This is a genomic window from Rhodopirellula baltica SH 1 (assembly GCF_000196115.1).
GTDB lineage: Bacteria > Planctomycetota > Planctomycetia > Pirellulales > Pirellulaceae > Rhodopirellula > Rhodopirellula baltica.
This window is the reverse complement of sequence record NC_005027.1, coordinates 3,287,275-4,210,020: the sequence shown is the minus strand read 5'-3', so window position 1 is coordinate 4,210,020 and position 922,746 is coordinate 3,287,275. Positions and strand designations below refer to the sequence as shown.

Below are 922,746 nucleotides of genomic sequence, written 5' to 3'. Positions count from 1 at the left end.
TGGCCAACCGATCCAAGACCGGCGTTGCTTGCTCGTCATTGCCGTAGCAACCCAGGTCTCCATAGCCGAGGTCGTCAGCCAGAATCAGGACAATGTTTGGTCGGTCGTTCGAATCGGCTCTCAGTAACGTTGGAACGCAGGCATGAGAGCAGAGAGCGACAAGCATCCAAACGGTGAGCGGAAAGACACGGGGACCGAGATGGAGGAGAGACATGTTGGATCCTTGAGGAAGTCAAACAGGTACGCAGGTGTCATGGGGGATCTGAGCTGTTTGGTGCTAGCAACGGTTTCCACGAGCCACGGTTTCCACGCACAACCGGGGCAAACGCCTAAACGGCTCACGAGATGGAACCCGGTCGTTCGAGATCACGAGTCCGGTTGGCTCGATTCGTTCGGCGGCGTTTCCAAACGTTGAGGCGAAACATGCGAGGATTTTCCGATTGGGCGTTGGCCGTTTCCGAGTTGGTCCTTGTCCCCTAGGTCATTGCGTGCCTGGTCTGCCAATGCAGTCAGTCGGGTGATCAACTCGGGATGTGCGTCGGCAACGTTGTGCTGGCACGCGATGTCATCAACCACGTTGAACAAAAGCGTCGTGGGTTCCTGCGTCGCGTTGAAGTGGGGATGTCCGGGTGACGCATCGACCGGCAGGAACATTTTCCAGGGACCCGAGCGGACGGCTTGCAGTTGATCTTGATGGTAGTAGTAAAACGCCTCGTGCGGCGTCTTGGCGTTGGGGGCACCAAACAATATTGGTGCGATGTCGTGACCATCAAGTTTGCGATTCGTCGGCAGTTTGCAACCGGCCAAATTCGCAAACGTGGGCAGCAAATCCATCGTGGTTGCCAGTTCGTCGCATTGAGTTCCCGCGGGGACTTTTCCGGGGTGCCAGGCGATCGTGGGCACACGAAAGGCACCTTCGCTGGTCGTGTACCCGCGACCGTGAAGTGGCAGGTTGGAACCTCGGCTCAAGTCATCTGGATCGCGGTTGATGGGGGCGCCGTTGTCGGAGGTCCAAATCACAAACGTCTTTTCCGCGATGCCCAGTTTGACGAGTTGGTCCAACATCTGGCCAATCGACCAGTCCAGTTCTTCGACCGCATCACCCCATGGCCCGTTGCGACTCTTACCGCGGAACGCGTCACTGGAAAACGGCGTCTTGGTGCTGCCGGGCATGGCTTGTGGGAAGTACAGGAAGAACGGTTCATCCTTGTGTTCGGCAATCCACTGCATCGCCCGTTCGGTGTACCGCTTGGTTAGCCCGTCTCGGTTGCAGGGGGCTTCGATGACGGTTTCGTTTTCCATCAAGGGCAACGGTGGCCAATGCGATCCGTCTTGTTTCCAAATTCGCTCGGTCATGTCGTCGGAATAAGGAACGCCGAAGAACCAATCAAACCCTTGGTGAGTTGGCAGGAACTCTGGTTGGTCACCCAGGTGCCATTTTCCAACCAGTGCGGTGGCGTAGTTCTGTTGCTTGAGAACTTCCGCGATCGTGATCTCATCGGGATGCAAACCATAGGGAGAGACAGGTCGCAGAACCGCACCGTCTCGATCGTTCAAGTGCATGCCGACCCGTTGGGCATAGCATCCAGTCATGATGCTGGCACGTGATGGGGTGCAGACACCGGCGGTGACGCAGAAATGGGTGAACGTTCGCCCTTCCCTTGCCATGCGATTCAGGTTGGGGGTGCGATGCAGCGTCGACCCGAATGGTTCAATGTCGCCGTAACCAAGGTTGTCACAGTAGACGATGATGAAATTCGATTGGCTCGTTTCGGCTGCCGTTGCAGTGCCGAGCAACGGTAACATCGTGAGCGTCGCCATGATCCAACCAACAAGCCAACGCATCAGTTGTCCTCTTGGAGGGTTTGGAACATCTCAAGCAGGGAGGCAACGATCTTCGTGGTCGCTTCCTTCTCAACGTAGTTGGTCCCCAGCCATGTTTCGTAGCCGCCCAAGCGATGTTGCTGCGGCGTCGGCAGGTACCCAAAGGAGCCGTTGGCAAGTTCAATCGTAAAAGTGTGTTGGAAGGGGCTGCGATCCTTCAGTTCCAGTCCCGTTTCGGTGAACGTTTCAAACGGGATCGCCGCGATTCCCAAATCGCCAATTCGCAATGCCTGCAGTTGAATCTCCACTTCCTTGGGACCAGCCAAAATTTTCGTGATTCGATCCGCATAGATCTCTTCACGGCGATGGCCGCTTCTGGGGTTCTCATCGTCGTCACGGTTGATCTGTTCAAAGTGGGAGATCATCTCCGGCGTCGGCTGTCTGGTCTTCAGCGTCAAGGTCGTGTGTTCAACGGCGAGTGGCACCCAGTCATGGAACACGATCTGTTGGTGGGCTTCGAACACGCGGCTGGCGACCTTCTCCGCAACCTCCTGCATCTTCTCGTAGGGTTCGTGCTTTTGGGGCGATTTGTCAGCAAAGTTGATGTTGTTCACATCGCCACTGGTGCCGTTGGATAGGATGCCGACAAACGGTGGCGACTGGTCGGTTGCATCAAGTTTCTCTTCGATGAATTTCCCAAAGTAGCCAAAGTAATCCGCTGAGACTTCGCCAGATCGAACGCCGCCGACATAGTGCAGGGAATAGTTCGCCAGCAAAGCGATCGGGCGGCCGTCAGGGCTTTGAACTGAGACAAAGCTGATTTCAGGATCGGTCGGACCCGCTGGTCGATCCAGTTTGGAACTGCCCCGAGGTGGGTTCATCCGGACTTGATCGATGCCACCGAAAGGATTGGCCAACAGACTGGCGTCAGTGACGAACCAGCGACGGTTGAAGACTTCGGACGGTTCCTCCACGGTGCCCCAACCAATCTTGGCCGGTTCCAGATTTGCCAACGCACGACGGATGCCGTCCGAGATCCGATGAGCAACAAAGGTTTGATAGTTTGTCAGCTCGGTTTCGTTGGCTGTCTTCAAACCACCGCGAGCGGTTGTTGCCGAATGAGTGTGCGTGGATGCCAACAGCATGTTCGAGAATGGCAACCCGGTCGCATCAGAGGCTTGCTGTTTGGCGAGATCAAAGACTTCCTCAGGGATGCCGACATTGTCGCAAAGGACGATAGCAAGCTTCGTGTTGCCGTCATCCAGCACCAGGCAGCGAGCGTGAAGTTCGTCATGCACATTGGTGGCTGGAATTGGTTTCCAACCGCCGACAATCATCTCGCCCAGTGGCGGTGTGATGTTGCTGGTGGCAGCTCCGGCCCGAAAGACCGGACCGGAATCCTCGGCATTGAGAACCAATCCGCTGCTGAATAGAAGACCGGCGACACATAGTGAGAGAAGAACTCTGTAAAAGGCAGGCCGTGGCATGCTTTGATCCTTTGGGTTCAGGGGATGAATTAGGTGGGAAGGATCGATGAACGGGGCAGCAATCGATGCCGTTATAATCGAGCAGGCTGCAGGATGAAACAAAATGGAGGCGAAGCGAACTTGAGCGACGTGAATTGCTCGATTCAGAGCGACGAGACAAAACCGAAACCGACCAAGCGACAGAAGTCGTCGTTTGCTGGCATTTTGAAAGTCTTTTGTATTGGCAGCATCCTGGCGGTTTCTTTATTAGCGTTTCCGAGTGTGCTCCCGTTCGTTGTCGCCGTCTGGATTGTTTGGCATCTCGTTCTGGTTCACAGTGAGCGTCCCGCCTATTTGCCGCTTGTAGCGGGACTCGTCATCTTGCTCGTGAAGTTTCTGCCTCGCACCCCGGCATCCATAACACTTAGCGGTCTGATGTTGGCGTTGATCGTCATTCGGATGCGTACAAGCATGACGTTGCCACGGCGGGCAACTCTCTGCACTTCACTTGCGCTGATCGCGACTTGGACTTGGTTTTATGTCGAATGGCAAGTCATTCAAAATTGTGGTCGCGAATTGACCTTTGACCCGTTTCGCTCGATCGTTTGCTTGGGAGACAGCCTAACCGACGGGATGTTACCGGATCACGGTTTCCCCGATCCGCTAAGCGAAATGCTTGAGGTTGAAGTCATCAATCTTGGAACATCCGGGATCGCAACATCCCAAGGACTTAGTCAGATGCAGCGGATCTTTTCTCACGATCCACAGCTCGTGATCGTTGAACTGGGCGGTCATGACTTTTTGCAAGGAAAGAGTCGCGATCAGACCAAGGCAAATCTATTGCAAATCATCGAGCAATGCCGTCTGCAAAATGCTGAGGTGGTTTTAATGGAGATCCCTCGCGGATTCATGTTCGATCCTTTCTGGGCTTTGGAAAGAGAGATCGCTTATGAAACCGATGTCCAATTGGTTTCAGACACATGGTTGCGGGAAATTGTCCTGATGAGTCCCTACGCTCCGCCTGGTCGATGGATGCCAGACTCTCGTCTCAGCGATGACGGGATCCACAGCAACGCTCGCGGTAGCAAGGCGATCGCACAACACGTCGCGAACGCGATTCACCAGATGTACGGTGATTCCATCTTTTAACCTGGCTACCGATGAAGGTGGTTCAGCTAAACTCATTGATCGTTGGTGTCTTCGCCTCGTCCGAGAGAGTCTCGATGAAATTAAGTTGCTGCGTTCTGGTCGGTCTCCTGACGACCTGTTGCTGGATCCATTTGGCTGGCCACGCTGTTGCGGGAGAGTTCAACACCGTGCTGGAGATTGGTGATCCGGCTCCCGAATGGAGTGAGTTGCCGACCACGGAGGACACGACTTCGTCCCTGAACGATCTATCGGATTCGAAGGTCGTGGTTCTGGCATTCACCTGCAACAGTTGTCCCTACGCCATCGACGCGGAAGAACGCTTGATCGCACTGACGAAGGACTACGCAGAGAAGACGGTCACGGTGATCGCCGTCAACGTCAACAGGATCGAAGAGGACGCGATGCCGGCCATGAAAGAGAAAGCGAAGGAAGAGCAGTTCCCTTTCGCTTATCTCTACGACGAGTCCCAACAGATCGCTCGCGATTATGGGGCGAAGTACACACCACAGTTCTTCGTGCTCGATGCCGATCGCAATATCGCCTACATGGGGGCGATGGACGATAGTCCTGATGGCCGCAATGTGAGCAAGCCGTACCTGCGGGATGCAATCGATGATGTATTGGCGGGCAAACCTGTGACGGTTTCAGAGACGGTTCCAGTTGGTTGCCGGATCCGGATGGAACGCCAACGCCGTTCTCGACGAGCACGTTGAGAACATCATCTGCAGTGGGTCGGCTCTACCTTGGTCCGCGCCGCTCTGGGAAAGGCCGTCGCTTAGGACTCAGCTGGCGAGGCGAGTGTGAAATTCAGGCATTCGCAAATCGATGCGTGCACCAGCGACTCTGAATCGGAAGCGTCGATGTCCCGAACCAACCCCTGACACCGATAGTGATCCAGCAACGGTGCAGTGCGATCTTCGTAGATGCGAAAACGCTCTCGGATGAACTCTTCGGAATCGTCGGCACGGTTTTCGGTTTCACCCCTCTTGCGGAGACGTTCGATCAGAACGTCCGCCGAAACTTGAAGGTGCAACACGTGATCCAGTTTCAGCGAAGCCGCGACGAGTTGCTTGTCGAATGCACTGGCTTGGACCTGCGTTCGCGGAAAACCGTCCAACAGATAACCGGTGCGGCTGTCCGGTTGAGAGAGTCGTTCCGCAACCATCTGCAGCACGAAATCATCCGGTGCAAAGTGGCCGCGATCGATTCGAAGATGAATCTGCTCGCCACTTTCTGGCTCCAAAGCTCTCAGCATTCCGCCGGTGCCAATGTGAGGCACCTTGAGAGCTTTGCTTAGCAGTTCACACTGAGTGCCCTTGCCCGCGCCAGGCGGGCCGATAAAGACAATTCGCACAAAACTGCCAGGATCAAACGACGGGTGAAGTGCCGCCGCCGGCACCTTCCAGCAATCCGCGATAGTTTCGCATCACCAAGTGACTGTCGATCTTTTGAACCAAGTCGAACGCGACGCTGACGGCGATCAGCAGACCCGTACCACCGTAGAAACCGGCGATCGAGTAAGGAACACCCAGGGATCCGTAAACGATTGTTGGAACAATCGCAATCAAACCCAAGAAGGCAGCACCGACATACGTAATCCGGACCATCACCTTTTCGAGGTAGTCCGTCGTGCGACGACCAGGACGGTAACCAGGAATGAAGGTTCCTGAATCACGCAGGTTGTCGCTCATTTCTTTCGGGTTGAAAGTGATCGCTGTCCAGAAGTAGCAGAAGAAGAAGATCAAACCGACATACAACAGGTTGAAGAAGTACGAGGTCTGATCGCTCATCGTCAAGCTGATCAGGTTGAATCCGCGGAACAAGGAACCGTCAGACGCAAATTGACCGGCAAGGAACCCAAACAGAACACCTGGAATCATCAACAGCGAGCTGGCGAAAATGATGGGCATCACACCGGCTTGATTGATTCGAAGCGGCAAGTGTTGCCGTGTGCCACCATACACGCGACGACCGCGAGTGAACTTGGCCGATTGAGTTGGGATTTTGCGTTGTCCCAATGTGATAAACACCACACCGAAGACGACGACAACAAACAGCACGACCAAGATGATCAGGGTCTCAATTCCGACTTGGCCTTTTGCCAGTCCGGTCAGTTCGGTCTTCATCCCCAGCACCAATTCGTAGAGTGCCTTAGGCATCTGAGCCAGGATGCCGGCCATGATCAGCAAGCTGATCCCGTTGCCGATACCGTATTCGTCAATTTGCTCACCCAGCCACATCAGGAACACGGTTCCTGTTGTCATGACCAGAACGGCCACGATTTGCCAGCCGAAGAACAATTGTTCGTTCGCATTCATGAAGTTCGGGTTGATGCTGCTTTGGCCATTAGAGCCAGCCATCAGCATGAACTTGAGATACATGTAGCTCTGCACCAAGCAGATCACCACAGTCAGATAACGCGTGTATTCGTTGAGTTTCTTCCGGCCAGCTTCGCCTTCCTTTTTCAACTCTTCCAGCGGTTTGTAAACGCTGCCGAGCAATTGGAAGATAATCGACGCCGAAATGTACGGCATGATTCCGAGGCCGAAGATCGTCGCTTGACGAAGATCGCTAGCCGCGAAAACGCTGACCTTTTCGAAAAAGTCGGCTGCACCGCCGCCAGCACCGCTGTCCAAGTTGGTGGCGATCATCGGCAACGGGATATGGAACCCGATCCGGTAGATAGCAAGCAACCCGATCGTCAGCATGACCTTCTTGCGAAGTTCAGGGATCGAGAAAATGATTCGCAGCTTTTCAAACATCGATCCGTCCGTCGTCGATCGTGCAGGGTGAATTCATGTCGTCTCGCCAAGCAAAAATGGCGAGCACGCAAAGGTTGTTCTGGACTTGGCGAAGGAAATTACCATCGCCACGGCAATCAAACTAGCAACCAAAGCCAAATCACGGAAGAACGATTGCCGCGAAGCTTTTTCAACTGGTGCCAATTCAAAGAAAACAGGCCCGACGAAATCGCCAAGGCCTGTTGTTTTGTCGGTTAGGTGGAAAGTCGCGACCGTCATTGGCCGCGAATTCTCCGGATTACTTTTCGCTTTTGAGGGCTTCGACGCGTTCGTCTGGCGTGCGTTTCGGAGCCAGCTTTTCTGCTGTCCCGCCCGCGGCCGAGATCTTTTCTTCAGCCGACTTGCTGAAGCGATGAGCCTGAATGGTCAGCTTCTTTGTCAATTCACCATCACCGAGAACCTTCAGTTCGTCGAAGTTTCCCTTCGCGAGGTTCTTGGCGGCGAGTGCTTCGAGGGTGACGGTTTCACCTTCGTTGAAAGCATCGTTCAGCTTGCCAACATTGACAGCGAAGATGGTCAACGCCCAACGGTTGTTGAAACCACGCTTTGGCACGCGACGGAACATTGGCATCGCACCGCCCTGGAAGTTGGGCTTGCGGCTGTAACCGCTGCGGCTCTTGTGTCCCTTGTGCCCACGACCCGACGTTTTGCCGGTGCCGCTACCAGGACCACGACCGATGCGTTTTCGAGGGCGGTGTTTCGTAATACCGCGATGAACGTCGTTGAGTTGCATAGTAGTGATGGAATGGCTGGGGGCGGGAGACTGAGCGTTGGGCGTCAGTCATGCTGCCCGAGTGTTTGAATGAGTGTCTTTGCCAAAGGTATCCGAAGTCGGTCGCTTCAAAGCGATGGGAACCAAGCAATTTCTTCTTGGCGGATGCATTCCGCCAGCTTTGTTAGGCTTCGATCAAATCGTCTGGGTTCAATCCACGCAAAGCAGCGATTTGCTCGCGGGTTCGCAACTTGCTCATCGCGTCGAGGGTCGCTTTGACCAGCGTGACGGGATTATTGGTTCCGTAGGACTTGGTCAGAATGTCGTGGATTCCGCAGGCTTCGCAAACAGCACGGACGGCTTGACCAGCGATGATACCCGTACCAGCACCAGCTGGAATCAAGACAACGCGAGCGGCACCATAACGGCCCCAAACTTGGTGAGGAATGCTGCCCTCAACCAATGGAACATGGATCATGCTGCGTGAAGCTTGCTTTTGTGCTTTCTGCACGCTTGGTGGAACTTCGTTGGCCTTGCCATAGCCCCAACCAACCTGCCCACTGCCGTTGCCGACGACAACCATCGCAGCAAAGCTGAAACGGCGACCGCCCTTAACCACAGCCGCACAACGTTTGATTTTGACGACACGGTCCAGAAGACCGGCTTCCAAACCTTGCTCTTCGTTCTTGTTGTTGCGTTTGTTTCGTGCGTTGCTCATGGCGGACTATGTTGATTCGTTGCGATGAATGTCGCGGGATGGGAAAATTAAAACTGCAAACCAGCTTCGCGAGCGGCGTCTGCGAATGCTTTGACTCGGCCGTGGTACTTGTTGTGACCACGATCAAGCTTGACGGTCTTAACACCCGCCTCAGCAGCCTTTTCTGCGACCAGCTTACCAACCAATGCCGCGGCGTCACAGTTGCCACCAGCCTTCACTTGGTCACGGACAGTTTTGTCGCGTGTGCTCGCACTGAGAAGGGTCTTGCCAGCTTGGTCATCAACGACCTGGCAAGCGAAGTGCTTCAGCGTACGCTGAATGCACAAACGTGGCTGGTCGGCACTGCCTCGCAACTTGTTGCGAACATGGCGCCGGCGACGCAGGCGTTTGCTTTGGAGTTTTTTGTTCTTGTCCATAGTGACGACCCACGATGATCGTTGTGAACGGATGAAATGAATGGAAACAGCGGAGCGACGCCCCGCCAATTGCGACGGCAAACCTACTTGGTGGCCGACTTACCTGGTTTGATCTTGACCTGTTCGCCTTGGTATCGAATCCCTTTGCCCTTGTAAGGCTCAGGTTTGCGAAGCGAGCGAATCTCAGCCGCGAATTGCCCGACGCTTTGTTTGTCGCAGCCCTGAATCACAACGTGAGTCTGGTCCGGGCAAGTGACCGTCAGGTCAGTTGGGATTTTGCGGTGCAGTTCGTTGGCATAGCCGACACGCAATTGCAGTGTGTCACCGCTGATCGATGCCAGGTAACCGACGCCGACGATTTCCAACTTCTTTTCGTATCCGTCTTTCACACCAACCAACATGTTGGCGACGATCGCACGGGTCAGACCATGAAATTCACGGGAGGGACGATCATCCCCATCACGCGAAACGATCACTTGGTTGGTGTCACTGTCAACGGCGACCTTCACTTCAGGACGATGTTTGAACGACAGTTTGCCCTTGGGACCTTCCACATCAATGTTGCGGTCAGCAATGCTAACTGTCACACCGGAGGGGATCGCGACTGGCTTGTTACCAATGCGGCTCATGGCTGATTACAAATGTACGGGGGAAATATAAATGGTTTGGCAATTGGGGCGTCAACGACGGTCGATCACGACACTTCGCAGAGGACTTCGCCGCCGATTTTGTCTCGGCGTGCTTCGCGATCGCTGATCACACCCTTGCTGGTGCTGATGATTCGGATTCCCAAACCGCCCAACACAGGCTTGAGTTCTTTACTGCGGCTGTACAAACGACGGCCTGGCTTGCTGATTCGTCGGATGGACTGAATCACTCGTTCTCCGTTGGGACCATATTTCAGTTCCAAACGAAGGTAGCCGACTGGTTCTTCTTCCAGCTTCTCTTCTTTCCAGTCCCAAATGAATCCTTCTCGTTTGAGAACATCGGCCAAACCACGCTTTACGCGGCTGGCGGGGATGTCAACGAACGGACGCTCGACGCGTACGGCGTTGCGGATTCGGGTGAGCATGTCGGCAATGGGGTCGGTCATCATGGCTGTGGTTTCCCTTTAATTATCCAAGCTCACCAGCTGCTCTTACGAACGCCTGGGATCAATCCCGCGTTGGCATTCTCACGGAAGCAAATTCGGCACAAGCCGAACTTGCGATACACCGAACGTGGACGACCGCAAAACTTGCAACGGTTCTCTTTTCGAGTTGAAAATTTAGGCGTGCGAAGCGCCTTGGCGACCTTGGATTTGCTTGCCACGAAAGGACCTGCGGTGTACGGATCGGGGAGCGTCTCAAGCGAGAGACATGTGACGAATTGAAATATAACGATTGGTTGGTTCCGGGAGGGGAACCGAATCAGGCCGCGCCGGCCTGCTCTTTTTCTTTGGGTTGCTTGAACGGCATGCCGAACAACCGCAACATCTCACGAGCTTCGTCGTCGGTTTTGGCCGAAGTAACGAAGCTGATGTTCATCCCTTGGGGACGAACGAATTTGTCTGGGTTAAGCTCTGGGAAAACCAGTTGCTCGTTCAAACCAAGTGTGTAGTTGCCGTTGCCATCGAAGGCTTTACGACTAATACCGCGAAAGTCACGGACACGAGGGAGAACGATTGAAACCAAACGGTCCAAGAACTCATACATCCGTTGGCGACGCATCGTGACCATGCAGCCGATTGGCATGCCTTCACGCAAGCGGAAGCCTGCAATTGATTTACGAGCAATGGTGGTGACTGGTTTTTGTCCGGTGATTTGGGTCATCGAATCGATGGCCAAGTCGAGGACCTTCTTGTCGCCAACAGCGGCACCAACACCCATGTTCATGCTGATCTTCAGCAGACGTGGCACTTGGTGCACGTTCTTGTAGCCGTAAGTTTCTGTCAGAGCGGCACGAACGGATTCGTCGTAACGCTGTTGCATTCGTGGAATGTTGCTGGACATGTTAGGCACTGTGCCGCCGAGGAAGTAACGGCCAATAGGGTAAGGTGTGTGTGGTGGTAGTCGTCAATCAGCTAGCTGCTTTGGACGCCTTCGCCGGTGCGATTTGGCCGAGGCTTTCGCCGCTAGCCTTCGCGAAACGTTCTTTGCTTCCATCTTCCAGGTAGCGAACGCCGATGCGAGTTGGTTTGCCGGTTGATGGATCGACCAACATCACGTTGCTCGCACTCATGGGCATCTCTTTGTTCAAGCGACCGCCCTGAGGGTTCTTTTGGCTCTGGCGAACGTGCTTCCACACGCGTGCAGCACCTTCGACGACAACCTTGTCTTTGTCGCGATCGACTTTCAAAATTTTGCCACGGTGACCTTTGTCAGCTCCGGCAATCACAATGACTTCATCGTCAACGCGAAATTTCATGGTAGTAACTTTGATCGGTAATTTGTTTGCAAATGGTGGTTAGGCCCGATGTCCCGGTGAATGTCACCGAGAAACCGAATCAGACCACTTCGTTGGCCAGGCTGACGATTTTCATGAAGTTGTTTTCTCGCAACTCACGGGCGACCGCACCGAAGATGCGTGTTCCGCGTGGGTTGCGGTCTTTGTCAACCAACACAACCGCGTTGGAATCAAAACGGATGTAGCTTCCGTCAGGACGACGGGTTGGTTGCTTCACCCGGACGATGACGGCACGCACAACGGCCTTCTTCTTCACTTCGCTGCCAGGAATCACACTCTTGACGCTGCATACGATCACGTCGCCAACGGTGGCGAAACGACGCCGACTGCCGCCGAGCACCTTGATGCACATGACTTCTCGAGCACCGGTGTTGTCGGCGACATCGAGGCGGGATTCTTGTTGGATCATATCTGTTTACTTCAACGACAAAAACGTTGGACGATTGTGTGGAGGAGGTTGCGATTAAGCGTCCGTGGCGGCCGATTCTGTTTCGGGTTCACCAGCGTGAGCTGCGGCCAAGCCTTCAGCCTCGGCATTCTTGCGAGCGGCACGCAAAGCAACAACGTCGACTGCGGTGCTTTTTTCAAGCACGCGGACCAAACGCCAGCGTTTGAGTTTGCTCAATGGTTCCGATTCAATGATCTCGACCTTGTCGCCTACGCCCGATTCATTGTTCTCGTCGTGAACGTGACACACCGTGCGGCGGCGAATGTACTTCTTGTATTTTGGATGCTTGACCAAACGAGCGATCTCGACGCGACGCGTCTTGCTCATTTTGTCGCTGGTCACAATTCCGGCTACGACGCGTTTGGGCATGGTGCTAGTTGGACGTGCAGTGAATGAATGGGTGAGGTTGAGGCGTCAATTAAGCTTGCGGTTGAGCAAGTTGACGTTCTGTTTGGATCGTCTTGACACGAGCGATCGTTTTTCGGTTCTTCTTGATCTCGCTGGGCGTATTCAAACGCTCCGACTGAGATTGGAAACGCAAGCGAAACAATGTTTCAGCAGCTTCCTTCGCAGTCGCATCGAGCTGTTCGTCGCTCATTTCGCGAAGTTCGGTCAGTTTGGTCATCGAATTAGACAAAGGTCAAAGGGGATGAATCGTACAAAGGGTCAGAATGGTTTGGATTGTTTACCAATCGACTTCTCAACCCCAACGAACGGAACAATCGATGTTTCGATCATTCACGTTGATGATGTATGTTGAAGTGTCGCGGGCAATCCTTCTCATCGACCCGCCAATCAGTCGGACCGCTAAGCGATCACGCTGAGCGGCGTTCGACAAATCGGACTTTGACCGGCATCTTGCTCGCCAGACGTGCAAAGCACACCTTGGCTTGTTGTTCGGTCACGCCACTGAGTTCGTATAAAATGGTTCCCGGCTTCACAACCGCGGCCCAGAAGTCAGGCTCCCCTTTACCTTTACCCATCCGTGTTTCCAGCGGTGTGCTAGTCACAGACTTGTCGGGAAAGATTCGGATATAGAGCTTGCCTTGGCCGCGAACGTATTGCTGGGCAGCGATTCGTCCGGCTTCGATCGTCGTTGCTTTGATCCAGCCAGCATCCAATGATTGGATACCGTAGTCACCAAAGACGACCGTATTGCCGCGAGTCGCGTTACCTTTTATACGACCTCTTTGGCTTTTTCGATGCTTGACCCGTTTGGGCATCAGCGCCATCGTTGTCGTCTCCGTAAGTACCTTGGTTAATCCACACTTGAATCCCGATGTGCCCCTGTGGCGTCATCGCTTCGGTGAATCCGTAATCAATCTTGGCTTGTAGCGTGCTCAATGGAATCGAGCCAGCACTTTGCTTTTCGCGACGGGCCATTTCGGCACCGCCCAGTCGACCGGCCATTTGGATTTTGATGCCCTTTGCACCAGCGTCCATCGTCTGTTCGAGCATTCGTTTCATCGTGCGGCGGAAGCTGGATCGCTTTGCCAACTGTTGCGAGATGTCCTCAGCAACCAATTGTGCTTGCAGTTCAGGTCGTCCAACTTCTTCCACTTTCAGGTTGATGCGACGTCCGACCAGATTCTGTAGTTCGGCTTGCAGGATCTCAATTTCCTGTCCCTTCTTGCCGATGATCAGACCTGGGCGAGCGACGTAAAGCATCACCCGAACTTCATCGCGAGTACGTTCGATCTCAATGCGATCGATTCCCGCGCTCTTGTATTGTGACTTCTTGGGGTGCTTGGTGATGAATTCGCGAATCTTGCGATCTTCCACCAGCAGGTCCGCAAAATCCTGCTTCGAGGCATACCAACGACTTCCCCAACCACGGGTGACGCCGGTACGAAACGCAATCGGATTGACTTTTTGACCCATGGGAGAGTGCTGAGTGCTGAAGGCAGGGAGTTAAATAAACGGTGTTGTGTTTGGTGTCGTTTGAATGCTCGAGGGTGCCCCTCGGCAAACCTTAACTAGACGTTTTCGATGTGTGTCAGACCCACACGAATGTGGCTGGAACGTTTCTTGATCATGAACGCCATGCCGCGAGCACGAGGCTGGATGCGTTTGAACATTGGACCACCGTCGACGCGAACGTCGGTGATGACCAGCTCTTCGATGCGATGGCTGCGTCCGCTGTTTTGATCTGGATCTTGAGCGTTTCCGACAGCACTTTTGATCACCTTCTCAAGCATGCGAGCTCCACGTTGGGGCTGATACTTCAGGGTGTCCAATGCTTCGTCGGCAAACATGCCACGAACCAAATCGGCAACCAGACGCACCTTTTGGGCGCTGATGCGGGCGTTCTTATGATATGCGTTGAATTGAGACATGTCTGTCGCTAAATCGTTTGACTCGTGAAATTCACCAACCGTATGGTGGGACGCTACTGACTAGCGTTTGCCCTTGCCGCCGTGACCCTTGAAGGTCCGCGTGGGAGCAAACTCACCGAGTTTGTGACCCACCATGTCTTCGGTCACCAACACTTTGATGTGTTGGCGTCCGTTGTGAACCATGAACGTGACGTTCACGAATTCTGGAACGATCGTGCAAGATCGCGCCCATGTCTTGATCGGTTCTTTCGAGCCGGTTTCGGCTGCCTTCTGAACTTTGAAAAAGACTTTCGGGTCAACAAAGGGACCCTTCTTACTGCTTCGACTCATGATTTTTTACCGGAGTTGCCGCTGAAAGGGTGGCCTACTTGTGGAGTTTCAACTGACCGTAGCGACGACTCTTGCGTCGGCGAACGATCGACGAGTTGCTTGGTTTACGTTTTTGACGTGTACGGCCGCCCTTAGCACTCTTGCCCGATGGGCTGACTGGGTGACGTCCACCTTTGGTTCGACCTTCACCACCACCGTGTGGGTGATCGATCGGGTTCATGGCAGTACCACGAACGTGAGGTCGACGACCCAACCAACGTGAACGACCTGCTTTACCGAGTACGATATTCATGTGGTCGCTGTTGCCGACTTGGCCGATGGTTGCACGGCAAGCACTAGGAACACGACGAACTTCGCCGGATGGAAGCAGCAACTGGGCCCAATCAGCTTCGCGAGCTTGAAGGGTCGCTTGCGTTCCCGCCGAACGGCACATCACTGCTCCGCGGCCGGCACGCATTTCAATGCAGCAAACCGAGGTTCCCAGCGGAATGTTTTTCAGCGGCAAGCAGTTGCCAACCACTGGAGGTGCGTCAGGTCCGTTTTGTAGTTTGTCGCCCGCGGCCACTCCCGAAGGTGCGATCACGTAATGCTTCTCGCCATCGGGGTATTTCAGCAAAGCGATGCGTGCGGTGCGGTTCGGGTCATACTGAACCGAGTCGACCGTTGCAACGACGCCGTCTTTAACGCGACGGAAGTCGATGACACGATATTTTTGCTTGTGCCCGCCACCACGGTGACGTGAAGTGATTTTGCCCTGGTTGTTCCGTCCGCCGGTTTTTGTCTTTGGACGCAGCAAGGAACGTTCTGGCGTGTAGCCAGGCGTCAGTTCCTTGAAGTCGCTGACCGACGCGTTGCGTCGGCCGGCGCTGGTCGGCTTGTAGATTCGGATGCCCATGAGTATCGCTTTTTCTTGCGAGCTGTTTCTGTGCGGGGAAGTGTTGCGTTGAGATTGGTTTCAGGTCTTTGGTGAACCCAAAGACCTTCACAGTGTCCTAGAAGAAGTCAATGCGATGGTCTTCGTGAAGCGAGACGATTGCTTTCTTCCAGTCGCTGGTTCGTCCAATCTTGTATTTGAACCGGCGGGCTTTCCCTTTGCGGGTCTGGGTGCGGACCTTGAGGACTTTGACGTCGAACAAATGTTCAACAGCCTTTTTGACGTCCAATTTGGTGGCATCGCGGTGAATTTGGAACGCGTATTGGTTGTTCCGTGTCGCGCGGTGCACGCCTTTTTCGGTCACGAGCGGTTTCAGCAAGATCTGGTGGGGTTCCAGTTCGATCTTACGTTCAACAGGTTTGGGTGGTTGGATCGCAGACATATCAGGCCGCTGCCTCCGCTTCGTTGGTGTTCTGGGTGGAACCGGCGAATGTGCCGTCTTTGACTCGGTCCAGTGCTTCTTGCGTGAAGAGCACTCGTTTTGGAGTCAGCAGGGTCAGTGCGTTCAGTTGGCGAACGGGTTCGACCGTCACGCCGCTGATGTTGCGACCGCTCTTGTAGATGATTTGGTCATCGCCAGCGGTTGCGATCAAAGTGGTCGTGTTCGCCAGTCCGAGGTTCTTTAGGATCTGAGCAATTTGGCTGGTCTTTGGTGCGTCCAGCTTCAGTTCGTTGATGACAACGATTTCGCCGTCGTCGATTCGCGAGCGGATTGCCATGCGAGTGGCGATCTTGATCGCTTTCTTGGGAAGGCGATAGCTGTAGTCGCGAGGTTTGACGGTTCGTGCAACACCGCCACCACGACGAACATTGGTTCGCTTGGAGCCGGCACGTGCGTTGCCGGTACCCTTTTGGCGGTACATCTTCTTGTTGGTGCCGCTGACTTGACCGCGAGTTCGCGTGTTGTGCGAGCCTTGGCGTTTGTTAGCTTGGTACATGACCACCACATCGTGCAGCAGTTGTTTGCTGACTCGGTTGGCGATTTGTTCGGTGTCGATCTCGTACTGGCCGACTTCTTTGCCGGAGGCGTCGAGGATAGGTAGGTTTGCCATGATTGTTTTCCTCAGCCGACTTTGTTGGTTTGACGAATCGAGACAAAGCCGCCGTTGGGTCCGGGAACCGCACCGCGAATCATCAGCAGGTTGTTTTCTGCGTCGACGCGAACGACTTCCAGGTTGCGGGTGGTGACTTTGGCGTTGCCGTATTGGCCAGCCATTCGCTTGCCTTTGAATGTGCGGCTAGGCGATGCACTCATCCCGGTACCACCAGCGTGGCGGTGGCACTTCTTGACGCCGTGTGTTGCTCGTTGGCCGGCGAAGTTGTGTCGCTTCATGACCCCGGCGAAGCCTCGGCCCTTGCTGGTTCCGGTGATGTCGACCTTCTTGACATCGTTGAACTGTTCAACGGTGAGTGTGTCGCCGACGTTTGCTTCAGATGATCCGCGGAATTCGCGAACGAATCGTTGTGGTTCGCAATCTGCCTTGGCTGGAGCTTCGATTCCGGCTGCCGAACGTTTCTTTGAACGTTTGCTTTCGATGGTAGCAACTTGGCCACGCTCACTGCGTTTTGCCAGGCGGCGAGGCTTGTCTTCGAAACCCATTTGAACGGCTTCATAGCCGTCGCGGTCTTTGCTGCGTACTTGAAGCACGTGGCAAGGGCCAGCTTGCACGACCGTGACGGGAACAGCGGTTCCGTCTTCCAGGAAGATCTGAGTCATCCCGATTTTACGGCCAAGAATAGATGGTGACATAACAGTTCCTGCTCGCGGTTAGCGAGCGATGTGCGATTCGTTAGGAGTTCCGAGACCTTCGAAGCGATCTGCTCAAGTGATCGGCGGACGCCGAGCCTGAGTGATTTCGCCGCGACATCCGACCATGCGGAAAACCGTGACCAATTCGTGTGTGTGATGGGGTAACTTGAGTCGGTCCCCGGTGAGGTGGCATGTTGCCGTGGGGTCCGATCTTGTTCTGACTGGGGAGCCGGTTGAAGACTGGTTTTGCCAGCGAAGTGATTCGCGGTGGCTAGGTCAGTGATGGCTCTTTGTCAGTTGAGTGCCGGGGTTGCGAAGTGCGATTGTCGACCGATCAGCGGGCGGACGCCTTGATCTTGATATCGACACCAGCCGGCAGGCTTAGCTTGTTGAGTGCTTCGATCGTCTTGGCGGATGCCTGAACGATGTCCACCAAACGCTTGTGCGTTCGGATTTCATATTGTTGGCGAGCCTTCTTGTTGACGAAGGGGCTCGACAGAACCGTGTATCGTTCGATTCGGGTTGGCAAAGGGATTGGGCCATGCACAATGCTGGCGGTCGCTTTGACGGTGTCGACAATGTCGCGGGCACTCTGGTCCAGCACGGCATGGTCGTACGCTTCCATTCGAATGCGGATGACTTCGCTGGGGCCGGTTGACACTGCTTACTTCCAAGTCGGGAACGAGAAACGAGTCCATTCCTCACAGCAACTTTGCCGTGGGGAGGCGAGAATGTACGGTTGACGTCATTGAGCGTCAACGGCTTTTGAACAATTGATTAAAAAAAGCCGTTGATTTTGCCTGGATTGATCTTGGCAGCGACGTGTCGCGGCCTGATCCGTGCTAGGAAGCGTGGATTCGCCTCTTTTGCGCTCTCTGTCTTTCGTGTTTTCAATTCTCCAAGGCAATGGTCATCGACGCGATTGTTCGTTCCCTTGAGTCGGTGTTGGTTGACTTGCCTTGAATAGGCGGGGCAAAGTGGGTTGAGAGGGTTTGTTGGTTTGCTTTCGTTGGGCTTGTTTCGGGGCGGATGGTCGATTGGGCGTTGAATTTGAAGGCGAACCGTCTGCTTCTTCAGGTGGTGTTGATTCCGATTGTATTGATGTTGGCTGTGCCCGGCCGCTCGTCGGTTTGTCGGGGGAGTCGTGCGGTTTTGGTGTTCGCGGGCTTGTTGCCGTTTGGGTGTTGGTTGGCGGTGGATTGCTCGGTGTGGCTCGTTCGTTATCGCCCGCGTCGGCAGGGCTGGGGACGCATCAGCAGTTGGGGCTGCCCCCGTGCTCGATGCGGATGTTGTTTGGGGTTCGGTGCCCTGCGTGCGGGATGACGACTTCTTGGAGTTGGTTGACGCGGGGTGATTTGGTTGCCTCCGCTTCCGCCAATTTGTCTGGGATGTTGCTGGGTTTTTTCGTTTTGGTGTTGTTGGTGTTGGGTTTGAGGTTGGTTTGGTATGGCCGCTGTTTGTCTCGCAGGGTGAACTGGTGGGTTGGTTTTGGTGTCGTGTTCCTCGGCGTTCTCAGCGTCGCGGAATGGTTGGTTCGATTGCAGTTCGATTGAAAATTCGACCCAAAAGTTTGATTCCCCCTACACGAATGTGGCGGATGCGTGTGAGAATGCGGCCCGCGTTGGTCTCGAGAGGGCTGGCGGTTTTCGTTTATTTCCTGGCAATTTCCACCTTGGCGTCAAAATGAGTGACACCTTCAATCCCGACACGCCCAACATCGACGCGCCCGCAATCGATTCGCCCACGACGGATCCTGAGCCAGCAGAATTCGAAGTGAAGTTGGCGTCGCGGGTCGACCGTTTGCCTCCTTACATGTTTGGACGCATCAATAACCTGCTGTATCAAAAGCGGCGTGCTGGGGATGATGTCATTGACCTGGGGATGGGCAATCCGTCGGACCCGCCGGATCCGATCGTTGTTCAGAAACTGAATGATGCGGCAGCTGATATCGGGAACCACGGCTACAGCAAGTCAAACGGGATTACAAATCTTCGTCGCGAGGTGGCTAGCAAATATCACCGAAAATACGGCGTGCGATTGGACCCTGAGGGCGAGATCATCGCCTGCTTGGGCAGTAAGGAAGGTTTTTCGCACATGTGTTTGGCTTTGATGGGGCCAGGCGACACAGCAATCATTCCATCGCCGTATTTTCCCGTTCATATGTACGGTGTGATTTTGGCATCCGGCAATGTGGTAGCGCTCGATGTCGCGGATCCCGATAAGTTTCTCAGCAACGTGGCTTACACCTGCGAAAACCTGACGCCGCGGCCAAAGGTTTTGATTGTCAATTACCCGCATAACCCATCGTCGGCGGTGATCGAGGGTGACTTCTTTGTTGAGGTGGTTCGGCTGGCGAAGAAGTACGGTTTGATGGTCATTCATGACTTCGCCTATGCCGACGTGGCGTTCGATGGTTATGTGCCGCCGAGTTTTCTTTCCGCTCCTGGTGCCAAGGATGTGGGGGTTGAATTCACGACGATGAGCAAGGGGTACAACATGGCTGGTTGGCGTGTTGGTTTCTGCGCTGGGAACGCGGATATGGTTCGTGGCTTGGGCACGATCAAGGGCTATTACGACTACGGCATGTTTCAGGCGATTCAGATCGCCGCGATTGTGGCTCTTCGCGAAACCGAAGCGACTGTTGCAAAGCAGTCTGAGGTCTATCAAAGTCGGCGCGATGTGTTGGTTAGCGGTTTGCGGCGACTCGGTTGGAATGTCAATCCGCCGAAGGCGGGGATGTTCGTTTGGGCTGAGGTTCCCGAGCCTTGGAAGAGCCAGATGAGCACCATGGATTTCGCAATGATGTTGCTGGAAGACGGCAACGTGGCGGTCAGTCCAGGCAGTGGTTTTGGTGCCGCGGGTGAAGGCTATTTGCGGATGTCTTTGGTTGAGAATGAGCACCGCTTGCGTCAGGCGGTTCGCCAGATTGGGAAGTGTCTGGCGGCCGGCAAGGCCGATGCGGGGCCTGTCGCTTCGTCGGCTTCGTAGTTCAGTCTCCGATTCGTGTTCATTGGGCTTGGCGGTCAGCTAGGTTTGTCGGCGTTTTCTGGTCGTAATTGGTTCTTGAGGTAGCATCGAGATGCGTTTGGGTTTGGCTCTGAGAGCGTTTTGGCAGGCAATGTTTGACCGGGAGGTCGCTGAGCGAGTGGCGTTGGCTTTGGATGGCGTCGATTTGGCGTCTTCGTCGTCAGCGAAATCCGTGCCGGCTGCTGTGGAGCAGGCGCCCGCGAAGCCGGTTCGGCAGGCGCCGACGCAGAGCGACGCAATCGCGTTGTTGGGGGCGCTTCAAAGAGACGGTCGGCTGGTGGATTTGATCCACGAAAATCTGGACCAGTATGGTGATGATCAGGTCGGTGCCGCAGCGCGGCCTTGTTTAAAGCAGTGTCGCCAAACGTTGGATCGGTTGTTGGCAATCAAGCCACTCGTTGATGCCGAAAACGGCGGGGTGATCCCGGTGGAGGCCGATGCGTCGTCTGCTCGTTTGCGTTGGGTTGGCGAGGCGTCCGGGGCCTCACAGGGAAAGGTCGTGCATGGCGGATGGGTCGCTACGCAGGTCCAGTTGCCTGCTTGGTCAGGCGGTCCCGAGGATGCGATGGTGATTGCTCCCACTCAGGTCGAGGCTCCGTAGCTGCCTCGGCAGCCTGTTATCGGGCTAGCGCAGAGTTGAATGTCGCTGGTCTTTGCTCTCGGCTGATCTTTGGTCGCAGCGAGGTCGCGGTGAACTGGGTTGTGCCTGGCGGTTCCCGCAAAGGCCGGGTGCTCTGTCGTCGCTCCAGGCCGTCGCTCTGTCGTTTGCTGGCCAGCGGCAGTTCTAGTACTGGAAGCTGTCGGCGTCTTCTTTGGGGGCTGCCTGGTAGCCGTAGGGTTCCATGCTGCTTCCCGCTCGGCCTTGGCTGAGGCTTCGTACGGCTCCGGAGTAGCCAAACATTTCTTTCAATGGAGCGTGTGCCGTGATCACGGTCATGGCCCCGCGGCTTTCGGTGGATGCGATGATGGCGCGACGCTGTTGCAGGTCGCCGACGATCTCGCCCATGTAGTCTTCTGGTGTGGTGACCTCGACTCGCATGACGGGTTCCAGGAGCACGGGCCCGGCGGCTTGCAAGCCGCTTTCGAAGGCATCGCCAGCGGCAATTCGAAAGGCAACTTCGTCGCTGCCTTCTTCGGCCATTTCGGCGTCCATGACGTCGATGCGGACGCCCGAGAGCGGGAATCCGGCGATCATGCCGCCGCCTTCGGCTCGGTCGCGAATTTCGTCGATCGCTGCACTGCGGACTGCGTTGGGCAAGCCGACGTCGGGAGGAAGTCGGTCGAAGACGATCACTGGATCGGATGGGTTATCGGTTGGGCTGATCTTCACTTTCAGGCGTGCAAACATCTGGGTGGAGCCGACAACGCGGTTGCATTGGCCGACCAGTTCGGCGCTGCCGCCAATGGTCTCTCGGTAGTTCACTCGGGGCTTGTAGAACTTCACGTTCAGGCCAAAGTCGCGAGTCAGGCGGTGCTGGATGACTTCCAGGTGCAGTTCGCCCATTCCGCTGATGATCGTCTGGCCGATCTCTTCGTTGTCGACCGCCCGGAAGGTTGGGTCTTGGCGGCGAAGCATGTCGAGGGTTTCCTCCAGCTTCTTCCGGTCCGCCGTGCTTTCAGGTTCGATCGCCATCGAGAGCACTGTCTCAGCAAATTTGATGCTGGGTAGTTCGATCAGTTCCTTTGTGTCGCAGACGGTGTCGCCGGTGATGGCGAAGCGCGGTCCGATCACGCAGCAGATGTCGCCCGCTCCGACGGAGTCGACTTGGCCGTCGCGGTCCTTTTTGGTCGCGTGAATCTGCCAGATTTGGGCGACGTTTTCCTTCTTGTCTCGATTGGGGCATTGAACGCGAGAGTTCTGTTTCAGCTCGCCGCTGTAAATTCGAATCCAGTAGTTGTCGCCTGTTTTGGCGGGCAGGATCTTGAAGACGAGACCGCAGAATGGCTCTTTGGGGTCTGGGTTTCGTGAAAGTGTCTTGTCTGGCTTCTTGGGGTCGTGGCCTTCGACCGCCGGTCGATCGAGTGGGCTGGGGAGGAAGTTTCCGACGCCCGTCATCAGCGGCTGCACGCCGATTCCATGAAGGGCGGAGCCGCAGAAGACAGGTTGGATGGTTCGGTCGAGGCAGCCCTTTCGCAGTGCCGCCAGGATCACATCGCGAGGGACTTCTTTGTCCTCCATTGCAAGACTCATGGCGTCTTCGCTGATCTCGTAGACCGCTTCCAGCATTTGCTCTCGCCAGATCGCAGCGTCGTCAGCCAGTTCGTCCGGCAAATCGGTTTCGGTGACCTGTTTGCCCTCAGTTTCCGGGTCGAACTGCAGCAGCTTCATGTCGACCAGGTCGATGACGCCTCGGAACGGGTTGTCGACGTGGGCGGGGCCTTCGCCGACGGGCAGTTCAACCGCAACGGGGCGACCGCCCAGTCGCGGTCCGATGTCATTGAAGACTGTCTCGAAGCTTGCTCCTTCGCGGTCCATTTTGTTGATGAACACGATGCGAGGGACTTCGTAGCGATCGGCCTGTCGCCACACGGTTTCGCTTTGGGCCTCGACGCCTTCTCGAGCGGAGAACACCACGACTGCTCCGTCCAGGACTCGGAGGCAACGTTCGACTTCGGCGGTGAAGTCCACGTGGCCAGGAGTGTCCAGCAGGTTGACGTTATAGTCGCCCCAGGCGTACTTCACGCAGGCGCTGAAGATCGTGATGCCGCGTTCTTGTTCTTCGGGGTCATCATCGGTGTCGGTGGTGCCGTGGTCCACTCGTCCAACCCGGTGTTTCGCGCCGCTGAGGTAGAGCATTCGCTCGGTGACAGTGGTTTTGCCAGCGTCGATGTGGGCGATGATCCCAATGTTGCGAATCTTGGATATGTCGGCGGCCATGGCGGGTCGGTGCGTTGGAAAGCGGTTTGGAGCGAAGGCGCAAAGAAAAATCGCGATCCGGCAGAACCGAATCGCGACCAATTGTGAACGTTAGAGTGCATCGCGCGTAGCGGCTGAAAATCAATTCAGTCGTACGTGGTGGATCACCATGCGAAGTGAGCGAATGCCTTGTTGGCGTCAGCCATGCGGTGCGTGTTTTCGCGTTTGGTGTAGGCGGCGCCTTCCTTTTTGAAGCCAGCCAGCAATTCATCGGCCAGTTTCAAAGCCATTGGGCGGCCCTTTTTGTCGCGAACGGCAGCCAGGATCCAGCGGATCGCGAGGCTCTGTTGGCGAGCTTTGTTGACCTGCATAGGAACTTGATAACTCGCACCACCGACTCGCTTGCTGCGAACTTCGATGTACGGCTTGATGTTTTCCAAGGCCGCTTCGAAGACTTCGATGGGGGTCTCTTCGCCTTCGTGACGTTTGCCGATCTCTTCTAAGGCATCGTAGAAGACTCGCTGCGCGGTGGTCTTCTTTCCGTCCAGCATCAAGCAGTTGATGAATTTGCTAGCCAGCAACGAGTGGTGCCGCGGGTCGCCGATGAGTTGCGAGCGGCTGGAAGTGATGCGTCCCATGAATGTCTGATCGAGCTACGAAGGGAAGTGAATGATTTGGAAACGACAGAGGCCGAGAAGTGAAGGGTGAAGCCTTACTTCTTGGCTCCGTAACGGCTGCGAGATTGCTTACGGCCATCGACACCCAATGCGTCGCGTGAGCCGCGGACAACTTGGTAACGAACACCGGGCAAATCGCGAACACGACCACCGCGAACGAGCACGATCGAGTGCTCCTGCAGGTTGTGGCCTTCGCCGGGGATGTAAACGGTGACTTCTTTGCCGTTGCTCAATCGAACCCGGGTGATCTTCCGCAAAGCCGAGTTTGGCTTCTTAGGGGTCATGGTCCGGACTTGCAGGCAAACACCCTGTTTTTGAGGGCATTTCTCGAGAACCGGCGACTTGCTCTGGCTCTTCTTCTGCTTCCGGTTTTTACGGACGAGTTGATTGATCGTTGGCATGAAAACAATGCAATTGGACGGTGATGTGTCGCGGCACGCAACTTGGGCCGAGATTTTTGCAAGCGGCGAAGTATGGCGGCTGTGCCATTCCTGTCAAGGCCGAATTGCAGGTGAAATGCATTCGAGTGGCATTCTGGGGTGTCTGTCGACACTTCCAATGTCCCAAATGCGGCGGCAGAGTTTGGTCAGTCGTGTGGCTTCTGAATGATCTCTTTTCGTCTGACGGTGAAATGTTCCCCAGTTTTCTTCGGCTGGGCAAGAGGATTTCACATGGAAAACGCTCTGCTTGTCGGACGATTGCTCTACTCTGGTTCTGATGGTTTTCTTTCCACCGCGTCCCGAACATGCCGCCTGAATCTCGCCGCGTGAAACAGCCCAACGAAACATTTTCGTCACCATCTTGGCCGATGTCGATTGGTGCTCCAGTTTGGTCCTGCGACGGATGGGGTGACGTGGTCTATCCCAAAAAGACACCTCGAACCGAGTGGCTTTCGTGGTACACGCGTTCGTTCAACACGGTCGAGGGAAACAGCACGTTTTATGCGGTCCCCGGCGAGCAGACTTTTCGCGGTTGGGCCGAGCAAGCGGCCGATGGTTTTGAGTTCTGCTTCAAATTCCCGAAGCGAATTTCGCACGACAGCATGCTGCAGCACTGCGATGACGAGGTGCGAGAGTTTTTGGTTCGATTGCGCGTGATTGCCAAGGAGAATCGTTTGGGGCCGACGTTTTTGCAGCTCGGGCCGAACTTTGGTCCGGATCGATTGCCTATTCTGGCGAAGTTCCTCCGCCGTTTGCCACGAGAATTGCCGTGGGCGGTGGAGCTTCGGCATCACGATTGGTTTGATTCAGCGGACAATGAGGCTCGCGTGAATGATCTGCTGCGGGACTTGCAGATCGACAAGGTCACGTTTGACAGTCGGCCGCTGTTTCAATCGCCGCCCGATGATGCCATCGAGGAAAAGTCGCAGGCAAGAAAGCCGCGTACCCCGGTTCGCCAAACGGTCACCGCCAAACGTCCGATGCTACGAATTGTCGGGCGGAATCGGGTGGAGCTTGCCGAAGCGTTCTTGGACCAATGGGTGCCAATTGTGGTTGGCTGGTTGGCTCAAGGACTGCGACCAATTGTGTTCACGCACACGCCGGACGATCGTTTGGCTCCGCTGTTTGCGGAATTGCTGCTTTCAAAAATGTCCGATGCGATGCCGGGTGTGGACTTTACCCTGCCCCGCCCTCCACAATCTCCTGAACAGTTGTCGCTTCTGGATTGAAGATCTGCGACGCGATGTTTTTCTCTGCCGATGTTCTCAACAGGCTTTTCTCATGCAACATCTGGATGTTCGAATTCACGACAACGTGGCGACCGTTTTGATTGATCGGCCGGAAAAGCATGGTGCTCTCAGTCCCAGCCTGTTGTTTGATCTCAACGAAGCTCTCGGTGATGTGCACCAAGAAAAAAGGGCTCGGGCGGTCGTTCTGTCTTCGCGAGGCGATCACTTTTGCTCGGGAGTCGACCTGCAAGTCTTTCAGCAGATCGCGGATTTGCCTGAGTCGGAACGGATGCAGCAGTGGTTCGAATATTGGCGGGCGGTCTCCGAAACCTGCGAGAAGATGCTTCGGTTTCCCAAGCCAATCATTGCTGCTGTGGATGGAGCGGCGATTGGGGCGGGGTTCGCGCTGATGCTAGCTTCCGATTTGTGTGTGGCCAGCAAGCGAGCCACCTTTGCCGCCGATGCTGCGCGACGCGGATTGGTTGGCGGAGTGACGACCGCGTTGTTGTCGTTCCGGATCGGTGCAGCGGCCGCTTCCAGGTTGACTTTGGCGGGTGAGAACATCGACGCGGAAGAAGCCCAGCGACTGAATTTGCTGTGCCAATCGCCGGTGGCGTCGGATCAAGTTTGGGTGGCGGCCAGCCAGTGGGCAGCTCGTTGCAGCGAAGGGCCCGCCGAAGCGGTGCAGGCGTCCAAGCGATTGCTCAACGAAAGCGTCGGTGAAGCTCTGCTGACTCAAATATCCGCTGCAGCGGCGGACAGTGCCTCGGCGTGCACGACCGAATCCGCCGCCGAAGGTGTTTCCGCGTTTCTTGAAAAACGCAAGCCGAGCTGGCCGTAGTTGGTGTCTTTCGAAGCGTACGCTGGGCTTCCAAGCCCGGCGAAACCATCTCTTCCGTCGGGCTTGGAAGCCTTTCTTATACCCCACATCTCTAAACACCAAAGATTAGTGTCCGATCAGAGTGGATTAGTGTTCTGCCAGAGTGGCCAAGGGAACACCAATCTCCGCTGATCGAACACTAATGGTTCTTGGACAAGAGATGTTTGGTTTCAAAACGCCTGTGTTCCCAACGCAAGCGGCTCCCAAAAGATGTGGGGTACAAAAAGGCTTGGAAGCCCAACGTACAAATTCAGCCTGCAAACTACGAACGTTTGCGGTAGCAGACTCGGTAGACCGGGATGCCCATCTTGCGGCTGCGTCGTTCGAAGTGGGTGTGGAAGTCCAAATCGTGAGTCGATTCTCGCTGAGTTTCCGGCAACGGCACGCCCAGTTCCGGTGCGATCTCGGCGATCAATTCGACGGTCAGCTCGAAGTAATCCAGCACATCGGTCCAGAAGTGCAGTCGCCCACCCACGCGAAGGCAACGGCTGAAGTTGAGAATGTTGTCGTGGCTGAGGACGCGTCGCTTGCGATGTCGCTTTTTCCACCACGGATCGGGGAAGTAAACGTGCACGCCGTCGAGTGACCCATCTTCGATTCGTTTTCCCTCGTCAGTTACCGCGAACAGCGGCGTGGCGTCGCCAGCCAACATTTTCGCATTGGCACGCTCGCGTTTGGCCAATCTGGCGGCAGCGTGAGCGGCGTATTTGCGAGCAATTTCAATCCCGAAGTAATTGTGCTCGGGACGACGATCGGATTCCGTTTGGATGAACAACCCTTTCCCGCTGCCGACCTCAATTTCCAATGGTTGATCGTTGCCGAACAGCGTTTGGCTGTTGATTGTCGCTGGCAAGTCCTCGGGCGTTTTCAGCCAAGAATCCAGGTCCAAGGCGGGGTTGGGTTTTCGGAGGGCGGCGCGAGGCATGCGAAGAAGCTGTCGAGGGAAGTGCGAAAGACCGTGTGCCGTCATCGTAACGCGACGCAAAATCTCTACAATCTTCCCTTCCCGCTTTCTGCCGACTCGATTTGCCCAACCCTCTTCCGGATTCCAAACCCGCATGGCCGCGACAACTAACAATTTTGACGGCCTTCGCGTGGCCGCTCTCGAAAGCCGACGGGCGGACGATATGACGCGGTTGATCTGCAAATTCGGGGGCGAAGCGTTTGTCAGTCCATCGATGCGAGAAGTGCCGATCGAACCCAACCGGGCAGCGATTGATTTTGCTTATCGGATCATCACCGGTGACATTGGCATCGTGATTGTGATGACCGGCGTTGGTTTTCGATATTTGCTCAAAGCGACTGAAAAACACGTCGACCAACAACGGTTGATCGACGCCTTGAGCGACATCACAACGATCTGCCGCGGCCCTAAACCGGTCGCGGTGATGCGAGAGTTTGGGTTGAAGCCGACCCACCGCGTGCCGGAGCCAAACACTTGGCGAGAATTGTTGCAAACAATCGACGCGGGGATCCCGATCGCGAATCAAACGATTGGAATTCAAGAGTACGGCGTCAGCAACAAACAGTTGATCGCCGGCTTGGAAGCTCGCGGTGCGATTGCCGAATCCGTCAAAGTCTACGGTTGGGAATTCCCCGAAGACACTCAGCCGCTAAAGGCGAACACGCTGGCTTTGGCCGAAGGCGAACGAGACATCTTGTTGGTCACCAGTGCTCATCAAGTCGTCAACTTGCTCCGCATGGCCGAAGACCTTGGCGTGAGCGATTCGCTTCGCGACGGTTTGTCAAAGACCGCGATCGTGTCGATCGGGCCAACGACCAGCGACATGTTGCGAGAACACGATTTGGCCATCGCGATGGAACCATCGCATCCAAAGATGGGGCATCTTGTCAGCGAGTCGGCTCGCGATGCCAAACGTTTGGTCGACGAAGTTCGCGCGAGATCGTCTGGCTCCCAGTCATCCACTTCTCAAACGTCTGTCTCTCTGCGGGCAGATGATTCCAGTCTCATTTCTGCTAGCAAGACACCTATGCCCGCCATCGACGATCATCCCTCCCAGTCCAGTTTGTTCATGCGTGCGTGTCGCGGTGAGCCCACACCCCGCACCCCGGTTTGGATGATGCGGCAAGCGGGTCGCTACATGCAGGAGTACCGCGAAGTTCGATCGCAGCAATCGTTCTTGGAACTCTGCGCCAATCCTAAGTTGTGCAGCGAAGTGATGTGCACGGCCGTCGAAAAGCTGAACGTCGACGCGGCGATCATTTTCTCGGACTTGTTGCCGATCTTGGTCCCCATGGGATTCGACTTGGAGTTCGTCAAAGGCGATGGACCAGTCATTCACAACCCGGTTCGGTCGGCGGCGGATGTCGACCGAGTCAAAGGACTCGACAACCCTCAGGATCTTGGGTTCGTCTATGAGACGGTCAAGCAAACGCGAGCGGACCTGCCCGAGGGGATTCCGTTGATCGGATTCGCTGGCGCTCCGTTCACGCTGGCCAGTTACGCGATCGAAGGCGGCGGCAGCCGCCAGTACAGCAGCACGAAAGCTTTGATGCGGGCCGGCGATGGGGGCTGGGCCGCGTTGATGGATCGGTTGACCGACGCGATCATCGTCTACCTGAACGAGCAGATCTCAGCGGGAGCCCAGTGCGTGCAATTGTTCGACAGTTGGGCTGGTTGTTTGTCGCCAGGTGACTACCGCGAGTTTGTCCTGCCTTGGATGAAACGCATCTTGGAAGGTGTGACTCCTGGCGTGCCATTGATCAACTTCGCAACCGGCAATCCGGAGCTATTGCCTTTGCTGCGTGGCGATCGCCGGACGGTGGTGGGAGTCGATTGGCGGATCGAATTGGACGTGGCTTGGAAACGCGTCGGGCATGACATCTCCGTCCAAGGCAACCTGGACCCGTCGGTGTTGTTGACCGATGCCAAGACCATTCGCGCGGCCGTGCAAGATGTTTTGAACAAGGCCGGCGGGCGCCCCGGACACATCTTCAATCTCGGTCATGGCGTGTTGCAACAAACCCCGGTTGAAAATGCCATTGAATTGGTCAAAGCCGTGAAAGAACTCTCGGTGCGAGATGATTTCTCAGCCGAGAATGGTGGAACGGATTCGTGAGCGAACCGTCTCGTGTTGTTTGTCCGCTCTGTCCACTGCACTGCGACGATGTCGTGGTGAACGCGGACGGATCGGTTCAGGCAAACAGGTGCGAGATCGCTGAGTCGGCGGGTTCGTTGGTGAACCAAGTGGCTCGCACGGACAAGGCGACGTTGGCCCGGATCGCTGCCGACAAGCAACCCATTCGCGTGATCACTTCGGGTGTGGATTTGGTGGCGGCTCGGCAGTTGGTCCAATGGCAATCCGACGGGGCAATCGAAGTTGAAATCGAATCGGATTCGTCCCTCCAGGCCATTGGAACGGTCACGCGACGTGACGGGATCGTTGCCGCAACACTTTCTGAAGTCGTCACGCATGCCGATTTGGTTTGGTTGATTGGTGAAGTCGATCCGGCTTGGCCTCGTTTGGAAGAAAAACTGCGTTTGGAGTCCGCTGTCTCCAGTGCAGCGGATGGTAAGCGACAGGTGAAACGTTGGGAACGCTGGACCGCCGATTTTGCTGGTCGGATGCACCATGCGATCGAGCACCTGGAAGCGACGGAACCAGGTTCTGAGTCTCAAACCCGGGCGAAGCATTTTCACGAAAGCGCGTACGCGGCAATCGTGATCGGTCCGGGAGCGTTTGATGCGGAGGAAGCTGAGATGACCGCCGCGATGGTCGCGAGAATCACTCGCCGCCGCAACGGTTCGGCTCGGTGTGTTTGCGTGACCTTGGATCTCGCGGCGACTCTGCGAAGCGTGCATGCTTGGCAGACCAATGAATCACTTGCGTCGATGGTGTCTGATTCAGAGACCGATTCCACTCCCGTGATTCGGTTGGCGGGGATCGGCCATCGAATGTCCGGCGATCGTTCGGTCGATCTGCAGATTGGTGGATGTGACCCTGGCGCGGAGCATGCGAAAGCATTCATGCCCGCGAATCCTTGGACGAACTCGATGGTCATCCGCGGCGATGGATCGGTGACCCTGCCACTTCAAATACCAACCGCTCTGTCAGTCAACTCTCCCACCGCCATCGAGCAACTCCAAAAGGTGCTGCCAGAACAAGGTCGGGTGATTTGATAGATTGACGTGAAGACTTCTGACCGAAGGCGTTTCGGACGCACGCTTGAGGTTCGAGGGCCAAGGGAACCGTGCGATCCGCAGTTTCTAGGTGGGATTCATGTTCAAGCAAGAAGGCTACGACCTGATGGGGGCCGCATTCGAGGTCTACAACCAACTTGGCTATGGAATGGCAGAGGAAATCTATCAGTCCGCTTTGGAGGTGGAGCTCGGATTGAGGGGGATCTCATTTGTTGCTCAAACTGAACTGCGTGTGTATTTCAAGGGACACCTTCTTACTCCGAAGTACCGCCCAGACTTGCTGGCTTTCGGAGGAATCGTGGTCGAGCTGAAGGCTTTGAAAGAACTTTGCCCTGATCATGAAGCTCAGTTATTCAACTACATGCGAATCGCCCGGAAACGAGTTGGTTACCTCATCAACTTTGGAAAGAAGGGTGACTTGGAATGGAAGCGATTCGTGATCGATGATTTGCAAACCCAACGAAGTCATTGAGATGGTGGACGCCGGGGGGAACACTAATCTTCTCTCATCGCACACTAATCGTTGTGAACTGAGAGCGTAATTGCCTTCGAAATTAGTGTGCGATTAGCGTCGATTAGTGTTCTTTATATTCGTCCGGCAGGAGATCGAAGGTGATCTCGAGAGCCCTTGTTGCTGAGATGTACCGTTGTTGTTTGCTGCTTCACGTCTGGTTGTCTAGGGGAATGATATGTTGCTGAGGTGTTGGAAGTGGGGGAACACTGATCTTCTCTCATCGCACACTAATGGTTGTAAATTGGGGCGGATTACCCCGGGGATTAGTGTGCGATCAGCGTTCCTGAAACAGTCTTCGTCGGGGAGATTATGGCCAACGCCGTCACTCGCTTTCGGATCGCTGTTTGAGGTCGTTTAGCATGGAGAGCCAGAAGTCTTTGTCGTGGTCGGTGGTGAGTTGGAGTGACGACAGCTTTGGCAATGAGTTGACCAACCGTCCGAGTCGATCGTGGGCCTGTTTGGGTTGTTCGACGTGAGTGGTGTAGACGGATGCCAGTCCTTCCTGGAGACGTTGGCGAAGAAACGTCAGCGGACGAAGCCATTCGGCGTTCTGGCTGGCTTGGTATTGGCGATCCATTTCTTGGAAGCTTCGGTCGAGATGAAATGCAATCAGAAAAGGAGCTTTAGGATCAATCGCCGTCAATGTCTGAACCACGTCGTCAAGTGTTCCGCCTTCCAATGGATACCAATTAAAACTCGGATGGGCCAGCGTCTCTGCTGCGAACTGGATAGGTAAATCGAGCCGACCTTCCCTTTGCATTTCGATTGCCGAAATGATCAGTTCACGCGACAACAGCCAGTCAGGGGCAGTCGGGCTGGTGATCATTTGCGAGCCTCCGCCGAAACCGCCCATTGAAAAACCGTAGGCTGCATTGGGATTGGTGTAGTCCCATTTGGTTTGCCTTGTGTCTGGATCGATCTCACGTTGTTCGTAAACAGCAACCGCCTCATCGACCTGTTCTTGGACGTATTCGGCGATCCAATTTGGAGTTGCAGTATGCGGGCCGGTCATCTTTACAATCCGCATGGCAACTGACCAAGCTGACAGGCGAGCGTAGTAGGCCTCTCCCGCAGCATTGTTCATGGAGCGGTCTTCGTGACTAGCCTTCGAAGCCGACATCCTTAAGTCGTCGGAAGCTTTTCCGAGCTGTTGAAGCAAAGTCTCTGTTTTCGATCGGCCATCGACGGTCGCTCCAGACTGACTGAAAAATTCAGTCACGGATTCCTCTCGCTCTGCGTAAAAAGTGTTCCCTTGGACGCCTGAAAGATACTGGTTGAGCAACGTGATGGCTGCGATTTTAGCCTTCTCATTACCATCCACCAGCGTCTCGCCGAGTGGTCGAAGGCCAGGGGTTGGAAGGTAGTTGTCAAAGGTTTGCGTCAGATAGCCCATGAAACGTTGGTTCGGAGGGCTTTGTCCCCCAAAGCCGCCTCCATTTTGGTCTGGAGTGTCATCAATGATTTGAGTCCCGTACTCATTTGCCAACTCCAACGTGACTCGAGCGGCTTCTTCGCGTTTGGGCGTGTTGCGAGACAGCAACTCAACCGCTCGCATGGCTTGGCCGATACGTTCCATTTGTTGTTCGCGACGGAAGACTACCAGCCAATAATCGAGATTTTCGCCGAGATAAATCTTCTCGCCGTCAGTTGATTCGAGACCTATCGCCAGCGATTTCTCGGCTGAGGGTAATACGGTATCTTCCGTTGAATCTTCGTCGTTCTTTTCCACCGCAACCTGCGTGTCTTTGCCATCCGTGGTCACCGTCACCAGACCCTTGTCGGTTTTGATTTGAATCACGACCGTTGCCAGCAAGATGGCTGCCGCGAACCATCCCAACGGCCCAAACCACGCGGTCCAGTTATGCTTGCCGCCGCCCGGTGGTGGTGAAGCTGGCTTCGTTGCCAGTGAGAATGATGGTGTGATCGGTGCGTCGGACACCGGGGTCGCTTCCGCTCGCTTGAGCAACGCTTTCAAGTTGGCGTCGCCGGACCAAGTTGCCAGTCGCTCGGCGACGACCGATCCGCTGGGACGCTGGTCAGGTTGCCGGTGCATCATTTGATCGACGAACGTTTGCAGTTCCGATTCGACCGACGGTTCCAAACGGCTCAACGGAGGCGGAGTTGATCGATTGGACTCGCTCGTGATTGCCAACACTCGTGCCGCCAGACCGCCTTCGTTTGCATGCGGCCAACGGCCTGAGATCAAACGGTACAGGGTCGCGCCGAGCGAATAGATGTCGGACGCTGGTTGGACTTTTCGGCTGTCGAGCAACTGCTCGGGCGACATCGCGGGCAAGGTGCCCATCAGGTGCCCCACCGTGGTCAGCCGGTCGTCGGTGGCCAGCGGATCGTCGCCCGCCAGAACCAAACCAAGGTCCAATAGTTTGACGGTTCCGTCTCGTGTGAGCATCAAGTTCGATGGCTTCACGTCGCGATGGATCAAACCCGTTTCGTGCACATGCATCAGTGCCACGGCGGACTGGCGAGCGATCTCGCAGGCATCCGCGACCGGCAGTGATCCCAGTCGGTAGGCGATTTTGCCGACATCCATTCCGTCCAGGTGTTCCATCACCAAGTAGTGCCAACCGGAATGGGTGCCCGCATCGGTGGCACGAACAATTCCCGGATGTTCGAGTGCCGCGATGGTTGTCATTTCTCGATCGAAACGATCCAGCCATCCTGGTTCCATGACTCGGTGAGGCGGCAGCAACTTGATCGCGCACTGCCGTTTCAGTCGGTTGTGGCGAGCCAAACAGACCATGCCCATTCCACCCTGCCCGAGTTTCCCCAGGATCTCGTAGGGACCAATTTGGTCGATGGGCAGGTCGGCGGATACGTGGGAGGACGCGATATGGGCGGTCATCAAACGTGCGACCGCGAATTGGCAGGCCGATTCGGCTAGGACGGAGTCTTCCTCCGTACCGGCTTTTGCAACCGAAGACAACGCGTCCCATTTGTCTGGGATGCGTGACTGGCATTGTTCGCACTCATCGACGTGCTTGGATGCGGAATCGAACTCGTCGGAGGACAGTTGGCCGTCGAGCAAACGGTTCAATTCTTCGACGCTCAGACAATCGGTGCTAGTGGCAATCATGACGGGCTTTCGGTGCGAGGGATCGATTGGTTGACCACGCAACGCTTGGATGGGCGGCGATTGGACACCTCAGCGATGAAAATCTTCCAATTCTTTTCGCAGTCGTTGCAGCACCCGAGCGCGAGCCTTGTAGACCGTCCACCGGCTGACGTTCAGGTCGGCTGCCACCGTCGCTGGATCACAGCCTTCGACGGCGGTCCGCCAGAACATCTGCCAGGTCTTGGGATCAGTTGATTGCCTCAGAACTTGCAGCATGCGGTTCTGAATCGACTGCACGTCGTCGGCCAGTTCGCTGGGCGGATCCGAGCTTTCTCGTTCCGCCCACTGCAGCGTTTCGCCATCAAGCACGATCGGAGAACGTTGGTCGGCACGTTGGCGATCGCGAAGTTTGTTGCGAGCGATGGTCCACAACCATCCGCGAAAAGTGGCGCCCGTTTGGTCCAGGTTGAACCGCGGGAGAGCCTTGGCGACGGCGAGGAACGTTTCTTGCATCACGTCGGCGGCGTCGGCCGACTGAGCGCCGCATCGGCGGATCCATCGGTAGACGATCGGACCGTAGACCTGGACCAACATCTGCCAGCCCTCGTCGTCGCCGTACCGGGCCCGTTCGAGCAAAGAAGGATGAGTCGATGGTTCCTCGATGGTGCCGGGGTTCATGAGGTGGCCTGGTGCATGGGACGAACGAGTCTGCGAGAGCCGTTTGGATTCCCGCAAGCGTTCCTCCCAAGATAGCAGCCTGGTCACGCGGCAAGTGGTGGAGGCCTTCTCACCCTCCGCATCCACCACAGCCTCCGCATCCGCCTCCACAGCCCGCATCGCCCCCACCACCGCTGAAGTCGAAACTGCTGCCCCCGTCACTGCTGCTCCAGTCAATCCATCCCGTTGAGCTGGACGCTTTTTGGGCAGCCTGGATTTCTTCCCCGTACAACATGTCATTGGTGAAAAGCTCAGAGGGATCGGTGAGCACATAGGCGGCCACCGCAGGACCCCAGCATGCCAAGCTGGGCAACTCATCCAAGTCGCCTCCGTCGGTTTGTTGAGCGGACTTCAACCCCGTTTCAGGATAGCTCCGCTGCGATCGTTCTTGGACCGATTTACCAAGAGATGTCAAACGCTCATGACCCGCCATGTGAAACGCGACCGCCAACCCAACCGTCGCGAGGATCATTTCCAAAACAAGAAACCCAATCGGACGGTCGTTTTGGATTCCCTGCAGGCACCGGAGTCCACCGACGGCCAACAAGATGCCAGCAACGCTGAACCCGCCCACTCGAAAGCGATTGCGTTGTTCGGTCGATCTCAGCAATCCCGATTCTCGCATTTGCGATTCGGCATTGGTCGCGGTGGAATGGATCGCCACCAGCAAGCGTTGGAACGATTGCGGGGCGTTGCTGGAGGCCAGGTAGTCAGTGGTCACCTTCATGGCGCTGACAGCAACGGGATCGTCGTCGTGTTGGGCCTGCAATGCCCCACGATCAAGCATGGTGAATCCGTGTTGATCGCACTGGACGATGCCTCGCTTTTGCAACGCTACCAAGGTTGTTTGCAACAATCGCTTTTTGCCCCCTGCCAGGATCGACAGTTGTCCCCAGCCAAGTTTGGGAGGCGACGACGGATTGGAAGACCAACCGTTGGTGATGTGAAACCAAACCAACAGGTAGACAAGCCCGATCACGATTGCCGCACCATACAACGCCAAGAACGTTGGTCCGTCCAAGTTGAACGGGAACAGCGCCGCGAAAGGTGTCGCTGCCAATCCGGCGATCGCGAGGTGCGACCCTTGCAATGACTTGCCAGTCAGGTTTGGCTTGGGGATCAGCCAGAATTTGCGTCGGTCAATGCGACGCGATGAGATCGATTGAGCGAAGCGTTCTTCGGTCGGCGGCCAAATCTCAACCGGGACGCTTCCGAATGCCCGCTCATAAGATGCAAGCGTCTGTTCGTATTGGTCTTGGTATCGCACCCGTTCTTGGGAGCCACCTTTGGTCGGTCCGTGATGCAGCGGTGATGGCAAAACGTCTTGGCACAGGTCCACCCAGTAGTTCTCGGTGTAGACCAGGTGTTGATGCCAAACTTGATCGACCGCATCCGATGGAGTCACACTGTGACCCGCGGTGGCGGCCAGATACAGAAACCTTCGGTACTCGTCGATGCAGCGACGGGCGTGTTGGATGCTCCAATCGTTTTCTCGGGCCAAACGTTGTGAAAACGAGAGGCCTTGAGCGGGCGGAGTCGCGGTCCAATCCGCTGATTCGCCTCCAATCGGAAAATGAGAAATCTTCTGCCACAACGCGTCATTCGTGACGTTTTCATGTGTTGTTTTCATCATTGAGTTCCTCCAACACAGAAGGGCACGGACCCAACCCAAATGAGGCGCTCGCGAAAAGGATTTTGTCGATGCGGAATGGCCGGTGAATGCTCACCGATTTGGGGGCTTGGGGGTCGACGGATGACCTTGGGTTGAAAGCCCAAGGCTTTCGGCTGCCGTCGCGCCGCGACTGGTTGTGCGTGTTGGGGTCGGAGCCGACAACCGCGGAGCAGAGTACCCGGAACGGTCCTCTTGGGTTACGGCCGAGCACCGAATGATGCGATCAAATGATTCCCGTCGGGCGAGTAGGCTGGATCGCGTACGTTGACTGAGTCCGGAATGCCAGAGAACGTGATCTCGGAAGCCGTGCCATCCGTCGACAACCCGACAGGAACAAATCGGTTGTCCACCATGCCTGTACTGAGAATGGACTTCCCGTCAGGGTGCCAATCGAGTGACAAACCATCGAATACGCGAGCCCCATTGGCGGGCGGCAACATGATGATCACGGAATCAGGGCCCTTGTCGGCATTCATGATCACCGTCGCAGAACTCGGAGCACCTTCACCGAGCCCAGCGATCAGCCGACCTCCGATTGCCAACCGACGGTCACTCTTGCTCCAGGCAAAGTGATAGCTAATCTCCTGAAACGGTGACCCTTCCGGCGGGAACAGTAGAGATGGCTTTTCGGCAGCCACGTCGTATACTCTCAAGCAAGACTTGGGCACTGGGTCACCATTCTCATCCACGCCACCTTGGAAAAGTATCGTCGCACCATCGGCGGACCAACGCCCACCCCAGGCACCCTGATCCGCAATTAACTTTTTCTCTTTGGTATCGCAGTTCACAATCCAGATGGATTGGCCTTTGGCGCCGTCTGCTTTGGCATACTCGGCTGGCCGACTTACAACCAAACGCTTGTTGTCGGGCGCGAAGGAAGGCATGTAGCCGTCGATCACATCGATGAAATTCTTGCCGTCTAAATCGCAAACACACACCCGGGGGCCGCGATCTGGATCTGTCGGAGTCGTTGACCATGCGTCGTAAGCCACCCGCTTTCCGTCGGGTGAAACGTTAGGTGTTCCCTGTCGATCAAGATCATGCCGGATTGCCTTGTCAGCGACGAGCGGTCGTATTGGCGTCCCGTCCATTTTGCAAACGTGCAGAATCAATCGATTGGGTTTGGTGGGATCCACGTCAATCTCGTCATCCGACCAACTGAACGATCCTGGTGCGCAGATCACGGCTGTGATGCCCATCCAGAACACCACTGAGTTCGACCATCGACTGAAGCACAACATTGCAGACCTTGAAGCAAGACGAGTTCAAAGAACGCGTGACAATCACGCCTTTCGAAAAACAACCCAACACATCCAGTCAAAGCGGGAGGCGAAAAGCAGTGCTTTGCCGCGGCAGAAGTGCCATTCCGACCGGACACCGATTCACTGCTCATCGTTAAGATGTTATCAGATGATTGCGATAGACAGGTGTTTTTTATCCTGGTCGCAAGTTGCCCGTGCCGAATTGAGGAAGCTTCATGTTTGCCTGGAAAGATCCATTCTTTCGCCAATTGTTCTCCATTTTGCTGCTTGGTTCGGTCATGACAGTTCCAGCGTGGACGCAGTCGCCAGACGGGAATCAGTCCGTTGAACTGGACTCAAACGCCACGATTACTTTGACGTCGGAAATGGCGGATCAATGGGCAGAGTTGGTGCTGCATGGTGTCGACACGGAGTTTCCAAACAAACTGTCGTTGGTCTATTCCAATCCTGATCAAATTGGCACGCCCCAAGAACACTTCCCGGCGTTTTATGGATGCTTTGATTGGCACAGCAGTGTGCACGGTCACTGGGTGTTGGTGCGTCTGCTGAAGACACATCCCGAGATGCCTGCTGCCACCAAAATTCGCGAAACGTTGTCTCGGCATTTGACGGCTGAGAACTTGAAGCACGAAGCGGAATTCTTTGCTCGCGATGAGAACAAGTCTTTCGAACGCATGTATGGCTGGGCCTGGTTTCTGCGTTTGGCGATGGAGTTGGATTCGTTCGAAGATGACGATGCCGTTCAGTGGCGTGGGGCTCTTGAGCCACTCGAAGAGTTGTTGGTTGAACGGATCACGGCTTACCTGCCGCTGCTGACGTTTCCAATTCGAACGGGCCAGCATCCGGACACGGGGTTTGCGCTGGGGCAAGTGTTGGATTACGCGAGGGCTCGTGGTCTCAACGAGTTGGAAGAGTTGGTGATCACACGGGCTCGTGATTTCTATCTGGCCGACACCGATTACCCGGTCCAGTACGAACCGTCCGGTCACGATTTCTTCTCGTCGGCATGGAACGAAGCTGACTTGATGCGGCGAGTGCTTTCGCCGGAAGATTTCGCAAGCTGGCTGGATGCGTTTGTGCCGAATCTGCAGCAGCAGCTCACCGACGGGACGATCTCGCCCGTCAGTGTCAGCGACCTCACTGACGGCAAACTGGTTCACCTCGCCGGGCTGAACCTCAATCGTGCCTGGTGTCTGCAATCGGTTGCGAATCATTTGCCGGAGCAGCATCCGCTGGTCGTCGCCATTCGAACGAATGCAAGAGAACACTTGGTCGCGGGTTTGGCCTACATCAACAGCGGTCACTACGAAGGCGACCATTGGTTGGCCACGTTTGGTCTGTATGCGATCAGCGGAGTCGGCCAATTGGGACCGAACCAATGAGATCAATCTCCAAGTCCAATCGTCGTTGGTGGCGACCGCTGGTCTCGATTGGAAGCGGGGTGTTGTGTTCGCTGTTCTTTTTCGCGGCGATGCATTTGGGAGGCCAGACCGCATTCGAATTTTCTCGGATGGTCAGCGATGCGGTGATGCTGCGTGAGGGTGGGCCGCGTCTGGGGGCACGGGAACTTTCAGGTGACGTGGTGCTGGTGTCCTTCGGGACATCGAGTGCGGAGCGATTGGGGAAGAAGCCCGACCTTGAGACCGACCGGAAACTGTATGAGAACTTGATGAACGCCGACGCGAAAGTGGTGGCGGATTTGCGAAATTTGGTCTGCACCGATCCGGATGATTTCGAAGCGAGTGTGCGGCCGACATTGGATTTGATTCAACAGGTTGCTCCAAAACGCAACTTGGTTCGCGATGTCTATCTGACGTTGGATGTCGACTACAAAGTTGTGGAGAGCTACCACGATTGCATCGTGCATCACGGGATGAGCTTCAAGTCACCAACGATGGTCAATCGCCATTCGCGAATCTTTCCGATCGCGATGCACGACTACTTTGCACTTCGCGAAACAACTCCGTTTTGGGTGGTGCAGCGATTAACGGACCAGCCCAACGGTGGCCAGACGGGTTTCTACGAGCGACTCGATCAGGCGGGATTGATTCATCATTGGTTGGAGTTCTTTCCCCAAATGATCAACCTGCTGCAATCACCCAGCGGAGAGGAAACGATCGCACCCAATCCGAAATTGGCCGACTATCAAGTTGGCCACAACGAGGTCAATTGGATCGGTTTTGGAAGCGAATTTCCGACCGTTTCACCGGCTGGTATTTGGGTCGACTACGGGTTCAATCCAAGCGACTTGACTCGGTTGGAGTACGGCGATCTGGCTGAAGGCGATTTCGATCCGGAATTGGTTCGCGGCAAGGCGGTGCTGATCGATTTAGAAATGTCTTTTGTGCCTTCATCGGATCGATACGACATTCCCATTCGCGATCGGCAGGCGGACGCATTGGATGTCACCGGCGTCGCGATTGAAACGCTGCTCAATGGCATCACTATGCAGATGGCGGCATGGTACGTCACTCCTGCCCTGCTGATCGGATTCAGCGTTTTAGCTTGCGTGATCGCGGCCAGTTTTCGTGCTCGTTGGGCGTTGCTGTGCGTGGCGTTGTTGTTACTCGCATACTTCGCAATCTGCACGTTCGCCTTTCGCGGCGGATGGTTTCTCGACATGGCCTTCACGCCAGTTTCGATTTTGGTGGCGGGAGTGCTGGGGGTCGGCATTCGATACTTCGAAGAGATCCGGTGGCGGCAACGAATCACCGACTTATTTGGTCGCTATGTGCCGCGGGCGGTGGTCAACCAATTGGTCCAACAGTCCGAGTTGCAGTCGATTGTGGTCGGAGGTGTGACTCGCGAAGTGACCGTCATGTTTGCCGACATTCGCGGCTTCACTCAGTTTTCTGAACGTCTGCAACCGGAAGAAGTATTGGAAGAACTCAATGGATTGTTGGAAGTGATGGTTCGTTGCACTTTTGAGGAGGAAGGCACGGTCGACAAGTTCATCGGTGATGCAATCTTGGTGCTGTTCAATGCACCGCTGGACCAAACCGATCATGCGGAGCGTGCGTCGCGTGTTGCTTGGCGAATTCAAGAAGCGTTGCGTTCACACAAAAGTGGTTTGTCGATTGGCATTGGGATCCACACTGGGCAGGCTGTCGTTGGCAACGTCGGCACGCCACAGCGGATGGAATACACCGCGATTGGAAACACGGTGAACGTTGCGTCCCGGTTGTGCGATCGAGCCTTGGCGGGCGAAATCGTGGTCTCCGGCGAAGTCTCGCAACAACTCAGCAACTCGTTTGTGCTGGAAGCCAACGAGCCAATGCAGGTCAAAGGAATCGCCGAGTCTCTGGCGACCTCGCGATTGGTCGGTTTTGAAAACGCGGCTAACGAATGAGGAAACGATAGCCGCAGGCGAAGATCAGCAGGCCCATAACGGCGAGGTCCATTCGCGAGATTTGGTGGCTGGTTCCCTTCAGTCGCAACCAGTCGAGCAGACGACCTGTCGGGCATCCCAGCCGGCAGTAGGCCATCGGAACGAAGAAGGCGATCGCAAGCGTGCTGATCGTCCAAGCGATCGCGGACCACGATGCCAAATGCCAAAGGTACCCGTGGAATGGTTCGACAAAAGAAACATCGGTGGCGGGACGAATCAGCAAAGCAAGGTAGACCAACAGCAACGTCATCGCGGGCAAAAATCCCAATGGTCTGGAAAGCCAAGACGGGAGTTTCCACTTTCGACGAGAATCACTGCTTGGCCGGATCAGTTGTTGGGCGGCACCGTGAGGACAAAGGTGGTTGCAGTACGGATTGCCTCGCCGAGTTGGTGGGATCACCACAGAGACGATCGCCAGGGCGACCAAGCCCAAGGCGAGTTGCCAGGTGACTCCTGACGTGGCCCAACCGGCCAGCAAGGCGAGTGACAAAAGGTTGCCAGCGTAAAGGCCGATGACCAACCAGACGGCGAAAAGCCACAAGCGACGCAGCCAGGTTTGCCGCATCGCTCCAAAGCGAATCAGCAGCGGCAACAGAGCCAACGCGACGAGCGTGGCGATGTCAGCGTTGGACAGACGCGTCGCTTGGATGGATTCTCGGAGAGCATGCAATCGCTTTTGAAAGGGTGTTTGCCCGAGCGTTTTCCATTCCTCATCCGCCAACAACTCCGTCGCGAATCTTGGAAGCGTGTAGGCGATGGCCATGCTGGTCATTGTGGCTCCCGAGACACCTTCGACCTCTTCGTCGAGAGGATCAAACGCCGCGAGTTCTTCCAGCGTCATGCCTTCGAATCGTTTCCAAAACGATCGTTCTTGGCGGACATAGTCGACATAGGGTTCGTTGTCGAAGGAATGCCGGATCTTGGGACGCAACAGACGTTGTTCAAGATCCAACGCAACCAATGTGCTGGTTGGACCTTGGTAGCCAATCTCGTCATCAACAAATGCTCCGGTTCGGATCAGATACCCGAGTCGAGTTTCGTTGTCCGCCAGGACCACGGCGATTCGCTCGCCATGGATTTTGGTGGCGTCGGGAAAGAAGATCCGTGTTTCTTCCAAGGTCAGCGGTTCCGGGAAAACGAGCGATCCCGGGGCGGTGCCCAGACGCTTGAGGATACCACCCGCCATCGCCAGACTGGTCAGCGTTGCACCGGAGACACCATCGATCTTGGGCACGCTTCCGTCCGCAAGCGTTCCATCCCAGGTCAGCCCACTGAATTGCTGTAAGAATGCGGGCGATTTTTTGACCGCGTCGACGTGCTCATCAGTGTCATGGCTTTGCAAAACCGCGGCCGAGCGAACAACGTGCTGTTGATCGAGCAACAAGAGAGCTTCGGTTGGCCCGCGGTATCCCACCAGCGCGTTGGCTTCAGGCAAAGTTCTGGCCACGGAACCCAACGGAATCCGATCGCTATCCGAGATGGCCCAGCGTCCGCTTTCGTCCGCGGTGTCGGCGATCGCACGAGCGGCGGGTTCCAATTGTTGGACTTGTTCCAGCGTCGGTCGGACAACCGTCTCGCTGCGTTGATGCGGCGACGGCAAACAGCCCAGCAAACCGATCAGCATTGCGATTCGGATTGCATGCAGCCCGCGTCCTCGCCAGGCAGTTGTCTGACGAGACGCAGGTTGTCGGCGGGATGCGTCCGCGATGGGCAGGCTTGGGCCAGATTGGCTCAAGGTTGTTTGACCCATCCAATCGCATCAAGGTGCACCGTGCCGCCCGAGTCTTTCGTCGAGAAGCTGACCGTCACCTCGGCGTCCGCGGGCAAGAAGTACTTGCCAGCCGGAATCGCACCGCCTGGCGTGTCGCGTTGGTTGATTCGAACGGTTTTGGGTTCCTGTCCGGGAGCAGCGACTGTGATTGCCAAAGTCGTGGCACGGTTCTCATGAGGAGCACTGTAGATCTGCAACTCGTACTGACCGGCTTCCTTCAACTTGGTTTGGAAGGTCGCCGTGGCGTTGGAATTGGCCGATGCGTAGCGGTATTCCCAACCGACGTATCCCTTGAGGCCTTGTCCCTTTGCCCATTTGCCCGTCGTCTTGGCTTGGCGATCGTCGATCACAATGCCGGGCAATTTCTCGGGATCCAAACCGGACATCGGGCCATATGGGCCGGCTTTTTCCATCGCGTCTTCTGGGATCTCGATCGACGCGGATGGCGTGCTGCGACGAGCCTTGCCGGGCAACTCGAGCAGTTCCAGCAGGTCGTCCAAGTGTTCTTCGTAGATGTCGCGTGGTGTGCAGTCATTCAGCGTGCAGAGGGAAGCGGCTTTACCGACGACCTCGCCCATCATGCCGCACGTTTTCATCACTCGAACGGTGCCGAGGGCTTCGTGAGTGACGCTGATGCAGCGGCCGGCCATGAACAAGTTGTCAACGTTGCGGCTGTAGAAACAGCGATACGGAGCCGGGTAACCATACGAGCGGTCCACGCGGCGATCGTGCACCGCGATGCTGATGAACGGGTTCTCGGGGAACTTGGTGGCGTATTCTTTCTTGGGATAGTGCAAGTCGATCGACCAAGTGCTGGGAACGCAGCCATCAGGAAATTCGCGTTTGCTGACAATGTCTTCTTGGTTCAAGACCACATCGCCGAGCAGTCGACGGCTTTCTCGAGGCCCACCGATGTAAGCGACCCAGGTCAATTGGGCGTTTGGATGATCGGCAGCTCCGTCGCCATTCTTCATCGCGTTGAACGCGCCGTAGACGGCTCGCAGGTTCCAATCGCGGATCGCTTCGGCGTCGCCGAGCGGATCGATGTCAAAACCGCTTTCCCAGAACCATTGGCCGTGGTGATCACGCGGGTACGGGAAGTCGTCCATGTTCAGTGGCAATGCCCAAGGCGTGGCAGGAAATTCTGGTGCCTGCTCGACTTCGTCCCAACGCCACATGTTGCTCATTCCCATGCGGCCCTTGTCCGTGATGTCCAAGTCGGCACTCGCCCATTCGCCGATCCAGCCGTGGCCGGTGCAGTCGACGAATCGATCGCCAGCAACCCGCAGGTCTTCACCGGTTTGGGTGTTCAATGCCAGCACGTGTTCGATCTGCTTGGTTTCGCTGTCTGGTTTCATCTTCACCGCGTAAGCGTGATGGTTCAGCAACAGATCGATGTTGGGTTCGGCTCGGACGATTTCTTCTTTTTGCTCGTCGCCGAATTCTTCATAGGTGCCGGGTGACTTGGTGGCTTTGTCAGAGAACTCTTCCACAATCTCGCCAATGCGAGGGAATTTGCCGCGACGGATGTTGCCCATCGCCCACACACGCACTTCGCTGGAACCGTTGCCGCCCAACACGCCGCGGTCTTGAATCAACGCCACGCGGCATCCCATCCGAGCCGCTGAGATCGCCGACGCCATTCCGGCATAACCACCACCGACGACGACCAAATCATAAGGGCCCTTGGTAACCGGTTGCTCGGGAAGGCCCAGTTTGTCACGACGCCACGGGGACAAAACGTCATCCACGGCGGGCGGTGTTTCGTTCAGTTCGGTGGTCAGATAGATGCAATCACAGCGACCATCAAAACCGGTTTGATCTTTCAACGACAGCGTGTGGTCACCTTTGTCCAACGAGACCAAGCCGCCATCTTGCCAATCCCAAGTCGCGTGCTTCGTTCCAAAGGTGGTGTTGAGCTTTTTGCCATCGACGTGGACCTCGAATTTTCCCGGGGAAGGCGACGCGTCCCAGCGACGAACCCAGTCAATCGTGCGGACCCAGACTCGGTACTTGCCCGACTCGGGAATCGTCACGTTGGTGGTCGCATCGTCGACGGGTTGTCCCAGTCCATGAGCGATCAAGTAGGGCGACCCCATTTGCTGGATGAATTGGGTGTCCAATTTCCAGCCGCCGTGGGTGTCAAAGCTCTCGGCTTCGACAAAGACATCCGCCGCTTGCGCGGTTGTGGTCGCGATGGTCACGGAGGCCAACACCGTCAACGCGATGCGAAGCCAAACGGGGGCGGATGGACGGTTCAAATCCGATGATCGGGAGCTCTGGTGGTACTGCATTCCAGGGGTCGCTTCTCGTTGTGAGGTGGGTTTGCAAGGTGGGATGGGGAACCCAATAGCATAGCCAAAGGTGGCTTTTTGTTCGCCCATCTCACGGGCTGGCGGCAAGGATTTTCCCGACCGAACGAGACTCACTTCAGGACCTTGATTTTCGCGATTGGCCAGCGAATTACGGGTTCATTTTGGGATGACAGCAGTCTTAGGCCTCGGATTTGAGCCAGTCCTTTTCCTTCACTAACGTCCAACCGCAATCGATAGATTTTGGTCGTGTCACCGAGGGAGATTGTGTGCGAATGCCATCGTCCATCGGATTCAATTTCGATCGGGATGTGTTGGCCCTTGGGGAGGGACTGGTCAGGCGTGGTTGTGTAGAACACTTCGCCGTTGCCTTCGGCTTCGCTCAACAGATCGAACGCCAATCGATAGGGTCCCGGTGGCAGGTTCTCCGGCAGACGATCAATCGCGATCCCTGGATCGTCACCGGTGAACGTCAAATGCAATTCCGATTCGCGTCGTTGTAGCTGCGTGTTCTTGCGGGCTCGGATGGAACCACTTGCTGTTTGCTTGTTGCTGGAAGCGGACTTGGGTGTCTTTTTGCGGCCGGTGCCGCCTCGAACATTGTTTTGGGGATCAACGGAAAAATCCGTCCACTCAGGGTGAGTGGCTGTCATCGAGATCGGTTTGTCTGACGGAACTCCGAACTTGGGATCGAAGGTTTGAGTGTGCAGGACCTCCTTTGCCATTTCGTTCCACTTCTGAGCCATTTGCGTCAGACGATCACGATGTTGGTGAGCGAGGTTGTGCTGCTCCATCCGGTCGGTCGCGATGTTGTAAAGTTCCCATGGTTCTTTGCGGAAGCTGACGATCTTCCAATCGCCATCGCGAAGGCCTCGGTCCGATGAAAACAACAAGTGAATCGGTTGCTCTCGCTCGATGGTTTCACCTTCGAAGATCGGCAGCAACGATCGGCCCGACACCGGTCGCAGATCACGATCGGCGAACGTCGTTGGGATGGTGCTGTCGGTGGCATCGGCAATGGTGGGCAGAATGTCAATCAAGTGAGCCGGGCTGCGCTGGATGCTGCCAGGTTTGGTTTTCAGACCCGCTGGCCAATGAACGATCGCCGGCGTGCTGATGCCGCCTTCGGTTTGATTTTGTTTGTACAGCCGGAACGGTGAGTTGCGAGCCCAGGCCCATCCGGTTGAATCGCTCCAGGAGACATCGCCACGGGTGGGTTCCGCTTCAATCTTTTGGCTGATTCGATCGTACGGGCACGCACCGTTGTCCGAAACGAACCAGATCAACGTGTTGTCGAGTTCACCGGTTTCTTCAAGGTGGGCAATCAACCGGCCGACCTCTTGGTCCACGCGATCGATCATGCCCGCCAACGCCGTCATGCGTTTTTTTTCAAACGTTTGTCGTTTCTCGGACAAAGTTTCCCAAGCGGGAATGTGCGCAGGTCGCTCGCTGGGTTCGGACCTCTTCGGCAGAAGACCGAGTTCGTGTTGACGCTGGACACGTCGCTCGCGAATTTTGTCCCAACCCTCGTCGTAGCGACCTTTGTATTTGGCGTAGTCTTCAGGCAAGGCTTGCAGCGGTGCGTGCGGTGCATTGAAAGCGACGTAGAGAAACCACGGATCGGTGGTCTCTTCGGCTTCGTTGAGGAACTGCATCGCGTAGTCGACATCCGCAACCGTGGTGTAGAAGTCCTTGTCAGGAACAGTCCACGGTTCGCCATTCAAACGGAATGTGTTGTCGCCGCGAAAGTAGTTGCAGGCGCCACTGAGGTGACCAAAGTAACGCTGGAAACCGAAATCGGTGGGCTGTTTGTCGAGGTGCCATTTTCCGGACATGGCCGTGAAGTACCCGTCCGCTGCGAGCACTTCGGCGCTGGTGACGGCATGCGACAGCGAGGTGTCTCCCGCGGCGATGCAGTATTGCCCGGTCAGCAACGACACGCGTGAGGAGTGGCATTTCGCGGTGTTGTAGAACTGCGAGAAACGCAATCCGTTGTCCGCCAACGCGTCCAGGTTGGGTGTCTCGATTTCACTGCCGTAGCAACCCAGGTCCGAGTACCCGAGGTCATCAACCATGATCAACAGCACGTTGGGACGCGTTGGTTGAGTGCTTTCATTCTCTGCACCGTCAGCAAGATTCGCGACGCTGAAACAGAGCATCAGAAGGGTGCTGCAGAAGATTCGCCGAGCGTTCATTGCGTGTTTTCCTAGGTCGTCGTTCATTGTGTTCGTCGGCATGTTAATCTGAAATGGATCGTGGCACCCCTGCCGAACTCAATTGATGACCATTGATTAGAACCGAAATATGAACCTCGCGAGGATCGCCCCAATCCAAACATCGTCTCAATTCCTGCGATCTTTGTCGCGTTTGGCGTTGGCGTTTTGCTGCATCGCCGTGAGTTACCGAGTCGTCTCAGGCGACGAGTCGAGCAAAGCCGATTCGCCCGCCAGTGGGGACGCATTGCGGCCCAACATCATCTACGTGATGGCCGATGACCTTGGTTATGGCGACCTCGGGTGTTATGGCCAAACTCGGATTCAGACACCGCATCTGGATCAAATGGCCGCGGATGGAATTCGGTTCACCGATCACTACGCCGGGCACACGGTGTGTCGCCCTTCTCGGTTGACGCTGTGGACGGGCAAACATGTCGGCAGCACCGGATTGATTGGCAATGCGGCTCGCAATTTGACGGGCGAGCAACCGACCGTGGCTTCGTTGCTTTCGGATGCTGGGTACGCAACCGGTGGAGTCGGCAAATGGGCTCTCGGCAACGTGGATGTTCCCGAGGAGATCGAGAACCCAGGTCATCCGCTCGCCAACGGATTTGATGCTTGGACGGGCTACATGAATCAATCCAACGCCCACAATTACTACCCGAGGTTTCTGTGGCAGAATTACGAACGGCGGTTCTTCCCCGGCAATGTGATCAGCACCGATCCGATCGCTCGCGGTCGCGTTGCAGTCAAACGAGAAAGCTATTCACACGACGTGATGACGGACGCGGCGTTTGATTTCATCCGCGAACATCGGTCCGATCCTTTCCTGTTGCACGTCCATTGGACGATTCCTCATGCCAACAACGAGGGCGGTCGATTGAATGGCGACGGAATGGAGGTGCCGGACTATGGCATTTACGCCGATGAAGGATGGCCCAACCCAGAAAAAGGATTCGCGGCGATGATCACACGAATGGATCGTGACATGGGCCGTCTGATGGATCTGCTTGAGGAACTCAAATTGTCCGAAAAGACGTTGGTGATCTTCACGTCCGACAACGGGCCGCATCACGAAGGCGGCCACAGCGATCTGTTCTTCAACAGCAGCGGACCACTTCAAGGCAGCAAGCGTTCGATGCACGAAGGAGGTATTCGTGTGCCTTTCATCGCGAAGTGGCCTGGCACGATTGAACCGGGAACGATCAGCGATCACCCTTCCGCGTTTTGGGATTTCTTACCGACCGCGTGCGAGTTGGCTGGTGCGGAACCGCCTGCCGATATCGATGGGATTTCCTACCTGCCCGCTTTGCTGGATCAACCGAAGAAGCAAACCAAGCACCGCTATTTGTACTGGGCCAGCAGCGAAGGGCCGACGTCGGTTGGACTTCGTTCCGGAACATGGAAAGCGGTGAATTATCCGGGCGGAACAAAGAAGCGACGCAGCGGAAATAGCAAACCCGTCGTCAACGAGGACGGTTGGAAACTGTTTGATTTGGCGTCCGATCCGGGCGAAAAAAACGATGTTTCAAAAGACCATCCGGCGGAGCTTGAACGATTGGTCGAAATGGCGCGTGAAGACGAGTTGTTTTGAGGGGATGCCCTCGTTGATGGCGGTTTGGCGGATTTTTTGCTGTGCGATCGGCGGTCGCAACTAGGATGAAATCGGAGATGTCGCGAATAGGAGCGACCGTCTCCGATCCCACCTGTTTTGACCCACCTTAGAAGATCGACACCATGATGAAGAAGACTTCGACGGCCGCTTTCATGCTGGCCCTTTCGTTCGCCGCACCTAGTTTCGCAGGCGATTGTTTTCGCAAAACAACCTGTGCCCCAAAATGCGTGACCGCTACCGCGTGCCCCACTGAGGTCACGAGCTGCTCGTCCGTTGCCGGTGGAATGACCGCTCACGACATGGGCGGATTGGACAATCCCAGCGAATTGAACGTCGCGTTGACGACCGAGCTGGTTGCATTGCGAGATGAAGTCGCGGCGGCCAACCAGTCATTGGAAGAAAAAGACGCCGAGATCGCGGAAGCAAACGAGAAGGTCGCTTCTTTGGAAGAGCAAATCGCTGCTTTGAAAGCCGATGTCGCAGCCCAAACTGAGCGAGCCAAGAAAGCTGAACAACAGTCGACCGCGGCTCGTAAATTAGCCCAGCAAGCTGAGAAGTTAGCTCTGCAGCAAAGTCAAAGGCTTCAGCAGGAAATCACAACGTTGAAGAAGGACATGGAAGCTCAATCGGGTGAATTGCAACAACAACTCACCAACGCGAAGGCCGACTTGGACAAAGCCAATGCGGCTTTGGAAAAAGAACGCAAGGAACGCGAAGAAGAACGTCGTCAGCAAGAACAAAAGGCGACGCCTGCTCCCGCCGTCCAGCCGAAAGAAGATGAGGCTGCTGCGACGGAAGGCGACGAAGACACCACCGAAGCTGATCCTGAGAACTGAGTTCGACGTCACTCGACGCAATTGATATTCGACCGGCTCGCAATCGACGCTCTATCTAGAGTTGAGTTTGCGAGCCGTTGTCGTTTGTAAGTGGGGTTTTCAGCGATTGGAACGCTGGAAATGAACGGGATGTGTGCAACTTCGCATCATCGTTGGGAATGGTGTACTCTATAGGACCCGCCTCTCCCCCCACCTTTTGATCGACGGTTCTGTAATGAAGAGTCCGTTCGCCCCGCTCTCGTTTGATGACGTCATCGCAGGACGATCTGGCGATCGATGTTGTTCGATCACCAATTGTTGGCCGACCGCTCGATGGTTGCTCGCTTTTGTGTGGTTGACTGTTGGGTGCGCCGCGATGCTCGCCGCGGATGAATCGAACGAAGAATCCTTTGATTTCTTCGAAACTCGCATTCGTCCGGTCTTGATTGATCACTGCTACGAATGTCATGCGGAAGATTCGGAAGAGCTTGGCGGCTCGTTGCGGTTGGATGTGAAGGAAGGATGGATGATCGGCGGTGACAGTGGGCCGGCCATCCGACCCGGCGATCCAGCGGCGAGCGAACTGATGGCAGCGATTCGGTACGAGTCGTCCGAGATGCCGCCCTCGGGAAAGCTGCCCGATCACGTGGTGCGAGATTTCGAAAAATGGATTCGCGATGGCGCCGCCGATCCAAGATTGATGGACGAGGACGAACACCTTACACGCTCGCAGCATCAGGCATTCGATTGGGACCAAGCTCGCGAGTTTTGGGCGTTTCAGCCGCCACGCTCCAGTGCTTCTCCGGTTGCGTTTGATTCCGATTCGGCGATCGATGCGTTTGTGCAAAAACGTTTGGACGCGGAAGGTTTGACCGCGACACCGATCGCACCCCCGAGTGTGCGACTTCGCCGTTTGGCATTTGATCTGACCGGTTTGCCACCCGATCCGAAAACCCTTCGTCAGTTTCAAGCGGACCCGAGCGACACACATTGGCGGCGATTGGTGGATCGCTATCTCGCCAGCCCTCAGTTTGCGGAACATTGGGCGAGGCACTGGATGGATGTGGCTCGCTATGCCGACAGCAACGGCAGCGATTTCAATGCGACGCATCATGACGCATGGCGATATCGTGATTACTTGGTGCGGTCATTTGCCGACGACATGCCAATCGACCGGATGATTCGAGAGCAAATCGCGGGTGACTTGTTGCCGGCGTCCTCGGATGAAGATCGACGTGACAAATTGGTCGCCACCACGTTCTTGATGATCGGCACCAAGATGCTGAGTGAACGCAACAAGACCAAGTTGCGAATGGATGTGGTCGACGAACAACTCGATACGGTCGGTCGTGCTTTTCTTGGAATGACGTTCGGTTGTGCCCGCTGCCACGATCACAAGTTTGATCCCATCACCACGCGAGATTACTACGCGATGGCGGGGATCTTTCGAAGCACGCGAACACTGCATGGTGAGTCACAGCAATACGTTAGCACTTGGAAGAAAACTCCGCTTCCAATTTCGAAACAGCACGAGCAGTCCATTCGCAAGCATGAGCAATCGCTGCAAGGCCTCGATCGAGAGATCAAGGAAGTCGAGTCGGAACTGAAAATTCTGGCAGAGAAGACGGAACTCGAAGGCATCACGATCGATGATGTGGATGCGGTTCGCGCAGGCCACTGGGTTGAATCAACGTACAAATCTGGTTTTGTTGGCAAAGGTTATGTGCACGACGAAAACCGCAACAAAGGCGAGGCGTCGATCCGGTTTGCGGCGGTCTTGCCCAATGCCGGACGATATGAACTTCGCGTTCACTACAATGCCAGTGGCAACCGGGCGTCAAATCTGCCTGTTTCGGTCCAATTGAACGACGAGACTCACGATCTGATTCTGGATCAGACGGTGCCACCGAAAACTGGCACCTACAGCGTGCTCAAAGAGTTTGACTGCGACGCCGAGACCCAGGCACTGGTCACGCTCTCGAACCGTGGCACGGATGGCTATGTGATTGCCGATGCCGTGCAGTGGGTTCAGATCGATGGCAAAGCGGACCAGGGTGACTCGGCCGCGGAGATTGAACGAACGATCGCGATGCGAACCGCGTTGACTCAGACACTCAAAAAGCTGAGGTCACAACGTGCCGATTTGCTCGCCAATGCTCCGCCCCCGGTTCCCACCGCGATGGCACTCGCGGATTTACCAAGCGATGAGCGGGAGGATTGCCCGATTCATATTCGGGGCGAAGTCAGCAATTTGGGCGACATCGTCCCGAGAGGCATTCCGCAGATCTTCAGCGAATCCACCACCGCGTTTGAGCCGTTGGAAGGAAGTGGTCGGTTGGAGTTGGCACAGTGGTTGACCGATCCGGATCACCCGCTGACCGCACGCGTCAGTGTCAATCGAATTTGGATGCACCTGATGGGCGAAGGATTGGTGCGGACGGTTGATAACTTTGGCGTTCGGGGTGAAAAACCGACTCATCCCGAGTTGCTGGATGCGTTGACGATCGACTTTGTCCGCAACGGTTGGCGTCAGAAGCGTTTGATACGAAACATCGTTTGCAGCGACGCGTATTCGCGAGCAATGGTTTCGGATGATGACCCGCGAGTCTCGCTCGATCCTGAAAACCGATTGCGAGGTCGGGCTGTCCGCAGACGCATTCCTGCCGAAGCGATTCGCGATGCCATGTTGGTTGCTGCCGGCACGCTCGACCCCAGCGGTCGTGAAGACTTGATGGACAGCTACGCAACCTTGGTCAGTCAAAACAACGCCAACTCAAAAGCAACGACCAAGTTTGGACTGGATGATCCGAAGCGAACCCTCTATCTGCCGCTGATTCGATCCGAAGTGCCACCGCTCCTGTCGAACCTGGACGCGGCGGATCCGGATTTGTTGGTTGGGAAACGACCGACGACGAATGTGCCGTCACAAGCATTGACGTTGATCGGCAGTCCCGAAGTACGCCAGTGGGCGATGCAGACGACGAAGCGAATGATGAGCGAGACGACCGACGAGACGCAGCGTGTCCGGTGGGCTTGCGCGGTGTTGTTCTCTCGTGACCCTCGACCGCTCGATGAAGAAATCTTGCACACTTGGTTGGATAGCGATGTGGCGAAGGCCATGTCGAGCGACGAAGAACGCTATCGCGAATGGATCGCGGCGATGTTTGCGAGCACCGAATTTCGATTTTTGGATTGAGGCGAAACGGATGAAATTGAACCGTCGAGATTGCTTGGTCCAATCGACTTGGACGACTGGGGCGTTGGCTGTGACCGCGTCGGCGCTGCCGGCTTCGAGTGCGTGGGCCAATGACTCGGGTGTGCAGACGCTTGTGCAGCATCATCCGGCAAAGGCCAAGCGGGTGATCTTTTTGTTCATGCATGGCGGCCCATCGCACGTCGACACGTTTGACTACAAACCGATGTTGATTCGCGACAATGGAAAGGATCTGCCGTTTGAATTGCCGCCACAGATCAGTGCCAAACCGACATTGCTGGCGAGCCCTTGGAAATGGTCGCAACACGGTGAGGCTGGGTTATGGGCAACCGATTTATTGCAGGAGATGAACAAGCATCTTGATTCGCTGTGCGTTGTTCGGTCCATGCACACTCGCGGTCAATCACACGGCCAAGCGGTCGGGATGGTGAACACGGGCAGCGACAACTTTGTCCGCCCCAGTGTTGGTGCATGGATCAGCTATGCATTGGGAGCCGGCCATCCGGATTTGCCGGCTCACGTTGCGATCGCACCCGCGACGGCCCATGGTGGACCTCGCAACTACGGGGCCGCGTTCTTGCCCGCCAAGCATCAAGCGACCGTGGTGGGCAAGAACGGTCAGATTGGCGATGGAAAGATCGCTTACTTGGATGCCGCTGAGGGACACCAGTTTGACTTGGTCAACCAGCTCAACCGAGGCCATGTGCAATCCGCAGGGCGAGACCGCGCGACCGATGGTGCCATCGAGGCGGTGGACTTGGCCAACCGGATGCGAGGCACCGCACCGGAAGTGATGGATCTATCCAAGGAGACCGACGCGACAAAAAAACTGTACGGGATCGGTGAGAAGACGACCGACTCGTTTGGACGCAGTTGTTTGATGGCGCGTCGGTTGGCAGAATCCGGCGTTCGATTCATCACCGTCAGCAGTGGCCAGGTGTGGGATCAACACGGCAATCTGAAGAACGGGCACGAGAAAAATGCCGCCAAGACGGACCTGCCAATCGCGGGATTGTTTGCGGATCTGAAACAACGCGGGCTCTGGGAGGAGACGTTGGTTGTGTGGGGCGGCGAGTTTGGTCGGACGCCCGTTGTTCAGGGCAGCAATGGCCGCGACCACAACCCGCAGGGATTTTCGATGGTGCTGGGTGGTGGCGGTATTCGCGGCGGCATCACGTACGGTGAGACCGATGATTACGGCTACTACGCGGTTCGCGATCGCGTCCACATGCACGATTTGCACGCGACCATGCTGCATCAACTTGGAGTCGACCACGAGCGTTTGACGTATCCCTACGCTGGTCGCGATTTTCGTCTGACGGACGTCCACGGACGTGTGGTCGAGGAAATCTTGGAGTCGTGAACTGAGGCTGAACGGGCTGTTGATTGAGTTGACTTTCGAATGCTCGTGTGAGCCATTGGGCGTTGGCATCGCGCGAGAAATAACTGCTGAATTTGGTAGTGGACGAGGTTACGAGTCCCAAGCGGCAGGACCCGTCGCCTCGTCCACTACGTCAGTTATTGTTCACGCGTTGCCAACTTGAATTCTTAGAACGGCAACAAGTAATAGAGCCAAGCGTTCATGCGGATGACGACTTTGCTGATGACGTGAAACGCCTTTCCGTGGTCGGTGTAGATGACCACGTTGCCAGAGGTTCCAACGGCCAGTCCCTGTGCCGCTTCTGTGTCATCCATCACGAACTTGGAGAAGAAACGGTGTCATTCGGGCAATGCTCTTTCAAGTTTGGAGCGGGCAGATCCATCGTCCTGCTCGCGACCTCGATCTGCTTGTCAGCGGCAGTCCCGATCCCGGCGATTTCAAGCGAGTCATCCAAGACATCTGTGAGACGAGCGTGCAAGACGATGGAATGTGCTTCCAGTCCAACACCGTCCGCGCCGAGTCGATGAAGGAAGACGAAGAGAACCAAGGATCCCACGCAGCGAAAGCATCAAACGCAGTCCAAAATGAGATGCCACGTTGCCGGGAACCACGACCGCTGCTTGGAAGAAGAGCAACACTAATCTCCACTGATCTTCGCTAATTCAGAAATTTAAAAATGGCTCTGCCATCCACACTTCGATTAGTGAAGATCAGTGCCAATTAGTGTTCCCAACTCTTCCCCCTGCATGCCACCAGCATGCCAGAAAATGCGACGCCACGTTGTCGGCCCACTAGCATACCGATCCCGGAATCACATGCGTTTTTCTCCGAGATTCGATCATTCAAGATCAAAACGGTACCGACCACCTTTTCCTTGCCAATGAATACCGGGGTATTCGTAAGGAGAATTCAGGATTGGCTTCGCAAAAAACGGATTCGATTCAGACTCTTTCCCCGGCATGTTTGCCCCCTTAATTTGTAGCCGGTGCGACAAACGCGACTTGTTGACCGTTTGGAACAACAATCATAGGATTCAAACATTCGCTGAACAAGTCCGGGGGGTGCCTGTCCGTGCAACTTGGAAAACGACTTCGACAGCTGCGTAACGCACAAGGTTTGACGCTACGTGAACTCGCTGACCGAGTAAGCGTAGGGTTTACGTACCTCTGCAAAATCGAAACGAACAAGCTTGAGCATGGGCACTCCCCATCAAATCGCTTGCTCGAATCCCTTGCCCAAGAACTCGATGCGAGCGCGGAAGAATTAATTCTGCTTGCCGATCGTGTGCCCCCCTCGCTCGCAGACAAAGTCCACGCACACCCTGAAGCTTTTATCGCTTTGGCTCAATTAGACGACCAACAACTCAACCGGGTTCTGCAATTGGCGGGCGCAGCTGAATTCGATGATGCCAAATCTCTCGGCGGCGTGTGCCGCTGAGTTAGCGTCTCGCCTTTCCAGGACAACCCAAAAAAGAAACGATCCGTGACACGACAAAGAGAGGAATCGCTTGGAGAAGCCAAAGAGTGGATGGAACGTCTGGAATTGGCAATACGCGCTGACCGGTCATTGCGGCACCTAAATTCAGCCATTGAAATAGAAGCGACTTTTCGCGATGTGCTGAATGCCGCTTATGGGTGGAATCTTGAAAATGACAACACGCTGTTCAAGCAAAATCAAGATTCATTCGATTTGTCGGATCGAGCCGCGCGAGTTGCGGTTCAGGTCAGCGTTACGCGGAGTGCCGCCAAAATCAAGGACACGATCAAGACATTCATGGAAAACCATGTGGCATCTTTCGATCGGCTCATTTTTGTCCATCCTGAAATTGAATTTAACACTTCCAATGCCAATGTGTCTGATCTGATCGGAGATTTTGACTTTGACGCCAAACGAGATCAGATTGGTCTAGGGCACCTGCTCAAGAAAGCTCAAAACATGACAGTGGAGATGCAAACTGAGTTTGTCGACCTGTTGCGAAGCGAGCTAAAGCCACTTGGGCGGGCGGTTCAGATGGGAGTCGACCAGACCCTTGAAACGCTGATCGATGTCATCGTTTACATGTCCGAAAATACTTCGGCGGTTGACGCTTCTGTTGACGAGCGAACTCCAGATCAGGAGCGGAAGCTTCGTCGGTTTGAGAAGCATGCTGAGTTCCTGCTTGATCAATTTCGCGTGAATCAGGATCTACACGCCTCCGTGCAAAATGCGCGTGCAGCGATTGGTTACGACACCGTTCGCGCGGCCAAAATCCAGGCTTGGCTGAAGTTAAATAGCCTTGATGCCCTGGATTTGAAAAACGGCGACGCTCGGGAGGCTTTTCGTCACCTGGTTCAGACCTTGCTCGAAAAAGCACAGGTGAGAGGCAATGATGCCGAAGAAACTGCAGTGCGTTTTTTGATTGCGGACGAATTCATTCGCTGCAACGTCTTCCCAAACCCCTCAGTCTAGCCATGTCGTTGGTTTCAAAAGATGAACTGCTAACCACGTCCATGCCGCACATTGGTTATGTGATTCTAAAGCAGTTCGAGGCGACAGGAGGAAGCCAGCTTTCGTTGACCGAGATCACGTCAAACTTAAAGCGTAAGCACATTACGGGATATCGCCCGATCATGTTCGCACTGATTTTCCTCCACCTCGCCGGGATCATCGAGTTCCGCGCGCCCTTTGTCTACAAAGTTCACAAGTCCGAAGTGGGGGCAAACTGATGCTGCTACGCCTACATCGGCTTTCTAGCGAGCCCGAGTGCTTTGATCCGATTGAGTTTCACACGGGTGTAAATCTGATACTTGGTGAACGTTCAGACGGAACCGATCCTCAAGGTCGAAAACTAAACGGGGTTGGTAAGAGCGTTTGCGTTGACTTTCTACACTTTGCCCTGGGACGACGATTTATTGATACTCGACTGAGCCGAATTCCTGAGGGAGTTTTGCCTGAGGGTATGTCGGTGTTGCTAGATCTTTCTATCAATGATTTACGCTTGCAAATTCGGCGATCAACTACGAACCCCGACCAACCTACCGTGGTGGTAGCCGATGGATCGATCATAGCTTTCGATAATCTAGACGAACTGACGCGATATTTAGGTGAGTTGCTTTTCGCTGGCGATGAGAACGCGGGACAGGCAAGCTTCCGGAGCATCCTATCGCTTCTCATGCGCGATGAGCGGTCGGAGTTCAAGAGTGTCGTGAATCCATCGGACACTGCACGACGCGCACCTGATGACTATTCTCCACATCTTTTTTTGATGGGAATCGATTCGACTTCGTTTGCAGAATTTGATCGGACCGTCAGCCGTCTCGACGATACTCGAAAATTCGCGAACAGCCTAAAAAAGGATCTCACCGACGGGGGCAAAGACAAACTCTCGGATATCCCAGCGAAACTAAACGAAGAGAAGAGAGCAACGGAGAAGATTGAAGATGCCCTGGAGACGCTTCGAGTTGACCCAGCGTTTGAAAAGGTAGAAGAGGAGCTCAACGAAATAGAATTGGAGCTGCGTCAACTTCGTAGCGAACGCAAGAAATTGAGTTTTCAGATCGATCAGATTCGCTCTATACCACTACCTGAGCAAATATCTGCCGATGATATCGCGATCGTCTTTGAACGGGTTCGTTCTGGGCTTGGTGAACTTGTCGAAAAATCTCTTGAGCAGGCGAAAGAGTTCAAAGAGTCAATCGAGAAGTTCCAGCAGACCCTTCGTCAATCAGAATTGACGCAGCTACAGCAGACTCGAACCGAGTACTCATCACAAATCCGTACTTTGTCAGACAGACACGCGGAACTAGTTCGGCAAGTTGACAACAAGGGCGTACTAGCAGAATTGCGAACTGGGTTGGAGGTCGCGACGCGCCGTACTGACCAGTACCACAGGCTTGCATCGCAATTCGATCAGTATGAGCGAAAAGCCAAAGAGATAAACACAATCAAAGCTGATCGAAGCGACAACTTGCGGGATATTCAGACTCTGATTTCAGAATGCGATGACCTAGAGGCTTCATTCAATGAAACACTTGTCGCGATCCACGAAAGCATCCAGCAGACCAGCCGAGCTTCATTCAAGTTCAGAGTCGACGACGGCCCACGCACCAAAAAACCGCTCTCATTTGACGTCCGCATCCAAGATGACGGAAGCCACAGCGTTAACCATGCTCGCGTCTTCATCTACGATTTCGCATTGATGCTCAACGAACTCACGTCGCCACACCATCCGAAATTTCTTCTGCACGACAACATCCTTGAAGTTGACCAGGACACACTGGTGAACTCGTTGAATTTCATTCAGAAACTAATGGACGACGGTGTCGACTTTCAATACATCCTCACATTGAACCGTGACATACTCGACGGCCAAGTCCTCGATGGTATCGACTTGGATATTGATGAAGCCAGATGCGCGAAATTCACGAAAAGCCAGCAGTTTTTGAAGACGAGATATCAAGAACAGTGAATCGTGACGGTGCGACTAACTTCCGTTAGTTCGCGCTAAGACTATGAACCGACGGAAGCGGAAACAGACGCTCTGGTTGCTTTTCCCTTGGGATCGTTTGACTTGCGCGTCTACCGCTGGCAGTCTGGATCCAATGAATTTTGAATGTGATCAATGTGGGGCGTGCTGCAAAGAGTTGCTCGTCGAGGTCTACGATATAGACGTGCTTCGTGAGCCCAAACTCACGACGGCCGAAATATCTCAGTGGACGCGTGACCTGACACACGCACAATTGATGGATGAGTTGGAGCAGGAAGGTAAGTGTTTGCTAATCGCAAGAGCCAACCAAGGGGTCAGGCCTCTTTGATCTGACGCGGGCATGAAAATGAGCGAGAAAGGTGTCTGAGTAAAACAAGCGTGGGAGGTCGCATTTGCACTCAGTCATTATCATTGAGGCCTGGTCCGGTTGATCGTTCTCCGAATAGGGAACTGCCCTATTCGCAGTTGTTTTGACAGGAAGATTTGTGGGACAGGAAAATTGCAGTATCCGCATCTTCCTGTCCTGAAAATCTTCCTGTCAAAGATGCGCCTTGTCGATGAGAGCAGTGCAATACGCTCCTCTCCATTCTTCCTCTGCGTCTCACCGCCTCTCGCGTCTCACCGTCAAATTCTTCTTCAGTCGCCAAGCAACGCCCCGGCCAACAAAGGGGGCAGGCGTTTTTGATGTGACGCGGGCTTGCAAGTGAGCGGAAAAGGTGTCCGAGTAAAACAAGCATGGGAGGTCTCATTTGCGTTCAGCCACCATCATTGAGCCCTGCTCCGGTTGCTCGTTGTCCGAAAGGGAACCGCTGTCTTCGCAGTTGTTTTGACAGGAAAATTTGTGGGACAGGACATTTTCAGCATCCGAATCGGCACCAGGCGTTCTCGCCCAACAAGCCTTTTCTGATGTACTGGACTCTCGGGGTCGTGCACGGTCCGCAGCATGTCTTTTCCGAATGGGCCGGGCTGACTCTGTACCTGGACGAAGGCAAGTTGGTCTACGAGTACAACATGTTGCTACTGGAGAGATACCGTGCCGAAACCAGCGAGCCACTATCGCCGGGCGAGCACACCATTGAGGTCGATACCACCCTCGCGAAGCCGGGGGCTCCGGCGACCGTCATTCTCAAAGTTGATGGGAAAGAACTTGCCCGCACGATTGTCGAGAGAACAGTGCCGCTCGCGTTCACTGCGAGCGAAACCTTCGACGTCGGAGTCGATCTAGGGGCTCCCGTGTCGCTTGACTACGCCGAACGTCGACCGTTCGAATTCAACGGGACCATTAAGCGAGTTTCGGTGTTGCTCAAGTGAGTGTCGAAGCGGCCAAACGGTTCCGAATGGTGCCACCATTTCAATCCGACACTGATTCTTCGCTCGGTGCTTACCAACGGTAAGCCAGTGTTCCCGATCCGATGTGCAGTACCTGGTTTTCGTTGAACTGAGTGTTGTAATCAGCTCGCAATTCCCAGCGGTCACTTGGACGTGCCTCGAATCCACCGCCGAGGATCGCCCAGTCACGACCCAGGTCCAAACCGTTGGCGGTATAGCCCGCTCCACCCACGCCAGCGAATTGAGCGTTCACGACCGACGTCGTGTCCAGGAACTCGTGCATCCAACTGCCGCGAATCTCTGGCGTGATCGCCCAACCGCGACGCGACATCCATGACTGCCACTGCAAACGGGTACCCAGGTTGCTGCGAAGCGAATGCGTGTCGACGCCCGACATGGCCAAATTCATCGCACCCGCTCCCGTTTCGGTGAACGCGTTTTGACGAGCATAGACGTACTGCAGTCCCGCGAAAGGTTGCAGCACTCGCGAACGTGACAGATTCAAATTCATACCGCGTTCACCATAAGCAAACCCTTGCCAACCGTCCGATTCACCGCTGGCGGTGCGAGTGAGTGCGCCGACTTGAATCGTACGATCACTTTCATAACCGTCAAACTGCAAGCCGCCCATGGCGATCCCGTAGTGGCTGCCCGCACTGTGCGTCAGGTAGCTCCCAAAGTTGCCGCCATTGGCACGCACGGTTTGGTCCATGCTGTCGGCGCTGACCGACGAACCTACATAACCGCCGAAGAAACCAAGACGAGCGTTGTCGCCGAGATAGCGTTCGATGCCGAAGGTCGTCCCGCCCAATCCATAATGGATCCCCGCAGCATTGCCATCGGATTCGGCCGACCCACCGAGTCCATAGCCCGTCATCCAGCCCTTCCAGTGGTAGGCGGCATGGCAGGTCGGTGCGATCAGTGCGTCGCAAGGCGTTTGTGTGGATGAAGCGTTGACGTAGCTAACCAGGGCAATGTCGGAACTCGATCCCGTGACGCTGGGGCGAGTTGATCGTGTTGCGTTGACAAAACCACTCCCGCTTGATCCGCTGCCACCTGACCCGCCGCCGAACATCCCCGATCGCAATTGGCCACCGATCGTGCCGACCAACTGGTTGGTGCCTTGGATCACCACCTGTGACTGGCTGCCGTAAACCTCGCCGCTCAATTGGCTCAATCCGCTTTGAACTTGAGCGTTGGTCAGCACCCGAAATTCATCGAGGACGCTGCCGAAATCGCCGCTTGCTCCTATAGAGTTCTCGTCGATGTAGAACCCGACGGTTTGACGATTGCCTGAACCGCCCACGGACGCGTAGTCGGTGCTGTTGGCCATGAGCGTAAAGAACGCCGAGTTCGCATCGTAACCCAGTTGGGCATCAAAGAACGCCAGGTCATCGGTGATTGTATCGAACGTTCCACTCAAACCGTGCGTTGTTTGCAGGAACGTGTACTTCGCGCCGTTGGTGTAGCTGCCCACGGCGCCCAAAACGGAAACGTCACCGCCGTTGATCGTCGCCGTGTCGGCGGTGATCAAATCATTGTCGGTGCCGGCGATCGGGGTGGCCGAGGCTTGAATCTCCACTTCGGTGGTACTACCCGAATTGAAGCTTGCATTTCCGCCAATCGTCATCGTCCCGATGGAGTTCCCCGCAGCGAACGTACCGTTGTTGATCACGTCGCCGTTGATGGTGCCGCTGCCGCCCAATTCGCTGTTGGTGTCCACGGTGGTGTTGCCCGCCAGCGAACCGTTGACGACCAAACGTCCGGCACTGACCGTGGTGGTTCCGGTGTAAGTATTGGTTCCCGAGAGAACCAGTTCGCCGGTGCCTGTTTTGTTCAATGATCCACTGCCACCAATATCGTCGGCAAGGGTCAACGTTCCGGTGTTGACTTGGTAGCCAGCGGTCACACCGGTGTGCAGGTACATGCCTGATCCGATTGCCTGGCCGTTGGCTCCATCTTCAGGCGCGGTATCTCCGGCCCCGCCGGTGCCCGCGATCAGGCCGTTGTTGGTGAATGTGCTGTCGATGATCGAAAGTGTTCCGCCTTCGCGAACGAAGATCGCTCCGCCCATCGCATCACCAGCATCACCACCGAAGGAATATCTCCCTCCATCGCCGCCACCGAACCCGCCGGATCCGCCGGTTGAGCCGCCGTTGTAGCCGGTTCCAGCGCCGCCGCCGAAATCTCCGCCGTCTCCGCCTGCTCCCAGAAAGCCGCCACCACCACCGCCACCAAAGTCTCCGCCATCTCCGCCATCAGTGCTGCCACCTCCGCCACCGCCACCACCAAAAGTGCCACCGTTTCCCGCAACGGAACCGGCGAAGCCCGAACCGCCACCGCCTCCATTGACCGCTCCGTCACCGCCAGCACCTTGGTGACCGCCCCCTCCACCACCGGGCGTGCCTGTGGCACCAGGATCACCGTCTCCGCCCCCCGCCGCACCGCCATCACCATCGCCCCCGGTGTCGTCGGAAGTTGACGCACCATTCCCAATGCCGCCTCCGCCGCCGCCGCCATCGCCACTTGTATCTCCACCGTTGCCACTGACCCCGCCACCTCCACCACCGCCATAATAATGAGCGATGCCACCGTTGCCGTCGAATCCACCGCCGCCGCCGCCGCCGTCATGGCTTGTGGAGCCACCGGTCCCACTGAAGCCACCGCCCCCTCCACCTGCGTCCGAGGAAGAATCGTGATCCCCGCCGTCACCCCCTTCAGCTTTGTTACTATCGAACGCGACGCCACTAATCACGACGTTGGCTCCCGTGTTGACAAATAGAGCTCCACCGGCACCCGCGCCGCCGCCTCCGCCGCCTCCAGAGTTCCCCCCGTCACCGCCCTCGGCATAACCTTGTTTGAGCGTCATGTTTTGAAAGGTGACGTCGCCATCGGCGACAAAGAACAGCCGAGCGGTGTCTTGTCCCGAGACCGTATTGCCCGCTCCATTGACCGTGATGGTTTGATCGGTTCCCACGATCGTCGGCAGGTGTGAAAGTAAATTGATCGGATCCAATCCGCTTGCGAAATTAATCGCATGCGTGCCGGTACCGGCGCCGTTCAAACCCTCAATCGCTGCTCGCAGTGATCCAGCACCAGAATCATTGTGATTGCTGACATCAAAATCAGCGGCCATGGCGGAAGGACCACCCAAAATAGCCAAGAACAACGCAAGTCTCGCGGTTCGCTTTTTCATCGCTCGTCTTCAATCAAAGAAACGAGCGGTAGCCCAGAATCTCCTTTGCCGTATCCATACGACATGCCCCAGAGTTCCGATACCTTTAACGAAGTCGCATACCACCGATCCATCAATAGCCGGATCTCAAGCATGCGACCGAGTGCCCCTCGTGTTAGCGTACATCGTCGCAAACAGGGGTGCTCAGTAGTTGCACGCCGGCAAAGGTCACAAACTACCTATACAAACGTGGGGTTCTATTTGCCCCAGGATCATCCAGGGTTCGTGCATGTTGTTAAGAGTTCGTTTTTCGTCTTCTGGCTCATCCGATGGAAAGGGAATGGCGAGGTTGGCCAGTTTTGGCATCGGCTGGTAAGTTGACATCTGTTGACGTACTTTTCTGAACCTGAAGCCGCGACCCAATTCCAATGAACGCTGCTGAGAATCGCTCTGGACCACATCGGTCGGGGGGCAAAAAAGCCAAACAGACCACAACGGCCGGCATCGTCATCGCTGTACTGATCGGTGGCTACTCGCTGTTGCGCCCCACCATCAACGAAACGACCGGGTGGAACTTGCCTGCCCTGCGGTCGAGCGAGGTCTCGCGGGAAACGGTCGCGGAGCGTTCCAGCCCGACGGTGGATTCACCGCAATCCAACACTAATTCCACCGGCAAATCGAGCTCGTCTCGTGAACCGGCATCCACGTCCGGATCAACATCCAAAAACGACGCGACGTCGACCAAGTCCGATGTGACGTCCGATCGCGGTTCTTCGCCTGGGCCTCTGGCGTCCAAGATGACTCGCGGCGATCCAGAGTCGGGCACGTCGGCAGCCGCCAATGCGGACAAGTCCGAATTGGAGTACGGTCTGCTGAGAGAAATCAGCCCGGACCGGTTTCTCTCTCCCGCCGGTGTGCTGTACACGCCGGGAAGTGCCGAAGGTCACCGCCTCGAACATCTTCGCCGTCACACCAAAGACCAACCCAATCGCTCCGGCAAACACGGCGTCTTTGATGGCGACATGGAAGGGGCCCTGGCAACGATCGACAAAGCGTACGAGAAGGCACAAGCGAATCAACGGACGACCAAAGAAGTGGATGGCAAGCGAACGATCTACACCGTCGACATGGGAAAACGAGTTGGCTTTGTCGGTGGACGCGACGGGCAGAGAAGTCGCAACCCGATGGCCCGCCGAGTGCGTTTGGTGCTGGAAGGCAATCGCTTGATCACCGCGTTCCCGCTGTAGAGCTCATTCCGTAATGTCGAATCGACTTGTGACGTTGAATCGACATGCGAAAACACCACTTTGAAAGTCAATTCTCAGTGGCACCATCCGAATCATTCCGTTCTTGTTTGGAAGTCAATTCTGTGACTCACCCTGATTCCAATTCCGATGTTCGACACAGCGTCGGTTCGTGCCCGATTTGTGAACAAGGGCTGTGCTCCATTCGTGCCTGTGGATTGGTCGACGACAAACCATCGCACGGTTTGGTGGTCTGCGATGAATGCGAAGCGATCTGGTTGCAGCCCAACATTCAAGGCGTGCACATTTATGCCGATGCCGAAACACCGAAGTGCCCCATCGATCAATCGCCGCTTTATCAAGGCAACAATCGTTGGGCGACTCTGGATGACATTGACCGATTGGGATGGTCCGATGCGGTGAATCCTGATCTGACGTATCAACCGGAATCCGACGATTCATAAGCGGGCATTGCAAGCTTCGCTGTTGTCACTCCAGTGATCGCAACCGGCAAAACAGTGGTTTCGCTCAGTACCACCCTGCTCTGCCCTGCCCTCCCCTGCCCCAATTTTTATCTTTCACTTTTGGAACCTTGACCTTGTCGGAAATTTCCTTTGACCCGATTCTCGCCGCCGGTGCCGACCCGGTTCAGGCTGGCGTGGCACTGAAAAAGTTGGCGGAAGATCCCAACTTGGACGGCCCCATGTTGGTTGCTGCACTCGCTGAAGAGGCCGCTCGTTTGATGGATGCGGACCCAGCGATCACGGGTGGATTGCTTCGATTGATCCACCTGAAAACGTTGAGGGCCGAGGGCGATCCTCTGTCGAAGATTGAGCCCGCCACGCTGGGCAAGATCATCGAATCACTCTCGCCTGAAGTCTCCAACCGGCACTTGATGCTTCAGTTGCTGGCGATGCGCCGGACACCGGAATCATTGGGTGTCTTGGTCACGCAATTGGGGCAGTCACCACCGAAGGGTTGGATGGCGGCGGCGCAGATTCTCAGCCCGTTGATGCAACACAACGATTGGTCCATTGATGCGGTTTTCCCCGCTCTATTGGATTCGATTTCGGAGCCCTCCTTGGCCGCACCCATTTTGGACTTGGCTGGGCACGTCACGCGAACGGGTTTGGTCCATGAGCATCCGGCGAAGGGACGCATTGCATCGCTGAACGCTTTGCTCGGTCACGTCGCAGGACGTTTGGCCAAGTTCGAAGAAGACCCACGCAGTTTCGGGACTGAGGTGGAGCAAGTCCAAGCGGTTCTTGGCGAAGCGGTGGCGCTTGCGGTCTCGCTATGCGATGCCATTGGGTTGATTGGCGATGAAAGCTCCATCGGTGAGTTGAATAAAACCTTGGATCTGAAGCATCGCCGAGTTCAATGTGAGGCGGCAGGGGCCTTGGCGAAGCTGGGCGTCGATACCGGCAAAGAACGTTTGGCCGAGTTGGCAGGCGAACCAGCCGCTCGGCTCCGCGCGATCGCTTACGCCGACGAGTTGGGACTGGAAGATTTGATCGACGAGGAACATCGTGAACCGCGTGCGATCGCCGAGGCCGAAATGGCATTGTGGTTGACTCAGCCTCAGCAGATGGGCGTGCCGCCGACAGGTGTCGAGGTCGTGGATTCTCGCCGGATGTTGTGGCCCAGCTTTGAAGATCCAGTCGATGTGTTCTTGGTCCGCTTTGAATACAACTTTGGCGAACGGCAATACAGTAACGTTGGGCTGACCGGACCGACCGTCTTCGCCATTTCATGCGATGTCGCGGATTTTCCCCCGGAGGACATCTATGCAATCTACGCTGGATGGCACGCGGATCATCCAGACATCTTCACGGTGCCGTCGAAGGAATTCAACGAAGCACAACGTCGAATCGTTGAACCGTTGCAAACCTATTTAGAACGCGTTGGTTATGAGGACGTGAAAGTCGACCGGTTGGGTTTCTTCCTGGATGAAACGGCGGCTGTGTTCACCGCGGTTCGCAATGAAAAAGAATGCGTGGTTGTGACCGATGGTCTGGAAACCATTGATCTGCCTACGGGAGGAAGATTGCGTCCGCCGCAGCCCGAGGATTTGTTCCACCTTTACAAAGGTCGCAAGATGCTGCGAACGTTCAATCCCAACGGCATCACGGAGTGAAGCAACGATGAAACCGTTTGGTACCGGAACAATCCAAGAGACTCAAAATCAACTGCGACATGAATTCAGTGAATTCGCCGAGCAATGGCAACAGACCAAATCGGTTTGGCGTGACGAGCCGGCACGTCAGTTCGAAGAGCAGTGCTTAGCTGACTTGGCACCAACGCTCAATCGAGTGTCGTCGGCACTGCAGACCTTGGTCGACGCGATCCATCAAGCCGACCGAGCATTGAAAGACCCCGAGAGAATTTCAGAGTAACCCATTCGCCTGAGACGTTTTTTCGACCGTTCTTTAAGCAGGGCGAAGCGGCTGGGGATCATGACGCCAGGACTGCTGGCACCTCAATCATGATCACCAATTCGTCTGCGAACCAATCCGATGGCACGAGACGCCGCGCCGTTCACGCAAGCAACAGCGGCCAAGAGGTAGCGCTATCTCAAACAGGATTCACGATGGGAGTCATGCACGGGACGCAGAATCAGACGCTGCTTCATGGAGTCGTGTTCATTGAGTAACCAGATTCGCTGTGCAACCAAAATTTATTATTCAACCAAAACTTGTCGTGCAATCAAAACTCATTGTGTGATCGCACTCATCGCTTGCATGGCCAGCGTACGAGTGCGAAACCGCTGCACCCGAAATTTCTGCAATGGCAGCGTCGCGCGTCGCAATTCTTCAACTCGTTCGGGCGTTGTCGTCAGCGTGACACGGCTACCTGATATGACTAGGTAGTGCACTTGGTTCTCCGCTGGATCAACCCATCGAATTGAAAGCAGGTGTCTGGCCAGATCCTTTTCATGTTCAACGAAATCGTCGCCCAGGTGTTTTTGAAAGAAGGAGGCGTTGTCTGGTGCGTTTTCTGTCAGGTGGGCGAGCGGCTTCCGTGTGGACGCTTCGCGGATCGATGCAAACAGCTCCTCCCGTTGTTTGCGAGCCATCCAGTGAATCACGCCCCAAGCATAAGCGTATTCTTGCGAGTCAAACTCATTTGATTCGACGAGCCGTTTGAGATGGGAACCATCGCCCAAACGCCTGCCGGATTTCACATCTTCGAAGATCTCTTTCATTCTCAAATCGTTGGTCGCACCGAGCCCTTTCCAACGAGCACCCTCGCCCGTTGATGTCGGTGCAAAGAACTCCGGCAAACCTTCGCTCAACCACATCGGCCATTGAGACAGACGCTGTTGCACGCCGATGTTGTACAGGATTTGATGGACGCCTTCGTGGGCGATGGTGGAGATTGAATTCATCACCGCGACTTGCGGAGCGACTTGGTTCAAACGCGATTGCTCGTACAAGGCAACGTTGTTGAAGGCGCTGTCGTAATACGCCACCACGCCCTCGGGCATTCGATTGAATTCTTGAAACTGATGGTCGTTTGCAAATGCAACGATGACCAAGGGGAATTCTGGTTCATGGGTGTCGATTCTTGTGCGTTGGAAATACTTACGAACGGCCGGGTACATCGTTTCGAGGATCGTTCGCGTCGCGCGAATGAAAGGCTCACTCGTGTTGTATAAAAACAGAAAATGTCTGCTCTGAGTGGACTTCATCTCAAGCTTGGCGAGTCGTTCGTCTGCCAGCCAGCGATCACGGACTTCGTCAATGGTCATCGGTGTGAACGCATCTTCAGTCGGTGAGACTTCCGCATCGTCGAACACCTTCAAACGCCCGTCCGGCATCAACACGAATCGAACCGAACCACTGCCCACGAGATACCGACCGACGACTCGGTTCCCGTTATCATCCCGAACAGCCAAGCGTTCGTTCTCGGGATGGATCAGGTCGCCGACGCGAATCTGCAAGCCAGCCGCCGCAGGTGGTTGCACCGCCTCGTTGGGAGTTTGCCTCGAGCGGGAAGGCCCCAGCATTGGACCGAAGGTTGGTTCCGGAAGTTGAATCGGTCTTCTCGGAGTCAAGATGCTACCAGGACGGTCGATAGGTTTGAACGTATCTGGGCTGCCCGTAATCGGGCTGCGTGGAATGTCCTGCGTGGGCGACGGCAACATGTCGATGGGCCCGAATTGTTGTCCCTGAACTTGGGCATCGGTGAGCAAATCGAAGCTACCAGCGATCCAGAATGCGGCACCGAGCAACACCGCTTTCGGCAAGAACTTCATTTTCATAAACACGCGCCGCTCCAAAACGAATCGATAGCTCTCTGCAAAATTGCGAGGCTCGATTGTAACCTCGATCGAAAGACGGTGAGTAAGCGAGAGGATCGGAGAAGAAACAGGGCGGCCCAGCGGACATTGACGCAGTTCATTCGGCCGATCTTGTGTAAATAGACCTTGGCCTCGGAAGGAAACTGAGGGCTGTAAGACACTGAAGAATACTGAGGAACTGTCCGGCCGGCTTGGCATCCCAAAGGTATTCCTCACTGAATGGAAGTTGCAATGCATCGAGACGTCCGGCATCACCGATCCAACCCGGAGACTGCAAGTTGGCTCAGGGTCGAGACTCGAATGGCGTTGTTGCCGCAGATTCGAGAAAAGCTTAAAAAATCTAGGACAAGCGTGAGTGGAGTGATATTGGTCAAACGCCCCAGTTCACTTGCCCCGTATCACGCGACTCCCCGAATACGACCCAACTGAGTAGGGTTGAATCGAATGTTATGCGACTGAAAATGGATGTCTTCAAAATCAACGCTGAAATGGTCGCCATCGTTGATGCGGCGTCTTCCAAGTTTTTCTACTGCAGCGACAAGAGACGCCGAATTGCAATTGTGTCCCGCGCAAAACGGCAAATTAACAAAATCAACAAGGACTTCAAGCGAGCGATTGACACTCGCTCAGAAGGCCGCCCTGGCACCAAGCGGTTTTCCATTAATCAGCGGGAAAGCCTTGAGGCTTTGCTTCACAAGTACAGCACTGAAAACCTCTGCCACCTGGATCAGTTACTGCGACCGGTCGATCTTAGGGATTCTTGATCGTCGTTGGCGTAGACGGGTAGACTGACGATCCTTCAGGAGAAGATGGGTAACCATCTCATGCGCACGGAGTGGTGGTGGAGACCTACTTCAATTTCCGATCACGCTGGCTTCCACTGCCCGGTGATGGCGGTCGTTACCCGATTTGCAGGCTGTTGTGACCACGCCAATTTTGAAGCAACCAAATCCATATGATTCTCCGGCGAGTTCACTCTGCACCGTCGTGGAGACGCCGCGTCACCCTTTGCGCTACGTGAGCATTACAGCATTGATCGCGCTCGCTTGCCTCATTCCATTTCGGCCACACCTGCTACTCGCGATCCTCGCTTTCGCAACACTTAATTCCGCCGCTAGCCTACCTCTCGCTCTCGCGGCTTCCGTTCGGCTCGGTATGGTGGCGTTTTCATCATTCATCCTTTTTGTTGCGACTTTGTTGGTGAGCGATTGGGGGTTCTCGACTCCAAACCCGATTGTAAGACCGTATTGGTTCACGCTACTACCCGCAGTGCTGTTGATGCTATGCTGGGTCGCCTATCCACTGCTTCCAGTTCGTATGCGACGCCTGTTGATCACCCAGAAAACCAACGGGTAACCAATAAGGATTTGACTTCGTGTGGATGCGACGGTTGAGTCAATTTTTCTTTCCTGTTGCTTCGTTAGTCGTGGGTGACGACGGCGAGAAATACACATCGCCTGACTCCCATGGTATCTTGCCGGCGGTCTGTCGTTCTGGGACGCCGCCAATCACCAAGCCTTGGTGGCGGTTCTGGTGACTCGCCCACATCGCGGTTAACAGTGTCATGCGCCGGAGCGGCGGTGGACGCGTTTTTCGATTGCTTGCAAGCCTTTCTCCGCCGCACGGTGATGGCGGACGTTCCCCGGTTGACTGAAACCACTGCTTCTCCTCGACGCGTCCCTAATGACAATCGTTTCTGCATCGTTCACGTATGACCGCGCTGAGTACCTCCGCGGATTTCGCCGATACCGTGTCGCATCACTTGGATCGAAGCGAGATCTGCTGCTCGGAATTGCTTCAATCGTCGGCGGTGCCTGCTTTTACTTTGCTGGGCACGCTTACCTAGCCGTCGTCGCTCTGCTCGCTGGAGTCGTATTGACTGCGATGGTTGTTTTCGCCGTCATCGTACAGCCAATACTCGTCTACAACGCTCACCCGAAATTGAAGGATCGCTACTCGCTGAGTTTTTGCGAGTCCGGAATCTCATTTCACACCGACGAAATCGACGCCAAAGTAAAATGGTCGATGTATTCCGGGTGGATTCAGGACGACGAGTTCTTTACGCTGTTTTACGATCAGCGAGAGATGCTGATTATTCCTAAGCGGGCGTTATCTCAAGGTGATGGTTCACGCCTCCAGTCACTACTGTCCGACTACGTTGGCCGGGCACTGTAAACTTGTTGGTAGGCCGTTTCCTGGCGGGGTGATGGTTGGCATCGCTGCCAACCATGTATGTTCAATCAGCTTCGCTGATTCGGAATCTTCGGCAGGAACGTGATGGATGGCGGCAGCGGCCGTGTTGAGACTGCCTGCGCATGAGAAAGATGCCTTCGTCAAGATGCGGCGAAGCCGGTTGTAGGCATCCCTGCTTCCCGAGCATGCCAAGAACTGTATCTGGTAAACTTTTTTAGCGAATCAGATGTTCTGTTCGCTCTCCCGTCCAACCCAGTGCGGCGACAAGGTTCAGCGAACGATCGATGCATGCACCTCCTGTTCCTCCATCGATCGCACTTCGTTACCCGAACATGCATCGGACACTATTATGCGATTCCGACTGCGAACGATTCTCGCCTTGGTTGCTGCCCTCGCGTGCTGCCTCGCTTGGTTGAACATCCGGGCGAAGCGAAACCGTGATCAACGCGAAGCCGTCCAGGCAATCTGGCGCATGGGTGGTGGTGTCGCGTTCGCGGGAGGGTCTGGATTTGAGCAGCCGTCTGGAGACCTTAATTGGAAGTTTGAATTCAAGAGCTGGCTCAGAGACGCAATTCAAGGCCGCAATGCACGGAAACTCATTCTTTCAGACTGGGGCGACTTTCGTGCGTCTGTCAGCGATGACGATATCCCTCAACTCGTTCGCGTTTTGAAGGTCATGCCGGAGCTAGAGGAGGTGAGGATTCGCAACACCGGAATCACGCCTGAGGGCGTTTCGCGGTTACGCCGTGAGGTCCCGGGTATTCATTTTTCATTGTGGTCGACGAATCCTTCGGTCGTCACGGGCGAGCACAAAACACCCCAGGCCTTGGCCGGCCGATGGACCGTCGTGGAAGTTCAGAACCAAGGCGTTACGGCACCAAGCGAAATCGAATCCGAGATCGAGTTCACAGAATCGCAAGCAATCTTGCGACTCGACGTTAGCATTCCTGAGCCTACGCAGGTCTTCGATTGCTTCGTTCTGCCTGGGGAGGACCCTCTCAAACTGGACCTTCGATCGACGACGCATACCCCTGGACTCAAGCCTCAGAATCTTCGATGCATCTACCGAGTCGAGGGTGACGATCTATGGATCTGCTTGGAGGGTGAACGTGCCCGCCATCGGCCAATCGAGTTTGTATCGTCGCTTAAGAACAGGAATGATCTGTACCGTCTTTCACGGAAAATGCCGGGTTCCTGACACTCGTGAATTCGGGCATTAGTGACATGCAACTGCGGATTCGAAAATACGGTTCGGCTATGGTTGCTCGTACGCTCGGGCCGCGCTGATGTCCGACGTTGAACTTTTTCGAGCTATCCGGGGCAACGTCTGGCAAACTTTCCAGGTGCTTGGCTGGATCCTTGCAGGGGGATGGTTCAACAGCTTCGCTGATTCGGAATCTTTGGCAGGGATGTGACGGATGACGGCAGCGGCTGTCTTGAAACAGCACGCTCATGGGAAAGTTTGCCTTTGGCAAGGTCCGTCGAAAACGGTTGTAGTGGCCTGCGATTTTGGGTTTCGCAAATACTCCGGTGACTTCCCGCTCCCGTCTTCAGGCGAGCTTTCTCAGGTACCAACCGGAGTCCAATGGAAAGGACTTTTGCGAGTGGTACATCGAAACTCAGGTAGAAAGTGCAGAGGAACCCGAGCAAGAACGCTCACCATCGATTCATTGGTCCTTGCTCGGCCTAACCGCTTCCCTGACATGCCGAGAATCGTATTTGGTAGACTTTTACTGGCGAATCAGACGTTCTGTTCGCTCCTCCGTCCAATCCGGTGCGGCGAAAAAGTTCAACGCACGATCGATACGTGCACCTCCATCGATCGCACTTCGCTACCCGATTGAAGAATCCACTGCTCCCTATCCGATTCTCGCAGGAACTCCTATGAAACTCCCGCAACTCTTTATCGTTTCCGTTATCGGCGGGATTGCCAGCTTCTCGCTGATGCAAATGCTGGCGAATCGGATGCCGTCGTCGTTCATCGCTGACACCGCCGATAGCTTGGGCATGCTTTACGGAACGCTGATATTTGGAACCGGGCTGTTCGCGATTCTTGCTGCTCTCACGAAGGACTTGTGGCATTCACCCGACAACCAAATCTTCAAAACTCGCTGGATCGTTTTCTTGCCCGCGTTAGTCGGTTTGATTGGCGTTCTCCACGGCTACCTAAGCATGGCACCGTATTACTCTGCGCTTCCCAGTGATATCGCCGTCCCTCACAATACGATCTGGGCGACCGTGACAGTGGGGGCACTCTTCACAATCGTCGCTACGGCGATCGTGTTCGCAGGACGACGCCCAGATAATACGCGTTCCCATGCTTGCGGACAATCAATGCGGATTTGACATCGAATGGATGCGACGGTGGAGTCACTTTTTCTTTCAACGTGCTTCGTTCGTCGCGGTTTAGAACGTGTCGTCTCGCCGAGGCTCAAGTCCTCTGTTCAAGATGCCCGGGGGTGAATGGAAAGGCGTTGATTGAATTCCCCTGGAAATTGCTTCCCGGTTTCGTTCTTTGACTCAGGGTTGAGCTGTTTCGAACGGTTGAATCGCTGATTGGCCGTTTGCTCCGGTACAGTTTTGCTGGCGATGATTTGGTAGGTCATGCGAGCGAATTCGAAGGCGCCGCTGTGGTCAGTTTGTCGTTCGGTGGCTTTCTGATTTCAGGCTGCTTCATTGATGCTGCAAACGGTTGTGTTGTCATATTGGGTTTGGCTGATGTCGTGGATCCAGCTCAGGAACCGTAAGCTTCCATGAATGATAGATAGATCGATGTCCGTCCGTGAGTCGAGCAGTTGTTCGATGAGCGAAGCCTGGTCGCGATGAACAGGAATTCTGCCAGTTGAGTTTCGAGGTCGCGGATGCAGCAAGTGCTGCTGAACTTGTCAATGTCGATAGTGGACGTCACTATGGGAAGTCTTCATGGTTCGGCGTGTCAGCATGTCAACGTGGTGGTCGCGATGTCTCGCAAGAGAGCGATGGGCGGCTGATCAACAGGCGTACGTAACCATCTCGCCTCGAATCACGGGCCTTGTGGGTTCTCTATCTGTCTAGAGTTAGAAGAAGTACGAAATGAAAACATCGCTGTTTATCTCGCTGGTGCTGACCACCATCCTATGTCCAACCCTTCTTGCGCAGGATGAAGCGAAAGAATCCGATTTGCCGAAGGTGCTGATCATCGGTGACTCAATCTCATTGGCATTCACTCCCCATGTTGCGCGGCAGCTAGATGACAAGGCTGCTGTTATGCATAACAAGGGAAATGCGCAGCATACGGGCACTGGATTGGAAAAGTTAGACCAGTGGGTCGGCGATACCCATTGGGATGTCATTCATTTCAACTGGGGATTGTGGGATCTCTGTTACCGTCATCCGGAATCCAAGGTGCAAGGGCGCAGAGACAAGGTCAACGGAACGATCACCACTACGTTGGAGCAGTATGAGAAGAATCTTGATGAACTCGTCTCACGTCTCGAGAAAACGGGCGCGAAACTTGTCTGGGCCAATACTACCGTTGTTCCGGAGGATGAAGCGGGGCGGGTGTTGGGTGACGATGCGAAATACAATGAAGCGGCCGCGAGAGTCATGGACCGACACGGCATTTTGATCAACGATCTTCACTCGCTCACCAAGACGTTTGCTGCCGACCATTTTGATGGTCCAGGCAATGTTCACTACACACAGGAGGGATATCGAAAGATTGGTCAACAGGTCACTGACCACATTTTGAGGGCTCTAGAGAGCGAGCAAAAAGTATCGGGCGACGAAAAATAGCAGCACTCTTCGTTCTGCAGATACCAAACGTGAGTTCAATTCCGTGTCGCAAGGTTTCGAGCTGCAAAATTGAGCAGTCCGGACGGGTTCGGTCAGCTCCAAGCCAACGCATTGCTCTGGGCTGTCATAATGCTGCTCAGTTGGGGTGATGTCGTAGAACAGAACTTACACAAACGAATGCGTCCCATGACGCCAATCGTTTCGCAGTCCAGGTCAACGCCCAAACGGCTGATGTCGTTGTGCCCGGTCGTTCCTGGCGGCCTGCTTGGTGCCGGCAAGACGAGGAGTCTTCTCTCTCTATCTGGGTTCGAGGGATTCGGGGCACTGGATTGCAGCGTGAATGGCTCTGCCCGAAATTTTCGCTGGACGCTCGCATTCTGACCCTCATCAGCTGCGTTCAGGAGGGTGAACTCGATGTTGGTTGGCAGGACTCGTTGAGGTGGCCTGGGTTTTGGGGGCGAGGATGGGAGTGGAGGATGACCTCACGTGACACGGTTGCTCGCGGTCGCGCCGCGTTCCCAAAGGGAGTCATTTTCTCTAGTATCCTGGCTGCTTTGACGATTTCCGTTCGGCGAACGACGGCCAGGACATGGATTTTTTTCCGAACCTTCACTTTGACGACCCGCTTTTTAACATGGCGGTAGTCCTCACCGCCGGTGTGCTCGGTGGAGAGCTTTTCGCGCTGATTCGGCTTCCAAAAGTGACTGGCTGGATCGCTACCGGAATCTTGCTTCGTCAATTGCGACTGCCGGGGATGGACACTGTTCTGGATCCCCAGGCACTGGACCGATTCGGTCCCTACATGAATTTCGTGTTGGGATTCATCGCGTTCACGGTTGGCGCTTCGTTGTACTTTGGCAGTTTGCGAAACACCGGCAAACGGATTGGTTTGCTGTTGTTGGGCGAGGCGATGATCACGCCGACATTGGTCGGATCCGTGATGTACTTTGGCGGGAAGTGGTTGGACCCTTCGATGTCATTGCCGCCTGCCGCGTTGTTCGCCGCGATTGCGATCGCAGGTGCTCCCGGGACAACGGTGTTGGTGATTCAAGAAGCTCGGGCACGAGGGATTTTAACCCGCACGTTGTTGGCGGCGATCGGTTTGATTGACATGGTCGCCGTCGCCGTTTTTGTCTTCATCTCAACGTTTTTGGCCGATGAGTCCGGGTGGGTTCATGCACTCGAGAGCGTTGGCGTTCAGTTTGCCGTGACGCTTGCGATCGGTGCAACTTGCGCACTGCTGGCGATCGTGATGGTTCGCACTTTAGTCAGCCCCGCGTTCCTTGGGCCGTTGATGGTCGCGGTCGTTTTGGGAGCTTGGGGGGCCGCAGCAAGCTTTGGTACTTCGGGTGGAATCCTGGCATGCACATTCGCCGGGATCACACTGACCAACTCACGGCACGATTTGGTGCGTTCGGGGGAAGCTTACCTGAACTCGATTGGTGGAGCGTTGTTTGCGCTCTTCTATACCTTCGCAGGAATGAAGCTGGATTTCACTCAGATACCGCCGGTCATCGGTTTGGTCGCGTTGTATTTCTTGGCTCGTCTGTTCGCAAAAACGATCAGTGCCTACACCGCGATGAGCCTGTCTGGCGCGACCGACAACGTCCGCAAGTACCTTGGGATGTCATTGTTGCCACACGGAGGCGTCGCGGTTGGTTTGATCATTTTAGTTGGTAGCGAACAATCGGGGTTCTCGGACGAGATCAAGTCGATGGTGACGACGGTTGGTTTGTCCGCTCTCGCGATCAATCAATTGCTCGGACCCAGTGCGACGCGGTTTGCTTTGACCCAAACGGGGGAAGCTCGAAAGGATCGACCCCGATTGTTGGATTTCTTGCAAGAGAACCGCATCATGGTCGATCTGGATGGTGACACCGAAGAGATCTTTCAGAAGCTCACCAATCTGCTTTATGCAACGACACCGATGAGCACTCCGCAAGAAAAGTTTTTGGAATCGGTTCGGGCTCGCGAATCTTCCCAGACGACTTGTTTGGGAACCGGGTTGATGATTCCCCACGCGATCATCGATGAACCTGGCGACAACGAAGTCAAAGGTGTATTGGGAATCAGCAAGAAAGGCATCAAACTCAACACGCCCGATGGACGCGCCGTGCACGCGGTATTGTTGTTGGCCACTCCTGAATCTAGCCGAAAACGTCATTTGGAAATTCTGTCCGCGTTTGCGACCGCGATCACGCGGGACATTAATATTCGCGAGCAGTTGTATCGATCTCGCAGTGCGGCTCACGCCTACGAAGTGCTCCACGCCGATGATCTTAACGATGTGAATTACTTCCTCGAGGACGCTCAGCAACGAGCTGGTTTGCTAGAACAGGATGAGGAAACAGCATCGTGAATCAACCCAACTCAGACACCCAGTGTGGTTGCCCGGACGTGGATCCCGCGCAAGGCATTCGCGTTGCGGTGATTACACTCAGCGATACACGCGGCAAGGCAGAGGACCGCAGCGGTGATCGGATTGTCAGCTTGCTCGAAGAAGCTGGTCATTCCGTTGCGAAACGGATGATTCTGAAAGATGATTCGGAACCGCTTGCGAAGTTGTTGAGGGATCTCGCCGAAGACGATGCACTCGATGCGGTGATCACGACGGGCGGAACCGGCATCGCGCCTCGAGACATGGCGGTCGACGTCATTGAGTCCGTGTTGGATGTGACGTTGCCTGGATTTGGAGAACACTTTCGTGCCATTTCAATCGCGGAGATTGGACCCAAGGCGATGCTCAGCCGAGCCACCGCGGGACGCATGAAATCAAAAGTTATCTTCGCATTGCCAGGTTCGACTGGGGCGGTCACGACGGGCATGAGCCAATGCGTCCTGCCGATTCTCAGGCATGCGGTTTCGCTTGCGTCACGCTGAATGGTGGTGTCGCTGAGAAAGTCGGCAGGAGGCTTTCCGCGTTTGAACCGTTTTGGCAAGCGTTGTTGCTCCCGCACTCAACCGGGGCGAACGCCGATACGGCTTCGCAACGAGCGAAGAATGAGTGTCGGACAACAGGTGCGGCATAGGCTTCCAGTCTGTGTTCCACGCAATCACAGGCTGGAAGCCTTTTTGTACCCCACATCTTTTGGGAGCCGCTCGCGTTAGGAATACAGGCGTTACGAAGCCAAACATCCCTGTCCAAGAACCATTAGTGTTCGATCAGCGGAGATTAGTGTTCCCTTGGCCGCTCTGGAAGAACACTAATCCACTCTGATCGGACACTAATCTTTGGTGTTTCGAGATGTGGGGTATAAAAAGGCTGGAAGCCTATGCCACTTATTTTCCGCTCAGTCCTTGCATAGTTGTTTCCGATGATTCCTGCCCAACTGCTTGAATGATTGGCGCTGACGCCTTGATAGCGGAAGCAAACTTCCAACCGACTTCAGTCTTTTTCCATCCTAGTAGGGATTTTGGATGGTAGCCGGGGACGCTGTGTAGCAGCGCACCCCCGGAAACTGATAGCCTCACACCCAACCTGAAAGGGTCGCAGAATCTTCGACCCTTCCAGGGTCGGGAATCGCTGGGGTCGTGCAGCCGGTGGTGTGCACTGCGTTCAAACCACCGGCTACCATCTGCGATCCCTTTGGGATGCTACTGGCGCGATCCTACGCTCATTGGAAGATCGAACATTCTGCAGCCTAAGCGAATACGTAACGGCTTTCGTGCTTCTTCCCCGTCGCTCCTGCCCAGCTGCTTAGCGAGGTACCAAAAAGCAACTGAAGTGATCGCGTGAGAGTTGTGACAGCATCGACTCGGCCTGGTCAGCGTAGAGGGGATCTAACTGCACGGCGAGTTGAGCGTTTTCTGCGGCCAGTGATGTCTTTTGGTGTTCCTTGAAGCATGTCGCCAAAAGGAAGTGGTGCTCGGCGGTCGGATTCAGCTCAACCAGCGATTGGTAGGCTTCTTCTTCCAATTTGCGATCGCCTAATTGACGAGCTGCGAAGGCGATTCCTTTGTAAGCGCTGATCAACGCGTTGTTCTTCGCGGGACTGTCGGTTTGTCGTTCCCAATGTTTTAGCGATCGTTCGTAACCTCGCATGCTCTCGACGGGTTTGTCCAAACGTTGTTGACACAATCCGTAGTAATCGAGGCTGATGGGATGGAAATTTCGACCGGACATCATGGGACGAATCCATCCAAGTGCTTCGTGATTTCGGTCCAGTTGCACCAGCGAAGTGATACGGTGTCCGATCATTGCCATGTTCATGTTGCGAGGCATGGGACGGCGTACTTCTTGTTCCAGTCGGGCCTTTTCATCGTTCAGGGCGGACTCCAAAGTTGCCAAATCTGTGGCTGCGACGGTCGCGGTTGGATCCAGGCGGCGAAGTTGCGAGCACTGCTTCCAGGCCAGCGTGATACGTTTGCCGCCAAGTGACTCCGCGAGACCTTTTTCGAGTGATTCAGCCACTGAGTGCGCGTATGTCGCGGGAGTTGCGATTGCTGCGACGCCGAACAGCAGCCATGTCCAATTGGGCAGAATTGCATCTCCGCCCTGCCCTTTTGTTTGGCCATCAGAATCTTCGTCGCGACCAATAGCAGGTTTTGATATGTCAAACGGTGCGATCGACAGGCAAAGGGTGGCGGCCGAGAAAGTTGCCAGGATTGCCAGTAGTGATCGAGCCGATGTCGCTGCGAACAAGCTGCCGAAGGATGTACTGTGGCTGATGACCGCAAGGCAAAGGCTTGCCAGAAACATGCAGCCGCCTAGCACGATGGCGGACGATCGCGACTGCTGATTCACCTTCCATGCGGCGATCACTGCAATTGGAAATGCCGACAACATGGAAACCACGTAGATGTCGTCTCGTCCGTACCACTCGAGGTTGCCGTTTTGATCGTGTAGCAAGTGGCGGATGAGCATCAGGATCGAAACCGAACCCGTTGGCCAAACGATCCAGTTTACCCGGATGTTTCTTTGAAACGTATTTTCTGTCGACGTCATGTTGCACCCGCTGCTGATGCTGTTGCGGGGCGTTTGGGTGATTTCCACAGCATGCCGTCAAAGCAATAGTGCCAAAAGGCGACGACCAAATTGATAGTTACCCAAGTTTCGAAGAAGCCTTTGGAAAGCAGATAGTTTCCAAGTCCAATGACAAGGACGAAAATGCCTAGAAACAGGATCCAAATCTTTGACAATCGAGCCAGCGGGTGATTGGATGCTTTGGAACCAGATTTTTTCATCGACCAAGTCACAATGGACATGTATTCCATGGAATGAAATATGGCTGATGCCAAGGCAAGCTGTATCACCAATCGATTGTTTTGGTAGTGGGCCGCTAACAATAACGCGGTGAATAGTGACATCACGCTGAGCAGGTACAGCATGCCGGCCAGAGATTGATTGTCCGAACGCAAGAATCGGTGGATTGCAGCAATCGCAAATGCGGCGGGAATGCCAAGGATTGCCCAGTCAAAGATTTCGATTCCCGGGACCGCGGGAAACGGTCCGTCGACCCAGCCAAATCCGGCGACGCGTGCGATTGCGTAAAGCAAGAAGCCGCGGAAGAAGACTTTCTGAAGCAGCGACCCTTTGTTCTGGAAGAACCGTTGGATCGTGCTGGGAGGCTGCGAAGTTGCTTGAAACGGATCGGATGATCGAAGGTTTGATTTGGACGACGACCCTCGTTGATAGATTCGAAAGATGCCGTGGTGCTGGGACGAGAAGTGCCAAGCGTTCCAGACGTAATCGATCATTCCGAGACATAGCAGCGATCCGGTGCCGATTTGCAACCCGACGCAGACCGTCACAATCGCGAGAGCCAACGCGGCAAAGAGCCAACGGCGATCTTGGGATTTATGATGGTCCACTGATACCAGAACGATGGTGATCCATCGATGCGGTGCTGTGATGAAGTAGATCTGCCAGAACAGCAAGCCTTCATGAGTGGTTGTTCCGCCGAAGATGTCGACGAACACAATCAGAGGCCAAAACAAGTTCGCGATGAAAACAAGGTCGATCAGCGGTGAGAAGAGAAAACCACTCTTCGTGTCGGTCGAGGCGTTTGTCCGCGAGGTTTCTTTCGGACGAGATGCTGGACGATGAATTTCGGGGCGAGTGGTGGGCGAAGGCGAGATGACGCTCATCGGGATGCCTCCGAAGTCGTCTCGGTATCGTGTGAAGCGGTGTCTTTCACAATTCGAATCCAATGATCCCGAAAAGCGATGCCTTGGGTCCATGGTGTGAGTGGCATGTGGCACTCGATGCAGTCGCCTTTTGGTGCTTCGGGACAGGTTGTCGAAGCTTGTGTTTGGTGGCAGCTATTGCATTGTTGGATGTATTGCTGGCGATCGTGCGACGTGGTGTCGTGCGGGTCGTGGCACGTCGAACAAGTGAGTTCTCCTGAGGATTGCAAATAGCATTCGCTCTTTTTCAATCCATAGGGCTGGAATCGTGCTCGTTCCGCGGCGGTGGAGTTGGCGGAAACCGAGCGTTCGTCGCGATGGCATGCGCTGCAGGTTTCCATGTGCGCGGCGGCATCGTGCTGATCGATCATCGGTTTGCTTTGTTCGGGCAGACCACGTCCAGCCAGAACGACGTGTTTCTTTCTGGGGCCGTGGCAGCGTTCGCAACCGACGTTGGCAATCATCGTTTGGGGCGTCAGTGGAATTGGAGGAGGCGGGACCACGGTGGAATGGCAACCGATACAAGATCGAACGTCCATTGCATCCATGGGGCGTCCGAAGCATTCCGGCGTTCCTGTGGCGAAGGTTTTGTATTCGTCGTGATCGGGTGTCACATTCAGTTCACTATCACCATGAAACGATGACCATCGCATTTCGATGCCACGAGAGCCATCGTTGTGGATTGCGAGCGGTGTTTGTGCGTGAGTGCCGGAACCGAGCAGCCAATTGACCGAGACGGACACTGTGGAAGCATTCGCCGAAGGAGCAGCGGAGTCTTTTTCAACCGCCCTGCCCTGCCCCGCGGAAGTGCTGACAACGAATTGGTCGGCTTTCTTTTGAAAGCGAAATGTCTGGTCGCGAAGTGGATCGTTGTGTTCGCCTTGTTGAAGTAGTTGCTGAGCCAACTCGGACTTCATCATTGGGGTGGCGGTTCGCGAATGACCGGAACGAAGATGTGCCTCGTACTCGGCCGGATGACAAGTCTGGCAAGCTTGGTCACCGGCAAATTGCGACGAAACGAATTGGCTCCATTGGTTCACGGCCTGTGAAGCGGAGTGATGAGAAGTTTCGCGTTGCCTTGCTTGCCTCGATGCGGACGGTTGCGCAGGCGCCGCTAGCATCAGGTCTCGTGCGACGCTGGCCGCACAGACGCCGATGACCAAAAGCATCAAGAGCCCCAGAAACTGGAGGCTCTTTGCAGAAAGAATTTTCGAGAACAAGGAATGCCTTTGAGGAAGAATCAGCCCAAAGGAGCGTCTTTGATTTTCCATTCCTCACCGACGCGTTGCAGCACCCAGTTTTGGGTGGTGGTTCCAACGTCCGCCGCTTTTTTGGCGCGGTCGGCGCTAGAAGTTGCAACGACGCCACCAAAGATTTTGACGGGAACGGTCAGTTGGTCGCCGTTCACTTCGGCTTCACCGGCAATTTCATAGCCTCGTTGAGCGTAGTCTTGGTGGTTGTCGGGAGCGGCACCATCGACGAAAGCAGTGGCAAACATCTTAGGGTCACCAGCAACGTCGCCGAGACCTTCCACGCTCGCGAAAGCGTTTTGTTCAAGGGTGGCTTTCGGAGGTGCCGATGACCCGCAACCGATAACGGTAAGCAATGCGAAAGCGGGGAGCAGTTGAATCAGGTTTTGAAGTTTCATCTGGTTTAAAAAAGAGTTGAAAGTGTTCGAGAGATTGGGAACTTAGTCCTCCCCTCGCTCTGAGAGGAGATCGTGCAGTTTGTTGATGCAAGTATTTACGCTGCTTTCTCGCACTGCACCTCTCCCGAAACGAAGTTTGGGGGGAGGTCGAACGACGCCGTTCAGGCGTGCGCGAGGGAGGGGGCCGGGCATGGTAGGTGGCGAGGTTTGCCCTCCCCCGGAAATCTCGCTGAACGCTCGTTTTCCGACCCCTCCCGCTGCGCGGGCGGGGTTCGCAAGACGTCACTAACACAAACCTCAAAAACTACACGACCTCTGGGAGAGGAAAGTTGGAAGGCGTGCAAGAAAGCAGTTTGGGCCGTGAGGCGGGAGTGCGACGATGCATTGAGGACAACTTCGCCGCGTCCGATCGATCAGGGCATTTCGAAGACTTCACTGTTCTTGGCGGTTGCCAATGGTTGCCAAACGTTTTCTTTGTCGACCGAGTCGGTGACGAAACGAACCGAACTGTCGGCCATCAGAACGTTGACGCCACCGGTGTGATGACTGCGAGCGGCGGCCCAGATTTCAGCCGTTTCGCGTTGTTCCAAGCAAGCCAGGTACGGGTTCAAGCGATCTTCAGGAATGTCTTCGTCACAAGCGGCGAGCACATCTTTTTCACGGCTGTTGGGGCTGGTGTAGGCCGAGAAGATCGTGGCACCCATGGCTGGTGACATCCAAGTTCCACGGATGTCTGTCTTCGAGTCGTGGTTGAGGATCTCGCTCATCGCCATGGTGTTGCTCATGCCGTCGAGAAAATCTTCGCTGCCCATGCCGTTTCTGTTTTGGAAGCGGTCACCAGCAATGCCGTCTTTGATGATCACGTCTTGGTGCACGTAGTAGGTGCCGAATGCACCGGATGTCTGATCGCTTTCCCACGACAGCATGTCGCCTGAACCCCAACTTGCCGCGTAGTTGGATCCCTTTGCGAGAGCTTCGAGGCCGTAGCTTCCATCGGTGAACTGATTGGTGACACGAGGTGCCGACGGGCAGGAGACGAACGAACCGAGTTGCTCGCGGCCGATGTGTTCGAATTCAGCGTAGTACTCGCAGTGATCGCAAGGGTTCATGGTGTGTCCCGTGACGGAGTCTTCGCAGCGGGTGATCAATTCCCAGACACCGGGTTGTTCCATGTAGGGGAACAGCATTGGCAACCAGTGCCATCCCAGTTCGTTCTGTCCGTGTTGCCAGCCACCGGTTTTGAAGCGGTTGCCGCTTTCGTCGTAGTTGACGTTGCCCGGCGGGAACGAGCCGAATGCTGCCATGTGGTTGTGCAGTGCGATGCCAAACTGTTTGAAGTTGTTTTGGCACTGCATCCGACGAGCGGCTTCACGAGCAGCTTGGACGGCTGGCAAAAGCAGGCCGACCAGCACACCGATGATTGCGATCACGACCAAGAGTTCGACCAGTGTGAAACCAGATCGCTTTGCGTTCGGTCGATCACACATGGGTGGATGTTGGATTTTCATTTGGTAGTTCTGAAGTTCTCGGGGGGGAAGAATGGCTGAGATATTTGGATGAGGATGCTGCCGGAGAACCAAAATCTTTGAGTCCCCGAAATCGAGCGCGGGGATTAAAACAGAAAGCGTGACGGACGTTGTTAACGTTCGATGAAGTAACGGTGTAAGTAACGCGATGTTTGAGCGTGGTTGGGCTCAAGGTCCTCGTAGCCGGATTGAGGCGGCTTATCGGACCGTAGAAAGGTTGCGAGACGCGAAACAATTTTGGTCTCTGTGCAACAGTCTCGCGTGAAGGCCTGGAAATGAAGGCCTGTTTCGTCGGCGAATGACACGTTCCGTTCGCGAACTGCTACGTCGAGGATCACCCCAAATCGCGAGGCTCGTGGCCGTGGGGGAGGTGGTTGCCTGCCCTTTGGAGGGAGGGGCGTCGCTGGAGTCAATGCCGGAGAATCTTAGATCGATTGATCGTGAGTCCCGTTCGTTCAGGCTCGCTTCAATGTTGGAGGTGATCCAGCGAGGAAGCTGTTGACGACTGCGCTTAAAAAAATCACCGACACATGGGATGTGTCGGTGATCGATGGATTTGACGCGAACTGCCCGCGGGCAGTCTCACGCCAATCAGACAGGGAATCCGACCGGAGCCGGGATGTTTCCAAAGCTGGACGAGTTCGCAGCGACCATTGCCGCGAGTCTTGACTCAGGTGCGTGAGATTTGCATCCGAAGAAACCACGTTTTTGGATCACGGAAGCAACTTCTGGTGGAACGTGCTTCTTCCATTCGTCGTCTCCGGATTGAATCATCTTCAACACTTCCCGAGAGAACGTTGAGAGGTGTTCTGGGTTGTAGGCGTGCAGTTGTTCGATGCAGCCTTTGCCAACTAAGTAGTCGTAGAGTTTCCGCAGTTCCGGCGCGATTTCCAGATTCTCCACCGTGGTCAATTCACCCGTCTCGCGATCCATCAAAGGATAGACGTAAAGTTTCAAGTCGTTTTTGAACATTCGGCCGAACGATTCAAGAATGCCGCCGTCGAGTTGCGTGTAGTACTTCTCTTCGAACAGTTCATGCAGGCTGCCGGCACCCATCGTGATCGCGATTTTCTTTTTCGTGTACTGCGACAGATAAGCCGCCAGGCGGTAATACTCGAAGTAGTCTGAGATCAGCACAGTCATCCCGCAGGCGGCGAGAGTGTCGACGCGAGCAAGGAAGTCTTGCAGGTCGATTTCACCATTGGCCCGAAGGTTTCGCATTGTGATTTCGGCGAGCGTCACGACTTGGTCTGGATCCACATCGTCTTCTTTGCGGAAGCTTTTTTGTGCCGCTTGAATCATGTCCATGTTCACGTGAGTGACGGGACGGTAGCTGCCGCGTTCGACCAAGATTGGTTTCTTGTAGAGGACTTCGGCGGGTTGAAGGACTTCGCCATCGGCCGAGAACATAGCCGCTTTGCTGAGTCCCAGTTGAACCAATCGAAGGCTCATCACACGATTGTCGACGTGTCGAAATGCGATGCCCGAGAATTCGATCATGTCGATCTCGATCCGCTGCGTGCTGAGATTGTCCAGCAAAGATTCGATCAACTGATCGGGTTCGTGATTGAGGAAGAATGCACCGTACAGCAAGTTAACGCCGACGATACCGAGGGCTTCTTGTTGAGCCGCGTTGTTGTTGTCCAACATTCGGACGTGGATGATGATTTGGCTGTCTTCATCACGTGGATGTGCTTGGAATCGAATGCCCATCCAGCCGTGGCACTCGTTGGTTCCGTGATAGTTGCGAGCGGAAACCGTGTCGGCGAACGCGAAGAACGCAGTGGAGTCGCCGCGTTGTTCTTTCAGGCGTTCGATGTTCAATGTGTGTTCGCGGGTCAGCATGTCTTCCAAGCGTTGTCGGCAAACATACCGTTGGCATTCGCCATAAATTGCGTCGCTGACCGCCATGTCATAGGCCGACATACTTTTGGCGATCGTGCCAGCAGCGGCTCCAACGCGAAAGAACCAACGGACGACTTCCTGTCCAGCGCCGATTTCGGCAAACGAACCGTAACGTCGCGGATCCAAGTTGATTTGAAGTGCTTTGCGCTCGGTTGATGGACGTTCGTTGGTCATGTTGTTTTCCCGTATGGAAGAGTTGCCCCAAAATCACAACAACATCTAGGTGACAATCTCGGGTCTTCCAAACGCTTTTTCACGGTGGGGCAAACCAGGCGACGCATGCCGACTGTTTCGTCGTTGCAATCACTACAAGCCGCGAATGTGGTGCTGGGTAGCTGTCCAAATGGGTGGCCTGGATTGGTTCTGCGAGACTGGCGTGAGAAGCGTTACAATGCGGGATTGGCTATTTCAGTGTTGTTCGAAGTCCGTTCAGGTGATTCTGATGAAAACGAAGATGATGTCACGACGATGGTTCGCGAGTCGATCGGCCATGGCGATTGGTGGTGCGGCGATGTGGACGACGCCAGGTTTGTTTGCAGAAGAGTTGCTGAAGCCGACACCGCCACTGACTGAAGGGCCGTTCTATCCAGATCGATTGCCGCTGGACCAAGACAACGATCTGATTGTCATCGGCGATCACACAACACCGGCCGTTGGCGATGTAACTCACTTGACCGGTCGCGTGTTGACCGCGGCGGGATCGCCGGTTCGCAATGCGACCATCGAAATTTGGCAGTGCGATGCCAACGCGGTCTATCTGCATTCGCGTGACAGCGATGGAAAGAAAGATCAGCAGGACAAGAACTTCCAGGGCTTTGGACGATTTGAAACCGCCAGCGACGGTGGGTATCGCTTTCGAACGATCAAGCCGGTGCCCTACCCTGGTCGGCCCGCTCCACACATTCACATCAAAGTCAAACAGGGTGACAAAGATCTGCTGACGACCCAGTTGCTGATTCGTGGTCACGAAGGCAACAAACGAGATGGTGTGTTTCGGCGAGTGACGGATCCTGCCAAACGTGAATTGTTGGTGGCAGATTTCAAGCCGATGAAAGAATCGAAGATCGGCGAATTCGCCTGTCAGTTCGATGTGATTCTTGGGCAAACGCCCGCCGACAGTTGAAAAGCCGAGAATACCGCCTCGAACGATTTGATAACCGGGGCGATCCGCCAATCGTCGTGAGTTGCCAAGAAACGGGTGGTTGGGTAACAAGGTCGGAATTGCCGCGGTCGGCAATGAATCAGGTCACTTGTCGACCGCTGCCATCGCCACCGTTTCACAACTCGTCGAGAAGGCGTCGTCGTTGAATTTCCCTTTGTTGTTTCGTTTTTTGGGAACGATCTGCCTGTTGATTGGCGGATCGATGGCGTTCAGCTTGCCATTTGCATTTCCAAGCGTTGCCGACCGAACGCATTTGCCTCCCGCGACGGAATTTGAATCCGCAGCGGCGAGCGGATTGCTGGCGAGCATGGCGATTTGCTTCTTCGTCGGAGCTTTCTTCCGGTTTCTCGGCCGCGGTCATCGTGGAGGAGGCGAGCTGTATCAGAAAGAGGCGATGGCGATCGTTGGGCTTTCGTGGGTCAGTGCCACGGTGCTGGGGGCCCTGCCCTATTACTTGAGCGGCACGATGATCGCGGAGGGCTCTCCGATCACGTTCATCGAAGCGATGTTTGAATCGCAGTCTGGTTTCAGCACGACGGGCGCGACGGTGCTGACCGATTTGGAAACGCCCGAATTGGTCCCGCACTGCATTTTGTTCTGGCGGTCCTGGACGCACTTTTTGGGAGGGTTGGGGATCGTCGTTTTGTTTGTGGCGATCCTGGGACAAGGCTCGGCTGGCAAAGCGATGATGCGAGCTGAAATGCCCGGTCCCACGAAAGATGGCAGCATGCCTCGAATGCAGCACACCGCATTGGTGTTTGCTGCGATCTACGTTGGGTTGAACATGTTGTTGACGTTCATCTACATGTTTGAAGGGATGAGTTCGTTCGATGCGCTCTGTCATGCCTTTGGGACGATGGCGACCGGCGGTTTCAGTACATACAACCGATCACTGGGTGGATTCGACAGCCCGTTGATCGAATACACGACTGTGCTGTTCATGATCCTGGCAGGGACTAACTTCACGCTGCTGTATCTGATGTTGTTGGACATTCCGCGGCGACCGCTGACGGCCGCCCGCCGATTGTTTCAGGATGTCGAATTTCGAACGTACGGCTTGGTGATCGCGGTGGTCACATTGGGCGTTGTGATATTCGGATTGCGTGCGGAAGACGAGGGGTTTGGGACGCTCGCGAAAGGCGTTCAAAATGGATTGTTCCAAGTGGTGTCGGTCATCACGACGACCGGTTACGGGACGGCTGACTTCGACGAGTGGAACAACTTTGGCCGCGGGATTCTGTTGTTGTTGATGTTCGTCGGCGGTTGTGCTGGGAGCACCGGCGGGGGAATGAAGGTCATTCGTCACGTTTTGTTCTACAAAATCCTGAGATTGGAAATTGAGCGCGCCCACCGTCCGCGTGTTGTTCGGCCATTGAGGGTGAGCGGTGTTGCGGTCGATGACCCTCAATTGGCCCACAATATCTTGTTGTATTTTTGCATGGTGTTGGCCATTTTCGTGATGTCTTGGTTGGCGTTGATCACGTTTGAACCCAACTCCACGTGGGGTGTCGTGATGACTGACACGCCGCCCGAAGAAGTGATCGAGGAATCTGCCAAGGCGGGGAAATCGGGCGAGGATATCGTGGTGGTGGATCATTCCCAGGCCGGCAAGAAGTTGTTGCACGGTACTTTGGACGAGAAGTTGCTCGACTCCGCGAGCGCCGTCGCGGCAACGTTGAACAACATCGGACCTGGTTTAGGTGTCGTGGGTGCCACGCGGAACTACGCGGGGTTCAGCCAAGGTGCCAAGTTGTTGTTTGTATGGCTGATGATGTTGGGACGAGTCGAAATCTTCAGCGTGCTATTGCTATTTGTTCCGTCGTTTTGGCGAAGGGTGTGAGACGATGACCACAACGAAATCAAACGCAATGCTCGGGGCCTCCGGCACTGATCCGATCGCAATGATGAGGTCGGTATTCGCCTTCGTTGTGGTGGCGGTCGCATTCACTCAGTGCGTGCCGGCAATTGCGCAGTCGGATGTTGGATCAGGAAAGCGTCGTGGCGTGCTGATTGAGTTCAAAGAGGACATCAATCCATTGAGCGGTGCGTTGTTGAAACGCAAGTTCGAAGCCGCCGTTGAGTCAGACGCCGATGTGATCATCCTTGATATTCAATCGCCGGGTGGGTTTACCTCGGTGACCTTTGAGTTGATGGACATGGTGTTGGAGGCCAAGGATGTCGAAACGGTGGCTTATATCGAAAAGGATGCCATCAGCGGTGCCGCTTTGCTTGCGTTGTCAACCGACACAATTTTGATGCGACCTGATGCGCGGATGGGTGACGCGGGTGAAATCGTCATGGGAGAAGACGGGGCGTTTCGATACACACCGGCGAAGAGTCGCAGTGTGTTAGCTCAAAAAGTTCGCGACACAGCCGAAGCCACTGGACGCCCGCTCGCTTTGGCGGAGAAGATGACGGACAAGGACATGGTTGTTTACCAGGCGACCAACAAAGAATCGGGCGAGAAGCGTTATCTGTCCGACAAGGACTTGGCGTCACGAGAGGATGCCGATCAATGGGAACTGAGCCCACCTATCCGTGAGGCTGGCAAAGAGATGTTCTTCACGGTCAACGGTCGACGAGGAGTCGAACTGGGGATGGTTGATCAAACCATCGAGAGCCGAGATGACTTGGCGAAGGTGCTGAATCTACAAGAGCCAATTGTCGAGATGGAGCGAAGTTGGACGGACACGTTGGTGTTCTTGCTCAACAGTCAGTTTGTCACGTTCTTGCTGCTGTTGATTGGGTTGGTTGCACTCGCGATTGAGTTGTCTGCGCCGGGCATTGGCATTGGTGGTTTGACCAGTGTGCTGTGTTTTGGGTTGTTCTTCTGGGCCCGTTTCCTGGGAGGGACATCGGGATGGTTGGAAGTGGTTTTGTTTCTGATGGGGATTCTTTTCATCGCGGCAGAGGTCTTTGTGATCCCCGGTTTCGGCGTTGCCGGGATCAGTGGATTGGCACTGTCGCTGGGCGCATTGGTGATGGCCTCACGACGATTTGCATTGCCTGAAAACGAAATCCAGTGGACCTCGCTGGCGACCGACATGATGACGGTGATGGGAGCGTTCCTCGGATTTTTGGTTTGTTTGGCCGTCATGGCGAAGTATCTCGGGGACATACCCGGTTTGAGCCGATTGACCTTGCGCCCACAAGTCATGGTGGCCGCCGATGGTGGTGCCAGCGCGACGCTTGTCAGCGGACCGGCATGGCAGCGAGTTGAAGTCGGTGATACGGGATCGGCGATGTCACCTCTGCGACCGAGCGGCAAGGTGCAGTTCGGCGATGATGCTGTCGATGTCGTCACCGAGGGAGACTACATCGATCCGGGAACCGAGGTTCGCGTGGTCGGCAAGCAAGGAGCCCGAGTCACGGTTCGGAAAGTTTGAGTCCGGAGGAAGGTTCGTTTTCAGTGCGAGTCGGCGACCATTTCTCGTAGGTGCTTGAGACCCAACTCGAAAGCAAAAACCAAGGGATCAATGCCGCCAGCCAGGTCGATGTGATCTGATTCGATGTCATTCGGGAAGCGAGCAACAGCAATCCGATCGCCACCGCTGCTTCGATCACTGGTTTGACCACGCCCTTGATCAGCAAGATGGTTTCATTGCGAATGCTCTGCGGCAGAATCGCATAGGCCGAGGTCATGCCTGGGTCATACAGCGAACGCTTCAGCACAGTCAGTCCCTGTCCAAGTGTGAACAGCAGAATCAAAACTGCCTGGGATTGATTGATCAACGCAATGAGACCGAGGACGCTGAGTAGCAGCGGGTAGGCACAAAGCGGCATTCCAATACCGAATCGGTCGAGCAGTTTGGTCGCGACGGTGAACTGCACCAAGACAATCAAAATGTCGTTGATGGCATAGAATCCGGCAAAGTAAGTCAGTAGTTGTGCTTCGGCGAGCAAGTGATCGCCGGCGATGACTTTCCATTGATAGTCGACCATCGTGACTGCGACAACGTTGAATGCGATCAAGCTGACCAAACCGTATCGGTAGCGATAAGCTGATGGGCTGGACGGGATGTGTCTGATCGAGCGAATCCCGTTTTGATCAATTTGCTTTGTTTGATTGATTTGAGAGTGCGGATCGATCTCCGATGGGGCTTTCATCGCAGGGGTCTTTGGGAGCCATCGCAGCAAAACAATTGTTGCAGCGTCCAACCCGATGATGATCTTCAGCCACGTTGTGTCTTCAAGTGTGGAGGCTCCGAATCCCATCGCCGCTCCCATCGCGATTCCGGCGATCGGAGCACCGGCGGCCACCAGCACAAACGGCCGTTTGGAAGTTGACGAAGCAAACGCATTGTTGACCAGCGTTGTGGCGTAGATCGTGTTGACGCAGCCCCTCACCTCCGCGATCACGTACAAAGCACCCAGCAACACAATCGAGTGATGCTCGACCGAAATCATCGCGGTCAACCACGCGGTGATGGACGCCAAACCAATCCAGCTGCCGAAGACGCTGTAGCGAGCCGGGAAGCGTTGGTTGACCAAATGAGTGAGGGCGGAGACAGCAATCACGGTGACAGCGGATGCTGCAAGTGCGACCGGCAACGCATCGGATCCCATCCGCGCGATGAACAGGCTGACACCCAACGCTCTGGCAACCGAATAGGTTGCCGAGGTCAAGAAGGTGAACCCGATCAGGGGGATCAATGTTGGGCGAGGCGGATTCAAAACGGCAGAGAGCCTCGGTGAGCTGGCCTCGATGAGCTGGAACGGGTGTATCTATATTAATCGCCCGTCCAGTTCTCGTTGAGCCCGTTCGCTTCGGCGGGCATTCATTCAACGTCCGCGAAGTCAAATGGCTCGTCTGCTCTCGCAATCAGCGATTGTGATAGTACGCCGGAACGTAGTAAATGATTCGATTGCGGTATTGGTTTTGGCCGAAGTTGCTGTCCCAAGCTGGACGCAGATTCGGGTTGCTTGCCCAGTAGGAAGCTTCCAGGCGAGCTTGACGTTGACGCGATGCTTCCAAAGCTCGAGCTTGACGCAGCTGCATCGCCATCGAAGGCATTTGTTCTGCAGTCGAGCCAGGTGCGTGAACGAGTTTTCGATCCGATGGGCTGTTCACGGGATCGGATTCTGCATCAGCAACCGCGGGCGTCATTGGCGGCAATGCCAATCGCTCGGCGTTCCGTTGCGGTGTGTCTCGTTGCGGCGATGCCGAAAAGAGATCGTCCAATCCCTGTGCCGAAGCAGCTGGGGCCAAGGTTGCACCGATCAACAAAGCAAACAGAAATGGGACGGTCGATTTCATAGGTAAACCCCGGCGAATGGACTGATTTCGGTGGTGGTATCGTCCTGCGATTGATGCCGTCTGACCGGGGATCGGGCAAATCCCACCAGATTGGACGGCCGCCGCGCGGCTCGAGCCGATTTTGATTGACCGAACGGACACGGTGTTTTGCACTGAGAAAACAGTCGTGACAGCTGGATCCATCGATGATTTTGGGTAGGAAATTAGGTTTAGGCGGGTTGCAAGGGTTGGCTGATCGCCACGAATCATCTCTTACGATGGATTCTTGCAACGACAGGGTGCATTTTATGAACGTTTTGCTAATCTAGAGGTTGGAAACCGAATTCGGGTTGCCGAATCGATATCAAGTAGTCCCACCTTCTTCCTTCCCGAGTCACCATGATTCAACAAACTCTTCGTTGCGTATTCGCACTTGCATTGCTGGCCACGACCGTTGGTTGCCCACCGCCAGCTCCACCAGCTGATGTGGATGTCGACACCGACGCCGCTCCAGTTGTCACCGACAACGCTACCGGCGCAGCTGAAATGCCTTCGGACAATGTGACCGGCACTGCGGAAACTCCCGAAGCAGAAACTCCAGAAACAGAAGCTCCCTGAGTTTCTGGTTCACCAGAATCGAAACCTGAGGATTGAATTTGGTCACACTCGACCAAGTTGATTTGAAAACACTCGCTCGGCTCGCGGACGCTTTTGTTCGCGAGCCGATTGCGTTCCCGGTCTGCTTTGCCGTTACCGGAACACTTGGGGCTGGCAAGACGCGATGGACACAAGAGCTCGCCAGAGCCATGGGGCTGAACTCGTCCGAAGTGACCAGTCCCACCTTCACTTTGCTTCGAACCTACCACGCGGAAGAACACACGTTGCATCATGTGGATGCGTATCGCGTTGGTGATGAAGACGAATGGTGGGAGCTGGGATTGGAAGAGTGTTACCAAGAGCCCGGTGCATGGACCGTCGTCGAATGGGCGGACCGTTTTGCTGATGCGATGCCGCCCGAAGCGGTTTGGATGCAGATCGAAATTCTCGCTGACTCACCCGATGCTGGGACTCGCGAGATTCAACTCCATTGTGCTGATCCAGAGCGTTGGCAATGGGTCCAGCATGTTCTGAAGCGTCTTCAAGCAGCTTCATAAACAACGCAGCAAGCTGTTGGAGCATTCATGCATGTATTGCAATGAAATGATCATCGCATCGAGCTTGTTGCTGCCGTGCGATTTGCGGCGATGACCTACAGCACACCTTTGGTGCTTGGAATCGCATCACTGCGTGGATCGCTTTCAACGGCCATGCGGATCGCCCTCGCGGTGGCTTTGAAGACGCATTCGCTGATGTGGTGCCCGTTGCTGCCGTGATGCAATAGAACGTGCAGATTGCACTTTGCATTGACGGCGAACGATTGCCAAAAGTGTTCCACCAGTTCGCTATCGAACGTCCCGATCTTGGATGCCGCGATGGGAGCGTTGTATTCAAACGCATAGCGTCCGCCCATGTCGACGGCCGACGTGACCAGACACTCATCCATCGGCAACGTGAAGTGACCGTAGCGACGAACACCTGCGCGATCACCGAGAGCCCGATCGACGGCAGTGCCCAAAGCGATGCCGATGTCTTCGGCCGTGTGGTGATCGTCGACGTGCAAGTCGCCTTTGGCTTCCACGGTCAGGTCAATCAGGGCATGCTTTGCCAGCAGGTCCAGCATGTGGTCGAGGAATCCAATTCCCGAGTCGCGTTTACCTGCGCCACTGCCATCCAGGTTGACCGACAGCTTGATATCCGTCTCGCCGGTTTTGCGTTCGAGGCTGACTTCACGTGACGAGTTAGAATTGGAAGAGGTCATGTTGAGTCCGCTCGAGCGGGAAGGGAAATGTTGAGTGACTGCATCGCACGTTCGATCATCAGCATGCAAGCATCGATTTGGTCATCTGTACCGACGCTGATCCGCAATCCGTCGCCCCAATCCGGAAAGTCCATGTATCGGATCAGGATCTGGCTTTGTTTGAGGTACTGGTGAATTTCCGCGTGTTTTCCTTCGGGGTGACGGCACCACACGAAATTTGCATGCGATGGTGTCACGTCGAACCCGAGTGCTCGCAAGCGATCGGTCGTTCGATCGCGGGTGACGTTCATCTTGGCGACGACATCGGCCAGCCATTCTTGGCAGCCCATCGCAGCGGTTGCGGCGGCGATCGAAATCGCATCACAGTTGTAGCTGTCCTTGATTTTCGTCAGCTCAGCGATCACATGTGGCTGTGCGACCAAAAAGCCGAAGCGAATGCCAGCCAGTCCGTATGACTTGCTGAGCGTTCGAGTGACGAAGATGTTTTCGTCGGATTGAACCAGGTCGAGACAGTTTTCTTCGGCGAAGTCCGCGTAGGCTTCATCGACGACCAATGGGCAGTTCAGTGAATTGGAAAGTTCAGCGATCTGAGGCTTGGAAACGATCGTTCCGCTGGGGCTGTTCGGGTTGGGGAGCAGTACCAGTTTTAGATCCTCTCGATTTTCGCCAAACGATTGCGGCAGTTCCCAAGGATCGTTGAAGGGAACTTGTTCCCAATTCGCACCTTGGATGTCAGCCAAAGTTCGATACAGGATGTAGCTGGGGTAAGGCAGACGCAGCGATTCTCCCTCGCCCACAAAACCGCGAACGAGCAGCGTCAGGATTTCGTCGCTGCCGTTGCCGGCAAGAACCCATTCCGGTCCGGGCAATCCCAGAGCGTTCGCGGCGGCTCTTCGGAAAGAAGTTGCCATCGGGTCGGGATAGCGATTCAGCGGTCCGGTCGCGGCGGATTGGATCGCGGAAACGACCGGAGCCGGAGGCGGGTAGGGATTCTCGTTCGTGTTGAGCTTGATGAATTTGCCCGGCGGAGGTTGTTCCCCCGGAACGTACGGTTTCATCTTGGAAAGCGCGGGACGGTATTGCAACGAATCAACTCGAAGAAGAATGTCAGAAGGGCCGACGATAAGCGAACATTGTAGTCATTTCACGACAACATCCCATTCCGGGCGAAGCCGAAATGGGATGTTGGGTTGGACGTCGTGGAGTTTGATTGACCGCGAACGAGGCCTCGAGGTTCACCGGTTCGGAAAGAACGGTTGATTGAACGATGGCGAGCTGACAGCCGCGGGGCGTTGTGCGCCAGATGGACGAGTGCTTGGGGTGTTCGGCGGATTCGTTGAGGGAGGCGGAAGAGCATCCTTCTTTTGGACGTCGCTGAGGTTCCAGCGTTTTCCGTTCAGGCCATCGGAGGGATTCCAGCTGAGGCCGGGAACGAACATCAGCGAGGCGATGCTGGGACCATTGATCGACGCGGTGCCCCATTCGGTTTCGACCGTGATGAGTTTGACGTCCGTCGCTCCGGTGATCGAATCGCCATTGAGCATCACGACGGTGGTCGTTGCGTCGTTGGCGGAGGCAAAACGGATGCCGGCAACTTCGGAAAGTGGGATGCTGGCGGTGCCGAAGGAGGTCTGCATTTGCAGCTGGGTTGTGTCGGTCAGCGTGCCTTCGATTTTCGAATCGTTGACCAACCCAACCGTTACGCTGAGCGGCCGCGCCTTGGAAGACACACCCGCATCCTGGACCGGAGCTGCCTTGGTCGGTTCGGCTTTGGCAGGAGATGCCTTGGGGAGTTCCTCGTCTTGGGCATGGGCCGAAACGGAAACCACTGCCAACGCGGCGGCCATCAAAAGGTGAAAACAACTGCGTTTCATCGGGATAACTCCGAGAAGATTTGAGCGTAAAGGAGCCCGCTCCCTCCACGGGTGCGGGCCAATCTAGGTTAACCGATCAGCGGAAGGATAGAAGGCAGTCCGCCAGTCAAAACTGGCGGATTGGTCCGTTGATGATCGCCAAATCAGCCCATCTGGTGCGACCCGCCTGAACGCTTCAGTTGCATTCAGTATGGCGAAATCACTCCGCGAGCAGCCCGTCCATGGTCGAAACGAGCGATTTGACCGCGTCGACGCTGTTCTGGAACGCCTTGGTTTCTTCGTCGGTCAGCGACAATTCGATGATGCGTTCTACACCGCCGCTGCCCAGGACAACAGGGACGCCGACGTAGTAACCGCCGACGCCGTATTCGGAATCGCAGTATGCGGCGACAGGGATGACTCGCTTTTTGTCTTTGACGATCGCTTCGACCATTTGGGCACAAGCCGCAGCGGGAGCATAGTAAGCGCTGCCGGTCTTCAGCAGCGAAACGATTTCGGCTCCGCCCTTGCGAGTCCGGTCAACGATTTCGTCCAAGCGTTCCTTGGAGATCAGTTGGGTGACAGGGATGCCGCCAACGCTGGTGCAGCTTGGGACAGGCACCATCGTGTCGCCGTGTCCGCCCATCAACAAAGCGCTGATGTCTTCGACACTGACGCCCAATTCCATTGCCAGGAATGTGCGGTAGCGAGCGGTGTCCAAAACGCCGGCTTGGCCGATGACTTTGGCAGGTTCGAAGCCGGTGACTTTGAACATCTGCTGAACCATCGCGTCGAGCGGATTGCTGACAACAATGATCACAGCGTTAGGGCTGGTGGCTTTGATTTCTTCCGCAACGCTGGTCACAATTTTCGCGTTGGTGGCCAGCAAGTCGTCGCGGCTCATGCCAGGTTTGCGTGGCAATCCAGCGGTGACGACGATCACATCACTGTCGGCCGTGTCGGCGTAGTCGGTGGTACCGACGATGTTCGAGTCAAACCCCATGATTGGCGAGGCTTGCATTAGGTCCAGTGCCTTGCCGCGAGGCATGTCTTCGGTTCGGGGAATGTCCAGCAGGACAACATCGCCGAGTTCTGCGGCCGCACACCAGTGAGCACAGGTGGCACCAACATTTCCGGCTCCGACAATGGTGATCTTTGCGCGACGCATGGGGACTCTTGGGGGTAAAGGAGAGCAGGGACGGGCGGGTGAATTGTCCGCTTATGGTGGCATCCATCGACGAAGCGTCAAGAGGGCGCGGGTGCGACGTTTGTGACCAGTCACGCGGGTGATTTGGCACCGCCAGGAACGTTTCGGTGGCCGCGATCTGCGGGTGCCCGTGATCTGCGCCGGGTTGTTCCGTGTTGTTCCGGGGTGGAGTGTCCGAGGGGGCGATCGTGTGGGCGCGATCGTTCGCGAGCGACGAGAGAGAGTCGCGGTCGCGAAAGGTGGCGAGAAGAAAAAAACGAAGCCAGTATTGCATCATGCAAGACTGGCTTCGCTCTGTTACCAATTCAAATTGTTACCCGACGCGAACAGTCCTTGTCGGCGACCGGAATTCAAGTTCATCAATGCACCTTGATTGCGTGAGAGAAATCAAGAAGCACCGTTGGGCAACATGAATGAAGGGAGTGACGTCCGTGTCAATCGAAGCGATGAAGCTAAGATGTGGAGTCCAAACCGTCTCCCGTGAATCGTTCACAATCGTTGTGACGAACAAAAAAATGGCGAGGCCCTTCGCCATGATTCAGTCAATGGAACATAGCCGAGTCAATTAAATGACGTCGGACGGCGGCCCCGCTTGCCAAGGGGATACGTCGAAGAAAGTGTGAGGCGATCGGTGCTTGACAGACTGTAGAGGAACTCTGGCAAACCGCATCGAACACACTCCGTGAGAAGAGACAAATCATCGACCACAATCGGTTGAACAGAACGTCCAATGCAACCGCCTCACAAGCGTGGTGAGGGGATCGAAGATGTGTGGGTCAAGCGAGCGAAAATTTGGCGTGGTGAACCATCAATGTCAACAACAAAGTCATCAAAAAATCATTCGCGTTGACCGGTCGATTGATTTGACATTGGAAATTGCGACTCGTTCGAGTGAAGTTTTTTTTGTTGACCAACTTCGGAAGCAACTCACCGCCGTTCGTGAATGCGACGTCGCAACATCGACGATGCGAAGTGTCGTATGATGTGCGTTAACAGGTTTCCTTTTCTTTGTTGCGGACAGAGTTGTTCCATGGAACAACACGACGATGTCTCGTCATTGCCGCAACACCCGGTGTACGCAACGTGAACGAATTGAACGCGTCTTCCGATGTTGTGTCGGACGAATCTCAAACGCATTCGGATCCCGCATCATCGGGCGTCGATTCAGCCATTGATCCGGGTTACTGGTTCAGCGACGAGTACGTCACGCGAATGCAGCAGACGATTGGTCCGGATGCGTGTCGTGCACTTTCGATCTATCCACTGCCAAAAGCGTTTTGTTTGTCAGTGATTGTGCCGGTCTACAACGAGTGTTCGACCGTCCAATCAGTGCTCAATACGCTACGCAACACGGGACTGCCGATGCAGATCATCGTGGTCGATGACGGATCAAACGATGGATCAGGGGAAGCCCTTAAAAAGTTTCAGGATGAACATCAGGTCACATTGATTCGCCATCCCAAAAATCGCGGCAAGGGTGCGGCTATACGCACCGCCATCGAAGTCGCACAGGGCGACGTCATTGTCATTCAAGATGCCGATAGCGAGTACGATCCAGGTGACTTTCGCGTGATGCTGCAACCGCTTTTGGCGGGCGAAGCGGACGTGGTTTACGGTACTCGATATGGCCATTGCGATCGTCAGGTTTCTCCGTGGTGGCACCAAGCCGTCAACGGCTTTTTGTCTTGGTTGGCCAGCGTTGCGATTGGTCCACGATTGAGTGACGTGGAGACGTGCTACAAGATGGCTCGCCGCGAAGATTTCTTGGACATTTTGCCGAAGCTGAAAGAAAACCGGTTCGGTATCGAGATCGAACTGACTGCGCGTTGGGCTCGGAAGAATTTGCGTTTCACAGAACGGCCCATTCGTTACCACCATCGTTGGTACGACGAAGGCAAGAAGATCGGCTGGCGTGACGGTGTCGCCGCACTCGGGTGCATCTTCCGCTACGGATTGCTTCGCCGTTGAGCATCATCTTTGAATGAGCCCAACGTCTGATCGCGATTCGCCGTTTCTCCATGATTCGTCGTGTGTTGGCACATGGTCGCATCGGGATGCATTACCCGACGGCGAGGGTTATCCCGCAGTTTGTTTGATATTTGATGGCTGAGCGGGCGAGCTCGAATGAGCTATCAAGTTTCACGCTGATCGGTTTCACGTTGCTTCTGCCGCCAATGTCGAGTTTCACGGTGGTTGAGCATTGCGAAATCGTTCATTGAGCCGATGAATTCAAGCCTGTTTCGATCTGTTCTTTTGCGGGATGAGTTGAGTATGGTCGCAATCGTGAAACGGAGACTCGACGAGGTCTCAAATGCCAATTGCAAATTTGTCGTCTGCGGACACCAACCACGGTTGGCGACGCACACAACGCCTCGTTGAGAAAACGTTTTCGTCAGCCCAACACATGCAGTGCGAAGGATTCGCTGAATGCACGAACGGACGATGCGAGCCGTGGCTCGAGGTTTGTTCGTTGCCTGCTGCGCGGGTCCGACCTGTGTGACGATGCTCATCATCCTGGTGATGTGGTCGCCGTGGTATCACCGTCGTTGTGTTCTCGCGACGGAAGCGGCTTTGGCGTTGCAGACTGGATTGGACGTGCGCATCGGTTCGTTGGAACGCGTCAACCCGACGACGTGGCAGTTGGGCGATGTGCAATTGCGAGACAACGAGACAAAGCAATCAATTGGGCGTGTGCGAATCGTTTCATGGGTGCGAGAAGACAATCGAACCATCGTGCGTTTGAGCCAGCCCGAAATTCGAGCTGAGTACCTCGGCGACGTTTGGGATTTGGTTCATGACCGGTTCCTGTGCCGACCAGAACACACATTGAATCCGATTCGTTTGGCGGCTGATGACCTGACCATTCAGTCAGCTCATTCGCAGATCACCATTCGTGATTTGGATGGGACGATTCTGCCGGATGAAAAGCAAGTCACCGCCATGCTGAGTTGCATGTTGGCCGGTGAGCGTCCTGACATCGAGCCGATGGAAATTGAAATCACGCGGCGCCGCGATGAAGGATTGCCTCGCACAACGGTCTCGTTGCGGACCGGCGAGCTCAACGCCCCGCTTGCGTGGCTGGCTGGCTATCACACCGCGTTTGAAAAACTGGGTGGTGATGCGACGTTTCATGGCGCAGCAAAGCTCACTCAGGTGCCGAGCCGAGATCGTGGCGGGAACGCTGGCTTGGATTGGATGTTGGATCTCAGTAGCGCACGGATCGAAAACATCGATCTGGCGAGGATGACGGAATTCTTGCCTCATCGTTTGGCCGGCAAAGCATCCCTGCAATTGAATCGTTGCCAAATCGTACCGGGAGGCGTGGTCGATGTGGATGGTGTGATACAGGTTGCTGGCGGTTGGATCTCCGCTTCGTTGTTACCGCGATTGGCGGAAGACTTGGGATGCGAATTGACCGCCACGGTTCCGGAGGATTTCCAGTTTGACTTGATCGCCATCGACTTTGATTTGTATGACGGCAAACTCGCGATGGAAGGTTTGTGCAACGGGCAACGCGGATTTGAAAAGATGCCGCCGGGAACCATGTTGTGCGCTGGAGGTCAGCCGGTTGTGGTAACCGGCCCACAACAGATCGCCGCGACGCAGTTGATGCGTCTGTTTGCGGCACCGCACAGCGTATCGGTTCCTGTGTCGGGGCAAACGCTGGAGATGCTTTGGTTGTTGCAGCCGCCTCGCGGTCCGCTGACGTTGAACGATTCCGTCGGTGGCATTCCGAGTTTGCCTCGTTTCGATGAAGCGGGACATCCCGTGAATGAAAATCCGCCTCGGATCTCAGGTCGTATCAGTGGGTTTCAATCCGCTCCCGCACCAAACGGCACGCCACCACAGCGTGCGTATTGGTAATCAATGATGCCGGTCATTGTGTTGCCGGTGTCAAACGTTTCAACGATGGGTCAGTTGCATTGCCACCGAGGATCACGCGATCGGCCAGTGCGTCGTTGCTGTTGATCGAATCCACGTCTTGCGTGATCCGATAGATCCCACCCAGGCAAGCCGCCGACACGATGAAACAACATGCGGTCCAGTAAGGATGGTACGCCGGTCCATTGGCGGTGTTCAGAATCAGTTCGTTCAAAACCGGCAGATCCAGTTCCGCGACGCGTTGAAGTGAGACTGATAGTGCGTTGTTGGAAAAGTGAATCGCAATGCCTGGCAAAACGCTTCCGGTTCGAAGAGCGATCCAACCGAGCAGCAAACCCATGAAGGTTGCCGAGATCGATTGTTGAAGCACGCCGTGCGAGATACCAAACATGATCGCGGTGACCAACACGGCTCGCAGTGGATGGCCGCCACGAACGAGTCCGCCAAAGATGAATCCGCGGAAAGTAATCTCTTCGCAAATCGCCGGGACAAACGCCATCAGCAAAATCACGGATGTCCCTGGGGCCGATGCAATTTGTTGCGTGAACGGAAGCATTGCCTCGGCGGCTTGATCGCTAAGTGGATACATCGTGCTGATCCATCCGGCCAGCTGGATGTACAGCGGATGAAGCATGACGCAAAGCACGCCGATGACTGGCCAAGTTCGCCAGCTAGGTAGGCTGAGTCGCAAACTGGTGCGGAGCGACGTAGTCAGCATGATCGACATCAATAAGGTTGGTGCCAAGATCAATCCAAGTTGTGGGATCAGGACCAGCGTTGCGATGCCAGCAAATGTGGTCGGCATCTCGGTCACGGCTAGTTTGCCGAAGAACAAACCAACCAAGACCACGGCACCGCAGCCAAAAGCGACGGTGGGTGTGGCCGCCAATTGACGGTCGCGCCAAAGGTGTCGGAACCACGCACCCAGTTCCCATTGGTCGCCATCGCCGAACAGAACCGACTCGGATTCGAATTGTCGTCGCGCCCATTGGACAGCCATCCACAAACAGATGCCGGTGACCAACGCAACCGTTGGAACATAGGTCAATGCTTCGAACATGTGTCCTTCGACCAATGTTCGAACCAGCAAGAACATGCCGGTGACTGGGATCAGGCTGGTGCCAAGACTCAAGGTGGTTCCCGGCAACATGGGAAGCAGCACGAGCGGCAACGTGAGCATCATCAAAGGCATCAAGTAATACTGCCCTTCTTTGCTGCTGCGAGCCATCGCGGCGACCGCGAGAGCCAATGCACTGAACAATGCGGATAAAGGAATGAGAGCAACGAAGAGCCAAAGCATTGGAATCAACGGTGGCGTTCCCATCGATCCACCAGCGGGGCCGATCGCGATTTGATTGAAGACGAACGTGCTGGTGACCAACATCGAACAGGCGTTCAAGATTGCGGTCATCATGCTGAACGACATGACAGCACCGAGCTTGCCCCAAACGATTTCGCTTCGCAGAGTGGGACTGCAGAGCAGTGTTTCTAAGGTGCCGCGTTCTTTCTCGCCTGCGACCAAATCGATCGCGGGATAAAACGCGCCGGTCATCGCCCAAATCAACATGATGAACGGAAGGAGTTTGCTCCAGAAAGCGGCTTCACGAGTGCGTTCAGGTGCGATGTCGACATCACGGACTTGAAACGGGTCCAGGACAGACAGTTCCATTCCCGCCGAAGACAATCGATTGCGAACCCAGGTTCCTCGCCAGCGATTCAGGATCGATGCCATGCGTTCTCGGGCAACCAAGGATTGATCGGAAGCAACGTTGTAGAAGAGTCCAATAGTGCCTTGTTCATTTGGGTGCATCGGGTTGGCGCCCGACAGCGGCGTCTCGAAGCAGATCACACAGTCGTAGATGCCATCGCGAACCCACGTTTCACTTCGCTGGCTGAGGTCACCGGTGCGTTCGAGTTCGCTGGTTCGATACGTCGTCACGTTTACGTTGCGAACATCTTCGGACACGGCATCGGCGAATCGATATTCGGGCAATGCCTTCGTCGGTGCGTCCGACTCCTCTTCAATCTCTTTCTCAACGAGCAGCGGAGGGATGTCTCCAGTCGCTGCCGACTGAACATGTTCCATCCCGATCACACACACCGAGATCGGATGCTGTTGAGTGAACTGAGCGATCTGAAGGAGCAGCATCCCAACGATTGGATACAGCAGAATTGGAAGGACGATGATCGTGAACAATGTTCGACGGTCTCGCAGTTGATCTCGCATCTCGCGTGCGTAGATCAGTCCAATGGTTTCCAGTCGCGGTCGGTTGACTCGCGCGGCGCGTTCTCGTTTTTGTTTGGATGATTCGCTCATTGAACAACCTCCGTGGTGGCGAGCGTTTCAGTTGGTGGTTGATAGTTGCCCGATGCCAGGTTTTGTTCGTTGGTTTCCGCTGTTTCGTGTTCGCTGAGCAGTGAGAAGAACAGCTCTTCGAAGTTTTCTTCTTCGTGGCGGTCCACCAGTTCGTTCAGGGTGCCGGAGTCCAGGATTCGACCGCGGTGCATGATCGCGATTCGGTCGCACAACCGTTCCACCTCACTCATGATGTGAGTGGAGAAGATCAGGCACTTGCCCGCTTCACGCAATTCGCGAATCACTTCGAGCAGGTTGCGGGCGACCAGCACGTCGAGTCCAAGAGTTGCTTCGTCAAAGATCAGCACCGGCGGGTCATGCACCAGGGCTCGTGCGATGGATACTTTTTGCTGCATGCCGGTCGACATTTTGCTGCCCGGCACGTCACGGAATTCGTTCATGCGAAGCTGGCTGAATAGCTTTTCGAGGCGATCGTTCAGTTCGTCACGCTGCATGCCATGAAGTCGACCGAAGTAGCCCACCATTTCCCAGGCGGTCATTCGGTCGTAGATCGCGGTGTTGTTGCTGACGAATCCGATGCGGCGACGAACTTCGGCGGGTTCGTGTGAGACGTCGTAGCCATCGATCGTTGCAATGCCCGAACTGGGACGCAGCACCGTCGACAAAATTCTCAATACGGTTGTCTTGCCGGCACCGTTGGGGCCAAGCAGTCCAAAGATTTCCCCGGGTTGGACACAAAACGAGATGTGGTCAACGGCCAAGAAACGTCCCCGGCGAAGATCTTCGTAGGCCTTCGTCAGGTGTTGGACATGAATCATGAGGTATCAGCCAGTCGCGGTTGCAAACGATCAATCGGAGGTCCGCGCACAGTTCATGCGGGTTCCTTTGGGAACCGTAACTCTCAGCTTTGCGCGAGGCGACGTTCCAGTGGTCGATTGCGTGCTGCAGAAGTCAAACCGATGACGCGATGAGCGGTTTGTTGGGACTGGTCCGGTCAAACCGATTGTGTCGATGAACCGTTGGCTCGCGATTTGGCAAAGAATGCAAGTCGATTCTCGGAGGCGTTGGTGCAAAACACTCACTCAGCCGCTGTGGCAAAGGAGTTGGACACTCGGTATTGAAACGTTCTCTATTCGCTTCGTAGCACCAACTGCTTGGCCTCGACGGACAGGCAGATGCCGCCGGGAAAGTGACCGCCATGGTCGATCCCATCAACAGCTTGGCTGGTCGAGACGTCAATATCCGAAGTGTGCCAACAGGATTGATCGTTGATCAGACCGGTTAGGCGTTGCCAGTGTTGCATCGTCATGGATCCGCGAGACCAACCGAGACGGTCCCAGGCCAGTTGGCTCGCCGCGACGATGACCGGTCGTTCGATCATCCAGCTGCATGCTGCGTTTGTATCATCCATCCGTTTCTCTGGGGTGGCTGATTTCGACAGTCGTTCAGTATGGATGGTCCAGCGATCGCCACTGAAATCCGTGAATGCTTCCAACCATCGCTCGGCCAATCGACGAACCATTTCGTTCATCTCATGTTGCAACGTCCCGGCGCGATGAATGGCTTCGACCGCGTTTGGGTATCGGCTTTCAATCAGCGGCAGGACATCGTGGCGGATCCAATTGCGGGTGTAGATCGTGTGTCGGTTGCTGGCGTCTTCCCGCCATGGTTGACCGATTTCGCGAAGACCGTCTCGCAGAGTGTCACGGCGAACCTGCAGGAGCGGTCGACGAACAACGATGTCGGTATCCAATTCGGAAGCCTCCGCGATTCCCGCCAATCCAAGCGGGCCGGTTCCGCGAATGAAATGGTGGAGCATCGTCTCGGCCTGGTCGTCGGCCGAATGAGCCACGGCCACGTAACGGCATCCGTGTTGCTTGGCCGCGCGTTCGAAAAAATCTCGGCGGATCTGCCGAAGCGTTCGTTCATCGCTCACCGGGCCAGATGTGGCAGAATTGTTCAGCGGAGGAACATGGTGAATGACGAGAGGCAACTGCAACTGATCGCAGATCTGACGAACAAAAGCTTCGTCGGCATTTGATTCTTCACCGCGGAGCCCGTGATTGCAGTGTGCCACGACGAGCGGCGCGACAGGTTTTGTCACGGTCTCGTTTGCCGGGTTGAGCCCGTTCGACTCCTCCGCCCAAAGTTCAGCCAGCAGGCAGATCAATGCGACGCTATCGGCACCGCCGCTGCATCCAACCAACGTCGCGACGTCCGATGATCGGCCGTGACGGTTGGGCCAGGTTGACCGAATTGCACGGCGTAGGCGGTGCCAGTTGGGCGACTCGTTGGGGGTGGTTGGAAGCACGTCGCCGATCATTTGGTGGTTGGAAGCGTCGAAGGGGGCTCGTGTCCGTTTCCTGCGTCAGTTGGGTCGGTTACACTCGCGATTCCGTCTTAACACCACCGCTTTCAATCCCATGCTTCGCATTGGACGTTTTGCTCATGTGGCTGATAATTTATCTGCTGTTCACTCGCGTTGCGACGGTTGGCGTCCCTTTTGCCAACCCAGTTTCGCTGCGATTATGTGTGATGCAAGGCGTCCTGCACCCGCTCGACCACTGGTGCACGCCTGGGATGAACAAGCGGCTTCGAGAATCTAATGAATCCGCAACTCGCCTCCACAATCCTCTATTGCCTATTCTTCTTTTTCCTCGGTATCGCCGCTGTTCTGGCCTTCATCCAGCGTCAGGCCGTCAAACGCCGAGAACGGCTTGATGCCGAAGCCGAAGCGGTGCTCGAATCCGCTCGGCGCGAAGCTGAAACAAGAGGCAATCAAATCATCGTCGACGCTCGCGAAAAAGCATTGGCCATCAAGGCCGAAGCTGATCGTGAGGTCGCGGCCATGCGCGAAACGGAACAAATCCGTGATCGCAAACTCGACGCTCGAGAAGATCAACTCGCGTCGGGACAAGAGTCGCTGCGCAAAGCCCAACGTGGTCTAGAAAGCAGCCAAACGCGATTGGCCGCCCAAATGCGGAACCTGACCGAGCAACGTGCTGAATTGGATCGATTGGTCCAGGAAAGTCAGCGAGCACTCGAAAAGGTCAGCGGTATGACTCAGGAGGAAGCCGCAGAGAAGTTGATGCAATCGCTGCGTCAAGATCTCGAGCACGAGATCGGCTCGACGGTGTTGAAGCATCAACGAGAGTTGGGGCGACGTGTCGACGCTCAGGCTCGCGAAATGTTGCTCACCGCGATGCAGCGTTACGCGTCGGTGCATACAGCGGACACCACGACCAGCACGGTTGGGGTGCCAACCGATGACATGAAAGGCCGCATCATCGGTCGCGAAGGTCGCAATATTCGCGCCTTTGAAAAAGCCACCGGTGTGGACCTGATCATTGATGACACCCCCGGTGTGGTCGTGGTCAGTGGTTTTGATCCGGTCCGCCGCGAGGTCGCTCGCATGTCACTTGAGAAGCTGATCGCGGACGGTCGAATCCATCCTTCGAAAATCGAAGAGACGGTGGAGCAAGCTGGCAAAGAGATCCAGGCGTTTATCTTGCAAAAGGGCCAAGAAGCAGCTGGCGAAGTGAATGTGTCAGGGCTTCACGATCGAGTGATCGAGATGCTTGGAAGATTGCATTTCCGAACGTCGTACAGCCAAAACGTTCTGCGGCACAGTGTCGAAGTCGCGTTCTTGGCCGGCATGATGGCTGAGATGATTGGACTGGATGGTGATCTGGCGCGTCGTTGCGGATTGCTTCACGACATCGGAAAAGCCGCGGACCACGAGCTCGAAGGTGGGCACCCGAAGATTGGTGCCGACTTGCTTCGTCGCAGCAAAGAGAATGATGAAGTGGTGCACGCGGCCAAGGGGCACCACGACGAAATCGTGACGGAGTTTCCGTACACGATGTTGGTCGCAACTGCGGATGCATGCAGTGCGTCCCGGCCCGGTGCCCGTCGCGAATCGTTGGAACGTTATGTCAAGCGAATGGAAGAGTTGGAGTCGATTGCTCAGCGTTTTGATGGTGTGCAGCAGGCCTATGCCATCTCCGCGGGGCGTGAATTGCGAGTGATGGTCGGCAGCCAACAAGTCAGCGACGAACGAGCCGCAGCGATCTGCCGCGACATCGCATCGACCTTTGAAAAAGAACTGACCTACCCCGGTGAGATCAAAGTCACCGTGGTCCGCGAGGCTCGTTTCACCAACACGGCCAAGTAAGCCCTCGTGTTGCCGCCCGTACGACGGACTTCCAAGTCCGTCGAAGCGATTCCTTGCTGCTTTTCTGCTCGGCCTCTGTCTTCTTCATCCCGGTAGGGAAGTCAGAGGGTTGCTGCATAGCTGCATACCTCCGGAAAACCTGAAGGTTTCCGCCCAATCCGTTTCGACGGCCTTGGAAGGCCATCGTACTTTCAGGAGTAGGGTCGACGGCCTAAGGGGCAATCCTGCGGTTAGCTTGCCATTGGGATGACTTGGCTGAGGATGATCGTGGTGACCAAACCGCCGATGGACAGGGTTGCCAACAACGGCGTCCAGCTTCGAAGGGATTCGCTTTCGGTCAGTCCGCCCATTTTGGTGAACACCCAGAATCCACTGTCGTTCATCCAGCTTCCCATCAGCGATCCACTGCCCACGGCCGTCGCGACGTAGACCAAGTGGAATGGAGGCTGTTGCCCGCCAAGGATCGCGGCCATCATCCCGGCACCAATGATCATCGCGACGGTGCTGCTGCCTTGGGCGACTTTCAACACGGCCGAGATCGACCATGCGAGCAAGAGAATCGCCAATCCGGCGGCTTCGCGCCCTTCGAAGAATTGCTGGATCGTGTCAGCGATTTCGGTCGCACTGAGCATCGCTCCGAACGCACCCCCGGCGGCGGTGATCAAGATAATGACGCCGCCACTCATCAACGACTCTTCGACATCGACGCCGACCTCCCTCCATGACAACTGACGAACGATTTTGAAGGTCAGAATCGCCGATAGTGCAGCCAACAGCAGAGCAAAGTTCGGGTTGCTCCATAGACCGAGTGAATTGGCGGTCTTTCGCATCGAGCTGTCCCAGCGATGAGCGGCGAGCAGTTCCGGGTAGGCCGCATCCAAGAGAGCACGGTTCATGCGACGACGATCGACCGGTTTCATTCGAAGTTGGTTGGCAGCCATCAATTTGCTGCTGACTTCGGGGATATCGACATCGTCAAAGGCATCGGCATCGTAAAAATTAGGATCAAGCAAAGCGTCGTTCATCGCTTCGACAAACAAGGCTTCTTGTTCAGGGCTGGTCGGTGGAGTCTTCAGCGTTTCGCGTTGTTCGTCGGTCAGTTTCGAGCTGCCGACCAAACGACCGGCCGGTGACATGGCGCTGGCGTCGGTGAACTTCTCGCTGAGCAATTCAAAGCTTTCGATGTCAGCAGCGGTGATCGCCGCACGATCTTCCTTGTCGGCCAACGTCGTCGCCAGGGTGCCCGCGCCAATCAAGGCCACTGGCAGAATGACCGGTAACATCGAAGCCCAAAGCGACGGCAATTGTTCTTCGGCCAACGGTTCGTGTTTGTCTTCATTGGCACCGAGCGGCCGCATCGGGACCGGCATCTTTTTGTCAACGATGATTGAAAACACGAGTCCGAGTATCGCTGATGGGATGGCAACGGCAGCACCGACGGCCATCATCATTCCGATGTCCACTCCCAAAATGGCGGACACCAATAGCGGGCCGGGAGTCGGTGGAACCAACGTGTGTGTGATCGCCCCGCCGGTGGCGATGGCCATCAAATATCGCAGGTAGTTGGATTGCGTTCGTTTGTGAAGGCTGCGAGCCAGGGGGACCAGCAGATAGAAAACGGTATCGAAGAACACCGGCACGGCGAGAATGAAACCGCTGACCATCAAACCCAGCGAGGCTTTCTTTTCACCGGTGACACCGACCGCGGTGCGAACGATCCGGTCGGCTGAACCGCTGTCTAGCATGCACTTGCCGATGATCGCCGCCATGGCGATGACGATGCCAACGCCACCCGCCGAATCTCCAAAGGCCGAGACGACGGCTTCCATCCGGGATCCCGCATCGGCTCCGGATTGAAATCCAACCAAGAGACTGACGAAAAGCGCCGAGATGATCAGAGCCAGGAAGGCGTTGAGTTTCAGCCCAATGATCATGGCCAAAACACTGACGATGCCTGCCAGGACCATCCAAATGGGAGTCATGGAGATGGATTCAGCAGCTTGTGAACCAACCTCAGCGGCGGCTTCAGCAGCATCGAGGTTGCCCGAGAACATCACGAGCGAGAGCAAACCCAAACAAGCGGCCAAGCGTTTCATCGCCGACCCATTATCCCAAGGCATCATCCGATTCGTATCCAATGTCGATTGTGAAGACCAGAGTTTTGGGGGGCAGTGCAGTCTGCCCACCCAACTTTCGGCCGCCGTGTCTTGCGATTCGTTTCCTACGATTCGACCGAACGCCAGATAGTAGCAGAAACCATCGCAGAGTTTGGGTTTCGGGCGTCGTTCGCGCCGTTTCAGTGGATTGCTACCATGACCGGCATCACGGTTTTTGCTTTTGACGACCCGTTTTTCCTCCTTGTTGATCCAGCTATCGCTATGACCGATTTTCGAACCGAACGCGACTCGATGGGCGAAGTCCGCGTGCCGCAAAACGCTTACTACGGTGCCCAGACTCAACGTGCGGTCGAGAACTTTCCTGTCAGCGGCTGGCAACTCCCGCCGTCGATGATCGCGGCGATGGGACGCGTCAAATTGGCATGCGGGATCGCCAACCGCGATCTCGGAAAGTTGACGGGTTCGGGCAAGAACCCGCTTAGCGATGGTCAAGTCGAATCGATGTTGTCGGCGGCCAAGGAAGTCGCCGAGGGACAGTTGGCGGATCAGTTCCCCGTGGACGTGTTCCAGACGGGCAGCGGCACCAGCAGCAACATGAACATCAACGAAGTGCTGTCCAATCGCGCGATCGAAATCGATGGCGGCGACCGGATGGCGGAGGAAAAGTCGATCCACCCCAACGATCACATCAACATGGGGCAATCGACCAACGACACCTTCCCAACCGCGATTCATGTTGCGGCCGCTTACGAAATCGAAAATCGATTGTTGCCAGCATTGCGACGCATGCACGAATCGCTGACGGAAAAAGCCCAGGCTTGGGACAAGATCATCAAGATCGGACGCACTCACCTGATGGACGCAACGCCGTTGCGATTGGGACAGGAGTTTGGCGGATTTGCTCGTCAAATTGAATTGTCGATCGCCCGCGCCGAAGCGGCCCGCGACGCGGTGCTGGAATTGCCCGTCGGTGGCACGGCGGTTGGCAGCGGTATCAACACTCACCCTGAATTTGGTGCTCGCGTCGCGGCCAGCTTGTCAGAGCAAACCGGCATCGCTTTCATCGAAGCGGTCAACCATTTCGAAGGCAACGCGAACCGCGATGGTTTGGTGGATTCACACGGTGGATTGAAGTGCGTCGCTCAAACGTTGCTCGGTCTGGCGAACAACATCCGCTGGCTGGGCAGCGGACCTCGTTGCGGTTTTTATGAAGTCAAACTGCCGACTCGCCAACCGGGAAGCTCGATCATGCCCGGAAAGGTCAATCCGGTGATGTGCGAGTCGCTGATGCAGGTCGCCGCCCGCGTGATCGGCAACGACACTTGCATGACGGTCAGCGGAGGCTGCGGCGGCAACTTCCAGCTCAACATCATGATGCCCGTGATGGCTCACACCATCTTGGAGTCCATCGAGTTGTTGGCCGGTGGTGTCACCGCGTTCATCGATTTCTGCTTGGATGGCATGGAACCCAACGAAGAAGCTTGCGAAGCCTCGGTGGAGCAGAGCCTCTCCATGTGCACCAGTCTGAACCCGTTGATCGGATACGAACAAGCCGCTGCGCTGGCCAAGGAAGCGTTCAAGTCCGGTCAAACGATTCGCGAACTGTGCAAAGAAAAAGGGATCTTGGCCGACGACGTTCTGACCGAAGCGTTGGATCCTTGGAAAATGACCGAGCCGCAAGCATAGCTCCGGTTTCTCAACCTGTCGCTCGGCGGTCCCCGCCGAGAGGGACCAACCACCCAAGTACGATGGCCTTCCAAGGCCGTCGTTATAGAAGTCGCCTGGCCCAAGAAAACCATGCGGCGAATACTCTACAGATCCAGTTCGTCCAGCGAATCGATCAGGCGATCCAGGTTGTCCTTGGGTTTCTCGTTCAAGGCAGCCTGTCGTTTTTTCAGATTGTCGTCGATCCCGACCGCTTCACGACCGGTGAGCAGCAACTGTTCGTCGCGTTCTCGGGCGGCGGTCGCGATCGGGTCGCTCTTGTCGGTGGGAGCACCGAAGAGCTGTGACAGGTCGATCTTGAATCCTTCGTCTCCCTCGGTCACCGCGCCGGCGATCGCGGGGGCTTTGTGTTGTGGGAAGATGATTGCATTCTCGGGACACACTCGGCTGCACGCCGGGCAACCTTTGCGACAATTGTCGGGTTGCTCCACCAGAATGTTTTCGACTCCATCGACGCCGTAGACGCCGAACAAGCAGAAATCGATGCATTCCATGCAGTTCGTGCAGCGGCTGAAGTCGATGACCGGGTACCAGCGACGGCTGGTCGTTTCGTCGACTTCGACAATCTTGCCGCCCACGATGGGCAGCGATCGATCGGCCTCTTCAGCGATGTTCAATATGCGTTTGATTTCGCCAATGAAGTCGTCAGCGGACTCGGAAACCTTCAGGTCCAGGCAGTGAATGGTGCGGTCGGGGCGCGGGTACAAATCCGTCACTCGATCGACCGGCTCTTGTTCTTCCGATGCTGATTCAGCGGTCGCGGAAGGATCCTCTTCCTCGTCCAGGTCGTCGGCACCCAGTTCGACTTCGCCGGTGGCGCCACCGATTCCGTTGCGGTCGAGGACCCAGTGGGCGGCTCGCGAGAAAATCCAGCTGCAGACGATCAGGTCGCCCTCAATTTTCTGGAGCAATTCCAGAGATTCGCCACCCTTGGGCAAATCGTACAAGTGAGGGACCATGATGACTTCGACACCGTCGAGCTGTCCCGCGGCCTGTGCGATCGCCGATTCCAGGCCTCGTTTGGCCGGATTACGAGATTGTCCCTTGGAAACAACCAGCGTGCACGTGGTGGGTTTGGCGGCGGAGATCATGTTTCATCCGAAGGAAGCGAATGGGGAGGGACTTCATCCTGACTCTTGAGGAGCGACAAATCAACCGGAACCATTTCCGCAGAGGGCGTTCTCTACGGCACTGGACCGTTAGTCTATACTCTTTGCGTTAGCGCGATCTGTTTGCCTCCATGCGCGATTTTCCTCTCATCTGCCCCACTTCTCAGCTTCGCATGACTGTTGCTCTGTTCATCCCCTGCTACATCGACCAGTTCTTTCCGGATGTCGCGATTGCGACATTGACACTGTTGGAACGTTTAGGGGTCCAGGTCGAGTATCCCGCGGGGCAAACCTGTTGCGGACAACCGATGGCCAACACCGGGTGCGATGCTGACACGGCTCCCGTCGCCAAGCAATGGGTCAAAAGGTTCGCGGGATACGATGCAGTGGTCTGCCCCTCGGGCAGTTGTGCGTCGATGATTCGGAATCATTATGCCGATTACTTTCGGCCCGATGACACGGAATTCCAGCATTTGCGTGAAAACACGTTCGAGCTGTGTGAATTCGTCGTCGACCGGTTGGGGGTTCGCTCGATTTCAGGAACTTTCAAACGCCCCGTGAGCATTCATTCCAGTTGCCACGGTTTACGAGAATTGCGTCTCGGGGCGTGCAGTGAAAACATGACGCCGCGAGAAGACAAAATGCGGATGCTTCTGGAATCATTGGACGGAATCGAAATCAAACCGATCACCCGGGTCGATGAATGCTGTGGTTTTGGCGGCACGTTTGCGGTTGCTGAACGGGAGACGAGCGTGGCGATGGGGATCGACCGTGTGACCGACCACATCTCCTCCGGCAGCGAAGTCATGATCGCCGGCGACATGAGCTGTCTGATGCACATGGGTGGGTTGATTCGCCGACGCAACATGCCAATGTCGGTCAAGCACATTGCTGAGGTGCTGGTCGAAGCGATGCAGTCTGGTTCGTCGGGATCGGATCGATCCTCACCGGCGATCGCGAGTCGTTAACCGACTGACCGGTCCGGTGTTCTTATCTGATTGAATGAATTTTTAAGCGAAGTGATTTCCTTGACATCCACTCTTCCTATCGTCGATCACCCCAACGCCGCTCGCGAGTTCGTGACCAATGAGTCTCGATCGCATTGGCATGATGATTCGTTGTGGTTCGTTCGAAGCAAACGCGACAAGCAAGCGCAGTCGATTCCCGAATGGGAATACCTTCGCGAGCAAGCATCGACGATCAAGACACACACGATCGCGAAGCTGCCGGAGTACTTGCAGCAGTTTGAGGCCAACGCGACTCGTTTGGGTGCGGTTGTTCATTGGGCTGCCGACGCCGAAGAACACAACCGCATCGTCTTGGATTTGCTACGCCGCAACGACACGCTTCGTATCGTCAAAAGCAAATCGATGCTGACCGAAGAGTGCGGTCTGAACGAATACTTGATCGAAAATGGCATCGAAGTTGTCGACACCGACTTGGGCGAACGCATTGTTCAGTTGCGTGGCGAAACCCCCAGTCACATCGTGCTGCCTGCGATTCACATCAAAAAGGAAGAGGTCGGCGATACCTTTCACGAACACCTCGGGACACGAGCGGGTGAGTCCGACCCGCAAGTGTTGACCGAAGCCGCACGTGGGCACTTGCGTGGCAAATTCTTGAGCGGTGAAGTCGGGATCACTGGTGTCAACTTCGCAATCGCTGACACTGGCGGTTTGGTCGTTTGCACCAACGAAGGCAATGCGGATTTGGGCGTTTCTTTGCCGCGAATCCACATCGCTTGCATGGGCATCGAAAAGTTGGTGCCGCGGTTCCAGGATCTGTCGGTCTTCACCCGTTTGCTCGCTCGCAGTGCGACCGGCCAACCGATTACCAGTTACACGTCCCATTTCCACGGGCCTCGCGACGAAAACAGCGAACTGCACATCGTCTTGGTCGACAACGGTCGATCCAAAATTCGCGACAGCAAGACATTCCGCCAATCGTTGCATTGCATCCGTTGCGGTGCTTGCATGAACACTTGCCCGGTTTATCGACGCAGTGGCGGGCACAGCTATCGAGCCACCGTGCCGGGGCCAATCGGCAGCGTTTTGGGGCCGGCGAAAAACGCCAAGGCTCACAAGAGTCTGCCTTTTGCATGCAGTCTCTGCGGTTCGTGCACCGACGTTTGCCCGGTCAAGATTCCTTTGCACCATCAGCTGCTTGCATGGCGAAAAGTGCTGGTGGGCAAGCGTCTTGTCGCTTGGAACAAGCGAATGGCGATGAAAGCCGCTTCGTTCCTGTTCCGCAATCCGCCTTTGTTCGCGGCGGCTGGTTACTTTGGCCGAGTCGCGTTGAAGGTGCTCCCAAAATCGCTGACTCACAATCGCTTCAACACGTGGGCGAAGGATCGAGACCTCCCTGAGCCACCGAAGGAGTCGTTTCACGAGTGGTATGCCAAGAATCGACCATCCGGTTCGCAAACGATTTCGCGGGAGGAGCAGTCATGAGCGAACCCCAATCCAACAGTCGGCAAGTCATTTTGGATCGGTTGAAAGGTTGCGTCGTGGACGCGCCCGAGTTGCCCACGATCGATCCCGCTCGCGTCGTTCAGTTCGATGACCGACTGCAGCAGTTTCAAGAAACTTTGGCATCGGTGGGTGGCGAAGCTCACTTGGTCGACTCGCCCAGCGAAATTCACGAGAAGTTGCAAACCATCGAGGTTTTCCAATCCGCACGCCGGATTGCCTCGACCGTTCCTGATGCGGTGACGGCCACCGTGGATTTGGCAACCATCGATGACCCGCATGCATTGTCGACATTGGACTGGACAATCGTTCGGGGCGAGTTTGGTGTGGCGGAAAATGGAGCGATTTGGATCGATGGCAAAACGTTGCCTCATCGAGTCATGATCTTCATTGCGCAGTACTTGGCGATTGTGATTTCCAGATCTGATCTGCTGAACAACATGCACGAAGCGTATGCCCGAATCGGTACGCCCAGTCCCGGTTTTGGCGTCTTTGTTTCCGGCCCCAGCAAGACGGCCGATATCGAGCAGTCTTTGGTGCTCGGTGCCCACGGATGCCGCAAGCTCCAGGTTTTTTTGCTGCCTTGAGTCGCGGGGCTTCGCGACCTTGATCGCGAAGCAGTTGTTATTTGGGCGTCAATGGAATGTCTTTCGGGCGAGGATTCATGCTGATACGCAATTACGTCGCCGAAGATCGTGACGCCGTCGTGGATCTTTGGTTGGCGGTGTTCCCTCGATCTACCGGGCACAATGATCCTGGCACCTCGATCGATCGCAAAATGGCTGCGGACGATGGATTGTTCTTTGTGGCGACGGACGATGTGAACGTGGCGGGCACGGTGATGGCTGGTTACGACGGGCATCGTGGATGGCTGTATTCCGTCGCGGTGTCGCTTGCCTTCCGACGACGTGGCGTGGGGACGCGATTGGTCCGGCACGCCGAATCGGAGCTGACTCGTCGTGGTTGCCCCAAGGTGAACTTGCAAGTGATCGCCGACAACAGCGAGGTCGTGGCGTTTTACCAATCGCTCGGATTCCAAGTCGAAGAACGAATCAGCATGGGAAAGCTGACCGGCGAGTGATCCATTCGACGGCGAAGACCATGTCGCAGGCATCGTGTGGCGGACGCACAACGGATTGCCAAAACGCTTGGGTTGGGGCGCGGAGCGATGGCCTTTCCAAATCCGTCAAAGTCAATCGTCCTTGGCACCGACGGACTCGGAAGTCCGTCGTACGGCTAGCAGGCTGTTGATTTAGTCGCATACCGAATGACAATCATTAGCCGTTGGGCGTTAGCCCCGGTTGGCGTCTAATCAACCGCCGCTAACGCGGTGCGGCTCAATAAATCAACAGCCTGCTAGCCCATTCCCTCGATCATCGCTTTTCGGTGTGCGACGGCTTCTTTTTTTGTCTTGAACGTCAAGAAACGTTGGACCCCGTCTTCCTGCCAAGTCGCCACCCAGCGGCCGTAGAAGTTTCGGCTGACACCTGTAATGCCAGACGTGTTGTTGGTGGGTTTCTTGCGAGGCCCTTTGCGCCATTGTCGCTCGCCGAGCTCTTTGATTTTGGCATCACGCCATTTCTGGGCCTTGGCCAGCGACTTTCGGATCCCACCATCGGAGAACCGAAAGTACTTGGAGTGCTGTTCGCCTTCGCGAACGATTCGAACGGTCCAGCCTTCGGGACCCCGGGAGATATTTAGGTTTTTGTTCTTGCTCATGCTTTCTACGATAACCTGCCCCAATCGGCCAATCAACATAGAGTTCACGCACGGTCCCAGGATCTCGCGGGATCAAACCGCCGGAAAACAGCGAATCAGGGCGATTCCCAGCCAACGGGCTGTGTCCAAGCCTGCTGTTTTTGGTCCTTGAACGACGGGTCTCGGGGAGGTTGGTCGCTGGTCACGACCGCCCGAACATAAAGTTCTTTCCCCGTCAGCGTGTATTGGGGCTGAAGGCTGCCGGACGTTCCCACGGTCACACCAATTCGGTGTTCATCGATCAAACCGTCTTCTTTGGCCAGCGTCGCGATGAATTTGGTTTGGTACGTCGTGTCGGGTTTGGATTGGATTTTCAGCGACAGTGTCTTCGATTTGGCATCGTATTTCACGTCGTCCAGGCTGACTCCGCTAGATGCATAGAAGTCGCCACGTTTCATTGCTCGGATCAGGTGTTCAGGCGTCAGGTATTGGCTGCGGACCATCACCCAACCGCGGCCGGGACGCGATCCGGGTTTGCCGTGATACTCGTGGCTGTCATCGGTTGCGATACCCATCATCGGCGGGACGTTCAGTGAAGTCTGACGCAGGGCGTTAATGATGTCCCACATGCGTTCGATGCTGGGGTGTTCGTCATCGCCAAGATGGTTGACGCCCGGGTGCCCGTTGTAGACCTCGAAGAAACGTTCGGAGACAACTGAGGCGAGGTCCTCGGCGGTGACCGCGTAGTGGAAGTTCGGGTGGTTCACGTGCGGCAGAACTTCTCGGCCGTGTGCCTTTTCGTGTTCCAGGATCGCTCGCAAGTTGTTTTCGATCACTTGGCGAACCGTATCGCCTCCGGCGGGTTCGAGGGCTTCGGCCAAGTTCGTTGCGTTGATGTGAACCGGTTTGCCTTCCCCGCGATCGCTGATTTCTTCCGCGGGAATCAGGATGAATTGGTGATGCTGTTCAACCAAATAACGGAACTCATCGAGCGGTTTGAGTCGCACTTGGTAGTCAGCTTCGCCTTCCGTGCCCCGAGTTTCCACCCAGGCGTTGCCGAATCGTGCTCGGTAGCGATCCAGGATCCCATCGTCACTGCGTTGCAGGATTTTCGAGTAGTCCATCCATCGCGAACCCTCGCTGAGCACGTTGTGGTCGGTCAGGGCCAGAAAGTTGTAGCCTTCGGATTGGTACCAGTCTGCAATCATCTCAGGGAATTGATCGCCGTCACTCCACAGCGAATGCGTGTGGATGTTTCCCTTCCACCATTGAGGTGCCGGTTCATCGCCGTGACACAGCGACGTGAAACATGGAATGGTGAGGCAAAGTGCGAGGAAGGAAAGAGGCAGGAGGCAACGATGCAGGCACTGGGAGAGTTTCATGGTGGGTTTCAGGCGAGAGAGTTGGCGGGAGGTCGAGTGGGAGTCGCGAAGTAGAACAATTGTCTTCAACGGTTCAGGTGAAGGCTCATCGTATTTGAGAAACGCGGAGCGATCTCGGCTGACGTTGTTGCGTCGAGTCAATTGGCTTGGGGAGGAACGCCGTTCAACGGGATGTCCCTGGACAAATGTTCTGCGCGGAGGCAAGTTTCACGGAAGTGTTTCGTCACGAGCGTCCTTTGTACTGGACGCTTCAGTAGGAAACATTCTTTGCCCATCAAATCTTCATGGGGCGAGTTGGCTGAATCCTCGCGTATTTGGCTTGTAAACGAGCCTGAAAGTCGGCTGGCGAAAAACTTCACGATTTTTCGGATTGCCGTCAAAGTTTGCCCGGTCGGAACCCGATACCTACTTTCGGATGAAGGTCTCGTTCCATTCGGTGGAACGATGATGGGCGAGACTTTTGTAGGGGGGCTTTCCACACTCGGCCCGACCGGGGACATGCCATGCCGCACTCGCGGCACTCGTGGGGCATGTTCTGCGGCGGCACCGCGCCAGGGAAGTCCAGGGCATGAATCGCTCATTGATCCGTTTGACTGCACAACTGCAATTGGGAATTACCCTCCTGATCGCCTGTGGGTGCGCTCCAACTCAGCCGTTCTTCTTGAACGAGTCTCCGGACCTGAACTACTATCTCAACTCAGCCACCCAGATTGAATATCCGGATGTGGACGTGGAGAGTCTGCCCGAAACGACGGAGGCGTTGCCTCCGCTGGCGATCGGCAACCACGACTACCAGTTCTGGGATTTGACGCTGGAAGAAGCGACCAACATCGCGTTGCAAAATGCGAAGTTCTTCGTCACCACCAGCGGCATCGCAGAAACACGTCAAAACGTGGCTGACCAGTTCATCAGCAGCACGTTCGAGCAAGTAGGCAGCATTTATGATGTTGCCATCCAGCAATCAACTACTCAGTCGGTCCCGTTGACCGTTGATAGCAATGGCAACCGCACGCTGCCTCGTGGTGTTCTGCGAGCCAACCAAGTTGGCGGTGTCGAAGATGCTTTGGCTGAGTTCGATGCTCAAGCCAGCGGTTTCATCAGCTACAGCAACACCGACCGTCCACGAAACTCGGGCAACAGTGCTGTTTCAACCTCGCTGTTTCAATCCGACGATGTGACGGCCCAAGCCGCGATCAGCAAACGGTTCGCTACCGGTGGTGTTGCCACACTTCGCCATCAACTGGTGTACGGACACAACAACCTGCCAACCGCACCGCTGGCAGCCAACTCGGCATCGCGAGTTGTTTCGAGTGACTACACCGTTTCGATGGAAGCTCAAGTGCAGCAACCATTGATGCGGAACCGAGGCACCTTGGTCAACCGAATTCCGGTTGTCTTGGCCAGCCTCAACGAAGACGTGTCGATTGCCGAATACGAAGTCCAGGTTCGCAACTTGGTCCGTGATGTCGAGAACGCCTACTGGGACCTGTATGTTGCTTACCGCAACGTGGCCACTTCGGTGGTCGGTCGTAACAGTGCGATCGCAACGGCACAGTTTGCTCAACTCGCTTTGGAAAACGGTACCGGCACACTGCAAGAGTTGTCGCAAGCCAAAGGTCAATACTTTCAGTTCAAGGCTCAGCTCGAAACTGCACTTGCCGGATCGAACCTGCCTGGCCCTGACCGGTTCGGTGTTTACGGTTCGGAAAACCGTCTGCGTGAGTTGATGGGATTGGCGGCAACCGATGGTCGATTGATTCGTCCCATCGACGAGCCAACCCTCGCACGTGTTGAATTTGACTGGAACGAGTCGGTTGCACAGATGTTGTACCTGTCGCCCGAATTGCGTCGAACGAAGACCCGCATCAAACAACAAGAGTTGGAGCTGATCTCAGCAAAGAACCAAATCCTTCCCGAGGTGAACTTGTCATTGCTTTACCGCTGGGTGGGTGTCGGTGACACGCTTGGTCCTCCTGATGGTGGAACCGGCGAATTTCCTGAACCTGGAAGTTCAGCACTGGGCAGTTTGACCGGTGGTGATTTCCAAGAAGGGGCGGTTCGCCTCGAAGTGACTCCTCCCGCGATTGGTAGCCGCCGAGAGCTTGCTCGAATCCAAGGTTCGAAGTTCCGATTGGCTGCAGCCCGCAGTAAGTTGCAAGAAGACGAACGTCTGATGGTCAGCAAGTTGTCCGATGCGATTCGCAAGGCTCAGTCGCACTATCAACTGACGCAAACCAACGCACAACAGTGGCAAGCTTTCGAAACGGAAGTGGAAACTCGATTGGCTGAATTCGAAGCCGGTACACGTGACATCAACGTGGTCCTTCAAAGTCAGCAACGAAAGGCTCAAGCGGAAATCAACTACTACCGTGCCTTGGCTGAGTACAGCAAATCATTGAGCTACGTCGACTACTTGAAGGGCACCTTGCTGGCCAACAGCGGGATCGTGTTGCGAGAAGGACCTTGGAACAAGAAAGCCTACTGGGATGCACTGGAACGTGCTCGCGAACGAAGTGCTGGCAAGAAGCTGCAGTACGGCGTGACTCGTCCAGGTGTGGTTCGCCAAGGGCCGGTTCGTGATGCGGACTCCGCTTCGCAGATCATCGGCAGTGGAGCCAACACCCACGGGCAAATCTTGCCACCGGGCGAGTTCGAGATGAACGCGGCCGATGGCCAAGTCATCTTCGGCGATGCCAACGGCGAAGCCTTGCCAATGGACATGGGAATCGTTCGCGATCCGATCCGAATCGACGATCAACCACTGAGCGAGTACGGCAACAGTACTCACGAAATGTTGCAGGCTCCTCAGCCCATCGATCGGCTGTCACCTCCCGTGACTGTCCCAACTCCGGCTCCTTCGATTGAATCGGCTCAGCCACTTCAATCGCCCGCCGCATCGTCCAGCGATGGTGCGTCGTGGGGAACGGCTCGCCGAGTCCAGCCGGCAGCTTACACGGCACCCGCGGCAACATCGGCTGCGGAACCCGCCGAGTACGCACCGCAACCTGTGCGGCGGAAACCCATCCCTCGCTGAAACACCTGAACACGAACCAAGTCTGAGTCACTGACCGGCTGATCGCTGGCAGACTCGGAACGGTTCTCATCACCTTCGTAGGGGCGGAGGCTTGGGTGGTTGTCGTCCGACACACGCGCGTTGGATCCACGACCCACCCCCACGACTAGCTCGACCGGTCTGCTTGCAGGCCCGTCGGGCTTTTCGTCGTTCTCAGACCAGTACGATGGTCTTCCAAGACCGTCGCGCACACTGGACTTATTTTCGTCGCACATCGACGGGCTTGGAAACGCATTGTGCAGAGTCGGTTTCGACGGGCTTGGAACCCCATCGTACGGAGTGAGTTTGCGACGGGCTTGGAACCCCATCGTACGGAGTGAGTTTGCGACGGGCTGGGGAAGCCCATCGTACGGTGAGGGCGGCTGGCATGATTTTGGTTGGCGGGTTAGGAAAGTTTCGGCGGCCTGCTAGCATTGATGTTGCACGCCGGTCGAACCGAACCAATCCAAGCTCGAGCACCTCCGGTCGTTCCCACACTTCTTTATCCTCACTGTTTTCCGACCATGATTCGCACGCGATTTGCCCCCAGCCCGACCGGATACTTGCACATCGGTGGCGTCCGCACCGCACTTTTTAATTGGCTGCTCGCGAAACAGGCTGGCGGGCAATTCATTCTTCGGATCGATGACACGGACGCCGGACGAAACGTCGATGCGGCCCTGAAACCGATCTTGGACGGTTTTCGTTGGCTCGGAATGGATTGGGATGAAGGCCCCGATGTCGGCGGACCCCACGGCCCTTACTTCCAATCGGAGCGAGGTGACCAGTACCGAGCCGCTGCCGAGAAGCTGCTCGCCGATGGCCATGCATATCGAGATTTTGCCAAACCGGAAGAATTGCAAACGCTTCGCGAAGAAGCTCAGAAAGGGGGCGAGGCGTTTGTCTACGATCGACGCTGGATGGCGGAAGACGAAGCGACCGCGGCCAAATTCGAAGCCGAAGGTCGACAAGGCGTCGTGCGTCTGAAGATGCCACGCGAAGGTCAATGCGTGATCCAAGATTTGATCCGCGGCGAAGTCGTTGTCGAATGGGCGTCCGAACAAGACCACGTGATCGCGCGTGCAGACGGCAGCCCGCTGTATCACCTGGCCAGTGTCGTCGATGATCACGAACTGAAGATCACCCACGTCGTTCGCGCCGCGGAGCACTTGCCCAACACGGCTCGCCAAGTCTTCATCGCTCAGTCGCTTGGGTATGAATTGCCAATTTACGCTCACCTGCCCTACGTGGCTGAACCTGGTGGATCGGCCAAGTTGAGCAAACGCAAACTCGACAAGTACAAGAAGAACCGCGACTTCGCCGTGTTGCTGGCTCATGGCGAAAAGATCGCCGAGCGTTGCAACATGCAAGTCGACGCGGACACGTTCAATCCTGTCTTGGTTGATTTCTACCGCGAGATCGGATTCTTGCCCGATGCGTTGCTGAATTACTTGTTGTTGCTTGGGTGGTCGCTCGATGGCGAAACCGAGAAGTTCACGATCGCGGAAATGATCGAGAAGTTCACTCTGGATCGCGTCAACAAAGCTCCCGCCTCATTCGACCCGGCCAAACTGCAATCGTTCCAGGGCGACGCCTTCGCGGAATTGTCCGATGAGAAACGAACCGAATTGGTGCGTCCGTTTGCAGTTGCCGCAGGCTTTGTTGCCGATGGCGATGCCGACGAAACGTTGAAAGCTGTTCTGGCAGCCGCTGGCGATCGTTTGAAAATGGCCGGTGACATCGTCGACTTTGACTACTGCTTCGTGGACGATTATTCCGTTGACGAAAAAGCGTACGAGAAACGTTTGGCCAAAGCCGATGGTGCAAAGGAGTTGCTTGCGAAGCTGAACGAGACTTTGAAGGCAGCAACCGAGTTTGACGCCGCCAACGTGGAAACGACCGTGAAGTCGTTCTGTGAATCCGAGGGCATCAAGATCGGGCAAATCATTCACGCATTGCGAGTGGCGACGACGGGAGCGGCCAGCGGTTTCGGCATGTTCGACACGCTCGCGGTCTTGGGAAAAGACAAGGTGACCGCACGAATTGAAAAAACGATCGCTGGCCTATCCTAGGCAAACGGTCGTTTTCACTTGTCGCTCGGTGGTCCCCCACCGAGATGAACCTTGGCCCATGCTGCAGACCAACGCGTCTCAGCAACCCTAAAACCACACTTCGCTCAACTGCCCCGATTCGAGTTCGTTGGCGTAGCTGAGGTAGTAATTGCGATTGGGCGCGTTGTACTCTCTCGCGGCGAGGGCCCGGAGAGCTGTGATCTTGACCTTGCGGGCAAGTTTGACGTCGGCATCTTCCAGCCATTTCACATGGTCGGAAAGTTCCAAAGCCCACTGGAATTCTTCTTTCGCCAAAGCGGATTCCATCTGTTCGGTCAGCTTCTGTGTGCCGCCCGCCAGATCTGCCATTTTCTTCGCCTTGAGTTTGGGTTCCAACGGATTCAATGTCGTTGGGTTGCCGTCGTACCAACCCAGCAGCCCAGCATAGATCGCTCGTACCGCATGCGGCACCGAACCATAGAACTGAAGCAGGTACGGCTTGTCTTTCAGGTGTGCGGGAAGCTTGACTTCATGTGCCAGTTGATCCGGACCTTTGCCGGCGTTGATGCCACGGACAGTTTGGTCATAAACACTACGGATTGCTTCGCTGTAATCGGCCAGTGCAGTGGTGGCGGCATCCTGACCTTGAATCGGCATGGTATGGCCAGGGATCACAACATGTGGTTTGAAAGTCGCCATCTTGGCAACACTCTCTGACCAGTTCAGCACATCGCGATAGGCCGTGCCGCGAATTGCGTACAGGTTGGGAAAGGAACTGTAGAAGTTGTCGCCCGCCAGCAACACCTTTTCTTTCGGGAGCCAGATGAACATGGCATCCCCGGTTTCGCCTGGTCCGTTGTGGAATTCAATTTCCACGCCCGCGATCGTTGTTTTGAGTCCATCGCTAGGAACGGTGATCGTCGGTGGAAGGAATCCTTTGCCACGGTCGCCGTCTTCGGTATTGGCTGGAGCGACACCGCGGTTGGTGCTCTCTGAAGGCGGAAGATTGCGGCCAAACTGGCGTACGTTTCGTTTCGCTTTCACCGGATCAACCGCTTTGTTGACGCCTTCGGCGGAACCAAACGTTTCCGTCGCGTAGACATCCGGTTTCTCATCGCCGACAAAAGCACTCGCTCCGCCGATGTGATCGCCGTGGCTGTGGGTATAGATGATCGCTTTGACCGGTTTGTCACTGTATTGCCGAAAGGCTGCCGCGGCTTTGGACGCACTGGAGGGGCCGAAAAGAGTGTCGACGATGATGACCCCGTCGGTACCAACGATCATGGATGTGTTTGCGCCGTGAAAACCAACCGCAGTGAAGACATTGTCGGCGACTTTGACCACGCCCTTCTCGAACTGCTGTTGCTGAGCGTTCAGCATCCTCAGTGCGGTTTCGGGGGCGACCTGAGTTTGTCCATTGGCAACGCCCGCAGCTAACACAAAGAAGCCAAGTAAGATCGTCGTTCGCAAGCTTCTGCCAAAACGGATTCGAAAGTGAGTTCTGTTCACGAGATTAATCCTTTGTGAGATGGGTCTTGAGGTTTTTCTGCATGTGATGCAGAACGTTTTGTGCTGCATCCAGTTCCTTCTTTGAAATTCCTTTCAAAGCGATCTTCCGCAGGTCATCCAATAGCGGGAGGACCTTCTGCAATCGTTGCTCGCCTCGGCGGGTCAAGCCGATCATCACGATCCGAGCATCCTCGCTCGAGGCGTTTCGCTCTACGAACTGATGTTCGACAAGTCGATCCAACTGTCGTTTCACAGTCGTCGCATCACGGATCATTCGCGATGCCAGTTCGTTCATGCTCAGAGGCTGGCCGGCATCGGACAGCGTGATCAAGGTCTGTGTTTCCTCGGGTGAAAAAGGCCAGCGGGCTTTCTTCAGTTCCGCTCCCATTCCGGTGCGTATCAAGTAAGCGACTCGCCCAATGACAAATCCAGGCGAAGACTCTGAATCAAAATGCATGATCGCCTCCCGAAGGCGTTGAGGTTGAAGTGCTCATTGGTCCAGGCTGTTCCGTAGGGCTCGCCAAAATCGGCCGGTACCAATCGAAGTAGCAGTGAATCAACAATGCGCAGGCTGCAAAATCAGGAAGCCCAATCACGAGGTATTGATGGGCAAAGAATGTCACGTAAAGCAGAATGTTGACGACATACGGCAGCGACATCAGAACGGCCAGCGGCGCTGTCCGAGGGAAAAACATCAGACCGCCAGCAACGGTTTTGAAAAAGCCAACCCAGAAGATCAGATAACCAGTTTGCTCCAGTGCGATCATGAATCGTCCCACGTCATCGGGCGTGTCACCGACGGGATAGCCATTGATGGCAAAGCCCATCGTCATGATTCCCGTTCCAAACAGGAATGATGCGAAAAGGATCCGGGTGACCATGGCAACTCGCGGCAATCGGATGTTCCGTTTTTCTGCGGTCATGACATTTGTCGTGTGCGTGTAGCAAGGAAGCGGAGTGGAGAGTGGAATCATTTGCTTCGCCAGTATCTGTATAATGCAGGTATGTGTCCGCGAGTCAACACTTTTGTGTGAAATTTTGCTCTTTGATGGGGCTGGTCGATTCGGAATGGCCAACTGGAGCAGGCATCCGACTGGGAAAATTCACCCGTTCAAGCCGTCATCGATTCGTCCGAGGTGGCCAATCCTCCGGGACGGAAACTTTTGCGACATGCCGATTTTTCGACTCGCATGATGCTACGTCAGACGAGACACAACTGCGGGCGATGTTGCCTGAGTGCCGCGAACCGCGAATTTGGGCGGGTAAAGTTCAGGGCAGTTGGACTTCGATCGCCGTGCCGTTTTGTCGGATTGGGAAGACCGCTTGAAGGGGTTGGCGGCTGGTTGTTTGCGTTCCAGTTTCCAGTTCATATTGCCATCCGTGCCAAGGGCATGTCACGCATCCATCGGCCACATGGCCTTCGGCGAGCGGTCCGCCCTGGTGAGTGCAGATTCCGTCCATGGCATACCATTGGCCTGCATGAAAAATCACGGCGAGAATTCGATCGCCAACCAAGGCTTCGCGTACATACGATTCAGTGTCGGGATTGGCAGCCAAGCGTTCGGCGAGTCCTGGGTCAGTTTCGCTCAAATCGAACGCGACGTGCCACGGCAGGTCTTCTCGCGGTTCGCGGCTGTGGTTTTGCTCAGCGAGTTCGTTGGGATACAAATTTCGCGTTGGTTTTGGATCGGAATCTGAATCGCTCATGGGGTCTGCCCGAAAAAAGCCTTTGGCAATGAGCGGGAAAGAAGGAGTCGGTATCCCTTGATAGAACGGCCCGTCGGGGCCTCTCGCAAATGGTACCGATCGCTCATCCTTTGATCGCTCCTGGAAACACACAGTGTGAAGTTTGCTGCCGATCGCGGCGACCCCGGGGGGACACACTTGTCGACTCGTCGTTACAATTCGGGCGTCCCTCAGCTCACACATCACTCCAACGAGACGATCGGATGAATTTCGCAATGCTTTCACAACTGGATGTGGCGGCGGTTCGATGCCGCTGCGGACGCAGAACGTCCGCTTTCCTGCTGAGCAGTCTGGTCGCTGCTCTCTGTTTGATTCCAACCCTCTGTTCCGCCGACGACGCGGCAAAAAAGGATTCGTCCGTGCCATTGAAACTCCGCGAAGTCGAGGGGATCAGCGAGTATGTGCTGCCCAACGACGTGAAGGTTTTGCTCTTTCCCGATGAGAGCAAAGAGGTTGTGACGGTCAACATGACCGTGTTCGTTGGCTCGCGTCATGAAGGTTACGGTGAAGCCGGGATGGCGCACCTTCTCGAGCACATGTTGTTCAAGGGCACTCCCACGCACCCGGAGGTCCCCAAAGTGTTGCAGGATCGGGGAGCGCGGTTCAACGGCACAACTTGGATGGATCGGACGAACTATTACGAAACACTTCCGGCCAGCGAAGAGAATCTCGAGTTCGCATTGAACTTGGAAGCCGATCGGTTGCTCAACAGCAACATCAAGGGCGAAGATCTCGAAAGCGAAATGACCGTTGTTCGCAACGAATTCGAACGCGGCGAGAACTCACCGATGCGAGTCTTGATGCAGCGGATCGAATCAGCCGCATTTGATTGGCACAACTACGGCAAATCGACGATCGGCAACCGCAGCGACATTGAACGGGTGCCGGTTGTCAAACTGCGCCAGTTTTATCGGAAGTATTATCGTCCCGATAACGTGATGGTCATCATCGCCGGCAACTTCGACGTCGATCACGCACTCAAAGCCGTCAATGATGCGTTTGGCAGCCTGCCGGTTCCTAGCACTCCAATCGATGAAACTTACACCGTCGAGCCTCCCAAGGACGGAGAGCGGACGGTTGTGTTGCGTCGGGTCGGCGACGTGCAAGTCGTCGGTGCCGCCTACCACATTCCTGCGGGCAGTCACCCTGATTACGCCGCGGTCAAAGCTCTCACAAACGTGTTGGGCGATGAGCCGAGTGGTCGTCTCTACAAAGAAATGGTCGAAACGGAAATCGCCAGCAACGTTTTCGCGATGGCGTTCGGTTTTCGTGAACCAGGGTTGTTGATGACGATGGCAGAAGTGCCCAAGGAGCAATCCATTGAGCAGGCCCGTGCCAAGCTGATCGACTTGATGGAAAACGATTGGGCGAAGAACCCGATCACCGAACAAGAGGTGGAACGAGCCAAGCAACAGATGCTGAAGGCTCGTGAATTGGAATCAGCCAACACGGACAAAATTGCCGTGTCGCTCAGCGACTGGGCCGCACAAGGCGATTGGCGTCTGTATTTCTTGTACCGCGACGCGGTCGAAGCTTTGACCGTCGAGCAAGTTCGGGACGTTGCCGACCGCTATCTGAAACGAAACAACCGAACCGTTGGTTTGTTCATGCCATCGGAGGAATCGGATCGCGTTAGCATTCCCGAGTCCCCGGATTTGGCAGCGTTGCTGAAAGATTACAAAGGCCGGGCAGCTGCCGCCGCCGGGGAGCGTTTCGATCCCAATCCGGAAGCGATTGAAGAACGCGTTCAACGTGGCAGCCTCGCCGGGGGGATCGAATACGCCGTGCTGCCCAAAAAGACTCGCGGTGATTCAGTCTCGGTGTTGATGACGCTCCGTTTCGGAACGGCTGAATCACTCAAAGACAAACTCGGCGCGGTCGAGTTGTTGGGAATGATGATGGCTCGCGGGACCGAAGATCTTGACTACCAACAACTGCAGGACGAATGGACTCGGTTGCGTGCCGAAGTCCAGATCTACACCTTGAAAGGCGTGTTGCAGGTTCAGGTTCAAACCAAAGAAGAGTTCTTGCCCGAAGTCATTGACTTGATTGGAAAGATTTTCCGCTCGCCTCGCTTTGAGCCATCGGAGCTCGAAGTCATGCGTCGCCAAGTCATTACCGGATTGGAAAAGAACAAGACTGAACCGAATTCTCTCGCACCTCGCAAAGTGCAGCAGATGCTCTCGCCGTACGACAAGGATGACATCCGATACGTCATGACGATCGAAGAAGAAATCGCCATGTACGAAGAGACGACCATCGAACAGATCCGCCAGCTGCACGCGGAGTACTTGGGCAACCAAGCCGGTGAGTTGGCGATCGTTGGTAACTTTGATGTTGAGCCAACGCTTGAGAAGTTCCGGTCGATCGTGGAAGGTTGGGAAGCGAAGCAGCCGTTCGAACGAATTGTGACGCCGGCTCAGCCTGACATTCCCGGCGCAGTCGTGACGATCGAGACGCCTGACAAATCCAACGCGTTGTTGTACAGCGGCCAACAATACAAGTTAGCGGATTCGGATCCCGAGTACGCGTCGTTGGTGCTGGGCAACTTCATTTTGGGTGGCGGATCACTGAGCAGCCGATTGGCCAACCGCGTTCGTCAGCAAGAAGGTTTGTCCTACGGTGTTCGCAGCGGTTTAACCGCGGCGAACTTTGCCGAGGATGAGAAGGTCAGCTTCACGCTGTACGCGATCACGAACCCGGCCAACAAAGACAAACTGCTTCGCGTGATTCGCGAAGAGGTTGTTCGGGTGCTCGAAGACGGCGTCACCGAGGAAGAGTTGGAGCAGGCCAAGGGCGCGTATTTGCAAGCCGAACGGATTGGCCGAACGGGTGATTCGAGGCTAGCTAGCATGCTGGTCAAATCGGTCTTCAACGATCGAACGATGGCCTTTGTGGCGGAGCATGAAGAGCAGATTCAGGCGGCGACGGTTGATTCGGTCAACGCGGCGCTGAAAAAATACGTGGATCTCGATGGCTTGGTGATGGCCATCGCGGGTGACTTTGCGGCGGTCGAGCAGCCAGCAGAGTGATCTGATCGCAGTTCGGCTGCGGTCGATTCATAAAAATGCAGCGAAGCCGGATCGGGCGGGTGCCAGGTCCGGCTTTTGTTGTTTACACTCGGCACCAACATTGATCTTTTTCATCCGAGTGTTTCGTCCTTGTCCAGGGTTCCCGTTGGCTGGTGTTGTGCCGGTTGGTAGGGGATCCCAGCCGATGAGGTTCGTTTTTGCCTGCGTTGTCGAGCGTTTTTTATGACAACTTCATCCACCAACGATCCTGTGGGAAATCCATCTTCCCCGGCGGACTTTCTGCAAACACCGTTGGACGCTTGGCATCGCCAGGCCGGGGCCAAAATGGTTCCCTTCGCCGGTTACGAGATGCCGATCCAGTACGAAGGCATCGTCGCGGAACACCAGGCATGTCGCACCAAGGCCGCTTTGTTTGACGTTTCGCACATGGGCCGATTGCGGTTCGATGGCGATCACGCGGCCGAATTTCTCGACCACGTTTTGACGCGTCGTGTGACCGACATGGTGCCTGGCCAAGTCCGCTATGGAATGGTCTGCAACGCGGAAGGCGGCGTCTTGGATGACGTGCTGGTTTCGTTTTTGCAAACGCCTTCGGAACGACGCTTTCACCTGTTGGTGGTCAACGCATCCAACCGTGAAAAGATTCTGAAATGGTTTGAGCCTCACTTGGCCGATTTTCCGACCGTCACCATGTCGGATCGCACCGAATTGACGGCGATGATTGCGATCCAAGGACCGATGGCGATTGAAGTTTGCAAGAAGCTTTTCTCGATCGATCCATCGCGGTTGAAAAACTACAACGCGTTTATCACCGACCAATTCAAGAAACCCGTCATCGTTAGCCGCACGGGATACACCGGCGAAGATGGGCTGGAATTGATCGTTCGAGCCGAAGAAGCTCACCGGGTTTGGGAGAACGTTTTGCTCGCTGGTCGCGAAGCGGGGTTTGTTCCTGCCGGTTTGGGTGCTCGCGACACACTGCGAATGGAAGCCGGGATGCCACTTTACGGGCATGAACTGGATGAAACGATTGATCCAATCACCGCCGGATTGAAGTTTGGCTGCAACTTGAAAGACCGTCACTTCATCGGTGAAGATGCGTTGCGAGCGGTTGCGGAGCAAGGCCCGACGCGATGCCGAATCGGATTGCTTCCGACAGGAAAACGTCCCGCGCGAGAAGGCTGCGACGTTCTGAACGCGGATGGAGCAAAGATTGGGCAGGTCACCAGTGGCGGTCCGTCACCCACGTTGGGTGTTCCCATCGCGATGGCGACGATCGATGCCAAGCATGCGAAAGATCCGAGTTTTCAAATTGATATTCGTGGCAAGACAACGGATGCTTTGCCAACGAAACTGCCGTTCTACAAACGGCCACCCGCCGCGTCTTGATCGTAGGCACGCTATTCCGCGATTGCGATTCGCGATTGTTGTTCAATAAGTTTTGATTCATCCATTTCCTTTTAAATTTTCATTGATTCGTTAGGAGCCTCCGATGGCACGAGACCCTTCGACCCTGCGTTATGCCGAGACCCATGAGTGGGTGGACGTTCAAGAAGAAGGCGGCGACAAGTTCGCAACGATCGGTATCTCTGCCTTTGCCGTCGAACAGCTCAACGACTTGGTCTATATGGACCTTCCCGAAGTTGGACGCACACTGGAAGTTGGCGAAGAATTCGGTGAAGTCGAATCCGTGAAAGCGGTTAGTCCGTTGTACAGCCCGGTTGCTGGCGAAGTCGTCGCAGTTCACACCGATCTGCCAGACAACTTGGACAACTTGAACGACGATGCGTTCGATTTTGGATGGATTCTGAAAGTGAAATTGTCAGCGGATCTGCCTGAGACGTTGATGGACTTTGCCGCTTATCAAAAACAGTGTTCCGAAGCAGGTTGATCGAATGAGTTATCTCTTTCACACCGACGAAGATCGCCGAGAGATGTTGAAATCGATCGGTGCCAACAGCATCGATGAGATCATCAACGATCAGGTGCCAGAAGCGGTTCGCATGAAACGGCCGTTGGATTTGCCGCCCGCCTGCAATGAGTTGGCATTGACCGCCGAGATGACTCGGTTGGCCGCCCGCAACGCATCGGCTGACTCGCATGTTTGTTTCTTGGGAGGCGGTGCCTACGACCACTTCATTCCCGCGGCAGTCGATGAAATTGCTTCGCGGGGTGAGTACTACACGTCATACACGCCTTATCAGGCCGAAGTCAGCCAAGGCAATTTGCAGGTGATGTTCGAGTACGAAACTTTGGTCACACAGTTGACCGGGTTGGGCGTGAGCAACGCCAGTTTGTACGACGGCGGATCCGCTGCGACCGAAGCTGTTTTGATGGCTTTGTCGATGCAACGCGGACGCAACAAGGTCATCACGACCGATGTGGTTCATCCGCAGTACCGTGACATCTTGGTCGCGTATCTCAAGAACATTGACGCCGAGTTGGTGGTAGTTCCATCGGATGAAAATGGGCATTCCAAACCCATGATCGATGCGATCGATGACAAGACCGCATGCGTGCTGATCCAGCATCCAAACTTCGTTGGTCAGCTCGAATCGGTTTCTGAGATCGCTGCCGCGGCCAAAGAAGCTGGTGCACTGACGATTCAGGTGTTCGACCCGGTTAGCCTCGGGCGTCTCAAGCGTCCCGGTGACATGGGCGTCGACATCGCCATCGCCGAAGGTCAAAGTTTGGGCAACCCGCTGGCATACGGTGGGCCTTACCTGGGCATCATGGCTTGCCGTGACGAGTTGGTGCGACGATTGCCTGGCCGGATCGCGGGGCAAACCACCGACCGCCGTGGAAAGCGTTGTTGGGTATTGACGTTGCAAACGCGTGAGCAGCACATTCGCCGCGAAAAAGCGACCAGCAACATTTGCAGTAATCAAACCCTGTTGGCTTTGCGAGCGACCGTACACCTGTCGTTGCTTGGGCCCGAGGGTTTGAAAGAGACGGCCGATCACTGCATCGCCAAAACGGCTTACGCCAAAGAAGTGATCGCAAAATCGGATCGCTTTGAAATCGTCGGTGAAGGACCTTCGCTCAAAGAATTCGTCGTGCGAGACCTCGGCGCGGATGTGGATGGCTTGCTCGCTCACGCTCGTGACAATGGCTTGCTCGCCGGGATCGACATGACGCCGATGTGTGTTGGTGGGGCGGAGGCAACCGACGCGTCGATCGCACTTCCATCGCGATACGAGCAGTGTTTCCTCGTCGCGGTGACTGAAAAACGTTCGCGTGTGGAGATTGATCGTTGGGCTAAAGTGCTCTGCGAAGCTCCCGCGATGGCCACGGTTTGATTCAACGAAGTTCACTCTTTTATTCACGCAATCATGCGAAACCAACAATCGACTCAGCTTCTGTTTGAACTCAGCCGCGCTGGACGACGTGCTCACCGACTCGGTGATTTGGACGTGCCCTCGGTGAACGTCGACGAACTTTTCGCGGACGAGGCTCTCGCGGAAACACCGCCACCACTTCCCGAGTTGGCCGAAGGCGATGTGGTACGACACTTCGTCGGTTTGTCGACGCTGAACATGAGCGTCGACACGCACTTCTACCCACTGGGTTCGTGCACGATGAAGTACAACCCAAAACGCAATGAACGCATCGCGTCGTTGCCAGGGTTCTTGAACGTGCACCCGTTGCAGCATGAGTCGGGGCTGCAAGGTCTGCTCGAGTTGTTGTACGAATTACAGGGGATGTTTGCGGAAATCAGTGGGCTGCCAGGTGTCTCGATGCAGCCTGCCGCTGGGGCGCACGGTGAATTGGCGGCGTTGTTGGTTGCGGCGGCTTACTTCCGCGAACAGGGCAGCGATCGGAACGTCGTTCTGACCGCTGACTCGGCTCACGGAACGAACCCTGCCAGTGCTCAGATGGCCGGTTTCAAAACCAAAACGGTCAAAAGCAATGCGAACGGTTTGGTGGATCTGGAAGATCTGAAAGCGAAGCTGGATGACAAGACCGCAGTGTTCATGTTGACCAACCCAAACACATTGGGATTGTTTGACCGTCAGATCGAAGAGATTAACAAACTGGTTCACGATGCCGGAGCGTTGATCTACTTGGACGGTGCGAACATGAACGCGATCTTGGGCATCACTCGTCCGGGTGACTTCGGTGCAGACTTGATGCACTACAACCCGCACAAAACATTCTCGGGACCACACGGCGGTGGTGGCCCGGGTGCTGGCCCAATCTGTGTTCGCGATTTCTTGGCAAAGTATTTGCCCGGTCCAATTGTGACCCGGGTCGAGAACGAGAATGCGAGCGGAGACGACGATCGTTACACCTACCATCTGACGTCGCCTTCGGATGATTCCATCGGACGTGTCCGTAGCTTTTTTGGCAACACCGGCGTTTTGGTTCGAGCTTACATTTATCTGCGGACTTACGGCGGCGACGGTCTGCGTCATGTCAGCGAAGACGCAGTGCTCGGGGCGAATTACTTGCTCAGCAAGGTCAAGCATTTCCTTGATGTGCCCCACGGCGATCGTTGCATGCACGAGTTTGTTGCATCGGCGACTCGTTTGAAAAAAGAGAAGAAGCTTTCCGCGATGGACATCGCCAAGCGGATTTTGGATTATGGATTCCATGCACCGACGGTGTACTTCCCTTTGGTCGTTGATGAAGCCGTGATGGTGGAGCCGACCGAGACGGAAAGCAAGCAAACGTTGGATGCTTTCGTGGAAGCTCTTTTCCGAATCACGGAAGAAGGCGAAGAACTGATTCACGATGCACCGCATTCAACGCGAATCAGTCGACCCGACGACGTGACCGCGGCTCGACGTCCGATTTTGAAATGGACGGATGCGGCGGGTGAATCCGCGACGTGAGTGAGGTTTCAGCCGTCCGTGGCCGTTTGATCGAATTGGCAAACCATGACGCTGCGGCGAACATGGCGATCGATGAAGCATTGCTCAACAGTGTTGCCGCGGGTGCCCCTCCAACGCTGCGATTCTACGGCTGGAAACGACCGACGCTTTCGCTTGGTTACTTTCAACCGTTGGATGAAGCGATCGCGTGGGCAGACCGAACGGGTGTCGCTTTAGGAAATACCGGCGATGTGGATCTGGTTCGCCGTTCCACTGGAGGCGGCGCCATTTTGCATCACGCTGAGCTGACGCTGTCGCTGACGTTGCCGATGAATGTTTCGGACACGGGGGCTCGCGAGGCAACTTACCGTAACGTTCACCAAGCGATTGCGAGCGAACTCAAGATGATGGGCGTCGATGCGAAACCGTTTCGAACGCTTGGCACGGCGGCAGTCACGCGAGTGCCGAGTGATGCAGTACCGTGTGATGCATCTGAGCGATCAAATGTCGGCAAGCCTGACGAGCCTTTCCTCTGTTTTCAACGCCGCACCGACGAAGACTTGATCGTGAGCGGATACAAGGTGCTGGGCAGTGCACAGCGCAGAACCAAAGGTGCGTTGTTGCAGCACGGTAGCTTGTTGTGGAGTGTCTCACCTCACGCGGATGTTTTGCCGGGAATGCAGCAGCTGGCCGGACGACGGTTAGGCATGGATCAACTCGTTCTCGGATTGCAACGACGACTCAAAACGCTGTTTGAGATTGATTGGCAAATAGGTGCACTCGAGCCCAACGAGATGGAAGCCGCGAAACAAATTGCTACGCAGCGATACGGCAATTCTGACTGGACGTCGAAGCGATAGCCGTCGCCACTTGCGTTAGTGGAGACGCGAAAATGGTGCGGTGGGTCAGTGCCGCCCCACGGAGATGGTGGAGACCGCTACACTGCAGGAATTCCACACCCAACATGCTCCTCGCCGAAGGCATCCCATGGCGATCCAATTCAATTGTTCTTCCTGTAACGCGGTTCTACGTGTTGGCGACGAATCGACTGGTAAATCAGCTCGCTGTCCCACGTGCCAAAGTGTGCAACCCATTCCGGGCGGGACGCCTCCTGCCGCACCCGCTGCTGCCGAAGATCCGTTTGGTGCGTTCAAGTCGGAGTTCAACGAACCTTCGCCTGCCGCGGCATCCAATCCCTATGCGTCGCCGGTGACTTCTCATACGTCCGCTCACGTATCGACAGGTGGTTACCAGCCGACGGCCGCTGATTTTGGAGAGATCTTCTCGCATGCTTGGCAGGCATTCAAACCGAACATTGGCATTTTGGTCGGGGCCACTGTGATCGTGTTCGGTATTTCGTTCGGTTTCAGTATCGTGACGTCGATTTTTGAACAGGTGGCGCAGGACAATGAGAGTGCAGCCTTTATTGTGTTGACGCTATTGCTGAATCTCGGGAGCAGTTTGGTCAACATGTTCATCGGGATTGGGATGGCTCGAATTTGCATCGGCGTCACTCGTTTTCAGCCGGTCAACATTGGCATGCTGTTCAACGGTGGTGACGTGTTTCTTGGCGTTCTCGGCGGAACCATCTTGTTTGGCATTGGAGCGGTCTTCGGCTTCTTGTTGCTGATCATTCCCGGGTTGATCTTCCTGCTTTTGATGTGGCCTTACTACTACTTCATCGTCGATCGTCAGTGTGGTGTGTTTGAAGCATTCTCTCGAGCGTTTGAAGTTGGCAAAGCGAACTGGGCAACCTCATTTGTGCTCGGTGTCGCCTCGATGCTCATTTCGTTGGGCGGACTGTTGGCTCTCTTCATTGGGCTGTTGTTCACCGGACCATTCATTGGTGTGCTGTTCGCGACCGCGTACGTCATGATGAAAGGCGAACGTCCAGGACAGCCCGGGATTCCTCAACCGGGAATGCCACAGTCTGCTTTCTGAGGCTGATGGATGCGGGCTTCTTCCACGTTTGAATCAGATGCGTTGGTCGAGAAGCCCGAGTGGTGAGATTCCCTGGCCGAGTTTTGGTGCGTTGCGAATCGCATCATGCACGAAGTTGCGAGCGGTTCGCACCGCTTCGATCAGATCTTGGCCTTTGGCGAGGCCAGCCGTGATGGCAGCGGACAACACGCAACCGCTGCCGTGGGTTCGATTGGATTCAATTCGTGGCGACCGAAGCAATTGAGCTCCATCTGCGTCAGCTAAGCAGTCAACTGACCGCTCACCCACGCAGGCCTTGATCAGAACCGCACGCGGTCCCATCGCAAGCAGCTTATCGGCGACGCTTGCGAGATCATCCTCGTTGCGAATGGATTGGCCGACCAAACGTTCGGCTTCAAATGCGTTGGGCGTGACCAGGTCTGCCAACGGGAACACGCGATTGATCAACACGTCGATTGCGTTTTCGTCAATGATTGGGTGGCCGTGTTTGCTGATCATGACCGGATCCACGACCAAAGGGCATGCCAAAGAGTGCAAACAATCAGCCACGGTCTCAATCAATTCCGCGTTGCCGAGAGCACCGGTCTTGATCGCAGCCAATGGCAGGTCACTGGAGACGCTGGTCCATTGGGCACGAACGAATTCGGCCGGAACCATTTGAATGCCCTGAACACCCATTGTGTTTTGTGCCGTCAGCAGCGTCATCACGCTACAACCATACACGCCGAACGAGTGAAAGGTTTTCAGGTCCGCTTGCATCCCGGCCCCGCCCGACGGATCCGAGCCAGCGATCGTGAGAGCAACTGGGGCGGCAGCAGGCATGGGGATGTCAATGGTTGGCGTATTGAAGTCGCGGGTCATCGAGACCCAAACGTTTCATTTTCTTGTAGAGCGTTGTGCGATTGATTTCAAGCTCGTCGGCGGTGGCGGCTCGGTTCCAATTGTGCCGGCGGAGCGAATGCAGAATGATTTCGCGTTCCGGACCTTCGAGAGCTTCCCGCAGGCTGCAACCATCCAAGACCGCGGGATTGAATGACGATGCACCGCTGGATGCGGTCACTCCCGGCGAATGTCCGACACTGCCGATGGAAGCGTGTTGGTTAGCGGATGTGCCGAGTACGTCCGGCGGCAAATCATCTTTGGTGAGCACACGATCGGTGGCGAGCAAGACGGCGCGTTCGACCACGTTTTCGAGTTGTCGAACGTTGCCGGGCCATGCGTATGACTGCAGGCATTTCATCGCTTCGCGATCAAAGCCGTCGATGTCTCGACCGGCGGTTTCAGCGGCCTCACGAAGGAAGTGATCGACGAGCAATGGAATGTCACCGGTTCGCTCGCGAAGCGATGGCAAAACGATGTTCACGACGTTGATTCGGTAATACAAATCTTGGCGAAACGAACCATCCGCGACGGCTTGATCCAGGTTTTCGTTGGTCGCCAAGATCACGCGTGTGTCGACACTTCGCGTTTCCATTCCACCGAGCGGTTCAAATTGCAGTTCCTGCAAAACGCGAAGCAATTTGACTTGCATGGCGGGAGTCGCCGTCGCGATTTCGTCCAGGAACAAAGTTCCGCCGTCAGCCAGCTCGAATTTGCCGCGACGATCGGTGTTGGCACCGGTATAGGCACCGGCAACGTGACCGAACAGTTCACTTTCGAGCAATGTGTCCGGAAGAGCACCGCAGGCGACTTCGATAAACGGACCACTGCGGCGAGCACATCGGTTGTGGATTGCACGCGCGATCATGCTTTTGCCGGTACCGTTTTCTCCGGTGATCAAGATGGAGGCTTTGGCATCAGCAACACTGTCGATGACATCGAAGATTTTCATCATTCGGTAGTCATGACTGAGAATGTTCTCGAGACCACTGCGTTGATCAAGTTGTCGCCGCAGAGTTTCGTTTTCGGCTTCGATCTTGCGTTGGTTCATCGCCCGATCGATGGCGAGCAGCAATTCGTCGTCGATGACTGGTTTGGTCAGCAGGTCCACCGCCCCGGCGCGGACGGCTTCCACAGCGGTATTTGGCGTGGCGTACCCGGTCATCACCAAGACCGGTGTGTCGGAATGGTGTTTCTTAACGTCCGATACCAGCGTCATTCCATCTTCACCACCCAAACGCAAATCGGTGATCACCAATTCGAACGCATGTTGCTTGAGCTGTTGGCGTGCGTCCTCGAGCGTGCCGGCGAGATGGGTTTCGAATCCTTCTTCGGCGAGCCACTCACCTAGCGAGGTTGCCAAGTGATGGTCGTCGTCGACAAGTAGGATCGAAGCAGCGGGCATCATGGTGCGATTCCGAAGCAGGGTGTTTCGTAAGGACTACTCCTTTTCCTAGGTCATGTTTGATGATGAGGCAAAAAAGAACACGTGTTGCTTTCGGGCTGCATGCGGGGCAATCGGCCCGGTTCGAGTTCAGGGAGCGGTGAAGTAATTGGCCAAAGGACTGCGTTTCAGCGATCCTGCGCCAGTTCGACGACTGACTTTTCCGCTGTACACACGTAGTTCGGGGCTGGCATCATTTTGTGAAACCGTATCGGTTGCATCAATCGCAGCGGTCATGCGGTTGGATGTGTTTCCCGTTGGCAACATGTGGCCGACTCGGTTCGGTGATGCATTGCCCGCGGCGGATGCGATCGGAGTCGTTCGTTCGACGGCCGAAGGTTGAGGGCGTTTGGCAATCGAGGCAGGCGATTGGGTTGGTTTCTTCGCGGTGGTGGGCCGGTAACTGGTTTCAATTTCTTCGGTGGTTTTCAAAAGCGTTTGCGTGGCTTCGTCGTCCAGTTCCAGGTCAACGACAAGTTGAGCGTCGTCCGATTCGGTGGCTTCGGCTTCTTTCGGTTCCAATTCACCTCGCAGAACGCGGACGTCGCGGGGAGCGGAGATACCAATCCGAACTTGATTGTTGCGAACCTTGATGACGGTGATCTTGATGTTGTCGCCGATAACGATTTGTTCGTCGATTTTTCGAGTGAGAACCAACATGGCAGTTTCCTTTGCCCCAGAAGAGAGTCGTTTAAGAGAAGTGGGCCGTTGTGACCCGCGGTTGTGATGGGGGACTAATGCAACGGCAGTGCCAAACGCTTGTGGAAACTAAAGTGTTCTGTTGTAAGTTGTTTTCTGGAAACGTTTTGCGTGTTTGGTTTGCGTTGGGTGCCTCCACGGCGTGTAAAATCGGCTAGTAGCTGTTACAAGTCGATGTCAAGAATTACAAACCGGTCTGGACGCCCCCCGCAGCGGTCGACTATTCCTTCTCTAGGCACGAATTCGATGCCCAAATTGAATTGGATGGGTCCCGCGATGCTTTCTCTTTCCGCCCGTAATGCTCAACTGCCGATGCTCGATCGGGCAAGGTTGCCGCGTGCGCTGAATCTGGCAATTTCGGTCAACTGCTTCCCGGTGCTGCTGATCGCGTTCTCATTGATGCTCAGCTGTGTTTCAACTACCGCTCAAGAGTTTCGGCTGGCGAACCGTCTGGGTGACAAGACTGCCAAAGCGAAAACGCCCGACTTCACGCTAACGACCAAAATCTATTTCGCGGGCGAGCGTAAGCCGAACACGGTTCACAAAAACATCTTTGCTGAAGGCGTGATTTACAGCGTGTCGGAATCGGATCCTCGGTTTCTGACCGTGTTTGATTTGAACCAGTCCATGATCGTGTTGCTGGATCAGCAAACCAAAACACGATGCTCGGTATCCATGGATGAGTTGACTCGATTGACCGCTCGCGCGGACGCGTCGGTCACTGACCCAATGCGTCGGGAGCGACTCGGGATGAATGCACGCGTGAGAATGATCGGCCCTCAGCAATATGAAATGACTTACCCGGGCGTGCGTTACGAAGTAGAAGGCGTTGCTCCTCCGTCACCCGCGATGGCGATCGCCAATGCGCAGTTGGTCGATTGGGCATGTCGTCTCAACATTGCCCGACCTCGAGGGTTGCCACCGTTTGGACGCATGCGACTGAACGACGAGCTTTGGAAGCAATCTTTGATTGGCGTGAAAACAAAGTTGTCGATTGACCGGAACGGGGCTGACGGTGAACCGGTCATGAAGGCAAATCTGAACATTGAATCGGACTGGTCCGAAGGCCTTGATGATGATGCCGAGCGTCAAATCGATCAGGTTCGAGGCTACCGAGTCGTTTACAAACAAGTGAACTGGAGCGAGTTCGCTGACTGAGTTGCTAGCGTCGTGATCGCTGGCAACGTTCGCCACTGAAGAAAGTATCTTCGGCGGTGGCGTTCCCATTGGTTGTTTCGCGTCTTGTTGTTTTTCCTTCAACCTCGATGAAAGTCCCAACCCTCGTGAACCCGGTGATCGGAGCAGGCATCGCTGTGACGTTCAAGTTGTTTCGACTCACGTTTCGCATACGTGTTCGAAACGACCAACGTGAACGCTTGGTGCAGCGGACGGGCAAGCAGTACGCTTTGGCGATTCTGCATGCTCATCAATTGGCCGCATTGTCATTGTCAGCACCTCGCGTGGGGGCAATGGTTTCTCGGTCGCGAGACGGTGATCTTCTGATGCCACTGCTGCGTGGCAACGGTTGTGTGCCGATTCGCGGCAGCAGCGGCGTGGGCGAAAAGGGTGGTGCCACAGCACTGACCAAAATGATTCGCCACGTGAAGGATGGCAATCCAAGTGTGATCGCGGTCGATGGTCCCCGAGGACCTCGCGGCGTGGCGCAAAAAGGCATCGCTATGGTTGCGATGAAAGCTGATGTCCCAATCATCCCCGTGGTTCTGATTCCCCGGCGACGTTGGATCATGTCAAAAGCTTGGGACCGGATGCAGATCCTGCTTCCATTCACGATGGTGGATGCGTTGTTTGGTGACCCGATCTATCCGACTCCTGGTGAGTCGATTGACGATTTGCGAGCGAAGGTGGCGGAATCTTTGCGAATCATGGAACACCGCATGGATCCGGAAGAAGCGGCCATTTGTGACCGGCAGTGCCGCAAAAAGTCGGGGAAGCGGCGAGACAAGCATGAGTCGCCTTCGTCTGACGCGAACTTGCAACCAGCTGAAAACGTGCGACCAGACAAAATTGGCAAATCAGCCGGGGGGCACGACTCGCTGGTTTCCGGCGTGGAACCAATCGGTATCGCCAACGCAGCCGATTCGGTTTTGCTTGATCGAGAAGCTGCTTAGCGAACGATTCTCTTCTCGGGAATCCGAACTCGTTTTCCCTGGAGTCGTCTTCTACAGATTTTCACGCTGGAATCGGGACGAGCACCTCCGTGAAGGTGGCATTTGTCCACTGTGTTGAGTTGAGCGGCTCTCGTTGCCTCAAATCACCTCGCGGATTGGCAGGCGTCTTGGCGAAACGAGGTGGATGCTTAGAATCTGGGCTCTCAATCGCAACGCGATTGTCTTCGGAAATTCCTCTTCACCAGGCAGTGTCATCGTGGCTGAGCTCGCTCATCACAATTTGGATATCAAACGCGTCGCGATTTTGTTCGCCGGCGGACCCGCTCCAGCCGCCAATGCGGTCATCAGTACCGCCGCGTTTTCGTTCCTGGAAGAGGGTGCTCAGGTCTTTGGCATCAAACACGGTTACAGCCGTTTGGCGGAATACACCGCCGCCGGTCCGTTGCAAGAAGGCACCGACTACATCCGGTTCACGCACGATTCGCTGACCCACGCTCGCAGTAGCCGTGGAATCATGATCGGAACGGCTCGCACCAACCCCGGCAAACACGTTAGCAGCCCCGAACACTTGAAAGACCCCGAGTTGGTTGCGCCGCTCCGTCGCGTCTACGAAGGATTGTGTTCACTGGAAGTCGACGCGTTGATCTCGATTGGCGGCGATGACACGTTGAAGACCGCGAACAAACTCAAGATGTTCCAGGACAACCTGCCCGGCGACGCTCGTCGTTTCCCGGTGGTTCATTTGCCGAAAACAATCGACAACGATTACTCAGGCATTGATTTCACGTTCGGATTCTTCACCGCGGTTGAAACATTGGCCGAAGAAATTCGCAACCTCAACTACGATGCCGCCGCTGGACGAGCTTACTTCCTGTGCGAAGCCATGGGACGCAGTGCCGGTTGGTTGGCCTACGGTGCGGCCATTGCCGGTGAAGCCAGCATGGTGCTCAGCGTGGAAGACATCACCGGTGCACTGGCAGACGAAGAAGTCGTCAATCAAGAGACCGGTGAGACCCGCAAAATCATGGCGATGGATCGGGTGATCGATCGGATGGTCGACATGATGTTGGCACGCGAACGCGAAGGACGCCAATACGGCACCATCGTGATTGCAGAAGGGATGGCCGAGTATCTGCCAGCGAAGTATCTCGAAGGCGTCACACGCGATGATCACGGGCACATCAACATTTCGTTGGTGAACCTTTCCGCCGTCATGTCGCGTTTGCTGGCTGCTCGTTACAACGAACGAACCGGCCGGACTCGTAAGGTGAATGGATTGCAGATGGGCTATGAGTCTCGTTGTGCACCACCGCACGCTTACGACGTCATGTTGGGATCTCAACTCGGCGTCGGTGCTTACCGAGCGTTGGTCGAAGAGAAACTGAACGGCGTCATGGTTTCAGTCTCGGGACAGTTTGATCTGCACTTCGTGCCATTCGAAGAATTGGTTGACCCGCAAACGTTGGTCACCAAAGTTCGCTTTATCGAGCAGAATTCGGACTTCCACCGTTTGGCTCGGTTCTTGGAAACCTGCGTCGATAACTGATGTTCAACTGACGGGTCAATTGTCCAGCTGGCAATGTGTTTGATCACGTTGCGGTTGGAGGCGAGATGCTGGGGTGCCGACCGCTTTTGCGTTGGCATCCCGGACAAAAGAACGTCGCCCGTTGAGCTTGCACGATCCGCCGGACCACCCCGTCCTCGCAACGAGGACACGCCAAATGTTCGCGATCATAGACGCGATGCATGTTCTGGTAATTGCCGGGATCATTCAGTGCGTTGCGATACGTCCCATCGCTCAGCGTACTGCCTTCGTGGTTGATGGCGTCTTGCAGCACCAACGTGATGGCGGGATGAATGCGTTCCCATTGTGGTTTGGTCAGTCGGTCGCAACGTGTGCGTGGGTCGACGCCCGCTAAAAACAGAATCTCGGCTGCGTACAGGTTGCCAATCCCGGCAACAGCAGATTGGTCCAACAACGCCACTTTGATAGGGCGTTTTGAGGCGGCCAAGTTTGCTCGCAGTTGTTCCGCGGTGATGCACATTGCATCGGGACCCAAACGCGAATCGACTTTTTCGAGGTAGTCTCGTTCGGTCATCCAGCGGATCGTCCCCAGGCCGCGGCGATCCCAGACCAGCATTTCGGTTGGTATTTCGCGGGATCGCATCGTTGACCGATTGTGTGGTGAGCGAAACTGAATGCGTAATCGCAAGTGGTCAGGATCGGGTGGGTCAGCCAACAGCACCAACCCGGTCATCCGGGGTTCGATGACGAGTCGCGATTGATCGTCGAAGCAAAGCATCACGCGTTTGCCACGCCGCTGTATGGATGTGACACGGCGGCCTCGAAGACGACGGTTGAGGATCGCGACCGATGGTTCCATCGTGATCGGTCGACAATGACACGGTGGAAGGTCGACTCGCTCAATCTCGCATCCGACGATTGGAGAGATCCCGCGGCACATCGTTTCGACTTCCGGCAACTCCGGCATATGGATTCCTTTGGATGGTCAGCGATTGGTTTGTTTTTTGTACCGTTGCCGGTTCGTATGAGTTCGGTGACGATGAGGGGGAAGTTTGAGTTTCACGCCAAGTTGCACGGACATGTTTCGAGCTGACTCGTCTGGCGTTCACGAACGAGGATCCGGTATTGAAAGGACATGTGTGCGACTCATCTTCGTCTGAATCGAGCGGATTCCGCCGAATCGGCTCCCCAGAATACCAACCTGCTCGGCCTGGATGCCGTGCGGGCGTGGGCCGCCGTTGGCGTTGTTGTGCTGCACGCATGCGTGCCCTATTCCAATCCGGATGTTCCCGGTTTGACCTGGGCGACAACCGATACGCCTCACTCTGCCCTGACATCGCTGATGTGGGCCATTGAGATTGTCATCATGCCAATCTTTTTGGTGATGGCTGGGATCTTAGCCGTTCGAAGCATGACTTCGCGAGGACCGCTGGCAACTCTCAAGTCTCGGACTCGCCGGTTGGGTTGGCCTTTGTTTCTGTCGGTCGTGTTTCTCATTCCCGTTGATCTTTACGCCTGGCTCTTAGGCTGGTTGGCCGACGGTGTGATCACGCCTCGTCAGATGCGAACGTTGAAGTTCGCCGAGGGACAAGATGAGCATCTTTGGGGTTTGTCGCATCTTTGGTTCCTACAGTACCTGATCCTTTACATCGCAGTTCTTGCGGGGGCCTGGAAGTGGTTGCAGCGGATTGAACCAAAGACTGTGTTTCGCATCGGATTGCCGCTGACTGTTTCAGTTGCCGCCGTCGTGCTGTGCTTTCACCCCGAAGTCGTTTGGGGGTTTCAACATGCATTTTTGCCAGTTCCTGCTAAGTGGTTGTACAGCGGGTGCGCTTTCGCAATGGGAGTGTTGATCGCACGTGCGGATGCGGATCTGAGTTGGCTGAGACAGGTTGCCGGGCGTGCGTTTTGTCCCAGTGCTTTGCTGTGCATTGCGGCGACGGTGCTCGGTATATGGGTGCTCAACCAAAGGCCATCAGATGACGTTCAATACGCGTCGGCGTTTCCCGTTGTAGTCAGTCGGGTCACCTGGGTGTCGCTGGCTTTGTTGACCGTCGCAGGCGCCACCGGCGTTTCGTTGTCGCTGATTGGAATCGCATGTCGTCGGGTCAACAAAATCGGTCCCGTTACTCAGCGTTTGGCAACGGCGTCCTTTGCGATTTATCTGCTACATCATCCGGTATTGGTGCTGTTTCATGTCGCTGCAAAGCACGGCATGCCTTCGGCGTCTCCGCTATTAAAGATGTCGCTCGGGACGATCATCGCGGTTCTCGTCCCGGTGGGAATGCATTTCGTATTTCGAGGCATGATGGCACGGCGAGCTTCGACAGTCGTGTCGCAAGGCGACCAAGATGCACCATCGATTTTGACGATGCCAACAACATCAGAAGAATCGGCGTCCGAACGACGATTGGCTGGATAGCCTCACGTTGGTGACACTCGCGAATTGATTCGAGAAGTCTCACGAAAGTTTGGTGACTGCGTCGGCCAACCGTTCGTATTGATCCAGCGAGTTGTAGGTTTGTGCCGAGATTCGCAAACAGACGTTGGTTGCATCGAACCGAAACACGGGAAGCTCGAACCGATATTCGGTTCGCAAAGCGGTTCGGACAGCTTGTATCTGTACTGAGGTGTGATTCGTCCACGCTGGAACGGGAATGGTGGCGAGGCTGCCCAACATCGATTCTGGTGCGGGTTCGGCGAGTTTGAGTTCGTTGAGGATCACACGCCGACCTTCGACAGCCAGTTCATGGTTGTGTCGCAACAGTCCCGCCAATCGATTGGGACCATCGGCCGGGTGCAAGCCTGCCAGGAAATCAATCGCGGTTGGCAATGCTAACAGGGGAGAAGGATCAAAGGTTCCCGGCCAGTTGAATTGGCTTTGGAACTTGCTTGGGCCATAGCCTTCCATGTTCGCACCGTGGCTGATGATTGATGGAAGGACTTCGTCTTGAGATTCTTCATCGACGTAAAGAAATCCGGATACCTTGGGTCCGCACCACCATTTGTGATGATTCGCGGTGTAGTAGTCAGGCTTCAGTTCGTTGAGATTCAATGGCAGCATGCCGGGTGCGTGAGCACCATCGACCATCACGCGAATGTTGTTGGAATGGGCCAGTTCAATCAACTGAGCAACCGGCAAGACAATTCCTGTGGGACTGGTCACATGGTCAATCAGCATCCATGTGGTCTTCGGCGAAATCCTACGCTCGATCGCCCGCACGACTTCGTCGGGGCTTTGAATTGGAAAGGGAATGTTGGCGGTCGTTACCGCTGCACCAGCAATATTCGCGGCTTGGGAAACCGCATTGATGCAGGCGTTGTAACCATGGTTGGTGACGAGTATTTCGTCGCCGGCTCGCAGCGGTAGCGACCGCACCACCGCGTTGACACCTTCGGTGGCATTGCGAACAAAAACAACATCTCGCGACGACGCATTGATTTCTTTGGCAACCGTTTCGCGAACGAAGTCGAGTTTGGGTAGTAGCGATCTTTCAGGTGCGAGGAACTCGATCGGATCCTCTTCCAGAAGGTTTTGCCAATGGCGTTGGTTTTCGATCACACATCGAGGTGTGGCGCCGAAGGATCCGTGGTTGAGGAAATCGAGGTCGCTTCGAATCAACCATGGTTCGCGTTGTGTGTCGTTCAACGGAAGACCTGTGGGTAGAAGATTGGCGTTTGGGTGAGATGTCTGGATGCTTCGCCGTCAGATGGCGTTGCCTCGCCAGCCGTCTTTCCGCAGAGGGTATGATGAGCCGTCCAGCGAAGCCGGCAATGAGCCTCGTCCACCTAAGTTGATTTGGGAACGCGAAGATGAAACACCGTCATAGCCTTTGGTTGCTCATTGTCATGTCTTTGCTGATATTGCAGAAGACCGGTCACTGCGAGGAATCAAGTTCGGTTGTGAAGCATCAAGGACTCGTCTACGCGGAGGTTTCAGGTGCCGGGAACGAAGCTCGATCGCTTCAGCTGGATTTGTTTTTGCCAATGACGTCCGAGCCGCCTCCTTTGGTGGTTTGGATTCACGGCGGCGGATGGCGAAATGGTTCGCGACGAAATCCAAAACTGATGGAGGTGACCGAAAACGGCTATGCGTTGGCCAGCTTGAGTTATCGCTTCTCAAAAGAGGCGATTTTTCCCGCTCAGGTTCACGACTGCAAAGCGGCGATTCGTTGGTTGAGAGCGAATTCAAATCGCTATGGATACAACGCGGAATGGATCGCGGTCGCGGGAAGTTCCGCGGGCGGGCATTTGGCGTTGTTGCTTGGCACGTCGGGTGACGTGACTGAGTTGGAAGGAGAAGTTGGCGGCAACCTCAAGCAGTCTTCCAGCGTGCAGGCCGTGATCGATTACTTCGGCCCAACTGACTTTGTTTTACGTGGGAAGACTCAACCCGAGCGAGCGTACACCAATCAATCCGGCAGTTACGCCTTGCTGGGCGGCGAAGGCGGAAAGGTTCCCGAGCAGATGGAACGATTGGCTAGCCCGGCGACCTATGTGTCCACCGACGACCCGCCGCTATTGATCTTTCATGGGACCGCCGACAAGACGGTGTTGTTGGATCAAAGCGACCGGATGGTTGAGTTGTACGACGCCGTTGGTCTGGACGTCGAACTCATCAGGCTGGAAGGAGCAGGCCACGGCGGCAAGCGATTCTTTGAGGGGGATTCACTTCAGAAAGCAATTCTTTTTTTGAACGCCCATCGACCGGATTGATTTAAGAATGAGAGTTTGCCAAAGCCTATGATGGGCGACTGATTTCGCTGTTTGCGTCGGCGAAATTTTAATGCGATTCCGATTGCGGGTTGGTTGGAAAGGCGGACGCGTTTGCTTCTTTGGAGAACAGAGAATGTCGTTTAGATTGAGCGGGTTGTTGTGTGGCGTTGTGATGATCGTGTTTGTCACGGTGCTGGGCCGAGATCTCGTTGGCGATGAGGTGGATCGTCCCAATGTGATTTTGGTGATGGCGGATGATTTGGGGTATGCGCAGACGGGATACTTTGACCATCCGTTGCTGAAGACACCGGAGCTCGATCGATTGGCCGCCGGCGGTTTGCGTCTGGATCGGTTCTACGCGGCTTCCGCAGTTTGCTCGCCGACCCGAGCTAGCGTGTTGACGGGGCGTTCGCCTGAGCGAACCGGTGTGCCTTCGCATGGTCACGCCCTGCGACATCAAGAGCGATCCATCGCATCTGCGATCCGAAAAGCTGGCTATGTGACGGGTCACTTTGGTAAGTGGCATCTCAATGGCCTTCGCGGGCCGGGTGTTCCGATCCTGGGCGAGGATCGCTATCACCCCGGTCGGTTTGGGTTTGATGTGTGGTTGTCGGTGACCAACTTCTTTGATCGCAATCCGTTGATGAGTCGACGGGGAAAGTTTGAAGCGTTTGAAGGCGACTCGTCCGAAGTGATCGTGAAAGAGGCGTTGGACTTCGCGTCTCGATCAGCACGGTCTCAGCAACCGTTTTTCGCGGTGGTTTGGTATGGCACCCCACACAGTCCGTTTGTTGCATCCGATGAAGACATGCAAACACTGGTCGACGCGGGCGAAGACGAAGATGAGAAGGCTAGGTTGCAGCGGATCGTCGATGGCATGGATGAGGGTTCTCGCAATCACTATGGTGAATTGGTTGCCATGGACCGAAGTCTGGGGACTCTGCGAGAAGGGCTGGAGCGATTGCGGGTGCTGGACAACACGCTGATTTGGTTCTGCAGTGACAACGGTGGTTTGAAGGGCATCGAACCATCGACGACGGAACCGTTGCGCGGTCACAAGTCGCAGCTTTACGAGGGCGGGCTACGTGTGCCTTGTGTATTGCACTGGCCCGACCAGATTCAAGCAGGTCGCATCAGTCGGGTTCCAGCTTGTGCGACCGACATTGCGCCGACGCTGGTGGATTTGCTGGGATTGCCCGGTGACTCACTGACCACGCCTGTCGATGGGATCAGTTTGTTGCCAGTGATTCAGGGTCAGGATGAGGCGGTGGTGTCGCATCGCGAAAAACCGCTCGGGTTTCGTTTTCGCGGTAATTCGGCGGTGGTCGACAACCGGTGGAAGTTGATTCGCGAGACGCGAAAGCAGAAGGGGAAATCGGTGACGAGCGAACAGTTGTATCAACTGGACGAAGATGTCAGCGAAAGCAAAGACGTGACCGGTGACTACCCGGAAATTGCATCGCGTTTGAGCGAGTGGTTGGCCGAATGGAATGACTCCGTCGAGGACAGCGTGTCGGGTTTGGATTATTCCGAAGGCCGCGTGAATCCAGACCACGCTGAACCGAAGTATTGGACGAACGATTCGCGTTACGAAGTGTTCTTTGACGAGTGGCGTGATCGACCGGAGTATCAATCGTTCTTGAAGACTCGATTGGGAAAGTGAATCAGCGGCCTTCGCGACGCATCGTCAATTCTCGTTGCATCTCCTCACCCAAGAAGTATTGAGCAGGGACGTAGGTGTTGCGATCCAACGGGACAGTCACACGAACGGTGACGTCTTGTGTTGCATCGGTGATGTTCGCCGGTTCGACTTCCAAAGTGAATTCATCGATTCCGATCGTACCAAGAATTCGAGTCGCTTCGGCTCGGATTTCAGCGTTGGTTCCACCAGGAATGATTCCGACGCGTGCGCCTTCGTAAACGGCGTTGTCGACCGTATGCCGAACCATCGCCACTCGCATGAATTCGAAGCCTGCGAAGAAGAACAGGAACAACAGCGGGACGACGATGGCAAATTCGACCGCGACGGCCCCTTTTCGGGATTCCGGTTTGGCGAAGTGTCGGCGAGCGTGAGACAGAGATTGCATGGGGTTGGATCGTGAGAAAATGAAGTGGAAGTGCGGCCGGTCAGGCGTATTTATTCCGTCAAAACCGTTCCGAGTGTCAGTGCGATCTCACGATAGATGTCACGCAATTGATCGCCATTGGTGGCATGGAAGTGACGTCCCCCGCCAATTCGTGCGACGTCTTGCATGCGACCGAAATCGGCCCCAGCTCCGAAAGTGATCGTGTGGATGGTGACGCCATCGGCCGCCAAGTCGGTTGCCACGACGCGTGGTTCGGGGCCGCGGTTGTGGCGACCATCCGTCATGACGATCATGGTTCGTTCGACAAATTCAGGTGGGCGACCACGCAGTGCAATTTCTTGCCCTGCTTGCATGCCGCGGGAGATGCTGGTGAAGCCGCCGGTTCGTAGGCGGTCCATCGCATTGTTGACCTCAGCGAAATTCTCGGTCAGTTGAACGTCTTCGCTGGCTCGGTCGTTGTACGAAGCCAACCCAATCTGTTCGTCGACGGGGGTCGTTGCGAGCAGGTCGGTAAAGATCCGAATAGCGGCTTGCAAATCATTGAATCGGCTGCCGGCCATCGAGCCACTGCGGTCGACCACCAAAGTGATGTCTCGTTCGACGTAAGTTGCCGTCGCGAAGGCTTCGGGTTCAAAGATGGATGTTCCGGTGACATTTCCGAAGAACAATGGAACAGGACCCGAAAGTGAACCAGTCGTGCGTTGTCCGTTGACGCGAACACCGTTGAAAGGTGCTTCGCCGGCATTGAATGCGTACTTGCCATTGACCTGACGATCGGATCTGCCGAACTGAAAGTCTCCATCAGCGAGAAGCAAAGGTTGGCCATTGACCAAATTAGCTTGTGCGATTTGCTGTCCACGTTGAATCGCGAGATTTCGATCGAGTGTATCTGCCAAGGTCGTCGCGGCAGCATTCGCGGCGGCGTCGGTGGATGAACGCAACTCGGTTCGAGCCAAGTGCATTTGGGCGATGTCGATCGAGAATGCCACAACGATTAGAAACAAGAACATCATGATCGCGATCAGGACCAGCATCGCCCCGTGCCGTTGCGGTGCGTTTCGAGCTTGCTTGGGGTCCAATGCGACGCAGCGATCGCGAAATTTGCGAGACAGTTTCGCTTTGCTAGTGAAGGGATTTCGCATGGTGCAGTTCTGAACGAGTCGGAGAAAGATGGGGCGAGTCGGACGTGCGTTTGGGAATCAACGACGTGCTGATGTCTTACTGCTTCAGCATCACTGTGTTGACGGTGAGTTGGCGGTTGGTGAGAAACCGTCCCAGCAAGGGACTGTTCTCTGCACTCGAAGCCGTCACGGAGGTGATGACTTCTGCTGCACGATCGGCATCCAATGATTCGCCATTGGGGAAAGTGATTCGGTAGCCAACGATGCCACGCGAATCGAGGATCGCTTGGGCTCTCGCTGCGGCGTCGGCATTGCTTCGTCCATCGCGAATTGCTTCGCGGGTGGATTCGTAGGCGGCGACGTTGAGAGACTGTTTCAAGAAAATCATGCTGGAGGCTTCGATTGAACCGAAAACCAGCAGGATCAGAATCGGCAAGCAAACGGCGAATTCAACCGTTGCCACACCGGATCGGCGACGACGATGACGCCGCCCAGGAACTGATTTGTTCCGTCGTTTGGAGGTGGGTACAGGCATCGGAATGAAATCAGGCGTTGGTGGATGATGGGCTGGTTTCGTCGCCGGTTGGTTCGGCGTCGGCATCGGACAACAACCCGGTTCGCTGGGCCATGCTGTTGAACGAATCAGCGACGTCTTTCCAAAAGTCATTGGTTCGGAATGACAAACGCTTGACTGGGCGGCCTTCGGCCGCGTTGAGAATCTCGGTTCGCAATCGCATGATCGGTCCGGCGAAACGATTGGTTAGTTTCAGTGTGTCGAGCACAAAGGCGGGGATCAGCGCGACCGAAATCAAGAAGAACGGTAAGAACCGGCGTACACAGTCTTCGAACGAGTGCTGCCAGCTCAGGTCAGGTTGTTCAAACAAACGCAACCAGAGCAGCAAGGCAACGGAGTTGCACACAAACAAAACGATCCAGTGAAAAGCAATCTTCTTCACGACGCCGTATTGGACTGTGCGATCGACGACCGTCGTGGATCGGTCCTTCCGTGTTGGATGAGTGCTGGCTGCGATGGACATGATGCAAACCGTTCGAACGAATTGGGTGCTGACAAAGAGGGAAATGTGTCGCAACCGCCATGATGGCAACGGTTGCATCCAACCCTAGTTCGCATGGATTGATCGGCGCCTCCAACCTGACGGGTGGCATCCCAGCAAAAGAGAAAGTCGATGGACTAATCCGGTTTTGACGGTCTTGCAGGCATGTCCCGGCAAGCTGGTTGGGTTGAATCGGCCGCGGGACTGACTGACAATGAACAAATCCCCACACCTATTCACGAAGTCCAACGCTCATGAACAACAACAGTTCCTCCTCGGACACTCAGTTCGCGATCATTCCTGATCGGGAATCCATTGCGACGGTCCAGCGTGACATCCGCTTCTTTCCGACCATCAATGATTCTCCAAATCTGCTGAGCCAAGAGCAGGTGAAGGCTTGGAACGAAGATGGCTATTTGGGGCCGCTGGATGTTCTCGACGCGAATGAAACCGCTTCGCTGCGTGAATACTTTGATGCCTTGTTGGCAGAAACCATGGCGGCCGGAAAAGACAGCTATTCGATCAGCAGTGCTCATCTGAAGCACGCTCGTGTTTGGGATTTGCTTCAGCATCCAAAGTTAGTTGGATACGTTTCCGATTTGCTGGGTGAAGATGTCATTGGCTGGGGATCGCATTTCTTCTGCAAGATGCCTGGCGATGGCAAGCGAGTTGATTGGCATCAAGATGCCAGCTACTGGCCTCTGACACCAACCAAAGCCGTGACCGTTTGGCTGGCGATCGACGATGCCGATTTAGACAATGGTGGGATGGAAGTCTTCACCGGTTCTCATCAGCACGGATTGATTGATTTTGACATGACCGATTCAGATTCGGGGAATGTTCTGGATCAAGTCGTCGCGGAACCTGAGAAGTATGGAACGCACCGGTTCACTCCCGTTCGTGCCGGACAGGTGTCCATCCATAGCGATTTGTTGGTTCACGGATCGGCGCCCAACCAGAGTGACCGACGGCGTTGCGGTTTGACGCTGCGGTATTGCCCCGCGGACGTGACAGCGTATTTGGGCTGGGAAAAGAAGGGTGTGGTCGTTGCCGGCACCGCTCCGGCAGGTAAATGGCCGGGGGCTCAGCGGCCTGAGTCGTTTGCCTCGTAATCCGTCAATGCGAGAGGCAACGCCGAAACCGATTGTTTCAGCCACCGAAGTGTGCTGATCATCTGGATATCCACGCGGTTTTAATGGCGAATTCGGTTTGGGAGCGACGGAAAAAACGGTAAAGTTCGGCGGCTTCGGTTCAATCGTGGTGGGAGTCTCGGTTCCGTAAAACGAGCGGGCGTTTATACTGGCGCGGTGCCCGGTTTCGTCGGCTGCCGCTGAGCCGGTGAAGTTGCCAGGCTATTCTTTCGCAGTGTTGAGAGCGTTTCTGCGATGGAAATGTGTGGTGGCTTGAACTTCCTAGACGTTCATCGAAGGGACCGAAGACAATTCTGTCGGTGCAGTTCACTCACCAAAAAATGAAACACTCTCGTTTCGCAGCTTTTTCTCCTTTGTGATTTGTTTGATGACTCTGGCTTCTGTCTATCAGTCCACCGATTGTGCGATTTCATTTGAGCTTTTTCCGCCTAAGACCTCCGAAGGTGTGGAATTGCTCTGCAAAAACGTCGAACGGTTGATGCAGTTTGGCCCGAAGTATTTCACCTGCACTTACGGAGCGGGCGGTTCGAGCCAAGGAACAACACTCGAGGTCCTGCAGAAGGTGAAGCAAATCACCAAACTGCCCGTCGCATCTCACCTGACCTGTGTCGGGTCGACCGTGAAGGAACTGGAGGCCTACCTCACGGAAGCCGGTCGGATCGGCGTCGACTACATCGTTGCTTTGCGTGGTGACCCACCCAAGGGAACAACGCAATTCGAAGTCACCGAGGGCGGTCTGAAATACGCCAATGAGTTGGTGGAACTGATCCGTGGACGATTCGGTGATTTAGGAATTGCGGTTGCGGGCTATCCTGAGACACATCAAGAAGCGGTGGACTTCCAAACCGATTTGACCAATCTGAAGCGAAAGGTCGACGCGGGAGCAGACATCGTCATCACGCAGTTGTTCTACGACAACGATGATTTTTACCGGTTCCGCGACGCCTGTGAGAAGGTTGGCATCGAGGTGCCGATCGTTCCAGGGATTTTGCCCGTGACCAATTTCAAGCAAGCGAAACGGATCGCATCGATGTGCAAGGCGGCGATCCCGCAATCACTGGAATCCGCGATGACCGAAGCAGATGATGATCAGGATCAATTCCGCGTGGGCGTCGAGCACGCTCGTCAGCAAACGATTGATTTGGTGAACAATGGCGTGCCCGGCATCCATTATTACGTTCTGAACAAAAGCGAAGCTGCCGCTGAACTGCTCGACGGGTTGTCGCTGACGAGTTGCTGAGCGTCGGCGTGTCAGTGACCTTTTTAAGGTTGCGGAAAGTCGCTTTGTTGGCGGATTGTGTTTTCCTGGTGCGCGTTGTGTGTCATTCTGCCCGCACAATCCAACCAGATGGACTTTGGGTCGTGACGAAATGTCGCTTTTGGTGAATCGCGACCTAAGCGAACGTCGAAAAGTTGGTTTAGAGAGCTAGGCTTTCGTGTCCACCGACCTTCTGAACGAGACGACACCCATGTTCGCTCCCATTTCGACGCCATTCATTCACACGCTTCATGGTTTGACCTATCGGGTCGCACCTGTCTCGCAGCGTAGTGAGAACGAAGATCCACAAACTTCACGACGTCGTGAAGAGCATGTTGTGGATCGGCCAACGCCTAAACGCCGCAACTCCGATGAACAGTCCTTGGATCAAGACGCGTAATTTCGCGATTGATTCCGAGGCCGACCCGTCAAGCTGATTTCGCTCGTTTCCAAACGAGTTTCGCCACCGGTCCAAACTGAACAAGGTGGCGAAATGTTGATTCTAGCGATGGTCTTTGGCTCTGCCATCAGTTCGTTGTTTCAAGAACGCGTCGCTCACGGTCTAGCTGTGGCGACGCCGAATGATGGTCTCGGTCGCTGAAGGTGCTCAGCGAGGTTTACCGATTGCGAACAGCTTGTCCTTCGTGCTGATGAAGATCGTTTCATCGGCAGCGACGGGTGTGCTGTAAACGCTGGTTCCCATGTTGATCTCTTCGATGGGCTCATTGTTCTCCGCACCAAACTCGAACACGCAGACGTCACCGTCTTCATCACCGATGTAGACCTTGTCGTCGGCGATCAGCGGGCTGCCCCAGCTTTGGGCGAACATGTCGTAGGTGAAGTGAACAATCGGTGTGCCATCTTCATTCCCTTTCGCGTCCAAGCAGTGGACCAATCCGGAGAAGTCAGCGATGTAAAGCACGTCATCTTTGATGGCAACCGTGCCGCAACTGCGGTGCATTTCTTCTTCGAAATCAATTTCACCGTCGTCGTTTTGGTCAGCCAATGAGTAGTGCCAAACGACAGCCGAATTCGGATTGTCGACAGCAGCCTCGCCCTTTTCCGGTTCAACCGCTTGAATGCGTTTGTGGTCGATGGGTTCGCGGCTATCGCCTTCCAATTTCACGGCCAACTGAGGCGAAACATCGCCACGTTTGGTGGGGTCGATGCACCACAGGTGACCTTCCCCTTCGCCGTGCTCAGGGTCTTGTCCAACGGCGACATAAACCCAACCGTCGTAAGCAACCGGGGTCGCGATCAGGTTGTTGCGAGTGCCTTCGCCGCCGAGGATCCATTTGGATTCCTTGGGATTGCAGTCGAACTTCCAAAGCAATTCGCCCGCACCATCTTTTCCGCCGTCAGCTTTGAAGCTGTACAACCATCCGTCGCCACCGCAGAACAAAACTTGCGGTACGCCACCGAGGACTTCGATGGAAGGTGACGACCATTGTCCGTGCAAAATGTTAGTGCCAGGAGATTGATCAGTCCACAACACCTCACCGGTGTTCTTGTTCATGCAGATGAAGCTGGGAGCTTCGGGTGCGGGCAAGTTGATGTGTGATTCGTCGAGACCGTTGCTGGTGTTGACGAACAACAAGTCTCCGTAGCTGGTGACGCTGCATGAGCACATGTTGTGTTGGCTGACCCCGAGTTCATCCATCATGTTGAAAACCCAAATCACGTCAGCGTCTTGTTTGTCCTCTACCGACAATGTCTTGAAGATCGAGATGCGTGGTCCGAGTTGTTTGATTGCCAGTGTACGATCGACGCCACCAAAATTGCCTTTGGCGGTCCATGATTTGTTTTCCGCGAGTGTTTTGATTTCGATGTCGCCTTCGGGTTCACTTCCGGCGTCGGTCAAAACCTTCGTCAGTGATTTGGTCAATTCACCTTGGTTCAGCGACGACAACGAATCTTCGTAGTCGCTTCCTTCGCCGCTGTTCATCAAGTCGCCGACACGAGCCACTTCGTTTTGGACTGGTCCGTCGTCTTCACCATCATGGAAACCTTTGGTGTCCAGGCAGCGGACTTCACCGCGGCTGGTCACGAACCACAATCGTTCGCCTTCGACCAATGGTGCACAGCAGATGCCCTGCAATGGCCAATCGTGGACACGACCGGTGATCAGTTTTTCGCTGCTGTGTTGCCATAGGAAGCTGCCGTCTTTCTGGTCGAAAGCGAGCAAGCAACCGAGGTCCACGTTGCTGGGATAGCGTTTGAGGTAACCGTTGCCGTTGTTGGAACCGACGTAGACTTGGCCTCCTGAAACGACTGGGTTTCCGTAGGTTTGGCTTCCTAGGCTGGAGAACCAGCGGACGTTTTCAGCTTTGGATCCATCCCACTCGCCGGTGCGGCGATCAAATTTGCCGATGTTCCAGGACTCGGGCAGGTTCTTTGCATTGGGCACATTGTTGCGGACGCGGGTGCCGCCCCATTGTGGCCATTCCTTGCCGGATTCGATGACCTCAGCGGGAGGGATGAATTCGCTAACGTCGGCAGCAGATCCAGAATCGGATTTCGATTTGTCCACGTCGGCCACGACCGTTTCGTTCGCAGCAGCGGCGGCCAATGTGACAGTGCTCAACGGAACAGGCGGTTGGCAACCGCTCAGCAGAACCGTTGTCAGTGTGCCCAGTATCGCTGAGCCAAGCATCAAGCACCAAGCAGAAAATTCAGAGCGAGCCATGATTGTTTTTGGGAGGGAGGGTTCGTTGGATGTTCGAAGCGAATTGCGACGGTTGGAGGGTCGCGATCTCGCTGCAGATTGGGAGGGAGTTCAATCAGTCGGTGACGTTGGATGCGGCACAAAATCAACCGCATCATCGCGATCACTCATTGGGTGTGACTTCCAGGTTGTCGATGTAGAGCTCAGCGACCTTCGCGTTGCCGTACAAACCAGGACTGGCCGACAGAACAGGAATCTTGTCTTCCGCGGTCACGGTCCAGTCAGCGGGCTCTTCTTCACCGCGAGGCCAGACTTTGCCCTTCAACACGGCAATGGCGTTGTCGCCGCTGCCTTCGATTTGGGCTCGGAATTTCATCCGATACCACTGGTCTTCTTTCCAAGGGAAATCAACGGTTTGTGCCATTCGCAATTGCGGTGACCAAGATCGGATTTGCAACTGTTGGCTGTTGCCCATCAAGTCCAAGACATAGCCGTGAGCGGTTAAACCGATGTCCGGGAGTTGGTCATTGGCACGGCTGCCACGAACGTCAGCGGCGATGGTGTAGTTCTTCAGTTCGCTGGATCCCATCCAAGCACGGCTTCGTGCTCCCTTTGGAATCGTGCTGATCTTCACGAGTGCCGGTGAACCATCGACAGGGCGGATCACGTGACGATAGCGAGCCCCCACCCAGGACAGTGGTGGATCGTTCAAGTCATCAAAGTCGAACGCCCATGGCAGTTCAGGAACGATGCGAACCCGAGTGCGTCCGGTGACGCTGCCAACTTTGGCGATGATGGTGGCCGCGGTGTGGGCGACGTCGGAATCGGCGGTGAAGACGTTGCCGTCGACCGAGCCAGGGCCTTCGACACTGAAGGTGATGTCCGAATCGGCCGGATCAGCCAAACGTTGTCCCAATCGATTGAACAATCGAACTGATAGCTTCATGGTTTGACCGGGATACAGTAAACCTTCCGCTGGCGTGACCAACAACTGAGCTGGTTCCGGGTTTTCTTCGATGGGCGTCTCGCCGAGCAATTGTTCTGCCAGGACGAGTGGCTTTTGCTTTGATTCAGGCGAGCCGACGCAATACAGGGCCGAAGCACCTTGGAAATAAAGCTTGCCGTTGGCCAAGATTGGCGAGGAATGAAATGCCTCGTTGCGAATTCGGCCCTTGCTGAGGAACTCAACGCCGTCCTCCGTCATTTCCAAGATCGCCCACCGACCGTTTTCGGTCAGGACGTACAGCTTTTCATCTGCGACTAAGAGCGAGGGCCATTGTTTGCGGTCACCGATTGCGATCCGCTCTGCGATCAAGTCACCGGTTTCGGTGTCAATGATCCAAAGCTTGCAACGGTCATCGACCACATACAAACGGTTGTCGACGACGACGGGGGCACTGCGGCCGACGACCAGCCCTTCCATCTTCCAGACTTCTTTGCCGTAGGTTTCGTCGCCGGTTCCGCCGACTTCGACGGAAGCGACCGCACCCATCGAGCTGCCGGACATGTTTTCTTCGCTGTGGCTAGCATAAACCCGGTTGCCGTCGACCAAAGGCGTGGCGAACAATCCGCGACGAGATAGGTCGTGATGCCAAAGTGGCTTGCCGGTGCGAGGTTGGATGCCCCAGACCGCTCCATCGCCCGTTCCCAGGATCAATTGCCGTTGGCCTTCGATCGTGGTCAGTGTGGGCGCTGAGTAGGTCGTATCGTTGGGCAAATCCTTGGTGCCACTGAACCAGACAACCTCGCCGGTCAGTTTGTCCATCGCGATCAAGCGGTGGTTGGGTTTGGCAGCTTCGCCCCAGTTAATGATGATACCGCTGATGATCACGAGGTCTTCGTGAATCACAGGAAAGTTGGTCCGACCGCCGTAGGTCGACAACATCCCGAATTGTTCGTGAAGGGGTTTGCTCCAGACAGTTTGCCCGGTTTCTCCATTGATACAGAGAAACAAATCGCACACGCCCAGGGCATAAACGTTGCCGCTCTCGGGATCCGCGACAACGCTGCTCCAACCCACCCGGGTGTCAGGAACGTCAGATAGATAGACGTTGAAAGCGTTTTCCCAGAGGGTTTCACCGGTTTCCGCGTCGAGGCAGACGACCTTTTCGCCTTCGGTGTCCGTGCCCGGATTCGAACGCATCATCGTGTAAAGCCGGCCGTTCATCGAAACTGGCGTGCTGCGAGTACCGATGTCTTCCCGTTTCCAGATGAGGTTGCTGCCCTCGCCGCCTTCGGAATCCCAGTCTTCGACCAGGTTTTCAGCTTCGGCGGTCCCGTTGAAGTTAGGGCCTCGCCAGTAAGTCCAGTCCGCCGTTTGACCGTTTTCTTGGGCACGGGCGGTGTTGGATCCGAGGGTCACACCTACAAAACCCATCAAACACAGCAACACGGTCACCGCACGAGCAGTGCTGGCCTGTTGTTGTGAGGTCCTTTGGGATTGTGGCGAAGTGACAGAGCGGCGCAACGTCGCGAACATCAAGGATTCCGGTGGGAGGGATGAGGTGGGAAGGTGGGGCACGACAGGATAATTCGAATCGTATTGGTTGAAATGATTTTAGCGTGCCGGGACCCGTCACGTGCAATCCCCTCGAATGCTCAAAACGTAAAAGCTGACAAGTCTGCCCTTTCGGCGTGTTTTTGCGTTTTCGTGGGAGCAGGACGCTTTTGAAACCGGATCTGAGCACAGACGGCACCGGATCCGAGATCAGACGGCACAGCGCAGTCGAGTTACAGAAAACGAGTCGTTCAGGCTGAAGAGACGGCCGGATCTCCGAAGTGCTCGTCCGCGGGATCGAACTCAGGTGTGCACACGATCAGTACCTCCATTTTTCCGACCGCTCGATGTTGGACCCCGGGTGGAATGAGAATGGACATCAGTGGCCGAACGGGATGAAGTTCGCCATTGAGTTCGATCGCGGCGTCGGCGTCACAGGTCAGAATCACGTAGACCTCGGTGTGATCGCGGTGGTGATGCGGTTTCGCATCCAGGCTGATCTGTGTCAGGTGCAACGTGCCGGGGAACTCAGGTGACTCCGCGAAGGCTCGGCGAGCCTGCCCGCAGGGGCATTCAACCGGTTTGATCCGTGTCAAATCCACGATTTCGGGTTTGGCGACCATCGGTTTTGACTTCTGTACTACGAATGTGGCGAAGGACGGCCTGGTTTCACGTTGGCAAGTTCCACGGCATCGACCGCTCGGATTGAGCCTCCGCCCCGGCCATCAGAGGGTGTTTTTGTCAGTCTGGATCGATTGCACGCATCGTACCAGAGGATCGTTCGGGACGACCCATACCCGCCGGATAACCGGGCTGAAATTCCGTAAGCCGCAAACGTTAACAAGCTGCCGAAAAACACCCAAACCACTGCATTGAAGCCTAGGTGTCGCCGATACGTTTGTTGTCCGACCGCATGAGTCGGGTTTGAAACGCTCCCGGCGTCGAAGGCTCGAATTCACTCAGGCGACTCGGATGACCCAGAGATGCAGACAGCGGATGTCTGCATCTGGCAGATGTTTCTTCATCCAACGATTGGACCAGCTACACCGTCGCCAGAGACCCTGGCACGAATCGAAATGGATTTCAGAACTGAACGAAGTCAGCGGGCTGGGTGCTCGCACCTGGTTCGGTTTGTGTTCTGAAGTCTTGACCTCGGGACTTGATCGTCGGCGACTTCGTCCGACGACCGTGTCCCCAAGGGCAACGATTCAACGGTGAGGTTGCAGAATCGCAAGTGACGGATCACTGCCGACAACTTCCCGCAACAATCTCGAGAGGGAGAATAATCTCCGATGAAGCGGACAATTTTAACATTGACGATGGTCGTGGCGAGTTCGGTCTGTACTCAAGGCTTTGGCTTTGACTTGCTTGATCGCATGCTCGGCATGAAAGGCTGCGGCAGCTCGACAGCTTGCTGCGAAGCTCCTGTTTGCGAACCTACTTGTGGTTTGGAAGCACCTTGCGGCGGTTGCGACAGCGACTGCGGATGTGCTCCTGCTTGCGAACCCGATTGCGGTTGCGAAGCTCCTTGTGGCGGTTGCGACTCCGGTTGTGGCTTGCTGAAGGGCAAACTGCTCGGCGGATGCAACAGCTGTGCAGAACCAACTTGCGGTTGCGAAATCGCTGATTGTGGCTGTGCTCCTGCATGCGAAACCGCTTGCGAACCAGCTTGTGGTTGCGAAATCGCTTCTTGCGAACCTTCGTGCTGCGACAGCGGATGCAGCATCGGCAAGGGCGGCTTGCTCAGCAAGTTGTTCAACAAGGGCTGCAACAGCTGCTGCGAAGCTCCATGCGAAGTCGCTTGCGAACCAGCTTGCGGTTGCGAAATCGCTTCTTGCGAACCTACCTGCTGCGATAGCGGATGTGACAGCGGTTGCTGCAGCATCGGCAAAGGTGGCTTGTTGAAGAAACTCTTCGGCAACCTCGGTTGCAAGAAGAGCAGCTGCTGTGACATGGGCTGCGATGCAGCTCCTTGTGACACCGGATGCGGATGTGGATCGACCTATGCTGCTCCTACCGCAGCACCAGTTGTTGCTCCTCAAGCAGCTCCAATGCCACCAGCACCGATCGTTGATCCAAGTGCAAGCATTTCCCGTAATCGTCGCGTCATTCAGGCCAGTGCCAGCTACGTTCGCTGAGTGAACTTGTTCACTTGATGAAAGTAGACCACTGCGTCAAACAGACGTGACTCCAAAACGCCTCGGCGAAGGGTAACCTTCTCCGGGGCGTTTTTTTATGCGCTCGTCGTCGGGCGGAGACAAACCCGTTGGCTATCGGATCAATTCGTACGCTGATCAAAACTTCTTACGCTGAACAAAGCTCCGTACGCTGAACAAAGCTCCGTACGCTGAACAAAGCGATGTAAAACGATGCGGCCGAGCCGAGCTTGACCATCGCGGCGATTGCAATCATGCCCCGCGAATGACCGCGTAGATGCTGATCTGCATCCGCGAAAGTTTGTCGATGAAGTCTTCGACCAAATCAATGGGATCGATGTCCTTCATGTCGGTCGTCTCAATCGCCAAGCAATCAGGTTTGGTTTCGGTTCCTTCAACCGGGTCCAAACAAATCCACTGATCGTCCACTTTGGCCACAACCCACGCGTGATAAACAAAGCGGTTCCCATCGGGCAAACGTGCTCGTGTTTGAAACGGCAACGCCAGATCTCGTGTGGGCGAAATGTGGTCGGCAGTTTGGTGACGAATGCCCATTACCATCCGAGACGGGATGCCAGCGGATCGCAATAAAGCCATCAGCAGAATGGACTGCTCCGTGCTGTCGGCCGTCGATGAGTCCGCAATCTGGCTGGCCGGCCGCATCCCTTGTGAAAGTGGTTGAAAGGACAACAGCGAGTGAACCGTTCGGTTCATCTCCATCGCACGCTCAGCAGTTGTGAAGTCAGGACTGTTGGCCGTCGCCTTGGCAATCCGCCGGACGGTAGCGGATCGATAGTCGACCAAGGATGTCGCCGCCAAATCAGCCGGTGTGTCTTCTCCTCCGAATTGATCAAAGCGATCACGAAGCTTTGATTGAGGAACAGGAACGCGGGAAACGATCAGCTTTTGCTCGACGCCGTCACCGCCGCGTTGTAGATATTGCCGTGGTGCCAATGCAATCCGGTTGTCGTCGTCATCAGCGGGTGCGTCAGACTCTGATTCGGTGGTCTGCTCGTCTTCGCTTGGCGTGACCGATTCAGGTGCGGGCGGTTTGGCCCACATGATTTTGTATCCCACTTGTCGCAGATCGCCCGCTAGCAAGCTGGACTCCGTTTCCAAAGGTTTGCCCTGTACCTGCAAGGCAATCGGATAATCTTGGTTGAGGAACTCTTTTCCCAGCAGTTTGTACTGGGACTCTTTGCAGCCGTACGAAAATCGTTGTTCGTTCGAGACGTGATAGAGCTGGACCTGGCCCTGATCATCAAACCAATAAACGCTTTCCCGTTGACGTTTGGGGTCGAGCGACAGCAAACAAGATGCTTCTTGGAGAACGACCTCTTGGAACCCTTGCGGAGTCAATACCGAAGGCGAAGCGAGTGAGTTGTGTTGCAGACGAAGCGTTGCAACTTCGCCCATGATCGGAAGCAACACGTTGGCTTCGCGAATCTCGCCTTCCTTCAGCGGCTTTCGGCGCAATGTCTGGTAAACGTGCAGTGGTCCGCCGAGTGGCGAGTTGATTCGCAGTGTCTTCTTCTGCGATGAGACCAAACGGTCATCTACGAACTGCACTTCGCTCGCGGTGATTTCAATGGTCCGGTGCGATTCAATTGGGCCTCGCCGGAACGTGCAGTCGACTTTCTTTAGATCGCCGTTGGCATCGTGCCAAAATGTTTGCTGGTTGGATTCGAGGATCTGCAGCATGCCTCGGTAAGTCAAACCTTGTTCTTCCAGTTCAACTTTGATTTGGTTGTCGACTGTTCGAGTGGATTTGGCATGAATGCCGCCCAGGATGGTTGAACGCAGGCTGTGAATTTGCCACGTTTCCCATTCGTCGGCGAGTCGATTCGCGATGTCGCCCGCGGAAGTCTGTGAGGCAGGTTTGCCGGAGACCGTTCCCATGGTCGCCGAAGGTGATTGACCTGGGGTGAGGATTTCTGGCATTCCGGATTGCCGCATTGCGTCGGCGGCAGAATTCGGGCGTGCCGTGTTGCTGGCCTGAGACGCGAAAGATGACGAAGCGTCAGAATGCCAAGGGGCCGGTTTTTCAAACGATTCAATGTCGTACCGATCAGGCAGATCGCAACCCAGCGGGCCTGCGATCACGGGGACTGCGATCGCGATCAGACAGAGTGTTCTCAGCGACTTTCGAGCCCGGTGCTTCGTGAAATCCGAGTTCGCGGCATTGGACTCACAGCCGAGGCCCGATGAATGGCCTTGGTTCGAGAAAATGCGTCGTAGACGGGGCAAAGTCCGTCGGAATGCTGTTCGATCCATCATGACCAGCCGCTTGAATGCGTTTCAAAGAAGCGTTTTTCTGAAATTCGCGGCGATTGAGCACCGCTGACACCCCAATGTCGACTCCCTGGCTTTTGTGTCAACCGCTTTCGGTGGGTTCTGTTCGTGTGTTGGCCATTTGGTGGCAGGTTGAGCAGAACGTTTGTGCCGGTTGTAGCGGTGAAAATTTTTGGGAGGCCAGCACAAAACCCATTCAGCGAGTTTTGAGCGGTTCTGGATGAGTTGTGGAGTCTTCGTCGAGGTGTGACCTAGCTTTGTGTGTTCACCAGTCGCAGCGGTGAACCGGCTCAGGCAATCTTTTCACCCTGACGTCGACACTACGAACGCGTCGAAAATTACCAACCAATGGGCTTTCTCAAACGCATCCTTCGTCCGACGACACAGGACGACGCGATTCCGACATCCGCGCCAGGCAGCTTTGAACGTCTTTCCGACGAAGAGTTGCAAGTTCACATGGGGATCAAAACCTATGGGATGTTTGAATTGACTGACGCCATCCGACCTTCCTACGACGTGCAGATTTCGCCACGTCAAGGATTTCGATACGACAAATACGTCGACGAATCCAATGGATCCACCACTCCGGTGATCATGGCCGCCGCATCCAAGCCGATTTTGATGGATGTGTTCTTGGACCTGATTGATCAATTGGGCAGTGTTGTCGATGTTGTCTTGGAAACGAGCCATCACAGTTCTTCACAACACGAAGATCTGTACCGCGAACACATCGATGTTCCCGTGCTGAAAAGCATCCTGATGGAATTCGAAGACGTGCTGCTCAATGACGGCTGCACCGGCATCGCCATCATCAACACGGCCAAGCAACAGGAAGTCCAATTGGACGAACACAAACTGTTGATTGCTTATGGCACGCCGCTGGATGGATTCCGTCAAACGTTGATCAATTCCGACGTCTACCCGGACGACTCGATCAAGTTTGTTACCGAGGCTGAGCATGTGCACAGCAGCAGCGAACGCTTGTACGACAAGTTCCAGCAGTTCAAAACCCGCTTGGGTGTTGAAGACGAACACGAGCCCGAATGCGGTGCTTGGTGATTGACCGGACCACTGTTTGTCAGTGAGTTGTCATCGATCCCACTGCGATCACCAGCGTCCCGGCGACTGACTCAGGAATTGCACGGTAATCCGTTTCAATTCCAGACTCGGCCAGCTTTTCGCGAATGCTTTGTGTGAACGCAGGCTGATGAATCAGTACGCTGCCGGTGCCTGCTAACGAGACCGGTTGAGTGAGCATGCCCAGTCGATTGATTAGCGTCTTGAGCGTCTCCGCCAGATCCGTCGATGCCTGATCAATGATCTGCATCGCAACCGGGTCGCCCGAACCGGCCACATCAAAGATGAGTGGCGCGAGCGAGGCGATCATGATTCGATTGTTCGGATCGGCATGCAGAATTGGAATCAATTCAACGGCCGATTGAATGACGAAGTGCTCAAGCAGTCGACCATGCAATTGAGTGGCTGGCCCACGCCCGTCATCGACGCGAACGGCAGCTCGTAGTGCTGCGAGAGCAATCTGATAGCCGCTGCCCTCATCGCCGAGCAAGCTTCCCCAGCCACCACATCGCGCCATGTTGCCATTTTCATTCCGGCCCAAGGCCAGCGAACCAGTTCCCGCGATCAACGCGATTCCGACCCCGTCTGGTGAGGCGGCATACAGCACTGGCAATGCGTCATCGACGACCGTCAACTTGCTTGCCAGTTGACATTGTTCGGCCCAAGACCGGATGCGTTGCTGTTCGACATCTCGACCGGCACCCGCGAGAGCCAAACAGGCAGACTCGACGGTGACTCGAGACCGCTCCGCATCAGTGAAGGCTCGCTCGACCGCCAGATTCAAATTGTCAAACGCAGTCTCGAAGCCAACGCCGCGAACGTTCGACGATCCCGAATGTCCACGACCAATTGTTTCAGTGGCGTTGGGGAGATCGCCGTCGTTCTTGAAGTCGCACCTCGCCAACCAAGCGACGGTTTTGGTGCCGCCCCCGTCGATCCCCAGGATGAGTCCGTCTGAAGTATTCATTCGGACGGCGTTGCGAGCAAGCGACTGAGGTGTCCGTCGACGTCGACCAACATTTGACGGGCGGTCTGCGGCGAGACTTCCTTTATGTGAACGACGATCGCGGTCTTCACCTCGCCGTCGCATTGCTGCAGCAGTTGTTCAGCTTGATCGCCGGAGATACCGACGATCTCCGACAGCATCTGTCGCGATCGGGCGACCAGTTTCTCGTTGGTTGCACGGACGTCGACCATGCGATTGCCATAGGTCTTTCCAATTCGGATCATGGCACCAGTTGTCAACATGTTCAGGACCATCTTGGTCGCTGTTCCAGCTTTCATGCGAGTCGATCCGCTGACGATCTCTGGACCGACAATTGGCGCGATCATGATTTGGGACAACGGCCGCAACTGGCAATTTGGGTTGCAGCTCAGGCCGATTGTGAATGCACCAATGGATCGGGCGTATTTCAACCCGCCGATGACGTAGGGGGTTCTTCCGCTGGTGGCGATCCCGACCAACACATCGTTGCTGGATAAATTGATCTTCGCCAAGTCACGCTCAGCAAATTCAGGGTGATCCTCGGCACCTTCAATCGCGCGGGTCAGCGCTTCGGGACCGCCGGCGATAACACCCACGACCATTTCGGGTGGGGTGCGAAAGGTGGGTGGGCATTCGCTTGCATCGAGCACCCCTAGGCGACCTGACGTGCCAGCTCCCAAGTAGATCAGGCGTCCGTTGGATCGAAATCTGTCCGCGATCACGTCCACTGCCTCAGCGATCATTTCGGCCTGCGTGTTCACCGCGGCAGCGACCAAAGCGTCCTGTTGATTGATCAGCTGAACGATCTGCAACGCTGACAAAGAATCGATTTGGGCAGAAGCTGGGTTGCTAGCTTCCGTGGTCAATTGATTCAACTGATTCAGCATGGTGAATGGTTTCGTAGGAGTGATTTCCCGGACCGCAACAAACCCGACCCCAACAAAATACAGTAAGGTAGCCACGCAGGTGAGACGGGGCGAGTTCACGCCGCCAAATGGACTTCCGCATACGAGATTCAACACTTGGCTATCAGCTTCTTTGACCTTGCCGTTCTGGTCATCTACATGCTTGCGATGGTTGCCTTTGGCATCTGGGTCGGGCGAGATCAAAAGGACTTGGCAGGTTACTTGCTGGGCGGACGCTCGATGCCGTGGTGGTCAATCTTGGGATCGATCGTCGCAACAGAAACCAGCACTGCGACATTCTTGAGCGTGCCTGGAATCGCCTTCGCCGTCGATGGCGACATGCGTTTTTTGCAATTGGGAATGGGGCTGGTCATCGGCCGTTTGATCGTGGCAATCGTGTTGGTGCCGCTGTTTCGACGCGGCGAAATTTATTCGGCCTATGAGATTTTGGCGACGCGGTTTGGCGGATCCAGCAAACGTTTCGCATCGTTGCTGTTTCTGGTCACCCGAAACTTGGGCGATGGATTGCGTCTGTTCCTGGCGGGCATCGCGCTAGAAAAGGTGCTCAGCGTTGACCTGGTTAGCTGCATCGTGATTCTGGGGGTCTTCACGATCGTTTACACGTTCTTTGGCGGGATCAAAGCTGTCATCTGGAGCGACTGCATCCAGTTGGTCGTTTACATGGTCGGTGGCGTGTTGTCGTTGCAAATTCTTGTCAACTACTTCCCGGGCGGTTGGCAACAACTGGTCGAATTTGGTCAGGAAACCGGGCGTTTCCATGTCTTTGATTTCCGCGTTCGAGCAACTGAAACGTTCAGTGTGCTGACCGAACCGTTCACGTTCTGGTCGGGAGTCATCGGCGGAGCGGTGTTGACGCTGGGAACTCACGGGACCGATCAAATGATTGTTCAACGTTACCTTGCGGCCCGCAGTACGGTGGATGCGCAGCGAGCCGTGGTTGCCAGTGGCGTGGTGGTCCTGATCCAGTTCGCTTTGTTCCTGGTGTTGGGTGTTGCGTTGGCATGTTTCTATTCGCAAATCCATCCGCGAGCGTTTGAACACAACGACGAAGTTTTCGCGGCGTTCATTGTCGATTACCTGCCGGTTGGTTTGGTTGGCATTACGCTTGCGGCGGTGTTTGCGGCAGCCATGTCAACGTTGTCCAGTTCGTTGAATTCGTCGGCCTCGGCAGCCGTCTCGGATTTCTACCAGCCCTGGCTGCTCGCTCGCTACAACCGATCGTCTGACAAAGAAACTGACGAGAAGAGCTTTGATCGCGAAACATCTGGCAACCTTCTCGGAGTCAGTCGCAAGCTGACGATTGCCTTTGGTTTGATTCAGATCGGGATTGGGATCGGTGCGAGCTATCTGTCCAGCAGTGTCATCAGTGATGCACTCGCGATTGCGGGCTTCACGGCGGGGATTTTGTTGGGCGTGTTCCTGCTTGGGATTTTGACCACTTCTGCTCACCAGCGTGGGGCTCTGATTGGAATGGTCTCGGGCATGGTCGTGCTCACTGCCATCAAGTTTGGAACGGCTGTCGCGTGGCCATGGTTCGCGATCATCGGGTCGGTCACCACGTTCACGGCAGGCTACATCGCCAGTCGCTTGATCCCTGCCGGGCGGCGAGCCGAGAATTGATACCACTTTTTCGAAAAATGACTCTGTGATACCGACAACACATGTTCTCTCTGAAATCAATCATGCATCATCCGTGTGCTGTAGCTTGTCTGCTTGCGATCTCGCTTTCCATCTCCCAATCCAGTGTGGCCAGTGCGCAAGTTCTGGCCGGAATCGATGTTTTGCAGCGAGATGATTTCGCAAGCCTTGCTGGTCAAAAGGTCGGGCTGATCACGAATCACACGGGCACGAACCTGACCGGAGCCTCGACGGTTCAGTTGCTGGACGATTCAAAGGACGTTGACCTGGTCGCTTTGTTCAGTCCCGAACATGGGTTTGTCGGGCAATTGGATCAAGCGAACATCGATGATCAGCAGGATTCCCTGACGGGATTGAAGGTTCACAGTCTGTACGGCAAAACGCGAGTTCCGACAGCGGAGATGCTAGAAGGCATCGACACGCTGGTCTTTGATATTCAGGACATTGGCGTTCGTTTCTACACCTACATCTCGACGATGGGTGGCGTGATGAAGGCGGCGGCAGAGAATGATGTTCGGTTTGTAGTTTTGGATCGGCCCAATCCAATCAACGGGACGGAGGTGCAAGGTCCCATCACCGATGAGGGAAGCGAGTCGTTCATCGCTTACCACCGCATTCCCGTCCGGCATGGGATGACGATTGGTGAGCTGGCGAAAATGTTCCAAGCGGAATGGGAACTCGATCTGGATCTGCAAGTCATTCCGATGGAGGGTTGGGAAGGACGCCCCGGGTTTGATCAAACCGGACGGATGTGGATCAATCCATCACCCAATATGCGCAGTCTCAACGCGGCCTACCTTTATCCGGCGATCGGATTGTGGGAGACGACCAATTTGTCCGTAGGCCGGGGAACGGACACACCGTTTGAACACTTCGGTGCTCCCTGGATCGACGCATTGGAACTGGCGAGTGAACTGAACGCACAAGGATTGAGCGGGGTGCGATTTGTCCCGATCGAGTTCACTCCGAACGCCAGTAAATTTGCCAATGAAAAGTGTGGCGGAGTGAACGTGATCCTGACTCAGCGGGCTGAGTTCGATCCGTTGCAAACCGCGCTAACCATTGCCATGACGTTAAGGAAACTTGCTCCCGATGATTGGAATACGAAGTCACTGAACCGTTTGTTGGTCAGCCAGAAAACAGCGGAAGGAATCCTGGGTAGTCACTCGGTGAAGCAGTTGCAGGCGGCCTACCAAGAAGAGTTGGAAGAGTTTCAAACTCGCCGACTGAAGTACCTGATGTATCGCTGATGCCTTCCGAATCGGTCCAGACACATATGACTTCATCAGATGATTCGAAGCTGCCGTCGAGTTTGTTAGCGAGATTGTTGGCCCCGCGAAACTTGGCGGTGTTTGTCTTTCTTGTCTTGCCGCTATCACTGATTTTTCTGGTGCTAATTTGGTGGTTCGCTCGCCAGAACATCGCGGCTCAGGAACTGGCCGACCGCAAAAATGATTTGCTGGCCAGCGGTTTGCCAATCGATGCGGAGTCGTTGCTGGACTACCGCAGGGAACGGATTGATTCATCGCGTAGCCAGGAATGGCAACGCATCCTTGATGAAATCGAATCGGACGCGTTCCAGGAATCCGGGGAAGACGTTCCGATCATTGGCCTGGCTTACGAAGAAGAACCGGAGGAATACGTCTACGGGCAACCCTATTCGAACCATCTGATTGCAAGGGACTACCTGAGTGAATGGTCGGGGCTGCTGCAGCGAATTCATTTGATCACTGAAGGCAGTCGTGGCGTGTGGACGCCGATGACCACCTATGATCTTTTTCCTCGTATTGGACCGACGAGAGATGTCTCTCGATTGCTGCGTTTGGAGTTTGATGACGCACTTCGGCGTGATGACTTCGATCATGCGAACCACTGTGTGTTGGCCCTGATCGGAAATTCACGGGCGTTGGAAGAGGAGCCGATGGCGGTTTCGCAGTTGGTCAGTGTGGCAATACTCGAGTTCGCTCTTGATGCCATCAAAACCGCATTGCAAATCGATTGCTTTGACGATGAACAGTGGCGAGCGGTGTTGGAGCAACTCGAGGGACTTGAAGAGATTGAACCTCGCTACCGACGATTTCTGATTGGCGAACGAGCTTGGGTGCTACCGTTGTTTCAGGATCAGACCTCAATGGAAGAACTGGGGGGAGATACCATTGAGTATCAGTTGCCGGGTGGGCACTCCATCGATGCCTTGGAGACACTGGCTATGTACGACCGGCTGGAGCTTGTTCCCACCGATGATTTGACCACCTTTTTCGAGGAGATCGAGAGTCTGGAAACTTTGGTGCAAGCTTCTTTTCAATCCAGGAGTTGGTTGCGGAAATTGGACACTCAAATCACTGAGGTGACCATGCCGAGTTTGGTTTTGATGAATCAAGCTTTTGTCCGATCCGCCATGCATGTGCGTCTCGCGAAAACAGCCATCCTGGCTCGATTGTTTCAGCACCGAGAAGGGCGTTGGCCCAGCACCATCCAAGAGATCCACGACGCTGCCCCAGGTTTGCTGAGTTCCGGCGATGAGAACGGAAATCTCACGATCGGAAGTCTCGCACCCATGGGAGATCGACCCTTCGGTCTGAAGGTCGATCAGGACGAATTGGTGCTCTGGGGATTCGAACCCGACTCAGTAACTGCGGCGACTCCTGTCGATCCTCCCACCGAACAAGACTTCATCGATGCAGACGCGGAGTATGCGCCGATGCTGGCAGACTCCTACCTGCAGCGTTGGCTTTGGAATCTTCCAACAGACGGTCTCGCGAAATCAGATTGATCTGAGTTCCGTCTTGTTGTGAGTTTTGACAACCGACCCTCAACGGAAATGGTGGAGTGGATTCACTCATCCGTTGCAGATGCTTCCATGGCCATCTCCGCTTCGGTTTCGTTGTTTGGGCGAATCGCTTCGAAGTACTTGCGGACGGTTTCTCGGTGTCCCATTGGAAGCGGTTCGGAGTTCAGTACCGCCTCGGCTTCCCGTTTGAACTTGTTGTACTTGGCCTGGTACTGCCGGATGGCTTGTTGTTCGCCCTCGGGGGCTTGCAAGATTTCCGTTTCGCTAGGGCCTTCAGACTGTTGGCCGGTTAGCATTTCCTCGTTTCGAACGCTGTCAATTTTAGTGGCTTGATCGCCCAGCGGTTGACCACTGACACCTCGGCCCGCATTTTGGCTCGGCGAGTCGGACTTTGCGACACTGTCGGATTGGCACTGACCGCGACACTCGCTTTTGCATTGTGAGAGTCGGTTGAGTTGGCACGACATGCAGTTGCCAATCTTTTTGCGTTGCCCTTGCTGTTTGCATTCCGACGCGAGTTTCGAAAGGCACTTCTTGCATTGACTCATGTTTTTTGAGTCCAAGCCTTCGGCAAGCTCGCTGATTGAATTACTGAGTTGTCCCTGCTGTGCGGGTTTGAGTTTTGACAACATCTTTTTCAGGTTGTCTGCGACGGCGCGGCGTTGCTTGTCGCCCATTTGAGAAGGATCCACCGCTTCAAGTTGTTCACTTGCTTCGTCGTATTGTTCTGCTTCAAGAGCCTTGGCGGCTTGGTTCATCGCGTCGGATGGTTTCATGGCTGCGGCGAGTGCCTTTAGCATCGTGTCAGTCATTTCCAGCTTCAGTGACTCGCGAGCTTCTGCCAGTGATTGTTCCATTTCGGAAAGTGTTGCCAGCAAGTCGGCTTCATCCAACGAAGCCGATTCCATCTCATCCAGTTGCTCACTGAGTTCTTCGATGAGTGCTTCGAGTTCAGGATCCTTTTGTTCCTCCGCCATCTCTTCCAAATCTTCGAGCATCGTTTGGCGAAGGTCGACGGATTGCCGCTGAGCCAATGGCAAGATGGGTTTGGCTTCCAGGGTAGGAACATTGCGATTGCCGACGATCAAGATCAATGTCGTTGCAATGACCAAGCCTGCGATCCATCGCGCGTGTCGCGGCGCGGTGATCGGGACACATTCGACCGGGTTGACTCGATGAAGCTGTTGGTCCGCCTCGGCCAATTGCAGCTCTCGTACGGGATCCAAATGCGTTTTTCGTTCGCGATCAAACTGCAACGAAGTGATCGAACGATCTTTCAGTCCGTAGTGTTGGTCGATCAGTCGTGCGGCCGATTGTTCATTGAATCGTCCCAGCATTCCGATCATCCACCCGACCACGCCGCCGGCGACAACGATCGATAGTGGCCATCCCCAATGCATCGTGGGAAAGAATGCGGTGCGAGCGATTGCGACCCAGAGTGCAAGAATCGCTCCGATCAACAGACCGGTTGAGACGCCGCGAATCATCGAAGCAAGCCACAGACGTCGTTGAACTGGTCGAAGAATTTCGTGCAGCATCGTTGGTCTCACTAGCAGAAGTGGCTGAAAGTGGAATGACTCGGGCGCAAAGCGAATCGATGCCTTCGGCAATTCTTTCGCTCGCCCGTCGCTATCGACCAGTCTAGGGGGTAGGGATGCCTACCACCAAGATAGAAAGCTGTATCAATCATAAGAAAATCTGGGCGGATTCCGGCTGGTGATCTCGGATTCGGGATTGCTATCGAGCTGCTTTTAAAGCATTTCGACTCGGCGAAACGCCACATCCGCGATGAACAGAACCAAGCCAGCCATGAGTAGCCATGGCCAGATCGGGACAGGGTCACGTGCTGTGCGATCATCGTTTTCCGTGATGGAGCTTGCCGGGGCGTCATAGCGTCCACCGCTTACGGACGCGATTTGTCGAAGCAATTCGTCGCCACGTGGCAGCAAACGCAATTCGTCGGGGTAGCCAACCGCGATTCCTCGAGAGCTTCGTTGGCTGGTCCCGTCCATCCGGTTGGTGGCGATGTCAAAGTGGTATGCACCGCGACGAAGCGTTTCCACCGAGGCCTCGTAGCGACCCGGCGCGGTTTGCCGCATGGCAATCTTTTCATTCTTTAATCGAGGATCGATCACCGTCAATCGAGTTTCGGCCTCATCGATGAATCGACCATTGTCGTCGACCGCGTCCATGACCACACGAGTTTGATTGCCGTTTCGTTCGACTTCCACAAACACGCCTCGATTGTCGTCCTTGCGCATCGCATGGCGGATGATTTGGGCCCAAAAGGTTCCAAAGTCTGGCCAGGTCATCCATTCGCCCGCCCATCGATTTTTTGCGTCGCTGGTAAAAGCAACCGACATCCCCAAACCATATCGCCACCATACCAACAGCGGGTCGCCCGACTCGCTGGCCAGAATGAACTCGGCCGTGGGTTTGGGACGCGTCACGACGTAGCCGAGCAGCAGTGGCGACAGGTCCAGTTCGATCCCATCGAGCACCGATGTGGGACGCACCAACTGTGGGACAAAAGGCAGTTCGTTGATTGCGGATTTGCTGGCTTCGACGGTTTCCTTTGCAAAGACTTGGGGAACCGATTGAGGATCATCGCAAAAGTAGTAGCGACCTCCACCAATCTGAGCGAGTTCCTCCAGCAGGTCTTCGCTCGAACCCTGACCGAGTGCAACGGTAGAGAGCGTGATTCGCGATGCGGACATGTCGCCGGCAACTCCTTGGAAGTCGCCCGGTGAAGAAACACCATCCGTCATCAGGATCACGTGTTTCAGTTTGGCTGTTGCGCCAAGCAAGGCTTCGTAGGCGTCAGCCATTGCGGGGTACATGTTTGTTCCGCCGGACGCTTCGATTGTTGAAATGGCATCCGAGATCGCACCGCGATCGGAAGTCGAACGAAGCTCGGACACGGTGTAGGAGTCTCCATCAAAGGCGATCACTCCAATGGCGTCTTTGGGGCCAAGCAGTTCGACGGCGGCTTGGGCAGCATCTTTGGCAAGTTCTATTTTTTGGCCGCCCATCGAGCCGCTCTTGTCGATCACCAGCATCATTGCCAACGAAGGCTTTTCGCGTTCTTTTTCAAAGTTGCTGCGAACGGGCAAGATTTCTTCAATCTGAGTTCGGTAATAACCGCCCAGGCCAAAGGCTTGGTCGCCACCGAGCATGATCAGCCCACCGCCTAAGTCTTGAACGTAGATCCTGATCAGATCCATCTGCCGCATCGACATCGAAGTTGCCGGAACGTTGGAAAGGATCAAGCATTCATAACCCTGCATTTCAGACAAGTCGCTGGGGATGCCCTCCGGAGGACGAACGTCAACATCGATGGATTGTTCATCCAATGCCCAACGCAAGGAGTCCGTTTCGTCGGGTTCGCTGTCGATCAGCAGCACGCGAGGTTTGCCGCTGGCGTACACGATCGCCTGGGCTTCGTTGTTATCAAGCAGTGTGTCATCGCAATCTCGCAATCGCGCGGCAAAGGTTTCTTGTCGTTGCCCCAGCAAAGTCTGCTGAAACCGGAAGCGGTTTTCTCCCTTTTTGATCTTCACCGCCGGTGCGTCGACGTCGCCAATTTGAATGTCCCCACGATACAGATCGACATGTCCTTCAGTGTCACGATTGCTGCTGACAACAACTTCGACGAAGAATGGTTCGCCCTGACGCACCTGCGTGGGAGCCTCCACCGCGGCCATCTGCACTTCCGGTTCGCTTCGTGTCGGAAGTGGCACCGTCCACACGGGAACATCAGCGTCTGTCGCGGCGGCAATCCCATCGCCGTTTGTTTGATTGCCGTCGCTCATCAATATGATTCGTGGCACGCGCGATGGAGGAATCGAAGCCACGGCGGTTTGAATGGCGGCGGCTAAGTCCGTGCCCATTCGTTTCGCTTCATCGGCATCCAAGTCGGTCGGTGATGGGGTTGGCGCCGGTACTTCGTCTTCCCCGGGGTCAACTCGATCGATCGCAGAAACGTCCGCCGGTGTTTCTTCCTCAACTTCGACCGATGCTGGTTCGCTGTCCGTTTCCGCAGGAGGCTCTTGAAACGCCGTCCAATTGGATTGAAGTTGCCGTGGAGTGCTGTCAAACGGCAAAAAACGCACCTCGGCATCGTCTTCTTTCGCCTGCTCGATGGCATCCTTTAAGTATTCGTCCGCGGTTTCGCGTGCGGCCTCATCGATGCTCTCGCTTTGGTCGACTGCGAACACAATCATTTTTTGCGAGGTCGAACGAAGCGCCACCGGTCCACAAACCGCCATGATCAGCAGCGTTAGCACGATGCCTCGAACCAGCAGCGATACGAGTCGTTGACGCGGTGGGAAGTCGCTGAGCGTTCGAAGGTGAAACACCACCAGCCATAAGACGGCTGGGACCCAAAGCCATGCCCATTGCGGCTGAGTCCATTGCAACATCATGCCACCACCCTTCGATGGAACAATGCCCACTCACCGACCACCAATGCAATTGCCAACATGACCAAGTAGAACCACGCTGGAGCTCCGCCTCGCGAGACCAAGCTTGTTGGCTCCTTTGGCTGCTGGGCAACTCGTAGGTCACTTTCCTCGGCACTGCACAGGTTGACCGCCAGCAATTCACCAGGAACATCTTCCGCTAACTTCCATTCTTCGGGAGTCTTGACGGGTTGCTGTTCGGGCTGTGGTGCTGAGTCGGTTTGGGGCAACGACTCAGGTGAGAACAGGCCGTACACGCCGGCTTTCCCGATTGGGCTGATGGTGGCGTGATCACGCGTAACGGAAATGTTTCGGACATTTCCATCCGGCGACATCAACACGGCCGAGGCAACGTCGAAATCCCATGGCACCGTAGTCGCCAATCCCGTGTTCAAGGCGGGGTTCATGTCACCTGTTTGCCGGAAGAACCAATTCATGGCATTGGTCATCATGACAGGGAATGCGATCCGAAGCGGTAGATCGCTGTCATCCAAGTTGGCTGACAGAATTAGAATTCTGCCGGATTCACGTTCGACGGAAACCAAAACCCGCGAGGTGTCAGCTGTTTCGAGCAACGTGGTCGCCTGTCCCAGCGATTCGTCGACTTCGATATCACGCCCGCCGGCGAGCATCACGTTTTGCAATTGAACGTGCCGCAGCAAAGATGACTCCTTGTCCTGTTTTGCCACGATGGGGGTATCGATTTCGCTGCCAAGTTTCCAGGTTCCCGGTGGACCGTCATCCTGGGCGATAAACAGAGCGGGGCCGGAAGGAAGTTCCGTGGGAACCGCTCCGCTGTAGATCGTCAAACCATTCTCTGCGGTTTGCTCGGCGTCGTTGACCACCGTCAACTTGATCAACGGTATCGATTCTAAAACGGTGCGAAGATAGAACGACACGTCATCTGCCCCAGTCACCAATGTCACTGGAACGAGCGGGCGTGCCGGAACGACTGCTCGGGCCACGTTGTCGACGGAGAGCCCATCGGTCGCGTCCAACGAAGCGGTCAAAACCCCGCCCTCGCGAGACGTTCCATCGATCGTTGTTTGCCAAACGCCATCGGCGTCCAGCTTGATTGGAACAACGTCGACCAAGTCATCGCCAAGCGTAAGCTTCAGCCGTGTACTGGCTGGTTCGTCGGAGAAGTTGCGGACTTCGACCAACAATGCGTAACCAACGGGATCAACGCTCGAACGTCGAACTTGGAATGTGGTGATTGCTAGGTTTGTTTGAGAAGTGCCAACGGTCTCCCATGAAAGATCTTCGGCTGATTCGATGTCATTTTGAACGCCAAGTGTTGTGTCGGTGATGACGACAATACGGCGTCGGTCATTTTTGTCTGCTAACCGTCTGGCCGCTTCGATGGCAGCGCCGATCTGCGTTGGTCCATCGGTTGGCTGGATCGAATGAATGGCTTCCTCGATCGCCGGTGCGAAATCAGACATGCCGACAACCACGCGTACCGTGGTGCCCGCGGTGACCAATGCCATTTGGTCGCCTTGGCGAAGACCGCGAGCGAGCGAAGCGGCGCGGTCAACGGCTAGTTGCAATCTTGTTTGGCCTGTCTCCGGTTCGACCGCTTGCATACTGGCAGAGTTATCCACGACCAAAATCACTTCTTGACCAGAATCCGCCTGCCAACGCCAAAGTGGATCTGCCAGTGCGAATACCAATAGCGAAACAAATACAAGCTGCAGCAGAAGTGACAGCCAACGACGAAGATTCTGCCAGAGGGATCGCTGACGTTTCTCTTCGAAGATCTGTTCCCAAAACAGGAGCGTTGCGACAGGCCGGCGTCGCAAACGCGTTTTCAGGATGTAGAGAACGATGATTGGAAGTGCAATCCAAAGCCACATCAATCGTTCGGGAGACGCCAGCGACATGTGTTATCCCACCGCCGCAGTACGCATCATACGAAGCAATACAGCGTCGAAAGGAACCTCCGTCGTCGCTCGTGTATGACTCAGGCCGTGGTTGCGGCAATAGGTTTCGACGTCATCTAAGAATGCCTGGAAAAGCTTTTTGTACTGCCGTAGCTTGCGTTCGGTTACCGTCACCTTTTTTTGCAGACCACTCTCACAGTCCACCAATTCCATGTCTCCCAAAAAACTGGGGGACGCTTCACTGGGCGTATGGATCTGAATCACATGCGGTTCAAAGCGGGCGTAACGGAGTCGATCGATGCCGTCGCGGAAACCCTTTTGGTCGTACAGATCGCTGACAACAATCGCCAGTCCCGTTCGTGGTGCTCGGTCCACAAAATCACCAACAACCGTTTGCAAGTCCGTGCGTTCGCCGCCGCACTCAAGTTGCTCAAGAAAACGCAGCAAACTGAGGACTTGGTTTTTGCCTCGGATCAATGGCATGGTCGCACGTACACGGTCGTCGTAAGCCAAGATCGAAACGCGATCGAGATCTGCCAGAGCGATATAGGACAACGCCGCGACGATCTGCTGGGCCAGTAGGAATTTTGTTCCTGTGGCCTCACCATGACGGTTATCTGAATCAGCCACGTTCATGCTGGCGGATGTATCGAGCAGCATATACACGTGAAGGTCTTCCTCTTCCTGGAATCGTTTTAGCAGCAAATCGCCGTGCCTCGCGTAAACGTTCCAGTCCAAGTAACGCAGGTCATCTCCGCTGATGTATTCGCGGTGGTCGGCAAATTCGATTCCGCCGCCGGTTTGCATCGTTCGTCGCTGGGCCAATAGTTGCCCCTTGAACATCCGCTTTGATAAGAGCGAAAGGTATTCCAGTCGCTTCAGAAAGTCCGAGTCAAAGACGGTCATGCCACAACCACTTCGCTGTGAACGTTTTCGATCAGGTCGTCAACGATCGCATCGATGGTGATTCCGTCCGCTTGGCCCTCAAAGTTCAGCATGACCCGGTGCCGAAGCGTTGCATGGGCCATTTCGCGAATATCTTCTTTGGCAACATGAAAGCGACCGTCCAAAACGGCCCGGATTTTTGCACACAAAATCAATGCTTGTGCTCCCCTTGGACTGCTGCCATACCGGACAAATTTTTGCACCATCGGGGTCGCCGCTTCGTGAGATGGATGGGTGCCCATGATCATCAAAATCGCATAACGCCGAACTTCATCGGCAATCGGGATTTGCCTCGACAGGCGGCGAAGCTCGATCACGCGATCGGAAGACATGATTTTTTGAGGTGGCGGAATCTCTCCTGCTGTGGTGCGGTCCATGATCGTTTCCATTTCCTCGGTCGTCGGAAATGGTACGACCAATTTCATGAGGAAACGATCCAGTTGGGCTTCGGGCAGAGGGTAGGTTCCTTCCATTTCCAGCGGGTTTTGCGTGGCCAACACAAAAAATAGCCCGTCAAGTTGATGTGAAGTTCCTGCAACCGTGACACTGTGTTCCTGCATTGCTTCTAGCAAGGCGGATTGTGTCTTTGGCGTCGCGCGGTTGATTTCATCAGCCAGCACCACATTGGCAAAGACCGGGCCGCGTTGAAATTGAAATTCTTTATGGCCGTTTTGTGTTTCGACCAAAATGTTGGTGCCAATTAGGTCGGCCGGCATGAGGTCGGGAGTGAACTGGATACGACCAAAAGAGGCATCTAAAACGTCTGAAAGCGTTCGGACCAAGAGGGTTTTTCCTAAGCCGGGCACACCTTCGAGCAAGACATGGCCGCCGGCAATCAAAGATGTCAGCACCCCGTCAACGATTGGTTGTTGACCGACGATGCGTTTGGATACTTCTTCGCGAAGTCGACCAAAATCCCCACGGAATTGTTCGAGTCGGTCACGCAACTCATTGTCAATCGATTCACTCATGTTGTTCCTAATGGTTCGCCATCGCAGCAATCGTTTGGAAGGTCAGAAGCAGAATACCAGAAAATGTGAGGTGGGGGGTGTCAAGAATTGCATCGCGCGGCGCTGAGCTCTACAGTGAGGATTCATTTGATTGCTTGGTTCGACTTCCGCTTTGACGTCGAGGTTGCCGTGATTCACTGCCGTCCAGTTCGGATCTTTGTCTTTGGTGCATTATTAGTCTTCTTACTTGGAGGCGGTTTGTTGTGTTTGCCGTCTTCTGCTCAAGAGGCCAGTAACACTGATAGGGAACGCGTGATCGCGGACCGGTTCTTCCAAGTCCTGTTGCGCCGGCCTCGTCCTGGCACCGCACTGGATCGAGTTTATGGGTATCACGTTCAAAACGGTTCTCTTGATCAGCTGATTGAATCGTTGGATGTAGAAGACGATGCGCCGTCAGCTGGTGAGAAGGCAATGGTCTTAGGGCTGATCCAAGCCCAACGCGGTAAGTCAGCCCTCGCTGTGGATGCATTCTCGAAGGCAGAAGATCGTTTGCCCAACGAGGCTGCTTGCAGCTTTTATCTCGGCAAATCGCTGCTTGCTGTTGGCGAAAATGAACGTGCCGCGGCGGCAATTCAACGTTCAATCGACCGGGGGCCCGCACGCAACGAGGCGGTGCCGATTTTTACTGAGTTAGGTCGTATTTATGGGCGGGCAGGTCAGAACGAAAAGGCATTCGCGGTTTGGAAGCAACTCGAAGCGATGTTCCCGCGAGATGCCCGTGTCGGGGGCCAAATTGCTCGAGCACTCGCCGAAGAAGGAAACCTGGAAGAAGCACTCGTGCGTTTTGTTGCACTGTCGAAGAGCAGTCGGGATGAAGACGATAAGATTGCGTTTGCGGTGGAAGCCGCCGAATTGCGACGTCGGCTAGGCGAACCGGATGAAGCGACAAAGGATCTCGAAAAGATTCGCGCCCGCTTGCGACCAGGGAGTTGGCTTCACACGGATGTTCGCAATCGGATCGAAGATGGGTTCCTCAAATCGGGCGACTACGACGCATTGGCGAACTATTACCAAGGGCAGTTGGCGGACTCCACTGACAACTTGGCGTTGCAGACTCGATTGGGCCGCATCTTGGTCTCCGCCGGACGGCTCGACGAAGCCAAGAAAACACTTCTTGACGCGACCACGAAGGCTCCGGGTGACGCCGATGTCCGGTTGGCATTGATCGATGTGTTGGTTGCCTTGGGGGACAATCAATCAGCTGCGGCACAGTATGAAAAGTTAGCAAAAAGTGACCCCGAAAACCCTGACTATTTGCTGCGTTGGGGACAATTGTTGTTGGAAGATCAGAAGACGGAATTGAAGGCGCGCCGCGAGGCAGCGTCCCGTGTTTGGCAGCAATTGGCCGATGCTCGAAGCGACGATGCTGTCACGCTTTCGCAGATTGCCGATCGATTTCGAGGCATCGATCGAGAAGACGATGCGATCAAGTTGTATGAGCAAGCGATTGAGGTCGACCCTGAATCTCCGCAGTACCGCGAGTACTTAGGGGAATATCTGCACAAGCTCGATCGAAAAGAAGAAGCGATCAAGACTTGGGAATCGATCGCCTCTGAAGATCGCCGTAACCGAGACTCACTGGTTCGTTTGGCTGAAGTATTCAGCACATTTGAACTGGGCGAACGAGCCCTCGCGGCCTGGCGGGATGCGTCAGAAATGGATTTGACGTTTGCACAAGAGTTGCGTTTTGCAAAAGCACTCCGAGATTCAAAGCAGCATGAAGAAGCGTTCGCGCGTTTGGAAGTGGCCCGCGACATCGCCGAAACTCCGGACGAACAAGAACAGGTGTTGAAGGACCAAATCGAAACGTATCGACAAGCCGGAACGCTGGGTGAGCAGATCGCGACGCTAAAGACGCAACCTCCAACGGTCGATCGGTTGCGGCAATTGGCCTTGATGCATCAAGCGGCTGGTCAATTGCCCGATGCGGCGGAGGCGATTCGTCAAGCTCGAAAGTCAGAGCCCGACAACGTGGACGTGTTGGTGGTCGCCGCCGACATTGCTGAGCGACAAACCCGTTTGTCTGACGCGGTGACTTTGTTTGAAAAACTATCCCAAGTCGACACCAGGTTTCGTACCAACTATTTGCAACGCGTCGCGGGGCTGCAAACCCGTCTTGGGCAAATCGATGAGGCGCTGGCGACATGCGAATCGTTGATTGATGCCAACCCAGCCAGTCCTGAGTCCTACCTGTTCTACGCAAGAACGGCGCTTAGCGCCAACCGTGATGATGAAGCGTTCACCGCACTACGCCGGGCGATGAACGTGGCTCCGCGTGACAACGGACCACGGAGGATGATGGCCTCTGAATTGGCTGAGAGTTATCGGACCGACGAAGCGATCGAGCTGTACTGGCAAGCGATCCAGTATGAATCTCAAACAGACGACCGGATCAGCATAATCAAGCAGTTAGCACCGCTGTACGATCGCCAAGGTGATATCGAAGAGCTGATCTCGAGAATTGAGTCGCTTGGCCGCGAAGACGGGGATGCCCGAGAGACTTTGCGTTTAACGTCTGCCGCATACGAAGCGATTGAAGATTATGGGGCCGCGCGGCAATCGATTGACCAGTTGATTGCGCAACAACCTCGTGATGTTGGATTGCTTGAGGCGATGGTCAACTTAAGTGATTTGGCGGATGAGGTCGCGACGGCGGCTGGGTATCAAGAGCGAATCGTCGCACTCGCTGACACACCCGAGAATCGTTTCAAGCTGGTGCAATTGAAACTCGACGCGGGAATGATCGATATCGCGACGGCACTCGGCGAACGAATCTCTTTGGTATCCGATCCGGTTCGTTTGGGATCGATGATCCGGTCCGCTGCGATGCGTGGTGACACCAAGGCAGCAATCGCGATCTGTCGCGAAGCACTCGATCGCGACCCTGGATTGTGGGATGTGAAGCTCGAGTTGGCTCAACTGTTGCTTTACGACGATAGTGATGACGACCAAAAGGAACGCTATGAAGAGGCGGGTGAACTATGCGAGCAGATCCGCACGATGGATCTGCCGCTGGACGCGAAGCCGCCGACTCAGAAGACGGTCAAGACCAGCTCACGCAACACCAATTACCCGGCGGACTACTTAACCAATCCGAGATATTGGGGACAAAGCAGCTACACGATGGCTCGCAACTATCGGATTGGCCGATATGGAAATGATTTGTTTGGATACAGCAGTGGCGCGACCACCCTGAATCTGATCCAACCCAACGTTTTTGGGCATGCGCGTATTCTGGCGGCATCGCTGCTGTTGGTGCGTGGAGCCAAGGAAGCACCGGCGGGAGAAGTCGAATCCAAGATCGAGGAGATGATGAAAGAGCAGTTCAGCATCGACGACATTGAAGAGGTCGACGATGCGATGGTGCTTTGGGAGTACACCTCATTGCAATCGTTCCAGTCGGTGTTTGCGACGGATACCAACACCAACGAAGACGATGCGGAGGCCGCCGAAGCGAAACGGCGGCAGGAGATGCTGAGCTGGCGATTGGCTGAGCTTGATCCTGAATATGGCCAGACAGCTGTGTTGTCGCTGTTGGCGTCTCGCATCGCGGTTCCGGATGAGGAAGAAACCAAAGAGTCTGAGGAAGATGGTGAAAAGAAGGAACAGCCTGAACCCCTTTCGACAGAACGCTTGGAAATTTTGGTTGATCTGTTCAACAAGAACAAAGTCACGACGCAAACAACGTCTCTGCAAACGGCGTCAAGTCAGTTGATGCTGCGGAGTATCTTGATCAACGAATTCAACCGAGCTGGACTACCGGAACGAGCAGCTGAGTTTGCCATTCCTGATCCTGAGGAAGACGCATCGTACGACGAGCTCTTGTCCACTCTTATGTTCCATTTGCGGATGGGATCAGAGGATCGAGCCAGCGAGTTGGTAAGCCGGCTGATACCTGCGATTCGAAATGAGACGGGTGGCAAGGCCACGCAAACGAGGAGTTCCATCAACGGTTCGCTTGGAGGCATTTCGCGAGCATCCGACCGGAGTAAAGCGTTCGTTGACAAACACCGACTCGAGTTGCTCGATGCTGTTTTGGCAGCGAGCATCAATCGTGGGAATCTTTCTCGTAGTCGCAACAGTTCGCTCTCCGAAGGCATGCTGCGAACCTACTATCAATCACCAACGGGAAGTTACCGGTCGATTCAGATCAAAGCTCCTTTGTCCACCTCGCTGATTGATCAATCCATGGTGTCTGAGCTATCGAGTCTGATACCGGTTGACCCGTCACAAAAAGTGAATGCTCGTGATCGATCGCTGCGGGTTCCATTGGAAATGATCGAGCATCTTCAGGAACCTCTCCCAGACGCTCCGGTTCACGAATTGAAGTCGCGTGGTGTGCTGGCGGCGTTTGCTCATTGGTGGGACGACCGACCCGAGGACTGCTATCGTGAATTGATCGAGCTTTGCGAAAAGTATCCCGACGACATTGACCTGCAGATCGAGAGAGCTCGTTTGGCGAGCGAGTTGAATCAACCCCGCGTTGCACTGGAGGCGTTGGATTCTTTCGATCCGCTGGACAGTCGTATGTTGGTTCGCAAAGAGATGGCGGCAATGAACTTGGCCGCTGAACTCGGGGACATCGATCGCGCGAAGCAGGCTGCGCAGCGATTGTTCGGAATGCGGATGGACACGAATACGCAATTGGCGTTGGTGGACCAACTGCGTCGCTTAGGAATGAATGACAAGGCTGCCGCGGTGTTGCGCCGGATGCGAGGCGGTAAGAGTCGCGATGAAAGTGTCGAGTTGCAGATCGCGAGATCCTTCATGGCCAGCGACGACAAGGAGTCGGCTGCCGAAGTCGCTTACGCTTTGCTGCGAAAAATGGGCAGTGGACGACGTCAAAACCAAAGCAATCAAGACTACTATCGCCGACAAGCGGTCGAGATTTTGACATCGGCGGGACGGATGGAACCGTTGATTGAACGAGCCGAGCGGCGTCTGAAAGCTTCGCCCTCCTCAATGCGTGTGCGATCTGAGTTGGCGGAACTTTATACGGCAGCCGGTCGCTCCGACGACGCAGAAACTCTTTGGGAAGATGCTCCAAACGACCGTCCGGTCGATGCGCGGCAGTTGCTGGCCCGGGCGGCCGCTTTGGACAAGAGTAAAAAGCATAAAGAAGCGGCTGAGATGTATCTGGATGCTTTTGAGAAAGATCCCAGCTTGATAAACAACAGCTACTACGAAATGCGTCGAGCGGTTCAAGCGGCGAAAAGCGAAGACGCGATGTTCGAAAGGTTATTGGAGTTTGACCCTGCGACCTTGTCCTCCTATCGATTGGGGGAATTTGTGTCGATGGGTGATCGAAAAGATTTCAGTGAGGCAAAACGCAAATTCATTGGTCATGCACTGAAGAGTCCGTATGGTCGCCAAAACTTCTATTCCATCCTCCGCAACGTACCCGATTCCGAACGAAAGAATATTCCGGGGATTCGAGAGACCGTGGTCGAGGCGATTTGCAGTGATGATGCTTTTTCGCCGACGTCAACACTTTGGCAGGTTCGCAGCCGTTCAAGTGGCGGAACAGCAATTGGTCCGTTGGATGATATCATTGTCTTGGTCGTTACAGACGAGGCGGTAGCCAACAAGTTTGGCGAGGCGGCAGAGAAGGCCAAGAAGACAGAAACCTCGAAACCGACTGCTGAGTTTTTGCTCGCCCTGATGGACCTGAAAAAGTCGGAGCAGAAGGACAAAGCAGCTGAACGACTTCGCAGTGCGATTCCCAAAAGAGAAGAGGGCGAAGTACGTGGGGCTCAAGCCATCAGCGGTGGTTTGGTATGGCAGGCTGGACAAGTCGTCGAAAAAGTGGGTGGCATTCCCGATCGCCCAGCGATGTTGGTCGAGATGTACGAGTACGCCAGCGACGATCCCAATATCACACCGAACGATTTTCAATACTCAGTATCCGCTCGGTTGCTCGACGTATACGCGGCCAATGGTCAGAGTGGATTGGCTCGTCAGTTCGCGCTTGATGGCTATGCTTCGATCGATAATTCCGAACAGAACCAATACAACCCCGGCTACGGGGACTATCAAGATTTAAGGCAGTTCAAATCAATTGCCGACAAATTGGTCAGCATGGGATGCCCGATTGATGCACTTGTGATCTATCGACGTGCTCTTTCGGATCCAGGCCGGTTCGATCGAGCCAAACGTTATGGATCCGGGACAACGAGCGAGTCCTTCGTCAAAGCAGCCGAGGCAGCAGCCGAAGCTGTGACGCCCAAAGCAAGCACGCAATACATTCAGTGGCTCACTGAAGAACTTGCCGAGTCGAAAGACGCCAAGAAGCGGGCAATCAGCGTCGATCTAATGGACTTGCCCGTCGAGATGCTGTTAGCAGGCGATGCCGAACCAGGTCTGACGATGGCAATTCGTTCCTCGCTTGAGATCGATAAAGGACACGAAGCCGTGGCTGAACTGGCGTCCGTGCTCAGCGATCTCTCATCTGTCCATACCGAGGATTGGTCGCTGCCCGCGGCGGAACTTTTGATTGCTGCGCATACCGATTCGGAAGGGATTGAACCCACTGCAGCTCGCTTGTTCGAGATCCTTCCGTCTTTGGAAGAGGTGACCGCCGCGGCAGGGACTCCTTCGACTGAAAAGTACAAACCTTTATTGGATTTGTATCCGGTGGTTAAATCGGTTCACGAATCCGATCCGGGCGCGGACACCGAAGTCGGCAAGAGCTTGATTGACTATTTGGCCAGCGTCGCCGGAACGACCGGGGATCCTCGGCTCGAGTTGGCTCTGTCGAAATTAACAGGCGATGATTCGCAATCGTTCGCGAATTATCTGGACCGGATCGAGGCTGACGTTGAGCCGGGCGCACCACTTTCAAAAGACAAATGCGAGACCGCGTTGGGGATTGCACGAACCGCTGCGATGGATGGTGGCATCGAAATTTCCACGCGTGCTCTGATGTTGGCGCTTGGCAACGGTCCGCCTCTGCGGCAGATGGGGACGACGGGCGATGCGTTCACGATCAGTCGGCAGCCTACGAATGTTCGAGATCGCGACGATGGTGGGATGGGTGAGCTCACTCGGCAAGTCAACGAAATCATCGATCTCTACTCGGATGCGACTGGAAAAAAGCTAGGCAAACGCGATCCAGAACCTGAGGACTCAAACACGAGTGATTCGGAGACTGGCGATGTTGCATCTAGCAATGAGGCGTCCGGGGATGGCGATAGGCCAAAGAGCGACCCAGCGACATCGATACCTTTGATTTTCGAGGCGTTGCGGACAATCGTGCTGCCGCCGGAACGTGCGGCAACGGTGTTCCCCTATGCGACCGAGATCGTGTCAACCACCGGATATGACCGGGGTGTGTTGGCCGACGACTCCGGAAAGGAATCAGCTGCTAAGTCGCTGATGATCGCAGCGGTCCTATGCGATCGCTCACCGCAACTGGATGAGTTACTGCAAGAGCGGATCGCGAAATCAACTGACAAAGCGACGAGTGCGAGTCTGTTGGTTGATTTCGCAATGGCGTCAAAGGACGAGGAAAAGCTCGTGTCGGCTTTAGACTCGTTCGCTGAATCGCTGGATTCGGTGTTGCCTGAGGTCAGCGAAATCACGTCATCCGCTTCGACGCCGAACTTGATCACATCTCAGATGCAACAAGAGTCTTATCGCAAAAGTGAAACTATCAATCTTGTTCTCGGATGCATTTGGCCACTGCTGCAAGACCCAAGCGACCTAGCGAGTGCACCTCAGGTTGCGGAGAGGGCCGGTGAGTTGCTGCAACGCACCGCTGGCTTGATTGACTCCGATAGCTACACCTCGAATCGTCATCGAAGCATCGCCAGCAAGCTTCGCCGTTTGATGTTGAAGAGTGCCGCGAAGAGTAGCGACGTTGAGCGTTTCCAAACCGTGCTCGACGCTGAAATCGCGACCCGTGAAGCACGATACGCGAACTACGATGGTGACCGCCGCGATGAATACGTCCAGCGTGAACTGGAGCGGTTGCTAGGTGAATTGATTGATGACGGGTCGGTGGATCAAACCCCTGGCTTCATTCGCAAGTTGATCGCAATGAAACAGGCTGATGATTCGAATCGTGATTCGATGACACCAGCCAAACTGGCGGTCGCAATCAATGAGTTGCCCGAGGCAAAGCAGTTTGACCTGCTAATGCAGATTGCGATGGGAGACGACGCCGACAGCCCGATCATGCATTGGACTGGGTTCGTTCGGTATGACACGCCGCCGGAATCCGTTCGTCGGCAAACTCCGCGATTGGAAGACTTTAAGTCACTGGTCACTTCGACTTCCCAGATTCCAACGGTCGACACTCTTTTAATGCTTGCCGATTTGGCAGCCAAAACAAACAAGTCAGCCGACGTCGCCGAGGCATTGATTGAGCGGAGCAAGCGAATAGGCGATGACGCCGATATTGCAGCCGCATTGGTCCGCTTGGCGGGTCAGTTGAAGAACGGAGGCAACGCAGAGTCTGATTCGCTCCTCAAGACTTTGGATGCGATCAAGGCCGACTTGATCGCCAACAAGCCTACCAAGCAAGACACAAAGCTCGAGTATCCAATGTTGGCGACCTATTTGATCGCTCGATGCATTGATGCCGGAGTGGCGGTTGACCAGACAAAGCCATTGCTTGCAAAGCTCTTGCCATATGCAACTCGAAGTCAGCGAAATACTGTGACGTCTGCTTTGGGCAGAACCATGGCGTTTGCTGGAGTGGGGCGGGCAGCCGGTGCGACTGAGGGTTCGCCTTTGACGCAATTTGTTCCAGTCAGGTTGCCGGCAGGAGCGACTCCTGACACGGAAACCTTGCATCCACTCTACGCGATGGATGACGAAGGATGGGTCAGTGCTACGAGTGGTGACAATCAATCGCTTTTCATGCTTCGTTTTCCCATCGTAGGCGAGTTTGGATTTTCGGCCGACATCTGGGATGGCAATCCGGGGGCAAGCAACATCGGTTACGGTGGTGTGCTGTACCAACCTGACGGATGGGAGAAAAAAGCTCGAATCACCGCCATGGCGGGCAGCACCGTGAAAGTGTCGGTACCGTCCATTGAAAATGGGAAGGTAAACGAAGAAGCGTTAAACGTCACGGAAAACGAAGTTATCGGACTGTGTAATGGCGAACCCTATGTCAATGATTTGAGAACACGGTCCTATCCTTGGTTGTCAGTCACCCATGAAATGAGTCGGACCACGAGGTTCAACAACATTCGTCTGACGGGGAATCCTGTGATCCCAGAGCAGATCAATCCAATTGATCCAACCATGAGAGGCTGGGGCATTTTGACATACGGACGTGGTTTGCCAGATCCCTTGTTGCCCCTTGGGGAAGGTCAGGAAGCCGATAAGATTTACGAGGCCCGCCAGGCCGCGAGCGAGAAAGACCAAGCCAAGTGGTCAGTGAAGGAAAACGAACTGAAATACACGACGGCACAAGCGGACAATGTCTATGATCCGTCGAGCCACATCGAATACCTGCGTCCATTGCTAGACGGTGACTCGATGGAGTATTCGTTTTGGTGGGAGTGGGATGATACGGAGGTCCAACCGACCGTCGGTCGCATGGCGTTGAAGTTCACCAAAGACGGTACCCTGCCAAACTGGATTCGAATTACCAATGATCTGGCGTCGACCGAATTTGTCGCAGTGAACAAACTGAATCCGCCAGCCGATCCGGTTGCACCGGACAACGTGCCCAACGATCAAGCGTGGAACACAGTGAAGTTGACCCGTGATGGTGACACCGTGCGAGTGACATTGAATGACAATCCCTTGATCAGCCTGCCTGTCGCTGATCCACCCCGCCCGGGTTTGCTGAGGGAGCTCAAGCGAAATGTTCGCATCCGCGATATGATGCTGACGGGAGATTGGCCCAAAGAAGTTCCTGCGGACTTAATGGAGCGATCGGCAGCCAAAGACTGACGACGGTATGAGCAGTCGCTGGCCGTCTAGATGGTTGATTCGTTGAGTCTACCTGACGGAAGAAATCCTACGGCGATGTCGGTAGCTCAATTGCACGGTGGGTCTTCGCTGATTCGTAACACGCGTCGACCAAAGCCATCGTGCGCAGGTTGTCACGCCCGCTCAGGTTGGGTTCGACGCAGGTCTCCATTGCGACCAACAGTTCCGCCATCGGGCCGGCGAACGCGTCGGGGAACCAGACCTCGTCCCAGCGTGGTTGTTCCCATCGGCCGATGTCCGTCGTCGTCCAATCGATTGTGCTGGGGCATCGACGCGGGTACTTGGGCCAGCCAATGGTTCCACGAGCTATCCCTTCCGTGCCCTCGACTCGCCAAGTGATGCCCAAGTCTTCCGCCGCGCCTTCGCGCGCCGGTCCTGCCCACACGTCATCGCAAATTTGGCAACGCAACCCGCTGGCGTATTCCAGGATGTACAGCCCAATGCCGTCGACGTGCGGGAACGTCGTCCGCGGATCGGTCCGGAAACTAGCAAAGACGCGAACCGGATCACCGAACCAGTACCGCATCGCATCCAAGTGGTGAATCGACATGATTCGGCATGTCATCCAACCCTGCCGTTGTTGCCACGGCATCCAATGCGGGATCGCTCGCATGTCGATGGTCGCCAAAACAGGTTCGCCGAGTTTTCCTTGATCCAACATCGTTTTGCAGGCGCGGATGGAGTGGTCGTAGCGCATGTTTTGATTGACGCAAAGCGTGACTCCTGCGTCGTGGCAGAGATCGACAATCTTCTGGGCTTCAGAGAAACAGCCCGCGATAGGTTTTTGGGCCAAGATGCCACGGATGTGCGGATGCCGAACCACTTCACGAATGATCTCGAGTTGAACGTCGGGCGGGACCGCGATGTCGACGACTTCGATGGAAGTGTCGGTCAAGAGTTCGCTTGGATTGTCAAAGACTCGGGTGATTCCATGCCGCTCTGCCACCTTGTCGGCTTGTTCTCTTCGTCGCGAAGCGATCGCGGCGGGATGAAAGCCTGCCGCTCGGTACGCCACCAAATGGCAATCATCCATGATGAACCCGGCACCGATGCACCCAATGGGCACATTGCGATTTTGGGGCATGACGGGATCGATGCCCAAGTCAGCCGCGTCGCTTTCACGATGCGTCAATTGTTCGCGTCCTTTGATGTTGGTTTCAAAGAGGTCGCGCTGGCGTCTCGATTCGGATCCAACCACGCCATGGACTGACCTTGCGAATCGTTTTGGTGCACGTCCGTGTCTTCAAATCGTTGCCCGCCTATTTCACGCACCGCAGAATCTGGCAAGCGATCCAGTGGCGTGTAGCGGGGGTGATGCGATTCTTTGTAGGGATCATTGGACTTGGCGTTGTAGCAACAAATCATCGACCAACGCGGATTCTCGCTGTGATTTTGATCGCTGCGGTGCAACAGATTGGAATGAAAAAAGAGCACATCGCCAGGATTCATTTCAACATGAACGAGCTCGAACCGTTTCAAAATCTCCGCCACCCGTTCTGGATCAGCACCGGCTTGTTGGCCGGTCAGTTGATGGTGAACGCGTCCGCAAGCATGAGAGCCTCGGATCACTTGCAGGCATCCGTTTTCGCGAGTCGCCGGATCGACGGCAATGAAACAACTGACCAGATTCGGCGTTAAAACACCGTTGCCGTACCAGTAGCCGTAGTCTTGATGCCACGCCCACGCGCCACCGACTCGCGCGTCCTTCATGATCATCTTGGAGTGGTAGTGATACGGTTCGTCTCGCAGCAATTGCTCGGCCCTTTGGACCAATCGATTGCAGCGTGCGAATGCACCGTAGATGCCGTTGCCGGGATGGTTCCAAACGGACAATCGAACGGTGCCGCCTTCGCCGTCATCGCGACCAAACGCGTGGTCGTCCAGGCGTTTGTCTTCTTTGGCCGAGCGGCGCAGCAGTTCGATCTCATCCGCATCGAACAATGACGAAGCCAACAAGAAACCTTGGCTGTCGTAATCGGCAATCTGGGCTTCAGTGAGTGGGCCGGGCATATTTGCGGGAGTTGGTTCGCGGAAACGAATGACAACTTGTCATTGTATGCGATCCATTGCACCGACGGATTCGGTCACGGATGAAGAGGAGCACGACTCGCTTTGTTCCCAAGCATCGGCGTGAATGCCATGTGGAACATGGCCTCCAATCCTCAGGCAGCGGCTCGTTGGGAGGGGCTGATTGGCAAACGGATGATGAACGCGGTGCCACGGCCGACCGAGCTTTCGACTCGCACGCGCCCTTTGTGTTCGTCGATGATGTCTTTGCAGGCGGCCAGTCCCAAACCCGTTCCGCCCTTTCCCGTTTCATCGGGACCGGCTTTGGTGGAGAAGTACGGATCGAAGATCTTGGGCAAGACGTCTTCCGGGATGCCTTTGCCTGAATCGCGAACGGTGAGTTCGACATAGCCGTTTCCGTCAGCACCACTCTCACCGGAAGCAACGCGAATCCATAGCGTGCCACATTCGCCGATCGCTTGTCGCGAATTGGTCAACAGGTTCAGCAGCAACCGTTGGATTTGATTGCCGCTGGCGTGAACGGTTGCGGTTTCGGCGAGATCGGTTTCGATGCTGATTCGGTACTTCTGCATTTCGCGTTGCATCAGCACCAATGTTTCACGAACCAAGCCACTCAAATCAACCGGGCCCATCGCATCGCTGCGGTTGCGGGCTTGGGCCAAAATCGTGTTGGTGATTTGTGCAGCTCGCTCGGACGCTTCCAAAATTTTCGTCAGTGCTTTGTCTCGGCTGGCTTTGTCTTCGTTTCGTAGTCCCAACTTGGCATAGTTGATGACCGTCATCAGCACGTTGTTGAATTCGTGCGTCGCGGTTCCTGTCAGCTCGCCCAGTGTCGCCATCCCCTGCAAACGCTTCACTTGCTCTCGAAGCACCGTCAGCTCGTTGGCAGTGCGCTCATTGGATGAGGATTCAGGAGCGGCGTGAGTCGAAGCGGCGGCAGAAGCTTGTTGCGACATAGCTGAATTGGAATCCAAGCAGGAAGGGAGTGGCTGTTTGATCTATCGGAACAACCCACACGGTTGATAAATCCCTGCTATCCGGCCCGCAAACCTTACCCTCCACGGCTCGTTTGCCCCGGTCACTTGTTCGCCCTGAATCACGCAGGCGAAAAGCCCCTCTCCAGTGACTGCAAAGATCTCGAAATGAATCGGTTTGACGACGAGAACGTGCTGGAACGCCTGAAACGGATGACCCGCATCGCCCGGCAGAATGGATTTGAAATTCGCGGTGAACCGTTGGAGGGGGCTGGCAGCACCTGGTGCGAAATTCGCGGCAAACGCATGCTCTTTCTAGATTTGACACAAACGGCCGCCGAGCAAGCTCTCGCGATTGAGGAGATTTTGGAGATGACTCGGATGATCCGCCCCAACGCTCCTGTCGCTGCTCCTGCGAGCGTGAAACAGGCTGCTTGAGCCTGCGGAAAGAGCCTCCATCGACCGCTTACCCACCTTCACCGGGGTGGATCCGTTCGTCGCATCGTCGTTTTTGTGAAAAAAACGTGCGGCGGTTTTGGAGTTTCGATTGCGAATTACAATCGGACGGCCGTTTTCTTTTGATGTTGGTTTTTAGGTAGGTTTGACGTGCTATGCGTGTGATTGTGACAGGTTCCAGTGGGCTCATCGGCTCGGCCGCGGTGCGGCATTGGGACGCCCTGGGTAACGAAGTCATCGGCATCGACAACGACATGCGCGCCACCTTTTTCGGCCCGGATGGCAGCACGAAGTGGAACCAGTCGCGGTTGGAGCAGGAAACGAAGAACTTCCGAACGGTGTCGCTGGACATTCGCGACCGCGACGGCGTGTTGGATTTGTTCAAGAACGAACCACCGGATTTGGTGATCCATTGTGCGGCTCAACCTTCGCACGATAAAGCGGCCGCAATCCCGTTCTTGGATTTCGAAGTCAACGCCAACGGCACATTAAACCTGCTCGAAGGAACTCGCCAGCACGCCCCCGAAGCTGTGTTCTGCCACATGAGCACGAACAAGGTTTACGGTGATGCACCCAATGAGTTGCCGCTGGACGAGTTGGAAACCCGCTGGGAATACGCTCGCGAAGAAGACTACGACGGCATCAGTGAATCGTGCCGCATCGACCAAACCATGCACTCGTTGTTCGGTGCGTCCAAGACCGCTGCCGATGTGTTGGCTCAGGAATACGGAAAGTACTTCGGTCTGAAGACTGGTATTTTTCGTGGTGGTTGTTTGACCGGTGCCAGCCACAGCGGCGTCGAGCTGCACGGCTTTTTGAGTTACCTCGTTCATGTCGCCGTGACGGGCAAGCCTTACACGATCTTTGGTTACAAAGGCAAACAAGTTCGCGACCAAATCGAATGCAGTGACGTGGTCAAAGCCTTCGAAGCGTTTTCAAAGAACCCGCGTCCGGGTGAGGTCTACAACATTGGCGGCGGGCGTGAGAACGCGGCCAGCGTGTTGGAATGCATTCAAAAGATCGAAGACATTTCGGGTCACAAGGTGGAGTGGACGCTGGGCGACGACAATCGCAAAGGCGATCACATCTGTTACATCAGTGATCTCAGCAAACTGCGACGCGATTACCCGGACTGGGACATTCGCGTGTCGCTGGACGAGATCCTGCGGCAAATGATTGCAAGCGAAGAGTCCAAACTCGCCACGGCATGATTTGTAAACGCGATTGAATTTGATTCACAAAAAAAGCCGCTCACCGGATGAATCCAGTGAGCGGCTTTTTCGATGTTGGTCAGTGTGACCTATGCGGGTGGCTCTGTCTTAGCGACTGCGACCGGCGTCGAGGAGCTTTTGAAGTTCCTGTTGCATTTGTTTCGCTCGTTCAGGTTCGCTGTCACTTAAATCGTTCTGTTCGGCTGGATCCGATTCAAGGTTGTAAAGAGCGAATTGGGGAACTGGTTTCCGCGTCATCGACAAGTCGAAGTTGTACGACTTCTTTTGATCGTGGCGAACGAGTTTCCAATCGCCGACGCGGTAGCCGTAGTTGCCGACTTTTCCGTTGTCTTGTTGGACCAAGTGTTCGCGACCGGAGGCACCGGACTGATTCATCAACGCTCCGAGCACGTTTTGGCTGTCCAAGCTAGCGTCGTTTGGTAGTTCTTGCCCGACCATGGCGGCGAGACTGGCGGCAAAGTCGATGGTGCAAACCATTTCGTCGCTGACACCGACGGGAATCGTGCCCGGCATGCGGGTGATGAACGGCGTTCGCGTACCACCTTCGTAAACCGTGTATTTGCCGCCTTGATACGGGCCATTGGGATCGTGGTTGCCAAGCTTTTCATTGGCGTCGTCTTTGTAGCCGTCGTCCAAGACAGGACCGTTGTCGCTGCAAAAGACCAACATGGTTTTCTCGGTGAGTCCGTTTTCTTCCAACGACTTCATCAGTTCTCCAACGCACCAATCCAGTTCAGCGATCGCGTCGCCGCGAGGCCCCAGTTTGGTGCTGCCTTGGAAACGTTCGTGGACGACACGTGGAACGTGCAAATCGTGAGAGGCAAAGAACAGAAAGAACGGTTCTTCTCTGTTTTCGGCAATCCAACGCTTAGATTCCTCCACCCAGCGGTCCGACAAATCTTCGTCACGGAAACGAGCGGCGTGGCCACCGGTGTAGAACCCGATTCGGCTGATGCCGTTGTGGATCGTGGAGTTGTGACCGTGCGACCAATCCATCTTCAGTGTGTCGCGGTGGGTGATCCCGGTTGGGTGATCTTCTGATGGTTTCTTGTTGCCGACCCAAAGTGGATCTGCAGGGTCCAAGTTTTCAACGTTGTGATCGTTGACGTAAACCTGCGGCACGCGGTCGTTCGTGGTGGGGAGCAAAATGCAGTGATCGAAGCCGATTTCCAACGGTCCAGGTTTCAGGTCACCGTTCCAATCTGGGCCTTCGTTCTTTTCACCCAGGCCAAGGTGCCATTTGCCGATGACGGCCGTTTTGTAGCCGGCGTTTTTCAGAATGCGGGCCGTTGTTGTCGTTCCGGCAGGAATCAACGCGGGGCTGTTCGGTGGAGCGATGCCGGTATTGGGAAAACGGAATGCGTAGGTGCCAGTCAGGAACGAATAACGGGTCGGGGTGCAGGTCGATGCCGAACAATAACCGCTGGTGAAGCGACAACCTTCCGATGCCATCTGATCAATGTTGGGAGTCTCCAGACCCTTGGCACCATAGCAACCGATGTCGCCGTACCCGAGGTCATCGGCCATCACGACGATGACGTTGGGGCGATCGTTGTCCGCCGCTGAGGTTTCCGATAATGGCGATACGACGCACGCGAAAAAGAGTAGAAGTGGGAGGAAAAGGCTCGGTGACCGACCCTGGGAAGTGTCAGATCGTCTCGCTTGATTGAACGGCATGATGCTGTTGGTTTGGGGGAGGGGGAGGGGGAGAGGTGGGGATCAGGCGCTTGATTGTACTCGCGTCCGCAAAGGCTGGCACCTGTTGATCGGTCGTCGCCCTGGCACCGAAAGTTGAATCGGTGCGAAAGCTGCACGGATGGGTCTATAGAAACATCCGGTCAGAAGACTGATGCTGGACGGCTTTTTGCCAGATCGCAGGGCGGCTGCCACCATAGGTCGAAATGCCTTCGTCAACCGAGCGATCAACGATTTGCGAGAGATACTTGTGCGGCATGGACCCGTCGAATTGCGACATGTGAATTGATGTTTCGTCGTTTTGCGGAAAGCGGCGTGGATCGTCGGGCGATCGAGATGAAGATGGATTAAATTCAGAGACGTCCGCGAGGCATCTTGCTCGTCAGTTGCCACTCACGCTTTTCAAGCGAACGATCGCGGCGCCGCCTTCCATCCACCCCACCTCGGTACTCCCATTGATCTATGAAGACTTGGCTTTCTCTAATTTTGTTGTCCGTTGTCGCCATCCCGCTTTCCACCTCTGCCGCCGAACCGGACAACGCTCCGTTGGTTTATGAAGGCGGCGAAGGAATTGGTAAGGGCAAGCACATCGTGTTTGTCGCGAATGATCACGAATATCGATCCGAACAAACTTGTCCGCTGCTGGCGAAGATTCTGGCAAAACACCATGGGTTTCGTTGCACCGTGTTGTTTGGAATTGATGAAGATGGCGAGATCAAAGCGGGTGACTCACCCGTGCCCGGGATGGAGGCTTTGAAAGACGCTGACTTGCTGTTTTTCTTCACTCGTTTCATGAAACTACCCGACGAACAAGTCGACCTGTTGGTGGACTACTTTGAACGCGGTGGGCCGGTCGTTGGAGCTCGGACGTCCACTCACTGCTTCAATGGACAAAAAGGAAAGTGGGCGAAGCTGAACTTCAACTACGAGGGTGAAGATTACCTCGGTGGTTTAGGTGAACAGATTTTTGGCAACACTTGGCACTCGACGCGAGGGCAAAGTCACTACGGCGGCAACCACAGTTCGAGCAGTCGGATCACCGCGGTGGAATCGGCCTCCGATCATCCGATCATGACCGGGGTTGGAACGATGCACGGCTACAGCGGAGCGTATTCGTCTCGTCCGCCAGCCGGATCAATTCCATTGGTGGAGGTTCAGGTTCTCAATACGTTTGAACCAAGTGACGATGTCAACACGGACAAGCCAAAGGTGTCTGCTGGTTGGACTCGGGATCACTACGTTGCGCCATCGGGCGAGAAGAAGGATGCTCGCGTTGCTTACTTCTCGTACGGTGCGTCCGAGGATTTGCTCGACGAAGACACTCGTCGCTGTTTCGCAAACGCTTGTTTGTGGGCACTCGGCATGGAAGACCAGATCACCGGGGATTTGGACATGAGCATTGTTGGGTCGTTCGTTCCAACACCATTCACCACCGGCGCGTTGTATCGTGATAACGTCCGGCCTTCAGAACTGGCCAGCTGGGACAGCGAGATCATGCCGACAGATCATGTGCTGGGCGGAATGGACAAGCCAAAGATGGTTCGTAAGGTCCAGTCAGCCCTGAAGGCACGCCCCAAGTTGCGTGAACAAGTCGCCAAGGATTACCCCAAGCTATACGGCGAAGACGCGAAATAGCCTCTTCAGCAATGGTTCGACCGCCGACGTTGCAGCTGCATCCAATCGGTCGCCGACCATTTTTGCGATCGTGAATGAGCCTCAGGTCGCGGACTGTTATTGATGACAGCCCGCGGCCTTTTTTTGCATGGCGGCATCCTCGCAAACCAATTCGGGTCACTCAGATACTTTGCCGGTTTGCACGTGATACGGGCAGAATACACGTGATACGGGCAGAATAAGCGAGTACGCAGGTTGCGAGCGTTTCCTGCCGTCAGAGTGATTTTCGCAATTGCTTGTTCGGGGGGTGACCTCTATTTTGGGCGAGTGCCATCAAATTGATTGGTGGCTGTGCGTTCACCTGGTTGGACGCAACTCGGGGGAACGCAATTGGTCGATCAAGCATCGGATGGTCCGTCGATGCGATCCTGAGCGTTATCGCCAATCTCAAGAGAGCCTTCAAAACTCTCAACCCAATCCCATCAGCATTCCCGTCAGCACGGTCAACGAGCTGCACAGCAATTCACTCGGCATGGCTCACTCGTTCAATCCCTCGATCGCGATCGCTGACACAAACGAACGCTATGTGTCGGCCAACGCTGTCTATGCCCAGCAGTTCCATCGCTCACCGTCAGAATTGTTGGGCGGCACCATCCGAGAAATGGTGGGCGATGACAATTACCAATCGATGAAGCCGCACTTGGATCGAGCGTTTAGCGGTGAGCAGTCGACTCAGTCGGTTGCTGAGGCAACGACCGATGGAGTGACGACGTACCGACAAGTCAGCTATGACCCTCAGCTTTCTGCGGACGGGCAAGTCACAGGCGTGATGATTGTGGCAATGGATATCACGGACAGCAAACGTCGTGAATCAGATCTGCGGGAATCAAACGAGTTCAGCCGAGCGATCTTGGAGAGCAGTCCCGACTGTGTGAAGGTGCTGAACGAAGAAGGAGATCTAATGTCGATGAACGCCAAGGGAATGTGCTTGATGGAGATCGATGATCTGGAGCCGTTTCGCAATCAGGCGTGGTGGAGCTATTGGCCGGAACAGGCACAGGGAACGGTTCGCAAGTCATTGAAAGATGCTCGTGAAAATGGTGAAGGCCGTTTCGAGGCTGAGTGCCCAACCGTAAAGGGGACGCCGAAATGGTGGGATGTGATCGTGACTCCCGTTCGTCGCAATTCGGGCGAGGTCAAACAGTTTGTCGCGGTTTCGCGAGATGTCACCACGCGGCGTTTGCACAAACAAGAGCTCGAGGAGCGTGAGAAGCGGCTTCATCGAGTGATCGACAACATGAACAGTTTTGTCGGCATCGTTGATCTTGATGGGGTTCTTCAGGAGGTCAATCAAACCGCCATCGATGCGGCATCCGTGGCTCGCGAAGACGTGATCGGACGGCCGTTTTGTGAAGCGTTTTGGTGGTCGCATGATGATCAAGTCGCCGAACAAGTGAAGTCGTCAGTTCAAGCGGCGATTCGTGGGGAGACGTCTCGGTTTGACATCGCCTATCGAATCGCGGGCGACTCATCGCGGATGGTGGATGTATCGTTTGTCCCTGTGCGAGATGAATCTGGGCGAGATGAATCTGGTCCGCCTTTGTATGTCGTCGCTTCGGGCTTCGATGTGACGGATCGGTATGAGTTCGAACGCTCATTGAAGGACGCGACGGATGCGGCGGAACAAGCCAATCGGGCGAAGAGTCAATTCCTCGCGAACATGTCGCATGAAATTCGGACGCCGATGACTTCGATCTTGGGCTACGCCGACCTGATCTCGCAGAAACAGATCGATGAGGACACTCGCTCCCACGTTGCAACCATTCGACGCAACGGTGCGTTTCTGTTGGGGTTGATCAACGATATTCTCGATTTGTCCAAGATCGAAGCGGATCACATGGAAGTCTTTGATGAGTCAGTGAATTTGATTCACCTGATCGAAGATGTGCTCAGCATCATGCAGGTCCGTGCGGCGGAGAAGGATCTTGAGATTCGTGTCGATTACTGCGGGAAGATTCCCCGAGAGATCCAAGCGGATTCGAAACGTCTGCGACAAATTTTGGTCAATCTCGTCGGCAACGCGGTGAAGTTCACCGAGGCGGGGCACGTGCGTGTCGCTGTTCGAGCGGAACAAAGCGATCGTAGAACTCGTGTCCATTTTGATGTGGTTGATACCGGCATTGGGATCTCTGACGAACGGATGAAGAAACTGTTCCAACCGTTTTCGCAAGGTGACCCTTCGATCATGAGGACGTATGGCGGGACCGGCTTGGGGTTGGTCATCAGCCAACGATTGGTTGCCATGCTGGGCGGTGAAATTACCGCGCGAAGTCGAGTCAACGAAGGCAGTTGCTTTTCGTTCTGCATCGACGCTGGCCAGGTTGATTGCACATCGCCAACGACGGCGTTGGACCAGGAATCGATTCGATCAATCGTTCCGCAACCTCCCCAATCCGAGTCAGCCTTGTCGGAGTCAGATGACGGCCTACTTCCGCCGTCGCTGGATTGTCAGGTGCTGGTCGCGGATGACCGGCGAGACATTCGCTATCTGCTCAAACGCATATTGGCGGGAGCCGGTGCGTCGGTGGATGAGGTCGAGGATGGCCAGCAGGCGGTCGACCACATTGCTCAAACATTGTCGTCTGAGTCTTGTCCTCAAGTCGTGATCTTGGACATGCAAATGCCCAACTTGGACGGATTCGAAGCGACGCAAGAGTTGCGAACGTTGGGCTACACCGGCTTGATCATTGCGTTGACGGCGGACGCGATGGATGGCGATCGCCAGCGTTGCCTTGATTGCGGGTGTGACGACTACATGAGCAAACCAATCGACTCAGCCAAATTGATTGGCAAGATCGCAGGTTTGCTGAAACCCACTGGCGTCGAGTAGCCGACTGGCGAAGCCGAACTTCTTGCGAATCGAACCACTCGAGACCTGCTTTCGAACTCGAAGCTTTGGTTCAAACCGAAACCCAGTTTGAAAGCTGTTGTCCTGCCGATTTGGAAGCCAGACACCAGCTTAGAAGCCGAAGATTGGGGCCTTGGGTTGTTCCTTCAGTGGCATGCCACAATCAGGAGTCGGGCATAGGGCGTTCGATGTCGTGACACCGCAATCGATCAGTCCTCCTTCGGAAGTTCCGACCAAACCGAGCAAGTATTCAGGCTCAATTGGGCCTGGATCAATCCAGAGTCCATCGGGTGTCAGTTCCATCGTGCCAAGGTCGAGATCCAATCCGCGGCGAACGACTTCGAAGTTGACGAAGATATTCAGCAGCGAGTTTTGCGAGTCCAGCAAGTCACCCAGTGCCGAGATCGTATCGCGAGCCGCGGTGGGACCGCTGTTCAACCCGCGAGCATCTCGGAACGACCGAATGTCTTCGTTGAGTTCCAACTGATTCGCGGCGATGCGAACTGATTGGCGTCCCAGTTCAAAGTTGATTCGGTTGGCTTGAAGTTGACGAATGCTTGAGCGAAGGCCCTGCCACACGCTGTCTTCAAAGTTGTAGTACGACCGTTTGGCTTGTTCGTATTCGATCAAGGCTTGGCGATACGTGTTGCGTTCTTGAAGTCGAGTGATCGGGGCGTCCCAACGAAGCCCAATTCGAAGGCTGGTGTTGTCATTGTTGGGAAGGTCCGTGACCGCCGCACGACTGACTCCGCCGGAGACCACCAAGTCCAAATCGCTTTCGAGATCGTCTGCGAAGAATTCGATGCGACGATAGGTATCCACCAACGCGGCTCGAGCGTTCGCCCAGTCACGACGGTTTACACGGGCAATTTGAAGTGCCTCGGCGGGATTGATTTCGACTTCGGGTAGCAACAGCGATTCCACTCGAGCACGGGCTTGGATCAGTTGCAATGCCAGAACGTCTTCACCCAAATTGGCCAACAGGTCCTGGCTAGCGAGAATCACTTCGCCGCGAACTTGAGAGGCAATCTCAACTCCGTTGTCGGATTGTGGGCCGGTTGCGAGGAAGACGTCGATGCGGTCGTTGAGTTGCTTCACAGCGACCTTGTAAGCATCGAGTCGACTTGAGATCTCGCGGAACTGAGAATCCAATTCCTCGCCAAGTTCCAGCACAGGGTCCAAATCGAAGATGGATTCATCAACCGTTTCGATGCCCAGAAGCGAACACACGGTCGCTTGTTCTTCGCGGTAGAGTTCCAGCAGAGAATCGGTTTGGTTCTTTCGTTCAGGAATGAGTTCTGCCAATCGCTTCAGATCTTCTTCCACGCGAGGCAAGTCTTCGTTGATGAGTTCTTCTGTGAATTGAGAAAGAGGTTTGACCGAGGCACGGAGTTGTTCGATCAAGCGAATGGTCTGGTCGTTCCAAGCGAGCTTGGTCTCGGGCAGACCTGTTTCCTGATTCAACGAGCTTTCGCTTGATTCCAGTAGTCCAATGTTGATTTGGCCGACAGCCAATCGGACTTCGATCAACTGTTCCCGGCGGTTGCGAAGGGTGCGGTCAATCAACTCGAAACGTTCCAGCATCGGGTCGTTGATTTCAACGCAGATGTAGGGTGGCAAACCAAGATCTCGCAAGAACGAGTCGACTGAGTTTTGGTAGCCAACGCGTCGCGAAACCAATGAGCTTTGTGAGTTCAACAACGCGGATCGTGCTTGTGCAATTTGCAAACGTTGACGAATGATGGCTTCGGGGTCATCGGGGATTGTTGTCAACAGTTCGATCAGGGTGTTGTCAAGGATGACCAAGTTTTCACCGAGTCGAGCAATGTTCTCTTCCAAGTTGCGGATTTGCAGTTGGTCTTGCAGCAGACCGATGAAGCCGCCGGCTTGGGGCACGCCTCCACCTCCGCCGCCACCCAGGTTGGCGAATCCAGAATCGAATCCCGTGAAGGCACCGGTGTTGGCCGAGAATGTACCGCCCGAACGACTGACACTGCTGTCGTTGTTTCTGCCTGTGACGATGTCGAGGTAGAAGCCGCGACGGAATCGTTCGAAGTTTCGGACATTGGCGAGCAGTCGACGTTCGGACAGCGTCAGCAATTCCATGATGCGATCACGGCCGGCACCTCTGAGGAGCGGTTGCAGCAGTGTGAAGTCCAGGACCGTCGATGTGGTTCGGGTGTCCGGTCCACTCAGGTTCCAGACAACTTCGTTGGCAAAGTTGACCAACAAGTTGGCTCCGGTCGCGAACTGACGACGAAGTGCCACGTCGCCTCCGACGCTGGTGACCGAATCGGAATCGCGAAAGGCTCCAAAGCGTTGGTCGTTTTGGTTGAACGAAGCTCCGGCACCAGCAAAGTATTGGGTGTCGAACTGAAATCGCTGGCTTGAGACATCCAGAGCCGACAAATACAGCTGTTCCATTTGACGTTGATAGTCAGGCGAATGCAGCAACGCGATTTTGACCGCGTTCTCGGAATTAAGTTCCAGGATGCCGTCCTCATTGAGCGGCAAGAATTGCCACCAATCGGGACTTTCGGCAGTGTTCGTTAGCCCATTGGCTTCCCACATCGGATAGCCACGTCGGCCATCGACGCACTGCATGTACCGGCTCGAGGCAGGGTCATCCAATGGCATTGGTTGGAAATCGAGATCGAATGGGTTGAACATTCGGCTGCGTCGGTCCAGTTCGATCCGGAGCGGTGCGTTGACCGGGCGTGAGACGTGCGAGGCTTTCTCGTCCATCAAGGCGTAAGCCTCGTTGTCAGCCTGTTTGCGATAATGTGTGCGGTTGCACCCCATCGCGGCGGGCAGAAGCACGGATGCGGTGAGTAGCCAAATGGATGATATTTTTCGCATGGTCACGATCGATCGCCTTCGGAGACCTGGATGTTCGGTACACGCCTTCGGGTCGGTACCGACGTGTTCACAGGATCATTTCGGACGATGCGGGCGATCGGCTTGACCGGCAAGTCGGTGCATATCGCGCGAACCGCTTCAATCGGCGCCCCGTCGTGAGGGATGTTCCGGTTATGCCGATCGGTCGGTCAAAGCGACCGTCGCGGACGACCGGAACGGAAAACTTGATGAAAATTCTCCAAGCCGGCGTTGGACTGGATTAAGCTAACGCGTCAAGGATCCCTATCTGGTAGTTCTGCCGCTTCTCTATCTATCGCTCTGATGCAGTACGTACTTCTCCTCGTTCTGATTGTCGTCGTGATCGCCCAGGCCATTTTGGTCTGGAAAGCGGCACCACACTGGCGGTGGTATCAGATCACTCCGGTCGTCATCACAACGATTTTGGCCGTGATTTTCGTGTTTCCCGTTGCTGGAGCCCTGAAAAGTCGCTCTGAATGGCACAAAGTCAAAGAGGATCTGGAAACTCGGCTCGCATCCGTGGAAGCGGAGCAATTGGAACTTCGTTATGGCGATCCAAACGATCCGTTGTCCGGGGAAGGTGTCCTGCCGATGGCCCAGAAATTGGCCAAATTGGGCACAGAGGCCGGTCGACGTTGGAGAGGTCTGCGGCTGACAAACGCGAATTTCACTAATGGTGGGCAGATCGTTTTAACGAACCCCCAACCGGAGGAGCCAGTCGACGGTTTGCCTCAGGATCCAGTGGAAGAAGCCGATGCCAATGCGAATCCGTTGCCGTTGATCCCCGATGGTTTGGTTGTTTATGGGTTTGCCGAAGGGCAGCAACCGAACTTGGAAGTTCTCGTTCCGGTGTTTTACCTCGGTGAATTCCGAGTCACTGCGACATCACCGACTCAAGTCACGTTGCAACCGACTGCTCCCTTGTTGCCTCAGCAGCGACAGGCGATCGAGAGTCGCCAAGCGAGCAGTTGGTCAGTCTACGAACTGCTTCCTCTGGACGGTCACGAGCCATTCATTGCCGAAGGAAGCGTGGAAGACGACAACAATGTATTCGGCCGAATCGACGACGAGTTGGTCAATCGTTTGTTGAACAATCCAATGTCCGCCCAATCGCGGGCCGAATACCTTCGCGACGGAACTCGATCACTGCCCGATGACGAACCGCTGACCAAATGGGTCAAAATCGAATTCACTAAGAACCACGAGATTGTGGTCGATAGCCCCGATCAACGCGGTGCTCTCGACGGAGGTTTCTTCGATGGCAGCGGACGTGCCGTGGACAGTCGTCTGCAGCATGGTGACAGCGGCAAGGTCAAGTTCTCCAAAGACGACATCCTGATCGTTCAAGAGGAAGCCGCCGACTCCTTGATTGACGCGGATGTCGCTCGCCTGATCGACACCTATTACATCCGCCCGCTCAACGATTATCGCTTTGTTTTGCGACGCATTCGTTTGCGTTTGGCTGAGCTTCAGACGCGGACCAAGGAATTGACGTACGAAAACGAAGTGCTTCAGCGGGCAATCGATGCGACGGTGAATATGAAAGCAGCGGCTCAAGGTGAGAAGCTGAAATTGGAGCAAGATTTCGAGCAGACAGAAATCGAACGCAAAGCTTTGGAAGTTTACAACGCAAAGCTGGAAAGCGTTGTGAAAGAGACACGCCAAGAACTGGTCAAGCTTTATCGAAGCAATCAGCAACTTGAGAAAGAGTTGCAGATGTTTCACGAAGCGATTGCCAAACCCGGCGAATCGCTCACTTCCGTTCGCTAATTTGGCCGGTTTGGTGCTCTGCTCTAAACCAACCGTGGGCTTGAATTGCCCACTTGGTGTCTTCTGTCCAAGCTAACGCGTTGACTTGGACCGCAACCGAAGGCGGCAGCCTAATTGCTTGCCGCCTGCATCTTGGCGGCCATCAGTGTGTTGTGCAGCAACATTGCGATGGTCAGCGGTCCGACTCCGCCAGGAACGGGTGTGATCGCCGAAGCGACTGCCTCCGCTTCGTCAAACGCGACGTCCCCCACCAATTTGTCGCCAACACGATTGATCCCAACGTCGATGACGACGGCTCCGGGCTGGATCATCTCTGCCGTGATCATTTCGGGGCGTCCAACCGCCGCAATCAGAATGTCAGCTTGGCGGCAGATTTCGGCCAGATTGGATGTGCGACTGTGAGCGATCGTCACTGTCGCATTGGCGACGGCGGGGCCACAGGTGCTGTCCTTTTGTGCCAGCATCATTGCCATCGGTTTGCCGACGATGTCACTGCGACCAACCACGACGACGTGTTTCCCGCTGGTTTCAATACCCGTGCGATGCAGTAGCTGGACGATGCCATGCGGGGTGCAGGGCAAAAATCGCGGACGTCCCTGCATGAGCAGTCCGACGTTGACTGGCGAAAACGCATCGACATCTTTGATGGGATCAATCGCATCCAGGACAGCCCGTTCGTCAATTCCGGTGCCGCCGTTGGCTTTGGAAGGCAACGGCAATTGAACCAGAATGCCACTGACAGCCGGATCGGCGTTCAGTTCAGCCACTTTGGCCAGTAGTTCGGCTTGAGTGGTTGCGGCGGGCATCCGGTCCAGTCGGCTGGCAATTCCGGCTTTCGCACAAGCTCGTTCTTTGTTTCGTACGTAGACCTGGCTGGCAGGGTCTTCTCCGACCAGTACCGCCGCCAATTGGGGAGGGGGATTCCCGCCTGAAACAAACGTTTCGACGTCAGCAGCGACTTCGCTGCGAATTTCCGCGGCAATCTTCTTGCCATCCAGTCGCGTTGCGGGCATCCCGGGGCCTTGATTTGGCGTAAGTCGACGAAAGGTCGACGTGGTGAAAAATTGGAATTGTCGGTATAAAGAGCCGAACACGAACCTTCGGTCCTTTGACCGACGCAAATCACACAGGATTTTTGACTCGATGTCTACCGACGCTTCCGAAACGAATGCCGCACCGACCGACGCGCCCGCGAAGCCGATCAAGCTCAGCCCGGTCGAAAAGATCAAGCAAGAAAGCGGTTTCCTGAAGGGTTCGATTGATGTCGAGCTGGCAGATCCAGTTGATCATTTCGACAATGCCAACATTCAGCTGCTGAAATTCCACGGCACGTACCAACAGGACGACCGTGACAAACGAGCCGAACTGAAGAAGTCGGGTGGCGGCAAAGCTTACTCGATGATGATCCGTTGCCGGATCCCCGGCGGGCGTTTGAGCTCGGATCAATTGGTCGCACATTTGGACATGTGCGATGAACTGGGCGACTCGACGCTGAAAATCACCACGCGTCAAACCCTGCAATTGCACGGCATTTTGAAGGGCGATCTTCGTGAGACGATTCGCCGCATCAACGAGGTCGAGCTTTCGACGCTGGCTGCCTGTGGTGACGTGAACCGAAACATCATGTGCTGCCCCGCCAAACGAGTCGGTGGCATCCACGCTCAGCTCAACGAATTCACGGACGAGTTGACCGAGGCTCTCGCACCTCAAACACCTGCTTACCACGAACTTTGGCTGACTGACCCCGACACCGGCGAGAAGACGTTGGCCGGCGGTGGTGAACCTGAGGCATCAAGTGCCCCGGTCATCGATGAACCCTTGTACGGACCGACCTATTTGCCGCGGAAGTTCAAGGTTGGCATCGCGCTGCCGGATGACAACTGCATCGACATCTACACGCAGGACCTCGGGTTCTTGGCCGTGATTCGTGATGGGCAAATCATCGGTTACAACGTTTCGGTCGGCGGTGGCATGGGCCGCACTCCAAGTGCCAAGAAAACATTCCCCGCTCTCGCGAAACGCATGGCATTTGTGACGCCGGAGCAAGCGATCGATGTCGCCAAGGCGGTCATCATCGTCCAGCGTGACAACGGCAATCGAAGCGACCGCAAGGTGGCTCGTTTGAAGTACCTGATTGCGGATTGGGGCATCGAGAAATTCCGAGCCGAAGTCGAGAAGGTATTCGGCGGACCTCTCGCTGATTGCACCGAAGACGACGTGCACGAGTTCGACGACCACATGGGTTGGCAGGAACAGGGCGATGGCAAATTGTCCTACGGCCTGAACATCGAAAACGGACGTTTGTACGACAATGAGCAGGTTCAGGTGAAAGCAGCGATTCGAGCCGTTTGTGCTCGTTTCAATCGCGAAATTCGTTTGACTAGCCATCAAAGCATGATCTTCTGCGACATCGATCCTTCTGAGAAAGAAGAGCTGATCGAAATCTTGAAGTCACATGGTCTTCGAACCACAGAAGAAACCAGCACGGTTCGTCGTTGGTCGATCGCGTGTGTTGCTTTGCCGACTTGTGGTTTGGCGATCACCGAATCCGAACGTCGTTTGCCAAGCATCATCGATTCGATCGAAGAGCCTTTGGCCAAGTTGGGACTTAGCAATGAACGATTCACGATTCGTATGACAGGCTGCCCCAACGGCTGTGCTCGTCCTTACAACGCGGATTTGGCTTTGGTCGGTCGTGCGGTCGGGAAGTACACGCTGTTCGCCGGTGGAGGATGGTTGGGCAACCGTTTGGCCTACATCTACAAGGATCAAGTCAAAGACGAAGACGTGACCGCAGAGCTGACGGGAATCTTCGCCGCGTTCAAAGCCAACCGAGAAGAAGGCGAATCGCTTGGTACGTTCTGCGATCGCGTGGGGGCAGAGAAGTTGGCTGAGTTGGCCGAAGCCGCTCCACTTCCTGCCTGATCCGGTGACGGGCGGGCTTTGAAAAAGACCGCTCAACCAAAAACTCTTGAAACGACAAACGGCTTGGTGAATTCACCAAGCCGTTTGTTTTTGAGTGATGGGGGCGGTCGTGATCACATTGCGATGTCAGTGACCGCGAATCGCATCGATTGACTCAGCAGATGGAATTCTTTGTTCCGCCGGATGCGGTCCGTGCAGCATCGGGATCCTCATCGCTGGGAGCATTGTCGTCGGGCGATGAGCCCGGAGGGTTCTGCACGTTTGGGTTGGCCTCGATCACCGTTTTCAAGACGTCGATCAGTTGATCCAGCCGGAAAGGTTTGAAAAGCACCGCTTTGGGATGCAGACCATTTTGCTTGGCTTTGACGATGGAGTGACCTGGGTCATATCCAAACCCGGTCATCAAAATCATTGGCACATGAGCCATGACCTTTTCCAAACGCAGCATCAATTGGTACCCGCTGTAATCGGGCAGTTTGATGTCGCTGATGATCGCATCGTAGCTGTCGTCGCCCGCACTCCGGCGAACCATCAAAACCGCCTCGTCGCCTTCATGAGCGGTTTCAACGACACATCCGTAGCGTTCAAGCAATTGGTGGGCGTCTTCGCGAACTTGTTCGTCGTGATCGACCACCAAAATTCGACGGCCACGAAGAATGGCGTTTTGATCCAGTTTTTCGTCCGCGGGAACGGCTTCCAGAGGAGTCATCTTTTGACCGATCTGCTGGATCGTCCGTTTGATGTCCCGAGAGTTTTGCAGGATTCGGCGAAGGCGATCCATCACTTCGGGGCTGTGTCCGATGTAACCTTCCATCACGTGAACAGCGTCGTTCAAAATTGCATCGACTGGCAAGGCAACCGCACTGTGAATCGCGTCACAGCTTTGCTGAGCGGTGTTGGCCTTTTGCGCGACCAGCAGTTCCAGCGTATTGAGTGCGAAGGCGATGTCACGGGCGAAGATCTCCAGGAACTGCAGATCACTATCGCTGAATGCCGCAACGTCCGGGCTTTCGACGTTGATCGTGCCAAGCACCTGATCGTGAAGGACCAAAGGCACCGTCAGGGAACTGCGAGCGTCCGCGACGCCTGGGATGAACAACGGATCGTTCTGAACGTCGTGACAAACGTAGCTGACGCCGCTGGCGGCAACGTAGCCGGTGATGCCGTTCTCGCGAGGATGAGCGGATAGTCGGCGGTCTGAGGCTTCTTCGTCGATGCCGACGCTGAGCAAGGGAATGAGATCGCCGGTGGTTTGTTCCAGCACGCGAATCTCGATGACTTCGAAATTGAGCAGGTCACTGAGGTAGTGCTGGATGTTGTCCTTCAAGAGATCGATTCGGTCATCGACCTCCATCATGAAAATTTCATTTGGACGCAGATCCGCCAATTCGCGACCGGCCTGGTGGATTGCCGCCAATTTTTGTTGCTGAAGGATCTCGTCGGTGATCTCGCCGACCGTGACGATCAGGTTTCGCGGTGACTCGGCCGAGCGGACCGGCGCGGCGTGAACTTGGAAATATTGGTTGTCCATGCTGTGAAGCGTGGAGCTGCTTTCGTCTCCGGTCGCCAGCGCGGTATGGAACGGACAGAAATCCGGTCCCATGATCTCGGGATTGTGCAGCAACTCGTAGAACGTCATTCCAAGTGGCGTTCCCGAGGGGCGGCCCGCCCACTGCAGCAGACGATGGTTCGCCCAGATCACGCGAAGATCCGCATCGAGCAACGCGACACCTTCGGGCATATCACGGAGCATCAGTCCGCTTTGCATCATTCCGCGAATTTCTGAGGTTTGCGGAAGACTGCTGCGGCTCATCCAAATGCCGGCCACGTCTTCTTCTTCGAGCAATGGGAACGCGTCCACAATTGACTCGCAAAACACCCATTCGATGTCGGGTGATTGTGTTCCCTCAGCCGAGCTGTCGCCTTGCAGCAACGCTTCTGGCAGCGAGGATCGATCCGGAGGCGAATTTGGGGCGCCGACACAGATGACCTTTGGCATGGATCTTACCTCCCCCCCGTTTCAATCTTGACCGTTGGCTGGGTCGTGCAAACAGTGTTTCAGTAACGTCGTCTTTCACGCCCGGTTTGGGAACCACATCCCGGAAATTTTTGCAGAATTCCTTTGGGTTTCATTCCCGCCTCTCATTCTACGCATGAATCAATCGTCCAGGTTGAATGCGATTTATACGCGTGTCGGTGCTGTTCGACCTTGGAGCTTCGCAGAAAAAGAGTTTTGTGAAATTTTGCGAAGCGGTGCGCGTTTGATGTCAGTTTCACGCTTACTCTCACTGCATCGATCCTGGGAGAATAGGTTTTCTGGGACGACTGAACAAAAACTAAGCTTTATCGGGCTGATTGATTCGCCTCATTGTTGACACTGCCAACCTTGTACCTACATTTTGGGGAACGGGCGTTGTCCGCCCAGAGTACGCAGCCGTTAAAGCTTACCCGTGTTTCTTCTGTTGCCTCACTGGCTGTGAGCGTTTTGGAGGTTTTTTGATGAGATCGAACGTATTACGGATGTTTCTTGGACTGACAGCGGCGATGTTGTTCGCTGTCAATGTCTACGCAGGATGCGGAGATTGTGGTGGATGCGCTAGCGGCGACGGTTGTGTCTCCGATGGTGGTGGTGCCACGGTCATGGGCGGCGGCGTTGCCGGCGCGAGTTATGGGGGTGCATGTGGCCCAACCGTTTCCTATCAAACGCAAACGGTAATGCGTTCTCAGTACGTCACTGAGACTCAAATGGTGCCCACCACCACTTACCAACGCCAAACGCAAACTCGCATGCGTAGCGTAACCAAGCAAGTTGCTCGTGTTGAAACACGCGAACAAGAGTACACGGTCAACGTGCCGCAAACTCAAACTCGTACTGAAACCTACGACGTTCAAGTCGCGGTTCCTTACACCGAAGAAGAAACCTACTCGGTTCAAGTTCCTGTCACGACAGAAGTCGAACAGTCTTACCAAGTGTCGGTTCCTTACACCGAAAACGTGGAACAGTCGTACCAAGTTTGCGTCCCTTACACCGAGCAGCTTGAGCAAAGCTACACGGTTCAGGTCCCTTACACCGAGACCAAGACGCAAACCTACACCGTCAACGTTCCTTACACCGAGCAACAAGAGCAAACCTACACGGTTCAAGTTCCTGTTCAGCAAACACGTGAAGAAACCTACCAAGTGTCGGTTCCTTACACCGAGGACGTCGAGCAAAGCTACACAGTTCAAGTTCCTGTCACGAGCACGCAAACTCAGACTTACCAAGTTTGCGTTCCTTACACCGAAACTTTGACTCAAACTTACTCGGTTCAAGTTCCTTACACCGAGACTCAAACGCAGACCTACACGGTCAACGTTCCTTACACCGAAACCGTTGAGCAGCCTTACACGGTAAGCGTTCCTGTGACTGAGCAAGTCGCTCAGACTTACACGGTCAACGTTCCTTACACCGAAAACGTCGAACAAACCTACACCGTTCGCGTTCCTGTTCAAGAAACCAAAACTGCTTATCGTACCGTTACCAAGTGCGTCCCCGTGACCACCATGCGTACCGTCACGAAAGACATGGGCAGCTACCAGTGCCAAGCAGTCGTTTCCGGCGGTGCAGCTTCCTACGGTAGCGGCGCAGGCGTTTACGCAGCTGGTTCAGGTTGTGGTTCGTCGGCTTGTGGTGGCGGATGTGCAAGCAGCTGCGGCTCTTGCTCGGCTTGCACCGCCAGCTGTGGCGATGGATGTGGTTCGTCGGCTTGTGGCGGCGGATGCGGTGGAGTTGTCGGCGGCGGTGCAGCTTCGGCTGGATCGGCATGCGGACCAACTGTCTCGTATCGTCAAGTTTACGTTCCTAACTTGGTGACGGAAGAAGTTCCAACCACCTCGTACCAAAGTCAAACGCAACAGGTTCCTTACACCTACACGACGACTTCGTACACCACGCAAACGCAAACTCGTACCGTTCCTGTTACCAAGGTTCGCACCGAGACTCGTCAGCGTATGGTCAACGTGACCAAGTACCAAACCGAAACGCGTACTCGTACCGTTCAGGTTCAAAAGTGCCGTCAAGAACAACGTACTCGTGACTACACCGTCACCAAGTACCGCACCGAAACGAAAACTCGCGAAGTGCCTGTTCAAAAGACTCGTATGGAAACTCGCACCCGCGAAATTCCTGTGACGACGATGAAGACCGAAACTCGTACTCGTACGGTTCCTGTCACCAAGACTCGTCTCGAAACCCGTACTCGTACGGTTCCTTACACCACGATGACGACCGAAGAACGCACTCGTACGATCACTGTTCAAAAGTGCCGTCAAGAAGAGCGTACTCGTGAGTACAACGTGACGAACTATCGCACTGAAACTCGCACCAAGTCGATTCCAGTGACGAAGACTCGTTTGGAAACTCGGACTCGTTCGATTCCTGTGACCAAGACTCGCATGGAAACTCGCACTCGCATGGTTCCTCAAACGACCATGACGACCGAAGAACGTACCCGTACGGTCAACAAGACCCGCATGGAAACGCAACAACGCACTCGCGAAGTTGCTTACACCGTGAACACTCCTGAAACTCGTACTCGTACTTACAACGTGACTGTCTATGACACTGTCACCGAAGAAGTGCCAGAAACCTACAGCGTTTGCGTTCCTGTGCAAACAATGAAGGCCGTTCAAGTTCAGGTCTGCAAGCAAGTCCCAACCACTGTTCAGGTTCCTGTCTACAGCTCGTCGGCTGCAGGCGTTTCGACCGGTGCTGGTTGCACGGACTGCGGTTCGGCTGCTCCTGTCAGCTACGAAGCTGCACCTGTCATGCAAGCTGCTCCTGCGGCACCTGTCATGCAAACCGGTGCTGGTTGCACCAACTGTGGTCAGTAATTGCTAACCATTGTTCGCCGGATGGTGGTTCATCATCCGGTGAATTTTGAAATCACAAACGGCTCGCATTCATTTCGAATGCGGGCCGTTTTTTTGTGTTGAATCGACAATCTGCGACGGACTTCCTCGTCCGGCGGTGGGCAACGTTGATGGCCAGATGATGTCGTGGCAACGTTTGCATTGGGCGACGATCCATCGCGCGTGGTTCAATCGATCACGACTCGATGTAATCCCTGCGAGGCGGAATGACTACGGCGACGGGTAGTCAGCGGCTTCCGCCAGCAGATTCACGGCGCGGTCAATCTGTTCGCGGCTGGTCGTCCACCCAACCGAAACGCGAATTGCGCGGCCAATCTCTTTCTCACTGCGGCCGATCGCTCGAAGCACTCGAGTCATTTCATCGGGTGGTGATTCAGATTGGGCCAAACCGACGACCAGATGGCGAGCTGCCTTTTGGATGCGTTTTGCTTCCGCGGGCATTTGTACAGTGACCGTGTTGGGCAAACCGTCGACATGTTCGGCGTGGATAAGGACCTGTTCGCCGAGATTGCTTCGTAAGCCGTCGATCAATCGCTGGCGAAGTTCCGCTAGTGTCTCGTAGGCTTCGTCGACACATCGTCCCGCCATGGAAGCGGCGGAGCCAAACCCCACGATGCCGGGCACGTTTTCGCTGCCCGCTCTCAGGCCCATCTCACGGCTCTCACCGAACAAGATGGGTTTAAGTTCCAGACCTCGCCGAACAAAGAGAGCTCCGTTGCCTTTGGGGCCGTACATCTTGTGGGCGCTCAATGCCAATGAGTCAACGCGAAGCTGCGTGACGTCGACGGGGATTTTCCCGACCGATGTGGTCGCGTCGCAATGAAGGCGAATGCCTCGATTGTGGCATCGATCCGCTAATTCGCGGACGGGTTGAAGGGTGCCCAGGACATGGTTGGCCAATTGCAGGCAGACCATTTGCGTCGATTCGCGAAAGCGTTTTTCAAACTCATCTGCGCTGACCAATCCATCGGCATCGCACGGGACGAGTTCGACATCCCACCCGAGACGACCGAGTTGCAAACCGGCCTGCATGACCGCATCGTGTTCGACGTTGCTGATCAACACATGAGGAGGACCGTCTAGCGGATCCATGGTGTTGTCGAACTCCGCCGCTCCGAGGATACCGAGGTTGTTGGCCTCCGTTCCCCCGCTGGTGAAAACCAGTTCGAAGGGCTCACATCCGATGAGAAAAGCGACCGATTCGCGGGCTCCTTCGATTGCTTCGCTGACCGCCGATGCGTGAACATGGGATTGTGTCGGTAGCATGAAGTGCGTCGACCAATATGGCTGCATTGCCTCGATCACCGAAGGAGCCATCGGTGTTGTGCGATTGAAATCGAGGTAAATCAGCGACACGGCAGGCGAGACTATGGTGGCAAAGCAAGGGAAGCGGGTTCCCCAGATTAACCCCTTTGCCCTGTGAATCTAGCCGCCAACGCAGCGATTCTCACCGTGGGGCGGAAACGCTGCGGGCGGTTGTTCCACCATGGCTCAGCTCAACGAGGCTTTTTCTTGCGTCCTTTGGCCAAACGCTTCATCTTCTTGACCTCGTCTTCGGAGACAACCCATCCGCGACAGTTGCGAGCACCGCACTGGCATTTGGGATTCCAGTCGAAAGCTTCCCACGCATAGTCAAACGAGATCTCGGTCTCGGCTTCGATGTTGCAGATCGCAACAACACCGAGTGAAAACTCGGTCAGTTGGACCAGTTCGCAGTTGGGGCTGCACGAATGGTTCATGAAAGCGCCCGGCGTACTGGGTTCGAGGTACCAGTCTTCGTCCAGGTCCATGACGTATTCACTACCTTCGTAGTGTTTTTTGTTAATCAATTGACCGGTGACTTCAAACACCAGTTCACCAGGTTGGAACTGCCGGGCAGCGTACACGCCAAAGCCACATCGCCCTGTGCTTTTGACTTCGATGTCGTCGTCGTAATACGAACGGTAGGAATAGTCCTTGTCCACAACAGCTTGGAGCTTTTTGCGACGTTGTTTATCCAGTGCGGTCATTCGGTTTTATGAAGAAAGATGAGGTGGAGACCATGGACGGATTTTACCAAGCTTTGCGAAACCGAAGCGGACCGTCAACGAGCAAACGAGCGAAATTTCGTGCCCGATCTTGGGAGTGCCGATCCTAATCGGTTTGAAACGAATGTGAGGGCTGCGCGTGATTGAAAAAAACGTTCGATGCATGCCGGGGGGAAGCGTCGATCAAACCGAAGCCATCCAATTTGATTGGTTTCCAATTCCAAGGGATCTTCCATGTCACGTTCGCTCTTCACTTTCTTTTGTGTGATGACCTTTTCTTTGGTCACCACCAATGTTCACGCGGACTTGGATTCGTTGCTGGGGAGTTGGACTGAGGCTGCTTCGGCGGAACACGCTGCAGAAGAATCGTTGGTGCTTAACCATGCGTCGGATCAACCTGCTCAGGTCCAACACATGCCCGCACCTGTAACGGGGTTCCCTCACCAACCCGTCGCGACGGTGAATCCATACGTGGTGACTCCAGGAACGATCGATTGCGGCGGTTGTGATTCGGCTGGCCCTTGCCAGAAACCAAACTGCAAAACTTGCGGTCCAAAGTTCAACTGGGCCAAACGACTTGGTAGCGGATGCAGCACTTGTGGTGAGTTGGTGGATCCATCTTGCCAAGCGTGCAAGACGAGCGGCTTGAAAGGCAAACTCAAAGGTTTGGGATCGAAGGGCTGCAACACTTGCGGCGAGATCGTCGAAGGTTGCCAAGCCGGTTGCAATCTTGGGTTGAGCGAGTGCCGTCCCCACCGTGCACCGGCGTTGCCACCGCCAAGCTCGATGCTGGAATACTTCCGTAGCCGACCTTCCTACTCTGGGATTTGGGCTGGCTACGCGGAAGAAACTCGCAATCGTTGCCGCAACAAGAGCCCTCACGTTTTGGGAACTTGTGATTGCTTGGGATGTCAAACCGGTGGTTGCCAGTCGGGCAACTGTGGGGCCGCTGCTCCAACGACGGGCGGATGCCAATCAGGCTGTGCTTCGTGCGGACACTGATTTGACTTTGAAGCCGGGCAGAGTCTAGGCGGCTTCGCCAACCCAGCTGCGAATCACGTTGGCGGCAACTTCCGGGTTGTCTTCGACCAAGGCAACCAGTTCATCCTGCAGTGAACCGCCGGTGATCTCCATCGCCTCGACCTTCTCGGTTTGCTCTTCCACGGCAATTGGCGGTGCCGGAAGTTCCAATCCAAACCCTTCTTTGAAGTCGGTTGGGTCGGCGTTGCCGCTCAGCGATTTGACGCTGCTCCGAGCGATCAAGAGCGCCGCGGCGGCCAAGCCGAGCATCGCCAAGGTCTGCCATGAGTCGGACAACCACGACAGCGCGATTGCGGCGGTCGCGGGTGAATCCATTTCGGGCTCGGGCAAATCGATGTAGTCCCAAACTTGAACCAATGGGAATCGGTCTTCGCCAGCGGCCACGTCGGGTAGAAGAGCGGTAACGGCTTGTTGGATTTCGGTTTCGGTTTGTTCCTTGAGAGTGACCAAATCGGTCGTCTCCATCTGTTTGATGTCATCCACGGTTTGGTCGGGATTCGTCTCAAGCTGCTGTTTGGTCCAAACCTTCTTGTAGTAGCTTCGTGGCAGTCCGATCGAAACTTTCACGCGTTTGACAGGCAGCCCGGCCATTCGAGTCGTGGAATATTCTTGACCGGCGACACGATTGCTGGTTCGTTCGTCTTCTTTTGTCTTGGATGTTTGGGCGGTCGCATCCAGTTTGACCGGACGGTTGCTGCTGAGTGCGTTCGTTTGTGCACCGGGAACTCCGCCGGGCATCGGGCGTGACGATTCGGTTTCGCGTTTGCGAGAAGTTTCGTTCAGCGTGGTTGGTTGGTCTTCGTAACTGAGGCTGGCTGTTTCTGTGCTCATCGTCGGGTCGATTTCGACGTGAGTTGCCACGTGAATCTTTCCGTAACCCATCAAGTGATTGCGGATCTTCATCTCGAACCGCTCTTCTTCTTCGCGACGTTTTCGAGACAGTGGGTCGTCGTCTTCTGCCAAACCGAATGCTGATGAGCCATTGGTGTCTGTCACAACGACATCATCCGTCGACATGCCCGCGAAGGCGGCACGGACCAAGTCTTTGATCTGGAAGATGCGATCGCGCGACAAAGGGGCGATGCCCTCGGGTTCGACGGTGACGCTGGCCGATTGCGGGCGGGTGCGTGAAAGACCCATGCGTTCGCCTTGGTCGTATTCCACTCTCGCGGTACGCACTTCGTCGAACATCATGATGCTGCGAGCGATGTCAAGCAGTTTGGCATTTCGCTCGCGAGCCATGCGTTGTTCGTTCGATTCAAACGGACTGGACTTTTCGATTGCGGCTTGAACGCTGGTGCGCAAAGACAAAGGCAGCGAAGCAGAGCTTTCCAACGCCTTCAAAAACTCGCTTCGTGATTCGATCGGAATCTTGATACGGCGGCCTTCACGAGTCCAACCTCGAAGGTCCGCGTTTCCGAATGCAACTTCGGCCGCATCCAAGTCTCGCTCGCTAAAGCTGCGACCGCCCAGCAAGTACTCTGACGATGGTGTCGAGTTGCCACGCACCAAGAAACCCATTGCCACGATGATGGCGGTCAGCAACAACCCCGCGATAATTCGCGAAGGAACGGGCATCGTGGAATAGATGCTTCGAAATTGATCGAGAGCGGTTTGAAGCATAGAAGTTTAGCTAGATCTGAACTTGTTGAATTTCTCTGTAGGCATCCATCAGCTTGTTGCGGATTTGCATCAGCATCCGGAATGCCAAGTCCGCTTTTTGAACCGAGGTGAGGACTTCGGCTTCATTGACATCGCCGCCGGTCAACATGGAATGAACCATGGAGTCGGCTTGGTTCTGCATCGAGTTAACGCCCTTGACCTGGTTCATCAACAGATTGCCCATCTCGCCGAACGAAGAATCGGTCGAATTGGACTGAGTTGATTGTGGGTCGAGTAGCGAAAACGCTTGGTTGGTTCCTCGTTGGTCAATGCCTGCCGTCTTGGTCGCCTGTGACGACGCACCGCCCTGCAACGCACTGAACGTTGGCGGCGGACGGAAGGAAGCAACGGGACGCATGGAATTGGTGGGCGATGCAAAGAGGAGAGGCAAACGTTTCGCGAGCGATTCGTCTTAAACAGAAGCTATCAGGCCAAAATGGCGAGTCGTTGTCGACTCATTCCCTTGCTGATTTCGATTACGCCGACATTGGCCTCGTAAGCACGCGTGCTTTCCAATGCGTCGACCATCTGAGTTGTCAGGTCAATGTTGGGGTAAGCGACATAGCCTTCCCACTTGCCTTCGTTGATGGCCAACGGGTGATCGGGTTGATAGCGATACAGCGGTTCGGATTCGTCCAGCATGACTTCTGACACCTTCACGCCGGCGGCTTCACCGGGGCTGGCGGTTTCGTCGGTTTGAAAGACAACCTGTCTCGCTTGGTAAGGACTCGGGTTTCCGTTCTCGTCGACAAGCGAGGAGATGTTCGCGATGTTGCCTGAAATTGCATTGAGTCGCGTGCGTTGAGCGACCAAAGCGGAGGTGCTGATATCGAGTGCACTGATCATGGCGATCTCCAAGCAAAGAGGAAGTTGAATCGAAAACGGAAGGCGTATCAGGCACGTTCGGTGATCGCGGCACGCAGCAGTTCAAACTGACTGCGGAGCGTGGTCACGGCGAGGTCGTGCAGGTGTTGGTTCTTGGCAATTTCGGTGACTTGTTGTTCCAGCGAAACGTCGCTGTTGTCGTGGTAGACGACTTGTTCCATTGCGGCTCGTGGTCCACTGAACTGATCATCACGCGTGATCGATTCGGCGGTTCGCGAAGGGCTGAGAGCCGACAATTGTTCCGCGCTCATTTGGTCGCTGGACGGATTGGGCATCCCGACGGTGCCACCTCGGATAGCGGTGCCAAATGGATCGTGAACCCAAGACGGGATGTGTCCTTGGCTCAGATCAGGTTGAGCGATTTCGGGTGCAGGTGATGGCCCCTTACCTCGGTCTCGAATCGACTCTGCCAACGCGGTTTGAAACTGCCCTTGGTCCAGATCGCGACTTCGGTAATCGGGCGTGCTCAGGTTGGCAATGTTGCCAGCCAACAGCTCGTGGCGTCGTTCTGTGAACGCCAGCGTCTGTTCAAGTGCACCGATGGTTGTCGAAGCGACTGGGTTGAACATTTTCAAGCAGCCCGGCGTTTGGCGGCTTGATAGTGTGGGAATTTGACGGTCACCGCGCTGCCGCCTTGGGGGCAGTCTTGCCAGTTCAATTCGGCCGATAGTGCGGCCGCGATCATTGGCAGCTTGCAAGCCCGTTGCTCCACTTCAGCGCCGGTATCTGCAATCTCGATTTCGATGCCGTTGTTGGTTTGGCATCCCGTGATCGTCAGTTCGCCGCCTTCGGGCATTTCGATCAGTGCTTGCCGGATCAGGCTTTCCATCAATTGGCAGAATGACGCTTGGTCGACGGGCAGTCGGAGTGCGTCGTCCATGTCCACTTCCAGGCAAACGGGTGCCGGGTGAGCGATCAACATGGGCGATGCGAGCGTTTCCACCAAAATTGCTAAAGGTGGATCGTTGTCCTGGCCGATGAAATGATGTGACATGATAGGTTTCCGATGACGTTCATTTTTGGACGCGTCCGTGCGTTCCCGTTTGCTGTTAGCCTTCGGGAGACGTTCATCGCAAGGTCAATCTTTTCCGGTGCTCGGTTTTCATGTCCATTTTGTTTCAGCCCGAAGTTTCGGCTGCCATCCCTTCGCGAATTTCTCGCCGTCGGTGGCTGGCGGGGGCTGGATGGATCACCATCGGTGTCGCGGGGTGTGAAACCCGGCATGAAACAATCGCCGAGTATCAGGTGGCTGGCCCATCGATGGCGCCAACGTTGTGGGGGCCGTCGGTTCAATTTTCATGCACCGCATGCCAAGTTCGCATTCGAGTGGATGTCGACCGTTGGCAGTCCATCCAATTGCAATCGGCGAATGCGCGCCAGGCCACTCGTTCAGCACCAAGATGCTGGCATTGTGGAACGTTGATAGATGTGAACTCAACCAGCTCGCTTATTCGAATCAAGCCGGACGTCGTGACCGTCGTTGCAACGCCAGTTCGCCAGATTCAAGCCCGGCTAGACAAAGGTGAGAAGCCGTTGGTTGTGGTGAAGCGTGAGGGCAGCATTCACATCAAAAGGCTGCTTGCCGGTCCGGGGCAAATCGTCACCGCCGATGACGATGGCCGGGTGCTCGTCGATGGAAATGCGGTTGCGGTTCCCGATTCGCCTCAATTGCCAATCGATTTGGATGACAGGCGGGTGGGAGAACTCGCGAGTCGATGGCGCTGCGTCAGCAACGCCTGGCAGCGTGATCAGCGCGGAGTTTGGTCTAGCTTTGAAGGCGGTGCGGGGTCAGGAAGTTCTGTCGCTTGGCTGGTCTACGAACATCGCAACATCTATCGAAGCAACGTTGTCAGCCGAGTGCTGGATGATTGCCCTGCAAACCTAGGGTTGGATCGACGCCTGAATTCCGTCGATGAGATTGGTCTCACCTTTGTCATACGCCCTCGGACCGGCAAGGACGCAGACGCTTTGGACACGCAGGTCGATCACCTTGTTCGTGCAATGGTTTGGACAGATCGCGGATTGCGGGTTGTTTCGAAATCGGTTCCTGGCCAGTCCGATGCAGGCGGTGTCACCATCGAGTTCACCCCACAAGCGTTTCGTGAAGGCGAGATCGTCACGGAGACGGATGAAATAGGCGGAGAGCTTCCGACTTTGTCGCCGACATCACCCGTTGCGATTGGGATGGATCCGCGAGCGGTGCTTGATGCACGAAGCCTAAAACTTTGGCGCCTGGTTTCTTGGCGTGCGCCAGCTCTATCACGTTGGGAATTGCGGTCCAACGAGTGGTTTGTGGCAGGGGACAACGTTCCGGTGTCGGTGGACAGCAGAACATGGGGCCCCGTGCAAACCAATCAAATCATCGGAGTTTGCCAACGGAGCGATCGAAATCGAGTGGCACCAATCCACGATTGAACATCGTTCGAGCTGCGATCTAAAGCGCGGTGCGAACGGTTGCGACCGCGACGCCGACCACTTTGGGGTTCAGCACCGTGACCGGTGGTGAATTCCTGTCTCCGTCTCGCAGTTCGACATGGCCGTTGGTTGGGTACCAGTATCTCAGCGAAATGTTGCCGGGCGAAGTTTCAATGGCAGCGAGTTGTCCAGCTTGGACGTTGTCTTGTTTGTTGATGACGATGTAGTCGCCGTCGTGAATTCCGCGGGCGGCCAGCGAGTCACCTGATAATTGAACGACAAACCGGTCGCCATCGGCAAGAATCTTGCCTAAATCAACCACGTCCGTTGCGTTGACGTCGATGTCGGTGGGCTGGCTGCGAACGATTCCCGCCATAGGCAATCCTGTCGGCGAGCGAGCGTCTTCGCCCGTCAACTCAATCGCACGTGACTTGTTGGCTTTGCGAGTGATCAGTCCTTTGCGTTCCAGGGCGCGTAAATGGCACATGACACCATTTGGACTACGTATGCCGAAGTGCTCACCGATCTCACGAACCGTCGGCCCGTAGCCTCGTTCTCGAATTAAAGACCGGACAAGCTCATAGACTTCTCTTTGTCTCTCGGTCAGTTGAGCTTTGGCCATGGGTTTCGTGGAGGGAAGTGAGGTGGGCGGAGGGGGCAAGGAAGTGATCCGATCACTATGAGTCAAGCCTAGCATGGGAATCACTTTGATGACGTTGGATTTCTCGCTGATTTTCACATCGACTACGACAACCTAACTCTGTACCAAATTGCGCGAGTACGCAAATGATTCGGGCTAGAATTTCGACTCAGCCACCCCACAGGGCGGTTTTCAGCGTTTCAATCCGAAACGTGCTGGTAGCGAATCAATGCAACGAATGCGAAGCGTCGTTAAAGCGACATGCAGAAACATAGCCAAAACTGAACAGGCAATGTTGCTGTTTGATAGCTTTTTTTATCCTCGTGCTCGCTAGCCCGTTGCCCCCAGGGGCGCACTTTGCAACTACCGGAGGTTCAGGAGGACGACCAGCAGTCCGGCTGGGATGCACCAGTACGCGAACCAATGAAGTCGGTCTTCCCGGCTCCATCGAATCAGCCACTTCAACGCGACGATTCCAACGGCGAAGGCGACAGCCGCACCGATCGAGAGCACTTCGATGGAGGTTTCGCCTGAGGAGCCGTCTTCAAGCAAATCTTTGATTGCCAGCACCGTCGCACCCAGAATCGCGGGAATTGCGAGCAAGAACGAGAAGGTGACTGAATCATCCCGGTCGAGACCCATCAGCCGGCCGCCGAGGATCGTTGATCCACTGCGGCTGATTCCCGGCAAGATGGCGAATGCCTGGAAGCAGCCAACAAGGAACGCGGCGCCCAAGCCCAGACGATCGTAGGTTCCCGATTTGGGAGTGAGTCGTCCGAGCACGATCAGCATCACACCGGTCACTATCAGCATCGCTCCGGCCAGAAGTGGACTGCGCAGAATTTCGGGAAACTGAGTCTTGATCGTCAGTCCAATCACGACCGCGGGAAGCGTCCCAATCACCAGCAAGCCGATGACGCGACGGTCCTTTAGCAACAACGCCCAGATCCGTTGCCAGAAAACGACGAGGATTGAACCCAGTGTTCCGGCATGGAGGATGATTTCCAGGGTGACCGATTCGCCAAGTTCGCCCAGCATTGATCCGAGGATCACCAAATGACCCGACGAGCTGATAGGAAGGAACTCAGCGATCCCTTGCACGATTGCCAAAATGACGACGCGAATGAGTTCCTGCACGTTTCGATGTCTCGACTAAAGTGTGTGGGGTGTGCGTCTGGATAGATGATGTCCTAGGTTACTTTGTCGCGACAAAATTCGGCATCCGTCGTCGCAAATCCAATCCGTTTCCTCCGCCTGAATGACTCTTGTGAACGCATCCACCGGCTCCGACACTTCTTCCGAAGGTATCGATTCTGACGGCCAAGAGTCGCGGATTTCTCACGAACCGATTCGTCCTGACGGCATCGGCATGATAATGCTGAATATCTTTCGTGGATTTTGCATGGGGGCGGCTGACACCGTCCCGGGAGTGAGCGGTGGAACGGTCGCGTTGATTCTTGGTCACTACGACCGCTTGATCGCAGCGATCAGTCATGTGGATACCGAAGCTCTCGGTTTGCTTCGTTCGGGCAAATGGACAGAGCTGATTCGTAGGTTGGACTTGCGATTCCTGATCACGCTCGGAATCGGAATCGTTGTCGGGATCGGTTCTCTCGCTGGCCTGATGCACTGGCTACTGCAGCACCGAGTCAACGAAACGATGGCGGTGTTCTTTGGATTGGTGCTCGCAAGTGTTTGGGTTGTTCGACGCAACGTGACTCAGTGGACGATCCCGCGATGGATCCTTTTGGGCATGGGAGTGTTGGTGGCCTTGGGCATTTCACGGATCCCGGCAACAACCGGCGATGCCAGTCATGGCTTCTTGTTTTTCAGTGCATCGATCGCGATTTGCGCGATGATTCTGCCCGGGATCAGCGGCGCATTTATTCTGTTGCTGTTGGGCGTATACGAGCCCGTAATTGGCATGATCAAGGGTGTGGTCAAGGGCCAGATCGATTTGGACATCCTGGGACGGTTGGCCGTTTTCGCTGCGGGCTGCCTGTTCGGTTTGCTGGCGTTCAGTCGTTTGCTGAATTACCTGCTGAAACATTTCCGAGACGCGACGATGGCCGCATTGATCGGTTTGATGATCGGCTCGGTCGGCCGGCTTTGGCCGCTTCAGCGTGTGACCGCGGAGACCGCCGAATTGGAATTGAAGTACCAGGAATTCGAATGGGTTTCACCAGTCGAATACGACGGCAGTGTGTTGATGCTCGTGGTGCTTGCGATCGTCGCCGCTGTGGTTGTGGTCGCCGCAGATCGCTTCACTCTTCGGATGCAGTCTTCAGCTTCTGGTGCTTGAGCGATCAGCCGAGGATTGACTGCGACGCACGGCTCGTCCGACGAGTTTGACGAACCCTTTTTCGATCATTTTCCAGTCGGCGGTGACGTCCTTTTTTGGGCGGACCACATAATCGAATCCGCTTGGCAATTGCGTTTGGTTCAGCCGGAACGCTTCGCGAATCAGACGCTTCCATCGGTTTCGAACAACCGCGTTGCCGGTCTTCTTGGGGATCGTAACACCAAGTCGGCATTTGACGGTTTTGGATTCGTCTGGTGACGGCTCACCATCCGCGTCAGGAACGTCGTGAGGCAACGCGAAAACGACCAAGCAATCGTTCGCGGCGACACCACCACGGCGGAGTGCTTTGGTGAATTCACTACTGCGAACGACGCGAGATGATTTTGGGAACTCAAGCGGCCGTTTTCCACCAGTCCGCGACATCAGGAAGCGGCACTCGCAACGGTCGGATGAAGCTCAAACTTCAAGCGTCCACCGACCAGTGTGTGAGTGACTCGTGCGGTGAGCGTGCGTCCGGTCATGGGGCTGGAATGACATCGAGAGCGGAACTCTTTCGCCTCAACCGACCACGCATTCAACGGATCGATGACTGTCACGTCGGCGTTGGCACCCACTGATAACGTGCCACCTTTCACACCGGCGATTCGGGCCGGTGCGGTTGAGAGACACTCGATTGCGCGAGACCAAGGGAGGATCTTTGTTTCGACCAGATCCGTTGCGATGGCCGCGAGCGTCGTTTCCAAAGCGGAGGCACCAAAGGGAGCCAAGTCGAGGTCGTTTGCTTTCTTCTCTTGGGCCCGCGGCATGTGTCCGGATTCAATTGCATCGATCACGCCTTCGGCAACCGCGTTGCGAAGCGCTTCCACATGCGACGGGCTTCGCATTGGTGGATGAACTTTGTATCGCGAATCGTAAGACCGCAGCAATTCGTCACTGCCAAAGAGGTTGTGTGGGCAAACCGATGCGGAGATGTGGATGCCTCGGGATTTCACACGGCCGATCATGTCGATCGAACCCATGGTGCTGACCGGACCGACGTGCAATCGACCTTTGGTTGCCTCGGCCAGTCGAACGTCTCGTGCGACGGCCAAGTCCTCCGCTTCGGTGGGCAGCCCTTTGAGTCCGAGAATCAAGCCGATTTGCCCATCATGCATGACGCCGCCGTCAGCAAGTTCGGGGACTTCTGGCCGATCGAAGATTGGCAGGTCGAACATTCGGCAATAGTCGAGCGCCCGCTTGAGCAATGCATCGTTGGGCATTGGACGCGGAGTGTCGCTGAAACCAGCTGCACCGGCGGCGGCCAAAATCCCGAGCTCGGCCATCTGCTCAGCTTGTCGACCTTTGCTCAGACACGCGATCGGCAGCACACGAACGCCATCAACACGTTGTGCGATTTGGCGAACCAACTGCACCGATGCAGCAGAATCCATCAGCGGTTTGGTACTGCTGCAGCACAACACCGTCGTGTAACCGCCCGCCAACGCAGCATTGCTGCCCGTTTGAATCGTTTCGTCCTCTTCACTGCCCGGTTCGCGCAGTTCCGTTGCCAAATCAACCAAACCAGGTGCAACGATTTTTCCGGTGACGTCAAGCCGACCAGCATCCGGCGGCACGTCACCGTCGGGCGTGTCGATTGAATGAACTTTGCCCTCATGCAGAACCAAGCGTGCGATTCGGTCGATGCCGTTGGCGGGGTCGATCAATCGTCCGCCGTCGAGAACCCAAGTGGTGTCATTCATGAGAGGTTCTCCGCGGATGCATCTGCGTTTTCTTTCGCGTTGGCCAACAACCACAGCGATGCCATGCGGACTGCGATCCCGTTGGTCACTTGTTCGAGGATCACCGAATGCGGCCCGTCGGCGACTTCGGGGGTGATTTCAACGCCGCGATTGATTGGCCCGGGGGCCATGATCAGGATGTCGTCTTTGGCCAGCCGCAATCTCTCGCCGTTCATGGCGTACAACGCCGCATATTCGTAAACGCTAGGGAATGGTCTCGCCTTTTGCCGTTCGAATTGAATGCGAAGCAAATTCAGCACGTCGCAGCGATGGACGATCTCATCGAGACGGTGAGCGACTTCGAAACCAAGTTCTTCCCAGCGGTGACTGACCAAAGTTGGTGGGCCGCAAATGATGACGTGAGCACCGAGTTTACGGAGGCCCCACAGATTGCTGCGTGCAGTGCGACTGTGTGCGATGTCACCAACCAAAGCCACCGTCATTCCCGCGAATACTTTCTCAGGATCGGCGGCTTCGTTTTTCCAGTCCGAGCCGATGCGATGTTGGAGGATCGTCAGCATGTCGAGCAAACCCTGAGTGGGATGCTCGTGGGGACCGTCTCCGGCGTTGAGCACACAGCAATCCAGTTCGCGGGCCAACAAGTGAGGCGTGCCGGGAGTGGAGTGTCGCGTCACAACCCAGTCGACGCCCATCGCTTCGATGGTCTTGGCCGTGTCGACGAATGTTTCGCCTTTGGCAACGCTGCTGCCGCTGCTGCTGAATTCAACCGTGTCGGCGCCGAGTCTTTTGGCGGCCAACGAGAAACTGTTCCTCGTACGTGTGCTGTTCTCAAAGAACAAATTGGCACACGTTTTTCCCGTCAATAGCGGGACTTTGCGACGGCAACCTTCGGTCATCGTCTTCAGTTGGTCCGCCGTGCGTAACACGGCGAGGATTTCAGCGGCGGTGAGCCGCTCCAAATCCAACAGATGAGGATGCCGCCAGACGGCCGGGAATGACAATTGATCGGGTGAGAGCGATGCGTCCATGGCCGGGAGTTTAAAGCATCATTGACTTGTCGACGAGTCACGGCAGCCGACAAACATCAGCCAACCCACAATCCAACAAACGCCACCGATTGGGGTGATCGCACCCATCACCGGTGTGTTGGTCAAAACCAGCACGTACAGACTGCCGGAAAAGAAAATCAGTCCGGCGACCATCAACGCTCGAATCGTTCGCAGCCATCCGGACCACCGCAAGGGAGCGACCGCCAAGCCCAATAAAACGATCGCGTGAGCCAAGTGGTACCGGGCTCCGGTTTCGAACTGCTCCACGCGACGAGCAACCGTGTCGGGATCCAAACCGGATTGCTCAAGGAAGTCCGGCAACCCATGAGCGACAAACGCGCCTATTCCAACAGCAGAGGCTCCTGCCAATCCCGCCAAGATCATTCCGGTCCGACCCGCAGGAGATTCCGTTTGGGCCGGCGTCGAGATTGGTTCGGACGGGGAGACGGTCTCGTATGGTTTGGCGGACGTCATTTCACCGCCAACATGCGTTCCAACGCGATCAGACTCCACTTTGTTGTCTCTTCGTCCACGCGAATTTGGTTGACCAAGCGGCCGTCTCGCAAGTTTTCGAGTGTCCAACAAAGGTGTGTCAGGTCGATTCGGTACATCGTCGCGCACATGCAAACGACTGGACTGAGAAAGTGAATTTCTTGCTCGGGATGTTCGTCCTTCAATCGATTGACCAAGTGCAACTCAGTGCCGATCGCCCACTTCGTTCCCGCGGGTGAATTCTTGATTGTCTGGATGATCTTTCCGGTACTGCCGCTGACGTCCGCGATGTCGTTGACCTCACGAGGGCATTCAGGGTGAACAAGAATCTTGATGCCAGGATGCTCCTTTCGGAAGCGATCGACATGCTCGGCACGGAACATTTGGTGCACGCTGCAGTGACCTTTCCAAAGGATCACGCGACTCGATTGAATTTGTTCGTCCGTGTTTCCACCCATTTCCAACGCGTAAGGATCCCAAACCGGCATTTGTTCTTCGGTGATATCCATCGTCAACGCGGTGTTCCGGCCAAGGTGCTGATCGGGGAAGAAGAACACACGCTGCCCACGTTCGAAGGCCCATTCCAAGACCGCTCTTGCGTTGCTGCTAGTACAAACAATCCCACCGTGACGACCACAGAACGCCTTCAAGCTGGCGGCACTGTTGATGTACGTGACCGGAATGACTTGTTCGGTATCAATCACCTCAGACATATCGGCCCAGGCCGCTTCAACCTGAGCAATCGCGGCCATATCGGCCATTGAGCAACCCGCGGCCATGTCCGGAAGCAACACATCGACTCGCCGGCCGTCACGGGCCTCAATCCGATCCGGTCGATTGGCCAAAATGTCGGCCGTTTCAGCCATGAAGTGAACGCCGCAAAAGACGATGGTGCGACACGCCTGGCTCTTGGCGGCCATCTCGGACAACTGGTAGCTGTCACCTCGCAAATCGGTGTGCTCGATGACTTCGTCTTGCTGATAGTGGTGTCCCAAAATCAGCAACTCGTCTCCGAGTTCCTGACGCACCGCTTCAATTCGTTGCTGAAGAACCTCGTTTTCCAGCGATCGGTACGGTTTCAAAGGATGCAACGCATCGACTTCGTCATTTCCGGTCGTGGGTTGTGCGGGAGGCGTGGTGGTAGGCAAATCGACCATGGGGATTTCAATCAAAGAGGATCGGCGATGCGTCGCGTGACGACACATCATTATTGAAACCGATCCACCCCATTGTTTCCATGCCTACGGTTCTGATCCGCCACTGCGAAAAACGCCTTATTCGCGGCAGAAAACAAACCCCGCCGCCGAAATCCGTTGCAGGATCACGCCAGGGATGTGATTTGAGCGGCAATTTCCGAGACCGCGGCGACCACAGCATCGATTTGGTCAGAGGTTGTGCCATGACCCCCGCTGATGCGAAGTGTTCCGGCGGCTTCCGTCCCAAGATGACGGTGAAGCCGAGCGGCACAGTGATGCCCCGATCGGACTTCGATCCCAAACTCGGAATCTAGAATTGCGGCGGCATCGTCCGGCGGAAGATCTGGTCCAAAGTCGAGACTGGCAATCGGAAGCGGCCCCGGTTGGCCAAAGACTTTGATTCCATCGACGGCGTTCAAGCCAACGTGAAGTCGCTGTGACAGGGCGGCTGACTCATTGGGTGATTCATTGAGCTCGCCTGACGTTGCCATGGATTCCAACGCGGCCAACCATCCCGCGATCGCTGGCAAATTCATGGTGCCCGGTTCTAGTTTCGCTGGCATCGATTCGGGCATGGTGTCGGAGCGACCGTCGTGCCCGGTGCCACCTTGCATCCAAGGTTGGATCGCCGAGTGCCACCTTGGCGATAGGTACAACATTCCAATTCCCGGCGGCCCACCACAACCTTTGTGGGCGGGGGCCGTCAACGCGTGCACACCGAGTGATGCGACGTCGATTGGCAAGTAGCCAAGCGATTGTGCCGCATCGCAGAGGAAAAGAATTTGATCAGACTCCGTTCGGGATCGGTTGGCTTCCGCGATGGCCGCCCCAATCTCTGTGATCGGCTGCACGGCGCCGGTCACATTGGATACATGAGACAAAGCCACCAATCGAGTCGCTCCGTTGACCCGTGAGATCACGTCATCAGCGCTGAGCAATCCGTTCTTGTCTGCGGGGACTTCTTCGACGGTCGCGTTGCCCGACTTCGCCGCCACCAAAATTGGTCGGATGACTGCATTGTGCTCAATCGCGGAGACCAAGAGATGCGAACCGTCGCCGATGGCCTTGGACGATCCGACCAATCCATGAATGACGGAGTTCAACGCATGAGTGCAACCGCTATGAAAGCTGATGCAGGAGTCCGATTCGGCATGAATGAATTGGGCCAGTTTGAATCGCAACGAACGAACAAGCTCGCTCGCCTTCAACGCCGAGGCGTAACTGCCACGCGAAGCCGATGAGCCGACGTTGGAAAGAAACTCAACCATCGCATCGGTCACGCCGTCCGCCTTGGGCCAGGAAGTCGCGGCGTGATCCAAGTAAATACGTTGTCTGGTTTGAAGCAAATTCTTTTCAGTTGAAGACGTGGGACGTGATGGCATCACAAACCTTCAGCGGTGTACCGCCACCGTTTCAAGTACGCGATCAAATCGGACATTTGATCCACCGACAATGTTTGTTCCATTCCGCTTGGCATCAGCGATGTGTCGACCGCTCGGAACGTCTCGATGTCGTCACGAGCCACGCGGCGTTGCTGGTTGCCCGCCTCCAGCAACGTGACCGTTTCTGAATTCTCGTTGTGCAGAAGCCCCGACACGACTTCGCCGTCAACGGTCAGGATTTGGTATCGCGTGAACGAAGCGTCAATGGCGGCGTCTGGATTTAAGATCGCAACCAACAATGCTTCCGCAGTCTTCGTGCGGCTGTCGCTGATGTCGGGTCCGACCATGTGCCCAACGTCTTCCATGCGGTGACAATTGGAGCAGTGTTGGACGAACAACTGTCGACCCTTGGCGACATCGGCGGTCGAAAAGCGATCCGCGACCACAGCATATTTTTGCAATACCTCGGCTCGGTCTTCTGGTGGAGCAAAGGTTTGATTGGCAAGTTCGCGAATGGCTTGATCGCGATGAGCTCGCAACGCGTTGGCTGTGGAAGCGTCTACAAACGACCTCGGCAAGCTTCCGTCCTGCACCGCCGCAAGCAACCACGTCGCCGTGGCAGGGTCAGAACGTGCGTGTCGACAAACAACACTTCGCTCTTCAGGACGCCAAGGGTCTGGATGTGAGACCAAAATGGATCGTGTCCATTCAGGGTCGCTTCGGAGCAATCCTTTAAGAATTCGGGATCGCAAGGTTGCGTCTGTGGACTCCGTCAGCTGATCACGTAGTTCAGTCGAACCTGGAGCGAGTTGCAGCAAAACATCCACCGCATTTTCGCGTTGGACCGGTTGCTGGTCCGCATCCGCCAGCGTCGTTTCGGCGACGTCAGAGACACGAGCGAGAAATTCCTGTGCCGGACCAGTTATCGCTTTCTTCACAGCGGAAGCCGAACGCGTGCCGTTGATCCAGCTTGCAACGAATTGCAATGCGTTATCGTCGTCTTGAACGTTTGAGATCAGATCAAGAGTGGTCTCGGAATCTGACGCGGCGGAACGTTGGATCCAGTGCAAACGATTGTTTCGATAGCTTGAAGAAAGTCGCAAACTCGCGTTTTTAATCGATCGGTGAATGAGTTGTTGAAGCATCCGTTGGGGAGCCGACGCCAGTAGTTTCGCGATCAATGCTGAGTCCGCTTGTTCCACCGCCAGCTTGTGCAGCGAATCAACAACGGACAAAAACTCAGCGGACGAAGGACTCTCCGCGATCTGTGTGCATTCGTTGGAGGCGAGAAAGCTTTCCAGTGCGACTCGGCGAACCAGCGCACTGTCATCGCTTGCAAATTCGCGAAAGTTGTCGGCGTTCCAAGTCGTTGTGTTCTGGGCAGCGATCGCTCGCAGGCGAGGTTCTGATTCTGATTGAAGCTTCGATGTCTGGTCCGTATTCAGGCCGTTCCGCTGAGCCAAAAAGGACGCTGCCCGGGACTTTGTTGTTGGTTTTGTTTCATCGGATAGCAAAAGTTCAGAGAGGCTTCCAAGAACGGAAGGTTGAGCTATCGCGTCTCCCAATTGCTGTGTCAGGTGGAGTGTTGCCAATGATCGTCGGACGGAGTCATCTGACTTCAATGCTTCGATCGCTTCTTCGTTGTTTTGGATGGCTTGAAAGCCAGGTTCGGCGCGGGGAGGAACCAATCGCCAGATGCGTCCGAGGTCATTTCCATGCCACGTATCGGGGCGGTTCTTCAGCTCATCGGGTGCCCAATCGGGATGCTCAATGACCGCGCGAGCCATGTCGATGACCAGCACCGATCCATTTTGATCGGCAACCAAATCGACCGGCCGGAACCAGGTGTGTTCATTGGCAAGCCATTCGGCGTCGTTTGGTTCTCGAGTCGCATTCCAGTTCTCGCCGTCCAATTGCATTTGTTGACGCTGAACCAGTGATCCGGTCGGTTCGCACACGAACAACCACTTGTCATCAACCGCCAAGACACCGCAAGCGGCACTGAATTGTCCCGCGTGCAGGTGGCTGGTCGTCCAAGCGTCACTGATCGGATGAACTTCTGAATGTTCACCCGCGACGGCGATGTCCAACAGCGCATCCGTCGGTGCCAATTCGCGATCTCTTTCTATCGTGCTGACGTTCAGCACAGCCTGGATCGCCGGATTGCGATTGCTGCATCCGATTCGACGACCGAAATCGTCAATCGTCAAACCGTGTTGGCTATTGCCGGAAACGCTTCCCCAATAACCGCCATTTGGATCAAAGCAGAAGTCATTTTTTGAAAGCGTCAAAGGACCAGCGGATTGATCGAATCGTAAGACGACGGCTTCGATCTTCCCGCCACGCAATCCATTCGCAACGTAAACCAATCCATCAGGACCGAGGATCGGATGGTTGGCTCTGAGTTGCTCGTTGTCCGTTGTAAAACCACGAAACCATGTTTGATGATCGTCGGCCATTCCGTCGCCGTTCGTGTCACGCAGCCACGCAATCTCTCCGGCCAAAGTCACAATCGCTCCGTCCAATTGTGCTTCATTCTCGCTCGCGATCTTCGATGGCCACGGCAACACCCCAGTCGCGAAATTCAATCCGTCGGCGAACGTGGTGGCTTGATCCATCGTGCCGTCACCGTCGATATCACGAAGGATTCGGATGCGTCCTTGGATCGGTTGCGCATCATCGGCTGGTTGCGGGTAATCGGGCATTTCCACCACCCACAAACGACCCTGCGGATCAAAGGCCGCTGAAACGGGATCGATAACCATCGGTTCCGCAGCGACCAATTGCAGCTTCCATCCGTCTCTCATCCGCATCGTGTCAGCGATTTCGGCGGGACTGGGGGAATCGATCGTTTGAGTAGGTGATTGTGCGGTCGCTCGATCCGTAGGGCCGATCCAAATGACCAGTAAGAGCAACGCGGACGCCCATGTTCGCAAGCGTTTTCGAAGTGGTTTCCAAAAGGCTTCGAATCCGCTGAGCATTACGGCGGTGACCATCAAAGCAAGTGCGAGAGGCATCGGTGCCAACACCAATGCAATGCAACCCAAGACAAAGATCCAAGTGGCAGGGTTGGCCATCAAGTCTTGGACATTGGTCACCCAGTTGGCCTGATCGCCGTGGTGTCGGCTGCGACCTGGTTGAAGTCGCAAAACAATCAACAGACATGCGCTGGTTAACAGCAGTAAAAAACGCATCCCATGCTGAGCCCACCGTGTCGCGATGGAAGATCGAGACGCAACCGACCATTGGGGAGGAAGCTCATGCCGGGTCGATTGAAACTGGCTGTCGATGATCCAGCGATCCGGTTGTTGGCTTGTAAGGGCAAAGGACCACTGACCATCAAGACGTTTGTTTGCGTCGCTGACTTGCCACCAATCATCGGTTTCGCCAGCCGAGTATCGTTGGATTTGCATTGCGAGGAATGATTCCATTTCATTCCATGAGAACACCGCTTCCGGTGGCCTGCTGGAAAATTCGGCGGAGAGGCGTTCCAGCGAGACCGAGTCTTCTGCCGATGCATTCGCCGGATCAAACGGTACCCCGGCGGCTTGACTGATCGAAGCGTATCGCTGCAACCACACCTTCATCCACGAAGCGACTTCTTCGTCGCGTCGGTCGGCCAAAGAGTCCGAGGCGGCAGCGATCGAGCGGACGGTGTTGGTGGCCAGGATTCGCCAGCGTTGATCTGGCTTGATCGCCCGCCACGGACTCCAGTCCGTGACAGTTTGGTTCGAAGCCGAGTTTTTAGGTGTCATGGTGGGAGCGACAGAGCTTTGGTGTGACAACGAAAGTGAATCCTTCCCATCACTCCGCCGAGATAGCAGGCGAGTGAAGGTGGATCGAAGCGGCGTTTGGATCTCATCCCAAGTCGGTGTGTCGGGGTTGGAAACTTGCGAATCCATTTCCAACAAGACCTCCACTGCTTGGCTGAGGCGACTCAAAGGTAGCAAGAACTGAAGCCGGTTGTTGTCCAATGGGATCACGTCGGCTGGCAACCCATTCGTCCATCCCGCCACAAACCGGGTGGATTCGGGCAACTGAAGCGTCAAGTGGGAAGCATCACCGGGAACGATGTCAAAGCGACTGACCAGGTAGCGATCGTTCAGCAGTTGATGGTCCGCGTGCATGACGGAGGCCAAGTTGTTGGTCTTCCGCATTCTTTCCAGTTCGACCGACCAATTCTCATTGGCGACGCGGAAATAGGCGGAGTCTTCAATGTCCGTTGCATCAGCTTCCGAGGTTTCTTGAGTTGTTTCGCCGTCCGTTTTTAATGGTAAACGCAATTTCCATCTTGGTTGCGGCATGGGTTCGACACCGTTGGTTTCCCAGCGAATCGGAGCGTTGGTCAATCGGTTGGGAACCACGATATCGGTCCGCGAACGTTGAGATTGTAGAACGCGAACCTTGGGGACACTCACACGCACCAAGTCACCTGCCGCAAGGCGACTGGTAAGTCGAATGGACCGGATGTCCTTGTCTGCTAAACGGATGCGGATGACTTGTCGGGCGGGAGAGAGCGTTGGCTGTCGGGTCGAGGCGCACAACGGGGAAATCTGCAGAGCGTCGCACCAACGCGTGGGCATTTCGACATCTAAGAAATCGGGTTGTTGTTTCGATTTCAATTGCAGATCGGTTTGAGCGATCCAGCGACCTTCCTCCCACCGCAACGCAACGCGAACGTCAGTTTGGAATGGATGCCGGACCAGGCTGGATCGGAAGCGAGCGTTCCCCAATGCCGTTGCGGTCGATCCGCGGACCAACCATTGATCCATCAAGATCTTTCCAGACGCGAGCATCGAAGCCGGTCCCGCGTCGCCCGATTTTTCGCCTTCGACTTTCGGCGGCGTTTTCCACTGAACGTCGGTGTCAGCAGAACGCGAGACAACGACTTCACTGACGGAGTCAACTTCGCCGATGGCTTGAATTGGTTCGATCTCAATCAATGCCAAAGCATTGTCGTTGTTCTTTTTCAATGAAACCTGAGCTTCGATCGACAACTCCATTCCTCGTCCTTCATAACGAATCAGAAGGCAATCACGATCGTCTTTTCGCACTAATTCCCAGCGGGTTCCAGATTGTTTTTCGGAGGCACCTGTTGGTTTTGACTTCGGGTCCGTCGTTGTTTCCGCATCCATCGCTTCGTCGCTGGTCGCATCGGCGGCCTCCGACTCAAACGTATTTCCATCAACCACATCGGGTGAGGTGTTGGGCAATCCCGGTTGTTGGATTTGCCAATCGAAGATTTGAGCTTGGGGTGGAAGCACAACCTTGATGATGTGAGGACGGACACTTTCGTCTATCGCGGCCACGGAAGCTTCACCGCTGGCATCAGGATTTGCTGACGGCGCGTCGGCGGTCGCAGAATTGTCAGTGACCGGAGTAGGCTCAAAGGTTGCGTCGAGACGAATCGTTTGATGCGTCGAATCCAAATGAATCTCTTGCCGAGAGCTGAAGACCAGCGTCGATCGGTTCGAAAATCCGATTTGAACGATGGGAGTTGTTCCGGAACTTTTCGCGGCTCTGTCGAGGCGGCTGATCGGTCCCGACCATTGTGAATAAAATTGCTCGGTCGGAACACGTTCCGTCCCAAGCGAAGCGGGCCAAAGCGGTTGCAGATCAGCCGACAATGTCCAGGCCACCAACGTTTCAGAAAACTCGGTGCGTGAGTTGACGAGGGCTGATTCGTCATCGGACGCGGGATCTTCCCAGCGGTCATGTAGTGACAATCCCGGACAAGTCAGCAACCTTTCGGAAGCGAGCGACAGGGCATCAGACGATGTTGGTTCCACAGCATTGGAAACGGAGGGTGTCGGCTCGTCCGTCGTCGTACGTGTTGACCAATCAGCGCTGAGGTCCCAAACCAATCGAATGGGTTCGTCAGACGAACTGACCCGGGTGAGCTTCCACTGGGTTGTTGTTTGCTGAATCAATTTCCAGTCGCGAGAAATTAAACGCGGTGGTGAGCTTGTTTCTCGGTGGAAACGAAGGACCACATCTCCGCCTGGTGGCGGCGGTTGTAGCGGATCCAGTTCACACTCGACGGAGCATTGTTTTGCGGTGGCGTTCAGCCAATAGCGACGGTTCCATTGTGATGCGGAGTTCCATGCCACTGGCAACTCTTCCTCGTCAGAAACATCGCCCGTTTGATTGCTTGAACCAGTGTTGAGGTTGACCGCTGCCCCGCTCGCAATGGCGTCCGCGGTCGCTTTGCTTTGCAGATGAATTTGCAATCGATTGCACGGACCAATGGAAAATTGATTGGATGAAATGATTCCAAATCCAACCGGACGATCGACCGCTGGCCAAGCGATCTCATCGGTAACCAGTCGGAAATTGTCGATGCGATAATCACGGCGCACAACCAAACGAGCTTGCGGAAGTCGTGGAAGATCAATTGCGATTTGCGTGCCCGTCGCGTTGTGTGACGTTTGGCAACGCAGCCGAAGTTGCAAGTCAAAACGTTTGCCCGAAGGCACCACGATCAGTGTGCCAGGTTGTTCATCCGTGGTTGTCGTCAGTACCCGCGTGCTTTCATCTGGGCGAATCAGCACCAACTCTTCGATCGTTTCAGGAGCAAACGGAAGCCGAAGTCGACTGCTGGGAGTTGTTGTTTCGACGGTGAATCGGGCGAGTAGCTCGATCGCAAACTCATCACGTGCCAAACTGATGGCTCGTTTGGAACTTTCAGAGGTGAGGTCCAGTTCGTAATTGGTATTCAAAAACGAGACTTGCCGAACACGTTCGTCCGGACGAATCAAAAACAACTCTTCGTATAGCGTCTCGGGGATATACGCCTTGTTGCCCATTGGTTGGTTGGCGGAATCCAACGGAACCAAGATGTCCATGGTTTGAGCGGAGGCCGCACCGCCACTTACCGCAAAACAACTGACGATCACCCAACCCAGCCAACTTCGAAGCAACGCGGAACTTGAGAAGTCACTGGTTGGGTCATCGCCGGGTGAATGCGACGCGGCGTTCGAATGGTCTGATTGGCCGGATGCACCTGGCGTTTGTGTAAGCGACGACATGGGAGTCTTGGATGATTGCCATTGTTGGGTCGCAACTCGCAAAAGACCGATCGTCAATGGCAGAGCAACCCAGGTCGTCAGTGGTACCAATGTTTCAGGCCAAAGAAGCATGGCGAAGAGGCACAGAGCCAAGCCACATGCCAGTCCCCATCGAGCGGCCCAGCCCGCAGCCAGACTGATGGCGAGGATGACGAGTGCACCGACCCAACCAATTCCAATCACCATCTGGGAAAAGATCAAAGGGGATTGTTCAGCGGACCCGAGCAATGGAAGTTGCAAACTGTCTTCGGCCGGAGAGACACGGAACTGCGACCCCAGGGTCAAGCCAACAACTTGTAGGTCCGTGACTTCTGGTTTTCGGACCCATGATTTTTCAAAGGAAGTCGTCGTCCATTCAATTTCCAGCACCAACTCGGATTGTTTCACGGCGGGAAATCGAAGGTGGTGTCGCCGCGTCATTTGCGGTTGGACTTCCACGCCATTGATGCGTGCCTCGATCAAATGTGCGTCCCAAGGGAACTTCACTTCGATTGGTTGCGTGGCAATCATTTCGAATCGCGTGCGAGCTCGGTCGGTCCCGCTGGCCGAAGCGACCACGTGCGTGTGCTGCTGAAGAACCAAGTTGGACGGTGGTGTTTGGTTCCGGTGACGGACTCGCACGATCACATGTGGCGTGGTCTCGTATCGATAACGGAACGGTCTTGACGCGTTGTCCGCATCCGCCGTTGGGATTCCCACCAAATTCGCGACAGGGCGAGCCAATTGCAAATTCGAATCGATCAACAGTTCGCAGGTTTGCGAAGTCGCATCAGCCAAGCGGAACAAACCGATTGGAAGTGCGCGTGTTTGGTGCCCCTTGGTGGGCTCCGTTTCACTTTCTTTCATCGCGTGGAAACATCTTCCGATCAGCAACGATTTGTCGTTGAAATTTCGCGGGACCGGAATGTTCCATTCAAACCATCCATCGGACCCGTCAGCGATTTCGTCTGAGTTCGTCGAAACGGAGGATGCTTGGGACTCGGCGTCTGATTCAGATTGGGGTTCCATCGATTGACGTGGCACCCAGCGACGCGTGACAGCGTCCTCGTCGACGGAATGGACAGCGGCAGATGAGGACAAACGCGTCTGCCATTTGATGTCTTGCGGGGACGACTGTTCCGAACGGGCGGCCAAGCGAACTTTGACAAAACGTGACGTCTGCGGCAAACCTTCCACTTGCACCTGAACTTGTTGTTCGATTCCGGTTCGTTCCTTGCCGCTTCGCACAACCGTTAGGCTGGTTTGACATGACCCGACGATGGTGCTGTCGGGAGTTTCCAATGCGAGTGAAGGGGTTTGGCGAATGGAATGACTGAGCACGATCGCGTCGCCGGGAAGCGGTGCGAAGTAACGTCGTTGTTGAGCGGTAAGTTCAGAGAACTCGATTCGCGAAGGAGTGATGGCGGTTTCTGCGGTCCAACCCATGTCGGCGGGAGGAATGACCGCGGCGGTCATTTGACCGGGGCATCCCAACACTCGAATCATCCACAATTCATTGACGCGAGGGTTGTTCGGATCCCGCCGAGATTGTCCGGTGGCGCGTATTTCGAGAGTGCCTTCACCGGTGGGCAGTTCCTCTATCTCGTCAGGACTGGGCCATACCGTGATTCTGCGGCCACGGCGATTGGGAGCGTTGATGGTCAACGTTCGACGCGTTTCACCAACGGTGATGGAATCGAACGAGAAGCCATCTTGAATTTCCAATTGGATGGGAGCCAATCGGTCCGGAGTCATCGTCATCTGAATGGTGCTGCGAGCCTGAATGGCGTTGTCTTCCAGCAGAAAACGAGATTGGTGGTTGGCATACAACAGCGGTTGAGACTCCGCCAATTCGATGCTCCACGAACTGGTGACGGAGTCAGTCGACCAACGAGGTTGTTTTGAGTCAGTCGGGGGATCCAGCAGCGATTCCGCCGGTATGGATTCTCGCGAAAGTGGCGGGCCAACCGCGTTCCAAGTCGCTGGCGAATCGGACGATTGTGAGGCACCCAATGGCGGTGGCGTAAGTTGCCATTGTTCGGGCAATTGCCAATGCGTTGCGTACAAATGAGATGGCATCGTCCATTGCAACTGCCAAGGCGTCGCGGAAATTACATATGAAGATGGGAAAACCGGTTCGGGCAACGAAATCAAATTGCCTTTTTGAGGCAACGGCGATGTCCCTTCCAACACGATGACGCGTGAGTCGGCGGCGGATGCGGGTTCCGATTCTTCGATTGCCGTCAGTTCGATGATTGAAGCGAACGGTGATTGCGATGTCTCAGTTGATTGCGAGGCGATAGGTCGGGACGAGAATGGAATCTCGCGATCATCGATGGTGATGCGAGTCACATCACCGCGTAGCCAGACCCAAGGAGGGATGGACGCGATCGGTTGCGGATCAATGACGAATCGACATTGCCAATTCAATATCGATCCATCGTGGTCAAAGGACATGCGGCAACTGCGAACGATCGTCGCCGTTTGGACCTCCGCCGCGTCGTCGTTGACGGTTTGCAATTGCAGATCCAAACGCGACGAACCAGCTGACTCAAGAAAGATCCAACGATCGTTGTCCGAAGCCGATTCGGAGGAACTGATTGACGAGGTTTCGCTGTACCAATTCGGGAGTTCATCCGCGGGGACTTCACGCAGGACCGCTTGTTCGCAGCGAAGAATCTGATTCGCCGGAACACGAATCCACAAACGAGAAATCAATGCTTGCGGCAGCACCAGTTCCCACCGACTGCCGTTCCAAGTTGGCATCGCTTGCTGTCGCCAATTCCATGCGAGATTGCGGTCCGCAAGTAGTTGACTCACATCGTTCGTTGCGATTTTAAGCATTCCCGATTCATCGGATTCGAACACGGCGTTTGTGTCCGATTCGGCGCCAGATTCATCATCCATTTCGCGAAGTCTGGAAACGGCAAAGCTGACATTGCCAAACTGATGTTCGCTGCTGGCTTGGGACGAAAACAACATTCGGCTAGCGTTGCTGATCAAAGATCCGTTTCGGATGGTCGCCACCATCTCGCACTGCAAAATGTCATCGGTGGATGTTTCGGGAGTGACCTCGGCCGCTTCTCCAAGAGCATTGCTCAATTCGTCGGCCGCGACGGGCCGAAAGTTGTCTGGGACGAGCCTTGCGATTTGAGAACCGAACAAGGCGATCCAACGCAATGAATCATCGCCGCGAACTTGTTGAGCGAGCGTTTCCCATTGAGACAGCCTGTCAGAGACTTCGCGAGAGGCCGGTTCGGAATCATCGACTTCGCCGGCAACGGTTGATTCGTCCGCACCCGAAATTTCGTCTGTAGCTGGTTCGTCTGTTGTTGGTTCAATCACCTCGCTGGTTTCAGCTGTCGTTGCTTCCGCTTCTTGCGCGGCGACATCGCTTTTGACTACCAGCGACGTTGTGACGAACCAAATGGCGACCCACATCACCCAGGTCGATCGGTTTGATCGAGACAGCGTCATGAGGACGTTCCTGGTGATTGACTCGCCGTGGCTCCTTCTTCGTCGTAGCCTTCGTCCGAAGGGTTGTGGCGAGGTTCGGATTCCGTGTTTGAACGTTGTCCGGAGTCTCCACGATGCCGGGAAGATCCACCCGGAACATGCGTCCCTGCCGACTCGTTGATCATCGATCGCGAGCCGGGCGAAGAACCCTGGCCTTTGCGATTGACTCGAGTGGAACCAAACGGTGGGATTTTCTCAGACGCTCGTGATGCACCGGATGATTGCAACACACGGTCGGAGGCCGGCGGCGAAATCAACGCCGAGATGGCGTAGAAGACCGCGACTAACACCAGTGAAATCATGATCAATTGAGCCGTCACAATCACGCCATCGGGAGCCGCAACCAAAACGCCCGCAAGAACCACCGCCAACAACACAATCGCAAAAGGATGGCGGCTGCGCGGGAACAACTGAGTTGATGCGGCGAGTAACAGTGACAAGCTTCCAACGGCCAACCACATCATCGTTCGCGAAACCGTCAGGGCGGAAAACGAGTAAGGGTCGCTGGAATAGAAAAGGTATTGGTTGCTGGGAACGGTGAACGCGGAGTTTGTGGTTGACTCATTGAGTGAACCCAACAACGTCGAGTTCTTTTGGAATGGGAATGTGACCCATTCTAGTAGTTCGGCATCGTCGGCCATTGGTTGCCGTGACAAACGCAGTTGCTCACGTTCCCAACGCATCAATCGTCCACTGGACGATGAAGCCCAAAACAAGTGTGAGTCTGTGGGAACGGAAAGCTGCCAGTCGATTTGTGCCGACCCAACCGGCAACCTCATCAAGGGCTCAATGCTGGTCCACCATGGGCTGGAATCGGTTTCCGTCCACAATCGAATGTCCAGCAGGAATCGCGATGGCGATTCGGTGCCACTCGCTTGAGATGCCGCCAAACTGGGAGTGGTCGGCATGTCAATTCGCAGACCGCTGCGTCCTCGAGACGTTGCGACAATGTTGCCATTCAAACGCGTTTCAATCCGGATGGCTTTGAGTGGCCGCGAGAATCCAATCGTGATTTGCTCGCCACCTTCGACCACTGCCACCAACTGTTCATGACGAGTGCGTTGCCCGACAAGGCTGCGTATCAGAGCACGCGTGACTCGCACGGGCGCCTCTTCCAACGATTCCTGATGGAACTCCAATTTAAACGGTGCATCCGGAATGGATGTGAGTGTCCATTCATTGCTTGGAATCGGAGCCACACTTGTGCCCGCAGGCGTGCTTAGTCTTGTTCCCGACAACAATCGTTCATCGCCGACGGTGACCATCCAAACCTGACCGGCCCCATCGGTGACCGAGTTTGGGACGGTCAAAAGGTAATCGGAGTCCAATGTGACTTGGTCGGCGATCGGATACGGGATCGCCGCCAAAATCCGATCGTTCGATGAGTCAGGATCCTGAAGGTTATCCAATGGGGCATCAACATCGTCCTCCGCCGATTCCACAGCGAGAGGTTGTTCGGAAACTTCATCGGTCGCATTCAACGACGGATCATCAGCGGCTGCTCGAATGAGCGTTTCAGAGTTTGCCGGTGTCTTCAGTAAGTCACGCAACATCGTCCGCGAAACCAGTTCGATCTCGTGACTGCCGACCGACAATCGTGGTGTGACAATTTCGTAAGTTGTCCAGCTCTCGGAGTTGGTCGACGATTCAGATTTGCGAACCATCGCGGGAACGCCATCGACCACCGATGTCCACTGGACCGCTTGAGCATTCGGAGTTGGGATAGCGAATTGGACGATGCCCTCCAGGTCAACGGCAGTGGTAAGTGTCCAACGGGTTTGGGTGACCCATTGATTGCCTTGCGTGTCCATCGATGTGCCGCCCGAAAGATTCAGACGCAGTGGACGTTCGGTGAAGTTGCCCGTCACGCTCCAAGGACTATCAACTGACAGCAGGCGAAAACGGTTTGACGAATCATTGTTGATCCGTTGCAAGTTTTCACTTTGAGAAAGGTCCACCGTCCATTGCAAACGCTTGGCATCGGTCACCTGAAGAATTGCTTCCGTGACAGCGCTGGACGATTCGTTGGTTTGCAGTTTCGGCAGTGTCAGTGTCAATGGTTCCGCGACCATCTGTTCGGTGACGACTCGTTCGCAAGTGATGATGTACTGGCGAGGCCACTTGCCATCAGACGCATCAGCCTGCCACTGAACCAAGCCCTCCGATATTGATATGTCGAGTTCTTCGTCTTCGTCGTCGGCGGTCAAATGAGTCAGCTGCCATCCATTCAAATCCAGTTGCATGTCTTGAGGGTCGATGCCCGCTCCGCTGGATTGGACCGTCATCACGGAAAGAGCCAACCGGTTGGTCATGCTGAGATCCATCGCGATTTTCAGCCGTTGCTGTCGCTGTTTGCCCGACAACCAAACTGGTAATTGAAAAGCATCACGAAGGAATCGAAACGTTTGAGCTCGTTCACCGACATTGACCGATGTTGCATCAGAAGCAATCGCCTCCACGCCCAAACGAGGTCGCCAACGAAGACGGTGATCCTCAGCGGTGACAACGGTCACGGTTCCTCTTTGTCCGATCGCGTCAGGAACACGAGGCAACTGCATCGTCCACGGCGTGTTGGCCGACGCTTCGGGGACGGGCAATCGCAACTGCAAACGGACTTCAACCAATGACGTCGACGTCATCGCATCGGCTCGGTCGGTTGAGAAGCGAACGCGACGCGTGGGTGACGAGCTGTTTTCTTTTGCGTCTTGATTTGCGCTCGTTGACTCGGAATCGTTGGTGGTGTCCTCACCGAGTAGTGTCATCGTCCAACCTGAATCTGCAACGTCGATGGCGCTGCCGGATTCGAAAGCGGTGTCAGTGACTTCGTCGCCAACCGAATCGGGTGTCAACGTGCTGTCGCGACTGTCTTCGTTGATAGCAACCTCTGGACTGCCCAACAAAACCGCCTGTTCGGGCAGTTCGATTTCGAACGCATCCAATTGCCCACGCAGGTTGCGAACGACCATCTGAACCTGCAAGCTCGGAGGGTCCGCGGGCGACTCCCAACGCAAAATCGCGTTGGATTCCGTCTCGAGCAAACGAGCGGCCTGGGTCGCCGATGGCAGCCATTGCCACTTGAAAGCGAACTCGCCGCCTTGGCTATCGATTTCGAAACGTGAGCGTTGTCGATTTTCCTCGTCCGACTCCGTTTCGCGTTTTGACAACTGCCGCAACACTTCGCGACCGCTTCCGACAATTTCGGCGGTGATCAACGGAGGTGAATTTTCGGTGGCGTCTGACTGATGCGGAGCGACGGATACTTCCACTCGCGTCGGCACGGTCGGTAACGACAGAGGAAGGAAGCTGGTCAGTGGACCGAGTCGGCGAACTCGCGTCGACATTTTGAGTTTGCAGATGCAGTCGATCGGTTGGTCAGGCAACGCGGCTTCCGCCGGTAAAACCAACTCGTAGTTCAGGCCAGCGTTTGCGCGAGAAGAATTTGCTAGTGCGGCACCGCCATTGGTTGCTGCGGCCGAAGATGCATCGAGCAATTCATCACGAGTGGCCGTTTTGTTTTGAGCGACTCTCACAAAGGCGCGGGCGAGTTCGGTGTCGGACACGGATTGGGTGTCCGCTTCGCCGGAGGTCTCATCACTGTCGGCGTCATCGCCAGCAGCCTCGTCCTCGTTGGCAACCCTTTGGATCGTCGCCGGTTCCAACAAGTGAAATCCGTTCAAACCCAAATCTAAAACGATGGGTGTCGATGTGCCTTCCCGAACGGTCCGTGGATCGATGACGAAGTGGCATTCGAGTTCAAACTCGGCACGCTGATCATGAACCGATCCGACCAAGTTGATTCGCTGCAGCGTTGCTCGTCGATCCTGAACCTGGATCCCCTGTTCCAAACGTCGCAGTCGATCGATCTCCTCAAACGACATCCGAGGAATGACCACGGGGGTGCCGGATTCGTCCAAGAACACGAATGCATCTGGAGCAATCCCGCCTGAATCTCCGCGAATAATGTCCGGCTTGGGGATCGTACCAGGTGGCTGCGCGACGGCTTGAGAAGCTAGCCCAATCGCAACGAGCAAACACCACACCAATGCCATGCTGATCTTGACACTCGGTGATTGAATGCCCGCTGGGTGGATGCCGGCAGAGCAAACTCGCTGAGCAGCAGTGTCCGGGACCCGCGCATCAATTTGGACCGGGTACCGGTCCATCGGTATCAGGGAGTGGGAATTCGAGATGGACTTCGGTCCGGTCAACGGGGCACCGTCACAGAAGAGTGGCGCGGCGATCAATCAGAAGAGGTTTCCTAGTTTACGCAAATCACGTCACCGGTAACAGCTTTTCCTGTCGATCCAGACAACATCCGCCCATATCAAAACCCTGCCAATCCCTACGATCTGGACAGACGGACCGCTCGAGCGGACAAATCGCTCGCAACTGAACCGTAATAGAGGCCGAACTCGCCACAACGACCTAGCCCGCTTGGCGGCGACGCCAAAGGAAGCGGAGGTAGTCCAACATCATCCACTGGATGATTAACAACGCGACCGGACCGCCGAACAGAATGAATTGGCTGGCCTGCTCACTTTGGAACCAGCTCACTCCGGCGGCACTCAGAGCTGACAAGCATGCCATCACGAAGGCACCATTGATCAATAAAAGCCCGCACGACAAAGCCACCGAACTGAGCGACATCAGGCAGCCTCCCGCAAAATCGGTCAGCGGCATCGAGTTGGCACCAATCCGCTCGGCTTCGTCGGGAAGCGAATCAATTCGATCGTTTCCCGTTCGCAAACCTCGCTGCCCCTCAGAAACCTTCATCGAATATTCTATCTTGCGAGATACTGTTTGAAAAACCAAACGTTAGACTGGAACGCCAAACGTTCGACGGAAGCGATTGGGCGGTCACTGAATGACGAGCGAGAAATTGAGCTGACAACTCAAATTAGCATGGCTGCAATCCGTGGAAGAAACAACCAGCCCGTGATCTTACGCCTCTCTTTGTCGAATCGAATGACGGTATGAGCCAGGACGCCCGACTACGACCTTCTCCAATCTGCTTTTCGCAGCCACCGTTGCGATCATTCGGCCCCGCAGTCGCTGGGATGGTTCTGATTCTAGCTTTGGTCGTCGCCAACGCGTCTTCCTGGTTGGTGGGTTTGGTCAGTTTGGTGGTGATCGGATTGTTATTGGTTTTCCGTCATTGGCACAGTTCGCAACAAGATGATGCTGTGTCCGCCTACGTCCGTGACAGCACCGAAGAAATTCAAAAGTGGCAGGAACGCCTGCGTTGTCTGCATGCGGAGACTCGCCAAAATGCTTCCGCACTGTTGCAACTCAGTGACGGTGTGATTGTGTTGGCAAAGGATTTTTCCGTGTTGCTGATCAACCCCTCGGCGGTCCGTTTGCTGGGGCTGAAAAAACGAGACGCTTTGCTAGGGCGTTGTTTCACCGAGTTGGTGCGTGTGCCGCAATTGTTGGCGTCGATTCGTTCGGCGGTCCGAGAACAACAACCGCAGGAATTCACCGTCGAGGTGCATGACCAAGGTGTCATGCGTCCGCTGCGTGTTCGAGTGGATTTGATTGATACCGGCGAAGAACCAAATTTGCAGTTGTCGCTACGTGATGAAACGGAAGCACGTCGCGTTGAAGAGATGCGACGTGAATTCATCGCCAACGTATCACATGAGTTGAAAACTCCGTTGGCTGCCATCAAAGGCTACGCCGAAACGGTCGAGTTGGCCGTGCAAGACGACCCCGATGCGGCGTTGCACTTCATGCAACAAATCATGTCGCAATGCTTGCGGCTGGAACGATTGGTTCACGAGATGATGCAATTGGCACGCGCTCAGGCCGGACCGGCCAACCTTCATTTGTCCAGCGTTTCATTGTCCGAAATAGTCTCTGACGCAATTCGAACCTACGAACCAGTTGCCGCTGCGAACGGGTTGGATTTGATTCAAGAGGTCCCTTCCGGTGAGGCCAAGATCATTGCGGACCGAGAAGCGACGCTGACGATCGCCAACAATTTGATCGGCAACGCACTGCGCTACACTCCATCGGGAGGAGAGATACGGGTGTCGATCGTAGAACAAACCGATCAGTGGGCTCTTGTGGTGGAGGACACCGGTGTTGGTATTCCGTACTCTGAACAGCAACGCATCTTTGAGCGTTTTTATCGCGGCAGTCGCAACGAAGAATCCAGCACGAGCGGCACGGGGTTGGGGCTCGCTATCGTCAAGCATTTGACGCAGGCCCAGCAGGGCGACGTTTCCGTCACCAGCACTCCCGGCGAAGGATCCCGTTTTTGCGTCTGTTTGCCCGCGGTGCAAGCCTCAACGGAACTCAATCGAGTTTGATGTGCCTGCGTCGGGATGTGGTCCTGACCGCTCCGTCTCGTCCTGTGCAAATTGGCCAGTACAGATCGGCCTGTGCAGATTGGCCTGTGCAGATCAGCTTGGACCGCTCGGCCAGTACAGATCGGTCATGCCAAGCAAGCGAAGAAAATCACGCGTGGTTTAGACGGTGGGTGCCATCGTGATACCATGGCGTCGTTCTCGCTCATCTCCGCAATCTGACTCCGCCATGCTCCCGCGAAACTTGACTCTGCTGTTGTCCGTGCTGGTCATCTCATTCGCATGTTATGCCATCTACTTGCGGACGCGATCTGCCATGATGGTCGGTGAAGCCATTGAAATGATCGATCGGTACTACGTTGAACCGGTGGATCGCCGCGAATTGCTGACATCGGCGATGGCGGGCATGACGTCGACGCTGGACCAGCACAGCGAATACATTCCGCCGGTCAGCTACCAAGCCTTTCAGGACACGATCCAACAAGAATTCGCGGGAATTGGGATCTACGTTGATCAGCCGGTCGAAGGCGAACCCGTCCGCGTGATCACTCCATTGGTGGGCTCGCCCGCTCTCAGGGCCGGTTTGATGCCGGGAGATGCGATCTTGGAAGTGGACGGCGAATACGTTGGCGACATGGACATTCGGTCCGTCAGCGAACGATTGAGAGGACCGATCGCAACCACCGTGCAGTTATTGGTTGAGCGTGGTGAAGAGAAACTGGAAGTGAAGGTGCAGCGGGACACCATTCAGTTGGAATCCGTCATCGGTGACTATCGAAACGGAGGCAATGAATGGGTTTATCGTTTGAAGCAGCATCCCGACATCGTCTACGTTCGGATGACCAGTTTTGGCGACAAGACAGTGAGTGAACTGCGTTCGGTCCTGAGTCGGTTGATGCCGAAGCCAGACGTGTCGGGGTTTGTGCTGGACCTTCGAGGCAACGGTGGCGGATTGCTGACCGCTGCCGTTGATGTTTGCGATATGTTCTTGAGTTCAGGACGAATCGTCAGCACAAAGACTCGCGGCGGAGTGGTCGAAGACGAGGTGTCGGCAACCGCGGGAACGTTGGTGCCGCCCGATATGCCGGTCGCGATTTTGATCGATGAGCATTCTGCTAGTGCCAGTGAAATTGTTGCGGCGGCACTGCAGGATCACGGACGAGCGACGATCGTTGGTACGCGCAGCTATGGCAAAGGTACTGTGCAGAATATCTTGCCGTTGGAATATGGCCGCAGTGCTTTGCGTCTGACGGTGGCGAAGTACTACCGCCCAAGTGATCAAAACATTCACCGCGGTGTTGATGACACCGAAGAGGATGTTTGGGGTGTGAGTCCTGATCCGGGCATGGATGTCAAAATCGCCGAAGACGATATACGGCAACTGGCTCGATTCTGGGAAGAGGCTTCTTACCCATCGCTGAAGAACCGCGATTTGAAGGACGCTCATTTAAAGCTCGCGGATCCCGATGAAGAAGTGGATTCGGATGCCGCACCTGATGCTTCTTCAAACGAGGCTTCAAACTCGACGGAAGAGGATGCTGTTGTCACCGAGCGATCGCCTGCCGAATCAGCCTGGGAGTTGGACACGCCCTTGCGAACCGCGGTGGAGGCCATTCGGTCAGCCAAATCATCCAAGCAAATCTCCGCTGCCGCCTGAGTCAAAGACGATCGCTCGCCCGTGTTTCTCAGGTTAATCGCCGTGATTTTCGACGGGTCTCCTTGAGCGATCCGGTCCGAGATGGCTCCCATTTGGATTGGCGGTTGTGAGTCTGGATTCCGCATTGGTAAACTAGATGGTGGTCTGAGACGACGAGTTCGTCGTGGTTTTTTCCCTTTCAGACTCCTCGTAATCCACTTCACTCTCATTGAGTTCACCGATGAAATCGATCGTTTACGTTGTCGCCGCTTTGGCCGCTGTTGGAATCATGGTTGCGATCTCTGCGACACCCGACCGAGCACCTGAAACCGAAACCGCGCCGGCCGCCTCCGTCGTTGCGACTCCGGAGATCATGGCCGAAGCTGGCACGATGACTTTGGAGGTGCCTGAGATGCACTGCCAATTCGCATGCTTCCCTCGTGTTCAAGAAACGTTGGAAAAGAATGACGCGGTCAGCGAGGTCGCTTTGGTCGATCAACCCGATCCCAATGCTTTGACAGTCAAAAAAGTTGTCGTGAAGTACGATGCTGGTTTCGATGTCTCGTCAGCCTTGGCCGCTCTGCAAGAACAAGGGTTCACTTCAGCCCAGAAAGTTCAGTAATCGGTTTCGCTGAAAAAAGTCGCTCGATGGAACGTTGTATCCCAACCAAGGAAGCCACTCCGATCTCGCGACCTATCAGTGAAACAAGCGACTTGGATCAGCAACCCGCTTCTGGCGGTCATCCGACCCATGGGATTTTGCTGATCGGACACGGGACTCGTGACCAACGCGGGACCGATGAGTTTTTCGAGTTGGGGGATCGACTGGCAAATCACCTGGCCGGTCAATCGATCGTTCAGCCATGTCTGCTGGAGTTTCAGTCGCCAACGATTGATGAAGGTTGGCGGCGATTGCTCGACGCCGGTGCGGAGCGTATCACTGTTTCGCCTCTCTTGTTGTTTGCCGCGGGGCATGCCAAGTCAGATATTCCTGACGCTGTTGAAGCGGTTGCTCGCCAGACGCAAACGCTCGACCGAATCGCTGGTTACAGCCGTCCGATTTCGCGACAGCCACACATGATCGATTTGGTTCGCGAGCGTTTGATCGAATCAATCGAATCGGTGTCCGATGGCGAAGCAGGCAATGCTTCGATTGCGACGGCGGTGGTGATGGTCGGTCGCGGAAGTTTGGACCCGTGTGCCTCATCGGACATGCGGTTGCTAACCGAAGTCACGGTACGCGGTCGATTGAAACAGTCTCACCGTTCTTGCATCGCGGATCTGTACGCGATCGACGCCGACGGTTTGCGAACGACATTTTATGCGATGGCACAACCGCGACTGCCGGACACGCTGGACCAGATCGCTGCGAGCGGTCGATTCGGTCGAGTCATCGTCCAGCCGCACCTATTATTTTCGGGACGATTGTATGACGCGATCGAGCGTCAAACCAAAGAAGTGGCGACAAAATTCAGTGAGATCGAATTTGTCATTTCGCGGTACTTGGGGCCGGATGCCAAAGTGGCCGCGGCCATCGCCGAACGAATTGATTCCCTGCAATCCGAGAACGTCGGCGAATAGCACCCGAATCCTTCGGGGCAATTTGTTACTTGTTGATTGTGGCTGGCTGTAGATCAGTCTGGAAGTTTTCGGCGGAACTGAGGTCGTTTCGCTTTGGGCAACTCCGCTTGGTGCTCTTCTTGGTATCGACGACGCTCAACAGGAGTCGCGTAGAAGGTCAGGTAAGTGTCGTTGTCGTCCAGGCATCGCCACTCCAGGCTCTTACCGGGGGCATCGATCTTCTTTTCACACGCCGGAAGTATGTCCCGGTAGATCACTCGATACAGTTCGCGATCGGAAAGGTGATCTGTGAACGTGAGTTTGATGTTTTGGGAATGAAGTTGTTGGATCGTGCGCTGCAATTCTACCGACAACGCTGCATCGTCCAGCGATTCTGGAGATGGGATTTGAAGCGGGGGATTGAACCACTGAGCGATCGCAAGTGCTGGTGCCCGTTCCCAGGCCAGGATCGATGCGAGGTACTCGTTCTCCTTCTGAAGCGGCATGCTCCGCGTCGTCGGATCGTCGATGGAATCGTCTCGGTATGGTTCCAACTCGTCTCGCAAGCGAGCGTTGGTGAGAATCAAATCCACCTCGTCGATCATCGGTTGACTCGTTTCACTCATGTCCTGATACCCTTCGTCCTCTAGCAAAATCGCGTGACCGGGGCCCGTACCCCGCACTCCGTTTAATTCGCGTCGACGCGACTTGCGGCGACACTCCCAAGCTATCCAGGCCGGCTCGCCACTCAATCTAGAATTGAGTCAAAACGACGAACTCGGCAGATTTTTGCGAGCTCGTGTGTGTCTTGATCGATACGAACGTCACGATTTACCACGTTTCACGGCATCCGGGCCATCACTCTTCAGCCTGCGAGCACACCAATAGGGTGCGGTGGCATCTTGGGCATGAATGGCTCCGCAGGAGTCTGCGTTCCAAGCTCGGGGCGGAAGCTTCGAGATCAGCACGCCAGCAACACGCGATGCCACCCCGGATGGGGCAGTCAGATCCAAGCGGCATTCTGTTGTCGATTCAGCAACAGATCTGGCCTTTGGAGACTGTCCGGCCATTCGTTGTTCCGAAAACAGGGCCGGATCGAGATGAATTCGCATTGTTTGCCACGCCTGACTCGCTGAACGTTTGCGAAACGTGTCTTCGCCTTATTTGCTGGAGCAGCTCATGTCTCGTCTTGTCGCACCGGATGCACCCCGTCTCTATACCAATGGCCAACCCTGGCGAGACGCCCGTGGCCGAGGCGCCCCGCGACACGCTGTGGAGACGGAATTCAAAGCCGAGCATGCCGTCGTCGACCTCTCGACTCAGCCGCCCAAACCGTTGGTTGTTAAATGTCTCGTCCGTGAGTTGCGGATCCGCTTTTACGCCGTCAGCACCATCAAAAACTATCGCTCCGCTTGGGTCTGCTTCCTTCGCTGGTACCGAGGACCGCTGGACCAGATCGACCAAGAAGACATTCGGGAGTACTTGGAACTGCTGGTCGCTGGCGGCGCATCGGCGTCGGAGGTCAGCGTCACGTTGTCGGCACTGCGAACCGGTCTGGACAAATTCTGTTTGTTGCGTTGCACGGTTGGGCTGGTGTCCCCGCGAAAGTCAAAACAATTGCCTGTCGTGATGTCCAAGAAAGAGGTCCAGCGAATGATGGAGGCCGCTCGCACGTTGCGTGACAAACTGCTTCTCACCGTGCTGTATGCAACCGGTTTGCGAGTCGCGGAGGTCGCCCGTTTGCAGTGGTCGGATTTTGATTTCGATCGCCAACAAATCCGAGTTCAACTTGGCAAAGGCAAAAAGGATCGCTACGTCATGTTGGCCGACGATCTGTTGCCGCTGATGAGGCAGTTGTGGCGGCACACCAAAGGAGTTGGCTACCTGTTTCCTTCCGAAGGCAGGCGTGTCGACCGGCATCTTTCTCCGAGGACGATCCAACGTGCGGTCAAGCAGGCTCGGATTCTGTCGGGAATTGGCAAGGCGGTCACGCCGCACAGTTTCCGCCACAGCTTTGCGACGCATCTGATCGAATCCGGTACCGACATTCGGTTCATTCAAAAGCTGCTCGGGCACACCAATTTGGAAACCACCTCGCTGTACACCAAAGTCGCACGAATGAAAGCGACTGCGGTTGCCAGCCCACTGGATCGGTTGAGGGACGAACCAGGTTCATCGTCGGAGTCTTCCGGTCGGCAACCGAAGCCTCGGCCCTCCGTGGGCCGGATGCGGCTTGAGGTGGATCCGAATCCCGATTCAAACGGCGCGTATGCGGTGACGTTGGGCGTTTGGAAGGATGGTCAATTGCTTCCCCTGCCGGGAATGCGAGCGACGATGCCGCGCCAAGATTGGGTTTCCTTGCAAATCCCACTGCAAGACATCTGGGAACCGACGCTGCGTTGTCTACCCACGGCACAACGAGAGCGATTGGAGTCGCCCGAGTTCTTCTCGCAGTTGCAGCGAGAGGTTGCCAAGCGAATCCTGCGAATCAGAGACGCGGAACCTTTTCAGGCGCTCAAGACCTAGCTCATTCGCAACTGCGAGTTGAATTCAGCCCCGCAGGACGTTCGTCTTGTCTGCCAGCGGGGAAGGTATGACTGCTGCCGCGTCTCAGCGTCAAAAACACCGATATTGCATCCCGGCACCCGGCGGAGCGAACGCAATCCCACCTCACTGCGTCCTCGCCCAGTCGCCCAAGTGCTGCAGACCGAGCCCCCTTCAGCTAAAATCCAAACCCGTTTTCCCCCATTTCCAAGCATGTACGACACCCTGTCGTCCAGAACCCCGTTGTGGGACGCAAGTTTCCCCAGATAGCAGACTTTTCATGTCCGAACCCGCGTTTCAATCTGCTTCGCCGTACAAAAACGACGTCCTCGCGCTGCCTGTCACGGACCTCGATGCCGCATCCGACTGGTACTCGCAGCACTTTGGCATGACCGAAGTGGAACGCCGCAACTCGCCCCACCCAACCGTAATCCTTGAGCGCGATGGCGTGAAAATTGGGTTCGCGATCAACGGTGGCGATCCATCACAGGAGGGGGCCGCGATTCGAGTGGCCGATATCGACGGCGTGAAGTCTCAACTCGAATCCAACGGTATCGCGGTCGCGAATACGCGTGTAGATGAACGTGACGGTGAGCGCTTCAACGTCTTCTTCGTGGTGGCACCAGATGGGCTTTGCTACTACTTCAATGAACCGGTCACGTCCTGACTCGGTTCTCCTAGCGGGTGTTCTTGCAATGGAAGACGTAATCACGACGCAGCGTCCCACAACATGGTTTTTACGCTAGGCCTTCGGCACACCTTCGCTTGTTTGGCAACGGGCGTTGGCATTGGTACAATTTCTCGTGATTCAAACTCCACCGCTTCGTTTGGGGCGGTGTCGTAAAAACCTTCCGTTGTGCGGCCTAAATCGAACGTAGCTTATGGCTTTTCTGGTGTGTCCAACATGCGGCGCGGAGTACCACGCACTGATCAGCGATCCAAAGACCTGGTACGCCGAACGATATCCTGATGTTGCCGTTGGCTCGGTCGTTCCCGGCCTGTGCTTTGACTGCTTCCCCGACCTTGCAGTTGGCGACATTGTCGACATCCGCAATCACGGCGAACCACTCGATGGCCAAACAGTCTCCGTCCAAAAGATTGTGCTTGATCCTGCTGGTTGCGGGGCGATCTACTTCGTTCGCCTCCCGAATGGTCGCGATCGCGCCTTGGCTCGGTGCAATCTGAGTAAACACCGTGAAGCCCTAGATGCCGACCCGCCCGCGCCTCCCAAGGATGGCTACTTCTAACGGCTTGCCGGCCGCACACCTTCCTTTGCACTTCAAGCGGGGCTGGCGTATCATTAGCTGTTCGTGATTCAAACTCCACCGCTTCGTTTGGGGCGGTGTGGTAAAAAACTTCCGTTGTGCGGCCCTACTCAAAATGACATCGCGACTTCGGCTGCATTGCTCAACCTGTGGCGTCGTCCTTACCAATTCGCTATCGCTTGTGTCAAACGATCCGTTCGATCTCGACGAGGACGACGGCGAACCCCGTCTCCCGCAAGGTGGCTACTACATCGCTGCTGGCGATGACTGGGCGGCAGACGGAGATTACATCGCTAACGTCAATGACCTGCTGAACGTAAGCGATCACGCAAATCCTGGACACCTCAACGGGTGCTGCGGGCTCGACGGTTGCGACGGCGTCAACACGGTCTGCTGCAACGGGCATGACGTTGCCATACGACGCACTGACTGCTGGATGCCGCACTACGTTGCTTTTCCGCCATCACTTGTAAATATTGGCGACGGTTGACGGGCCGCACAACATGGTTTTTACGCTAGGCCTGCGGCACACCTTCCGGGTTTGGCCACGCGGGCTGGCCTTGGTACAATCTCCGTAGTTCAGGCATCGTTCGCTTCGTTTAGGGCGGTGTCGTAAAAACCTTCCGTTGTACGCCTCAGGTATCCGTTTTTCATGCCCACTCACATGTTTGACGTCGCGGAAACCTTCGACATCGCTGGGCGTGGTCTTGTCATCGCAACCAACAAAACGTTTGCCACCCTTGACGACGTCGTCGTGCGGATTGGTGATTCAATCTTGATTCGTCGTGCGTCTGCCAAGGACCTGCCAACATCTGTTGTCGGCATCGAGCACTGCGACCCTTGGTCGCCGGACCGCACCTTCGCATTCCTTGTCCCCGACGGCATCACGAAATCCGATGTTTCGATCGGCTCGCAAATTTGGTCGGTGGATTCGTAACGCACCGGCGTACAACTATTTAGGATTTGGGGTCAGCGAGGTACGAGCCTGAACCCAAATCCTTGTTCAAGGCGAGTCGCTTTGCGGTGGGGACACTCCGGCGATGGTTCCCTAGTGGTTTTGTCCGCTGCGGCGTGCCCTGGCGAAGGGCTTTGTGCGAGGTTCGGTTCGGCGCGGTGGTTTGGGCAGCCGCTCTGGAAACGCAGAACGGTGTTTTGAATCGGGCAAGGGCGTTGATCGGCTGTTGGAATCGTGTGCCGGGATGCGTTTCGTGGCAGGTTTATGCGATGGGCGCGCAGGGGCAGCGGCGTCACCGATCAGATGACTTTGAAAGCGACGTGTTATTGGAGCGACGATCTGGATCATGGCGGCGCTCTGGCTGGTTGCGGCAAAGTTGTCGTGGCAGGGGTGTAGCCCAGGTTGATCATCGGGCCGCCGCAGTTGGGGCACTGCATCGCGACCGGTTCCGCCATCACGATCTGCTGGCTGCAAGCCAGTTCGTATTGACGCTCCAGTGAGACAGCGACCAACCAGCGAACCTCCTCGAGGGATCGCTTGCTGCGCGCGTTGGCGAATCCGTAGTGACGCACACGATGAAAGCCAGCCGGCAACACGTGCTGGAGCCAACGGCGAATGAACTCTTCCACACGCATCTGCATCGGCTTGTATTGACGCGTTCCGCTGCGTTTGACTTGCAGCGTCAAGCTGGCTTCTTCGAGCGAAGTCGATTCGTCGCACTGCGTGACGCGTCGATTGGCCACCGCACCTCGCATCACGTACGGGGCCAAGTACGCGACCGCGAATTCGCCGCTGCCGACCGCTTCGCTGTCGACGACGAAGCGTCCCTTCCAGACATCATCGGGGATCGAATCAAAGTACGATTCGGATCGCAGTTTGTCTTTCAGCTTTCCGCGAAACAACCTCTCCAGAATCTGCTCGGGCACGAACACACTGGCGCGACTGCTTTGCCAGACTCCGCCAGCGTCGATGCCGCCGGCGGGCACCACGACGTGAACGTGCGGGTGGTAACCCAGGTCACGTCCCCACGTGTGCAGCACGCTGGTGAATCCCGTTTCGCTCACGCCGACATGTCGCGGGTTGGTCGCTGCTTGCTGAAGTGCCTGAGCTGCCGCACTCATCATGGCGACGTAGAGGACCTTGGGGTGAGCCATCGCAAACTCGCGTAATCCGGCTGGCAACGTGAACGTGATTAGAAAGTACTGGCACGGCAACAGGTTTTCTTGAACACTGGCGAGCCACTGTTGCTGACGCTGGTGCTGGCACGCTGGGCAGTGCCGATTGCAGCACGAGCGAGGCACATGAGTGACCTCACCGCAACCGGAGCAGGCATACTGGATCGTGCCCAGAGAATCTTCCCGGCACGCCATCACGGCGCGGAGGACCTTCTTCTGTTGGGCGGTCATTCGTGTTCCATGCTTCGCGATGTACTGGTCGCCATAGCGTTTCAAGACCATTGAAACGCCTTTCATGAAAGGCCTTGCTCGGCGACGTCCCCGTTCATGATCTGAGCGACGATCTGCCTGGCTCTTTCGTCACCCAGGCGTGTCAGGTGGAGGTAAACCTCGGTTGCTTGCAAGTTCTTGTGTCCGAGGTAGCCTTGCAGAACCTTGAGGTTGACTCCGGCGTCCAGCATCGCGGTGGCGTAGGAATGCCTCAGTGTGTGCGGAGTCAATCCGGAGTCTTGCCAGCCCAGCGACTCGGTGACTTTCGTGAACCCACGCTGGATCGTCCTGGCACTGATGGGTTGGTCAGCCTTCGACGCCGGAGTGTTTCTCTGCGTCGCCGGAAACAACCAGTTTGGATTGCGATGGGTTGCCCAGTGGGCACGAAACGCATCGAGGGTAGCTTGAGGCAGTGGGACTTCGCGTTGCCGGTGTCCTTTGGTGGTGCAAACGCGGAGCATCATTCGATCGGCGTCCACGTCTTGGGGTCGCAAGTGGCGAACGTCGACGCCACGGAGTCCGCAGGAGTACATGGCTCGAAAGATGACTTGCAGATGGGACGCCACGGTGGCGTCAATGAGTTGCCAGCATCGCTCGGGTACCAAGACCATTGGGAGCGTGTTGGACTTGGGGAAACGGATTGCTTGCAGAGTGGGCCAGTCGCGAGGAACGGTCACGCGAAAGAAGAATTTCAATGCTCCGACGATCGGCCGCATCGAACCGAGCTGCAGTTGCTGTCTTCGCAGCAAGACATACTGCCGGACCTGTGCTTCGGAGAGTTTTTCCGGGGAGCAAGCGAAGTGCTCAGCCAAGTGGGCGATGGCATTGCGGTAGCAGGCGATGGTGCTGGGTTGCTTTCCGCTGAGCAGCAAGTCTTCTCGAAACCGCTTGGCGAGGTCAGAGTGAAAGCGAGCGAGCGTGGCCTTTTTTTGAAGTCATCGTCGAGTTCCTGACGAGGGAGTGAAGTGAAAGACAGGAGACACCATAGTCACCGAAGCAGTCTCCACCCCAACCCCGCCGCAAAGCGGCTCACTTGAACAGGAATTTTACGCTGAGCCTTCGGCACGCGTTGCTTGGTTGGTTACGTTGGTTGGCATTTGAACGGTTTTGGCAAACGCCACTGTTCCCTTGTGCAACCGCGGCTAAGTCTTAAGCGGCTGGCTTGGTTCGTATGAGCGATGTTTTTGATTGGTTCTTGGAAGTCGAACATGCAAGCGATCCCAACGTACGTTGTGACTGGTGCAACACGCGGAATTGGCCGAGCAGTAGCGAAAGAGTTGGCAGGCCGTGGGTTTCGTGTTTTCGCGGTTGGCAGGTCGGTCGAGTTGCTGCAGTCGCTGTCCGAAGCATGCGGTTCACGAGTGACGACCGTGGCCGCCGATCTTTGCTCGATCGCCGGTGTTGAACAGCTTTTAGCAAGTATTCCGTCAGACTCTGAGATTGCTGGCCTCGTGCATTCGGCTGGTTCTTTGGTTCCATTGCAGCCATATGAGCAGATCGACATGAATGAGCTGGCGGAACACTTTCGCATTCATGTTGGTGTGCCGATTGAGTTGTTTAACTCCTTGAGTCGAGATTGCACCGTCAAACGGATGTTGTTCATTGACAGTTATTCGGCATCGAATGCTCGTCTTGGATGGGGAGCGTATTCGATTGTGAAGGCGGCGGCGCAGATGGCTGCTCGTTGTGCTGCCCAGGAGTTGCCGGGTACCCGTACGATCCGTGCTTATCCCGGTGCGGTCAACACACGGATCGTTGACGCCGTTTTGGCTTCTGACACGCAAACCGCGTCGACTTTCGCGAGCATGCGAGAGAAAGGCGAATTTGCTGAGCCGGAAGACGTCGCACGATTCCTGGTTGCGCTGTTGGTGGACGCGACCGACGAACTGATCGGCTCACGTGACGTCTTTGACTACAACAATCCCGGCGATCGCGCGGATGTTTTTCAGCTCACTAGGAGCTAGTCTTCCGATCAGACGGCCAGGATTGCTGCCGTGTTGTTTGTCGTTGTTGCTGAAGCGATCGCGTGGTTCGTTCGTCGGACGATTCACATCATCGGGAAGGTTTATATCTGCAAACGATGTGGCTCGTTACAATGAAGCGGCTCCGTGATGGGGCCAGCTTGGCGGGCTGTCACGTACTCACTGATTCACTCACTCAAGGAATCCGCTATGAGCGTTGAGACCAATCGATCTTCTCCTGTTCTGTCCGGCAATTCAGAAGAGGTCGGCTCGCCAAAACAGGCTTCACGTCGGGCTTGGTTGGCAGGGGTTGCTGCGGCGGCGGGAGCGTCGGCATGTTCCGGTCGAGTGTCTTTGGCTCAAGCCGGCACCGGCGATGAAGAAGTCGTTGCTCCGCGGAAGCCGAATCCGATCGCGGTGTCGACCTATTCGTACTGGCGATATCGCGACGACAGCAAACTTTCGATTGAGGAGTGCGTGGATTTGGCCGCGGACGCGGGATTCGATGCGGTGGAAGTGTTGCATGTTCAGATGACCGACGAATCCAACGGGACATTGCAAAGGATCAAGCAGCGAGCGTTTCGTCGAGGTTTGAGTTTGTGCGGGATGTCGACTCACCAGTCATTCGTCTCGCCGGACCCGGCAGAACGTCAAAAGAACATCGATCACACGATCCACTGCATCGAGTTGGCATATGCGATGGGTATCCCCACGATCCGCGTGAACACGGGGCGGTGGGGAACGTCAGGCAGTTTTGATGAGCTGATGGCCAACAAAGGCATCGAGCCGACTTTGGAGGGGCATACCGACGAGGAAGGTTTTGGTTGGGTCCGCGAAGGATTTGAAAAGTGTCTGCCAGTCGCCGAGAAGTGTGGTGTGGTGATGGGACTGGAGAATCATTGGGGGCTAGGACGGACCGCGAATGGAGTTTTGCGGGTCATCGGAGAAGTTGATTCGCCTTGGTTGCGGGCAACGCTCGACACAGGCAATTTTCTGGAGAATCAGTACGACCAGTACCGACAATTGGCTCCCGAAGCGGTGTTTGTTCAGGCCAAGACTTACTTTGGTGGGGGCACCTGGTACACGTTGGACATCGATTACGGCCGAGTGGCGGAGATTCTGCGAGAGGTCGACTATCGCGGATACATCAGTTTGGAATTCGAAGGCAGTGAGGCCCACGAATCCGCCATTCCGAAGAGTTTGGCGATGTTGAGAGAGGCATTTCGCTAATCGGTAGGCGCGGGATAATAATGGGGCCAATTCGATGCCGAACCCACCCGCATCCCGTGTCGTAGCACCCGGGTATCACTGTATTTTTCGACCGAAACAGTGGTGGTCGTTTCGCTTCGATTTTGTCTTCCTAAGATTGGTTGGTTTCCAGTTATGTCCGCTGAAGTCCAGTTTTCAGGGGCCGCAGACGCTGCTGAGTTTCCCTACAAAGCGATCAACCGCGGCGCGATCGCGTCGTTGGTCTTCTTGGCGTTGTCGTTGCCCGGATTGATGCCGACGTTCTCGCCGATGCTGATCCTGACCGTCCCCGGAATTTTGGCGGGCGTGATCGCGTTGCGAGCGATCAGTCGTTTTCCGGACGAATACAGCGGTTCGGGCGTTGCGAAGGTTGGTGTGGTCGGTTGTGCCGTGCTTTTTTTGGGTGGCATCGGGTTTCACACCTACACGTATCTGACGGAAGTTCCTGAGGGGTATGAACGCGTGGCGTTTTACAAGCTGCAGTCGGAGCCGAATGGTCCTGACCTGCCCACGCCCGATGCTTTGAAAATTGATGGCGAAGACATCTTTTTGAAGGGGTACATCCACCCCAGCAGCGGAAGCGGCATGCTTCGTCAGTTTGTGTTGGTTCCCGACCTTGGGACATGTTGTTTTGGCGGGGATCCGCGCAGCAGCGACATGATTGAGGTGACGTTGCCACCGGGCGAATCAGTCCGTGCTGGGCTGACCAAACGCAAGTTGGCAGGAACGTTCAAGGTCAATCGTGTGCCTCAGAGCAAAGAGGATTTTGAGAACGCGATGTTCTACAAAATGCGAGTTGATCTGTACAAATAACGCGCACTGATCGGCCGGATGCTGGCACGTTCGCGTTCGATTGCGTTTTGAGGTTGTGGGTCCCCCGTCAGACATTGGTACGATGGGTGCATTGCGTTGCAGGCGACCGGTACAGCAATTTTCTTCCACGAACGATGGATGCTCGTCAGATGCTATTGAATTGTCGAATTCCTTTGATGGCGATGGCTGGATGCCTGGCCGTTGGGGCCATGCTCCCTGCTCTTTGCTTTGCGGACGATTCCCAGACGCAGAAGGAACGCACCGCGACGGCTCGATCGATCATCGAACAACGTCGGGCGGCGATGCGAGGGGAAGCTGCCGGGCGTGAGAAGGTTGAGATCCGCAAGAGCAGCCAGGCGGATTTGGCCAAGGGCGACATCACGTTCGATGATTTGACGTTTGATATCGAAAAAGGCGAGGTGTTCGACGAGGAGAAGCTGACCAAAGAGCTGAAGTTCTTGAATGGTCGCAACGTGCGTTTGCGAGGATACATGTTGCCAAGCACGTTGTACAAAGAAACCGATATCGACAAATTCGTCTTGGTGCGAGACAACCAGGAGTGCTGTTTCGGGCCCGGTGCGGCATTGTTCGATTGTGTGATGATTGAGATGCAGCCGGGGCGAACGACGGATTTTGTGCCACGACCCATCATGGTGGAAGGCAAGTTTGTCTTGGATACTGAGAAGTATCGATACCCCGGTGGCAAAGGCCCTGATGGGGCATCTCACATGGCCGTGTTTCGAATAGAGGGACTTCGCGTCCGATGATCAACCCAGACCGTTTGCTGCAACGCTTTCTTCGCTACGTTCGAATCAACACCGCCGCTGATCCGCAGTCCCAAGCCTACCCCAGCACCGAAAGCCAGCGTGAATTGGGGAAGATGTTGGCGGATGAGTTGACTCAGATGGGACTGACCGATGTGGTTTTGGACGAGCACGCGGTTGTAACGGCAACGGTCCCGTCAACGATCGACGGCACCGCGCCGACCGTGGCTTTGGTGGCTCACATGGACACGTCGCCGGAAGCACCCAGCGAGTCGATCGATCCGCAAGTCGTTGAATCGTACAGCGGCGGTGACATCCCGCTTCCCAGCGGCAACGCGATCACCGTCTCGGGGTGTCCTGATCTCGAAAAGATGATTGGGCACACTCTCGTCACCACCGATGGCTCGACGTTGTTGGGTGGCGATGACAAAGCCGGCGTCGCAATCATCATGGAACTCGCCGAAACATTGGTTGAGAATCCCCATCTTCCGCACGGTCCGGTTCGCATCGTGATGACTTGCGACGAGGAGATCGGACACGGCACGGATAAATTGGATTTGCAAAAGCTTGATGCGACGGTGGCGTATACCATCGACGGCGGCGGCCAAGGCATCATTGACGTCGAAACGTTTTCGGCCGACGCGATGACGCTGATTTTTCGCGGTCACAACATTCACCCGGCGATCGCGAAGGACCGGATGGTCAACTCGTTGCGGGCTGCGTCCGATTTTGCCGCTTCGTTGCCCCGTGATTACGAGACGCCTGAAACCACTGACGGTCGAGACGGTTTCATCCATCTGCACGATATCGTCGGCGGCGTGGGGCAGACTCGCGTGGAACTGATCTTGCGATCCTTCGACAGCGAACAGTTGTCAGTTTATGCAGACAAAGTTCGCGAGTTGGCTGAGCAAGCCACCGCGGCGTGGCCGGGAATGAAATTGCAGTGTGAGGTTCGACGCCAGTATCGGAATTTGGCAGATGGATTGGCGAAGCTGCCCGAGTCAGTTTCGTTGGCCGAACAGGCGTTTGAGAATTTGGGGCTGCCTTGTCAAACCGCAATTGTTCGAGGTGGCACTGATGGGAGTCAGTTGACCGAGAAAGGACTGCCGACGCCGAACTTGTCCAGCGGTCAACACAACATTCACAGCGTTCTAGAATTCGCGAGCCTGGATGAGATGGTCATCTCTGCGAATCATTTGGTTGAGTTGTTGAAACTCTGGAGCGAGAAGCGAGTCTGAATCGGCCGGTTGCCGCTCAAATTCAGTGAGTGTTGAGAAACTCGATCGTCCATTCTTGCACGTCGGGTTCTTCCATCAGGAATGAGTGCAGCACGGGAACTTGATGAACCGTTTCCGCTCCTTCCAGTTGGGCTTCCTCGAGGCTGACGACAAAGTCACCGTCGCCATCCACCAAAGGATTCGCGATCGGTGTCGCGACCTTTCCGGCAACGATTGCGAACGGGAACGGGGGTGTGGCCAGGTGTGATTCCACATTGGACCAACGAGTCCCCAATTCCATCGCACCGGGGCCGGCAACCAAACCAAACACACCGGTGGGGGCGAGTCGCCGTGCGATTGCGGCGCCTTGGTTGGGTGGTCCAAGCATGACCATCGATTTCAATCGCGGCAGCAGGTTTTTCGGGTCGCCATCGGCTTGCAGGTCACCGATCAGATGCCGAGTGACGATGTTGCCCATGCTATGACCGACGAAGGCAAACTCGGCGTCAGAAGACTGGTTCTCGAGGACGTCCCGAAGTGCGGCGGCTGATTCAGCTAGCGAGTCACGCGTGCTAGCGTATCCAAACCGAATCGTTTGTTCGTAACCTTCGGCGTGGAGTTTGGTTTCCAACGATTTCATGCAATTGTCCGTTCGCATCAAACCGTGCAGCAGGACGACGACTGGCCGATCGCATGGCGGGGCGATGTCAGGTTGCAGTTGATTGAGTGCTTCGTCGACGTCGGCACGACTCCCCCATGCTCGTCGAACGTTGTTGGGATCGAGCAGTCGCCAGTGTTTGGTCACCGCGTTTTGCTGAATGCGGTAACCGGCACGATGGTCGTGATCGGTCCACAATTGAGCCCCGCCGAAAGTGGGCAGGGGAACGTTGATGTTCTGAGCCATGGTCGTGTTCTCGGAAGTTCCCCACCAAGTGTGAATGCCCCAAGCGGGAGACAGTGTAACAGCGGCGATCAAAGCAAATCGCCGAATGGCTTTGAAACGACGGCCGTTCAATCGGGTGAAGTTCATGTTTCGACGCTGCGAGAAGGCGAGGTGTTTGGCGTGTCTTCAGATTGGGGAGATATTCAACTAGAGACCAACGCCAAAGCTTTTTGCGCGAAAGATGGATTTTCTTTCGCGAATCACATCGCCAAGAGGGATCGAGTCCATTGAAGGCACAGGTCACGGTTGAGCGTGAGTGTGGTTTGCAGCGGGCAGCCAATTCGCCGGAGTGTTTCGGCCCAAAACGGCAACTCCGAATTGGGAGGGCTCGGAATGAGGACCCGAAGAAGCCGGGGTGGTCCGTCTTTTCGTAAGCGAACGGCGGGCGGCTCGGTCTCATTCGAGATCGCAACGCCGGAGAAGACATTCACGGTCGAGAGGGATGCGCCGAGTGCCATCGAATCAGCAGGATTGGCTTTTTCGTCCAACATGAAGGCACCTCCGCCGATCAAGGCGACCGCGGACGGTGATGCACTGGATTGCTTCAGCGATGCGGCTGTCAGTTTGCTGATTGCATCGACTTCGTTGGGGCGCCATTGATCGTCGCCATCGCTGCAGATCACGCACACGGCGACATGATGCTGGCGAGCGAGGTCTTTCCAAGGGTCTAGCATCGCGGATGGATCACGGTCCTTCGGAGGAGCCAGAACGATCGCCAAAGCGAGCGGTGTTGTCGGAGCTTCGGTTGGGGAAGTACCGACGGCAGGTTCTTGTTTGGGATACCAGATTGCGGCCGCGTTGGTAATGTCCGGCAATTGCAGTGTTTCAACGGACCATTCATCTGCCGGCGATGATTTCGTTGTCTCGAAAGCTTCGATTCGGTCGAGGGGGCCATCCAGCGTCAACGGATCGACCGAAACCACTTGTTCTTTGCCGTCACGTTCGATCGTCAGCTCGATGGGGATATCGGGATCGGACGCCCAAAGACGTTGTCGCATTGCGTTGGAATCTAGGATCGGCGAACCGTCAAGTTGAATCAAACGATCATTGACCTTTAGCTTGCCGTCGGCGGGAGACTTGTTCCAAACATGCTGGACGATGACAGAAGTCGACGAGTCGGATTCGTCTTCGGTGTCTTCTTCTTCGGTTTGTTCGGTCACTTCGTCGGCCGCGATCAGGCCAATGAATTGAGGTTGTAGTGGCGGGATCGTTGCAATCATCGTTGCGGCGGATGACATCCGTTGCCCATCACGCTCGTACTCAATTTCGACTTCGTCTCCAGCGTCGTATTGACCCAGTGCGAGTTTGATTTCTTGTCGTCGAGTGACGTTTTGACCGCCGATGGACTTCAGTTCGTCACCGACTTTCAGGCCCGCTTTGTCGGCGGGCGACCGTTTGCGAACGACGCTCAGTTCGGTTCCTTCCGCGTAAGGGTCGCTGCCCGCGACGACGAAGCCGAGCAAGCCTTGTTGAATGTTTTCACCACGACGCAATCTATCTAGCTTTTGGGCGATGATCGTGCTGGGGACGGCGAAGGCAATTCCGGAGTCGTACCAAGCGGTTGGGTCTTCCGCGCCGCCTTCTCCAACCGCGGGGATAACGATGCCACGAAAACGACCCTTCAAATCAACCAGTGGACCACCATAGAAGGCGGGGGAGATTCGGGCATCGGTTTGGATTGCGGTGCCATCGAGTCGACCGACTGCGGAAAGGATTCCTGTGCTCACCATCGGCGTGTTGTTTTCACCGTACCGAGCGACCGCAACCATCGTTTCTCCGACTTTGTCGTTGGCTGGATCGTTTGTCGAAAAAGCGATCGGCTGCCAGGTTTCATCTGGAGAGGACACCTTCAGTAGCACGAGGTCTCTATGTTCATCTTTGGCGACGACTTCGGCCGGGAAGCGTTTGCCGCTCGGAGCGTTGACGATGATGCTGGCGGAGTCACCCCCGGTCACCCATGACGACGTCAGAACATGGCCCTGTTCGTCGATCACCACGCCCGATGTCGGCGCATCTTGCCGGACTTCGCCGTTGGCTTGCATGACACCGATGACTTCGATGGTCACGACGGAGGGCAGCGTGTCCTCAGCAACATGCCGCACGGCTTTCGCCAAAATGCTTTGGTATCGCGCCGGCGTCGGGTCATCGGCATGGATCGGCGTTGATATGCCAAGCAAAAGAGCAACAGCGAGCAGCATTTCAAACGGAGTGGATATGCGGTTCACGAGAAAGCTGCGAAGAAGGAGTGCCGAAAGTAGTTTGCGAATCATGGACGTAATACCAAGTCAAGAATTTCGTTGTCTCGCTGAACCACCAAGGCGACTTGGTCGCGGCGGTCGATTCGCCTTAGCAGATCACGGAGAGCACGTTGGTGCGAAACACGGCGACCATTGGCGAGGACAATCAAATCGTCTGGTCGAAGGTCCACGCGAGCGGCCGGTGAATCTTTCTCGATGAAGTCGATGAAGGCGGGAGTGTTTTCGAGAACGTCCGGGATCAATCCAATGCCCAAACCAATCGGCGAGTGAGATTTATCGCGGGGCAGAACCGGATTGGATTCATCAGGAAGCGTTGTTTTGCGACCGGCGATGATGTCGCCGATCGGTTGACGAAGAACGCCAGCGGGAATGGCGTAGTTCAGCCAAACGCCGGTCTTTCGATCTCGAAGTTCCTTTCCCAACATCCCGAGGAATTGGCCTTCGGGATCGACAAGGGCTCCGCCAGCCGCACCGGGGTTGTTGGCGACCAGGTCGAGCAGCAATACCTCGCCGCGATAGGGCGTTTGAAAAGTCCCACGACGAGCGTCGAGTTTGGTCTTCGCTGCGACTCGGCCCTGCATCACGCTCGCCGGTTCATTCCCCGTTGCGATGCCAAACAAATTGCTGACCGCGAGGACAGGATCACCCCAAGAAACGTTGTCGGATTCTGGAATCGGAAAGAAGGAAAGGTCATCCGCTTCGATCTTCAGCACCGCCAACTCGAGCGCCGGTTCAAAACCCACGATCTTCGATTCGAACCGTCGGCCGTCGTGAAGAATGACGACCGGGTCAACGTCCAGGACATAGCTCCATGCCGTTGCGATGTGACCTGCTGGCGAAACCAGGAACCCGCTCTGGTAAGCCTCCAGTCCGGACAACCCACCGGCGCCATAGACCTTGACCATCTTCGATTGGACTTGGTCGGACGGACGAGCCATTGAAGGCTGAGCCCAGGATTTTTCAGACGCAAGAAAAACGATCAGCGAAGCAGTGATGCACCCCAGCAGAAGACGCAGCAACGACGCGGGATCCTTACCGGCATGGGATGGGGCGGTGGCAAGACGCGAGAGTTTTGGAACGCCACTCATGATGCATCTCCATCGACTGGAACCTGAGGTTGGTTGGCTGGCGCGGTGGACCAATCGGTGATTTGCAAGTTCAAAACGGTGGTCAGCCCATAGCGGAGTTGCAAGGTCGACGGCAGTGCGTCGTCTTCTGCTGCGAACCAAAGTTCGGCGGGGTCGGTGTCGTTGCCAGCGATGGATTCAATCACTTCCAATCGTTCAGATTGTGGGTGATGCAAGAATCGGGTTTCCAAATCAGAGTGGACACCAACGACGGTGTCGCGAAGGGGCCGTTGGCCTGAGAGCGGCATCGTGCCCCAGTAGTACGTGTCGCCAAATTGTCTCGGGCCGAGCGTTAACATGCGTTGCAGTGCGTTCAAGCATGCCAGGATACCCGCATCGCGTTGTTCATCGACGACTTGCAGCAGTTCGTCGCCACGTGAAAGTTGCTGAAGGTCGTCGCCGATCTTGAATTTGAATTGGCCATCGCCAATCGTGATTAGAAAATCGCTCGCTTCTTGTCCATCGACAACGGGAACGGTTTTGCCGCGAATCTTCCAAACGGAATCGTTTGCCTCGACGTCCTTAAATTGCCGGCGAAGTCGCTCGATGAATTTCGTTTGGTGCAGTTCGTTGTAGTAATAGTTGCCATAGCCTTCGCGGATTTTGATTTGCTTGACCGCCATTGCTGGAATCGGTTCGCCCGCCGCGTCCTTCATCAACGGTTTTGGGTCGTTCGGTTTGGCTTTGTCCGAGCCATCCGGCGATGTTTCATCGTCTGATTCCAAATCTCCGGGGGCGTCTCCTTCGGGATCGGATGGAGTGGGTGGCTTCGGTGGAGCGGGGGGAGGTGGCGGCAATGCCGACTTCATTTTCTCAAGCAGTTCCGATCCGCGGTGAACGCTGGCCAAACGAACCAACGTTTCCACGCTCGTTCCCTCTTGCCGATACGTGATTGGGATTCGCCATGACGCTGGGAACGTTGCAAGAATATTTTGAACATCGTTGGCCGTTTGGATGACTTGGCCATCGATCTCGAGAATTTCGTCTCCGTAACGGAGCCCTCGTCGGTAGGCATCGCTGGAACTGAGGATGTTGGTGACTCGGACACTGCCGTCTTCGTCCGTGCCAACGGTGGCACCAAGAGTGGCATGATCCACGATGCGTCCACTGTGCAAACAGCCGAGGAAGTTTTGAGCTTGGTCGCCTGAGATGGCGTAGCCAACGCCGACGTTGACGCGTCCACGTTTTTCGAACGAAGCTCGGCCGATGATCCCGATCAAATCGCCGTCATTGTCATACAACGGGCCACCGGAGTTTCCGGGATTGATGGAAGCATCAGTTTGAAAGCAGTTGCCGTATTCGAGTAACGTCCCAGAAGGATACTGGTAGCGACGCACACCGCTGATGATTCCTGCGGTAACGGTTGGTTGCAGATTGGTTGCGAGTAAGAACGGATTGCCAATGGCGAAACACCAGTCACCAACTTGCACCGAACGGCTGGGGACGAATTCAGCCGTTGAAAAATCGTCGCGGCCCAACAATTGGATGAGTGCCAAGTCGCCCACCGGATCGATACCGACAACCACGGCGTCGTACACTTTGCCATCGCTGAGTCCGCATCGCATGTAGGTGCCCGCAGGACTGCTGACGTGAAAGTTGGTCAACGCATATCCGTCGGGACTGATCAAAACACCGCTACCGCCTCCACCGCCACCTGGAACAAACACCATCACGGTGGAAGGGGTGGCCTTTGCGATGCCGGCAACACGTGCGGACTCGAACTGCTCAATCCACTTTTGCTCGTCAGGCAGAAGCGAAGACTCTTCGGCACGAAGATTGGCCGCCAACGAAATCGCTGATGCAAAGAGGGCAAGCGTCAAACAACCGATTCGCACCATGGTGGAATCGAGGCATCGAGATGGCATGGCGAATCGTTCTTCTCAGTGTGGAGACGTCGTTGCAAAGAGCATCCGAGCAGCGTCGAAGCGACGCATGACTCTATTTTAACAAGCGGGCACCGAGCCACTCGATACGATGTCCCAAAGCATTACTGATTGTCGGTGATGTCTTGGATGCGTCCGGTCCGGGATGGGCACTTCGAAGCGTGAGCCGCCGAGCGTCTTCGATTGGCAAGATTAAACCGTGCGGTTTGCGATCTTGGATTTCGAGCTTCCAAGCAACGCGGTTGTCCAAAAGCACCGAAACTGTCAACGGTGCGAACTGGTCCACTTCCGATGCGACTCGGACGGCAGCGACCAATTTCTGATATCCCTCGGGGATACGGATGACATGATCGGAAGACAGAACGGTGGTCAAATTCTTGGTGTCGGTTTCGGTGGCGAACCAAGTGGATGCGAAGTCTTCACCGAGGAGTGCTTTGAGCGACTCCGGTTGACGTTGCTCAGCGACCTCCGCGTCCGACAGATAAAGGATGCCACCAGAGAACTGGATTTCCAACAATTCTTTCAAAGGAATGGAGTGCGTGATGTCGTTGCCAAGATCGAGCCGAAGCGAACGGTCGCTCCCATTCCAGTTGACTTGATCGGCCATCCAATTCGATCCACGTTGGTCGCGAACTCGAATGGGCTTCTCCGTTTCACGGTCGGTGGTGGTGGAGAAGATCACGCCTTCGAGTTTTTTCAGGGGAGCGTCGACGATGTTTCCGCTGAGGTCGAACGAAACGGAATCTCGATTGATTTCTAAGACCGTTCCTTCGATTGGGTCCAACGCATTTCCTTCGCGTCGAATGACCAGTCGATCGCGGCGTTGAGGTTCTTCGACCAATGCGAGCCAGTCAGCGTCAGTCGCGCTGGAAGGAGCTCGGAAGCGAACTGATTGAACGGATCGGATGGACACGGTGAATGACGGTTGCCCGATCGAGCGGACCAGCAGCTTTTCGTCTTCCATGGAAGTCGCGGCCGATGCCACTTCGGAGCCGCCACGAAGGACGACCCGAGCTGGTGGGCTGGTCTTTTCCGAACCATCGAATTGGATTCGTGCAATTTCGGTCAAATCCCACTGTTTGGATTCGCCGCCAGCCAAAATTGCGGACAGAGATGAACCTGTTAGGTTGCCCAGCTGTCCGGATACTGAGTCTCCATCGATGGTTTCGAATTGAATTTTAGGGCCCAGATCAGGCTCGCCGGAGGTGTCCTGGCTGGAACTTTTCGTTCCTGGAAAGACAGCGAAAAGAGTCGCTAGAAGAGCGATGATGGGCGTCTGACTGCGGAACGAGCGTGTCATAGGAACCGGCTTGAGCGTGAAAATCCATTCGTCGAAGCGTCGTTTTAAGGTCCTCTACAGGATAACCGTCTTGTCGGTTGTGAAGCAGGGGAAACCAATACTTTCGGGATGATGTAGTGTTCGTGCGTGCAGTGTTTTGGGGTGGTTTATAGCGTTCGTCTTCACGCAGTCTTCGCCAAATTTGATCCTTGCCCGAACCAGTTCGCGGCGCTACCATGGTTGCAGCTTGAGCGTTCTTGTGAAGCTTGCGTGAAATGAGTTTGCGTTGTTGAGGGTTTGTGGATATTATTCCCCCTGTCAAACGGATTTAGCCAGCCGAGTGGCTGGAAGTAGAAAGGTTAATCATGTCCATTCGATTCAATCAATCTTGCCCAACCTGCGGGCGGCGAATCGATATTCGCGCATCGTTACTCGGATGTACCGTTGCATGCCAGCACTGCGGTGCTGAGTTCACAGCATGTATCAGCGATACGGCTCAAACGCCCGAGTGTTCTGACGAGTTGCTCGACCGTGTCGAGGCGGCACTTCGTCGTGCGGAATCAGCGGCCCAGAAAAGCGGTCTGACTGCGCCGTCAATCGTCTCTCAATCCGGCCAAAACTGATCGCTTGCTCTCGCCAAGTTTGGTGGGAGATGAGTGGCGGTACTTTGTCGTCAGCCTAAGTGATCGGCGAAGCAGATTGAAACGCTTCACACTGGCGGGCGAATTGCGAAAACGGCGAGAGCCATCGTTGGCTTAGCTGTTTTGACAGAAGAGAATCACAATCTTTCTGTCAGTGTGTTAGCGACTCAGTGTATTAGCGACGCTTCAGCGAGTTGGTGCCGGCTTGGTTGGTGAAGCTTTGGGGGACGCATTCGGTTGCGTTGTCGTTGGAACTTTGGCCTGAGCCGCATCCAAGACGTTTTCCAGTTCATCCTTGACGGGTTCCGCCTCGGCAGTGGCTGGTGAATCGTTCTCCAGCTCTTCTTCTGGGTCGACTTCGGGTTCGCAGTATTTTGGCTCGACCGTTGACTGAACTTGCACCGCTTTCTTGCCTTTGTAGGCACCGGCGACGGCGGCAAATTTGTGGACGTCCTGGACGGACAATTCCAATGCGGAACTGGCGGCTTGTTCGGTGGTGATGATATCGCCAACGTTCAAGTCCAGCAGATCACTGGTTCGGATCTTTGACCTCGCCAAAGTCACCACCACGTCCACCGGCGCGGCATCAATGCTGTCAGCGATTTTGCGTCGCGATTGTGGGGTTGGATTGGTTTTTCCATAGCCCACCCATCCGTTGCGAGACAGTTTCGCGTTGTATTTCTCGATGGAATTGAAGGGGATGCACAAGTTCATCATCCCCCGGTTTTTACCGAGCAGGACTTCAAACCCGACCAGGATTGCCACTTCGTTGGGAGGAACGATCTGGGCGAGTTGTGGGTTGCTCTCGGTCGTGTGAATCGATGGTTCGAGTTGAATGACGTTTTCCCACGCGGGCACGATTTGTTCCAAGAACAGTTCGACAACGCGACACATCAACCGGGTTTCGATTTCGGTCAGGGGCCGCCGAATCGTTTCGCCAGGGACCGGGTCACCACCGAGCATTCGATCGATGATCGCATAAGCCAATCCCGGGGCAATATCGAGAACCCAGTGGCCTTCCAACGGCAGCGGTTTGATGACGTTGAAGCAGCTTGGATTGTCGAGGCTGAAGACGAACTCGCTGTAGGTGAGTTGGTCGACGCTCAGTAGTTTCACCTCGATCATGGTCCGCAGCAGACCGGAGATCGACGCACCAAAATTTCGAGCAATCGACTCGTGCAGCGAATGCATCGCCCGCATTTGGTCTTTGCCAACGCGTTCAGGGCGTTTGAAGTCGTAGGCCGTTACTCTGGCACCGGTTGGTACGCCGGGAGAATAGGGCTTGGAATCGGCCGGATGCGCCGCTCCGACGACGGGAGCGGAACTCCCAACGGTCGCGTTTTCGGCATCCTTGGATTCGGCTGAGTCTTTGGTCTCGGTCGGTGCGTCGGTACCTTCCTCGTCCAAATCAGCCGTTTCCATGGCCTTCAGAAGATTCTCGACTTGATTTTGACTCAGTGATTCGTTGGACATCGTGTCCTCAGCCTCTTATGTGACCGTTCCCACGTACGATGTACTTGTAGCTGGTCAGTTCCCGCAACCCGCATGGCCCTCTTGCGTGAAACTTATCCGTGGAAATTCCGATTTCCGCTCCCAAACCGAACATTCCACCGTCATTGAAGCGAGTGCTAGCATTCACCATCACTGCGGAACTATCCACCAAAGCGGTGAATTGCTCGGAAGCGGCGATGTTGCTGGTGACGATGGCGTCGGTGTGTCCCGATCCGTAGTGATTGATGTGATCGGTGGCAGCAGCCAGCGAATCCACGACGGCGATGCTGATTTGTGGCCCCAAGAACTCAGCGGCAAAATCGGCATCCGTGGCAGGAACGCCGTCAGGAACATACGCCGAAGCGCGTTCGTCGACCCGCATTTCAACGCCACGGCTGGCCAAGCGTTTCGCGATCGCTGGGAGTGCGTCGGCGGCGATCGACTGGTGAATCAGCAGTGATTCGCAGGCATTGCAGACACCCATTCGCTGACATTTCGCGTTTTCGATGATATCGACCGCCATTTCAATATCGGCGGACTCATCCACGTAAACGTGACAATTGCCGTCGTAGTGCTTGATGACAGGCATGGTGGCTTCTGCCGCGACACGGCGAATCAGGTTTTCGCCTCCGCGGGGAATCGTGACATCAATGTTGTCGGATTGCTTCAGGAAGTGCCCCACCGCAGCGCGGTCGGTCGTTCCGACCAATTGAACGGCGTCGTCGGGAATCCCGACGCGACGACCGACTTCGTGCAGCACTTCGATAATCGCCCGGCTGCTATGAGCGGCTTCTTTTCCACCACGCAGAATCACTGCATTACCGCTTTTGACGCAGATTCCAGCCGCGTCGGCGGTCACATTGGGTCGACTTTCGTAAATGAAGAAGACGACGCCCAAAGGAACACGACGCTTTTCGATTCGCATACCGCCCGGCCGCGCGAAACCATCGAGGACCTCGCCGATGGGATCGTTCAATGAGGCGATTTCTCGTAAACCCGTAGCGATTCCAGCGATTCGAGCTTCGTCCAGACGCAGCCGATCGATTCCCGCGTCGGTCAGTCCGTACTTTGGGGCGTTTTCAAGATCCAGCTGATTGGCGGCGATGATCGCGTCAGACGCCTCAATCAAAGCGTCCGCGGATTCGATCAGCCATTGATCCTTGATGTTGGTATCCAGGGTCCCCAGCAAACGAGATGCGGCTTTCGCACGGCGGGCGATATCAACGCACTGGGCGGCGAGGTCGTCGGACTGGAGAGCGTCGGTTTGAGTGTGGGTCGTGGAAGCGGTCGACATGGGAACCTATGAGTTCAGGTGGCGATCGAAAGAATCGTGATACGAAAACCGGCTGAGATCGGGGAAACCCCAACCTCAGCCGGTCGTTGATATTGTCTGGCATCGGCTCGTTGAGGTCAACGTCAACGAGTTTGCCGGGTCATTCCTGTCGTCGCACTACAGCAGTTTTGCCATGGCCGCGTCGACGGCCGATTGAAGCGATTTGCTGCGGTCATCGCTGCTCGAGGAGCCTTCTTCACCGCTGGTATTAGCCGAGGCAATGCTGTCGAGAACGTCGTCGCCAAGGTTCGCCGAACTTTGGCCAATGACCTTGTCACTTTCGAACAAGACTTCGATCAGCGGTTCACCCGCAGCCGTGGAGCCTGATCCGTTTGTGCTGACATCGGAGCTCGAAACGGCTGCCGAAACACTTGCTCCGGTTGCCGCAATGCTGCTGGAGGCCACGATGGGTTCGCCGAGTGGTTCGCTTTGATTGCTGTCACGACGGTTGAGTTCATTAATAACCTGCAAGGCATCGAGCGAGCTGATGCGTAGGTCACCGCTGACGTCGTAATAGCGACCCGGCTGCGAAGCACTTGGTCGACCGTTGTCGCCTTGCGTCACCACCAAATCTTCATCCACCGTCGGCGTGTATCCCGCAGGGAACGACGAGAAGCGGTTGAGGTGGTTGATGATCAACAATGCGTCCAGGGCCGATACTTCACCGTCATCATTGACGTCGGCGTTCAGGTCTGGGTTCTGCAGACGGCTGATAACAACCTGCAACGATACGGTAGCCAAACCACTGCGACGGCCGTTGGAGTCAGCAATCGAGTAGTCGAACGAATCGCGACCGGTGTAGCCCACCGCTGGAACATATCGCAAGGTTCCATCGCCGACGTTTTGAACTTCACCCGCCAATGGTTGACGTTCGATTTGGATTGAGCTGAAGTCCAGTCCATCCGCATCGGTGAAGTTGTTGCTGATGTCGATCAAGATCGCTTCGTTCAGGAAGCCTGAGCGAACACTGTCACGTCCGACCGGTGCCGCGTTGGGACTGATCGTGACGGTTTCTTCGGTGCTGAACGTTCCCTCATCATCCGCGACGATGTAACGGAATTCGTCATTGCCGGGGAAGTTGGTGAACGGCGTGTAGGTGATTGTTCCTTCGACAGGATCAATCGAAACGCTACCGAACGCCGGTTGCTTTGTGACCGTCAACGAGCTCGGATCGATGACTCCGTCAACATCCACATCGTTGTCCAAGACCCGGATGACAGTGCTGCCTGGGCTCTGCAATGTTGGGACATCTGGCTCGGTCACTGGACCATCGTTGATGCCCGTGACACTGACACTGACCAAGACCGAATTGCTGGTTCGGATCGGTGTCGCACTGGCACCAGCCCGGTCGGCGACCGCATAGCTGAACGAATCATTTAGCGGTGCGGAGCCTGGTTTCAACGCCTGCAATTCAGTTGAGACCGTTGGATCGTACGTGATGGTTTGCGTCACCGGATCGAACGTCACCAATGCACCTCGCAACGAGATCTGAGGCGAGTTCATTACGATCTGCAACTCGTCGGGGTTGGCATCGTTCAAATCGACATCAATGTCGTTTGCCAACAGTTCCGCTGCCGTGATCACTCGGACAGTGTCTTCGTCGGTCGTGAAGTTATCCGGTGCCGGTGAGGGGAAGTCATTGACCGGTTGGATGTTCACACGCAGGGTAATCGGTGCTCCAGCCAATCCTTCGCTGTCTCGAGCAACGACACGCAGGTCGACCGCACCATTGGCGTTGAGTGCTGGCGTGAAGGTCAGAATGCCGTCCGGCGAAATTGCGGGTTGTCCGTCTTGCGTGAACAAGGCGGCGTCAGCGGCATTGATGGTTGAGACTTCGAACGAAACCGATTGGTTGGATTCATCAATCGGTCCGGGCGAGATGTTCGTTGCCCACTGCGTTGTGTAGGGACCACGATCTTCTTGCACGCGAACGGTCGGCCCAGCGGTGAATGTCGGAGCGTCGTTGACCGGATCCACCGTGATGGTGAAGGTCCGAATGGTGGACGCGTTGATATCACCGTTGCCGGCGTCGTTTGGTCCTTCATCGAACAACTGCACAGTGAAGGTGGCTGAACCGTTGAGGTCTTCGGCAGTCACGTATGTCAGCGTCGCGTTGCCATCGGAGTCAATGGATGCCGATGGTGGAGTGACAAACAACTCGGGATTGTTCGAGGTCTGGATGATCTCGAACCGGAGCGGCTGTCCGTTGGTGCCATCGCCGATCTCATCGTTCGCTCCGGGAGGTCCGGCTTGAACGTTGGTAGCCCAGTTCTCGATCACAACACTTCCGCGGCCGCCACCGTCGTTCTGATCTTCGTTGCTGGTCACATCGCCCGCGCCACTGAATTGTGGTGCGTCGTTGACGCCGAAGACTTCGAACGTGACTGTGCCGGATGCGATGCGAGGTTCATTGATCGGTGCACCGTTGTTACCAACAGGAACAGTGACCCCATCGTCAGTGACGGTGTAGATGAAACTATCCGTTCCGACAAAGTTGGCTCGCGGTGTGTAGATAAATCGTGTGATCACGCCGTTTTCGGTCACGCTTTGCAGTGTGCCGCCTTCAGCGGTGGTCACTGGAATTGGCGTGGTCAAAGACAGCGTTTGGTTGCCACCTGGTGTCTTGTCGGCCGACTCGTTGGCAGGACCAACATCGAAGACATCCAACAAGCCCGGGGAAGTTCCGTCGCCATTGACCAACACGTCGAACGTGCCGTCTTCGGACAACGAGAAGTTCAATGGGTTCGTGCCAGGTGTGCTGAACTCCGGCTTGATGAATGGACGGTCGTTGACCGGTTGAACATCAATGGTCAGCGTGACCGGCAAGGACGATCGCAAGTCACCACGTGTGCTGTTTTCCTGTTGGTTTGATCCAGGCAGGATTTCAGTCAAGACCACCTCAAATTCGAAGGTGCCATAGACATCCGCTTGAGGTTGGAAGGTCAAGACACCGTTTTCACTGATTTGCGGCCCTTGGATGAAGAAGTCTTGCAACTCATCGTCCAGGAAGGACAGCGTCTTGACGGTGAAGCGTACGTCTTGCCCGTTGATGAAGTCGACCTCATCAAATGCACTCAGTGGCGGACCTGCTGCGATGCCAACGGCAAAGTTGTTGATCCGTTGTGGAGCACCATCTTCTGCGACTTCGTACGTGAGGTTGTTCGCGACGAATTGAGGTCGGTCGTTGACAGGGTTCAGGTTCAATTGAACGATCGATGTGGATCGACGACGGTCCTGGACTAAAGTTCCCGTATCGGACGAATAGGTTTCGCCGTCACCGGGGAAGTCGTCACGGACTTCGAATTCGAAGGAGTCGAACGGTGTGTTCGGGTCAATCGTGTTGTTGAAGTCCACAGGAGGTGTGTACTCCAAGCCGATCAACAGGTTGCCTTCGAATTTCGGCGTCAAGGTTCCGCCCAAAACGGTGCGATCGGGGAAGTCGAACAACTCGAGTTGTTGTGGACCACCGGTCGGGAAGCCGACGCTCAGCGACTGATCTTCGTTATCAGCACCAACCGTGTAAATGTCCAGCAGACCGATTCGTTGATACGAACCGACTTGCACCAAGGCTTCTGGAATCGCACGGCTCAACGGGATGAAGTAATTGCCCGTCGTGACGGCGTTTGCAGGATCGCTGCTGCCGGTCGGTTGGGTGTTGTCCTCACGCAGTGTGTAACGAATCACGGCTTGATCGTCGAAGCCATCTCCGTCCGTATCCGTGATGTCGGTGATCTCGTAGGCTTCGTCTGGATCGTTTGGTACAGCGTCGCCGGTCAGTCCAGGACGAATGCGTGGTGCATCGTTGACCGGACGAACGTTGACGGTGAACGTGGTCGCAGGAATTTGCGAAGGAGCAATTCCGCTTTCGATTGGGTACAGCTCGAACGTTGCTTGGCCGACTTTGTCGGGGTTCGGTGCAACGGTGAGTGAAGCTTCCGTGTCGCCACCGACGTAGTTCACGAGCGGGAGGCTGGCCAAAATGCCATTGGGGTCAGCGACCACGCGTACTTCAAATCCGGTCACAATCTGCGAGAGCAACTCGTCCGAAGCCGTCGAGGTAGCCGAGAAGATTTCGGTCAAGAAGTCTGGCACGGTGGTCGTGCTCATGTCGTCGCGTTCCAGCACATCGACTGTGTTCAAGTCGTTAGTGAAGACTGGCGGGTCATTGACCGCGTCGACCGTGATTGTGATCGTGCCGGCGTTCACCGAGCGACGAATCGCGTTGATGTCCTGTCGCGTTTGAGCAGGCGAAGTGATGCGTGTGAAGGCATCATCTTCCACCGTGTAGAGCAACAATTCACGAGCGGCGAATGGCTGTTCACTGTTGTAGTTCTCTGCCGGGTCGAATGTCACGCCGCTGAAGTAGCGACGGTCCTGACCAGCGACTTGAATTGTCTCAACGGTGAACGTGTATGTTCCGCCCGCATCGCTGTCGATGGTTGCGGTTGTTGCACCAGCGGGGACCGAGTTGATCTCGATCGCGTTTCCGCCTGGAGTCGAGAACGAAACGATTCGCAGGCTCTGCTCATTCTCGTTGAACGAAGCACCGAGTCGGTTGTCGAACATTCCGCTGGCATCGGTCAGTTCACCCATGCGGATCGCGGAAACAAGTTGCAGCGAAACCAGCGATTGGCCCGATGGAACACCCAAAGCGGATGAGTCAGCCAAAGCACCAATGCCCGCGGCACGCAGTTGCTCTTGCAAGGTTGTCGCAACGATGTCGGACGAGTCGGCAACCGTGAACTGCACGATGACGTCGGCACCCGCGGTTTGTTGTCCAGACAGGTTGAACTCGACAACGTGTGTGGTTCCCACGTTGTCGGTGATTTCGAATCGCTCTCCATCAATCAGACGATCGCCAGCAGGAACCAGAATGTTGGTTCCACTGAAGGAAATGCTGGTTGGCGACAAAGATCTTGTGATGGCATTCGAAGTCAGCAAAGTGACACTGTTGCCGTTTGCTGTCGCACCGATATTTAGTGTGCGAAGGACATCTGCCAGCGAGGTTGCCACATCATCGATCGAACCCGCCGCGTCGTATTGGACGACCGCATCATTGCCCGATGAGAGCGTGCCAGTGGTATTGAGCTCGATGCGACGCACGACACCATTTTCGTCTGTCAACGTGAATGTTTGGCCGCTGACCAAATCACCGATGACAGGCAGGACGATGTCGGTTCCGTTGAACGTGATCGCGGTTCCGGTTGGATCCACCGACGTGATGTCAACGGTGTCAATCTGCCATGAGGTCAGTGTGACCGACTGAGCGTTCACACCGCGACTGACCAACGCGGCTTCCAATGCAGCGGAAATTTGTGCACGTGAATCGCCAGCCGAGTATTGGACGAGAACCGCGTTCGGGTCGATCAAAGTCGTGCCAGTTTGGAACTCAGCGACGACCAGCGTTCCATCGAGAAGCTCGACGATGAGAGCGTCTCCACCGTTGATACCAGTTCCGGCTGGAACGATTACATCCGAGCCATCGGGAACCAATCCCGACGCCGCACGGTTAACGCTGATCGATGCGACACTGTCCATTCGGACGCGGAATTCTTGCTGCGTGCCAGCGGTTTCAACAGCACCAAAGCCGGCCGACAACATGGCGTCGGCCAATGCGGTGGCTGCTTCTTCAGCTGTACTGGCGTCGCTGATCGAAACTGGAATTGCACCCGAAACCAGAACCGATCCGGTCTTGGTGAATACAAATCGAGTTGGCGTTCCGGCGTTGTCGGTGATGGTCACAATCTCGCCGTCAGAAATCAAACCACCTTCGGGAACCGTGATTCGGCCCGCAGCGGAATCGACCACCGCAGCGTTCTGTCCGGGAACGAACGAGAGTTGACCGGACGCGTCGAAGTTGACGGTTGCTCCGTTGACGGTGCCACCGAATCCGAGCGAGCGAAGCGTCAATTCGAGACGCGTTGCCAGCACATCGGCGGTTTCGTCATCAGCAAACTGAACCACGCGGTCAGTGCCGATCGAAGCGATGCCGGTGGTATTGAATTCCACGACGACTCGACGTCCGTTGCCAGCGGTGACGATCAATGTCTCACCGTCTCGCAATTGGTCTGCGTCAGCCATGGTGACGCCAGAGGTCGTGGCCACGATGGCCGAAGGAGTCACGTTCACGCCGTTGAGCAACATCACGTCGCTGATCGTTAGCGGCGTGTCTTCGATGGTGCTTGCAAAGCGGTCGTAGGCCACGGGGGCATCGTTGACCGGTTCGACAAAAATGGTCGCCGACTGTGTGACCGAGATCCCGGCTGGGCTGCGGTCGCCACGATCGGTGTCATCGTTGACGTTGGTGACTGCTGTGTTTTCGTTGACTCCGTTGTCCGTTGCGGTGTAGGTGAATTCAATTTCGCCATACACGTTTGGAGCCGGCAAGAACGTGATTTCGTTCGTGTTCGGATCCAACGTCAACGTACCTTGGGTTGGATCGACCAGGGCGACGGCGGTGACAACGACGGGGGCGTCGTTGTTGTTTGTGCCCGAGTTCTCGTCAGCGGCAGCGGCTGGTCCAGCCATGTCGTTGCGAGTCAGGTATGCCGTTGGGAAGACCAAAACGGTGTCTTCGGTCGGCGTTGGAACGGCACCGGTGAAGAATCCGGTGTAATCCGTGTTCGCATTGCCATTGGCGTCGGTCAGACCCACGTAGTCGGCGGCCAAAACTGGAGCGTCATTTTGTGGCGTGACGCGAATTCGGGCCGTGGCCGGAGCCGAAATTGGTCCGATCGCATCGAACTGATCGCGGACACCGTTGGCGATTCCGAGAACATCCCGTTCAGCTTGGCTGAGTGACGCGTTCAGGTTGGCTTCCAAGTCGGAAGGCAATTCGGAAATGCCGTCGTCGATCAACGTGAACGTGAAGGCATCGACGGACAATCCGCCGGCAACGGTTCCGTTGTCACTGTTGAAATCAGGAGCCGGCGTGTAAGTGATCTCTGTGATCCACTCGTTCGTCGGATTGAAGGTCGCGGTCAGCGTGCCACCTTCTGGTGTGTTTGCCACCGCGAAACGGTTGTCCTTGTTGATCGTGATTCCGCCAGCAGTGATCGAATGCACAAAGACGGACTGGTTGGGTTCGTCTTGAATGTCGGTGCTGGATCCTGGGTTGAACTGTGCATTTGCATCAGGTGTCGATCCAGCGATCAATTCTGCAGCGGTGATCGTCAATGGGGAGCCACCGTTTGTGGCGGTCGCTTCCACCATCACGAATGATTGGTCCGTTGCACCTGGTGCATCATTCTCAGGAACAACGTTGACAGTCACGGTGCCGCAAACAGGCGGGTCGCCGGCGTCGACTTCACAATCGATGTTGCCCAGGTTTTGCTGAGTCGACAAACGATAGGTGAAGGTGTCGATCCCGTAGAAGTCAGGGTTCGGCACATATCGGAAGCTGCCGTTCAGGTCATCGCCCGCATCGGTGTCGATTTCCAGGGTACCGTTGGTGGGTTCGTCAACGACGAAGTAACGAACAGGTAGCAATTGACCGGCACGGTTGGCAGCACTGATCAAACCTTGCGATGCATCGACGTCGAGCGTCGCGTCTTCGAACGCAGTGTAGGAACGTGGTTCTGGTTCTGGCAATGGAATTGGAAGGACTGATACGAGGTAGTCTTCCACTTCGCCACCAATCGCGACTCCATCAGGGCCGATGTTGCCGGCGTCGTTCACACGGAAGCGAGCCCAAGTGTCAAACGGTAGGTTGCCAACGGTCAAAGGCGTGGTGACGTTGACAATGTTCGTTCCCGTGGTCACAGGAACGTTCGACAACACGTGCTCGTCGTCATCGAACACGCCATTGCGGTCAAAGTCGATCCAACCGTTCAACAAGCCACCGCCGACGACATCAACGGCGATGTCGGTGCCGGCTTCATCGAATGGGTTCAAGAATCCGAGTACTTGATCAGCGTTCAGTGACGTGAGGACTTGTCCGCCTGCACCGGGTTCACCGAAGACGCGGAAGAAGTTCAGTCCATCGTCGAAGCGAACAATCGACACGCCATCTTCATCATCGATCGCACGAACGCGAATTCCTTCGGCATTGGTTGGATGAGTCAGTGCATCCACTCCGCCACCGGTGAAGTCGAGCTGCGGACGGATAGCCGTCAACAATGCGATTTCGATTTCACGTAGTGAGTTGCCCGTGTTGAAGAGAACCGGAATGTTTCCTGGTGACGGATTGGTCGCCGCGTCCAGGAATTCAAACGTGAACGATTGTGATCCGATCACCAAAGTGATCGTGTCACGAACGGTTGGCATCGAAGTGATTTCGATGTCGATGATGTCAGTGTCCAACACCAATGAGACCGATGCTGCGGCAGTACTGCCCGAGATCGGGATTGTGACGTCGTCACCGATCACATCATTGGTCGACGAATTGGATGGTTTTCCATCCGCTTCCGTATCGATGCTGTTGCCCAATCGCACCGAAGTGCCATCGCTGATGACTGCGTGACGAGCACCGTTGCCCGGGATCGAGCTGTTCAGTGGGCTTTCCAACAACGTTGCGTAGCTAGCCGGTGCATCACCAAAGTCGAAGCGGACTTCTGGCATGATGATCGTGAACCGGGTCTCGTCATTCACTCGGGTTTCGCGAACGGCATTGCCAGACAAGTCCGAGACAGCGGGGATGTTCAGTCCGGTGACATCAACCACGCCGTTTCGAGTGAACTGAGCCGAAACTGCGTTGGCACCATTGATCAACAATGTGCCGCCGCCTGGAGCAAAGATTTCAAGTCCAAGGTTGGCGTTGAGGATCGTTCGTTGCAACGTGGCTGCAACCGATGCTTCGCTGAAGGTAGCGGAAGGCAAGAACTCGACCGGTACCGCACCGCCACTGATTCCGCTTTGTACCAATCCACTGGTTTCGAGGCTGATCGTTGTCACTGTGCGAACTTCGCCGGCAGGAACGATCGATGAAGCTTCATTCAGCTTGATCGAATTGCCCGAAACAACCGGGGCCAATTCGTCTGGGTAAACAGCCCCGATGACGGCGGCTGCCTTGGAAGCAAGCGTAGCGGCATCGTCGCCGCCACCGACCAAGATCAAACGATCGGGGCTGGTCAGTGAGGAGTCCGCTGTGAAGCGGAACGTGGTTGCAACACCGCCCACGTCCAAGGTGAACGTGGTGCCGTCGACGTCGGCGCCGGTACGTCCAGCAGGGACTGTTAATGATAGCGAGTCGGTAACACCAGGCATTCCCGAACGCGAAAGTTGGGAATTGGTGATGTCCAAAACGTCCGTCGCCAAACCACCGAGCAGGACACTGCCGTCGCCAGTCGCTTGGGCCGAATCCAGGCCAAGTGGCACGTCGCCAACCGCGGCAACGATCGCTTGTGCAATCTCGTCTGGAGTATCGGTGCGAGTGATCGGCACCTGACGCATCGTTTCGGTTTCGACGAACGAATTGCTGTCATCGAAGATGAACTCAACCGTCGTGCCGTTATTGGTGTAGAGGAAGCTTTGGCCAGACTCGACACCATTCGTGGTGCCATTGAGTTCCATGCCGGCAACGGTTGAACCATTGCTTCCCATGGTCACCGTGTGACCGGAAAGCGTTCCGAGCTGGATCGAATCAAAACCAATGGCGACCGGAGCCAAGTCCAATCGCTGGGCGTGGGTTTGACCGGATCCGGCGTGGACGGAGTTGATGGCGGCAAGAATCTGATCGCGAATGTCAGCGATGTTGCCGACACCTGCCAAGTTGATTGCAACGTTGCCAGCCGCCGTGGATCCGGTGAGATTGATCTCAAATGATTGGCTGGTTCCGTCCGGTGCGGTGATCGTGAACACATCGCGGTCACGGAAACCACTGGTCACATCCAAGATGCGAAGCGTGGATGTTTGTGGGACAGTGACGGAGATGCCGCTTTCGAATTCGAAGACGGTCGGTCGTCCGGCTGCATCCACTACGGTGACTTGATCGCCGTCCGAAATCTGGTCACCACTGACAGTATCAAACGCAATTCGCGGTTGATTGTTCATGGTGATTTCATAGACCGCGTCCTGACGCCACAAACCGGCGAGAGGAGTCAATCGGATCGTGCGGCTGTTGGCGCTGTAACCGAACGTGAAATCTCGATCGGGCAGCAATCGACGCCCGTTTTCAGTCAGCAATACCGAGTCAACGGTAATCGTGTCCGGGTCAGGACCGGTACCCGAAGGGTCGACCAATTGAATTTCAAAGAACTCAACAGTTTGTTGAGGGTTGGTCAATCGAACGAAGGATGAACCGGGGTCAGTATCGCCCATCGTGACGTTTTGAGCAGCCGCTTCGACACCATCGGCATCAAACGGATTGATCAGCAGTGCAACGGGACGACGATCGTCCGCCCGGTCCAATGCACCGCGGTCGATGAAGACGTTGGATCCAGCACCACCGGACCCACTTGATTGGCCATCCACTCGCGGTTGACCATAAGCGTCAAACGCGGGTGCGATAATCGGTGAAGCGGAGATGCCAACCGGATTCTTAACAGTGTTGAAGAAACTGTTGCGATCAGGCAGCGAGGCAAATGAGCTGTCGATGACAGGACTGTTCTCAACCGGAATGTACAGCGACCGCGATGGGTCTTCGAACAACGGTGTTCCGTTTGGAATGATGATCGACGAGCTGGCGATCGCCAGTGTCGAGTTGGTTCCATTTTCGTGGAACGCATTGCCACCAACGATGGTGTTTCCTGACGTTGTCGTGTCGACTTGGATGCCGACGTTGAATCCGGAAATAACGTTGTTTAACAGCGTTGGATTGGCACGTCCATCAACGGTGATCCCGTCACCACCACCCGTGTTGACCACAGTGTTGTTGACGATTCGGCCGAATAGGTTCGGCGCGGGGCTTTCTCCATCATCGAAGGTGCCGCCGCCGAACAGAATGCCGCCGGTGCCCGAGTTGGACACGACATTGTTGATGATGACCGCACCGGGAATCAATCCGGTCGGGTTCTCGTTGCGGAGCAGGCGAGCGGAGCCTGGCAGAGTGTCTTGGGTTGGGCCGTTGGTCGTGTTTCCTTGACCGCGGTCGCCCAACGTCGCCGAGATGCCGTAGTTGGCCGAGTTGGAGATGAAGTTGCTGCTGATGATGATCTGACCCTGGTCATCGGTTCGGTTCACATCGGTGATTCCGAATTGATAATCCACCATCAAAACGTCTCGATCGGGAACGCGTGCTGAGGTCGCAGCGTTTGGACGGATTGTCAGTTGGTATTCACCGAATTGCTGATCGGTGCCACTGATCGGAGCCCCGCCAAAGACGGCACTGTTGCTGATGACGACGTCATAGAAGCCGTTCGTTGAAGCTGTGAAGTTCAGGAACGCGCCGCCGATGGTTTCGCCCGGTGCCGTGGTCGGAAGGAAGGACGATTGTTCCAGGATGTTCGCGTTGATATCAAAGTTGTCGCCGGCTTTGAGCACCGAGATAATCGGCAATTCCAAAGCATCACCGGCCTTGGTGAAGCCAGCAGAATCGACATCGATGTCAACGGATTGCCCGGCTGACAAATAGATGCGGACGGAATCGATATCGCTCAACGGATCAGATGGCAGAATCGTCAAGTCATCGACGATGTTTCCGGGACTGACACCGGTGTTGACCGCGTCACCAATTTTTCCGACACCGACGAATGTGTCGACGTCACCGTTCACGAAGCCCGTGACCGATGATTGAGCAAGTTGATCTTGGAAGTTGATGTACTCAACCGTGTCTTCGTCGTGATCAATGACCGCAATGCGACGACTGGTTGTGTTTCCAGCTGCCGTTTCTTCGGCAACCAAATCCATCTTGATGAAACGACCACCGCTTGGGTTGACCGAGATGGCATTCCCAAACAATTCAACGCGAGTCGAGCTGGATACGCCTCGTTCCGCACTGTCCGCGTTGGCGGCTGTGATCGCTAACACGTTTTGGACTTGCGGTGAGTTGATCGCGTCACGAATCGCACGTGCAACCGCGGCTGGATCGGTGCTACTAGGATCGTAAGGGACTCGAACGTTCCCGGTTTCGACCCCATTCGTGTCGAGGATGCTGTCGAATTCAAACGTCAGCTGACGTGTGCCGTCGTCCAAGACAAACGTATCGCTCGCGGTAACAGTCGAATCCAGACTGGTTCCAACATCGATCAGCGTTGAACCAGCTGGAGCGATCAAGGTCACGGCTCCATCGACCAACCGGTCATTGGAGTCAAACGAACGCCCAGAACTGAACTGCTCATTCAGTACCAAATTGATTGGGTCGTAATCCTGAGGAACGCCGTACTCATCGGCTGTGCGGATTTCCAAGGAATAAGCACCCACCAGTGTTTCGTTCTGACGTTCCGGTTGCACTGATTGCGGATGCGAGTCGGGCAAGACGGATGGGTCGAACACATAATTGGTGTTGTTGGCAGGTGCATCCACGACCATCTCACCTCGTTCCGCCAAACCGATGATAATGTCGTCTATATAGACACCCTCAACTTGGTTGTTTGCAGCACCAGCGGTTCGGATCTGACTGGTCGCGTATTGAGTTGATTCCTGGGTACCAAATTCATCGCCCGGCATTGAAGTGCCGAAGAACGTATCCATCTGAGAGACGCCGTAAGAGCCGATGTCCGTTGCTAGCGCGTTGTACAGACGGATCGTGTCCCCACCGTAGATTGGGTACTGATCAGATGCCGCGATTTGGTCAAAGCCATTCGCGGCCGATGCCATTCGTCCAAAGCCTTCAGCAAAGGCTTTCCGCATCTGCTCTGCGACCTCGTCCCCAGTTTGGTCAAGTGTGACCTGAATTGGAGTTGGGCGCGTGTCGTAGGGAGCATTTGCATCGGGGTCGACTACCGTCGCGAATGAGACCACCAAAGAGTCTGAATCGGAAAGTTCGACTGACTTTGCATTCAGCAGGTGCACTTCACGTTCATTAACGATGACACCCTGTAATTCGCTATCGATGCTGGCAACCACCCGACGAGCAAGAGCGTCGGCGGTGTCGTTGACATCGTAGAAAATTTCAAACTGGTTTGCTGGTGGCGTTGTGACAAACGTGTAGGTTTCTGAATTCAGCGAGAATGGATCGTCCTTTCGGAACACCGTGAAGGATTCACCAGGAGTGATCTCGCTGCCCTTGGGCAGGGTGATCGGAATCGCATATGTTTCGACCGCGGATTCCGCGAGCGTCGTCGCTGTGGTGGCCGAATCAAGGAACGCAAACGCGACATTGCCCGCTAAGCGGAATCCATCACCGTTCTGATCAACGTATGCCTGGAAGTTGTTGGAGATTTCATTGAGCGCCAAAACAATGTTGGAGCTCAGTTCGTCTTGTGTTGATGTTCGGTTGAAGTAGATCTGCACTTCGCCCGGGTTGGCAACACTCAAGCCTTCCCTCACAAACGTGATGGTTGTGGTGGGGAAACTTCCGAAGATCGTAATTTGTTCGCCATGGTGCAACTGGTCGCCCGAAGGCAAGTTGAAGTCCCAGATGTCATCTGTCTCTGTGACTGATGCGACCGTGATCGATGTGGTGCCACTGCTCGGCGTGACACTGGTTGCCGAGACGGACAGTGTATTGCCGTTGACGACAGCACTGAAGTTCGTGGGCAGATCTTCTAGGATTCGACGTGCGAGGGTCGAACCAGCGGTTCCAGCATTGTCATCCGAGTAGGGGATGATCTGATCGCCGACTAGGTCGGGCAAAGCACTGTCTGCGAAACGAATGGTATAGCTCGCTCCATCATTGTCGACGAACGTGATTTGCTCACCGTCTGCGATCAACGCTCCATTGGGGATTTGAACTTCAATTCGTGCTTCGTTGGCAGCTTCCTCAACGAAGGTGATAAGCGTGGGTGCCGCGATGAACTGTACGTCAGTGTTTGGGTCGAGGAACACAATGTCGCCCAATGCATCGACGTAAGCTTGGGTATTGGTCGGCAGTTGCTCGACGATTTTCGCCGCAATGGTTTGTTTCGTGTCTGACGGATCGACATAGATTTCGCCCGGGAAGAACGCGGCTGGTGCGATTGAGTTGTCGACGTCGGTGTAGACCAAAGTCGTGACAACATTATCAGGACCGGTGACCAAGATTTGTTCGCCAACTTCGAAGGTCGCTTCAGTTGGAACAACAACACGGGTTGAGGTGGTGTCAATGTCGGTCGGGTTGGATTGCCCGGCAGCGATATTCGCGTCTACCACGACCGAACTTGCCGCACGGAAACTGACTCGGCCGTTGCTTTCAAAGTACGGAGCTAGAGATTTGTCGACGGAGGCGACCACCGCACGAGCCACATCGTCGGCCGTCATGCCAACATCAAAAACGACCTCATTTAGTGGTTTTGGTGTCGCTGAAGGGGCGGTAACGAACGTGATCAGCGTCGGGCCATTTGGGCCATTGATTGTCAGTTGATCGCCAATTTCTAGGTCGTCACCTGCTGGGAAGACGACATCTCGTCCTAAGACCGTTTCGTACAGATAGCTGTACTGCAAGCTGTTCAGCGAGGTGTAGATATTGAAGAGATCAGGGTCTTGGAACGCCACAAATGGATCGACGAAAGCATCCTGATCGATGAAGGAGATGACTTCCCCATCAACAAGGTTCTTGCCCGCCGTGCCGGAAACACTGATCGAGCCGTAGTGAGTGCGCATCGATCCTGACGTCGAGAAATCAAATCGAATTTGAACGTTCTCATTGCCGGCCAGTGGGGATACGTCGATGCGAGCCTGACGCCAGTCGTTTCCGTCGTCAAAGATCTCTTGGACGATGATGCCCGTCTCGTTGAAGTAGTCGTATTCATCGGAGAACGGTAGTTCGCGGTAATTGTTGTTTGTTGCCAATAGCTTCCATTCGCCATCATCACCCGCACCGAAGACTCGGAACGAGTCGCTCTGGTCACGCGTCGGGAGATAGTCGTCGTCAGCTTCGACATCGATGAAGTAGCTGAAGTAGAGCGTTGGCTTATCGGCTGGGTTAACCTCGCTGAGGTCAAAGGGCCGCGAGACAACCGAACCTTGACTGCCGCCGGGGGCGATTTGTCCGAGGTTGTCGTTGTCTGCACGGGCGATGGTGTTGTCCGCGGCGTCGCTGGTGACTTCAAACCCGTAGTACAAACTCGCACCACCGGTTGTGTTGATTCGAGTCTGCGAATCATCGAAGACCATTCCGTGGCCGTCATCATCTCGTCGGTCTGGCGTGATGTGCCAAGGATTGTTTTGCAGGTTGCTAAAGGCAATGCCGTTCACTTCGCGAGCACCGTCGCCAACAGAAAGTCCGCTGGAGAACTGCATTTCAATCGCTGAACGTCCGTTATAGAAAACGTTGGCAGGTTTAATTGATTGCCCGTCCAATTCCAATGCGTACAACCAGCCGTCGTCAGTCGCAGCAAAGATGACTTGTTGCAATCGCCCGTTTTCGACCGTTTGCGGTCCAAACGACATGCTTTGGAATACGGGGTAACGTTCGCCAGTAGTGAAATCGAACGGCGCATTGGTGTGACTTGGGTCTGCTACGACACGACCGTAATACGTGGTCTGGATCACGCGGTTGTAGCCCGTCAATTCCACGTTATCCAACGGCGCGGGAATCGTGTCGTTTGGATTGAACGAGTGGATTCCGCCGAGATCAGTTGTGGCGAGCAAGGTTTGATTGCCAAATCCACCTGGAATGTATGCCAAGCCGGTGATGTCACCGCCGTCGCCACCAGTGTCGTAGATAAACCCAGTGTCAATCACACCATGTTCAACGTCTGCCGAAGTCGTTCCATAGAACGGACGGTAAGGAATTGTCCCGTCGAAGTTGCGGTGGGTATTGGCATTGGTGCTGCCGAGCGAAGTGATTTGTCCATTCGAAGCTACGGCTTGATACAAAATGTTGCGAGTCAGCTCGTCAGGAATTTCACCTGCGCGGCCGTTGTTATCACGTTCGCCAACCAAGAAGAATCGTTCGTTGTCACTGACGGCAGACGTATTGATGCTGGTTCCCGACGGACCCGGTTGAAATGCCATTGCGTGGATGTCGAGTTGGCCGTTGTCATCGCCTTCCAGATCAGTTCCAGCCTGGTTGTTACGCAAGTAGGTGACACCGTCGTCGCCGACGTTGCTCGCTGCGCCATCGAACGGGCTGATGTTCAGGAAGTTGCCAACGTTGCCATTGTTTTCAGGGCCAGTTTGAGGGCCCAAGCTGTAGGAGAACAATTCGCCGTCGCGACGAATTGCAAGGTCGCCAGTTGGCTGGCCAGATTGACCGATCAGTCGGTCCACTTGACCGTTGAATGGGTTGACGCTGACGAGCACGCTGTTGTTGTTGCCTGAGATCGCTCCATCCAGGGAAACGAACAAGCGGATGTCGTCGAAGGAGTAGGGGACGATCGAAACGTCGTCAAAGATCGGCTCGATGACGGGAGCCTCAGCGGTGTAATCAAGGAATCGGCTTTCGATGGACCGAAATTCGTCCCCGTCGGCAATCGTGCTGCTGCCTTCCAACCGATCTTCCGCAATTCGACGTACCGAATTGATCGGCATCAAACGCGTCAGCGGGTTGGCGGAGTTTGGATTGAAGAATTGGTCCAGGGCTTCAGGGACGGCAACTTCACCCGAAACGGCGACGTAGTAAATGCCTTCGGGAAGTTCGACAGGACCAATGTATGCATCCAGGACACCGGCCGAACCGCCATCCAGGTTGGCCATGTCGACACCATTGAGCGGTCTGCCCTGGTCATCGGCGATGTTTGAGTCGCGGCTATGAAGGATCAACTGACCGGCAGCGTTGTACACCGAGATCGATGAGTTGACGCGACCCAGTGCATCGGCATAGTCGATGTCAAACGTCGTGGTGACAAATCGGTTTTCGCTATCAAAGACATCCGGAGAAATCTGTTGTGCGAACAGGTCCACTCGGTACACGTCGACGTCTTCGATACGCACGTCCAAGTTCGTCGAATCAATGTTTCCGATCTCTCCGGTGATCACCAAGGATCCACGATCTGATGTCAGCAGGTTGCCGACCGTCTGTGCGTTTCCTGTGGTGAATCCGAGACGATTGTTTTCGGTCTCCAGTGTTCGCTCGTCGCCACTATTGCGATTGGCGGGCGTCGGGTCGATGTAGCGGACTGCTTCGCCCACATCGCCAACCAGTGGTGAGTGCAATGGAGCACCGGTGACCGCGATGGCGTCGGTGGCGTAACGGATGTCGGCCAGCTGCACGGTTGAACCGGCGGTTTCATCAGTTTCACGCAAACGCAATGACAGTTGATACTGGCCATCGGTCTTCTGGTTCAGCGTGCGAACGCGAACGTAGTAGGTGTTGTCACGCTGCGTGTCACCCGGCAAAACAACTCGGAAACCCGCATCCAAAGCGTTGGGAGATTCAACCGACCCCGTTCCCATTTGATACAGCGGTCGAACATCGTCAACTGAAACTCCGTTTGGAAGATTGGGATTGGCGTAGAGCTTGGATTGGTCGGTCGTGGAGACGGCAGCGTCGGTCAGTTCAGTGAACGAGTTGTTGCTGCTGGCGACAACATCTTCATTGACATTGATCAGTTCGACGACCGTGTCGAGCCCGAAGGATGTTTCATCAATGTCGATGAACAATTCGGTTCCACCGGTTGCGGTGAAGCGATAAACGTCTTGATCTTGAGGGGTCGCCAACGTGCCCCGGACATTGAATCCGAGACGTTCGTTTTCATCGCCGGCATATTCGTGTTGTGCGAGGTCACCGATGACCTGTGCATCATCCGGGGTGGCATTGATGGTGATGTCGGATGCCAGGGCGCGTTCGTTCTCGAGCACGTAGGCGACGTTGCGATCGTTGACATAGGCTTGCAACTGCAGGCCTTGCCAATCGCCCGCAGCGGGAGAACTGGCGTTGGCTGCGGTCTGCAACAACGCGCGTCCATCGGGAGTGAACCCGGCACCGACAGTCACATCGTTCAGGCTGGTCAAAACAACCGGGTTACCGGGTGTTCCAAGCACTTGCAATGTACCGCCGATGCGATCGGTGATGTCAAGCGGACGTCCGCTACCAACCAACGTGCCGTTCGGGCCGAATTTGACAACTAGGCTCTGACCCACGTCGCTCTTCAATCGCAACGCACCGTAGAAGTGGTTGGTCATCGAGACGACCGAACCTTCAACGATGTGGACGATGTCGGTGTCGTCCCAGACACTGTCTGTGGTGATGATTTCGCTACGAACACGCAATCCGTTGAGCGTGTTGAGGTCCAACAAGTTGCCCGCAATCAACGGGCCTTGGTTGTCCAGTTCCGTTGCGATGATGCTGCTCGGACCGGTGGCCCGACCGGTGTCCAAAACGTCATCGAAGTTCAACGCGTCTGGGTTGATGCTGATGGCGGCACCCTCGTTGTCCGCAATCACGTTGTTCAAGATGACAGGTTGGCTGCCTCGGACAAAGATGACCGACTCGTCATTGAATCCGCGGCCTTCTCGTGTGCTATTGCTGGAGAAACCATCCGCATTGCGTGTGAAGGTCGAGTTGGCGACACGGACATCGGCTTGAAGAATTTCCAAGGCGTTGAATTCGGTGAAGCCACCTTCCACGGGGCTGGTACCGCCACCGAAACGGACTTCGGCAAAATCCAGGCTGGCCGTCGTGTCTTGTCGGAAGACCAGACCACCCCAATCGCCGGGTGTACCTGTGCTGGCACCATTGTTGTTGCTGTCAAATGTTCCGCCGGCACCGTACGTGTCGTCCGAACGCGATGTGAAGATGACTTTGTTTCCATCGTCACCTTCGGCATAGAAATCTGCACCGAACGTGGCTTCGATACGAGCCAATTCCGACTTCACGATGATGCCCGGATCGATCGTCAAACGCGCATCATAGCGAGGCAGCAGCTTGGTTCCACCGTTGACGTCGTTGCCAAGTTTTTCACCGAGCAATGTGCTGGGTTCGAACGTTGTGAACCCACGGTCGAAGAAGGTTGTTTCGTCCAACATCAAACGAGCGACGAGAACATATTCGCCCGTGCTCGGCGTGGAGCGATAAAGGTTTCGTCCAATGAAACCTTCGGCGGTGGCGGGCAGGTTGTCGAGACGAATTCCGTCGTTGCGAGCGACGACTTGCATGGAGCTCGCGGCACTGGCACGTGATTCGCCGCCGTACGGATCGACAAACGTCATGCGATAGTCGTAAGCCTGATTCTCGGCCAGTTGGCTGATTCCGACCAGGTTGGGGACGGTAGAGGTCGTGACTGCGCCTAAGTCAGGGCTTTGCTCGCTGGTCAGGATTCCGCCGCGGGTTGTTCCATCATCCAGATAGAATGTTGCGCGACGATCCAATTGGGTCACTAGTTCATAGCGGATGACACCAACGGGAGCGCTCAGGTCACGGCGATAGAGATTTCGACCAGCAAATTCGCCGGGAGCCGAAGGCAAATTGCTCAACCGGATTGCCCCGGTCGTCGATGACACGGACCGAGTTGCAAGGCTCGCCAAAGACTCGTTTCCGTCTTCGGTAACGTATGTCATCACATAGTCGTACAACCCATTGGCCAGCGAACCACCGGCGGTTGAATTTTGAACGGTGACACTCAAAACGTTAGGACGTTCTTCCAGCAGCAAAGGTCCGCCAGGGTTGCCCTCGATGGTCAACACTTCACTGATAGCGTGAACGATGTCGTGATCATCGAAGCGACCGCTGACCGTCATTGGTTGCAGTTGGCCGGCGGCGGGAGTGTCAACGCGAACGAACAAGGCGTTGATCGTGTTGTTGATCAGTGTGTTGCCGGCAATCTCAGGACCAACTCGTCCGTAGTCGCTGGTGAACGAGGCGACCGACTGATAGCGAGGCGAATGGAAGTTGGTTTCGCGGAAACTATCCGGGTCAGCGCTGATAGCTGCATCGGCGCTGTTCATGATCGTGTTGTAGATCAACGTCGGCCGACTTTCGTGCATCTGCAGTGGCGTCACGACTGGCGCGTTGGTGTCGATCTTGCCGCCACCGTATTGCATGTTGGCGTGCGAGACATAGTCCAGGAAGATCCCTTCGGTTTCCCAGACAGGACGGCCTTCGGCAAAGTCGAAATCGTTGCGGAACTCAACGCCGGCCCAGTGTCCGGTCGATGGAACGGTGGGCAATGGGTTGTTGTCAATTCCGATTGTTGGGTCATCGAAACTGGTGAAGAAGACTTGACCACCGCCAGTTGCCACGCCGTTGGAGTCGACGAGAACTGGAGTTCCCAAAACTTGAAGGGCGGCCAACGATCGGTCTTCGTCGACAGATTCACTACCAACGCTGATTTTAGCGGTGCGCAGTTTCAGAATCGCACCCGCATCGACCATGACGGTGACGCCCTTGGGTACTTCAAAGACGTCGCCGTCTGCCAAAGCTCGATCGCCCGTTCCGCCACGCCCGATTTCATAGGCAGGGTTGTCGGCGACGGTGGAAATCAAATTGTCGGCACCCGCACTGGGGAGCAAGCGGACGATGTCGCCCGGTTCTGCCATCTCAAATGCGCGGCTGATTGTACGCACTGGGGTGGCAAAGCTACCGTTGTTGGAGTCGTCTCCGTCGGCGTCTTTGAGGACGTACAACACTCGTGGTTCGTCCGCCGCGGATACTTCGCGAGCGGTGCGGAACCAGAAGTTGAACTCACCGCCTTCGACGCCATCGGCATCGCCGTCCAGACGCGAACCGGCTGTGTCGGTGATGGTGTTGTTGCTGTCCGGTTTGAAAGTGACGCGGAGTTGGTAAGTGCCTTCGGTGCGACCACCAAGAGCGCTGCCTTCGACTTCACCGTTGTACGAATCGTTGCCGGTGCTGCTAACGCCCAGAACGTAGTTGCCGGCGGTGACGTCGACCGACACCAACGAATCATTGCTAAAGAAGTCGTCGTTGGAAGCGACCAACTCATACGAAACCGGGTTGGATCCCGACGCGGGAACGACGCGATAGAGTTGGACGAGTGTGTCCAGCAGGCTGCTGTCTTCGAGTCGCTGCGCAAATGTTTCGGCGGTGATGCGACCGGTTTCTGCAACACTGAATGAGTAGAAGTCGACATCGTCGCTTTCAGGACGATGCAAAGCCTGTCCGAGCGTAATGTCGCTCTGGCTCAAAAATTCAGGTTCGGTCGGCAGGTTTGGAAACGAGTTGCCGGCAAATTCGCTGAAGAATTCCGAGTTGGGTTCATCCGGGCTCGATCCACCCGCGGCAACGCCATCGGGTTGCTCGAACAAATCGCCGATTCCAATGACATTGCCGACGCCGCGGAGGGCTTCGACAAACCAGCTTGGACGGTTGTCGGGTGACAAACCATAGCCATCAAACCATGGTTCACCAGCATCCATGACCAAGATGCCACGCGATGGGTCTTTTTCGTTGACTCGGTAGAGGCTGTAAGGGGTGCCTTCGCCCGCACCGGTGTCAGCGGTCAGGACGACCGCTTGCAAGTCACCTGTAACGAATTGCAACCCGCTGTCTTCTGTTTCGACGAACTGGATCCCCATTCGTTTGGAATAGAGATCGAGTACTTCCCGAACACGTTGCTTTTGCGCTTCGGTAATCGCGTTGGAAAGTTTCTGCCCCTGGGTACCTGTGCCGTAGAGTTCAGCAAAGTTGTAGGGATAGATGTTGATACCGGTGGTGGTATCGATTTGCTGAGTCAGCTGTGATTCTCGGCGGTATTCTCGAAGGCCCGCCGCATCAAACGCACCCGGCCAATTCGGAATCACATCGTTGGTTGAGCGGATCAGTCCACCATCGACCAAAACACTTTGCGAACCGCCACCGAAATTGGTTCCCAGTGCTTGCGCATTGGTGAACGTATCAGGCAGCTCCATTGCGGTGACGTTGGAAGGTGCCATTGGAAGGTCATCACCACGTCCGATGCGCAAACGGAATGTGCCGCTGCCGCTGTTGGATTGCGGTCCCAACAACGTCGTGGTTCCAACCATGACGTCGGGCAATTCTGAAAGATCAGAATCAAATGTCAGCGTTGCACGATTGAGAGCAGGATCGTATTCGACCAACGTGGGAGCATAGACCGGATCGTCCGTGTTCTCGACCGTGTCGTTCGTGAAGATCAGTTTGTAGAAGTCGGGGTTGACGACTGGCAACAACACCGCATCGGTTGATCGAACCACACCCGCATTGAGGTTGGACAATGGATCGTCATTGAAGTACACGTGCACTTGATCACGAGCTTGAACTCGCGTGGTGCCATTGAGCGTGATTGGTTGTGGAACAACTGCGACCACCTTCGGGCCAACTTCGATTTCGAAATCGATGTTCACCGCGGGACGCTGAGGATCGTCCGGTTGAGCTGGCGTGACTGCTTGTCCCGACGCATCACGTAGTGCGACCACTCCCGAGGTCGTGTCGTCGTAACCAGAGATCACGATTCGGTAGCGGTCATCGGCCAATGTTTCGGCGAATCGAGCCACCACGACTCGGCCACCACTTTGATCGCCTTCAAAGCCCAAGAACCCAGGTTGGATCGGGTTGTTGAAGTCTTCACTGTCGAACGTTCCATCCCCGCCCGCAGCAACAAATCGGATTCCGTCCAGCGTGCTGCCATCGACTTGCGATCCGCCGTCAAAGCGGAACGTCAATTCGGAGGGAGCCACCGACAGAACGTTGTTGTCGTTCAGATCGAACTGCGAACCCGTGTTCGCGGCCACGCTGACCAAACGAGGCCCGCTGACAATTTCCGCCGCGAGCAATTCGCGTCGCTCGAGTGTTTGGTGGTGCAAACGGCGAGGTTGCGTCGAAGAACTGCCGCGTCGGCGAAGATTTCGTCGTTGGGTCATGGTTGACCGAAGCCTTGCAGAATATGAATCAAAAACGGGAGGGAATAAGGGGGGGTGCCAATGAAGGGGCCCGTTTTCGGGCCCCTCAGGTCAGCAAATTCTAGTTGCGATCAGTTTCATCTGAGAAAAGATCAACCAAGGCGGAGTCAATCGCGCCATCCAATCCGGTGCCTAAATCGGACAATGACGATTCTAAGTCGTCCGCCAGTGCGTTGGCCAACAATTCGTTGCGTTGCGATTGAGTCGATTGGATGTCGAAGCCAACCGAGAGCAAATTGTCCAACGATGCTTCTGCAGAGACAGTCGATTCACCAGCCGGGGTTCGGGAACTGGTGATGGCCGAGGATATTGGTACCGCGTTGGCCGCCGTCGCGGTTGTGGCCGCTGGAGACGCAACAGCTTGGGTGGAGCCAAATCGTCCGGCAGATGCGGAATCCATTGATCCCGAAACAATCGTTGTGTTGTCACCGAGCAATGGTTCACCGCCGGCACCGCTGACCGAACGAGAGTTCAGCTCGTTGATCACCTGCAACGCATCCAAGGCGGAAACGCGACCATCACCATTGACGTCGTAGTAATCCGGTGGTGAAGTCGGAATGCGATCGATCGTCAATTCAGCATTCGGATCATTTGGATCACGAAGGTCGTCGCGGTTGAGCAAGTTGATGATTCTGAGCGCGTCGATCGCCGTGACAAATCCATCCGCGGTCACATCAAATCGGTCCGATGGGTTCTGGTAGGCCGATTGCCCAAAGGTAATCGTCACCGTCACTGGTGGACTCAGTCGACCCGTGTTGTCTTGCACGCGATAGGTGAAGCTGTCGCCAGTTGGCAACGGATTCAGCGAGCTGGACTCAGGGTTGAACGTGTAGATGAACGTTCCGTCATCGTTTCCGCTGAGTGAAACCGTTCCGTAGGTCGGTTGAGTGACCGAGCCGGATGCGATCTGCAAAGTCGAGTTTAGATCTGGGTCGAAGTCGTTTCGCAACAGTCCCAACGCAGGGTCATTGATTTCAAGACGGCCACCCAACGATACCGCGTAGGCATCTTCCACACCGGTTGGTGCATCTTCGGCTGCCAAGACTTGCAATTCAAACTGATGAGTTGCTTGGAATTGTGCGTCACGTGCTGACAGTTCGATCGTCACCTGGCCAGATTGATTTGGCTTCGGTGTGATTCGCATCGAGTTTCCGAAGAACTCAATTGATTGAACCAACGGATGAGCAGCGATTTGGGCCGCTGTCGGATTCACGATCGTTCCCAGGCGTGTGACCGTGTAGGTCAACGTGTCACCATCTGGATCGAAGAAGACTTGCGTCAAGTCCTCAACCGCGACGGTGTCCTCGATGATCTGCAGCGGATTCAAGCTGCCTTGAACCACAGGAGCGTCTGGCGATCCGGTAACGGTGACCAAGATCGTTTGACTGGTCGTCAATCCTGAAGGATCGCGAGCGGTAATCAAAACAGGGATGCTGTCGCCGTTTTGGAACGGAACAAAATCGATGTTCAGTTCGTTGCCCGAGACCGTCGGGTTGATCACGGATGTTCCACCCGTCGCCGATACCTGATAGGTCATCGCGTCGCCGTCTGGATCACGGAACCAAGCGTTCAGGTCAAAGCTGACACCTTCGCCGGTCTGTTTGCGTTCGTCGAATCGCAGTGTCGTTTCGCCTGCAACGCCATTGATACCAACGAATTCAGGCTGGTTATTGACGCTGCCAACGTTGATCGTCACCGTCGCCGTCGAGACTCCACCTTCGGAATCCTGAACTTGATAGGTGAATCGATCCGTGCCGCTGAACTGCGAACGTGGAGTGTAGACCAGTTGTGTGCCGTCCAAGCGAACCGTACCACCGGCTTCGGTGAAGCGGTTGTTGATGACTTGGCCATTGACCATACGTTGGAACTGACCAGGCACCAGGAAGATCTGTTGACCGTCGTTCTGCTCGTCAATTGGACCAGCGGTGTCATTGTTCAAGATTCCGTTGGGGCCATCGACATCGATGGTCAGCGGAGTGTCTTCGTTGGTGCTGAAGGTGTCGTCGACCAAGCGAGGATTGTCGTTGATCGGAGTAATCACGATGCTAACACGCCCAACTGTTGCCGCGGTTGCACTGACGATCGTGTTTTGGCCCGGAGCCTCACGATCCGCCACCCGATAGATGAACGAATCAGGTGTCGCTCCGCTGTAGTCTTGCGGAGGCGTGTACTGAATCGTTCGGCCATTGTTGGTGATGGCCAACGTGCCGCCCTGCGTCGTTTGGAACGCGGTCGAGCCGGTGCCAGCGAACTGGAAGAACAACTCTTGCTCGTTTGGTTCCGAACCTGGGCCGGCAATGAAGTACGGATCGATCAGATCAGCGGCGGAGAAGACCACTGGGCCAAGCGATGTTTGATCTTCCTGGCTAACAACGTTGTCTTCCAGGATTGTTTCGGTCGTCAGCACGTCGCTTGGTTGAACACCAGGTTGCAAGGTCGGTGCATCGTTGACCGGAGTGACCGTGATGGTCGCGGTGATCGCTCGCGAGCTGACAAGTTGCCCGCCAGGGTTTCCTGGTGAGACATCCGTTGCACGCACGACGAAGGTCGCTTGCCCGGAGAAGTCCGCATCAGCGTCGAAGGTGAATGTTCCGTCCGCAGCGATGTTCACGACACCGGCGACACGAGTTGCATCGTTGACGTCGTAAATTGTCTTCGAGCCAATGTCATCAGCGAAGATCGCGACATCTTGCCCATCGGGCTCGACCACCGCACTGAGCAGACCATTGTCATTGGCAATGGTCGGCGTCAATGTGCCCGTCGCATCGATTGCTTGCAACGTTGCACCTTCAGCAACGGTGTAGTTGCGGTTCGCTGCAGCGTCATCAACAGTTGGTGGCAACCCTGGCAACAATGTCACCAAGTAGTCTTCGACTTCACCGGACAGAGCCAAGCCGCTTGGCGACAATCCGCCTTCGGTTGAAACTCGGAATCGAGCATAAGTCGCACTCACGCCCGCCGTTGGAGCTGGTGCCGTGTCAGGGAACTGAATCACGAACTGGCGAGTGATTTGGCCAGGAGTCTCTGGGTTGCTTTCGAACTGAATGTCTTGCAAGACATACTCGCCGGCGTCATCCCAGTCGCCATCGGCATTGAAGTCGATCCATGCCTGCAGCACGCTGCCCGGCGAAGCGGTGACTTCAATCGGTGTGATCACGCCTGGGTTGATGATTCCGCCAGGGTTGGTAGCACTGGAGAATTTCACGCCGTCTTCATCGTTGCCGGTGAAGTTCACGACGAACAATCCGTTCTCTTCCGAGATCGAGCGTTCCGCAGGACGAAGTGGGCTTTGATCAATGGCTCGGACAATCGCCGCGGCGATGTCTTCTTCGTTGATCAGAGCGTTGTCGACGTTGCCATTTTCATCGAGGGCATTGATGGAGATCGCAAAGTTGTCTTCGTCGAAGCGTCCGTCCACGTCGAATTCCAACGTCGCTTCCACACCGCCGACCGTCAAAGTGATGGTTTCGCCATCGAACAGGTTCAGCGAAGAGAATTGCGATGGGTTCACTGCGATGCGAACGTCACCACCAACGATCGTGTTGGAGAACAACGTTGCTGGCAATGGACCGCCCGCTGGAGTCAATGGAGACACGTCGATGGTCAAGTCGTCACCGTCAGCGGTGCGGACCGCCAAAGCGTCCACTTCCGCGTCAACGCGACTTCCCAAGACAGGATTGTTTGCACCACCAATCACGTGGCGAGCACCGTCTTGAGCCAATGTCGTTGGGTAGCGACCTGGCACGCCGGCGACAGGGTCTGGTGCATCGCCGAAGTCCAATCCGATGCCGGGCATCAAGATGGTGAACTGTGTCGAACGATCTTCGCGGTTAGGCGCCAATGGGTTGCCAGCCAAATCCTTGATGGCGGGCAAGTAGTAGTTGCTGACCGGTCCATCGATGATCGAAGCGTTCTCGACGAACAACGTCGAACCACCGCGGTTCTCGGCTTGCAACGTGGTCGTCTCGGGTTGCCCCGGTTGGTTGACGCCTTGCAAGGCTCGAAGAATGCTTCGTTTGACGTCTTCGGAGTTGTTGTCTGGCGAAATCGGAATTGCGATTGCTCCGCCGGGAACACCAACCACGTTCAGTGTGGTCGAACCCGAAATGTCAACTTGCGTGCCTGGCAAATCGTTCAGGCGAACGGTTCCAGCTTCCACGTCGGCCACCGGCATCAATTCTTGACCAGTTGCAGGATCCACTGCGAATCGCAAACCACCGCGATTGTTGCTGATCGTTGCTGCCAAGCTTTGAGCTATTTCGCCGATCGAACTGCTGGAGTTGAACGTCACAGGAATGTTGCCCGGACGAACTCCGCCACCACCATCGCTAAGTTCGAACTCAAACGAGATATCGACGTCGCCCTGACGCAGTCGCAACACTTCCCCATCGGCCACGATACCGCGGTCGACCGAGATGCCTGGGGTGCCCGGAACGAGCAAACCTGGCAATCCGTTGTTGTCGACTCGATCGCGATCGATGCGTCCCAGCGAGATTTGATTGTTCGCATTGACCGTGGCGGTCATGTCAGCAGGCGAGGCGTTGATGACCGCGGCCAAGTTCGCTGCCAACGTCGCACCGTTTTGGTTTGAGTCGTAAGGTACAAAGATCGCACCCGGCACAGCGGTGACGTTGTTCAAACCCGTTGGCAAAACGAATTGCAGCACAACATCGTTGCCCGCGTCGTCTCGCAAAATCAATGCACTGCCATTGGTGATGCTGAATCCACCAAGGGTTGGCATCGTCAGCAACAATGGTCCAAAGACCTGAACCGTGCTGCTTTCTGTCACGCCGGGTTCACCGCGAACCTCGAGTGAACTTCCTGCGGTGACCGTGATGATGGCCGGTTGAGGAATGATGTCTTGTCCGTTGACGTTGACCGTCTCGTTGGATTCGACCTGTACCTGACCAGGAGCAACCACTCGCGAGCCCGGTGCCAATCCATTGATCAGATCGGCAGAGTTGTTCAGTGCATCTCGAACCGCATCTGCCAAATCGCTGGCGGTGTCGGTCAAACGGAATGGCATGCGGAAGTGGCCAGGTGCAACACCGTCAAAGGTATCCTGTCCGTTTTCATCCTGCGTGACCAAGTCGAATTCCAGCGTGCGTCGAACTTCAAACTCGGAAGTTTCGCTCAACGACAATCCGCCATAATCGGACTGGAACGTCGCCGTCACGCCGGTTGGCAAATTCAAGAACACATATTGGTCTTGAGCGACCGGATCGGCATTCAGTCCAGCGTTGCGGAGCAGTCCGGCCAATCGGCGAGCAAACTCATCTCGCGAGACGAGAACCAAGGTTTCGTTTCCAACGTCGTCGGTAACCGTTTCAGTGATGTCCAGAGCAAAGCTGCCTGGAGTCGGAATCAGGTCGTTTTCCGAGGCGTCGATTTGAACTCGAACACGGTCGCCAGCACTTGTTTGCAGGACGAAGACATTGTTGTCCAGAGTCGCACCGAAGTCCGACACGGCCAAGCCGCCTGGGTAGGCGGTTCCTAGTTCAATCGAAGTGGAAACCGTCGCGGGACTTTCAGTCACACGAATGATGTCGCCATCACTAATCGGACGGCTGAGTCCGATGGCGGTCAGTTGTCCTGCACTGATGTTGACAAAACCAGCCGAAGGCAAGTTCAGGTAAACCGCGTCATCGACAACCGTCGGAACGAGTCCGAGTGCCGAGTTTGACAGGGTGTCCGCGATGACTTGAGCCAATTCGATGGATGTCAGCTCGTTTGGAGCGACCGTGATCACGACAGGGACGAAGGATGGATCGCTGAGTGTGCCGTCTTCGGTGAATTCGAAGGTGCGTGTCACATTGCCATTGCTGACGATGAAAGTGTCGCCGACTTGAACGCCACCAAAGGCGGTTCCGGCACGAGGTGCTTGCAATGCCAGCGTACGGGCATCCTGTTCCATTCCACCCGCCGAGGTGTCAACTGTGTATCCCGCGGGAGCACCGAGGATGACTCGATCGCCATCAACCACGACTTCGACTTCGAAGTTTGGATTGGCTGCGAGTGCCGTGTTGATCGCCGTTTCGATGTCGCGAGCGATTCGCTCACGGACTTCTTGACGACCTTCCGGTGTATCGACCTGGGAATCGGGAAGGATGATCGGAGTCGCATCGCCCAAAACGGTTCCATCGCGATCGAATTCGAACACCAAGGTGTCGTTTTCGCCATCGCCGATACGGAACGAGTCGCCATCGCTGAGGCCGCCGGCATCGATGCCGACTTCCGGAACGACCAGAGTCAACGTTTCAGGCAAGAACAGTTGATAGCCAGACTCAAATTCGAAGACGACCGTGCCTCCGTCTGAGTCAGTGATGCTGACTTGTTGCCCGTCACGCACTTCGCTTGGATCAGGAGCAACGATGACGCTGCGATCACGGTTGTTCAACGAGATGCTGTAAGCATTCCCTTCTCGCCAAACACCGGCAAGCGGTGTGAGCGTGATTAGGTTGCTTGTTTCGTCGTAGTCGAAGGTGTAGTCGATACCTTCAGTCAACAACTTCTCATTTTCAAAGACGGCGACATTGGCGCCCACGGGACGCAAGCCGTTGATCGCAGCCACGACGACGGTGTCATCGTCAATTCCGATCCCGGAGAATGGATTGGACGAGTCACCTGTGTCACGCAGTTGGATGGTGAATTTCTGTTGGTTGCCGCCGGTCAATCGCAGGAAGCTGTCGGAGCGATCGCCGTCGCGACCTTCGGCATCGTTGTCGAGCGGATCCTGCAATGTAGCGACTGGGCCGTTGAAGTCGGCCAGTTCGTTTGCACCACGGTCGATGAACAAGCTTCCGCCGACCCCAGATGGAGGAGCGGCCAGATCGTTATCCGCACGCAGCACGCCGTTTCCATCGCGGGTTGGTGCGAGGATGTTGCTGGTGCCCAGACCGACGCTTTCTTTCACACCACCAAACGCGTCACGTTCGACCACCGAGCTGGCACCACTGTCAATCGCCAGTGAGAACAACGCTGGGATGAAGTTGTCGCCATCGGCGTTGACGAACAGCACATCGTTGTTGCCCAACGTGATGTTGAAGTCATCGGTGCCGCCGTTGACGCTGCTAGGACCGGTGCGAGCATCGGTCGTCAGTCCAACACCGCCATTGTTGACGCTGTTGATGTTCTGACGGAACACAGTCGTTTGTGGTTGATCGTGTTGGAACAAGTTGTTCGTGACAACCACTTCGGATGGCTTTATGTGTTCATCTGGGTCGGTTGGGTGACTGAAACCGCGGAATTGGGTTTCTTCGACCACGATGCTTTGGTTCAAGTTCGCCAACACATTGTTGATCAAGGTCGCACTGCTACCTCCGGTCAACATCACGCCAGTTTCAGGTAGCAGTTGGTCCATCTCAACGCCTGGTTGAGGATCCATTCGCAACGGAGTTGTGCCACCTTCTGGCGGAATGATCTCGACCTTTGCCGCGTTCTTGATCAGCAGGTAAAGTTCAGTCGTCCCTAGGCCTGACGTCGTGGTGCCGGCAAATCCGAGACTGTCAACTTCGCTCGTTCGATCGTGGCCGAACCCATACTGGAAGTCGCTGCCGGTCCCGAACGGGAACGGAATTGGGAAGTCGAAACGGTCCAGTCCGGCTGCGCTTCCGGCAAGTCCGCCGAGGGCGAGTGCTTCGACCCGGGTGATCGGGCCTGCGACGGCACCAATGTCATTGTCATCAGGACCGTTGTCGAACTCGTTGTTGGGCAATGGTGGGCTGGTCAATGTTGGGTTGTCAACAACTCCGGCTCCATTGATTGCGTTTTGCAGAGCGGACATGATTTCCGGTGTGCGGAAACCATCACCTGATTGCAACGGAACGTTGACAACCGTTTCACCGTTGTCGTTTGTGCGGATGCCACCGACACCATCGGTGAACAAGAACCGCATCGAGTTGGTGGTGTTCGGAGCAACGAATCCGTCCTGACGATCAGGAATCTGTGTGATCACGATCGAGGTGCCGATCAAATCATCGCCGGTCGATCCCAAGTTGCCTGTGTTTCGGGCCAGGTTTTGGTCGTCGATGCTCAGCACGAAATCGCGAGCCGCATAAGCTTCGATCGCGATGGTGTAGTCACCGGTCGTGTCAGAGCTTTTAGCCCGGCCAGACAATGCGTTCGGGTCGTATTCGCCGTTCGATTGCAATGAAACGGCAACATAGTAGGTACCTTTGGCCGTCGCGGTGAAGTCCAGGAATGGGTCGACCGCACGAAGGTTTGGCTGGGTATCGTCGGCAGTGTCGACCGGATCGATACCTGTGTCGACAAAGGTGTCTTCCTGCGTTGGATCACTTGCCGTTTCGAGATAAGACGGAGCTGCGGCGGCATCATTGGATGCCACTTCTACGCCGTTTGAGTCGAACAATCGCAGGACCAAATCGGGGCCTTCAGGAATGTCCAAGGCAGCTGCCAACGTGTCGATGTCGACCGTCAAGCGATCGCCCGCACGAAGTTCGACTTCATAGAAGTCAACGTCTTGCTGAGCGGTCAACAATGAGTTGCCGTTGCCAATCGTTCCGTTGGTGATGTAGGCACCGTTGTGGGCTTGACCAACCTTCGTGTCACGAGCACCGCTGATGGTGTCGTCTCCATCGACACCGTCGATGATCGCGGCCTGTGAGAACTGCGACTCAGTTCCATCCTGACCGTAAATCGTGTTGTTGACGATTCGCGAGAAAGGCTGTGGAGCTTCCGCGACTGCTGCCGGACTGGCGAAGAATGGGTTCCCACCGCCCTTGGCGAACGAAGTGTCGAAATAGATGCCGGTTACACCTTCCAAGAACACCGTTGCGGTTGGGAACGAGATGTCGCTGAGGTAGCGATTCTCTTCCAATTCATCGCCGAACTGGATGGATGGCCCAATTGTTGGATGAACCAATTGAACCATGTCATTGGTCATCAAGATGCTGCCCTGGATGGCTTGGTAGATTGCCATCATCGCTTCGTGACGGGTGTGAGCGTAGTCACGGCGTGCCGCCTGAGGAATCGTTGGCGGGTTGTAGAGTTGACCCGTGTGGCGAATGTAGATTGGCACGTGGCCATCGACATATCCGTCACCACCAATCACACCGCTACCACCGCCTGGCACGACGCCACCGCCGATGTCTTCGAATTCGAAGGTGACTCGCGTGCCTGCGGCGTCGATGGTCATCGTCAAACCATCTGCGATGAAGTCGCCGAAGCCGATGTCACCGAGGAAGTCACCGCTGAAGAACGAATCGATTTGCCATGGGCGCGTTTCGCCATCCACCTTGATTGCGGAGTAGCCAGCACTGTCGATCGTGTTGTTCACGATCGTGACCGAAGGAGCCAAACCACCGATGACGGAGTTGTTCAACGTCGGCAGATTGCGAACACCACCTGGTGTCGTGTTGCCAATCGGCGGTTGTTGCAGATAAGGATTTTCTTCTCCTGCGAAGAAATCGTCATTGTTGAATCCGAAGAAGTTCCCCAGATCCAAAGCAAATTGCGAGCGAGTCTTGATGTCTTGAGGGTCGACACCACGATCGCCAGGCTCGCTCCAAATACCGATGGCATGCACATCGCTAATTTTGTTCGAGTCGATGAAGACTTGGTCTTGTCGACGCTGAACGTTTTGATCGCCAATGAACTCGGTGTAAATCGCTGGCAAGCGGAATGGCGTTCCTGTCGGTACGATTGGATCGGCCGCGTCTGGTACATCGGCAACACTGTCGACCTTGTAGAAGTCACCAACCACAGCCGCGGACAAATTGATCCGGATGTCGTTGTTTCCACCGGTAGTGTCACCTGATGAATCCGTTGCTTGGATTGGAATTAGTGCCTGAACGGCTGGAAGGTTGAACGCCGTTCGGATCCGTTCAGCCACTTCGATTTGGGTGGTCACGCCAACAAGATTGATTGGAATGTTACCAGCCAGAACCGAACCGGAACTGTTGAATTCAAACGTCACGCTGCGGACGTTGTCCGACATCGTGAAGGTGTCCCCGTCGCTCAATTGCGATGGGTGAGGTGCAACGATCGTCATCGTCCGGGCCAATCGCTCGTTTGTGTCGAACGTGGCTGTCGGAGTCTGAGTTGTTGCCGAAGTCGTTGTTGTGTATTCCTGACCAGGACGGATTTCGAGTTGGTATTCGCCAAGGACAGACTGTGATTGTCCGGTGAATCCAGTGCGGCCTGATGCAGCACCCACAACCAACTCGCCACGCTCCGCGAAGCCAACGATGAAGTTATCGAGGTACAGACCTTCTCCGCCAAAGACTGGGCCGGTTCCGGCAGCCAGGTCGGTGTCGTATTCGAAGCGGATGATCACGTTGGAGTCACCCGCGAATTGTCCGAGGTCCAATCGAGCCTGATACCAGTTTTCCAAAGCGTCTTGTTGCAGAAGCGACCCATTGGTGCCAGCGATGCCCGCAGCATTACCAGCCAAAACGGTCTCGCCCTGTTGGTCACTTCGAGCGATGACGCGAACTTCGTCATCCCCGATGTCGCTCAGCAGATAGTCGAAGTACAGGTAAGGTTGGTCGGCGTCGCTGTAACCCGACAGGTCAAACGCCACACTGTCCAGATCGCCCCGGATCTCAGAGCGATCGAAATACAACGATTGATTGTTCGGATCGCCACCACTGGTGACATGGTCCTCAACCGAAACGTTGAGTTCATAGGTGCCCTGTTGTGGGCGATCGGCAACGTCCAGCGAGAACACTTGGTTCGCTGGGTCGTAGGCGGTTGCTTCTGGCGAGACCGCCACGTAGTAAACGCCCGCTTGCAAGAACGTTTCGATGTAAGGGTCTTCGCTGAACAGACTCAATGGATCGCTTGTGCTTCCCAAGGCACCATAGCTGGTTGGCGCAAATGAGTTTGTCGCGACGACGGTACCGAAGGCATCCAGCAACTGCAGTTTCAAATCGACGCTGTCACTTTCGAAATCTTCGATGTCCGGATCGATGTCGATGCCACCGAAGCCTGGGTTGGCGTCATAGGCAAATGGAATGAAGCCATTGTCAATGTCCAAGATGACACGCGAGCCATCGACCGGGACAACGAACTGGAACACATCAACCACTTCGTTGATCGTGGTTCCGAGCACCTTGGTGTGCGGGATCTGCTGCGAGGTGTTTGTTCCGAAGAAGTTCCCAACGTTGGGGTCGTCGTTCAGGCTCCAGCCGAGGTTGGCTTCTAGGTTGTCGGCTGTCAGCAGCGAGTTGTTGGATTCTGACTCGAACTGAAGACTGTCGGGGAACAAATCCACGTTTCGCGAACCATTGAAGGTTTGCTTGGAGTTGTGTCCAACGTCACGTGCGCGGTTGAGCGTCGTTGCCCAACCGAATGGCAACACACTCGTGTCGATGAAGAATGGTTCGACTGGTGCATCCGCTGTCGTTTGAATGCTGTTGGCGATTTGGTCGTCAACGATTCGCAAGATGGAATCAATTGGTTCCAAACGGACCAATGGATCGGACAAAACATCCGGTGTCGTTCCTTCGCCCGTGACGGCCACGTAATACGTTCCGTCTCCACCTGGCATCGCGAGAGGACCGATGTAAGCGTCCCCGTTGTCAATGCTTCCTCGCTGCAACAAATCAATTGGCGAGTCACCCTGGATGGATTGATCTTCCAGGATGTTGCTGTCGTTACCAATCGCAACCAATCGTGGTTGAGCATCGCCGGTTTCGCCATCTGGATCATAGAAGATCGACAGCATGGTGTCGGGACGATTGAAGCCATCGGCATAGTCGATGTCGAAGATCAATGTGTCGCGGCTGACCGCACCTTGTGATCCGAGCACATCGATTTGGTAGTGGTCGATGTCTGCAACGCTATCCAATGAGCCGCCAACGCTGAGCACACCGTTGCGACTTGCCAAGGTATTGCCGAGGTACTGAGCCCGTTGGCCTGGTGAATCCAGGTCTGATACAGCGATGTCGTTGCTGGACGTGTTGCCAAACTGTTCGTTCTCTTGTGCCTCGCCCAAGAGTGGCGAGTTCGCCATGGCACCGCGGACGTGAATACCGTTGTTCGCGTATCGGATGTCTGCGTAGCGAACCATGCTGCCGCTGAACTCTTGCTCTTCTCGCAAGCGAACTTGGAAGCGATAGCCGCCACGAGTCAGACCGCCCTCGGCATCGTCCGGATTGACCGCTGCACTGCGGACTCGGATGAAGTAATTCGACGAATTGCCAATTGGCCCTGGCAGCGTGATACGCAAGCCGGCGTCACGTGGGTTGACAGTGTCGTAGTCCATGAATCCGTCGAAATTCGAATTCGCTCGAAGCGATCCGGCCAAGCCTTCTGCACTCGGGTCGAGAATGTCGACTTCCGCGTCGCCATTGACTTCGTCGAAGGAGTTGTCGCTGCGAGCGATGACGTTTCCATCGGGGTCAAGGATTTCCAACACGGTGTCCAGCGTGAACGATGTGTGGTCGAGGTCGACCCAAATCTGAGTTCCCGCTTCACCCGTGAATGCATAGGTGTCGACGTCGTTGCTTTGTGAAAGAAATCCTTCCACTTCGAAACCCAAACGATTCTGTTCGTCGCTGAACAATTCGTTTGGAGCAAGGGTTCCCAAAGCTTGTGCCGTGACAACCGAGCCGTTCAGGCCTGGGCTGATCTCCGACTTCAGTTCGCGTTCGAGAATGAATTCGATGTTGGTGAAATTCGAATTCTCGTCGAAAAGAATGCTTCGCCAATCGTTCGTGTCAGGACGGCTCGCGAAGGAATCGCCGTTGGTGTCCAAGAACGCCGTGCCATCAGGCATCAGGCCTGCACCGACGGTGTCGTCAGCAAGGCTGGTTAGGACAACGGGCGATCCAGGCATGCCGATGATTTGCACCGTACCGCCAATACGATCGTCGATGTCACCGATGGTTCCCGTCGCGGTCAATCCAGTTCCACTCGTTGGACTGAATGCTGTGCCGCTTCCGGAAAGTTTGACGACCAAACTTTCCTCGGCGCGACTGAACAGACGCAGTCCGCCACTGGAGTGAAGGTTGCCGACGACAATGCTGTCGAACACCATGTGAACGATATCGGTATCGTCCCAGATGCTTTCGGTCGTGAGTTGGCCACCACGGATTTCCAAGCCGCTCAGCTGCCGTTCACCCGCCGCCGCATTGGCAACCACTTCGTAGCGGTTTTCTCGAATCAATGGACCATAGTTGTCGTCCAGTTCGGAGAAGTTGTCGACCGAACCGGTTTGGCGACCAAGGTCGATGATGCGTTCGGCTGTCATCGAGTTGCTATCGATGTCGATGATGCTGCCGCGGTTGTCGACGAAATCGTTGCCGACAATGATCGGCTGGCTACCACGAACATGGATCGTCGACGGCGTGACGCCAGGACGGCCGAATCGTCCGACATCGCCCGCACCATCTTGTCCGTCGTCGTTGAACTCAAATCGCGAATTCACAACGCGTGCTGAAGCTTGTTGCAGTTGCAACGGAACGAAGCCGCGGCTTTCACCACCGGGAATCAAGCTCACGCCACCGGCATAAGCGATGGTCGCCGAATCGAGACTGACATGCGAGTTGGGGCCGGCGTAGATGCCTGACCAATCGCCGCGATCGGGATCGAATACCGTGCCAGTTGCCGCGTCGTTGCTGGTGTCAAACGTTCCACCAGCACCAAAACGATCGTCTAGCAAACTGGTGAAGATGACCGGACGTTGCGCAGTGCCTTCGGCCAACAACTGAGTGCCGTGGCCCAGCTCAATGCGAGCTCCGTTCAGCTTCACGATCAGACCGGGGTCGATCGTCAACGAAGCGTCCAAGCGACCGCGAACGCCATCCAAATCTGGGTCGAGCAATGTGCTGTTGGCAGCCGTTTGTTCGCCATTGTCAACGAAAGTTTGACGTGTCGCGTCCAGTTGAGCGACGAAGACGTAGTCGGTCGTGCCGGGGATGCTGCGGTACAGACGACGCGCGACGAAGTTGCTGACTCCGCCGATTGCGGGCAAGTTGCGAAGTTCGATGGACGAACCACTCAACGTTGACGGCACAGTGAAATCGCCACTTGGATCACTCGCGGCGGACTCGAAACCAAAGACGTCGACGAACGTCATTTTGTAATTGAACGTGCCTTGTTGCAGGCTTCCGCCCAAGTTCACGTTGCCAGCGGAGCTGGTCAAGTCAGGACGAATTCCGTCTTGAATGCTGCCGCCGGGAGTGCCGACGATCGACAGGTTTTCAGCCAAGTAGTGAACGACATCGATATCGTCAAATCGACCAGCAACGGTCAATTCACGAGGCGGTTGGTTCGCGGTGGTTTGGACACGAATGAACAAACCGTTGATGCTGTTGTCGACCAATTGGTTCGAATAGATGTCCGGGCCAACGCGGTCATAATCCGCAATGAACCGTCCAGCGACTTGGAACTTGGGCCCTTGGAACGTGGTTTCTTCAAAGGTGTCCGGCGAGGCACTGATCGCAGCATCCGCACTGCGGGTGATGTCGTTGAACGAGATCGTCGGACGTCGACCGATCATGGTGATCGGATTGACCAATTGCTGAACCGAATCGATCAACAAGTTGCTGCCGCCACCAAAGCGGATTTCTGCGTGATTGACACGATCGACGAAGATGCCTTCGTCTTCTAGCGAACTTCGCCCTTGAACCGCATCAAAGTCACTGCGGAAGACAATTCCACCCCAGTCGCCAGGACCCGCAGCCGGAGCAATGCCAGCCGCAGCGACATCCACACCACGGTCTCGCATGCTGGTCAGAATCACGCTGCCGTTGTCGTAAGCGGAGGTCGCGTCGGAGACATGCGTCAACAGCGTTGTCGTAGGATCGAATTCCGGATCGTTGACGTCGTTGTCGGTCGACAATTCAACCAATCGAGGTGTGCCCAAGACTTGCAGCAATGATCCGCTGCGATCGATTTGCAGACTGCTACTGCCGACGCCAATTCGTGCGCTGCGGAATTTCAACGCGGCACCCGCGTCGATGACCGTTGTCACGCCTTGCGGTATTTCCATGTTGCGTCCGTCTTCCAGCACTCGGCCACCAGTTTCGGTGATGCCGAATTGATAACTGAAGTTATCCGCTTCAGTTTCGATGTCTCCATCGATGCCGCCGTTGCCGACAATGCGAACTTGGTCACCAAATCGAGCAACCGAGAACGCGCTGAGCACGTCGTTGCTGGCGATATTGTTGATTGGCGAATCAATGCTGCCGTCGGCCTGAGCGGCACCCATCTTGTCGACGAAAATCGTACGACCATGAATGTTCATACCACGGAAGTTGGTCGAGGTTTCGACGGAACGTTCGCCCGACAGTTGGACCAATTCACCCGATCCAATCACCTCGGCTGATACGCCGGTGACACCGGTCAACAGATTGATGGAGGTCGCCAGTTCGTTGGCCAAGCCCGCTGCGGGCGAACCCGCGCCGACGGTGGCGTTGTACTGAACCACGACGCTGCCTGGTACGGTCGCGTTTTGTCCGATCGGCACGAATTCATAAACGCGACGAGCCCCTGATCCACTGATGACCTCGATCGTTTGGTGAGGTGTGATCGAGTTGCCGGTCAGTTCGAATTCGAGAATGCGCTCTTCCGGGCGAGTTTGGAACCAGAATTGGTACAAACCGCCAGCGGCCCCGTCTCCGTCGCCATCGATTGGTGTTCCAGGAACTCCAATTCGATCGCCGGCGTTGTTGCCTTCGAGGTCCATGTCGCGAAGCACGTTGACTTCGTCGACATTGGGGTCGAACTTGACGAGAAGTTCGTATTCACCTTGTGTACGACCACCGAAACCACTTTCAGGAATCAATGGGTTGTATTCATCGTTGCCGCTGGCGGCGACACCGATGTAGTAGGTTCCTGCTCCCAAGGATGCGGTGAGGAACGAGTCTTCACTGAAGTAGTCGTCGTTGCGGCTGAGCTGTTCCAAGCCACCGCCGCTAAGACTGATCGTTGAGAAGTCCAGGACTTCGTTTGGTCGTGAGATGTCAGTCGTTCCGCTGCCTTCGACCAAGCGAGCTTGAACCAGCGACGAAGCGAACGGGTCGTCATTGATCGCATTGATCAATGCAGACACCGGAACGGCACCCACACTGCTGCGACGTGGGACGTCCAGCAGGATCACGTTGTCGAGCAGTTGTCCATCGTCACCCGTTTGACGCAGCACACGCACTGCGTTGTCGTTAGCGGCTCGGTCGCTTTGAACAAATTCGATTCGAGTCTGATTGCCTTCTGCACCTGCCGCAACGGCCAAGAACTCAACCGACAGTGAAGGTCCCAGATCGAAGTCCGAGGTCGCGGAGGCGGGGACCTCTTGGAACAACGTCAACGTCGTGTCGAGCAGGCTGGATTGAGCCAAACGTTCCGCGAACGTTTCAACGGTCAACGTTCCCAATCGATCGGCATCGTTGAGGTTGACCTCAAACCGATACATGTCGATATCGACACTATCGGGGCGATACAGATACTGACCATGCAGCACGTCCGCATTGCCCGGGAAGACAGGTTCCAGGTTCTTCAGAGCTGCTTCGGTGTCCGGATTGATCGTGTCGTTCAAGAACGCGAACGAACCGCTGAGCAGTGTTTCCGGTGGCAATTCGGGAGCGAATTCCAATCCGAGCAACAGACCCACGCCGGCGGCCGCTTTTCGAGTGAAGTCTTCGCCGTAAGCGGTGCCGAATGTGACTTGGTTGCTGAAGACGATCGCGGGATCGGCAAACGTTTCATCGACGCGAACATTCGCATTGATCACGTTGAAGCTGACCGAGTTCGCCAACCGAGCGTTATCGCCAACGGCGAACGTGATGCCTTCCGAAACCGTTTCGCGGAATTGCACACCGATCTTTGCTGACCACAGGTCAAGCACTTCACGGACTCGCTGTCGTTGGCGATCGGTGATTTGGTTGCTGAACGTTGTGCCGCCAGTCGATGCGACGCTGGACTCGAAGTTGTAGGCAATCTCGGTGATGCCATCGACGGAGTCAGCTCCAAACAACGGGTTGAGGTGACCTTGGAAAGCGGTGTCGACCTCGCGATGCCCTGGATCGTCATTCCCACCGGGAAGATCCAGATCAAACGGCATCGGGGAAATGGATTCGCGAATCAGGACACTCGACAACTCTCCCGTAGAACCAAGTTCGCCGAGGTTGTATGCGGTCGTGAGCGTGCCGCCCAAACCGACCAGGTTGAAATCGCTCTTGTTGGTCAAGCTCAACGGCAATGCGAGCGAACCGAAACTGTTTGGGTCCACTTCGACCAAGCCAGCGACGGATGGCGTGCTTGCCACTGCGACTCGCAAATCGTTGACCGTCGGTGTGGATCCACCGAAGTCGACCACGACGCGGCCATTGGCATCCAAGCTGACTGCCAATCCACCCGCGGCGGAATTGACAAACGTCACAGCTCGTTCGGGTTGGTCTTCGCCGAGCAGCAACGATCGAATCAAAAATTCGCTGCCGCTGTTGTCCAGAGCAACGTTGGTGAACGGGCGAGGAATGACTTCAGCAGGTTGCAATTGCAATTCCGCTGAACTGCTGATGGCATTGCCAATACGCAGTCGGAAGGTACCACCACCAACGGGAACGGCGAATGAGTCTTTGAAGGCGGCCAAGTTGGCTTCGGCTTCGGCCACCGAAGGCGTTCCGGCAACCAATGCGGCCTCGAGCTGTGCCAGTTGCGATGCGTCCTGAGCTGTCAGAACAGCTTGCTCGAACTCCAGGTCGTTGATGTCGTCCGTGTCGAAGAACAAACGAGCCGTGAAGGTTTCTTGGTCGTAAACAACCTTGGCGGGTTGATAGACAACATCGTCGGTCGTGCGAACCGTGTCTTGGGTTAGCAACAGCTGGTAGAAACGAGGGTTTTCGGCCGATCGCGTGGTTGGGTTGCCGTTTGCGTCGTTTTCGACGAACAACGGATCTTCGTTGAAGTAAACAACGATTTCGTTTCGGTTCTGCGTCAGGCTGCCATCAGCATTGCGAACAACCGGCTGTGGCACGACCGACTCGATCAGTGCACCCAAGTCCAAATCAAAGTCGATTGTTTGGACTCGCTCTCCAGCTTCGTTTGGAACGAACAGCTCTCCGTTCAAGTTACGGATGCCGACGATGTCTTCATCGGGATTGTCGTAACCAAACAGTTTGATTTGGTAGTCATCGTCCGGCAGGTTTTCGGCAAAGCGAACGATGATCTCGTTTTGGTTGGGATCGCCCAACGTGATCGAACCCGGTTCGATCACGATCTTTTCGTTGAAGTCGCCATCGCCACCGGCGCGACTGATCTCAACACCGCCCAGCGTTGTTGGATCGATCTGTTGGTTCTCGTCGAAACGGAACGTCAACACACGAGGAGCGGTTTGGCGGACCGCACCATCGTCGATCAAGTCGCCCTCGTTGGGTTGCACCCCAATGAGTTGCGGCCCAGCCAGCAATTGCCGAGCTTCGAGCGTCTCGACCAAGTGACGCCGACGCTGTTGGCGACTTTCGCCTCCGCGTTTGGACGTCTTGGACCGACGGCGAGCTGGCACCGATGGCGCACGATCGCGGGAGGAGGCATTTTCCGTGGACGGAGACACTGTGTTTCGCTGACGCGAGGTCATAGACCGAACCTTCTAGGCAGACCAGAGATTGAGTCTTCGTTGGCTTCCGAAACAGCCAATTTCCAACCCAATCCGCCGAACTTGTTGTGAATCTCGGAGCTTCAACGGGCCGCGGAATTGCGGCCAATCAAAGATCAGTCGTGGATGACAAGGCTGATCTCACGGCGTTGCTGGGGATCGCACCGACATCAATGTCGGGCAATTGGGGCGTAGCTCGCGCGATCAGTCCGACGAGTATAGTTGGGGTAAATAACGTCGCAAATTTTTGCGTCATCGCTACTTACCGCAGCGTTCACTCGTTGGACAAATGTGCCAATTGCACCGGTTCTGATGACGAAATCGACCCGAGAATTTCACCCACAAGAGGGGGCGGGAACGGTGGGTCAGAGGTCTCGCAACTCACAGCCGTCACAATCGACACATTCTTGCGTCAAGTTGGACGTTGGGTCTGCGAAAAAGTTCCCTGAACGAAATCAACGCCGGCGAGGGCGTTTTCGTGTCATAGGATTGAGGGTGCGCCGCAGCTCTTTCTCGGGCTCGGGCGCCGCCGCGGCAACCGCTGCAGCCTTCTCGGCGGGCGATTCAAAACCGTCCATTTTGTCCCGAATCAGCAATTTGTTGATCCGTTGTTCAATGCTCGTCAGGATGTCGCCTTCACCGGGGACGACGAAGGTGTACGCGACACCGTCTCGACCCATTCGGCCGGTTCGGCCAACGCGGTGAACGTAATCGTCGCAATCTTGCGGGACATCAAAGTTGACGATGTGTGAGATCGTACTGATGTCAATTCCGCGTCCCACGACGTCCGTTGCAACGAGGAATTTCAGGTTGCCGTCACGGAGTTTTTGAAGGACTCGGTCGCGTTCGCGTTGCTGCAAATCACCATGAATCGCACCGCATGCGCTCCCGTATTCGTGAGAGAGCTTCCGGTGCAGGCGATCCGTTCCGCGTTTGGTTCGGCAGAAGATGATCGCTTGTTCAGGTTTTTCGCGTTTCAGAAGCGATTCCAGCAATCTGACTTTGTCGTCTTGCGCGATGGTGAAATACCGTTGCTCGATCGTGTCGACCGCCATTTCGTCACGGCAGCAGTCAATCACGACTGGTTCGTGCATGTAGCTTTCGGCCAAGCGGCGAACGACGGGAGGAAGCGTTGCCGACAGCAGCAATGTTTGTCGGTTCCGCGGGCACTTTCGCATGATCCGTTCGATTTGCGGCCGGAATCCGATGTCCAGCATTCGGTCGGCTTCGTCCAGAACCACGCACCACACGTTGTTGGTTCGCAATGTTCCTCGTTGCAGGTGATCGTGCACGCGTCCGGGGGTGCCGACAACGAGCTGGGTGCCATTTTCCAATTGGCGAAGCTGGCGGTTCATGTTTTTGCCGCCCGACAGCACTGCGATTTCCGTCGGAACCCCGCGGGCGAGCCTTTCGGCTTCGGCGGCGACTTGGTCAGCCAATTCGCGAGTTGGGACGATCACGATCGCTTGCGGGTCGCGACAATCTTCCAGGGAATCGAGCTGCTCGAGGATCGGGATGCTGAACGCGGCAGTTTTGCCGGTTCCTGTCCGTGCCTGGCCGATCACGTCTTTGCCATTCAAAGCGTGTGGGATCAATGCGGCTTGAATCGGCGACGGGGTTGTGAAGCCCGCGTCTTTGACCGCTCGACGCATGATCGGCGACAAATCCAATTCGTCAAAGGAATCCATTTCTGGCGGTGTTTCCACCGGGCCAACGGATTCTAGCAGAGCAATTGTGTCGACCGGTTCTTCGAAGCGAGCTGGTCGTGATCCGCGTCCTGTACGCGGTGGGCGTTGATTTCTCATTCTGTTCATGCCCGGAAGTCTATCCTCAACTCGTCATTTGCAACACTGATCAGATGCGGCGGGAACGCAATTTTTGTTGGGTTACGACTTGCAGACGCATCTGTATCGGTTGGATTCACTCTCCCGAGACCGCCGGGCGGAGGAGTCGAGCGATGTTTTCGTCGTCTTGGTTCTTTGCCGTCGCGACAAAAACTCCCGTGTCAATGAACTGTTCCGGCGTCTCGCCACGCAGATGAGCGGCCATCGTTTTGACCGCTTGGTAGCCCATCGCGACAGGATCCTGCAGCACGATCGCATTCACTTCGCCGGCCGACAGTGATTCTCTTAGCGAGTCGCTGCTGTCGAACGTGACCAGTTTGACCTTGCCGGCTAGTTTCCTTTCACGGAGAGCCCGCAGAGCTCCTTCGGCAGTTGGTTCACAGACGGTGCAGATTCCATCGGCTTCGTCGCCAAACCGGTTTAGCAAAGCCTGGGCCTTGTCGATGGCGGATTCCGTGGTGGTGCCTGCGTACTGGTCACTGCTTAGAACCCGGATGTTCGAGTACTCGGCGATCGAATACAGGAAGCCTTCTTCGCGTTGATGGGTGCTTTCGCTGCCTTGTTCATACCTGAGCAAGATCACGTCGCCACCCTTTTCCCCCAAGGCGTTTGCCATTGCCTCGCCAGCCAACTTGCCGCCCTCGAAGTTGTCGGTTGCGACGTAAGAAACGAAATCGCCTGGGTCGGTGTTCAGTCCGCTGTCAAAAATCACAACGGGCACACCCGCTCGGCTCGCTTCTTTCACCGGGCGAACCAATGCGTCCGCGTCCAAGGGAGCGAGCAAGATCCCATCAACGCGAGCATTCAAGAATCCTTGGACGACATTGATTTGCTCATCGCGGTCGTTCTCTTTCGATGGTCCACGAAAAGTGATCTTCGCACCAATCTCTTCGCCGGCTTGTTCGGCACCATGTTTGACGGACTGCCAAAAGATATGAGTGGTGCCTTTCGGGATGACTGCGAAGTGCAGTTCCTTCTCACCAGTGTTAGCTGAGGTGTCCGCCGGAGGCTGGCAACCAGCGCAAACCAGCAACGTGGCGACCGATACCAAACAGAATGAACGGCGAGAGAGGTTTGCTAGCAATTGACCACGCGAAGCTCCTGAGCTTGTGGTGCCAATCACGCCCTGTTGGTTCGATGGCGTTTGAGCGTGATGGGCAACGTCAGCGGAGGATGGTGTCGCAAATAAGGGATCACCCGTAGAAAGCTGTGAATTTTTCTGCGCTTTGGGATGTGATGGGAACTGCATGGAAGGAGTTGGCTTTGGCGGGAGTGAAAAGAAAATCGATAAAGTTTTCACGCTGATTCTAAACGATTCTCGGGACCAAAATGGATGGAAGTCAAAGGACCGTCGAGAACCTGAAAGAGTTTTTACGAACTCGGCTTGACCCATGAAAGCGGCGCCCGCTAAGTTGCCCCCATCGTCGCAAACGGACCTCCAACCCGGTCCGATTGCGACGTGCGAAGTTTCGAAATCGCATCTCGCATCGGTCGTCTTTTGGTTTTTGATTGAAGGATTGGCTGCGAGATTCTCAAGACGTTTTTGATGGTCACGGATCGACCTGGAAACGCCTGTTAGGATTTTGAAATGACGGACGTTCGGTTGGTGATCACAAGGATGTGCTCACTCGATCGAACAAACCGACCACCGGCTCCCGGAACAGAAGCGCGTTGTCCTCCGCCCCCCTAGGACCTCGTACTTTCCGGGAGCTTTTTTTATGCGCCAACCGAACGCTCGACGAGAAGCTGTTTGGTTCGAACATCAACGCATCGTCGGTTCGTTAACGGGCACTAAGGCAACCGGTCGCTTGGTCAACGACTGATCAAGACGGACACTGGCCCATGTTCAACGCCGGAGATGGTTTCAAAAACGTCTCTTGGGGTCGTTCGTCCAAAAGGAGTATGCTTCGCCATGCCGCACCACACTGGAAGAGGATGCGAGCTTACTTTTCATGGATTGAATCGATGGCGATGCGACGCAAAGCGGGCCGGAACTACGACCTCGATGCCAAATTAGGTGTCATGGAACGTTCGCAAGAAGTTCGCACCCGCAGTCGACGTCAGGGCCGAATGCAACGAAAACGAACGTTGGTTCTGGTTCTGCTAGTGTTTGCCATTCTTGGCATTGGTGCTTTCCCCAGTCTGATCAGTCACTCGCCGATGGGACGTTCGTTGTTAGTGCGAACGCTCGACGCGTATGATTTGGATGCGAACGTCGACTCGATGCAGATTGGTTGGCTAACGCCTTTGCAAATTCGTGGTTTGCACTTGGTGGGACGCACCAGTGGATCCGAGATCACCGTCGACGATTTGCAGACTTCGATTTCGCTGAGCAACCTTTGGTCGGGCGACCCTCAGGCGGGACAATTCGGCGAGGTGCTGGTCCGAGGGGTGCAGCTTTCTTGCACCGTCGACAACGGAACGACTTCGATCGAACAGGATTTGGCAAAGCTTCTCGCCCCAACCGGTGAACCATCCAGTTTCATTCCTCGAGGCACGGTCAAACTACAAGACCTCGAAATTCGGGCGACCGATGCAGCTACCAGCCAAACATGGACTCTGAGCCAATCCCACGCAAACGCGGTCCTCGATGCTTCTCTGTTGGACGTCACCTTTGATGGTGTCTTGAGCCAGCCCGGCGGCGGCGACGGGTCGCTGGCGGGACACGTCAAATTGGCGATGGATCCAGGGAACGTTTCGGCTGACGGGGAGCGATTGGCGGTTGAGATTGACGCGGATTCACTGCCGCTGTCCGTTCTCACGTTGGTCCAACGACGCTTCCCCAGCAGTGAATTGCCAACCGCCATTACAGGCGATGTCTCGGGGAAGACTCAATTGATCCTGACCGGATCGGGAGAACCAAATCTGGTTTTGCGGCAATTGTATGTTCGAAACTTGGTGGCGGCCGATGCTCAAACCGGGCGGAAGTTGTGGGACAACGAGTTGGCGACGTTCGACGGCGATTTGCAAATTCGCGGCGGACGAGTCAACGCTCGGCAAATTGCCGCCAAGACGGATTTTGCCAGCGTTCAAATGAACGGCTCATTCCCAGATTCGGTTTCTTTGGCGGGGACGTCAACCAATCCATTGGCTTGGTTGAACCAAGTTGATGCAACCGCAACGGTTCAAGTGGACTTGCCGCGATTGCGACGCGCATTGCCCGAACTGTTGCCTCTTCGAAACGGAGTCACATTGGTTGATGGAATCGTCGAGGCTCGCATCGAACCGATCGTGGATGGACGGTCCGCGGCACTTGGCGGCGAAAACGTTCGACGCCGTCGCTTGATCATCCGTAGCGGCGTCATCCAGGCTCAGTCCGACGGAGGCGAGGTCCGCGTCGCTCCCATTGATGTGTTGGCGGTCGTCGCCAGTGATTCGCAAAGGCTCTTCGCCGAGCAGTTCGAACTCGAAAGTCCATTCGCCGCGATCAATGGACAGGGCGACTTGCGAAGTGGATCGGCGAATGTGGACATCAACTTTGGCAAGCTTGCCCGAATCTTGCGTCCCTTGATTGATTTGGACGATCGACGTTTGGAAGGCAACGTCCAAGGCGGACTGCAGTGGAATGCTCAGAACGATGGACTGTGGCGTTTGCGTGGTGATGGACGAATGACTGGTTTGGCGATCGAACTGACTCCTGGCCAAAGCTTTCAACCTTCTTCGCTACAGTCGCAATTGGACGTGACCGGGCGTTGGCAATCGAGCGGCGGCGGGCACCTGTCAGAATTGACCAGCGGAAAGCTGAATGTTCTCGGCAACGGGTTGGAAGCAGATGTTGAGTTGGTGCAGGCGATCTCTGGTCTGGATGCCGACCGATTGATTCCACTTCGAATGAGCGGACAAGGTCAGCTCAATGCGATCGCGCAAACTTTGGCTCCTTGGATGCCAACCGGCTATGAATCACTTCAAGGCGGTTTCCGGTTCAACGCTCGAGGTGGCATGAGTCAGTCTGGTGCGGCATTGTTGGAATCGATGGATGCCCAAATCACACAACTCGAAGTTCCCATCTCGGATCAAGTTTGGGAACAGAAACTCGTTAAATTGCATTTTGACGGCAAAGCGAGTTACCCACAGCAGGATGTGATCATTCGTTCGATGACGGTTGCCGGGGATGCCGCATCCGCCGCGATCCAGGGTGAATGGATCGGTGGGATGACTGATATCGAAGTCGCTTGGCAAGCCGAACTCGAACGATTGCAAAGTAGCGTTCGGGAACGATTGGCAACTCGTCCGCAGGATCCACGGTTGTCGAAATCCAGTTCGCAAATGCGATCGGTTCAACAAGTCGCCTACCGCAACGCGGCGGCCGGTAGCATCGCATCAAGTGAATGGTTGCTGCGGGGCAAAATGGAAGGCAGCGTTGTGGCAACGGGCGACCCCGCTGTCTTGTTTCTTGACTCGCACCTAACCGGTCGACAGTTCGAACTGGTCGAGACGGTCCCGCCGACTTCTGTCAATTTCGGTAGCACCAAGCGTGTTGTTTGGGCCGAGCCCAATCTTCGCATCGACGGTCGAGCTGAATGGAACATGAAGGAGTCATCGCTGCAGGCGAAAGCGATGCAGATCGCAGGAGATTGGTTTGCGACGACTCTTTCAGGAACCGTCGACTGGAAAGGCGAACAGCAATCGCTGCGTATGGAAGGTCCCGCGAATTTTAAAATGGATGAAGTTGCGCGGCGACTCACCGATTTGACCGGCACACCGATCGTCGCCGAGGGGATTCACCCGACTCCTTTGAAATTGCAGTATGTGCAAGGTCCGAAGGATCAAGTTTCGTTCAACGTGGACGGAAGCCTGGGGTGGGAAAGCGTTGACGCGGCGGGGATGTGGTTCGGACCAGCAGAAGTGCCATTTAAAATGACTGAATCAGTTGTTTCCATCGCCCCCTGCACCATTCCGGTTCTCGGTGCCAGTCGCTATGTGCAACAACAATACGGCCCGATCGTCGCGCCGTTGGACTACGACCCGAATGATCCCGCAACCTATCAAGCGGCGAATGCCAACACAGCCACCAATGGCAGATTGTTGCTGGCGGGAGATGTTCACTACCGCCCCGCCATTTGGATTGATTTGAAGCCGGGGCCCATCGCGAAGAATGTCCAGCTCACACCTGAGATCACCGGGCAATGGCTGAAGTACATCGCACCGATCGCAGCGGACGCCGCTCGAGTTGATGGAACGTTCAGTGCAACGCTTGAACAAGGCATGGTTTCGATTGACAACCCGAATCAATCGACAATTCGTGGACGTTTGGAAGTGGATCAAGTTCGTATGAACGCCGGACCGTTGGCAGATCAGGTGATCGCGGGAGCACGACAGTTGCAGTCGCTCGCCGCGTTAGGATCACGAGCCAATCCACCTCGCAGTGGTCGTACCTTGATCACGATGCCAGCACAAACGATTGAGTTCAACGTCGCCGGCGGAGTCGTCGATCACCGCGCTCTGCTCTTGGAGATTGATCGAGCCAAAGTAACCACCAGCGGTCGAGTGACGATGGATGGGCAGTTGGACTTGATCGCTCAGATACCGCTGGACGCATCTTGGATGGGTAGCGACCTGAGTGCTCTCACCGGTCAAACCATCACCATTCCGGTCAATGGAACTCTGGATCGCCCTCGGTTGGATTCATCGGGCATCCAGCGGATGGTTGCCGATATGGGAACGCGTGCGGCTCAAGAAGCCGGTACGAACTTCTTGCAAGAACAAATCGGCCGCGGTCAGCAACAGCTCGAGGACAGTCTGAACAAAGGCTTCGAGAAGCTACGGATCGACAAGTTGTTCGGTCGCTGATCTAGCCGGATATCGCCACTTTGGAAGTGCCATAGCAAGTTTGTTCATCCAATGCGTCAAACGATGGCGGATGCCGACTCACTCGGAACGCCTGTTCCTGAAACGGCGGCGATTGGTTTGTTGGACTTTTCCGGGCGATCGATTTGACGTGGCAGGCTGAGCGTGAACAAAGTCCCTTCGCCAAGTTCGCTGTGGATCTCCACCGTCCCGCCATGCAATTTGGTGACGACGTCATAGGTGATCGACAATCCTTGGCCGGTGCCTTTGCCAACTTCCTTCGTTGTGAAGAATGGCTCAAATGCTTTTGTTTTGACTTCGTCAGACATGCCGGGGCCATCGTCACGAATTTCGATGAATACGTGTTGTTCGTCGAATCTGGTTGCCACTTCGATTTTGCCCATGCCTGAAGATCCATTGTTGGTCACTTCGCCGATGGCGTCCGCCGCATTGATGATCAAATTCAGGAATACCTGACTGAGTTCAGCCGGCAAGGCATCGATTGTTGGAAGGTTGCTATCAAGTGAGAGTTCAACTTCGGCGACACACTTCCACCGGTTGCGGCTGAGAATGCTCGAATCGCGAATCAGCGTGTTGATGTCGGTGTCGCTTTTGGATTGTGATCCTGGATGAGACATGACCCTCATCGCTCGAACGATTTCGACGACTCGTTTGGCCGCGGTTGAAGTCTCTTCGATCGCCATGGGGAACTGCGAACGAATGAAGTCGAAACGATTTGTCGCGAGGATCTCCGCCACATTTCCCAATCGATCTTCCCGGTCTTCCGGGCTCATCTCCAGCAATCCTCGGAATGTGTCCGCAACGGTTAGCAACCGATCGGAGTGTTCTTGCAGGAAATCAATGTTGCCGCCGATGCACTGCATCGGTGTGTTGATTTCGTGTGCGATACCGGCAGCGAGTTGTCCGATGGACTCTAGCTTTTGTGCTTGAAGCAGCTTGTTCTCAAGTTTTTTGTAGACCGTCATGTCCGTCGCACAAGCAACAAAAACCTGTTCCGATTTGTGTTCGATCGTGAGAGTTCGAACATGGACGGGATATTGTGTCCCGTCGGATCGAACGTGAATTGACTCGTATTCTGCTTCGACCGCCTCACCGTCGATGATGGGCATGAGATGCTCTTTCAATCGCTTGCCATTGGATTCATCCAAGAAGCTCAAGAGTGTTTTGCCGCGGTATCCAGATTCATCGACGAGCAAATTTTGACAGGCAGCGTGATTGACCTCCAGTAATTCAAAGGTCCGCATGTCGAACACGTAAATTTCGCTTGGACATTCAGCTTGGATTTTGGCCAAGCCATTGAGTCGCTCTTCGGCCGCTTTCCGTTCGGTAATGTCGATGTAGGCTCCGACCAAACCGACGCTCTCGTCGTCGAGGTTGCGCAGCGGAGTCTTGCTGGCCAACACGATGAATGATTTCCCATCGGAACGTTGCTTTGCCATCTCCTGGTTCTTGATGGGAATCCCGAAATACATGATCGATTCCTCGAGCACGTTTTTGTGTTCACGAGTTTCGGTCTTCCACGGAAGTTCAACGTCGGTTTTTCCCACGATGTCCGCTTCCGATGATAATCCCATCCATTCCGCGAATGAGCGACTGCATCCCTGGTAGACCCCCGCTTTGTCTTTCCAGTACAGAGGGATGGGCAAGTTGGAAAGCACGGAGCCGAGAAAGAGTTGCTCGTTCGCTAAATCGGTTGCCGTTTTGTCAATCGCGTCGACTTGGACTGCGATGTCCTGCGATACTTTTCGAGTGAGAATGAGGAATACCAATCCCAAGATCGCTCCCGAGGCGAGGTTGATTCCCCAGACGGTTCGAAGTGCTCGGGCAAAGCTTTCGGTATATTGGTTTTTCAGCACCATTCCGGCTATTGCGAGCTTGCTTCGCTGTTGATCCAGCACGTTCGCGTGCTCGGTCGCAAGTTCGCTGAGGCGTTGACGCTCCGACCGGCTTTCCGCCAGTGCGAATTGCAAAGCAAGTAGTCCGGGCGACTGAAGGTTTTGGTTGTCCATCGTTGCATCGTCTGCAACGCGATTGGACAGTGGATTGAAGATTGTGGCCTCAATCCGCTCGACCACGTCCAGTTTTCCAAGCTCTTCGGTCGCTGCCTTCAGGCGTAGCAAGAGTGGGCGAATTTGATTTTCGCCCATGTCAGCCAGTTGGTCGACGTTGGGAGTCGTCATCAATTGGCTAAGGTGAAAACGAAGTTGTTTGATGTCGCCACTGAGTTGGTTGGTCAGTGTCGAACCGGCACAGTCCTTCAAAATTTCCGCGATTGGCTTTGGATTTTCGGAAAGATGACTTCGCAATCCAAGTGCCAAACGAAGACGTTGAATGCCACGTTGCTTGTCAGCTGTTTGCAACAGATCAGCGAGGGTCGAATCCAATTCAGCAAAACGTCGTTGAGCCGTCGCGGTGAGATAAGCGTGACGACTTTTCCAGGCTTCCGCTTTGACGCTCCAATCCTTGAGCGGTTCGGTTGTGATTTGAAGCCGCTCTTCACCTGTAAGACAAAGCGAGGTATTGAGAGAGTCGCAGGTGTTTTGGACCAGTGAGAGTTCCTCTTGCCAGTTATCTTGTCGATGGTCCGTGTCGTCTGTGCCGGAGTCATTTGATTCCGAGAGTAGTTCGGTTGCTTCGTTGTTGCGGCTGACTGTTGCTCGGCTCATCGCCAATCGCGCATCATTGACTTGGGCTTCGATCGCGTTTGCTTTTGCGCGACTGTCTTCGTGCCAATTCAGCAGAGCGGTCGCGATGACAAAGAACAGAATGCCGCTGCACACCGCGGTGGCACTGAGCCAACGCACCCGGCGCTGAGCGTCATGGGCGTTTCTTGATGGTTGTTTCGTCGTTGGTCGAACGTCGTGATTTGGATTACTCACTCAGGAGTTCCTCCCATGCGAGTGACTGGCTACCGTCGGCGCCGATCAGAACGGGCCAAACCTTGCTGCTGGCTTGATGGTCATTGGGACCCAGTGTCAACGGTGCGCCCAAGCCAATGTCAAATTGTCCGAGTTGTTCCAAAGCGGCCGCGATGGACGAGCGACTGATTTCTCCTTTGATCGAGGTGACCGCCTTGACCAAGATTCGTCCGACGATGTAACCCTCCAACGACACAAACGACAACGGAAGTTCGGGATCGTAATCTCGCATCGCGTCGCGGTATTCGCGGACCAGCGGCAGATCACTATCGAAATGAGGAACCACTTGGGTCGCGACAATTCCATTGGCCAGGTCGCCGAGCGATCGTTGCAGAGCATCAGCGCCCACGAACGAGACCGCTAGAAACTGAGGATTGAAATTGTTCATGCGTGCCATGCGAATCAGCTTCGAGCAGGGTTCGTACGTCCCGACCATGATGACCGCTTTTGGCAAAGGCTGGTGCATCAACAGATCAGCGAGTCCGTCTTCGACTTGAGATGTGTTGCGACGATAGCGACCGTGCGGAAGGCTGGAGACTTTGACGGATTGATGTCGTCGTATCGCGGCCAATCCTCCAAAGAATCCGTCGTCGCCGTAACTGTCGTTTTGAGTGAAGAACCCAATCTCTTCAGGCTTGATGCCTTTTGCGACCAAGGCGTCAACCATCGCAGCGGTCTCTTCTGCGTAGCTGGCTCGGTAGTTGATGACGAACTCGACCGACTCTGTTTTTCTCAATGCGCTGGCTCCCGTGAACGCACCAAAGAATGGTGTCTTTGTCTGCTGCGCGATTGGGATGGCGGTGATGGCGGTGGGGGTTCCGACATTACCGACGACTGCCAGCACCTCGTGCTCATCGGTCAGTCGATGCATATTCGGAGCTGTGCGCGCCGGTTCGTATCCATCGTCGAGTGCGATGAGCTTCAGCGTTTTGGACGGAAGATGGTTTTTTGCCTTCGCCTCATCAAACGCGGCCAAGATTCCATGCCGCATATTGATGCCAAGTTCCGCAGCCGGTCCGCTCAATGCGGTCGACATCCCGAATTTCAACAGCTGCGCATCTACCGGTGTCGCATCAAGCGATTTCGGTGCTGCTCCACTGGCTGACGGCGCGCTAACGCAAAGGACCGCGAAGATGGTTGCCAGTGTTAAGTTCTGTTTGAGCGTAAGTGCTCGCGCAGTTGCCCCAATAGTCTTCATGAAAGATTGCCCCCTTAAGTGAAAGACTCACAAGGAACCTAGGTTTGGATTCTTTCGCACCACATTGGTGTTAGGTGAATCAAGCCTGGGGAGCGGTATACCGAACGTGCTCGTGATGGTCGTGCCGAAAATGGAGGCGTTTCGGGCTTGGTTGGCTTCAAACATCGCCCGTCCAAAAATTGAGAGTCTCTCAAGTGATCGAACGCCGCGATTGTTGTGGGGCTGGATCTTCCGATTTTGAGGACAATGAACGGACGAAAGCTTACATTGGTCGGCAATCCATTGGGGTGTTCGGTGTCGAATGCACCATTGCGGTCGGATTGTGGCGCTGCGGACGGATTGAGACTGTGTCGAGTCAAAGCAAAGTCATCGACATGTGACGAAGGCGGGGAAGCTGGCCATTGTGCCAGCCCCAATTTGCCGTTGTTGTGATACAAAGACGGCATGAACGCCAACTCGCCTTCGACACCTGAGTCCCTCCCCCCCCGCCCTGCCACGGTCGAGCCTGATCTCGATCGAGACACGTTGGCGGAGGAGTATTTCGAACTGCTTGCTTACGAGCCGTATCCGGTTCAAGAGGAAGCGTTGCTGGCGTATTTCACGGGGAATACGCAGCGGACCGAAGGCGGGCCAGCCGCTCAGCATGGTGTGCTCGTGTGTGCGCCGACCGGAACCGGAAAAACGTTGATCGCCGAGGCTGCGGTCTATGAAGCGTTGCGCACCGGCAAACGGATGTACTACACGACGCCCTTGATCGCTCTGACCGATCAAAAGCTCGACGAACTCAGAGAGTCGGCCGTGCGGTGGGGATTCTCGCCGGACCAAGTCGGTTTGGTGACCGGCAACCGCAGCGTCAATCCAGACGCTCCAGTTTTAGTTGTCGTCGCCGAGATTCTGCTGAATCGTTTGCTCAATCCTGAAGCGTTTGAATTCGATGATGTCACTTGCGTGGTGATGGACGAATTCCACTCGTTCAATGATTACGAACGCGGCGTGGTTTGGGAGCTCACGCTCGGGCTGTTACCCAAGCATGTTCGAACGTTGCTATTGAGTGCGACGGTTGGCAACTCGATGGCATTCACAAGTTGGTTGCGAAACGCCCACGGTCGAAATCTACAGTTGGTGCAAGGCACCGAACGAAAGGTCCCGCTTCAGTACGAGTGGGTGGAAGACGACCTGCTGAACGAATTTTGCGAGAAGATCTCAGCGGGTGATGATGAGGAACGGCGGACTCCGGCACTGTTGTTTTGTTTCAGTCGATCGATGTGCTGGACCAATGCGGAAATGCTCAAAGGCAAATCGCTGATCGACAAAGCACGTCAGAAAGAATTGTCCGATATTCTGAATGCATCTGACTTCACAAATGGAGTTGGGCCCAAGCTCAAGCAAATTTTGATGCGAGGTGTTGGAGTTCACCACGCCGGGATTTTGCCTCGCTATCGCCGCATTGTCGAAGAGTTGTTTCAGAAGAAGCTGCTCAGTATTTGTGTTTGCACTGAAACGCTCGCGGCAGGAATCAACTTGCCAGCTCGTAGCGTGGTTTTGCCGAGTCTGCTGAAGGGGCCTCGCGACAAAAAGAAGTTGGTGGACATCGCATCGGCGCAGCAGATCTTTGGCCGTGCCGGTCGGCCTCAGTTTGATGATCGAGGTTACGTTTTCGCCTTGGCCCATGAGGATGACGTCAAAATCAATCGATGGCGGCAAAAATACGATTCCATTCCGGAGGACACCAAGGACCCGGGATTGTTGAAGGCGAAAAAGCAACTGAAGAAGAAAATGCCCAAACGTCGGGCGGGTGAATCGTATTGGACTCAGACACAGTTCGAGCAACTGCAGGTCGCTAAATCGGCGGATCTATCCAGTCGTGGAAAGGTTCCCTGGAGATTGCTTGCTTACTTATTGTCGAAAGATCAAAACGTTCAGCCGATACGGGAGTTGGTGGGGCGCCGATTGATGACGCCTTCACAGATCGACGTGGCACAGAAGGATCTCAATCGGATGCTGATCACGATGTGGTCGGGCGGCTATATCGAGTTGCAGCCGCCGCCGCGGATTGCTCCCGAACGAAAGCCCACGCCAAAGGGAACCAAACCTGGGCAGCCAAAACCGGGGGCGAATGAGCCCGAGCCGGTCGCGACCGGCGGATTGTTTGGTGAGTTGTTGGACGAAATGCGGGCGGCGGAACCTGAAGCGAAGCCCGAGCAATCAGCGGAAGAAAACCAGACGGTCGACGACGCGGAAGCTCTCGCCAAACGCGGTTATGAGCTCGAGGACTACCGGCCGGAAACTGCCAAGCCAACTGTGCGGCTGGAGCGGCTGGTTCAGCTAAAAAGTGTCAATCCATTGTTTGGCGTTTTCATGGCGGATCAGTTGGCGGACGCCGATGAACAAGAACGCATCGCGGCACTGGAAAGCATGCTGGAGGTGCCGGGGTCGGTCGCGAAATTTGCCCGCATGCCATCCTACGACATCATCCCGCCAGGAGCCTTGGCTCAAAACCGGTTGGACGCGTTGCTGTTGCAGCGGGGGTTGGCAACGATGGAAGAATTAGGAGGCGGCAAAGAGGAGGAAGAGGAAGAAGTGAAGGACCGTGGGTTTGGACGAGTGATGTTCGAGGAACCTCGGGTGTGGCCGCTCACCATCGGCGAAAAACTACTTCGATTGTTTCGAGATGAATTCCCCAAGGTCGATGACGTGCGGGTTCGCCCGGTCTGGATCGTTGGCGAATTGCTGGAATTCGGCGGTGACTTCAACAAGTACGTCACGGCGAGAAAGCTGCAAAAGGAAGAGGGCATTCTTTTCAGGCATTGCTTGCGGATGATTTTGCTATGCGACGAGATGGCAAATGTGCCTCCCAAGGGAACCACGGTGGAGACGTGGGAGGATTGGTTGGATGACATCGCAGACACGTTGACGGAAGCATGCCGGAAGATTGACCCGCAAAGCACAGATGAAATACTGAGTCAATCCGAGTCGCCCCTGACGGATGATTTGACCGGTGGTCGCCGCAACACCGGCAGCAAAAACACCAAGCCATTGATCAGCGAATCAGCTGAGAATGAGGAACAATCGACACCATGAGTTGGGACTATCGACCGCTGCTGAGCGGCCAATCTCGAGATCCTTTTTCGTCCATGGCTCGCGGGGCTTTGTGGTGTGCCAGTGGATTCTACAACGTCGCCGCTCGACACCGTCGTCGCCAGTACGACAGCGGCAATCGTGAAATCTGCAACGCTGGGGTTCCAGTCATCAGCGTCGGCAACCTGACGACTGGCGGGACGGGAAAGACGCCAGTCGTCGCAGATTTGTGCCGTCGCCTTCGTGCAATGGACTTTCGCGTGACGATCATCAGTCGTGGCTACGGTGCCAGCGATGGCCGAATGAACGATGAGGCGATGGAGCTTCAAGAACGCCTGCCCGATGTGCCACACGTGCAGCATCCCGACCGCGTCGAAGCCGCTCGCATCGCGGTGGAAGAGTTGGCTGCGGAAGTCTTGGTCATGGACGATGGGTTTCAACACCGACGTCTACAAAGAGATTTGGACATCGTTGTCATCGATGCGACTTGCCCGTTTGGATACGGCCACGTTTTACCTCGTGGGACATTGCGTGAACCTCTCGACAGTGTCACTCGTGCGGATTGGGTTTTGATCACTCGGGTCGATCAAGTCGATCCTGAAGAAGTCCTGGCGATACGGTCGACGATCGCTCAACATGCTCCCGACTGCCCCGTGCTCGAAACCGAGCACCGCCCGTCGACGATTCAAAGTTCGGTTGGAGATTGGGAAGCAATTGAGGTCTTGATTGATCAACCAGTCGCATTGGTTTCAGCCATTGGCAATCCCGATGCGTTTGAGCAAACCGTTTTGGATTGCGGTGCGATCGTGGTCGATCATCTTCGACTGCCCGACCATGATTCATACGAGCGAGCGACTCGCGAAAAATTGCGTTCTTGGGTCACCAAGTTGAAAGGCGGCCCGCAACCGCCGCAACGTTTGCTGTGCACACACAAGGACGCTGTGAAATTGGCGACGGATTCCATCGCCGGCGTGCCTTTGGGCTACATGCCCATCGAACTCGCTTATCGCACTTCCGAAGAACCGCTTCAATTGCGGTTGGAACTGTTGATGGGTGGCTCGGTGGAAAATCAATCGTCGCGAGACGATTCGGCGTGAATGGTCGCTGCCGAATCGGGTAGCCGTTTGATCTTGGGGCGACGCTGTTTCCGAACTTTTTCCGGAACCATTCCCCGCATCGCTTCCAATTTTCCGAAGCACAGCAATCGATCATGCGGTTCCAGCGTGCGTTTCAATCGCGGGTTCGGGATCACCGTCGTGCCCCGGTAGAGCGTCAGCACGTTGATGTCCAATTCTGGCAAACCGGATTCGTCAATGGTTTTGCCGACGTAGTCCGATCCATCGCGGACGTGCAGTTCAGTCACGCCGTATCCGCGGCTGACGGTCAAACGCTGGCGAACATCGACTTCGGGGAAGTCGACCTGGGCGGACATGTAATCAATGATCGCTCCCGCGATATCGAGCTTGGTTGCCGATTCAATGCCTTCCAAACCCGGTGAAGAATTGACTTCCATTACCTGCGGACCATTGGTCCCCTCGAGCATGTCGACGCCGGCAACTCGCAGGCCCATGATTTGAGCAGCCCGGACCGCAGTTTCGGCGTAGGTTTCATCCAAAACCACGGCTTCGGTTTGACCGCCACGGTGAACATTGCTGCGGAACTCGTTGCCAACGGCAACACGACGCATCGCGGCGACGACGCGATCGCCGATCACAAATGCCCGAATGTCTTTGCCGCGGCTTTCGGCGACAAACTGTTGAACCAGAACGTTCTGTTTCGTGCTTTGCAGTGTCTCGATGATTGCTTCGGCGACCTTGACGTTTTCGGCCAGAATCACACCGACACCTTGGGTTCCTTCCAGCAATTTAATGATCACCGGAGATCCACCCACACGCTCGATTGCGGGAAGAATGTCTTTGCGATCGCGAACGAACGTCGTCTTCGGGATTCCAATTTGATGTCGGGACAGAATTTGCAAACTACGAAGCTTGTCCCGCGAATTGCTGATGCCGGCCGACGAGTTGGCACAGAACACATCCATTTGCTCGAATTGCCGGACGACGGCGGTACCGAAGTAAGTGATCGATGCACCGATACGAGGAAGCACGCCGTCGTAGTCGCTGAGCTGCTTGCTGCGATAGTACAGATCGGGTTCACCTTCGGCCAAGTCGATAGCGAACTTCAGCGTGTTGAGAACTTTGGCTTTGATGCCGCGTTGTTCGGCAGCTTCCACCAATCGTCGTGTGCTGTAACAACGTGGCGAACATGACAGGATGGCAAGTTTCAAGGGTTTTCTCTCAGGAAGCTGCGAGTTGCTGAAGTTGGGCCACAGGACCCGGCACCGGATGCATCCGATGCGAGTGCAGAGGCAGTGTCTATCTTTGACCGAGTGAGACGGTCACGTTATGGCGATTCAGTTCAATGGTGGTTCCGTCCCATTGGGACGTTTGCGTCTTCTGCGGCCAGCCAAAAACGATGCGGCGGAATCGACCAAGAATCGATTTCGAATTGCTTCGCGGCCCACCAACATACGAAAACCCATCGAGTCACGATTGGCGAGAGTCAAATCCACCATCACTCGGCGTCGTAAGATTTCCAGTGCGGTGCGAATCACGATTCGTTCGCTGACGTTGCCGTTGCTGCTGCGGACATGTCGACGTTCCAAAATCGGCACATCGGCTTCGATATGCAGGTCGTCACGGCGCTGGACGGGGTGAATGGAGAAGCGAACACGCTCCACATCGTTCTCGAAATACGTTTCCACATCAAACGCGTGCAGCGAACTGGATCGTGCACCCGTGTCGATTTTGGCTTTGACGTGACGAACTTTTAACTCTGGCAATCCAACCCATTCACGCCACCCAATTACGACCAACGGGTCTGTTGGCAGTAGTTTCGAGCCGGTGAATTCCGTTTCAGGCTGATGAGGGCTAGGATCGTTTGTCATTGGCCATCGTTGGTGGGTAGGATCGCTAATGGCTGGTCGAATCAGTCGTGCGTGACAACCTGAACCGTCAGTCATTCAGCGGTGGGCTCTCCATCGATTGAGCGAACACGATGAGCGATGGGATGCATGCAGATTGACGATTGAGAGTGCGAAACGTCAAGCGGATCAAAAAACTTTGGCGTCGACCGCGTCTGGGCATCAGACACATTGTGACCGATTCGCTATACTCCGAGGGCGTTTTATTCTGATTGTTTGCCGGAAATGTTTTCCGCCCATTGCCCTGCCCCTGGAGTTGAATGAATGTCCGCTGAATCATCCGATTCGATCTCGCCCTCCGATTCTTCTCGACCGTTGAAGGGGAAGCGTGCGTTGATCTCGGGAGCTTCACGCGGAATCGGACGCGGGATCGCGTTGGAAATGGCTCAGGCGGGCGCGTCGGTTACGATAAATTATCATTCGAATCCCGAAGAAGCCGAAAGCGTCGTGAAAGAGTGCGAAGCTCTCGGAGTCGCCGCGTTCGCAATCGGGGCCGACATTTCGGATGCCGACCAAGTCCGAGGTATGGTCTCTGACGCCTGCCAGCAAATGGGCGGTTTGGACATTGTTGTTAGCAATGCCGCTTACAGCGATCGACATTTGATGTTGGAATCCGACATGGATGAGTTCCGACGCACGATCGATGTCAGCATGTGGGGCGCTTTTCATCTGGTTCGATCGGGTGCCCAAAAGATGGTCGACAGTGGCAATGGCGGCAACATTGTCGTCATCAGCAGTCCTCACGCTCACATGCCGATGCCTGGGGCGATGGCTTACAACATGGCCAAGGCTGCGAACGATCAAATGGCGCGAACCGCCGCGGTGGAACTCGCATCGAAACGTATTCGTGTGAACCTGATTCATCCGGGGTGGATCGACACTCCCGGCGAACGAAAGTTCTTCAAAGAGGAAACATTGCGTTCCGAAGGTGCCAAATTGCCTTGGGGCCGTCTTGGTCAAATTCGCGAAATCGGTCGCGGTGCTGTGTTCCTTTGCGACCCTCGCAGTGAATACATCACCGGCAGCACGCTGACGATCGACGGTGGGATCCAATTGCCTTGGCGCGAGATGTATCGTGTCGAAGAGGCTCGCCGCGAAACGGCGGCAACCTGATCACGTCTGGACGAAGACGTGAATCACTGGTCCACGATCAATCTTAGAACGCGACGCTCAAACCATCCGTCGCGATTTCGATTGGACAGTCAAGCGATTGGCCTTCATCGCCGATTTCCAGTTCAGCGATTGGGTTGATATGCGTGAGCAATAGACGTCGCGGTTTGGTCTGGCCAGCGATGTCCAATACCTTTCGCAGATAGCAGTGGCCGGTCTTCTCCGCCCACTTCTGATTCTGGTTGTCGAAATTGCATTCATGCATCAACAAGTCTGCACCCGACATCCAACGAAGCGATTCCGGGTCATCTTCGCCAAGCGTGTCGGTTGCATAGACCAATACGGCGGGGGGATCAGAGGCAGATGATTCTGGCCTGGGGGTATGCAGTCGATAAGCCACCGATCCTCCGGGATGCTCCTGAGGTCGCCAAGACATCTCCGTTCCATGCAGATCACATGTGGACTGATCGTCAATCGCGTGCCATGTCACCGGGATTGCGACGGGGAAGAGGCTCTCGTGGAACAGGTGTTCTCGAATGGCTGCCAGCTTTTCTCGCTGACCCCAAACACAAACCTCCTTCACGGGCCGCTGATGCAGGATATCCAACAAGAATGTTAGGCCGACGACATGATCGAGATGGGCGTGACTGAGAAGGATATCGAGGTGGTCGGTTTCGATAAGCTTGGGCAGACGAAAGATTCCCGTGCCCGCATCAAGCAGCACGCCGGACTTCGGTAGGAAGTAACACGATGTGTGACGAGATTCGTTGGGATGATACCCAGCCGTTCCCAAGCAATGCACTTCCAGTGTCTTCATCGAATTTCCAATGCCTTCCCCAATGTCACCATCTCAGAGATGTCGTCCAAGTGGTCTCATTCGTTCGTCCAGCGATGTATCGTCGGCGAGATACCAAACGTCCTGTCGGAGTCCATTGTCGAATGATTAAACTCTGTTTGACATGAACGCCCTACCCGACAAGATCGATGCTGGCACCGCAGTCGTTTGCCGCGATGCCACGGTAACCTATCCCGGCGGTGTGTGCGCCCTCGATCGCATCAATCTAAGTGTCCGGCAAGGAGAAAGGCTGGCGTTTGTCGGCCCGAGTGGATGCGGTAAGACCACCCTGCTTCGGGTGATTGCCGGGTTGCAACCACTGACCAGCGGTGTTTGCCAGCGAAGCAACAAGTACCAACGAAGCAATGAGAGTGAGCAGCAAAACTTTGAAGGCACGCCCAAAAACAGCGACGATGGGAAAGTAGGACGTCAGCCGGCCGTTAACCGACGCTCGGTTGCCACATCGTTTGTCTTTCAGCAACCTGCTCTGTTGCCGTGGACCAATGTGCTCAAGAACGTTGCTTTGCCACTCACTCTGGGACGACGTCGCGAACGGGCGTCTGCGAAGGATCTGCGTGAGCGTGCGTTGGCGGCGATCAAGGAAGTGCAATTGACCGAAGCGGCGACGCGCTATCCCCATCAATTGTCCGGCGGCATGAAGATGCGAGCATCGATCGCTCGGGCATTGGTAACGAGACCTGAGTTCTTGCTGCTCGATGAACCTTTCGCGGCCCTGGATGACATGCTGAGAAATCAGCTGGGCCGGCTGTATTTGAAGTTGTGGGGGCATCACCGCTTCACCAGCATTTTGGTCACTCACAACATTGCCGAAGCGATCCAGCTCAGCGAACGTATCTGTGTGATGCATCGCGGAAGCATCGTCAGCGAAATACCCAATCCGCTTTCAACATCGAAGCCGCATAAGGACCTGAGACGAACCAACGAGTTTGCGGAATTCTTTGGCAAGGTCAGCGACGCTCTCGAGAACGCTGCGTCGTCCAATTCGGAAAGGGCGTTCTCATGAGCAGCGAGGTGCAACAGGGCTCAAAGTCGATTCGCGGAAACCGGTGTGAGTGGGCGTGGACCGCCTTCGCGGTGATCATGGTCGCGGCGTTGGGGATCGCCGCTTGGCATTTTGTTGTGAAGCTTTTCGATTTACCAAAGCTTCTCTTGCCCACACCCTGGCAAGTCGCGGAGGCGGGGTGGCAACATCGCGACGTCCTGCTGAAATCAGGTTGGATCACGCTGTGGACTGCAACAGTCAGTTTGTTCGTCGCGGTGATCATCGGTGGCAGCGTCTCGATCTTGTTCAGTCAGTCACGATTGCTGCGACGTGCGCTCTTTCCATATGTGGTGTTTCTGCAAACCGTCCCCATCGTCGCTATCGCTCCACTGTTGGTCATTTGGTCGGGTTACGAGTTTCGAACCGCGGTTATCGCGACTGTGATCATTTGTTTGTTTCCGATCGTCAACAACGTGACCACGGGGCTGACCTCGGTTCGTCCCGAACACAATGACTTGCTGCGAATGTATGGTGCCACGCGATGGCAGCGGCTTTGTCGCGTCCAGATCCCAACCGCCATTCCGTTTCTGGTGCTCGGTGCACGAATCAGCAGTGGGTTGGCCGTGATTGGTGCAATTGTCGCGGAGTTCTTTGTCAGCAACGGGGCTAACTATGAGGGGCTCGGCGCCGTGATGACGGGCTGGCAAGCTCGGACGATGACGGACGCATTGATGGCAGCTTTGGCAGTCTCTACGTTGTTGGGTTTGATTCTCTTTGGCGGAGTGAATCTACTGAGTCGACTGTTTTTGAAACGATACCTCCTCGTGAATTGAGTTCACCGATGCAATCGTCTGCCTACTCTGCAACCTTTCGCGCGTCTGAATGGATGCGAAGTTGGTCGTCCATCGGTTGTTTATTGCTCGTGGCAGGGACGGGCTGCTCACAAAAACCGGCAGACTCATCTGGTAATGAAACGAATGATTCGATTCGCAGTGTTTCGGTTCAGCTGAATTGGTACCCCGAAGTCGAGCACGGCGGCGTCTATCAATCAGTCGTCGATGGCACCTACGAGTCGCTGGGGCTCAACGTTGATATTCAGCCAGGTGGTCGCGCAACCCCGGTCGCACCGGAACTGGCTATGGGACGCAGCCAGTTTGCGATCACCAATGCGGACGATGTGGTTTTGTTTCGAGCTCAAGGTGCCGACGTGGTTGCCGTCATGGCAGCTGTTCAAGACCACCCGCGATGCATCCTCGTGCGAGCGGATAGTGGTGTCGAAAGCTTGGAGAACTTGTCGGGTTTGACGCTACAACGCCAAGCAGGCCGCGCGTACCTTACGTTTCTCGAAAAACGTGGCTATCTGAAAGACGTTCGCCAAGTGCCCTATCACAACAGCATCGCGGCGATGGTGACCGATCCGAAAATCGCGGTGCAAGCCTACAGCGTGGCGGAACCGTTGATCGCAGAACAGCAAGGCCTCGAAGTTCGCACGTTGATGGTTAGCGAGTTGGGGTGGAACCCTTATTCGAGCGTCTTGGTGACGACCGGCGATATGATTCGAGAATCTCCAGACATTGTTCGCGCGATGGTGGAGGGAACCGTCGCGGGTTGGAAAAAATTCTTGGATTCACCCGCACAGGCAAACGCCGCGATTCTCGATGCGAATCAACATGGAATGACCGAAGAGGCATTGCGGTTCGGAGCCGAGCAGATGGTTCCGCTCGCAATGCCGCGTGGAAACAGCAACGAGGTCGGCATGATGACCGACACTCGATGGCAAGAATTGGTCGATCAGATGATCGAACTGGAGTTGGTCAACGCGGACGCTGTGAAAGCGGAAGACTGCTTCACGACAGAATTTTTATCTGCTGAGATGTGAGTCCGCTTTTTGACCTGGCCAACTTTTGTGCCGTGCTGTTCAAGCAGCCTGCGAGGTCGACGCTGTTGAAACTGTACTTGCTTGCAGCGCTTTTTCACGCTTTTTCGCCAAACGCCGAGCGACCTTCTCGGGAGGCTTGCGCCAGCGTCGATGCAACCACCAGTATTGTTCGGGTGCCAAGTCGATCATCGATTCGAGTTGTTCGTTGTACCATTCGGTCAGTTGGCCGACTGATTGTCCATTCTCTGAACCTGTGGCGGGGTCCACGAGGCCCAGCAATCCCGATTCAAACTGCATCGGTTTGCCATCAACACGGCGTGTGTACACACTCAACATTGGTGCGCTCGCGGTCAGTGAAAATAGAGCAAGAGCCTTGTGGCATGATGCGGGGACGCCACAGAATTCGGTCCAAAGCCCTTTTTCGCCGGCGTGTTGATCACCCAAAAGGGAAAGCATGCCGCCTTCGCTCAAGTGCTTTTCGACGATCGGGGCACAGCCAATTTTATCGACCATGCTTTGGCCCTTCGCACTGCGAAAGTCCTCAACCCATTGGTGTAGATGTTGATTGTCCAGACGCCGGGCGATGGTCAGCGTGCCGACTCCCATCACACCCATGGTGTAACCACCGACTTCGAAGTTACCGAAGTGGCCGGTCACATAGACCGAAGGGCGATCGCTCAACATGTATTGCAACATCGTCCGGTTGCCATGGAAACGCACGTGTCGGTGCCAATTGCCGCGATGCAATCGTCGCTGAGCCCAGGCGACTTCGCAAACCATCAGCATCAAGTGATGCCACATCGCGAAGGTCAATTCTTTCTGCTTCCGCTGGGGCAGGTTGGGGAAAATCTTTGCCAGCGTCGTTTGAATGACCTGTTTTCGAACGGGCAGCGGACCGCTCAGGATCGCTGCCACGACACGGCAAAATCGATCGCCCATGTCCAATGGCATGACTTGGATTGACGCAACGATCAAACGCACCATCGCATAAGCAATCGCGTCGAGAGCTCGTTGACGCATCAGACGCAGACGCGATTTCACGGTTTCCTACCCGGATTCATGACGTTGAATGGTTTGGCTGGCGTTTCCTGTCCAGCTCGAATTTGCATCGCCGGGGTGGCGATGTCCAGCAATTTTGACGCAATTCGCCATGCGTCGCCAGATGAATTCAACGTCCGCCGAGTACCGTTTTGGATAGAGGAACCATGGGGGCTCGGACCGTGGTTTCAATCACCAGGCGGTTTTCGTCGCGAAACTCGGTGACGTAACCCGTGATGGTCCAGCGATCATCGTTGGAATCTTCTTCGATTGCCCGTGATATCCGGTCGAGCATGAGGTTTTCGGTCACCAAGGTCATCGGCACCGCGATGGCTGCCGGAGTGATCGGCAAGTCAGGATCTTCCAGGTTGGTGGAGTCAAACGTTCCGATCCCACGACCAATCGGTTGCTTCTTTCCGAGCAGCGTTTCTTCTTCTTGATTGGGTTTGCGAGCCAACCCGTGCTGGACCAGCGTGTCCAAATTCTGTTCCCGAACCGCATCTGGTTGCTCGGGCAGAAAACGCCATCGATGGCCGCTGAGGACGAAGCGTCCCGTGACCGGTCCGACGCGGGTGCCTTCTCGCAAAATCACTCCCGCGGTCGTCAACGGATCACCGGCATTCGCCGCACCATTGGACATGGGCGGCATCGTCTGGCGGTTGAAACTGGATTGCCCCGTCCCAACTGGATCCGCGGCGGACACTGCGACCACGCCAAGACAAAGAACGAACGGAGCGGCCAGCATCACGTGGGCGGTGAGCTTGCCAGCGATCAAATTGCATTTCGTCGATCGTTTGTTAGGCATGGATCGATCTCTTCACGCGAGGTGCAACGCTGTCATCAACGATGGATTCGTGATCATTCTCAGTGTGAGGGTCACTCTCGAGGCATCGCAATCGCGTGCAGGCTGACCACGGTGCCAACGGCGATCATCGCCAATCCCAACCAGCGTGGTGGGTGAACACGTTTGGTCGGTTTGGGGTGCACCTGCATTAGAAAATTGCTGAATGAATCTTGTGCGACCACATTGGACTTCTTTGACATCTTCGCCATCGCTCGAGTCGTTGGTTCGTTAAGAACAAACGAGTCGACCATTCGAAATTGGACGCCCAGCAATATCAGCAGGACTCCGATCATGAAGTACCGATTTCGATTCATGTCCATTGCGATCATTCCCATCACGCGTGAAGCCTACGCTCTGAACTGAGCGCTGCTGGAAATCATCGACTTGGTCGGCGGTCGAGCTCGAACGATCCGACTCAGAATCACGTTGTCGTGAATGACACGAATGGTGCAAGCGAATTCAATGAAGCGGTCGTGACGGTTGCATCACTTGGCAAATAAACCATCGACCAACGAATGAACATTTTCTCGAAACCCCGTCAGGGTTGAGTCGGACAGCAATTCGGATCGATTGCTCTTCATGATCGCAGCAGCCAACGGTTTGTGCTCCTTCCAATCGTCCAGCGTGTAGTCGCGAATGTCGACGTAAACGTCTTGCAGATTGTTGCTGATCTTCGGAACCAGGAAAAATCCTTCTTCACCACGTACCAGGTGGTAATGCATCGAACCGTACATCAGCACGGCCCCGGTCAACATTCCAAAGAAAAAACGAGACATCCAACCATTCCTTGACCAACGTTTTCAGAAGCTCAGCCGCTCCCGCTTCCTTCATCGTTCGTCATCGAGCGTCAAAAAGCAAGGGGATCTGCTGGCGGTCGATGCGTGTGTTCAATTTTGTTGAGCGAAATCAACGACACGTTCCGTTACCCGATCAACGACTATATTCCTGTCTTCGCAAAGAATCGCGACGTGGTCCATTTCGGGATAAAAATCCACGGTGGCCAAGTCGTTCCATTGAACACCGGGCAACATTTCAAAGAATTGCTCGGCGTAGTTGTAAATCTCCAACGCGCCTCCGGTGTAGATCATGTGCAGGCGGCACCCGCGATTCACTAGCTGCTGAAACTCCACTTCCGCAGCTTCGCGAGAGGGATACTCACGCAAATCCGATCCCATGGGCATGGTCGAGTATTCGGGGCCGGAGGAGTCGGGAAGCAAACGCAGCAACCAATTCATCGCCAAAGTTTTTCCAATGACCCGCCGGCTCAGGCGTTTCCACGCGGCCGATGAGGCGAGCCGTGGCGCGTAATGATGTCGAATCCGATTCCACCGAAAGCGACGCGTGGGGTAGCCACACGCATCCATCGTGATGATGCCGGATACTCGCGAATCTTTTTGCGCGGCATGAATCGAATCATCTGCGCCAGAGCACAATCCGAAGAGGATGACCTTTTGAATCCCGTGCTGTTCTTCGAGCCAATCGATCGCTTCGCGAATTTCATCACTGGCTCGATCGATCGAACGACCGCTGGCCCCAACTGGCAAGCTTTCACCAATGCCTGACAAGTCGAACCGGAACGATGCCACGCCGCGTCGGCCGAGTCGGCGTGCCATGTCAACGTGCAGTCGAAACGGTCCGGCGTTGTGTAGCATTCCTGGGGTAACGAAAATCACTGCCGTCTCGGCATCCACTGGATTGCTTGTTGGATGGAAAATGCCGACCAAATGGTGATGACTACCGAAGACGACTGCTTGTTCTGCAGCGGCACGGTCAGTGTGATTGCGTCCGGTTTCGTTCCGCTTTGACGGAACCAACGTAGGAACAATGGTGGAGCTGGCGAATGAAGTGGTGGGTGTGTTGGTTGGATTCATGATTGCACCTCGATTGCACTGCCGCCATCGAGCTTGTCGACCAGGAGTTGTGTGATGTGCCGAATCGCACCGGGTGATGAGAACGCCGATTCGTTGAGCTCGGGACGGTCCCAGCCAATTTCGTCGTCCATTTGAATGACGGAGCCAGTGATCGATGAAGGCGAATCATCGATTCCGGGAACCTCATAGTCTTGGCTGAGCAGCAACGTGGTCGCGGGAGCATCCTGCGATTCATTCAGGTCCAATTTCAACTGACTCAATTGCCGGCGTACCACGTGATTCAGTCGTGTGCCGTAGGCTTGGTCGATCGAACTCGACTCTCGTGGTCGTGCAAAACGTACTTCGTTGGTGAGCGTTTTTGCGTGAAGTTGGTCGAGGTTTTGAAGAAATGTCTCTCCACAAAAAACAGGGTCCCAAAGTAGCCGTTGATTGATCCCGGTAGCTGCCGAGCACGCCGCCAAGGTTGCTCCCAAACGGATCCCAATTAGAGAGACTGAATCAAGCTCATGTCGCTGACGCATCCAATTCGAGACATCGCGAATGTTTTTCATCATCACGTGCGGCGAGGCTTCCAGTGCGTTGCCGTGCGAGTTACCAGTTCCCGCGTAATCGAAGCGCAAGACATCAAAGCCCTGTTGAGCCAAATGCACGGCAAGCTGCTGCAAATTTCGATAGCTACGCGCGTACTCATGGCCATACGCATGACACAGCACAACCGCTCGGTTTCGTCGTGTTTGTCGCGAGGGTGGCGAGTAGTGCACCGCAAAAAGATCATGTGCACCGCTTGGCAGAAAAAACGCTTCCATCACTGGCAAACGATCCCGCTGAGATTGAATGGCTGCTGTCGCTTCGTCCGCTGTCTTTGATTCGTCGCCCAACATCGCTTGAATGTGACGAGCAGCGAGTTCAATCGTTGGGTTGGCAAAGAAATCTCGAACGGGAAGCTCCAATCCCAACTGGTTCTTGACCCGAGCAACCACCTGGGTCACCAACAATGAACTTCCGCCGAGCAGGAAAAAGTCGTCGTCAATTCCGATCTGCGGAACCTGCAGGACGGAGCTCCAGATCTCACACAGTTGGCGCTGCAAATCTGATTGAGGTTCAACGAGGCTTTCCTCGCGGGCCACGACGGCATGGCTGCTATCGGGAAGGCTTTCGCGATCAATTTTTCCGTTGATCGTTTTGGGGAATGATTCAACAAAAACGAAACGTGTCGGCACCATGTAAGGCGGCAATTTCTCTCGTAGGTGCTTGGCAATTCGAGCAGCAGTTGCGGGGAGTTCGCTCGACGCTTCTTTGTTGAGGCTGTTGGTAGGAAGTCTGTCTGCACCCAAGCCGATGTGCGCGAGCAGTGTGGTTTGCCCATCCATTGATTCGGCGGTCACCAATGCCTCTTTGACCTCGGAAATCGAAGTCAGTGCGGCTTCGATTTCTCCGGGTTCAATGCGGTACGATCCAAGTTTGATCTGATGATCGACTCGGCCACCAAAGTCGATGTTGCCATCATCCATCCAGCGGGCGATGTCTCCGGATCGGTACCAGCGTTGTATTTCGCCGTGCGAACTCGGACGTTCAATGAAGGCTGCGTGAGTCAGTTCTGGTCGATTGAGATAGCCGTCGGCCAATGCCGGACCACCGATGAACAGTTGCCCCGTTTCACCCACGGAGACTTCCGCCAAGTCTTTGTCGAAGATCGCCGCGGAATATCCGGGCAGAGGTTTTCCAATCGGCATGTTGGCACCGGCGAAGTCAGCTTCGGGTACGAATACTGTCGCGGTGACGGTGGCTTCCGTAGGTCCATAAGCGTTACACCACAAAACATCGTGATCGCAGATGGTTTGCCAACGTCGATAATGATCGACACTCACTTTTTCTCCCGTGACGACCATCAATCGGAGGCTCTTCGGAACGCGAGAACCGGTGGCGACCATCAAATCGACCCATTGATGCCAATAGGCGGTTGCAAGGTGGACGGCAGTGATTCGGAGCGAGTCGATGATGTGCGAAAGTTCATTGGCTGAATCGGCTCGTTCGAGCGGTCGCACCACGACGCAGCTACCGCACAACAATGGTGGGAAAACTTCTTCGATCGCTATGTCAAAGGTGAGCGTTGAGAACTGCAGCGTCCGGTCACTCGCATGCAACCGGTAGACTTCCATGTCCGCTTCGCAATAGGTCGTCAATGCAGCGTGATTGATCAGCACGCCCTTGGGGTTTCCCGTCGATCCCGAGGTGTACATGACATAGGCGAGTTGCTTACCAGTCAGTTTGAAATAGTCTTCTCGTATTGGGGAGGTGGACGAGTTCTCAGCGCGGATCAGATCCGATGCTTCCAACCAGTTGAGAGTCGCGATCGATTTTTCCGAGCTAGTCGAGGACTCATCGGCATCGAACAACGAACGATATTTCGCGTGGCCTATCAGCGTTGTGATTTCAGCGTCTTCCAGCATGAAACGCAGTCGCTCGGCCGGGTACTCTGGGTCCAAAGGCACGAATGCCGCACCGGCCAGATGAATTCCCAGCATCGCAGCGATGGCGATGGGACTGCGGTCGACACACATTCCCACTCGATCACCCGGCAGAACGCCGGCGGTACGTAGTGACTCAGCGATGTGACAAGATTGCAATCGCAGTTCGCGGTAGGTCCACGAGCAATCGTCTTGCACAACCGCAACACGATCTGGGGTTGATTCGCATTGCTTCCAAAACAGATCAATGAATGGCGGGATCGATTCGATAGACTTCATGAGACCACCATCGATGAACCAAACGAGGTGACCGGCGATCCTGTGGATGGAATGAGTGTTGGCGTGGTTGCGGAAGGATTTGGAAACACTGTTTGCAAGCTTTGTCGAAACAGTTGCAAACCTTGTTGGAGTTGTTGTTCCGGGATGTTCAGAGCCGGTATGAACTTCAGGACTTCGTCATCGCTGCCACAGGACTCCAGCAGCAAGCCATTTTGAAATGCGGTGTCGATGACCTTGCGAGCCAGATCGCCACGGCGAACGTCCAGGCCCCAAATCATTCCTCGACCGCGAAGGTCCCAGTTCTCGCTTACGTGTTCCGAAACGATGGACGACAAGAATGCTTGAAGCGTGTTGCTGCGGACTTGGATGCCATCCACGAATGAGCCCTCATTCCAGTGGTTCAAGACCGCGTTGGCCGCAACGAAAGCCAGGTTGTTGCCTCGGAATGTGCCAGTGTGTTGCCCCGGTTGCCATACATCGCACTCGGGGCGAATCATCACCAGCGACAGAGGTAGGCCGCCACCGATGGATTTCGAGAGACATATCAGGTCGGGCGATAAGCCGGCTTTTTCGAAGCTGAAGAACTCTCCCGTCCGGCCATTGCCAACTTGAATGTCGTCCACAATCAACAGCACATCGTGTTCGCGGCATAGCGTTTGGACTCGTTGCAACCATGCATCATTGGCGACGTGAATCCCGCCTTCCCCTTGGATCGTCTCTAGCACGACCGCCGCGGGGAGCGGCATTCCGCTGCTACGGTCGGTCAGCATTTTTTCGAGCAAGATGGTCGTGTCGAAATCGCCGAGGTAGCCGTCGTACGGAAGAAAGCTTACGTTGTTGTGCGACCCGTAGTATTCGCTGTGGTAGGACTGGTTCCCTGTTAGTGACAAAGAGCCCAGCGAATGGCCGTGGTACGCATTGGTGAATGCGACCACATGAGATCGTTTGCGATGTTGCTTGGCGAGTTTGATCGCCGCTTCGACCGCGTTGGTTCCGGTGGGGCCGGTGAACTGGATCTTGTAGTCCATCGATCGCGGTCGCAAAATCGTTTGCTCGAACCTGTCCAAGAATTGAGCTTTGGCCTCGGTCATCATGTCCAGCGAATGTTGGATCCCATCATGGGAGACGTAGTCCAACAATGCTTGCTTCACAGCCGGCGGATTGTGACCGTAGTTCAACGATCCAGCGCCGCAGAAGAAGTCGATGAACTGACGACCTTCCGCGGTCATCAATGTCGAGCCTTTTGCGGTTTGAAAGACGCTTGGGAAGAGTCGGCAATAACCCCGCACCTCCGATTCCAAGCGTTCAACGGTGTTGGTTGCTGAATCTGAAATGGATGTTGAACGACTCAACCGAAACACCTGCGATCAATGAAGAATTGCGAAGAACAAACTGGCATTGAAAAGCTAGAACGCCACCCTCTGCCGAACGGTTCTGGTCCCGTCAGCCACGAAAGTTCTTTGTGGGGACTGGATGCCTGTGTCGGTTGTTCGGGTTTTACCGAAGGTGTGGTTGGGAACGTTCAACCTTCCTCGGCTTGTTTTCGCCGGTATTCCTTGCGGTCGTTTTGGTATTGTTCCGGGGCAGGCAACGATTCGGCATTCGGGTCGGTGGAATCGAATAAACGTTGAAGGAACGGGCGGCACCAACCGCAACCTGTTCCGGCGCCAAAGCATTGGGACAGTTCGCTGACCCGCCGCGGTTTCTCCACCCGAATGAACTGCTCGACTTTTCGCCTCGGGACGTGGAAGCAAAGGCACAGGTTGTCGTCAGGTTTCATGAGAGAAATCGATGTGGAGGGGGAAGGCACCAAGTGATGCTATGAGCCAAGCCCTCGAGTTGAAACCCGTGTCTGCCAAATGTCGCCGCTCCGCGGCTTTGGGTTGGTGTTGCGGACCCGAGACGTCGGGTTGAAACCCGACGCTGTCGGATGTCACCGCTCCGCGGTTGGTCGGGGGATGCCTCGATTGCGTAGTCGCGGAGCGACGGCATTTGTCCAGCCTTGGGTTTCAATCCAAGGTTTTGAGGGGTTGAACCTGTTCCAAAGTCGCGGAGCGACGACAGTTGGACGAAGGGCAGCGTCAGAACTTCCAGCGGTATTCCATCCGGGTGCCGTACACATTGGGTAGATCGCTTCGCCAGCCGTGCATGACGTCGAAGCGGAGCAGTGTGCGGTTGGAAACCGGGAATTGATAACGCGTGCCAATGCCGAACTGGTCGCCTTGGACGAATGGGTTGGAGTCGCCGTGCTCGGTGAGGTAAGACGCTTCCAGTAACAATTGGCGATCGAGTTGATTGCCTATCAAATCGATCCCGATTGATCCGCCGACTGTGTCGAACCCAGTTGGGTCCAGCGTCGCAAATCCGTTCAGGCCATCGGTGTCGAAGTTGATACCGGTGTTGCGCAGGATGCCTCCACTTCCGCCCGCTCGAGCGACGGATTGTGGCCGTCCCCATCCAAAGAAGAAGTTCGCGTAAGGAACGACGGTCAATGGTGATGCGGTGATCAGGCTGTTTTCCCACAAGAATAAGCCGCCGTCCGCTGTCACGTCGGCATCGGGCAGGTCTTGTCCCGTATTGATGATCAATCGAAGTGAGTTACTGATTCGATCCAAGTATCGTTTGGTGAAGCTGACCGTCATGTTGTGATAGCTTCGACGCGAGTCATCGCGGTCTCGCAAGTATGCGTAGCCGGCTTCGATGTATCCCCCGTAAGCTTCGATGAAGCACGCCGTGCCGAAAGCTTGGGCGGCGTGTTCGTCCGCTCCAAACGCGTTGCTGTTGATTTGGTCGATCGCGGCAAAGAATGTCCAGTCGAAGTTGGCCCAATTCAACGCCCGACTATGACGCGCCGGGATCGCGAACGCGGCACCGGTCACGGCATCTTCCATCCAGATTCCGTTTTGGAACAGCAGTGGGATCAAACCGATCGTCACAGGCATTTCGGCAGGCGACGATTTTCCATGGAAGCCACCCCACATCGCCCCCAGGTCGCCTTCGAAGAACGCGGTCACAAAGTTAGGGTCGAAGACGCCTTGGTAGTCGAATTTTCCATCTTGGAAATCCACCCGGTTGAACTGACCATCGCGATCAAGCGGTCCTATGAATCCGTGGAAGCGTTCGGAATCGGTCAGACGCAGATCGAGGTCTAGATTCAGACGGCTGGCCCAATTGTCGGTCCGTCCCGCTGCGTTGCGTCCGGTGATGATGCCGGATCGAAAATCGCCGTACAAGTAAAATTGCGGGCGGGCCATATTGGTGCTGCCGAACCAGTTCTTGCCTCGTGGCGTGATGCCAGGGCCATAGAACGTGCGTCCCCATTCGATCCAAGGGCTTTGCGTTGGGACCGCGGCTTTCGCGTCATAGACCCACTGCTCGCGGGATCCATCGTGCCAGTTCGATTCCTGCGGTAGCGGAGTTGGGGAGAAGTCGTTTGCGAAGTGCGATACGTTTTCTAATCCAGCAGACTTTGCAAAGTCTGCAGCGGACTCTTCTTCCAATATCGATTGATCCGCGAAGGATGGCGATCCAAGCGAGACGTTCGCGTGGCCGGCGTAGTTGAAGTCCTGGCCTTCCTGAAACGGCGAAGGAGGCAGGACATCACTCGTGTTCGCCGCGATTGTTTTTGGTGGGCTCGGTGCCGTTTCCGGTTCGACAAGTGGTAAACGTTGTGGTCGAAGACGAACGGTTTGCGCAAACGAGTTCGCCGGCGCCATCGCCATTGCGAACATCGCCAGACACAACGCGAAAGTGCATTGGCACGAAGAACTGAATCGCAACATGATCAACGCACCATGAATGTGTGCGAGCCATGGCAGATGTCAATCATCCGCTCGTTCATTCGACGAATCATGTCCGGGGTGCTGTTGATCTGACGCATGAAGTACATCGGTTCGGTTCGGCTCCGCATTCGGACGCTCAACCGGTACGGTCCCGGGACTCGGAAGGCTTCGGCCGGGATGGTGTACTTGGCGATGCGGTGATCCAAGGGAGCGATGCTGTGCGCTTCCATCCGAATCAACGGCGGGTGGTTGAGCACACTGATCGGAAGAGCACCAGGTCGCAAGAAAACGAGTTGGTCGAGGCTGAAGTTCAACGGCAACGCAGCCTCGCGGTCAGTACCACGGACATTGTTGATCAAGAACTTCGTTTGCAAGTTGAACAAGTTCTTGTCGCGAGGGATCCGGCCTTTGGCCACTTCGACGCTGTGCATGTCGCAAAGGTCTGCATTCGCATCCAAGTAACCTGTTTCCCAAACGCGTTGATTGTTGGGATTGATCAAGACGGCGTTCAGCCAAAGTTGTGGTTGAGCACCGAGGGAACCGGTGGGCAAGTTGTGACCGGTGCTGATGTTGTCGACTCGGTAGCCCATCTTGAGCGGCATGCCGACTTGGGGAGTGGTGAAGAACACCGGATCGCTGACGTGAGCACCGGCTTCCAGCGTCATTGCCGAATAGCCGCGTTTTTCGTCCAGTTTGGCGATGTTGGCATCGATGATTTTGCGGCCGTCGCGTCGGTCGTCAGCGTTGTCCCAAGGTTTAGGGAAATGCATTCCGTCGGAGACATTGCGTTCGAACTCTTCGGTGCCCCATCCGGCGCGATCATCAAACATCAGCCATTGGCGTGGCGTGAAAGACTTGGCCTTGGGGTTGTGCGGGAAGATTCCCGGGTGCGCGATCGAGTAACCGGGGCCCCAGAATGTGTGATTGGAGTGTTTCTTGGGCTGACCGTAGGGTTTGCCCGATAGCTCCGCGACATGACATTCTTCGTATCCTTCTGCCTTGCCGGGGACGGCTCCCATGTGACAATCTTGGCAGGAGATTCCGCACTTAGCTGCGGGACTGCTGCGGTACTGGGCGTGAACGACTTCCAACGAGATACCTGGGTGCACGGCGACTTGGTGGCACGACGCACAGATGTCTGACTTGGTCAGTGGTTCGAAGAAGTACGAACCATTGTGAATCGCTTGGCCCGGCCCCTTTTGCTCCGCGTGGGTTTTCAGTTTGTTCTTTTCAGCATTGGCCAAGGCGTCCGCTAACCCAGCTCCGTTGCCACCTCGGCCGACGGGAGCATGGATGTTGCCCGGTTCGATGCGACGATCACCGTTGCTGCTTCGTCCGTAGTGTTCGTTGATTCGATGGCAGGAAACGCAGGTCACGCCTTCGCGAGCCACTGGTGGTTGATCCAAGATGCTGACCGTGCGCGGAATCTCCAGCTGAGTCGCGACAGGTGAATGGCATCGAATACAGAAGTAACCGACCGTGCCCTCGGTCAATTCCGTCATTGCCTGTTCAAATCGCTGGAACATCGGCGAGACGGCTGCGTAAGCGTGGCTGCTGACGCTCCATTCATCGTAGTGTTTTGGGTGACACGCACGGCATGACTCAGCGGACGGGTAACACTCTTCCGTCCATAGTCCTTCGTGCGGGTCTTTCTTTTCAGGATCCTTGGCCGCCGGAGGTTTGATCGGGTCGTTGCTACCAAGATTCGCGAGCGGATCGGCGTCTTCGGATGGATCGGCAAAGGCCGCTAGCGGATCAAGCTCGGCACCAACCAAGCGATCCGGGCGTCGCGGAAAGTTGGGCCTGATGGTGGCAACCGAGGCCGCTGCTTGGCGTCCGTACAACCGATTGCCCACGCCCAAAAGCTGCCCAACTTCGAGCAATTCTTCGTCGCTCAAGGTTTGCTGGCCGCTGTACGGCACGCCCTCGTCGGCGGCCAAGCTTCGCAGGGGCGTGAGCCCACTCCATAGGCCCAGCCAGAGCGTAAGAATCGCGAGCGTTTCACGACGAGGAATGATGAGCATCATCGTGTGAACCTGAACAACCCAAAATCGCATGGACAATCCGAACAAAGCCGACAAACACTTTGGGGAGATCGACCGGTAGCGTTCGGATCGTCCAGAAGCATCCGCGGGATGCGATCAAACGCCTCAACCGGCAAATCTTGCCAAGCCGAAGCGTGTGAGAATTGCGATCGAGATGTACATCAGGATTCGCGGTTTCATGCGTGGCGTTTCACGCATGAATTCAATAACCGCGACTGTTCTCAGATGTCTTGCGAGTTTTAGATGTCTTGCGAGGCGGCCATCATTCGGATGGCTTCGGGCAAGGTTTCGCATTCGAGTTTGAACACGCGCGACGCGAGGTCGTCAGGCGTGTCGGTCGGAAGAATCGGGCAAGCCTTCTGATGAATGATTGGGCCGTTGTCGTAGAGGTTGTCGACGTAGTGGACTGTGCATCCACTGATCTTTACCCCTCGCTCGATCGCCGCAGCGTGCACGTTGCGACCGTACATTCCCTTGCCGCCAAAAGCCGGAAGTAGAGACGGGTGGATATTGATGACGCGTTGTTCAAAATCGGTCGGAATCAAAACATGTTTTAGAAAGCCTGCCATGATCACATGCGTGGCTCCGGCCTTTCGGCACGGTTCAAACATGGCTTCGCGATAGGCTTCGTCGGACTCGAAATCGTTTTTGCGAACGACGCATGTTTCGATACCCGCGTCTTCGGCGATTTTGATTCCGCCCAATCCGTCTCGGCTGGCAATCACCAACCGAAAATCAATCGGCAATCCATGCTCGTCGCGATGACGAATCAAATTGGCCAGGGTACGACCGCCTCCACTGAGGAAGACGGCAACTTTCAACGTGCTTGCATCGCTCACTTGTCACTCACCTTGGCGACGTACAGTTCGCCGCCTTCGATAGCAACTTGTTGGGCGTTGGGCAGAGTGCCGATGACCAAATCGTCCGCCAACGTTTCACCGCAAATCATTGTGCGGTGTTCTTCGATCGCAGATTGAAGTTCCGCATCGGACGTTTCGACAGCCACTCGAATCCGATCGGTGTATTGGCAATCGAGTTCTTTGCGTTGACTTTGAATGCCGCGAATCAAGTCCTTTGCCAATCCTTCACGACGCAGTTCGGGGGTGACTTCGGTATTGAGCACGACGACGCATCCCGATCCTTGAGCAGCGGCCCATCCTTCACGAGCTTGCAGGCGAACCTCGATGTCTTCGCCATCCAACTTCAATGGACCCGACGCGAGTTCCAGTTCAACGAAGCCGGCCGTTTGAAGCTGAGTTAGCAATTGGTTGCCGTCCGCTTCGCCGAGCATCTTTTTGACCACGGGGATGTTCTTCCCAACTTTTGGGCCAAGCCGTTTGAAGTTGGGGACGATTGTGTATTGAACGTAGTCGCCGCCATCGGTCGTGTAGTCGACGGCTTTGACGTTCAATTCTTCTCGAACCAAAGCATCGTGGCTTTGCAACCAATCGATCGCCGAGTCGTCGGTCAGAATCACTTCGACCTTGGCCAGCGGCAAGCGAACTTTCAGCTTGGCATCCGCACGAGCCGATCGGCCCATCGAAGCAATTTCTCGAAGCAATCGCATCGAGTCGGAAAGTTTTTGATCGACGCGGCTGGCATCTGGTTTGGGGAAGTCACAAAGGTGAACGCTTTTGAGTGCCTTGTCACCAAACGGAGCGGTCAATTCTTGCCACAAAGTGTCTGCCAAGAAAGGAACAAATGGGGCGATGACCTTGGTCAATTCCAGCATGACTTCGTACAGCGTCCAGTACGCATCGTGCTTGTCGGGCGAATCTGAATCGGGGGCCCAGAAACGATCGCGACTTCGTCGGACGTACCAGTTGCTGAGACCATCGAGCAAATTCGTGATCGCTTGGCACGCGTTGTAATTGTCAAACGCGTCCATTCGGTCGATGACCGTTGCCAACGTGCGATGCAATTCGGAATGAATCCACCGATCGATCTCGCTTCGTTCGCTGATCGGGCGATAGGTCGGCGCAGAGGCGAGCGATTCCGGACTCAACTGTTCATCAACATCCGTCGCCGATGTGGGATCGAAGCCATCGATCTCCGCATAGATGGAGAAGAAGCTGTACGTATTCCAAAGCCGTAGCAGGAACTCGGGGATCGAATCGCGGATCGCTTGATCGGCGTAGATGATCGAATTCCAAGGTGCTTGGTTGGCAAAGAAATACCAACGCATCGCATCGGCACCGTACTTGTCAAAGATCTCCGACGGACTGCGATAGTTCCGAAGACTCTTGGACATCTTGCCGGTTTTCTTGGTGAACTTACCGTCGGCCTGCTCCGCCTCGGATTCCGATAGCAGCACCGTCTTCGGTTGACCTTCTTTGCCCGCGGATTCGTACCACTGCGACAACATCAATCCAAGCACGATGCAGTTGCGGAATGGGTGCGGGTAATCCGATTCGCTGTCACGCGACGGTGCGAGCTCATTTGCCTTCGTTCCGGCTTCTCGAATGGACGCACCTTCTCCGAAGAGCATCGTGCTGATCGCCAGTTGGCTGTAGAACCAACCGCGGGTTTGGTCGATCGCTTCGCTGATGAAGTCAGCCGGGAACTGCTCTTGGAATTGAGCGTCGTTTTGGTGAGGCCATCCCCATTGAGCAAACGGCATCGCACCACTGTCGTACCAGCAGTCGATGACTTCACTGACGCGTTGCATTCGGGCACCCGATTCGAATGGCGAATCGTAGGTGACCGAATCGATATACGGTTTGTGAACTCGCAAGTCGTCAGGCAGTTCTGGATTGGCCGCTTTCGCATTGTCCCAAACCTGGGTGCCGTCGACACCTGGTTTGGCCAGCAACTCTTCGTAGCTTTCGATAGCTTCCATGCGGCCGGTTGACTGGCAAACCCAGATCGGAAGCGGAGTGCCCCAGTAGCGTTCTCGGGACAATGCCCAGTCGACGTTGCTTTCCAGGAAATTCCCAAACCGACCATCGCGAATGTGTTCGGGTTGCCATCCGATCTTGCTGTTGTTTTTCAACATGAGATCGCGGAATTTAGTCGTCCGGATGAACCAGCTTTCTCGTGGGTACTGGATCAATGGGTCATCGTCCGCCCGCCAGCAGAACGGATAATCGTGCAGGTACTGTTCCAAGTGCAACAGTCGTCCGGACTCACGCAGCGTTCGCGTCAGTGTCTTGTCGGCTTCCTTGACCCAGACACCTTTCATCGATGCGAATTCGTCCGTGAATTTGCCATCGGGGCCGACCGCACACAGCAGTTCGGGACGCTGGCCATCGACAAATCGAGTTCGCTCCGTCACCAGAACTTCATGGTCGATTTCACCGAAGGCCGGGGCCAAGTGAACCAGACCACTTCCTGAGTCGGTGGTGACGAAGTCAGCTGCAACGACGCGCCAATAGAGAGACTCTTTTCCGCCGGTGACCAATTCGCCAGTCGGATCGTTCAGTCGAGTTTGGTAATCTTCAAACGGTGGTTGGTAACGTTGGCCGACGAGCGACTCGCCCGAGATTGTGTCGACAACGGTCAATTCGCGTTTTAGTTTGCCGGCAAGCGAATCGACCAAAGCGGCCGCCAAAACCAGTTCTTGGCCGGTCTCGGAATCCTTGACCACCGCGTATTCGAGTTCGGGCTTCACCGCCGCGTACATATTGCTTGGCAAAGTCCAAGGGGTGGTGGTCCAAACGACCAACGATCGTTCCGGTTGATCCACCAACGGGAACAACACATAGACACTTGGGTCAGCGACCTCGCGGTAGCCTTGGCCGACTTCGCCGGCGGACAGTGCCGTGCCACCTTGGGCCCACCACCACACGATTTTGTGACCTTGGTAGAGCAGCCCACGGTCGAACAAGTTCTTCAGCGACCACCAAACGCTTTCAACATAGGATTGATGGTAGGTCACATAGGCTTCTTCCAGGTTGACCCAGAACCCGAGTCGGCGGGTCAGCGTCTGCCATTCCTGCATGTAACGCCACACACTGGATTGGCATTTTTGGATAAAGGGTTCGACGCCGTAAGCTTCGATTTCTTCTTTGCTATGGATGCCAAGTTCTTTGCCGACTTCGACTTCGACGGGCAAACCGTGCGTGTCCCAGCCCGCTTTTCGTTCGCAGCGGTAACCTCGCATGGTTTTGTAGCGAGGGAAGACGTCTTTGATCGCGCGAGTCAGGCAGTGCCCGGGGTGAGGCATGCCGTTGGCGGTCGGCGGGCCTTCGTAAAAGACGAACGTTGGTGCGTTGGCGCGACGGGCGAGCGACTGCTCGTAGATCGAATGCTGGTCCCAAAACGCCAGCACCTGCTCTTCGAGAGTCGGGAAATGGGGGCTTGCGGCAGGGGCACGAAAAGCGGCGGTCGAATTCGCGGACACGTGATAACCGGACGAATGAGATGGGAATGTCAAAACAACGCATAGTTTTATGCGTTGAAGGACATTTCCCCCACCCCCGTCCGATTCGCGGGGCTTCTTAGGCGACCGCGGCCGCGTTGGAGCTTGCCGCGGCACGCTTCGCCGCCACCATTTCCTGGTATTTCAGCCGCAGAACGTTCAGCCAGTACATGAGGTACAGGTTGGCGACAAAGGATACGAGCAGCAACGCATTGAAGAGAGTCTGCGTGGCCACCTTTTCGCGGTTGGATCGATCGCCGTTGTCGGACGTTGCTCCGGTCGTGGCACCTGCGGCATCGAGCGAACTGGAATCGGTGCCTCTGGGTGGTGCGGTGCCGGCATTGAGGGCTCCAGTCGGAGGCCCACCAGTGGACGTGTTGTTGCTCGCCAAGAGGGGCGGAATTGTGTTTGGATAGCCCGCGTTTTGATAAGGGTATCCTGTGGCCGGATTGATGTATGGATTGATCGGCGCGGAGGTCGGAACCGTTCCGTAGTTCGGCACCTGAGGGTACTGAGTTTGGGGTTGAGCCGTGTTCGGATATCCGTTCGACGGGAAGCTAGCTTGTCCGGTCGGGATCGTTGGCTGCGTGTTGGCGGTTGGGTTCGTCTGGCCGGTCGAAGCGTACGGATTCGCCGGAGCACCGGTGGCGGTGTTTCGATTGTCGGGATAGCCGGATGCAGCCGATCCGGTGCCGGTCTGTCCGTAGCCATTGCCTGTTTGATTGGCAAACGTGGCATCCGTGGAATTTCGACCGGGTTGAGCCGTTGGTGGCGCAGCACCCGGGAACGGGTTGTTGCCGGAATATTGAGGGTTGCTCGCTGGATCCGTGTTGGCGTTTGTGCGATTGTCGGCATAGCTCGAGGCATCAATCGGTCGGCCGTTCTGGTCGATGCGATCGCCATAAAAGTTCAAGCGATATCCAAAGCGATCGACCGGATTGCCGGCGTCGTCGAAGTCGTAACCGTTTTTGGGCAGCCGAGCTGCTTCGGCCGCGGTCAAGTGCGGAGCGTATTCATCTCTTTGGATCGTGTTGTCTCGGTTAGCCGCTGTCGTGGAGTACGGGTTTTCGCGACGTGAGGACGAGTTGGCGACGGTATCCGAGCTCGATTGTCCGTAGGGGCTTTGTCCACTGATCCCACTGGGCATTTGATTGAAATTGCCCGTGTTGAGTCCCGGGTTTGAGGTGTTTCGGTTGGTGGCTTCTGATCCGGGTCTAGACGTCGCACTCGTGCTGGATGCGGTGGCGGAATTGTTAACGGGAGCGGTGGAAGGACGCTGAGCAGGTCGCTCTCCCAATGCGTACCAGTCGTCGTCATTGTTGGGCCAAGGCGGAGCAGTAGTTCCCGTGGATGCGGCCGGGGCTGTCGACGGGCCGCCGGTTCGGGCGGCGCGATCGGTGTTGTTCAGATTGGCATTTCCTGAACCGGTGAATGGTGGTGGGGCAACGGTTGTCGAGGGATCGCGATTTGCCGCGGCCGCATTCGTCGGAGCGGTGCTCGGCGTGCCCAGGCCGAACGAACGCCCGAAGGCTTCGGCACCTGCACGAATGCTCTCGTTAATGGAGCCGTTGTTTGCGGCTCCTGTTGCGGCGGGGCCTTGCGCCAGCGAAGGTGGCATGCTGAAACCGCCGGTAGGTGCTCCGCCGGTTGGAGCGGGAGCATCAAATCCTCCAGGCATGCTCATGCCATTGGACTGAGGCTTCATCAAGCGAGTGACACTGGGCGAGTTGACGTTTCCCGGGATGATGCCCGATTGCATCGAATTGGATGACATGGGAATCGGAATCGGGCGACGATCGTCCGAAGCGATTGGTAATCCACGAAGCGCATTTTCGTCCGAGACAACCTGCGAGACACCGGAGGGATGCGATGCGTTCGTTTGCATCCAATTCGCAGGCATCTGTCGAGGAACGGGGCCGTCGCCCACGCGGATCACGATTTCGCTGACGCGTCCTCGCACTTCCGGCGAAATCGTGCTGGTAATCTCACCGACACGTTCGAGTTGATCGAGCTGGTCAGGCGGGACTTGGATGATGTATTTCACCCCATCGGCACCGTCCGGAGTCCATCCGAAAGTGATGCCCATCGTCGCGACCAACAATAACGTCACAGCGCCACCCATGGCACAATCCTTTGCTGTGTTCAGTTGTGGGCTTGGAAGCACATTCCGAGTGATTCACATCGCAGCCCATCGGGTTTCACGCCAAATCGTACCGGCGATGGTTGACTGAGGTAAAGCCCGATGTGGGGTGAAAACGCAAGACTGTTCGGTGAAGGAGCTCGCGGCAATGACAAGCCATCCTGAAACCGGTTGCAGAACAACCTTCGATATGACGGCAGGTGTTTTTCGCATCCGGGGGGTGGTTGCTAAGGCAGATAAGTGACCTCTGAACGGGTGTTTTCGTGAGATTAACTCGCGAAAAATGCGTTTTCAGACGCGATGTTACTATTCCCGGGGTCGACAGTATCCCTAAGATGGAAAGGCACTCGCTCTGCTCGTATTGAGTGCGTGTATTTTCGTATTGTTGCTAGGAGATATTGTTATGAAGCGTTTTCGTCTTCCACCGAAGGGTTTCACTTTGGTGGAGCTTTTGGTGGTCATCGCCATCATTGGCGTTTTGGTGGGGCTACTGCTACCTGCAGTGCAGGCAGCCCGAGAAGCAGCTCGTCGGATGAGCTGCAGCAATAATTTCAAGCAGTTGGGGTTGGCGATGCACAACTACCACTCGGCGTACAACCAGCTTCCAATTCATGGAGTTGGGACCGGTAGTACCGACGGTGGAGCAGCGCCTTTTGGTAGCACGGCTCGGACTTCAAATTGGTGGACGAATTATGGCGATGCTAATGCTTGGCGATTGAGCATGTTGGTTGGGCTAACTCCGTTCGTTGAGCAGCAAGGATTGTGGGAGGAGATTAGCAATCCGAGTCTGATCAATGCTCTCGACCTAACCACGCCTTTGACAACGCCGTGGCCAGCAATGGGGCCAACGGTGGAGCACTTGCAGTATCGCCCGTGGATGACCAACCTTCCCATGCTTCGCTGTCCAAGCGATCCCGGACAAGGCCTGCCAGGTCAAGGTCGTACGAACTATGGCGCGTGCCTGGGGGATTCGATGGAGTGGTCTGTGCGTGGGACAAAACTGCACCACGACCCATCTGGGGAGAAAGTGAGCGACAACGGCTGGTCGCAACGATCGCGGGCTGCAGACCGAGGTATGTTTGTCCCACACACGACTTCCAAGTTCCGCGATGTTCTCGATGGTCTCTCCAATACCATTGCCATGGCGGAGTTGATTACTGATCTGGGCGATCGTGATACCCGGGGCATCCAGTCCATCAACGGCAATCCACCGAACGAAGTCAGATTGAATCCCAATTTCTGCGTCGAAGACGGTCAAATTGATCCGGAACGACCGCAGTTTTGGCTGGCGGGAACACCGATTCAAGGTGTGAATGGTGGGCGCGGCTACAAGTGGGCCGACTTCCGTCCCAATTTCAGTGGCATCCACACGATTGCTCCACCCAATGCGGCTATTTGTGGAGGCAACAATGCCGGGCAGACCGGGATGTTCCCGCCATCGAGTCGTCACCAAGGCGGGGCTCATATTTTGATGGGTGATGGGGCGGTCAAATTCATCACCGACTCAATCGATGCAGGGAATCAAAACCATGAGATGGTTTGGCAGAATGCATCAATGGCAACCGCGAAACCAGGGTCGAAGAGCCCTTACGGTGTCTGGGGAGCCTTGGGAACCAAAGGTGCTCGTGAGATCATTGACGAAGAGTTTTGATGCTTCTCGTCTAGGTTGAGAATAGAAAAAGCCGGCTTCGTTCTTTGAGCGAAGCCGGCTTTTTTATTTGTACCGGGCGAACTGGCGTGAAGCCGAGGTCGCGTGCACCGTAGAATTCGTTTACTAGGGCTTTGTGTTGAGCGAGTCATCCATTGCGGCTTGTTCTTTGGCTTGTTCCGCTTGGTAGGCTTCAATCGCCGACTGGTCGGCGTCTTCCAATGCAGTGCCTGGTTGTGATGGGCATCCGATAGCGGTGCCTAGCGTCAGGCAGCAGACAACAGCGAAGGCGCGACGAAGATTCGAGGCGTTCATAGGGGGCTCCGGTCAATAACTCGAAAAAGGACAGGCGTCAACGAAATGGACGCGGGCTCGCAATTGTAACCGTTTGGAACAGGGTGGGTGTTGTTCTGAGCGGTGCCTGGCAGATATGAAACCGATGTCAGCGCAGAAAAAATGCCGAGTCACCTGGGTGACTCGGCATCGAATTTCAGAGTGATATCGACCGCGGCAATCGGAATCGCTCACAATCGAATCGGCTCAGCAGCCTGGGCCGGGATGGTTCAAACGCCGGCTGGGACGTTGGCTGTCTTGACCGTTGCGATGATTGCACTGGCAACCATGTATGGGTCAGCGTTCGAAGCTGGGCGACGATCTTCCAACCAGCCCTTCCAGCCCTTTTCAACCGTGGCGATTGGAATGCGGATCGATGCACCGCGGTCCGAGATGCCGTAGCTGAACTTGTCGATCGATTGCGTTTCGTGCAAACCGGTCAAACGCTGATCGTTGTCAGCACCGTAAACATCGATGTGCTCGGTGATACGAGGCTCGAAGGCTTGGCAAATCGCTTCGTAAACTTCTTTGCTGCCGCACGTACGCAGGGTCGTGTTGCTGAAGTTGGCGTGCATGCCGCTGCCGTTCCAGTCACCTTTGACTGGTTTGCAGTGGTAGTTAATTTCCATGCCGTACTTCTCGCCGGTGCGATCCAGCAAGTAGCGTGCGAGCCAAATTTCGTCACCAGCTTGGGCTGCGCCCTTGGCGAAGATTTGGAATTCCCACTGGCCCATCATGACTTCGGCGTTGATGCCTTCGACGTTCAAGCCAGCTTGCAAGCACAGTTCGAGGTGCTCTTCGACGATTTCACGACCGACTGCTTTGCCAGCACCGACCGAGCAGTAGTAAGGACCTTGAGGTCCTGGGAAACCTTCAGCAGGGAAGCCGATTGGTTTCTTGGTTTCTGGATCGAAGATCGTGTACTCCTGTTCGAAACCGAACCAGAAGTCATTGTCATCGTCTTTGATCGTTGCACGGCCGTTGCTGCGGTGAGGCGTGCCATCGGCATTCATCACTTCGCACATCACCAAGAAGCCGGTGCCCAAACGATCCGGATCGGGAAGGCAGAAGACGGGCTTCAGCAAGCAGTCACTGGCTCCACCGGGCGCTTGTTCGGTTGACGAACCGTCGAACGACCACATTTCGGCATCTTCCACTTTGCCGCTGAAGTCTTCGACGATTTTGGTTTTGCTGCGCATGCTCTGGGTCGGTTGATAGCCGTCGAGCCAGATGTATTCCAACTTACACTTGGTCATGGATGCGAGTCTCCTAAAGACTTTTTTGGTGCCCGTGGCGGTCTTGCCAGAGCAAAGAATGAAACTGTCAGACAAACGGTTCTACCCAACCGCAGCAATTAAAAATGAACCAGCGTGATTCACTTCGATGCAGCCAACGGCCCTTAAAATACCCGAATTGACACGGATTACCAATGCTCAGAAACGGAAGATTCCGGGGCGGTACCAAATCCGAATGCATTTGGGTTTAATGTTCGCTCTGTTACGAAGCAGCTGAATGTGCCAGCTTGGTAAGCATTGCGGGAGCCATGGCGGTCAACGCAATCGTCAATTGCTTGTCAGGGAAGAATCTTCACCATCGCGTGGGCGAAACGGAATCATGTCCAATACACCAAACGATCCATTTGATCCCAATCGGGTCTATCAAAATCCATTGACTCCCGAAGTCGTTGGTGGTCCCGGGGGGCCCGGTTCTCAACCACCCGCCAAGAAAAAATGGCCGATGATTCTCGCGATCGTCTTGGGCCTCGGTTTTGTCTCCATGCTGATTTGCTGTGGCGTGCTGTGGTTTGCGATGTCCAAAGTCGGCGGGTTGGGTGCCGTTTTCGAGCCCGTTCGAGCCGACCTGAACCGAATGCCCGAGGTCACCGATGAGATTGGCGAGATCGAGTCGATGTCGATGAACTTTGGCGAAACCGTCAACGAAGCCGAACAGAATCCCGACTTCATCGTCTTTGATTTGGAGGGAACTAGCGGTTCCGCCAAAGCAGCGGTGAAAGTGGGACCAAGCGGCGGGGTCGAGGAAGCCATTTTGATCCTGCCCGATGGAACTCGCAAAGATCTCGATCCTTCGAATCAGTCCTCGGCAGTTCCCGATGGATTTGGTTCCGACGACGAGTCCATCGATGAAATGACTTTTGAAGACGAAACAGAGCGAGAACTTCGCGAATTGGAATCGTCGCTCGATTTGTGAATCGTGTGACAGACGCGATTGGCGTCATTCCTCTCATCCCGTACCAACGAACCGTTTTTACTTCTTAGACGAAAGTGACCGATGAAAGTTGCCACCTTTGATACCGATCGCGGAACGATTCGCATCGAATTGTTTGACGACAAAACTCCTAAGACCGTTGAGAACTTCGAAACGCTCTGCGAGAAGAAGTACTACGACGGATTGGTTTTCCACCGCGTGATCCCCAACTTCATGGTCCAAGGCGGTTGCCCCGAAGGCAGCGGGCGTGGTGGACCCGGTTACCAGTTTGAAGATGAGTTCCATCCCGAGCTCAAGCATGATGGTCCCGGCGTTTTGTCGATGGCCAACGCCGGTCCCAACACCAATGGGTCGCAATTTTTCATCACTCATGAAGCTCAGCCTCACCTCGACAATCGACACAGCGTGTTTGGCAAAGTCATCGAAGGCCAAGACGTCGTTGATGCGATCGAGCAAGGCGACACGATGAAGACTGTTCGCGTCACCGAAGAATGAGTCGACGCAGCCCCCCGACACTCCGCGCGTCGGGAACAAACTCGAAGCAAACGCAACCCTGGTGAATGCACCGGGGTTTTTTTGTGTCGCTTCAAAACGGTCGAATCCAATCTCGCCCGACTCGTCGTGCGGAATCAACGAAGGTTGATGGCCTGAGACTTGCCTTGAATGAACAACCATTCTGAATCGGTTGCGAGTTCTTCGAAGTTTTGTTGCTGGTCATCCGGCCACGTGACTTGGACATGAACATTGGTCGCGGCATCCGGGCAGCTCAGCATCCAACCCGCTTCTTCGTTGCAGAGATAGCTGCCACCGGAGGTTACCCAGTGCGTCCTTTCCCAGTCGCCCGCCCTCACCGTGATTTTGGTGCCAATTGCGTCGCGAGAAGATTGCGTTCCCGTCACATGTAATTTCAGCTTTGGAGCTGAGGACTTAGTGTGATTGACCAGCAACGCGACAGGTTCGGTTTGGTGAGTTACCACCAGATCCGGTCTGAAATCGCGATTGGCATCCATCGTCCACAAGCTCCGGCCAACATGAGGTTGAGAGAGGTATTCGCCAGAAATCGCGGCGGGTTCAAAACGGCCGTCGTCTCCGTGGCGAAAGAATTGCATCGGCTGAGCATATTGGCTTCGACGAGCAGGTTGATCTGTTGGTTCGTCAGATAGATCGTCGCGTTGGAAGATGTCGACGTGGCCGTTTGCGACGACCAATTCGTTGTTTCCGTCTCCGTCAAGATCTGTCGTCGTGGTTCCAAAGCCGACCAAAGGCAATGTGTCAGTTCCCAATTCCACCGCCATGGTGGAGTCACGCCAGGTGCCGGGTCCGGTTTGGAGATGAAGCGTGTTGTATTCTTGGTCAAAGTTTGTGACGTAGAAGTCGATCTTGCCATCGGCGTTGAAGTCATCAGCGGCGATTCCCATTGAACCCTGAGCAACCGATCGAACATCAACGGCCAATCCCCTTGGCAAGGCAGATTCGGTCCAGCCGATGCTTGCAGTATCGCCAGTGGAAGTTTGGTTCAAAGCACGCGACCAATAGAAATTGCTGGTCATGTCATTGGCGACAAAGACTTGATTGCCGATTCGATCTTCAAAGCGTCCGATTGCCAGTCCGAGTCCACGTCCCGCATCGGTGGCTTTTACGTTCCATTGTTCGGTCACTTCGTTGAGGTTTCCGCGGAAGTTGGTTCGGAAGAATTGGTCGTGATCGCCACTGAACCGCATCGGGGAGCATGATCTGGCTGGCTCGTCGTCGGAGTCGCTACCACATACAAACGTGACGGGATCGAAGCCTTCGCAGTAGTTCAAGACGACCAAATCCGACAGGCCGTCCGAATCCACATCCGCAAATGCAGCTCCAGTCGACCAGCGTGATTCGTCTGGATTGGCGAGCCATTGATCGGTCGCGTTGGTGAATGTTCCATCGCCTTGATTGATCAGCAGCACGTTTGGTCCATAGTTCGTGCACAGCAGATCGGGCCAACCGTCTTCGTTGAGATCGCCCACCGCGATCCCTTGTGCAAAACCACGGTCGTTGACACCGGCTGATTCGGGGGTCGTTGTGAACACGCCGTTTTCGTTCCGCAGCAACACGTTCGGCGGAGAGTCCTTCTGCGGTGGCGTGCCGCCCGCTGTGACCAATGCCAAGTCACTCCATCCGTCGCGGTCAAAATCCAATGTCGCACCGCCACATCCGAGCGTTTGATGCAGGCTGATGCCAGGTTGGTCCAGGTCATCGCCAGTCGATGCCAAGAAGGCGATACCGCGTTGTTGGGCTTCGTTCAACATTTCGATCGGACGAATTGCGCCACGATCGTTGCCTGCCATTTCAACCTTTAGACCATCGATCAGTGATGGCGGAGTAACACGCTGGTCTTCGATTGCTTGCTTGTCCAGGAATCGTACGATCGAAGGTTGAAAAGCCAAATGGGAAAGATCCAGTTGAAGTTCTGGAAAGTCTTTCACCTGTTGCCAGGGCGTATCGCGACGAAGTTCAGCGATCAGGTCTTTTCGCATTTGTTGCAGATCGATCGAGTCGTCTTCCGGCAATTGCATCGCGACGGAAATCCAGGCTTCGGCTTCCCAAGGGCGGCCCATTTCTCGCACAACGCCTACCATGTCAGCGATCACGGATCGCGAAATTCGGCCTGATCGATTGAAGCGACGGCGAAGTTGATTGAATCGGTTGAGCTTTTCGGCCCGATCGCCAATCGCTTCGATCACATCGGAATTCACGCCAAGCGAAGGGTTGCTTTGAAGGACTCTTTGAAGATCCAACCATGAACGAGATATGTCGGGGTCGAGTTGAGCCGCTTGCAGATAAGCTCGCGCTGCGGAACCCGCATTGTTGACCGCTTCGGACCACATCCCCATTGCCGTCCAAAAATGACGCCGCTGGATCACTTCAGCGGGCAAGCTCGCCAAGGATGATTCCAGCGTCGCCCAGTCCGCTTGTTCGGCAAGCAGAAGCGAACGCATCGCTGCGGCGGTCGCGTAGTTCGGGTGGCGATCAACAATTTTGTCCAGGCTGTCTCGTGCTTCATCGAACAAATTCTGGTCCAGGGCCGAACGAGCCGCTCCGATCAATGGGCGGAGGTCATCTGGATTGCGCTGCACCATTTCGTCCAGCGGTTTTGCATCCATGGATCGGATCTCGGTATCAGTCATCGTCATCAGCAGTTCGAGATCAAACTGCCTTTCCAAGATCAGCTTCCGCCCGTGTTCCAAACCCGCTCCACGTTCCTCGGTGCCCATTTGAAGATCGAATAGCACTCGCCGGGTTTCATGGCGATCCGGGTGGGCTGTTACCACCTTTTCTAGAAACGCCATCGCATCATGAGTTCGGCCCGCGGAGATCATCGCGATGAGTGTTTCGTCGACTCGTTTTGCGGAAGCGTAGTTCTCAACCTGGCTGGCTTGTTCGAGATAGTCGGCTGCCAGGTTTGCTCGTCCAGTTTGGTGCGCCACCCGCGCGACATAGGTGATCGCGTCTGGATCTTCGCCGTGCTTTTCCAGCACGGCTTCGCGGAGTTGCCACGCGTCGTCCCATTTTCCGTTTCGACCAAGCACGCGCATCCGTCCGAGAGGTCGCTTGGCGGTAACCTCTTCATCGGTATTGCTCGGAATGGAGCGAGGGCAACCACCACAAAAAGTTACTACAGCCAAGATGGCAATGAATCGACCTGCCGTGAGACGGCAGCGACGGAGAGAATTCGTTATCCAATAACAATCAGCGTTCATGACAGTCATTGTATCTCAGCAATTGCTTTGGCATGAGCGGCGGGGCTAAACTGCCAACGATATTTCGTTGTTGCCGATGTGGTTTCGCGGTCCACCCTATCAGCGGGAGGATGTCTTCCACTCGTTTTTCGATCCCTCTTTTTCTTGGAACGGATTTTTGCTTTTCGATACGCACACGACACTCACTCGAATGCTCTGTTTCGGGTTGGCCATCGGAGTGCTTTCGATCGAAATCGGATGCAGGCGTTCGTCTGATTCGGCATCGGACAACGCCATCAAAGATTCGGTCGCATCCAAGAACAATGCTCCCAGTTCGGACGCTGTCAAAGTCGCCGATTCGCGATCGCTTGATGACCGATTGGTTGAGCGGGTTCGTCCGCAGGTCGAGGAGTTTTGTTCGACTTGTCACGTGATGCCAAAACCCAGCGGTGCACCACAATCCGAGTGGCCGCAGGTGGTCGATCAGATGTACATGACTTACCAGGAATCAGGCCGCACGGATGTGATCGTTCCGGATCGCACGGAAACGGTGAAGTTCTTTCAATTGCAGGCACCCAAGTCGAAGGGGCTGCCGTTTGCTGAACAGGAATTTTGGCTGAGCGGCACCGATTGGATGCAACGTCCCGTGGATTTGCAAACATCACGCCCGCCTGGAATCAGCCACCTGCAATGGATCTCATCTGGACTCGGTGATTCTCCGGCGTTGGTTGCGTGTGATGTGAATACGGGAGCTGTCTTCGCGACGTGGTCGGGGGATTCCGAAAGTACGACGAAACGTTTGGCAACGCTGTTTCAACCTGTCCATGTCGAGCCTTGTGACATCGATGCGGATGGTTTGTTGGATCTGATCGTCGGCGACGTCGGTGAGTTCAATGCGGCGGACAGTGACCTTGGTCAAGTCGTCGTGCTTCGCCAGTCGCAGCCAAACGCAACCGGTGAGGTTGGAACCATGGAGAAGATCGTCTTGGCCGATGGACTGGGACGAGTCGCTGAGGTACAGCCGGGCGATTTTGATTCCGATGGCGACCTGGATTTTGTGGTCGCGGTGTTTGGTTGGCGGAAAACGGGTGGGCTGTTTTTATTGCGTCGCGATGGAGACATCGACATCTCGCTTGGAAGCAAAGCTTTCACAATGGAAACGATCGATGAACGAGCGGGGCCGGTCAACGTTCCCACGATGGATTTGAACGGGGACGGACACTTGGATTTTGTCGCCTTGATCAGTCAGGAGCATGAGGCGATCGAAGCGTTCTTCAATGATGGCACCGGGCAATTTCGAAACGTTGTCCTGTATTCGGCTCCTGATCCATCGTATGGTTCGACCGGAATTGAACTGGTCGATCTGGATGGTGACGATGATATGGACGTGCTGTTTAGCAACGGCGATTCATTCGATCGAGGTGCAAAACGTCACCACATGGTTCAGTGGCTCGAGAACCCGTTTGAGGATCAAAGGCAATGGGAAGAGTCACCCGCATCCAAACCCGACCAAGCCTCAAGGGCTGAGTTTGTGCATCATCCACTGGCTATCATGCCGGGTGTGTTGCGAGCGCAAGCGGGAGACTTTGATGGTGATGGTGACCTGGATGTGGTCGCTGGGGCACTGCTGGCTTCACCGACGATCAAACGTTGGCGGGGAAGCGGCTCGCCGTCCTTGCTGTTATTGCGGCAAACCAAACCGGGTCAGTTTGAAGGTGAAATCTTGGAGACTGATTTTCAGTATCACCTGACATTGGAGGTCGCCGACATGGACGCCGATGGCATCGACGAATTCGCAATCGGTAACTTCTTTCGCGACGAAGAGTCCGATGCCCCACACATCCAATGGTGGAAAGAACGCTGATGTCCTGTGGCCCTGAGGTCCTGAGCCACTTTCCCGCTCTTACCCCTTCACCGCTTTTGGACCTGCGGAGAGTTTCGCTTTTGCTTCCTGCAGGAACTGCCAAGCTTGAATCGGTGACATCGAGTCAATGTCAACTGTTTCGATCTCTTGGATCAGCGGGTGATCGGCGTAGCCAAACAAGGTCAGTTGATAGGTATCGCCGGAGCCCTTTCCGTTGACTCCGCTTGGTGGCGCAATCGTGGGGCGGTCGAGACTGTCGCGGTGATCCGCTTCGAGTTGTGCCAGAACATCCTTGGCACGCTCGTTGACTTCGACCGGAATTCCGGCCAACCGAGCGACTTGAATGCCATAACTCTTGTCAGCACTCCCCGGCACGATGCGGTGCAAAAACACCACTTCGTCTTGCCATTCCTTCACCGCGACGCTGAGGTTGGCGACGCGTGGAAGCGTTTCTTGGAGGGCCGCGAGTTCGTGATAGTGCGTTGCGAAAAGCGTTCTCGCCCCGATCTGTTCGTGTAAGTGCTCGGTGATTGCCCAGGCCAACGACAAGCCGTCGTACGTGCTGGTTCCGCGACCGATTTCGTCAAGGATGACCAAGCTGCGTGAGGTTGCTGTGTTCAGAATCCGAGCGGTCTCAACCATCTCGACCATGAACGTGCTTTGGCCGCGACTGAGTTCATCGCTCGCGCCAACCCGAGCAAAGATACGATCAGCGATTCCAATTTCGGCGGACGTTGCGGGGACGAAGCTGCCGGTTTGTGCCAGCAAGGTGATCAAAGCGACTTGGCGAATGTACGTGCTCTTGCCGGCCATGTTGGGGCCGGTGATCAGCAAGATCATTCCTGTTTCGGGGCTTTGAATACAGTCGTTGGGAACGAACTCGCCCTGTGCCATCGTGACGTCCAACACCGGGTGTCGGCCACCTTCGATGCGAAGCACGCTGTCATCGGTCAGTGTCGGACGGACCCAATGATGTTGCGCGGCAACTTCGGCCAGCGACGCGACCACATCGGTCATCGCGATGGCATTGGCGACTTCTTGCAGAATTGCCAAATGCTTGTGCGTGTTTTCGCGGAGCAGCGTGAAAAGCATTTGCTCACGGCTGGACGCTTTTTCATCCGCGGCGAGAACCTTCTCTTCGTATTCTTTTAGCTCCGGCGTGATGTACCGTTCGCAATTTTTTAGTGTTTGCTTGCGAATGAAATCCGCAGGAATCTTGTCTTTGTGTGCGTTGCTAACTTCCAGGTAGTAACCAAAGACGCGGTTGTAACCGACTTTCAAATTGGCGATGCCGGTTTCGTCCATTTGCCGCTGTTGATATTCAGCGATCCAGCGTTTGCCGCCGCGAGCCAATTCGCGGAGCGTATCGAGTTCGGAGTCAAATCCTTCGCGAATGAAGTTGCCGTCGGCGGCCGACAGCGGGCATTCGTCGTTGAGTGCGGATTCGAGTTGTTCGCGAAGTTCGGGACAGAGATGCAGTTCCGATTCCAGACGGGTTAGACACGCGCTATCTCGTTCGGCCAAGCGGGCTTTGAGTGCGGGAAGGCCACTGAGAGTCACGGCGATCTGTCGCAAGTCACGCGGTCCGGTGCGTCCGGTGGCGACTCGGGCGAGCAACCGAGTCAGGTCGTATGTGTCACCGAGGACCGTGCGGATGTCGCTTCGTAGATTGTTGTTTCGAACGAACTCATCCACCGCGTCGGTTCGATAGGTGATTGCGTCCGCATCGATGAGCGGAGCGGCCAAGTGATCGGCGAGCATTCGCGAACCCATTGGCGTCACGGTGCGATCGATCACGCCGAGCAAGGCACCTTCGCGGGATCCCGTTCGCATCGTTCGAGTGATTTCGAGACTGCGACGCGTCGCGGCGTCGATCTGCAAAACCGGGCTGCGGTTGTGGCAGGTCAACGAACGAAAGTGATCCAGTGAGCCACGCTGGGTTTCTTTGAGGTAGCACAGCACCGCACCAGCGGCTCGGATCGCAACATCGCCGTTGTCTTCGAAGCCGAGGCCTTCCAAGTTGGCGACTGAAAGCTGTTTGCAGAGCGATTTTTCGGCGTCGGCGGCTGCGTAGCTCCAAGCGGGACGAGCGGTCCAGGACCAGGTTGCGGTTGGGTCGGGATGAACGGAAGCATCGTCTTCGCAATGAAGCACTTCCGCGGGACCGATGCGAGCAAGTTCATCATCCAAACGGGCTCGCGGAAAAACGCCGGCCTCGAAACGACCGCTGGAGAGTTCCGCCCAAGCGATTCCGACGACGTCGCCACCGCTAGGGTCGTTTGTCTTCGCCGCTTCTTTCTGAGCTTTTTCGCGAGCTTTCTGGCTGGGTGCGAAAACGGCCGCCAAGTAGTTCGGTTCTTTTGGGTCGAGCAATCCCTCGTCGGTCAACGTGCCGGCACTGACCACCCGAGTGATTTCGCGGCGGACCAAGCCTTTTGCTGCTTTGGGATCTTCGACCTGCTCGCAAACCGCAGCTCGAAAGCCCGCACGGATCAGTTTTTGCAGGTACTGATCCAATTGGTGGTGGGGAAAACCCGCCATCGCCGTGGGGTTTTCGCTGTCTTTGTCGCGGCTGGTGAGGGTCAGCCCCAAGATCCCCGCAGCGACCTTGGCGTCGTCCAAAAACAGTTCGTAGAAATCGCCCATGCGAAAGAAGAGCAATGCGTCACCGCACGCCTCTTTCGCCTCGTGGTACTGTCGCATCATGGGAGTCATGGTGCGAATCGTACCGGCATGCCGCCGCCTCGGACAGCCTCGCTGGGATCACATTTGCGAGTAAGGTTTCGCCGAGAGTACGAATTTGTCGATCCGGCTGACCGTGCCACCGTAGCGAGGGTTTTTGCTCAGCACTTTCCAGTCTGGGTGGGCACGGAATGCGTCCCATGCTTTTTCCCGGGCTGCTTCGTTTTTGTACACCGTCAGGTAGGTCAAGCTAGGCATTTGCGGTCCCACCAGAGCTTGTCCGATGAAAATGGGCTGAATGCCGCTGTCGAGAAAAATCGGCACTTCGCCGGCGTTGAACATTTCGACTTTCAAATCACCCAGTCGCTCGTTGGCGCTTTCGTACAGGCGAAGTTCGTACACCCGTTCGTCGTTTTCAAGCGTTCCGTCGGGAACGACGGTTTTGGGCCAGCAATCCATCGCGGTGAGCAATTCGCTGCTGATACGCGAATAAGGAGGTGACTTCGCGTCGCGGCCCAAGTAGTCCGCGGCGGCCTTTTGATATTCCGAATCCTCGGCCAATGCCGCACGAGAGGATTCCATTTGCCCCAGTTCGGTGAACGGGATGATGACGAAGACGGATCCTTCTTTGGTTTCGGAGTTCGCTTTTGGGGCAAAGACACCGACCGGGCCAATGTTTTGTCGTTCCAACGCGGGAATCAGTGCTTTCTCAAGATACTGATCCACGGCCGCGGCATCGCCTTTGTCGCCTAATACGATCGTTCGGACTTCGTAGTATTCGTCAGCGAAACTCATGTCAGATTGCAAGCAAGCGGTGAGGCAAAGAGCGGCGGTCCAGCCGAATGTCATCCATCGTTTCATGGCAGGTGTCTTCATAGAGTGAGGGAAGGATTGTTGTCCGGAGGAACGAACGAGGCAGGCGGATCGGAAGTGCGTCCGGTAATCAACGTCAATTTAGCACAGCCGGTTACGCCAAATTTGAATGGTCGACCGATTCAAGCGGCCAAACAGCCGATTTTCACGACCAAACAGTGTTCCCACCGGATATCGGGTTTCGTGGGAGTCCATTGACCGGATTCGCGTGATACGATTTTCATCGAGGCATTGTCTTTGCCGATCAAACCCCACGTAATTTCACTCCAATACAGCGGAACGAAACTGTTGACGGATCCCGACGGCACGCCAGCGACCGACGCCACACCGCTGCTCGAGTTGCGAGGTGTGTGCAAGCACTACGCGGACGGTGATGTCGACGCACTGGTGAATGTCAATTTGTCGATCGCGTCCGCCGAGTTTGTGGCGATCGTCGGACCCAGCGGAGGTGGGAAGTCAACTTTGCTGAACATGTTGGGGGCCCTGGATGAGCCAACTCGAGGCGAAGTTTGGTTCGAAGGCAAACCGTTGTCGCAGCAACCCAGCCTGGATCGGTTTCGAGCCCACAAAATCGGTTTCATCTTTCAGTCGTATCACTTGTTGCCCAATCTGACCGCGCAAGAGAACGTTCAGCTGACAATGTTCGACACGCATCCCAACGTGTCGCAACGAAAAGCCGAAGCGATTCGTTTGTTAGAAAGAGTCGGGCTGGGGGATCGAGTGAACCACCGTGCCGACAAACTTTCGATTGGGCAACGACAACGCGTTGCCATCGCGAGAGCAATTGCGGGGAACCCGCCACTTATCTTGGCCGATGAACCCACCGGTGCGCTCGACACGGAACGTGGGAACGAAGTGATGGATCTGCTCGATGAAATCCGCATAGAAGAGAGTTCCACACTTGTCGTGGTGACTCATGATGAACGCGTGGCGGAGCGTGCTGACCGGGTAGTCTATATATGTGACGGAATGTTGCGGACCGTCTAAGATGTGGTGTGGGCTTTAACAGACCCTTGCGGTTTGTTCCTTCGTAAAGCCATCTCCAAATCTTTCCAACACAAATGCCACGGCACGCGATGCGTGATCTATCGACTTTCTTCATGGCCCGCGCCAGCGAACGCAACCCGAACCAGCGGAAACGTGGTTCATGGAACTTCATTGTTTCGTTGATTTATGTCGTTGCGTTGGCTCCGTTCGCGAATGCGGAAGACGCGGGCGAACCGGACGATGCCATTCAATTCAATCGTGATATCCGTCCGATTTTGTCCGAGAATTGCTTTCACTGTCACGGACCAGACGACGAAAACCGTGAGGCTGGATTGCACCTGGATACCGAAGAAGGTGCGAAGGACTGGGCAATTGTCGAAGGCGATTGGGAAGCCAGCGAAGTCTGGTTGCGAATGGTGTCCGATGATCCGGACATGTTGATGCCGCCACCGGATTCAGAACGCAAGGTGACGCCCGAGCAAACCGAACTGGTGCGTCGTTGGATTGAACAAGGGGCGCACTATCAAAGCCATTGGTCGTTCATTTCGCCAACGGACGTCGATGTTCAAAATGAGGTGGTGAGTAGCGACCAGTCACCGGGTGCGACGAACGAGATCGATCGTTTTATCAATCGTGCGCTGACGAAGGCTGGGTTGCAGCCCGAAGGAGAAGCCGACAAAGAGACGTGGTTGCGTCGGGTCACGTTCGACTTGATTGGCATTCCACCGACGCTTTCCGAGATGGACGCGTTTCTGGCCGATGACAGTCCAATGGACAAAATCCGCGTGATCGATCGATTGCTCGCGCGACCCGAGTATGGCGAACGCATGGCTACCGATTGGCTCGATGCCGCGCGGTACAGCGACACGTATGGCTATCAAGTTGATCGTGATCGCTTCGTTTGGCCGTGGCGAGATTGGGTGACCAACGCGTTCAACGACAACATGCCCTACGACGAATTTGTGACGCAGCAATTGGCGGGCGATTTGTTACCCGATGCGAATCGCGAACAGATCTTGGCAACCACGTTCAATCGTTTGCATCCGCAGAAAGTTGAAGGCGGAAGCGTGCCAGAAGAGTTTCGCATTGAGTATGTGGCTGATCGAGCCCAAACCGTTGCGACTGCGATGATGGGGCTGACGTATGAATGTTGTCGATGTCACAACCACAAATACGATCCAATTAGCCAAGAGAACTATTTCCAACTGAACGCGTTCTTTGACAACATCGACGAAGCCGGGTTGTATTCGTACTTCACGCCATCGGTTCCAACGCCGACATTGTCGTTGCCGACCGAAGAAGAAGAACGCCAGTTGAAGCAATTGCAGAGCGACATTGTCGTCGCGGAACAGCGGCTCCGCGAAACGATCCGAGAGCGACGCGAGCACTGGCGTGAACAATTGAGTCAGTCCGGGTTGAGTTCGATTGGGACACTGCCGGAGCATCGTTTGGCGGAACCAATCGCGTCACTGGATTTCGAAGACGAACCCAAATCACCTAACCAGTCAGTGGAAGGCAAGGTTGGGAAGGCTTGGCAATTGACCGGTGATGATGCCGTCGCGACCGAAGTGGGGAACTTCGATCGCTCCCAGCCATTCACTGTTTCCCTGTGGATGAAGACTCCCGATCTCAAGGAACGCGCGGTCGTGTGGCATCGTTCGCGTGCTTGGACCGACGCCGCCAGTCGCGGTTATGAATTGCTGATCTTGGATGGCAAACTTCAGTGGTCGCAGATTCACTTTTGGCCCGGCAATGCAATCAGTGTTGTGACCGACGAGGTCATTCCCGTTGGTGAGTGGGTGCATGTCACGGCTACGACCGAAGGTTCCAGTTCAGCGGCGGGTCTAAAGATTTATGTTGATGGAAAGGCCGTTGAAACCAGCGTCGTTCGAGATGCACTGACCAAGCAAATCCAAGGCGGTGGTGGCGACAACATCACCATCGGTGAACGGATGCGAGATCGTGGTTTCAAGAAGGGAGCGGTCGACCAATTCCGCGTCTTCGATGTTTGTTTGAGCGACTTGGAGATTCAGCAACTCGCACGCGATGAATATGAGTTCTATACCGAATCGGGCTGGGATCAGGATCAGGTGATCGATCACGCCCTCGAGCGTTGGGACGAAGAAGTTGCTTCGGCGCGAACGAAATTGCGCGAGGCCCGCGTTGCGAAGTGCAAGTTGGAAGATTCGCTCGATGAAATCATGGTGATGCGAGAGTTGCCTGAGCAAAGACCCACTCACTTGCTCGCTCGAGGTGTCTATGACAGTCCACAACAGGTCGTTCAGCCAGGCACACCCGACTTTTTGCCGCCAATGAAGTCGGACGATTCATCCAGTCCGAACCGATTGACGCTGGCGAAATGGCTGTGTGACCGAGAGCATCCGCTGACGTCGCGAGTTGCAGTGAACCGATTGTGGCAGATTTGTTTCGGCCAGAGTTTGGTCCGCACGCCGGAAGATTTTGGAAGTCAGGGGATGCCGCCGACACACCCTGCGTTGCTGGATTGGTTGGCTTTGGATTTGGCAGACAATGACTGGGATCTCAAGCGAATGATGAAGCAAATCATGCTTTCAGACGCTTACGGTCGCAGCAGTGTCTCGACGCAAGACAAGCTCGCGCTGGTTGATCCAACCAATCGTTTGCTGTCGCACTTTCCAACGTACCGTTTGCCCGCCGAGATGTTGCGCGATCAAGCTCTTGCCGCCGGTGGACGATTGGTTCGAACGATGGGCGGACCGCCAGCGAAACCATACGAAGTGGAAGTGTCGTTTAAGCCAACCGATCGCGACAAAGGCGAGGGGTTGTACCGACGTAGCTTGTACACGTATTGGAAACGCACGAGTCCCGCTCCGGTGATGACGACCTTGGATGCTGCCAAGCGAGACGTTTGTCGTGTTCAGCGTGAACGAACCGCGTCGCCACTGCAGGCTTTCGTGATGCTCAATGGTCCGCAAACGATTGAGGCCTCTCGCGGATTGGCGGAGAAATTGATACGGGACGCGTCATCCTCGGACGTGAAGACGGTGCTTCGCGATGCATTTCGTGTCACGACGAGCCGGCGTCCAACGCAAGACCAACTGAGCGTGCTGATCGATTTGTACGAGGAGCAGCTCAACTACTTTCAAACTCATGAAACGGCAACGAACGAGTTTCTCTCGATTGGCGATTCCGAACCGGATGCTTCATTGGACGCCAATCGCGTGGCAGCGATGACGGTCGTGGTGGGAACGTTGCTGAACTTTGATCTCTGTCTGGTAAAACGATGAACGAATCCGCACTGAACCCGATTTCAATCAATCGTCGTGCTCTGCTTCAAAATTCCGCGTATGGATTCGGAGGCATGGCTCTTGGGCAGTTGCTCGCCAGCAGTTTGGGCGAATCCAGTGCCTTCGCAAATTCAGCGAATGGGCTTGGTGAGGGAACGCCCGTTCCGGGGTCGATGGGAACATTGCATCACGCCGCGAAAGCCAAGCGGGTGATCTTCTTGTTCCAGTCGGGAGCGCCATCCCAGTTGGATTTGTTTGACTACAAGCCTTTGCTGAATCAGAAACATGGCACGGAACTACCCGACGAAATTCGTGGTGGCCAGCGTCTAACCGGGATGAGTGGCAACCAGTCCAGTTTGCCGCTGGTGGGGTCGCCTTTCGAATTCAAGCAGCACGGCGAATCCGGCACTTGGATGAGCGATCAGCTGCCTTACACATCCAAGATCGCGGACGACATTTGCGTCGTTCGGTCGATGTATACCGAAGCGATCAACCACGGCCCCGCGGTCACGTTCATGCAAACGGGAAGCATGTTTCCCGGACGACCCAGTATGGGTGCTTGGGTGGATTATGGACTCGGCAGTGAGAACGAGAACCTGCCCGCGTTTGTGGTGATGACGACCAAGGACCAAAACAGTGGCCAACCATTGGTGTCACGATTTTGGGGCAACGGTTTTCTGCCCAGCGAGCACCAGGGCGTTCAGTTCCGAAGTGGCGCCGATCCGGTGTTGTACTTGAGCAACCCGCAAGGCATTGATTCGCAAAGTCGACGCTCGGCGATGGACGCTCTTTCAAAGTTGCATCAAATGCAATTGGCGACGCAGGCCGATCCATTGGTCGAGGCTCGCATTGCCCAGTACGAGATGGCGTTTGCGATGCAGTCTTCGATTCCCGAAGCGACCGATTTTGCAGACGAACCTGAAGAAGTGTTTGAACTGTACGGCAAGGATTCCAAAAACCCCGGTTCGTTTGCCGCCAATTGCTTGATGGCCCGGCGATTGGCTCAACGTGGCGTGCGTTTCATCCAGCTGTATCACAAGGGATGGGATCATCACGGCGGATTGCCCAAGGGATTACCAAATCAATGCAAAGCGACCGATCAAGCTTCTGCTGCTTTGGTTCAGGATCTGAAGCGATTGGGAATGCTCGAAGACACGCTGGTCATTTGGGGCGGTGAGTTTGGTCGCACGAACTATTGCCAGGGCAAGCTGACGGAAAATAGTTTTGGCCGAGATCACCACCCGCGATGTTTCAGTTTGTGGATGGCCGGCGGAGGGGTGAAGCCGGGGATCGTGCACGGTGCAACGGATGACTTTGGTTACAACTTGACCGAAGATCCTGTGCACATTCACGACTTGCACGCGACTATCATGCACTTGCTGGGAGTCGATCATGAACGTTTGACGTTCCGTTACCAGGGACGTCAATTCCGTTTGACTGACGTGCACGGCGAAGTGGTGCACGACATCCTGGCATGACCGGGTGAACGTCGTCGGTTCGATCGCCTCATCAACTTTTCGCTTACTGTTGAGGCTGTATCGATGTTGCGTTGCGTTTGCCTGCTGGGTTGTTTGCTGATCGCGGTCTCGTCCCACGCAGAGGATCCGGCTGACTCGAAATCCACCAAGCCTCTGCAGGTTTACATTCTGGCGGGACAGTCCAACATGGAAGGTCACGCCAAGGTCGAAACGATCGACTACATGAGCGATGACCCCAGTTGTGAGGCCTTGCTCAATCGAATGCGAAACCAGGACGGAACCTTTCGCGTTTGCGATCGTGTTTCCATCTCCTACTTGACCGGTCGAGGTGACAAGAACGGCGAGGGCGTTGGCAAGTTGACCGTCGGATACGGATCGAGACCATCGCCAAGCGAAGATGGTGGCAAGATTGGCCCCGAGTTCACATTTGGATTGACGCTGGAAGAAAACACAGAAGCGCCGATCCTTTTGATCAAAACGGCTTGGGGAGGCAAGTCACTGTTCTACGACTTTCGTCCACCGAGTGCCGGTGTTTACCCGAGAACCAAAAACGATATTGAGCGAGACCGCAACGGGGAAAAGGAATCGGGGAAGTACTACCGCTTGATGGTTGATCACGTGAAGTCGGTGCTCAGTGACATCGAACGCGTTGTTCCATCCTACCAATCCGATCAGGGCTACGAGCTGGCGGGTTTCGTTTGGTTCCAAGGTTGGAATGATGTTGTCAATCGAGACGTTTATCCGCGACTTCCCGCCGATTCTGAGCAGAACCGTTTCGAGAAATATTCCGAATGGATGGCGGACTTCATTCGTGACGTGCGATCGGATCTGAACGCTGCGGAATTGCCGTTTGTGATCGGCGTGATGGGAGTCGATGGTGAGCACCCGAGTTCGGATCATCAGCAATTCCGAGATGCGATGGCGGCTCCCGCGAAGCTTGACGAGTTTCGCGGCAATGTGGTCGCGGTGCCGACGGGGCCATACTGGGACGACAAGCTGGGGGCGATCGCGAGCAAGTTCGCGGAGGTGCGACAGAAGTCGTATCAATTGCGAACGAAGCAACGGGGGCATGAGAATCACGACGGCTCGATGTCTGAAGAACAGCAAGCCGAATTCATGCGAGAGTTTGAACGCGAATTGATTTCCGAAGAGGAACTCGCGTTATGGAAACGCGGCGCGTCGAACGCCGGGTACCACTATCTGGGCTGCGGAAAAACGATGGCCCAGATCGGCGAAGCGTTTGCGATGGCGATGTTGGAGTTGCAAGGCAGCTCCAGTGGTTCGTCCAACTAGCGCTGCGACATTCCAACGTAAGCACGTGAGCGGGAGTCATGGGGCTTGATCACGTAGCGGCGTCTCTCCGAGACGGTGTCATTTGCGAGTCTCAGAGAAACTCGCCTACGTGAGGTTCTACCTGATCATTCCTGCCGACCTGCTTCGGAGCATTGAAGTTGCGTTTTTGCGTTGACCATTGAACCCAGACTTCACGCTGAAAACCCGAAGCTGACCAGCCGATTGATTGAATCCCACCCAAAGCGTCAGCGAGGGACCGCGTCCATTTTCCTCGAATAGCCAACCGCCAAATTCAATTCTTAGGTCAGTGATGGGCGAGCTTCGCTCGTTCCGGTCGTTTCCTCGTGCTCGACCAAGAAGCGTTCCGCATCGAGAGCCGCCATGCATCCGGTTCCGGCGGAAGTGATTGCTTGACGGTAGTAGTCGTCTGCGACATCGCCGGCAGCGAAAACACCATTGACGGACGTGTTCGTTCGAAACGCCTTGGTCCACTGGATGTAGCCTTCGCTGTTCATTTCGACCGCACCGTCCAAGAACGAAGTGTTGGGTGTGTGGCCGATGGCGACGAACATACCGCCAACCTTCAGTTCACGAGTCGATCCGTCGACGGTGTCTTTCAGACGCAAGCCATTGACCAGCTTTTCATCACCGAGGACTTCTTCCACAACGGTGTTCCAAAGGATCTCGATGTTGGGGTGATTGATCGCACGATCTTGCATGACCTTGCTGGCCCGCATTTGATCGCGACGAACGAGCAGGTAGATCTTGTCGGCACCTTTCAGATTGGCCAGGTAGGTGGCTTCTTCGACCGCGGAGTCACCACCGCCGACAACGGCCAATGGTTTGCTGCGGTAGACCGGCAGTGCACCATCGCAAACAGCACAGGCGCTGACGCCCTTGTTCTTGTAAAGCTCTTCGCTGGGTAAACCCAAGTAGTTCGCTCGAGCACCGGTGGCGATAATCACCGTGTGAGCTTGAACTGGATCGCCCGAGGCGGGATACAGCGTGTGCGGTGGTCCTGAGAAATCGACGCGTTCGATATCGTCACCAACCACCCGTGTGCCGAAGTTCAACGCTTGTTGTTTCATCAACTCCATCAGTTCGACGCCTTGCACGGCGTAGTGCGGTTGGCCGTCCTTTTCGTGTCCTTCGGGAGCCATCGGCAGGTTCCAGTGTCGATCTTTGTCGACGGCGGATTCCACGAATGCGCGGACGTTGCCTGCGGGGAAACCTGCGAAGTTTTCAATTTCGGTGGTGTAGGCAAGCTGCCCCAAAGGGATCATTTCCGGTTTGACCGTGCCCTCGTAAAGAACGGGATCCAGATTCGCTCGAGCCGCATAGATGGCCGCCGACCAACCTGCCGGCCCGCTGCCGATGATGATCGTCTTTTCGATTTTGGAGGGGGCATTTCCGTTGCTGGAAGCAGAGCTCATGATTCAGTCTTGATGGGTGAGTGGTCGCGAATGCGAAATGGTCTCGATTGGGCCTGCGGCATCGTTCGGAGCCCACACGTTTCGCGTATTATAGGGGCCGAATTCGAATCGACGACCGGCCAGTGGCAGGAATTCCGCCGGGAACGATTGGGATTTGCGATTCGGTTCCGTCATTGCGCCTCGGTCGGTCTGGCCGCATCGCAGCGATCGGCGGACCGATTGGGAGAACGGGAGACCGTGAAAGTCGCGTCCTTCCCACTGAAGAATGGCGAGTTCCTGCCCTGCACCGCCGGGAAACCCCGTTTACTCGCGAACAGCCCTCGCCACTTACCCCTCGCCATCTATCTCTTGTCTGCTCCCGCCGTTCATCCCCACCTTTGCCCGCCGTCTGATTACTCCGTATGAGCACTCTTGTCATTGCGATCCTGTCGATGGTCGCGTTTGTCGTCGCCTACCACACCTATGGTCGCTATCTCGCCACGAAGTTGTTTCGTCTGAGTGGTGACGAACCGATGCCCAGCGTTTCGTTGCGGGATGACGTCGACTTTGTGCCAACGGATCGGTCGATTGTTTTTGGCCATCATTTCACCAGCATCGCTGGGACGGGCCCAATCGTTGGGCCAGCACTGGCGGTTTTTTGGGGATGGTTGCCGGCGTTGCTTTGGGTTGTGTTCGGCTCCATTTTGATCGGCGGCGTGCACGACCTGGCCGCTTTGGTGATTTCGATTCGAAATCGAGGTGAGTCGATCGGGCAGGCAGCGGGGCGATTGATATCGCCACGAGCCAAGGTTCTGTTCTTGATTGTCTTGGCATTGGCACTGTCGATTGTTTTGGCCGTGTTCGGGTTGGTGATCGCGAACATATTCAAGCTGTATCCCGAATCGGTTTTGTCTGTTTGGACGGCGATGCCGGTGGCGGCGTTCATCGGTTGGGCGGTGATTCGGCGCGGAGGCAATTTGGTTCTGCCGTGTTTGATTGGCCTCGGAATTCTCTATCTGACGGTTTATTTGGGAACGACGACGTTGCCGTTGGATCTAGCTGAGGTGTTGCCTGCGGATGCGGTCTACATGACCCCCGTGGTCGTTTGGACTTTGCTTTTATTGATTTATGCCTTTTTCGCATCGGTGTTGCCGGTTTGGTTGTTGCTTCAGCCTCGCGACTTCTTGAACAGTTTGCAGTTGGGTGTGGCTTTGATCCTGTTGGTGGCTGGTTTGGCAGTTGCATCGCTGAACGGGCAAGCCAACCTGGCCACTGCGGCACCCGCGATCGCCAAACAAGTACCCGCGGACGCTCCGCCGATGTTGCCGTTTTTGTTCATCACCATTGCCTGCGGTGCTTGCAGTGGATTTCATTGCTTGGTCAGCAGTGGAACGACGAGCAAGCAACTCAAGAACGCTCGCGATGCTCAGATGATTGGATATGGATCCATGCTGGGCGAAGGCATGTTGGCCGTGTTGGTGATCTTGGCCTGTTGCGCGGGAGTCGGCATGGGCCGGTTAACTCGCGACACGTCATCGGGATCGATCGAGATCACACGTCAAGAACCCATCGCCATGGCGGAGGTTTCTGCGGAAGAAGCCGCGTTGGATGGCTCGGCAGCGTGGCGTTCTTACTACCGAACGGGCAGGACGACCGCTGATGGGACTGCCGCCGCGGGTGGCGGATGGAAGGGGCAAGGGCTCGACAAAAAGCTGGCTGCTTTCATCGACGGTGGCGCTAACTTCATTTCGGCAATCGGTATCCCGCTGAAGTATGGCGTTGCAATCATGGCGGTGATGGTCGCGTGTTTCGCCGCGACAACACTGGATACTGCGACTCGTTTGCAACGCTATGTGATCAGTGAACTCGCCTCTTCAGCTGGTTGGCATGCCGGTACCAACAAATACGTCGCAACAACGATCGCTGTGGGCATTGGAATGGCCATCGCCGTTTTCGCGGGCGACAGCCCCGGTAAAGGTGGTTTGATGTTGTGGCCGTTGTTTGGTGCAACCAATCAGCTGTTGGCTGGTTTGGCTTTGATGGTCGCCGTTTTCTATCTTGCGCGACGCAGCCGGCCCGTTGCCGTTCTGGCGATCCCGATGGGGATGATGTTGTTGTTGCCCGCGTGGGCCATGGTCTTTGATTTGGTTAACAATTGGTGGCCGCAGCGAGACTACGTGCTGATTGGATTTGGGACCTTGGTTCTGATCCTACAGGCTTGGATGGTTGGCGAAGCGGTTTCGCTATGGCGACGTTTGCCCGAAGTGATGAAGGAAGCCAAGGCGAATGGCGAACCGGCAAGCACTGATCCGCTCGCAGCGCCTTGAGCGACTGAGCCCGAGTGACGCTTAGATTGCTAGTTGATTTTCGGCGTCACGCATTGTGTTCGCCGCGTCCTGCCCAGGAAGCCGCGTACTACCCAGGAACTCGGGGCTTTATCGTCTCCGAAGTAACATCGCGATTGCGAATCGCTGCTGCGGAAAAGCGGTGTCGAAGTAGCACGTCTAGGGGGAGCAGTTCGGTTGCGGAAGCTTTTCGCGAAGCGAAGCTCAATTTCTTCACAATATCTTCAACACCGTTTGTTGGCTCGAATTGAACGGTTCGCATCGTTAAGGGTGGCTTGGCCTTGCAAAACACAGTGTTTTAGGGGGTGGAAGGGGCTGTTCGGTCGCCTCATAGGGTCCGTTTGTCAAGCTAGGGAAGAGGATTACAATTCGTCCGCGCGGGCACCAAGCCGCATCAAAGGATTGAGCATGACGGATTTTGTGCCTCTACGAAAAGACATTCCCCACTCCCCTCTATCGTCCCAAAAATCCAGGCGATCCGACAATGAAATTCTCTTCCTACGCTTTCTCGTGCTTGATCGCACTCGCGGTTATTTCGACGGGCTGTGACAAGTCTTCGTCAAGCACCGAGAACGGAGCCGATCCTTCGGCACCTGCGGCTGAGTCCAACTTGGTCGGCACGATCAAAGTCGACGGCAGTAGCACTGTGCAGCCGATCAGCAACGCGATCCGCGAAGGCTTTATCAAACAACATCCAAACGTTGACATCATTGTCAGTGGCAACGGAACCGGAAATGGTTTCAAGAGTTTCTATGACAAGGGCACCGATATTTCGGATGCATCGCGTCCAATCAAGAGCGGTGAGTTTGAGAATTGCAAAACAAACGGTGTCGAATTCGTTGAGCTTCCTGTTGCTTACGATGGTTTGACCATCGTTGTGAATCCACAGAACGATTGGGTCAAAGAGCTGACCGTCGATCAACTGAAATCAATGTTCGTTGGCGACGACGCCGCGAAGAACTGGAGCGACGTTGATCCAAGTTGGCCTGAAGAAGCAATTCAAATTTATGCTCCAGGCACGGGCTCAGGAACTTACGATTACTTCCACGAAGTGTTGGCGAAGAAGTCGAAGAAAGAACTCCGCGGCGACATGAATTTGAACGAAGATGACAACATCTTGGTCAAAGGCGTTTCGGATAACAAATTCTCAATTGGTTTCTTCGGCGTTGCTTACTACGAAGAGAACAAAGACAAGCTGCGTGCGGTTCCTGTCGTCAATCCAAAAGACGAAGTCGCTTACGAGCCCACGACCGAGAACATTGCTTCGAACAAGTACGCTCCTTTCAGCCGTCCTTTGTTCATCTACGTGAACACCGACTCGCTCAACCGAGCGGAAGTTCAAACCTTTGTGGAATACTTTTTGGTCAACACACCTGAAGTCAGCGAGAAGGTTGGCTATGTCCGTTTGCCTGAACCAGTGATGGCAAAGGCTCAAACCAATTTGGACGCTGGCAAAACCGGCACTCACTTTGTCGATGAATCGGGCGAAAGCCGCAGCGGTGCACTGACCGATTTGTTCGTCGACGAGAACCTCGTCAAGTAAGCAATTCGTTTCAGTTGCTTTCAGATTTTTTTGTTCGCCGCTGCCCCGGCGGCGAATGCTTTTCATAGGGCTGCTCTGCGAGACAAGCAGGGTGGCGGATCGGGAAGATTGCTTTGAATCGTCCAGCCGCGCTCGTCAACAAGAAGTTTCGTTCGACGGGGATTGGTGTGGTGCAAGAAAAGGCCATGGTGGCTTTGCTCGCACTCTGCGCACTCATGACCGTTGGGATCACCGTGGGCATCATTGTGATGTTGATTGGTGAGAGCTGGAACTTTGTGCAAAGCGAATATGTGTCCCTTAGTGGGTTCCTTACAGGAACGGAGTGGACGGCTCTTCAAAGCAAAGACATCGAGAAGGCTCAGTTTGGAATCTGGCCATTGTTGTCGGGGACTTTGCGAGTCACCTTCATCGCGATGCTGATCGCGTTGCCCTGTGGTCTGATCACGGCAATCTTTTTATCCGAGTTCGCCTCCAATCGAGTTCGGGCGGTTCTGAAACCGACCTTGGAGGTCATCGCGGGGATTCCCACAGTGGTTCTCGGGTATTTCGCGGTGTTGGTCGTCAGCCCATCGCTGCAGTTCTTTTCCGGTGGTGGATTCGACACCTTCAATGCCACCAGTGCTGGAATCGCAGTTGGCATTCTTTGTTTGCCGATGGTGAGCAGTCTTTCAGAAGATGCGTTGCACGCGGTGCCAAGAGCTCTTCGCGAAGGGGCGTATGGATTGGGATGCACTCCGTTTGAAACCGCAGTGAAGGTCGTCGTTCCTGGGGCACTTTCGGGGATCATCTCCGCCTTTTTGCTGGCATTCAGTCGGGCGATTGGTGAGACGATGGTGGTGGCTTTGGCCGCGGGAACGCGAGCGACTTTCACCGCTGACCCACGCGAACAATCTCAAACGATGACTGGTTTCATTGTGGAGATGATCAAAAGTGAGAACGAGTACGGGACCGTTCAATATTTCAGCTTGTACGCAGTCGCAATCACGTTGTTTGTGATCACCTTTGGGATGACGTTGGTCGGCCAGTTGATTCGCCGTCGCTACCAAGAAGTTTACTCCTGAGTCACTCCCGCCTTTTCTCACAGATACATGTCTCATGGCGACTGATTTCAACGCACCGGTCGACGACAACGACCCGCCGGCGACCTCCGGGTATCCGGGCGGCGGCTATGCGGTGTCAACCGACAACTCAAGCCGACGCAAACTATACAGCCGATTGTTCTATCTGCTCTGCGTTTTGATCTCTGGTCTTAGCGTTGTGGTTCTGGGCGTCCTGCTGGTCTCCATCGGATGGCAAGGTCATTCGCGATTGACATGGGATTTGCTGCAGAACTCTCACAGTGAGCTCAATCCCGAATCGTCCGGGATGCTGCCGTCGATCATTGGTTCGATCTTCATTTGTGGCATCTGCGCCGCGTCCGCCTTGCCTTTAGGAATCGGCACCGCAATCTTCCTGGAAGAGTTCAAGCCGACCAGCAAGCCGCTGCGAATGCTGCACAGCTTCATCCAGCTGAATATCTCCAATCTGGCCGGTGTACCATCGATCGTTTACGGATTGCTCGGTCTGAGTCTGTTCGTTTTCATGTTCAACGTCTTTGGTCGGATTCAGGTCAACGAATCCAGCGGCACAGAGCTGTTTGGTGTGAATCACTATTACCAAGTGCTCTCGCTTGCGGGGGGCGGGCATACGGTTCTGATTCCCCAAGAAGATGAATCACAAAAGACCATCAAGATTGATGAGCCAACCGAAGCGGTCTCTCGCGATGGGGAGTCATTCGAATTGGCAATTTGGGATCCCGCATCGGGCCAGCCCAAACCAAGCGACCCGGAGGTTCGGAAGCGAACCGTTCGGAAAGGCCAGGGCGGTGGCGCCTATTCCGAAACAAAGTGGTACTACCTGAGGTTGCCGTTTGGAAAAAGCTTCCTTGCCGCCGGACTGACACTTTCCTTGGTCATTTTGCCAATCGTGATCATCGCGTCCCAGGAAGCTCTTCGCGGAGTTGCCCCCAGTTTGCGGGAGGCTTCGTTCGGGTTGGGGGCGACCAAATGGCAAACTGTCCGGCACGTTTCGCTACCGGCGGCCATGCCGGGTATCATGACGGGTGCAATTTTGGCGATGGGACGTGCAATTGGTGAAGCCGCGCCGATTTTGGTGGTTCTCGGTGCCGCGGTGGCAAAGAATTCCGGGCCCCAGAATTTGATGGATAATGTGGTTACGATGCCGGTGTTGATTTTTAATTGGGCCGGCCGTCAACAAGCTGCTTATCAAGAACTCGCTGCAGCGGCGATTATCGTCTTGCTCGCCGTGTTGTTGCTGATGAATTCAGCAGCGATTTACCTTCGACAAAAAATGCGGGTGGGATAAAACGGTCCAATGAAAGCTCTAAACGCGAATATCTCCACGATGTCTGAAGTCTCTCGATCGGCGACTCCCCAATCGGATTCACCCGCGCAAGCGGAGGTGACGCCGGAAGTCTGCATTCGCATTGCAAATTTCAATGCCTGGTACGGGTCGTTTCAGGCGATTCACAACCTTTCTCTCGACGTGCCTCGCAATCAGGTGACCGCCTTCATCGGTCCTAGCGGTTGTGGCAAGAGCACGTTGTTGCGATGGATCAATCGAATGAACGACATCGTTCCTTCGGCAAATAGTCGTGGGACGCTGATGATTGATGAGTTGGATGTGCTGGCGCAAACGACTGACGTTGTGAACCTTCGTCGTCGCGTCGGGATGGTGTTTCAAAAGCCCAACCCGTTTCCGAAATCAATTTACGACAACGTTGCGTTCGGCCCAAAGTTGCACCTCTATCTGAGCCGTGCCGAATTGGATGAGCTGGTTGAATGGTCGCTTCGCAAAGCGGCGGTTTGGGATGAGGTGAAAGATCGACTTCATGCACCCGCATTGGGATTGTCCGGTGGACAGCAGCAGCGATTGTGTATCGCTCGTGCGATCGCGGTCGGTCCCGAGGTTCTATTGATGGACGAACCATGTAGTGCATTGGATCCAGCCAGCACTTTGGCGATCGAAGACTTGATCTATGAATTGCGTGAGCAGTACACCATCGTGATGGTGACCCACAACATGCAGCAAGCAAGCCGCTGCAGCGACCGGACGGCTTTCTTTTTCGAAGGAAAGTTGGTCGAATCGGGGCCAACGCAGGATGTCTTCACCAAGCCCCAGGAAAAGCGAACCGACGACTACGTTCGCGGTCGTTTCGGTTGATCCTCCTTCCGTCCTGTGGCAGACCATCACAAATCATTCATAGCCCTCGGCCGATCATGTCCGCCGACCGGCAGCTTTGGAATCACGCATGAGCAAGCATCTTCATCGAGCCGTTCAGGATCTCCGCACCGACTTGGTGGAGCAATTTGGCGTCGTTGAGCAGATGATCAATATGTCAGTGCGGGCACTTGTTGAACGCCGTCCCGACATGGCTGTTCAAGTGATCGAAACCGACGACAAGGTCGATGCGAAGGACATCCGGATCGAAGAAGAGTGCTTGAAGTTGTTGGCGCTCTATCAACCCGTCGCGATTGATCTTCGCTGGATGGTGTCCGCAATCAAGCTGAATGGCGATTTGGAACGCATGGCTGACTTGGCGTGCAACATCGCAGAGCGAAGCAAGTCATTGGATTTGTTTCCATTGTTCAAAGTGCCGGACGACATCAACCAAATGGTGACAATCACTTTGGAAATGGTTCGTTCCGCTCTGGATTCCTTCATCGAACAAGACGCGAATCTCGCTCGCGAAGTGATTGCTCGCGACGACGAGGTGGATCGTTTGAATGTCGAGCTGATCGAAGAATTGCAGTCGATGATGAAAACCGACACCGACTGGATCGAGCCCGCTGTTCACTGCTTCAGTGCCACTCGGCACATCGAGCGAATTGCCGACATGGCCACCAACGTCGCGGAAGAAACCATCTACATGGTCAGCGGCGATATCGTGCGGCACAAGCATCACTTGGAAGAAGGCAAGGCTCACTGAGCGGAGATCATCGCTTCGCAGGCTTGCTCGTGGTGAGGTGAGTGACGTTGATCTGGTCGATGTGAATCCAATTCTCGCTTTGGATTCCAGGGTGTCGATACATACCGACTTTCAAATAATGCTGATAAGCATTGTTCATGTTGGGGCCTTTCATCAGGGTGGCGCTCTCGGGGATCTCCACCAGGGAAAGCTCGATGCTGCCGTTCTCAGTTTGTGACCATCGGATATCTGCTTGGGCGGTGTACCAGTCGCCTCGTTGGATCGGGATCGGATCAGAAACAGCCTGTTTGTGATTGCCGAGCGTGGTGCCGTAGCTGAGCCCGATTGCCAGTCGGTTTTCGATTTCCGCGATCCCGATTGAAATCGGTGGGCTGTAAGACGGCTGCGTTTCCCAGGTTTCGTCTTTCGTTCGGTCGGGTTGATCGTGCCATTGTCCGATGACCCACCACCGGTTCTGAGGGACATCCGACTCAAAGTCCTCCGGCAGGCGAAACTTCCACGTGTACCGGACGGTGTCTTCCGTCTGGAATGGGTAGTCCAGGCTGACTTCAGCTCGAATCCCGCCATGCGTTTTTGGCTGGCCCGGGTAGATGCGAAGGCCAAGGTGAGCGCCGTCGGCGGTTTTTATCTTGGCAATGTTGTCGCGGCTCGGAAGATCCAAGTGCGAGAAGTCAAGCAATTCGGCCGGGAGTATTTCCCGGAGGTAAGTCAGCTCTTCATTGCGGTCGCCAGGTTTGTCGCATCCGAACGCGGCAGCGAGGATGAGCCATATCAATGAAAGTCGGGTCATGGGCTGCCCTGCTGTTTTAAGAAGGCGTGTCAGTTCTGAGACGCATCACGTGTCCGCTGAACCCAGACGTTTGCCAGTTGCCTTGAACAGTATCGCATCGATTCGTCGTTTTAGCAGGGTTTCATCATCACGTACTTTGGCAGCTTGTTCAAAGTTTTGGTTGGCGACGAGATTCTCTTTCTCGATTTGCAGTTGCTCCACCTTTTCAAGCAGCTCTTTGAGTTCTGCCGAGTCGGGGCAGTACTTCATTGCAATTTCACGACCGGGTTTGCACCAGTAGCCTCTCTGTTTGCATGCTTTGCTGATCTGAGTCAAAATCATCGATTCATGAGAGAATTTGAGCGGATCGAAAACTAGTTCGATGTTGCAAATGAACTTCTGTTTGTTGAAGCGAAGCGTTAGGTGCTGAGAGCGAGCCGGGAAGATAAGGTCCTGTAGTCGCTCCAGCATGTTTGCCGGCGGGATGGTTGGGAGCGTGATCCGTACCGAGTTTGCAAGCACGATTGCTTCTAAGTTTTGCTCGCGTAGTCGTTCCGCGAGCGCTTCTGGATCCCAGGTCTCGTTTGTTGGCACGTGGAACATGTCGTGACTTCATAGGAGTGGCGTTTTTCCGATTGGACCATCGGATGGCTACGGCTGGTAGTCCGAGTGGTGGCATGAGTCAGGTGGGTATCAGGGCATGGGCGATCATGGGGGGGCTCTGTCCACGAAAAAGCCTCGGAACTGCGATGCAATTCCGAGGCTTTGGATTGTTTCTGCGAGTGGCTTGCAGAGCTGATCAGGTTGTTGGGAGTTCGACCAGTTTCTTTTCTTTGGCCATTTGGCGGATGTCCTCGGTGATTTTCATCGAGCAGTACTTTGGTCCGCACATGCTGCAGAAGTGAGCGCTCTTGAAGGTGTCTTGAGGAAGTGTTTCGTCGTGGTATCGCTGAGCTGTTTCAGGGTCAAGCGACAGACGGAATTGTTCCTTCCAGTCAAACGCGAAACGAGCTTTCGAAAGGGCGTCATCACGGTCCTGTGCACCCTTGCGTTTACGAGCGACGTCCGCGGTGTGGGCAGCAATCTTGTACGCGATCACGCCTTGCTTGACGTCTTCTTCGTTCGGCAGACCCAGGTGCTCTTTGGGGGTCACGTAGCACAACATCGCGGCACCGTGCATGCCGGCGTTGGCGGCGCCAATGCAACTGGTGATGTGGTCATAACCGGGAGCGATGTCGGTGACCAATGGGCCCAGTACGTAGAACGGAGCACCGTGGCAAACTTCGATTTGCCGTTCGATATTCATTTGGATTTGGTCCAAAGGAATGTGTCCAGGTCCTTCGACCATGACCTGCGTGCCTTTTTCCCAGCCGCGTTTGGTGCATTCACCGAGGACATCCAATTCGGCGAACTGAGCGTCGTCGGACGCGTCTGCGATCGACCCAGGACGCAGTCCGTCGCCGAGCGACCAGGTCACGTCGTACTCACGCATGATGTCGCAAAGATCGTCGAACGCTTCCAGCAATGGGTTTTGCTTGTTGTGAGCCATCATCCATTTGGCGATCAGCGATCCACCGCGGCTGACGATTCCGGTCACGCGATTGACGGTCAGGTGCAGGTGTTCCAGTTTGACACCGCAGTGAATCGTCATGTAGTCAACGCCCTGCTTGGCTTGGTGTTCGACCATGTCCAAGAAGTGTTGAGCGTTCATGTCTTCGATGTTGCCGCCGAGTTCTTCCAGCATTTGGTAGATCGGCACGGTTCCGATTGGAACAGGGCTCTTGTCGATGATTTGGCGGCGGATGTTGTCGATGTCTTTTCCGGTCGACAAATCCATGACCGTGTCGGCACCGAAGTGAACAGCGGTGTGGAGTTTTTCAAGTTCCTCACCCACGTTGCTGGTCACGGCGCTGTTGCCGATGTTGGCGTTGATCTTGCACTTGGCAGCGATGCCGATCGCCATGGGTTCCAAGGCACCAGCCGCGTGAACTTTGTTGGCTGGGATCACCATGCGTCCCGAGGCGACTTCATCGCGAATCAGCTCGACCGGTAGGTCTTCGCGTTTAGCGACGTATTCCATTTCGGGGGTGATTTCGCCCGCGCGGGCAGACAGCAGCTGGGTCATGCGATTAGAACTCAGGAATTCGGAGTGCGAATGGGTTGGTAAAAGTTATACGTCAGCACCGGTGCATCGAGTAGGCCGCAAAAAGGCGACTCGGGCAGGTTGAGCCAAGGATTTGGGTGACCGTTAGCCGACGATGCCGCGTTCAATTTCGCGGCCCACTTGATCCCAGGACATGTCAGCGGCGTCCTCAGGAACGAAACCCGAAAGTTGCAGCAGCCATGTGAGAGCGTGCACGCGTTCAGCAACCACTCCGGGATCCAGTCCACCGGGAACGTCTCGTCCCGCCGCTCCTTCAACCGCGAGCTTCCACCACAAGCAAACATGCAAATCAGCGGCTTGGAGTAACTCTTCCATCGGTCGCAAAATGGCGTGTTCGATCAGGTCTTCGTGTGGTAGCGACAGGATCAAGCGAAGCACGCTGGCGAGGTCGCAACGTTCGTCAGGCCAATCGAGGTCCGGTTGCATTTGCAAGGCCCACTGCAGTGTGTGCAGCGATTCGTAACGCCATGCGGCGGTGTCAACCATTTCGGCAGGTGGCGAAATGAGATCGAAGAAATCCTTCTCCGCAGGGGTCAATGCGTCTGCGGCCAAGGGAGATCGCTCACGAACTCGGTCTAGATCAAGCGTCTGGTTGTTGGCCATCGCTTCGGCTCGAGCCGCAACTGCAAACAATCCCAGCATTCGCGTGGCCGCGATCGCGGGTGCAAAGGTTTCGATTTCACTGCTGCTGGGTAGCGGAGCGGTGCCGTCGACGGGGTCGAGATTGCGGTTTCGCAAGACGGTCTCCGACTCAAGGCGTCTTCGTCGCGATTCCGGCAGAAACGGGATTTGAGCTTCGGCATCGAAGTTCCCAGGCCCATGCAGCTGTCGTCCGGCGGGATCGCTCAGTACCGCTGGTTTGCCGTTGTCTTCGGGGGTCCACCAAAGAGCATTGGCAGCCCATGCCCAATCATGCCAGTTTGGCGGGGGAAAACTTGCCTGCGAATTTTCAGGCGATTCCAGGCGGTAGATGTGCCGAGTGCGTTGCAGGTGACGCTGCAGGAGCGCTGCCAGTGGATTGGTCGATTGATAGGGGGAATCAATCTGTTCCCAACATTCTTCCAAAAGATCTTCGGTTGCCTCGGGGGCAAGTTCGGTCACATTCCATTCCGACTCAATTTCAACAGGGTTCGCGGGAAGGCGAACCGTCGAAATGGCGAAGCGGACCGAAGAAGATGAAGGGGCGGACGGATTGCCCATCGGGCTCAGCCGAGGCCCCACTTTTCTTGGAACCAAGCCACTCGGTCAGCACGACGCGGGCTGTAGTTCGCGGTGGGTTTGAATTTTTCTCGTTTCAAGAAACTGATCATCGCCGCAGCGGGCACGTAGGCGTGCTGGGTGATCGCGTCGGTCGTTTCGCTGTCGGCTTTCCAGTTGTACAGGATCGCTTTGTCGCGTTCGAACCATTCGTCGAGGTACGATGCATCGGTTGAACTGCAGACAACATGCTCGTAGTCCTTTTTGCAAAGGAAACCAAGCATTCGTCCCGCCATGTCACGAGTCCGGGCGGTGTCGCCGTCACAGGTGGCCGAAGCAATATTCCAAACCGACGCGAAGCCATGCTCGTCGGTATCGTCTTTGTTGTAGCGCAGAACGATTTCGACGGGGGTTTCTTCTTGGGGCGTATCTTCGGTTTGCTCGGTAGCCATAAAGCGTCAGGGCGCAGCTTGTGAGGGGTGAAAGGGAAGTCCGGTATTGAACACGAAAATGCCTAGAAAGAGAAGTCCCCGCCGCAGTGCTGCGTCAAATTCCGCTTGGAGAGCCCTGGTGAAAGTGGCATAATTGGAGGGTTCGCGGTGAATTTGCCGGCGACGCTTTCACATGGATGGTGGCGAAATCAGGATGGTGACCAAACGCAAAGGACGTAAGAAGCGGCATTCACAGCCCGCTGACCTGTTGAATGAAATGGGTGGGAAGGTTGCCGAAACTCCTGAAGCGAATCCTGCGGAAGAGGCCAGCGACCGGGCGAATGACGCCACCCAGGTCGGTGAGGCCGTCGCCGGGTACGAGCTGGCTAGTGATTCCAGCGGCGAACCTGTTGCTGACAGTTCCGCGCGGCAACGTCCGTCAGGTCACCTTGATCATTGTCCTTCGGGTGTACGTGTTCCGGTCCCCGCCATTTCCTCCCATCTGATCGAAGGCTTTGGACCTGATTCGCTGGATCCCTACGGTGGCCGTCCCGGTGACATGGTGGGTGCCGGTGATCGGAAGGGGCTGAGGGCGAAGGTCCGCACCCTTTGCCCGCCGGTTCCGGGGATCTACGGAATGTTCGATCGGCATGGCGAGCTGATCTATGTCGGCAAGAGTCGGTCGTTGCGACACCGATTGCTGAGTTACTTCGGTGAGGCCGCACGCAAAGAAAAGGGCGGTCGTATCATCGAGAACTCGAGAGCCATCCAGTGGGAAACCCAGCCCAGCGATTTCGCCGCTCAATTGCGAGAGCTGCAATTGATCCGACGTTGGACACCGCGGTTCAATGTTCAGGGCGTTCCTCATCGGCATCGTCCGGTCTATTTGTGCTTGGGACGAAAGCCAGCGGAAACGTTCTTCCTGGCCAGTTCACCGCCGGCAACCGATTGCGTTGCCATCGAAGGACCATTCTATGGTGCCGACAGAATGCGATCGGTGGTCGACGCGCTGAACAAAACGTTCCAGCTGCGTGACTGCAGTCAGCAGACTGTCTTTCAGTACCAGGACCAGTTGTCACTCTTTGAGCTCAGTCCGCGGCCGGGGTGTCTGCGTCTGGAAATCGGAACTTGTTTGGGGCCGTGTGCGGCGGCGTGTTCCCGAGACGAATACGTCCAAAGAGTGAACGCTGCGCAAAGTTTTCTGGATGGTTTCAACGACGAGCCCTTGGTCGCCGTCCGCGAATTGATGGAATCCGCTTCCGCGAATCAACAATACGAATTGGCATCCCGAGCTCGAGACACGCTCAAATCGTTGCAATACGCTTCACGCAAGTTGGGACACCTCGCGGACGCCCGACGTGATTTTTCGTTTGTGTATGCCGCGACGGGATACGACGCTTGTTCAATTTGGTATTTGGTTCGAAGTGGTGAGATCATTGATGTCGCTTCTGCTCCCAAGGACCGGGACCAATACCAGCTTCTACGGCCGACGCTAAAGAAGTGGCAGTCCTTGCTGGGGTCGCGGCATCAACGTGTGCGAGTCGATCAACCACACAGTGTGGCCGTCGTCGCATCGTGGTTCCGCAAGCATCGCGGTGAATTGAAGCAGACGTTCCAACCCGAAGGTGCGGGCAGACGCTATCACCGCTTGTCGCATCATCGCGCGGACGCGTTGTAAGCAGAGCCGCTGCTTTTCTGGTCAGTCTTCCAGACTCGAGATCACCGATTGCATTTCGGTGGGTGAGATGCGTTGGCAGGAGGCTTCCAGCATCTTTCTCAGGTGTTGTTTGCCTTCAAATCCTGACACGGATCCGATGTTTCCCAGGGGACCCTTGCTGTCGATGATTTTGGTTCCGTCGGCGAAGAACATGGCGTGGAACGGGATGCCAACATGATTTCCATCGGTCAAGCGATTCACGATTTCACTGTTCTCTGAACTCGTTCCCTGCTCCAGTTTCAGCATTACGAAGTCCTTGCTCAATACGTTGCTGTGGTCATCCAGCCAGCGAGCGAATGTGAAGCATGGGCCACAATAGCGTCCACTCAGTCGCACCCAAACCCGGCGATCCGTTTGCTCTGCCACTGCAAATGCTTCATTCCAAGCTTGCTCCATGTCGACATCCTCCGGGGCGTGTTGATGAAGGAATGCTGCTGCATGAGCGGCGCTGTTCGGGTCGTCGGCGTCAAACGTTTCCCGTCCGATTTCCGTTCCGGATTTATCGTAGGCGATCGCAGTGAGTTTGTTTTCACTGGGAATGGTCCAGTTCTGAGTCGCTGCGAAACGGGCGTCAGCGGGATTGGGATGGTAAGTCAGTGTCATGAACTTCGCAGCAACACGATTCTTTCGATAGTTCAAGAGGTGATCATCAATGAACTGATTCACTTCGACATTGTCTTGCGAAAGAATGACCAAAGAACGATAGCCACCCAGTCTGCTGTCTCGCATCAAAGTTGACCAACGTAGAACGATGGGTTTGCGGGATGCTTTTGATTGGGTTGTGCTGTGAAGTCTCGAAACCAACGTCGGACGTTTTTCGCCAGGTTGCAGATAGACTTGGTCGAGCCGCCAGTCCTGGCCTTCGACATAAATCGTGGTGGTCACAAAACACGGCAGACCGGTGATCACATAGTTCCCGTCGGCATCCGACTCTGTGGTTTGATTGGTGACTGTCACCTGAGTAGGAGCAGACACCTTTGTGAATGGATCGAGTGTTCGGTTGTCAAGTGAATCAGCAAAGGTGCCGCGAGCGATGATCGTTCGGCCGGCGACGGGAATGCCGTTCGAGTCCAACAGGCGGCCACGAATCGTTTCGGTCGGATTTAGCGTCACCACGATTGGTTCGGTGAGGTCTCTCGCAATCGTGATACCTGCGAATTTTTTGTCGTCAGTGATGGCGCAAATGCCAAGTTTCGATGCCGCGGTCGCGAAGGAAAACTCCGAGTCGCCGTCAACTTGCAACGAACGTTGGTCCCACGTTTTGCCATCGATAGCACCGATGGTCAGCTCGCAGTCGTTCAAGGAGGCATCAGCATTTTCTGCCAGAACCAGTTTTCCCGTTACCAATCTCGACTCCGCAATTTCTCGGTGAAGTTCAGCAAAGTTCTCGCCGTCCTCCGCAGCGTCAATGCGAGCTGAACTTCGCCAGTCGTTTTGACGAGCTGAAACTTCCACGATGCCGGGAAGCACGAGCATTGTCGCGATTCCATCCTCATCGGTGGTTGCCCAAGTGCTTCGCCCTGTGACACCCGTGCGGGATGTTCCATCTTCCATCCATTCGTATTGGTGCTTTTCCCAAAAAGACACGCTTGCGTTCGCGATGGGTGTCCGATCCTTGCCAGCGGTCAATTTGGCCTTCGCCACGACACCTTCTTGCAGGGTGAGTTCAGGTGCATTGACTTGCGACGTTTCTGGATCGAATGCTAGCACGTCCGAGTAGTCACTGATCAAATTTGAGTCGTTGATGCGAACGCTGTACGTCGCTCCGGGAAGCACGTCGATCCAAAAGTGTCCTTGGGAATCGGTGATCGCGAAAAGTTGCTCGCTATGACCTTCCGTTTCTGCCTGGAAAGTTCCTGCTTGAACACTGAAGCCGGCGACAGTTATCTGATCACCCTTGAGGCTTCCCATCACACGGTGACGCTTGACACGACGTTTGAGTGTGATGACCAGCGCGTCATCGACAGGAGTCGCTTTTTTGAGAATGAACCAATCTTGGCTGAGCAGTTCGGCGTAGCGATGGACCTCCGGCCAATCCGGGAAATATTTCAAAACGGCTTCGCCATTCGAATCGGTCTTCAATTCCCACTGCTCTGTTGTACCGATGTAGTTGACGTGCGGGACGGGAGTTGCCAGTTGCATTCGGAATTCGACGCCCTCAATACCGGCGCCATCTTCGTCAACCATGCGAATGGTTTGGTCGCGGCATTTTGAGAGTTCAACGTAGTGAACCGGGGCGTTGCCATCTCGCACGGGTTGGCGACTGAATTGATAGCCGCCGACGCGATGGTCCGCGGTCCACGCCGTGATGGACGACAGCCTTTTGTTTTCGTAGAGACCGATTCGAGCCATTCCGTTGCGGTCGGTTTTCTCGCGAGCGGTTCGACCGAATGCAATTTGAACCTGCACGTTTGCGTTTGGAACGGGTTGGTTCTTTTCGGTGACATGGATCTCGGTGAAACCTGTCGGACGTTGTAGCTGGATGTTCATGCCACCTTCGAGGAAGCCACGAAGTTCACGGCGACTGACAGAGTGAAAGGCGCGTTCGTCGCTGGTGCCATCTCGGCGAACATCTACATGGAAGCCGTACCAGCTTAATCTTGAGGCCGGCAACCAAGTCTCGAAGGAATTGCCACTGATCGTTGGCTTGAGGCGTCTGTTGCCACTCGCGAGATGAAGCGTGATTTCGATCTGTGGATCGGGAACAGGGATGCCTTTTGAATCAACCACCGTTCCACGCAAAAGGACCTCCGTCGAAACACCAATGCCACGGGTTTGGACTCCTAGTTCCTCTGTTTGTTCGGCGACTTTGGTTGGTTCATCCGCCATCGAACTGGGACGCAACACAGAGACCGCACCGCTGATCATTGTGATGGCAACCAGCACGCCAAGTGCAACGGATCGGTTGACTGCGATGCGTGATCGTGTCGCATCCAGCAGTGAGACGATGCGTTGTTGCAAAGCGTTGGGGCGTGCCATTGCGAGTCCGATCGCATGATGGGAGCGGCGATAATCACGTGCGACATCGAGCAGTGTTTCGGCGTATTCGCTGGCAACGACGCCCGAGCGAAGGACGTGATCATCGCAAGCCTGTTCGCGTTCAACATGCAGCCGTGCGACGGCGAGCCAGACGAAAGGATTGAACCAATAGACGGCGCGGCAGATCTCGGCCAATGATTGAGTCAGCAAATCACGCCGAACAACATGAGCCAGCTCATGAAGCAGGACTGACCTCAGGCGTTCTTGCGGCCAAGTCAAACATTCGGTCGGAAGGAGAATGACTGGTCGGAAAATTCCTGCTGCACATGGCATCGACAGATCTTCTCGGTGCAACAGCGAGACCTGTGGAGATCGACTCGAGGCGTTTCGTTCCATCCAATCTTTGCGAATCTCTGACAACAACGAGAGCACATTTGGCTCGTCAACAGGATGCGCGTTGGAGATCCAGTTCAGCGTCCGAAATTGACGAAGCAACCAAGTTGTCAACAACACAGTGGTACCAATCAGGTACAGCACAATCCACAACGAATCGCTTGCTGCGGGCGTTTGAACCAAAGGAGGCATCAGAATTGACGGTGCCGATGCACGGTCTGGTTGATGTGCCGACTCTGCCTCGGATGCGACATTGATGACAGTCGCATCGGGCAACGCACTGGGTGACTGCTGCGGGGGATCGCTAACAAGAAGCGGTTCGAGCATTTCGCTTTCGTCGGCCGTTGAATTGGTCGAAGCGATTGTCGCAACCGACGCAACGGATGTTGGCGGCAGAACAGCGACTTGATAGCTCGGTAACAGGCATGTGAGCAAAGGGATGCAAAGCGTCCCACACAAACCAAGGGTCCAGATTCGGTGGCGAACGGCTGCGGAGGATCGGTGAAACACCAGCACCATCAAACTCACGATCGCCATCACGATGAATGACTTCATCGATACGTCGAACATCCAATCGCTGAGTGACATGTCAGTTCCCTTGCTTGCGAGCTTGGTCAATGGATTGCTGGAGTTCAGCCAATTCGTCTTCGGACAATTGGCTCGCTGATTCATCCAGTAAAGCGGCGATCATCTTGCTGGCGGATCCTTCGAAGAACGTCGACATCAGGTGCGTCAGCGCCGATCGCCCCGCTTTCTCGCGAGATCGAGTTGCCGAATAGAGGTGGCGAACTCCATCACGATGCCTCCGCAGAAATCCCTTCGTTTCCAGGATTCCCATCATTGTGCGAACGGAGGAGTAGCTCGGCGGGTCGTTCAGTTGCGACCTCACATCAGCGACTGAAGCCTGCCCAAGGTGATAGACGGCATCCAGAATCTGCCGTTCGCGGGCTCCTAGTTTTGCAGGTTCAGCCAGTTTCTTTTTCGCCATTGCCAATGATATGCCGCACGTGTTAATGAGTTAACACGTGCCAATGTATTGGCATGCGGAGGGCGGCGTCAAGCGTTTTTATTCACCTTCAAATAAATCTTGCAGGTCCAGGGTCGCGGTGGGTTGGATCGATGGAGAGGCTGAATCGCCAATCTGAAAGATTTCGCGATGGTTGTATGCTTTGCCGGTTGGTTCACGCATCACGTGCAGTCGTTGATGCGGTACATCGAAGACCCAGTACTCGGCGAGTCCTGCCTCCGCGTATAAGTCTGCTTTCTCGCCCAAGTCATACTGCAAGCTGGAATCGGCCACCTCAATCGCGAGAACAACATCACTCACTCCAGGATGTCGGTCGCGGTAGCGTCTGCGATGGATCCAGAACACGTCTGGTTCAGGACGACTGCCCACTTCAGGCATGTTCACGCCAGATCGGCCGGTTACAAGAAAAGCGGAGCGATCCGCCTGATCGTGAGACCAATCAAGTAAGTACATGATCAAATCCCCGTGAACCGGTCCTGCTGGATTCATCTGGCGCAACTCCCCACGAATCAATTCGATGTGTCGGTCCATACCGACGAATGCTCCCGCAGCAATCATCCGGTCGTATTCTTCGAGTGACAATTGCAGTGCCGTACTCATCTCGCTCGTTCTCCTATGACACATCCGACAAAACCCTGCCTGCTATTGTAACGTCGAGGATGAAGCCAAGGCGGGAGTGATGCTGGACAGACGTATGGGGTGGGCCGGGCATGAGAAAAGGTGCGCACTCCCCTCCCCGGAATTCTCACTGAACGCTCGCATTCCGACCCTCCCCAACTGCGTACAGGAGGGTGAATTCAACCTTGCGAAGCACGGCATTTGTAAATTGCATTGTCTCTGCCATGGGCGGGGTTCTACAGAACATTGCCGGATCGCTACTTTGGCGGGCGGATTCGAGTTCGCCGCTTATCCGCTAAGCTATTGGAAACGACAACACGCTTCTCTTTGAAGATTCTTGATGCTGCCGCACTCTGAATATGTTGAACAAGCGTACTTGTTCGATCTGCTACGACAACGCATCGCCGAGCAAACGCCGATGCAGGAGCTGCTGGAGCAATTGCGGCACGAGCTGCTTGCGACCACTCGGTTGCCAATGGCGATCGAGTTCATGCTGACGGAACTGCGGCACACCGGTTTGATGGGGCCGGCGATGGAGCGATTGTCGCACTACTTTTCGCCCTTTCAGACTTACCTTGTCAATGAGTCCGAAGAAGAGGCCGGTCGATTCACCATTCACTTGGCTTTGCAAATCCTGCAGGCCGATGCGAAGTTGCGTTCTCAATTCAGTGAGCAGATGGAAGCGATCGAGTCGGATTCGATTCAGCCCGCTCGAGCCAGTTCGCATCATCGCGGACCGACCACTCCGGAAGCCATTCTGCAGCATTGTCGCTGCGGATTCTTCTTCTTTCAGTTTGAAACGCTTTCGCGAAATCGATTGGGATACGACGCCGGTTTATTGGCAATGAGCAGGGACCCGGTTTACGACCAATCTTGGGCGCAGTGGTTGCTGAATTTGCGAGCCCAAGTGGGCTTGGTCGATCTGGCTGACTTGCTGTTCTTGAGCAGCGAGGAGTATCGCCGTCGGTTGGTGGAAGCTGACCAAGACGTCAGCCAGAAAGGGCCGTTTCTATTTGGCGAAAAAGAAGGTCGCATCGCGCTCGCAAACCGACGTAAAGACCCGGTGTATCTGTTTGGCGCGATGCAGCGGCACCTTGGTTATCCGCCGGTGCCTCGACCTGTTCGAGTGACAGAAGATCGCGATACCATCCCGCAATTGCTCCGGCGCATCGAACGTTTGGAATCACGTTTGAAGTTGATGGAGCAAGAGCAGAAGCAAGAGCTGGATATCAGCAAGTTCTACGAGAAGCCAAGCTGAAAGGAATGCCTGCTCGATCGGCCGAAGCCGATTGGCAACGTTGGTTTCGAGCGATTGCTAAAGCTTGACCCAGCGGCTTTCATCTGCGTCGCTGCGACGCAACGCGTCAAGCACTTGCTGAGTCTTGACCGCAATCTCCGACGAGCGAGCTTCAACTCGGCGATGCAAGACTTCATCAGCGAAGTGTCGAAACATTCGAGTCTCTTGCGAGTCCGCTTCGCCGCTGGCGTGTTCGGTGACGCCGTGTTTGCGACTATGCTCGCCAAAGTTCCAGCGGCAGTTGTCAATGAACAGTTCGTGCTGGTGTGTCTCCCAACTGGATTCCGATCCACTAAACGGCAATACAAAATCGTTCAACGTTGCGTAGCCGCGGTTACCAGAGAGCGTTGCCGTTTGTTGGTTGACGCAAAAGAACGAACAGAAAAAGCCCGCGGTCAGTCCGTCATCGAAACGCATTTCGCCTTGGAATTCGCCAGGCACACGTCCATCGTCCAAGCGAACCGTCGACTGGCCACTGACGGCAGTCGGCAATCGATCGCCGGCTGCCCAGAGCGTGAATCGAATGCAGTACCAGCCAAGGTCGCCGAGTGCGCCGTGTGGTTCGAGATCGGCGCTGGCGCGAATGTTGGCTTCTTCGAACGAGTCGTCGCCGCAAAACGAGAAATGCGTTTGGATTCGTTTGAGATCGCCAAACGCGACGGGGTCGGTCAGCGTGTGCTTCAGTTCGGGTAGTCGGCTGGAATGATCAAACATCACGCCGTCCATCAAATTCACGCCCGCTTCGCGACAGGCATCGGCCATTTCAATGGCATCTTCAGCATGGACCGCGAACGGTTTTTCGGCGATCACGTGCTTCCCCGCAGCGGCGGCAGCAAGAACCCACTTTTTGCGGTGTGTGGTTGGCAAGGCGATGTAAACCGCGTCGATGTCGTCGCGGTTTAGTAAAGCTTGGTAATCACCGATGGCTTCGGGGCGAGTCAGTTCGGCCGATCCGTCTGGTCCGGTGATCACGGGCGGGCATTCAAGCGAGCAATCGTGAATGAAAGCTTCGGCTCGCTGCACGTCTCGACTGGCGACAGCAGCGACAACTCCGTTGCCGCTCATCCGGATGGCTTTCCAGTTTTTGCGAGCGATGTTCGCTGCGCCTAGAATTCCCCAGCGGCAGATTGACTTGGTCATGTTCGAATACGTGGTTGTTAAAAGATTGTCAGTGATTTTCGGACAAGTCGGCTGGCAAGGTGTCGTTGATATCCAGCTCGTTGATCGTTTCGGATTGTTTGGAGACTTGCGGTTCGTCTTCATCCGACTGGGCAGCGGCGGGTTGCGATCGGGGCGCACCCGCAGCGGCATCTTCGGTTCGTTCGATGATGACCATGCACATGTCGTCGAACTGCACCGCGCCGCCCATGTGTTCAAACGCTTGACGAACGATTTCATTCTTGACCACTTTGGCCAGTGGCTCATCGTCTTCTTTGGAAGGAACAGCTTTGAGCACAATCTGACGAAGTGGATCGGTGCCCCACTCTTCCTCTTTCGCGTTGAGTGCTTCGCTGAATCCATCGGTGTACATTAGCGCCAGATCGCCGGCATGCATTGGAACGGTGGTCACCGCGTATTCCATGCCTTCGTCAATTGCGATGGGCAGTCCCGAGTCCTCATCACCCGGTTCGCTGATTTGGCCGGACACCGCATCGCGAACGATCGGCGGCATGTGGCCCGCGTTGACGATTTTCAGTTCATTGGATTGAGGGTCAATCACCACCAACAGGTAAGTCACGAAGCGTTGGACTTCGAGAGCGCTCATGCGATCGTTGAGTCGTTCGACCGCTCGAGCGAGATCCGGTTCGCTGGCGAGACAGAACCGAGTTTCCGCGGATAGTTTGGCCATGTACATCGCCGCGGCCACGCCATGACCGACGACATCCGCCACGACTACCGCGAGGCGTCCATCCGGCAAATCGACGTAGTCAAAGTAGTCGCCGCCGATGTGGTTGGCCGCTTGGTAAAAACTTTCGAGGTGGTACGTGGGAACCTGGGGCGCTTCCGCGGGAAGGAAGGCTCGCTGAACTTCCGTTGCGAGCTTGAGGTCTTGTTCGACTTCTTGTTGTCGCAATGCTTGTTCGTGCATGCGCGCGTTGTTGATGACCACGCTGGCTTGAGCAGCGATGCCGGTCAGCAGGTCAATGTCTTCGTCTCGAAACTGGCCGCGACCTTGGGTGGAATCGATTTGCAATGCGCCGATGGCTTTGCCGTCCTCATCGTGAAGCGGTGCACACATCATGGAACGGATCGAAAAGTCAGCGATTGATTCGCTGCTGTCGAACCGACTGTCATCCATCGCGTCGAGGGATAAGATCGTGTGGCCCGTTTCCATCGTTTGGCGGATGATTGTTCGGCTGATGCGAATCGTTTCGGTGTCGTCGGTTTTGTTTCTTAGTTGGACCCAACGTGGCACCAATGCTCCATCGGGAGTTTCCATGACCACAAAACCGCGGTCGGCTGACGGGAAGATTTGAAACAAACTCGAAAGCACTTTGGGCAGCACATCGTCGACGGAAATGGCGCCGGTCAGGTTGCTGTTGATTGCGATCAGTGCGGCCAGCTTGGCTTCCGCCGTCGCTGACATTTTCAAGCCATCATCGCCCGATCGAAACTCGACTTTGGGGCCGGTGATCTGCTTGGCGTGAGTCTCATCGACCATCAGGATCCCAAAGTTGGATCCGTCGAACGTCATTTCGCCGCTGCCACCTCCGCTGGCGAAACCGGGGACCTCGTCGCCGTGGAAGACAAGCACGACTTCGCTGATTCGGATTCGGTCTCCTTCGGAGAGCACATGGGGGCGTGAAAGAAGTTGGCCGTTGACGAAGGTTCCGTTTCGGCTGCCGGCGTCTTCGACCGCGAACTCGTTGCCCTTCTTCGTGATTTTCGCGTGATAGCGACTGACCGCTCCTGCGTCGACCACGATATCGCAGTCGGGATGGCGGCCCACTTGCATTTCGTCACGGTCCAACTGGAAAGTGCCCGAAGGATTGCCGTCGATGGAAGAAGTGAGATGGGCCATGAGATGAATGAGTGGAAGGCGGGCACGGCTCGCGAGAACTCGCAATTTCACAAAAGCTGTTTTAGCGGATCAAGGATGCAATGGATCTTTGTCCGTCGCGACGCGCTAGTGTAGCCACTCCAACGAGAACCCAAAACGAGGTGACCCTGGCGAGGTGATTTCGGCAGGGTGATTTCGGCAGGCGATCTCGATTCGGCGGAGCGGACTGTGCATTCATTCACGCGTTCCGATGGAAGCGCGGCGCCGCGACGCAATTCCCAAGTCCAGCAGAGTGTGGACCACCATCACAGACCCGTCGTTCGCTGTGGATTGCCGGCTCAACCGCAAGGGGAGCCGTGAACGCCACCGGGCCGCTGAGGTCACAGCGGATGATCGAGATGGGGCGGCGAATCACTCCAAGGGCACCAGGCCAACGAAAAACGCCCTTCATGCGAGCGGGTTCGCATGAAGGGCGTCGAGGCGGGGTGGCACAAAGGCCCTTCTGAGTCGGTCTTAGACCAACTCCTTCTTTGCTCCGACGAGAGTTCGCAAACGTTCTGCCAACAAGTGGGCGTCGAACGGTTTTTTGAACGTTTCGTTGATGCTGCTGCGATCGAAGCTCATTGGTTGGCCATCATCTGGCAGCAACGCAATCAACACGATATCGGTGAAATCGATGTTCTTTCGCAGGTTTTGGCAAATCTGAACCGCTTCGATTTTACCGATCGAAAAGTCCACGATGATGCAGTCTGGATTGAAGCTTTCGGCTTGAATGCCGGCTTCAAATCCGCTGGCTGCAACAGCGACTTTGAACGATTTCTCGGGTGGCAATTCACGCTTCAGGTTCTCGATGAGAACTTGGTCCTGGGCGACGATCAGGCACTTTGCCATCGCTTCGTCTTCCAGGTCGCCCAGGGGCATACCATGCTCTTTCAAGAATTTGATCAAATACTCCCGCGGGATCCGCCGATCTTGCGATCCAGGAATGCGGTAGCCTTTCAAACGCCCCGAATCGAACCATTTACTAACAGTTCGTGGGGCAACTTTACAGATCTTGGCGACCTGTCCAGTTGTGAAGACCTTCATACTAGGTGCTCCAAAACGCCTCGTTGATTCTTCCCTTGGAACAATGGTGCGTCGGTAACCATTGCCCCTGTGGCCCTTCTTTCGCTCTCCGTTCTCATCCACACGCTCTCAACGAAAAATCTCGTTGGGAACCAATCTGTTCACGGTGGGTCGTGCTTTGATTGATGATGGTTGAGGTTGTCAAACGCTGGGTCTGGGCCTGCCGGCTCGCGTCCTGCTGAACGCTTTCCGATTCGGGATTCTCGCGATGAAAATGTAATGAGTCTGTTCAAACGACTGCATGGGTGTGCAACCGGCGGGAAGAACACAGAAAGCCTTCAAGTGACACTCGGCCCAGCGTTCCGCAACATCGCACTCGTTTCATTCCCCACGCGTCATCCTGACGCATGGTTCATGCAATACGATTTGTTGGTGCGGAACGATCGGCTGAGATCGCCCGTTGGCAGTGCTAGGAATCACCTGTGCGATCGTGATCCGTCGTCATGACGAACCCTTCCCGCGGCGGTGAGACACCGAAGCACCTTTTCCCAGAATTCCCCCCTGGGTGTCCGGGAGCGTTTCAGCCGAAGCCAAACTGCTCCCTTCCGAGACATAGTGTCGAGTAAATCCGGGTCAACTCTTTAATGTGATTCATCGCGAACAATCACTATCAGCGAATCGACTGCTCGAACCACGTGTTTTCCGTGTCAACATCAATCAACATTCGCAAAAAAACTTTCCCAAATCTTTTTGATTGGATGCCGTAGATAACGGTTTGGTTCCCCACGCCCACCCGAGTAGGGCACCGACAGGCATCGCCTGTGGCGGAATCATCGTGCGAGCCGCCAGGACCGCGTTTGCGTGCAGCCGGACCGCGGCGGCGAAGTTCGATTGAGGCTAGCAGCTCCGAATGCGCACGCGGCTTTGGTTGTGCTCATGCGGCATGCGGCTAAAACTGCTCAAAACCGATGCTGATGCGGCCGCAATGCATTTCGCGCTGGTCAGTCCGCCATCAAGCTTCTTCCGATAGCCGTCGCCGATTCAATTTTGCCATGAAACCCGATCCACGTTCGACTCATTTCAACGCTGCGGGAGAAGTCCATATGGTCGACGTGACCGGCAAAGACATCACCGTTCGCGAGGCGGTTGCCTCAGCGAGGATTCACATGTCAGCGGATGCTGCCGAAGCGATCCGTCGCGGCGATACCAAGAAAGGCGATGTCTTGGCCGTGGCAAGGTTGGCGGGAATCGCTGGTGCGAAGTGGACGTCGCATTTGATTCCTCTTTGCCATGCGATTCCGATCGAAGCGGTGTCCATCGACTTTGATTGGGTGGATGAATCTGATTCTGATGATGATGCGGTCGCGAACCAGACGCTTCGATGCACCGCGACGGCTCGCACGACGGCGAAAACCGGCATCGAGATGGAAAGTCTGACCGCCGCCAGCACCGCCGCTCTGACCGTGTACGACATGCTGAAATCGGTCGATCGAGCGATGGTCATCGACCAAGTGCGGCTGGAGTCGAAATCCGGTGGGAAGAGCGGCGACTTTCGTCGAGACACAGGCGACAAAGCCTGAGCTCGCCGCAGGTGAATCAGCGGAATGCATTTTCAGCTGAGAATTCGAGGTTGTCCTCGGGGCTTGCCTTCGGTTTAAGTCGTACGGGGGTATTCAGAAATGCCCTGTCGCCTGATGATTGGCGGTTTTCTGTTTTTGTCTAGTTTCACTGGTCGCGTCATGGATCGGTCTGTGGTCCCTCCGTCTTCGAAATCCACCGTCTCTAAGCGAACGGCCGATTCTGACTCATCCGTTGCCTCTTCGGATGCAGTCTCCAGTGCGCATGGCACGAGCGGGGAAGTCAGTCCGCTTCGATCGATCTACGCACCGATTGTGGAATCTTTGGCCGCCGTCGACGCTCGTCTGCATCGCGAATTGCAATCTCGCTACGAAGCGCTGGTGCCAGTTCTGCGTCACGGAACACAGTTGGGCGGAAAGCGTCTGCGTCCGGCGTTGCTGTTGCTTTCGGGGGCCGCGATGCACGCCGATCGGACGTCGAAAAACCCTTTGACGACTGAAGAATTGGCTACGACCGAAGATCACATCGTGATGGCGACGGTTGTCGAAATGGTTCACACCGCGACGCTGATCCATGATGATGTTTTGGACAAAGCAGCAACGCGTCGACATGTCCCCACGATCAATGCTCGTTGGAACGACGACACCAGCATTTTGCTGGGCGATTATCTGTTCGCTCAGAGTTTCTATCTTGCCGCGACGCTGCCGTCGACGCTGGCATGTCGTTTGGTTGGCCAAGCGGCCCAGAAGGTTTGCGAAGGCGAACTGCGTCAAGTTCTCGGACGCGATTGGCTGGATATCGATGAAGAAACCTATCTCGACATCATTCGCGGTAAAACGGCCGAGTTGACTCGCGTATCATGTCAGATTGGTGCGGATCTCAGTGGCGGCGATGAGAGCCAAGTCGAAGCGTTTGCTCGGTTTGGCAACGATCTGGGCATCGCCTTCCAAATCGCGGACGATTTTCTCGACTTGTGGGGTGACGACGACGACGTGGGCAAAACGTTGGGAACCGATCTGCAGCAGGGTAAAATCACGCTGCCGTTGATCAGGCTGCTGCGTCATGAAGACACCACGGTCGCGACCGCTGCGTTGGATGCGTTGCGTTTGTCGCCGGAAGATCGGCTCGCGCGAGTGATGCCGTTGCTGCGAAAGAGCGATGCGGCAGAATACACGCGAAAGGTTGCCGAGTCCTATCGTCGGAGTGCCATTGAAGCGATCAGCGGATTCGCTCCTTCGTCAGCCTTGGAATCATTGAAGACGATCGCTGATTTCGCGGTCGATCGCCGGTTCTAGAACCAGCGGGGATTTGCGTCGGCCATTCAGGCCGTTGAACGCGTTTATTCTCTCCTCGGTATCGACCGGAAAACAGATCGGCCGTAAGACGGGCTTCCAAGTCCGCCGGTGCCTGACGCTTGTTTCCTGCTGATTGCTTAGCCGTCGAAGCGGCTCAGGCACAGCGTCACGTTTTGGCCACCAAAGCCGAAGCTGTTGTTCAGTGCGTGTTTGATCTCGGCTGGGCGAGCTTCATTGGGCACGTAGTCCAAATCGCAGTCCGGGTCCGGTGTCTCTTGGTTGATCGTCGGCGGCAAAACCGAATCGCGAATCGCCATCAGGCACACGATCATCTCGGTCACACCCGCGGCCGCGATCAGGTGGCCCATCATGCTCTTGGTGCTGCTAACGGGAGTCTGTTCGGCATGCTCGCCAAACACCTCGCGACAAGCTTTGGTTTCAACGCGGTCGTTGACTTTGGTGCTGGTTCCGTGAGCGTTGACGTAACCGATGTCGGACGGATTGAGTCCCGCGTCGGCGATTGCCATTCGCATGGACCCGATGCCGCCGTGACCGTCCGGCGGGATGTCGGTGATGCGATAGGCGTCGGCGGTTGTGCCGTAGCCGGCAACTTCCCCGTAGATCGTTGCACCACGTTTCTTGGCTGATTCGAGTTCTTCCAGCACGACCATGGCGGAGCCTTCACCCAGCACAAAACCGTTGCGGCCCGCGTCAAAGGGGCGACTGGCCTTGGTCGGATCGTCGTTGCTTTCGCTCAACGCCGTCAGCAAGTTGAATCCGGTCACACCAAACGGGTGAATCATGCTGTGCGTTCCGCCCGCCAACATCGCATCGGCTTCGCCGCGACGGATGATTTCGGTGGCTTCGCCAACGGCTTGGCTGCTGGCCGCACATGCGGTCAGGCAGTTGAAGTTTGGGCCCTGTGCGTTGAAGCGGGCGGCGAGGTGCGCCGCGGGCATATTCGGTTCTTGTTCCAGTTCTTTGGCTGGATCGAGCAGGCTCAATCCGGCGGCAATGAACTTGGTTGGGTCGTAGGTTCCGTCGGCCAGTGCCGCAACCATCATTTTGCTGAACGTGTTGAAGTCTTGGTTGCCTTCACCACTGCCCAAATAAACGCCGATTCGCGTGGGATCCTTGATCGACGACAGGACACCGCTGTCCTTCATCGCTTGAGTGGCAGCCGCAATCGCAAATTGCGTGTGACGTCCGCGTTGGACGTGTTTTTCACCGTCTTCAACCGCTTTGGTGATGTCCCAGTTTTTGATTTCCGCACTGATTCGCGTGGGGAAACCGCTGGCGTTGAACAGCGTCGTGGGCGCAACGCCACTGCCGCTTTCTTGCAGGCCAGACCAAACGGTGGCGACATCCCAACCCATTGGGTTGATCATACCGATTCCGGTGACGACGACTCGGCGACGCGACGACATGGACGTTTACAGATTTTCGTGAAAAGGAATCGGTTCTCCGTCAGCCGTGACGGCGACGTGAAAGAAGTTCATCATCCGCATCATGGCCAGCAAATCGCCAGGATTGAAGAGCGGCCCATCGATTAAATGGCCTTCCTCGAGGAAGGCAAACATCAGGTCGACTTCGGCTTGCAATTCACCATCGCAGTGGCTGGTACCGGTGACGGTTGCACCACTTTCTTGGGTGCGTTCCAGTTTGACATGATACTGCAACGAATCGCCAGGTCGCGCAGGTGCATAGTACTTCGCACTGCCGACCTTGGCCAAAACGACCCGTTTGGTGAATCCAAACTTCTCGTGCACCAGGATCCCGCCCAATTGAGCGAGACCCTCGATGATGAGAGTTGGCGGAAGCATCGTGTAGCCGAGGCAGTAATCGTCAACGACCTCTTCGTCCAACGCGACGTTCTTCACGCCGGACGCATGAGAACCGCTCACAAATTCGGTGAAGCGATCCACCCAAAACCATCGCATGGCAGGCTGCCTTCGGTTGTTACGCGGATGCTTACTGGTTGACTTTGCTGTCGACGTAATTGCACAAGTCGCCAACGGTTAACAAGTTGCCGAAGTCTTGAACCCGTGGGTTTTCTTGGAATTTCGACAAGTCGGCCCAAGGCATCCGCTTCTTAAGTTCCGCCATCCCGTCAGCGGTGACAACACCGTCTTGAACGTATTGGCTGTTCGTCAGAATGTCTTCAGGCGACAGTTCTTCGCGAGGAATTTGGATGTCGAAAGCTTTCTCGAGCTTGAACACGATGTCCAAGAAGTCGATTGATTCGGCACCGAGATCGCCCACCAAAGTGGCATCGCGAGTGGTTTCGTCATCGTCGACACCCAATGCGTCAACGAGAGCTTCTTGGACCTTGGTGAAAATTTCGTCTTCTGAGAGCGCCATCGTGCGTTCCTAATCCTAAGTGTGTTTCAAACAGAGTGAGGGGTCATGGTCGGCGATATGTTCTCGCCGGGACGGCGCAGGGCCATCGCGGCGGGTGAGTCGCTGAACAAGGAAAAAAATTGCTCGCGAGAGAGTCGTTGAACGTCCGCGTCGGTACCAAGATGTTCTGGGTCGCCACTAGAGCAGCTCTCAAGGACCAAACGAGCCGAAACGGTCGTTCGGTCGCCCTTGCGGGCTTTGGCTTTGACAATTGTCAACGCGCCGTCGCGTTTGAATATCTCCGCTTCCACTGTCAGCGTCTCACCAGGCGATAAAAAGTCACCAAACTTGACGCTCTTGGCTTCGCGAAGAAGTACCAAGGCAGAATCAAAATCGGGCGACATTCGGATCAGCCACACGGCGGCTTGGTGCAATGCTTCGAGCATCATCACGCCGGGCATGACGGGGAACCGCGGGAAATGGTCGGCTAAGTATTCTTCGTTTGCCGCCAAAGTACGTTCGCCGACCAAGCGTTGGCCGGGGGTCAGTTCGGTAATTCGGTCGATTTGGCGGTATTTCATGCCGCGTAACTTAGTACCCCGCCCAAAACGCCTCAACCATAGAATCGGCACAGAATTGCACCGAAGCGGTCGAATTGGGCAAATTCTGCCCAGCAGAGGCTCACATTCGGGTGCTGGTACCCTTCGTCAGTGCCATAAAGGCCGATTCCAGGTCGAGTTCTTCCTCGGCAAATCGCTTCAGCCCGATGCCATTTTCGATCAGCAATTTGGGCAGTTCGCTGTAATCGTCCGTGTCACTATTGAGGATCACCCGAACGGCGTCATCGCCCGGCTGAGTCGACTGGACCAGTGGATGGCCCTGGAAAAGCTCGGCGATTCGCGACATCTGCTCGCGTTGGCTCGGTTGAATGATCAACACGGTGTGTTCGCGAACCATGCGGATCACTTCGGTGACGCGAGCGTTCTGCTTGAGTTCGCCGCGGTCGATGATTCCTACCTTGTTACAAACGTCGGCCAATTCCGGCAGGATGTGACTGCTGACGATCACGGTTTTGCCCATCTCACCGAGTCTGCGGAGCAGGTTTCGCATCTCAATCCGGGCTCGCGGGTCGAGTCCTGAGAGCGGCTCGTCGAGCAGCAGCACTTGGGGATCGTGCAGCAGCGTTCTGGCGAGTCCCAGACGTTGGGTTTGTCCGCGAGAGAGCGTGTTGGCGTAGGCGTCCCGTTTGAAGTCCAGGTCGACGACTTCCAACATTTCGTTGACGCGTTTGCGACGATCGGTTCCACCAATTCGGTACGAAGCGGCAAAGAACTCCAGGTACTCGACCACGGTCATGTCGTCGTACACGCCAAAGAAGTCGGGCATGTAGCCGACCAATCGGCGGATTTCCTTGGGCTGCGTGTGGACGCTGTGCCCGCACACGTAAGCCTCGCCCCAGCTGGGTTCCAGCAGCGTGGCGATGATCCGCATCGTCGTTGTTTTGCCTGCCCCGTTGGGGCCAATGAAACCGAACAGATCGCCCGCTTCCAGGTCCAAATCAATGGCGCGGATCGCGAATGCGTCGCCGTATTTTTTCGTCAGGTCAACTGTCTTGATCACGAGCCGGCACGATGCAGAACAAGGGAAACAAACGGGGGAAATCGATCAACGCCGGACTTCTTCGACCGGCAAAACCAATCGGACGTAGGAATTGGATTGCTCGGGCGTCGCGAGCGATTCGGTGGCTTCGGAGGTGTCGTCCGAGTCGGACGATTCCGTGGTCACGACCAACTCCGACCAAGGTGTTTTGCAACGTCCAATCAAAATGCATCGGTCCGCGGTCAACAAAGAACTGAAATCCAAATGACCAAGGACCTCGTTGCGAAGCACCGTGTAGCGAGGACCGCCGACGGCATCGTGGAACATCAGCATCTCTGCCAAACGACGCGGTTGATCGACCATCGTCACGTCCCAAGATTCACCTTCGGAAGCACTTTCCAACGCTCGTTGTCGCGACAGTTGCCAGCGAAAGTTCTTTTGCCGAAGGGAGTCGACTTCGTCAATTCGCGAACCAGCGGGCAAGCGAGTGGGCAGCAAGTAAACCCAGTTTTGATAGATCAACATGCCGTCGAGCAAGTCGACCGGCAATGTGTTGACCAGTTCTCCATTGAGTAGTTCGCTGCCACGTCGACGCTTAAGTGTTTGTTCCGGCATGTCCGTCGAAAACTGTGTCTGCAGTGCGATCGACTTGCTGCTCCGTGGCGAAAGCCGCATTCCGCCGATTTGGCTGCTCAGCGGAGATGCAGGATCAGCTTGCTTCAGCAAAACGCCGCAGGATTTTCCTGATGACTCGATTTGGATCCCGCCCATCGCCAGGCTGGGCGTGCCAAATGGTGCCAGGACCTGATGATGAAACTTATCTGCCACCGCTTTGGATTCTGCCGTGGTGCGAGTGGCGATTCGAATGCGATTGGATGGGTGTGAGTAAATGAACGACCATCGAAACAGTCGGCCGAACCCGGACTGGGCATCGATATCGACAAATTCGATCGAGTTGGTTCGCAGCAACGCGTCGTCCGCCGCGGAATGGCTGGCCGCCGATGTGTCGGTTGATTTGGCATCCACCGACTTTCTAGGTTGAGCCGCCATCCACAGTCCGATCGACAGAGCGACGGAGACCGTGGGAAATGTTAGCCAGCCAATCCAACTGCTTTGGTTGAACTTTCGCATCAGCAAGTAGTCGAGTGGTCCAACTAACGCGATCAGGACGCCGATGATCACTGCCAAAACAGCGAAGCTGAATGGGCGTTTGAGGTCAAAGCGATCCAGCGTCGCGCGGGTTTGGCCAGCCAAATCAGCAAAGCCGCTGAGCCGAATGCTTTCGCTCACGTTGTCTTCGTCAGCATGTCGTAGCGAATCGCCGATCAACAACGTGACCAGATCCATCCGCTGCGGCCAATCCGCAAATTCAGGCGATTCTAAATCTGCCGCCAACACGGTGATGTTTCCGAACCCGGACACATACCGAACCGCAAACGGTTGGCTCACCCGGCGACTGGTTCGACCGGAAATCAGCATCTCGCCGATGCCGTTGCGGCCGAAGGTTTTTGGAAGCTGAAGACCTTCAAACTCAGGAAGTCGAGTTTGACTGCTCGTGAACGTTTCCAATCCCGATGGGTCCATTCGAGTTGTTGTGGCGGTCGCGACCGATTCGGGCAGCAAACCTGCCAACCAGTCAGCCGAGTCCAGCAGTGCTTCCGCTTTTTCGCCCAGCGTCAGCAGGACTTGCCCGCCGTTGCGAACCCAATGTGCCAACGCGGTTCGCTGCGATGGACTGAGCTCTTTCAGGATCGGAATGCCTGCCGCGTTGATGACCATCAAGTCGATGCCATCCAACGCCAACGCATGGTTCGGAACGGCGGCCGGGTCTTCGATGCGAGTCACCGCGACCGAAGCTTCGCGGTTGAGAAGTTCGTTCACCCCGATCGTGTCGATGGTCAGAGTGTCACCAAAAACCATGACCCAAGGCATCCCCAAGGGAATCATCGCGTCGCCGTTCGCCGGAACACCTTTTTCAGGCAGTCGCGTTTTCGCCAAGACTTGGTCGCCAGCCCGAATGACGATTGGGGCCGCTTCACTGCCGGGAATAACGAGCGCGAACGGAGAGTTCTCGGAAAGGTTGGGTTGTTCGTAAGTGACGACCGCTCCATCGCCATCCAGGGTTTCGATGACCAAGTCGCTGAGTCGCTCAACGGGAATCGCATCGCTGAAGGTTGATTCGCCTTGGGCGGTTTTCAATCGAATGGCGGTCCACTGGCCCGGTCGGTAGTGACCTTGGATCCCTGCCCAATTCGCTTGGACGCCGGGTGCCAAATCGTCCTGCGCCGCGGCGGTCGATTTCCAATCGATCGAAACCGTCGCCATCACGGCAATTGCGAAAATCGAGATGAGCGAAGGCGTGAGCCTTCGATTTCGGCAGATGTTTGCAAATGCGTTCCGACTGCTCATGGCTTCTCGCTCAGACTGCATTCGCACTGAAATCGTCCACAACCCGGGCAACCGTTGCCGTACTTCTTCGACAACGCTTCTGCCAAATCGATGTCGGCGACGTTTGCGATCGTGAACAACCAAGCAATCACGTCAGCAAATTCCTCCGCCAAATTTTCGCGGTCATCCCCCCGTAAGGCGGAGGCGAGTTCGCCGACTTCCTCCATCAACCACATGAACGTTCCATCCACACCGCGAGCGACGTCTTTGTCGTAATACATGCGGTGGATGTGCTTTTGCAAATCCGCGATCGAGAGATCTTTGCTGGGAGACGTCATGAAGAAGTCGGGCGGAGAAGGCGGAATTCGGCAAAGGCCGAGCGGAAGATTGGATTCGAGATTGCCGGTCAGGCTACTTTGAAGCGTCAAACACGCAAAAAATCTTTATTCGATCGATTCGGATGATAGGCCAATTCGACTGCGAGGCGTATTCTAGCGACCCGAATCGGAACCGCGAGGCACCTTGGCATGCCTCCCTCTTGTGTCACGCTGTCTCCTTCCGTTCCGCCCAATTTCGGCACACTTGCAACCAGTCGCATGGAATCCACTTCGAAATCCGAAGTTCCCTCAACGCCTTCAGCCAAAGCGGCAAACATTAAACCGGCCAAGCTGAACTCGTACCCGTTTTACAGCCCGCGTTTTTGGCACGGGATGCGGCCAGCCGCATGGTGGCGTTTGCTGCGCAGTGGCAGTTTCGAAATCAGTCCATCGCGAATCCCGATGGTGATCAGCGTTTCACTGACAACATTCGTCAACACGCTGTTGACGTGGCTGCAGAACGTTTTGTTCGCGCGACGGCTTCGAGAAGCGGAATTGCATGGACCTCCGGTCTTTATCGTCGGCCACTGGCGAAGCGGCACCACGTTGCTGCACGAATTGATGGTTCGAGACGAGCGATTCAGCAGTCCGTCGACGTTTCAGTGCTTTGCACCCTCGCATTTTCTCGTGACCCAGTGGTTCTTTCGAAAATTCGCCAGTTGGTTGCTGCCGGGCAAACGTCCGATGGACAACATGGATGCGGGATGGGAACGGCCGCAGGAAGACGAATTCGCGTTGATGAATTTGGGACTGCCTTCGCCATATCGCAGAATTGCCTTTCCGCGAAGGAAGCAGGTCGACATGGAGTATTTGGACCTGATCGATGTGTCCAACGAAGACCGCGAAACTTGGTTGTCGACATTGCGTTCGTTTTTGCTGCGAGTCAGCGTGTCAACGAATCGGCCGTTGGTGATCAAAAGTCCAACCCACACCGGCCGAATCGGTCATTTGGCTCGAGCGTTCCCGCAGGCCAAGTTCGTTCACATCACTCGCGATCCGCGGTCGCTATTTCCGAGCACCTGTCGTCTGTGGCGAAGTTTGGACGAGGTGCAGTCGTTGCAAACTAGCGATGAAGAAGGTCTGGATGAATACGTGCTGACGTGTCTGGCAAAGATGTATGACTCGTTTCATGCGGATCGTCCGGAAATCGATGAGCATCACATCATCGACATTCGTTACGAAAATCTGATCGCCGATCCGGTCGGCACTCTACGAACGATCTACGAGTCGTTGCGGTTGAGCGATTTCGATACGGTCAGCGAAGACATCCAAGATTGGGCCGACAACGAACACCGGCAGTACAAAACCAACAAGCATCAATTGGATCCGGATCAAGAAAAGCTCTTGCTGGATCGTTGGAGCGACTATTTTGACCGGTACGGATACCGTTGATCTTTCTTTGAATTCACTGGATCGTTTGGATAATGATGAACCGAATCTTCTCTCGCTCGTCCTATGTGTTCACGATTGCAACTTGTTTGTGCGCCAGCATGATCATTTCGGGTTGCTCGTCTTCAGCGACAACTGAGTCGACGGACAACGAAGCCGAAACCAAAACCGGTTCGGTTGCTGCGATCGACGAATTGCCGCCGGAGTCTCCAGAGGCCTCCTTTGAGCCGCCTGTTTTTGAGGCCAACGCAGAGAAGTTGCTGGCCAGTCGTTTGCCGATCGAACGGACTCGGGAGGGTTGGATTCGATTGTTCGACGGGCACACCTTGTTTGGATGGGTGATCGGCGGGAACGCGAATTTCCGAGTGGAAGATGAAACCATCGTGGCTGACCAAGGCGAGAACTGCCTGCTGACCACATCGACGCAGTGGAGCGACTACGAATTGGAATTGCAGTTCCAGTGTGATGAAGAAACCAATTCGGGCGTCTTTGTCCGCACCACGCTGGATCCACAAGACGTCACGACGGATTGCTACGAGGTCAATATCGCACCGCCATCCAACCCATTTCCAACCGGCGGTGTGGTCCAGCGAACGAAGGGCCAAACCTTCGACACCGATCCTGAAAAATGGCACACGATGAACATCCTGTGCAATGGTTCAACGTTGCGAGTCACGATCGATGGAACCGTCACTTGCGAGTTGGATGATGCAACGCGGCCGACCACTGGCTACATCGGTTTGCAACACCGCGACGGCCGAGTCGCATTCAAAGACATCCAGTTGCGTCCGTTGGGACTGAAGAATTTGTTGGCCGATGGCCTGGAAGGTTGGACCGTTCGGGAAGGAATGGAGGGCGAGTACCGAATCGATGACGATGGTCATTTGGTTGTCGATGGTGGCAAGCAACAGCTCGAGACAAAGGCTGTGTTCGGCGACTTTGTCATGTTGGCTGACTACAAAATGGACGATCCGAAATCTAACTCGGGTTTGTTCTTTCGCGCCATTCCCGGCGATGAAATGATGGGATACGAGTGCCAGGTCAGCAACGAGTTGATCGATGGCAACCCATTGCAGCCCGCCGACTGCGGTGCAGGCGGGATCTTTCGTCGTCAAGACGCTCGCGTGGTCGCCGGTGAACCGAAGCGATGGAATTCAATCTTGCTCGTCGCGGAAGGCAATCACTTCGCGACGTGGGTCAACGGTTTGCAAGTGACCGATATCGTTGACACTCGCAAGGCGGACGAAAACCCTCGCCGCGGACTTCGGCTGGAACCCGGTTCGATCATTGTGCAAGGTCACGACAAGACCACGCAGGCGACCTATCGCCAGATCGCCGTTGCCGAGAAGGTCGCCGCAGAAGGCGGTGAATAGTGGTAGCGATGAGGCGGACGCGAGGCGGTTACGAAGCTTATTGGTCGCTCGCGTTGTTGGCTTTGATGGCCGCAACATTTCGATTGTGGTTGCCGGCTAGCTGGACCGGAACGGAGAGTTACCCTTCGGTACCAATGTTTGATCTGGCAAAGATGGGATTGTCGGAGCACAGCGCTGGTCTGATTTCGTTTGCGGCGACGCTGGCAATTGTGGTGGCTTGTTTCGCAACCATTGGATGGGGGCGATCAAGGTGGACGTGGCCGATCATCGCCGTGTCGCTGGCGACTGCAGTGATGTTGGATCAGCATCGATTGCAACCATGGGCGTATCAATCGTTTCTATACGCAATTTTGTTCGCTGCGGCACCACGGGACGAGTCAGGACGATTGTCTGAATCAACCTTCCGTTTGATTCGCTTGCTTACCATCAGCGTGTACGTGTACAGTTCGATTGGTAAGTTTGACTTTCAATTTCTGCACACCGTTGGCCAGGACTTCCTCAAGGCTCCGCTGCAATGGGTCAGCGTCGATGTTTCGGCATGGCCAACAAGAACCAGGTTGATCGCAGCGGCTAGCTTCCCGGCCTTTGAATTGTGCGTTGCGATTGCATTGAGCTGGCCGCGAACACGCATGATCGGCGTCTGGATGGCGACGGCAATGCATCTCGGGTTGATCGCGGTTTTGTCACCGATGGGATTGGGGCACAGTCCCGGTGTGATCGTTTGGAACGCTGTGATGGCAATGCAAGCTTGGTGGTTGTTCGCCGGATCCGTTGTTGAAGGGAAGGATGAACCAAAGCCTGACATGAGCCGCGCAGGAGCTCTTTCTTGGGCGGTCGTCATCATTGCTCTCGTGATGCCGATCTTCGAACGTGCAGGCTACTGGGATCACTGGCTCGCGTGGGCACTGTATTCACCGCACAGCAGTCGAGTCACGGTGCAGATTCACGAGTCAGCAATCGATCAATTGCCGGAAGAATGGCAGGCCGCGATCACCGCCGACGATGACTCAGATCGATGGCACGATTTTCATCTCGGTCAATTGTCGCTGGTCGTTCGAAGAGTACCCGCCGTCCCTCAGGCTCGGTACCAATGGGCGCTAGCGGATCGAATCATCCAGCAGTCCGGTATCGAAAACCGAGTTCGCGGCAAGGTCCAATCCGCATCCGACCGGCGGACGGGTGAACGGGACGAACAGTGGTGGACACGGCGGGACGAGTTTGAGAAAGCCGGAAAGCGGTTCTGGTTGGTGCCTTGAACCACCGATCGCGAGATTACTCCGCGATCGATTCGGCGGCGTCTCCGGCCGGTGATTCTGGTTCTGCTGAGTCAGCATCGTCGACTGGTGCATCGGACTCTTCTGATGCACCTGTTTCGTCCGAATCGTTCTCAGGGTCGGGTTCACGCAATTGAAGGATGATTGCATCGTCGACCACTTCGATCTTGTCAAACTTGCGCAGCAGTTCCGCGGTCTCGACGTCGTCGTACACGTCTTTTGCAAGGTTCTGTTGTGAGAAGCCTTCCATGAATGATTCAGGGATGGGCTCGCCTTTGACGCTGGCACTGGTCAGACGGACGACCAAAACGCCGTTGTCCATCGAGACTTCGAACTCGGCATCGGCGTTGAAGTAGCGTCCTTTGCCACCGGGAATCTTGTCGGTCGGCAAAGTGATTTGACCGTACAGTCGACTTTCTTCAATTCGCACATATGCTTTGCCTCGGAGTTCATCGTTGGCGGAGATCAATGCGTTGATCTCGTCGCTGGTCAAACGCAACTCTCGAGGAGCGTCGGCGGCAACAGGCAACGGGTCAGTCGTCTCTAGGTCATCGCCAACGATCTCGCCATCGCCGTTTGTCTCAGCGTCTTGAGAGCCTGATTTAACTTGTTCGCTGAAGGCATCAATCCGGGCCTGCAGCTCATCCAATTGTTCTTGTTCCCATTCGACCACTGGGACATTGGCGGGTCGATCGTCGGTGTACTTTTCGACCTGGCCCGTGAAGAAGTAGTAGGCACCAAAGACGCTGGCGACCATCAGCACGATCGCGAAAGTGAGCGTTCCCAAGCATCCCCAGATGACACAGCCCCAGCCTGATTTTTTGACAGGTTGCGCCACTACGTTTGGATCGTTCGGCGAACCTGATTGAAATGGATCAGTGGGATGCATCGACATATTCAGACTTCCTTGAGTTGGAGCACTGCTTGGCGAGCGCGGCGCAAAAAGTCGGCTTTGGGTTCGCCGGTTTCCAAAAAGATCGGAGCGCCGATCGTTATGCAGGAGAGCAACGGAACCGGCAGCACTTCGCCACGTGGCAAAATGCGATTCACATTTTCGATGTAAACGGGGACCAATTCGAGGTCGGGGCGTTTCTTGCCTAAGTAATACAGGCCACTTTTAAAGTCGCTCATTTCTTCGCCAGCTGATCGGCTTCCTTCGGGGAACACAATCAACGAATACAGGTCACCCATTTGCCGGATCATGATGTCGATCGGGCTTTTGTGGACCTTGATCTCTTTGCGATCAATCAACAGTGCATTGAAGCTGCGTGCGATGTGTTCTTTGAACCAGCTGCCGGTCCAGTAATCTTTTGCCGCGACTGGCCGAGTCAATAGGCGTATTTCGTGTGGCAATGCCGACCAAAGCACCACCGCATCGAGGTGGCTGGTGTGATTGGCAAAGTAGATTCGTTGGCACGTGTCCGGCTGGCAATCCACCCATCGAACGGTGAAGCCGCTGAACATCTTTGCGAGCAGTACGATGATATGGCTGGTCAGTGTCATGCGACCAGTTTACTCAGCCAACCGTTACCCTCGAAGCACCCTTGACTGGGTTGGATCGGGGTCGAGGTGCCGTTTCGGCGGAGGAAACTCGTTGGCTGGCTCGTGATTTCTCTGCAAATATTCGATGCACGAGCGTTTGGTAGCCGTCAACCATCGATTGCAGCGATCCGGTGGCTTGAACCAATTCGCGTCCGTTTCGGCCCAATTGCGAACTCTGGTCAGCATCGTTGAGCAACATATCGATCGCTGCCACGAAGGATTGCACATCCTCGCTGGGGACCAGTTCGCCGGTTTGGCCAGGCAGAACGGTTTCCGAGATCGATCCCACATCCGTTGCGACAACGGGGGTCTCACACGCGAGAGCTTCCAAGATTGAAACCGGGGAGGCTTCGTTGAGTGAGCAAAGCGTGAAGACATTCATGGCCCCGAGCAAACGAGGAGTGTCTGCGCGATTGCCCAGCAGGTGAACTCGATCGGTGAGACCCAACTCTTCGATCAATGGTTCGATTGTTGCTCGCTCAGGACCTTCTCCGATAACAAGTGTATGAAGATCAGGATGTCGGTCGCGAAGCTTGGCTGCCGCATGCACGAGCATCGAGTGATTCTTTTCGCTTCGCAGTGCCGCCACGATTCCAATCAATGGAGTTTCTTCTGCCAGCCCGAGTTCTTCGCGAACGTTGGGTGAGGTGCGGCATTCAGCGGATGGGTGAAAGCGATCGCAATCGATCCCGTTGCGGATCACGTTCACTTTGTTAGCGGGGAACTTTTCAAACGTACGGAGGAATTCTCCGTGTGATTCGGCAACGCCAATGAACGCATCGGTGATGTGAGTGAGCAGGCGGTTCAGTCGTCCGACGCCGTCCGGCCAACCAGTGGAATGCAGCGCTGATGCGATCACGGGCACGCCAGCCATTTTTGCCGCCAAGCGTCCCCAGAACATTTTATCTCCGGCACCAACGGTGATTACCGCGTCGGCTTTCCGTTTGCGCATCAAACGCGCCAATCGAGGTAGCACCGCGACATCGTACTTTCCGCCGATCAGGTGACTATGGATGGGAAACTCGTTGGCGATTTCAGTTCCGAGTGGGCCTGGTTCTTTCAAGCAAACCACTTCCGGGCGGATCAGGTTCGGATCCATTCGCCGCATCAAATTGACCAGCAACGTTTCAGCACCGCCGACCGGCATGCTGGTGATGATGAACATGCAGTTCAGTGGTCGCTGGGCAGAGTTTATGTTTGTGTTCATGAGAAAGCCAATTCGGGCTGACGAACTCTGGCGGCAACTTCCGGTGCGATGTTCAGCACGTCTTCGGTTGGCAGAGTCGGTCGCCGCAAGTTTTTTCGGTTGTCGTAAGTCAGCCAATTGCGAAAACGGTTGAATTCTGGATCGCCGTGAAAGCGGCGGATGTGGAACGAGTCGTCGCCGATGAGGTTGTAGGCACCGTAGGCACTGCAGATACCAACCAGCCCACACTTACGAGCCGTTTCGATGACTGCGGGACGCATTTGTTCGGGTAACCCAAATGGAACGGCGAGATAGCGAACGGGTCGATCGATCATCTCTTCGAGATTGAATTTTGCTTCGACGATTTCTTTGTTGAGCTCTTCGGCCGTGTGAACTCGGTTGAAATCGACGTGGTTGGCTGTGTGCAGTCCGATCTCGATGCCAGCATCGGCGGCCGCTTTGAGTTGCTCGACGGTGTTAATTGGCAGGGGGTGGTTCAGACGCAGGTCATGTTCGAATGGATGTCCGTGACGCACGTTTTCAGTGGTGACGAAGTAGGTGCACGGTATGCGATGACGAATCAGCAGCGGCAGAGCGAGTTCGCAATTCTCAGAGTACCCATCGTCAAATGTGAAGGTGACCGAAGGACGCGGCGAATGTCCCGACTCTAGCCGTCGCTGCACTTCTTCCAGCGAGATCAATTCAAAATTTTCGCGGCAGTAGTCCACGTGCCGCTCGAATTCACGTTTTGAAATTGTCCACGGGTTGGCTGGTTCGTCCGCAACCCGGTGGTAGAACAGCACCGACATCGGAGCTTCGCCACGCTCGCACATGCGTTGGATTTGCTTTTTTCGCCATGGCGATTGGACGGCCAGCCGGGTGGAGATTGCGAGTGAGCGGAGCAGTTGCATGATGAGATGGGCGGTGAGCGTGGTGGAGCAGTGGAAAACGCTACGCCGTCTTGGGGGGGAATGTGAAACCCATGGGAAACAGGTTTCATGGTTCTGCCAATTCGCGAATCAAATATTCCGGTTTTGCGAGCTGAATGACCGTCTGAGAAGCGATTCAGTAGCCATCCGAACAGGTGTTGGGCGGACGTTTCGCCCCAGAACATTGGTCGTCGCCACAGGGTTTTGGTCGGCGGGGCGATTTGGCTTGTCCCGCGAGGCTGCGTTTTGTTACGCCCGACACAATGAATCACACTCGACGTCCGACCGAACGCCGCCGAAGGGTCATGCTCACCACCGCCGGCGGCGACACCGGGAACACGACGGCCAAACAGAAGGCGGTCCAGCAGCAATGGCGAGAAGCTCGCCGGCCCGCTGTCGCCTACGGGTCCCGTGTTCGAAGGTGCTTGCGCGGACGTTGGTTCTCTTTGGTTCCCGTCCAACGGTCCGCGGTTTTCGGCTTGATGGCGACGGTGATGTCCGTCGCGATTGTGCTGATCGGATTGCACTACGTTTCGGTCGCTTGGCCGGCGTTGGCTGAACGTCCATCGGTCACGGCAGTCACTCGCATTGATGCCGTGGGCAGTCTGGGACGCTACTGCACCAGCATGTTGATGCTGGGAATCGCGGGTGCGTCATGGTTGGTTTACCAGCTTCGACGATACCGCAACGACGATTTTCAAGGGCACTATCGATTGTGGCGACTCGTCACCGCGATGGCATTGCTCGGCAGCGTCGCGACGATGGTTCCGCTGATCGATCTGTTGGGCGGAGTGACCGAGTGGGCTTTGGGAAAACGCGTGGCTCTATCCGGTAGTGATTGGGTCAAGTTGCTGCTGACTGTCGGCGGGGCGGTGATGTTGTTGCGTACCACAGCCGAAATTTGGAAGCACCGTGTCGCAGCATCATGGATGTTCGCCGGATGGTTGGCGGCGTTGTTGCCCGTTGCTGAAAATTGGAACTTGCTCGCGATTGATACACCGCTTCGTTGGACCGCGTTCACTTCCGCGATGTTGGTTGCGTCATCGTGCTGGTTTTGTGCGACCGTGATGTACCTGCGAACGCTTTACATGGATGTCCGAGGGATTCAGCGTCCGGCGACTTTGGCATTCCGGGTTCGACAGGCATCGGTCGAGCAATGGGAAAGTATGCGCGGGTGGACTAAACGCGAACCCAAACCACCGAAACAGGCTCCAGAACCGAAAATCGAGAAGGCTCCGGAACCCGAACGGCCTGAGAAGCAGGTTGAAGCAAAGCAAGAGAAGCCAACGGGGGCGGATGAAAAGCCCGCTCGCAAACGACGGTTCTGGCAACGCGCTGAGGCGTCGCCGACGAACGATGAATCACCGAGTCGTCGAGATCGAGTATCGAAACAAGATGATGAGTTGGATGAGGCTTCCAGTGAAGTTTCGCCCAATGCAGACCAGGACGATGGAGAGGTGTCCAGCAAGCGAGCTTCCAAGTGGAAGTTCTGGGGACGCAAGCGAAACGATGTGGACTTGGAGGACGATTCCGTTGACGACGAGCCAGAGGAATTGTCAGCCGCCGACCGCGAAGCCGATGATTCAGAACCGAAGGCGAAGCGATCTTGGTTCCCCAAGTTGAAACGCAAACCGAAAACGAACGTCGATGATGATTCGGACTTGGAAGAAGAGCCAGCCGAGACGACTCAGGCGGACGATTCGGAAAACGAAGATGGAGACGCAACGCCTAAGAAGCGACGATTTGGATTGAAGTTTCCATCGCTGGGCCGCAAGGCGAAGAAGGATGTGACAGAAGAAGACTCCGAAACACAGGAAGAGGTCTCGGCGACAGATTTTGAAGAGGTCGCGGATTCGCGATCCAATGACTATTCGTCGTCAAACCAAGATTCCTACGACGACTCCCAGACTGATTACAGCGAGATGAATGAAGAGGACATCGATTGGTCTGGTATGAGCAAAGCGGAACGTCGTCGCGTTCGCAAACAGCTCAAACGTGGTGGCCGGGCGGCTTAAAGCGATGGTGATCGGACGTTGGTCTCGCCACCTGGCTTCATTCGTACGCTGCCAAGCGAAGTCGGCAGTCGGCGACCAGACTTTGTCGCTAGCTTGTCATTCGTGAAGGATTTTCTAGCAGCCGGCAAAGTTTGACTTCGCGGCGCAGTTTGACTGATCCGCAACATTCACCCGGTCGATAAAGACGATGTTCGCACGACCGTTAAACCAGCAGTGACTGGCAAGCCGGTCCGACGCGAGATGTTCCACGTCTTTCAGCCACGGGTTTGTCTTCGCCGCTATGTCGGAGCAAGAGTCCACGACCGAATCCGTTCTTCGCATTCAAACTGCGAAACCGGAGCTCCCGATCGATACGCCGATGCGGCGATGGATCATGCAGTGGGGAACCGCTGTGGTTGGTGGAGTCACCGCGGTCGGTGATTTGGCGATGTTCACATGGCAGATGTTCGTGTGGATGTTCACGCGAATGCCACGACGCGACACGGTCTTGGTCAATTTCTACCAGGTTGGCGTGTTGAGCCTTCCAGTGGTGGCCCTCACCGGATCGTTCATCGGAATGGTGCTGGCGGTTCAGAGTTACTACCAGTTTCACACCATCGGATTGGAAACGCATCTCGGTGTCGTGATCAACACCTCGTTGGTTCGTGAACTCGGACCGGTGTTAGCGGCGACGATGTTGGCCGGGCGTGTCGGTGGCGCGATGGCGGCGGTTCTGGGAACGATGCGTGTGACGGAACAAATCGATGCGTTGACCACGATGGGCGCCGACCCCATTCACTATTTGGTCGTGCCGCGATTCATGGCGTGTCTGCTGTTGATCCCGGCACTGACCATCGTGGCGGACTTCATGGGAATCGTCGGCGGGTACTTCTACAGCGTCATCATTCTCGGGATTGACCGTGCCGCCTACCTGCACCATTCGCGTGAAGGCGTGGTGGCATTTGATTTGTTCAACGGAATTTTCAAGAGCATTTTCTTCGGTGGCGTGATCGCAATCATCAGTTGTTATCGCGGTTTCAATTGCCAACCCGGAGCGGAAGGCGTTGGGAAAGCCGCAACGGAAGCGTTTGTGTATTCGTTCGTGATGATCCTCGCGATTGACCTGTTCTTGAACATCGTTTTGGACTGGGTGTATTTCAGTTTCTACCCGGAAGGCACGAGTCTGTTTTAGTGAGCGATTCCAACCCACCGATCGATCCATTCGAGCAAGACTCATCCGAACCGCGAGCTGAAGAATCAGCCGTCGCGGTGGCGGAGCGTCCATTGGTCGAAGTCGAAAACCTGGAAGTCACCTTTGATGGCCAAACGGTCTTAAAGGACATCGATTGCCAAATTGAACGCGGGCAAACCGTCGCCGTGATCGGTGAAAGTGGTTGCGGCAAAACCGTATTCATGAAAACGATCGTGGCGTTGGTGCAACCAACCGTCGGGCGAGTGAAGTTTGACGGTCAGGACCTATCAGGACTGAGCCCAGCGGAGTTGGCGGTTGTTCGTCGGAGATTTGGTTTTGTGTTTCAACACGCCGCGTTGTTCGACAGCATGAACATCTTCGACAACGTTGCATTTCCGATTCGACAAAACGAAGAGGGTGTCGATGAAGCCGAGATCAACGATCGAGTGCGTCAGCACATCGGCGAAGTCGGATTGCCCGAGGAAGTGATTTACAAGCGTCCGGCTGAGTTGTCGGGTGGGATGCAAAAGCGTGTCGGGTTGGCTCGCGCGTTGGTGCTGCGTCCGGAATTGGTTGTTTATGACGAACCAACCACCGGGTTGGATCCGATCATGAGCGACGTGATCAACGAATTGATTTTGAATACGCGCCGGATGTATCCGGTGACAAGCATCGTGGTCACTCACGACATGCACACCGCACGCAAAGTGGCTGACCGAGTGATGATGTTTTATCCGCGACGTCGGCTTGAACCCGACCAATCGCAAGTACTTTTTGACGCTCCACCGAGCCAACTCGAGCACGCCGAAGATCGTCGTGTACGTCAGTTTGTGCGAGGGGAAGCGGGGGATCGCATCCGCGAAATGTCTCAGGGGATGGGTTGAACCATGGATGACAGCAGACTTCGTTTTGGTGTGGGCGTGCTCGTGATCGCGGCGATTGGAATCGCGGTGATCCTCACGTTCTTGTTTGGTGCGTTCCCGGCGATTCTCAATCGCGAGTACACATTGAACGTCTATTTCCCGTCCGCCGATGGGATCAACATCAATGCGCCGGTGTATCGCGACGGCGTCAAAATCGGACGCGTCGATGACATTTGGTTGCAGGAAGAAGGGGGCGTGAGGCTCATCCTCTCAATGGACGAGAGCGTCTCGATGACGCATCAATACATTCCTCAAATTGGCATCGGGTCGCTGATCACCGGGGACTCCAAGCTGGAGTTTCGCAAAGCGGACCGGCGTGAATTGGTTGGGTTGTTTGATGACAATCCTGACTTGATCGAACAGCCCTACACCGATGGAGAACTGTTCGATTATGGGAAAAAGTTGGAAGACCCGTTCTCGTTGATTTTTGGGATGGAGGATGAACTCGTTTCCACCTTTCGAAGCGTTCGTGGTGCCGGCGATGCGATTCAAGACATCGGCAGTGATATCAAAGGGTTGGTTCGCGATGTTCGAGGCGTGATCGGGCTGAGTCCAACTGCACCGGTGTCGTCGCCATCGGTTCCGATGGGTGGCTTTCCTCAGTCGATGGCACCCGCACCAGCGTGGGCTCGGCCGATCGTTCTGGCGAGTCATTCGAGTCGGCAGGACGGTGCGTCGAAGGGTGTGATTCAACAAGTTGCGATGCAACAAACATTGCCACAGCAAGGCATGCAGCAGCCAACACTTCCTCCGCAAGGCTTCACGCCACCCCAAGGGTTTGGAACTCAGTTGGGGACACCACTACCCGCACAGCCAGGCATGCAGACTCCACCAACGATCACTCAGTTGGCCGGGGATGCATCACAAGCGGTCAAGGAGTTTAGCTTCTTGGTCCGCGACATTCGGTCAATCATTGGCGACCCTCAAATCCAGCGAAACGTGAGTGATACGGTTGATCGATTGCCAGGTGTTTTAGACGAAGTCAAAGTCACGCTCGAAGACGCTCGCGAAACGTTCGAGACCTTCCGAGAAGTTGGCGGGCAGTTCGAACAAGTTGGGATCGTCGCCGAAGATGCCGTTTCGCAAACCGCGAACGAATTGCAATCCACGCTTCGCAGTGTTCGATCGACAGCAAAGAGTTTTGAGGGCACGGCAGAGAACATCGAGGCCTTCACTGAACCGCTGGGTGAACGCGGCGGTGAGTTGATCGAGGCGGTATTGGTGAGCTTGGCCAATGTCGACAATGCGTTGGTGCAGTTGGATACGTTTGGTCGAACGCTCAACAGCAGTGATGGAACCGTACGTCGTCTGCTCGAGGATGATGAGCTGTTTTACCAAGTCCAGCGTACCGTTCAGAACATCGAAGCGGCCTCGGCACGTTTGCGTCCGATTCTCGATGACGTTCGCGTCTTCTCGGACAAGATCGCTCGTGACCCAAGGCAATTGGGCGTCCGCGGTGCGATCACCAACCGTCCCAACGGAATGGGTTTGAAGTAGACCGATTTTCAGAAGCGGTCAATCGAGCGTCTCAAGTAAACCGTGAGATCGTCTGGTAGGCGATCAAGGCGGCGACGTAAGCCAAGACGGTCATGTAGCCAAACTGGAACACAGCCCATCCCCATGAGCCGGTTTCTTTCTTGGTGACAGCTTGTGTTGGAAGGCACTGCATTGCCAAAACGAAGAAGACCAGCAGGCTAACACATGTCGCGGGCGTGAAGACTCGATTGCCTTCCGCGTCGGTGGCCGACATCAGTCGATCGTGAAGCGAGGATTCGTCCTCGGGTTCAGGTCCCAAGCCGTAGAGAATGCTGAGCGTTGAGACGACCACTTCGCGAGCGGCGAAGCTGGTCATCACACCAACGCTGGTCTTCCAGTCGAAACCAAGCGGCGCGAAAACGGGTTGAACAAACTTGCCCATCCGTCCAATCACCGCGTACTCCTGAGCGGCGAGTGCTCGACGATTTTCTAGGTCGGTCTCTTCGAGCGTTTCCGCGTTCAAGCCCGCTGTTTGCAGCTGCTCAGTGAAGCGTTCTTCCGGAAGCTTGGGATAGGTCGACAGAACCCAAATGCCAATGCTGATGGCCAGGATCACGACACCCGCGTCTCGCAGGAATCCCCATCCACGTTCATAAGCATGCCGAAGTGCGTTGCTGAGCGAAGGTGTGCGGTAAGGAGGTAAGTCCAGGATCAGTGGCGAAGCTTCACCCGGCAGGATCGATCGCTTTAGCAACCAAGCAACGAAGAAGGCGGCGACCATCCCGAGTGCGTAAGCCGATGCAAACAACAACGCGGCTGACCAAGGGCTAGACGGAAACAGCAGCGCGGCGACCATCGTGTAGACGGGAAGACGGGCCGAGCAAGTCATCAACGGAATGACCATGATCGCTGCCAAGCGGTCTCGTCGATTCGCGATGACTTTGGTGGACATGATCGCCGGGATGGCGCAGGCATGGGCAGCGAGCAATGGCACAAACGCTTGGCCAGGCAATCCGACGCGTCGCATCCAGCGATCGATCACGACGACAGCTCGCGAGAGATAACCGGAGTCCTCGAGGATGGCGAGCATGAAAAATAGAATGCAGATCTGCGGCAGGAAAATCACCACGCCGCCGATGCCAGCCAAAATTCCATCGGTGATCAAGCTGTTCAGGTCGCCTTCGGGTAACCAGCCACCGACCTTCTCCGTCACCAATCCGAACGTGGCGTCAAGCCATTCCATCGGATACTGCGCGAGGTAAAACACCGACGCGAACGCGGCAACCATCACGGCGACAAAGATCACCGGGCCGAGGAAGCGATGGGTGGTGACCTGATCAACCCGGTCCGTCCATTCTTCCGATGCGACGTATCCGGTTCGAGTGCTTTCGCGAGCGAGAGTCGACGCCCAGCGATGGCCATCGGCGAACGGGCAAACTCCGCATGCACCGCACTCAATTTCAGCCGGCTCGGCTTCAGCACCCAGCACAACCATTTTTCGCGGGTGCAGCAATTGCCGAAGGTTGGATTTCAGTTCGTCCAGGCCTTCGCCGGTACGAGCCGAGACACCAATGACGGGGCAGCCAAGTTTTTGTGAAAGGACATCCAAGTCGACGTCGACGCCACTCTTGCGAGCCAGTTCGATCATGTTGACGGCGACCAGCGTCGGCCGTCCGCATTGGATTGCTTCGCGGGCTACGGCGAGGCTGCGTTGGAGATTGGTCGCGTCGACCACGACCAGCACGCCCTCGGGAGGGCATTCGGATTCACCGGTGATGAATGCTCGAGCAATTTGTTCTTCGGGAGATGACGCCGTCAGCGAATACAGACCGGGCAAGTCAACCAACGTGCACGATTGACCCTCGTTCAAATCCGCGGTGCCGGTGCGTCGGTCCACGGTTGTCCCTGCGAAGTTGGAAGTCTTCGCCAGCAGGTTGGTCAGTCGGTTGAAGAGAGATGTTTTGCCGACGTTGGGGTTGCCGACCATGGCAACCACTCGAGCTTGGCAAAGCTGTTGGGCGGAGGCATCTTCAGAAGAGTTGCACGGAGCAACCGGTGAAACGCTCATCCGTCAGTGGCTCGAACGAAGATCTGTTGAGCGATCTCCCCAGCAACGGCGATCCGACTTCCTGCTGCTTTCAGGATCAGCGGATTGCCTCGGCGAGACAACTGGACCAACTGACCTTCAAACAAACCCAACGCTTTCAAACGCGAAGCGCAGTTTTCGGGCAAGTCCAAACGAACGATTTCGGCACTGTTGGACCCGCAACGGTCCAGGGCGAGTTCAGCGATCAAGTCATCACCTGTAAATGAGAACGGTTCTCGATTGCGTCCACTTTAGATCTTCGAGCGACCGGTGGGTAGTGGGACGTTTCTCCGAATGTGCACAAATTTTGCAGTTCAATTGTTCACAACGGATCTTTCATTCAACACCGGCATCGAGGCATCGTCAGACACAAAAGCAGCTATTTGTCGTCCAATGAGTCGCAGTAATTAGCGAATCGCCCCCGGTGGGGGGAGCGAGTTGGCCTCAGAATACGCCGGTACGGTCGTTCGCAGTGATGATACGTTGGCACTGTGAGGTTTGAGCGTTTCGATCAACAAGCGGATTTCGATATGCTTCCAAGTTGCTCGCAGCTTGTCTTTGTCCGCCGGTTTGTCGGACCCTTTCTTCTTTCTCTTTATCGCGCGAGTACTTTTCCTTCGTTTGGCTGATTGATATGTCGCATGCAACGGTTTCGAGTTTGGATGAGGTCCACATTTTGCTGGTGGAAGACAACGAAATCGATGTGATGGCGTTTCAACGCGGAATCAAAAAAAACGATGTCCCCAATCCACTGACGGTGGCAGAAAACGGTCAAGAAGCTCTAGATATTCTGCGAGGAGAGCATCCCGACAAATCGATCGGGCCCCATCGGATGGTCTTTCTTGATCTGAACATGCCAATCATGACCGGCGTGGAGTTTCTCGAGGAGATCCGCCGCGACCCGGAACTTTGTTCGACCGTCGTTTTCGTGCTGACGACATCTGATCATGAAGTGGACTTGGTCGCGGCCTACAAGAAAAACGTTGCCGGCTACATCTTGAAGTCACGCGTCGGTGATGCGTGCCGGAATCTTCACGATCTGATTCGATCCTATTGGCGGATCGTTGTGATTCCGTAACACGCAAGCGTGGTTGGGCGGATTGCTTCGCCCGGGCGGCTGGTTCAGTTCAGCCAGTCGAGTTCAACGTCGTCGATGATCAAGGAATTTGAAACATCGTTTCCAAAGTCTTTGAATCGATCGAGTTGCCAGACAACTTTCTTCGTTGAGGGTTCCAGCTCAATCAGAATGGGGTGTCCGGGGCCAGCGTGGCAATTGCCGATCACGTAGTTGCCATTTTCTAGAATCTGCAGCGTCGTGACCCAAGCCAAGCGGATTCCGGGGAGATCGTTTTGATGGATCTCCCAGGCAATCTTCTTGTTCGGAGTGACCTCGAGGACACTGTGCCCGTTCCCGGACGCGATCAGCGTGTTGCCGTTGTCCATTCGCAACGCAGCAAACAACCGGTTGCCGAATGCCTCTGGGCCGTGACCACGAGCGGATTGTTTGCCGAACAAAGGTACTTCATATTCCCACACCACGTCGCCATCGCGATTGTATTCGCGAGCCTTGCCATCAGCTTCGTGTGCGACCAAGTAGTTGCCGGAGTCGAGGCGACGTACCAAACGAGTGTCGGTGTGTGCGTTGGGTTTTTCTACCTGCAAGGCAATTTGATGAACGATGTTTCCGTCACGATCGACCTCGATCAGTCGTTGAGCACCGGACTCGGCGATCATTAGATTGCCGTTGGGGAGAGGCTCAAACGCGTGGACTTCGATTTGTTTACCCGCGTTGCCACCCTGTTTCCCGCAATCGTAGCTCCATACGACTGACTTTGTGCTCGGGTCGATTTCAACCACGGTTGCCGGGCCTTGCCGAGTCAGGATGTGACCGTTTGGCAGCAGGTGGAGATCGTGAATGCCGCCCCAATCCATTTGCCATCCGATGGAACCGTCCGGTTCGACGACGACCAGACCTTTCTTGCCGTGCAGCAGCACGCGGTGTTGAGCGGTTGTTTCTTCGGCCGACACGGGGCTGGTTTGCATCGCAAAACCAATCAGCGTTGCGGCGATGACCGGCAAGAACGCTCGGCGAGTGGTTGGGAACTGGAGTGCCGCGGTCGTCGTCTGGGACGAGCCGGTCAAAGCGGGCAAATTCAGAATCATGGGGACGTGCTTCTGCAAGGAGGGATTTGGGAAGGGATCTTAGCGATCGGTTCCGATGATAGACGAATCCGCTAGTCGGGAGGCATCGTTGGGGAAGAATTACGCAATCCTGTGTTTGCGAAGATGGCAGGGTTGCACGTGGCAAGAAAACTGAGGGTTGAATCCGATTTGTTGTGGGTCGGGCGAATTCTGCGGGGAGCCGATCAGGTATTACGGCCGCTGGTTGCCACTTTTGTGCAGCGATTCGGTCGCTCCTGCCGATCTTTGCCCGAACAGCCGGTTCCTTGTGCTAGCCTGCACGCCCTCACCGAAGCAGGGGCCGGTCAACGAAACGGCAAACTGCCAACCGTGCAGAAACCGGGCGGTCGCCCTAGCAGCTTTGACGACTATCCGATATGCTCCCCCGCTTCGTTTTTCGAAAATCACCATCCAACCAGTGTTGATGCCCTCATGGGAACCAAAATCAAAACGCACAAAGGGACCAAAAAACGGTTCCGTCTGTCGGCCAAAGGCAAGGCGATGCACCGTCAAAGCGGTACCAGCCACTTGGCCAAGGGTTTGAGCAAAAAACGTCGTCGTAACCTGCGTGGAACCACCGCAGTTGCTGAGTGCATGGAACCAACCATTCACGCAGCTCTGAACGGCCACAGCTACTAATTCGACCTGACTTACACTTCATTTCCACCACGGAATCCTACGGCCACCTGGTTGGGCGGAACTTCGGAGATTGAACGGTCGCGTTGACCTTTTCTTTCTGCCGGGGCCTGAATCAGGACGACCCGAAAGATCACCACAGCATTTAGGAATTCAATTCGATGCGTACGACCAAAGGTGCCGCTCGCCGGCAATCTAAGAAGCGTCTTTTTAAACGAGCCAAAGGTTTTCGCGGTGGCCGCGGGAATCTGACGCGTACCGTCAAAGAAACCCTGCTCCGTTCGGGCGCATTCGCATTCCGCGACCGTCGCGTCCGTAAACGTGAATTCCGCAAGCTGTGGATCATTCGGATCAACGCCGCCGTCAAGCAACACGGATTGCGCTACAGTGAGTTCATCCACGGCCTGAACAAAGCCGGGATCCAACTCGATCGCAAATCGTTGTCGGAAATGGCGATTCATGACGCCGCCGGCTTCAAGCAGGTTTGCGACAAGGTCAAAGAGACTCTGGCAGCTTAAGTCGCCATCATGTCACTCGATCAATTCCTCACCCGGCTGGATCAACTCCAGTCGGACGCTGATTCCGCGTTCACTTCGGCTTCCGATGCGGCAGCGCTCGAGGAAGCTCGCGTGACGTTTTTGGGTGCCAAGAAAGGTCAGCTCAAAGACATTCAAAAAATGCTCGGCGGGATCGAAAAGGCTGACAAGCCTGCCGCCGGCGCGAAGCTGAATGCCGTCAAGTCGGCCATCAACGCTGCGTTCGAAGACGCCCAGCAGAACCTTTCCGGAGGGGATGATTCAGGGGCGGACCCAACCTTCGACCCTACCCTGCCTGGAACTCGGCCGTCGCTCGGGCACATTCACCCGATCACCCAAACGATCAGTCACCTGACTGAGATCATGGGGCGGATGGGATTTGAGGTTGCCGAAGGTCCCGAAGTCGAAGATCCCTGGCACAACTTCGTCGCGTTGAACATCCCGGAAGATCACCCCGCTCGTGATCCACTGGACAACTTCTATCTGGCGACCGCGAAAGATCCGTCGGGCAAAAGCTCAGTGAGTGCCGGTGATGAAGGCTCTCAGTTGCTGCGGAGCCAAACCAGCACGGTTCAGATTCGCGTGATGAAACAGGTTGAGCCGCCGATCCGAATCATTTCGCTCGGACGTGTCTATCGACCCGACGCACCGGACGCGACGCACTTTCCGATGTTCCATCAGATGGAAGGGTTGCTGGTCGACACGAACGTGACGATGGCCAACTTGAAGACCGTCCTGCGTGTTTTCGCGAACAACTATCTTGGCGAAGACGTTGAGATTCGCTTCCGCCCATCGTTCTTCCCGTTCACCGAACCCAGCGTCGAAGTCGACTTCCTGTGGAACGGAACGTGGATTGAATTTGGCGGTGCCGGGATGATCGATCCCAACGTGTTCGCTGCCGTTGGTTATGACCCAGAAAAGGTCAGCGGATTCGCCTTCGGGCTCGGCGTCGAACGCCTGTGCATGCGACGTCACGGAATCACCGACATTCGTGACTTGTACAGCGGCGACTTGCGATTCTTGAAACAGTTTTGAGTATTCGGAACGTGGTTGGCGCGAGCTGGGTTTAGCTTCAGTCGACTGACTTTGAAGAAGCAACTCGCGGTCCGAATTCTGGCGAATCCGGCTACCGGCTTTCGCTCGTGTGAAGACACAGTCGACGCCACGTTCTGTGATGCCTAGCAACATATTCCCTTCCGACTTCAACTTCTGCCCACTTCGCTCTCATGCTTGTTTCTTGGAAATGGTTGTCGCGATACGTTGACATGACGCTGTCCCACGATGAGTTGGTTGATCGGCTCAGTCTGTCTGGGTTGAATCACGAAGGCAGCGAGACCGTCGACGGCGATGTCGTAATCGATTTGGAAGTCACCAGCAACCGCGGTGATTGCCTGGGGCACATTGGTGTGGCTCGTGAGATAGCGGCACTCACGGATCAAAAGCTGAAGATCCCAACGATCGAATACCAAGAGTCCGGCTCGGCGGTGGATGATTCGCTTGCAGTTACCAATGAGATGCCCGAAGCCTGCCCTCGCTACACCGCTCGAGTGATTCGCGGCGTCAAGGTCGGCGACAGCCCCGAGTGGTTGCAGGAGTCGTTGAAGGCCGTTGGCATTGGCGTGGTCAACAACGTCGTCGACGTGACCAATTACGTGATGATGGAATGTGGCCAACCGCTTCACGCGTTCGATCTCGCGAAAGTCGGCGAGGGCAAAATCGTTGTTCGCCCAGGCAAAGAGAAGGAACAACTCGAGGCCATCGATCACCGCAATTACGACCTGAATGATTCGACTTGCGTGATCGCGGATTCGTCCGCCGCGTTGGCCGTTGGCGGTGTGATGGGCGGAGCATCTTCGGAAGTCACCGAAGCGACGGCCGACATCGTTTTGGAAGCTGCTGAGTTTGTGCCGCTGTCAGTTCGCCGAACGGCGCGTCGATTGAAGCTGCACAGTCCATCGTCGTTCCGGTTTGAACGTCGCGTGGATCCAGTTGGGATTGATTGGGCCAGTCGCCGAGCGTGTCAGTTGATCACCGAGATCGCTGGTGGATCGGTGGCACCGGGCGTCATCGACACCGCGCCGGAGATTCCCGCTCGCGAGACCGTGTTGCTGCGTCCCAAAAGAGTGGCGGCATTGTTGGGTTTGGAAATCGAAACCGCGGAGCTGGACAAAATCTTGCGTTCGCTCGGTTGCGAGGTTTCCGCCTTCGCTGATGGGTTGCAGTGCGTCCCTCCAAGCTGGCGTCATGATTTGACTCGCGAGGTCGATTTGATCGAAGAGGTCGCACGAATTCACGGCTACGATCAGATCCCGGAGGACTCTCCGATTCCAGTTGCTCCTAGCAGCAAGCGTCGTTTTGACACGGCGATGGAACGCATTCGTGGTGTGTTGACCGCGGCTGGAATCAGCGAAGCGATGACGCCAAGTGTGGTCACCGAAAAGCTGGATCAGATGATCTCGCCTTGGACGGAGTTGCCTGCACTGCAAACTCGCACGTCGATGTTAGAAGGTGCCCGGACATTGCGACGATCGTTGATTCCAAGTTTGCTGCAAAGCCGCGCCGCGAACTGGGCTTCGGCCAGTTTGGTCGCGGACTTGTTCGAGATCGCTCACGTTTACTTGCCCGCACCGGCGGGAAGCGACAGCGCGTTGCTGCCGGATGAGACTTATCACATTGGATTGATTGCCGGCGAAGACTTCTTTGCTCTTAAAGGCACCATTGAAACGCTTTGCGATCGCTTGGGCATCCCTGGTGAATTGACCGTCGGTCCCGTGCAGCGAGATGGTTTTGCCAAGGGTGGTGCCGTTGAGCTGACGCTAGTCGGTGACGATGCCAAAGAGCCGTTGCGTTTGGGCTTCCTGGGTTTTGTCGATGGCAAGTTGGTCAAGCAATGGAAGTTGACCGGCCGTGTTGTCGCCGCGGAATTGTCGGCTGACGTGTTGGTCAATCAATCGCGATTGGTACCGCAGCAGCAGGCGGTCAGTTCATTCCCATCGATTCAGCGTGACCTCAATTTGGTGTTGCCGGAATCGGTGCGTTGGAACGAGTTGGCCGGGTTGGTTCGCAAGGCGGCGAAGGAACGTTTAGCGGATCTGACCTATCGCGAAACGTATCGCAACGAAAAGGTCGACGGCCCGAACAAGAAACGCGTGTTGTTCTCGATGGAACTGCAGAGCCAGACGGAGACGCTCAGCGGCGGCGATGCCGATTCGATCATCAATGAGTTGGTCGCGTCCTGCGAAAAACAGCTCGAAGCCGTATTGCTTCGCTAGATCGCTCTCAGATTTCCGTAGGCCATGTTTGACATGGCGTGGTGAATGGCTGGCAGGTTTGGAGCTTGCCGGTGAGGTGATTGGACGCCTCGCTTTGTTCCAAAGCATCGGCTGGGTGCCAGGTAATAACCTGGCCTACCTGGGCGCGGAAGGTTTGTCTGCAATTTGCAATTTGAAATTGTCAATTTAGCTTTTTGATTTCCGCCCACGAACCGCCGCGTATGTAGGCCATGTTTCACATGGCGTGGTGAATGGCTGGCAAGTTTGGAGCTTGCAGGTGAGGTGATTGGACGCCTCGCTTTGTTCCAAAGCATCGGCTGGGTGCCAGGTAATGACCTGGCCTACTTGGCGCGGAAGCTCTATCTGCAATTTAAAATTGTCAGTTTGACTTTTTCAATCTCCGCGTTCGAGCCGCCGCCTGTGTAGGCCATGTTCGACATGGCGAGGTGAATGGCCGGTAGGTTTGTGAGGTTGCTGGTGAGGTGATCGGACGCCTCGCTTTGTTCCAAAGCATCGGCTGGGTGCCAGGTAATAACCTGGCCTACTTGGGGGCAGAAGCTCTGTCTGCAATTTGCAATTTAAAATTGTCAATTTGACTTTTTCAATCTCCGCGTTCGAAGCTTCGCCTCCGAATCGCCGCGAAACGATCACCGCCAAGCATCCAACCAACCGGCGCGCCCTCTCTTCCTGGCAAACCTGCCTCTTTCCTGAGCGTCACCCTCTTTCAGTCGCTACATTCGATTCAATCCACTCCGGAAGCGAATGAATTGTTGGAAAACTGCCCCCCGGCTTTCTTCGCGGGCTAGGGTTTCAAGCAGCGTTTCGCTGTCGAGTTCGGGTGACATTTAGGTCAGGTTGAACGAAACATTTCCCTTGGAGGTAGCAGCGTGTTTTTCTTGGTTGGGTTGATGATGGGAGTCGGCTTCTATGCCGTGCTCAAAGTCCTGGTCGGGTGTTTGTACACCGTTCGGCCGGACCAGCGTGCGGTGGTCACGACCTTTGGGGCGGTCAAACGCCTCGGGGCAGGTTCCGATGGTCAAGCTCTCTCGGACGACGAGCGAGAACGCTATGAGTACCCGCAGGTCGAAGTGATCGGTCCCGGTGGTCCCTACTTCAAGTTGCCTTGGCAACGAGTTCACAAGGTCAGCGTCGCGACGCAAACCGTCGATTTGACTTGGGACCCATCCAAGGCTCAAAGCACGATCGAGGCGGTCACAAAAGACAACCTCACCACGGGAGTCAACGGCCAGATTCGCTATCGGATCAGTGAAAACAATCTGTACCCGTACTTGTTCGGCGTGGAGAGTCCGCTGGAGCACGTGATGGGATACTTCGTCTCAGTGCTTCGAGAACGGATCGCGAATTTTGTTGATCCCAAGGGGCAAAGCTTGTTGGCCGATGCGGTGGCGGAAACCGAAGCCATCGCCGGGACCGGTGAAGATGGTGTGGAATCCAAAACGAGTGCCGTGGAGCTTTCAGAAGGCGTTTCGATCAATGATTTGCGGAAGAATTTGCCGCTGTTGAATCAGTACATGGAAGAACAGTGCCGTTCGACAACGGGACGCTACGGCATTGAGCTGGATGCCGCTTTGATCACCGAAATTGATCCGCCCGCCGAAGTCGACCGGGCGTTGTCCGCGATCAATAGCACACGCAACCAAGTCGCCGCTGACATCAGCACCGCGCGTGCGGATTCGGAACAGCAGATCACGATGAGTGCTCGCGCGGTGGAGATTGCGACGAACAATGCCCAAGCCGAAGTGGCACCGCTTCATGAACTCGCCGGGACATTGATCAGCATCAAGTCCGAGGGCGGATCGGATTGCTTGAAGGCTTACTTGCGGAACCTTCGTGTGCCGTTGTTCAAACGCACCGAACGTATTTATCAAACCGAATCAAATATTGAAGGGAATGCATAAGATGGATGTTCTTGGTTTTGTTCCCGGCTTTGTTTTCGGGTTGATGTTGGTTCCGATCCTGCTCGGATTCGCTCGTTTCTTTGGTTTGTATTGCTGCGTCGCTGAATGCGAGTCGCAGGTGTTCACTCTGTTCGGCAAAGTGTTGGGCGAGATCAAAACGCCCGGTTTGCAATTCCCTTTGGTTCACTTTGGTGCCAAGGCGATGTTGATTCCTTTCTTTGGAAAGAAGTACGTCGTCGACACCGCGCTGCGTCAGCACTACTTGCGCAGCCAAATGGTCAACTCGGAAGAAGGCACGCCGATGGGCGTGGGGATTTGGTACGAAATGCAGGTGCAAGATCCGATTGCGTTCTTATTCACCAATGCGAACCCAGACGGTTCGTTGCAAGCCAACGTGACCAGTTCGACGATCTCGACGCTCAGCAACTTGGAAATGGAAAAGATGCTCGAGGATCGGCACAGTCTTTCCCGAACTGTCCGGCAGGCGGTGTCGCCTCTGTCAGAAAAGTGGGGCTATCGGTTGGGTTCGGTTTACATCCGAAAGGTTGCCTTTACCGATCGCCATATGGTCGAGAACATCACCGAAAAGGTCGTCAAACGATTGGTTCAGGTGACCAGTGCGATGAAGCAAGACGGCGAAAACCGTGTGGGTTTGATCAAGAGTGAGACCGCACTGAAGGTGTCGAGTAAGATGGCTGAAGCCGCTGCGGCGCGTCCGAGCGTCGTGGGTGAAAAACTGAACGAGATCGCCAAGCGAGATCCTGAAATCCTGGAAGCGGTGCTTCAAGTGATGGAGGCTGAGAATTTGCTTGAGTCGGGTGCTTCGGTCAGTGTTTTGCCAAACTCGGCGAATGTTTTGATTCAAGCCAACTGAGCTTGCTCGTAGAGACTGCCCAACACGCGATTTGAAATTCGATGCCGTTCACTCCGACACATGTTGCAGCGGCAATTCCAATCGCGTGGATGGCAAAGTGGCGTTTGCCGTTCTCTGCTCTCGCGATCGGGTGCATGGTGCCCGACGCGGGCGTCTTCTTTCCGATGCTGTTTGACTACGAATCGTTTCACAGCATTCGTGGGCTGTTCATCGACTGCGTTCCGGTCGGCGTCGCCGCGTACTTTGTTTATCACTTGCTGATCAAGCAGCCTGTGGTGGAGTTGCTGCCGGGACCGTTGAGGACCAAGGTGCGGCCGATTGCGGATCGTCCGGTGTCGGTGGAGTGGCAATCGATTTTGTTGGTTGCGGTTTGCGTTTTGGTCGGTGCGTCGACCCATGTGCTTTGGGATTCGTTCACGCACCAGCATCGATGGGGATCGATGATCGCGATACCGTTTTTATCTTCGGAAGCGTTCTCGATCTCGGGGCGCATTGTGCGTTGGTACGCGGTGGCTCAACACTTGTCGTCGCTGTTCTTGTTGCCACCCATGGGCGTGTTCGCTCTGAGGTGGTTGTGGAAGCAGCCCGAAGGCGGTCCGGAACCCAAGCGAACGCGTATCCCGGATTCGGTCACGCTGTCGGTGATGGCGGTGGCGTGTTTGTTGATGTTGGTTCACGCGTCGTGGGTGTATGCCGTGCATTCGGACTACGGCGTTGCGTTTGCGCTTCGTCAAAGCGTGATGATCTTCGGTGCATTGATGATTGTGGCGCTGGTTGTTTACAGCGTCGTCATGCACACGATTTGGTCGCGTGCGGAAGCGTCTTCTGATCAATAGACGTGCGAGTCCGTGAACCTGTAGCACGATGGTCTCCATCGTGAACGATGGTCTGGTTCTCAGTGCTCGTCTCGGTGGGGGGCCACCGAGCTACAGTTGATGGTGCAGGCGAGTGATCAGTCGTTGACGATCAATCGTTCCGCTGTTCGTGCCAGTTCCAGGAACTCAGCTCGGAGGCCGTGTTCGTCATCGCCCTTGGCATTCGTCGCGGTGGCGATCACGTCGTCCATCGTCCATGTTCCAGCGTGGGTGCTGTTGCGAAGTTGCATCCCGAAAACGGCGACCGCCACGGCGAATTGGAAGTCGGTGTCGGCTTCCTGGAAGGGCACGCTTTCGTTGACCAGCGGAAATGCGAGCTTCTCGCTGACGTCGCCTTGCGGTGGCTTGTGACGAATCTTCAGCGTCAGAATTTCCTTTGTCGCTGACTCGTCAGAGTCCTTGGGAACTCGAGGTTCGTTTGCCTCCTGAGAATCGGGATTTTCCTCGCCACTGGGTTGATACTTCAGTGGATCGACATCGGGTGCAATGGAATCGGGAAGCTTGCCGACCGGAGCGATCTCGTACAGAGCCGTCACGCGGTGCCCGGCTCCAATTTCACCAGCGTCGACCTTGTCGTCGTTGAAGTCTTCCTTTGCCAAGACCCGGTTTTCGTAACCAATCAATCGGTAGGCCGAGACGACCGCGGGATTGAACTCGATTTGGATCTTCACGTCTTTGGCGACCGTGAACAGCGTTCCGGCGACCTGATCCGCGAGGACCTTTTTGGCTTCGGCGATGGTGTCGACGAAAGCGTAGTTGCCTGCGCCGGAGTTGGAGATGCGTTCCATCATGGCGTCGTTGTGGTTACCCATTCCGAAACCCAGCACGGTCAACTCGGTGCCCGATTTGGATTGGCGAGTCGCTTCGGCAACCAATTGATCGGTGCCCGTCATTCCGACATTGAAGTCGCCATCGCTGCACAGGATGACTCGGTTCACGCCGTCCTCGATGAAGTTTTCTCGGGCGGTTTGGTAAGCGAGTTGCAAACCGGCACCACCGTTGGTGCTGCCACCGGCCGAGAGAGCTGACAGGGCGCGAATGATCTTCTTCTTTTGCTTGACCGGGGTCGAGTCCAGCACCAATCCCGAAGAGCCCGCGTAGACCACGATCGCCACACGATCTCTGTTTTTCAGTTGGTCGAGCAGCACCTTCATGCCTTCGATGACCAACGGCAGTTTATTGGGACGCTTCATCGATCCGCTGGTGTCGATCAAGAACACCAAGTTGCAACGCGGGCGTTCTTTGCGGTCGATGTCTTTGGCTTGGATGCCAACTCGCACCAACCGATTGTTTTCATTCCATGGGCAGGAGGCGACCGCCATTGCGGAAGAGAACGGAACGGGATCTTCAGCCGATGGGGGCGTGTACTGGTAATCGAAATAGTTGATCAGTTCTTCGATGCGAACCGAGTCGGGACGTGGCAGTTGGCCTCGTTGCAGGTAGCTGCGGACTTTCGCGTAGCTGGCGGTGTCAACGTCGATGGAAAACGTGCTGAGCGCATCATCGGCGACGCGTCGGAATTCGTTTTCTTGGATCGGTTCGAATTTGTCACCTGACATGCCAGGCCCCTGGCCTTCGCCATCGGGTGTGGGTGGCAAGATGGCCAGTCGGTCTGATGTCGGTGCCAGTTCCTCGGTTTCTCCCAGTTGGCGTTCGAGCGTACGTCCCCGCGAAGCACGGAAGTCAAATTGCTGACGCCCAAGCTGTTCCGGAACGGGAGCCACTGCAAAGTCGCCCACCACTGGTTTTCCAGCTGAGGGTTCGCGGGGGGCGGTTGGCGCCTCGTCTTTCGGGGCAGTAAACGAAAGGGGGGAATTGGCAGACAATGAGCCGTCTTCGCGAGCGAAGCGAGGAGTCACGCTGCTGTCGACCGACGCACCGCCCATTCCTCCGCCCATCATTCCCATGCCCATGTCGTCCATTGCCGGGCCAGCCATCTGCATGTCCATGTCCATCTCCATAGCCATGCCGCCCATCGTCATGGAGTCCATTCCCATGTCCATCGCTGGGTCCTCAGCTCGCTTGGCTCGTCTCGACCTTACGGCTCGCTCGTTCGCCGAAGAAAGCGAGGACTCGGCAATGGTTCGTGGGCTCGCATCCGATGAAGTGGCTTCGGCGGCAGGCGATATTCCTGAGACTCGGCTGGCTGCTTGCAAGCCAAAGGACTCGCCCTCGGCCTTCGTTTCCGTTGGCATTGATTTGGCAGCGGAACCGTCGAATGATTGGTAAACCATCTCGACATCTTCGAGTTGCATCTCTTCATCCATCACCATCGTGTCCGAAAATTCGGGACCCGATTGATCGGTGGCGATATCGCCTGTTGATGGTTGGTGATTGAAGGCTGTTTCTCGTGAACTCTGGATCGTTGGGATCGAAAGTCCAACAAGGATTCCAACGACGCTGGCCGCGACTGCCCACTGAACCCATTTCGCTTGGTACCAAGCAGTGCCAGCAGTCAAACCCGTCGCAGCCTTCTCGTCTGCCGCTGGAACCGTTTCGCTTTCGCGGACGATGCTTTCGACTCGGTTGGATTCCAGTGGTGGGACCGCGGCGGAGTGGAAGAACGACTCGACTTGCTCGGTGACCGCGCGAGCTTCTTCAACGGCGGTGGCGAGTTCAGGGTTGGCGTTCATCTCTTCGGTGAACTGAGCGGCTTCGTTCTCAGGCAGTTCGCCCAGAACGAATGCCGTGACGCGAGGGTCGTCCCACGGAGGAGAAGTGGATGAATTGGACATGATCGATGATCCGATGACGGAAGAATGAATTGGAAGAAGTGGTCAGGCTTCAGGTGACGGCCAGACCATCGCGAAGCGACTTGACGGCTTGATGAAGATGAAAGCCGACGTTGCTGACGGTCATGCCGGTGACGTCAGCGATTTCTCGGTAACTCAGTCCAGCCTGCATTCGAAGCTGGATGACTTCGCGTTGTCGGGGCGATAGCGTTTCAATCGAAGCCGCGATTTGTTCGTGGGCCTCGTGGTCTTGGGCCACCGCGTCGGGACGCGGGGCGGGATCGATGACGGCGACCGCGTCAGGATCCAATCGGTCAGGGGATCGTTTGCGTTGCATGTCAATCACTCGTGAGCGGCAGACGGTGAACAGCCATGGGGCCAAACGGTCGACCAAATCGTTCGGCCGTTTGCGACACAATTGCAAAAACGTTTCTTGCACGGCGTCTTGGGCGGCGGTGCGATCCGCCAACATCCCGGTGGCATATGCCAACAAAGGACGCTGGAACTGGTCGACGACCTCGGCGATCCACTCGGTATTCCGAGTCCCAGAAGAATCCTGTCCGGACGAATCCGGTTCGGACGCACCTGGATCGACGAGGTCCTCGGCCGCGGACATGGAGGCCGGTTGACTCATGGCGGTTCATTGCGAGAGGAAGAAAAGGGAGGCGAATCGTGCCGCCTCCGTGTACTCAACGAGTGGGGGGCGGATTTCTTAGGAGGATGGCAGAAAAAGATTGGGAAGATTCAGGGGTGCCGTAACTCCGCGTTGCTCCGGTACGGCCTACTTGGCTATTTCAATCTTCGCCATTGTCGGGGGCACCAGGCCCCTCAACCCTGAAAACAGCTCCTCTCGACGATTTAGCGGGTCGACTGCTATGGTGTGCGGTCTCTTTTAGCAGTCTGCCTCCCCACCCACCGGCCATTTCGCGGATTCTGACGTGATATTGATTCTGAAAAACGGCGCGACCGACGATCAGATCGACCATGTGCTCCAAAAGGTCGAGTCGATGGGGTTCCAGACGCACCTCAGCCGCGGGACGTTTCGCACGATCATCGGCATGATTGGTGACGAGAGTCTCACCACCGAACAACAGCTTCAATCGATCCCCGGCGTGCATCAAGTCGTTCCCGTTTTGCCCCCTTACAAATTGGCCTCCCGAGAAGCTCACCCTGAATCCAGCGTCATCGACGTGTCGGGTGTGGAGATCGGTGGAGGCAACCTGGCCATGATCGCTGGGCCGTGCAGCGTCGAAGATCGCGACCGGATGATGCGGATCGGCGAGAGCGTCGTCAAATCAGGAGCCAACCTTTTTCGCGGTGGAGCTTACAAGCCGCGAACCAGCCCCTACGCGTTTCAAGGTTTAGGCGAAGCCGGCCTGAAGATCCTGCGGGAAGTCGGCGATGCGTTTGGTGTGCCGGTTGTGACCGAGATCACCGACCCACGAAATGTGGAGTTGGTGGCGGAGTATTCCGACATGCTGCAGGTCGGTGCTCGCAACATGCAGAACTTTGTGTTGCTGACCGAGGTCGGCAAAACCAAACGCCCCGTCCTGCTCAAACGTGGGATGGCGGCGACGATTCAAGACTTGCTGATGAGCGCCGAGTACGTGCTCTCACAAGGCAACCCTGACGTGGTGCTCTGCGAACGCGGCATCAAGAGTTTCGATCCATCGACTCGGAACCTTTACGACGTCGCTGCTGTGCCGGCTGTCCAAGGTTTGACGCATTTGCCGATCATTGTTGATCCGTCGCACGCCACGGGCCGGCCGGATTTGATTCCGCCGTGTGCGTTGGCCGGATTAGCCGCGGGTGCGGATGGCGTGCACATCGAAGTCCATGATTGTCCCGAAGAAGCCAAAAGCGACGGGGCTCAAGCCTTGTTGCCCGAACAATACAACGAGATCGTTCAGAAGATGGCCGCGATGGCTGAACTACTGGGCAAAACGATCTCACCTCTTCCGAACTCAACCACTAAACACACCCCGCCAACCGAGGCCCTCGCGTGAGTCGTCGCATTCTGATTGCTGGTAACTGGAAAATGAACATGCGTGCCGAGTCCGGCGCGTCGCTTGCCAAAGGCATTGTCGACGCGGTTGGCAAGTCGCCCGCTGTCGAAGTCGTTTTGTGCCCCCCGTCGGTTTACCTGAGTGGCGTGGCGGACGCGGTCGTTGGGACTCCCGTGGAATTGGGGGCACAGAACCTGTACGCCGCCGAAGACGGTGCCTTCACCGGTGAAGTCAACGCGTCGATGTTGACCGACGTCGGTTGTCGATTTGTGATTCTGGGGCACAGCGAGCGTCGCCAATTGATGGGCGAAACGGACGCTTGTGTCGCGAAAAAGCTGCACGCCGCGTTGGCTGGCAACTTGGTTCCGATCGTTTGCGTGGGCGAAACCCTCGAACAACGCGAAGCGGACGACACCGAATCGGTCATCGAAACGCAAATTCGCGGGTCGCTGGAAGGTTTGGACGAAGCTCGCGCCGCGAATATTGTCATCGCCTACGAGCCCGTTTGGGCGATCGGGACTGGCAAAACTGCTAGCAAAGAGCAAGCTGAAGCGGTTCACGCCTTCATTCGTGAGCTTTTGGGAAAAATGTTCTCGACCGAAGTCGCCGAACAAATCCGAATTCAGTACGGTGGCAGTGTGAAACCGGGCAACGCAGAAGAATTGTTGTCCCAACCTAATATCGACGGGGCTCTCGTCGGCGGGTCAAGCTTGAAAGTGGATGATTTCGCTGGAATCATCAAAGCGGCTCCCTCCGCCTGATCTGACTTCGTATTCGTTCCCACAACCTTTCCATTTCAACGGACTGTTCGCCGTGAGTGTCGCTTTCGATTCTTTGCTCCAACCCGCGTCGTTGGTCAATCAACTGATTCCCGCCCTGCCCTTGGCCTCGTTCATGAGCGTCGTGCTGGGTTGGTTGATGGCGTTTTTGTCGGTGTTCTTGATCTTGCTGATCTTGATCCAACGCGGCAAAGGCGGTGGATTGACTGGAGCCCTGGGGGGACCCGGTGGTCAGTCCGCGTTTGGCAGCAAGGCTGGTGACACATTTACCGCAATCACCGTCGGCACCGCCGCCGTGTGGGCACTGGTTTGTGCGTTCGCCATGTATCAATTGGGAGCTCACACTCCCGCCGTCGCCGACACCAGTGATTCGCAAATTCAGTCGGGACCTGGCGATGACGTCGAAGACATCACCAGCGGATTGGTTGTTCCGACGGGGGCTGATCGCGATGAAGCCAGCGATCTGGAAGCTGCCATTGATTCATTTGGTTCGTTGTCCTCGGGCGATTCCGATGCAGCTGAATCGGCCGAAGAAGCTGAACCAGAAGCGGCTGAAACGACCGAAGCTGAAACCACTTCGGATGAGGAAACTCCGTGACGCAGGCGTCTCTTCGCACGCAAGTAAATTCCTCTTCACCGCACGGCGGGTCGCCCTACCCTTCGCTGCGCAGCATGACCGGCCAGGGCCGGGGCGAAACCTCCACTGCCGCCGGTTCGGTCGTCACTGAGATTCGCTCGGTCAACAATCGTGGGCTGAAGATCATTCTCCGTACCAGTGATTCGGTTTCGGAGTTTGAGCCCAAAATGGAGGCATTGGTCCGTCAGCATTTGCATCGTGGCAGCGTCACGGTGCAGGTGCGGTTCACGCCGCCACCCGGAGCTGATCTGCCTCGCATCAATGCCGATGTGGTGCGTTCGTACGCCGAACAACTGGCGCAAGTCGCTGATTCTTTGGCGATGGGTGATGCCGTCACCTCAACCAACATTGATTTGGCTCACCTGATGCAGATGCCAGGTGTGCTGGAATCGCCTTCTGCCGGATCGCAGAACCGATCGTCCGATGAGCAAGCTTTGGCGGCCAAGTGGTCACTGGTTCAGGAAAGCATTGAATCGGCACTGGATCGGTTCAAGCAGATGCGATCGGATGAAGCCATCGCGATGGCCGAATCGATCGAGCAAGACATGACGCTGATTCAGGCTCGCTGCGAGGAAATCGCCAAACGCAGTCCTCAGGTTGTGGCTCGATACCAAGAGCGTTTGCGAGAACGCATCGAAAAGGCATTGTCTGAGAACGGATTGTCGGTGGGCGACCCGGTGGATTTGATCCGAGAAGTCCAACTTTTCGCGGACCGATCCGATATCAGCGAAGAACTAACGCGGTTGGGAAGTCATTTGGGACTGATGAGAGGCGTTTTGGCTGGCGACTCGGCGGAGACGGCTTCTAGCGAATCGGGCAGTCGCGGGGAAGCGGTCGGGCGAAAGCTTGATTTCATTATTCAGGAGCTCAATCGCGAAACCAACACCATCGGCAGCAAAGCCGGCGACGCGGAAATTGCTGAGCACGTGGTGGAGATCAAGTGCGCGATCGAACGCATGCGTGAACTCGTTCAGAATCTGGAGTAACCGTCGAATATGAACGATCCTTCTTGCTCATCCGCCGACGAGACTGCCCATCCTGGCCGTCTGGTCATCATTTCTGGGCCCAGCGGTGCGGGAAAGTCGACGGTTGTGAAGCAATTGATGAAACGTTGCGACGTGCCGTTGCAACTCAGCGTTTCCGCCACGACTCGCGAGCCTCGTCCGGGCGAAATCCACGGGCAAGACTACTTTTTCCTGTCCCACGAGGAATTCGAACGCCGCCGAAAGCTGAATGACTTTGTCGAATGCAAGCAAGTTTTCAGCATGGGACAGTGGTATGGCACACTAAAGGACCAAGTTGCCACTGGCCTGAATGCCGGGAAATGGGTAATTTTAGAGATTGATGTGCAAGGCGCGATGGCGGTCCTGGATGACCCTCACTACCGCCCCGTGACGATCTTTGTGCATCCCGGCAGCATGGAAGAGTTGGAACGACGGTTGCGAAACCGTGGCACCGAATCAGAATCTTCTCTGACTGCTCGACTCGAAACCGCCGCGGCTGAGATGCAATGCTTGAGCCGTTATCAATACGAAATCATCAATGAATCGGTCGACAACGCTGTCACCGAAATTTGCCAGATCTTACTGGATCAAAGGAAAACGACGCCGTGCTCGAAGAACTGAAAGAAGAAGAAATCGTCAACAAGATCGGTGGCCGTTTCAAACTCAGCACCTTGATCCAGAAACGTCTCGTCCAGCTCAACCAGGGCAGCCGAGCGTTGGTCAGCGTGGACACGCACGACAAAATGTCGATCGTGTTGCAAGAAATTGTCCAGGACAAGATCTTTCTGAACATGGAAAACGAGATCGAAACGGTCGACGACCTCGATGCCATCGTTGCCGCTAGCGAAGCTCCTGAACTGGATCCTTCGGACCTGTAATGGAACCCAAGACGCGGCGGATTCTGTTGGCGATTGGTGGTGGAATCGCCGCGTACAAAGCGGCCGACCTGTGCAGCAAATTGGCACAGGCTGGCCATCAAGTTCAGGTGGTCACATCCCGAGCGGCCACCGAATTCATCGGTGATGCGACCTTGGCGGCGCTTTCGGGCCGTCCGGTCGTTCATGAAGTCTTTGATGCGAGATTTCCGCTGGGCAGCCACATCGAGCTGACTCGCGAAATTGACGCGATGGTTGTGGCACCCGCGACCGCGAATTTGCTGGCTCAGTTCGCTCAGGGAATGGCGTCGGATCTGATCAGCACGTTGTATCTGCAGAACACCAGTCCGGTGTTGCTGGCACCCGCGATGAGCGATCCGATGTGGAACCACGTGGCGGTTCAGCGAAATGTGCAAACGCTTCAGGAGGATGGTTGCCATCTGGTCGGACCCGAGGACGGTTGGCTCAGTTGCCGCGTCAAAGGTACCGGTCGTATGAGTGAACCAGTCACCATTTTGAAGACGTTGGAAGCATTGTTCACCGATCGCGCAGCGCAAATCGACTGAAAGCGGACGTACCGTGCGACAATGCGTCGCCAATGAAATCGGTTGCAAGGCGATTTGGGTGTGACATTGCGAGTGAGATCTTTGGCACAATTCGTGCCGGCATTTGGTCTAAGATTGAATGGTCGTGCATTTGAAACCGATCCATGTTTGAAGTGGGCTGATGCTCACTTGGGCAATCGCGGGTGGCTCGGTTCAGTGATGACGACTGCCTTGGGATCATCCACGCGAGAAGCACTGCATCTCACGTTTCACCATCGAGTTATTGAATAGCTTTCATGACGGTCCACGTTTTTGGTCACCGCAATCCGGACACGGATGCGATTTGCAGTGCTTTGGCCTACGCTGATTTTCTTCGTCGAACCACTCGACCTGACGCGGTGGCGGCCTGTTGTGGTCCGCCTAACGAACGGACCGAATTTGCACTTCGGAAAGCCAAACTGACGGCACCCAAGATCATCATGGATGTCCGGCCCGAGCTTGAGGATATCTGCAATCGAGACGTCATCGTCGCTCGAACCTCGGACGTCTTCTATGAAGTTTACGAACGGATGGATGAGCACGAGCTTCGGTCCATTCCAGTGTTGGACGACAACGATCAGTTGATCGGATTGGTCACGCTGCTGGATCTGTTGGAGCTGGTCTTCCAAGGTGGTGTCGATCCATACCGATCTCGAGAAGTTCGCACCAACCTCGACAAAGTCGTTTCCGTCTTGGGCGGATCGTACCAGCACGCGGTCGATTCCAGCCTCAATGAGGACATGATCTTGACCGTCGGTGCGATGAGCGCCGGTGGTTTCTGCGAACGCATGAAGCAATTCCCGGCTGACCGGTTGTTGGTCGTCAGCGGTGACCGGCCGACGATCCAGTTGCCGGCGCTTGAAATGGGTGTGCGAGGATTGGTTGTCACCGGAGGCTATGAGCTCTCCAGTGGTTTGATGGAACTTGCCCGGGGACGTGGCGTGACAGTCATCAACAGCCCGTACGATACCGCCACGACGACGATGCGGATCAAAGCTGCTCAGTTGATCGAAGAGGTTGTCAATCGAGATTTCTTGGCGTTGTCCGCCAAGCTTCCTGTGGCGGCGGCGAAGCAACAAATTTATCGTTCGGCTCAAACCGTGTTCCCGGTCGTCGACAACCAGAAATTGATCGGCGTGTTGAGCAAGTCGGACATGGTGCACCCACCTCGGCCTCAGTTGGTGTTGGTGGATCACAACGAAATTGGACAAGCGGTCGAAGGGGCGGAGGATTCCGACATTGTCGAGGTTCTGGATCACCACCGGCTTGGTGGTTCTTTAAAATCCACCGGACCGATTCGGTTCATCATGGATCCCGTTGGGTCCACGTGCACATTGGTGGCACGCATGTATCGGCAAGAAGGATTGGAGCCTGAACCTGGCATCGCACTTTGCATGGCATCGGGAATCATCAGTGACACGTTGTATCTGCGATCGCCAACGACAACCGACGTGGATCGCGAATTGCTGGAGTGGTTGCAGGGTTACTGCAAGGTGGAGTTGGCTGAGTACGCAAACGAGTTCTTCGAGATCGGTTCGGCGCTCCGATCTTGCACACCGGACAAGGTTGTTCGAGAAGATTGCAAACAGTTCGAAGAGAACGGACGACGATTCTCGATCTCTCAAATCGAAGAGATCGGCCTCGATCTGTTCTGGGAACGCCAAGCCGAACTCAGCCAGGCTTTGGTTCGATTGTCGGAAGAAGAGAACCTTGAGTTCTCAGCCCTGTTGGTGACGGATATTTCCAGCAACGGAAGCTTGTTGCTGATGAGCAGCGAGCCGGAAGGCTGGGAGGAAATCAATTACCCCCAGCTCGAAGATCGATTGTATAAATTGGAGAACGTTGTCAGCCGTAAAAAGCAATTGTTGCCGCTGATCAGCAGCCTATTGGAAAATTCACCTGAACCCACGTGAGTCTGACATGCAGTTCCGCATCGTGCATTTGATCTTGGCGTTGACGTGGGCTGCGGTTGTTTTTTCACTGGTTCGATTTCACATGGTGTTCTGGGTCGCTCTTTGCCCGGCGACGATTGGACCACTGGCCGGCAGGGCCGCCTCAGGAACTTTGGAAGGCATGGTTCTCGGGTTTCTATCCACCCTGTTTTGGTGCTTCCTCGCGTCCGTCTTCGCGGGAATGGTGTTAGTGTCATTTGCTGTGGCGGTTTACCTTCAGGGAATGGGGCTGGACTCAATGTTGGGGCTCGTCATTGGTCTGACCGGGTTCTATTCTCTCATCGCCTTGTTTGCCGGGTACATTGGCGGCCGCATCGCGATTTCTTGAGACGGCGTGCTGTCACTGAATGAGTAGTTGGCATCGGTCTCGTTCCACGTTTTATCTCTGGTGACAAATATGACTCGATGGCCCGGTGTGAAGCTCTTTGATTTGTCCGGCCGAACCGCCTTGATTACGGGAGGTTCGAAAGGGTTGGGCGAAGCGATGGCGGCCGGGCTCGCCTCCGCCGGTGCGAATGTCTGTTTGGTCAGTCGCAATGAACAAGAAGCGTCCGCGGCCGCAGAAAAGATTGCTGGTGAATATCCGGTTCGATCGATTGGCATTGGAGCGGACGTGACGGTGGAAGCCGACGTTGCAAACATGGTTCAAGCATGCGTTGATCAACTATCCGGATTGGATGTGTTGATTAACAGTGCCGGAATCAACGTGCGAGGTTCTATCGACGAGTTGTCGCTGGAACAGTTTCGCCAGGTTCAAAGCACCAATGTTGACGGCATGTGGTTGTGTTGCAAACACGCCAGTTCAGTGATGAAGAAAAACGGTTCCGGCCGGATCATCAACTTGGCCAGCACGCTTGGTTTGGTCGGGTTGGCCAACCGAACGCCCTATGCATCCAGCAAAGGAGCGGTGGTGCAGATGACACGCGCGTTGGGACTGGAGTTGGCACCACACAATGTCACCGTCAACGCGATTTGCCCGGGTCCGTTTTTGACTCCGATGAACGTTCCCATCGCGGATAGCGAGGAGGCCAAGCGGTTCATCGTTGGGGCGACGGCGCTAGAGCGTTGGGGGCAGATGCAAGAGATCCAAGGAGCCGCGATTTTCCTGGCCAGCGATGCGTCGAGCTACATGACAGGCAGCATGTTGACGGTCGATGGTGGTTGGACGGCTCGCTGATCTGGAAAACTGCCGCGTGAGTTTTGAGGTTGGGTTTTTCTTCGAATGGCCAACGGCCAAATTCAATTCAAAACGTTTACGTGGATGTTGGCCGTTGGCCAACAAAACCGACTGCAAAAGTGCAGTTTTAAAACTTTCGCGGCGGGAATCTGGGGAATGCCTCGCTCACGCGTCGGGTTTTCACTTCGACGGCCTTGGAAGGCCATTGTACGGAACCCCGAGACCGATCTTAGCGGCGGTACGAGTGAACGCCGACGTCAGACAATAGCGTTCCCATCTCGCGACTAATTCGAACCAGCGACAAGCTGTAGTTCGTTTGATCAACATGCAATTGGCGTTGGGATTGGAGAAGCTCTTCCGTCGCGTCGATCAGGAATTCCAGCTGAATTTTTCCGGCATCGTAGAGGGCTCGTGAAGAAGCGAGGCGGTCCTGCCCTGCTTCAACGCGGGCGAGCGAATTCTGCAATGCGGCGAAGCTGGATTGGCTATTTGAAATCGCGTCGTGAATTTCAAACGTCACCGCGTGTTGCTGTTCTTCCAGGATAGAGCGTTCGCGGTGCAATTGCAGCTTGGCATTTCGCACCGCGGCTTTGGCTTGTCGCCGCAATGGAGCGACACCCATCTCGACGCCGAATTCCCATTCGGTGTGATCGAACGAGAAAAAGTCCTCTGCTGCACTGCTGAAACGTGGTCCGTCGCCTGTCAGGTCGTCTCCAAAGCCTCTCACTCGTGTGCGACCGATCATGTCCAGTCGTGGAAGCAAGAAGTTTTTGGCGGCGACTAGCCGGAGGTTCTGTTGCTGGACCTGCAAACGTTGACGCCTGAGTTCGGTTCGGTGTTGGAACCCGCGTGCAACGCTGTCGTCAATTGCGAATTCGAACGGTGCGGTCGTGAACCCATCGGCTGGTCTCAGGAGTCGGCCATCGGCGATGGGCAGACCGATCATACGCCGGAGTGTTCGTTCGGCGTTTCGGATTCCCGTCTCGCCCTCGCTGCCGCCCAGTGCAAGGTCAGCTTCACGCTGGTAACGATAGTATTGGGCTCGCGTTTGAGCTTCCTTGTAGGCTTCGCCACCAATCAGTCCGGATTGTTTCTTTGACAGGACCGTTTGCCAGATTTCGTACGAGACGTCTCGAGCTTGACGAATGCTGTCGTACGAATGATAGAGTCGTTGGAGTTGCCAATATGCGGTGTAGAGTTCGAGGAAGTAATCTCGCAACTGAATCTCAAAATCCGCTTGGCTGATTTGCGAATTGATTCGAGCGATCCAAATTCCGTTCGAGAAGTTCAATCCTGGGCGAGCATTGGGCCCCGCGATGAGATTGAACGTGCGTCCGGCACCCTGCAGCAACGGTTGACGCACTCCCAATTCCAGTTGGGTCTCCCAATAACTTGGGAAAGAGTTGCCCGCTCGATTGTTGCTGTCGTACTGGTGGATGGATTGCACGTCCCACTGGGTGCCCCAAGTGTTTCGCTTCGTCCATCCGGATTGAAATTGGGCGTAGTCTTGCACCAGCTCTTGGACTTGTCCGCCCAGCGTGGCATTGTTGAAGACGCGGTCGTTGTTTTGGGTTGTCAGTGAGGCACTGAGTTGACTGTCGAATTCCGCCAAAGCCGCCTGAGGGCCAAACATTGGGTCGGTCGCTTGAATCGCGGTGTCGTAGGCCGTCGTGACAGAGGCCGGTGCTTCGAGGACTCGTACGCCGAGCGATCGGATGACGTCGCTGTTTTGCAACGCCAACGTGATCATCTCGGATTCCGTCAGATCCCAGAATTCCGGTGACTGCGATCCGCCCAACGGCGGAACCGACGAAGTCGTCGTGGAGATGTCCAATTGGCCAGCTTGTTTCGCGGAGGCCAATTCGATTAGACGTCGCGTGTCCTGCTTTCCGCCGAACGGATCGTGAGAGCCGGTGGAGGCAGGCTCGACGCGGTCATTGTAAAAGTGGGGCACGACGCCGGCTTGTTGCATGGCGGTCGGGGTTCCCAGGCGAACGGCCGATGCTAGGTTCGTTCGCCCGTTGAGTTCGCTCGATACGTTGATCTCGCTGGAAACCTTGGTTGCGGTGAGAACGCGATCAGGCATCGGTTGATTGGATCGGCATCCGATCGACGTGAACGCCAGTGCGAACGCCACAGTCCAACGTTGCAACGCACCATCCCAGCCACCATGACAATGGCGATCGCAGAACGGCGAATGACTGCGTTGCAAAGGCATACGTGGACAGACGGTAAGGAAACCTACAAACTTGGTGGGACGCACTCGGAATCAAACTCCACCGTGTTATCGTCGCAAAGCGAACACGCAAGGCACTTTGGGCCGCGACGCGTGTTCATCCGTCACGACCGTTGACACCCCCCGACCCCCGGAAACCAATGGCATCTCGCGCTCGTTCCGTCACTTTGGTCTCGCTGATCCTTTCGACGCTTCGTCATCGTCAAGCTGTGACGGTTGCGGTGGCGCTCGGGGTTGCAACCGCGACCGCGGTGATCACGGGGGCGTTATTGGTGGGCGATTCCATGCGTGGCAGCTTGCGATCGCTGACGGTGGAACGTCTCGGGAAGATTGAATCGATTGTTTCGCCTGGTGCATTTTTCCCGTTGGCGGATTTGTCTATCGAAGGCGAATCGATCGGTCAGGGTGAAACGAAAGCAAAAGGCACCGCCGCGAAGGATTCCTTTGCAACGCCGGTCATTTTGTTTCCCGGTGGCAGTATCGAGGCGGATGTCGAAGGTTCGGATCGCCAGCGTCGCATCGGCGGCGTTCAAGTGCTTGGAGTCGACGAATCGTTCTGGGACTTGGACGTGACTGGAATTCGACCGGAGGCGATGCCGGGAGGAGAAAGTGTTGTCTTGAACCAAGCCGCCGCGGACGAATTGAAAGTTTCCGTGGGCGATCAGGTCACTTTGCGATTGCCGGTCGAGGGTGCTGTGCCGGCCGATAGTCCGCTGGGCCGTCGGGAGATCCAAAGCGAAGGTTTGCCTCGCATGAAAGTTGCCGCGATCGTTCCTGATTCCGGACTGGGTCGGTTTTCACTGAGCCCCAACCAAGCGGCACCCAAGACGGTTTTTGCATCTCGCACCGTCATCGCAGACGTGTTGGATCGCGATGGGCAAGCAAATGCCATTTTCCTGGCTCGCGAAATTTCTGCGGATGACGTGAGTTGGTCGCTAGAAACGCTGGGATGGAACCTACAACACATTCAGCGAGGTCGCGAAAAAGGTGGCGAGCCGATCATCGACTACGTATCGCTAACCAGCGAGAACTTGTTGCTGAAGAACGATGCGGTGAATGCGGTGATGGACGCGTTGCCCGAAGGCACCGTCACGCCGGTGATGACTTACTTGGCTAACGCAATTGAAAAGGTCGATCCCAAAACGGGCGAAGTCATCGTCAACGATCAATCTCACTCGGTTCCCTACAGCACGTTGTCCGCCATTGATGACGGGCCCACGTTGCCGCTGGACTATTCGTTTCAGGAACAGCCGACGACCGAATCGGGTGAAACTCCGATCGTGTTGAACGATTGGACGGCGAACCGTTTGGGTGCTGCAGTCGGCGATCAGGTTCGAGTGTTCTTCTACGAACCGGAAGTCGAAAACGGACGCGAAATTGAACGGTCGTTTGATGCGGTGGTGACCGAGATTGTTCCGGTGACGATTCCCAGCAAGCCTTACCGTAGGAACCGAGAAGCTGTCTTCGACGAGCCGATCACACCCTACAACGACCCCGCGTTGACGCCCGATGTTCCCGGTGTGACCGATCAAGATTCAATTGGCGATTGGGACTTGCCCTTTCAGTTGGACCGAAAGATCGAACGAGAGGATGATGCTTATTGGAACGAGCAACGATTGACTCCCAAAGCGTTTGTTCCGCTGGACGTCGGGCAGACGATTTTTGGAAGCCGCTTTGGGCAAACGACTGGGTTGCGGATTGATGCGAGTTTGGCCAAAGACATGCCCGCCTTGCGAGCGAAGATCTTGGCTGCCACACGCGGCGTGCAGGGTGAGCTTGGCTGGATACCACGATCCATTCGTGCCGAACAGTTGGCGGCATCCAAAGGCACCACGCCCTTTGACGGTTTGTTTTTGGCCTTGTCGTTCTTTGTGATCTTGGCCGCGATGATGTTGATCGCTTTGTTGTTGCGATTGGGCGTGATTCAACGGCTGAGTGAATTCGGCACCTTGTTGGCTGTCGGCTTCACGCCTCGCCGAGTCATGAAGTTGGCTTTGGGCGAAACGGCGGTGACCGCCGCGTTTGGAACCTTGATCGGAATCGCCGGCGGGGTGGCGTACGCGTGGGCGGTGTTGTGGGCGCTGAAGTCATGGTGGGTGGGAGCGGTCACGGTTCCGTTTTTGCAATTTTACGCGACGCCACTGTCAATCGCACTCGGAGGAATCCTGGGCTGGTTGGTGTGCATGTTCACAGCCGCTTGGACGTTGCGTTTCTTATTGCGATTGAACCCTGCGGCGTTGGTTGGTGGTCGCACGATGGATTCATCGCATGCATTGAGCGGCGGTGCCAAGGCGAAGAAGCCAGGTGTTGGCAATGCATCGAAATGGGTTGCCATCGCGTTGTTGGCTCTGGCCTTTGTTGCCGCGATTGCGGGAGCGATGGGCGGCGGTCAACAAGCGGCAGGCGGTTTCGTCGGAGCCGGAATGTTGTCGTTGGTGGCCATTTTGATTTGGGTGCACCGATCGCTTCGCAGACGAAGTGATTCTGGTGCGGCTCGTGGCGAGAAACCAACGACGGGTCACGCGATGCGATCACCGGGGCTGGGCGGTGGTTCGCTGAGCTCCTTGGCGATGGCCAACGCTCGTCGCAGTCCCCTACGCAGCACGCTTGCGATTGGATTGGTCGCGACGGCGGCGTTTTTGATTTTGTCCATCAGTGTGTTTCGGCTTTCACCGACGCGAGAAGGGACCGGCGGCTTTGACTTGATTGGCCAAACGGCCCAGCCGCTTCACCAAGATCTTCGTGCGGAAGACGTGCGTGCGGAGTTGCTTGGTCGAGATGCCGAATCATTCACCAAAGACGACGTTCGCGTCGTTCCGTTTCGGATGAAGGGCGGTGACGATGCGAGTTGCAACAATCTTTATCAAGCGATGCGTCCTACGGTGATCGGATTGTCGGATCAAGACTCGCTGGACGGATTTGGTTGGGCGAGCATGGAGGCGGACACCTCGGAGGCGACATGGGAATTGTTGAATGTCTCAGCGAGTGGAACGCTCGAGGATCCGGTGCCGGTCGTGATCGACCAAAACACCGCCATGTGGAGTTTGCAAATGCGTGGTGGTCTCGGTGAGGTCAAGGCATTCGACTACGGCAGCGGTGACGTGCATTTTCGCGTCGTTGGTCTGTTGGCGGGGTCAGTGTTGCAGGGGAAGTTGATCATCGGCGAACGAGCCTTTGAGAACGTTTTTCCGAGCTCAACTGGATACCAGTATTTCCTTTTTTCAATGCAAGGAGATGACGCAGCGGAGGCTGAACGAAGTACAGGATCAAGCCGCGACGAAGAAGTTGATGAGATCGCTGAAGTATTGGAGTCGCGTTTGGTTGACGCTGGCATGGATGTGCAGCGGGCTGATCACGTGTTGGCCGGTTTGCTGGCGGTTCAGAACACGTATTTGCGGACCTTCCAAAGTTTGGGGGCGTTGGGATTGTTGCTAGGAACGATTGGTTTGGCGGTGGCTCAGTTGAGAAGTGTTTTGGAACGTCGCGGCGAGTTGGCGGTGATGCGAGCGGTCGGATTCACCCGTCAACGTTTGGCTGCGTTGGTGTTGGGTGAGAACACGTTTCTGTTAGCCATCGGGATTGGTTGCGGAGCGGTGACCGCGATGATGGCCGTTTTGCCGTACGCTTGGTTGTCAGGAACCAACATGCCGATCGCGGAACCGCTGGGGATCTTGCTAGCGATTTTGTTGTTTGGGACCTTGGCCGGTTTGGTGGCCGTTTGGAAAGTGTTGACGCTGCCGTTGATCGAATCGTTGCGAGCCGAAAATGCAGTTGTTGAACTTTGAAAACGACCCTGCCGAAGATCCATCGATCCTCGCCCGCAGGCAACTCGCACGCGATGAGGCGATGCTGCAGTGGGCGGACGAAGTCGTCGGCGACAATGAGTCCACGACGATTGATACTGAATCGTTGCGGATGTGGCAGTTTGATCAGCCGACCGTCGTTTTGGGGCGCAGTTCCAAGATCAATGACGAAGTGAACCGCCCGTGGTGTCAGGAGCATCGAATCGAGGTGCTGCGACGTTGCACCGGAGGCGCTTCGGTGGTTGGCGGACCAGGGTGTTGGATGTACAGCGTTGTGCTTCGGTTGCTCGACGAAACATCAATACGCAAAATCGACGTTGCGCACGATTATGTGATGCAACACGTTCTCGCGGCGGTCCAGACGCAGTTGCCAAACGCGGAACGAAAGGGAATCTGCGACCTGACGTTTGAAAACCGAAAATTCTCAGGCAACAGCCTGCGTGTGGCGCGGCATCACCTGCTTTATCATGGCACCGTCTTGGTCGATTCCGATCTGGATCTGATCCAGTCGTGTCTGGAATTTGCACCGAGACAACCGGACTATCGTGAGCAAAGAAGTCACCGCGAATTCATCGGAAACATCGACGTCGACGTTTCTCAGCTGACTTCGGATTTGGCCAAGCAATTCGGTGCGTTGTCCACTCCTGACTCGTCGGTGGTTCGATCCATCGAGGAAGCCACCGACGAATTGTTAAAGACACGTTATGGCACCGCAGAATGGCACGTTCGACGTTGATCGACGCCGCGGCCCGTCGTGGAAAGAGTGTCCAAGATTGCGAGACGTTGCCATTGTCAGGGCGTATGAATTGGTTATCTTTACAAGACGATCTGCACATTTTTTGTCGCCATTGCACCCTTTCGTGAAAGGATTCTCATGAAGACCCGCATTCCATTGAGCAAGGCTGAGGAAGAAGCCCGACTGCGCCGTGAACGTCTCGATCTGAGCATCGCGGAAATGGGTTTGACTGTTCGAACGACAAACTGCCTGGAAGAGACCGGTATTTTGACCGTTCGTGACCTTCTCAACGCGACGCCTCGACGTTTGCTGAAAATCAGCAACTTTGGCGAAAAGACTCTCGAAGAAGTCTACGACGCTCTCGAGCAACTTGGGTTCTATCGCCCAGGCCGTCAGGCCGTTTCGACCGCCAACTGATTGCTACGGTAGTCCTTTGTGAGACGATCCTGGTCGAGAACGCTTCTGCGTCCCTGGAGTAAGAAACGGGGACGCCGTTCGCGAACCGGGGCCACGCGTGGAATTCTGGGTGAACTCGCTTTCTACCTTGGATTGATTTTGCTGGGCGTTTTTGCGCTGGCATTGGTCATCGTCTCGTCTGCGATGATGTCTCGGATCGGCATTGATCTTCCTGAGGAGGCCCGTCGGGTTCTGGAATCCAACCTGACTCAGGGTGGCGGAAGATGGGGGCGATGGATGGTTGCGGTCGTTTCGGTTGCTTCCATCGCGTCCGGAGTGTTCGGGCTTGGCTACCGATTGCTGCATCTTGGATTCAGCCAAGAGCGTATTTCAGCCAGTCGGAAACGGGCCATCGACGAGACTCGATCGTTGGCCGGACGAGATTCAGCGGCGGAAGAGTCTTCGCAATCGTTCGAACCGGAATTCGATCCCCAGGAATTTCCCGAATTACCGACGGTTCCTCGTCGCCAAGGAATGAATGAGAGTCCCGGTGAGCGGCTTCGCTTTCGGTTGGCTTCGATCTCGACCGGGCGGATGAGCGTGTTTGGTTCGGCAGCACTCGCATTGGGCTGGAATTGCCTGTGTTTGGTGCTGTTGGCGGTGGTTGTATCCGGTTGGTGGTATGACATGCCGCGGCCCATTTTGGCGGTGCTGATGGTGCCGTTTTCATGCGTTGCGGTTTGGTCCTTGCGGGTGTTTTTGAAGCAGGTCCGGCAAGTCGCCGGGGTCGGTGCGACGGTGGTGGAGATCAGTGACCACCCGCTGCAGCCTGGTGGGCAGTACGAGCTGTTTGTCTCGCAAATGGGCAAGATGCACCTAAAATGGCTGAAAATCGAATTGGTTTGTGAAGAAGAGTCGTTTTTCCGCCAGGGCACGGATGTTCGTAGTGATCATCATGTGGCACTGCGGCAAGAATTGCTGAAGGAAAAAACGGTCCGTGTTGACCCCCGCGGGCCCTGGGAGCAACAATTGTCATTCGAGCTGCCTGAAAACGTGATGCATTCATTTGCTGCAACCAACAACGTCGTCAGGTGGCGACTGCTAGTTTCCGGAGAGTCCCGTCCGTGGCCATCGTTCTGCCGAAGTTTCCCGCTGCTCGTCCATCCGCCGCTCATGTCGCCCCCCGACAGCCCGCGGTGAATGTGTCGGTCTGTCGTGATGACGGATCGTATGCGGCCGGCTGCCAGCTGAAGGCGGGCTGGCGAATCAGTCGGGTCGAGCTCGAAGAATTGCAAAGCGTTGAAATCTCTGTGCTCTGGCACACTGAGGGTAAAGGCGACGAGGACCTCGGGGTCCACCATTTCCAGCGATACGACCGCTCGGACCTTGAGCGACTCCCGCTGAACGATCGTCACGAAATCCAGTGTGTGCTGCCGGCCTCGCCGCTCAGCTATCAGGGCCACCTGATGCAAATCCACTGGAAAATTCGCGTGCGAGTGTTCTTGGCAGACGGTCGCGAGATCGTGGCTGAACAACCGTTTTATCTTGTCACGCATCAACCGGACTCGAATCAGGAATTGATCACCGATCCGGTACCATTCGAAGACCGTCCTGACCCACCTCAGCGAAGATCGCTCGCAGCAAAGCTTCCATCGGTCATCTCTCGGCTACGCGGCCGTCGCTCTCAGTCTTAGCAAAGTGTCGTGATGGTCTGGCGGTGCGTCGCAGCAGCGTCGCTTCGGTCCTTGATCCGGATCGCCTGATGAATGTCTGATCCATATCGCCCGCCCGCCATCAGCTTGGAAAAAGAAGGTGGCTCGCAATTGTGGAAACGCCATGTGCCTTTGCCGCTGCGGCCGCAATCGTTGTAGTGGACTTCTGCGACTTCTTCGGTGATGAGATCGTCGGTGGCCGCTTCCACACCCATGCAGCCGGCTAGTGCACGGCGGTTTTCAAGGTTTTGGATGAACAGGCGACGACGGTTGTGGAAGCGACGTTTCCTGGCATCTTTCCATGTTGGTGTTCGATGATGAACGAGTGTGACTTGACGCTTGTTCGCATCATGAAGGGGATCGGGCGTCACAATGGCATCACAAAAATGCGGATAGAGAAGGAGGCTTCTTCGGGAACGTGACAAACATGTTCGGCATTCGTCCTTCTTAAGGAGGGAATTGTTTTGTCGCTGTTCAGATCTCGCTTTCCCAACTTTCTTGAAGGAGCGTTTCATGGGGTTTCACCATCGGTTCGGATTGGTGGCGGGCCTAGTTTTGGCGTTGCTCGCAACTCGTAAAGGAATGGCAGAGGACGCGATCGCCGGACGCGAATTGTTTGAACGAGAATGGGAGTTCGTGGACCGGCCACAAACCTTCGCCGAATTTGAGACGGCGGCCCCGAGGTCGTTGCGACCAAGGCGAGATCGAGATGGAGAGATGAGACGCGGCCACCGTCGACCGCATCGAGGCGAAGGCGGAATCGTGCCGTTCGTCCGCGTTGACGAGAAACAGCCTCTCATCGCCGATGGTTTGGGACCCATGCACAACGCGAAGTCTTGCGTGTCGTGTCACCCGGGCGGCGGTGCATCGGACGTGGATCACAACGTGACTCTTATCACAGCGGATCCGCGGTCACTATTCTTTGAAGAGCCGGTTGGTTATGAAGGTCGTGGCGGAACGAAGGGGGCTGTGATGGATTTCTTTCCAGGACTGGTGTCAGGCAACACCCTGTCGTTCACCGCTGTCGTTCACGATGCTTCCACTCGTCCTGGATATCAAATCATCCGCCAGCGTTTGGCGTCGGGCGTGCCTGATGGTCTGCATCCAGAGTGGTTCAGCCCTCAAGAACGGAACGTCGCCGCGATTGCGGGCCAACCGGTGATAGCCGGTCGTTACGAGACACTCGACTATTACCTCAGTCAACGAAACTCAACACCGCTGTATGGAATGGGGCTGATCGAGTTGGTTCCATTGAATCGGTTGATTGCGCTGGCGCAGTCGCAGAATCGGTCGTCTAGAGGTGTGATCTCGGGACAAGTTGCCGGCAAGTATGGTTGGCGAGGTCAGGTCCGCACGCTGTCTGATTTTGTTGCGGGAGCCTGCGCGACGGAGTTAGGACTCAACGTGAGCGACACGGCTATGCAAGCCGGCGATCCGGCTGATCCTCGCTACGTCAGCTACGCCGCGGATATTTCGCCGCGAGAAGTGGCAGATCTAACGAGCTACGTTGCTGGATTGCCCGCCCCGCAAAGACAATCGTTATCGTTGGAAGAACGCAAGCAGGTTCGCCGCGGTGAGAAGGTCTTCAGTTCGATTGGATGCGTAGCCTGTCACATCGAAGACTTGCAACCGGCAAGAGGAATCTACAGCGACCTGTTGTTGCATGACATGGGAGCTGGCCTGCAGGATCCGTCTCCCGCGTCTGTTTTCCGAGTGGGCAGCCCTTCCTTCGCCGAAGCGACCAGTGTGTATTCCGCACGACATGGCCGAGGTGCTGCACTAGACGCGAATGGCCAGCTGTATCGGGATCGCGACGGGCCGCCGGGAAATCGCAGGCGATCCAAATCGCGTGGGCGAAGCTCTGACGTTTTAGTGGGAACACCCATGGTCGTTCCTTTGGCCTATCCAGATCAGCCACAATTTCCTCGTGGCGAAATCAGCGAACTTGACCTCAAACTTCGGTATCAATCCACATGGGATGCGATGCAGCGGGAATGGAAGACTCCGCCGCTATGGGGAGTCGCTGATTCGGCACCCTACCTTCACGATGGCCGAGCCAAAACGTTGACGGATGCGATTTTGTGGCATGGTGGAGAAGCGTCACAATCCATGCGAAATTATGTGAGGTTGGGCGATGGACAGAAACGATTACTGGATGTGTTTTTGAAGAGCTTAAAGGCACCAACGAACTGACCGGCGACTCTCAGCGACCCACTGCCCCGGTCTGTCCTACTACCACCGGCGTCCATTCACCGCCGTTCCAGTGGGATCTTAACTACTAGTCGCTGTCGTTTGGTGACTCGTTGAATGATTGGTCCATTGTGGCATCCATCGCAGCCGACTCAGTGGACGACGATCCAGCTGTCGATGTGGTGGAGTCTCTGTTCTCTGACCCGCGTTCGTGTCGCCCCCACCATCGATCGGCCTCTTCGATCGTCCAATCGCTCGCGGCCGCACATTTGGAGATGAGGATTCCAAGGTCACGTGCGGTTTGTGGCCGCTTTGCCCGTGACTTCTCCAGGCATCCCATGATCGCGTCTTCGAGTTGACTGGATACTTTGACGTTGCCGCGTTTGGACGGAGGGACTGGCGATTCTTCGATGTGTTTTTGGCACAAATCGACCAAATTGGCCGCTTCGAACACAGGTTTGCCCGTCAGCAGGAAGTAGCCGACGGCACCGACGGCGTAGATGTCGCTGCAAGCGTCAACGGTCATCGGTGCCTGGATGGACTCTGGCGACATGTACAACGGCGTTCCCGACATCGAACTCCCCTCGTTCGCGGGCGATCCTTCAGTGCGGTCAACGGCTTTGACCAAACCAAAGTCCAGGACCTTCACAACATCAGGTTCACAACCGCGGCGATTCAACATCACATTGGCGGGTTTGATGTCGCGATGGACCAGGCCTTGAGAATGAGCTTCGAACAGAGACCCGCAAATCTGAAGCAGAATGTGTATCACTCGGGCCTCAGACTGAGTCCCATACTTGTTGACGAGGTCTTGAAGGTCGATGCCGTCTAAGTATTCCATCGCATAGTAGAACACTCCCTCGGGCGTGCGACCGTAGTCGTAAATCGCGATCGTATTGGAGTGGTTCAACTGGCACGTGATCTGTACTTCTCGTTCGAACCGAGCGATCGAAGTGTCATTCACTTTGTCAGCATGCAAAAGCTTGATCGCGGTGGGACGCCGCAGCATCGAATGGTGCCCTTTGTAGACAACGCCCATCGCGCCCTCGCCAAGCTTTTGGTCCAACGTGTATTGGCCAAGTTGCTGGGCTTCGATCACCGCTTCCCGCGATTGACGTTGCAGTCGCGCGACGATCAGGGTGAACGCGAAAATCACAATGGCGCACAACATCAATAGGATGAAGATCGTCAAGAACGTTCGCTGCAAGATCACAATCGGACGAAACGCTTGGTCTGCATCGACTTCAATCGCAACGCCCATTTGATACTTGGGCAACCATCGCCAAGCACCGATCACGTTCTTTCCGCGGTAGTCTCGATAGCCGTCCACATTCAGGCCAGAATTACCTGCGATTGCATCGGCTGCCATGGTTGTCAGCGGCAACTGAGACCGTCGACGGTTGGGGCGAAAACCTCGCGTCATGTCAACACCGGGGTCTCGCACGGACATCTGCAAAATGGAATGCGAATGGGGTTGGTCTGGCAACAGACCCATCAAGATGAGCTCTTCGTCGAAGCGGCTGTTGCTGATCATGATGCCGTCTTCATTGAAGGCATAGGTTTCACCCGATTCACCCGTCCGGCCAAGCTGAAGGATCGGAATGAACTCGCGTTCGGGACGAATCTGCAGTGCAAGAACTCCCACGACCTGAAAGGATGGATCGCGAATCGGGGCGCAGACATACATGGTTGGAACGCCCATTCGGGATCGTCCATCCGCGTCCTTCATCATCACGACGCTGGGGAACGGAGGGGAGACGAACGCTTCGCCTGCCAGTGCACGATCAATGAATGGTTCGTATTCCGAAATCCCTTGCTCACCGACCAAAGCGGCGTGGGTTGCCGAGACGATTCGTTTGGACTTGTCGATCAACAGATAGCTATCGAAGTCGTGAGCCGACATCGCGGGGCCCAACTCGGCCGCCAGTTCTTTGTGTGGGTCATCGGGCGATGCTGGGGACGAAGCAGGTTGCTCCGTCTGGAACAACTGGTACACCGTTCGTCGCACGGTGGCGTCGTTCGCCAACGCCTCGGCCGCGGATTCTTGAACGCTGAACCACTTGGTCAGCATTTCAGCTTCCAGATCGACCAGCGTCTGCATCCCCGAGCTGACGTTGCCCTTGATCGTTGATTCAATCGCATTGCCCATGAAATAGCCAATGGTCGACAGCACGACGACGGCAACGATTGGCCAGATCCAAAGCTGCTTTTGAAGGTACAGACCGGTTCGGGTGACCGTTGCGGAAATGCTCCGCGAAGCCCACGTGATGTGGGCATCGGGATGCACCCGGGAATTTCGGGACCGATTCAACCGTTTCAGTGGATTCATGCTGGAAAGCTAGGGAGGTTACTTCGCCGTTTGCGAACCGTAGCCTAGTCTAAATCGCAGCAAATCATAGAAAACTGGTTCCATTCAGGAAATGCGTTGTTCGACGACTGTAGACGACCTGAGGACTCGTCTCCTATCGCTATTCAAAGACGATGGTTTTGATCTGGTGACACGCTCGGCTTTTAGGGACCGCTTGATGCTTCGGCGTATCGAAGGTGGACGGAGACATTGTTGAACGCACTCATTTGCTAACGGCCCCCCGGTCGCCTTTGATCGCAAAGTCGCGAAAGTAGCCGCAACGGAAACATTTGAATTGCAGGTGAACACCACATCGTAGCGGGGAGTTTTGGTGGCACCGATCGCTGCAATCATTGACTGTATTATGGTTCAGAACGTCGCGAGTGTCGGGTTACGTACAGAAGATCCTCGTCTGGGGCATAGAACAGTTGAGCGGTATCAGTACGAAACGCAAGCTGGTTCACGTATTCATCATCGACGGAACTGGTGAGTTGTGGAAAGCGGTCGTCGGGAAAGAGTGACGCAAACCTGTCGCTCGTGATCGATCGAATCCATTCATCTCCACTGACGATTTGTTCCATATCAGCTCGTGACATCGAACGTTTAGCGTGAACGAAAAAGCCATCGTTGAACGTGTCGTGTCGTTTCAAAGCGAGAATCGTTGTGGTGGCGGGAAGCTCTTGACCCAAGGCCCATGAAGCACGGGCTGATGGCGTGGAATGATGCAATTCCAGCCCGAAGAAGAGGGCATAGCACCTGCCCCAATGATGAGTGCAAAACGTGGTTTCCCTCGATCGGCCAACCAATTGAACGGCATCGTTGAAACAAATCCAATTGCCATTAGGATCGGAAACCCGATGACGGACCAGCCCGATGCGGATAGTCCCCAGAGGAACGCCCCGGGGTAGTAATCCATGTTCGACATTCCGAGGCCGGACAAAATTGCAAAAGCGATCGACCCGATGACGGTCCAGAGCCAGCGATTTCGATTGGATTTTAGATTCGCGTTCATCAGTACGGATGTGCGAGCATTGAATCGAGGCGTTGGTTGGTGCCGCGTAGTGCGATGACACACTGCTGTATCAGCGACGTGCGATTGAGCTTTCTCCGTCGGATGGCGTACCGCGTCATTGACTCGGGATTGTGCCGTCAACCAATACTGAAATTCTCGCAAGCAGCAGCTAACCCAGTTCACCTAATCTTGGCGTGGTCTTGTTTGGTGAAAACCTCCTTTGCTTTTACGGTCTCTTTCTTGTAGGCAGTGTAACAAATCAATTTCGAACGATAGAGAGCGCGAAACGAAAGCAACTCCAGGGAAGTAACAGCCCGCAACACGCTGAGAAAAAGTCGGGACTCGCACGGTTGTCTCGCCCGGCAAAGCATTGCGGGTAAATCGAAGGGGACAGGAGCGTGAAGGAGTTCATGCGTCGACTGATGATACCCATCCCTTTTGATCGCTCTTCGGCCGCCGCAGAAGTGTTGCGATTTCGATCGCATGTCTAAGGCAATAATCGCTAGCAAGCCCGGAGGAGTTTTGGAGCAGGTTCGCCACCTGGGTCCGAGTCTCTACGTAATGACACGTGAGCATGGTGGTGTAAGGGATGCCTGAGCAAACACGCCCAGTCTCGATCATGATCTGTCTTGGTCCGTCGTGAAGCTAAGCACCTATGAACGAAAGAAGGATTGCGATTGCAAGGCAAACAACAGCACCACAAATGGCGAAAGCGAAGAACGAGATCGTGTAGTACAACGAAGCCAGCGATACCGCGTCACCAAATGCCATGAGCTGATTGTCGCTCTTTGCTTGAATGATTCTTCGAAAAATCACTGCCGTCAGCATCAAACCAAAGATGATGCTGTATAGGAAGAATGTTGGGCCATACTGAAATGGTAAACTGTTCATCTGGAAAGAATCGTCTGCCAGAAGTCGGAATGACAGTCCATGGTTGAAGCCCACTGCCAGGTTGATTGACGCAACGACTAAACCGGAAACGAGCGAGCAACGAAAGGCATTCCAGTAAGGTATGTCTGAAAAATTGAGCCATGATGCAGCGAGTCTGAGCCAGATCGCACCTAACAAGCTTCCAATCCCTGCGCCGATTGCAAAGCCTACCAACCCTCCAAGCATTTTGAATGCGAAAAGCAAACTGTCATCCATTGTAGTATCCAGGTTGTATGGAATTGGGAGAAAAGGGGTGGCTTGTACATTCAGCAAACGCACACCAGGGGCCATGTGCAGGCAATCGGTATCCGCCTCATCAGGGGCGAGTATGACTGTCAGAAAGGATCGGGAAGTTCGATGTCATTGGGAATGCGATCGTGTTGCGAAATGAAACTGATCAATTCGTCGAAATAGCGGCAAGCAACGGTAGGTGCAATTCCCGCGTCATCGAGAACAGGGAATGCTCCGGAAAAGTCGAACTCTTCGGCATGAGGAAACCGTCTGTGTTTCGAAATGAAGTCACGCAGCTTTCGGAGTCGCGGAATGATGGCACGGGGCGATGTTTCACCAGGCGAGATTGGGGCTCCGGCCTGAATTGCACAAGATTCGCAAAGCCACTTCGATCAACCGTTTCCATCGGGTTCATGAATTTTGACGTGAAGGTCGTTTCTGCTCCTCGGGATTCGCAATTCATGGCTGTCGATGCTGGTTGTGGAACACCACAAACGCGGCGGAGTGGCGTTACTCCTCCGCATCGTCCCGGTTTGCCACATTCTAAGAGGAATGAGACTGGCGGGGTGATGCGGCAATGAATGCAGCGATGCCGACCAGCGATATCGGAATCACAATGCCCCAAAAAACATCAAACGCTTAGGAGTCTCGCGACGTTGCAACGATCCCGTTGGAGCTACCGACCGGAATGATGACCAAGTTTCGTTTTCCGACGTAGTCAGCAGTTCCGGCGTAAGCGTAGCCAGTCGAAACATTGCAGAAAATGGTGAGCAGCATGACTGCGACGAGCAGCACTGTGATGGCGGCGATCATTTTCTGAAATCGGGTCACAAGCAATGCATATAGGAAATCGAGGTCTTCGGTGGCAAAATGTCCAAGGTTGAATGACGAATCGCGATTTATCCGTCGGCTTCGGGGGATCGTATCGTTCGTTGGGCGTTGCTGCTTCGTAACCGCTTAGCAGCTTGGACTCATGTGACTTTTGCAGAATCAATCGATCCCTGGCATCGCGTCGCGGCTGTCTATCGTAGAGCCAGCAAGATCAGCCGTGCAAGCTTCTGCGTGATCAGTGGAGCAGCGGAAGTAGTGGGAAGGTTGAAAGCGAACAACCTTTGCGGGAGACGCCTTGCCAATGCCATTCCATCGGAGCGGACGGAGACGGGCCATCGTTGGAATGACGCGTCTAGTGGCGTGCCCGTTCCCGTTAGTTGATCACGCGTTCTGAGGTTTGCTCAGAGTGTGACCGCCGCATTCAGAGACGCGAAAGAGCTAGGAGAGACGCGACGCACGCATGACTGACCACGACTTTGCCTCGCACGACAAAATCAGCCGAGTCCTGTCACTGATCACGGCGATCGCAAAGGAACCGTTGCGAACACCAAAAGGTCCAAATGCCCGAAGATACCTGCTTAGTCCAGGATCCGTTCTTCTCGCACCATCCGTGTGACCGTGTACGAGATATGCTTGGTTCTCTGTTCGGGAACCATTTTGCAGACCGTGAAGTTGACGGTCTTTTCTCTGGGTTGCGGCACCATCTTGCAGACTGTGTATTGGGTGGTTTTCCCCGTCGCATCATCCCGTTTGGTTCGGGTTTCATGCACTGGCGTCATTTGCGTGTAATGAACGGTCTTGGTGCGTTGTTCGTAAACGGGCTTGGTCACGGTGTAGTGGACCGTTTTCTCTCGCTGTTCTCGGACTGGCCGCGTCACGAAATAGGTCGCAGGTTCCGCGGGCGAGACAGTGGTGCTCGCCGCCGCCATTTGCATGGAAGCAGTTTCATCGCGAGCGTCCCGAATCCCGGCGACGACGACCAGGGCGAAAGAAGATGCAACAAGTGCGATGCAGTGCGATTTGCGGATTTTCACGGCCTGTTCCTTGCGTTCGGAATTGCGATCCACCGGTTTATCGACCAATGGGATAGATTGGGTGAAGAGCATTTCGGCCGATGGTGCGATTTCGGCAACGTCCCAGACTTGTCCGGCCAAAGTCGGTTTTTCTGATGGAGCGAGTCGAAGAAGCCGCGTTCGTTTCATGTGTACGTGCTTAGAGACTTCGAATGACAAAGCGAATCTGCCCAGATTGCAATGGGGAAATGGAGAAGGGGTTCGTTCCCGACTTTTCCGACGGGACGGCTATGGTTGCGTGTTGGCATCCTGGTGTGCCTGAGAATCAAACCTTGATGGGCTTGCAGGTGAGTCGTGGGGCAATCAAGCACGACCGCAATGAATTGAAACCCATCACCACCTATCGGTGTGTAGCGTGTGGTTCATTGCGTTTCTATGCGAGTTGAAAGCAGGGGGCTGTCAATGGTCTGTCAAGTCACAGAGAGACGCCTTCGGGGGTGCCTCAAATGAACGGTCCAATCGAACTCGTCCTCATCGTTGCCGTCTGCTGCGTTTGCGTGATTATGGCGGTCGTGAAATAAGGTTGCCATCGCTCTCGTCCACCGAAACCAGCCATTGCGGATGCGACGGTCCGTGGCGCGATCGACACTGTTGTCAAATGAGTCAAGTGGTATTGGCTTTGAAGCTGTGTTGAATGCAACCACAGGCTGGAAGCTTATGCCACTTTTTCGGGGGCTGGTCAGTTGTTCGGGGGTGGTTGTAGTGGATGGTTGGGTTGCCGCGACTCTGCCGATAGCGGGGGGCAATTCGCCTTCGATTGTACCCGATCGTGACTTGCGGCTTGGTAAAATAGCGGGATGCAAATTGTGTCCATTCATCGAGTCGATCGCCCTGGCTCGCAACGGTATCGAGGGTGTTATCCGCATGCGCTCAGCTTCCAGCAACGAGGTTTGCTTGCCTTCGTCGCTGGGCTGTTCGTTTGTTTCGGGAGCAATGCCGCTTCGATGGCGGATGAGCTTGCCAATGAAGTCAAGTATCGTGAGCAGTTGTTGCCGTTGTTGCGGACTTACTGCTACGACTGCCATGGTGCCGAAGACGGTGAAGGCGGCGTTTCATTGGAAGCGGACGACACGGCGGCGAAGTTGGTCCAAGGTCGTGACCACTGGATGCGGGCTCTGGCGCAGGTCCGTTTAGGTACCATGCCACCGGCGGATTCGGAAGTGATGGATCCGGCCAGTCGAACTCGGATGATCGAACTGATTGATGAGTTGGCCAATGCGATCGATTGCGTACAAAATCCCAACGCCGGCAAAGTCACTCTGCGGCGTCTGAATCGTGCTGAGTATCGCAATACGATTCGAGACTTGGTTGGTGTGGATTACGCGCCCGCGGATGATTTTCCCGGCGACGATGTTGGCTACGGATTCGACAACATTGGGGATGTGCTCTCGTTGCCTCCATTGCTGATGGAGAAGTACCTTGATGCGGCGGAGACGATCATGGGCGAAGCGATCTACACGCCGCCACCGCCTGAACTGTTTGAGTTGGAACGTTCTCCGGCGACTTTGATCGGGGCGGACAAGTTCAATGTCCGGAGCCATTTGGTGATGTCATCCAACGGCACGGTCACGCTGCAGTTTGATGCTCCGTTCAGCGGGACCTACACGTTGGTGCTGAGTCTAAGTGGAGACCAAGGCGGCGATGAACCGGTTCGAGTGGAAGTCACGGACGGGCGGCGAGCGATTCCCGTGGAGGTGAAAGAGAGCGAGCCAACGGACAAGACGGTCGCGTTTCGATTGGGGAAAGGCACCCGCCAAATCGACATATCGTTTTTGAATGACTATTACGTCAAAGACAAGATCGACCGCAACCTGCACGTTCATCATGTAAAGGTGAGCGGCGTTGAGCAACGCAGTCAATTTGTTTCTTCCCCGGACTTGCCGGTCACTCATCGGGTGCTGTTGTTTGAAACCCCGGGCAACGACGATGAATTCGTAGATGCCGCGAAAGCGGTGTTGGGGCGATTTGCGAGCCGGGCTTATCGGCGGCCGATTGGCAAGTCAGAGCTGGGGCGTTTGGTTGATTTGGCGTCGCAGGTTCACGAAAACGGTGGTTCGTTTGAAGAGAGCATGCAGGTTGCGATGCAAGCCGTGCTGGTTTCGCCGTATTTCCTGTTTCGAGTCGAACGCCCGCGGAAGCCAGGCCCAGATGGTGTGATGCCGCTGATCAACCAGTATGAATTGGCAACCCGAATTTCGTACTTCTTATGGAGCAGTATGCCGGACGATGAGCTGTTGCGGATGGCACATCGTGGTCAGCTTCGTGATCGCCGGATGCTGCTGGAGAAAGTCGGGCGGATGATCAAGAGCCCCAAGGCGAGTCGCTTCGTCGACAACTTTGCCTCGCAGTGGTTGCAGCTTCGCAACTTGGAAATCGTCCAGCCTGATACGCGGATTTATCGTGGTTTCGATGATGAAGTTCGCGAAGCGATGCGGGTGGAGACGTTGATGTTCTTTTCGGAGGTGATGCGAAACAATTTGCCCGTGACGGAATTGCTGAGTGCCAACTTCACTTACATGAACGAAACGCTCGCGAAGTTTTATGGCATCAATGACGTCCGTGGCAATGAGTTTCGAAAGGTGTCTTTGACGGGAACACCCCGGGGAGGATTACTAACCCACGCCAGCGTTTTGACCGTGACCAGCAACCCAACGCGAACCAGTCCCGTGAAGCGAGGGAAATGGATCCTCGACAATCTGCTCAACACTCCTCCTCCGCCGGCGCCGCCGAATATCCCGGAGCTCGAGAAGGGGAAGCTGGTCGGTTCGCTTCGGGAACGCATGGAGCAGCATCGGTCCAATCCAGCCTGTGCGGCATGTCACAACATGATGGATCCGTTGGGGTTTGCGCTCGAGAATTTTGATGCCGTGGGGCGTTGGCGAACGCGTGATGGACGTGACGAGATTGACGCCAGTGGTTCGATGCCCGACGGGACCTCGTTTGACGGTATCAATGGACTGCGAGATTTGTTGACGTCGCAGCGAAGCGAGCAGTTTGTTCGATGTTTGGCTGAGAAGATGTTGATCTACGCGTTGGGGCGTGGGACGGAATATTATGACAAGTGTGCAATGGATAAAATCACGGCTGATGTTCGTGCGCACGATTACAAATTCGCTTACTTGATCGCTGCGATCATCCAGAGCGATCCATTTCAGAAGCAAGGGTATCGGGAACCATGAGTCAATCGCCTCGTACTTTGTCGCGACGTTTTGTTCTTCGTGGGTTGGGAACCGCGGTGGCATTGCCATTGTTGGATGTGATGAGTCCCACGCGGTTGTTGGCGGCCACATCAAATGGTGGACCGCCACCATTGCGAATGGGGTTTTTCTATGTGCCCAACGGCATACACATGCCTGCATGGACACCACAGAAAGAGGGCCGCGGATTTGAATTGACGCCGACGTTGCAGAAGCTGGCTGAGAACAAAGATTCGATCAGCGTGTTGTCTGGGTTGACCTTGGACGGAGCCCGGGCACATGGCGATGGAGGCGGTGACCATGCACGCAGTGTGGCAGCATTCCTGACAGGCGCTCACCCTCGGAAGACCAACGGGGCCGACATTCAAAATGGTGTCTCGGTCGACCAGGTTGCGGCCCAATATGTCGGCGATCGAACCCGGTTTGCTTCTTTGGAATTGGGCTTGGAAGCGAGCAGTCAGGCTGGCAATTGTGACAGCGGATACAGTTGCGCTTACGCATCGAACATGTCATGGCGTGGGCCGACCAATCCGATGGCCAAAGAGACTGATCCTCGGGCCTTGTTCGATCGATTGTTCGCGGGGCAAACGGTGAAGGAGACAAGGCGGGCCAAAAGCGAGCGAGAGAAGTATCGAAAGAGCATCTTGGATTTTGTCTCGGAGGATGCGAAGCGTTTGCATGCTCATCTGCCGATTGTCGATCGTCGCAAGTTGGACGAGTACCTGTATTCCATTCGCGATGTTGAGAAGCGATTGGACGGTGCGGAAAAGCTGGGGCTGACAGAAGAAGGCGTGCCGGATTATCCGCGACCCAGTGGCGTGCCTCAGGAGTTGTCACGGCACAGCGATCTGATGATGGACATGGTCGCGCTCGCGTACCAAACCGATAGCACACGGATTTTGTCGTTCATGTTCACCAACGCGGGGAGCAATCGGGCTTACAAAGAGATCGGCGTCAACGAAGGGCACCATGAGCTTTCGCACCACGGCAAGAGCGAGCACAAGCAGGCTGAGATTGCGAAGATCAATTCGTTCCATGCGGAGCGATTCAATTACCTGCTGTCGCGATTGAAGCTGATTCGCGAGGGCGATGGATCGCTACTGGATCACTGCATGATTGTTTATGGCAGCGGGATCAGTGACGGAGACCGGCACAATCACGATGACTTGCCGATTCTGTTGGCCGGAGGCGGCGGAGGACGGATTCGTGCTGGCCAGCATGTTCGGTACAAGAATGGAACGCCGCTATGCAATCTTTATCTGTGGATGATGAAGCAGATGGGCGCGAACGCCGACAGTTTTGGCGACAGCAACAGCGTCTTGCAGGGATTGGGGTGATCGCCGGGTTGACCCAATGGGCAAGTGAATGCTCAAGGGGCGACGGTTGGTTTGGGAAGTTTCGAAAGCATGACAGCTGTGTCGGGAGCTTGGCCGGAGTAAAAGGAGACGTAGTGAGTGTCGCCGATGACGGTGGCATTGGCGTTGCCCGAATCCCATGGAAGCGGACTGCCGGTGGCGACTGCTTCTGAAGCGGGCCAGTGCAGCGGGTTTTCAAAAACAAGGTCTGGATCAACCACTCGTCGCCGCAAGATGCCTCGGCCACGTTCGTAGTAGTAGTTGCTCAACAAGCCCGTTTCAGCGTCGAGAATGAGGCTGGGGGTGGAGGCGTAGATATCGCCGATGTTGGTTTGCTGACGCTTCCACGTGGCACCGTTGTCTGTTGAGACCATTTGAAATTGAGCTGGGCTACTTTCCGTCCTTGCAACAGCGAGAATCCTGCCATCGCCGAGATAGACAGCAGAGGGTTCAGTGGGCCAGTCCGCTTTCAGCAGCCCGGACTCGACGGGAGTCTGAGTCCATGTGACGCCATCGTCGGGGCTGGTCATCACGCCCCATGAGTGAACGGCTTGGTCGCTGTAGTTTCCTGCGAACCACAATGCCATCAGCCCAACATCGGGCACCGCGAAGACATCGGTGATCTGCATCGGTTGGATCGCGAGTTCCGGAGTCGCTATCAGCGTGAAGGACACGCCATCGGTGGTGCTATAAAGGTCGTGGTGTCGCTGTTTCCCAACTCGGCGTACCCAGAGCAGCATCGCTCCCGTGGAATCCAGGCCTTTCCCGACGGTGACCTCGCCGAAGCCAGGGGTGTTCGCGATGACGGTTTCCGCCGTCCACGACTTTCCGCCGTCGACCGAGGTGCGTGCATACACCGCGCGAGCGTCTTCGTTGATTGAGTGTGCTGAGCCCCGGCTATAGGTGCAGACGAGTTTCTCTCCGATGGCTTGAGTCATCGGCCACGAGTTGTATCCGCTCACATCCTGGACAACATGAGCCTCTGCTGGGGCGTTCAGTGGTGTCACCTTCACGACCGCCAGTCCCGTGGGGCGAGTGAAGGTATCGCCAGGCAAGCCTGGTTCTCGTTGGATGCGCACCGTCAGCGGCGCGTTGGGGACCACTTCATAGTAAGATTCCAGGACGATAGTGCGGGAGTGGAGCGGGCCGGCAGGAAGTGGTGTTCGCACGGGTTTGCCCAAGGTGTATCCCGTTGTGAACGGTGCGTCCTCGACCATTTGTGACAAGTGAACCCGGTAGAGATCTTCTAGTTCCGGGCTGGTTCCCGCATCGGTGGACGTCACGATGATTTCGACCTTCACCGCATGGCACTCACTGGGAAGTCCGTTGACAATGCCGGCGACCGATTGCCCTTTGGTGCCTCCAGACAACGACCACACTGGGATGTGAGTGGATCCCTTCGACATGATGACAAGCGAAGGTTTTCCGGTTGCGATCGACAAATCATTCGCGGTCAGGTAGATCGCCGGTAAGGTCCGCGGGTTGGGGGCCCGTTCTTCCGACGCTTCTTCGGTATCTTTCGTCGCAAACGCGATGTTTTGACTGGGCGAAATCGCCAGCGTCAGTGCGAGGAACACGAGCGGTAGGCAGGGGCACGTGAACGGCGATTTCATGGCACTCAGATTAGGTGGGGCAGTTGATGGTGGGCCCACATTGTAGCCGTCGCTGAACAGCACCGTTTGAGAACCGGACCTTGAATTGGCCTAGGAAGCCGTTGAAAGCAGGCGGTTTGAGTGAGGGAACGAGACTCGAGTTTTCGTTGCTGGTAACATCAAGCGTGGCACCGTCGGGTTTGTTGTTGGGGCGGTGCGAGTTGATTCGTATCGGCTCGTTCACGCGTGGCGAAATGCTCGCGGTGGTGTTGGTACGCCGCTGTGCAGCCTTCATCTGTGGATGATGAAGCGGATGGAAGCGGACGCGGATCGTGTTGGCGATCGCGACGGTATGTTACAAGGATTGGGACAGGCAAAGGTTTGAAACGTTCAGCACAGATCGCGAGGCGTTTGCTGCCGATGGTGTTGGTCATTGTCGGCGTGTGCGGGCTGGTCAGCGGTGTCGGGGTTGAGTTGGCTGGTGACTGGTTGAATGTCGGTCGCGATGCGGGGCCGTTGGCGTTTGTGGTATTGGGAACGTTGGCGATGTGTCTGTTCGTTCCTAAAACGTTTGTGTCCATTGCGGCGGGATCAGTCTTTGGCCTGATGGTTGGTGGGCCAACGCTTGCTGTCACCGCGGTCGTGTCGGCTTGGGTGAACTATCACTTAGGCCGGTGGTCGCTGGGGCATTCTTCGATCGATGTTGAGGCGGAAGGGACCGACGCGTCATGGCGAGAAGCTCTGCGGATCATTCGGTCGGGGGCTCGCGAAGCAAATTTAGGAACGCATTTGTTGGTGCGTTTGTCGCCAATTCCAACGACGATCATCAGCTACACGATGGGAGCTTCCCGAGCACGTCAGGTTCCGTACTTGGCCGCGGCGTTGTTGGCTGCCGGGCCGCAGTTGCTGTGGGTTCATTGCGGAGCGATGGCGACCGAAACGATGAGCACCGTGGCTGAGGCTGGGGTCTCTGGGGCGACCGGCTCGAGTTTGACTCGTTGGTTGGGTTTGGTCACATCGGTGATTGCCGCTGTGTTGCTGTCGGTTTTGGTGCCCAGGCACATTTGGCGGCAGCGAGCGAGAGGATTGGCCGCGGCGGAATTGGCGGCTGACCAGAACGCTTGAGCCGAGCGGCAGTTCTGAGGAGTGCCGTGTGACCGGCGACCCAGTGACAGTCTGCTGGATCTTCGCCGGATCTCTGCCCAGATCGATCTGAGGCAGCATTTTGCGCCAGATTTCGACCGCGCATCGAAAAAGGTCCTGACGGAACAGGACCTTTGGGTGATTTCGTGGTCTCAGATTTAGTGGCCGGTCAGCGGGGATTCGCGACGCTGGCCAAAAAATTGGCCCGAATCAGGCGGTTTGAGCTGCGTTCTTGATCAGGTTGTTCAGTCGGCTCTTGGTGCGAGCAGCAGCGTTCTTGTGGATCAAGTTGTTCGCTGCGGCACGGTCCAGTTTCTTTTGAGCGACTTTGAACTCGTTCTTGGCAGTTTCCAGATCGTTGTTTTCGACAGCTTCACGGACACGGCGAATCGTCGATCGCATGTTGCTACGAGTGGCACGATTGAGCAAACGACGTTTTTCGTTTTGACGCAGACGTTTCGAGGCGCTTGAAGTGTTTGGCATTTCGCTCGGAGTGTCCGGCGGACACGCTTAGGTAGGGAACGGATCAAATTGGTCAAAATTTGGAATCGAGGAGTATGACGTCCATTCAGCCGACTGTCCAGGTCAACGGAGAAGTTCCATAATCTTGTTTTCCAACCTTATTTATCGCGAAAAAGCTTCAACTCCTTGAATTCTGAACTTGCTCTTTCTGAAACAACACCGGGATTCGTCGCATTGGTGGGGGCAGGACCCGGCCACCCCGGACTGCTGACACTCCGCGGACGCGAATGCCTGCAGGATTGCGAGGTCGTCCTTTACGACGGGCTGAGCAATGTCGAAATGCTGGTGCACGCCCCGCAGGCGGTTCATCAATGCGTCGGCAAGCATGGCCAATCTCGTATTTGGAAGCAGGATGAAATCATCGCCGAGATGATCCGGCACGCCAAAGAGGGCAAACGTGTCGTGCGTCTGAAGGGGGGCGACCCGGCGGTGTTCGCCAGGACCAGCGAAGAGGTCAACGCGTTGAAGGCGGAGCGGATTCCGTTTGAGATCGTCCCGGGAATCACCGCGGCATTGGCGGCGGGATCGTATGCGGGCATTCCGATCACGCATCGCGGAATTGCCTCGGCGGTGGCTTTGGTGACCGGTCACGAGGAACCAGGCAAGGCAAAATCGGATTTGGATTGGCCAGCACTGGCAAGATTTCCCGGAACGTTGGTGATCTATATGGGAGTCACGACGGCGAAGCAGTGGACTGACGCGTTGATTGGCAGCGGCAAGGATCCCAAGACACCCTGCGCAATTCTGCGGCGATGCAGTTTGCCGGACCAGCAGAAGATTCAATGTCGGTTGGACGAGGTCGCCGGGCACCTGACTCCCGCCAGCAAATTTCGTCCGCCGGTGATCACGATTGTTGGCGAGGTCACTGGGTTGGCTGAGTCGATGGATTGGTTCAGCCGTCGACCGCTCTCGGGAAAAAATGTCTTGGTCACACGTCCGAAGGACCAAGCGAACCAGTTGGCAAAACCGCTCGAAGAATTGGGGGCCAACGTGATCGTGCAACCGGCGATCAAGATTTGCCCGCCGGATGACTGGTCGGAAGTGGATGCTGCGATTGATCAGATCGAGACTTTTGATTCGTTGGTCTTCACGAGCCGCAACGGCGTGAAGAGTTTTCTAGATCGTTTGCTCGATGTCGGCCGTGACATGCGTTGCTTGGGCGGTCTGAAGATCGCGGTTGTCGGTGACGCGACGGCGAATGTCTTGGCAACCTATCATTTGCGAGCTGACTGGATCCCCGAGTCTTTTGATGCGGACGCATTGTTGACGACTTTGCAAAACGCCGAACCACCACTGAAGTCAACTTTGGTTGTGCGGACTCAGCGTGGCCGAGATGTCGTCACGGATGGCTTGCGTGCCTCAGGCACTCAAGTGCGTGAGGTGGTCGCTTATGAGAACTGGGACGTGCCCGAGATGGATCCAGCGACACGCGGCAAAATCGACGAGCAACCACTGGACTGGATCACGTTGACCAGTCCCGCGACAGCGAGGAATGTTCACCGTTGGTTGGGTGATTTCATCGGCGAGACCAGAATCGCGGTGATCAGTCCGCTGACCGCCCAAACCGTTCGCGAATTGGGATGGCGCGTCGACGCGGTCGCTGCGTCTGCCACAATGCAATCTTTGACCCAAGCGATTCTAGACGCGGAGACAACATGATTCCTAAACGTTACCGCCAGATGCATGCTGATCACCCTGAATACATGCGTGCTTATGAGGACTTGGGCAAGGCCGCTCGAGAGTCGGGGCCTTTGAATGACCGCGAGGTGGCGCTGGTCAAATTGGCGATTTCCTTGGGCGCAGGTTTGGAAGGTGCCGCGCATTCTCATTGTCGCAAAGCGCTCGAGGCGGGTTGCACGCCGGATGATCTGCGGCACGTGGCGATGCTATCCGCACCGACGATTGGTTTCCCCACGATGATGCGTGCGAAGTCGTGGGTGGAAGACGTGATTGACCCCAAACCTGAATGATGGATCGGGTTTCATTCATGGTCAGAATCGAAGTTTGATTGGATCAGAGAGTGACCCAGCCCGGTCGAGTCGGGCGACTGCCGCGTTGGCGATGGGTGGCTTGGAGTGCTGGCATCCAAAGCAGGTGCTGAGCGATCGTGATCAGCGACTTCGGATCGATCGGTTTGAAGAGGCAATGTGTGGGAGCGATCTCGCTTTCGGTTTTCTTTTCGAGTCCTGCCCATTTGGAATCGGCCAACAAGACGACAGGCAGATTTTGAAATGGAGAGAACTGGCGGATCTGCTGGACAATTGTCAGCACGCTCATGGGATCGTCGGCCACATCCCAGATCAGCAGGTCGATAGCGAATTTGGTTGACGAATGATCCGATGCATCGGAATGGCCCGGTTGTGGATGGCCTTCATCAATCCGAACTTGAAGCTTTGGCAAGGTCGAGGTGTCGTCGGACAATTCCAGTTCAAACGCTTTTAAGACTGCGTCCGTGCTGCGAGCACAAATGCATCGCATGCCTTCGTGATGCAGAACACCTGCGGTGGCCAAGAGAGAGAGAGGTTTCGGGTCCGCGATCACGACGGTAGAGGTCGTCGATTTCTTGTCAGGAACGCTTGGATTTCCAGGCGTGTTCGAATTTCCGGGCATGTTCGAAGCGGAGTTGTTCACAGGATTGGATGTCATCAGACGGCCAGGAGTATCAATGAGAACGATCTTCGACGAAACAAACCCACCCACACACTTTTGGAGTTGTGCAATCGCACGATGGTATTCCAAGTCCGTCGGCGCCGACGACTTGTGACGGTTTTGGAAGTGAGCCGGGACGCCATATCGGTGGCGAGATGAATTCGAAATACGCCATTGGAAGCTACTTCTGCAAGCTCAGAAGCTGCCTTTCGGTGGGGAAGTTTGCTTTGCTAGGGTCGAATCATGATTGGTGAATACAAAATCAACCGAACCACCCGCCGCTGCAGCGTCGGCGATCGTCCTTTGGAGCCAGGCGAGGTCTATTATTCCGTCGTTTTCGAATCCGATGAGGATTTCAAACGGATCGATATTGCCGGGGACGCTTGGAAAGGACCACCGGATGACGCGATCGGTTGGTGGAAGAACCGCGTGCCGAAAGCGGAAGAAAAGAAACGCGAAGTTGCACCGCCGGAAGTTCTGATCGAACTGCTGCGATCGATGGCGGACCAACCCGCGGCAGCAAAAAGTCGATTCCTATTGGCCCTGCTGCTGTTACGCAAACGACATTTGAAAACCATCGAGCCCACCGCAACCGGTTCGCCGATCGGCGCTCCCGAACAAGATCCACGTGATGATGGCGACGGGGACGCACCGAAGCCAGTGTCTCGCGAAACGATGATGCTGATGTCCAACTTGGACCAATCGACGATGGAAGTGGAAGTGGTGGCGATCGGCCCGTCCGAAGCTGGCAAGCTCCAAGATGAATTGATTGATTTGATTTACCGTGACGTCGACGAACTCCCTGAATGAGAATTGACGCCGATGCTTTCCACCTTCTCATTGCCCAAGTTCTCTTTGCCGGCATTGATTCGTATGAGTGATCGACACCTCGCGTTGGTCGGTGTGATCGCGATGCTTGGCTTGCTGGCGCAGACGACCGGATGCGTTCGGGCGGTATCGAACACGACCTTCCCAGCTCCACCGGTAGTTCTGCATGAGTCGCCTGACATCTACCAGCTTGCCGCGGCGGTCAATCGAACCGATGTGGTTCAACAGTTGTCGACAAACTCAGCCAAGTTGGATGTGTTGTCGATGCCGGCGGTTCCAAAGCTCAATGCAACCGTCAACCTACAACGAGAGAAGCGTTTTCGTATGAAGGCCAGCGTCCCGGTCATCATGGGAGCAGGCATTGATTTGGGGAGCAACGAGAACGAGTTTTGGTTCGAAGTCCCGGAGAACATGACTTCCAAAACGTTGTACTACGCCAATCACGAACAATACGCGAAGCAGCTTAATCGTTCGATCTTGCCGGTGGATCCGAGTTGGTTGATCGAAGCGATCGGTTTGGCTCGATTGGACCCGAGTTCTGTGATCGGGGTTCCAGTGCTTCGCAGTGACGGATTGATTGAAGTCCGGACGTCCGTGCATACATCATCGGGTATGTACCAACGAGTGATCTTTATCGAGCCCTCAGCGGGATACGTGACGAATTTGTTCTTGTATTCGCCGGATGGTCGGCAAGTCGCGAAAAGTGTTTCTTCGGATCATCGGTTCAACGAAGCGGCGAACGTCGTTTTGCCACACCGAGTCAAGATGGAACTGTTCCCCGCCGCCGGTCCACCCTTGGCGATGCAGTTGGAAGTCGCTTCTTACACAGTCAACCAATTGTTGTCCGGCGATCCCGATTTGTTCACGATGCCGACGACGAACCCAAACCAAGTGAACTTGGTCCAAATGTCAGGCATGACTTCGCCGGGAGGATTCGGTAGCACTGCGACGGGTTCGATGGGGTTCAGCTCCGCATCGACGGGCCAAATCGTGCCCGCGTCGGAATCCTCTTGGACTCAGGCGCCAATGAATCCGTCAGCGGGAATGCAGGGATCGGGAATGCAGGGATCGGGAATGCAGGGTTACGGTGTAGCCGGTCCGGCGGCCTATTCCGCCAATGCTCCTACCGGACCTCCGCTTCGAGGACTTCGCTAGCGATCGACCCCAATTGATAGCAATTGGGGGTGTTCGATGATGGATCATGCTGCGGCAGCAAGCGTTTTCCACAAAGCGGTTCTGGGCGAACGTATGTTTGAGCGTTTTAGCAGCCTGCCCACGAAAACGGCATGCAACGGCCCGGCATTCGCTGCTGTCGAGGAAGGACCTGATTGTTGCCAAATGGGCATGCACACGGTCCAATGCAAGTTCCATCTTCGTAACCATGGTGTGGCCCAGAACAGGGACGAATGAACGACCGCGAAACCGAAATCAATGAAGAGCCCGTCGACGATGGGGCTGCTGCCTCGGATGTCGAGGCGTCGTCTGATACTGCGGTTCCGTCCAAAGTGTTGCAGGATTTCAGCCAAGGGTTTCGGCAAGCCAACCGGAAGGTCAAGACATTCCCGCAATCGCCGGGCGTGTACCTGATGAAAGATTCCGCCGGCGTGGTCATTTACGTCGGCAAGGCGAAGAACCTTCGTTCTCGTGCGAGCAGTTATTTCTTAAAGGCGGCCAGCGAGGACGCTCGCACTGCCGATTGGATTGGTGACATCGCCGACATCGATTTTGTCGAAACCGAAAGCGAAGTCGACGCGTTGCTGATGGAGTCCCGGTTGATCAAGGACATTCAGCCGCGGAACAACAAAGAGCTGAAGGACGACAAGTCGTTTCCCTATTTGATGATCACCACGCGAGAGGAATTCCCGCGGGTGGAAGTGACGCGAGAACCACCGTCCAAAGGTGTGAAGCTATACGGTCCGTTTACCAGTGCCGGAGCTCTTCGCGGAGCGATCCAGGTGATGCAGCGGATCTTCAAATTTCGAACATGCTCGCTTGACATCAGTGAATCCGATGAACGGTGGCAGTGGTTTCGGCCGTGTTTGTTGGCGAGCATCAACCAGTGCACCGCGCCGTGCAACTTTCGAATCAGCAAAGAAGATTACCGCCGCGACATCAAGCGTTTGCAAACGTTTCTTGACGGTGGAAAGACGAAGTTGCTGCGAGAGATGCGAGGCGAAATGAAGGCCGCTAGCAAGGCTTTGGATTTTGAGCGAGCCGCGGTTCTGCGCGACGAAATCAATATGATCGAGCGACTGGAAGAACGAGGCGAACTGGATACCCATGCTCAGCCCGAGGTCTTTTATATCGATCCGCAAAAAGGATTGGCGGGACTCAAGAAAGTGTTGGGATTGTCGGAAACGCCTCGCGTGATCGAAGGCGTCGACATCGCTCACTTGGGAGGGAACGAAACGGTTGCCAGTCTCGTCCAATTCATCGACGGGTTGCCGTTCAAGCCTGGATACCGACGATTTCGCATTCAGGAAGTCAAAGGCATCGACGACTTTCGCAGCATTTACGAAGTTGTGTCGCGGCGTTTTCGCGGCTTGTCAGATCGACAGGAATCTTTTCCGGACGTGTTGTTGATCGATGGTGGCAAAGGTCAATTGAACGCGGCAATGGCGGCGTTTCGGGATCAGGACATCCAGCCGCCAACCGTGATTAGCCTTGCGAAACGCGATGAAGAGATTTTTCGACCGGGAATTTCGGAACCGTTGAAATTGAGCAAAAACGCGTTTGCACTGCGTTTGCTGCAGTATGTTCGTGACGAATCGCACCGGTTTGCACAACACTATCACCACATTTTGCGTAGTAAATCCAGTCTCGAGCGGTGAACCTTTCGGTGTGCGAAGGGTCCGTATTGAGAGTAAAATGGAGTCGTTGACTCCGCATCCAACCTTTAAAACCAAGGCATCCTCCACCTCGTGTCAGATAAACACATCACCCTGCACGACGACGCTCCCGAGCGTAGTATTTTGGCTCGTTTGATCTTGCCCGACACCGTGGTCGAAGAAGATCCGTTGGAAGAATTGCATGGGTTGGCGACCACGTCAGGAACCGAAGTGGTCGATGAGTTGATTCAACGTCGCTCCACGCCCGATCACTCAACTTATTTGGGCAAAGGCAAAGTCGAAGAACTGCGTCTGATGGTGGAACGCCATGAAGCCGATGTGGTGATCTTTGACAACGATTTGAGTCCGGCGCAGATTCGCAACTTGGAAAAGAAGACCAACGCGAAAGTGATCGACCGAACCGAGTTGATCCTGGATATCTTTGCGGCGGGGGCAAGAACACACGAATCGCGTTTGGCCGTTGAGTTGGCTCAACTGGAATACTCACTGCCTCGCCTCAAACGCATGTGGACTCACTTGTCGCGTCAGTCGATGGGCGTGGGCATGCGTGGTCCGGGTGAAAAGCAATTGGAAGTTGACCGCCGGTTGGCACAAAAACGCATTCACGACTTGAAGACTGAGCTGAAGAGCGTTGAGCTGCGACGCGAACGACAAGTCGCGGCTCGATCGGATTCGCCGACGGTGTCTTTGGTCGGCTACACCAACGCCGGTAAGAGCACGTTGATGAATGCTCTGACCGATGCCGGTGTGATGGCACAGGACAAATTGTTTGCAACGCTTGACACTCGAACACGGCGTTGGCATTTGCCTGAGTGGGGGCACGTGTTGCTCAGCGACACGGTTGGTTTCATTCGGGATCTTCCTCACTCGTTGGTCGCAAGTTTCAAGTCAACGCTTGAAGAAACTCGCCAAGCCGAATTGTTGTTGCACGTTGCTGATGCGAGTAGCTCGCAGGTCTTTGAGCAAATCAGCGCGGTGTATCAAGTGCTCGAAGAGTTGGGCATCGAAGCAAAAGACACTTTGTTGGTACTCAACAAGATTGATGCGATCACCAGCCCACGAGATTTGAATCGCGTCTTGGATCGTTATCCCAACGCCATCCCCGTTAGTGCACGCTCGCGTTCAGGTTTGAAGCCTTTGGCTCAAGCGGTCGGCGAAGCCTTGTCTCGCGAGTTTTTGGATGTCGAGATCGGTGTCGCTCATCATGATGGCAAATTGCTTTCGTTCCTTTCAGCAACCGGCAAAATCGAGTCGCGTGAGTTTGGAAACGACCATGTCATTGTGCGAGTTCGCATGCCAGCATCGGCAATGGGAACTGTGAATCGCAGCGCGTTGAGCGTCACGCCGACGACGCTCGAAATGTGGAAACAAACCGCTTCGGAAGAAGAGCTCGAAGACTCAAGCGAGGATTCATCAGAAGAATCCGTTGAACGTTCAAGCGATGTGGCTTAAACATGCCGCTGCCGTTTCAGCAGGTTTGGGATCCTCAGGACTCCGTGACAATCGTCACCGGCGCAAGCAGCGGCATTGGGTTCGAGTTGACTCGAATGCTTGTCGACCAAGGTGCTCACGTAGTCGCGGTGGCTCGCCGTCGCGAGCGATTGACGGAGCTTGCCAATTCGACGTCGCGGCCCGAGCGTGTGCACTGCATCGCCGGTGATGTGACGGAGGCTTCGACTCGCATGGCCGCATTGAACGTTGCGGACTCTCTCGGCGATGGCAGATTGGATCTGCTAGTCAACAACGCCGGCGTGGGAGCGATTGGACCTTTCGCGGATGCTTCACCTGAACGCATGAGGCGGGTGATGGAGGTGAATTTCTTCGCTCCCGTCGATTGGACGCGTGATGCACTGCCACGCCTGCGATCGGTTTCGCAGAATGGTGGACGGCCGGTGATTTGTAACATCGGCAGTGTCTTGGGCCACCGAGCGGTTCCGGACAAGAGCGAGTACTGCGCCAGCAAGTTTGCACTGCATGGCTGGAACGATTCGTTGCGAGCCGAATTGGTGGGCGACGGAATTGGAGTGACCTTGGTCAGTCCCAGCACCACTCGCAGTGAGTTCTTTGATTCATTGGTTGAGACAGAACCAGACCAAAAATCAAACAGCATTGGTAGTTGGCCGCCGAGGCGAGTTGCTCAAGCGACCTTGTTGGCGATCAAACGCGGTCGCAGCGAAGTGATTTTGAGTCTCGGTGGGAAAGCGTTGGTTTACGCCGATCGTGTATCGCCACCGGTGATGAACGGCATCTTGGCTAAACGAGGTCGCTGATTTCGACTGGCCATCGTCGCGAGGGAATTGGTTCAGTCGCGATAGTTGGGATAGTAGCCATCATAGTAAGGGGCGACCGGATACGGAGTGCCCTGCCCCGATGGGTAAGGTGCGAACTGGTTGGTGCCGGCGGCAGGATTTGGATTGCGATCGCGCCCATGTCCACGGTGATGTCCGTGCCCGGGATTGGTGCCGGGATTGTTTGTATTGCCGGGACCGTTGGCGTTGCCAGGACCGTTGGGGCCGCCGGGATGTTGTCCACCCGGTTGCTGGCCGTGGTATCCGGGGCCGTATCCAAATGGATTGGGCTGAGGTCCGTACTGCGTGGGTGCCGCCCATCCATAGCCACCACCCAGTCCGATGTTCAGGCCACCATAGGGTTGGCCCCAATTGGGATAAGGAGTGCTGTAAGGGCGGTAGGGAAAACGCCATTCCCCATAAGGTCGTACCGGATCGCCCCACTCTTCCACTCGGTGATAGTTGTCGGCTGATTGGCCGTACGCGATGGTGCTGCGAAAGTGAGTGTAGCCACTGGTGCGAAGCGTTTGTGTGATCGCGGTCGTCGGGGCGTCAATCGGTGCGAACTGAGTGACGCGTTGTCCGGATGCGACGTCGTGGGTGTAGGTGCTCGGCATCGTCAACCAATCTGCAAACGCAGATGGCGATTCGCATGCGAGTGTGATCGCGGTGAGACACAGAACGGCTGGGACGAGCGATTTCATAAACGCCAACGTAGTTCGCGTTTGTCACTCAGGCGGGCAATTCAAAACAAAATCACCGGTCGAATGTCCTGCCAAGGTTCCTTAATCGGTTCAATCGTTACAACCCGCAGTGGTTGCTAACTGCGAGCTATGGTTGAAGATTGAATCGAGGATGCCGGCTGCGGATGAGTTCGCTTTCATAGGCACGCCTGACCGTCAACTTCTTCGCCGGTGAATCGTTTGGGAACGCGTGCAATTCCAACGTCACTGGATTGGTTGCGTCATCGCCCAGGATACTTGCCAGTCCAGCGTTGTGACTGCCTCGCAAATGATCACCGATACGGTCGCGCAATCGGATCGCCTCACCGATGTAGAGATAACCAGTTGAATCGCGGAAGAGATAGACGCCCGGCGTATTGGGCAGTGAATCTAGATCCAGCTGTTTCATTGGATGTGTGGTGACGGTTCGATCCCAATCGGCAACTCGGAGGACGAGCTCGGGCCGAAGGCGTCTGGATTTGCGAAGCCGCAGGACGGCACGGCGAACGGTTTCTGGGTAGATGCCTTTTGACAAACGCTCGGCTTCTTCCTGCAATTCGTTTCTCATTCGTGGATCGCACAGAACGTCGTCAATCATCGCGTCGTGACGATCCAAAACGGTGCGAATCGCTATTTCGGCGGTTGGAATGGCGGCGTTGATCGACTCGGAGGCCTCCGACGAACGCTGGGTGGTGGGGACATTCAGGTCACCTCGTTTGCGAAGTTGCAGCAATGCTCGCAAGGCGGCACGCTGTCGATCGAACTGAGATTCTTGGTTTGGATCGATGCCTAATTCTTGGAGAAACGCGTCACGAAGCTCATCTTGCAGGATCAGTTCGTCGCTGCTGAATCCTTGGTGAGATTTACGATGAGCTTCGCGAATTTTGTCTGCGGTGAAGTCGGTCGAATTGACGACAGGCGAAGAAAGAACGCTGTTCTCGCCCGATTCTTGAGCGACCAAATCTTGGTTGAGGATGGGTGCCGACATCGCCAGGAAGCACGCGGCGATGGACAAGAGCCGAGTGCATCGGGCCGGAAGGCGATGGATGACGGGGCGGTCGAGTGAGGCTTGAAAGAAGGCTGGCATGTCAAAAAATTCCAGTCGGGCAAGTTGGTCACGTTGCGTTGATTCTACCAATGATTCCTCGTGCAACGTGATGCCGCCGCAACAGACGTTGATTCAGGCGGTTTGATTGCCATCATCGGGGTGAGCCGGACGATAGGAACGAAGAAATCAAACACCGGTTTGCGGCATGAGGCCGCTGCCCCACTTTTTGCTTCTGAGTCACGACCGCGGATCTGCGGCCTTTCCTGACTTAGATAGAAGTCAATCGGAAACGGAGTTCGCCACCCATGACAAGAATCAATACCAACGTTTCGTCACTCGTTGCACAAAACCGCTTACAGGCAAGCAACGAAGACTTGCAAACGGCATTGACTCGATTGAGCACGGGTTTGCGAATCAACAGCGGGGCGGATGACCCGGCCGGTTTGATTGCGAGTGAGGCGTTGCGAAGCGAAGTGACCAGCCTTGGTCGAGCGATTAGTAACACGCGGCGTGCAAGCCAAATCATCAGCACCGCCGACAGTGCTCTTGGTCAAGTCAGCAACTTGCTCAACGACGTTCGTGGTTTGGTCGTCGAAGCGGCCAACAATGGGGCTCTGTCCAAAGAAGAGATCGCTGCAAACCAGTTGCAGATCGACTCGTCACTCGAAGCCATCAACCGAATCGCACAAACGACGACTTTCCAAGGTCGGAAGCTTCTGGATGGTTCATTGGACTTCGTGTCCACCGCCGGGACCGTCGATTCGATTCGTGACGTCAACATCGATCAAGCGAACTTGGGCATCACTGGTCAGATTGACGTTGAAGTCGTCGTCCAGTCCGAAGCAACTCAAGCAACCGTTACGACGGGTGGGTTCAGCCCGGCAGCACCAGCATCCGTCAGTTTCGGTAGTTCGACGACGGCGGACATCAATGGCGAATCGATTGACATCGTCGGGCCCGAAGGTTTCACCAGCGTTGCTTTCGTGGATGATCCTAATAATTCGAACACGGGTGTAGTGTCGTACGACGACACAACTGGCGTGCTAACCGTCACGGGGAACTTCACTGGTGATTCAGCGAACCCTGGTGAAGCGGACGCGGATGCAAGTGCGGTTGCCATCCAGAACCTGATCAGCGCGGAAGATGGATTTTCGGCTTCCGGAACAGCGGTCGCTGGTACTCCAGCGGCATTGCCCACCGATGTCACCGCCGATGTTGCGTTTCAGATTGATGCCATCGCAGAAGGCTCGGAATTCAACAATGTTCAGATCGAGTTTATCGATCTGAATGATGCGACGGCCGATGATGCCGCGACCGCTTCGTTCGACGAAGAGCAGAAAATTCTGACGGTTACCTTCAACTCGCAAGCCGCGACGCCAACCAATCGCGATTACGCTGCGATCGCGACGGCCATCGATGCCGTGCAGGACGACGAAGGCACCAACCTATTCACGAGCACCAACAACTCTGGTTCGAACGCGTTTGTCGCTCCTGAATCACCACTGACAACCGCCAACACCGGTGGAGAAGTGCTGTTGGATGACTTGGTGTTTCAGCTGAACGGTGCGTCCGGTGCCGAGACGTTCAACTTTGCTGGCGGAACAGGACAAGACCAAATCGCGGCAGCGATCAACTTGGTTAGCGATAGCACGGGAATCTCCGCGAGCACCGCAACAGGTCAATTGCAGTTCACGTCCACCGCCTACGGTTCCGAAGCATTGATCAACATTGATGTGATCAATGAAGGAACTTCAGGGACCTTCGAATCGTCGCTGGCTGAAACACGGGCGACCGGACAAGACATTGTGGCGACGGTCAATGGTGTGGAAGCCAACGGTCGTGCCAACACATTGTCGATCAACACATCATCGCTGGATTTGGAAGTCACCGTCGACGATGGAAGTTCCGCGAACTTCTCGTTCTCGATCACCGGTGGTGGTGCGTTGTTCCAATTGGGGCCAGACGTCACCAGTAACCAGCAAGCTCGTTTGGGCATCGGGAGTCTGAGCACCGGCCAACTCGGTGGTGCCAACGGTCGGTTGTATGAACTGGGCAGTGGTCAAGCAAAAAGCTTGACGAACGATGTCAACGGTGCGGCATCGGTGATCGACGAAGTGATTGACAAAGTCACCAGCCTTCGCGGTCGACTCGGTGCATTCCAGGCAACGAGCTTGGAGAGCAACTTGGTCAGCTTGAACGAAACGCTCGCTAACCTGGAAGAAGCAGAAAGCTCGATCCGTGATGCTGACTTTGCACAAGAGTCAGCCAATCTGACGCGGGCTCAAATCTTGGTTCAATCGGGAACGAACGTTCTATCGCTTGCAAACCAAAACCCGCAGAACGTGTTGTCGTTGCTCGGGTAGTCTGACTTCTTGGCCCAGGCAACCTTTTAAGAACGAACGCCATCGATTCCAGCTCATGGGATCGGTGGCGTTGTTCGTTGATTGATAGCATGCGATCTCGAATGGTCCTTGTTGATTCCAGCGTGCCGCGATCTTGATCTGCAATGAGGTGCTAGTGCATCGCTGCGTACGAGCAGTCTTGATCCACTCAACGCAAACAGACGTTGTTGTTGAGGGGCTGAGCAATCGCCTCGTCAAGACAGGGCTCTTGCTTCATAAAGAGAGAACACTCGCTCAGATGTAAAACATCGGAGCGGCAACGTCTTGGCATTCGCGGACGACATCGCCAAGACGAACGCGAGCGAGACGTTTTCGAGATTCTTCCGACGCTTCGTTCCATCGCCGCTGAAGAGCGTGTTGGGCATCGGACATTGGTTGGTCACCACGATCAGTGGATTCCGTGCAACCAATTGCTTCGGCGATGTCCAGCAAGGTGATCGAATCCGGGTCGACGGCCAAAACGTAACCACCCTGGGAACCTCGCACCGCACGGACCCAACCGGTCGACTTCAATGTGCGAAGGATCTGCACCAAATAGGGTCCAGGGATGTCATGGCGCGAAGTGATCTCGGACGTGCGGACCGGTTGCCCGTCGTTGCTGTGCATCGCCAAATCCATCATCGCCAAACAGGCGTAATGAACGGCAGCATTGATCACCATCGCAAATTTCTCCGAACTAGGTTCAACCGACCAAGGTCATTCCGAGGTGTGCAATCCGCATTCGGTCTTTTGGAATCCACTCCAACGACCTGCTCGTTCGTCTTCGCCAAGTTGGACAGGACGCGTGCAAGCTTGGCATCCGATGCTCGGATAGCCTTGGTCGTGCAATGGGTTGTATGGGATGCTCTCTTTCGAGATCAGCGACCAAACATCTTTTTTGGTCCAGTTTGCCAGAGGACTGATCTTTACCAGCTGGAATTTCTTGTCCCAGCCAACGATCGGAGCCTTCGCACGATCTTCGCTCTGGTCGCGACGGATAGCGCTGGCCCATGCATGCCAACCACTGGCCGCACGATGTAGCACGCGTAGTTTGCGTTCGAAGCAGCAGCGATTGGGGTCGGTCTTGTAGAGCGGTCCGCCATGGAGCGTTTCGAATTCCTCGACCGTCGTCGACGGGTATTTGTACTGGACTTCGATCCCGTAGCGTTCCTTGACCTTCTCGCGAAGATCGAGAGTTTCTCGAAATTGGTAGCCGGTTTCTAAGTTGAAAATTGGCGTTTCGGGAGCAATTTCGGCGAGCATGTGAATGATCGTCATGCCTTCGGGGCCGAAGGCGGTCGCCATGGTGAATTTCGGGGCAAATCGATCCACCGCCCATTTCAGCACTTCTTGTGGAGTCGCGGATTCCAATGAATCGCTGTCTCGCTTCAGTTCGGCCAGAAATTCGTCTGTGGGAGCCAGGGGAGGATCCGCCGCCAGGGCACCACGTTTGGTTGGAATCCCCTGCGCATCGACGTCAGGGCCCGCAGCAGCCGCGTTGTGAGCGATCTCAGCCGGCGTGAGAACACGCAACGACGGTCTGGATGCTGGCTCAGCCGAGACAGGTGTGGATTCGGATTCAGAGGGGACATAAGTGGGGTTCACCACGGCTGTCTCGTTCAGGCGAATGGGCATTGCGACTCATCTCCAGACCGCAAAAAACGGTCTGAATGACTTTGGAAGTGTGAAACCTTACAAACATGATCTGAATGGTCAAGTATCCCCATCGGCCGCCGAAGCGGTCCGCTTGAGCCGATCAAACTGGATCGTCACGACTTTGACGTATAATTGGAAAGGTCGCTCCATTTCGTCTGATGAGCCAAAGAACCGAGCCATGGATACTTTTCGCCGCTTGCAACCGACACCTCGGTCATCTTTTCGTCGGAAAATGCGATTGATCGCGCGGGGGGTATTCGCGACTGGCGTGGCATGCCTGCCAGTTCGGGCGGCGGAGGCGGACACTTTGTTGCTCAGCACCGGTGGACAGTTGACCGGCAAGGTTCGCGAGGTGGAATCGAAGAAGACGCCCTACGTCTTGGTGCAGGTCGATCAAGACCTCTCTGTCGCGATCGCAAAAGCGAACTCGCGAATGATTGTTGGCGATGAAAAGCTTCAGGAATACCGGCGCCGCGTCGTCGAAGCCGGCCAGGACGGGCAAGCACATTACGAGCTTGCGACTTGGTGCCGGCAAAACAATCTGCTGCAGCAACGGCAGTATCACTTGCTGCGAACAATCGACTTGCTACCCGACCATCCCAACGCCCGGGCCGCGCTGGGTTACACGCGGAAGGACGGGAAGTGGATACTCACGGAAGTCTGGCGACGGAACCAAGGATTGGTGAAAGATCGCAAGGGTCAGTGGGTTCTGCCGGAGGTCGTTGCTTGGCGAGAAAACGCCGACGTGAACGACAAAGTCGCGAAGCGTTGGATCAAGACGATCAAACAACTGTTGTCCAAAATTCAGCGAGGCGACGCGGAAGCGATGGCTGAGATGGCAGCGATCGATGACCCGCTGGCGTCGCAAGCGATTGCAAAGGAGCTGGTCGATTCACAAAAACGCGGTTCGAACTGGCGTCCGGTTCGAATGGTATGGCTCAACAAGTTGAAAGAATTTCGAACCGGGGCCGCCGTGGAAGCAATCGTAAAGACAGGGTTGTTGGATACCGACGATGTGGTTCGCGAAGATGCTCTGGCTTGGTTGCAATCCAATGAGACCAGTTCGGCAATCGCGACCTACATGCCGTGGTTGAAAAGCAACAACCCGAAGCAGGTCAAGGCCGCAGCTCGTGCTCTCGCATACTTCCCCAATCCCGAAGCAGCGTTCGTTTACATCGACGCATTGATTACGATCGAAAAACAAACGCAACAGGTCGGTGGTGGTTCACGAGCCGGTTTTGACAACGCCGGTGGAGGCGGGTTCTCTCAAGGCAGCAAACAAGTCGTCGTCAACACGCCGCATCGACACCCTGAGGTGTTGCAGTTACTGCGATCGATCGCACCGGACGTCGACTTTGGTTACGACAAATCAGCGTGGAAGAACTACTTTGCGGAACTGCGATCGCCACCAAGATCGGATCTGCGACGAGACAGTTGACGCTTGTCACGGATGGTGCCCGTAGCCGCCGGAGAGTTTCCGTCGTAGCGTGTCCAGGTTCGTCTCGGTGGGGGCCACCGAGCTACAGGTTAGAACGCTCGCCAAGCTGTCGCCGACGGAGGCTCTCCGTCGGCATGAACAAAAGCCATCGCAGCAAGCGAAGGTCTTCCCAACAAGTACGAGACGATGAGTCTCGATGTTGCTGGAACTTTGCGAAAGCCCCATGACAGGGGGATTCAGAACCGGACGCGATTGCGTTGCACGCTGATGGGATTGGTCACGCTCCTGATCAGCCGCCGGGCGATTGCCCGATTTACCAATTCACCCTCCCTCTGGGAGGGTCGAGCGAAGCGAGGGGAGGGCTACACACCGGGTTTTAGGTTCGCCCTCCCCGGCCCGAAGCGGGCCGGCCCTCCCAGAGGGAGGGTGAAGTAAGTCCCATTCGGCGATTGCCCCCGGTTCTATCCAGTGTCGTCCGCCAATTAGGCGACAGGTTTGACTTCGTAACCTGGGCGGTATTCGCGGCGAAGGAACGGGTTGGCTGCGTCAGCGTTTTCGCCAACGAATCGTTCCGTCTTTGGATCATGCGTCAGCATTGGGCCGGACTTCAATTCCGACATGTCGACGCCATATCGCTTCAGCGATTCGTGCATGTCATCAAGGACGGCTGACCAAGCGGGGAGTTCCGATGCGGAACGCACTTGCTCATCGCTATAGTTGCCAGCACAACGCATTGCGACATTGGCCAAGTTGCACCAACCAGTGCTGTGATGACCGTTCTCGATCGGTGCTGCCAAAGATTCCGCTTTGCGACTCTTGACCGCTTCGACAAAGTTGCTGACGTGGGCAGGAACGGTGCTTACGTCGGCCTTGAAGCTGCGGATGGTTTTGCCGTCCAGGTCGACAGCTTTGCCGCTGCCACGCTGGCCAAGGTAGTAGCCGCCTTCGCATACGACGACATAGCCGCTGCCTGGTCCGGTCATCGGCTTGCCGCCGGGAACCTTCCAGCTGCCCTTTTCGCCCGGCTTGATCGACATGTTGCTCAGTGCGATCACGGTCGGAAACATTTCGGTTTCGAACAAAGCGAAGTGCACATTGGGCGTTTGGCCCGCGTCTCCCCAACCCATGCGTCCGCCAGCGGCGATCATCTTGGATGGTGTTGAAACTTTGTCTTGGTAAGCGACGTTGCGAATGTCATCCAGGATGTGGACACCCCAGTTGCCCATTTCACCACTGCCGGTGTTCCAATCCCAGTGCCAATCGTAGTGAAGGTTGTTTCGCATGATGGGTTGGTCCTGAGCAGGGCCAAGCCACAAGTCGTAATTCACTTCACTAGGGATCTCGAGTGGTTTGTCGCGTTTGCCGATCGGACCGCGAACGCCGAGCCGGTTGGCTTGGACGTATTTGATTGCACCGAGTCCTTGGTCGTCGTGCAAGAACTTGCGAGCTTCCATTTGAATGGGATCGCTGCGTTGCTGGGTTCCCAGCTGAACGATCGCGCCGGACTTCTTCGCGGCTTCGACAACTTGACGCCCTTCCCACTGCGAATGCGAGAGGGGTTTTTCGACGTAGACGTCTTTGCCGGCATCGATTGCCCACAGAGCAGCCAAGCAGTGCCAGTGGTTGCAAGTTGTGATGACAACCGCGTCCACATCGTCCGAATCAAGTGCTGCTCGCAGGTCTGTGTAGGCCTTTGCGCCGTACTTTTTAGCCATCGACGCGGCTCGTTTTTCGTCTGGATCAGCAACCGCAACCAGTTTCGCACCAGCGACCGAGTCGACGGTTCGTGCCAGTTCGCCACCGCGTCCACCCGCGCCCAAAACGGCAATGCGGACTTCGTCGTTGGCCGCCGCACGGAGGGGGCTGCTTAAAGCGACGGTGCCAACACCAGCCGCGACACCGGCAAGAAATTGACGCCTTCCGAAATTTGAAGTCGAGACTTCACGCATGTTGTTGATCCTATGAAGTAAAGAGACGGGGAAATCGTGAATGAGCGGCCTAACTAAGATACGGAGCCCATTTAAGAAAAGCAAAGCACCCGTGAGGCTTTATTAGCGGAAGATCCTCCGTCGCACGCCAAAAGACCTTAGGCATGATCGGGGAATCTGAGCCTGATGCCTGCGGGCGAAACGGCAACGTGACCGATTCGCCGAGAAGTCTCAGATGCCTTTCCCTGAACCGATCCTTATTCGTGACGCAGGGCTTCGATTGGATTCATTCGAGCTGCACGAATTGCGGGATAAAGTCCGCTCACCAAACCGACCATGACCGCGATGATCACCGCCAATGGAATGGTTTCGTAAACAATCGCAGGTTGCGAATCACGAATGGCGCTTGGCAATGCCTCGAATTGCTCTGGAAAACCACTGGCAACCAATCCAATGAACAGCCGGTACATCGGTGGGCCGGCAAATCCCAGCAGAATGCCCAGGAACGCACCGGCGAAGCTGAGCACGATCGTTTCGACCAAAAATTGACGCACGATGTCTGCTCGTTTCGCACCGAGGGCGCGACGAATACCGATCTCGCGAGTTCGCTCGGTGACGCTGGCGAGCATGATATTCATAATCCCGATGCCGCCCACCAGCAGAGAGATGCAGGCGATCAAGATCCCAATGCCCAGGAACATCAATCGTAAGTTGCGGGCTTGTTCCAGCAGTTCCAGTGGAACCACGACGGCGATGTCACCCACTTCCGCGTGCTTGGGTGCCAAAATGTTTTCGATGACAGCGGCGGTCGTGCGGACCTGCGAAACCTTCTCGACTTGCAACGTGATCTGGTTCAGTTCCATCATTTCAATTTGGAACTGGCCACTGCGACGGGTCACGATTGTGTCGCCGATGCGCTTTTGCATCGTCTGCATCGGGATGTAAACGTCTTTGGAAAAGTCTTGCGAGTCCAATGAGCCACCGATGGCCGCGGATGGATTGCGAGCTTCCAAGACGCCAACGACACGGTAAAAATCAGTGTGCTCGGGAATGTAGATTCTTTTGCCGAGTGGTTCCTCATAAGGAAACAAACGTTCGACAACACCCGTCGCGATCACGCAAACGTTTTCGTTGTTGAGTCCATCCGCGTCCGTCAAAAAGCGTCCGCCACGTTCGCGAATTTTGAGTTGATTGACGGTTGCGTAGCCGGGCGTGCAACCGACCAAACGTCCGTCGCACAACTTGTCTCGGTAGGTGAACTGGCGACGGATTTCGCGAATGGGAACTGCCTTTTGAATGGTTGGCAGTGTTGCGAGAATTTGGTCGAGCTCCGAACGCAACAGTCCGTACTTGGAGGCTGAGCGATCGACGAGTTTCTCTTCGGACGGTTTAACCGTTCGGACGATGATGGTTGTTGCACCGAGCGATTCAATTTGCTTCTGAACCTGATCACTGGCGCCTTGGCTGATCGCGGTCAACACAATCACGGCCCAAACACCGATCAAGATACCCAGCATCGTCAGCCCGGTTCGAAGCGGGTGCAGAGTCAGGCTTTTGACACCGAGCGAGAATGTACGAAGCCACATCATGATTCGAGGCCCTGTTTTGCAAGGATAGCTTTGGCGGCCTCTCGCTGCGCGTTGCGAGCTTTTTCGCGTTGTGCCTCGGGGACCAAATCATCGCTGTGCAGCATGCCGTCTTTAAGACGAACGACTCGCTTGGCTCGGTCTGCGACATCGTCTTCGTGTGTCACCAGGATGATCGTCCGGCCTTCACTGTTGAGGACATCGAACAGCGTCAAGATTTCTTCGGTCGTGACCGAATCCAAGTTCCCGGTTGGTTCGTCGGCAAGAATGAAGAATGGGTCATTGACCAATGATCGAGCGATCGCGACACGTTGCTGCTGTCCACCCGAGAGTTGGTTGGGACGGTGATCAAGTCGGTCGCCTAGGCCGACTCGGTCGGCCAGTTCGACAACTCGTTTGTGTTGCTCGGGCCCGAGTTTGCCCTGGTAGTACAACGGCACTTGAATGTTCTCAACAACACTGAGTTGTTGAATCAAGTTGTACGACTGAAAGACAAAACCAATCCGACGACTGCGGATGTCGGCGAGTTCATCATCGGACATGGTGCCGATGTCATCATCGCCCAACATCAAGTGACCCGCGGTGGGTTGGTCCAAACATCCCAGCAGGTTCAGCAACGTACTCTTGCCGCTACCCGATGGTCCCATGATCGCGACAAAGTCACCCTCGGGCACATCGAATGAGACTCCACGAAGAGCTCGTACGGTCTCGCTCTTGAGAACGTATTCCTTCGTCAGATTCTTGATGCTCGTGGCCAGGCGTTTTCCTTTCACGCCAGCCTTCGATTCGGTGTTTGCCACAGCGGTTCCGCTCAAAGATGCGTCCGACGTTTGAGGGTCATAGGCGTTGGGAACACTCATGACGCGACCGGAATGGTTTCAGTGACCTTCGTGATCGCTTTGGTCGGTTCGCTCTTCGAATCATCAACGTCGCCGGCTGAGTCCGAAACATCCTCGTCGGATGTCTCGATGGCGGTTTGCTGATTAGGGCGTGGGCGATTTGAGCCACCGCCGGCAGCACCTCCGCCGCCTTTGGGCGAACCACCTTCAGGTCGGCCCGCGCCGGGTTTTCGTCCGCCAGGAGGACCCTCGCCAGGTTTGCGTCCGGCTTCCGCACCTGTTGCGGCTTCCCCGGCCCCTTCCACGGGTGCGGTTTCGCGTAGGTCACGCATTTCGCTGTTGTCCACAGCGACGATCTCCGGCAGATCCAATAGGTTCAAATGTTCTCGCAGATTCAGAACGACTTTCTCGCCAGGTTCCAAACCCGAAACAATGTTTGCCATGGTGTCGTTGATCGCACCGGCTTCCACTGCGCGAGTCTCGAAGCTTTGTGGTCCGGTTTGTACCAGCGAATACATCTTTCCGCCGTGTTCATACAAGCCTTGGATCGGTACCTGGGTCGCATCGGGAAGCTGTTGGATGAACACTTCCACCGCCGCGGTCATGCCGGTTCGGATGATTTCGGGCGGATCGATGATTTCGATCGTGGTGGCGTATTCTTTGACCGAAGAACTGAACCAGCTACCCGGTTCGGCATAGCGGTTCACCTTGGTGACACGACCCTTCAACACGACGTCGGGCAATGCGTCCAAGCGAATCTTGGCGGGCATGCCTCGCTTCAGCAGTGTCACGCGAGATTCGTTGACTTTGCAACGAACTTGCATGCGAGTGGGATCGGGAAGTTCGATGATCGCTTGACGCTCACGCACTTGAGCACCGGCTTCGACGACAAACTCAGCGTTGCCGCCACGTGAACTGTATCGGTTGGCATGGACCACGACGCCGTCGGTCGGGGCGTACATCACACAGACTTCAATTTGTTGTTCGACTTCGGCGAGTTCCTGTTGTTCTTCCAACAACTCGGAGCGTGCCGCGGACAGCGTGGCTTCTGCCGCATCGATGTCGCTATCGAACTGGACCAGCATCTTTCGGCGAGTCAGGTTCTGCAGCACCTTCAGGCGGCCCTGAGCCGATTCCAATTGGTTTTGAGCGTTTGCGAGTGCAAACTTGTCGGCTTCCAATTGCAACGATTTGACCAAACCTTTGGCGACCAAACGTTCGGTACTGCCGATGGCCAATTGAGCCTTGCGAAGCTCCTGCTCAGCCACCGCGATTTCGCTCAAGATCGCTTTCTCATCGGTCTTGTAGACGCCTTCGAGATACTCTTCGCGAGCGATCTTGGCTTGCTCGACCATTGCCGAAGCGGTGGCGACGTTGGCTTCGGCCACGATGACTTCAATTCGGTTTTCTTTTAGCTGGACTTCGAGATTGGATGAATCGAGCTCAACCAATTTGTCGCCCTTGCGAACGCGTGAGCCTTCGTCGATGACCCACAAAATCGATGTGCCTGATCCACCTCGAGATTCGATCTGGCAGATGATTTCGGTATTGCTGCTACTCTCGATTTCGCCTTGTTCGACCACCGTGTGATCAAATGCCTCTTTGACGACTTCGGAAACGATCAAATCATCCGCACTGATCGTTGATTGTTTTGCAATGTATTGCTGGTAGCCGAAGTAGCCTCCAACGCCAATCAAAACCAAACAGATCAACAGCCCGACCATGATCCCGCCTGTTCGCGGATGATCTGCCTTGCTGGCTGGGTGCTGCCAAGCCACAGCGGGAAGCTGGGAATTGCGGGTGATTGGGCGAGCCGAACGAAAGCGACGTCGCTCCGCTCCGGCTTGCTGCCGGGGCGGGCTGAATGTGGATGATCGCATGATTTTCAGGCGGGGGCCGTGGGGAGAGAACGGAGGGCTAACATTTGAACCCCAAAAATCAGCGAAGGTTTCGCGTGGTTTTTGTGGGGAAGGTGAACACGGCGAGTCCACCAGTCGGGCCAATATGTTACTTGACCCAACCGATCCCCCAACCGTTTTTACGAAAAATATCGATCTGACGAGATCGATTGTTCGCCATCGGAGTCGCCCGATTGTCGCAATTTCTCGCACAATTCGTTCGAATCCATCGCGAATCGGGGGTTGATTTCGACTTTGACCGAATCGTCGACCGTCACGCCGCAGGATCTCAACCAGCCTCGGTGGAGATCGCAAATCGCTTGTTGGGCCAATTCGGGGGTGTCCGTCGCCGCACCGTTGGCATTCTTAACCGGTGCAAAGGCCTCGGCCGGATTGGCTTCGCAAACAATCGTGTTTTTCGCATTTGGGAGCAAATCAAAGATGAATTGCTCGAACTTGGTCGCGTTGGGGCTCTCGGGTGTCACCAATTGGCCGTCCGCAACCACATGCGAGACCTTTTTGTTGGCCCGGTGGATTGGAAGGGACGTGTCTAGATCCAGCATCCGCTCCAGAAAGTCCAGGTCGAACAGATGGACCGCGATGTTGCCGGCCCAAAGTTTTAGGCTGCCATCGGCGTTGGTCATTTCGGCGGCCGAGTCAGGCAGGTCGCTGTACTCGATGATCTGGGTCTGACCGTCGATCTCGACGACGTTTCCAACTTTTTCGGTTGGGTAGCGTTTGCGGATGACTTGCGTGGTCATCTCGCTGCTGGCCAGCAAATGGTGGCCGATGAAAACAGGATCGCACAAACCGACCAACGGATTGTCGACCTGGAAGTAGAATAGGTGCTTGCGTCCGTTCTTCCGCATTTCTTCCATGCACCCGTTTCGTGAAAGAGCACGCAGGGTTCCGCCGTGGCCGTCAGGGCTGAGCGCGAGAGAGCCTTTCTCCGCCAACAACACTTGTCCGGTCTCCGCATCGACCGCGGGCATGGTGCCTTGTTGAAAGATCGTGACCTGCTCGGGTTTCAATCCCAGGTAATTGTTCTCTTCAAAGTAGCGACGTGTTTCGACGTGGGTCGCTTCGCTGGTCATCAGATACAAAGGCACGTCGACGCCATACTTTTCGCCCGCCGCAATCAAACGATCCGCGAAGAATTGAAAGAGTGTTCGCTCGCTGACGGGCCCTACGGGAAACATGCCTTTCGGTTGATCGAACCCCAGCCGAGTTCCCTGTCCTCCGGCAACCAACACGGTCGCGATCTCGCCGGCTCGGAGGGCTTCTTCGCCACGCTTCTGGGCGTCTTCGAGAGTCCAATCGCAACCGCTTCCGTCGCTGGCGACCGCTTGTGGCATTGTTGCCCGCGCGGCCAGTTCACCGAAGTCGACCGATTTGTCTTTGCCTTCGATCAGCGTTTTGAGCCGGGCGAAGTCCACTTGCGCGATCTGCTCGCTCAATCGAGATTGCTGGTCGGAATCGAGCGAGTCCCAAAAACGCAGCAGGTGTGTTTGTTCGAAAGGCTCCAAGCGAGATTTCAGCTCATCGAACGAAAGATTGGGTTGGCTTTGAGCGGACGACTGGGCGGCAGACATTGGTAACTGGTGAATTCGTTGGAGGAAAGGTGAATGCAGTGAATTGCAAGCAAAGACGGCAGCTCAGACCAGCATATTCTGTTCCGTACCCATTCCAGCCACCCGTTGGGGAGATTCGCGAAAACTTCCTCAATCCTGTTCGGGACGCGGGAATGCTGCGGGTTGTCCAAACCATTCCGGGTGGAAACCATGGCGAACGGCCAGCAGAACCGCCTTACCGTGTTGGTGCGGGGCACCATGGGTGGTGTCCCATTCGAGGCGTTCTTCGTACCGCAAGACACGCAGCTTCGAATCGGGATCGCATGCCCAACCGACCAATTGATTGGGGCGGAAATAATTGATCACCGCACCCGCCGTTTCGCTGACGGGTTGGTCGCTTTCCTTGCCCGGTGATTGGTTGCTGCCCGGATCTTCGGTCGTGTGAACTTGTGCGTACAGCATGCCGTGATCGGTCAGGGAGGCACACATTTTTTTCCAAACGGCCGGCGCATCGGTCCCAGGAATATGATCCAGAACAGTCGTCGCGATGACGGCGGCGTACTGATTCGCTTCCATCGACAACTCGCGCACGTCGCAAACGACCGTCTGAATTCGTTCGGACAAGTCGGTTCGTTCAGCTCGTTCGCGAATCCGGTCGAGCCCTCGTTCGCTAACATCAACCGATGTGACGTCATAGCCCGCCGCGGCGAGTGCCAGCGTGTCTCGGCCGGCCCCAGCACCCAAATCAATGGCTTTTGGCCGTTGGGTGTAGGTCGATGCCTTCGCACCAGTTTGTTTCAAATACGCAGCCAATTCCGGCGAAGGTTGCATGCCGTATGCGATGTTTTCGCGGTCGTAGGCTTCGAAGAAGAAGTCGTTGGATGGGTCGTCGGTGACTCGATTCACGCTGATACAGACTGTCTGAAGAAATCGGATAAAATTGAGTTGTCCTTGGCAAGATAGCCCGCCGGAAAGCGAAACACACACATGCCACCCATTGAAACCACGATCGACAGTAGCGACGAGTCCCCTGACTCATTCGCGAAAAGTTCGCTGGTGACGGCCGAGTTGGTGTCCGATCCGGTCGTCGACGCTGAGCTTGTGCCCCGATGTAAACGTGCCCTCGTTTCAGTTGGACGCTGGAGCTTGTTGCTGTTTTTGGCGTTGATGACGTTTGGGTTTTTGTGCTCCGGTTTGAGTCCTGATCCATCTGCAATCTTTGATGAGGGCGATGCAAAGTCCGTCGTGGCTCAGGACGAGAATGTAGACGATATCGGTACCGAGTCCGTCGCGATCGCTTTGAACGACGATCCAGCGACCGCGATCGAACCGGTCAGTTTGCGTTCTTCGGACCTGAAACCATCGAGCAACGCCATCTCGCGAAAGAGCGACTCAGAGCTCGCACTCGTCGCCGAGAAACTCAGCGAACAATGGCGTGCGGAACTGGACTCTCGCGGATTGGACGCGGCTCCGATGGCGGATTGGATGACTGTGTGCCGCCGCTTGTCGCTGGCATTGGCGGGCACCGGGTTGTCTCTGGAAGAGATCCGATCGCTGCAGCGACTGCCCGAAGCCGATCGTGTCGAGACGCATCGCGAGAGATTGCTTAACAGCGAACGCTTTCATCATTACTGGGCCGAACGAACCGCTCGCTATTTGGTAGGTGCCGATGAAGGACCATTCATCTTTTACCGTGGGAGACGGTTCCGCTCATGGCTGACGGAACAATACGCAAAGAACACTCGCTATGACGAGTTGGTGCGAATGTTGATCACGGCCGAAGGAGTTTGGACGGATCGGCCGGAGGTCAACTTTCACACCGTCACTTTCGACAGCGGAGACAACGCGCCCGATCCGATCCGCTTGGCTGCTCGAACGACACGAGCTTTTTTAGGCGTGCGAATTGATTGCCTGCAATGCCACGATGATTTTCTGGGGAACGTTTCGCTTGGTGATGCGTCCTGGATCATGTGCGGCGTTGGCGACGCGACGATGCAAGCTGCTGCGGAGGGAGACGCGAAATATGTTTTAAGAGAGGGAACCCAAGAAGACTTTCACTCGCTCGCGGCATTCTTCACGGCGGCGACTAGCGAAGGTGTTCAGGGTTTGAAGGACAAGCGAGCGAACTACGAGTATCAGTACTTGTACGCGGATGAAACCGTACCGGTGGAGCCCAACGTCCCGTTCCTTCGTGAGTTGTTGCCTCCACGCCCCGAGAATCGACAAGACGATTCCTCTGACGACGACAGCACTGATACGACAGATGAATCTGCGAGTGATGAACCAAGCGATGCGCCAGAGCCTCTCGAGCTACCTCGGTACCTGAGTGACCGCGAACGGTTGGCGTACTGGTTGACTCATACCGAGAACAAACCAGCCGCCCGGGCCGCGGTGACTCGTGTCTGGACGTTGTTGTTCGGCCAGCCACCAGCCATTGAAACGGACTATGGATTCCAGGTGGGTGAAGTCGATAACTTGCCTTTGGATTCGCCACCGTCGCCATTGATCGAAACGCTGACCGAAGCGTTCATCGAAAGTGATTTCAATATTCGAAAGCTGATTCGGTGCATCACCGATTCACCCGCTTTTCGTGTAAGCAGTCGCGCGGACTTCGATGTGACCGAACAGCATGAGTTGGCGATGGCGGTGTTCCCTGTGACTCATCTGCGAAGCGAGCAGGTTGCCGGGGCGGCGATTCAGGCGGGACGTATCAAAACGATCAACCGTGATTCATCGTTTTTGGTTCAGTTGCAGCAGTTCGGAAGTTTGAACGACTTCTTAAAACGGTACGGCGATTTGGGGGAAGACGAGTTCACACAACAACCCGTCACGATTACTCAGCGATTGGTGATGTTGAACGGAAAGCTGATCAACGAAACGGCAAGTCCAAATCCCATCCTGAATGCTTCTTCGCATATCGAGATGTTTGCGAAAGACGATGAGGATGTGGTTCGAACGTTGTATTTAACGGTGTTGAATCGTGAACCCAGCGAGCGAGAGCTTGAACACTTCGTGAAACGTCTCACCGCTGAGAGTCGTGAGCAGAATGATCCGCCAACATCACGCAAGCAAGAGATCACAGACTTGACGTGGATCTTGCTCAACAGCAGCGAGTTTGCCTGGAACCATTGAAGTCAGAACTTTGTTTGAAACCATCCGGAGCCTTTCATGAGCATCTCATTCAACGACCAGCACGGATCCATCGGTCGATTGGGCGAGGGACTGCGGAGCGGTTTGTGCAATGCTCAAATTCATCTGTCACGTCGGCGGCTGTTGGGAGCAGGGTCCGCATTGATGATGTCTTCGCTGGCACGTCGGTTGACGCTGGCCGCGGAGCAGAAAGCGGATCCGGGCAAACCACCTAAGAGCGTGATTTTGCTGTGGATGGAAGGCGGCCCGAGTCAGTTGGAAACGTTCGATCCCCATCCGGGCACAAAGTTTGGTGGTGATGTCGGCGATGTCGCGACCACGTTGAAGGATGTTCGAATCGCGGACACGATGCCGCGATTGGCCGAGCAGATGCACCTTTGTTCGCTGGTACGGAGCGTGGTTGGGAAGGAAGGCGATCACGAGCGAGCAATCTATGCGATGAAGTCAGGCTATCGCCCGGATCCAACGCTGGAGCATCCGTCGATCGGTAGCATTCTTTGTCACGCCGACGATGCGGGGGCCGACATCCCGAGGCATATCTCGATCTTGGCCGGACGTTCCGCCGCGACGGGTGGCTACTTGGGACCACAGTTTGATGCCTTCAAGACTGGCGACCCGCTCGAACCGGTTCCGGATGTTCGCCCGAGAGTCGATGAGTCGCGTTACCAACGTCGGCTGGATGCACTGAATAACGTGCTCGAACCTCAGTTCACTCGAGGTCGAATTCGGAACTTGCAAGAGAATCGGACATTGCATTTGGCGGGAACGCAGGCGGCTCGGAAGATGATGTCGAGTGACCAACTGACCGCCTTTGATGTGAAAGAGGAGCCTCAAGCCGAGTTGGACGCCTTTGGTGACCACCCATTCGGTCGAAGTTGCTTGGCTGCATCTCGGTTGGTGGAGGTCGGTGTTCGTTGCGTTGAGGTGACGCTCAATGGATGGGACAGTCACATCAATAATCACAGCCTGCAATCCAGTGCGGCGGCAACGTTGGACGAAGGCATCGCTGCTCTACTAAAACGTTTGGAAGAACGTGGGTTGTTGGAGTCCACGCTGGTCGTTTGTGGTGGCGAGTTTGGACGCACACCCCAAATCAATCCGGCGGGCGGACGTGATCATTGGATCCATGGCTTCAGCACGCTGTTGGCTGGCGGCGGTATTCGCCGTGGACATGTTCACGGTGCAACGGGACCGGAACCCAACGCCGACAAACCAGATGCTCATGTGGACAGTCCGGTCACGATCCCGGACCTTCACGCCACGATCTTGGCCACCTTGGGATTGGATCCGACCGAAGAGCTGGACACTCCGATCGGACGTCCAATGAAACGCAGCGAAGGCGAGGTCATTGATTCGATCATCACTTAGCGAGTGTTGATCGAGATCAATTGGCAGGTTGCATCCAGTTGATTTCGAACGATGCGGGCTCATCGGATACATCGAGCTTTCCGAATGCGACCGCGGTGACTGTTTGAGCCTCCACGCTATCGGCGAACGTGACCGGATAAGCTTTGCCGTTCATCAGTCGGACTTGGTAACCGTCGGATTCTTTTGCATCAACAAATTTACCGAGGATGAATGCTCCATCGGTTTGTCGATCGTCCTTCGGAGTGTCGATCCAGGCTGGAACCTGCTTGGCAAACGAAATGAAAAGGTTCGTGTTGGATTTGATGCGATCCACCAACGGTTGCAGTTGGTCGTAGTTACCGGGTGATGTTTCCGCGGACAAACGAGAGAGCGTCCCATAGGCAAAGATCACTGCTTGGCCGTATTTGGGATCAGCAGCATCGATGCTCTCAAGTTGCTCCAACACCATATCGATTTCGTTGATGGCGGCGGACATGTCAGCGTCGCTATCTTCGGACGCGGTTGTATCTGGTGTCGCTGGCATTTCCGCGTCGTCGGAAACCATTTCGTTGATTGCTGCCGGCAAACCAGGCAAATGATCCTGAGGCTCTTCGGCAGTTGGATCTTCACTGGCGGTTGCCGGCGCATCCGAGGGAGCGTCCTCGGAGGTCGTGATGGAGTCCACTGGTGGTTTTGCCACTTCGGTGACCGATGATTCGTCGGACGGCAACGTCTGCAGGTCTTCCGGCGGTGTTTCAAAATCATCTTCCGCGGAAGGATTGTTGCTGCTCGTGGCCATGTCACTTAGTTCAGCCAAAGCATCCGTGGCAGGGTCATTGGCAGGGACCATGTCCGCTTCCGATGTGTCGAGTTCGACCGGGGCTGGAGTCGAGGTGTCATCACTCGAGCCGTTGTTCAGGTCTTCTCCGAGCGAACGGCCTTCCGGCGTCTCGTCCATGATTGGTGGGACGTATCCGCCGGGATTGACCGGTGCCGCAGCCGAACGTTGGATGGAATTGGAAGAGCTGTAAGTTCCATCGAGTGGATAGAACCCGAGGTTGGGAAGTGCGTCGAGGTACCACAGCAATCCACCGCCGATGGGCAACGCCAGAAGAGCACCGAGGATTGGCGATCCAACGGTTTTGATCAGCGACTTTTTTTTGCGGCGTTTTTTGTCGCTGGTGTAAATCGCCATCGGAGCCACTTCGGGGGCGCCATCGACCGCGGAGTCGCTTCGATCTTCCGGGATGGTGAACTCATCCAAGTCATCGGCGTCGGCGGAAGCTTCCACCGATGTGATCTCGGGTTCGTCGGTTTGCGATTCGAACACATCCGAGTCCAGAGCTTCCAACTCGGCGACTTCTTCTGTCGAGCCGATGGCTTCTGGGTCTGGCGCTTGCGTCCCCAGCTCGGAAGCAGCACCCGCGAGAGCAAAGCCACCTAATGCGGCAGGCTCTTCATCGTCAACATCGACGGCTTCCAATTCCGTGAGTGGGTCTGCACTGGTGTTCAGGTTGTCGCCAACCACGATCAGTGCGGGAGGCATCACCGATTCAATTTCCTGTTGATCCAATGTCGACAAACACCACGGGCACTGAACCTGAGCCGTCGCTGCAACCTGTCCTGAAAGCAAACGATCAGGAATTCGGACTGATTCGTGGCAACGGGGACAAGGGGTGACCAACATGAGCGAGACCAATCCGGCGGGAATTGTTTGTTATGAGACACGGGTATTGTAACTACGCTTCGCAGGCATTTCAGCCCGCCGATTGCGGGTCAATTTCCTCATCAGCGTGGCTCGTTTTCAGTTCATGGTTCAGGATCTCCAGCAGGGTCTGCAGGAAGACCACCACCATGGGGCCCACCAGAATCCCGATCGGACCAAACACGGACACTCCACCAATCACACTGAGCAGTGCAAACAGTGGATGCAGTTGGCTGCGGCCGTGCAGGACATAAACCTTGATCACGTTGTCAATCGATGAAACAACGGCCGCACCGTAGATCGCAAGGAAAGCGGCGGCGATCCATCGCTGATCCACCAAACCCAACCACAACGCACACGGAACCCAAACGGACGCGGCACCCAGAAAGGGAACCAAAGCCATCACGCTGGTGAGGAACAACAGCAGCACGATTTGGTCGAAACCGCAAAGCCAGAATCCGATCGTCGCCAAAATCCCTTGGACAACGGCGCTGGCAACACTCGCCAGCACCACTGCTCGGCTGGTGCGATCGAATTCCGTCAGCAGTTGATGTTCGTAGGCATCGTCCATGGGTGACAGACGCATGAGCGTGCGAATCATTACCGGACCGTCAATCAAGAAGAAGTAGACCGACACGACCAGAATCACCAAACCAAAGATGACTTGGACAACGATGCTGCCGGTCGCACTTGTCAGCCGTACGAACCTGGGCTGCAAGGATTCGCGAGCCATTCGAATGAGAGAGGAAAAGTCTTTTTCATCGGGGTTCGCAATCAGACTGAGCTGGCTGCGAAGGGAACCGCCCAACAACTGATTCATCCAGCTTCGAACCGCCGCGGCAGTTTTGACCGCTGGCTGTTCGAAGCGTTCATTTTTGTTCAGTTGAACCAGCAATTGAGGCTGCGGGTTCTTGGGCACTTCGCTCGGTGAGTCGGCATCGGAGACTTGATCGTTGGCCGAATCAGTTTCGTCCTCGTTGGGTTCAACCGTGATGGCCGATACAGGTGGATCCGAAATTTCTGCGACCGACGACTCTTCCACGTCATTCAGTAAATCCGCGTCGGCATCCAATTGATCGGGATCAATTTGGCCTAGCGACGAGGTCGCCGGTGCGGAGGGTTTGGGAACGAGGTTGTTGCTGATCGAAATGTCGATGTCTCGATCAATGTTCTCTGAGTCGATGGAAAGAATCAGCAGTTCCGCGTACTCGTTCAGATTGTTGATCGCAATTTCCGATGCACCCTCGGCGATACCAGCGTTGGGAACTTCTGATTGCAGGTAGTTGATAATTGCAGCGGCTTGCTGAAGCTCGTTGATTTTGGTCCGGACGGCTTGCGGGTCATCCGCTCTCGGCACATTGATGTCGCCAACGATTCGGTCGAGTTCGCGAAAGTGTTCGGGGTGTGGAAGAGACAGTCCGACTTGTGAGCGGACTCGTTCCATCGCGACCGACATATTGCTCAGGTTCATTTTGCTGAGCAGGATCGTGAACTGGGTCGTCGCGACGGAGACCAGAACACCCAGCGGCAGCAAGACGATAAACAAAATCAACGCGGTCGTCGTTCCCGCGGCTAGCCGGCGCCGTCGTCCGACTTTTTCAAAAATCCACAAATGGACCGGTCGGAAAATGACCACCAAAAGGGCGGCCAGAAACAGTGGAACGAAAAAACCGATCATTAATCGGTAGAACAAAACCCCGACCGCCAAGATGCCAATCACCAGCATCACCACGGACATGATCCGCGAAAGCGATGGCAGCTGGGGAAAGAGGATTTGTTTGCGGGTGCCAGGCGGAACCGACTCTTCAGAACTCTCGGCCGTGGAATCACCGATCACCGCGGTGAGCTTCTCCGGTGACTCGGTCGCCTCGGTTTCGCCATCCTGAGTCGGTGACTCAGGTTCGCTTGCGTTTGTGGAACTTGAGTCGACCGGCGGATCGGAGTCGCTGCCGCTTTGACGGCTCGATTGGTTCTTTTTTCGTCGTCCCACAAACTCCCTTTCAATTTTGAGTCGCTGCGATCGCGTCGCCTTCCAAAGCGATCCCAATGTTCGACGTCACGGCATCGCGATTGATGGACAACGTGATGCGGTGGCGACCTCGCGACAAGGGGAGATTCTTCAATTGCCAGGTCGGCATCGGCTTCCCGTCGACCCAGGCTTCGATGCCGTCCCATTCATTGCCGCTCCCCGCGGCGTCGGTTTTTGACTGCAACTTCAACTGGATGTCGGTAGTCGTCGCATCGGAGTCTACCGGCGTGACTTCGATGTCAAAACGAATGAAGCTGGTCGGCGGCGTATGACGATGCTGTTTGAATTTGTCGAGTTCCTCCAAGCGAACTTTGCCGTCCACCATCGTCGTCAGAGCACGCCAAGTCATCGCAGGGTCGTCTTGAGCCGCCGTATCGACACTGGTTCGGTTCAGCCGACTGTTTGCCGCTGGCGTGTAGTTCATCGTCTCGAGGCTTCGGACCAGGTTCTCTGTTGAAACGGTGAATTGCGGTTCCCGTCCGAGAGCAGCAAGGAAAGTCGTGAGGTCGACCAGTTCAGCTTCGGTCAGATTGTCGAGCAAACCTTCAGGCATCAACGATTTGCCAGGAGCGTCATCCAGGATCGCATCGATCTCAATTTCTCGCACGGTGCCGTTGGCCAACCGCAATCGAATTGCGTCGTCGGTTTCGCCGATGGAAATTCCACTGATGACTTCCCCGTCTTCGGTCAAAATTTTGCGAGTGGAGTAGCCTTCTTTCAATCGAGCACTTGGGGCCAGCAGCGATTCTAGGACATAGTCCGGCTGCGAGCTGCCGCCCAAGGAGACCAAGTTGGGGCCAACGAGTCCTCCACCCTGTCCGATGGCGTGGCAGGAAATGCATTGCAATTCATTGCGACGATAGACCAGTTCACCACGCTTGGCCGATCCTGTTTCTTGCACTCGTTTGAGCAACCGGTCTTTCAGCTCCGGCGACAAGACCCAGGTCGCATCGTCGAGCTTACCGGACTTGCGGATTGCTTGTTCCAACCCGGCGTTGCCTCCGGCGGAACGAACCGATCGGAGCAATGTTCGAGCGGTATCGGAAGGCAATTCCATGTCGCTCATTTTCGAAGCGTATCGTTTCACCAGATCCGGTCTCGAAAGCGAACTGACCAACCAGTTTTCGGCGGCCTTCGATAGTTCGGCTTCCGTTAGAGCGTCCAAGACCAACGGAACCGCCGCACCGGGACGCGAGTTGACCAAGCCGTCGATTGCCGCGATTCGATCAGCGGTCGACCCTTCTTTGGCGATACTCATCAATTGTTGGTTGGCCTTAGGAGACGAGAGCGATGCCAAAGCGTTGATCCAAATCTGACGGTCCTCTGCAGCCGCGTCCGAGCGAGTTTGAATGGCGGACAACAAGGTTGCTTCCGTGGATTGCAGCTTCCATTGCTGGGTCGCTCGCGAAATCCATAACATCGTCGACGCCTTCAATTGGCCGGTGTCTTGTTTGGCCAGCCATTGATTCACGCTGGCGTTCGCATTGGCAGGAGCAACGTTCTTTCGTGGTGCCGTCGCATCCAACAATGTGCTGATGCGGCGTTCGACGTGAGTTGGATTTCCGGCAAGCAACCGATTCAGGACACCGCCGAGTTGTTCTGGGGTCGCGACTTCGCCAACCGCTTGAAGCCATTGGTCATCGGCTTCGTCCGAAGAGATTTCTTCCCATTCGATGCGATCGATCAATAACTTCGCTGCGTCGGCATTTCCAACGGCTCGGACTGCCCACGCCAGCGTTTGCGGGGATTCCTCCCAGATGTTTTGCAGCGTGTCGTTGCCATGTTGCCAGTGCTCCGCCGTTTCGCGAATGGATTGCCACAGAGCAAAATCGATTGAGTTTTGCGAGGACAGCGATTGGTCCGATGCGAGTAAACGCGAGAGAATTTGGTGGAGCCAAACCGCTGATTCTTCGGTGTCCAGCTGGCCACACTGCACGATGACTTCCAAGGTCAATGCGAGGTCGGTGATCTCCGTCGCGGCACCGACCAATCTGGCCGCATCCGCCATGGCTTGTTTGGCGGTGGGGGCGTTCAGCGTCGTGAGTTGGTTGGCTGATCGAAATTGACTTCTCAGCCAAGCTGCGGCGTTGTCGGGAACCGAACTCGGATCGGATTTCCACGATTGAATGCGAGCCATCGCGGGAGCGGTCGCGATCGGTTGGACAGCCGCTTCGCGAAGCCACTGAGCTTCCAGCGTTCGCGTCGCCAGTTGTTTTCCATTTTGGTTGACCCATTGGTCCACCGTGTCGAAGATGCCCGGATCTTCCAGGTGATCCCATAACGTTTGACGAGCAAATTGACGGACCGCAAGCGATTCGTCTTCGAGGTAGCCCAGCAGTTCGGATGTGGTCGCGGCCAAAAAGTCGGGCCATGGATCGAGTGGTCGATCGGGAAAGGACAGTCGCCAGATACGACCATGTTCGGTGTCGCGACGCGGATCGCGAAAGTCGACTTCGCCGTGTTGAATGATGGGGTTGTACCAATCGGCAATCAGCACGGTTCCGTCGGGAGCCATGCGAGCATCGATGGGACGGAATGCAACGTGTTCGGTCGTTACCAGTTCGGGTTGTTGACGGCTGATGTAGTCAGCTCCATTGGGACGCACACTGAATCGGCACACACGGTGGCTGCGGAAGTCATTGGTGACCAAGTCGCCTTGCCATTCTGGTGGAATGTGTGTTCCGGAGAGCACTTCCAAACCGCAGTGTTTGGGGCTGCCGGGGTTCAGTCCCAGCAACCATCGGGTCGCACCGGGAGAGGTTTTGAACACGGCATCGGGGAAGGCGTGGGTGATGCCATCAAAGGCGGCTCCATCGGTCACGAAGGATTCGCCGGAGCGGTTGACGATGTGCCCCCACGGATTGATGAATCCTTTGCAGAAAATATCCAGTTGTCCGGTGCTGGGGCGATAACGCCAAATGCCACCTCCGTCCAAACGTTTGGTTCCATCGGGCGTATCGATGTGCGAGTGAATGTAGATGGATTGGTTGAAGTACAAGCATCCGTCGGGACCCCAACGAAGTGTGTGAACCAAGTGGTGTGTGTCCTCGGTTCCGAATCCGCTCATCACAACGCGTCGTTCATCGGCAACGCCATCGTGGTCGGTGTCTTTGAAGTACAGCAGTTCGGTGCTGGCCGCGACGTAGGCGGCGTGGGGCCCGTCGGGGATCACACCCGTGGGGATCAATAACCCGTCCGCGAAAACGGTGCTGGATTCGGCGACGCCGTCTTTGTCCAAATCTCGTAGCACGACAATTTGGTCGTTGGGTATCTCGCCCGGTTTGACTTGCGGGTACGACTCGCTGCTGGCCACCCACAGTGCCCCCGTGCAGTCGAAGTTCATCTGAATCGGTTTGCGAATCGCGGGATCCGATGCGAAAAGATTGATCGCCGCTTTGGGATCCAACTTCATCGCCGCCGCTTCCGCGTTCGGATCAGGTTTCGGGATGTCAGTCAGATCTCGTTGAGCGTTTGCAACGGGTGCAAAACAGCTGAGACAAACCGCAAAACAAAGCGAAAGAGGGGGGCGCCGGAGATTCATTCTTGGGATTCAATTCTTGACAGAAAATCAGGATGGGCTCTTCTAGTTTCCACACGAACGCTAACAATCTATCAGGTTTTCGTCCCGAAACTGCCGTCCTACGACACTCCATCTGGCGTGCCCCCACCTAGCGAACCCGTAAGCCCGGAATGACCGCCGCACCCGCCTCCGTTCGACTCTTTCAGACTCACGAGATGGAGGCATTGCGCCGCGATCGTCGGTTGGACCCGCAGGTGTTTCGGAAACTGCGAAACGATCTGCTGAAGAAGTTTGAATCCGACGAAGCGGTTTTAGAGAAGTATCCGGTGGCTGAGGCGATCGAACTTCACTCGTTGAAGCTGTATCAACGGATGGATTCTGAGATCGACGGAGCGACCAAGCTGCTGTTCGAAACCGAGTCGGGCATGCTGATCGAATCCGTGATCCTTCGCATCGCGACGGGACGCACGACGCTGTGCGTTTCAAGCCAGATCGGATGTGCCGCCGCGTGTGACTTTTGCGCGACCGGCAAAATGGGAATCGCGAAGAACTTGGCGACCGAAGAGATCTTGGACCAAGTCGTTCAGGCGGGGCAAATTCTTCGAGGCGAAGACCGACGACTTAGCAACATCGTCTTTATGGGAATGGGCGAACCGTTGCACAACGAAGTGAACGTGACCGAAGCGATCGAGTTGCTGACGGCGCCCGATCACTTCGCACGCTCGCCGTCGACGGTTTTGGTTTCAACGGTCGGTGTTCCCGCAGGGATGCTTCGGTTGGCAAAGAGATTCCCAAATCTCAATTTGGCTCTCAGTCTGCATTCCGCTGATCAAACCACTCGCGAAAAAATCATTCCGCTGGGCAAGAAGGCATCGCTGGCACAATTACACGACGCGATTCACGAGATTCAAACGATCCAAGATCGTGAGTTCATGATCGAATACTTGATGCTTCGTGATGTGAATGATTCCGCAAAGGATGCAGATCGGTTGATCGATTGGATTGGCGATCTGCGAGTGCATGTGAACTTGATCCCGTACAACACGATCGAAGCGTCCCCTCATCTGCACGCGTCATCGCGACCGGTCATCGAATCGTTCGCTGACATCCTGAAGGCATCCGGTTTGAAAACCACCGTGCGATACAGTTTGGGCAATGACATCGAGGCCGCTTGCGGGCAATTGATTCGCCAAGAAAATCGTCAGCGAGCCATGCAGGCTCGGCGGACCGAGTCGGAATCTGACTCACATGTTGGCTTCCTCGACGTGCGGCAAGTCGTCGATGGTCTCGAGTCCCAGAAGAACAAGTAACCGCTCGGCGGGATAGAACCGCGAAACCAGTTTGTCACTGCCCTCGCCCGGTTCTCGTTTCACTTCGACGAGTCGGCGACGAACCATTTGATTGAGCAGCGAGCCGCTGTCGCGCCCCCGCAAATCGGTGACTCGGGCTGATGTGATGCCGGGTTGGTAAGCGACCAAGGACAGCACTTCGACGGCGGATTGGTTCAGTCGCGTTTCGCGAATTTTGCCGGTGAAAGCGGCGCGAACCGATTCCACGTCGGGGGCGACCACCATCCGGTACCCGCCGTCTTGTTCGACAATTCGCATCCCCTGTCGTTCTGCACGATAGGACGCATTGAGTTTGTCGATGATGTCAACGACTTCCTCCGGTGAAAAACCACGCATGATCGAGGCGAGACGAGGTGGTGTCAGAGGCAGGTTCTCTGGGTGGCCAACAAACAAGGCTGCTTCCACGATGGCTTCGGGAGTGGCGGCTTGTTCGGCGGAGGCGTCTGATTCGGCTGAGGTTTGCGCCGCGACTGCCAGGGCTTCGTCGCTGTCAGGATCTTCTTCGATAAACTCTTCGGCCGATTCGTTTTCGTTTGGGTTGGGATCCGGTTCGGAACGCAACAATTCGGAGGGATCCAGGTCCACCGGTGTTTCGTCACCGCTTTCCGACATCGCTGCAACTCGGGCGTAGGCGGCTCCGAGTTGTTCCAGCGAGAAACCTTCCTCGTCGTCATCGAATTCGTTATCGATTTCGCCTGCGTTCTCAGACAGTTCGTTTTCCGGTGTCTCGTTTTCAGCGTGCCCGTCTTGGACGTGGTCGTCTTCGGGTGAGTCGGTAGGTTCATTCATGGAAGTTCTGTCGCAATTGTTTCATGCCTCGGTGCAGCAGCCCCGCGACCGATCCTGTGGTCTTGTCCATTCGCTCGGCGACTTCGGACAGTTTCAATCCTTCGAGGTAATGCATCGCGATCGCGTCACGCTGGGCCTCCGGCAACGATTCAATCGCGTCGGCCAATGACACCAGCGATTCACCCACCATCGCGTGCTGGCTGGGAGTGCCGACATCTCCGGCTAGCAAGCCTTCCAGCCGCATGGATGATTGAGCCACCCGCTGTTCCATCGATTGTTCGCGGCGAATGTCGCGTTTGTCGCGGTGCAGATCACGATCCAGGTGACACATTTGCCGCACCAGAATCTTCCGCAACCAAGCCCGCCATTCGGCTTCCGTTGTGCCGCGATACTGATCGATGGCCGCAACGGCTTGCATCATCGTTTGTTGAACGATGTCGGATGCACCCAGTTTGGCTTTGTAGCTCGCTCGCATCTGCATTCGAGCCAACATTCTCAAATACGGCTCGTACCGAGCGATTTCTTCGGCTCGGGCGGGCGATTCGTGGGGCTCGGTAGGGGTGGGTTCGGAGGGATCGTTGGACGTCATCGTTGGTTCGATCGGGTTTGTCGCTTCGCGGGTTGCCAGCGGACCGTTACAGTAGCAGAACTTTCCGGGCGGATTGGAGACGTTCCGGACACATTTCATTGCCTGAAACCGTTTGATTGATCGCCTGATGGCTCGCGAAGCAATTTACCAACAATCGAATCCAGACCCTGGCGGGGATCCGCCGGAAGACGGTCCTCCGCATGGAAAAAACGCCGCGGATGGTGGCGATGAGCCCGATCGCGGTCCTGATCCGGATGTGACCCTGCGCCCACAGCGCATGGCGGAAATGGTCGGTCAGCAGGATGTGATCGAGCGGTTGCGAATCGCGATCGACGCAGCTCAAGTGCGTGGCGAACCTCTGGGGCATATTCTGTTCGATGGACCGCCCGGACTAGGAAAAACCACGTTTGCGACGGTCATTCCTTCGGAAATGAAAACGACCGTTCAAATGGCCAACGGTGCCGGGTTGAAAGCACCACGGGATCTGCTGCCGTACCTGACGAACGTCTCGCGAGGATCGGTGTTGTTCATCGACGAGATTCACCGGGTCCCGAGGGCGATCGAAGAGTACCTGTACACGGCGATGGAGGATTTTCGAATCGACATCGTGCTGGGGGAAGGCGTCAACGCGCGAACGTTGAATTTGAGTTTGGAACCATTCACGTTGATCGGTGCGACCACGCGAGCGGGGATGTTGACCGCTCCGCTGCGAGATCGATTCCAAATCCGCGAGCACTTGGGGTGGTACACGCGGAAAGAGTTGGCGGAGATCGTGCTTCGCAACTCGAAGAAGCTGAACATTGAAGTGGACCCAACATCGGCCGGAGTCATTGCGGATCGAAGTCGCAGCACACCTCGATTGGCCAACAACCGATTGCTTTGGGTCCGCGACTACGCCCAAAGCAAAACGAAAGGCAATGTGGAAGCGAGTGTCTGCGAAGCCGCGTTGGATATGATCGGGATCGATCATCTGGGGCTCGACAAACAAGATCGCAATTACTTGGACACCCTGATGCGAGTTTTTCTTGGCGGCCCAGCCGGGTTGGACGCGATCGCTCACACGATGAACGTCAGCTCGGACACGCTCGAAGACGAAGTCGAGCCGTTTCTGCTGAGAAGCGAGTTGTTGGTTCGAACCCGGCGAGGACGCCTGGCAACTCCGAAAGCGTTTGAGCACATGAAGCGGCAAATGCCGGATCGGCCGCTTTCTTAGCGTCGAATGATCTCATGGTCTGAGAACAAGGAAACTCAGCGAATTCTCGGTGATTTTGCGAGAGATTGCCAAGATGGGGGCTGATCCAACGAAGAAGGTTTGAGATCACACCGGCCCCTTTCAATTTTTGACAGCAACGATGAATGACACCGACGAAACCGTTCTTTGGGAAGCGGAGTTCAATCCCAAAGTCAAAGTGTATTGGTTGATCAGCGCCGTTTTGACCTCGTTGCTGACGATCTTTCTAATCCCACTGCTGCCATTGATCGCACCGATTGCTTGGTATGTGTCGGGTTTGTATTTGAAGAGCCACCGTTGCACGCTGACCGAGCGAACGCTGAAAGTCAGTCGTGGTGTTTTGGTGCGGCAAGAGAAGACGGTGCCCTTGGACCGGATCACGGACTTGGGTTTGGTTCAAGGACCGATCATGCGGGCACTGGAGCTGGAAGCCGTCAGCGTGGAGACGGCGGGCCAGTCTGGACCGGGCTCTTTAGTCCGTCTCACTGGCATCCGAAACGGTCGAGCTTTTCGCGATGCGGTGTTGAAGCAACGCGACATGGTCGCCGGAGGCGAGCCCGCACGTTTGACTGCTACCACCCAGCCCGAGCTGCCACAGGAAGCCAACGTTCAAACGACATTGATCGAGATCCGCGACATCCTGAAACGGATCGAAGCTCGCTCAACGTCGCTGTAGTTCGGTATCTGTAAGCGATCGCCAACCTGTAGCTCGGTGGTCCCCACCGAGAGTTTGTTGCAGAAACCATGATCGTCTCAGTGGGGGACCACCGAGCTGCAGGTTTTGGACGACGAGCTGCGGGTTTAATTCTGATCGTCTGGGCCGAGGTGCCAGTCCATTGCGTCTTTCATGATGCCGGCGTTGATTTGAAGCATGCGTTGCTTCATCGCTTCAACCCGCTCGGGTTGTTCCGCGGCCAGATTCTTTGTTTGGCCGGGATCATCTTTCAAGTTGTACAACTCGAAGTTGTGATACGTGCCATTCTTGATCGCAGGGATCCATTTTTCTTCGAACAGGTTTTTGTTCGACATCTCGTAATCGCGAAAGCCAACGAGCGAATAGTCGCCATCTCGCATCGCAACGATGGGTTGTGAGCGTTGCAGATGCCAGAACAAAGGTTGATGACGCTCGAAGGAATCGGCGTGCCCGGTCAAAAGCGGCGTTAGGTCGCTGCCGTCCAAGTGAACCTGGGGTGGTGAGATTTTCAGCAACCCGCAGATCGTGGGCAGCACATCGACCAAACCGGCCGGCTCGTTCGAGACAACTCCCGCGGGGATGTGACCGGGCCAGTGGAAAATTCCTGGCACGCGAATTCCGCCTTCCCAGTTGGCTCCCTTTCGTCCGCGGAGCTTGCCGACACGATCGGTTCGATAACTGCCATTGTCCGATGCGTAGACGATCAGTGTGTTTTCGCGAACACCCAACGCATCCAATTTTGCGAGCAGCCGTTTGATTGCTTGGTCGGTGTTGTCGATGGTGCCGGAATAGACCGCACCTTTGTCGCTCAACTTCCCGTATTTTTGCGTGACCTCATCGGGTGCCGCGATTGGTGCGTGCGGTTCGTGAAACCAAACATTCAAAAAGAACGGCTGGTCGGGATCCGATTCACGATGGCGGTCCATCCATCGGATGGCTTCATCCGCAACGAGTTGGCAGGAGTAGCCTTCGAGTTGACCGACCGGTTCACCATTGCGAATGAAGTTGTCCGGGTTGCGGTGGCTGGGTTGAGCATTGTTCCATGTGGCAAACCAATGGTCGAACCCATGTTGATCGGGAGTCGGTTTGTCGCGTTCTTCCGTCGGCAGTCCTAAGTGCCATTTGCCAACGTGTGCGGTCGCGTATCCGGCGTCCCGAAGGACTTCCGCCAGCGTGACTTCTCGCAAACGCAGGTGCGAGTTTTGAGACTCGTCCTGGATCCAGCTGTAAACACCAGCACGAATGTGATGGCGACCGGTCATCAGCGTGGCACGCGAAGGTGAACAAACCGCGCAACCCGAATAGAACTGTTGAAAGCGGGTGCCGCCGGCAGCCAATTGATCAATCGTCGGTGTCTCGACGGGACCGCCGTAACAGCCCACATCGCGATACCCCAGGTCATCGGCCAGCAACATAACGACGTTCGGACGAAGGGTCTGAGCGTGTGTTTCGCCAGCGAGCTGACCGAAAGTCAGTGTCGGAGTGATGAGCAGTAGAACAGTGCACCAAAAGCGGTGGGGCGACCGGGGCGGTGATGTTTGAAGATGGGTAGGTTTGCTTGGCATGGCAATTGGGCGGGCTAGGAGGAAGGCGGGGACGCGGCAACTTGTGGTGTGCCAAGTGGGGTAGATCGACGCATCTTAAACGAAGTGACCGCGACGCATCGGGCGTTCGTGGGATGGGGACGTTTGGCGTGCCGTGCATGCTTGGGACAAAGCATCCGCATCAGGAGCGAGCACGCAAATGGTTGACGCGAGATGGGTTGGGCGAAATCCAACTGAATTTGGCTTGTGTGTGGGCAATCGGCTTTCGTAGGGTCGCGGCAGGATCGCGCAATTCGTTTTGCGTTGGTCTGTGAAGTCGTTCCTCCCGCATTTCCCGCTCGAGCTGATACCCGCTTGGCTGATCGGTTCCAACCTTTCGACACATTGCCTCGTCCTTCGCGTGAAACACATTCACCGGTGGCGAGGTTGGCTGCTGCGCCATGTCGACTGGACCGGACGGCTCTCACCGCTTGGATTGGTGCGGTGATTTGCGTGTTGTTGAGTCTTTCGCCGGCGTCAGCCCAACAATCTGTGGAACCTTCGGTGTACGAAGTCACCGATGTTTCACAGACGTTGCAGTTGTCCGGTGATGTTGTGAATCGTTGGCATCAAGGTGACCGAGAATTCACGCTGGTGCGCGGCAACGTGGAATTGAAATTCGAAGGCAAGCGATACGAGGCCGCTTCCATCTTCGTCGCGTTGTCCGGCAAGCAAAAAGAATTGACGGCCAGCCTATTGATGGATCGCGTGACGTTGGGGCCGGGCCAAACAACCACTCAGCCAATCGTGCGGACCGTCAAGTTGGAGTCGGTGCCGATCGTCAGAGCCGAACAGTATCGCGGACGCGCCGAAATTTCACCGGCTTGGTGGGCAAAAATGGGCATCCGTCCGGATACACCCAGCCAACTCGCACAGCCCAGCCAACTCGGTTCAGGATCGCCCTCGCCAGATTCTCAGTACATCCAACCCGTTCAGTATCTCGAACCGGTGATGGGCGAATCCAATTTGCCGTCCGGCGGCTTGGTGCTCGATCCGCCCGTGGTTTCCAACCAGCCACCTCCGGTTCAAAGCTTTCAGCCTCCAGTGATGGAGACGTCCCCTTCTGTGACCACGATGCCAAGCATCACAGGTATCGGGGGATCGCCGTTTATCGTCGCAGGTGGAACGAGAGCGATCAGCATCACTTCACGCGGTTCGAATACACCCGCGGATCTGCAATACATCAATCGTCCCGGAACAAACGAATCGGTAGCGATTGGTCGTGGCGGGATCACCGTGACCGTCCAAGACGTTTCGGCTCGTTTGCCCAGCGGCGAAATCATGCCACTTGGCACGGTGTCATTGTCGGCCAACCGGATCGTCGCTTGGATGCCTCGATTGAGTGATGTCTTTCAGGGGCTCCAAGATTTCAAATCCAACGATGGCGAGATTTATCTCGAAGGCGACATCGTGTTTCAACAAGGCGACAGGGTCATCTATGCCGAATCGATGTACTACAACGTCACTCGAGAAGTCGGCATGGTGTTGGATGCGGAGACGATCACAACGATTCCCGAATACGCGGGTACGGTGCGATTGAAAGCGGAGGTGATGCAGCAGATCAATCGCGGCAACTTCACCGCCATCGACGCGGCAGTCACCAGCAGCCGAATGGGCGTTCCTCGTTATTGGTTGCAAAGCAATCGTTTGGAACTGACCCAGCGATCCACCGTGCGTGCGGATCCGATCACGGGACAACCGATTGCGGACAGTGAACCGATCATCACCAGCGGCGGCAACTTCGTCTATCTGGGCGGTGTGCCCGTGCTGGCTTGGCCAAGGTTCACGACGCCGCTTCGAAAACCGACGTTTTATTTGACCGGTGCGGATGTACGGAACGACGACATCTTTGGCTCACAGGTGCTGTTGGAATGGGATTTGTTTCAACTGCTTGGATTTACCAATCCGCCCGACGGCGTCGAAACGATTTTGCTCACTGATTACTTGAGCGAACGCGGTCCCGCCGTGGGGACTCGAACGACTTACGCGTTGCCGAGTTTGTTTGGATTCGGCGGACCGGCATCAGGAACTTACGACAGCTACATCATCAAGGACGACGGGTTGGATGTCCTGGGACAAGGTCGTCGCGATTTGCAACCCGAAGAAACCTACCGAGGACGAGCGACGTTGCAGCATCGACATCACCTGCCCGGCGATTGGGAATTCATCGCCGAGGTGGGCTATTTGAGCGATCGCAACTTCCTGGAGCAGTACTTCGAATCCGAGTGGGATCAGGACGCTGATCATCGGACTGGATTGCGATTCCGCAAGTACGCCGGTTCGCAGATGTTGGACATCGCGGCCAACTTCCAGGTCAACGATTTCTTCATGGAAACCGAAGAACTGCCCACGATCGAGCATTACGCTTTGGGTGGATCGATTTTCGCGGACACGCTGACGTGGTCGATGCACAATGAGATCGGATACAAGCATTTGCAAGTCGCTGATGTTGCCGAGGACCCAGTGATTGCGGCGGGCACGTACACGCTGCCGGGTGAACTGGACCGCGAAGGTGTGGTGACACGAACACGGCAGGAAATCTCGGCACCGATCGACGCTGGTCCGGTCAAAGTGATTCCGTTTGCGATTGGTGAAGCGGCACACTACGGCGAAGGGGCCAACGGCGACGACGTGACACGGTTGTGGGGCGGCGGCGGTCTGCGTTTGAACCTGCCCATGTCGCGAGTCGATCCAACGATCCAAAGTTCACTACTGAATATTCGCGGATTGGCTCACAAAATCGATTGGTCGGCAGAGTATTTCTATGCTGACAGCGACACGGACATCGATGAGCTGCCCTACTACGATCCGCTGGATGACAACGCTCAGGAAGAGTTTCGACGCGTGTTCACGGGGACCCTGTTCGGGGGCACCCTGCCGCCGGAATTTGACCCAAGAAACTATGCGTTCCGTCAGGGGATCCAACGCAATGTGACCAGTCCCAGCGACACGGTTGCCGACGACCTGCAGCAATTGCGTTTGGGAATGAAGCATCGTTTCCAAACAAAACGCGGGTTGCCAGGACGCGAGCGGATTGTCGATCTGTTCCGGTTCGACATGGAAACGATTTTGTATCCCAAGGAAGACCGCGACAACTTTGGCGAGACACTTGGCCCAACGATGTTTGACGCTCAGTACAACATTGGCGATCGCTTCACGTTGCTAAGCGATGGCTACATCGACTTCTTCGACAATGGCTTGCGTTCGATCAGTGCCGGGTTCCGCACCAGTCGACCTGGTCTGGGGGATTTGTATGTTGGCGTGCTGTCGATGGAAGGTCCGATTAGCAGCACGGTTCTGCGAACCAGTTTGGATTACCGTTTGAATCACAAATGGATCGTTTCGGCCGGAAACGTGTATGACTTTGGTGAGACCGGGAACGTCGGACAGACGCTCGGTTTGACCCGTGTCGGCGAATCTTTCTTGGTTCAATTGGCCGCCAACGTGGACGCGGGACGCGACAACACGAGCATTGGTTTCATGGTTGAACCACGCTTTTTGCCATCAACCCGGCTCGGTCGCTTGGGCGGTCAGTTGATTCCGCCGCCTGGCGTCGAAGGGCTGGAGTGAGTGATGGGGCCGAAGCCGGGATCTTGGGCCGCGAAGTTTCGTTGTGCCACGCTCGGGGTCTGGTTCGCGTTTGGTGGACAAAGCAGCTTCTGGGTTCATTTGCCAATCACAGCGGCGGTGATCGCCATTGCTGCTTGGTTGAATTTGGAACCGATCCAATGGGCGGTTTTGATCCTTGCGATCGGCGGCGTGCTGACGGCGGAGTTGCTCAACTCGTCCATTGAGTTGCTGGTCTCGGTTTTGCACCCGCAGCATCACCCACGAATCGGACAAGCACTCGATGTCGCCGCGGGCGCTGTTTTGGTGATGAGCCTGGCTGCTGCGGTGGTCGGATTGATCGTGTTGTTGCCGCCGCTATACGGTCGCCTGTTCGGCGTTTGAATCGTCCGTGTTTGAGTCATCCACGGCAGACTCGCCAGTGCTTGACTCGGTGGTGCTTGCTTCCTCGAGGCTCTCTTGAACTTCTCGTCCGGCCGTCCAGTAAAAGATCGTGCCGATGATCGCCATCACGACTTTGACCAGTTCAAACGCCAAGGCGACCAAGGTGCCTGACGCGTCTGTCGTTCTCGCAGGAACAATGTGATACAGCGTTTCGATGGTCACTTCCAAAACACCGACACCGGCGGGAGTCAGCGGCAATGCCGACATCAGCATGCCGATGGGAACGATGACGAAGTGTTCGGCCAAAGTTGGCGGCAAGTCATACATCGAGACCGCGATCAGATACATGCTGATGACCAGCAGTCCTTGCACGACGACACTCATCACGAGCGACGATGCGAACGCCCAGGGGTGATGGTGGAACATCCGCAGCGGCGGACCGACGTGTTTGATCAGCGAACCGACCACGGGAAGCTTCTCGCCCCGTTGTAGCAACGTGTCGACGAACTTGCCGCCGAAAACCAGCACTGCCAGGATGGCGGAACCGACCGAAAGCAACGCGATGGTGATGACCTTGATGTCATCGATGGTGATGCCATTGAATTCAAACGGGTCTTGGGACTGATGAATCAGCAGTCCACCGGAGACGAGCAACAGCAATCCGTATAAACCTGCGCCACGGTCGACGACCACGGAGGCGACGGCGGCGATGCGTTTGCCCGGCGATCGTCTGGCTAGGAAAACGGCTTTGAAAAGGTCGCCGCCCACACTGCCGGCCGAGACAAAGCTCAGCAAAAAGCAAATCGAACTCAAACGCATCGCTTCCAAAAGGCTGAGCGGGATGCCTTGGCAGCGAACCAAAACCCACCACCGAACAAACGAAACCAGCAAGGCGCAAGTCGCAACGGCGAGCGCACCGACCAGCAAGGGCATGTTGATGGATCGGGCGGTCAGGTCATCCCACTGAGCGGGCTCAATGCGGCTTAGCAGAAACCAGATGATCGCGACTGGAACCGCGAATTTGACCAGGATGATCGCGTAGCGTTGGAAGTGTTCGGGCATGCTGGCAAGAATAATTCGAGGTGAACGCTTCGGATAGGCGATGCGTTCTTGTTTCAGGATTGCCCAGGAGTGTTCAGCAAATCTTTGTCGGAGATCGCTGTCTTCGAGGTTGAATGAGGCCTGTCGTCGACTTGATCGGACTGGTCGGTTTCATTTGTCGCTTCGGAGAGATCGGGGATTGCAAAGACCGCCAGCGCGGTTGTCTTGCCTTTGACCATTTGCTCGGGCAACGCGGTGGCGGGAAAGGATTCCGGCAAGGTTGCTCTTGTGCACTGTGTGATCAGGAGAGAATGACCCAGCGGCTTGGTCAGCGATTCGACTCGAGAGGCGATGTTCACCGTGTCGCCAATCGCGGTGTATTCCTGGCGTTTGGGGGAACCGATGCAGCCCACCACCGCCGGCCCGGTGTTGATTCCAATTCCAATTGCGAAATCTTCCCAGCCGGCTTCTCGCATCATGGTTTTCTTGTTTGCCATCGACGCCGCCAGTTCTTGGCCCGCCGCGACCGCTTTGACGCCGTGGTCGACGGCACTGCCACCGACGCCAAAGATCGCCATGAAACCATCGCCCAAAAACTTGTTCACCATGCCGCCATGAGATTCGACGACTTCCACCGCTTCTTGAAAAAACACGTTGAGTGCCTGGACGACTTGTGTCGGCGAGAGCTTGGATGATTGGCGGGTGAAGTTGCGGACGTCGACGAACATCACCGAGATGACTTGTTCACTGCCGTTGAGACCATCACTTTGATTCATGATCTGTTTGGCGGCTTCGCGACCGACGTGACGACCGAAGGTTTCCTGAAGCTTCTGGCGATGCTGCAGGCCGTCGACCATCCGGTTGAATCGCTCGATCAGGTGCCCGAAGTCGTCGCTGCGAAGAAGCTTCACCCGTACGTCGAGGTTGCCTCGCGCGACACTGGATGCCGCGCGTTGCAACTGCATCACCGGCGCGGTAACCCACCGCCCGAGCATCCAACTGGTGATTAACCCGAATGCGATCGCGACAATACCTACGGTGACGCCGAACATTGGTGACAAGTTGGCTGCGTCGGGCACGATCAATAGCATCACCAACGAGATCACGGGGCAAACAACCGCGGAAAAAGCCCACAGGATTCCGCGGGCCCGAATGCTGAGCGGAACCGCACCAGGAACGTTGGCTGGGTTGCTGTCTTGGAAGAAGACGGGAAATAGTGTGGCTTGTGCGGTGAGCTCGACGGCGAAAAAACTCTGTGTCACCGCGATCAGGGACGCGATCACAAACGAGGTGATCAAGTGCCAAACGACCACCCCGGACAGCGGCTCGCCCGCGGACGCGATGGCCAGGGGGAAAATCGGAATGCAGGACAACCACCCGATCGCGGCGACCAACAGAAACCACCACGGCAAATGGATCACTCGTCGACGTGCTGCGGCAAGGGTTTCAGAATCGACCGGTTGATGATCCAAAAGTGCCCGGTGGACTCGGCGCAACTGCCAGAGTGGAACGACGTAGCAGGCGATCGCCACCGGATAAACGAAGAGGTTGAAAACCTGCCAGCAGGCATGGAAACGGTCCATTTGTGCCGGCGACAGCAGCGGCTGGATCTGCGTTTGGTTGTAAAGAATGTTGAAGACGCTGCCGATCACATTCGCGACGATCGGCGAGACCCCGACGAGGAACATCGCGTGACGTTGAGCCCAGGTCCAGCGGCGAGTCGATTCGGCGGGTGGTGGCGACATCGGGCGTTTCAACGCGAAATGGACGGGCAATCTGGGCAGGTTGCTGGTGGACGTCGGCAGTGTAGCGTTTCTTTGCCAGCCCCTCATAATTGGGTGCATGAATTGCTATGGTGGATATCCTGAGATCGAATCCAATCGATTTCCTCTCATTCGTCCTTCCACGAGGTGCTCCATGTCCGTTTTGAATCGGTGTGTTCTCAATCATTGTGTCGTCAGTTTGGCCCTGCCAGCGTTCCTGTTCGTCGCCGTCGCATGTCAAACCAACGTTCAAGCTCAAGACGCCGCCACGGCGAAGCCTGTCACGGTGGATGTCTTTGGTGCGGGATCATTGGAAGTGCCCGAATCGTTTAAGAAAACGACCCCTCGCAGCCGGATCATCGAGCACGAATTCGCGGTCAAAGACGGTGAAGGCGACGATGCACCGTCAGCTCGCATCACGATGATGGCAGCGGGCGGAGACGTGAAAACCAACCTGGATCGATGGAAGAATCAATTCAGCGGCTCGAACAAGAAAGTCGCTGAGACCGAAGTGAAGAAGGAAGGTGATTGGGAAACGCACGTGATCGAAGTCTCGGGCACCTTCACCGAAACCATGGGCGGCGGACCGTTCTCTGGCGGACGAAAGGTCCAACGCGAAAATTACAAGATGATGGGGGCGATCTTGGTGCACCCAGACAGTCGCAAGTTCTTCGTGAAGATGTATGGCCCCATCGCTTTGATCGAATCGAACCGCGATCATTTCAAGGAAATGATCACTTCGATTGACGAGTGAAAACGTTTGACTTGACGTGTCGTTCTTGATCGCAGCGACACTTTTGAAACACCCCGGCTCTTTTGGTCGTTCCTTTCGGACATTGATCCTTTGAACACGCAAAGTTTTTTGGAACATCACGGCATTGCTCGCAACCCGTTCGCGGAGGAGGATGCGCAGACCGACCCTGTGTTCAAGCAGCACTGCATTCAGAATGCGTACCACCCTGCTTGGGACAAGGTGTATGGGGACCCAACCGAGCCCGCGACGGCGATCATCTTTGGGCCCAAGGGCAGCGGTAAAACCGCGATGCGATTGCAGGTCGATCGGCATTTGGTGCATTTCAACGCCCAGAACCCGGACGGCCGCGTCTACATCATTCGATATGACGACTTCAATCCGTTCCTGGATCACTTCTGTGAACGATTGGGGCGTCGTGCATCTCGTAAGCCTGAGAAAGCTCTCGATGCGTGGCGCTTGTGGGATCACATGGATGCGATCTTGTGTCTAGGCGTGACCGAACTGGTCGATCAGGTGTTGCTGGAAAGCGATTCGCATCGTCCAAAAGCTGACAATGGCAATCGAATCGACACGGCCAAACTTTCCAAGCTCGATCGCAACGACGCTCGTGATTTGTTGCTGCTGGCGGCTTCCTACGATCAGTCGACCTCATCGACGTTTTCAGGCCGATTTGAGCAATTACGCAAACGGCTGGGGTACGCAAACTGGACCGCATCACTGGATTTCTGGTTTGCAATTGTTTGGTGTGTGTTGGTGGTGGGCGTTTTCGGTTGGCTGTTTTGGAACTCCGCAGATGAAGAGGGCGTGCGGACCTGGAATTTGCTCTGGTTCATCCCAGTGCTGTGCTTTTTTGGCAAACTGCCGTATCTGATTCGGTGGTGCCGCAATCAGTTCGCCGCGATGGGAATCCACCGCCACATGCGGGTAGGCAAACGAGAGACGTCTTCGGTTCGCAAGGTGTTGATGCAGTTCCCGGCAAAGGAACTCGCCAGCCAGCCACTGCCTCGTTATGACCGAACCGACGACCGCTACGAGTTGCTTCGGAAGTTTCAATCGCTGCTGGGGCGATTGGGATTTGACGGGGTGATCGTTTTGATGGACCGGGTCGATGAGCCTCACATGACGGGTGGAAAGCCCGAGCTGATGCGCCGTTTTGTTTGGCCTTTGCTGGATAACAAATTGCTGAAGCACCCCGGATTGGGGTTCAAGTTGATGTTGCCCGAAGAGCTCTACCGCGACACTGAACGCGAAACGCGTGAGTTTCATGAGCGAGCGAGGTTGGATAAGCAGAACGTCATTCCCGCTTTCTCTTGGACAGGTGAATCGCTGTACGACCTGACGCGTTCACGGATGAATGCCTGTGCAGCGGAGGGCAAGCATCCCGATCCCAAGGAATTGTTCGACGATTCGTTGTCGTATGAGCGGATGTTGACGGCGTTTGAGTCGTTGCGAGTGCCCCGGCATTTGTTCCGATTTCTGTACCGGGTGTTGGTGGAACACTGCAATCAATTCACTGATGCGGCCCCGAAGTACAAGATCGACGCATCCACGTTCGAAACTTCCTTGGCGGTTTACGTTCGCGAGATGGAACGGGTATGACGCTGGAATGGGAAAAAAGTTAGAATTCGGGTCAGTTTCCTAACCGGATTGATCGATACAATCCCTAAAGTCCACCACTTTTTGCTGGCTCTCTCGCCCGTGCGGTTGCTTACCGGCAAATTCTCAACCTCTTTTCGATTCGACCGAGCTTTCAACTGCCCTTAAGGCAGGCTGGGTCGACCCGCTTGAACGTCCCGAAAGGGCGATTTCGCATCCATGACCACTTCTACGCCGACGACCAATAAAAAAATCGAATCCGTACCGGGGATCACTGTTCGCTTGTGCGGTGACTCGGGCGACGGAATGCAGCTTTTGGGCACGCAGTTGACCAACACTTCGGCGTTGGCAGGCAACGACGTGGCTACATTCCCCGATTTCCCCGCTGAAATTCGTGCCCCACGCGGCACCCGGGCTGGGGTTTCTGGGTTCCAGGTTCAATTCGCGAGCGAGGCGATCTTCACGCCCGGCGACACCCTGGACGCGTTGGTGGTGATGAACCCCGCGGCTATGGTCACCAACATTGGCGACCTTCGCAAAGGCGGAATCCTGATCGCCAACGAAGATGGATTCAACGAGAAGGAATACAAGCTCGCCAAGGTCGAGAGCAATCCGCTCGAAGCCGACGTGATTGACCAGTCCTATCGAGTCGTGAAGGTCGCGATGACCAAACTGACTCGCGCGGCCGTCGCGGAGCACGGTCTTTCGACCAAGATCGCCGATCGCTGCAAGAACTTCTTCGCAATGGGATTGGTGTACTGGTTGTTTGGTCGATCGCTCGATCCAACGCTTCGTTTCATCGAAGCCAAATTTGGTAAGAAGCCAGACGTTGCCGCGGCCAACGTTGCGGCGCTTCGTGCCGGTTGGGCGTATGGCGAAACGACGGAAGAGTTCAGCGAAAGCTATCAAGTCGAAGCCGCGGAATTGGAACCGGGCACTTATCGCAACATCATGGGCAACCAAGCCCTGGCGTGGGGATTGATTGCTGCATCAAAGATCAGCAACAAAGAGATGTTCTACGGAACGTATCCCATCACGCCCGCCTCGGACATTTTGCACGAGCTGACCAAGTTCAAGAACTTTGGCGTTCGCACATTCCAAGCCGAAGACGAAATCGCCGCGATCGGAGCAACCATCGGGGCGGCATTTGGCGGCACGATGGCGGTTACCGCCAGCAGTGGTCCTGGCATCGCTTTGAAGGGTGAAGCGATGGGATTGGGCGTGATGTTGGAATTGCCAATGATCGTGATCAACGTTCAACGCGGTGGACCCAGCACCGGATTGCCGACCAAGACCGAACAGAGCGATTTGTTGCAAGTCATGTTCGGCCGCAACGGAGAAGCTCCAATGCCAGTCCTGGCACCACGTTCGCCTGGCGATTGTTTCGCAATGGCCGTGGAAGCATGGCGTATCGCGACGGAATGCATGGTTCCCGTGATGCTGTTGTCGGATGGCTACATTGCCAACGGCAGCGAGCCTTGGAAGATTCCGGACATGGATGAGTTGCCAACGATCAGTTGCAGTCATCCGGAAGAGCACACCGGCGACGGCCCATTCTTGCCATACGCTCGCAACGAGAACTTGGCACGTCCTTGGGCGATTCCGGGAACGCCTGAGTTGATGCACCGCGTTGGTGGACTGGAAAAAGAGGACGGCACGGGCAACGTGTCATACGATCCCGCCAACCACCAACACATGTGTGATACTCGCGCGGCCAAGGTCGCGAAGATTGCCGAACGGATTCCAGAGCAAGACGTCAACGGCGAAACGTCGGGCGATGTCTTGGTGGTGTCGTGGGGCGGAACGTATGGCGCATGCCACACGGCGGTCAATCGTTGTCGCCAAGCCGGTCATTCGGTGTCCCATGCCCACATTCGTTACGTCAATCCGTTGCCACGCAACATCGGCACTTTGCTGAAGTCGTTCAAAACGGTCGTCGTGCCGGAACTGAACTCGGGCCAACTGCGAATGCTGCTTCGTGCCGAGTATCTCGTGGACTGCATTGGGATCAACAAAATCCAAGGCAAACCGTTTGCTGTTTCCGAATTGGTGGAAGCCATCAGCAAACACACTTCGACGCATTCGCAAAGCAAAGCGGGTTAGGCGTTCGCCAATCTGTTCGCTTTCGTTGTCGTTCAACTTTGCCAAAATCATCCCCACACAATCATTCAATCCTATGAATCTTCCTGTCCTCAAGGCCGCTGACTTCGCCTCCGATCAAGACGTTCGCTGGTGCCCAGGTTGCGGTGACTATTCGATTCTCGCTCAGATGAAAAAGATCCTGCCGGATCTTGGTGTGCCTCGCGAGAAGACAGTGTTCGTCAGCGGCATCGGTTGCAGCAGCCGATTCCCGTATTACATGAACACTTATGGAATGCACAGCATCCACGGTCGTGCACCAACATTCGCGACCGGGTTGAAGTCGACCCGCCCCGATTTGATGGTGTGGGTCATCACCGGCGATGGCGACGCGTTGTCCATCGGTGGCAACCACTTCATCCACTGCTTGCGCCGTAACCTCGACGTCAACATCGTTCTGTTCAACAACCGGATTTATGGTCTGACAAAGGGGCAGTACAGCCCAACCAGCACCGAAGGTCAGGTCACCAAGAGCACGCCGATGGGTGCGATCGATCACCCGCTAAGTCCACTGTCAGTGGCATTGGCCGCCGAAGCGACGTTTGTCGCACGCAGCATCGATGCACACGTTCAGCACTTGGGCAAAACGCTCAAGGCGGCTGCCGAGCATAAAGGAACATCACTCGTTGAGGTTTATCAAAACTGCAACGTGTTCAACGATGGGGCGATGGCTTACGCACAAGAACGTAAACAGCGTGCGGACAATGTGATCGAGTTGGAACACGGCAAGCCGTTGATCTTTGGTGCCGAACGTGACAAGGGGATTCGTTTGGTCGGCAGCCATCTCGAAGTCGTCAACACCGCCGATGTCCCAGCCGATGATTTGTTGATTCATGACGCACATGATCCGAATCCTTCGATCCAAATGATGTTGGCACGGATGCGTTACCCCGACATGCCAGAGCCAATCGGTGTTCTGCGTAGTGTTGCTGGAGTGGCAACGTACAACGATCAAATCAACGAGCAAGTCACGCAAGCCAAAGCGGCACGCGGCGAAGGCGATCTGTCTAAGCTGTTCCGTAGCGGCGATACATGGGAGGTTACAGCCTGATGTCTCGAGGAAAAACTTTCGACAACATTGCCCGCGCGATCGGTGACACGCCGATGGTGCAGATCAATCGCTTGGTGCCTTCGGGTGATGCGACTGTCTTCGCCAAGTGCGAGTTCTTTCAGCCGCTCAATAGCGTGAAAGACCGTATCGGCGTTGCGATGATCGAAGCTGGGGAACGCGATGGAAGCATCAACCCCGATACGCACATCATCGAACCCACCAGTGGCAACACCGGAATTGCTCTCGCGTTTGTTTGTGCCGCGAAAGGCTACAAGCTGACGCTCACGATGCCTGAATCGATGTCGGTCGAACGCCGTGCGTTGCTTCGAGCGATGGGGGCCAACTTGGTGTTGACGCCTGCTGGTGACGGGATGAAGGGGGCAATCACAACGGCTCAAGAGTTGGTCGACCAAACCGACAACTCGTTCATGCCGCAGCAATTTGAGAACCCATCTAACCCTGCGATCCACGAAGCGACCACCGGCCCTGAAATTTGGGCCGACACGGACGGGAAGATCGACGCGATCGTGGCGGGCGTTGGAACGGGCGGAACGATCACTGGTGTGGCTCGCTACTTGAAGAAACAAAACCCAGACTTCAAAGCATTCGCGGTCGAACCAAAGCATTCGCCCGTGATCAGTGGCGGATCACCTGGCAAACACCGCATTCAAGGAATTGGCGCAGGCTTCATTCCCGGAAATTTGGACACGTCGATCATTGATGACGTCGTTCAGGTCGATGACGAAGATGCGTTCGAGTGGGGGCGTCAGCTTGCCAAGCAAGAAGGCATCGTCGCGGGGATCAGCAGCGGTGCAAACATGTGGGCGGCTGCTCAGATTGCTGCGCGACCCGAGATGAAGGGCAAGCGTATTGTCACCGTGATGTGCAGCTTAGGTGAACGTTATCTCAGCACGCCGCTGTTTGGTGACCTAGGTTTGTAATGGTGTTTATGTCTGATAACTGGTAGGCAACATGAAAGCTTTCGAAGCCACGCGGATTTTCTTTGACCAAGCCGCGGATCGTTTAGAGATTGATCCGGATCTTCGAGAAGCTTTGTTGATGCCCCAGCGTGAGGTGCAGGTCCAAGTGACCATCCGTCTCGATGACGGGCGTCTCGCGAATTACATCGGATTTCGTGTTCAGCACGATCACAGTCGCGGCCCCATGAAGGGCGGATTGCGATTCCACCCCGAAGTCGACCTGGATGAAACTCGCGCATTGGCGAGTTTGATGACTTGGAAAACCGCCGTGGTCGATTTGCCATATGGCGGAGCAAAAGGCGGCATTGGAATTGATCCCAGCAAGATGTCGTCGGCCGAGATCGAACGACTGACTCGGGCGTTTGTCGATCAGATTCATGACATCGTGGGGCCTGATACGGACATTCCCGCACCTGACATGGGTACGGATCACCAAGTGATGGCCTGGTTCCGGAACCAATGGGAAAAGTACCACGGTTTTCATCCGGCCGTCATCACGGGAAAGCCCGTCGAAGAATATGGTGCCAAGGGCCGTGAAGAAGCGACCGGTCGCGGGGTCGGGACTTTGACAGTGAAGTTGACCAAGCGTTTGGGAATGGATGCATCAAAGACTCGCGTTGCCATTCAAGGTTTTGGGAATGTGGGTTCACATGCCGCCAAGTTCTTGCATGACGCCCAGTTTCCGATCGTCGCGGTTTCGGACATCACCGGGACCTATTACAACGCCGACGGATTGAACATCCCCGAGTTGCTGCGTCACAAGTTTGCGCACCCAAAGGGATTGCTGGAAGGATTCGAGCGAGCCGAGCATTTGCCGCTTGATGCGTTGTTGAAACTCGATCATGTCGAGGTGTTGATTCCCGCCGCGTTGGGTGGTGTCATCACGCAAAAGAATGCTCAAGACATCAACGCGAAAGTCATTGTTGAGGCAGCGAACGGTCCGGTCGATCCAGATGCCGACGCGGCACTTCACGATCGTGGGGTCACGATTCTGCCGGACATTCTCGCCAACGCGGGCGGCGTGACGGTCAGCTATTTCGAATGGGTGCAAAACCGGCAGCACTACCGATGGCCGCTGGATCGTGTGCGTCAAGAACTCGATCACACGATGAATGAAGCGTTCGAAAAGGTTTGGCAGATGGCGGCTCAGCACGAAGTGTCACTTCGAACCGCCGCCTACATGATCGGAATCTCAAGAGTTCGTCGTGCAACGGAACTCGCCGGCTTGGCTTGATCGAGCCCGCACCGAACGTTCGCGAAGGTTGCTTCGCGAAACGTTCCGGTTGGCTGCCTATGAGATTGACATCAGCGATGTTGGATCAAAGCACGCCGGAAGTGACCTCAACGTTCATTCCGGTGCGGCTTCGTCTGCTGGTGCGTCTTCTTTGATTGGCTGAACAAAAAGCATCACTTCGGGTTCGTCGGCATCAACTGCTGGACCGGGATCCGCGGGCGGTGCCGAAGCTTCGTATCCCGCTTCTTCAGGAAGCATTTCTCCTTCGGGAGGCGGAATCAATTTGAATTCGAAGTGATTGCTGCCTTGCTTCACGGTCACGCGAGTCAGGTCGAGGATCGCTCCGTTTGCAATCTTGGGTCGTTCAATCTCCAGCATTTCTGCCGGAGAGATATCAGCCGCCAATTTGCCTGGTGTCAGTTCATAGCGAATGTCGTGTGCGCCAATCTTCGCCCCAGGAACATTGGCTAGATAGATCGCTTCGAATTGCCCACTGTCATTCGTGAAGGCGAGCGATGGACGCCCGCCGGAGACTGGGTGGAATTCGATTGCCATGTTCGGGACCGGCACACCGTCATGAAAGACTGTGCCGGTCACTTGCCCCAGCTTTGACGATGGTTGCGGTTCGCAACCAATCGTCATCAGCAGGCACGATCCAATCGCAATTCGCAGAAGACTCATCCAGCAACAAACTCAAAGTTGATTTCGTTGCTGCCGTCGACGACTTCGACTTCGCTTGGTTCGATCTTTGTTTTTCCGCCCATGTCGGGCTTCTTGGAAGTTGGGATGAACTCAGCGTCCGGGCTGGCCGGCATCGGAGCGGCTGGGCCGTTGATCTCGTAGCGAATGGAATGTTTTCCGACGAGAGCTCCGTCGGTGTCGGCGGTGAACATCGCACTGTAGCGACCCTCACTGTCCGTCACCGCCATGGATGGTCGCCCACCCTCGGTAGGAACAAACTCAAGTGCGACACCTTCAACAGGTTTTCCGTCTTGGGTAACCAGCCCCGTGACTTCGCCGATGGGGGGCAGCTCGGGGCCGCATCCCGTGATAAAAGTGAGTACGGCAAGCGTCGCCGTTCCGGTGAGAAGTCTCGATAACCCGTTCATTAAATTAGATTCCTTCTTGAATAGATCTTGATTGGAGCTGAGTCGAAGTGATTTAGAATTCATACTGGTAGACGAAACGGTCATTGCGTCCGTTCATCGCCATGAAGACATCATCAAAGTCGATGCTGTCGGTGATGAATTTGACCGCACCATCGCCCATCGTGAACATTGCACCGCCGACGTGGTTGGAGCGGAAACCGTTGTGCAGCGTGTAGCCGTACAGTTGGGTGTAGTTGCCCGAGTAGATGCTGTTGATGGGCCAACGTGGAACCGTGATGTTGGCGGTCCAACCCAACCAGCCGTGCTGTGAAGGTCCAGCGTTCCAGGCTCCACCAGCGTGGCTGCTCGGGCGACTGTCGGTACGTGTCTTGTCAGCGTGAGGCATTTCAGCGGAGTGTTCGCCGATCGCGATCGTTTGGCTGGTTCCGTCGAGGATGCTCGCGAATTTAGGGTTGCGGTACTTCGAGTTGTTAATGCCGATGATGCCAGCGTCTTGCATCCAGCCGTAGCCGGTCCAAACGTTACGCGAGCCGTCGCTACGTCCGCCCGGTTGCCAGGTGCTATCGCCTTGGCGAATCCCTGGTGTGTAGTAGTAACCAGCAACACCGACGTAGTCGACGATTTGAGTTTTGTAGGTGTCAGGTGCGCCAATTGCGGTGGTGTCGCCGTTGGCGTTGTTGTCGCGATAGTTCTGCATTGGGTTCGACGGGCAGTTGAACCCAGGAACGATTGCGTTATCGAGGACTTCCCAGTTTCGGTTCACAGCGTCTTGGGTGCTGAAGTCGGTATCGACGAAGGTGAGCTTCTCATAGAGAGGCGATTGTTCCATTTGCGGAAGAATCTGCACGAGCCATGAAGCTCCGCGATAAGGCGAGCCAGTGGTGGTTTGCGAGCCGATGTTGGCCGGGAACATGTTGAAGGTGCTGTGGTAGTTGTGGACGGCCAATCCCAACTGCTTCATGTTGTTGGAACACTGCATGCGGCGTGCGGCCTCGCGAGCCGATTGAACGGCTGGAAGCAACAGGCCGACCATCACGCCAATGATGGCGATCACGACGAGCAGTTCGACGAGGGTGAAGCCGGAACTTCTGGATAAACGAGTGGAGTCAGAACGACGCATTGCTTTAAATTTCCATGTGCATGTGCGAATGAATTGGTGGTGTGACTCGATGCAGTCAGGTGCAGCGAAAAGTGACACCGGTGATGTTCATTGGCCTAACGCAAGCAATAGGCCGAAACTTGCCATTGGGAAATCGAACGCCTACTCCTACTGGGGTTTCTCGCGAGCTTAGGGTAGAGATCTTCACCGAAGCTGGTTTGTGGGGTCGGGAAAGATTAGCAGTCAAATAATAAAATTTAAGAAAAATTTGAAAGTCGCTAAATGTTGGGCATGGGCTTTGTACCTCTTTAGGGAGGGGGTTCACATTCAATATGTTTGATTGTTAGGCATCGGTGCTCAAATACAGGGCGTTTCAGCTTTCGGATGCTGAGCATTGCACAAGAGAGCGCAGGTTGTGCAGAAACTGCGGGATCTACAAAAGGAATCGGACGCAGGCGATTTGTGGATCGATGGATTCACGCCTCAACCTGGATCGATGTCCGGGTAAACGCCCTTAGGTGAGCTTTGCAACCTTTGCCGAGCGGGCCGGTAAGGCAAGGATTTCGGCCGCGCGACCCTCGGAAATTTGGCCCGCGAACATCGGTTTCACGGACACTAAGCACGTGAGCGGGAGTCATTGGGCTTGACCACGTAGCGGCGTCTCTCCGAGACGCTGTCATTTGCGAGTCTCAAAGAGACTCGCCCACGTGGGGTTCTACCCGATCATTCCTGCCGACCTGCTTAGTCCTACCTCTGGTGCAGAACCGATTCGTTTTCGACGATCAAGTAGCGTCGGCCGGTCGCGATGTCTCGGAACGTCTGAGTGGCGCCACTGGGCCACTGGACACGGATTTCGTCGACCCTGTCGCAATCCGCCAACCCGAAGTCCAGCAGGGCTTCGTCGGTACACAAGTAGCCATCGCCCGCCGTGACCCAATCCACCAAGCTGCCGTGTGCCGCTTTGATCGTGACACGGGTTCCAATCGCGTCTCGTTCGCTCTGCACGCCGATCAACTCCAGTTGCAGTCCTCGTCCGATGGTGTCTGTGTCGAGCTCCAGCAACGCGGTCGGGCGATCCAAGTGGGTGACAACAAAATCGACACGTCCGTCTTGGTTCCAATCTAGCTTTGCCAAACCTCGTCCTAAATGTTCTTGGGAAAAGTAGTCGGAGGACGCCGAGACCCTGGCTCGTTCGAATCGGTCTTTGCAGCAGTGAATTAGAAGTGGTTTCTGCCGGAAGGGCTCGTCGAGGTGGCTTTGGTCAAAGATATGACCGTTGGTCGTCATCACGTCCAGCCATCCGTCCCGGTCCAGGTCCAGGCTCTTGGAGCCGAAGCCAACGTTGTTGGAGCAGAAACGCGGCAACTGATAGCTCGGCGCAACGTCGCGAAACGTTCCGCCTTCGTTTTGCAGGAACAGATTGTCGTATTCGTTGATGAAATTGCTGACGTGCATGTCGAATCGACCGTCTCGGTTGAAATCACCCGTGGCGATTCCCATGCAGGCGGTCGAGAGGCCGAAGCGACCGCTAGCGACTCCTTGAATACTGGCGATGTCTTTCCAGTGACCTTCTTTCGTCGTTAGCAGATGGTTTGGACGGGCGTCATTGCCAACAAAGACATCGTTTCCAACGCGGCCATCGATGTTGGTGATCACGATGCCCAGTCCCGTGCCCGCCTTCGCGATGGATTCATCAATTTCGCTTCCAACGAAATTGCCACGTCCGTCGCCGCGATACCAGTGATCCGATTCAGGAAGCTGGCTGAGGGGGCCTTGGAGCAGTTCTCGTCCCTGCGAGTCGAATTGTGGTGGATCGAACGCGCCTTCGAGTTGGATGTAATTGACTTCGAACAGATCAGGCAACGCGTCGCCATCGATATCTGCAATCGCCATCGACGATGTGAAGCGTTCGTCCTGTCCGTGCATCTGATCGGTTGCATCGCGAAAGGTACCATCGGCGCAATTGATGAAGAGTCGATTGAGACCGATGTTTGCAACCAATAAATCGGGCCACCCATCTTGGTTGACGTCACCGACACTGATGCCCTGAGAGTATCCAAACTCGTCGCATTGGCTTTGCTGCTCGACTGCAACAAACCGCTTGCCAAGGTTGCGGAAGAGTTGATTGGGTCGGGTTCCACGTAGTTCGGGCGGATCAGCTGAACCTTGGGCAAAATACAAGTCTGGGTTTCCGTCAGCGTCATAGTCGATCACGCCAACACCACCTCCCAGCGATTCATACAGAGCAATCGATGACAGGTCGACTTCCTCGCCTTGGTACCACTTGAATTCCAGTCCCACTTCGGAAGCAATATCTCGGACGCGTATGTCAACATTGGCATTCGCCTTCGCAGACCAACTCAATTCGTCAGTCTCTTTCGTGCCCTTCGTTGCGAGCGGTTGCAGATCAAATTGCGAAGGCACCAGGTTAAACATCGCGTCTTCCGCCATCATTTGACGTAAGCCGGGGACTCCGCGAAGTCGCCGCCGTTGCTGGCCTATCTGAGCCAATTGTCTCGACGCGGTTTTTGGAAGGCTTCGCTCGGCCCATCGAAGCGATTCAAGCGGCCGCCCAAGTTCGAGCAGGTGGCCGCTGATCTTTTCGGCCAATTCATCGTTGCCAGGATCGAGTCCCAGTGATTTCAATGTCTCACGTGATTCGTTGACAATGGCGGCTCTTGCCGCGAAAGCTTCGCTGCGTTCGTTTTGCTGAAGAGCTTTGAATGATTGTTGAATCCGTTGGTAAGTAACGAGGTCGGCGGTATTACGCCGGAGTGCTTGCAGAAGTGAATGTATGGCGGACTCGTACCGGCCGTGGTCGAAGTGGTGGCTTCCGACCGCGAACCAGTAATCGTCGTAGACTTCCCAAGACGGTTTTCGCAACGAGTGCCATTTGAGAAAATCATCGTCGGCTTGGAGCTCAGCCAACACGCGGCCAAGCAAGGCTTTCGCGGACGCCACATTGATGGGTGGATTGGATGAGTTGTCAGCGAGTGATGACTCCAGTTCTTTCCTCGCACTCAGAAAGTCACCGACAGAGAAGTAATATCGGGCTCGTCCTTCACCGGGTTCGAAGTGGTTCGATAGCTGCGATGTTTGTTCGAGCTCTGAGCCAGTGAATTTTCGGGGGTACGATTGACCACGGAAAATAAGCGAACCCAGTTGGTCAGCGTTTGCTTGCCCTCGATCGGTCAGCAAGTCCGCCACCTGGGCTGCCTCAAACGTCCGCCCATGCCTCATAAAGTGTTGCCATAAACGATGGTAACCTTCGGGGTGCGTTGGATTTGCCGCGATGGATTGCCGTAGGGCATGTTCATACCGACGATGGTCATCCAGGTCCGATGCGGTCTGCACGCAGAAGTCGATGACATCGTTTTGCAGCGGCCGATCCGACTCGGTGATGGTCTCGGCAAGATCCAGCGCCCGCGAGAGATTGTCGCGTTTTGCTTCCGCACGTGCGGCCAACCAAATTGTTTCCACGTTGTCAGGCTGAGCAATCATACAAGAACGCAGGAGGCTCGATGCGAGGTCGTAGTCACCACGATCGAAAGCGGCTTGAGCACTGCTCAGTGAATCATTTGTTCCATCCGCCTCCAGCGAGTTTGAATCGCTGGAAGGTGTTTCAGAAGGACCGCAGCCGATCGCTAAAGCCAATCCAACGATGATGCATGCCCATGCTAGCCATATCGACTTGTTATGCAAAGTTTGAGATGGGCAACTGCGAGTCTGCATCGACTGGACTTTCATCAAGTTAACTTGCTCCGAAATTAGCTTGTTCCATTGTTGCCGACTTGAGTTCTTCCCCGCGAGTGACATAACAAGCAGGGGGTGCAATTATCACGTGTCAAATAAAAAACGCTCCCCGATGAACGAGGAGCGTTTTGTTGTTTATCTGAGTCCGATGGACCTAGACCTTGGCAGTGCCCATGGGACCTTTTGCCTCGTCGGCATCACGTTTTTCTTTTGGAGTTGGTTCAACAACTCGGTTTTCATCACTTGAGCAACCTGCTGTGAAACCAAACGAACTCAAAAGAAGGCAACAAATCAGATTTCGAAAATTTTTTGAGGTAAACATAGTTGGGTGGTGATTCAGAAACGGTTGAAAGTGAAACAGGAAGATTGGAAGCGGTCTAGAATTCTTCCCCGATCACCTCTCGGCTTGCACGAGTGCCAAGCGAACCCCAGAGCCCATAAGGGCTGGCGTTACCGGGAGCACGCACGCCGGTCAGCTTTGCGGTGCTAAAGGAAACGAAGTTGACTGTTCCTGCTGTCGAATCGCCAGCCTCGATGCTATCGGTAATGAATTTGACCGCTCCGTCGGCCATCACAACATGGCATCCACCGGGGTGCTGACTGCTAGGCGGGAACAGACCTGGGTACAGAGTATGTCCGACCCAGCATGCTTCACGGTTGGGTGGCAAGATGGTCTGGAAGCCCGTATGAGCGGGGTAGAATGTTGCCCAAGATGAGCCTCGGAAATGCACGCTGTCGGCTCCTTCGAGCGAAGGTGCTGTTCCGCCATCCGATCCGTTGGACCAGAACTGAGGACGCTCGGGGCTCACCCACTGTTGGCACAAGCTTGGGTTTCCTGGCACGCCCGAAGAATCGGTGTTACCGCCAGCGTTCAAGGCAGGCTGTGTTCGCTTGTCGCGATCGCCCAATGACGTCGCGATCTCGCCCAGAGCGATGGTGTTAGAAAGGCCATCCAGAATGTCGCGGAACTTGTGGGTATAGCGAAGGCCAAATGCGCCACGGTCAGTACCTCTGGAGATCGTTCCATAAACACTGGAGACATTGAAGTTGTTGTCGTAGGGGCCGTTAATTTGAAAGTGATTGATCGAGTCACCAAGGTTGACGGCATAGTTAGTGCGTGCACGACCGGGAGATCCGCTGACGCCTGGATCACTTGGGCAACGGAACGCAACAATTTCAGTCATATATGGGATGTAGGCATCACCGCTCCAGTTGTAAGCCGGGGTCGGGCCCATTGCAGGAAACGGCAATGGTGCCGTATCCGCTGGAGGGCTGGCGCCATCGATGTCAACGTTCATGGGATTACTGATTTGTTCCCAAAGCCCCTGCTGTTCCATAAACGGTAGCATGCCAACGAATGCCGAAAGGCTAGCGTTGTTGTATTGTCGCGAGCCGTTGAAAATCCCGGCTCCTGCTTGTGTGGTTCCGGCACCTTGAGTGGGAAGTTGGTTGTAGGCACTGTGGTAATTGTGCATCGCCAAACCGAGTTGCTTCATGTTGTTCCCACAACTCATGCGGCGTGCCGCTTCGCGAGCCGCCTGAACCGCCGGGAGCAACAGCCCGACGAGCACACCGATGATGGCGATCACCACCAGAAGTTCTACGAGGGTGAAGCCGTTTCGGCTTCGATTTGAGTGGACGGACGTGTGGACCATTGAGTGATATTCCATACTGCGGGTTCGTTAAAATTCCTTGCATTCGCCTGCGACCTGATTTGACCTTTGGCGAAAAAACATATGGAACTCCGTCGTCGCAATAAGGAGGCCAAAGACGATTGAGTCATCTTTGGCCGTCGTTCGTCTTTGGCTCCGTTTCCATTTTTGGGGCAATCTATCTCACCGAAGCCGATCGCTGTGGCTCCGATCACGCGACATCGAAAATCCGATTATTTTGGAAATTCATTTTGTCCGGCCAGCACCGGGGCTCGTGCAACTCCCTAGTAGATGGGGCGAAAAAACTATAGGTGCATTGAAAGCGAGCGAAGTTGCACAAATGTTGGGCGTTGGCCTTGGGATTCGCTTTGTGGCATCACCTGCCATTGATAAATTGCTCTATTGATTTATTGAGGTAGCTCACTGCAACCGAGGGGGCGTCTTTTGCAAGTACGGGGAACCGCTCTTTAGACGTCGTTCATAATCCAACGAGAAGTCACCATGGGAGATCATTCTTCCATTGTTGTGTTTCGAGCTCGCGATGTGCGTCCATGCTTGCCCGGTGATCATGCAGGGCAACTACTGATCAAGGATCGGCTCAAGCCACGATTGCGAAGCAGTCTTAGGCAGATTGGCTCTGTTGGTGAGCGGCCTGGTTTGGTGGAGGCAACCGTGAGCAATGCTGGACTACGACATGTCTGCTCTTGTCGCTCTGATAGCGGATGCATCTTTTCTTGCCGGTAGGGATGGAGAGTGCCCACGCCGGGTTTTCGTGTCCGTTGGTGTCGCTATCGCTTACCGACGGCTACTCTTTGAAATCCCTGCCGGGATGAAAACTTGCGCAACCATAGTGCGTTACATCACCAAACATTCATCAGCCCACGCCAATGCCGAAGCGGCTGATGTGATTGGATTGCTTTGGCTCTTGGTGTGATTCACACCGAAGTCATTTGGTGACGACTCAACCGGTGATGCCCAAGCCGGTCATGGTGCCGGTGCTTGTGGCGAACTGGTCGACTTCCATGCCATGCTGTTGCAGTAGTGAGACGTAGAAGTTTGGCAGTGGGTAGTTGTTCTTGCGGTCAAAAGCCAAGTGACCGCCATGCTTGAATCCGCCTCCGGCGATCAACACGGGCATGTTTCGATTGTCGTGGTTGGACGAGTTGCCGAGGTTGCTGGTGAGGAAGACGGTGGTGTCATCCAACAAATTGCCATGCGAATTGCCGTGTTGGCCAAGTCCGCGAAGGAATTCGCCCCATTGCCCAATCATGGCTTCTTCGACGAGTGCGAGCTGTTCGAGCTTGGTCTCGTCGCGGCCGTGGTGACTGAGTGAATGATAGCCTTCTTCGACGCCATCGACCGGAACGACACCGCCGCTGCCGGGCAAGTGCAACGTGACGTAACGCGTCGAATCGGTTTGCAAGGCCAAGGAGACGACATCGCACATCGTTTTCATTCTCGCGATGAGATCATTGGGGTTTCGGATATCGACCGGTGCGCTCGCATCCACGGAGGGCTTTGGCATTTCAGCCCACTTTTGCGATTGCTGCATGCGTTGTTCGAGTTGACGTACGCTCGTGAAGTACGCGTCCAAACGGTCGCGGTCGCCACTACCCAGGTCTCGCTGCAGCGACTTTGCATCTTCGGCGACGATGTCCATGATGCTGCGACCTTGGCGTACCCGGTCTGCCTGTTTTTCGCGTTCCGCGGGTGAGCTGTTCACAAACAGTTCGGCGAACAACTGCGACGCGGAAGTAATCGGTGGGATCATCGCTCCACTCTCGGTGTAGCACGGGCTGGTCGAGCCTCCGGTGCTGCACACCAACGACGGGAACCGTGTCTTGTGACCCTTGTGTTTGGCGAGGTATTGATCGATGGAGATCGTGTTGTTGACGGCACCTGACGAGCCCATCGGCGTCGCAGTCAAAATGCTGGCTTCGGCACGGTGACCACCGTTGACGCCGGGGTGAGACGAGCCGGAGACGACCGTCACCTTTTCGCGAAGATCTTGCAGAGCCTTCAGATAGCGAGAGGGTTGGTAGCTCGTTCCCTCGCCTTCGGGGACCAAGTTCTCGGGCAGCAATCCCAAGCCAACCGTCATGGCGACAAATCGTTTGGCGCGGCCCGACTCTTCGCCGCCGTCGTTGTCAGCGAATGATGGACGCATCGCAGACAGGAACGGCAGTCCCATCGCGACGCCGGAGCCTCGCAAGAGTGTGCGGCGTTTCAGTGGACTTCGCGAATGGAGGTTGCTGCGTTTCATAATCGATTCTCGAAGGCGGGGCGTTGGGCGGGATGGTTCGAAGCGGTCGATGGAAGCTTCGATCGGATGACACGATTGGGGCTGCCGGGTCAGTTTTTCTTATTTGGAAAGAAACAAATCGCTTCGGATGACTTCATCTAAAAGCGACCGAAAGCCGAATTGGTTGTCTCTCGAATTCGAGACAATCTTTTCGATTCGATCGCGATCAGCAAACTGGATGGTTTGGCCGGTAGCGTAAGTGACAAAGTGCGACGCAACGTTCGCGGCCAATCGTTCGTCCTTCTTCGCGATCAGGTTTCGAAAAGTAACGAAGGAGTCAAACGTTGACCCTTCGGGCATTTCAAAACTTGGGTCGACGGCGGGACCGGGTTTGTAGGCGTTGCCGCGTTTCTGCATGTAGCGTTCACGCCAACGGCCACCGGCGTCGAAGTTTTCAAGTGCAAAACCGGGCGGGTCGATATTTTGGTGACATGCGGCACAAGACGCATCGGCTTGGTGTTTGGCCAGCAATTCGCGAATGGTTTTCGCGCCACGGATGTCTGGTTCCACCGCGGGAACATTCTCAGGCGGTGACGGGATTTCGATGCCGAGAATTCGTTCGGAAACCCAAATGCCACGCAAAACAGGGGACGTATCGTTGCCCGCAGCGGTGACTTTGAGGATCGAACCATGGCTGAGCAGTCCACCACGAGGAGACTCGGGATCGACGCGAACCAGTTTAGTTTGGTCATCCAAATCAGCGATGTCGGCATCCGATTCGGTTAGACCGTAGTACCGCGCCAAACGAGTGTTGAGGAAGGTGTAGTCGGCGCCGACCAGTTCACGAATCGGGCGATCCTCATTCAGAAGACGCTGCAAAAAATGGTGCGTCTCGTCCAGCATGGCCGCTTGCACGGTCGGATCGAAATCACGAAACAACCGTCGGTCTGGTTCCGTGAAATCAATGTCAAGAAGGTCCAACCATTGGTTTGAGAAGTCGACCAAGAAATGCTGTCCGCGACGAGTTTGCAGCAGGCGGTCCGTTTGACGTTGGAGTTCTTCTGCGTCACGGAGCACACCTTGGTCGGCTGCTTTTCGCAAAGCAGCGTCGGGCATCGAACCGGTCAGGAAATAGCTCAGTCGCGAAGCGATCGCCCAATCGTCCAGTTTCCCAGATTCATCCGCGAATTCGGTCAGATACAAGAAACGAGGCGAGCAAAGCACGGCTCGATAGCCGGCACGCAATGCATCAATGAAGGTCGCACCGCTTTGCCGTTCTTCTTCGGCAAGTTGCAAAATGGATTCGATTGTTGATGCATCTGTCGGACGACGGAATGCGAGATCAGCGAATCGAACAATCGCCGCACGCAGTTCGTTTCGATCTCGTTTCTCATTGAATTTGTCGACGTTGACTTCCGAACGATTGAGCTCACGGTTGTAGCGAAGCGGAAGTCTGCCCAGCAAACGATCACGAGATTCTTTGCGGTCGCCACCGGGATAGATGCGTTTCATCTTCAGCGAGTGCATCGCCACGCCGGGAAGGTCTTGGTCTTCGCCTTCGCCAAACCCGACTTGGCCACCTTGGAAGCGTCCCTGTTTCAGCGTTCGGTCGGCCGGGCGGACTTCCAACATGTGCCCTTTGGGAAGCCACGCTTGGTAAGTCATCGTCTTGGGCTCGGCTTCGGCTTCAAAACTTCCGACCCACGACAACAGCGGAGCTCCTGAATTGCACTCACCACTTCGGACACTGCACCAAACGCCGTGGTCCTCGGGCATTTTTAGTCCGGACGCTGTCAGAGTGATCTCGTACCAACCATCCTCGGGAACTCGCGTCGAGGAGATACGACCGTAGAAGATCATTCCAGACGACCAAACCACGGCCAGCCCTTTCCGCATTTCAGGGTCGCGGTTTCGTCGGCCTTTGGGTTTGTTGGCAATCTTTTCAGGAGCCATGTCGATTTCCCAATCCGATGTTGGCTCCAGCACCTTTGCGAATGCTGCGTCGAGAGCCGCATCGACGACTTTCAAGTGAGTGCTCAATTGAAAGTGCGACATTGATTGCGCCGATGCCAGATGAACGTAGCCACCGACCCGTTGTTCGGGAGGCATCAAGTCTTCGAGTGGCAATTCGACTCGCAGCAGATCCTGCAGGGTACGAGACAATTGTTCGTTACTCAATCGGCGGCCTCGAACACGTCCGATGCGTCGTTGCTGGTCGAGTTGAAATGTCCGCAATTGATGCCGGAGTGGTTCGGTAAAATCACGAGCCATTTGCGGGTCGAGTTCAATTTCCTCGGGAGGAGGCATCTCACCCTTCTGAACTCGGTCGTGAATCGAAACCCATTGATTCAGGTTGGCGGCGTTCGACAAATCGGTCGACACCGAGTGGATGTCGAATCCTCCTTCGCCGGTGGAACCATCGTGGCAATCGATGCACTGGTCCTGCAGAAATTCCACCGCGCTGGCCCCGACCGCCCATTTATCGTGGGGTTTCGGATTGGCCGCGTTGGCGAGGGACGCAGAAATGGATGCGAGGCAGGCAATCCAGACAAAACCTGTTGCCAGCCGGAGGGGCGAGATCGGACGCATGAACCAGGCACGCAATGTTGGGTGGGAGGGAGGCGGGACGTCGCGGGAGCCGCTGGATTGCAGGCAAGTTTGGTGGGGAAACAGGCGTGCATGTCAGCGGCGGTGGACGCTAGGGGTGATTATAGCGAGTCGTCGGCTGGAAACGAGCGGAATTCGCCGTTCAAATTGCCCTCCACGGCAGCGTCTGGCGGCATCGAACCATTTCGCGTTTTGGGCGTAGCACCGTTTTGCTTTTCTATCGTTCTCTCTATTTTCTGAATTGCGCGAGATTTCATGTCGGCAACGATCGGACTCGTGCTCGCGGCCGCAGGATTGGCGGCACTGTTCAGTTGGTTGGTTCTGTTCCCGATCAGGAAGTTCGCCGCTCAGCTTGGGTTGCTGGATCGTCCGGGAGGCCACAGCAGCCACACCGTGCCGACGCCACTGGGTGGAGGACTCGGGATTTACTTCGGAATCCTGATGACAATCGCGCTCGCCACTTTGGCCGCGGCGTTGCTGAACGACCCCGAGTCGGTGCCGGCTTGGATCACGTCGCTTCGTAATCTGACATCGCCATCGATCGTGCCGGCAGAATGGTGGGACGCGGCGATGCTGCATGCCCCCGGTGTTTGGTCCCGCTGCGGCGATGTGTGGTGGTTGATCTTGGCGGGAACCATTTTGGTCGCGTTGGGCTTAGCGGACGACCGGTTTGGATTGCCCGTTGGATTTCGTTTGGGAGTTCAGTTTGGCATCGCAGCGGCGATCGTTTGGGGATTGAACATTGAGTTGTCGTTGTTCATCGACGGCGGATTGCTGACCAAGTTGTTGTCCGTCGTCTGGATCGTCGCCGTGATCAACTCATTCAATATGCTCGACAACATGGACACGTTGTCGTCAGGAGTGGCCGCGATCATCGCGTTTTCGATGGCGCTGGTGATGCTGACCGTTCCCGATCCGGGAACCGATCGACCTCAGTTGTTGGTTGCGTCGTTGTTGTTGGTCGTCGCCGGTGCGCTGATCGGTTTTCTATTTCACAATCGTCCTCCAGCAAAAATCTTCATGGGTGACGGTGGCAGTTATCTGGTTGGTTTCCTGATCGCGGTTGGCATGTTGATGGCAACTTTTGCCGCCGGTGATTCAGGTGATGGAACGGCATCGGGATGGGTTGGCAATCGACCGCATGCGGTGCTGGCACCTTTGTGTGCGATGGCGGTTCCGTTGTATGACATGACCACGGTGATTTGGATTCGCATTCGACAGGGCCGCAGTCCATTCCAAGGCGACCACAGTCACTTGTCCCACCGCTTGGTCGATCTCGGTCTTTCGCGAACCGGAGCGGTGGCAACCATCCATTTGATCACCGCGACATGTGGTCTTTCGGCTCTGCTGCTGACGCATGTTGGTGTTTGGCAAGCGATTGCGGTGCTGGGAATCGTGATGTGTTTGTTGACCTTGGTGGGCATCCTGGAATCCACGCAGTGGCGGCGGCCGGATAAGTGAATCGCAAACGCAAGAGCGGCGCACCCAAGCAATCATTCGACCAGGAATCAACGGTGGATTCGGTCGATGATTCCAAGACGGTTTCCAGAGGATCCCCCTTTGTCTCTGCCGGACCCGGTGGAATGGCGTCCGTCGTTTTGGCGGCGTTTGCTGGTTTAATGATGTGGGCGTTCTACCATCCCTCTGACTCGACGGAGGTTGAACAGGGAGGAGCGCTGGGTTGGTGTTTGTCGGCACTGCTGATCGTGGCGGCGGTGCAGTGTTTCGGTGCCGCCCGGTTGGTCATCTCTGGCGAACGCAAACATCATTCGCAAGATCCGACGAGTCGGAAACCTGGTTTGCTCATCGACGCGATTGTTTTGCTCCTTGCGTTGTGGATTGGATACGCGGCAATCTCACAGCTGAGTGTGCCCTCCGGTCTCAATGATCAAACTTGGCAGATCGGTGGCGACTGGCGATCAGCCAGCAACGAAGCTTGGGTTTGGATCCTCGGTGCGGTTTGGTTTGTGGTTTTACGGCGTTGTTTGCGTAATCGCATGAACCAACTTGCCTTGCTGGGTTTGCTGGTTGTCGGAGGAGTCTTGTTGGCCACGCATGCTCTGCATCAAGTGCATGTTTCATTGCCTCAAACCTTGCGTGAATACAACGCGGATCCCGAGCGAGTGTTGGCCGAAGTCGGTATCAACGCACCGGAAGGCTCCAACGCTCGGATGATTTTTGAGAATCGTCTTCGCGATGGTGGACCCACCGCGACATTTGCGTTGGCCAATACTCTGGCGGGTTTGTTGGCGATGGTACTGGTCGTTGTGATCGCCGTGCTGCTTCGAATTGTTGGTGAAGCTTTTCCTGGTGCTGCTGCGAAGTTGCGGTTTGGGCAACGTGTTGTTGAACGAAACAGTCCTGCCGGTGATCGCGACGGGAATTCATCGAGTCATGAACGTGATTCATTGTCGAGCCAACAATTGACGGCGTTGGGCGGTTTGGCTTTGGCCGCCGTGGTGTTGGCGTTGGCGTTAAACGACACTCACAGTCGCGCCGGGCTGTTGTCAGTGTTGATTGTTGGCGGATGCGTTCTGGTTGATTTCGTCTGGGCGAACGCGTTTGGACGACGAGTGGTTAACGCGTCGTTGCTGGCAATCTCAGCGGTGTTTGCCGCACTGCCTTTGGCGGCTCGAGGTTGGTTTGGAACCGGCTGGATTGATGCGTTGCCGGAATCGGTGCGATATCGTTTTCAGTATTGGGACGCGACTTGGCGGCTGGTCGAGTATTCGCCGTGGACCGGATCGGGACCGGGCAACTATCAGCAGGCTTATCATCAATTTCGATTGCCAGAGTCGCATGAAATTATCGCGGACCCACACCATTTTGTTGCAGAGACTCTTGGTGCGGGTGGATTGCCCGCTGGTGCCTTGCTCGTTGCGTTGTTGATTGTCGGCGGATGGCTGTTCTGGCGAGCGGAGTCTCCCGCCGATACTCCGTCGCTTGCGGAGCCTTCAACGAATGCGGCTGCAGTTCGATCGCAAATGCCGATGGTCGGGTGGTGCGTCCCGATTGGAGCATTCCTGGGTTGGTTGGCCGTTTGGGGCGTTGGGATTCGGAACCAAGAGTTGCCTGATTTCGACGCTCATTTATTTGCGATTCCGCTGGCTTGTGCGGTTGGTTGGTTGTGGTGGTTCAAGCTAGCCGATCTTGCTTTGATGGCGGAATCAGATGCGGATGTGATCCATGGCAACTCGGTCGTAGCATCGCTGTGGGATGTTCGCCGGATCGCTTGGTTTGCGTTGGCGGCGGGAATGATGCACCTCAGTTTTTCAGGTGGTTGGACAGTTCCGGGAATCGCCGTGGTGCTGTGGACGTTGGCCGCGATTGTTCTATCGCCCGCCCTAACGCCGTCACGTTCTGCATCACAAAGGGTTGCGAATGCCACATCCGGCAAAGGAGCGGAGACTGCTGTGATTGCAGCTGTGGCCGGGTTGGCTGCGGTTGCTTTGTGGATGGTTTCGTATCGACCCGTTGCCGAATCCAAACGTTGGATGGCGGAAGCGGATCTTCAAATCCGTCGAGGGAATCTGGCCGGGGTGGTGGAATTGTGCGAGCGAGCGATGGTAGCGGATCCGCACTCGTTCGATCCTGCGATGTTTCGACTGCATGCGTTGGAACAGGATTGGGTGCAGCGAGTCGTCGCGAATCGCGATGCGACCGACATGGCGCCGCGATTCAAGGACGCATTGACCGACGCGATCCAGCGAGCGGGGAATGATCCTTCCAAACTGCAGGCGATCGGGGAGCTGATGCTTCATCGTTACCAGATTGGTGGCCAAACCGAAGTCCTCGCCCGGGCCGGAACGATTTATGATCGCTGCCAATTACTTAGTCCTCAACATCAGGGGATTGCGGCACAGCGGGCCGCGATCGCGGAGGCGGAGGGCGAATCAGCAGCAATCGTAAGCGACTTGGCAGAAAAAGCTGTCGCGTTGTCGGAAGCCGGCGGTGTGGTCACGCGAAAATTGTCGTTGCAGTTCGTCTTGGTTGTGCGGCCGATCGGATCGTCCGCCGTCCGGCAACCAGTTCGGCAATCGGCGGAGGAAGCGATGGACTCTCTGCGTCCGTAACGGCGGAATTGTTCAGCAATGAACCGTTTGGAGGTACTGGGCGTACTCCAGCGGTGATTCTTGATTTTTCTTTTCTCGTCGTCGTTTTGCCATGAAAACGTTTCTCGTCTGTTTGGTCGTTGCCGGAATCGGTGCCGCGATTGCTTACAACATCAATGAATCCAGCTACGGCCGTTACGAGCCTCACTTTGGACCCATCGATTTTGATGGCGAAACCACGGCCGCCAATGCGATGGCGTCGCTGAAGAAGGAATGGAGCGAGGACATTCCGAAAGTTGAATTGCCCGATGGCAATGAGCACGATTTCGGAATCATGCAGCCGGAAGAAGAGGGCGAGCATGTCTTCCGAGTCAAAAACGTCGGCGATGCACCTTTGACGCTAAAAATTGGGGCGTCGACCTGCAAGTGCACCGTCGGAACGCTGGAAAACGAAAGTTTGGCACCTGGCGAAGAAACCGAAGTGAAAATGTCGTGGACGGTCAAAACCAATGAAACCACGTTCGGACAATCGGCTGAACTTCGGACCAACGATCCCACTCAGGTTGCGATTCGGTTCGAAATCACCGGCAAAGTCGTTCGCCAAGTCCAATTGGTGCCTGAGACGTTGACGTTCAAAGAGGTTGCCTCGGGCGAACCCATCGATCTGGAGCTGAAGGTTTACAGCTACATGGGCGATGAAATCGAGTTGGGGCAACCACGATTCACCAGCGACGAGATGAACGAACTGGCTGAATTTGAAGTCACTCCGATGGAAATTGAGGAAGACGACGCGGAACACGCGGAAGCGACGCAGGCGTTCTTGGTCAAAGCCACCATCGCTCCCGGGTTGAATCAGGGGCCAGTCAGTCAGAATTTGGTGATGCCGTTCAATAAGGTCGGCGAAGAGAAGGCGTCGAACGATGTGGAAGTGAATGTGGATGACGAATCCGACGCGGGCACCACAATTGTCGCGGCAGTGACAGGCCGAATCGTTGGCGTGCTGAGCATGCTCGAAAGCACCAAGCTGAAAGGCGTCACCGGTGGGGGGTACATCTATGACTTCGGAAAGATCACCGAAAATGAGCCGCAAACGGCCAAAGCCTTTGTCGTTTTGAAAGGCCCCGAACGCGATAAAACCAAGCTTTCCGTTGGCAAGGTGACTCCCGAGGGTGTCGTGTCAGCTCAATTGAACGAGCCGATCCAGAACGGGTCGATGTCGTTGTATAGCCTCGAATTCACCCTGACCCCTGGTGACGAAAAAATCGATCGATTGGGCATGAACCGAGAAGACTATGGATTGGTGACGATTATGTCCGATAACCCCAACGTGCCTTCCATGAAATTACGCCTGAAATTTTCGCTGCCGGCGCGTTAAGATAAACGGGTCGCGTAACCAAGGGGACCATGACGATGTCGTCGCTGCGATCGAATCAAAACATCCATGATGATCGTGGTCCCTTGTGCGTTGGACGTGAAATGTCGGAAAGAAGCTCTTTCAACGCCGTTGATCAGGCCCGGATGAATTCGCTACGCACCCATTTTCGCTGTTTGTCGACCCAGTTTGGTGCGAGAGCAATGGCTTCTGTAAAACGTTCTTGTTGGTCATGCATGCTGGCCATCCTGGGGGCGTCTTCGATCACCTTGTCGGGGTGCAATCCTTTGCTTCCGGTGGCGGAAAAATTTGAAAGCGATGAGGTGAAGTCCCTGTCGCCACCCGAATTGGTGGCGGTCAAACCGGTTGCCGTTGATTCAGCGGCTGACTATCAGGGGCGAGTCCAATTGCCGTCGGATGATTGGCGGTTTGCTCGAAACCAACCACTCTCGTTTGCGACTTCCGCTTCGTTAGATTCGATCGGCGAGAAACCCGGATCGGCACAACAATCCGACGAACTCGTTGATCGCGAATTGACATGGACGGCCGAAACCGAAGAGCCTCAAACGCCGAAGAAGGAAAAACCGGGCAAGTTTGATGGTGAAATTGACATCAGCCAGATCGATACGAGCGAAGACGCTCAGTCGGAGAAATCCGCCTCGGATTTGGGTAGAGTCGAAATCGTCCCAACACCCGTGGCTCGAAAAGAGATTGAAGCGGAGGTCGTTCCGACTCCCTTAGGAATGCCCGAGAATCATCGTTCGGCTGATGATTCAGGTTCGGCGATCGATTTGATTTCGCCTGAAAAGATGATTGCCAAACGCCCGGTCAGCGATGCGGAAAGTTCAGCGGCTGAGCGATTGAGTTTGCCGGCAGAAGCGGATGCTGCTTTTCAATTGACGGGGCCTAATTTTCCGATCATCGATACCTTGATCGACGCTGAATCCGTTGGTGGCGGTCAAGAACCGGAAGACTACAAGACTTGGCCGAAGCCGCCGCTGACGCTTTTTGTGACCGGCCAACAACATGGCTACATCGAGCCTTGTGGTTGCACGGGTTTGGAAAATCAAAAAGGCGGCGTCGCCCGCCGAATGACGTTCCTGAAACAGCTTCGCGAAAAAGGTTGGGAGATGGCTCCCATCGACGCGGGAAATCTGGTCCGGCGTTATGGCCGTCAGTCCGAGATCAAATTCCACCGTTCGCTCGAAGCTCTTCGCAAAATGGATTACGTCTCCGTGGGTCTGGGCCCCGACGACGTTCGATTGAGCGTGAACGATTTGATTCAGGAAGCATCGCCTGGAGATCCCGAGGAAGCAATTTATGTCTCGGCCAATGTGATCCCGTTTGATCGTTCCTTGATGCCATCGCATCGCGTTGTTCGAAAAGGCGGCATGACGTTGGGTGTCACAACGATTTTGGATCCGGACTCGTTGGAAACGAAACTCAGCGACGATATCCAGTTGGTCGCTCCGGTCGACTCGGCCAAAGAAGCTTTGGCATCGATTCAGAAAGAGAACCCCGATTACACCGTTCTGACGTTTTACGGTGACGAGAAGACGGCGTATGAGCTGGTTCGAACCGTTCCTGGTTTTGACCTGATCGTGATCGCGGGCGGATACGGCGAGCCAACCTATCAACCGCAGTCAATTGAAGGTTCAGAAACGAAGGCGATTTTGACCGGCGACAAAGGCATGTACGCTGGGCTGGTTGGGTTGTATCCCGATGGGCCAATTCGCTACGCCCGTGTTCCGCTAACTCATGAGTTTGAAGACGCTCCTGAGATGCGAGCGTTGATGAAGGATTACCAGTTCCAACTGCGGGATTTGGGCTTCGACAACTTGGGGCTCAAGCCTATCCAGCATCCTTCCGGCGAACAGTTTGTTGGTGCGGAAGCCTGCGGCAAGTGTCACACAACCGCGTACGATATCTGGGAAGGATCCGCTCACTTCGAGGCGACCGAGCATCTAGTCAATCCTGGTGAACGTGGCGACGTTTCTCGTCACTTCGACCCCGAATGCATCTCTTGCCACGTGACCGGTTGGAACCCGCAAGGGTATTACCCGTACGTTTCCGGGTACCTGGGGTTGGAAGTCAGTTCGCATTTGCATGGCAATGGTTGTGAAAACTGCCACGGTCCCGGTGCGGCTCATACGAAAGCCGAAGAAGCCGACAGTGGTGTCAGCGACGAAGAGAAGGCTCGTTTGCGGGAAGCGATGAAGTTACCGCTGGATGAGGCCCGCGAAGCCTGCATGAAGTGCCACGATTTGGACAACAGTCCTGACTTCCACGCCGATGGTGCGTTCGATGATTACTGGGCAGAGATCGAGCACTACGGTCTTGATTGACCGCTAGGCGGGAAAGCCGCTGGATTGCAAATTTGCAGTTGTAGGTAAGCTTCGCTTTGTTGGCTTCAAAGCAGTGGATGCTTGGAGCACGCCTCGCTTTGTGCCAAAGCATCGGCTGGGTTGCCAGGTGATAACCTGGCCTACGCCTTTGTTACAAAGCATTGGCTGGTCGCCAGGTGAGACCTGGCCTACGCGGATGGCGATCGTGATACGATTGGTTGTTTAGGCGGCGACGGTTTCTAGTTTGGCTGAATCCGAGCGGTCGCCACCGGCTAAGTTTGATGCGTTGTCTTCCAACAATCCGTCGCACATTCGGTAGCAGCGATCTGCCGTTTCAGCGATTGAATCGTCGTGGGTGATCATCACGATCGTCAATTCGTCTTCGCGGTTCAACTCGCGAAGCAGACTCAGGATCGTCGCTCCGGTTTCTGTGTCTAAGTTTCCGGTCGGTTCATCTGCGAGCAACAGCTTGGGGTTGGACATCAACGATCTTGCAATGGCCACACGTTGCATTTCGCCGCCCGACATTTCGGATGGTTGGTGATGGCTTCGAGTGAGCAATCCGACTCGGTCCAGCATTGCTTCGGCGCGAAGTCGCAAAGACTTGCGATCGCGAAGGTAACCCAGAACGCTGCGGCGAATCATGGCGGGTGCCAAAACGTTTTCGATCGCGGACAGTTCCGGCAGCAAATGATAGAACTGAAAGATGATTCCGATCTGTGAGTTGCGATATTGGTCCCGACGTGCACGACTTTGGTTGTCAATGCGAGTTCCATCGAACCACACTTCGCCCGAGTCGGGTTGGTCGAGCGTCGCCAGCAGGTGCATCAACGTGCTCTTGCCGCTTCCGCTTCGTCCGACGAGTGCTGACATTTCGCCCGTCACAAATCCAACATCAATGCCGCGAAGAATCGGCAATTCGATCTTGTCCTTGTGGTAACTCTTGCGAATTCCACGGGCTTCCAACAGCAGTTCAGGCGAGGAATGCATGGATCAATTCGTTGGTCGAAGGGAGGGAGATTGGGGAGAGTGTTTGAATGATCGATCGTTGATCACTCGAAGCGGAGGGCGGCGACTGGATGCATGCGGGCGGCGCGTATAGCGGGCAGCACGCTGGCAGTGGTTGCGATCGCGATCGCGCCAGCCATCACCCATGCCAACGTGAATGGATTGAGAATCGTGGGGATCTCGGTGAAGTAGTAAACGGTCGGGTCAAAGACCTCTTGGCCGGTGATCTTTTCAATCACCGAGGCGATGTCATTGATGTTGTGGACAAAGGCGATTCCGCCAATCAAACCCACTCCACTGCCGACGATTCCCAGCAGCAAACCGTAGCTGAGGAAGATACTCATCACGCCGCTGCCACTGGCACCGAGTGCTTTCAGGGTTCCGATGTCGCGAGTCTTTTCCACAACGATCATGAAGAACGTGGCCAAGATACCGAAGCCTGCAACCGCGATGATCAGGAACAACAGGATGTTCAGAATGGTTGTTTCCAAACGAACGGCAGCCAGCAAGGGGCCCTGCATGTCCCGCCAAGTTTGAATGCTGTAGGCGTAGGTGTCCGGTGGGAAACGTTGACGCAGTGCATCGCGAACGGCATTCAAGTCCGCTCCTTCGATCAATTTCAACTGGATGGTTGTGATGCTGGTAGTGTTAGAGATTGGATCGATCATGCCGCGGAAATCTTGCAGTTGATCCAAACGCACGAAAGCGAACGTGCTGTCATATTCGCTCATGCCCGACTCGTACAAATCCACCACGGTGAACTTTTGGTTGACAACTTTGGGTTTGTCAGAGGCATTCGGGAACATCAAACGGACATCGTCGCCGGGGCGGCAATAATAATGATCGCGAACGTTGCCTTCAGCGTCTCGTGACTTATTGCTGCAGGTTGCGATTCCCAAGATGATGCCCGGGTATTGCTCGGTTTCGGCATCGAAGTACACGGGCGAATCGCCGGCGCCATCTTCACGAAGCCCTTCGGGGAGTGCCGTTCCGATCGTGGGGCCACCAAAGCTGATTGACGGTCCGTCGGACTCGACCATTTCGGTTGAGTCTTTTTGGGGTTTGCCACTGGCCAGACGTGCGGCTTCTCGGCTTAGTTCAGCGATGCGTTTGCGTTCGGCCTCGAGGTACTTTTGTTCGCGAGCCCGTTTTTGACGGTGTCCCCAACCGGAGTGAGGGAATCCTTCACGAGATTCCTCGTAGCCGTCTTCTCGCAAATCGAAGCTGACCGCGGTTTTGTTTTCGGGATGCAACAGGTAGCGGCCGAAATGGCTGACGTTGTCATAGGTTTCGGCATCAATGCCGACGAGATTGACGTGATGCGTGATCAGTTGTCCGTTGAAATCGATGCCGAGCATGCTGGGGACATGGACGCTTACTGAAGACCCGGCAATTTGATCGCCAACGATTCGATTGATCTCGTCGAGGTGAGCGTCAGGATCAGGCATTCCGCCGGAGGCGTGGCATTCGATCACGATGTCCGAGGCCAATCCGTGGAGGCGTTCGTGCATTTCCGCGGAGAACCCAGCCATGACGCTGTTGACGACGATCAGCGTAGCGACACCCAGCGTGACGCTGATGATGGAGGCCAGTGCGATGTAGCGGGTTCGCAAATAGCGAAAACAGAGCAGCAGTCGGTACATCCGAGTTCCTTCTCAAGGGGCGATCAAAAGGATGATCGGTTCGCGCGATCGGTACGGTCCTTCGTCCCAAGGGGTGTTTGTAGCGGTCTGGGGGAAACCGCGACAACGTCAATCTGTCGAAGTTGACTCAAGTCCAGGGTTTGAAATGCCGACACGGGTACCGCCGGACAAATACCCTCGCCGGAAATTGAAATTGCCGTCAAATCCGTCTGGGAAGAGCCGAAGCCATCTTTTCAAGCCTGGCGGATTCGCCTACATTCTCGCCCTCTCGAAATTCACATTTCGATCGGCGGCATAGCTCAGCTGGTTAGAGCAGCGGAATCATAATCCGCGTGTCGGGGGTTCGAGTCCCTCTGCCGCTATCAACGGGCCTGACAGCCCGAGATGATTCAAGCCAAACCCTGCGAAAACTGGGGTTTGGCTTTTTTCGTGCGTCTGTTTTTCCGGTCGTTTTGCCGTTCTAGCTTCGGGTTTGGCTTCGCTCTTTTTGGCTGTCGCGAGAACGGTGTTCGCGGAGGAGGACCAGCGAGAGTCATCCGTGGCATCATTTCGTCTCGAGTTCCGCTGTCAGCCCAAGTTCTGCATTCCCCCGATCTTCAGTGTTCCATCGTTGAAGCAGTTGCTCGGCAATTTCTTGGTGGCCCTGTTCGGTCAAGTGAATCCGATCACTCCGGAATCGTTCTGGATCTTTGGGCTCGTCCTCCGCCTTTCCCCAGGCAGCAGCGACGTCCACCAAATATGCGGATGAGTTGGTCTCCGCGATCTGCCGTACGACGTCGTTGTACTGACGATGTGTTTGCGGGATGTTGGCAACTTCTTCGGAGCTCATCCCATAGAACTGGCCAAAAAATTCGTACGACCAGGGTGGCACCTTTCCTTCCCGATAGGCGGAAGGTGCGGTGATGAAAATCACCGGCAAATCTCGCTCTTTGACGTTCGCGAGGATCGCTTGAAGATTTTCTCGATAGTGGTCCAGCGGAACGCGGACAGGCGCGTCGCGAATTGATTTCAGTGGTGCAAGCTTTGTCCGCAACGCGTACATGCACCAGAAGATTCGAGACTTGCCCAACCAGGTGCGTGCGCGATCGCTCAAAATTTGACGCTGCATCGTGTCCTGATCGGTCTGGCCGTTGAGCGACTTCCAGTGATCGTTCCATCCGAAATAAACGAGGACCACGTCTGGTTCCCACGGCCACAACGTTTGCAACCGTCGTTCGCCCTGAAAAGATGTGTAGCCAGGGCAGCTGGCGTTGGCGACTTCGATTTCACGGTTGGTCGATTGCCGCAAGAGATCTGCGAATCGAGCCGGATAGACTTTCTCGCCAAGAAAGCTGCATGAGTCACCGATCACTCCGATTCGGTAGGCACCATCCTCTTTTGACTTCTGAGACGGAGCCGGCAGACGTAGACCGTCCGCCCCCGTGAACGGTGTGTCGGCGATTGGTTTCCAAAACAAATTGGGATCCGCTTCGAACAGAGGAACGTCTTGATAAAACTCACCCTCCCGTTCAATTCCGTCTGCATCGAAAATCGGAATGCCAGTGTCGTAACCAAATCGAAGCACACCGATGGCGGGTGGCTCGCCAATCCTCGCCGCACGCAACACGAGTTCAATCGTTCCAAGCACTCCCACAACAAATACGAAGGAAAACAGGATCTTCTTCCGAACCGACAGTTGTGGTTTGGACGGTGAGGAGGCTGAACGAGGGCTTGGCGAGGACATGACTCACTTTGCAATGCTGCGGAAACGGTTTGGTAGGCTTTCCGTGCCGGGGTGCCATACGATGATGCTACTCCGGCTTGAGCGAAACGTGAACGTAGGAACCCTGCTCGGTAAACGTCGCGAGCAGCATCGCCTCTGGAGCGTGGCTGACATTTCTGGATCATCGAAGCAGCCGGAGCACCGCGAATGCGTCCGTTATAGCGAGCCACGCCAGTTTCTCGAATGAATCTGTATCATTGATTGGACTCTTATCCCACCACGATCAAGAAACCATCAATGAAGTTTTCGCCATTTGTCGCCGCCATTTTGATCCTGCTATCGCTGAACGAATGCCATGGCCAAGCGCCAGCAGTTCAGGATGGAGATGCGAACGCAAAGTCAGAAAGCGACGCGACGAGTCGACGTCCCAATGTCATCGTGATTCTCGCTGACGACCTAGCAGTGGGCGATCTCGCTGGTGGCGATGGTTCTCCCACCAGAACACCGAATCTGGATCGGTTCGCCAGCGAGTCAATTCAGTTCTCGCAGGCTTACAGTGGATCATGCGTGTGTGCACCCGCGCGGGCGGCATTGTTGACTGGACGGTATCCGCACCGCACCGGCGTGGTGACCCTGAACATGAACAGGTATCCGGAGATGACTCGCCTGCGACGTGACGAAACAACGATCGCTGATGTCTTGAAAGATGCTGGCTATGCGACTGGACTGGTTGGAAAGTGGCATACCGGTCGAGGCGATGGCTTTCATCCACTGGATCGCGGTTTCGACGAATTTGAAGGCTTCTTCGGTTCGGATGATGTTGGCTACTTTCGGTATCCCTTCTCGGAGCAGCGGCAAATCAGCGACGTCGATGAAAGCTATTTGACCGATGATTTGAACCGCCGAGCGATCGAGTTTGTTCGTCGGCACCACGAGCATCCGTTTTTTCTGCACCTCGCACACTACGCTCCTCATCGTCCACTTGAAGCACCGCCCGAAGTCATCGCTCGGTACCGCGAACAAGGTTTCGACGAATCCACTGCGACTATCTATGCCATGATTGAAGTGATGGATCGCGGGATTGGAGAGTTGTTGGCGGAGATCGATGATTTGGGATTGTCCGAAGATACCATCGTCCTCTTCGCGAGTGACAACGGCCCCGATCCGTTGACCGGCGAACGCTTCAATCGCGAATTGCGAGGCACCAAGTATCAGGTCAACGAGGGCGGCATCCGAGTGCCTTTGTTCGTTCGCTGGTCAAAACGGCTTGCTCCCGGACAGCGTGATCAGATGGTCACGTTTGTTGATCTGATGCCGACGATCCTGGATCTTTGTCGAGTTGATGTTTCCATGCTGAATCGACTGGATGGCGAAAGTTTCGTGCCGGTTTTGGAAGACGCATCGATCGCACATTCGACGATGCGGTTTTGGCAATGGAATCGAGCATCGCCAAACTACACACACAACGCGGCGGTCCGGCATGGGCGATACAAGCTTGTTCGACCCTACGTGACGCGAGGTGCCAAATTGAAAGACTCCACCGAGCCGAGTGTTTTGTTTGATTTACAAAACGATCCGACGGAATCACGGGATGTGTCGAAGCAATATCCCGACATTGCTGAGAGGATGAGTCGCGAGCTGGACCGATGGTCGGCAAGCGTCGAAACAGACCGGATACGTCCTGTGAAGATACCGCGAGATGTTCAATGAACTCTTCGCTGGCCACTGCAACTTGTTTGCTTGAATTAGCGATCAACCGATGCGGCATCGTATCGGTTGTGTCGGCATTCTGATGTTTGCGGCGTGCTCCACTGTTCATCCGTAAAGCATCGCGTGTGAAGTTATACGGTCTTTGGCGAGGACAAACCGCCAATTGCGTGGATTCCCTTTGCGGCTGTCAGCACAATCTGTGCGACGACGAGTTACAATTGCTCCTTCAATAGGGGATGGCGACCACACCTCGCGGACCGCTCTGCCTGAGCGGGGCGATTGGTGCCGGGTGGTCAACGAATGATTCGTGGCGATGGGGACAGGAATGGCGGGCAATCCGATTGAATATCAAATGCCGGGTGGATCATCGGGGCGAAAACGATGGTCGCAACCGCTGATGAGTTTGCTTGCTTGGTTAATGGTGAGCGGGCTCACCACGAGCCTTGGCTTGTCTCGAAATGCCCAAGCGGACTACGCGATTTATCAGATTCCGGGAACGGATGCGGGTTTGTTGCTGGAAGGCGAGACGAACTACAACCCTGGCGGGACGGTCACCTTTCGCCATCCGCGAGGGTCGCTGTATTTCAACGCTCGGGATCTGCAAGTGATCCAAACGCCGACGCGTCAAACGATCTTCAAACGCAAGTCGGGGAAAATCCTCAGCGAGAAGACGGTTGAGAACTACATCAAATTGGCTCAGTGGGCACTTCAGCACGGAATGTTGAAGGAGTGCAAGTCTTTGCTCAGCGACGCATGGAAGTTGGATCCGACGGACGAAAAAATTAAAAAGTTGGCGTCGTTGATGGTCCACATCAATCGTCCGGTTCCAAACAATTCTGCCAGCGAGGCTCATGTTCGAGATCTGATCGGTGGAAGTCGAATGGAGATGTCGCGGAGCAAGCATTTCGCATTGTTCCACGACCCGCAAAGTGAAAAAGACGCGGTGACCAAGATGACTCGCGCGGAAATGCGTCTGGAGTTGTTGGAGAAGGTCTACGAGTCTTACTTCTTAACGTTCGCACTTCGTGGGTTTTACCTACGGCCGCCAAACGAACCGCTCAACGCCGTTCTGTTTTCAGAGCACAAAGATTTTCTCTTGATGGAACGACGTCTCGAGATGGGCCTGAAACAAATTGCGGGCTTTTACCTTCCCGAGGAAAACGTTTCGTTCTTTTACGACTCCGGCACCACCGAGGTCTTTTTGTATCTGAAACAGTTGACGGACAAACTGGATGAAATGAAGGAGCAGGCCAAACGGACTCGGAGTCCGAACGCTGCTCACATCATTCGGTTCGCTAACACGGTTTCGTTGTTGATCGACATTGAACACGAGAGCGAAGACGTTGCTACGGTTTCGCATGAAGCGGTTCACCAACTTGCCGCCAACACGGGTTTGTTTCCGAGGGATGGCGTTTTCATTCGATGGGTTCACGAGGGATTGGCGTCGTACTTTGAGTCATCGAAGTTGGCGGTTTGGAGTGGTGTGGGGGTGGTGGATCAAAATCGGATCAGCTACTACCGCGCGTTGGAAGGCGATCCCGTCCGCGGCAGTGTGGAGTTCATCGTTTCGGATCTTGGGTTCATCGTCGAAACCGCTCTTGGCGACCAGCTTCCCGCATACGGACAAGCATGGGCCCTGACGCACTACTTGTTCACGGAGCGATTCGATGAACTGATTCGGTTTTATGGCAAGTCACGAAAGATTCCGGTGGACACGCCCCCGAAGGAGAAGGGAATGGAACTCGTCGAGTTGTTCAATGAATGCTTTGGCGACCGTGTCACACTCGAATTGGAGTGGCGTCGTTACATGCGAACGTTGAGGACAGACATGGAACAATTGGCAGAGGAATTGTGAGGATGTCGAGGATTGGCAATTGGCATTGCTGCGTGATCGGGATGATCGCGGGAACGCTTGGAATGCTGAACGTGGCTTCCGGTCAAGACGTCGTTTACACGCCCGCCGTCGGTCAAACGTTTGACTATGGAATCGAATACCGAATCGTTGAACGAACCGAAGGCGAACGCAATCCAATCATGGTGCGGCAAAGATGCCGATTGCGATACGTGGTGAAGAGCTCCGATTCCGAGGAATGGTCCGGGACCTACCAAACGATTCCCTTCATGGGAAACAAGCTTGCGAACAAAGGTGCGTTGGCGAATTACCATCGACGCACGCGGGAGTCTTATGAGGCGGGACCAAACCATTCATTTGGGTCGCCGCCTGGTGATCCAGGGATGGCTCATTTTCATCAGGCCGCCAGCCAGCGGGCAGAAGCGGTGCGAATGGAGCAACAGCGTCGAACGCTTTACGAGTTGGAACGGTATCCAGGGCTCTTTCAATTTTGTGGGGGCGAAATCTGGTGCACCACGTCCGGAAAGATTCGAGGCAAGGGGGCCAAAGGCGAACTCCCCTTTGCCACCGGTGCCATCGCGGGATTGATCTTTCTGCAGTTGCCCGAAGATGGCAAAACGACGTCTGGATTCAGTTCTCGTAGTGAGAGCGAGTTGAATTTTGTTTCATCGGACAATGATCAAGTTGCGACGTCGAGAATCTCAATCTTCTCGCTGATGACTCCACGGGATCCGATGAAAGAAGGCCAATTGGCGTTTGATCGAGAAGTCGAAATCGCTGGTGGTGTTTCCGCTGGAAAGCAACTCACACTTTCAGGTTCTGGGATGTGGGAGTTCTCGCCTGAAATGGGCATGCCGTATGCCGGTAGCGTCGACTACAAGATCGAAGGAGCGAGTTACATCGGCAAAGCAACCCAGTTTGATTTGCGAGTTGGGTTTCATTGCCTCGATCCGGTTCGAGCGATGTTGTTCGACCACGATCTGCTTCCCACGATGGAGGCTTTTGACGCCACCAATTTGCCGCGACTGACTTCGAAGCAACAGTCCGAAATGGCAAAGTATTGGGAGCCGCGGTCCAAGAACAGTGTGTTCCGTCCCGATCGGTCTCTAGGAATTCAGTTCACGCGAATCGCAACCAGCAGCGCACCTCCGCCGGCGAATTCAAAGTTGCAGCGGTTGCTAAAGCAGGAACTCGATGACGACTCTGATTGGAAAAACGACGTTCAATTCGAACAAATCTTGAGCCGTTGGGATTCCATTCGGAAAGCCGCGACGAAGTTCCCGCGTGAGTGGTCGGACCCCAGCGGTACGTTTACCATCAAAGCGATGTTGCAATCGGTGGGGAAGTCGGACGTTTCGCTGTTGAGGCTGGACAATCGACAAACCATCTCGGTGCCGCTCGAAAAACTCAGCGAAGAAGACGTTGAATTCGCTCGGACGTTTGGCGTTCAGGCACAATGACGAATGATCGTGTGGATCACGGATCGTTTTTGATTCCCAAGCCGTGTTGTAGCACCATCTTTCGCGAATAAGCGAGCACTTCGACACCGATTTCGGTCACGATGATTCGACCTTTGGCGAGCCATGAGCTTGCGAAGGACCACACGGCGATCCATTCGGCCCAGAATAAAAAGTTGTAGCCATTGAGCCAGTCCTTCCAGTCCTGAGGGACAAGCAACATGTAGCCACCCATGGCGAAGGTGATCAACAGAATCGTCAATCCGCTGGCACGAAACGCCATCGAGCGTTCGAACAAATGGGACTCGGCTTCACGCTTGGAATCGCGAGGAAAGTGGTACAGCGAGTAAAACGCGAGCGTCGTGAAAAACACGCCGCCACTGAACGTATGGACGTAGCCCACAAAAGACTTTTGAATCAATGGATCGCTGCCATAGTCCAACGGAAACAGAGCGATGCCGATCGCCGCGACCGCACCAATATTCGCCGTCCAGTTCTCGATCCGGTCGTATCCGCGATAGCAGAATAAGAAGATACCAATTGCGCAAAGCGTTCCTACAAACACGTCCCGCAACGGAGTGTGATAGTAGCTGCTCATGTTTTCTTGGATTTCGATCCCGAGCAGCATGCCACCGGGGCCCAAAACGAGTGGCAGCACCAAACCGCTGAGCCCAATTGCTCGTCGAATATCCAGGTACGACAACACCAGCCGATCCATCATCGTGGCGGACGAATCGTTTGGAGGTGATGTCGAATCAGAAAGGCTCATCAGGGTCTCTTGCACCGTTGCGGCGGTCGACAGGTGGTGAAAGTATGTGTCAATCTCTTTCCATCTTCGGTTCGTGTCCAGGGTCCAGCCGGATCCACAATGGGCGGGAGACAAAGTGGGAAGCCCAATCCACCGGCGAATCTGCTTACAATGAGCATCAGCGAAGCATCTCGCCCTGAGTCGATCTCTGGCCGTTGCTAGTCGAGTTGGCCGAGAAGCAAGCTCAGTTGTCCCACCTCCATTCCCTCCCATCGATCGATTGGTCTTCGACGCTCTAGACATCTCCGCCAATGATGCAGGCTGTTGGTTCACCGTCTACTGCGGTGGCGGCTGCAAGAATGGAGATGATCTCAGTCGAAGCTTCGAAGACCATTTGCCAATCGCAGTCGTCGCACGCTTGGTCCTGCACGCTTCATAGCGTGGAGGCAAAAACAATGTGACGAATGTTGGTTGACGCGTTCGATCCAGCCAAAGGATTTCGCCGTGACCATGCGTCCTCAGCATTCTGGTGTGCAGTCTTCCGCGTCCATGCATCCGAAGAATCGGACGCGAGATCGTCGGTTATTTTTGAAAGCGGGGGCAGCATTGGGTGCGACTGTTACCGCTCGAACCGTGTTCGCAGAAACGGCTCCGAAAAAGTCCCCCAACGAAGTCATTCGAGTCGGGATCATGGGAGTCAACAATCGCGGAGCGGCTTTGGCGAAAGGATTCATCAAAGATCCCGGTTCGGACGTGGTCGCGATTTGCGATGTGGATTCGCGAGCGTCGGACAAAGTGGCAAACTCCGTAGCCGATACTCAAGGCCATCGACCCAAAACGTTTGTTGATGTTCGAAAGTTGTTGGAAGAAGAGAACGTGGACGCTCTTGTTGTGGCAGCTCCAAACCATTGGCACGCACCGGCGACGATTTTGGGATGTGCCGCCGGGAAGCATGTGTACGTTGAAAAACCATGCAGTCAGACCGCAGAGGAAGGTGTCTTGGCGGTCGAAGCAGCACGGAAGCACAACCGAGTCGTGCAAATGGGGTCGCAACGTCGTAGTTGGCCGGCAGTCATCCGCGCGATCGAATTGGTGCATTCGGGCGGCATCGGTGACGTTTCTTATTCACGCAGTTGGTACAACAACCGGCGTCCATCGATCGGCCATGGCAAAACAGCATCCGTACCGGATTGGTTGAACTGGGATCTATGGCAAGGTCCCGCACCGCGACGCGAGTACGTGGACAACGTGGTTCATTACAACTGGCATTGGCGTTGGCATTGGGGCAACGGCGAATTGGGGAACAACGGTATTCACGTGCTGGATTTGGCTCGGTGGGGATTGCAGGTCACAACGCCCAGTCGAGTTCGTTCCGGTGGCGGCAAGTACCGTCATGACGACGATCAAGAAACGCCCGACACGATGATGGTGACGTACGATTTCCCCGAGGGAAAAACCGCGACCTGGGAAGGTTTGAGTTGGTCTCCTTTGGGGCCACACGATGCGGCGGTAGGTGTCAGCTTCCACGGTAGCGAAGGTTCGATCATCGTCCGAGGAAATGGCTTCACTCGTTTTGATGATCGCAACAAGGAAATCGAGACCGTCAACGATGAGGGCGGCGACACCAGTCATTTGGCTGATTTCTTGGACGCCATCCGCACCGGTCGCCGACCCAACGCGGACATTCAGGAAGCGCATCTGAGCACGCTGCTGTGTCACTTGGGAAACATGGCCTATCGCAGCTCATCGGAACTGGAAATTGATTCCATCACTGGCAAACCCGTCGGGAACCCCGAAGCGCTTGCGTATTGGGGTCGCGAGTATCAATCGGGTTGGAAGCCGGTGGTCTGAGCCTTCTCTGTAGGTCCAGCTTGGTTCGTTCATCTTGTTCTTCGTCTTTGTTTTGAAAGTGGTTCCATGCGATTTGGTTTGGTGGGTGTGGTGATGTTTTTGTGCGCTAGCGTGCTGTCGTCGGTCAACAACGCTCGTGGCGACGAGCCCGTTCGGATCGGCATCATCGGTTTGGATACGTCTCACACGCCGGCGTTTGCGAAAGAGTTCAATGCCGAGCATTCGGACGATGATGCCTTGGCTGGGTTCCGTGTCGTTGCGGCTTACCCGTACGGAAGCAAAACGATTGAATCCAGTAGCAGTCGAATTCCAGGTTACACCGAACAACTGAAATCAATGGGAATCGAGATCGTTGATTCCATCAGCGAGTTGCTGTCCAAAGTCGACTGTGTCTTGTTGGAAACCAACGATGGAACAATTCATCACGAACAGGCACTGAAAGTTTTCGCGGCTGGGAAAACCGTTTTCATCGACAAGCCTGTTGGATCGAACTTGGCTGAAACGATCGCCATCTTCGATGCGGCGAAGCACTACAACGTGCCGGTTTTTTCGAGCTCATCCTTGCGGTACAGCAACGGTGCGCAGGCCATTCGGTCTGGTTCGGTGGGGCGAGTCCTTGGTTGCAGCGCTCATAGTCCTTGCAAGATCGAACCGTCACACGTGGATTTGTATTGGTACGGGATCCACGGCGTCGAAACGCTTTACACGTGCATGGGCGTTGGTTGCAAAACGGTTTCTCACACCTCAACCGATGATTTCGAGTTAGCCGTTGGTCGTTGGGACGACGGCCGGATTGGAACGTTCCGAGGAATCCGGGCCGGCAGTTCAGGCTACGGCGGAATGGTTTATGGAGAGAAAACGATTTCGGAAATTGGCAAATACGACGGCTACCGTCCGTTGCTCGTTGAGATCGCGCAATTCTTTCGTACAGGAAAGTCACCGGTCGATTCCGCTGAAACAATCGAGTTGTACGCGTTCATGCAAGCGGCTTACGAAAGCAAGCAGCAAGGCGGAGTTCCGGTGGAAATTGCAGCCGTCATGAAGAAGGCTGAAACGCAAGCGAACGAGCTGAACGCCTCGCTTTTGAAGTGAGATGAGGTTCATCGTAATACGAGAAGATGAATCTTAGCTGGGCACTGCAATGGTGACTGTTATTCTTAGTTCGAAGCCGAGGCGGTCATCAGTTCGAAGCGGGGTCACCGTGTCCCATCGGTTGGGGGCCGTTTTTCGCGAATAAAAGTTCGTGGTTTTTTACTGGGTTTGCAAGGCGGAACCGTTGCTACGCCTGTCTCTGCAGACGGGTGTGCTTCCGTCTTTCGGGGGTTTTTGGCCAATTCTGGAACGCCAGCGTTCAATAGTGGTGTTCTCTTGAACATACAGTATGCGAAAAAATCGCATGCGATGTCGGCGTCGATTGGCACGCCAGATCAAAAGTATTTCAAGTGCTAAATATTCAAACCCAGGAAAGTTCTCATGTTAAGTAAAAACGTATCTCGTCGAGCGTTCACTTTGGTGGAGCTGCTCGTCGTGATTGCGATCATTGGCGTGCTGGTTGGGCTGCTTCTGCCCGCCGTGCAAGCCGCTCGCGAGGCTGCGCGACGAATGAGTTGCAGCAACAACTTCAAGCAGCTCGGACTGGCGATGCACAACTACCACAGTGCATACAACGGTGCCCCAATCCACGGAGTTGGAACGGATGTCGGCGACGGCTCTCACAACTGGTGGACCAGCTACACGACCCACAACTACTGGCGACTGAACGCTTTGGTTGGGATGACTCCTTTCATGGAGCAACAAGCGTTGTGGGAACAGATCTCGAACCCCAATTCAGAACGCACCGATGGAAATACCGGTGCGGGCATTGGCGTTCCAACCAATCCTTGGCCGCCGATGGGACCTGCCCCCGACAACATTCAATACAAACCTTGGGCGACGGAACTCCCGATGTTGCGTTGCCCGAGCGATCCAGGTGAAGGTTTGCCAAGCCTTGGTCGTACGAACTATGCCATGTCGATGGGCGATTCGTTCTGGTGGACGATGAACGGAAAGTTGCGTCCGGCGAATCCAGGTGAGGCGAGCAACTACGCACAGAATTCACGTGCCGCCAATCGTGGTTTCTTCGTGATGCACTCGCAAACAAAATTTCGCGACGTCTTGGATGGTTTGTCCAACACAATCGCGATGGCTGAAATTGCGACGGACTTGGGTGACGGTGACAATCGGACGCGCGGGAAAACGCATTCCGGCGGTCAAGGTGCTCAAGCATTGATGCGAGACAATCCAAAGCTTTGCATCGAAGACAGCTCGCCGATGATCGATCCAACTCGTCCGCAATTTTGGGTCAACAGTGGTTTGGAAGGTGTGACCAAGGGCCGCGGTTTTCGCTGGGCCGATTCCCAAAACGCCCAATCGAATGTTCACACTATTTTGCCACCAAACGCACCGATGTGCGTCGCGCACGATTCGAACGGCAATGCGATCATGAGCAGTGCTAGCCGTCACCAAGGCGGGGTGCACGTTTTGATGGGCGATGGTGCTGTGAAATTCATCACCTCGTCGATTGAAGCTGGCAACCAGAACAATCCGGTCGTCCACTTGGGTGGCAACGCGGTCAACCTCAATCAAGCGGGCTCGAAGAGCCCCTACGGATTGTGGGGCTCTTTGGGATCTCGTGCGTCACGTGAAGTGATCGACGGGGAATTCTAAGAACGATCGTTTTCCGCTGCTGAAACACCGCGAACGCCACGTTGTCGATCAACGTGGCGTTCTTCATTTGTGCGGGGGCGAATGAGATATCTGCGTCGCTAAACGATGACCAACCGAATGTTTTCCGAGAACGGTTCGGCCAATCCCAAGTTTTAAGATGAAAAATCTCTAAGGGTTTGAGTTTTTTTGCGGCGTTGGAGCAGGCCTGCGTTCTCGTTTTGCAAGGTGATTTGCGGTGTTTAAGGCGTCTCGGCGTCCGTTGCGTTGGTGCACGGGTGGCGAATGCGTTATTTGAGCGTGGTAGAAGTTCGGGTTTTGGAATGTCTATGTGGGATTCTGCTTTGCCAGATCGTTATCCGCACTTCTTTCCAAGGAATGAACAGATGGTCACAAGGGGACGCTCTCAGCGTGGTTTTACTTTGGTCGAGCTTTTGGTTGTCATCGCAATCATTGGCGTGTTAGTCGGACTGCTTTTGCCCGCCGTGCAGGCAGCTCGTGAGGCAGCTCGCCGAATGAGCTGCAGCAACAATTTCAAGCAGCTTGGTCTTGCCATTCACAACTACCACAGTGCCTACAACGGGGCACCGATGCAGGGTGTGGGGACCGACGTGGGAAATGGTGGCCACAATTGGTGGACTAGTTACAACAACCACAACTACTGGCGACTGAGTGCCCTCGTAGGGATGACTCCGTTTATGGAGCAGCAAGGGCTTTGGGAGCAAATCACCAATCCGAACTCGGAGCGGACTGATGGCAACACCGGGGCTGGGATTGGTACACCAACAAATCCATGGCCAGCGATGGGCCCAACTCCCCAGAACATCCAATACAAGCCATGGACGACGGAGCTTCCTACACTGCGTTGTCCCAGCGACCCGGGCAAAGGGCTACCAAGCTTGGGCCGGACTAACTATGCGATGTCGATGGGGGACTCTTTCTGGTGGACGATGCACGGCGACCTAAGGCCAGCCAATGCTGGTCAGGCAAACAATTACGCACAGCATTCTCGCGCGGCCAACCGAGGTTTCTTCGTAAAACACAAGCAGGTGAAATTCCGCGACGTTTTGGATGGATTGTCCAACACCATCGCGATGGGAGAAATTGCAACTGACCTCGGTGATTTTGACAATCGAACTCGTGCCAAACGTCACCCCAATGGACAGCCGGCACAGACCGAGATCCGCCAAAATCCTCGGCTATGTATCGAAAACGGTACGATGATCGACTCTCAACGGCCACAATTTTGGACAGCTGGAGGTCTCGAGGGCGTCAGCAAAGGACGCGGTTTCCGCTGGGCTGATTGCCAAAACGCGCAATCGCAAATTCACACGATTCTGCCTCCCAACAGCCCCACCTGTATTCCACACGATTCGAATGGGCCGTCCATCATGACGGTTTCTAGTCGTCACCAAGGCGGAGCGCACGTATTGATGGGCGATGGTGCTGTGAAATTCATCACTTCATCGATCGAAGCTGGCAATCAGAACAACCCGGTGGTCTGGCGAAACGGGAACGATGCCAATATGAACCAGCCCGGAGCACAAAGCCCTTATGGCTTGTGGGGGGCACTGGGATCGCGAGGAGCTCGTGAAGTGATTGACGGCGAGTTCTGATTCGACATGCCTGCAGGATGCTTATCCTGGCAGCGATCGCTTTTTCAAAAAGAACGCCACGTTGTTTCCAACGTGGCGTTCTTTTTTATTTCGGCTTATCTGATCTGCGAACTACTCTGCGGCTTCCATTCCTTCTTGAGCTGCTTTCTCTTCTTCGGCGATCATTCGTTCGTAATCTGCGATCGCATCAAGGTCCGTTGAGTCCACGACGGATGCTGGTTCATCGGATCCGCAACCTGGCAATGCACAGGAGCCGAAGGCGAACAAAGAGGCGAAGCAAACGCCTTGGAAAACTTGTTTCATCGATTTGTACCGAAAGGTGAGTGGGAAGTTCGACAACTTCTAGTTTAACAGAGTCCAAGCAAACTGAGAATTGTCCCGACTCGTTGGAGTGGCACTAATGAAACGAATCGCGTGAAACTGGTTCGGCGGTTGTTGTTTGCTTGATCCGTCTTGTAGTCGCCCGCAAAGTTTCGCTATTCCGGATTTCCCTCAAGATCGTTTCTGTGTGATGTCGATCCGTGGAGGGGAGATGTTGCGCCTGGAGAGTCCTGTACGTGGAGGATGTTTCCGTAGACCACTCACGTTCCAAAACGAGAGAAGTACGCATGACAACCGCGTCCAAAAATACCAATCCAAGCCGTCGCTCCAATCCGTCTCGCACGGAGATGGATGAAATGGCGCCAACGTTGCTTCGACTGCCCGACCTTTGTCCGCCGACAGGTCCGGAAGAGGCCTATGTCGAAGAAACAGTGCCTCCGGAAGAACCAGGAAGCGATGCGGGGCTGTCAATGCAAGACATGCTCGATGCCGCAACGGAAGTCCCCACCAACTTGGACGCTCCTGCCAGCGTCACGCGTTTGCCCAATTTGGTGCCGCCTCAGAACTTGGTGAGTTCACCGGACGCGTCAGCGGCAGTTGCTGCTCCAGCGCTTCGTGAAAACACAACTCGGAATGCAACGACTCAGAATGCGCCGTCGGTGCAGCCTGTTGTGTCGTCGCCCGCCACCACCGCAACGGTATTGGTCGATTCAAAGTCAACCGAAGTGGCATCCAAGCCGTCGTGGAAAGAAAGCTCGGAGACGTTTAGCAACCGAGCGTTGGCGGTTGTTGGTTCACGGAACACATTGCTGGTTTTGCTTGCTGTTCTGGCGTGCTGGGCGGTGTTCGCGCCGCGACGAAATCCGAACGCACAACAAAATTCAGAAGCGTTGATAGCGAAGGAGCCCGAGGCCGATCGTTCGGCAGCGAAGAAGGACGATCTATCTCCAATCAGTTCAATCGCCAGCGACAAAGCGAACACGCGACCAAAGAAGCACTTAGGCGATCGCAAAGCGACAGACAGCGTCGCAGTTGGCAAGATCGGCAATCCAAAACCGAACGTCGGTCAAGTCACGCCCGGTCCGTCTGTGGCCGCCGCCTCGTCTAGCACTCCGAAGCACTCTGTTAACAAAACAACTTTGGGCCAACCATCGGCGACCAAGGCCATGGGAGTGGTTCCGGGTGGAACCAGCTTGGTTCAGTCGCAATTGGCATCATCGACGATGCAACACGGCGTCGGTGCAGATGCTCCATTTGATTCGGTGCCATTCCATCAGGAATCGTCAGCGGTAGCCGTGTCGTCGCCCACCAATGCAGGCATGACACTTGATGCCTTGGCGGCGAACTACGCTGCCGGTTCGCCATCAGAAATCACCGAGGAAGAATTCGACACAACCGCCGATCAAGACACCTCGTTCGGTAGTGACGCATTGATGAATGATGTGCCACCAACGGACACGACGTCGGTTGAAGAGACGCCAGATGCGGTTCCCGTTCCACTGCAGTCCGGAACGCCAGGCCCCATTTCAAACTGGATGGACTACTTGCCACCAATGCCATCGGAAATGGGTGAGCAAGCGTCAAACGCCGCGTCTGCCGGACCGACTGCCACTGGTTCGCCGGCAGCGACCGTCGCCGAACAGGTAGCGGGAGCAAACGAATTTCCTGCAACTCAATCACCAAGCACTCCCGACTTCCGGTTTGCATTGCCAGGCGATGGACCGGAGGGTTCGGTCGGAACCCAAGCCCCGGCGACGAGTGACCAACCCGAGGCCCGAGTTGCCGCACCGCCTTTCTATCCCGATTTTAATCTGCGCCGCTGAGTGACAGGGAAACGTGATGACTCAACCCAATAACTTCATTCAATCGCATGCTCGGAATCGTCGCTACGTTTCCAAGACGGTGGCTCAGATGCAGGCGGTCGATTCCATTGAATCCGTCTCCGAGTTGCCGCGAACGAATGACACCGCCAATCAAGATTCGTTGACTGGTCTGGAGCGATCCGAACGTGTCACTCGCCGCTTGGACGAAGCCGTGTTGCGACTTGATCGTGCCGCTTCGATGCGTCGCCAACGAGAAACGGAAGGCGCCGTCGCCGGAACGCCATCGGATCAACCTGCTCCGGTAAGCGACCCAGTTGTTCCTGCACCAAAGGCTCACTCGCTCCAAAAATCACCTTCGCCAATCAGCCAGCCATCTGACCGGTTGAAACCAATGGTGGGTGATCGTCGCGATGATGTGACCGGAATGCAGTTGGATGCATCCGTGGCCGAATCATCATCGATCTGGATGGAGACCGCTGATCAGTCGACTCGATTGCGGATCGATCGACCGGTGAACGCCGAAGAAACGGCTCGACGAATTGGCGAACCATTGATTGTCTCTGGCGTTGCAAAGATTCCAGTTGCACCGGTGTCGGACACCAACACAATCGAATCGGTTGCATCGCAGCCAGTTGCCCACAAGGCGGCCCCGAGCCATGTTCCGGCAGAAGTGCCCAAGCCACAATCGACACCCGACGTTGCGGCTCGCGCGGCTCAGACGATGAGCGAAGCGGAACGCTATCTTGCCGAATCAATGCGGCAGCAGACTGCGACCGTGGCAGAGCCCACACCGTTGATCCAGCCAGAACCGTTGGCCGCAATTGAAACAATTTCCGCACCAATCAAAGAACCGGTGCAAGTTGCCAAGCGACCGTTTGTCGCTGCCTGGCAAGTGAACGAATTGGATGTTCCGGATACGGTTTCCGAATTGTTTTTGTGTGGGTCGCTGGCCGATCAACTCGGGCAGCACATCGTCGACGCACAGCTCGATGGACTAGGGTCGATCGCAGTGACCAGTGTTCTGCCCGGTGAAGGTCGCTCGACCGTTGCGATGGGCATCGCATTGAGTGTCGCCTACACGGGAATGAAGGTTGCTTTGGTCGATGCCGACAGCAACGGTCCTACTCTGGTCGACGACTTCGCACTGGAGTTGGATCACGACTGGATCGATGCCATTCGCGACGGCATTCCCGTTGAAGAAATTGCCGTGGCGTCCGAGTCTGACGCGTTGACTTTGATCCCTCTGCTGCCGGGAGCGGACGAATTGTCGCCCGCTTCGAGCGAGTTAGAACAGGTCGTCGAGCGACTCAAACAGTCATTCGATCTGGTGATCATCGACTGCGGCACGTCCGCGTTGGCGACCGCGAGTCTGTGTGATTCGGCGTTGGTCGTACGTGACGCAAGTCGGACGGATGTTTCGGAAATCGAAACACTCGTCAATGAGCTTCGTCGAAACGGACTGACCGGAATTGGCATCGTCGAAAACTTTTGCCAAGACTCCGAATAAGTCAGGTACGCGAAGTTGAGTGTCAGCGTTCTCGAAATAGTTCGCTGATGGATTGGTCGTGGTGAATTCGTTTGATGGCTTCGGCCAACAACGGTGCCACAGAAAGCTGGACTAGGTTTGGCAACAATTTCTCACCCGTCACAGGAATCGTATCCGTGACGGTGATCGAATCAATTGGGGCTTCACGCAGTCTTTCGATGGCTGGACCGCAAAGAACCCCGTGGGTGCAAGCGATGTGAATCTCTTTCGCACCCGCTTCGTGAACCAAACGAGCCGCACCGCAGATCGATCCGGCCGTGCTGATCATGTCGTCAAACATGAGAGCCACTTTGCCTTCGACAGGGCCGCCGATGATCGTGTTTTGGCGGACTTCCAAGGCGTTGGTGCGACGTTTGTCGACGATGGCCAAATTGCCACCGAGTCGTTTGGTGTGACCGAGCGCTCGCTTGATACTGCCTTCGTCGGGACTGACAACGACAACCTCATCGCCAGCGAATCGGCGACTGACAAAGTGATCGTTGATAACCGGAGCGGCGTACAGGTGATCGACGGGAACGTCAAAGAAACCTTGAATCTGTGCGGCGTGCAGATCCATTGTGAGGACGCGATCGGCACCGGCTCGTGTGATGAGGTTCGCAACCAACTTCGCAGTGATCGGCACGCGACCTTCATCTTTGCGATCTTGTCTGGCGTAGCCAAAGTAAGGAATCACGGCGGTGATCCGCTCGGCACTGGCACGTTTGCAGCAATCGATCATCGTCAACAACTCAATCAAGTTGTCGTTGACGGGTGGACAAGTGGGCTGCACGAGGAAAACATCGCGACCGCGAACATCTTCATCCAGTTTGCAGTAGTTTTCGCCGTCCGGAAATTGGCCCAGCGTGATGCGAGCGGGTTTCAGGTGCAGGTGGCGACACAGTTTTTCAGCGAGATCGTGGTTTGCTCGGCCACTGAAGATTTTCAGTTCACGCATAACCCATCGCTCGCATTGTTTGGTCGACCACTTGGAGTTCCTCGGGGTTGTTGATGGAAAGCGATTCGCAATCCTGCAAAACGGGCAAGGCTTCGACGGGGCGTCCGGCTTCGTGAAGCAGACGTGCACAATCCGTCAGGTAGTATTCGCCTTGGGCGTTGTCGTTGCTCAGTTTCGAAAGCGATTCGAGCAAGTCCTCGTTGTTGAACAGATACGTGCTCATGTTCACTTCGCGAATTTCGCGTTGTTCGTCGGTGGCATCTTTGTGTTCCACGATGCCGGTGAATTGGCCGCTTTCGTTTCGCACGATTCGGCCCAGGCCCGTCGGATCGTCTTTGGTCAAAGTACCAAGCAGCAACGCCGGACGGGTGGCTTGGAAATGCTCGATCAGCTTGATCAGGCTGGATGGTTGAATCAGCGGGGAGTCACCAGCGATGACGAGAGTGAGGCCTTCGTGGCCGGCCAGCTGGTCGCGACACCTTTGAACGGCATGCCCCGTTCCTAGCTGCTCGGTTTGCTCGGCAAAGGTCAGCGAATCATCGCCGCGGGTTTGGAGCTCTTTTCGCACCAGATCCGCTTCGTAGCCCACCACCGCGATTTTTTTCTGAATGCCAGCTTTGTCGGCGGCGTCCAGGACAAAGTGAATCATGGGCCGATCGACTACAGGGCACAGGACCTTGGGAAGTTCGCTGTTCATGCGAGTTCCCTTGCCGGCGGCGAGGACGACCAGGCATACATTGGCGGTGGAGTTCGCCGTCGGGGGAGCGGAGGACTCTGAATTCGTAGTCATCGGGGATCCGAGATTACCGTTGCGGCGATGAGGATTGCGAATGGAAAACGAGGAGGATCAACATCGTCCCTTGCCAGTACCTTTCGGGCAAGCCGGTAGCTGGACCAAACTGCCCATCCCCCGGAGCGTGAGTGGAAAACTCCGGCGGCGGGATGTGAAACCCGATCGTTTCACACCCAACTGTCACGGGACGGTAAAGATCCGGTCAGGTGTTTTGGGAGTCGAGAAACCGGTCACGGATGGCAACTCGTGAGGCTTGAATCAATTCGTTTGCAAAAGCCAATTTTTTTGGCTGCGTTGACCTTGCCGGCGGTTTCACGCGATTGATAGTGTGACGGAACAGAATTTTGCCCAGAACTTTTGCTCAGAATTCAAATGAGACTGCAGGCCATCGGCGATTCAGGCCGATATCAGACGTGTTCTCGAAACTGCGCTTGCGAAGTCTCCACCGATTCTGACGGATTGATTCCTGGGACAAGGATTGCAACGCTGATAACCGAGTCGAGAGTTCCCTGATTGGATGCGCCCCGAGCGCACTCCCATGACGGATCGGTTGTCGCACCCACAATCCTTTTCAAACTTTTGTCGATCGATCGACATGCCAAATGGGCCACGAAGGTCCGGTATGTCATCCGGTTGTCAATTCCGCTTTCCGCCCGGGAGCACGCGTCAAGATGCAAATTTACGGTCCATTTCGACTTTCCACGAGCCAAGCCGCCTCGTCGGTTTCCAAGCCAGCTGCCAATGCCGGCGCGAACCGTCTGAAGCCGGACGCTGCCACAACAAGAACCTCTGCCGCGCCCGAGGACCAACTCGATTTGTCCAGCGCCGCGACTTCTGCGAATCGTTTGGATTCCGCATCACCCATCGCCGGTGGTGGTGAAATCCGAATCGATCGCGTTGCTGATATCCGTCGTCAAATTGCCGATGGAAGTTACGATACTCCGGAGAAGATGGACGCGGCACTTGACCGCTTCCTCGATAAACTGGCGTGACCCAAAGCGACGTTCGAGATCTCGATTCGCTCGATGCCCTTCGCCAGGCCGTCGAGCGTTTGGCAGACCGCATGTGTCTGTCCAGCCAATCGATCCACGCGACATTGAATCGTGTGGATGAACACTTCTCGGTCAATCAAGTGACCTACTGGCGAGATCAAACCCGAGTCGCCGAGCTCGAGCTGACCTCCGCGCAAGATCAGCTGAGCCGAAAACGTTCGACGGTGCGTCCAGGCGATCGTGTTCCAGCCACCGAAGAAGCCAAGAACGTGGCTCGTTGGAAGACTCGCTTGCGATTGTGCCAAGAAAAAGAACGATTGGCTCGTCGCATCGCAATCGAAATGCAGCAAGTTTGCGAGAAGACTCGGGGCCCGTCCGCCGCACTCACAGAACTCGGTGAAGTTGCCCTGCCAACCGCCGCGAATCGATTGCTTTCTTTGATCGATCGTTTGCGTGCTTATCAAGACGGGCAGAATCCCGGCTGATCGATCTGATGCGAGATCAAATTCGCAATCGATTCTCAAGCGTGCACTGTCTGTCATGCACTGTCTGCCATGCACTGTCCGCCACGTCGGCGATTCTGGTTGGATCATCACCGAACATGAGACGCCAAACCTACAGCGACTTCAGAACCTTTTCCGCCGCGGCGATGGTTTCGTCGATCATGGCCTCGGTGTGCTGTTGGCTGAAAAACAATGCTTCGAATTGACTGCATGGCATGTAGATGCCTTCGTCAATCAATCCCCAGAAGTAGCGTCCGAAGGCTTCTCGATCACAACGATCAGCCACGGCCCAGCAATCGACTGGTTCGGGGTTGAAGAACAGCGTCAGCATCGCACCCGCCTTGGCAACGGTGTGAGCCATTCCCGCTGAGGTCGCCGCGCGATCCAGGCCATCGGCCAAGCGATCCGCCAATCGTTCGAGTTGTTCGTAAGGAGGGTTCTCTTTCAACAAACGAAGCGTCGCCGAACCAGCCGCGACGGCAACGGGGTTTCCGCTCAGCGTACCCGCCTGGAAAACTTTTCCCGCTGGAAGTACTTGGTTCATGATGTCGGCTCGACCGCCGTAAGCACCCAGTGGCATTCCGCCGCCAACGATTTTGCCGAGCGTGGTCATATCGGGCGTGACTCCAAATCGTTCTTGGGCACCACCGTATGCCACGCGAAAACCTGTCATGACCTCATCAAAGATCAGGATCGATCCATGCTTCGTCGTCAAATCGCGAGCTGCGTTGAGAAACTCCATCGTTGGCAGAACGCACCCCATGTTTCCCACAACGGGTTCGAGGATCAACGCCGCGATGTCGTCGCCATGTTGAGCGAATGCGTTCTGCAATCCCGACACATCGTTGTACGAAAGAACCAATGTGTCTTCGGCCGCACCAGGAGTGACGCCGGGAGAATCAGGTGCACCCAATGTTGCCGCGGCACTTCCGGCGGCGACGAGCAATGAGTCCACGTGCCCGTGATAGTTGCCCGCGAATTTAATGACCTTCTTTCGCCCGGTTGCTCCACGAGCGACTCGCAACGCACTCATAGTTGCTTCCGTTCCGCTGTTGACCAAGCGAACCTTTTCGATGCTGGGAACGGCTTCGATGATCTGTTCGGCGAGTCGCGATTCCGCTTCGGTTGGTGCGCCGTAGCTCGTTCCCTTTGCCGCGGCTTGCGTGATTGCATTGATGACCTCGGGGTGGGCATGCCCCAATATCATCGGTCCCCATGATCCGATGTAATCGATGTATCGGTTGCCATCGATGTCGTACAAGTAAGGGCCTTCCGCCCGCTCGATGAACAAGGGGGTGCCACCCACGGCACCGAATGCTCGGGCAGGCGAGTTGACGCCACCGGGCATCAACGCGGAGGCACGTTGGAATGCGGCGACGCTTTTGGGACCAGCGGCGGGACGAGCAGCGGAGGAATTCGCGGGTGAGTTCATGGTCGTAGGTGGTGGTGAAACGAAGTGATGATGTCGTGCAGAGTTTGTCGCTGGACGTCAGTGATTTTCACGAACGGTGCTGATCAGTTTGTCTGCACCTTTGTCTCGCAAACGTTTGGCAACGAGTGTTCCCAACTCGTGAGCTTCGGCAACGTGCAAGTCAGCGTCGTTCGGCTGGACAGTGATGCGAGCGTCTTCCTGCAACCGTTGTTCGCCATCGGCTGACATCACGATTGCCCGCAGACATAGCTCGGTGCCGTGGTTAGATGTTTCCAATTTGGCATGGCAAGCGATCGGAGCCAAGCATCCGCCGTGAAGTTCCGATAGCACCTTTCGCTCCGCCGTCGCAGCCAATCGAGCTGCCGCATCGTTTAGGTTTGCGATCGCATCCATGGCTCCGGCGTCGTCGCTTCGAACTTCGATTCCCAAGGCACCTTGGCCGGGGGCGGGAATCATCTCATCGAGAGGAAATAAACGATGCGGCAGATCGGTCATTTCCAAACGCAAGATCCCAGCGTGGGCCAAAACAATCGCGTCGAACTCGCCGGCGTTGAGTTTGGCCAATCGAGTTTGAACGTTTCCGCGAATAGGAAGGACTTCCAGGTCGGGACGAAGTTGCTTCAATTGAGCTAACCGGCGAGTGCTACCCGTTCCAACTCGAGCTCCCTGCGGCAAATAGTCCAGCGGTGACTCGGCGCCGGTTTGGGACTCCAAATGTGGGCTGTTGTCGGCAAACACCAGAGCGTCGAGCACCGATTCTCGCGGCGGGACGGCGGCCAAAACGAAACGACTGTCCGGCTCGGTGGGCAAGTCTTTCAAGGAGTGAACCGCGACGTCGGCTTCATCGTCAACCAAGGCTTGTTGGATCCGTTTGGTGAACAAACCGACTTGGCGAGTCCCATCGATCGGCCGCATGTCGGTGTCGCCTTTGCTGACCAAGGGCACGATTTCGGTCTGGAAACCGTGCTTTTTCAACAATTTGGCGACATGTTCGGCCTGCCACATGGCCAGGGGGCTTTCTCGGGTGGCGATTCGCAGGCGGGTGGTGTCGGAGGGGGGAGTCGGGGCCACGGTTGCGGTTTATTCGGTGGAAGGGTGGACTGAACGGCCGAAATTGCGAAAATCATGGCGGAAAATCTTCCGCTGCGTCGTTACGCTAGTAGGAAGAGTGTAGGCCGAGGGTGCCAAATCCGGAACCGAGTGCGACTTGGTCCGGACGAGTCTTGGTTGTGTCCCGGGTGCACTCATTGTGCACTCGCTATCCCTCATTCTTCGTCTGCCATTGTCCAATTCTCCCGACGAACCGGAACTGATCGGCGATCCCGCCGGCCAGGCCATGCGACGTCTCTCCGATAACTCGAAAGAGCCCGGTAGTGACGATGCGAGTTCGTGGGCTGATCGATTGGATGCGTCGCATGCGGATTCAATGGGCGAATTAACGCGTGACCAAACTCATTCTGAGGTTGGATTTGAAGTCGAAAGCTTCCATCGGTCTATCCCCGAGATTGTGGGTGTCTACAAAGTTGGACGCCCGATCGGTCGAGGAGGCATGGGCGAAGTGTTCCTCGCGGAGCACCGATCGATGGGACGAAAGGTTGCGCTGAAAATCCTGCCAACACGTTGGCTCGATCGAGTGGAGTCGGTCAATCGATTCTACGAAGAGGTTCGTGCGGCCTCGAGTTTGATGCATCCGAACATCGTCACAGCCTTTGATGCCGGCGAAGCGGACGGCATCCACTACATGGCGATGGAATACGTTGACGGGCGAACTCTGTCGCAATGGGTCAATGATCAAGGCCCGATGTCGATTGGTGATGCAGCCTCGGCAATCCGCCAAGCAGCATTTGCATTGCACCACGCGCACGCGGCGGGCATCGTCCACCGCGATGTCAAACCCGGTAACTTGATGCGAGCCCACGACGGAACGATCAAGTTGTTAGATCTCGGGTTGGCCCGTTTCTCCGCCGAATGGTATCCGTCACCTCGTGGTTTGAAGCCTCGGGAGATGGATTTGCCAGACGAAGAAGATTCGCTCAACTCGGCATCAACCGAAGCTAAAAACCGGCCGCTACTTGGGACGTTGTCGTTCATCTCACCCGAACAGCTCGAAGACGCCAACTCGGCCGATTCGCGAAGCGATCAATACTCGCTGGGCGCGACGCTGTTTTACCTGCTGATGGGGCACCCTCCGTTTACCGGTGACTTGGTCGAACAGCTGTATGGTCACCGGCATGGCGAAGTACCTGACCTGATGACGCTTCGAAACGACGTCGACTTAAAACTGGCCGACATCGTACGACGAATGCTGGCGAAAGATCCCGCCGAGCGATATGGGTCGATGGACGAGGTCGCCCGCGCGATGGCTCCATACGACAACGACCGTTCGACTCCCGCCTGGGTGCTCGACTTTGCTCGCCGCGAAACCGGCGAAGACCACACAACGGTGGGCGGGGAGTCCACGCGACGCGGATTACTCAGTGTCATTGGCATTGAACTTGGCATGACCCACGCCGCGACCGCAATCACTCAGTCCGATGGCAACATGCTCGCGGGTTGGCCGGGAATGTCGGCTCAAGGGCCTCGCCCATTGTGCCGAATTGCTGTTGCCGAAAAGACCGATCGAGATACCGGGCAATCGACCATCCTGTTTGGCGACAGTGCCTATGAACGTCGTGAGCGTCACCCGCAGCGGGTGGCACATTGTCAAATGATGTACTTCGGCCGGGACGACATGATGCGTCGGATCGGTGGGCGAATGTGCCCGCCCGAGGTCACGATGGGATTGTGCATGCGGCATTTGCTGGGCAACACATTGACCCAAGTGAATTCTCCGGGGTCACCCGATGGGGATTCATCGTCGCCGATGGCGCTGGGAACGAGTTGGAAGCGACATGAACGGTGGCCCGATGCGGTCGCGATCACTGTCCCGTCAAGTTACGACCAACTGCATCGTCGAGCGATCTATCAGTCGGCACAATTGGCCGGTCTGCCGGCAGTTCGATTGATTGAACGAAGCATCGCGGTGACGCGATTTGCAATGACAAGTCCACATCGCAGCAGTTTTGAAGAGACGCCCCTGCCGCCAATCGATTCGCAATCCTCCGCGCCGATTTTGTACGTGGGTCTGACGGGGCAATCATTGGATGTCTCCGTATTGCAAGTCTACGGTGGACAAATTCGGCAAATTGCGACGGCGGGACATTGGTGCCACAGCACGATGGCTTGGTCGCGACGATTGGTCGAAATGATCTCCTCGCGATTGCCTTGTGCACCCAAACGTATCCAAGGTTTACCCGCAAATCGTCAAGAACTGATTCACGTCACCCGCATTCAAATGGCGGGCGAACGAGCGATGAATCAATTGTTGCTGATGCCTGAAACTCGCGTCGAAATCGCACACCAGGGGCACATCGATTCGGTGGAACTGACCCGAGACGAATGGTTGACCGAGTGCGAAGATCTCCTGCTTTCTATCGAAGAAAGTATTCGTTTGGTTTGTCAGCGAGCCGGTGTTTTGCCTTCGGACTTGAAGCACTGTTTGGCGATGGGGCCGTTGCTGCGACTGCCTGCGATTCGCGATCGAGTGTTGAGGAAAGGAGCACCCAACGCGGCGATTGCGTTTTACGATCAAGTCGACGCGGCCCATGGTGCTGCCGCTTGCGTGGCTTCTGAATTGCCAGGTCAACTGTGTTCAGAGCCTCCCGCCAAGGGCGTTGCTGGACACTCGATTGGATTCGTCGTCGCAGATCGTGATGGGAAGCGAAGGATTCTGCCTATCATTCCTCGAGGAACGCCCACACCCGCCCGGACAAACCGGCAACTCAACGGAACCGCGCGCGACAACCGCATGACGTTGTCGTTGGTGGAATCTTCCGGCAAGAACGGTGAGAACTGGCAAACGCTGGGACGTCATACGATCGAGGTCGCACCGGACGAAGTGAATCCAATGCGACGACTTGGCTTCGAGCTCGATATCAACGGGTTGCTTTCGGTGCACTTGGAACGTCCCGATTTGGGACGCACCGTGATGCTGCCTTCGTTGCCAACGTCCAGCATGGACGAAATGCAGTGGCAAGATTGGCGAGAGTGGATCGAAGCGACTCTTTAAGACTTTGGAACCAGGCGATTCAACAGCTCGCGGTTTTCTTTGCGGACCGCCTCGCACTCGCGCAATAGAGCTTGGGGCGAGTCCGCCGAAGTCAAACTTGCTAATTGCTTGAGTTCCAGCGGCGCTTCTTCGTCATCAAAACCGAGTGGCAATTCGTGTCTCGCGACGGTGTTGAGCAAACGAAGTTTGCCCTCGATGCTTCGCAAATAACGATAATTGCGAGCTAATGTCTGAATGTCCTCGGGCGAGTAACACTGGGCACGCGAGAGTTCTTCGAGACACTGAACTGTGTTGGCGTGCAGAGGAAAATCTTCGGAGTCGGCGGTTCGAAGCACACCAACGGCGGCGATGAGTTCGATGTCGACCAATCCACCGGCACCGCGTTTCAGATTGTTTGGTCCGGCGGTCGACTCACTGTTCTCACGCCATTCACGAAGTTTGCCGTTCATGCTGTCTCGCCAACTAACGCTGCGGGTCACGCGGCGAAGCATTCGTTCAATGGATTCGCGGGCCTCGCGAGAACCCGAGATCGGACGCGCTTTGCACAAAGCGACCGATTGCCAAAGCGACGAAGTTTTTTGGCGGAATGGTTTGAGAAATTGGTCTCGTGACATCGCCAAAACAGATTCGTCTGCTCCTCCGGCAAAGGGCAAGTCCATTTCATACAAACGTCCTTCACTGGATTGATCCATTCGACGAAGGATGTTGCCGGCGAGTTGATTGAAGAATTGCCGGTTGGAAAGCGTGGAACGAGGACCACCAACACGGCGTTGGGTCTCGCCTTCTGCCGTGTACACGAACGTGACATCCAGGTCGCTGTGGTAATTCATCTCGCCGCCAGCGAAACGGCCCAGCGCCACCGCAACCAGTTCCGATGGTTCGCCGTTTGAATCAAGTGGATCGCCATATCGTTGTGCGAGGAGTTCGTGTTCTTGATCGACCACTCGCCGCAAGCAAGCTTCCGCGATGTCGGTCAACGACCGGCTGATTGCGTCGATCGATTCTTTGCCCAGCAAATCGCGAACACCGATCATCAGATGGGCACTCGCTTTGACGTGACGTAGGACGTCGACGATCTCATCGACTCCATCGCACAATCGAATCGTTTGAGCGTCCAAACGTTCCGTGGTGGGCAAACGATCCATTACCAACGAGTCGATCAACTCATCGATCATTCCGGGATGGTCGATCAAGATGTTCGTCAAATAGGGTGCCAGCGAACACATTGAGATCGTGAGTTGCAAGGTTGCGTCGTTGGTTCGCAGAAGTTCCCACAAAGTCGCCTTGGCACCAATCGAATCTGTCATCGCGACCAAACGAGCAAGTGTCGAATCGGGATCGGGTGAGGCCGAGATTTCTTGCAGCACACGTGGAGCGACCGCGGCAAAGAAGTGACGGCAACGACGCGGGGACAAGAACGAAACTGTCTCTTGGCTGAGCGCGATCACGTTCGAAATCGCTTGAGGAACATTGCTGAATCGATATTGTGCAATTGTTTGCTCGAACGCATCGATGTCGGGATCGGGGTCCAGAATCAATTCCGTGATCACGGCTAGATCACGCTGAGTACCAGCGTCATTTTCCGATCCGTCGCCCTGCCCTTCGCTCGATTCAGGCAACTCGCTTGGAGGCACTTCATCGACCATCAAGTGGTTGATGATTTTCCGATTCACATCGAATGTTTCCTGCAACATTTTCGCGAATCGTTCGGCGTCGCCTTTAACATGGATGGCCTTGCCGCTCTCGGATTCCGTTCGAACACCGAGACGCCAAGCCAGACGCGCTCGCACGTCGGGATCGTCAGGCAAGTGCGAGATGCGATGGTCAAACAGGACCGCCAGCAAGTGTTCCAAACGACAGAGTTTTGCGTGGTTGGTCGACAGAATCGTGGCTTCTTGCGAAGTCAAACACCCATGACGCGAAAGTTCAGTGATCGCGTGGAGCGTCCCCGTGACTCGAACATCGGGAAGATCTCCTCCGTGAAGCAGTTGCAAAAACTGGATCGTCAATTCAATGTCGCGGCGGCCACCCGGAACATCGGAAATCGGTGTACTTTCAGTCGACGTCGTCGCGAGGGCTCGCTTCTCTAGTTTGCGACGCAGCACGCGGATGTCGGCGATTTCGCTACGGGTCAGCAGGTGATGGTAGACCCAAGGTTCCATGCGATTGAGAAACGCTTTGGACAACGCTTCGTTGCCCGCCGCATGCCTCGCTTTAACGAACGCGAGTCGTTGCCAGGTCCGACCGTTTCTCTCGTAGTGCGTCGCCGCTTCGCTGATGCCGAAGAAGTCGATATCCGCCCCTGAGTTGACGCTGGTTTGTCTTCCCAGTGAGGATTGGGGGCGAGTCGATTGAACGCCCAGTCGCTGAGTGTCCGACAGCGCCAACTCGTTTTGGGTGGGTTGATGGTCAAATCTCAAGGTGAACGGGATTACTTGACTGCCGTTGGACTGGAGCAGTTCCACGAGGCTTTGCGCGACTCGCTTGTGAAATTCGACGTGGCTGGAATTTTTGCGGTCAATTTGGTCGCACAGCAGCAGAAGGTCCAATTGCGACTCGTAACCGATTTCTTGTCCGCCGTAATTGCCGAGGGCGATGACCGAAAATTGAGGCTGACTGCCGTCGATGCGTTGTGGAGTCGGCTTTTTGGATGAAACGGATGCTGTCGCGAATGCCAACGCGGCCTCCATGATCGCATCAGTGACGAAGCTGATCTGCGATTGAACTTTGTCCGGTGGCAATCCACGCACGAATTCTCCGTAGGCGATCCGCAGAATTTCGCGGCTGGCGAAACGGCGGATCGCAAAGGCGGCTCGGCGGTTGGTCTGGATCGTCTCCATTTCGCCCGATAGTTCATCGACCAAAACGGAACGCTGGGCGGGCGATCCATCGCTGGCTCGGATCAGGTCGAAGCTTTCGGGGTCATTGATCAAAAGTTTCGCGATGGCGGGGCTGGTGCTCAAAACTTGCAGCAACGCCGGCAGCATCATTGGGTCGCGTTCGAACAACGCAAGCAACGCCATTGGACTGCGAGAGACGCCGATGAATTGACTCAATCGATCGATCGATTCGTCAGGATCGTCGGTCAGGTGCAGGTGCTCGACCAAACCGGACCACAACAATTGCAGCAGGTCTTCGGAGACCCCGCTGTCGGCGATCGCGGCCAATGATTTGGCAACACGAGACGGATCGGCGACATGTTCGGGGCTTAACGGCGAGTAGTCGGCCCAGTCACTCATCCAATCCATCCAGTCGCATTCGAGGGCTCCACGGAACTTCACGTCGTCGAGTTGCGTCCCATTGTATGGACCGCATTCGCGATTGAGCACTTTTGCTTTGACGCGACGAGCGAGTTTAAACGGTGGGTGGGGATCGTTGTAGCGGACGGTGGGGCACCCTGATTCACTGATGCAGCTCAAGGAGGGTTTGCTGTTGCTGGTTGGGTGGAGCGTTGTCCCCACGGACCAGCTGGGTTGATCCACCGTTGGGCCAAAATGATGACAACGAATTGCGAATCTTGTGCGACATCACTCAGACGTGACCTACGTTTTTATATGCGAGGCGGGGGAACGTCGTGCATCAAATAATCACGAAGTTGAGGCGTGTGGTGGTTTTTCATCGAACGTTGCGGGAACGCAACATTGGTGATGTCTTGAACCCACACGTCACGTCGCAAGCTTATCCACCCCGCGGGCGGTTAATCCGCCTAAACCTCTATGCGACAACGGTTTGCTATGATTTATGCGTTGCCTCAACAGGCGAATGGCACCGCCGGTGCTTGGTCTCATTCACCCAACCGTGTTGATGTTGTTTCGGGTGTCGAGGAGACCTTGATGGGAAAGAAGCTCAGCCGCCGTAGCTTGCAGGACGACGCCTTTGATGCCGAGGATTCGGTGAATCGCCGATCACGCACAATGGGTCAAGAGTTCTCGGATTCTATCTCCGAGGAAATTGAATCAGGTGCGGCGGGGGATGAAGACGTTGTTTCGCGTCGCGATGAGTTTCCAACCGACCCGACCGAAGATCCCGTGCGTATGTATTTGATGCAAATGGGACAAATCCCTTTGCTGACACGGGATCAAGAAGTGGCTGCTGCCCAGCAGATCGAAGCCACTCGCGAACGCTATCGTCATTGCATGATGGCGACGGACTTCATGTTGCAGGCGGCTTTGAAGTTGCTGCAACAAGTCCGCGACAAACAATTGCGATTGGACCGCACGATCGAAGTCAGCGTGACCAACGCGGCTGAGAAAAAGGCGATCATGAAACGGATCGTTCCCAACACTCGGACACTTGATTACCTGCTGCGTCAAAATCGTGGCGACTACATGGTTGCGATCAACTCGTCGTTGCCGATGCGTCGTCGACGTGCTGCTTGGCGAAACCTGGTGATCCGCCGGAACAAAGCGGTTCGTTTGGTGGAAGAAATGAACCTGCGAACGAACAAGCTGCAGCCCATCTTCGAAAAGCTGCGTCGCAGTTGCGAACGCATGCAAGAAATCAAAGCCATCCTGGCTGACGCTCACCGTTCGACCATGCCTGGTATGCCATCAGGTGATGAGCTGCGTTCCGAGCTTCGCAGTCTGATGCGATTGACCTACGAAACACCTCGCACGTTGTCTCGCCGAGTCGACCGTTGCGATACCTATCGCGATGACTACGACGCGGCCAAACGTGTTCTGTCCGCCGGGAACCTGCGATTGGTCGTTTCGATCGCCAAGAAATATCGCAACCGCGGATTGTCATTCTTGGATTTGATTCAGGAAGGCAACACCGGTTTGATGCGAGCGGTCGATAAATTCGAACACGCTCGTGGCTACAAATTCAGCACCTACGCAACATGGTGGATTCGTCAGGCGATCACACGAGCGATTGCGGATCAAAGTCGTACGATCCGTGTTCCCGTTCACATGATCGACACGATGAACAAAATCCGCCAGATCACTCGTGATTTGGTGCAAGAACACGGCCGCGAACCAACCGCCGAAGAAGTTTCCAAGCGAAGTGGTTTGTCTTTGGATGACACTCGTGTGATCCTGAAGATGAGCCGTCAGCCATTGTCGCTGGATCAGCCGGTGGGCGATCACGACGACAGTGTCTTTGGCGAATTCCTACAAGATCACCGGGACGACGATCCATTGGTCGAAACCAACCGAGAGGCTCTCAAGCATCAGATCGACTTGGCGATGGAAACGCTGAATTATCGCGAGCGGGAAATCCTTCGCTTGCGATACGGTTTGGCTGACGGATACACGTACACGTTGGAAGAGGTTGGCCGGATCTTCCAGGTCACTCGCGAACGTGTTCGCCAGATCGAAAGCAAAGCTGTTCGAAAACTTCAGCAGCCTTACCGGGCCAAGTCGTTGGTGAGCTTCCTCGATGGAGCCGAAGTATCGTTGTTCGAAGGCAGCGAAGCGATCTAAGGATCGTCGTTGCATGATTCGCTCGGTTTCGACCAAGCGAGCAACGTTCGCAAATTCAAAACAGCTTGATCGAGTCACCGCAATGTGCGGTGGCTTGATACGCCAACACCGAGTTGAGCAGCTCGATTGCCATGCGTGATTCCAACGTCACACCGGCTCGCACGCCGACGCATGGATCATGCCGGCCTTTTGCCAACTCAAATTCGATTTCGTCCAAGCGTTTGTTGACGGAATCTTGCGGCAAGTTGATGGTCGAGGTGGGTTTGAAACCAACTCTCGCAACCAACGGGCTGCCCGTTGTGATGCCGCCGAGCAACCCGCCGTGCGTGTTGGACTGGTAGCCGCTGCTGCGAATCGGGTCGTTGTTTTCACTTCCGGTTCTTGGGATGACATCAACGCCCGATCCGATCTCGCACGATTGAACCGCGTTGAGCCCACCGAGAGCTCCCATCAGCCGAACCTTCAGGCTTTGGTAGAGCGGTTGGCCGAGCAGTGGCGGAACTCCAACGGCAACCACTTCGACAGCCGCACCAAGAGAATTGCCGCGTTTGCGAGTTTCTTTGATCAGTTCGCCCGCTTCATTTGCAAATTCGTGATCGATTGATGCGATCTCGGCTTCACCAAGCGAGGTTTCGATTTCGTCAATGTTGTCGATCGTCAGCGTGTCGGCCAAGCTCTGTTTGGACTTCAACGATCCGACTTGGCAAATGGAAGAGACAAACCGAGTTCCAAAACACTCTCGCAGAATGATTCGAGCAACGCTGCCACCAATCACATCGGTGATTGTGGAGCGATAGCTCGACCGTCCGCCGCCGCGAACGTCGACGAAGCCTTTGGACTGATGGAATTTCACCAGGTCAGTGTGCCCGGGCCGGACTTCGCCGGTCGGGCCGCTGAACTGGGTGTAGTCACCCGACTTTTTGCTAGTCGATAAAACGATCGCGGCGATAGGTTCACCGGTTGTGAATCCATCTTCGTATCCTTCCGTTTCGAAGGACTGATCATCGACATCGACCGTCAGTTTCGATCCGGTCAGCAACGCATCCGTATCGTCTCGGTACAGGCCGGCTAGAAAGACAACTTTGTCCTTCTCGTTTCGCGGCGTGCCATGTTTGTTGCCGCCGGGGCGGCGTCGATCCAGGAACGGTTGCACATCGCAGCGACGAATCCGGAATCCCGGAGGGGATCCATGAATGATCGTCGTGACCGCGGGACCGTGACTTTCGCCGGCGCCCGCGACTGCGAAATGGGGACCGCCTAGGATTTCCATTGGAAACCGGCTCCGCTCAACCGGGCAGCCGTTTCGGCCATCAAAGCGTCTTCGGCGGCTTCATCTTCGGCGATGTAAGTGACGCTGAAACGAAGGAACGAACCGGCATCGTCCCATGGCACCGTGACGATTCCGTTTTCTTCAATCAAGAAACGGGTCGCATCTTCAGCAGCGGCGAAGGTTTCGCCACTGGCCGTTCCCGTGGGCGATTTGGTGTAGAGGAAGTAGGTTCCGCCTGGCATTTCGGCTTCGAAACCGCAGTCACGCAGTACCTTGACCAACTTTTCCATTCGTCGGCGGTATTTGGTGCGAATACGCTCTGGAATCGAGTCGTCATCAAGCGCCGCCGCAGCGGCCTTTTGGGTGGCAATGAACTGACCGCTGTCGCTGTTGTCTTTGACATCCGAGAACGCTTTGACAACCAATGGGTGACCGGCGACGAATCCCATTCGCCATCCGATCATGTCGTAACCCTTGCTCATCGAGTGAACTTCGACACCGACATCGAGTGCCCCGGGAACTTCCAGGAAACTGGTGGGTTTGCCGTCGAAGGTCAGCATGATGTGGGCGGCATCGTTGACGACCACAAACTCCTTTTCTTTCGCCAACGTGATCACGTCTTCGAAGAAAGACTTCGGGGCGGTACCACCGGTGGGCGAGTTCGGGTAGTTGAGAATCATCAACTTCGTGCGACGAAACACGTCGTCAGGAATCGCGTCCAAGTCCGGCAAGAACTTGTTTTCGGCCAGCAATGGCAATCGGTACACGTCGCCACCGTAATAACGAGTGTGTGTGCCCGCGACTGGATAACCGGGCACGGTCATCATGGTGATGTCGCCTGGATTGATGAAACAGGCGGGCAACATCGCGTAGGCGGGTTTGCTGCCGATGCAGTGGTTGATTTGTGTTTCAGGATCCAACTTCACGCCGAATTGACGCTGCATGAAGCGTGCGGCGGCTTCCTTGTACTCAGCGACACCGTTGTCGGCATATCCGCGATTTTCGACTTGGTTGATTTCCCGGCCCATCACTTCGCGAATCGAGGCGTCTGCCATCGAGTCGTTTTCACCGATTCCGAAATCGAGCAATTGTCGTTCAGGATGATCCGCGAGGGCTTTGCGTTTGGCTCGCTTGATCTTTTCGAACTTGTAAATCTCGGTGCTTTTGCCGTAGTTCGCCCCGCCAATTCGTTCGGCAAACAGCGATTGAATGTACGGGTCGGAGTTCTGAGTGGTTTCGGAAGCTGCGGCAGCGGAGGACATTTGCGACCCATCGAGATCGTTCGGGAAATGAAATGAGCGAGCCAAATGTTTTAGCCGCGAATGACGCTTTCGTCGAGGTCGCGAGATCCTCACCTTGGACCTTTCAATCGCTCCGCATGTGCCATCTGCCTGCCCACGCCGCGGATGAGTGAATCGGGAGGATCGCCCATGAAATCGCCCCGTCGGCAATCGGCAGCGACCCGTTTCAGCGATACAATTGACGGTTGCTGAGCCCTCCGGAGAGATGGGGCCGAACCGTCGCCCGCCCTTTGTCCCGCGTTCATCCATGTCCGAGCCCATTTTTTCTAATCAAGACAATCCCAGCCAGGACAACGCGTATCCCCCGAACGAATCGGGTGACGAGGTGAATGTTGGACGGTCGGCGGCCTCTCGTAGCAAGCGTTCTCGCGACGAAGCACGTCATGAGGCGGAGATGCGTGAGGCTCGCGGGCAGTACGAAGAATTGGCTGAACTCGCCGGTTCGCTGGCTCACGAGATCAAGAATCCGCTCTCGATCATTCACATGAACATCGATTTGTTAAGCGAAGATCTGATGGAGATCGATTCTCCGTCGAGTCGTCGCTGTCAAAATCGAGTCGACATGGTTCGAAATCAATGCGAACGCATGGAAGGGTTGCTGCGAGACTTTCTGCGATTTGCCCGTTTACGCCACATCGACCTGGTTCCCGGCAGTCTGAACGATCAGATTCAGCAAGTCCTCGATGCCTATCAGGCTCAGGCTGATTCTCAAGACGTGGAACTACAACGCTATCTGGATCCCGACCTGCCATCGATACGCTTGCACAGTGACGCATTGCAATCGGCACTGATGAATCTGGTGAAGAACGCTTTGGAAGCGATGCCCGATGGCGGACAACTTTGGGCACGGACCTACAGCACCCGCGGTGGCGTGAATTTGGATTTGATCGATACCGGAACCGGCGTCGACGACAACACGGTGCTGCACATGTTCGAGCCTTTCTACAGCACAAAAGACGGCGGCTCTGGGCTGGGTCTGCCAACCGCGCGGAAGATCATTGAAGCTCACGGGGCACGCATTTCCGTGCAGAGCGAAACTGGTCGCGGGACGAAGTTCAGTTTGCAATTTCCGGTGCCCGCCCGTTTAGGATGATTCACCACAGGGACTGATCGATGGCGGAGAATGAGCGAAAACGACCATCTCGCACCGGATCACTTGTTGGTGATCGCACGGCTCGATTTCGCGAAACGACGTGCGAGAAAAACTCACCAATACCGCCTGTTCACCAGCGATTCCGCCTTTTTCAAAGAGATTCCCTATGTCGATTCGAGTTGGCCTGATCTTGTTCGCCGGGGTATTGGGGGCGTTGTCAGTATCATTGGTGTCGCAACCAGCGGGCGCCGCAGAGCCTTCTGGTACGCCCGCTTCGCCGTACGTGTTGCAAATGGTTCGTGACGATTCCGTTCACGCGGAGTTGCAACTGTCGACGGAACAAATTGATCAGGTGTACAACGCCATTGGCGAAGTTGATCCTCGATGGTGGGTCAATCGGATCGCTCCTTTGGATAAACAAGCCAACGAGATCCGTGAGCTGACGGCGATGCTGAAAGCCCGGCTCTCTGGCATCTTGTCTGACGATCAGATGAATCGTTTGAAGCAACTCGAGAAACAGGCCGCGGGCACTCGGTTCGTGGTTCATCCGGATGCGGTCACGGCACTGGGGTTGAACGATAGCCAAGTCGAAAAGTTGAAGGCGACCTTCGCCACAACAGACAAAGAAGTCGCGAAACTGCAGAAGCAGGTTGCGGACAAAGAACTGGAAGCCGGCGAAGCGGCCGCAGACGTTGCTGCAATCCAGGCACGTGAACGCCAAAGTTTGGTCGGCGAATTGACTCGGGATCAGCAGGCCAAGATTGGAACGTTGTTAGGCAAGACGTTTGATTTCTCCAAAGTGAAGCGAACCTACCCGAGAGCTCCGGAGTTTGTGCTCGACGGTGCCGAGTGGCTTCAAGGAGAACCCGTGACGATGGAAGATCTGCGGGGCAAGGTCGTCGCGGTGTACTTCTATGCGTTTCAGTGCATCAACTGCCAACGGAACTTCCCTCACTACCAAGCTTGGCATGACGATATGGCCGACAAGGGATTGGTGGTGATCGGAATTCAACGCCCCGAAACGTCCGCTGAGCGTAGTCGGGAACGCGTGTTGGAAGCCGTCAAAAAAGACGGTTTCGAATACCCCGTGCTATTCGATGAAGAATCGGGCAACTGGAACGCCTGGGGGAACACCATGTGGCCAACGACCTACTTGATTGACAAGGATGGGTTCATTCGCAGATGGTGGCAGGGTGAAATGAACTGGCAAGGCACGCCGGGCGAGCAGCAAATGCGAGAGAGCATCGAGCAATTGCTTGCCGAGTAAGCTGCCAGGAATGACGCTGTGGGGGATTGTAATGACGGGCCATTGTGGCGAAGACAATCGCTGGTTATCTCACTTTCAACGAAGGCCAGCCTGACAACGCCGCTTTGAATCTGCCATCTGAATGTCTGCGGACTGTGGAATCAGTCGGTCAGAGCGTATTGGCGTCCGGTAACCGTAGGCCAACGCCGATCGGTTGATATGATTGAACTGCCACACATCTGAACTGCAACGCATGACGGTGAATCTCATTCAAAGATGTGTGATCAATTTTCCCCTGAAATAGAAGCTGAAACTCAGAATGGAACAGTCCTTCCTCGCTTACCTTCGCGGTCGAACTCGCCAATTGCCTCAGGTCGCAGTCGGCATTGGCGACGATGCGGCTGTGATCGATTGGCCGGGATCCGTCTCGTCCGACCAACCTCAGCTTCGCCAGGTTGCTTGCACGGATCAGATTCTCGACGGCGTCGATTTTCGATCGGAAGAACAGTCGCTGTCCGACATCGGTTTCAAAGCCATGGCGATCAACCTCAGCGACATCGCGGCAATGGGGGCGACACCTTCCTCCGCCCTGGTGACCCTGGCGTTGCCCGCTGAGAACGCAACCGAGATTGCCGGCGAAGTCTACGAGGGCATCCTCGAAGCGGCACAAAAGTATCAAGTTGCGATCGCTGGCGGCGACTTATCGACTTATGACGGTCCGCTTTCAATCAGCATCACCATTCTCGGTTGGACAGAACAACCATGGTTGCGAACGGGTGCCGAAGAAGGGGACGCTTTGTTCGTCACGGGAGCTTTGGGCGGTAGTTTGTTGGGGCGACATCTTCGACCTGAACCACGCGTCGAGTTGGCTGCCAAGTTGAAACAAACGGTCAACGTGCATGCTGCGATCGATGTCAGCGACGGATTCAGTTTGGATCTCGATCGGATGCTCGCCGCCAGTCGCATGGGAGCGGAGTTGGAACTCGAGACGCTGCCGATCTCAGAAGCCGCACATCAGTTTGCGGAGAAAAGCGGTCGGACTCCGCTTGAGCATGCTTGGAGCGATGGGGAGGACTTTGAACTGATCTTCTGTGTCGCACCCGAAGAAGCGGCAATCATCGAATCGACCGACTGGGGTGTACCGGTGACGCGAGTTGGCAAAGTCGTCGGGCGAACAGGATTATGGAAACGAGTTGCGACCAGCAAGTTTGAAAGAGTGTTCCCGCAAGGTTTTGTGCATGGCGAAACCGATGTCGCCGCGGCCAATTGATTCAACGAGCGCAATTCAAATGAATGATTCCAATTCGGACCTTGGGGAGCAATTCACGTTCGCAATGGGCGAGTTTGATGCGTCGTTTCCCAAGGGTTATCGCTACGCGAAAAATCACATGTGGGCGACGCCATCGCCGGACCAATCAGCCGCCACGGGCGATGCTCATTGCGTGTGGCGGTTTGGTTTGTCAGCGTACGCCGTGCGTTTGCTGCAGGACGTCTATTTTCTGGATTGGATTGTCGAAGCCGGGACGCCACTGACTGCTCGCAAGACGATTGGATCAATCGAGAGCAAAAAGGCCGAGAGTGATCTGTTTTCTCCTATCGCCGGAGAACTGATCGTGATCAATGCGGATGCATTGGATGAGCCTTCCGTGATCAACGCGTCGCCCTACGTCGACGGTTGGCTGATCGAAATTCGCGGCAATACGTCTGAAGAAAATTTGTTATCGTCGGACGCATACGCCGAGCATCTCAACGAGGCATGGGAGGTTGCTCAGCGAACCATCAAAGGCCAAGCCAACCACTGAGCCTCCAGCCCCGTAGCTCGGTGGTCTCCCACCGAGTTAAGAAACACGCCTGCTTCAAGCCAGTTTGAAGTTCCCCATCAACTCCATGCGATGGTCATTGCCTTCGAGCGAACGGAATCATAAGGCGACGTTCACGTTGACGATGTCCGCGGTCACTTCACTGGACGAACCAGGACTTGCAGTTTCTTGCTCGCGTATTGAGCCGCGTTGCTGGTAAAGGTCCAGTCTTTGTGCTCGCCAGAGTGGTTGCCAATTCCTAGGTCCGCGCCCGGGCCTTGTTTCCAATGGTTGATGGCAAAGACGGTTTGGCGTGCATCCACATTGTGAACTTGCATGCACCCATAACCGTCCACTGGCATTCCGGGATCATCGCCAAAGTCGAAAGCGGTCCCGGATGCGCCCGGCACTTTGGCGGCGTTGTTAGGGCTGTAGTTGTTTGGCCAAAACTCGATTCTGCCGTTTTTGATTTCATTCCCCGACGACACGCTGTTGTCGCTGGCGTAGACGTTCATTGATTCGACGGATTGTTGAAACTTTGCATTTGCATCAACGGTCGGAATGCCAATTTTCGCGATGTCGTCAGTGAATGCTTTCATGCTGACAAAGACTGACTTGACGTTGCCGCTGGCGTCTTCGAGAGACACCAAATAGGCAACTCGGTCGAAATCGGAGATGGCTTCATGTCGGTCGACGTCGTACTGGATCTCTGATCCCAGTTTGCTCAGATCCAACTCGTAGACCAGTTCGTACTCTGCCGCGTCGGGGATCGTTTGAGCAAACTCAGGCACCTCGCCGGCTCGAAATGTAGAGAGCGGCAGCCCGGTTGCTCCGCGAAGGTTGGGTTCGGCAAGTTTGTCCCATCCAAATCGCATCGCGGTCGGTTGCTGGACTTTGGGGGAAGACAAAACGATTTCATTGCCTTCGATCTTGGCGTTCGCTGTTTGGAATCCGCCTGAGTCAGGACCAATGATCTCGAACCAATCGGGCGACTCACCATCGCTGGTTTTTAGGTTGCCTCCGGTGTGTTTGAACCGAAGCCGCAATTGGCCGCCCTCCGTTTGCATGGAGTCCAATACGGGGCTGTGAGCGATCAAGTCGATTTTTCCGTAATCGTGATGTAGCGCCAAATCGGCCAAACGCTTGCCCACGTCTTGTTTGTTCGGCGGGTGGATGTCATTGACGGTCGCGATGTCATTGGTGACGACCATGCCTGTATTTGGAATCGCCAGAGCTGCCGTTTGTGCTTCCCAGAATTTGGCCAAGACTGAGCCGGATTCATCGCCGTAGTGATAAGGTGCGATCTGTACGAAGTAGAAAGGGAATGGCCCTTGGTTCCATTTCGCTCGCCAACCTTCGATCAATGCTCGCATCTTGGCGGTGTAGAGCATGCCTTCACGGTGGTTGGCTTCGCCTTGGTACCAAATCGCACCTCGGATAGGCATGTGGATCAACGGATGAATCATGCCGTTGTAAAGCGTGGTTGGCTGTCCATGTGATGTGAATGGAGTCAGCGAACTTGGGTATGCCGGAGCTGGTTCGATGAACGTGTTATTAGCCAATGCTGCTTCGGCTTTTGCGACCCAGGCTTTGGTCGATTGCAAGTGACCTCGAAGTGCGGACTTAAAGGGTTCTGACCCGGGAGTTCGTTGCGTGACCGATTCGGAGATGTCTTTCAATTCTTCGACTCCTTCGAACCCAACCGGTGGCGTCCATGGTTCGATACGAGTCCCGCCCCACGATGAATTGACCAATCCGATCGGCACATTCAATTCTTGATGCAGCCGCCGAGCCATGAAGTATCCAGCGGCGGTGAATTGCCCCACGGTCTCAGGTGAGCAGACTTGCCAAGGTGCGGGAACGTCATCCATGGCAACCGGCGAAGGAACTCGCGGAACCTTCATGTGTCGGATCTGAGGGAAGTTGGCGGAGGCGATTTCCTCTGCCGCGTTGACGCTGGACTGGACTCGCCACTCCATGTTGGATTGACCCGAACACAACCAAACTTCGCCGACCAAAATGTCAGTCAGCTGAACTTCGTTTTTGCCCTTTACTTTCATCGCAACCGGATCGGCACTGGCGGAGCGGGCGGGAAGCTCAACCATCCAGTGTCCCTGGTCGTCCGCTGTCGCGGTGGCTCGATCGTCTTCGATGGATACCTCGATGTTCTCCGATGGTTCTGCCCACCCCCAAACTCGGATCGGCTTTTCTTGTTGAAGGACCATGTGATCGGTGAAGAAGCCGGGCAACTTCACATCACCCTGAGCAAGAAGTGGGTGCAAAACGCTCGCGAAAAAGGAAAACGCGATGGCCGCAAACAGCGAACTTCTGGAACGCGAACCGAGTTGTGCCATGGTGAGAAACTTTGGTGGGAAGGGGGAGGGAAAGCAGATCAACGTTCTGCGGGGAGATCGGGTTGTTGCCACGTACTCATGCCGCCGTCAACCAGCAGCGTTTGTCCGTGAACGTGCTGGGCAACGTCACTGAGCAAAAAGATCGCTGCTCCAACACAGGCGTCTGGTGAAGGGATCAGGCCATTGGGGGTGTGCAGTTGCATCCATGATTCAATGGATGCGTCGTGGTTGACGACATCGGTCAGTCGAGTGCGAACCAGACCTGGGGCCATCGAGTTGACACGAATGCCATGCGGAGCCAACGAGACGCAAAGCGAACGAACCATCGAAGCCACGGCACCTTTTGAGGTGTCGTAGGCAGTGTGGTCGGGTTCGGCCAAGAAGCCATTGATCGAACCGGTGAACAGAACGCGACCAGCGACTTGATTTTGTACCCAACGTTTCGCAAAGGCTTGCGTCAGAAAGTACCCCGCCCCGACGTTCAAGTTCATCGTGGTTTGATACCGGTCGGGAGTCATTTCCAAAAACGGGACGTCGATGAACGTTCCCGCGTTGTTGACCAACGTATCGACACCCGGCATCACCCGATCGATCTGGGCTAGCAGATCATCGATCCATGTTTCGGCTGGCTTTGACAAATCGCAGAGTATCAACTCGGCGGTTCGGCCGTTTTCTCGGCAACTGACCAGTGTCGCTTCGGTCGCGGGGTCGCGTTCCAAACCAATCAAGACCACATCGGCGCCAACGCTGGTTAGTCCACGAGCGATCGCACCGCCGACACCTTGCGTGCCGCCCGTGACAACGACGCGGCGTCCATCCAAACGAAATCCATTTGGATGAAACGCCGCTGCGGCAGATTCCGGCGAAGAGTCACCGGGGAATGCATCTGGCGAGTTCAAAGTGACGGTTTGGTTTCTGAGTAATCAGCGAAGTGCTGTTCCGTTTTTTCGCGATCAAAGCCGCCGTCGTGCAAGACGATGCGGAAGTGAAGATCTAAGTGTTCTCCCTCGGCGATTTTGACCCCTTCGTATTCTGGTTGGCCAAAGTGATGGCGTCCAAATGGGTTGGCCGCGAACAAACCGTAGGTGCGAACGTGCCAGTAGCACTCGGGACGCGAATTGTCTGGATGATAGAACATCGTGATGCCCGCGGTTGGCCAATCGGATGGCTCGTCCGAATCGGCTTGTTGAATTGGGCCACTGTAATCAACCCAGGAAGACTTCTTTCCCCATGCGGCGCCGTCTTTCAAGCCTTCCGCGTTCTGTCCGGTGCCGCCAAGTTTCGCATCGACTTTCATTGTGCCCGCCACTCGGACTCCCAGCGTGCCTTCCTTGGTATCTCCAAAGACGACGTCGCCATCGGTTGCCATCAAACGCATGTCCAAGTCGATGACGGTATCGCCATGCGATTCGGAAAACGTCCAACGTCGTTGGTCACTCAAGACGCGATTGCCGTCGGGGTCATTCCAATCGTTTTTCGTGGTCAACGTCACGCTGTTTTTGTTTTGTTCTTTCGAGAGTGAAGTTTGTACGACGTAACCGGTGTGCGGAGTCGGTTTGTCCAACCAGAAGTCGAACTCGTTGACGATTCCGTGTGTGAACCACAGCGAACGGTGGTGATGGTGATCGTCCTTTTCGTACTTCCCCTTTTCCTGCATTGGGTAGTCGCGGGTCAGCGGTTGTCCCGAAGGCGAATGCAACGGATAGAGGCCGGGCGTGCCCAGGAGGCTGGAGTGGTGACGGGCGATCAATTTTCCACCCCGATAAATTTCAACATCCTGTTGTTTCGAATCCTTACCATCAGACGCGACGGTTTTGGTTGTCCACGTGCCAGTGGCATCGGCGGTTGCTGCCGAAGGGGGCGCGGCAGAAACGGCCTGAGCGATCGACAACGCTGCGACGGCGACGCAGGCATGTTGAGTCAGTGGCCGAAGGAACCGGCGAAAACGCAGAGGATTCATCAAGGTGGGTCCGTTTGGGTTCATAGTCAGTGGGAATGCGTTTGAATGAGTGGCGGCAATCTTTGTCCGAAGTGCCGGCGACGCCAATAGCACCGGAGGCTTTTCGAGATCGCTGTGCAACCGGTCGTTGCAAAGGTGGGATTGGGAGGGGGGGAGCGAAAATCAGCGAGCAAACTGAGCGTCTGATTGGCCGGTTGCTCGCAGGTCGGTGGATTATGATAGAGGGGGACGAAGCACGATGCCATCTTTTCTGATTTCTGTTTTTTTCGGAGTGGACACGATGTGTCACCGAGGCGGTTCGAAGTGTCTGATCTGGGTAGTGTTTTTCCTCGTTTGCGTTGGCGGACCCAATGCGGACGCCCAACGAGCGAACCAGAGAAACGTCAAAAAGCCAAACACACAAACGAAGATTCGGCTACCAGAAAGCGTTCGCACGAAGAAGCCGGTGGACATGGACGTCGCTCCCGTCCGGCAATCCAGCCGCGATGAGATTCGCTACGCGGCAAACGAACTGGACACCTTCATCGAGCGAGAATTGCTGGCCGAAGGAATCGCTGCCGAAGAATTGGCCAGCGACGAAGTCTTTCTGCGTCGGATCTATTTGGACGTCGCTGGTCGCATTCCAACTTTGCAAGAAGCGGAACAGTTCCTCTCCTCGAAATCCAGTGATCGTCGGGAGGAACTGATCGATCAATTGCTTTCCAGCCCGGACTACGTCAGTCACACGTACAACTGGTGGGCAGACACGCTGCGTTTGGTGGATCGTCCTCAGCCCAACTTGGTAGCGGATCCTTACAATGGATATATCAAGGAATCGATCGCCGAGAACAAACCGTACGACAAATGGGTGTACGAGATGCTGACGGCTGACGGCAAAGTCTGGGACAACCCAGCCGTCGGTTTCCAGCTCCGTGACGATGGAATGCCGCTGCCATACATCGATAACACGGTACGAGTTTTTCTGGGGACTCAAATCGGATGCGCACAGTGTCACGATCACCCATTCGATGAGTGGTCGCAGTACCAGTTCTATCAATTGGCTGCTTTCACCGCCGGGACCAGCACGCGGATGCGGAAAGGCGATCCCGGCTATGAAAAGACGAACCCTGCGAACGATCTCATCAACGAAGGAAAGAAGCGATACGAAAAGGGGCGAGTGCCCGGTGAGTTTCAACGCATCGCGCGAGCGAACACTTACATCGTCAGTGAGCGACCTCGACGTTTGCGTTTGCCTCACGACTACGCCTATCGCGACGCCAAGCCAAAGGATTTCGTCGAGCCAAAGGTGCTTTGGGGAGAGATCCCATCGTCCGCTGCCAAATCCACCCCGCGCGAGCAATTTGCCGCCTGGGTAACCAGCCCCGAAAATCCTCGGTTCAGCCAAACCGTTGTGAACCGCCTTTGGAAGCGTCTGATGGGAGTTGGCTTCGTCGATCCCGTGGATGACTTCCGGGATGAGAACCCATGCGTCAACGAAGCCGCGATGGATTACTTGTGTAAAGAGTTGGTTCGCCGCGGTTTTGATCTGAAAGAACTGACACGCATTGTGCTGTATAGCCAAACCTATCAACGCAAAGCAGTCGATTATGACATCACCGATGGGGACCTGTACTACTTCCCCGGACCCACCGTTCGGCGGATGACGGCCGAACAGGTTTGGGACTCAATCTTGACACTAGCGGTCGACAACCCGTGGCCGTTCCAACGTCCAACGGCCAAGGAGATGAAACCCGTGATGGACCTGGATTTCTCCAAAGTCGATTTTGAGGAGGTCCAGCGACGATCTGCAAAATTCAAGGAAACCTATTTTGCATCCACCTACAAACGGAATCTCAATCAACACGCCTATCAACGCAACGTGTTGTGCCGTGCGAGCGAATTGCCAGCACCATTGCCTGCGGATCACTTTCTGCGTCAGTTCGGACAGGGCGACCGGGAGGTCATCAATGGTTCTCAAGACGAAGCCACCGTGCCGCAGATCTTGGCCATGTTCAACGGACCAATCACTCACGTGATGCTGGAGCCCGGATCGGCGTTGGTTGACAATGTGTTGGAAGTGAACAACGTCAAGAATCGGATCGACGCCATCTTCTTAAGCGTTCTAACTCGCAAGCCATCGACGGAAGATCGCATTCTCGCTTCTCGCGAATTGTCAAGTCAGAACCAGACCGGTGTCGGCTACGGAAACATCATTTGGGCATTGCTCAATACTCGAGAATTCCTGTTCGTCCAGTGACACGACCTGGCACCAATTGATGCTTCTTTTCACCCCTCATCCCACTCATCGCCTGCGTTGCGGTTCAGCCCCCACGAGATCGAATCATGGCCGGAATTGAATTCACCCTGGAAGATCGACGACGATTCATTAAGCGATTGGCAAAGCAAACGCTCGGCGTGTCGTTCGCCGGTGGCATGCTAGGTGGACCTTGGTGGGATGAGTTGTCACCTCAGAGCCGAGCGCACGCGGCGACGGCATCCGCTAAAAAGGCAAAACACATCATCTATCTGTTCATGGATGGTGCGATGTCGCACTTGGATACCTTTGACCCGAAAGAAGGCGTGGAAGAGGCGGGGGAAACCAAGCCGATCTCAACGCGAGTCCCTGGCATTCAGTTTGGCGACCGATTTCCAAAGCTGTCGTATCTGGCGGGCGCAATTGCGACCGTTCGATCCTTGTCGACAGAAACCGGGGCTCACGAACAGGGCCGCTATCTGATGCGGACAGCTTACAAACAGATCAATTCCATTCAGCATCCTGGCATGGGGGCATGGATGGTGGATCGACAAGGTCGCGCAAACAAGGAATTGCCAGGCAACTTCCTGATCGGCAGCGGCAACCGGCATCCAGGTGCGGGCTTTTTACCGCCGGCACTCTCGCCCGTTCCGATTGCGAATGCGAACTCCGGTTTGCAAAACATCAAGTTGCCGAAGTATCTGGATGAGAAACTGTTCTATCGACGTTTGGCTTTGGCGAATCGGTTCGATAAATCATTCCAATCACAGCGGGATAACAACGACGTCGAAGCCTACAATCAGCTCTACCTGGAGACTCGCAAGCTCATGGGTAGCGAGCATTTGAAGGTTTTTGATCTGAACGAAGAAGACGCAAAGATTCGCGACGCCTACGGACGCAATTCATTTGGCCAAGGCTGTTTGCTCGCGCGTCGTTTGGTGGAATCAGGAGCTCGGTTTGTCGAAGTTAATTTCGGCGGATGGGACATGCACCAAGACCTCTATTCGCGTCTGGACGAGAAGGCGACTCAGGTCGATGACGGCATGGGCTTTTTGCTTCGCGACCTTCACTCGAAGGGATTGCTGGATGAAACGCTTGTGGTTTTGACGACCGAATTCGGCCGCAAGCCGAAGCTGAATGCAAACGCGGGTCGTGATCACCACCCAGGAGTGTTCTGCAGCTTGTTGGCGGGTGCCGGGATCAAGGGTGGGCAAGTCCTTGGAGCATCGGACAAGCATGGCGGTTATGTCGACGAGTACCCGGTCAGCGTTTCGTCGTTCAACAAGACGATCGCTGCGGCAGCTGGATTGCCCTTGGATGAGGAGTTCTTCGCGCCTAACGGACGTCCCTTTAAGATCGGGGGCGACGACGATCCCATCCCCGAACTTCTTGCCTGATGTTAGCTACCATTGTCAGAATCAGCCCAGTTGGTCTCGCATCGTCGTGCTGTTCTGGCGTTGGTCGTCGTCAACGTTTTGTGGGGATCTTCGTTCCCATTCATGAAAGCGTTGAACCTTCTCGCTGACGAACACTTCGGCGTGGATGAGCACACGGCCTCCGGAGCTTTCCGGGCCGCGGCATCCGCGTGGATGATCGGCTTGCGATTCACGTTGGCATTCGCAATGTTTGCGATCTGTTGCCAGGGCGTGATGAGGCGAGTCCGCTGGTCACACTTCCTGGCCGGAATCGCAATCGGGTGTTTGTTCGTCGTCGGCATGGTGTTGCAGGTTTCCGGACTGTCGACCATTCCCGCGTCTCGCAGTGGGTTCCTGACCAGCCTCGCTGTGGTTTGGACACCCATTCTTGCGACGCTCTTTGAAAAACAACGACCACGACCAATTGTTCTGATCGCCGCAGGAGTTTCCCTGGTTGGTGTGGCGATCCTGACTGGATTGCTGCAGTGGAACGACGGCGGCTTGAGTTTTGCACGCGATGGACTCGGGCAATGGAAAACCGGTGACACGCTCACCCTGCTGGCTGTGCTGTTCTTCAGCGGCCAGATCGTTGCTGTCGACTGGTTTGGCAAGCGGTTGGATTCGCTTGCGTTCACACCTTCCATGTTTGGAACAACCGCCGTGTCAGCGCTGCTGTTCTTTGCGCTGATTCAGCCCAGCATCCCAGAGATTACGGCAAGTGATGCAGCAAGCTCTGGTTGGTACGCATTGACGATCCAACCCAGGTTTTATGTGCTAATCGTGTTGCTTTCGATCTTCCCGTCTTTGGTTGCGTTCTCGCTGATGAATCGGTTTCAACCCAGCGTGTCACCAACGCAAGCATCGGTGCTCTACACCCTGGAACCACTGATGGCGTCCACCTGGGCCATGTTCATTCCTGGATTGCTCAGTGTTTGGTGTTCCGTGCAGTACGCAAGTGAAACGTTGACCTTTGAACTCATACTCGGCGGAACCATCCTGATCTTCGCCAACTTGCTGGCGCTTTGGCCAGCAAAGAAGGCGGAATGAATACGCAATCCGTTTCGTAAACAGGACGGTCGAGAAACCGTCAATGAGCGTGTGCCCGTCCGCCACCGAAAATCTGGCAACTCCACGTGCAAACACCGATCGCCCGAAGCGTTTCTGGCCGAATATGCAACTCGGATTCGTCACCAAGTCTCAATCGTGCCTGGACATGACGATTACTTGGCTGGGGGGGCTCGATGGAACCTGAGACAAACAAGGTGGTCGCCAGTCGTGGTTTATGCAATTGAGGGTTCTCAACTCCAAACCCGCTTGAAAGCCCGTGTTGGTTGTCGCTAATACCTGCAGTACTTTCGATGCTATATTGGGTCGCCTATCCACTGCTTCCAGTTCGTATTCGACACGTGCTGATCATCCAGGACCACGACGAGTATCAACGTGATGATTCGGTGCGGCAATGGTCGCGGTTTTTGCAATCATTCAGACTGTTGCCGCCATCCGCATTTCATCGAATGAAGAATGAAGCCGTTATCACTTCTCACCGTTCTTTGCTGCTTGATGGCTTGCGGCTGCATGCCAAGAAATGATCGCACGAGTGTCGAAGTGTTACGGCAATTCTTCGAAGCGACTCATAGGATGTCTGAAAGCGAAGTTGAAATGGCTGTTCAGAACGCTGCACAATCACCGAACGCCGTCGTCTTTGTTTATGTCCCATGGGCACCCATGCGTCCGCAGATTGATCGTTTCGCAGAATTTACTTTGGCTTGGCAGTCTGACCATGAAAACTCATCGATTGGATTTCATTTCATCAACTTTGGTGAAGTTTGCGACGACTATCGCCCTTTAAGTAGCCTTCCTGGCTGGCCAATACGCGACGAGGGTCGGTATGTTGGCCAACTCGGAGGTTGGGGTGAACTCGTTTGGATAGCGAACGGTCGCGTTGTTCACATCCAGACCGCACTCGATTTTTCCGATGCATCTGAATTGGTTGCCTTTACACGTGCGGTTATTGGCGTCGAGAAGCATGGTGAGGCATTGGTTGCAACGGGGCGGCAGTGGTGATCGTTTGGCAATGGCTGGGGCGTTCCCGGCAGCCTGCAGAACGGTACCGTCCGCAAAATTGGATTGATGATGGCTTTATCAACTGACGTAAGACTTCCGAAGCGAATTATGCCGGTCTTTCCAGATCGCTGTGTGGTTTGTCATTGCCTGCCTACATCGACAGCAAAGATCAACACGAATGCACAAAACCCGCTCGCGGTATTTTTGATGCCAATTCTTTATCTCTTTGGATGGTCGCGAGTTGAGTTCCCATTGTGCAGTGCCTGCAAACCCCGATTCTATTTTCAACGTTGGGGGCGGACTGTTGTGTGTTGGCTCGTTGTTGGGGTTGCGGTTTTCGCCGCAATGCCGCATTTCGACGAATGGAATCGGCTGACACGCAAGTTTGCCGTTGGAGGATTGGCGTTGATTGCTTTGGTGCCCTACATCGCTTTTGAGCTCTTTGTCCCGAGATCGTTCGATGTGACATCCGGAAGCGCATCCACTGATTATGAGTTCGCGTCAGAAGAGTATGCAGTTGAATTCTTTGCCTTGAATAAAGCCGAAAACCCTTCCGCCAAAATCGAGATTCGGTGATGATTCTACTCCGTGTAGCGGCGGACCAATGCTTGCAATCGAGACAATGAAGAACTGGTGGTAGGCGACATGGTAAGCTTGCAGGTTGTGGGCGGTCTCTGGTGATCTGCACAGCCGTGCCATTAGGCCGACCGCTATGACTGACCTGATCCTTTCAATGAACTGGAAATTGCTCACGCCCGTACGCGTGAACTAACAGGCTGTTGATTTATTGAGCCGCACCGCGTTAAGCACGTGAGCGAGAGTCATTGGGCCTGATCACGTAGCGGCGTCTCTCCGAGACGCTGTCATTTGCGAGTCTCAGAGAGACTCGCCTACGTGAGGTTCTACCCGATCATTCCTGCCGACCTGCGTTAGCGGCGGTTGATTCGACGCCAACCGGGGCTAACGCCCAACGGCTAATGATTGTCATTCGGTATGCGACTAAATCTACAGCCTGCTAATGCTCAAGCCGTTGTTCTAGGACTGTGTTGACGAAGCAGCATCAATTGGCAGCGACGAAGGACGCGACGCCTATCACGTATAGCGAAACTGGCAAAAAGAAAACTCAGATGCCCCACCGATTCAGTGATTCAACTGGATTTTCGATGCCCAACCAGGGGCATGCAACGAGGCCCTCGGCTCTGCAACGCAAATTGAGATAGACGACGCCATTCCAGGCGTGGCAACCCTGGCCGAATACTTCGACATGTATACGTTGGGTACCGACGACAATTTATGTCGGTCTCAGCCAATGGTTGGACGGGATTTCGACGTGGCATTTTGCCTAGTTTTCCAAAAAGGTACCTGACACCTTTTTACGATCCGATCAGGTCATCGGTGAGTTCGAGAGTGTCGCCTAGGTCTTCTTGCAAGCCTTGAAGTTGCTCGAAGAGGTGTTTGACGATCGGTTGCATGGCGGGGTTCGTGGCCAGGTTGGTTTGCTCGCCGGGATCGTTCCGCATGTCAAACAGTTCCACCGTTTTGGCTTTGGGGAACACGATGAGTTTGTGCTCGGGGGTGCGAATGCTGCGTTGTAGGTTGAGGTAGGCGCCGTAGATTGCTGGGTATGGAGTGACGCCTCCGTCCATCAAGGGAAGCACGCTGTGGAAATCGACATGTTCGGGTTTCTCAACCTTTGCCAGTTCTAACGTCGTTGGCATCACGTCTTGCAGGTAGATCGGTTCTTCAACTCGACCGCCCGCTTTGACTCCGGGGCCTTTGACAAGGAACGGCACTCGGACACTGTGGTCATAGGGGTTTTGCTTTCCAAGAAGACCATGTTGGCCAACGGCGAGGCCGTGGTCGGCGGTGAAGAAGATCCACGTGTTGTCGGCTTTGCCGGACGCCTCAACCGAATCAAGAATGCGGCCGATCATTGCGTCCATGTGAGTTAGCAACGCGTAGTATTCGCGACGGTGAACCCGAACGGCGTACTCGGTTCGTGGAAACGGTGCTAGACGCTCATCACGAAGGTTGCGTCCACATCCAATCTCTTCCGCACAAGGATGCAGAGGTTGGTAGTTCGCAGGTACCAGGATGTTTTCCGTAGGGTACTTGTCGAGGTATTCCTGTGGGGCTTGGCGAGGATCGTGGGTGGCGTTGAAGGCCAAGTACATGAACGTGGGTTGATCGTGCTTGGCCGCGTCGGCGAAGAAGTCATCGGAGTGATTGGCGATGACCTCGCTCCAGTGCGTGCCGCCTTCCCAAAAACCGCCCCATTTGGGATCGGAAGGCGACCACGGATCAGGTTGTCCCTCGATGGGCCGGTTGTAGCCCTCAGGGAAATCTTTGGGCATACCGGGGCGGGTGTCTCGAACCACGTCGAATGAATTTTCAGCGCTGGCCCGGCAATGCCACTTGCCGGTCATGTAGGTGCGGTAGCCGGCGGCCTTCATTATCTCGCCCCACCAGCGGCCTTCCTGGCGTTCCCTTTCTGATTGGTTGTAAATTTCCTGCGCCTGCCAAACAAAGCGTCCCGAGTTCAGCATCGTCCGGCTGGCCAGACAAACGGCACCGCTCCACGAGCCCATGTTGTAGGCGTGATTGAACGACGTGCCTTCGCGAGCGAGCCGATCGAGGTTGGGGGTTTCAACCTCCTTGTTGCCAAGTTCCGCGATGGAATCAAAGCAAAGATCATCTGCGAAGATGAAGATGATATTGGGGCGTTCGTCCGCGAAGGATTGGGATGCGGAGAGGTTCAGGAAGAATGTGCCTAGGGCAAGGCACACCGCAATCGTAAAGCGATGCATGAGCGAAAAAGCTAGGTGGGAGGTGGGGGAAAGAAGCCTCCCAGTCTAGCTCAATGAACTGCTTTGGGTGAAGTCAATCGAGTTCAGCTGGCACCCAGTTCGACATCGATCTTGGCATCTCGTGCTGCATCGCGAAGTTTGCTCAGTGCACGAGCTTCCAACTGACGAACGCGTTCCTTGGTCACGCCCATTTCTTCGCCGACCTCTTTCAAGGTCAACGGTTCCACGCCGCGTTGTAGACCAAAGCGAGCTGTGATGATCTTTTGTTCGCGTTCATCCAGTCGATCCAAGATGCGAGCCAACTCACGTTGACGTTGCAATTGAACCGTCTCTTCCAAATACGGGTCCAAACGTTCGTCTTGATGTGCGACGAACATCTCGTCCGGCGTCGCTCGGAAACGATCGCGATGTTTGAACTCGTTCGGAATGGTCCGAGCGAAGTTTTTCATGATCGCCCAAGAGGCATAGGTACTGAACTTATTGCCACGCGAGTAATCAAATTTCTCGACCGCACGGATCAAGGACATGTTGCCGTCGCTGATCAGCGAGAAGAAATCCTCCGCCGATGCAACGTGGCGTTTCGCGATGGAAACAACCAAACGCAAGTTTGCCTGTACGATCTTGTTCTTCACTTTGACCGCTTCTTCGTACAGTGATTGGATTTGGTCCATCACTGCGGTGTCCATGCGGTCGGCGTCTGTCAACGACTGACGCAGTTTGTTTGCACGGTGTTTCAAGTAGTTCATTTTGCGGAAGAGGTGACCCTCTTGTTCCCGCGTTAGCAAAGGCACGTCGTACAACGCAGCCAAGTAGCTTGGCAATTCCGAAGGTGCGCGTACTTTGCGAGCCGTCTCGGAAACGGGCATCTCAGCCAAGTACTCGTTTTCGCGAGAGGCGTCTTCGAAGTCTTCGTTGTAGATGTACTCGAGAGGCATCTCGAGCAAATGCTGCATTCGAACTTCGTTCAAAATCCGCTGGATGCTGGTTCGAGTTCGTTTGAATCGTTTGCACAGTTGCGGGATGGTCGCACCGTGCAATTGCAATTGGTGAATGACTCGCTTGTCTTCGTCGCTGAGCGTTTCCCGGTGATGAGGGAAGATTGCCAGTTGGCGATTTTTAGCGTCGAAATTCTTCAGCGTGTAGCGAACCGTTTCAGGTGAACGATGCATGATCGTCGCGATTTGCTGGATCACTTCGGCGAAGGTGGCGCCGCCTTCGACCAATTGCCTAGCACGTTCGACCATCTCGGTCTTTTCATTGTCGGTCAGTTGGCTGAAGCGTTCGCCACGGCGGACTTTGTCGCGGTTGTTTGCGATGAATCGATCGACGCTGCTGTTGAGGAATCCAACGCGTTTGCGTTTGCCAAAGAGGAATTTGCGGCTGACCAAACCTGCATCGCGCCAGCGGCTGATTGTCTTGGTTGAAACGTGAAAATTGCGGCTGAGATCGGCCACGGTATGAACGTGTTCGCCGGCCTCGTTGGCGCCGATGTCGGCCGAGTCGGAGAGGTCTTCGATTAGCAAACGCAGGTCGTGAACCAAATCAGCCGACGCGATTGTTTGTCGCAACGATGATTCGGGGCGGTAATTGGTGATACGGAACGTGACGTAGTCCATCGAGTAATCGCGATCGGGCTGAATTTCCGACAGCAATTTCTCGGCCAACAACGACTGTTCGATCTTCTTGGCTCGAGGGCTAAAGCGAGACAGTTGATCGCGAAGTTCTTTGACAGCAATGTTTCGGTAAGACGTATGCATAATCTAGGTTTCCCATGCCAGATTGCCCGTGCCGTTGTCCTTGCGACCCCGGCGGGTCGTCAGCACGTCAATCCAATTTGCCCGGAGGTCGCCTTATCCATAAGACGATCGGTTAGATCGAGCGGAGAGACTTTGTCTTTGAAACCACCAAAAAGGGGGTTCTCAAAAACCATCCAATTTCTCACCACCGTCTCTTCCGGCGCGACTCCGTGCCGCGCCAGTTGAAGAAAACCGAGCAACAGAGCACTGAATTTCGGCAGACTTCGTGGGCTGTACTGATTAGAGCGTGTGATCTCATCGAGAGTTCGCTGAGACCACCGTTGATAGCGAAAAAGACGAGTTTTTTCGTCTCCGACACGTCGCCAAGTTTCCCTCGTTGACCCAGTGTCAAACCGAAAGTGAACCTGTCGAAATGCGCGGCTACCTTGCCCAAATCAGGACGGAGGGTCACTAGTGAAAGTTTCAGGCCAAACGACGCTCCCAAAGTCGAAAATCGCATTTGACTTTGCAAGTGTCCCGCAAAACGCTTGGTTTTCGGTCGCACAAAATTTTTGGGCGTGCGGCAAGTGTCCTTGTCGCTGCCAAAAAAGTGCAAAGTTTACAATCAGTTTGAAACTTTGGCGGTCTCACAATGAGAAAGCCGGCAAGAAGAGCGAGATCGGATCAACCGCGAGAACCGGTCGAGCCGATTGAACAGATTGAGACCGCTGCTGCGATGCGGTCGCGCGATTTTCGACTCTGCCGCCAATCCGCTGAATAGATCATGACGAATTCGACTTCTAAACATGTCACTCCGAATTCTTCGCCCGCATCACGCCGTGCGTTCCTGGGACGGTTGGTCGCAATCGGCGGCATGGCTGGGACATTGGGAACGAGCAAGATAGCCGCTGCGGCAGGTTCATCGACGACGAACGATGTGATTCTCCGCCCGCGTTTGGATCTTGGGCTCTACCGCGTTCGAATGGAAATGGACGTTAAAGGCAATGTCAATCTGACTAAGGATCCATTGCTCGCCCTGACTGCGAAACCGAGCACCAAGCAACAATTGCCAATCACGGCCAAAGTGGCATTGGACTACGAGGAGCGTTATCTGCGGCCAAAGAACGCCGATATGGAATCGCCCATCATCGCGGCCGAACGGCATTACCACTCGGCTCAGGGAGTGAGCCGATTGAGCCGGATGGATCAGACCACCGAATTGCGTGACAACTTGGGACTGGTGGTGGCTCGTCGTGACACACTGCCAGAGGCGATTTATGCCTCTGACGACTATTTGAATCACGACGAGCTGGATCTGCTGCGGACTCCCATCGCCAGCGTTGCTCTCGACCGACTTCTGCCAACTCAAACGCTGTCGATTGGTGAAAAGGTCGCCTTGGATTCGAATGATTTGGCGTCAGTGTTCAACCTGAGTGGCGTGGTCAAAAGCGATGTCGAAATCAGCTTGGTTTCCAACGATGCCAGCAATGCGAAGTTGCAGTTTCAGGGAAAGATGGATGGTTCGGTCAGCGGCGTTCCGACGCAATTGCGAGTGCTGGGGAAATTGACGTTCCAGCATTCCTCTCGCACGGTCACTTGGGCGGCGGTTGCCATCCACGAAACTCGCGAAATCGGAATGGCTGAACCTGGTTTTGACGTCACCGCGACGATTCGAATGATTCGTAAACCGCTTGAAAAACCCCAGGTCTTGCCGAGTTCGGCAGTCGCGATTGATTTTGATTCGCCGCCACCGTCGGACCGAATGCTGATGACTGTGGATTGTGAAAAGATCGGCGTATCAGCGCTCTTGGATCGTCGTTGGCGAATCATGCAGGATGGTGCTGGACAGGCGATTTTGCGAATGATCGAGAACGAGCAAAGCATTGCACAGTGCAATTTGCGAGCTTTGCCGCGTCTACCGGAAGGCAACCAGCTGACACTGGAAGCATTTGAAGCAGACGTTCAGCGAACTTTGGACAAGCAGCTCGACCAATTGGTGCGATCCGAAGAGCAGCTGTCCGATTCCGGGCTGCGAGTTTTGCACATCACTGCGACGGGCGAAGTGGAGGGGATTCCGATCCAGTGGATCATGATGCACTTCAGCGACGATTCGGGACGCCGCGTCCAAGCCACCCTGACGATGGAAGGCGAGAGCGTGAATGATTTGAACGGTTCGGACGTCCAGTTGGCGGCATCATTGCAGTGGGCTGGGCCAGCGGTCACCGCAGGCGAGGAAAACGACCTCGATCCAGCAGAAAAATCCGGCTTGGACGGCACGGAAACAGCTTCCTCGGCCGGCCAGCAATTAAGATTGGACGCAGCTGACTTGGTGGATCCGAGCAAAAATCGCCCGGAGCACGTAATCTCAGCCAGTGACCTTCCCACGACCAAGCGTTAACGACGGCTTTTCATGTCAATCATCGCCACACGAACTCGATCTTTGGACGCCTCTTCGGCCGGCTTGCCGCCGAGGTGGGGCTGGACCGGCGTGATGGCGCGATGGAGCCAAAAATCGGTCGTTGCTGTCGCGATATGCATCTCGGCGAGCACCATTTGTGGTTTCGCACACGCACAAGAGGCTGCTCCGTCGACCAAGGTGCAAACGGAGTTCGCGCCGGGAGTGGTGACGGCGATTCCGCCGGCTCCGGATCCGAAGGAAACCTTCGACGGTCCGTTGACCCTGAAATCGATCATCAACAGCCATCCGGAGATCGCTTGGCAGAGCGACAATCATCCCAATGGCGAGCCTCATTTCGAGCCGCGTTCTCGAACGCTGGAAGAAATGGCGAAACAAGTGATTTTGCGTCGCGAAATCTTTTGTTTCGAATTTTCGTTCAAACCACTCCGCCAAATGTACCTCGATGTGCCTCGTCCAGACGGCCGAATGCAACGCAAACTGGTGCATTACATGGTCTATCGCGTTCGTTACCGTGGCGGCGATTTGCGTCCCGCCGTCGATGACCCGGACAATCCGATCTACCAACGAATCGAATCGGTCAGCTACAGCTCTCGCCGATTCTTCCCGATGTTGGTGCTGAGGGATCACGAAAGCGATCGCAGTTATGTCGATCAAATTTTGCCGGTCGCCCGTGATCGAATCGCAATTCGCGAGCAAATCACCGCTCCGTTGCACAATTCGGTCGACATCAGCACGGTCAAGATTCCACGGACCTCTGATGAGAGCGCACCTGGCGTTTGGGGGGTGGCGACTTGGGTGGATGTGGAACCTGGTTTGGATTTCTTCTCAATCGACGTGTTCGGTTTGACGAATGCATTCGAACAGGACGGGGAAGGCGAAGACGCACCCTATCGCCGCAAAGCATTGACGTTGAACTTCTACCGCCCCGGCGACAGAATGAACCAAACGGAAGACCGTGTTCGCTTTGGCGTACCCGCGTATTCGGATCCGGAAGAGCAAAAGTACATGCTGGATCAATATGGGCTGGAACAACGACTTGATTACACGTGGACGTTCCGCTAATCTCTCGACCTCTCAAAAATCTACAACCATTTTTCACTGATCAAAACGCAGAACTTCGATGGCACACAAAAAGGGTCAGGGCAGCAGCCGCAACGGTCGTGACAGCAACGCGCAACGTCGTGGTGTCAAGAAATTCGGCGGTGAAGCTGTAATCGCCGGCAACATCTTGGTCCGTCAGGTTGGAACGAAGTTCCATCCCGGTGCTGGTGTTGGAATGGGCAACGACTACACCTTGTTCGCATTGGTCGACGGCAAAGTCCGTTTTGACCGCGAAGGTCGTCGCGTCAACATTGACGTTGCCTGAATAAAAACCGGCTGATTCTTCTTCCTTGAGCACGTTTGATGTTGCGGGTCTGAATCCGCCACAAGCCAAAGCGGTGCAGACATTGTCTGGCCCGCTTCTGGTGCTCGCCGGTGCTGGCACGGGAAAAACCCGCGTCGTGACGTTTCGCATTGCGAACCTGATCAAGCACGGCGTGAAGCCTGATCGTATTTTGGCGGTGACGTTCACCAACAAAGCGGCTGGTGAAATGCAGGATCGCGTCGGCGAACTGCTGGGCTACAAAAATCAAAAGCGGAAACGTGGCCAAAAGGCCCCGCCAAAGCCCACGATCAGCACGTTTCACGCTCAGTGCGTGAGGATCCTCCGCGAGCATGCGCCCGCGATTGGTTTTCCCGCGACCTTCGCAATTTACGACCGCAGTGACCAAGAGTCGCTGGCGCGTGCGATTCTGCGTGAGCTTCGTTTGCCGAACACGGCATTGAAACCCGGTGACATGCTTTCAATCATCAGCGGTTGGAAGAGCGCTTCGGTGTTTCCAGAACAAGCGATGAGCATCGCCAGCACCGACAAAGAGCATTTTGCCGCGTCGGGTTACCGCCGATATCAAAATGGATTGCGTGCTCGCGGGGCGATGGATTTTGATGACTTGCTGCTGCACACCGAGACGTTGTTCGCTGAGCACACGGACATTCGCGACCGCGAAGCGGGCAAGTACGACCATGTGTTGGTTGACGAATATCAAGACACCAACGGCAGCCAGTACCGGATCACCAAACACCTGACGGAGGTGCATCGGAACCTTTGTGTCGTCGGCGACGATGACCAGTCGATCTATGCATGGCGTGGTGCGGACGTGTCGCACATTCTCAGCTTCAGCAAGGATTGGCCGGATGCGGAAGTGGTTTGGTTGGAAGACAACTATCGCAGCACCGGTGCGATCTTGGAGATGGCCAATACGTTGATTGATTTCAACACAGTCCGTCACGACAAAGTGCTCAAGCCGTTTCGCCCATCAGGCAAGCGTCCTCGGATTGTGCAGCACAAAGATGAACAAGCTGAGGCCGAAACGGTCGTTCGTGAAATCAAACACCTGATAGAAAACGAACACATCCAGCCCAAGGATATCGCCATCCTATTTCGCACCAACGAACAGCCTCGTTTGTTCGAGACGGAATTGCGAAAGCATGATGTGCCGTATGTGATGTTGGGTAGCCAGTCATTTTTTGACCGGCGTGAAGTCCGTGACATTGTCGCGTATTTGAAGTGGATCAATCAGCCCGACGATGAGATCTCGTTGCTTCGTGTGATCAACACGCCCGCTCGAGGACTGAGTAACAAGTCCGTGCGGATGCTTGTTGATCGCGCCGTGTCGAAGGGGATCCCCGTTTGGCAGGTCATGAACGATCCCGAATCCGTCGCGGACCTGACCCCTGCCGCTCTTCGGGGAATTGATCAGCTGAAGCAATTGCTGGGCGATGTGCAGCAACGGTTGGCAAACGAAACGATGCGAGAAGGTTTGGAAACGCTGTTGCAGCGGACCGCCTACGCGGATGAGATCGCTCGGCTGTATGACCAGCCTGATGAGCGCGAATCGCGAATGGCATCGATTGGCGAAGTTGCCAACGCGGTCGCCGCATACGAGGATAAGAATGAAGAGCCGGATCTGTCGGGGTTCTTGTCCGACATTGCGCTGGCCGGTCGAGAAATGGGCAGCGAAAAAGATAAGTTGGCGATGAAGAACGCGGTGTGGTTGTTGACCATGCACGCAGCCAAAGGATTGGAGTTCCCGGTCGTTTACATGGTCGGGATGGAAGATGGCATCTTGCCGCACAGTCGAACGTTGAAAGGTGGGATGGACGAAGACATCGCCGAAGAGCGGCGTTTGTGTTACGTCGGCATCACCCGTGCTCAGGACCAATTGACGATGTCGCTGGCGTTGACGCGTCGCAAATGGGGCAAGCCTCGCCCAACCAAGCCGAGCATGTTCCTGTACGAGATCACCGGACAGGCCGATAATCCGAACAAGTATCGCAAGCGGAAGCAGGGCGCATCACGTTCTTAAGGCGTGGCGTACAGGACGTTTCGTCAGCGATCGCTTGTTCTTCAGAAGTTCGTTCGGCCCTTACCCTCGCGTACGCCTAACCGGCGTCGCTCGACCTCGTATATCGCTGTTGCTCTCCCCAAATTTCGATTCGGGAGAGGTGCGAGATGCGAGGAAACGCTAGCAAGCGATATCAATAAACGCGTGATCTCTTTGGCGAAGGCGATCAATCACGGAAGGGATGCCAAGGTTCTTCGCCGTCTTTGGGTTGCAGGAATTTCGCGTCGACGTCTTTGTACCAACGATGCAGTCGGTCTCTCATCGCCGCCACTCGCTCGGCATTTTGATCGGCGACATCGTTGAGTTCGCCAATGTCTTCTTGCAAGTTGTAAAGATGCACTCGGCCGTCTTCGTAGCGTTCAATCAGCTTCCAGTCGCCTTCGCGAATGGCACCGCCGGGAAAGCCGCCTTGGTTGCTGTAGTGAGGATAGTGCCAGTAAAGTGATTCGCGATCGATTGCTTGTTCGCCGCGGAGCAATGGTTTCAGCGATGCGCCGTCAACGATCTTTTCCGCTGGTGGCGATTGGCCACAAAGATCCAAAATGGTCGGATAGAAATCGATGCTGCAAACTGGTTCTTTGCACGTTGTGCCAGGTTGAGTGACACCCGGAGCGCGGATCATGAACGCCTCGCGGATTCCACCTTCGTAGACCCAACCCTTGCCACCTCGCAGCGGTAAGTTTGATGTTGGCCAGCCTTCAGATGTGCTCAGCCCACCGTTGTCTGAGGTCAGGATCACGATGGTTTCTTCGGCGAGTCCAAGGTCATCGATTTGCTTGAGAACACGCCCCACCGCCTGGTCCATGGCTTCGACCATCGCCGCATAGGTTGCATGGCTTTGCAGGTGACGCACCGGACGTCCTTCCCACTCTGCTTTTCCCCAGAGTTTTTCCTCTTTGCCGAATGCCTCTTTGTCGGTGAGACCGAGTCGCTCTGCTTTGGCTTTGTATTTTTTTACCAATTCAGGCGGTGCCATCAGTGGCGTGTGAACGCTGTAGAACGAAAGGTAGGTGAGGAATGGTTCGTCTTTGTGTCGTTCGATGAACTTCGATGCTTCTTTGGCCAATCGATCGGGAAGGTGTTCGCCCACCGTGTTGTCTTCGAGTCGTGGGTTCTCAAATGGTGAGAAGTACCTTTTGCCGCTGTAGGGTCCGCCCGCGTTGTGACCACCTTGGTTAACGTCAAAGCCTTGATGTTCGGGCCAATACTCTTCTGATGGTCCGAGGTGCCATTTGCCGGCGAAGAAGGTGGCGTAGCCGGATGACTTGAGCGATTCAGCCAGCGTTGTTTCTTCCAGTGGCATCCGGTTGTTCAGCGGTGCGGGGCGGAATTTGCCTGGGCGGGTGCCGGTGAAGAAATTAGTCGCGTCGACGCGTGTCGGATACTTGCCCGTGAGGATGCTGTATCGGGTGGGGCTGCAGACCGGGTTGGCGGCATAGCCGTCTGTGAATCGCATGCCCGATTTCGACAATCGGTCGATGTTGGGAGTCTCATAAAACGTATCCGGGTTTTTCGCACCAATGTCCATGTAGCCAAGGTCGTCGACCAAGAAGAAGACCACGTTTGGCGGCGACTTTTCATCTCCACTCGCAAGCGAAGATGTTGCGACTGCCAAGAGCGGCAGCAGTGCCATGGAAAGGAATGAGCGGATCAACATGTCACAGAGTTCCGGTTGTGTCTGGCAAGAGGCGGGCGTCGTGGATTTTAGTCGCTATGGGAGTGACCGTGCTGATCGTCAAGTGAATCCAAGGCCAATTCGACCATCCGGCGAGAGTATCCCGTCAGTTTCGCGTGTCCGGGACACCAGCCTTCTAAGAAGCGAACAAAGTCAGCCCAAGCGACCGGGTACAGTTTACGCCATGAAATTTCCAATGACGTGAATTCGGCTTGCTCGATGCCGCGAGTTGACATTGCGTCGCGCAGTGCTTCGAAGTAGGTCGCGAGATAACGAGACTCATTGCGTTGGCATTCCGACTCGCTGACGCAGCTGCTCAGGAAATAGGCGACGTCTTTCATGCCGCAACCTCGGCCGACGTATTGAAAATCCACCATGGCGGGCGGCTGGTTTGGTTTGGTCGCGAAACACATGTTCGTGACTTTTGCATCGCCATGAACCAGCGTTTGGAACTCGCTCTGATTCAATCGGTTGTCCAATTTATTCGCGGCATCTTTGAGTTCTCCCGCCGGCATCGCATCGAATTCATCGGGGCGAGTCGACAGGTGCCAGTAAGTGCCAATGGGCCAAAGGTCTTTCCATTGATCGGCTTGTTCGACCGTGTGCAAGAAGCTCGCGTGAAAATTCGCGAGCCATCGAAGTCCTTGGTCGACGCCAGTTGCATCGAGACCTTGGTGCCGGACCGGATATCCCGCCTGATCGAGGTCTTCCAGGACCATGATCTGTCCCGACGGAAAGTCGGCTTGGCCGAGGCACTTCGCGACTCGGCAGGAACCATCACATCGGTGGGCGTGATGAGAATAGAAAGCCGATTCCACTTCGTAAGATCGAAGTTTGCGATGATGAGATTGGGATGTGTTCCATCCGCGAGGGTGACCGCCACCCTGCTCTTCCAAAGCGGGCGGCGAGATTTGTTTCACAATGACGCTGGTGAACTTCATCGCGTCAGTCGACGACGCCAGATTCGGCCAATGAGGTTGGTTCAGTCGGACTCGTAGGATCTGTCCGTAACCACTCCAGAGTGTTTGGACATGGTGGACCTCTTCAATCGAAGTGGCTCCGGAGATGTCTTGCAGCCAATCGGCCGATTCGGGCGTCAGTGTCAAAGTTGATCCAGAATGGTGGTCGCTGTTGTGCGACCTCGGTGAGTTCGGCTGATGTTCACAAAGTCAATCTTGCCATCTTTGCCGATCACAATGGTGGTTGGGTAGGCGGTTTCATGAGGCGCATCCCAGCGAAGTCCGTAGTCGCTCACGAGTTGGTAATCTGGATCCAGCAGCATTGTGAATGGGGCGGGGAGTTTGGTGTCCTCGAGGAAGTCCTTGGACTTCGCTTTGAGTTCCGACGCAGGACCGGGGTAGACCAACAGGACCTCCGCGTTGCGTGCCTGGAAGTAGTGAGCGTGGCGGACTAGGTCAGCGACTTGGCCAGCGCATGCGGGGCACTGGCTACCGGGAAAGCCTCGGAGGATTGCGATGACCACGGGGCCTTCGCCGGTGATTTCGCTCAGGCGGACTGTGCCGGAACGCTGTCCCGCAGCCACCTCCAATTCAAAGTCTTTGGCCATGCGGCCCACCTCGGGTTCGGATCGAACAATTTTGAGTGTCGATTCGACGGCGGTTGCGGTACCACTACAGAAATCGCTGCTTATCGCAGCCACAGCCAGCGTTATCGCCAGCAGATTGGTCTTGGAAGTCATCGTGTCGTCTCATTTTGGGGCAGAAAGATCAACGCACTTATGCACACCTGATTAGTGTGTTCAAAATGAGCATCGGTTCTCCGCAGTGCAACGCTTGAGGGCCAATCGTCAATCCTGAGCGGGGTCGCTAGATTGGTCGCATGAAATCCGCGACACCCGACGATCTTCCCCGAACCGGAGTGGAGCCTGATCTTTCCCGATCGGCGTCTGAATGCTTCGAATCCTTGTGGAACGGAGCGATTGGGATGCGTTCTCTGCCGCTGACGATCGCTGGAGCACGGGTATTGGATGCCGGTGTGACGTGCAGTGGCTCGCTGGAAGCGGGGCTTGGGTTAGCCAGGCTTTGTTTGGGTGATTTGGCGAATGTTCGGTATGTGCCGGCGACCGCCGATGATTTGGTTGGCTTGTCCGTCACGATCCAAACCGATCATCCGGTTCTGTCGTGTCTGGGTGGTCAATATGCCGGTTGGCCGGTTTCGGTCGCGGATTACTTTGCGATGGCGAGTGGGCCGATGCGGTGCTTGCGTGGCAAAGAAGCCATGCTCGAGCAACTGCATCTGTCGCGTCAGGCGACTGATGATGATTTCGCGGTCGGAGTTTTGGAATCTGACACGTTGCCCGGTGAGGACGTCATTGAAGCGATGGCGGACGAGTGCGGCGTCGATCCCAGTCGCCTGTGTTTAGCAGTTGCCCCGAGCACGAGCATCGCCGGCAGCGCTCAAGTTGTTTCGCGAAGCGTCGAGACCGCCCTGCATAAGCTGCACGCACTGGAGTTCGACGTGACCCGCGTGGTGTCCGCTCACGGCGACGCACCACTGCCTCCTCCCGCGAAAAAAGGCGATACGATTGGTGGGATTGGACGAACCAACGACGCAATGCTTTACGGTGCTCGAGTAACGCTTTGGGTCGATGCGGAAGATGACGCGATTGATAGCGTCGCGTCAAAGGTGCCGAGTCAATCCTCGGATGATCATGGACGACCATTCGCCGAAATCTTCAAGCAGTACGAATACGATTTTTATCAAGTGGACCCAATGCTGTTCAGTCCCGCGGTCGTAACGATCCACTCGTTGCAATCGGGAAGAACGTGGCGTCATGGCCAAATCAGCATCGACGTCATGCGAAAATCGTTTGGGTTATGAGTCACGCAAGTGTGTTGGTGCTGGGCGGACGAGATGCGTTGGTTGGGGCATCTCGTTCACAACCGCTCGGCAGAGCCGCGACGCTGGGATGGCATTTGTCCGAGTTGCAAGCTGCGGCTTCGCGAAGGTCGGTGCAAATTCACTTTGCTGATTACGAATCATTGCGAAGTCAAATCGGTCTCGGTGATGATTCGGAACCGTCGCGTTCGACGGTGTGGTGTCAGCGGCACGATGGATCGGATTCCCGCGAGCGATCTTTGGACGAATTCAGTGCCGTTCTGACGCGAACCATGCCGGCGGGTTCGTTGGAGCAAATCACGTTTCGGCTGGCGGTGTTGCATGATTTTGTTCGAAACCAGAACCGCTTGAAGACGACCGCAGTCGTCAATCCACCGGCCGCGTTGGAGCTCGCCATCGACAAGTTCGCAACCCTGGCTCGAGTGAAGTCGCTCGGCATTGCGACACCTGCAACACAAGTCGTGCAATCACGCGCCGCGGCAATGGTTGCTTTCGAAGAACTGGGGGGCGACGTCGTGGTCAAACCAATCTTTGGCGGCGAAGGTCGCGGCGTTATGCGAGTTTGCGACACGGAGCTCGCTTGGACCACGTTCTCGACTCTCACGCAAATGAACGCGGTTTGTTACGTTCAACGATTCGTGCCTCCCGGCGGGGTCGACTTGCGAGTTCTCGTCGTCGGCCAGCATGCTCATGCAATCCGTCGTCGCAGCGAATCCGACTTTCGCACCAACGTCCGAGGCGGCGGTCAAAGTGAGCTGGTTCCGATGCAAGCCAGTTGGGAGCAATCGGCCCGGAGCGTATGCGAGGACTTTGGGTTGAAGTTCGCCGCGGTCGATTGGCTGGAAACGGAGTCGGGCGAATTGCAATTGATTGAGGTCAACGGAATTCCCGGTTGGAAGGGAGCCCAGCGAGTCGTGCAAGAATCGATCGCGGATCAAATTCTCGAAGTTTTGGTGAGTGAAAATGAGTGATGGTCCATGCGGTCGAGAGTCGTCTCAGGTCCTCGCCGAAACCGCGGGCTCATCAGGCAATGTTGCGTCGCGACTGACCGCGATCGCGAAAATATTGCCGGGGGCGATCGCCATCGCGGAACCCTCTGGACCAGCCAAGCGTGATGGATCGGATCGCGATTATGCGCTGACGACTTTCAAAACGTTGGATGAGCGAAGCACTCAAACCGCTCGCGGGTTGTTGGCTTCGGGAATCGAGCCCGGAATGCGTATGGTCAGCTTGGTTCCGTTTGGAGCCCAGTTCATCGAGCTCGTTTTCGCGATGATGAAGGCTGGCGTTGTGGTCGTGCTGATTGATCCCGGGATGGATCGGAAACACCTGGTCGGTTGTTTGCAGGAAGTGAATCCGGATGGCTTTTTGGGGATCCCAAAAGCACAGGCAATCCGAACGATCTTGCGAAGCAAGTTTCCAAATGCGAAACGCAACATCACCGTTGGCAGGCGTTGGTTTTGGGGGGGCAAAACGCTCAGGCAGATTTTGGAGTTGGGCGATCAAAACTCATCGTTGTCACTTCCCGATGTTCAGACGCTCGATGATGCGGCGGTGATCTTCACAACGGGAAGCACTGGGCCGCCCAAAGGCGTCGCTTACACCCATCAAACCTTTCACGCCCAAATCGATCGGATTCGAAGTCGGTATGAGATTCGGCAGGGTTCACGTGATTTGGCGTGTTTTCCATTGTTTGGTTTGTTTGATGCGGTGATGGGAGTGACGACGGTCATCCCAGACATGGATCCGACACGACCCGCCGATGTGGATCCGCAGAAGTTGATCCAAGCGGCTCGACAGTGGGAGGTGGATCAAGCGTTCGGTTCACCGGCACTTTGGAAAACAGTCACACGTTGGTGCGAAGCGAACGCGATTGGCAGACCATTCCCAACCTTGAAGCGAGTTCTTTCAGCAGGGGCTCCCGTTCCGGCGGCGACACTGCAATCGCTTCGTCGATTTGTTCACGAAGAGGCCAAGATCGAGACTCCCTATGGAGCGACCGAGGCACTACCAATTGCGTCCATCGAGTCGCGTGCCGTCATCTCGGAAACTGGGCCTGCTGCATCCAAGGGCAAAGGTGTTTGCGTCGGTTCTCGGTTTGACGGTGTGCAATGGAAGGTGATTGAAATCAATGATGGTCCAATCGCTAGCATCGATCAAACCAAGGAATTGCCCAGAGGCAAAATTGGCGAGTTGATCGTGAGCGGACCAATGGTGACTCGGCGGTACGTCACGCGAGCGGACCAGAACGCTTTGCACAAAGTCCACGATGAGTCAGGCGAGAACGCGGAGCAATTTTGGCATCGAATGGGCGATGTGGGTTACCTCGATGACCAAGATCGTTTCTGGTTCTGCGGTCGAAAGGCGCATCGGGTCGTATCGTCCAAGCGAACGTTTTTCACCATTCCATGCGAGTCTGTTTTCAACGTGGACGAACAAGTCGACAAATGCGCATTGGTTGGTGTTGGAAAGCCGGGTGAGCAGACACCGGTGTTGGTCGTTCAGCCCATCGACCTAACGATTGGTAGCGATGCCACTCGGGCGAAGGAATTGGAAGCACGTCTTCGCGATCGAGCGGCTCGAAATCCACTGACCCAACGGATCGATCGTTTTGTCATTCGCGATCAACCGCTGCCGGTCGACATTCGGCACAACAGCAAAATCTTCCGCGAGAAGTTGGCTGCGGAATTGAATGGCGACACTCAATGAATCTCGGCTGAATGTTTGGATGGATCGTTAGCTTTCCGCCGGTCGAATTGCACGCAAAAGACCCGCGGCTTTGGTCCAGGTTTCCTCGAGTTCGCTTTGGGGTTCGCTGCGAGCGGTAACGCCTCCGCCGACGGGAAAGTGCCACCGGCCATCTCGTTGAGTGACGGTTCGAATCAAAATGTTGAAATCAGCGTTGCCGGAAACGCTGATGTAACCGATCGATCCGCAGTAGGCTCCGCGTGGTTGCCTTTCGAGTCGGGCGATGGTTTTCATCGCTTCGATTTTTGGAGCGCCGGTGATGCTTCCACCTGGGAAGCAAGCTGCCAACAACTCGCTGATGGTGACGTCGGCACGCAAGTCGCCTTTGACGGTCGATACGAGGTGTTGAACACTTTGGTAGCATTCAATCTCGCAAAGTCCGGAGACGCGAACGCTGTCGTCTTTGCAGACGATGGATAGATCGTTTCGCATCAGATCCACGATCATGATGTTTTCAGCTCGGTCCTTTGCGCTACCACCGAGAACCTGAGCCAAGCGTTCGTCTTCGATCTCGTCTCCGGTGCGCGGCACGGTTCCCTTGATCGGCCGCGTGACAACGTGGCGATCGCGTACCTGCAAAAATCCTTCCGGTGAGGAGCTCAGGATTTGCTCGGTGCCAACATCAAAGAAGACGGAGTAAGGTGCCGGATTGGATTGACGTAGGCGACGGTAGAGCTCATTTGCTTCGCACATCGCAGGATGCGAAAGTGTCTGAGCCAGATTGACTTGGAAAGAGTCGCCCGCGCGGATTCGGTCGATGATCTCGGCGACCGCCTCGACGTAGCGTTGTGATTCGAAGTTGCTTCGGACGCCGGCTTCTCTTGTTGGATGGCCTATCGATTCGAGGTTCTCGTTCGGTGGCGGTGCACCGGTGCGAGGTGCTTGGGCGGTTCGGCTCAAGCGTTTCAGCACGTCTTCGCCACGACGGCGTGCTCGTTCGAAATCAGCGTTCAGCGAGCTATCCAGGCCGTTGCTGATCAACGTTGCTTCGCCGGAGGAGTGGTCCACCGCGATGGTCCAGTCGTAGATTCCGATCGCCATTCCAAGTTGAGGTCGACCACCTAAAAAACTCTCCGGCATTCGGGTCGTTGGTTCCAACCACCAAGCCGCTTCATACGGAATCAGTCCCGCCAGCCCGCCGCAAAAGGGAGGCAGTTCGGCAGAGTGGCCGAAGTCCGCGATTCGAGAACACCAGTTGTGGAGTTTGGGCCACGGATCGGGATCTGTGAGGGAGGCGTGGAGCCAGCCGACCGGGTCTGCTGCCAGGAACGAGTATCGCCCTCGGTCGTGTTCGTGGTCGGACGCTGAGTCGAACCAGAGCCGATGTTTCGTTCCCGCAAGCCTTCCGAACAGGTCTTCCAGATCACCGACCCGGCCGAGCGAATGCGTCCACAGAGGGATCTTCTGTTTGTTGATAGCGGAGTGGGCGTTCTTGGCAGTCTGCTGCATCGCGATCAATTCGGATCGAAAATTTGCCCGAGTGATATCGGGCCATTGGTGCAAAAAAAATGCCTCGGCGAGGGTTGGCTCGCCGAGGCACACTGATTGTCATTCGCGGAGCGACTTACGACTCATCGGATTTCGATTGATCGTCGCTGCTGGCGGCAGGCACGGTTTCCTCTTCGGAATCGCTGTCTGCCCAGCCGCGGCTTTCGCCTTCGAAGTTCAGACGTGTGATCTTGCCACTGTCGTCTTTGTGAACATCGATGATGATCGTGTCCTTGCCTTCGAAAGCACCACGCAGCAATTCTTCGCCGAGTGGGTCTTCGATGCGTTGCTCGATCGCACGGCGAAGTGGACGAGCCCCGTAATCGAGGTTGCTGCCTTTCTTGATCAAGAACTCCTTCGCTTCGTCGCTTAAATCGATGGCCAAGCCACGATCGAGCAAACGTTCGCGAACCTTGGACAGTTCGAAGTCGATCACGCCCTTCAGGTCGGTCGTGGTCAAGTGACGGAAGATGATTGTGTCGTCCAAACGGTTCAAGAACTCAGGACGGAAGACGCGTTCAATTTGGTCCATCACACGAGACTTCATCGAGTCGTAGCTCGCATCGCCATCGGGTTTTTGGAAACCGAATGCCGATTCGTTCTTGATCGCTTCCGCACCCGCGTTGGTGGTCATGATCAAGATCGTGTTTCGGAAGTCGACGTTTCGTCCGAACGAATCCGTCAGGCGACCTTCTTCCATGACTTGCAACAACATGTTGAAGACATCGGGGTGAGCCTTTTCGATTTCGTCGAACAGCACGACCGCGTACGGACGCCGGCGAATCTTCTCGGTCAGCTGACCACCTTCTTCGTAACCCACGAATCCGGGAGGGGCACCGATCAGACGGCTAACGTTGTGTTTCTCCATGTACTCGGACATGTCGATGTGCACCAACGCATCCGCGTCACCGAACATGTATTCGGCGAGCGCCTTGGCGAGCAACGTTTTACCGACACCGGTTGGACCGGCGAAGATGAACGAACCGGTAGGACGCTTGGGGTCTTTCAATCCCGAGCGACTTCGGCGAACAGCTTTCGCAACGGCCGTGACGGCTTGGCTTTGGCTGACGACGCGTTTGTGCAGTTCTTCTTCCATCTTCAGCAAACGCAGGGAGTCTTCCGTTGACAATCGAGTCAATGGAATGCCCGTCATTTTGCTGACGACTTCTGCGATGATTTCTTCGTCGACGACGCCATCGGTTTGCTGACTCTTTTCACGCCACTCTTGAGTGATCTGCTCTTTCTTCTTGCGAAGTTTTTCGGCTTGATCACGCAGGTTGGCGGCTTTTTCGAAGTCTTGGTTGGCAACCGCGTCTTCTTTGTCCTTGTTCAGCGTTTCGACTTGCTCGTCGATCTCTTTCAAGTCTGGTGGACGAGTCATGGTGCGAAGACGCACACGAGCACCGGCTTCATCGATCACGTCGATAGCCTTGTCAGGCAGGCAACGCGCAGTGATGTAGCGTTCGCTCATTTCGACGGCCGCAACAACGGCATCGTCGGTGAATTGAACTCGGTGGTGCTCTTCGTAGCGTTCACGCAATCCTTTGAGGATTTCGATTGTTTCCGTCTTGCCGGTTGGCTCGACCATGATCTCTTGGAAACGACGAGCCAGGGCGTTGTCCTTTTCGATGTACTTCCGGTACTCGTCCAGGGTCGTTGCACCGATGCACTGGATTTCGCCCCGAGCCAAAGCTGGCTTCAGAACGTTGGCAGCGTCGATTGCGCCTTCGGCACCACCGGCACCGACCAGGGTGTGAAGTTCATCGATGAAAAGAATCGTGTTCTTGACGCGACGCACTTCGGTCATGACCGCTTTGATGCGTTCTTCGAATTGACCGCGGTACTTGGTACCAGCGACCATCATGGCGAGGTCGAGAACGACAATGCGTTTCTCGGCCAAGATTTCAGGCACTTCGCCGCCGACAACTCGTTGTGCAAAGCCTTCGATGATGGCGGTTTTACCGACACCGGCTTCGCCCAGCAGGACGGGGTTGTTTTTCGTACGACGGCAAAGAATTTGGATGGCGCGTTCGATTTCTCGTTCGCGGCCGATGACTGGATCAAGTTCACCTTTCTTTGCCAGTTCGGTCAGGTCGCGGCCAAAGCTATCCAGGGCAGGAGTTTTGCTCTTGCCGCTCTTGCTGCTTCCGCTGCCGCCACTGCTGCCTTCGCCGTCGCCGCCACGGCCACCGCGTTCGCCAACTTCAGCGCCTTCGAGACCGTGTCCCAACAGGTTGAGGACTTCTTCGCGGACGTCTTCCAGCTTCAGCCCCAAGTTCATCAGAACTTGAGCGGCGACGCCTTCTTGCTCACGCAGCAGACCCAGCAGAATGTGCTCGGTGCCGACGTAGCTGTGATTGAGATTGCGAGCTTCTTCCATCGAATATTCGATGACTTTCTTCGCACGTGGTGTCTGTGGCAATTTGCCAACGGTCACCATTTCAGGCCCGCTTTGCACCAATTTCTCGACTTCGAGGCGAATTTTTCGCAGATCGACCTCGAGATTTTTCAATACGTTGGCAGCAACGCCGCTGCCCTCTTTCACCAAACCCAACAAAATGTGTTCGGTGCCGATGTATTCGTGATTGAATCGTTGAGCCTCTTGGTTAGCCAATTGCATGACTTTCCTGGCTCGGTCAGTAAACCGTTCGTACATATTCTCCGTCCCTTAGACCAGACCGACTGTCAAACTGGCGAATCTTTCGACCCGATGTTTCCCTACGCAAACCGTACGCCACAAGTCACCCACAAGACGAGGGAAGTCACGTTCCGTCGTCTCAAAAACCAATCAATTGCAGGGAAAATCGATTCGCAAATGCAATTCGCGAAAACGAGCTTCGACGCACAACCGGCCGGTTCCCCATACCGTGCTCACTTCATCCTACCGTTTTGTCCCAACAACGGGGATAGGACTTCGTTGGTCATCTTGTACGTTGGGACCGCTTTGATGGTTTCCATTTCGGCTTTGTCGACCTCCGTGCTCGAACTGTGCTGTTGTCGATGACGGATCGTACGATTTGAATCGATCATGCCGGCACCAATTATCCCCTGGAGAATGCACCTGTGACGAGTTTGCTACCGATTGTGAATGAAGGTCTACCCACCGGATTGGTGCCGACATTCGCATCTCGGGTCGCAGGTGGGGCTCTCCGGCGAAATCAGTTGAACCAGTTGCAGATCAACCTCGGCAAACTTTGCAATCAAACATGCACCCACTGTCACGTTGACGCTGGCCCGACAAAGAAACGTGAAAACATGGACGACCGCACCGCGGATCGTTTGCTGGAATTGGTGGCGGAGTGCTCGTCGATCACGACGGTTGATTTGACCGGCGGCGCACCGGAGATGAATCCCAATTTCCGACGGTTGGCCACCACTTTTCGAGCCGCCGGACTGCGAGTCATTGATCGGTGCAATCTGACCATTCTGAGCGAGCCCGGTTTTGATTGGGTGGCTGAATTTTTGGCTGAGCACGAAATCGATGTCGTCGCCTCGTTGCCTTGCTATTTGGAAGACAACGTTGACGGTCAACGCGGTGGCGGCGTTTTCGGACGCAGCATCGATGGTCTGTTGAAACTGAATGAGCTCGGGTATCGCCGCGGCAGCGCCACGCATCGGCTGGATCTAGTTTACAACCCCACCGGACCGTCGCTTCCGCCGGATCAAGCAAAATTGGAAGCCGACTACCGCCGCGAATTGTCAGCTCGTTACGGGATTGAATTCGGCAGTTTGCTGACGATCACCAACATTCCGATCCGCCGCTACGCTCAATACCTGCAAAAACGCGGTTTGCTGGACGACTATCTGCGGTTGCTGTCGGATAACTTCAATCCAAATGCCACGGATGAAGTGATGTGCCGATCGCTGGTGTCCATCAGCTGGGATGGTCAAATCTACGATTGTGATTTCAACCAGATGATTGGTTTGTCGCAGAAACCTCGGACCGTTTGGTCCATCGGATCGCTGGACGAACTGATCGACCAACCCATCGCTTTGGCCGATCACTGCTACGGCTGCACCGCTGGTGCGGGCAGCGGTTGTGGCGGCGCACTGCTGCGCTGATGCCTTGCTCCTTTTCTACCGTTACAGTTTTCGCCTGATCCGTCCATCTTTTCCCGCAGTACACCGCTCGCTGAAGTACCCCGTTATGTCGTCAATGAATGTCGAAGCCGCTGTCCGTGAACGCTATGCCCAAGCAGCCCATGAACGCGAGGCTGAACTTTGTTGCCCGGTCGACTACGACGCGAAGTACCTGAAAGTCATTCCTCAAGAAGTCATCGATCGCGACTACGGTTGTGGTGATCCATCGAAGTACGTTCGTCCCGGCGAGACCGTTTTGGATCTAGGCAGCGGCGGCGGAAAGATATGTTTCATCGCTTCGCAGGTGGTCGGCGAGGAAGGTCACGTGATCGGTGTCGACATGAACGATGACATGCTGGCTCTGGCTCGCGAGTCGCAACCCAAGGTTGCCGAAGCGATCGGTTACGACAACGTCACGTTTCGCAAAGGCAAGATTCAAGATCTCGCGATCGACCGCGATGAGGTTCAGCAGTATCTGAAGCAACATCCTGTGACCGACGATGCTGGCCTGCGTGCACTGGAGGCGTACTTGGCCGAGCAACGTCGGGAGTCGCCGATGATTGATGATGAAACGATCGATGTCGTGGTCAGCAATTGTGTGTTGAACTTGGTCGATGCGGATGAGAAGGAGTTGTTGTTCGACGAGATTTTTCGCGTCTTGCGACCGGGCGGAAGAGCGGTGATCAGCGACATTGTTTGTGACGAAGATGTTCCCGAAGCGATGCAAGCGGATCCGGAATTATGGAGCGGTTGCATCTCGGGGGCTTACAAGTTGTCAGCGTTTTTGGAAGCGTTCGAAAACGCGGGCTTCGAGGACATTCAAATCGCGGTCCTGCAAACCGAACCTTGGCGAGTCGTCGAAGGCATCGCGTTTCGCTCCATGACCGTGATCGCAACTCGCCCCGATGAAGATGCAATTCAGTCCGGTGCTGGATCGGCGAGCGGTTACCAGCGGGTTTACCGTGGTCCTTTCAAGTACGTGTGTGACGACGCCGGTCGAATGTACACGCGAGGTGAAGTCTGCACCGATGAACTCGCCGAGGCGGCCTCGCGGGAAACCATCGCCGATCATTTCGCGGTCTACTCCAGCGACGAGGATGCACAACGCAAAAGCTTCTCTCTGCCAACGGCAACCGACTGCTGTTCCGGTGACAGTTGCTGTTGATTCCTTCGACTGACTTGGTTGATCTCAGCTCCTCTTCGCTCCGTATCGGTGGGGGTGGTGTTCCACCCTGCGGCGATCGTTGAGTTAGAATGTTCGGACGAACGCAGGAGTGGCGGATGCTGGTGTCGATGACGTGGCAACACCCCTGCGCAGGCGAATCGAACGCAGGCGGAATTGATTGGAATGTCAAAATCGGAGTTGGAATCCAGCGGAAAGACCAAGAGTCGACTTCTGTTGAAGGTCTTGCTGTTCACGCTGGTGCTGAGTGCCATCGTGGTTGGTGGCATCGGTTTGTATCTCTACCAAGCGGAGCAGAGCCGATTGGCTGATTCCGCGGCTTCGTCTGCCGCCATGGCCGAGCGGATGAAACTGCAGGCCGAGCTGATGAAGTATCGGGACAAATCCAAGGTGACTCTGAAGGATCTCGAGTCGAAGGAATTTGTGGCTTGTCTCGATCAAGTGCCAATCGACGAGGAAACTCAAAAGATGCGGCTTCGTGATGTCGTGAAGGCTCGCACCAAAGTCGATCCTCATCTGAAGACGGCATTGCTGGACGTGTTCAATGCCCCGCTTGTTGGCGACCAACCTCCCGTTCGGTATTCGGACCTCGTCGATGAATTCGCGGTTGATATTGATTTGATGCTGGAACGTTTTGTCGCGCGCAATCAGCAAAGTGAAAATGTCGAGCGAGACAAAGCGGCTCTTCGCGAGTGCCTCTTGGACGCATTTCGTTTCGAGCATCCGTCCGAGAAGGTGCTGGAGACGGTGAAGGCGGCGGAGATACTTGGGGATCCGATTGTTCTGTTTGCATTGTTCAAAACGGATACGAACGTTTCCTACGAGAAGAAATGGGAGCGGGTGACAACCGCATCGGATCGCATCGCCGAATCGCCTGAATTGTTCGATCCAATGTTCGTCGCGATGGTGCACGTGGACGCGCTACGGTTCCATGCCGATGACAGAGCCTCAGATGAGTATGATACGGCCGTGCGGCGGTATCTTTCCGCTTGGCCTGCGGCTTGGCAGGAATCATCCAGAAGGAAATCAAGTGTTGGACGCGATCACATTTGTTTGGGTTCAATGTACTTGTCGTTTGGGCTATTGAATTCCGTCGCCCAGATGGATTTGGTCGAGGCATTGGTCTCCGTTAAGCAACCGAAGGTTCAACCGTACATCGTTCATCACATGGTTGGACAAATGTTTCGCGAAGTCGCTTGGGATCATCGCGGTACAAAGTTCGTATCGGATACGGATGCCTCTGCGATGGAGATGTTCGACAAGCTTTCAACCATCGCCTCATCGCACGCGGTCGAAGCTTATTTGCTGCGGCCGGAGTTGGCATTTTTGGCTCGGCAACCATTGAAGCTGCAAATGGGCAATGGGAACACGCCGCTGTCCGTGCAACATTGGTTCAGGCTGGCACTGAGCGGGCACATTGATCATCAATCCGCCTACTCGGACTACAGCTTGGCATTGATGCCTCGGTGGGGCGGAAGCGAAGATTGGCAAAAGAACATTGCAAATAAGTGTCTCGAGACGGAGACAGAAGACGGGGTGGTTGAACTGCGTTCCAACGTATTCATGGATGACTATCTGATGCGTCGCACGCCCGATGTCACGATGGTCGACGATCCGGCGAATCTATCGTGGGCGAAACGTTCCATTGCTGCCTGGGGCAAATTCAATCAGCGCAATCGAACATATGGATTCGGGATACGCGGTGCCGAGCTTGCCCTGCAAATTCTTTGGGAAGCAGGGCAGTTTGAGGATGTCTCTGAGTTGTTAGAAGTTCTTGGTCCCCGCACCGAACAGATCAACTGGGGAACACGCAACATGAACGAGGAGGAAGTGCGTTTCATTTGCAAGATGGCCGACGGCCCCGCTTACCTGTGGTGGATGCCGATTCAACAGCGACTGGTGTTCAATAGCGAAAGGTTGAATGACAAGAATACCTCGGCTCTGCGTTTGAGTTTGGATGCGTTGGGAACCGTTTGGCTTGATGATCAAGAATTCGTCGCGTCACGTTTCCCCGGGCTATCGGACGAGGAAATCGAGTCGAAGCGTGCCTATGCGAAGCAAATTCTGGACAACCGCCGAACGCAGCTGAATCTTTTGGAACGGTACCATCGCGGTGAGATGATTCACTTCACCACCAACGAATTGGCTGCCAGTTTCAATCCAATCGGCAAGCCTGACAGTGTGGAGTTGCGTTCCAGCGAGAAGTGCCATCAGGAAGCCATGCAAATGGCTCGTGAGTTCGAAGGATCGGATGCGAATGACTTGGCCGAAGCCGATGCGGATGACGCATCCCAGGTGCCGCGAAACGAATCTCTTGATGAGATTGCTGATGTCGCAGGCGGTTTTCGGGTGGCGACTGATTGGCTGGATTACACGTTCCTTCTTCGGAATCAAATTCGGTATCCGCTGCCTGCGACCTATGAGGTCACTGTCTCGTTTATAGAAGCACCCAATTCGCCCCACGGGGTGAGTCTGCTTTGTGGTCCCGATGGGTCGGGCGGGCTGATGAACGAGTTACGCGGAACGCAAATTCGCTTTTCACCCGGGGGTGGATTTCTTCTGACCGATGAACTGCCGGAACGATGGGGGAAAACACCCATCTTTCGCCAATGGATCTTGAAGGGGACCAAGAAGCGAACGCGGCGATTACGGCTTGATATTGGCGAAAGTGGCTATCGGATCTTTGTCGATGGGGAACAACTCCACGAGAGACAAACTTCACTCCAGACCAGCGGTCTGTTTCAAGTTGGCTGTGCCAGTTCACGTCGCTTTGATCAAACGCCTGGCATACCACACGTTTTCAATGTCTATGACTTTCGTGTGCAGAAGTTGGAGGAGCCTCCCTTTTCAGATACACCGAGTCACGATTCTGAATTCTTGGATTGGGAAGCCGATTCGGAAGGCTTTCTTTGATCGCGGTCACGCCCATCATCATGCCACCGCTCCAGTCAAAACGAGAATGCGCCACGCGATGATGCTTCGGTGGCGAATCTCGTTGAATCATTGAGCGATCGTCTTGTGGACGTTGGTCGTTCATTCACTCACCTGGGTAAATTGTTTTCCAGTCCTGCTTCATGTCGACGACGGTCCAGCCTTTTTGCTTGGCATCGTCGAGAGCTTTGTCGAGTTGGCCGATATGCGATTCGCGGCCGTACGCCCATTCACGTTCGCCATCGGTGTGATGCACGATCAATCCGAAACTTGGTGAATGGTCAATCGTGGTGTACTGAAGCATTTGCCAGTCGCCGTCGGAGTTGCCCGCAGCGAGAATCGGACGCCTGCCAATGTGAGAATGTATGCCAACTGGCTTGCCTTCTTTGTCGTCAACGAAATCGATCTCTGGCAATCGCACGATCACGGGTTTGCCGTCGCGAACCTCGTAGCGTGACTTGATGCTGCTGCCAACAACTTGCTCCGGTGGAATGCCGTAGGTGGCTTCTGTCCATGGACGCATGAATTCAATCCCACCGCCCGAGACGATGAAGGTCTTGAAACCGTTGGCACGAAGATAGGTCAGCAATTCCAGCATCGGCTGATAGATCATTTCCTTGTACAGTCGTCCGGTCTTGGGGTGTTTCGCGGTCGATATCCAATCGGTGACAATCTGTTCGAACTCGTCGGCGGTCATGCCCGCATGCGTGGCTGCAACGATCTCGATCAGCGATTTCTTTCCGCCAGCCATGACGGCTTTCAGATCGCCTTCCAGGACACCCTTGAACGGTTGTTTGGTCTTCCATTCGGGGTGATCCGGTGCCATCGCTTTGACACGGTCCAGTGCAAAGGCGAGCTGGAAGTAGTAGGGCTGCTCACTCCACAACGTTCCATCGTTGTCAAATGTGGCGATGCGTTCTTCGACAGGGACGAAGTCTGGTGAACCCTCGTCGGTGACCCGCTCGACAAACGCCACAACGGATTGCTTTGCCGCGTTGTCATTCCAGGAAGCAAGCGGATCGCTGGCTACTGCGGTGACAGAAGCGGCCAGCAACATAGCGATAGATGCGGTGAAGGTTGAAAGACGATTGAATTTCATGGGTTTTCATCATGACGAGTTTGAGAGCACGCATCAAAAACGGTGTGGCGAGAATCACTTCTCGCCACGCCCTGTCAAAGGGGATCAGTCCTTCAGTTCATTCAAGTCGATGCCTTTCTTCTTCAGCAGCGATTTGATTCTGTCGATCTTACGGAATCGTTCGATCTGCATTGGACCGGTGTATGTCTCACTTTGAAGTTTACGTGGTGGGTTGGCTTCATCGGTCTTCATCAGATCTGAAGTGTCCTTATTGAAGAGAACCATCATCCACGTTTTCTCGGTGAAGCTGTTCATGAACAGGTCGTAGCGTTCTTGGGGATCCTGCCAAAGATCATAGACCGCTGGGACAGTGGCTGCATACTTTTGTGGTCCTCGCCGTGCCCACTCTGCCGCCGACGCGTCGCCTCCGGCCATGGCGACCAGTGTCGCCACGTTGGTTGAAGACAAGCGTGCTGTCTGGATACCAGTTACGGGTTGTGTCCGTGATCTTCCCGATGTTGTCGTCCAACTCGACCAAGCGATCGGCGTACTTGCTTTTTACGGACAACTTTAGTACTACAGCGCTAGCTGGTATTGTAGAGGGCCGGGCTTTTCGCTGAGAATAGCAGCTGGAGATTTTGTTTGCTGCACGGAGAGCTTGGCATGGATGTCGCTGAACTGGAACAACTCGAAGATCGGTTAAATGCTTACTTGGCTCGCTTTGGCGATTGTTTTCGACGAAGCGACACGAGGGCTCATTTGACGACCTATGTCCGTGGTCAACTTTCCGACCTGGACGCCAAGAGTGTGGAGCCGATTGCGTTGCAAGCCGGTACACCGGTGCGAACCTTGCAGGAATTTATCGCCCAGCATCGGTGGGACGAAGATGGACTTCGCAGGAGGCTGATCCACATCGTCCGTGATGAGCATGTCAACAAGAACACTGTCGCGATCATTGACGAAACCAGCGACGTCAAGAAGGGCGACAAAACGCCTGGCGTGCAACGACAGTGGTGCGGCAAAGTCGGCAAGCAGGAGAACTGTATCGTCACGGTTCATCTGGCTGCGGCGAACGAAGACTTTCACTGCATGGTCGATGGTGAACTGTTCCTCCCCGAGAGCTGGAGTAACGACCGCGAGCGTTGTGCCGCCGCCGGCATTCCCGATGAGATGGTCTATCGCCCCAAGTGGCAGATCGCGTTGGAATTGCTTGATCGCAGTAAGGAGGAGGGGATTGAATATCCTTGGCTAACCGCTGACGAAGGCTACGGCGGTAAACCTGGATTCCTGGAAGCTCTTGCCGACCGCGATCAGAAGTTTGTGCTTGAAGTGCCGCGAACGTTTTCGGTTTGGGAGAAGCATCCCGAAGTGACCGAGCAGCCCTATCGCAAGGGCGGCCGCGGCCGAGGTCGCAAGACACCCCGCGTCAAGAGCGGGGAAAGTTCGCCGCGAAGTGTTGAAACAGTGTTCTGGCACGGCGAAGCGATGAAAGCGAAACGCTGGAAACGCTACCGCGTCAAAGACGGCGAGAAAGGTCCCATCATCTGGGAAGCCAAGCGGGTTCGCGTCACACTCAAAGGCAGCGACGGACTACCGGGGCTGTCTCTGTGGTTGGTGGTCGCGAGAAACGTGCTTGACGGCGAACTGAAATTCTTCGTCAGCAACGCGAGCGAGTTCGCTTCGATGGCGATGCTGCTACAGGTTGCGTTTCAGCGATGGCGAGTGGAACGTTGTTTCGAGGATCAGAAACAAGAGGTCGGCTTAGACTGTTACGAGGGGCGCCGATACTTGGGTCTGAAACGCCACTTGATCATCACGTCGTTGAGCTATCTGTTTCTTTCGCAAACCTGCCAGCAGGAGCGGGAAAAAAAATCCGGAGTGGACAATTCAGCAAATTCGCGACGCGGTCGACGCAATCGTTGTCAGCTGGTCACTCCCTCGTGAGAGTCGTCGCATGTTGCTTGATCAGGTCGCCTCACGGATCAACTACTATCAATCACGCAACGTAGCGGCTCGCATCAGCCATACGCAAACGAAGCTCGACAGATACGCCGAACTCGGCATCGACCCCGAAAGCATCACACGATGCCGATGGCCCAAAACTTAGCGCTGTAGTATTAGATCGTAAACATTTCCGTCGGATGGGGACGGTGGCTCTCGACAGTCGGCTAAGAGATACCCAGCCGACTGACGATTCGTTTGTTCAACAGGAGCAACTCGGCCCAGTTCCGTGTGCCGTGGCTTGTCGTAGGTATCTAAAGAATTTTAAGAACCCATCTGCTTCCACCCTCCTTTAGCAGGAATGTCGCGTGAAGCGGGGGCAGACGGTGGTTGATCGACTTCACGCAACCTGCCTATGAGACGCTACAGTCAACTTGAGGCTATTCATCGAGAGCTGGTAGGTGCGTGGCGTCTTCGCGTTGAATCGATCGCCGATCTTCTTGACCGATGAGTCTTCTGATTGTGAAGCTTGGTAGGTGGCAGCAACCGGCAGTGTTTCAGCGTGCGGGAGCCTGGTAAGGCGAGGATTCTGGCTGTCTTCGCCAGGGGACGACGCGGGATTCGGGTTCGGCGGTGAATGCGAACCATGTTCCATCGGTCGACAGATCAATTCCAAAAATCTGTCGATCGCTTGGTTGGTTGGGCCATATTTTTGGCAAGCCCGAAGCAGCCACGTCAATTGAATGCAGCCGCGACCGTCCCGATTCGATGTCCAACATTGGGAACAGTAAATGGCGACTATCAGATGACCAGCTAAACTCACCGCCGATCTTTGTAGGCGACGCAAGGACTCGAAGCCGACTTGGAGCAGACACGGTGACAACCGCAATTTCATCGTCCGAGTTGTCGCGACGTCGTCCCTTGATCGCAATCAGTTCGCCGTCGGGTGACCAGCTGATGTTCCAGTCGATGTAGCTGTACCGAGTTGCATACGGTCCTTGCAGAATGGGTCTGCTGGAAGACGTGTTCAGGTCCCAGATAAAAAGGTTGCCTCCAATGCTGTAAGTGAGCAGGTTGGGGCGCGGAGACCACTGGATTCCCCAACCGCGAGGATCGAGTATCGTGCGATTGGAGCCATCGGCGGCCATGATTCCAACACCTTGGCCAGCAGCCGAAAATGCAATCTGTTTTCCATCGGGTGAGTACGTCGGCATTGATCCGAATCCCAGATCGACCGGAACACCTCCTGATACTTCGATGCGCATCAGCCGAGCTGTCCGAGTGCTACCCGCGTGCTGATTGTAGGCGATTTGTTTTCCATCGGGGGACCAATCCGGCGACCCGACCCTTGTCATACTTCCCGTCGGCTCGGCCAAGTCTCGCAGTCCCGTTCCGTCGAGTCGAACCACCGAAAGAACCGGCTTGGGATCAGGCGATGACGACACCAGCATCTCTTCGGCTCGTAGTGAAACTTGGTTCCAGGTCGTTGACGTGGTCACATTGCCTTTGACAATGCAAGCGAGTTTGACGCCGCCCAGCGGAACGTTTCCGGTCGAACCTTTTTCCTGATGAATCAATCGCCAGATACCATTGTCTGCCTCAGCAAACAAGAAAAAGATTTCATCCTGTCGCCGAGCGATTCTCAGCTTGCCAGAGGTGGACTCACTAGAACTTCGTCCTGTTAGAGAAGTCCTCGTTCCATCCGGATATTCGAGGTGAATCGATCCCATCAGATGCAATCCGTGATCCTTCGAGAATCCGCTCGACGCCATCAGTTTGGGAGAAAGTGAATCCTCGAGCGAGATCATGAGGGCGACATGAGCGAGGTCGCCCGACTCGGGAACGATCGCGTGGTTGAATTCCGCAACGACATCAAAGTCTCCTCGCAAGGAGAATTGAGGAGAGGTACGAATCTGCTTCCATGGTCCGAATGAAGCCGCCGATAGACGCAAGCCTTCTTCCGTTGTAACTGCATTGCCGCTTGTTAGCAGGGTTTTCGCGTTGAAGTAGCGAGTCGTGTCCTCTTCGTTTCGGAAATCGTGTGTGAAAACCGAAGTCAAACCGGCAAGATCGGATTGAAGTTGATCGGGAATGGAATCCGCGAGTGTTTGTGGCGTGGACAGTTGTTGGGGCCAGTTGCCATGTAGTGTTAATCCTTTTGCTCTCAGTTCTTCACGGTCGGCAAAGTGAAACAGTCCGAATGTGCGGTCGCTTTCATTGTCCAAGGGGCATTCGTAGATGAGCTGTTCGTTCAATGATAGCTGGATCTTGGCGTCAACCAGTTGCAAGTGAATGTGATTCCATTGCGACGGTCTCAGCGGGACGGTCCCTTGGTGACGTTGGTGGTCTGATCGAACGACAATGTTATCGGGACGCAATTGACTGCGGTCAAAGCATCCATCGGTGATCCAATGCTCGGCCACGCCGTCGCTGGTGATCAGAAGGGCGAGGCGATCCAGTGCCGGGTGCGCGCTGACCTTTCCCGGATCATAGAAGAAGTCATATTCCACACGATCACCTCTCATTAGCGGTCGGAAATACCGAAGCAGACTCTCGCAATTTGACTGAGGCAAATCCTCGCGTTTGGGATCAACGATCATCGTCTCCCCACGTGCGGTGGCGACGCTTTTCCAACGTCCTTTGTATTCGGGACGAGAGCCGCCAAAATAGTCCGTCCATCCCGATAGTCCACGCGAGGTCAGCAATGAGACTTTGTCAGGGGTCTCGGGGGCACCTCCGATATGAAGGTTCCGAAAATGCGCGTTGTCTTGATGCCAACTGCGCATCGCCAACCACGGTGCTGCATTGGTTGCGACTGATTCTTCTCGGATTTGCCGCCCATTCAAGTGAACTGTCTGAGTGTTGTCGTTGATTGTCGTGCGGTAGTGAATCCAGCCGTCGATTTTCTCGAAAGGCTTGTTCAATTCGATATTATCGAGTCCCCAGCTCAATACACCGCTGCGATAGTGGTTGTTTCGATGACCAAGACCATCGAACCGACCAGCTGACAGGATTTGACCACGCTTTTTGGCTGCTAGATCCGCTTCAACGCTGTAGTTGCCTTGCAAAGGCGTCGCAAACGCCAGGTACTCGTTGTGGCTGCCTCCACGGTGAACCACCACCCCGGAGCTGTTTTGAATCCATTGGGCAACGGCATCACCATTTCCTCGCATCGATGCGGTTGCTTCTCGAATTGGAATCCACTCTTGCAGGTAGTCTGCCGTCCAGTCATAAATCCTTTGGACGGCTTCATCGGAGGACTCCCATTCACGACCGAAGAACTCGGCGCTGATTCCACGGATTTGGCTGGTGAATGAATTGGGAAGATCCGATCGATTGCGAGCGACACAGTTTTGGTGAAGAAAAGAAATCAATTCTCCCAATGCTCGTGAGCGAGCGAACTGTGCGTTCCCGCGGTGGGCCACCAGAACGGCGGGCCAAAGATCTGCAAGTGAATTTTCTGTCGCCGTGGATGTCAGTTCGTGAAGCAAGACGATTGATTCTTCTGCGTCAATCTGGTTCCCTCGCTCCAAATCGATCAGTGCCAACAACGCCTGGCGTGCTTGAGCGTCACGCGAACTCTGCGGAACGATTGACGACACTCTTTGGCGTAACTCCCCCAATTTTTCTTGTTGTTTCGCAAGTTTCAACGCGTCATAAACAGGCGAGATGATCGACGAATCGTGCGTTCCAAATGCGGCTTCACGACGAACGGACGGTGATGGGTTAGTTGGAGGTAAATCACCTGACACACGAAAGTTCGCGTGGGACGGCGAAGGCAAAATCCACCGACAAAGGAAGTCCAGGCGTTCGTCGGCAGGAACCTGTGATGCGAGTCTTCGAATTTCCAGCACGTTGTCGGCGAACAGGTCCGATCCGATTAGTAACTCTCGAACGCGTTTGTCGAGTGGGGAGGTTGAGGTTCCTGCATCGAGATCCCCATTGACCGATGGGGTGTTGAGTGAAGCCGCCTGCTCGGCCGTTTGGCCATATGCAGCGGGCAGGAAGCACCCATGAGACACGACAACAACCGCGATGAAGCCAAGATGGGTCAGCACTGACGCTCGAGTTGCATTTTGCATGGAGGTTGTCAAGAGAAAGTGGGATACGTCTCAGTGAAGAATTCGACGAAATCGATCGGTTGAGGGGATTCATTTTACCTCTTGCTTCCGTCAGTCGTTCAACCGAAGTCTGCGTCTGGGGTGGATGCCCCCACTGAGATCGCTGTTTTGAAGAGCCATCGTGGATCGTGTACTGTAAGTTACTGTCCGGCTTCCTCACACAATCACACTCTTTTTCCTCACACAATCCAACAATTAACCTCACCAGGGCAATTCGTTGAACTACGAGCCTTCCAATGACGACGGTTGTGAACCGGAGCATGTTGGTGCTTCCAGAAGCCGACGCAGGCGTTGGGTGATGCGGTTGATGGCGATGCTGCTTGCTTGCCTGCCGGTTGTGTTACTGGAGTTAGGGCTGCGCGGCATGGATGATTCCGCCACCCAAGCAATCGACTACGATCCGTATGTGGGGCTCAATCAGCTGCGTCCCTTGTTCGTCTTCAACGAGGATTCAGATCGGTGGGAGATTCCACCGGAACGATACAACTTCTTTCGGCCGGAATCGTTCTCAGCCAAGAAACCATCGGGAACTCGTCGGGTGTTCGTTTTGGGCGGATCAACTGTTCAAGGCAGACCGTATGCGACGGAAACCGCTTTCTCGACTTGGCTGCGTTTGTGGCTGGAATCAGCCGACAGTGATTTCGAATACGAAGTCATCAATTGTGGTGGAACCTCCTACGCCAGTTACCGAGTGGCCAAGATCCTGGACGAAGTCGTGGAGTACGAACCCGATGCGATTGTGCTGTACACCGGGCACAACGAATTCTTAGAGGATCGCACCTATGCGCACGTTCGCGACATGGGCGCGGTCAGTCGCTGGTCGACTGCCATCGGCTCTAAACTGCATTCGGTTCGTTGGGTGCAGTCGCTTTTTGCAGCGTCCTACGAACGGACAGAGTTGGCCGCGAGCGTGGAAACAATTTTGGATCAACCTGGTGGATTGAACAGCTATCAGCGTGACCCCATTTGGCAACGTGGTGTCGAAAAGCATTTTGCCACCACGCTGGAAAAGATCGCCGAACAAACGCGGAAGAATGATTTGCCTTTGATCATGTGCGTTCCCGCTTCGGATTTGGTCAACACGCCACCCTTCAAGATACAAACGCGATCGGATTGGACCGAGGACGAAGAGAATCGTTTTCGTTCGGCTTGGTCCATCGCCAGCGATTCGGATCAGAGCCCACCTCGCCGCATCGATGCTCTTCGCGAATGCTTGTCAATGGATCCATCCCATGCGGGAGCGAACTATGCCTTGGGGCGGCTTCTCTATGATCGAGGCGACGGCGAGCGGGCACGGCAATATCTGATTGCGGCTCGTGATCATGATGTTTGCCCATTGCGAGCAACGAGTGCGATCGTTCAGGCGACCAAGAAGATCGCCAAGCGATATCGGGTTCCGCTGGTTGATACGCCAACATTGCTGGACGAACGAGATTTTCGTGGCGTGTTGATTGCCGACCAAGTTCCCGACCCAAGTCGTTTTGTCGATCATGTGCATCCCAGTATTGTAGGACATCAAAAGATCGCTGCCGCGTTGGCACAGCAGTTTGAAAAGCTCGGTTGGGTGGAGCTTACCGAGCAAAATTCGGTGCGATACGAGAACGCCGTCAAAGAACACCTGAGCAATCTTGACCAGGACTACTATGTTCGCGGCAAACAGCGTTTGGAAGGCTTACGACTGTGGACGATGGGCCGGGCTGGGCAGCTCGCGACGGAAATGGCTGATGATCAATCCAGTCTGCAAGAAGACCTGCAACAACGCTGACTCATCAAATCGCTCGTGCAATCACGATCAGTAGCCGGAGCTGCCGGTCGCGGTGATTTCAATCGCGGGCATGCCAAGTTGCTTTCGGGCTTCGCCCAGCATCTCGGCGGTTCGGCTGGCACCGCAACGGGATGCTCCGAGGGCTCGGACCTCCAGCAGTGTCGCGAGATCTCGGACGCCACCGGCAGCTTTGACTTGGACGTTTTCGCCTGAGTGTTGTCGCATCAGACGCAGGTCGTCCATGGTCGCGCCTCCAGTTCCATAACCAGTCGATGTTTTGACCCAGTCCACTTTGAGCTCGGTGCAGATCTCGCACAGACGAATCTTGTGTTCGTCCTGCAGGTAGCAGTTCTCGAAGATCACCTTGATCTTTTGTCCGGCCGCATGGGTCAGTTCGGTGACCTCGCCAATTTCATTTTGGACGTAGTCCCAACCGCCGCTCAGGACTTGCGAGATGTTGACGACGAAGTCGAGTTCTTCGCAGCCATCTTGGATGGCTTGTTCGGCTTCGGCTTTCTTGATCGCGGTGGTGTGACCACCATGAGGAAAACCGATCGTGGTTGACGCTTTCACGCCGGTGCCCGCGAGCTTCGCAGCACAACGTTTCAAGTAGTAGGGCAAGATACAAACGCTGGCGACTTCATAAGCGATTGCCAAATCGATGCCGGAATCCAAGTCCGCTTCGGTCAGTGTGGGTGGAAGCAGCGAGTGGTCAATCATCTTGGAGACGTCGTGATATTGATAGTCAGCCATGGTGAGCAGGTTTCCGTGAAGCGATAGCGATGCGGCAGGAGGTCGGGTGTCGCGCAAGAGCGAAGCCGAAACTGCCAGAGCTTACCGCCTCGTCGCGGCATCCACAATCAAAGCCCAGAACACGTAGAAAACCCAGGACACGAAGAAAGCCCGGGACGCGAGAGATGATCGGCAGAAACGTCGCGGCTTCACTCCAGTCGTTCCAGCAGCCTGGGGTGCAAACGAAAGGACGATTGATACGATAGGTTCGTTCGTCTGACTTCCTGGAACCAATCGATGACTCTCCATCCTCAAGCTCAAACGTTCGTGGCTTTGCTGCGGGAACTTCAACCACCACGGTGGGAAGACCTTGGCGTTGCAAAGGCTCGGCGTGGATTCTCTGCATTGGTCGATAACTTCGGTGCGGGGCCCGCGATGGCATCGGTCGAGGATCAAGTCGTGGAAGAACAGAATTGCGACGGGCAAGTTTCAAGAATCCCGGTACGGATCTATCGGCCTGATGACGTTTCGGAACTTGCTCCGGTGGTGATGTTCTTTCACGGCGGTGGCTGGGTGTTGGGCGATGTTGAATCACACGACACAACTTGTCGTCGTCTCGCGGCGGCTTCGCGGGCTGCCGTGGTGTCGGTGGAATATCGGCGGTCGCCCGAGTCGCCATTTCCCGGTCCCGTTCATGACTGTTTCGTTGCGACCAAAGCGGTTGCAAAGAATGGGATTTCATGGGGGCTCGACGCGAGTCGCTTGGCGGTCATGGGCGACAGTGCGGGTGGCAACTTGGCCGCCGCCGTGGCGTTGTTGGCGAAAGATGATCCGGATGTCGCGGTGAAGTATGCGGTGTTGGTGTATCCGGTGGTGTCACCCGCCTTTGACTCCGAGTCGTATCGTGAATTCGAGAGTGGGTTTGGACTGACCAAACGGACGATGCAGTGGTTTTGGGGAAACTACTTTGGTCGGGCCGGGGAAGACTTCTTCGGTGTCGATCGCGTGAGCGATGCCGACCCGCTGGCCGATCTGATGAAAGCGGACTTCAGTGATTTCCCGCCGGCTCACGTATTGGTTGCCGGCTACGATGTCTTGCGTGACGAAGGGTTGGCTCTCGCGGACAAGATCGAAGCATCCGGTGGCGATGTGACGCGCGAAAACGCGTCGGACATGTTGCACGGGTTCATCCACTTTGCCGGCCAGTTCGAAACTGGCGTCACTGCCATGCAATCGCTCGGCAACCGAATCGCGAATCAGCTTTCGTGACCGCGGGCGCTGCGTGACGCCCTGACGCGATCAGGTTCAAACGAGACTCGCAAAATGGACGTCGCTTCTTTCACGCGGCGATTCAGTTCTTGGTGGCGACCATGAGTCGTCGCGAGATCGCATTTTTGCCCCCGTCGATGCGATTGATATGCCGACCGACGTTGCTGGATTCGTCGAAATCCTGCCGTGTGAGCGATGGTGGTTCGGTGGTCATCAGTACGGGTGGTTTTTTTGCTTGACTGGGCGCAAAAATCAGCGAATCTTGTTGGTTGTATTTCTTAGTGTCGGTTTCCGCTGAATGCGGGTTGTTCGTTTGATCGGGCGAATTTGCTTGCAATAGGCATTCTGCGTAAGGGCGGTGGGCGACTTCTCTTCTTAGTTGGTGGGGCATTGGCTGGTTCGGTTTTTCACAGCTGATTGTGAAGAATCGGCCGAACCGACCATTCTTCGTTCTCTTCTGGATGGATTTAAATGGCAATATTGAAAAGGCGTAGCAGTGCTGGTTTCACACTGGTGGAACTGTTGGTTGTGATCGCGATCATCGGCGTTTTGGTGGGTTTGCTGCTGCCGGCGGTCCAAGCGGCACGAGAAGCGGCTCGCCGGATGTCTTGCTCCAACAACTTCAAGCAGCTCGGATTGGCTCTTCATAACTACCATTCCGCGTTTCAACAGTTGACTCAACAAGGTGGTGGTTCGGGGCAGCCGACCACCAGTGCGTTGTTGACCAACCGCGAACGTTTGTCGGCGATGGTTGGTTTGACCCCGTTCATCGAACAGCAAGCGGTTTGGGAGCAGATCTCCAATCCGTATCGAGGTTCCGGAGGGACGGATTGGCCTCCCATGGGACCGGCCACTTACAACGCGAACTACGAACCTTGGCGAACGCAGATTCCGACGTTGCTGTGCCCTTCTGACACGGCGCCACTGGGCACTGTTGCATTCGGTCAGCTGAACTATGGATTCAGCTTTGGTGACTCGTTTTGGAATTGCAACAACACTCGCAACAACGCGGGCAACCCTCTGAACATCGGGCAGCACCGAGGATTTTTCAAAGACAGATTTGTGACCCGGTTCCGAGATGTCTTGGACGGATTGAGCAACACGATCGCCATGGCTGAGATCCAGCGCAGCAACGGATCAAGAGAATTGGCGGGCGATGTTTTGGTTCGCAATGGGAGCGGCAACACGATGCGGAACGATCCGAAGACCGAGATCCTTGAATTCGCTCGTGATCCGGAGCGTCCCTTGTTCTATCGGCCCGACGTGACTTTGGCGGTCAACACCAGCGGCCAAGGCAACCGTTTTCGTGGATCCAACTGGGCCCAGGGAGAGCCGATGATGACAGGCGTGGGGCAAACGTTCCCACCCAACTCCGTCAACGCCGTTCGAGGCAACGGTGACGCCAATGGACCCGGCGGTGTCTTTTCAGCAGGCAGTCGTCACCAAGGTGGTTGTCACGTATTGATGGGCGACGGCGCGGTGAAATTCATCACGGATAGCATCGACACCGGCAACACCAATCTTGGGCCGATCGGAACAACCGCACCCGGTGCACCGCCCGCCGGTTCAGCCAGCAATTATGGCGTTTGGGGTGCGGCGGGAAGTGTCAAAGCGAGAGAGACTTCGACTTTGGATCAGTAGCAGAAGACGTTTGTGTATTTATTCGTAGTTCAGTGAATGAGAGAAGGCAGTGAAATTAATTTCGAGAATGTTGGGGCTGTGGTTGTTGGTCGTTTGTTGCGTGGGTTGTGGTTCCAGCAACGATGTGACGGTGAATCCCGCACCTGAGATGACGGACGATCAGTTCCTCGAGATGGATGAGGAGAGCGACCGAGCACGCGAGGAAGCGATTCGCGATGGGAGCTGACTCAAGTTCGTTTCTTTCGCGTTTTGCGTGACTGCATCGCGACGACAAGCCGAGATCCCCAACGGGTCTCGGCTTCTTTTCTATGTGTCGAGCGGCATCGATCGCAGTTTGGCGAACATCGTGCCGGAGCGAAGCGTCAGAGTAGAACCGTTGTCCTCAACTGTTCCGTCGGGCTGCTCTCCACCGCCGAGCCACATCGCAACCCAATTCATTTCCAAACGTTCGCGTCAGACCCCTCCGCGGCAACGAGGAAGCAACGCACCATTCATTACTGGAGTAGTGGATGAGGCCCCGAATCCTCATGCCCGAAACCTGTCACCTGCTTCGTCGCGCGTGACCAACCGAGCAGGCAATAGCGGACTGATGCCAAGCAAATCGACCATTTGAAATTGTCATTTCAACTTTTTCAATGATTCCGATCGACGAGAGAATCGGTTTCGACTTGTGGTGACACCCGTGCCATTTGGGAAGGAGGGACCGCTTCGATGCGGTCGAAGGTGACCTGCGTCAGCGTGTTGCCGGTTGGTTGCTTTCGGGCCGTGCGTTAGGCTGCCGCACGAACGAGTCCGAGTTCTTTCCGGAGAAATGCAATGATGTTGGCTGCATCGCTGACTGAGATGCCCACCGCGTCCGCACCCGCTTGGGTGATGGTGTTGTTCGCCGTCGTGATGATGGCGACCTACGTTGGCGTCGCGATCGAACGATTTCACAAAACGGTGGCGGCACTTTGCGGTGCAGCGGTCCTGGTGATCCTCAGCGTCGCTTTGGATCTGTTTGAATATCCAACCGTTTACAACTTCCTGAAAGAGGATCTCAACATCTTCGGCGTCATCATCGGCACCGGGGTTTTGGTGGATGTCGTCGGGAAGAGCGGGCTGTTCCACTTCATCAGCATGTGGATCGTTCGGCTGACGGGTGGGCAAGCCAACCGGCTGTTCATGACGCTGTGCGTGGTCACGTTCTTGTTCGTCAGCGTGTTGACGATCGTCCCCGCGATGTTGATCCTCAGTTCGTTGGTGCTGGTGATCTGCCGTTCGCTGGGTTACAAACCAATGCCGTTGTTGCTGTCCGTCGCGGTGTGTGCCAACAGTGGTGCGATCGCGACATTTGCCAGCGGATTGCCTAACATCATGATTGGTACCGCGGCCGGAATTCCGTACGTCGATTTCTTGCGTGTGTCGTTGCCTTACGCCGTGGTCAGTTTGGTGGTCGCGATCGCGGGTTTGCGTTGGTTCTTTCGAAACGATTTGCCGTGGAAGCAATCCGACGAAGACAAAGCCGCACTGAAACAGCAAATCGAGGGTTTTGATCCTTGGGCGTTGGTCGAAAATAAGAGCGTCCTGCTCCGAAGTTCGGTGATTTTGCTTTGCACGGTGATCGGTTTTGCGTTGGCTCAACCACTCGGCGTTGGCATGGATTTTGTCGCGATGGTGGGAGCCACCGCGGCCTTGCTGTTTGCCGGCAAGGGAGTCGAGGACGCAATTGGAAAAGTGAACTGGACCGTGATTTTGTTCTTCATGGGACTGTTCATCATCATCGGCTGCGTCAAACACACCGGGGCGTTGAAGTGGGTGGCTCAGCAGGTCGTCTTGGTGTCCGACAATCGGATCGAATTGTTGGTGCCATTGATGGGCGGTTTCTCGGCCGTGGCCAGCTCGATTGTCGATAACATCCCGGTTGCGGCGACATTGATTCCGATCGTCCAAGACGTTTCAGGCGGTGACACGGGAGTGCCCGCCGAACCGTTGTGGTGGACGTTGGTGATTTGTTGCAATCTAGGTGGCAACGGAACGCCGATCGGATCGATTTCTTGCGTGATTGCGATTTATGCGCTGAAACGAGAAGCCGGTATTCATGTAGGTTGGGGCACGTTTCTGAAGCTCGGTGGAGGCATCATGGTGGTGCAAGTCATCGGCGCGATTTTCTATGTGATGTGGATGCACCATCAGGGATACATTCCCGATATCACCGCGACGCCAGTGTTGCCTGCCCACTGAGTTTCCTTTTCTAACGAGCGACTGAAGTAATGGATCAATCACCCGATTTAGATCGTGACGTCGACGATTCGATGCGTATGTTCGAGCGAGCGAAGGTGGGATCGGCAACTCCGATGACGCCCATCCGACCGTCACGCGTGATCTTGGTTTTGGATGGTTCGCCACAAGACGCGACGTCCATCGAAACGGCAAAAACGCTTCGCGAAGAATTCAATACCGAGACGTTGGTGTTGGACGCCCGAGACGCTGCGGAACCGATCGATGCGGCCACGGAAGATGCCATTCAGGCGGCTCGCCAAATGAGCGGCGCTCGTGCGATCGCTCGCGGGGAAGGCGAAGCGTTCGAGGTCATTCTGCAGGCGTTGCGAACGCACGACGTGAACATGGTCATCGTGCCCTGCCCGTTTGGACGCTCCTTCGAACGAGTGGGCACGGACAGTGTCGGGACCGTCATGGATGTCTTGCTGTCTCGGTGCCCGGTTCCGATTTTGGTGACCCGCCGAGAAGACCAGGTGTTCCAGACTTGTCGTGGGCGAGTCCTGTTGATGGCGGGAAGCGAGTGTGACGTCGAAAGTCGAGCGGCGGCGTGGGCGTTTGGTTTGGCATCGCCGGGTGCCGAGGTCTCGTTGAACTTGATTGTCGAGAAAGAGCACTTCGAAAACGTGCGAAGCATTCTGGAGGCGATTCGTCCTGGAGAGACGTTTGACGTCGACAAGTTGAGTGATGCTTTAGCGCAATCGCACACGCAATTGCACGCCGCAATGAATGCGACCGCTCGCGAGATGAAGATGAGCTACGCGTTGATCCCGCAAGCCGGTGAGCTCGCACCGCCGCATCCACTTTCCGATTCGACGCAGCAATTGCTGGTGATGCCATTGGAAGTCGATGATCGGTTCATTCAAGGCTTTGTGAACGATCGGCTTCGTCGCAGCCCGCATCCACTGCTGATCGTGCCCGGACACGTGATCGCGGAGTGATCTCTTGGTGGTCGGTCTGCAGCCCCGTAGCGAACGTCGTGAAGACTATCGGGGGTTGTGTCAGGCAAGTCGAAACTCGTGACGGCTTGTGGGTTGGATCCCAACGCGAAGCGTGACTCTTGAAGTTGCGCTTTTTCTCGAATGGCCAACGGCCTCGTTCAACATAGCCAGGGGCATCGCCCCTGGAGCGGAAAAACACGGCCCCGTCTTGGCCAACGGCCAAATTCAATTCAAAGCGTGTGGGTTGATGTTGGCCGTTGGCCAACTCATTTCCCTTCGTTCTCGATCCCTGGGGCGATACCCCAGGCTACGATGACGAAGGCCTTTGGCCAACAAAACCAAATGCAATAGCGCAACTTCAAAACTCACGCGTTGGGTTGTGATTGAAAGCGGTTGGTGCGGTCCAATTCACATCGCGGGAAGAACCGAGTTGGCCTGCATTCTAGGGAGCCTGCTTCGCTAGGACCGCCCCCGGTGGGGCTTTGCAATCTTGGGTCCGCCTCAACCCAGGGCGTTGCCCTGGGCTGGCATAGGGCTGCCCCCTTGGGCAACGCCGTGAACGATTTTGAAGCCGCGATTTGTGGTGTTTTGCTGAACTGCCCTTGAAGTGTGGAATTGCCCACGAAAAGTTGACAGTGGGCCGGCGCACGTCAGACTTCTCTGACAGGAGAACCGATCCATGGACAAACGTCGAACATTTAGCCGCGAATACAAGCTGGCCGCAGTCAAGAAAGTCATCGAACAAGGCTTGTCGTACACCGCTGTCGCTAAAGACTTGGGGATCGGGGACAGCTTGATTCGCAAGTGGAAGAAGTCTTTTGACGAAGACGGAACATTCCAGGCCGAAGTAGTTGGTAGCCAATCCATTGAAGCCGAGCTGAGACGACTTCGCGAAGAGAATCGTCAACTCAAGATGGAACGCGACATTTTAAAAAAAGCGACGGCATTCTTCGCCAAAGAAAGTCACTGAGGTTGAAGTTCATTGGAGAGTGCCGCGATCGCTGGCCGATCGCAGTGCTCTGCCGAACCCTCGAAGTCACTCGCGCCGCTTATTACCGATTCGCCGGTCGCGGTCCCACAGTCACCGAGATCAAGCAAACCCAAATCATTCAAGCCGTCAAGGAAATCCGACTGGAAAAACATCACGATGCGTATGGAAGCCCGCGAATGCAACGAGCAATAGTCAAACGCGGTGTGGTGTGCTGCCGAAATACCGTCGCCAAATGCATGCGTCATGCGGGAATACAAGCCAATCGCCGCACCAAATTCAGAATATCGACCACTGACTCCAATCATGATCAGCCCATCGCCTCAAATTTGCTTGGCCAAAACTTCACGACCGAGGCAATCAATCGCGTCTGGCTAACGGACATCACCTACATCCCAACCCAAGAAGGCTCCACTTACCTCTGTGCATTCGTTGACCTGCATTCCCGCAAGATTGTCAGCTGGAAAACGAGCCGGAACATGGATTCGGAATTGGTGGTCGGGGCATTCGATCAAGCACTTACTTTTCGCAAGCCAAACGCGGGCCTGATCGTTCACAGCGATCGTGGCTCCCAATTCGCGAGCGATCATTTCCGCAGACGCCTGGCAGCCAGTGGGCTAGTTCAAAGCATGAGCCGTCGCGGGAACTGCTACGACAACGCACCGATGGAATCGTTCTTCAAGAGTTACAAAACCGAGGAAGCACAGCAGATTTACGACACGCACGAACACGCCACACGCGGCGTATCTGACTACATCGAACGATTTTACAACCCTCATCGCTTGCACTCGTCGCTGGGCTACCTCAGTCCAATCGATTTCGAGCAAGCGATCAAAGAACCGTCACTCGTAAGTGAGTCCTGACTCACAGGACTCACCGTTTACCTTTCCCTTAAGACCGGTCCACTGTCAACTTTTCGTGGGCAATTCCAGTGTAAAAGCCGGATCCCCCTACCAACCAACTGAAACACTTCAGTCAGAAAGGAATCCGGCTGTGTCAAAGAAACTCGATTCTCACGAATCAAGCAAGGCCAAAGAACATGCTCGACAAAGGAAATTCAATCGAGCCAAACGCAAGGTCAAGTCCGAATCTCAGCGACAGCACTATCGCAAAGCCCAGAAGCGCAACGCCAAAGAAATCCGCAGTGCGATCGATTGGGTGCTGGGTGACGAGCAGGCCGTGCCGACGCAGGCCCACGGCAACACTGGCTGGAAGACAATGACTCTGATGATCCAAGCCTTGCTGTGGATCTTCTCTGACAAGGACAAGCTCAAGGATGCTTTTGATTCAGGCACCCGGCAATGCAAAAAGGTCCACGGGAGGATCGCATTTTCAAGTTACTCTGGACTGATCAAGGCGTTGGTTCGATGGACTCCATGGTTGTCCGAGGTTTTGCTTACTCGGATTCACAAGCAAATTGAGACAACCGCCGGCAAGCTTTGGAGGACGACTGGTTGGGTCGTCATGGCTGTCGATGGTTCTCGAGACACAACGCCGCGAACACTGAGTAACGAAAAAGCGTTTTGCGCTCCCAATCATGGTCACGGGAAAACGGCTCGGTATCGAAAAAAGAAGACCAAAGGAATGCGCCGTCAGGCCATCGAGAAGAATCCACCGGCACCGCCGGTACCCCAGATTTGGATCACAATGATTTGGCACGTTGCCACACAACTGACTTGGTGCTGGAAACTTGGGCCTAGCAATGCGTCCGAACGAGCACACGTGCAAGAGATGCTAGAAAACGGTGAATTCCCGGAGAAAACGTTGTTTACCGGTGACGCGGGATTCGTTGGCTACGAATTTTGGAAGAGCATTATCGATGGGGGGCACCACTTTCTCGTGCGCGTCGGCGCGAACGTCAACTTGCTGCATAGCCTCGGCTACGATGTCGAGCCTGACGAAGACAACCTTGTTTACTGCTGGCCCAAGGACAAACGCCGTGAAGGCATGCGTCCCTTGAAGCTTCGCATGATTCAGATCCAACTCGGCCGCAAAAAGGCAGTTCTCTTAACGAGCGTCTTGGATGAGAAGAAGCTCACCGACAAGCAAGCACTGGTGATTTACAAGAGCCGCTGGGGAATCGAACTGGAATTTCGCAACCTAAAGCAAACGTATGGACGACGGCAACTTCGCTGCCGCCAGAGCGTCCGGGCGTTGGTGGAGTTGCATTGGTCGATCCTCAGTATTCTGATCGTCAAGCTGTATGCCTTGAAAGTACACCTCGCGAAGAAACGTCGCCGGTGTGATCCGGTCGCGATGCCTGGGCGAATCAGCTTCGCAGGGGTGGTGCGTTCTTTCCAACGCATTCTTGAGAATCTCAACGAGACCGATCTCGAGGAACCGAGCTTATCGGAGATGCTGGGGGATGCGCTGATCGATAATTACGAACGCAAGTCGAGCAAGGAGGCGAGGTATAAACCGAACAAGAAAGACAAACCTCGTTGCGGCTCCCCAACGTCACTCGCGCCACGAAAGAAGATCGCGATCGACTTCAAAAACTGGGATTTTGTACCGTCGCCTAAATCGTTCACGGCGTTGCCCCTTGGGGCGAAGTCATTCTTCATCCCGGTAGGGATGTCAGATGGTAGCCCAGGGTTGCTGCGAAGCAACGTACCCCGGGAAACGAAAGACTCACCTCGACCCTGGACGGGTCGTGGAATCTTCGACCCTTTCAGGGTCGAGGATAGCCGGGTGCTTGTGTCCGGTGGTGTTCACTGCGTTCAAACCACCGGCTACCGTCTGCCATCCCTTCGGGATGAAACTGGCGCAAGGCCTGCCTATGTTGGAAGCTTGAAGATCCAGCAGCCCAGTCGGCTCATATGATCGCACCCAATCAATTCTCGGCTTGTTGATTGAGTCCTCAACGACGTTTTTGCACCTGTAGAATGGGCACTCTTGCCTTTTTATACCCCACATCTCGAAACACCAAAGATTAGTGTCCGATCAGAGTGGATTAGTGTTCTGCCAGAGCGGCCAAGGGAAAACTCATCTCCGCTGATCGAACGCTAATGGTTCTTGGACAAGAGATGCTTGGCTTCAAAACGCCTGTGTTCCCAACGCAAGCGGCTCCCAAAAGATGTGGAGTACACAAAGGCAATCTTGCCCGTCCGAGTGGCGGATGTCGGCCAAGAGTGGCCAACCTACTCAGGCTTCTTGGATCCAAGCCCGGGCGTCTTCGATTTTCGCGTGGTCAAAGTATTTGACCGACGCTTTGGTGAACGGCTTGCAGAAGGTTGCCATGCCCGCTTCCCACTTCGATTCGCCGACGAGTGCGAGTCGTTCGATATCGCTGAAGTGTTTCATTGCGAACTTGGTGTCGGCCCAGAGTGCGGCAGCGTCCCAGCCATGAAAATCGGTGAGCACGACCATCATCCGGACTTTGCCCCAGCGTTCGATTTGGGCATCGACCACCGGCACAAATTGTTCGTAGGCTTCCCCGGTCAATTTGCCAGAGAGAACCAGTTCAATGATTTTTCCCTCGGCAATCTCGGTGATTTCGTACGACATGCTGGTTTCCGTGTGGATCAGAGAGATGGAATTTGAATGTCCAAGTTTCAGTTTAGCGAAGGGGCACAAGTGGCTGTTAGCCAGCGCAAAAAAACTCGCTCAGCCGTTTGCCAACGGTCCTCTTCAACTGAGACGATCAACTCGTTGACCGACATGACCTTCGGGCCACATTTCGACAGCAAGTAAGGCGCTGAAAGCAGAGACGCCTCCAATTGACCCCCGTCTCCTTTTGGGCTTCGTCGCAAACCGATCATATTCCCCTCTTCTTGTCCGGCATCTATTCAGGCCTCTATGGCCTGCGTTTGGGCTGCATCCATGCTCCCGGCCAAGTATTTCGAACGCAAACCGACGTTTCGGCAGCGTGGAGAAGTTATTCTTCTTCGGCAACCATGGTTGCGCCGCCGTTTCAATAACTTAGAATCGCGGAGGCGATGGCGAACGTAAAATAGGACTCAAGTGCCCCGTTTAACTGGAAAATATGTAATTTCATGATATTTGTCGCCCTCTTTCCTCCAATGTTGGGCCTCTTTTTAGTAGCCATCCTAAACACACCCGAATGCGTATGATCGCGTCAGAAAACCAGTCGCTACAACCGTTTGAACGAAAACACTATGCGGATCACCAATTCAGTCGAGATACTGATGGTGATGATTTTGTGCATAGTGTTTTCACACGCGTTTCTGCGAAACAGAGGAAGCTATGCAATGTCGATTTTAGTTTTTCGGTGTTTGATGCTTGCTACTTTCGCGACTGTATCTTCAAAAAGTGTAAGTTTACTGGTTGCCGTTTCGTCAACACTAACTTTCACGGCAGTTCGTTTGACGGCTGCAAGTTCGAGTACGCAACATTCGATAAGACTGATATCACATGCGATATCCTGAAGAACAACTGTCCTGGTTGGGTCAATGTGAAACGCCACTTTGCGCGAAGCCTCCGCAAAAACTACGAGTCAATTGGCGATAAAGGTGCTGCTGATAAAGCATTTGCTACGGAACTCAAAGCTACCGAGGAACACCTGCGGAAAGCCTGGAAGTCGAATGAGTCGTACTACCGTACCAATTTTAAATGGTTGGCCCGTGCCAATGCGTTTTTTCAATGGGTCGGCTTTTGGTTCACCGACATCGTTTTTGGAAATGGGCAGAAAGTGTCGCGTCCGATTGTTGCGATGGGGATCGCACTTGTCGCGATCGCCATACTTCATTTGTTCAAAAGTGGGAGTCTAAGTAGTCCGAATACTTATTTGGGGGCGTTCTTCGTTCAAAGCCCATCCGTTTTCTTTGGCATTTGTCAACCAGCAAGCTATTCGGCGAGTCTTCTTACCATGATCTATGTCGTAAGGCTGGTAGTCTTCGGTTCATTCATGACACTTATCGTTCGTCAATTTAGTAGGCGGTAAGATGCACATTTATGCGTTCGGTTCTATCTGCCGCGGTGAAATTGACGCCGCCTCTGATATTGATTTGCTTGCAATTTTCGAAAAAGACTCGCCGGAAATCGACCCCAATAGATTTTCGGTCTATTCGCTGAAGCGGATTCGCGAAATCTGGTGCTGTGGTAATCCGTTCGCGTGGCACCTGTTTGCCGAATCGACCATGTTGTATTCGGGAGATGGGTCAGACCCCCTTGCGTATCTCGGACGACCTGCGAAATATTGCTGCGCTGTAAATGATTGCACGCGGTTTTTGAATCTGCTTGAACGTTCGTTCGTGCAACTCAGAGCCGGAACACCAAGCCCAGTTTTCGAGTTGTCGAATGCGTTTCTTGCGATTCGTAACTTCGCTACCTGTTTTTCACTTGGCCGACTGTCAGCGGGCGTGTTTTCGCGTCGATCGCCTCGACAGCTTGGAGTCTATTCGCTTACTATCGAAACGAATGCATTCGACGTACTCGAACGAGCGAGGATGCTGTGCACGCGCGGCTTTGGCAACACAATCACCCCCGCAGAAGTCTCGATCGTAATTTCCGAGTATGAATCAATTTTGGAATGGATGACCAACTTGCTTACGGAGATCACCAAGCATGAAAGTTGATTTCTATCATCGAATCGAATTGATGCGTGAGGCTCTGTTGGTTGTTAACTCTCAAGACTGTTGGAAAGAGGAGCTTTGCGGGTTGTCCGTGAACGCTATAAGCCGATGGGCTGTTGCAAGTGGGCTTGCAGACGAATCTGCGATCGTTGTTTCATTGACAAGAATCTCGCGAAAGTTGGGATTTCTTGCGACTAAAAGTCAGCTCGCCATAGTCGATGACAAAGAAAATGTCGAAACCGAACTAAAGGCCGACATGCAACAGCTGAAAGCGATTTTGATGGAATTCGACTCTTCAGAAACTTCTCTCGAATGATCTCTGCTCATTTTGGTAGCCGTTTTTTCAAACTTTTGCAATTGCCGATCCACCACGAAGAAAACGGTAAATTGGTCGTTGTGTCGTGGTTGCGACAGATGCGAGGTCAGCCTCGAAGTGCTTCTGCGGCTTACGCCGAAGTTTCTTCCTGCCCTTTTTAGAATGCTCCGATTTTATCGACCAGCATCCGTCGCGTTTGCTCGAACAATCCAGGAAAGTCGCTTTCCCTTCCCAGATTCGGAAGTCCAGCAAGGAGCATTCAGCCCCGTCGCACGTCGAGTGGAGCCTTCTGGATGTTGTCGACGGCAACGCAGGAGATTCTCCAAATTTCGATGAGGTTTCTATCTGCTGTCCAGCGCTATTGCAAAGTGAAAAAACACTCGAAGGGCACAAGCGACGAATACAGAGCCACTGTGAGAAAGTGAAGCAGGTAAACCTAATCCCAACTCTCATATAAGTTCTGCGGGCACCCCACTCACCCTCACGAACGCCTGAACGGCGTCGCTCGACCCTTCCAAAACATCATTTTGGGAGAGGTACGCCATGTGGAAATCTGCCGAAAAGCGATATCAGAAAACTGCACGTTCCCGAAGCGGGCGAGGGGTGCCAGGGCATCTCAGGTGAAAACTTGCGCAAACCAATACGTTTCACATCACCAAACAATTCACCGTCCAGGCAAAGACGCGGAACGGTCCACAGGACAGATCTCAAGCCGACTGAATCATCGATCCTCATTCCAAGCTTTGGGGCAGCACTCGTCTTTGACGAGAGAGTAGAACAGTTGTCCTCAACTGTTTGCGTGGCAGCTTCAGAATTGTCGAGCAGCATGGCGCGAATGTCGAGATCGGTGAACGCTTGGAGCCGCTCGGGAGGTTGAGTTGTCAGGCGGAACAATTGAGACAATTGTTCTACTCTGGCGAGCGTAAAAACGCTCGGCTTCTGAACAAGCTTGGCGACTGGCGTTGTGGTCGGGCCAAGATCGCATGAAAAAAGCCTGGAGCGGAGGGTTCCGTTCCAGGCTTTCAAGTCGTGTGTCGTTCGCGTTTAGGTGAGTGAAACGCGAATTGGATCAGACTGCGGCGCCGAGAGTGGCACGCAACTTGGCACCGTTGCCGGCTTGGCCGAAGGCGGTCATGCGAGCGACGCAGACGTCCTTCATCGCGGCGCGGGCTGGTTTCAAGTAAGCACGTGGGTCGAAGGCGGCTTTGTCTTCGGTCAAGACTTTACGGATCGCTCCGGTGATCGCCATGCGGCAGTCAGTGTCGACGTTGATCTTGCGAACACCGCTCTTGATACCACGCTGGATTTCTTCGACTGGCACGCCGTAGGTTTGCTTCATCTCACCACCGAACTGGTTGATGATGTCTTGCAATTCTTGTGGCACGCTGCTGCTGCCGTGCATGACCAAGTGGGTGTTTGGGATCTTGGCGTGGATGGCTTCGATGCGATCCATGGCCAAGACTTCGCCGGTTGGCTTGCTGGTGAACTTGTAAGCACCGTGGCTGGTTCCGATCGCAACGGCCAATGCGTCGACGCCGGTTTCTTCCACGAAGCGTTGTGCTTCATCGGGATCGGTCAACAATTGATCATGGGTCAACGTTCCGACTGCACCGTGGCCGTCTTCTTGTTCGCCACCACCATCTTCGAGCGATCCGAGGCAACCCAGTTCGCCTTCGACGCTGACGCCGCGAGCGTGTGCCATTTTGACGACTTCAGCGGTGACTTTGACGTTGTAGTCGTAGTCGGCTGGGGTTTGGCCGTCAGCTTCGAGCGAGCCGTCCATCATGACGCTGGTGAAGCCATTTTCGATCGCCGACAAGCAGGTCTCGGGGCTGTTGCCGTGGTCTTGGTGCATGACGATTGGAATCTGTGGGTACAGTTCCGCCGCGGCGACCATCAGGTGACGAAGGTAAGTGTCTTGGGTGTAAGCACGAGCGCCACGCGAAGCTTGGATGATGACCGGCGAATCGGTTTCATCGGCAGCTTCCATGATCGCCTGGATCTGCTCCATGTTGTTGACGTTGAACGCCGCAACGCCGTAATCGTTTTCGGCGGCGTGATCCAAGACAACGCGAAGTGGGACGAGTGGCATGGCGTTCAATTCCTGAGGAGTCGTGTTTTTTTAGTGGGAAAGCTCGCAATTATCTCGGTGAATGACCATTTCGCAAGGGCATGAAAAAACCGCTCACCCGGGAATGGGCAAGCGGTCTGGTAAGTCAATTGAGTTGCCGACTCAGCGGTTACTTGGCAGCCGCAAAGCGGGTGGCAACGGCGTCCCAGTCAACAACATTCCAGAATGCGGAGATGTAATCGGGACGACGGTTTTGGTAGTTCAGGTAGTAAGCGTGTTCCCAAACGTCCAATCCCAGGATTGGCGTGCCGCCAATGCCGGCGACAGCTTCACCCATCAGCGGGCTGTCTTGGTTGGCGGTGCTGCCGACGTGCAGCTTGCCACCGGAGACGTACAACCACGCCCAACCGCTACCGAAGCGAGTTGCGGCGGCGTTGGCGAACTGTTCTTTGAAGGCGTCGAACGAACCGCAAGCTTCGTCGATGGCGGCGGCCAAATCGCCCGATGGCGAGCCACCTTTGCCAGGACCGAGGACCGTCCAGAACAACGAGTGGTTGGCGTGTCCACCGCCGTTGTTGCGGACTGCGCCGCGTTTGTCATCGGGAACAGCCGACAGGTCGGAGATGACTTCTTCGATCGACTTGGAAGCCAGATCGGTACCAGCCAACGCGTCGTTGGTCTTGGTCACGTATGCGTTGTGGTGCTTGGAGTGGTGGATTTCCATCGTCCGCGCGTCAATGTGCGGCTCGAGGGCGTCGTAGGCATACGGCAATTCGGGCAGCGTGAAAGCCATGGTGCTCATAGGGGTTTGTGGGTGGCGGAAATAGAGACTTCGTCTTCGTCGATAGCGTACCAAGACGTCCAGAGACGGGCGAGCGGGTCAGTTGGCCGATGTCTCGGGTTCCAACGTTTCCGGTTCCAAAACGAACCGGTATCCCGCGTCACGAACGGTCAACAGATGAACCGGTTCGGCAGGCGATGGCTCGATGGCTTTGCGAAGTCGAGCGATGAATTGGTCGACCGCGCGGGTTTGCAAATTCCCGGACATCTCCCACACCTGCGTCAGCAATTCGGATCGGTTGATCACTCGTTCAGGGTTCTCAACAAAGTAACGCAGCAAACGGAGTTCCTTTGGCGTCATCTTGATGGGTTGGCCATCGACTGAAACTTGGTGCGTCCGAAAGTCCGCTTCGACTCGTCCGAACGAGATCGAATCAACCGTTTCGGGGACGGGCGGAGCTGCTCGAGGTGCGGTGCCGGCTGGTGAAGTTTGCAACAAGTTTTTGACGCGGCTGATCAGCTCGTACAAATCAAAAGGCTTGCTCATGTACTGGTTCGCACCAACGTCGAACCCGCGTGCGCGATCTTCGGACAACGTTCGGGCGGAAAGCATCAGGACGGGAGTCGTGTTGCCCGATTCGCGAATTTGTTCGCAAACGGTGTATCCGCTCATGCCTGGCAACATCAGGTCCAGCACGATCAAGTCGATCGAACTGCCAGAATGTTCAATCAATTGCAACGCCGAGGGGCCGTCTTCGACCAACGAAACGCGATAGTCTTCGGCCTCGAGGTTGTATTTGATGCCAACACCGAGGTGCCGCTCGTCTTCGACCACCAAAATATGAGCTCGCATCCGACTCCTCGGGACTGAATGATTCATTCGCGGGCGTGCAGGAAATCGATCCAAACGGATTCGATTCGGCCAAGCTTCGCGGGGAACTTTTCACGTCACGCTATGCAATGGACGAGAAAACGATTTGGCCAAGTGGGGGCCGTCAATGGTTTGGGCACCGCGCAGTGCGATGAACGAATTGTGACACGGAAAAACGTTCGAACCAAGACGCCCCCTGCGATCCCGCCAATCAAGTAAGGTCGTGCAGTTTTGAAGTGCCGTGCTCGCAAAGTTGAAATCACCCTTCTGTATGCAGTTGGGGAGGGTCGGAATGCGAGCGTTCAGCGAGAATTCCGGGGAGGGAAGTGCGCGCCGTTTCCCATGTTCGGCCCTCACCCTCGCGTACGCCTGAACGGCGTCGCTCGACCTCTCCGCAAACTTTGTTTCGGGAGAGGTGCGCCGTGTGTAAATCTGCCGAAAAGCGGCACTTCAAAAATGCACAACCTCCACGACGGGAGCCGGGATGGTTTCACGTTGGTAATTCCGCGACCAAATTTCTCGTTCGGAGAACATGTTAGGAATGGGTGAACCCGGACGGGTGAGAGCGTCAAAGTCCAAAATCGTCCTCTCTGACCGTCGGATGTGGGTCCCGCTGATTGTCGCTTGCATGACGCAGGGCTACACTACGTCTGTCACCCCCAAGACGTCCCGCCAACTCGTACATTGCATCTACAGATCGCCCATGAGCTCCTCCTCCAGTTTGGAAATTCAACGAGCCGACACCGTCCGAGTCCAATTCGGGGATACCAACCTTGAGTTGCCTTTGGTCGAAGGTTCCGAAGGTGAAAAAGCGATCGATATCAGTCGTTTACGTGCTGACACTGGCGTGATCACCTTGGACGATGGCTTCGTCAACACGGGCAGCACTCGCAGTGCGATCACGTTCTTGGATGGCGAAAAAGGGATTCTGCGTTATCGCGGGTACCCGATCGAGGAACTGGCCAAAAGCTGTGACTTCGTCGAGGTCGCCTACCTTTTGATCTTTGGCGATCTGCCAAATGCTGAAGAGATTGAAACGTTTCGTTCAGGGATCCGCGATCACACGATGATCCACGAGGACATGCGGTCGTTCTACAACGGCTTCCCTCGTGACGCTCACCCGATGGCGATCCTCAGCAGCGTTGTCGGTGCACTGTCAACGTTCTATCAAGATTCCATGGATCTGAATGATCCGCGACAGGTCGAGATTTCTCTGTATCGCTTGATTGCGAAATTGCCCACGATCGCGGCATACAGCTACAAGAAATCGATGGGCCAACCGTTCATGTATCCGAAGAACGAGTTGGACTACTGCGAGAACTTCTTGCACATGATGTTCGCGACGCCGACCTCCGATTACTTGGTCGACCCCGATTTCGCGGAAGCACTGAACTTGCTGTTTATCGTGCACGCGGACCACGAGCAAAACTGCAGCACGTCGACCGTTCGGATGGTTGGCAGCAGCAACGCCAACTTGTTCGCGTCGATCTCGGCCGGCATCGGTGCATTGTGGGGACCGCTTCACGGCGGTGCCAACGAAGCTTGCGTGAACATGCTCGAACAAATCGCGGCCGACGGCGGCGACGTGAAGAAGTACGTCGACATGGCGAAGGACAAATCCAACGACTTCCGCATCATGGGCTTTGGTCACCGCGTTTACAAAAACTCGGATCCACGAGCGACAATCATCCGAGCGAGCTGCGATAAGTTGCTGGCCAAATTGAACCTGGATGATCCATTGTTCGAAGTTGCTCAAAAGCTAGAAGAAGTCGCGCTCAAGGACGAATACTTCATCGAGCGGAAGTTGTATCCCAACGTCGATTTCTATTCCGGCGTGATCTACCGAGCGCTCGGCATTCCGGTCCAGATGTTCACGGTTCTATTCGCCATTGGTCGTTTGCCCGGTTGGTTGGCTCACTGGCGTGAGATGCATGCCAACCCAGCCTCGCGAATCAATCGTCCGCGTCAGATCTACACCGGCGCGACGCAGCGTGATGTGGTTCCAGTCGATCAACGCTAGTTGTCGAGCGGAACGCAGGCATGGACTGGTTGGTGCGTAGGCCAGATCGGTCTACGCGAAAGAAACGTCTTTTGTGTAGAGGTCCAGCATCTGGCCTTGGACCTTGACGGCGCGAAGCAGCGTCCACAATTGGTCCGGACTGAATTCAACCGGGCCATCGTTGAGCAGTGTGTCCAACTCGTGTGAAACTGCCGCGTGTTGGTCGGTCGCCGCTTCAAAGCGGAAGCTGACGTTCTGCCAAACCGACTGCAACACGGCGGGATCATCCAGCCGCGAAGGGTTGTCTTCTTGGTTGAGAATCATCAAACAAAGGCGCGCAACGTCCGTCGGCGACAATTCAGGTCGCAGCTGCGAAACTTTCTCGGCGAGTTCGTGACACTTCATAATGAAGCGTACGTTACCGGTGCGAGAGGGCTCAAAAAAATCAGCGGAAAACTTCTCGCGTTTGGCAATTGTTTGCCGAGCCAACACGCCCGCAAAACTGCGGTGAATTTCGACGCCGTAGCGTGTCGTTACTGTGACACGGATCAGTCCAACGGAGTCGTGTCCGGTTCGATCTTCAATCCGCTGAGCACTTCATTGAGCTTGGCTTCCAAGTCATCCAGCTGAGCGAGCACATCGTCTTGGCGGCGTTCCAACTCTTCCAGCAGCATTCCAGGAGCTTCTGCTTCTGACTCAGCGAGAGAATAAGGCAACATCAAGTGCATTCCGGTTGGAGACGAACACGTTGGACGTGCTCTGGTGTGATCCATCACGCAAGCGATCTCACGTCGCGATGCGTGTGAGATGACCTTCGCTGTTGCTGATCGATCGGCTGATTCTGCGACGGTTTGCACTGACGATTCGGTCGTGACGGTCGGTCCGGTCAAGCAATTGATTCCGGTCCAATTGCCTGTTCCGGTTTGGTAAACCTTGCCGGCTCATTGGCAGACAAAAAACTAGCTCGGCTGGAGGAAGATTGAATTCACCCTCCTGAACGCAGTTGGGGAGGGTCGGAATGCGAGCGTTCAGCGAGAATTTCGGGGAGGGTGGCGCGCTGGATCCAATGCTGAGCCCTCCCCTCGCTTCGCTCGACCCTCCCGAAGGGAGGGTGATGAAAAGCGCTACGCAGTACAGCACTTCAAATTACTCGACCCTTCCAAAGGGAGGATGATGAGAAACGCCTGGTAGCACATCACTCAGAAACTGCGCGGCCTCGAGACTTGGGCAGCTTGCGAGGTTGGCGACGTTTTTCGAGCTGTCTGGCACTGGGGATTGCGAATTTGCTATGCGTGATGGTGGCGCCACCTTCGTCGTGCGGTGCCGCTCGTCTTCTTCCGGAATCAACCTCGTGAAACCGTTGCGTTTTCCAACCGATTGGCATCCAAAGCGATGCGACCGATGGATGCGTTTGCTGCGGTCTGAGACGGTTGCTCAGTGGTCGAAGAGGACATTGCGACTGGGCCTGTTGCTGACGTGTTTCACGTCGATCCCGACCTCAACGGGGTGCCGGGGCATCGGACGTTTTGGCGAAAGTCGGCAATCGATCGCCGCACGAAGGCTGTCGCGTCAGGGCACGAAAGCCATGCGTCAGGGTGATTGGACCGTCGCGGAAACGCTGTTTACAGAGGCTCTCGACGTATCCAACGTCAACGACGCGGCTCACCGTGGGATGTCGGAATCGCTGTGGCAAAAAGGACATCGCGAAGAGGCAATCGCACACCTCGAAAAAGCGGTGCAGCTTTCGGCGGGCGACCCCAAGCACATGCAGCGTTTGGGGCGGATGTATTTGGAAGTTGGCCGAGTTGACGAGGCGGCCCGCCAGTGCCAGATCGCGTTGGATTCGGATCGTGAATGGGCTGCCCTTTGGGCTCTTTGGGGCGATTGCCAAGTCGCTCGCAACGAAAAAGACGAGGCGCTTTCGGCGTACCATCGAGCGTTGTCGCTGCAGCCGGATTATCCGTACGTGCAATTACGAACGGCGGAAATCTATCATCAACAAAAACGATACGACCGCTTGCTGGCGACGTTGGACCGACTCCGTGAAGACACCGAAGTCGTTGGAGACGTTGATGAAGCCATCCGGCCCGGAGCGGCGGATTTGCTTCGAGGAATCGCAATGCGAGAACTGGGCCGGACCGAAGAGTCGGTTCAGTACTTCATTGCGTCGGCACAGAAGAATCCAGAGGACGCGACTTCGCGATTGCAGTTGGCCTCGATCGCGGTCGAAACCGGCCAACCGGAGATCGCTCAAACCTGGTTGGCCCAAGCGATGCGGTTGGATCCTTCCGCCACTCGAAATGCCGGATGGAATGTCGAGACTTGGCTCGCCGTGCCACCGGGAATGGTGCAACCGGACAACCTGCCAATTCAATCATCGCCGCCAATCATCGCGGCTCAACCGGATGCGTCTCGCCCTTGGTTGCAATGATGTCGCTGGTGGCGGTATCAACGTCCAAGCGGTGCATCATCTTGGTTGGATGCACGATGCAATCGATCGGAAATCGCGGCGATCAGGTTGGCGTTTCCTGATTCGATCCAATCTTCGACGTTCATCTGATCGATTTCAATTTGGTCGAACTCACCCGAGTCCGCCCGACGCAACGTCTCGTACAGCCGGTTTGCAATTTCGAGCGGATCACCGACCGCCGATAGACTCCAAACGTCTGCGTAACCGGGCAATGAATTGGCCGGTCCGCGGAGCCGAATTCGAAGAACACGAAGGTCGTTGTTTGCCGGCGAAGCGTGCTCGGTCTCACGAACCAAACGCAACGGTGTTCGAGGCGAATAGTGCCGGCGGTGCAAACCCGGTGAAGCAGCCGGTGCATCAGACGGAGGGTGCGGTAATTCAATGTTGGATGACGAGCCTGACAGAACGGGTTCTCCAAACACGCTTTCTAGTTTTGTCGCCGAAAGAACGCCTTCGCGAAGAATCGTTGGCGGAGCGTTTGGATCAGCGATCGAAAGCACGGTGGACTCCAGACCGACATCGCAGACGCCACCATCGAGCACCCACTCGATGCATTCTGCCAAACCATCGGTCACGTGCTCGGGGCGAGTCGGGCTGACGTAGTTGGAAACGTTGGCGCTGGGGGCGGCAATCGGAAGCGAGACTTCGCGCAGCAATTGCAAAGCGACCGGGTGCGCAGGAACTCGCACGGCCACGGTGTTTCCTCCCGCGGTGACACAGTCGAGCACCGCTTCGGATTTCGGTAACACCAGTGTCAGCGGGCCGGGCCACAAGGAGGACGCGGCTTCGAACCGCCGACGCGTGATTGCCGAATCCAACACGACCAATGGATGGACCGCACTGGCATCACCCACGTGCAGAATCAGCGGGTTCGTCGAGGGGCGTTGCTTGGCCGCGAAAATTTTGGCGACGGAATCGGGTTGGTCGCCACGAGCGGCCAAGCCGTAGACGGTTTCGGTGGGCAATCCGATTAGCCTCCCATCGCGCAGGGCTTGGCCGGCGAGCCGGATCGATTCCGGCGTGGCAGGCAAAATCTTCGGATGGGACGCGTGGGAATTCATGACGAAGAAGTCTGATTCATTCCCGCGGAATGACAAGATCCCGGCGACACAGAAGTCATCCCCGGCAATTCAGCTCATTCGCCCGGTGATTGAAACGAGTCTTCCACGTCACGAAAAGTCTTCAGCATCAGGTCCATTTGCTCCTGCAATCGGCTGAGGTCACGGCTGTTGTCGATCGATTCTTCCAGCAGCGGACGCATCCATTCTTGCATCAAATGGAATTGGCCTTTGACCAAGTCGGCGATCACGCGTGGGACTTTGTGTTGCACCAGGATCTTCTGATCCGGCGGCGAAGCGGCTTGTTGCCGAGAGATCGCTTCGAGCTGAGTCGCGGTGGATTCCAAACGGCCCGACATCAATTCGCCCATCGATAGCAGCGTTTGTCGCAGCGTGTCGACTCGCGAATCCATGCGTTCTTCGGCCGAGTGATCTTCCATCGCGATGGCTTTGGCGATGACTTGGCGGATCGATTCCAGGCCATCTCGCATGGACGCGAGTTGGCGGAGTACCTGAGCGACTTGGTCTTCGCCGTCCATGCCCGCCATTCGGACACTTTCAACAAACGCATACTTGATCGCGTCCCAGCGTTGTTTTTCTTCCGGCGTCAGGATGCCCATCAGTTCCTTGAACTTCAGGACGTTGGCTTCGTTGTCCGTCGTCAGCGTTTGAGCATCTTGTTCGTAGTTGCTGATAATCAGCGATTGCAGTTCGGCATCGTTCATGACCGGAGCGACTCGTTCGGCGATCCGGTTCATGTTCCGATAACTGCCCTGCAGTTTGAACGGAGGTTCGGTTCGGTAGTCATCCGCTTGCGCGGCCGAGCGGATGTAGGCACGGTTGACCCGCAGCACGACATCACGGACTCGCAGCAATTTGCGAGTGACTTCGAACATGTCCCGAATTTGGTCCATGCTGAAGGCTGCTTCCAGATCGATGCCCTCGACTGAATCTCTGCCAGCGGCGGAGATGATCGCTCGTGCGTCCGATGGTGACGCGTTGGAAAGCGGTGCCAGGGTCACGTTGCTGGTCAAGCAGTTCTCGAGATAACTCATCTCGAACGCGTCCGCGGACTCGCCGATGATTTCGCCCAAGTTGTAGACGTCGGCACGGTTGGAAAGCATGTCGGGGATTTGGAAGCGATCGCCCGATTCGGTGTACGGGTTGCCCGCCATGACGACGGCGACTCGGCGGCCACGCAGGTCGTACGTTCGCGTTTTGCCGTCTCGAACCCCTTCGATTTTTCGTGTGGCATCGCACAGCGAAATGAATTTCTGCAGCAATTCCGGATGCGTGTGCTGGATGTCATCCAAGTACAGCATCACGTTGTCACCCATCTCGAGTGCCAAGTTCAATCGCATGACTTCTTCGCGAGCCGCGGCGTTGGGGGCTTCCGCTGGATCCAACGACGTCACACCGTGACCGATTGCTGGTCCATTGATTTTCATGAACACCAGTCCGAGTCGGCTGGCGATGTATTCCATCAACGTCGTTTTGCCGTAACCGGGTGGCGAGATCAGAAGCAACAATCCCATGCGGTCGGTTCGTTTGTCTTCGCCGACCGTGCCCATTTGTTTGGCAAGGTTGTCGCCGATCAGTGGCAGGTAAACTTCGTCGAGCAATCGGTTGCGGACAAAACTGCTGAGCACGCGAGGTTTGAATTCATCCAAACGCATCGATTGGCGAGCCGACTCAACACATTCGGTTTTGGCTTTATGAAGCGAGCGGAATCGCGGCACCACATCTTCGCGGTATTCACGCAGTCGGGTGATGAATTCATGATAATGCAGCGGCATTTCGCCTCGTTCAATTCGGGCGTGACTGCCAACCAAACCCGCTAAACGTTTCGCGACCGGAACGTCGAGGACCTCGGTCGCTGGTTGAGTGGTCGCCGCGGTTTTCTTGGCGTCCATCGCTGATTGGAAGATCAGCCAAGCCAACTCGTCTCGATACCAATGCGGTGAATCGCCGGTTTCGTTTGCGTCCCCGGCGGCACGTTTTTCGAGAAACGCATCGGCCCAGTTGCGAGCCAGCACAAAGGTGTGGACGGGAGAGGCTGTGTTGGGTTTCAATCCGCCGAGCACCCAACGTTTCTGATCCGATTCGGGAAGCGAGCGAAGGAAGTCTTCGTGCAACGTGTTTGCTTGGCCGCTGATGGCGACCTTGTCGGGGGCGCTGGTCAGTTGTTCAAACAGGTAGTCGGCGATCCGTTCCGGCGTGATCGCTTTTTCGAACAGTCCAATCCATTCGGATTGATGTTCGGCTGCCAGTTCAGTCAAGTGCTGACGGAATTCCACGGCAGGTTGGGCTTGAGGGAACGCTATTGCGAGCTTGGCAAAACCCGCGATCCAGTTTTTCATTTTGGTGCGTTGCTTGGTGTCAAGAAAGCATTGCCACCAAAGCTGAGACGCGGTGCGAAGCGAGGGAGCATGCCGGAGCAGCCCAATGGAACGATCCAGTTCGATCAGTCCTCGCAAGATGATCGAGGTGTCCACATCGTGAACCCCTTTGGCGTAGCCCTCATCGAATCGACCCGCCATCCGCTCGGCGATCCAAGCTGAATTCAACGTTTCTATATCCTGAATCGATTCCGCTTGCCCGGATTCGAATAGGTCCATCGCCAAGAATTCGGCTCGGTAAACGTCGGAGTTCTCGCTGATCAGCGATTGGTTCCAGATATCACGAGCCGCGATCAGTCGCTCGTCGTCAATGGGATCGAAGTACTGCGTGCCAGTCAGGTGCAAGCAGAGTTCGTTGTTGCGAAGGACCGTGGTGAGATCCAGCGGTTGAGTGTTGACCGCGAATTTCCGTTCACCCAGCCGGATGACATCGCCACCCTCTTCGTAGAGATCCTGGCGATCTTTCAGTCCCCGCAGCGCGTCTTCGCGAAGCGTTTTCAGGCGGCTTTGTAAATCGCCAACGCGAACGGCATCACCCAGTTCATCGAGTTCTTCGATCAGGCTGCGGATCTTGCCGACCATCAAGTCGCCCGCGAAATACGCTGCGATTTGATCGATCGATTCCATGTTGGAAACGCGATGCTGGATCCCGCTAAGAATTCGTTCGGCGGCGGAACTGAGAGCTTCGGCGCGGCGATTGCGTTTTTCGACCAACGAAACTTTTCGCGATTCGAAGGCCGCGTACACGTCTTCACGACGGTTGGCGAGCGTCTCGATGAACTCATCGAACTCGGCAAAGCGACCTTCGAGTTCTTCGAGTTGCACCATGACTTTCGTCAGGTACTCGTCGCAGCGCGCGGGCGTGTCGCAGACGTCGAGGTAGCCGGTGGTGGTTTGTTCGAGCAGTTTTAACTGCGAGGCGAATTCGGCTCGGCCTTCGACGCCGATCAGTTCTTGTTTGCGATTCTTCAGCGCACTGCGAACGCGGTTGACGGTGGCGAAGACGTCGCCGATCGCATCAATGATCGTTGTGCGTTGTGTCGCGTCATCGATTTGCAGGTTGCTCACCGTTTCGGTCAGCAGTTCCAAATCGGCAGCCGATTGATCGATCTCCGCTTCGAGTTCCTTGGCTTGAGCAACGCCTTCGATTTCGGGGACGCGGGTTTCGGCTTCGGCAACTCGATCGCGATAAGGTTGCAAGGCGTCTTCGCCAAGCAGGAATTCGACACATCGACGGCTGAGACGATCCGATTGTTCGGCGGTGATGGTCTCCAATTCCTCGACCACCGTGGTGTCGACAAATCGAAGTTCACGCAGCGCGATCGCACGTCCACGCTGAACTCGCAATTGGGCGAGCGAGGCGACGAACTGGTCAATCGAAGTGAAACGCGAACGTTCGATCTCTTTCAGCGTCGCGTTGGTGTCGGATTGAACCTGACGAGTTTGTTTGGCGGTGGCTTCGCGAACACGAACGACTTTTTCGTATTCTTCGATCGCCGCTCCCGCCGTTTCGCGAATTTTGCGAAGTGGTTCGGCGAGGTGATGGGTCTCTTCGTTGTCGATCCAGAAGTAGCTGTCCAGGACATCGCCGGACTTCTTGGACAGGTCAATGTACAGGTCGTTGTAGCTGTCGTCCTTTTCGATCAGTTGCAGCAATTCGCTGCACTCGGCCATCCCGCGAACCAAATCTTTGTTGCCGATCTTGAACAGCAACGAATCGGTTTGGTTCTCGGGCAGGTAGTCTTCGCTAGTGAACGGCGTCTGCCAAAGCTGGATCGCGTGGTGTTTTTGCGGCGTGTCTTGGCCTTTGAAGCAAACCATTTCGCCGGCTTCGAAGAACGTTTGCCCGTGGCACACGAGCGGTGTGTCGACGGATTGACGGATCTGGTTGTAACGCAGTTGGATGTACGTTCCGTCTTCAACGTTGGAAAACAGATACAAGCTGTCTTCACCGTTGGGCGAGTTGATCGTTCGCTCGTAACGCATGTCGACCAAGCCATGGTCGAAGCGTTTGAACTCACCGGATTGCAGGTAATAACCGCCGGGGAAGATCAGGCCTTGATCGCCCGGTAGCATCACGCAGGCGTGCTGGATCTCGTCCAACCGGATCGCTTGGTTGATCTTCCCGTTGAAGATGATGTAGCGAAATTGGTTCTCTTGATACGGTTTGATCTTGAGCAAGACCAAGTGACCGACGATCGCGTAATGGATTTCTGCGTCGTCGAGTTTTTGGTCAAAGTTGTCGACCGGTTCGGCGTAGATGCCTTCGCCGACGCTGGTGTTATTTTCAACTTTGATCGTCAGGTCGCCGCCGACGGTTTCCACGAACACGCGGTCGTCGATGGAGATATGCGGGTGCTCACCGTAGTGATGCATGTCCCGCGTGGTCCTCTGCCAGCGGAATTCGTGCTGGTCGGGCAAGCGGACTTCGTGATCGCTGCGGTTGTCGACGTATTGCAGACCGTCGGGACTGCGCCGCCATTTGAAGGATTTGATATCGCGAGCGGTTTTGCCGACTTGAAACACCATGTGCAAGATCGGACCGGACACAAAGAAACGCAGGAACGTGGTGTCTTTGTAGAACCGGTACAGCTCGTGGAAATCACTGACGAAACGATCGTCCATGATCCGCTGAAGCGGCCGTTCATGGAACTCGGTGGATTCCATGCGGTAGATCGAGAACACATCGGCCAGCTCGATCTCGGTTTTCAACCCGAACTGAACGTTGTATCCGAACAGAAACTCGTCACCGATCGAGACAATGTCTCGGGGGACGCAGTTGTGTTCGGTGGTCACCCGCTGCGTCGCGATCAATCGCGTTTCGATGTTCCCGAAGACTTCGCCGCGGTCTTCGTTCAGCTTGGCGAGTCGATCGCGAAGATCACCGGCGGCGGTGCGAAGGCGGTTGCGGAGGACCTCGTAGGTGCCGCCGGACATTTGAGCGGCGGCGTCCTTCGAACTCCCTGCATCCGATCCGCCGTCACCAGCAGCACCGGGCAGCGAAGCCGCTTCGGGGGAAGCGTCCTCAGCCACGATCAGGCCTTCTTCCCGTTAGGGGAAACTTTTTTCGCTGGAACGGTCGCGGGCTCGGACGTGAGCAAACGACTGACCTTTTGATCGGCGACGTTGGCGGTTCCTGCCATGCTGAGCAGACTGGTCAATTGCGTCCGAACATCGTCGGTGCTGGACATGCCCATCAGTTTGGCGATCAACGCCGCGATCGACAGGTCCTTGACGCCGTCGGTGTCCAATCCGAACTGGGCGATCAATTCTTTGACTTGATCGCGGAAGTAATCCGCGTTGCCGTCGAAGAACGTGTTCTTGATGTCGGTCGCGACTTGGCTGTTGTAGACAAATCGATCGATCGCTTTCCCGCCTTTGACCGCGGAAGTGATCTGTTCGAAGAATTCTCCATCGCCACCGACGATGTCGATGCGAGCCGCTTGCAGGGCTTCGCCGATCACGCCAGCTTGGCTTTCGGCGATTCCGCGTTGAGCTTCGATCGCAGCGACTTCGACGAACTTCTCTTTCTCGAGTTTGAGTTTGAACTCTTCGTGGTCTTTGCCGACGCCATCCAGCTTCTTCATCGCTTCGGCTTTCTCGGTGATACCGGTCGCTTCGGCCGTGTATTTCTCGCGAGAAACCTTGGCTTCGGCCATGCCTTCTTTCTCCAACGAAATGGCTTTGGCTTCTTGAACCTGTGCTTCGGCCAAACCAGCGGCAGCGGCTTGAGCGGCTTCGGCTTCGGCCAGCATTTTCGTTGCAGCGGTTTCTTTTTCGGCCGCATCGCGTTTGGCTTCGGCTTCGATGCGGACTTTTTCAGCCAGCAACTCGCTGCTTTCCTTTTCGGCTTGAGCCAGCTTGGTTTGGCGAATCAGTTCTTCTTCCGCCTTCATTTGAGCTGCGGTGATCTGAACCGTCTTTTGACGTTCGGCCTTGGCGTGTTCTTCGGTGTCCTTGATTCGTTCTTGTTCTTCGACCACGGCACGTTCGACCGCGACACGTTCTCGAATCACTTCTTGGATGTTGCGTTTCTCGATTTCGATCGCCTTTTCTTTTTCGACTTCGGCGACGCCCACGACACGCAAGCGTTCGGTGGCTTCCAAGTCGCGGTCACGGTTGACGCGTTCGAGTTCAACCGCATCCGTCTTTTCCTTGTTCCGCATCGCGACCAAGATTTGACGAGATTTGTTCTCTTCGGCGATCCCGATTTCTTCTTCGGTTTGGATCCGGGCTCGTTCTGATTCCAGTCGTTGCTCTTCACGAACTTTCGCCGCGGAGGCTTGTTCACGCGAAGTGATTTCCGCGATTTCGCGTTGTTGTTTTTCGACTGCTTCGACGCGTTGACGTTCCAGTTCGAGGATTGTTTCTTCCGCTTCGACGTCCTGCTTCTTCAGCGTCTTTTCTTTGTCGCGGGTGAACTGGTTTTCCTTGACCTTTTCCATCGAGGTCAGTTCGGTGATCTTCTTGATGCCCTCGGCGTCGAGAATGTTGGTTGGACTGAGCATGTCCAACGGGGTTTGTTCCAGGTAATCGATCGCGGCGTCGTCGAGCCGGTAACCGTTGAGATCAGTGCCGATGACTTTGAGGATTTCTTCTTTGAACTTGTCGCGTTGGTCGTACAGATCGACAAAGTCAAATTGCTTGCCGACCGTCTTCAGTGCTTCACTGAATTTCGCGTCGAACAGTTCACGCAGTGTTTCCAGTTCGCTACAGCGTTTGGCACCGATCGACTGAGCGACCTCTTTCATTTCCTCGGGGCTCTTGTCGACACGCACAAAGAACGCGACTTTGATGTCCGCGCGAATGTTGTCGCGACAGATCAAACCCTCGCTGCCCTGACGATGGATCTCAAAGCTTTTCAGCGTGAGGTCCATGAACTCGTATTGCTGGATCAGCGGGATGATCAGCATGCCTTCGCCGGTCACGGCTCGGACGCCGCCAGCACCCGATTTCACAATCGCTCGGTCGGGGCCCACCTTGATGTAGTAGCTCTTGAACAGCAGAGCGACGACAAGACCGACAAGGAACAGGCCTCCGACGACGATGATCAATGCATCTAAACCGACGGAATCCGTGATGAGAGCAGCCAGCATGAGCGTTCTTTCGTTTGTTTGACCGCGGGATGATTCGACGGACGAATCCTGAAAACAAGTTGTCTGTAGGTCAGGCGTGGAATGTCAGTCGTGAGGGCGCGCCGAATCACGCCGAGGCGGAAGATTCAGCGCGTACCAGATAAGTTTTGGTGTCCCGATCATAATCCAACACCGTGACGCGTCCCCCTTTTGGGATAATTTCCCCACCGGTTCGGACGGAAATCAGCAGGGGGGCCGCATCAGTTGCAAAACGTGCACGACCGAACGATTCGTCGGCCTGGCGGGTTTCGATCACCGCCGATCCACCGACCAATCGGGAAGCATGAAATTCAGTCGGTGGAACCAACATGTGGTGCAGTGGCCAGGTGACGATTTTGGTCGCAACAATTCCGAGAACGCCGTTGCGAATGGTCAACAATCCGCTGGTCAGGAACGTGGGGTCGTAACGCCGCACGTCGTATCCAAACCACAGGTAAAAGCTGATCACCCAGAACAAAACGCTGAAAACGGACAGCCAAACAACCAGGGGAACTCGGGCCAGATTCATGGCACGAAGCGTTGCCGCTCCCGTGCCGCCGAACCAATCGCTATGCATCGGTTCGCCGGTCGCATCCATGCCGAGATCGCCACCGACATCACCGGCTAAATCGGGGGCATCGAGATCCGGAACGTCAAGATCGACGTCTACATCGACATCGGCACCAAAGTCGACCACGCCCAGCAAAGCGATGGCGGCGTAGAGCAGAAACAACGCGGCCAGAACGGTGGCTGGCCACATAGGGCCGACAAGGATTGAGTCGATCCGATCTGTCCAAGTGGTCGCCAACATGCGTCTGTCTCCTGAAAAGGAATCCTCACGGGTTTCGCGGGGGAAAGAATCTTATCACGTGGCGGGGTTTGACGCCGCTGTGGGCGCAGTAAAGCCGGAGTCTTGCCAAGAAACGACCTGTTGAATGAGCGGGGAAAGAAGTACAAGCACGCCTGACAAATGCTTCCCCAATCACGCATCTTTTTGATGGACCGAATTCTCAATCCCGCAACGAATCATCGCACTGCTTCCGCCGGCAGAAGCGACCGGAACCTCACCCGGAGCATGGGTGATGCGGCGTGTTTTGGCGGTATGGTCGGATGCGGCGAAACCTATTTTTCCGCGTTCGCATTGGCGGTGGGATTGAGCGAAACCGCGTCGGGTTTGATTGCCAGCATTCCGCTGCTGGTTGGCGGCGTGATCCAGTTGGTGTCGCCCAAAGCGATCGCTTGGATCGGCGGCTACCGACGCTGGATCGTTGCCGGAGCGGTGTTGCAATCGCTCGCGTTTTTGCCGCTGGCGTATGCGGCTTGGACCGGAAGCCTGTCTATCGTGATGTTCCTGTTGATCGCGTCGGTCTACTGGGCCGCGGGACTCTCGACCGGACCGGCATGGAACACCTGGATTGAGCAGATCGTTCCCACAGCGGGACGAGCCCGATTCTTTTCAAGGCGATCTCGGCTGCAACAGATTTGCACATTCTCGGGTTTGATGGTCGCCGGTTTGGTGTTGCAGTGGACGTCCCAACAAGACATGGCGTTGACCGGGTTTGCGGGGTTGTTCTTCGTCGCCGCGATGCTGCGTTTGGTGTCGGCAAGTTTCTTGCACCGGACCCGCAACGGATCGCAGAATGCGACTCACGTCGAGCTTCGTCAGAAAGAGGTGGCGGAGAAGTCGGAGGAAGAACGCGTGGATTATCGATCGGCCATTCAGTTGCTGGCATATCTGGTCGCCATGCAAGTTTTCATCCAGCTCAGCGGCCCGTACTTCGTTCCGTACATGCTGGGGCAGCTGGAGTTTGATTACGTCGTCTACGTTGGACTGATCGCACTTGCCTTCCTCAGCAAAGTCATCTCATTCGCGTTTTGGGGGCGCATTGCGGAGGAGTCCGGTGCGGCGAAGGTGCTGTGGTTCGGTGGCATCGGATTGGTGCCGTTGGCATCGCTGTGGATCGTTTCCACCAATCTGGTTTGGTTGGCGGTGATTCAGATCCTCAGCGGCATCGCTTGGGCAGCGTACGAGCTGGGGTTCTTCCTGATGTTCTTCGAAACCTTGCCCGCCAAACATCGAACCCGATTGCTCACCTATCACAACTTTGCCAACACGCTGGCCATTTGTGTGGGCGCTCTGGCCGGGGCTGCGATCTTGGCGTATTGGGGCACGACATCGCAGACGTATTACTACCTGTTCGGTCTCTCGTCGACCGGTCGGTTGCTTTGCTTGGGATTGTTGGTCGGAGCGGTTCTTCCCAAGCACTCGTTGAAATCGATTGGAATGCGAGTGCTTTCGATTCGTCCGGGAGCGGGCAGCGTGACCGCCCCGATCATTGCCAGTGCTGAAGAGTGAGTTGCGGTGTCCGCCAGTCCTGGGCCTCACACTGGGCTGCGAAATGTTTGCTATTCACGCTCTGATAGCGGATGCAACGTCTCTTTCGGCTTCTGTATTTCTTCATCCCGGTAGGGATTGCGGATGGTAGCCGGGGGTTGCTGCGTTGCAGCGTACCCCCGGAAAACGAGCTCCCATAAAACTCTCCATCCCGCCGTGGCCAAAGGCCACGGCGGGATGGAGAGTGGTGGCGTCGGGGGCGTGTTCATCGGTGCCGCTATCGCTTACCGAAGGCTACCATCTGATATCCCTACCGGGATGAAAACTTGCGCCAACGGGTCGCCACCTCAACGCCAACGATTCAGCAGTCCGGCCGAACGCATTCAAACAGGTACGCCGGAATGATTGGGTTTCATCCCGTGAGCCAATTCGTTGGTTGGTGGGAGCCGGGTGGATTCACTCAGTTCGCGACGGGTGCGAATGTGCCTTTGGGGGTGAAGACGGTCGCGGATGAACCGAGGTCAAACTCTTCGACTCGAAGGTCGCGTTGGCGGTACAGTTTTCCGGTTTCGAATCCGTAGAACGATGGCACGTATGGATCGATGAACGAAACGTCGGCCGATTTCGGGACGTCCATACCGGTGAGAAAGTAACTGGCGTTGACGATCAAGCGACGAAGGTCTTCGCTGCGGAAATCAACTGCTGCACCGGCGGTGGTGGCCACGCATTGACCGGTTTTCCCCGAGGGAGCTTCGTAGGGTTTCAGCCAAGCCAAAGGCATCATCGGATCGTTTTTCGCGTCGACCGGCGGGGCGGCTGGATCGAGATGCTGAATTACCATGCCTCGTAGCAAAACGGTGGCGGCGGATTCGTCGAGATGGACGACGCCGTAGATGTCCGACGGTGTGTAGATGTCGGCAACGTCGTTCAAAATCGGATGGTTGGCGTTGTCTTCCACGATGACCGCACGTCCGCCTTCGACTTTGTGTTTGCCATGGTGCGAATGCCAGTTTTCGCCGACCACGTTGATTCCAAAGTTGGCCCAGTCGTAGTCGCCGTAGTGACCACTTTTGAAGGCATGAGTGGCGGTGCGATAGGCGATGATCGGTTTGCCGGCGTTGATGAACTTCAAAATCGGATCGAGCTGATCGTCGGGAAGAACTCGCCAACGCGTTGCCAGGATCATCAGGTCGGCGTCGTTGAGTGCTTCCGTGCCCGGGATGTTGTCGATCTGGTACGGATTGATGCCGCCGGTTTCCTTGTCGATGGCGAACAGCACCGTGCACTTGAAGCCGTGCGTTTGGCTGAGGATTTTCCCGAGCATCGGGCAAGATTCCTCGGTGCGGTATTCTTCATCGCCCGAGATCAGCACGATGTGTTTGCCGTTGGCCTTGCCTTCGGCGGGCTCGAACACCAAATGATCCGCTGCATGAAGCGAGGTCACGGTGGATAGAAAGCAAACTGCAAATGCGAATGCGGTGGCGGCGTAACAACGCTTTTTCATGGCTGCTCAAGCTTGATTGGGTGGACAAAATGTGGGGCAATCGGAGCCACATTCTATCTCAAGCAAGCAAACTTTGGGCGAGCAGCGACGAGACGCGTGCCCAATTGCTTAACGCAGGGCGTGACGCGGGTCGCTGCGTCGGGCTTGATGACGAAATTCGTCCGCGGCAGCCTCGGGATACACCGTGTTGATCATCCCGCCGGAACTGAGTTCATAACCGGCCAAACGACCGATTCGTGGTGCCAATTCAAGGCTCCAGTGGTGCGTTTCGTTGTCGTGCTGGTCACCGGCGGGACCCGTGTGCAACATCATGTTGTACGCGACGCCGGGAATGATCGCTTCGAGCCAACGAACGCTTCGCAGCACCAAACGCGCGACTTCTTCGTTCATTGAAACCGAAAGGTCTTCGAAACAGCCCACATGCATTTTGGACGTGATTCGAATCAGGTAAGGGAACCGGCTGGCGTGAGGACAGTAGGCGACCAGCGAATCGGATTGATGAACGATTCGTTCTTTGCGTTCCAGTTCAGCTTGCAACACATCGCATTGCAAACAGCGTCCGTAACGATCAAAGTGCGATCGCATGCGTTTGTTGACTTCGCGAACCGAGTGCGGCAAGTGGTTCGAAGCGATGAGTTGGCTGTGGCTGTGCTGCAACGACGCACCGGCATCACGGCCGACGTTCTTGAACAGACTGATGAATTGGATGCCAGGTTGTTGACGCCAATGACGCATCCGGGCCGCATAAGCGGAAAACGCGAGGGCGATCTCTGCCAAGTTCAGTTCGCTAAGCGACCGAGTGTGGCGAGCGGCTTCAATGATGACCTCGTGGCCACCCGATGCGATCTCTTCGACAAACAACGATTGAGCGAATGGCGACAAACGCGATTCTGCTTCGTCGTCGGCGGCGGTGGGTTTGAGCTCAGCGTTGCTTTCGGGTTTGATGGCCGGAAACAAGTTCGGAACGACTCGAACTGTCCAATCAGAAGACTGTGGAACGGCTTCTTCGTCTTCCGATAGTTTTGCCGACCACACCGAAGCTGGTGTCAGGTTTTCGTTGCCGTGGCAGAACGGGCAATCCATCGACGCGTCAGGTTTTGGCCGATGAGATTTGAATTGATCAGGCCGGCGGGCACGGCCGGGTGCAAAGATCGTCCAACTGCCCGAAATCGGGTCTTTTCGCGAGCGACCGGTTTGAACGTGTGACTCATTGGGAAAGTCAACGTATCGGCCGTCTTTGCAGGGCTGATCGAGGATCTCGGCGTCGACCAAGCGATCCACCAAATCCTCCGCACGTTGCGACGTGGCGGAATAATCGAAGTTTGGTTTTGCCCCGGTGCGCGTAGGGACGGGATTGTCACGCTCGGTTTGCAGGTCGGTCACGCTTTGCGTGTCCAATCCGCTTTGTTCCGCGGGAAGCGAATGTTCAGCAGTCCGGGAGGTCTCACTCAGCGATATTTGACGCGGATCGATGTTGACTCCTGACTGTTGTGTCTTCATCGATTCGACTCGCGATCGTGGGGCTGACGGCAGAGTGGTTACACCTCCCCGCTCAATATGCGTCTCTGCAATGTAGCAGTCCAGAACCGAGATGCATCCCCAATCTTCTCCATCAGCGGCGAAAACGAGCGTCGCGAGCTAGCTTCCCGATCGCCTTCGACGATTTAGGGAAATTGTGCGGGCATAAAGTTGAATGTATTGGTCTGCACTTTTCCTCCACGTCCAATCCTGCGACATACCGAATTCGACAAGATTTTTCCATTTTTCGGGAGAGTGATATCGAAGCTGCAGAGCCCGGTTGATCGCGTGGTCAAGCGCACCGGCGCTGCTGTCATTCAAATGGAACCCTGTGGCGAGATTTGCCGCAACGTTCTCCGGAGTCGCATCCACGATTGTGTCCGCTAAACCGCCGGTCTTGGTCACAACGCACGGAGTACCGTACCGAAGGCTATAGAGTTGATTGAGCCCGCAGGGTTCGTAGTGGCTGGGCATGATGAACATGTCGCTCGACGCTTCGATGCGATGAGCCAATGCATCGCTGAAGCCGATGTACGCGGCCAGTTGTTCGGGATGTTGCTCGGTCAGCTCGCGTAGTTGCTCCTCGATTTTGGGATCGCCGCTGCCTAGTACGACCCACTGCGTTGGACGTGCTTCGGCGAGGTGTTGTTTTAAAACGGGAAGGATCAGGTCCCACCCTTTTTGATCCGCCAAACGACCAATCAATCCCAGCAACGGAACGTCAGGATCTTGTGGCAAACCCACCTCGGCTTGCAACGCAAGTTTGTTGTCAATCTTTGCGTCAGCCCAATCCACCACGCTGTAATTGCGTTTGAGGTGTGGATCGGTTTCGGGATTCCAAATGTTTGTGTCGATTCCGTTGATGATTCCCGCGACAGGTTGCGGGATGCCTTGCAGGATCGAATCCAGTCCGCAGCCGTACTCTGGCGTTTGGATTTCCAAGGCATACGTGGGGCTGACCGTCGACACAACATCGGAGGTCACAACACCGGTTTTGAGGAAGTTCAGCTGGTTGTAGTACTCGAATGATTCCGGTCGGAAGTGATCCCAACTCAAACCAGTCCACGGAAACGCATCGAAACCAAAGTTGCCTTGATAGGCCATGTTGTGAATCGACAGCATCGTCGCAATTGGTTGGGTCTTTGCCACGTTGTCCGACGCAGCTCGCAACAGCGCGGGTACCAAAGCAGATTGCCAATCGTTGCAGTGCACCAAATCGACCGGATACCCCAATCGAGTCATCGCGATGATCGCGGCACGACAGTAAAAAATGAATCGTTCGGCGTTGTCGTGGTAGTCTCCGTTGGCGTCACCGTAGAGCGAGGGGCGTCGGAAGTATTGCGGTTGGTCGATGAAATAAACCGGGACCTCGGCCGAGTCCTCTGGATCGTTGGGATCTTTCGGCAGATGGCTTTTCAATAGGCGGCAACCGATCAGCTTTTGATCCGACATTGGAACCGCGAAGCTGATGTCGGTCGTCTCGATCGGTTGCAACGATCGTTCGATCGATGAAAAGGCAGGCATGATGACCGCACAGCGATGCCCTTGAGCGGCAACCACTTTGGGCAGAGTGCCACAGACGTCGGCGAGACCACCGGTTTTGGCGAATGGAACGGCTTCGGTCGTCAGGTAGACGATATTCAAGGCAACGGTGGGGTTCTACAAGGTTGCGAATCAGGAAAATGACGAGACTAAGGACATTCGTCGAAAAGGCATCCGATGTCGACGTGCCAGACAGAATAAACTAGGTCAAAGTTCTATGTGATGCCGGTTGATCCGGTCTGTTGTTACTTCTTCTCGTCGCCATGCCGCTGCAACTTGTCGATTTTTGGAAACGGATGGTCCAAAGCGGACTGGCCGACGCCTCCGACCCACCAATTTGGGCCGCCGATTTCGCGAACGATCACGGGGGCAAACCGCCGTCGGATCCCGTGTCGCTCGCATCGTGGCTGGTCAAAACCGGCCGAGTTAAAAAATACCCTATTTCGCGAGTGCTGCAGCACACCACGTGGGAAGTTGACTTTCCCAACACGCCACTCCTGCGAATTCCGCCGCTGACCCTGGTTGCGGCTGATAAATCGGCTCCCTTTCCTTTCTCGGATTGGCAATCCGTGGTTTGCGACCCAGCGCAAGCCGGTGCAAAGCCGGTCTCCGGCTGGTTGCGGCAAATCAATCCGGCCGGCTTGCCCGCCGAAGCCGCCGCCAACTTGCGGGCTCACGCCGAACTATCACACCCATCGTTGCAACCCATCGAGATTGTCCCGGTTCGGAACGGTCCATTGGGCGAGCCCATCGGCAGCCGCCATGATTTCGCGGGTGTTTTCACCCCGTTGGCTTCGGGACGATGCTTGGATCCACTCGACCAGCCTCGATCGGTCCAGCAAACCGTGGCCGTGCTAAATCCGATCTGCGATGCGGTCGCAGCCATGCACGCAAAGAAGATGGTCCATGGCGACATTCATCGCGATCGAATTTGGGCCAACGATTCCGGTCAATGGACTTTGCTGCGAGATCCATTTGCATCGATGCAGAGCGTTGCCGGAAAAAACGGAAAGTCCAAACGCGAAACATGGCTCGATTCATCACCCGATTGCCAATCTTACTGGTCGCCCGAACGTTTGGCTGGTTCGCAAAATCACGAACTGACGGTTGCCGACGACATCTTTGCAATTGGATGTTTGGGATTTGAATTGCGGTTCGGACGTCCTGCTTTTGCCAACGATTCGCGATCCGCATTGCCTTCGGAATTGACGACGGCCGTTGAGCAGGGTGCAACCGGCGATCCGTTGTGTCGAGTTTTGGCAGCCGCATTGGCGACTGATCCCAATGCTCGCTTCGCAAGCGTCGAGCAATTCGCGCAAGCTTTGAACGTGGCGGCAACGGCAACTCCGGTTGAACCAGCGCCTACAAAACAGCGATCGGCTACGAAGACAGAGACGATCACCAAGCGGCCGGTAGAAAAGACGCCAGTTGTAGAGAAGTCGACCGAGAAGAAGTCGCCTGAGAAAAAGGCGGAACGAACGACTTCGCCGGCGAAGCCCAAACCTGCGGCAAAAGAAACCGCTCCAAAGGTCGAGGCTTCCAAACCGACGCCACGGAACGCGCCGCTGGCCAAGCCATCTCGCACATCGGAACCAGGCTCGGGGACTTCGCCCAAGAAAGTTGAGACGCCGACTGACGCAAAGGCTATTGCGGAAGCAGAGGTGGCTTCCGTCGCGAAAGTTGCCAAGGAAGCGATGGTAGAACGAGGTGGCACATCACAGCCTGAAACTTCGGCGGGCGTCGCTTCCGTCGACGCGGACCCTGAAGCCGATGCCACTCCGCTCGTTGTCGCAGAGTCGGAAGTGCCTGAGACGACGAAAGCCGAAGCATCGACCGCGACACCTGAACCGAAACCAACGGAATCAAAACAAAACGTTGCCGCCGTTGTTCCGGTTCGCCGTCGACGAAGGCGACGCAACCGCAAAGCGTGGTACGGGATCTACGCGTTGTGCGTTCCCGTATTGGTTTTGGTCGCCATGCTGGCAACGCGAGACAAGAATCCGCGGGAAGTTGCTAAGCGAGTCCGGCCGCCGGTTCCACAATTCATTCCTCGTGTTTCGAGTGATACGAACCAGCCCACGACGCCGGTCCGCTCTCCGGTTCGTCGTTCCGATCCGCCCGCGACGGGAATTCAAGTCGTCGACAACGAGCAAATGCTTTGGGCTCCGCCAGACTTGCGGGCAGACGGTGAACAAGTCAGTCGTGCCACCGGATTGTTGCCGCCAGGTCCCGCCGCGGTGGTGACGATGGATTGGCAACGACTTCAACAACTCGGGTTGCTGGAGATGTTCGGTCCCGAAACTCAAAGCTGGTTGGACGCCCTGAACCAATGGTCGGGAGTGCCTAGCGAAACGATCGCTCATGTGGCGTTGGCCTGGTTTCCTGGAGAAGAAGGCATTCCAGAAGTCGCCGCTGGAATTCGTTTGAACGAACCAAAGTCGTTAGAAACTTTGCTGGATACCTGGGGCGTCTCTTCCGCACGCGGACCTGGTGGTGAGACCATCTACGCCGGTGACACTCGCGATGCGTTGGCGTATTTCCCGATGACGCAAGGTCGTCCTGCGGGAGCTGCCGACGACCTGGTCGATGCGTTCGCGGTTGGCTCCATCGCTCGCATTGGTGAGGTCGCCGAGATGGGAGGCGCGCCGGTTGTGTTGCCGCGGTTGCTCGAAGAACTTTGGCAATCCGCTCGTCCCAATGATGCGATCGCGTTTCTAACCCAGCCTAATTTCCTGGTCAGCGATGCGAGGCATTGGATGGACGCGACTTCGCCGGAACTGATTCCATGGATTCGACAAAACCTTCTCGCCGATTGCGGCGGCGTGTTGGTTCGAGTGGCATCCGCGTCCGAAAATTCGTCCAACGAAACATCAACCAGCCCAACTGGATCGTATGTCGAAGTTCGCTTGGCAGCTGCCCCGGGCGTTGATCCCACCGCGCTGGCGACGCCACTTCGTGCCCAACTCGACAACGCACCTCGCTGGGCAGAAGACTTCCTGGTGACGCGTGACATCGATCCTTCGTGGAGATTGCTCGCCGCGAGGCTGCCGTCGATGTGGGCGTTTGCGCAAGAGAATGTGCGTACCGGTCGCGTGGATCGCAAACTTGTTTGGAACGCTTACCTGCCACCATTGGCTCTGCCGCAACTGACGTTGGCAACCTTGCTCGCCACAAACACGACGACCGAACCTGTCTCGGAGGCAATGGCGTCCACTCAAACCAAATTGTCGATCGAGGAATTGCTGGACCGGAAGATGTCGGTCAGCTTCGATCAAGAATCGTTGCAGTTTGCCGTCGACACGATTGCTGAAGAGTTCAACCGTGACCTGCCCGCGAACAATCAATTGCCACCCATCGAAATCATTGGTGGTGATTTGCAGAAGATGGGCATCACCCAAAACCAACAAATTCGTGATTTCGCGAAAAATGATATTCCGTTGCGAACGGTGCTGACCGATTTGGTGCTTGGGGCCAACCCCGATCGAACCGCGACCGGACCGGCCGATCCGAAGCAGGCATTGGTGTGGGTGGTGAAACCGGACAAGTCAGCAATCTTGATCACGACACGTTTGGCATCGGACGGACAGTACGAATTGCCAGCCGAGTTCGTCTCCCAAGCGAGCCCATGATCGCTTGTGAGGCGCCCACTCGCGTTGGTTGAAGTTCACTTCACTCAATCGAGTAGGCGTTTTTGGCCACTCAGCCCGGCACACCGATTTTTTCGTGAACGACCAACTTTTTGTGTAAGGGATACGCTACCAGCGTTACCAACACAAATAGAAAGACGTCGAACGGAACCACTGAACGAGGGCTACTGGTGCTGGAAGAAGATGCCAAGTCGCTATTCATTGATTGGCTGGAGAAGCACAAAGCTTCGGTTGTTCAGGTGGCGCGTGCCTACACGCTTGGCAGCGAAGAGAGCCAGGATCTCGCCCAGGAGATCTTGCTTCAGGCGTGGCATTCATTGCCTCGTTTTCGAGGGCAAGCCAGTCCGGCAACATGGTTTTATCGCGTTGCACTGCATACCGCAATGAATTGGCGTCGCAACGATCAACGGCGAAGGACGTGCCAACAGCCGCTGCTCGAAGTGCAAGCCATTCCATCTGAAACAATTGATTCTGCCGAGCACGCTGAACAGCGAGAGACGCTGGAGCAACTTTACGAGGCGATTCATCAGTTGCCGAAATCCGATGTTGCATTGGTGCTGCTGTACCTGGACGAATTGTCCTACCGCGAAATGGCCAGTGTTCTAGGAATATCTGAAAGCAACGTCGGAGTGCGGCTGAATCGTGTAAAGAAAACACTCTCCCAATTGCTGAACGTCGAAGTCGCGGAGGGCCAGCACAATGAGTCTTGATAAGTTTCGGCAAGCCTGGAAGGCCGATGCATCGCAGTTGAAGGTGACGATTGATATTGAATTGCTGACGCAGCAGGTCCAGCGATCGGACGACCAATTTCGCACCATGATTTTCTGGCGAGATGTGCGTGAAGTCGGCGTGTCGTTGTTGCTGATCCCGGTTTGGTTGGTGTTGGGGATCGGCTTTTCGTTGCCGTGGTCGTGGTGGTTGACCGTGCCGGTGTTGCTTTGGATTGCGGGCTTCATGCTGATCGATCGCAAGCGACATCCCAAGGCGTCAAGCGATCCTGGGCAACCGCTGTTGTTTTATGCGAAGGAATCGCTCACTCAGGTCGAACATCAAATTTGGCTGTTGCGAAACGTTTTCTGGTGGTACCTGCTGCCGTTTACGATTTCGTTGATGGCTTTCTTCGTCCATCTCGCCTGGAATCTCACTGGCACTTGGTGGGGATGTCTTCTTGTTGCGACACCGTTCGGCGTATTTCTCTTTTATACCTACCGCAAGATTTATCGACTCAATCAAGCAGCAGTCGATGAGCAGCTTCAGCCGCGGCAAGAACACTTGCGCAGGATTGTGGCAACTCTGGAAAGCGAAGACGCGAGCGACGCCGCCGAGGTCGACGAACTGGTGGAACTCGTTTCTTCGTTGTCTGAAAACGACCCGAAGATCGAGGGCAATCCCGGAGCGGCGGAATGGTTTGAGAATTGGAACCGAATCGTACCGTCATGGTGGATCGCGGGGATGATTCTCCTGCCAACTTTGATGGCAGCGTACAGCGGATACCGGTTCGCATTTGACAAAGCCGGTCCGGTGTTCTTTCAATCCGTGGTCATGGCCGTGATTGTGTTCGAAATCATGTTCTTCGGCCGTTGGTATCTCATTTCCAAACGCTACAAAGGGCAACCATCGACGGGGGAGAATTCGAAGCGACTCGAAGGTCCGGCAATCGTCGTCCTGATCACGCTTCTGGTTGTTTCTGCCTTGGCGTTCGCAGCTATCTTTTCTTTTGTCACCCATGCCAGTTCCAAAGCATCGTCCGATGCGGAAGTCGTCAGTGCGTTGGACCCTCCCGTGAATGCTGGGAAGTATGCTCGAGTCGCCCCGTTCACAGACGTGCGGTGGAAGGACGATCTGCCAACGGTTTGTGTGGCTGGCGATTGGTCGCAACTCAGATCGATTGATGGAATCCCAGCCGACCAGATCATGTCGTTTGCGAGCGAGCAATATGGCTTGCTCGCACGCAAACGCTTCACTGAAGATTTGGTTGAGCTGCTTTCGAAAATGGGGCACGACGTGGGGTGGGAAGTTGAGCTGAATCTTCAGTTCCCGGATGGCCATGTCGAAACGGTGCGAGAGAGAATGACCGCCGTCAATCGCCGCGTGGCTGGCATCCATCTTCAAATCCGAACTCAATACAACCTTTCGCAAGAAACGCCCGACGCCACGGAATAGCGTTGTGGCAGTCGGGCTCGAATGATGGTTCTGCTAGTACTACAGCGCTAAGTTTTGGGCCATCGGCATCGTGTGATGCTTTCGGGGTCGATACCGAGTTCGGCGTATCTGTCGAGCTTCGTTTGCGTATGGCTGATGCGAGCCGCTACGTTGCGTGATTGATGGTAGTTGATCCGTGAGGCGACCTGATCAAGCAACATGCGACGACTCTCACGAGGGAGTGACCAGCTGACAACGATTGCGTCGACCGCGTCGCGAATTTGCTGAATTGTCCACTCCGGATTTTTTTTCCCGCTCCTGCTGGCAGGTTTGCGAAAGAAACAGATAGCTCAACGACGTGATGATCAAGTGGCGTTTCAGACCCAAATATCGGCGCCCCTCGTAACAGTCTAAGCCGACCTCTTGTTTCTGATCCTCGAAACAACGTTCCACTCGCCATCGCTGAAACGCAACCTGTAGCAGCATCGCCATCGAAGCGAACTCGCTCGCGTTGCTGACGAAGAATTTCAGTTCGCCGTCAAGCACGTTTCTCGCGACCACCAACCACAGAGACAGCCCCGGTAGTCCGTCGCTGCCTTTGAGTGTGACGCGAACCCGCTTGGCTTCCCAGATGATGGGACCTTTCTCGCCGTCTTTGACGCGGTAGCGTTTCCAGCGTTTCGCTTTCATCGCTTCGCCGTGCCAGAACACTGTTTCAACACTTCGCGGCGAACTTTCCCCGCTCTTGACGCGGGGTGTCTTGCGACCTCGGCCGCGGCCGCCCTTGCGATAGGGCTGCTCGGTCACTTCGGGATGCTTCTCCCAAACCGAAAACGTTCGCGGCACTTCAAGCACAAACTTCTGATCGCGGTCGGCAAGAGCTTCCAGGAATCCAGGTTTACCGCCGTAGCCTTCGTCAGCGGTTAGCCAAGGATATTCAATCCCCTCCTCCTTACTGCGATCAAGCAATTCCAACGCGATCTGCCACTTGGGGCGATAGACCATCTCATCGGGAATGCCGGCGGCGGCACAACGCTCGCGGTCGTTACTCCAGCTCTCGGGGAGGAACAGTTCACCATCGACCATGCAGTGAAAGTCTTCGTTCGCCGCAGCCAGATGAACCGTGACGATACAGTTCTCCTGCTTGCCGACTTTGCCGCACCACTGTCGTTGCACGCCAGGCGTTTTGTCGCCCTTCTTGACGTCGCTGGTTTCGTCAATGATCGCGACAGTGTTCTTGTTGACATGCTCATCACGGACGATGTGGATCAGCCTCCTGCGAAGTCCATCTTCGTCCCACCGATGCTGGGCGATAAATTCCTGCAAGGTTCGCACCGGTGTACCGGCTTGCAACGCAATCGGCTCCACACTCTTGGCGTCCAGGTCGGAAAGTTGACCACGGACATAGGTCGTCAAATGAGCCCTCGTGTCGCTTCGTCGAAAACAATCGCCAAAGCGAGCCAAGTAAGCATTTAACCGATCTTCGAGTTGTTCCAGTTCAGCGACATCCATGCCAAGCTCTCCGTGCAGCAAACAAAATCTCCAGCTGCTATTCTCAGCGAAAAGCCCGGCCCTCTACAACACCAGTTAGCGCTGTAGTACTAGGTAGGCATTGGATTCGAAGGAGCACAGATCTCAACCGTCCGCAGAACGATTTAAAAACCGTCGGAATCGATGACTTCACCGCCGTTCCGGCTGCCGAGGGCATTGTAGATCTCGGCATCGATCTCTTGAGTGATGGCACGCACACTGCCGTCGCACAACGCGAATTGAGCCAGACCGACATGGGGAGCCGACAACCCTTTGTCATCGCCATCGATTTGGTTCGGCCGAAACTGAGTCTCGAAAAGAACCATGTGGCCGTGATCGTCTTCGAAGTCATCGCGGTCGTGCACAGCAGCGAACCAGGCGGTTTCAAAATTGCTGTGTCCACCCGGTGATGGTGTGCTGACGGGAAGCGGGCCGTTGGTTCGTTCCCCCAACGCCAACGTGTTGGACAGCCCATCGAGAATATCCGCGTGCCTTAAGTTGCTGTTGCGAAAGAACACCCCGTCACTTTCCAGCGGCGTGTCGTCCAAGTTGATTGTTGGAGTGGATGGACCCCAGTTCGCTGCATAAGACGCACCGGCATATTGAAGGACCGGAGTCAAGCTGTCATCACGGACGACAAACTCTCCTTCGGAATAGGTGTCCGAGGGACATAAGAAAGTGGGAAGCGATGTTTCTCGAGCGGAAAGGTTTTCGATGTCAAAGGTTGGTCGGTCGAAATGGATCGTGTCGTACAAGGCCGCTTGTTCGATGTGGGGCAGGATCGCACTTCCCCAGGAAAAACCTTGATGGTTGGCAAGATACATTGATCCTGGTTCGCCGAATTTGTGCAGGTAACCGGGCGGGAACTGTCTGAAGCTTGATTCGTAGTTGTGAATTCCCAACGCGAGTTGTTTCAGGTTGTTGCTGCAAGACATTCGCCGGGCAGCTTCGCGTGCAGCCTGCACGGCCGGCAACAAAAGACCGACCAGGACGCCAATGATGGCGATCACGACTAACAATTCGACCAGGGTGAATCCGGTTTGATTGTTGCGACGGAACCGGGGGCGGCTACGAGATTGAGTTTGGTGAAAGAGAGTCATGGTATTGAAGTGGTTGCTTGAGATCGCACGATCGCGCACACCGATCCAGACAACGCATGATGCATGCATGCGGCATCGGATCGCGAAAACACGAAACGCGCAGAGTGAGATTGAGGCATTCAAGAAAGGGATGCATCAACCAAGGAAGACGAAAGAAAGCGAAGGTCAGGTCGCTTGAGGAGGCGGAACCAAAGGTGCCGCGCGTTCGCATCCCTTAACGAGCGAATTGGCAAGCAATACCAAGTCGCTGTTGTTGGATCGAAGGAAATGATCGCCAGTCGGTGGCATCGGACTTCGGATCATGAGCACACGAAGAACCATGTTCTTCGTGCGTTCGTGGAGTCCCGTGGTGACAGAGTGCCGCTCGTGTTGCTCGGCGGTCGCGAGCACGACAAATTCAATCCCGAAGAAACGAATGTGCGAATGGAGCTGACTGCCCACGATTGCACCTTCGATGTGCGTCGTATCTGTCACGTGGGAATGGGAGGAATCATGCGAATGTGGATGCCCGTCGCCATGCGAATGCCCATGATCGTGCGGATAAGCGTAGCCATGTGAATGTAATTGGGAATGCAATTCAGCAAGACGAGACGCATGAATGCCGGATTCCAATTGCCGTGGAATCGAATCAGTCGATGGCGTGATCGGGTGGCTGTGGTGTCCACCCCACTGCAGTCCGACGCTCGCCCATGCAAGCACAACAGGCCCCAACGCCATCCAGTAGCGAGATGGAAACCGAATGAGGTTGTGGTGAACTTGCAACAAAGAAACCGTGAGTCAATCGTCAGGCATTTGGAGGTGAATCGGGGAACCGCAGTCACCATACTCACCAAGGTTTTGAACGCCAATCGGGAGACGACAATGGAACGGATTTTCGTGCGTTCCAAACGAGAAGGTCATCAAACGCTCACACCGCGTCGAATCACTTCGGTTGCCATGACTCATCGAAGAAGCCCGCCGCGATCACCTTGCCAGGGTCGCGGAAAGTCGAGCCTTCTGTGACATCCAAAAATGCCCAGTCGGGCAACTTGGGTGTTTGGCGAGCGTTGTTCAGATAGTCGTACTCGCGAAAGGTGAACCCGCTGTTGATCACGACATAGCGATCTGGACTCTCCGGGTTGGGATAGATCATCACTGGCACGTGCCCGGCTCTGGTGACCTGATTATCGCCGATGCTGATCTTATCGTTGGTCCACTGAAGTGGCAGTGTGGGTAGCAACCTTGCAATGACTTGGTTGCTGCTGGCGTCACCAAACAGAATCACGTTTTGATTGGCCATCATCGCCGCGTCGACTTGCGTATCTTTGACCACACGAATGTCACCTCGGAAATGCAACCGCCAATGGTCCATGGCGTGCTTGGATTCCGCTTGGACCCATTGCTCGACGGCGGGATCATCGGATGTCCCCGATGGCAGCACAAATACAAAGCGATCCATGAAGGCGTCGTCGATGGGCCCCTGCAATCCAGGTCGTTTGCGAAGAGACGCTGCGTCATCGGAAGCAACTTTCCACGTTCCGTCAAATATGAACTCAGCTTCAAGCGATCGGTCCGAAGCCACCAGTGGACCGGTGTCGGTATCGACAACCTGATCGCCATTGATCATCACGCCGGTGCGTCCGGCTGTTTTTCCCGGCCATTGCCCGGCATCAAAGTTCACGCGGATTCGCGTCACGTTCTCGCACTCGATCATGATCTGGGAGCCGTTTCCAGTTTGACTTGCCAGGACCGATGCATCGGCGATGGCCGGTGACCAATGTTGGCTCATTCCGGTGACTTCGATCCAGTGCATCCGCGAATAACGCAGGGTCAGCGTCGTTAGGTGGACGTTCCGAGGGACGCCGGATGTGATTTGTTGTTCGATTGAGTCCAATCGCCTGCCGATTTCCTGTTGAGCATCGGGATGAATCTTGTGAGCGGTTTGCGGACCGATCAAATGCACCAGCTCGATCCCTTCTTCTGATAACGCCGATTCCATCACGTCGGCGGCCTGTTTTTGCCGATCGATTTCGCCGCTGTAAGCAATGGTTGGCAAGTGCCTCAGGTTGCTCGCCCAGGGCGGGCAATCGTAAAGTTGCCACAGTGTCTTCTGATGCGATGGAGCGGTGCCGGCTGCGTCTTCACCCTGGAAGACATCAAGGAACAAAGGTGTTTCCGAAAAGCCTGCGCCCGGTGTGGCGGCGAAGAATTGGTCCGCATAGTGGGTCGCGATCTGCCAGCAACCTGCGCCGCCCATCGAAAAACCTCGGATCGCAACGCGGCGCTCGTCAATGGCAATGCGTCGCTGCAAGTAGTCACGTAGTTCCAGAACATCGACCTCGCCGGCGAATTTGAACGCGTTGCTGTAGCGACCATAGGGGTGAGCCACAATTGCAGATTGGGGCATCGGTTCATTGCCGGCTCGATAGCGTTCCGGATCGTTGCTGTGTTTGCTTAAGAACGCCAGTTCGGACACCTTTTCACCTCGGCCATGCAACCAGATGTCCATGCGAATCGGCAACGTATCGACGGCATTCACATTCTCGGGAACCACGATGCCATAGGGCTGAAACGAATCATCGATCTTTGATCGGTAGCCGCCGGCAATCAGCTGTTTTTCTTTGCTCGCTCGCAGTCCGACCACTTCCGCCCAGGACGCACCGGCGGCGATTCGGTTGATGCGATCGTTAGCGATTTTGAGTAATCGCTGCGCATCATCCAACGCCTTTGGGGAGTAGAAAATCGATTGCTCGATGGTCATCTCGACCGCTCTCGGAAACACCAAAACCTCTGGTTCGAGATCCCTCAACCGAGCAGCCGTGGCAGCGTCTTGTTTCTTCTCTCCGGCAGCATCCAATAGTTGTTGCCAACGGTTCCTGACTGATTCAATGGATGTTCGAAGTGTTTCCAGTTGACCAGAATCGACGTCAATTCCGGGGGGCGGAATTGGACGAACGTTTTCCGCTTGGTTGTCTGCCGGTCCATCGGCTAGCAAAGAAGAGGCGGTTGCCATTACGAGGCAGCCGCACAGAGTCAGTCCACGAGTCAACGACAGAATCATTCGAGCCAAATCCGCCAGAGTGCAAAATCAGAAGGTAGTATCGGTCAATCGGTCCCACAGCATACACAGCGGACCATCGCGAAACTTGGCTGGTGTTTCGTTCGCTACGCTGGTCTGACCAAATGGACGGAGCCATTCTTCAGAGCTCGCCGTGACCGCCGGTCTCACTCAATCAGAACCGTATTGATCGAGCCATTTCTGTAGCTCTTCGGTTTCGAGCATTGCGTCCAATGTTGGCCCGCTCGGCGATGCGTCGGCAGATGGTTCACCGGATTTACGATCGGACTTCTTGTGGCGTTTTCGTTTGGAAGTTGCTTTCGGAAGTTTGGCCATTTGAATGTGCCCATCCAGCAACGCATCCAACCAAACATCGGAATCGATCGGCAATGCTTTCTTGCGTTTGGCGGCCGCATGCAGACGGTGATCGGAGGACACCACCGTCAAGGACTTGGGATTTGGATGTTCGAAGATAAGCTCTTCGATCAAGTCATCCGCTTCTGGGTAGCCGACCGCAAAGCGAACATCCATGTCGGCGAATATCATTTGATCGCTCACGCCGTGAGGCGGATTGCGAGCATCAAAGACAACGCACGTGCGACTGCGAATGGGGTCGGTCAGGTGTTCCGACAACCGGTTGAGCAACAACTGCCGTTCGTCATGCAACCAATTCGGCGATGCACCCCGCGACGGAGGAGCCACCGGCCCAATCACGTTGTATCCATCGATGAGAAGCAAAGGGAACATGGGACATCGACGGAGGAGTTGAATCAGTAGGCTTCGGGTTGCTTCCAAACGACCATCAGAGTTCGGAACAAGATCCGAATGTCTAGCAACAGCGACCACGACCGGATGTATTGGTGATCAAAATGGATCCGCTGTTCCATTTTGTCGACCGTTTCCGTTTCGCCGCGACAGCCGTTGACTTGTGCCAACCCGGTGATGCCCGGTTTGACTTTGTGCCGCATCATATATCCACGGATCAAACCGCGATATTGTTCGTTGTGGGCGGAGGCGTGAGGCCGGGGGCCGACCAATGACATGGATCCTTCAATCACGTTGAACAATTGTGGAAGTTCGTCCAAGCTCGTTTTTCGAAGGATTGCACCCAATGGCGTGATTCGCGAATCGTTATGAGTGGCCTGTTTGACGACGGCACCATCGTCGCACGTCGTCATCGAGCGAAATTTCCAGACACGAATTTCTTGTCCATCCAATCCGTATCGACGCTGTCGAAAGAACACCGGACCGGGTGATGTCAATTTGACCGCCGCCGCGATCATCAGCATCGGAATCGAAATGGCCAGTAACCCAGCCGAGGCGACGATCAAATCCGCCGCCCTTTTCGCGACTCCATCGATGCCGAACATCGGCGATTCGGTGACGCTGACCGCCGGCAAACCGCCGACTTGCGTCCAGCGAGCGTGGAGCAATTCGAACACGAAGAAATCGGGCACGATGTAAACAGATGCTGTTGAGTCACTCAGCTCGTCCAGCAAAAAACGGATTCGCTTTTCGGCACGCATGGGAAGGGTGACAAGCACCGTTTCAATCTCACCCGAACGTGCCGCAGCGATCAGGTCGTTCAAGTCACCCTGCAGTGAGACCGCTGGTACGGATTCGGTCAAACTCAGATCTTCTGAATCAGTGCTTTCAGTTTCGCCACTTCCATTTTCGACATTGTCTCGTGCGAAATTGCGGTCATCGTAGAAGCCAGCGAACTGCAGTCCGAGCGACGAATCTGATTCGATGTTGGATTGTGTTTGATGTCCAAGGGTGTTGCAGCCCGCAATCGCGACTCGTCGAACACCGACGCCACGACGAAGCAATCCAAACTGGACAATTCGCAGACACATTCGCGAAAGTCCGATCATGGCGGGACAAAGCACACACCAAGACAGAATCACCGATCGGGCAAAGTACTGCCCGTAGCGGGTTGCAAACGCGATGGCACCTAACACCAGGATCGTCATCGTCCATGTTGTGATGACGCGAATGATTTCACTGTCGGTGCACGCGCGACGGTCGCCTCGTTGCAGTCCAGTCAACTGGCTGCTGAGAAAGAACACGATGACCGCGATCAATCCCATCGCAAAGGATGCATCGTCGACATGGCCTCGTGCGGCGAATTTGACCAACACCAAAGAAGCCAATATCGAGGCCGAATCCAGGCAAGGCTGAACGAAGTCATACCAATGTTGGCTGCCCAAAATGGAAACGGATCGGGTTGAATCCGCAGACTTCGACGATGCTGAGGAGGCGTCCGAGTGGTTTGACGGCATGGTCGGTGTACAAAGAGGAAGTGAATGACCGCTACCAACGGTCCGATTTCCCCAACACTAGCTTGCGAACCCGTCCAGCCAATCCATCCCCAGGTCCAACCAAGTGGCTTGATGCGTCAAAGCCCCGCTGCTGATTCGGTCCACGCCAGTCGCAGCGACGTTGCCGATCGTATCGATCGTGACGTTTCCTGATGCTTCCAAGTCGAGTGTCACACCCAGTTCGTCTCGTCGAGCCACTGCGCGGCGAAGGTCATCCAACGAAAAGTTGTCCAGCAGAACAATGTCGATGCCCGTCGTGGCGACTTGTTCAAATTGTTCCAGCGTGTCGACTTCGATTTCAACCATCGGCGGTGCGACCAATTGATTGACGCTGGCTCCCCGCATCGCAACGGCTCTCGTCGCTGCTTCGCCGGCGGTGAGCTTGGACGAAGGATCGTGCTCACTGCGACCGAGAGCGAGGTGGTTGTCTTTGATCAGAAAGCCATCGTACAGTCCGGTTCGATGGTTATGGCCGCCGCCACATCGCACCGCATACTTTTCGAGTCGTCGCCAGCCGGGGGTCGTTTTGCGAGTGTCATACAGTCGAGCGTCGTGTTCTCCGATTGCTTCGACGTATCGTCCGGTCAATGTCGCGACGCCGCACAGTCGAGAAAGGATATTGAGCAAAACGCGTTCGCTGGTCAGCAGGTCTCTGGCCGAACCTGAGAGCCGCACGATCGGTTCTCCGGGAACCAACGGAGTTCCCTCGTCAATCAAAACCTCGACTTCCAAATCGGCGTCGAACTCATCGACGATCCACGGTGCCAAAGCGATCCCCGCCGCGATTCCGGAGCATCGAGGAACGATCTGGCAGGCACCGCGGCGTTCGGGGGCGATCATGGCGACCGTGGTCCAGTCGACGGCAATGTCCAAGTCCTCTGCGATCGAAAGACGGACCAATTGCCGCAGGTCGTTTTCCAAGGCGTCGTCGAGTTGGACAGGGCGATAATCCATGGCTGGTTTCAATCGAAGTGGAGCGGTTTCACGGTCAAGGTTTCACGCATTGTTTCGCCTGTTGGCGGTGCCAGCAATGCGACACGGAGTCGATATGCCATGGAAAACCGTTGTTCATCCATCGATTGTCGCTAAATCGCGGTTGCCAATGCGCGTTCGATTTCTCTACAAGCCGAACTCATTCATTTGTTTCCGTTGCGAATTGGGGTCACCATGCCTTCGCCCTGCCATCACGTTGTCCCTCGTTGTTTCGCTTGGATTGCGTTGGCGATTGGGGTAACCGCCATGGCTATGCCGCGATTGCATGCGCAAATGCCGACCCGCGCAGAAGTGGAAGAGGCCAAGAAAACGCCGCTTCCCACAGATCCGGCGACGGTGATGGCCGTCGTCGGCCAAGGACGAGTTCTGCTCGGCGAGCTGAAACCACGCGTGGATGCTCAGCTTTCTCGTATGCTCGCGCAAGCCAGTGGCGAGGTACCGGAGGACGAACTGCACTACGTGAAGTTGCGGATGACTCGTAGCTTGCTCGTTCAAACCATACAAAGTCGGATGCTTCGCGAAGCGTTTTTGTTGGAACAAGTCGGCACCGCTGCGGCGGACAAACGACGTGAAGCGGAGGCAACGATGGCCGCCAAGGCTCGTCAGATGTTCTATGAAACGGAACTGCCCGGGCTGATGAAAAAAGCCAATGTGGATTCAAAGGCAGAACTCGACGATCTTCTTCGCAAAGAGGGATCGTCGCTGGCCTTCCGCCAGCGTGAATTCATGGACCAGATGCTGGGCAGCTTGTACATCCGCAGCAAGGTCAACAAAGACCCCGCGGTCTCGCTTTCCGAGATTGTGCGGTACTACCAGGAACATCAATCCAAGTACGAACACAAAGCCCGTGCTCGTTGGGAACAGCTGACGGTCATGTTCAGCAATCACCCAACTCGCGATGCGGCGATGAAGGCAATCACCGAGATGGGACGCGAGGCGTTGTACGGCGGCAACATGCAAGCGGTTGCGAAGGCCAAGAGCGAAGAACCATTCGCGAGTTCAGGCGGATTGCATGATTGGACTAATCAAGGGTCTTTGGTGTCAGCAATCCTGGATCAGCAAATCTTCTCGTTGCCGACCGGTAAGATGAGCGAGATCATCGAGGACACTGATGCGTATCACATCATCCGAGTGTTGGAACGAGAAGACGCTGGGGTGACTCCTGTCGGAGAGCTTCAAGACGATATCTCAGATATTCTTCGTCAGCAGAAGATTCGTGCTGACCAGGAAGAAGTGATGGTCGAAGTTCGCCAACGTGTTCCGGTTTGGTCGTTCTATCCCGACGATTTCCCAGAAGCGAAACCGTTGCTTCAGGTGTCAGCTCGACCGGCGCTGCAAAGGTAGGCGGTATGGCCCATTGCGCATCACGGCATCGTGCGAATCGGAACCAACGCGTTTGTCCAAACCGAACCCCGCACCAACGCAGTGCCCTTCACGTACGGTGGATCGTCATTTGCGCACTGGCGTTGATGTCGGCCGGGTGTGGCCAACTGGCGTACCGGCTTGGAACCGATATCCCACCCCAGTACGTTCCTAATCCGTTGGATCTACCGCCCGTTCCGGCAGACTTCCTTTGGTTGCAGGTGGTCGATGCGGTGGACGACGTGTTTCGGATTTCTCGGGAGCAACCGGTGGTCAATCAGCCGGGTGCCGTTCTCGAAGGACGACTTGAAACAAGCTACAAGGTTGGTGGTTCCATTTTGGAGCCGTGGCGGAAAGACAGTTCGCCCGGATTCGAACGTTTGCAGAGCACGTTGCAATCCATCCGACGCCGAGCGATCGTCCATGTTCGTCCGCATTCGAACGGCTATTCCGTCGAGATCATTGTCCAAAAAGACTTGGAAGACACCGATCGAACCCAGTACGCGACCGAAACCACCGCCGGACAACGTCACGACGGTTCACGTACCAGTCGCGTGGATGACTTCGACGATAACCCGCAGACTCTTGGTTGGATTCCGCTGGGACGCGACACGACGCTGGAACAAATCCTATTGCAGGACATCTTCCGGCGTGTCACTCAGAAGGACACGCCCGGGTTGCTCAATCATTGATTGCCCGTTGACGACCAAGATGCCGGAGCAGCGCCGAAGCGGCTTGATCCGGCCTATCGCTTTGCTTTGGAACGCTACGCTTTATCGGCGGTGACAAGTGCTTTGTCGCTGATGTCTTTCCGGCACCAAGCTCCCTGCCAACGAATCTCACGCACAGCTTTGTAAGCCTGCAATTTCGCGGCACTGATCGAATCGCCCATTGCGGTCACGCCTAGAACGCGTCCGCCGGTGTTGACGACTTCGCCGTCGACACGTTGAGTTCCCGCATGGAAGACTTTGACGTTTTCCATTTTGTCGGCTGATTCGATACCGGTGATCGCGTGGCCTTTCTCGTAGTCAGCCGGATAGCCTTCGCTGGCCATCACGACGCAAATGGCTGGTCGTGGATCGAACTCAAGCGGACCGGTTTCTTCGAGCTTGCCATCGACGACGGCCTGCATGACTTCGACCAAGTCGGTCTTCAATCGCATCAGCAACGGTTGGCATTCGGGGTCGCCGAATCGAACGTTGAATTCCAATACTTTTGGACCGGCAGGAGTCAACATCAATCCCGCGTACAACACGCCTTTGAAAGGACGGCGTGAGCGTTTCATCGCATGCACGACCGGCACCAGAATGCTCGATTCGACCTTTGCCAGGGTTTCTTCGTCCAAAACAGGCGCCGGGCAGTAAGCACCCATGCCGCCAGTGTTGGGACCCGTGTCGCCATCGTTGGCGGGTTTGTGGTCTTGCGCGGGCGGCAACGTGACAATCGTTTCACCATCGGTGATCGCCAACACGCTGACCTCGGGGCCCGTCAAACGTTCTTCGATGATCAGTTCTTTGCCGGCGGCACCGAACTCTTTGCGAGCCGCGATGCGATCGATGGCTTCCAATGCTTCGCTGCGTGTGTCGCAGACGACAACGCCTTTACCGGCGGCCAAACCATCGGCTTTGACAACGACGTTGACCGGATCAGTGGGTTCGCTGAATCGATCTTTGATGTACCGCGAGGCGTCGTCGGCGCTGCGGAAAGTTCGGTAGTCTGCCGTGGGAATGTCAGCGGACCGCAGCAGGTTCTTGCAGAAGACTTTGCTGCCTTCGAGTTCCGATGCTGCTTTGCTGGGGCCGAAGGCACGAAGTCCGGCGTCGGTCAACGCATCGACCAATCCGGCGACCAAAGGTGCCTCGGGACCGACGATGACCAAGCCGACGTTGTTCTCTTTCGCGAATTGGATCACGGCATCGTGATCGGCCGGATCCAGGTCGACGTTGGTCGCGTCCATCCCGGTGCCGGCGTTGCCGGGGGCAACGAAAACATTTTGAACGTGCTGGCTCTGTTTGACTTTCCATGCCAAGGCATGTTCACGTCCACCAGAGCCAACAATCAACACGTTGTATTTACTCATCGAGTGGTTTGACTCGCAGATTTTTGAAGTAGGCGATGCTTTGTGGGTCATGGGCTTGCAAGGCAAACGTGCCTTCGCCCAACCGGCGTTCGAAGCGATCTGAGAACGCTTCCTGGTCGCTCGGTTCGGTGAAATCCACCAGGGTTTTTCCGTTGACTTTCAGTTCAATGTGTTTGCCGCGAACGATGATTTCTTGCGTGTACCATTCGTTGTCGCGAATGCCATTGGCCGCAAGCGTTTCCGCGTCAATGTTTTCGACCCCGTAGAGTGAACTGGTCTTCTTGGGGTCTTTGTGGCTGACGTTGACTTGGCACTCGTAGCCATATTTTGGCCAGCCTGATTCTTGGTATTTGGTGTGAAAGTAAATTCCAGCGTTGCTGCCGGGCATCACCTTCACGTCGGCCTTGAAGTGAAAGTTTTTCAGCGGAGCCAACTCGCCGACATAGAAGAGGTGGCAACGTTCGCCTTTGCAGACAAGCATTCCGTCCTCAACTTGCCAGCTGTCTGGGTTCTCGGTCGACTTCTTCCAGCCGTCCAGCGATTCGCCGTCGAACAGAGAAACGAATCCGGTCTCTTGTGCGGATGCGTTTGTTGCAGCATCGTCCGCCTTCACGATCGGATTGATCGAGAGGGCGGATGCGAGTGAAACGACGGCAGACAGTAGCAGCAGTTGGGGACGAAACATGCGTGAACTCAGGAGCGGGGATGGCGGGCTAGACGCTGGCCAACCGGTCCAGCATCACAGGGTCGTTGGGTAATGGCGACATCGGGTCGACGCCCAAGGTTCCCTGCAACGATGCAATATAGTCTCCCGACTCGGCCAATTGGCGTTGTTGGGTCGCATATTCGTACTGGGCTTTCATGTTCAGCCGTTCCGTTGCGTCGGCATTGAGCGGATCGTCCATGAACGCTTGCAATCGCTGCTGCATTGATTTCCAGTGAGCGATATCGCGTTGCTGTTTGGCGTCCAGACGACGTCGATACCAGTCACTGCTGAGCAGTGATTCTCGCGAAAAGAGTTGACGCACTTCGGGATCGTCGATCGTTTTGCCGTTGTGTTCGCCGTGCACCATGATGTCCAGTGCCGCACGCAGCGGCGGGCACGCCAACTCGTATCCCGAATCACCGAAGTAGTTCTGAGCGACACGAGCTTGGGCTTCGGAAATTTGCAGCACGCCATCGGCAAACGAATCTTCATCCTGTTTCTCGGGACGCAAAATCGGTTCGGGGAAGACCTTGGACGGGTTGTCGAAGACACGAGCCAGGTAGGTGCGAACGAATTTGTCCGTGATGCGATAGCCAAGTCGACTGGCAGGAATCCTTTTGCCGTCGTGGTCGAAGTCTTCGATTTTTTCCAGCATGCCGTCTTCGATCATGCGGCGTGGGTCGCGTTCTTCGGCCGTCATGCGGCACCAGACTTCAGGTATCAACAAAGAAATGTCGTGGCCGACTTCCAGGTTGGGACCAACGTGACCGGCGGGTGTGCTGAAGCCGCCCAGATCGGTCAAGATCATCGAGACGATCACGGCATTCAGGTCGACGGCAGGGTGCAAAGCGTTGAACGGACCTTTGGTCAGTGCACCTTCGCTACCCGCACCAGTCGTGCTGGGGCTTTTGCCGGTCAGTGAGCAAACGTAATCCATCACCAGTTCAGGAAGCTCCTGATAGTGAAGTGGCGAGTAAACCGCCAATGAACGGATGCCGGCTTCGGCGTCTGGTGGATTGTTGCGACGACCGGACAGGACCGCGCCGACGGGAGTCAGGACCGCATCGCTAGTACCCAGTTTGCGATGCAATTGGATGCCTCGCATGGCAACATAGGTCGCGCGGGGCGATGCCAAATCGGGACGGTCTTGCAAGTAACGAGGGTTCTTCGTTGGCTTGCCATCGACCAAACGCGGATTGGCGGTGCTGACGACGTAGCCATCCTCGGATGCCGCCGCGGTGAGCAGCAGCTCTTCCATCGGGCCGGTGAATTTGTCGAACTCGATGGCATCACGAATGATGTCGCGAGCTTGTTGGCTGGTGAGTGGTTCGAAGTTGCTGATAAAGTTGCCCGGTGCAGCCAGATCAGACTCAGTTTGTTTGTCCAGTCCGCGATGAACGGCATCGTCGGGCCGTTGGAACAAACGGTATTCGCAGTTCTCAACAAACTTGTAGCTGGGAGCTTCCGCGACGGCGGATCCGACATCGCCAATGCTTCCCGCAGGAACCACGATGCTGACGGAGATATCGTCTTCGCGCTGAACCTTGGATGATGCGATGAAGTCCTGCCGCAGTTTGAACGTTCGCCATTGCGAGTTTTCCAGACCGACACGCAAGTAAGTTCCGACCAACGGGCGGCTTCCAATTTTCAGTTCGTGGCCCGGTGAACCGTTGACGATATCGACGCCGAACGATTCACGCCAATCATCGCCGACGCCAGGCCCGGCGAAACGTTTGATGATCAAAGCGAGAGCGTAGACGTGCTCAGGAATGCTCTTCAACCAAGCGTTGTAGTCGTCGTTGTATTCGGGACTTGGGGTCAGCAACTTGATCACGCTACCGAGCGATCGATTTGGATCGAGCACCTTGCGGCTGGGACGCTCGCTGTAGTCGGTGCGACCCGTGTATGAATTCGACCAACGCGTCCCGTAATCTTTCGAGAAGATGTCATCGACGAGTTGGAAATCGATTTCGTGGTCTTTGACAAAGATCGGTCCGTACAACATGTAGTCGCGAAGACTCTTGCTGATTTCGCTTTTGCCACCACCGCTGACCGTGCAGGGTTTGTGACAGAAGACGCCTTCGCCGACGGTGCCGATCAAACGCCAGCTTGGTGCCGAGGGGTGTTTTTCCAGTTGAAGCTTGTAACCACTCGGAGCGATGTAAATCTCATCGGGCGAAAGTGGAATCGATTGCTCTTTACCGGATGAATCCGTCCAGCGAATGCAGCGTTCGCGAAGCGTTGCCAGGGCATCTTCTGGGATGTAGATGACACTCGGATGGATGCGATCGATGCCGTATCCTTCCGGTTGAACGTCAATGAAATCGCTGTAGCGTTTCGCGACATCGGCAAATGTTTGGCCGTTGTAGAGGCGACTGTTGACTTGGAACTCGTCGCCTAACGAGTACGAAGCAAATGCGATTGCACCACCGGCATGCTCCTCTTCCGCGTTGCCCATCAAGTTGGCTGCGTAGCTGAGCTGGGTTTTGACTTCTTTCTTGCAATAACCGTAATAGTTGTCGGCGATCAAAGTCACGATCACACCATCGCTGTTCCGACAGGTGATTTTGAAAGCACCGCCGTCGTTGTAGCGTTCCGTTTCGTCTTGCCAGCACATCCGGTCGTGCCGCTGGCGTTCGTTTGCATCGTCGTAGTGAGGCAGCCCCAGTTCTTTCTTGGTCAACTGAGTCAGGTGGGTTGCCAGAATCACGCAACCGGTGTGTCCACTCCAGTGTTTGGCATCGAGTCCGGCGTCGCACGCAGCGATCAAAGGGTCGCCGGCATTGCCAAAGATGGATTCGACGAAGTCCAGGTTGCTGACATAGTTGCCCGGAACGAAGAAACGGGTTTCCATCGTCTTCGATTCACTGTATCCGGGAACACCGGGAGCAACCAATGGACGCAACATCAGCGACACCCACGATTCAGCGGGGTGAGGCGAGTTGTGGGTGTACGGCAATTCCATGTCGGCCGCGGGTGGCTGCATGGCGGCACGGAAAAGGTTTACGAAGACATTCTTGGGAACGACTCGTTTATCACCGGGGATCGACAATCCGCCTTCGACAACGTGGAACGTCCCTGCCGTGGTGCGGCGGTCGGCTCGCGGATTGTTCAAGACACCGTTGAAGCAGCGGTACGATTTGACCTGATCGTTTTCGAACTTGTTGCCACCCAAAGGCATGCTCAATTCACGAGCCATACCGTGACGGTCCAAATTCAAAGAACGACTCGGAAGCTTCAGCGGTTCGTCGCCGACCTCGTCACCAAAGTAGGACGCGAGGAAAGCTTCAATACGTTGATCAATTGGTGGTTGGTGCTGACGCAAAATCGCGTTGCGCTCACGAAAACTGTCCAGCATTTCGCGAGGGAAAGCAGCGTCGGGACGTTCTTGGTCCTCTTCGCCGGGGGGCATCAGTCCAGCCAAGGCCAATTGAAACGAGAGATAGTTTTGCAGGCGTTGCCGTTGTTCCGGAGCGGCCGCAAGCATGCGGTCCCAGCTCAAAGCGCGTTGAAGTTCTGTGGGTTCTCGCAGCAATGCCATGAGGATCTCTCCGGTTCGAACATGAATGTGGTCGGCAAAACCAAGCTTCGTGATCGAAAAGCTTTGACGCAATTGATCGCGGAGCACCTTGCGTCCAAAGCGTTCGACGATTGACGGCAGTCTCACGAAAAACGTTGGATCCAAGGACAGGCTTGGTGGAGAGGAGCTTAGCAAATACCGCCCGAATTTGAATCGGACGGGATTCGCGCGAGGCCCTCCGATTCCACGGCAGTTCGCGGCGTGAATCTATTGAGTGTGTATGTTGTGAGTCACGCTAATGCGAATTGGGTTCTCGCTGGGTCGTGATAGCGGGGCGGGCCGGCGCGTTGGGGTGTTTGGGGCATGGATGTACATGCGAGACTGACACCGGAAAGGTCAGTCGGGGGAGCGAAGGATGAATCGCTTCAAACATGCCGGCTGCGGAAGAATTTCCGGTGAATTCGTTTGGGCAAACCCACAAATCATGACGGGGTCACTTGGATTGCAGCACGGAAGCCAGTTCGGATTCCACCAAGCGACGCAATTCTTCCTCGGTGCCGTTGTTTGAAATCACGCGAGTGCTAGCCGATTGTTTTCGCTTCCAGGACCACTGTCGCGCGCTTCGTCGCTCAAGTTCTTCCGTGTTCCAACCTCGAGAGGCGAGCAGTTGCTGATGTCGATCGGGATTGACCTGTAGACACCACACTTCGTCACACGTGTCGCGATACCCGCTTTCCAAAAGCAAAGGCACATCAAGGATCACAAACGGTCGTCGCTCCGATTTCGCTTTCGCGATTTCAGATTGCAGAATCTTTCGTGTCCGTGGATGAAGGATGCCTTCGAGTTGTCGAAGCCGAGCGTGTGAAGCTTCGTCATCACCGAAGACCAAGTCGGCTAATCGCGAGCGGGACAGCGAACAGTCTGCCATTTGGATCGAATCGCCGAACAGCGATTTCAGTTCGCCAATGACGGCGGAGTCGCTGAGTTGGCTCTTCGCAATTTCATCGGCGTTCAGCCAGACGCCACCCAAGGATTCCAGGTGACGAGCGACTGTGGATTTGCCACTGCAAGGCGGACCGATGACACCAATGATTGGTGTCGAAGGGGCCGGCGTTGAAACAGTCCGTGGCTCGGCCGACATCAAGCCTGGTAAAGAAACGCGTTGCAATTGGGGCAATGCGTCAAAGTCGACAACATCACTTGGTTGAGGACCTGAGTGGTCAGTGTTTGGTAGCAACCACCGCAGGAGTCTTGTTCGACGGCCGCCAATGCCTCGTCACCGCGGGCATCAACCAATCGGCGATAGTCCGCTTTCACCGCGGCCGGAATGTCCGCTTCGTGAGCGGCCAGTTGTTCGTTGATACGAGCAAGATCCTGGCGAACTTGTTCGAGACGAGCTTCGATTTCGTTGACCCGTTTGGTTTGGTCTGCCTGGGCCTGTTCAAGTTTCTTTTGGGCGCGGCCCAGTTCGATTTCGCAGGTGTCGATTCGTTCAAGCACTTCCAGGATTTCATCGCTTTGAACGCTGTTGGCTTGTTCATCCGCGGCGATTTGATCCTTCAGCAGCGAGAACTCTTTGTTCGAAGCGGCCGTGTTCAGTTTGCCCTGCAGATTTTTGACGTGGGCTTCGCGGGTCTGCAGTTGCAGTTGCTTTTCATCCGCCGTCATGCGGGTTTTCTTCAGCGTTTCCGCCGCCGCGTCCACATTCGCTTGAGCCTCGTCGACCATCGACTGAACGGCCTTGATTTGAAGTGGGCCACGACGCAATTGCCCCTCCAAATCGGTGCGTTGCTGCAACGTGTTGTGCAACGTTCGCAAAAGGACGCTGGAAAATTTAGTCGTGGTGGAGGGCAGAGCCATCAGGCAGAATGCGGGAGCTGGAGAATGGGAGTGAAAAGAGGGGGTGAGATTGTGAGACGGATAGGAGCACCGATCAATCGCCCTTTTCTGGAACCTTCTCTAGAATTTCCAGCAAAACGTGGTCGGTGTCGATGCCCTCGGCTTGAGCTTCGAAGTTCAGAAGCACGCGGTGACGCATCGCGGGCAGGAACATCCGGCGAATGTCTTCGAAAGAAACGTTGAAGCGGCCGTCCAGCAAAGCCTGCACTTTCGCGGTTAAAGCGAGCGTTTGGGCTCCGCGGGGGCTGCTGCCCCAGCGAACGTATTCGTTGGTGATCGGAACGCTGTAGGGACCGTCAGGGTGAGTCGCCATGGTCAGCCGCACCAAGTAATCCTGGACGTGCGGGGCGAGGATGACTTCGCGAACAAGTTTTTGCCAGCGTTGGATTTCTTCGCCATCCATGACCTTTTCGATCTCGGGACGCTCGCCACGGGTCGTGCGATCGACGATCGTCGCCAGCTCATCGCGGTTGCTGTAGCCAACTACCAGTTTGAACAGGAACCGGTCCATCTGAGCTTCGGGAAGCGGGTAGGTGCCTTCCTGCTCGATCGGGTTCTGCGTGGCCAAGACAAAGAACGGTTGGTCCAGCGTGTAACGATGGCCGCCCGCGGTCACGGTGCCTTCTTGCATCGTTTCCAGCATGGCCGACTGAGTCTTCGGGGTCGCTCGGTTGATTTCGTCGGCGAGCAGAATCTGGGTGAAGACGGGGCCTTTTTGAAATTCAAACTTGCGGCGTCCGGATTCATCTTCCACGACCATGTTGGTGCCCAAAATGTCGGCGGGCATGAGGTCAGGCGTGAACTGAATTCGATTGAATTGCAAATCCAAGACCTCGGCCAGTGTCCGGACCAGCATCGTTTTGCCCAGTCCCGGCACGCCTTCGAGCAAGCAGTGACCACCGCAAAGCATCGATGTCAAAACTCCGCTGACGATGTCATCGTGACCCACGATCACGCGACCAATCATTTCACGGATCGCGACGTATCGCTGACGAAATTGTTCCGCGTCGGCTCGCATCGCATCGACGGTGGTGCTCATAAGCTTGTGTGTCAGTTCGAAGAGGTGAAGTTTGGATTGGGAACGGGCATTTTGGCATTCATTTCAGTTTGCCATTGCCGAAGTGCATCACGCAATTCAGCGAAACGTTCGGGCTCAGTTTTCGACAAGTCTTTGGTTTCGCCCATGTCGACCGATAGATCATACAGTTCTGCGGTGTCGGTTTCGTAGAACTCGATCAATTTGTAATTGCCACGGCGAATCGCCGCACCGGGACGCCAGAGCGAACCATGGTAGTGAGGGTAGTGCCAGTGCAGGTCGCGGGGCGAGGAATCGGTTTCCGCGGCTTCACCAGCGATCGCGGGCAACAAGCTGATTCCATCGGCGTGCGATTCAGGCTGAAGCGGCAATCCGACCACGTCGAGAATGGTTGGGAACAAATCCGTGCTGCACGCGACGGAGTCAACTGTTTTCGGTTGATGAGAAACGGTTTCGTTCGTCGCTCCACCGGGCATCGTTTTTGGCAATCGCACCAGCAGCGGTTCTCGGATTCCGCCTTCGTACAACCAACCCTTGCCGGCTCGCAGGGGCGAATTGCAAGTTGGGCCAAATTTGCGAAGTGTCGACAGACCGCCGTTGTCAGAAAAGAAGATGACCAGTGTGTTGTCATCGACTCCGTGTTCTTTCAACGCTTTCATGATTCGGCCGACACTGGTGTCGACGGCTTTCACCATCGACGCGTACGCCGGGTTGTCTTGGCGACCACGCGTGACCGCATCCCGCTCGGCAATCGTCGGAGTGTCGCCCTGCAGTTCCGGCGAGTTTGATTGCTTTTCTTCGAAGTGATCGATCGTTCGCTTGTCAGGAGTGATGGGCGAGTGCACGTTGTAGTAGCTCATCATCATGAAGAACGGTTTGTCTTCACGCGATGCGGTGTCGACCAACGAGACCGCTTCATCGGTCAGACGCGTTGTCAGGTATTCGCCATCTTGCTTGGCTTTCAGATACGGGTTCTTCCAAGGCGAGTAATAGCCGCCGGGAGGCGAGCCTTTGTGGCCGCCGCCGATGTTGATTTGGAATCCTTGGTCGGTGGGCAGGTGCCCGACGTCACCGAGGTGCCATTTGCCCAAGAAGAACGTTTGGTAGTCGGCGGCGTCTCGCAGGTGTTCCGCGATCGTGACTTCGTCCAGTGCCAAGTTGTCTCGGTCGTCGACATGTTGGAACCGAGGGTTCTGGGCTCGGTCGGTCGACATGCCTGGGATCCAGTCGGTGATGTCGACACGAACCGGATGACGTCCGGTCATGATGCTGGCTCGAGTGGGAGAGCACACGGGACAAGCGGCGTACGCGTTGGTGAACCGTATTCCCGATTCAGCCAAAGCATCGATCTGTGGCGTTTCGTGATAAGTGCTGCCATAGCAACCCAAATCCGCCCATCCCAAATCATCGACCAAGAACAGCAGGACGTTGGGACGCGAGGGAGCTGGCGAGGTTTCCTCTGCGACCAGCGTCGTTGGGTTTCCGAGCGAAGCGATCGTTGCAATCAACAACACCGCCGTTGTCACCAGGTTCGATGATGCGAGTGAGGGTGATGAGACAGGGCAATGAGATCGCAGCATTTGACGGCACAAGATGTCTAGCTAAGTGGTGGTTGTCTAAGCCAGATCCAGGATCGGGCTGAGCGTCATTGTAGCCCAATCCAAGGGCACTCGGTGGTGCCGGCGGGGCTTCTGTCGAGTGGCATCGGCTTCCAGTCTGCGGAGGAACACGGACTGGAGGCCTGTGCCACTTTGGATGAGAAGTTATGACGATTCTGGCGGAAATCGAGGTGCGATGACTGGGCTGGGGGATGGAAGATCGCGTGCCGATATTGTGCTCGTAGAATGATTGTGCTCGTAGAATGACAGTCACCACCCAATCCAAAGTTGACGATGGCGGATCGATCCACTGAAACACTGACGGGTTCGCCCGGTCCAACTGAGCGAACCGTGCGTTTGTCTTCGGGAGAAGTCTGCAATGTCCCGAGTGGTTGGGAGTTGTTGCCGCCGGGAGACGCCGGTGTGACTCGCCGTGTCAAAGCCGCTGGTCCAACGTGGACGGTCAAAGAAAAGAAAGGGCGGCGTGAGTTTTCGCAGGGGCTGTGGGCGGACGCGAAGCAGATCGCGGATGCGAAGGCGTCGATGGAGGCGACTCGATCTACCGCTGGCTACGCGAAAAAGCAGGCGGCCGCGAAAAAACGGCGTGACGAAAAGCAGGGTGAATACGTCGAGGATTTCTTCCAAGCCGTCTGCGACTTTTTAGAATTCGCCCCGGAGTACTCCGCGGTGGCCAAACATCTCGCCAAAGCGGTGACGGAGCACGCAACGCCCGTTGGCAGTGGCACGGTCGCTCGCACCGAACGAATCCCGATCGAGCGTCGAGCCGAATCAGCCGTCATCGCTTGGATGCGTCACCAGACGACGGCGTACGACAACATGAAGATCGAACGAGTCAAAGGCCGTCGGCGTGAGGTGCGTCGCGAGCTCGCCGCGAAATCTCGTGAGCTGCTTCAGAATTATCGCTCCGGGGAAGAAAACGCGATGGTTGGGTGTCCGCTGGCAAAAGCGTTGCGGGGATAGGTTCGAGCCAGGTTCTCATTGGGCAGTTTCACGGCTCGGTTTCATGAGGATCGCGCGCGGTTGGGAAGCGGATACAAAAAATTGGCGTTGTTGTTGAAGGGACTGCCGATCTAAAAGCGTAGGTGGTCGACGGATGGTTTCCGTCGCAGCCGAGGCGAGCAACCTTTCCCGTTCGCGTTCCCTTCGTTTGCCCCGTTTGAGGTGGCATTGAATATGAAAATCCAATTCAACTTTGGCGTCCGTTTGATTCTCGCTGGTGCCGCTGTGTTGGCATCGGGAGTCTTCACCCCAAGCAACGCCATGGCACAAGCCAACACCCAGCGTGGTGCAACTTTGGGTGGTATCACCGGCGCGATCGCAGGCGCGATCATCGGCGACAACAACAACGAAGCGGGGGCGGGAGCTGCAATCGGCGGTGCCGTCGGAGCCGTTGCCGGTGGATTGCTTGGCAACGCGAAAGACAAAGAGTTGCAAGCTCAGCAGCGGTATTACACGCAGCCCAGCCACTACACACGAACCATTGCCCCACAACCTGCCGTATCGCCACTTGTGCCTACCACAGCCGTCTCGTTCAACGACGTCGTCGCGATGAGCCGCAGCGGTGTCAGCGAAGGCGTGGTGCTGAATCAAATTGCATCCCGCGGTGTTCAGCGGCGTCCCGTCGTGTCGGACATCATCTCGCTGCACCAACAAGGCGTAAGCGAAGTGGTGATTTCGGCAATGCAGAACGCTCCCGTTGGTGACCAGGTCGTCGTGCAAGCACCCACGGTGGTGGAAACACCGGTTTATGTGCCCGCGCCTCGCGTGTACGTGCAGCCAGCACCGGTTTATCGTGCTCGTCCCGTCTACCACGGGCCGCCACGCCATGGTCGTAGCAACGGCTTTCATATCCACTACGGTCACTGATCAGTAGGCTGTTTCGGCAGCCATCGCAGGCTTCGATCATTGCTGATCAAGCAATTCCTGTCGTTTTGCCGATCAAGCAAATCCTGTAGCACGGCGGTCTCCGCCGTGAATGCGTAAGTGCTCGATCCTATGCTCGGCCCTCCCCTCGCTTCGCTCGACCCTCCCAAAGGGAGGGTGAATTGCAATGGCAGGACCTCTGCGTTTTCGAGGGTGAACTTGTTGTTGCAAACGCCGGCTTGCGAAACGGAACAAGCTCTTCAGGTGAGTCTGAATTCTGGCGAATCCAGCTACGGATCTCACGGTCAGGTCGGCGATGTTCCTAGAACAACGCGGTCGCTTCGCCGGTGGAGTCGACTTGCCAGGGCGTCCATAGGATGACTGGGCTGCCAATCTTCAGGTCGCTTTTTCGCGGCGGGATGGTCACTGTTTCGAGCTCCAGGTTTTCGATGTCGAACTCCTGTCCGAGCTGATCGATTTCGTGACGCAGTTCGTCTTCGAGCTCTTGCATGTCGATGTGCAGTTGCTCGAGTGCCGCTTCGGCTCGTTTGACATCGCCGCGTTGCTGGGCGGCTCGTGACGCACCTCGAGCCGCCGTCGACATCTTGGAAACGTTCGTTCGACTGGCAATTTTGCGTCCCATGAACGCGCCGATCAACGAGGTGCCAAAGGACAGCAACGAGGACATCTTGGCGGATTCGTATTGGTCTTCTTCGCGAGCGATTCGTTCCTCTGCCGTTCGCATCTTGCCTTCGAGCGTCTTCATCTTCGAACCGTATTTGTCACGCAGCTTTTCCGTCTGCAAATCGCGTTCTTCACGTGCAGCTTGTTGGAAATGCAGTCGAGCTTCGACTTCGCTGGCACCCGCCGGAGCGTATTCACCCAGCGCGGGGCTTTTGAAAAGCTCCATCGGATGATGTCGGTAGAGGTAGTCCTTCAATTGCTTTTGGATCGACTTCAGTTTGCTGGCTCCGCGAAGGTCGTCGGGCAAATCGGTGAAGTCGAAACCCTCCTCGGGGTCGGACACCCATTCGGCGTCAACGTCCAACGCTTCGCTGGATTCCCACACGCCTTCGGGGACTCCTTTTCCGCAACGCAAAACTCGTCGAGCGTCGACCCATTCGTCCACGCCAGCACTGCTGCGGACGAAGTGCATGGAACCTTCGCCCAACAATGCGGCCCGGTAAACTCGTCGGCCGTCGCCACCGGGATAACGAGTGGGGACCAAGAATGCTTCACCCACTCCGGTCGGCAACACGGGGCGACTGGGGGAGGAGACTTCGCTCGAGACCGATTCGTGCTCGCCGGCTTGTTCGGCCGCGAGTTCCGCTTTGCGATCCGCCATCAGTGCGGAGATTTGATCGCGGGCCAACGGACCGGCCAGGAACGACATCGCCCAACGCGTTTGGAACACGGTCGGTCCATCGTCGTGCACATTGTTCATCAGGAAAACGCGACTGCCCAACGAGGCGAGGAGTTGTTCCATCTCGGCCTTGTTGAACGGTTTGCCCGTTTGAGCGGCGGCACCTTCTAGCCCATCCAGCACACGAGCCTTGTCGCGTTCGGTTTGCAAGCGGCCAAGGAACCAAGTGCCAATGTTCGACAAGCCTTTGTAGTCGAGGTCGACCGGGTTTTGGGTCGCGAGCGTGACGCCCAGTCCAAACGCGCGGGCTTGTTTGAGCAGCGTTAGCATCGGTGGTTTGGATGGTGGGTTGGCAACCGGTGGGAAGTAGCCAGCCACCTCGTCCATGTACAGCATCGCGCGGAGAGAGCTGGTACCGCTTTGCGTTCGCATCCAGGAGACGATCTCGTTGAGCAAGATCGTGACGAAGAACATGCGTTCTTGATCACCCAAGTGTGCAATCGAAAGGATTGATAGTTTGGGTTTGCCTTCTTTCGTGTACAGCAAATCGGGGATCGAAAGTGACTCGCCTTCCAGCCACGACGAGAAGGCGGGAGAGGCCAACAAGTTGTTGAGCGTCATCGCCAGCTTGGCTCGTTCGCTCGGCGGCATGAAGGTGTCCAGGTCGAGCACGCCGACGCGAGTGATCGGTGGTGCGGAGATCAAGCCAATCAAGTCACCAATCGTGACGCTGCGTCCGTCTCTCCAGCAATGATCCAAGATGGAACTGATCAGAATGTGTTCGCGTGAAAGCAACGGATCGGCTTCCATCCCGAGCAATGTCAGCAATCCCGACGCGGCACCGGTGACTCGTTCTCGCATCGCGTCGGTGTTGGACAAGACCTCCGGTGGCGGAGCGTCAAAACTCTTCAGGACGGTCAGCGGAATCCCGGTGTTGCTGCCCGGTGTGTAGATCGCGACGTCGGCGGCGGCTTTGAACTTGGCAACTCGCTCCGGTGACTGTCCCCAAGAGGCCAAGCCATTTTTCCATGTCTTCGCGGTCTTGGCGGCGTACTCCTCCAACGTCATGCCTTTGCGAGACGCTTCGCCCTGTTCCAACCAAGGCTTAAAATCGTCGGGCTTCATGTCGGGAAACGCCAACATCAGGTTCGCCAGGTCACCCTTGGGGTCGATGCAGATCGCCGGGATTCCATCGATCGCGGCTTCTTCGAGCAACGACAAACACAGCCCGGTTTTTCCGCTGCCGGTCATGCCCACGCACATCGCGTGGGTGCACAAATCTTTCGCGTCGTAGAGCAGCAAGTCGTCGAGAGCTTTGCCGCCCGCAATGTCGTACTGGCGGCCCAAATAGAACGTGGCCAGTTTCTCGAACACGTCGGGAGAAGGCGTGGCAGATGTCTGAGAAGGAGAAGATGAGGACATGCGACGAATCGTGTTGCGAGCAGACGAGTGGATTCCAAGCGGTTGGTAACATACAACGTTCGGCAGTTTCCATCATCGGTGCCACTCCAACACGACCTGATCCATGCTCGATCTGTACGACAAAATTGACGAAGCCTGCACAGAAATCCGTCGTCACACTCGCGACACGCCACGTGTCGGCATTATTTTGGGCACGGGATTGGGCGGGTTGGTTGAGGACATCGAGGTCGAAGCAACGCTGGACTATTCCGAGGTTCCACACTTTCTGAAGTCGACCGCGACCAGCCACGCGGGACGATTGATCATTGGCCGGATGGGCGGCGTGCCGGTGTTGGCGATGGAAGGTCGTTTCCACTTTTATGAAGGTTACGATCTGAAAGACATCACGCTGCCCGTGCGTGTATTCAAAGCGATGGGCGCCGAATTGTTGATCGTCAGCAACGCTTGTGGGGGACTGAATCCTTACTTCGCCAACGGCGACATCATGGTGATCGAGGACCAGATCAACTTGATGGGCGGCAATCCGTTGATCGGCATCAACGACGATCGCTTGGGACCACGTTTCCCGGATATGTGCGAACCCTACGATCAACAATGGATCGACAAGACGTTGGCCATCGCTCGTCGCAACGAAATTTATCCTCACAAAGGTGTCTTCGTCGCGGTCGCGGGACCATGTTTGGAAACTCGCGCTGAATATCGCTACCTGCGGCAGATCGGGGCAGATGTTGTTGGAATGAGTACAGTGCCCGAAACCATCGTCGCCGTGCACGCGGGATTGAAAGTCGTTGGATTGAGCGTGATCACTGACATGTGCTTACCAGATGCACTGAAGCCGGCCGATGTGTCTGAGATCATTGCGACGGCAAATGCCGCCGAACCCAAACTGCGAACGATCGTTCGTGGGATCGTTCAAGAGTGCGGTGAAGTTCGCATCGCTTGATCGATGCGAACACAGTTGACGATCGCGGCGGGTGCCATGTTGGTCGGGTGAAAGATACAATCGTTCACACCTCATCACTTCTTTTTGAAGACCCCGTCTTTAGGATTCATCCATGTCTGAGTTGTTGGAACAAGTCGGTCGTCAAATGACGCCCGAACGTATCTCAAGCCTGAGCCGATCGCTTGGTGCGGATGAGGATACGGTTCGGAATGCGGTCAGCGCGGCATTGCCAACGTTGCTCGGCGCAGTGACTCGCCAAGCCGACGATCCCTCCCAAACCGCTCAATTGCATCATGCGTTGGAGCGTGATCACGATGGTTCGTTGCTGGATCATCTGAGTGGTTTGTTTGGATCGGACGATGCAACTCAGAACGCTGGTGTGACATCCAAAACGACCGCCGGCGGCGCGATCTTGGATCACATTCTGGGTAACAAGAAAGAACGCGTTGAACATGGTGTTAGCGCAGCGAGCGGGTTGTCGATGGGACAGTCAACCAAGCTGATGATGATATTGGCCCCGGTGCTGATGGGCGTTTTGGGACAGCAGCGAAAATCCAAAGGGTTGTCACCGGACGGTTTAGGCGAAATGCTGCGTCAAGAGAAGGCCTCGGTCCAGCAATCGGCTGACGGCGGAAGCATGTTGGGCCGAATGTTTGACCAAGACGGCGACGGTGACTTCGACATGATGGATGTCGTCAAGTTCGGCATGGGCCGCTTCTTCGGTCGCAAGTAAGCGAAACCTTACTCTTCTTCTTTCATCGACTCGAATCGGTCGATTTGAAGATGCAAGTGCCATTGGCCCGGATCGTCCAACAGGCTGGTTCGCTCGAGCAGCAGGGCTTGGTTGATCTCGCCTTGCTGGGCCAGGATTTCAGCGAGCGTGTCACGGTAGACAGCGCTGTTCGGTTCGATCGAAACAGCGTGGCGTGACATGTCCAACGCGTCGTCCAATCTTGAACGATTTCGAACGGCACACCAAGCAACATTGTTCGCGGTCGTGGCGTCGAGCGGGAAAAGGCGAAGATGTTCCATGCCGGCGTCCACGATGCGGTTGAGCCATTCGTCGGCGGACTGCGTCATGCCCAGTTGTTTGATTCGTGGCAACATCAACTCGGCCGAGTGGATGTCGATGGGCTCGAAGCGAAGCAGCAGTTCAAAGATACGTTTGACCTCCCGTTGCTCGTCCGCCGTCAGTTGTTGCTTGTCAGATTGCAGGATCAGTTCCAACTGGTTGCGTAGGATCAACTGTGGCAAAAGGACGTAGTTAATTTCTTGATAGTCCGAGGCTGCCAAGGTGCCCGCAAACCCCAGGTCATACCAGCGAATCGCTTGCAAGCGTTTTTCAATCGCGTCGGGTGGTAGTTGTTCCAATTCCGCTTCCGCCGCGTTGCCCTCGTCGGCGGAGGCTGCCGTGGTGCGTCGTAGGACGAACCGGTTGTAAGCTCGAGCGATGTCCATCAAGGCAAGCGTTTCGTCTGATTCAAACGCGGTGATTAAAAGCAGTGATTGGTATAAGTCTTCCGCTAAATCCCACATGCCGGCACCGGCCAACGCGTCCGCCATTTGTTGTCGCATGTCGGTTGATGGTGTTGCCGCCATGACTTGCAATTGGGTGCGAAGCTCGTCAGCCAACAATTGGTCACCATCTCGTTGTGCAAGCATCAGTTGCTGCAGAACGACCTGGAACCCGATCATCGCGTCGTCTCGCAATCCCGCATTCAGTACCGATTGCGGTTCACTCGTCAACTCCTGCCAGATGCTCTCGAAATCCTCCGGCGTGGGAGCGTGTGAGTCATCGCGATGGTGGTCGGTCAACAATTTCAAACGCGCCGGTAGGTCTCCGTTTTGAGCCATTCCTCGAACGATCCCGCGGACGAAATCCGCTCGACCGTGTGCTTCAAAAAGTGCTTCCCACTGTTGAGCGGAGGGGACATCTGATTCCGACAGCGTGTATTCATCGACTTTGGTTCGTTGTTGGAGATCGTTTTCCGATTCACCGGAACGAAGGTGTTCGCCGAGTAACTCGATCCATTCACGATGGTTGCGAACATCTTCCGGAGCGGCTCGTGCGATCTCACACGCCGTGATGAAGCTTTGTTCGGTCGACCATTTCGGACGATGGTGAAAGATGAACCAATTGAGGTAGTAGAGGAGCTCTTCGTTGGTCGGTTCGACCACACGCGAAACCAAACGCAGTGACAGCCGAGAAAGCAGGCTGGGTTTTTCAGGTGCGGCCAATTCGAAAATCCAATCAGTCTTGTTCGTTGCGGCGAGCGTCGCGAGAACAAAATGCTGAGTCAAAACCGATTCGCGGCCTGGTGAGGCTTTGACATACATTCTCGAATCGGAAAATTGAGTTGCGATTCGATACGCGAAGTCTGGCCGACCAATGTCAATTGCCGTTCGCATCAGAGCGAGGCAATCCAGGACTTTTTCTTTCGGTGCAACGCCCGATCCGGAAGTCAATTCCTCTTCAGACACACTGCGTTGTTGATCGATGGCTTCGTCGATCCATTGTTCCAAGTGCGTATCGAGTTGTTCAGCTTCGAATCCCAAAAGCTGTAACCCGCGAGCATGACGTGACGTTTTGATCGCGACCGCCGATGCCTCCCGCGGTGATTGCCGTTCCAAAATATCGATGGCGGAGTCGACTTCGCCGTGGATCAGCAATGATCGCCAACGAAGCGTTTCGTAGGACGGAGAAAGACTTTTTTCGCGGTCTCCTGTCAACGCTTCGATGGCTGCGAGGCGAAGCGAGTCATTGCCCGATCGAGTGGCGGCGAGCAGGGTGTCGGACCAGTGCCGAACGGCTTCGTCGCGTGCCAATTGTTGCTCGACCGGTGTTCCTTCGCCGGCGGATTCATCGAGCCGTGTGGCTTCCTGAGCGGATTCTTCCGCGATCGCATTCCAATCCGACGTCACCATTCGCACGACTCGGTTGAGCGAGTGCCGCGATGTGTTGGGCTCGTCGGTTTCCGCTGATTGTTGCTGAGCAAGTTCGTCGTGCTTCTGCGCGACTTCGGAAGCGGCTTCAAGATTTCCACGCTGCAAATGCATCACGCACAATGCTTCGGCACGTTGGTCATCTCGCCACGTTTCTGCGGTGGCCGGAAGCGATGGCGAATCGCCGGGGCGGCGAATCAAGTCGTCCCGGCAGAGTGCCATTTTTTTGTTGGCCGAAGCACGATCCAAGAATGCGATCAATTCGGGCAGCGAATTTTGTAGGACCGCGATCCGGGCGTAGATCGGATAGCGAGACTCGACGACCAACGAAATTCGAGCGAGGATGGCTTCGTATTCGATCGTTCCGGAAGCTTCCTCCATCGCGACGGTGGCGGCACGGAATCGGCCAGCTTCGAGCAACACTTCGATCGCTTCGGCAGGACTGACTTTGGAGAGAATGTCGGCCAGTTCGGTGGGTGTGTCGGAGAGAATCCCACGTTGCCATTGAGATTGAACCCACCGGGCGCGATCCGAAATTTCGGGATCATGATGTCGGATCGCCTGGGCGACATCAGACCGCCAGCGATCTCGATCACTCCACCACCGCAACGTTGTTTGAACTCGATCGTCGAACTCCGAAGCAGCCAGCAATTCCGTTTGAGTTGTCGGCGTTTCCGAGGGTGGTGCCTCCTGGTCCACGCTCCATGCGAATTGAGCGGGAACCATGGTGCAGGACAGACACGCGGCGACAATCGCGAACGCTAGCTTGTTACTCAAGGTGGTGGTCACTGCGAAGTTGATGGGGTGTATCGGGTTTCAATCCAATCGGCGATTCGTTGTGGGTCAGCACCTTCGACGTTTTGAAACGACCGAAGGATACCCGCCGCGTCGGCGCGGACTTCCGGGGTGGATTTTGAGGCAATCGATTCGTAAATCGCCTGAGCGGCCTGCCCCGTTTCGGATTCCATCGGCAATTGGAATTTGGCCAATGCCTTGGAAACCACAAACGGAAGATCGTCGAGCGTGTAGGTGTAGTTCCGAGCTCCACGGCGTGCGATCAGTTGTTGAGCACTGGCTTCAACGACCAGCAATGCAATCGAATCCGTTACGTTGAATTCGTTGCCTGCGGTCCGGTCTGCCATTGCTCGCGAAACGCCGCCTCGATAGTACGTTCCCAGGTCCGCGATTTGATACAGCGTTTCTGCACGAGCGACCTGTTCGTCGGTGACCGCAGCTTTCTCGGCAGCTTCAGCCAACGATTTCATTGTTGACCAATCCGGTTGCCGGATTGCTTCTTCAGCAGACGCAATGGCGGTTTCACCAGCCGCAATGTTCTCCGCGGTCGGTTCGGGACGAGCTGCGGGTGATGGTGTCGTTGTGGGGGATGGTTCGGGACCAGGCGTAGGCTGCACGGTGTTCGGTTGCATGCTGTCGTCGACGTTCGACTGCATTCCCATTCCCATACCGGGAGCTGGAGCAGTCTCGGGTGGCGATGGCATTCCCGATGGCAGCCCTGGCATTGTGCTGGTGTCAGGCAACGCATCCGGATTGGATAGGAAGTTTCCCAAAGAGTCTCGCGAATTGGGTTGAGCGGGGGGCGGTTGTTTCATGATCCCATCGCTCGTCGGTCGAACTTGTCGAACAGGTTCCTTTTGCTCGACGACCGGTGCTTGAGGTTGGCCCTGCCGATTCGCGTTGTCATTTTTGGTTCGAATCGTGATTCCATCGTTGCTGCGAACGACCTGGACTTCGCCGGGACCCCAAAAGAAAAAGGCGGCGAGAAAACCAACGATCACAAAACCGAGCAACAGAAATCCTCCCATCAACCATCCACCGGAATTTTGGCGGCGTCGTGCGCGAGCAGCGGTTGGCGAACGAGGTTGGACGACCAACGGGGCGGGGGATTGTGAAATGGTCGGAGTCAAGTTGGGTGTGACGTCCCCGATCCCGGTAGCTGGGTTGGCCGGCGTGACGTGCACTTGATCGATAACGGGACCAGCGGCAAGCGTGGCATCGACGATTTCGGTGACTGGTTGGTTGTTCGAGACGCGAGCCGCAGGTTGTGCTGATGCAACCGGTGCAGCATGCGTGTTGTTGGACGTGTTTCCGGTCGGCAACAATGCCGCCAAGGGATCCACCACGGGTGCCGCAGGTGTGTTTGTTGTGGCGTCGTTTGGCGAAGCCTGCTGCGGCGTTGCGGTGACGCTGGGCGAAGCAGTCTTGGTCGAGGATGCATCGTCCATTGAAACAATGCCGAAACGTGCGTCCAACTTGGCCTTCTTCTTCGGGTCCGTCAGCGCTCTTTGTGCGGTCTGCAGAACCTGAGCCGCACGCGACCACGTTTCGGGTGCGGTACTGGATTTGGCGGCCTTCAGTTGGGTGATTCGCCGCGCGATGGCCTCTTGAATGGCAGCGGCGTTGGATTCGCCGGGATTCAGCCCAAAGACTTGGTAGGCATGCGGCGACGTGACGTGCTCAGGCAACTCAAGCAGTTCGTGAATGGTCTTCCCCGTCATGCCGTCATCCAAAAGTCCAACGAATTGCATCTCATCGTGCGAAAGCGATTGCGGGCTCCAACTCGGTACCGCCGGATCATTCTAGCCGATGAGGGGGGAAACTCCCAAACCGGCTTTTGCAACCCAGATTCCGCTGAAACGGACAATTCAGTTTGCCCGCGAAAGCCAATCTGCTCGCATTAAGTAGCGTTATTGACGCTGGCGTCTTTGGGATCGTCCGCTTTCGAACGGTTCGGGGCGAGAAAACATTTATTCCGCGAGACGAAGTGAACTTTGTAACAACTGCTGGACTCTCGGGCGTCGCCTTTCGTGGATGGGATAGACTGATTGGCGATCGACAGTCGTACTGCCTCCAACGGGATTTTCGAGATGTGGAATCTTTTTCATCGCAGTTCAATCGTTTTGATGGTGGCGTTTTGTGCTCAGGCCCCCGGAGTTCAAGCGGCAGATTTCGTGTTTGAAGAGCGGGAGCCCAATTCGCCGGCGGCGACAGAAACTGACACGAAATATCCCGAGCAGATCGTCGACCGATTGTTTGAAATGTCAGTCAGCGATCCGTCACCTGTGATTCGAGTCAATGCTCTTCAAGCGTGTGCGAACATTCCGGATGGGGGAGATTGTTTGAACGATGCGGTCGAACAGTGCCTCGACGCTTCCGATCTCTTCGTGCGTTTGAATGCGATTCAAATGTTAGATCGAGTGGAGTTGAAGCCGCAGCGAAAGGTCGATGCCGCAATTGACTACTTGGAAATGCGGTATCAGAACCCGGACCGACGTACCCCGCTGAGCCATCGGTCGATGGCTCCCGCCGTCGGTGTGTTGACGAAGCATTCGGACATCGCAAACGCAACGCTCGCAGAGCGGCTACAAGCGACCGGTCCGATGACGTTGCTTCATTTACAGCTCGCAGGGGTGTTGAACTTGAACGTTGTCGAGAATGTGGATTGCTTGAATGAGCTATCGAAATCGGGCGACCAAGAGATTCGCGGCGAAGTTGTCTCGTTGTGGTCGAAGTACTTGGCAAGCGTGGCAACGCCACTTCCGCAGTCTGACCTCGGCGAGAAGCTCAAAGATGTCGCTCCAAAACTTTTTTCCTACGCCGAGAAGATCATCAGCCGATACGACAAAGACGAATCCAAGTCTCTCGATGAGCGTGAGTGGAAACAAATGCTGATGAGTCCGGCATCCGCGGATCTCAATCAAGATAAGATCATCACCATTGAGGAGTATGCCTTGCACATGCACAACCGATCAAAGAAGTAAAAAAACTGCCTCGATCCGATGGAGCGAGGCAGCGGGAACGTTGTCGTGAGGTGACCTCGTTCGCATTAGGGCTGGATGAACATCACCGGGAACTTGCGAACCGGTGCTGGCTTGGAGCTGGGAGGATTTTGTGCCGGACGTTCTGCTGCGATCGGTCGCTTCGGTGGTTGGGGTTGCGATGTCAGATGCCGTGGCAAATGAGGTTGGATGCGACTCCAGCTTTGAATGATTTGTTGCAACCGCGTGGTGATCTGTTGCTGCAATTGATCGGCTTCGCGTCGCAACGAGGCTTCGATTGAAGGCAATCGATTGAGTTCGCTGTTCAGGTTGGCGATGCCACTCGGGGCTTTGATCTCGAGCTTCAGTTCTTTCAGAACAGGTTGTAGTAGTTTGTCCGCCAGCTTTTCGAGCGGTTTCAGGACCACGCCGAGAACCTTGCCCGGCGTTTCCAAAATTTCGCGAATGCTGAAGGTGATGGTCTTCTTACCGAATGGGAGTTTGATCGAAAGCTTTTTGCCGAGCGTTTTCTCAAGTTTGGCTGCGGTCTTCTCTGCTGGAGCCAATTTCTTCTCGAAGCTGGACAGTGACTGATCCATCGTCATGAATGCACGGATGGGATCGTTCCACTGGGTCAGGTTGTTTCCGACGCGGTCGAGGGACTGGCGTGTGTTAGTCAAGACGGTGGCAATCGACTGAACAGTAGGGCGGGCAACACGGGATGTTGCGTCAAAAGCAGCTGCTCCACCTGGAATCGAATTGGCGCGAGCCGCGTTGGTTTGCAAATCGCGTCGCCAAGTCGAAATGGTTTTCTTGTAGCTCGCCAGTTTGAACTCGCCGCCCAGGATCGATTGTTCCAGTACTTTCAAACGGTCCTTTGCCGGACGTAGGATGTCTTTTTCGGCTTTGTCCGTCTTCTTACGCAACGTGTGAATTTGTTCCTGGACGCGTTGCAAGTTCTTTCGAAGCGTACGAGCGATTGTGCGAACTTTGGGGACAGAGGTGTAGGGTTTGAGATTGTCGATCAGAGTGATCAAGCGTTCGTCGGTCGCCTTGATGGCTCGTGTCGCGTCGATGGCATGGTTCACTCCGTCACGAGCCGTTTTGACCTGTTGGCGAAGCTGAGTCAGTCGGTTTTGCAATGTTTGGCATTCCTTTTCGATGCGAGCCAAATCGCTGTCGATGGCTCGGGTTTCTCGCATGTTGCTGGGAATTGGAGAGGCGTTCAGCGTGGTTGCCGCGAAAGCGAGCAGGAACGGAATCGACAGGACGAGTGCGGGTTTCATCGGTCTTCTCGCTTTGTGCAGGAGGGTGAGTTTTGGCGGAATTGATTGCCGTGTTGGGTTGTCGGGGGTTCCTGCGTCGCGAACGCCGAAACGCCCTCACCAAAACCCAGAAAAACACCAGCGATGCGGTTTGCTACACTGGGAGTCCCTCCCCCACCTTCATTCCTGCCTTGTGGAAGACTCAGTCCCATGCGGAATCCTCCGCTGAGATGCACTGATTTCGCGATGTTCTGCGCGTTGACGGTTCTGCTCACCACGCAGGCGGTGTCAGCGTCCGAACCTGAACGCACCGCTCCCGATGCTTCGGCGAAACCTTCTGGAACGCTGGAAACGGTTCTCCAAACCCATTGCGTGAAGTGTCACTCGGCCGGGCAGGATCCTGAGGGCGACATCGCGTTGTCAGAGATCAATGATCGGAACGTCGCCGACGATTTGGATCAACTGCAGAGTTTGATTGACGTTCTGGATCTGGAAGAGATGCCTCCGGAGGGCGAGACGCAGTTGCCGGCCGAGACACGTCGGAAGCTGCTGGCCGAATTGAAGGCGACCCTTCAGAACGCGGTCGCCCATACCAGACAATACCCTCGCACACCGATTCGGCGGATGAATCGATTTCAATACAACAATGCGGTGGTGGATCTGTTCGATCTGAATTGCACTGTGTTCACCTTGCCCGAACGTATGCTGCGGGAACATCGCGGTTACTTCCAACCGGCGTCGGGAAAGATGCCTGAGGAAGTGTTTGTCGGAAGTCGGCCACTGGGCAAGTCACAGATGATCGAACCTCGGTTGGCCGGCGTCGCTGCATTCCCTCAGGATCTGCGTGCGGAACACGGTTACGACAATCAAGCCGACCATTTGTCGCTGTCGCCGTTGTTGATGGAGTCGTTTTTGAAACTCGGGCAATCCATCACCGAGAGTTCCGATTTTGTTCCGGCCAACGTCGGGATTTGGGATTCGTTCTTCGCCGCTCCAACGCCCGAAGCTGACATCGAGTCAATCGTGCGTGAACGGTTGAAGTCGTTTTTGACGCGAGCGTTTCGCCGCTCAGTCGATCAATCTCAACTGGATCGTTACAGCCAATACGTTTTGCAGAACCTCAAGGAAGGAGTCGCCTTTCCCGTTGCAATGAGGGCTATCGCGGCGGCAACGATTTCTTCGCCCCGATTTCTGTACCTGTACGACTCAGCTGACGAGTCGTCATCCGTCACGCCGCTCGATGATTACGAACTCGCTTCTCGATTGTCGTTCTTTCTATGGGGAAGCATCCCGGATCAGATCCTGTTGGAACTCGCTGCGAAGAAGCGTCTGCATGAGAAGGATGTTTTGAATGAGCAATTCGAACGCATGATTCGCGATCGAAAGCTCAAGCGTTTTTGCGACAGCTTTCCTTCGCAGTGGTTGCAGCTGGAGCGGATTATTTCGTCGGTGCCCAGTCCGGAAGAGTTTCCGGACTTTTACTTTTTGAAGTACCGCGACAGCATGCACATGATGTTGGAACCTCTGCTGTTGTTTGAGACTGTGTTGATCGAAAACCAACCGATCACTCAGTTGATTGATTCTGACTTCACGTATCGATCTGATTTGCTAGAGGATGCTTACGGCGACTTGGCAATCCAACACGATCGAAACGGCCGAGGCGTGCAGGTCATTCGGTTTCGTCGGTTGCCAATCGAAGACCGACGCGGTGGCGGCGTGATCACGAACGCGGCTGTGATGACGATGACATCGGGACCGGAAAGAACGCAACCGATCACCCGAGGCGCTTGGCTGGCGGGGGTTGTGTTCAACAACCCGCCCGAGCCTCCTCCCGCGGACGTTCCCGCATTGGGGGAAAAACCTGCCGAAGGCGAAGAGCACTTAACGCTTCGTGAACGACTTTCGATGCATCGGAAACGGTCCGATTGCAAAGGCTGCCACGAACAGATCGACCCGTTGGGGTTCGCACTCGAGAATTTCAATCCCGTGGGTGTTTGGCGAGATCAATACGAAAACGGTCGCGACGTCGACATGGCCGGGACGCTGTTTCGCAAGCACCGTTTTGAGAACGTGATCGAATTCAAGGACGCGTTGCTGGTGGAAAAGGATCGATTCACCGAGGCGTTGGCGGGGCATCTGCTGAGTTTCGCGTTGGCTCGTCCGCTGAGTGCCGCCGATCGTGTTGCGCTGGATGAGATCACGGCGAAGGTTGCCGCGGACGAATACAAAATTCACACGCTGCTTCGCCAAGTTGTGTTGAGCGAACCGTTTCAAACCAAATCATTCCCGCAAATCGCGAGCAATCCACGGCCATGATTCGAACCAGTCGACGTCGCTTTCTTCGCGGTTTGGGCGGAGCTTCTTTGGCACTGCCTTGGATGCCCAGCATTGCTATCGCTGCGCAGGCGGATCATGTGCCGATGCGAATGGCGCATTTCTATGTGCCGATTGGGGTCGTCCGTCGCGGCTTCTTTCCGGGCGAAGCCAATGATGTGATTCCCAAGGGCAATCTTGGCAATGTGATGAAATCATTGGGCAAACAAAGCCCGTTCGCCAGTGACGAACCGCTCGGTCAATTGACACCCACCTTGGAACCGTTGGAGTCGCTCAAACACAAAGTTAATCTCATCACCGGGATGGACCGCACGTTCCAGCAAGGAACTGACGTGCACGCGCAGTGCGCATCGTGTTACTTGAGCAGTGCGGTCCCGTACACGGATCAGGGAACGGCTTGGCCGCTCGATCGAACGCTGGACCATTTGGTGGCGGATGTGATCGGCACCGAAACACCGTTTGCGACTCTCGAGTTCAGTTGCAACAGCCACCGCGACAACAAAGAGTCGATCTACTTTGACAACATCTCGTGGTTCGGCACCGGGCATCTGGCACCATCGATTCGGGACCCTCGCAAGATGTACCATCGATTGTTTTCCACCCAGGAAATCGATCGCTATCGAGACATCACGGACTTGGTCCTTGAGGACGCTCGCGATTTGAAGATGCATTTGGGGTACGAGGACCGGCACAAGTTTGCCGAGTACTTTGATTCGATTCGTACGATCGAAACGCAAATGGATCGATTGGAACAGATGAAGTCGCAACTTTCTCGCGTGCAATTGGACGAACCGCCCGAAGCCTATCTGCCTCGCGGCGAATACATTCGCTTGATGGGTGATCTGATGGTGGTCGCGTTGCAAACCGGGCTGACCAACGTGGCGACATTCATGGTGGGGCCAGAGCGATGGGACACGCCATTCAAGTTTGAGAGCTTGTTTGACGAGCCTCGCAGCCATCACCAAATGTCACACAATCAAACGAAGGTGATCGATGATTTGCTGAAGGTTGATCGTTTTCATGTGGAGCAATATGTCTATCTGATGGAGAAGATGGACTCGATCGAGCAAGCCGATGGTTCCACACTCCTCGACAACACCCTTTTAACTTATGGATCAGGGTTGGGTGATGGATCAACGCACCAATACAACGATCTGCCAATCGTTGTTGCGGGAGGCGGCGATCGCGTTGCCTCTGGGCGTCACATCAACATGCCCGAAGGAACACCGCTGGCGAATTTGTGGTTGACCCAGGCTCGATTGCTGGGGGTTCCCATGCAACGGTTCGCCGACAGTACCGGAATGATCGACGGTTTAATGGCCGAGCGTTTGTAACGTCTTACGAAGACCGTTCTCAAGCCGATATTCTCGCGTGTTCTGCGCGAGCGTGATCGTCGCGTTCCAACCCGCGTTTACAGAGACGCGGTGATGATGTTGCTGGTCATTGGGACGGATTGGCTCGGCAGACAGAGCCAGTCAGTGATGACGACCCGCTGAACGAGTGGTTCATCGAGATGCTGCAACACGACATCCATCAGACGTTCACGGATTTCCTTTTGCGATGGGTCATTCAGCCAAGAGGCGTCGACCTGTCGCAGCATTTGTTCGGCGGCTTCGGTGATGGGAAGCTGGTTCAGTTTCAAACGTTCCTCACCACGAAAACGGCGCGAGGGATCGACGATGGCATGCAGTTGAAATTGGTACGTGCAATCGGGCACGTTGGGGTTTTGGAACCTCATCAGCCCAATTTCAATTGCCGAACTCTGCATGTTGCTCAGCCGAGCCACGCGACTGCGAACGTAGCCAATCACGGCAGCGTGAATCGCCACCATGAGAAGGATGATCGCAGGGGCCCAAAAACGTCGCAGCAGTTGCACGGGATTGCTCAGGAGAGTGAAGTCAAAGCGAATTGGAGGCCAACAACGGATGTTGAATGGTTCCGTCGAAGCCTAGGTTGCGAAAACTGAGCGAGCAAACAGATGCGCAGAAAATCCTCGTTTCATGGCTCAGGTTGCTGTTTTGGCCGGTCTGATCGAGTGCAAATGTCCGAAAATCCGTGTTCGAGCCGCGTTGCCGCCCGTTCGAAAGGCTCTGGTGAAGCGAACCCGCCACGACACAACGTCGCACTTTGGCGGATAGGTTCGGCAGGGAGCATCATTTTCGTCTATCACCCAGGCGCGATTTGATTGACACTTCGCTCTCGAATGAATTCCGCCCTCATCACCCGACCATAGAGAACTGATTGACCGTGCCCGCCGTGGATTCGAAACGGACCATTCGTGAAGTCTGGATCTTCACCAGCCCCAAGGCGGGGACGGGTGCCGGACGCGGAGAAATCTTGCGATTGATCGAACTGTGTCGCGCCGATGGATTGACTTGTCGCCGGATCGACAATTTGGCGGAGCTCGCTGAGCGAGTGGGAGAGGCGGATCGTTTGCCCGATGATGTCGCCGTTGTGGGAGCCGGAGGTGATGGGACGCTGGCGTTGCTGGCCGGTCAATTGCCGCCGGGCAGTGCGTTGATTCCGATGCCGATGGGAACGGAAAACCTGCTCGCTCGATACTACAAGTATTCACGTCAGGCGGAGGCTGTGCTGGCAACCATCCGTCGCGGTGCCGCGATGAAAATCGATGCGGGCCGAGCGAACGGTCGGTTGTTTTTGGTGATGGTGACGGCGGGCTTTGACGCCGAGGTCGTCCGAGCGATGCATTTGACTCGTCGCGGTCATATCAATCGATTCAGCTATGCACGACCGCTATGGCGAGCGATTCGTCGGTACGCGTTCCCCGTGATCGATGCCGAAATGGAAAATGCCGCCGCGGTGTCGTCTGAGAAAGCGGTCATTGCCGGATCCGGTGGGGACAAATCGAGTACCGGCGCTTCTTCGACCACTCAATCCATTCGGACCAGCGGTTGCTGGATGATGGCGTTCAATCTGCCATGCTATGCGGCCTCGTTGCCGATTGAGCCCGAAGCGAATGGCAACGATGGAAAACTGGATCTGATCAATCTGACTTATGGTTCAGTGATCGCAGGGTTGCGTTACTTGATGTCATTGCCCGGTGGGCGTCATCTGAGAAGGTCCGACGTCTTTCGTTTTCAATCGACCAAGATCACGTGGACCAGTCTGTCGCGGGTGCCCTATCAAATCGACGGGGATTACGCCGGGCGATTACCTGTTCAAATCGAAGTCCTGCCTGGCTACGTCACGTTGCTTCGGCCGGCCGAGTAGGCAAACTTTCGGTCCGCGTTGCGCCGCGCAAACAACGGGGCTGATATTGTCAGTCGGATTGGCAACGAAACCGGCAACCGCCAAGATAAAACGAAGCAATTTGATTGTTGGCTCGACTTGGCGGAACGGATCGTCAGCAGGCTTGCGATCATTCGATTGCTTTTGATCCGCCAAACCCGCATGGCCTGCGAACCGATGACCGAAACCCCTGAAATTCAACCCGTTCGAATTCGCGATTACGTGTGCGGACCGGGGGAACCCCTGTTGGTGATTGCTGGCCCGTGTGTGTTGCAGTCGCGTGAGTTGGCACTCCAAATCGGTGAAGAATTGGCTCGGATCAATCAGCGTTCCGATGTGCAAGTGATCTTCAAGGCATCGTTCGACAAAGCCAACCGGACCAGTTTGGCGGCTCAGCGCGGACCGGGGATCGAACAGGGATTGGGGCTCCTTGAGGCCGTTCGGGCCAACACTGGATTGCCTGTGACGACTGACATCCATTTGCCCGAGCAGGCGGCAGCCGTCGGGGAAGTTTGTGATTTGCTGCAGATTCCCGCCTTCCTAGCTCGCCAGACTGATTTGCTGGTCGCGGCTGCGAGCACGGGGCGACCGGTGAACGTCAAAAAGGGGCAGTTCATGTCTCCGGGGGACATGCGATACGTGGTGGATAAGCTGCGAGGTTCAGGCGATGGCGGCGTGATGGCTTGCGAACGAGGCACGTTTTTCGGTTACGGCCGCCTGGTCAATGACATGCAAGCGATTCCAATCATGCGGTCTTTGGGCGTTCCGGTCGTTTTTGACGCCACCCACAGCGTCCAGCAACCGGGCGGTTTGGGCGGTGCAACGGGCGGAAATCGAGAAATGGTCGAACCATTGGCTCGCGCCGCCGTAGCCATCGGTTGTGATGCTCTCTTTTTTGAGACGCATCCCGATCCGCAAACGTCGCCGAGTGACGGGCCGAACATGATCCCGCTGGACCGATTCGCGGGAACGTTGGACCGTTTGCTGCGATTGCGAGAAGCGGTTGACGGCCTGGATGGTTGATCGTCCCGCGATGCAACGTTTTCGAAACGCCTTCTTTTCTTCGCTGCTCTGTTTGTTCCCGCCGTGCTCCACTCCGCCAAACAAGCCATGACGTTCGCTTTTTCGCCCGCATCGGTATTGGCATGCATGGCGTCCGCCGCGGTCTTGATGACCGGGTGCACCGATGATTCGGAAACCGTTCGTCGGATTCAAACGCAGCGACAAGTCGCGTTGCAAAAGCAGTCCCAGCAGGATCACCTCGGTGAAACCGTTTCGCTGCTGAGCCAATTTGTGGGGCTGAATGAAGAGAAAGCCAGTCGCCAAATTTCTTACCATTTGAACCAGTGGTCCCAGAATCAATCCGGTGACGGTGACCCGGTCAAAATGCCGGAACTGGCATCGACACTGACCGACGTGCTCCCAGAAGAAAATCTCCGCGGGGAAGTTTTGCGAGACGATTTTCAACCTTCCGACGTGAGCGTCCTGCGAGATGCGTACCTGTTTCGACAAGCGGTTCAGTGGATCGACAATCCCATTCGAGAAGATCCGCTGTTGGTCGATTGGTTGAAGGGATTGTCTGGTGAGATCGGCGAAGATGCTGCCAGTCAGCTCCGAACGGGTTGCCGGTTGTTTGATTGGACGATTCGCAATGTTGCCGTGGAGCCACTGGACAGCTCGGTAAGTGTGCCTCCGCAAGTCCCGCAGCCTCCGTTTCCATTTGGAATGAAGTTGGAAGGGCCCGGTTATCGTCAAACGTTGTATCAAACCATTTGGCGTGGTCGCGGTGATTCAATTCAACGAGCCAACGTCTTCACAGCATTGTGCGAGCAAGCCGGAGTGATCTCCGCGGTGTTGGCTCGTCAATCGGACGAGGACGGTGTGTTGACGCCCTGGGCGGTCGGAGTGTTGGCGGGTGACCAAATCTACTTGTTCGAAACCGAATTGGGATTGCCGATTCCCGGTCCCGATCAAGTCGGTATTGCGACTTTGGAGCAGGCTCGCAAAGAGCCGACGGTGATGCGTCGTTTGGATGTTGCCGGTTACTTCGATTACCCATTGTCGCGAACCGATATTCAACAGAGCGTCGCGTTGCTCAACAGCCGAATGCAGGCCATTTCTCCACGGATGAAAAAGCTGGAAGACGGGCTGACCGGCGATCGTCGGATGACGTTGTATGTGGATGTTGATGCGGTCGCCGAAAAGCTGGATGCCATTCCCGGTGTTGCCGGTGTTCGGATGTGGACATTGCCTTTGTTGGCAGACATCTATCAAGCCGAGGCCCGACGGATGGTCGACCGTGATCCTTTGTTCTCGTTCTATTACACGTCTCGCTGGGCGGTGCTGGAGGGGCAAGATGAGATGGCCCGGAACCTTTCCAGTGGTCGGTGGCAGCATCTGACCGGTCAGTTCGCCGATGATGACATCGAGGGAGTGAAGGGTGCTCGAACTCGGTATCTGGAACAACGTGCTCCGGAATTTGAAATCTCGGATTTGCGAATCAATGTCGATTTGCAAAAGCGATATGGTTTGCGACGCGGATTGGGCATCGACAGCTCTCAGTACGACCAACAACTACAACAGATTCAAATGTTCATGCGTTTGGGCAAACGCACCGCCACGCATTGGTTGGCTTTGGTTCAGTACGACGACGGGCGTTTCGCCACTGCAGCGAATTGGTTCGAAAAACGAGTCTTGGACGAAGACCAAATGTCGATGTGGGAAGATTCCGCTCGCTACAACCTGGCTCGAGCCAAAGAGCATGCAGAAGAGTGGGATGAGGTGGAGGAATTGCTGAAATCGGAGCGAACCTACAGCGGTCATGGCAATCGTTTGCGGGCAAGATTGATCGACAAGTCATTTCGAGAGTGACTCCATAGATCAGCGGTGATACAATGGTACCTGTCGGTTTTGGGACGGATTGAACTTCCGTCTCCCCACCTCAAGCCGTCCCCCGCCATCCTCCCCTCCCGCCAGTAAGCGAAACGACGATGTTCGTCCGCCGATCCTATCGAGACCATCGGTCTTCTCATGCGCGCCACCTGAGCGAGCTCGATTCGAAATGGGTCAGATCTCTGAGTCTCGGATTGGTCGCATCGCTGATCTTTCCCGTTTGGGCCTGTGCTGATGACACGGATTTCTTCGAAGCCAAAGTCCGGCCGCTTTTGATTGAGCGTTGCTACGAGTGCCATTCGGTCGAGTCCGGCGAATCGATGGGAGACTACCGACTCGATACCGCTCCCGCGATGCGCACCGGTGGTTCACGCGGCGCATCGATCGTCCCGGGTGATGCTGATGCTAGCGTTCTCGTTCGTGCGATCAGCTACAACGAACCCGGATTGGAAATGCCTCCGGATGAGAAACTTGATGACGACGAGATCGAGATTCTGAAGCATTGGATTAATTCGGGAGCGGCGGATCCACGAACGGATGAGCATCCGCCCGAAGAGTCTGTCTCGCCGCTCAGTCGCGATGTGGATTCGCACTGGGCCTTTGTCCCTCCAAGCCGTGTTAGCGGAACGGAACTGCGGGAGGACAGTGTTACGGCGCATCCCTTCTCTAGCGATTTAATTGACGACCTGTCGGCAAAGTACGCCGGCGAGCTGGGGATTTCTGTTAGTGAAATCGCGGACCGCGATACGTTGCTACGTCGCTTGCATTTTGATTTGTCCGGCCTTCCGCCGTCGTACGATGAGCTGAAATCGTTCCGCGAAGATCGTCGTCCGGATGCGTTTCAAAGACGAGTGAATCGGATGTTGGCGGATCCTCGCATGAGCGAACGAATGGGCCGGCACTGGTTGGACGTCGCTCGCTACGCCGACACGATCGGATACACGACCGCGGGCAAAGAGCGAACGATCAAAGGATCACATCGTTATCGCGATTGGGTTTTGAAAGCGTTTGCTGAGGACATGCCTTTTGACGAAATGGTGCGTCATCAATTGGCGGGTGATCGAACGGATCCTGAGAACGAGAACGGCAATGCAGATGCGATGGGATTCATTACGATTGGTCGGAAATTTCTGTCCAACGAAGACACGCTGGATGATCGCATTGATGTGATCACTCGCGGGTTGTTGGGACTCACCGTTTCATGTGCACGCTGTCACGATCACAAGTTCGATCCGATCCCGACGGTGGATTACTACTCGCTCTACAACGTTCTGAACAACAGTGTGCCGCCGGAGGACTTGGACGCCGCAGCGAGCCCTTTGATGTTGGTCGATCGCGACAAGCTTCGCCGACAACAGGTTTACATTCGAGGCCAACGGGGCAATCGCGGAGACGACGCGCCTCGGCAGTATTTGACGGCGTTTCGTCGATCAGAAGAAGTTCCATTTGAGAACGGCAGCGGCCGGTTGGACCTCGCAGAAAAGATCGTCGCGGCTGATAACCCTTTGACCGCTCGCGTTTACGTCAATCGTGTGTGGGGGCATTTAACCGGGCGCCCGTTGGTGGATTCGCCCAGTGATTTTGGGTTTCGAACCCCCGCTCCGGCGATTCCGGAGACGCTGGATGATTTGGCGGCGGACTTTCAAACGCACTGGAGCACTCAGCGATTGATGCGTCGCATTTTGTCGACCCGTATTTATCAGCAGGCATCCACCGCCGACGCCGAGACGTTAACTCTCGATCCAAATAACACGGCACTTGCCAGAGCGGAACGACGTCGACGAGATTTTGAATCACTGCGTGATAGCATCCTGGTCGGTGCGGGCCAGATGGAGTGCCAATACGGTGGTGAGTCGGTTGAGATCACATCGCCGACTATCACGCCGCGTCGAACGCTGTATGCGATGATCAATCGTCAGAACTTGCCGGGGTTGTTTCGCACGTTTGATTTTGCCAGTCCCGATATGCATTCGCCCGAGCGTTATCAAACGACTGTGCCGCAGCAAGCATTGTTCTTGATGAACCACTCGCAGTTGACCGGGGCCGCACTGGCGGCGGCAAGTCAGGTGAAGCAGGATCACGCCGCCGACGTCCGCCAACAAGTGAGGATGCTGTTTCGGCGGCTGCTTCAACGCGAGCCATCCGCGTCGGAATTGGATGGAGCGGTCGCATTTGTTCAATCCGAAGTCCTGCCTCCGTTGGTCAACGCTGATCCACGAGAGCTTTGGTCGTACGGCACGGCCAAGTGGGAAAACAAACAGCTTAGCGAGTTCACTCCGTTTCCGGTCTTTGACAAGAACGGTTGGCAGATCGAAGCGCAGTACCCAAGTCCGGGGGCGTTCACCTACGCTCGGCTGACTAACGAAGGTGGGCACCCGGGGCACGGCAACAACGCGGCGGTGGTACGCCGATGGAAAAGTCCCATTGATGGGGTCGTGAAGGTCATCGGAATGGTCGGTCACCGGGCAAAGCAAGGCGATGGGATTCAGTCTGTGATTCGGATCGCCGGCGAGGTTGTGTTTGACGAGAAGCAATTCAGTAGCAACCGACCTCTGCCAGCCAGGAAACGATCGATCCGCAAAGGCGAATTCGTCGAATTCATCGCTCACAGCGGTCCGACGTTGAGCCACGACGGTTTCTTCTGGCGATCAAAGATCTCGGCGACGGCGAGCGATGGCTTGGTCGTCGAAGCCAACTCGGTGGACGATTTCAGTGGTCCATTCCAGAAAACCGAAACACCCCAGCTGGATCGCCTGGCGCAACTCGCCCAGGTTTTATTCCTCACCAACGAATTCGCATTCGTGGATTGAATCATGAATCTCCCTTTGTCTCGTCGTGAAGCATTGAAAGTTTGCGGGATGGGCTTCGGCTCGCTCGCATTGACGGATGCTTTGTGCCGTGAAAGCGTCGCCTCCGGGTTGCCGAAAGCAACGGACTTTCGTGGTGAAGTGATGCCACACTTTCCTGCGAAGGCCAAACGCGTCATTCACTTGTTTATGAATGGCGGACCCAGCCAAGTGGATTCATTCGACCGCAAACCCGCGCTCGAAGAGTTCGATGGCAAATCGGCTCCGATGGCAAACTTGAAGACCGAGCGCCCGACCGGCAACGTGATGCGGTCGCCCTACAAATGGGACAAGTACGGTGAGTGCGGATTGGAGGTCAGCGAGCTGTTCGAACATACCGCAACGCACGCGGATGATTTGTGTGTGATCAATAGCATGTACGCGGATGTGCCCAATCACGAGCCGTCATTGCTTCTGATGAATTGCGGCGAAGCTCGATTGATCCGTCCCGCGATGGGATCGTGGCTCACTTATGGTTTGGGCAGCGACAATGAAAACTTGCCATCGTTCATCGCGATGTGTCCGGGTGGATACCCGATCAAGGAGTCGCAGAACTGGCAAAACGGCTTCTTGCCGGGGAAGTACCAAGGCACCTACATCGACAGCAGTTTCGCGACGGTCGAACGGTTGCTGGAAAACATTCGCGGCCGTTCCGTTCACCCGATCAATCAGCGTGAGCAGTTGGATCTGTTGGCGAAGATGAATCAACAACATGCAGCTCAGCGAGGGAACGACCCGCGTTTGGAATCGCGCATCGAGTCCTTTGAACTTGCCTATCGAATGCAAAGCGAAGCGTCGGAAGCGTTTGACATCAGTCGCGAAACGGAAGAAACACGCACGATGTATGGCGATGGCGACTTCGCCCGGCAAGCGTTGATCGCACGACGGTTGGTCGAACGAGGTGTTCGCTTCGTGCAGCTTTACACAGGTGCCGGCCAACCCTGGGACAGCCACGATGATTTGGACAAGGCACACCGGCGAGTTGCCAAGGGGGTCGACCAAGGGATTGGAGCTTTGTTGACCGATCTGAAACGAACCGGATTGCTGGACGAAACCTTGGTGATTTGGGGCGGAGAGTTTGGGCGGACTCCCGTTGTTGAAATGCCTAAAGAGGGATCCAACCAAGGCAAAATGAACGGCCGCGATCACAACCACTACGGGTTCACGATGTGGATGGCCGGTGGTGGTGTGAACGCCGGAACCCGAGTCGGAGCAACCGACGAATTGGGATTCAAAGCGGTGGAGAACCGCGTGCATGTGCACGACATGCACGCCACCGTGTTGCGTTTGATGGGATATGACCACAAACGGTTGACGTACCGTTACGCCGGTCGCGATTTCAGATTGACCGACGTCCACGGACGAATCGTCGATGAGATCATCGGTTGATAAGAACGCCTTACCCAAGGTCATCCTATTCAGGCTCTTCTGCTTCGTCGTGCTCGTGAGCATTGTGTCCCCCATTGCCTTGGATGGGGCTGCCATCCTTCGCTCGAAGCGAAACCCCGAGACCGCTGTTGAGTGCGCTCAGGCCGACAGAGGGCCTCTGTCGGCTACAGGTGGAATGGAGTAATTGGCGTAGCACGTTGAGATGGGAATTGCTTGCAAGTGTCGCAAGGATGGTTGGTGCTTTGTGGATCGGACCGCTTGAAGCGATGGGGTGAGCTCATGCCGGCGGAGGGCTTCCGTCGGCGATATGATCGATGGCGTGGGTGATCCAGCCGCCGCCAAGGACTCTTTCTCCGTCGTAGACAACGGCGGCTTGGCCCGGTGCGACCGCGGCTTGCGGATCGTCGAACATCACCTTCATGCGAGTCGGGTCTGATCCATCCATCACCACATGACCAGGGTGAGGTTGTCCGTTGTAGCGAATTTGAATGCCGACCGACTGAGCGTCCGCGAGCTCTTCGCGTGTGACGAACCAATTGCATTGATCTGCGACCAATCCTGGACGCAGCAATTCTTCGGCTCGCCCGATCACAACGCGGCGGGTGTCCGGTTCGATGCGGATCACAAAGTGCGGCTCACCCATCGCGACACCGAGTCGTTTGCGTTGGCCGATGGTGAAGGCTTCGAAGCCTTTGTGTTCGCCGACCACTTTGCCGCCGGTGGTCACGATTTCGCCGGCGGTCGCGCCGACCATTTCGGGACGACGGGATTTGACAAAGTCGCTGTGGTGACCTTGGGTGACAAAGCAGATTTCTTGGCTGTCTTTCTTGTCCGAGACACCCAGTCCAAGTGAGGTCGCCATTTCGCGAATTTCGGGTTTGGTGAAGTCGCCGACCGGCAGCATCATGCGAGACAAGCGGGCTGGGTCGATGCCAAACAGAGCGTAGGATTGGTCCTTGTGTCCATCCAAACCGCGATGCAATTCGGACCGGCCATTGGAATGAACCATCCGGGCGTAGTGACCGGTCGCGACGAATTCAGCGTCGACACCATCGGCGTAATCGAACAGGCGGCCAAACTTGATCCAATGATTGCATTTGACGCATGGATTGGGTGTTCGCGCGGCAAGGTAATCGTCGACGAAATAGTCGACGATCTTGCGAAAGTCTTCCTGCAGGTCGAGCGAGTAAAACGGGATCCCCATCGACATCGCGACCCGGCGAGCATCCGCGGCGTCGGTCGCACTGCAGCAGCCTTGTTTGTGGTCGGCTCGCTTTCCACCCGCAGAATCGCCCAGCACCGGTAGGTTCAGCGGATTTGTGTTTTGCGGTTCGTCGGAATCAATCCGGCAAGCGGCCGCGGAGGCTTCGCCGTGACGCATGAAGACACCGATCACTTCGTGACCGTCACGCAATAACAGGTGTGCCGCGACGCTGGAATCAACGCCGCCACTCATCGCGAGAACCACGCGAGACATGTAGAATCCGATTTCTAAGAAAGAACAATTGGCGGGCCTTGCACACGCCGTGCACGGCCTCGCCCGTTTACCATCATATCCGAGAGGGACATTTCGTCATGGACGCTGAATTAACACAACGCAGCCAAGCGATCCGCAGCCGCCTGGTCCAACTTCAGGACTCTCTTTGACCACTCTGGCAAAAACAAGGCGATCAAGAAGATTGAAGAGCAGATGGCAGCTCCCGACTTCTGGAACGACAGCGAATCAGCCCAAAAGGTAGTGATGCAGCTGAAGGGCCTGAAGGGAATCGTCTCGCCCCTGAATGAGCTTGAGTCCTCGGCGGAAGACTTGGAAGCCCTCTTTGAGATGGCTGATGAAGACGAATCGATCGTTGATGAGGTTCGGTCCGAGATCGATCGCCTGGAGGTCGTCCTGGATGACCTCGAACTCAAAGCGTTGCTGAACGGTCCGAATGATTCCGCCGGTGCGATCGTGACGATCAACGCCCGCGACGGTGGGACCGATGCCAATGACTGGGCCGATATGCTGCTGCGGATGTACTCCGCTTGGGCGGTTGGTCAGGAATATAAAATCGAATTGCTGGACCGCCAAGAAAACGAGGAGGCGGGGATCAACCACGCCTCGATCGCGGTACGAGGACCAATGGCGTATGGCTATTTGAAAGGCGAAGAAGGCATGCACCGGTTGGTTCGGATCAGTCCGTTCAACAGCGAGAGCAAGCGTCAGACGAGTTTTGCAGCCGTGAGTGTTTCGCCGGAAATCGACGATTCGATCGAGGTGAATGTCGAGAAGAAGGACGTTCGCGAAGACACGTATCGGGCCAGTGGAGCGGGTGGTCAGCACGTCAATAAAACGGACAGTGCCATTCGTTTGACACACATCCCGACCAACACGGTCGTGCAGTGTCAAAACCAACGAAGCCAGCACCAGAACCGAGACACCGCTTGGAAGATGTTGCGGGCCAAGTTGGCCCGGATCGAAGAAGAACGCCGCGAAGCGGAGGAAGCCAAGAAGTACGAGACTCAGGCGAGAACCGGATTCGGTAGCCAGATTCGCAACTACTTCCTGCATCCCGACCAGCGAGTCAAAGACGCTCGGACCGGTCATTACGTCGGCAACTTCAACAGCGTGCTTGATGGCAGCGAACTGCAGGGCTTTTTCGACGCGTTCCTGCGATTGAAAGCTGGAAAGACGGAAGCCGTTCACTCCGGCGACGACGATTGATGATGTGATTCAGTGAGTCACCTCACAATGAGCCACCTCACCGAATGAAACCAACGGACGAAAAAAAACCTGCGAGGACAGTGATGTCCTCGCAGGTAAACGTTGTTTTCGATTCTGTTGCCGCGTCTTTCGCGTTCACTCAGCGGCACGCAACCTTCAGCCGCCGTAGGTGTTGTCCAGTGTCAGGCCGCCTTCGGTTTTCTCGGCTGACTCCAGTTTGTCCTGGTAGTCCTGAGCGATCCGTTTGACTTCGCCCACCACGTTGGAAGCGGCACGCAACTCGAACGAGGTGAAGTAAGGCTCGTTTCCGGTGTACTGGCTTTCCTTGCGGTTCTTCTCTGCCAGTTCATTCCAGGACATATCGTCGGTCAGGTGCCAAGCCGCAGCTTGGGCGGTGTTCTGAGCGATTACGCCATTGCCGAGTGCTTCGCACAAAGCAGCCACGGCTGGGTCTTTCGTGACTTGGTCGAGTGGAGCGATGGTGTATTTCATTTTGGCGTTTGGTTCTGGCTTGCCGTGTTCCAGGCAAACGGTGTTGAGAGCCATCTTGGTCGTACGTCCGGGGGCAACTCGCATGAAGCCTCCCATGCCGCCCCCCATCCCTCCCATGCCGCCACCCATGCCTCCCATGCCGCCGCCCATGCCGCCACCCATTCCTCCGCCGCCGCCCATGGCTTGACCGCCACCGCCGCCGCCCATGCCACCCATGCCGCCGCCCATTCCTCCCATGCCACCGCCCATGCCTCCCATGCCGCCGCCCATCATTCCTTGAGCAAGGACAGGAACGCCAGCGAAGGCCGCGGGAACGTGGATGTGAAGTGGCTTGTCAGTCAAGTTTTTGACCAACAGGTTGGCTTTTGCCGACGACTGGGGAATGAACTTGGCTTCGACGGTTCCGGCTTCCATGGCCTCGAACAAGCCGTTGACGACGGCTTCCTCGCCACCAGCATTAGCGGTGGAAGGCGATGCAAAACTCGCGACGGCGAAACCGAGAGCGGCAACGCACATCAGGGAGCTCATTCCGAAGAACGAAGATTGGGTGCAACGAGAGAAGGTGTGGCGATTCACGGTCAACATCCTGAGAATCAGTGTGCAGGGAGAAGTAATGGTCGGGAGCTGAAAGATGGATGGTTGTTGGACGGCAAAATCCACCATCGATTCGGCACCCTGCGTGATCGATCTCCCTGCCGCGACAACCAACGTTGCTGAATGCGGGCGGCAAATCAGCGATCGAAAAGGCTAGACCGGGAGCGATCAAGGTCGGCTTAGTATACTTGGTCCCAGCCCCAGCACCAAATTTTCTTGCCGCGCTGGCGACGCAATTCCCACGGAATTCGGCGGAGTCGACCGGTGAATTCCGCATCGCTTTCGCCGTTTTGGCTCAGCTTTCTTGGCCTCGGACGCTTTGCCGGTACTGGCCGGGTGTCATTCCGAGATCACGTTTGAACACATAATGCATGTATTCCGGATGATCGAGCCCCGCTCGGTAAGCGATCTGTTCGGCAGCCATTTCGGTGGTGACCAACAATTCTCGGACACGTTTGAGCTGAACGTTTCGGATTTCCTGCTGGGGTGTCCGGCCCAAATACCGCCGAAGTTGCCGTTCAAGTGTGCTTCGGCTGACGGCCACGTTTTGCAGCACTTCATCAACGGTCAGGCCTTCGCAAGCGTGTTGACGAATGTACGCCAAAGCGGAGGCAACCTCGGGGTGATCGATGGCAACAACATCGGTCGAAAGTCGGGTGGCGACTCCGGTCGGCGCGACGACTTGCTGAGTCTCGTGATGCGATTCGCCCTTCATCCATCGGGACAGGCGTTCAGCGGCAAGGAACCCGACAGCTTCCGCGTTTGGAATCACGCTGGACAGCGGTGGCTGACAGAATTGGCAAAGCAATTCATCGTTGTCGACACCAATGACGGCGACTTCTTCTGGGACGGTCAATTCCAACGTTGAGCAAACTGCGAGAACGTGTTGGCCTCGCAAATCGTTGCAGGTGAAGATCCCGCAGGGTTTCGGCAGCGATTGCAACCATTCCGAGATCGCTTGTTGATCTTCTTCCCATGGGCGCGCCAGGTTCATCCAAGGCGAGTTGAATGCGTCGCATTGGCCGCCTTCTTGTTGGATCGTTTTGATGAACGCTTCTTGGCGTCGTTGCGACCACGCTTCGAAGTCGAATCCGCAGAAGGCAAAGTGTTGAAAACCGCGTTCCATCAAGTGTCGGGCTGCCATCTCACCGATCTTGGCGTCGTCGCTGCGGACGTGTGCTTTGTCGACTTCGCTGCGGTCGTTCAGTTCCACAACCGGAATGTTCCGCCGGACCGCCGCCTCGATCATTTCGTCGGTGGATCCACGCGAAATGATTCCGTCACCCTGCCAGTCGTTCAGCCACGAGGGCGGCGACGTCAACAAGTCTCTTTGTTCTAGGAAGACCGACCAATCTTCTTGCGTTCGCATGAAACGCATGATTCCAGACAGAACTTCACGTCCGTAGACGGTCGCGGTCTCGACCATCAAGGCGACGTGAGGTTTGGAGCGAGCAGGCTTGTTCAACGCGCGTCCTTCGACAGAAAAGTCAGCTGATTAGATAAGGCGATGAGTATCGCATAGAAAAGTGTGATCGCTTCAGACGCCATTCGCAAACTCCGGCGATGCGTCTCCTTCGTTGGTCGCAGTCTCAGAGGAATCCGATTCGCGTTTCTTCCGGCCGCTGATCGGCACCGCCAAAGGGCCACCGAACGCGTCGTAAACCACCAGGAAATTCAGCAGTCCGGCAATCATCGTGTACCAAGTTCCCATTTCGTATCCCGATCCGCGCCGGGCGTACCAGGCGGCGACCTCATCGGCCTCGGATTCAACGACTGGGCGATGTGGAGGTGCCATGAAGCCATTCCACAAGGGCTCGTAGTCCGAACGGGTCCGGCCGCGGCTGTCCGTTGCCAGTCGCATCCGGTTGCCTTGAACCAAGGCTGGAAGTGCTGCGGAGCCGACTCCGGCCTGCAAAAAATAGTGCCAGCGTTTGTCGCCTGGATACCAGGAAGCATAGACGACGTGAAATCCGCCAAGGGCAAAACCCAGCATCCAAATCGAGAGGATGCTGATTACGAACAAGGTCCCTTTTGTGTGTCGACCTTGGTAGAAATGGCCCGCGCCGGGGACCAGCCAAGCAAGAAACGCGGCCAAATAGCGATTTCGCAGGTCGACATGGATCCCGTCCACTTCGATCTGAGAGTCGCCGTTGAAGACCTTGGGATTGATTTTGATGGACTCCGGTTTTGGCTTGGAGTCCTTTGCGGAATCCTGTTTGGAATCTGAGTCGGTGGAATTCTCGCCAGGGTTGGTCTCAGCGTCTCGGGACTTGCGTGAACGTTGGGCCATGAGTGTGGAGCAAACGAAAATTCGGAAAGCGGGCGGATGCCCAGACGGTGGGGCAATGGTGGAACGCGTCATTTTGCGAAATTCAGTCCGTCGGCGATAGCCAGTCGCATCGATTCCGGCCGGCGGAACGCTAATTCGCTGGTGAAGTCCAATGGTCACGAAAGTCGATTGGAAGGCAATATGTCTTAGTTGTGGTCGCGAGTTGATTGTGGTGAGGTCATGCGTGATTGGTGAGGCAGAGCGTGTTGAAGGGAAGATCGTGACCATCTGTGAGGGTTGAAAGGAAGAAAAATCTGCCTGGCGGCTGTGAGTGAGCAGGTGACGCTGTATGGTATGTGGTCTAGCCGCGAACCCATTTGCATGATGCAACACCCGAGGATGTCCATGAACACCACCACGCTGATTTCCTTTCTATTCTTCACCGGCATGGTGGCGTTTTTGACTTGGTGGAAAACGCGTGGCAGCGATGTGGACACCGACGAGGGCTATTTCTTGGCCGGTCGGTCTTTGACTGGAGTCTTCATCGCCGGTTCGTTGTTGCTGACGAATCTGTCGACCGAACAGTTGGTCGGACTCAATGCGGATTCTTTTCGCGATGGCTTGTCAGTGATGTGCTGGGAAGTCGTTGCTGGGATTTCGCTTGTGATTCTCGCTTTGGTTTTCCTGCCCCGGTATCTGAAGTCTGGAATCGCGACGATTCCACAGTTTTTGGAAGAACGCTACGGTCGCAGCGTCCGTGCATTGACCGCGGGAATTTTCATCGTGGCATACATGCTGATTCTGTTGCCGTTCGTGCTGTTTTTGGGGGCAAACGGACTGAACAGTATGCTCTCGTTGAACGTGAAATTTGGTGTCACCGATTACCAAATGATTTGGATGCTGCTCGTCTTCATTGCGACATTGGGCGGTGCCTACGCCATTTTCGGTGGCTTGCGGGCGATCGCGGTGTCCGACACTTTCAATGGTGCGGGGCTGCTCGTCGGCGGTTTGATGATCACCTACTTTTCACTGCAGGTCGTCGCTGGCGATGACGGTGGAATCAGCGGGGCCCTTCAGAAAATCGACGCAGCCGACCCGGACGCCTTTCGGTCACTCGGGGCGGATAATGAGTCCACTCACTGGCCAACGTTGTTCACGGGAGTGTTGTTGCTGAATTTTTTCTACTGGACCACCAACCAGCAGATCATTCAGCGAACGTTTGGTGCCAAGAATTTGGCCGAAGGTCAAAAGGGCGTTTTGCTGGCGGCGTTCTTCAAAATCTTGGCGCCGTTGATTTTGGTGCTGCCGGGAATTGCGGCGGCCTATTTAGTCGTCACCGCGAACGATCAACAAATGATCGATGCGGTCGGAACCAATTCCGATGGCGATTGGAATTCCAGTCAGGCCTACGGTGCTTTGGTCGCTCGAGTGTTGCCTGAGTGGCTGCTGGGTTTCTTCGCAGCGGTCGTCATTGGTTCCATCCTTTCCACCTTCAACTCCGTGCTGAACTCTGCAGCAACATTGTTTTCGCTGGACGTTTACAAGCAATACATTCGACCGGATGCGACCACCAAACAGGTTCGCTTCTCGGGTCAGGTTTGCAGCTTTGTTGTCGCCATCTTTGCCGTAATCGCGGCACCGTTGGTGTTTTATGGACGCGACGGAGTGTTCAGCTTTTTCCAAGGATTGAACGGTGTGTACTTCATCCCGCTAGCTTCCGTCATTCTGTTGGGGTTGTTCCATAAAACCGCAGACGGACGATCCGCGATGGCTGCGTTGATCGTTGGCTTGGTCCTGATGGTGATCGGTACGTTCTTTGGCGGTGGCGAAGATGGATGGTTGGAAGCCACGTTCGTCAATGGTTTCCACTACATGGGAGCCGTGTTTGCATTTTTGATCGTGATGCAATTGGTCATGGTGGCGATGGGAATTCGCCGTGATTCGCCGTACGAGCAACGAGATGCCAAGCTTGTTGACTTAACGCCGTGGAAACCAGCACCGTACGTCGGAGGCGTTTTGGTTCTGTTGTGCCTTGGCGTCTACGCTTTCTTTGCGATCTAGATCCGTTGTTACCTTCGGCTAACTTTCAAATTCAAAATCATGTTTGTCGCTTCTTGGAGAGATGGAATGAACCGATTCAATGCAAAATGGTTCGCCGGTTTGTTGATGCTTGGTTGCCTCGCCAATCCGATCACCGCGCAAGATCAAATGCAAGTCGAAGACTTTGATTCGATCGAGCTGTACACGCTCGAGAACCAATCGGGTGCGAAGGTACAAATCACGAACTTCGGCGCGATCGTGACATCGATCGTGGTACCCGATCGCGATGGGAAACTGGGGGATGTCGCATTAGGGTACGACTCTGTTGAGAGTTACATCAATGCGGTCGACAAGCCTTACTTCGGTGCCATCGTTGGACGCTACGGCAACCGTATCGCCAATGGTGAGTTCTCGTTGAATGGTGAGACGTATTCGTTGGCAACCAACAACGGACCCAACCATCTGCATGGCGGCGTGATCGGTTTTGACAAAGTTGTTTGGGACGCCGAACCGACCGCGGTGAATGGCAAACCAGCACTGAAAATGACTTATTTGGCCAAAGACGGTGAAGAAGGTTATCCAGGCAATCTGCAAGTTGCGGTGACCTACCAGTGGACGGACGAGAACAAATTGATCGTCCGCTACGAAGCGACAACAGATAAGGCCACCCCGGTAAATTTGACCCAGCACACGTATTTCAATTTGGCCGGTGAAGGCAACGGCACGATTCTCGATCATGAGCTGATGTTGAATGCGTCGAAGTTCACTCCGGTTGATTCGACATTGATTCCCACAGGAGAACTTCGCAATGTCGAGGGGACGCCGTTCGACTTTCGAAAAGCGAAAGCGATTGGACGAGATGTGGGCATGGAAAACGAACAGCTCGAATTCGGTTTGGGGTATGACCACAACTTCGTGTTGGATTCATCCGACAAAGAGGGCGACCTGACGTTGGCGGCGCGAGTTTTCGAGCCGACGACAGGGCGAACAATGGAAATTCACACCAGTGAACCGGGGATTCAGTTTTACTGTGGAAACTTTCTGGACGGTCGCTTGGTGGGGAAGTCAGGCAAGTCCTACGTTCATCGCGGTGGATTCTGCTTGGAGACTCAGCACTACCCGGATAGCCCTAATCAATCAACGTTTCCCTCCGCAATTTTGAAACCGGGCGACAAGTACGACACGACAACCGTGTTTCACTTCTCAGCGAAGTAGTCGGCGCTGTTCATTTATCATCCCCACGAAGTTGGTCGCGGTCGAAGTTGGCCGTGCTTGTCGCTGTCACGAACCCATGGCCGATACACGACGGCCGGTCGCTGTATCGCGAATTTCGACTCAATCAACTGACGGCATGCAGTCGCGAATCGCTTCGAGGGAATTCCTGGAAGCGATTTCGCGTTCTCGAAGACATCGGCTGCCTCACCAATTGTGTCCTTTTCTGAAAGCTGCGATCATTTGGGGCAGGTAACCTGTCTCAAGTCCACGCCTCAGGAACGACATTGGCTGCAAATCAATTTCAGCGAAACGACTGGGTGATCTACCGGAAACAAAAGAGCAGTGTTTCTCCGGGGCCACGAGCATCCGACGTTCATGCCGCAGGAAAAGGCAACACCTACCGGTACGTCGTAGAGAAGTACTGGGTGGTGGAAGAGGTCCTGGATGACAACCGGTTGAAAATTTGCACGCGTCGCGGCAAACGACACTGGGTGAGTGCCGACGATCTTTCTTTGCGAAAGGCCCGATGGTGGGAACGTCTGCTGTATCGCAGTCGATTTGAGGCCATCGATCTGAATTCGCCGGTCAGTCTCGAAGACGAGATCGGAAGTCCGACCAGTTGATCGCTTGCCCACGCGAATGAACGATCCCGCTCACCGCTTAGCAGCTCGCCATCGTCAATTCGCTCGCACGGTCTCGAGCGCCCTTGAGGTCCAATTTGCCGGTTCCAAGCAATGGAATCTCATCAACTTCAAAGAAACTGTCGGCCGACGGGATGAACAGATTGGCCAATCCTGCGGCCTTCAATCCTTCTCGCAGCGAATCCGGTGTCTGGGATGTTGGAAGATGCAAGACGATGATGCGTTCCCCTTTGCGTTCGCACGGAACCGCGGTGACACAGACTCGCACTTGGTCGTCGTCATCGCCATCGGCTAGCAGTTTGCCAAGTTCTTCTTCAATGCGAACGTGCGGCACCATCTCGCCAGCGATCTTCGAGAAACGGCTCAGACGACCGGTGATGTGCAGGAATCCATCGCCGTCGATGTGGGCGATATCGCCGGTTGTGTACCAGCCATCGACGACGGCAGTTTGCGTTAGGTCATCGCGGTTCGCGTAACCTCGCATCACATTTGGGCCGGTTACCAGCAGCATTCCATCTTCACCCGCGTCCAGTTCGGTTCCATCGTCGGGCGAAACGATTCGTGCTGAGATGCCGGGCAATGGGCGTCCGACACTGCCTTCAACGCGGTCGGGTTGGAATTTCGCAGCCGATCGTGAGGGCGGAATGTTGACGCTGACCAATGGGCTCATTTCGGTCGTGCCGTATCCTTCGACGGGGCGAACGCCAAAGCGTTTTTCAAATGCGTCAAACAGATCCGCGGGCATTTTTTCTGCACCAACGACCGCGACGTTCAGCGTTTTGAATTGTTCCGGTGTGATGCGGCGGAGATATCCACGCATGAAGGTTGGCGTGCCAAGCAAGACGGTGGCTTTGTACTTCTCAGCGAGTTTGCCGATTTGTTTGGAATCCAACGGGTTGAAGTGATAAACGCCCGCGGGGCCGAGCGTTTGTGCGGCCCAAAGCGTGACCGCGTAGCCAAACGAATGGAAGAACGGCAGGACGCCGATGACGACGTCCTCGGTGTTGAGCCGAATGGCGCGATTGACCGCATCGACGTTGTGGCTGACGTTCGCGTTGGACAGCAGAACGCCCTTTGGCATTCCGGTGGAACCGCTGGTGAAGATCACGGTCAGCAGGTCGTCGCTTTGAACTTTATTGAGCCCCAAAATTCGGTCAAGCAACCAGCTGGGCACGATCGTCGCTTGCAGAGCAGCGATGACTTTGTCGGCCAAGCTGACTTTCTCTTTCAGCTTGTCCAACGAAACGATCTCGGCATCCAGTTCCACATCGATCTTTTCCAGGAACCGGTCGCTTGTCAGCACGTGCTTGATTCCCACGTCACGGATGCAGTGGTTCATCACGTCGCTGCTGACCGTGTAGTTCAGGTTCGCACTGACACGACGATCGGCGGCAAGAGCAACATTGACCGCGACGGCACCAACACTTGGAGGAAGTAGTATGCCGACGAACTGCTCATCTTTGGCGAACACTTCGCGATGAAGACATCGACGAAGAGCGAGCGTGTTGATCAACAGCTTTCGGCCACCAACTTCGGTGCCCAAGGTGTCGGCGGCTTGCAAGCGTTTGCCTCGGCGTCGCCAAACCCGAAGGACTTGTCGTGCCAAAACAGGAAATTCACGACGGTGATCGATTTGGGCCTTTGAACCCAATGCCTGAACCTTGCCACGAACGGCGGAAATGGGGGCGTCGGCAGGGAGAGGTTCGCCGACGTAAACAGTGATGGTGCGACGGAATTTGTCGGGCCATTTCCAAAAGTATTTGCCGCCGGAAAAACTGAAAATGCTGCCCCACATTCCTTCCAAATGAACCGGAACGATCTTCGCGTCGGTGTTCTTCAGAATCTTGCTCATTCCCGGACGGAACGCCTGCAATTGCCCGGTTCGCGTGATGGTTCCTTCAGGAAAAATGCCCACCACGTCGCCATTATTCAGGCCTTCGCGAGCGTCACGAATGGCTCGCCCAATCGACTTGGGACCGCCCATCATGAAAATTGTGTCGAAGGCTCGGCCGAGGTAGTCGCCAATTTTCGAAGTGAAATTGCTGCCGTCGACCACGAAGCGAACATTTCGCGGCAGGGCCCAAAGGATCAAAATGCCGTCGATCCACGAGGTGTGATTGCTGACCAAGAGACAACCGCCTTCGGTCGGGAAGTTCTCTAAACCGACAACTCGTTTCCGGTAGAAAATTTCTAACACCGGACGGAACAAGCAGCGAACAAACAATCGCGGCTTCCAGACGGCCATTGCGATCGCGATGGCCAACAAGGCGACTAGAACAATCAGGATGATCAGATACGTGTCCACCGTCAGCGGCTCCACCTACACAAGTCGAAAAGTTTGTGGCCGCATCCTCGTGAGCAGCCCAACGCATGATGATACGGTCTGGAGCCCCGCTTCGAGAGTGCGACTCGCGGAAATCCTCGGTTGCTGCCAAGAAGACTCGAAAAAGTTACCATGGCTGGTTCGTTTTGAGTTCAAAAGGATTGACGCGAGGTTCGTTGGAACCTTTCGGTTTCTTGTCGCATGTGCGATCCCGATCGACACACCACGGTTTGCATCCAGTAGGTAATGGAATGAACGAAGAAAACGCTGCTGAAAATGAATCCAGCCAACCCAAGCCGCTGTCCGCCACCGCGAGGCGATGTTTGGGCGTGTTGGTCGAGAAGGCCAAGACGACGCCTGATGGCTATCCATTGTCATTGGCCGGTTTGATCACGGGTTGCAATCAAAAATCAAATCGTTCGCCTCAGATGCAGGTGGATGAGTCCGATGCCCTGTTGGCTCTAGACGAACTTCGAGCAGCCGGTGCCGCACGGGAGATTCAAGGCAGCGGACGAGTAACGAAGTATCGCCACGCAGCCTACGAATGGTTGGGAGTGGATAGTCCCGGAGCCGCGATCGTCACCGAGTTGATGCTGCGTGGGCCGCAAACGGCTGGTGAACTGCGCACACGTGCTTCGCGGATGCACAAGTTTCCCGATCTGGATTCACTCAAAACGGAATTGGATTCGTTGATCGAAAAGGGCTTGGTCGAATCATTGACGCCACCCGGTCGCGGGCAAACGTTTGCACATTGCTTGTACACACCGCAAGAACGCTTGTATCTGGTTGATAAAATCAAAAAGCAGGATGCATCCAGTGCGGCGCCCTCGCAAGCGGAATCCGGATCGACGTCTCCGGCAAAAGCGGCCAATGATGACCGCATCGACAAGATTCAAGAACGACTGGACAGCGTGACCGCGAAATTGGAGGCACTCGAGAAGCGGTTAGAATTTCTCGAGTCCTGACGCCTGTCTTTGCAGCTCGTCGCTAAGCAGCTCGACGCATTGGCTCGGTTTGAGCTGTGTCGGTCTGCGGTTGGGCGGCGGCAAATTGAGCTTCCATCTCGGCTGATGTGAGCGTGGCCACGCAGGCTCCGTCGGCATCGTGAATCTTCAATTCGTGCTCTTCAGTGAACCAAATTGCCGATGCCGAGTCGGTTCGAAACCGACGGCCCCGATAGAATCCGTCGCAGATAAAGACGGTTTCGCTCCATTCGACCTTGGTTTCTTCTGGTCGAATCTGGATGGTTTCCGGCGAATCTTCTTCAGGCTGAGCGTTCAGCCAAGCCTGGAAGCAATGACGAGCTCGAGCCAATTTTTGCGATGGCGTCATGCGTCTGTTCGATCCACGATTGATAGGGCAAAATGGGTGGCCGACGAAGGTGACCCAATCCTTTCAATCGGATCGAAGCCCGTCCCGGCATCGAACATCCCAGTTCCCTCATCAGGGGTGACTCGATCGGGAAATTTGCTGCCAAGTCGCCGGTTTGCCCAATCGGAATCATTTAACACCCGGCATGTCGCCCGTTCTTATCTTCACCGAATCTCGATTTCATTTTGATCCGCCATGCGAACGCTGATTGACGAATCCCAGCTCGATGACGGCGTTTCCAAATTGGCGAAGGAGATCGATGCCACCTACGGCGATCGCCCAATCACGGTGGTCGCGGTGATGACGGGATCATTGGTGCTGTTTGCGGATTTGATTCGCCGGTTGTCGATGCCTCAGCGTGTTGGTGTGATTCATGCATCGAGTTATCGCGGTGGAACTCAAGCGGGCAAATTGGAAATTGATTCCAAGATGCTGATCGATGTGCAAAACCGTGACGTGTTGTTGGTTGACGACATTTATGACACAGGAGCCACCCTCACCAAGCTCAGCGGAGCGATCGCGGACATGGGGGCATCAAGCGTGTCGACGGCGGTTTTGTTGCGGAAGTTGCGTCCGGAGCAGATTGGTCCGAAGCCAGACTTCGTTGCGTTTGAGATTCCGGACGAGTTTGTCGTTGGCTACGGACTGGACTACCTCGACATGTATCGCAACTTGCCATTCATCGGGGTGTTGGAACCCGATGAGATTGAAGCGACGGCTCGCCAGTGAGTGCGTCTCGGGTGATGTTCGTCGCTCGGCATTTTTGGCCGCATTGTTCGGGGCGACACGAATCTGCCGCGGCAACGTTTGACTTGACCCAGCGATTGGCGAATTGGGGCATGCGGGTGGAAGTCGTGACACCTCGGCATGGCAACACATGGCCGACCGAAATCATGCTGGGCGATGTAAAAGTTCATCGTGTCGCGTCGGCTCCGCGTGGTGATTGGTCGACGCAACGTTACGTTCGACATCTGAGCCATTGGTTGGTCGAACGAATGCCAACTTTGGATGCGATCGTTTGCGACCAACTGCGAGAAGAATCGCGAGCTGTGTCGATGGCGATTGAATCAGGGGCTGCCGACACCCACGGTGATCACCAAACGGTAGGCGTTGCCATGTGTGGTGGTTGGGGAGACGATTCTGATCAAACGTGGTGCCAAAACACACGAAGCGGTAAACGCATTCTGCAGTCGTGCGGCGGACTGGATTCCGTGATTACCGAGAACGCCAAAACGGATCGATATTTGGTGTCGCACGGGGTTCTCGCAGAGAAACTTCGCCGGCGACCGATCGGGTTTCCTCGTCCCGCTGTGGTGACGGAACAACAGCGAAACGATGCGCGTCTCAGTTTGCGTGGTATCAATCTCGATCTGACGACGGACCTGGAATCTCGCGTGCTGTTGTGGTGTGGCCCGATGTCAGGCCCGGCATCCTCCGAAAGCGGCGTGGGTGCGTTGGTTCAAAGTGCACGGTTCCTCGCCGCTCGAGATCAGGATTTGCGAATTTGGATCCTCGGTGATGGAAAAATTCGCGACTGGGTGCACACCGAGCTGAAAGCCGAAGGTGTTCGCGGTGTCGTCGCCATACCGGGTTCGTTTTCGGACATGACCGAAATTTGGCATTCGGTCGATGCGGTCGTCCAGAACGAAGACTCGCAGTTGCGATCCACCTTTCCGGCTGCTCTGGCTGCGGGGATTCCGATCATCATCGCGGATCGTCCGGCGGCGCGAGACTATTTGCAAACACACTTTGATCCGTCCATTTTGGATTCGTTGGCTTGGTATGACCCTGCCAAGCCGAGTACGCTTCGCAAAGCCTTTCGTTCCGTTTGGAGCGATTTAGAAATGGCCAAGCAACATGCATTCGAATTGGCACGAGATCTTTCGCGTCGTCATCCCTTGGAGCAAGAACTGGCTTTTTGGCAATCCATTTTGCGTCCCAGTCCCAACCAAAACCTGCCCAGCCCGAAAGCCTCATGAAGATTGCTTTGGTCATTCCCACCATGGATCGTGGTGGTGCTGAAAAACAGGTGGTGTTGCTCGCCAAAGGTTTGCACGAGTTGGGGCATGATGTCCGCGTGTTCTTGCTGACGCGAGATGGGCATCGAAGTGAGGATTTGCGTGCCGCGGGCGTTCCTGTGGTTTTAATTGGCAAACGTTTCAAAATGGATCCGACGGCACTGTTTCGTCTGAAGAAGCAGCTCGTCGATTTCGCACCGGATATCGTGCACACGTGGTTGTTCGCTGCGAACAGCTTTGGCCGGGTGGCAGCGAAATGGGCGGGTGTTCCCGTTATCATCGCCAGCGAACGATGCGTTGATCCTTGGAAAACCGGTTGGCATTTTCTGATCGATCGGCGTCTTCAAAAAATCTCACAAGCGATCACAACGAACAGTTCCGGAGTCCAGGACTTCTACGCGGCCAATGGTTTGGATCCGGCACAATTTGTGGTCATTCCAAACGGCGTTGAATCAATCGATTCAACGAAAACTCAAGCGATTGACCGCGAAGAAGCCTTCCGTCGGCTGGAGGTCGCATCCGAGCGGCGATTGATTGTGGCTGTTGGTCGATTGTGGCCTCAAAAACGTATCCGCGATTTGATCTGGGCCGGCGAATTGCTCGCGACTGCTCGCGGCGACACGACGTTGGTTGTCATCGGCGATGGGCCGCAGCGAGAAGAGTTGCTTCGCCATCGTGATTCGGTCTCAGCGCCTCTGCACGTTCGATTTGCAGGACAACGAGAAGACGTTGGTGAGTTGCTTCCTCATGCGGATCAATTTTGGATCGCCAGTGAATATGAAGGGCAAAGCAACGCGGTGATCGAAGCGATGTTGGCGGGTGTGCCCGTGATCGCCTCCAACATTCCGGGCAATCGAGATCTGGTGATCGACAAAGAAACCGGTTGGTTGTTCGACGTCGGTGACGAAGCCGATTTGGTTCGTTTGAGTCTGGCAGCATTCAACGATCCCGACGGTTCGCAGCGTATCGCGGAACAAGCACGGCAACATATCGTTGACGAGTTCTCTCTGGACGCAATGATCCGGCGACACGTCATGCTCTACGAGAAACTCTTGGTTGGACACGATCAGACGAGAAGCTAAATACGGACGACCTTTCATTGATGCTCGCGACGATCTTCGGCTACTCCGCCAATTCATCCTCGTTGATTGCTTTGCCACTTGGATCATTGAAAATTTCTGCTGTCCCAGAAGCAACGTTTGCGATTGGTTTCCAACGCCGCGACGTTGACGGTTGCACGTCGCTGTCGAAGTAAGGTTTGCCTCGACTGGCATGGCGGTAGTGAGATCGAATCTCCGCAGGTGTCAACGCAAAGTCATAGAAAGCGACTTCATCCAAGATTCCGTCGAAGCCTTCGGAAGCCTGCCATTTGCTGTTGCCGATGCTTGCCGGTTCCGATCCTCCGCTGAGAATCAAGGTTCCGACTGGAAACTGAGTTTCAAAGCACAAGCGACCGTCGATGTAGAGACATTTTCGCCCTGAAAAGCTGTCGTAAGTTGCTGCCACGTGATGGGCGTTGCCATCGGTGATCGTCGACAGATGAGGCCGATTGTTCCTGCCGTCCAGCGGAACATCAAGCTCGCTGTAGCCGAATCCCGCCAGGTGCAATCCAAACGAAAGGCAGGGTCCGGCGGCAACGGTTGGAACCGCATATTTGCCGACGTTGTTGTCGTTCTGAAAGCTCAGCAGGAATCGGTAATCGCCGTCTTCTTTGCGCATCAATTCGTCGTAATCAAATGCATCACCGCTCCAGCGTGAGATGAACATCAGCTCTATGGACATCCCAGTGCTGCAGGCCATTTCGCCGGTTCCCACGGCATCGCCCATGCCTTCATCAAAGGTAATGATCGCGTTGTCGGAGTTGTCGAAGTTGACGGCACCTTCGCCCACGATTCCGCGTGTCGGGGTTGCCGCCGAACCATACACCACGGCGGTTGACCTGTCGGATTTGTCTGGGCTGTCAAAATTCAAGTAGTACAAAGGGGACCGAATGCGAGCTTCGACGGCGACGGGGTCCTGATCCGCTCGCACGGCGATGTTTTTTTTGTCCAGGACGCGGACTTTGTAACCTGTTCCAAGCACCCTTATGTTCGATGTCGCAACTGAGATTGGCGAACTCTCATCAGCTGATTTCGCGAGAACGGAACCCATGTAAAGCACACCGCCGTTTGCCGAATTAATTCCAAAGATCGAGTTTTGGAGAACCTGCAGGTTGGTTCCGTTAGGTGATTGAAACTCGATCGTTTCATCGGCCATATTGAGTGTGTGCGGGCCGGTTGCGTTGCGATCCGTTCCAATGGTTCCGATCGATTCGATCGGTGGTTTGCGTTGGTCATAGCGATAGGCAACCTGACGGGTTTGCCATTGCGGTGAGCTCGCTGGTATGTCTGCAGTCTTCGGTTTTGATTCGTGCCGGGAGTAGAACGCGATGACCGCAATGATCGATGCTGCCATTGCCGTTACAGCGATCTTTCGCCAAGTGAAAGATCGGGACGCTGAGACATTCGGACGAACATTGTTTGCGGACATTTGGTCCGGTTGCAACACGGGCGAGTCGGTGGGGATCGCAGGGTTGGTTGAGGCAAGTTGTCCATGAACCAACATGTACCGAAGGTAGGTTCGTTGCGCATCCGAGTTTTGAATCAGGATCGATTCCAATTCCGCCATTTCGGCCTCATTTGCCGTGCAATCGATTTGCTTGTCAGCGAGGTCAAGAATTCGCTGGCGATTCGGAGGTGATGAGTTGGTGGATGACACGGTGAGAAGACTTCAGTTTGGGTGCGCTCAGGCGGTTTTATTGCCGAGTTTGGATTCGACGCACTCAAAGAGCGTTCGTCGCATGACCTTCAGTGCTTTGTAAATCGCGTGCACAGAACGATTCCAATGTTCCGCGATGATCGCCGCCGACTGCTTCTTTCCGTAGAACAGGTGGATCAATTCTCGTTGGCGAATGGCCAGCTTTTTGACGCACTCATTCATTGCCTCTTGTCGGTCGCTCATCTCTCCGCCCATCTCAAGGGCGGTGGCTGTGATTTCATGCAGCAACGCGTCGCTGAAAACCAACCGGTCGCGATCGCGAGTTCGCCAGTGTTTAAGGATTTGGTTTCGTGTGACGCCCAGTGCCCAAGCAACAAATTCGCCGTCCCTTTGAAAGGTAGAAAAGCTTCGCCAAAGTTCCAGGCAGGTTTCTTGATACACATCATCGACCGCATGAGGCTGGACGACGATCGACCGGATGTAAGACAGAATCCGAAACTGGTCTCGCGTAAAGAGCCGCAAGAACGTCTCGTAATCGTCGGAGGTTGTTGTGGGTTCGCTCATTCTGGTTTGGAATGCTTCGATTGCCTTACAGAGATTGCGAATGACGCTACGAAAGCCGACTCGCGTTTTGAGGATGTTGCAAAGCGGATTCTAATGGGCCGCTATGATTCAGGTGGCGCGCTGCGAAACGATTTAGTACCGCTCGTCAAATTGTTTTTGAGTTTCGGTACTAATTTCAGCGTCACCGGGACACCTGTTCGATAGGAGAGGGACGTGTGCGAAGGTTTGGTCTTCAATGTGTGAGGTTCGGGTCGGTGGATTCAAAGATCAAGGAATGGGTTGCCGCTTTGACAGCGTTGCTGGCATGCGTTTCTGCATGTGCTGGTGATGAAGCGTTGAACGCGGAGTCGCATTTTCGCGATCACGTCGCCACCATTTTTTCTCAGCGTTGCCTTTCTTGTCACGGAAGCGAATCGCCCGAAGGTGATTTTTCATTGCATGATGCCTCGTCCTTTTTCGCGGAAGGGCATGTTGATTCCGGTGATGCGGACGCCAGTCATTTGATGGAATTGATCACGCCGAAGGATGGTCGTGCTGAGATGCCACAAGACGCAGATCCGCTCAGCCCAGCGGATTTGAATGCGATACGGCAATGGATCGATGAAGGAGCAATTTGGCCTGCGGACGTTGTCCTGCAAGAGGCATCGGTCAACGACTTTGATTGGTGGTCGTACCAACCGATGGTTCAGCCTGAAGTGCCAATCGTTTCGGATCCATGGGCAACTTCGCCGATCGATCGATTCATTTTAAGGAAATTGAACGAGGAAGGATTGAAACCCAATCCGCCGGCGGATCGTCGTGAGTTAATCCGTCGCCTGACGTTCGACTTGATTGGTTTGCCACCGACGCCGGAAGAGGTCGCCGACTTTGTCTCGGACCCAGATCCGTTGGCTTACGAAAAATTGGTCGATCGTCTTCTGGATTCGAAACACTACGGCGAACGATGGGCTCGGCATTGGCTCGACGTTGTCAAGTACGCTGACTCCAATGGCTACGACAAAGACAAACTGCGGCCAAATGCGTGGCCCTATCGAGACTATGTCATTCGGTCGCTCAACCAGGACAAGCCCTACGCTCGGTTCGTACGCGAGCAGATCGCTGGTGACGTCTTGTATCCGGGGGATCCGGACGGGATCGCCGCATTGGGGTTCATCGCTGCAGGTCCGTGGGACTTCATTGGACACGTCGAAGTCTCTGAGTCGAAGCAGGATGGCAAGGTGGCACGTAACCTGGACCGAGACGACATGGTGTCGGGAGCACTGAACACCTTCTGCAGCGTTGCCGTTCAGTGTGCCCGTTGCCACAACCATAAGTTCGATCCCATCACGCAGGAGCAATACTATGGTTTGCAGGCTGTGTTTTCCGCTCTCGATCGCGCAGATCGTGCCTTCGACATTCAGCCCGAGACCGCCGAGCAGAGAGAAATCCTGAACGCGCGTCTCGGGCAACTGATTACGCAGCGAAATGAGTTGGAGCAACGCATCCAATCAGCTGGTGGGGCTGAATTGATCGACCTGATGGAGCAGATCGAAAGTCTTCGCTCAAAGTCCGAGGCCGTTTCATATCCGGAGTACGGGTACCACAGCGAGCTTGCATCGACACCGGATTCTGAGAAATGGGTGGAAGTCCAACTCGATGCGGAGGTGTCCGCGTCGCGAATCATATTGCGGCCTTGCAATGACAACTACAACAACATCGGGGCTGGGTTTGGATTTCCACTGCGGTTCAAAATTGAATCCGCTGATGACGCGGGAGTCTGGACGACGATCGCGGACAAAACGGGTGCCGACTTTCCTAATCCGCAGCATGACGCGGTGGAATTCGCCGTGTCCGGTCAACGCGTCCGTCGGGTTCGAGTCACCGCGACTCGATTGGCCGAACGCAAAGCGGACTACATATTCGCGTTGGCTGAATTGCAAATCATGGTTGGCGACGATCATGTGGGCGTCGGAGCCAAGGTGATTGCCAAAGACTCGATCGAAGCTCCGGTGCGCTGGCGGCGACAGAACTTGACGGACAACAAGTGGCCTGAAGAGAGCGAAGCCGAAACGTTGCAATCATTGGCCGAGGCAGAGCAACGTCGCAAGGAGATTCTGTGCGCGGTGACCACGCCAGAAATGACGCGGCAGTTGAAAGACATCAGCACAGAAGAAACGGTCGTTCGGCAGAAGCTGGATGAGCTGCCACCACAGCAGGTTGTGTACGCGGCGGCAACCGATTTTACGCCCCAGGGAAACTTCAAACCGACCGGCGGCATCCCCCGGGAAGTGTTCGTTCTGCATCGGGGGGAAGTTTCGCTGCCTGGCGAGAAAGCCGTTCCAGGCGTGATTCCACTAGCGAATTCGGATCGATGGCAATTCGATTCCGAACTGGATGAATCGCAGCGACGAGTCCAGCTTGCCGAGTGGCTGACCGATCGGCAGCATCCGCTGGTTTGGCGATCAATTGTCAATCGAATGTGGCAGTATCATTTTGGCGAGGGAATCGTCGCGACGCCCAACGACTTTGGCCGTATGGGAGCCGAACCAACGCATCCAAAGCTTCTCGATTGGTTGGCCGTCGAATTTCGCGATGGGGGACAATCGTGGAAGCGTCTTCATCGCTTGATAGTGACCAGCAATACCTACAAGCAATCTTCCGCGATGCATCCGGAGCATTCTGCCATCGATGGAGGCAATCGGTTTTTGTGGCGTGCGAATCGTCGCCGGCTATCTGCCGAAGAAATTCGCGATTCCGTTTTGGCCGTTAGCGGCGTGTTGGATCATCGGATGGGAGGTCCGGGTTATTATCTCTTTGAATTGGAGAAAACAGCCCACTCGCCTCATTTTCAATATCACAAGTTCGATCCGGCCAAGAAGGAATCGCATCGCCGGAGTGTCTATCGCTTCATCGCTCGGTCTCAGCCCAATCCATTCTTAACGACACTTGATTGCGCTGACTCGTCTCAGAGCACGCCTCGTCGCAACGAGACGTTGACATCGTTGCAGGCCCTGTCGCTGATGAACAATAAGTTCAGCCTTGCAATGGCGAAGGAGTTCGCGAAGCGATTGATTTCCGAGCGGCCAGACTTGCCGGCCCAGGTTGAGTTGGCCTTTGAGTTGCTGGTGCAAAGAAAACCATCCGATGCCGAGGCAAGCGAGTTGATGGCTTATGCCCAAGATTACGGGCTTGAGAACATGTGTCGCATCTTATTCAACCTCAGTGAATTCGTATTTGTGGACTAAACCCGATGCCAAGTCGAAGAGAGTTTGTCCAACAGGCGAGCACCAACTTTGGGGCCCTCGCGATGGCGGTCCTGTTGCAAAACGAATCGGAGGCGGCTGGTGGTGGCGCGGTGAAAGTGCTGCACCATCCGCCCAAGGCGAAACGTGTGGTGCAACTGTTCATGGCGGGAGCAGCCAGCCACATTGATTTGTGGGATCACAAACCATTGCTCGAGAAGCTGCACGGGCAGCAATCTGATTTCGGCGAACCGGTTGAGACTTTCCAAGACGGTCTTGGGCCATGGATGAAATCGCCATTCCGTTTCTCGCCCTATGGTGAATCGAGCAAGATGCTCAGTGAGGTGGTGGCCCCGCTGGGTGACTGTGTTGACGACATTGCATTCGTTCACAACATGGTCGGAAAGACTGGCGTGCATTCTCAGGCCACTTATCTGCAAGCGACCGGATTTCAGCGGCCAGGGTTCCCCGGAATGGGTTCATGGGTCAGCTATGGTCTTGGCGCGATCAACGAGAACCTACCCACATTTGTCGTGCTGCCCGATCACCGAGGTTTCGCTAGCAATGGACCGAAGAATTGGGGAGCAGCTTTTTTGCCCGCATCGGCGCAAGGGACCACGATTTTTCCACAGCGTGCAAACCCGATTGATGACCTCACCGCACGAGCTGACTTCATTTCGGCACGAGGTGATCGAGAAGGATTGGCGATGTTGAATCGAATGAATGATCGCTACCTGCAAGAACGCCCGGGTGATTCACGGCTGGAAGCTCGCATTCGATCCTATGAGTTGGCGGCAGCGATGCAGTTGCATGCACCCGAGGCATTGGACATTTCAGGTGAGACCGCCGAGACGATGAAGATGTACGGGCTGGATCGGATGGGCGCAACCTATCCGGACCAGATCAATCCAGCCGAAGAGGCCGAGTACTTTGGGAGAAAGTGTTTGATCGCGCGTCGTTTGCTTGAGCGTGGCGTCCGGTTCGTTCAGATCTGGTCTGGAAACGACAACGGCTTTCCCAGACGCAACTGGGATTCGCACGAAGACATTCAGCGTGACCACGGTCCGCTGGCCCACGGCATGGCGGTTGGCACCGCCGCATTGATCAAAGACTTAAAGCGAACCGGATTGCTGGATGACACGATCGTTCTGTGGACAACTGAATTCGGCCGCATGCCGAGCACGCAAGGTCAGAAAGGACGCGATCACAATCCTTACGTGTTCACCAATTGGATGTGCGGTGGCGGAATTCGGGGCGGTGTCACGTCAGGCGAATCAGACCCTTGGGGTTACAAGCCGCTCGACCGAGCCCATACGACTCAGGTTTACGACATTCATGCGACCATCTTGCATCAGTTGGGAATTGATCACACCCAACTGACGGTGCGACACGACGGTGTTGACCGTCGATTGACTGATGTGCATGGTCACGTTCTCACCGACCTCATCTAGCGAGGGCGGTCGGTCACGCTCACTGTTTTTGGTCGTGAGTGCAGTCGGGATCTCGATCGACCGGCGTTCCGACTTGATCAACCGGATGAGTGAATAGGTATCGCCAGACCGCCTCGTGTTTGTATTCGCCTGTTTGAGGATCTTTGGCGGCGGAGCGACCTGGTTGAACACTGCTGTGGGCCCGCTTGGCGTCTCCGTTGACATCGAAGTCGGTGATCAAGCGACGCGTGTGCCCGTAGGGTGGCGACTGTTCGTCCACATTGACGATTGGGCCAAACGCGTTGAGTCCGAGCATTTCCCAGCTGCGGCAATAGTGGTCATCGACCCAGCCACCATCCAACACATGCGAGAACGCGAAATAGCGATTGGGCGGCGTCGCGGATGGAAGGGCTTGCCAATTTTGATACTGATCACGAGGTCCACACAAAGCGACCACGCGAGCGACGCGTTGGTGTTTCGCGAATCGCGAGGCGGTCGTCGAACCGTGGGAGCTGCCAGCGACAATGACTTTGTCCCAGTTCAGGTCCGTTCGGTCTTCGTTGAGGAATTGCTCCCAGTTTCCCGGTGAGTTTCGCTCGGCCAGCCAGCGAACGAATTGGAAAGCTCGTTCGGACATCCCATCAGGTTTGGCCAAGTCAACTTCGTCGGTGTAGTCTTCGCCGGTGGCCGCTTCCAGCCGCATGTTTCCGCGACAGGTCGGTGGAACTGGATTTTCTTGGCAGCAGATGCTGAACCACTTGTTCGCGTAGTGGACTCGAATCGCATGCAGGCCATAGTCGCCCAACTTTTCGAACAATTGAGAGTTGTGGCCCATCAACCAAATCACCAATTGGCCGCGAGAATTGACGTTGGGGTTGAACATCGCCTGCTGCTGATCGGCAGGTTTTCCCTTCGCGTCTTCGATCAGGTAGTTGATTTCTGGGTAGGCCTTCACACGCGGATCGATCTCGGATGCCCGTGCGGTAATCTGAAAACGATCTTGTTTGCCGGCGTTTTCGGCTGGCCCACGGGTTTGGGCTGTGACGATGGAAGGGAAGAGAAGGGCCCATCCGGCCAGAGCGGCGGAGACGGCAGACAGGGCGTGGGTTTTCAGGCGAGATTCTCGCAATGAAGGGAACGAGGGTGTGAAACTCGGCATGGGGTCACTTGCGGGAGAGAGGGGATTTGGGGAGGGGACGTTTGAACGTCGTCACTACGATAGCCAAAATTCAGAGGGTTTTCGTGATCCAACGATGGGTGGTACCTTTGAACCACTGATTTTGAGCCGATTTGTCGTCTAATCGATCTGCGGTGGAACGTGAACAAGGCCCTGATTCACGGTGTGTTTCGCACCACGCTGTTTTCCTATGTTGTTCCGTTTCCTACGTCGTTTCCCAGCGGAAGTGCTCTGGCTCTGTCATCGAATTGTTTGTCCAGATGTTTCGTTTTTGATTTCCAGGTGATCCGTTGACCTACTTTGGTTTCGTGCTCAAAGGCCTGTGGCGGCGACCGCTGCGAACGGGGCTGACGCTGATGGCATTGGCCACGGCGATCGGTTCGGTGATGGCTTTGTCGGGCGTGGCCGAAGGGTTCACGGAGTCCTTTCGAGGCGTGTACGAATCGCACCGCGTCGACGTCGTTGTCTCACGACAGGGATCGGCGGATCGATTGAGCAGTTCACTGGAAGAGTCTTATGTCGCGGATGTTGCCCAGGTAGAAGGCGTCTCCGATGCGGCAGGGGTCTTGCTAGAAACTTTGTCGGCGGAAGACCAGCAGGTTTATGGGATCCCGGCGATGGGTATGCGGACGGATTCGTGGTTGTTCACCGATTATAAAATGCGTGCTGCCAATGCAGGGATGGCTGAAGGCGTCCCGACGATCGGACAGGTTTACTTGGGTGAGAACTTGGCAGGCCGGTTGGATTGCGAGCCCGGCGCGGTCTTGAATTTGTTCGACGAACCGTTCTTAGTCGCGGGTGTTTTTCAAAGCGGAAACGTTTGGGAAAACGGTTCCATGATTGTGCCGCTGAAGCAACTTCAGGAGTTGGCCGGAAGGGACGGGCAAATCACATACATCAACGTGGTGTTGGATGAGTCAATCGAAGCAAGGCAGGTCGATTCTGTCGTGAAGCGGATCACTGCGGTGGACGCAAAGTTGTTGCCACTAGCAACGGATGAATTTGTGCGGTCCGACACTCGAATGCAACTGGCCGGCGCGATGGCTTGGATGACATCGACGATCGCGTTGTTGGTTGGTGCAATCGGAACGCTCAACACGATGATGACCAGTGTTTTGGAGCGGACCGGTGAAATTGGAATTCTGCGAGCGATCGGCTGGCCAGCCAAGCGAATCGCCGGCGTGATTTTGTGTGAATCGGTGATGCTCGCTTTGTTGGCCTCTGTCTTCGGCGGGATTGGTGCCAGCTTGTTGCTCAATGTATTAGCAAACAGTGAGGCAACCGGTGGATTGCTGCAACCGACCATCGCGACCAGCGTGTGGGTTCGAGGAATGGTGGTTGGTTTAGGGATAGGGATTTTGGGGGCATCGTTGCCCATTTGGCGTGCGTCGCAAATGCGACCGACCGATGCTCTTCGCCACCAGGGATGACCGGTGAGCGATCGACCTAGGACACAAACGAACTTTTCGAAGATAGGGATTGGCGTGAGGAACGAACCACTTGCCGTTGTGGGCATCGGTTGTCGCTTCCCCGGGGATGCGAATGATCCATCCGCGTTTTGGGACCTGCTGGCATCGGGAACAGATGCCATCTCCAAAACCCCCGAGGACCGATGGAACCTGAAGAAGTTCTATCGGCCCGAGGAACCAATGCTTGGTAAAACCCAGAGCCAATGGGGCGGCTACGTTCGCGGCATCGACCAATTCGACCCGACGTTGTTTGGTATCTCGCCCCGTGAAGCGGCGGCGATGGATCCCCAGCAGCGGATGCTGTTGGAAGTTGCCTATCGGGCAATTGAAGACGGCGGTGCGCCACTGGGTTCGCTGGCCGGTCGACCGGTCGCCGTGTTCACTGGAATCAGCAGCATCGATTACGCGGTTGCCAGCCTGAGTTTTGAAGATCGTGGTGAGTTGGGGCCGTACACGAACACCGGATCATCCAGCAGCATCGCCGCCAATCGCATCTCGTATTGCTTTGATTTGCGAGGTCCAAGCGTTGCTGTTGACACAGCATGCTCTTCGTCTTTGGTTGCGTTGCACATGGCCTGCCAAGCGATCTGGAACGGCGAAGCCGAGACGGCACTTGCCGGCGGGGTCAATGCGCTGATCATGCCCGATTTTTACGTAGCTTTCAGCCAGCTTGGCGTGTTGTCGCCCGACGGTCGTTGCAAGACATTTGATTCGCGCGCCAATGGTTATGCCCGTAGCGAAGGCGCGGGAATGGTGATGCTGAAGCCGCTTCGTGAAGCGCAGAAAAATGGCGACCGAATCTATTGCACGATTCGAGCAACAGCACTGAACCAAGACGGCAGAACACCTGGGTTGACCGTCCCCAGTGGTGAGCAACAAGAACGATTGGTCAAACGCACGTGCGAGTTGGCCGAGGTGGATCCGGCAGACGTCCAGTACTTTGAAGCTCATGGAACCGGGACCGCTGTTGGTGATCCGATCGAAGCGGGGGCGCTCGGGCGAGTCATTGCATCGAGCAGTCAGAAACGCGAAGCACCTTGCCGCATCGGGTCGGTGAAAACCAACATTGGTCACCTGGAAGCCGGTGCGGGAATCGCGAGTTTGATCAAGGTCGCGCTATCGATGCACCACCAGGCCATTCCGCCTCACCTGCATCTGCAGACGCCGAATCCCGAAATCGATCTGAGCGGGTGGAACCTTCACATACCAACCGACTTGGAATCCTGGGACGCAGATGGTCCGGCACGAATCGCGGGCATCAATGGTTTCGGTTACGGTGGCGCCAATGGACATGTGATTGTCGAAGAAGCACCGCGGCGTTCAAAATCGAAAGCTTCGGTTGTGCTTGATTCAGGCCGTGCGGCGGAAAGTTCGAATCGGAACACTAGTGCGTTTGTCTTGCCCGTTTCGGCAACGGACCGGAAGTCTCTTGCGAATGTCGCAAGTCACTGGAACGAATGGCTGTCGGAACATACCGAGGTCGGTGAAGATTCTCTCGGTATGGTCGCAGTTGCTGGAACCGCGGCTCACTACCGAACGCACCACGATGTCCGCACATTGGTTGTCGGCGAAGACTTCGAGTCGCTACGAGATGAGCTGACTCATTTGTCAGAGTCGTTACGGTCGAATGACAATGCGAATGAGGCCGCCGTAGTTCCATCACGATTGACCAGTGAAGAACGCGATCGGGGCATCGTGTTTTTGTGTTGCGGACAAGGGCCACAATGGTGGGCGATGGGACGTGGGCTCTATCGAGACAACATGGTGTTTCGGAAGACCATTGAACGCATTGATGCCGAGTTTCGAAAACATGCGTCGGAATGGTCGTTGATCGAAGAGCTTCATCGCGATTCGGAAACGACTCGGATGAATCGCACATCGATTGCGCAGCCTGCGTTGTTTGCGATCCAAGTTGCACAAGCGGAGATGTGGGCGTCGGTTGGTGTTCGGCCGAGTTTGATCATTGGGCACAGTGTCGGCGAAATCGCTGCGGCTCATCTTTCAGGTGGATTGGATTTTGCGGATGCCTGTCGAGTGGCAATCCATCGCGGCCGAACAATGGATCTGGCAACCAGTCGCGGCTCCATGATCGCCGTGGGACTGACCGAGCAAGAAGCTACGAAGCGAATTGCGGAACTCGCAAAAATCGATCCGGAAATGCCCGAGTCCGTTGCAATCGCGGCGGTCAATGGCCCGGCATCGATCACTTTGTCGGGCGACAGCGAAGCGATTGAACGATTGGCGACTTCCATCGAAGAAGATGGCATTTTTTGTCGACGCTTGGCAGTCGAGTACGCGTTCCACAGTCCGCAAATGGATCCCGTTCGCGAAGAATTGTTGCGGTCACTTGATGGGATTCAGACTCGGCCTCTGCACACGCCGATGATCTCGACCGTGACGGGGCATGCCATCGACGAATTGGATTCCTTGGCTGGTGATTATTGGTGGACGAACGTACGAAAAGGTGTTCGATTTGCCGATGCGGTCATGACGGCGGCAAGGTCCGGCTATGGCGTCGGAGTCGAACTCGGTCCGCATCCGGTGCTGGCTTTCGCGACGACGGAGTGTTACGGCCACACGTCACAGAACATCCAATTGATCGCAACGGCACGCCGCCCAAAGCCCGATCCAACTGCCGGCCATTTGGAATTGTTTGACCATGACGAGAGTCAGTGGCTGGACGGAGTCAGTGACCTGTTCTCGTTCGGATTTGACCTGGATTGGTCGGGATTGATTTCGCGGCCAAGTGAGCGGGCGGAGCTTCCGCTCTATCCAATGCAGCGTCAGAGTTTGTGGACGGAATCGGAGCAATCACGGCGTAGCCGACTGATGACATCGGTTCACCCGTTACTGGGTGACCCAGGCTCTTCGGCCGATCCAGTATTCCGCGGCCGAATTGACGGGGACAATCAAGCTTATCTGTTCGATCACCGAGTCCGCAGTGCGGCGATGTTCCCTGCCGCTGCAGGGCTCGAAATGTCACTGGCAGGAACGCTTTCGGTGCTTTCACGAGCGAGCGAATTGGCTGGTGATCCTGCACCGAATCGAATTCGCTTGCAGCGTTTGCAATTGCTTAATGCTCTGATTCTGGATGAGTCGCAACCACATCGATTGGAAACCTCTCTGGCGGGTGATCGGCGTTCGATTGAGATTCGATACCGTGAGATTCCCGGCGAGGCTTGGACGTCACTTCTTGCTGCAACTCATGGGACTCCGTCGCCGATTGATGCCGATACCAAGCGTGCGGAATTAGTTGCCGGTCGAGAGCGATGTTTGCAATCGTTCAATGCCAAAGATTGCTATGACTATTGCCAGTCGATTGGGTTGAACTACGGACCTGCGTTCCAAGGAATCCGGCAAGGCGTCCGGCGTGACGGAGAGTCGATTGCGACGGTGCGGCTAGATGAATCTGTTCGCACGCCGGCGTTTGATGCGGAGGCATCGCTTTACCTCGTTCATCCCGCGGTGCTGGATAGTTGCTTCCACGCGATGGTCGTTTGCGATCCTCTGTTTGGACGTTCGCCCGGCGGTTTGTATCTACCGCACGAAATGGAAGACGTCCAAATCGATTTGGAGCAAATTCAGTCGGCTGGTTTGGATCGCGATCTGACCGTCCACGCAAAAATTCGACTGAAAACAGAGCATCGCCTGTTGGCGGACTTGGATTTGTTCTTGGACGACGGAACGCATGTCGGGTCAATCGTTGGATTTGAAAGCCGCCGCGTGGGCGCCGAGAGCGAGCAGTCGACCAAGGACTTGATGTATCGCTATCGCTGGCAAGTTGATGATTCGGAGGAAATCCCCGTCACGGAGAATGAAAAGTTCGTCGTGTTCTCTCCAGCGGATTTGGCGGATGAGCTCGTTCGTGGTTGGGGCAAATCTCGCGAGGAATTCATTTGGGTGCATCCCATCCAAGACCCGTCGCAGCAACCGACACAATTTGTCGGTGACAAATCGGTCGCGCAAGAATGTTATTGGGTCGATGCCGATGATCCGCAATCGTTTTCGCGATTGTGGGAAGAGCTTGGAGTATCTGCATCAACCGACAATTGGCACTTGGTTTATCTGTGGGCCATCGATGCGGTGGATCCGCTGTCGTTGGAGGCGATGTCTCCAAAGCAAGCCAGTGACGCTTTGCGAGACAGCACGCTCGTAACCACACGGGCTCCATTGAATTTGGTCCAAAGCTGGGAGGCGATCGCTGATCGGCCGCAGACACGATTGACCATGGTTACACTGGGGGCTCAGTCAGGCGATGAGCTAGACCAGCCTGTTTCGGCGATCCAAATGCCTTTGGTCGGGATCGGTCGGGTCATCGTGAGCGAAATCGGATCGCTGCGAACACGTTTGGTCGATTGTGACCCCAACGCGAGTTTTCCTTTGCAGGGTTTGGCCGCTGAATGGTTGCGGGACGATGCGGAAGACGAAGTCATGTTGCGGGAAGGCGTGCGTTACGTGCATCGTTTTGTGACCGACATGCACCGAGAACTTCAGGCGTCGCTTTTGGGATCGGATGAACGTCCCGCATGCCGTCTGACCAAAGGTGCCGCTTCGGGAGTCGACGAACTGAAGCATCAGGCGTTCGGCCGGAGTGAACCGGGGGTCGGTGAAGTCGAAATCCAAGTTGCCGGTGCCGGGTTGAACTTCAGCGATGTGATGAAGGTGTTGGACTTGTATCCCGGATTGCCACCGGGACCGGTGGCATTGGGGGCTGAAGTCAGCGGTGTTGTCACAGCGGTCGGTGAAGACGTCGATGAATTCGCGATCGGCGACGAAGTCATCGCAGTCGCACCCGGCGGTTTTGCGACACATGTCATGGTCAACGCCGCATTGGTTGCGAAGGCTCCTGCTTCAATCGATTTGGTCGATGCATCAGCTATCCCAGTCGCGTGGCTGACCGCGGATCACGCCATGAACACGTGTGCTCGGTTGCGAGATGATGAATCGATTTTGATTCATGCGGCCAGTGGTGGTGTCGGGTTGGCGGCGATTGAAGTGGCTCAAGAATTGGGCGTGGAAGTCTTCGCAACCGCGGGAAGCGATCACAAACGCGATCATGTTCGATCGATGGGCGTCGAGCACGTTCACGATTCGCGATCGTTGAACTTCGTTTCCGAAATTGCGAATTTGACTGAGGCTAGAGGGGAACCAGGGATCGATGCGATTCTGAATTCGCTGCCTGGCGAAGCGATTCCGGCGGGGATGAGTTTGCTTCGTGTTGGTGGTCGATTCTTGGAGATCGGTAAGCGAGATATCTACGCCGATCAGTCTTTGGGGATGTACCCGCTACGCAACAATCTCGCATTCTTTGCGATCGATTTGGATCAGCTGTTTCAGCAGCAAGCCATCCGAATGGGCAAGCGATTGCGAGAGGTGGTCCAGAAGTTCAATTCGAAGATCTATCGTGGGCATGAACCCAAGCGGTTTGAGGCGACCGAGGCGGCTTCCGCTTTTCGGTTCATGCAGCAAGCCAAACACATCGGAAAGGTGATTGTCGACTACACCTCGCCACCCGCCAAAGTGCGAGCTCGCGATGATGGCGAATTTCAGTTCCGAGCCGATGGGACTTACTGGTTGGCTGGCGGATTGGGTGGATTCGGATTGCGGGTTGCGGATTGGATGTCAGAATCCGGTGCCGGGACGTTGGTGTTGAGCGGCCGGAGCAAAACGGTTCGCGAACAAGCCGTTTCGGTCATCGAGCGTATGCGTTCTCGAGGCACGCAGGTTGTCGTGCTGCCTTGCGATATCACTGATCCCGATGACATTCAGCGGACTCTCGATCAAATTGATGAAGAGTTGCCGCCATTGCGAGGCGTATTGCACACCGCAATGGTGCTGGAAGACAAGATGATTGTCGACCTCGATCGCGAGACTCTCGATCGAGTGTTGTGGCCGAAAGTTTTGGGCGGATGGAATCTCCACCAAGCGACTCGCAATCGAGTCTTGGACCAATTCATTTTGTTCTCGTCGCTATCGAGTGTGTTTGGTCATGCTGGACAAGCCAACTACTCCGCCGCGAATGCATTGTTGGATGGGTTGGCTCATCACCGACGTGTATCCGGTCTTCCCGCGACGGTGATCAATTGGGGGCACCTTGGCGAAGTCGGATACCTGGCGGAACGCGAAGAGTTGAGTGAACGTCTTCGACGTCAGGGTGTGTTGGATTTCTCGTCGACCGAAGCAACGGAATGTTTGGCTCGTGCATTGCACCGAGGATCCACCCAGTGCAGTGTGCTGCGAATGGATTGGTCGCGTTGGCGAGGATTGGGACTGACCAAAGATGTCTCGCCAAGGTTTGCGCACTTGATTCGCGGAGGCAACGATGCCGAACAAACAATCAACGGTGAATCACTGCGCCAGATCCCAGCGTCGGATCGTGAGCGATGTTTGCACGAAGTTGTATCGGTGAAGCTGGCTTCATTGCTGGGTGGCAACGTCGCTGAGTTGGATGCCGATCGGCCGATGTTGGAGATGGGATTGGATTCCTTGATGGCCGTCGAGCTTCGCAACTGGATCGAAGGTCAGTTGCAGTTAAAGCTCCAAATCGGTGCGTTGATGCGAGGATCCAGCCTCCGGTCGTTGGTCGCAACGCTCAGTGATTCATTGGCAGTGGAAACCGGCGATGCATTAGGTTCGTCCACGCACTTGGGAGCCGGAGTCCAAGTAGACATCGCTGATGATCCAGCGATGCAGGATCGCCAACGCTATCCGATGTCGGATCAGCAAACCGGGCTGTGGTACGCGTTTCGTCGCAACCGAAACGGCACGGCATTCAACGTCTTCCTGCCGACACGATTGCGTTCGCCTTTGGACGTCGACGCTTTGCGGAAATCGATCGAGGGTGTGGTGCAGCGGCATGCCGCATTGCGAACCACGTTCACGGATTCGTCAGGCGAATTGCAGCAGATTGTTCACGACGAATTGAAACCTGATTTTGTCGTCGAGGATTGGTCGACGTCGAATGGTCGCATGCATACGGAAGATGAACTGCTTCAATCTGTAGTCGCGGAAACTCAACGGCCATTTGATTTGCAGAATGGACCGATGATGCGAATCCGATTGTTTCGTTTGGCAGAAGACGACTGGGTGGTCGTCGCGACCACGCATCATATCGTCGTCGACTTCTGGTCGCTGATCTTGATTCTTGGCGAGATCAAACAGTTCTACCCACAGTATTTGGTGGGGGATTCGCCGGCCATTGTTCCGCCGGAAAAGGACTATTTTGAGTTGGTGTTGCGGCAGCGTCATTTGCTGAATTCGCCGCGAGGTCAGTCGTTGAAGGAATACTGGACGACCACGCTTGCCGACGTGCCCAAAGTGTTGGAGATTCCCACGGATCGTATTCGCCCAACGACATTCACCCAATCGGCGAAAGTTGCTGGGATCGAATGTGCCGAAGAGGTGGGGGTAGCGATCAACCGGGTCGCCAGACAGGCTCAGGTGACATCGTCTTCGGTGGTGATGGCAGCACTTCAGGTGATGTTGAAGCGAGCGAGCGGCCAAGACAAGTTTGTTATCGGCAGTCCGTTTGCGGGGCGAACCTATTCGGATTTAGAAGATACGGTTGGGTTCTTCGTGAACATGTTGCCATTGGTCGCGGATGTTTCCGGCAACCCGACGTTTGTTGATTTGGTTCGTCGTGCCGGCGATCGTCTGGTTGATTCGATGCAACATGAGGAGTATCCGTTTGCACAAATCGTTCGGGATGTGGATCCGCCTCGCGACACGGGACGCAGTCCGCTGATTCAGGTTTCTTGCACCTTCGAAAAAGCTCACGTTCGGGAGGAGGAGGGACGCGCCGGCTACTTGTTCCCGTCCGCGACGGAGGTCAAGGAAATTGGAGGGTTGAAGCAGGAAAGCTTTCCGGTACCGCACCAAACTTGTCACTACGATTGGGAGTTCATCTTCGAGATGACAGGCGACCATCTCGGCGGGATGATTGTTTATTGCCAGGATCTGTACGAAGCCGACACGATGCGGGCGATGGCAGATCAATTCGTTGCATTGCTTGGGAAATTGGTTGCCGAACCCGATGCGCCGATCGATACGATTCAGACAATCGAAGTTGCCTCGCGTCCAAGTGGCAATTCGAATGCGTCGCGAAATGGTGCGGCAAAGAACGAGCATCAGACATTGAACGCATTGATCGCTGATGCCGCCAATCGGACCGATCAGTCGATGGAATCGGAGTCTCATGCGAGATCGATAGCGGGTAGCAATGGACGTCGATCGTTCAATCGATTGTTCCGTTCTCCGAAATTGAAACCAGCTAGTCCTTCGCTTTCCTACTCCGCCGAATCGATCGCCCCAGGATCAATTGCGACGCGAGAGTTGATCGCACGTCGTTTGCGATCGCATCATGTGGAACTTGGCGATTTTGTTCCTGTGCTCGCCAAGCCAGGCAAGCGAGCGGTTGATTTGATTTTGTCGTTGCAGCAAATCGGTGCGGTTCCGGTGCCACTGGATGCGACTCGTCCGTCGGTGTTGCTCGACTTAGTGCTCAAGCAAACAAACGCCAAGACAATTGTGGTGGATGATCCCGGTGACATAGAAATTTCAGGTGTGCGCAAGCTGACTTGGGATCAGCTCACTGGAACACAAAATGGTGCGTCCAATGGAAACGGCAAGTCCTCGGCCAACGGGAATGCGAAATCGACTGTCGTTTCAAGCAGCGACGCCGCCTATGTAATTTACACGTCGGGGACGACTGGCGTGCCGAAGGGAGTGATCGTTTCGCATGGTGCGATTGCGAATACTCTGCGATGGCGCGGTCGGATCACGCCGCTTAACTCCGCTGACAAGATGCTGATGCCGTTGTCGCATCAGTTCGATGCGGGGTTGGGGATGACATTGTTTGCCTACTCGCAAGGTGCCGACGTGATATGGCCCAGTGCGGAGAACGTGGCAGATCTCGATTCCATCGTGGAGCAGATCATTCGCGATGAGGTGACGGTTTTGGTTGGCGTTCCCTCTTGGATCGATCTGATCGCATCGCATCGCAAATTTGCTCACTGCCATTCGCTGCGTCATGTGTGGATTGGTGGTGAGTCGATGCCTGAGAGTTTGCCACGTCTGATTCGTCGAAGCAGTGAAGCACAGATTTGGAATTGTTACGGTCCAACCGAAGCCGCGGTGGAAGCAACCGCGTATCGCATCAACGATGTGCATTCCGATCGTCGCATCCCGGTTGGATTGCCTGCTGATCACACCGATGTGGTTGTGGTGGATTCCAATCATTTGGAAGTTCCACCGACTTTTGCCGGTGAAATTGCACTGGTTGGTGCCGGGTTGGCCGATGGCTACCTGGGCGATGAATCTTTAACCGAACAAAGGTTCGTGAACCTTCCCGATGGACGACGAGCTTATTTGACTGGAGATCAAGGACGCCGACGGGTGGACGGATTGGTCGAAGTGCTGGGACGCATGGATCGGCAAATCAAGGTTGGTGGTTATCGCATCGAGCCGACCGAGATCGAAACTGTTCTGCGGGACCATCCTGCGGTCGCACAGGTCGCCGTGGTGCCTCGTCATGTCGGCGATTCCGCCGCGACCAAATTGATCGCGTTCATCCAACTGGATTCGGTCGATGCCATTGCGAGCTCTAGTACCAACGGGACGGTTGAGCATCAGGCCAGTTGGAACGATGTGGTGCTGTTGTTGCAGCATCATGTGGCTGAACACTTGCCGCCTTACAAACGGCCAGCACACATGCAACAAGTCGAGTCGTTCGAGACGACGGCGAGCGGCAAAGTCGATTTGAACGCGTTGCCCGAATTCGCGCCGGATGCATCTGATCTGTCGGTTCATCAGCCTCCTCGAACCGATTTGGAGCAACACCTCGCGGATCGTTGGACGGACGTTTTGGGAGTGCATTCGATTGGGATCAATCAGAGCTTCTTTGAGTTCGGTGGCAGTTCGCTTCAGGCTGCGATGCTGACGAACCGTTTGAGCGAAGACTTAGGTGTCGACGTTCCTTCTTCGTTGCTGTTTGATCTCGCCGATATTTCTGCCATGGCGGGGCGATTGGCATCTCTGTATCCAAGCGAGTTGTCGCGACGATTTGGGCAGGCATCGGTGGACTTCTATGCGGACGAATCCCACCTGCGAAACAACGGACTGAACGAGTTGCTGGCTCCGCTGAAAGTGACCGGCGACCGGACTCCATTGTTCATGGTCCACCCACCCGGCGGTATCGTTGTTTGCTACCGAGAACTGGCGGCTCATTTGCCGGACGACCAGCCGATGTACGCGATCCGCGCACGAGGATTGCACGGAAAAGAAGAATTGCCACCGACGATGCAGGCGATGGCAGCAGAATATGTCGAGGCGATTCGCTCGGTTCGACCGGAAGGTCCGTACGTGATTGGCGGATGGTCGGTCGGCGGAGTCATTGCCATGGAAGTTGCTCAGCAGCTGATCGCCGATGGGAATGAAGTCGAGGGGCTGATTTTGTTGGATTCATCGATTCCAAGCGGTGCCAGCGATTTGGTTCCCGCTGAGGACCAAACCAACGTGGGTTTGGAATACGGCATCGATTTGTCGTTGGATGAATTGCTGCAACTACCGAGCGAAGAGCAATTGCCTTTTCTTTGGCAACACGCGGAAAAACTGGGCGTGCTTGACCAAAACACGCCCGCCGACGTGGCTGCTCGGGCGATTGACGATTTGAAGACCCTCTTCCACCACCATCTGAAATTGACCACGCAGTACAAGATGCAACCCATCGAGACACGGATCGTGCTGTTCCGGCCAACCGACGTACCGTTTGAAACCGAAGGCAGTGCCGATCGAGGGTGGTCACACTTGGCCGAAGGGATCGATGTCATCTCGACGCCCGGTCATCACCACAGCATGGTGCAGGATCCTCACGTCAAGCAATTGGCTCAGTCAATTTGCGAAACGTTGGATGCAAACAGTCTCGCGAGCGAAGCGAATTCCAACGTAAGCCACGCCGGTGGCTGAACCAACGAAGCATTCGCATAGCGGTGAGCTGAAGATCGGATTGGTGTGCGCCTTGTTGGCTCACACGATGTGGGGGCTGTTCCCGATCTACTGGCGACAAATTGGCAATGCCGATTCGACGGAATTGGTTTGCCACCGAATCGTATGGTCGTTCGTGACGCTGGGGTTAGTGCTGCCCGTGATGCTGTGGCGAGGACGCTGGGGTGGTTTTCGTGTCGTCTACCAGCAACTACGCAGTCGAAAAGTATGGGCGGTTTACTCCATCGCCGCCGTGATGATCGCGATCAATTGGTTGGCGTTCATTTGGGCGGTCAACAACAACCGCGTGTTAGAAGCGTCGTTGGGATACTACATCAACCCGCTGCTCAACGTGGTATTGGGAGTTGTTGTCTTGGGCGAACGCCTGCGGTGGCCGCAATGGATGGCGGTTGGATTCGCGGCGGTTGGTGTGTCCGTGATGGCGATTGGCAATGGAGGTTTGCCGTGGGTATCGATGGCGATGGCAACCTCGTTTGCGATCTACGGGCTGGTCAAAAAGAAAGCCTCGCTGCCAGTGCTGCTTGGGCTGATGTTGGAAGTCACCTTGCTGGTGGTTCCGGCAGCGATCTATTTGGGAATGCGTTTGGCGGACGGTGTGTCCACCATGCAGACCGGCACCACGATCGAATTTGGAATGCTGCTTGGTGCAGGGCTGATCACCATCGCACCGCTGGCGTTTTTCGCGGCGGCGGTACAGCGAGTGGATTTGTCGCTGATGGGGATCTTGCAATACATCGGTCCAACGTTGCAGTTTTTGGTTGGCTATGTCTTGTTTGGTGAAACGCTCGATTTGCCGCGCAAGATTGGTTTCGTATTTGTATGGACCGGGCTGCTGATTTTTTTGCTGGCGTCCCAGTTCAAGCGAAGAAGGCCAACGCTGGTTGCAGAGGCCAGCTAGAGAAGGGTGGCCAGCTGATCTGATACTTGAATCGGCAGCATCAGTTTGCCGAAGGCATCGTTCAGTAGATTTGGATCTCGATTGGCGTTTCGCCATTGGCGGGGCGATCGATCACAGCGTCGTCAAATGCGGGTGGTCCGAACTTGCCGCGTGCATCGTTGCTGAATCCGTATCGTTCGGCGGGAATGCCAAACTGATTTCGCGACAAAGCACCGTCGTTGTCAGTGTCATGAAATGCGGCGATCGCGAATCGTGTCGGAAGTTGATCGATGGGGATCGTACAGGCTGCCACACCGCTGGGCTGAACGGGAACCTGTGCGGCAACCAACGCATTTTCAGGATTGTTGAAAGATGTCTCCGCGTTGTAGATCGCAAGCCAAACCAATGCGTCCCCCGGGATCGCACCGATCACACGGATCATGATTTGGTCGGTCGAACCGTTGGCTGCCTGGAGGGCGACTTCGCCACTGGCAAGATCCAGAGCGGTCAACTGTTCGTTGTTTGGCGGGTCGATGCTGGAGGCGTCAGGAAAAGCGGGTGGGCGGAATTGATTTTGTCGGTAGGTAAGGACGCCGATTCCAGTCAGAAAAACGAGTGTCGCGAAAACCATCAGCAGCGACCCGTGGTTCTGCTGCCATCGCTCCGGGAGTGATTGCCAAGCGTTCCAGCCTGGTTCCAACTCAACCTCTTCGATGGGGTCGGAGGTGACTTCTGTTTGGGATTCGAACCCGTTTTCCATCTGTTTCATTCCCGACAAGATTCACCCGAGTGGGCTCTTATTTCGCTCCAGCAACAGCATTTCGCGAGATCCAGGGACGAATCGATTGCAGAAGAGGCTGGTCCAGAGCATCGCCGATTGCGGACTCCGCGTCGTTCAGGGTAACCGAAAATTGCGATCGATGCGATGAAGCGAATCACGCAGCAACTTCCTCAAACTGAGTTCGGGAAGGGTTTCGCAAATCCGATGCTTGTCTTACACTGGACGCTGCGATCTGCCCGATGGTGGCGACCCTTGCGACTGTGAGTCGTGAACCTGGTCAGGCCTTAACTGGAGCAGCCATAAGCGGTGTAACTTTGTGTGAGGGTTGCCGCCACCGAGCAGACGCAATTGCCAGCCGTTTTCCTGCCCGTTTCTACGACTTCACGTGAATCTGTGAGCGACGATCAATCTGCGGACAACGGTTCTTACGTCGTTGTCGCAAGACGATATCGGCCACGGGACTTCACGCAACTTGTTGGCCAGGATCACGTTGCCCGAGCTTTGCAGGGCGCGATCGAGACTTCTCGAGTGGGGCATGCCTACCTGTTCACGGGGGCTCGCGGGGTCGGCAAGACCAGCACAGCTCGGATCTTCGCCAAGGCTTTGAATCACCCCGATGGTCCGACCGCGAATCCGGACAGCGAAAGCGACGTCGCTCAGGCGATCGATTCCGGAGAAGACGTTGATGTGATCGAAATCGACGGTGCCAGCAATCGCGGTATCGATGAGATTCGATCGTTGCGTGCCAACGTTGGTGTTCGCCCCAGTCGATCGCGATACAAGATCTACATCATCGACGAGGTTCATATGCTGACGGGGGCCGCGTTCAACGCGCTCCTGAAGACGCTCGAAGAACCGCCCGAGCACGTCAAGTTTATCTTTTGCACGACGGACCCTGAAAAGATTCCGATCACGGTGCTCAGTCGTTGTCAGCGATTCGATTTCGCTCCGGTTGAGAGCGACAAGATCGTGCAGCGTCTGCGCGAGATCGTCGAAGCCGAAGACAACACCGTTGAAGACGAAGCGTTGGAATTGTTGGCGCGTCGCGCTGCTGGCTCGATGCGAGACAGCCAATCCTTGCTCGAGCAAGTGCTGAGTTTTAGTGACGGTCACCTGACGGCGGACCATGTTCACACGATGTTGGGGACAGCCGACGATCAGCGACTGCATCGATTGGCGGAAGCCATGGCCGATCGAGATGCATCGGCTGCTCTATCGCAAATTGACGAAGCGATCGCAGCGGGTGTCGACGCGGGACGTTTGGCGGAACAAATGCTTGGGTACTTCCGTGACTTGATGGCGGTCGCCGTGGGGTGCGAAGCATCGCTGATGCGGTATGCGGCTGCATCGATGCACGGTTCGCTCGGTGAGCTGGCCGGACGTTGGGGGCTACAAACGGTGCTCGCGATCGTTGGCTTGGTCGACGAAACGTTGGTTCGAATTCGACATAGCGTTCATGCTCGCGTCTTGCTCGAAGCGACCGTGATTCAAGTTTGCCATCTGCCTGACTTGCAAGCGATCTCGGATTTGACCGCGGCAGCGTCTGGCGCAGGTGGCGGCAAATCGGCGGGCGAAAAAAAAAAGCGAGTCGCGGTAGCTAGTTCGTCACCGAGTTCGGCTGCCATGCCGACATCCGCGGTCCCTTCCAGTTCAACATCGCCCGCGGCTGGCTCGGACGCGAAGGTTCGAGTGGATTCTCCTGCCGCACCGTCTGGGGATCATCGAGCCGCGACAAGTGCGACTGCTTCCGTCGCTGCAGGCGTTCCTTCTGGCACGCCGCCCGTCAATTCGGGGTCAACTGCAGCGACATCTTCGCAGCCTGCACCTCAGTCTCAGGCAGTTCCATCCGGTGGTGTTGCCACCGCCGTCGCCACACCGCCGCAGAGCGAGGGCGCCGAGAATTCGGCCGCCGCAAACGAATCAACGACATCCACGGACGGATATCCGCTGATTTCGGGTGACGAAGCAACGTCGAGTTGGTCGCAGGTTCTGCAGGAGATGGATCCGATGACGGCGACGTTGGCAAAGGCAGCTGAGCGAGTTGATTCACCGGAGCCTGGTGTCCTTCGGATGATCTTTCCTGGTAATTCTGGGTTGGCGTTCAGTCGTTGCCAGATGCCCGAGCACAAAGAGGAAATCCTCCGTACGCTTTCACGGGTCACTGGCCGGCGTGCTACCTTGCAGTTTGAGGCGACCGCTGTCAAAAAAATCGAACCGGTCGCTGCGGCGAAACCGAAGAACAAAAATCGAATGCAACGAATGCGTGAGATACAAGCCAACCCGTTGGTTCAGTCTTGCGTCGAATTGCTGGGGGCAGAAATCGTTCGAGTCGACACTCCTCGCGGTTGAGGCTGGTCGATGCGTCTGTCTCTCGGCACATAATCTTTCATTTGTTATCCCTGACTCTCGTTCCACTGGATTGGACCCATGTTCAAAGGCCTCGGCAATCTCGGCAACATCGCATCGATGGTTGGCAAGCTGCAAGAAATTCCGCAGAAGATGCAGGAGCTCAACGAGCAAATGAGGAGTGAGCGTGTCTCGGCCAGTTCGTCATGCAATCACGTTGAAGTGGTGATGAATGGGATCGGTGAGGTTCAGTCGGTCGAAATTGCGCCAGAAATTTTGGGCGTCGGTGGCGGCGAAGTGGTTGCCCCCGAAGACCTTCAGCATGCCATTCGTGACGCAACCAACGCGGCGGGAGCGGCTGCAAAGCAGCTGTACGCCAGTGCGATCAGCCAGCTTGCATCCGACATGGATTTGAACATGCCCGGTGTCGATGGGTTGCTGTCGAGTTTGACAGGCGGCAATGGATGAGCGGACATGCCGGTGCGGTCTCTGATCTAGTCGATCAACTCAGCAAGCTTCCCGGGATCGGTCGCAAAAGCGCTGAGCGGTTGGCGTTTCACTTGTTGCGAGTCCATGAGGATGAGGCATTGGCGTTGGCATCGGCCATTCGCCGGGTTCGCACCGACGTTCGATATTGTTCGGTTTGCTACAACTTGTCCGAGACGGAGTTGTGCAGGATTTGCTCCGATCCCAAACGCGACGCGACCCGGTTGTGTGTCGTCGAACAGCCCCGCGATCTGCTCAGCCTCGATGCGTCCGGGGTCTATTCCGGTCTGTACCACGTCTTGCTCGGTCGAATTGCACCCCTCGACGGGATTACACCCGACCAACTGACCATCGATTCACTGGTGGAACGGGTGCGAACCGGAAATTTTTCTGAGATCATCATGGCGACCAATCCAACGGTCGAAGGCGATGGGACTTCTCTGTATTTATCGAACTTAATGCAGGAATTTCCGGTGGAAATCACACGATTGGCTCGTGGCATCACGTCGGGCAGTGTCCTGGAATATGCCAATCGTGAAATAATTGCCGATGCGTTGACGGGTAGGCAGCGGTTATAATCCTCAGGCCAGTGATGAATTGGCACCGAATTCGCTCACTCGGTTCTCGCTGAGGTGGCGACCTTCCCTTCGATTCACGTCACGCATTTCAGAAAAGACTCTCATGCGGATGTCAGTGGGGCTTCAGGCCCGGCAAAGCCAAGTACAGAAACTCGCTCCACGGATGATCCAGTCGATGGAAATCCTGCAGATGCCCACGTTGGCATTGCAGGAACGCATCGAGCAGGAGATGAACGAGAATCCTTTGCTGGAGCAACAGACCGGGGATCCATTGAACCCGGACGATGGCGATGACGAGATCCCTGACAAGGACACTCGCAGCGAAAGCGAAAAAGAACTTGTTGTCGACAACGATCACGACAACAAGGATGACTTCGAGCGTTTGCTGAACATGGACTCGGATTTGCCGAGCACGTTTGATGATTCATTTCGTCAAAGTGCGAACCGCATGTCAGAAGACGCTGACCGTCGCCACGACATGATGGCCAACGCTCAGTCGCGGCCCGAATCGCTGAACGACTATTTGCTGCATCAGCTCGCGGAGATGGACATCGATGACGAGGTGGAGCAAATTGCCGAACGCATCATCAGTACGCTGAATGCTTCCGATGGCGGGTATCTGCGGATGCCGTTGGCTGATCTTTTGCCATCTGGCCATTCGAAGGAAGACTTTGAAAAAGCCGAAGAAGCATTGGCAGTGGTTCAATCATTGGAACCAAGCGGAATCGCAGCTCGCGATTTGAGCGAATGCTTGATCTCGCAATTGGATCCCTCGGTCGCGCACTTCGATGAACTGTCGACATTGATTCGATCGCATCTCAATGATTTGGCGGAGAACCGACTCCCGCAAATCAGCAAGAAAACCGGTTTCTCAATCGAGTTGATTCAAGAGCTTCGCGAAGAACTGCATCTCTTGAATCCGAAGCCAGGCGCAGCGTTCTTGGAGACCTATGTTCCGAACGTGACGCCGGACATCATTTTGGAGCAAGATGAATCGGGCGAGTATCGAGTTCGCCTGGACGATGATCGAGTGCCGACCTTGTTCATCAGCGAATACTACCGCCGTCGATTGCAAGCTTCGGATTGCTCTGATGCGGAGCGGGAATTCATCAAACAAAAGATCAACGGCGCACAGTGGCTGATTGATTCGATCGAACAACGTCGCAGTACTTTGACTCGGGTATCCGAAGCCATTGTCGAGCATCAAAAACGGTTCTTGGATGAAGGTCCAGAAGCGATTGAGCCTCTCAAGATGCAGCAAATCGCGGACAAGGTCGGTGTCCACGTGACAACGGTGAGTCGCGCGGTGGACGACAAATGGATTCAAACTCCCCGCGGAATTCTTCCGCTACGTCGGTTTTTCGTTGGTGGGACCCAGACCGAAGACGGCGACGATGTAGCTTGGGACACGATCCGCTTGAAACTCCAAGAGCTGATCGACAAGGAAGACAAGAGCAAGCCTTACAGCGATGAAAATCTCGTCGATGAGTTGAAGAAAGCTGGTATGACCGTCGCCCGCCGAACCGTCACCAAATACCGAAAGAAGATGGGGATTCCTAGCAGTCGTCAACGTCGCGATTGGAGTCTCACCGCGTCGTGATGTCGGCCTCGAAACGATCCACCATCGTTGTCTTGGCAGTCATGAATCTGAGCTTGATGCTCACGGTGGCTGGCCTTTTGTTCTGGCGTCCGGGCCCCGTGCGGTCGGCGCCGCCTGCGATCGAAACTCAGCGGTCGATGGTTGCTTCGGAGGCAAGTGACGAAGCTGCACCGAAGGTTCCGGTACATACTCCCACTGCGGGCAACTTAGCTGAGTCAGAGTCGCGAACGATCGAATTGTTTCGCGTCACGTCTCCTTCTGTCGTTCACATCACGACGTCCAAGGTGGCACGTGACTATTTCAGCATGAACGTGCAGGAGATTCCGCAAGGCAGCGGGACCGGGTTTGTTTGGGACAAAGCCGGGCACATCGTGACTAACAACCACGTCATTCAAAATGCCGATGTTGCGATGGTTGCGTTTGATGATCAAACCAGCTTTCCTGCGAAGCTCGTCGGTGTTGCCCCTGACAAAGACTTGGCAGTTCTTCTGATCGATGCACCGCCAGAGCGTTTGCGTCCGATTCCACGAGGTGTGTCGGCGGATTTAGAAGTTGGCCGGACCGCACTTGCCATCGGCAATCCATTCGGTCTCGATCAAACACTTACGACCGGTGTCATCAGCGCGCTCGGTCGCGAAATCAAATCAGATTCTGGTGTGCCTATCAAAGATGTGATCCAGACCGATGCTGCGATCAATCCCGGCAACAGCGGCGGGCCTCTGTTGGATCGGTCGGGACAACTGATCGGCGTGAACACGGCAATCTACAGCCCATCGGGCGCCTACGCGGGAATAGGTTTCGCCATCCCCGTCGATACGGTTCGGTGGGTTGTTCCTGAACTGATCGAACATGGTCGTATCATTCGTCCCGGAATCGCGATCACAGTTGCGAGCGATTCGATGAGCAAGCGATTCAAGCTTCCGCCTGGGGTCTTGATTCTGGATATGCCCGAACGCGGGAACGCTGAGCGAGCGGGATTGCGACCGACCCGTCGGACTCGCTTCGGAGACATTGTTCTTGGTGATATCATTGTCGCGGTCGACGAGATGCCTGTCGCATCAACAGCGGACCTGACGCTGATTTTTGAGAACTACGAAAGCGGTGACGTTGTCGACTTGACCGTGATTCGTCAGGGGACCGAGTTGGTCCTGCCCGTTGAACTCGAAACATTGGATTGATCGAATTCGCACTTCAACCTCAACCGTATCGAGTCCCTGGTACGAAGTGAGCAATGTTGACCAGGTTTATTCACCTGGGTTATTGGTTTACGCCGACCGAGTCCAAGCCAATTTGGACCGCATGATCGAGATGGCGGGCGGAGCTGACAAGCTGAGGCCTCACGTCAAAACTCACAAGATGCCTGCCATTGTTGAGTTAAGCGTCGCGTCCGGAATCACTCGTTTTAAATCCGCGACGATCGCGGAGGCCGAGATGACCGCGGCGGCTGGTGCGGTGGATGTCCTTTTGGCGGTTCAGCCGGTTGGGCCAAACATCGGACGGTTCATCAAGTTGATTCAGCGGTATCCAGGATGTTTGTTTTCCTGTCTCGTTGACGATCTATCCGTTTTGGCGAGCTTGGAAGCTGCGTTTGAATTAGCAGGTCTTCAAGGAAGTGTTTGGATTGACATTGATGTCGGGATGCATCGGACGGGGATCGCACCAAACGATTCCGCAACCGAATTGGTTCGCTCGATTCAAACCAGCGATCATGTTCGGTTGGCTGGGATTCATGTTTACGATGGTCACCTGCACGATACCGACTCGGAAAAATTGAGGCGTCAATTTGACGAAGCCGTGAAACCATTCTGGATTTGGTTTGAGGACATCCAGCGTGCGAGTGGCGGGCAATTGAATCTGGTTGCTGGTGGAACGCCCACCTCCGCTTTTTGGCAGGCCAACGCACAAGCTCGGCAAGTGAAGGTTGAAACAGGTGCGGGGACAACCGTTTTGTGGGACGCAGGTCAGCCTACTTTTTCGCCCTCCATGCCGTTCGAAGCCGCCGCGGCAGTTTTGACTCGCGTGATCAGTCGGCCGACCGAGTTTGATGTTTGTCTAGATCTTGGACACAAGGCGATTGCGTCAGAAATGCCGTTGCCTCGTGTGAGTTGGCTGAACTTCGACGCCGATCACGAGGTTGTTGGGCACAACGAAGAACACATGGTTCTGCGAACCAAGCAACCCTGCCAACTTCGTTGCGGCGACGTGTTGTATGGGGTTCCCGTTCACATTTGTCCGACGGTCGCGTTGCATCAACACGCGGAATGCGTGCGTGATCATCGGGCGATTGAAAAGTGGCCCGTCGTGGCCCGGAACCGAATGCTTTCGATTTGAGGGTGGAAGCTCAGTAGAGCATTCTGGCGAAGTCGTTTCCGTCTTAGTTCAAACGAACTGGGTTGGTTGCCTCTTTGATTTTCTTTCGCATCAACTCGATCGACGCCTCTTGCCCGGTGAATAGCTTGAACTGGTACGCGGCTTGTCGAACAAACATGTCGACTCCCGTGATCACACGAGATTGTTTCTGCGTCGCTTGTTTGATCAGAAGAGTGTTTTCAGGGTTGTAGACTGTGTCGAATACAACCATGAACTGGTTGAGGGCCGACTGATTGAAGGGAGTGTTGTCGACGTCGGGGTGCATCCCAATGGGCGTTCCATTGATCAAAAGCTGGACCTTTGCCTCGTGCCGTTCTTCCCAGTCGATCACACGACAACCGATGTCAGCAGCCAACATCTCGGCTCGTTCACGTGTTCGCGAACTGATGGTGACGTCGCATTTGCGTTGACGTAGTCCCCACGCGATGGCACGTGAGACGCCGCCGGCACCGAGGACCAGAGCTGTTTTTCCTTGCAGCGAATTCTCGGTTCCCCGTTCGATCTTGAAAGATTCTTCGATGCAATCCATTGCGGCGCGATAGTCGGTGTTGTAGCCGAGGCGATCATCGCCGTTGAAGATCATCGTGTTGATCGCGCCGATACCGGTGCAACTGGATTCCGCCTGTGTGCAGTATTGAAGTGCCGACTCCTTGTGGGGAATCGTGATACTGATTCCTTGAATCCCCAGTTCCTTGCAAGTCCGCATGAAGGATGGCAGGTCATCTTTCGGCACACGCAGCGGAAGGTATCGTGCGTTCAGTCCCGCGTCGACGAAAGCAGCGTTGTGGATCAACGGGCTGTGGCTATGAGCGACCGGATCCGCGATCACGCCGAATAAAGCGGTGTCTTCCTTGATGGTCTCGTAATGATAAACGCTGTTCATCTCTTTCCAGTTGAGCTGGCCAGGTGCAAGCTTTTTGTCAGAGCTGAACGTTGCGTAGGTGAACGGCGATCCGACACGGTTGGCCAGGATTCGCGTTAGCATGCCGATCTCGCCCATGCAGATCCCGATCGTCGGAATTTTCGCGTTCTTGCAGAGGTTGATCATTCGGATGTTGTCCGAGAATGAATTCGCCATGCAAGCGATTTTGACGATGTCTGCGTCTTCCGCCGCCATGGCCTCGTGCAGTTCGTCCAAATTCTCCGGAGTGCCACTGAAGTCGTGGTAGCTGATGATTCGTTTGGTGTTGCCGTAACGCGGAATCTGTGCCGCGACGTCGGCTTCGATGTCGACGTACTCGGCACCCGCAGCGATAACACTCCGCAGGAGCATCAAGCGATCTTGTTCGGATCTTTCCCACCGACCGCCGTCTTCTTTCCTGCGAACCGTGGCGACCACGGGACCCGGACGGTCATTGAGTAATCGTTTCAGGTCGACGGCGCGAGAAATGTAATCGAGACGCAGTTCTACGAGCTGAGCACCTTGTTCGACCAAAAACTGGTGCTCGGCGATCATGCGTTTGTGGCGGGCGCGGCCGAGACTGACACAAATCATAAATGTTCGGTGGTCGGGATAGAGGATGGATGCGGCGAGACTTCGCCACGAGGTTATAATAGTCGGCAGCGTTCCGAAGGGCAGTACGGGAGGCCGATCTCAACGTCACAAATTGTGCTGAATTGACCATGTTTTACCGCCGCAATGACACGTTTCAACGCTTCCAAGACATCTCGTCGGCTAGAAAGGTTCCCGCCATGCTTCGCTTCGGTTGCTGCTTTGCCTTGCTGTGGGGCGGATTTGTTTTGCCATCGGTGACCGCAGAGGATCTCAGCTCTCAGATTTGGCCCACATCGAGAGGCGATTTTGCCGCAACGGGGGCTAGCCCGAAGGGGCTTGCCGACGGATTGGTTCTACAATGGGAAACGAAAACCGCCGAAGCAATCGAGTCAGCACCAGTCAGCGACGGCAAACATGTTTTCGTCGTTGATGTGATGGGTGGAATCGAAGCTCTCAAGCTCGCAACGGGAGAGTCGCTTTGGCGCCATGAACTGGACACAGGGTTCGTTGCTTCACCTTCGTTGTATGTTCCGCAAAACATCAGCCAAACGATTGGTGCAGTGAATGTTTTGGATGCCGGTGATCTGCCCGAAGACACCTCTCCGATGACGGCGGAACAGATCGATGCTTGGTCGGCGACTCAGACCACTGTGTTGGTTTCAGGAGATGTTGAAGGGAATGTCGTAGCTTGGGATCCAGCTTCTGGGGAGCAGCTTTGGAAAGGTCTGACCGACGGCGAGATCAGTGCTTCGCCATCGTTCTATGTGCTGCGGCATCTTGGAGCATCCGGCGAAATCGAACTGCAACCGAGAGCTTTGGTCACTAGCCAGGACGGCAGCTTGTATTGCTTCGCGATGAAGTCCGGAGAGCTGATCTGGAAATACGAAACCGGCGATCAAATTCGGTGTGGTGCCTCGGTCGGCGACGGAAAGACCTATCTAGGCGGTTGCGACGGCGGCCTGCACGTGGTGGATTTGACCACCGGAAAGGCTTCACGGGCGGCGATTCCGCTGGGGGGACCAACTGGAAGTACGCCCGCGATTCGCGATGGCAAATTGTTTGTTCCGATCATGGATGGAGTTTTGTATGCGTTCACGCCGCAGAATGATTCCGAGGATGACGTCATGCCGACGTGGGAGTACAGCGATCCCGATCGAGCGCAAGAGTATCGCGGCAGTGTTGCCGTGAATGATGATGTGGTGATCGTTACGAGCCGAAACAAAACGGTCGATGCAATTGAGCGTTCATCAGGCAAACTGCGCTGGAGAGTGACACTGAAGCGACGTGCTGACGCCTCTCCCGTAATTGCCGGCGACGATGTATGGGTCGCTTCCACCGACGGTCGCCTTCTTCGTTTGTCGATCGAGAATGGGGATGAAAAATGGAATTTCGAGATTCGTGGTGCCTTCATTGGCGAACCCGCCATCGTAGGGGAACGCTTGGTCATCGCGGATGACGAAGGTGTGGTTCGAAGTTTTGGGCCGAAGTAAACATTTTTAAGAAATGCGTTTCTGAACTCGATTCGAAGCTCACCGGTTCGGTGTTTGCAGCCAATCGACTATTCTGAAGTAGACCATTCGCACGCAAACGGGAAACCTATGACGACTGCATCGACCCAGGACGAGTCTCGCGAAAAACAGCCCGAAGGCAGCAAGACTGAAGTCGGTAGTTACTTCATCAGCAATTATCCGCCCTACAGTCAGTGGAAGGCGGATTCGCTCGACGAGGTGAAGCAGCGGATGGCTTCGGCGCCGACCAGTGAAAATCCACTGGGTTTGTATTTGCACATTCCGTTCTGCCGGAAACGCTGCAAGTTTTGCTATTTCAAGGTTTTCACTGACGTCAAAGCACAAGAAGTCCAACGCTATGTCGATGCGTTGTGCAACGAGATTTCGATGGTCAGCCAGTTGCCAGTGATGGGTGATCGGCCGTTCCGCTTTGTCTATTTTGGCGGAGGCACACCCAGTTTTCTGTCACCGAAGCAATTGACGAAGCTGGCCGATCGATTGCGAGAACACATCACTTGGGACGGTGCCGAGGAGGTCACGTTCGAGTGTGAACCAGGCACACTGAGTGAGACCAAGGTCAAAACGCTGCGAGAGCAGTTGGGTGTGACCCGATTGAGTCTCGGGATCGAGAACTTTTCTGATAAGTTGCTGGAAGAGAACGGGCGAGCACACCTTTCCAAACAAGTTTTCTCGGCGTGGGAATGGATTGAAGCGGCTCAGTTTCCCAACGTCAACATCGATTTGATCTCGGGGATGGTCGGAGAGACGTGGGAGAATTGGAAAGATAACATTCGACGAACAATCGATATGTCACCCGAGAGTGTGACGATCTACCAAATGGAATTGCCGTTCAATACCGTTTATAGCGCGGATATCTTAGGGAACAAGATTCAAAGTCCTGTCGCGGATTGGCAAACCAAACGGGATTGGGTCAGCTATGCCTTCGACGAAATGACATCGGCGGGCTACAAAGTCAGCAGTGCCTATACATTGGTCAAAGACACGGGCAAAGTTAACTTTTCGTACCGCGACAACTTGTGGCGAGGTGCCGATTTGTTAGCGACTGGCATCGCGAGTTTTGGGCACGCCGCAGGTGCTCATTACCAGAACTTGCCGCACATGGAGCAGTATCTCGGTGCGATCGAAGGTGGAGAGCTGCCACTGGGACGCGGGTTTGTGCCGACCGAACACCAAGCATTGATCCGCGAAATGATCTTGTTGCTAAAGCGTGGGTTCCTCGAGCGTGAATATTTCCAATCGAAGTTTGACGTTGATATCGTTGAGAATTGGAAACCGGTCTGGGATGGATATGTGGAAGAAGGGTTGGCGGAGATCCATGCCGATGAAGTGAAATTGACTCGCGAAGGATTATTGCGAGTGGATTCGATGCTTCCTGCGTTCTTCGAACCTGAACATCAGAACGTTCGCTACACATGATGCAGCGTGCTGTTTGGCGGACATCTCGGCGTGCTTTAGAAATCGGCCGACGTCCGCTAGTGATGGGGATTCTAAACGTCACCCCGGATAGCTTCTCGGATGGAGGTCGGTTTGTCGCTCCCGGTCAGCAGTTGACCAGCTCGCAGACGTTGGAGTTGGCAGTCGATGCTGCGTTGAAGATGCAGGCCAATGGAGCCGACTTGATCGACATCGGCGGTGAAAGTACGCGGCCATATAGCGATCCGGTGGATGCCGATATTGAGATCGAACGAGTGGTTCCGGTAATCGAACGGTTGGCCGATCGCTTGGCCATTCCGATTAGCGTCGACACCAGTAAAGCAACCGTCGCGAATGCTGCCATCCAGGCGGGTGCGGAGATCGTCAATGATGTGAGTGGCTTGGAGGGCGATCCAGAAATGCCAGCGGTTGTTGTCGAGTCACTCGCTGGAGTCTGCGTCATGCACATGCAAGGCAATCCGCAGACGATGCAGGATGATCCCAGCTACGGCGACGTCGTTGAAGAAATCGAGCGGTACTTGTTGGCTAGACGGCAGGCGTGTTTAGACCTTGGAATTGAGCCAGAGCGAATCTGCCTCGATCCGGGCATCGGTTTTGGGAAGACACACGACCACAATTTGACCTTGCTGCGAGCGACCAGTCGTTTTGCTTCACTTGGATCGCCCATTTTGATCGGCCATTCTCGAAAGGGATTTATTCGCAAAGTCCTGGATCGAAACGAGCGCTGTACGAAAGACGATTACAACCCAATGGCCGGCACGTTGGCCGTTTCAATGGCGGTAGCAGCGGCGGGTGCCCATGTCATTCGAGTGCACGATGTGGCAGAAACGGTGCAAGCGTTGGACTTGTTTGAAGCATCCGGTGGGCTGGAAGTTTCATTCAACGATCGTACTATCTAAAAAGTATCGATTGAGGAATGCTTGTCGTTCTTCTGCGGGAGTAGCTGCAAACTGCACCATCGCATACAGACGTTTTTGATCCCGTTGTCTTTTTTCCGCCAGCCATTCGTTGTCGCGGAACTTTTCCGGTAAGTCACCGCTCAGCTGGAAGCATTCCGGTTCCCTTGGGCCTGCGACAACACCATGTCGGTCGAGCATCGCAATGGCTGTGTCGACTCGGTGGTCGTGAGGACTGACCCGTTGCAATTCTTTGCGAAGCCAGTCCAAGCCGTAGGCTGCACATCGATCCGCATGATGTTCCAAAGCGAACATTAAACGGTCGTAGAAATCTGCATCGGGATTGGCCCACTCGATGAACTGCATCTGTGTCATCAAGTCGTCTTGATCGTAAAGCCAAAGGCAGCGACTCGGTTTGTCGTCCCGACCCGCTCGACCAATCTCTTGGTAATAGGATTCGATCGATCCAGGTGTTTCAGCATGGATCACCAACCGAATGTTTTCTTTGTCAACTCCCATTCCGAATGCGGGAGTGGCCAAGACGAGGTCTCGTTCGCCGGACATGAATTGGTTTTGTATCCGACGGCGATCTTTTCGTGATTGGTCACCGTGGTAACAGACATGATCGATGGATTGCGACAGCAACAGGTCGCTGAAATGTGTCAGCGTTTTGATCAGCGAGAAGTAGATGATTGCTCCGCCAACAGGAGTATCGTCGGTTGGGAGAAATGGTGGGGCCGAGAGTGCCTCGAGGATCATCTCGAACTTCTCGCTCTCACCCATCACCGATTGGACGTCGATTCGCAAGTTGGGGCGATCGATTCCTTCATGGAACAGCCGCATTTCGCCTTTACCAAGACCAATTTGATCCACGATGTCAGCTCGGCATTCCGCCGTCGCTGTTGCGGTCAGGGCGATTGTTGTCGGAGAGCCCAATTGTTTCCGGATGTCGGCGATCCTGCTGTAATCGGGGCGAAAGTCGTGGCCCCACTGGCTGACACAGTGTGCTTCGTCAATCGCGAGCAGCTGAATGTTTCGTCCCGAAATAGCGTCTAGGAACTCAGGTTTGCGAAATCGTTCAGGCGTCACATACAGCAGGCGATATTGATTCTCACGTAAATTCTTCTGCCGTTTCTCGCGTTCACTTCGATCCAACGAAGAATTAATGAGAGTCGCGTCGATGCCTTTCGCCACCAATCCATCGACTTGGTCCTGCATCAAAGCGATCAACGGCGAAAGCACCAGTGTCAGATCCGCGTCGGTCCCCAGCAGCGCAGGAATTTGGAAACACATCGACTTGCCACGCCCCGTGGGCATGATCACCATGGCGTGCTCGCCAGCGAGAACATGTTGAATGACGGCGGCCTGGCTGGGGCGAAATGCGTGATGGCCGAATACGTCTTGCAGGATTTTCTGGGCTTGCTGCAGCGAACGCTTGCCCGACTCCAAATTCGCGTTGGCTGATTCACCCATCGGTGGCGAAACTTTCTTTATTAGGGATTCGAGAAACATGAGCGAAGTCGACGTCATCTACGAAGACAATCATCTGCTCGTGGTAAACAAACCGACCAAGTTAGCGACGATGGGTGCTGCTGGGCAGCCGACTTTGCATTCGCTCGGATGCGACTACATCCGTCGAACCTGCAACAAGCCCAACAAGGTGTATTTGGGCATTGTGAGTCGACTGGATTCGATGACATCGGGTGTCATCGTCATGGCACGCACCAGCAAAGCGGCCAGTAGGCTCACGCCTCAGTTTGCCAACCATTCGGGCGATGGAGCGAAGAAGACATACCTTGCGGTAGTCTCAGGCCGAGTCGAGCAGCAACAGGGCACGTTGGTCGATGATGTGTACAAAGACGATGCAGCCCACCGTATGCGGGTGGCTCATCATTCCAGATCAGATGCCAAAGAGGCACGTCTGGAGTACGAGGTTTTAGGTTGCGACCGCGAATTGACGCTTCTGATGGTCAAGCCGCTTACCGGCCGCAAGCATCAAATCCGCTTGCAGTGGGCCGAGGTAGGATTTCCCATCTTAGGCGATACCAAATACGGGAGCGAACGATCTTGGCCGACCGGTATCGCGCTTCATAGCTGGCGGCTCTCTATCATGCATCCCACAAAGAAAGAACGCATGACGTTTGAGGCACCTATTCCAGATGCTTGGGCGAGCCGGTTGGGGACGAACTTGCTTGCGAAGCCGTGAGGCCGGTCGCAAACTGCTTGGTCAACGAAAAAACGTCGCCCCTGAATAGAGGCGACGTTTCGTTTCTTTGACTCGATGGTCGATCGAGGATTAGTTCCGCAGTAGTTCTTGGATACCGTAGGTGAAGAATGTACCGAGGCTGAAGTTCAGCACCTCTTCTTCACATTTGTATTGAAGAATCAGTGTATCGCCAGGCTGAACCAGTGGTCGACTTCGCGGGTCGTTGACGGCCCGGGCAAGGTCAACCTCGATTGCAACTTGTCCGTTGCACGGTGTCTGACGAAGCACATAAAGCATTCCCGGTGGAACTCCGCCAACCGAACGTGCACCTCCGAATCCTCCGCCACCAGTTGTTTGCCCGATGCCACCACCGGCGATCGCCATCGCACCGAGTACGTCGAGGTCATAGTCACGAGGGAGTGGGAATTCGCCACCGGGCAACAAGCCACCGGTGTAGAAGACTTCTGTCTCGCGGTTTTCGATGTACACGATGTCGCCGTCTTGCAATTCCACATCCTCCGGTGTGATGTTTGGAATCACTCCAGGTGGCAGTCGCAATGGAATGCGAAGGATCGATGGGTCTGGTGGCAGCTCAGGTGGGCAGACACATGGGTCGAGCATGGCGTTGCGTTGAGACGCGTAGAAGTCTCGTACAAACTGTGCTCGTTTGCGTTTGTCAGCTTCACTGGCTCGCAAAACACGAACTTCGTTCTTTGCGTTCAAACCGGGCAAACCGCCAGTTTCAACCAGGGCGTGCAGAATGTCGTTCTTGTACGCGGGAAGTTTGACCAAGCCGCCGCTGGCAGATCGGTCACGGCCGCGAATGAACTCGCTGGACTGAGCTTGAAGCGATCGTTGGTTGCCTTCACCTAAACCATCTTCCCGAACCACGATCACATCGTAGGTTCGTTCCTTGATAAGCGTGACAATCGGACGAGCTTTTTCTTCTCGCAGAATGTCGTTGTCGATGTACGCCTCACGAATCTTTTCGCGGACTTGATCGAGCGTCAGCCCTTCAACCTCGAGGGGCTCAATCAGTGGCAACGAAAGAGTTCCATCATCCTGAACGGCAATCGGGTATCCGATCGACGGCGGCAGGGTGCTGTCCTGTTCCGGGAAATTGACCGGAGGTGGTTCAGGTGGGGTGTTCGGTGGATTGAAAGGCAAAACGCCTTCAATGTAAACACCAAGGATGTCATCCGGTCCGAGCTGATAATCGCGTGGTGGCTCAAGCGACAGCAACGCGATATCAACCGGAACCAAGTTGTTCTTGGGAGCCGGAAAGAATTCGGGCGGCAATCGGTGGGCAGGGACACCGTCGATTGGCTGGGTCAGTGACGAGCAGCCGGTCAGTGACGCGACCAGCGAGGCGGCCACGCCAAGTCCAACCGTGGTGCGAATGTGTTTCCACACTCGAGTTTGAAAGAGGTTGATGTTCATCCTTGAACTCTCTGAAAGTGCAATCGGGTGCAAAGCCGCCCGGACTGGTCTGTGGTTGAGGAACGGTCAGAAATCAATCGAACAAGAACTGCATCGATTGATTATTTGCAGGCGATTCGACTGCTTCACTTGGTTGGGCCTGACGATCTGGCCGTCCGAAAATCTCTTCGATTACCGAATCGATTTCGTCTTGAGTCGGTTCAGCCACGTTGGTGCTGACCGGAGTTTGCTGCGGCCGCGGAACGAGGTCTGATGCATTGGTGTCTTGAGGTGACGAAACGCTATCGACATCCGGGAACAGCTGCTGGATGTTGGTCGAACCACCAAACTGATTACCACTTGTTTGTGGAATATCGCTCAACATGGCTCCCGCACCGCCCGCAACGATGTTTTCGTGATTTTGCGACGGAGCAACTTGTGAAAACGGATCGTCGGTGACATCCGATTTCGGTGTGACCGACTTGATCGCTGGCGGTGTAGGTGGTGCGTGTTGTTTCACGCGATCCAAATCCACGTTGGTGCCAGTCAATTCATTTGCTTCTTCAAATGTGACTCGGCCAGGCACCAAAGTTTCGCCCTCGCCCAACTGGATGCCAGGCGGCAAAACGTTGGCGGTTGGAATGGGTGGCACAGGAGCGACGGGCGTCGGGGCCATCGATCCTGTCATCGCTGTAGATGCTGGCCGCATAGGGGTTTGGATGCGAATTTGATTGTAGTAACCAATTCCGTCCTGTTCGGCGGCCTTGACCCCGAGTGGGAAGCCTTCGAACCAAGCGTTAACGGCACTTTGCCCATCGCCGGATTGATGTTTCCACCCCCAATAGTCGGGAGAGACAACCGCTGGGGTGCACCCAGATCCGCCGGTCGCGACTTCCATGTAGCCATCGATGAACCCCTTTCGGAGGTCTTTCGAATGGCGATGTTTTTTGTGGCAGTGAGCATTTCGCAACCAGGCTTTTTCTGCCATGACTTTGTTGCGATGCGAGACCATGAAGTCGTCGATGCACTCACTTCGAGTCAGCTTGGATTGCAGGCCACCCATGATGGTGCAGCCGGTCATCCCCGTTGTCAAAATACCCGCCGCAAGACTCGCCAAGAAGGCTCGTTGAGCTCGTTGGCGAATGATGTTTCGCCTCGATAGCTTCGGGCGGACGGACGCGTCATGTCGATTAAGCTGGGTCATAATGCCGGCTCCCCTAGCGGCGGATCTATCTGGATCACACGACTCGTGCGTGCAACATTTCCAGCTACCATCTTGACCTTCGAATTGGCTGCGACGGCGTTTGGAATCGGGGTCGCACCGTTTGCAGCGATTCTGCTAGCAGGCGAAGTCCCCGCACTCTTTATCGCCCCTTCTGCGGTGCCGGTTTAGCCAAATGTGCATGAAATGGGGGTGCTAGCAGTCCGTCTGGTTAGTGAGACTGTTCCGGGGGGCACCAGAACCACAGGTGTCCGCCCGTACGTTTCCCCGTGTTTTCAGTATTTGGGAGGGGCGATAGACCCTTCTTGGGACGCCTGATTCGGGGAGATTTAAGGTTTGGAACGATTGACCAATACGATTTCCGTCGAGTTCCGTTAACTTTTCCTACGTGCGGGGGATGGTTTTCGGGCGGACGCGTAAGATGATGCATTACGGGGGCGTTGTACTAGAATAAAGAGCTATTCTTGTCACACAGGGTTTACCGGCTGTCATCAGCTGACATCGTTCCTGTGATGACGTTCTTTGCCTTCACCGTGTCAAACTGCCCTTTCTGATTGAATCAACTCGCAATGACACCATTCATCCTCGTTACTCTTGCTGCTGCTTTCATCGCGATGCTGGTACTGGTGCCGGTGGTGCGTGCATTCGCAATTCGAGTTGGGTTGGTTGATAACCCCGATGCCGAACGAAAACTTCATGACCGACCAATCGCTTTGGCGGGTGGGTTAGCCGTTTTTATCGCGACCGGAATCGCGTTTTTGGTTGGCATCGCTTACGAAAGTGGTTGGGCGGAATTCGGCAAGATGACAGAGCTGTCATCTCGTTGGTTTGTATTGTTAGGGGCCTCGTCGGCAATCTTGATCGTCGGTTTGATTGACGACAAATGGGCACTCCGTGGCCGACAAAAACTACTCGCTCAATGCGTCATCGCGATGATCGTCGTGGGAAGTGGGACGGTCATGCGATCAGTCTCTCTCTTTGGCTTCGAGATTCCTTTGGGCATTTTTGCCATTCCGGTTAGCGTGTTGTGGTTGCTGCTTGCGATCAACGCTCTCAATTTGCTAGACGGTGCCGACGGCATGGCGACCACGGTTGGTGCGTTTGTCTGCGGCGGACTGGCCTTGCTGAGTGCATCGAGTGGACACTCTGCGTCTACCGTCATCGCTGCAACCGCTCTGTGTGGTGCCCTGCTCGGCTTCTTGGTCTTCAATCGCCCGCCGGCAACCATCTTCTTGGGAGACGCGGGAAGCATGATGATCGGGCTGATGGTTGGCGTCTTGGCGATGTGGTGCTCGTTAAAAGAGTCCGCTGTCGTCGTCGCGGCACCCGTCGCGATTCTGGTTCTGCCGTTGTTCGACTCTACTGCAGCAATCATCCGTCGATGGATGACCGGTCGCAGTATGTATGCAACGGACCGAGGGCATTTGCATCACCTCTTGAACGAAAAGTTCGGTCCCAATGGAATGTTATTGGTGGTCGCTGGCCTTTGCACGCTTAGTTCCACCATCGCGGTGCTCTCCGTTCGGTTCAATCAGGACTGGTTGATTCTTCTGGGGGCAGTAGCCGTTCTTGGCTTTTTGGTTCTGACGCGAACGTTCGGTCATTCGGAGTGCCGTCTTCTTCTCGGACGCTTGTATCACTTTGCCCATTCGTTTGCGGTACGGCCGAAAGATTGCGAAACATCGAAGCATTTACGCAGTGTCCAAATCCAAGGCGATGGTTGCTGGGAACCAGTTTGGGAACCATTGGTTGAATTTGCGAAACGCCATGATCTTGCCAAAGTGCAAATCGACGCGAATATGGCGTGGTTGCACGAAGGCTATCATGCGACTTGGCAGAGTGTCCGATTGCCGGAAAAATCGGTGCAAAGCGTTGTCCGAATCCCGCTCTTCGCAACACGACCTGGGGAAGATGAATCGGTACCAATTGGCAAGGTGGAAGTCATCGCCAATTCGTCTCACGAATCATTGGCTCAACTCAGCTATTTCCTCGAGCATGCGGAAGAGTTGCAGGCCCAGGTCAGTTACTTGGTTGACAACCTCGGAAAGAAAAACGCCGCGTCTCGCAAAAAGGCGACGGCGGTGAAAACTGCTGCAAAGAGCAACGAACTAGTTGTCGGAAGCGAAGAAGTCGAAGCGGTTCACACCAGCTAGCTCTGGGGTGAGTCTTGCTCAGTCCGGCTTTGGGTCGACCAAGCGACAATCGCGATGCCGATCATGACCATGAGTGCGGCAGCAACAAGCCAACTGGCAGGCAGGTGCTTCGAACCGTCTGCGTCGCTGAGCCCGAGGAAATCGAGCTTGTCATGATAACGTGCGGCTAATTCCAGCATTCCATTGTGGAAGAAGTGCAGGACCACTCCCGGCCAGACGCTACCGGTTCGGTAGGCGACCCAACCCAGCAGCAACCCCAGCAACATGGTGGGTAGAAAGCGTTCGACCAACAAGGTGCTGCCGACAAAGACGTGGAAAAGGCCGAAGAGCAATGCGGTAGTGCAGATTGTCTGCCACGGGCGAAGGACAGCCGAGAATGCTGAGAACAAATAACCTCGAAAGCAGAGCTCTTCGATGAGAGCCGGGGTCGCCGCCATTGTCAGCAGAAGCAGCCATGGGGGCACGGTTTTCCATTTGTCTAGCAAGGACCGTGTACGTTCGATTTGGTCGTCCGACAGCAGGGCAATTCCGAACTGGTCGGCCAATGCCAAGGCTTCGTGAGCAAACGCCCAAGCTCCGCCCGCGAGGACGATGGCACCCAAAATGGACGCAAACGGTGGCAATGAGAATCGGTAAGTCGACTGGATACGATGTCTTCCCATGACGGTTGCGCAAAGCGGAATCAATCCGAAAACGAGGATTAGGCTCAGAGCGTTTAGCAAAAGCTGTGAGCTGACCGAGACTGAATCGGAAACGATTCGCAGCCATTGCATCAAGCCGTTCGAGATCAGGAATGAAGCCGGCAACAGTAGAGCGACAACCAACCCAGCTTGGCTCATGCTGGGATGTTGGGTAACGGTGTCGGGGCGTTGAAGAAGCGAGCCGAATGACTTTTGGCTGGTTCGTTCAACTGCGTCACTACCGAACAGTCTCGCGGCAACGCCCAACGTCGCCGCCGCATAGAAAAGGGTGCTAGTGACTGCGACAACCGCACCCGCGGTGGTGGCGGTGCCAGATAGTATGTCGCGAGCTAATAAGACAATGTTCAGTAGCGGCGCGACAGCCAATGGGCCCTCCAGTGTCACGCCTGGCATCAAAGAAAGCATTGCCGGGCCAAGCGAAAGCAACATCACGGGAATGAGATAGGCCTGCGCTTCTTTGAACGACTTTGCAAAGCTGGTTAGCGAAAGCAACAGCGCTGAGAAGAAACAGCTGAACAACAGTAGGAGACCGAGTATCTGCATGATCTGCAGCATCCCAACGGTTGAATCACCAGCGAGCATGCTGACCAGTCCCGTCACCTTCATGGTCACAAACATGGCAAGCAAGTTTGCCATCGCGGTGAGGAAAGCGACAAAGACAACAGCCAGATACTTAGCAAGCAACACCCACCAACGCGGTACGGGAGAAGCCATTAGCGCCTCCATTGTGCCCCGCTCTCTCTCGCCAGCCGTCAGGTCGATCGCTGGATAAACAGCGCCGGTGATGGTCATTAAAACCAGTACCAAGGGAATCACGGTGCCAAGAATAGATCCCGATGCTTTCTCTCCGATCGATCGAATTCTCAAATCGATAGGTTGGTAATCAGGATCGATTTGCTGAGCAATTCGCAGACTTTCAGATAACTGAAGCCACTGCAAGCGTTCGGTTAGAATTCGTTGAGCTGTACTGCTGCCCTGATCATTGTTGTAGGAAACAATCTCCATCGATCGAATTGAGTTTGGGCCATCTTGAAACTGCACCGCTATGTCCAGCAAGTTCTGCGACAACGCTTCTTCCGGTGAAATCTCTTCTGGCACAACCACTTCAAACCGAGCCAACTGCCCGCCGTTGACTTTCAAGATCGGCTCAGGAGGTGCACTGCGAGGATCTTCGATCAGGGTTTGCAAGAAGTCACGCTCATCAGGCGATGAGACGCCAACCATGAACGCTTGCTCTGCCGGCATACCGGAAGAAAGCAAGAAACGATTCAACGCCATGCTGAGCAATGGATAAACCAACAATGGCATCATGACCAAAGTCAGCATCGTCCGTCGGTCGCGCAAGGTTTCCCGAAGTTCTTTTTGAGTGAGCCGGCCGAGCCGGGACCAGGAAAGTTTCACGCGTGGTCCTCGGTCAACGCCGGGTCAGTGGAATTCATCAGATCGACAAACATCTCAACAAGATGTTCTCGTCCGGTTTCTTCTCGAAGGTCATTCAATGTGCCTCGATAACGAATGCGGCCGCGATGAAGTAGCCCAAATTGGTCGCACAGACGTTCGGCTTCATCCAGTCGGTGGGTACAGACCACAACCGCCTTCCCAGCAGCACGCAAATGTTCGATGTACTCGAAGATCGTCTGCACACCAACGACGTCGAGTCCACGTGTTGGTTCATCCAGAAGCATCACGGGAGGATCGTGGATCAAGCCACGCACCAAGGTCACTCGTTGCCGTTGACCCGTGCTCAGCGAACCGGCGCGACGATCGAGGAGTGCCTCAATCTGCATCACGCTAGCAAGCTCTTTCAGTCTCGCGGTTGCTTGTTGGGGTGCAACGCCGTACAAATCCGCAAAGTACAGCAGCATCTCACGAACCGACAGCCACGGGTAGACTCCGTCACTGGCAGAGACAAATCCGAGTTTCGCTTTCGCCGCGAATGGGTCCTTGGACGTGCGGATGCCAGCAACTTCTGCAAAGCCATCGTCCGGTTCCAGTAGTCCAAGCACCATACGCAAGGTGGTGGTTTTACCAGCCCCGTTTGGACCAAGTAGTCCGAAAACCTCTCCTGGTGCTACCCGCATCGAAAGCCCATCGACAGCGTGGACTGTCCCGCTCTCGATCGAGAATCGTTTGGTGAGCGAATCGATCAGAAGCATGTTGAAGGCAGTGTGATTCGAAGAGCAATGCGATGCGAAGAAACGGGCAACGGAACAACTATGCCATTGCGATGGACTGCTACGTCTACGTCGCCGGTATCACCTCGGGTCTGCCTTCACCAAGGAAAAACGAAGTTTAAGAAAGCATCGCTTGATGACCTGTGATGAGTCTCGGTGGCAAGTGCGTGACACTGTTGAGGGATGTCAACTTCCAGCCCGTCGCTGACCATTGTAGGGAAGTGATCGAGGTGTTGGGGATCGGTCCAATGGCATCCATCGCCACACGTCCCGCCAACATTTGCGAAAGCATCTCGCGCAAGAAATCGGCGTGAGCGATCAGTACCACGACTGGATTCTCTTGTTCACCAAGTGGCTCCACACCGGGCTGTTGCGAGAATGTTTGTTCAAAACGTTTGATCACCGCCTGAGAGCGTGCTTGCATCTCTTCGGGAAGCTCGCGATTCTTTCCGCCCCACCAGCCCGATTCGTCAATCTCCGGATCCAGCGTCAGAGGAGGCGGTTCACGGTCAGGGAACTGAGCAGCAATCTCTTGGAAGAACGACTCGATTGCAGACGCGCTGAGTCCAGAGGCACCGGCGAAGTTCTTTTCATGATGGCCATGGTAACAGCCGCCATTTTCGAAAACGTCATGCCAGACTGAGACCGGATATCGGCGTGGCGGAGCGTGAGCGTGTTGAAGAATGGACCGAGTTGTTTCGAGGGTGCGGAGGAATGGACTGGTGATCAACTGATCGATCGCCAGTCCAGACATCCATTTGCCCAAACAATCAGCTTGCAAGCGACCTCGGGCTGTGATGCTCGGATCGCAAACGCGATTTTGAACCGGTTTCGCGTTGTTCTCGCTTTCCGCGTGTCGAACTAGAAGCAACTGCATCGATCAGGATCAGCCGTTTCGGCCTTGCCGACGACGATCCGATTCCTTCAGCAAAATCTTGCGCAAGCGAATCGATTCCGGAGTTACCTCAACCAGTTCGTCGTCCTCGATGTACTCAAGGGCAGCTTCCAGCGACATGTCACGTGGTGGCTTCAGGATGACGTTTTCATCACTGCCGCTAGCACGCATATTGGTCAGCTTCTTTTCGCGACAGGGGTTCACTGTCATGTCGTTTTCGCGAGCGTTTTCGCCAACGATCATTCCTTCGTAAACCTCGGTGCTCGGCGGAACGAACAGCTCAGCCCGATCCTGCAAAGCGAACAGGGCGAATGGCATGGTTTTACCGCCAACCATCGAGATCAGAACACCGTTGGCTCGACGAGGCACATCGCCTTCGACCATACGATAGCTTTCAAAACGGTGGTGGATGATGGCGGTTCCGCGAGTTGCGTTGAGCAATCGGGTACGCAAGCCAATCAGACCGCGTGACGGAACGATGAATCGCAATAGGCTGTATTCGCCACGTTGCTTCATCTCTTCCAGTTGGCCGCGACGCAAACCGACGAGTTCCATGACCGGACCCATTACCTCGGTTGGAACTTCCACGCGAAGGGTTTCGAATGGTTCGTGCTTTTTGCCGTCGATCTCTTTGAAGACCACGCGAGGTTTTCCGACGCTCAGTTCGTAACCTTCGCGACGCATGGTTTCGATCAACACGGCCAAGTGAAGAACACCACGTCCTGCGACGGCATACGCTTCGGTGCCTTCAATCATTGAAACTCGGAGAGCGACGTTGCGTTCGAGTTCTTTCTCCAAGCGAGCTTTGATCTGACGGGTCGTGACGTACTTGCCTTCACGTCCAGCCAATGGCGATGAGTTGACGCTGAAGACCATTTCCAAAGTCGGTTCATCGACTTTCAGTCTCGGCAGAGCTTTGCCTGTTTCGGGCGCGGTGATCGTGTCGCCGATTTCGACGTCATCAAGACCTTCGAGTGCAATCAGGTCGCCTGCTCCGGCGGATTCAGCAGGAACCCGGCCGAGTTTGTCGAAAACGTAAAGGCCTGATGCTTTGATTTTTCGAACGATTGGGTTTCCCGAGGAGTCGATCGTGTGAACGTCCACCGCTTGGCCCGTTTGAATCGTTCCCGCATTGACGCGGCCGACGGCGATCCGGCCGACGTATTCGCTCCAATCCAGAGTGGTGACCATCATCTGAAAATCGGACTTGGTATCGACCGTCGGACCAGGCAAATGGTCAACCAGCAGGTCCAAGAGAGGACGCATGTCTTCGGTTGGTTTTGCTGGATCGTCAGTCGCGTAACCTTCTTTGGCACTTGCAAAGACGTAAGCAGCACTGTCGAGTTGTTCTTCTCCACCCAGATCCGCTAGCAGTTCGAGAGCTTCATCGAGGGCTTCGGGAGGACGGCCGTCGGGGCGGTCCACCTTGTTCACCACAACGATCGGCTTGACGCCGGCTTGCAGTGCTTTTTCAAGCACGAACCGAGTTTGTGGCATCGGGCCTTCTGCGGCATCGACGAGCACCAATGCACCATCGGCCATTTGGACAACACGTTCGACTTCGCCCCCGAAGTCCGCGTGACCAGGAGTGTCGATCAAATTGATTTTCACACCGCGGTAGTGAACCGCGATGTTCTTCGACAGAATGGTGATTCCGCGTTCTTTTTCGATGTCGTTCGAATCCAGAATCCGTTCTCCTTTGAGTTCCGCATCGCGATACTGTCCACTTTGCCGCAGCAGACAATCCACCAGTGTGGTTTTCCCGTGGTCAACGTGAGCGATGATGACGACATTTCGGATCTCATCTCGAACGGCGGTGTTGCTCGAGGTATCGGTGCCGGCGTCTTGAGAAGGGGATGCGGTGGAAGACAAAGGACAGCTTTCAATGGATAAACGTTTCAGGCGGAAGCCCACGTTCTAACGATCCTTTTGAAAGTCAACTAGTCAAAAAGCGTTTTGCGTGCCCTGTGGGAACGCTAGCGGCTTGTAAGTGGGTTCATTTTCGCATTTCGGGTTTTCTGATGCTTGTCGCAGTCACCGGCGCAACCGGTTTTTTGGGTCAACACGTCGTTTCTGACCTGCTACGGAACGGTCATTCAGTTCGAGGATGGACCCGCAGGAACGATCCCCCGCAGTTGGAGGGCGTCGATTGGGTCCAAGGTGAGCTGGATAATCGACGGTCAATCGAGCAATTGGTTTCTGGTTGCGACGCCGTGGTTCATACCGCCCTGGCTCGTGAGGGCGACAGTTTTATGAGTGTTCCGGAAAAGCCACTCGACTACATCCAAACCAACCTGATGGGGTCGATCTCGCTTCTTGAAACGGCTTGTTCCCAGGCGGTCGATCGGTTCGTTTTCGTTTCGTCGGGGGCCGTGCACCAAAACGTCGTCGACGGCATTCCTTTGGACGAACAGCATCCGTTGCGACCGGGTTCGCTGTACGGTGCGTGCAAGGCTTCCATGGAGACAATGGTCCATGCCTATGGCAGTTCTGGCAGGCTCATTGTGGCAACGCTACGGCCGGTTTCCATCTACGGAGTTGAAGATCCCGTCGAAGATTCGAAGTGGTACGAGCTGATCCAGTCAGTGGCTCGAGGCGAATCTGTTCAGGCCGAAGGTGGCGGCAAGGTCGTTCATGTCGCAGACGTCGCCGCCGCGATATCGACTTTGCTCGCGACTGACCAAGCAATCAGCGGAGAAACTTATAATTGCTGCGACCGGTTCTTCTCGGAGCACGAAGTAGCCGAGCGAGTCATGGCGATCACGGGGGCTCGAGCAAAAATTTTGGGCGAACCCAAGTCGTCTGGACGCGAAATGTCATCTGCCAAACTGGAATCACTCGGATTCCAGTTCGGCGGAGTGTCCAGGCTAGACGAGACTATTCGCCAACTCGTACGGGAACTCTAACTTGCTGAAGTTTGCCTTGGGTAACGGTCAATCCGCTCGTCGACAATGCGTAGACGCCGAAGAACAAACCGCTGTAAACCATGTCTCCCGCAAGGGTGTATTGGAAGAAGGGGATCGCAGCAGTGAAGCAGGCGGCCAATCCTGTCAACGTCGAGGGATAGAACGCGACCCAAACGGCGAAGTTGGTGACCAGGAAAAACAAAGCGCTACCAACTAGCGAACCGGCAACGACTTTCATCGCGTTCGCATTCGCACCGACAAGTTTGCGACCGATGACAAAGTTTGCCAGAAGGCAGCCATAGACAACGGGCATCAGAGAGTGGAATCCGAGCACGGCATCGCTGACCAGCATCGCAACGATCACAGCGGCGGCCATCATCCGTGGCGAGATCGTCACCGCACCGGCAAACAGGCACATTGCCGCTAGAGGAGTGAAGTTCGGTGGGTGTGGGAGCAAGCGAGATGCGACGGCGACGCCGATCATGCCAAGGACGATAGCAAAACGTTGCAGGTTGTTATTTGGATTCACAGGAACACTCAATCAGGAAAGTCAAAGGTACGGAAATGAGGCGGCCAACAGGCCGAGCAGCGTCATGTGACGCGGCTTCACGAATTGGCTTGGCTAGGCACTGTTTGGATTGACGGAGCTTGAGCGGCTCGCCGCTGGCGTACCAACACAAGAATGGAACGTTTTTCTGCGGGAGATGCAATCGACCATCGGCCAATCTCCCCCAAAGTTCGGGAACAACCGACACACAATCGTTGCTGGTCCACTTGGCAAACCCCAATGCAGGGCGACCGCGGAGTATTGGTCTCTTCGATCATGCTCGGTCGCCCAGCAACTTGAGGGAATTGGAGAAGTCGACATTCTCAGACGACGCCGATTCTTCATCAGAATCGTAACCTTGCTCGCCCCACAATTGATCAATCCGGTCCGAGGATAGCTCGCTCGAATTGGATCCAACCCATGGCAGATCGGAGGTGGAGTCGAACAGGTCCTGGCCGTCGACGATCGATGCGAACACTTCACTCCGTAGGTCAGAGCTCGATCCGGTTGCACTTGGTGCAGATGGCGTGGGCATTTCACCACTGGTCGGAGCGAGCGAGATGTCTGGAGACGCGGTGATTGGCTCTCCAGACGCGGCGTCACCGTTCAGATAGTTGATCACTTTTAGAGCATCCAGTGCAGACACACGTCCATCACCGGAGACATCGTAAAATCGACCAATCAGCTCATTCGGATCGTTGGGGGGCGACAACTCATTGGATTCGCCGGAGTTGAGGCGGTTGATGACCGTCAATGCATCGAGTGCTGTCACTTCGCCATTGGCGTTGACATCCTCGCTTCGGATCGCGTTTTGCCACGGAGTGCTGGTGATCACATGGACTTCGATGTCGTCGGAGACCAAACGTTGGCGAACCAGTCCGTCCCCTACGATGGGGACTCCAAGTTGCCAGCTGCCGGTGAGTCTCAAGTTTTGACTTCCAATGCTCGTGATTGTCGGAGAGGTCTCTCCCAACAACGCATTCAGACGTTCGGAGTCCAATTGGTATGTCAGGGGATTAGCGGAGCCAGATGCACCCAAAACAAACTCCTCAAAACCGACCACGCGATTTTGTAACCAGTCGGCTAGGTCGATTTCCTGCGGATCGTTGTTGTTCCTAACGCTATCCCCCGGCTGAAGGACCAAACGATCGAATCCTTCTCCGCCGTCAATGGAAGTGAACCAAGTTGTATCGAGCGTGACTTGGTCGTTCCCGCCACCCAGTTCGATCGTTACCAATCCAGTCGCACTGGCGAGAGAACCAATTGCCAAAGTTTGGTCTTGAGAATTGAGAACGAGGTTGAACCCGTCATTCAAGTCGTTCTTCATCCAAACGACATCGTCACGGTTGTCACGCAAAACGAGTTCGCCTTCTTCAACTGCCAAATTCAAGTCAGACGGCTGATAGTCGACAAGAGTGAAGGTTTCTCGCTCGGTAGCAACGTCCGCATAGCCAGAATCACTGAGACCTGCATCGACTTCGAAGGTCAATTGAACGGTTTGGTCCAGCTCTTGCGCAAAGTCCACGTTGGCGGAAGCAGCGATTGTTTGCGGAGCGTCCCAGTTCTCGGGGGTGAACGTTAAAGTTGAGGAGCTGAGCGACAGTTGCTCGCTGGCATCGCTCGAATCAATGACAGCCTCAATCGATATCGTTACGTCGGATTCCGGTCTTTCTGTCAGACGCACTTGGTGCAAATCGACCGTTTCTCCTTCAGCGACCTCCGCAGGAGACTGCAGGCGAATGATCTCGATTCCAGGAATTTCGTCATCCTGAACGAAAACTCCCACGATGCCAATGTCATAATTATCCGCCGAAAATGTCAAAGTCGCGGTGCCGTCCGAATTGACCATTCGGTCATTCAAGATCGACACAGGAACTCGAACCGAGTCGGACCCGGCAGGGATTTCAATCGGAGTATCGATCGCGAATCGCGGATCATCGGATTCAAATGTGACCGAAAGAGATGACGATAGGTCCGCGTCGTTCCGGTGAACCACAACGGAAGTCGGAGATGTCGGCACTTGATCCAGGACGACATTGTCAGCAGCAAAGTAGGCTGGAGTGATCATTCCGTAATCGCCGACGTCTGACGAAGACAGATCGAATCGCAGTTGCGAGGCGCCTTCCAACGAAGTCAGATCGATGGTGGTCCATTCATCGACGATGTAGTCCAGCGAGTTGTCTTCGAAGCGGTAGTCGGCGAGGTAAAAGTCGATCGTACCAACGGTCTCACCCGATGAGGTCAATCCGACAATCGTCAGCAAGAAATAGTCAGGGTCGTCGCCAGTTTCTCCGCCGAATTGCTTCGCGAAACTGTCGCCTTCCAGCATCGATAGGGCGGCGTAGGTGCTATTCGTGATAGCGATGGAACCAAACCTTGCGTCGTCCAGGGTTTCCGGTAGCGCGACGCTAGGGGCTGAAGTACCACTGCCCGCCCCGATCAAGAACGTGTCGGAAGCTTCACCACCGCCGGGTTGGTCGGCGTCCAAATTGGAGTAGGCAGCGTACTGGTTTCCGTAGCCGGTCGTTGCTACGTCCGTCACATTGGATGCTGCCCAACCACTCCAGGAACCGAATTGTTCGTTGTATGAGTTGGGAAACTCAAGCGGTCCGGACTCAATTTTGCCGGAAAGGTTCGAGCCGTTGTCGAATGATTCCGCATCCAAACTTGTACCGGCATCTTCGATATCAACGACGACGCTCGTCGATTCATTCAGTGCTTCGTTCGAATCATGGGTGACTGTCAGCACGTGGGAGTCGTCGTCTTCAACTGTCAAAACGATGGTTTGCGGTTCAAAGCCGCTTGCTGACGCTGTGATTTGAACGGCTTGGTCTCCTTCGGCTAGCAAGTCGTCGATCAACTGGATCGGAACGGTCACGCTGCTCTGCCCCGCAGGAATGACAACGGTCTCGGGAAGAAGAACATCGGTGCGATCCGAGGTCAGGCCAATTTCGAGCGATTCGCTGTCATCTAGCGTTTGACGTTGGACGGTGATTTGGGGCAAGCCATCGCTCGCTGCTGCGAGCTTCACGTCATCAATCGCAAAGTAGCCGGGTGTGTTCATTCCGTATTGGCCGACATCAGTGGAGGCCAGCTCAAAGTGCAGTTCGGTTGCGGCTCCGATCGAAGTCAAGTCGACGGTGGTCCATTCGTCAACGACGTAGTCCAGCGAGCTGTCCTCGGCTCGATAGTCCGCAAGGTGGAATTCGATTTCACCGACCGATTCGCCGCTGTCATTCTTGCCAATGATCGTCAAAACGAACGTGTCAGGATCGTCGCCTGACTCGCCGCCGAAGCGTTTTGCAAAGGCGTCGCCGTTGAGCATCGACAATGCTGCGTAGGTCGTATTCGTGACTGCGATGGATTCAAAAGGACGCGAGTTGCCGGAGCGTCGAATGACCGTTTCGGCTCCATTGAAACCGATGGCGTAAGTGTTCGATTCACGATCGCCTTCGCCGGTAATCGCAGAATACTGATTGAAAAAGCCCGGTGTCGTTGTGTCCGTGCCACGGCTGATCGCGAAACCGGACCAGCTATCGAAACCAAAGGCGTTACTGAATGAGTTTCCAATGGAAAGTTCGCCATCGACAAACATGCCTGATGGACCGGCGTTGTTGACAAATTCATCGTTTGCCAAAGATTGCCCAAGCAACTCAAAGTCGCCGACCGATATGGCGTTGGTTTCCGAGAGCAATTCGGTCGGCCCCGTCAGCGTCAGTGATGGCGAATCAGAATCCAACACAACCGCTTCCAATTTCGCGGTTCCATAGCCCGGGGTGCTTGCTTCGATGACCCATTCCAAGTTGCCCGTCAGAGTCTGGTCGGCTTGCACGATCCAGGTCACTTCTGCTGACGAAGTGCCTGCAGGAATGGTGAGCTCGACCGGACCATCAATGCGCCCATCAAGCGATTGGCTGAGCGTCACAGTGATGGATTCGTCGACGATTGTGCCGGGGCGAGTGACGGACAGTCGCACAGATTGACCTTCCGTGACTTCGTCGAGTGTGTTGCCGTTTGAATCGAGAAGAGCCAAATCGAAGGTGGGTTCTTCGTCGTCAACTACCGAGACATCAAACTCCGCATTTGTCGCGTTCGCATGAGTGGCCACAACAGTGAAGTTACTGCCGGCATTCAGTATTTCATTGGCAAGAACACCGATCGTTACTTCGACGGAATCAAACCCCGACGGAATCACGATCGATGATGGCAGCGTTAACAAGCTTGGATTCGGATTGGTCAATGAGACTGTCATCGGATCGTCAAGCGAGGCGTCATTGCGTCGGATGATCGCGGTGATGGTTTGATCCGGATTGGCTTCGTCTAACGAAGCGGCAGGTCCAGTTGCGGTCAACGATCGCAAGTCATCGTCGAGTAGTTCGACGGCGACAACCGAATCGGTGCGACCATCAGCGCTGGCGACCAGTTCAGTGGTCTGAGTCGGCGAATACTTTGCGTCGTCGGTGATTGACACCGTGACCGGAACCTCACGCTGGCCAGCAGGGAAGCTCACTGATGCGGGGTAGTTCAGACGTGACTCGGGTGTCACGGAAAGCGTAACGGCCAGCGGCGCCGAGATGTCTAAATCGTTGCGGCGAAGGGTGAGTGTGGTTGCGGACTCGCCTTCGGTTAGCTGGATGGAGTTGGTTGAGAATGCCAATCCCGTCGCATCGTCGTCGATAACTTTCAGCTCACGAATGCGTGGGGCCTGCAGGTCCGCTGTGGCGGTCAGGCTGATCTGCCGGTCCGGTCCGGCCAGATCATCGTTGATGGTCGAGATGGTGAATTCGGCGTAGTCGGTCCCCGCTGGGATCGTGATTTGAGCCGGAAGGCTAACCAGTGAGCTGTCCGAGCTGGCGATCGAAACCGTCATCGGCGAACTGCTGTCCAGCGTCGGTCGCGAGACGCGGCCCGTCATCGATTCAGACTCAAGTAAGTCCGTGTCTGCCAAATCCAATGCAACTTGAGGTCGTCGCAGAACCACATCGTCGACAGCGAAGTAGGTTGGCGTGTTGATTCCGAAGTCGCCGACGTCGGATGAGCGAACTTGAAATTGAAGTGCTTGAGCGTTCTGTAGCGAAGACAAATCGACATGAACCCATTCGTCCACAATGAAATCGTCGGCAGAATTCGCGAAACGGAAATCAGCGAGGGCAACAGTCACGATTCCGATTGAATCGCCCACCGCATTGAGTCCATGAATGTCGATCTCGAAAAAGTCAGGGTCCGTGCCGCTGGTGCCACCAAACTTCTTCGCGAACTGATCCCCCTCGCTCATTGAAAGAGCTGTGTAGGTAGTGTTCGTGATCCACAACGAATCAAACTGCGATCCGACCTCTGGATCCAATTGAATGGTGGGACGGTTTTCTGCCTCGGCGAACTCCGAATAGAACCCAACCGCATAAGCTTCGGATCCATCGTGTCCTTCGCCTGTGAAGGCACTGTATTGATTAGAGAATCCAGCCGTGCCGGTGTCCGTCGCTTTGGAAATCGACCATCCCTGCCAACTTCCGTACAAGGCGTCGTAGTCATTGTTGAGCAGTAATTCGTCTTCTGCAAAACCATCGGGTGCTTGATTCGAGAAGTTCGATGCACCAAGCGTGCCGCCCAAAGATTCGAAGTCGACTGTCGCCGAGCCCGTCTCTTTCGCGTGCAACACCGCGACGCCATCGACATCCAATCCCGCACTGCCGACGGTGGGAGTCGGGTCGTAGATCGGATCGCCTTGTCCATCGAGTGATGAGCCATCGCCGAAGATGTCGACCAGCTTCACGTGCGTGATGGCCGTGACATCGAGACCAGCACTGCCGCGAAGTTCTTGCAAGTCAAACGGCGTGCCGAATCCGCCACGATATTTACCAGCGAGATTATTCAGGTTGGTCGGGTCAATCGAACCAAATGCGGGGACAGCCGAGTCGGTGCGTGAATCGCTCTCAAACCGAACGAAGTTGACTCCGTCCGATGAGACCTCCACGTAGCCCAGTTCGAGAAAGGTGTCGGAGAACGAGTTCTCAAACACCGCGAAGTCAAACCCCAATCCGTCTCGAATGGGATCGTCAAACGTCAGCGTCAGTGTTCCAGATCGACCCAGCGATACGATGCTACCCGATTGCCCTTCGGCGGGCCCGAGGGCCTTTGATGAGTCCTGCCATACAGCATCCACTTCATCACCCGCGTTGTATTCCGCGACTCCGGTGGCCCATCCAACGATCGCAGGTGATTCGCGATCAATAGCCGTTGAGCCAACTTCGTTCGCGGCGGGAGCATAAGGTCCGGCGGCCAGAAGTTGACGCGATTCGAGGTTCTCGATCGCCAAACGCAATTGGTGCCGACGAGCAAGGCGGTTTGATTTAAAAGGGTTCACGGCAGATCCGGAAGAGATTGATTCAATGGTGTGTTACAGAGTGGCGTCATCGTGTCCGGCTCGCGTGCAGAGCGCAGCCAGGATTTGCAGATCAAGTTGTTCAGTCAGAAACGCGACCGAACTATCCGTGCGGAGGATCATCACGCCGCCGACGTGAAAGCTACGCATATCGTTTTCAAATTTGGGGGCTTTGTTGATCGGGAACGCTTGGTCAAACAAGTTGCGTCCATTGATCCATTGCCCATCTGGAAAGGCTGCGTCTTCTGAAACGATCACGGTATGTGAGCTTCCGTCCAAGACGTCTCGCATCGCGAGAGCCCGGTCGTGAAGCATCATTCCGTTGGGAGGATCATTGCGGCCTATGATGCGTTGGCCGTAGATACCGCCGTAATCGGAGGCACCACGTCCCTGCATCAATCCGTCGGAGCGGGGCGTGCTTGGGCAAAGGAAGGCTGGCAAAACGGTTGCTGCGGCGGGTTCATTTTCCGGCGCATCAAACGCTAATCGGAAATCTATTTGCTCATGCAGACCCGACTGTTCCATGAATGGCAACACGAACGCGGACCATGCCAATTGTTTTCCGTTCGGGAATTGAGGTCGTACCTCGATAGCGCCGGGCGGAAACTTATTGTGCGCCGCATGGTAGTTGTGCAGAGCCAAACCAATCTGATGCAAGTTGTTTTGGCAGGACGCGCGTCGCATGGCTTCGCGAGCCGCTTGAACCGCGGGAAGCAACAACCCAACCAAGACGCCGATGATTGCGATCACAACCAACAATTCGACCAAGGTGAAGCCACGTGCGAAAACGCAGTGATAGCGGCGGCAATGCTTTTGAGCGGACGGGACCATGCGAAGCGATCGTGTCAGTCCGATTCTGTGCCTACCGATCGAGATGCACCCGCGCGGAAGTGGCCTTCAGAATTCGAACTGGGATTCAACGAAATAGCCAAGCGAAAATGGGTTTCGCCTCAACACCGATCTCGCCCAAGAAGATCACATAGTGTCCGTTTCGTGGTAGGTCTTCTGACTCCCGATGCAAACTCGCAAACGCTCGCCTTCTCGTCCGTCACGGATAATTCCGATCAACGACAATGGCACAAGAGGAATGTTTGCTTGGAAGTTGCCAAGTCAGCAACTTCGCATCGGATACAGCGGCCGGGCCGTCTCGGAATCTCACCGAAGTTCCCTGTTCCCAGTGATCCAAGATTTGGAACACCGGCACCACGTAACGTTGCCGGTAGTATTCCCACGTCTCATCCGATTGTCAATCCAATTCGGTTGCCTGGATTTTGACGGCCCAAAACCTTTGACGGCCAAAAACACGGGGTGATTCGGTGAGAACTGGCTAATTGTTACGTGCCAGATGAGTTTCGTAGTCCGTTTGGCATGACCTCGGCAGGCGATCAACGTTGATAGATCGGTAGGTAATGATAGCGAACACTGAGGCTGAGGATGGCCAATGAGGTCGCATAGGCAACGCCGACATTGCGTTCTTCACCTTGGTGGCTGACCCACGACCCGTTGTCCGCTTGCAGTCTCAATAGCAATTCCGGCACCAGTTTCGCCGCCGTTTCCGCGGCTTCTCCGCCGACTTGGTGCATGCCTTGTGCGTAGTAATACATTCCATAGAAAAAGAATCGTTCGTTCGTCCGTGGAGGGTGTTCCAGCAACCACGCGGCGGAGCCTGCCACCAGCGGCGAGTCATAGCGACCGCAGGTCTGCATCGCCAGCAACCCAGCCGCAGTCATCGTGAATGCGGGGTGATGGGTTCCAGGTGTGTAGGCAAAGCCACCAACCTTCTCACGAGGTTGTCCTTTTTCGTCGAGCGGTGACGTGTAGGATTCTTGCAAGTATTCCACCGCGAAATCGATGGCCTCCGCGGGGACATCCAAACCGTCATTCTTCGCTGATCGCAATGCCATCACTTGCCACACCGAAACCGACAGATCCGAATCTTTGGAGTCGGGTTTGTATCGCCAACCGCCCTGAAGACGTTGTGGTTTGCGAACGGCTTGTGACTTCAAAATGACCTGAATGGCTTGCACGAGCGCATCGTGAATGCGTGCATTTTGGTCAATGGTCGCACCCATCCCTAAAATCTCAGTCAACATCAGAGTGGTGATGCCGTGCCCGTACATTCGCGATCCATCGTGATGACCGAAGTAGCCTTTCGTTTGATTGCGAGGTTGAAGGACGAATTCAATCGCACGGCTCATCGCTCGTCCCTCCGGTGTCCCCGGTTCGGGAATGGTTCCAACCGAAGCCAATGCCATGATGACAAGCGATGTCATCGCAGTTGCGGTGCCGCGGTCTGCGATGGAACCATCTTCTTTCTGCAGTCGCAGCAAGAACTTGACGCCTTGGTTCACGGATTGGTCAATCGCGTCATCAACATAGAGATCTGTCAGGTCTTCGCCGGCGTGAGCCTTCTTGCCGAATGACGGCGTACTTGATCCGAGCAGGCTCGCACACGCGAAGCCGGTGCCTGCCAGTGCGTGGTTCAGCCAAGCCCTGCGGTCCAGATGATTGCGTTTGGTGGAATGCATGACGATCACCTGCTCGGGGATTCTTTAGAAGAGGTGGTCTTGGCCGCTTCGGCGGAGACCGCTTCAAAGTAGGCCTGGACCGCTTTGCGATACGTCATCGGGATGCGAACCTTGCGATCTTGTATGACTTCATCGGTCTGGCGTTCACGCAGTTCGCCCCAGTCTCCGTCGGTGACGTTCCAATCGCTCGCGTCAATCAACGAATTGTCTTGTGTCTGCGAGAAGTCAGTCGCGGGGTTGTTCGCTTGGAAACTGCTTTGTTGAGACGATTCTTGGTCGGACGGCTGAGATGGATCGCCCGCCTGCGCGATCTGCTGTAGTTGCCGTTGTCTTTGCTGAGCCAAATTGCGGATGGCTTGTTGAGCAGCTTCGGCAAGAGTTGAAGAAGCTTGCCCGGAAGTTGCGGGTTGGCTTGTACTCGATTCGGAGTTTGACTGGCCGCTTTGTTGGCTGGACGGAGCATCCGTCTGTGGCTGTCCGGGCGAACCTTCTGAGGATTGGCCATCGGAGGATTGATCCGACGATTGGTTCTTAGAATCTGATTGCGACGATTTTGATTCGCCTGAATCCGATTGGGCGTCTTCCATCTCAGGCGGTGGCGAATTCAGGGCACGATCCAATTCGTCTAACGTTTTGGCCAGTTTTTGACTTTGGGTCGACGAAGGTTCGCCATCGAATACACCGTCGGATTGGTTTGGATCGGTTGATGCATTGGTGGTTTGCTGTGCGAGAGTTTCGGCTGTCTTCTGCAGTTGAGCGGCAGCTTCGGCGAGTTGTTCGTTCGCTTGTCCGGCTTTCCCAGCTTGCAGCGATTCTTGTGCAACGCTCATCGGTTGTTCATTGACCGACTCAATGTCTTTTGCAACTTTGTTCAGGTTTTCGGCCGACGTGGTGTTGCCGAGTCGCTCTTCGTGCCGTGCTGCTCGCCGAAGTTCTTCCGCCGCCATCGCGACTGACTGTTGAAGACGCTCCTGTTGGTCAGCCAAGGTTTTGTTGGCTGATTCGGGTGAACTCAATGAGTCTTCCATGGAGAGCGATTCTTGAACGGAATCGAGTGAGTTGGCCAGATCTTGAAGCTCTTCGGTTGCTTGTTGAGTGACTCGCGAGAGCATTTCGGCCGCTGGGTTTTCGGCGTCCAAGTTGGCGACGGTTCGGTTGCGTGCTTTTTCGAATCGCTGTTTGGCCTCAGCTTCTGATTGACGAGCCAACTCACGAGTTTGCTTGGCTGCATTGGCAGCCTTTCGGGCATTTTCAACCTGAGCTCGTTTGTCCGCCACCTCCTCCTTCGCCGACGCGTCATCGGGTTGCTTCTTCAGCTTTTCTTGCGCCCGATCCAAACTGGTTTGAGCGTTGCGTTCCTGGTTCTGCGCCTGTTGAATGCGGCGTCCGGCCTCTTCCACATCGCGGTTCCACTGCTGGTTGGCCCTTTGCAGTGATTGCAGGTATTGGTTTTTGCCACGCCGCTGGATCGCCTCCAACTGCCGAGCGGCCTTTGTTCGCGATTGTTCGTTGTTGTGCAACGCGTTCTTCTGCGACTTTTGTGCCTTTTCGTTGATTTTGGCCGTCTGTTTTGCCGCGTCTTTCACTACTTCGCGAAGTGACTCGTTCGCCGCCCGCAGTTCTTCTAGCAATGCATCGTCACGCTGAACTTCATTGGCTTTCTGAGTCGCCGACGACAGTTGCTGGCGAATTTGTTGGATGTCTTGTTGAGTCGCACTCTCGTTCGACCAACCGCTGGCCTGCTCCGCCATTGCAAGCAAGTGATCACGGACCGCGTTTGCACGATCAGACATCGAACGCAATTCATTTCGAGCGACCCGCTTCTGCTCAGAGAACTCCGCGTCTGACCGTTCCAAATTGCGGCGCAAGCTGGTCTCTTCGTTCGCCGCCTCGCGAATCATTTGCTCTGCGGCCCGAACCGTTTTTTCTGTGATGTCCTGCAATGATTCTTGCATCGGTTGGTCGGTTGGTAGTTTCTTTTCGAGTTGCTCGAGCAATTGCTCCGGAGTCATTTGATTGGCCTTCGCGACCGATTCCGCAGCGTCGAACTGGTTGTCCATGGATGAGATTGACTCGGAAGTCGGAGCCATCTCGTTGAGAGTTTCTCGAGTCGCGGAGGTGTCTTCGCCTGAGTCGACTGCCTCGAAATGGTCTGCGATCGCTTCGAGCGTTTTGGATAGATCGCTCAGCGATTCGCTCGCTTCCTCGGGTTGGTTTTCACGAAGCTGGCTGGCAACTTTCTCGGATTGTTCTTCGATAGCGGCTATGGCTTGGTCCGCGTCGCGAGCGACCTGTGCATCTTCTGCTTTTGAATAGTCAGCGTTGTTCGCTCGGTCGGCGAGTTGTTCAGCGATCTCGCCGACTTGTTGCTTTAAACCATCAAATTTGAGTTCCGCATCGGCGGCGACTTGCTCAGGCGAATCCGGACGATCGGTTTGGTCTTCTTTGATCGCCTCGCTTTGTTGTTCGGCTTCCTCGGCTGCCTCGCGTGCTTGATCCGACAGGCTCGGCGTCAGGTCTCGCAGGAATTCGCGAGCCTCTTCCATCATCGGATCGAGATCTTCCCAAGTGGATCGATAGGTCGTCAAAATGGATTCGACGGGAATGGCGGCCGACACGTGTGGTTGGGTTTTCCAACGTCGGTTCTCCAAACGTTCACGAGCCTGGGTCGCATCTTGATTCCAGCGTGTGTTCTGAAGCTGTTGCCCTACTTCTTGGTCCAGACCCACGTGACGGATTTGTGCCATCGGGATTTCATTGGCGACTTGAATGTGTTTCAAGCGAATCGGTTGTTGAATCATCGCGTCGATCAAATCGACTGAATAACGCTCTCGGTCAGCCACAAACTGCAATTGCTTTTCGAATCGATGCAGCTTGTTTCCAGCGTCCAAGGTCAAGATGGCCTTGGAGACTTTGTCAAAGAAAGCCACTGGATCAAGGTTTGAGTTTTCCGGCGAGACGAATCCCTCGGTGAAGACCGCGTCCAACGTGCGAGAGATGAGTTCGAGATCGGCGCTCGCGGTCACTTGAGAGTCACTTCTTGATTCTTCGATAAGCTCCAATTGATTGAGTCGTTGATGAATCGTTTCGCGTAATCTTTGGAAATGATCGGCGTAAAATAGTTCGAGGTTTTTCGATTCGGTCAGGTCGTTTGAATCGCCTCGCTCCTCGATCGAGACGCTCTTTTTGCTTTGGTCGAGCCATTGTTTTCCGGTGCGATTCAGCGAACGCAATTGTCCGGCCCATCCCAACGGTTCGGCGGCGAACTCCTTTGTCGCCGCAGCGATTTCGTTGTTGATGTTCCCATTGAGCAAACTTTGTTTTCGTAGCGATTCAATATCATTCGCTAACTGACGCATGGTGTGGCGGAATGGAGCCTCGGCGCTGCCATCCTGAGAAGTTTTGAGTCGATCACGACCGTCTGAGATCATTCGAGTACGGTCGTCGATGAATCGATGAATGTTCTCATGCGTCCCGTTCACATTCTCGGGAAGATCTGGTTCCATCGACTTCAGCAATTGGCTGATCTGTAGCAATTGCTGGTTGATTAGCTCACTTTGTCCAGGCAGTCTGGTGAGCGGAACGTTTGCAGCGGTATCACCGAGCATCCTTGCGCTGTTCTCAACCGTCGCCATGTCCCTCGACACTCCCTTCGCCAAATCAATCGCCAGGATTGCTTTGGTGAAATCGATCGAGCGTGAGGTCAGATTGCCAATCGATCGCACATCACCAACATGTGATCCGGCGAGTCGTTTACGCTCAGGAGCGAATTCTTTTGCGGGCAACTGTTTGCCAATTTGTTGCCAAGCTTGATAGTGGAGCGATAGTTGTTGGAGAGCAAAGTTCGCGGCGGAATCCAGTTGAGCCCATTGATCGATCACAACAGGATTATTCAACAATGCGAGTTGTTTGCGGATCGAAATTGGTGATGCTTTGGTGGGAGTAGCGGTGCTCTGTTCTCCGTCGAATCCCGAGATCGATTCCCATCGAGTCTGCAATGATTGAAATTGTTCCGTGAGATCAGTCTCGAGGAGAAACGAAGGATTGTCTGGCGAATCGATTGCTTCTTTCATGCTGGTTTGCATGCCTTTCGCGATCAGGTTCAGTTCTTCCAGCCAGGAAGTGATTTGCCGAGAGAGCTCTTGGTGCTCGATCAGATCTTGGTGCCGATGAGGGTCAAAGTCCGAACGGGCAATGAAAACGTCGATCCAATTGGATTGACCGCGATGCCCAGATCGATCCACCGCAATGAGCCGCGTTTTTAGTCGGCTGCCAGATGGAAGCGTCACGTCCGGTTTTTCTCGTCCATCAAAGCACGCCAAGTCCCATTCCAATTCCACGCGAGCGATTCGGCTTGGGGAGTCCAATGACTTTTTGATTTCCGTCACTCCTTCGCCTTCCAACAAGATTTGCTGAATAACATGGTCCATCGGCACGTCGTCTTCGAGATGTCCCACCAAAGACAGCACGGCAGCCGGGGAAACGATTTGTCGGCGTGGCGTCGAGTGGTCCCACATCGCGATCGGATTGCGGTCGATCACCGGATCAATCGTGTAACGTGGCGAGAATGGATTGTTCAGGCCGGTGTCAGATCCGATCGCATCGATTCGATAACTGCCCGGCGTGGAGATTGGAACCGTGATCTCGAACTGAAGTTCGTTTGAAGGGTTCGGGGACAATGCCAGCCCGGTGCCCCGAGAAGAAAAACGCATTTCGGCATCGCGAACGGGTTGGTCAAAGTTGACCTTCATCGTGACTTTTGTTCCGACGAATGCAGTCAGGTCCCCGTGGTCTTCTGTGAGAACTTCGTTCGGCAATTTCAGGTGAGTCGGGTACTGATATTCTTTTTCGAATGACGTCGCGCGTGGTCGAGGTTGAGGTGTCAGCGTGTACCAAAGGGTCTCTGCATCACCCGCCAAAATTCGATAGTCGACCGGTGTTTGTTGTACCGGCAGATTGGCAGAAAAAGTTGGAAGTGAAGATTCATTCGAATCCGTCTGCGATTGATCGTCCGCTGAACGTCGGACCATTCGAAGACGCTCTTCACCGGAATCATCGCGAATTTCTAGCCAGACATCAGAGCGTCCTAAACGTCCAATTTTCGCCACCACCCCAACCAAGTCTCCTTCGGCGACCATCGCGGAAGGTGGATTCGGTTGAATCAAATGGATCTTCGTCAGCGACGCTCGTTGGATGGGTGCGATCGGTAGCAGCACGCGTGCAAACCGCCGTGGCAATTCCAGTGTCGGGATCAACCCCAAGGATACGATCACGACTAATAAACCGAACAACACAAAAGTGGCACGTTGGATCAGTTTCCATGGCAGCAAATGTCGGACTTCGATTCCGCTCAATTCATTGGCGACATGCGTTTGAAGCTTTCTTCGGAAATCGGGGGATCCATTGAGATGATCGACCTCGCTCAATTCAACTGCAGAAAGAACTTGGCCTCGCAGTTTGGTTTGAGCGACCTCAAAACTGCCCGCGACTTCGGATGCTGAACTTTGGAAAGCGGATGCGATCCCGTTGCGATAGGCCACCCATCCGGCGACGCCATACGCGAGCAGACTGAGCAAGATTCGCGGCAATGTCGTCGGTCTCGCGAAATGATCAATCAAAGCGAGAAGAATCATGCCAGCAATCAACACTGTCGCGCCCATGGCGACGCCGCGGCAAAATTGCAACGTGGCACGCCGTCGAGCGAATGCACGCAGAGCTTCGCGAGTCGCTGGCAGCATCTCACTGGGAGCTAGCTGATTTGACGCGGGGAATTGACCCGTCATTCCGTGCGGTACTTCGCTCATACCAATCCCACCTTTTTACGCATCCACCATTCGGTTGCCAGGAGTACCAGGATGACCACAAACAGCCACCATGACTCCCACAACAACGTGTCTGTTTCGATGATTTGTCCACGGGACAACGGTATCAATTGGCTCAGCAGATCTTCCGCAGATGATTCGTGGAAATAACTGCCCTCACCGGCGCCCGCGATTTCTCGCAAAGTCGCCTCATCGACCGCGACACGATTCAGTTCGCCGTTTTGGGTGGATTTGACCCAAATGGGCGCAGTGGCTTTCAAAGCCGACGCGTCATAACCACTGGCCCGAATTCGTACGTGGTAGGCACCGGGAGGAAGCGGAGCGGTTTGGGCCAAGTATGTTTGACGCGAAGCGTCATCGAGATTCATCGGAATCGTGGCGATGATCTGGTCGTCTCTTATCAGCAGTGCATCAACCGTGGTGGATGAGTTGGATACGGCATCACGTGAAACGCCTTGTTCATCATTGAGCAACCGAGTTCGGATTAGCGCTGATTGCCCCGCGTCATAATCAATGCGATCCGTTCCGATGGCAACATAGTCATCTCGTACGGCGTAAGGCGGCTGCATTGCGGCGGTCAAGATCTGATTCCAGAATCGACCGTGAAGCTGGCTTTCAATCTTGTAACGCCAACGCCATGTTTGGTCGGTCGCCAGAAAAAAGACTCGGCCGGCGCCAAACAGCCGTGTGACCAACCATGGCACACGATTTTCAGTCGGTGTTGATGTGTCGGTTGGTTGCACCAACGCATCCGCCCACACCTCGGAGTCCGCACGGGCGGTCGTGACGGGAATGACGGAAGGCACCGGCATGCTTCGCCAAAGTTCGCCGTTGGATTGGATGTCCGAACTGAGCAGCATCACTGGCTGAGATCGACCGGTCGTTGTTGGGCCAATCGACTGAACCTGGGGTTGTTGCCTTTGGTATCGAATTAGATCGTCGTTTTGCGACGTGGGCGCCGCAGCGACGAAATCCACTGGAAGAAGTTCATTCAACGAATCAATTCGTGACAAGCGGTTGTATCGCCCATTGAGCAGAATCAACCCACCGCCGCGGCGAACAAATTCTCGCAGCCCATCGGAGTCTATCGTTGTCCATTGTTCCGGTGGGACTTCTCCCAGGACGACCGCGTCGTAACGGTTCCAATCGTCCATGGACGCCGGAACATTGCCCTCCTCACCACCTCGCTCGATTATCGGAGAATCCGTCCCGGGACCGAATAGCACCGTGTCGACTTGCCAAGCGGGGTCACGAGAAAGCAAGTTTCGGATGTAGCGGGTTTCCCATCGGGATGAACCGTCCAAGATCAGCAAGCGACGATCACGACTGGCTGCTGCGACTCGGAAATCCCAACGATCATTCTCGGGTTGGCTCAAACTTGTTTGATTGGGTGGATCCGTCAGCCGAATCGATGCGGAAAAAGGAAGGACAACACTATCGCGGTCGACACCTCTCACTTCGTTGTCAGCAAGTTGGTTCGTAAGCGGCTTCATCGGAAGATCAAACTCGACTTCCGTTTGCCCATCATGAGTCGCCACGAACTTTTCCGACCAGACGACGTTTTCACCGGACCGAAGTTCGACCTGGAGCGATTCATTGGTCACACCGAAATGTTTGGCAACGATGGTTCCGGTGAGGCGTCCATCTGAGGCCGTTCTTTCAGGATGCAGAACATTGGTGATTCCGATGTCGGTCGGTTCGTCGACGCTGCCGACCCCAAGCGTGTGGATTTGCCAGCCCGATTGTGAAAGCTGCCAAGCCAAGTCGGAAGCATCGTCCACGCCTGCCGAGTCACGACCGTCAGTCATCAATACCACTGCCAACGATGCCCCGGTCGTTTCGGAGTTGTTGCTCGCGATATCTCTGGATTGGTTCGGTTCGGAAGTGGCTGTCGCCGGCAGCACAGGACGAAGCGCCGCTGACAAATTGGTGGTGGACCCGTTGGCTTCGATCGTGAACGTTCCGGAAGGCGATTCCGTGGCGGCATCTTCCGTATCGTAGGACTTCCACCGTGAATGCGCGGTCGCATCAAAACTCATGACGTCGATCAAGTGAGTTGACCGAAGTGATTCGATCCAACCGTCCTTTTCGTCTTTGCCAAACAGCCTTTCCAGTGAACGCTGCAGTCGGTCGGGCGACTGAAGATCCGACGAATCACTCACGCCCATGCTCAGTGATTGATCGACGGCAAAAATAAGTCGAGCCGGTTGCCCGGTGACTTGTCGGTGATGCCATATCGGACCGGCCAGCAATAGGATGGTGAGGATGACGGCGGTCGATCGCAAGGCAGGAAGCAGCCAAGCCGCCATTCCCGGAATTTGTCGAGTCTCACGCAGGTACAACCACGCGGCCGCTAGTCCAATGGTGATCGCGATGGTGAGGATGGCCCAAACCGGCAGGTCCCATGAGAACCGCAGATTGGCCAAGATTGGTTGAGGACAAACCGCGATCATTGACGACTCCCCGCGGAAGCGAAGGGAGATTTCCATGCAGTCGCAGCTGATTTTGGACGCCCGGCAAACTGTTGCCAAAGCAATTCCGTGATCAGCACGAGCAGCACCAAAAACATCATTGGACGCCAGATTTCTTGGCCGAAACGATCGGTCGCCGTCGCTTCGACCAAGCTTTCGGGCGAATCGAACAAGCGTGCATTCAATCGGTTGGCGAATGTCTCGATTTGACTTGATTCCAGCGATCGAAGGTCGGATTCCTCCGAGGGAATCTCAGCGACTCGAAGCAGCGTTTGCGACGAAGTCGAATCGTCCGATGGCAATTCGCTGTCTGGCCGAAAACGATAGATTCCGGCGTTATGCGTCTCGCGAAAGACACCGGATCGTGGGTCACCAGTCGTCCCGTCAGAATCGGATGCTGAGTTCGTTTGCAGTGTCGAGGTGGATCCGTCAGGCGTGATGACCGTCCAGGACGAGGCAATACCCGGCACGAGCATTGGTTGTCCCGCAACCACATTCATGGATTCTTGGCTGCCGACCAGGTCTAGGATCAATTGCTGCATCATGGGGAGATACACGGCTCGCAGCGGCAACGTCGACCACTCTGAGTCGCATCCGATTGCAAACTGAATTACGTTGGATCGACGAATTGCCAAAGCGGCTTGATCCGATGTTCGCAACAGTACCGTTGTGGACGCGGGATTCGAATCATCGATGAGCAAGCGGCGATACCGACCGACTCGAACCTCTTCCCAGATCCCATCACCCGCATCCTGTAGTGTTCCCCAAACATTTTGTCGGCCTCGAGGTGGCTGGATCGTAAAGCCGAGATTCTCTTGTGACTCGGCTGAGACCGCGGTCTCGTTTTCGATGACCGCCTGGACGTCGGTCGCAGTGATCAAGCGATCGAGTTTGCCAGGCAACCATGAAAGTTCATTCCATGGATTTGGATCCACTTGGTCACCATCGAAGAAGACGATCTTCCCATCCATGCTGAGATAGCGATCAAGCAACTCGTTGGCCGCGTCACGACGTGAACCCAGTTGTTTGACGTTGGCAAAGACGATCACATCGGGGCGATCGCTGGTGTCGATCGCGCGTGAAAGCTCCGTGCCCCATCGTGAACCGGTGAACACCCGACTGCTAACAAGATCGGAACCCGGGGTCTCGCTTGACTGAGAGTTCTGATTGACACTCGCGAACGCGAAGGGACTGAGAGCCAATCTCAGGAAATCCGTTTCGCTTTGCAGTGGTTCGTCCGAAGGGTTTCCATCTACCAACCACACGCGAATTTGTGGTGAGGCGTGGAAACCCAACCGTCGACGGTTGTCAGAAACGATCGCGTCGGTGTGTTCAATGGCAAAAGCCAAGGTGTGATCACCAGATGTCTCGGGTGTCAGGGTGAAGGAGGCGACGGACGTGCCTCGAGGTTCGATGTCGACGTTGGTCGTTTGAACCGATTGCCCGTTGTAGATCCAGCGTCCGGTCAATCGTGAAATCGGCCGATCAGAATCATTGCGAATTTTTGCAGTGAAGCTGACCGCGCGGTCTTTCAACACCGCGGGGGCGTTGGGCGACAGTGATTCGACGACAACGTTGTCAAGCACATCGTCCGTCTGTGACACATTGAGCAAGTCCACTCTTGGAGTTGGCGTCATTCGATCAAGGCGAACCTTCGCGTCCTCAACCGCATCGATCCATCGGTTTCCGGGTGCCAAGCCATTGGATTGAAAGTCGCCGCAGATGACGATCCGGCGGTTGGGATGGGAGGCCTCTTTGCAGGCATCTAGGCAGACTGTTAACGCATCGGTGTAATCCGCGGGTGGGCCGGCGAATTGTATTTCAGTAAGTTCCGACATTGCGTCTCGCGGCGCGGAACGTTGGAAAGATGCAGCGAGCCGGCTGGTCCGAATGACGATGACTTCGTCGCCACGCGACAGGTTTTCAAGCAGTCCATTGGTTGCTTGCAAGACGCGGTCCAAACGACCAGACGCCTGCATCGAACGACTGTCGTCAAGACACAAGATCAAAGTCAACGGCTCGGAGCCTGGCAGGGCTCGGGCGGAAGATAGCAACGGACGAGCCATCGCGAGAGCGAGCAAGATGGGGATCGCACATCGAAGTGCGAGCAAGATCCATTGATGCCACTGCATGCGTCGTCGATTTTTCGCAACGACATCCTGCAGCAAAAACATGGCTCCCCAGTCCATCGATCGATATCGACTGCGAAAGAGCAGGTGAATCGCTAGTGGCACCACGAATGCCAATGCGCCGGCAAGTAGTCCGAGATTGAGAAAATTCATCGCGAGGAAATGTCCTCCGGTGATGAACTTGCTCTCGGTGAGACGGTTTTCGGAGGCGTGATCTTCGAGCCGGCGACGTCCGAGTTCGTCAAGTTCAGAGCACCACTGACTCCGCCCCCGCGACGCAGTGCGACAAAACGTGCCAGTGCATCGACAACCGGTGCATCGGAGGTGATCAATGCATGGTCGACCCGATTGCGGCGACAGGCTGCTTCCAGCGTCGCATTGTGACGCTGGAGTGACTCGATGTAGCGAGATCGGATCTGTCGCGAATCAATGATTTCGCGATGATCGGTTTTTTCCAAGTCCCGAAATTCGATGCGGTCATGAAAGGGAAAGTCGATTTCGTCGGGATCGAGAATTTGTAGAAACACGACCTCCTGGCGTTGGGCTCGCAAAGACGCCAGTGCTTTACCGAGCGATTCCGGATCGCCGAGACCGTCGGAGATCAGGACAACAAGGGAACGCCGAGGGAGTTTCAACATCGCTTGGCGAATGACGGTTCCCAAATCCGTTTCACCGCCGCCCGAATCGCCCGCCAAAATCGCGAGCAGAGATTGCAAGTGAGAAGGAGTCGTCCGCGGAGGTAACGAGTCACCGATGCGGTCGTCAAACGTCATCAGCCCAACTGCGTCTTGACTGGAAAGCATCATGTACGCAATCGCGACCGCAACCGCAGTCGCGTAATCTTGTTTGCGATTTCCAATCGATGTACTGGAGTCGGTCAGTTGCAAAGCTCGGCTGCCGGCGTACTTCATGCTGCCGCTGCGATCGACCAACAACGTGCACCGCAGATTGGTTTCTTCCTCAAATTCACGGATGTAGAGGCGGTCGCTTTTTCCGAAGGCACGCCAATCGATGTTTCGCAGTTCGTCGCCGGGGACGTAGGGCCGGTGTTCTTTGAATTCGACGCTGGATCCTTTGTGCGGCGATCGGTGCCGTCCCGCGGTCAGTCCCTCGACTGCCTGTCTCGCGATCCATTGCAAAGCGGCAGCTCGCGATGCATCGCGGGACGTGAACAGATCGGGGAAACGCATGTTGGACTGAATCAGGCAGGCGGAGGCGGGATCGCGACCAATATTCTAGTGCAATTGCATCCGAAAGTCGCTGAGCAAAGCGAGCCCCCAATGGGACCGATCTCCGAGATGCCGCAACCTGATTCAGCCTTGGCCTGATTCCACCCGGCAGACGAGGGGGCTACCCGATAATGGCGATCGCGCGTTCCAAATCGGCTTCCAGATCGGAAGGAGATTCTAGGCCGACCGAAAGACGGATCAATGAATCCGTGATCCCGTGAGCCGCACGAGCTTCCGGAGCGTAGGAAGCGTGAGACATCGTGGCGGGTTGCTCGATCAAGGATTCCACCGCACCGAGGCTGACCGCCAGGTGGAATAATTCGGTCGATTGGCAAACCTCGCGAACTTGGTCCAAGGTCGCATCCAGTTCGAACGTGATCATAGCGCCGAAGTGTGTTTCTTCTGAGTCACTTTGATGTTGTCCGAACAGTTGGCGGGCAAGTTCGTGCTGGTTGTGCGATGGCAAGCCTGGGTAAAGCACCGATCGAACCATGGGATGGGCTTCCAGCCATTTCGCCAATCGAAGCGCCGTTCTTGATTGTTCGCGAACACGCAGATCGAGAGTCTTCAGCCCGCGAGCGATCAAGAAACTGCTCATCGGGTCGAGCACGGCGCCAGTCGCGTTTTGGACAAAATAGAGTTGGTCATAAAGCTCGGAATCCGCGACCGCGAGGGTGCCACCCAGACAATCGCTGTGCCCGCCCAGGTACTTCGTTGCCGAGTGCATGACGATGTCGATGCCGAAGTCCAGCGGCCGCAAAAGTGCCGGGGTGCCGAATGTGTTGTCGACACCCGAAAGGATTCCTTTGGATTTGGCTAGGCGAGCGATGGCTGGTAAATCGGAAATCGTCATGCGGGGATTACCGATCGATTCGGTCCAGATCAGTTTGGTCCGATCGGTGATTGCGTTTTCGATTGCCTGTAAATCGGTGACGTCGACCAAGGTGACTTCGATACCGCTGCGATTGCAGATCTGGTGTAGCAGTCGGTAGGCACCACCGTAGATATCAGATCCCGCGACGACGTGATCGCCCGATTCCAACAGCATGGTGACCGCGTGAATGGCAGCCATGCCGGACGAAAACGCAAGCGATCCACAACCATTTTCCAGCGAGGAGAGCGTGTCTTGCAGGCCCGTTCGAGTTGGGTTGCCGCTACGCGAATAGTCGTATTGTCCCCACTCACCCGCACCGGGTTGTCGAAACGTACTGGCGAAGTGAATGGGCGGAACAACCGCGCCGGTTTGTGGATCCACTTCGTTGCCGACATGAATCGCGCGAGTTCGAAACTTGTGGTTCGAGTTGGAAGAGCTCATTTCAAATCGCCGCCAAGGCTTGATCCAGATCAGCGATCAGGTCTGCAGAATCTTCAATGCCACAAGAAAAACGAATCATGTTGTCAGCGATTCCAAAGCAGGCTCTTTCTTCCGGGCTGTAATGGAAGTAACTCATTACCAGCGGTTGTTCGATCAATGATTCGGTGCCACCGAGGCTGGGAGCGATACGAGCGATTTTGGCGGCGTCGACCACGCGTGAGGTTGTTTTCCAGTCGGCGTCTTTGACCGTGAAAGTGATCAGGCCGCCGTATCCCAACATTTGTTCTTTGGCGATCGCGTGAGTCGGGTGGCTTGGCAGACCCGGGTAATAAACCCGGTCGATCTTTGGATGTTGATGAAGGAATTCGGCCACCGCTTGACCATTTTCGTTGTGACGCTGCATTCTCAACGAGAAGGTTTTTAAACCGCGTTCGAGCAAGTACATGCTGTGCGGCGACGTGACGCTTCCCAAACATCCACGAAGGGCACGGATTGGATCCAGCAATTCCTTGCGACCAGAGATGACTCCTGCCAACAAATCGTTGTGCCCGCCGAGGTATTTGGTGGCGGAGTGCCAAACGTAATCGACGCCATGATCTAACGGCCGAACGTTCATCGGAGTCGCCAATGTCGCATCGATCAGCGTTTCAATCTCGTGAGCTTTGCCCAAAGCGACAAACTGCTCCAGGTCCACGCAGGTTAGGTGCGGGTTGGTGGGCGACTCGCTGACCAGCATTTTGGTTCGCGGGGTGATCGCCGCTTCCATCGCGGCAAAGTCACCGGTCGGAACTTGCCGGGTGACGACACCAAATTTGGCCAGATGCTTCCCGCAAAACTCACGGCTGCGGTGGTAACACTGGTCAAAGAAGATGATTTCATCGCCGGACGACAAGCGGCTCATCAGCAACCCGACAATCGCCGCCATGCCGCTGGAATAAACCACCGCGTCTTCCGCATTGTCGAGCGCAGCCAGTTTCTGTTCGACCAAGCGTTCGTTTGGATTCCCGTAGCGTCCGTACTCTTCGCGTTGCTCGCGACCTTCGACGAAATCCAAGAGTTTGTCGGTGGATTCGAACGTGAAGGTCGAGGCCGAGTAGATCGGTGCCGTGATGGCGCCCTCGGCGTGTTGTCGCGAAGGCGAATCGGGATCAATGTTCCCGTGAACGCACTGAGTCGACAAACCCGTGGAAGAAGGTCCCGCGGCGCGGGACGCATGATCGGTCATTTCGACCGGATCGATTGCGATCGGTTTCATGTGTTGGCTTTTTAGCAGTGAGGCTGCAAGCGGCCGCAAATCCCTAAACAAACGTCACAGTGGAGGGGATGCGATTTCTCCACGACGTGCATTCAGCCTAGCCACGGGGTCAGTTTTGGGCAACCGATTTTCTGCCTCGCTTTTTCGCCTTTTGGGTGAACCCGCATTGGCCCGCTCTCCGCCCGGCAGAGCTAGGCGATTTTTTGGGGCGGCCATTCCTTCGAGCCGCCTGACTCGTTGACCAAAGTGGCGGTTCTGGGATCGCTGCTGTCTGGGCGTGGTTCTTGGTACACTTCATGGAGCGGTTGCCGTCCAGTTTTCCCGTTACGCAAACCTTTCTCGTTAGGCAGACGTTTTGTTCTCAACCTTTCTCACGACCGAATGGATTCGTTCGTCCGCGTTGGTGGTTGCTGTGTTGATGCTTGTGCCCACGGTCGCATTCGGGCCAGCCAGCGACGCATTCGGGCAAGCCAGCGATGCTGATTCGCCAACCGATTCCAGCTCGAAAACTGAGTCGAGAGAGAGTGATCCCGGAACAGATCAAGTGGCGGTGAAATCGTTTCGCAAGCCACCGATGGAACCGGCAAAGATTGCCAGCGTCTTTCGAGCTCAGGCGGTCATGCCAGAGGACGTTTCGCCGGTGGAACCAGAACGTAGCGAAGATCAATTGAACTCTGATCCATCGGACCCCGGGAATCAGTCTGAGGGATCGGACGATGAACCGTTGAAGCAAAACAAGATCGCTGAATTGATTTCTCAGCTCGGCGCACCCGAGTTTGCTGTTCGTGAACAAGCAACGGCCGGTTTGAGGAAGTTGGCCGATGACGCGCTTCCTGCATTGCGAACTGCAGCGATCGAGCACGATGATTTGGAAGTGCGTCTTCGAGCGGAAGATGTTGCGACGGGAATCGTTAACAGCGCAGTCGCAGGACGGATTGATTCGTTTCTTGAGGGCCAGCCCGGATCGTTCGAAGGTTGGGAGGTCTTTCAACAGGTTTTGGGAGATGGACCGCGACTACGAGAAGTCTTCGTCGAGATGATGCTCAGGCACCAGGATCTGGTTCAGGCCCTTGAGGTCAGCACCGGGGCAAGGATGGCTGCTTTGGAAAAGGTGATCGCGAGAGTTCAGCGACGCCAGCTGATCGAGTCGCAATTGCCATCGGCCGCGGACGTGATCGCAATGCTGCTTTGCTTCAATGATCCCGATTTGAGATTGTCGAACATCCACGAGGAATCGTTGTTGAGGATGTTACGAATGAGTGTCACGACGGAGGTGCTTCGCGACGACCAGCTTGCGGAACCATTTCGCGTTCTGTTGGCGGGGTGGATTCCGCGGTGCAATCAAGCAAGTCGGCCGGAGGTTTTGTGGATGTCGCTGCAGAGAGAGTTCAAACGATCACTACCGTTGGCGGAAAAGGTGCTGCAGCAGCCGGGTTCCGGTATCGATGAGGTCGCCTTTTCATTGCAGCTGATCAGCCGGTTTGGCGATGAGAGTAACGTGGGCCTGGTCCGCGAGTTTTTGAAAGACGAGCGTCCGGTGACGGACTTGAATTTCATCGGTGGCAATCAAATCCAGACTCAAGTTCGAGATTTGGCTGCCGCGACAATCATGATTTTAAAAGACAAACCGCTGGATGAAATTGGATTGAACCCGAATTCGCGGCATCCAAAGGTTGGCCTTGTCGCGGGCAACTTGGGTTTCCCCGTCGACGATCCCGAACCTCGCCGCAAGATGTTGGACGCTCTGGATGAGTTACTCGAATCTGACACTGACCCAGCGGTGGACACAACGGACAAAACTGATTCGGATTGATCGTTGGCTGGGCGACCAAGAGCGTCACAAGACACATCGGTCGTTTCTGTTTGCAAAGTTGGGTTTCGTGATGCCCGTTGCCAATCACGAATGACGGTTTTGAATTTCGCGTCGAAGCCAATTCTTTGTCGGGGGGTGATCGCCCGAAGCCGCAAGATTTGGTTAAGTTGAGAGGTTCTGAGTTGCTTTCTTTGATCGAAATTTCTTCTTTGTTTGACTGACTTATGCGAGTGCTCTCGGGAATCCAGCCAACCGGTCGTCCCCACTGGGGAAACTACTTCGGTGCGATTCGCCAATACATTGATCTGCAAGAAGACAATGAGGGTTTTTACTTCATCGCCGACTTGCACGCCCTGACCACCGTTCGTGAACCGGAAGTGCTTCGCGAAAACGTGATGAATGCCGCGTTGGACTTGTTGGCGTTGGGATTGGATCCTTCCAAGGCCAATTTGTTCGTGCAGTCCGATATCCCCGAGGTGACCGAGCTGACCTGGCTGCTGATGACAGGAACGCCGATGGGTTTGCTCGAGCGTTGCCATGCTTTCAAAGAGAAAAAGGCAAAAGGTTTGACTGCCGACGCGGGCTTGTTCACGTACCCGGTGTTGATGGCTGCTGACATTTTGGCGTACGACTCGCAAATTGTTCCCGTTGGCGTGGATCAGGTTCAGCACATCGAAGTTTGCCGTGATTTGGCCGGTTCATTTCACCATGCGTTCGGAGAGACGTTTGTGTTGCCTAAGGCAAAGACATTGGACGTTGGTGCGAAGGTTCCTGGTACCGACGGGCAGAAGATGAGCAAGAGTTACAACAACACATTGCCGCTGTTTGGCGAGGTGAAGAAAATTCGCAAGCAGATCATGCGGATTGTGACCGACAGTCGTCCAATGGAAGATCCCAAGGATCCAACCGACGATCATTTGTTCCAGCTCTATCAGTTGTTTGCTGGTCCGGCCGAGGTCGAGACCATGGCGGCCAAGTATCGCGCTGGCGGGTTTGGCTATGGCGAGATCAAGAAGGCGGTCGCCGAAGTGAGCGAAGAGTACTTTGCCCCGGCGCGAGCGAAACGCGAAGAGCTGGAATCAGACTTGGATACGGTGCGAGATATTTTGGCCGAGGGTGCCAAGCGGGCTCGCGAGGTCGCGGCCAGTGTGGTTGACCGGGCCCGACGCAATTGTGGATTGCGTTAACCAATGGCAATCGTGGCAGTCGGGACGGAAATTGTTCAGTGTGCTCGGATCGCTCAAATGATCCAGCAGCACGGAGAGCAATTTCTAGAGCGAGTTTTCACGGCAGCCGAGATTGACCATTGTGCTCAACGGCCCGACGCGACGGGCCATTTCTCTCGCCGGTGGGCGGCCAAGCAAGCCGTTTTCAAGGCACTGCGATGTCATCGACGGGGTGTCAGCTGGACTGACATTGAAATCGCAACGCATCCAAGCGAAGGCCCGACAATCGAGCTGCATGGGATCGCCGCGGATTTGGCCGAAGAAGCGGAGATTGACGCGATCCACTTGAGTCTCGGTGGGTGCCGCACGCAAGCCATCGCCTATGTCGTGCTCTGCGACTGACTCGTTCTTCGGCTACTCAAGCTCAACCGTCTTGCGTCGATTCGCCTGATCAAGATGCGAGTTCTCCGGAAGCTGGCTTCGTTGTGATTTGGCTCGCGGCCTAATGACTCCGACACCCTAAGGTGATTCTCGATCCCAAGGTGATTCTTGATGGCGTCGTGTTGCTCGCTATCAGCAGCTTGCGGTGCGTTGCGTTACAGTAGGAGGCGGTGTCGGCTTCAGGGCTGTCTATTACGCTTCGTGACCTAGCGGATCAACCAATGGTGAATGAGCGAAGAATCGCGATAGGACTCAGTTGGTGTGCTGTCGTTGCCACCACGTGTGGAGCGATGTTACTGGTGACGGCTTCGCCGGCATTTGCGGCGGATACGTACCGCGTCAGTGTTGGTCTCTCAGCGTTTTATACGTTTGAGGAAGGCCGCGGTGACACGGTCAAGGATCGCAGCGGCAGCGGGAAATCGCTGGATCTAAAAATTGAGAAACCATCGGCGGTGAGTTGGGAAGATGACGCACTCGTGGTGCGTTCGGCAACCAAAATCGAATCCGTTCACCCCGCCACCAAGTTGGCTGAACAAACCAAACAGTCCAATGCTTGGACGATTGAAGCTTGGATCAAACCAGCAAACGCTTCTCAGAAAGGGCCAGCTCGAATTGTTTCGATGTCCAATAACTCGGTTCAGCGAAATTTCACACTGGGACAGGAGCGTGATCAGTATCAGGTTCGTTTGAGAGCAACATCGACTAGCGAAAACGGGCTTCCCGAAACAGCCAGCGGCACGGCGAAGGTTGGGACCAAACTCAGTCACGTTGTTTTCACGCGGCAAAGCGACGGCGGCGTGAACTTTTATGTGGACGGTGAGCAAACCGCATCGAGGAAAGTGGCTGGTCAGCTGAGCAATTGGGACGGCGGCTTTCCACTGATATTGGCAAACGAGCGAACGTCGGAACGGCCTTGGTTGGGCGAGTTTCATCTCGTTGCGATCTATTCCCGATCGTTGAGCGACGCCGAAGTTTCGCAAAACTATGCCGCCGGTCCGAAGGCGGGCATCGACCCGCACGAAGCTCAACGCCGTGCACGGGTGAAAGCAGAACAGACGTTTGCGACGAAGGTCGCTCCTTTATTTGCCCGCCATTGCTTGGAGTGTCACGACTCCATTTCGAAGAAAGGTGATCTGGATCTGTCACGCAAAGTGGACGCTATGGCGGGCGGCGAAAGCGGGAAAGTGATCCTGCCCGGCGACGCGGACCGGAGCCCACTTTGGGAGCAGATCGTTTCCGGTGATATGCCGCCGCAAGGGCCCGGCCTTTCGCCATCCGATCAGGCCGTGATCAAGGAATGGATTGACGATGGGGCGGTTTGGTCGATCCATACGATCGATCCCGCCGTTTATGCCTCGAAACCGGGGGCAAGTGATCACTGGGTTCAGCGTCTCACCGTTCCCGAATACATCGAAACGGTTCGCAGTGCGGTTGGTGTCGATATCTCCGAAGAAGCAAAGCGGTTGTTGCCGCCGGATTTGCGAGCTGACGGGTTCAGCAACACCGCATACAACCTGAGCGTGGACTTAAAGCACGTGGAGGCTTATTCGCAGCTTGCGGAAGTGATCGTTCAGCGAATGGATGTGCTTGAGTTCGCCAAGCGTTTTTCGAAGTCACAAAGTCTGAACACCGATGCGACCGCAAGAAAATTTGTCGCCTCGGCGGGTGAATGGTTGCTGCGTGGGCCTTTGGACGATCGCGAGGTGGTCAACTACAGCGGAGTTTTGACCGCTGTCGCCAGTGCGGGCGGTGACTACGAACAAGGCGTGGGGCTGATGGTTGAGGCGATGTTGCAATCGCCTCGATTTATCTATCGCATTGAGAGGCAACCTGACGGAGGTGGCAGCCGGCGAGTCACGGACTTCGAATTGGCCTCTCGGATGAGTTACATCCTTTGGGGCGGGCCACCGGACGCGGTTTTGATGAAGGCAGCGAGAGATGGACGGCTCACGGACAAGGATCGCTGCCGAGCGGAAGTTGAACGGATGCTGAAGGATCGCCGAGCGATCGAGCGTTCCAAGCAGTTTGCAATTGACTGGTTGAATCTGAGTCGGCTCACCAACATGCAGCCCAACCCGGAGAGGTTTCCCGACTGGACACCCGAATTAGGAATCGACATGCATGCCGAAACGCTCGCCTTCTTTGAAGAGTTGGTCTGGAAGCAGGAGCGTCCAATGAGCGATTTGTTCGACGCACAGTTCACCTACGCAACTCCTCGACTGGCCAAGCATTACGGTTGGAAGCCGCAGGGAAACGGGCTTCGCCGATACGATCTGTCGAGCGAGCCTGTAAGAGGAGGTTTGCTGACGCAAGGTAGCGTGCTAACGATCGGGGGCGATGACGCGTCGATGGTTACGCGAGGTCTGTTTGTGATGAGAGACTTGCTCCGCGGTGTCATTGGGGCACCTCCGCCAGGCGTCGATACGACACCGGTGCCGCCCAAACCCGGGATGACTCATCGTGATGTCGCTGAGGATCGAATTCAGAACGAGTCGTGCGGCGGTTGTCACATCAAGTTCGAGTCGCTCGCGTTTGGCTTGGAGCAGTTCGATGGTTTGGGAGCGTTTCATCTCAAAGACGAGTTTGGCAACCAGCTTCGTTCGGAAGGTCAGCTCGTGGTCCCCGGGGAAGCAAAGCCGCAGCCCTACGAGACGCCCGCTGATTTGATGAAGCTGCTGTCGACAAGCGATCGTGTTCGCGAAACTTTGACTTGGAAAGTAACGCAGTTCGCGATGGGCCGACCTTTAGGTGCCCGTGATGTAACCGAGGTGGAGCGGATTCATCAGGCTGCCACGGGTGCGGGCGGTCGTTACGCCGATGTGGTCACCGCGGTGGTGATGAGCGATCTGGTGCAGAAGACTCGATCGCAGGACGAGCCGTGACTGAAGCGGCTCAAGGAATTTGAATCAACAATCAGCCCGGGCGTTGTTCCTGGCTCAGCCTGTCCGAGCATTTTCTACAGGACCTATCATGAAGAGCAAACGGATTCATCGCCGCACAATGCTTCGAAGCTTGGGTGCCGCCACGGTTGGGCTGCCGCTTTTAGAAGAGATGTTGGCCTCAACCGCGGTGGCCGCGAATGCGACGCCGGAAATTCCGATTCGAGCGTTCAACGTATTCTTTGGTTTGGGCATTCCAGCACCATTGCAAAAGGAAGGGTTCCAAGGGGTTCTTCAGCCACTGCAGCCGCTCAGTAAGAAGTTGCTGATCATGCGTGAGGTCGACCATGTTCGCTGCGACGAAAAAGGCATCAACGCACACTACGATGGCGCCACTGCTGCTTTCACCGCTGAGCCACCCGACGGCGAAGCCAAATCCGGTGGGCCGTCAATCGATCAGGTGATTCGCCGGGCTCACTATCCTGGCGGTCTGCCAAAGGGGATGGTGTCAACATTGGCTGGCGGGACATTCTTTCGCAGATCTCGCGTTGGACGCTATGTCCATAGTTACAACATGGACGGAACCGTTGCGGCGACGATCCAGGAAAAACCTCGCGAGCTGTTTGAGCGCGTATTTGGCGGTGTCGCTCTGGCCGGTGGCGATCGAAGTGAAAGATTGAAGCGAAGCGTGCTAGATACGGTGGTTGAAGACTATCGGCACTACACCGGTGCGAACTCACCTTTAGGGGCGTCGTCTCGAGCCCGCGTGGCGGACCACCTGGATCGTATTCGTGAATTTGAGCAGCGAGCGTTCGCAATGAAGCATCGGCAACCGAACGGCCCGCAGGTCCCGCCTCGTTCGATCATTCCACATGGCGGTCCGGCTGACCCCGGTGGCCAAGGCATCGATATCACGTTGGATCAACTTACCTCCGAGTGGCGTTTGCTATCGGACGTTTATGCGTTGGCGGTACAGATGGATCGTGTCCGCTTTGGTGCGCTGACATTCCTTGCCGCTGGCGAACGCATTCGGCTGACCGGCGACTACATCTACAACGGCAAAAAGTTGTGGGAGTTTGACGATGCGAGGCAGCAGAACGCGAGTGGTGACAAAGGGTGTAGTCACGAGTGGTGGCACAAGTTCAATGAGAAAAAGAAGAACGAGGCGCTGCGTGCCCATGCTCATATGAAGATGCAGGAGGTCGCCTACTTCCTTAGTGCTTTGGACAGCGATGAATGCCGAGAGCCAAACGGGCGGACGATTCTGGAGAACTCATTGATCACCATTTCGACCGAATCGGGAGATGGTCGCCACAACGATGTGAAGCGAGAGCTGTCGGGAGTTTTCCATTGCATCACCGGCGCCAACGGTCGTTTCAAGACCGGCCAGATCATGAACGTTGGAGCGGAGGGACTGGATGTCTACAACACGATGCTGGATGCCTTTGGCACCAAGGATCGGCTTGGTCCGAAGAAGAGAGACGGCCGGCAGATCGATTCCATTCGAGCCTGACGAGCGATGGTGCCCGATGGCGGTTTTTCCAGGGTTGGCCAATGAAACAAGCCGCATGTGACAACACATGCGGCTTGAGTCGTTTCAATTTCGAGCAACGCTGACGCTCATGAATCAACCACGAGCGAAACGTTGAGTGAAAGGAGCGAAGTCTTCAGGCGAGATCATTCTCCGCCGCGACCGCCACGTCCACCTCGACCGCCACGCTCACCGCGTTCGCCGCCGCCTTCTCCGCCACGTCCGCCACGCTCACCGCGTTCGCCGCCGCCTTCTCCACCACGTCCGCCACGAGCACCGCGTTCACCGCCGCGTCCGCCACGAAGGGCTTCCAGGTCGAATGGATCGCCCTTCATTTCTTCGAACTTTTTCTTTTGCTCGGCGGTCAGGACGGCCATCACTTCTTTTTCCATGTTTTCACGCATCGATTCCATCGCGGTTTGCATTTTTTCGCGATCGCGACTTTGCATGATCTCACGCATTTCTTCACGCATCTTGGTTTCCATTCCCGAGCGGATTTCCGTCAGCTTTTTCTTCTGATCTTCGGTCATGGTCAGGGCTTCTTGGACTTCAGGTGACGACAGTGCCATCAGGCCTTGGGCTTGAATGCCGATCTCATCAAGACGTTCCATTTGCTCGAGCGTCAGAACAGTCTGAAGCTGCATGCGAGTTTCTTTTTCTTGCTCTTCACGCTGCGATTGCATTTTTTCGAAGAACTCGCGTCGATCTTCTTCCGATGCGTTGCGGAAGTCGAAGTCTGGTCGCGATTGTTCGCGGGCTTGTTCTTCCAGCTTTTTCAAAGCTTCGGTTTGTTGCTCGTCGATGCCGAGTTCTTCGCGAACTTTTTCAGCACGTAGCAGGCCGAGGGTGGATCCACCACCGCGACCGCCGAACATGGCACCTCCTCCGCCACCGCCACCTGGAAAACCGCCTCGGCCACCACGGCCTTGGGCGTTCGCGATGGAGGCCGACTGGAGAGTCAGGCCAGCGGCCATCGCCAGCATGGCAACGAAACGCAATTTAGGAGCGAATTGGGCTTGGGACAAACGGCTCATTGTTAGGCAACCCTTCGAAATGGTCAGATGAGAAGCGGGGAATCAGTTGTCACCTGAGCGAAAGTGCCGGGCGTACAAACTGAAACCGAAGTTGATTCAAAAGTTCTAACCCGCCATTTCTATTGAGGTTTCGCAACATTTCTAATTTGTAGTCAAAGTTGAAACGCTCCGCCGGTGTCCCATTTCAGAAAATTCTTTGCCGTTGCCGCTTGTCCGAAACGTACAGTCCAGCGATTCGCGAATCAGCCAATCGAGTGAGGCAGTTCGGCCGCGGCCGCAGCTGGACTGCTTCTTTCAAGCTCGAGTTCCCACCTCCATGTTCGAGACTTAGGATTTTACGATGAAGAAGATCATTCTGGCTGCATTGGCTCTGTTCGTTTTGCCCGCCACCGTGCAAGCGGACCACCACAACGAAACAGCGAAAAAGAACATTGTTGAGACGGCGATTTCAGCAAAGTTCAACACGCTGGTTGCTGCCGTGAAAGCTGGCGGTTTGGTGGAAACGTTGAGCGGTGAAGGCCCGTTCACCGTGTTTGCTCCCACGGACGAAGCCTTTGATAAGCTTCCCGAAGGCACGTTGGATAGCCTGCTGAAACCGGAAAACAAGGATCAGTTGGTCGCGATTTTGAAGTACCACGTGGTTTCCGGTAAGGTTCCCGCCAAGACCGTTGTCACCTTGGATTCAGCTGAAACGCTGGGCGGAAAAGTCAGCATCGAAGTCAAAGATGGAACCGTGATTCTGAACGACAAGGTGAAGGTCGTGAAGACGGACGTGATGGCCAGCAATGGAATCATCCACGTGATCGATTCGGTCATTTTGCCACCCAGCAAGTAAGCAGTGACCAAAGCGGCCAACCGCCGCAGACTGAACTCGAAAATAGCTCGTCGGAAACGGCGAGCTATTTTAGTTTCTTGATACCCGCTGACGGGTTGATCGTCCGGATTGCACGTTTGACCGTTTCTTTCATCGGGACGCGTTTGAGAGCCTGAACCATGGTGGCTTCCGCCGCGAAAGCGATTCGGTGCCATCTTGAGTCGGTGATTGTGCCATGGACAACTTGCGTCGTCGTGCCCGTCTGTTTTGTCTTGTACTGCTGTTCGCCGTAGCCCATATCCACGCAGTCGATTCCGTGCTGCGTCGCGGCTCGAATGGTCTCGGTGAACAGGGCCGTTCCCGGAGAGTAGCGTGCGAACGCCGGGTCGTAGGTTGGGAACCAATAGTGCAGTCGTCCATGTTCGATCATCCCAATATGCGTCGCCACAGGACGATCACCCGACCACAGTACCGAGCAGATTCCTCGCAGTGAGTCATTGGAAAAGTCGTCACCCGCGACGGCCGAATCCAATTGCAGGCCGGGTTGCGCGAGCGAGTTTTCGTAGAGGGTCGTGATGAGGTCGCGGGTCCATTCCGGAAGAAACAAATCCAAGATATGGGTGCGTTGATACTGGGCGCGTTTCCACGCAATGGTTTGCTCCAGAATCTTTGGGCAGCGACAGTCCATCTCCAGTCGGACCGGTCCAATTTCGCGACCTAGCTTGCGAGTTTTCTGGCCCTGCTTGCCGATGGTTCGGTGTTCTTTCTCCAGACGCCTGAGGTAGTCTCCCGAATCACCACCAAGGTCAGCTCGAAAGGCTTTGACCGATTGCAAGTGATAGCGGTCGACCCAGTCGGGATCGCTACCGACGATGGCGTGAAGATTGAAGGCACGCACCTTTGCTGCTTTAGCAATCGCAGTCCAGTCGATTTTGAGACCGGGGATCGCAATCACGTTTTGAGCGTCGTTGAGAAACCGTCCCGCCGGAACACCGACGCCGCCAACTCGATGGAAGGGAAAGAAACCCAGGGGAGTGCCGTCGCTCGATCGCAGGACGGCGGTCAGCACATCGCCTCGGACGGCGTTGACCGCGGCAGCGAATCTCGCCGCGAAAAACGGCGGCGCAAACTCATCTCGCAGGGCTCGAATTCGTTCCCATCTTTCTAAGTCGTCACGTGACAGACTGGCGAACTCGCAAACGTCGATCTGGTGGACGTCTTGGTTGTTCGCCATCGTTGAGACGGCCGGGTGGTTGATGGGGCTGTGATCCAAAGCTTTCGCCGCAGACTTGCGGGCTTCCCCCGGATCGGAATCTTCCGTCGAACGCTCACCCAAACCGTTTGCCAGTGGATCACTGGGCGTCGAAGGTTGGGGAGTCATGGAAGGTATGGGGGGTGACAATGCCTGTCTCATCGAAAAAGGTGCCGATACAAGTCAGCCAATCTTCGACGAGACGGATTGCCTAGCGTCGGGCTTTCTTGCTCTTCGCACCGCCCTGACGGACCTTGAACTTTGGATTGCTCTTGCAAATCACGTAAATACGGCCGCGTCGCTTGACCACCTGGCAGTCCGGGTGGCGGTACTTCAACGCTCCAATGCTACTAACGACCTTCATCCGATGCTACTCGCGGGTTAAATGTTGATGCCAAAAACCAACTTTGTTCGTCGGCAAACGGCAGAGAATAGCGAAAAATTAGCGCTCGACAACTCCAATCGTCACGCTCATGCCATTTTGGCAAAGGATTCTTGAAGGAATTCCAAGGGAAATAGGCAAAACGAAAGTTCGCGGCTACAGAGAATCTTCTCCGTTGCGGCTTCTTGATCGAGTCGTGCCAATCGACCGCGAGTTTCGCGACGCTGTTCTGAGAGCTGCAGTGTGATTTGAGCGTTCAGGCGTGAGACCGAATGATGCCAAGCACGCCGACTCCCCGAGGTTGGCATTCGGTCAAGCAGTTCGAGTTTCTGGTCTCGAAATGCTTTCTGGTCCGGGTTCGAGGCGTCGAGCCACTTCTCGCCTTGGAACTGAAGTTCACGTTCTTTCCGCAACAGTTCTCGACGTAAATCTTCGCGGGCATAATCGGGCTCTTGTCCAGGCAAGCGGATCGTTCCTGAGACGACCTGCAATCCAGGCGGAGTGATTTGGAAGAACTGCGTCATAATGCGGTCGGCGAGCTGATCGTATTTGCCGCCACCAATTCCGTGCAGAAACAAATCGCTGAGAACCAGCCGGGCAAACATCGTCGTCATGAGGGCACGAGGACGCAGTTTGAATTCCGGAGACGCCGCCTCGGCCAATTGAGTCGATGCGAGTTGACGATCGGTGGCCGACACCTTGACTGAGATCGTTCCGGCAGAACCCGAGTTCGATCCCGCGATTCCGGATGGAGCATCGCTGATGTGCCACAGATGGCCCTCACGGCGAACCCAGACGCCGCGACGTTGCGGTTGATTGTTGCCGTAGACCCACAGCGGTGTTTCGTACCAACCGTCTTGGAATCCAAGGTTGGGGACCGGGTGAGCCGAACTACGGATGCCGTGCCACGCACGATAATGATCGGCCGATCCGTTGTAGACCGATTGAAATCGCTCGATTTCGTCAATGATTTCCATCACAAAACGCGCGAACGGCAAGCCGCGAACGGCGACGCCGAGCGGAATTTCCAGTGTCTGCCAATTCATTTCCGCTTCGAGGGCGTGGCGAGCTTGAGCGAGTGCGCATCCGGCAATGCCGCAACGAGCGATTGCCTCGCGTGCGTGCTTCCAAAGAGCGGTCACGCATGGATCCGAAACCAGCGGTGCGATCAGGCGGCGAACGCCCGAATCGAAGTGATCGAACAGATCCTTGTCGCGAATCTGTGCCTGTTCAAACGGAAGCGTTTCTCCGCCCTGGTCATACGGGACGCTCTGCCAAGTCCCCCGAAGCGGGGCGTCGTCGCCGTCACCCGCAAGGTTGACGAGTGGTCGCAATTGCGGCACGCGAATCAATCTCGCAGCGGCCACATCGTTGTCGATCACGAGATTGATTGGCAGCGCACAGCATTCGCTGGCGACTTTTTGCAGCGTGTGGTTTTTGAACCAAACCCCGGGATGAAATAGGGTTGGTTGATGACCCGCCAACACGATGGGCCGGCTGTTGTTTTCGCCACTGCCGATCGGTTGGTCCGCACAAAACGAGGCGACGTCGCGGTAGGAAGAGGTGTATCGTCGGGCGTCTCCGACCAATTGCTCACGAGCGACTTTTCGCAGATCGGACCAAAACGATCCGGCGGGCATTTCCGCATGGGCCGTCGCGAGGTTGTTCTTCAGCAACAACTCCGCGTCGCAGATCGGTGGCTCGATCAGGGTGCCAAGTGTCTGAGCGGGCGCACGCAGCTCGCGATATTCGGTCGCGGGCGATTGGCCAGCATTAGCGTGGGGCGAATTCGCGGTCAACGAAGTGGCGTTTTGAGCGGACGGAGCGAGATTGGATTGGGAAGAGCTCAAAGTGTTCTTTCGTGGGTCGATGACTCGGAAGCGAATCGCTAGTCAGCCCACGAGAACAGGTTGCTCAGGGCCACTGCGGATCGGTGATTTTTCGATTGAGGGTCGCCAGCCGCGATTGGACATCGAGCAGACGTTGCCAGGCTGCCTGCTGTAGCACGACTTGTTCCGAATCCTCCTGCGTGGTCGCAGATTCGATCAATCTTTCCAGTCGTGATTGTAGATAATCCAGGATTTCGCACAGTTGTGCTTTTTGGCCAGGAGTCAAATCGTCGGGAATTGCCGGCAGATCTTCCACATGCAACGCATCGACGGGAACGGGGGACTTTGGGTCCTGGCGAAGATCGACCGCCATCGATTCGTCCGACGACTTAACGTCTCGCTGAATCGCACCCTTGCTGCCGCCGCCGATCGCTTGCAGCCGGGCCGCAATTTGTTCCTCGGATCCCAGCAGCAGAAGGCTGCGGCCAACCGCAACCAAGTCGCCGTGTCGGAGGATCTTCAGCTGGCATTCCGTTCCGTTGACCTTGGTACCATTCGTACTATCCAAATCGGTCAACACCAACCGTTCGTTATCCCTTTGGATCTTAAGGTGGCAACGACTGACACGCTCGTCGTTGAGCTGAATGTCGTTGCCTTCCTCTCGTCCGATGGTCAGGGGAGGCTCGATCCCCTCGAAGACCTTTCCACGGTCGGCGCCGTGTAGGACTTTGATCGTTACGCTGGACACCGCGGGCCTCGATCTGGAGTGATGCTTACGATTGTTGGGCGTCGGAGAAAAGCAAGGCAAACGCCGAATGATGTAGCTGACTTCCAAGCCGTCACAAGTACACGTCCGTTATAGTTCAAATGCGCGTTCCGCGATCCTACCCCGCACCAAAATTCACCAAGATTCCGAAAGGAATGATCGCATATTCGGCATCACGTCAAATCACCTGAACAACGATGCACTTCAAGTAGTCGCTCTCGGGGCATGAGACCGCGAAGACGTGATCGGGCGATGGACCGCGACTTTCCAGAACGATGAGATCGCGACCTCGCTTCCGCCCGACGTCGACCAGCATGTTCAAAAAGTCCGCTCGAGAGACTCGCCCGGAGCAACTGCAGGTGACCAGAATTCCACCCGGCGGCAACAGATCGACCGCCGAGGCATTCAGCCGCGTGTAGGCTCGTAGCGCCGCATTGGTTTGGTTGCGTGAACCAGCAAATCGCGGTGGATCGAGGATGATCGCATCAAACTGTTCGCCGCGTTCACGCCGTTCTTTCAGGTCATCGAAGCAGTCGCCTTGATCGAATCGAACGTTGGTCAACTGATTGCGTTCAGCGTTGCGCTTGGCAATGTCGAGCGCCCGCTCGCTGCTATCGACAGCCACCACTTCTTTGGCGCCGGCACGCGCGGCGGCCAGAGCGAAGCCACCCGTGTAGGTGCAGATGTCGAGCACTCGGCGGTCGGCCATGTAGCTCGCCGCGGCGGCGTGGTTGAGTTGTTGATCGAGATAGCCACCAGTCTTCTGGCCGTCTTGCAAGTCAATCGCCATCTCCAAACCATTGTGTTGGTACCACACGGTCGAATCGGCTTCGCTATCCAGCGTCGTCAGCGACTGCAGCTCAGCCAAGGTTTCCTCCGAGACGCCTTCGTGTTTGACGGTTGCGTCATCCATGCGAACCAAAACTTTTTGGCAAGGCGTTTGGTGCCGAGCCGCCGCGGCGGTGACTTCGCGAATCAAAGTTTCCGTTCGCGGAATCAGAGCTCCGCCGGTGATTTGGATGCTCAGGCAATCGGCATATCGGTCAACGATCAGACCGCTCATTCGATCTGACTCGCTGAAGATCAGGCGTTCGCCGCCTTGTGGGTTGGCCGGGCCGGTCAAACGTCGACGTGCAACGGCTTGCTCGATCCTTTCTGCCCACATCGAGTCGTCGATTTGTTCTTCCGACGAAAACGCATAAAGCCGAATTCGCAGGCGGCTTGCCGGATTGATCAACCCGCGGGCGATCCAGTTTCCGTCGTAATCCAGCAGGTCAATGATTTCGCCGCAGGCTGGTAGTTGGCGATCGGCGGGATCCGATTCAGCGGCTGGTTGGTCCGTTTCGGCGGCATTCGTGTCAGCAGACGGTGACTGGCCATCGTCGGAAGGGGCCTCAGGAGTCACTTCGCGGAGCGTGGCGTGTGCCAGTGCGTTGGCCATGACCCAAGGGTGTCGCGACAAAAACGGGTAGTGGCGATTGGGACGAGTGCGAATTTGCCAACGGGCGGAAGAAGATTGCATCAGGTTGAAAGTGACCAAATTGTCGATGGAGGCGGGTTTGCCGGGGACGGCGGAAATGGCAAAATAGGCGAACTGCGAGGATAGTCGCTCAGAGCACGTTTGTTTTGATCGAAGTTACGGCCTTGCTCGAACCGATATAGTGCGAGAACGATTCAGTTGGATCGTTCCATTTCTCAATCAAACTGGAAGGTTAGACCATGCACGTCGTTGCTGAACCCTGCTCGGGATGCAAGTACACCGATTGCGTCGTCGTTTGCCCTGTGGAGTGTTTCTACGAAGGCGAACAGATGTTGTATATCCACCCGGAAGAGTGCATCGACTGCGAAGCCTGTGTACCGGAATGTCCCGTGGAAGCGATTTTCCATGAAGACAATCTGCCAGAAGAGTGGCAAAGCTACATCGAGTTGAACGCAGAGATGTCTGAAAAAACGGAAGTGATCACCGAGAAAAAAGAACCTCTCGCTGACAACTGATTCGTTGCTCTTGGAGCGAATGAACCTGTCTGCTCAACCGGTCCGCGTGCTCGATTCTTTCATCGAACCGATTCGCGGGCCGGAAGTCAGACCATTCGTTTGAGCCTCCTCATGGCACAACCAGCCGAGCCAACAATCTGTGGTTGATTCCGCCGAATCCGAATCGCGGGAGCCTGCTCCCGTACGGCGGACCGCTGGATGGATGCGCTGGGCCAAACGACTCATTGCCGTCCTGGTTGTCGTGGGCCTGCTGCTGGCGGCCAAGGATGCGGTCGAGCGTTGGCAAACCGAAGTCGCCGCGGTGCAGATTCGTGTCCACGCGCTCGATGAAAAGTTGCTGGCCACGGAACCACCCGCGATCGATCAACTGCCGGATCAAGATTCAGTCGACTCGTCTTCGGCAGATCGTCAATCGCTGATGGAAGAACGGACTCGGTTGCTGCAGTCGCTTCCAACGTGGCAGAACGTTTCTCTGGGATCGATCATCCTTGCGGCGATGTTCTATGCCATTGGTTTGTTGCCACCAGCATGCGTTTTGCACGGAGCCCTGCGCGGATTCCATGTTCCTTGTTCGTTGATGAGAGCCACCGCCGCTCAGTTGCTCGGGCACGCGGGGAAGTACATTCCCGGTAAAGCGATGGTGGTGGTGCTTCGAGTGTCCGCGGTGGTCTCGACCTCCAACACGGCCAGCCTGCCTGCTGTGATGGGAGACACACCGTCGAGGCAACTTCTCATTGGTCGAGCGACCACGTGCGTGTTTTTTGAAACGCTATTGATGATGTCCGTTGGTGGCGCATTAGCGGGTTGTTTGATGTGGTCGACACCGCTTCCTCAGTGGGTGAAATGGGCGGCGTCGTTGATGGCGGTGGCTGCCTGCATACCAACTCTTCCACCTGTCATGCGGCGCGTCATCGCACTGGTGAGCAAGCGACGGGATCGATCTCGATCCGTTGAATCGGCGGGTGGGGCGACCGGAGGGGAGGCGGGTTCGGACCCATCAACCCATGCGTCTACTGCGGCGGCGGATGTCTCGTCCGCGATCACTTGGCCGCGACTGATGTCGGGTTGGGCTTGGTCGCTGTTGTCTTGGTGCTTGATCGGTTTGTCATTTGCCTGCGTGATGAAGGCCATTCCCGCGTACAATGGATTGCCGATTGGTCATGAGTTACTGACTGTTGCCACCGCCGCGATCAGCCTTGGCATGGTCCTCGGTTTCGCGTCGTTGTTGCCCGGCGGTGCTGGCGTTCGCGAGTGGGTGACGTTGATCGTGTTGGGCACTGTGACCGACCCAACGCACGCTTTGTTATGCGTGATCACCGCGAGAATTCTGTTCATCGTTGTCGAGAGCATCTTGGCTTTGGCCAGTCACCTGTACTTGCGAGCCATTTCGGTTTGAATCGGATGGTAGAAGCGTTTTGCAGCACGTTCATGAATGGTTGGCGTGCTCTTCCTTTTCAATGTCGTTTTCATTCACTGAGTTGATACGTTTTCATGGACCCCAACGGCGAACATTCACCGCTCGGTTTTTTGCCTTGCTATAAACCGCCGGGTGCGACTTCAAGAGATTTAGTCAACCGCGCCCAGAGGCGGCTGCGCGGTGAATTTGGGCTTCGCAAATTGAAGGTCGGGCACACCGGAACACTCGATCCGTTGGCGGAAGGGTTGGTGTTGCTAGCGATTGGTTCGGCGGCGCGTTTGACCCCTTGGGTGCTGCAACACGGCAAGCGGTATCTCGCTGATTTTCGATTGGGTGTATCGAGCGAGTCAGGCGATTTGGAATCCGAATTGGTCACGCAAACGGACGTCAAGTTGCCGACGGCGGCGGAGATCGAACAAGTGCTCAAGGACTTTCATGGCGTGGTGGAACAAACCCCGCCGGCTCATTCGGCGATCAAGGTCGACGGGGAACGAGCCCATAAAAGGGCACGTCGTGGCGAGGATTTTGAAATGCCCAAACGCCGAATTCTGATCGACTCGGTGAAGCTGATTTCGTACGAGCCGCCGATGATGCGATTGGACGTCCGGTGTGGTTCGGGAACTTACTTGCGGACGCTGGGGATGGATGTTGCTGCCGCTTGCGGATGCGCAGCGGTGATGACCAAGTTGATTCGAAACGAGGTCGGGCGATTCACTTTGGACGACACGCTCGATTGCGCGTTCATGTTTGATGATGATGACCGCGAAAAAATGTCATCTGAACCGATGGTGAAATACCTCCGGCCTGCGATCGAGGGACTGACGCATATGCCGGCGATGAATCTGGACAGGCAGCAAATCGGCATGCTTCAAGCCGGAATTCGTATCTCAGGAACCCCTGAAGCACCGTCTGAACCATTGCCGGAAGCGTGGATTGGCTGCATCGATCAGGTCGACACGTTCGATCGAAACACGGATGTTTTGGATTGCATCGGGGTCGATCGTTCGGATGGTTCCTCCGGCCCCTGGGGGGAATTGGTCGCGATACTTCGCCCCCATGGCAAATTGTGGCACCCGCTGAGAGTGTTTCCGACGACGGAATCAATTACCCTACGTGGCTGATTTCCCGCTCCGCCGGGTTCCCACCTTTCGGATCGATTGCTGCTCCGAAACTCACTTCCTCCCTTTCACTACCCCGCCATGAACAAAATTCGTTTTGCCACGCTTTCTCTTTTCGCCGTCGCGGTCGTCGGCCTCGCAGGTTGGAAGCTGGCGGCTTCTCCCGCCGAACAAATGCAAACCTTTGCCGTCGCGTTTGTGGATACGCTGACAACGGAGCAAAAGGCTGACGCTGTGATGGCGTTCGATTCGCCAAAGCGAGTCGGTTGGCATTTCATTCCAAAGAAGGAACGCAAAGGCTTGATGCTCGAGCAGATGAATGATGCTCAGCGAACGGCCGCTTTGCGCCTTCTTCGTTCCGCGCTCAGCGAAGCAGGTTACAGCAAAGCCAACCGGATCATGTTGCTGGAGGAAGTCCTCAACGAGATGGAAGCTGGTAAAGGAACTTGGGAACGTAACCCACAACGCTACTACGTCACGTTGTTTGGCGATGTCAAAGCGGAGGGCGAAGACGCACGATGGGGATTGTCATTCGAAGGCCACCACTTGTCGCTCAACTTTGTCTGCCGTGGTGGAAAGGTGGTTGATTCCACACCGCAATTCATGGCGACCAACCCCGCCGTCGTAAAAAACGAAACCAGCGTCACGCTCGGCAAGGGCACCGCAGTTTTGAACCAAGAAGAACAGCTCGCGTTCAAGCTTGTGAACTCGTTGGATGCCAACCAGATCAAAGTCGCCCGATTCGCGGAAGAAGCTTTGGCTGAAATTCGATTCGCTGGCGAGCCTCAACCTGAAGTTGGGGAACCCGAAGGGATTGCTTACTCGAGTTTGAACCCGGATCAACAAAAGCAACTTCGAGATTTGGTCGACTTGTATGTCCAAGTCGCACCCGAGGAAGTCGCTGCCGAACGGTCGCAACAGATTGAGTCGGACGGTTGGAGCAAGGTTCACTTTGCCTGGGCCGGAGCCCTCGAGCCCGGTATCGGCCACTACTACCGCGTGCAAGGCGAACGTTTCTTGATCGAGTTTGTGAACACGCAAGCCGATCCGGCTGGCAACCCCGCCAACCACATTCACTGCGTCTACCGAGACTTGTCCGGCGACTTCGATTTGCCAGTCGCTCCCTGAGCGACGACGACTCTTTCAAAAAGACTCGCTCTTCATCCGATCAAGTCTCGCGAATCATCCAAGCCGTTTCAGCGTCAGCGATCACCGCTCACGCCGAAGCGGCTTTTTTCTTGAGCGACACTGAAAGAACTGTGCTTACCAATTCAGTGGTCCGAGGACAGCGTCTGCAATTCATCGGACGAAGAATTGAAGGCTACATTCATCAGTCGTTCTGTTTTGCCAGCGGGTGATTCCGGCAATCGATATTGCCGGGTCTCGCGACCCAATGAAAAATCCCGAATTGCTCAAGCGACGACACGGCTGAGTCAACCAAGTCCCAATTGCCCTCAAACATTTCTGCTCGCTCTTGCTCGCATATTCCATCACCGATTCAGAGAAATCCGGCCGTTGGTTGATGTAGGCTTTTCCAAAGTCGAGAATAAAGGAAGTAGCGACAATCGTCATCTCGACGACAAGAAGCTCTGAATCGCTGTCTATCAAGTGGTGAATCGTGAATCCATCGATCTCTTAAACTTGGTTGTCTCGGAGGATTTCGTAGCAACTGACTTCAGAATTGAAGTTTCGTTCCCGGTCGAATACCTTTGTCGCGATTTAATAACTGTAGGCCAGACAGACCCCTCTTGGCCCATTCCCAGCAGATTGCCAAAATCAGGTACTGAACATCGTTTTTTGCAGTACGCCGACGCTCGTTCCTCTGATGTCAACTGGTCCGTGGTTAGAAGACGAAGTCCTTACTCGGCACAAGTCGTGATCAAGCTGTCTCTGGCCGGTCAAGTCTACTCATTGGCACAGGTTGGTCCTGACTTCGTCGTGCTGCGTGAATTCCCAAAACAGTCTGAAAAGTCCAATACGGGCCGGCTTGATGTCATAATTGACGATCGAGTCGCTACGAGCAAACAAGTTTTTTTACCGCAGGGAATAGTGTGCGGTTCGAAGAAGGCAAGCTACTTCTGAGAGCCAAGGCTTTTCACAGCAATTGAATGCGGCTTCTTGATGGCACAGCTCAACGGTGCTTCTATCCTGATCTTGAGGATCTGCCAGCACCGAATTAGCCAGTTGTGATTCTAGGGCGGGCCGGCTGCCCTCGTTGTACGTTTCATCGGCGGGGGTAATCACCCGCAACAAGCTGCTATTCGGCGGTCAACAAGGTGAGCTAGTCGAAGCGGCGAATGAGGGTGTTTTGTTGCACACAAAGGCTCAGCGAAGAGTCCTCGGCAATTCACAAGAGATCAACAACGAGTCATTTCTGTGCTCTGGAATGTTGCTGATCGGTCATGCATCCGCCTTCAACAGAGAGTGTCTAACCCCAAAATCCACCCCACTTCGCAGTAGCGAACTGTGCAAACGAACGACGGAGTGGAATGGGTAACTGTTGAAAGACCAGTGAAAACCGCAGTTCTACTCGCCGCGATACCGTGCGACGGCGCTCATCAGTACCCAGGGCGGGACTCGAACCCGCAAGGACTAAACGTCCGGGGGATTTTAAGTCCCCTGTGTCTGCCAATTCCACCACCTGGGCATCAGTCGGTGTGATGGCAGAAGTGTATCGCCTGGATTGGCTTCCGTGAACTTGGGGACACGAAAGTCTGTCGATGGGTTCGATCAGGCGGATGACGTGGAGGCTTCGATGTTGACTGGCAACAAGTCTGGCGTGCATTGGTGAGGCTTCGGGACAGCGTTGAATCGCTGCAGTGGCAGGTGTTCCGGTTTCAAACCGGCCTGAGCGACCAAGCGAGTGAGCTGCGCGATCGATGAAACGCCAAGCTTGTGGCCGATTTCGGTTTTGTGACGCTCGATTGTCCGCGGGCTGCGGTAAAGCAAACGCGAAACTTCGGGGACGCTGTTGCCCTGCCCCAGCAAGACCAGCACTTCCAGCTCTCGAGGACTGAGTACCGACAATGGACCCAAATCGATGAACTGACTCTGTGTGTCCTTGATGTCACCATCAGGCAGCATGCCATCCAGACGGGTCAGCACAATCGCGAAATTTCGATCGCCATCGCGGTGCGGATAGAACGACGAGACCAACATTCGGCCGCAATAGATATGGGTCGCTCGAAGCGCTTTGTTGGTGTCGATGACTTCCCGGACCCATGACATTCGTTCTTGCACGTATTCCTCCGCAAAAACGTCGTGAAGACTTTTACCGAGCAAGTCTTCGTCGTCGACGCCGAACAAGCGAAGGGCGGCTTGGTTGAAGTGGATGATCTGGCCATTGTCCTCGACGACCGTTAGGCCAACGTCCGGTTCTTGGTCGAACACGTTCAACCAGTCGATGTTCTTTATTTCTTCGCGCATGGCGCCCTCTGATGGATTCAGACTGTTGGGAACGACAAACGCGAACGCTCGCGGTGTCGCCTCAGAGGGATCAAATCGCAACTGCTGTGCCAATTGAGCGAATTCGCCCATGGAGTTGTCGCAGTGTGACGTCGATATGACTATTGGGGCGAGGCCGCTCCTGGCGACCTGTGGTTTTTTCACCCAGGTCGCCGGAGCGGCCGAGTTTAAAACGACCAACTCAAAGCGACCTCATTCGGCGGCTGGTTTTGACTCCGAGGCCGTCGAATGAGCAAGCTTGATCAGCGATCGATCGCTGCGAAGAAAGATGCATCCATCCGAGACGGCGGGCGTGGCGAGCATCGGGCCGGTGAATTCCGCGGTGCCGAGAACGTCGACTTTGCCGGTGTCGGACTCTTCGCCCGACTTCCCTTCGCCGACCACCGTGATGGTTCCGGATTGGTCGACGACGTAGATCCCGGAGGCGGTGGCGATCGGTGTTGCCCAAACGGATTTGACATCCCGCATTCGAGTCTTCCAGGTCGACTCGCCGGTCGTGAAGTCCGCCGCGGCAATCACGGATCCTTGGTTCACGATGACTTGCCCGTTGTGAACCACGGGCGAAACACTTCTGCACTTCAGCCGAGAGTTTTCCCAAGCGATTGGGAACGACGGTTCGCGAAGATTGAACGCGGTGATGCCGTCGCCTGGAACAAGCAACAGTGGCGGTGCCCATGTCGGCGACGAGGTGGTGCTGCCGGAGATATCGAGCGTCGCGAGGAGCTCACCGGATCGTGCGGCAACGAGTTCAATCCCGTCGGCATTTTGAAAGACGAAGGCGGGGTCGGGCAATCGAACCGCGATCGGCGTGGCCCATCCTGAGCGACGGGGGCGGGGGCGAGTCCAAAGCGTCTCGCCGGTTTCGAGATCAATGCCGCTGCTAAACGAGTCGCCTTGGTTTTCGAGTTGAACGGCGACCACATCATCGAGGATGACGGGCGAACTGCTCATCGAGACATCGTTGCCCGTTCGAGGATGGTCGACCGCGAGAGCTCGATACCAGAGCGGAGTGCCGTCGGATTTCAGGCAAACCAAGTCGCAGGAGCTGAACAAGGCGACAATTTTTTCACCGTCGCTGGCGGGCGATGGGGATGCGTTGGCACTGGTCGGATGCGTGTAGGGCCGACCGAGTGCATGCAGCGTTCGCAACCACAAACGAGATCCGTCGAGTGCGGAAAAGGCTTCGATGTACAGATCTCGCTCATCCTCGCCTCCACTGCTGGTCACCACCACGCTGTCGCCAATCACGATGGGACTGCTGATGCCACGTCCGGAAGTGGCAACTTCCCAGGCTGGTTGCATTGAGTCATCGCCCGGACGAGGCGTGACCTCACTGGACGAAGACGTTGTGTCGGATCCTCGAAATTGCAACCAGTCTGAGGCGAATGCGTTTTGGGAGACAAAACCAGGCACCAGGCCGATGCCTGCAGCGATTAGCCCAGCAAATACGAAGCGTTGAGAAAAGTGCATGACGGTCAGGTCCTGAGGATGTCCTTGAGGTGTGTATTTTCAGCGAGCGACGTTGAGAACGGTCACCGGAATTCCGCGACCCGTCGAATCCGTCAAACGAAACTGAAATTGCCAGTCTTGCGCCCAAGGTTGGGTCTGGTTGTTCTGGCAGATCTTCAACAAAACCGAATTCAATCCAGGTCGAAGTTGACAATTCGAAACGTATTGATCGATGCTCGAACCGGAGTGATAGACTTCGTTGCTAAGAACAGGCTGTCCATTGATCCAGGCTTTATTGCCGTTGATGCAACCCAGCCTCGCTTGTGCATCCGTGGTTTCTCCTTCGGGCAATTCAAAGAAACACACCGCGTACGCGATCGCGTCTTTGGCGTTGTCGTAGGTCGGATTCAAGTCCACCATCCCCGCGTTGTCGTCGGTCGATAGTGTTTGCCAGGTCAGGGTTTCGCCAGTTGTTTTGTCGTCGCCTTCAGACGTTGTTGCGGCCTCAAAAGACTGTTTGACAAGTTCGTGATTCAAAGGCGATTCCGCATACTCGGTTTCGACCTCATAGACGTGATCGAATCCCTCGCTGTCCTTGTTGCCGAAAGAAGCGATGACCTGCCATTGCGTGATCATGGCAAGTTGCTTGGCCAGCTGAACTGGACGGCCGAGTTTCTTCAGCGAAGCGGTGATCTCTCGCAAGTGGTTCGGATGACGGGCGAGAGGCAGCAATTCAAGGTAGGCCTCAATCGCTTCTTCGCCCTCAAACTGTTCCGCTTGTTTCATCTTCCGCTCCATCGCCAAGTAGCGAAGAGGAATGAACGGGTCGTCGACGGCCTGTTCGAGCAACGTTTCTCGACGATCCGGGTTTTTATCAACGAGGTGACGATAGATCAGGTAGCGGGCATCGCCGTCGTAAGATCGGTCGTTGAAGAATACGAGCAGATCCTCTCTCAACGAATTCAACTTGCCGGTCGTCGCCGCGTTGGACTCGGCCGCTTCAATCTGTTGAGATGCCAGCAGCCGCAGCCAGTTCTTTGCTCGCGGTTCGGCGTGGCTCATCGAGTCCAACGTCGCGAACAACTGGGCTGGAGAGACGTCCGTCGATTTCGCTTGGGCCGACATCGCCTTCATCGCATCCGAATGCCCAACGCCTTCCGCGTCGAGCCGGTTCAAGACCTCCACCAGCGAATTGTTGGTGGTGTTGCCGGGCTGGTCCGCCAAAGCGTCGCTGCTCACCGACAGCAGCAGCAACAAGGCGGTGGGCAGAAAGAATTGCGGACTCGCGACGCTTCGTGAGAATGTCCGTCGCGAGAGTCGAGGCAGCGGCATGGCGTTGAACCCGGAAGAAAGGCGGAGCGAAACCCGCCGAAAAATGAGCGAAGGCAACTTCGCAACATCCTACAACACTTCCAAGTGCGCCGTTGTGGACCGGTTGATCGAAAAGTTTTCGATCAAGTGTCGATCAAATCATCAGGTGAGAGCAACGGAATCTGGTTTTCTTCGGTGTCCTGTTTTTCTCGCCAAGGTTCTTTGACGCGATAGGATTCCAGTTCTTCTTGCAATTGTTTCAGCTGCACGGATTCTTCGCTGGCACCTTCTTCCAGTTCCTTCTTTGCTGCTTCGACGGCTTTTTCACTCCACTTCACCGCGTTTTCGAAGTCGCCTGATTCCGCGTAGCCGGCCGCCAGCGTGCTCAAGATGTGCCCTTCGGATTCATTCGTCATCTCGACCGCTCGCAACCCAAGTTCCAGCGATCGGGCGCCGTTGCGGACTTCGTCTTTGGGCGAAGTTGCCAGGACCCATGCCAAATTGTTCAGGACGCTGGGAAGAATGATCGCGTCGGTTTCGTTGTCCGCGTTCAGGTTGGTCAACGCTTTTTCGTAGTCCGCGATGGCTTCGGCATGATCGCCGACGGCCAAGTAAGCATCGCCGCGTGATCGCAATACGGAAGCATTTTTAGGATCGCGATCCAGCACACCGCTGAGCATATCGATGGCTTGGCGAGGTCGGTCGTCTTGCAAGTACAAATTTGCTAATTGCAGTTGGCGATACACATCGTCCGGACTGCGATCAATCAGGATTTTCATGTCGTTGATCGCATCGGCCATGCGGCCTTCTTCCACCGCGATGAAGCAGCGGACGACGATCGCTTGATCCAGTTGTTCGACTTGCGGTGCCAAATCGATCGCGGCATCCAAGTCTCGTTTGGCGTCTTTGACATCGTCGCGGCGAAGTGAGATCTCGGCGCGTTGCAACAACGCGATTGGATCTTTCGGTTGCATCGCGAGGGCTTTGTTTAAATCGGCCAGGGCGTCGTCCTCGCGATCCATGTTCGTGTACAGCAGGGCTCGCAATCGATACAGGCCTTCGCTTGGGCGAGCTTGGATCGTTTTGCTGAGCAGTTCCAACGCGTCGTCAGCGCGATCCAGTTCGACAAGTTGCTGCACGGTCGCAGCAGCGATCTGTTCGTTTGTCGGATCGAGTTCGAGAACTTTTTGCAGATCCTCGACGGCCTTGTCGAAGTCGCCTTCTTGCATTCGAAGTCCAGCCCGTTGGCGGACGGCTTCGGCGTTGCTCGGATCCAACTCAATCGCTTTGGTGAGGTCCGCCAACTGATCGTCGGTTTTATCTTGGGTCATCGCACGCAGCAGATACGCGGTGCTAAGTTCCTTTGGATCGTCTTGCAGCAACTTGATCGCCGCCGAGGTCGCTTTGGCGATTCGTTCTTCATCGCCATCAGGAAGCAAGTTCAGTCGGGCGATCAGCATGTGAGCTTCGGCGAGTTCAGGATCGTTTTCGATCGCTTGGTCGAGCACCCGCAGGGCTTCATCACGTACTTGCAAAGCTCGTCGACCTCGCATGCGAGTCATCGCACCGGCCAAACCTTGGCCTCGTTGAAGTTGGATGCTGCCGAGCATCTTTTTCGCGAAAGATTGGTTTTCGTCGTCGAGGCCCTTTGCTAACGCGGATTCGATCAGAGAGGCAACGGCTTCCAGATCCTCGTTGGATTCGGCATCAATGCGTTTGAGCACCGCTTCATCCAAGTCAGCTTGGCCGGGATCCGCCGATTGCTTCATTTGTGAAGGCAGCAGCGGCGGCGCACCTGGCAAAGCGGGTGCGACCGGCGGTGCCGGCTTGGCTTCTTCCACAGGAGCGGTTTCAGTCGCCGGCGTTTGCTCCAGCGTGGATTCGGCAGCTTGCTGTGGAGCGGCTTGCAACGAATGAACGGGCAACGCGGAAAGACAAACAATCGCGACGCTCGCCAAAACGCGAGGGTGGCTGAAAGTGTCGGCAAAAGGACGGGAGAGGTTCGAAGGTGAACGCTGGCCGCTGCGTCGATGATTCATCCAGAAGTCTCGTCGAAGGGTAGGGGGCAAGTTGGAGGGTGTTGGAATTCGGTTTCCGGAATCCGTTTCTGCACAATCCGTTCGCAGCACGTGGCACACGAGTTCAGGAAAGGGTGCTGTTTCCGTTCGAAGATCCGGAACCCTGTGTTTCGCGGACGAACTCCATCGTATCATTTTTAGGAAACGAGAAGCCCTGGTCGCGGGGCAGAGATCCATTATGTCGGTTTCTGAGAAAGCCGCGAAGGGGAATCGAGTCGATGAAACGTCACGTTTGGGAATGGAAACGATGAAACACAGCGTATTGGTAACGCGGCAAATTCCCGGCGAGTCGCTGAAGCGGCTTCGAGAAGTTTGTGAAGTCGAGGTTTGGCCGGAGGCGATCCCACCCAGTCGTGAGGAACTGTGCCGATTGGTGAAGGGCCGGCATGGTTTGCTGACCATGCTGAGCGATCGAATCGACGGCGAGTTGATGGATGTCGCGGGTGAGCAACTTTGCGTCGTCAGCAATTATGCCGTCGGTTTCAACAACATTGACGTCGATGCGGCCAAGACCCGCGGCGTTGTGGTGGGGAATACGCCAGACGTATTGACCGATGCGACCGCCGATTTGGCTGTGTCTTTGTTGTTTGCTGCCTCACGGCACGTCCTACCGGCGGGCAATCAAGTTCGTGAAGGCGAGTGGAAAACTTGGGAGCCGACGGGGTGGTTGGGAGTCGAGCCTTCCGACAAAACCCTAGGAATTGTCGGCATGGGACGCATCGGAAAAGCGACCGCCAAGCGATTGGTAGGAGGTTGGGGGATGAACCTCCTGTACACGTCGCGAAGCGATCAAGGCGACGTTGAAAAAGAATTGGGCGGCCGACGTGTCGAACTCGACACTTTGTTGGCGGAAAGCGATTTCGTCTCGGTGCACGTCGCGCTAACGGACGAGACGCGCAACCTGATCGATGCGGATGCGATTGGGAAAATGAAGTCGACCTCGGTGTTGGTCAACACGGCACGAGGTGAAATTGTCGACCAAGACGCTTTGGTCGACGCCTTGAATCGGCGAGCCATCTTTGCAGCCGGATTGGATGTCACGACGCCTGAGCCCCTGCCCGCTGATCACGCCTTGGTGAAGTCGCCTCACTGCGTGATCTTGCCGCATATCGGCAGTGCGACTCATACCAGCCGAAACGCAATGTCGGAAATCGCGGTCGACAACTTGATCGCGGGGTTGGCGGGCAAACCGTTGCGGTGCTCGGTCACTTGAGCAATGAATGGGATCACGACACGTTGCCTCCAAGCGGTCGGATGGTGACGATGCAGCAATCGACAATCGATTGATTCCTGTTTGGCCCTTCGTCGGTTCAACCAATCCGTCGCCCGTTTCGAATCCTCCATCTGCCGACCACCCATCAAGGAATTCACCGTGCGTCACTGGTGGAATTACATTGTCGAAACGATTGAGCGTCCGAGAGACGAACTGTCTCGCCGCCAACATCAGTTGAGAACGGCGTGGGATCTGGTCATCCACTGCAGCGCTCAGTTGCACCGACATCGTGCCGAGGGCATGGCGGCGGAGTTGACTTACCGAACGATTTTCTCACTGATCCCCGTCGTGGTGCTGGGGTTGGTGATGTTTCGCGTCTTCGGCGGGTTGGATGACGTGCAGTTGAGGGTTGAGAACCAACTGTATTCGTTCTTTGGTGTTCCACAGATCCCAGCGGAATACATTCCGGTTCCGGAACCCGATCCCGACGCTTTGCCAATCGAAGCGACCGTGGACTCGACGGAAGTGAACACGCCGGATTTTCGAGACTCAGACGACCCCGTGATCGAATTGGTCGTCCCTGACTCCGGCGACGTCAACGAAAATTCCGAAGGTTCAAACGCCGCCGAAGGCATTGGCGATGAAGGACTCGGGGGCGGACCTGACGGAATGCCGGAAGAAGGGGGCTTGGCAGGTGATGCAACGGACCCAACCATCGCCGGATACCCGCCGACGGCAGAGGATGCGGCCGGCGAAGTCATTGATGCAGAAGAGATCGAAGGCAAAGCGGAAGCCGACGATCAAGCTCGCGAAATCATTCGGCAGACACTGCACGGGGCGACTTCCAAGATCGCTTCGTTGGACTTTGCATCGATCGGCGTCTTTGGTTTGTTGTTATTCATCTACGCCGCGGTCGCGTTGGCGGATGCAACCGAGTATTTGTTCAACCGCATTTTTGATGCTCCAACGCAGCGACCGATTCATCTTCGCGTGGCGGTTCATTGGTCGATCATCACGCTTGGAAGCGGGCTGTTGGCGCTGAGCCTTTACATGTCAGCACAGGTCATCGACTGGTTTGGAAATCTGGGTGCCGGCTCCGGGCCAGTTTGGATTCTGCAACACGCTCTGTCGTTGCTCGCCGCTTGGGTGTTGTTGTTCCTGCTGTATGCGTTGATGCCGAACACTCATGTTTCGGTGCGAGCCGCCGTAATGGGATCGGCGGTCAGCGCGGTGTTGTGGGAGTTTGCCAAGTATGGTTTCCAGATTTACGTGACGACTGCTGTTCCGTATTTGGAACTGTATGGGTCCATCGGAGTGATCCCGTTGTTCTTGCTTTGGATCTACCTGACGTGGTTGATCGTCTTATTTGGACTGATTTTGACCTACACCTTGCAAACCGTTCGCGGCAAAGAATTCCGTCGCCGTGGTGAGAAGCAGGAAGACTTGCCGGCCGGTGACCCCGATTGGATGCTTCCAATCATGACCGAGGTCGCGATCGCTTTTGCTGAAGGCGAAGCCGTTGGGCGTCAGGAATTGTCCGATCGATTGGGATTGTCGAGCCGCGTGGTTCACGAAATGGAAACGCGGCTGATCGAGGCCAACTTTTTGCGGCGCGTGGTAACCGGGGCGGGCCAAGAAAACCAGCTCACTCTTGCCCGACCCGCCGACAACATTCTTCTGGCTGAAGTGATGCGGTTGGCTCATCGGTTCCGGCCGGCGAGCGATCATCCGGCCTGGAAGACCCTGGCCGCCCTCAAAGAAGCTGAGTGCGTTGCCGCGGGAACTCGTTCTTTAGCGGAATGGATGGATGACGATTTGCCGACGCAGGACAATTCAACGACGGGTGAATCAGACGAATCCAAGTCCAGTGACGATAACAATTCGAACGGTTGAGTGAAGTTCGTGTCGCGATGGACGTGAGCGAGTTGCCGCGCTTGACACTGGATCACGGGGCCAGGACGATGATATCGGCCCCCGAAAGACAGGACGAAGGAAAAAACGCCTTCTTCGTGTCCGATTCGAGCCTCTTCTTACCTGGCAGCTTCGTCTGGTTCGAACATATGCCGCCCCCATGAGACGCCCCATGATTGCATCGCTGTTGTTGGACACCCTGCCTTTGGCTCAGATGCCCAAGGTCACCACTGCATTGCTGATTGGTGCACTGGTGATTTTCGCCGGGATCGTTGTGGTGCTGTTTATCTTCACCAGTTACTTCGGGTTGTGGATCCAATCCGTCTTAACGGGCTCCAAAATCTCGTTTGGCAATCTGATCGGGATGACCTTCCGAAAGGTCAATACGCGAGCGATCGTGCGAAGCAAAATCATGGCTACGCAAGCCGGTCTGGATGATCCTGAGCTGACCGTCGGTGCACTCGAAGCTCACTATTTGGCCGGCGGGAATGTGCAGCAAGTCATCCGTGCATTGATCGCTGCAAAAAAGGCCAAGACGATTTCGTTGACGTTCCGCGAAGCGACCGCAATCGATTTGGCGGGACGTGACGTGTTGGAGTCGGTTCAGACAAGTGTTTATCCGAAGGTCATCGATTGCCCGCCGAGAGGTTCGGCGAAACCGTCGCTTGATGCCGTCGCGAAGGACGGGATTCAGTTGAAGGTTCGAGCTCGTGTGACCGTGCGAGCCAATCTGCAGCAATTGATTGGTGGTGCGACGGAAGAAACCATCATCGCTCGAGTTGGCGAAGGGATCGTCAGTGCGATCGGGTCGGCGGACGACCACAAAGCGGTGCTCGAAAATCCGGACGTGATCAGCAAAGCCGTGTTGGTGAAGAAGCTGGATTCTCAAACGGCGTTTGAAATCGTTTCCATCGATATCGCTGACATCGATGTCGGTGCCAACATCGGTGCCCGTTTGCAAGCCGATCAGGCGGAAGCCGACACCGCGGTGGCTCGAGCCAACGCCGAAGGCCGACGTGCGGCGGCGGTCGCCGAAGAGCAGGAGATGCAGGCGGAGATCGCAAAGAGTCAGGCCCAAGTGGTCGAAGCTCAGTCGGATGTGCCACGGGCTATGGCCGAGGCTTTCCGAAGTGGGAAGCTTTTGGTGATGGATTATTACCGTTTGCAAAACGTGAGCGCGGATACCGAGATGCGGCGTGCCTTAGCCGGGCATTCGCACGATCCTGACACGCCTGAAGAGACCCACTGAAATGCCCCGCGAAGAAAACCCCAACGAGCTTGAAGCGTTTCTGCGAAAGTCGGCAGAGATTCGACAACGCAACGCGATTGATTTTCGCGCGTTGCAAGACGAGCAACGACGTCAGGACAATCATTCGCGTCCGCGACAGTACTCCGATCGCAATCGCGAACGGGTGACGCGGCAACTTGCCGAAGCCATTGATGTGTCCATCGTGGACGATCACGCTGGCGACGATGTCGTCATGGGGGAAGTGGTGGAGGAGCGTTTAGGCAGCGTTTCGCAACGAGAGGGTGAAACAAACGAGGGCGATCGGAAGTCAAACGGCTCCAAATCGAGAGGACGGGTGGCGACGCCGGTGGACAATCTGCGACGATTGTTGTCCCGACCCGGTGGGGCTCAGCAAGCATTCTTGATGAGCGAAATTCTCAAACGTCGCTCGTTTTAGCGACGCCAATTTTCTGTGATGGATTGATTGCCAGAATGGGGCTGAACGAACGCGACTACAGTCGCTCCGAACGAACACCGTGGGATCGAATTGAGAATCCCTTGTCGATGATCAAGGTTTTGATCGGGATCAATGTCGCGTTATTCGCGGTAGATTGGCTGTCGAAAGGGCTGCTCAGCGATTGGTTTGGCGTCAGCGGCCAAACGTTGCTTCAACCTTGGTTGTGGTTCCAACCACTGACCTACGGGTTCATGCACAATACCGAGGAGGTCCTGCCACTACACATTCTCTTCAACATGTTCTTGTTGTTCGTCTTTGGGAGTCCGGTAGAACAACGGTTGGGGGGGCAGGAGTTTCTCAGGTTTTATTTGATCGCGGTGATCGCGGGTGGCATCGTTGGGATGCTGTACCCATGTGCCATCTCGTTGTTCCAGACTGGGCAATTGAGTCCCGAGATCATTGGCGTGTCGACGATCGGGGCCAGCGGTGCGGTGATCGCGGTAATGGTCCTCTTCGCTTGCTACTTCCCCCACCAGGAAGTGCTCTTCATGTTCGTTTTTCCCGTGAAAGCGTGGGTGTTGGCCTCGGTTTTGGTACTGATTGATTTGGTGTCCGCTTTGGGGCTTTTCGGTTCCGCCAGCTCGACCGCCTTTGAAGTTCACCTGGCGGGGGCACTCTTTGGGTTCCTGTATCACCGACTTCAGTGGTCATTCCATTGGCTTGATTTCAGACGGTTTGGCGATTTCAAGGACGAAATGAGGCTGAAATCTCGTCGAGCAAAGCTGAAATTGCATGATCCCGACAAAAAAATCCGCGCCGAAGCAGAGGATGCGGACCGAATTCTGGCTAAAATCCATGAGTCAGGGGAATCCAGCCTGACTTCCTCGGAACGTAAAACCTTGGAGAGATACAGCCGGCGTCAGCGACAAAAACGCGAACTGGACTGATCTCTTCGAACGAACTGGCAATCCGTGAGGACGCGTACCTCTGGTTGAAACCGGCTTCCGGCGCGAAGCACAGTGATGAAAGCACCGCGACGGAAGCAGCGTGCCGAAATCTTTTGCGGCGTGTTCTCCGTTTCACTTGCTCGTCAGTTCCACATCCATTTTGGCACCTTTGCACCTCGGTCCCAATGAAGACTCCTTCGATCCATCGCCGCACGGCATTGCAATTGACCGCCACTTCCGCGATGGCGGCTTGGTTGGCTCAACCTTTGATTCTATTGGCTCAAGAAGCAGAAAAAACTGCCGCGGAAGGTGGCCAGCCGCTGCCATACATGGATCGCATCGGATTGCAGCTGTACACACTTCGGGATGCGATGAAGGCTGACCCCGAGGGAACGCTGAAAGCTGTCGCGGAGGCGGGTTATCGTCAGGTCGAGTTGATGAACATCGATGATGAAGCCGTTCGTTTGGCGGCAATCGCTCGCGACAACGGATTGATCGTGCACAGTGCATTCATGGATTTCAATGTCATCGCGGAACCGGAAAAGGATGGGGTCGGTTCAGTCGAAACAACTTTGGAATTGGCCGAGCGGATCGGATTGCGGCACGTCGTCTTTGGCTACATCGCGAAACACCAACGCGACACGGCGGACAAATGCCGCGCGATTGCGGATCGCGCCAACAAGGCCGCCGACCAGACCCGCAACGCTGGGATGCGAATGTGCTACCACAACCATTCGTTCGAATTCGCAACATTCAACGGGGGTGCCGCCGAAGAGGTAAATACGGAAGCGAACTCAAACGAAGACGAAAAGAAAGCGAACAAGTTGACCGCGTTCGATATTTTCGTTGAGCGTTTTGACCCGCACAAAATGGAATTTGAGCTGGATGTTTTCTGGGCCAAGATCGGCGGCCGCGATCCGATCGAGATGATGCGTCGTTTAGCGGGACGGATCAGCCAAGTGCATTTGAAAGATCTTAAAAAGGACACGCCGGTCATCACCGATGAAGGTCAAGTTCCAAACGACGCTTTCAAGGAACTGGGCAACGGCATCATCGACATCCCCGCGGTGATGAATTTGGCTCGTGAGATTGGCGTGGATCAATGCCATGTCGAGCAGGATCAGTCTCCGGCGCCTTTGGACAGCGTTCGAGAAAGCTATTCATTCTTGAAGGGTGCCCCTGCCTGATCGGCGGCCTCGTCCTCTCTTGTCTTGCTTCTTCAGTTGATTGGCTACCGTTGTGAATTGTGTTCGTATTGGGACATGGAAGATCCTGCAGTCGTTGATGTTTTGCGTTGTCGTTTTTGGAATGACAACCACCGGATTTGCTCAAGACAAACCTTCCTTTGAACTCAGTGAAGATGTTCGCGAAGCATTGACGCCGCTATTTTCGCGAATTTCAAAAGCCGATGTCTCACGTGCGACTGTCGAGCTGTCCGCTGAAACGGTGATGGGTGGCAAAGTCGTCGAGACATCTGATTCGGTTTACCAGATCGCGTCGAAGTACCCCAATCAGTACACCGTTTATTACAAGTCGGCTGACGACCGGAAACGGTTGTATTCCGATGGTGAGAAGGGCGTTGTGGCTCTCACGCCCGAAGCGTTTTTCCGATTGCCAAACGTCGCATCGTGCCAGGAACTCGCGACCCGTTCGGAGATCAATCTTGGTCCCTACCCGGAAGTCGTTTTGGCACTCACGTTGGCTGGTGTGGATCCGGCGGTCACCTTTTTAGGTGGAATGAAATCCGTCGAAGTCGCGGGCAAAGTCAAGTATCGCGGTAGCATCGAATCCATTCATCTGCGTGGGCAGCAGAAGGACGGTGTCACATGGGATCTTTGGATCAGTGACGAAGGCAAACCTCGTCCGCTTCGTTTGCTGGTTGATCTCACACCGATGTTGATTGCTACCGGACAAGTCGCGGTGCCTCAAGGCTATGCCTATTCGCTGCGGTACGACTTCAAATCTTGGCGAGTGACCGGCGATGTCGACGAAAAGCTGTTCCGCTACACCCCGCCGCGAGAGGCGGTGGAATACGAATCGTTGGAAGCGTTCCAAAAGCAGGCCGCAGAGAAGTTGGTGGAGCATCCTCTGTTGGGACAACCCGTTCCTGAATTCGAATTGACGTTGATGGATGGTTCCACGGTGCGAAACGAAGATTTGAAGGGCAAAGTTGTTGTGCTGGATTTCTGGGCGACTTGGTGTGGTCCGTGTTTGCAGGCGATGCCCGTGATTGCCGAGACCACTCGAAAATTCGCCGACAAAGGTGTTCAGTTCTATGCCGTGAATGTTGGCGAAAGCTCGTCGTTAGTGAAAGGTTTCGTCAGCGAACAAGATTGGGATGTGACCGTGGCGTCGGATCCAGATGGCGATCTGATTGATCTGTTCACCGCGAAATCGATTCCCTTGACGTTGGTGATCGCTCCCACGGGCATCGTCGAAGCGGTTCACCAAGGTTTTCCCGGCGAAGCCGAATTGAAGCAGCAATTCACGGACGAGTTGGAAGTGCTGGTCCAAGGTGGACGCATCGCTTCTTCCGTCACCGCGGAAGCGGATCCTGAGAAGGAAGCGGATCCTGAGAAATAGCCCAAACGGAGCGATTCGCGACGCTCGTCCTCAAGATCATTCTTGTCGCGTGTAGACCGCGGGATACACAAACTCTGGTTCCGCAGGCGGCAGCAAGTAACCAAACGTTTCTGATACCGGTTGGTCCTCACTAATCAACTGAAGGGACAGTTCGACTGGTCGTTCACCAGAGTTGTCCTCCGCGAGGGTCACGCCGAGATGCAGGATCCAATCGCCCTCGTCGGTGCGTTCCAATTCTTCTTCGCAGATTTCACCAGCGATCGCGTTGGACTGAATCGAAGGCGGGTGTTCAGCTGGCAGCCCTCGAAGAACCGGACCGGCCAAACGGATTTCCATCTCAATTGGTTCGTTGGCATTTTTGGGTCGAGTCACGCTCAAGTTGGTTGCTCGGCCGAGCACGTTGTGTTCCGGTGGATCGCCCGGGAAGAAGCTGACTTCATACGCGAACTGAAGGGAGGGTTGGGGCGGTTCCGTTGCACCATCAGGCTCGGAAACGGCATCGATCGCCGCAACGGATGATCCAGGATTGGCGGCTGATTCGACCGAAGGATCTGTCTCGGTGGCCGATTGATCGGGTGCGGATTCTTCTTCGGGAGGCAGCCAATACGCAGCCAGGTTGTCGATGCCTTCATGAGCGCCTGGCAATTCGAGTAATTCGATTCGTCCATCGGGCCATGGAGCGTCTGGTTTGATCCAAACGCTGGGACGTTTGTCGTAACGTGCGTTGTGATCGTCGTAGTGATAGAACGCTCGGTTCCGTTGGATCAAACCAAATCCGTGAAGCGATTCGACTTCCGTGGATGTGACCGAGGGGTAACTTTGGCGAGCAAACGCTCTCCAACGCCATTCGTTGGGGCCGGTTTGGATCAGCAATCCATCACTGTCGTGAACCGATGGGCGATTGTCCTTGGGAGGTCCCTTCAATCCGTCACCCCACATCCACATGCTCGTCAGCGGGGCCAATGCAATCTTCTCTGGGCGATCTCGGTAGTAGACATCAGCTTGCACCTTCACGCGTGTCACCGCGTTCCCAGGTACCAATCGGAATCGATACGCTCCGGTCAAGCTGGGACTGTCCATGAACGCCAGGATTGCGATCTGGTCAGAATCCGCCGCCGGCATCTGGATCCAGAACGCGCGGAAGTCGGGGAACTCCTCTTCTTGCATCATGGCAATGTTGATTGCCAATCCACGAGCCGAGGCACCGTAGATGGTGTCCCCGCTTCTTCCGCGAAAGTAGCTGGACCCGATGAAGCTCAGCATTTCTTGGGCATCCGGCCGGTTGGGAAACGGCCCCACGATTCGGAACCCGGCGTGACCCGCCGGGGGAATCTCTTCGGCATTCAGCGGTGCGTCGTAGACAAAGTCATTTGTGTTGAAGGCGATGCGTTGGCTGATCGGATCGCCACTGGGAGATGGATTGAGCGTGAACAGCTCGACCAAGTCCGTTTGGACGAACCCGCGATGAAATGTTTCCAACCAAAACGGCAAGCCTTGATCAAACCAGGTGGCACGTTCAGGGCGGTACTTCACCTTCATGTAGTCATCGTACTGCCATGATGCCAATGGCTCGGGCAATTCGGGGGCCGGTTCATATTCCCGTTGCGATCGCTCGGCCGCGAGCTGACTGAGCGATTCAAAGTCGCGTACGTCGATCAAATCCACCGCGTTGGCCGTGGTGGTTGTGATTAGAAGGGCGACCGAAACTGCGAGGCCGGAGAAAGAAAAGAGCCTCGCAAAACACGCGTCGAAGTACATACACTTGGTCCCGTTGAATTCATGCAGAATGGGAGTGACGCACTGCTAAGGCGTCACCGAAGCAGTTTAGCTCCCAAGACGCATTCAGCGTGCCCAAGTGAATCTTTGAAACCTGCGTCTACGCCTCAGTTCCCTTGCTAAGCAGCCAAGGGTTGGAAACCGGCCAAACGGAAGGCTCGCTTGGCGGCGGGGTGTTGCATGAACGGCTGCCAGACACCCTCTTCCAACAAGTTGGATGCGGACAGGAGGGTGATGCCTGTATCAATTCCGATCACATCGGATCCAATCCAGCCACGCCGTGGATTGAAAGCGTTGACGAATCCATAGCGTCCGTAGACCGATTCACCAAATGTGTTTTTTTGGTACTGAAGTGTCCGCATCGTTTGCTCAGGGGCAATGGCCAATCCGCCACCCGCCGCACTCGGCACGACGGTTCCATCGATACCACGATCGGGTTGAGCTTGGCCGTCTTCGTAGGGCCCGCCCCAATCGCGGTAGCCGTTCGATGAGTCACTGCTGGTCAGACCCCACAAATCTTCACCATAGTGTCCGAATCGTTTTGGTGATTGATCAGCAAGCGATTGTTGAAATTCAATCTGAGCCAAGTGGGCCAGTTGAGAGTTTCGCCAGTAGTTGCGTCCATCAGACGAAACAACACCTCGGAAATCGAAGAACGCCTGCGGATATTGGTGCACGAACAATGGCGGATAGCTGACGAACGACTCACCCTGATGATGCAAAACGTTCTCGCGCCGCCACGCGTTCCAACAACTCGGTGGGATCGCAGAACTAGGAGCACCAATTGCGAGCAGCACGAGAATCGTCAGTTCACTGAAACGATCCCATTGGTAAGGGAGTCTTCCGATTTCGGGTTGCCAACCCATGTGGAGACACCCGTTGTCGCCAAGCATCCAACGCCAATCGACACGTTCATACAACGTGTCGGCCATTTCAACCAATTCGCGATCGTCTTGGAACACTTGTGACGCATGCATTGCACCGGCGATCAACAAAGCTGTGTCGATCGTCGACGCTTCGCTATCGAGGGCCCGCTGGCCGGTAATGCGATCGACGAAGTGGTAGATCAAACCGCGTTCATGTTGGGCTTCGTTGACCAGGAAGCCCAGCATCTTTCGAACGCGTGATGCACCTTCTTCTTTCGAAATCCAGCCATTGTTGGCAGCGACTCCATGGGCAGCCAAACCAAATCCGCAGGCAGCGGAACTGGCATACGTGCTGAACGAACTTCCGTCGGCGTGGCCTCGGTCAGCGATTAGTCCGGTTTGCGGGTCAGCGGCTTCCTCAAAATACAGGTAGCATCGACGACGCAAATCATCCAAGAATGGGTAAGAGTTCTCGTTCATCATCAGATCTTCCATGGTCGACCGCGAACCAGCGGAGACCATTGAGAAGTCTCCGTCTCCACGAAGACGATGCGCAGCGAGCAAGGGCGCGGCAGCGAAGGCTGAAAGAAGCAATCGTCGCTTCATGCTGACGGATCCAATAGGCGGGGTGTTGGCAGGTTGTCGACCATCGCTGCGACAACGCAGCAGAGACTCCGTATCAGGACGAGCTGCTAAAAAGGCGGGGGTAGACTCTTCTACGGGCCAATGGGCGGCTTTGTTTGTCGATTAGGGATGTTAGTTTTGCTTAGGCGTTGTTGCAAGCTCAGGATTCGATTTTCAGCCATCGTTGAAGCTGAGAACAAGAATCTGAGTTGATCCCGCCACTTTCGCCCAGCTGCACCCAATTTTGGCAGCAAATCGTTCAACGGGCGTCGATTTGCATGCGGATTCATCACCCCATCGACCCGCAAGAAATTCACACTGCTTTCTCATATCAATGAGGGAGGCGATGCGATGCTTAGCATGCCCAGTGAGCCGGTCGAAACTCCCTTAGTTAATTTCCGGAGGAATTTGCGGGCGCGACCGAAATTTCTGGCGCGGGATTTGATAAACCCTGGTGGTGGTGAACGTCGATGCTTTGACCGTTTGGTTTGACATCACGTGAAGCCCACTCGCCACTCATTCGACTGGCCCCTTTTCTTTTCAGGCTCTTCCGATGAACACTCTCAACGACCTTTCTCTGTCTGTCATTGCGGACTATTTGCATCGCTGCGGGCACCACCATCCCGACAGTGTTCGTGACCAATCTCACTACTTTGTCGGACTCGCTAAACAGCGTTTGCGAGTTGACGCGGGTTGCACCGAAGATCTGCACGATCCGATCGAGACTGATGACCCACGTCTTCCGCAGGTGACTTTGGAAGCGGCGATGGACGAGTTGTTCTTTCAATCCAGCGAAAACGAAGTGGAAGGCAACCAACGTCGTCGAGTGATTCCGCGATCTGGAGCTCGGACATTGCGTCACAACGAGACCCCGCCTTTGATCGGCCCGTTGCGGCCGCAGTGGTGGATGCAGATGGCATCGCGTCACATTCAACAACCTATCCTCGCGATGTTTGGGTTGGTTGATGGTAAGGGCCGATCGCCGCAGCCTGAGGCAATGACCGATGGTCAGTAAAAGCACCAAGCGAACACGTTGGTTGATCGCAGTCATCACATTGGTGATCGCGATGGCCGGCACGTCCGTTTACGTGGTGTCGATGTCCGCCAACGGTCGCGGGTGGTTGGAATGGTTGAGCGTTCCGTTGTTCGCCTTGCTGTTTGGATGGATTGCTTTTTCGTTTGTTGTCGCAACGTTGGGCTTCGTCCGTTTACTTCGTCGACGACCGACCACAGCAGAAGCGGAACCATCCACGGGAGATGACCCGCCGACGGCGGTGTTGGTACCGGTCTACAACGAATCTCCCATCGACGTTTTCGCCAGAGTGGAAGCGATGGTCCGCAGTTTGGGACCGGATCAGCGATTCGATTTCTTCGTTCTCAGTGACACAAATGATTCTGAGGTTTGGCTCGCCGAAGAGCTGGCTTGGTCTCAGCTGATGGATCGCCTGGAAGAGCAGGTTTCAACTTCGTGCAATGTTTATTACCGGCATCGCCGGGAAAACGTGGCTCGCAAGGCTGGGAACATTGCAGATTTCTGTCGACGTTGGTCCGATCCGTATCCATTCATGATTGTCTTGGATGCTGACAGCCTGCTCGAACCCGACACGATGATTGAGATGGTTCGGCGGATGCGAGCCGATGACCGGCTTGGCATTTTGCAAGTTCCACCAACGCCCATCGGTCGACAGTCGTGGTTCGCGCGCATGCAACAGTTTGCTGCTGCGGCCTACGGTCCCGTATTCTGCGAAGGCTTCGACGCTTGGGCGGCCGAACAAGGAAACTATTGGGGTCACAATGCGATCATTCGTGTCGAAGCGTTTTGCGATTGCTGCGATCTACCCGTTCTGCCTGGACAAGCTCCGTTGGGCGGAGAGATTTTGTCGCATGACTTTGTCGAAGCCTCGTTGCTGGTTCGTCGAGGCTGGAAGGTCCGCTTGGCCAACGACCTCGGCGGAAGTTACGAGGAGTGTCCCACAACATTGACTGACTACGCACAAAGAGATCAACGTTGGTGCCAAGGTAACTTGCAACACAGTCGATTGTTGCTCAGTGAAGGCTTTCATCCGGTTAGCCGTCTGCACTTTTTTAGTGGTGTCTTGGCCTATGCCAGTTCGCCACTCTGGATCTTGTTCACATGTTTGTGCGTTGCCAGTTGGGCACTCGAAAACCGAGGTGCCACCGAACTCGAACTATTGGACGCTGTTTCGCCGACCGCAATGCAGTTGGGGTTGTTCATCACAGCGATGGCGATGCTGCTGATCCCGAAGTTTTATGGTTACTTCAACGTGGTCGTTCGGGGGCAGGCGGTGCGGTTTGGCGGTGCGATTGCGATGATGATCAGCGTTTTGTTGGAGATCGTTTTGTCGATCTTGCTGTCGCCGATCATGGCCATCATGCACACTCGTTTTGTCGTTTCGACGCTGCGTGGTCGCATGGTGAAATGGTCGTCACAACAACGTGGTGAGCACGGTGTTCCAGTATTCCAGGCGATTCGCGACTACGGCGGTTTGACTGTCCTCGGTGTGGTGATCACCGCGGCGGTATTCACCTTCGCTCAATCGTGGGCGGTGTGGTTCTTGCCGATCACCACGGGACTCATCCTGGCGGTGCCGCTCGCGATGGCGATGGCAAGCCGTGAAATTGGCAAGACACTGGCAAAGCTGCGGTTGCTGCTGATTCCTCAAGAATCAAACGTTCCTGAGGTCTATCAGCTCTACGAAGATGCCATGTTGGCATCGCAGCAAAAGTGGTCCGTTTTGCCAAAGTCTTCGATGTTGGAGCAATTGATTGATAGTCCGACTTACTTCCACACGCATCACGGTGTGCTGCGGGCCAGTCACGCGGAACATCCGATGACCGATAGCGAACGGAACTTGGTTCGCAATGCGAGTCAGCGTTTGCAGACTGGCAAGGAAGAACCCCGTGGCGTTGATGTGTCCAAGATTCCGATGGAGCTGAGACGAGCTTTGCTGAGTGACATTGAGTTGCTGCGAGAACTGCACGTTCAGGCACACTCGTGTCCGAAACGTCTGGCTACAGCAGCAGGTTAAAGTCGTCGTGCAGGACGAGTTGGCTGATGCAACGATCAGCCGGTTGTCGCATCAGCGCGTGATGACGTACGCCAGAGCAGCAACCAGAACCACCAGCAGCAAAATCAATGCAACGGTCGCGGCGATCCGTTTTCGAGACCGCTTGCGTTTGCTTGATTCGAGCGGGCCACCTCGATGAAGGATCGCAACTTTGTCTCGATCAGCAGGGGCGTCGACCAATCTGCCATCGACGAGGTGTGCGTTGCCGGGTGTCGCTAGAATGGGCTTGGGTGCCGGTTGAGCGGCGATCGTCGGACCTTTGTGATTCAACTGACGTAGGATTTCGCCGGCTGATTTCCAATCTGGCCAACCATCTCGCCACAACATTGCCGAATCAGCAATGCGGCCTTCGGAGATCCATTGTTTCATCGTCGGACCGTCGGCGGGACCGTATTGGCCGCCGCTTGGCGGACGGACATACCAAACCGCAGTTGAATCACCGAGAATCTCTTCAGGCTTGGTTGGTTCAGCTGTGGCTGGATCAGCCGGTCGTTTCTCCGACTTGGGTTTCGCGTTCTTCTCGACCTTGGGGCGTTCGATGGTCGTCGAACCACCAGACGCGGTTGCCGCATAGGTGCTGGCCGAAGACGATGAGTCAGCGACATCGACGCTGGGGGTCTGGTCCGATGAATCAAGCACGTCGGTCGGATCTTGCTCGTCCGAAACCTCCGCCGGGTGGCTGCCTGATGATTCTTCTTCGATAGCAATTGACTGCGGGCGGTCTTCTGTCGGAATGCGAAAGCGGACCGAGCACGCTGGGCAAACACCCTGACGTCCGGCGAGTTCGTTCTTGATGTTCAGTCGCTTCCCACACGCATGGCAAGCAAAACGAACGCCCATAACACCGTGGTCCGAATCGAGAAGAAGAAGAGAGGAGACGAGATCAGTCGATCTCAACCGCACCACTATAATTGAAACCCGATTGCTCGTGCGAACGACCGATCAACGGAATTTGGGCCGAGTCTTCCCGCTAGAAAGTGGGGGCTTGCTGGGGCAAATTCGTCACAACCGCGTAGGTTTTTTTACCGTTCCTGCCGATCCACAACGCCAGGGGAGTCTCTCCGCACTCGCGAAGCTTTTTTCCCAACTTGGCTGGGTCGATGTCAACTCCGCGAACCTTGATGATTTCTGGATATGACTTTGCTTTCCGAAAGTATCGTCGCAGCGCCCGATCGTCACAGGAAAGTCGATCGCGAATTTTCGCGAACATGGCAAGTTCACGGATGGATGCTTGTGAGGACGGATTTTCGACGTCCGTTTCATTCCAATCGGCGGTCAAGAATCCGGACGGTCCGCCCAACGTTTTGGCGTGATGACGACGAGCGAAATGGTCCGTCAGTCCCGCTGCGCGAATGGCTCCATCCGGATCGATCATCCAGCTTTCGACCGAAGATGTGGATGGTGCGGACTCCGTCCAGTTGTCCGAACTGCAACCGAAACGATGAGCAGAGTCATGCTTCAGAATGACTGCGGATCGTCCACCGACCTGCCAATCCTGTTCATCGCTCGAAATTTTCGGTGGTGTTGGAAGTTTGCCCCAGATCGCGGTTTGCTCACGGACGCTTCCCCCGGATGAGATCCACATCAGGTGACAAGACTGTGTGACGGATGAATCAAGCGTTGTCGCGGGAGCCATCTTTACCAAACCACCTTCGGCCTGACCAAGCAACTGCTTGGTACGTTCCCAACTCGGCAGCCAAGCATCAGGTTGAGTGTGTCGTTGATTGTCGGCTCTTCGGTCGGGATCGATGTGAATCCATTTCGAGCCATCGGCAACCTCAGCCGGTTTCGATTGCATCACATCCAAACAACGCAGCTTCGCGGTGACATCGGCCGTGATCAAATTCGCGGCGGTGAACGAGAGAACCGATTGGCTTGCGTCGATCCCGGTGGCTGGGCCCCGACGGGCCAAAGCGATCAGGTCGCCACCAATGCCACAGCAAATGTCCGTAACCGGCTGATCGCCAAACCAGGTTGCTTTGAAGTCCGCGACTCGCAGGGTGGTGGATTGTTGGATCGCTCGTCGAGTCACCCACCATGATTCGCCTTCCCGTTTAGGTGGACCAAGCGTGGCGATCGCTCGGGTTTGCAATCCCGCGATGTCTTTTAGGATCGCCTTGGTTCCACTGGACAGTGTTTGCATCACCGGCGAATGCAGGCGTCCGGCGATGCAATCTCGCATGGCCTCACGCAGTTCGTCCGTGACTTCCAAATCAACCGATGACGAGGTCACGATGCCACTCCGGTTAGCAATTGTCGCAACATAGTCGCCGCGTTCTTCAATGACGTTGTCTGGCAAAGTTGATTCGTCAGTTCGAGCTGTCGTTGGCAGATTGGAACCGGTGAATGACGAGGGGGAAGTGTTGCGGTCAGGTGTGCGGCGAGCGTTTTCATTAGTTTGCCGACGCCGGGATCGTCATCTTCACTCGCGATGGTTTGATGCTCAATTTCGTTAGCGATCGACTTGGCGTTGTCGCTCAGCAAGTCTGCTTTGTTGAGCACTTCCACAACATGGGTTTTATTCGAGACCGGCAGGGATCGTCGAAAGTCTTGCAAATCAATCAGCGTCGACGGTTGACACACAATCAGCAGCAGATCGGCCGACTCAACGGCCACCGAAGCGCGGCGAATCCCCTCTCGTTCGATCGCCACGCTCGACTCCGTCAGGTGGCTCGTTTCGCGAATGCCTGCGGTATCGCTCATTCGTACCGGAACCCCGGCAATCACGGTGTCGCATTGCAAAACGTCTCGAGTCGTGCCCGCGGAGTCATGCGTGATGCTGCGTCGGAAGCCGACGATTTGATTCATCAAACTGCTCTTGCCCACATTTGGTGGTCCCGCCAAAACCAAACGACGAGGTTCCGTTAGGCGGACTCCACGTTCGCCGTTCGCCGCGATCGTTTGGGCGTCCTTGCAAAGTGCTGCGAGCAAAGATTCTGTTTCTTCTGACAACTCGTCCGAAGATGAAACCTCATCGATACGCTGAAGCCAATGCTGACCCCACTGAGCCAGTTGGCCTCGAGTTTGATCGAGCGCGACGGCAGCTTGTTGGCTGGTCACACAGCGTTGCAGGACGTGTTCCGCTTCGGACAACAAGATCGGTGCGGATTTTTGCCAAGTCGATGACTCAACCGATTCAACACCGCGATCGGTGAGCGAAGCGAGGATGGCACTGACCGCGGCCTCTCCTCCATGCCCATGAATCTCAAAGCTGCCATCGGTCATTGGGGTCAGGACGATTGATTCTCCGGGACCGTCGTCGCTGCTCTTCCACGTTCCGTAGCGAACCTGTCCTGCCGACAAACTTGATGAAGCATTCGTTGCGGGAGTGAAACAATCTTGCACGCACTGAAGTGCCCGCGGGCCGCGAAGACCGATCACGGCAACGGCTGAAAGCCCCACGCCCGTCAGTCGAGTTGCGGTCGTTTCATTGGTGGAAGTCATGAATGCGAGCGAGATGAATTGGTCAATGTGAGATGCGAAGCGACCACTCTCGCACAACGTGCTCAACAGCGATCAGGTCGGTCAACTCGGCAACAATCAGACGAACGCCAAATCGTTGCAGTACCGAACGTTCGGCATCGGACCATTGACCCGCCGCAATGTAAAGGCGATTGCCGGGCTGAGTTGATCGAGAGTGGAGCCACTGGATCAGTTCGTGGATCCCATTTTGGTCGCCGGCCCACAAAACGACTTCGGCGGTGGCCGGTTGCGAGGACCGAAGATTGCGTTTGCGAATCGGAATATCGTCGAGCGAGGTAAATGATTCCGGGTGGAAATCAGTGCTCCACAACACCCTCACGGCATCGAACCAGCGTTCGGACTCGGGGCCGGTCACCCAAAGTTTGATCTGCACGGCATTCATCCGTCCAGCTTTCGCAGCAATCGAGCACGGCTGATTCCCAAACGGCGAGCCGCTTCGGCCTTGTTGCCTTGCGACGCTTCCATCGCTCGTTCGATCAATTCTCGTTCATACTTCTGAACAGCCTCGTCCAGTGAATCGATCCGGAAGTTGTTTTCGATTCTTTCGGGTTCTTGTTCCGATTCGGTTCGAGGGCCGACTCGATAGGAACGAATGACCAGGGGCAGGTGATCACGCCCGATTCGATCTCCCACAACGCGACCAAGTGCAGAGCCCATCGCTTCGGCAAGTTCATCAAAATCATTCGGCCAGGGATACAGTGTCAACGCGTCCATCGCGTCGCGACCCAAGCGGGGCAGATCAGAGTCGGACATTCGCTTCTGCGGTTGGCCAGATCGATGAGCCTCCCGAAGCAACGCCGTTGCCAACGTCGGGATGTCCTCGCGACGATCCTTCAATCGAGGGATCGTGATTGGCATGGCACGCATCAGGTTCATCAATGGCTTAGCGATGCCCGTGACCGCTTGCGGCATATGAGTCAGTTCAGCAATTTGCGCATCCAAAGGATCATCGGGTTCGCCGCGATGCAAATGGTTCTCCACGACACGCGCAGGATCAAGCATGCCGATGAGACGAAGGTGGTCGCCAAACACTTCCACCCACTGACTTAATTTGACTTGGGCATCGTCGGGCATTTCATCCAGACGTTCGATCAGCAGCGTCGCGTTGCTGCGATGGGAATCGTGTTGGTTGATCGATTGGATCGCCGGAGCAGCGTAAGCTTCCAAAAGCTCGGCATCCATCAAGGCTCCGTCGACGATCGTGAGTGATTCGCCAGGTGCGGACGCGTCGTGAAGTCGCAACGCCAGTTCACGACTGCTCGAATTGGTTGGCGTGAACAGACCAAGATGACATCGCATCGAAGTTGCGGTGGTCACGCGTCGACGCAGCAACTCCGCGGCGTCGGATTCTCCCGCCAGCAAAATGTCCGCGGTGCGGGCATTGGAGGTTTGATGCTTGGCAATCAATTCGCGAAGCAGCGACTCCTGACGCAGTCCGCCTTCACCCAGCCAGTCGGAAAGCGGCACTTCGCTATCACGAAGAAATTCACCAACGCAGCCAATCGTGTAGCCGCTGTCGCCGAGTGATACCCAATGGGCGACCGCGGTCAACGCTTCATCGCTGGTGCGACTCTCGCCGACACCCTCTCGATCGCCGACACCCTTTGAATCGCCAATATGGTCTGAAAGAGTGATCCGTCGGGTTTGGTGACCTCTAATACGGATCGATGGATCGGGACGCAGCGCGTCGACCCATTGGTCGGACATCGTCTGGACCGTTTGTGACTCGTCCGTCTCGGTGGATTCCCCCAGCCACTCCGCCATTGAGGGCGAAAGGTGAATCAGGTCACCGGCAGCATCGATGATCCACACGCGTGCGGTGGATGCATCGAGCTGTTTGATGAGCGATCTGGGGCGTGACGGTCGACTAGAACGTGTCAAGAATGAAGTGGTGCCCTTTGTGGAACCGGCGATTGCTGGGGTAATAGTTGTGCCAGCTTTTATTGTAAACGGGAATTCTCATTTCCGTTGGGTAGCGATGATACAAGCTGTCGCTGCTCTTGTAATAATCCTGGCCCCAGAAGTTTTGGGGGTAATAGACATAGGGATAGTGGTACATCCGGTTCCAATCGGTGTTGGCGGCGGATGATCCCCAGCTTTGGCCATAAGCACGCTGGCCCTGGTAGCCCATTTGACCCATCGCATTGGGAAGGGTTCCACCGGCTCCCATTGCCACAGGGGCACCGTAGCCCTGAGCGGCGGCGTGATGAGAATCGCAGGCAAAGCCCACAATGAAGACGACCGCTGCTGCGGCCAAGATGGTAGCTCGTTGGTACATTCCGACATTCCCCCCCGGGTATGAATCGCGTTAGGCGATGGATCTTTTTGATCGCGTGGTTTTCCCGCGTGGCGTGGTCCACACTGGTTTCATCGGAGTTATCGGCACAACCCATCGATCAGGATGAGTCGTTTCGTTTCCGATTATTGGTCCAAGTGCTAGAATTTCGGTTGGGGTCGGTCTGAACACCGCCCGATCTGAAACGTAGACTCTGATGCATCGGCGACAGAAAATGTCCTCGATATCCCGCAAGTCACCCACCCACCTTTTGTGAATTCATGACCACTCTGAAAACTCGTGTCCTCGTCGGCGTGTTGGTGCTCGGAACTCTCGTGGCCGGTCCAATCGCGTCCGCCTGCCCGTTCTGCAGTGCTGTGTCTCAAACGCTGCGGCAAGAGATGGAGGTCATGGACGCGGTGGTCGTCGCAACGGCGTTGCAGAGCGATCTGACCCGCAATGCGGACACTGGACAGATAAAAATGCGAATTGAAACCGTGCTCAAGGGCGGCGAACACGTCGAAGCTGGTCAAGAGGTCACTGCGGTCTATTTCGGCGATGTGGCCAAAGGACGCCGCTTTATGCTCAGCGGAGTCGATCCTCGCGACATGCAATGGTCTTGCCTGCCACTGACTCCAAAAAGCGAGAAGTATCTGGAAAAGATCACGCAGCTGGCTGACAAAGAGCCGTCCGAGCGATTGCTGTTCTACTACGAGTACCTGCAAGACGAAGATTCAATGCTGTCGCGGGACGCGTACGACGAATTTGCATCCACGCCTTACGATGAAATTCAAAAGATCAAATCGGCCTTGGACCACGATACCTTGGTCACTTGGATTCAAGATCCCGAAATGTCGCCCGACCGCAAACGCATGTATTTGACTTTGTTGGGCATTTGCGGCGATCAAGAAGACCTGCCGATGCTGGAATCGATGCTCAAAAGCACGCAAAAGAGCAGCCGTTCAGGGCTCGACGCTCTGATCGCTTGCTACCTGACTCTTGCGGGAGAGCAGGGCCTGCCAGTGATCGACGAGCTGTTTCTTGAGAACAAGCAGGCGTCCTATGCTGACACCTATGCCGCGATCATGGCGGTCCGGTTTCACGGCAGTGAGGGCGGCGTGATTGCTCGCAGTGCCTTGGTTCAATCGCTGCACCACATTCTCGACCGGCCTGACCTGGCTGACTTGGTGATTCCCGATTTGGCTCGTTGGAAAGATTGGAGCCAAATCGATCGTATCAAGCAGTTGTTCTTGGACGCTGACGCGGAGAACAACTGGGTGCGAGTGCCCGCGGTCAATTACCTTCGAGCCTGCCCAAAGCCAGAGGCCGCCGAAGCAATCGAAGAGCTTGAAAAAGTGGACCCTGATAGCGTCCGCCGTGCCAACACGTTTTTCGCGGTTCCCAAGCCGTCCGCGGAAGTGAAAGCCGTCAAGCAGTAGTCAGATCGCCGCGTGTCAGGCGGCACGCCGTTGATTGCCCGCCGTTCGCTCGTCGTGGACTGAATCGTTCAGTTCGGTCTGCGGACGAATTGGAATCGTCATTGCCGCCGCATCGGTTTCGGCAACCGTTCGCAATCTCCCTTCTTCGAGGAAGCGAAGCGTCATCTCGATGGCGAGCGGATGTTGAACCAATCGCTGATGCGACGTCGCAATCACGGCATGATCGGCTTGCCCGTCCAGGTGGGTCGCACTCTCAGAAACGATCCAGTCTTTCTGCGCCGCGATCACGCCGACATCAATTCGATGAGGACGCGGTAGCTGGTTGACCAGGCTGCTCTCGTTCTCGGACAGTTCCGCGAGTTGTGGAAAACGGTTCGCGAACGGCCCGAGTGGCAATCTTGTCAGCCAAGAACCGCGATTCGGCGGTGCCATCATCAGCAATCGGCCACAACGCTTTTTCGCGATCGTTTCCATGCGAGATTGGGCGATGGCCGCTCTCGCAATGATGCCGCCCATGCTGTGTGTAACGAAGTGGATTCGTCCGATGTCGGGTCTGCAGAGGGCTTTCTGAATCACCGCAGTAAGGCAACCTGCATGCGACAAAATCGAACCGCGCAAGCTGGGGTAATCCCACACCAAAGTTTCATACCCGGCGGACGTTAGCGAATCCGCGATTGGATCCAGGCTTTTTCCGTTGGAAAGGAAACCGTGAGTTGCGATCACCAAGTCGTGGGTGTCGTGATCGTGCAATTTTGCAATTTTGAGCGAGTGGCGGTCCATAAGCCTCTTATCGGCCACCACCAAGCCAAATTTCGCTCAAAATTCAGCGTGTGCGATCTTGGGAAGGCTGGGCGGTGTCGGCTGTTTTCGTGGCCGTCGATTGCTTCGGTTTGGGCTCGTCGTCGATCAAAATTCGGACGGCGGGGGATTCTAAATCGTCGTATTGGCCACCGCGGATGCACATGATGCAGGCGATTGTTCCACCCGCACCCAACAACAGGGCCAACGGAAGAGCGATGAACAGAACACTCATGATTGTTTTTCGCGAAAAATGGGCCATGCCAGCGTGAGTGCTAGCACGGTGACCGAACTGATCGGCATCAAGATCGCCGCGACGAGGGGGCTGATTCGTCCCGACATTGCCAAAGCAACCGCTACCAAATTGTAGCTGAGCGAGGCGGCGAAAGCCGTTCGTATCAGAGCTTGTGTTCGCCGTGCGGCACCAATCAGATCTGAAATGGATGTCATACTGTCCGAGGCAACGTAAATCGGTGCAGCTTGTAGACTGACTTCGGCGCCACCGCGAACCGCGATTCCCACATCGGCCGCCGCCAGTGCCGCGGCATCGTTGGCACCGTCGCCAACCATGACCGTTGAACCACTTGAGTGATCGCGGACGTGTTGCAATTTGTCCTCGGGCGACAAACCCCCGAGTGCCTTCGCGGCGTCCAGGTTCAACTGTTCGGAAACATGAGCCACGATTTGGGGGTGGTCCCCGGATAGAATTCCAACTCGCCAACCTCGGCGTTTTAGCGATTCGATGAATTGGCCGACGTTTGGTTTGAGCGGGTCATTGATCGCGAGCACGCATGAGGCGATGCCGTCGATTGCAATGATACTGGGACTGGCAGATTGATTGGTGCAGTGATCGCACGCGGAGAGAACCGGTTCGGTGATGACAACATGGTTTTCTTGCATGAATGAAAGGCTGCCAACTAAAACCGCGTGCCCATCGCTGTATCCGGAAACGCCACCAACGTGGACTTGCCCGAGTTGAGCATTTGTCGGAACGATTGAATCACGTCGACTAGCTTCCCTCTGAATTGCAATCGCGATTGGATGTTCACAGTGCCGTTCGATTGCGGCTGCGTGAGCGATCGCTGAAGCATCACCCTCGACAAAGGTGGCTCTTGGTTTGCCTTCGGTCAGTGTGCCAGTCTTGTCGAACCAAATTGTTCCGACGGAAGCCAGCGTTTGCAGCGAAGATCCGTCGCGAATCAAGATCTTCCGCTTGGCTGCTCGTCCCAGTGCCACCGCGATTGCCAGCGGTGTGGCCAACGCCAACGCACACGGACAGGCAACAATGAGCAATGAAGTCGCGTGCGAAGCAGCGATCCCAAACCCGTCGCTCAGCCAAGCGAAGAAAGTCGCGATGGCCAGTAAAGTGACGATCACAACGAAGTAGCCACCGATCGAATCGGCAAGCTGCACGATCGGAGTCTTCTGCGCCGCCGCCTCTTCCACCGATTGCATGACCTGTCCAATGCGGCTTTCACGCCCGACTGACGTCACGCGAATGTCCAGCGGACTTTGCAGGTTCACCGTTCCAGCGGAAACGGAATCGCCTTCCTGTACCGAGACCGGCAAGCTTTCGCCGGTCAGCAATGATTGATCGATCGATGATTGGCCAACAAGGATCACTCCATCGACCGGAACGCTTTGTCCCGCCATCACCCGTACCGAATCGTGGGGACGCAAATTGTCGACCAACACGAGTTCGGTCTGATCGTTTGCCAAAATGCGTTGTGTGTGACGAGGTGTGATTCGAAGCAGCAAATCGACCGCTTTTGCTGCGCGGTGCTGTTGATGAAACTGAATCCAGCGTCCAATCAAGAGCAGAAAAACCAACACCGCCAGCGAATCAAAGTAGGACTCGCCCTGCCCCGTGATCGCCGCAATGACGCCCGCGACGGTTCCGACCGTCAGGCCCAATGCAACGGGAAGGTCCATGTGCGGCGTTCGCGTTTTAATCGAGGCCCAAGCACCTTGGAAAAACGTCCGACCGGGTAAAAGCACGGCTGCCAATCCCAACCCGGTCCCCATCCATCTGAGAAATGACCAGTGCTCGGCCTCCACGTCAGATGCTTCGCCAGCGTACAACGCAATCGCAATCCACATCGCATTGGCGGCGCAAAACCCTGCGAAAGCAATCTGGATCAGCAGTCGATGATTCTCTTGCCGAAAATGATCTTCGCGGTGTTCGGGTAGCGGCGATAGTTCATAGCCGAGCCGGTCGAGCGGTTGCGCGATTCGGCTGAGTGAGATTTTCTTAGGATCGAACACGACTCGCATGGTGTGCTCACTCATCTTCACGCGAGCATCCAGCCAACCTGGCGTTCGAGTCGCAACGTTTTCAATCAGCCACGCACAGGCGGCACAATGCAGTCCATGCACGGCCAGTTCACACACCATCGTTCCGTCGGATTGCTCGATTGGTTGAGATGCACCCAAGTAATCGGCTCGATCAAAGACGGTGTATCGCTCGTGCAGCGAATCCGCGGACGTTGCTTGGCCGTCGCGGTCGATTGGCTGTCCACCGCCCGCCAATTGGTCTCGCAATCCGTAGTAGCTTTCCAAGCCCCAGCCATGGATCAGCTCATAGGCACCACGACAACCATTGCAGCAAAAGACAGTCTTCGGATCGGCATCGCGATGCACCTCGGTTGGTTCACCGCAGTGCACGCAAGGAAGCGACGTTTCGACGGTCGACGAAGCGTCCTCGTTCTTCGACGCACCGAGATTCGAAGGCATGATTTGTCATCACTCCTGCGGCGTTTCGCAGGGAATGCCCTCGGCGCAGCAGCAAGGCAGCGGTGTCTCGGTCAGCTCGGAAAGTGTTTGCTGCGAGTTTGTGCCATTCAGATCCAAGTCCACATTGGCACGGATATCTGTCAATGAATTCAAATCCGCGAAGCCGCGTCCTGATGCGGTGTACCCACCGGTGATAATCAACGTCGCGGCGGCCGCGGTGGGAATGAATTTAGTGAAACGGCGAGATAGCGATTGGGTGCCCGCAATGAGCGCCGTCAGCGCGGGAACGGTTCCCAACCAAAACGCTGCCATCACCAAACCACCATTGAGTGTTTGCCCAGTACCCGCTGCGACCAGAGCGAACAAATACAACCATCCGCAAGGCAGCAACGTGGTTAGCATTCCAATCGCAAGGGCTCGTCCGCCGACTGGCAATTTGAAAATCAGGGGGCGCAACCGTACGAGCAGGCCACCAATTCGAGACGGGGTGATTGGTTTCGGGGCGTTGCTGCGAACGGAAACGATTTGCCAAAGTTTCCAAATGCCCAGTCCCATCATGATCGAGCCAACCACACGTGCGGCAGCTAGCTGAATCCCGAGCGTTTCGCCACCAATTTCAACCAAGTTGCCAATGGTGCCGGCGATCAGTCCCGCCAAGACGTATGTCGATAGTCGACCAAGGTGATATAGCGTCGTGGACCAAATCACCGTCGACTTCGGTTGTTTCTCACCAGCACCGCTGGCCCAAATCGCCAGAGGTCCGCACATGCCAACGCAGTGCATGCTGCCTAATAAACTGGCCGTGACGACGGCACTGGCTAACATCCACATCTCAATCTTCCAATTCGAGTGTGCGAGAAAGTGTCATCGGTTCTCCCGCTCCATCGACGGTCACTTCGAGTTGCCATAGTCCTTGTTGCGGCATCGAGGCCATTCCGAGGTAACGGCCTTCGCCCGTGCTTGGCAAGTCAACCGCCTGAAACGCACCCGCATCCGCATGGCGATAAACGACCGCGTCAACATTCAGATCGTCCAGTGTTTTCCCTTGCTGGTTGTGCAATTCGACAGAGATCGCTCGCTGTCCTTTTGAGTCTGAGACTTTTGAAACGATGACATCGACGTTCCATCCCAAGCGATCGGACGCCAGCGAAGCGCGATAAGACTCATCCCAGTTCAATGCTGCCTGATGGTAGTCCGGGACCACGGCCAAAGCCGGATCGCCAATCGCAAGTTTGAGCGCGGTGCCGAGGATGGTTGCTTGGATCGCGAAAAGTAACAGCACCAAACCAATGTAGAATCGTTTGGCACGACGCTCATCCTTTTGTTGCGTTTCCACGGATGGTTTGAGTTCGGTTTGCGATGACATGATTAGCGGCGTGGCCCCAAGACCTTCATAGAGATAATGCGTTCATTGCCGCTTTGATCCTTGACCGTCAGTTCGATTGATTCGTTTCCATCGCCCATGGTCATGGATGAAGGGAAATTCAATCGAATCGGCAGCAGTTTCGATTCGGCTGGTTCGAGGTGTTGGGCGTCGGCGTCGATGATTTCGACCTCAACACTCGAGTCGTTTGTCGACAGTTCATAGGTTTGGGCAATCTCGGTGCGATTGACCAAACGAAGATTGAATGCGTTGGAAACTTCTTTGGCACCCAGCAGTGAGTAAGGTGCCCCGCGTCCGCGGAGAATCCTCGCGTCAAATCCGCTTTTGCTGGAGATCGCCATGGCCAAACCGGAGAAGACTCCCACCAAAACGATTGGGTAAATGATCGTTCTTGCACGCAGCAATTTCTTCGGTTTGCGAGCGATGGCGTCCTGTGAGCTGTAGCGAATCAATCCCTTCGGTTTACCCACTTTTTCCATCACGTCATCGCACGCGTCGATGCACTGGGTGCAATTGATGCACTCCATTTGCAGTCCGTCGCGAATGTCGATTCCGGTTGGACAAACCACGACGCATTGGTGGCAATCGACACAATCGCCGGCGGCTTTTCCACGCACCAGATCAACTCCACGATCATCGTCGTGTGTTCGTTTTCCTTTGATGCGAGGTTCGCCGCGTACCGGGTCATAGGCAACGATCTTGGATTGCTCGTCGAGCATGACCGATTGAAAGCGTCCGTAGGGGCACGCGATGAGACACAGTTGTTCTCGGAAAAACAGAAAATCGAACAGCATCAATCCTGTCGTGGCCGCCATGACGAGAAACGCCGACGGATGATCGATTGGTGAACTCCGGACCCACTGGGCAAGTTTCTCGGTGCCCACAAAGTAGGCCAGAAATGTGTGAGCCAAAAACATGCAGAGGACAAGATAAACGGCAAAGCGAGCGATCTGCCAAACCGGGCTGATTCCGCGGGCCGGCTTGCCGCCTTTGCCCAGCGTGCCATCGAAGAAGCGATCGATGGGGCGGAACAAAAATTCCATGTAGACGGTTTGTGGGCATGCCCAACCGCACCAAGCTCGGCCGGTGATCGCGGTGATCAAGACGATGCTCACGAAGATGCTGAGCATGAACAATGCCAGCACCAACGTGTCGGTTGGATAAAAGGTTTTGCCCAGCACCGTGAATTCACGGGCGGCGATGTCGAGCAAAATCAGAGGCTTTCCACCGATCCGCAAATGCGGGATGGCTACAAAAACCACCATCAAGATGTAAGCGATGACGCGCCGGCGTTTCCACCATTCGCCCATTGATAGCTTTGGTCGAAGCCAACGGCGGCTGCCATCGGCTTCCAGCGTGCTCAAAACGTGATCTTCTGGTTTGAGCAACGCTTCATTGTTTTGAGATGCTCCCGATCCACTCGATGTCCCATCGCGATCCGCCGCATAGCACACCTTGCAAGGCGAAGGCGAAAACAGAGGCAACGATGCTCGGGTGGACATTGGATTTGGTCTTATTCTTCGGGGGTTTCGGGTTCGTCTTCAACAGGTTCGGGCCACGGTGGAATGTTTTTGCCTTCCGGACCTCGGTTGCTTTCAATGTTCTGGCCACGCAACGTTGCGACATACGCGGAAACCAGAACGATTTCGTTCGGATGCAGCCGATCCGACCACTTCGGCATCGCTCCGCCACCGGCACCATTGATGATGACCTTGGCGATGTCTTCGATGTTCTTCACGTTCTTGTAGTATTCATCGGTCAGGTTTGGACCAACCTGCCCTTCGCCTTCGCGCCCATGGCAAGAGATGCAGTTGGCTTTGAAGACAGACTGACCGACACGAACCCAATTGGGTTTGTTCATGTAGCTGGCCAGGGTCGCTTCGTCTGGATTTAAATCACCGATTTCTGCGAATTGCAGACGAGTGTTTTCCGCCAAAGCGATGCCGTACTGATCTTCCACCGAACGACCAGCGGCACCGCCGTGATAGAAGAGGAAGTAGAACGGGCTGAACACGATCGAAGCAACAAACAACCACTTCCACCAACCCGGCAACGGATTGTCGAACTCCTCGATCCCGTCATATGCGTGATCGGTCTTGGGCGCGTTGTCGTATTCTGTCACTTGGCTCATGGTCGTGGGTCCTCCACTTCGTCACTCAGTGGAATCGATGCGAATCGATCAGTTGCATTCTTGGAAAGTCGGAGTGTTCCATAAGTCATCGTGGCAAAGGCGATGACAAACAGAGCGAGTGCCAATTCGGCAAACGATGAATAATCGAGAGCGCTGACTAGATCTCGGATCATGACGTTCTCACAAAGGAAATTTGGAAAGGCTTCGGAGTCAAATGACGTTTCGCGGAAGTGCTAGTTCACCACGAAAGTGTCTTGGTTTGGTCCGTCGCCCGTTACGGCCTGGGCCGCTTCTTCAACCGCAGGTTCAGCGGTTTCTTCACTCGATTCGGAGTCCGCGTCTGCTGGTTCGGCGGATTCTTCCGCGGCCGGTTCTTCCGTCGCGAACAAGTCCACGCCGACGCGTTGCAGATAGGCGATCAACGCGACCGCTTGTTTTTCGTAAGCCTTCGCGGGGCCACCTTGCGCGACAATGTCCGCCGCGATGTATTCAGCTTGTTTGTAAGCGACTTCGGCCGTGTTGTTCAGCTCTTCGTCGGTGTACTCCGCGCCCAAGTAGGCCGCGACTTTGACGTGTGGGGCGATGGCGTCGTAGTTCATTTCCTCGGTCAGGAGATGCCCATAGGCGGGCATCACACTTCCCGGCGAAACGTTCTCTGGGTTCTCGAAGTGAGTCCAATGCCAAAAGCTGCTTTGCTTGCCACCTTCGCGAGCCAAGTCAGGACCGATGCGGCGGCTGCCCCACTGGAACGGACGATCGTAGATGAATTCGCCTGGCTTGCTGTACTCGCCGTAGCGTTTGGTTTCCGAAACGATTGGGCGAATCATTTGTGAGTGGCAGTTGTAACAGCCTTCCGAGACGAAGATGTGTCGTCCGGCGAGTTCCAACGGTGTGTATGGTTTGACGGTCGCGATGGTCGGCACATTGGACCGGATCAAGAACGTCGGAATCACCTCAAACAATGTGGCGACAACGACGGCGATTGTGGTGAACACAGTGAAACGAACTGGCAACCGTTCCCAACGACGGTGCCATCCCATTTGACTCCAAATACTGACCTTTTTGCCGAGCTCCAGCACTGGGGCACCATCAATCGCACTGGTGGGAGTCGGTGTGTGATCGATGTAGGTTTTGGTCAAGCGAGGTGCGGTATGAACTGGGTTTTCATACTCAGCAGGGCGTCCCATCCATGTCATCATGGAGTTGATACCCAGCATCAGCATGCCGCTGACGTACAGCACGCCTCCTACAACTCGCAGCCACCACAGTGGAACGATGGATTGAGTTGTTTCAATGAAGTCCGGGTACATCAAGTGGCCGGTGTCATCCATCGCTCGCCACATCCAGCCTTGCATCAGGCCAGCAGCGTAGATCGGGATGATGTAGAGCAGGATTCCGATGGTCCCGGTCCAGAAGTGCAAGCTGACCAGTTTGTCGCTCCACATTTTGGTTTGGAACAACCGTGGTAGCAGCCAGTACAGCATTCCGAACACCATGAATCCGTTCCAACCGAGTGCACCCGCGTGAACGTGTGCGATGGTCCAATCGGTGTAGTGAGTGAACGCGTTGATCGACTTGATCGACAACATGGGGCCTTCAAAGGTGCTCATGCCGTAGAATGTTACGCCGACGACAAAGAACTTCAGCACCGGATCAGCGGCGACTTTGTGCCATGCACCACGCAGGGTCAGCAAACCATTGATCATTCCACCCCAGCTGGGCATCCACAGCATCAGGCTGAACAACATGCCCAGTGTGCTGGCCCATTCGGGAAGTGCGGTGTAGTGCAGGTGGTGAGGACCGGCCCAAATGTAAATGAAGACCAGCGACCAGAAGTGGATGATGCTGAGTTTGTAGCTGAAAACCGGCCGTTCAGCCGCCTTGGGCAGGAAGTAGTACATCAGCCCCAGGAATGGCGTCGTCAAGAAAAACGCAACCGCGTTGTGGCCATACCACCACTGCATGAATGCGTCTTGGACACCCGCGTAAACGCTGTACCCTTTGAACCAACCAGCGGGAATGACGAGGTTGTTGAACACGTGCAACAGCGCGACGGTCACGATCGTGGCAATGTAGAACCACAACGCGACGTACATGTGTCGCTCGCGTCGCTTGATCAACGTCATCAAAAAGTTGCCACCGAAAATGAACAACCAAACGACCGCGATCAACAAATCGATCGGCCATTCCAGTTCCGCATATTCGCGGCTTTGGGTGATCCCCAGAGGAAGCGTGATGGCTGCCAGGACAATGATGAGTTGCCAACCCCAGAAGTGCAGACGACTGAGGACGTCGCTCCACATACGGGCTTTGCAAAGTCGTTGTGTGCTGTAGTAGACCGCGGCGAAAATTCCGTTGCCGGCAAATGCGAAGATGGCGGCGTTGGTGTGCAGAGGACGCAGCCTCGCGAACGAGAACCAGGGCAATCCACCCGTGATCGACGGAAGCACCAGCAGCACAGCGACGATCAGACCAACCAGGGTTGCGACAATGCCCCACACAATCGTGGCCGTCGCAAACAAACGGACAATGCCGTCGTCATATTGAAACTGTTCCAGCCGAACCTCTTCTGTGCCTGAGTCCGATGACAAGGCTGCGTCATCCGGACCGTTCGTCGGCGTACCAGTCGCCATTTCTATCCTCAGATTTCCGTAGTTGAACAGCATCCAAACACGAATGCGGCAACACCCAAGCGGCAATCGCCACGGGCATCGGTGATCAGTGAAGATCACCTGCCAATATTAAAAACTTAGTCGTCCTAAAAACCCATACCAACACCTGCAGATTTCGGTTTCCGCGACATTACGCCACGTATTTCGCCGTGGGGTCAGTCCAATCGTCCCGAGCTGCAGGGAGGGGGCGTCGTCGCAGAGTTGTATCACAATTCGCGAAATGTGGGTGTCTGGGTTGAAACGTCAGCAGGCCGTTTCAATCAAAAAAAGCCTTCGGGAATTCGTCTGGGTAAGACGATTCCCCGAAGGCTCTCTGTGTTTCAATTCACCCGGTTCAGGGTGAGCACGCCGAAAGTGTTAAGCGGCGGGTTTGAGGTAAGACGACAAACGCTCGGCACGTGATGGGCTCTGCATCTTCGCAACCGCTTTGGCTTCGATTTGACGAACGCGTTCGCGAGTGACCTTGAAGATTCGACCGCACTCTTCGAGCGTGTAGCTGTATCCATCAACCAAGCCGTAACGCAAGCGAATGATTTCGCGTTCGCGGAAGGTCAGTGTTTTCAGCAGTTCGTCAATCTTGTTTCGCAACATGCCACTGGCGGCGATACGGACCGGGTTGTCCGTTTCGCTATCTTGGACAAATTCGCCAAAGCTGCTGTCTTCGCCTTCGCCGACGGGACGGTCCAGGCTGACGGGGTGTCGTCCGATGTCCATCACTCGGCGAACTTCTTCGATCGGAACATCGGTCGCTTCGGCAATGTCTTCGTAGGTTGGCTCGCGACGGAGTGTTTGAGTGAGTCGCTTTTGTGCTTGGCGAAGTTTGCTGAGAACGTCGATCATGTGCACGGGGATTCGGATTGTGCGAGCCTGGTCAGCGATGGCACGAGTGATCGCCTGACGAATCCACCATGTTGCGTAAGTGCTGAACTTGAAACCGCGACGATATTCATATTTGTCGACCGCTCGCATCAAGCCGGTGTTGCCTTCTTGAATCAGATCCAAGAACGACAGACCGCGGTTGCGGTACTTTTTCGCGATCGAAACCACCAAGCGAAGGTTGCCGGCACTGAGTTCGCGTTTGGTTGCTTCGTATTGATCAAAGTGGCGGCGAACCTTGGCCATGCGGTTGTGCAAGCTGGTTGGGCTTTCTTGTGTGACCAACATCAATTCGCGAAGTTCTTGACGCAGATCAGCAGCTTCGTCGCGGCTCATCGCGTCGTTGCCGAGGTCGGCCAAACGCTCACGAATGAAAGTCATTCGGCCAGAGATTTTTTCGAGTTGATGCAGCAATGGTGTGACGCGGCGGCTTCGCAGCGACAATTCTTCGACGAGTTCCAGGCATTTGCGACGGCGACGAAGAAATTGCTTGCGGACTTCGGCTTTCAAGCGTGGCGATGCACTGCGTCGAACCAGGATTTCAAAGTCGGCTTTGTTCTTGGCGATCAAATCATTCAGCGTTCGCAGGTTGTGCGGCATTCGCTGGGAAATTTGTTCCTTGGTCAATCGCTCGGTAAGCGAGACTTTGATTGTGCGGTCGAAGGGAAGTTCGCCCGAGTGGACTTTTTGCAGAGTGTCGACGGTGGCTCGCAAAGCGTAGTCGGTTTCCAACAGCGAGCGACGGTATTGCTTGCGAGTGATTTCGATCTTCTTTGCCAGTGCGATCTCTTCTTCGCGAGACAGCAATGGGATCTCGGCCATCTGGCTGAGGTACATGCGAATGGGATCTTCGCTGGCCTTTGGCATGTCAGCCGAAGAGAAGCTTTGCGACGCGGCTTCGTTTGCCAAGATTTGTTCGGGCGATTCTTCGTCGGCAGTCATGTCGACCGAACGCAGTCCGCGAACGTTTGGGGACGGGCGACGTGCAGCGGCGTCGCGAGCCTTCTTTTCCGAGGCTTCAATCAGTTGGATGCCACGATTTTCCAGGGCCAACAAAAGCGAGTTGAGCTTCTCTGGGTTGACATCTTCATCGGGCAGGTATGCGTTGACTTCATCGTAGGTGAGGAAACCGTCCTTGGTTCCGCGGGCGATGAGTTGCGAAAGATCTTGGTCCATCAATTGCATCGGAAAAACCTCCTGTTATGGGTCACGTTCCTTCATGGAACGGTCAGTCATGTTGGTGTTTGCGGGAACCTGAATCACGTGATTCAGTTCAACAATGACTGTGAATGTCGTGTTTGAAATCTTTTCAAATGCGATTCATCATGAATCGCGAACGCTTCAGTTGGGTCGGGTGTCGAGGCTCCTATAAGTGGTGGCCTTGGAAGGGTTGTCCTAGCGGGGCGTTTGCCGAATTCGTTCGGCAGCAAACAGTTGTTCTAACATCGCGAGCTCTTCGTCTTCGGGCAAGGATGCTGATTGTAATTTTTCGATTTGGCGAGTCTTTTCGGCGTCAAATTCGCGTTCGCGAAAACGAGTCAAGATCGCGGTGTATCGTAGGTGTGGCTCGTCTAAAACGTGGCCAGCACGTTGCTCGATTCGTTCTTGCAAAGTGATGATTTGATTTTTCAAAAAATCATTCTCGAGCAGGACAAGCACGGAGTCGACGTCCAGGTCGCGGCCTTGTAGATCCAGGTCTTGATAAGCGGACAGCAACATCTTCGCGGTGTTGGAGTGCAGCCACGATGGATCGATCGCTTCCACGGCCATCGCGGCGACCTCGGGTGACTCGATCAGGATCTCAAAGAGTTCGCGATCGACACCGGTGATCGCGGCACCTTGTTCGGGCGGCTGAGGTCGTGTCGGGCCACTCGGAGAGTTTCGCCGTGGATGATTCGCGGCACCAAAGTCGCTGGGCGTCGAAGGAGCGTAGTCATCAAAGCCTTCGTCGATGCCAAACGCGGCAGCGTCTTCCATGGCCGCTTGCTCGAACGGATCGAAGTCGTCCATCGACGCGGAAGAAGGCGGGCGTGAGGCTGGTTTTTGCGATGCCGGTGCACTGGTTTGTGCCGAGTCTTGATGTCCACCGCTCGTGTTAGCTTTGCGGTAGCGGGCTTGCTTGCGTTCTCGCTCCGCGGTTTCTTCGCGAACCGTTTCGAGGCGGCGTTGCAGACGTTCGACTGGTAGGCCAAACGTTTGGCTCATGCGAACCAGCAGTTGGTCGATTTTGAGTTCGGTCTTGTCGCTTTTGGTGGGTGTTTTCGTTAGCACGCCCAACATCGTTTCGATCGCGGTTGTGACTCGGTGTGTGTCGCGAGTCACGTCAACTCCCTCGGTCAAGCGATTCAGCTTGTGGTCCATCGCATCGGGGGCTTTGCCGGCCATGTCCAGCAAATTTGCGGCGGATTGTTGGGCCAGGAAGTCAGCCGGGTCCAACCCGTCGGGCAGCGTCAGGATTCGCAGGTCCGCGTCGGCGGTAACAAATAATTCGAGGACTTCTTCTGCGCGTCGTTTGCCAGCGTCATCGCCATCGAGAACCAGAACGACTCGATTGACGAAACGTTTCAGCACGCGAACGTGCGAGGCGGTCAGAGCAGTTCCGAGCACCGCAACGCTGTGGTCGATGCCCGCCATGCGAGTCGCTACCACGTCGGTGTAGCCTTCCATGACGAGGACTTCATCGGCCGCTCGCATCGCGTCGCGAGCGAGGTGCAATCCATAAAGCTCGTTGGATTTGCGGAACAACATGGTCTCAGGACCATTGATGTACTTCGCACCTCCGTTGGACCCGTCGCCTTTGGCTTCCGCGATGCGGTTGGCGATCGCGGGAATGATTCGTCCACCCAGTGAGATGGCTTGGCCCTGCGCGTTGTCGATCGGGAACATCAGTCGACCACGAAAGCGATCGTAGCAACCCGATTTGCCATCTCGGCCGATTGCGACGCCAGCGGCTTGGGCGACGGCTTCGGAGAACTTGTTTCGTTTCAGCAGGTTGACGGCGAAGTCCCACGAGTCTGGAGCAAAACCGATTTTGAACAGTTCGCGATTGCTGTCATCGATGCCACGGCTGGCGAGGTAGTCGCGTGCCAGTTTGGCGTCGTCGGATTTTCCGCAGGCCAGTTCGTCGAAGTAGGCTCGACAGATCAGGTCCACCGCCTTCATCAAGGTGGCTTTGTCGTCGGGGCTTCCCGGTTGAGTTTTGGGGCCGCGATTGAATTCAGGGATTTCGATCCCGGCTCGTTCAGCCAGACTTCGCAGTGCGGTGGGAAAGTCCACGCCTTCGCGTTGCATGACGAAGCTGAAAATATCTCCGCCGATGTCGCAGACCCAGCACTTCCAAGATTGGCGTTCTTGGTTGACCGTCATCGACGGACGAGTGTCGTTGTGGAATGGGCAGCGGGCAACGAAGTGACGGCCCTGCGGACGCAATTCCAGATCATGCCCGATGACATCAACGATGTCGGTCGCGGCGCGAACTCGCTCTTTGACGTCGAAGTCCGTCGAAGGGGACAAACGAACGCTCCTGTCAAAAGGCCGGATCAAAATGTCGTTGGCGACAAATTCAACCAGCACGAACGCGGGGGACATCCACTCCAGAAACGACATGCGGCGGGCAAGTCGAGCAAGATTTCTCTCGCTGGCTTGTCAACGGCTGCCGATCCAAATTGGATGCGGTCAGTGGAACGGTCAACCCGGCTTCGCGACTGCGAAGTGATCGTCACTCTTCCTGAGCGACCGGCGTTTCGACGTTCCCTGCGAAAGGCTGGGAAAGCGAGGTGCCGAGGCAAATTTCGGTCCGGTTACATCCCTGTAGCGTAGTGTGTCAGCCGCGGTGGGTGGAATTCCCCAAATGGCAGGCTGCCCGCTTCGTTACAAGCATGCGAGAAGTTTGCTGGGGTTTCACGGACGCGTCAATACCAATCAGATGCAAAAATGGAGGCGGAACCTCTTTTGAATCAGATGGTCGCAAATGCCGTTTGATTCAGCGAAAAACGCCTTCGTCGCCGATCGCAATCAGCGGATTTGCTAGCACAACTGAGCGGTCAGCGTGGTGGCTCTCGGCCCGAGGGGCATCGGAAGAACCTCGCCTCTCGGCTACTTTGGTTCGGGACGGCGATCGGATCCGTTGTTCGGTTCCCGATGCTACGTCGACCGCTTGCCATCCTCGAAAACCTTTCTGTCATTCTTCATGGCGACCGCAACTTCGTCGTTTGACGACCCTGATCTGGATTCGCATCATCTCGCCGCTACGACGTGGGGCAGCCGCGTGCGAGTTTGGAAAAAAATTTTCACCACCGCTCTATCGGAACGATTGGTTTATCGCGGCGACTTCGCTCTCGGGACGTTGATGCGTTTCCTGCCAATCGTCACCCAGATTTTTCTGTGGTGGGCGATCTATGATTCAATCGCCGCCAGCCAAGCGGCCGAGCAAATGGTCGAGTCGGCCGTCGGCGGATCCGAGGTGAACGGTTCAGAGCTCAGTTCGGCGACCGAGGCGGTTCAAATTGGCGGTTTCGGTTTCCGCGACATGGTGGCGTACTACTTGATCACCATGTTGGCACGGGCATTCTCCAGTATGCCGGGTTTGGCATCTGGGATCGCTCTGCAGATTCGCGAAGGCGAAATCAAACGCTATTTGATCCAGCCAATCGACTTGATCAGCTTTTTGTTGATCAACCGAGTTGCTCACAAAGTCGCTTACTACGCGATCGCGTTCGCACCGTTTGGTTTGGTGTTCTTTCTTTGCCGCGACTACTTTGTCGGTGGGTTTCCGCCACCGCATTTGTTCGCCGCTTTTGTCGGATCGTTGGTGATGGGGTTTCTAATCGGCTTCTTTCTCGAAGCGGCGATTGGAATGATTGGCTTTTGGTTTTTGGAGGTCTCGTCGCTGCTGTTCCTTTACATGTTGTTCAGCTTCTTTCTGTCTGGGCACATGTTTCCGATTTCGTTGTTACCCGACAGCATCGAGTGGTTCGTTAATTTGTTGCCGCTGAAGTACCTCGCCTATTTCCCCGCGGCCGTGTTCCTGGGGAAAATTCCTGATGAAGACCTGCCGATGGAGATGGCGATCGAGGCGGCTTGGTTGACGTTCTTCATCGTTGTCTGCCGCTGGTCGTACTCTCGCGGCGTGGCCCGTTACAGCGGGTATGGAGGTTGATGCCATGCAATCCAAGCCAGCAACTGACGGTTCGAATCAAGACAGACCTGCCATGGATGACCACTGGATGAACGAAGCAAGTGTTTCGGAACGAGAGGCCGGATCCGAGTGGATGCGCTATGTCCGTGTTTTCGGAACATTCGCTCGCAACAGTTTGGTTCGCGACATGACGTTTCGGGCGAACTTCGTGATCGAGTGCTTGAGCAGCATCGGTTGGACGCTGATGAACGTCGGCTTTTACCTGATCATCTTTCAATTCACCGGATCGATCGGAGCGGATACCGGTTGGGATCGCGAGCGATTCTTTTTGTTTTTGGCCACGACCTGGTTCATCAACTCGATTGTGCAAGCGTTCTTCATGCCCAACGCCGAAGAATTCAGTGAGTTGATTCGGACGGGCGGGTTGGACTTTGCCTTGCTCAAACCCATCGACACGCAGTTTTTGATCTCGTTTCGACGCGTCAGTTGGTCGTCGCTAGCCAACTTCTTGGCGGGTTTGGTGATCGCCGGGGTGGCGCTGACCAAACTGGCAACTCGCGAGGTTGATCCGCACATACCGTCGGTCACCTCTTTACTGCTCTATGTGCTCTTTTGCATGTGCGGCATTGTGATCATGTACAGCCTCATGATCTGCTTGTCCGCGACGAGCATCTGGTTGGGACGCAATCAAACGCTTTACAATTTTTGGTTTTACATCACCAACTTCAGTCGCTATCCGATGGAGATCTACAACCGTGGTTGGGGCACGCCCATGTACGGTTTCTTTACTTTCGTGGTGCCCGTCTTGGTGGTTGTGAACGTCCCGGCTCGCTTGCTGGCAAAACCGATTGACCCACGGACCAACGAAGAGTGGCTGCTGGTCGGTTGGGCGTTGATCGCGACCGTGATGAGCGTCACCTTTAGTCGTTGGGTTTTTCGCCGAGCACTAAGCAGCTACCGAAGCGCGAGTTCTTGAGACTGTTGCTGTCGATGGACGCAACGATGCGATGGAAGAAGCTTTGAATCAGCAATAGGTTTGTTAACGCTGATCACCGATCGCTCGCGGCGTTAGTGACTGATTTGAGTTTGACAACGCTCGGTGTCATGTCAGCAAGAAGCAGGACCACAATAAGAATTCGATTCCAAGACGAAGCGGACGTCAGCAGGTGCGGACGTTCGCTTTTTTGTGTCTCTGGTCCGAATCGTGATCGATGTCCATTGGGTTCATGACCGACCCTGTCGCGTGGATCAAAGCCGAAAAACTTGAGCGACGTTTTGGAACGAAGCGTTCGTGTCCTTTTCAATTCATTCCAACTCATGCCAGATGGTGATGTGCTGCGACCAAATCCGTATCAGCAAACGAGCGACATCGAAGCGGAGGAACCAAAGAAAGACTTCGTTGTTGAGCGCCTTCCCGTCACCGTCTTGCTGGCGTTGATGACACTTTGTTCGCTGGGAATGTCCGTGACATGGACCGTCGATCCCGTCATCCTTTTCTCAATGGCGTTGGGCTGGGGATGGGTTTCCTGGCCAGTGCTGTCTCTGCTTAGAAACAAGCTGGCCAGTCTAATTCGCGTTTAGGTACGACAACTAAAAACGCGATTGCTTGGAGATTCGATGCCAGTCGCCAAGTCTTCCACCGTGTCTATCCACAGGCTGGAAGACGTATGCCGACTGGGGCGTATCATTGCTTCAACGCTTTGACGACGATTTCGGCGACGTGTTGACCGAGCAGTTTGGAACCCGCTGGTGTGTAGTGCACGTTGGCTTTGCGCTGCGTTGAGGCGTGATGCATAGCAAAGTCGTAAAATGGATCGGTTTGAATGCCGCCGACCGATTCCATCACCTTGGCTGCCGCTTCGTTGTAAATCGGGCCATCCTCTGGCAATCGACCACTGGCTCCTTCGGGGACGGGGGTGGTCTCTCGCCAGATCACCGTCGCGCCGGTCGCTTTCAGTTTTTTTGCGATCGTTTCCAGGTTGGCGGAGTATTCTTCGAGTGGGACTTGCCGTTTGCTGGTTGGCAGTTTCGGATCAGCGAGATTTTTCCCGTTGGGGCCCAAGAATTTCAAATCGTGCAAACCAAAATTGAAGTGGATCACATCCCACTTGCGGTCACCTAACCACGAATCCAGTTGTTCGAGACCGCGAGTCGTTGGGCCACAGTTTGTTCCTGGACGGAACACGTTGGCTTTGCCTTCCAATGCTCGTCGGGCATCCAGCATGTAACCGATCGAAATGGAATCACCAATCAACAGAACGTTGGGGAGTGATGGATCGACTTTGGGGGGAGCGAACGGGTCGTTCGCTCGTGCTTGACGTGGAGATGACTTTTGGGTCGGTTGATCGGCGTGTCCGGTGGAGAGCAAAACGGATGGTAAGGCACCAGCGATCGACAAAACGAACGCAGTGAAGAAGCTGAGGCGACGAATGGACATGGCTGGCCGGTCAGTGGGATGATTGGAAGTTGAGATGCATGTTCAAGAAACAAAGTGAGCAACGAAACGAATGACGAATGCCGAATCCAGAACCGTATTGAGAATCTTGGATGCCAACGCGAATCGCGCCGGTGAAGGCCTTCGGACGCTCGAAGAATCCGCTCGCTTCATCTTAAACGATCTTAGTCTGACGGAGCGGTTGAAGACGCACCGGCACGATCTAGCGGTCGCGATGCGACGTTGGAATCGGTTTCAGTTGATCGGTTCTCGCGACACGCCTGGCGACGTTGGTACCGGCGTCCAAACCGCCAGCGAACAATCGCGAGCTGATCTGTCTTCCGTGATCGCGGCCGCGACGACTCGGACCCAGCAAGCTTTGCGGTGTCTGGAAGAGTACGGAAAGACGGCGGACTCCGAATTCGCCGCTTGTATTGAGTCGATCCGCTATCAGTGCTATGCCACCTTCCGTGAATTGGAGCTGAAGATGGCTGGGCTGAACGCACGTTCTCGAAAATTGGTAGAAGCCCGCCTGTATGCCTTGATCGCTTGCGAGCCCAATGCGGATTATCTGAAAGCTCGGATCGCGGAGTTGGTTGATGCAGGCGTCGATGTGATTCAGCTTCGCGATTCAAGCGTCGACGACCGTACGTTGTTTGAACAAGCCAAACTCGGGGCGGCGATTGCGGCGGAGCGAGATGTCCTTTGGATCATCAATGATCGTGCCGACATCGCGGTGGCATCCGGTGCCGATGGTGTTCATGTCGGACAAGAGGAACTGCCGGTGGATGCTGTTCGAGAAGTCGTGGGACCAGAGCGTTTGATTGGATTGTCGACTCACAGCATCGAACAAGTTCGCCTGGCAACTCGCACCACGGCGAATTACATCGGATGCGGACCAACGTTCCCCGGCAAAACCAAATCGTTCGATCGCTATCCTGGTTGTGAGTTCTTGACGCAGGTCAGCGATGCCGAACGGTCCGGTGAATTGACGTTGCCCGCATTCGCGATCGGAGGCATCGGTTTGGGTAACGTCGAACAGGTCGCACAGTCGGGAATCGGACGAGTTGCGGTCACGGGAGCGTTGGCACCTCATGACGGGCTGCACCAGACGGCAATGGGCATGCGAGAAATACTGGAACGAGTCCCGCTACGAATTACGCCCGACTCAAGTGATGTCTGTCCCCTTCCGAATGATTGAGTCAGGGAAACGTTTGTGACAACTCGTCGATTTCACTTTGATGCAGCGACGCTAGCGTGGATGTTGGTTGCAATTGCTACCCAGGCCAATTTACGCGCGGACGAACCTGCGGTCATTTCAATCACGTTGGCCGATCGGGAGTTGAGTGAAAGCAGCGGAATGGTTTTTTCGTCAACTGATCCAAGCTGCATTTGGTCACACAATGATTCGGGTGATCGCGCAAGGTTGTTTGCGTTCGATGCGAAGACCGGCGAGGCGACAGGGCAATGGGATCTGCAAGGTGTCACCGCAGTCGACTGGGAAGACCTCGCCATGCTTCCACCTGTCAATGCCGGTGGCCCAGCGCGGTTGGTGATCGCTGATTCCGGTGACAATCAAAAGCGACGCGACCACATCGAATTGCTGGTGATCGATGAGATGGATCCCAGGAAGTCTGGCGTCGTAACTCGCGAAAACGTCCGTGTCCTTCGCATCAAATATCCCGACGGTGCTCAGGATTGCGAGGCAATCTGGTTCGATGAGCCGTCCCAAGGATTGATTCTGCTGTGCAAGAGGTTCACGCCTTGGGTGGGCCTTTACCGTGTTGCATTGAAGGATGGAGGCAACGAAGAATCGAGCACCGATCTCGTCGCTGAGTTAATCCAGCGGTTGCCGCTAGCGTTGGCGACCGCCGCGGATCGCGATCCGGTGACGGGCGACGTTTGGGTCTCGACTTATTGGCAAGCGATCAAATTTGCCAAGGCAGATCACGTCACGCTGAAAACTCAGATGTCACAAACCCCTGTGGCGTTTGACTTGCCGAAATTAAAACAGATCGAAGCGATCGCGGTTGACTCGGAATCAAACGTCTGGGTCACCAGCGAGGGCAGCCCGGCTCCCTTGGTCCGTTTGAACGTTCGCTAGACACTGATCATGGAACGCCGGAAGCAAGTTTCTAAATTGAACTGTCACGGAAAGCATAAAGAGTACGGATGTTTGAAATCGAATTGAAGTTTCGCGTTGGCGATGGCAGCGAACTGCGCGAACGATTGGCGGAGAATGACGCGGTGTTGGTTTCGGAAAACGAGAATCAGGACACCTACTACAACCATCCGTCGCGTGACTTCGCGGAGTCCGGGGAAGCGCTGCGGGTTCGACGAATCGATGGAACGCCCCTGGTGACCTACAAAGGCTCCAAGCGGCCGGGTGCGGTCAAAGCACGGGAAGAATTGGAGTGGCGTTTAGATCCAGGCGATCCGACAGGCGAGTCGATGGAGACGCTGTTTGATCGGCTCGGTTTTCGAAAGGTCGCGACGGTGACGAAGCAGCGTGAGACGTTTCATCTCGGATCGTCAAATCCGATGACGGTTACGATCGACCGTGTCGAAGGGTTGGGCGAATTTGCAGAGATTGAACGTGTGTTGCACGAAGGTTCACCGAGCGATGAAGCTGTCGAAAAGGCTCGCGAGGAAGTCCTCAATTTGGCTTCGGAGCTCGGGTTGAAATCACCCGAGTCGCGAAGCTATTTGCGGATGCAACTCGAATCAACGAGTGGCTGATTTGATCGAACTGAGTCCGCCATCGACCGCGATGTCTTGACCGGTGATCCACGAGTTCTCAGGAGCCAGCAGCCATGCGATCATCGAGGCGATGTCCTCCGGTTTTCCAAGACGACCCATCGGATGCATGGCTCGACTGGCATCAGCGGAACGTTCGTTCTGCCAAATTCGAGCGGTCAATTCGGTTTCGACCAAGCCCGGTGCAACGGTGTTGATGCGAACGTTGCTGGCTGCATAGGTTGCCGCGGCGGCTCGAGCCATGGCGGCTACGCCGGCCTTCGCCGCGGCGATCGCTTCGTGACTGGTGAGCCCGATTGCGGCACCACCGCTGGACATCAAAACGATCGAGCCGCCGCCTTGCTTTTTCAATCGAGGTGCCATCGTACGAACCAATCCGAATGCGGTGATCAGATTGGCTTCGATCACTGATTGCAACTCATCTTTGCTGGTCAGGTGAGCTGGTTTCAACAGGATTGATCCGGCCAAGTTGACTGCGCCGTCAAGTCCGCCGAAGTGTTCGAGCGTGTAGTCTGCGACTCCGGCCAATCCGTCCCAATCAGTTCCGTCGCAGACTTGAAAAGGTTGTTGAAGTTCATTGGCGAGTGTCTGCAATTTAGCTTCGTTTCTGCCGACCAGCATCACTTGATGACCAGTCGCGACGAGTTGTTTGCAGAGTTCGGTGCCGATGCCGCCACCGGCACCGACGACGAAGTATTTTGAGTTGGGCATGGCACGAGATTGCGTCTGTCGTTGAGGTTGATAAGGACAGTCAACGGTAGAACGATGGCAAATTGTGATTGGGAGAAGGTGTTGTGAGCTTTGCAGCCTTGGCAATTGACGATCGGTTGATGGAATCAACTGCGACGATTGTTCGGAGGGGGCGTGTTCGACCGGTCACGCATGTCAAAGCGGCGATTCCATGTGCATCGGGCAATCGTCAGTTCTTTGGGTTTGCATCATCGATGGTCGATAAGAGTTTCATGGCACCGATGAAATCAGTTTCGCGGCGGTGACCTCCCCATTTTCGCCGCCATCGGATTGATTTGCTTTCACCTCTCCAACGGAATGATTCCGCCATGACCAAAAAAGATACTTTTCGCGTCGTTGCTCGCGGCAGAGACGGTTCACTTCAGATTCGCGATTACACGTCGCTCGATCCTTTGACGGACCATCACGAGCAAGTCGGGATTGATGACTGCAGCACTGACCTCGCTCTTCGTGGGATGCCGGTATTCCGTGGCTTGATCGGACCAATGCCTGAAGGCAAGAACATCGTTCGCTATGAAACGCCTGAAGTGTTTGAAATGCTGACGAAGGAGTGGGGCATCACGAAGCCGAAGAAACGACGCCGTCGCGCGAGCGAAAAGAAGACCGCCGAAGCGTCCACGGACTCCGCCGAATTGGTTTCCTAAGCACGGTGATCGTCGGTTTGTCGATCGGCCTTCGCCGTTCTGAATTGAGCCTCGCTGTTTCGCATCAGGTGTCGCTGTGTCACATCATGTGTCGCCGTGTAGAACAGTGAGGCGTTGTTGATCGCGATACCAATGACGGCGAATCATCTTGACGGCATCGACAATTTGAAATGGTCGCTTTCCAGCACTCCGCTCCATGAGCGGATGTGGTGGGTGGTGAACCATCGAAGCCGGCGAATTAGAGAATGATTGGCTTGCTCTCGGCGTGAGTATGCCTTTCGCACTAAACGCCTAGCAATTCTTCCGACAGCTGCGGGCAATCGTCTGCGGTGACTGAAATCGTCACCTGTTCATGCCGGTCTGTCGGCCTCACCTCGGTCGTTTTTATCCGCTCACTGCTAAGTGGACTGTTGCGATCAGCGCAGGCCATCAGCAGATTTGTGGTAAGGTTCAGATTGCGACTTGATGGCAGGCGACTCAATCGCGGTGGCATCCAAAGCCGATCAGCCATCGGTCTCGCAATGATACGTCGCCTCTTTGCGTTCGCGACGGATCGTTTTGAACGGGCGGTTGCCGGAGACATTTAGAGGATCGCTATCAAGCGGAATCGTCTCTTTGGGCCGGGAAGTGAATGGGCGTGCACCTTTCGGGGGGCCCAAAACTTTCGGTTGTCGCTCTCGAAGTGCGATAATGCGCACTTTGTTGCGGGATAAGCATCCGTTACGCGACCCTAGCGAGGTGCTAGCCTTGACAGGTCACCATCACCACTGACTTGAAAGTGGGGAGGGTTCGACTTCTGATGTTTTTCAAGGCTTTGATATCCCATTATCGGGAAGGGGCTGACCGTGATTGATTCTGCGAACGAGAGTGCAGCAGTTTTCTTATTGGCTCGACAAACAAACGGAGAGACCGCGACGATCGACCTGAAGTCGATGATCGAGACGGGCTCCGATTGGTCGGTCATACCGTGTTCTTCGAGTGATCAATTGTTGGAATGGATCTCGGAAGGTCGGTTGGAACGCCCTGGTTGTTTGGTCGTGGACGTTGAGCTGATTGGCGACGGTTTTCAACGGGTGCAGAAGGCGCTTTCCGAAGCGAGTTGCAGTGCTCCGCTCATTCTGGTTGCTGGTGAATTGCCGATTGAAACCGTGGTCCACGCTTTTGAAAATGGTGCCTGGACGGTCGTGTTGAAGTCCGCGGACAACGCGCAGAAATTCAGCGGTTCGTTGCGGGATCATATTCGCCAAGCAATCGATTGGGACCGTTTCCAAGTGGGCATGGAAAAGGCACATCGCAAACGCAACCGAATCTTGGATGGTTTGACTGAACGCCAACGCAAAGTGCTTAACTGCGTGATGGAAGGTATGCCGACCAAAGCGATTGCAGCCAATTACAACGTTTCGAAACGTTTGATCGAATTTGAACGAAGCCATTTGCTTTCGGCGTTTAATGTCGGCGGCACCGCAGAGCTGACCGCAGTGGTGGGCGAGCATCGCATTGTTGAGAAGCTGTTGGATCGCTATCACCGATTTGACTCTGCGGAAGTCGGGCGTTCCTTTCAACGCCCGATGGCGTTGCGCGGCTCCGTATCAAGATCAACTGTTCAAGTTGACGAGTAACCCAGTATCCTTCCAATACTCGATCAGAATTTTCCGGGGCAGATCGAAGAGGATTTCTCGACGATCGGACAGTTTGGTCGAGTCTTGGAAGGATTCTTTGTGCGCGTGCAAAATGACGCACGGCTCATGAAACAATGGAACGAACGGTGCACTTCCGTCTCGTGCTAAAGGGCAAACTGTCAGCCGAAGTTATCGGTTGACGTTTCCGCCATCCGCGGTGGTGGATCGGACCATTCCTGGGAACCAGTCTTCCATTGTCTGCGTGATCCCACTGAGTGATTTTCTGCGAATCGTGGGAGCTTCGATCGGGCCGTCCACCTCAATCGTCCACAGCGTGTAGCGGTTGTCTCTCAGCGGGTTGATGACTTTGCTGAACAAGTTCTGCGGACTAACACGTGTGTTGAAAGACATGTCCAGGTGTTCGCGACGACTGAGTGTGCCACCACCTTCGAGTGCCACAAGATCACCCCAGAGCACCAAGCGGTTGAAGTTCAGGTCTTCGCCGAAAATTGAAAACTCGGTCTCTCCATTCGTGAAGGCAACGTCTTCGGTGGCTTTGATGCGAAGCAAGTTCAGCACCTGAACAAGGTATGGCAACTGGTACAGGTTGGCACCGCTGACGCTTCCACGCCCGTTTCCTTTCAGCAGATCCAAATCACCTAAACGACCTTCTAAATGAGAGTCGCCATCGAAGCGTCCTGTGATGCCCGTACGATGCTGACCAATTTCAGCAAGACAAGTCGCGATTTGTGCGTTGGCCAATGCGGCATCGATTTCAAAGTCGCCTGAAGAGAGCAGGACGCCACCGCTGAGGCTGATCTTGCCTCCGAACAAAGCACCCACGATTGGCACGCCACCGCCGTTCGGATCGGGATTGGGGGAAGGCAGTCGTGCGTTTTCACCCAGGCGAAGTTGTTCGTTGGTGATCGAGAACGGGCCGCGCAACGATGTGATCTGCAACCCATACGCGTGCATGGAATCCAAAGCGATGTTTCCGACCGCCTGCAGCACTTCGGCGTCGCGAACGCCTTGCACCTGGATTTCACCGCGTAGCGAATGGACTGGGCCCACGTCCGCGATTCGGTTGCCTTCCAATTGCAACAGGAGGTCCCAATCGATCACGGGGGTCGATGTGTCATCATTCGCCATCAACAAATTGGTCTTGCCACGGAGGCTGATTGGACCGCGCAGGTCAAGAGCACGCATCGCGCGGCCGACTTGTTCCGGCATAGCCGCCATCAACTCCTCGTCGGGAACCAAGCGACAACCACTGTGCAGATCCATCGCCAATAACCAACGTCCCGATGGATGTTGAATGCACGTGCCGTCGGCAACCATTCTCGAACCGTCGTGTCGACCACGAAGGTTGCTGATCCGGACCTCGTTGTCCCGGTATTCAACATGACCACCAACGATGTCAATTCGGTAGGGGACTGCCACGGGACGAAGACTGAGCGAGTCGGGGGTGACTTGACCGGATTCGTTTTGATCGGCAACCAGAGTCAAATCCAGTGGATTGGTGCCCGACTGATGGACGTGCACATCCAATTGGTCCAGAGTTCCACCCGGTGAGAGTGAATCCCAAATGTGACGAGTCGATTCGGGTAGCGACACGCGGAGCGATTGGTCCATCGACAAATCAGCGATCTGGAAACGAAGGTTCAGTTCCGAATCGGCTTTCATCGCTGCGGCTGGATTTGGAATCCGATACAGACCATTGCAATCGACCTTTGCCGAGCCAGCGTTGTTGGCGGTGAAACCAATCATTCGCACCAGATCGTCTTTGATCTGAACACGGCCTTCGACGTTGTACAGAGGATAGGGGAACTTGTCGTATCGAAGCGTTCCACCCGAGACACGGAAATCAAACTGACGGGATGAGTTTCCGTATGCGTCGGTTTCCAGTGTTGCCGTGGCCCACTCGATCACGCCGCGTGGACGCAATGATCGAACAAACTGTTCGACCTTCGATACCGAACGGGAGGAGCTGGTCTCGATCAATGCACCCGTCGTCGTCGAAACGCTGCCTTGATCGCTTGCTTGGGCTTCGCGCGGTGTCAGCGATGTGATCAGGGCATCGTCGATCAGGACCGATCCTTCCGTTTGAATCGTGACTTGTTTGGTATGGACTTTGGGTGCATCTGGATCAAGTCGCACCGGAACGCGAAATCCGCAATTGACTCGTTGTCCGCCGGCCCGTCCGGTGAGTTGTTCGGCAATCGCGAATCCGTTGTCGATTCGGATCGTGCCAACGAGTTGTTCGACCGGGTAGGGAAACTTGTCGAACTGCACATCGATTCCACGGATGTCGACTTCCGATTGCAATGTCCACGCTTTGGATCGAAGTGGAGCTGGGTTGCTCGCGTGGGCACGAAGGTTCAATCGTCCTTGAGCTTGGAATTTCTGCCAAAGGTCATGCAGCTTTTCGGGCATCGCTTCCGCGAAAGGGCGATCAAGTGTCAGGCCTTCTCCGGTGAAATGGAAGTCCGTCGGTCCAAGGTCAAAGCTTGTGCGAGATTGACGAACCAGCGCCGCGGTACCACGCAGCGTGCAGTGGGCGTCACCAAAATTGGCTTGCGTTGGAAAGAGTTTGATTTGTTCCGGGGTGATTTGAATTCGGCCGCGAGCTTGGCGAATCTTCGATGGCAAGCGAGGGTCGTCCAAGTTGCCATCGTGCACCACCAGGTCGAGTTCGAATTGGTCCGTTTCGTTCTGTTGGATGTACTCGGCGGAGAGGTCACCATGCAAACTGACACGGGCTTTCGCCGGCAGCCACTTGGAAATTCGCGAACGGACTCGTGCGATGATCGCGTCATCGATGTGGCAGTCTTTAATCGTTGTCTTCAGTCGCAGTTGTTCATCGGAGCCTTCCTGCAACTTGTCATACGCCAACTCGATCGGACCGCTGAAGTTGCTGTCGCCTCGCGCGAACACCAATTTGCGTTCACTAGATGATCCTGCGATCAGTGCCGATTCGTCGCTTGATGTCTCGGTTGAGATGGCGATGTCCGACCATCGAAGTTGGATCGGCTGCGTTGCCGCCGAAGTGCTTCGCGGTTCACTATTGCCGTTCAAGGCTTCTCGAGATGCAGCTGCCTCGAAGGTTACATTCGTTACCACCCCATACAGATCGATCTGCGGGCAGGCCGGTCCCATTTGTGGCAACGGGTAGAGCGTCTCCAGCGAGATGCCGTTGTCTTGGGCAACTTGCACGTTCGCAACGACACCCTCGATCGCGACACGACGCGTGGAAAGAGGGCTGTCTCCTGACATCCACTTTTGCGGGTCCAGGTCAGCGAAGACCGTGAGGCGTTCGATTTTGACGGCGGGCTGTTGCGACCACCATTTCGAAACCAGATTGGCTCGACTGGTTTTGGGGCTGATCTCGATGGATTCAAAGATCAGTCCAGTTCCGGCTTGGAACGTGCCACGTTGGATCGTCACATCCCAGTCGGCGTAGTGTTCGTCGAGTGTTTTCTCAAAGTAACGCCGGGCTTGTTCGCCGACGGTTTGAGGCAGCAACGATTGAACCAGGAAGCCAGTCAGAATGCACGTGATCACCAGGACCACTGCCGTTTTTAAACGGCCGGCTTTGCGGCGAGGCGGATTTTCCTGACCCGGTTCGGTCAAAGGCCTGTCTCCTCCTTGAGACATGGATGAGCGATTGGCTCGATCCTACCGGGTCATTTCATCGCCCAACCACCCCAAAAAGCTCGCAAAACGGTAGATCCAGGGACTCTGCCAGGGGGAGGACAGGCTGGTCGAAACTGAAAATGCACTGGCGGCGAGAAGCGCGAGTGTGAAATATCGGCCTTGGATTTTTTCACTCAACGAACTCAGCTCAGGAACCAGGCTGTAGAGCCATAGCGGAGCAAACCAGAGCATCCAACGGAAGCAAACACTGACCCCGCCGTAGTTTCGGTCTATTTCCGGACGCGCAACGTAAAACAGCAGGCAAACGACGCTCGCCAATGCGATCGCAGCGGATAGTCGCCGCATGTAGCCAGGGCCGTGACGGCATCCCGCGACCATGCCAACAGGAACGAGGAACCAAAGCGGTGTGATGGAGAAGATGCCGTAGTAGCCTAGAGTCGCGTGAAACAGGTACGCGATTCGGCTGGGTTCACCCAGATCGACGCCACGGCGTTTGTCTGTCCGCCAGTAACTTCCCGGGTAGTCGTACCAGTCGTCCCAAACGAACAAGGACCAACCGGCACCAGATCGAGCCAGTTTGTACTGGGTTTGGACGGAATTTCCTTTCGCGTCTTTCTGCTCGGCAATGACCTCATATCCGCCTTCGTTGAGTTCGCGGAGGTCGATTTCAGTCGCGGTCCGAAGTGTTTCACTGTGCGACAACGACACGTCTATTTGATTGGCCGAAGGTGTCGAGGGAAGTTCGATCACCTCAAGCTGTTCGCCTGCGCTGCGGTGCGCGTAGGGTGTTCGCAAGCTGCCATGAGCCCACACGTTTGTCGCAAAAATTCCGATCAAGACAACGCTGGCACCCAAAGCGAATCCCGGAATCGATCGAGGGTTCATCCAGCCAAACAACACCGCCCAAAGAGCCAACATGGAAAGGGCGGGCAGTTCGCAAGCGACCGCGAAGGCGGCTGAAGCTCCCGCGACAACCCAAGGGGCGAGCTTGGGGTGATATGTAATGCCAGAGAACGAATCGCTCATCTTATCGGCTGCTCGAAGGTACAACCAAAGCGTCAACGAAGTCGCCGCTGCGGCGAACAGATGATTGTTCAACGAGATTGCAAAGGGAACCATCATCGTGCCAAAGCAGGCGGCAGCGACTCCCATTCGTCTCGCGTAGTCCGATGCGCCAATCAGTTCGACGATCAACGCCATCGTCACCAAAAACACCGCGAGCACCGGCAAGTTGATCAGCATTAGAAGCAACCGAGGCACATAGATCGGTTGTTCGGTCATCGTCAGACCGGCCGTGTGGTGCACCACGCCGTAGACACCCGCAACCATTGTGACGAGTAGTGTTGGCTTGCTGCTGTAGTAATGCAGTTGGCCGTCCGAGCCGACATGACGAACCTTGTCGATCGTGTTCCAGGGCCGACGTTTGCCGTCTTCCGAACGAATTGAAATGGGGCCGTCGATCGCGAATGTGTGTTCCTCCACCAGCGAAGCGACTGTGCACCAGCGGCTTCGATCGTTCGCACTGAGGAATGCCGTGTCGCCCTCTTTGCTGGAGACGACTGCGATTCGTCCAGCAACAATGGCAAGCGTCGCGACGATCATGATCGCGTAGGTATTGCGACGATGTTGTCGCGGTATCTCGTGTTTACGCATCGTGAATCGGCCCCGTCGAATCCACATCACGCGACGAAGTCGATTGATGGTTGGGTTCGCCTAAGCCAGCCCAATCAGAAACGCTGTATCCCGATGCATTGGGAAGCAGACGAGAACTATCGGCAGTGTTCGATACGGAATTTGTTTGAGCGTCGCTCATGTTCATTATTTCTCTGCGATCGCGTGCTGCCGCGACGGAAATCACCAGCTCTGCGAGCAAGCCAGCCAAGACACACTGGGCACCAAGCAGGACAGCCAGGATGCAGTAATAGAAAATTGCGGTTGAATGGAGGTGCAGGACTTCGCCGTCGCCCATTCGAGACCAAACCCATTTGATGCTGAGGTAGGTGATGCCAACCGAGCCCACCGCGAAGCACAGCAAACCAGCGGTTCCGATCAGGTGAAGCGGTCGGCGACCGTATCCGGTCACGAGGTGGATGCTGAGTAGATCCAAAAATCCTTTGACCAGTCGCGAAACTCCGTATTTTGAAACGCCGTGTTGTCGAGCGTGATGCTGGACAACAATCTCGCCCACTCGAAAACCGCGGGCGGATGCGAGCACTGGGATGAACCGATGACGTTCGCCATACAGGTCGACTTCGGCCAAGACTTCTCGGCGATAGGCTTTGAAGCCGCAATTGTGATCGTGCAACCGAACGCCAGTCAGTGAGCTGACCAACGCGTTGAAGACTCGGCTGGGTAACACTTTGTGCCACGGGTCGTGGCGAGTTTGCTTCCAGCCACTGACCACATCGAGTCCGCCTTGGATCTTTTCCAAGAAGCGAGGAATCTCCGTCGGGTCGTCTTGCAGATCCGCATCCATCGTGAAGACAATCGACCCGCGAGCGACGGAAAAGCCAGCACTCAATGCGGCCGCCTTGCCAAAGTTGCGACGCAAACGCAATGCACTCGTTGAATGGGACTGGTCCGATGCGGTACCGCATAGCGAGACCATTTTCTGCCAAGTTTTGTCAGTCGATCCGTCATCCACGAAGACGATTTGAACGCGAACATTTTGTTCTGCACAAACTTCGAGAATGCGTCCGTGAAGCTCGGATAACGACGCCTCTTCGTTCATCGCTGGAATCACCACCGAAATTTCTTCGAGGCGATTTTGACCGGGTGCCGGCCGGCTCGGTTGCGGTTCAGGGGTCTGAAGTCCAGCCGACAAACCTGACGTGACCGGCGCTGGCGAGCCCAGCGGCGACGAGATCGGAGAGGATGAAGTGTTCATTCGCGTATAATACTCAGGTTGAAGCCCCTCGCCACCTCTGGGGGGATTGATCTTCGTTTTCTGGAGTTTCAATCCGGCATTTCGCTTCGTTGCGAATTGTTGGTTGGCTGCCTATTGTTTCGATCGATGTCACCAAGATCGTCTTTCTCGGCGATGACATTCTAAGTTTGTTTCGATCACGATGAATCAATTCCGTACTGAAGGCTGTTGCCATGTCCGAACCTGAAATCCTGTTGCGAGGTAGTCGTTTTGATGTCATCGCTTTGGACCTACCGGGTCGAGATGGTCAGTCTCACCGACGGGAATTCATTCAGCATCCCGGTGCGGTGGTGTTGTTGCCATTGGTAGACGAAGACACCGTGGTGATGATCGAAAATGAACGCCCGGCAGTGGGCGAAACTTTGCTGGAATTGCCCGCGGGAACACGCGATCCCGGTGAAGAGGTGCTGGTGACAGCGGCTCGCGAATTAGCGGAAGAAACCGGCTATCAAGCTGGTGATTTGAGCGTCGCCTGCGAGTTCTATTCGGCACCCGGGTTGGGCAACGAGTTGATGCATTTGGTCGTCGCCAAAGACCTCACCGCTGGGGAGCAACGGCTTGAGACGACTGAGCGAATCGAGACCAAATTGATGCACCGAGATCAGCTATTGAAGCTTGTGCAGACGTGTCAAATTCGCGATGCGAAAACGCTGATAGGATTGCAGGCGTTCTTGTTCCAGAAAATTTAAATTGCGACGAAAGGCGGCCGGTTGACGGGATTCGCCCAAATCTTCAGGCGGTCGAAACCGCGTTTCGAGTCAGCCGCACGTTGGTTCACCACGCCAGAAAACGTTTGATCAATTCGACGCCCGGCTCGGTCAAAAAACTTTCCGGGTGAAATTGCCAGCCTTCCAATTTGTGTTGGCGGTGCCGGACTCCCATGATTTGTCGATTTCCTCCCGTGTCCGTCCACGCTCCGACGACCAAGTCTTTTGGGACGGTGTCGGGATCAATCACAAGCGAATGGTATCGTGTGGCGGTGAATGGATTGGTCAGTCCCGCAAACAAGCCGCCATCGTCGTGATGAATTCCATCCGTCTTGCCGTGCATCAGCTCGGGGGCACGAATGATTGTCGCACCGAATGCTTCGCCGATTGATTGATGCCCCAGGCAAACTCCCAAAATCGGAAACTTGCCCGCGAACCGTCGCACGCATTCGACGCTGACCCCGGCTTCGGTGGGAGTGCACGGTCCTGGAGAGATGAGTAACCGTTCAGGGGAGAGAGATTCAATCTCGTCCGGCGACAGATCGTCATTGCGATGGACTCGGATTTCCGCCGACGGATCGATTTCACCCATTCGCTGAACCAGGTTGTAGGTGAATGAGTCGTAGTTATCGATAACCAAAATCATGGCGGCAAATCCGGGTGGCAACCCATTGGGTTGCGGAAGTGGTGGCAAGGCGGATTCTGTCGGAGCGACAAATCAGGCGGAACGGCGATGTCAAGATGAATTCGTGACATTCAAAAGGAAAGGATATTCTTGCCGAGTCAAGACGTAAACGCTCTTTAGAAGGTTCAGCCGGACAGCGTATAATGAGTGACTGACCGCGACGCGAAGCCATCTTCGCGACGAGATAGATACGAACTCTTCTTTGGACTCTTCATCGTGCTTTCGGTTCGCCCAAAAGTTGCTGAACTTGCGTTTCACTTGTTCAGTCGATCGCTGCACCCGGAACTTCTCGTTGTGCATCAAACGCGGAGGATCGAACGAGACGGCTACGATGCCAAGATCGAGGTAACCAATTGCGGTCACGTGGTCACGTTCAATTCAGCATCCAGTGCTGATTCGCCTGCGACCACGCTTTGCGAGGTTGCCACCAGTGCTCATCAACCCTTGCCATCGCGTCGTTGTTTGATTCGACAATCGCTCAAGGGAAGCCGAACGGAAGAAGCGACTTGTCGTTCGGGATTGTCTTATCGGTCTCATTTCCAGCTCGAAACGGTCGATCCGAAGATGTTCTGGATGGTGGGCCAGCAATTGGGAACTGGACCCACCGAAGGTTTGCTGCACCGTTTTGATTCGAGCGGTCGGATGGCACTCGGGGCCATCAGCTACGTCAACATTGAAACGCGTCGACGTTCCATGCTGATTCAAGCGATCCACACATTTCCTGATGACTACGCCATCGTCAAAGTGGAATCGTTGTTCACTCTGCCAGAAGCCGACGCAACTTCGGCTTGAGCACGCCGCGGACTCCGCTTTCTCAGCGACTGACTTCGCTTTCTCAGCAACTGCACGAGCAATGGAAGCCGGTGCTCGATCGCTTGATCGGAGTCATCGATCTCAAAGATGGCGTCGCGGTGCATGGCATCGCGGGAAATCGTTCGCAGTACCAACCAATCGCTGGACTGTCCGCCGACGAATGTTCGTTGCTGCACTGGTATCGGTCGATTGGAATTCGACGTTTCTATGTCGCGGATCTCAATGGCTTGATGGGGACGGGACGCCAGCGAGATGCCTTGCTCGCCTTGGTGACCGAAATTCGCCAAGAGGAAACACTGTGGATCGACAGTGGATGGACCGGTTCGATTTCGCGAATGGACCAGGAATGGTTGAGTCGCATGAATCGATCGATTGCAAATGAATCGAATTTGCGATGGATTATTGCCACGGAAACGGCAGACTCGCTTGACGTGCAGGACCGAATGTTGGAGTTCGTCAATTCATCGAACCTGACACTCAGTTTGGATTTTCGAGCCGGGCAGTTTGTTGGTCCGGAGACCGCATCGAATTGGGTCTTGGCCGCTCTCAAACGAAATATTCGCGAAGGAATTCTTTTGGACGTCGCCTCGGTTGGCAGCGAATCCGGCCCAGCTAGTGGCGAAATGTTTTCCGATTGCGTTTCGCGATTTGGCGACATGAGTTGGATCACCGGTGGTGGGATTCGCAATGTGAAGGACGTTCGTGGGCTCGTTTCAGAAGGCTATTCGGCGTTTCTGGTCGCTTCCGCGATGCTGCCGGCATTGGGGACGGGTCGCACCCCGGAAAACTCGTAGGACCAAGGCGAAATCGGGTTTTGCTGCGGCTTCGCTTGCCCATAGGCAAACTGCTATCATTAGGACGCCTGCCGTCATCAAACTTTGGATGGAGCGTCAGGTTTTTGAATTGACTCACCAAGTGAAAACAACATGGCGATGATTGATCTGACTCACGATTGGCAGTTGCTTGCACAAAATCCTGCGGGCGGATTGAATTCCAGTTCGTTGTTGTTGCTCGTCGGCGTTTTTCTGGCACTGTTCTTTGCTGCGGTGTTGGGATTCTTTTTCCTTCGCTACGGGAAGCTCTGGTTTCAGGCATTCATGTCTGATGCGGATGTGCAATTGCTGAACTTGATTCGCATGCATTTCACCAAAGTCAATCCAAACGTGATCGTGCAGGCGAAGGTGATGGTCGCGCAAGCCGGATTGAACATCGGTCGTCGCGATGGAATCAGCACGCATCGGTTGGAGGCTCACTATCTGGCTGGTGGCAACGTGATGAATGTCATCCATGCGATCATTGCTGCTCACCGAGCCCAGATTCCCTTGGAGTTCGATCAGGCGGCGGCGATTGATTTGGCTGGTCGTGATGTGTTGGACGCCGTTCAAACCAGCGTCTATCCAAAGGTCATCGATTGCCCTGACCCGAAACGTAGTGGCAAAACAACGTTGAGCGCAATCACGAAAAATGGTGTCGAGCTGCGTGTTCGCACTCGCGTCACGGTTCGGACAAACATTGAGCAATTGATCGGTGGTGCGACCGAAGACACGGTGATTGCTCGCGTGGGCGAAGCCATCATCAGTTCTATCGGATCCGCTGAGACGCATTTCAAGGTCTTGGAAAACCCAGACATGATTACCCGCGTCGTTCTTTCGCGTGGACTCGATGCACAAACCGCGTTTGAGATCGTTTCGATCGATATCGCTGACATTGATGTCGGTGAAAATATTGGTGCTCGTTTGCAGAACGATCAGGCGGAAGCGGACACTCGGGTCGCCCGTGCTCAAGCCGAACGTCGCCGGGCGGAGGCCATTGCTGCTGAGCAACAGATGAACGCCCGCGTATCCGAAAACCGTTCGCGTTTGGTTCTGGCGGAAGCCGATGTTCCTCGTGCACTCGCCGAGGCGTTTAAAGCCGGTCGTATCGGAAACGTATCCAGTGTTGCAGCGGCGGAAGGCTCGGCGTGAGTTCGGGCATTCGATCTTTGACCGGTGAGCCGGTTGAGGGACCTTTTGAACGCCATTCCTATCGGGTGCGTTTTAGTGGCGGCAACGGCTTCGAGTTGGCGGGGATCGTCGATCGACCTCGGGAACGATTGACGGGCGAATTGCTTGCCGATTCCCCCGTGGCCGTTTTCAGTCATTGCTTCACCTGCAGCAAGGATTTGAAGGCCATCGCAAGAATTTCGCGACGCTTGGCGGAATTGGGCGTTAACGTTCTGCGATTCGACATGACCGGTTTGGGCGGAAGCGACGGCGATTTTTCTCGCACGCATTTCACTTCAAATCAAGCTGATTTGAGGTCCGCGATTCAGTTTGCCGAATCCGAGTTGGGGTCGGTGACTGGTCTTATTGGGCACAGCTTCGGTGGCGCCGCTTCGCTTGCGGTTGCTTCTGATGAAGTGGCTCGACCGAAAACCTTGAAAGCCGTTGTTGCCATCGCCGCACCCAGTGATACGGTCCATCTGGCCAACTTGCTGGATCGAATGAATCCCAAGATCCAAGAAGAAGGAACGGGTGAGGTTGAGATCGGCGGTCGTCGCTGGATGATACGTCGCGAGATGCTAGACGATTTTCGAACGCATCAACTCGCCGACCAATTGCCGAAGGTACGTGCCCAGGTCATCGCATTCCATTCGCCCACGGATGAGACCGTTGGATACGACCATGCTTTAAGAATCTCAAGTTTGATCAGCAGCGAAAACGATCAACCCGGATGCAGCGTGATCACTCTTTCCGGGGCAGATCATCTTTTGATCCGGCACCCCGGGGATGCGATCTTGGTTGCCGATACCGCGGCGGCTTTTCTAAACCGTCATCGCTAGAAAACGAAGACGAATTCGTTCCAGTTCAATACGCTGAGTGCGTACAACGCGTTGGCTCGTTCTGGACCGACTTCATACTTGGCGATCAGTTCATCGATAAGATCGACGCCTTCTTTGATTTCGATTTCGAGAGCCGGACGCATCAGGACTTGTTCGATCACTGCTGCAACAAATGCCTTGGAATCCGAGTCAGCAGCCAATCGGGAGCGGACTGATTTGGCCAGCTTGTCAGCCTCTTCATGGATGAAATCACTGTTCAAAAGCGACATGGCTTGACCTGGCTGAAGCGTTGCGAAGCGTGCCTCGCAGGTCGTGTCAGGTTCGGGGAAGTCGAATGCGGACAATAGCGGAGTGAGCAACGATCGTTTGACGTGGATGTAAACGCTTCGTCGGTTGCGTTCCGCTTCACTTGAGTCGCCCCAGCCTTGGCCCGGTTTGGATTGTCCGGCTAACACTTCGGCCGAAAGACTCGGGTAGAAACTTGGGCCATAACTCTCACGATTGAGCGATTCGTTGACCGCCAGGATTGAATCGCGAACTTCTTCCGCACTCAATCTCCTGGAATCGAATCTCCAGAACAGATCGTTGCCCGGATCGATCGAACTTGATGATTCGTTGATCTCGGATGACATTTGGTATGCCTTGCTAGTGCAAATCAAACGATGCAGATCCTTCAATTTCCAGCCACCATCCACCAAGCGATTTGCAAGGTAGTCGAGCAGTTCAGGATGGGTCGGAGGAACGCCGAGACCGCCGAAGTTGTTTGGCGAGCGGACAATGCCTCGCCCGAAGTGGTGCTGCCAAACTCGGTTCGCCATCACCCGAGAGGACAACCGGTTGTCGGAACTGGTCACCCAATCCGCGAAAACACGACGGCGTTCGTCCGGCGTCATTTCTGGTGCAGTCTCTTTGAAAATCTCTGGGAAACGCGGCGTGACGGGATCGGTTGGTGAGTGAGGGTTGCCGCGGAATAGCAGAAACGTTTCCTCGATAGGACGCAGTTTGCCGAGCCCGAGGACTTGCTCGCGATCTGGAAGGTCATTGCGTTTTTCCGTGACAAGCTTCAGTGCCGCTTTGATTTCGTCGTATCGCTTGCGTTGTTCCTTTGAGAGCAGCGGACGCAGTTTCTTTTTCAAAATGCGTTCGCGTTGTCGCTTGGGGCCTTCTGTTGCACGTTGATCGGGAGCCGACATTTTAGTGATGCCGTCTTGTTCGATTTGGGTTGCTTCTTCTTCCAGCTTGCGTTGTTCGGCATCCAGTTTCGCGTACGCTTCGTTCAGCGCTGGATCGGAAACGTCGATTTGGTTGTTGGATGTTTGGTCACCTCGGGTTCCGTAACGACTGACGTCGGCGAAAAAAGCCAACATGCCGTAGTAGTCTGTTTGCGGAATCGGATCGATCTTGTGATCGTGGCAACGCGCGCAATTGATCGTCAAACCGAGGAAGGTCTGACCTGTCACCGCGACCAAGTCGTCCAGTTCGTCGTAGCGAGCTTGCAATGGGTCAGCAGGCTCATCGTCCCAAATACCCAATCGATAGTAGCCGGTCGCGGTGAGTGATTCGGTGGTGACATCATCAAGGAGGTCACCTGCAAGTTGCTCTCGAACGAATTGATCGTACGGTTTGTCTTCATTGAACGAGCGAATGACGTAGTCGCGATACTTCCAGGCGTTGGGTTTGGGGTTATCGCGTTCGAACGAATTCGTTTCGGCATAACGGACCAGGTCCAACCAGTGGCGCCCCCAGCGTTCACCATAGTGAGGCGACTGCAGCAAGCGTTCGATCAGGTTCTCGAAAGCGTCGGGGGCGGTATCGCGAAGGAAATCGGCAACTTCTTCCGGTGTTGGCGGCAAACCGGTCAGATCGAGTGTCACCCGGCGAATCAATGTTCGGCGATCTGCGGGGGCGTTCGGTGTCAGTCCCGAGGCGAGCAGTGAGTCCAGCAGAAATGCATCGACGGGATGTCCCGACTTTTCCCAATCCTGAACCACGGGGGAAATTTTTGGCGGTTCGTCATTTGATTTGGCCTGGGCCACGATGTGCTTTTGGATTGCAACAGACATGTCTGGCGGCGTCACATTCTGCACTGGTTCATACGCCCAGTGCTTGGTGAACGTGGCACCTTCTTCAATCCAACGTCGAATGAGTTCGACTTCTGCTTCACCGAGTGGTTCTCCTTCTGGTGGCATCAATTCGTAGTCTTCATTAGCGACAATACGTTCCAGCAAGTGGCTGGCGTTTGGGTCGCCCGGTACGATCAGTCGCTCGCCTGAGTCACCTTCGATGATGGATGTTTCAGCATTGTGGAGTCCCAGCCCACTTTCGGCCTGATCGGGGCCGTGGCAGGAATAGCAACGCTTCGCCAGCAATGGTTTGATTTCCGTTGCGTAATCAACTTCCGCTCGGGCTTCAGGGCTGAACGAAAAGCAGCACGCTGCTGCGAAAGCAAATCGCAGAAACGGTTTTGCCGAACCGGCCTTGTCCAGGATTCGCGGTTGGGCTGGCATCGGTTTGGTGAGCATGAGGGTGGGGCCGCAGATCGCGTTCATGCGTGACTCGTGAGGGCGAGATAGGTGGGAAAACTGGCGGTGACGCTATTTCTTAGAGTTTTAGTCGTCTCCTGGGAGCCAGTATAGCCTATCGACTCCCGTTTGCGAAACGAAAGATCTGAATCGGAACTCTCAAATGGGGATGGCAAAAAAACTGGTTCGTCTATACTTTGCGCGCTTTCAAAGCCAGCCGATCGGGCGTTTTCCCGATCAGCCCACCAAGACGACGCTGCGTGCGGCGGATTGTGGACCAGCAGGAGTCCCTGTGATCGGTCCTCAACCCCTCTGACGCCCGTCGTTTGAGGGCTGTTTTCAATGCGTTGGCTTTTCCACGACATTTGAGAGACAGAAGTAGTGTCCCAAGCAGAAACGACAAAATTGCCTTACAAGGTCAAAGACATTTCGTTGGCCGATTACGGTCGCAAAGAAATCGAGTTGGCTGAAAACGAGATGCCAGGTTTGATGGCACTTCGCAGCAAATACGGCGCGGAAAAGCCTTTGAAGGGGGCTCGAATCGCTGGTTGCTTGCACATGACCATCCAAACCGCCGTTCTGATCGAAACGTTGGTTGAGCTTGGTGCCGAAGTGACTTGGAGTAGCTGCAATATCTTCAGCACTCAAGATCACGCAGCGGCCGCGATCGCAGCGGCTGGGATTCCCGTCTATGCCTGGAAGGGTATGACCGAGGAAGAATTTGATTGGTGCATCGAGCAAACGCTGGATTTCCCGTCGGGCGAAAAACTCAACATGATCTTGGATGACGGTGGTGACTTGACCGCCATGGTTCACGATCGATTCCCTGAATTGCTGGACAACATCTACGGCATCAGTGAAGAAACCACCGCTGGCGTTCATCGCCTGGAGGTGTTGAACAAATCGGGCAAGTTGCGTGTTCCTTCGATCAACGTCAACGACTCGGCCACCAAGAGCAAGTTCGACAACCTCTACGGTTGCCGCGAATCTTTGGCGGACGGTGTCAAGCGCGCGACGGACGTCATGTTGGCCGGTAAAGTCGCCGTGGTTTGTGGATACGGTGACGTTGGCAAGGGCTGTGCTCACAGTCTGAAAAGCTATGGCTGCCGCGTTTTGGTCACTGAGATTGACCCTATCAACGCGCTTCAAGCTGCGATGGAAGGCTTCGAAGTCACCACGATGGAAGAAGCTTGCAAAGAAGGTCGTTTGTACGTCACCACGACGGGTAACAAAGACATCATCTTGGGCGAGCACATGAAGCAAATGCCCAACGATGCGATTCTTTGCAACATCGGGCACTTCGACACCGAAATTGACATCGCATGGGCTGAGCAACAAGTTGCTGATGGCAAAGCGACCGTCAGCGAAATCAAGCCATCGGACATCGGTGCAGTTGATCGGTTTACGTTCAATGACACCGGCCGAAGCATCATCATTTTGGCCAAGGGCCGATTGGTGAATCTTGGTTGTGCAACCGGGCACCCAAGCTTTGTCATGAGCAGTTCGTTCACCAACCAGGTGCTCGCTCAAATGGAGCTGTACCAGAATCGTGACAACGACAAGTACGGCGTTCAGGTTTACTTGTTGCCAAAAGAATTGGACGAAGAAGTTGCTCGTTTGCACTTGGAAGCAATCGGTGTGAAGCTGACCAAGTTGACTCAAGAGCAAGCCGATTACATCGGTGTGCCAGTCGAAGGACCCTACAAGCCAAACCACTACCGCTATTAAGCCGGTGTTTTGAAAGGCGTAGGCTCTTCGAAACAAAGCCGCGTTTGCAGAGCCAGGGCATCGCGGGAAGGCGATGCCGACGGCACTAAAGGCATGCTCAACGCCACGGAAATTTGTGGCGTTAACAATTTAAAATCAGCCGGCTGGGAAAATCCCGGTCGGCTGTTTTTGGTTGGCTGGCGACTGATGTTGTGAAGAGGTTTACATCTCCGCTGCTTCGATTGCCAATTTCACGTCTTCGTTGCCATAGATGATGGAAAGAAATGCGGGGACGTATCGATCAACCATCGCTCCACCGACATAAAGGATGTGGTCCAGGACATCGTCGTCGGGGAAGTCATCGCCCAACGGGATGGATGTTTGGTAACGCAGTTCGCCGTCTTCCATGTCAAGTTCGAAGCTTCCCACCTTCAGCCCGTAGTTGGCACGACAAACCGCTTCTGCGATCGCTCGCCGGCTGTTTTCGGGGATTTTGTTAGCTGGATGAGAGAAGACTTGGATGAGAGAGTCTTCAACCACAATCAAAACGCGAATGTCACCGTGTTTTCCGTCGAACATCATCCGGAAGAAGCTGTTTTCGCTGTCTTGCTCGTATTTGATCTCTCCACGGTCCAAATAAGCAGAAAACTGGTCGACTTGGGCAGACATCCCGGCGGCTCCTCGGTGGATGTGGTTCTGGCAATGAACGGGCGAGATTAGCCTGGCCCAATCTTTCGACGTCGATTTTCCGTTGATGGTTCGCGGCCAGGACGGCTTCGCCACTGTTTCATCATGACTGCGAAGGGCGGTGGAGTCGACCCGCATCGGTCAGTCGTGCCCCTCCGTGGAACTGGGCATCCCTGGGGAAGCATCGCGAGGGTGATTCGAGGGATTTCCCGTCGGGCAGCCTGCCTGATCGGCAAGAATTCCCAGAGCGTCCAGATCGATTGGAACCAATTTGCGACGGAAAACGTCGTATTGAGGACGTGAAAGTCCCCCTTTTCAACGGAGCGTGTCGTCATTGCTGTGGCAGACGTGCGCTCGGCAAGCCTCAAAATCGAAACATTCCACACGGGTTTGGCTGAGAATTTGGTTGAAGTGCTGGTTGGGTTTGGATCCTCCTGCGTGCCGGCTTTAACCTGAAACGGTGCGTTAAACCGTACCGATTAGCTTGACCGGCGCGGCTGTGCCGAAAAAGCTTGTCACAACGACTCCGCGTCGTCGAATAACCACCGATATCCCCCGGATTTTGGGCCCTGAGCTTTCAGGGGCAGCGACCAAAACTGGAACTCCTTCAGCTGAAGAAAATTCCGCCGATGAACTTCGACAATTCTTCCCGCCGTCCATCTGCTTCCAAACACTCGTTCCAAAGCCAGGTTCGACGACGTTTGATGTCTTGGATCCAAGGAACGTCCGCTGCACCCTCTGGTGAACCAGTCCAGCGAGGGCGTTTGCAGTTGGAGTCGTTGGAAAAACGCCAGATGATGGCTGGCGACGTCGAGCTTTTCGCAACCGAAGGGTTCTTCGGTTCTGCTGGTGAATCCTCGGCGGCGGTGGAAAGTTCGTCGACCGATCGCGGAACGTCGGATCGTGCTGCAGAAGGCGAGCCTGGGCAGGACTTGGTGCAGTTCGCGAAAGATTTGGACGCGGCTGGCGTGACGTTCTATGGTGCCCATTGGTGCCCGGCCTGTACCCAACAAAAACAATTGTTCGAGGATGGTGGCGATGACCTTCCATTCGTCGAAGTCACGTTGCCGGATCGAACACAGGATCCTCAGTTTTCGTCGTTGAACATCAGCGAGTATCCGACCTGGGTCTTTCCGGATGGGACGCGATTGACTGGGGTTCAATCGCTGCAAACTCTGAGCACGCGAAGCGGCGTTGCGATTCCAACTTCGGACAACGAAAATCCTTCGTTTGAAACGATCGATGCCCAAACTGTCGAACTTGGTTCGCCGCTGCACATTCCGATCGACGGATACGATGCTGAAGGCGGTCCGCTGACCGTGACCGTCTCGGTCGCCAACCCGAACTTGGTCGAAGCCACTGTTCTGAGCGGAAATCGTTCGCTGCGTTTGGACATGGATGGCTTTGGCGACATGGTGTTCGAATTGTTCGAGCAGCGTGCTGCTCGTCCGACCGAGCGAGTCATCGATTTGGCGAACAGCGGCTTTTACGACGGTCTGATTTTTCACCGCGTCGTCAACGGTTTCGTCATTCAAGGTGGTGACCCCACCGGTACCGGGACCGGCGGATCAAATCTGGGTGACTTCGACGACGAATTCCATCCCGATTTGCAACACAACCGAACGGGTGTGCTGTCTTTCGCGAAGTCGTCGGATGACACGAACGATTCGCAGTTCTTCATTACGGAAGTCGAAACCGATTTCCTCGACTTCAACCACTCGGTGTTTGGCCAGTTGGTTGAAGGAGAAGACGTACGCGAAGCGATCAGCAATATGCAGGTCAACAACAGCACGTCGAACAAGCCGACCACGGACATCGTGATCAACAACGCGACGGTGTTCAACGACACCGAGAACTCGGTGATCATGCTGAAGGGATTGGGCGGCACCGGCAGCACGACGGTGACGGTGACGATTACCGATTCGGACGGTAATTCGTTCGATCAAATTGTTCCGGTGACAATCACGGACCCGCCAACTGACCGCCGCAACGCTCAGCCCTACCTCGAGGACATCAACGTCCCAGCTTCGTCACCAAAGACGACACCGGTTGAGCTGCAGTTGGAAAGCTTCGACCTGGAAGGCGACGCGGTTCAGTACTTCGTCAGCGGTGGCGTGACCGGTGGTACCGCCACGGTCAATGCATCAACCGGTTTGTTGCAAGTGACGCCGGCCGCGAATGTTTCGGGGACGCAAACCGTTTCGCTGACCGTTGGAGTCGCTGCTGCGTCCAATGCTGGGTCGAATTCGGACTTGCAAAGCCTGGTCTTCACATTCACCGATAGCAACACGCAAGCACCGGCCGCGCCATCGTCTTTGGATCTGCGTTCCTCGTCTGATACGGGCAACAGCAGCGGGGACAACCTGACCAATGCAGCATCGTTGACGTTTGATGTTTCCGGAGTGACGACGGGAGCAACGGTTCAAATCATCAACACCGCGGACAACACCGTTGTCGGTGTTGGGACGGCGACGGGCGGATCGATCGCGATCACAACCAGCAACTTGGCTGCAATTGGCGATGGCACCTACAGCTTGGCGGCCCGCCAAATCGTTGGTGGTGTCACCAGTGGAACTTCGACAGCTTTGTCTGTCACATTGGATCGAACTGATCCTTCATTCACGTTGCCTGCCAACTCGAGCACAGGCAACGTTGGTGCTGCTTACCAAGCCAATCTTTCTAGTAGCGAAGAAGGCAGTGGTGCAACTTACAGCCTGACTGTTTTCCCGACCGGAGCCACGATTGGTTCATCAACAGGGATCATCAATTGGACGCCCACTGCGGCTCAGTTGGGATCGAACGATTTCACGGTCGAGATCCGCGACTTGGCGGGCAACACCTACACGGAATCGTTCTCCGTGACGATTGCAGAAGAAGCTTTGGCACGACTTGAAGTGCGTCTGACTGACTTGGACGGCAACACAATTGACTCGGTGGACGTCGGCCAGGAGTTCTTCTTGCAATTGATTGGTGTCGACGCTCGAGACCTTAGCGAGCGTGGAGGGATCTACTCCGCGTACGCCGACATCGAATTTGATTCATCGATCGCTGATTTTGTCCCTGGAACATCCATCGAGTACGACAACGATTTCGACTTCCTGCCTCGCGGAACCTTGTCCAGCGGGCTGTTCAATGAAATTGGAGCGGCGAGTAGCCGGTTCTCACCAACCAACTTGCAAGAGTCGGTGATGGCAACGGTTCGCATGCGTGCGATCTCCGATGGTTCGTTGACGTTCACCACCAATCCCGCCGACGTGAGTGCAAACGAAACGTTGTTGTTCTTCAACAACGATCGCTTGCCCGCCGGTTCGATCAACTATGGCAGCACCACACTTACCGTTGGCGATGTCACCACTAACAACCCACCGGTTGGTGTCGACGACACGTTCACGGTGATTTCGGGTTCGGGCCAGAACACGTTGGATGTATTGGCCAATGAAGCGTCCACTGCTGATCCTGGCGAAACGCTGACGATTACCGCTGTTGGTACGGCCAGCAACGGAGGCACGTTGAGCATTGCGTCCAATGGATTGTCGATCAACTACACGCCACCGGCCAACTTCATTGGAACAGATACCTTCCAGTACACGGTCAGTGATGGAACCAGCACCGACACAGTGCAAGTGACCGTCAATATCCAAAGCGATGACAACGCACCGACGGCGGTAAATGATTCGTTCCCTGCAACCGGAACGATTTTGGAAGACTCCAATGCGGTGAACTACGATGTCCTGGCGAACGACACGACGGACGCGGACAACGAATCGTTCACGATCACGGGTGTTGGATCGGCGTCCAATGGAGGTCAGGTTTCGATCGTCAACAGTGGGTCTGGGCTCTCTTACAAGCCGGCCGCCAACTTCAATGGCACTGAAACAGTGACCTACACCATCCGCGACACCGGCGGTGGATTGTCGACAGCGACGGTGACCTTCACTGTGACTGCGGTAAACGACGCTCCCCTCAGCGAAAACGTGACCGTCGACACCGTTCGCGGGACGAGCAACGAAGCGGTTCTGACGCGTGGCGATCTTCCTGCGAATGTCGACGTCGGCGAGGTGTTGCAGTTCGTCAATCTCAGCACGCCATCGGCAGGCGGGACCGTGACAGTTAGCTCAGATGGTTCGAGCATCCTGTACACGCCGCCGAGCAGCACGTTCACGGGCACCGACACATTCACTTATCAAGTGCAAGACGCTGGTGGATTGTCGAGTTCGACTGCCACCATCACGGTGAACATCGCGGATTATCTCGCTCGGGCATTCAATTTTCAGTTCGATTCGATCGGTGCTTTGTCAAGCAGTTTTTACGAAGCGGCGATCTTGTCCGGCACCAACGCACGTGGCGAATCTGTTTCGATTCCTTTGTCGGATTCCTCCGTCGTGGTTTCTGGCGGCACCATCAGTGTTCCGGACATGTTGCCTGGTTCGTACAAGTTGAGCATCCCCGCGGTTCCGTTCTTTGAAGGTGGTGAGGAAGCTCGCGAAATCGACATTGAAAGCGGCGCCGATGAATCTGACGAAAACCTTTCGTTGAGCTTTGGGCGATTGTTGCCTCAGTACATCCGGGTCAATGACTGGTTTGGTTCCGCGCCTGCTCGTCGAGTGGTCGCTGCGGTTTTGCCGGGCAGCAATGCTTTCTACATGCAGTCCAGTGGCGCTGCGGACTCGCGATTGAGTGACGTGGAATTGTCGCTCAACGCAGCCGGCACCAGCATCACTGTCAATGCGACGGAATCGACCACGGCCAACGGTGCGACCACCACGGCTCAAGTCAGTGGTACCGCCAACCTGAATGATGGAAACGCACTCGAAGTCCGCGGGCAGGTTGGTGAATTCCGTCTGTTGATCCTGAACTTCGATGAGACCGGGATCGAGCTAGAAGCACCAACATCGAGTTCCACCGCTGCCGCCAGCACTCAGTCATCCACGACTCAAGCAGCCGGCGAACCGCTTGCTTCCGCCGTGACGATGGCTGATGCAACTGTTCCGGTCAGCGAACTGGGAACCTCTCGAATTCAGAGCAGCGTGGAGCCAGCCGGTGAGCCAATCGAGGTCCTCTCAGGGGACTCCGAGAAGGTCGTGGCCGAGTCGGATGACGCCAGTCAAATCGACGCCGCGATGCCCGATGTCACCGACAGTTTGACCCGAATTTCGGACGCCGAAGACGTGGTCGCGAGCGGTGTGACAGGCCAGCCTCAATTGCTCGGCGAAGCCGTCGATGAGGTCTTGACAGGCGTTTCTGGGTCCAACTGACCCGAATTCGACCCTCGAATTCCAGAAAAGGCTGAAAAACACGGGGTTTTTGGCCTTTGGAAGGGTTGCGGAGCGACCACGCGGGACATAACACTTGTGCCGCATCGGAGGGGAATCCCAACGTTCTAACTCCTACTCACTATTTAGTTCTCCCATTTTTGCAGGTGCCGCTCATGGCCAAAGTACCGCCCAAACCGCCGACGAAGACTCAAATCATCGCCAACATTGCAGAAGAGACCGAACTGACCAAGAAAGACGTTGCTGCAGTCCTCGACTCGTTGGCCGCTGAGATTGAAAAGTCGCTGCAAAAGGGTGGCCCCGGACAATTCGCAATCCCAGGTCTTTGCAAGATCGTGTTGAAGGACGTTCCCGCCAAGCCAAAGCGCAAAGGCCGCAACCCTGCCAACGGCGAAGAAATCTGGTTGGCTCCAAAGCCCGCCAGCAAGAAGCTGACTATCCGCCCACTGAAGGGCCTGAAGGAAATGATCTGATCAATTGATCAGCTTCCTTCGAAGTTCGAATTGGCTGCCCCGCATCGCGTTCTGCGTTGCGGGGCAGTTTTCGTTTGTGGGCGAAACGTTTGCGCCGTGAAGCACCGTTCCAGGAAGCCATCGCTGAATCGGGATGCCAGCGAGAGGCAATCCCGCTATACTTCACCCGCTTTTCATCCATGATCTTTTCTCGGCGGCAACATGATCGAAACTTCCTCGAACGTCACCGCCAATGACTTGGCCGCGAAATCTGTGAACGAAGAATCCTCCGCTGAATCGACTGCTGTTCCAACCGAAGCTGTTTCGGCAGTGATGCCGGGCAATGCGACAACTCGCGGTCGGATGGGAAATTTGAAAGGCGTTCGCATTGCCGGCACGGGATCGTACGTTCCCGAACGCATTGTCACGAATGAAGACTTGGCCGCTCTGGGTTGCGACAGCGATTGGATCGTTCGCCGCACCGGCATCTTGCAACGTCGACACGCGGAGCCTGGGCAAGCGACCAGCGATCTTTGTTACGAGGCGGCGCTTCGTTGTCTTGAGAACGCGAATGTTTCGGTCGACGAGATTGACTTGATCCTGGTTGCCACGATCACACCCGACCATCCCACTCCATCGACGGCTTGTCACTTGCAACGTCGTCTCGGTGCGGTTGCACCCGCAATGGACATCGGTGCTGCGTGTGCTGGATTCATGTACGCGTTGGTCACTGGTGCCCAGTTCGTTTCCAACGGCAATGCTCGCAACGTTTTGGTCATCGGTGCTGACCTGATGAGTCGCACGGTGGATCCTGAGGACAAGAAAACCTATCCGTTGTTTGGTGATGCCGCTGGCGCAGCCCTGCTGGTGCCATCGACCCAAGACGAATGCCAATCAACAGAATGCAACGGTTCAGCAGCTGATTCCACGATCCAAACCGATGGTCTTTTGGCCTATCAGTTAGGCAGTGAAGGATGCGGTGGCGAAATGCTGTGCATTCCTGCGGGCGGATCCCGAACGCCAATTACCACCGATGGCGAAGACTCAGCCAGCCGTTATTTGCAGATGGATGGTCGTGGTGTCTTCAAGTGGGCAGTGCGAGTCTTTGACGAGAGTGCCAAGGACGTCTTGCGAGCGGCCAACGTTTCTTCGGATCAACTCAGCTTGGTTGTGTTGCACCAAGCCAATCAACGAATCATTGATTCAGCGGTTTCCGACTTGAACGTTCCGCCTGAAAAAGTGTTCGTCAATCTCGACAAGTATGGCAATACCTCCGGAGCCAGCATTCCACTCGCCCTGGACGAAGCCGCTCGAGCCGGCCGTTTGAAAGAAGGCGATCTAGTGCTGCTGTGCGGCTTCGGTGCAGGTTTGGCCTGGGGCACCGCGCTGTTTCGTTGGTAGCGAACTCAAGGACGCTCACGCTCGCGGGTGAAAGTCCCGGTGCACGCGTTGCAGGCGAGAGTGTTCGACGTGTGTGTAGATCTGGGTCGTCTGAATGCTGGCGTGTCCAAGCATCTCTTGGACCTGCCGAAGGTCAGCTCCGCCGGCCAGCAAGTGAGTTGCGAAACTATGTCGCAAACTGTGCGGGCTGATCTCGTCTGAGATCCCTGCACGCTTGGCATAGCGTTTCACTAGCCGCCACAACTGAATTCGGTCGAGTGCTTTGCCGCCTCGGGATAGAAAGAGTTCATCGATCTGTCCCGGATTTCGATCGGCCAGGATATGGCGGCTTTCTTCGAGGTACAGCTGGATCGCTCGGATCGCGCGGCCGCCAATCGGAACCATTCGCTGCTTGTCGCCTTTGCCGTGGCAACGAAGTGTCTTCTCATCGAGGGTCAGGTCGCGAACGCGAAGGGTGCAAACTTCAGAAGCTCGACAGCCGGTGGCGTAGAGTACCTCCAGCAGGGCACGATCCCGTTGCCAAAACGAATCGGACTTCTTGACCGCGGAAAGGAATGCCTCGACCTCATTTGGCGACAAGACGCCCGGCATTCGCTGCCAAGCCTTCTGTGTTGCCAGCAGCTCGGCCGGATTGTCGACCGTGATACCTTCGAGCTGCAGGTATTTGAAGAAGGTCCGAATTGCGACGATGGCCCGCGAGATGGATGCCGGAGCCAGGCCTTCGCCATGAAGCGATGCGACAAAATCAGACAATTCAGTGATTGTCAGGTCCGCAGGGCGGCGTCCGTCCATCCAAGTGACGAAACGTTTCATGTCTCGTCCGTAGGCGGCAACTGTGTTGTCGGCTAGATGACATTCCCGTTTCAGGTAAACCAAAAATTCATCACAAACCGCTTGACCGGCCGACGGAGCCACGGATTCTGTCTGTCCGGACTTCAATTGCTGCAGTTTTGTGAGTCGTTTAGCCACTCTGGTGTGCTCGACGGCGTTCAAGGACGCACTACATATGTGCTCTTCATTGGATCGATTCCAATGAGTTATCGTCTTGATGGCTCGTCGCCGCCAATGTCAATTTTTCTCGAACCATCTCCTTTTCAAGATTCTTCCATGAAAGTTTTTGTCGTCGGCGGTGCCGGGTACATCGGATCGCACGCGGTCGCATTGTTGCTCGACGCTGGTCACGAAGTCGTCGTGTTCGACAATCTGTCGCGCGGACATGCCAAATCGGTTCCGGAAGGTTTGCTGGTTGAGGGCGACCTGAACGATCAGGCGAAACTGACATCGCTGTTAAAAGAGCACTCGATCGATGCGGTGATGCACTTCGCCGCCTTCGCGGAAGTTGGTGAGTCCGTTCGTGATCCTGCGATCTACTACCAAAACAATGTCGTCGCTACGTTGTCATTGCTGGAAGCGATGCGTGCGGCGGACGTCAAGAAGATTGTGTTCAGCAGCACCACGGCAACGTACGGGCAACCGGATACCGTGCCGATTCCCGAGACGACTCCACAAAATCCGATCAACCCCTACGGATTTTCCAAGTTGGTCATCGAGAAAGCGTTGGCGGACTACGCCCACGCATACGGTTTCGCCTATGCGGCACTGCGATACTTCAACGCGGCCGGTGCTCGACCCGATGGAACGATTGGCGAGCATCATGACCCTGAGTCGCATTTGATTCCCATTGTCTTGCAGGTTGCTTTGGGGCAGCGTGAGTCGATCTCGATCTTCGGCGACGATTACCCCACGCCAGACGGAACTTGCATTCGCGATTACATCCACGTCGATGATTTGGGCGATGCTCACTTGCGAGCTCTCGATCGACTGAAACCGGGCGAAGGCATCCAAGTCAATCTCGGCACCGGCAGAGGAACGAGCGTCCGCGAGATTGTGGATGCGTGTCGTGCAGTGACTGGGCACCCCATTCCTGAAGTCATGGGCGAGCGACGTCCTGGCGATCCGGCGGAGTTGATTGCCGATGCGAAGTTGGCGGGAGAAGTTCTAGGGTGGAAGCCTCGTTACACTGACATCCAAGACATCGTGAAGACAGCATGGAATTGGCACCAAACGCACCCCCAGGTTACGACACCGTTTGAGCGACCGCTTTCGCCATCGAACCGCGGTCAGGATCGAGTTTTCACGGCAACCCGATTCCGTCGCAGTACGTACCAATCGGAGGGGCGAGTTTGCCCTGTGATCTCCTCCGACTGGTTGTCGTCGTCGAATTGAATCATGATGATAGAGGTCACGGCGGGTTCGGTTCGCCAAGTTCAGTTTCATTGCTAAGTCGTTGGCGTCGAATCGTTCATGTTTCCATTGCGACGTTCCACAAAAGACTCGTCGGTGGATTGGCCGGCGTTGCTGTCTTTGTTGGAAGACGATGATCGACGGGCAGCGGTTTCGCGAATTGCGCCCAGTGAAGGTCGCGAGAGCTATCTGACTGCGTTGCGGCGGATTGAAACGGCACAATCGCAGGCCACCTTGGCGGCGGGGCGACGACTTCACACCGCTTCCAAATTGATCGATCGACCCACGATCGCTGTTTCCGGAATGCTGAATAGCGGGAAGACGAGCCTGGTCAGTTCGTTTCTATCGGAAGCCGGCCAACGCCGAACGCTACGAGGAACGAGCAACCGGCATGGGACGCATCGATTTGTCTTGTGGTTGCCACAGAGTTGGCGCTCGGACGTGGAGCTATGGAGTCTTCTGATCACGCGAATCGGTGATTCGCTGGGCAACGCGCCCGAGGAGTTGTCTCTCGATCCTGATATCGCGGCAGAGCAGTACAACAATCGAGACGGCGATGCATCGTTGTTGTCCGTGCCGTTGTTGGGCACCGATCCCGGGCTCGACGAAGTTGGCGTTGGTTTGCTGGATTGTCCTGACATCGTTTCGGATGAAGAGTTTGGGTTGGGATCACCTGAACAACGTCGCGAATTGTTGGGCCGCGCGGCGACGTTGTGTTCCGCGTTCTTGATCGTGACCGGCGCTGAATCATCTCGCGACACGACACTGGCGGATTTGCTTCGCATTGCTTCCGATTTAATGCCAGGTGTGCCTCGAATGTTGGCGGTCAACAAGGTGCGTCCGCGGCAAACACCGGACCAAGTGCACGAAACGTTTGCACCTTTGGTTCAAAAATATGGTGTCGGAACGCTCTATGCCGCTTACGACTTTGATGTTCCTTCGAGCCGCCCTTTCATCCCGGCGTTTGGTGGTCAGCATCCGCAACGCGATGCAATCTCTGCGCAGGAATCAGACCTTCAGCGAGAAGACGATCCCGATCCATTGCCGGTGTTCTTTTCCGTTAGCGAAGATCCTGATAGCAATCCACCCGCGGCGATTGATGAGGATCGATTGTTGCAGGCGTTGCCGTCCAAGCTGGACCGCGGAGTTCTGTTTTCGCAATTGCATCAAGCCCTTCGAATCAACTTAGAAGATGCGGTTTGGAACCAGGGCCTGGAGTCGATTCGGCGGGATGCGGATCAGTCGTTTGAGAAAACGCGTCAGTGCCAACAGGTGTTGCTGGATTCGGCGTTGGAATATTTCGCTCATCGAAAAATTGGCGGCGAGGTGATTGAGCTGCGCTTGCATCAGAGCGAACGCATTATTCGCCAGCTCAGTGAATCGTTCGCGGCGACCGCACCTTGGTACGCTCGCTGGGGAGTTCGCCTGAACGCGACGCTGCGACGCGTCGTCGGAGGGGCGGGTGACTTCATTCGCAATCTAACGCCGACGGCCGTGTCACGCCGCGCCGCCGATGATATCAAAGGGCGATTCCGAAGTGGTGAATATGGTGGGCTGATTGAGCCAACCGGTTTGATCAACGAGATTGAACGCCATGGTGGAACGACGGTTTTGACACATCTTGCCGAGACTTCGGATCACACGTCAGCGTCGGAGGACGGTGTTTCGGCATTCCGTGAACCGGTCGAGCGAGCGGTCTTGCGATTCGAACAAGATGATTTTACGACGTTGGATCCGCGACGTTTGGATACCGCTGTTCGGCAAATGTGGTCCGAAGTGCCTGTGCATCGAAAGATCGCGACGGGACTGACTCCACTCGCGGCACTCTTTGCAACCTTTGGTGCGGTGCTGATGATTCCTGTTGATCTAGGTGCCAATGCAATTCTGGCCGCATCGATTCCAGAGATGCTGGCTGCTGCGGGGCTGACGATCATGTCGACGATGTGGGCAGCTAATCGGGGAACGCAAGACGTCAGCCAACAGGCCGCACGTCAACAACTCGCTGATTTTTTGGCGGTGCTGTGTGATGAGCTCGGTGTGGCTCGGCCAGATCCACCGATGGACGTACGAGTGGGCAATGTGGACGTCACCTTGCCGCCATCGCGAATTGCCAGTGGCGAACCTCCTGAAAGAATGGTGTCGCTGTATCGGGTTCGGGATGAGTTCATTGCTGAACTGAAACGGTTGTTACCTCGGCCAACCGGAGCGAGCAAACGGGCCGGTGGCTCACCTGCTGAATCAGGAGTCCTGCGATGAACGCAATTGTGATGGATGACTCGGGTGATCGTTTTTTGCAGCGTGTTCACCACGCCGCGGACCGGGTGCTGGGCAACAGCCAAACTGGGCGTGAGATTGGCGAACTCTGCCGCGATCATGCGGAAGCTCGCGAAATGATTTTGACCGACCGAGCATCCAATTCGGTCGTCGTCGCCGTCGTGGGAGCAACCGGACAGGGCAAGTCATGGTTGGTTCGCCAAATGATTCGAGGCGGTCCGGTCGATGCGATTCGAAGCGGCAACTCGCTTGACGAAGCGACTGAAAAACTGACTTGGATCGGACCGAAACCGCCTGCTGACTTGGATGCTCGCCACGAACGTTTTCTGGCGTGCGACGCCGGCAAAATGCGATCGATCGGTTCGCCTTACTTGCTGGTCGACGCTCCGGGCGCAACCGATGATCGACGGGCGATCGCGGGAGTGGCTGAGCGAGCGTTGTCGACCGCGTCTGTCTTGGTGATGGTCATTCGACGCGATCAATTGCGAAGCCAGCGTGTATCGGGGTTGGCAGCCGCCTCCGAAGGCACCGTCGTCATTCCCGTCGTGAACATGGCCGACGTCAATGATGATTCGTTGGATGCCGACGTCGAGGCTTTGGTTGCACGTTTGCGATCGACGGCACCACAGAGCCAGATTGCTCCCGCGGTGATTGTCAGCGATTTTGAAATCGACGCTCGTGGTGAAGATGAAATCGGCATCCAACTGGCTGAGACCTTGGGACGCCGAATTGAAGAAGCCATCTGCGAATCGGGCGGCGGTGACCAACGTCGGAGCACTCGGCTGTCCGCTTTGGATGCACGTTTCTCCGCAGCGGTAGCCTCTGTGTTGCAAACTCAGTTGCCAGAATTAACCAATGCCGTTGATCGACTGAATGCGGAAGCGACGCGTTTGCCTTCCGAAGTGGCGGGAACGTTGCTCGGTGGAACGACGCCACTACGAGCCGCGATTCGCAGTCGGCTGCGTCTTTCGCTGATGGCTGACACTGCCGCGATTTGGTTTCCTTATCGAACGCTGTTGTCATTGCTGAATTTGACTCACGGTGCGTGGGATCGTGTGTTGTTGTCATTGTCGGGGTCGTTGCCTTCGTTGATCGGTGCCGTTTACGCGGGGGCTCGAAACGTGAGTGATCAACGAGCCGCTGACATGGATTTGCGGACCGGATTGCGACAACGAACAGCGGCCTCGGTGGCGGATCGATTGGGGCCGATGGCAAGACGTTTTCGGGCTGAGCTGAACAAACTCCGCCATGGAACGATCGAAACGGAGATCGAGTCTTCGCCCGACGCACCGGTTGCATCCTTGGCGGGGATCGAAACTTTGCAGGAGTCATCGCAGAAGTCGTTTGATACCGCGATCAGCCAAGGTTCCGCGACGACTTGGTTCGCCAATGTGGCGGGGCTCGCTGGAACACTGCTGTTTTGGCTGTTGATGACCGGGCCACTCGTGGCACTGTACAGAGGCTACTTCGACGCAAGTTATTCGACGATGCGAGACGTGTTGCAAGCCGAAGGCGTCGCAGGAGATTTAGGCAAGTTTCCGCGTCCCGATGTGTCGATGATGCTGACCAGCTTGCTCTTGTCTGTTTTGCCTGTGGCGATCTTTTCGATGCTGGTGCTTTCGTGGGTTCAAGCGAAGGCGCGAGTTGATCGCATCGAAATTCGTTTGCGAGAAGAACACGAGCAATTGATTCAGAGATTGCAGCGTGACGGTGTGCTGCGTTTGGCGTGGAGTGATCCATTGCTCGCCGATGCGGAGTTTTTGTTGTCGGTTGGCCGAGCAGTGGATGGAGAACGATGATTGGAAACAAGCTGCCGGATCTTGCTAACAACATGCTATGGGCGCAGATGCTCTCTCAAGGAGAAGTCCCAGCCGGGAAACCGGAGTCGATATGGTCGATCGTGACCAGCGGTGGGATTCCTGGGTTGATGATCCTGTTTGTACTGTTGTCATTCAGTATCGCGGCGGTTTACTTGGTGGTCGATCAATCGTTGGCGCTTCGTTGTCAAGATGTGGTTCCTGATAAGCTGAGCGAAGAAGTGGCAGCTGCCTTGCAGTCTTCTCGCGTCGCGGAAGCTGAGACGTTGCTGCGTCAGAAACCCAGCGTTCTGGCGGGGATCATTGCGGTTGGATTGAATCATCGAGAGTACGGATGGCCGGAAGTCGAAAAGTCAGTCGAGGACGCATTGGTCGACCAATCGTCTCGGATGCTTCGGCGAATCGACTACTTGGCGATGATTGCGAATTTGGCACCGATGGTCGGGTTGCTCGGAACCGTGACGGGAATGATCTTCGCATTTCGTCAAGTCGCGGCGACACGTGGTGTCGCCGGTGCTGGTGACTTGGCGGAGGGTATTTACCAGGCGCTGGTCACGACGGTTGGTGGATTGCTGGTCGCAATTCCGGCTCTTGCCGCATCGGGTGTTTTGCGAAATCGAGTGGACGCATTGTTGTCTGATGTCACAATGCACGCGGATCGAGCTTTGGCTCCGCTTCGCCGAAGAGCGGCCGCAACATCTCGATTGGTTTCGGCGAGTACGCCTGGCGGCGGAAGAATCGTTGCTGTGCCACCGGCTCAAATGCCCGGCCGCAAAGCACCGCGTCCTGAACAAGATGGAACCCGATGACACTCCCAACGGATGGACCCATGGATCACTTTGAGAAGAAAAATCGGTGGTTTGGCGGCAGAATGACGCTCGCCGTGATGTTGATGTCGATATCAACGACGGTGATCGCTCAGCCGCCCACGGACGATTGGAAGGAATTGGAGTTGCCGACGGTTGAGACGCCCAACGGTACACCCGCGGACGAAGCGGAGGAAAAGATTCAGAAAGCACTTGAGGGTGATCCGCTCAATCCAACTGGCGATGGCATGTTGGACGACGTGCTGAGCGTCATACGAAAACGTGGCAGCGTACTGGATGGATCCGTCTTGGACTCTCAGATTGATCCTCTCGGCGATGCTGTCAGTGGGAGGGCCGCCGGTTCAGAATCTGGCGAAACTGCCTCCAAGCGATTGCCTGGACCAGCAGAGTCCTTCCGATTGGCTGAACAATTGTTGGCGACGGCACGAAGACTGGAGAAGACGAGTCCGTTTTCAAAAACAAATCGCGTCCCGCGAATCATTGGTAGCGACGATTTGGTGAAGCCCCGTGCAGACATGCTTCCGGTTGAGACGCTTGTTTATCAGATGCGGCTACGTGCGGTTCAGCTGATGCAGAGTGGTCTGAACGCTTCCAGCGAGTAAACTCGAAGGTCCCGCCTCAACTTGGACCGGATCGCCGTCGGTTGCTGACCCGTCCTCCCCTTCCTTTCCCGTTTTCTCTTCATGCTTCTCGCCCTTCGAAATCAACTCAAGCGACCGTTGACGCTGGTCTTCGTCTCTCTGGTCGTGTTGATCACGGGCGTTGTTGCCGCGGACTATTTCACCGGTCTGCCTAAAACTGCGGTTGCGACTTATGTCGGGCGAGATGCCTGCGTTGAGTGCCACCAAACCGAATCATTGGCCTTCAAAGGTTCTCACCATGATTTGGCCATGGATGTGGCGACTGACGAAAGCGTCATCGGCAATTTCAACGATGTCGTCTTCGAGCATGACGGATTGCAGAACCGACTGTTTCGAGACGGCGGCCGGTTCATGGTCCATACCGAAGGCCCCGATGGTGAGATGCAGGATTTCGAGGTGAAGTATGTGTTCGGAGTCGACCCGCTGCAGCAATACATGGTCGAGTTTGATCGCGATCCGGAGGCGAGCGAGGATGAGATCGGGCGTTTGCAAGTCTTGAGAATCAGTTGGGATACCCAGCGCGAAGAGTGGTTCTATTTGCGTCCGCCGGATGTGCCTGAGAAGCTTGAACCCGACGACCCATTGCACTGGACCGGTGTGGCTCAGCGTTGGCAAACCATGTGCGCGGATTGTCACTCGACCAACTTGAAGACGAACCACGATGTCGAAACGCTGACCTACCACACAACGTTTTCAGAGATCGACGTTAGTTGCGAAGCTTGTCACGGT

General features: G+C 55.4%; 649 protein-coding genes, 2 tRNA genes, 1 other RNA gene, 6 pseudogenes and 1 riboswitch (2 of these 659 cut by a window edge). Of the genes and pseudogenes, 313 read left to right on the top strand and 345 right to left on the bottom strand.

The genetic code is table 11. From position 1 onward, the window contains the following. The 3 genes from RB_RS16100 to RB_RS16090 all read right to left on the bottom strand — a co-directional run. Positions 1-214, bottom strand: the 5' end (the start) of a protein-coding gene (locus RB_RS16100) for a sulfatase-like hydrolase/transferase (RefSeq protein WP_011121616.1). 1,241 nt of this gene lie to the left of the window's left edge; the window shows 214 of its 1,455 coding nt (coding positions 1-214); its start codon is at positions 212-214; its stop codon lies beyond the left edge, outside the window. Positions 215-366: 152 nt separating this feature from the next. Then, a complete protein-coding gene (locus RB_RS16095) occupies positions 367-1,845 on the bottom strand; it encodes a sulfatase family protein (RefSeq protein WP_011121615.1) in 1,479 nt (492 codons plus the stop codon). Continuing rightward, positions 1,845-3,242: a neutral/alkaline non-lysosomal ceramidase N-terminal domain-containing protein gene (locus tag RB_RS16090; protein ID WP_164922900.1), complete on the bottom strand. Its 1,398-nt coding sequence runs from the start codon at positions 3,240-3,242 to the stop codon at positions 1,845-1,847. The genes RB_RS16095 and RB_RS16090 overlap by 1 nt, the downstream gene beginning before the upstream one ends. A 162-nt stretch (positions 3,243-3,404) precedes the next feature. Here RB_RS16090 and RB_RS16085 point away from each other — a divergent pair, with 162 nt between their 5' ends. Then, positions 3,405-4,439 carry a GDSL-type esterase/lipase family protein gene (locus RB_RS16085; RefSeq protein ID WP_164922107.1) on the top strand — a complete coding sequence of 345 codons (1,035 nt, stop codon included), beginning with the start codon at positions 3,405-3,407 and terminating at the stop codon, positions 4,437-4,439. Between the two features lie 11 nt (positions 4,440-4,450). Beyond that, entirely contained in the window at positions 4,451-5,152 is a 702-nt protein-coding gene (locus tag RB_RS16080; RefSeq protein ID WP_011121612.1) for a thioredoxin family protein, read from the top strand. Positions 5,153-5,214: 62 nt separating this feature from the next. Here RB_RS16080 and RB_RS16075 read toward each other — a convergent pair whose 3' ends face one another. The 23 genes from RB_RS16075 to rpsJ form a co-directional block, all read right to left on the bottom strand. Then, positions 5,215-5,793, bottom strand: a complete 579-nt coding sequence (locus RB_RS16075) for an adenylate kinase family protein (RefSeq protein ID WP_164922106.1) — start codon at positions 5,791-5,793, stop codon at positions 5,215-5,217. 13 nt (positions 5,794-5,806) lie between these two features. Next, positions 5,807-7,201, bottom strand: coding sequence for a preprotein translocase subunit SecY (gene secY / locus RB_RS16070; RefSeq protein WP_007326816.1), 1,395 nt, complete (start codon positions 7,199-7,201; stop codon positions 5,807-5,809). 33 nt (positions 7,202-7,234) lie between these two features. Then, positions 7,235-7,459 carry a hypothetical protein gene (locus tag RB_RS27885; RefSeq protein WP_037201239.1) on the bottom strand — a complete coding sequence of 75 codons (225 nt, stop codon included), beginning with the start codon at positions 7,457-7,459 and terminating at the stop codon, positions 7,235-7,237. Between the two features lie 19 nt (positions 7,460-7,478). Then, complete coding sequence (gene rplO, locus RB_RS16060; RefSeq protein WP_007326814.1) at positions 7,479-7,973, bottom strand: 50S ribosomal protein L15; 495 nt, start codon at positions 7,971-7,973, stop codon at positions 7,479-7,481. A 163-nt stretch (positions 7,974-8,136) separates the two neighbouring features. Continuing rightward, positions 8,137-8,670, bottom strand: a complete 534-nt coding sequence (gene rpsE, locus RB_RS16055; protein WP_007326813.1) for a 30S ribosomal protein S5 — start codon at positions 8,668-8,670, stop codon at positions 8,137-8,139. 47 nt (positions 8,671-8,717) lie between these two features. Beyond that, a complete protein-coding gene (gene rplR / locus RB_RS16050; RefSeq protein ID WP_007326812.1) occupies positions 8,718-9,086 on the bottom strand; it encodes a 50S ribosomal protein L18 in 369 nt (122 codons plus the stop codon). 83 nt (positions 9,087-9,169) lie between these two features. Then, positions 9,170-9,715: a 50S ribosomal protein L6 gene (gene rplF / locus RB_RS16045; protein WP_011121609.1), complete on the bottom strand. Its 546-nt coding sequence runs from the start codon at positions 9,713-9,715 to the stop codon at positions 9,170-9,172. 65 nt (positions 9,716-9,780) lie between these two features. Further along, positions 9,781-10,182 (bottom strand): 30S ribosomal protein S8, encoded by a 402-nt coding sequence (rpsH, locus tag RB_RS16040; RefSeq protein ID WP_007326810.1) that lies wholly within the window; start codon positions 10,180-10,182, stop codon positions 9,781-9,783. A gap of 29 nt (positions 10,183-10,211) precedes the next feature. Further along, a complete protein-coding gene (locus tag RB_RS16035) occupies positions 10,212-10,397 on the bottom strand; it encodes a type Z 30S ribosomal protein S14 (protein ID WP_007326809.1) in 186 nt (61 codons plus the stop codon). Between the two features lie 98 nt (positions 10,398-10,495). Then, positions 10,496-11,077 carry a 50S ribosomal protein L5 gene (rplE, locus tag RB_RS16030; RefSeq protein WP_007326808.1) on the bottom strand — a complete coding sequence of 194 codons (582 nt, stop codon included), beginning with the start codon at positions 11,075-11,077 and terminating at the stop codon, positions 10,496-10,498. A gap of 67 nt (positions 11,078-11,144) precedes the next feature. Beyond that, entirely contained in the window at positions 11,145-11,492 is a 348-nt protein-coding gene (rplX, locus tag RB_RS16025) for a 50S ribosomal protein L24 (RefSeq protein WP_007326807.1), read from the bottom strand. A gap of 79 nt (positions 11,493-11,571) precedes the next feature. After that, positions 11,572-11,940 carry a 50S ribosomal protein L14 gene (gene rplN / locus RB_RS16020; RefSeq protein ID WP_007326806.1) on the bottom strand — a complete coding sequence of 123 codons (369 nt, stop codon included), beginning with the start codon at positions 11,938-11,940 and terminating at the stop codon, positions 11,572-11,574. Between the two features lie 54 nt (positions 11,941-11,994). Next, positions 11,995-12,348, bottom strand: a complete 354-nt coding sequence (gene rpsQ, locus RB_RS16015) for a 30S ribosomal protein S17 (RefSeq protein WP_007326805.1) — start codon at positions 12,346-12,348, stop codon at positions 11,995-11,997. A gap of 49 nt (positions 12,349-12,397) precedes the next feature. Next, complete coding sequence (gene rpmC, locus RB_RS16010; RefSeq protein ID WP_007326804.1) at positions 12,398-12,604, bottom strand: 50S ribosomal protein L29; 207 nt, start codon at positions 12,602-12,604, stop codon at positions 12,398-12,400. A gap of 190 nt (positions 12,605-12,794) precedes the next feature. Beyond that, positions 12,795-13,202 carry a 50S ribosomal protein L16 gene (rplP, locus tag RB_RS16005; RefSeq protein WP_261340135.1) on the bottom strand — a complete coding sequence of 136 codons (408 nt, stop codon included), beginning with the start codon at positions 13,200-13,202 and terminating at the stop codon, positions 12,795-12,797. Further along, positions 13,150-13,860 carry a 30S ribosomal protein S3 gene (gene rpsC, locus RB_RS16000; RefSeq protein WP_007326802.1) on the bottom strand — a complete coding sequence of 237 codons (711 nt, stop codon included), beginning with the start codon at positions 13,858-13,860 and terminating at the stop codon, positions 13,150-13,152. The genes rplP and rpsC overlap by 53 nt, the downstream gene beginning before the upstream one ends. A gap of 95 nt (positions 13,861-13,955) precedes the next feature. Further along, positions 13,956-14,315 carry a 50S ribosomal protein L22 gene (rplV, locus tag RB_RS15995; protein ID WP_011121604.1) on the bottom strand — a complete coding sequence of 120 codons (360 nt, stop codon included), beginning with the start codon at positions 14,313-14,315 and terminating at the stop codon, positions 13,956-13,958. A 60-nt stretch (positions 14,316-14,375) separates the two neighbouring features. Continuing rightward, positions 14,376-14,645: a 30S ribosomal protein S19 gene (rpsS, locus tag RB_RS15990; protein WP_007326800.1), complete on the bottom strand. Its 270-nt coding sequence runs from the start codon at positions 14,643-14,645 to the stop codon at positions 14,376-14,378. A 34-nt stretch (positions 14,646-14,679) separates the two neighbouring features. Further along, entirely contained in the window at positions 14,680-15,540 is an 861-nt protein-coding gene (rplB, locus tag RB_RS15985) for a 50S ribosomal protein L2 (protein WP_011121603.1), read from the bottom strand. A gap of 97 nt (positions 15,541-15,637) precedes the next feature. Continuing rightward, a complete protein-coding gene (gene rplW, locus RB_RS15980; RefSeq protein ID WP_007326798.1) occupies positions 15,638-15,961 on the bottom strand; it encodes a 50S ribosomal protein L23 in 324 nt (107 codons plus the stop codon). A 1-nt stretch (position 15,962) separates the two neighbouring features. Continuing rightward, entirely contained in the window at positions 15,963-16,631 is a 669-nt protein-coding gene (gene rplD, locus RB_RS15975) for a 50S ribosomal protein L4 (RefSeq protein ID WP_007326797.1), read from the bottom strand. A gap of 11 nt (positions 16,632-16,642) precedes the next feature. After that, a complete protein-coding gene (gene rplC / locus RB_RS15970; protein WP_011121602.1) occupies positions 16,643-17,329 on the bottom strand; it encodes a 50S ribosomal protein L3 in 687 nt (228 codons plus the stop codon). A 334-nt stretch (positions 17,330-17,663) separates the two neighbouring features. After that, positions 17,664-17,990 carry a 30S ribosomal protein S10 gene (gene rpsJ / locus RB_RS15965; protein ID WP_007326795.1) on the bottom strand — a complete coding sequence of 109 codons (327 nt, stop codon included), beginning with the start codon at positions 17,988-17,990 and terminating at the stop codon, positions 17,664-17,666. Positions 17,991-18,366: 376 nt separating this feature from the next. Between rpsJ and RB_RS15960 the strand changes: the two genes are divergently transcribed. From RB_RS15960 to RB_RS15950, 3 genes are all read left to right on the top strand, one after another. Continuing rightward, a complete protein-coding gene (locus tag RB_RS15960; protein WP_231845693.1) occupies positions 18,367-18,882 on the top strand; it encodes a DUF2752 domain-containing protein in 516 nt (171 codons plus the stop codon). A gap of 130 nt (positions 18,883-19,012) precedes the next feature. Further along, positions 19,013-20,317 (top strand): aminotransferase class I/II-fold pyridoxal phosphate-dependent enzyme, encoded by a 1,305-nt coding sequence (locus RB_RS15955; protein ID WP_037201246.1) that lies wholly within the window; start codon positions 19,013-19,015, stop codon positions 20,315-20,317. Between the two features lie 91 nt (positions 20,318-20,408). Then, positions 20,409-20,957, top strand: coding sequence for a DUF2760 domain-containing protein (locus RB_RS15950; RefSeq protein WP_011121594.1), 549 nt, complete (start codon positions 20,409-20,411; stop codon positions 20,955-20,957). A gap of 183 nt (positions 20,958-21,140) precedes the next feature. On the opposite strand, the gene fusA is transcribed toward RB_RS15950, so the two are convergent. From fusA to rpsL, 3 genes are all read right to left on the bottom strand, one after another. Then, positions 21,141-23,315: an elongation factor G gene (gene fusA, locus RB_RS15945; protein WP_011121593.1), complete on the bottom strand. Its 2,175-nt coding sequence runs from the start codon at positions 23,313-23,315 to the stop codon at positions 21,141-21,143. 62 nt (positions 23,316-23,377) lie between these two features. Beyond that, positions 23,378-23,851, bottom strand: coding sequence for a 30S ribosomal protein S7 (rpsG, locus tag RB_RS15940; RefSeq protein ID WP_007326864.1), 474 nt, complete (start codon positions 23,849-23,851; stop codon positions 23,378-23,380). A 74-nt stretch (positions 23,852-23,925) separates the two neighbouring features. Beyond that, on the bottom strand, positions 23,926-24,291 hold the full coding sequence (gene rpsL, locus RB_RS15935) for a 30S ribosomal protein S12 (RefSeq protein WP_007326865.1): 366 nt from the start codon (positions 24,289-24,291) through the stop codon (positions 23,926-23,928). A 365-nt stretch (positions 24,292-24,656) separates the two neighbouring features. Between rpsL and RB_RS15925 the strand changes: the two genes are divergently transcribed. Together RB_RS15925 and RB_RS15920 are read left to right on the top strand one after the other, a co-directional pair. Then, a complete protein-coding gene (locus RB_RS15925) occupies positions 24,657-25,559 on the top strand; it encodes a DUF72 domain-containing protein (protein WP_231845692.1) in 903 nt (300 codons plus the stop codon). A 52-nt stretch (positions 25,560-25,611) separates the two neighbouring features. After that, the gene (locus tag RB_RS15920) at positions 25,612-26,400 is read left to right on the top strand and encodes an enoyl-CoA hydratase/isomerase family protein (protein ID WP_011121590.1); all 789 of its coding nucleotides are present in this window, start codon (positions 25,612-25,614) and stop codon (positions 26,398-26,400) included. Between the two features lie 301 nt (positions 26,401-26,701). Here RB_RS15920 and trmB read toward each other — a convergent pair whose 3' ends face one another. Beyond that, the gene (trmB, locus tag RB_RS15910; protein WP_007334207.1) at positions 26,702-27,364 is read right to left on the bottom strand and encodes a tRNA (guanosine(46)-N7)-methyltransferase TrmB; all 663 of its coding nucleotides are present in this window, start codon (positions 27,362-27,364) and stop codon (positions 26,702-26,704) included. A 133-nt stretch (positions 27,365-27,497) separates the two neighbouring features. Here trmB and hemE point away from each other — a divergent pair, with 133 nt between their 5' ends. The 3 genes from hemE (at position 27,498) to RB_RS15895 (ending at position 31,073) form a co-directional block, all read left to right on the top strand. Further along, the gene (gene hemE, locus RB_RS15905) at positions 27,498-29,519 is read left to right on the top strand and encodes a uroporphyrinogen decarboxylase (RefSeq protein WP_011121588.1); all 2,022 of its coding nucleotides are present in this window, start codon (positions 27,498-27,500) and stop codon (positions 29,517-29,519) included. Beyond that, positions 29,516-30,580, top strand: coding sequence for a hypothetical protein (locus RB_RS15900; RefSeq protein WP_011121587.1), 1,065 nt, complete (start codon positions 29,516-29,518; stop codon positions 30,578-30,580). The genes hemE and RB_RS15900 overlap by 4 nt, the downstream gene beginning before the upstream one ends. A gap of 100 nt (positions 30,581-30,680) precedes the next feature. Beyond that, positions 30,681-31,073 carry a GxxExxY protein gene (locus RB_RS15895; protein ID WP_164922104.1) on the top strand — a complete coding sequence of 131 codons (393 nt, stop codon included), beginning with the start codon at positions 30,681-30,683 and terminating at the stop codon, positions 31,071-31,073. Between the two features lie 364 nt (positions 31,074-31,437). On the opposite strand, the gene RB_RS15890 is transcribed toward RB_RS15895, so the two are convergent. From RB_RS15890 to RB_RS15875, 4 genes are all read right to left on the bottom strand, one after another. Beyond that, positions 31,438-34,209, bottom strand: coding sequence for a serine/threonine protein kinase (locus tag RB_RS15890; RefSeq protein WP_164922103.1), 2,772 nt, complete (start codon positions 34,207-34,209; stop codon positions 31,438-31,440). Positions 34,210-34,278: 69 nt separating this feature from the next. Then, a complete protein-coding gene (locus RB_RS15885; protein ID WP_164922102.1) occupies positions 34,279-34,866 on the bottom strand; it encodes an RNA polymerase sigma factor in 588 nt (195 codons plus the stop codon). Between the two features lie 109 nt (positions 34,867-34,975). Further along, positions 34,976-36,538 carry a TIGR04222 domain-containing membrane protein gene (locus RB_RS15880; RefSeq protein WP_164922101.1) on the bottom strand — a complete coding sequence of 521 codons (1,563 nt, stop codon included), beginning with the start codon at positions 36,536-36,538 and terminating at the stop codon, positions 34,976-34,978. Positions 36,539-36,774: 236 nt separating this feature from the next. Further along, complete coding sequence (locus RB_RS15875; RefSeq protein ID WP_164922100.1) at positions 36,775-37,776, bottom strand: TolB family protein; 1,002 nt, start codon at positions 37,774-37,776, stop codon at positions 36,775-36,777. A gap of 278 nt (positions 37,777-38,054) precedes the next feature. On the opposite strand from RB_RS15875, the gene RB_RS15870 reads away from it, so the two are divergent. Both RB_RS15870 and RB_RS15865 read left to right on the top strand, forming a co-directional pair. Next, positions 38,055-39,221, top strand: a complete 1,167-nt coding sequence (locus RB_RS15870; protein WP_164922099.1) for a DUF2891 domain-containing protein — start codon at positions 38,055-38,057, stop codon at positions 39,219-39,221. After that, positions 39,218-41,188, top strand: a complete 1,971-nt coding sequence (locus RB_RS15865) for an adenylate/guanylate cyclase domain-containing protein (protein ID WP_164922098.1) — start codon at positions 39,218-39,220, stop codon at positions 41,186-41,188. Before RB_RS15870 ends, RB_RS15865 begins: the two co-directional genes overlap by 4 nt. On the opposite strand, the gene RB_RS15860 is transcribed toward RB_RS15865, so the two are convergent. Genes RB_RS15860 through RB_RS15850 form a run of 3 tightly spaced genes read right to left on the bottom strand, consistent with a single transcriptional unit; the run spans position 41,178 to position 47,547 of the window. After that, positions 41,178-42,977, bottom strand: a complete 1,800-nt coding sequence (locus tag RB_RS15860; protein ID WP_011121575.1) for an FMN-binding protein — start codon at positions 42,975-42,977, stop codon at positions 41,178-41,180. The genes RB_RS15865 and RB_RS15860 overlap by 11 nt on opposite strands. Next, entirely contained in the window at positions 42,959-45,382 is a 2,424-nt protein-coding gene (locus tag RB_RS15855) for an FAD-dependent oxidoreductase (protein ID WP_164922898.1), read from the bottom strand. Before RB_RS15855 ends, RB_RS15860 begins: the two co-directional genes overlap by 19 nt. A gap of 41 nt (positions 45,383-45,423) precedes the next feature. Further along, positions 45,424-47,547: an arylsulfatase gene (locus RB_RS15850; RefSeq protein ID WP_011121572.1), complete on the bottom strand. Its 2,124-nt coding sequence runs from the start codon at positions 47,545-47,547 to the stop codon at positions 45,424-45,426. A 67-nt stretch (positions 47,548-47,614) separates the two neighbouring features. Here RB_RS15850 and RB_RS15845 point away from each other — a divergent pair, with 67 nt between their 5' ends. The 4 genes from RB_RS15845 (at position 47,615) to RB_RS15825 (ending at position 54,533) form a co-directional block, all read left to right on the top strand. Then, entirely contained in the window at positions 47,615-49,120 is a 1,506-nt protein-coding gene (locus RB_RS15845) for an arylsulfatase (protein WP_011121570.1), read from the top strand. Positions 49,121-49,263: 143 nt separating this feature from the next. Then, positions 49,264-49,977, top strand: coding sequence for a hypothetical protein (locus RB_RS15835; RefSeq protein WP_011121569.1), 714 nt, complete (start codon positions 49,264-49,266; stop codon positions 49,975-49,977). Positions 49,978-50,191: 214 nt separating this feature from the next. Next, the gene (locus RB_RS15830; RefSeq protein ID WP_164922097.1) at positions 50,192-53,152 is read left to right on the top strand and encodes a DUF1549 domain-containing protein; all 2,961 of its coding nucleotides are present in this window, start codon (positions 50,192-50,194) and stop codon (positions 53,150-53,152) included. A gap of 10 nt (positions 53,153-53,162) precedes the next feature. Beyond that, positions 53,163-54,533: a DUF1501 domain-containing protein gene (locus tag RB_RS15825; RefSeq protein ID WP_164922096.1), complete on the top strand. Its 1,371-nt coding sequence runs from the start codon at positions 53,163-53,165 to the stop codon at positions 54,531-54,533. A gap of 185 nt (positions 54,534-54,718) precedes the next feature. On the opposite strand, the gene RB_RS15820 is transcribed toward RB_RS15825, so the two are convergent. Next, the gene (locus RB_RS15820; RefSeq protein ID WP_231845691.1) at positions 54,719-54,865 is read right to left on the bottom strand and encodes a hypothetical protein; all 147 of its coding nucleotides are present in this window, start codon (positions 54,863-54,865) and stop codon (positions 54,719-54,721) included. A 35-nt stretch (positions 54,866-54,900) separates the two neighbouring features. Between RB_RS15820 and RB_RS15815 the strand changes: the two genes are divergently transcribed. The 6 genes from RB_RS15815 to RB_RS15790 all read left to right on the top strand — a co-directional run bounded on the left by RB_RS15815 (position 54,901) and on the right by RB_RS15790 (position 60,327). Then, a complete protein-coding gene (locus RB_RS15815) occupies positions 54,901-55,212 on the top strand; it encodes a hypothetical protein (RefSeq protein WP_164922095.1) in 312 nt (103 codons plus the stop codon). A 410-nt stretch (positions 55,213-55,622) separates the two neighbouring features. After that, positions 55,623-55,988: a helix-turn-helix domain-containing protein gene (locus tag RB_RS15810; protein WP_011121562.1), complete on the top strand. Its 366-nt coding sequence runs from the start codon at positions 55,623-55,625 to the stop codon at positions 55,986-55,988. A gap of 45 nt (positions 55,989-56,033) precedes the next feature. Then, complete coding sequence (locus RB_RS15805) at positions 56,034-56,999, top strand: SMEK domain-containing protein (RefSeq protein WP_011121561.1); 966 nt, start codon at positions 56,034-56,036, stop codon at positions 56,997-56,999. Between the two features lie 2 nt (positions 57,000-57,001). Further along, on the top strand, positions 57,002-57,256 hold the full coding sequence (locus tag RB_RS15800; protein ID WP_011121560.1) for a hypothetical protein: 255 nt from the start codon (positions 57,002-57,004) through the stop codon (positions 57,254-57,256). After that, positions 57,256-58,998, top strand: coding sequence for a DUF2326 domain-containing protein (locus tag RB_RS15795; RefSeq protein ID WP_011121559.1), 1,743 nt, complete (start codon positions 57,256-57,258; stop codon positions 58,996-58,998). Before RB_RS15800 ends, RB_RS15795 begins: the two co-directional genes overlap by 1 nt. 924 nt (positions 58,999-59,922) lie before the next feature. Continuing rightward, a complete protein-coding gene (locus RB_RS15790; RefSeq protein WP_193427736.1) occupies positions 59,923-60,327 on the top strand; it encodes a hypothetical protein in 405 nt (134 codons plus the stop codon). Between the two features lie 70 nt (positions 60,328-60,397). On the opposite strand, the gene RB_RS28350 is transcribed toward RB_RS15790, so the two are convergent. Continuing rightward, complete coding sequence (locus RB_RS28350) at positions 60,398-63,541, bottom strand: autotransporter family protein (protein ID WP_011121554.1); 3,144 nt, start codon at positions 63,539-63,541, stop codon at positions 60,398-60,400. A 407-nt stretch (positions 63,542-63,948) separates the two neighbouring features. Here RB_RS28350 and RB_RS15780 point away from each other — a divergent pair, with 407 nt between their 5' ends. The 4 genes from RB_RS15780 to RB_RS15765 all read left to right on the top strand — a co-directional run bounded on the left by RB_RS15780 (position 63,949) and on the right by RB_RS15765 (position 67,160). Continuing rightward, complete coding sequence (locus tag RB_RS15780; RefSeq protein WP_011121552.1) at positions 63,949-64,767, top strand: hypothetical protein; 819 nt, start codon at positions 63,949-63,951, stop codon at positions 64,765-64,767. Between the two features lie 122 nt (positions 64,768-64,889). Then, complete coding sequence (locus RB_RS15775) at positions 64,890-65,228, top strand: hypothetical protein (protein ID WP_007336977.1); 339 nt, start codon at positions 64,890-64,892, stop codon at positions 65,226-65,228. 128 nt (positions 65,229-65,356) lie between these two features. After that, entirely contained in the window at positions 65,357-66,901 is a 1,545-nt protein-coding gene (locus RB_RS15770; RefSeq protein WP_011121549.1) for a HEAT repeat domain-containing protein, read from the top strand. A gap of 7 nt (positions 66,902-66,908) precedes the next feature. Beyond that, on the top strand, positions 66,909-67,160 hold the full coding sequence (locus RB_RS15765) for a hypothetical protein (protein WP_007336979.1): 252 nt from the start codon (positions 66,909-66,911) through the stop codon (positions 67,158-67,160). A gap of 317 nt (positions 67,161-67,477) precedes the next feature. Here the strand turns inward: RB_RS15765 and RB_RS15760 are convergent, their stop codons facing one another. Beyond that, on the bottom strand, positions 67,478-69,028 hold the full coding sequence (locus tag RB_RS15760; RefSeq protein WP_164922894.1) for a DUF1570 domain-containing protein: 1,551 nt from the start codon (positions 69,026-69,028) through the stop codon (positions 67,478-67,480). Positions 69,029-69,516: 488 nt separating this feature from the next. On the opposite strand from RB_RS15760, the gene RB_RS15755 reads away from it, so the two are divergent. From RB_RS15755 to RB_RS15720, 7 genes are all read left to right on the top strand, one after another. After that, positions 69,517-69,831: a hypothetical protein gene (locus RB_RS15755; protein WP_007336981.1), complete on the top strand. Its 315-nt coding sequence runs from the start codon at positions 69,517-69,519 to the stop codon at positions 69,829-69,831. 919 nt (positions 69,832-70,750) lie between these two features. Beyond that, the gene (locus RB_RS15750; RefSeq protein ID WP_007324663.1) at positions 70,751-71,242 is read left to right on the top strand and encodes a YcxB family protein; all 492 of its coding nucleotides are present in this window, start codon (positions 70,751-70,753) and stop codon (positions 71,240-71,242) included. A 367-nt stretch (positions 71,243-71,609) separates the two neighbouring features. Beyond that, positions 71,610-72,458 carry a hypothetical protein gene (locus RB_RS15745; protein ID WP_231845687.1) on the top strand — a complete coding sequence of 283 codons (849 nt, stop codon included), beginning with the start codon at positions 71,610-71,612 and terminating at the stop codon, positions 72,456-72,458. 332 nt (positions 72,459-72,790) lie between these two features. Then, positions 72,791-73,606, top strand: a complete 816-nt coding sequence (locus tag RB_RS15740) for a hypothetical protein (RefSeq protein ID WP_164922093.1) — start codon at positions 72,791-72,793, stop codon at positions 73,604-73,606. Between the two features lie 726 nt (positions 73,607-74,332). Further along, on the top strand, positions 74,333-75,034 hold the full coding sequence (locus RB_RS15735; RefSeq protein WP_011121534.1) for an SGNH/GDSL hydrolase family protein: 702 nt from the start codon (positions 74,333-74,335) through the stop codon (positions 75,032-75,034). A gap of 589 nt (positions 75,035-75,623) precedes the next feature. Beyond that, the gene (locus tag RB_RS15725; protein ID WP_007336551.1) at positions 75,624-77,393 is read left to right on the top strand and encodes a cation:proton antiporter domain-containing protein; all 1,770 of its coding nucleotides are present in this window, start codon (positions 75,624-75,626) and stop codon (positions 77,391-77,393) included. Further along, positions 77,390-77,914, top strand: coding sequence for a MogA/MoaB family molybdenum cofactor biosynthesis protein (locus RB_RS15720; RefSeq protein WP_011121529.1), 525 nt, complete (start codon positions 77,390-77,392; stop codon positions 77,912-77,914). The genes RB_RS15725 and RB_RS15720 overlap by 4 nt, the downstream gene beginning before the upstream one ends. Before the next feature lie 817 nt (positions 77,915-78,731). Here the strand turns inward: RB_RS15720 and RB_RS15710 are convergent. From RB_RS15710 to RB_RS15680, 6 genes are all read right to left on the bottom strand, one after another. Further along, entirely contained in the window at positions 78,732-79,898 is a 1,167-nt protein-coding gene (locus RB_RS15710; protein ID WP_231845686.1) for a tetratricopeptide repeat protein, read from the bottom strand. Between the two features lie 77 nt (positions 79,899-79,975). After that, a complete protein-coding gene (locus RB_RS15705) occupies positions 79,976-81,121 on the bottom strand; it encodes a hypothetical protein (RefSeq protein ID WP_164922092.1) in 1,146 nt (381 codons plus the stop codon). Further along, positions 81,118-82,329: a multiheme c-type cytochrome gene (locus RB_RS15700; protein ID WP_193427735.1), complete on the bottom strand. Its 1,212-nt coding sequence runs from the start codon at positions 82,327-82,329 to the stop codon at positions 81,118-81,120. Before RB_RS15700 ends, RB_RS15705 begins: the two co-directional genes overlap by 4 nt. A 71-nt stretch (positions 82,330-82,400) precedes the next feature. Further along, a complete protein-coding gene (locus tag RB_RS15695) occupies positions 82,401-82,808 on the bottom strand; it encodes a hypothetical protein (protein ID WP_011121521.1) in 408 nt (135 codons plus the stop codon). Positions 82,809-83,221: 413 nt separating this feature from the next. Continuing rightward, the gene (locus RB_RS15685; protein WP_231845685.1) at positions 83,222-84,295 is read right to left on the bottom strand and encodes a DUF1559 domain-containing protein; all 1,074 of its coding nucleotides are present in this window, start codon (positions 84,293-84,295) and stop codon (positions 83,222-83,224) included. 630 nt (positions 84,296-84,925) lie between these two features. Next, positions 84,926-86,413 (bottom strand): hypothetical protein, encoded by a 1,488-nt coding sequence (locus tag RB_RS15680; RefSeq protein ID WP_007332558.1) that lies wholly within the window; start codon positions 86,411-86,413, stop codon positions 84,926-84,928. 259 nt (positions 86,414-86,672) lie between these two features. On the opposite strand from RB_RS15680, the gene RB_RS15675 reads away from it, so the two are divergent. From RB_RS15675 to RB_RS15665, 3 genes are all read left to right on the top strand, one after another. Continuing rightward, positions 86,673-87,362: a dioxygenase family protein gene (locus tag RB_RS15675; RefSeq protein ID WP_449314176.1), complete on the top strand. Its 690-nt coding sequence runs from the start codon at positions 86,673-86,675 to the stop codon at positions 87,360-87,362. A 79-nt stretch (positions 87,363-87,441) separates the two neighbouring features. Further along, positions 87,442-89,241 carry a TrkH family potassium uptake protein gene (locus RB_RS15670; protein ID WP_193427734.1) on the top strand — a complete coding sequence of 600 codons (1,800 nt, stop codon included), beginning with the start codon at positions 87,442-87,444 and terminating at the stop codon, positions 89,239-89,241. Between the two features lie 4 nt (positions 89,242-89,245). Continuing rightward, positions 89,246-90,787, top strand: coding sequence for an NfeD family protein (locus RB_RS15665; protein ID WP_164922090.1), 1,542 nt, complete (start codon positions 89,246-89,248; stop codon positions 90,785-90,787). Here the strand turns inward: RB_RS15665 and RB_RS15660 are convergent. Beyond that, entirely contained in the window at positions 90,768-92,027 is a 1,260-nt protein-coding gene (locus RB_RS15660) for a hypothetical protein (RefSeq protein ID WP_231845684.1), read from the bottom strand. The genes RB_RS15665 and RB_RS15660 overlap by 20 nt on opposite strands. 196 nt (positions 92,028-92,223) lie before the next feature. Continuing rightward, positions 92,224-92,658: a hypothetical protein gene (locus tag RB_RS15655; RefSeq protein ID WP_037226577.1), complete on the bottom strand. Its 435-nt coding sequence runs from the start codon at positions 92,656-92,658 to the stop codon at positions 92,224-92,226. A 378-nt stretch (positions 92,659-93,036) separates the two neighbouring features. Between RB_RS15655 and RB_RS15650 the strand changes: the two genes are divergently transcribed. Both RB_RS15650 and tsaE read left to right on the top strand, forming a co-directional pair. Next, positions 93,037-93,255 carry a hypothetical protein gene (locus tag RB_RS15650; RefSeq protein WP_007325659.1) on the top strand — a complete coding sequence of 73 codons (219 nt, stop codon included), beginning with the start codon at positions 93,037-93,039 and terminating at the stop codon, positions 93,253-93,255. Positions 93,256-93,287: 32 nt separating this feature from the next. Beyond that, entirely contained in the window at positions 93,288-93,791 is a 504-nt protein-coding gene (gene tsaE, locus RB_RS15645) for a tRNA (adenosine(37)-N6)-threonylcarbamoyltransferase complex ATPase subunit type 1 TsaE (RefSeq protein ID WP_011121509.1), read from the top strand. A gap of 95 nt (positions 93,792-93,886) precedes the next feature. On the opposite strand, the gene hisB is transcribed toward tsaE, so the two are convergent. The 4 genes from hisB to mdh all read right to left on the bottom strand — a co-directional run bounded on the left by hisB (position 93,887) and on the right by mdh (position 97,516). Then, entirely contained in the window at positions 93,887-94,495 is a 609-nt protein-coding gene (gene hisB, locus RB_RS15640; protein ID WP_007325657.1) for an imidazoleglycerol-phosphate dehydratase HisB, read from the bottom strand. Beyond that, positions 94,492-95,580: a histidinol-phosphate transaminase gene (gene hisC, locus RB_RS15635; protein ID WP_011121508.1), complete on the bottom strand. Its 1,089-nt coding sequence runs from the start codon at positions 95,578-95,580 to the stop codon at positions 94,492-94,494. Before hisC ends, hisB begins: the two co-directional genes overlap by 4 nt. 150 nt (positions 95,581-95,730) lie before the next feature. Continuing rightward, positions 95,731-96,369 carry a hypothetical protein gene (locus RB_RS15630; protein ID WP_007336533.1) on the bottom strand — a complete coding sequence of 213 codons (639 nt, stop codon included), beginning with the start codon at positions 96,367-96,369 and terminating at the stop codon, positions 95,731-95,733. 199 nt (positions 96,370-96,568) lie between these two features. Then, positions 96,569-97,516, bottom strand: a complete 948-nt coding sequence (mdh, locus tag RB_RS15625) for a malate dehydrogenase (protein WP_007325654.1) — start codon at positions 97,514-97,516, stop codon at positions 96,569-96,571. A gap of 1,122 nt (positions 97,517-98,638) precedes the next feature. Here mdh and RB_RS15615 point away from each other — a divergent pair. Together RB_RS15615 and RB_RS15605 are read left to right on the top strand one after the other, a co-directional pair. After that, positions 98,639-99,523 carry a glycosyltransferase family 2 protein gene (locus tag RB_RS15615; RefSeq protein WP_164922089.1) on the top strand — a complete coding sequence of 295 codons (885 nt, stop codon included), beginning with the start codon at positions 98,639-98,641 and terminating at the stop codon, positions 99,521-99,523. A 459-nt stretch (positions 99,524-99,982) separates the two neighbouring features. Beyond that, complete coding sequence (locus RB_RS15605) at positions 99,983-101,419, top strand: hypothetical protein (protein WP_011121497.1); 1,437 nt, start codon at positions 99,983-99,985, stop codon at positions 101,417-101,419. Positions 101,420-101,432: 13 nt separating this feature from the next. On the opposite strand, the gene RB_RS15600 is transcribed toward RB_RS15605, so the two are convergent. The 3 genes from RB_RS15600 to tilS all read right to left on the bottom strand — a co-directional run bounded on the left by RB_RS15600 (position 101,433) and on the right by tilS (position 106,065). Beyond that, positions 101,433-103,754 carry an ABC transporter permease subunit/CPBP intramembrane protease gene (locus RB_RS15600; protein ID WP_011121496.1) on the bottom strand — a complete coding sequence of 774 codons (2,322 nt, stop codon included), beginning with the start codon at positions 103,752-103,754 and terminating at the stop codon, positions 101,433-101,435. Beyond that, a complete protein-coding gene (locus RB_RS15595; protein WP_007325646.1) occupies positions 103,751-104,572 on the bottom strand; it encodes an ATP-binding cassette domain-containing protein in 822 nt (273 codons plus the stop codon). The genes RB_RS15600 and RB_RS15595 overlap by 4 nt, the downstream gene beginning before the upstream one ends. A gap of 311 nt (positions 104,573-104,883) precedes the next feature. Beyond that, entirely contained in the window at positions 104,884-106,065 is a 1,182-nt protein-coding gene (tilS, locus tag RB_RS15585) for a tRNA lysidine(34) synthetase TilS (RefSeq protein ID WP_231845683.1), read from the bottom strand. A 294-nt stretch (positions 106,066-106,359) separates the two neighbouring features. Between tilS and rny the strand changes: the two genes are divergently transcribed. Further along, entirely contained in the window at positions 106,360-107,928 is a 1,569-nt protein-coding gene (gene rny, locus RB_RS15580; RefSeq protein ID WP_007325643.1) for a ribonuclease Y, read from the top strand. Between the two features lie 230 nt (positions 107,929-108,158). Here rny and RB_RS15575 read toward each other — a convergent pair whose 3' ends face one another. Next, positions 108,159-110,024 carry a GntP family permease gene (locus RB_RS15575; protein WP_164922890.1) on the bottom strand — a complete coding sequence of 622 codons (1,866 nt, stop codon included), beginning with the start codon at positions 110,022-110,024 and terminating at the stop codon, positions 108,159-108,161. Positions 110,025-110,306: 282 nt separating this feature from the next. On the opposite strand from RB_RS15575, the gene RB_RS15570 reads away from it, so the two are divergent. Next, complete coding sequence (locus RB_RS15570; RefSeq protein ID WP_011121489.1) at positions 110,307-111,731, top strand: class II fumarate hydratase; 1,425 nt, start codon at positions 110,307-110,309, stop codon at positions 111,729-111,731. A 125-nt stretch (positions 111,732-111,856) separates the two neighbouring features. Here RB_RS15570 and RB_RS15565 read toward each other — a convergent pair whose 3' ends face one another. Then, complete coding sequence (locus RB_RS15565) at positions 111,857-112,861, bottom strand: 4Fe-4S dicluster domain-containing protein (RefSeq protein ID WP_011121488.1); 1,005 nt, start codon at positions 112,859-112,861, stop codon at positions 111,857-111,859. Between the two features lie 191 nt (positions 112,862-113,052). Between RB_RS15565 and RB_RS15560 the strand changes: the two genes are divergently transcribed. The 4 genes from RB_RS15560 to RB_RS15545 all read left to right on the top strand — a co-directional run bounded on the left by RB_RS15560 (position 113,053) and on the right by RB_RS15545 (position 116,428). After that, complete coding sequence (locus RB_RS15560) at positions 113,053-113,847, top strand: (Fe-S)-binding protein (protein WP_164922086.1); 795 nt, start codon at positions 113,053-113,055, stop codon at positions 113,845-113,847. A 30-nt stretch (positions 113,848-113,877) separates the two neighbouring features. Next, entirely contained in the window at positions 113,878-115,329 is a 1,452-nt protein-coding gene (locus tag RB_RS15555) for a lactate utilization protein B (RefSeq protein WP_011121485.1), read from the top strand. Next, positions 115,326-115,934 carry a LutC/YkgG family protein gene (locus RB_RS15550; RefSeq protein ID WP_164922085.1) on the top strand — a complete coding sequence of 203 codons (609 nt, stop codon included), beginning with the start codon at positions 115,326-115,328 and terminating at the stop codon, positions 115,932-115,934. Before RB_RS15555 ends, RB_RS15550 begins: the two co-directional genes overlap by 4 nt. Positions 115,935-116,011: 77 nt before the next feature. After that, positions 116,012-116,428, top strand: a complete 417-nt coding sequence (locus tag RB_RS15545) for a GNAT family acetyltransferase (RefSeq protein WP_011121483.1) — start codon at positions 116,012-116,014, stop codon at positions 116,426-116,428. 275 nt (positions 116,429-116,703) lie between these two features. On the opposite strand, the gene RB_RS15540 is transcribed toward RB_RS15545, so the two are convergent. Together RB_RS15540 and RB_RS15535 are read right to left on the bottom strand one after the other, a co-directional pair. Continuing rightward, positions 116,704-117,105 (bottom strand): hypothetical protein, encoded by a 402-nt coding sequence (locus tag RB_RS15540; RefSeq protein WP_007325634.1) that lies wholly within the window; start codon positions 117,103-117,105, stop codon positions 116,704-116,706. Positions 117,106-117,161: 56 nt separating this feature from the next. Then, complete coding sequence (locus tag RB_RS15535; protein WP_011121480.1) at positions 117,162-118,427, bottom strand: CehA/McbA family metallohydrolase domain-containing protein; 1,266 nt, start codon at positions 118,425-118,427, stop codon at positions 117,162-117,164. Between the two features lie 568 nt (positions 118,428-118,995). Between RB_RS15535 and RB_RS15530 the strand changes: the two genes are divergently transcribed. Together RB_RS15530 and gltX are read left to right on the top strand one after the other, a co-directional pair. Continuing rightward, a complete protein-coding gene (locus RB_RS15530; RefSeq protein WP_164922084.1) occupies positions 118,996-121,461 on the top strand; it encodes a TolC family protein in 2,466 nt (821 codons plus the stop codon). Positions 121,462-122,003: 542 nt separating this feature from the next. Next, positions 122,004-123,551, top strand: a complete 1,548-nt coding sequence (gltX, locus tag RB_RS15525; protein WP_164922083.1) for a glutamate--tRNA ligase — start codon at positions 122,004-122,006, stop codon at positions 123,549-123,551. An 87-nt stretch (positions 123,552-123,638) separates the two neighbouring features. Here the strand turns inward: gltX and RB_RS15520 are convergent, their stop codons facing one another. The 4 genes from RB_RS15520 to RB_RS15505 form a co-directional block, all read right to left on the bottom strand. After that, positions 123,639-125,039 (bottom strand): alkyl/aryl-sulfatase, encoded by a 1,401-nt coding sequence (locus RB_RS15520; RefSeq protein ID WP_164922082.1) that lies wholly within the window; start codon positions 125,037-125,039, stop codon positions 123,639-123,641. A 4-nt stretch (positions 125,040-125,043) separates the two neighbouring features. After that, entirely contained in the window at positions 125,044-125,496 is a 453-nt protein-coding gene (locus RB_RS15515) for a MarR family winged helix-turn-helix transcriptional regulator (RefSeq protein ID WP_007325628.1), read from the bottom strand. Continuing rightward, positions 125,486-125,962, bottom strand: a complete 477-nt coding sequence (locus RB_RS15510) for a hypothetical protein (protein WP_164922889.1) — start codon at positions 125,960-125,962, stop codon at positions 125,486-125,488. Before RB_RS15510 ends, RB_RS15515 begins: the two co-directional genes overlap by 11 nt. Positions 125,963-126,308: 346 nt before the next feature. Further along, positions 126,309-126,746 (bottom strand): Rieske (2Fe-2S) protein, encoded by a 438-nt coding sequence (locus RB_RS15505; RefSeq protein WP_164922081.1) that lies wholly within the window; start codon positions 126,744-126,746, stop codon positions 126,309-126,311. Positions 126,747-126,988: 242 nt separating this feature from the next. On the opposite strand from RB_RS15505, the gene RB_RS15500 reads away from it, so the two are divergent. The 7 genes from RB_RS15500 to RB_RS15470 all read left to right on the top strand — a co-directional run bounded on the left by RB_RS15500 (position 126,989) and on the right by RB_RS15470 (position 136,572). After that, positions 126,989-129,817 carry a M16 family metallopeptidase gene (locus RB_RS15500; RefSeq protein WP_007325625.1) on the top strand — a complete coding sequence of 943 codons (2,829 nt, stop codon included), beginning with the start codon at positions 126,989-126,991 and terminating at the stop codon, positions 129,815-129,817. Between the two features lie 222 nt (positions 129,818-130,039). Next, positions 130,040-131,206 carry a glycine cleavage system aminomethyltransferase GcvT gene (gene gcvT, locus RB_RS15495; RefSeq protein WP_011121468.1) on the top strand — a complete coding sequence of 389 codons (1,167 nt, stop codon included), beginning with the start codon at positions 130,040-130,042 and terminating at the stop codon, positions 131,204-131,206. A 103-nt stretch (positions 131,207-131,309) separates the two neighbouring features. After that, the gene (gene gcvH, locus RB_RS15490) at positions 131,310-131,708 is read left to right on the top strand and encodes a glycine cleavage system protein GcvH (RefSeq protein ID WP_011121467.1); all 399 of its coding nucleotides are present in this window, start codon (positions 131,310-131,312) and stop codon (positions 131,706-131,708) included. Between the two features lie 4 nt (positions 131,709-131,712). Beyond that, a complete protein-coding gene (gcvPA, locus tag RB_RS15485; RefSeq protein WP_007331407.1) occupies positions 131,713-133,116 on the top strand; it encodes an aminomethyl-transferring glycine dehydrogenase subunit GcvPA in 1,404 nt (467 codons plus the stop codon). 33 nt (positions 133,117-133,149) lie between these two features. Next, positions 133,150-134,652 (top strand): aminomethyl-transferring glycine dehydrogenase subunit GcvPB, encoded by a 1,503-nt coding sequence (gene gcvPB, locus RB_RS15480; RefSeq protein ID WP_011121465.1) that lies wholly within the window; start codon positions 133,150-133,152, stop codon positions 134,650-134,652. Next, the gene (locus tag RB_RS15475; protein WP_011121464.1) at positions 134,649-135,491 is read left to right on the top strand and encodes a lipoate--protein ligase family protein; all 843 of its coding nucleotides are present in this window, start codon (positions 134,649-134,651) and stop codon (positions 135,489-135,491) included. The genes gcvPB and RB_RS15475 overlap by 4 nt, the downstream gene beginning before the upstream one ends. Positions 135,492-135,618: 127 nt before the next feature. Next, positions 135,619-136,572 (top strand): hypothetical protein, encoded by a 954-nt coding sequence (locus RB_RS15470; protein WP_231845682.1) that lies wholly within the window; start codon positions 135,619-135,621, stop codon positions 136,570-136,572. 33 nt (positions 136,573-136,605) lie between these two features. Here the strand turns inward: RB_RS15470 and thiD are convergent, their stop codons facing one another. From thiD to RB_RS15455, 3 genes are all read right to left on the bottom strand, one after another. Then, positions 136,606-137,394, bottom strand: coding sequence for a bifunctional hydroxymethylpyrimidine kinase/phosphomethylpyrimidine kinase (thiD, locus tag RB_RS15465; protein ID WP_164922080.1), 789 nt, complete (start codon positions 137,392-137,394; stop codon positions 136,606-136,608). Positions 137,395-137,401: 7 nt separating this feature from the next. Continuing rightward, positions 137,402-138,859 carry a sigma-54-dependent transcriptional regulator gene (locus RB_RS15460; protein WP_011121461.1) on the bottom strand — a complete coding sequence of 486 codons (1,458 nt, stop codon included), beginning with the start codon at positions 138,857-138,859 and terminating at the stop codon, positions 137,402-137,404. 126 nt (positions 138,860-138,985) lie between these two features. Beyond that, positions 138,986-139,555 (bottom strand): carbon storage regulator, encoded by a 570-nt coding sequence (locus tag RB_RS15455; RefSeq protein ID WP_011121460.1) that lies wholly within the window; start codon positions 139,553-139,555, stop codon positions 138,986-138,988. Between the two features lie 285 nt (positions 139,556-139,840). On the opposite strand from RB_RS15455, the gene RB_RS15450 reads away from it, so the two are divergent. The 3 genes from RB_RS15450 (at position 139,841) to RB_RS15440 (ending at position 143,269) form a co-directional block, all read left to right on the top strand. After that, positions 139,841-140,752 (top strand): hypothetical protein, encoded by a 912-nt coding sequence (locus RB_RS15450; protein ID WP_164922079.1) that lies wholly within the window; start codon positions 139,841-139,843, stop codon positions 140,750-140,752. A 107-nt stretch (positions 140,753-140,859) separates the two neighbouring features. Next, a complete protein-coding gene (locus RB_RS15445) occupies positions 140,860-141,723 on the top strand; it encodes a lysophospholipid acyltransferase family protein (protein WP_231845681.1) in 864 nt (287 codons plus the stop codon). A 256-nt stretch (positions 141,724-141,979) separates the two neighbouring features. After that, on the top strand, positions 141,980-143,269 hold the full coding sequence (locus RB_RS15440) for a 6-phosphofructokinase (RefSeq protein WP_037198907.1): 1,290 nt from the start codon (positions 141,980-141,982) through the stop codon (positions 143,267-143,269). Between the two features lie 43 nt (positions 143,270-143,312). Here the strand turns inward: RB_RS15440 and RB_RS15435 are convergent, their stop codons facing one another. Beyond that, positions 143,313-144,215 carry an Fpg/Nei family DNA glycosylase gene (locus RB_RS15435; RefSeq protein ID WP_011121456.1) on the bottom strand — a complete coding sequence of 301 codons (903 nt, stop codon included), beginning with the start codon at positions 144,213-144,215 and terminating at the stop codon, positions 143,313-143,315. Positions 144,216-144,383: 168 nt separating this feature from the next. Here RB_RS15435 and RB_RS15430 point away from each other — a divergent pair, with 168 nt between their 5' ends. Then, positions 144,384-145,670, top strand: a complete 1,287-nt coding sequence (locus tag RB_RS15430) for an acyltransferase family protein (RefSeq protein WP_011121452.1) — start codon at positions 144,384-144,386, stop codon at positions 145,668-145,670. A gap of 39 nt (positions 145,671-145,709) precedes the next feature. On the opposite strand, the gene RB_RS15425 is transcribed toward RB_RS15430, so the two are convergent. Beyond that, positions 145,710-146,897: an aminotransferase class V-fold PLP-dependent enzyme gene (locus tag RB_RS15425; protein ID WP_011121451.1), complete on the bottom strand. Its 1,188-nt coding sequence runs from the start codon at positions 146,895-146,897 to the stop codon at positions 145,710-145,712. 164 nt (positions 146,898-147,061) lie between these two features. Between RB_RS15425 and RB_RS15420 the strand changes: the two genes are divergently transcribed. Both RB_RS15420 and RB_RS15415 read left to right on the top strand, forming a co-directional pair. Then, the gene (locus RB_RS15420) at positions 147,062-147,964 is read left to right on the top strand and encodes an alpha/beta hydrolase (protein WP_011121449.1); all 903 of its coding nucleotides are present in this window, start codon (positions 147,062-147,064) and stop codon (positions 147,962-147,964) included. A gap of 133 nt (positions 147,965-148,097) precedes the next feature. Next, positions 148,098-149,627, top strand: a complete 1,530-nt coding sequence (locus tag RB_RS15415; protein WP_231845680.1) for a sulfatase family protein — start codon at positions 148,098-148,100, stop codon at positions 149,625-149,627. A gap of 1 nt (position 149,628) precedes the next feature. Here the strand turns inward: RB_RS15415 and RB_RS15410 are convergent, their stop codons facing one another. The 4 genes from RB_RS15410 to RB_RS15395 all read right to left on the bottom strand — a co-directional run bounded on the left by RB_RS15410 (position 149,629) and on the right by RB_RS15395 (position 152,209). Next, positions 149,629-150,051, bottom strand: coding sequence for a TadE/TadG family type IV pilus assembly protein (locus RB_RS15410; RefSeq protein ID WP_007325606.1), 423 nt, complete (start codon positions 150,049-150,051; stop codon positions 149,629-149,631). Between the two features lie 50 nt (positions 150,052-150,101). Then, the gene (locus tag RB_RS15405; RefSeq protein ID WP_164922077.1) at positions 150,102-151,193 is read right to left on the bottom strand and encodes a vWA domain-containing protein; all 1,092 of its coding nucleotides are present in this window, start codon (positions 151,191-151,193) and stop codon (positions 150,102-150,104) included. A 76-nt stretch (positions 151,194-151,269) separates the two neighbouring features. Next, positions 151,270-151,707: a TadE/TadG family type IV pilus assembly protein gene (locus tag RB_RS15400; protein WP_011121445.1), complete on the bottom strand. Its 438-nt coding sequence runs from the start codon at positions 151,705-151,707 to the stop codon at positions 151,270-151,272. Between the two features lie 10 nt (positions 151,708-151,717). Further along, positions 151,718-152,209 carry a hypothetical protein gene (locus RB_RS15395; protein WP_231845679.1) on the bottom strand — a complete coding sequence of 164 codons (492 nt, stop codon included), beginning with the start codon at positions 152,207-152,209 and terminating at the stop codon, positions 151,718-151,720. Between the two features lie 272 nt (positions 152,210-152,481). Here RB_RS15395 and RB_RS15390 point away from each other — a divergent pair, with 272 nt between their 5' ends. The 3 genes from RB_RS15390 to RB_RS15380 all read left to right on the top strand — a co-directional run bounded on the left by RB_RS15390 (position 152,482) and on the right by RB_RS15380 (position 155,036). Next, entirely contained in the window at positions 152,482-153,339 is an 858-nt protein-coding gene (locus RB_RS15390; RefSeq protein WP_007331388.1) for a phytanoyl-CoA dioxygenase family protein, read from the top strand. A gap of 394 nt (positions 153,340-153,733) precedes the next feature. After that, the gene (metF, locus tag RB_RS15385) at positions 153,734-154,618 is read left to right on the top strand and encodes a methylenetetrahydrofolate reductase [NAD(P)H] (protein ID WP_007331387.1); all 885 of its coding nucleotides are present in this window, start codon (positions 153,734-153,736) and stop codon (positions 154,616-154,618) included. Positions 154,619-154,847: 229 nt separating this feature from the next. After that, positions 154,848-155,036 carry a hypothetical protein gene (locus RB_RS15380; protein WP_007336495.1) on the top strand — a complete coding sequence of 63 codons (189 nt, stop codon included), beginning with the start codon at positions 154,848-154,850 and terminating at the stop codon, positions 155,034-155,036. Between the two features lie 207 nt (positions 155,037-155,243). Here the strand turns inward: RB_RS15380 and RB_RS15375 are convergent, their stop codons facing one another. The 5 genes from RB_RS15375 to RB_RS15350 form a co-directional block, all read right to left on the bottom strand. Further along, positions 155,244-157,322, bottom strand: coding sequence for an outer membrane protein assembly factor BamB family protein (locus tag RB_RS15375; RefSeq protein WP_011121439.1), 2,079 nt, complete (start codon positions 157,320-157,322; stop codon positions 155,244-155,246). Between the two features lie 142 nt (positions 157,323-157,464). Continuing rightward, the gene (locus tag RB_RS15365; protein WP_164922887.1) at positions 157,465-159,699 is read right to left on the bottom strand and encodes an outer membrane protein assembly factor BamB family protein; all 2,235 of its coding nucleotides are present in this window, start codon (positions 159,697-159,699) and stop codon (positions 157,465-157,467) included. 350 nt (positions 159,700-160,049) lie between these two features. Further along, entirely contained in the window at positions 160,050-160,421 is a 372-nt protein-coding gene (locus RB_RS15360) for a cupin domain-containing protein (protein WP_011121435.1), read from the bottom strand. Between the two features lie 722 nt (positions 160,422-161,143). Then, the gene (locus tag RB_RS15355) at positions 161,144-161,752 is read right to left on the bottom strand and encodes a hypothetical protein (protein ID WP_037226531.1); all 609 of its coding nucleotides are present in this window, start codon (positions 161,750-161,752) and stop codon (positions 161,144-161,146) included. A 454-nt stretch (positions 161,753-162,206) separates the two neighbouring features. Continuing rightward, the gene (locus RB_RS15350; protein ID WP_011121428.1) at positions 162,207-164,231 is read right to left on the bottom strand and encodes a transglutaminase-like domain-containing protein; all 2,025 of its coding nucleotides are present in this window, start codon (positions 164,229-164,231) and stop codon (positions 162,207-162,209) included. Positions 164,232-164,594: 363 nt separating this feature from the next. Here RB_RS15350 and RB_RS15345 point away from each other — a divergent pair, with 363 nt between their 5' ends. Further along, positions 164,595-165,305, top strand: a complete 711-nt coding sequence (locus tag RB_RS15345; protein ID WP_007326821.1) for a hypothetical protein — start codon at positions 164,595-164,597, stop codon at positions 165,303-165,305. A 19-nt stretch (positions 165,306-165,324) separates the two neighbouring features. Here the strand turns inward: RB_RS15345 and RB_RS15340 are convergent, their stop codons facing one another. Further along, positions 165,325-166,290: an N-acetylglucosamine kinase gene (locus RB_RS15340; protein ID WP_164922076.1), complete on the bottom strand. Its 966-nt coding sequence runs from the start codon at positions 166,288-166,290 to the stop codon at positions 165,325-165,327. Beyond that, positions 166,287-167,195 carry an N-acetylmuramic acid 6-phosphate etherase gene (gene murQ, locus RB_RS15335; RefSeq protein ID WP_011121425.1) on the bottom strand — a complete coding sequence of 303 codons (909 nt, stop codon included), beginning with the start codon at positions 167,193-167,195 and terminating at the stop codon, positions 166,287-166,289. The genes RB_RS15340 and murQ overlap by 4 nt, the downstream gene beginning before the upstream one ends. Before the next feature lie 135 nt (positions 167,196-167,330). Between murQ and RB_RS15330 the strand changes: the two genes are divergently transcribed. From RB_RS15330 to RB_RS15320, 3 genes are read left to right on the top strand one after another with little or no spacing between them, the layout of a single operon-like run. After that, positions 167,331-168,854, top strand: coding sequence for a sodium:solute symporter (locus RB_RS15330; RefSeq protein WP_011121424.1), 1,524 nt, complete (start codon positions 167,331-167,333; stop codon positions 168,852-168,854). A 41-nt stretch (positions 168,855-168,895) separates the two neighbouring features. Next, positions 168,896-170,122 (top strand): exo-beta-N-acetylmuramidase NamZ family protein, encoded by a 1,227-nt coding sequence (locus RB_RS15325; protein ID WP_011121423.1) that lies wholly within the window; start codon positions 168,896-168,898, stop codon positions 170,120-170,122. A 26-nt stretch (positions 170,123-170,148) separates the two neighbouring features. After that, positions 170,149-171,645: a hypothetical protein gene (locus RB_RS15320; protein WP_164922075.1), complete on the top strand. Its 1,497-nt coding sequence runs from the start codon at positions 170,149-170,151 to the stop codon at positions 171,643-171,645. A 62-nt stretch (positions 171,646-171,707) separates the two neighbouring features. Here RB_RS15320 and RB_RS15315 read toward each other — a convergent pair whose 3' ends face one another. From RB_RS15315 to RB_RS15295, 5 genes are all read right to left on the bottom strand, one after another. After that, positions 171,708-173,201, bottom strand: coding sequence for a hypothetical protein (locus RB_RS15315; protein ID WP_164922074.1), 1,494 nt, complete (start codon positions 173,199-173,201; stop codon positions 171,708-171,710). 213 nt (positions 173,202-173,414) lie between these two features. Then, positions 173,415-176,087 carry a VWA domain-containing protein gene (locus RB_RS15310; RefSeq protein WP_164922073.1) on the bottom strand — a complete coding sequence of 891 codons (2,673 nt, stop codon included), beginning with the start codon at positions 176,085-176,087 and terminating at the stop codon, positions 173,415-173,417. Continuing rightward, positions 176,084-178,006, bottom strand: coding sequence for a vWA domain-containing protein (locus RB_RS15305; protein WP_011121419.1), 1,923 nt, complete (start codon positions 178,004-178,006; stop codon positions 176,084-176,086). The genes RB_RS15310 and RB_RS15305 overlap by 4 nt, the downstream gene beginning before the upstream one ends. Before the next feature lie 3 nt (positions 178,007-178,009). Continuing rightward, positions 178,010-178,912, bottom strand: a complete 903-nt coding sequence (locus RB_RS15300) for a DUF58 domain-containing protein (protein ID WP_011121418.1) — start codon at positions 178,910-178,912, stop codon at positions 178,010-178,012. Next, positions 178,909-179,922, bottom strand: a complete 1,014-nt coding sequence (locus tag RB_RS15295) for an AAA family ATPase (RefSeq protein WP_164922072.1) — start codon at positions 179,920-179,922, stop codon at positions 178,909-178,911. The genes RB_RS15300 and RB_RS15295 overlap by 4 nt, the downstream gene beginning before the upstream one ends. A gap of 126 nt (positions 179,923-180,048) precedes the next feature. On the opposite strand from RB_RS15295, the gene RB_RS15290 reads away from it, so the two are divergent. Next, positions 180,049-189,870 (top strand): tetratricopeptide repeat protein, encoded by a 9,822-nt coding sequence (locus RB_RS15290; protein WP_011121416.1) that lies wholly within the window; start codon positions 180,049-180,051, stop codon positions 189,868-189,870. Between the two features lie 67 nt (positions 189,871-189,937). On the opposite strand, the gene RB_RS15285 is transcribed toward RB_RS15290, so the two are convergent. The 3 genes from RB_RS15285 to RB_RS15275 form a co-directional block, all read right to left on the bottom strand. Next, the gene (locus RB_RS15285; protein ID WP_164922070.1) at positions 189,938-191,041 is read right to left on the bottom strand and encodes a Gfo/Idh/MocA family protein; all 1,104 of its coding nucleotides are present in this window, start codon (positions 191,039-191,041) and stop codon (positions 189,938-189,940) included. After that, positions 191,038-191,919, bottom strand: coding sequence for a phytanoyl-CoA dioxygenase family protein (locus RB_RS15280; protein WP_011121414.1), 882 nt, complete (start codon positions 191,917-191,919; stop codon positions 191,038-191,040). The genes RB_RS15285 and RB_RS15280 overlap by 4 nt, the downstream gene beginning before the upstream one ends. A gap of 152 nt (positions 191,920-192,071) precedes the next feature. Continuing rightward, positions 192,072-192,893, bottom strand: a complete 822-nt coding sequence (locus tag RB_RS15275) for a sensor histidine kinase (protein ID WP_007336481.1) — start codon at positions 192,891-192,893, stop codon at positions 192,072-192,074. A 186-nt stretch (positions 192,894-193,079) separates the two neighbouring features. Between RB_RS15275 and RB_RS15270 the strand changes: the two genes are divergently transcribed. Further along, positions 193,080-193,349 (top strand): hypothetical protein, encoded by a 270-nt coding sequence (locus RB_RS15270; RefSeq protein ID WP_007331368.1) that lies wholly within the window; start codon positions 193,080-193,082, stop codon positions 193,347-193,349. 173 nt (positions 193,350-193,522) lie between these two features. Continuing rightward, a complete protein-coding gene (locus RB_RS15265) occupies positions 193,523-194,578 on the top strand; it encodes an NAD-dependent epimerase/dehydratase family protein (RefSeq protein WP_011121410.1) in 1,056 nt (351 codons plus the stop codon). A gap of 108 nt (positions 194,579-194,686) precedes the next feature. Here the strand turns inward: RB_RS15265 and RB_RS15260 are convergent, their stop codons facing one another. After that, positions 194,687-196,276 (bottom strand): sulfatase family protein, encoded by a 1,590-nt coding sequence (locus RB_RS15260; RefSeq protein WP_011121409.1) that lies wholly within the window; start codon positions 196,274-196,276, stop codon positions 194,687-194,689. Between the two features lie 145 nt (positions 196,277-196,421). Beyond that, positions 196,422-196,553 (bottom strand): hypothetical protein, encoded by a 132-nt coding sequence (locus tag RB_RS28345; protein WP_261340181.1) that lies wholly within the window; start codon positions 196,551-196,553, stop codon positions 196,422-196,424. Between the two features lie 203 nt (positions 196,554-196,756). On the opposite strand from RB_RS28345, the gene RB_RS15255 reads away from it, so the two are divergent. Both RB_RS15255 and RB_RS15250 read left to right on the top strand, forming a co-directional pair. Next, entirely contained in the window at positions 196,757-197,929 is a 1,173-nt protein-coding gene (locus tag RB_RS15255) for a ThuA domain-containing protein (RefSeq protein ID WP_011121407.1), read from the top strand. Positions 197,930-198,317: 388 nt separating this feature from the next. Next, on the top strand, positions 198,318-200,798 hold the full coding sequence (locus tag RB_RS15250; RefSeq protein ID WP_231845675.1) for a hybrid sensor histidine kinase/response regulator: 2,481 nt from the start codon (positions 198,318-198,320) through the stop codon (positions 200,796-200,798). A 129-nt stretch (positions 200,799-200,927) separates the two neighbouring features. On the opposite strand, the gene RB_RS15245 is transcribed toward RB_RS15250, so the two are convergent. After that, positions 200,928-203,675, bottom strand: a complete 2,748-nt coding sequence (locus tag RB_RS15245) for a hypothetical protein (RefSeq protein WP_164922069.1) — start codon at positions 203,673-203,675, stop codon at positions 200,928-200,930. Positions 203,676-203,996: 321 nt separating this feature from the next. Between RB_RS15245 and RB_RS15235 the strand changes: the two genes are divergently transcribed. Continuing rightward, the gene (locus RB_RS15235; RefSeq protein WP_007331359.1) at positions 203,997-205,463 is read left to right on the top strand and encodes a coiled-coil domain-containing protein; all 1,467 of its coding nucleotides are present in this window, start codon (positions 203,997-203,999) and stop codon (positions 205,461-205,463) included. A 110-nt stretch (positions 205,464-205,573) separates the two neighbouring features. Here the strand turns inward: RB_RS15235 and folD are convergent, their stop codons facing one another. Then, on the bottom strand, positions 205,574-206,476 hold the full coding sequence (gene folD / locus RB_RS15230; protein WP_164922068.1) for a bifunctional methylenetetrahydrofolate dehydrogenase/methenyltetrahydrofolate cyclohydrolase FolD: 903 nt from the start codon (positions 206,474-206,476) through the stop codon (positions 205,574-205,576). Positions 206,477-206,606: 130 nt separating this feature from the next. Between folD and RB_RS15225 the strand changes: the two genes are divergently transcribed. Continuing rightward, positions 206,607-208,388 carry an NADPH-dependent assimilatory sulfite reductase hemoprotein subunit gene (locus RB_RS15225; protein WP_007327402.1) on the top strand — a complete coding sequence of 594 codons (1,782 nt, stop codon included), beginning with the start codon at positions 206,607-206,609 and terminating at the stop codon, positions 208,386-208,388. A 154-nt stretch (positions 208,389-208,542) separates the two neighbouring features. Here the strand turns inward: RB_RS15225 and RB_RS15220 are convergent, their stop codons facing one another. Further along, on the bottom strand, positions 208,543-210,387 hold the full coding sequence (locus RB_RS15220) for a response regulator (RefSeq protein WP_007331356.1): 1,845 nt from the start codon (positions 210,385-210,387) through the stop codon (positions 208,543-208,545). A gap of 521 nt (positions 210,388-210,908) precedes the next feature. Here RB_RS15220 and RB_RS15215 point away from each other — a divergent pair. Beyond that, entirely contained in the window at positions 210,909-213,260 is a 2,352-nt protein-coding gene (locus RB_RS15215) for a hypothetical protein (protein WP_164922885.1), read from the top strand. 249 nt (positions 213,261-213,509) lie between these two features. On the opposite strand, the gene RB_RS15205 is transcribed toward RB_RS15215, so the two are convergent. After that, positions 213,510-214,655 carry a cysteine desulfurase family protein gene (locus RB_RS15205; protein ID WP_007331354.1) on the bottom strand — a complete coding sequence of 382 codons (1,146 nt, stop codon included), beginning with the start codon at positions 214,653-214,655 and terminating at the stop codon, positions 213,510-213,512. 140 nt (positions 214,656-214,795) lie between these two features. Next, entirely contained in the window at positions 214,796-215,308 is a 513-nt protein-coding gene (locus RB_RS15200; RefSeq protein ID WP_007327407.1) for an SET domain-containing protein, read from the bottom strand. Positions 215,309-215,560: 252 nt separating this feature from the next. Here RB_RS15200 and RB_RS15195 point away from each other — a divergent pair, with 252 nt between their 5' ends. Next, positions 215,561-216,328: a hypothetical protein gene (locus tag RB_RS15195; RefSeq protein ID WP_011121394.1), complete on the top strand. Its 768-nt coding sequence runs from the start codon at positions 215,561-215,563 to the stop codon at positions 216,326-216,328. 24 nt (positions 216,329-216,352) lie between these two features. Here the strand turns inward: RB_RS15195 and RB_RS15190 are convergent, their stop codons facing one another. From RB_RS15190 to RB_RS15170, 5 genes are all read right to left on the bottom strand, one after another. Then, positions 216,353-217,990, bottom strand: a complete 1,638-nt coding sequence (locus RB_RS15190) for a flagellar M-ring protein FliF C-terminal domain-containing protein (RefSeq protein WP_007327410.1) — start codon at positions 217,988-217,990, stop codon at positions 216,353-216,355. Between the two features lie 10 nt (positions 217,991-218,000). After that, positions 218,001-218,387, bottom strand: coding sequence for a flagellar hook-basal body complex protein FliE (gene fliE / locus RB_RS15185; protein ID WP_164922067.1), 387 nt, complete (start codon positions 218,385-218,387; stop codon positions 218,001-218,003). Positions 218,388-218,455: 68 nt separating this feature from the next. Further along, positions 218,456-218,875, bottom strand: coding sequence for a flagellar basal body rod protein FlgC (gene flgC, locus RB_RS15180; RefSeq protein WP_037198901.1), 420 nt, complete (start codon positions 218,873-218,875; stop codon positions 218,456-218,458). Between the two features lie 47 nt (positions 218,876-218,922). After that, the gene (locus RB_RS15175) at positions 218,923-219,483 is read right to left on the bottom strand and encodes a flagellar basal body rod protein FlgB (RefSeq protein ID WP_164922066.1); all 561 of its coding nucleotides are present in this window, start codon (positions 219,481-219,483) and stop codon (positions 218,923-218,925) included. A gap of 2 nt (positions 219,484-219,485) precedes the next feature. Further along, complete coding sequence (locus tag RB_RS15170; protein ID WP_007331350.1) at positions 219,486-219,908, bottom strand: ATP-binding protein; 423 nt, start codon at positions 219,906-219,908, stop codon at positions 219,486-219,488. Between the two features lie 434 nt (positions 219,909-220,342). Between RB_RS15170 and RB_RS15165 the strand changes: the two genes are divergently transcribed. Next, positions 220,343-221,329, top strand: coding sequence for a S26 family signal peptidase (locus tag RB_RS15165; protein WP_231845673.1), 987 nt, complete (start codon positions 220,343-220,345; stop codon positions 221,327-221,329). Positions 221,330-221,348: 19 nt separating this feature from the next. Here the strand turns inward: RB_RS15165 and lexA are convergent, their stop codons facing one another. Beyond that, entirely contained in the window at positions 221,349-221,951 is a 603-nt protein-coding gene (gene lexA, locus RB_RS15160) for a transcriptional repressor LexA (RefSeq protein WP_231845672.1), read from the bottom strand. A gap of 381 nt (positions 221,952-222,332) precedes the next feature. Further along, positions 222,333-223,106: an undecaprenyl-diphosphate phosphatase gene (locus tag RB_RS15155; RefSeq protein WP_011121390.1), complete on the bottom strand. Its 774-nt coding sequence runs from the start codon at positions 223,104-223,106 to the stop codon at positions 222,333-222,335. A gap of 121 nt (positions 223,107-223,227) precedes the next feature. On the opposite strand from RB_RS15155, the gene RB_RS15150 reads away from it, so the two are divergent. After that, positions 223,228-224,271, top strand: coding sequence for a DUF368 domain-containing protein (locus RB_RS15150; protein WP_011121388.1), 1,044 nt, complete (start codon positions 223,228-223,230; stop codon positions 224,269-224,271). Here RB_RS15150 and rnpA read toward each other — a convergent pair. The 9 genes from rnpA to RB_RS15105 all read right to left on the bottom strand — a co-directional run bounded on the left by rnpA (position 224,254) and on the right by RB_RS15105 (position 245,464). Beyond that, positions 224,254-224,694 carry a ribonuclease P protein component gene (gene rnpA / locus RB_RS15145; protein WP_011121387.1) on the bottom strand — a complete coding sequence of 147 codons (441 nt, stop codon included), beginning with the start codon at positions 224,692-224,694 and terminating at the stop codon, positions 224,254-224,256. The two genes, RB_RS15150 and rnpA, sit on opposite strands and share 18 nt — an antisense overlap. Further along, the gene (locus RB_RS15140) at positions 224,694-226,010 is read right to left on the bottom strand and encodes a dihydroorotase (RefSeq protein WP_164922065.1); all 1,317 of its coding nucleotides are present in this window, start codon (positions 226,008-226,010) and stop codon (positions 224,694-224,696) included. The genes rnpA and RB_RS15140 overlap by 1 nt, the downstream gene beginning before the upstream one ends. Next, complete coding sequence (locus RB_RS15135) at positions 226,007-227,038, bottom strand: aspartate carbamoyltransferase catalytic subunit (RefSeq protein ID WP_007327421.1); 1,032 nt, start codon at positions 227,036-227,038, stop codon at positions 226,007-226,009. The genes RB_RS15140 and RB_RS15135 overlap by 4 nt, the downstream gene beginning before the upstream one ends. 18 nt (positions 227,039-227,056) lie before the next feature. Further along, positions 227,057-227,533, bottom strand: coding sequence for a DUF423 domain-containing protein (locus RB_RS15130; protein WP_007331344.1), 477 nt, complete (start codon positions 227,531-227,533; stop codon positions 227,057-227,059). After that, positions 227,530-228,708 (bottom strand): quinolinate synthase NadA, encoded by a 1,179-nt coding sequence (nadA, locus tag RB_RS15125; protein ID WP_051156418.1) that lies wholly within the window; start codon positions 228,706-228,708, stop codon positions 227,530-227,532. The genes RB_RS15130 and nadA overlap by 4 nt, the downstream gene beginning before the upstream one ends. A gap of 164 nt (positions 228,709-228,872) precedes the next feature. After that, on the bottom strand, positions 228,873-230,129 hold the full coding sequence (locus RB_RS15120) for an aminotransferase class V-fold PLP-dependent enzyme (protein ID WP_164922064.1): 1,257 nt from the start codon (positions 230,127-230,129) through the stop codon (positions 228,873-228,875). Next, positions 230,129-240,652: a PVC-type heme-binding CxxCH protein gene (locus RB_RS15115; RefSeq protein WP_011121383.1), complete on the bottom strand. Its 10,524-nt coding sequence runs from the start codon at positions 240,650-240,652 to the stop codon at positions 230,129-230,131. Before RB_RS15115 ends, RB_RS15120 begins: the two co-directional genes overlap by 1 nt. Next, positions 240,649-244,854 carry a hypothetical protein gene (locus RB_RS15110; RefSeq protein ID WP_011121382.1) on the bottom strand — a complete coding sequence of 1,402 codons (4,206 nt, stop codon included), beginning with the start codon at positions 244,852-244,854 and terminating at the stop codon, positions 240,649-240,651. Before RB_RS15110 ends, RB_RS15115 begins: the two co-directional genes overlap by 4 nt. Positions 244,855-245,116: 262 nt before the next feature. After that, a complete protein-coding gene (locus tag RB_RS15105) occupies positions 245,117-245,464 on the bottom strand; it encodes a hypothetical protein (protein ID WP_164922063.1) in 348 nt (115 codons plus the stop codon). 200 nt (positions 245,465-245,664) lie between these two features. On the opposite strand from RB_RS15105, the gene RB_RS15100 reads away from it, so the two are divergent. The 4 genes from RB_RS15100 to RB_RS15085 all read left to right on the top strand — a co-directional run bounded on the left by RB_RS15100 (position 245,665) and on the right by RB_RS15085 (position 250,216). Beyond that, positions 245,665-247,002 (top strand): sensor histidine kinase, encoded by a 1,338-nt coding sequence (locus tag RB_RS15100; protein WP_011121379.1) that lies wholly within the window; start codon positions 245,665-245,667, stop codon positions 247,000-247,002. 226 nt (positions 247,003-247,228) lie between these two features. Continuing rightward, positions 247,229-248,656, top strand: a complete 1,428-nt coding sequence (locus tag RB_RS15095) for a S41 family peptidase (protein WP_165447220.1) — start codon at positions 247,229-247,231, stop codon at positions 248,654-248,656. A gap of 220 nt (positions 248,657-248,876) precedes the next feature. Then, positions 248,877-249,257, top strand: a complete 381-nt coding sequence (locus RB_RS15090; protein WP_007336450.1) for a heavy-metal-associated domain-containing protein — start codon at positions 248,877-248,879, stop codon at positions 249,255-249,257. Positions 249,258-249,283: 26 nt separating this feature from the next. Then, positions 249,284-250,216, top strand: coding sequence for a sirohydrochlorin chelatase (locus RB_RS15085; RefSeq protein ID WP_011121375.1), 933 nt, complete (start codon positions 249,284-249,286; stop codon positions 250,214-250,216). A gap of 53 nt (positions 250,217-250,269) precedes the next feature. Here RB_RS15085 and RB_RS15080 read toward each other — a convergent pair whose 3' ends face one another. Continuing rightward, positions 250,270-250,821, bottom strand: coding sequence for a hypothetical protein (locus RB_RS15080; protein WP_007328467.1), 552 nt, complete (start codon positions 250,819-250,821; stop codon positions 250,270-250,272). Between the two features lie 553 nt (positions 250,822-251,374). Between RB_RS15080 and RB_RS15075 the strand changes: the two genes are divergently transcribed. From RB_RS15075 to RB_RS15055, 5 genes are all read left to right on the top strand, one after another. Continuing rightward, entirely contained in the window at positions 251,375-252,721 is a 1,347-nt protein-coding gene (locus RB_RS15075) for a tyrosine-type recombinase/integrase (protein ID WP_231845670.1), read from the top strand. 298 nt (positions 252,722-253,019) lie between these two features. Continuing rightward, positions 253,020-253,406 (top strand): VOC family protein, encoded by a 387-nt coding sequence (locus tag RB_RS15070; RefSeq protein WP_164922062.1) that lies wholly within the window; start codon positions 253,020-253,022, stop codon positions 253,404-253,406. Positions 253,407-253,620: 214 nt separating this feature from the next. After that, a complete protein-coding gene (locus RB_RS15065) occupies positions 253,621-253,986 on the top strand; it encodes a hypothetical protein (RefSeq protein ID WP_164922061.1) in 366 nt (121 codons plus the stop codon). 199 nt (positions 253,987-254,185) lie between these two features. Beyond that, positions 254,186-254,494, top strand: a complete 309-nt coding sequence (locus tag RB_RS15060; protein ID WP_164922060.1) for a hypothetical protein — start codon at positions 254,186-254,188, stop codon at positions 254,492-254,494. A 162-nt stretch (positions 254,495-254,656) separates the two neighbouring features. Then, complete coding sequence (locus RB_RS15055; RefSeq protein WP_011121366.1) at positions 254,657-254,941, top strand: hypothetical protein; 285 nt, start codon at positions 254,657-254,659, stop codon at positions 254,939-254,941. A 362-nt stretch (positions 254,942-255,303) separates the two neighbouring features. Here RB_RS15055 and RB_RS15050 read toward each other — a convergent pair whose 3' ends face one another. The 3 genes and pseudogenes from RB_RS15050 to RB_RS28340 form a co-directional block, all read right to left on the bottom strand. After that, a complete protein-coding gene (locus tag RB_RS15050; RefSeq protein ID WP_011118153.1) occupies positions 255,304-256,431 on the bottom strand; it encodes an IS91 family transposase in 1,128 nt (375 codons plus the stop codon). Next, on the bottom strand, positions 256,428-257,081 hold the full coding sequence (locus RB_RS15045; protein ID WP_390175256.1) for a tyrosine-type recombinase/integrase: 654 nt from the start codon (positions 257,079-257,081) through the stop codon (positions 256,428-256,430). Before RB_RS15045 ends, RB_RS15050 begins: the two co-directional genes overlap by 4 nt. After that, positions 257,070-257,288: pseudogene (locus RB_RS28340) on the bottom strand (phage integrase N-terminal SAM-like domain-containing protein); the annotation flags it as partial. The gene RB_RS15045 and the pseudogene RB_RS28340, both read right to left, overlap by 12 nt. A 324-nt stretch (positions 257,289-257,612) precedes the next feature. Here RB_RS28340 and RB_RS15040 point away from each other — a divergent pair. The 5 genes from RB_RS15040 (at position 257,613) to pepT (ending at position 262,428) form a co-directional block, all read left to right on the top strand. Further along, positions 257,613-258,368, top strand: coding sequence for an SDR family oxidoreductase (locus tag RB_RS15040; RefSeq protein ID WP_231845669.1), 756 nt, complete (start codon positions 257,613-257,615; stop codon positions 258,366-258,368). Between the two features lie 207 nt (positions 258,369-258,575). Further along, positions 258,576-259,595, top strand: a complete 1,020-nt coding sequence (locus RB_RS15035; protein WP_164922059.1) for a sugar phosphate isomerase/epimerase family protein — start codon at positions 258,576-258,578, stop codon at positions 259,593-259,595. Positions 259,596-259,748: 153 nt separating this feature from the next. Next, positions 259,749-260,426 carry a DUF4190 domain-containing protein gene (locus tag RB_RS15030; RefSeq protein ID WP_007326835.1) on the top strand — a complete coding sequence of 226 codons (678 nt, stop codon included), beginning with the start codon at positions 259,749-259,751 and terminating at the stop codon, positions 260,424-260,426. Positions 260,427-260,560: 134 nt separating this feature from the next. Then, a complete protein-coding gene (locus RB_RS15025) occupies positions 260,561-261,193 on the top strand; it encodes a DUF3299 domain-containing protein (protein ID WP_011121360.1) in 633 nt (210 codons plus the stop codon). After that, positions 261,190-262,428, top strand: a complete 1,239-nt coding sequence (gene pepT / locus RB_RS15020) for a peptidase T (RefSeq protein ID WP_011121359.1) — start codon at positions 261,190-261,192, stop codon at positions 262,426-262,428. Before RB_RS15025 ends, pepT begins: the two co-directional genes overlap by 4 nt. A gap of 22 nt (positions 262,429-262,450) precedes the next feature. Here pepT and RB_RS15015 read toward each other — a convergent pair whose 3' ends face one another. From RB_RS15015 to RB_RS14960, 11 genes are all read right to left on the bottom strand, one after another. Next, a complete protein-coding gene (locus RB_RS15015; RefSeq protein ID WP_011121358.1) occupies positions 262,451-263,437 on the bottom strand; it encodes an esterase/lipase family protein in 987 nt (328 codons plus the stop codon). Between the two features lie 113 nt (positions 263,438-263,550). Next, the gene (locus RB_RS15010; protein WP_231845667.1) at positions 263,551-265,575 is read right to left on the bottom strand and encodes a trypsin-like peptidase domain-containing protein; all 2,025 of its coding nucleotides are present in this window, start codon (positions 265,573-265,575) and stop codon (positions 263,551-263,553) included. Between the two features lie 41 nt (positions 265,576-265,616). Beyond that, entirely contained in the window at positions 265,617-266,696 is a 1,080-nt protein-coding gene (locus RB_RS15005; protein ID WP_164922058.1) for a S1C family serine protease, read from the bottom strand. Next, positions 266,693-268,573, bottom strand: a complete 1,881-nt coding sequence (locus tag RB_RS15000; RefSeq protein ID WP_164922881.1) for a S1C family serine protease — start codon at positions 268,571-268,573, stop codon at positions 266,693-266,695. The genes RB_RS15005 and RB_RS15000 overlap by 4 nt, the downstream gene beginning before the upstream one ends. Positions 268,574-268,673: 100 nt before the next feature. Further along, complete coding sequence (locus RB_RS14995; protein ID WP_011121354.1) at positions 268,674-269,918, bottom strand: hypothetical protein; 1,245 nt, start codon at positions 269,916-269,918, stop codon at positions 268,674-268,676. Between the two features lie 806 nt (positions 269,919-270,724). After that, on the bottom strand, positions 270,725-272,011 hold the full coding sequence (gene fliM, locus RB_RS14985) for a flagellar motor switch protein FliM (RefSeq protein WP_007334519.1): 1,287 nt from the start codon (positions 272,009-272,011) through the stop codon (positions 270,725-270,727). 7 nt (positions 272,012-272,018) lie between these two features. Next, positions 272,019-273,323, bottom strand: coding sequence for a glutamate-5-semialdehyde dehydrogenase (locus RB_RS14980; RefSeq protein ID WP_011121351.1), 1,305 nt, complete (start codon positions 273,321-273,323; stop codon positions 272,019-272,021). A 156-nt stretch (positions 273,324-273,479) separates the two neighbouring features. Continuing rightward, positions 273,480-296,096 carry a tandem-95 repeat protein gene (locus RB_RS14975; RefSeq protein ID WP_011121350.1) on the bottom strand — a complete coding sequence of 7,539 codons (22,617 nt, stop codon included), beginning with the start codon at positions 296,094-296,096 and terminating at the stop codon, positions 273,480-273,482. Between the two features lie 100 nt (positions 296,097-296,196). Further along, positions 296,197-314,598 (bottom strand): tandem-95 repeat protein, encoded by an 18,402-nt coding sequence (locus tag RB_RS14970; RefSeq protein ID WP_164922880.1) that lies wholly within the window; start codon positions 314,596-314,598, stop codon positions 296,197-296,199. Positions 314,599-315,143: 545 nt separating this feature from the next. After that, positions 315,144-316,493: a DEAD/DEAH box helicase gene (locus tag RB_RS14965; protein ID WP_164922057.1), complete on the bottom strand. Its 1,350-nt coding sequence runs from the start codon at positions 316,491-316,493 to the stop codon at positions 315,144-315,146. Between the two features lie 115 nt (positions 316,494-316,608). Next, positions 316,609-317,781 carry an ABC transporter substrate-binding protein gene (locus RB_RS14960; RefSeq protein ID WP_164922056.1) on the bottom strand — a complete coding sequence of 391 codons (1,173 nt, stop codon included), beginning with the start codon at positions 317,779-317,781 and terminating at the stop codon, positions 316,609-316,611. Between the two features lie 686 nt (positions 317,782-318,467). Here RB_RS14960 and RB_RS14955 point away from each other — a divergent pair. Continuing rightward, positions 318,468-322,322, top strand: a complete 3,855-nt coding sequence (locus RB_RS14955) for a hypothetical protein (RefSeq protein WP_164922055.1) — start codon at positions 318,468-318,470, stop codon at positions 322,320-322,322. A 56-nt stretch (positions 322,323-322,378) separates the two neighbouring features. On the opposite strand, the gene RB_RS14950 is transcribed toward RB_RS14955, so the two are convergent. After that, on the bottom strand, positions 322,379-325,144 hold the full coding sequence (locus RB_RS14950; protein WP_164922879.1) for a PAS domain-containing sensor histidine kinase: 2,766 nt from the start codon (positions 325,142-325,144) through the stop codon (positions 322,379-322,381). Between the two features lie 67 nt (positions 325,145-325,211). Beyond that, positions 325,212-326,294 carry an ABC transporter substrate-binding protein gene (locus RB_RS14945; RefSeq protein ID WP_165447219.1) on the bottom strand — a complete coding sequence of 361 codons (1,083 nt, stop codon included), beginning with the start codon at positions 326,292-326,294 and terminating at the stop codon, positions 325,212-325,214. A 606-nt stretch (positions 326,295-326,900) separates the two neighbouring features. On the opposite strand from RB_RS14945, the gene RB_RS14940 reads away from it, so the two are divergent. Together RB_RS14940 and lpxK are read left to right on the top strand one after the other, a co-directional pair. Then, the gene (locus RB_RS14940; RefSeq protein ID WP_011121337.1) at positions 326,901-329,537 is read left to right on the top strand and encodes a DEAD/DEAH box helicase; all 2,637 of its coding nucleotides are present in this window, start codon (positions 326,901-326,903) and stop codon (positions 329,535-329,537) included. After that, complete coding sequence (gene lpxK / locus RB_RS14935; RefSeq protein WP_011121336.1) at positions 329,534-330,631, top strand: tetraacyldisaccharide 4'-kinase; 1,098 nt, start codon at positions 329,534-329,536, stop codon at positions 330,629-330,631. Before RB_RS14940 ends, lpxK begins: the two co-directional genes overlap by 4 nt. On the opposite strand, the gene RB_RS14930 is transcribed toward lpxK, so the two are convergent. Both RB_RS14930 and RB_RS14925 read right to left on the bottom strand, forming a co-directional pair. Continuing rightward, complete coding sequence (locus RB_RS14930) at positions 330,604-331,821, bottom strand: RimK family alpha-L-glutamate ligase (RefSeq protein WP_007337623.1); 1,218 nt, start codon at positions 331,819-331,821, stop codon at positions 330,604-330,606. The genes lpxK and RB_RS14930 overlap by 28 nt on opposite strands. 126 nt (positions 331,822-331,947) lie before the next feature. Then, positions 331,948-332,481 carry an ATP-dependent zinc protease family protein gene (locus RB_RS14925; RefSeq protein WP_007334532.1) on the bottom strand — a complete coding sequence of 178 codons (534 nt, stop codon included), beginning with the start codon at positions 332,479-332,481 and terminating at the stop codon, positions 331,948-331,950. A gap of 300 nt (positions 332,482-332,781) precedes the next feature. Between RB_RS14925 and RB_RS14920 the strand changes: the two genes are divergently transcribed. Then, the gene (locus RB_RS14920) at positions 332,782-333,630 is read left to right on the top strand and encodes an SDR family NAD(P)-dependent oxidoreductase (protein WP_011121332.1); all 849 of its coding nucleotides are present in this window, start codon (positions 332,782-332,784) and stop codon (positions 333,628-333,630) included. 43 nt (positions 333,631-333,673) lie between these two features. On the opposite strand, the gene RB_RS14915 is transcribed toward RB_RS14920, so the two are convergent. Continuing rightward, a complete protein-coding gene (locus RB_RS14915; protein ID WP_011121331.1) occupies positions 333,674-334,444 on the bottom strand; it encodes an MBL fold metallo-hydrolase in 771 nt (256 codons plus the stop codon). Between the two features lie 142 nt (positions 334,445-334,586). Between RB_RS14915 and RB_RS14910 the strand changes: the two genes are divergently transcribed. Genes RB_RS14910 through RB_RS14900 form a run of 3 tightly spaced genes read left to right on the top strand, consistent with a single transcriptional unit; the run spans position 334,587 to position 337,344 of the window. Beyond that, positions 334,587-335,486 (top strand): ABC transporter ATP-binding protein, encoded by a 900-nt coding sequence (locus RB_RS14910; protein WP_011121329.1) that lies wholly within the window; start codon positions 334,587-334,589, stop codon positions 335,484-335,486. Further along, entirely contained in the window at positions 335,483-336,298 is an 816-nt protein-coding gene (locus RB_RS14905; RefSeq protein WP_011121328.1) for an ABC transporter permease, read from the top strand. Before RB_RS14910 ends, RB_RS14905 begins: the two co-directional genes overlap by 4 nt. An 8-nt stretch (positions 336,299-336,306) precedes the next feature. Further along, positions 336,307-337,344 (top strand): ABC transporter substrate-binding protein, encoded by a 1,038-nt coding sequence (locus RB_RS14900; protein WP_164922054.1) that lies wholly within the window; start codon positions 336,307-336,309, stop codon positions 337,342-337,344. 39 nt (positions 337,345-337,383) lie between these two features. Here RB_RS14900 and RB_RS14895 read toward each other — a convergent pair whose 3' ends face one another. From RB_RS14895 to RB_RS14835, 13 genes are all read right to left on the bottom strand, one after another. Beyond that, entirely contained in the window at positions 337,384-338,385 is a 1,002-nt protein-coding gene (locus tag RB_RS14895) for a lysophospholipid acyltransferase family protein (protein WP_011121326.1), read from the bottom strand. Between the two features lie 127 nt (positions 338,386-338,512). After that, the gene (locus tag RB_RS14890) at positions 338,513-339,187 is read right to left on the bottom strand and encodes a hypothetical protein (RefSeq protein WP_011121325.1); all 675 of its coding nucleotides are present in this window, start codon (positions 339,185-339,187) and stop codon (positions 338,513-338,515) included. Between the two features lie 71 nt (positions 339,188-339,258). Next, positions 339,259-339,540, bottom strand: coding sequence for a hypothetical protein (locus RB_RS14885; protein WP_231845665.1), 282 nt, complete (start codon positions 339,538-339,540; stop codon positions 339,259-339,261). 171 nt (positions 339,541-339,711) lie between these two features. Further along, positions 339,712-340,002 carry a hypothetical protein gene (locus tag RB_RS14880; protein ID WP_007337613.1) on the bottom strand — a complete coding sequence of 97 codons (291 nt, stop codon included), beginning with the start codon at positions 340,000-340,002 and terminating at the stop codon, positions 339,712-339,714. A 111-nt stretch (positions 340,003-340,113) separates the two neighbouring features. Beyond that, positions 340,114-341,097 (bottom strand): alpha/beta hydrolase, encoded by a 984-nt coding sequence (locus RB_RS14875; protein ID WP_011121324.1) that lies wholly within the window; start codon positions 341,095-341,097, stop codon positions 340,114-340,116. Beyond that, a complete protein-coding gene (locus tag RB_RS14870; protein ID WP_011121323.1) occupies positions 341,094-343,844 on the bottom strand; it encodes an amino acid adenylation domain-containing protein in 2,751 nt (916 codons plus the stop codon). Before RB_RS14870 ends, RB_RS14875 begins: the two co-directional genes overlap by 4 nt. Then, positions 343,841-345,205, bottom strand: coding sequence for a diaminobutyrate--2-oxoglutarate transaminase (gene ectB, locus RB_RS14865; protein ID WP_011121322.1), 1,365 nt, complete (start codon positions 345,203-345,205; stop codon positions 343,841-343,843). Before ectB ends, RB_RS14870 begins: the two co-directional genes overlap by 4 nt. 161 nt (positions 345,206-345,366) lie before the next feature. Next, positions 345,367-345,624, bottom strand: coding sequence for a (2Fe-2S)-binding protein (locus RB_RS14860; protein WP_007329104.1), 258 nt, complete (start codon positions 345,622-345,624; stop codon positions 345,367-345,369). A gap of 301 nt (positions 345,625-345,925) precedes the next feature. Continuing rightward, a complete protein-coding gene (locus RB_RS14855; protein WP_164922053.1) occupies positions 345,926-347,626 on the bottom strand; it encodes a hypothetical protein in 1,701 nt (566 codons plus the stop codon). 2 nt (positions 347,627-347,628) lie between these two features. Then, positions 347,629-349,683 (bottom strand): multiheme c-type cytochrome, encoded by a 2,055-nt coding sequence (locus tag RB_RS14850; RefSeq protein ID WP_164922052.1) that lies wholly within the window; start codon positions 349,681-349,683, stop codon positions 347,629-347,631. A gap of 227 nt (positions 349,684-349,910) precedes the next feature. Beyond that, on the bottom strand, positions 349,911-350,510 hold the full coding sequence (gene purN / locus RB_RS14845; RefSeq protein WP_007326621.1) for a phosphoribosylglycinamide formyltransferase: 600 nt from the start codon (positions 350,508-350,510) through the stop codon (positions 349,911-349,913). Then, positions 350,507-354,013, bottom strand: coding sequence for an isoleucine--tRNA ligase (gene ileS / locus RB_RS14840; RefSeq protein ID WP_164922051.1), 3,507 nt, complete (start codon positions 354,011-354,013; stop codon positions 350,507-350,509). The genes purN and ileS overlap by 4 nt, the downstream gene beginning before the upstream one ends. A gap of 97 nt (positions 354,014-354,110) precedes the next feature. Beyond that, entirely contained in the window at positions 354,111-356,153 is a 2,043-nt protein-coding gene (locus tag RB_RS14835) for a mu-protocadherin (protein ID WP_231845664.1), read from the bottom strand. Between the two features lie 421 nt (positions 356,154-356,574). Here RB_RS14835 and RB_RS14825 point away from each other — a divergent pair, with 421 nt between their 5' ends. Further along, positions 356,575-357,822 (top strand): DUF1559 domain-containing protein, encoded by a 1,248-nt coding sequence (locus tag RB_RS14825; protein ID WP_164922050.1) that lies wholly within the window; start codon positions 356,575-356,577, stop codon positions 357,820-357,822. 123 nt (positions 357,823-357,945) lie between these two features. Here RB_RS14825 and RB_RS14820 read toward each other — a convergent pair whose 3' ends face one another. Both RB_RS14820 and RB_RS14815 read right to left on the bottom strand, forming a co-directional pair. Continuing rightward, positions 357,946-358,134, bottom strand: coding sequence for a hypothetical protein (locus RB_RS14820; RefSeq protein ID WP_011121312.1), 189 nt, complete (start codon positions 358,132-358,134; stop codon positions 357,946-357,948). A gap of 248 nt (positions 358,135-358,382) precedes the next feature. Further along, entirely contained in the window at positions 358,383-359,408 is a 1,026-nt protein-coding gene (locus RB_RS14815; RefSeq protein ID WP_164922049.1) for a glutamine synthetase beta-grasp domain-containing protein, read from the bottom strand. A 358-nt stretch (positions 359,409-359,766) separates the two neighbouring features. Here RB_RS14815 and RB_RS14810 point away from each other — a divergent pair, with 358 nt between their 5' ends. Together RB_RS14810 and RB_RS14805 are read left to right on the top strand one after the other, a co-directional pair. Further along, on the top strand, positions 359,767-360,360 hold the full coding sequence (locus RB_RS14810) for a hypothetical protein (protein WP_164922048.1): 594 nt from the start codon (positions 359,767-359,769) through the stop codon (positions 360,358-360,360). Positions 360,361-360,441: 81 nt separating this feature from the next. Beyond that, entirely contained in the window at positions 360,442-360,873 is a 432-nt protein-coding gene (locus RB_RS14805) for a peptidylprolyl isomerase (RefSeq protein WP_007326614.1), read from the top strand. A 134-nt stretch (positions 360,874-361,007) separates the two neighbouring features. On the opposite strand, the gene RB_RS14800 is transcribed toward RB_RS14805, so the two are convergent. Then, on the bottom strand, positions 361,008-363,950 hold the full coding sequence (locus tag RB_RS14800; protein ID WP_164922877.1) for an FG-GAP-like repeat-containing protein: 2,943 nt from the start codon (positions 363,948-363,950) through the stop codon (positions 361,008-361,010). 355 nt (positions 363,951-364,305) lie between these two features. On the opposite strand from RB_RS14800, the gene RB_RS14795 reads away from it, so the two are divergent. Further along, complete coding sequence (locus RB_RS14795; protein ID WP_037199589.1) at positions 364,306-365,958, top strand: FG-GAP repeat domain-containing protein; 1,653 nt, start codon at positions 364,306-364,308, stop codon at positions 365,956-365,958. Positions 365,959-365,997: 39 nt separating this feature from the next. On the opposite strand, the gene mutS is transcribed toward RB_RS14795, so the two are convergent. Continuing rightward, on the bottom strand, positions 365,998-368,673 hold the full coding sequence (gene mutS, locus RB_RS14790; protein WP_011121304.1) for a DNA mismatch repair protein MutS: 2,676 nt from the start codon (positions 368,671-368,673) through the stop codon (positions 365,998-366,000). 48 nt (positions 368,674-368,721) lie between these two features. Then, positions 368,722-369,516, bottom strand: a complete 795-nt coding sequence (locus RB_RS14785) for an NIPSNAP family protein (protein ID WP_011121303.1) — start codon at positions 369,514-369,516, stop codon at positions 368,722-368,724. Between the two features lie 285 nt (positions 369,517-369,801). Here RB_RS14785 and RB_RS14775 point away from each other — a divergent pair, with 285 nt between their 5' ends. From RB_RS14775 to RB_RS14760, 4 genes are all read left to right on the top strand, one after another. Beyond that, on the top strand, positions 369,802-370,500 hold the full coding sequence (locus RB_RS14775) for an ABC transporter ATP-binding protein (RefSeq protein WP_164922047.1): 699 nt from the start codon (positions 369,802-369,804) through the stop codon (positions 370,498-370,500). 74 nt (positions 370,501-370,574) lie between these two features. Then, positions 370,575-373,766, top strand: a complete 3,192-nt coding sequence (locus tag RB_RS14770) for a DUF1553 domain-containing protein (protein WP_011121300.1) — start codon at positions 370,575-370,577, stop codon at positions 373,764-373,766. After that, on the top strand, positions 373,763-375,244 hold the full coding sequence (locus tag RB_RS14765; RefSeq protein WP_007326676.1) for a DUF1501 domain-containing protein: 1,482 nt from the start codon (positions 373,763-373,765) through the stop codon (positions 375,242-375,244). Before RB_RS14770 ends, RB_RS14765 begins: the two co-directional genes overlap by 4 nt. A 63-nt stretch (positions 375,245-375,307) precedes the next feature. Beyond that, positions 375,308-376,537: a sialate O-acetylesterase gene (locus tag RB_RS14760; RefSeq protein WP_011121299.1), complete on the top strand. Its 1,230-nt coding sequence runs from the start codon at positions 375,308-375,310 to the stop codon at positions 376,535-376,537. Positions 376,538-376,836: 299 nt separating this feature from the next. Here RB_RS14760 and RB_RS14755 read toward each other — a convergent pair whose 3' ends face one another. After that, complete coding sequence (locus RB_RS14755) at positions 376,837-377,970, bottom strand: thioredoxin-disulfide reductase (protein WP_007326673.1); 1,134 nt, start codon at positions 377,968-377,970, stop codon at positions 376,837-376,839. A gap of 401 nt (positions 377,971-378,371) precedes the next feature. Between RB_RS14755 and RB_RS14750 the strand changes: the two genes are divergently transcribed. The 6 genes from RB_RS14750 (at position 378,372) to phoU (ending at position 385,825) form a co-directional block, all read left to right on the top strand. Then, entirely contained in the window at positions 378,372-380,276 is a 1,905-nt protein-coding gene (locus tag RB_RS14750) for a carbon starvation CstA family protein (protein WP_007332193.1), read from the top strand. Between the two features lie 502 nt (positions 380,277-380,778). Next, positions 380,779-381,837 carry a PstS family phosphate ABC transporter substrate-binding protein gene (locus tag RB_RS14745; protein ID WP_164922046.1) on the top strand — a complete coding sequence of 353 codons (1,059 nt, stop codon included), beginning with the start codon at positions 380,779-380,781 and terminating at the stop codon, positions 381,835-381,837. Between the two features lie 113 nt (positions 381,838-381,950). Beyond that, on the top strand, positions 381,951-382,898 hold the full coding sequence (gene pstC, locus RB_RS14740; RefSeq protein ID WP_007332191.1) for a phosphate ABC transporter permease subunit PstC: 948 nt from the start codon (positions 381,951-381,953) through the stop codon (positions 382,896-382,898). Positions 382,899-382,932: 34 nt separating this feature from the next. Then, positions 382,933-384,201: a PstA family ABC transporter permease gene (locus RB_RS14735; protein ID WP_011121293.1), complete on the top strand. Its 1,269-nt coding sequence runs from the start codon at positions 382,933-382,935 to the stop codon at positions 384,199-384,201. 39 nt (positions 384,202-384,240) lie between these two features. Then, a complete protein-coding gene (gene pstB, locus RB_RS14730) occupies positions 384,241-385,059 on the top strand; it encodes a phosphate ABC transporter ATP-binding protein PstB (protein ID WP_007326667.1) in 819 nt (272 codons plus the stop codon). 76 nt (positions 385,060-385,135) lie between these two features. Further along, entirely contained in the window at positions 385,136-385,825 is a 690-nt protein-coding gene (phoU, locus tag RB_RS14725) for a phosphate signaling complex protein PhoU (protein WP_007326666.1), read from the top strand. A gap of 7 nt (positions 385,826-385,832) precedes the next feature. On the opposite strand, the gene RB_RS14720 is transcribed toward phoU, so the two are convergent. From RB_RS14720 to RB_RS14700, 5 genes are all read right to left on the bottom strand, one after another. Continuing rightward, complete coding sequence (locus tag RB_RS14720) at positions 385,833-386,615, bottom strand: polysaccharide lyase (RefSeq protein ID WP_007332189.1); 783 nt, start codon at positions 386,613-386,615, stop codon at positions 385,833-385,835. A 45-nt stretch (positions 386,616-386,660) separates the two neighbouring features. Beyond that, positions 386,661-387,197 (bottom strand): UvrB/UvrC motif-containing protein, encoded by a 537-nt coding sequence (locus tag RB_RS14715; RefSeq protein WP_007332188.1) that lies wholly within the window; start codon positions 387,195-387,197, stop codon positions 386,661-386,663. Between the two features lie 196 nt (positions 387,198-387,393). Beyond that, the gene (thiC, locus tag RB_RS14710; protein WP_007326663.1) at positions 387,394-388,719 is read right to left on the bottom strand and encodes a phosphomethylpyrimidine synthase ThiC; all 1,326 of its coding nucleotides are present in this window, start codon (positions 388,717-388,719) and stop codon (positions 387,394-387,396) included. A gap of 123 nt (positions 388,720-388,842) precedes the next feature. After that, complete coding sequence (locus RB_RS14705) at positions 388,843-389,859, bottom strand: DUF4272 domain-containing protein (protein ID WP_231845661.1); 1,017 nt, start codon at positions 389,857-389,859, stop codon at positions 388,843-388,845. A gap of 104 nt (positions 389,860-389,963) precedes the next feature. Further along, entirely contained in the window at positions 389,964-390,407 is a 444-nt protein-coding gene (locus RB_RS14700; protein WP_007326661.1) for a hypothetical protein, read from the bottom strand. Between the two features lie 172 nt (positions 390,408-390,579). Between RB_RS14700 and RB_RS14695 the strand changes: the two genes are divergently transcribed. Then, the gene (locus RB_RS14695) at positions 390,580-392,064 is read left to right on the top strand and encodes a UvrB/UvrC motif-containing protein (RefSeq protein ID WP_011121290.1); all 1,485 of its coding nucleotides are present in this window, start codon (positions 390,580-390,582) and stop codon (positions 392,062-392,064) included. A gap of 21 nt (positions 392,065-392,085) precedes the next feature. Here the strand turns inward: RB_RS14695 and RB_RS14690 are convergent, their stop codons facing one another. The 3 genes from RB_RS14690 to RB_RS14680 form a co-directional block, all read right to left on the bottom strand. Then, on the bottom strand, positions 392,086-396,063 hold the full coding sequence (locus tag RB_RS14690) for a M56 family metallopeptidase (protein WP_164922044.1): 3,978 nt from the start codon (positions 396,061-396,063) through the stop codon (positions 392,086-392,088). 1 nt (position 396,064) lies between these two features. Continuing rightward, a complete protein-coding gene (locus RB_RS14685; protein ID WP_007336246.1) occupies positions 396,065-396,463 on the bottom strand; it encodes a BlaI/MecI/CopY family transcriptional regulator in 399 nt (132 codons plus the stop codon). Positions 396,464-396,541: 78 nt separating this feature from the next. Continuing rightward, on the bottom strand, positions 396,542-397,102 hold the full coding sequence (locus RB_RS14680; RefSeq protein ID WP_007336247.1) for a Uma2 family endonuclease: 561 nt from the start codon (positions 397,100-397,102) through the stop codon (positions 396,542-396,544). A gap of 358 nt (positions 397,103-397,460) precedes the next feature. On the opposite strand from RB_RS14680, the gene RB_RS14670 reads away from it, so the two are divergent. After that, entirely contained in the window at positions 397,461-398,378 is a 918-nt protein-coding gene (locus RB_RS14670; protein WP_007329547.1) for a hypothetical protein, read from the top strand. Between the two features lie 57 nt (positions 398,379-398,435). On the opposite strand, the gene RB_RS14665 is transcribed toward RB_RS14670, so the two are convergent. From RB_RS14665 to RB_RS14655, 3 genes are all read right to left on the bottom strand, one after another. Further along, entirely contained in the window at positions 398,436-399,557 is a 1,122-nt protein-coding gene (locus RB_RS14665; protein WP_011121284.1) for a Gfo/Idh/MocA family protein, read from the bottom strand. Between the two features lie 28 nt (positions 399,558-399,585). Next, a complete protein-coding gene (locus RB_RS14660) occupies positions 399,586-401,439 on the bottom strand; it encodes a SpoIIE family protein phosphatase (RefSeq protein WP_007332180.1) in 1,854 nt (617 codons plus the stop codon). Between the two features lie 492 nt (positions 401,440-401,931). Next, positions 401,932-402,504: a helix-turn-helix domain-containing protein gene (locus RB_RS14655; protein ID WP_007329551.1), complete on the bottom strand. Its 573-nt coding sequence runs from the start codon at positions 402,502-402,504 to the stop codon at positions 401,932-401,934. Positions 402,505-403,535: 1,031 nt separating this feature from the next. Between RB_RS14655 and moaC the strand changes: the two genes are divergently transcribed. Beyond that, positions 403,536-404,063, top strand: coding sequence for a cyclic pyranopterin monophosphate synthase MoaC (gene moaC, locus RB_RS14645; protein WP_164922043.1), 528 nt, complete (start codon positions 403,536-403,538; stop codon positions 404,061-404,063). A 312-nt stretch (positions 404,064-404,375) separates the two neighbouring features. Further along, positions 404,376-405,356, top strand: coding sequence for a polyprenyl synthetase family protein (locus RB_RS14640; RefSeq protein WP_007332175.1), 981 nt, complete (start codon positions 404,376-404,378; stop codon positions 405,354-405,356). A 137-nt stretch (positions 405,357-405,493) separates the two neighbouring features. Here RB_RS14640 and RB_RS14635 read toward each other — a convergent pair whose 3' ends face one another. The 7 genes from RB_RS14635 to RB_RS14605 all read right to left on the bottom strand — a co-directional run bounded on the left by RB_RS14635 (position 405,494) and on the right by RB_RS14605 (position 412,021). Further along, entirely contained in the window at positions 405,494-406,783 is a 1,290-nt protein-coding gene (locus RB_RS14635) for a beta-ketoacyl-[acyl-carrier-protein] synthase family protein (RefSeq protein WP_007326690.1), read from the bottom strand. 6 nt (positions 406,784-406,789) lie between these two features. Next, positions 406,790-407,296: a 3-hydroxyacyl-ACP dehydratase FabZ family protein gene (locus RB_RS14630; RefSeq protein ID WP_007326691.1), complete on the bottom strand. Its 507-nt coding sequence runs from the start codon at positions 407,294-407,296 to the stop codon at positions 406,790-406,792. Between the two features lie 31 nt (positions 407,297-407,327). Continuing rightward, entirely contained in the window at positions 407,328-407,717 is a 390-nt protein-coding gene (locus RB_RS14625) for an acyl carrier protein (RefSeq protein ID WP_007326692.1), read from the bottom strand. Positions 407,718-407,743: 26 nt separating this feature from the next. Beyond that, positions 407,744-408,277: a 3-hydroxyacyl-ACP dehydratase FabZ family protein gene (locus RB_RS14620; RefSeq protein ID WP_007326693.1), complete on the bottom strand. Its 534-nt coding sequence runs from the start codon at positions 408,275-408,277 to the stop codon at positions 407,744-407,746. A gap of 100 nt (positions 408,278-408,377) precedes the next feature. Then, positions 408,378-409,316: an ABC transporter ATP-binding protein gene (locus tag RB_RS14615; protein WP_007326694.1), complete on the bottom strand. Its 939-nt coding sequence runs from the start codon at positions 409,314-409,316 to the stop codon at positions 408,378-408,380. Positions 409,317-409,361: 45 nt separating this feature from the next. Continuing rightward, entirely contained in the window at positions 409,362-411,725 is a 2,364-nt protein-coding gene (locus RB_RS14610; protein WP_164922042.1) for a hypothetical protein, read from the bottom strand. Next, the gene (locus tag RB_RS14605; RefSeq protein WP_007326696.1) at positions 411,701-412,021 is read right to left on the bottom strand and encodes a MazG nucleotide pyrophosphohydrolase domain-containing protein; all 321 of its coding nucleotides are present in this window, start codon (positions 412,019-412,021) and stop codon (positions 411,701-411,703) included. Before RB_RS14605 ends, RB_RS14610 begins: the two co-directional genes overlap by 25 nt. A 258-nt stretch (positions 412,022-412,279) precedes the next feature. On the opposite strand from RB_RS14605, the gene RB_RS14600 reads away from it, so the two are divergent. The 3 genes from RB_RS14600 to RB_RS14590 are packed head-to-tail and all read left to right on the top strand — an operon-like array spanning position 412,280 to position 416,078. After that, positions 412,280-413,452, top strand: coding sequence for a sulfotransferase family protein (locus RB_RS14600; protein WP_164922041.1), 1,173 nt, complete (start codon positions 412,280-412,282; stop codon positions 413,450-413,452). Positions 413,453-413,484: 32 nt separating this feature from the next. After that, positions 413,485-414,822 carry a 3-keto-disaccharide hydrolase gene (locus RB_RS14595; protein ID WP_011121268.1) on the top strand — a complete coding sequence of 446 codons (1,338 nt, stop codon included), beginning with the start codon at positions 413,485-413,487 and terminating at the stop codon, positions 414,820-414,822. Positions 414,823-414,830: 8 nt separating this feature from the next. Beyond that, positions 414,831-416,078 (top strand): hypothetical protein, encoded by a 1,248-nt coding sequence (locus RB_RS14590; protein WP_164922040.1) that lies wholly within the window; start codon positions 414,831-414,833, stop codon positions 416,076-416,078. A 16-nt stretch (positions 416,079-416,094) separates the two neighbouring features. On the opposite strand, the gene RB_RS14585 is transcribed toward RB_RS14590, so the two are convergent. Genes RB_RS14585 through RB_RS14570 form a run of 4 tightly spaced genes read right to left on the bottom strand, consistent with a single transcriptional unit; the run spans position 416,095 to position 419,735 of the window. Then, the gene (locus tag RB_RS14585) at positions 416,095-416,991 is read right to left on the bottom strand and encodes a hypothetical protein (RefSeq protein ID WP_164922039.1); all 897 of its coding nucleotides are present in this window, start codon (positions 416,989-416,991) and stop codon (positions 416,095-416,097) included. Positions 416,992-416,993: 2 nt separating this feature from the next. After that, positions 416,994-417,599: a lysophospholipid acyltransferase family protein gene (locus RB_RS14580; protein ID WP_007332043.1), complete on the bottom strand. Its 606-nt coding sequence runs from the start codon at positions 417,597-417,599 to the stop codon at positions 416,994-416,996. A 13-nt stretch (positions 417,600-417,612) separates the two neighbouring features. Then, a complete protein-coding gene (locus RB_RS14575) occupies positions 417,613-418,803 on the bottom strand; it encodes a glycosyltransferase family 4 protein (protein ID WP_164922876.1) in 1,191 nt (396 codons plus the stop codon). Between the two features lie 38 nt (positions 418,804-418,841). After that, the gene (locus RB_RS14570) at positions 418,842-419,735 is read right to left on the bottom strand and encodes a polysaccharide deacetylase family protein (RefSeq protein ID WP_007336262.1); all 894 of its coding nucleotides are present in this window, start codon (positions 419,733-419,735) and stop codon (positions 418,842-418,844) included. Positions 419,736-419,908: 173 nt separating this feature from the next. On the opposite strand from RB_RS14570, the gene RB_RS14565 reads away from it, so the two are divergent. From RB_RS14565 to RB_RS14550, 4 genes are all read left to right on the top strand, one after another. Then, positions 419,909-421,768, top strand: coding sequence for a hypothetical protein (locus tag RB_RS14565; protein WP_011121264.1), 1,860 nt, complete (start codon positions 419,909-419,911; stop codon positions 421,766-421,768). 280 nt (positions 421,769-422,048) lie between these two features. Continuing rightward, a complete protein-coding gene (locus tag RB_RS14560) occupies positions 422,049-422,939 on the top strand; it encodes an MlaE family ABC transporter permease (RefSeq protein ID WP_011121261.1) in 891 nt (296 codons plus the stop codon). After that, entirely contained in the window at positions 422,939-423,823 is an 885-nt protein-coding gene (locus tag RB_RS14555) for an ABC transporter ATP-binding protein (protein ID WP_007332037.1), read from the top strand. The genes RB_RS14560 and RB_RS14555 overlap by 1 nt, the downstream gene beginning before the upstream one ends. Positions 423,824-423,826: 3 nt before the next feature. After that, on the top strand, positions 423,827-425,359 hold the full coding sequence (locus tag RB_RS14550) for an MlaD family protein (RefSeq protein ID WP_011121260.1): 1,533 nt from the start codon (positions 423,827-423,829) through the stop codon (positions 425,357-425,359). A gap of 31 nt (positions 425,360-425,390) precedes the next feature. Here the strand turns inward: RB_RS14550 and feoB are convergent, their stop codons facing one another. Together feoB and RB_RS14540 are read right to left on the bottom strand one after the other, a co-directional pair. Then, the gene (feoB, locus tag RB_RS14545) at positions 425,391-427,406 is read right to left on the bottom strand and encodes a ferrous iron transporter B (RefSeq protein ID WP_007326708.1); all 2,016 of its coding nucleotides are present in this window, start codon (positions 427,404-427,406) and stop codon (positions 425,391-425,393) included. Then, positions 427,403-427,633, bottom strand: a complete 231-nt coding sequence (locus tag RB_RS14540) for a FeoA family protein (protein WP_007326709.1) — start codon at positions 427,631-427,633, stop codon at positions 427,403-427,405. The genes feoB and RB_RS14540 overlap by 4 nt, the downstream gene beginning before the upstream one ends. A 425-nt stretch (positions 427,634-428,058) precedes the next feature. On the opposite strand from RB_RS14540, the gene RB_RS14535 reads away from it, so the two are divergent. After that, positions 428,059-428,502 (top strand): response regulator, encoded by a 444-nt coding sequence (locus RB_RS14535; protein WP_007326711.1) that lies wholly within the window; start codon positions 428,059-428,061, stop codon positions 428,500-428,502. A 44-nt stretch (positions 428,503-428,546) separates the two neighbouring features. Here RB_RS14535 and RB_RS14530 read toward each other — a convergent pair whose 3' ends face one another. Beyond that, positions 428,547-429,587 (bottom strand): PQQ-binding-like beta-propeller repeat protein, encoded by a 1,041-nt coding sequence (locus RB_RS14530; RefSeq protein WP_011121256.1) that lies wholly within the window; start codon positions 429,585-429,587, stop codon positions 428,547-428,549. Between the two features lie 450 nt (positions 429,588-430,037). Here RB_RS14530 and rpmI point away from each other — a divergent pair, with 450 nt between their 5' ends. The 4 genes from rpmI to pheT all read left to right on the top strand — a co-directional run bounded on the left by rpmI (position 430,038) and on the right by pheT (position 434,049). After that, positions 430,038-430,244, top strand: a complete 207-nt coding sequence (gene rpmI / locus RB_RS14525) for a 50S ribosomal protein L35 (protein ID WP_007332031.1) — start codon at positions 430,038-430,040, stop codon at positions 430,242-430,244. A 158-nt stretch (positions 430,245-430,402) separates the two neighbouring features. After that, entirely contained in the window at positions 430,403-430,759 is a 357-nt protein-coding gene (gene rplT, locus RB_RS14520) for a 50S ribosomal protein L20 (RefSeq protein WP_007332030.1), read from the top strand. 9 nt (positions 430,760-430,768) lie between these two features. Then, a complete protein-coding gene (gene pheS / locus RB_RS14515; RefSeq protein ID WP_011121253.1) occupies positions 430,769-431,812 on the top strand; it encodes a phenylalanine--tRNA ligase subunit alpha in 1,044 nt (347 codons plus the stop codon). 191 nt (positions 431,813-432,003) lie between these two features. Beyond that, on the top strand, positions 432,004-434,049 hold the full coding sequence (gene pheT / locus RB_RS14510) for a phenylalanine--tRNA ligase subunit beta (RefSeq protein WP_011121251.1): 2,046 nt from the start codon (positions 432,004-432,006) through the stop codon (positions 434,047-434,049). Between the two features lie 7 nt (positions 434,050-434,056). Here the strand turns inward: pheT and RB_RS28595 are convergent, their stop codons facing one another. The 6 genes and pseudogenes from RB_RS28595 to RB_RS28570 form a co-directional block, all read right to left on the bottom strand. Next, the gene (locus RB_RS28595) at positions 434,057-434,152 is read right to left on the bottom strand and encodes a hypothetical protein (RefSeq protein ID WP_390174743.1); all 96 of its coding nucleotides are present in this window, start codon (positions 434,150-434,152) and stop codon (positions 434,057-434,059) included. Positions 434,153-434,258: 106 nt separating this feature from the next. Then, positions 434,259-434,303: pseudogene (locus tag RB_RS28590) on the bottom strand (hypothetical protein); the annotation flags it as partial. Next, positions 434,285-434,377: a hypothetical protein gene (locus tag RB_RS28585; protein ID WP_390175265.1), complete on the bottom strand. Its 93-nt coding sequence runs from the start codon at positions 434,375-434,377 to the stop codon at positions 434,285-434,287. The pseudogene RB_RS28590 and the gene RB_RS28585, both read right to left, overlap by 19 nt. 51 nt (positions 434,378-434,428) lie before the next feature. Further along, on the bottom strand, positions 434,429-434,536 hold the full coding sequence (locus RB_RS28580; protein WP_390175263.1) for a hypothetical protein: 108 nt from the start codon (positions 434,534-434,536) through the stop codon (positions 434,429-434,431). Beyond that, positions 434,527-434,577 (bottom strand): annotated as a pseudogene (locus RB_RS28575) (DUF1589 domain-containing protein); the annotation flags it as partial. The gene RB_RS28580 and the pseudogene RB_RS28575, both read right to left, overlap by 10 nt. Continuing rightward, a pseudogene (locus RB_RS28570) lies at positions 434,576-434,627 on the bottom strand (hypothetical protein); the annotation flags it as partial. The pseudogenes RB_RS28575 and RB_RS28570, both read right to left, overlap by 2 nt. 309 nt (positions 434,628-434,936) lie before the next feature. Here RB_RS28570 and RB_RS14495 point away from each other — a divergent pair. The 3 genes from RB_RS14495 to RB_RS14485 are packed head-to-tail and all read left to right on the top strand — an operon-like array spanning position 434,937 to position 437,678. After that, on the top strand, positions 434,937-435,968 hold the full coding sequence (locus RB_RS14495; RefSeq protein ID WP_007332028.1) for an SPFH domain-containing protein: 1,032 nt from the start codon (positions 434,937-434,939) through the stop codon (positions 435,966-435,968). 1 nt (position 435,969) lies between these two features. Beyond that, entirely contained in the window at positions 435,970-436,842 is an 873-nt protein-coding gene (locus RB_RS14490) for an SPFH domain-containing protein (protein ID WP_007326720.1), read from the top strand. Positions 436,843-436,883: 41 nt separating this feature from the next. Then, positions 436,884-437,678: a DUF4184 family protein gene (locus RB_RS14485; protein ID WP_007332026.1), complete on the top strand. Its 795-nt coding sequence runs from the start codon at positions 436,884-436,886 to the stop codon at positions 437,676-437,678. Between the two features lie 116 nt (positions 437,679-437,794). Here RB_RS14485 and RB_RS14480 read toward each other — a convergent pair whose 3' ends face one another. Then, positions 437,795-440,452: a VWA domain-containing protein gene (locus tag RB_RS14480; RefSeq protein WP_011121245.1), complete on the bottom strand. Its 2,658-nt coding sequence runs from the start codon at positions 440,450-440,452 to the stop codon at positions 437,795-437,797. Positions 440,453-440,501: 49 nt separating this feature from the next. Next, on the bottom strand, positions 440,502-441,083 hold the full coding sequence (locus tag RB_RS14475; RefSeq protein WP_011121244.1) for an RNA polymerase sigma factor: 582 nt from the start codon (positions 441,081-441,083) through the stop codon (positions 440,502-440,504). A 304-nt stretch (positions 441,084-441,387) separates the two neighbouring features. Between RB_RS14475 and aroF the strand changes: the two genes are divergently transcribed. The 10 genes from aroF (at position 441,388) to RB_RS14425 (ending at position 449,463) form a co-directional block, all read left to right on the top strand. Further along, a complete protein-coding gene (aroF, locus tag RB_RS14470) occupies positions 441,388-442,455 on the top strand; it encodes a 3-deoxy-7-phosphoheptulonate synthase (protein ID WP_011121242.1) in 1,068 nt (355 codons plus the stop codon). After that, complete coding sequence (gene tpiA, locus RB_RS14465) at positions 442,452-443,216, top strand: triose-phosphate isomerase (RefSeq protein WP_011121241.1); 765 nt, start codon at positions 442,452-442,454, stop codon at positions 443,214-443,216. Before aroF ends, tpiA begins: the two co-directional genes overlap by 4 nt. A 52-nt stretch (positions 443,217-443,268) precedes the next feature. After that, positions 443,269-443,832, top strand: a complete 564-nt coding sequence (gene secG / locus RB_RS14460) for a preprotein translocase subunit SecG (RefSeq protein ID WP_164922037.1) — start codon at positions 443,269-443,271, stop codon at positions 443,830-443,832. A 74-nt stretch (positions 443,833-443,906) separates the two neighbouring features. Further along, entirely contained in the window at positions 443,907-444,857 is a 951-nt protein-coding gene (locus tag RB_RS14455) for a YicC/YloC family endoribonuclease (RefSeq protein ID WP_164922036.1), read from the top strand. 9 nt (positions 444,858-444,866) lie between these two features. Continuing rightward, positions 444,867-445,496 carry a guanylate kinase gene (gene gmk / locus RB_RS14450; RefSeq protein ID WP_007326728.1) on the top strand — a complete coding sequence of 210 codons (630 nt, stop codon included), beginning with the start codon at positions 444,867-444,869 and terminating at the stop codon, positions 445,494-445,496. Continuing rightward, a complete protein-coding gene (locus RB_RS14445; RefSeq protein ID WP_007326729.1) occupies positions 445,481-445,753 on the top strand; it encodes a DNA-directed RNA polymerase subunit omega in 273 nt (90 codons plus the stop codon). Before gmk ends, RB_RS14445 begins: the two co-directional genes overlap by 16 nt. Next, a complete protein-coding gene (locus RB_RS14440) occupies positions 445,753-446,316 on the top strand; it encodes a phosphopantothenoylcysteine decarboxylase (RefSeq protein ID WP_011121238.1) in 564 nt (187 codons plus the stop codon). Before RB_RS14445 ends, RB_RS14440 begins: the two co-directional genes overlap by 1 nt. 275 nt (positions 446,317-446,591) lie before the next feature. After that, positions 446,592-448,247 carry a putative manganese-dependent inorganic diphosphatase gene (locus tag RB_RS14435; protein ID WP_007326733.1) on the top strand — a complete coding sequence of 552 codons (1,656 nt, stop codon included), beginning with the start codon at positions 446,592-446,594 and terminating at the stop codon, positions 448,245-448,247. A 7-nt stretch (positions 448,248-448,254) separates the two neighbouring features. Beyond that, on the top strand, positions 448,255-448,614 hold the full coding sequence (locus tag RB_RS14430) for a hypothetical protein (RefSeq protein WP_011121236.1): 360 nt from the start codon (positions 448,255-448,257) through the stop codon (positions 448,612-448,614). 69 nt (positions 448,615-448,683) lie between these two features. Next, the gene (locus RB_RS14425) at positions 448,684-449,463 is read left to right on the top strand and encodes an SDR family NAD(P)-dependent oxidoreductase (protein WP_164922035.1); all 780 of its coding nucleotides are present in this window, start codon (positions 448,684-448,686) and stop codon (positions 449,461-449,463) included. Positions 449,464-449,692: 229 nt separating this feature from the next. On the opposite strand, the gene RB_RS14420 is transcribed toward RB_RS14425, so the two are convergent. After that, on the bottom strand, positions 449,693-451,681 hold the full coding sequence (locus tag RB_RS14420) for a TolC family protein (protein ID WP_165447218.1): 1,989 nt from the start codon (positions 451,679-451,681) through the stop codon (positions 449,693-449,695). Between the two features lie 158 nt (positions 451,682-451,839). Here RB_RS14420 and RB_RS14415 point away from each other — a divergent pair, with 158 nt between their 5' ends. From RB_RS14415 to RB_RS14395, 5 genes are all read left to right on the top strand, one after another. Next, entirely contained in the window at positions 451,840-455,484 is a 3,645-nt protein-coding gene (locus RB_RS14415; protein ID WP_164922034.1) for an ABC transporter permease, read from the top strand. Further along, positions 455,465-456,238, top strand: a complete 774-nt coding sequence (locus RB_RS14410; RefSeq protein WP_011121230.1) for a lipoate--protein ligase family protein — start codon at positions 455,465-455,467, stop codon at positions 456,236-456,238. Before RB_RS14415 ends, RB_RS14410 begins: the two co-directional genes overlap by 20 nt. Before the next feature lie 138 nt (positions 456,239-456,376). Then, complete coding sequence (locus tag RB_RS14405) at positions 456,377-456,655, top strand: DNA-directed RNA polymerase subunit alpha C-terminal domain-containing protein (RefSeq protein ID WP_007326741.1); 279 nt, start codon at positions 456,377-456,379, stop codon at positions 456,653-456,655. A gap of 18 nt (positions 456,656-456,673) precedes the next feature. Then, entirely contained in the window at positions 456,674-457,834 is a 1,161-nt protein-coding gene (locus RB_RS14400) for a hypothetical protein (protein ID WP_011121229.1), read from the top strand. 2 nt (positions 457,835-457,836) lie between these two features. Beyond that, a complete protein-coding gene (locus RB_RS14395) occupies positions 457,837-458,328 on the top strand; it encodes a hypothetical protein (protein WP_007336293.1) in 492 nt (163 codons plus the stop codon). Here the strand turns inward: RB_RS14395 and RB_RS14390 are convergent. Beyond that, positions 458,325-458,717, bottom strand: a complete 393-nt coding sequence (locus RB_RS14390) for a hypothetical protein (RefSeq protein WP_231845653.1) — start codon at positions 458,715-458,717, stop codon at positions 458,325-458,327. The genes RB_RS14395 and RB_RS14390 overlap by 4 nt on opposite strands. Positions 458,718-458,859: 142 nt before the next feature. On the opposite strand from RB_RS14390, the gene RB_RS14385 reads away from it, so the two are divergent. Next, on the top strand, positions 458,860-460,539 hold the full coding sequence (locus RB_RS14385; RefSeq protein WP_011121226.1) for a di-heme oxidoredictase family protein: 1,680 nt from the start codon (positions 458,860-458,862) through the stop codon (positions 460,537-460,539). Between the two features lie 85 nt (positions 460,540-460,624). Here RB_RS14385 and RB_RS14380 read toward each other — a convergent pair whose 3' ends face one another. The 4 genes from RB_RS14380 to RB_RS14365 form a co-directional block, all read right to left on the bottom strand. Then, a complete protein-coding gene (locus RB_RS14380) occupies positions 460,625-462,865 on the bottom strand; it encodes a serine/threonine protein kinase (RefSeq protein ID WP_007326746.1) in 2,241 nt (746 codons plus the stop codon). A gap of 1,675 nt (positions 462,866-464,540) precedes the next feature. Further along, on the bottom strand, positions 464,541-465,116 hold the full coding sequence (locus tag RB_RS28115) for a hypothetical protein (RefSeq protein WP_011121220.1): 576 nt from the start codon (positions 465,114-465,116) through the stop codon (positions 464,541-464,543). 579 nt (positions 465,117-465,695) lie between these two features. Continuing rightward, the gene (locus tag RB_RS28110; RefSeq protein WP_231845651.1) at positions 465,696-465,869 is read right to left on the bottom strand and encodes a hypothetical protein; all 174 of its coding nucleotides are present in this window, start codon (positions 465,867-465,869) and stop codon (positions 465,696-465,698) included. 596 nt (positions 465,870-466,465) lie between these two features. Further along, positions 466,466-467,089: a hypothetical protein gene (locus RB_RS14365; RefSeq protein WP_231845650.1), complete on the bottom strand. Its 624-nt coding sequence runs from the start codon at positions 467,087-467,089 to the stop codon at positions 466,466-466,468. A 23-nt stretch (positions 467,090-467,112) separates the two neighbouring features. On the opposite strand from RB_RS14365, the gene RB_RS28565 reads away from it, so the two are divergent. From RB_RS28565 to RB_RS14355, 3 genes are all read left to right on the top strand, one after another. Beyond that, positions 467,113-467,346, top strand: coding sequence for a PF20097 family protein (locus RB_RS28565; protein WP_011121214.1), 234 nt, complete (start codon positions 467,113-467,115; stop codon positions 467,344-467,346). A gap of 411 nt (positions 467,347-467,757) precedes the next feature. After that, on the top strand, positions 467,758-470,139 hold the full coding sequence (locus RB_RS14360) for a DUF1592 domain-containing protein (RefSeq protein ID WP_011121212.1): 2,382 nt from the start codon (positions 467,758-467,760) through the stop codon (positions 470,137-470,139). Then, complete coding sequence (locus RB_RS14355; protein WP_011121211.1) at positions 470,136-471,494, top strand: DUF1552 domain-containing protein; 1,359 nt, start codon at positions 470,136-470,138, stop codon at positions 471,492-471,494. Before RB_RS14360 ends, RB_RS14355 begins: the two co-directional genes overlap by 4 nt. A 32-nt stretch (positions 471,495-471,526) precedes the next feature. Here the strand turns inward: RB_RS14355 and RB_RS14350 are convergent, their stop codons facing one another. Continuing rightward, positions 471,527-473,125 carry an exo-alpha-sialidase gene (locus RB_RS14350; RefSeq protein ID WP_231845649.1) on the bottom strand — a complete coding sequence of 533 codons (1,599 nt, stop codon included), beginning with the start codon at positions 473,123-473,125 and terminating at the stop codon, positions 471,527-471,529. Positions 473,126-473,485: 360 nt separating this feature from the next. Between RB_RS14350 and RB_RS14345 the strand changes: the two genes are divergently transcribed. Beyond that, the gene (locus RB_RS14345) at positions 473,486-474,229 is read left to right on the top strand and encodes a VTT domain-containing protein (RefSeq protein ID WP_011121207.1); all 744 of its coding nucleotides are present in this window, start codon (positions 473,486-473,488) and stop codon (positions 474,227-474,229) included. 228 nt (positions 474,230-474,457) lie between these two features. Here the strand turns inward: RB_RS14345 and rpsT are convergent, their stop codons facing one another. Continuing rightward, positions 474,458-474,730 carry a 30S ribosomal protein S20 gene (gene rpsT, locus RB_RS14340; protein ID WP_007326150.1) on the bottom strand — a complete coding sequence of 91 codons (273 nt, stop codon included), beginning with the start codon at positions 474,728-474,730 and terminating at the stop codon, positions 474,458-474,460. Between the two features lie 165 nt (positions 474,731-474,895). Here rpsT and cobA point away from each other — a divergent pair, with 165 nt between their 5' ends. Continuing rightward, entirely contained in the window at positions 474,896-476,428 is a 1,533-nt protein-coding gene (cobA, locus tag RB_RS14335; RefSeq protein WP_011121206.1) for a uroporphyrinogen-III C-methyltransferase, read from the top strand. Further along, positions 476,425-476,739, top strand: a complete 315-nt coding sequence (locus tag RB_RS14330) for a carboxymuconolactone decarboxylase family protein (RefSeq protein WP_008664575.1) — start codon at positions 476,425-476,427, stop codon at positions 476,737-476,739. The genes cobA and RB_RS14330 overlap by 4 nt, the downstream gene beginning before the upstream one ends. Positions 476,740-476,782: 43 nt before the next feature. Here the strand turns inward: RB_RS14330 and RB_RS14325 are convergent, their stop codons facing one another. Further along, a complete protein-coding gene (locus tag RB_RS14325) occupies positions 476,783-477,379 on the bottom strand; it encodes a hypothetical protein (RefSeq protein ID WP_231845648.1) in 597 nt (198 codons plus the stop codon). Positions 477,380-477,661: 282 nt separating this feature from the next. On the opposite strand from RB_RS14325, the gene RB_RS14320 reads away from it, so the two are divergent. The 5 genes from RB_RS14320 (at position 477,662) to RB_RS14300 (ending at position 483,365) form a co-directional block, all read left to right on the top strand. Then, positions 477,662-478,228 carry a hypothetical protein gene (locus RB_RS14320; RefSeq protein WP_007326145.1) on the top strand — a complete coding sequence of 189 codons (567 nt, stop codon included), beginning with the start codon at positions 477,662-477,664 and terminating at the stop codon, positions 478,226-478,228. 12 nt (positions 478,229-478,240) lie between these two features. Next, on the top strand, positions 478,241-479,401 hold the full coding sequence (locus tag RB_RS14315) for a hypothetical protein (protein WP_164922032.1): 1,161 nt from the start codon (positions 478,241-478,243) through the stop codon (positions 479,399-479,401). 251 nt (positions 479,402-479,652) lie between these two features. Further along, positions 479,653-481,077 (top strand): excinuclease ABC subunit UvrC, encoded by a 1,425-nt coding sequence (locus RB_RS14310; protein ID WP_011121201.1) that lies wholly within the window; start codon positions 479,653-479,655, stop codon positions 481,075-481,077. Between the two features lie 90 nt (positions 481,078-481,167). Continuing rightward, positions 481,168-482,547 carry a GTPase HflX gene (hflX, locus tag RB_RS14305; protein WP_011121200.1) on the top strand — a complete coding sequence of 460 codons (1,380 nt, stop codon included), beginning with the start codon at positions 481,168-481,170 and terminating at the stop codon, positions 482,545-482,547. Positions 482,548-482,549: 2 nt separating this feature from the next. Further along, on the top strand, positions 482,550-483,365 hold the full coding sequence (locus RB_RS14300) for an SDR family NAD(P)-dependent oxidoreductase (protein WP_011121199.1): 816 nt from the start codon (positions 482,550-482,552) through the stop codon (positions 483,363-483,365). A gap of 32 nt (positions 483,366-483,397) precedes the next feature. Here RB_RS14300 and RB_RS14295 read toward each other — a convergent pair whose 3' ends face one another. After that, on the bottom strand, positions 483,398-484,087 hold the full coding sequence (locus RB_RS14295) for a hypothetical protein (RefSeq protein ID WP_164922031.1): 690 nt from the start codon (positions 484,085-484,087) through the stop codon (positions 483,398-483,400). 127 nt (positions 484,088-484,214) lie between these two features. After that, positions 484,215-485,258, bottom strand: a complete 1,044-nt coding sequence (locus RB_RS14290; protein ID WP_011121197.1) for a GIY-YIG nuclease family protein — start codon at positions 485,256-485,258, stop codon at positions 484,215-484,217. Positions 485,259-485,458: 200 nt separating this feature from the next. On the opposite strand from RB_RS14290, the gene RB_RS14285 reads away from it, so the two are divergent. Continuing rightward, positions 485,459-487,516 (top strand): flagellin, encoded by a 2,058-nt coding sequence (locus RB_RS14285; protein WP_011121196.1) that lies wholly within the window; start codon positions 485,459-485,461, stop codon positions 487,514-487,516. Between the two features lie 273 nt (positions 487,517-487,789). Here RB_RS14285 and RB_RS14280 read toward each other — a convergent pair whose 3' ends face one another. Then, a complete protein-coding gene (locus RB_RS14280; protein ID WP_007326136.1) occupies positions 487,790-488,215 on the bottom strand; it encodes an Rrf2 family transcriptional regulator in 426 nt (141 codons plus the stop codon). A gap of 36 nt (positions 488,216-488,251) precedes the next feature. Next, the gene (locus tag RB_RS14275) at positions 488,252-489,169 is read right to left on the bottom strand and encodes a phosphoadenylyl-sulfate reductase (protein WP_011121194.1); all 918 of its coding nucleotides are present in this window, start codon (positions 489,167-489,169) and stop codon (positions 488,252-488,254) included. A 328-nt stretch (positions 489,170-489,497) separates the two neighbouring features. Between RB_RS14275 and RB_RS14270 the strand changes: the two genes are divergently transcribed. After that, positions 489,498-490,628, top strand: a complete 1,131-nt coding sequence (locus RB_RS14270; protein ID WP_164922869.1) for a HEAT repeat domain-containing protein — start codon at positions 489,498-489,500, stop codon at positions 490,626-490,628. A gap of 482 nt (positions 490,629-491,110) precedes the next feature. On the opposite strand, the gene RB_RS14265 is transcribed toward RB_RS14270, so the two are convergent. The 6 genes from RB_RS14265 to RB_RS14240 form a co-directional block, all read right to left on the bottom strand. After that, positions 491,111-492,577 (bottom strand): Gfo/Idh/MocA family protein, encoded by a 1,467-nt coding sequence (locus RB_RS14265; RefSeq protein WP_007324175.1) that lies wholly within the window; start codon positions 492,575-492,577, stop codon positions 491,111-491,113. Positions 492,578-492,813: 236 nt separating this feature from the next. Beyond that, positions 492,814-494,145 carry an ABC transporter permease gene (locus tag RB_RS14260; protein ID WP_007324174.1) on the bottom strand — a complete coding sequence of 444 codons (1,332 nt, stop codon included), beginning with the start codon at positions 494,143-494,145 and terminating at the stop codon, positions 492,814-492,816. Beyond that, the gene (locus tag RB_RS14255) at positions 494,142-495,002 is read right to left on the bottom strand and encodes an ABC transporter ATP-binding protein (protein ID WP_011121188.1); all 861 of its coding nucleotides are present in this window, start codon (positions 495,000-495,002) and stop codon (positions 494,142-494,144) included. The genes RB_RS14260 and RB_RS14255 overlap by 4 nt, the downstream gene beginning before the upstream one ends. After that, positions 494,999-496,861 carry an HlyD family secretion protein gene (locus RB_RS14250; RefSeq protein WP_164922030.1) on the bottom strand — a complete coding sequence of 621 codons (1,863 nt, stop codon included), beginning with the start codon at positions 496,859-496,861 and terminating at the stop codon, positions 494,999-495,001. Before RB_RS14250 ends, RB_RS14255 begins: the two co-directional genes overlap by 4 nt. 158 nt (positions 496,862-497,019) lie before the next feature. Continuing rightward, positions 497,020-498,471 carry a UTP--glucose-1-phosphate uridylyltransferase gene (locus tag RB_RS14245; RefSeq protein ID WP_011121186.1) on the bottom strand — a complete coding sequence of 484 codons (1,452 nt, stop codon included), beginning with the start codon at positions 498,469-498,471 and terminating at the stop codon, positions 497,020-497,022. 129 nt (positions 498,472-498,600) lie between these two features. After that, positions 498,601-499,356, bottom strand: coding sequence for a class I SAM-dependent methyltransferase (locus tag RB_RS14240; RefSeq protein ID WP_164922029.1), 756 nt, complete (start codon positions 499,354-499,356; stop codon positions 498,601-498,603). An 81-nt stretch (positions 499,357-499,437) separates the two neighbouring features. On the opposite strand from RB_RS14240, the gene RB_RS14235 reads away from it, so the two are divergent. Beyond that, the gene (locus RB_RS14235) at positions 499,438-501,582 is read left to right on the top strand and encodes a DUF1549 domain-containing protein (protein WP_011121184.1); all 2,145 of its coding nucleotides are present in this window, start codon (positions 499,438-499,440) and stop codon (positions 501,580-501,582) included. Between the two features lie 36 nt (positions 501,583-501,618). Next, complete coding sequence (locus RB_RS14230; RefSeq protein ID WP_007331975.1) at positions 501,619-502,968, top strand: DUF1501 domain-containing protein; 1,350 nt, start codon at positions 501,619-501,621, stop codon at positions 502,966-502,968. Between the two features lie 16 nt (positions 502,969-502,984). Here the strand turns inward: RB_RS14230 and RB_RS14225 are convergent, their stop codons facing one another. The 3 genes from RB_RS14225 to RB_RS14215 all read right to left on the bottom strand — a co-directional run bounded on the left by RB_RS14225 (position 502,985) and on the right by RB_RS14215 (position 510,222). Further along, on the bottom strand, positions 502,985-504,634 hold the full coding sequence (locus RB_RS14225) for a hypothetical protein (protein ID WP_164922028.1): 1,650 nt from the start codon (positions 504,632-504,634) through the stop codon (positions 502,985-502,987). 70 nt (positions 504,635-504,704) lie between these two features. Continuing rightward, positions 504,705-506,642 (bottom strand): AI-2E family transporter, encoded by a 1,938-nt coding sequence (locus tag RB_RS14220; protein WP_164922027.1) that lies wholly within the window; start codon positions 506,640-506,642, stop codon positions 504,705-504,707. Positions 506,643-506,652: 10 nt separating this feature from the next. Then, a complete protein-coding gene (locus RB_RS14215; protein ID WP_011121181.1) occupies positions 506,653-510,222 on the bottom strand; it encodes a PVC-type heme-binding CxxCH protein in 3,570 nt (1,189 codons plus the stop codon). A 149-nt stretch (positions 510,223-510,371) separates the two neighbouring features. Between RB_RS14215 and rlmN the strand changes: the two genes are divergently transcribed. After that, the gene (gene rlmN, locus RB_RS14210) at positions 510,372-511,511 is read left to right on the top strand and encodes a 23S rRNA (adenine(2503)-C(2))-methyltransferase RlmN (protein WP_011121180.1); all 1,140 of its coding nucleotides are present in this window, start codon (positions 510,372-510,374) and stop codon (positions 511,509-511,511) included. Here the strand turns inward: rlmN and RB_RS14205 are convergent. Together RB_RS14205 and RB_RS14200 are read right to left on the bottom strand one after the other, a co-directional pair. Continuing rightward, positions 511,446-512,339, bottom strand: coding sequence for an SMC-Scp complex subunit ScpB (locus RB_RS14205; RefSeq protein ID WP_011121179.1), 894 nt, complete (start codon positions 512,337-512,339; stop codon positions 511,446-511,448). The genes rlmN and RB_RS14205 overlap by 66 nt on opposite strands. Beyond that, a complete protein-coding gene (locus RB_RS14200; RefSeq protein ID WP_007324163.1) occupies positions 512,332-512,928 on the bottom strand; it encodes a sigma-70 family RNA polymerase sigma factor in 597 nt (198 codons plus the stop codon). The genes RB_RS14205 and RB_RS14200 overlap by 8 nt, the downstream gene beginning before the upstream one ends. Positions 512,929-513,040: 112 nt before the next feature. Here RB_RS14200 and ruvB point away from each other — a divergent pair, with 112 nt between their 5' ends. Both ruvB and RB_RS14190 read left to right on the top strand, forming a co-directional pair. Continuing rightward, entirely contained in the window at positions 513,041-514,141 is a 1,101-nt protein-coding gene (gene ruvB, locus RB_RS14195) for a Holliday junction branch migration DNA helicase RuvB (protein ID WP_007331968.1), read from the top strand. Between the two features lie 139 nt (positions 514,142-514,280). Beyond that, complete coding sequence (locus RB_RS14190) at positions 514,281-514,835, top strand: PH domain-containing protein (RefSeq protein ID WP_164922026.1); 555 nt, start codon at positions 514,281-514,283, stop codon at positions 514,833-514,835. A gap of 125 nt (positions 514,836-514,960) precedes the next feature. Here the strand turns inward: RB_RS14190 and RB_RS14185 are convergent, their stop codons facing one another. Further along, positions 514,961-516,268: a sulfatase-like hydrolase/transferase gene (locus tag RB_RS14185; protein ID WP_164922025.1), complete on the bottom strand. Its 1,308-nt coding sequence runs from the start codon at positions 516,266-516,268 to the stop codon at positions 514,961-514,963. Positions 516,269-516,700: 432 nt separating this feature from the next. Between RB_RS14185 and RB_RS14180 the strand changes: the two genes are divergently transcribed. Beyond that, positions 516,701-520,006, top strand: a complete 3,306-nt coding sequence (locus RB_RS14180; protein WP_164922024.1) for an organic solvent tolerance protein OstA — start codon at positions 516,701-516,703, stop codon at positions 520,004-520,006. 3 nt (positions 520,007-520,009) lie between these two features. Next, positions 520,010-520,387 (top strand): diacylglycerol kinase, encoded by a 378-nt coding sequence (locus RB_RS14175; protein ID WP_037225450.1) that lies wholly within the window; start codon positions 520,010-520,012, stop codon positions 520,385-520,387. On the opposite strand, the gene RB_RS14170 is transcribed toward RB_RS14175, so the two are convergent. Both RB_RS14170 and RB_RS14165 read right to left on the bottom strand, forming a co-directional pair. Then, on the bottom strand, positions 520,361-521,449 hold the full coding sequence (locus RB_RS14170; protein ID WP_011121174.1) for a lysylphosphatidylglycerol synthase transmembrane domain-containing protein: 1,089 nt from the start codon (positions 521,447-521,449) through the stop codon (positions 520,361-520,363). The two genes, RB_RS14175 and RB_RS14170, sit on opposite strands and share 27 nt — an antisense overlap. Before the next feature lie 53 nt (positions 521,450-521,502). Continuing rightward, entirely contained in the window at positions 521,503-523,173 is a 1,671-nt protein-coding gene (locus tag RB_RS14165; RefSeq protein WP_164922023.1) for an adenylate/guanylate cyclase domain-containing protein, read from the bottom strand. Between the two features lie 172 nt (positions 523,174-523,345). On the opposite strand from RB_RS14165, the gene RB_RS14160 reads away from it, so the two are divergent. From RB_RS14160 to RB_RS14135, 6 genes are all read left to right on the top strand, one after another. Continuing rightward, a complete protein-coding gene (locus RB_RS14160; protein WP_011121172.1) occupies positions 523,346-523,945 on the top strand; it encodes a hypothetical protein in 600 nt (199 codons plus the stop codon). A 90-nt stretch (positions 523,946-524,035) separates the two neighbouring features. Further along, positions 524,036-525,544 (top strand): hypothetical protein, encoded by a 1,509-nt coding sequence (locus RB_RS14155; RefSeq protein WP_007324153.1) that lies wholly within the window; start codon positions 524,036-524,038, stop codon positions 525,542-525,544. A 216-nt stretch (positions 525,545-525,760) separates the two neighbouring features. Further along, positions 525,761-527,644 (top strand): 2-oxoacid:acceptor oxidoreductase subunit alpha, encoded by a 1,884-nt coding sequence (locus RB_RS14150; RefSeq protein WP_007324152.1) that lies wholly within the window; start codon positions 525,761-525,763, stop codon positions 527,642-527,644. Between the two features lie 73 nt (positions 527,645-527,717). After that, positions 527,718-528,731, top strand: a complete 1,014-nt coding sequence (locus tag RB_RS14145; RefSeq protein ID WP_007324151.1) for a 2-oxoacid:ferredoxin oxidoreductase subunit beta — start codon at positions 527,718-527,720, stop codon at positions 528,729-528,731. Next, on the top strand, positions 528,713-529,672 hold the full coding sequence (gene cysK, locus RB_RS14140; protein WP_007324150.1) for a cysteine synthase A: 960 nt from the start codon (positions 528,713-528,715) through the stop codon (positions 529,670-529,672). Before RB_RS14145 ends, cysK begins: the two co-directional genes overlap by 19 nt. A 31-nt stretch (positions 529,673-529,703) precedes the next feature. Continuing rightward, complete coding sequence (locus RB_RS14135; RefSeq protein ID WP_007324149.1) at positions 529,704-530,945, top strand: Glu/Leu/Phe/Val family dehydrogenase; 1,242 nt, start codon at positions 529,704-529,706, stop codon at positions 530,943-530,945. 114 nt (positions 530,946-531,059) lie between these two features. Here RB_RS14135 and RB_RS14130 read toward each other — a convergent pair whose 3' ends face one another. The 7 genes from RB_RS14130 to RB_RS14100 form a co-directional block, all read right to left on the bottom strand. Next, on the bottom strand, positions 531,060-531,626 hold the full coding sequence (locus RB_RS14130; RefSeq protein WP_164922022.1) for a carboxypeptidase regulatory-like domain-containing protein: 567 nt from the start codon (positions 531,624-531,626) through the stop codon (positions 531,060-531,062). After that, the gene (locus RB_RS14125; RefSeq protein WP_007324147.1) at positions 531,623-532,054 is read right to left on the bottom strand and encodes a carboxypeptidase-like regulatory domain-containing protein; all 432 of its coding nucleotides are present in this window, start codon (positions 532,052-532,054) and stop codon (positions 531,623-531,625) included. The genes RB_RS14130 and RB_RS14125 overlap by 4 nt, the downstream gene beginning before the upstream one ends. Positions 532,055-532,106: 52 nt before the next feature. Next, entirely contained in the window at positions 532,107-533,174 is a 1,068-nt protein-coding gene (locus RB_RS14120) for a DUF1559 domain-containing protein (RefSeq protein WP_011121166.1), read from the bottom strand. 726 nt (positions 533,175-533,900) lie between these two features. After that, positions 533,901-536,900 carry an FG-GAP-like repeat-containing protein gene (locus RB_RS14115; protein WP_164922021.1) on the bottom strand — a complete coding sequence of 1,000 codons (3,000 nt, stop codon included), beginning with the start codon at positions 536,898-536,900 and terminating at the stop codon, positions 533,901-533,903. Positions 536,901-537,283: 383 nt separating this feature from the next. Then, positions 537,284-538,561: a DUF1559 domain-containing protein gene (locus RB_RS14110; protein ID WP_164922020.1), complete on the bottom strand. Its 1,278-nt coding sequence runs from the start codon at positions 538,559-538,561 to the stop codon at positions 537,284-537,286. A 958-nt stretch (positions 538,562-539,519) separates the two neighbouring features. Further along, positions 539,520-540,821 (bottom strand): DUF1552 domain-containing protein, encoded by a 1,302-nt coding sequence (locus RB_RS14105; protein ID WP_011121153.1) that lies wholly within the window; start codon positions 540,819-540,821, stop codon positions 539,520-539,522. Positions 540,822-540,920: 99 nt separating this feature from the next. After that, positions 540,921-543,389 (bottom strand): DUF1592 domain-containing protein, encoded by a 2,469-nt coding sequence (locus RB_RS14100; protein WP_164922019.1) that lies wholly within the window; start codon positions 543,387-543,389, stop codon positions 540,921-540,923. 273 nt (positions 543,390-543,662) lie between these two features. On the opposite strand from RB_RS14100, the gene RB_RS14095 reads away from it, so the two are divergent. The 4 genes from RB_RS14095 to RB_RS14080 all read left to right on the top strand — a co-directional run bounded on the left by RB_RS14095 (position 543,663) and on the right by RB_RS14080 (position 551,176). Beyond that, positions 543,663-544,868, top strand: a complete 1,206-nt coding sequence (locus RB_RS14095) for an MraY family glycosyltransferase (RefSeq protein WP_011121149.1) — start codon at positions 543,663-543,665, stop codon at positions 544,866-544,868. Further along, positions 544,865-547,480, top strand: coding sequence for an O-antigen ligase family protein (locus RB_RS14090; protein WP_011121148.1), 2,616 nt, complete (start codon positions 544,865-544,867; stop codon positions 547,478-547,480). The genes RB_RS14095 and RB_RS14090 overlap by 4 nt, the downstream gene beginning before the upstream one ends. A 91-nt stretch (positions 547,481-547,571) precedes the next feature. Beyond that, positions 547,572-548,834 carry a DUF1573 domain-containing protein gene (locus RB_RS14085; protein WP_011121147.1) on the top strand — a complete coding sequence of 421 codons (1,263 nt, stop codon included), beginning with the start codon at positions 547,572-547,574 and terminating at the stop codon, positions 548,832-548,834. A gap of 29 nt (positions 548,835-548,863) precedes the next feature. Then, positions 548,864-551,176, top strand: coding sequence for a multiheme c-type cytochrome (locus RB_RS14080; protein WP_011121146.1), 2,313 nt, complete (start codon positions 548,864-548,866; stop codon positions 551,174-551,176). Between the two features lie 222 nt (positions 551,177-551,398). Here the strand turns inward: RB_RS14080 and RB_RS14075 are convergent, their stop codons facing one another. Together RB_RS14075 and RB_RS14070 are read right to left on the bottom strand one after the other, a co-directional pair. Continuing rightward, a complete protein-coding gene (locus RB_RS14075; RefSeq protein WP_007331945.1) occupies positions 551,399-552,166 on the bottom strand; it encodes an ABC transporter ATP-binding protein in 768 nt (255 codons plus the stop codon). Positions 552,167-552,228: 62 nt separating this feature from the next. Continuing rightward, positions 552,229-553,827 (bottom strand): ABC transporter permease, encoded by a 1,599-nt coding sequence (locus tag RB_RS14070; RefSeq protein WP_011121144.1) that lies wholly within the window; start codon positions 553,825-553,827, stop codon positions 552,229-552,231. Between the two features lie 288 nt (positions 553,828-554,115). Here RB_RS14070 and RB_RS14065 point away from each other — a divergent pair. Next, positions 554,116-554,189 (top strand) — tRNA-Met (locus RB_RS14065). A gap of 182 nt (positions 554,190-554,371) precedes the next feature. On the opposite strand, the gene RB_RS14060 is transcribed toward RB_RS14065, so the two are convergent. Further along, entirely contained in the window at positions 554,372-555,550 is a 1,179-nt protein-coding gene (locus RB_RS14060; RefSeq protein WP_011121142.1) for an SGNH/GDSL hydrolase family protein, read from the bottom strand. Between the two features lie 276 nt (positions 555,551-555,826). Between RB_RS14060 and RB_RS14055 the strand changes: the two genes are divergently transcribed. The 3 genes from RB_RS14055 to RB_RS14045 all read left to right on the top strand — a co-directional run bounded on the left by RB_RS14055 (position 555,827) and on the right by RB_RS14045 (position 560,551). Continuing rightward, positions 555,827-557,239, top strand: a complete 1,413-nt coding sequence (locus tag RB_RS14055; RefSeq protein WP_231845642.1) for an arylsulfatase — start codon at positions 555,827-555,829, stop codon at positions 557,237-557,239. 325 nt (positions 557,240-557,564) lie between these two features. Then, positions 557,565-559,094, top strand: a complete 1,530-nt coding sequence (locus RB_RS14050) for a DUF1570 domain-containing protein (protein WP_011121139.1) — start codon at positions 557,565-557,567, stop codon at positions 559,092-559,094. A gap of 2 nt (positions 559,095-559,096) precedes the next feature. Continuing rightward, a complete protein-coding gene (locus tag RB_RS14045) occupies positions 559,097-560,551 on the top strand; it encodes an SHD1 domain-containing protein (RefSeq protein ID WP_164922018.1) in 1,455 nt (484 codons plus the stop codon). A gap of 16 nt (positions 560,552-560,567) precedes the next feature. On the opposite strand, the gene RB_RS14040 is transcribed toward RB_RS14045, so the two are convergent. Further along, complete coding sequence (locus RB_RS14040; RefSeq protein ID WP_164922017.1) at positions 560,568-561,332, bottom strand: DUF998 domain-containing protein; 765 nt, start codon at positions 561,330-561,332, stop codon at positions 560,568-560,570. Positions 561,333-561,767: 435 nt separating this feature from the next. Between RB_RS14040 and RB_RS14035 the strand changes: the two genes are divergently transcribed. The 4 genes from RB_RS14035 to RB_RS14020 all read left to right on the top strand — a co-directional run bounded on the left by RB_RS14035 (position 561,768) and on the right by RB_RS14020 (position 567,466). Beyond that, positions 561,768-563,147 carry a Gfo/Idh/MocA family protein gene (locus RB_RS14035; protein WP_011121135.1) on the top strand — a complete coding sequence of 460 codons (1,380 nt, stop codon included), beginning with the start codon at positions 561,768-561,770 and terminating at the stop codon, positions 563,145-563,147. Between the two features lie 66 nt (positions 563,148-563,213). Then, positions 563,214-564,239 (top strand): Gfo/Idh/MocA family protein, encoded by a 1,026-nt coding sequence (locus tag RB_RS14030; protein WP_011121134.1) that lies wholly within the window; start codon positions 563,214-563,216, stop codon positions 564,237-564,239. Between the two features lie 381 nt (positions 564,240-564,620). Then, positions 564,621-565,853 carry a DUF1559 domain-containing protein gene (locus tag RB_RS14025; RefSeq protein ID WP_011121132.1) on the top strand — a complete coding sequence of 411 codons (1,233 nt, stop codon included), beginning with the start codon at positions 564,621-564,623 and terminating at the stop codon, positions 565,851-565,853. 383 nt (positions 565,854-566,236) lie between these two features. Next, positions 566,237-567,466 carry a DUF1559 domain-containing protein gene (locus RB_RS14020; protein WP_164922868.1) on the top strand — a complete coding sequence of 410 codons (1,230 nt, stop codon included), beginning with the start codon at positions 566,237-566,239 and terminating at the stop codon, positions 567,464-567,466. Positions 567,467-567,577: 111 nt separating this feature from the next. Here RB_RS14020 and RB_RS14015 read toward each other — a convergent pair whose 3' ends face one another. Further along, positions 567,578-567,769 carry a hypothetical protein gene (locus RB_RS14015; protein ID WP_164922016.1) on the bottom strand — a complete coding sequence of 64 codons (192 nt, stop codon included), beginning with the start codon at positions 567,767-567,769 and terminating at the stop codon, positions 567,578-567,580. Between the two features lie 365 nt (positions 567,770-568,134). On the opposite strand from RB_RS14015, the gene RB_RS14010 reads away from it, so the two are divergent. Then, positions 568,135-569,610 carry a hypothetical protein gene (locus RB_RS14010; protein ID WP_164922867.1) on the top strand — a complete coding sequence of 492 codons (1,476 nt, stop codon included), beginning with the start codon at positions 568,135-568,137 and terminating at the stop codon, positions 569,608-569,610. A 16-nt stretch (positions 569,611-569,626) separates the two neighbouring features. After that, entirely contained in the window at positions 569,627-571,117 is a 1,491-nt protein-coding gene (locus tag RB_RS14005) for a tyrosine-protein kinase family protein (RefSeq protein WP_231845640.1), read from the top strand. A 22-nt stretch (positions 571,118-571,139) separates the two neighbouring features. Here RB_RS14005 and RB_RS14000 read toward each other — a convergent pair whose 3' ends face one another. Together RB_RS14000 and RB_RS13995 are read right to left on the bottom strand one after the other, a co-directional pair. Continuing rightward, entirely contained in the window at positions 571,140-572,090 is a 951-nt protein-coding gene (locus RB_RS14000) for a ribose-phosphate diphosphokinase (protein WP_007325730.1), read from the bottom strand. Then, positions 572,083-572,880 carry a sugar phosphate nucleotidyltransferase gene (locus RB_RS13995; protein ID WP_011121125.1) on the bottom strand — a complete coding sequence of 266 codons (798 nt, stop codon included), beginning with the start codon at positions 572,878-572,880 and terminating at the stop codon, positions 572,083-572,085. Before RB_RS13995 ends, RB_RS14000 begins: the two co-directional genes overlap by 8 nt. A gap of 674 nt (positions 572,881-573,554) precedes the next feature. Here RB_RS13995 and RB_RS13985 point away from each other — a divergent pair. Together RB_RS13985 and RB_RS13980 are read left to right on the top strand one after the other, a co-directional pair. After that, complete coding sequence (locus RB_RS13985; protein WP_164922015.1) at positions 573,555-573,875, top strand: flagellar biosynthesis anti-sigma factor FlgM; 321 nt, start codon at positions 573,555-573,557, stop codon at positions 573,873-573,875. Then, entirely contained in the window at positions 573,872-574,360 is a 489-nt protein-coding gene (locus tag RB_RS13980; RefSeq protein ID WP_164922014.1) for a hypothetical protein, read from the top strand. Before RB_RS13985 ends, RB_RS13980 begins: the two co-directional genes overlap by 4 nt. 130 nt (positions 574,361-574,490) lie before the next feature. Here RB_RS13980 and hemL read toward each other — a convergent pair whose 3' ends face one another. Both hemL and hemC read right to left on the bottom strand, forming a co-directional pair. Continuing rightward, positions 574,491-575,810 carry a glutamate-1-semialdehyde 2,1-aminomutase gene (gene hemL, locus RB_RS13975; RefSeq protein ID WP_007331929.1) on the bottom strand — a complete coding sequence of 440 codons (1,320 nt, stop codon included), beginning with the start codon at positions 575,808-575,810 and terminating at the stop codon, positions 574,491-574,493. 57 nt (positions 575,811-575,867) lie between these two features. Further along, positions 575,868-576,848, bottom strand: a complete 981-nt coding sequence (gene hemC / locus RB_RS13970; RefSeq protein WP_261340191.1) for a hydroxymethylbilane synthase — start codon at positions 576,846-576,848, stop codon at positions 575,868-575,870. A gap of 244 nt (positions 576,849-577,092) precedes the next feature. On the opposite strand from hemC, the gene RB_RS13965 reads away from it, so the two are divergent. Next, complete coding sequence (locus tag RB_RS13965) at positions 577,093-579,918, top strand: protein kinase domain-containing protein (RefSeq protein ID WP_164922013.1); 2,826 nt, start codon at positions 577,093-577,095, stop codon at positions 579,916-579,918. Here the strand turns inward: RB_RS13965 and RB_RS13960 are convergent. Further along, positions 579,915-583,400: a [protein-PII] uridylyltransferase family protein gene (locus RB_RS13960; RefSeq protein ID WP_011121119.1), complete on the bottom strand. Its 3,486-nt coding sequence runs from the start codon at positions 583,398-583,400 to the stop codon at positions 579,915-579,917. The two genes, RB_RS13965 and RB_RS13960, sit on opposite strands and share 4 nt — an antisense overlap. 234 nt (positions 583,401-583,634) lie before the next feature. On the opposite strand from RB_RS13960, the gene RB_RS13955 reads away from it, so the two are divergent. After that, on the top strand, positions 583,635-585,341 hold the full coding sequence (locus RB_RS13955) for an RNA polymerase sigma factor RpoD/SigA (RefSeq protein ID WP_011121117.1): 1,707 nt from the start codon (positions 583,635-583,637) through the stop codon (positions 585,339-585,341). Between the two features lie 55 nt (positions 585,342-585,396). Here RB_RS13955 and RB_RS13950 read toward each other — a convergent pair whose 3' ends face one another. Then, a complete protein-coding gene (locus RB_RS13950) occupies positions 585,397-586,611 on the bottom strand; it encodes a chorismate synthase (RefSeq protein WP_011121116.1) in 1,215 nt (404 codons plus the stop codon). Continuing rightward, the gene (locus RB_RS13945) at positions 586,599-587,873 is read right to left on the bottom strand and encodes an LL-diaminopimelate aminotransferase (RefSeq protein ID WP_011121115.1); all 1,275 of its coding nucleotides are present in this window, start codon (positions 587,871-587,873) and stop codon (positions 586,599-586,601) included. The genes RB_RS13950 and RB_RS13945 overlap by 13 nt, the downstream gene beginning before the upstream one ends. Positions 587,874-588,159: 286 nt before the next feature. On the opposite strand from RB_RS13945, the gene RB_RS13940 reads away from it, so the two are divergent. The 4 genes from RB_RS13940 (at position 588,160) to RB_RS13925 (ending at position 592,053) form a co-directional block, all read left to right on the top strand. Beyond that, positions 588,160-589,005 (top strand): sensor histidine kinase, encoded by an 846-nt coding sequence (locus RB_RS13940; RefSeq protein ID WP_231845638.1) that lies wholly within the window; start codon positions 588,160-588,162, stop codon positions 589,003-589,005. A 166-nt stretch (positions 589,006-589,171) separates the two neighbouring features. Continuing rightward, positions 589,172-590,272, top strand: a complete 1,101-nt coding sequence (locus RB_RS13935; protein WP_164922011.1) for a redoxin domain-containing protein — start codon at positions 589,172-589,174, stop codon at positions 590,270-590,272. Positions 590,273-590,570: 298 nt separating this feature from the next. Beyond that, positions 590,571-591,521, top strand: coding sequence for a thiamine-phosphate kinase (thiL, locus tag RB_RS13930; RefSeq protein ID WP_011121111.1), 951 nt, complete (start codon positions 590,571-590,573; stop codon positions 591,519-591,521). 19 nt (positions 591,522-591,540) lie between these two features. After that, positions 591,541-592,053, top strand: coding sequence for a glycine cleavage system protein H (locus RB_RS13925; RefSeq protein ID WP_164922010.1), 513 nt, complete (start codon positions 591,541-591,543; stop codon positions 592,051-592,053). Positions 592,054-592,205: 152 nt separating this feature from the next. Here RB_RS13925 and RB_RS13920 read toward each other — a convergent pair whose 3' ends face one another. The 3 genes from RB_RS13920 to RB_RS13910 are packed head-to-tail and all read right to left on the bottom strand — an operon-like array spanning position 592,206 to position 596,364. Next, positions 592,206-594,404, bottom strand: coding sequence for a 9-O-acetylesterase (locus RB_RS13920; RefSeq protein ID WP_011121109.1), 2,199 nt, complete (start codon positions 594,402-594,404; stop codon positions 592,206-592,208). Positions 594,405-594,442: 38 nt separating this feature from the next. Beyond that, positions 594,443-595,303 (bottom strand): SDR family NAD(P)-dependent oxidoreductase, encoded by an 861-nt coding sequence (locus tag RB_RS13915; RefSeq protein WP_007336382.1) that lies wholly within the window; start codon positions 595,301-595,303, stop codon positions 594,443-594,445. Next, complete coding sequence (locus RB_RS13910) at positions 595,300-596,364, bottom strand: DUF6807 domain-containing protein (RefSeq protein WP_231845637.1); 1,065 nt, start codon at positions 596,362-596,364, stop codon at positions 595,300-595,302. The genes RB_RS13915 and RB_RS13910 overlap by 4 nt, the downstream gene beginning before the upstream one ends. A gap of 238 nt (positions 596,365-596,602) precedes the next feature. Between RB_RS13910 and RB_RS13905 the strand changes: the two genes are divergently transcribed. The 4 genes from RB_RS13905 (at position 596,603) to RB_RS13890 (ending at position 602,076) form a co-directional block, all read left to right on the top strand. After that, positions 596,603-598,600: a DUF1549 and DUF1553 domain-containing protein gene (locus RB_RS13905; protein ID WP_164922009.1), complete on the top strand. Its 1,998-nt coding sequence runs from the start codon at positions 596,603-596,605 to the stop codon at positions 598,598-598,600. Positions 598,601-598,686: 86 nt separating this feature from the next. Next, positions 598,687-599,994, top strand: coding sequence for a DUF1501 domain-containing protein (locus tag RB_RS13900; protein ID WP_007327912.1), 1,308 nt, complete (start codon positions 598,687-598,689; stop codon positions 599,992-599,994). A 12-nt stretch (positions 599,995-600,006) separates the two neighbouring features. After that, complete coding sequence (locus tag RB_RS13895; RefSeq protein ID WP_011121106.1) at positions 600,007-601,059, top strand: DMT family transporter; 1,053 nt, start codon at positions 600,007-600,009, stop codon at positions 601,057-601,059. A 612-nt stretch (positions 601,060-601,671) separates the two neighbouring features. Continuing rightward, the gene (locus RB_RS13890) at positions 601,672-602,076 is read left to right on the top strand and encodes a hypothetical protein (protein WP_231845635.1); all 405 of its coding nucleotides are present in this window, start codon (positions 601,672-601,674) and stop codon (positions 602,074-602,076) included. A gap of 1,373 nt (positions 602,077-603,449) precedes the next feature. On the opposite strand, the gene RB_RS13880 is transcribed toward RB_RS13890, so the two are convergent. Together RB_RS13880 and RB_RS13875 are read right to left on the bottom strand one after the other, a co-directional pair. After that, on the bottom strand, positions 603,450-604,883 hold the full coding sequence (locus RB_RS13880) for a sulfatase-like hydrolase/transferase (RefSeq protein ID WP_011121095.1): 1,434 nt from the start codon (positions 604,881-604,883) through the stop codon (positions 603,450-603,452). A gap of 83 nt (positions 604,884-604,966) precedes the next feature. Next, the gene (locus RB_RS13875) at positions 604,967-606,640 is read right to left on the bottom strand and encodes a sigma-70 family RNA polymerase sigma factor (RefSeq protein WP_011121094.1); all 1,674 of its coding nucleotides are present in this window, start codon (positions 606,638-606,640) and stop codon (positions 604,967-604,969) included. Between the two features lie 763 nt (positions 606,641-607,403). On the opposite strand from RB_RS13875, the gene RB_RS13865 reads away from it, so the two are divergent. Genes RB_RS13865 through RB_RS13850 form a run of 4 tightly spaced genes read left to right on the top strand, consistent with a single transcriptional unit; the run spans position 607,404 to position 612,445 of the window. After that, the gene (locus tag RB_RS13865; protein WP_011121090.1) at positions 607,404-609,017 is read left to right on the top strand and encodes a hypothetical protein; all 1,614 of its coding nucleotides are present in this window, start codon (positions 607,404-607,406) and stop codon (positions 609,015-609,017) included. Between the two features lie 12 nt (positions 609,018-609,029). Further along, a complete protein-coding gene (locus tag RB_RS13860; protein WP_011121089.1) occupies positions 609,030-610,100 on the top strand; it encodes a hypothetical protein in 1,071 nt (356 codons plus the stop codon). 58 nt (positions 610,101-610,158) lie between these two features. Then, positions 610,159-610,404, top strand: coding sequence for a 50S ribosomal protein L27 (gene rpmA / locus RB_RS13855; RefSeq protein WP_007327901.1), 246 nt, complete (start codon positions 610,159-610,161; stop codon positions 610,402-610,404). A gap of 25 nt (positions 610,405-610,429) precedes the next feature. Continuing rightward, the gene (locus RB_RS13850) at positions 610,430-612,445 is read left to right on the top strand and encodes an ATP-dependent helicase (RefSeq protein ID WP_007327900.1); all 2,016 of its coding nucleotides are present in this window, start codon (positions 610,430-610,432) and stop codon (positions 612,443-612,445) included. 205 nt (positions 612,446-612,650) lie between these two features. Here RB_RS13850 and RB_RS13840 read toward each other — a convergent pair whose 3' ends face one another. From RB_RS13840 to RB_RS13830, 3 genes are read right to left on the bottom strand one after another with little or no spacing between them, the layout of a single operon-like run. After that, positions 612,651-614,141 (bottom strand): sulfatase, encoded by a 1,491-nt coding sequence (locus RB_RS13840; protein WP_011121087.1) that lies wholly within the window; start codon positions 614,139-614,141, stop codon positions 612,651-612,653. Between the two features lie 47 nt (positions 614,142-614,188). Further along, complete coding sequence (locus tag RB_RS13835) at positions 614,189-615,265, bottom strand: oxidoreductase family protein (protein WP_011121086.1); 1,077 nt, start codon at positions 615,263-615,265, stop codon at positions 614,189-614,191. Continuing rightward, positions 615,262-615,858 carry a peroxiredoxin-like family protein gene (locus RB_RS13830; protein WP_011121085.1) on the bottom strand — a complete coding sequence of 199 codons (597 nt, stop codon included), beginning with the start codon at positions 615,856-615,858 and terminating at the stop codon, positions 615,262-615,264. The genes RB_RS13835 and RB_RS13830 overlap by 4 nt, the downstream gene beginning before the upstream one ends. A 140-nt stretch (positions 615,859-615,998) precedes the next feature. Here RB_RS13830 and mch point away from each other — a divergent pair, with 140 nt between their 5' ends. The 3 genes from mch to RB_RS13815 are packed head-to-tail and all read left to right on the top strand — an operon-like array spanning position 615,999 to position 619,727. After that, positions 615,999-617,000 (top strand): methenyltetrahydromethanopterin cyclohydrolase, encoded by a 1,002-nt coding sequence (gene mch / locus RB_RS13825; RefSeq protein ID WP_011121084.1) that lies wholly within the window; start codon positions 615,999-616,001, stop codon positions 616,998-617,000. Next, positions 616,997-617,989 carry an ATP-grasp domain-containing protein gene (locus RB_RS13820; RefSeq protein WP_164922006.1) on the top strand — a complete coding sequence of 331 codons (993 nt, stop codon included), beginning with the start codon at positions 616,997-616,999 and terminating at the stop codon, positions 617,987-617,989. The genes mch and RB_RS13820 overlap by 4 nt, the downstream gene beginning before the upstream one ends. Further along, the gene (locus RB_RS13815) at positions 617,982-619,727 is read left to right on the top strand and encodes a fatty acid CoA ligase family protein (protein WP_164922005.1); all 1,746 of its coding nucleotides are present in this window, start codon (positions 617,982-617,984) and stop codon (positions 619,725-619,727) included. Before RB_RS13820 ends, RB_RS13815 begins: the two co-directional genes overlap by 8 nt. A 27-nt stretch (positions 619,728-619,754) precedes the next feature. Here the strand turns inward: RB_RS13815 and RB_RS13810 are convergent, their stop codons facing one another. From RB_RS13810 to RB_RS27770, 3 genes are all read right to left on the bottom strand, one after another. Beyond that, a complete protein-coding gene (locus RB_RS13810) occupies positions 619,755-621,308 on the bottom strand; it encodes an anthranilate synthase component I family protein (RefSeq protein WP_011121081.1) in 1,554 nt (517 codons plus the stop codon). A gap of 22 nt (positions 621,309-621,330) precedes the next feature. After that, complete coding sequence (locus tag RB_RS13805; RefSeq protein WP_011121080.1) at positions 621,331-623,910, bottom strand: ATP-dependent Clp protease ATP-binding subunit; 2,580 nt, start codon at positions 623,908-623,910, stop codon at positions 621,331-621,333. Between the two features lie 215 nt (positions 623,911-624,125). Continuing rightward, positions 624,126-624,284, bottom strand: a complete 159-nt coding sequence (locus RB_RS27770; RefSeq protein WP_165447217.1) for a hypothetical protein — start codon at positions 624,282-624,284, stop codon at positions 624,126-624,128. 33 nt (positions 624,285-624,317) lie between these two features. On the opposite strand from RB_RS27770, the gene arsS reads away from it, so the two are divergent. The 3 genes from arsS to RB_RS13790 all read left to right on the top strand — a co-directional run bounded on the left by arsS (position 624,318) and on the right by RB_RS13790 (position 629,430). After that, positions 624,318-625,316, top strand: coding sequence for an arsenosugar biosynthesis radical SAM (seleno)protein ArsS (gene arsS, locus RB_RS13800; RefSeq protein ID WP_011121078.1), 999 nt, complete (start codon positions 624,318-624,320; stop codon positions 625,314-625,316). A gap of 94 nt (positions 625,317-625,410) precedes the next feature. Beyond that, positions 625,411-626,499: a methyltransferase domain-containing protein gene (locus RB_RS13795; protein ID WP_037247881.1), complete on the top strand. Its 1,089-nt coding sequence runs from the start codon at positions 625,411-625,413 to the stop codon at positions 626,497-626,499. Between the two features lie 183 nt (positions 626,500-626,682). Then, complete coding sequence (locus RB_RS13790) at positions 626,683-629,430, top strand: hypothetical protein (protein ID WP_164922004.1); 2,748 nt, start codon at positions 626,683-626,685, stop codon at positions 629,428-629,430. Between the two features lie 124 nt (positions 629,431-629,554). On the opposite strand, the gene RB_RS13785 is transcribed toward RB_RS13790, so the two are convergent. Further along, positions 629,555-630,547, bottom strand: coding sequence for an HAD family hydrolase (locus RB_RS13785; RefSeq protein ID WP_011121074.1), 993 nt, complete (start codon positions 630,545-630,547; stop codon positions 629,555-629,557). 84 nt (positions 630,548-630,631) lie between these two features. Further along, positions 630,632-630,994, bottom strand: coding sequence for a hypothetical protein (locus tag RB_RS13780; RefSeq protein WP_011121073.1), 363 nt, complete (start codon positions 630,992-630,994; stop codon positions 630,632-630,634). A gap of 195 nt (positions 630,995-631,189) precedes the next feature. Here RB_RS13780 and RB_RS13775 point away from each other — a divergent pair, with 195 nt between their 5' ends. Beyond that, positions 631,190-632,470: an IS701-like element ISRba4 family transposase gene (locus tag RB_RS13775; RefSeq protein WP_076611259.1), complete on the top strand. Its 1,281-nt coding sequence runs from the start codon at positions 631,190-631,192 to the stop codon at positions 632,468-632,470. A 554-nt stretch (positions 632,471-633,024) separates the two neighbouring features. On the opposite strand, the gene RB_RS13770 is transcribed toward RB_RS13775, so the two are convergent. Next, positions 633,025-636,549 carry a DUF1583 domain-containing protein gene (locus tag RB_RS13770; RefSeq protein ID WP_164922003.1) on the bottom strand — a complete coding sequence of 1,175 codons (3,525 nt, stop codon included), beginning with the start codon at positions 636,547-636,549 and terminating at the stop codon, positions 633,025-633,027. A 352-nt stretch (positions 636,550-636,901) separates the two neighbouring features. Between RB_RS13770 and RB_RS13765 the strand changes: the two genes are divergently transcribed. After that, positions 636,902-638,353 (top strand): hypothetical protein, encoded by a 1,452-nt coding sequence (locus RB_RS13765; RefSeq protein ID WP_231846484.1) that lies wholly within the window; start codon positions 636,902-636,904, stop codon positions 638,351-638,353. A 27-nt stretch (positions 638,354-638,380) separates the two neighbouring features. Here the strand turns inward: RB_RS13765 and deoC are convergent, their stop codons facing one another. Further along, a complete protein-coding gene (deoC, locus tag RB_RS13760) occupies positions 638,381-639,106 on the bottom strand; it encodes a deoxyribose-phosphate aldolase (protein ID WP_037228457.1) in 726 nt (241 codons plus the stop codon). 276 nt (positions 639,107-639,382) lie between these two features. Here deoC and RB_RS13755 point away from each other — a divergent pair, with 276 nt between their 5' ends. After that, complete coding sequence (locus RB_RS13755) at positions 639,383-640,354, top strand: alpha/beta hydrolase (RefSeq protein ID WP_011121066.1); 972 nt, start codon at positions 639,383-639,385, stop codon at positions 640,352-640,354. Between the two features lie 82 nt (positions 640,355-640,436). Here the strand turns inward: RB_RS13755 and RB_RS13750 are convergent, their stop codons facing one another. Further along, positions 640,437-640,745, bottom strand: coding sequence for a hypothetical protein (locus tag RB_RS13750; protein ID WP_231846483.1), 309 nt, complete (start codon positions 640,743-640,745; stop codon positions 640,437-640,439). 80 nt (positions 640,746-640,825) lie between these two features. Here RB_RS13750 and RB_RS13745 point away from each other — a divergent pair, with 80 nt between their 5' ends. The 6 genes and pseudogenes from RB_RS13745 (at position 640,826) to RB_RS13720 (ending at position 648,705) form a co-directional block, all read left to right on the top strand. Next, positions 640,826-641,995 carry a DUF1559 domain-containing protein gene (locus RB_RS13745; protein WP_011121064.1) on the top strand — a complete coding sequence of 390 codons (1,170 nt, stop codon included), beginning with the start codon at positions 640,826-640,828 and terminating at the stop codon, positions 641,993-641,995. 49 nt (positions 641,996-642,044) lie between these two features. Next, on the top strand, positions 642,045-642,221 hold the full coding sequence (locus RB_RS13740; RefSeq protein WP_164921254.1) for a hypothetical protein: 177 nt from the start codon (positions 642,045-642,047) through the stop codon (positions 642,219-642,221). Between the two features lie 590 nt (positions 642,222-642,811). Further along, a complete protein-coding gene (locus RB_RS13735; RefSeq protein WP_011121061.1) occupies positions 642,812-644,218 on the top strand; it encodes an ArsB/NhaD family transporter in 1,407 nt (468 codons plus the stop codon). Positions 644,219-644,247: 29 nt separating this feature from the next. Further along, a complete protein-coding gene (locus tag RB_RS13730; RefSeq protein WP_011121060.1) occupies positions 644,248-645,195 on the top strand; it encodes an adenine nucleotide alpha hydrolase family protein in 948 nt (315 codons plus the stop codon). Between the two features lie 679 nt (positions 645,196-645,874). Further along, positions 645,875-647,046 (top strand): IS3-like element ISRba6 family transposase gene (locus tag RB_RS13725; RefSeq protein ID WP_164922002.1). Its coding sequence is split into 2 segments (ribosomal slippage): positions 645,875-646,124 and positions 646,124-647,046, totalling 1,173 coding nucleotides; the frame shifts between segments, so codons are not numbered across the junction. A 130-nt stretch (positions 647,047-647,176) separates the two neighbouring features. Further along, positions 647,177-648,705 (top strand): annotated as a pseudogene (locus RB_RS13720) (IS4-like element ISRba3 family transposase). Between the two features lie 622 nt (positions 648,706-649,327). On the opposite strand, the gene RB_RS13710 reads toward RB_RS13720, so the two are convergent. Continuing rightward, a complete protein-coding gene (locus tag RB_RS13710; RefSeq protein ID WP_164922001.1) occupies positions 649,328-649,690 on the bottom strand; it encodes a SpoIIAA family protein in 363 nt (120 codons plus the stop codon). 562 nt (positions 649,691-650,252) lie between these two features. On the opposite strand from RB_RS13710, the gene RB_RS13705 reads away from it, so the two are divergent. The 3 genes from RB_RS13705 to RB_RS13695 are packed head-to-tail and all read left to right on the top strand — an operon-like array spanning position 650,253 to position 652,033. Further along, positions 650,253-651,086 (top strand): pentapeptide repeat-containing protein, encoded by an 834-nt coding sequence (locus tag RB_RS13705; RefSeq protein ID WP_164922000.1) that lies wholly within the window; start codon positions 650,253-650,255, stop codon positions 651,084-651,086. A 1-nt stretch (position 651,087) separates the two neighbouring features. Further along, the gene (locus RB_RS13700) at positions 651,088-651,720 is read left to right on the top strand and encodes a nucleotidyltransferase domain-containing protein (RefSeq protein ID WP_011121049.1); all 633 of its coding nucleotides are present in this window, start codon (positions 651,088-651,090) and stop codon (positions 651,718-651,720) included. Beyond that, complete coding sequence (locus RB_RS13695; protein ID WP_011121048.1) at positions 651,710-652,033, top strand: hypothetical protein; 324 nt, start codon at positions 651,710-651,712, stop codon at positions 652,031-652,033. The genes RB_RS13700 and RB_RS13695 overlap by 11 nt, the downstream gene beginning before the upstream one ends. 522 nt (positions 652,034-652,555) lie before the next feature. Here the strand turns inward: RB_RS13695 and RB_RS28105 are convergent. The 4 genes from RB_RS28105 to RB_RS13675 form a co-directional block, all read right to left on the bottom strand. After that, positions 652,556-653,059 carry a hypothetical protein gene (locus RB_RS28105; RefSeq protein ID WP_011121046.1) on the bottom strand — a complete coding sequence of 168 codons (504 nt, stop codon included), beginning with the start codon at positions 653,057-653,059 and terminating at the stop codon, positions 652,556-652,558. Positions 653,060-653,102: 43 nt separating this feature from the next. Next, entirely contained in the window at positions 653,103-654,125 is a 1,023-nt protein-coding gene (gene fba / locus RB_RS13685) for a class II fructose-bisphosphate aldolase (protein ID WP_007333980.1), read from the bottom strand. Positions 654,126-654,273: 148 nt separating this feature from the next. Beyond that, on the bottom strand, positions 654,274-654,906 hold the full coding sequence (locus RB_RS13680; protein WP_007326131.1) for a superoxide dismutase: 633 nt from the start codon (positions 654,904-654,906) through the stop codon (positions 654,274-654,276). A 78-nt stretch (positions 654,907-654,984) separates the two neighbouring features. Continuing rightward, positions 654,985-655,737: a response regulator transcription factor gene (locus tag RB_RS13675; RefSeq protein WP_007326130.1), complete on the bottom strand. Its 753-nt coding sequence runs from the start codon at positions 655,735-655,737 to the stop codon at positions 654,985-654,987. 721 nt (positions 655,738-656,458) lie between these two features. Here RB_RS13675 and RB_RS13660 point away from each other — a divergent pair. Next, entirely contained in the window at positions 656,459-657,775 is a 1,317-nt protein-coding gene (locus RB_RS13660) for a citrate synthase (protein ID WP_007326127.1), read from the top strand. A 51-nt stretch (positions 657,776-657,826) separates the two neighbouring features. On the opposite strand, the gene RB_RS13655 is transcribed toward RB_RS13660, so the two are convergent. Both RB_RS13655 and RB_RS13650 read right to left on the bottom strand, forming a co-directional pair. Further along, on the bottom strand, positions 657,827-658,159 hold the full coding sequence (locus RB_RS13655; RefSeq protein WP_037201134.1) for a hypothetical protein: 333 nt from the start codon (positions 658,157-658,159) through the stop codon (positions 657,827-657,829). Positions 658,160-658,302: 143 nt separating this feature from the next. Beyond that, positions 658,303-658,473 carry a hypothetical protein gene (locus RB_RS13650; protein ID WP_007326125.1) on the bottom strand — a complete coding sequence of 57 codons (171 nt, stop codon included), beginning with the start codon at positions 658,471-658,473 and terminating at the stop codon, positions 658,303-658,305. A gap of 88 nt (positions 658,474-658,561) precedes the next feature. Between RB_RS13650 and RB_RS28335 the strand changes: the two genes are divergently transcribed. Both RB_RS28335 and RB_RS13640 read left to right on the top strand, forming a co-directional pair. Continuing rightward, positions 658,562-658,684, top strand: a complete 123-nt coding sequence (locus RB_RS28335; RefSeq protein ID WP_007326124.1) for a hypothetical protein — start codon at positions 658,562-658,564, stop codon at positions 658,682-658,684. A 358-nt stretch (positions 658,685-659,042) separates the two neighbouring features. Continuing rightward, positions 659,043-660,185 (top strand): tetratricopeptide repeat protein, encoded by a 1,143-nt coding sequence (locus RB_RS13640; protein ID WP_081585001.1) that lies wholly within the window; start codon positions 659,043-659,045, stop codon positions 660,183-660,185. 17 nt (positions 660,186-660,202) lie between these two features. On the opposite strand, the gene RB_RS13635 is transcribed toward RB_RS13640, so the two are convergent. The 4 genes from RB_RS13635 to RB_RS13620 form a co-directional block, all read right to left on the bottom strand. Next, complete coding sequence (locus RB_RS13635) at positions 660,203-661,285, bottom strand: L-threonylcarbamoyladenylate synthase (RefSeq protein WP_164921997.1); 1,083 nt, start codon at positions 661,283-661,285, stop codon at positions 660,203-660,205. Positions 661,286-661,359: 74 nt separating this feature from the next. Further along, positions 661,360-666,714 (bottom strand): DNA repair ATPase, encoded by a 5,355-nt coding sequence (locus tag RB_RS13630; RefSeq protein WP_011121034.1) that lies wholly within the window; start codon positions 666,712-666,714, stop codon positions 661,360-661,362. A 2-nt stretch (positions 666,715-666,716) separates the two neighbouring features. Further along, positions 666,717-668,777: a flotillin family protein gene (locus tag RB_RS13625; RefSeq protein WP_011121033.1), complete on the bottom strand. Its 2,061-nt coding sequence runs from the start codon at positions 668,775-668,777 to the stop codon at positions 666,717-666,719. A gap of 106 nt (positions 668,778-668,883) precedes the next feature. Then, entirely contained in the window at positions 668,884-669,606 is a 723-nt protein-coding gene (locus RB_RS13620; protein WP_011121031.1) for a hypothetical protein, read from the bottom strand. A gap of 159 nt (positions 669,607-669,765) precedes the next feature. On the opposite strand from RB_RS13620, the gene RB_RS13615 reads away from it, so the two are divergent. Next, entirely contained in the window at positions 669,766-671,151 is a 1,386-nt protein-coding gene (locus tag RB_RS13615) for an MFS transporter (protein ID WP_011121030.1), read from the top strand. A 439-nt stretch (positions 671,152-671,590) separates the two neighbouring features. On the opposite strand, the gene RB_RS13610 is transcribed toward RB_RS13615, so the two are convergent. The 3 genes from RB_RS13610 to glgA form a co-directional block, all read right to left on the bottom strand. Next, positions 671,591-672,634: a ThuA domain-containing protein gene (locus RB_RS13610; RefSeq protein ID WP_007326116.1), complete on the bottom strand. Its 1,044-nt coding sequence runs from the start codon at positions 672,632-672,634 to the stop codon at positions 671,591-671,593. A gap of 108 nt (positions 672,635-672,742) precedes the next feature. Continuing rightward, entirely contained in the window at positions 672,743-674,134 is a 1,392-nt protein-coding gene (locus RB_RS13605; RefSeq protein WP_011121028.1) for a galactose-1-phosphate uridylyltransferase, read from the bottom strand. Between the two features lie 138 nt (positions 674,135-674,272). Beyond that, positions 674,273-675,796: a glycogen synthase GlgA gene (gene glgA / locus RB_RS13600; RefSeq protein ID WP_011121026.1), complete on the bottom strand. Its 1,524-nt coding sequence runs from the start codon at positions 675,794-675,796 to the stop codon at positions 674,273-674,275. A 140-nt stretch (positions 675,797-675,936) separates the two neighbouring features. Between glgA and RB_RS13595 the strand changes: the two genes are divergently transcribed. The 3 genes from RB_RS13595 (at position 675,937) to RB_RS13585 (ending at position 681,504) form a co-directional block, all read left to right on the top strand. After that, entirely contained in the window at positions 675,937-679,323 is a 3,387-nt protein-coding gene (locus RB_RS13595) for a serine/threonine-protein kinase (protein ID WP_011121024.1), read from the top strand. A gap of 188 nt (positions 679,324-679,511) precedes the next feature. Continuing rightward, positions 679,512-680,051 (top strand): RNA polymerase sigma factor, encoded by a 540-nt coding sequence (locus RB_RS13590; protein WP_164921996.1) that lies wholly within the window; start codon positions 679,512-679,514, stop codon positions 680,049-680,051. Beyond that, entirely contained in the window at positions 680,041-681,504 is a 1,464-nt protein-coding gene (locus RB_RS13585; protein ID WP_011121022.1) for a hypothetical protein, read from the top strand. The genes RB_RS13590 and RB_RS13585 overlap by 11 nt, the downstream gene beginning before the upstream one ends. A gap of 210 nt (positions 681,505-681,714) precedes the next feature. Here RB_RS13585 and RB_RS13580 read toward each other — a convergent pair whose 3' ends face one another. The 7 genes from RB_RS13580 to nadC all read right to left on the bottom strand — a co-directional run bounded on the left by RB_RS13580 (position 681,715) and on the right by nadC (position 690,425). Then, positions 681,715-682,995 (bottom strand): IS701-like element ISRba4 family transposase, encoded by a 1,281-nt coding sequence (locus RB_RS13580; RefSeq protein WP_076611259.1) that lies wholly within the window; start codon positions 682,993-682,995, stop codon positions 681,715-681,717. A gap of 143 nt (positions 682,996-683,138) precedes the next feature. Then, positions 683,139-684,113, bottom strand: a complete 975-nt coding sequence (locus tag RB_RS13575) for a DUF1559 domain-containing protein (RefSeq protein ID WP_231846481.1) — start codon at positions 684,111-684,113, stop codon at positions 683,139-683,141. 165 nt (positions 684,114-684,278) lie between these two features. Beyond that, positions 684,279-684,875: a hypothetical protein gene (locus RB_RS28100; RefSeq protein WP_231846480.1), complete on the bottom strand. Its 597-nt coding sequence runs from the start codon at positions 684,873-684,875 to the stop codon at positions 684,279-684,281. A 160-nt stretch (positions 684,876-685,035) separates the two neighbouring features. Beyond that, complete coding sequence (locus RB_RS13560) at positions 685,036-687,153, bottom strand: prolyl oligopeptidase family serine peptidase (protein WP_164921992.1); 2,118 nt, start codon at positions 687,151-687,153, stop codon at positions 685,036-685,038. 168 nt (positions 687,154-687,321) lie between these two features. Continuing rightward, positions 687,322-687,897, bottom strand: coding sequence for an NYN domain-containing protein (locus RB_RS13555; protein WP_164921991.1), 576 nt, complete (start codon positions 687,895-687,897; stop codon positions 687,322-687,324). Positions 687,898-687,920: 23 nt separating this feature from the next. Next, positions 687,921-689,432 (bottom strand): undecaprenyl-phosphate glucose phosphotransferase, encoded by a 1,512-nt coding sequence (locus tag RB_RS13550; RefSeq protein ID WP_011121014.1) that lies wholly within the window; start codon positions 689,430-689,432, stop codon positions 687,921-687,923. Positions 689,433-689,489: 57 nt separating this feature from the next. Then, positions 689,490-690,425: a carboxylating nicotinate-nucleotide diphosphorylase gene (gene nadC / locus RB_RS13545; RefSeq protein ID WP_164921990.1), complete on the bottom strand. Its 936-nt coding sequence runs from the start codon at positions 690,423-690,425 to the stop codon at positions 689,490-689,492. Positions 690,426-690,755: 330 nt separating this feature from the next. Here nadC and RB_RS13540 point away from each other — a divergent pair, with 330 nt between their 5' ends. Then, positions 690,756-691,808, top strand: a complete 1,053-nt coding sequence (locus RB_RS13540) for a peptidylprolyl isomerase (RefSeq protein ID WP_164922860.1) — start codon at positions 690,756-690,758, stop codon at positions 691,806-691,808. 125 nt (positions 691,809-691,933) lie between these two features. Then, complete coding sequence (locus RB_RS13535) at positions 691,934-692,518, top strand: hypothetical protein (protein ID WP_037201099.1); 585 nt, start codon at positions 691,934-691,936, stop codon at positions 692,516-692,518. A gap of 74 nt (positions 692,519-692,592) precedes the next feature. Here the strand turns inward: RB_RS13535 and purD are convergent, their stop codons facing one another. From purD to RB_RS13500, 7 genes are all read right to left on the bottom strand, one after another. Further along, entirely contained in the window at positions 692,593-693,906 is a 1,314-nt protein-coding gene (gene purD / locus RB_RS13530) for a phosphoribosylamine--glycine ligase (RefSeq protein WP_007334006.1), read from the bottom strand. After that, positions 693,899-694,591 (bottom strand): 3-keto-disaccharide hydrolase, encoded by a 693-nt coding sequence (locus tag RB_RS13525; protein WP_007338989.1) that lies wholly within the window; start codon positions 694,589-694,591, stop codon positions 693,899-693,901. Before RB_RS13525 ends, purD begins: the two co-directional genes overlap by 8 nt. A 28-nt stretch (positions 694,592-694,619) precedes the next feature. Beyond that, a complete protein-coding gene (locus RB_RS13520) occupies positions 694,620-698,153 on the bottom strand; it encodes a hypothetical protein (RefSeq protein ID WP_164922859.1) in 3,534 nt (1,177 codons plus the stop codon). Positions 698,154-698,625: 472 nt separating this feature from the next. Further along, a complete protein-coding gene (coaE, locus tag RB_RS13515; protein ID WP_164921989.1) occupies positions 698,626-699,273 on the bottom strand; it encodes a dephospho-CoA kinase in 648 nt (215 codons plus the stop codon). After that, positions 699,273-699,992, bottom strand: a complete 720-nt coding sequence (locus RB_RS13510) for a zinc ribbon domain-containing protein (protein WP_007326094.1) — start codon at positions 699,990-699,992, stop codon at positions 699,273-699,275. Before RB_RS13510 ends, coaE begins: the two co-directional genes overlap by 1 nt. Before the next feature lie 73 nt (positions 699,993-700,065). After that, a complete protein-coding gene (locus tag RB_RS13505; protein ID WP_007326093.1) occupies positions 700,066-701,070 on the bottom strand; it encodes an AAA family ATPase in 1,005 nt (334 codons plus the stop codon). 11 nt (positions 701,071-701,081) lie between these two features. After that, entirely contained in the window at positions 701,082-702,593 is a 1,512-nt protein-coding gene (locus RB_RS13500) for a sulfatase (protein ID WP_164921988.1), read from the bottom strand. A gap of 366 nt (positions 702,594-702,959) precedes the next feature. Between RB_RS13500 and RB_RS13495 the strand changes: the two genes are divergently transcribed. Both RB_RS13495 and RB_RS13490 read left to right on the top strand, forming a co-directional pair. After that, positions 702,960-703,646, top strand: a complete 687-nt coding sequence (locus RB_RS13495) for a DUF2293 domain-containing protein (protein ID WP_164921987.1) — start codon at positions 702,960-702,962, stop codon at positions 703,644-703,646. Positions 703,647-703,859: 213 nt separating this feature from the next. Beyond that, the gene (locus RB_RS13490) at positions 703,860-704,552 is read left to right on the top strand and encodes a glycine zipper domain-containing protein (protein WP_231846478.1); all 693 of its coding nucleotides are present in this window, start codon (positions 703,860-703,862) and stop codon (positions 704,550-704,552) included. Positions 704,553-704,871: 319 nt separating this feature from the next. Here the strand turns inward: RB_RS13490 and RB_RS13485 are convergent, their stop codons facing one another. Further along, the gene (locus RB_RS13485; RefSeq protein WP_011121001.1) at positions 704,872-707,334 is read right to left on the bottom strand and encodes an ATP-binding protein; all 2,463 of its coding nucleotides are present in this window, start codon (positions 707,332-707,334) and stop codon (positions 704,872-704,874) included. 103 nt (positions 707,335-707,437) lie between these two features. On the opposite strand from RB_RS13485, the gene RB_RS13480 reads away from it, so the two are divergent. Both RB_RS13480 and RB_RS13475 read left to right on the top strand, forming a co-directional pair. Further along, entirely contained in the window at positions 707,438-708,277 is an 840-nt protein-coding gene (locus RB_RS13480) for a purine-nucleoside phosphorylase (protein ID WP_011121000.1), read from the top strand. A gap of 112 nt (positions 708,278-708,389) precedes the next feature. Next, on the top strand, positions 708,390-709,010 hold the full coding sequence (locus RB_RS13475) for a DUF937 domain-containing protein (protein ID WP_011120998.1): 621 nt from the start codon (positions 708,390-708,392) through the stop codon (positions 709,008-709,010). 8 nt (positions 709,011-709,018) lie between these two features. On the opposite strand, the gene RB_RS13470 is transcribed toward RB_RS13475, so the two are convergent. Then, a complete protein-coding gene (locus RB_RS13470) occupies positions 709,019-712,009 on the bottom strand; it encodes a tetratricopeptide repeat protein (protein WP_011120997.1) in 2,991 nt (996 codons plus the stop codon). Further along, positions 712,006-713,736: a hypothetical protein gene (locus RB_RS13465; protein WP_231846476.1), complete on the bottom strand. Its 1,731-nt coding sequence runs from the start codon at positions 713,734-713,736 to the stop codon at positions 712,006-712,008. The genes RB_RS13470 and RB_RS13465 overlap by 4 nt, the downstream gene beginning before the upstream one ends. 369 nt (positions 713,737-714,105) lie before the next feature. Between RB_RS13465 and RB_RS13460 the strand changes: the two genes are divergently transcribed. Continuing rightward, positions 714,106-714,999 (top strand): HEAT repeat domain-containing protein, encoded by an 894-nt coding sequence (locus RB_RS13460; RefSeq protein WP_165447216.1) that lies wholly within the window; start codon positions 714,106-714,108, stop codon positions 714,997-714,999. Between the two features lie 65 nt (positions 715,000-715,064). Here RB_RS13460 and RB_RS13455 read toward each other — a convergent pair whose 3' ends face one another. Next, positions 715,065-716,282, bottom strand: coding sequence for an AAA family ATPase (locus RB_RS13455; RefSeq protein WP_011120994.1), 1,218 nt, complete (start codon positions 716,280-716,282; stop codon positions 715,065-715,067). Positions 716,283-716,507: 225 nt separating this feature from the next. On the opposite strand from RB_RS13455, the gene RB_RS13445 reads away from it, so the two are divergent. Together RB_RS13445 and RB_RS13440 are read left to right on the top strand one after the other, a co-directional pair. Then, positions 716,508-718,577, top strand: a complete 2,070-nt coding sequence (locus tag RB_RS13445) for a DUF1592 domain-containing protein (protein ID WP_164921986.1) — start codon at positions 716,508-716,510, stop codon at positions 718,575-718,577. Continuing rightward, the gene (locus tag RB_RS13440; protein WP_011120991.1) at positions 718,574-719,929 is read left to right on the top strand and encodes a DUF1552 domain-containing protein; all 1,356 of its coding nucleotides are present in this window, start codon (positions 718,574-718,576) and stop codon (positions 719,927-719,929) included. The genes RB_RS13445 and RB_RS13440 overlap by 4 nt, the downstream gene beginning before the upstream one ends. Positions 719,930-720,006: 77 nt before the next feature. Here the strand turns inward: RB_RS13440 and RB_RS13435 are convergent, their stop codons facing one another. Then, positions 720,007-720,426: a hypothetical protein gene (locus tag RB_RS13435; RefSeq protein ID WP_007324518.1), complete on the bottom strand. Its 420-nt coding sequence runs from the start codon at positions 720,424-720,426 to the stop codon at positions 720,007-720,009. 416 nt (positions 720,427-720,842) lie between these two features. On the opposite strand from RB_RS13435, the gene RB_RS13430 reads away from it, so the two are divergent. The 5 genes from RB_RS13430 (at position 720,843) to RB_RS13410 (ending at position 728,971) form a co-directional block, all read left to right on the top strand. Beyond that, positions 720,843-721,826 carry a diacylglycerol/lipid kinase family protein gene (locus tag RB_RS13430; protein ID WP_007324520.1) on the top strand — a complete coding sequence of 328 codons (984 nt, stop codon included), beginning with the start codon at positions 720,843-720,845 and terminating at the stop codon, positions 721,824-721,826. Positions 721,827-722,006: 180 nt separating this feature from the next. Further along, positions 722,007-722,867 carry a 3-deoxy-8-phosphooctulonate synthase gene (gene kdsA / locus RB_RS13425; RefSeq protein WP_011120986.1) on the top strand — a complete coding sequence of 287 codons (861 nt, stop codon included), beginning with the start codon at positions 722,007-722,009 and terminating at the stop codon, positions 722,865-722,867. 87 nt (positions 722,868-722,954) lie between these two features. Continuing rightward, positions 722,955-724,715, top strand: a complete 1,761-nt coding sequence (locus RB_RS13420) for a CDC27 family protein (RefSeq protein WP_231846475.1) — start codon at positions 722,955-722,957, stop codon at positions 724,713-724,715. A gap of 215 nt (positions 724,716-724,930) precedes the next feature. Next, positions 724,931-727,546, top strand: coding sequence for a PSD1 and planctomycete cytochrome C domain-containing protein (locus tag RB_RS13415; RefSeq protein ID WP_193427775.1), 2,616 nt, complete (start codon positions 724,931-724,933; stop codon positions 727,544-727,546). Positions 727,547-727,549: 3 nt separating this feature from the next. Then, complete coding sequence (locus tag RB_RS13410; protein ID WP_011120982.1) at positions 727,550-728,971, top strand: DUF1501 domain-containing protein; 1,422 nt, start codon at positions 727,550-727,552, stop codon at positions 728,969-728,971. 277 nt (positions 728,972-729,248) lie between these two features. Here RB_RS13410 and mnmA read toward each other — a convergent pair whose 3' ends face one another. Beyond that, entirely contained in the window at positions 729,249-730,448 is a 1,200-nt protein-coding gene (gene mnmA / locus RB_RS13405; RefSeq protein WP_011120981.1) for a tRNA 2-thiouridine(34) synthase MnmA, read from the bottom strand. 98 nt (positions 730,449-730,546) lie between these two features. Here mnmA and prfB point away from each other — a divergent pair. Further along, positions 730,547-731,675 (top strand): peptide chain release factor 2 gene (prfB, locus tag RB_RS13400; RefSeq protein WP_338111360.1). Its coding sequence is split into 2 segments (ribosomal slippage): positions 730,547-730,615 and positions 730,617-731,675, totalling 1,128 coding nucleotides; the frame shifts between segments, so codons are not numbered across the junction. A gap of 156 nt (positions 731,676-731,831) precedes the next feature. On the opposite strand, the gene RB_RS27880 is transcribed toward prfB, so the two are convergent. The 3 genes from RB_RS27880 to RB_RS13385 form a co-directional block, all read right to left on the bottom strand. After that, positions 731,832-732,752, bottom strand: a complete 921-nt coding sequence (locus tag RB_RS27880) for a hypothetical protein (protein ID WP_193427774.1) — start codon at positions 732,750-732,752, stop codon at positions 731,832-731,834. A 304-nt stretch (positions 732,753-733,056) separates the two neighbouring features. Further along, complete coding sequence (locus tag RB_RS13390) at positions 733,057-734,226, bottom strand: AraC family transcriptional regulator (protein WP_011120976.1); 1,170 nt, start codon at positions 734,224-734,226, stop codon at positions 733,057-733,059. 72 nt (positions 734,227-734,298) lie between these two features. Next, entirely contained in the window at positions 734,299-735,210 is a 912-nt protein-coding gene (locus RB_RS13385) for a DUF6677 family protein (RefSeq protein ID WP_164921984.1), read from the bottom strand. 225 nt (positions 735,211-735,435) lie between these two features. On the opposite strand from RB_RS13385, the gene RB_RS13380 reads away from it, so the two are divergent. From RB_RS13380 to RB_RS13370, 3 genes are all read left to right on the top strand, one after another. Next, positions 735,436-737,091, top strand: a complete 1,656-nt coding sequence (locus RB_RS13380) for a solute:sodium symporter family transporter (RefSeq protein ID WP_037201147.1) — start codon at positions 735,436-735,438, stop codon at positions 737,089-737,091. Positions 737,092-737,130: 39 nt separating this feature from the next. Further along, complete coding sequence (locus RB_RS13375) at positions 737,131-738,285, top strand: aldose epimerase family protein (protein ID WP_011120973.1); 1,155 nt, start codon at positions 737,131-737,133, stop codon at positions 738,283-738,285. 284 nt (positions 738,286-738,569) lie between these two features. Beyond that, a complete protein-coding gene (locus tag RB_RS13370; protein WP_007334037.1) occupies positions 738,570-738,908 on the top strand; it encodes a hypothetical protein in 339 nt (112 codons plus the stop codon). Positions 738,909-738,945: 37 nt separating this feature from the next. Here RB_RS13370 and RB_RS13365 read toward each other — a convergent pair whose 3' ends face one another. Beyond that, on the bottom strand, positions 738,946-741,246 hold the full coding sequence (locus RB_RS13365) for an AMP-binding protein (RefSeq protein ID WP_007339018.1): 2,301 nt from the start codon (positions 741,244-741,246) through the stop codon (positions 738,946-738,948). A gap of 254 nt (positions 741,247-741,500) precedes the next feature. Between RB_RS13365 and RB_RS13360 the strand changes: the two genes are divergently transcribed. After that, positions 741,501-742,214 (top strand): YceH family protein, encoded by a 714-nt coding sequence (locus RB_RS13360; RefSeq protein ID WP_011120970.1) that lies wholly within the window; start codon positions 741,501-741,503, stop codon positions 742,212-742,214. Between the two features lie 22 nt (positions 742,215-742,236). On the opposite strand, the gene RB_RS13355 is transcribed toward RB_RS13360, so the two are convergent. Next, complete coding sequence (locus tag RB_RS13355; RefSeq protein WP_011120969.1) at positions 742,237-742,581, bottom strand: hypothetical protein; 345 nt, start codon at positions 742,579-742,581, stop codon at positions 742,237-742,239. 234 nt (positions 742,582-742,815) lie between these two features. Here RB_RS13355 and hpt point away from each other — a divergent pair, with 234 nt between their 5' ends. Genes hpt through RB_RS13335 form a run of 3 tightly spaced genes read left to right on the top strand, consistent with a single transcriptional unit; the run spans position 742,816 to position 745,720 of the window. Continuing rightward, positions 742,816-743,349: a hypoxanthine phosphoribosyltransferase gene (hpt, locus tag RB_RS13345; protein WP_007327769.1), complete on the top strand. Its 534-nt coding sequence runs from the start codon at positions 742,816-742,818 to the stop codon at positions 743,347-743,349. After that, entirely contained in the window at positions 743,346-744,599 is a 1,254-nt protein-coding gene (locus RB_RS13340; protein ID WP_011120967.1) for a glycosyltransferase, read from the top strand. The genes hpt and RB_RS13340 overlap by 4 nt, the downstream gene beginning before the upstream one ends. Further along, positions 744,596-745,720, top strand: a complete 1,125-nt coding sequence (locus tag RB_RS13335; protein WP_011120966.1) for a glycosyltransferase family 4 protein — start codon at positions 744,596-744,598, stop codon at positions 745,718-745,720. The genes RB_RS13340 and RB_RS13335 overlap by 4 nt, the downstream gene beginning before the upstream one ends. 40 nt (positions 745,721-745,760) lie before the next feature. Here RB_RS13335 and RB_RS13330 read toward each other — a convergent pair whose 3' ends face one another. Together RB_RS13330 and RB_RS13325 are read right to left on the bottom strand one after the other, a co-directional pair. Further along, positions 745,761-747,395, bottom strand: coding sequence for a LamG domain-containing protein (locus RB_RS13330; protein WP_011120965.1), 1,635 nt, complete (start codon positions 747,393-747,395; stop codon positions 745,761-745,763). A gap of 27 nt (positions 747,396-747,422) precedes the next feature. Then, positions 747,423-747,959 (bottom strand): sigma-70 family RNA polymerase sigma factor, encoded by a 537-nt coding sequence (locus RB_RS13325; RefSeq protein WP_011120964.1) that lies wholly within the window; start codon positions 747,957-747,959, stop codon positions 747,423-747,425. A gap of 254 nt (positions 747,960-748,213) precedes the next feature. On the opposite strand from RB_RS13325, the gene RB_RS13320 reads away from it, so the two are divergent. Beyond that, positions 748,214-751,183 carry a DUF1553 domain-containing protein gene (locus RB_RS13320; RefSeq protein ID WP_164921983.1) on the top strand — a complete coding sequence of 990 codons (2,970 nt, stop codon included), beginning with the start codon at positions 748,214-748,216 and terminating at the stop codon, positions 751,181-751,183. A gap of 5 nt (positions 751,184-751,188) precedes the next feature. Next, positions 751,189-752,631 (top strand): DUF1501 domain-containing protein, encoded by a 1,443-nt coding sequence (locus RB_RS13315; protein WP_011120961.1) that lies wholly within the window; start codon positions 751,189-751,191, stop codon positions 752,629-752,631. A 19-nt stretch (positions 752,632-752,650) separates the two neighbouring features. On the opposite strand, the gene RB_RS13310 is transcribed toward RB_RS13315, so the two are convergent. After that, positions 752,651-753,769, bottom strand: coding sequence for an alpha/beta fold hydrolase (locus RB_RS13310; RefSeq protein WP_011120960.1), 1,119 nt, complete (start codon positions 753,767-753,769; stop codon positions 752,651-752,653). A gap of 308 nt (positions 753,770-754,077) precedes the next feature. On the opposite strand from RB_RS13310, the gene RB_RS13305 reads away from it, so the two are divergent. Genes RB_RS13305 through rarD form a run of 3 tightly spaced genes read left to right on the top strand, consistent with a single transcriptional unit; the run spans position 754,078 to position 767,155 of the window. After that, positions 754,078-755,217 (top strand): ABC transporter permease, encoded by a 1,140-nt coding sequence (locus RB_RS13305; RefSeq protein ID WP_011120956.1) that lies wholly within the window; start codon positions 754,078-754,080, stop codon positions 755,215-755,217. A gap of 54 nt (positions 755,218-755,271) precedes the next feature. Then, on the top strand, positions 755,272-766,218 hold the full coding sequence (locus tag RB_RS13300) for a type I polyketide synthase (protein WP_231846471.1): 10,947 nt from the start codon (positions 755,272-755,274) through the stop codon (positions 766,216-766,218). Next, the gene (rarD, locus tag RB_RS13295) at positions 766,211-767,155 is read left to right on the top strand and encodes an EamA family transporter RarD (protein WP_011120954.1); all 945 of its coding nucleotides are present in this window, start codon (positions 766,211-766,213) and stop codon (positions 767,153-767,155) included. The genes RB_RS13300 and rarD overlap by 8 nt, the downstream gene beginning before the upstream one ends. Before the next feature lie 61 nt (positions 767,156-767,216). Here the strand turns inward: rarD and RB_RS13290 are convergent, their stop codons facing one another. Further along, complete coding sequence (locus tag RB_RS13290; protein ID WP_231846470.1) at positions 767,217-767,894, bottom strand: DUF2141 domain-containing protein; 678 nt, start codon at positions 767,892-767,894, stop codon at positions 767,217-767,219. Between the two features lie 262 nt (positions 767,895-768,156). On the opposite strand from RB_RS13290, the gene ffs reads away from it, so the two are divergent. The 7 genes from ffs to RB_RS13255 all read left to right on the top strand — a co-directional run bounded on the left by ffs (position 768,157) and on the right by RB_RS13255 (position 775,256). Further along, positions 768,157-768,251: signal recognition particle sRNA small type (gene ffs / locus RB_RS13285), an RNA gene on the top strand. A gap of 57 nt (positions 768,252-768,308) precedes the next feature. After that, positions 768,309-770,264 (top strand): DNA polymerase III subunit gamma/tau, encoded by a 1,956-nt coding sequence (dnaX, locus tag RB_RS13280; RefSeq protein WP_164921981.1) that lies wholly within the window; start codon positions 768,309-768,311, stop codon positions 770,262-770,264. A gap of 78 nt (positions 770,265-770,342) precedes the next feature. After that, positions 770,343-770,729, top strand: coding sequence for a YbaB/EbfC family nucleoid-associated protein (locus RB_RS13275; RefSeq protein WP_007327784.1), 387 nt, complete (start codon positions 770,343-770,345; stop codon positions 770,727-770,729). After that, positions 770,726-771,325, top strand: coding sequence for a recombination mediator RecR (gene recR, locus RB_RS13270; RefSeq protein ID WP_007327785.1), 600 nt, complete (start codon positions 770,726-770,728; stop codon positions 771,323-771,325). The genes RB_RS13275 and recR overlap by 4 nt, the downstream gene beginning before the upstream one ends. A gap of 103 nt (positions 771,326-771,428) precedes the next feature. Further along, positions 771,429-772,925 carry an RNA polymerase factor sigma-54 gene (gene rpoN, locus RB_RS13265; RefSeq protein ID WP_165447215.1) on the top strand — a complete coding sequence of 499 codons (1,497 nt, stop codon included), beginning with the start codon at positions 771,429-771,431 and terminating at the stop codon, positions 772,923-772,925. Further along, positions 772,925-774,103, top strand: a complete 1,179-nt coding sequence (locus RB_RS13260; RefSeq protein ID WP_164921980.1) for a S1C family serine protease — start codon at positions 772,925-772,927, stop codon at positions 774,101-774,103. Before rpoN ends, RB_RS13260 begins: the two co-directional genes overlap by 1 nt. Before the next feature lie 46 nt (positions 774,104-774,149). Further along, a complete protein-coding gene (locus tag RB_RS13255) occupies positions 774,150-775,256 on the top strand; it encodes a D-TA family PLP-dependent enzyme (RefSeq protein WP_164921979.1) in 1,107 nt (368 codons plus the stop codon). A 43-nt stretch (positions 775,257-775,299) separates the two neighbouring features. Here RB_RS13255 and aroE read toward each other — a convergent pair whose 3' ends face one another. Beyond that, positions 775,300-776,790: a shikimate dehydrogenase gene (aroE, locus tag RB_RS13250; RefSeq protein ID WP_007327789.1), complete on the bottom strand. Its 1,491-nt coding sequence runs from the start codon at positions 776,788-776,790 to the stop codon at positions 775,300-775,302. Positions 776,791-776,918: 128 nt separating this feature from the next. On the opposite strand from aroE, the gene RB_RS13245 reads away from it, so the two are divergent. The 3 genes from RB_RS13245 (at position 776,919) to folP (ending at position 780,652) form a co-directional block, all read left to right on the top strand. After that, positions 776,919-778,280, top strand: coding sequence for an outer membrane protein assembly factor BamB family protein (locus tag RB_RS13245; RefSeq protein ID WP_164921978.1), 1,362 nt, complete (start codon positions 776,919-776,921; stop codon positions 778,278-778,280). Between the two features lie 108 nt (positions 778,281-778,388). Further along, a complete protein-coding gene (locus RB_RS13240; RefSeq protein ID WP_007334059.1) occupies positions 778,389-779,735 on the top strand; it encodes a coproporphyrinogen-III oxidase family protein in 1,347 nt (448 codons plus the stop codon). After that, a complete protein-coding gene (folP, locus tag RB_RS13235) occupies positions 779,732-780,652 on the top strand; it encodes a dihydropteroate synthase (protein ID WP_011120943.1) in 921 nt (306 codons plus the stop codon). The genes RB_RS13240 and folP overlap by 4 nt, the downstream gene beginning before the upstream one ends. Here the strand turns inward: folP and RB_RS13230 are convergent. Continuing rightward, positions 780,629-782,122 carry a RecQ family ATP-dependent DNA helicase gene (locus tag RB_RS13230; RefSeq protein ID WP_164922853.1) on the bottom strand — a complete coding sequence of 498 codons (1,494 nt, stop codon included), beginning with the start codon at positions 782,120-782,122 and terminating at the stop codon, positions 780,629-780,631. The two genes, folP and RB_RS13230, sit on opposite strands and share 24 nt — an antisense overlap. A 37-nt stretch (positions 782,123-782,159) precedes the next feature. On the opposite strand from RB_RS13230, the gene RB_RS13225 reads away from it, so the two are divergent. Next, a complete protein-coding gene (locus tag RB_RS13225) occupies positions 782,160-782,855 on the top strand; it encodes an RluA family pseudouridine synthase (RefSeq protein WP_164921977.1) in 696 nt (231 codons plus the stop codon). A gap of 90 nt (positions 782,856-782,945) precedes the next feature. Here RB_RS13225 and RB_RS13220 read toward each other — a convergent pair whose 3' ends face one another. Next, positions 782,946-784,295, bottom strand: a complete 1,350-nt coding sequence (locus tag RB_RS13220) for a polysaccharide biosynthesis/export family protein (protein ID WP_164921976.1) — start codon at positions 784,293-784,295, stop codon at positions 782,946-782,948. A gap of 73 nt (positions 784,296-784,368) precedes the next feature. Beyond that, on the bottom strand, positions 784,369-785,478 hold the full coding sequence (locus RB_RS13215; RefSeq protein WP_007334063.1) for a hypothetical protein: 1,110 nt from the start codon (positions 785,476-785,478) through the stop codon (positions 784,369-784,371). A 587-nt stretch (positions 785,479-786,065) separates the two neighbouring features. Here RB_RS13215 and RB_RS13210 point away from each other — a divergent pair. Further along, a complete protein-coding gene (locus RB_RS13210) occupies positions 786,066-787,649 on the top strand; it encodes an MraY family glycosyltransferase (RefSeq protein ID WP_164921975.1) in 1,584 nt (527 codons plus the stop codon). Here the strand turns inward: RB_RS13210 and RB_RS13205 are convergent. The 4 genes from RB_RS13205 to typA form a co-directional block, all read right to left on the bottom strand. Next, positions 787,646-789,751 carry an ABC transporter permease subunit/CPBP intramembrane protease gene (locus RB_RS13205; RefSeq protein ID WP_011120937.1) on the bottom strand — a complete coding sequence of 702 codons (2,106 nt, stop codon included), beginning with the start codon at positions 789,749-789,751 and terminating at the stop codon, positions 787,646-787,648. The two genes, RB_RS13210 and RB_RS13205, sit on opposite strands and share 4 nt — an antisense overlap. Next, positions 789,748-790,506, bottom strand: a complete 759-nt coding sequence (locus RB_RS13200) for an ATP-binding cassette domain-containing protein (protein ID WP_007327800.1) — start codon at positions 790,504-790,506, stop codon at positions 789,748-789,750. The genes RB_RS13205 and RB_RS13200 overlap by 4 nt, the downstream gene beginning before the upstream one ends. Positions 790,507-790,642: 136 nt before the next feature. Then, positions 790,643-791,401, bottom strand: coding sequence for a histidine phosphatase family protein (locus RB_RS13195; protein WP_011120936.1), 759 nt, complete (start codon positions 791,399-791,401; stop codon positions 790,643-790,645). Positions 791,402-791,410: 9 nt separating this feature from the next. Next, complete coding sequence (gene typA / locus RB_RS13190) at positions 791,411-793,291, bottom strand: translational GTPase TypA (protein WP_007324768.1); 1,881 nt, start codon at positions 793,289-793,291, stop codon at positions 791,411-791,413. Between typA and RB_RS13185 the strand changes: the two genes are divergently transcribed. After that, entirely contained in the window at positions 793,276-794,325 is a 1,050-nt protein-coding gene (locus tag RB_RS13185) for an NAD-dependent epimerase/dehydratase family protein (protein ID WP_164921974.1), read from the top strand. The two genes, typA and RB_RS13185, sit on opposite strands and share 16 nt — an antisense overlap. On the opposite strand, the gene RB_RS13180 is transcribed toward RB_RS13185, so the two are convergent. The 11 genes from RB_RS13180 to RB_RS13130 all read right to left on the bottom strand — a co-directional run bounded on the left by RB_RS13180 (position 794,297) and on the right by RB_RS13130 (position 818,000). Further along, a complete protein-coding gene (locus tag RB_RS13180) occupies positions 794,297-794,854 on the bottom strand; it encodes a DUF6580 family putative transport protein (protein WP_164921973.1) in 558 nt (185 codons plus the stop codon). The genes RB_RS13185 and RB_RS13180 overlap by 29 nt on opposite strands. Positions 794,855-794,931: 77 nt before the next feature. Continuing rightward, positions 794,932-795,150, bottom strand: a complete 219-nt coding sequence (locus RB_RS13175) for a DUF1289 domain-containing protein (protein WP_164921972.1) — start codon at positions 795,148-795,150, stop codon at positions 794,932-794,934. Next, positions 795,147-801,233: a DUF4465 domain-containing protein gene (locus tag RB_RS13170; protein WP_011120931.1), complete on the bottom strand. Its 6,087-nt coding sequence runs from the start codon at positions 801,231-801,233 to the stop codon at positions 795,147-795,149. Before RB_RS13170 ends, RB_RS13175 begins: the two co-directional genes overlap by 4 nt. 33 nt (positions 801,234-801,266) lie before the next feature. After that, the gene (locus tag RB_RS13165; protein WP_011120930.1) at positions 801,267-802,082 is read right to left on the bottom strand and encodes a DUF1559 domain-containing protein; all 816 of its coding nucleotides are present in this window, start codon (positions 802,080-802,082) and stop codon (positions 801,267-801,269) included. A 147-nt stretch (positions 802,083-802,229) separates the two neighbouring features. After that, positions 802,230-802,474, bottom strand: a riboswitch (cobalamin riboswitch). A 162-nt stretch (positions 802,475-802,636) separates the two neighbouring features. Beyond that, positions 802,637-803,788, bottom strand: coding sequence for a prenyltransferase/squalene oxidase repeat-containing protein (locus RB_RS13160; RefSeq protein ID WP_011120927.1), 1,152 nt, complete (start codon positions 803,786-803,788; stop codon positions 802,637-802,639). Next, positions 803,785-809,583, bottom strand: coding sequence for a peptidase (locus tag RB_RS13155; RefSeq protein WP_011120926.1), 5,799 nt, complete (start codon positions 809,581-809,583; stop codon positions 803,785-803,787). The genes RB_RS13160 and RB_RS13155 overlap by 4 nt, the downstream gene beginning before the upstream one ends. After that, positions 809,580-812,054 (bottom strand): VWA domain-containing protein, encoded by a 2,475-nt coding sequence (locus RB_RS13150; RefSeq protein WP_164921971.1) that lies wholly within the window; start codon positions 812,052-812,054, stop codon positions 809,580-809,582. The genes RB_RS13155 and RB_RS13150 overlap by 4 nt, the downstream gene beginning before the upstream one ends. Then, positions 812,051-814,354 carry a BatA domain-containing protein gene (locus tag RB_RS13145; RefSeq protein WP_011120924.1) on the bottom strand — a complete coding sequence of 768 codons (2,304 nt, stop codon included), beginning with the start codon at positions 814,352-814,354 and terminating at the stop codon, positions 812,051-812,053. The genes RB_RS13150 and RB_RS13145 overlap by 4 nt, the downstream gene beginning before the upstream one ends. Next, a complete protein-coding gene (locus RB_RS13140; RefSeq protein ID WP_011120923.1) occupies positions 814,351-815,391 on the bottom strand; it encodes a DUF58 domain-containing protein in 1,041 nt (346 codons plus the stop codon). Before RB_RS13140 ends, RB_RS13145 begins: the two co-directional genes overlap by 4 nt. Before the next feature lie 160 nt (positions 815,392-815,551). Then, positions 815,552-816,745: a trans-sulfuration enzyme family protein gene (locus tag RB_RS13135; RefSeq protein WP_011120921.1), complete on the bottom strand. Its 1,194-nt coding sequence runs from the start codon at positions 816,743-816,745 to the stop codon at positions 815,552-815,554. Position 816,746: 1 nt separating this feature from the next. After that, positions 816,747-818,000 (bottom strand): trans-sulfuration enzyme family protein, encoded by a 1,254-nt coding sequence (locus tag RB_RS13130; RefSeq protein WP_164921970.1) that lies wholly within the window; start codon positions 817,998-818,000, stop codon positions 816,747-816,749. A 418-nt stretch (positions 818,001-818,418) separates the two neighbouring features. Here RB_RS13130 and RB_RS13125 point away from each other — a divergent pair, with 418 nt between their 5' ends. From RB_RS13125 to RB_RS13105, 5 genes are all read left to right on the top strand, one after another. Next, a complete protein-coding gene (locus RB_RS13125; RefSeq protein ID WP_231846467.1) occupies positions 818,419-819,813 on the top strand; it encodes a hypothetical protein in 1,395 nt (464 codons plus the stop codon). A 224-nt stretch (positions 819,814-820,037) separates the two neighbouring features. After that, positions 820,038-821,000 carry a tryptophan--tRNA ligase gene (gene trpS / locus RB_RS13120; RefSeq protein ID WP_011120916.1) on the top strand — a complete coding sequence of 321 codons (963 nt, stop codon included), beginning with the start codon at positions 820,038-820,040 and terminating at the stop codon, positions 820,998-821,000. 3 nt (positions 821,001-821,003) lie between these two features. Next, a complete protein-coding gene (gene acpS, locus RB_RS13115) occupies positions 821,004-821,381 on the top strand; it encodes a holo-ACP synthase (protein WP_007324752.1) in 378 nt (125 codons plus the stop codon). 329 nt (positions 821,382-821,710) lie between these two features. After that, positions 821,711-824,302 (top strand): DUF1592 domain-containing protein, encoded by a 2,592-nt coding sequence (locus RB_RS13110; protein WP_231846465.1) that lies wholly within the window; start codon positions 821,711-821,713, stop codon positions 824,300-824,302. Positions 824,303-824,390: 88 nt separating this feature from the next. Beyond that, positions 824,391-825,812 (top strand): DUF1552 domain-containing protein, encoded by a 1,422-nt coding sequence (locus RB_RS13105; RefSeq protein ID WP_164921968.1) that lies wholly within the window; start codon positions 824,391-824,393, stop codon positions 825,810-825,812. 164 nt (positions 825,813-825,976) lie between these two features. Here the strand turns inward: RB_RS13105 and RB_RS13100 are convergent, their stop codons facing one another. After that, complete coding sequence (locus tag RB_RS13100; protein WP_011120912.1) at positions 825,977-826,864, bottom strand: hypothetical protein; 888 nt, start codon at positions 826,862-826,864, stop codon at positions 825,977-825,979. Between the two features lie 340 nt (positions 826,865-827,204). On the opposite strand from RB_RS13100, the gene RB_RS13095 reads away from it, so the two are divergent. Further along, positions 827,205-827,699: a fasciclin domain-containing protein gene (locus RB_RS13095; RefSeq protein ID WP_011120910.1), complete on the top strand. Its 495-nt coding sequence runs from the start codon at positions 827,205-827,207 to the stop codon at positions 827,697-827,699. 64 nt (positions 827,700-827,763) lie between these two features. Here RB_RS13095 and RB_RS13090 read toward each other — a convergent pair whose 3' ends face one another. From RB_RS13090 to RB_RS13070, 5 genes are all read right to left on the bottom strand, one after another. Continuing rightward, positions 827,764-829,059, bottom strand: a complete 1,296-nt coding sequence (locus tag RB_RS13090; RefSeq protein WP_164921967.1) for a GNAT family N-acetyltransferase — start codon at positions 829,057-829,059, stop codon at positions 827,764-827,766. Positions 829,060-829,141: 82 nt separating this feature from the next. After that, positions 829,142-829,294 (bottom strand): type B 50S ribosomal protein L36, encoded by a 153-nt coding sequence (gene ykgO / locus RB_RS13085; RefSeq protein ID WP_007327677.1) that lies wholly within the window; start codon positions 829,292-829,294, stop codon positions 829,142-829,144. 107 nt (positions 829,295-829,401) lie between these two features. Next, positions 829,402-831,162, bottom strand: coding sequence for a hypothetical protein (locus RB_RS13080; RefSeq protein WP_011120907.1), 1,761 nt, complete (start codon positions 831,160-831,162; stop codon positions 829,402-829,404). Positions 831,163-831,226: 64 nt separating this feature from the next. Beyond that, positions 831,227-831,889, bottom strand: a complete 663-nt coding sequence (locus tag RB_RS13075; protein ID WP_007327679.1) for an FHA domain-containing protein — start codon at positions 831,887-831,889, stop codon at positions 831,227-831,229. Between the two features lie 196 nt (positions 831,890-832,085). Beyond that, on the bottom strand, positions 832,086-833,447 hold the full coding sequence (locus RB_RS13070; protein WP_011120906.1) for a class I SAM-dependent rRNA methyltransferase: 1,362 nt from the start codon (positions 833,445-833,447) through the stop codon (positions 832,086-832,088). A gap of 179 nt (positions 833,448-833,626) precedes the next feature. Here RB_RS13070 and RB_RS13065 point away from each other — a divergent pair, with 179 nt between their 5' ends. The 4 genes from RB_RS13065 (at position 833,627) to RB_RS13050 (ending at position 837,565) form a co-directional block, all read left to right on the top strand. Further along, complete coding sequence (locus RB_RS13065; protein ID WP_007333249.1) at positions 833,627-833,902, top strand: ferredoxin family protein; 276 nt, start codon at positions 833,627-833,629, stop codon at positions 833,900-833,902. Between the two features lie 139 nt (positions 833,903-834,041). Further along, complete coding sequence (locus RB_RS13060) at positions 834,042-835,298, top strand: lysylphosphatidylglycerol synthase domain-containing protein (RefSeq protein WP_011120905.1); 1,257 nt, start codon at positions 834,042-834,044, stop codon at positions 835,296-835,298. Positions 835,299-835,393: 95 nt separating this feature from the next. After that, the gene (gene truB / locus RB_RS13055) at positions 835,394-836,440 is read left to right on the top strand and encodes a tRNA pseudouridine(55) synthase TruB (RefSeq protein WP_011120904.1); all 1,047 of its coding nucleotides are present in this window, start codon (positions 835,394-835,396) and stop codon (positions 836,438-836,440) included. 78 nt (positions 836,441-836,518) lie between these two features. Beyond that, the gene (locus RB_RS13050; RefSeq protein ID WP_007327684.1) at positions 836,519-837,565 is read left to right on the top strand and encodes a DUF3500 domain-containing protein; all 1,047 of its coding nucleotides are present in this window, start codon (positions 836,519-836,521) and stop codon (positions 837,563-837,565) included. Positions 837,566-838,999: 1,434 nt separating this feature from the next. On the opposite strand, the gene RB_RS13040 is transcribed toward RB_RS13050, so the two are convergent. From RB_RS13040 to RB_RS13020, 5 genes are all read right to left on the bottom strand, one after another. Further along, positions 839,000-839,084: transfer RNA gene (locus tag RB_RS13040), tRNA-Leu, on the bottom strand. Between the two features lie 83 nt (positions 839,085-839,167). Beyond that, the gene (locus tag RB_RS13035) at positions 839,168-839,974 is read right to left on the bottom strand and encodes a response regulator transcription factor (protein WP_007333254.1); all 807 of its coding nucleotides are present in this window, start codon (positions 839,972-839,974) and stop codon (positions 839,168-839,170) included. 120 nt (positions 839,975-840,094) lie between these two features. Then, on the bottom strand, positions 840,095-841,372 hold the full coding sequence (locus tag RB_RS13030) for an outer membrane protein assembly factor BamB family protein (RefSeq protein WP_011120898.1): 1,278 nt from the start codon (positions 841,370-841,372) through the stop codon (positions 840,095-840,097). A 39-nt stretch (positions 841,373-841,411) separates the two neighbouring features. Beyond that, positions 841,412-842,683, bottom strand: a complete 1,272-nt coding sequence (locus RB_RS13025) for a hypothetical protein (protein WP_164921966.1) — start codon at positions 842,681-842,683, stop codon at positions 841,412-841,414. Positions 842,684-842,805: 122 nt separating this feature from the next. After that, a complete protein-coding gene (locus RB_RS13020) occupies positions 842,806-844,701 on the bottom strand; it encodes a tetratricopeptide repeat protein (protein ID WP_007327691.1) in 1,896 nt (631 codons plus the stop codon). 217 nt (positions 844,702-844,918) lie between these two features. Here RB_RS13020 and RB_RS13015 point away from each other — a divergent pair, with 217 nt between their 5' ends. From RB_RS13015 to RB_RS12985, 7 genes are all read left to right on the top strand, one after another. After that, positions 844,919-845,953, top strand: a complete 1,035-nt coding sequence (locus tag RB_RS13015; protein ID WP_164921965.1) for a 2-hydroxyacid dehydrogenase — start codon at positions 844,919-844,921, stop codon at positions 845,951-845,953. 159 nt (positions 845,954-846,112) lie between these two features. Continuing rightward, entirely contained in the window at positions 846,113-847,846 is a 1,734-nt protein-coding gene (locus tag RB_RS13010) for a YihY/virulence factor BrkB family protein (protein ID WP_011120893.1), read from the top strand. Between the two features lie 190 nt (positions 847,847-848,036). Next, the gene (gene floA / locus RB_RS13005; RefSeq protein WP_007327694.1) at positions 848,037-849,113 is read left to right on the top strand and encodes a flotillin-like protein FloA; all 1,077 of its coding nucleotides are present in this window, start codon (positions 848,037-848,039) and stop codon (positions 849,111-849,113) included. 1 nt (position 849,114) lies between these two features. After that, positions 849,115-849,549: a hypothetical protein gene (locus RB_RS13000; RefSeq protein WP_011120890.1), complete on the top strand. Its 435-nt coding sequence runs from the start codon at positions 849,115-849,117 to the stop codon at positions 849,547-849,549. Positions 849,550-849,584: 35 nt separating this feature from the next. After that, complete coding sequence (locus RB_RS12995; protein ID WP_164921963.1) at positions 849,585-850,496, top strand: rhomboid family intramembrane serine protease; 912 nt, start codon at positions 849,585-849,587, stop codon at positions 850,494-850,496. 185 nt (positions 850,497-850,681) lie between these two features. Then, entirely contained in the window at positions 850,682-851,683 is a 1,002-nt protein-coding gene (locus tag RB_RS12990) for a sugar phosphate isomerase/epimerase family protein (RefSeq protein ID WP_164921962.1), read from the top strand. Positions 851,684-851,735: 52 nt separating this feature from the next. Next, positions 851,736-853,079 carry a redoxin domain-containing protein gene (locus RB_RS12985; protein ID WP_164921961.1) on the top strand — a complete coding sequence of 448 codons (1,344 nt, stop codon included), beginning with the start codon at positions 851,736-851,738 and terminating at the stop codon, positions 853,077-853,079. A gap of 36 nt (positions 853,080-853,115) precedes the next feature. Here RB_RS12985 and RB_RS12980 read toward each other — a convergent pair whose 3' ends face one another. Further along, positions 853,116-854,744 (bottom strand): glucan biosynthesis protein, encoded by a 1,629-nt coding sequence (locus tag RB_RS12980; protein ID WP_231846464.1) that lies wholly within the window; start codon positions 854,742-854,744, stop codon positions 853,116-853,118. 230 nt (positions 854,745-854,974) lie between these two features. Continuing rightward, complete coding sequence (locus RB_RS12975) at positions 854,975-856,327, bottom strand: glucoamylase family protein (protein WP_011120884.1); 1,353 nt, start codon at positions 856,325-856,327, stop codon at positions 854,975-854,977. A gap of 571 nt (positions 856,328-856,898) precedes the next feature. Between RB_RS12975 and RB_RS12965 the strand changes: the two genes are divergently transcribed. Together RB_RS12965 and mdoH are read left to right on the top strand one after the other, a co-directional pair. Next, positions 856,899-857,360 (top strand): hypothetical protein, encoded by a 462-nt coding sequence (locus tag RB_RS12965; RefSeq protein ID WP_011120882.1) that lies wholly within the window; start codon positions 856,899-856,901, stop codon positions 857,358-857,360. Then, on the top strand, positions 857,350-859,395 hold the full coding sequence (mdoH, locus tag RB_RS12960; RefSeq protein ID WP_011120880.1) for a glucans biosynthesis glucosyltransferase MdoH: 2,046 nt from the start codon (positions 857,350-857,352) through the stop codon (positions 859,393-859,395). The genes RB_RS12965 and mdoH overlap by 11 nt, the downstream gene beginning before the upstream one ends. Positions 859,396-859,446: 51 nt before the next feature. Here mdoH and RB_RS12955 read toward each other — a convergent pair whose 3' ends face one another. The 6 genes from RB_RS12955 to RB_RS12930 form a co-directional block, all read right to left on the bottom strand. Continuing rightward, positions 859,447-860,274: a DUF4339 domain-containing protein gene (locus tag RB_RS12955; RefSeq protein WP_007333269.1), complete on the bottom strand. Its 828-nt coding sequence runs from the start codon at positions 860,272-860,274 to the stop codon at positions 859,447-859,449. 130 nt (positions 860,275-860,404) lie between these two features. Continuing rightward, positions 860,405-861,667 carry a class I SAM-dependent methyltransferase gene (locus RB_RS12950; protein ID WP_164921960.1) on the bottom strand — a complete coding sequence of 421 codons (1,263 nt, stop codon included), beginning with the start codon at positions 861,665-861,667 and terminating at the stop codon, positions 860,405-860,407. Then, entirely contained in the window at positions 861,664-862,878 is a 1,215-nt protein-coding gene (locus RB_RS12945; protein ID WP_164921959.1) for a GTPase, read from the bottom strand. Before RB_RS12945 ends, RB_RS12950 begins: the two co-directional genes overlap by 4 nt. Positions 862,879-862,900: 22 nt before the next feature. Beyond that, positions 862,901-863,299: a hypothetical protein gene (locus tag RB_RS12940; protein WP_011120876.1), complete on the bottom strand. Its 399-nt coding sequence runs from the start codon at positions 863,297-863,299 to the stop codon at positions 862,901-862,903. Beyond that, on the bottom strand, positions 863,296-864,798 hold the full coding sequence (locus tag RB_RS12935) for a helix-turn-helix domain-containing protein (protein WP_011120875.1): 1,503 nt from the start codon (positions 864,796-864,798) through the stop codon (positions 863,296-863,298). Before RB_RS12935 ends, RB_RS12940 begins: the two co-directional genes overlap by 4 nt. Further along, complete coding sequence (locus RB_RS12930; protein ID WP_007327709.1) at positions 864,785-865,195, bottom strand: nuclear calmodulin-binding protein; 411 nt, start codon at positions 865,193-865,195, stop codon at positions 864,785-864,787. Before RB_RS12930 ends, RB_RS12935 begins: the two co-directional genes overlap by 14 nt. A gap of 278 nt (positions 865,196-865,473) precedes the next feature. Here RB_RS12930 and RB_RS12925 point away from each other — a divergent pair, with 278 nt between their 5' ends. Beyond that, positions 865,474-866,631: a hypothetical protein gene (locus RB_RS12925; RefSeq protein WP_007327711.1), complete on the top strand. Its 1,158-nt coding sequence runs from the start codon at positions 865,474-865,476 to the stop codon at positions 866,629-866,631. Between the two features lie 15 nt (positions 866,632-866,646). Here RB_RS12925 and RB_RS12920 read toward each other — a convergent pair whose 3' ends face one another. From RB_RS12920 to dnaG, 11 genes are all read right to left on the bottom strand, one after another. Further along, on the bottom strand, positions 866,647-867,411 hold the full coding sequence (locus RB_RS12920; protein ID WP_164921958.1) for an esterase/lipase family protein: 765 nt from the start codon (positions 867,409-867,411) through the stop codon (positions 866,647-866,649). 43 nt (positions 867,412-867,454) lie between these two features. Further along, entirely contained in the window at positions 867,455-867,664 is a 210-nt protein-coding gene (gene ccoS, locus RB_RS12915; RefSeq protein WP_007333277.1) for a cbb3-type cytochrome oxidase assembly protein CcoS, read from the bottom strand. Further along, a complete protein-coding gene (locus tag RB_RS12910; RefSeq protein WP_011120873.1) occupies positions 867,661-870,162 on the bottom strand; it encodes a heavy metal translocating P-type ATPase in 2,502 nt (833 codons plus the stop codon). Before RB_RS12910 ends, ccoS begins: the two co-directional genes overlap by 4 nt. Positions 870,163-870,171: 9 nt before the next feature. Beyond that, positions 870,172-870,993, bottom strand: a complete 822-nt coding sequence (locus tag RB_RS12905; protein ID WP_011120872.1) for a sulfite exporter TauE/SafE family protein — start codon at positions 870,991-870,993, stop codon at positions 870,172-870,174. A gap of 1 nt (position 870,994) precedes the next feature. Beyond that, the gene (locus RB_RS12900) at positions 870,995-871,528 is read right to left on the bottom strand and encodes a FixH family protein (protein ID WP_007339097.1); all 534 of its coding nucleotides are present in this window, start codon (positions 871,526-871,528) and stop codon (positions 870,995-870,997) included. Between the two features lie 2 nt (positions 871,529-871,530). Next, complete coding sequence (gene ccoG / locus RB_RS12895) at positions 871,531-873,048, bottom strand: cytochrome c oxidase accessory protein CcoG (RefSeq protein WP_011120871.1); 1,518 nt, start codon at positions 873,046-873,048, stop codon at positions 871,531-871,533. Positions 873,049-873,059: 11 nt separating this feature from the next. Beyond that, entirely contained in the window at positions 873,060-873,677 is a 618-nt protein-coding gene (locus RB_RS12890) for a cbb3-type cytochrome c oxidase N-terminal domain-containing protein (RefSeq protein WP_011120870.1), read from the bottom strand. Further along, positions 873,674-873,850 carry a hypothetical protein gene (locus RB_RS27765; protein ID WP_007333282.1) on the bottom strand — a complete coding sequence of 59 codons (177 nt, stop codon included), beginning with the start codon at positions 873,848-873,850 and terminating at the stop codon, positions 873,674-873,676. Before RB_RS27765 ends, RB_RS12890 begins: the two co-directional genes overlap by 4 nt. A gap of 60 nt (positions 873,851-873,910) precedes the next feature. After that, on the bottom strand, positions 873,911-876,409 hold the full coding sequence (gene ccoN / locus RB_RS12885) for a cytochrome-c oxidase, cbb3-type subunit I (RefSeq protein WP_011120869.1): 2,499 nt from the start codon (positions 876,407-876,409) through the stop codon (positions 873,911-873,913). Positions 876,410-876,706: 297 nt separating this feature from the next. Further along, entirely contained in the window at positions 876,707-878,410 is a 1,704-nt protein-coding gene (locus tag RB_RS12880; protein WP_007333284.1) for a sigma-70 family RNA polymerase sigma factor, read from the bottom strand. A gap of 210 nt (positions 878,411-878,620) precedes the next feature. Beyond that, positions 878,621-880,831 (bottom strand): DNA primase, encoded by a 2,211-nt coding sequence (dnaG, locus tag RB_RS12875; RefSeq protein ID WP_011120867.1) that lies wholly within the window; start codon positions 880,829-880,831, stop codon positions 878,621-878,623. Positions 880,832-881,414: 583 nt separating this feature from the next. On the opposite strand from dnaG, the gene RB_RS12870 reads away from it, so the two are divergent. From RB_RS12870 to RB_RS12860, 3 genes are all read left to right on the top strand, one after another. Next, on the top strand, positions 881,415-882,383 hold the full coding sequence (locus tag RB_RS12870; RefSeq protein WP_007333288.1) for an ABC transporter permease: 969 nt from the start codon (positions 881,415-881,417) through the stop codon (positions 882,381-882,383). After that, entirely contained in the window at positions 882,373-883,338 is a 966-nt protein-coding gene (locus tag RB_RS12865) for an ABC transporter permease (protein WP_007333289.1), read from the top strand. Before RB_RS12870 ends, RB_RS12865 begins: the two co-directional genes overlap by 11 nt. Before the next feature lie 287 nt (positions 883,339-883,625). Continuing rightward, complete coding sequence (locus RB_RS12860; RefSeq protein ID WP_231846461.1) at positions 883,626-883,943, top strand: hypothetical protein; 318 nt, start codon at positions 883,626-883,628, stop codon at positions 883,941-883,943. A 103-nt stretch (positions 883,944-884,046) separates the two neighbouring features. Here the strand turns inward: RB_RS12860 and RB_RS12855 are convergent, their stop codons facing one another. Next, complete coding sequence (locus RB_RS12855; RefSeq protein ID WP_011120859.1) at positions 884,047-884,799, bottom strand: SGNH/GDSL hydrolase family protein; 753 nt, start codon at positions 884,797-884,799, stop codon at positions 884,047-884,049. Between the two features lie 70 nt (positions 884,800-884,869). Here RB_RS12855 and RB_RS12850 point away from each other — a divergent pair, with 70 nt between their 5' ends. From RB_RS12850 to cyaB, 3 genes are all read left to right on the top strand, one after another. Continuing rightward, complete coding sequence (locus tag RB_RS12850) at positions 884,870-885,997, top strand: thiamine phosphate synthase (RefSeq protein ID WP_011120858.1); 1,128 nt, start codon at positions 884,870-884,872, stop codon at positions 885,995-885,997. 15 nt (positions 885,998-886,012) lie between these two features. After that, positions 886,013-886,900, top strand: a complete 888-nt coding sequence (locus tag RB_RS12845; RefSeq protein ID WP_011120857.1) for a hypothetical protein — start codon at positions 886,013-886,015, stop codon at positions 886,898-886,900. Positions 886,901-886,968: 68 nt separating this feature from the next. Beyond that, complete coding sequence (cyaB, locus tag RB_RS12840) at positions 886,969-887,535, top strand: class IV adenylate cyclase (protein ID WP_011120856.1); 567 nt, start codon at positions 886,969-886,971, stop codon at positions 887,533-887,535. Here the strand turns inward: cyaB and RB_RS12835 are convergent. Then, complete coding sequence (locus tag RB_RS12835; protein WP_007333296.1) at positions 887,521-888,264, bottom strand: SDR family NAD(P)-dependent oxidoreductase; 744 nt, start codon at positions 888,262-888,264, stop codon at positions 887,521-887,523. The two genes, cyaB and RB_RS12835, sit on opposite strands and share 15 nt — an antisense overlap. Before the next feature lie 347 nt (positions 888,265-888,611). Here RB_RS12835 and RB_RS12825 point away from each other — a divergent pair, with 347 nt between their 5' ends. Then, on the top strand, positions 888,612-888,947 hold the full coding sequence (locus tag RB_RS12825) for a hypothetical protein (RefSeq protein ID WP_007327740.1): 336 nt from the start codon (positions 888,612-888,614) through the stop codon (positions 888,945-888,947). Between the two features lie 845 nt (positions 888,948-889,792). Beyond that, the gene (locus tag RB_RS12820; protein ID WP_011120849.1) at positions 889,793-890,566 is read left to right on the top strand and encodes a response regulator transcription factor; all 774 of its coding nucleotides are present in this window, start codon (positions 889,793-889,795) and stop codon (positions 890,564-890,566) included. Positions 890,567-890,755: 189 nt separating this feature from the next. On the opposite strand, the gene RB_RS12815 is transcribed toward RB_RS12820, so the two are convergent. Genes RB_RS12815 through RB_RS12805 form a run of 3 tightly spaced genes read right to left on the bottom strand, consistent with a single transcriptional unit; the run spans position 890,756 to position 897,107 of the window. Beyond that, positions 890,756-894,220 carry an AsmA-like C-terminal region-containing protein gene (locus RB_RS12815; protein ID WP_011120847.1) on the bottom strand — a complete coding sequence of 1,155 codons (3,465 nt, stop codon included), beginning with the start codon at positions 894,218-894,220 and terminating at the stop codon, positions 890,756-890,758. Positions 894,221-894,241: 21 nt separating this feature from the next. Then, a complete protein-coding gene (locus tag RB_RS12810; RefSeq protein WP_231846460.1) occupies positions 894,242-895,873 on the bottom strand; it encodes a hypothetical protein in 1,632 nt (543 codons plus the stop codon). Beyond that, entirely contained in the window at positions 895,866-897,107 is a 1,242-nt protein-coding gene (locus RB_RS12805) for a glycosyltransferase family 2 protein (RefSeq protein ID WP_164921957.1), read from the bottom strand. The genes RB_RS12810 and RB_RS12805 overlap by 8 nt, the downstream gene beginning before the upstream one ends. Positions 897,108-897,319: 212 nt before the next feature. On the opposite strand from RB_RS12805, the gene RB_RS12795 reads away from it, so the two are divergent. Then, positions 897,320-897,835, top strand: a complete 516-nt coding sequence (locus RB_RS12795; protein WP_007327748.1) for an NUDIX hydrolase — start codon at positions 897,320-897,322, stop codon at positions 897,833-897,835. An 85-nt stretch (positions 897,836-897,920) separates the two neighbouring features. On the opposite strand, the gene RB_RS12790 is transcribed toward RB_RS12795, so the two are convergent. Further along, positions 897,921-898,499 carry an anthranilate synthase component II gene (locus RB_RS12790; RefSeq protein WP_007333306.1) on the bottom strand — a complete coding sequence of 193 codons (579 nt, stop codon included), beginning with the start codon at positions 898,497-898,499 and terminating at the stop codon, positions 897,921-897,923. A gap of 186 nt (positions 898,500-898,685) precedes the next feature. On the opposite strand from RB_RS12790, the gene RB_RS12785 reads away from it, so the two are divergent. The 4 genes from RB_RS12785 to RB_RS12770 all read left to right on the top strand — a co-directional run bounded on the left by RB_RS12785 (position 898,686) and on the right by RB_RS12770 (position 902,172). Beyond that, complete coding sequence (locus RB_RS12785; protein ID WP_164921956.1) at positions 898,686-899,330, top strand: DUF2617 family protein; 645 nt, start codon at positions 898,686-898,688, stop codon at positions 899,328-899,330. Next, entirely contained in the window at positions 899,327-900,145 is an 819-nt protein-coding gene (locus tag RB_RS12780; RefSeq protein WP_011120841.1) for a HisA/HisF-related TIM barrel protein, read from the top strand. Before RB_RS12785 ends, RB_RS12780 begins: the two co-directional genes overlap by 4 nt. 132 nt (positions 900,146-900,277) lie before the next feature. After that, entirely contained in the window at positions 900,278-901,315 is a 1,038-nt protein-coding gene (floA, locus tag RB_RS12775; protein WP_007327752.1) for a flotillin-like protein FloA, read from the top strand. Beyond that, a complete protein-coding gene (locus tag RB_RS12770) occupies positions 901,312-902,172 on the top strand; it encodes an alpha/beta hydrolase (RefSeq protein WP_164921955.1) in 861 nt (286 codons plus the stop codon). The genes floA (RB_RS12775) and RB_RS12770 overlap by 4 nt, the downstream gene beginning before the upstream one ends. Here RB_RS12770 and RB_RS12765 read toward each other — a convergent pair. Beyond that, positions 902,169-904,721 (bottom strand): DUF1549 domain-containing protein, encoded by a 2,553-nt coding sequence (locus tag RB_RS12765; RefSeq protein ID WP_011120839.1) that lies wholly within the window; start codon positions 904,719-904,721, stop codon positions 902,169-902,171. The two genes, RB_RS12770 and RB_RS12765, sit on opposite strands and share 4 nt — an antisense overlap. A gap of 354 nt (positions 904,722-905,075) precedes the next feature. Here RB_RS12765 and ahcY point away from each other — a divergent pair, with 354 nt between their 5' ends. Further along, positions 905,076-906,422 (top strand): adenosylhomocysteinase, encoded by a 1,347-nt coding sequence (ahcY, locus tag RB_RS12760; RefSeq protein ID WP_007327756.1) that lies wholly within the window; start codon positions 905,076-905,078, stop codon positions 906,420-906,422. Between the two features lie 201 nt (positions 906,423-906,623). Here ahcY and RB_RS12755 read toward each other — a convergent pair whose 3' ends face one another. After that, entirely contained in the window at positions 906,624-907,070 is a 447-nt protein-coding gene (locus RB_RS12755; protein WP_231846458.1) for a YbjN domain-containing protein, read from the bottom strand. 647 nt (positions 907,071-907,717) lie between these two features. Between RB_RS12755 and RB_RS12750 the strand changes: the two genes are divergently transcribed. The 3 genes from RB_RS12750 (at position 907,718) to RB_RS12740 (ending at position 914,214) form a co-directional block, all read left to right on the top strand. Further along, positions 907,718-912,343: an Ig-like domain-containing protein gene (locus RB_RS12750; RefSeq protein ID WP_011120834.1), complete on the top strand. Its 4,626-nt coding sequence runs from the start codon at positions 907,718-907,720 to the stop codon at positions 912,341-912,343. Positions 912,344-912,516: 173 nt separating this feature from the next. After that, complete coding sequence (locus tag RB_RS12745) at positions 912,517-912,834, top strand: HU family DNA-binding protein (RefSeq protein WP_007329747.1); 318 nt, start codon at positions 912,517-912,519, stop codon at positions 912,832-912,834. A gap of 201 nt (positions 912,835-913,035) precedes the next feature. Then, entirely contained in the window at positions 913,036-914,214 is a 1,179-nt protein-coding gene (locus RB_RS12740) for a beta-ketoacyl-ACP synthase III (RefSeq protein ID WP_164921954.1), read from the top strand. 15 nt (positions 914,215-914,229) lie between these two features. On the opposite strand, the gene xerD is transcribed toward RB_RS12740, so the two are convergent. Further along, positions 914,230-915,183, bottom strand: a complete 954-nt coding sequence (xerD, locus tag RB_RS12735; protein WP_164921953.1) for a site-specific tyrosine recombinase XerD — start codon at positions 915,181-915,183, stop codon at positions 914,230-914,232. Between the two features lie 39 nt (positions 915,184-915,222). On the opposite strand from xerD, the pseudogene galE reads away from it, so the two are divergent. The 6 genes and pseudogenes from galE to RB_RS12705 all read left to right on the top strand — a co-directional run. Beyond that, positions 915,223-916,307: pseudogene (gene galE / locus RB_RS12730) on the top strand (UDP-glucose 4-epimerase GalE). Positions 916,308-916,518: 211 nt separating this feature from the next. Then, positions 916,519-918,714 carry a P-loop NTPase family protein gene (locus tag RB_RS12725; RefSeq protein WP_011120829.1) on the top strand — a complete coding sequence of 732 codons (2,196 nt, stop codon included), beginning with the start codon at positions 916,519-916,521 and terminating at the stop codon, positions 918,712-918,714. Next, positions 918,711-920,531, top strand: a complete 1,821-nt coding sequence (locus RB_RS12720; protein ID WP_007333317.1) for a hypothetical protein — start codon at positions 918,711-918,713, stop codon at positions 920,529-920,531. Before RB_RS12725 ends, RB_RS12720 begins: the two co-directional genes overlap by 4 nt. After that, complete coding sequence (locus tag RB_RS12715) at positions 920,528-921,358, top strand: MotA/TolQ/ExbB proton channel family protein (protein ID WP_011120828.1); 831 nt, start codon at positions 920,528-920,530, stop codon at positions 921,356-921,358. The genes RB_RS12720 and RB_RS12715 overlap by 4 nt, the downstream gene beginning before the upstream one ends. Positions 921,359-921,378: 20 nt before the next feature. After that, positions 921,379-921,978, top strand: coding sequence for a hypothetical protein (locus tag RB_RS12710; protein ID WP_164922847.1), 600 nt, complete (start codon positions 921,379-921,381; stop codon positions 921,976-921,978). Positions 921,979-922,059: 81 nt separating this feature from the next. Continuing rightward, a protein-coding gene (locus RB_RS12705) for a HEAT repeat domain-containing protein (protein WP_011120826.1) crosses the window boundary here: on the top strand, positions 922,060-922,746 show its beginning. 1,650 nt of this gene lie beyond the right edge of the window; the window shows 687 of its 2,337 coding nt (coding positions 1-687); it begins with the start codon at positions 922,060-922,062; its stop codon lies beyond the right edge, outside the window.

What these genes read in the sequence shown, in the direction of transcription:
- RB_RS16095 (WP_011121615.1), bottom strand. Translation starts at nt 1,845, where the DNA reads ATGCGTTGGCTTGTTGGTTGGATCATGGCGACGCTCACGATGTTACCG.
- RB_RS16085 (WP_164922107.1), top strand. Translation starts at nt 3,405, where the DNA reads ATGAAACAAAATGGAGGCGAAGCGAACTTGAGCGACGTGAATTGCTCG.
- RB_RS16080 (WP_011121612.1), top strand. Translation starts at nt 4,451, where the DNA reads ATGAAGGTGGTTCAGCTAAACTCATTGATCGTTGGTGTCTTCGCCTCG.
- secY (WP_007326816.1), bottom strand. Translation starts at nt 7,201, where the DNA reads ATGTTTGAAAAGCTGCGAATCATTTTCTCGATCCCTGAACTTCGCAAG.
- RB_RS27885 (WP_037201239.1), bottom strand. Translation starts at nt 7,459, where the DNA reads ATGACGGTCGCGACTTTCCACCTAACCGACAAAACAACAGGCCTTGGC.
- rplO (WP_007326814.1), bottom strand. Translation starts at nt 7,973, where the DNA reads ATGCAACTCAACGACGTTCATCGCGGTATTACGAAACACCGCCCTCGA.
- rpsE (WP_007326813.1), bottom strand. Translation starts at nt 8,670, where the DNA reads ATGAGCAACGCACGAAACAAACGCAACAACAAGAACGAAGAGCAAGGT.
- rplR (WP_007326812.1), bottom strand. Translation starts at nt 9,086, where the DNA reads ATGGACAAGAACAAAAAACTCCAAAGCAAACGCCTGCGTCGCCGGCGC.
- rplF (WP_011121609.1), bottom strand. Translation starts at nt 9,715, where the DNA reads ATGAGCCGCATTGGTAACAAGCCAGTCGCGATCCCCTCCGGTGTGACA.
- rpsH (WP_007326810.1), bottom strand. Translation starts at nt 10,182, where the DNA reads ATGATGACCGACCCCATTGCCGACATGCTCACCCGAATCCGCAACGCC.
- rplE (WP_007326808.1), bottom strand. Translation starts at nt 11,077, where the DNA reads ATGTCCAGCAACATTCCACGAATGCAACAGCGTTACGACGAATCCGTT.
- rplX (WP_007326807.1), bottom strand. Translation starts at nt 11,492, where the DNA reads ATGAAATTTCGCGTTGACGATGAAGTCATTGTGATTGCCGGAGCTGAC.
- rplN (WP_007326806.1), bottom strand. Translation starts at nt 11,940, where the DNA reads ATGATCCAACAAGAATCCCGCCTCGATGTCGCCGACAACACCGGTGCT.
- rpsQ (WP_007326805.1), bottom strand. Translation starts at nt 12,348, where the DNA reads ATGCCCAAACGCGTCGTAGCCGGAATTGTGACCAGCGACAAAATGAGC.
- rpmC (WP_007326804.1), bottom strand. Translation starts at nt 12,604, where the DNA reads ATGACCAAACTGACCGAACTTCGCGAAATGAGCGACGAACAGCTCGAT.
- rplP (WP_261340135.1), bottom strand. Translation starts at nt 13,202, where the DNA reads ATGCCCAAACGGGTCAAGCATCGAAAAAGCCAAAGAGGTCGTATAAAA.
- rpsC (WP_007326802.1), bottom strand. Translation starts at nt 13,860, where the DNA reads ATGGGTCAAAAAGTCAATCCGATTGCGTTTCGTACCGGCGTCACCCGT.
- rplV (WP_011121604.1), bottom strand. Translation starts at nt 14,315, where the DNA reads ATGTCTCAATTCAACGCATATCATAAGAACGCCCGCATCAGCGCCCAA.
- rpsS (WP_007326800.1), bottom strand. Translation starts at nt 14,645, where the DNA reads ATGAGTCGAAGCAGTAAGAAGGGTCCCTTTGTTGACCCGAAAGTCTTT.
- rplB (WP_011121603.1), bottom strand. Translation starts at nt 15,540, where the DNA reads ATGGGCATCCGAATCTACAAGCCGACCAGCGCCGGCCGACGCAACGCG.
- rplW (WP_007326798.1), bottom strand. Translation starts at nt 15,961, where the DNA reads ATGTCTGCGATCCAACCACCCAAACCTGTTGAACGTAAGATCGAACTG.
- rplD (WP_007326797.1), bottom strand. Translation starts at nt 16,631, where the DNA reads ATGGCAAACCTACCTATCCTCGACGCCTCCGGCAAAGAAGTCGGCCAG.
- rplC (WP_011121602.1), bottom strand. Translation starts at nt 17,329, where the DNA reads ATGTCACCATCTATTCTTGGCCGTAAAATCGGGATGACTCAGATCTTC.
- RB_RS15955 (WP_037201246.1), top strand. Translation starts at nt 19,013, where the DNA reads ATGAGTGACACCTTCAATCCCGACACGCCCAACATCGACGCGCCCGCA.
- RB_RS15950 (WP_011121594.1), top strand. Translation starts at nt 20,409, where the DNA reads ATGCGTTTGGGTTTGGCTCTGAGAGCGTTTTGGCAGGCAATGTTTGAC.
- rpsG (WP_007326864.1), bottom strand. Translation starts at nt 23,851, where the DNA reads ATGGGACGCATCACTTCCAGCCGCTCGCAACTCATCGGCGACCCGCGG.
- rpsL (WP_007326865.1), bottom strand. Translation starts at nt 24,291, where the DNA reads ATGCCAACGATCAATCAACTCGTCCGTAAAAACCGGAAGCAGAAGAAG.
- RB_RS15920 (WP_011121590.1), top strand. Translation starts at nt 25,612, where the DNA reads ATGCAACATCTGGATGTTCGAATTCACGACAACGTGGCGACCGTTTTG.
- trmB (WP_007334207.1), bottom strand. Translation starts at nt 27,364, where the DNA reads ATGCCTCGCGCCGCCCTCCGAAAACCCAACCCCGCCTTGGACCTGGAT.
- hemE (WP_011121588.1), top strand. Translation starts at nt 27,498, where the DNA reads ATGGCCGCGACAACTAACAATTTTGACGGCCTTCGCGTGGCCGCTCTC.
- RB_RS15895 (WP_164922104.1), top strand. Translation starts at nt 30,681, where the DNA reads ATGTTCAAGCAAGAAGGCTACGACCTGATGGGGGCCGCATTCGAGGTC.
- RB_RS15890 (WP_164922103.1), bottom strand. Translation starts at nt 34,209, where the DNA reads ATGATTGCCACTAGCACCGATTGTCTGAGCGTCGAAGAATTGAACCGT.
- RB_RS15885 (WP_164922102.1), bottom strand. Translation starts at nt 34,866, where the DNA reads ATGAACCCCGGCACCATCGAGGAACCATCGACTCATCCTTCTTTGCTC.
- RB_RS15880 (WP_164922101.1), bottom strand. Translation starts at nt 36,538, where the DNA reads ATGATGAAAACAACACATGAAAACGTCACGAATGACGCGTTGTGGCAG.
- RB_RS15875 (WP_164922100.1), bottom strand. Translation starts at nt 37,776, where the DNA reads ATGGGCATCACAGCCGTGATCTGCGCACCAGGATCGTTCAGTTGGTCG.
- RB_RS15870 (WP_164922099.1), top strand. Translation starts at nt 38,055, where the DNA reads ATGTTTGCCTGGAAAGATCCATTCTTTCGCCAATTGTTCTCCATTTTG.
- RB_RS15865 (WP_164922098.1), top strand. Translation starts at nt 39,218, where the DNA reads ATGAGATCAATCTCCAAGTCCAATCGTCGTTGGTGGCGACCGCTGGTC.
- RB_RS15860 (WP_011121575.1), bottom strand. Translation starts at nt 42,977, where the DNA reads ATGGGTCAAACAACCTTGAGCCAATCTGGCCCAAGCCTGCCCATCGCG.
- RB_RS15855 (WP_164922898.1), bottom strand. Translation starts at nt 45,382, where the DNA reads ATGGGCGAACAAAAAGCCACCTTTGGCTATGCTATTGGGTTCCCCATC.
- RB_RS15850 (WP_011121572.1), bottom strand. Translation starts at nt 47,547, where the DNA reads ATGCCGACGAACACAATGAACGACGACCTAGGAAAACACGCAATGAAC.
- RB_RS15845 (WP_011121570.1), top strand. Translation starts at nt 47,615, where the DNA reads ATGAACCTCGCGAGGATCGCCCCAATCCAAACATCGTCTCAATTCCTG.
- RB_RS15835 (WP_011121569.1), top strand. Translation starts at nt 49,264, where the DNA reads ATGATGAAGAAGACTTCGACGGCCGCTTTCATGCTGGCCCTTTCGTTC.
- RB_RS15830 (WP_164922097.1), top strand. Translation starts at nt 50,192, where the DNA reads ATGAAGAGTCCGTTCGCCCCGCTCTCGTTTGATGACGTCATCGCAGGA.
- RB_RS15825 (WP_164922096.1), top strand. Translation starts at nt 53,163, where the DNA reads ATGAAATTGAACCGTCGAGATTGCTTGGTCCAATCGACTTGGACGACT.
- RB_RS15820 (WP_231845691.1), bottom strand. Translation starts at nt 54,865, where the DNA reads ATGGATGACACAGAAGCGGCACAGGGACTGGCCGTTGGAACCTCTGGC.
- RB_RS15815 (WP_164922095.1), top strand. Translation starts at nt 54,901, where the DNA reads ATGCTCTTTCAAGTTTGGAGCGGGCAGATCCATCGTCCTGCTCGCGAC.
- RB_RS15800 (WP_011121560.1), top strand. Translation starts at nt 57,002, where the DNA reads ATGTCGTTGGTTTCAAAAGATGAACTGCTAACCACGTCCATGCCGCAC.
- RB_RS15795 (WP_011121559.1), top strand. Translation starts at nt 57,256, where the DNA reads ATGCTGCTACGCCTACATCGGCTTTCTAGCGAGCCCGAGTGCTTTGAT.
- RB_RS15790 (WP_193427736.1), top strand. Translation starts at nt 59,923, where the DNA reads ATGTACTGGACTCTCGGGGTCGTGCACGGTCCGCAGCATGTCTTTTCC.
- RB_RS28350 (WP_011121554.1), bottom strand. Translation starts at nt 63,541, where the DNA reads ATGAAAAAGCGAACCGCGAGACTTGCGTTGTTCTTGGCTATTTTGGGT.
- RB_RS15780 (WP_011121552.1), top strand. Translation starts at nt 63,949, where the DNA reads ATGAACGCTGCTGAGAATCGCTCTGGACCACATCGGTCGGGGGGCAAA.
- RB_RS15765 (WP_007336979.1), top strand. Translation starts at nt 66,909, where the DNA reads ATGAAACCGTTTGGTACCGGAACAATCCAAGAGACTCAAAATCAACTG.
- RB_RS15760 (WP_164922894.1), bottom strand. Translation starts at nt 69,028, where the DNA reads ATGAAAATGAAGTTCTTGCCGAAAGCGGTGTTGCTCGGTGCCGCATTC.
- RB_RS15755 (WP_007336981.1), top strand. Translation starts at nt 69,517, where the DNA reads ATGCGACTGAAAATGGATGTCTTCAAAATCAACGCTGAAATGGTCGCC.
- RB_RS15750 (WP_007324663.1), top strand. Translation starts at nt 70,751, where the DNA reads ATGACAATCGTTTCTGCATCGTTCACGTATGACCGCGCTGAGTACCTC.
- RB_RS15745 (WP_231845687.1), top strand. Translation starts at nt 71,610, where the DNA reads ATGCGATTCCGACTGCGAACGATTCTCGCCTTGGTTGCTGCCCTCGCG.
- RB_RS15735 (WP_011121534.1), top strand. Translation starts at nt 74,333, where the DNA reads ATGAAAACATCGCTGTTTATCTCGCTGGTGCTGACCACCATCCTATGT.
- RB_RS15725 (WP_007336551.1), top strand. Translation starts at nt 75,624, where the DNA reads ATGGATTTTTTTCCGAACCTTCACTTTGACGACCCGCTTTTTAACATG.
- RB_RS15710 (WP_231845686.1), bottom strand. Translation starts at nt 79,898, where the DNA reads ATGCTCATCCGCCACTTGCTACACGATCAAAACGGCAACCTCGAGTGG.
- RB_RS15705 (WP_164922092.1), bottom strand. Translation starts at nt 81,121, where the DNA reads ATGAGCGTCATCTCGCCTTCGCCCACCACTCGCCCCGAAATTCATCGT.
- RB_RS15700 (WP_193427735.1), bottom strand. Translation starts at nt 82,329, where the DNA reads ATGCTTTTGGTCATCGGCGTCTGTGCGGCCAGCGTCGCACGAGACCTG.
- RB_RS15695 (WP_011121521.1), bottom strand. Translation starts at nt 82,808, where the DNA reads ATGAAACTTCAAAACCTGATTCAACTGCTCCCCGCTTTCGCATTGCTT.
- RB_RS15685 (WP_231845685.1), bottom strand. Translation starts at nt 84,295, where the DNA reads ATGTGTGATCGACCGAACGCAAAGCGATCTGGTTTCACACTGGTCGAA.
- RB_RS15680 (WP_007332558.1), bottom strand. Translation starts at nt 86,413, where the DNA reads ATGACCAACGAACGTCCATCAACCGAGCGCAAAGCACTTCAAATCAAC.
- RB_RS15665 (WP_164922090.1), top strand. Translation starts at nt 89,246, where the DNA reads ATGACCACAACGAAATCAAACGCAATGCTCGGGGCCTCCGGCACTGAT.
- RB_RS15655 (WP_037226577.1), bottom strand. Translation starts at nt 92,658, where the DNA reads ATGAAATCGACCGTCCCATTTCTGTTTGCTTTGTTGATCGGTGCAACC.
- RB_RS15650 (WP_007325659.1), top strand. Translation starts at nt 93,037, where the DNA reads ATGATTCAACAAACTCTTCGTTGCGTATTCGCACTTGCATTGCTGGCC.
- hisB (WP_007325657.1), bottom strand. Translation starts at nt 94,495, where the DNA reads ATGACCTCTTCCAATTCTAACTCGTCACGTGAAGTCAGCCTCGAACGC.
- RB_RS15630 (WP_007336533.1), bottom strand. Translation starts at nt 96,369, where the DNA reads ATGAAACGCAGTTGTTTTCACCTTTTGATGGCCGCCGCGTTGGCAGTG.
- mdh (WP_007325654.1), bottom strand. Translation starts at nt 97,516, where the DNA reads ATGCGTCGCGCAAAGATCACCATTGTCGGAGCCGGAAATGTTGGTGCC.
- RB_RS15605 (WP_011121497.1), top strand. Translation starts at nt 99,983, where the DNA reads ATGCACGAACGGACGATGCGAGCCGTGGCTCGAGGTTTGTTCGTTGCC.
- RB_RS15600 (WP_011121496.1), bottom strand. Translation starts at nt 103,754, where the DNA reads ATGAGCGAATCATCCAAACAAAAACGAGAACGCGCCGCGCGAGTCAAC.
- RB_RS15595 (WP_007325646.1), bottom strand. Translation starts at nt 104,572, where the DNA reads ATGATTCATGTCCAACACCTGACGAAGGCCTACGAAGATCTTCGCCGG.
- rny (WP_007325643.1), top strand. Translation starts at nt 106,360, where the DNA reads ATGAATCCGCAACTCGCCTCCACAATCCTCTATTGCCTATTCTTCTTT.
- RB_RS15575 (WP_164922890.1), bottom strand. Translation starts at nt 110,024, where the DNA reads ATGAAACGCTTGGCCGCTTGTTTGGGTTTGCTCTCGCTCGTGATGTTC.
- RB_RS15570 (WP_011121489.1), top strand. Translation starts at nt 110,307, where the DNA reads ATGACCGATTTTCGAACCGAACGCGACTCGATGGGCGAAGTCCGCGTG.
- RB_RS15565 (WP_011121488.1), bottom strand. Translation starts at nt 112,861, where the DNA reads ATGATCTCCGCCGCCAAACCCACCACGTGCACGCTGGTTGTTTCCAAG.
- RB_RS15560 (WP_164922086.1), top strand. Translation starts at nt 113,053, where the DNA reads ATGACTGTTGCTCTGTTCATCCCCTGCTACATCGACCAGTTCTTTCCG.
- RB_RS15550 (WP_164922085.1), top strand. Translation starts at nt 115,326, where the DNA reads ATGAGCGAACCCCAATCCAACAGTCGGCAAGTCATTTTGGATCGGTTG.
- RB_RS15545 (WP_011121483.1), top strand. Translation starts at nt 116,012, where the DNA reads ATGCTGATACGCAATTACGTCGCCGAAGATCGTGACGCCGTCGTGGAT.
- RB_RS15540 (WP_007325634.1), bottom strand. Translation starts at nt 117,105, where the DNA reads ATGTTGATTGGCCGATTGGGGCAGGTTATCGTAGAAAGCATGAGCAAG.
- RB_RS15535 (WP_011121480.1), bottom strand. Translation starts at nt 118,427, where the DNA reads ATGAAACTCTCCCAGTGCCTGCATCGTTGCCTCCTGCCTCTTTCCTTC.
- RB_RS15530 (WP_164922084.1), top strand. Translation starts at nt 118,996, where the DNA reads ATGAATCGCTCATTGATCCGTTTGACTGCACAACTGCAATTGGGAATT.
- gltX (WP_164922083.1), top strand. Translation starts at nt 122,004, where the DNA reads ATGATTCGCACGCGATTTGCCCCCAGCCCGACCGGATACTTGCACATC.
- RB_RS15515 (WP_007325628.1), bottom strand. Translation starts at nt 125,496, where the DNA reads ATGCATTTTGATTCAGAGTCTTCGCCTGGATTTGTCATTGGGCGAGTC.
- RB_RS15510 (WP_164922889.1), bottom strand. Translation starts at nt 125,962, where the DNA reads ATGACCGCAGAAAAACGGAACATCCGATTGCCGCGAGTTGCCATGGTC.
- RB_RS15505 (WP_164922081.1), bottom strand. Translation starts at nt 126,746, where the DNA reads ATGAGCGATTCAGATTCCGATCCAAAACCAACGCGAAATTTGTATCCC.
- RB_RS15500 (WP_007325625.1), top strand. Translation starts at nt 126,989, where the DNA reads ATGAATTTCGCAATGCTTTCACAACTGGATGTGGCGGCGGTTCGATGC.
- gcvT (WP_011121468.1), top strand. Translation starts at nt 130,040, where the DNA reads ATGACAACTTCATCCACCAACGATCCTGTGGGAAATCCATCTTCCCCG.
- gcvH (WP_011121467.1), top strand. Translation starts at nt 131,310, where the DNA reads ATGGCACGAGACCCTTCGACCCTGCGTTATGCCGAGACCCATGAGTGG.
- gcvPA (WP_007331407.1), top strand. Translation starts at nt 131,713, where the DNA reads ATGAGTTATCTCTTTCACACCGACGAAGATCGCCGAGAGATGTTGAAA.
- gcvPB (WP_011121465.1), top strand. Translation starts at nt 133,150, where the DNA reads ATGCGAAACCAACAATCGACTCAGCTTCTGTTTGAACTCAGCCGCGCT.
- RB_RS15470 (WP_231845682.1), top strand. Translation starts at nt 135,619, where the DNA reads ATGGCGATCCAATTCAATTGTTCTTCCTGTAACGCGGTTCTACGTGTT.
- thiD (WP_164922080.1), bottom strand. Translation starts at nt 137,394, where the DNA reads ATGCCTGCTGCCGCCCCAGTTGCTCTCACGATCGCTGGCTCGGATCCG.
- RB_RS15460 (WP_011121461.1), bottom strand. Translation starts at nt 138,859, where the DNA reads ATGATGCCCGCTGCTTCGATCCTACTTGTCGACGACGACCATCACTTG.
- RB_RS15455 (WP_011121460.1), bottom strand. Translation starts at nt 139,555, where the DNA reads ATGTTGGTTCTCACTCGAAAAATCGACGAACAAATCGTTATCGGCGAC.
- RB_RS15450 (WP_164922079.1), top strand. Translation starts at nt 139,841, where the DNA reads ATGCCCAAATTGAATTGGATGGGTCCCGCGATGCTTTCTCTTTCCGCC.
- RB_RS15445 (WP_231845681.1), top strand. Translation starts at nt 140,860, where the DNA reads ATGAAAGTCCCAACCCTCGTGAACCCGGTGATCGGAGCAGGCATCGCT.
- RB_RS15435 (WP_011121456.1), bottom strand. Translation starts at nt 144,215, where the DNA reads ATGCCGGAGTTGCCGGAAGTCGAAACGATGTGCCGCGGGATCTCTCCA.
- RB_RS15430 (WP_011121452.1), top strand. Translation starts at nt 144,384, where the DNA reads ATGTGTGCGACTCATCTTCGTCTGAATCGAGCGGATTCCGCCGAATCG.
- RB_RS15420 (WP_011121449.1), top strand. Translation starts at nt 147,062, where the DNA reads ATGAAACACCGTCATAGCCTTTGGTTGCTCATTGTCATGTCTTTGCTG.
- RB_RS15415 (WP_231845680.1), top strand. Translation starts at nt 148,098, where the DNA reads ATGTCGTTTAGATTGAGCGGGTTGTTGTGTGGCGTTGTGATGATCGTG.
- RB_RS15410 (WP_007325606.1), bottom strand. Translation starts at nt 150,051, where the DNA reads ATGCAATCTCTGTCTCACGCTCGCCGACACTTCGCCAAACCGGAATCC.
- RB_RS15405 (WP_164922077.1), bottom strand. Translation starts at nt 151,193, where the DNA reads ATGCGAAATCCCTTCACTAGCAAAGCGAAACTGTCTCGCAAATTTCGC.
- RB_RS15400 (WP_011121445.1), bottom strand. Translation starts at nt 151,707, where the DNA reads ATGCCTGTACCCACCTCCAAACGACGGAACAAATCAGTTCCTGGGCGG.
- RB_RS15395 (WP_231845679.1), bottom strand. Translation starts at nt 152,209, where the DNA reads ATGTCCATCGCAGCCAGCACTCATCCAACACGGAAGGACCGATCCACG.
- RB_RS15390 (WP_007331388.1), top strand. Translation starts at nt 152,482, where the DNA reads ATGAACAACAACAGTTCCTCCTCGGACACTCAGTTCGCGATCATTCCT.
- RB_RS15380 (WP_007336495.1), top strand. Translation starts at nt 154,848, where the DNA reads ATGTTCGCTCCCATTTCGACGCCATTCATTCACACGCTTCATGGTTTG.
- RB_RS15375 (WP_011121439.1), bottom strand. Translation starts at nt 157,322, where the DNA reads ATGGCTCGCTCTGAATTTTCTGCTTGGTGCTTGATGCTTGGCTCAGCG.
- RB_RS15360 (WP_011121435.1), bottom strand. Translation starts at nt 160,421, where the DNA reads ATGGTCGCCAAACCCGAAATCGTGGATTTGACACGGATCAAACCGGTT.
- RB_RS15355 (WP_037226531.1), bottom strand. Translation starts at nt 161,752, where the DNA reads ATGTCACAGCAGCTGCTCTTCTTGCAACCGAGGTTGCCGAAGAGTTTC.
- RB_RS15350 (WP_011121428.1), bottom strand. Translation starts at nt 164,231, where the DNA reads ATGATGGATCGAACAGCATTCCGACGGACTTTGCCCCGTCTACGACGC.
- RB_RS15345 (WP_007326821.1), top strand. Translation starts at nt 164,595, where the DNA reads ATGGGCTTTCTCAAACGCATCCTTCGTCCGACGACACAGGACGACGCG.
- RB_RS15340 (WP_164922076.1), bottom strand. Translation starts at nt 166,290, where the DNA reads ATGAATACTTCAGACGGACTCATCCTGGGGATCGACGGGGGCGGCACC.
- murQ (WP_011121425.1), bottom strand. Translation starts at nt 167,195, where the DNA reads ATGCTGAATCAGTTGAATCAATTGACCACGGAAGCTAGCAACCCAGCT.
- RB_RS15325 (WP_011121423.1), top strand. Translation starts at nt 168,896, where the DNA reads ATGTTCTCTCTGAAATCAATCATGCATCATCCGTGTGCTGTAGCTTGT.
- RB_RS15320 (WP_164922075.1), top strand. Translation starts at nt 170,149, where the DNA reads ATGACTTCATCAGATGATTCGAAGCTGCCGTCGAGTTTGTTAGCGAGA.
- RB_RS15315 (WP_164922074.1), bottom strand. Translation starts at nt 173,201, where the DNA reads ATGCTGCACGAAATTCTTCGACCAGTTCAACGACGTCTGTGGCTTGCT.
- RB_RS15310 (WP_164922073.1), bottom strand. Translation starts at nt 176,087, where the DNA reads ATGATGTTGCAATGGACTCAGCCGCAATGGGCATGGCTTTGGGTCCCA.
- RB_RS15305 (WP_011121419.1), bottom strand. Translation starts at nt 178,006, where the DNA reads ATGTCGCTGGCGTCTCCCGAACGATTGATGTGGCTTTGGATTGCACTT.
- RB_RS15300 (WP_011121418.1), bottom strand. Translation starts at nt 178,912, where the DNA reads ATGACCGTCTTTGACTCGGACTTTCTGAAGCGACTGGAATACCTTTCG.
- RB_RS15295 (WP_164922072.1), bottom strand. Translation starts at nt 179,922, where the DNA reads ATGAGTGAATCGATTGACAATGAGTTGCGTGACCGACTCGAACAATTC.
- RB_RS15280 (WP_011121414.1), bottom strand. Translation starts at nt 191,919, where the DNA reads ATGCCCGGCCCACTCACTGAAGCCCAGATTGCCGATTACGACAGCCAA.
- RB_RS15275 (WP_007336481.1), bottom strand. Translation starts at nt 192,893, where the DNA reads ATGTCGCAACAAGCTTCTGCCGCCGCTTCGACTCACGCCGCTCCTGAA.
- RB_RS15270 (WP_007331368.1), top strand. Translation starts at nt 193,080, where the DNA reads ATGAATCGGTTTGACGACGAGAACGTGCTGGAACGCCTGAAACGGATG.
- RB_RS15265 (WP_011121410.1), top strand. Translation starts at nt 193,523, where the DNA reads ATGCGTGTGATTGTGACAGGTTCCAGTGGGCTCATCGGCTCGGCCGCG.
- RB_RS15260 (WP_011121409.1), bottom strand. Translation starts at nt 196,276, where the DNA reads ATGCCGTTCAATCAAGCGAGACGATCTGACACTTCCCAGGGTCGGTCA.
- RB_RS28345 (WP_261340181.1), bottom strand. Translation starts at nt 196,553, where the DNA reads ATGCCGCACAAGTATCTCTCGCAAATCGTTGATCGCTCGGTTGACGAA.
- RB_RS15255 (WP_011121407.1), top strand. Translation starts at nt 196,757, where the DNA reads ATGAAGACTTGGCTTTCTCTAATTTTGTTGTCCGTTGTCGCCATCCCG.
- RB_RS15250 (WP_231845675.1), top strand. Translation starts at nt 198,318, where the DNA reads ATGGTCCGTCGATGCGATCCTGAGCGTTATCGCCAATCTCAAGAGAGC.
- RB_RS15245 (WP_164922069.1), bottom strand. Translation starts at nt 203,675, where the DNA reads ATGCGAAAAATATCATCCATTTGGCTACTCACCGCATCCGTGCTTCTG.
- RB_RS15235 (WP_007331359.1), top strand. Translation starts at nt 203,997, where the DNA reads ATGCAGTACGTACTTCTCCTCGTTCTGATTGTCGTCGTGATCGCCCAG.
- folD (WP_164922068.1), bottom strand. Translation starts at nt 206,476, where the DNA reads ATGCCCGCAACGCGACTGGATGGCAAGAAGATTGCCGCGGAAATTCGC.
- RB_RS15225 (WP_007327402.1), top strand. Translation starts at nt 206,607, where the DNA reads ATGTCTACCGACGCTTCCGAAACGAATGCCGCACCGACCGACGCGCCC.
- RB_RS15220 (WP_007331356.1), bottom strand. Translation starts at nt 210,387, where the DNA reads ATGCCAAAGGTCATCTGTGTCGGCGCCCCAAATTCGCCTCCGGATCGA.
- RB_RS15215 (WP_164922885.1), top strand. Translation starts at nt 210,909, where the DNA reads ATGTTTCTTGGACTGACAGCGGCGATGTTGTTCGCTGTCAATGTCTAC.
- RB_RS15200 (WP_007327407.1), bottom strand. Translation starts at nt 215,308, where the DNA reads ATGACCGCACTGGATAAACAACGTCGCAAAAAGCTCCAAGCTGTTGTG.
- RB_RS15195 (WP_011121394.1), top strand. Translation starts at nt 215,561, where the DNA reads ATGTCACGTTCGCTCTTCACTTTCTTTTGTGTGATGACCTTTTCTTTG.
- RB_RS15190 (WP_007327410.1), bottom strand. Translation starts at nt 217,990, where the DNA reads ATGCTTCAAACCGCTCTCGATCAATTTCGAAGCATCTATTCCACGATG.
- fliE (WP_164922067.1), bottom strand. Translation starts at nt 218,387, where the DNA reads ATGCGTCCCGTTGCTTCCTTCCGTCCGCCGCCAACGTTCAGTGCGTTG.
- flgC (WP_037198901.1), bottom strand. Translation starts at nt 218,875, where the DNA reads ATGATCAGTGCACTCGATATCAGCACCTCCGCTTTGGTCGCTCAACGC.
- RB_RS15175 (WP_164922066.1), bottom strand. Translation starts at nt 219,483, where the DNA reads ATGTTCAACCCAGTCGCTTCGACAACCATCGGTGCACTTGAACAGACG.
- RB_RS15170 (WP_007331350.1), bottom strand. Translation starts at nt 219,908, where the DNA reads ATGTCACATCATTTCATCGGCCAGGACAACGATCCACCTTTAGCAATT.
- lexA (WP_231845672.1), bottom strand. Translation starts at nt 221,951, where the DNA reads ATGGCCAAAGCTCAACTGACCGAGAGACAAAGAGAAGTCTATGAGCTT.
- RB_RS15150 (WP_011121388.1), top strand. Translation starts at nt 223,228, where the DNA reads ATGACTCTTGTGAACGCATCCACCGGCTCCGACACTTCTTCCGAAGGT.
- rnpA (WP_011121387.1), bottom strand. Translation starts at nt 224,694, where the DNA reads ATGTCGCGGACTGGTGGAAAACGGCCGCTTGAGTTCCCAAAATCATCT.
- RB_RS15140 (WP_164922065.1), bottom strand. Translation starts at nt 226,010, where the DNA reads ATGAATGACACCACTTGGGTTCTCGACGGCGGACGATTGATCGACCCC.
- RB_RS15135 (WP_007327421.1), bottom strand. Translation starts at nt 227,038, where the DNA reads ATGGACGCATCGCTCTCACCCGATCAATTGTCATTCCCGGCCGTCTGG.
- RB_RS15130 (WP_007331344.1), bottom strand. Translation starts at nt 227,533, where the DNA reads ATGACGTCCGCCAAACCATACGAGACCGTCTCCCCGTCCGAACCAATC.
- nadA (WP_051156418.1), bottom strand. Translation starts at nt 228,708, where the DNA reads ATGGTCGATTTGCCTACCACCACGCCTCCCGCACAACCCACGACCGGA.
- RB_RS15120 (WP_164922064.1), bottom strand. Translation starts at nt 230,129, where the DNA reads ATGCCATCACGTCCCACGTCTTCAACTGAAAAGAATTTGCTTCAAACC.
- RB_RS15115 (WP_011121383.1), bottom strand. Translation starts at nt 240,652, where the DNA reads ATGACGCTGTCTCGATCAAACCGATCGACCTGGGTGATGTGGGTCGCC.
- RB_RS15110 (WP_011121382.1), bottom strand. Translation starts at nt 244,854, where the DNA reads ATGGACCGGTACCCGGTCCAAATTGATGCGCGGGTCCCGGACACTGCT.
- RB_RS15105 (WP_164922063.1), bottom strand. Translation starts at nt 245,464, where the DNA reads ATGAAGGTTTCTGAGGGGCAGCGAGGTTTGCGAACGGGAAACGATCGA.
- RB_RS15100 (WP_011121379.1), top strand. Translation starts at nt 245,665, where the DNA reads ATGAGCCAGGACGCCCGACTACGACCTTCTCCAATCTGCTTTTCGCAG.
- RB_RS15095 (WP_165447220.1), top strand. Translation starts at nt 247,229, where the DNA reads ATGCTCCCGCGAAACTTGACTCTGCTGTTGTCCGTGCTGGTCATCTCA.
- RB_RS15090 (WP_007336450.1), top strand. Translation starts at nt 248,877, where the DNA reads ATGAAATCGATCGTTTACGTTGTCGCCGCTTTGGCCGCTGTTGGAATC.
- RB_RS15085 (WP_011121375.1), top strand. Translation starts at nt 249,284, where the DNA reads ATGGAACGTTGTATCCCAACCAAGGAAGCCACTCCGATCTCGCGACCT.
- RB_RS15080 (WP_007328467.1), bottom strand. Translation starts at nt 250,821, where the DNA reads ATGAGTGAAACGAGTCAACCGATGATCGACGAGGTGGATTTGATTCTC.
- RB_RS15075 (WP_231845670.1), top strand. Translation starts at nt 251,375, where the DNA reads ATGTCTCGTCTTGTCGCACCGGATGCACCCCGTCTCTATACCAATGGC.
- RB_RS15070 (WP_164922062.1), top strand. Translation starts at nt 253,020, where the DNA reads ATGTCCGAACCCGCGTTTCAATCTGCTTCGCCGTACAAAAACGACGTC.
- RB_RS15065 (WP_164922061.1), top strand. Translation starts at nt 253,621, where the DNA reads ATGGCTTTTCTGGTGTGTCCAACATGCGGCGCGGAGTACCACGCACTG.
- RB_RS15055 (WP_011121366.1), top strand. Translation starts at nt 254,657, where the DNA reads ATGCCCACTCACATGTTTGACGTCGCGGAAACCTTCGACATCGCTGGG.
- RB_RS15050 (WP_011118153.1), bottom strand. Translation starts at nt 256,431, where the DNA reads ATGAAAGGCGTTTCAATGGTCTTGAAACGCTATGGCGACCAGTACATC.
- RB_RS15040 (WP_231845669.1), top strand. Translation starts at nt 257,613, where the DNA reads ATGCAAGCGATCCCAACGTACGTTGTGACTGGTGCAACACGCGGAATT.
- RB_RS15035 (WP_164922059.1), top strand. Translation starts at nt 258,576, where the DNA reads ATGAGCGTTGAGACCAATCGATCTTCTCCTGTTCTGTCCGGCAATTCA.
- RB_RS15030 (WP_007326835.1), top strand. Translation starts at nt 259,749, where the DNA reads ATGTCCGCTGAAGTCCAGTTTTCAGGGGCCGCAGACGCTGCTGAGTTT.
- RB_RS15025 (WP_011121360.1), top strand. Translation starts at nt 260,561, where the DNA reads ATGGATGCTCGTCAGATGCTATTGAATTGTCGAATTCCTTTGATGGCG.
- pepT (WP_011121359.1), top strand. Translation starts at nt 261,190, where the DNA reads ATGATCAACCCAGACCGTTTGCTGCAACGCTTTCTTCGCTACGTTCGA.
- RB_RS15015 (WP_011121358.1), bottom strand. Translation starts at nt 263,437, where the DNA reads ATGAACTTCACCCGATTGAACGGCCGTCGTTTCAAAGCCATTCGGCGA.
- RB_RS15005 (WP_164922058.1), bottom strand. Translation starts at nt 266,696, where the DNA reads ATGAGTGGCGTTCCAAAACTCTCGCGTCTTGCCACCGCCCCATCCCAT.
- RB_RS15000 (WP_164922881.1), bottom strand. Translation starts at nt 268,573, where the DNA reads ATGGTGCGAATCGGTTGTTTGACGCTTGCCCTCTTTGCATCAGCGATT.
- RB_RS14995 (WP_011121354.1), bottom strand. Translation starts at nt 269,918, where the DNA reads ATGACACGCTCGTTCCGCAGTCAGACGCCCATCATCGCTCTTCTAGCG.
- fliM (WP_007334519.1), bottom strand. Translation starts at nt 272,011, where the DNA reads ATGTCCAACGAATCACTGAGTCAAAATCAAGTCGAGAATCTTCTGAAG.
- RB_RS14980 (WP_011121351.1), bottom strand. Translation starts at nt 273,323, where the DNA reads ATGTCGACCGCTTCCACGACCCACACTCAAACCGACGCTCTCCAGTCC.
- RB_RS14975 (WP_011121350.1), bottom strand. Translation starts at nt 296,096, where the DNA reads ATGACCCAACGACGAAATCTTCGCCGACGCGGCAGTTCTTCGACGCAA.
- RB_RS14965 (WP_164922057.1), bottom strand. Translation starts at nt 316,493, where the DNA reads ATGAGAAATCAACGCCCACCGCGTACAGGACGCGGATCACGACCAGCT.
- RB_RS14960 (WP_164922056.1), bottom strand. Translation starts at nt 317,781, where the DNA reads ATGCAGTTCCCATCACATCCCAAAGCGCAGAAAAATTCACAGCTTTCT.
- RB_RS14955 (WP_164922055.1), top strand. Translation starts at nt 318,468, where the DNA reads ATGCGAGCTTACTTTTCATGGATTGAATCGATGGCGATGCGACGCAAA.
- RB_RS14945 (WP_165447219.1), bottom strand. Translation starts at nt 326,294, where the DNA reads ATGTCGACCGCATTGAGCGGACCGGCTGCGGAACTTGGCATCAATATG.
- RB_RS14940 (WP_011121337.1), top strand. Translation starts at nt 326,901, where the DNA reads ATGAACGCCAACTCGCCTTCGACACCTGAGTCCCTCCCCCCCCGCCCT.
- lpxK (WP_011121336.1), top strand. Translation starts at nt 329,534, where the DNA reads ATGAGTTGGGACTATCGACCGCTGCTGAGCGGCCAATCTCGAGATCCT.
- RB_RS14925 (WP_007334532.1), bottom strand. Translation starts at nt 332,481, where the DNA reads ATGACAAACGATCCTAGCCCTCATCAGCCTGAAACGGAATTCACCGGC.
- RB_RS14920 (WP_011121332.1), top strand. Translation starts at nt 332,782, where the DNA reads ATGTCCGCTGAATCATCCGATTCGATCTCGCCCTCCGATTCTTCTCGA.
- RB_RS14915 (WP_011121331.1), bottom strand. Translation starts at nt 334,444, where the DNA reads ATGAAGACACTGGAAGTGCATTGCTTGGGAACGGCTGGGTATCATCCC.
- RB_RS14910 (WP_011121329.1), top strand. Translation starts at nt 334,587, where the DNA reads ATGAACGCCCTACCCGACAAGATCGATGCTGGCACCGCAGTCGTTTGC.
- RB_RS14905 (WP_011121328.1), top strand. Translation starts at nt 335,483, where the DNA reads ATGAGCAGCGAGGTGCAACAGGGCTCAAAGTCGATTCGCGGAAACCGG.
- RB_RS14900 (WP_164922054.1), top strand. Translation starts at nt 336,307, where the DNA reads ATGCAATCGTCTGCCTACTCTGCAACCTTTCGCGCGTCTGAATGGATG.
- RB_RS14890 (WP_011121325.1), bottom strand. Translation starts at nt 339,187, where the DNA reads ATGCCTAACAAACGATCGACGAAATGCAATTTGATCGCTGGCAAGCTC.
- RB_RS14885 (WP_231845665.1), bottom strand. Translation starts at nt 339,540, where the DNA reads ATGAATCGAAATCGGTACTTCATGATCGGAGTCCTGCTGATATTGCTG.
- RB_RS14880 (WP_007337613.1), bottom strand. Translation starts at nt 340,002, where the DNA reads ATGTCTCGTTTTTTCTTTGGAATGTTGACCGGGGCCGTGCTGATGTAC.
- RB_RS14875 (WP_011121324.1), bottom strand. Translation starts at nt 341,097, where the DNA reads ATGAATCCAACCAACACACCCACCACTTCATTCGCCAGCTCCACCATT.
- RB_RS14870 (WP_011121323.1), bottom strand. Translation starts at nt 343,844, where the DNA reads ATGAAGTCTATCGAATCGATCCCGCCATTCATTGATCTGTTTTGGAAG.
- RB_RS14860 (WP_007329104.1), bottom strand. Translation starts at nt 345,624, where the DNA reads ATGAAACCTGACGACAACCTGTGCCTTTGCTTCCACGTCCCGAGGCGA.
- RB_RS14855 (WP_164922053.1), bottom strand. Translation starts at nt 347,626, where the DNA reads ATGTTGCGATTCAGTTCTTCGTGCCAATGCACTTTCGCGTTGTGTCTG.
- RB_RS14850 (WP_164922052.1), bottom strand. Translation starts at nt 349,683, where the DNA reads ATGCGATTTTGGGTTGTTCAGGTTCACACGATGATGCTCATCATTCCT.
- RB_RS14835 (WP_231845664.1), bottom strand. Translation starts at nt 356,153, where the DNA reads ATGGGTGGCGCTGTGACGTTATTGTTGGTCGCGACGATGGGCATCACT.
- RB_RS14825 (WP_164922050.1), top strand. Translation starts at nt 356,575, where the DNA reads ATGAAGCGTTTTCGTCTTCCACCGAAGGGTTTCACTTTGGTGGAGCTT.
- RB_RS14820 (WP_011121312.1), bottom strand. Translation starts at nt 358,134, where the DNA reads ATGAACGCCTCGAATCTTCGTCGCGCCTTCGCTGTTGTCTGCTGCCTG.
- RB_RS14815 (WP_164922049.1), bottom strand. Translation starts at nt 359,408, where the DNA reads ATGACCAAGTGTAAGTTGGAATACATCTGGCTCGACGGCTATCAACCG.
- RB_RS14810 (WP_164922048.1), top strand. Translation starts at nt 359,767, where the DNA reads ATGTCCAATACACCAAACGATCCATTTGATCCCAATCGGGTCTATCAA.
- RB_RS14805 (WP_007326614.1), top strand. Translation starts at nt 360,442, where the DNA reads ATGAAAGTTGCCACCTTTGATACCGATCGCGGAACGATTCGCATCGAA.
- RB_RS14800 (WP_164922877.1), bottom strand. Translation starts at nt 363,950, where the DNA reads ATGCGCGTGCTTGGTCGAAACGGAAAATGGGACGACGCGTGGCAACTC.
- RB_RS14795 (WP_037199589.1), top strand. Translation starts at nt 364,306, where the DNA reads ATGCTCTGTTTCGGGTTGGCCATCGGAGTGCTTTCGATCGAAATCGGA.
- mutS (WP_011121304.1), bottom strand. Translation starts at nt 368,673, where the DNA reads ATGACTCCCATGATGCGACAGTACCACGAGGCGAAAGAGGCGTGCGGT.
- RB_RS14785 (WP_011121303.1), bottom strand. Translation starts at nt 369,516, where the DNA reads ATGAAGACACCTGCCATGAAACGATGGATGACATTCGGCTGGACCGCC.
- RB_RS14770 (WP_011121300.1), top strand. Translation starts at nt 370,575, where the DNA reads ATGCCACGGCACGCGATGCGTGATCTATCGACTTTCTTCATGGCCCGC.
- RB_RS14765 (WP_007326676.1), top strand. Translation starts at nt 373,763, where the DNA reads ATGAACGAATCCGCACTGAACCCGATTTCAATCAATCGTCGTGCTCTG.
- RB_RS14760 (WP_011121299.1), top strand. Translation starts at nt 375,308, where the DNA reads ATGTTGCGTTGCGTTTGCCTGCTGGGTTGTTTGCTGATCGCGGTCTCG.
- RB_RS14755 (WP_007326673.1), bottom strand. Translation starts at nt 377,970, where the DNA reads ATGAGCTCTGCTTCCAGCAACGGAAATGCCCCCTCCAAAATCGAAAAG.
- RB_RS14750 (WP_007332193.1), top strand. Translation starts at nt 378,372, where the DNA reads ATGAGCACTCTTGTCATTGCGATCCTGTCGATGGTCGCGTTTGTCGTC.
- RB_RS14745 (WP_164922046.1), top strand. Translation starts at nt 380,779, where the DNA reads ATGAAATTCTCTTCCTACGCTTTCTCGTGCTTGATCGCACTCGCGGTT.
- RB_RS14735 (WP_011121293.1), top strand. Translation starts at nt 382,933, where the DNA reads ATGGCGACTGATTTCAACGCACCGGTCGACGACAACGACCCGCCGGCG.
- pstB (WP_007326667.1), top strand. Translation starts at nt 384,241, where the DNA reads ATGTCTGAAGTCTCTCGATCGGCGACTCCCCAATCGGATTCACCCGCG.
- RB_RS14720 (WP_007332189.1), bottom strand. Translation starts at nt 386,615, where the DNA reads ATGACCCGACTTTCATTGATATGGCTCATCCTCGCTGCCGCGTTCGGA.
- RB_RS14715 (WP_007332188.1), bottom strand. Translation starts at nt 387,197, where the DNA reads ATGTTCCACGTGCCAACAAACGAGACCTGGGATCCAGAAGCGCTCGCG.
- thiC (WP_007326663.1), bottom strand. Translation starts at nt 388,719, where the DNA reads ATGACCCAGCTGCTGTCTGCCCGCGCGGGCGAAATCACCCCCGAAATG.
- RB_RS14700 (WP_007326661.1), bottom strand. Translation starts at nt 390,407, where the DNA reads ATGGCTACCGAGCAAACCGAAGATACGCCCCAAGAAGAAACCCCCGTC.
- RB_RS14695 (WP_011121290.1), top strand. Translation starts at nt 390,580, where the DNA reads ATGGATGGTGGCGAAATCAGGATGGTGACCAAACGCAAAGGACGTAAG.
- RB_RS14690 (WP_164922044.1), bottom strand. Translation starts at nt 396,063, where the DNA reads ATGTCACTCAGCGATTGGATGTTCGACGTATCGATGAAGTCATTCATC.
- RB_RS14685 (WP_007336246.1), bottom strand. Translation starts at nt 396,463, where the DNA reads ATGGCGAAAAAGAAACTGGCTGAACCTGCAAAACTAGGAGCCCGCGAA.
- RB_RS14680 (WP_007336247.1), bottom strand. Translation starts at nt 397,102, where the DNA reads ATGAGTACGGCACTGCAATTGTCACTCGAAGAATACGACCGGATGATT.
- RB_RS14670 (WP_007329547.1), top strand. Translation starts at nt 397,461, where the DNA reads ATGCTGCCGCACTCTGAATATGTTGAACAAGCGTACTTGTTCGATCTG.
- RB_RS14665 (WP_011121284.1), bottom strand. Translation starts at nt 399,557, where the DNA reads ATGACCAAGTCAATCTGCCGCTGGGGAATTCTAGGCGCAGCGAACATC.
- RB_RS14660 (WP_007332180.1), bottom strand. Translation starts at nt 401,439, where the DNA reads ATGGCCCATCTCACTTCTTCCATCGACGGCAATCCTTCGGGCACTTTC.
- RB_RS14655 (WP_007329551.1), bottom strand. Translation starts at nt 402,504, where the DNA reads ATGAAGGTCTTCACAACTGGACAGGTCGCCAAGATCTGTAAAGTTGCC.
- moaC (WP_164922043.1), top strand. Translation starts at nt 403,536, where the DNA reads ATGAAACCCGATCCACGTTCGACTCATTTCAACGCTGCGGGAGAAGTC.
- RB_RS14635 (WP_007326690.1), bottom strand. Translation starts at nt 406,783, where the DNA reads ATGTCGTCGCGTCGCCGAGTCGTCGTCACCGGAATCGGTATGATCAAC.
- RB_RS14630 (WP_007326691.1), bottom strand. Translation starts at nt 407,296, where the DNA reads ATGCGATGGTTTTGGGTGGATCGCTTCACCGAATTTGTGAGCGGTTCT.
- RB_RS14625 (WP_007326692.1), bottom strand. Translation starts at nt 407,717, where the DNA reads ATGGCGCTCTCAGAAGACGAAATTTTCACCAAGGTCCAAGAAGCTCTC.
- RB_RS14620 (WP_007326693.1), bottom strand. Translation starts at nt 408,277, where the DNA reads ATGAAATACCGCCAAATCGACCGAATTACCGAACTGACCCCCGGCCAA.
- RB_RS14610 (WP_164922042.1), bottom strand. Translation starts at nt 411,725, where the DNA reads ATGCAGTCTGAGCGAGAAGCCATGAGCAGTCGGAACGCATTTGCAAAC.
- RB_RS14605 (WP_007326696.1), bottom strand. Translation starts at nt 412,021, where the DNA reads ATGACGTCTCCCAGCAAAGATCTCTCGATCGCGGATTTGCAAAAGCAC.
- RB_RS14600 (WP_164922041.1), top strand. Translation starts at nt 412,280, where the DNA reads ATGGAATCCACTTCGAAATCCGAAGTTCCCTCAACGCCTTCAGCCAAA.
- RB_RS14595 (WP_011121268.1), top strand. Translation starts at nt 413,485, where the DNA reads ATGATGAACCGAATCTTCTCTCGCTCGTCCTATGTGTTCACGATTGCA.
- RB_RS14590 (WP_164922040.1), top strand. Translation starts at nt 414,831, where the DNA reads ATGAGGCGGACGCGAGGCGGTTACGAAGCTTATTGGTCGCTCGCGTTG.
- RB_RS14585 (WP_164922039.1), bottom strand. Translation starts at nt 416,991, where the DNA reads ATGTCGATGCATCCCACTGATCCATTTCAATCAGGTTCGCCGAACGAT.
- RB_RS14580 (WP_007332043.1), bottom strand. Translation starts at nt 417,599, where the DNA reads ATGACACTGACCAGCCATATCATCGTACTGCTCGCAAAGATGTTCAGC.
- RB_RS14575 (WP_164922876.1), bottom strand. Translation starts at nt 418,803, where the DNA reads ATGTTCATCATCACCAGCATGCCGGTCGGCGGTGCTGAAACGTTGCTG.
- RB_RS14570 (WP_007336262.1), bottom strand. Translation starts at nt 419,735, where the DNA reads ATGCAACTGCTCCGCTCACTCGCAATCTCCACCCGGCTGGCCGTCCAA.
- RB_RS14560 (WP_011121261.1), top strand. Translation starts at nt 422,049, where the DNA reads ATGTCGGAGCAAGAGTCCACGACCGAATCCGTTCTTCGCATTCAAACT.
- RB_RS14550 (WP_011121260.1), top strand. Translation starts at nt 423,827, where the DNA reads ATGGATGACAGCAGACTTCGTTTTGGTGTGGGCGTGCTCGTGATCGCG.
- feoB (WP_007326708.1), bottom strand. Translation starts at nt 427,406, where the DNA reads ATGAGCGTTTCACCGGTTGCTCCGTGCAACTCTTCTGAAGATGCCTCC.
- RB_RS14535 (WP_007326711.1), top strand. Translation starts at nt 428,059, where the DNA reads ATGTCGCATGCAACGGTTTCGAGTTTGGATGAGGTCCACATTTTGCTG.
- RB_RS14530 (WP_011121256.1), bottom strand. Translation starts at nt 429,587, where the DNA reads ATGATTCTGAATTTGCCCGCTTTGACCGGCTCGTCCCAGACGACGACC.
- rpmI (WP_007332031.1), top strand. Translation starts at nt 430,038, where the DNA reads ATGGGAACCAAAATCAAAACGCACAAAGGGACCAAAAAACGGTTCCGT.
- rplT (WP_007332030.1), top strand. Translation starts at nt 430,403, where the DNA reads ATGCGTACGACCAAAGGTGCCGCTCGCCGGCAATCTAAGAAGCGTCTT.
- pheS (WP_011121253.1), top strand. Translation starts at nt 430,769, where the DNA reads ATGTCACTCGATCAATTCCTCACCCGGCTGGATCAACTCCAGTCGGAC.
- pheT (WP_011121251.1), top strand. Translation starts at nt 432,004, where the DNA reads ATGCTTGTTTCTTGGAAATGGTTGTCGCGATACGTTGACATGACGCTG.
- RB_RS14490 (WP_007326720.1), top strand. Translation starts at nt 435,970, where the DNA reads ATGGATGTTCTTGGTTTTGTTCCCGGCTTTGTTTTCGGGTTGATGTTG.
- RB_RS14485 (WP_007332026.1), top strand. Translation starts at nt 436,884, where the DNA reads ATGCCGTTCACTCCGACACATGTTGCAGCGGCAATTCCAATCGCGTGG.
- RB_RS14480 (WP_011121245.1), bottom strand. Translation starts at nt 440,452, where the DNA reads ATGTCCAATTCATCCACTTCTCCTCCGTGGGACGACCCTCGCGTCACG.
- RB_RS14475 (WP_011121244.1), bottom strand. Translation starts at nt 441,083, where the DNA reads ATGAGTCAACCGGCCTCCATGTCCGCGGCCGAGGACCTCGTCGATCCA.
- RB_RS14455 (WP_164922036.1), top strand. Translation starts at nt 443,907, where the DNA reads ATGACCGGCCAGGGCCGGGGCGAAACCTCCACTGCCGCCGGTTCGGTC.
- gmk (WP_007326728.1), top strand. Translation starts at nt 444,867, where the DNA reads ATGAACGATCCTTCTTGCTCATCCGCCGACGAGACTGCCCATCCTGGC.
- RB_RS14440 (WP_011121238.1), top strand. Translation starts at nt 445,753, where the DNA reads ATGGAACCCAAGACGCGGCGGATTCTGTTGGCGATTGGTGGTGGAATC.
- RB_RS14435 (WP_007326733.1), top strand. Translation starts at nt 446,592, where the DNA reads ATGACGGTCCACGTTTTTGGTCACCGCAATCCGGACACGGATGCGATT.
- RB_RS14430 (WP_011121236.1), top strand. Translation starts at nt 448,255, where the DNA reads ATGCAGTTCCGCATCGTGCATTTGATCTTGGCGTTGACGTGGGCTGCG.
- RB_RS14425 (WP_164922035.1), top strand. Translation starts at nt 448,684, where the DNA reads ATGACTCGATGGCCCGGTGTGAAGCTCTTTGATTTGTCCGGCCGAACC.
- RB_RS14420 (WP_165447218.1), bottom strand. Translation starts at nt 451,681, where the DNA reads ATGCCTTTGCAACGCAGTCATTCGCCGTTCTGCGATCGCCATTGTCAT.
- RB_RS14415 (WP_164922034.1), top strand. Translation starts at nt 451,840, where the DNA reads ATGGCATCTCGCGCTCGTTCCGTCACTTTGGTCTCGCTGATCCTTTCG.
- RB_RS14410 (WP_011121230.1), top strand. Translation starts at nt 455,465, where the DNA reads ATGCAGTTGTTGAACTTTGAAAACGACCCTGCCGAAGATCCATCGATC.
- RB_RS14405 (WP_007326741.1), top strand. Translation starts at nt 456,377, where the DNA reads ATGAAGACCCGCATTCCATTGAGCAAGGCTGAGGAAGAAGCCCGACTG.
- RB_RS14385 (WP_011121226.1), top strand. Translation starts at nt 458,860, where the DNA reads ATGGGGTTTCACCATCGGTTCGGATTGGTGGCGGGCCTAGTTTTGGCG.
- RB_RS14380 (WP_007326746.1), bottom strand. Translation starts at nt 462,865, where the DNA reads ATGAATCCACTGAAACGGTTGAATCGGTCCCGAAATTCCCGGGTGCAT.
- RB_RS28115 (WP_011121220.1), bottom strand. Translation starts at nt 465,116, where the DNA reads ATGGCCCCTGGTGTGCGTTTGCTGAATGTACAAGCCACCCCTTTTCTC.
- RB_RS28110 (WP_231845651.1), bottom strand. Translation starts at nt 465,869, where the DNA reads ATGATCGCCGCCATCACAGTGCTGCTCGTCGCAGTCATGCTGCTCACC.
- RB_RS14365 (WP_231845650.1), bottom strand. Translation starts at nt 467,089, where the DNA reads ATGAAACGAACGCGGCTTCTTCGACTCGCTCCATCAGAAAAACCGACT.
- RB_RS28565 (WP_011121214.1), top strand. Translation starts at nt 467,113, where the DNA reads ATGACAAAGCGAATCTGCCCAGATTGCAATGGGGAAATGGAGAAGGGG.
- RB_RS14360 (WP_011121212.1), top strand. Translation starts at nt 467,758, where the DNA reads ATGCAAATTGTGTCCATTCATCGAGTCGATCGCCCTGGCTCGCAACGG.
- RB_RS14355 (WP_011121211.1), top strand. Translation starts at nt 470,136, where the DNA reads ATGAGTCAATCGCCTCGTACTTTGTCGCGACGTTTTGTTCTTCGTGGG.
- RB_RS14350 (WP_231845649.1), bottom strand. Translation starts at nt 473,125, where the DNA reads ATGAAATCGCCGTTCACGTGCCCCTGCCTACCGCTCGTGTTCCTCGCA.
- rpsT (WP_007326150.1), bottom strand. Translation starts at nt 474,730, where the DNA reads ATGCCAAACACTTCAAGCGCCTCGAAACGTCTGCGTCAAAACGAAAAA.
- RB_RS14330 (WP_008664575.1), top strand. Translation starts at nt 476,425, where the DNA reads ATGATTCCTAAACGTTACCGCCAGATGCATGCTGATCACCCTGAATAC.
- RB_RS14325 (WP_231845648.1), bottom strand. Translation starts at nt 477,379, where the DNA reads ATGCCCGGAAATTCGAACACGCCTGGAAATCCAAGCGTTCCTGACAAG.
- RB_RS14320 (WP_007326145.1), top strand. Translation starts at nt 477,662, where the DNA reads ATGATTGGTGAATACAAAATCAACCGAACCACCCGCCGCTGCAGCGTC.
- RB_RS14315 (WP_164922032.1), top strand. Translation starts at nt 478,241, where the DNA reads ATGCTTTCCACCTTCTCATTGCCCAAGTTCTCTTTGCCGGCATTGATT.
- RB_RS14310 (WP_011121201.1), top strand. Translation starts at nt 479,653, where the DNA reads ATGAACGACCGCGAAACCGAAATCAATGAAGAGCCCGTCGACGATGGG.
- RB_RS14300 (WP_011121199.1), top strand. Translation starts at nt 482,550, where the DNA reads ATGCCGCTGCCGTTTCAGCAGGTTTGGGATCCTCAGGACTCCGTGACA.
- RB_RS14295 (WP_164922031.1), bottom strand. Translation starts at nt 484,087, where the DNA reads ATGAAATCGCTCGTCCCAGCCGTTCTGTGTCTCACCGCGATCACACTC.
- RB_RS14285 (WP_011121196.1), top strand. Translation starts at nt 485,459, where the DNA reads ATGACAAGAATCAATACCAACGTTTCGTCACTCGTTGCACAAAACCGC.
- RB_RS14280 (WP_007326136.1), bottom strand. Translation starts at nt 488,215, where the DNA reads ATGGTGATCAATGCTGCCGTTCATTACGCCTGTTTGGCGATGATGGAT.
- RB_RS14275 (WP_011121194.1), bottom strand. Translation starts at nt 489,169, where the DNA reads ATGCCCATTCGCCTGAACGAGACAGCCGTGGTGAACCCCACTTATGTC.
- RB_RS14265 (WP_007324175.1), bottom strand. Translation starts at nt 492,577, where the DNA reads ATGCGTGAAGTCTCGACTTCAAATTTCGGAAGGCGTCAATTTCTTGCC.
- RB_RS14260 (WP_007324174.1), bottom strand. Translation starts at nt 494,145, where the DNA reads ATGATGTGGCTTCGTACATTCTCGCTCGGTGTCAAAAGCCTGACTCTG.
- RB_RS14255 (WP_011121188.1), bottom strand. Translation starts at nt 495,002, where the DNA reads ATGAGTGTTCCCAACGCCTATGACCCTCAAACGTCGGACGCATCTTTG.
- RB_RS14250 (WP_164922030.1), bottom strand. Translation starts at nt 496,861, where the DNA reads ATGCGATCATCCACATTCAGCCCGCCCCGGCAGCAAGCCGGAGCGGAG.
- RB_RS14245 (WP_011121186.1), bottom strand. Translation starts at nt 498,471, where the DNA reads ATGTCTGCCGCCCAGTCGTCCGCTCAAAGCCAACCCAATCTTTCGTTC.
- RB_RS14235 (WP_011121184.1), top strand. Translation starts at nt 499,438, where the DNA reads ATGCCACCCATTGAAACCACGATCGACAGTAGCGACGAGTCCCCTGAC.
- RB_RS14230 (WP_007331975.1), top strand. Translation starts at nt 501,619, where the DNA reads ATGAGCATCTCATTCAACGACCAGCACGGATCCATCGGTCGATTGGGC.
- RB_RS14225 (WP_164922028.1), bottom strand. Translation starts at nt 504,634, where the DNA reads ATGTTGGTCACCCCTTGTCCCCGTTGCCACGAATCAGTCCGAATTCCT.
- RB_RS14215 (WP_011121181.1), bottom strand. Translation starts at nt 510,222, where the DNA reads ATGAATCTCCGGCGCCCCCCTCTTTCGCTTTGTTTTGCGGTTTGTCTC.
- rlmN (WP_011121180.1), top strand. Translation starts at nt 510,372, where the DNA reads ATGACCGCCGCACCCGCCTCCGTTCGACTCTTTCAGACTCACGAGATG.
- RB_RS14205 (WP_011121179.1), bottom strand. Translation starts at nt 512,339, where the DNA reads ATGAATGAACCTACCGACTCACCCGAAGACGACCACGTCCAAGACGGG.
- RB_RS14200 (WP_007324163.1), bottom strand. Translation starts at nt 512,928, where the DNA reads ATGACGTCCAACGATCCCTCCGAACCCACCCCTACCGAGCCCCACGAA.
- RB_RS14190 (WP_164922026.1), top strand. Translation starts at nt 514,281, where the DNA reads ATGAATGACACCGACGAAACCGTTCTTTGGGAAGCGGAGTTCAATCCC.
- RB_RS14185 (WP_164922025.1), bottom strand. Translation starts at nt 516,268, where the DNA reads ATGTTGCTGGCCGATGACCTGGGGTATCGCGATGTGGGCTGTTACGGC.
- RB_RS14175 (WP_037225450.1), top strand. Translation starts at nt 520,010, where the DNA reads ATGGGGCCGAAGCCGGGATCTTGGGCCGCGAAGTTTCGTTGTGCCACG.
- RB_RS14170 (WP_011121174.1), bottom strand. Translation starts at nt 521,449, where the DNA reads ATGCCCGAACACTTCCAACGCTACGCGATCATCCTGGTCAAATTCGCG.
- RB_RS14165 (WP_164922023.1), bottom strand. Translation starts at nt 523,173, where the DNA reads ATGTCGCCACCACCCGCCGAATCGACTCGCCGCTGGACCTGGGCTCAA.
- RB_RS14160 (WP_011121172.1), top strand. Translation starts at nt 523,346, where the DNA reads ATGTCCGTTTTGAATCGGTGTGTTCTCAATCATTGTGTCGTCAGTTTG.
- RB_RS14150 (WP_007324152.1), top strand. Translation starts at nt 525,761, where the DNA reads ATGACCACTTCTACGCCGACGACCAATAAAAAAATCGAATCCGTACCG.
- RB_RS14145 (WP_007324151.1), top strand. Translation starts at nt 527,718, where the DNA reads ATGAATCTTCCTGTCCTCAAGGCCGCTGACTTCGCCTCCGATCAAGAC.
- cysK (WP_007324150.1), top strand. Translation starts at nt 528,713, where the DNA reads ATGGGAGGTTACAGCCTGATGTCTCGAGGAAAAACTTTCGACAACATT.
- RB_RS14135 (WP_007324149.1), top strand. Translation starts at nt 529,704, where the DNA reads ATGAAAGCTTTCGAAGCCACGCGGATTTTCTTTGACCAAGCCGCGGAT.
- RB_RS14130 (WP_164922022.1), bottom strand. Translation starts at nt 531,626, where the DNA reads ATGAGTCTTCTGCGAATTGCGATTGGATCGTGCCTGCTGATGACGATT.
- RB_RS14125 (WP_007324147.1), bottom strand. Translation starts at nt 532,054, where the DNA reads ATGAACGGGTTATCGAGACTTCTCACCGGAACGGCGACGCTTGCCGTA.
- RB_RS14120 (WP_011121166.1), bottom strand. Translation starts at nt 533,174, where the DNA reads ATGCGTCGTTCTGACTCCACTCGTTTATCCAGAAGTTCCGGCTTCACC.
- RB_RS14115 (WP_164922021.1), bottom strand. Translation starts at nt 536,900, where the DNA reads ATGAAAGTCCAGTCGATGCAGACTCGCAGTTGCCCATCTCAAACTTTG.
- RB_RS14110 (WP_164922020.1), bottom strand. Translation starts at nt 538,561, where the DNA reads ATGGTCCACACGTCCGTCCACTCAAATCGAAGCCGAAACGGCTTCACC.
- RB_RS14105 (WP_011121153.1), bottom strand. Translation starts at nt 540,821, where the DNA reads ATGAAACGCAGCAACCTCCATTCGCGAAGTCCACTGAAACGCCGCACA.
- RB_RS14100 (WP_164922019.1), bottom strand. Translation starts at nt 543,389, where the DNA reads ATGCGTCCGATCTCGCCCCTCCGGCTGGCAACAGGTTTTGTCTGGATT.
- RB_RS14095 (WP_011121149.1), top strand. Translation starts at nt 543,663, where the DNA reads ATGTCGGCAACGATCGGACTCGTGCTCGCGGCCGCAGGATTGGCGGCA.
- RB_RS14085 (WP_011121147.1), top strand. Translation starts at nt 547,572, where the DNA reads ATGAAAACGTTTCTCGTCTGTTTGGTCGTTGCCGGAATCGGTGCCGCG.
- RB_RS14080 (WP_011121146.1), top strand. Translation starts at nt 548,864, where the DNA reads ATGACGATGTCGTCGCTGCGATCGAATCAAAACATCCATGATGATCGT.
- RB_RS14075 (WP_007331945.1), bottom strand. Translation starts at nt 552,166, where the DNA reads ATGCATTCCTCGCCTGAACTGCTGTTGGAAGCCCGTGGAATTCGCAAG.
- RB_RS14070 (WP_011121144.1), bottom strand. Translation starts at nt 553,827, where the DNA reads ATGTACCGACTGCTGCTCTGTTTTCGCTATTTGCGAACCCGCTACATC.
- RB_RS14060 (WP_011121142.1), bottom strand. Translation starts at nt 555,550, where the DNA reads ATGTCCTCGCCAAGCCCTCGTTCAGCCTCCTCACCGTCCAAACCACAA.
- RB_RS14055 (WP_231845642.1), top strand. Translation starts at nt 555,827, where the DNA reads ATGAAGTTTTCGCCATTTGTCGCCGCCATTTTGATCCTGCTATCGCTG.
- RB_RS14050 (WP_011121139.1), top strand. Translation starts at nt 557,565, where the DNA reads ATGGCGGGCAATCCGATTGAATATCAAATGCCGGGTGGATCATCGGGG.
- RB_RS14045 (WP_164922018.1), top strand. Translation starts at nt 559,097, where the DNA reads ATGTCGAGGATTGGCAATTGGCATTGCTGCGTGATCGGGATGATCGCG.
- RB_RS14030 (WP_011121134.1), top strand. Translation starts at nt 563,214, where the DNA reads ATGCGATTTGGTTTGGTGGGTGTGGTGATGTTTTTGTGCGCTAGCGTG.
- RB_RS14025 (WP_011121132.1), top strand. Translation starts at nt 564,621, where the DNA reads ATGTTAAGTAAAAACGTATCTCGTCGAGCGTTCACTTTGGTGGAGCTG.
- RB_RS14020 (WP_164922868.1), top strand. Translation starts at nt 566,237, where the DNA reads ATGGTCACAAGGGGACGCTCTCAGCGTGGTTTTACTTTGGTCGAGCTT.
- RB_RS14015 (WP_164922016.1), bottom strand. Translation starts at nt 567,769, where the DNA reads ATGAAACAAGTTTTCCAAGGCGTTTGCTTCGCCTCTTTGTTCGCCTTC.
- RB_RS14010 (WP_164922867.1), top strand. Translation starts at nt 568,135, where the DNA reads ATGGATGAAATGGCGCCAACGTTGCTTCGACTGCCCGACCTTTGTCCG.
- RB_RS14005 (WP_231845640.1), top strand. Translation starts at nt 569,627, where the DNA reads ATGACTCAACCCAATAACTTCATTCAATCGCATGCTCGGAATCGTCGC.
- RB_RS14000 (WP_007325730.1), bottom strand. Translation starts at nt 572,090, where the DNA reads ATGCGTGAACTGAAAATCTTCAGTGGCCGAGCAAACCACGATCTCGCT.
- RB_RS13995 (WP_011121125.1), bottom strand. Translation starts at nt 572,880, where the DNA reads ATGACTACGAATTCAGAGTCCTCCGCTCCCCCGACGGCGAACTCCACC.
- RB_RS13985 (WP_164922015.1), top strand. Translation starts at nt 573,555, where the DNA reads ATGCAAATTTACGGTCCATTTCGACTTTCCACGAGCCAAGCCGCCTCG.
- hemL (WP_007331929.1), bottom strand. Translation starts at nt 575,810, where the DNA reads ATGAACTCACCCGCGAATTCCTCCGCTGCTCGTCCCGCCGCTGGTCCC.
- RB_RS13955 (WP_011121117.1), top strand. Translation starts at nt 583,635, where the DNA reads ATGCGACAACGGTTTGCTATGATTTATGCGTTGCCTCAACAGGCGAAT.
- RB_RS13950 (WP_011121116.1), bottom strand. Translation starts at nt 586,611, where the DNA reads ATGGAAATCCTAGGCGGTCCCCATTTCGCAGTCGCGGGCGCCGGCGAA.
- RB_RS13945 (WP_011121115.1), bottom strand. Translation starts at nt 587,873, where the DNA reads ATGTCCTCCGCTGCCGCAGCTTCCGAAACCACTCAGAACTCCGACCCG.
- RB_RS13940 (WP_231845638.1), top strand. Translation starts at nt 588,160, where the DNA reads ATGTCCGAGCCCATTTTTTCTAATCAAGACAATCCCAGCCAGGACAAC.
- RB_RS13935 (WP_164922011.1), top strand. Translation starts at nt 589,172, where the DNA reads ATGTCGATTCGAGTTGGCCTGATCTTGTTCGCCGGGGTATTGGGGGCG.
- thiL (WP_011121111.1), top strand. Translation starts at nt 590,571, where the DNA reads ATGGAACAGTCCTTCCTCGCTTACCTTCGCGGTCGAACTCGCCAATTG.
- RB_RS13925 (WP_164922010.1), top strand. Translation starts at nt 591,541, where the DNA reads ATGAATGATTCCAATTCGGACCTTGGGGAGCAATTCACGTTCGCAATG.
- RB_RS13920 (WP_011121109.1), bottom strand. Translation starts at nt 594,404, where the DNA reads ATGGCACAACTCGGTTCGCGTTCCAGAAGTTCGCTGTTTGCGGCCATC.
- RB_RS13910 (WP_231845637.1), bottom strand. Translation starts at nt 596,364, where the DNA reads ATGAATCCTCTGCGTTTTCGCCGGTTCCTTCGGCCACTGACTCAACAT.
- RB_RS13905 (WP_164922009.1), top strand. Translation starts at nt 596,603, where the DNA reads ATGCCATCTTTTCTGATTTCTGTTTTTTTCGGAGTGGACACGATGTGT.
- RB_RS13900 (WP_007327912.1), top strand. Translation starts at nt 598,687, where the DNA reads ATGGCCGGAATTGAATTCACCCTGGAAGATCGACGACGATTCATTAAG.
- RB_RS13890 (WP_231845635.1), top strand. Translation starts at nt 601,672, where the DNA reads ATGGCTGTTCAGAACGCTGCACAATCACCGAACGCCGTCGTCTTTGTT.
- RB_RS13880 (WP_011121095.1), bottom strand. Translation starts at nt 604,883, where the DNA reads ATGCATCGCTTTACGATTGCGGTGTGCCTTGCCCTAGGCACATTCTTC.
- RB_RS13875 (WP_011121094.1), bottom strand. Translation starts at nt 606,640, where the DNA reads ATGCATACGTCTTACCGAAACATTGCTGTCAAAGAACTTCGCGATCAA.
- RB_RS13865 (WP_011121090.1), top strand. Translation starts at nt 607,404, where the DNA reads ATGACGAATTCGACTTCTAAACATGTCACTCCGAATTCTTCGCCCGCA.
- RB_RS13860 (WP_011121089.1), top strand. Translation starts at nt 609,030, where the DNA reads ATGTCAATCATCGCCACACGAACTCGATCTTTGGACGCCTCTTCGGCC.
- rpmA (WP_007327901.1), top strand. Translation starts at nt 610,159, where the DNA reads ATGGCACACAAAAAGGGTCAGGGCAGCAGCCGCAACGGTCGTGACAGC.
- RB_RS13840 (WP_011121087.1), bottom strand. Translation starts at nt 614,141, where the DNA reads ATGTTGATCCGCTCATTCCTTTCCATGGCACTGCTGCCGCTCTTGGCA.
- RB_RS13830 (WP_011121085.1), bottom strand. Translation starts at nt 615,858, where the DNA reads ATGACTTCCAAGACCAATCTGCTGGCGATAACGCTGGCTGTGGCTGCG.
- mch (WP_011121084.1), top strand. Translation starts at nt 615,999, where the DNA reads ATGAAATCCGCGACACCCGACGATCTTCCCCGAACCGGAGTGGAGCCT.
- RB_RS13820 (WP_164922006.1), top strand. Translation starts at nt 616,997, where the DNA reads ATGAGTCACGCAAGTGTGTTGGTGCTGGGCGGACGAGATGCGTTGGTT.
- RB_RS13815 (WP_164922005.1), top strand. Translation starts at nt 617,982, where the DNA reads ATGAGTGATGGTCCATGCGGTCGAGAGTCGTCTCAGGTCCTCGCCGAA.
- RB_RS13805 (WP_011121080.1), bottom strand. Translation starts at nt 623,910, where the DNA reads ATGTACGAACGGTTTACTGACCGAGCCAGGAAAGTCATGCAATTGGCT.
- RB_RS27770 (WP_165447217.1), bottom strand. Translation starts at nt 624,284, where the DNA reads ATGATCGATTCAAATCGTACGATCCGTCATCGACAACAGCACAGTTCG.
- RB_RS13795 (WP_037247881.1), top strand. Translation starts at nt 625,411, where the DNA reads ATGAATGTCGAAGCCGCTGTCCGTGAACGCTATGCCCAAGCAGCCCAT.
- RB_RS13790 (WP_164922004.1), top strand. Translation starts at nt 626,683, where the DNA reads ATGTCAAAATCGGAGTTGGAATCCAGCGGAAAGACCAAGAGTCGACTT.
- RB_RS13785 (WP_011121074.1), bottom strand. Translation starts at nt 630,547, where the DNA reads ATGAAATTCAATCGTCTTTCAACCTTCACCGCATCTATCGCTATGTTG.
- RB_RS13775 (WP_076611259.1), top strand. Translation starts at nt 631,190, where the DNA reads ATGGATGTCGCTGAACTGGAACAACTCGAAGATCGGTTAAATGCTTAC.
- RB_RS13770 (WP_164922003.1), bottom strand. Translation starts at nt 636,549, where the DNA reads ATGCAAAATGCAACTCGAGCGTCAGTGCTGACCCATCTTGGCTTCATC.
- RB_RS13765 (WP_231846484.1), top strand. Translation starts at nt 636,902, where the DNA reads ATGCTGCTTGCTTGCCTGCCGGTTGTGTTACTGGAGTTAGGGCTGCGC.
- deoC (WP_037228457.1), bottom strand. Translation starts at nt 639,106, where the DNA reads ATGGCTGACTATCAATATCACGACGTCTCCAAGATGATTGACCACTCG.
- RB_RS13755 (WP_011121066.1), top strand. Translation starts at nt 639,383, where the DNA reads ATGACTCTCCATCCTCAAGCTCAAACGTTCGTGGCTTTGCTGCGGGAA.
- RB_RS13750 (WP_231846483.1), bottom strand. Translation starts at nt 640,745, where the DNA reads ATGCCCCACCAACTAAGAAGAGAAGTCGCCCACCGCCCTTACGCAGAA.
- RB_RS13745 (WP_011121064.1), top strand. Translation starts at nt 640,826, where the DNA reads ATGGCAATATTGAAAAGGCGTAGCAGTGCTGGTTTCACACTGGTGGAA.
- RB_RS13735 (WP_011121061.1), top strand. Translation starts at nt 642,812, where the DNA reads ATGATGTTGGCTGCATCGCTGACTGAGATGCCCACCGCGTCCGCACCC.
- RB_RS13730 (WP_011121060.1), top strand. Translation starts at nt 644,248, where the DNA reads ATGGATCAATCACCCGATTTAGATCGTGACGTCGACGATTCGATGCGT.
- RB_RS13710 (WP_164922001.1), bottom strand. Translation starts at nt 649,690, where the DNA reads ATGTCGTACGAAATCACCGAGATTGCCGAGGGAAAAATCATTGAACTG.
- RB_RS13705 (WP_164922000.1), top strand. Translation starts at nt 650,253, where the DNA reads ATGATCGCGTCAGAAAACCAGTCGCTACAACCGTTTGAACGAAAACAC.
- RB_RS13700 (WP_011121049.1), top strand. Translation starts at nt 651,088, where the DNA reads ATGCACATTTATGCGTTCGGTTCTATCTGCCGCGGTGAAATTGACGCC.
- RB_RS13695 (WP_011121048.1), top strand. Translation starts at nt 651,710, where the DNA reads ATGAAAGTTGATTTCTATCATCGAATCGAATTGATGCGTGAGGCTCTG.
- fba (WP_007333980.1), bottom strand. Translation starts at nt 654,125, where the DNA reads ATGCCACTCGTCCCACTTCGCGTTGTCTTGGATCACGCCGCCGAAAAC.
- RB_RS13680 (WP_007326131.1), bottom strand. Translation starts at nt 654,906, where the DNA reads ATGAGCACCATGGCTTTCACGCTGCCCGAATTGCCGTATGCCTACGAC.
- RB_RS13675 (WP_007326130.1), bottom strand. Translation starts at nt 655,737, where the DNA reads ATGCGAGCTCATATTTTGGTGGTCGAAGACGAGCGGCACCTCGGTGTT.
- RB_RS13660 (WP_007326127.1), top strand. Translation starts at nt 656,459, where the DNA reads ATGAGCTCCTCCTCCAGTTTGGAAATTCAACGAGCCGACACCGTCCGA.
- RB_RS13655 (WP_037201134.1), bottom strand. Translation starts at nt 658,159, where the DNA reads ATGAAGTGTCACGAACTCGCCGAGAAAGTTTCGCAGCTGCGACCTGAA.
- RB_RS13650 (WP_007326125.1), bottom strand. Translation starts at nt 658,473, where the DNA reads ATGTTGCCTTATTCTCTCGCTGAGTCAGAAGCAGAAGCTCCTGGAATG.
- RB_RS28335 (WP_007326124.1), top strand. Translation starts at nt 658,562, where the DNA reads ATGACCTTCGCTGTTGCTGATCGATCGGCTGATTCTGCGACGGTTTGC.
- RB_RS13640 (WP_081585001.1), top strand. Translation starts at nt 659,043, where the DNA reads ATGCGTGATGGTGGCGCCACCTTCGTCGTGCGGTGCCGCTCGTCTTCT.
- RB_RS13635 (WP_164921997.1), bottom strand. Translation starts at nt 661,285, where the DNA reads ATGAATTCCCACGCGTCCCATCCGAAGATTTTGCCTGCCACGCCGGAA.
- RB_RS13625 (WP_011121033.1), bottom strand. Translation starts at nt 668,777, where the DNA reads ATGCTGGCTGCTCTCATCACGGATTCCGTCGGTTTAGATGCATTGATC.
- RB_RS13620 (WP_011121031.1), bottom strand. Translation starts at nt 669,606, where the DNA reads ATGTTGGCGACCACTTGGACAGATCGGATCGACTCAATCCTTGTCGGC.
- RB_RS13615 (WP_011121030.1), top strand. Translation starts at nt 669,766, where the DNA reads ATGCTTCCCCAATCACGCATCTTTTTGATGGACCGAATTCTCAATCCC.
- RB_RS13610 (WP_007326116.1), bottom strand. Translation starts at nt 672,634, where the DNA reads ATGAAAAAGCGTTGTTACGCCGCCACCGCATTCGCATTTGCAGTTTGC.
- RB_RS13605 (WP_011121028.1), bottom strand. Translation starts at nt 674,134, where the DNA reads ATGAAGACACAACAGTCAGGAGTCAACATCGATCCGCGTCAAATATCG.
- RB_RS13585 (WP_011121022.1), top strand. Translation starts at nt 680,041, where the DNA reads ATGAGTCTTGATAAGTTTCGGCAAGCCTGGAAGGCCGATGCATCGCAG.
- RB_RS13580 (WP_076611259.1), bottom strand. Translation starts at nt 682,995, where the DNA reads ATGGATGTCGCTGAACTGGAACAACTCGAAGATCGGTTAAATGCTTAC.
- RB_RS13575 (WP_231846481.1), bottom strand. Translation starts at nt 684,113, where the DNA reads ATGACTCTCTTTCACCAAACTCAATCTCGTAGCCGCCCCCGGTTCCGT.
- RB_RS13560 (WP_164921992.1), bottom strand. Translation starts at nt 687,153, where the DNA reads ATGATTCTGTCGTTGACTCGTGGACTGACTCTGTGCGGCTGCCTCGTA.
- RB_RS13555 (WP_164921991.1), bottom strand. Translation starts at nt 687,897, where the DNA reads ATGTTCCCTTTGCTTCTCATCGATGGATACAACGTGATTGGGCCGGTG.
- RB_RS13550 (WP_011121014.1), bottom strand. Translation starts at nt 689,432, where the DNA reads ATGCCGTCAAACCACTCGGACGCCTCCTCAGCATCGTCGAAGTCTGCG.
- nadC (WP_164921990.1), bottom strand. Translation starts at nt 690,425, where the DNA reads ATGGATTATCGCCCTGTCCAACTCGACGACGCCTTGGAAAACGACCTG.
- RB_RS13535 (WP_037201099.1), top strand. Translation starts at nt 691,934, where the DNA reads ATGTCGGCCGGGTGTGGCCAACTGGCGTACCGGCTTGGAACCGATATC.
- purD (WP_007334006.1), bottom strand. Translation starts at nt 693,906, where the DNA reads ATGAGTAAATACAACGTGTTGATTGTTGGCTCTGGTGGACGTGAACAT.
- RB_RS13525 (WP_007338989.1), bottom strand. Translation starts at nt 694,591, where the DNA reads ATGTTTCGTCCCCAACTGCTGCTACTGTCTGCCGTCGTTTCACTCGCA.
- RB_RS13520 (WP_164922859.1), bottom strand. Translation starts at nt 698,153, where the DNA reads ATGGCATTGCTGCGAGAACCCACAGAACTTCAACGCGCTTTGAGCTGG.
- coaE (WP_164921989.1), bottom strand. Translation starts at nt 699,273, where the DNA reads ATGTCGGCCGAGCCACGGACTGTTTCAACGCCGGCCCCTTCGACACCA.
- RB_RS13510 (WP_007326094.1), bottom strand. Translation starts at nt 699,992, where the DNA reads ATGGCTCTGCCCTCCACCACGACTAAATTTTCCAGCGTCCTTTTGCGA.
- RB_RS13505 (WP_007326093.1), bottom strand. Translation starts at nt 701,070, where the DNA reads ATGAGCACCACCGTCGATGCGATGCGAGCCGACGCGGAACAATTTCGT.
- RB_RS13495 (WP_164921987.1), top strand. Translation starts at nt 702,960, where the DNA reads ATGGCGGATCGATCCACTGAAACACTGACGGGTTCGCCCGGTCCAACT.
- RB_RS13490 (WP_231846478.1), top strand. Translation starts at nt 703,860, where the DNA reads ATGAAAATCCAATTCAACTTTGGCGTCCGTTTGATTCTCGCTGGTGCC.
- RB_RS13485 (WP_011121001.1), bottom strand. Translation starts at nt 707,334, where the DNA reads ATGTCCTCATCTTCTCCTTCTCAGACATCTGCCACGCCTTCTCCCGAC.
- RB_RS13480 (WP_011121000.1), top strand. Translation starts at nt 707,438, where the DNA reads ATGCTCGATCTGTACGACAAAATTGACGAAGCCTGCACAGAAATCCGT.
- RB_RS13475 (WP_011120998.1), top strand. Translation starts at nt 708,390, where the DNA reads ATGTCTGAGTTGTTGGAACAAGTCGGTCGTCAAATGACGCCCGAACGT.
- RB_RS13465 (WP_231846476.1), bottom strand. Translation starts at nt 713,736, where the DNA reads ATGACGGGGAAGACCATTCACGAACTGCTTGAGTTGCCTGAGCACGTC.
- RB_RS13460 (WP_165447216.1), top strand. Translation starts at nt 714,106, where the DNA reads ATGTGGAATCTTTTTCATCGCAGTTCAATCGTTTTGATGGTGGCGTTT.
- RB_RS13455 (WP_011120994.1), bottom strand. Translation starts at nt 716,282, where the DNA reads ATGAAACCCGCACTCGTCCTGTCGATTCCGTTCCTGCTCGCTTTCGCG.
- RB_RS13445 (WP_164921986.1), top strand. Translation starts at nt 716,508, where the DNA reads ATGTTCTGCGCGTTGACGGTTCTGCTCACCACGCAGGCGGTGTCAGCG.
- RB_RS13440 (WP_011120991.1), top strand. Translation starts at nt 718,574, where the DNA reads ATGATTCGAACCAGTCGACGTCGCTTTCTTCGCGGTTTGGGCGGAGCT.
- RB_RS13435 (WP_007324518.1), bottom strand. Translation starts at nt 720,426, where the DNA reads ATGGTGGCGATTCACGCTGCCGTGATTGGCTACGTTCGCAGTCGCGTG.
- kdsA (WP_011120986.1), top strand. Translation starts at nt 722,007, where the DNA reads ATGGCCTGCGAACCGATGACCGAAACCCCTGAAATTCAACCCGTTCGA.
- RB_RS13420 (WP_231846475.1), top strand. Translation starts at nt 722,955, where the DNA reads ATGACGTTCGCTTTTTCGCCCGCATCGGTATTGGCATGCATGGCGTCC.
- RB_RS13410 (WP_011120982.1), top strand. Translation starts at nt 727,550, where the DNA reads ATGAATCTCCCTTTGTCTCGTCGTGAAGCATTGAAAGTTTGCGGGATG.
- mnmA (WP_011120981.1), bottom strand. Translation starts at nt 730,448, where the DNA reads ATGTCTCGCGTGGTTCTCGCGATGAGTGGCGGCGTTGATTCCAGCGTC.
- RB_RS27880 (WP_193427774.1), bottom strand. Translation starts at nt 732,752, where the DNA reads ATGTTGACCGTGAATCGCCACACCTTCTCTCGTTGCACCCAATCTTCG.
- RB_RS13380 (WP_037201147.1), top strand. Translation starts at nt 735,436, where the DNA reads ATGAACACCACCACGCTGATTTCCTTTCTATTCTTCACCGGCATGGTG.
- RB_RS13375 (WP_011120973.1), top strand. Translation starts at nt 737,131, where the DNA reads ATGTTTGTCGCTTCTTGGAGAGATGGAATGAACCGATTCAATGCAAAA.
- RB_RS13360 (WP_011120970.1), top strand. Translation starts at nt 741,501, where the DNA reads ATGAACGAAGAAAACGCTGCTGAAAATGAATCCAGCCAACCCAAGCCG.
- RB_RS13355 (WP_011120969.1), bottom strand. Translation starts at nt 742,581, where the DNA reads ATGACGCCATCGCAAAAATTGGCTCGAGCTCGTCATTGCTTCCAGGCT.
- hpt (WP_007327769.1), top strand. Translation starts at nt 742,816, where the DNA reads ATGCGAACGCTGATTGACGAATCCCAGCTCGATGACGGCGTTTCCAAA.
- RB_RS13335 (WP_011120966.1), top strand. Translation starts at nt 744,596, where the DNA reads ATGAAGATTGCTTTGGTCATTCCCACCATGGATCGTGGTGGTGCTGAA.
- RB_RS13325 (WP_011120964.1), bottom strand. Translation starts at nt 747,959, where the DNA reads ATGAGCGAACCCACAACAACCTCCGACGATTACGAGACGTTCTTGCGG.
- RB_RS13315 (WP_011120961.1), top strand. Translation starts at nt 751,189, where the DNA reads ATGCCAAGTCGAAGAGAGTTTGTCCAACAGGCGAGCACCAACTTTGGG.
- RB_RS13310 (WP_011120960.1), bottom strand. Translation starts at nt 753,769, where the DNA reads ATGCCGAGTTTCACACCCTCGTTCCCTTCATTGCGAGAATCTCGCCTG.
- RB_RS13290 (WP_231846470.1), bottom strand. Translation starts at nt 767,894, where the DNA reads ATGGAAAACGGGTTCGAATCCCAAACAGAAGTCACCTCCGACCCCATC.
- RB_RS13275 (WP_007327784.1), top strand. Translation starts at nt 770,343, where the DNA reads ATGTTCAAAGGCCTCGGCAATCTCGGCAACATCGCATCGATGGTTGGC.
- recR (WP_007327785.1), top strand. Translation starts at nt 770,726, where the DNA reads ATGAGCGGACATGCCGGTGCGGTCTCTGATCTAGTCGATCAACTCAGC.
- rpoN (WP_165447215.1), top strand. Translation starts at nt 771,429, where the DNA reads ATGCGGATGTCAGTGGGGCTTCAGGCCCGGCAAAGCCAAGTACAGAAA.
- RB_RS13260 (WP_164921980.1), top strand. Translation starts at nt 772,925, where the DNA reads ATGTCGGCCTCGAAACGATCCACCATCGTTGTCTTGGCAGTCATGAAT.
- aroE (WP_007327789.1), bottom strand. Translation starts at nt 776,790, where the DNA reads ATGATTTGTGTCAGTCTCGGCCGCGCCCGCCACAAACGCATGATCGCC.
- RB_RS13245 (WP_164921978.1), top strand. Translation starts at nt 776,919, where the DNA reads ATGTTTTACCGCCGCAATGACACGTTTCAACGCTTCCAAGACATCTCG.
- RB_RS13240 (WP_007334059.1), top strand. Translation starts at nt 778,389, where the DNA reads ATGACGACTGCATCGACCCAGGACGAGTCTCGCGAAAAACAGCCCGAA.
- folP (WP_011120943.1), top strand. Translation starts at nt 779,732, where the DNA reads ATGATGCAGCGTGCTGTTTGGCGGACATCTCGGCGTGCTTTAGAAATC.
- RB_RS13230 (WP_164922853.1), bottom strand. Translation starts at nt 782,122, where the DNA reads ATGGGTGAATCAGCCAACGCGAATTTGGAGTCGGGCAAGCGTTCGCTG.
- RB_RS13225 (WP_164921977.1), top strand. Translation starts at nt 782,160, where the DNA reads ATGAGCGAAGTCGACGTCATCTACGAAGACAATCATCTGCTCGTGGTA.
- RB_RS13220 (WP_164921976.1), bottom strand. Translation starts at nt 784,295, where the DNA reads ATGAACATCAACCTCTTTCAAACTCGAGTGTGGAAACACATTCGCACC.
- RB_RS13215 (WP_007334063.1), bottom strand. Translation starts at nt 785,478, where the DNA reads ATGACCCAGCTTAATCGACATGACGCGTCCGTCCGCCCGAAGCTATCG.
- RB_RS13210 (WP_164921975.1), top strand. Translation starts at nt 786,066, where the DNA reads ATGACACCATTCATCCTCGTTACTCTTGCTGCTGCTTTCATCGCGATG.
- RB_RS13200 (WP_007327800.1), bottom strand. Translation starts at nt 790,506, where the DNA reads ATGCTTCTGATCGATTCGCTCACCAAACGATTCTCGATCGAGAGCGGG.
- RB_RS13195 (WP_011120936.1), bottom strand. Translation starts at nt 791,401, where the DNA reads ATGCAGTTGCTTCTAGTTCGACACGCGGAAAGCGAGAACAACGCGAAA.
- RB_RS13185 (WP_164921974.1), top strand. Translation starts at nt 793,276, where the DNA reads ATGCGGTGGAAGACAAAGGACAGCTTTCAATGGATAAACGTTTCAGGC.
- RB_RS13175 (WP_164921972.1), bottom strand. Translation starts at nt 795,150, where the DNA reads ATGATCGAAGAGACCAATACTCCGCGGTCGCCCTGCATTGGGGTTTGC.
- RB_RS13165 (WP_011120930.1), bottom strand. Translation starts at nt 802,082, where the DNA reads ATGGTCCCGTCCGCTCAAAAGCATTGCCGCCGCTATCACTGCGTTTTC.
- RB_RS13155 (WP_011120926.1), bottom strand. Translation starts at nt 809,583, where the DNA reads ATGAGCGAAGTACCGCACGGAATGACGGGTCAATTCCCCGCGTCAAAT.
- RB_RS13150 (WP_164921971.1), bottom strand. Translation starts at nt 812,054, where the DNA reads ATGATCGCGGTTTGTCCTCAACCAATCTTGGCCAATCTGCGGTTCTCA.
- RB_RS13145 (WP_011120924.1), bottom strand. Translation starts at nt 814,354, where the DNA reads ATGAATTTTCTCAATCTCGGACTACTTGCCGGCGCATTGGCATTCGTG.
- RB_RS13140 (WP_011120923.1), bottom strand. Translation starts at nt 815,391, where the DNA reads ATGCGTTTCCCCGATCTGTTCACGTCCCGCGATGCATCGCGAGCTGCC.
- RB_RS13135 (WP_011120921.1), bottom strand. Translation starts at nt 816,745, where the DNA reads ATGAGCTCTTCCAACTCGAACCACAAGTTTCGAACTCGCGCGATTCAT.
- RB_RS13130 (WP_164921970.1), bottom strand. Translation starts at nt 818,000, where the DNA reads ATGAAACCGATCGCAATCGATCCGGTCGAAATGACCGATCATGCGTCC.
- RB_RS13125 (WP_231846467.1), top strand. Translation starts at nt 818,419, where the DNA reads ATGCTTGTGCCCACGGTCGCATTCGGGCCAGCCAGCGACGCATTCGGG.
- trpS (WP_011120916.1), top strand. Translation starts at nt 820,038, where the DNA reads ATGCGAGTGCTCTCGGGAATCCAGCCAACCGGTCGTCCCCACTGGGGA.
- acpS (WP_007324752.1), top strand. Translation starts at nt 821,004, where the DNA reads ATGGCAATCGTGGCAGTCGGGACGGAAATTGTTCAGTGTGCTCGGATC.
- RB_RS13110 (WP_231846465.1), top strand. Translation starts at nt 821,711, where the DNA reads ATGTTACTGGTGACGGCTTCGCCGGCATTTGCGGCGGATACGTACCGC.
- RB_RS13105 (WP_164921968.1), top strand. Translation starts at nt 824,391, where the DNA reads ATGAAGAGCAAACGGATTCATCGCCGCACAATGCTTCGAAGCTTGGGT.
- RB_RS13100 (WP_011120912.1), bottom strand. Translation starts at nt 826,864, where the DNA reads ATGAGCCGTTTGTCCCAAGCCCAATTCGCTCCTAAATTGCGTTTCGTT.
- RB_RS13095 (WP_011120910.1), top strand. Translation starts at nt 827,205, where the DNA reads ATGAAGAAGATCATTCTGGCTGCATTGGCTCTGTTCGTTTTGCCCGCC.
- RB_RS13090 (WP_164921967.1), bottom strand. Translation starts at nt 829,059, where the DNA reads ATGACTCCCCAACCTTCGACGCCCAGTGATCCACTGGCAAACGGTTTG.
- ykgO (WP_007327677.1), bottom strand. Translation starts at nt 829,294, where the DNA reads ATGAAGGTCGTTAGTAGCATTGGAGCGTTGAAGTACCGCCACCCGGAC.
- RB_RS13065 (WP_007333249.1), top strand. Translation starts at nt 833,627, where the DNA reads ATGCACGTCGTTGCTGAACCCTGCTCGGGATGCAAGTACACCGATTGC.
- truB (WP_011120904.1), top strand. Translation starts at nt 835,394, where the DNA reads ATGGACCCCAACGGCGAACATTCACCGCTCGGTTTTTTGCCTTGCTAT.
- RB_RS13050 (WP_007327684.1), top strand. Translation starts at nt 836,519, where the DNA reads ATGAACAAAATTCGTTTTGCCACGCTTTCTCTTTTCGCCGTCGCGGTC.
- RB_RS13035 (WP_007333254.1), bottom strand. Translation starts at nt 839,974, where the DNA reads ATGGGCGAATTCGCTCAATTGGCACAGCAGTTGCGATTTGATCCCTCT.
- RB_RS13030 (WP_011120898.1), bottom strand. Translation starts at nt 841,372, where the DNA reads ATGCACTTTTCTCAACGCTTCGTATTTGCTGGGCTAATCGCTGCAGGC.
- RB_RS13025 (WP_164921966.1), bottom strand. Translation starts at nt 842,683, where the DNA reads ATGCCGCTGCCTCGACTCTCGCGACGGACATTCTCACGAAGCGTCGCG.
- RB_RS13020 (WP_007327691.1), bottom strand. Translation starts at nt 844,701, where the DNA reads ATGAATCATCGACGCAGCGGCCAGCGTTCACCTTCGAACCTCTCCCGT.
- RB_RS13015 (WP_164921965.1), top strand. Translation starts at nt 844,919, where the DNA reads ATGTCGGTTTCTGAGAAAGCCGCGAAGGGGAATCGAGTCGATGAAACG.
- floA (WP_007327694.1), top strand. Translation starts at nt 848,037, where the DNA reads ATGATTGCATCGCTGTTGTTGGACACCCTGCCTTTGGCTCAGATGCCC.
- RB_RS13000 (WP_011120890.1), top strand. Translation starts at nt 849,115, where the DNA reads ATGCCCCGCGAAGAAAACCCCAACGAGCTTGAAGCGTTTCTGCGAAAG.
- RB_RS12995 (WP_164921963.1), top strand. Translation starts at nt 849,585, where the DNA reads ATGGGGCTGAACGAACGCGACTACAGTCGCTCCGAACGAACACCGTGG.
- RB_RS12990 (WP_164921962.1), top strand. Translation starts at nt 850,682, where the DNA reads ATGAAGACTCCTTCGATCCATCGCCGCACGGCATTGCAATTGACCGCC.
- RB_RS12975 (WP_011120884.1), bottom strand. Translation starts at nt 856,327, where the DNA reads ATGAAGCGACGATTGCTTCTTTCAGCCTTCGCTGCCGCGCCCTTGCTC.
- RB_RS12965 (WP_011120882.1), top strand. Translation starts at nt 856,899, where the DNA reads ATGAACACTCTCAACGACCTTTCTCTGTCTGTCATTGCGGACTATTTG.
- mdoH (WP_011120880.1), top strand. Translation starts at nt 857,350, where the DNA reads ATGGTCAGTAAAAGCACCAAGCGAACACGTTGGTTGATCGCAGTCATC.
- RB_RS12955 (WP_007333269.1), bottom strand. Translation starts at nt 860,274, where the DNA reads ATGGGCGTTCGTTTTGCTTGCCATGCGTGTGGGAAGCGACTGAACATC.
- RB_RS12945 (WP_164921959.1), bottom strand. Translation starts at nt 862,878, where the DNA reads ATGACTTCCACCAATGAAACGACCGCAACTCGACTGACGGGCGTGGGG.
- RB_RS12940 (WP_011120876.1), bottom strand. Translation starts at nt 863,299, where the DNA reads ATGAATGCCGTGCAGATCAAACTTTGGGTGACCGGCCCCGAGTCCGAA.
- RB_RS12930 (WP_007327709.1), bottom strand. Translation starts at nt 865,195, where the DNA reads ATGTACCAACGAGCTACCATCTTGGCCGCAGCAGCGGTCGTCTTCATT.
- RB_RS12925 (WP_007327711.1), top strand. Translation starts at nt 865,474, where the DNA reads ATGACCACTCTGAAAACTCGTGTCCTCGTCGGCGTGTTGGTGCTCGGA.
- RB_RS12920 (WP_164921958.1), bottom strand. Translation starts at nt 867,411, where the DNA reads ATGGACCGCCACTCGCTCAAAATTGCAAAATTGCACGATCACGACACC.
- ccoS (WP_007333277.1), bottom strand. Translation starts at nt 867,664, where the DNA reads ATGAGTGTTCTGTTCATCGCTCTTCCGTTGGCCCTGTTGTTGGGTGCG.
- RB_RS12910 (WP_011120873.1), bottom strand. Translation starts at nt 870,162, where the DNA reads ATGCCTTCGAATCTCGGTGCGTCGAAGAACGAGGACGCTTCGTCGACC.
- RB_RS12905 (WP_011120872.1), bottom strand. Translation starts at nt 870,993, where the DNA reads ATGTGGATGTTAGCCAGTGCCGTCGTCACGGCCAGTTTATTAGGCAGC.
- RB_RS12900 (WP_007339097.1), bottom strand. Translation starts at nt 871,528, where the DNA reads ATGTCATCGCAAACCGAACTCAAACCATCCGTGGAAACGCAACAAAAG.
- ccoG (WP_011120871.1), bottom strand. Translation starts at nt 873,048, where the DNA reads ATGTCCACCCGAGCATCGTTGCCTCTGTTTTCGCCTTCGCCTTGCAAG.
- RB_RS12890 (WP_011120870.1), bottom strand. Translation starts at nt 873,677, where the DNA reads ATGAGCCAAGTGACAGAATACGACAACGCGCCCAAGACCGATCACGCA.
- RB_RS27765 (WP_007333282.1), bottom strand. Translation starts at nt 873,850, where the DNA reads ATGATCCGAGATCTAGTCAGCGCTCTCGATTATTCATCGTTTGCCGAA.
- RB_RS12880 (WP_007333284.1), bottom strand. Translation starts at nt 878,410, where the DNA reads ATGCAATTGATGGACCAAGATCTTTCGCAACTCATCGCCCGCGGAACC.
- dnaG (WP_011120867.1), bottom strand. Translation starts at nt 880,831, where the DNA reads ATGTCGTTTCTGGAGTGGATGTCCCCCGCGTTCGTGCTGGTTGAATTT.
- RB_RS12870 (WP_007333288.1), top strand. Translation starts at nt 881,415, where the DNA reads ATGGCGACCGCAACTTCGTCGTTTGACGACCCTGATCTGGATTCGCAT.
- RB_RS12865 (WP_007333289.1), top strand. Translation starts at nt 882,373, where the DNA reads ATGGAGGTTGATGCCATGCAATCCAAGCCAGCAACTGACGGTTCGAAT.
- RB_RS12855 (WP_011120859.1), bottom strand. Translation starts at nt 884,799, where the DNA reads ATGTCCATTCGTCGCCTCAGCTTCTTCACTGCGTTCGTTTTGTCGATC.
- RB_RS12850 (WP_011120858.1), top strand. Translation starts at nt 884,870, where the DNA reads ATGACGAATGCCGAATCCAGAACCGTATTGAGAATCTTGGATGCCAAC.
- cyaB (WP_011120856.1), top strand. Translation starts at nt 886,969, where the DNA reads ATGTTTGAAATCGAATTGAAGTTTCGCGTTGGCGATGGCAGCGAACTG.
- RB_RS12835 (WP_007333296.1), bottom strand. Translation starts at nt 888,264, where the DNA reads ATGCCCAACTCAAAATACTTCGTCGTCGGTGCCGGTGGCGGCATCGGC.
- RB_RS12825 (WP_007327740.1), top strand. Translation starts at nt 888,612, where the DNA reads ATGACCAAAAAAGATACTTTTCGCGTCGTTGCTCGCGGCAGAGACGGT.
- RB_RS12815 (WP_011120847.1), bottom strand. Translation starts at nt 894,220, where the DNA reads ATGTCTCAAGGAGGAGACAGGCCTTTGACCGAACCGGGTCAGGAAAAT.
- RB_RS12810 (WP_231846460.1), bottom strand. Translation starts at nt 895,873, where the DNA reads ATGCGTAAACACGAGATACCGCGACAACATCGTCGCAATACCTACGCG.
- RB_RS12805 (WP_164921957.1), bottom strand. Translation starts at nt 897,107, where the DNA reads ATGAACACTTCATCCTCTCCGATCTCGTCGCCGCTGGGCTCGCCAGCG.
- RB_RS12795 (WP_007327748.1), top strand. Translation starts at nt 897,320, where the DNA reads ATGTCCGAACCTGAAATCCTGTTGCGAGGTAGTCGTTTTGATGTCATC.
- RB_RS12790 (WP_007333306.1), bottom strand. Translation starts at nt 898,499, where the DNA reads ATGATTTTGGTTATCGATAACTACGACTCATTCACCTACAACCTGGTT.
- floA (WP_007327752.1), top strand. Translation starts at nt 900,278, where the DNA reads ATGGCGATGATTGATCTGACTCACGATTGGCAGTTGCTTGCACAAAAT.
- RB_RS12765 (WP_011120839.1), bottom strand. Translation starts at nt 904,721, where the DNA reads ATGAACGCGATCTGCGGCCCCACCCTCATGCTCACCAAACCGATGCCA.
- RB_RS12755 (WP_231846458.1), bottom strand. Translation starts at nt 907,070, where the DNA reads ATGTCTGCCCAAGTCGACCAGTTTTCTGCTTATTTGGACCGTGGAGAG.
- RB_RS12750 (WP_011120834.1), top strand. Translation starts at nt 907,718, where the DNA reads ATGAACTTCGACAATTCTTCCCGCCGTCCATCTGCTTCCAAACACTCG.
- RB_RS12745 (WP_007329747.1), top strand. Translation starts at nt 912,517, where the DNA reads ATGGCCAAAGTACCGCCCAAACCGCCGACGAAGACTCAAATCATCGCC.
- RB_RS12740 (WP_164921954.1), top strand. Translation starts at nt 913,036, where the DNA reads ATGATCGAAACTTCCTCGAACGTCACCGCCAATGACTTGGCCGCGAAA.
- RB_RS12725 (WP_011120829.1), top strand. Translation starts at nt 916,519, where the DNA reads ATGTTTCCATTGCGACGTTCCACAAAAGACTCGTCGGTGGATTGGCCG.
- RB_RS12720 (WP_007333317.1), top strand. Translation starts at nt 918,711, where the DNA reads ATGAACGCAATTGTGATGGATGACTCGGGTGATCGTTTTTTGCAGCGT.
- RB_RS12715 (WP_011120828.1), top strand. Translation starts at nt 920,528, where the DNA reads ATGATTGGAAACAAGCTGCCGGATCTTGCTAACAACATGCTATGGGCG.
- RB_RS12710 (WP_164922847.1), top strand. Translation starts at nt 921,379, where the DNA reads ATGGATCACTTTGAGAAGAAAAATCGGTGGTTTGGCGGCAGAATGACG.